Below are 669,454 nucleotides of genomic sequence, written 5' to 3' on the forward strand. Positions count from 1 at the left end.
ATGGCGCTGGCAGGCCTCGACCCCAAGGTCGGCGACGCCATCATCGCCGCCGCACAGGAAGTCATCGACGGCAAGCTGACCGAGCATTTCCCGCTCGTCGTCTGGCAGACCGGCTCCGGCACCCAGTCCAACATGAACGCCAATGAGGTGATCTCCAACCGCGCCATCGAAATGCTCGGCGGCGAAATGGGCACCAAGAAGCCGGTCCATCCGAACGACCACGTCAATATGAGCCAGTCCTCGAACGACACCTACCCGACGGCGATGCACATCGCCTGCGTGGAAGAAATCGTCCACCACCTGCTGCCGAACCTCAAGCACCTGCACAAGGCGCTGGAAGCCAAGGTCAAGCAATTCGAAAAGATCATTAAGATCGGCCGTACCCACACGCAGGATGCGACCCCGCTGACGCTCGGCCAGGAATTCTCCGGTTATGCCGCGCAGGTCGCCTCCGCCATCGCAAATATTGAAACCACCCTGCCCGCGCTCTCCAAGCTCGCTCAGGGCGGCACGGCCGTCGGCACGGGCCTCAACGCCCCCATCGGTTTCGCCGAAAAGGTCGCCGAGGAAATCTCCACGATCACTGGCCTGCCCTTCGTGACCGCGCCGAACAAGTTCGAGGCGCTCGCCTCGCACGATTCCATGGTCTTCTCGCATGGCGCGATCAACGCGGCTGCTGCTGCGCTGTTCAAGATCGCCAACGACATCCGCTTCCTCGGCTCCGGCCCGCGCGCCGGCCTCGGCGAGCTCTCGCTGCCGGAAAATGAACCCGGCTCGTCGATCATGCCGGGCAAGGTCAACCCGACCCAGTCCGAAGCGCTGACCCAGGTCTGCGCCCACATCTTCGGCAACAATGCGGCCCTTTCCTTCGCCGGTTCGCAGGGCCACTTCGAGCTCAACGTCTACAACCCGATGATGGCCTACAACTTCCTGCAGTCGGTCCAGCTTCTGGGTGATGCGGCCGTTTCCTTCACCGACAATTGCGTCGTCGGCATCGAGGCCCGCGAGGACAATATCAAGAAGGGCGTCGAAAACTCGCTGATGCTCGTCACTGCGCTGAACAGCAAGCTCGGCTACGACATCTGCGCCAAGATCGCCAAGACGGCACACAAGAACGGCACGACGCTGCGCGACGAGGCCGTTGGTGGCGGATACCTCACCAACGAGGAATTCGACCAGTATGTGCGCCCGGAAAACATGATCGGCCCGAAGTAAGCCTGTTTGAATCGTGCTGAAATGAAAACAGGCCTTCGGGCCTGTTTTTTTGGGGGGGGGCATGAGGGGTGCGACGATGGCGCTCAGACTCCACAGAACTTCAATCTGAGCGGGGATAACATTGAAATATACGGGCATTATCCTTATTGCCGTAATGGCTCTAGCGTCGTGCAATACACTTGGACCCTACAACACCCCAGAGATACGCCGCGTCGCGTCAACCGGGAGCGCATTAGGCAAATGCTTGCAGCGGACCGCAAAGTCGTTTCTTGTTTCAAACAAAAATCCGCAAAAAGTCGCTTCAATGCTTGATAACGCATGCATGTCGGAACGAAAGGCAGCGTTGGATGCCAAGCGTGCGGCAGGTTTGCCGGTGAGCTATTTCGATTATGGAAAAGGGCGACACGAAGTCTCATTATATTGGGCGCACAATGCACAGTGGATTCAAGAATAAGCGGACCACAACCAAAAACCTCTGTGTAAAGAGGTCAGTATCTGAAACTCATGGCGGCAATCTTTAATGCACAATAAAAAGGGCCGCTTTCGCGACCCTCTTCGTATTCTGCAAACCGTCAAACCAGCCGGCTCTGTTCCACCGCCGCTTCGATAAAGCTCGCAAAAAGCGGATGCGGGTCAAGCGGGCGGCTCTTCAGTTCCGGGTGGTACTGAACGCCGATGAACCACGGGTGGTCAGGATATTCCACGGTTTCCGGCAGGACGCCATCCGGAGACATGCCCGAGAAGACCAGGCCGCATTCTTCCAGCCGGTCCTTGTAGTCCACATTCACCTCGTAGCGGTGACGGTGGCGCTCGGAAATGTCAGTGGTGCCGTAGATATCGGCGATCTTGGTGTCTTTCTTCAGCGCCGCCTTGTAGGCGCCGAGACGCATCGTACCGCCGAGATCGCCCTTGGAGGAACGCTTCTCCAGCTCGTTGCCCTTGACCCATTCGGTCATCAGGCCGACGACCGGCTCAGAGGTCGGACCGAATTCGGTCGAGGAGGCATTTTCGATGCCGGCGAGGTGACGGGCCGCTTCCACGACCGCCATCTGCATGCCGAAGCAGATGCCGAAATAGGGCACGTTGCGCTCACGCGCGAACTGCGCCGCCATGATCTTGCCTTCCGAACCGCGCTCGCCGAAGCCGCCGGGCACCAGAATGCCGTTGACCTTTTCGAGATAGGGCGTCGGATCTTCCTTTTCGAAGACTTCCGACTCGATCCACTCGAGCTTCACCTTGACGCGGTTGGCGAAACCGCCGTGATGCAGCGCCTCGATCAGCGACTTATAGGCATCCTTGAGGCCGGTATATTTGCCGACGATGGCAATGGTAACTTCGCCTTCCGGCGTGCGGATGCGGTTGCAGACCTCTTCCCACTGTTCAAGACGCGGCTTCGGCGCAGGCTCGATGCCGAAAGCGGCCAGCACTTCCGAATCGAGGCCTTCCTTGTGGTAGGCAATCGGAACGTCATAGATATTCGCCACATCCAGCGCCTGAATGACGGCGGAAGGACGCACGTTGCAGAACAGCGAAAGCTTGCGGCGTTCCGCTTCCGGGATTTCCCGGTCGGCGCGCACCAGCAGAATGTCGGGATGAATGCCGAGCGCCTGCAGTTCCTTCACGGAATGCTGGGTCGGCTTGGTCTTCAATTCACCAGCCGCCGGAATATAGGGCATCAGCGTCAGGTGAAGATAGATCGCCGTGCCGCGCGGCAGGTCGTTGCCGAGCTGACGGATCGCCTCCATGAACGGCATCGCCTCGATGTCACCCACCGTGCCACCGATCTCGCAGATGACGAAGTCGTAATCGTCATTGCCTTCGATCACGAAATCCTTGATCTCGTTGGTGACATGCGGAATGACCTGAACGGTTGCGCCGAGATAGTCGCCGCGCCGTTCCTTGTCGATGATGTTCTTGTAGATGCGACCGGTGGTGATGTTGTCGGTCTTGGTGGCCGAACGCCCCGTGAAGCGCTCGTAGTGGCCAAGGTCGAGGTCCGTCTCGGCACCGTCATCCGTCACGAACACTTCGCCGTGCTGTGTCGGGCTCATGGTGCCGGGATCGACGTTCAGATAGGGGTCGAGTTTACGAAGCCGCACCCGATAACCACGGGATTGCAACAAAGCTCCGAGTGCTGCCGCGGCGATGCCCTTACCTAGAGAGGAGACCACGCCGCCTGTGATGAATACATATCGCGCCATGGGATTCACCGGATACCTTTTTACCTCTGATTCCGCCAGCCCAAATTTCATGCTGTTGCAAATTCGCTGTTGACGAATTGGCAATGGGATACGGCGAAATGCACACAAAAGAAAACCGGCAGGCTTTTGGCCTGCCGGAGCGTTAAATCGAAACCGGGCTTATTGACCGGTCGGTACTGCGTTCGGATCGGCAGGCTGCGCCGGTGCCGGGGCGGCAGTGCCGGACGCGGCAGGAGCCGGAGCCGTCTGCGCGGGCGCTGCTGCGCCATTATTGGTCGGAACGCCATTTCCAGCCGGAGCCGGTGTTGCGGGCGTCGTCGCCGGGCCGAGCGTGTCGAGAATGCCGTTGCCCTGGCCCTGCGTTGCCGGAATACGGTTCAGGATGTCGGTCGGGCGCGCTTCGTAGCGGGTCAGAAGACCAAGCCCGAGCGACGTCAGGAAGAACAGCGCGGCGAGGATGCCCGTGGTGCGGGTCAGCGCATTGGCCGTTCCGCGCGCGGACATGAAGCCCGAACCGCCGCCGATACCGAGGCCGCCGCCTTCGGAACGCTGAATCAGGACCACGCCGACAAGCGCCAGCACGATCATGAGGTGAATAACAATCAAAACGGTCTGCATGACAATCCATTCCATGCCCCGCGCGGAGCACTACAAAGAAGGTTTCGCGGCTCTTTACATGAGGCGAAGGTTTATTCCAAGCCCCTTTCCAACCCCTGTGACAGGAAAGCTGGTCTCAGGCCGTCAGTTGCTCATATGCCGCATAGATGGACAGGAAGTCCGAGGCTTTCAAGCTGGCGCCGCCGATCAGCGCGCCATCCACGTTCTCAACGCCCATCAGTTCCAGCGCATTGGCGGGTTTCACCGAACCGCCATAGAGAATGCGCATGGTCTTGCCGGCATCGCCGAAGCGCTTGACAAGCTCGTCGCGCATGAAGGCATGCGCTTCGCGCACATCTTCCGTGGTCGGGGTAAGACCGGTTCCGATCGCCCAGACCGGCTCATAGGCGATGACGGTGTTTTCGGCGGTTGCCTCATCCGGCAGGGAGCCGGCCAGCTGGCGCTTGAGAATGTCGAGCGTCTGGCCCGCCTTGCGCTCATCCGCCGTCTCGCCAATGCAGACGATGGCGATGAGATCGGCCTGATGGGCGGCAACGGCCTTGGCGCGCACCAGATGATCCGTCTCGGCATGGTCGGTGCGGCGCTCGGAATGGCCGACGATGACATGGGTGCCAAAGCAGTCGGCAATCATCTCGGCAGAAATATCGCCGGTATGGGCGCCCAATGTGTTCTGGTGGCAATCCTGTCCGCCGATCATCAGGGGGCTGTCATCGCACAGCGCGGTCGCGACATAAAGCAACGTCGAAGGCGGGCAGATCAGCGCATCCACCTTTTCGGACAGCGCGCCCTTGACGCCCTCTGCCATGGCCTTGATCTGATCAAGCGAGGCACGGGTGCCGTTCATCTTCCAGTTTCCGGCAACAAGCGGTCGAACATTCGGCGTCATGCGTATCCCATTCCCTTTGTCTTGAGGCCGCCTTCGGCGGCGGCGCCTCTGCCGCAAGCGGCCCTTAATCACGACAGAAACCCTGCCGGAAATCCCGGGATATTCCTTTAAACGCAGCCGGCAACAAATGGTACAAAAAAGCGGCCTAAAGGTTCAAAACGGCGTGCAGAATCGCAAAATTTGCCAATCCTGACCCAAATGGCGGCCTCAGCGGCTCAAAATCCAGTTCAAGACCGCCCGCCAGTCGGTCATGCGCACCGGTGTACCGTGGCTGCCGGTCTCATATCGCGTAAATCGAGCGGGCTCACCGGATTTCAGCAAACCGCGAAAAATGGCCGCCTGCTGATCGGCCGAATAAACCTTGTCGGCGCTGCCATGGGTGAACCACACCGGCTTTTTTGCCCTGGCAAAAACGCTCTTGGGGAAATCAGGATCGACCGCACCGCCGAGGATCGCCATGCCCTTGAGGTTTGCAACGGCGGCCTTGTCGCGGCTGATGCCGTAGCAGATGAAACTGCCCATGGAAGCGCAGGTCAGCACGACAGGCTTGCCGCCCGACTTTTTGGCCGCATCGGCAATCAGCGCCGCGATATCGGCAACGCCGTTCTCATCGAAGGAGCGCACGCTCGGCGCATAATAGGTACCGCCATTGGCGACGGCCAGATTTTTCAGCCGATTGAAATTGCCGCCGAACGTATAGTCGTTCATGCCGAGCCGCCGGTCGCCGCCACGCCCGTGAATGAAGATGACGGTGAAGGCCTGCCCGCTTGCCGGCCCGACGCGGCCGACCTCAAGCGCCCTGCCCTCAACGGAAACACTTTCCAGCGCCTGCGCCTTCTTCGGCGTCATATCCACATATTGCCGTTTCACCCGCCGCTCCGGCACCTCGTCGCGGCCGTTAATGTCGCGCATTTCCTGATAGTCGACGACTTCTGAAGCGCCGCCATCGGCCGTGGAAAGCACCGTCTGGGCGGAAAACAGCTCATCCTTGAAGGGGCGCAGCGGCCCGTCGGAGGCGAAGGCTGCAACCGGCATGGCCGCAACAGTCAGGCTAAAAAGAGTACAAAACGTGAAATGAGCTGTGGACATGCCTTGGCTAACCGTTCATTCGTGGCTGCGAGACTTGCCATTGCAACCTCGCCAGCGCAATCCTCCTGTTGCGAAACCCTGACACAATCGTGGCATAGGATGCGCTGCGTTTGCCAGACGGCCCCACTGGAATCGGACGGGAACCGCGTTTGGCGTTATGATTGACGCTACTGGCATAATGATTCGCATGGCGAAATTCTGACACACGACTTTGAACTTTGGACATGATGGACGACAGCAACGATCTCTTCTCCGGTCTTCCGGCAGCACGAAACAGCGAAACGGAAACGAACGAGGATACGGTGAAAGCCGTAAATGCCCCGGCGACCGCAGCCGCCAACGCGAATGTGCAGCCGAAACCCGCAGCCGTTGCGGCCGTCACGCCGCCTGCCCCGCCCGCGCCCGTGTCTCCTTCCGGTGACGATTACGGCGCCTCGTCGATCCGCGTGCTCGAAGGGCTGGAACCGGTGCGCATGCGTCCCGGTATGTATATTGGCGGCACCGATGAAAAGGCGCTGCACCATCTCTTCGCCGAAGTCATCGACAATTCCATGGACGAGGCCGTCGCCGGCCACGCCAATTTCATCGAGGTCCATCTCGATGCCGAAGGTTTCCTGACAGTCACCGACAATGGCCGCGGCATTCCGGTGGAAAACCACCCGCAGGTTCCGGGCAAGTCGACGCTCGAAGTCATCATGACCAAGCTGCACGCCGGCGGCAAGTTCGACGGCAAAGCCTATGAGACATCGGGCGGTCTGCACGGCGTCGGCGTATCCGTGGTCAATGCGCTGTCCGATCTTCTGGAAGTGGAAGTGGCGCGTAATCGCAAGCTTTACCGCCAGCGCTTTTCGCGCGGCGCGCCGATCGGCGGGCTTGAGGAACTGGGGGATGTGCACAATCGTCGCGGAACCCGCGTACGTTTCCATCCCGATCCGCAGATCTTCGGCGATCACGCCAAGTTCGAACCGGCCCGCATCTTTCGCATGGCCCGTTCCAAGGCTTATCTCTTCGGCGGCGTCGAAATCCGCTGGAGCTGCGATCCCGGCTTGGTGCCGGCCGGCGGTGAAATCCCCGAAAAGGCCGTGTTCCATTTCCCCGGCGGCCTGAAGGATTATCTTGCCGCCACGCTCGGCAAGGAATTCACCGTCACCCGTGAGATTTTCTCCGGCCGCACGGAAAAGACCGGCGGCCACGGTGCACTCGAATGGGCGGTGACCTGGTATGGCGGCGACACGCAGATTCATTCCTATTGCAATACCATTCCGACGCCCGAAGGCGGCACGCATGAGGCCGGCTTCCGCATTGCGCTCACCAAGGGCCTGAAGAACTACGCGGATTTGACGCAGAACAAGCGCGCCAAGGACATCACCACCGACGACGTGATGATCTCTGCCGCCGGCATGCTCTCCGTTTTCATCCGCGAGCCGGAATTCGTCGGCCAGACCAAGGACAAGCTCGCCACCGTCGAGGCACAGCGCATCGTCGAAAACGCGCTGCGCGATCCCTTCGACCATTATCTCGCCGGCAATCCGGGCGAAGCGGCAAAGCTGCTCGACTGGGTGATCGAGCGCGCCGAAGAGCGCCTGCGCCGCCGCAAGGAAAAGGAAGTCAACCGCAAGACCGCGGTGCGCAAGCTGCGCCTGCCCGGCAAGCTCGCGGACTGCGCCCAGAACACGGCGGAAAATGCGGAACTTTTCATCGTCGAGGGTGACTCGGCCGGCGGCTCGGCCAAGCAGGCGCGTAACCGCGCCAATCAGGCCATCCTGCCGCTGCGCGGCAAGATCCTCAACGTCGGCAGTGCCAGCCGCGAAAAGCTCTCGGCCAACCAGCAGATCGCCGATCTCATCCAGGCGCTCGGCTGCGGTACCCGCACCAAGTACCGCGAAGAAGATTTGCGGTATGAGCGCATCATCATCATGACCGATGCCGATGTCGACGGCGCCCATATCGCCTCGCTGCTCATCACCTTCTTCTATCAGGAAATGCCGGAACTCATTCGCGGCAATCACCTGTACCTCGCCGTGCCGCCGCTCTACGTCATCCGTCAGGGTGCCAAGAGCGCCTATGCCCGCGACGACGCCCACCGCGCCGAGTTGATGGAAACCATGTTCAAGGGCAAGAAGGTCGAAATCGGCCGCTTCAAAGGCCTCGGCGAAATGATGGCCCAGCAGCTGAAGGAAACCACCATGGATCCCGAAAAGCGCACCCTGCTGCGTGTCGAGATCGATGATGTGGATTTCGAAGGCACCCGCGAAGCCGTCGACAATCTGATGGGCACCAAGGCCGATGCCCGCTTCCGTTTCATTCAGGAACGGGCGGCATTCGCGGATAATCTGGATATCTGATCGTCCGGATGAACTCTTGAAAGGCAGCGCATGGCGCTGCCTTTTGTGTTGATGGGAGGCAACATCATGCGGATTGTGCTGACGGGCAGTTCCGGTCGGGTCGGCCGCGCGATTTTCAGTGCCCTTGCCGGCAGGCACGCTGTCACCGGCATGGATCGCTCCCCCTTTTCCACCACCCATATCGTCGGCGATTTTGCGGACGAGGCGCTCCTGCGCTCCGCTTTCGAACGGGCGGATGCGGTGATCCATACGGCAGCACTCCACGCCCCGCATGTCGGCATTCTTCCGGACACGGAATTCCAGCGCATCAATGTCGAGGGAACCCGTATGGTGGCGCAAGCGGCGATTGCGGCGGGCGTGCCGCGGCTGGTCTTCACCAGCACCACGGCGCTTTACGGACATGCGGTTTCCGCAGGGGCCTGCACCTTCATCGATGAAGAGACGCCGCCCCGGCCGAAAAGCATCTATCACCGCACCAAACTCGAAGCCGAACGGATGCTGGAGGCGATGGCGGGCCCGCATCTCGCCGTGCGCGTGCTTCGCATGTCCAGAAGTTTCCCGGAACCCGCCGACGTGATGGCAGCTTACAGGCTGCATCGCGGCGTCGATATTCGCGATGTCGCCGATGCCCATGTGCTGGCGCTGACCAATGCGGGAGACGATTTCCAGCGCTATATCATATCGGCAACCACCCCGTTTTCCGCCGATGACTGCGACAGCCTCGCCAAGGATGCCGCTTCCGTTCTCCGGCAGCGGACCCCGGCCCTCGCCGACGCTTTCACGCAAAGGGAATGGGCGCTGCCGGCAACGATTGACCGGATCTATTCACCCGCTCGCGCCGCCGAGCGACTGGGATGGACATCCCGCTTCGGCTTCGGGGAGGTACTTGCACAATTGGATCGGCGCAGTCTGGAGGTCCTGCCCGTGGGTGCCAATATCAGCAGGAAATCTGAATAACGTCCGGCCTTATGCCGCGACCTCCTCACGAACGCCCAGAATGCGATCGATCAGGCCCCATTCCAGAGCTTGCTCCGCCGTCATGAAAAAATCCCGGTCCATGGCCGCTTCGAATTTTTCATAGCTGTGTTTGCAATGCTCGGAATAAAGCCGCGTCATGCGGTGCTTGGTCAGCCGCATCTCCTCGGCATGGATCAGCATGTCCGAAGCCTGTCCCTGGAAACCGCCCAGCGGTTGATGAATGTGGATGCTGGCATTGGGAAGGGCGCTCCGCTCGCCCGGTGCACCCGCCATCAGCAGAAACGATCCCATGGAGCGGGCCGTTCCCATGCACAGTGTATGAACCGGTGCGCGGATATAATGCATGGTGTCATACATGGCGAGACCGCTGGTCACCACACCGCCCGGCGAATTGATATAGAGATGGATCGGTTTCTTGGGGTTTTCCGCCTCGAGAAACAGCAATTGCGCGCAGACCAGCGCGGAAACCGTATCGTTCACCTCGCCGTTGAGAAAAATGATCCTTTCCCGCAGCAGCCGGGAATAAATGTCGAAAGACCTTTCTCCCCTTGACGATTGTTCGACTACCATAGGGACGAGTTGCATCGTTTCGCGCATTGGCGAACTCCTGTCGTTAAGAATGTCGGGGAACGGGTCGGATCAGGCCGCGAGCTTGATCGCCGAACCGTTGTGGTTTGCGGCGGCCTTTGTCACCCGGCCGGGCCTGGTGACCGGCAACGCATGAATGACCCGCAGGCTGGTGCCACCACGGTCATTCGATGCGATCCTGAAGGTGACGGTGCTTTCCAGAAATGGCGGAACATTCTCCCGCAACCTGTAGCAGACTTCCTCACCGGGCGTGACATTGACCGCCTCCGGTTCCGCCAGGGCTTCCTGTGGCAACCAGTGCTCGCGAAACGCCGGAATACTGATTGCGCGCCAGACCTTCTGCGGCGGCTCATCGAGATCATATTCAAGCTCTAAATCGTTTTTCGGCGCTTCGGGTATTTGCCTGTTCATTGATCCATATCCTTCAGCAGGAGCTTGAGAGCCTCTATGCGCTCTGGCCAATAGGCGCGGTATTTGCCGAGCCATGCCGCAATGCGCGTCAGCCCGTCCGGATCGACCTCGTAATTGACGAAACGGCCTTGCCGCCTTTCAACCACGAGCCCTGCCCCGCGCAGAACCGACAGGTGCTGCGACATGGCCGGCTGGCTGATCTCGATCCCTTCGCGCAGGGCAGAAGCGTTCATGGCGCCATCCGCCAGCTTTTCGAAAATGGCGCGCCGTGTCGGATCGGCCAGCGCCCGGAAAATATCGTTCTCTGTCATGAAGACACATAAGCACACACTTATGCGATTCACAAGCCCCGGGGTCTCGTATCCGTCTTGCGAGCCGGCTTTTTGGAAACCCATATTCTCTCCGGCCGTGAACGCTTTATGCCCTCGCGCGTTTTCATCCGGCCTGATAATCTTCAGGCGGGGGAGCGATCAAAACAAGTGACTGCATTTACGGTATTCATTGCCATTCTTCTCCTGGTCATCGGATCGGGCCTGTTTGTCGTCATCGGCAAACAGCGGGAAAAAGCCATTCCCAAGCGCCCCTCCACCGCCCTGCCCGTTGCGGAGGATAAAACCCGGCTTGACCGGCACTGGCAGTCGATACGGAACGGCTGGAGCAAAAAAAACGCGCTCTGCCTGCTGCATTCCAACCTTGATGCCTTTGCGGTGCGCGTGGCGGCTGCACGCGCGGCGGGACGCAGCCTCGATCTCATGTATTACATGTGGAATGCCGATCTTACCGGGCGGCTGATGATGCGCGAAGTTATCGCCGCCGCCGACCGGGGCGTGCGTGTAAGGCTGCTTCTGGATGATCTCGGCGTTTCGATCTCCGACCGCATCTTCCACGCCATCGACAGCCACCCCAATATCGAACTGCGGCTGTTTAATCCAACAAGAGCGCGGGAAAACATTCTCTATCGCAGCCTGGAACTCATCCTGCGCTTCCGAAGCGTCAACCGGCGCATGCACAACAAGGCGTGGATTGCCGACGGACGCGCGCTCATCGTCGGCGGGCGCAATATTGGCGATGCCTATTTCGATGCCGCCGAGCGGGCGAATTTCCACGATTTCGATGTGCTCGGTTTCGGCAGGATCGTTGCCGATGCCACCGAAATCTTCGACGACTACTGGAACAGTGCGGTTTCCGTGCCGGTGCGCTCGCTTCTGGCAAGACGACCGAGCAAGCTTGCGAGATTGCGTCGCGAGCTTGACGCCCTGCCGCAAAGCGAGGCCGCCAAACCCTATCTGGAGCGTGTCGAAAGCCAGTATGGCAGCGGCCATTTCCTGATGTCGGATCGCCTTCACTGGGTCGATACCGCCGATGTGCTTGCCGATCCGCCGGAGAAAGCGGCGGGAAAACGCCGCAAGGGCCATAACTTCCTGATGGAAAGCCTGCTGCCGCTGATGCAGGCGGCAAGCGAGAGCCTGCACATCACCTCCCCCTATTTCATTCCCGGCAAACAGGGCGTGGACATTTTCCTGAATCTGGCCGAGCGCGGCGTGTCGGTCGCCATCCTCACCAATTCGCTGGCCGCAACCGATGTGGCCGCCGTTCACGCCGGTTACGCCCGTTATCGAAAACCGCTTCTGCTGGGCGGCGTGAACCTGCATGAATTACGCTCCCAGGCGGACCAGGGCAGCTTCACGCTACGTGGTTCGGGACAGGCAAGCCTTCACACCAAGGCCTTCACCCGCGACGGCAAGACCGGCTATATCGGCTCGCTCAATTTTGACCCGCGCTCCGCCTCGCTCAACACCGAAATGGGCGTCGTCTTCAACTCGGCCCCGCTGGTTGCCCGCATGGACGAGATATTCTCCGATGAGATCCGCCGCATGATGAGTTTCGAGCTGGGTATGGACAATGACGACCGTCTCCTCTGGATGACGGAAGAACAGGGTCAGCCCAAAATATACCGGCGCGAACCCGATGCTGCCATCAGCCGTCGGATCATCGCCGGTATCATGCGCATCCTGCCGCTTGAATCGCAGCTTTGAGAATGAACGCCGGTCAGGCTGCGGGTCTCACCCCGGCCTTGGCCAATTGTATCTGCACCAGCGTATCGAGGTTCTGGTTCACGCGGCAGTAGAATTCCTCGTCGATGAAGGGCCGCAGCATGAAATCATTGCCGCCCGCCTTCAGGAACCGGGCTGATAGCAGCCGGTTGGTGGAAGAGGAAACGCCGATGATGCGCAGCTCATGCGAACCGCGCACGGTGCGAATGCGCCGCGTCAGTTCGAAACCGTCAATATCCGGCATGTTATAGTCCGTCACCACCAGCCCGATATCGGGGTTGGCCTTCAATATTTCGAGCGCCTTGGCACCGCTATCGGCAAGGCTGACGCGGAAATTATAGCGTTTCAGACGGCTGGAAAGCAGCGCCCGCGCCGTCGGGCTGTCATCGACGATCAGCACATGGTGGCGGTGGTTGGTGAGAAACCGGCAGACGGATTCCGTCAGCATGTCAACGGCGAAGATGTTGTCTTTCAGAATATAATCGACCACATCCTTGGCGATCAGCGTCTCGCGGGTCGCCTCGTGGAAGGTGCTGGTGAAAACGATGGTCGGGATCGAAAGGTCGATCAGATATTCCAGCGCCTCGCCCTTTTCCGCCCCCGGCAGGTTGATGTTGGAAATTGCCAGCGTCACCGGTTCGGGCGAATGTTCGTAGCAGGCCTGCAACTCCTCAAAAGAGCGGCACACCTCCACCGTTACGCCCAGCATCTCCTTCAGGCGCATGCTCACCATCTGGGTGAAAACGTTGCTGTCTTCCGCAAGCAAAATGCGGTTATTGGTAAAAGGCACGCCCGAATATTGCATGCCCGTAATGCCGAGAAAATTCATCCTGCCCCAGTCCCCCGTCGTATTTTAGGGAAAATAGCAGGCGCGTTTTGCAGAATAATTAATGACACTTTTGCCGGCAAACGAGTTACGCACATGCTTACCTAAACGGAAATACGGCCCGCAAGGGCCGTATTGTCAGTGCGGATAGAAGCGGTCTCAGGCGCGCAGCAGCGCATTCTCCGTATCGAACGGGCTTTCTTCCACCACTTCGGCATCATAAAGCGTTCCGAGAATGCGGATTTTCAGCTTCGTGCCGATGGCCGCATATTCCGGTTTGAGCATGGCAAGCGCAATCGACTTGCCGATGCGCCAGCCAAAACCGCCGCTGGTGACGCGGCCGGCAAGAGCGCCGTTCTCGTCGGAGATCGCTTCAGACCCACGCGCATCCACATCCGTATTGCCGGTAACGGTCAGCGTCGAGAACACCCATTTCACCCCGGCCTCCTTATAGGCAACCAGCGCATCGCGGCCGATGAAGCTCTTTTCCGGACGCAGGAAGCGGTCAAGGCCGGATTCATAGGCGTTATATTCCACCGAAAGCTCGCGCCCCATATTGCGATAGGACTTTTCGAGCGACATGGACACCATGGCGCGGATGCCGAAGGGCTTGATGCCGAATTCGGCGCCTGCCTCCATCAACCGGTCAAAGATGTAGTTCTGCATCTCGATCGGATGGTGGAGTTCCCAGCCCAGTTCACCGACGAAATTGACGCGCAGCGCATGCGCCGTCGCAACACCGACGGAAATCTGCTTTGCCGTCAGCCACGGGAAATCCTTGTTCTCGAGGCTGGTGCGGGTCAGCTTTTTCAAAAGATCGCGCGACTTCGGACCGGCAAGCACCAGCACGCCGTATTTCTGGGTGATCGGCTGCAGCACCACGGAACCGTCGGTCGGGGCAAGCCGGCGCAGGACGTCGTGGTCATGCGCCTCCAGACCACCGGCCGAAACCAGGTAGAACCGGCCCGGAGCCCATTCATAAACGGTGAATTCCACCTTCACGCCGCCATTCGGCGTCAGAAGATGCGTCAGTGCGATGCGGCCGCGCTTCTTCGGCACGATGTTGGCCAGAATGCTGTCCAGCCAGGCACGCGCACCCGGGCCGGAGACTTCCATCTTTGCGAAGGCGGACATATCAAGCACGCCGACATTCTGGGTGACGTTCTTCACCTCATTGCCGACATGTTCGAAATAATTCGAACGGCGGAACGACCATTTCTCGACGATACGGCCATCATCCAAGGCCGGCGCATGGTTGTGGCTGGTGATGACATCGGCACCCACGCCAAGGTCTTCCTCGCGCAGCGCATAACCTTCCGGCGCATACCAGTTGGCACGCTCCCAGCCATAAACGGAGCCGAACACGCCGCCGAGCTTCTTCAGACGGTCATAAACCGGCGTCGTCTTCAGCGGACGGGCGGCGGAGCGCTCTTCGTCCGGATAATGCATGGTGAAGACATTGGCATAGGCTTCTTCATTCTTGGCGATGAGATAGCCTTCCGTTGCGTAAGGCCCGAAACGGCGCGGATCGACACCCATCAGGTCGAGCGTCGGCTCGCCGTCGACGATCCATTCGGCCAGCTGCCAGCCAGCGCCACCGGCAGCGGTGATGCCGAAGGAATGGCCTTCGTTCAGCCAGAAATTCTTCAGCCCCGGTGCGGGGCCGACAATCGGGTTGCCGTCAGGCGTATAAGCGATCGCGCCATTATAGACCTTCTTGATACCCACTTCGCCGAAGGCCGGAACGCGCACCATCGCCGTTTCGATATGCGGCATCAGGCGGTCGAGTTCTTCCTGGAACAGCTCATATTCGCTGTCATCGGAAGGGCCGTCGACATAACAGACCGGCGCGCCGACTTCGTAAGGACCGAGGATCAGGCCGCCCGCCTCCTCGCGCATGTACCAGGCCGAGTCGGATTCACGCAGCACGCCCATTTCCGGCAGGCCCTGACGGCGGCGTTCCTGGATGGCCGGGTGCGGCTCGGTGACGATATATTGATGCTCGACCGGGATGACGGGAATATTGATGCCGACCATCTCGCCAGTCTTGCGGGCGAAGGAGCCCGTGCAGGAGATGATATGTTCGGCGATGATCTCGCCCTTGTCGGTCGTCACCTTCCAGTGACCGTCTTCCAGCTGCTCGATGGCGGTGACGGTGGTATTGCGATAGATCGTCGCCCCGCGGTCACGCGCGCCCTTGGCCAATGCCTGTGTCAGATCGGCAGGCTGGATATAACCGTCATCCGGGTGCTGGATGGCGCCGAGCAGGCCGTCCGTCTCGCAGAGCGGCCAGATTTCCTTCACCTGTTCCGGCGTCAGCATGTTGACGCGCACGCCGATGGTCTCTGCAATGCCGGCATAATACATATATTCGTCCCAGCGATCCTTGGTGCGGGCGAGACGTATGTTGGAGACCTTGGAAAAACCGACATTCATGCCGGTCTCTTCCTGAAGCTCCTCATAGAACTTCACGGAATATTTGTGTATCTGGCCGACGGAGTAGCTCATGTTGAACAGCGGCAGGAGACCGGCCGCATGCCAGGTGGAGCCCGAGGTCAGTTCCTTGCGCTCGATGAGAACGCTGTCGCTCCAGCCCTTCTTGGCAAGATGATAAAGCGTCGAGACGCCGACGACGCCGCCACCGATTACCACCGCCCGTGCATGTGTCTTCATTTCCAGAACCCCTAAAAAGCGCCGGCATAACCTGCCGTGCCGCCAAATCGATGGGAGGAATATGAAGCGCCCGGCGGCCGTTCAGCCGCCTGATTGCGACATGGCCATAAGGTGCTGCGACAGGCGTGAAAATGCGGAGCATGCCGGACGAAGGTGGCGCAGCTTTACCGCTCGTTTCTTCTCCCCGAGGGGGAGAAGGTGGCCCGAAGGGGCGGATGAGGGAGGCAAGCTCGCAGGTGATCTCTGCCCTCGCCCCTTCATCCCGCTGCCGCGACCTTCTCCCCGGAGGGAAGAAGGTGACAAGCCGCACATCCCAGCCCAATAACGTCCACACCTTGAGGCAAATAGCAGACTAGGCTTTCGCGCCCGGCTTCTCCTTCAGCTCGGTCACCTTGTCGTCTTTCGACGTTTCTTTCTCAGGCGCTGCCGCGCCCGTATGCGCCACCACCGCCTTCTCGCCCTCCTCCGCAAGCAGCGCCGCCAGCATCTGCGGGTTGGCGTCGCCCTCCACGTGGATATTGAGGTTGCGCTGCGGGAAGGGAATATCGATCCCCTCCTCGCGGAAACGCTTGAGGATGGCGATCCTCAGCGCATTCTTCACGCCAAGCCCGTTTGACAGATCGGCAAGGTGGAAACGCAATTCGAAATCCAGCGAGAAATCGCCGAAGCGGAGGAATTCCACATGCGGTTCGGGGTTGCGCAGCACCGGCGGCTGCGCCCGCACCAGCTCCAGCAGGATATCCATCACCTTCTGCGGATCGGAATCATAAGCCACGGAAACCGGTATTTCCGCCCGCATGATGCGGTTGCGGTGCGTCCAGTTGCCGACCGAGGAATTGATGAACTCGGAATTCGGCACGATGATCGACTGGCCGCGAAAGGTTTCGATCTCCGTTGCGCGCACGGAAAGCCGCTTGACGGTGCCTTCCGTCGTGCCTGTCACCACCCAGTCACCCACCTTGAAGGGACGCTCCACCAGCAGGATGAGACCGGAGACGAAGTTCGACACGATGTTCTGGAGGCCAAAACCGATACCGACGGAAAGAGCAGAGGCGACCAGCGCGAGACTGGAGAGGTTGAGACCGGCGGAGGACACACCGAAGATGGCCGCAACCGCAATGCCGAGATAACCGATACCCGTTTTGACCGAGTTGCGCACGCCGGCATCCACCTGCCCGCGCGCCATGACGTTGTTGTCCAGCCATTTCTGGAACCAGCGCGTAATGATGTAACCGATGGCAAAAACGAGGACGCCGCCGAACAGGCCGATCAGCGAGATCGAGGCATTGCCGACGGTGATGCCGGTCAGCAGGCGATAGGCCCAGCTTTCAATGTCGCCAGGCTGAAACCCCCAGGAAAACAGGATGAGCGGCACGCCGAAAGCAAGTGCGACGGCATAGATGCCGAGCCCAGCAACAAGGCCGGCCTGATCGAGCGCAACCGGCCCGAGACCGAAACGACGCCCGAGATAACGGCCGGCAAGGGATTCCGCAAAGGCGCCCTGCCTCGAAATCGCCTTGCCGGAGAGAATGCCGATATACATCGTTGCAAGCACCGCACCGGTGGCGACGATCTGCGTGGCAAGGAAGCGGGAAAGACCGACATAACCCGTGAGGCACGCGCCGATGAGCACCAGGCCGCCAACCCTGAGCAGAATGACGAGCCAGCGCGGCAGGCGCTGGTTTCCGGTCTCGTAATCCTGCCCCTCGCCGATCACCGGCCGCAGGAACGATACGGTGAGCAGGATGATGCCGATGATGATGGAGGCAACGAAACTCTTGGCAACGGTGACGATAAGCGGCGAATAAAGCGTCTCGCTGATCGTGCCGAACAGATAGTCGAGGCCGTTGACCAGCGCCATCAGGAGCACCGCCGACGACAGCGTATGCGCACCCTTGTTGGAAACCTGCAACAGACGCCACTCCGGCTGCGTCGGCGCAAAGATCGCATAGCTCAGACGCGACACGAAATAAACGAAGCCGGTGATCGCCATGGCCCCGAACAGGATCGGCGCTATGTCGGAGCGAAGCACGTTGAAATTATCGAGGAAAAAGGCCGAGGTCACCAGGAACAGGAAGAGCGAAAGCGACTGCACCATGGTTGACCAGAAGGCCACCGAAAGCCGTCGCAGATAGGACGGCTCGCCGGTAAAGGCGCGCCTGTCCATGCGGCTGCCGAAAAAGCGATAACCGCCCACCAGAAACAGCAGCGCCGCCATGATCGACAGCACCACGGCGCCGAACATCGGCAGGCGCTTGTAGTTCCAGACGAAACCGGCCCAGCTGCTGAAGGCATTGTTAAGGTTGGTCAGCTCGGTGACAAAGGCGGAAGAGGCGTCACCCAGCGTCTGGGCGGAAACCTCCGTGCGCTTAAACAGCGTGGCGGCAAAAAGCGCCCGGCGAATCGCGGTGATATTGTTGGAAATCTGCGCGGCATTGGTGGCGGTGCTCTCCACCTCCCCGGCAATCGCGTTTACCTCTGCCCGCTCCGCCGTCAGCCGCGCACGCTCTTCCGTCACCATGCTGGCTTCCGGCGGCTGGTCATCCGCGGGGGCAGCGCCGAGCGCGTCCAGCCGGGTCTTGATCTGGTCGAGGCGAGTACGCAGCTTGGTATTGGTGGCAGACGCATCGGCGGCAATGGTGTCGGCGCGCCCTTTTAGGTCCACCAGCTGCACGTCATCGCTGCCGCCCGCCTCCACCTGTTTGGCGATGGCCGAAACATCCGCCTTCCATTTTTCCAGATCCGCTCTCGCCTGCTCGACGGCGGAAGCCTGGATCACGACCGGTGCGGACGGCGTTGTCCCTTCCTGCGCCGATGCCGGCATTGCGGACAGGAAAAAACCGCCAAGCACGGAGAGCATCATGGTCATCATTGCGGCCATGGCGGTCCTTTGCCACCGGCCGGACACACGCCCACCCGTCATCCGCCTGTCGTCAATCAATCCGCCGAACATCAACCGCACATCCATGCCTTTCGTCTCTAAACACCGCTTCAGGCTATTTACCGCCTGCAGCGAGGAAAACCACCCGCATAAAGCGAGGTTTTCGGGTCGCTGCCTTGCTTTTCACCCGGAGAATCATCACCTTTGATAGTGCAGCAAACATGGGAGGAAATCATGGAATCTGCTGGTATTGGCTGGATCGCAGCTATCATCATCGGTGGTGTCGCCGGGTGGCTCGCCGAACAATTCATGAAAAGCAATATGGGTGTTTTCATGAACATCCTTCTCGGAATCGTCGGCGCGATCGTCGCCAACGCCATATTGTCGGTTTTCGGAATCGTTTTGACCGGCTGGATCGGTTACCTCATCGCCGGCTTCATCGGCGCCTGCATCCTCATCCTTATCGGTCGAGCTTTCAGACGCGGCTGAACAAAATGGAAAATCGGTAAAAGCCCGGATTTCCAGACTTTTCCAGCGCGACTGAAATTTTTTCGTCACAAAAATCGAAGAAATTTCATTTCCGCGCTGGACAAGCCCAAACTTCCCCTTTATAGCCCCCCTCACACCGCCACACGGTGTCGGTCGGGTGATTAGCTCAGTTGGTAGAGCAGCTGACTCTTAATCAGCGGGTCGTAGGTTCGAGCCCTACATCACCCACCAAATTCTCCTAAAATGACAAGACGTTGCGATGCTTACCTGAAGCATCGCATGAGCGCCCGAAACGAAGCAATCAGTCTTCGAAGAAGGCCTGCGCGAGAAACATCGTCCGTCGCTACCGCGGACGGGCATCCCCGAAAAATAGCCGTGCTACCTCTACAACTTCGTTTCCGTTAGGCTTTTTGCCCCGATGAAGCGCGGCTCCAATGGCCGACCCGCAATACGGCCGCCGAATTCCTCGGTGAAAGGCACCGGCGCTGCCTGCTTTACCGCATTGATGGCGGAATCGATGAAGGCTTGCCGTCTCGGGCTCTCCTCTTGTGGGCGTGAGGCGATAACGACGACCTTGCCCCTTATCTGCCCATCCTTGTGCAGAATGAACCGCAACGTCACGACGAGACCCTCGGTATCCTCCGGCGGCATCCAGCAGGCATAGATCGCGTCGAACATTTCATTGAGATTGCTGGCCGGGGTCGGATCCTTGCACTGCCGCGGCTGGCCTGAAGCCGGCGTCGAAGCGCCTCCAGCGAGAATGGCCAGGGCCACCAGCGCCGACATCTGGAGGCCGCGGACCACAAAAAACAAGCGATTGAACAAATCCAATATCCTTTTTCGGAAGACGGCCCGCCTCCGCGTGCCAGCCGGTCATAAATTTTAAAAAGAATCTTCGTGTCAGTAAAAAATTGAAAGCGACGCGCATCGGAAACTTTTAAACGTACAACCTCGCAATCGCCATGAAATAAAGCATGAATTAGAACTTCAAAACGGCAAACAAAAACTAAAATATAAAATATTCATACACCTGAAATACAAACCAATAAATATACCGCAATAACAGCAATACAAACAAATATTTTTAGATTAAATATTTATAATATTTTTTATATTTTCGAGATATATCAAACATTACGATCGCTGCAAAAAACACCCCAATAATCGCAGCTTCGCCCCTTAACCAAAGACCACAGTTTGCATTGCAAGCCACCGGTTAAGCTGTATGCATTGCCTTGCCAGAATAATGGGCACAGGGGGATGTCATGAAATCGAAATGGGTAATGACTGCATTTTTCGCGGCGGCGATGACGGTTGCCGGTACGGCGCAGGCGGAAGACCTCGTCTTCACGCTGAAGAACGGAACTAGCTCCGTTCTCAACGCCTTTTACACGTCGCCGGTAGGCGTGAATGACTGGGAAGACGATGTTTTCGGCAAGAAGGCGCTTGGTCCCGGCGAAGAGATGGAAATCACCATCGCCGATGGCCGCACTGTCTGCAAATACGACATGCGCTTCGAATTCCAGGGCGATGCGCTCGAAGACCTCGAGGATACGCAGAACCTCTGCGAACTCGGCGAATACACCATCACCGAATAACAGCGTTGCAATCGCGGCCCTGTCCAATAGTGGCAGGGCCCGCATCCGCATGCGGGCCTCAACCGGAACTTTGGGCAAATCGCCGGAACGGGAAATATTGGCGTCGCAGCATCGCCGATTTCCCCAAAGCCGTCTCAATCATCCCTATGATTGACGCCATGAGATTGATCATCAACATATTGCTTTTTGTCCTCGGCGCGGTCGGGAGCGGGATATGTGCGTTTTTATTGTCGGCAGCGCTCGCCGATTCCGGACTTCTCGGTTCCTGTTTTGAAGGCGGCTGCGCTTATGCGGCGCTTTTTATGGTGCTTCCCGTCACATGGTTCGTTCTTTTTGCGCTTTACGTCATGGCCCTGCTGGTCTGGAGACGAAAGCCTTTCCGTAATGGAAGGCTCTGAAAAAGGGCATGGCGACGCCACCGCTACCGCGCGTTCGTTGACAGCGATCAAGACTTGCCGTTAACGTCCGCCTGCTGGGGGATTCGCTGCCAGTGATATGCGGGCCTGTAGAGCATACCCGATATCACCGGCCTCTGAATGTGCATGTCCGATTTGCGTTTTGCGTTTGCTGGACATGACGGAAAACAGGGAGACCAAACGATGCGGGCCGCAATCAATTCCCCGTCGCTTTCTATCGACACTATGGACTATCAGGCCGAGTGCCAGTTCGCACTGGAACCCTCCATCCACGGGCTGATTGAAAAAGCGGAACATGCCGGCTGGAACCGCCAGCAGGCCGCACTCGCCATCGTCGCACTCGCCAGCGAACACCTGACCGACCTGCTGTCCACGGGCCTCCCCGCGCCGGATCAGCGCCCCCTGTCCTGATACCCTCCCGCCAGCCGCGGCGGATCAGCGCCCCGGCATAATTTGGCATATCATTCCAAAAATCGATCGAGCAGGCCGGAGCGTCACCACCGTATCCGCAAGGACATTTGACGTTCCGGTGGCGTAGCCCATAAAGCAGCGCCAACAGCCCGCCCATGCCTCCCGCTTCTCTCCCAGACACACGGCCTTCCCTAGCCGGCAGCGATCCTGCCACACTGTTGACATAAGCGGCCTTTAATGAGAACATAAAGTGAACATTATGGAGGTCAGCGATGAAGACAGCAGACGTAACCATAGAAAATGCCCTCTCTGTCGTCGCCCGGTCTCGCGATATGCGTGAGCGCGCGCTTGAGCGCCGCCGCGAATTGCAGCGGCGAACGGAAGTCATCATAACGCGGCCGCTCTACGTGCTGAAAAAGAGCCAGGGGCCGCGACAGCTGTCGCTGAAACTCGACAGCTAGACGGCGCCGGGAAGACTGAAAGACGTAGAACCAAAGCGCCGATCGGCTGCTTGCCTTTTTCAAACAGAAAAATCCCGTGCGGATCATCTCGCGCACGGGATTTTGGGAATGGAGAGGCAAAGTGCACTGTCTTATTGCATGCGCTGCATTGCAGCTTCGGGCTCGCCGGTCGTGGCAACCGTTGCCGCGGGAAGGCGGTCGGTCTTTTTCAGAATGACGACGGGCTTTTCCACCGGGTCAGTTGGTGGAACGATGCTTGCGGTTTTAAATTCACGGTCGACGGCAGGAACGGAAGCATTGATCTTTTCATGACCGGCGCATTCTGCAAGCGCTGCACTGGCGGAAAAACCAAAGACAGCGGCGATAATGAGAACTGATTTCATGTCATTCTCCCTTCGCTTTTGTGGCGACCTCCAGTCTAGGTGGAGACGGCCCGGATTGAAAATCACACTTTAGAGACATCTAAAACATTGGATCATTTCGGCAGTCGTCGTCTTTGATGTGCAATGGAGCGACAGGACATTGTCTTCGCCCCTATTTTTTCCGCACATCCAGCGGATTTCGGCAAAGCGGCCTGCGAAATATCATCGCCACATAACTTCCCTTCAGGGAAATCAGGCTCGGCGTGTAAGTCGAAACCTTTGCCGCGTTGGCGGCCTTTATCGTTCTTCCGTCAGAGGAATTCTGCTGCATGGCACGCCTCCTTCCATGAGCCATAACGAAAATACGCGGCTCTTGTTCCGATCACGGTTTCGTTGGTGCGCGCGAGAGAAACGAAACGTCGCCGCTTGTTTCTTCTCCCCGCCGGGGAGAAGGTGGCCCGAAGGGTCGGATGAGGGGGCAAGCTTTCCGCACACCTCTACCCTCGCCCCCTCATCCCGCTGCCGCGGACTTCTCCCCGGCGGGGAGAAGAAACAAGCGGCAACCTTCCAGCCATATCCGAGGCCCCAAATGCGCAGTGCTTGAAAATTTCGCCCAAAACCTCTATATGCCTCACCGCGAGGACGACCTCGGCCATTATGGCGACAGCATGCGGGACGGCCCGGTCACATACCGGAGAATAAATTGCGCTCCCTGCAAGATCGTATCCGCCACGCTCTCAGCTTCGAAATCATCGGCCTTCTGCTGGTCGTGCCGCTCGGCGCGCTCATTTTCGGCATGCCGATGGAAGATATCGGCATTGTCGGCCTGGTCAGCGCAACACTCGCCACCGCCTGGAACTATATCTACAATCTCGGCTTCGACCATGCCATGCAGCGCCTGAAAGGCACGACGCTGAAGACACCCGCCATCCGGGTCGCACACGCGCTGCTGTTCGAACTGGGCCTGCTGATCGTGCTGATGCCCTTCATCGCCTGGTATCTCGGCATCAGCCTCGCCCACGCGCTGATCATGGATATTTCCTTCGCGCTGTTTTACGTGGTCTATGCCTTCGTCTTCAACTGGAGCTACGACCGGATTTTCCCGCTGCCGGAATGGCAGTCGCAGGATGCCGTCTGATCGGCACCGACGAAGGCAGGCGTTTCAGCGCAGAGACGCCTTGAAGAAGCGGACGACATCGGCATTGAAGCTGCGGTGAAACTCCGCCCGGTCAAAGCCCGGAATGTCGCCGCAGATTTGCGGCGCGGCCTTTTCCATCTCAGCGGGGCAAGGCGTGATGAACGAAAAATGTCCCGCGCCCGTCACCGTCCGATAATCCGGTTTCACCGGCAGATCATCGCGCAGCCTTGCAATATCCTGCGGCGCAACGCCATCGCCGCCCCGCTCCGAGCTCCAGAGCTGGACGGGAATTTTAAGGTTCCGCAGGTCGTCCGAACCCGGAAAGACGTTCAGGGGATCAGCCACGACCACGGCCTTCACCCGCGCATCGTGAACCCGATCCCCGGGAACCGCGCCCCTGTCCCGCATCTGCGCGCATAGCGCCGCTTGTTCATCGGGGCACGGCAGATCCGCATTTGCGAAATCCGGCACGCCGCCGGCAAGCACCAGCGCCGTATAACCGCCCCGCGAAAATCCGAAGACACCGACACGTTCGGTATCGATGAGCCGGGCCTCTTTCCAGTTTGCCAGCATATGATCCAGCAACCGAACGACGTCCGCCGGCCGGTCGGTCAGCGCCGAAAGCTCGCCTGCCCGCTTCATGTCAAGCGCATTGTCGCCGGGATGATTGAGGGCTGCGACAATGAAACCGGCATCCGCCAGCGCCGTCGCCATATCCCGATGGCTGAAATAGGTGCCGGCGAAACCATGGGAAATGACGACAAGCGGATATTGCCCGTCGACAACAGGGCAATCGCGCACGGCAGGCAGCACAAAGGGGCCGATCCGTGTCTCCACCGGCGCTGCCGCACAGGGCGACCAGACGGCAGCCCTGATGGGCGCTTTGCCATCAGCGGATGGAACCTCGATCAACTGCAGTCCGGCCGCAAGGGCGGCACCGATTCCCGAGAGGACGCAAAGAAGCATGAGGCAAAGCAACGCCAGAAATCGCATGATGAACCCACAGATGGAGAGACTGCGCGCAAGGCCGGGCATCAACCGGCCTCTCCCGAAGATAGGCTAATTTCTTATACCGGAAATGACCGTAGCGAAGACTCAGAGCGATTTCAGCGTCCAGGCCACGATATCGCGCGTGGCAGCGGCAAAGGCCTGATCCAGCGCCTTCACGAAATTGGCGTTGCCGGAACCGCTGACGCGGGCGCTGGCGCGGAACACGTCCTGCGCCTTCACCGTGCCGTTGCGGTCGTTCAGCAGCTTCACCGATATTTCGATATTGGCGATATTCTTCGCCGTATCGATTTCGAAGGCGCGAATATCGGTCACGACCTGATAGTCGATTGCCAGCCCCTGCCCCGGCCGGCCGACGCCGCCGAGCTTGCCGGTATCCTCGAAGGCTTCCACCAGCTTGGATTGCACCATGCGCGGCAGGCGGTCGCTCCATTGCGAATTGCCGAGATATTGCACCTCCGAGCCGGAAAGGCGCACCACGATGTTTTCGCTGTCGAGCGCCTTCAGGGCGGTCGGATCGGCGATCAGCAATTGCCGGTTTTTGAGCGAGGGTCCCTGCGCCACCGTTGCCGAAGACACGGAAAGGTCGAACGTGTCGTTCTTCGGCGCGCCGGCGCAGCCCGCCAATAAAACAGCAAGCAGCGGGGCCAGAATAAGGGCGCGGCGTTTGTCGCCGTTCATCAATCGTGTCATTGGCCCATACCCCTCTTAGCGCCTTGTTCTGCCGTCATATTGTTTCACGGTTTCGCCGCCGAAAATCAACCGCTGCGGATCGCGGTCGATATTGGTGATGGCATTGTTGAGATTGTCGACGGTCACCCGCGTGCTGCCGATCAACGCCTGGAAATCCTTCAGGCCCGAGCTGGAGAAACGGGTCAGATTGTCGGCAATCGGCCCGATGCGGGCATTGAGATTGTCAGCCACAGCCTTGAACGATGTGAGCGTTTCACGCGCCTTGGCAAACAGCGAATTGGCGTCATCGGTGCCGAGCATGCCGTCCACCTTGGCGAGAATGCCGTCGACGCGGCTGGAGGCGAGATTCAGCTTGCGGCCCATGTCGGTGAAGTCGGAAACCGCCTGGTCGATATCGGCACGGCGGGCGCCGACATCGTCAGCGATCCGCTTGAAATTCGCCACGGCGTCACGCGCATCGGCGGTCGCCGCGGAAACATCGCCCACCACGGTGCTGACCTTGGCGGGATCGACGGAGGCCAGAAGCTCATCCGCGCGCTTCACCACGGTCTGCACCTCTGTGCTCGCCGCCTCGAAATTGCGCGCCGTGCTCTGCACGGTCTCCATGATGCCCTGAATATCACTGGAAGCGGAAGCAACATCCTTCGTCACCTTGTCGACATTCGACAGGATGGAATCGATCTTGCCGGCATCCACGGCCTTCACCAGATCCTCGATGGCCGTCAGCGTGCCATCGAGACGCACCGAGACCGACTGCACGGTGGTGGAAAGGGAACTGAGGCTGGCGATGAAATTCTTGATGCCGTCGGAATTGGCCGCCAGCGCGTCAGAGAATTTCTCGGCATTGCGCACCGTCTGCGTCAGCGGGCCACGCGCATCCTGCACGAAACCCTGCAATTCGCCGATGGCGCCATCGGCGCGTTTCAGTATTTTATCCGCCGTGGCGAGCAGGTTGGTGACGCTGGAAAGATCGGCCGTCAGCTCGGCCGGAACGCCGCTTTCGACAGCCTTCTGCAGAATGCGCTCGCCATCCTTGTTACCGCCGGAAAGCTCGATATAGGCAGCACCCGTCAGGCCCTGAATTTCAAGCACGGCGCGGGTGGACGGGAAAACCGGGGCATCGGCCTGCACTTCGGTAAAGGCGATGGAATAGGCCGGATCATCGCGGTCAATGGCAAGACCGCGCACGGTGCCGACCGGAATGCCGTTGAAGCGCACGGGAGAACCGACGGAAAGACCGTTCGCGGAGCCGGGAATACGCACGACAAGCTGGGCCGTCGGGCCACCACGACCGAATTCCGCCATCCAGTAAACGAAGCCGAATGCGGCGGCGATCACGATCAGCGTGAAAATTCCGACTATGGTGTAGTTCGCCTTGGTTTCCATGCTTCTTGTTACTCCACCGGATTTTCGTGTCTGCCGTCCGGAAGAACGACAGAGCGCGCCCGTTTGCCGCGGAAATAGGACTGCACCCACGGGTCGTCGCAGGCGAACATGTCCTGCAATGTCCCTTCCACCAGCACCTTCTTCTGGCCCAGCACCGCAATGCGGTCACAGACGGAGAACAGGCTGTCGAGGTCGTGCGTCACCATATAGACGGTCAGGCCGAGCGAATCACGCAAGCGCGCGATCAGCATATCAAATTCCGCCGCCCCGATGGGATCGAGGCCGGACGTCGGCTCATCGAGGAAGACGAGGTCAGGATCGAGCGACAGCGCCCGGGCAAGCGCCGCGCGCTTGATCATGCCGCCGGAAAGCTCGGATGGATACTTGTCACCCGCATCGGGCTTCAGCCCCACCATCTCGATCTTCAGATAGGCAAGCTCGTCCATCAGCTTTTTCGGCAGGTCAAGATATTCCCGCATCGGCAGCTGGATGTTTTCCTTCACCGTCAGGCCGGAAAACAGCGCGCCCTGCTGGAACAGCACGCCAAGCCGCTGGTCAAGCATCATGCGGTCGTCTTCGCTCGCCTTGTCGTAATCGGTGCCGAGAATGCGGATTGCGCCCGCCTGCCGCGGCAGGAGCCGCAAGATCGCCCGCATCAACACGGATTTGCCCGCGCCGGAGGGACCGATAAAGCCGAGGATTTCGCCGCGATAGACATCGAGATCGAGATTTTCGAGCACGTTGCGGCCATTGAAACCGACGGTCACGCCCTCGACGGAAAGCACCACCTCGCGCCCGTCTTTCCCGGTTCTGGTCTCCTGCGGTTTCTGGTCCAGTTTCTCCAACGCGCCCTCCCTAAAAATCGATGGCTGCGTAGAAGATGGCGAAAAGACCATCCACCAGAATGACGACGAAGATCGACTTCACCACCGAGGAGGTGACGTGCTGACCGAGCGATTCCGCCGAACCGCCCACTTTCATGCCCTCCACCGCCGCGACGATGCCGATGATGAGCGCCATGAACGGCGCCTTGATCATACCCGCCGCAATGGTCGATTCCTCGACAGCGCCATGCAGGCGCGACAGGAACACCTCGAAAGTGATGCCGGAATAAAGCAATGCCACGATGGCAGCACCAAAAAGCGCTGCGAAGTTGGCAAGAATGGTCAAGAGCGGTAACGCGATGGTCAACGCCACCAGCCGCGGAAACACCAGCACACCGACAGGGTTGAGACCGATCACCTTCAGCGCGTCGATTTCCTCGCGCATCTTCATCGAGCCGATTTCCGCCGTGATCGCGCTGCCGGAACGGCCGGCGATCATGATCGCGGTCAGGAGAACGCCGATTTCGCGCAATTGCAGAATGCCGACCAGATCGACAACGAAGACTTCCGCGCCGAAATAACGCAGCTGGAACGCGCCCTGCTGGGCGATGATCGCGCCGATCAGGAACGACATCAGCATGATGATCGGCACGGCGCGCACGCCCATATGGTCGATCTGGTTGACGATTGCCGCCGGCGAGACGCCGCGCCCGCGCCCGAGCTTCATCTGCGCGCCGCGAACGGCCGAGCCGAGAATATACATGCCCGCCAGGAAATCCGCGCCGTTCTGGATCACGGCCTGGCCGATCGGCGCGAAGATGCGCTCCACCAGTCCGGGCTTCGCAACCGGCTCGCCCTGCATCTCTGCCTTATCGGGCAATTGACCGATGACGTCCTCGATCCGGTCGTTGCCGGAGAGCGTGACGGTCGCGCCGTTCGCCTCAAGGTCCCTGCGCAGGCGCTGGATGATCCACGCACCTGTCGTGTCGATGGCTTCGACGGCGGAAAGATCGATCTCGACGGCGCCGCCGGATTTGCTTTTTTCGATCCGGTCGAGGCTTTCAAAAATTCCGGAGAGATTGCTGTTGCGCCAGGAACCGCTCATGACAAAACGCAAGCCGCCGCCGGAGACGCTGTCGTCTTCGGTGATTGCGGCCGGGTTCGCCTGTTGCCGTGTGTCCTGTTCTTGCATAATGCTCCGAGCGAGTGCAGCCGTCACGAGATTCTTAAAGGTTTCATAACGTTTTGGCCTCCGGCAGGCCACAGTGACGGCTGACAATTCGTGATAAATTTGGCGTCATGTGTCTTTTGCCGCCCAATCGGAAGTGAAAAAACATGCCCCGTTACCTTCAAGCCACAACAGAACGTTTTCCCGTCGCCGGCAGCTTCACCATTTCACGCGGCACCCGCACGCATGCGGATGTCGTAACGTGCACCATCCGCGATGGTTCCTTTACCGGCATTGGCGAATGTGTGCCCTATCCGCGTTATGGCGAAAGCATCGACGGCGTCATCGCCGATATCGAGGCGATGGCGCAGCAGATCGCCGGCGGCGTGACACGGCAGGAACTGCAGCAGACGATGCAACCCGGCGCTGCCCGCAATGCGGTGGATTGCGCGCTGTGGGACCTCGAAGCCAAGATCAGCGGCAAAACCGTTGCCGAGCGCATCCTCGGACAGGCGGCAAAGCCGCTTGTCACCGCCTACACCATCTCGCTTGCCGATCCCGAGACCATGGCCGCAAAGACGGCGGAAAACGCAGGCCGTCCGCTGCTGAAGATCAAGACCGGCACGGCGGATGACGAAGCGCGTCTAAGGGCCGTGCGCGCCGCCGCACCCGAAGCGCGCATCATCATCGACGCCAATGAGGGCTGGAATGATTATAATATCGAATATTATCTGAGACTTGCGGCAGAGCTGAAGATATCGCTGATCGAGCAGCCGCTACCCGCCGGCAAGGATGACATCCTCGCCCGCATCGACCATCCGGTGCTGATCTGCGCCGATGAAAGCGTGCATTCCACGAAGGACCTCGCCGCCCTGCGCGACCGTTACGATGCGATCAACATCAAGCTCGACAAGACCGGCGGCCTGACCGAAGCGCTCGTCATGAAGGCGGAAGCGGAACGGCTAGGCTTCACCATCATGGTCGGCTGCATGCTCGGCACCTCGCTCGGCATGGCGCCTGCGGTGCTGGCGGCGCAGGGTACAGCCTTTGCCGATCTCGACGGACCGCTGCTGCTGGCCGAGGATCGTGAGCCGGGGCTGGTTTATGAGGGTTCGCTGGTTTATCCGGCGCGGCCGGAACTGTGGGGTTAAGTCGTGGATATTGAAGGCAGAGAAAAACGATAAGGCGCAACCTCGCCGCTTGTTTCTTCTCCCCGCCGGGGAGAAGGTGGCCCGAAGGGTCGGATGAGGGGGCAACGCTAGCGGTATACGGAGATCTCGCCCCCTCATCCCGCTGCCGCGGACTTCTCCCCGGCGGGGAGAAGACACAAGGGGCACGCGCTCGCCTCGCATGAAGGAACTGGGGCATGCCTCTAAAGGGTCGCTGATTTATCCGGCCTGCTGGAAATTGGGGCGCCGCTCTCGCGCGGGCTACGAATGACACGACTGCGCGCCGTAATTCCATCCGCGCTCGCTTTCACGAAAAACAAACGGTAATCTAAACCTCTTCACCGTCATCCTCGGGCTTGACCCGAGGATCCATTGCACGGGTTTGTAGGTCCTCGGGTCAAGCCCGAGGATGACAAAAGCAAGCTATCCCAATGTATGCCGGCACCAATAGCGAAGTCACCCCATCACCTTTATGCCATTAGCCAACCCGCCGGCGCATCCCCCAACGAAACGCATCGTCGCGAAAGCTGGCTTGCTTCAATTATGCCGCGTGCTTCCCAATCAGCCCCGGAATATTCACCGGTTCCATTTCATCCGAAGCATGTTCAGCGGTAACGTCGCTCGTCTGCATCCAGGTGATCAGCTCGAAGCTGCCATCGGCATTTTCCGCGATCGCCGTGCAGCTTTCCACCCAGTCCCCAGTGTTGATGTAGCGGATGCCGTCCATGTCTTCCATGACAGCATGGTGAATGTGTCCACAGATGACGCCATCGACATTGTTGCGCCGTGCCTCGTCAGCCACCACGCGCTGGAATTCGCCGATGAAGTTGACGGCGTGTTTGACCTGCAGCTTGGCCCAGGCCGAAAACGACCAGTAAGGCAGGCCGATGCGGCGGCGCACGGCGGCAATAGCGATGTTGATGGCGATCGCCGCGTCATAGGCCCAGTCGCCGAGATAGGCGAGCAGGCGGGCATTGCGCACCACCACATCGAACTCGTCGCCATGGATGACCAGATATTTCTTGCCGTCGGCGGCCTCATGGATCATGCGCTCGGCCACTTCGATGCCGCCGAAATGCATGCCCGGAAATTCCCGCAGGAATTCGTCATGATTGCCGGGAATATAAACGATGCGCGTTCCCTTGCGGGCCTTGCGCAGCAGCTTCTGCACCACGTCGTTGCAGCCCTGCGGCCAGTACCAGCTGCGGCGCAGGCGCCAGCCGTCGACGATGTCGCCGACGAGAATGATCGTCTCGGCCTCGTGATATTTCAGGAAGTCGAGCAGATAATCCGTCTTGGCCGCCTTGGACCCAAGATGGACATCCGAAATGAAAAGCGTTCTGAACTGTCTGGTTTCGATTTGACCGGCCACGGATTTCATCCCCCTGTTCGGTTGCGTCCCTGCGGCTTTCTTACCTCTCAGAACCAGACTCGTGTTTCAGCAACATGACAGAGACGGGTTTTTGTATGGAATATGACGAATGGCTTCACGAAAACGCGAATAGGCCATGCGCGCATTTGCATGGGCGGGGGGCAAATAACGGCTGTACCGCGGGGAAGTTTGTTGTATTCAGGGCCACCAGACGCAATTAGACATGACGGTGGAAAATGACCTCTCACGATAAGAACAACACGCCCGCCAACACGGCAAAGGCCGACATCGAGGAACAGGCGCTCTTTTTCCACCGCTATCCGCGCCCCGGCAAGCTGGAAATCCAGGCCACCAAGCCGCTCGGCAACCAGCGCGATCTGGCGCTGGCCTATTCGCCTGGCGTCGCCGCACCCTGCCTCGCCATCCATGAGAATCCCGAGATGGCGGCGGACTATACCGCCCGCGCCAACCTCGTCGCCGTCATTTCCAACGGCACGGCGGTTCTCGGCCTTGGCAACATCGGCCCGCTTGCCTCCAAGCCTGTCATGGAGGGCAAGGCCGTCCTCTTCAAGAAATTCGCCGGCATCGATGTTTTCGACATCGAGATCGATGCTCCCGGCATCAACGACATGGTCTCCACCATCGCAGCGCTGGAGCCCACCTTCGGCGGCATCAACCTTGAGGACATCAAGGCGCCGGAATGTTTCGAGGTGGAACGCCAGCTGCGCGAAAAGATGAACATTCCGGTCTTCCACGATGACCAGCACGGCACCGCGATCATCGTCGCCGCCGCCGTCACCAATGCGCTGGAACTCGCCGGAAAATCGCTCTCGGGCGTCAAAATCGTCGCCTCGGGTGCAGGTGCGGCAGCCCTTGCCTGCCTCAACCTGCTCGTCGCCATGGGCGCGAAGAAAGAAAACATCTGGGTCCACGACATTGAAGGCCTCGTTTATGACGGCCGCAACACGCTGATGGACGAGTGGAAGGAAGTTTACGCCCAGAAGACCGACAAGCGCGTCCTGGCCGAAACCATCGACGGCGCCGACGTCTTCCTTGGCCTTTCCGCCGCTGGCGTGCTGAAGCCGGAACTGCTGGAGCGCATGGCGGAAAACCCGCTGATCCTCGCGCTTGCCAACCCCAATCCGGAAATCATGCCGGAAGCGGCGCGTGCGGCCCGACCGGATGCGATGATCTGCACCGGCCGTTCGGATTTCCCGAACCAAGTCAACAACGTTCTCTGCTTCCCCTATATCTTCCGCGGCGCGCTGGATTGCGGCGCAACCACGATCAACGAGGAAATGAAGATGGCCGCCGTTCAGGCCATCGCCGAACTCGCACGTGAGGAAGTCTCCGAAGTCGCGGCAAAAGCCTATAGCGGTGAAACCCCGATCTTCGGCCCGAACTACCTCATCCCTTCGCCCTTCGATCCGCGCCTTATCCTGCGCATCGCCCCGGCGGTTGCCCGCGCCGCTGCCGCAAGCGGCGTCGCCGCCCGGCCGATCACCGATTTCGAAGCCTATCTCGACCAGCTGAACCGTTTCGTCTGGCGCTCCGGCTTCATCATGAAGCCGGTCTTCAATGCCGCCAAGGCTGCCGAAAAGAAGCGCATCATCTTTGCCGAAGGCGAAGACGAGCGTGTGCTGCGCGCCGCCCAGGTGCTCCTGGAAGAAGGCACCGGCATTCCGATCCTCATCGGCCGTCCGCAGATCATCGAAACGCGCCTGAAGCGCTTCGGCCTGCGCATCCGCCCGCATGCGGATTTCGCCGTGGTCAATCCGGAAGACGATCCGCGCTACCGCGATTACGTTGATGACTATTTCGCCCTCGTCGGTCGCGCCGGCATCAACCCGGAGGCGGCCCGCACCATCGTGCGTACCAACTCCACCGTCATCGGTGCGCTTGCGGTGAAGCGTGATGAGGCGGATGCGCTGATCTGCGGCCTCGAAGGCCGTTATGACCGCCACCTGCGCGACGTGAACCAGATCATCGGCAAGCAGGAAGGCGTGCGTTCCTTCGCCGGCCTCAGCCTGCTCATCACCCAGCAGGGTGCGCTGTTCCTCACCGATACTTTCGTGAATTACGACCCGACCTCCGAGGAAGTGGCGGAAATGGCCATTCTCGCGGCCAAGGAAATCCGTCGCTTCGGCATCACGCCGAAGATCGCCCTCGCCAGCCATTCCAATTTCGGCTCGCGCGATTCCGAAAGCGCCCGCAAGATGCGCCGCGCCCTGAAGATCGTGCAGGAAGCCGCACCGGAACTGGAAGTCGATGGCGAAATGCAGGGTGGATCGGCGCTGTCGGAAGCGCTGCGCAAGCGCGCCATGCCAAACAGCGTGCTGACCGGTGAAGCGAACCTGCTGGTCTTCCCGAACCTCGATGCCGCCAACATCACCCTCGGTGTCACCCGCACCTTGACGGAAGGCCTGCATGTCGGCCCCATCCTGCTCGGCACGGCCCTGCCCGCCCATATCCTGTCGCCCAGCGTCACCTCGCGCGGCGTGGTCAACATGGCGGCGTTTGCCGTGGTGCAGGCCTCGCATCCTTCGGTGTGATAGAGGCCGCATTAACGCAATTTTGAACAGGCTGTTGCCGCATTGCGGCAACAGCTTATGTTATCTTCCTGAAACACGGATTTCGTGAAGTATAACGCCCCTGCCACCGGCCGGGGACATCGAACGGATCGAACAATTGACCCGCCGCAGCCGCATCATCGGCATCCTGCTTCCCCTTGTTTTCGTCGCCCCGGCCGCCGCTTTCGCGGATCAGGTCTGTGATACGCTCTACGCGCAATTGCGCGAGCCGCCCCGCGTCATCGGCAATACGGCCGAGGTGCGGCGTTATGCCAATGCGCTCGCCCGCCAGAACATCGTCATCCGCAAGATCAGGAACGACCTGCGCAGCTATGGCTGCTCATCCGGCAGCGTCATCGTCTATGGCAGCCCCAATGCCGGGCTCTGCGCCGAGATCGGCGATGCGCTGGTGGATGCCGAAGCCGAACGCGATGCCATCATCCGCGACCGCGACGATGCCATGGCTGCCGCGCGTGACAATGGCGGCGACGTCAGGCGCCAGCGTATTCTCGCCGCCCTCGATGCCAATGGCTGCAGCACCGTGCCGCAAATGGAAACGCAATTGCCGCCGCCCTCGCCCGATGTGACGCGTTATCCCGACGCCTTCCGCCAGCAGGGCAATCAGCCGGGACAGGCCGGGCTTTCGCCCTACCCCAACGCCTCCGCCGAGGGCGGGCTTAGAACACTCTGCGTGCGCACCTGCGACGGCTCGTTTTTCCCCATTGCGTCCAACGCCTCGCCGCTCGATTTCCGCGCCCAGGCGGAGCAATGCCAGAAAATGTGTCCGGGAACTGAGACGGAGCTTTATTTCCACTCCATGACGGATCAGGAAACCGCCGATATGGTGTCTGCCGAAACCGGCAAACCCTACAAGGATCTGCCGACCGCCTTCGCCTACAGGAATGCCTCGGCAAAGGCGCCGGGCTGCGCCTGCAACATGGCCGCCTATCACGAAGAAATGCAAAAGCAGGAAGAGGCCGCCCGGCCGGAAGCCGAAAAACCCTATTCCGGCATCACCACCATCCCATCACCGCAAGGCGACAAGGCTCCGAAACCCGCGGAGCAGCAGCAGGCCGCAAAGCCGCCGGAACAACCGGTTCCCGAACGCGACTACGACCCGAACGACAGCAGGATCCGCGTCATCGGCCCGAAATTCCTGCCCGACCAGACAGGCCGGATCGACCTCAAAAACCCGGCGTTGAAGGGCATACAGCCGCAGCAATAGAGGCGCCGCGATGTTTTAAGCCGGGTGGCAACCGCAATCGGATAGCGCCGCATCCCTGCGGGATCGTCGCCTTGCAGAGGGGCAACATCGTCTATCAGGGAACCAGCTATGGCGTCGATGCGGCCGTTGCCAGCCCCACAAACGGCCGGCTCGCCACCATCGGCGCGATCTACAACCTTCCCTCACCGGTGGGAGCAGCCGTTGCGGCACTCAACATGAATGTCACGAAATCGGGGGTGACGACGAACATCACCAATGGCGTCGTTTCCGGCTTTTACGATGTGCAGCAGCCGAACATGCGCAACCAGATCGGCATATCACCCCGCCGCGCCGGCGAGGTTTTCAGCCAGCCGGGCGATAGCGGCAGCGCCGTGATCGACACGGCGGGCAACAACGTCGTCGGGCTGTTTTGGGGCGCAAGCGCCCAGGGCACGATCAGCCTCGCCAGCCCCATCCACCCCATCCTCAATCTTTTCAACTGCACCGTCGTCTGACGATGAAAAACGCCTGACAGATGGAAAACCACCCTTTCCGAACGCTCATTCGGGAAGGGTGACCCCAAAGCGAAAGCCGCTCACCCACCCCACCGGTTGCGGAACACCAGCTCCTCCAGTGGCACACGCTGCCGCCAGCCCTTCACCGCCAGTTCCGGCTCGGTGTAAAGCGCATCGACGCGGCCGAGGCACAGCCAGGCCACGATTTCGATATGGTCGGGAATGCCCAGAATGGTGCGAATGTCGCTGTCGTGGAAAATGCTGACCCAGCCGACACCGATGCCTTCGGCACGCGCCGCAAGCCAGAGATTCTGGATCGCGCAGACGGTGGAATAGACATCCGTGCGCGGATTATGGGTGCGGCCCAGCACCACCTTGCCGCCACGCGTCGGATCGCAGGTGACGCAGATGCTCAGCGGCGCCTTGCGGATGCCTTCAAGCTTGAGACTACGGTAGAGCGTCTGCTGCTCGCCCGTAAACATCGCCGCCGCCTCCTCATTGGCGCGGCTGAAGGCCACAAAGGCGGCCTGCCTCACGGCGCCATCGGTAACGAGCGTGAAATTCCACGGCTGCATGAAGCCGACGGAGGGAGCGGAATGCGCAGCCCGCAGCAGGCGCTGCACCACCTCCTCCGGCAAAGGATCGGGCAGGAACTGGTCACGCACGTCACGGCGGCTTTCAATGGCGCGGTAGATCGCCTCGCGTTCCTCGCTGGAAAACGGCCGGGCGGGTGAAAGCGCGTGATCGAACGGATCGGCTTGCAATGAACCGGTGGCGGACGGATCAATCGGCATCGTTTATCCCCAACAATGCGGGCGCGGCTGTGCTGAAACCATACCGGTTTTCGCCTGCACGACACGCCTCTTCAACAACCTGCCGCCGTCCACGCGGTTCAGTCTATCCCGTCAGGCCGGTCTTCTGACTCGGCTTCATCCGCCCTTTTCGCCTTCCCGAACTGCTTCAGTGGCTTGTGAAAAGGGCATCCGCCTCACAGCGCTGGGCACGTTCCGGTCTTTCACCGGATTCCCGATTCTCCCGCCGCAACCGGCGGGCACCTGACGTAGAAAGCTATGAGCAAGAAGGCTTGCGAAGGCAAGTGTCTTGCAGGACCGTGCGGCAATGTGACCATGGCACACCGTCGTACCCGCCTTGAGCAACATCCAGACAACCCAAGTCTCTGGGCTGAAAAGAGGCCTTTCGACGCGCAGACGCGCATCGGCTGGATGCCGGATCAAGTCCGGCATGACGGAAGAAGAATAGATCACGCCACAGGGAAATACCTAACATAGGCGAACTCATCCCCATCCGGTGACCAGTTGGGTGAGTTCATCGTGCCCTGCCCGCCAAAAAGCTCGAACAGTGTTTCGGCATTGCCGCCATCCATATCCATCAGCCGCACCCGCACATCGAGGTCACGCGGATGGTCGAAGACATCGCCGTCATAGGAGACGAACACCACCTTGTCACCTTTCGGAGACGGATGCGGAAACCAGTCGCCATAGGAACTGTCGGTGATCCGCTCGACGGCTGAACCATCCACCCGCACGCGCCAGATCTGCATCAGCCCCGTGCGGCTGGAATTGAAATAGACCCACTCGCCGTCTGGCGAATAATCCGGCCCGTCATTGCGGCCCTCGCCATGGGTCAGCCGCGTCTCGACGCCGCTTGCTATATCCATCGAATAGATATCGAAGACCTGATCGCGAATGCCGCAATAGGCAAAACTTTTCCCGTCCGGAGCCCATCCGTGCCAGTAGGAAGGAAGGTTCTTCGTCATCAGCCGTGGCGCGCCGCCCGCCGAGGGCATGAGGTAGATGGCGCTCTTGCCAAATTCCACCTTGTCGGAAATGGCGTAAAGCGATCCATCCGGCGAAATACCGTGATCATTGTTGCAGAGCGTCGCAAAGCCGGTATCGACCCTCTCCGGCGACGCATCACCGGCAAGGGACAGGCGGTAAAGCAGCCCTTCGCTGTTCAGCAGCAGGTATTTTCCATCCGGCGACCAGTTCGGCGCTTCGAATAGATCAGGCGTCTGCCACACCACCCGCATCTGCCGGGTGCGGATGTTGAAGATTTCGATGGAGCTGCGCATTCTGCCTCCCGGGCGTGTCCGTGTTCTCGCTCAAAGCGCCCGGCAATGCAGACATTCCGTTTGCATCCGCCATCGCCATGATTATGATCCTAGGGCGGCAGGCACCGTCCTGCAAATTCAAACCGGAAAAAACGCCAGCGCTCCGGCACCGTCCGTGACCCTTGCCGTTTCTCCCAGATCCGAGGTTCCGCGATGAATACCATCGCCGATCACCGCATCCGCTTCGGGCGGATCGCCGCAATGCTTCCTGTCAAAAACATCGAAAAGGCCCATGATTTTTATGTCGGTGTTCTAGGCTTCGAAAAAACCTTCGAAAACGGCAATCCTGTCGGTTTCATGATCCTCAAACAGGGCCATGCCGAGCTGCACCTGACATTGCAGCCCAGCCACAAGGCAGCGCCCTTCAATGTGGCGCATATGATGGTGAGCGATGTCGATGCGCTGCATGCGCTCTGCAAGAGCCAGGGCTTGCGCATCATCAAGGGCCTGCAGGACAAGGATTACGGCCTGCGCGCCTTTGTGTTTGAAGACCCCGATGGCAATCGCATCGATGTGGGGCAGGCTATTTGAGATGAGTGGGCGGCGCGGGGTTTTCTCCGCGCCGCTTGTTTAAACACGAAGGTTCGTTGTGGACCGAGCGCATGCCCCTTGTTTCTTCTCCCCGCCGGGGAGAAGTCCGCGGCAGCGGGATGAGGGGGCAAGGGCAGTGAGTTACGGCAACGTTGCCCCTTCATCCGACCCTTCGGGCCACCTTCTCCCCGGCGGGGAGAAGAAACGAGCGGCAACGCCGAGCAAAACATCCGCTACCAGCGCCTTCCGTCAATCACCGATCCCGAAACCGGTTGGTAATCGGGTAACGCCGGTCACGCCCAAAGTTCTTCTTGGTGATCTTCACGCCCGGCGCCGATTGCCGGCGCTTGTATTCGGCAAGATAAAGCAGATGCTCCACCCGGTGCACCGTCGCCACATCATGGCCACGCGCGAGAATCTCCTCGACCGACATTTCCTTCTCGACAAGGCATTCCAGAATATCGTCCAGCACCGGATAGGGCGGCAGCGAATCCTGGTCGGTCTGGTTGGGGCGCAATTCCGCCGATGGGGCCTTGGAAATGATATTGGCGGGGATCACCTCACCGGAAGGGCCGAGCGCGCCCGGCGGCACATTACCGTTGCGCCAGCTGGAAATGGCATAGACCTGCATCTTGTAGAGGTCCTTGATGGGGTTGAAACCGCCATTCATGTCGCCGTAGAGCGTGGCATAACCCACCGACATTTCCGACTTGTTGCCCGTTGTCACCACCATCGAGCCGAACTTGTTCGAGACGGCCATCAGGATGGTGCCGCGCGTGCGGCTCTGCAGGTTTTCCTCGGTAATGCCCTCTTCCGTGCCTTCGAAGAGATCTGACAGTGCCGATAGGAAACCCTCCACCGGCTCGACGATCGGCACGATGTCGTAACGGCAGCCCAGCGCTTTCGCGCAATCGGCCGCGTCCTTCAGCGATTCCTCCGAAGTATAGCGGTAAGGCAGCATGATGCAGCGCACCCGCTCCTCGCCCAGCGCATCGACGGCAAGGGCGGCGCAGATCGCCGAATCGATGCCGCCGGAAAGGCCGAGAACCACGCTCTTGAAACCGTTCTTGTTGACGTAGTCGCGGAAGCCCAGCATGCAGGCGCGGTAATCGGCCTCCTCGCCTTCGGGAATTTTCGAGAAGGGTCCGCTTTCGCAGCGCCATCCCTCTTCCGTACGTTTCCAGTCGGTGACGGCAAGCGTCGCCTCGAACTGGCTCATCTGGAAGGCGAGTGTCTTGTCGGCATTAAAGCCGAAGCTTGCGCCGTCGAACACCAGCTCATCCTGTCCGCCCAGCTGGTTGGCGAAGACGAGAGGCAGGCCGCTTTCGATAACCTGCCGCAGAGCCACCTGGTGGCGCACGTCGAGCTTGCCGCGATAATAGGGCGAACCATTCGGCACCAGCAGGATTTCCGCCCCGCTTTCGGCCAGCGTTTCGCAGACACCCATCTCGTTCCAGATTTCCTCGCAGATCGGAATGCCGATCCTGACCCCACGGAAATTATAGGGACCGGAGATCGACCCTTCGGCGAAAACGCGTTTTTCGTCGAACTCGCCATAATTCGGCAGGTCTATCTTGTCGCGCAGCGCGATGATCTTGCCGCCATCCAGAAGCGCCACGGAATTGTGCCGGCCCGTCTCGCCCTGGCGCGGAAAACCGATGACGATGCCCGGCCCGCCATCGACGGTTTCCGCCGCCAGCTCTTCCACGGCCTTCAGGCATGCTTTCAGGAAAGCCGGTTTCAGCACCAGATCTTCCGGCGGGTAGCCGGATATGAACAGCTCGGTCAAAAGCAGGAGATCGGCGCCCTGCGTCGCCGCATCGGCCCTTGCCTCGCGCGCCCTGGCGAGATTGCCCGCCACGTCGCCAACGGTGGGATTGAACTGCCCGACGGCAATCCGGAGATGGTTCTGGATATCGTGTCTGTCGCTCATGGCTTTTCAATACCCCGCCCGTGCCCGCTCCGCAACGCGGCAATTGCATGGCGACGCCCGTTACGCATGGCAGGCGCCCGTTCACGCTAAGGTTATCGCCGCACCCGCCAGGTTGCGCAAAGTTCATGTCGCGTTCATCGCGCTTATGTGACAGTTACATGACACTTTTGCGACACCCGATTCACCTCCCCGGATCGGTCGTGCCGCCTGCAATACCGGAGTATGAGTTTGAGAGATTCGGCGCCAAAAACAACGGCTTCCGAAAAGGCTTTTGTCGTCTTTTCGCCTGCATGGACAAGGAGCCTTTCGAAGCTTTCGGGCACGGCCTATACGCTTGCCAACCTGACGGTCGCATCCATCGTGCTGGTCGTGGCGCTGGAGTGGATCGCCCGCGGTTCGCTCCATGATGTCGGTGCGTTCCTGACCTCGTCCGCCCGCCCGGGCATGACCACCATTGCCGCCGTTCTGCTTTTGCTGGTGGCGCTGGATTCCATTCTTGGCCGTCGTTATCTGTCGCTCATTGCGGTTACGCCGCTTTGCGTGCTGACGGGACTGATTTCCGCACAGAAACAGACCTATCTCTCCGATCCGCTTTATCCTTCCGACCTGCTGTTTGGCCGGCAGATTCTCGAGCTGCTGCCCACCATGCTGAAGGCCCAGCCGTTGACGGCGGTATTGGTCGGGCTTGGCCTTTTCGCCACGGTTGCGGCGCTGGCCGCCCTCTGGCTTCTGGCGCGGCGTTATTCTCCGGGCCTGAACTGGCGTGAACGCGCCGCAGGTCTTGCATTGGCGCTGCCGCTTTTGGCCAGCCTCGCCTCGCTGATGGACTATTCGCATTACTCCTGGGTACGCGATCGCCTCAACATCATTCCCATGATGTGGGACCAGCAGGAAAATTACCGCCACAACGGCTTCCTGATGGCTTTTGCCTTCAACATTCCGATGGCGAATGTGTCCGCCCCGCAGGGTTACGGTGAAAACAGCATTGCCGACCTGACGGCGCAGCCCGCCGCCTTTGCCGCCAACAAGGGCGATTACCCCGATGTCATCATGCTGATGAGCGAATCGCTCTGGGATCCGACCCGGCTTGAAAACGTGAAGCTCTCGGCCGATCCGATGCCGACCATTCGCGCCAAACAGTCCGGCAATGTCTTTTCCCCCGAGTTCGGTGGCATGACGGCGAATGTGGAATTCGAGGCGCTGACCGGCTTTTCCAACGCTTTCCTGCCCTATGGCAGCATTCCCTACCAGCAATATATCCGCCGCCCGGTGCCCTCGCTTGCCAGCTTCTTTCGTGGCGAGGGTTATTCGGCCATCGCCATGCATCCGTTTCAGGAATGGTTCTGGAACCGCAAGCAGGTCTATCAGAATTTCGGCTTCGAGGAATTCCGTTCCGAAGAGACGCTGCCGGCCATGGAAAAACGCGGCAACTTTGCCTCTGACGACGCGCTGATGGACGAGATCATGGCGACGGCCGAGCAGGCCCGCAACCCGCTCTTCCTCTTCGCCGTCACCCTGCAGGGACACGGCCCCTACGAGGCGGGCCGTTATGCCGCCGATACCGTCGGCGTGGAAGGCGATCTTTCTCCTTCGGCATCGCAGGCGCTCGCGACCTATTCGCAAGGGGTGGTGGAGGCCGACGAGGCCCTTCTGAAACTGATGCGCTGGGCCAAGAAGCGCGACCGTGAAACCATCATCGTCCTCTTCGGCGATCACCTGCCGCCGCTCGGCCAGACCTTCGTGGAAAGCGGCTACATGCCCGGCATGGTGGCCAGCCGCCGCGCGCCGCTGGAGGTGATGAAGAAGGAACATGAGACACCGCTCGTCGTCTGGTCCTCGAAGAAGGGCGTGCGCAAGAATATCGGCACCATCAGCCCGGCGCTTCTGCCCTATCACGTGCTGAAGACTGCGGGCTTCTCCGATCCCTTCTATACCGGCACGCTGGGCGAAGTGCAGCAGGCCTTTTCCGTCATCGACCGGCATATGCTGGTGGCGACCGACGGCAAGGCCCTGCCCGACTGGTCGATCGCGCCCAATTCCATTCCTGACGTGGTGCGCGACTACCGCCTGCTGCAATTCGACATGATGTTCGGCCAGCAATATGGCCGCGAGCGCTTCTTCCCCGGTTTTAACTGGGTGAATGAGGGCACGCCCGCCGTCTGACGGTTTTCGGCACGGGACGCGTGAACCGCATGGTGGTGGAAATCGTTTGAATTTCACCACCATGCGGGTTTATCTCGATGCAGCCCGCACCGCACCATTGCAACGGAGAAACGCCGTGACTGATATCTCCGACTATATCGTTTCGCATTTCAAACGCTCCTCGCGCGAGATCGGCGAGGTGGAGCGCCGCATTCTGGAACTGTCGCACCAGAAAAAGCTGGTTTCGAGCGACATCAATGCGGAATTTTCGGCCGGCGCAAGTATCGGTGACAGGCTGGCCGACAATATCGCCAAGGTCGGCGGCTCCTGGGGGTTCATCCTCAGTTTCTGCTTATTCCTGGTATTCTGGGCGGTCATCAACACCATCGTGCTGGCAACGCGGGCTTTCGACCCCTACCCCTTCATCTTCCTCAACCTGCTGCTCTCCATGCTGGCGGCCATCCAGGCGCCGATCATCATGATGTCGCAGAACCGTCAGGCTGCCCGCGACCGTTTCGAGGCGGCAAAGGATTATGAGGTCAACCTGAAGGCCGAGCTGGAAGTGCTGTCGCTGCATGAAAAGATCGACGTGAAGGTGCTCGCCGAGCTGGCGGCGCTGCGGCAGGATCTCGCGAGCCTCCACCACCACGTCACCCGGAAAGACGGCTGACACCCGGCAAATTCATCCCCGCTTTTCCCCGTCCTGCCGCGCACTGTTATGCTGCATGCAGTCCTGCCGGGTGGATGCCAGACGTGGTGGAAACCGAGGGACGGTTCTGGTGGTGGAACGCTGGCAACGTTCGTGGTGACAGGACCATTTCGCAACAGGCGGTGCACCGCCGCTTGCGAAATACGGCATGGTGAAAGACCCGGCTGCGCAACGCATCCGACCCACACCAACCTCAACCAAAGCGCAGCCGGGCAATCGCCCGACGCACCCAGACCATCCCCGTTCGGCAGCGCCGTGCGGGATGAAGGTGTTGGGGTTTTAGAGCGTGTTCAGAAAAGTTGAACGTAGGGTGCGGGGCTTACCCCCCTCTGCCCTGCCGGGCATCTCCCCCTCAAGGGGGGAGATCGGCAAGAGGCCCTTTCGTCGCTTCATTCTCAAGCGTAGAGATGGGCGAAGCCTTGCCGCAGATCGATCTCCCCCCTTGAGGGGGAGATGCCCGGCAGGGCAGAGGGGGGTAAAGCTCCACGCACCCCCGCTCCACCACAAATCACACAACCTCCCAAAAATTCACCCCCAGTTACGAATCCGTCAGAATCTTGCGCTACAGATTGACGCAGGCGTTTGTTGCATTGCACTCTTGCGGGCAAGGCTGACAGGGGAATCACTTTCCATCGTCAAAATGGCATCACGACCATTTCGCGGCGACGCCACGCCGGATGCAACATCCGGTCATTGCAATGCATTCTATTCCGGGGTTTTTCATGCACCAGTTCGATCTGATTGTTGTCGGCAGCGGTCCGGCGGGAAGACGGGCCGCCATTCAGGCCGCCAAGCTCGAAAAGAAGGTTCTGGTCATCGAGAAGGGCAGCCGTGTCGGCGGTGTTTCCGTGCATACCGGCACCATCCCTTCCAAGACCCTGCGCGAAACCGCGCTCAACCTCACCGGCTGGCGCGAGCGCGGCTTTTACGGCCGCTCCTACCGCGTCAAGCAGGAGATCGACGCGGACGATCTGCGCCGCCGCCTGCTCATCACGCTGGACCACGAGGTCGAGGTGCTGGAACACCAGTTCGCCCGCAACCGCGTGCAGCACATTCGCGGCACGGCAAGTTTCGTTGATGCCAACACCATGAAGGTGGTGAAGAACGACGGTGAAATCATGAATGTCACCGGCACCTCCATCCTGCTGACCATCGGCACCCGCCCCTACCGGCCGCCGCATATTCCCTTCGACGGCCAGGCCGTGCTCGATTCGGATGAGATTCTCGAGATCAAGGAACTGCCGCGCTCCATGGTCGTGGTCGGCGCCGGCGTCATCGGCATCGAATATGCCACCATCTTCAGCGCGCTCGACACCCAGGTGACGGTGGTGGAGCCGCGCGAAACCATGCTCGAATTCATCGATAAGGAAATCGTCGAGGACTTCACCTACCAGCTGCGCGACCGCAACATGAAGCTCATCTTCGGCCAGAAGGCGGAAAAGGTGGAGCGCGACGAGAGCGGCAAATGCCTGGTGTCGCTCAGCAATGGCCGTGTCCTGAAAGCCGAGACGGTGCTGTTTGCCGCCGGCCGTGTCGGTGCCACCGATACGCTCAATCTTTCCGCCTGCGGGCTGGAGGCCGACAGCCGTGGCCGCCTGAAAGTCGATCCCGAAACCTTCCAGACCTCGGTGCCGAACATCTATGCCGCCGGCGACATCATCGGTTTCCCGAGCCTTGCCTCCACGTCAATGGAACAGGGCCGCATCGCCGCCCGCCACGCCGTGGGCGCACCAGCCGGCGAACCGCCGCAATTCTTCCCCTACGGCATCTATGCCGTACCGGAAATCTCCACCTGCGGTCTGACGGAAGAAGAAGTCATCGAACGCGGCATTCCCTATGAATGCGGCATCGCCCATTTCCGCGAAACCTCGCGCGGCCACATCATGGGCCTCGACAGCGGGTTGTTGAAGATGATCTTCTCGCTCAAAACCCGCCGCCTGCTCGGCGTCCACATCGTCGGCGAAGGCGCGACCGAACTGGTGCATATCGGCCAGGCGGTGCTGAACCTGAAAGGCACTGTGGAATATTTCGTGGAGAATACGTTCAACTATCCGACGCTTGCCGAAGCCTACAAGATTGCCGGGCTGGATGCGTGGAACCGCATGGGTGAGATCAAGAAGGATTGAGCGGCGGATTTTCAATGGGTGCCAAGCTGCCCAGAGGTTTGACAAGCTGCCATGCGGGCTTGTGGCAAGGTTGCAGCGTCTCCACTGCGCCACCCCAGACTTGATCCGGGGTCGAGCCAGCCCAAGTCCTTGGGCTTAAAACACCTCCTCACGGCGCCGAAGTGCCGTGGCTGGATGCCGGATCATCCTCGGGCTAGTTCCGGGGACCGGCATGACAAAGGGAGTTTTTCGCCCCGAGACTTAACCTTAGAAACATAGGCTGCCAACGGCATTCTAAAACCTCTCCGTCGTCATCCTCGGGCTTGACCCGAGGATCCACAATCCGGTGCACCACGGATCCTCGGGTCAAGCCCGAGGATGACGCCGAGTTTTCAGACACCCCCCTGCGGGCGGAACCGCACTCACCACCGAATACTATACCGCGCACTCACCCCCGGCCGGAAATGATCCGCATAGCCCTGATCAAGCGTTCCCCGCACCGTCAGATTGTCGCCGATCTTCTGCTCCACCGCCACACCGCTGCTGAACTCGTTGAAGCTGTTGCGGCTCGCCCCCGTCAGCACGAAAGCCGTCCCGGTCTCCGAGCGGGAAAGGCGCAGCGACTGCGACACATCCAGCCCGTTCCATTGCTGCGCCGTGCCGTCATAACGCACGGTGAAATTGCGGTTTGCCTCGATATCCAGTTCCGGCGTGACGATGCGCTTCTGCTGCGACGTCATGGAAAGGCTGCTCGATCCCGTCAGCGCGTTGAAGATGACGCCGACATCACGGGCCAGCGAAACGCCGGGCAACTGTTCGGCCAGCAGCGTGACATTGCCCCATACCCGCACCGGCGTATCCACCACCTGCCCCGTCTTCGAGGCATTCATGCCCATTTCAAGCCCGGCGCGGATCGGCGTATCGACCGGCAGTTTCGCGCCGATGCGCGCCGTATAGGAGCGGTCGGAATTCTTGACCGGCTTCCAGATCAACCCTGCCTCATCCGCATGGGCGGCAGCTCCCACAAGGGCATAAAGGGCGATGAAAAGGGCGGAACCCGTACGGAGTGACATACTTGTCCCCTGGCAAATTAAGGGCGCACCGGGAGAACCCGGCAGGCACGGTAAAAGCTTAAGGCCAATGGTTTGGCAGCGATAAGGCCGCACGAGAGCGGCACACAATGCCCGAACGACCGCATGCAACGGCCGGGGCAAATCATGCTGCGCAGGGTGCCAGATGAACGGGAGATGAACAAGAGCAGATGCAGCAAAAAATCATGCTGCACCGCATTGTGATCGGGAAGCTTCCCATCAGCGGTGCACCGACTGCTTGACGAATCGGCTTTTCCCAACGGATATTTGTTACCGCGTGGCCTGCGCCTAACCTCCACGACCTTCCCCAGCAGGGTCTTCAATGGAGGCAAAGGGACTATTGTCTCAGGCACTTGTCTTGGTCCGATCGTTTCGGGCGGGTTGCTGGGGAACTGCGTCCGAGACGGGAAAGGCCTGACAATGACGCAAAATAGCAATCTAAAACGGCGTGTAAGAGCGCGCGCAGCCAAAACCGGCGAATCTTATACAGCTGCTCTCCAGCATATTCGCAGAATACCGGACGCTCCTTTGAGCAACTCAATACGCGTGGCGGTCGCGCAAACATCCCTGTTCAACGATCCTCGTGACGTCTCCGCCCTAAAAACCTGCGGACAGGAAATCCGCCGTCTCATGGACGATGCCCAAAAGGCTGGCGCTCGCCTCATGCATTTCCCTGAAGGGGCAACGTGCTGGCCACATAAACGGATCATGTCAGAGACTGGTCCGGGGCAAATCGGACCATCCGACTGGACACGCTTTGAATGGGAAACTCTGCGCGAAGAACTGGAAGCGATCAGAAAACTGGCGCGCAAGCTGAAACTATGGACGGTTTTGGGGGCCGTCCATCAACTCACGCCACCGCACCGGCCATATAACAGCCTGTATGTCGTCTCCGATCGTGGAAAGCTCGTCACGCGCTACGACGAACGTTTGTTGTCGAACACCAAAATCTCGTTCATGTATTCGCCGGGAAATATCCCGGTGACGTTTGAAGTCGATGGCTTCCGTTTCGGTTGCGCACTTGGCATGGAAGCGCACTATCCGGAAATATTCATGGAATATGAGAAGCTGAATGTCGATTGCATGCTGTTTTCCACCGCGGGCGACGCCCCTTCCAATGCTGCGGCATTTGCCGCCGAGATATTGGGGCACGCAGTGAGCAACACCTATTGGGTCAGCTATTCCACCCTTGCTCCACAGAGTCCCAGCGCTCCCTCGGGAATCGCCGCACCGGATGGTCAATGGGTGGCGCAATGCCTGATGAATGGTTTACCGGCCATCGCGCTAGCGGATGTCATCATCGATCGGGAAAGTCCCGCGCGACCGTGGCGGCGAAAAGCGCGCGCCGATCTTTACACGCCTCATCAGGTGAATAACGATCCGAGAAGCGATAGCCGGAACCAGTTCTAACACTCAATACCCGCCAGTGGCGCTGGTTTGTGCCACTGGCCACATCACTCAGAGCGGAACGGTTCGTATCCCCAACCAAACAAAAAGGCCGCAGCTTTCGCCACGGCCCTTTGTTCAATCAGCTTGCACTGAAGAAGATTATTCGGCGTCGCCTTCGGCGGCCTTCTTCTTGGCCGGAGCCTTCTTCTTCGGAGCGGCTTCTTCGCCTTCAGCGGCGTCGTCAGCCTTGGCAGCAGCCTTTTTCTTGGCAGGCGCCTTCTTCTTGGTTTCCGTTGCTTCTTCGGCGTCGTCAGCCAGCAGCTCTTCCTTGGAAACGGTCTTGTCCGTTACCGAGATTTCGGAGAGCAGCTTGTCGATGACCTTTTCTTCGAAGATCGGAGCGCGCAGCGAAGCGGAAGCGCCGGGGGTGTTGCGGAAGAAATCGAGGATTTCCTTCTGCTGGCCGGGGAACTGCTGCAGCTGCTGGAACAGCGCGCGCTGCATTTCTTCTTCGGTCACTTCAACGCCGGCCTTTTCGCCGATTTCGGAGAGAACGAGGCCGAGACGGACGCGGCGTTCAGCCAGCTTGCGATATTCTTCGCGGGCTTCTTCTTCGGTCGTGTCTTCGTCAGCGAAGGTCTTGCCCGACTGGGCGAGATCGGTGTTGATCTGGCGCCAGATGTTGTCGAACTCGGCGTCAACCAGGCCAGCCGGCGTGTCGAACTTGTACATTTCGTCCAGCTGGTCGAGGATCTGACGCTTGACCTTCTGGCGGGTGACGTTGCCGTACTGGCTTTCGATCTGGCCCTTGACGATTTCCTTCAGCTTTTCAGCCGATTCGAGACCGAGCTTTTCAGCCAGTTCGTCGTTGATTTCAACGGCAGCAGCAGCGGCAACTTCCTTGACGGTGATGTCGAAGTTGGCTTCCTTGCCGGCAAGGTTTGCAGCCGGGTAGTCAGCCGGGAAGGTCACGGTGATGGTCTTTTCATCGCCAGCCTTGACGCCGACCAGCTGGTCTTCGAAGCCGGGGATGAAGCGGCCCGAACCGAGAACCAGTTCGGCATCTTCAGCAGCGCCGCCGTCGAAGGCAACGCCGTCAACCTTGCCGAGATAGTTCATGGTGACGCGGTCGCCATCGGCGGCCTTGCCCTTCTTGGCTTCAAAGGTGCGGGCGCTTTCAGCGATCTTGAGGATCTGCTCGTTGATTTCGTCTTCGGAGACTTCAACAACTTCGCGGGTAACCTTGATGCCGTCATTGGCCTTCAGTTCGATGGCCGGAATGATTTCGTAGGCAACGGTGAATTCGAAATCGGATTCGGCCGACAGGATCTTTTCGGCTTCCTGCTCGTCTTCGGTCATGGAGATGGCCGGCTGGGTAGCAGACTTCTCGCCGCGGCTGGAAAGGATTTCGGTCGGCTTTTCACGAACCAGCTCGTTGACGAGGTCGGCCATGATGGACTTGCCGTACATCTTCTTCAGGTGGCCAACCGGCACCTTGCCGGGACGGAAGCCGTTGATGCGAACCTTGTCCTTGGCGTCAACCAGGCGCTCGTCCAGACGGGCCTTCATGTCGGCGGCCGGAATAACGACCTTGAGTTCGCGCTTCAGCCCTTCAGCGAGCGTTTCGATAACCTGCATTTTCCTAACCTTCACATCATGGCGGCGGTGCTCAGACAGCCGTTGGTTTACTTTCGAGCACTGCGCCGGAAACGTCGTTCCCCGGCCGTGGCTTCCCTTATTTCTTGACACAAGCGCCTGCCGGACACCATTGCGCCCGCGCCCGAGAGAAAGACCAAGGGGGAAAACGAACCCCGAAGCTCCCGCATCTTATAAAGATGCACTCTGGCGCAAGCGTGGCACAGCCATGCCTTGCTTGTGGTGCGGGTAGAGAGACTCGAACTCCCACGCCGAAGCGTTGGTACCTAAAACCAATGCGTCTACCAATTCCGCCATACCCGCACGTTGGGCGGCGGTATGTCACAATGTTCAGAAAGGGTCAAGCACGCCGTTCCCCCCGCCCCTCGTTTCCTCCGGACTTTTCTTGCCGCCTGCGCCGGCGGGAAGAGGCCGCCGCCCTCTTTGACTATTTGCAGCCTGCGCCAGGGGAGAAGGCACAACAGCGGAACAGAGACTATTCCTTGCGGAAAACGAAAAGCTGCACAGCCCGCGCCCCCGCCTTTCCTGCCCAGCAAACCCGCATGGAGGCCGGCGCGGAAAGCGGAGATATTTATGCGGCTACGTTGACATTATATATAGCACGTCCCGCACCGCACATTGCGCGCGCCCTTTTCTAATCTGCAATTCACGACTGCCGTGTCCTCCCCTTGCCCGGTCAACCCTCGCGGATTCGCAATGCCGCCCATCCTGCCACCACCAAAAGCACATAAATTGGTCACAAATTATGCATGAATCGCCGCAATCGGCCCGTTTTACCGGCCTGCATTGCATTCCACGCATAGGTGGCATCTTGCTTTGTCTGTTTTTCTTTTGATTAAACCGATTATATTCATGGTCATACAGAGATCGAGTTCAGCCCCGGACCAAAGCCTCCCAAGACTGGCCGCAGAGACTGAACAGCACGAAGAGGAAGATGAAAATGAACATTACTCGCTCGCTCACCAACTGGCGCAAGTATCGTCAGACCGTAACCGAACTCGGCCGCATGACCGACCGCGAACTGAGCGACCTCGGCATTGGCCGTCAGGACATCCGCCGCGTCGCCCGTACCGCCGTCGGCATCTAATCCGCCTCGCCGCTTGAATGCAGCGGATGCGAGACTACCCTTCCAAAAGGCCTGAGGCTTCCGCCTCTGGCCTTTTTTGTTTTGGGCGATCCTTGAGCAGCCCCCCCCCGTCTCCGCCTTCACATGCCGCAAGCAAACCGGTTAAAAATGCATCGCTCAGCCGATCGCCTGGAGCAATGCGAAGCGCCCGAAGGCATTGCCGGCGCCCCAAAAATTGAAAATGGCCGCCCAAATGCCCTCAGAGGCCGCCCAATCTTCAAAAACCGCCCGAAAGACGGGCATTTCCGCTCATATTTTGCTCAGGCGATAAGCAAAGCCGCAAAATTAGCCGACATAGTGCACAAATGCATGGCAGTAGCCTAAATTCTGCACTGCACAACATGGCTCAATGTCTATATATAAACCTCAACAGCCGAGAGCACAGACAAACCGCTGAGCCGGCAGACGAATTCACAAAGAAAGATTGAGGAAACGACCATGAACCCTATCCGCATCGCAAAGAACTGGATCTCCTACCGCCGCACGATCAACGAACTTGGCAGCCTCTCCAACCAGGCTCTGAGCGACATCGGTCTGACCCGTTACGACATCCGTAACGTAGCAGCCCGTTCGTTCCGCTAAGGCGTAAACGATCGTCCCGCTGCCCGACCTCCAGGGCGCGACGATTGAGCGACAGGTAAAGAAAGCGGCGCCTCTGGCGCCGTTTTTGATTCCGGGGGTTGGCTGGAACTCGGCATCGCTGCAACATATCAAAGGTTCGTTCCTTCCCTGCGTGCCGCCTGCAAAAGCGCTTCCCGCGACATGCAGTGCAATCTGACGCGCACTGCGCCGCCGCTTGTTTCTTTTCCCCGCCGGGGAGAAGGTGGCCCGAAGGGTCGGATGGGGGGGCTAGCTCTCCGAATATCTCCACCCTCGCCCCCTCATCCCGCTGCCGCGGACTTCTCCCCGGCGGGGAGAAGAAACAAGGGGCACGCGCTCGTTTCACAATGCCCGCGCCTCTTCCTCGCCCGCCTCATCCCAAAAACATTTGGCTGCCCCGGCCATGCATGCTAGTGCATCCCGCAACAATGCCGCGTCCTCTGGGATCCGCGCGAAACAATCACTCAAGAGACAGCCGCCGGACGGGAGCCTCTGCCCCGCATGCGGCCCATGGACGCCAGATGGACGCCAGCATGCAAGACAAGACCACTTCTCCCATTCACGTCGTGGGCGGCGGGCTGGCCGGCTCGGAAGCCGCATGGCAGATCGCGCAGAGCGGCGTGCCCGTCATCCTGCATGAAATGCGCGGCGTGCGCGGCACGGATGCGCATAAGGGCGATACGCTGGCAGAACTGGTCTGTTCCAACTCCTTCCGCTCCGACGATGCGACCGCCAATGCGGTCGGTGTCATCCATGCCGAAATGCGGCTTGCCGGTTCGCTGATCATGGCCTGCGCCGACAGACATCAGGTGCCGGCCGGCGGCGCGCTTGCCGTCGATCGCGACGGGTTCTCCGAGGCTGTGACGAAAGAGCTTGAAAGTCACCATCTGGTGACGATCATCCGCGAGGAAGTGAACGGTCTGCCGCCGAAGGAATGGGGCAGCACCATCATCGCCACCGGCCCGCTCACCTCGCCGGATCTGGCGGCGGCGGTTCAGGCCGAAACGGGTGAAGATGCGCTTGCCTTTTTTGACGCCATCGCCCCCATCGTCCACCGCGACAGCATCAATATGGATATCTGCTGGTACCAGTCGCGTTACGACAAGGTCGGCCCCGGCGGCACGGGCAAGGATTACATCAACTGCCCCCTGAACGAGGAACAATATAACGCCTTCATCGATGCGCTGATTGCGGGCGATACGGTCGGTTTCAAGGAATGGGAAGGTACACCCTATTTCGACGGCTGCCTGCCGATCGAAATCATGGCCGAACGCGGCCGCGAGACCCTGCGCCATGGCCCGATGAAACCCATGGGCTTGACCAATGCCCATACCCCCACCGTGAAGGCCTATGCCGTCGTGCAGCTGCGCCAGGACAATGCGCTCGGCACGCTCTACAACATGGTTGGTTTCCAGACCAAGCTGAAATACGGCGTGCAGGCGGATGTGTTCCGCATGATACCGGGCCTCGAAAATGCGGAATTCGCGCGCCTCGGCGGCCTGCACCGCAACACCTATATCGATTCCCCGATCCTGCTCGATCCGTCGCTGAAGCTGAAATCGCGGCCGGACCTGCGTTTCGCCGGCCAGATCACCGGCTGCGAGGGTTATGTGGAAAGCGCCTCCGTCGGCCTCCTCGCCGGCCGCTTCGCCGCCGCCGAACGGAAGGGTGAAGCTCCGAGCCTGCCGCCGGCCACCACCGCACTCGGCTCGCTCCTCAACCACATCACCGGCGGCCACCTCTCTTCCGATGATGAGCCGGGCAAGCGCTCCTTCCAGCCGATGAACATCAATTTCGGCCTCTTCCCGGAACTGGAGCCGGGTTCTATCGTCAAGCCGGAAGGCGTGAAGCGTTTTCGCGGCAAGGACAAGACGATCATGAAACGCCAGCTGATTGCAGCGCGGGCGTTGAAGGATTGTGCGGCGTGGCTCGGGACGGGCAACACCGCCCCGGCTGCGGGAACTGTTCAGGATCATTGAACGGCAAGATACCGGCCACGAAGCATTCCGTGGCCGGTGCTGTCAGCGAACGTTCCAGAAGGCCCAGTCGGACTTGTCCTTCTGATATTTGTAGTGCCGGGAAAAATATGGATTGACCGTCGCCACATATTCGAAATGGAAGGTGGTCGCGCTGAGGAACGAGAACAAGGGGCTATATTTGTAACGCCCCGAAATCACGATGACGGACTCTTCCTCCTTGAAGTTCCCCGCCCTCAGCATCTTGTCCCAGGTCACGTTTTCGGCCGAGCCGAAAAAATTGTAGGGCGCGAAATCGGTCACGGCGACACCACCTACCAGTTTGGCACTCCGCAAGGTCAGATCGAGCTTGTCCGGGTCGAGCGGCTGGCCGGCATCGATGACGAAGGTCTTCACCCCCGTCCTCACCCGCTCCTCAAATTCCGGGAAACGGGCGGACCACCGGGCAGTATTATCGACGACAGTAACAAAACGGTCGTAACTCAGCCAGCCACGACCGATCTCAATCATCACCGCGAGAAAAATGATCAACATCGGCAATAGCAGAGAGAATTCCACCGCAGCCACACCGCAACGGGACCGCACCAAGGCGGCAAGGACCGATTTCAGCCGAAAGACCATCATTCCGTCACCCGAACGGCGGTGATCGCCAGAGAGACATTCTGCAATTGCGGCCGCTTGCCGCCGCTTGGGATCAGCAGACGCGTGGTAGGCAGGATGAATTGCCAATTGTAACCGAGCGCCAGCAGATATTGCCCGGCTTTCCTGTCAGGCGCCTGAAACTTGTTCTCGACCGGAAAAGTCAACGGCACGGCGGTGAAATCCGCATCCGGGATCGGAACGAGTGTTATCTTCATAGTCTCTTCCGTCGTGCCGAGCAGGAAATTCGAGGCGATGACCCGCCTGAACTCACTTTCGGTAACCACACTCTGACTTGCCGCCGCCTTGCGCAGCAATTCTCCCCCGGCATTGGCCGCCGTCGACAGATTGAGACTGAGCAGCAGTGCCAGGCCGACTTCGAAAATACCGAAGATCAGCAAAAAAAAGACCGGCAGGAGCAGACCGAACTCGACGGCGGTCGCCGCGCGAATGTCAGCCGCATAGGACCTGAACAGACCACGATAACGGTCACAGAACACTTTACTTCGGCGAGTCGACATACGTCACCTCGAAAGCCGTGATGATGCCACCGAGGCTGTCGCTTTTCCCGCCCGCAGCAATCGTCAGCTTGTAGACGGAGTATGTATCGACCGTGATCGCGTAACTACGGCGTTCCCAGAAGACCTTACCCGTCTGTCCCATTTCGATGATTTTCTTTTCCGGGCCCAGTTGCGGACGCAGCGGCTGCAGGAAGACGTCGATGTCGTTGGTACCGCCAAAGGCATCATTACGACCATTATACCAGACCGAAACCTCATATTTCCCCGGATGCAGTTCCACATATTTGAAGATGGAGCTGTTGGCATCTTTCCTGTTCTGCCCATCCCAGTGACTGTCCAGTTCCACGACATATTTGGTCGGGGGTATCCGGGCGTTCTGGGCAGTCTGCAGCGAAGGACTTTGCGGTTCGTCTGATTTAACCGGACACGGCAGCTTGGCTTCCGTCGATTGCAACGCACCCTTATCGCCCTCTTTCAACTTGTCGTTCTTTTTCGGATCTTTCGGCTCTGCCTGCGCGCTATCCTGCGGCGAGACACTGGCGCAGGCGAGGCCGGCATCGTTGCCCTTCTTCGGTTCCTCATAACCCTGCCAGCCGTGTTTTGCACGACACTCGGCATTGCTCCAGTCCTGAAGCTCGATGCCCGGACCTGTGCCGCCGTCCCATCCGAGTTCCTGATAGCTGTAGACCCCCCAGCAACCGTTAGGGGTCTTGGGGCTTTTGCCATATTTAAGGACCCGGTCCTTGCCGTTCAGCCGGTCGAAAGTATTGTTGACGATTACCTCGCCATCATAGGGATAGGGAGGAATGCCACCACAACGGTAGGTCAGCGCGTAATCCAATTTTTCGACATCGAACATGTCCCCCAACACCGTATCGTAGGTGAATTTCGCTTCGATATCGGTGGTCAACCAGTCGATCTTCACTTCGCGGCTCAACACCTTCTGTTTGGTGGAGCGAATGAGCGCATCGAACGTGTCGAGCACATTTTTACGGCGCACCTCATCGAGCGGCACATTCGTCCGGGTCGGTTTCGTCGAACGCTCACAGGCCTGCGCGATCACCCGTTTTGACTGGCTGTAATAGGCCAGAGCCCGGCCACCCTCGAAGAGCAGCCCGAAAGTGAAGAGGAAGATGGGCATCAGCAATGCCGTGAGAATCGCAAAATTCGCCCGCCGGTCCTTGAGAAGCGAGTGAAAATCACTCGTCAGGGCGTGCAGTATTCTTTCAATATAAAACATTGTACCTATCGCTTTTCATGAACCACCAAGGATCGTCCCAGCTCCTTCCCCAGCCGGACAGACAAAGGCCGCAGCCGGACGAAGCGCCCGGGCTGTCGCAAAACAAACTCAACAAAGCCGCGGATGCGGGCCGCTCTCATGGCGGTGCGATATGAATGGCCCGGGCAGTCACACTCGGGAGATCAAAATTTCTCAATCCACCGGTCGATCGTAACAATTACGGGCGAAATTCCATTCGTCATTCAATACGGCGAATTAAACACGAGATTCGTAAATTAAAGATCACACCAGAACTAAAAATAATATGCAAAATCATATATTTAAATCAGATATTCATAATTTATCATAGTCGAAATACTGCATTGAATACGACAGGTGGAAACTCAATTGCGACAATACAATTCTACCGATCCGCGCTTGTCCCTGCGAGCGTTGGGCCGGTCTCGTCTTTTTGAGTGCGACGGATAGGCGAAAGGCGCCTTTGCCCCTTGTCCCTCCAGCCAAGCTCGGGCAAAACAGCCCTGTTCAATCACAAGACAATACCAGGAGATCGAAAATGGACGTTCGCGCCGCAGTTGCCATTCAGGCAGGAAAACCGCTTGAGGTCATGACCGTGCAGCTGGAAGGTCCGCGCGCTGGCGAAGTGCTGATCGAGGTCAAGGCGACCGGCATCTGCCATACCGACGATTTCACCCTGTCGGGCGCTGATCCGGAAGGCCTGTTCCCTGCCATTCTTGGCCATGAGGGCGCTGGTGTTGTCGTTGATGTCGGCCCCGGCGTCACCTCGGTCAAGAAGGGTGACCATGTCATTCCGCTCTACACGCCAGAATGCCGCGAGTGTTATTCCTGCACCTCGCGCAAGACCAATCTCTGCACCTCCATCCGCGCCACCCAGGGCCAGGGCGTGATGCCCGATGGCACGAGCCGATTCTCGATCGGCAAGGACAAGATCCACCATTATATGGGCTGCTCGACCTTCTCGAACTACACCGTCCTGCCCGAGATCGCGCTGGCCAAGATCAACCCGGATGCTCCCTTCGACAAGGTCTGCTACATTGGCTGCGGCGTAACGACCGGTATCGGCGCGGTCATCAACACCGCCAAGGTCGAGATCGGTTCCACCGCCATCGTCTTCGGTCTCGGCGGCATCGGCCTCAACGTGCTGCAGGGCCTGCGCCTTGCCGGTGCGGACATGATCATCGGCGTGGACATCAACCCCGACCGCAAGGCCTGGGGCGAGAAGTTCGGCATGACCCATTTCGTCAACCCGAAGGAAGTGGGCGACGACATCGTGCCCTATCTCGTCAACATGACGAAGCGCAATGGCGATCTGATCGGCGGCGCGGACTATACGTTCGACTGCACGGGCAATACAAAAGTCATGCGCCAGGCGCTGGAAGCCTCGCATCGCGGCTGGGGCAAATCGGTCATCATCGGCGTTGCCGGCGCCGGCCAGGAAATCTCGACGCGTCCGTTCCAGCTGGTCACCGGCCGCAACTGGATGGGCACGGCCTTCGGCGGCGCACGCGGTCGCACCGATGTACCGAAGATCGTCGACTGGTACATGGAAGGCAAGATCCAGATCGATCCGATGATCACCCATACGATGCCGCTCGAAGACATCAACAAGGGCTTCGACCTGATGCACAAGGGCGAAAGCATCCGCGGCGTCGTTGTCTATTGATCGGCTAGCCACCACGGCAGACGTGCCCCGCGCGTCTGCCGTTCATGCAAATGTGATCACCACCCCGCGCCTTGCTGCCGCCGCGATTAACGGGACGGTAAATCTATCGTCGTAAGCCAATATTGCCCGGTGGGGTTGAAAATACCCCCGGAAGCCGGCACGACGCCAGACTGCGGGAGCGACCTCTGAAAATAATACCCATCGACAACGGAAACCGCGTCGCCGCCGTTGCGCTTCTGACGAAGGGTTTCCCCGAAAAAGGCGAGGCCTTCTGGTCTCGCGGCCTGTCGTTTATCAGTGCACATCATGAGCGGCGGGACCTCGGCGCGATCGGGCAATTGCTGATAAAGGGCGATGATGCCGTCGGCGTTCTCCTGACGATCAGGAGCCGCCTGCCCGATACCGACCAGATCGTCGTCAACCTGTCGAGCTGGTATGTCGAGCCGTCCAGCCGGTGGTTTGCACCGCGAATGCTGCAAATGGCCTCGTCCTCCGAAGAGGAAACCTTCACCGACTTCACCCCGTCTCCCGAAGCCTGCAAGCTGAACGAGAGGCTGGGGTTTTCGACTGTAACGGATTACACGCTCTTTTATCCCCTGCTGCCAAAGGCGATCGGTCCGGCAAGGGCGCGGCTGCGCTCGCTTGCCGACGTGCCGCTCGGCGCGCTATCTGCGGCGATGCGCGACACTCTGGAGGATCATGCGCGTTTCGGCTGCATCGTGACGGTGCTGGAGGCGGATCAAATTCATCATCCGCTGGTGTTCCTGAAAACAACGACCAAGAGGCTGCCTTCGGCCCGCCTCATCTATTGCGAGGACAGGCAGCTTGCGCAAAGGCACATATCGGCAATTGCCCGCCACCTTCTTCGCAGGGGCCGGCTCGCCATGACCATGGCAGCCTCCGATGAAGAACGGGACGCCGGCGGCTTCGCCGTGCTCAAATCCGCGCCGATACAAGTAAAAGGCGCATGGAACCCACGGTTTATTAACGAAACATATTCAGAATTGGTGTTATTGCCACCCTGGGTATTGGGACGCTCCTGAAAAGACCGCGTTGAACCCTGCCTGCAAAGAAGAAAAGGCGCTTCGGCCAAATATATCCCGACAGCGCGAACGAGCGGAGAACAAGCATGGTTTCAGCGCAACTCAGGGAAGCGGATGTAGCAGAGACCGTTTATTCCTACCTCTCGCAGCGTTTCCCGGCCCATGCGCCTTTCGCAGACGATACACAATTGCTCGAAGGCGGCGCGATTGATTCGCTCGGCTTCCTCGAACTGATGATCTTTCTCGGCGAAGGCTTCGGCATAATCCTCAATGACGAGCATTTCACGCCGGAAAACCTCGGCACACCGGCCGATCTCATAAGCTTCGTCATGCAGGAACGGCGCAGATGACACCCCACGTCCTGCTGCACCACCTGCTCACTGCGCGGGCGGAAAGCGGCGATGAGGCACTCGTCTACAAGGAAAAATCGCTGAGCTACCGCGAATTTTCCGATGCGGCTGCGCGTTGCGCGACAGCCCTGCGGGAGGCCGGAGCGGAGCGTGGTGACCGCATCCTCATCTTCCTGCCGCGCGGTATCGAGGAGTGCTGGTCGATCTTCGGCGTGAGCATGGCGTCCTGCGTCTTCGTGCCGGTCAACGCACTTTTGAAGGCACAGCAGATCCGCCATATCGTCAGGGATTGCGGCGCGAAAATCATCATCAGCACTGCTGCGATGACGGATGAGCTGGGTGCTGCCCTGGAAGACCTGGCAGATGTCAAAGTGCTGCTGGCGGAAGATATCGACAAACGCCCGGCCGCGCCGGCGAGAGACTCGGCTGCAATCGGCGAGGACCTGGCCGCGATCCTCTACACATCAGGCTCCACCGGATCGCCCAAGGGCGTCATGCTGTCGCATCGCAATCTTCTGGCCGGCGCGCGCATCGTGCGCACCTATCTGGGGATCACGGCCACAGACCGTATTCTTTCCCTCCTGCCCTTCAGCTTCGATTACGGCCTGAACCAGCTGCTGACGGCGGTGGAACAGGGCGCGACAACGATCATCTCCACCTTCAGACTGGGCGACGATATCGTCCGCGATCTGCGCGACCACGCCATTACCGGCCTTGCAGGCGTTCCAACCGTCTGGGCGATCCTGACCAGGGCGGCGCCCCTGCTGGCGAAAACGCCGCTGCCGCAGCTGCGCTACATCACCAATTCCGGCGGCCGCGTTCCGCAGGAAACCGTCAAGGCGCTGCGCGACCGGCTGCCGGATACAAAAATCTATCTGATGTATGGTCTCACGGAAGCCTTCCGCTCCACCTTTCTGCCGCCGGACGAGATCGATAATCGCCCGACCTCCATCGGCAAGGCCATTCCGGAATGTGAAATCTTCATCGTCACCGACAAGGGACAAAGGGCAAAGCCGGGCGAGCCCGGCATTCTCGTCCATCGCGGCCCAACCGTTTCGCTGGGCTACTGGAACCGGCCGGAAGACACGGCCAAGGTGCTGCGCCCCCACCCCTTCATTCCGGCGGCGCTGGGCGGCGAAACCGTCTGTTACTCCGGCGATCTGGCGGTGGAGGACGAGGATGGCTTTTTCAGCTTCGTGGCCCGCAACGATGCGATGATCAAATCGTCAGGCTATCGCATCAGCCCGACCGAGGTGGAGGAGAGCCTGATGTCGACGGGCCTTTTCCAGCAGGTCGCCGTCATCGGCCTGCCGGACCCCTTTGCGGGCGAAAAGGTCCATGCCGTCGCAACCGCTGCAAATGAGAACATCGACATTTCGGCAGCGCTCAGGAAAGCCGCCGAGACACTCGCCCCCTTCATGATTCCCCGCGCCATCGAACTGGTCGACCGGCTTCCGGTCACGGCCAATGGCAAGGTGGACTACCGCGCGCTGGTGCGCGAACGGACGGACAATGGCGCCCACGGATAGACCCCAGAGCCACGGCCCTGCCCTTGCCGCCGCGCAATTTGCTGTCAGTGAAAACGATCTCGTCATCGGCGGCCTTGCAGTGCGCGATATCGTCGCCGAGACCGGAACGCCGTGTTTCCTCTATGACGCGAGCGCCATGCGCCGCGCTTATCGCGATCTCGAAACCGCGCTGAGTGGCTTTGCCGATATTTATTATTCCGTGAAGGCCAATCCCCTGCCCGCCATCGTGTCGCTCTTCCGCGAAGAAGGCGCCGGTGCGGAAATCGCCTCTGTCGGTGAATATCGCGCCGCCATCAAGGCGGGTGTGCCGCCGGAAAAGATCATCTTCGCCGGCCCCGGCAAACGCCACGCCGAATTGCTGGAAGTGATCGAGGGCGGCATCGGCGAAATCCATATCGAGAGCGCCGAGGAAATTTCCCGCATCGAAGCCATCGGCAGGCCGGTCAAGGCCTCGATCCGCATCAATCCGGTGCCGGACGCGCAGGCGGGCGCCATGCGCATGGGCGGCAAGGCCACCGCCTTCGGTTTCGATGAGGAAGAGCTGGAAAACGTCCTGCCCCTGTTCAGCGACAGCAGGCATATCAATCTCGTCGGCATCCATATCTACGGCGGCACGCAGATCCTCGACGCGGACATGCTTGTCTCCCAGTGGAGATACTCCATTTCCCTTGCGGCGCGCATGGCGGACATGCTCGGCAGGCCGCTTCAGACCATCGATCTCGGCGGCGGCCTCGGCATCCCCTATTTCGCCGGGGAGACGCCGCTCGATCTCGCAACGGTAAGCGCCGCCATTCCCGACCTCAAGGCGCTCATGCGGGCGCATCCGCTGATTGCTGACGCCCATGTCATTGTCGAACCCGGCCGCTTCCTCGCGGGTCCCGGCGGTATCTATGTGGCGGAAGTCAATTCGGTAAAGACCTCGCGCGGCACCACCTTCGTGGTCACGGATGGCGGCATGCACCATCATCTGGCCGCATCCGGCAATCTCGGCCAGATCGTCAAGCGCAACTATCCCATCGTGGCACCCGCCATGATGCAGGCGAACCATGAGGAAACGGCAACCATCGTCGGCCCGCTCTGCACACCGCTCGATACGCTGGCCCGCAATGCCGCCCTGCCGAAGCTGAAAGCCGGAGACCTCGTCGCCATCCTGCAATCGGGAGCCTATGGCGCCAGCGCCAGCCCCACGGGTTTTCTCAGCCATGCGCCAGCAAAGGAAGTGCTGGTGGAAGATGGGGCGTTTGAGGTGGTCGGGCGCTGATCAGCCCCGCAGCAACCTGTCGCCAACCGCGAATTTGGATTTCAGCAGGCACTCATCATATTCCGCCTCGGCCACGGAATCGAAAACGATACCGCCGCCGACATTGAAGACGGCGCGGCCATCGTCAAACAGGCTGAGCGTGCGGATCGCCACGGAGAACCGCATCTCACCATATGGAGACATGACGCCGATCGCGCCGCAATAGGCGTCGCGTGGCGTCTCTTCCAGCTCGCGCAGGATTTTCATCGCCCACATTTTCGGCGCGCCGGTAACGGAGCCGCAGGGAAACAGCGCGGCAAAAATATCCTCGACCGTCGCCTCAGGCAGAAGTCTCGCCCGCACATGGCTGACCATCTGGTGCACGGTCGGATAGGTCTCGATATCGAACAGCCGTGGCACATCGAGGCTGCCAACCTCGGTGATGCGGGAAATATCGTTGCGCAGCAGATCGACGATCATGCGGTTTTCAGCCAGCGTCTTTTCATCGGTCAGCATCGTCGCGATGATCGCCCGGTCCTCTTCCGCATCGGCTCCACGCGGCGTCGTGCCCTTCATCGGATGGGTTTCGATAATACCCTCGCGATCCACCGAGAAAAACAGTTCTGGTGAGCGTGACAGGATAACCGGGCCGCCGAGATCGACCAGCGCGCCATATTTCACCGGCTGGCGCTCAACCAACGACCAGAAGGCTGTCAGCGGATCTCCGCTCCAGCGGGCATGAACGGGCATGGTCAGATTGCCCTGGTAACAGTCGCCGCGGCGCAGATGATCATGCAGCCGCTCGAAGCGCTGGCAATATTCTTCAAGCGTCCATGCGGGCCGGAGATCGGAGAGAAATGCGTCCGCATCCGGCACCTCGCCGGGGCGCCAAAATCGCCCGGCATCCGGCTGCGGAGCGGAGAAGACGCCAAAGCGCAGAAATGGCACATTGCGGGGCTCGGCCGCAAAAGGCGCAAGCTTCGGCTCGAACAGGAAACCCGCCTCGTAGGACATATAGCCGGCAAGATATTTCCCGTCGCGGCGCAGCTGCTCCATGCGCTTCAGCGCCGCAAAAAACGCCTCAGGCTCGTCCGCGACGATGAGTTCTTCCGGCTCGGTGAAGGCTGTCACCGTGCCGGTCGTATCATCCCGGAAAAGAACGTAAGGCGCATGTGCCAAGGAGAGCGTCCGAAACAGGAGAAAGGGTCGGGAAGGATCAGACCGGGTCTATATCGCCGCGCGCCCACATCTCTATGGTTTCCGCATAAAAATCGGCGAAACGGCCTTCCTCGATCGACTTGCGGATACCCTGCATCAGCTCCTGATAATAGGCAAGATTGTGCCAGGAGAGCAGCATGCCGCCCAGCGCCTCGTTGGAGCGCGTGAGGTGATGCAGATAGGCGCGGGAATAATCGCGCGAGGCCGGGCAGTTGGACTGCTCGTCGAGCGGGCGCATATCCTCGGCATGGCGGGCATTGCGGATATTGACCCTGCCACGACGGGTAAAGGCAAGCCCGTGGCGGCCGGACCGGGTGGGCATCACGCAGTCGAACATGTCGATGCCGCGCGCCACCGATTTCAGGATGTCGTCAGGCGTTCCGACGCCCATCAGGTAACGCGGCTTTTCGGTGGGCAGCACCGGCAGGGTGATATCGAGCATGCCGAGCATCACATCCTGCGGCTCGCCGACGGCAAGACCGCCGACCGCATAACCCTTCAGATCAAGCTGCTTCAACCCTTCGGCGGAACGGACGCGCAAGTCCGGCTGGTCGCCGCCCTGCACGATGCCGAACATGGCCTTGCCCGGCTGTTCTCCGAACGCGACACGGCAGCGTTCCGCCCAGCGCAGCGACATTTCCATGGCGCGCTCGATTTCCTTGCGCTCGGCCGGTAGCGCAATGCATTCATCGAGCTGCATCTGGATGTCGGAATCGAGCATGCCCTGAATTTCGATCGAGCGCTCTGGCGACATGTGGTGCAGCGAACCGTCCACATGGCTCTTGAAGGTCACGCCCTTCTCGTCGAGCTTGCGCAGGCCGGAAAGCGACATGACCTGAAAACCGCCGCTGTCGGTGAGGATCGGATGCGGCCAGCGGATCAACTCATGCAGACCGCCAAGACGCGCAACACGCTCCGGGCCGGGACGCAGCATCAGGTGATAGGTATTGCCGAGAATGATATCGGCCCCCAGCTCACGCACCTGATCGAGATACATGGCCTTGACGGTGCCAACAGTGCCAACCGGCATGAAGGCGGGCGTGCGGATGACACCGCGCGGCATGGCGACTTCGCCGAGGCGCGCGCCGCCGCTCGTGGCTTTCAGGGTGAAGGTGAATTTGTCGTGCATCAGTTTTTCCGAAACAACAGGCTGGAATCGCCATAGGAATAGAAACGGTATCCGGTTTCGATGGCGTGCTTATAAGCGTCACGCATCGTTTCGAGACCGCAGAAAGCCGAAACGAGCATGAACAGCGTCGATTTCGGCAGGTGGAAATTCGTCATCAGAATATCGACCGCGCGGAAGCGATATCCCGGCGTGATGAAGATGCCGGTGGCATCGGACCATGGATGGATAACGCCATTTTCGTCGGCAGCACTTTCGATCAGGCGCAGCGATGTCGTGCCGACGCAAACGATCCGTCCGCCGCGCGCCTTGACGACATTCAGCCGGTCGGCGGTTTCCTGCGACACATGGCCGATCTCGAAATGCATCTTGTGGTCGTCGGTATCGTCGGACTTCACCGGAAGGAAGGTGCCTGCCCCGACGTGAAGCGTCACGAAATGCCGCTCGATGCCCACCCTGTCCAGCGCGGCAAACAGATCGGGCGTGAAATGCAGCCCGGCGGTGGGGGCGGCAACGGCGCCCTTTTCGCGGGCATAGATGGTCTGGTAGTCGGTCTGATCCTGTGCATCTTCCGGGCGTTTCGCCGCGATATAAGGCGGCAAGGGAATATGGCCGACCGAGGCAATCGCCTCGTCCAGCACAGGACCGGAAACGTCGAACAGCAGCGTGATCTCGCCCTCCTCGCCCTTCTCCTCGACGGTGGCTTCCAGATGGGCAAGGCCGCAGGCATTGTCGCGCTCGTAACCGAAACGGATGCGGTCGCCCTGCTTGATGCGCTTGCCGGGACGCGCGAAAGCCTTCCAGCGGGATTGATCGGCGCGCATGTGCAGCGTGGCCGAAACCGCCGTCTCCGGCGCACCTTCGCGCAGCCTGACACCTTCGAGCTGGGCGGGAATGACGCGGGTGTCGTTGAAGACAAGCGCATCGCCGGGCTTCAGGAAGGACGGCAGGTCGAAGACGCGGTGGTCTTCCATACGGTTTTCATTCGGATCGACCACCAGCAGGCGCGCACTATCGCGCGGGTTCGCCGGGCGCAGGGCGATATTCTCCTCGGGCAGGTCGAAATCGAACAGGTCTACACGCATTGCAGGGGCTCTCGAAAATATCAAAACCCGCCTCGCAGCAAACTGCCGGCGGGTCGTTGTTGGTGAAGGGGCTCCCTCACCTCGACGTCATCCTCGGGCTTGACCCGAGGATCCACGACGTCGCCGGGTGATGGGTCCTCGGGTCAAGCCCGAGGATGACGCCGAGTGCGAGGAGCACTCAATCAGCAAAACATCCCCCGCCCAGCAGCCAAGCAAGGCGGGGAAAACTCTCTATTCTCAGGCCGCAGAAGCAAGCTTGATGGAAACGATCGAATCGGGGTCCTTCACCGGCTCGCCGCGCTTGACCTTGTCGATGGCTTCCATGCCTTCGATGACCTGGCCCCAGACGGTGTACTGCTTGTTCAGCCAGGGCGAATCGGTGAAGCAGATGAAGAACTGCGAGTTGGCGGAGTTCGGGCTCTGCGAACGGGCCATGGAGCAGGTGCCGCGCACATGCGGAATGGCGGAGAATTCAGCCTTCAGGTCCGGCTTGTCGGAGCCGCCCATGCCGGCGCGGGCCGGATTGAAGCTTTCCGCACCCTTCTTGCCGAACTTCACGTCGCCCGTCTGGGCCATGAAGTCTTCGATGACGCGGTGGAACACGACGCCGTCATAAGCGCCTTCCGATACCAGTTCCTTGATGCGGGCAACGTGGCCCGGAGCAACTTCCGGAAGAAGCTGGATCACGACCTTGCCGGTCGTCGTTTCCATGATGATGGTGTTTTCCGGATCCTTGATCTCGGCCATGATTATTCTCCTCTGTTCGGGCTCTATTGCCCTACCTTACTTCTTGCCGACGGTGACCTTGATCATCCGGTCGGGGTTGGAAACTTCGCCATTGCCGCCGGCGCCGCGCTTGATCTTGTCCACGGCTTCCATGCCGGACACGACCTTGCCGACCACGGTATACTGGCCGTTCAGGAACGGACCGTCGGCAAACATGATGAAGAACTGCGAATTGGCGGAATTCGGATCCTGCGAGCGAGCCATGCCGACCACGCCGCGCGTGAAGGGAACCTTGGAGAATTCGGCCGGAATATCCGGCAGATCGGAACCACCGGTGCCCGCGCGCTGGGCGCTGAAGCCCTTCTCCATGTTGCCATACTGCACGTCGCCGGTCTGCGCCATGAAGCCGTCGATGACGCGGTGGAAGGCGACATTGTCATAAGCGCCCTTCTTGGCCAGCGCCTCGATCTGCGCCACGTGCTTGGGCGCAACCTCAGGCATCAGCTCGATGACAACAGGGCCGTCCTTCAGCTGGACGGTCAGGAGTTCGGCGGCAGATGCAAGGGTGCTGGCGGCAAGCGCGCCCGCAAACAGGGCGCCGGCAAAGGCAAATCGAACGAGTTTCATCGGATTGGCTCCAGAATGTGAGGCTGAAGTCAGCGCTTCAGCTTGGCGTTGAGGGCTTCAAGCACGGCTTTTGGCACGAAGGCGTCGACATTGCCGCCCATGGCGGCGATCTGCCGGACCAATGTGGCTGTAATGGGTCGCGACGAGGTGCCGGCGGGCAGGAATACGGTCTGGATGTCCGGCGCCATCTGGCGGTTCATGCCGGCCATCTGCATTTCATAATCAAGATCGGTGCCATCCCGCAGGCCGCGCAGCAGAAGACGTGCGCCGTGCTGACGGGCGGCATCGACAACCAGATTATCGAAGGAAACGACCTCCATGCGCGCCGCTTCGCCCGGCAGGGTCTCGGAAAGGGCTTGGCGTATCAGCGCCGCCCGCTCCTCGAAACTGAACATCGGCGCTTTTCCGGGATGGATGCCAACGGCGACGATGACTTTGGACGCGACGTTCAGCGCCTGAATAAGCACATCCAGATGTCCGTTGGTCATCGGATCGAAGGATCCTGGATAAAAGGCAATCGTCATATCGCTCTCAGGTGGTGGGCGTTATGTGCCGCCTTTTGTCATGGAGACGGTCGCGGCGCAAGACTTTTACCACCCCGGCCCGTGGTCGGCGCGGCGTGAACCACGGATGAATAGGCCGTTCAGTGCGGTTTCAGGGCTATTTTTTATAAATGGAGCCCAACAGGAAACCGAAACGCCTCTCACCCGTTAAGCATCCGGAGAATTGAAAATGCTGGCCTTCATGATCGTTCTTTCGATGGTCGCATCATTCGCTGCCGAGTATCTTTTTTTCGAATGACGCCCGCCGCCAGTTTCCTGAACGCCAGATGAACAAGCCATTCAAGGAAGTTTCACAGGCGCGATGCTAATCGATTTTTACGGTTGACGCGGAACATGATCGCACATGGCGCGTTAAGAAAGAACCAAAGGAACGGACAGATGTTTGTAAGAGAAAAACAGTCTACTTCGGCAAAGATCAGTGTCATCAGCACCGCCTGGACAGTACTGGTCATCGCCATGGTGGCAACGACGTTTAGTATTTATGAACAGAAGCCGGAAAAGCAGGGTCCGGACTATCCGCAGCTGACCGCCCGTTACCAGTACATGAATTATTACTGATAGAGGGCGAGAATTTCTCGCACCAGATGGAGACACTATCATGTTCACATTTTTGACGCTGCTTCTTGCCCTGATCAGCATTATGTTCGTGACATCGATGATCTCCGTCGTCGCCGAGATGCGGCGGGAAGACGAGGAATTCAAAGCCATGATCAGGCGCGACCGCGCTTTTTGAGCGTCCCGTTGCGGCGTGATCGCCGTTAAAAAGATGATTCTTCGCAACCGCCTGGCCGCTCCAGGCGGTTTTGTTTTGCCGTTTTACCGGGCGGCAAGGCGAAGATGATGGCGGAAAAACCGCGTCCCAATCACATAAGCGTTTTCAAAACCCCGTTTTTCCAAGGCAAATTCCCTTCAATTTCCGTTTGGATTGATTTAAGGAACGCCGATACGTTGCGGGCCGGACGGCTGGCGACCGCAATGACGTTCCTGTGAGGTTTGCATAACGATGCTCGATTCCCTGAGAAATGCTTCTCGAACCATGGCAGCCAAGCTGCTGCTTCTCCTGCTTGTTGTTTCGTTTGGCGTCTGGGGCGTCTCGGCATCACTCGTCACCGCCAATTCCCATGCCGTCATGACGGTGGGCGACCAGACGGTCAGCCCGGAGGAATTCCGCCTCGCCTATCAGCGTCAGATTTCCGACCTCAGCCGCCAGTTCGGCACCCGTCTGACGACGGAACAGGCCAAGGCCTTCGGCATTGACCGTCAGGTGTTCAGCCAGCTTGCCGCCGGCGCCGCCCTCGACGAGCTTGCCTCGAAGATGAATCTCGGCCTTTCGGAAGACCGCCTTGCCAACCTCATCGCCGAAGACCCGGCCTTCAAGTCGGTCAATGGCCAGTTCGACCGTAATCTCTTCAGCGAGCGCCTGCGCAATTCAGGCTTCCGCGAAGACGACTATATCAAGGAACGCAGCAAGGTTGCCGTCAGAAGCCAGATCGTTGAAGCCGTCTCGGATGGTTTTGCCGCACCGCAGGTGCTGGTGGATGCGCTGAAGCAATACCGCAACGAGCAGCGTGCGGTCGATTACGTCATCCTCTCCAACGCCGTCATCCCGCCGGTCAAGGCGCCGGGCGATGACGTTCTCACCCCCTGGTTCGAGACCAACAAGACGAAATATCGCGCACCGGAATTCCGCAAGTTCACCTATGTGAAGCTGGAACCGTCGGACATTGCCGATCAGGCCTCGGTAACGGATGCCCAGATCGCCGATTATTATGAGAGCCACAAGGACAGCTTCCGCACCGCCGGCCGCCGCACGGTGGAGCAGCTGACCTTCCCGGGCAAGGAAATGGCCGAAGCAGCTGCCGAGCAGATCCGCCTCGGCAACACCACCTATGATCAGGTGGTGAAGGATCAGGGCAAGACGCCGTCCGACGTGACGCTCGGCGAATTCACCAAGGACACCATTCCCGACCAGTCGATTGCCGATGCGGCTTTCGCCATCCAGAAGGATGGCGGCGTCTCCGCGGTCGTTGAAGGTTCCTTCGGCCCGGTCATCCTGCGCGTCACCGGCATCAAGCCGGAAACCACCCGCACGCTGGAAGAGGCGAAAGAGGACATCCGCAAGGACCTCGCCACCGCCGCCGCCGCGGAAGAAATCACCAATGTGCATGATCGCTACGAAGATCTGCGCGCCGGCGGCTCTTCGCTTGCCGATGCGGCAAAGCAGCTGAACCTGAAGCCCGTCACCATCGCCGCCATCGATGCGGCAGGCCTCGATGAAAAGGGCGATGCGGTTCAGGGCCTGCCCTCCCCGCAGCTGGCACAGGAAGTCTTCAAGACCGAGCCCGGCACGGAAGCCCTGCCGATCAATCTTGGCCGTGAAGGTTACATCTGGTTCGACGTCGACCAGATCATTGCCGCCCGCGACCGCACGCTTGCCGAAGTGCGCGACGATGTCGTGGCCGACTGGACGGCGGAGCAGCAGCGCACCGCGCTTGCCGCCAAGGCCGACGAGCTGAAGGCCCGCGTTGAAAAGGGTGAGACCCTTGAGGCCGTGGCTGGCGAACTGAGCCTTGCCGTCGAGCAGAAATCCGGCCTGCGCCGTACCAGCGAAGACGCTATTTTCGGCCAGCAGACGATCGCGGCGGTCTTCTCCGGTGCTGAAGGCAAGGTTGGCACGGCGGCTGACGCCGACGGCTCCAGCCGCATCCTCTTCAAGGTCACCTCCGTTGACACCAATGCGCCTGCCGATGCGCTGGCCAATGACGACCAGCAATTCGCCGCCATCGCCCGCGCGGCCGGCGACGACATGCTGGACCAGATGGTCAACCGCCTGCAGAACGATTATGGTGTGACCATCAACCAGGCCCTCGCCGATCAGGCGATGGTCGGTTTCTAACCGGGGGGCGAAAAGATGGCCGAACTGAAGCCGCTGATCGCCAAGGTCGCGAACGGAGAAAGCCTGAACCGCGAGGATGCGCGCACGGCTTTCGACATTCTGATGTCGGGCGAAGCCACCCCGTCGCAGATCGGCGGTTTCCTGATGGCGCTGCGCGTGCGCGGAGAAACGGTGGACGAAATCGTCGGCGCCGTCTCCTCCATGCGCGCCCGCATGCTGCCGGTTTCGGCCCCCGCCAATGCCATCGATATCGTCGGAACCGGCGGTGACGGCATCGGCACCTATAATATCTCGACGCTGGCCTCGATCATCGTCGCCGGCACGGGCCTGCCGGTCGCCAAACATGGCAACCGGGCGCTGAGTTCCAAATCCGGCACGGCGGATGCGTTATCCGCGCTCGGCGTGAAGCTCGATATCGGCCCCGACCTCATCGCCCGCTGCATCAGCGAGGCGGGTCTCGGTTTCATGTTCGCGCAGCTGCACCACTCCGCCATGCGCCATGTCGGCCCGAGCCGCGTCGAACTCGGCACAAGGACGATCTTCAACCTGCTTGGCCCCCTTTCCAACCCGGCGGGCGCAAAGCGGCAATTGCTCGGCGTCTTCTCGCCGCGCTGGCTGGTGCCGCTTGCCGAAGTGCTGCGTGATCTTGGCTCGGAGAGCATCTGGGTCGTGCATGGCGACGGCATGGATGAGGTGACCACCACGGGCGTCACCCATGTGGCGGCGCTGGAAAACGGCAAGATCCGCACATTCGACCTGACGCCAAAGGATTTCGGCGTTCAGCCGGCTCAGATGAACGATCTGAAGGGCGGCGACGGCATTGCCAATGCGGCGGCGCTGCGCGAGGTTCTTTCCGGTAAACGCAATGCCTATCGCGACGTGTCGCTGTGCAATGCGGCCGCAGCCCTCGTCATTGCCGGCAAGGCGGAAACGCTGGGTCAGGCGATGACGATCGTCAGCGAGGCGCTCGATAGCGGCGCGGCAGCCGCAGCGCTGGAGCGTCTGGTCGCCGTCTCCAACGAGGCAGACCCCAAGCAGGCCGACCATTAAAAGGAATGAGAGCGAAACCATGAGCGACATTCTGAAAAAGATCGAACTCTACAAGCGCGAGGAAATCGCCGCCGCCAAGGCGAAGGTTTCCCTTGCCGATCTCAAGGCGATGGCCGAGGGCCAGACCGCGCCGCGCGGCTTTTACAGGGCGCTCAGGACAAAACAGGCCGAGGGCAAGTTCGGCCTGATCGCCGAAATCAAGAAGGCCAGCCCGTCCAAGGGCCTGATCCGCCCGGATTTTGATCCGCCGGCGCTGGCGGCCGCCTATGAAGCGGGTGACGCCGCCTGTCTTTCGGTGCTGACGGACAGCCCGAGCTTTCAGGGCGCGCCGGAATTCCTGACCGCCGCCCGCAATGCCTGCGCCCTGCCGGCGCTGCGCAAGGATTTCATGTTCGACACCTATCAGGTGCATGAGGCCCGCGCCTGGGGCGCGGACTGCATTCTCCTCATCATGGCATCACTCTCCGACGACGAGGCAAAACGGCTGGAAGACGAGGCTTTCGCGCTCGGCATGGACGTGCTGGTCGAGGTGCATGATGCGGAAGAAACCGAACGGGCGCTGAAGCTCGCCTCGCCGCTTCTCGGCATCAACAACCGCAACCTGCGCACCTTCGAAGTCAGCCTGGAAACCAGCGAGAAGCTGGCTGGTCTCGTGCCCGCCGACAAGCTGCTGGTCGGCGAAAGCGGCATCTTCACCCATGAGGATTGCAAGCGGCTGGAAAAGAGCGGCATCAGCACCTTCCTCGTCGGCGAAAGCCTGATGCGCAAGGACGATGTGACGGCGGCCACCAAGGCGCTGCTGACCGGCAGCACCGGCGTTCTGGCAGCGGAATGATCGCCCCATGAGCGAGGCGGGCAAGCTGACCCATATAGACGCTGCCGGTGAGGCGCATATGGTCGATGTCGGCGACAAGGCCGAGACTGTCCGCGTCGCTGTCGCCGAGGGTTTCGTGAAGATGAAACCGGAAACGCTCGCCCTTATTCGCGACGGCAACGCCAAGAAGGGCGACGTCATCGGCACCGCCCGCCTGGCTGGCATCATGGCCGCCAAGCAGACCGCCAATCTCATTCCGCTCTGCCATCCGCTGATGCTGACCAAGGTTTCGGTCGACATCACCGAAGACATTGCCCTGCCCGGCCTGCGGGTGGAAGCCATGGTGAAACTATCAGGCAAGACCGGCGTGGAGATGGAAGCGCTGACCGCCGTCTCCATCACCTGCCTGACGATCTATGACATGGCCAAGGCCGCCGACAAGGCGATGGAAATCGTCAATATCCGCCTTCTCGAAAAGCGCGGCGGCAAGTCCGGTGATTTCAAGGCTGGCGATTTGCAGCGACAGGAGAGCTGAATGAAACCGCTGCTGCCCGTGGACGAGGCCACAAGGCGCCTTCTGGAGGCGGCGGTTCCCGTAACGGCAAACGAGACGCTGCCGCTTGCCGAATGCGATGGCCGCGTTCTCTCGGCCGATCTCGCGGCGCGTCTGACCCAGCCGCCCTTCGACGCCTCGGCAATGGACGGCTATGCGCTCCGCAGCGCCGATGCGCCTGAAATCGGCTCGGTTCTCACCGTCATCGGCCAGGCAGCCGCCGGCCATGCCTTTACAGCGACGGTGGGACAGGGCGAAGCCGTCCGCATCTTCACCGGCGCGCCGGTTCCCGCAGGGGCCGACACCATTCTCATTCAGGAAGACGCCGAAGTGCTGGAGGGCGGAAAAATCCGCACCACCTTCGAAGTCACCGCAGGGCGACATATTCGCCCGCGCGGTCAGGATTTCGCCGAGGGTGAAATCGTCCTGAAGGCGGGACACGAACTCGGTTTTACCGACCTCACGGTTGCGGCGGCAATGAACCACGCCACACTTCCCGTCTATCGCAGGCCGCGCGTCGCCATCCTCGCCACCGGCGACGAATTGCTGCCGCCGGGAAGCACGCCGTTGCCCGCCCAGATCATCGCTTCCAACACCTTCGGCGTCGCCGCCCTTGCCCGCAAGGCGGGTGCGGAGGTTCTCGATCTCGGCATCATCGCCGATGACGACGCCCTGATCCGCGCTGCCATCGGCAGGGCCGTGGCGGCAAATGCCGACGTGCTGGTGACGCTCGGCGGCGCATCGGTCGGCGACCATGATCTCGTTCAGGCGGCGTTGAAGGCCGAAGGCATGCAGCTTGATTTCTGGCGCATCGCCATGCGCCCGGGAAAGCCGCTGATGGTGGGCGCCATCGGCGCCATGCAGGTGCTGGGCCTGCCCGGAAACCCGGTCGCAAGTCTCGTTTGCAGCCTGCTGTTTCTTGAGCCCCTGATCCGCAGGATCGCCCGCCGCGCGCCCCTGCAGCGCGCCGCTACTGCCCGCACCGCAACGCCATTAAGGGCAAATGATCACCGTCAGGATTATCTGCGCGCCCGCTTCAGCACGGACGAAAACGGCGCATTGGTGGCGGAAGCCTATCAAAAGCAGGATTCATCCATGATGAAGATATTGGCCCATTCCGACGGCCTGATCGTGCGCCCGCCCCATGCTGTGGAGGCGGAAGCCGGGGCGGAATGCCCGGTGATAAGGCTTGGCGCCTGATACGCGCGCCGCGCGTCGGGATTTGCGGCAAACGGCTGCCAGCCTCTTAGCAACACTTGCCGAATGGTTGCCGCGCCGCTGCAAAACGGCCCTGCCACCTTCCGTCCGGCACCAGATCCTCAAATAAAACTGTAACATTCCTGTATCCTGAGACGTATGACAAAAAAAACCGCCTATAAGCGGAGTCATTACGAATTCAAAAGACACCTTCTGCATCCGCCATGGGAATATTTCCCCATATTGTTGTGCCAAAATAAATCACATGAATCCTGTTATTGGGATTGACAGAATAAATGCGATGCTGTCACCAAGACGAACAGTAGAGGGGAAAAATTCCGGAATTTCCAGAAAATGAGAATTACTTATAATTATCAATTAAATAAGATAAAAAACGGCGAAAATGGAATTTCCGGCAACAAAAATTAGTTTCCTATAAATTAAGCTTTCCAAAACGGGCTTCATAATAATAATCATAGTCGATAAGCAGACTCACTGGAGTTTCTTGATGAACACGGCATCCACGCCCAAAACCACGGGACCCGACATTGCCGGGCAGATTGCCTATGCCATGCGGAGCATGGGTGTTTCGCCGATCCCGCGCAATTACAGCCTGTTTTACGAAGCCTATATCGGCTCGAACCCGGCCCTGACGAAGGATTTGGCGGCACTTGGAAACCGCGTCACCCAGGAAGACCTGGACGAACTGTCCACGCGCTACGGTGAAGGCAATCCCGGACGGGCAATCGACGACGCGCATGAGAAGCTGCGGCGCGAACTGGAGGGCCTTCTTGGCACGCTGAGGCGCGAACAATCCTCCATCGAGAACTACAATCGGATTCTCGGCGAAACCCGCCAGCGCATCGACGACAAGAATGCCTCCAGCACCAATATTCTGAGGAATGCGATTTCATTGCTGGCCGAGGCGACCGGCTCGAAGATCATCGATGGCGAAAAGGCGTTCAACGACGTCAATCGCCATGCCGAGGAAATGCATCAGGTTCGCCTCGAGCTGGATGAATATAAGCGCATCGCCAATACCGACTCGCTGACCCGCCTTTCCAACCGGCGCGCTTTCGATGACAGGCTGGCCTCCGTTTATGACAGTTCCATCGGCCTGCAATATACCACGCTCGTCCTGCTCGATATCGACCATTTCAAGCGCATCAATGACACATTCGGCCACCCGGTCGGCGACAAGATTCTCGCCACCGTCGCGTCGGTCATCCGCGCCAATGTGCGCAAGGACGGTTTCGTCGCAAGAAGCGGCGGCGAGGAATTCGCCATCATTCTCGATGGCAATACGCCCGAGGAAGTCATGGTGATGTGCGAGCGCATTCGCCTGTCGCTGGAAAGCACGCCGTTCCGCAATTCCAGGTCAGGCGCGGACTATGGCACGGTGACGATCTCCATCGGCTTTGCCTCCGCCGCGCAGGCCAATAATCCAAGCGAGCTTTACGGCCACGCCGACACGGCGCTGTACCACGCCAAGGAAACCGGCAGAAACCGCTCCATCTTTTATGAAGACGGCATGCAGAAGAATTATACCGGCAAGAACTGGCTGATTTACCGGACGTAAGCCGGGTGGCATTTACCCCACGATCTCCTCCGTCATGCCGGACTTGATCCGGCATCCAGCTTCAGCGCGTCTGAGCCGTGAAAGACGCCTTCTCGCAATCAAGGACTTGATCGCACTGGACCCCGGATCTAGTCCGGGGTGACGGTGTGCGGATGCGTGGTTTCGCCAAGCGAATAGATGCTGCGGCGCTTTCCCGACGTTTTGATTGGGCCACCTAACCGAGCAGGTTCCCTTCACCACATCGTCTTCGCCGCCCGCGCCGCCCATTCCCTGTCATAGGTTTCCTGATCGAATTCCGCCTTTGCGGCTTTCAGCAGGACGCCGGGTGTGGGCAGCGATGCGGGTTCGACGAAATTGGCGGGGTTCCAGAGTTCGGAGCGCATGAGAGCCCTGGCGCACTGGAAATAAACCTCGTCGATCTCCACCACGATCACCGTGCGCGGATGTTTGCCGTCCATTTCGAAACTCTGCAGCAGATCGGCATCAACCGAAACCACGGCACGGCCGTTGACGCGCATCGTGGTATTCGAGCCGGGGATCAGAAACATCAGCGCCACACGTGGGTCGCGCACGATGTTCAGGAGCGAATCGACGCGGTTGTTGCCACGCCAGTCGGGCAGAAGCAGCGTCTTGTCGTCACCCACCCGCACCACACCGCCCTTATCGCCGCGCGGCGAACAGTCCATGCCTTCGGGCCCCACCGTCGCCAGCGCCAGAAAGGGCGATGCCTCGATCATCAGCCTGTATTCGGCCGTCAGCGAGCCGGTCACTTTGGCGATCGACGCTTCGCTTGTGCCATCATAGATGGCCTTCAATTCCTCAACCGTGCGAATGATCGTCATGTCGGCTCCAATCCCGTAAAACAACCTGCACCCCGCCAGACGGGGCTTAATCTTCCGCCGCCTCTGCCTTTTCCCGCTCCGCCCGCTCGCGCGCGGTACGGGCAGCAACGAGGTCGGCCGGCTGGGCATTGCCGCGGATCAGCGAACGACCCGCATAGATGCCGCCGACGACTTCCATTGCGAAACGCTCCTCGTCGCGGTCGCGGAATTCCTCGACCAGACGGGCCGCATCCTCGCGCTCCTCACCCATGGCGCCCAGCACTTCCTCGCTGAAATTCAGCGCCGATTCCAGCGTCTCGCGGATCTGGTAATCGACACCGGCCTTCAGAAGATCGATGGCGTGGCCGCGGTCATAGGCGCGGGCGAGAACCGGAACCAGCGGGAACTCGTGTTTGACGATCTCCGCGATCCGCACCGCCGCGTCCTTGTCATCAACGCAGATAAGCACGGCACGCGCCGTACTCGCACCGGCAGCATGCAGGATTTCCGCCCGCGAGCCATCGCCATAATAGACCTTGAAGCCGAATTCCGCCGCATCGCGCACGAAGTCGGCATCCTTGTCGATGAGCGACAGCGTGTAGCCCCGGGCCAGAAGCGGCTGGCTGACGATCTGCCCGAACCGCCCGAAGCCGATCAGGAGAATGCTGCCCTCGACATTTTCAGGCACGTCGAGATCGTCGGTATTGGGAACCGCTGCCGGCACCAGCCGGTCATGCAGAATGACCATCAGCGGCGTCAGCACCATGGAGATGATGATGGTCGCAGTCAGGATGGCGTTGGCTTCGCGATCCAGAATACCGGCACTGACGGCGGCCGAATAGAGCACGAAGGCGAATTCGCCGCCCTGCGCCATCAGCACCGCCCGCTCCAGACTTTCGCGCCGCGTGGTGCCGAGTGCACGTGCCACACCGTAGATCAGGAAGGCCTTGAGCAGCATGTAACCCGCGACGCTGACGACCACGAGCTGCCAGTTGGAAGCGATGACGGCAAGATCGATCGCCATGCCGACGCCAAGAAAGAACAGGCCGAGCAGAATGCCGCGAAACGGCTCGATATCCGCCTCAAGCTGATGGCGGAAGGAGGATTCGGACAGCAGCACGCCCGCCAGAAACGCGCCCATGGCCATGGAAAGACCGCTGACCTGCATCAGAAGCGCCGAACCGAGCACCACCAGCAGAGCCGCCGCCGTCATCACTTCGCGCGCACCGGAGGCCGCCAGCAGCCGGAAGAACGGGTTGAGAAGATAACGCCCGGCGAGAATGAGCGCCCCCACGGCCGCAAGCGCGATGCCCACCGAAATCCAGCGCTCCGAGGGTGTCACATGTTCACCGCCGGAACCGAGAAAGGCAACCAGCGCCAGCAGCGGCACGATGGCCAGATCCTCAAACAGCAGGATGGCGATGATGCGCTGACCTTTCAGGCTCGACATGCTGTTGCGTTCCTGCAGCATCTGCATGACGATCGCTGTGGAGGTCAGCACGAAGCCGGTGCCGGCGACGAAGGACATGATGACGGGAAAACCGAGACCGACACCGATCAATGTCAGGCCCGCCATACAGACCAGCACCTGCAACGCGCCGAGCCCGAAAATATCCTGACGCATCGACCAAAGCCGAGACGGCTGCATTTCAAGCCCGATGATGAACAGGAACATCACCACGCCGAGTTCGGCGATGTGGAGGATCGCCTGCGAATCGGAAAAGAAACCGAGACCGTAAGGCCCGATCACCAGGCCGGCGGCCAGATAACCCAGCACTGAGCCGAGGCCGATGCGTTTGAAGATCGGCGCAGCCACAACGCCCGCCGCCAAAAGCACGACCACCTGGGCCAGATCATTTCCGTTCGCTTCGACAGCCACACGCCACCCCGTTTAAATTGATAGGACGAGGGTGTTCCCTCGCCAGATTGCCCGAAAGCGCCAGAACCCTTCTTCGTCATGCCGGACTTGATCCGGCATCCAGCCACGGCGCGTCTGCTCCGTGAAAGACTCTCTCGCGATCAAGGACTTGGTCGCGCTGGACCCCGGATCAAGTCCGGGGTGACGGAGTGGGGATGCAACAACATCGCCAAACGCACCGGTTATTCAAATCCCCTGTCTGCATTCTCACGAGGGCGTCTCCCTCCATGTTTTATCGGGATAGCGGTTCCCTGCTCAAGCCCTTTTCAGCGAGCTCCCGTTCATAATCGGCAAACAGTGCGTCACCGGTCTCGCCAAGTTCCCTGAGGTATCTCCAGGTATAGATCCCGCTATCATGGCCGTCGTCGAAGACGATGCGAACCGCATAATTGCCGGTCGCGACCATCGAGCGGATGCCGACATTGCGCTTGCCGGGAACGGTGACCTTCTGCCCCGGCCCGTGGCCCTGCACTTCCGCCGAGGGCGAAAGCACCCGCAGCATCTCGGCGTCAAGCCGGTAGGCGCTGCCGTCATCGAAGGAAACGGTCAGTTGCCGCCGGTCTTTCGACACAAGCAGCTCAGTCGGCCAGGCATCACTCATTTTTCACTTCCGCAAGCTCGTCATATGCGTCAGAATTACGGACTTGCCTCACGATAGGCAAGCCACTACATCACCGTGTGTGCCAGGGGCATCGCGCAATGAGGATGGAGACGTGAACAGTTTCCCCGGATCGCTTGAAAGAGCGCAATCCCTGACGGAAAACAACGCACCGATGGTCGACCCCTTCGGTCGGGCGATAAGCTATCTGCGCGTTTCGGTGACCGACCGCTGCGATTTCCGCTGCACCTACTGCATGTCCGAACACATGACTTTCCTGCCGAAGAAGGACCTTCTGACACTGGAGGAACTCGACCGGCTCTGTTCCCTCTTCATCACAAGGGGCGTGCGCAAGCTCAGGCTTACCGGCGGCGAACCGCTGGTGCGCAAGAACATCATGTCGCTGGTGAGGAACCTCGGCCGCCATCTGCGCACCGGCGCGCTGGACGAACTGACGCTGACCACCAACGGCTCGCAGCTTGCCAAATTCGCCGCCGAACTTGCCGATTGCGGCGTCAGGCGCATCAACGTCTCGCTCGACACGCTGGATGCTGAAAAATTCCGGCAGATCACCCGCTGGGGCGATCTTGACCGTGTGATGGAAGGGCTGGACGCCGCAGAGGCCGCCGGCATCAAGATCAAGCTCAACGCCGTGGCTTTGAAGGATTTCAACGAGACGGAAATTGCCGAGCTCATGCGTTTCGCCCATGGTCGCGGCATGGATCTGACGGTCATCGAAACGATGCCGATGGGCGAGATCGAGGAAGACCGGACAGACCGTTATCTGCCGCTCTCCAAGCTGCGCGCCGATCTGGAGCAAAGCTTCACGCTCATCGACAGCGACTATCAGACCGGCGGCCCCGCCCGTTACGTCACGGTCAGGGAAACGGGCGGCAGGCTCGGTTTCATCACGCCGATGACGCATAATTTCTGCGAAAGCTGCAACCGCGTCCGCCTCACCTGCACCGGCACGCTTTATATGTGCCTCGGCCAGGATGATGCGGCCGACCTGCGCACCGCGCTGCGCGCTTCCGACAGCGACGCCTATCTTTCCAGCGCCATAGACGAGGCCATTCTGCGCAAGCCGAAGGGTCATGATTTCATCATCGACCGCACGCATAAGCGCCCCGCCGTCGCCCGCCATATGAGCGTGACCGGCGGCTGAGCCTGTTTCTCCTTCCCCCCACCCATATAAGCGGTTGAATTACCGGCCTCACCGTGTCACGTCTCTTGGCATGGAGGAATGCGCAGTTGCGCCCGGCGGGCAGCCCTTGAGAGGCAATCGGGGCAAGATTGCGCATGGTCTGGGATCATATGGAATGGCATTGACGGATAATACGCGCGGCGCCCTCTTGATGGCGCTCGCCATGGCAAGCTTCACGGCCAACGACGCGCTGACGAAATCCGTCACCCCCTACATCAACACCGGCCAGATCATGTTCGTCCGCGGCATCATGACGGTGGTGCTGATCTACATCGCTGCACGGCATTTCGGCGCGCTCCGGCCCCTGAAAACCCTGCTCCGGCCCATCATCATCCTGCGCTGTCTCTGCGAAGTGACAGCGGCCGTTCTCTATCTGACGGCGCTCGGCCTCATCGAATTTTCCAACGCTTCGGCCATATTGCAGTCCCTGCCGCTGATCGTGACGCTGGGTGCTGCACTTTTCCTGCGTGAACCGGTCGGCTGGCGGCGCTGGGCGGCAATCATCACCGGTTTCATCGGCGTGCTCATCATCATCAGGCCCGGACCGGAAGGCTTCACGTCAGGCGCCCTGCTGGTCGTCGCCTCGCTGGCGGTTACCGCCGCACGCGATCTTCTGACCCGGAAAATGTATGCCGATGTGCCCTCGCTCGCCATCACCGTTATTACCGCCTTCGTCAACATGGCGGTGGGTGGCCTGCTGATTGCGCCTTTCGGCGGCTGGCAGCCGATGAACTTCATGATCCTGTCGCATCTTGCCGGGTCCGCCATTCTGGTGCTGGTCGGCTATCAGGCGATCATTCTGGCAATGCGAACCGGCGAAATCTCCTTCGTCGCGCCGTTCCGTTACACCAGCCTGCTCTGGGGTTTCATGATCGGCGTGTTCTTCTTCAATGAAAAGATCGACAGTTTCACCATCGTCGGCGCCATGATCGTCATCGGTTCGGGTCTCTACACCTTCTACCGCGAAAGCCTGCGCAAGCGTTCGCAGATGGCCAAGCGCGCGGCCGCAACGCCCACGGCCGCAACCACGGTGCGGCCGGCTTCCGTAACGAAAACTGCCGTTACGGAAGAGGCGGGAGAGTGACATGAACAGCGGCCGTTTTCTTGACCGGACCACCCCACCCCACATCATCACGCTGGTCGTCACCGCCGGCGTCGCAGCGCTGTGCATGAATGTGTTTCTGCCCTCGCTTGCAGCCATGGCGCTTTATTTCGAGGTCGATTACGCGGTCATGCAATTTGCCGTATCCGGCTATCTCGCCGCCACCGCCTGCCTGCAGCTCATCATCGGCCCGCTATCCGATCTATTCGGACGCCGCCCTGTCATGCTCGCCAGCATCGCGATCATGATCGTCGCCACGCTCGTCTGCATGCTGGCGCCCAATATTACCGTCTTCATGATCGGGCGCGTGGCACAGGCGGCCGTCGTTTCCGGTTTCGTGCTCGCCCGGGCAATCGTGCGCGACATGGTGCCGATGGAACAGGCCGCCTCGATGATCGGTTATGTCACCATGGGCATGTCGGTGGTGCCGATGGTCGGCCCGACGGTTGGCGGCCTGCTCAACGACATTTCCGGCTGGCAGTCGAGCTTCGCGCTGCTCGCCCTCCTCGGCGTCGGCATTCTGGCGCTCGCCTGGCTTGATCTCGGCGAAACCAACCACAATAGATCGGCAAGCTTTTCGCAGCAGTTCCATGCCTGGCCCGAGCTTCTGCGCTCGCCGCTGTTCTGGGGTTATGCGCTGACCTCGACCTTCTCGTCCGGCATGTTCTTTTCCTTCCTCGGCGGCGCGCCCTTCGTCGGCAGCGTGCTTTATGGCCTTGCCCCGGCCATGCTCGGCCTGCAATTCTTCTTCATGGCCAGCGGTTACATGCTCGGCAATTTCGTCTCCGGCCGTTATGCCAGCCAGATCGGCATCACCCGCATGATGTTGTCGGGCAATGTCATCGCCATTGCCGGTATCGTCACGGCCATTGTGCTGATCTCCACAGGTTCGGAAAGCCCCTATGCGTTTTTCGTGCCGCTCGCCCTCATCGGTGTCGGAAACGGTGTTACCCTGCCGAGCGCCAATGCCGGCATGGTCAGCGTCCAGCCGCATCTGGCTGGCTCCGCCTCCGGTCTCGGCGGCGCCATGACCATTGGCGGCGGCGCTGTGCTTTCGGTACTCGCCTCCTCGGTCCTGTCCAGGGAGGACGGAACGTGGCCGCTCCTTATCGTGATGCTGGCGACCGGCCTTGTCGCCCTCCTCACCACCTATATCGTAAGGCTGCAGGAGAAGCGGCAATGACGGCCCCTTCCAGAATACCCGGTCTCGTGCTCGCCGGCGGCCTGTCGCGGCGCATGGGCACCAACAAGGCGATGGTGATGCTGGGCGAAACACCGCTGCTTTCCCACGTCGTGCGCCGCATCACCCCACAGGTCTGCGATATCACCATCAATGCGGCAAATGGCTGGGCCGAAAGCTTCGGCCTGCCCGTGCTGCCAGACACCGTAAGCGGCCATGCCGGACCGCTGGCCGGCGTTCTCGCCGGCATGCGCCATTTCCAAAAGCACGAAGCCGGAGGAAGCCATTTCCTGACGGTGCCCGCCGACAGCCCTTTTTTCCCCGATGATCTCGTGGCCCGCCTTTGCGAACACATATCGGACAATGCGATCGTCATCGCCGCCTCCAGCGGCCAGCTTCATCCGGTTTTCGCGCTCTGGCCCGTGGCGCTTGCCGATGATCTGGAAGATTGGCTGAAAAACGATGCGAACCGGCGGATCCGCGCCTATCTGGCACGACACGTCACCATCGGCATTGCCTTTCCGCCGCTGGAAACCGCAAAGGGCAGCCTCGACCCTTTCTTCAACATCAACACGCCGGATGAACTGGCCCTGGCGCGGAGCCATCTGGAGAGCCTCGCGACATGACGGCACAAAAGGTCTTCGGCATTGCCGGCTGGAAAAACTCGGGCAAGACCGGCCTTGCGGTGCGCATCGTCACCGAGCTGACGGCCCGGGGCTACCGCGTCTCAACCATCAAGCACGCCCATCATGATTTCGATATCGACAAGGTCGGCGCCGATAGCTGGCGTCACCGGCAGGCGGGCGCCCACGAGGTCACCATCGTCTCCGGCACCCGCTTCGCCATCATGCATGAGTTGCGCGGCGAACCGGAACCCTCCTTCGAGGACATCCTCTCCCGCCTCGCCCCCTGCGATCTCGTGCTGATCGAGGGTTACAAATACGAGCCGGTGCCGAAGATCGAAGCGCGCCGGCTGGAGGCGGCGAAAACCGAACCGCTAGCGCCGCTCGATCCGCATATCATCGCCATTGCCGCCGATCATGAGGTGACGGGCACCGCCCTTCCCGTCTTCGATCTCGACGATACGGGCGCGATTGCCGACTTCATCGAGAGGACGGTGGGGCTGGTGAGAGTAAACCAAGGATAGCGTTTTAGGCGCTTCGGATGCATCCCCACATCCGTCATACCGGCCTTGAGCCGGTATCCAGCGAGCCCAAGTCCTTGGGCTGAAAGGACTCCTCTCGCCGCGCAGACGCGCGTCGGCTGGATGCCGGATCAAGTCCGGCATGACGGAGGAGAAGTGGCATGAAGCCGACGTAAGCTCCCACGATCCCTCACCCCAAAAATGAAAAAGCCGGGCTCTAGACCCGGCTTCGTCAATCCTTGAGACGCAATACCTATTCAAGGAAACTGGAGGGGTTCACCGGCGTCGCATCCTTGCGAACTTCGAAGTGAACCTGAGGACGCTTGGCGCTGCCCGTCATGCCCGATGTAGCGATCGTCTGGCCGCGCTGTACTTTCTGGCCACGCTGCACGTCGAGATTGGCGGCGTTGCCGTAAACCGTGACCTTGCCGTCGTCGTGGCGCACCAGAACCGTGTTGCCGAGCTGCTTCAGGCCGTTGCCCGCATAAATGACCACGCCGTTTTCAGCGGCCTTGATCGGCGTGCCCTCGGGAACCGAGATGTTGATGCCATCGTTGCGGCTGCCTTCGACATTGTCGCCGAAATTATTGATGACAGCGCCGCGAACCGGCCAGCGATATTTGCCGATGCCCGTGGATTCCGGTGCAACGGAAGCCATGTCGGACTTCTTCTCGATATCGCTGACGCTCGCCGTGGCGGCGGGCGCCGACGGTGCGGTCGCGGCAGCAGCAGCAGCAGGCGCCTTGTAGGGCTCCGGCTTGGCGGATGCGGTTTCGACCGCCTTGGCCGCTTCCTTGGCGGGAACGGAGGCCGTCTTGATGCCGTCGGTGCCGGCGCCCGGCATGGCAAGCGTCTGGCCGACACGGATGCTCTCGTTGGAAATGCCGTTGGCGGCTTTCAGTGCGGCAACCGATACGCCGTTTTCACGGGCGATTTTCGCCAGGCTGTCACCCGGCTGAACCTTGTAGCCACCGCTTGGCGGCAAGGGCTTGCCACCGGGCGGCGTGAGCTTGCCGGCATCAGAGGAAACCTTGTCACGGGCCGCAGCCTGCGACGGCAGCACGGCCACATTCCCCTCGGGGCTGCGCAGCGGTGTCGGCTGATCTCCATTGCGGTCGAGCGCGATGTTGCCGGCCGCATCCTTGGCGGCGTTGCGAACCTGACCGAATTTCGGAATGAGGATAGACTGGCCGGCCTGCGCCGAAGAGGCTGTCTTCAGACCATTGACCCGCAGCAGTTCCTTTTCAGGAACGCCGTAGCGGTTGGAAAGGGTCGTGATGCTTTCACCGGGACGCAGCGTCACCGAGGAAGCGCCATCCGTATGCCAGCCATTCTTGTCGGAGCGGACGGTTGCGGTGGTGAGATTGTCGGCGACGGGAACGGCGGCCTGCTGCGCTGGCGCTGCGGGAGACGGCGCGGCCTGTCGCTGTGCGGATGGGAAGGGCTGGGCCATGGCTTCGTTGCGCGTCGCCGGATCGCGGCTCGCCACCGCCGTCGGCGCCGACAGTTCGGAGCGCTGAACCGGAGAGGCGGAGGCCGAGCGGGCCGTGGAAGGCTGCACGTTGCCGCCATAACCGCCGGACTGCGGATAGGAGTTGCCAGCCATGTTCTGGTTGGCATAACCGCCCTGCGGCGCGGCAGAGGCGTAACCGCCATTCATGTCGCCCTGCGGAACAGGAGCCTGCCCGTAAGCACCGCCACCCTGCCGGGTTGGAATTGACGCCGTCGTCATCTGATCCGGTCCACTGGAAAAGAGGCCGCTGAACCGCGTTGCATCCGAGCTACAGCCCGTTGCGACGCTTGCCAGCAATGCCGCTGCGAACATTTTTGCGACTGATTTTCCGATTTTAGACGAATGTCTCATACGCATGACTCGATCTACACTGACGCCAACCCGCCGCATCGACATGCGATCCGGCACAAACTTCACTTCTTGCAAGGCCCATTTCCCGAGGTGGGGAAAACCATGCGTCGATGTTTATGATTAAAGCGCGTTAGTGTTACCACGCCGTTAAAACGTTAAGCCGTTTGGCGCTTTTTTGACACTTCGATAACCATGACGAAAACGATGCGCGTCATGACTGGACAATAATAATAATGAAAATCAAACAGTTGTGGTAATTTAGAACTTTCGAAGACAAAAATGGAACGTCTTCAAAATTTTCATTTTGTTACAAATGACGCGCAATATGGGTGCTGAGCGGCAGATAGGGCGCTTCGAACAGCTCTTCCTTTTCGAAGCGGCTGCCGGTCTTGGAAAAGCGCGTCATCACGCAGCGATCATCGTCAAGGATGATCGGCGCGATCATCATGCCGCCGGAGACGATCTGTTCGGCAAAAAAGCGGGGCATGGTGGTAAAGGCCGCCGTGGAGACGATGCGGTCGAAGGTGCCCTCGCCCACAAGCCCATTGCTGCCATCCGCCTGGCGGATCACGACATTGCGGATGGAAAGATCATCCAGACAGTTCTGCGCCTGCTGCACCAGCGTCCTGTAACGCTCCAGCGAAAAGACGCGCTCCACCCGCCGCGCGATGATCGCCGTCATGAAACCGCTGCCGGTGCCGATTTCCAGCACGCGCTGGCCCGGCTTCAATTGCAGGCGGGCAAGGATTTTCACAGCCATGTCGGCGCCTTCCATGAAGGCGCCGCAGTCGATCGGGATCGTCCGGCTGGAATAGGCATCGGCCGCAAATTGCGGCGGCACGAATTTGGAGCGCGGCGTCTGCTCCACCGCCGTCAAAAGGTCGAGGTCGGAAATCCCCTCACCTCTCAGCCGGAGAACGAGAGCGGCAAAACCTTCCTTTTCGACCATGGCAGATTTCAATCGGCGACTCCGAATCCAAGCGCTTGCGCAACCCGATCCTTGACCGTGTAATCCGTCAGGTCAAGCTTTAGCGGCGTGACCGAAATTTTGCCGTGCTTCAGGGCGTGGATATCCGTGCCTTCGCGGAAGGTGCCGAGACGCTCGCCGAAACGCAGCCAGTAATAGGGGAAACCACGGCCGTCCTGGCGTTCTTCCACCGTCAGGCCGAAATCGAGCTTGCCCTGCCCGGTCACGGACACGCCCTGCACATCCTTGGGCGCACAATTGGGGAAATTGAGATTGAGGAAGGTGCCATCAGGCAGATCGACATTCATCAGCTTGCGCAGCAGGTCCGGGGCATAGGTCTCGGCGACCTCCCACGGCACGACACGGCCTTCGGCATGGCTGAAGGCCTGGCTGAGCGCAAAGGACCGCACGCCCTGCAGCGTGCCTTCGATGGCGCCGGCAATCGTGCCGGAATAGGTCACGTCATCGGCCATGTTGGCGCCGGCATTAACACCTGACAGCACGAGGTCGGGCTTCTCAGGCAGAACTTCGCGAATGCCCATGATGACGCAATCGGTCGGTGTGCCGCGCAGCGCATAATGCTTGTCGGAAACTTTTCGCAGGCGTAGCGGTTCGGAAAGCGTGAGCGAATGAGCAAGACCGCTCTGATCGGTCTCGGGCGCGACGATCCAGACATCGTCGGACAGCGTGCGGGCGATACGCTCCAGCACGGCCAGACCCTCGGCGTGAATACCGTCGTCATTCGTCAGCAAAATCCGCATGTTCATCTCTCCACTGCTACGCCCTTTGGAAAGGACTGATATTGTCTCTCATGGACGCATCCCCATGACCGTCATGCTGGACTTGATCCGGCATCCAGCCGACGCGCGTCTGCGCGGCGGGAAAAACCTCTTCAGCCCAAGGACTTGGGCTGGCTGGATTCCGGCTCAAGGCCGGAATGACAGAGGCGTCTTCAGGAGCCTGACAATCAGGCCGCCTTCTCGATGCGCGTCAGACCGCCCATATAGGGCAGCAGCACCTCTGGAATTGTGACGGAACCATCCTCATTGAGATAATTTTCCAGAACCGCGATCAGGCAGCGGCCGACAGCCGTGCCGGAGCCGTTCAGCGTGTGCACGAACTTCGTGGCCTTGTCGTCCTTGCCGCGATAACGGGCATTCATGCGCCGCGCCTGGAAATCGCCGCAGACTGAGCAGGACGAGATTTCGCGATAGGTGTTCTGGCCCGGCAGCCACACTTCCAGATCGTAGGTCTTGCGCGCACCAAAGCCCATATCGCCCGTGCATAGCGTCATGGTGCGGAAATGCAGGCCGAGACGCTTCAGCACCTCTTCGGCGCAGGCCGTCATGCGCTCATGCTCGGCGACAGCACTTTCCGCATCGGTAATGGAGACAAGCTCGCACTTCCAGAACTGGTGCTGGCGCAGCATGCCGCGCGTATCGCGGCCAGCCGAGCCCGCTTCCGAACGGAAGGACGGGGTAAGCGCGGTGAAGCGCAGCGGCAGTTTTTCCTGCTCGAGGATTTCACCCGAAACGAGGTTGGTCAGCGTCACTTCCGCCGTCGGAATCAGCCAGCGGCCATCGGTGGTCTTGAACAGGTCCTCGGAGAATTTCGGCAATTGCCCCGTCCCGAACATCGCCTCGTCACGCACCATCAGCGGCGAGGAGACTTCCGTATAGCCATGTTCCGAGGTGTGCAGATCGATCATGAACTGGCCGAGCGCCCGTTCCAGACGCGCCAGCTGGCTCGTCAAAACGGTGAAGCGCGAGCCGGAAAGCTTGGCCGCCCGCTCGAAATCCATGTAGCCGAGCGCCTCGCCGATCTCGAAATGCTCCTTGGCCTCATGGTTCCAGCCGGGCTTCTGGCCGACCACGCGGGCCACCACATTGTCGTGTTCGTCCTTGCCATCAGGCACATCGTCGAAGGGCATGTTCGGCAGGCGCGACAGGGCGTCGTTCAGCTCGGCGGTGACCTGGCGGTCCTCCTCCTCGGCGCGCGGCATGTTTTCCTTGATGTCAGCGACTTCGGCCTTGAGCTTTTCCGCAAGCTCCATGTTCTTCTGCGCCATGGCGGCGCCGATTTCCTTGGAGGCGGCATTGCGGCGGGACTGCATGTCCTGGAGGGACTGGATGACGGAACGGCGCTTTTCATCGAGAGCGATCAGGCCGCTGGCGGCAGGTTCGGCGCCGCGGCGTGCAAGAGCCGCATCAAAGGCTTCGGGGTTTTCGCGTATCCATTTAATGTCGTGCATCGTCGTTCCAGACTGTTGTTGGCCGCCCGTGCTTTATCAGCAAAACGCCGGGCGAAGGGCCCGGCGCGAGGAAATTAAATGAGCGGGAAGACCGTGGCGAAGCGTCAGGTCTCTTCCAGCTCCGTGCTTTTGGATTCCGCCGCACGTTTCCTCTCCACGAGTCGAGCCATGTAGATGGAAATCTCGTAGAGAATGATCGCAGGCAGCGCAAGACCGATCTGGGACATCGGATCGGGCGGCGTCAGCACGGCCGCGACCACGAAGGCCATGACGATAGCGAACTTGCGCTTCTCGCGCAGCCAGTCGCTGGTCAGAAGCCCGACGCGGGCCAGAAGCGTGGTAACCACCGGCAGCTGGAACACCAGACCGAAGGACAGAACCAGCGTCATGATGAGGCTGAGATATTCCGACACCTTCGGCATCAGCGAAATCGCCACCTCGCCATCCTCGGGCAATTGCTGCATGGCGAGGAAGAACCACATGACCATGGGCGTGAAGAAGAAATAGACGAGCGCCGCACCGATGAGGAAAAGGATCGGCGACGCGATCAGAAACGGCAGGAACGCGGCGCGCTCATTCTTGTAGAGACCGGGGGCCACGAACTTGTAGAGCTGCGAGGCGATTACCGGAAAGGAGATCACCATCGCGCCGAACATCGCAACCTTGATCTGCGTGAAGAAGAATTCCTGCGGCGCTGTATAGATCAGCGACGATTTCGTCACATCCAGCCCGGCCCAGATAACCGCCCACTTATAAGGAATGACGAGCAGGTTGAAGAGATGTTTGGCAACGGCGAAACAGCCGATGAAGGCGATGAAGAATGCGCCGAGCGCCCAGATCAGCCGCGTGCGCAACTCCATGAGATGCTCGATCAGCGGCTGCGGCTTATCCTCGATGTCCCCGCTCATGCTTCATCCTTTTTGGGCTTTGCAGCCTTTGTTCTTGCCGGTTTGGCCGGCTTGGCTTCCGCCACCGCCTTCTCCGCCGCCGTTTTCTTGACGGCAGCCTTCACGGCAGGCTTCGAAACAGCAGATTCTTCAGGCGCTTCGACAGCCTTGCTGCGCACGGTGCGTTTCGGCTTGGCGGCCACCGCCTCGGCTTCAACGGTCGCAACCGATTTCGCACGCGTGCGTTTCGGCTTTTCTTCCGCTGCCGCAACTGCGGCAACCGGCGCGGATGCCGTAGGCGCAGAGGCGACGACAGGCGGCGCATCCGGAAGCTTCATCTCGGGCTCGGGCACGCTGACCAGAGGCGCAACCGGCTCGCTCGTCGCCGGTGCTGCTGTCGAAGACAGAGAATCAGGTGCAGCCGTCGCCTTCTGGAGATCGGACTTGATCTCGTTTCCGAGCTGGCGAAGTGGGTTCATCGCGTCGCGCAGCGAATTGGTCGGATTAAGATTGCGGACATCCGAGATCGTCTGCCGCACATCGTCCATATCCGCCTCTTTCAAGGCCTCATCGAACTGCGTGCGGAATTCCCCCGCCATCTTGCGAAGGCCGGCCATCGTTTTGCCGAAGGCGCGGATCATGGGCGGCAAGTCTTTCGGTCCGACGACCACGATCAGCACGACCGCAATCACCAGAAGCTCGCTCCAGCCGATATCAAACATCAATACGCTCCCGAGACCCTAGCGCCGGTCTCAAAACAAGCGGCACAGGCCGCTTACTTGATCTCGTCAGCCTTGTGGTCGACAGTCTTCGCATTGGCATCGGCCGGCGGCGGCGTCTGGTCTTCGTCGGACATGCCCTTCTTGAAGCTCTTGATGCCCTTCGCAACATCACCCATCAATTCCGGAATCTTGCCACGTCCGAAGAGGACGAGAACGATCACCAGAACGATGAGCCAATGCCACACACTAAAAGAACCCATAACTGAAACTCCTGAATTTCGCTTTCAGACGATGTAAGATGTTTGAAAGGCTTTTTCAAACAACAAATTGTCGCTTCAACGGGGAGTGAACATAAAGTTTTTGCGTCTTGTCGCCAGTGAGACGGTCAATCATTCATCGCCATCGCCGCCGCCGGGCGCAAGCAGGCCCAGTTCTTCCAGATCGAGCTGCGTGATCGGGTCTTCGTCCTCACGCAATTCATCGCTCATCATCGGCAGGGGCACGCCGAAATTGGATGGAATTCGGCCAGAAAGCAGCCCTGCCCCCTTCAGCTCTTCAAGCCCCGGCAGGTCGCGCAATTCCTCAAGGCCGAAATGATCGAGAAACTCCACCGTGGTGCCGATCGTCACCGGCCTGCCGGGCGTGCGCCTGCGGCCCCTGAAACGCACCCAGCCCGCTTCCATCAGCACATCGAGCGTGCCGCGCGAGGTCTGTACGCCGCGAATTTCCTCGATTTCGGCGCGTGTCACCGGTTGATGATAAGCGATAATCGCCAGAACTTCCAGCGCCGCGCGCGACAGCTTCTTCGGCTCCTTCTCCTCCGTGCGGATGACGAAGGAAAGATCGCCCGCCGTGCGAAAAGCCCATTGCCCGCCGACCTGCACGAGATTAACGCCCCGCTCACCATAAGCGGCCTTGAGCCGGTGCAGAATGGCTGCGACATCCATGCCGCGTGGCAGGCGCTCGGCAATGAACCCCACCGAAACCGGCTCGGCCGAGGCAAAGACCAAGGCCTCGGTGATCCGCTCGGCTTCCTTCAGCTGCCGTTCGGAAAACACCGTGGGTTCGAATCCCACCCCATCTGTCACGATCGCCGCTTCGCCGGTCTCGTCGTCATTCGTCATTGTCAGTCCTTTCGGCATTCACGGCGCGATCGTCTCTCTCGCTCCTGCGCATATAGATGGGCTGGAAGGCGCCCTCCTGACGAATTTGCAGCGATCCCTCGCGCACCAGTTCCAGCGAGGCGGCAAACGCGCTGGCGATCGCGGTTACCCGCATGGCGGGGTCGGGCACATATTGCAGCAGATAGTGATCGAGCACGGTCCATTCACCGACATCGCCGAGCAGATTGGTCAAGAGCTCCCGCGCCTCCACCAGCGACCAGACCTGCCGTTTTTCAATCGTGACCTGGGTGATGGCCTGCCTTTGCCGCAGATTGGCATAGGCGCTCAGGAGATCGTAGAGATTTGCCTCGTAAGCGGAGCGGTTGATATGCGGAATATGCTCCGGCGCGCCGCGGGCGAAAACATCACGGCCGAGCTGGGCGCGGTTGACGAGGCGTTCCGCCGCCTCGCGCATCGCTTCCAGACGTTTCAGCCGGAAGGCCAGCGTCGCGGCCATTTCCTCGCCCGAGGGGCCGTCATCTTTCGATTGTTGCGGGATCAGCAGTTTGGACTTCAGGAAGGCAAGCCAAGCCGCCATGACAAGATAATCGGCGGCCAGCTCAATGCGCACACGGCGCGCGCTTTCCACGAATTGCAGATATTGCTCGGCAAGGGCCAGCACCGAAATGCGCGACAGATCGACCTTCTGCGTGCGGGCAAGATGCAGCAGCAGATCGAGCGGGCCTTCGAAACCCGCGACATCGATGACCAGCCCGGCCTCACCCGTCAGCCGCTCCGGCGTCACATCCTGCCAGAGCTTGTCCATCGGTGTTGAATTGCGAGACTTGTCTGCGGCCATTGTTCCATCCGCCGGGCGTCCGGCCTGTCGTCCCGATTAACGGGCCGCCGCCCAACTGTCAGGAAACGGCCCACATGGCGTTGAATTCGGCTCTCAGTTCCGCTTCGTCGGAAGGGTCCGCAATGGGGAAACCCGCTTCCACGGCCCGCACCCGCTCCAGCGAACGGCCGGAAAGAACGGGAACCTCCTTCACGACCTCAAGCATTTCACCCATCACGCCATTGCAATGCAAGATTATATCGCAGCCACCAGCAACAATATTCGCAGCCCGTTCGCCAAGCGTGCCCTTCAGCGCATTCATGGAACTGTCGTCGGACATCAGCAACCCATCAAAGCCGATGCGGCCGCGAATGATCTCTTCGATCACCTTCGGCGAGGTCGTTGCTGGTCTCTCGCGGTCGACGGCGTTGAACACCAGATGCGCGCTCATCGCCATCAATTCATGGTTCAGCGCCCGGAACGGCACGAAATCATGGCCGTCCAGTTCATCAAGCGGCACATCGACGACGGGCAGTTCATGGTGCGAATCCACCATGCCGCGGCCATGGCCCGGCATATGCTTCATGACAGGCAGCATGCCGCCCGCCTTCAGCCCGTCGGCCGCCGCCTGCCCCATCTCGGCCACCATGGCCGGCGAGTAGCCATAGGCGCGGTTGCCGATGACGTTGCTGGCGCCTTCCACCGGCACATCGAGCACCGGCAGGCAATCGACATTGATGCCGAATTTCATGAGGTCGAAGGCATGCAGGCGCGACATCAGCCAGGCCGCGCGCAGGCCCTGTTCACGATCGCGCTCGTAGATCTCACCGAGAATGCGGGCATTCGGATAGGCCTGCAGGATCGGCGGCTTGATGCGCTGTACGCGCCCGCCTTCCTGATCGATCAGAACCGGCGCGTCCGGCCGCCCGACGGCATCACGCATGGCGGCGACGAGATCGGTGATCTGCTGCGGCTCGCCGATATTGCGCCCGAACAGGATGAAGCCCCACGGCTGCTGGTCACGGTAAAGGGCAATCTCATCGGCAGTCAGCGAAAGTCCGCTGCATCCGAGGATCATAGCTTTGCAATCGGTCATGGTGTCACGCCTGTCTGAGAACAAAAGGGGTAAGGGAAGAATGGCCTTTAGCCATCGAGACTGCGGAGAGGTGCGGTTAATTTTTCTCCGCGTCATCCTCGGGTCAAGCTCGAGGATGACGTAGAGTTTGCCGGAAGGTCCGAATATGCCAAGGGCTGCCCATGCGGCAGCCCCAATCTTCTACGCCGGATCAGCTGCTATCAGCGTGCCACCAGGCAGCTGCCGCCGGCCGAGCGGAACTTCTCGCACAGCGCCACGGCTTCGTTCTTGTCACCGGCCGGGATGCGGACGCGGTAGAACGTGCCCTTGCCGGCGATTTCGGCGGCCTTGATGTCGACGCCACGTCCACCGATGACCGAACCGAACTTGGCCGACATGCTCTGGTAGGACTTCTGGGCCTCCGCCTGGCTCGGCAGGGACGCGATCTGGATGTAATAACCACCGGCCGAAGGGGTGTTTGTCGCTGCCGGCGTCGCGGCGGCTGTCTGCTGCTGCGCGGCTGGCGGCTGGGCCGGAGCGGTAGCGGCGGGACGGACATTGCCCTGATTGGTGACGGTTGCCACGACATTGGAAGGCTGCGAGGACGGACGCGCTGCAGGAAGCGGCGCCGCCGTCTGCGAGGCCGGTGCGGCAGGCGTATTGGCCTGCGGCTGCGCAGCCTGCTCCGGCGCGACCGGAACACGCGAAGCGGCGATGACGGCAGGAGCGCCCTCACCCGGCTTGGCGGTCTGGGGCGCGGCAAGTTCCGCGACCTTGTCGGCCTTCGGCGGCTGGGCTGCCGGTGCATCGACTTCCTGGGCGACCAGCGTGCCATCCGGCTTGACGATCATCGTGCGGACCTTGCGCGGCGAAACACCGGTTGCACCAGCTCCTTCGTTGTGCGCGGCCTTTTCTTCCGGCGAAAGCAGGCGCGGGTCTTCAGTTTCGCCAACCGGCGTACCGGTTGCGGTTTCCATATCCCCGTCGTTTTCACCTTCCAGCGGCAATTGTTCGGGGATCAGCGTGCGCTGAACCACATCGACCGGCTGCTCGCTGCTGGAAATCAGGGCGGGCTGCTTCGGATCGGCAGCACTGCCGCCGGCCACGCGGTCATACACGGCCTTGTCCTGGTTGGGCACGACGCGACCGCCCGGATTTTCCGGCACGACCTTCATCGGATCATTATCGGCGGAAATGATGACCGGCGCGCCATTGGAGCCGGTGCTGGACGAACCGCCTGATATCAGCGCGTAGACACCGCCGCCGACAAGCACCAGACCGATTGCGGCTGCAACCGGCATGATCCAGCGGCGACCGCCGCGCTCATCCTCATCGCGATAAGCGGCCTGATGATCGACATAGGTGTTCTCGGCATCCCGTGCGTTGCCGCGGGAAGCTGCAGCCTCCTGCATGGAGCGGCGGAAATCCTCTTCCAGCGCCCGCTCGAATTCATCGGCTTCTTCCGGAGCCTGAACGGCGGCACGCGCCTGCGGGGCGGCTGCGCGGTTTTCCGCATGTTTGTGACGATCAAGACCGCCGGCGACCGCAGGCGCAAACAGCGTCGCAAGCTCGGTGTCGATGTCGAGATCTTCCTCGTGACGGCGGGCAACCGGCTTGGGTTCGAAAACCCCGACCGGCAATTCCGGCACATCCATCTCCACAATGGTTTCCGGATGTTCTTCCGTCTCGCCGATCTGCGAAGGATCGAAAGGCAGGCTCTCCAGTGTCTGCGGCGCAACCGGCTGCGGCGCGGCGGCGGCAGGACGCGGCTGAACGGGCGCGGCTGCGGCAATCGGCGCGGATACGGGCGCGACGCGCGGCTGGGGCGCGGGCTGCTCCCTTACCGGCTGGGGTGCAGCGGCAGCGACCACAGGCGCAACCGGCTGCTGGCGAGCGGGTTGCGGCACGGGCGCAGGTGCGACCTCGGCTTCGGCAATTTCGGAAAGGTCGAGATCAAGATCGAGATCGTCGAGCGCCAACTCGAAATCATCGTCGTTGAAGCCCGCAAAATCACTGAAATCCGGTTCCTGAACGGGAACCGCAGATGTTGCAGGGGCGACCGGGGCTGCCCGTACCGGTATAGCGGCAACTGGCGGTTCCACCTTCGCAGCCTGAGCGACAGGTGCGGCCTGAACGACAGGCGCAGACTGGACGACGGGTTCTTCACCACGGCCGGGAATGGAATATTTTGCAACGTCGTAGATCAGCTCGTCCATCGGCGACAGATCGGCCGCAACGGACTTCTGAACAACAGGAGATGTGACCGGCTGCGCAGCAGGCGTGAAGGTTTCAGCAGGCAGAGGCGTAAAGGCAGGCGCAGTCTCTTCCGCCTGAATGACGACGGGCGCCGGTGCAGGTTCGATCTGCGGTTCAATCCGGACTACCGGCTGCTGTTCGGACCTCGGCTCGACCCGTCGCGGATCGACAGCCGAAACATCGCGACGCGCCCCGAAATTGGCAAGCGGCAGACGCAGGCTGGAAAATTCCAGCGAAGAACGGCCGCCATGCGAAGGCGGACGCACGGAAACGGGTGCAGGCGCTTCCTCGGCAACCGCGATCTCCACCTCATCGGCAAGATCGAAGGCCTGCGGCTCCGGCGCGTAACCATGCGAAGACGGAATGTTGCTGGAAACATCGGCCGGAAGTTCCGGCATGGCGTGCCATTCGGGCTGGGCCGGCTCGACGGCCTGCGGCTCTTCCCATGCCAGTTGTTGGGCGGCCTGCTGGTAAACCACCGGCTCGGCAGCACGCGGCTGGCGCGAATGCACGTCGAAAACTTCGGCGACCGCACCGGCATCGTCGCGGAAATCCGCGCGAATGTCCTGCGTCGACGTTTCCACGTAACTGTGAATATAGGCGTTGTCGACTTCCGGAAGCGGCTCTTCCGTGAACTCGGGCGCCACCTCATAGGCCGGCGTCGGCTCCGGCGCATACCGGGCCTCGACCTGCGGCTCGGCCACGGGAGAAAGTTCCGGCTCGCGGCGGGCGAAAACCTGCTCGACACGCTGCATGAAGTCGTTGGGGTGGATGCCCGCACGGACATCGTTTGCTGGATCAAGAACGACCGGATCGGCGTGCGGTGCGTCGTAAACCTCGAATTCCCTCAGAAGCTCATCTTCGAGATTGAATTCGGGTTCGCGGCGGGTCACCGATGGCGCAGCCTCGGAACCCGCATGCGAAGGACGATCTTCGAAGCCGACGATACGCGCCAGTTCTGCCAGAGGATCGTTGTCAGCGAACCCTTCGGACCGGGCGTCCCGGTTATACGCGACATTTTTTTCGACCATTACGTGTTCCACCATCTACGCATTGCAGCTCTTGCCAGCGTATTGTGAGCAAATAATGGTGATATGTTATCGCATCTCGTCAGGCGCGTCCGCTCCTAAAAGAGCCAGGCCAGACTTCAAAACATTCGCGACAGCATTCACCAGCCCAAGTCTGGCAATGCTCAATTCTCGGTTTTTATCGTTAATAAAACGTAATTCCTGATGGTCTTTACCCTTGTTCCAGTGTCCATGGAAGGAACTGGCGAGATCATAGAGGTAAAAAGCAAGCCGGTGCGGCTCATGCGAAAGGGCCGCCGATTCGATCAGGCGCGGATATTCAGCGAGCTTTGCAACCAGTTGCAACTCGTTGATATCGCTAATCAAAGAGACAGACGCCGCCATCTCTTCAGCCGAAGGAGAAAGCCCCGGAAACGCCTCCTGCGCCTGCCGGAAGATCGACATGGAGCGGGCATGGGCATATTGCACGTAAAAGACCGGATTATCCTTCGATTGTTCGGTCACTTTCGCGAAATCGAAGTCCAGCGGCTCGGAATTCTTCCGATAAAGCATCATGAATCGCACCGGATCGCGACCCACTTCGTCCACAACATCGCGCAGCGTGACGAAGTCGCCGGAGCGCTTTGACATCTTCACCGGCTCACCGTCACGGTAGAGCTTGACGAGCTGGCACAGGAGCACCGTCAGTTTCGACTTGCCTTCGGAGACGGCCCGCGCAACCGCTTCCAGCCGCTTCACGTAGCCGCCATGGTCGGCGCCGAGCACATAGATCATCTCGGAGAAACCACGGTCGAACTTGTTCTTGAAATAGGCGACATCGGCCGCGAAGTAGGTGTAGGAACCGTCCGACTTCATCAGCGCGCGGTCCATGTCGTCGCCCACTTCCGTGGAGCGGAACAGCGTCTGCTCGCGGTCTTCCCAGTCGTCCGGCAATTCGCCCTTCGGCGGCGGCAGGGTGCCCTTGTAGACATGGCCCTTGAAGGTCAGATCATTGATGGCCGAGAGGATCGGCCCGCCATTGCCCTCATGCAGTGTGCGCTCCGAGAAGAACACGTCGTGCTTGACGTTCAGCGTCTCAAGATCCTCGCGTATCATCGCCATCATCGCGTCGATCGCCTTGTCCTTGACGATCGGCATCCACTTTTCCTCAGGCATGGCGCGCAGCTTGATGCCATATTCATCCGCCAGCGCCTGACCGACGGGAACGAGGTAATCGCCGGGGTAGAAGCCCGATGGAATGGCGCCGATGTCTTCGCCAAGCGCTTCGCGGTAACGCAGGAACACCGAACGGGCCAGCACGTCGATCTGCGAACCGGCATCGTTGATGTAATATTCCTTGGTGACGCCATAACCCGCAAAAGCAAGCAGGTTCGCCAGCGTGTCACCCACCACGGCGCCACGGCAATGGCCGACATGCATCGGGCCGGTCGGGTTGGCGGAAACATATTCGACATTGATCTTCTGGCCCGCACCGATGGTGGAGCGGCCGAAATCGATGCCCTGTCCGATCATGTCGGCCAGAAGACGCTGCCAGTAACCGACCGAGACCTTGAGGTTGATGAAGCCCGGACCCGCGACATTGACGCTGTCAACATCGCCATCCGCCTGAAGTGCCGGCACGATGAGTTCGGCCAGCGCCCGCGGATTGGTGCCGAGCGGCTTTGCCAGCACCATGGCGGCATTGGTTGCGACATCGCCATGGCTCAGATCGCGCGGGGATTCGACGGTAATTCGACTGAAATCGACCTTTTCGCGGTTCTCTTTCACGAGATCGAGGGTCTCGAGCGCGTTTTTGATCCTGGTATCGAAATCGGCAAAAATGTTCATCGTTCCAACCTGCGCGAAGGGCTTCTGTTTATGTCCGGCCATCATAACCGGGTAGGCTTCGCGATCGCCCGCTGCCCTATCGCAAATCGGGGGTGCGGTCAAACAGCCGCTGGTGGGCGCGCAGTGCATAACTATCCGTCATACCCGCCAGATAATCGCCCACATGCCGGGCCTTTGCGGCCACGCTCATGCCGGAAATGCTGTCCACCCAGTAGTGGCTCTGCATCTCCGCCGGCGTTTCCATATAACGGTGGAAAAGATCGGTGACGATCTGCGTCGCGCCGGCGCGGATGCGCATGATCTCCGGGTGGCGGTAGATATGGCCGAACAGCAGCTTCTTGATCTGCCGGTCGGTCTCGGCCATCTCAGGCGAGAAGGTCGCAACGGTGAAATCGGCAGCGCGGATATCCGCCGCACTCTTCGGCTTCAGACGGGCCAGATTCTGCTGCGCAACCCCGATCACATCCTCCACCATATGGGTGATCTGCCGGCGCATGATCTCATTGGCGAAACGCTCCTTGTCGAGCACGGGATATTTCGCCCGCACCTGCGCCATCAGGCCGCTGAGGAACGGCACCTCCTCCAGCATCTCGAAGGTCAGATAACCGGCGCGCAGACCGTCATCGATGTCATGGGTATTATAGGCGATGTCATCGGCAATCGCTGCCACCTGCGCCTCGAGGCTGGCATAGCTGCCGATCTCCAGATCCTGCAGCTCGCAATATTCGAGAATGGGCAGCGGAACCGGCCCCTTGATCCCCTCGCCCCTGGCATTCACCAGCGGGCCATTGTGCTTGACCAGCCCTTCGAGCGTCTCCCAGGTGAGGTTGATGCCGTCATATTCGGCGTAGCGGCGCTCCAGCTTGGTGACGATGCGCAGCGACTGCGCATTGTGATCGAAGCCGCCATAGGGCAACAGCACCGCGTCCAGCGCATCCTCGCCGGTATGGCCGAAGGGCGTGTGGCCGAAATCATGCACCAGCGCCACGCCCTCGGCCAGGTCCTCGTCGAGCTTCAGCGCGCGGGCGAGCGCGCGGGCGATCTGCGCCACCTCAATGGTGTGGGTGAGACGCGTGCGATAATGGTCACCGTCAGGGCTGATGAACACCTGCGTCTTGTGCTTCAGGCGGCGAAAGGCTGTCGTGTGGACGATGCGGTCCCGGTCGCGCTGGAATTCCGACCGTGTCAGGCTACCCTCTTCGGCAAAAAGACGCCCGCGCGTGGTCCACGGATCGGAGGCGAAAACCGCTCTCTCGCCACTTCCGAAACCCAATGCGCGCTGGTCTATGATCATATATCCACCTGTTGTCTTCTCTGGCCGCGACGTCCTTTTCGCCTTGGCCATTGACCTTTTCATTTACCCTTCATACCTATCGAAGAGGTCAGCGCAAAGCATCATCGCGGCGCAGGCGCCTTCACACAGGCTATAGACCGTTAATTTGACCGGTTTATAATAGTGACAATGAGATTATTGCTCTCCGGTTCTTGACCCCGGCACGAGGAACGACATGGAAAACAGCGACATTACACTTTCGGAAGCCGCAGCGAAGCGAATCGCCCAGATCGTCGCAGCGGATGCGGGCAAACAGGCACTGCGCGTTTCGGTGGAGGGAGGCGGCTGCTCGGGCTTCTCCTACAAGTTCGATCTGGCGGAAGACCCCGCCGATGACGACATCGTGATTGCGCGCGGCGACGCCAAAGTGCTGATCGACAGCATGTCGGTCATCTACATGGCCGGCTCCGAAATCGACTTCGTCGACAACCTGCTCGGCCAGTCCTTCCAGATCAAGAACCCGAATGCGGTCGCGAGCTGCGGCTGCGGCACCAGCTTCTCGATCTGACGCCATTCTATCCACCACATCCTCACCAGCCGTTTCCAAAAACGGTGGCAATCGCTTTTGCATCGGGTAAAAGTATCCCCACAAAAGGGAAACTCCGATGAAGATTGCCACCTGGAACATCAATGGCGTCAAGGCGCGTATCGAAAACCTCTGCCAGTGGCTGAAGGATTCATCGCCTGACATTGTCTGCCTTCAGGAAATCAAATCCGTCGACGAAGGCTTTCCCCGCCTTGAGATCGAGGCACTCGGCTATCATGTCGAGACACATGGTCAGAAGGGCTTCAACGGCGTCGCCCTGCTCTCGAGGATGAAGCCGGACGAGATCAATCGCGGCCTGCCTGGAGACGATGCCGACGAACAGGCGCGTTTCATCGAGGGCGTCTTTTCCGTCGATGGCGGCGCGATCCGGGTCTGCTCGCTTTACCTGCCGAATGGCAATCCGCCGGATGATCCGGTCAAATATCCCTACAAGCTCGCCTGGATGGAACGGCTGCGCCGCTTTGCCGAAGACCGCCTCGCGCTGGAGGAGCCGCTCATTCTGGCCGGTGACTACAACGTCATCCCCGAACCATTCGATTGCCACGACCCACGCGTGTGGGAAGGTGACGCCCTGTTCCTGCCGCAGACCCGTTCGGCCTTCCGCAAGCTGGAAAATCTCGGCTTTACCGATGCCGCGCGCGCGACGACGGATGAGCCCGGACTTTATTCCTTCTGGGATTATCAGGCCGGCGCATGGCCGAAAAACAACGGCATACGCATCGACCACCTGATGCTGTCGGCGGAAGCTGCCGACCGGCTGCAATCGGTCAACATCGAAAAACATGTGCGGGCATGGGAAAAACCGTCCGACCACGTACCGGTCTGCGGTTACTTCGATTTCAGACCGGTCGGCTGACCGGCTCTTGCCAGGCGGCTGAATTCACCTCAGCCGCGGGCGACATCGGTTCAATCCGGATCGTCGATCCGCATGTTCTGCGCCATTGCGATGGCCGCGCGGCGATCGTTTTCACCAGAGAGCGAAAACGCCTGTTCCTGAAGGCTCTGGATCCAGGTGCAGTCCACCGCCGTGCATTTGTCCAGCGCGGCCGTCATGAAAGCGAGCCCCTGAGTCGTCTGGCCTTCCTGGAAGAGCAGATTGCCGAAAATCGACATGGCGCCGGCATGGCCGTGCTTGCGCGCCTGGTTGAGCCACTTCTTGGCCTGCTGCACATCCGCCCGGCCACCCTCGCCCGCAAGGATCATCTCCGCCAGCCGGAACTGCGCTTCGGCCACACCAAAGGTGGAAGCCACCTGAAAATAAAGCTGACGGGCCTGCGAAAGGTCCATCTTCACCGGGCTTCCGGGAATACCGTGGCGGTAATAATCGGCAAGGGAAAGAAGCGCGTTGACGAAGAAACCGGTATCTTCCGAACCCGGCTCGACGCCCTGATTGGCGATTTCGCTGTAAATCTTGAAAGCTTCAAAGTCGTTCTTGGCGACGCCGTCGCCGAAGGCGTACATATTGGCAAGCGCCCAGCGCGAGCCTGTATGGCCCTTTTCAGCCGCGTAGCGATAGGCCTCGACAGCTTCACCCTTGTTGCCGTTCTTGTAGGCCTTGAAACCGAACTTGAACAGATCGAAGGGGCCGGATTCCTTGGTCACGCCCGCATTGATGTCAAAAGCCGCGGCAGGCATTGCGAGCGACGCAAGCAACATGCCCATAAGGAGCGGCTTTAAAACGTTGGCTTCACATTTCAGCATTTCAGCGAACTTCTCTCACTCTTCCCGGCATATAGCCAATACTTGCGGAATACTGCAAAGCCGAACCCCGCCGGGTCGCGATTTTTCGAACACACTGCGTCTTTCCGGCAGCACTTTCCAGCGCACCGCCGGTGGTTTCATGCGGCAATTGCTCAAAATTTTCAGTGAGACAGATATAGGCATAATTTCCGGCAATATAACGGCGTTTCACCGCCTGCCGGTCAACGTCAAACAAGAAAGCCGGACCAAATTCCCGTATTACTTGCTTAAACCCTGAATCCAAATCCGTTTTCACTTTCTGCAATTCCGCAGGCCCACATCAAACGCCTGCATGTTCTTCCATTCCCGCGCCCATAAACATAAGCCAAGCACCCTGTTTGTGGCGGGAAATGGACAGATATGCCCACATTCCAACGCGGCTCCACGCTTGCAGAAAAGTGTTGCCAAATCGTCACAAAACTTTCGGCCTGGAAGATTTTATCGAGAAGGAATCATAGTCGGGCATGAAAAAGGCCCGGTTGGTAAACCGGACCTTTATTTTAGCATCAATGGAAGTATGGCGTCAGAACTTGACCTTCACACCCGTCGAAATGGCGGCCACAAGATCGTTGCCGAAGTCATAGCCAGCCTCGTTGCCGCACGTGAAGCCTGCCCCGCAGGGTCCGCCGTTGATCGAGGAGCTTCCCGAGGTCAACAGGCCAAGAGCACCGGCAATCTTGAATTCGATATTCTTGTTAGGCGAATAAACGATCTGCGTGCCGAGAGTCCAAGTGTCGGTCTGCGTGCCGATAATCGTGGACGTCCCGCGATCCCAAGTCACGCTGACAGCGCCGCTCCATTGTTCGTTAAACTTATGGCCGACACCGCCAGAGATAGTCCAGCCATCGCGATAATACAGGTCAAGCGTGTTCAACGTGTCTGTCCCGCTCGGAACACACGGCGATGTGCCGACGGCGCAGAAGGGAATAACCTGAATCTGACTCCAATCAGTCCATTTTACCGAGCCAAAGGCAAGCCAGTCAGGTGCAATGCCTGATTGGAATTTGAGCTCGATACTGTCGGGCATAGAAATAGATCCATAGACCGGTACGAGCTTGCCGCCATACTTCGCCAACGTTGGAGATATGGACGGCGGTGTCTGCGGGATCGATCTAACGTCGGCAAAACCAGTCAGGTCGTGATCGACAGCGCTGTTGTAAACAAGGCTTGTGCGGAAAGCGATTTCAGGAATTTCATAGGCCACGCCAGCACGCCAGCCCCAGCCATCACCTTCCATCTCCAGTTTGCCGACACCGCTGAAGCTGGACCATGCGGGGTTCAAGCCAAGAACGGCCGGTCCAAGCACTTGACGGTATTTATAACCGCTGATTTCCTGATAGAACCCACCGCCAATGATCGAGAAATCACCCTTGCCAAGATCGAACTTCACGCGGCAGGTGGTGGCATAATTGTGCGACTTGACCTTGGTTTCGATATTGTAGCTCGACCCCTGCCAGATGCCGGGATTGAGATGCGCGCCCCACGGCTGCGAATAATCGAACATGCAGTCGCCGAAATCGCCGATCGCTGCTTTGGCGCCGATACGGGTAGACCAGAAGTTCTCCGAATCGTCCGCGCTGGTAGACCACGAGGCAGGCAAGGGACCGCTCTTCAGCGGATTGTCACGCGCATTCTCGACCTTGCGCTGCGGTGCTACGAAAGTAGCGGAACTATCCAGAACATAGTCGGACGGGTCGAACAGCAGGTCGATATTATAACCACCGCGCTCAAGGCCACCCGCCAGTGAAGGCGTGACCGCCGCGATGCTGACTGCGAAACATACCGCGCCGCGAAAAATTGCAGTTTTTGCCATCTCTCTCCCCAATCAAGGCAATGTGATCAAGGATAGAGTGAAGTGCTGACGGGCAAATGACAATGTGCCGCAGCGCGGCGCGATCCTGCCCGCACAGCCATTTTTTTACGTAAGTTTTTTATGTATGCCCTCTTATATAATCATTTTAGGCTATTTTTCTAACCCGGCTGGAAAAACTGATACAAAACGAAACAAATTCCCAACTAAAGCGGGAAATGTCGCCAAATAACCACAGTTGGCGGTTTCCCGAACAAACCCGCTTATCAGGCCGTTTTCATTGGTTTTTTTCAGCTTTTTCAGGCGCTTTCGACGTCAATCCGGGTGAAATAATCGCACTGTCAGGCAAGTGCGATTCGCCAGTGCAACGCAGCAATGAAAAGAAATGAATTGTCGCAACGGGCAAAAAACGCCCGGCCTTGCGGGTGCTTCAGACAGTCGATGAAAGGTCGAAAATACTGGCGCTGTCGTCCTCGCCCGTGAGGCGAGGAACCATCTTCAATCGGGGGCCCTTATCCCCGGGCCAAACCCGGGGATAAGCTTGTGTTCAAGGGGAGGACATCCACGATGGGCCTGCCCTCCTCATGGCCCGCTTTCAATATGCGGCAGCACACCGCAAGCCTTATCCCGCCTCGCTGACGCGTTGCAGGGCGGTTCTCAGGCTTGCCAGCTGAACGTCCAGCTCCGCCTTGCGCTCGCGCTCGGCGGCCACGACCTCAGGATCGGCATTGGCCACGAATTTTTCATTCGAGAGCTTCTTGTCGATGCGCTCCATTTCCGCATCCACCTTGCCGATCGCCTTTTCAAGGCGCGCTTTTTCAGCACCAAGATCGACGAGGTTGCCGAGCGGCAGGCAGACAGTGGCTTCGCCGACGATGATCTGCGCGGAACCCTTCGGCGCAACATCGGCACCACGGATTTCATCGGCCCGCGCCAGACGCCGGATGGCGGCGGCATGGCGGTCGAGCCGCGCCTCTGTCGATGTGTTGGCGCCGACAACCACCAGCGATGCGGTGGCGCCCGGCGGCACATTCATCTCGGCGCGTGTCGAGCGGATACCGGAGACCAGATCGATCAGCCAGTTGATTTCCGCAGCCGAGGCATCGTCACGGAACTCCGGCACCGGCCAGTCGGTCAGGCAGAGCAGATCGTTCCGCTCCTCGCCCTCACCCGCCGTGTGCGCCCACAGCTCTTCCGTCATGAAGGGCATGAAGGGATGCAGAAGCTTGTAGATCTCGTCCAGAACATAGGCCGCGCAGGCCTGCGATTCCGACTTTGCCTTTTCGTCTTCGCCGCTGAAGACGGGCTTCAGCAGTTCCAGATACCAGTCGCAGAACTGGTTCCAGACGAAGCGGTAGAGAATGCCGGAGGCATCGTTGAAGCGGAAGTTTTCAAGCGCCGCCGTCACATCACGCGCCGTATTGGCAAGTTCAGTCAGGATCCAGCGGTTGATGGTCAGCGAAGCGGTTTCTGCAATGAAATGCGGATCGCGCTTCACGCCGTTCATCTCGGCAAAACGCGTCGCATTCCAGAGCTTGGTGCCGAAGTTGCGATAACCGGCAATACGCGCCGGATCGAGCTTCACGTCGCGGCCCTGCGCCGCCATGATGGCAAGCGTGAAACGCAGAGCATCCGCACCGTATTCATCGATCAGTTCCAGCGGATCGATGACGTTGCCCTTGGACTTCGACATCTTCTGGCCGTTCTTGTCACGAACCAGCGCGTGGATATAGACCGTGCTGAAGGGCTCGACCGGATTGCCGGCGTCGTCCTTCATGAAATGCAGGCCCATCTGCATCATCCGCACCACCCAGAACGGGATGATATCGAAGCCGGTGACCAGCACGTTGGTCGGATAATAACGCGCCAGTTCCGGCGTCTGCTCGGGCCAGCCGAGCGTCGAGAACGGCCAGAGTGCCGACGAGAACCAGGTGTCGAGAACGTCTTCGTCGCGGGTCAGGATTTCACCCGGCTTGAAGTTCTCAAGCTTCTCCTCGACCCAGGCCTTCCACGGGCCTTCATGGGCAATGTAATGCTGGATGGCCGCCTGAAGCGCTTCTTCCTCGGTCTTCTCAACGAAGACCTGCCCGTCCGGGCCGTACCATGCGGGAATCTGGTGACCCCACCACAATTGCCGCGAAATGCACCAGGGCTGGATATTTTCCATCCACTGGAAGTAAGTGTTTTCCCAGTTCTTCGGCACGAAATTGGTGCGGCCTTCGCGCACGGAGGCAATGGCCGGCTGCGCCAGCGTCTTGTTGTCCACCCACCACTGGTCGGTCAAGCGCGGCTCGATCGGCACGCCGCCACGGTCACCATGCGGCACCACATGCTTGTGCGGCTCGATCCTGTCGAGCAGCCCGGCTTCCTCGAAGATTTCGACGATAACCTTGCGGGCGAAGAAGCGATCCTGTCCTTCCAGGCGATCCCACGCGCCATGCAGCGCGGCGGGATGATTGAGGCCGTCGAGGAAATCCTCGTTCTCCTTGATCGAAATCGTTCCGTCGATATTCATGACGTTGATGGCGCGCAGGCCGCAACGCTTGCCGACTTCGAAATCGTTGAAGTCATGCGCAGGCGTGATCTTGACCGCGCCCGTTCCTGCCGTCGGATCGGCATAATCATCGGCGACGATCGGGATCTTGCGGCCGACGATCGGCAGAATGACGTGCTTGCCGACGATGCCCTTATAGCGCTCGTCCTCCGGGTTCACCGCAACGCCCGTATCACCCAGCATGGTTTCCGGGCGCGTCGTGGCAACGACGATGTAATCGCGCGTCTCGAATTCCGTGGGTTTGCCTTCTTCGTCGAAAGCAACGGGGTATTGATAGGTGACGCCCTTTTCCAGCGGATAGCGCAGGTGCCACAGATTGCCCTTCATCTCGATCTGCTCGACTTCCATGTCGGAAATGGCGGTGAGCAGCTTCGGATCCCAGTTGACGAGGCGTTTGTCCTTATAGATCAGGCCCTGTTTGTAGAGCGTGACGAAAACCTCGAGAACGGCCTCGGAAAGACCCTCGTCCATGGTGAAGCGCTCGCGCGACCAGTCACAGGACGCGCCGAGACGTTTCAGCTGGTTGAAGATCAAACCACCCGATTCAGCCTTCCACTCCCAGACCTTCTCCACGAAAGCCTCGCGGCCCATGTCGCGGCGGCCCGGAAGCTGGGCTTCCATCAGCTTGCGCTCGACGACCATCTGCGTGGCGATGCCCGCATGGTCCATGCCCGGCTGCCACAGCACATCCTTGCCGCGCATGCGCTCGAAGCGGACCAATATATCCTGCAGCGTGTTGTTGAGCGCATGGCCCATATGCAGCGAGCCCGTCACATTTGGCGGCGGGATGACGATGGTGAAGGTTTCCGCACCCGGCTTGGCATTGGCGCCGGCCCGGAAGGCGTTCGCCTCGTCCCAGGCTTTGGCGATCTTCGGTTCGACGGTTGCGGAATCGTAGGTCTTTTCGAGCATTTCCTGACCTGAATTTTAGAGTTCTTGTGTGGATTTTTTAAATAAGGATGGACGGTCGAGAGTCAACAGAAACCAGCCCGCGAGCGACCCATTGAAAGGTTACACCTGCGACTATGACCCGATAACGCCTTCATCTTCAACAAAAAAGCCGCCCCGGTGCCGGAGCGGCCTCTGTTTCGTCATGCCGTCGCGTTGCAACAGGCGACCGGGCGTGATTTAGCGGCGCGAACCGCGCGCCACGCGTTCGATTTCCTCACGCACGAGACGCTCCACCAGGGTCGGCAGATTGTCCTCCAGCCAGTCCTGCAGCATCGGACGCAGCATTTCGGCAGCCATGTCCTCGATCGAACGGCGCTCGACGCCATCGAAAACTTCCGCAAGCTCGCTGAAGGAGCGGGCGATCTGCGCACCGGCGGCGGCGGAAATAAGGTTGAGCGACAGCCCGCCCTCTTCCTGCGGCTCGGCCAGATCGAATGTCGGCATCTCGACGACCGGTTCCTGCACGGAAATCTCGAAGCGCTCCTCGGCGGCAGGCGTCTCGATGGCGCCACGCAGCGTCAGCTGATCGAAGCGGTTCCCGGCAAAAGGCGCATTTTCGACGGCGGCAGCGGCGGCGCGATCCTCTGCGGCAAAAGACGCCGGCTGTTCGCTGATGCTTGCGGCAGCGGCTGCCAGCAACGGGCGCACATCGGTCGGGCGCTGCGGCGCGGCGCGCTCAACCGGCTGTGCGGACGAAGGCTGAGCTACACCTGAAGACTGGGCAGCGGGAGCCGCTTGTGCGGGCTCACGCTGTGCCTGCGCGGCGAATGCCTGCGGCCCCATGGCGGCGTTGCGGTCGGCAGCGGCACGCACGCGCGCTGCGACATCGGCCAGCGACATGGTCTTGTCAGCGCTGTCCTGCTGTTCAGGCGCCGGCTTTTCGGAGAGCGGAGAGAAATCCTGCACCGGCCTTGCGCCATAGGCCTGGTTTGCGGCGGGGGGAACGCGGGCCGGCGGGCTGGCAGGCTCCGCCACGAAGGCCGCTTCGCTCGCAGCGTCGTCTTCATCATCATAGACAGGCGGCAACTGTCCGGAAAACGCACCGGCAGGGCCGGTCTCGTTGCTTTCGATGATCCGGCGTATGGACGCCAGAATTTCTTCCATGGACGGTTCACGCGCTACGCTTGGCTGAGCCATATCAATCCCCGGTTTCCACTCTCGAGCGTCCCAGCCGCATCGCTTCGGATGCCGGACAGGGCGCTTCGCACCTGTTCAATTCCTGCATCGCGTTCACGACAATCGAACCCTATCGCCGCACCGATGCTCTGAAACATTTTCGGTCAAAACCGCCAAGCGTCTTTGCCGTCCCTGTCGCAGGTTCATGCGGGGCAGAAATACGCACACCCCGAATCACCCTTAGTTTAGGGCAGCATACTCAGGAACTAAATCACTGATTCGACAACTTTCGTGGTGATGCACAGCTTTGTGAGAACGGCCTTTTCGGCAACGCCGAGGATGAGCGGGGGCACATGGCGGCCCTGCCCCAAAAAAACAAACGCCGGGGTGAAAACTTCACCCCGGCGTCCGGAACAGAATGATCGCTTCCTGGGATCAGAAAACGAATTCGGCCGCCTTGGCGAAACCCGGCAGGGGCTTGACCGAAGCATTGAAGGAGGTCACGGCCGATGTGCTGTTGCCATCGCGGCGATAGACGGTGGCCTTTGCCGCATTGCCATATCCGACAACGACAACCAGACGTCCGCCGTCACGCAGCTGGTCGGTCAGTGCCGCCGGCACTTCCTCGACCGAACCGTTGACGAAAACGAGATCATAGGGCGCTTCGCCCGCATAACCCTTTTCGAGATCGCCGGTGACAACAGCAACATTGTCATACCCGAGCGAAGCCAGCGTCTCGGTGGCCTGTGCCGCCAAAGCCTCATCGCTTTCGAGCGAAACCACCGAACCGGCGATCTGCGACAGGATCGCGGCGGCATAACCGGCGCCACCGCCGACTTCCAGCACGACGTCTTCCTTGGACACAGCGGCGAGCTGAAGAAGCTTTGCCAGCGGCGAAGCCTTCATCACGTAACGGGCCGGGAGGCCGTCCCGGGCGGGACAGATCTGCAGATCTTCGTCCGCATAGGCAATCTGCCGCACGCCTGCCGGCACGAAAGCCTCGCGCGGCACGCTCAAAAACGCCTTCAGCACCGAATGTGACGTCACGTCGGTCGTGCGCAACTGGCTATCGACCATATTGGCGCGTGCGGTTTCGAAATCCATCATATCGTTATCGCCTCAATTTCGCGGATGCCGGTCGGGAAGCCTCGGCTCCAAAAGCTCAAAACGGCACGGGTCTCCCCTCGCCTTTGGATAACCTCATAATTGCCCAAGCCTGCGCTTTCAAGCGCGGTGAGCGGGATGTGCGGGAAAAAGCGAAGTGGCGGGGATTTTTAGGGCAGCAAGAACGGAAATGACCGCAACTAAGATGCGACACGGTCACGACAACAGGTTCTGCTGGTGAGAGTTTGGGAGGCTGAACCCGAAATTCGAAAAATCGGCTTTTATACCGACCGACGAATTTGAGGTGTCCAGGGTATGTCCGGCAGGCACTCACCGTCCGCTGGTTTCTTTGTCCTTCTTCGCTTGATCGTGATGCCACTTGATGGCGAAGAACATGCCCGTGCCCAGGACGATAACCTTGAGCGGAAAGACGACTATGGGGAACAAGTCTACCCAATCCAAATCCATCATTTCGAATATTTCCAAGCTGTTACGCGACACTATCGATCGTAACGAGCGCTATCTCAAAACTGCTGCTTCAACAACTTCAATTCAGGCGCTCATGCAGTGCTTTTTTGACGCAGCCCAATCGGCTCGTTTCGTCTGGAGCTCGTGTTCATGCTACAGCGAGACGAATTGTTGTCATGGAAACGATACGGCCGATGCCTTCGATTCTGCTGCGGCATGCCTCAGCCCGTGTCGCAATGTTTCATCGTACTCAAAGGGGACGGTCCGAAAATCATGGGGATCGGCACGCAACAAGCTGCCCCGTCAAAGCGCTATCGTAAAAGAGCTTTTTGACTGCAAGTATTCGATTATCGGTGAAATTGTTGGAGGCCTCGCCCGGAATTGAACCGGGGTACAAGGATTTGCAGTCCTCTGCGTCACCACTCCGCCACGAGGCCTCACACGCTCTTTAATCTGAGCGATGGCGGGCATTTAGAACGAATCCATTTTGGGCGCAAGAGGGTTCGCTGCGAATGTGGTGTTTTTTCGGGCCCGATGGAGCAGGCACCGTCCGCTGCGCTCTAAGCCATTCGAATTCCGTGTTTTTTTGTATCTTCCTCAAATTGCGGAAGAAACAACGCCCGCATTCGGCGCATTTGCGCCGGTGCGCGCGTTTGCTGCATCTTCAATGCCGTCAGTCAAATACGCCCAAGCAAAACCAGGATCAGGACGATGACCAGAACCAGCCCGAGGCCACCCGACGGACCATAGCCGTAATTGTGGTAGCCCCAGCTTGGCAGAGCGCCGATCAGGAAAAGAATGAGCAGGATAACGAGGATGGTGCCGATCATGTATAATCCTCCACTATTGGCATGTGTTCTGACTGCTTTAATGGCGCAGGAAGCCAAAAGGTTCCCTTTGCTTTGCCCGCGGCAACATGGATCAAAACGGGCATCACCTTCCGTTTCAACAGCTTAAAGCGTCATTGCGGAACGCCTGGTCCCATCGCGGTGAAATGATTTGCCGGATAACAAGACCGGACACGAGGGCCACGCGCGTCGCGCCATGCGCGGAGCCGGTCCGGCGTTCGACCATGGTAGCTATTTATTCGAGGTAATTTCTCGGTCTATGTATATTAGCAATCACTCGTCATAATTGTTGAAGTCACCCGACCCCTGAAACTGGCGGGAGGACGGAGAGGCCTGGTATCACTGGCAGTGCGCCAGGCCTCCCCCCGCAGACTTTCACTCCCCCGGCATTTGCTCCTCTGCCGGTAGTTATTTCCCCCGTAGGCACACGGACATTTTACCGACGGCGCCGCCGGCAGCTCTTGCCTTGGCTCTTTCTCTCCGGCTAGACCCCGGACCGGGAGGAAGAAACGAGAATCATATGTCCGGTTTTGCGAACCTCATCCCGCTTTTCATCTTCGGCCTCCTCGTCTACTTTTTCTTTCGCTGGGTCGCGCGCGACATTCAGGATCCGAAGAGCAAATAATCGGAGAAAAATAATCTCCGTCCCCTTGCCCGCCGGGAACCGCCGCGCCTCCACATCGTTTTCACAGACGCACTTCGGAGGACAGGATGAAGACGCTCGTATCATCGGCCACTATCGCGCTCGCACTGGCACTTACCGGATGCACCACAGCCGGACCGGGGGGCTATGTCGGCCCCGCGCCCTATGTCGAACCCATCCCCGGCAGCATCATCTACCGAGGCCAGCCACGCACCAAGCTGACCAAGTCGCCGATCGGCAGCACGTTCAGCCATGAATTCCGTATCGACGGCAGCACGAGGGCGGTGGAAACCTACCGCATCGCGCCGGATCGCTCGCTGGAACTCATCGACCGGCGCATCATTCGCGACTGGCTGTTCGGGCGCGACGACTGACCGCACCGCAACGGTGAGAAACCGCCCTGCAACGGGATTGCACATCCTGACCGCTTCGTTTAGAGCCGGGCGCAACAACCAATACGGATAAGCGATGAACACGCGCTGGCAAAAACCCGTCCTGATCGCGTTCGAAACGCCGGGCGATTATACGAGCATCGAAACCACACAGGCGGCTTCCTGGGCGCTGATCGAGGATTGGCCGATAGAGGATGGCGATGCGCTGGACAAGGCACTGCTGGTCTGCGCCGCCGTCGACGCCGGCAAGAAAAAGCCGGAAGATGCGCGCAAGGCCTTCATCGCCGCCGCAATCGAGGCAGGCCTCGATTTCAAGGGGTAACGACGCGAGGATCGTTTAACCGCAAGGTGACAAACGTGTCGCGCCACGCGAGAATTCAAGACAACGGATTTGATGGGTCAAAATAGATGGAAGCGTCCGGAAACATGAAAAAAGCCCTGTTCATCTTTCTTCTGTCCTGCCTGGCAATCGGCCTTCTCGGCCACCTCGTCGTGGCCTTCGTCGTCACCGGCTGAAGCCGCCAATGAGCACCCGCCGCCACGTACAAGGACGGCGTGTTAAAAATTCCTAAATTTCATTCTTCTGTTATGGAACCGCGATAACTCTTTTCCGTTCTCTTTTCGATCAAACAAGGAGGATTGAAATGCGTGACGGATTGAATGGTTTTCTCGAAATCTCGATGCTCGGCTTCGTGGTCGCAACCTGCCTTTTCATGGTCAACCTGCCGATCTGACACGGCTTACCAATCATGTCCCTGAAGGACCGGCGGCTTGAATGCCGGGATAAGAAAATGCGGCCTTTCGGGCCGCATTTCTTTTTTGAGCAAGTCAGGCTCAGGCCGAAAGCTTGGCGGCGAGCTTGGCGACATGTGCGCCCTGGAAGCGCGCGCCTTCGAGTTCGATCTGCGAAGGCTGGCGCGATCCGTCACCATCGGTGATGGTGGAGGCGCCATAGGGCGAACCGCCCTTGATTTCATCGACACCCATCTGGCCCTGGAAAGCATAGGGCAGACCGGCAACGGCCATGCCGTGGTGCAGGAAGGTGGGAAGGAAACCGAGGATAGTGGATTCCTGGCCGCCATGCTGCGTGGCGGACGAGGTAAAGGCGGCGCCCACCTTGCCGACCAGCTTTCCACTGAACCACAGGCCGCCCGTCTGATCCCAGAAATTGCGCATCTGCGAGGCGACCGTGCCGAAACGCGTGCCGGCGCCAACGATGATGGCATCATAATCGGCCAGTTCGTCGACCGTTGCGATCGGGGCTGCCTGATCCAGCTTGAAATGGGAGGACTTGGCGACTTCTTCCGGCACCAGTTCCGGAACGCGCTTGACGACGACGTCAGCGCCTGTCGATTTCGCACCTTCCGCGACAGCATAGGCCATTGTCTCGATATGACCGTAAGAAGAATAATAGAGTACCAGAACCTTCGTCATTCTCTTCGTTTCCCTTGTTGGAACTGCCTCCGGCGTACCGGCTATAAGTTTCTTTAAAAACTCGATGATCATCGGCTTTGACCCGTCAAATGTGTGTGGAGAAAAGGTAGCCGATGGGCCTCTCTCCCACCAGTCGGGGATTGGCATACGCACTGTTCACCATGAGTGAACGCAAACTGGCATCGTCAACCATTTCCCGTTTTGCGTTTATTCAAAACCGCTTTGCATTCACGCTGACGCGGCGTTAACGTCGGGCGAAACAGATGATGAGTGCAACCATGTCCAATCCCTCCTCCTCCCAATCCGTCGTCACCGCCGCCATGCTCGCCATTGGTGACGAATTGCTGTCGGGCCGCACCAAGGACAAGAATATCGGCCATCTCGCGGATGTCCTCACCATGTCGGGAATTGACCTCAAGGAAGTGCGCATCGTCGCTGATGAGGAGGAGGCAATCGTCGAGGCGCTGAACGCGCTGCGCAGCCGTTATGATTACGTCTTCACGTCGGGCGGCATCGGCCCGACCCATGATGACATCACCGCGGATGCCGTCTCAGTCGCATTCGGCCTGCCCTGCGAACACGATGCCGAAGCGCTGCGCCTCCTCGGCGAGATGTACCGCGTCCGCGAGATGGAATTCACCGAAGCGCGCAAGCGCATGGCGCGCATGCCGAGGGGCGCTGCGCACATTGCCAATCCCGTTTCCGTCGCCCCGGGCTTCGTCATCGGCAATGTCCATGTCATGGCCGGCGTTCCGCAGGTATTCCAGGCCATGCTCGACAATGTCATGCCGACGCTGCGCACCGGTGCGAAGGTCATGTCGCAGGCGGTTCGTTCGCCCTATGGCGAAGGCGATATCGGCACACCGCTGACGGCCATCCAGAAGGCGCATCCCGAAACCAGCATCGGCTCCTATCCCAAATATGACGGGCAGCGTTTCTCGACGGAAATCGTCGTGCGCGCCCGCGACGCCACCGTCCTGAAGGCGGCGGCGGAGGCGGTTGCGGCAATGATCGACACCATCGGCGAGGAAAAAAGGCTGGCCGCCAGCAAGGGCGACGCAACCGCATGAGACAGAAAAGGCTTGAGACGAAAAGACTTTGACCAAAATCAAGGTGGCGGCCCGCAAAGGCGGCCACTCTCCCCCTAGAGCATTTCCAGGAAAAGCGGGGCCGCTTTTCCATCCGGACAATGCGTAAAACAAAGATTTAGATCGTTCCGGCGATTCGAATAGAGGCCGGAAATATCTGAAAACGAGATGTCACCGAGGAGAGAGAAATGGGTTACAAAACGATACTGACAGTGGTCGACAATGTTGCGAACACGCAAAAGCTCGGCGAATTCGTGGTGAGCCTTGCCGACCAGTTTTCCTCGCATGTGATCGGCCTGCATATGGAAACGCTGGCCGCCGTTCCGCTGGTCGCACCGATGGAAATTCCCGACCCCGCCACTGTGCAGGCCCTACAGGACGTGGCGCACAAGGAAACCACTGATGTCGGGACACTTTTCGAGCGCACGCTCTCGGCCAATGGCATCTCGCATGAATGGCGCAGCTTCATCACCTCGGTTGGTTACGCCTCCGCATCGGCGATCGACAGCGCCCGCTGCGCCGATCTCATCGTTGCCCGCCAGAGCAGTTCCTCGGCCCTGTCCGACAGCCGCTCGGACATTGACGGTTTTCTCTATGAAAGCGGCCGCCCCGTTCTTCTCGTTCCACACGTGCTGACCGTCGCAAAACCGATCAAACGGGTGCTCATCGCCTGGAACGGCTCGCGCGAGGCGACACGCGCCACCTTCGATGCCCTGCCCTTCCTAATTGCGGCCGAAAGCGTCGAGATCTTCTCCGTCGATCAGGCCGAAAGCGAAACGCAATCGTCCGGCCTTGCCGGCGCGGAACTGGCCGCCACACTTGCGCGCCACGGCGTCAATGTCACGGTCACCTCACAGGAAAAGATCGCCGGCGTCTCGCCGCAGGCGGCCATCGAAAACCGCCTGTCCGACCACAGCATCGACCTTCTGGTCATGGGCGCCTATGGCCATTCCCGCTGGTGGGAACTGCTGTTTGGCGGCGTGACCCGCACCCTGCTGGATTCCATGACGGCGCTGACGCTGCTGTCACGTTAAAAAACAGGCTCCGTAAGCTCTCTCGGCATTACGCACGAAGCGAGCGGTTCCCGCATATTTCTTCTCCCCGCCAGGGAGAAGTCCGCGGCAGCGGGATGAGGGGGCAAGGGTCGAGATATGCGGAGAGCTAGCCCCCTTCATCCGACCCTTCGGGCCACCTTCTCCCCGACGGGGAGAAGAAACGAGCCGCAATCTCTTAGTCGTATACAATTGCCTGTCTTCTACGCGCAAAGCTTGCCTTTTTGCCGGTCTTGCGGCTATTAGCCAAAGCCATCGACAATTTTGACCAGATGGTAGACGACATGTCCCTTCCCGATAAAGCCTTTCCCGTATCCTGGGATCAGTTCCACCGCGACGCCCGCGCGCTTGCCTGGCGTCTTGCCGGTCTCGACAAAGAGTTCCGGGCAATCGTCTGTATCACCCGCGGCGGCCTCGTGCCGGCGGCGATCATTTCCCGCGAACTGAACATCCGCATGATCGATACGGTCTGCATCGCCACCCGCCATGATTACGTCAATCAGGGCGACACGGTTCTTCTGAAGGGCGTAGCCCCGGAACTGATGACGGATAGCGGCGAAGGCGTGCTTGTCGTGGACGATCTCACCGATACCGGCAAGACGGCACTGGAAGTGCGCGAAATGTTGCCGAAGGCGCATTTCGCCTGTGTGTACGCCAAGCCGAAGGGCGTGCCGACCATCGACACTTTTGTGACCGAAGTCAGCCAGGACACCTGGATTTATTTTCCCTGGGACATGGGCTTCACCTATCAGGAGCCGATCGCCAAGGGATCGCGCGGCTGATCACCGGCCGCCGCTCAAAAGCAGCCGTAAAAAGCCGTCCCGCCGGGGCGGCTTTTTTGTGTGAAACGGCCTTTTTGACGACGACAGAAAAACACGGAAAAACCGCAGTGTCGCCTTTATGCCTCACCCCGGAAATGCGCGGTTTTTGCATTCCGCTGCGGAAACCAGCCTCGCACAAGCTTCAAATTCTCTCGCCAAGTCACTGATTTTTTTGAACGCTTTTGCTTTCCCCGTTTTCCACAGGCAGTTCACACAATATCTTGTGGTTAAAAATGCGTTTCAATCTATGGCTTGACGAATCTATGCCGCGAGAGGAAAGTGACAATTATGTTGCGGCGGCAACGGACCGGAAAGTAACGAGGCCGGCTCCTTTCAATCTCAGCTCGCTAATCCAGACGCGGCGTCCCGGCCATCAGGGGGCGGTTTGCCGGTGGGTTTCTGCGCGCCTTCGGGAACCGCCAAAAACATGACGCGGGGACTGGCGGCAGGAAGCTGTTGATACTATATTTAGTAGCCAACACGATGCTTGCAGCCGAATAAGCCACGAGATACAGGGATCACATCCAAGGATGAACATCCCTTTCAGAACGGCAACAACCGGCTGCGCGCAAAGACCGCACGGCTGGACCGGATTTTTGCGCCCTTGACCGGGCGCCCAATGGACGAGGACAGGAAACCATGCGCATTGAACGCCGCTTCACGAAGCCCGGCCAATCGCCTTACGCGGAAATCGACTTCCGCAAGGCCGTCAGTGAGATCAAGAACCCTGATGGTTCCATCGTGTTCCGTCTGGCGGATATCGACGTTCCCGCGCAGTTCAGCCAGGTTGCCACCGACGTTCTGGCGCAGAAATATTTCCGCAAGGCCGGCGTGCCGAAGTTCCTGAAAAAGGTTGAGGAAAACGACGTTCCTTCCTTCCTGTGGCGCTCGGTTGCCGATGAGAAAGCCCTCAAGGACGTACCCGAGGCCGAGCGTTTCGGCTCCGAGACCGATGCGCGCCAGGTTTTCGACCGTCTGGCCGGCACCTGGGCCTATTGGGGCTGGAAGGGCAAATATTTCTCCACCGAAGAAGATGCGCTCGCCTTCCGCGACGAGCTTGCCTATATGCTCGCCACCCAGCGCGTTGCGCCAAACAGCCCGCAATGGTTCAACACCGGCCTGCACTGGGCCTATGGCATTGACGGCCCCGGCCAGGGCCACTTCTATGTCGACCCCTTCACCGGCAAGCTGACCAAGTCCAAATCCGCTTACGAACATCCCCAGCCGCATGCCTGCTTCATCCAGTCCGTCGAAGACGATCTGGTCAATGAAGGCGGCATCATGGACCTGTGGGTGCGTGAAGCGCGCCTGTTCAAATACGGCTCCGGCACCGGCTCCAACTTCTCTTATCTGCGCGGCGAAGGCGAAAAGCTTTCCGGCGGCGGCAAGTCCTCCGGCCTGATGAGCTTCCTCAAGATCGGTGACCGTGCAGCCGGCGCCATCAAGTCCGGCGGCACCACCCGCCGTGCGGCGAAGATGGTCGTCGTTGATGCCGACCATCCTGACATCGAAGCCTATATCGACTGGAAGGTGAACGAGGAGCAGAAGGTTGCCGCGCTCGTGACTGGCTCCAAGATCGTCGCCAAGCACCTGAAGGCGATCATGAAGGCCTGCGTAAACTGCGAGGCTGACAATGGCGATTGCTTCGACCCGGCCAAGAACCCTGCCCTGAAGCGCGAAATCCGCGCTGCCAAGAAGGACATGGTGCCGGAAAACTACATCAAGCGCGTCATCCAGTTCGCCGAACAGGGTTACAAGGACATCCAGTTCAAGACCTACGATACGGATTGGGATTCGGAAGCCTACCTCACGGTTTCGGGCCAGAACTCCAACAACTCCGTCTCGCTGAAGGATGACTTCCTGCGCGCTGTCGAAAATGACGGCGACTGGAACCTCACCGCCCGCAAGGACGGCAAGGTCATGAAGACGCTGAAGGCCCGCGACCTCTGGGAAAAGATTTCCCACGCCGCCTGGGCATCGGCCGATCCGGGCCTGCACTTCAACACCACCATGAACGACTGGCACACCTCGCCGGCCGAAGGCCCGATCCGCGCTTCGAACCCGTGCTCGGAATATATGTTCCTCGATGACACCGCCTGCAACCTCGCCTCGCTGAACCTTCTCCAGTTCAAGGATCAGGCGACGAAGCGCATCGACATCGCCGATTACGAACATGCCGTGCGCCTGTGGACCGTCGTGCTCGAAGTCTCCGTCATGATGGCGCAGTTCCCCTCGCGCCAGATTGCCGAACGCTCCTACGAATACCGCACGCTTGGCCTCGGTTACGCCAATATTGGCGGCCTGCTGATGTCCTCCGGCATTCCCTATGACAGCGACGAAGGCCGCGCCATTGCCGGTGCGCTCACCGCGATCATGACGGGCATTTCCTACGCCACCTCGGCTGAAATGGCAGGCGAGCTTGGCCCCTTCCCGAGCTTTGCGCCGAACCGCGACAACATGCTGCGCGTCATTCGCAACCACCGCCGCGCCGCCCATGGCCTGTCGGATGGTTATGAGGGCCTGTCGGTCAACCCGGTTGCGCTCATCCATGCCGATTGCACGGATCAGGACCTTATCACCCACGCAACAGCCGCCTGGGACAAGGCGCTGGAACTTGGTGAAAAGCACGGCTACCGCAACGCCCAGACCACCGTTATCGCGCCGACCGGCACGATCGGCCTCGTGATGGATTGCGACACGACCGGCATCGAGCCCGACTTTGCGCTGGTGAAGTTCAAGAAGCTCGCCGGCGGCGGCTACTTCAAGATCATCAACCGCGCCGTTCCGGATGCCCTGCGTTCGCTTAGGTATTCCGAAAGCCAGATCGCCGAGATCGAAGCCTATGCCGTCGGCCATGGCAATCTCAACCAGGCGCCGGCCATCAACCCCTCGACGCTGAAGGCCAAGGGCTTCACCGATGAGAAGATCGAAGCCGTCAACGCCGCGCTGAAAAGCGCCTTCGACATCAAGTTCGTCTTCAACCAGTGGACGCTCGGCGCCGACTTCCTCAAGGAAACGCTGAAAGTTTCCGACGAGCAGCTCTCCGACATGAGCTTCAACCTGCTCGAGCACCTCGGCTTCGGCAAGAAGGACATCGAAGCGGCCAATGTTCACGTCTGCGGCGCGATGACGCTGGAAGGCGCGCCGTTCCTGAAAAACGAGCACCTGGCCGTCTTCGATTGCGCCAACCCCTGCGGCAAAATCGGCAAGCGTTACCTCTCGGTCGAATCGCATATCCGCATGATGGCGGCGGCACAGCCCTTCATCTCGGGTGCGATCTCCAAGACGATCAACATGCCGAACGATGCGACGGTTGAGGATTGCGGCGCAGCCTACATGCTCTCCTGGAAGCTGGCGCTGAAGGCCAATGCCCTTTACCGCGATGGCTCCAAGCTTTCCCAGCCGCTCAACGCCTCGCTGGTGGAAGACGAGGATGAAGAAGATTTCGTCGAAGAACTGATCCAGCAGCCGCTTGCCCAGCAGGCCGTGACGATCACCGAAAAGATCGTCGAACGCGTCATCGAGCGTGTCTCGCGCGAGCGTGAAAAGCTGCCGAACCGCCGTCAGGGTTACACCCAGAAGGCGACCGTCGGCGGTCACAAGGTCTATCTGCGCACCGGCGAATTCGGCGATGGCCGCATCGGCGAGATCTTCATCGACATGCACAAGGAAGGCGCTGCCTTCCGTGCGATGATGAACAACTTCGCCATCGCCATTTCGCTCGGCCTGCAATATGGCGTGCCGCTGGAAGAATATGTGGAGGCCTTCACCTTCACCAAGTTCGAACCGGCCGGCATGGTGCAGGGTAACGACGCGATCAAGAACGCCACGTCGATCCTCGACTACGTGTTCCGCGAACTCGCCGTCTCCTATCTCGGCCGCCACGATCTGGCCCATGTCGATACGTCCGACTTCTCCAACACGGCGCTCGGCAAGGGTATTCAGGAAGGCAAGACCAACCTCGTTTCCACTGGCTGGACCCGCGGTTACAAGCCGACGCTGGTTTCCAGCAATGGCGGCGAACGTTCGTCTTCCGAGCCGAAGGGCTCGGCAACGGCCACCCCTGCCCGTGGCTCCGCCAACGTCACCTCCTTTGCCGGCTCCGCCGCCCGCAAGCTGGAACCGACGGTCGCCATCGCAACCTCCGAAATCGTCTCCTTCAAGCGGGACTATGAAGAGCGCGCCAAGGAACTGGCCGAAGAGATCGCCGAAGAAGTGATCGACGAGGTGGTTCAGGAATCCCAGCAGACCGCCACCGCCCTCTTCTCCGACAAGGCCGCCGCAGACGCTGCATCGGCCAAGGCGGAAGCCAAGAAGGTGGAAAACGAGCGCCGCATGCGTTCGATTGCACAGGGTTATACGGGCAACATGTGCTCGGAATGCCAGAACTTCACGATGGTGCGGAATGGCACTTGCGAGAAGTGCGATACTTGTGGCGCTACGAGCGGTTGCAGCTGAGATAGCACAAATTAAAGCAATCCCCGCTCTCCGCTAGTACTTCAGTTAGCGGAGAGCAATATACTCAACTTTGAGATACATTGAGTATTGTTAGCGCGGATTTTGCAATCATAAGATTGTGCAATTGGCGGCATTGATTTTCGTTAACTCACCCTTGAGCATCTTATAGTAAAAAATGCATTCGAAGAGGCTTCGGTGGCGTCAATCAACAGGGAACTTGAGCAGCTTGTCGATGCTCCACGCGAAACACTTAATGTCGAAATTAAAAACTGGCTTGATCTCACCAGTAAGGCAGGAATGGCTATTTTAGCTAAAGCAGCGATAGCGCTGGCTAATCATGGTGGAGGTTATATTCTTCTCGGGTTCAGTGAGCGTCTCGACGGATCTTTCGAAACAACCTTGCCAGCGCCTTCGTCGCTAAATGCTTACAGCCAAGACATAATAGCGAGAATCGTATCAAGTTATGCAGAACCTAGTTTCCAGGTCAAAGTCTCGCATGTGAGACGTACAACTGATGGATATCTTCATCCTGTAATTATGGTTCCAGGCGACCATCGCGTTCCTATTCAGGCTAAAAAAGGAAGCCCTGATCAAAAAAGTCTTTTAGTTGGGAGGGTTTATATCAGAAGGCCAACTCCTGAAAGCGCTGAGCCGGGGACTGCCATCGAATGGCGCGAGTTACTTGATCGTTGTGTCCAAGCTGGAAGAGACGACCTTTTAAATGCCATTAGAGGTATTTTGGGCGGAGGAGCGCTTACTTCTCACGTTTCTAAAGAAAATAGCCTCGAAACTCTATTAGCTTGGCGGAATGAAGGCCTTGTTGCTTGGCGAAATACACAGTTGGAAGCAGGCGTTAACGCACCGGAACCCCTTGGATATTACTGCGTGACATACTGGGTTCTTGGCGACTTCACACCTCTCGAATTCCCAGACCTTTTAAGTAAAGTCGACAAGGCCACTATCCGGCATACGGGATGGTCACCTTGGTGGGTTCCAACACGAAAAGGTATCAAACCTACCATTCGTAACCAAGCGATCGAATGCAACTTGGATGAAACTGGACGGGAGTATGTCGTTGATCCAGCACATCAGGACTTTTGGAGAGTAACCCCCGACGGCAAAGCTATGCTGGTTCGCGGCTACGATGAAGATTCTCATCCGGATCGCTTAACGCCTGGACTGAAATTTGACATCACCCTACCTGTATGGCGAATAGGTGAGTGCCTACTACAAGCAGCTGCCTTCGCAGCGCTATTAGATAAGGAACATTCTCAGCTCATTTTCGTCGTTAAATGGAATGGTCTGCGAGGACGAGAGTTAACTCACGTTGAGGGGAGCAGAAGCGTTCGTCCGGATCAAGTGGCCAACGAAAACTGCTTCGAAAGAACGGTCACGCTCGAGACGTCTACGATACAGGACAATTTACCGGAAATCTTATATGAGTTTCTCCGGCCCTTATACGCACTTTTCAGTTTCAAACAGTTGTCAAAAGCAATGGTAGACGAAGAAGTTGGCCGTTTGCGATCTAGCCGCTTCTGAAGACATAATAACAGCGGCCGCGCTCCGTAAAGGCGCGGCCTGACCTTCCCTCACCCCATAAAATCCACCAGCAGCTTCACATTCAGCACCGCAATCACCACCGCAATCAGCCACGCAAAGGCCGAGAGCCACAGCGGCGCGCGCAGTGAGCCCATTTTGGCACGGTCGGAGGTAAACATGACGAGCGGGAAGACGGCGAAGGAGAGTTGCAGGCTCAGCACCACCTGCGTCAGGATCAGCAGTTCCGCCGTGCCGCTGTCGCCATAGAAAATGGTGACGCCGGCGGCCGGGACGATGGCGATAGCGCGGGTGATGAGGCGGCGCAGCCAGGGGGCGAGTTGCATCTTGAGGAACCCCTCCATCACGATCTGGCCCGCAAGCGTCGCCGTGACGGTGGAGTTGATGCCGCAGCACAGGAGCGCCACGCCGAACAGCGTCGGCGCAATGGCAAGGCCGAGCAGCGGCGCGAGCAGATTATGCGCTTCCCCCAGTTCAGAGACATTCGTCTGCCCGGTTTTATTGAAGGTTGCGGCCGCCAGAATGAGGATCGAGGCGTTGATGAGCAGCGCGAACATCAGGGCGATGGTGGAATCGAGCGTGGCGAATTTGAGCGCCTCACGCTTTTCGGACAGCGTCTCGCCGATGGCACGGGTCTGTATGATGCCCGAATGCAGGTAGAGATTATGCGGCATCACCGTTGCACCCAGAATGCCGAGCGCCAGATAAAGCATGTCCGGATTGGTGACGATATCAGTCGTCGGCGCGAACCCAAGGATCACCTGCCCCCAGTCGGGATCGGCAAGCGCCACCTGAATGGCGAAACACACGGCGATGACGCCAAGCAGCGTGATGACCAGCGCCTCCACCCAGCGGAAGCCTAGCCTTTGCAGATAGAGGATCAGGAACACATCAAGCGCGGTGATGAGGACGCCGAGTTCAAGCGGAATGCCGAAGATCAGGTTGAGGCCGATGGCCGTGCCGATGACCTCGGCGATGTCAGTCGCGATGATGGCGATTTCGGCGAGCAGCCACAGCACCATCGCCACCGGTTTCGGATAGGCATCGCGGCAGGCCTGGGCGAGATCGCGCCCGGAAGCAATCGCCAGACGCGCGCAGAGCGATTGCAGGACAATGGCCATGATGTTCGAGACCAGCGCGACTGTCAGCAGCGTGTAGCCGAATCTGGAACCACCGGCGAGCGAGGTCGCCCAGTTTCCGGGATCCATATAACCAACCGCGACGAGATATCCGGGTCCGAAAAAGGCCATGGCCCGGCGAAACGTGCCGGCATTCGGCTTGACCCTGATCGTGCTGTGAACGTCGGAGAGCGAAAGGTCGTCGCCATTCCGCCGCCATCCAAAGACAGGCTTGTCCATCTTGCGAACTTTCAAATGGAATTTTATTAATGCAATTGCAAATCATTCGCATAAACGGGATTGACTGGCAAGCGGGCTTTTGACCTCTTTTTGATGCGGGAGATTGTCGGTCATTTTGCCGGCGGTTATCCCGGCACGGGAAGCCCCTGCTCCGGCAGCGCCGCGGGACATCAAGGCCGTTAAATGCGCCCGGAGCAGCGGCTTTTTGTCACCGCATGGGGGACTATTTTGTTTGGCGATTGACAGCCGGGATGTCGTTCCGTGTACACAGACGGTCGATACATTTACGGCACTATTTCAGAAGGAACAGCGAAGTGAACCTGATTGCCCACGTCGAAATTCCGGTCCTTGATCTTGAAAGGGCAATGCGTTTCTACACCGCCGTTTTTGATGTGAACTTCGAAGAGATCGTCACGATCCACGATAACCGGATGGCCTATTTCCCCTTTGAGGAGGGAAAGGACGGAGCGAGCGGCGCGCTCGCCGAGGGCGACACCTATGTTCCGACGAAAGACGGGGCGATTATCTATCTTGGCGTCCAGAATATCGATGATGTTCTTGCCAGAGCCGTTCAGCATGGCAGCGAAATCCTGTTTCCGAAAACGCCGGTCAACGAGAATCTCTTCGTCGCCGAAATCGCTGACAGCGAGGGAAATCGCATCGCCATCCAATCCGCCTGAGGCGGATTCCGCGGCAAAACAACGTTGGCGATGGCCGGGCGTCCCTCACGGCCTTGTCATCGCCCCTGCCCCGTCATTGCGGAACAGCCGCTTGCGCGCCTGCGTTGATCTTTCACGAAGCAACGATATTCCGGGGAAGCTCATGCGATACGGCGATAAATTCAGTGTGGTGCATCATCCGAGCCAATGGCCGAAATATATCATGGCGCATCGAAGACCGCGTGACTGGCTGATGACGATCAGCGGCATGGTACTGCTGTTCATCGTCGCCGCCACGGTCGCCATGGGTTATCTCGTAACCAGCCATCCCGGCAAACCGGAGCCGAACCCCGGCATCGTCGAGGAGCAGGCTACGGAAAAAAAACGGGGCCTAAAGCAGCGCTAGCGGCACAAAGCCTCCGGCAGCAGGCGCCGTGGACTCAGGCAGGAAGATGCGCGCTGAACTGCGCCTCATGCAGGCGGCTGTAATGGCCTTTGGCGGCCAGAAGCTCGGCATGGGCGCCGGTTTCGGCAATGCCGGTCTGGTCCACCACCACGATGCGCGAGGCATCGCGGATCGTCGCCAGCCGGTGGGCGATGACAAGCGTGGTGCGGCCTTTGGCAAGCTCCGTCAGCGATTGCTGGATGGCCCGTTCGGTCTCGGTATCGAGCGCCGACGTCGCCTCATCGAGAATGAGGATCGGCGGGTTCTTGAGGAACATGCGGGCAATGGCAAGACGCTGTTTCTGGCCGCCGGACAGCTTGACGCCGCGCTCGCCGATAACGGTGTCGAGCCCGAGCGGCATCGCCTCGATGACGCCATCGAGACGCGCGCGCCGTGCCGCATCCATGATCTCCTCATCCGATGCACCGAGCCGGCCATATTCGATATTCTCGCGAATCGTGCCGCCGAACAGGAAGACATCCTGCTGCACGATGCCGATCTGGTTGCGCAGGGAGGCAAGCTTCATCCTGCGGATATCGACGCCGTCAATGGTGATAGCGCCGCTGGTGACATCGTAAAAGCGCGGCAGAAGCGAACAGAGCGTTGTCTTGCCAGCTCCTGAAGGGCCAACGAAGGCCACCGTCTCGCCGGCGCTGATCTTCAGGTCGATATTGGTAAGAACCGTCTTGCCCTCGGCATAACCGAAACCGACATGGCGATATTCAATATCGCCGCGCAGCAGCGGCGCTTCCACCGCATCCGGCGCATCAACGATATCGGGCGCCGTATCCAGCAGCTCGGTGAAGCGGCGGAAACCGGCAATGCCCTTGGGATAGGTCTCGATGACCGAATTGATCTTTTCCACCGGCCGGAAAAATACGCCCACCAGCAGCAGAAAGCCGACAAAGCCGCCTTCGGTAAGGCTGCCCGTCAGCACGAACCAGGCGCCGCAGATCATCACGATCATCTGCGTCAGGCGCATGCTCATATAGCTGAGCGAGGTGCTGGCGGCCATGATCTTGTAGGCGTCGAGCTTGGTGCGGCGGTATTTCTGGTTGTCCTTCTCGAACAGCGCGCGCTCGTGGTCCTCATTGGCGAAGGCCTGCACCACCCGCATGCCGCCGACATTTTCCTCGATACGGGCGTTGAAGTCGCCGACACGACCGTAGAGTGCGCGAAAATTCTGCGTCATGCGGCCGCCGTAACGGCTGGTTACCCAGGCGGTGACGGGTACGACGGCCGCAGTGATAAACGCCAGCTGGACATTGACCGACAGCATCAAAAGGAAAGCCCCGATGAAGGTCATGATGGCGATGAACAGATCCTCGGGGCCGTGATGGGCCACCTCGCCGATCTCCTCCAGATCCTTCGTCAGCCGCCCGACAAGATGGCCGGTCTTCTGATTGTCGAAATAACGGAAGGAAAGCTTCTGCAGATGATCGAAGGCCAGACGCCGCATGTCGGTCTCGATATTGATGCCGAGCATATGTCCCCAATAGGTGACGGTCGCCATCAGCCCGGTATTCAGCACGTAAATGACGAGAAGACCCACCGACGCCGCAAGGATGATCGCCCATTCACCGCCCGGCAGAAGCACGTCGACAAAGGCCTTCACCGCCATGGGAAAGCCGAGTTCGAGCACGCCCGACAAAACCGCGCAGGAAAAATCGAGAATGAACAGACCGCGATAGGGACGGTAATAGGAAAAGAAACGGCGGAGCATGGCATGACCTGGAGATCGGACGCGGCAACCTTACGCCGCAAGAAAAACGGAGTTCAATTGTCATATTTCAATGCGCGAGCCAAGACCGATGTTCTATTTTTACCAAAATCGTTCAATAGGCTAGGCAATAAACACACAACGGTAATGTGATCCGATTATATTGCACTTATATGTATCGGTGTGACAGAGTGAATGCACCCTTCGGGGAGAATGCGAGAAAGAGCCTGCCGTGAGTAATATTGACAGCCGTAAGCCCAGTGGCGAACCGAGATGGCTTGGTCCCGCCAGCCCGACGCGGATCGCCCTGATCCCGCCCATCTCGGCTGCGCGCTGGCTGCTCGTTCTCGTTGCCCTTGCCGGCATTTATTTCTTCCACGGCTTTCTCGTCCCCGTTCTCGCCGCCCTCGTCATCGGTTTTGCCAGCTGGCCGGTCTATACACGGCTCTTGCGGCAGGTAGGCGGCAACACCACACTCGGCGCCACCATCGCCATCATCCTCATCCTCGCCTTCCTCGTCGTGCCGATTTTCATCGCCGCCTCCTATACGGCCAGCGAAATTCGCGAATGGTTCGGCTGGGCCGTTCATGTCAACAAGACGGGCGCTCCCGTACCGGACTGGATCGCCGCACTTCCCGGCGTCGGCCCCTGGTTCGGCGAGCAATGGGTGAAATATATCGGCACGCCGGGCGCCATCGGCGAAGTCATCCAGCTCGTCAGCGGCGCCAATATCGGCAATATCTACCGGGCGATCCTCGCTGCCGGCAATGGCGCCTTCCACCTCGTGCTGACGCTGCTGTTCATGCTGATCGCGCTGTTCTTCGTCTACCGCAACGGCGCCGGCTTCACCCGCCAGGTCGACCTTGTGGGCGAACGCATCCTGCCGACACGCTGGGAACGCATCTCCCGCGTCGTGCCCGCCACCATAAGCTCCACCGTTACGGGCATGACGCTGATCGCCATCGGTGAAGGCATCATCCTCGGCATCGCCTACTGGATCGCCGGGGTGCCCTCACCCGTCACGCTCGGCGTTCTCACCGGCGTCATGGCCCTCATTCCGGGCGGCGCGCCGCTCTCCTTTACGCTGGTCTCGATCTATCTGGTCGCCAGCGGCTCGCCGGCCTACGGGCTGGCGCTGTTCGTCTGGGGCTCGGTCGAGCTTTTCATCGTCGACAAGACCATCCGCCCCAAGCTGGTCGGCGGCCCGATCAAACTGCCCTTCCTGCCAACCTTTTTCGGCCTCGTCGGCGGCGTCAAGACCATGGGCTTCCTCGGCCTCTTCATCGGCCCTGTGCTGATGGCGCTTCTGGTGGCGATCTGGCGCGAATGGGTACGCGAAGTGGAACTCTCGGGTGCCGTCAGCGTCGAGCTTCCGCCGTCACCGCCCACGCACGACGATCCCGTTGATGAGGTCGCTGCGCTTGAAGACGATAGCGAGGAAACAACGGCATTTCGGAAAGCCGCTTTCTGATTGCTGATGCCTGCAGTGAAGGGCTTGCTCGAACACGGCTCAGCTGGGGAAAAATCCCTGAACCCCGCCTCCGTCATGCTCGGGCCTGTCCCGAGCATCTGCAACCGATTGATTTCACGCTACGTGGTTGGATCATCGGCACAAGGCCGAGGATGACGTCGAGTGTGCAGCACGGCTTGCCGGCAAACGCGCACCGCTTAAAGCGCCTTCTCCATGAACAGGCTGAACGGATCAGGCCTGTAGGGCGCGAAGGCTTCGATCTCCACAAACCCCGCCTTGCGATAAAGACCGATCGCTTCCGGCTGGCTGATACCGGTTTCGAGCCGGATGGCGGAAAGCCCTAGTTCGACGCCACGCGCAACAAGCGTATCCATGATCAGCTTGCCGATCCGCAATCCCCGCGCTTCGGGATCGACGAACATGCGCTTGACCTCCGCCGTGCCGTCGCCGGCTTCCACCAGCGCACCGCAGCCGACCACGCGGCCATCATGCCGCACGACGAAAAAGGAGACATTGTCCTTTTCCAGCTGGCCGATATCGACAAGGTGATTGCTCTCGGCGGGATAAAGCGATGCCATATAGGCGTTCGAAAGATCGATGAGGCGCAGAACCGCTTCCTGCCGGGGCGTTTCAAGCTTGATTTCCGTGGCCAATGCGATGCCTGCTTTCTCTATAAAAATGCGTATTTCGTCGTAATGTCACTGCAATCCCGATAGATGAGTTTCTAGAGCATAATTCCTGACAGAGGCAACACACATCATGAAAACAGCCCTCGTCCTCATGACCTTTCTAGGCTGCGACGATAGCGCCACCGATTGCCACTACATCGCCACATCGCAGCAGCGCTGGACGAGCATCGAACTCTGCGACGCCGTTTCCGAGAAGGAGCTGGAGCGTTACGCCAATGCGTCATATCCAGTCGTCGTGGCGGTGTGCCAGACACCCGGCGAAGAGACGCCCCAGACGGCGGGCAATGCGCCCGGCACCCAGCCTCCTGCCGCCGCTGCACCGGCAGAGACACCACAGGTGACACAGAAGGAAGAAGAAAGCATGACCAGACAGGCGATCAGCCGCGTCAGCCGTATCCTGCCTTCCACCGAAGGTGTGAAACACCTGCTCGGAACGCCGGTGCGAATGGTTGAAAACAGCTATTCCTGGATCGCCAAACGCTTCGAGAAATAAGGAAATGACCTCTCCTCATTCCTGTGACAGGCATAGGAATGAGGAAGGTGGGATGCGCCGGTTCGAAAAACATCGCAGCGTTTAATGGATTTCGATCTCGCCGAAAATCCCCAGACCTCAGGCTCAGGCTGCTTCCACCGTCAAGGCTTCCGCATAGTGCCGGGCCTTTTGCCGCTCTTCGGCCATGGCGAGCTTGCGCACGGCATGCAGCAGCTCGAAAAGCGTTTCCGAGCCATCGGCATTGCGGAAATGGGCAAGCAGTTCGGCCGAAACGGAAGCTGCGGCCTCGGAAAGATGCGAGCGGGCGGCGCGGCGCCACATCAGCGTCGCCTCGGTAAAGACATCGACGACATCACCGAAAAGGCCGATCGACTGGAACAGTGCTTTCAGCGCATGTGGCCGTCCGGTGGCAAGAATGGCGCGTACCTTACGGTCGTCGAGGCCCGAAAGATTGACCATCGCCGCCGTGAAGAATTCCAGCTTGCCCGAACAGACGGCGTGGATGAGAAGCGCCGGTGTCAATTCCAGCCTCTGCCGCAGATGCTCCACCAGCGCGGGCAATTCAGGCGACGAAACGTTGCCGGCAATAAGGATGGTGGCGCAATCCTCCGCTTCGCGGAAAATGCCGTCGGCGCGACTTTGCGCAATCAGGGCATGAACCAGTGCTGAACCCGCCAGAGCCTCGCTGACACGGCCCATCAGAAGGTGACGCGCATCGGCCGGCAGCGCCTCACGGCGAAGCAGAAGATCGCGAATATCGGCATCCGAACCATGGCGCTCGGCAATCCGCCGCAGGGAAAACGGCGTGATGAAGGCATCGTCGTTCTCGAGAAGAATGATCGTTTCCGGCAAATCGCCGACTTCGGCAAGTGCTGCGCAGACCCCGCGCGGCAGGGCCGGCCTCGCGGCGATGAGGGCACGGGTAACACTTTCGCCACGCCCGGCAAGATCGACCAGATCGGCCTCCCCGAGAACGGGCGAACGAGCAATCACCGTGCAGGCGATTTCCGGCTGGTCTTCGGCAAGCGAAACGAGAATGGCGCGGGGAGCATCAAGGTCATCCGCCAACGCCTCGGCAAGCGCCAGCCTGACACGCGGCGAAGGATCGTCGAGAAGATAGGTCATCGCCATATAGGCGGCATCGCGGTTCTCCCGCGCCATGTCGGAATGCAGATAGGCGCGACCGAGAGCATTGGCGGCTTTCGCCCGCTCGGTCGATCCAGCCTTTTCAGACCAGCGAAGAAATGCCTGTACGATCACCTGAGCCTCGAAACACATTCGCAACAATGAGTGACGGCATCATCGCCGCCACCATGTATAAAACTCTAGGCGCAAATGGTTTACGTTTGGTTCACCATAAAATTTAACCGTTGCCGGCGAAGAACTATATAGATGGCGCAGTAGAAGGCCGCTGCAGCTGGAATACATCGCTGCCGCCGTCGCAATAATCCATATAGCCCATGCGCGCCACGGGACGCGCCAGCCCCATATCGATACGGCCGTCGCGAATGATCGTCTCATCGATGTGGATCGCCATGACCTGTCCGATGACCATCCACGAATCCGCCGGATTGCCATCGATGTCCATGAGCTGCTGTATCTGCGTCACCCGGCATTCCAGCACGGCCAGCGCCTCGCCCACGAAAGGCGCATCCACGACCCGACCGTCAACGGCGGTCAGACCCGCAAGGGCGAATTCATCGACATCATAGGCGACGGGCGCTGAAGAGGCATTCATCCGGTCGACCAGGTGGCGGCTGACGAGGTTGGCGGTGAAAACGCCGGTCTCCTCCACATTGCGCAGACTGTCCTTACGCCCGCTGGAGGAAAACATGACGAGCTTCGGCCGGTCGGAAATCGCATTGAAGAAGGAATAGGGCGAGAGGTTGAGAGAACCGTCCCTCCCCTTCGAGCCGATCCAGCCGATCGGCCGCGGCGCAACGATCGCCTTGAAAGGATCGTGCGGCAGACCGTGCTGGTTGGTATCGGTGGTGTAGAACATCAGACGTCCCCAACCCAGGTCACCACGTCGGCAAGCTCCGGCCGTGGCCGTTCCACCGGCGGGAATGTCGTCGAGCCGATATGGATATAACCCGCTACCTTCTCGTCCGCGGCAACGCCCAGCTCAGACAGGAAGGTCTGGTCAAAGGCGAGCCATTCCGTCAGCCAGTTTGCCGCATAACCATTGGCATTGGCCGAGAAGATGAGATTGAGGCAGACGGCGCCGGCGGACATGACCTGCTCCCACTCCGGGATTTTGAAATGTGGCTTGGCGGTGCTGATGACGGCGATGACGACAGGCGCGCGGGTGAAGCGGGTGCGCTCTGCATCCTGCTGCTGGAGGTCCAGTTCCGGGTTCTTCTCGAGCGCGATCCGGAGCGCGGCTTCACCAAGGCGCACACGATCTTCACCGCGATAAACGACGAAACGCCAGGGTGCCAGCTTGCCGTGATCCGGAACGCGCACGGCAAGGCGCAGGATTTCCTCGATGTCGGCTTTCGAAGGCCCCGGCTCGGAAAGTTGCAAAGCGGGTGTGGAACGGCGCACCTTAAGATAGTCGAGGAGCTTGATATCGCTTGTCATGATCAAAAATCTTCCATTCTGCTGTCATCGCGAATTATGGGCCTTGAAATAGCCACGGCATTGGTTTTGAAGTGATCCGGGAAAATCAAGAAGTCAATCGGTATCGAAAATGTCGGCAATCAAATTCGTGGCCAAATTCGCGACACGTCTGGCCATTGCGTTCGCCGCGATCGGCATTTTATCACAGGCAGCTTTTTCGCAGGACGCGTTTAAAGACTTCAAGCAGCTTGGCGGCACGCCGAAAATGCCGAAACTCAATGCTTTCACCGCCCCGACTGCGCCCAATGCCCCAACAAGCACCGCCCGCGATATCGCCATGGAAGCCAAGCTGACGAGCGAAGGCGAAGCGGTGAAGGAAGGCCTGTCCTGGCGCGTTTTCAGCCCTATCCCGGGTGCCGACGGCAAATTGCCGATGCTGGCAAGCTCAGAGGGCGGCTCGGCACATTTTAATCTGGTGCCTGGAGAATATTTCGTCAACGTCGCCTTCGGCCGCGCCGGCGTCACCAAGAAACTCAACATTCCGACATCAGGCAACGTTCAGAAACAGGTGTTGATTCTCGATGCCGGCGGTTTCGTGCTGAACGCGGTCGCAGGTTCCGACAAGCAGATCTCCGGCACCCAGCTGAAATTTTCCGTCTACTCGTCGGACGCCCGGCCGGACGGCGAGCGCGGCCTCGTCATGTCCGATATCAAGCCCAACACCATCGTGCGCCTCAATGCCGGAACGTACCACGTGGTTTCCGAATATGGCAACGTCAATGCGGTGGTGCGCGCCGATATCCAGGTGGAAGCCGGCAAGCTGACGGAAGCGACCCTCCAGCATCAGGCCGCCCAGATCACCCTCAAGCTCGTCTCCGAAGAAGGCGGCGAGGCCATTGCCGATACGGCCTGGTCGGTGCTGAACGGCGGCGGCGACGTGGTCAACGAAAGCGTCAGCGCCTTTTCGACCATGGTGCTGGCGGAAGGCGAATATACCGCCATCGCCCGCAACAAGGACAAGGTCTTCCAGCGCAACTTCAAAGTAACCTCCGGCCGGGATTCGGATGTGGAAGTGCTGATGAAGGATCAGGCGCCGGAAGATATGACCGGGGATTTTGAGTAGGCGTCACCTACATCTCATCCGTCATGCCGGACTTGATCCGGCATCCAGCCACGGCGCGTCTGCGCCGTGAAGAGAGTCTTTCGCGATCAAGGACTTGATCGCGCTGGACCCCGGATCTAGTCCGGGGTGACGGAGTGCGGATGCCCCGCCTTCTGCCAGCACATCCCCACAAACAAAACGGCCCCCGAAGGGGCCGTCGTCATTTCTCAAGCAACCTGCTTCTTCGCCGCGAGCTTGCGCTTCACATCCGGCGGCGTCGCTTCGTCCACAAGGCTCGTAATCGCATCTTCGAGCGACATCGGCGTCTGGTTCTGCGAACCGAGGCGGCGGATGTTGACCGAGCGCTCTTCCGCTTCCTTGCGGCCGCAGACGATGATGACCGGAACCTTGGTCACCGAATGCTCGCGGATCTTGTAGTTGATCTTCTCGTTGCGGAAATCGGTCTCGACCGCCATGCCCGCCTCGCGCAGCGCTTCCGCAACCTCACGGCCGTAATCATCCGCATCCGAGGTGATCGTCGCGACCACGACCTGAAGCGGCGCAAACCACAGCGGCATATGGCCGGCGAAGTTCTCGATGAGGATGCCGAGGAAGCGCTCCATGGAGCCGCAGATGGCGCGATGGATCATCACCGGCTGCGTCTTTTCGGAGTTCTGGTCGATATAGAAGGCGCCGAAACGTTCCGGCAGGTTAAAGTCCACCTGCGTCGTGCCGCATTGCCATTCACGGCCGATGGCATCCTTCAGCGTATATTCGAACTTCGGCCCGTAGAACGCACCCTCGCCCGGCAGGATGCCGGTCTTGATGCGGCCTTCGGACTGTTCCTCGATGGTCTTCAGAACATCCATCATCACGCTTTCGGCGCGATCCCAGAGATCGTCGGAACCGACGCGCTTTTCAGGGCGCGTGGAGAGCTTGACGACGACTTCGCTGAAACCGAAATCCTCATAGACGGAGAGGATGAGGTCGTTGATGCGCAGGCATTCCGCCGCCATCTGCTCTTCCGTGCAGAAGACATGCGCATCGTCCTGCGTGAAGCCGCGAACGCGCATCAGGCCATGCAGAGCCCCGGAAGCCTCATAACGATGCACGGTGCCGAATTCCGCAAGGCGGACGGGCATTTCGCGGTAAGACTTCAAGCCATGCTTGAAGATCTGCACGTGACCCGGGCAGTTCATCGGCTTCAGGGCGAAAACGCGCTGATCGGCTTCCTCGTCATCGGGATGGGTGAAGGCATGGGCGGATTTCACCGCGAACATGTTTTCCTGATACCAGCCCCAGTGACCGGAGGTTTCCCACAGCGACTTGTCCAGCACCTGCGGCGCGTTGACTTCCTGATAGGTATTGGCAAGCCGGCGGCGCATATAGGCCGTCAGCGTCTGGAACATGCGCCAGCCCTTGCCGTGCCAGAACACGACGCCCGGGCCTTCTTCCTGGAAATGGAACAGGTCCATTTCGCGGCCGAGACGGCGGTGGTCGCGCTTTTCGGCTTCCGCCAGCACGTGCAGATAATTGTCCAGCTCTTCCTGCGTCGCCCAGGCGGTGCCGTAGATGCGCGACAGCATCGCATTGTTGCTGTCACCGCGCCAATAGGCGCCGGCCACCTTCATCAACTTGAAGGCCGTTCCGATCTGCCCCGTGGAGGCCATATGCGGGCCACGGCAGAGATCGAACCAGTCGCCCTGGTAATAGATCTTCAGGTCCTGACCTGCCGGAATGGCGTCGACCAGCTCGACCTTGTAGTTCTCGCCCTTGGCGGCGAACACTTCCTTGGCCTTTTCACGTGACCAGACCTCGCGGGTAAACGGCTTGTTGCGCAGAATGATTTCCTTCATGCGCTTTTCGATCTTTGGCAGATCTTCCGGCGTGAAAGGTTCGTTCTTGGCGAAGTCGTAATAAAAGCCGTTCTCGATTACAGGGCCGATCGTCACCTGCGTGCCGGGCCACAGTTCCTGCACGGCTTCAGCCATGACGTGGGCGGCATCGTGGCGGATGAGCTCCAGCGCACGCCCGTCTTCACGCGTGACGATCTCGATTTTGCCATCGGTGATGGTCTCGGACAAATCGCGCACGGTGCCGTCAAGCGCAATGGCGACAGCCTTCTTGGCAAGCGATTTGGAAATGGATTCGGCGACCTCGCGGCCGGTCGTACCGGCGGGGTAGCTGCGCACGGATCCATCGGGAAATGTAAGGGAAACAGCTTCAGACATTGTCTAACTCTCCTGTCCAGTCCCGCCAACGAATGCGGGTGGTGTTGGAATAATAATCGCCCGACTAGTAATGGGCAGGCAGGCTGATAAAGAATTTTGCCGTTCCAGTCAAAGGTGAACGGCGTTTCACCGGAGCATTTCAGCGAGTCCGTTGACGGTATTGGCGTTGCGTGTCGTCCCTACCCCAAGCCTCCTGGTGGTCAATACCGATAGAAGCCGGCTTTCGCTTGGCTTGCCGCCAAAATCGATCCAGAGGTCGCCGCCGACAAGGGTGATCTTTTCATCCCGGCGATATTTCTCCAGAAATCCGAGGACGTCGCTGCCGAGTGGCTCGCGCATCACCCGCACGCAGACGTCCGGTGGATGACCGTCAGTAAACGGATTCTCGGCGGTCAGTCTCAGCCAGTCAGGGCCTGAACGAACGAGAATATCGACATGTTTGCCGAACCGTTTCTCAAAGGCGCGCTCGAGCCTGTCCTCGATGTCGCGAACAGGAGCAGCCTGCGCGTGAAAGACAAGATTTCCCGTCGCGACCAGCGTTCTGCAGTCACCAAAACCGAGCTCCTGCGCCATTTCACGCAGATCGGCCATGAGGAGCCGCCTGCCCGCACCAAGCACGATACTGTGCAGCAGAGCCACATAGGTCATCGGCGCAGCTTCCAGTAACGCCAGGGCGCCCACCAGCGCCTGTTGCCGCCGAGCTTTTCCGGCACCGGATCAAGCCCGCTGGTACCACCCGGCCCGCAGCGCGCGACGCGAAACAGCGTCATCCATCCCCCCGCCCAAAGCCCGTGGCGGGCAATGGCCTCATAACCATATTCGGAACAGGTGGGGATGTGGCGGCAGGAGTTCCCGATAAAACCGGAAAGCGTCAGCTGATAAAGCCGGATGAAACCGACGCCCAGAAGCCGCCCCGGCGTTTTGGCAAAGGCGCCGCCCCAGTTGCGGGATCGCCCGGCCTTTACCGCCGTCTCATTATGCCGGCAGCCCGGTTCGCCGCACATTGCCTAACCCGCAGCGTTCAGAACCGGCCGGCTCTCGATCTGGTCGAGCGCATCGATCACCGCTTCGAAAGTCAGCATGGTCGAGGCGTGGCGGGCCTTGAAGTCCCGGACCGGTGAAAGCACGCGCATATCCGCAAAACGGCCCGTCGGCCCCTCGCCGTCCTGTTTCAGCATGGCAAGCATGTCTTCGCGCGCCTGCCGAAGCTCGGCACTGGAAGCACCGACGATATGATGCGCCATGATGGAGGCGGAGGCCTGCCCCAGTGCGCAGGCGCGAACCTCATGCGAAAATGCCGTGACGATGCCGCCTTCGAGCTTCAGATAGACCTTGAGTTTCGAGCCGCACAGCCGCGAGTGTTTCTCGGCGCTGGCATCGGCATCCTCGAGAACACCGATCAGCGGAATATTCCCGGCAAATTCCAGAATGCGATTATTGTAGATATCGTCCATCGTCAGGTGTCCGGCGCGCTCAAGAATGCCCAAAAACAGGACAGGTCAAATTTTTCAAACACAGCGTTTCTCGCGGTGAAGCTTTCCTGCCCTTCATTCTCATTATATGCTAACGAGCTTTCTGGACATCAAGCTGCGATGAAATTAACGGCTCTGATACCGAAATATCAGCATCGGTCTTGCCAAAATGCTGTAAAACAACCAGATAGCAGCAACAGCGGACAGAAGTCCGCTTTTAAAAAAACGAAGTTCAGGTGCGGCCTTGACCCGCATCGGGAGAGACGGAATGGATGCGATCGTGAAGAATTTCCCCGGCGCTGGCGCAAAACCCGATGTGGCCGAGGCTCGCCCAAGCCAGGCGGAAGCGGAAGAAGCAGTACGCGTTCTTCTGCGCTGGGCAGGAGAAAACCCCGCCCGCGAAGGTCTCTTGGATACGCCCAAGCGCGTCGCCAAGGCCTACCGCGAACTCTTCGCCGGTTATGAGCTGAACGTTCAGGACGTGCTCGGCACGACCTTCGAGGAAGTCGGCGGTTATGATGATGTGGTGCTGGTGCGCGACATCCCCTTCTTCTCCCATTGCGAACACCATATGGTGCCGATCGTCGGCAAGGCGCATGTCGCCTATCTTCCGGCCGGACGCGTGCTCGGCCTGTCGAAGATCGCCCGCGTCGTTGAAATCTTCGGCCGCCGCCTGCAGACGCAGGAAAACATGACCGCGCAGATCGCGAGATCCATCGAGGAAACGCTGAAACCGCGCGGCGTGGCCGTCATGATCGACGCCGAACATATGTGCATGTCCATGCGCGGCGTAAACAAGCAGGGGTCCACGACCCTCACCACCAGCTTCACCGGCACGTTCAAGAACGATCCGGCCGAGCAGGTGCGCTTCATGACCATGGTGCGGAACCGTTAAGGTTCCGCTTTTCCTTCGGGGTAGCAATGTCCATATCGTTTCCGTCCGCGCCTGCGGACAAGGAAGTGCTAGAAAACGCAGGCCTTTTTTCACCGCGATTCGATGCCCACGGCCTCGTCACCGCCGTGGTCACGGATGCGCATGACGGCGAATTGCTGATGGTCGCCCATATGAATGCGGAAGCCCTGGCTCTGACGCTGGAAACCGGCATCGCCCACTATTACAGCCGCTCGCGCGACAAGATCTGGAAGAAGGGCGAAACATCAGGCAATCTGCAGACGGTGAAGGAGTTCCGCACCGATTGCGATCAGGACGCCGTCTGGCTGAAGGTCTGCGTCGCCGGTCATGATGCCACCTGCCATACCGGTCGCCGCTCGTGCTTCTACCGCACGGTTGAGTTGGCCGACGGCAATGCCGTCACCAGAATCACCGACGATACCCGCCATTTCGATCCGGCCAGCGTCTATTCGGACAAGTGAAGCTCGATCTTCCATCGGCCGCACCAATTTGCTACCAATATAGCGGGCTCCGGGGATAAGGGCGGAGTCCGTCGAACTGGCAGGGAGTGCGGTCATGTTGGGATGGGGTAATCGTCACAATTCTCTTGCGGTTGGAAATCCCGAAAACATCGGCAACGAGCCACCCGTCACCGAGATCGTCGACACACGCCGCATCGCGCTGGCGCTCGGCGGCGGCGCAGCACGCGGCTGGGCCCATATCGGCGTCTTGCGGGCACTGGACGAGGCCGGGGTGAAGATCGGCATGATTGCCGGAACCTCGATCGGAGCGCTGGTGGGTGGTTGTTATCTCGCCGGCAAGCTCGATGAGCTGGAGGAATTCGCCCGCTCGCTGACGATGCGCCGCATTGCCGGCCTTCTCGACCTCACAATCGGCGGCGGCGGCCTCTTCGGCGGCATGCGGCTGACCAAGCGCATGCAGGAGCATCTGGAAGGCCTGCGCGTCGAAAACCTCGATCATCCCTTCATCGCCGTCGCGACGGAATTGCGCACGGGCCACGAGGTCTGGATCCATCAGGGCGATCTCGTCACGGCGCTGCGCTCATCCTATGCGCTGCCGGGAATTTTCGAGCCGGTGCAATGCAACGGCCGCACGCTGATCGATGGTGCACTGGTCAATCCCGTGCCGGTTTCGGTCTGCCGGGCCTATGAGCAGGCGCTCGTCGTTGCCGTCAACCTCAATTATGATCTGTTCGGCCGCTCCGCGGTGGTCAAGCACGCGGCTTCATCAGCCGGCGGCGGCGCTGCCCCCGTGGAAAGCGCCCCGCGCCCCGGCCTACCGGGCGTGATGGTACAGGCCTTCAACATCATTCAGGACCGGATTTCGCGCTCGCGTCTGGCCGGCGATCCGCCCGACCTCATGCTGCACCCCCGCATCAACGATATCGGCCTGTCGGAATTCCACCGCGCCAGCGAAGCCATCGACAGGGGATATGAGGAAACGCGCGCCCGCATTCCTGAACTGGAGCGCATGCAACAGGCGTTCCGCCGCTGATGCATGACGCGTAGGGTTAGATTTTAGCGCCGAGCATTTCGAGCTAGAGAAAAAACGCGTGCTCCCGCGCCCTCCTACCTGTGCTCGTCACAGGAAGGAGCGTGTCGGGGCACTCGGTCAAAACCTTACGGAATGCCCCGCTGGAACCACCGCTAGCCAAGGCGCGAAACCTCAGCCGGCGATATAGGCCTTGATATGTTCGGCCTCCAACTCGATCTCGCCGATCCGCGCCTTCACCACGTCACCGATGGAGATGATGCCGGCAAGACGGCCATTTTCCTCGACCGGAATATGGCGAAAACGTCCGCCTGTCATGATTTCCATCAACTCGTCGGTGGTGGAGTTGTGATGACAGCGGATGACGTTCCTGGTCATGGCCGCCGAGACCAGTTGCTGGAGGGAAGCGGCGCCCTGGCCTGCCACGGCTTTCACCAGATCGCGTTCCGTGAAAATGCCGAGAACGACACCGTCGGCATCCGTCACGACGAGAGCGCCGATCTTGTGCGCATGCAGCGTTCCCGCCGCTTCGCCGATGGTCACGCCCGGACCGACAGTCACGACATCCCGGCCCTTGCGGTCGAGAAGATCTTTTACGAATGTTGCCATGCCTTCCTCCTCTTTTCAGCAATCCGCAGCGCGCCGCAGTCTCCCCCGACGGTTGCAAATCATGGAACATGGTGCGCTGAGGCCCGCGTGAATGCAATCCCGGATGGGACGCGCGCAAGCAAATTTGCGCCACGGCCGTCAAGGAGCGTGATCGCTTCAGCGCAGCGGACGATCGAACAGGCCGAAGAAAAGAAAGCCAAGCAGGAAGCCGAAAATATGCGCATCCCAGGCGATTGCACCGCCGACATCACCGAACAGCGGAACCCCGACCGCAATCAGCACATTGCCGAAAAGCCACATCAGCGTGAAGACGAGCACGGTTCTGTTCGAAAGCGCCGCCAGAATGCTCTGCCGGGGCATCAGATGCCCAAAAGAAGCGCTGTAACCGCCGCGAGCGGGGAAAGCGAAACGGCAGGCGGCCCCCATCAGCGCCGAGACCACACCTGACGCCCCAATCAGGACCGTGACATCGCCCCAGTTCAGCGCCGCATGGCCAAAGGCCGAAACGGCGGCGGAAATGCACCACAACAACACGAATCGGAGTGTGCCGATCCGGCGCAGAACCGGCGCGCCGAAGGCCATCAGCCACAATCCGTTAAAGAGAATATGTTCGATGCCGCCATGCAGAAAAGAATAGGTGACCGGCGTCCAAAGCCATTCCATTCCCTGCTGGGAGAAAGGCATGGCATAACGCAGCGGAATGAAGCCGAAGGTGAAAATATACCAGGCGGTGCCATCCTCCGACAGAAAATAGGCCGGAAGCACATAGGCCAGGAGCAATGCAGCCAATAGACCGACCAGAAACGGCGGCAGGTTGAAGACGGGATTGTTCGTGTCGTCTTTCGGCTCCGGAGTTTCCGAAACCGGCGGCTGCTCGCCGTCACCATAGGACATGATCCCATCCCTGTCTTTTTAGAAATTTACGTCTCCGAGCAATATAGGAAGCCCGGACGAAAAAAAAGCCGTCCCGCCTTTGATGCACCTGACGCGAAAACCCTATCGGTCCAAGCGCCGGGATCAAGGACAGTCCGGCTTGAGACAGCGCCCTGAAAGTCTCGGGCGGAGCCATCAATTGTGCTGACGGACGTTACCCCGACATGGCTGCACCGATGCCACGGCTCTTGCTAGCGCGCAATCTCAACCAATTGTTAACCTTAACAAAATCGACTGGCACGAAATTCGCTACACCTCTCCATACAGACGTTCGAAAGGACATGATGTCCCAAAAACGAACATGGAGAACGATGCTATGAAAAGCATGGGCGGACTGGACATATACAACTATTGGGACGAATTGCGCGGCAACAAGCCCGCGCCCCGTCGCGAAGACATAGATCCCGCAAGGCTCAAACATCATCTGGGCGATCTCTTCATCCTGACGGACAAGGGAGAACACTCGCCATTCTTCCGCCTGGCCGGTACACGTCTCTGCGATCTGTTCGGCCGGGAATTGCGGGATCGTCCGTTTTCGGAACTGTGGTCGGCGGAAAAAGCCGTTTTCCCCTGCCGCGTCGCGCGTGGCATCCTGCAGCATAGGTTACCCGTCGTGTTCGACGTGGAGGCAGAGGATAATCATGGCGCGGCACCGCTGGCATTCGAGATGCTGCTGTTGCCGCTGCGCACCGACGAAGGCACGGCCCCGCGTTTGCTCGGGGCGCTGCTTCCGGAACGGCCGCGTCACGAATTCGACGCGCCCGTCAATTGCCTTGTGATGAAGGGCAGCCGCCTGCTGCACCTGGACATCGCCTCAGCAAATTATGCGGCGAATGCGGGAGCCGCCGTCACGCCGCGCACGGGAAACTGTTGAAGACTGATCCACCTGCCCCGGTGCAGGCAGATGGCACGCAGCCCTCCCGGAATTTCGCGTAAAAAACGTCATATGTGTAACGATTATTGCCATTTGGAAAAATTGTAGAGATCAAACAATACAGTCTGTTAACCCGGGCAAGGTAGAGATTTGTGATCATTATCCGTCACAATTGCGCTGTCCATGTTTTCATCTCGCTCGGCCAACACCGCCCAAATTCTGCGTCCCGTTGAAGAGGCGCCCCTCGACGACGCCGTTCGCGTGTCGTTCAGCGGCCGTCTCATGTTGCCCGACCATCAGGAATATGATTGCACAGCGACCGAGATGACCGCCGAGAAAGCACAGTTCAGCTGCTCCGGCATCGCCCGCAACGGCGACCGCGTCATCGCCTATCTTCAGCACATCGGCCGCATCGAAGGAACGGTGACATCGCTCACCGCCTCCGGCTTTGTCATCGCCATCAATGCGCCGGAGCGCAAGCGTGAAAAGCTTGCCGCCCAGCTGGCATGGATCGCCAAGCGCCAATTGCTTGGCCTGCCGGAAGACCGCCGCCACGACCGCCTGACACCGCGCAATGCCAAGGCCCAGCTGGTTCTGGAAGACGGCGTGCTTGTCACCTGCCGGCTCATCGACCTTTCCCTGTCCGGCGCTGCAATCGAAATCGAAAACCGGCCGCCGCTCGGCAGCCGCGTGCAGCTCGGCAAGGCCATGAGCGGCAAGATCGTGCGCCACTTCATGGAAGGCGTGGCGGTCGAGTTCGATCGCGTCCAGTCTCCCGACGCGCTGATCGAGTTTCTCTAGACATTTCCAGTGGCAGTCTTGGAGTAGTTTTACGCACAGAATGCGTAAAACCGGGGGTAAGAAATGCCCCGACAAATTCAATCCATGGAAAGTGAAGCAGGCCTGATGCGGGCGCAGCATTTTGATGCGCGCCAGAACGAATACTGCTTGCCGTTATGAGGGCCTCGAGCCGGATCCAGTAAGCTCAAGTCCCTAGTTCAGAACAAACATACCACCGCGCGGACGCGCATCGACGCGATTCCCGCAAAACCGGAATGGCGGCGGCGGAGATTGAGTTCTAAACAGCACGTCCTGCACCGTCTATTCCGCTTAACCCAGCTGCCATATGGCCGGTCACAGCGCGTAACTTAGCGCCACTGCGGGCAGTGTCCTGCACATGAACCCTCAGAAAAACGCCCGTTCCAAAACTTTTTCCAAGAAAAAAGCAGTTTTTTCAAAGTTTTTTTCGCTGCTTTTCCATGCTGTCCCGACCTGAAACAGCCATCCCAAAACGGGAAATCCATGTCCCTGCGCTGCGCCACCGGATGACTTCACGCGGCCGTGAAAACAGCCCAACTCAAAAAATCGCTGTCAATACAGTGGAATAAATGGCTACCAAAAGACTAAGGGCGGGATGCGTAAAATTCTAATAAAATTTATCTCAAACACGCATAAAAACTCACTCAAATACAGTTCAAAATAGCGGCTAATTTGCTGAAATTTAAGCTCAAATTGCCCCACCTAAATTTCCGGCGGGTCAAAATATACCTGCGAATGTCTCCTCAACACGGGGAGACAAGCAATGAACAACAACCGTATCGTTTTCGTCCTGATCGCATTCATCGTAAGCGCCTTCGCAAGCCAGGCAAGCGCATCGCCGGCCGCCGTCATGCGTGTGATCGGCAAGGCCAACCCGCCGATCGGCCACTATGAATTCTGCCAGACCTATCAGAGCGAATGCCAGCCGACCTCGCTGGATACCGGTCCGATGAAGCTGACCGAAGAGCGCTGGAAGACGATGCTGGACGTCAACTACACCGTCAACACGACGATCACGCCGATGACCGATATGGAAATCTACGGCGTTGAGGAACGCTGGGCCTATCCGACCACGGTCGGCGATTGCGAAGACTTCGTGCTTCTGAAGCGCAAGATGCTGATGAACAAGGGCTTCTCCGCCTCCAACCTGTTGATCACGGTGGTTCTGCAGCCGAATGGCGAAGGCCACGCCGTCCTTACCGTTCGCACCGATCGCGGCGATTTCATCCTCGACAACATGCGTAACAAGGTCATGAACTGGTCTGAGACCGAATATACCTACCTGAAGCGCCAGGACACCGCCAATCCCGGCCGCTGGATGAAAATTCAGGATGGCCGCGCCACCAACGCCGTCGGCGGCATCAACTAAAGTCGTTCAAACGACAGCAATACCGTCTCCCCAAACGAAAAAGCCGGCTCCGCAAGGAAGCCGGCTTTTTCGTTTTCATGCAATTCGCTCAGCGTCAGAGCAGGCCAAGCTCGGCCAGCTCCCGGCGCAGATCGGAAGGCATATCCTCGCCGCCCCCGCCGCCGCCGAGATCGCGTGGCGCCTCGTCGTCCTTGAGATAACGCCAGCCCTGAAACGGCCGCTTCGGCGCTGGCGAGGTTTCGATCACCTCTGGGCCGAGAATGAGATCGCAGCGGGTAATACCGTCGTCGCCCTTGAAGGAGCGGAGGTCGAGAAGCTTCTGCCGCGCCTGCACCTGCCCCTTGATGACCCAATAGAGCGAGCCGCCTTCCAGCAGCTCCTCAACTCGCTTGGGGATCATCCGGGTCGTGTGCACGCTATGCGGCTCAAGGCCGGCGGCAATCGCGGTCAGCGAGCGATGCGCGACCCAGTCTCTCAAATCCTGGAGTGAATCCGCGCCGACGCAAAGTTTTATCAGATGTAGAGGCATGGCCCTATCAATGCCTTTTTGCGGCGGGCGTCAAGCATCTGGACAATGCCCGCCGCCCTGCCCGCTCAGCACTCCACAACGTTGACGGCCAGGCCGCCGGTGGAGGTTTCCTTGTATTTCTCGCTCATGTCGTTGCCGGTCTGACGCATGGTTTCGATACAGGCGTCGAGCGGCACGAAATGCTGGCCGTCACCCTTCAGCGCCAGCGACGCCGCCGTCACCGCTTTCACGGCACCCAGCGCGTTGCGCTCGATACAGGGCACCTGCACCAGCCCGGCAATCGGATCGCAGGTCATGCCGAGATGATGTTCCAGCGCAATTTCAGCGGCATTTTCAATCTGTTCCGGCGAACCGCCCATGACCGCGGCAAGACCCGCTGCCGCCATGGCCGCCGCCGAGCCGACTTCGCCCTGACAGCCCACCTCAGCGCCTGAAATGGAAGCATTGTGCTTGATGATACCGCCGATTGCGGCGGCCGTCAGAAGGAAGTCCCGCACGTCGTCAACAGTCGCATCCTCATGGAAATGCCGGAAATATCTGACCGTGGCCGGAACAACGCCTGCCGCACCATTGGTCGGCGCGGTAACCACCCGGCCGCCGGCGGCGTTTTCTTCATTCACGGCCATGGCATAGACACTGAGCCAGTCATTCGCCAGAACCGGGTTCATCCGGTTGCTGCGCCACTCCTCATTCAGCTTCTCATAGATGGAACGCGCGCGGCGGCGTACCTTCAGGCCGCCCGGCATGATGCCATCGACCTTAAGGCCCCGCTCGATACAGCCGTTCATCGCTTCCCAGATCTGGTCGAGGCGTTCGTTCAACTCCTCGCGGGAAACCACCGTTTCCTCGTTCGCACGTTTCATCTGCGCGATGGTTCGGCCGGAACGACCCGCCATATCCAGCATCTCCCGCGCGGTGGCGAAAGGATAAGGCACGCGTGGACCGTTATCGATGGTCTTGCCGCGCTGCTTGATCGCCTCCAGTTCCGTATCGGTCACGACGAAACCGCCGCCAACGGAATAATAGATGCGCTTGATCAGCAGCCGGCCCTGATTGTCGAAGGCGGAGAAGGTCATGCCGTTGGCATGACCCGGCAGCGGGTTCTTCTTGTCGAAGACCAGATCTTCAGCCGGTCGGAACTCATAGGACGGATGGCCGGGCGGCGACACTGTGCCAGCCTTTTCGACCTTTTCGATAATAGCGTCCATCGCATCGGGATCGACAAGGTCCGGCCGCTCGCCGGTGAGACCGAGAATGACTGCACGCCCGGTGCCATGACCAATGCCGGTAAAGGCAAGAGAGCCGTGCAGGCTGACCTTCAGACGCGAAACGGAGGCACCCGCCGGACGCGGCCACTCATCCGAGAGGATCAGGGCGAGAAAGCGGTTCGCCGCCGTCATTGGCCCCATCGTATGCGAACTGGAAGGACCGATGCCGATCTTGAAAACGTCGAAGACCGAAAGAAACATGAGGTTTGTCCTGAATAAAAATGGATTCCGCCACCATCATATCCAAAGCCGCGACGGATCGCCACAAAAGAGCGTCAGCGGTTTGCACAGCTGCGACATATCGGCCGCCCATACGAAAACAGCACGGTTTCCAGAGGAAAACCGCGCCGTTTCAAAACCCGTCAATTCAGGAGAAGTGCTTATGGGCTGCCAAAAATGTACGTCAATGCGAGAAAAGCGGCAAAGCCTGCAAGTGCGCGCAACGTGACGCCCCAGCAGGATTTCTGAGCGGTTTCTTCCATGATTACTCCAGCTATTCACTCTCCGGGGGATCTTCAAGACCCGGCCCGTGGATGAAGCATTTATTAAAATCCGGCGGGGAACGCAAATGCAAAAAGCGGCTAAATGAAGGCGTTTTTGACAGGCTGCCATTCGCCCATTGCATAGGTATAAGAAAAAACAAAGCCTTAGAGGCAGGCTGTCGACAAAGCCATTTTCACCCATCGCCTCAATTTGAACCAAAGTGTAACCGGTTTATGAAGGTTTCACACAAACGCCTGTTGAAAACTGCTTCCACCGGCACGTTAAGGTCGAATTTCCGCGCTCAGACTGTTGCGTCTTGAAAGCCTGCGACCACTGCTCTATCGACAGACAACGGCAACGGGACACATCATTTCATGCAGCAGGCATCATCCTTTCCCGATCGCGAAACGGCCGCATCGAAACTGGCTTCGCTTGCGAGCGAGGACAAGGCCTGGGTGCTGCTGTTGATGGAAAACGCCTTGCAGGATGAAAACCTGCTGGCCGGTCTCAGTCTCTATCTCGACAGGCAGGCCAATGCGCCCTTCCTTAACAGCCTGAGGCTGGAGGCGGCAGGCGAATGGCTTGGCAGAAACGCCCCGGCCCGCCTGCAGATCCGCCTGATGGAAGCCGCAAAGGCCAGCCAGCACCCGACCTACCTCTCCTTTCGTCAGGGGCTGACGGCGTCGGGCGGTCTGGAAAAAGCCTATCCCAAGGCCCCGATCTGATTTTTCAGCTTAATCGGGCACCTTCTCGACGACCGCGATGATCGGCCCCATGGGAAACAGCGAATCCCGCCTTTTCATCGCGGGAATGTCGACGCTGGAAATCGTACCGTCGAGATAAAGCGCGTTCGGCGCATCCAGCACGTCGCGGAACAGCGTCGCGAAATCGTAGAACCGCACGGTCGTTTCCGAAATCGCGAAATGTACCCTGCCATCGCGGGACACGCCGACGCCGTTGCGGCGTTTCAGGCTGTCACTATCGGGCAGAAATCGCGGATGCAGCTTTCCGTCTATCACCAGCATCGGCCCGGACTGTGTGGCAAAATCCGGCTTAACACCTGCCGCCAGATAGGCCTGCGTTTCGAGAACGCCCGCCGTGGTCCCCTTCAGATAAAAAACACCATTCGGCAGAAGATGAAAGTTGCCCCAGCCGCCACCTGTGCTGATCGGCGAGGTCTCGACAGCATTTTCGATAAAGAGACCGACCGGTGAATAGTCCGAATGATACATGCCGCCATTCATGGCGAAGATGCTGAACATGTGCTGCCGCCAGAGCGCGGAGGAAAGATCGGAAAAAGACCGATATCCCTCACCCGAGACATGGTCGCGGTCATAAATCCGGATCGTGCTTTTTTCCGGATCGAAACTGCAGACGGTATAGCGGCCGCCCGCATGGTCCATGATCCTGCAGAAATCCGCCTGTCCGCCCGCCTGCGCCGAAAACGGCAGCAAGAATGGCAGCAGATACCTCATCAGTCTTTTCATCAATCGTCCGTTCACGCCGTTTCGCGCACTTGCTGGCGCGATTCTTACAGCATGAATTGTGACCGTGAAATCAGGTCAAAGAAAAGGCGCCAGCCGGAGTTCGGATGGCGCCATGCTTCCTAGGGGAGTTTTTTTAGCGGCGAGCGGCGCGGTCGACGCTGCGGCCGGCGTCCTGCGTTGCATCAACGGCATTCGCCGTATCCCGGCCCATGCCGCGAATGGTATTGCCGCATGAACTCAAGGTCACGACGGTCAACAGAGCCACGAAGACGGTCGAAAGAATACGTGTGATCATTTGAAAACTCCCCTATGACTTGCGTCCAAAAGCAAGCGCCAATGTGATATGCGTCACATTAACGTGAGCCGCAAAAATCGGTTCCACCGGCGTTTTAAAAAATCACGTCGATGAAAATTAACATGTTTTTCAAGTTCGTAACGGAAACTCGCGCCCGAGGAAAAATCGTGTGAGTGACATGACTGATATCAACAATCGGCTTCTGGTAATGACGGCAGGCGGCCTGAACCCCAATGTCATGATCAATGCGCTGGCCGCCCGTTTCCCCGACATCCACGTCTTCGTGGAACAGCCGGAAAGCAAATCGGCAATTCTCAAGCGGCGCGCGCGACGGCTCGGCTGGATCGCTGCCGCAGGCCAGATGGCAACCATGGTCGCTTCGAGGCTTGGCAAACGCTTCACACTCAAACGAACGCGGGAGATCATTGCCGAACATGGGCTGCTTCCCGATCTCCATCATGCGGTGCCCGTCACGCAGTTTTCCTCACTGAACGACGAGGAATGCCACAGGGCCGCCAACACGTTACAGCCGGCAGCGATCTTCACCATTTCCTGCCGTCTTTTATCACCCGCCACCCTCCGGTCATTGCAATGCCCGGTCATCAATTTCCACGCCGGCATCAATCCGGCCTATCGCGGCCAGATGGGTGGTTACTGGGCGCTGGTGGAAAAGGACCGGGGTAATTTCGGCGCCACCGTTCATCTGGTCGACAGGGGCGTGGATACCGGCGCAACCCTTTATGAAAAACGGCTGAAGCCCTCGCCTTCCGACACGATCGCCACCTACCCGCTGCTTTTGACCGCCGGTTCGGTCGATATTGCCGTCAGCGCCATTGAGGATGCCCTTTCCGGTAGCCTGTCGCCAAAACCGCCCTCGCCCGGGAAATCCGTGCTGCGGTTTCCGCCGCCGATATGGACCTGGCTGTGGAACGGGTTGACGAAGCGGGTCTGGTAGGCACCCCAGTATCCGGCCATATGAGGCCAAGCTTCGTCGCAGATGCAGGCCTGTCTTGCCGCAACAGGCAAAGACTTGGGTGAAAAACCGGTGCATGATAATAAAAAGGACCATGCACAAATTGCCCGATATCACCACCTCTTCCATAATCCCTGCTTCCATTGAGGCCTCGCCCGCACAGGTGCTTGGCCCGGCAAGTCTTGCCGGCCTGTTCCCGCAAGGGGTGCGCGTCTATCTGACCGACACGGGAGCGGCCTCGCAGGGCAGGCTCGTGGATGCCGCCAGACATCTTCGTGAACTCGGCTACAACCCCGTGCCGCATCTTGCAGCGCGGCGCATCTCCTCCCGCGCGGACTTTGAGGAACAGGTGAAGCGGCTTGCGGGCGAAGCGGGTGTGTCGGACGTGCTGGCGGTCGGCGGCGGCGTCGACAGGCCCGCCGGTCCCTTCGCATCCAGCATGGACATGCTCTCGACCGGCATCTTCGATCGCTGCGGCATAAAGCATATCGCCATCGCCGGTCATCCCGAGGGCAGCCCCGACTTCAGCGAGGAGACGGCAATGGCCGCGCTCAGGCTGAAACGCGATTTTGGCGAAAGAACCGGTGCGACGATGCGTATCGTCACGCAATTCGGCTTCGATCCCGCGCGCTTCATCGCCTGGGCGGAAGGGCTTGCGGCATCAGGCATAGACCTGCCGGTGCATATTGGCGTTTCCGGCCCGGCGAAGATCACGACGCTATTGAAATATGCCGCTCTCTGCGGCGTCGGCAACTCCATCGCCTATCTGAAGAAAAACGCGCTATCCCTGACAACGCTGGCGAAGGGCCACTCGCCGGAAAGCGTCGTCGGACCGATTGAACGGCACTGGCAGGCCAATCCGTCAGGACCGATCCGGCAAATCCACGTTTTCCCCTTTGGCGGACTGCAAAATTCGGCCGACTGGCTGGTCGGCCGTGGAAGCTGGCAATCCACCGAACAGAACAACACGGGCCACTCGGCATCGCCGGGCTCGGTTGCTGTCTAGGACGCCGTCTGCGGCGCGACGGACAGCGCCGCCGCGCAAGCACCCGAGTTATTCGCACCGCGCCTCAGGCCGCCTTGGCAACCTCGACAAACGCATTGCGGATGCTTTCCGCCACCGCGAGGATGGGACGCGAGGGCTTTTCGGCCGTGATCAAACGAATATCGAAACAGCCAAGTTCCGGCAGACCTTCCTTGTCGCCGAGAATGACCATGTCGTTTAACACATAGGATCGCGGCAGGGGTGCGATGGCAAGATCGGCGGCAATCGCCGCGCGCTGCGCCATCGTGTGACCGCTGAGATAGGCCACGCGGAAATTGCGCCCGCGCTTTTCAAGCGAATTGATCGCCTCCGAACGCCAGATGCAGCCCTCTTCCCAAATCGAGATCGGCAGCGGATCGCGCAGATAGGCCGTGCCGCATTTTGCCCCCGCCCAGACGAGGCGCTCGCGCATCAGCACCTCGCCGGTATCTCGCAGCGGATGCGAGGCACAGTTGACCAGCGCCAGATCGAGCCGCCGTTCGTCCATACGCTTGTAGAGATTGGAGCTGGAATCAATGGTGACATCGATCATGATGCCGGGAAACGCCTCGGCAAAACGCTTGAGGATGCCCGGCAGCAGACCGCGCTCACCAATATCCTCGGGCGCGCCAAGACGGACCACGCCTGACAGTTCGGGCATGACAAAACGCGACACGGCCTCGTTGGACAGTGCGATCATCCGGCGCGCATAGGTCAGAAGCGTCTCGCCATGCGCCGTCAATGTCACCGAGCGGGCATCGCGCAGGAACAATGTCGTCTTTAACTGCTCCTCGAGCTTCTTGATCTGCATGGAAACGGCCGAGGGCGTTCTGAACACCACCTCGGCGGCGGTGGAGAAATTTCCCGTTTCCGCAATAGCGACGAAGGTTCTCAATATGTCGTTATCCAGCAACGGCAGGGGTTGGCGGAAAGTCACGGTCATGGCACGCACCTTCAAATATTTTGATTTATAGATGGATATCATTTCGTTTGATTGAATGTCAACAAGGGCGCACCATCCGGGACATCGAGTGACAGGGCCGAACACGGCCTCTTCGGAGCCAGGCACTCATCGTGCAAGGCAGGCATAGAAGCCGGCAGGCTCCGCTGGCCAGTCATTCAAAACATTGATGAGTGATATAAAATTCATTCTCTTGTTTGATGGAATATGCAGGCGCATACCGAATTCGCAAACAGGATCGTGGTTCAGGAAAGGATCAAGACAATGACCATGATACATTATCTCCCAACGGTGACACGCTCTCCGCATCGTCCTCCGTCCAGCTGGCTGCATCGCGTGTCGGGCTATGTTTCCGGACTGTATCAGTCATGGCAGCGTGCAAGAATGCTGCGTGCGCTGGAAGGATTGCCCCCTGAAACATTGAAGGACATTGGATGGCCGACGACGGACAACAACCGCATGCGCATCGTCCGCAGATAAATCGAGACCGGTGGTTCGCAATCGCCTTGAGACTTGCGAACCACCCCGCCAGGCCATAAAAGCAACGGCAACGGCGTAAAATGACCTGCCTGTTTTACACGCGACACAACGCCTTCTAAAAAGGCTCAAGGCAAATTTTGCATATTTCAAAAGCGTTTTTTTGACAGCCCCGATTCCACGGCGTATTTTTCGCTAAAGATGTCGTAAACAGGACATCCAGAAGACCAATTCCAAGAGAGGAATTGCGTATTCGCAACGGAGCACGGGCAAATGAGCAAGAACTCCCAGAAGAAACGCTCAATCGTCTTTTTTCTCATTCCGCAATTTACCATGCTGCCCTTCGCTGCAGCGGTTGAAACGCTTCGCATCGCCAACCGAATGCTGGGCTATCAGGCCTATGAATGGCGCATCGCCTCGCTCGACGGCCAGAAGGTCATGTCATCCAGTGGCATCTGTCTTGAGGCCGATACCTGTCTTGCTGACGAACGGCGATACGTCAGCGGCGAAAACCGCCCGGAAATGGCGATCATCTGTTCGGGCATCGATGTCGACCAGCACATCAACAAATCCGTCAACGCCTGGCTGCGCGAAGCTTATAATCGCGGCATCGCCATCGGCAGCCTCTGTACCGCCGCCCATATTCTGGCGCAGGCGGGCCTTTTGAACGGCAAACGCTGCGCGATCCACTGGGAAAACCTGCCGGGTTTTTCCGAAGCCTTTCCGCAGGTGGAAGTCTATGCCGACCTCTTCGAAGTCGACAGCAACATCTATACCTGCGCCGGCGGCACGGCATCGCTCGACATGATGCTGAGCCTGATCGGCCAGGATTTCGGCGAAAACCTCGTCAACCGCGTCTGCGAACAGCAATTGACCGACCGGGTCCGCAGCCCCAATGACCGCCAGCGCCTGCCGCTGCGCGCCCGCCTCGGCGTCCAGAACAGCAAGGTCCTGTCGATCATCGAATTGATGGAAGGCAATCTGGCCGAACCGCTGTCGCTGCTCGATATAGCCGATGCCGCCGATCTGTCGCGCCGGCAGGTGGAGCGCCTCTTCCGCCAGGAGATGGGCCGCTCCCCGGCCCGCTATTACCTCGAAATCCGCCTCGACCGCGCCCGACATCTGCTCGTTCAATCGGCCATGCCAGTGGTCGAGGTTGCCGTCGCCTGCGGTTTCGTCTCGGCCTCGCATTTTTCCAAATGTTATCGCGAAATCTACAATCGCACGCCGCAGCAGGAACGCGCCGAGCGCAAGCTGCTGATCAGTGCGTCGCGAATGGCGATGGCGAGCCAGGCAGGCAAGGCCGCGCATTGAATGCTGGATTGAATGCCTCAAACGCGACGGAACTTGTTTCCGGGTTAAAAACCTCTCCTCCGTCATGCCGGACTTGATCCGGCATCCAGCCACGGCGCGTCCGCGCCGTGAAAAGACTCTCTCGCGATCAAGGACTTGATCGCACTGAACCCCGGATCATCCTCGGGCTTGTTCCGGGGACCGGGGTGACGGAGTGCGGATGATGGAACTGTGCAAAAACCACCGGATCAGCGAGCGGTCGGCAGCCAGCAAACAGCGAACACAATCAGGCTAACTCACCCAAACGGCCGAACCGCATGGGACAAATCCTCCGCCGTCATGCCGGCCCCTGCCCTCTTGCCCGCCTCCCCATGCAGCCAGACACCGGCCGCAGCCGCTTCGAAGGCGGGGGCTCCCTGCGCCAGCAGCGCGCCGATGATGCCGGCAAGCACATCACCTGATCCGGCCGTCGCAAGGCTCGCAGGCGCATTCGTGTTGACCAGCGCCCGGCCGTCCGGCGCGGCAATCACCGTATCCGCGCCCTTATAGACCAGCACCGCGCCGCTGCGCGCCGAGGCGGCCTGCGCCCTCTCGATCTTGCTCAATCCGGCATCCTCAACAAGATCGGGAAACAGCCGCGCAAATTCTCCCTCATGCGGCGTCAGCACGAATTTTCCCGTGCCGGATGTGACGCGCTCGAACAGGGTCTCCGGGCGATCCCTGAAAGCGGTGATCGCATCTGCATCCAGAACCACGGCCTTGTCGCCAAGTAGGGACACGAACTGCCGCGCCTTTTCAAGATCGCCGAAACCGGGGCCGAGAACGAATGCGCCATGGCGTTTATCGTCCAGCCAGTGCCCTAGATCCTCGGCATCATTCAGACCGGCACTCATCACCGCCGTCAGCGTCACCGAAAGCACGTCGAGCGCTTCTCTGGGGGCGGCGATCGTGACGATGCCAGCCCCCGCCTTCAGCGCCGAAAGCGCCGTCATCCGGCTTGCCCCGGTCGCATGCGGCGGGCCGGAAAAGACGGTCAGGTGCCCGCGCCGGAATTTATGGGTCTCCATATCGGCATGCGGCAAGGCATCCCGCCAGATCAGCGGATCATTTTCCGCCACCGATCCCGCATGGGCAGCAAGGATGCGGGAGGGAATGCCGATATCGAAAACCTCCAGCGCCCCGCATAATTCTCGGCCGGGCAGAAGCAGATGGCCGGGCTTGCGCGCCATGAACGTCACCGTGCGCTCCGCTTTGAATGACCCGCCCAGATGCACGCCCCGGCGGCCGCAAAGGCCGGAAGGCAGATCGATGGCAAGTACAGGAACGCCAGCCTTTTTCACCGCTGCGATCACACCGAACAGTTCCTGGGGAATATCGCGGGACAATCCGGCCCCAAAAACTGCATCGATCACCACGTCACCGTCGAGCGGCACATAGTCGCCAAGCGGCAGTGGTGTGATCCCGCTTCGCTCGAAAGCCGTTCGCGCATCGCCCTTGAGTGCTCCGACATCGCCAAGGTGATGAACGGCAACCGCCGCACCGCTTTGCAAGAGTACACGCGCCGCCACATAACCATCGCCGCCATTGTTGCCACCGCCGCAGAGCACCACGAAACGCAGCGCCTGCGGGTGATGACGAAGGGCCGAGGCGGCGACCGCCTGCCCCGCCCGCTCCATCAAATCGTAAAGGGGAATGCCGGATTGACCGGCCGCCGCATCGATGCGGGCCATGACAACAGGGTCGATCAGGAAGAGGTGCGACGGGGATTTCATGGCGCGATCATTCCCGCAAAACGTCGGAAAGGCAATCGATACAAAAATAAGCAGATCGTCACGACCAAATAATAGTCAAATGCATAAAATATAACCAATGAAACTTGGCGCTGGCATCGCTCTTCAAAATATTCAATATCGCTAAAATAATACAAATCCGTAGAATTGGTGATGGAATTTTCGGGTTTTGGCGAGAAATTGGCCGGAAAACCGCAAAAAGCGAATGCTTTTTGTGCCGGAAGGCCGGGGGAGCGAAGTTTTTTCTTCAAGCCCGCTTCCGATCTGGCACAATACGTGCATTCTTGTGGCAGAGCGGGAATAACCTGCTTTAACGGGAGAAGCGGAGAGATATTTTCTCATGAAAAAGATCGAAGCGATCATTAAGCCTTTCAAGCTCGATGAAGTGAAGGAAGCCCTTCAGGAAGTCGGACTTCAGGGAATCACGGTCACGGAAGCAAAAGGCTTTGGTCGTCAGAAAGGCCACACGGAACTTTACCGCGGAGCGGAGTACGTCGTGGACTTTTTGCCGAAAGTGAAAGTCGAAGTCGTATTGGCGGATGAGAATGCGGAAGCCGTCATCGAGGCGATCCGCAATGCGGCACAGACCGGACGTATCGGCGACGGAAAGATTTTCGTTTCCAATATCGAGGAAGTCATCCGCATCCGTACCGGTGAAACAGGCGTGGACGCCATATAATTAGAACCAGGTCCTAAGCCGGGGAGGCTTGGGTTTTCACCTCGTCACCACCACACTCAAGGAAAACGTTTAAATGACGACCGCAAACGATATCTTGAAGCAGATCAAGGATAACGACATCAAGTTCGTGGACCTGCGCTTTACCGACCCCAAGGGCAAGCTGCAGCACGTCACCATGGATGTGGTGTGCGTCGATGAAGACATGTTCGCCGATGGCGTCATGTTCGACGGCTCCTCGATCGCCGGCTGGAAAGCCATCAACGAGTCCGACATGGTGCTGATGCCCGATCCGGCAACCGCCCATACCGACCCGTTCTTCGCCCAGTCCACCCTGGTCATCCTTTGCGACATTCTCGACCCGGTCTCGGGCGAAGCCTATAACCGCGACCCGCGCGGCACTGCCAAGAAGGCAGAAGCCTATCTCAAGGCATCCGGTATCGGCGACACCGTTTTTGTCGGCCCCGAGCCGGAATTCTTCGTCTTCGACGACGTGAAGTACAAGGCCGACCCTTACAACACCGGCTTCAAGCTCGACAGTTCCGAACTGCCGTCCAACGACGACACGGATTACGAGACCGGCAACCTCGGCCACCGTCCGCGCGTCAAGGGCGGCTATTTCCCGGTTCCGCCGATCGACAGCCTGCAGGACATGCGCTCCGAAATGCTGACGGTTCTGTCGGAAATGGGCGTGGTCGTTGAAAAGCACCACCACGAAGTGGCTGCCGCACAGCACGAGCTGGGCGTGAAATTCGACACGCTGGTTTCCAGCGCCGACAAGATGCAGATCTACAAGTACGTCGTCCACCAGGTCGCCAATGCCTATGGCAAGACGGCAACCTTCATGCCGAAGCCGATCTTCGGCGACAACGGCTCGGGCATGCACGTGCACCAGTCGATCTGGAAGGGTGGCAAGCCGACCTTCGCGGGCGACGAATATGCTGGCCTTTCCGAAAACTGCCTCTACTACATCGGCGGCATCATCAAGCACGCCAAGGCCATCAACGCCTTCACCAACCCCACCACCAACTCCTACAAGCGTCTGGTGCCGGGTTATGAAGCGCCGGTTCTGCTCGCCTATTCGGCGCGCAACCGCTCCGCATCCTGCCGTATCCCCTTCGGCTCCAACCCGAAGGCAAAGCGCGTCGAAGTCCGCTTCCCGGACCCGACCCAGAACCCCTATCTCGGTTTTGCGGCCATGCTGATGGCCGGCCTCGACGGCATCAAGAACAAGATCCACCCCGGCAAGCCGATGGACAAGGACCTTTACGACCTTCCTGCCAAGGAACTGAAGAAGATCCCGACCGTTTGCGGCTCGCTGCGCGAAGCGCTGGAAAGCCTCGACAAGGACCGCAAGTTCCTGACCGCAGGCGGCGTGTTCGACGACGACCAGATCGACTCGTTCATCGAGCTGAAGATGCAGGAAGTCATGCGTTTCGAAATGACCCCGCATCCGGTCGAATTCGACATGTACTACTCGGCCTGATCGGCATTCGGGACGCTCTTCGGAGCGTCCCTTTCATTCCGGCGGCTTCCCAGGAGGCCGCCGTTTTCTTTTGAAGCCCAGCCATATCGCGAAGAATGTCGAACAAGCCAGCCTCTCAGCAAAACCGCCTTACGGACTGGCTCATCTTTCTGGCTGTGCCGTTCTTTTTCTCCAGCAATGTCATTTTCGGTCGTGGCGTCGTTGGTGAGGTCTCACCCTTCATCGCCGCCTTCATTCGCTGGATTGGATCGACCCTTATCATCGCGCCCTTCATGATCGCCGACTGGCGAAACTGCCTCGCCTTTGTGCGCCATAAAACGCTGCTCTGGCTTGTCCTCGGCATCCTCGGCATGGGCATCTGCGGCGGTGTGGTCTATTGGGGCCTCACCATGACGACGGCCGCCAACGGCACCCTGATCTATACGACGTCGTCGCTGTTCATCATCCTGTTCCAGCGCGTCTTCCAGGGCCGCCCCATCAGAAAGCTCGAAGTCGCGGGAATGATCATCGCCTTTGCGGGCGTGGCAGCCATCGTGCTCAAGGGCGATATGTCGGCTCTCTGGCACTTGAATTTCAACATCGGCGATTTCGCCATATTGACGGCGGCGATTGCCTTTGCGGTCTATTCGCTGCTGCTGCGCGACCCGGCGGCACGGCAGATGGCCTCCTTCAGCCTCTTCGGCCTGATCGCGCTCTCCGGCGCGCTGGTCCTTCTGCCGCCGGCCGCGCTGGAACTGGCGCAGGGCGGATTGTTGCCGGCCACACCAATGGCCTGGGCGAAGATCGGCGGCATCATCCTGTTCGCTTCGCTGCTCGCCTTTTATTGCTTTACCCATACGGTGCGCGTTTTTGGCCCCGCCACGGCGGGTATCACGCTCTACATGATGCCTCCCGTCTCGATCCTGATGGCCACGCTTTTCCTTGGCGAGACCTTCGAGACCTATCACGCCATTGGCATCGTGCTGGTCACCGGCGGCGTCGTCATCGCCACGGCACCGATCGGCCGCAGGGCCTGAACGGCAGATGGCGGATAGGGACGGGAGAACCCCTAGCCCTTGATATTCCGCATTCCGCCCCCAACTATTAGTGGGAAAGGAAGTTCATGCCATGAAACAAAGAGACGCAAAATTCACGCTTGGCGAGATCGTCCGCCACAAGGTGTTTCCGTTCCGCGGTGTGGTCATCGACGTGGATCCGGAATATGCCAATACGGAGGAATGGTGGAACGCCATCCCCGCGGAAATCAGGCCGGATCGCGACCAGCCCTTCTATCATCTTCTGGCCGAAAACGAGGAGACGGAATATGTCGCCTATGTTTCCGAACAGAACCTCGTCCACGACGAAAACGAGACGCCGCTGAGAAATCCCAATATCGGCCGCATCTTCGACAAGGCGCCGAACGGCGAATGGCGCCCGAAAATGTCGACTGCGCATTAAACGCAGTTCCGACAGCGAGCCTCCCCAATCCCCGAACATAAAAAAACCGGTCTGTCGCCAGACCGGTTTTCCTGTTTTTGGAGCTTACGCTGCAATCAGGGCTTCGGCGCGCCCTTGGCGGCGTCCTGTGCGGCTTCCAGCTTCTTGCGGGCTTCTTCAGCCTTCTTCTGCATGCCTTCCTGCAGACTGCGCTGGCTTTCGGCAAGCTGCGACTGGCTGATCGGAGCGCCGTCATAAGCGCCCGTGAAGCCGGAAAGTGCAATCTTGATGGGGTTCGGCGCGCGGCGGAAGTTGATGGAGGTGAAGACCACCTCGCTACCCTTCTTCAGCGACGCGATCATGGCGTCCGTCAGCGGCACTTCAGCCGTGCACTTGTCGGGAAGGCAAACGGCGTAATCTAGCTTCTGGCCCTTGCCGCCGTCGATCTGCATCATCACGCCCGGAGGGATGAGGCGCGCGGTCGGAACGGAAACCTGCAGCAGCTTGCGGTTGACCTTGCCTTCAACGGTGATGAGGCCGACAGCGGTGATCATCTGGCCGTTCTGGGCAAGAACCACGTTCTGCACGACGCAGACATCGTTGTCTTCCTGCTTGGAGCAGGTCTTGAACCAGCCAAGCGGAGGAGCGCCTGCGCCCTGAGCGGCGGGAGCAGCATCCTGCGCCTGCGAGATGGCCGGAGCGGACATTGCGCCGAGAGAGAGGACCAGAGCGGACAGAGCCGTCCGGGTGAATGTGTTTGCCTTTTGCATCATAAGAGTTCCGTCTCCTGAATGTCTGCCAGAACAGAACCGCTAAGGTCCTGCTCGCCGATGGCGGTATCCTTCTGCCCGTTCAACTGTCGTTTAAATGAGGCAAATGCGTGACCCGTCTCTTCCGGCCACCCTGTTACATGCCGATCGCGGCGATATCCAGCACTTCTTTAACTTTTTCTTGAGCTGGGCCAAGATTTCCCGCCCGCGCATGGGTCCGGCCATGGGCCTGTGCTACATATTTGCCAGAATCATAACGAAAAAACCAATCATGACGATAAACCGATCATCATGACAAATCGGACGGACAGTTGAGACAGGATAATAAGATGCGCGACCTTGCGGCCCTCATCCCCGCATTGTTTCTTTTGGGTTCATCCCTGCTTTCCGCCGGGAGCGCCCAGGCGCAGCCGCTTCACGGCATTTCCATGCACGGCACACCGGCCCTGCCGGCAGACTTCCGGCACTTCCCTTACGTCAATCCGGACGTGAAGAAAGGCGGCCGTATCTCCTATGGCGTCGTCGGCACCTTCGATAGCCTCAACCCCTTCGTTCTCAAGGGAATGCGCACCACCGCGCGCGGCGTGTGGGACCCGGAATTCGGCAATCTGCTCTACGAACCGCTGATGCAGCGCTCCAGCGACGAACCCTTCAGCCTTTATGGCCTGCTGGCTGAAACGGCGGAGTGGGACGAAGAGCGCAGCTTCATCCAGTTCAACATCAATCCCAAGGCAAAATGGTCGGATGGCGAGCCGGTCACGCCTGACGACGTGATTTTCACCTTCAATCTCCTGAAGGAAAAAGGCCGCCCCCCCTTCAACAGCCGTCTCGACGGCGTAGCGAAGCTGGAAAAAATCGGCGACCACAGCGTCCGCTTCACCTTCAATGAGAAGGCAAACCGCGAAACGCCGCTCATTCTCGCCTCCTCCACCCCGATTTTGCCGAAACATGCGATCGATCCGGAAAAATTCGAGCAGGCGGGCCTCGGCCCGGTCGTGGGCTCGGGTCCATACCGAATCAAGACGCTGCGTCCGGGCGAACGAATCACCTGGGAGCGGAACCCGGATTATTGGGGCAAGGATATTCCGAGCAAGGTCGGCTTCGAGAATTACGACGAGATCAGCGTCACCTATTTCCTGCAGGTCACCACCATGTTCGAGGCCTTCAAGAAGGGCGATATCGACATTTACCCCGAAGGCGACGCCATCAACGGCACCTCAGACACTTCGCATTGGGGGCAGGCTTACAATTTCCCGGCCGTGCATCGTGGCGATATCGTCAAGGATGTTTTCCAGCCGCGCCTGCCATCAGGCATGTTCGGCCTGGTGTTCAACACCCGCCGCGCCGTCTTTGCCGACGAAAAGGTGCGTGAAGGCCTGTCCTACGCGCTCGATTTCGAATGGATGAACAGAAACATCCTCGGCGGCGCCTTCAAGCGCACGCAGAGCTACTGGCAGAATTCGCCACTCGGCGCCTTCGGTAATGCCGCCGATGAGCGCGAGCTTGCGCTGCTGGGCGACGCGGCGAAAATCATGCCGCCGGAACTGCTGGCTGGAACCTATGCCATGCCGACCACGGACGGCACCGGCGCCGACCGCAAGGTACTGAAACTGGCCGTCGAAAAGCTGAAAGAGGCCGGATACAGCATCAAGAACGGCAAAATGTCCGACGCCAATGGCCGCCAGCTTGCCTTCGAGATCATGACACAGAACCCGGCGCAGGAGCGCATCGCGCTCGCCTATCAGCGCTCGCTCAATCTGATCGGCGTCGCCATGGGCATTCGTTCGGTCGATGACGGCCAATATCAGGCCCGCTCGAACAGCTTCGATTACGACATGATCATCCGCTCCCTGCCCTCCTCGCTCTCGCCCGGGGCAGAGCAGCTCAACCGCTGGAGTTCGCTGTCACGAGACGCGCAGGGCAGCTTCAACTATGCGGGGGCTGCCAGTCCCGACATAGACCGGATGATCGAAGCCCTGTTACAGGCCCGCTCGACGGAAGATTTTCAGGCGGCGGTGCGCGGCTACGACCGTCTGCTGGTTGCCGGCCACTACGTCATTCCGCTCTATTACATCGGCGCCCAATGGATCGCGCGCTGGAAATATATCGACCGCCCGGATATGACCCCGATATCAGGCAATCAGAAACAGACCTGGTGGGATGCGCGGGCGCAATAACCGCCCCTGCCCGGTCCAAGCAACGGAAGATAAAACCATGGAACGCATCGTTATCGACGTCGTATCGGATATGGTCTGCCCCTGGTGTTATCTCGGCAAGGCCAGGCTCGATCTTGCCATTGCCGAGGTGCAGGACGAAATCAGCGTCGACGTGAACTGGCGTCCCTATCGCCTCAATCCGGATTATCCGCCTGAGGGCGTCGACCAGAAGGCCGCGCTTGAGGAAAAGCTCGGCAAGGAGCGTCTGGAGCAGGCGCATGTCACGCTGGTGCAGCTCGGCAAGGAAGTCGGCATCCACTATGATTTCGATGCGATCAAGATCGGGCCGAACACGCTCGATGCGCACCGCCTGTCGTTGTGGGCCCATTCCGAAGGCCGCGACGTTCAGGAGAAGGTCGTCACCGCCCTGTTCAAGGCGAATTTCGAGGAAGGCCGCAATATCGGCGATCACGCCGTGCTGACCGATATCGCCGAAAAGGCGGGTATGGACGCCAAGGTGGTGGCACGGCTTCTCGCCTCGGAGGCGGACAGGGATACGGTCGTTGCCGAAATTGATGCGGCGCAGCAAATGGGCGTCGCCGGCGTGCCTTTTTTCATTCTGGACCAGAAATACGCCATCAGCGGTGCGCAAACGCCTGACGTCTTGATTGCTGCACTGCGGGATATTGCAAAAATCAAGGCGGACGAGCATAAGTCGATGAACTGACGGTCAAACACCTTCGGTTTTTCAGCAACTCGATTCTCCGCCGGTGTTTTCCCGTGTCCGACCAGACCCTGAAAGGCATTCTGCTTGCCTTTGCCGCCTTCGCTGCCTACGCATGGAGCGATGCAAGCGTTAAACTCATAGAAGGCCAGATTTCGCCGATCGAATCGGCCTTCTTCGGCGCCCTTTTCGGCTTTGCCGCCCTGCCCTTCATCCGCAAACGCAACGACCGCTGGATGGATATCGTCAGAACGACGAACCGCCCCTTGTGGATCATCCGCTTTTTTGCCGCCGGCACCGGCGCAGTCGGTAGCGTGACCGCTTTCACCCATCTTTCCATGGCGGAAGCCTTCGCGCTGATCTTCCTGCTCCCTTCCTTCGTCACCATCATGTCGGTGGTGTTCCTGAAGGAACAGGTGGGTATCAAGCGCTGGTCGGCCGTCATCATCGGTTTCCTCGGCGTGCTGGTCATCCTGCGGCCGGGCTTCCGCGAACTGGGCATCGGCCATCTCGGCGCCATCATCGGCGGCTTCAGCGGTGCACTCAGCATCGTCATCTTCCGCGCCATGGGACCGTCGGAAAAGAATGTCTCGCTTTATGGTGCCGGTGTGCTCGGCTGTCTCACCATAAGCGGCATCGCCATGGTGCCGACTTTTGTCATGCCAGCCGGCGAGCAATGGCTGTTGCTGGCGGGATATGGCCTGCTCGGCGCGCTTGGCAACGTACTGGTCATGTATGCCGCCCAATATGCGCCCGCCGCCATGATCGGTCCGACGCAATATAGCCAGATGCTCTGGGCTATCCTGTTCGGTTACCTGATTTTCGGCGACCGCATCGACGGATGGATGCTCGTCGGCATCGCCCTCATCGTCGGCTCCGGCCTGTTGACGCTGATCCGCGAGAAGCAGAGAAAGGTGCCGCTGCCCGCTTCGATCGCTGCCACCGACCAGAACGTGGCCGTCGGCATCACGCCGGAAAATCCCTCATAAGGTTGCCCCTCCTAAGGTTGAAAGGCGAGACCTGGCGGCTTGCACCATAAATATGGCGCGTTCCGCCACTGCGATGGCACGATGCGCGACCTATGTTGGCACTCTCCAAGAGCAAGAGGTGCCGACATGAACATACGAACCCAACCGACCGCCCTCGTTACCGGCGCATCATCCGGCATGGGCAAAAGCATCGCCAAACGCCTGATCGCCGATGGCTATCTCGTCTATGTCGCCGCGCGCAGCATCGACAGGATGACGGACCTGGAAAAGCTTGGCGCGATTGCGCTGCGCATGGACATCTCAAGCGACGAAGACATTGTCGCCGCTGTCGCCGCGATTACCGCACGATCCGGTGGCGTCGACGTGCTGGTGAACAACGCCGGCTACGGGCTCTACGGCCCGGTCGAGGAAATTCCGCTCGACGAGGCGCGCTACCAGTTCGAGGTCAACGTCTTCGGCACCGCCCGTCTGACACAGCTCCTTATGCCGGCCATGCGCGCAAGGGGCAAAGGCATGATCGTCAACATCACCTCGATGGGCGGCAAGATCTACACCGTTCTGGGTGCCTGGTATCACGCGACCAAACACGCGCTGGAAGGCTGGTCGGACAGTCTGCGGCTGGAAGCCGAGCCATTCGGCATCCGCGTCGTGGTGATCGAACCGGGCCTGATCGAGACCGGTTTCGGCACGGCCGCAGCGCAGGGTCTCCTCGAACGCTCGGCAAACGGCCCTTATGCGAAGATGGCGCAGAGCGTTGCGGCTTCCATGGACCGAAGCTACGGTAAGGGTATGGGCACCGATCCCGAGGTCATTGCCGACGTGGTGAGCAAGGCGGTCAGGTCCACCCGCCCGAAGACACGTTATGCGGCCGGCAAATACGCCCGGCTGATGATCGGCGTGCGCAAATGGTTCGGCGACCGGGCCTTCGACAGGCTGATCAGAAGCCAGATGTAGAAAGAAGGCCGGAGGTCGGATCATGAGCAGGGATTTGAGCGACAGGTGCAGGCTGCCCCAGGCTTTCTGGCGGGCGGCGGAGCGTATGGGGCTGCCCGCTCCGGCCCTGCTGCGGCAGGCGAAGCTTCCCGCAACGCTGCACATCGCCCCGGATGCATGGTTGACCACGGCGCAATATTTCGACCTGTGGCGGGCGGTCGAGGCCCTGTCGCAGGATTCGGCCATCGGCCTGCGGATGACGGTCGAGACAGACACGGCGATGCATCCACCCGCCACCATGTCAGCCTTCTTCGCCCGCGACTATCGCGACGGGCTGCACCGGCTTGCCCGCTTCAAGCGACTGTGCACCCCAGAAGAGCTTTCGGTAACGGAAAGCGGCGGAGAGGCCCGGATCGCCGTAAGATGGTTGCACACTGACGAGGCCGAGCCGGATGCTGCGGCCGACGTCACTTTCGCCGCCCTTCTCGAACTGGGGCGGCGGGGCACAGGCAGACACGTCACCCCGGTTCGGGTGGAGATGATTCGCGGTGGACCTGTTTCCGACGTCCATCGGAGTTATTTCAACGCACCCATCCGCACCGGCTGTCCGCAGAATGCCATGGTGCTGAAATGCGACGATCTCGATCTTCCCTTCGCCGGGCATAATCCCGAACTGCTGGCTATACTGGAGCCCGCGCTTGCGGCCTCCCTTGGCGAGATCGAGGCGCAATCCTCGCTGCCGGAGCAGGTCAAGATTCTGATCAAACGCCGCATCGCAAGCGGCAAGCCGGAGATTTCCGAGGTGGCGCGCGAACTCGGCATGAGCGAAAGAACCCTGCAGCGTCGTATCACGGAACAGGGATCGAATTATCGAGCGCTGATTGAGCAGGCGCGGCAGGAACTCGGCCGCGACCTGCTTTCAGACAAACGCAATGGAATTGAGGAGATAGCCTTCCTGCTCGGCTTCCAGGACACCGGCTCGTTCTATCGGGCGTTTCGAAGCTGGGAAGGCGTGACGCCAGCCCAGTGGCGAGGGAGACACTGACATTGAACAGAGCGTCGTCGGCTACCGGCCAAAGGTCGGAAGCTGCCTCTCGCTTTCCGCGTCGCGCGGGTCATTGCGCCTGTCGGATTTCACGACCTAGTCGCAAACCCTGGCCCGATACATGTCGCCCCAGCCATTCTGCCGCCAGACGACGTGACAGCGCGGATAGGCCGGCTGATAGATCACCGGAGGGCCGTAAGCCGGCGGACCGTAAAAGGGATCTCCATAATAGGGGCCGCCATAGCAATGCCGCGCCCCGGCGATGATGGCGCCGCCGATAATCGCCCCGGCGATACCTGCGGCAATGCCGCCGCCGCCATGCCCGTGTCCAAAGTGGTTGCGTGCTTCCGCCTGGTTGGTGGTGGCAATTGTGGTGCCCGCAATTGTCAAAGCAACCAGACCTGCGGAGACGAACCTGTTCATCCTGGTCCACATTGTCTTGCTCCTTCGTCTTCCCACTCGCGCATCATATTGGGCGCAATGCAGGAGATGGGAACAAGACTACGCCCGTTGAAGCTACCGGCGCATGTCCGTTTCATTACATACCGGTAATGTTTGCAGAGCCTTGGGGTGTTAGCTTTGGGGAGGTTGCCGATCCATAGCGGACCGATGAGCGTGGGGCTTTACCCCCCTCTGCCCTGCCGGGCATCTCCCCTCAAGGGGGGAGATCGACCTGCGGCGAGGTCCCGCCCATCTCGGAGTTCGAGAATGAAATGGCGGGAGAGCATCTTGCCGATCTCCCCCCTTAAGGGGGAGATGTCCGGCAGGACAAAGGGGGGTAAGCCCCACGCGCCTCGGCCTGCTTTGGGTCGACGACCTCCCGAAGTTTTAGGACCGCGCCAGCTCTGCCAGCTGCGTCATGACCATCGCCGCACCCGCCAGCCGCTTTTCCGGCGTCGGCAGGTCGCGGGTCAGGAACAGGCTGTGATCGGGGCGGATCTTCGCCATCGTGCCCTGCTTGCCGATATAGGCGACAAGCGCTGCCGGATTGGGGAATTCCTTGTTACGGAACTGCACGACCACGCCCTTCGGCCCGGCATCCACCTTCTCGACATTGGCGGTGCGGCAGAGCGACTTGATGTAAACGATCTTGAGGAGATGCTGCACCTCTTTCGGCAGCGGGCCGAAACGGTCGATCATTTCCGCACCGAAACCATCGATCTCGCTGATATCCGCAAGCTCACCGAGACGGCGGTAAAGACCCATGCGCAGATGCAGATCGGGAACATAATCCTCCGGGATCATGACAGAGGTGCCGACCGAGATTTGCGGCGACCAGCCGCTATCCTGCACCTGCTCGTCGCCCTTCACTTCGGCCACCGCCTCTTCCAGCATCTGCTGGTAAAGCTCGAAGCCGACTTCCTTGATATGGCCGGACTGTTCCTCGCCGAGCAGATTGCCCGCACCGCGAATATCGAGGTCGTGGCTGGCCAGCTGGAAGCCGGCGCCCAGCGTATCGAGCGATTGCAGCACCTTCAGCCGCCGCTCCGCCATCGTCGTCAGCACCTTGTTGACCGGCAGGGTGAAGAGCGCGAAGGCGCGCACCTTGGAACGTCCGACACGGCCGCGCAGCTGGTAAAGCTGGGCCAGACCGAACATATCGGCGCGATGCACGATCAGCGTATTGGCGGTCGGCACGTCGAGGCCGGATTCGACAATGGTGGTCGACAGCAGCACATCATATTTGCCGTCGTAGAAGGCGTTCATGATGTCTTCAAGTTCGCCTGCCGGCATCTGCCCATGCGCCACCGCCACCTTCAGTTCCGGCACGTCCGATTGCAGGAAGGCGTGAATATCGGCGAGATCGGCAAGGCGCGGGCAGACGTAAAAACTCTGGCCGCCGCGATAATGCTCGCGCATCAGCGTCTCGCGAATGACGAGCGGATCAAACGGCGAAATGAAGGTACGCACCGCCATGCGGTCCACCGGCGGCGTGGTGATGAGCGACAACTCGCGCACGCCCGTCATGGCAAGCTGCAAGGTGCGCGGAATAGGCGTCGCAGAGAGCGTCAGCACATGCACATCGCTCTTCAGCTCCTTCAGCCGCTCCTTGTGCTTCACACCGAAATGCTGCTCTTCGTCGATGATCAGCAGGCCGAGATTGGCGAAGCTGATGCCCGCGCCGAGCAGCGCATGGGTGCCGACGACGATATCCGTCTTGCCATCAGCCACTTCCTTTTTCGTCAGCGTCAGTTCCTTGGAGCCGACAAGGCGCGAAGCCTGCTGCACCCGGATAGGCAACCCACGGAAACGTTCCGAGAAGGTGCGGAAATGTTGGCGGGAAAGCAGCGTGGTCGGCACCACCACAGCCACCTGCACGCCGTTCATGGCGGCAAGGAACGCGGCGCGCAACGCCACCTCGGTCTTGCCGAAACCGACATCGCCGCAGATCAGGCGATCCATCGGCCGGCCGGCCCCCAGATCCTCGCGGATGGACTCAATCGCGTTCAGCTGGTCTTCCGTCTCGTCATAGGGGAAACGGGCGGCGAATTCGTCGTAAAGCCCGTCAGGGGCCGTCAGCACCGGCGCATGGCGCACCAGGCGCGCAGCCGCAATGCGAATAAGCTCGTCTGCCATGTCCAGCAGGCGTTTCTTGAGCTTGGCCTTGCGCATCTGCCATGCGCCGCCGCCGAGCTTGTCCAGCTGCGCTTCCGCCGCATCCGAACCGTAACGGGACAGAAGATCGATGTTTTCAACGGGCAGGAACAGCTTGGCATCGTCGGCATAATGCAGTTCCAGACACGCGCGCGGCGCACCCGCCGCCTCGATGGTCCGCAGGCCGACGAAGCGGCCGATACCATGTTCGGCATGGACGACAAGCGAGCCCTCATCCAGCCCCGCCACCTCTGAGATGAAATCCGCGCCGCGCTTGCGGCGCTTGGAGCGGCGCACCATGCGGTCGCCGAGAATATCCTGCTCGCCGATAACCGCCAGCGTTCCGGTTTCGAAACCCGCCTCAAGGCTGAGAACCGCCGAGGCCGCCTCGCCCTTGCCGAGCTTCTCCACCTCTTTCAGCGAGGTGACCGGCTTGATCTTCTCAAGCCCGTGCTCGTTCAGCACCTGCAACAGCCGGTCAAGCGAACCTTCCGACCAGCCTGTTATCAGCACCTTCCAGCCCTTGGCGCGGCGCTCGGCAATGTGCTTTACCGCCAGATCGAAAACATTGACCCGCTCTTCGCTCTCGCCTTCGGTTGGCGGACGCGCCCAGCGCGGCCCGACATGGGCGTCGAGCGTCGCGACCGGGCGACCTTCGCTGTCCTGTTCGTTGAAAGGGGTCAGACGCACGGCGTTAACGGCGGCGAGCGCGGCATCGAAGCTCTTGCCGTCGAGATAAAGCTGGCCGGGCGAAACAGGCTTATAGGGCGCGCCCTGCGTCGAGCCCTTGGTTTCGCCGGAGCTGCGGCGCGCATCGTAATAATCGAGCACCAGCTTCGAGCGTTCTTTCGCCGCCTCCCGCGCCGTGTGATCGGTGACGATGCGGAAATCCTTCAGATAATCGAAAGCGGTCTCCAGCTGCTCGTAAAACAGCGGCAGCCAGTGCTCCATGCCGGCATAACGGCGGCCTTCGGAAACGGCCTGATAAAGCGCATCGTCACGCGTTGCAGCACCGAACAGCGACAGGTAATTCTTGCGGAAACGGCTGATCGTATCCGGCGTCAGCGTCACTTCGCTCATCGGGTTCAGATCAAGCGAGCGCGCCTGGCCGATGGTGCGCTGGCTGGCCGGATCGAAGGTGCGGATGCTTTCCAGCGTATCGCCGAAGAAATCAAGCCGCACCGGCTCTTCCGTGCCCGGAACGAACACATCGAGAATGCCGCCGCGCACGGCGAATTCGCCCACTTCGCGCACCGTCGCCACCCGGTCGAAACCGTTGCGCTCCAGCCGCGCGGCAATCTCCTCCATGCGGATCTGGTTGCCGGGGCGCGCCGAAAAGCCGAGGCTTTCGATAATGTCGCGCGGCGCCATCTTCTGCAGCATGGCGTTGACGGTGACCAGCACGATGGCCGGATGTGGCTTCTTGGCGTGACTGATGAGACCGGAAAGCGCCGCCAGCCGGCGCGCCGAAGTGTCGGCGCTCGGTGACACGCGGTCATAGGGAAGGCAGTCCCAGGCGGGCAGCGTCATCACTGGAATGTCAGGCGCGACGAAACCGAGGATCTGTTCGAGATCGGCAACCCGCTGGCCATCCGACATCACATAGGCGACCGACGTGCCGGCCCGCGCCATATCGGCAAGCAAAAGGGCTTCCATGCCGGAAGGCACGTTTCCGATGGTCAGCGGCGTATCGGCCGACGACACCAGCTTTGCATCGAATCCGGCTATCATATTCTCAGGCTTTCAGGGTTTCGGCGGTGACGAGATCGAAATCGGGACGGTAGGAGGCGATCTTCTCGAACAGCGGGGTCTGGAATTTTTCCGGTATGGCAAGGGCGCCGGTCACCATCTTGACGAGGTCGTTATCCTCTTCCGCCATGATGATCTCAAGCTCGTCGAGCTGCTCATCGGAAAGCCCGGCAATATTGTCTTCCGCGAATTGCCCGAGCACCAGATCCATCTCGCGAATGCCCCGGTGCCAGCAGCGGTAAAGAATCCGCCGGCGTCTCGGATCGAGGTCGGCACTCGTGCGCACCAGTCCAGTCATCGCATTCACCTTTCGGTTGGCTATTCAACAGGATGTTGACTGCGACCTCCTATAGAACAGGAGGCGAACGCTTGGGAACCGGTTTTTATCGAAATAATGCCACGGCGGTGAAAATCTGCCGGTGATAACCCGCCTTTGTGGCCAGCGAAGTCTTGCATAAGCCGCCCCCTTCCCCGATTTTGCTGCCCATGCGCCCGGCCATTCTCGATCCGCTGTTTGCCTCCGTCTCCACCCTCGCCGGTGTGGGGCCGAAGCTTGCCGATCTTCTGGCCAAGCTTTTGAGCCGGGAAAGCGCCGACGACACGCGCGTGATCGATCTTCTGTTCCACGCGCCATCCAACGTCATCGACCGCCGCAACCGTCCCGGCATTGCGCTGGCCAGCCCCGGCGCCATTGTCACCATTCAGGGACGTGTCGACCGCCACCAGCCGCCACCGCCGGGAAACCGTAATGCGCCCTATCGAGTCTTCCTGCATGACGAGACCGGCGAACTGGCGCTGACCTTCTTCCGCGCCAAGGGCGACTGGCTGTCCAAGGCCCTGCCTGTGGATGAGGAGGTTCTCGTCAGCGGCAAGGTGGACTGGTTCAACGGCCGCGCTTCCATGGTGCATCCGGATTTCATGGTGAAGCTATCAGAGGCGGAAAACCTGCCTTTGGTGGAAGCCGTTTATCCCATGACCGCCGGGCTGTCTGCCAAGGTGCTGCGCAAGGCAATCGAAGGCGGGCTTTCAAAGCTGCCGGTCTTTCCCGAATGGATCGACGAGACACTGAAGACGAGGCAGGGCTTCGGCGATGTCGCCTCAAGCTTCCGCGAATTGCACGACCCGCGCGACAGCGCCGATATCGAGCCGCAGGCCCCGTCGCGCAGGCGGCTTGCCTATGACGAATTCCTCGCCGGTCAGCTCTCACTGGCGCTGGTGCGCCAGCGGCTGCGCAAGGTGGCAGGCCAGCCGATCCGCGCCAAGGGTGACGTCGCCGCGAAAATCCTGTCGCAACTGCCCTTCTCGCTGACGGCAAGCCAGAGCGCTGCGGTGAAAGATATCCTGACCGACATGGCCGGCGAAGACCGCATGTTGCGGCTGCTGCAGGGCGACGTCGGTGCGGGCAAGACATTGGTGGCGCTGATGGCCATGGCCACAGCGGTGGAGGCCGGCGGTCAGGCGGTGCTGATGGCCCCGACCGAAATCCTTGCCCGCCAGCATTACGCCACCATCTCCAAACTCGCTCAGGCAGCGGGCATCACCGTCGAAGTGCTGACCGGCCGCACCAAGGGCAAGGAGCGCCGGGAGATCGAGGAGCGCGTCGCTTCCGGCGAAGCGCAGATCGTCATCGGCACCCATGCGCTGTTTCAGGACAGCGTGAGTTACAGGAACCTCGTGCTGGCAGTGGTCGACGAACAGCACCGTTTTGGCGTTCACCAGCGCCTGCGCCTCACTGCGAAGGGCATCACGCCGCATATGCTGGTCATGACCGCAACACCCATTCCGCGCACACTGGTTCTGGCCGCTTTCGGGGACATGGATGTCTCCAAGCTCACCGAAAAACCGGCCGGCCGCAAACCCATCCAGACCGTGACGATCCCCACCGAACGGATCGGCGACATCGTCGAGCGACTGCGCGCCGCGTTGAAGGAGGGCAAGAAGGCCTACTGGATTTGCCCGCTTGTGGAGGAGACGGAAGAATCCGACCTGATGTCGGCGGAGGAGCGCCACGCGGTTCTCTCGCAGATGCTCGGCGCCAATATCGGCCTCATCCATGGACGAATGAGCGGCCCGGAGAAGGACGCCGCCATGCTCGCCTTCAAGAACGGCGAAACCCGGCTGCTGGTGGCGACGACCGTGGTGGAAGTGGGCGTCGACGTGCCGGATGCGACGATCATGGTCATTGAACACGCCGAACGTTTCGGCCTCGCCCAGCTTCACCAGCTGCGCGGCCGCGTAGGGCGCGGCGACGAGGCCTCCACCTGCATCCTGCTCTATAAAGGCCCACTCAGCGAAAACGGTCGCGCCCGGCTTTCCATCCTGCGCGACAGCGAGGATGGCTTCCTGATTGCCGAGGAGGATTTGAAGCTGCGCGGTGAAGGCGAGCTGCTCGGCACCCGCCAGTCCGGCACGCCGGGCTTCCGCATCGCCAGCCTCGAGGCCCATGCCGATCTTCTGGAAATCGCCCGCAAAGACGCGGCTTACGTCATCGAACGCGACCCCGAACTGACAGGCCCGCGCGGCAATGCGCTGCGCACCCTGCTCTATTTGCACCGCCGCGACGAAGCGATCCGCTTCCTGCATGCCGGCTGAAAGTGAACGTCCATGAACATGATCGACCCACGCCGCCCGCCACCCGCCTTCCGCAAAGGTTATGCGCTGTGTTCGCCGCAAAATATCCTGCAACCCGAGACATTTGCGAAGAGCGCGAAAAAGGCAATCGGCAAGGCGTTCAAGAAACCCGGCCGCAAGAAGGCGTGGAGCCAGGCGCTGGAAGAAGGCTGGAGCGTGAGGCTGGTCTATATGCGGCTTTTCGTTCCCGTATTCCACGCCACGAGCGCCGGCACAGAAGTGGATGATCTGGACGACGAGGATTGATATAGTCCATTGAATGGACTAATCTAATGCTAACTCTTAACGCCCGAGGTTAGCCGTGCAGATATCCGTGACGGATGCAAAAAGTCAGCTTACCGAACTGGTGCGCCGCGCCGAAGCCGGTGATGAGGTCATTCTCACCCGTCATGGCCACGCCGCCGTGCGGCTGGTTCCGGTCACTGCCGTGGCGGATAAAACATCCCGCAGGGCCGCGCTCGCAAAAGTGCGCGCGACTGTCGCCAACAAAGCCAATGATGGCCCGGATGCCGCGCATAGTCAGGATTTTCTCTATGACGAGCATGGCCTTCCGAAATGATCGTCATCGATACGTCGGCTCTGATGGCGATCCTGCTCGATGAACCCAAAGCGGATGCCTGCGCCGCAGCGCTCGAAACGGATGAGCCTCTACTCATTTCCGCGGGGACGCTTGCGGAGGCCATGATCGTGGCGCAGCGGCGCGACCGCAGCCGGGAACTGGAGATGCTGATCGAAGGTCTGAGCGCCGAAATCAAACCCGTTACCCCCAAATCGGCACATGGCGTTTCCGAAGCTTACCGCATCTGGGGCAAGGGCATCCATCGTGCCGGACTGAATTTCGGCGACTGTTTTGCCTACGAACTGGCGAAAACCGAGGGTTGCCCTTTGCTTTATGTCGGCAACGACTTTTCGCAGACGGACATCCTCGGCGTTCTCTAACCGTCAAACCGGCGCAATCATCTTCGGCGGCGTGAAATCCGGGGCCACCAGACCGCCGGATATCAAGAGCTTTGCCGCATCTTCCGGCGTCATATCCAGCATCACGATCTTGTCTTTCGGCACGAACAGCAGAAAACCGGCTGTCGGCACCGGTGTCGGCGGCAGGAAGACGGCGACCATCTGCTGGCCCATTTCATTGAAACGATGGGCAAGCTCGCCTTTGGCCTCGGAGGCGACGAAGACCATCGCCCAAGTGCCGGATGACGGAAACTCGATCAGGCCGACCTTCTTGAAGGAGTTCGAATGCTCCTTCAGGACGGATTCGAACAGCTGCTTGATGCTCTTGTAGATCGGCCGCACCAGCGGCATGCGGTTGAGGATGGATTCGCCGACGCCGAAAATCCATTTGCCGATGAGGTTATTGCCGAGAAAGCCGATGAGGGTGATGCCGACGACGGCGATCAGCAGGCCGAAACCGGGAATAGCCACATCGAAATATTGTTCGGGATCGTAACGGGCGGGAATATAGGGCTTCACCCAGCTATCCGCCCATTGCAGGAAACTCCACACCAGCCACATGGTGATGGTGACGGGCGCGAGGATCAGAACGCCCGTGAGGAAACTATTGCGCAGGCGGGCTGCGAATGAAATTTTTACTGGAATATCGGTCATTTACCGTTCGGAATTAAGCGTTGACGCTATCGAAACCCGGATGAAAACCGACAATGCCGGATGGAGTTCCACCATGCAAGCGCAGGGCCAACAAATATTTGTCAGGAATGCCTTTGCTGTGCAGGCCGTCGAAACGCTCAAATCCAAATCGGCCGTAATAGGCAGGACTGCCCGCCAGAATGCATCCGGCCGCTTCGAGCCGATCCAGCATTGAAAGTCCCTCATGCACGAGGCGCGACCCAATGCCCTGACCTTGCCTCTCCGGAGAGACCGAAATCGGGCCGAGAGCAAACCAGCGGCCTTCCGAATCCGAGACGGTGACCGGCGAAAAAGCGACATGGCCGACGATCTGCCCGCCATCCTCCGCCACCAGAGAAATGGTGAGCGCATCCGCATTGCGCAGCCTGCCGACGATCAGGTGTTCGGTCTGGTCGCTAAACGGCATATCCCGGAACGCCGCTTCCGTCAGCGCTCCTATCGCCTCTTCATCGCCCTGCCGCTCCGGCCTGATGATCATTCAACGGTCACCGATTTCGCCAGATTGCGCGGCTGGTCCACATCCGTGCCCATGAAGACGGCGGTGTGATAGGCGAGTAGCTGGATCGGCAGCGAAAACACCATCGGCGCAATCAGTTCGTCAACTGTCGGCAGCGTGATCGTCGCCATTGTATCGAGCTTGGAAGCCGCAGCCCCCTTCTCATCGGTGATGAAGATGATGCGGCCGCCGCGCGCGGCGACCTCCTGCATGTTCGAAACGGTCTTTTCGAAGAAGCGGTCATGCGGTGCGATGACGATAACAGGCATGTTCTCGTCGATCAGCGCAATCGGGCCATGCTTCAGCTCGCCGGCGGCATAACCCTCGGCGTGGATATAGGAGATTTCCTTGAGCTTCAGTGCGCCTTCCAGCGCCAGCGGGAAGCTGGTGCCACGGCCGAGATAAAGCACATCCTTGAAACGTGACAGATCGCGCGACAGCGCTTCGATCTGCGGCTGGATGATGTTCAGAACCTTGCTCATGATGCGCGGCATCTCGATCAGATGCTGCACCAGTTCCTTTTCCTGGCCGGGTTTCAGCGTACCGCGCGCCTTGCCGGCGGCGATCGCCAGCGAAGCAAGAACAGCCAGCTGGCAGGTGAACGCCTTGGTGGAAGCGACGCCGATTTCAGGGCCGGCAAGAATTGGGAAGATGGCGTCGGATTCGCGGGCAATGGTCGATTCCCGAACATTGACGATAGCGCCGATCTTGAGACCGTTTTCCTTGCAATAACGCAGCGACGCCAGCGTATCGGCCGTCTCGCCGGATTGCGAAATGAAAAGCGCCGCCTGAGACGGCTGAAGCGGCATTTCGCGGTAACGGAATTCCGAGGCGACATCGATTTCCACCGGCAGACGGGCATAACGCTCGAACCAGTATTTGCCGATCAGGCCCGACAGATAGGCTGTGCCGCAGGCGGAAATGGCAAGACCGGAAAGCTTGGCGAAATCGATTGCGGTATCGGCCTGCTTCACGGTCTTGGAAGCGAAATCCACATAATGGCTGAGCGCATGGGAAATGACTTCCGGCTGCTCGTATATTTCCTTTTCCATGAAGTGGCGGTGGTTGCCCTTGTCGACCACATAGGCCGTCGCCTGCGAAATCTGACGCTCGCGCTTCACCGGTTTGCCGGAGAAATCGATGATTTCCGCACCTTGACGGGTCACGATGGCGCAATCGCCATCCACCAGATAGGTGATCTCATTGGTAAAGGGCGACAGCGCGATGGCATCGGAGCCGAGGAACATTTCCCCCCGACCGTAACCGACGGCAAGCGGCGGGCCGGAGCGCGCCGAAAGCAGCGTGCCGGGATCATCCTTGAACATGACGACCAGCGCATAGGCGCCGGTGACGCGGTTCAGCATCTTCAACATCGCCTCGCGATGGCCGAGGCCCTCGCGGGTATATTTCGCCAGAAGCTGCGCCACCACTTCGGTGTCGGTCTGGGTGGTGAAGGTTGCGCCGCCGGCAGTCAATTCCTCGCGCAGCTCGGAGAAGTTTTCGATGATGCCGTTATGAACGACGGCCACGCCGTCGACAAAATGCGGATGGGCGTTGGTTTCGTTCGGAACGCCATGGGTTGCCCAGCGGGTGTGAGCGATGCCGACCACGCCCGGCAGCGGCTCTTCCGAAAGCCTTTTCTCCAGATTGAACAGCTTTCCTTCCGCCCGGCGGCGGTCCATCGCGCCATTGTCGATGGTGGCGACACCAGCCGAATCGTAACCGCGATATTCGAGACGCTTCAGCGCATCGACAAGCCGTTCAGCAACGGGCTGGGTTCCGACAATTCCGACAATTCCGCACATATATTTCTCCAGACGGCGATCTCTTCGCCGAAACTTCCAGAGTATTTTCGCATTTCACTGAAATGCAAAAATACTCCACCTTTTTGTTCTGACGCATTTCCGGACGTAAACCGCTGCACACTTTTACTGGAAATGCTTTAACCGTTTCCCTGAAATCGGCAATTACGCCGCCGGTCACTTTCGGTATCGCTCGGTAACGTCTTTCAAGAGGACTTTTTCTTCGCTTCCTTCAGCGCTTTTGCCCGCTCGCGCACAACGGTCGCCCGGCCCGGCTTCATCTCCTGCCGCGCGCGCCCGAAGGCTAGCGCATCATCAGGCACGTCATCGGTAATCACGCTGCCGGAGGCGATATAGGCTCCCTCTCCAATGGTGACAGGAGCGACCAGCGACGAGTTCGAACCGATGAAGCTATTGGCACCGATCCGCGTTTCTGCCTTGTTGTAGCCGTCGTAATTGCAGGTGATGGTGCCCGCACCGATATTGCTGCCCGCGCCGATGAAGGCATCGCCGATATAGGTCAGATGGTTGACCTTGGCGCCCGCGCCGATCTCCGCTTTCTTCACTTCGCAGAAATTGCCGACCTTGGCATTGGCGTGCAGATTGGCGCCCGGGCGCAATCGCGCATAGGGACCGACTGTCGCACCCTCGGCGACATAAGCCCCTTCCAGATGTGAAAACGCATGGATGACGGCACCCGGCTCGATGGTGACGCCGGGACCGATGACGACATTCGGTTCGATCAAAACGTCCTGACCGATCTTCGTGTCATAGGAGAGAAACACGGTCTCCGGCGCAATCATCGAAACACCGTCCACCATCAATTCGTGGCGGCGACGTTCCTGCCAGAGCTTCTCGATAAAGGCCAGTTCGGCGCGGTTGTTACAGCCGACCAGCTCGGCTTCCGGCGCGTCGATGGCGACAGCGCGGCGGCCGAGGGAACGGGCGATTTCGACCACATCGGTCAGATAATATTCGCCCTTCACATTACTGTTGCCGATCCGGTCGAGCAGGTCCAGCGCGTTGCGACCGTTGATGGCCATCAGGCCACTATTGCACCAGGTGACTTTACGCTCCGCATCGGTCGCATCCTTCTCCTCACGGATAGCAACAAGCTCACCATCCTTTACGAGAAGCCGGCCGTAACCGGTTGGGCGATCGGTATGGAAACCGATGACGGCGACATCGGCGCCGGCGGCAATCGCCTCACGCGCCCGGTCGAGCGTTGCAGACGTGATGAGCGGCACATCGCCATAGGCAACAATGAGATCGTCGAAACCACGTTCGATGGCCTGGCGGGCGGCAAGAACCGCATGGCCGGTGCCCTTGCGTTCCGTTTGCAGGAAAGCTTCGACCTGAAGGCCCTGCATGCTTGCGGCGGCAGCGACATTGTCGGCATCGCGCCCGACCACCAGCGCCACCGCGCCGACACCCGCTCCAGCCACCGCCTCCACCACATGCCCGATCATCGGGCGTCCCGCGACCGGATGAAGCACCTTGGATTTCGACGACTTCATGCGCGTGCTGTCGCCCGCTGCGAGAATAACGGCTAGAGAGCTGCGCTCCATAAGACCTCCAACACCCTGTCACCGGCCACAGGACGGCCGCAACAGTGGCAATGTTTGACTTGACGCCGACCGGTTTAACGGACGGGCGCATCGGTGATTTCTTTCCGGCACTGCTATAACGGCGCCCCACTTAAGAAACCATGCAAATCTCCACCAAATTTCCACGCCGATTTTCATCAAACGTGATCGGCGACTGCCTGGCATGATCTATTTTCGGGAATTGCGGGCCGTGAATTCGAGTATCTGCTGACGGCCGTTCTCAATCAGCCTTTCCATCTCGCGGCGGGCCGCGGCCTCATCGTGCAGGCGAAACGCTTCCACGAGCCTCAGATGGGAGGCGGACACGTCGGAAATCTCGTTGGGATCAGCTTCCGGATTGCTCATCCGGAAAATACCCGCGAGGGCCGCCTTTATCAGCGAACCGACCGTGCGCATGAACGGGTTGCCGGACATTTCGGTAATCAGGACATGGAAATTCATATCCGCAAGCGCCCGCTTTTCCTTGGAATAGGCCGTGTTGCCCATCTCATTGGCGTAAGCGACGAGCTTTGCAATATCGCCGTCTTTTGCCCTGATAGCGGCAAGCCCCGCACCATAGGGTTCGAAAGCGAGGCGGATATCGTAGAGGTGCAAAAGGAATTCGTCGCTGACACCCGCCTCGAAATGCCAGAGCAGCACTTCGCTGTCGAACATGTTCCAGTTTTCGCGTTCCGTCACCCGGGTGCCAATACGGGCCTTGGGAGAAATCATGCCCTTGGCCGTCAGCGTCTTCATCGCTTCGCGCAGAACCGTGCGGGATACTTTCAGCCGCTCCATAAGCTCGGCGTCGCCGGGCAGAATATCACCCGTCTTGAAGGTGCCGGACACGATATCAAGGCCTAGCTTGTGAACGACCTGTGCATGATTTGTCCGCAACTTTCGAAAACCGATCGCCGCATCGAGCATTCCGCGCTGCAAATGTCATGTCCTTCCGTTCGGTTGGCGATCTCAAAAATCGCGCCAGACGTGTATATCCAAAGTCACAATATAGTGAAAAACATCAAGTTGTCTGAAAAGCAAAGGCAAACTTCATCTGCAACGTAAAACACATGAAAATAACAAAGGCCGCACATGAATTTCATGTGCGGCCTGTTATCGGCGGGAATGGAAAGTCCCGTTACTGCGGCAGCTTGTCGTCCACGCCGGCAACGTAGAAGTTGAGGCCGAGCAGCACGCCGTCCTCGGCCTTTTCACCGGCCTTCAGCCATTCCGAACCGTCCTGCTTCTTCACCGGGCCGGTGAAGGGATGCAGCTCGCCCGACTTGATCTTGGCTTCGGTATCCTCGGCCATCTTCTTCACGTCATCCGGCATGTTGGTGTAGGGCGCCATGGTCAGGATGCCATCCTTCAGGCCGTCCCAGACGGATTCGGACTTCCAGGTACCATCGAGAAGAGCCTGCGTGCGCTTGATGTAATAGGCGCCCCAGGTGTCCTTGATGGCGGTCAGCTGCGTCTGCGGGCCGGCCGCGATCATGTCGGAAGCCTGACCGAAGGCCTTGATGCCGCGTTCGGCCGCAACCTGCATCGGCGCGGTGGTGTCGGTGTGCTGCGTCAGAATGTCGACGCCCTGGTCGATCAGCGCCTTGGCGGCATCGGCTTCCTTGCCGGGGTCGAACCAGGTATTGGCCCAGACGACCTTGACCTTGAACTCCGGATTGACCGACTGCGCACCGAGCACGAAGGCGTCGATGCCCATCACCACTTCCGGGATCGGGAAGGAAGCGATGTAGCCGGCAAGACCCTTCTTGGACATCTTTGCGGCGATCTGGCCCTGAATGTAACGGCCTTCATAGAAGCGCGAATTGTATGTCGCGACGTTTTCGGCGGTCTTGAAACCGGTGGCGTGCTCGAACTTCACCTTGGGGAACTTCTGGGCGACTTTCACGGTCGCATCCATGAAGCCGAAGGATGTGGTATAGACCAGCTCGCAGCCCGAGCGGGCCATGCGCTCGATGGCGCGTTCGGCATCCGGGCCTTCTGGAACGCTTTCAAGGAAAGGCGTCTCGATCTTGTCGCCGAAATGCGCCTGCAGTTCCTGGCGGCCGATATCATGCGCCTGCGTCCAGCCGCCATCGGTCTTTGAACCGACATAGATGAAGCAGACCTTCTTGGCGTCGGCGGCTTCCGCCGAGGAAACGACGCCGCCGAGAGCCGCAACGGAAGCGGCGAGTGCGATGACCAGTTTTTTCATTTTTACCCCTGTTGGTTTGGAGACTTGAGACTTCTTCACCTGTCCGGCACGAAGGATTTGCCCAGCGATGCCGGCGTGTTGATCAAGGTCGTGCGGCGATTATGCGAGATGATGACGAGCACGACAATAGTTGCAAGGTAAGGTAGTGCCGAAAGCAGTTGCGACGGCACGCCGATGCCGAAGGCCTGCGCGTGCAATTGCCCGATCGTGACGGCGCCGAACAGATAGCCGCCCGCCAGCAGGCGCCAGGGACGCCAGGAGGCGAAGACGACGAGCGCCAGCGCAATCCAGCCGCGCCCGGCCGACATGTTCTCCACCCATTGCGGTGTGTAGACAAGCGAGAGCTGCGCGCCGGCGAGACCCGCGCAGGCGCCACCGAACATGACAGCCAGATACCGCGTGCGGATGACATTGATGCCGAGCGCATGGGCGGAACCGTGATTGTCGCCGATCGCCCGAATCTTGAGACCAGTGCGGCTTTTGAACAGAAACCAGCTGATGCCGGCAACGAGCGCGATGGACATGTAGAAGATCAGGTCCTGCCGGAACAGCAAGGGGCCGAAGAAGGGAATCTCGGACAGAACCGGAAAGACGATGGGCTGCAGCTTGACACCCGGCAGGCCGACGAAGCTTTCACCCAGCATGCCGGAAACACCAAGACCGAGAATGGTAAGCGCAAGGCCCGTCGCCACCTGGTTGGTCACCAGTGTCAGTGTCAGGAAGCCGAAAAGCAGCGAAAAAACCGCGCCGGAAGCGATGCCGGCCAGAATGCCGAGATAGGGAGACCCCGTCATATGGGCGGTCGCAAAAGCGCAGACCGCACCCATGATCATCATGCCCTCGACACCGAGATTGAGGACGCCGGAGCGCTCCGCCACGAGCTCGCCGGAGGCGGCAAGCACGAGCGGCGTCGCGGCGGTAATGACGGTGAGAAGAATGGCCTGAAGCATATCCATCATGCCGCTCCTTCTTTGTGATGCGCCTTGCCGGTGAAGACGACCCTGATGCGATAGAAGATCAGCGTGTCGCAGGAGAGCACGAAGAACAGCATCAGCCCCTGAAACACGCGTGTCACCTTGTCCGAGACGCCAATCGAAAGCTGCGCCGCCTCGCCGCCCAGATAGGTCAGCGCCAGCACCAGCCCGGAAAGGATGATGCCGAGAGGGTTAAGACGGCCGAGAAAGGCGACGATGATGGCCGTGAAGCCGTAACCCGGCGAAATGCTGGGCTGGAGATGGCCAATGGAACCGGACGCTTCCGATATGCCCGCAAGCCCTGCCAGCGCACCGGAGAGCAGCAGCGAAAACCACACCATGCGGCTTGAGGAAAAACCGGCAAAACGCCCTGCCCGCGCCGACTGCCCGAGCACGGTAACCTCGAAGCCTTTCAGCATGTAGCGCATCATGAACCACAGCGCGATGGCCGCAACGATGGCGAAAACGAAACCCCAATGCGCCCGGCCAGATGCCAGCATTTCCGGCAGAACGGCGCTGTCGTTGAAGGGCTTGGTCTGCGGGAAATTATAGCCGCCCGGATCACGCCAGATGCCGCGCGTCAACCAGTCGAGAAACAGCTGCGCGACATAGACAAGCATCAGGCTGACGAGGATTTCATTGGTGTTGAACTTCGTCTTCAACAACGCCGGAATACCGGCATAAAGCGCGCCGCCGATGGCGCCCATCACCATCATCAGCGGCAGGATGAGCGGCGAATGCCAGTCGGGATAAAGCACCGGCAGGATGGAGCCGGTGATCGCGCCGATGGTGAATTGCCCTTCCGCGCCGATGTTCCAGTTATTGGAGCGATAACAGATCGACAGGCCGACGCCGATCAGGATCAGTGGCGCGGCCTTGATCGCCAGCTCATGCAGCGACCAGACCTCCAGAAGCGGCTCGACGAAAAACGCATAAAGCGCGTCCAGCGGGTTCTTGCCGAGCATGGCGAACATGACAGCGCCGACAAGCAGCGTCAGCACCAGCGCCAGAAGCGGCGAAAGAAGAGTGAATAGCTTTGAGACCCCTGCCCGTTTTTCAAGCTCAATGCGCATGCTGGGCGGCTCCCGAATGTGTGTGGATGCCGCCCATCAGCAGGCCGATCTTTTCAAGCGTCATGTCTTCCACGGGATGGGTCTCTGACAGCTTCCCGTCGGAAATGACAGCGATATTGGTGGCGACCTCGAAGATTTCATCGAGATCCTGACTGATGACGATGACCGCCGAGCCCGCCTTGGCGAGATCGACAAGCGCCTGGCGAATTCGGCTCGCCGCACCCGCATCCACACCCCAGGTCGGCTGGTTGACCACCAGCACGGCGGGCTGGCGGTCAAGTTCACGCCCGACGATGAATTTCTGCAGATTGCCGCCCGACAGCGACCCCGCCAGCGGATCGGCCCCGCTTTTGCGCACATCCATGGTTTCCGAGATGCGCCGCGCCGCCGCCTTGATAGTCGAGCCACGGATGATGCGCAGGAAACCGCCGGTCAGAAACGCCTTCCGATCAGAACGCGCCCGCGCCAGCAACAGATTGTCGGAAAGGCTCATGCCGGGAACGGCGGCGTGGCCATGGCGCTCTTCCGGCACAAAACCCGCGCCCATCAGCCGGCGGCCATTGATGCCGATGCGGCCGACCGGCTTGCCGCGCAGATGGATCGCATCATTATTATAGACCGGATATTCGCCCGAAAGCGCATCGAACAGCTCGCCCTGGCCGTTTCCGGCCACACCGGCAATCGCCAGCACCTCACCGGCGCGTACATTCATCGAAATCGATTTCAGCGCCACGGCAAAAGGCGTGCGTGGCGCAACCGAAAGCCCCATGACCTCGATCTGCGGTTGCCCGAGCGCGGCTCCCGTCGGCCGCGAAACGCTCGCGACATCGCTGCCGACCATCATACGCGCCAGAGATGCAGGCGTTTCCCTGCGCGGATCGCAGGCGCCCGTCACCTTGCCATGACGCAGAACGGTGGCCCGGTCGCAGATGCGCTGCACCTCTTCCAGACGGTGGCTGATATAAAGCACCGAACGGCCTTCGGCCTTCAGCTTCGCCAGCGTTTCGAACAGCTTGTCGGCCTCCTGCGGCGTCAGCACCGAGGTCGGCTCGTCGAGAATGATAAGGCGCGGGTTCTGCAACAGCGCGCGCACGATCTCGATACGCTGGCGCTCACCGACCGAAAGATCGGCCACATGCGCATAAGGGTCGAGCGGCAGGCCATAGGCGCGCGACAGCGTTTCCGCTTCCCTAGCGATTTCCTTCAGTGAAATTTTCGGGTCCAGAGACAGGGCGATATTTTCAGCGACCGTCAGCGCCTCGAACAGGGAAAAATGCTGGAAAACCATGCCGATACCGAGGCTTCGGGCCTCGCTTGGCGAGCCCACGGAAACCGGCCGGCCCTGCCAGATAATGTCGCCCTCGGTCGGCGAAAGAACGCCGAACAGCATCTTCACGAGCGTGGACTTGCCGGCGCCGTTTTCACCCAGAAGCGCATGGATTTCGCCCGGCGCTATATCGAGGTCGATGCCGTTGCAGGCGGCGAAATTGCCGAACAGCTTTGTCAGCTTGCGAACAGACAGGAGAGGCACGGCCTCCGGCGCCAAATTTCCAGTCACTGGTCCCTCTCTCACCGGCAGCTCATGCTTTCTTTGAAGCACTTCGACAGCTGCGGTTATTGTTCCCAATCACGGGGCAATGCGTATGCAATGCTGCGCGACCATGATGTATTGATAACTGTTTTGCTGCTGCGCACAACTGAAAAAGAAGCTGCTTAAATGCAATTTGCACAAGCAATAAACGGCTTTAGATTTTCCTTACTTTGCGCCCAGCGACGGAAAAAACTGCAATATTCCACCGATGCAATAGAGATAGATGCCGCTCGCCACGAATGCGACCACAGCCCATGTCGGCGTTTCGAAATGCATCAGCAGCGCATAACCGCCAAGCGCGCACCAGACGAAAACGACGGCCAGATTGAGCGGCCGCAGGCGCTTCACCCGCACCGGATGCAGAAAATTGATCGGCAGGAACGTGAGGAACACCGAGACGGTAACCACGGTCATGGCCGTGGTGGCGCTGGCATCCATGACGAAGAGCGTGAACACCACCATGTTCCACACGACCGGAAAGCCGGAGAAGAAATATTCATCCGTCTTCATGCCCATATCGGCGTAATAGATGGCGCTCGATACCACGATCATGCCCGCCGCCACGAAGGATAGCGGCTCGCCGATCATGCCGCTCTGGTAAAGCGCAAAGGCGGGCAAAAGCACATAGGTCACGTAGTCGATGATATTGTCGAGCGTATCGCCCGACCAGTTGGGCAGAACTTCCTTCACCCGCACCTTGCGGGCAATGGGTCCGTCGATACCATCCACCAGAAGCGCAAGCCCCAGCCACCAGAACATGTCGACAAAACGGTGTTCGGCGGCGGCGACGACGCCGAGAAAGGCCAGAAACGAACCGGAAGCCGTAAGCATATGGACGGAAAAGGCGCGGATTTCCGCGTAGGGAACACGCTTGTAGTTGAAAATTTTCATGGTCAGCGTCTGCGCCCCGCTTTTCATCCGCCCTGTTCATTCCGGTATGCGGCCATTCACCACGCTTTGCAACCGGCTCAATCCGCTTATCCTAAGACTAATATAGTGGCACAACCAACGAATCTTCGTGACTGAATGTTCCGGCCCCGAAGTGGATTTGCCCGCGCAAAGACACTATGATGTTCTGGAAATAACAACGGATCAGGACCATGAGACACTTCGATATCGCCATAACAGGTGCGGGACTTGCGGGCCAGATCGCGGCCATCGCGCTGGCGCGGGCCGGCCGTCACGTGGCGCTCATTGCACCTTCCAGCGACAGGAAGGACCAGCGCACCACGGCGCTGATGGACCAGTCCATCCGTTTCATGGACCGCCTCGGCCTCTGGTCTCGCATCGCCCCTGCGGCCGCACGCCTTTCCACCATGCAGATCATTGACGGCACCGATCGCCTGCTGCGCGCGCCGACCGTGCAGTTCCGCTCTTCCGAAATCGGGCTGGATGCCTTCGGCTGGAATATTCCCAATGAGGCGCTGCTCGGCGTTCTCAGCGAAGCGGTCGAGCAGGAACACAATATTACCCGCCTCGACACCACCGCCGAGACGATCGACATCGGCAACGACCGCGTCTCCGTGACGCTTGCAGACGGCGAAACGCTCTCTGCGGATTTCCTCATCGGCGCGGATGGCAGGAAGTCGATGGTGCGGGATGCGGCCGGCATCGGCGTCAAATCGTGGTCCTATCCGCAGACGGCCATTGTTTTGAACTTCGGCCATAGCCGGTCGCATGGCAATGTCTCGACGGAATTCCACACCCCCACCGGTCCTTTCACCCAGGTTCCCCTGCCCGGCAACCGCTCCAGCCTCGTCTGGGTCGTTACCCCGCAACAGGCGGAGGAACTGACGGCATTGCCGCTGGAGGCGCTCAACCTGCGGATCGAGGAGCGTATGCAATCCATGCTGGGCGCTGTTACCGTGGAGGACAGCGTGCAGGCATGGCCGCTTTCTTCCATGACGGCGCACCGCTTCGGCAAGGGCCGTGTCGCCCTGATCGGTGAGGCCGCGCACGGTTTTCCGCCCATCGGCGCGCAGGGTTTGAACCTCAGCCTGCGCGACATCATTTCGCTGACGGAACTGCTCGGTGCCGTCTCCGACCGCCCCATTGCCGCTGACGCCGGCAGCAGCTTTGACCGCAGGCGGCGTGCGGATGTCTACAGCCGCACCCTCAGCGTCGATCTCCTGAATCGCTCACTGCTTTCCGATCTTCTGCCAGTGCAGGTGGCGCGCGCGGCGGGCCTGCATGTCCTCTCCGGCATCGGCACGCTCAGAAGCATGGTCATGCGCGAAGGCATCGAGCCCGGCCGCGGGCTGAAGGCCCTGCCCTCGCTGCTGTTCGGCAGCTTCAAAAAGGCTGGATGAAATAGACCACGCCTGTCAGCGTGAGGACCGACAGCACCGTCGAGATGAGAATCGTCGCCGACGCCCTTTCCTGCCAGACATGATATTGCTGGCCGATGACGAAGACATTCGTCGCGGTCGGCAGCGCTGCCAGCAGCACGGCGGAATAGATCCACACCGGCTCGAAACGCCCGAGCGACGAGAGCACAAAATAAGCCGCGAGCGGATGCAGGATCAGCTTGGCCGGCACGATATAGCTGATTTCCACCGGCACCCGTTTCATCGGGCGAAGCGCCAGCGTCACGCCCATGGCAAACAGCGCGCACGGCGCTGCGGATTGCGCCAGATAATCCACCAGTCGCTGCACCGCCTCCGGCGGCTGCCATGACAGCGAGGCAGCGAGGAAGCCTGCTATCACCGACACGATGAAGGGATGGGTAATGACCTTGCGCGCCACATCCAGTGCAAGCTTCGCCGGGGAGCGCTTGTCACCGCCCGCAACCGCCATCATCGCCGGCGCGACGATGAAATGGGCGGCGTTTTCCAGACAGACGATCAGCGCCACCGGCACCGCCGCCTTTTCGCCGAGCGCCAGCAGCGCAAGGCCCGGCCCCATATAGCCGATATTGCCATAGCTCGCCGCGAAACTCTGGATGGTGGTTTCGGCGAGGCTGTTCTTTCGCACGAACCGGCCGATCAGGAATACAGCCAAGAAAATGCCGTAAGTGCAGGCAAGGCTGGCGGCAACGAAATCCATGCGCGCCAGCTCTTCCACCGGCGTTTTCGACACCAGCTTGAAAAACAGCGCCGGAAGCGCGGCATAGATGATGAATGTATTCAGCCAGCCCATCGCCTCAACGGGCTGTTTCGTGATGCGCGCCGCGCCGTAACCGATGAAGATCAGGCCGAAAAACGGCAAAAGCAATCCGACGATATCGGCCACGGTCTTTCCCCTGCCTCTAAAATACGCGGAGGCTTAGCCGATTTTCATCAGGATCGGAAAGGTCTCCTGGAACCAGATCGCCACATTGGTGATGAAACCGGACATGAAAGCGATACCGGTGAGCACCAGCAACACGCCCATCAGCTTTTCCACGAGACCAAGATGGCGACGGAAGCGCACGAGGAAACGCATGAAGGAACCGGAAAAAGCAGCCGCGATCCAGAAAGGCACCGCAAGGCCAAGAGAATAGACGGCAAGCAGCGCCGCACCGTCGCCAACCGTGTCGCGCGAAGCGGCAACACCGAGGATCGCGCCCAGAACCGGACCGATGCAGGGCGTCCAGCCGAAGGCGAAGGCAAGGCCCATGACATAGGCACCGGACAGCGTGGCCGGCTTGCCCGCCCCCTGAAACCGCGCTTCGCGCGAAAACACGCCGATGCGGAAAACACCGAGAAAGTTAAGGCCCATCAAAATGATGATGAAACCGCCGATCTTGGCGAGAATATCGAGATTCTGGCGCAACAATGTGCCGATGGTCGAAGCGCCGGCACCCAGCGCCACGAAGACCGTGGCGAAACCGAGCGTGAAAAAGAAAGCCGAAACCAGCACCGCCTTGCGCACCTCGGGCCGGGGCGCCGCATCCTCCGTCTTGAACTGCTCGACAGAAATACCCGCCATGTAACAAAGGTAAGGCGGCACCAGCGGCAGGACGCAGGGCGACAGGAAAGACAAGGCACCAGCCAGAAGCGCGCTGAACAGGGAAATATCGGCAATCGACAAGAAAGAACTCCGGATCCCGTAAAGCCCGCCGCGATTCGTAAAAGATTCGCCGGCACTTCACGCTTTTATTTTCGCACATGTCATTGCCGTAAAACGATTTCACCCGTTTGCCGGACATGTCTGAGCCGCTTTTATCCCCAGCCGCCCCCTGTCTCCAATCACCTTTTCGGGGGTGCGACAAAAAAAACCGGATTGATTGTAGAAAGCGCTTTTTTTGGGTTGACCGAACGGATCGCTCTACCTATGTTCCGCGCACTTCCGAAGGGCAACCAAGCCCCGACACGGGAGAGCGTAGCTCAGCCGGTAGAGCAACTGACTTTTAATCAGTAGGTCCAGGGTTCGAATCCCTGCGCTCTCACCACAAAATCAAATAAAATCAATCACTTACCGGCGATTTTGATGCATCGTGCGACCACCTTGCGACATTGTGCGACTAAAAAATGTCGCACAAGTCGCACGCTAGTTTGAAGCACTAAACGGGCTTTCCGCCAGCCCAGCGCGTCAACCTCGATATAATCAGATCGGAAATCCACATGGCGCTGGTACCAGTCAGGAACGCGGCTGCATTCATTGTCGCGATAGGATCCTCCGGCAAAGGCCAGTTGATGCTGTATAGGTAGTGCAGCAACGGCGTCGTGAGGTATGCAGCCGCCAGAGCACCACAGACGGGCGAGGCAATCATTTCCTTCCAGGTAACATTCGGACGGGACAGCGCCCGCAGGACGCCACCGAAAAGGCCAGCAAGCAGCACACCCAGCTTGATACCAATTGCATCGAGAAAATCAAAAAAGGACATGACGCCAGCGCTTTCGGATCAGGAATTATGAGCGCATTCTGGCATCATGCCCATGCAGTCAAATGAGGGACGTCACGCAGCCGGCCGCACCAGGCCGAGACGCGGAACCAAACCTTCAATGATAACGCACCGCTGGAGCCAGTTAACGTCTGCAGTCGGCGCTGCAGTCGCACCGAAAGCGGGAGCGAACCTGTAGGCGGAATTTGCGTCATCATTGACGGGATCACATGCAATGCCGCCATAGACGATCGGCATCCATCCGCCTGCACCTGACAGCGCACCCCACATCAAGGCACCGCCTGAATAGGTGCGCAAACCATTATTCGCCCGCGTGATGAAGCTTGTTGAAGGCGTCCGCTGCAGAGGGTTTGCCTTGACGAGCATAATCCCAGTGATTGTCTTCCCTGCCATCGAGGCGCGCTCAGCGGCATCAAAGGCGTTTGACAAGCTTGAGAAATGGCCGTTCGCATCCGCCGGCTTTACCCGCGCGGAATAGGTCGCTCCGGATCCTGAAAAAATATTCGCCGGGTCCGTATCCTTGGTGACGGTATTGCCAGCCACATTCTGGAAATTCACAGGAACCGAGCCAGTCCAGTTGGAAAGATCGCCATTACCAAACAGTTGCGTGCCGATCGGCAATTCCATCCAGCTGACCGTAGAGAACGCGCCGGCCTTGGAACTAATGAACCGGCCCATAAGGGCATCAGCAACGATCTGCGCACCCTTGGAGTTCGCCTCAGTGTCGGACAGATGCACGCCTGGCACGGGCTCACCCGGGCGGTAAAGCGACGCATCTTTGCCCGCCTCCATTATCCGCGCATGACTATCAATCAGCGTGAGGCTGGGAAACACCGAGGCAACACCACGAATGGCGTTATAGACGTTGTCATATCCAGCGGTATCGCGCCACGGGTTTTGCGTCGTTATAGCCTGGGGAACGCCCTGCCATTGCCAACTGATCAGACCGACGATGGACCAGAACAGGCCCCGGCCGATCGGGAGGGCATTACCCGGCGTTTCAAAGCTCGACATGTTATGGCCGTGATGGGTGATAGCCAGGTCGGGCTTTGGAATGGCATCTACGGCGGTAGGCTTTCGCGACGCTTCAAACATACAACCAGCAACCTGCCCCGGCAGGGCGGCCAGATAAATGACAATGGAACCGCGCGTGCCGGTACGAAGGGTGACTGGCGCGGCATATTCCTTCGGGCCATTCGCGGAGGAACCGCCCCACTCCGCCCAGCGGTAAAGGACAATCGTATAATCGTAGAGATTACCGAGCGCGACGACGAATTTGTAATATGGCCCGAACTCAGAATAACCGGTGCTGTCTGCGTTGATGAAGACGACGGCGTTCTGTCCAGCCTCCAATTTTGCCTTGAGCGGACCGAAGGCGTTGACCTCCCGAACCGGGCCGCCATTCGAGCCGCGCCAAGGCGCGAGAGCGGTCAAACCACGGCCAGGCTTTCCGCGAGCAAGCGAGGTGGACGCCAGACGCCGCAACGATGTTGTCATTGAACCGACACCTTGCAATTCGGAGCCGTCGCACCCGTCAATGACACAAAAACGTTGCCGGCGCTGACAAAGACGACCTGCCGGATTGGATCGCCGTTGCCATCGACATTTGCAGCGGAAAGCTTGCCGTCAGGCACCGGCACCTGGTCAGCGCCGTCGGCGCACTGGGTAAGCAGCTGGAGCGTTCCGCCGCCTAGGGATCCGGAGTAAGAGAGGACGCGATAGCCTGCGTCACTCTTTGCCTCGACGCCCATATTCTCAGTCACGTTCTGCGTAAAAGTTCTTGTCGGCATGTGTTAGCTCCAGCATCCTTGCCGCTGTCCGTTGCGGTCGTTTCCGATCACCCTTTCCGCACCCGGCCGATCGGCGGCGATCAGCGCCACCAGGCCAGACGGGGAAAGATTATTTTTCGCCCACCCCGCGCAGCTGGTCGCAGGCATCGACTGGCAGGCCGTTGCTGCGAAGGCCAAGAACGCAAAGCTGAAAATCTGTTTTGGTCTGCAGGCTCGCATCATCACCCTTTCTCTGCATCTCGACCTTGGCGGACGCTACGGCCATTTCCGCGATCGCGGCGGATTTGCCATCCCGCTTCGCTGCCGGCACCATCACAAGCGAGGCGACGGCATATGTGGCGGCAATACCCGCCACTGCGCCGCCGATCGCCACCAGCGCGATTTTGAGGCGGTCAAGCATCGCCTATACCCAAAGCGCGGCGAACGGCCGGCATGGTGGAGATTGCGTAGATCGCGAAGCCGACGACGACGGCCAGCAGCGCGATCTGCACTCGCCAATCGAGTTGGAAAGCACCCAACTTCTCGGTGATCGTCGTGCCTGAAATACCTCCCGCAAGTAACCAGGTCCAAAAGCGACCCGATTTCCGCACTGGTTTCGCTTCCGGTTTAACGGTTTTTACCGGGCCCGCAGGCGCACCGGTCGGCTTCGCTTTGGAAGGCTTCGGAGAGAGTGTCGCCGGCGTGTCCGCCGCAGTCATGAGCGCAGCGAGGTCGCGAACATGGCGCAAACGTTGTTCAACCTGCTCCGGCTTCACCAGGGATCTGTTCAACCCGTCGCCGGCGTAAAAACTCTGCCCACGCGTCACCTGGCGATGAGCACCTTGCGTTTCGGAGAGAACCGGGAAGCTTGCCCACTCCTGTGCAAGCTTCAGGCCAAACTGGACAAGATTGAGCTTACCGGAAATGAAATCTGCATAGCCGCGACGAAGGAGCAGATAGTATCCCAAGCGATCCTGCAGGCCTGACGAAAAGATTGTTCTGCCGTCGATAGAGCGAACTTCCTTGGCGATGCCCTGCAGCGTTGCGCGCATGAACTGATAACGGCCGGAAGCGCTCGAGGCCGTCTTATGACCCCAATTGCTACGCACCCACGTCTTGTTTCCCCAGTCTGCCTGGGCATCGACGATGTCGCCGTAGGTCATCTGGGTAAGCGGAACCGGCAGGTTTCCCTGCCGATTTCCAAATATCGTGTCATAGCCCTGCGGCGCTTCGATATCACCGATGAAATCCAGCAGGTTTTGCGCGTGCAATGGCACGGCGTCAGGCAGCTTTGCAGACATGAAAATGGCTCCGGTTTTACAACTGGAGCCATGGTAAGCGCGGAACGATACGGTCAAATGCGTCAGCTTTCCGGCTGTAGCAGCGCCTCCGCCTTTTCCGCATTAAGCGTTGCCGCGAGAAAAGCTTTCAACGTGTTGAAAAACTCACTGTCGCTCTCGATGATCTGGGCATCGTCCCATATGCCACGGAACTTTGCCGGCTGAAGTGCCTTGGCCGCCATGACGGTTTCAGCATCTGCGTTTGAAAGCCTTACCCAGAGTGTCGTTTTATAGAGGCGATACGGTTCGGCGATCGGCTCCAAATACGGATCCGGCTCATTTCCGGCCGCGAGCCAGTCGACATAGTCTTGCGCCGTGACGACGCAGCTTTCATGAGCGCCACTATCCAGCACGCGAGAGACAATTTGCAGCTCCGCACCAGGCGGCGTGATAAGTCGCCATTTCGTCATAGTTCGCACCCCGTGAAATACAAGTTGAGAGGACCAGCGGATGCACGAAGCCAACCCGCGTCGCCGGCAGCAAAACCGGTTCCCGATGTCGATATCTGAATTTCACCCGCGTACTCAGAAGAGCCACCTGAAAAATTCCATCCAGTCACACCCTGGGCGGCTCCCCAAGTCGTGAAGATGCCTGAGCCTTGAACAACGGCACCCGTAGGAGCGGCACGCGCCACCACGTTGTAATTCACGACAAAGGTGGCCTGGGAAGAACTGGTAGACGTCCCGAACGCGGGTACGGCACCAGCACCTTTTGTGAGGAAGCCAGGCAGATAACGACGGCAAAGGCGATCTTCATGCACAGGATCGCGCGGCGAAAATGGATCCGTCTCAAGCGTGGCATCGCCCTGGACAAAAGAACACCAGGTGATGTCATAGTTGCCCGCCTGCCTTGGCGTCAAAACCGTCGCAGCCTCAACATAATCATTTGCGGAACCGAGCACCTTGCCCGAAATTCCGGGAACAGAGACACCCCAACACCGCCGATTTGTAGCGGCGGAATAAATCGTCGTGGGGGTGCCGGCGGCAAACGTCATCGGCATGGTGACAGCCGAGGAGCCGCCCGTCCCGAAATTCTGAACGAGCTCGGCCGCGAGAGTTTCGTTTCCAGCTGGGCCGGTCACGTAGGAAGTTAGCGTGTGATCTCCCTTTACGCTTGTCACATCCTCGATACGCTGTGCGATGCGAAGCGTTCCGCTGGTCGGAGCGGACGCGAAGTTATAGCGCATCACATATTTTGCGCCACCGAACGCAGCGCCCAGCGCCAGTTGAAACTGAGAGACGACAACAGGCTGATTGGTGTTGTTCGTAACAAACCAGCGATCGAAGACGTAGGCCGACGCTCCGGCGCTGACCGTCTGGCCACCGCGATTGAGGATCGTACCGGCACCATTGATAAGCCGGTTTCTCAATCCGGCCAGAATGCCGCCGTTGATGGAGCCCACCTTGCGAATGGGATTTCCGAGCATATCGAGCGGACCCGTCATGCTGTCGCCGGTTCTATTGAGCCCCGAAATGAAAAAGCTGCGGAAAAGCGTGCCGTTCCCGCGCAACATGATCGCACCGCCCGACGCAAGCACGAGAGACGACGCTCCGTCGATTGTCTCCGCACCGCTCGGAACGATCGTCAGCGTACCAGCACCGACGTTCTTTATCGCACAGTTGAAATTCGGACCCATCATCGCGGCCGGACCGAGCGTGAATGTGATAGCTGTCGCCTTGTTTGCGATCAGGCAAAGCCCTTTATCGTCGGGTCCGATGGCGTAATCGTCCGTCTTCACCGCTTCGAGGTACGCGAAAGAACCGTCGTTTTTCTGATCCTCCCGGGCCATAGCTATGCCGCCAGCCGTCGCCCCGTCGTGGCCGTGAAAACGTTTCGTCGTTTCGTTCCAGACAAGGACACCGACGCCGTATGTTTTGGCAGCAATCTCTGCGGCCGTGCCTTTAAGCTGCTGAATGATAGTCGCCATGTCTTTTCCTTCAAGCGTCGGTAACCCGGCCGAGATCGCCGGGGAAAAGCTGCATCGGATCGGTCACCCGACCGAGATCGTAAAAGGTGCCCGGTGCGAAACCGGTGTACCCAGCCTGGGCGGCATCGACGAGGTTTTGAGCCTGCCCCGCCGCATCGATGGATTGTGCGGCGAACTCGGCAGACTGCTGTGCAAATCCCTCAGCGGCCAACTCGGAGGCCTCAGCCTGCGCAACCAACTCGGCAACCTGGTCGACATACTCACCGATCGCACCGGCGAGTGGCCCAGCCTTGAGCGTATCGCCGTCGAGATAGATTAGACTGCCATCGGGAATGCCGGCCTCAAGCATGACGCCAGGCGCGCCGAATTCCCGAACAACGGAACGATCGACGTCACGACGCAATTCCTGAAGCGTCACGCCAATTTTGGAGAACTCGCGCTCCAGAGCATCGGGACTGATCTGCGTTCCATTGCGGACGCCAGCGGAGCGCTCGTAAAGCCGGTCACCCACAACGATGTATTCTGTGAGATTTGAAATGGGACCCGGGAATTCGATCGTGAAGAAATCGAATGGCTGTCCTGAAACCTTGGAAACCCCGACAGTGACCGGTGCCCACTCACCACCGGCCACCGGCCGCGTGAAAACGGCGACGTCATCCAGGTCAAAGACACGGAAATTAAAAGGGCCGTAACTTGACCCTCCATCGCCAATGAGGATCTGGCTCAAGCGCAACTGGCGCGGCAATGGATAAGGTGTATCGGCCATAGTCGCCCTGCCTGAAATTTCGATCAGGCAGAGCTTAAGCGAGCGGTTGAGACGTTAAATGCGGTTGGACCGGTAAGCGCTTAGAACAAACACTCCCGCAGCCGCGAGGTTCAGCAATGACCAAATTTCGCGGTTTAGGTGCGTCGGTAAAAATGGATTGAATATTGCCGCGCAAATCAGGAGCGCAGCGGCCAATCCCCTGTCACTATTCCAAACAGAGATTGCGCTGAAAACACCTGCAGAAAAAACAATCACCCTAAGCAGCTGATAATAGCCATACGGCCAAGGAGCCAGTGCAAATATGAGAGCGGCTGCGGCCGAGATGGACACCAACTTTAGAGGCTTCACGGGCCACACTCCTCTCTTTAAGGCCACCCAAACAAATGCGAAAATCAGAAGCAGACCAAAAATAAAAGGCCAATAATCAACGGCGAAGTTGGTGAAATCTTCCAGCAAAGTTGAGGGGCCGAGCGACGGCGAATGAGGAAGGTCCCTAGCTTCAGGAAGATTAATCACGATTATCCTATGGTAGCTGATTCTCCATCGTACAACTTAAACACGCCTCGCAACAAAAGAGAAGCTAAGCAGTTACTTGTCCCCAAACGCTGCATCGGGATCAGGCAGACGATGGAACATCAGCTCCCCGGGCTCCCACCAGTGCGATGCTTTGGCCTTTTGCGCCTTGAAACTTTTGTCCGCATCTGGATCAAGTAACCATTGCAACTGGTCAACGAAGGCGCGGCGATACCAGTTACGTGTCGCAGGGTGCGACGAGAGGATTGGCGTGTAACGGCCGACATACTTCGCCGCGGCGCGCCCCACCTTCTGATCATCAGGATAGATGATAGCCTGAATGCCCTTCAATGTCAGATCTGCAGTGTCGGCAATGAATGCGCCGCCAATGCCGCCCAGAGTGGCAACAAGGCTCTGCCCGTAACGGTTTTCCGATTTATCGACGAAATCTGCAAACAAGCCACCACCGCCACCTTTCACGAACGCCTTCACCCAGAAGGTTCCGGCATTCTCGCCAAACATTTCTTCCGGATCCTTGCCGTTCAGAACATTCAGGATCTGGATGTAAAAGGCCGCGCCGATTGTCAGCGGAACGGCCATAGCGGCGAAATATCCGGAGCCCCGCGCAACACGGCCGGCCGCGCTTTTTGAAAGCATCGAAAAGACATACATCGCCTCCATCTGTCGCGCTGTGAAGCTCATGCCAAAGCTCATGAACTGGGAGCCGAATTCGGCAATTTCACCTAAAATGGTGCCGCGCTCGACCTTACCCGTCAGCACGCTCTTGATGCGCGGATCTCCGGCCGGAACAGACCGCTCCTGCCATTGCTGGATCAACTCGGCATATTTTTCAGCAAGTGTCCGATCTCCGGTTTTCTGGAATACGCCACCGGGATCGAGGAAACCCATGCTGTCTACGCCGGCGCGCATCTTGTGCCAGTCGTCAGGCGTAATGCCAAAACCCTCCATGGCCCGCTGCAGGAGCGGGTTTAGGTCGATCCAGTCGGTATCTTTTTCAGCCAGGCCCCCAAGCGTTTCATGCCAGGCCGTCGCCTCGAGACGCTTGCGGGCATCCGTCAGGGGCGAAAGAGCGTTCCAGGTCAGCGACCGATCGACAAGATAACGGCTCCATTCATGGCCAAACATCTGGTCGACGAAGCGCGCACTTTCGTTCATCGTGTGCAGATAATCGTCCCAGATCATTGCCCGCCGCGCCATCGCCTTGCGATCGCCGTCATTGGCAAAGCGTTTGAGGATGCCGCCGAAGCCGCGCACCACCGGCAGGCCAGCCAATCGGCGTGATGCGGCCGCCACAAACGGATCCGTTGCTGCAGCAAGAATACCGGTTGAGCCCAGCGCGGCCGACGTTGCTAGATTACGAATATCGCCAGCCCATTGCGCCGGCGCATCGAGGACGGTTTCACGGCCACGCAATGCCCGCCACAGGCTATCGATGCGATATTCCGCCATCTTGATCGCCGACATGCCCGGCACCTTGACGCCTTCGATATTAAGCGCGCCAGACTGCCGCTTGCCGATATCGACCTGCACAGCTTGTTTCAGCCATTCCATGGTCGCATCCGGATTAGGCCCGAAGCGCTCCATTGCGGCGATATCACGCGCCACGCCGTTGATGTGGTTGAAAATGGAGCCGATCGCGTCTGAGCTACCGAACTTCTCATTGTAGGCAAGCCAGCTACGCGCATCTCTGAAAATCAGGAAGCGGCTGTCCTGGTATTTGCTGGCCACCTTGCCTTTACCGAACTTGCGCCCCTCCGGACGGCGGTGCGCCCAGCCATCGGATGTGATCGTTTCGAAAACATAATCAAGCGAGCTATCGAGCCCGTTGGCGCCAATCACTTCCCCGGTGTTCGGATTGGTCATCTGTTCCGGATCGAGCAACGGCCGGATAAAATCTTTCCAGCGCTGGCGAGCTTCCTCCGGAGTACGTCCAAGCTTGCGGATTGCCCGGCGGTTATGGCTATGGACAATGCCCCAATCCTGCCGCTTCGGGATGTTGCCGCCGGCATCATTGAAGCGCAGCCGCAGATCCTCGAGGACGCCCGAGAGCGCACCCGCCAGCGCCTTGGCCGTAGGGTTGCTCACATGCTCGCCGTGCATGGCCGTGATGAGATCAGGAATATCAACCTTGTTCAAACGACGGCCGAGCCCCTTGGAGCGCCGAAAATGATACATCACATCCGAAAGCTGCCGATGCGCCAGGGCGATGATCGCATTGGCCTTACCGGCCATGCTCTGGGTGCCCTTGTAGCCGTTGTGGATCATGAGCGACAGTACAGCATCCAGCTTGTCCGGACGGCCTTTCTTGTCGCGGTAGTTTTCGATGAAGCCCGCCAGATCCTTGCGCGCCGCTTCTGTCAGATTGACCTGCCGGCGCATTTCCTTGGCATCAGCCCGCAACGCGCCCGCCACCTCATCGCGCGCGGCGGCCATCGCTTCACGGTCTGACATTCCCGTTCGTTTGCTATTGAAGCGAGCTTCGTAGTATCGGTTCAATTCATCCGCCTGGCGCGAATTGATCGCACCCTGTGCAACGGCAGACGCCAGGCAATCACGCAGGCTCATAGTTTGCATGCCTCCAAAAGATCGGCGAGGAATTCAGGTTCGGCGGCCATTTCGAGCGCTTCCCGGGCGGAAACCACGCTCACCTTGCCGTCACCATCTTCGATCGCCACAAAGTCGAAATAGTTTTCAGGATTGCCGTTGCGATCACGCGCAGGTTCGGCGAGCTCGCCGGCGCGGATCTCGGCGTTGCGGATGCTGGCATCGTCCAGCGGCTCTGCAACGTTGCGCGGGCGGATCGTCTGTTCCTGCAGCGATTGCACTGATGACGACGCCCCCGCAGGATCTTCCACCTCGCGCGATGCAGGCTGGGGCGAAATCGCCCGATCGGAGACAGCATCTGCCGCCGCCTCGACCCGCGACGCGGCAGCATCGATGCGCCGTGATGCATCGGCAACGTCAGATGCGAAGAAGGTGTCGGCGATATCGTCGATCGCGTTTGCATCGCCGCTATAAATCCGCTCGTAGTCATCAGGGCGCATCGTAAGGAGGCGGCCGGCCTCCTGCTCGGCAAGCATGCGCTCGACGATCTCCGGAGGAGGGAAATTGTCCGGATCCGCCGCATATCGCTCTGCCGCCTGCATAACCTCGAGCTGGGCAGGCGTGGCGTCTTGCGCCACCATGTAATCATCGAGAACACGTTCTTCGAAACTGCGATTGATGAGATCGAGCTTTTCCGGCGCGAGCTCAACATTCATGGCTTTCGCCATCGCCTCGATATCGCCAGGTTGCGGTTTGCCATCTAGGACGCGCGCGACGATATCCTCGCCGCCTTTTCCCATGCGATAAACCCGGGCCAGTTCCGCACCGCCTTGGATAGACCCGCCAAACAGCGAACCGAACACCGCCGCAACGCCGGCGTTCTGCAGCATATCGCCCATGCCATGCTCGAGGCCGGCAGCGCGCTTGCGCTCCTGGCTCAGCCCCTGCAAGACCAATTCTTGCCCACCGTTCAACAGCGCTTCCGTCAGCACGGTCTTGCCGATCCGCCCCGCAACCGTCGCCGATTGCGCGCCGCCGGCACCAAATATTGCCATACCCCATTGCGTCGGATCTCTGGCCGCCCCTCGCAGACCGCCGGCGAGCTGCGCCCCCAGTCGGCCTGCAGCGCCAAGCTCGGGCGAATTCAACGCTTCCCGCGATGCCTTTTCGGCGTCACGCATCACCTGATTGTGGGCTTCTTCAACACTGGTAGACAAAACCTGCTCGATTTCCTGCCGATATTTTCCCGACAGGGAAAGCGCTCTTGCGTTGAATTCCTCCTCTCGAGACGCCCTCGCATCGTCGTCAACGGATGAAAACGCCGTACCGCCGCCACCCAGTGACATTGCCATGACGGCGGCGCGATCCGGATCCAGATCAACGGCCGCTGCCTCGCGCATGGGATTAGGCAGCGTCTGGCCAGTTATGTCGGCAATAAGCTTGATGCGTTCTTCATAGGCTTTATCGAGACCATAATAATCCGCATTCGTGTTCTCGATCAGCCGCATTGTTTCATCGGTTGCGCCAGCAGCCTTTGACCAGGCCTCACCCCAGCTTTCAGGGCCGCCCGAGCGGCTGGTGGGCAGATCGGTGACGTTGGGTAACTGGATCATCTGTAAGCCCCCGGAACGCGCGCACCGAGCTTTCCACTCATTCCGGCGAGATCCAGCACCACAGGGTTACCGTCCTTGTCGGCGATGAACTGGGGGGACGAGCTCGACAGATCGCCGAGCGCGAAGGCATAACCGCCATTGACCGCGATCGGCGTCGCTTTCTGGAAATCGCGCGCCGTCCAGGTCCGGCCGTTTTTAGCCACCACCTGCCCCACGTCCGCATCCTCGAGCGCATCGATGAGATCGCCGAACTTGTCGGCGCGGATCGAAGGCGGCACAAGGATCTGGCGAGAACGCGAGAACATGCCACCGCTGTATTTCGTGAAACCACCGAACTGGACGCCATTCGAAAACGTCGCGCCTGCAGCTTCCTGGTATGCCTTTTCGTAGAATGGGCGCGCGTCATCCTTCTTTGGATCGATACCGGCATCATAGAGACGCTTGCGCGCGATCGACGCGGCCCCTTCATCAAGCCGGTTTACCTCTGCAGGTGAAAACTGCAGGGCATCGCCGGCAATCTTTTGCGCAACGGGAATGCGCTTCGTATTCGGAATATCGGTATAAGCCTTACCTTCCGGGTTTTTCCCATAACCGGAAATGAGATCGAGCGCGGCCTGCCTGTTGCCACCTGCAGCGATCAGGCCGCCGGAAAGCGCAACTGCCGGCGCAGTCTCCCCGAGCTCGCGCAAAACACGATCGGTATTGCGGCCGGCCGCATCGACCAGGCCAGCGGCGATCGCGAGCCCTTTTGCCGGATCCGCCTTCACCGCGGCTTCGATCTGCTCAGCCTCACCAGGCCGGAAATACCGCGGCGAAACGCCGAAATGCTGCCCGGCTGCATTGGCGGCGTTGATCCGCTCCGAAAACGCCCCAGCAACCATTGCGGGGTCAACGTCACCATCCAGTGGCAAGCCTTCCGAAACCGGCAGCACGCCGAAACGCTCAGCCACCCCGAGCGGATCTGTTTGCAGATCCTTGCGATGATCGGCGATCGCCTTGCGGGCAAAATCGATATCATCAGCCGTTGCGTTCTCACCCAGAATGGTCTTGACGGTTTTTTCCACATCGCCGATCGGCTGGGTTCGAATGGCGTCCGAAACCTTCATGCGGGTGAGTGTCGAAGAAACGATTTCCTTGCCGCGTGGGGCTGTGCCGGCGTCGAGCTGGAAACGCGCAAGCTCGTCAGCGCCGACCGGCAGACCACGGGCGATGCGTTTCGCCATGTCTTCGCCGCGCTTCTCAAGATCGGCATTCGATTTGGCATCTTGCGTCCGGCGAGCGCTTTCAGCTCCCGTCAAACCCTTGTCGATCGCATCCCAGTCGTCGGCCGTTACACCCTCGAGTTTCCCCGCAGCATAGTCTCGCTTCATGTCCGCGCGCATCGTCTTGATCTGGTCGGCGTTCATGATAGACGCCTGCTTTGTGTAAAAACCGACCGTGAGATCTGAACGGCTTTTGCGCTTGGCCTTGTCCGCCTCAGCTACAGTCAGCACACCGCGCGCCACAGCACTGTCGTAATGCGCGTCGATCGTCGATTGCGTGTCCGCCAGCGCCGCTCCAGCCGCGTCATCATCCACCTTGAGACCGGCAAGCTGTTGGCTTTTGCGATTTTCGAGCTCATCGACGCGCCCGAGGAAGTCAACGCGGTTTGCAGCGTCGGCCCGCTCTTTCTGATCTGCCCTGGCTTTGCTCAACAGCGCCGCAGAACGCTTATTATAGGCGGCGGTATATTCCGGCGCGATTTCCTCAAAAACATTGTCGCGCAGATCTGCAGTGAGGTTTTCGGACAATGCCTTTTCGAGCATCGCCGGATCATCCTTGTAATGCTCATAAACCGCCTGCTGGTTTTGCACCATGGTGGCGTCAGCCATTTCCAGATAGGTCCGAGTGCCCTTCACATCGAACGCGCGACCATAAACCGTATCACGACCAGACGGGCGAAAGGAGCCAGCCCTACCCGCTACGATCGTCACCTCCTCGCGGACGGGCGTAACGGAAACCGGCTCAACAGACGAAGCAGACGGCAATTTGTCGTAGGAACCACCTCCGGGCGCAACCTTCGAAATCCACTTATTGGCAAATTGACCTGCCGTCATATCGGCGGTTCCGCCATTCAGACGCACAGCATCATGTCCTACAACATCGACAGCCAGGGCATTAGGGTTTGCGAGCAGCTTCGACGCACCACCCGCCCCTTGCTGATGGGCTAAGTACAGTTCGCCCGCATTAGGATCGCGGCCCAGTGTCTTTCGCAAATGATCGCGATTGTCACGCATCAGCCGAGCGGCAGCATCTGATGCTTGCGCGGGATCGTATCGGTCTCGCAACCCGTATTGCCCGGCGGTCTTGTCTACGAACTGAAAAAGCCCGCCTGCAGACGAGCTACCGTTCTTGGCGTAAGGATTGAATGAACTCTCGATGCCTGCGATTTCCGTCAAGGCGTGCGGATCGACACCGTTACGGACAGCCGCATCAGCAATCATCGTCCGGAGCTCGGCGGGCGGCACCGTTACGCGCACGCCACTCGATACTTTTTCACCTGCATATCCGCCGCCTGTCATGACGGAGGCAGTGGGGGCACCCTCCAGGGCAGCACGCCGGCCAGCGAGCTCGCCTGCACGCTCTGCCTCGCGATCGGCGCGTTCGCCGAAAGCATCAGCCATGCGAGCAAGGCCCGCCGCCACTTTGCGTTCGAGATCTCCGCCCTCGCGTGCAACGGAAAGCAACCCCTCGCTCAAGAGCGGCTGCGCTTGGAATGGCTTGTAAGATACAGGATCCAGCCGTCTGTTTGCCATGTCAGTACCTGTCCGCGATGGATGTTGCGCCCTTGAAGCCGATCAATGCAGCATCAAACATGCTCGATCGCTTGGCGCGCGCCGCCCGCTTTCGATATTCCGCTTCGCGCTCCTGGAGCCTGCCGACGCGCGTCTGCTCCGTTCCGACGTCAGAAGTCAGACCCAAGTCCGCTTCGCGGAACGCCTCCTTGCGCGCCTGGAGCGGAGTTCCGAAAGATAGATCGACACCCGAAGCGGCGTACGCAACATCCTGCTCGCCCACACTATCCATCATCTGCCGCTTGATGCCGGTTCGGCGATTGATGCCCTGCAGCGTCTCCAGCGGCACCTCGCGGGCAGCATCATCAGCAGCTGCATTCATCGCTTCCGCGTCAGCCTTGCCGGCGTTGATGGACTGAACCATTCCCAGAACTGTTGCCGTCCCCTGCAGCAGCGAGGAAAGCGAAAATCCCGCTGCAGCTGGCGCTGCAACGGCGGTTGTCGCAGCGCCAGCTGCAGCACCAGCCGCCGCTCCACCACCCCCGAACATTGACGTGACAAAACTTGCTGCCAGCTCCATTACAATTTCACCCCCGCGATAAAGTCACGCAACCGCAACCGCCCAGGGCGGATTTGCGTGATGGTCAGTGTCGGATCCATGCAAGCACCAATGAGACCCGCAACAAACTTGTGGCCCGAATAATTCTTCTTCGGCGCAACGAGATCATCCGAAACCAATTGCAACGGCACATCGCGCGCCGGCCGACCGTTCGCACCGATCGCGAGACTTGCTGTATCCTCGACAAATCCGCGCCAGGACACGATTTTTCCCGGCCGCCGAACAACATCATCATTGGGAAGAACGCGCACATAAGGCATGCTCTCGTAGACCGGAGCCGTCCAGATCCCGACCAAGACAGGCCTTGCGTTTACATCGACCTGAAATGCCCCACTGGAAACTGTGAAAGGCCCATGAATGTCGCCGTCGATCTCAGCCCAGACGGCCTTGCCTTCAAAAACGGAAAGCCCGGTGACAGCGCCAGCAAGATCAGATGCTGTTGCAACCGTCATCTGGAACAGACTTTCGTTCTGCTCGACGAGCAGCTCACGGCTGTAGACGCCATCACGCTCGACGGTTATCCAGACACGATCGAGGCCATCGATAGAAATTCCCTTCACAAAGCCGTCTCCGGCGATCGGCCATTCGCAAGCGGCCAGGCGGATATCCTGGCTGACGTTCGCGGTACAACTGACAAGCCTGCCATCTTCACGTAGCAACCACAGACGATCGCCGCTCATCGAACCGTTCTTGCGCTGCACCGCCATTTGTTTGACGTCTGACACAATGTCATTGTTGAGATCGTTGACCGGTTCCGGCTGGAATGCCTCAGACACAGCATCGTAGTTTGCAGAGTAGAGGCGGCCACCGTCACGGGAAACAAAATAGATCGTGCTGCCCATAAGGACTGGCTTACAGCCCTTCTTCGTGCCGATCGCTGACGCACGTACCCAATTCAGCGGCTTGCCCCGCTCAATCGTCCGATTGGAAGCGAAGTATTCCGCCCGATCGGTAAACGCGACGAGATAAGTCGCATCGACGACATAAAGAACGGTTTCCGAAACCTCTGTTCGCAAAGCTTCGAGGCGGGCGGCATTGTCAGACTGGCTTTCGATATTCAAATCGAAGTATTCACCAATTCGTGACATCGCAATTGCAGCAGGCTTCGCCTTTGCAGCGACATAGACGGAACGGTCCTGATACGTCGTCATCGCTGCAAAACCGCCTCGAGCGGGAGAGATGATGGGCTCACCCGCCGTTTTGCCAATGCTCGCATGCGTAACGAGCGCCGACATTTGCGAGGTGTTGACGATGCTTGCACCAAAATCATATTCGCTGCCCTGAAGCGGCCCGGAAAATCGGACTTCGACGCGCCTGAATGTAGGGCCGCCCGCAAGGTAATTTGTCGAAACTCCGGAGCTAAACCCGGGCAATGCTTCGATCGCAAGGCGGATACGATCAGTAAAATCGAACCAGTTCCCCGTCTCCGGAGGAGCCCCCATAGCGACAGCCGCCGTCGTGGAGCCTTCAACGGTCAACGATACGACGAGATTGTCGCCGCCTTCGGCCCAACGGAAGTATATCTCCCAGACATCATCCGTCTTCGGATACACTCCCCCTAGATCGACATCAGGGATAAATTCGAACGGCCAGGCAGAAACAGTCCAAATCGCGTCGTTTGAAGCGTTGCGGAGTAGCCTGATGCCATTCCATATGGACGGATGAAAAATACCCACGGTGTTTGCTTCGCCGTAGAACTCCAGTTCCGGGAGGATTTCAGCAGTAATCTGGGGCACAGCCACCGTCGCAACCTTCACCATGTCTTGGCGCCAGATCTCGACCTGACCAGCCATGCAAAAGAGCGTGTACGAAAGCGCAGAGTTGACGGTAAGCGTCATTTGAGCGACGGGAACAGCCGGGGCAACAGCCACAAATCGCGACCCCGGCAGGAGCGTGAAACCGCTCTGCGGAACCGGCTCAAATCCCAGCATACGCTTGGCCCCGGAATAATACTGCTTGAGGTTAACCTTGCCCCACAGGCTTTGCGCCAGCTGCCCGGCATTGGCGGAGCTTTTCAGTTGTCCAGAAACACGCGCCATCAAAATTCTCCATGCCACGGAAGCGAGGCGCGGCCACCAGTGTGATGCACAGCGGTAAGAGGATCAGCGGCCATCAAGTCGCCGCCGATCGGCGCGGCCGTCTTGTCTTGCGCCATCAGCCGCCCGACCATGCCGCCGGTCCCTTCTCGTGACGGCGTACCGAAGGCCTGGACAAATTTATCGCTCTGGAGATCAGCGTCAGCCCATACAGGAATAGCGAGATAGCCGCCCAAAGCGACAACAAATGCAGAGCGGAACGGCGGATCCCAGTAATCCGGATCCACAAGCACTTTACATTGCGACCAGGTGTCCTGGACGTTCGCGAAAAGCAGCCCTTCCTCGAGCGCAAAATGACGCAATGTGCGGGGGTGCTCGCCGGCGCTTTCAAGGTTCAGAAGCGGTGGCCCCAGGCGGCTGCCGGGCAACTCAAAGGCGTAGCCCCAGCCGTTTTCCGGTCGATTGGCAAGGCGACGATTTTTAAACGTCTTCTTTGAGAAGCTCCAATCATGCATACCGAACACGTGATCTACAGCCGTCTGCCAGGTCGCTTCGATCTGCTCGGCGAGCTCCGAACCATCGCCCACGGAAAACATCGGACCCGCGCCGATCAAAGTTAGCGCCTGGTTGATGATCGTCGCCTTGTCGATTGCCATGACCGCCGCCCGAAAAAAGAAAACCGTGGCCAGAGAATACCGGCCACGGTCCATGGTTGAGTGCGAGGTGACGTCAGGAAGCGGCGAGGCCACCATCCACGGCGACGGTGATGTTACCGGTCGGCGGAACGGCCGTGGTACGAAGAACGACGCGGGCAGTCGTTCCGTTGATATCTGCCACGCAGTCGATGATGCTGCCGACGGTCAGGTTGTCGCGGCTTTCATTGAAGAAGCCGGCGGCCTGCACTTCGGCAAGCGTATGAACAGTGGCATAGTCGAAAAACATGATCTGACGCTGACCGGGAATGCTGATCGTGGTCCGGCGGCGCAGATCGCGGGGGCGATGAGCCATGATTGTTTCCTTTTCAGTTGAGACAGAAGAGCAGACCGCCCGCACGAGGCGGGCGACATGTCAGATCAGGTCGGGCGAACAGTGTCGTTGATTGCGAGATATCGCAGACGCTTGATGCCTTCAGGCAGCAGGCCGATCGCCGCGCCGGAAAGCGCGGTATCGCAGAGAAGCGGCTTGCCGGCCTTGCCGATCCATTCGTTGATGTCCATCTGCTCTTTCGACCAGAAGGTTTCGCAGCCAACGGCGGACTTCGTCCACATGAAGGTATCAAGGTAGCCAGTATTCCACTCGTCCTGACCTTCCACCCATTTGGCTGTGCCAAAGGTGAAATGCTCATCGGGCAGCGCCATGATGTGGACGCCCTTCCAGGTCTTTTTGTCGACGATGCCGGACTGCGCAAACGGCAGATCCTTGTCGCCCTGGTAATCCTTGGAAGAGAATTCCTTGTACCAGCTCAGCTGCTCGAACCACATGAACGGGATCGGCCAGTAAATCTCCTCATCCGAGCCGACGCCACGGACCTGCGCGGCCGCACGGTTGACGAACGGGAGGTCGATGCGCGCACTGCCGTCGCCGATCGTTTTCGGAACAGTCGGGCCGCCGCCAGGGATGTTGGCATTGCCGACGTTGCAGAAGGCGTCAAGCGCATCGAATTTCAGGCCGTCACGCTTCATGCGCACCGACTTGGACATGGCGTCTGCAACTTCCGCCTGGTACGACGGAGCCTGACGCAGAGTGTCCTGGTTGCGGATGGTAGCTTCGGCCGTATAGTCGGACGCCTGCAGAGAGACGACGTCGATGTCGAGACCCTGCGGACGGACTTCCTCGATTGCGCCGGAAAGCTTGTACATTTTGATACGGCCGCCCGCGATCGGGAACTTGACCGTACCGGCGACATTTTCGCCGGTTTTCATGGTGCCGTCGAGAAATCCACCTTTGGACTTCAGACGGGTTGCGACGTCGTCGCGGATCTTTTCTTTGAACCAGGCTTCAACAGGCATAGGTGACCCTCGAATGGAGTGATGGACGAAATCACCGTGAGGGCCGATTAGCCGGGCATTACCGGGTCCGGTGAAGGATAGCCAGCATGTTCCCCAGGTCGCTCCCGTCCGGTAGCAGGCAAATCATGCCAGCGGGCGGGAGCCGTTCAGTGCGTCAGCCGGGATAAACGCGTTTATAGTCGGCCTGCAGCTGGTCGTAGGACGCGCGATCGAAATCCTTGTGGCCGACAGTGTTCTGCGGCAGCGCCCCGCGCTTGGCCAATTCGGCCTTGGGATCAAGCCCACCGGAGCCACCAAACTGCATCGCCGGACCACCGCCCTGCCCGCCGCCGGCCATGCCCCGGATCCACTCGAACATGCGATGGCCCTTGGCGCTGTCACCCAGCATCGCCTTGGCGAACTCGATGTCATCCTTTGCAAGCCCGCCGTTCTCAGCGCCCTTCGCCGCCACGCTGTCGAGAAACGCATAATTTTCGTTCATGCGCTTTTCGACCGCCTGGCGCTGCTCAGCCTCCGGCAAGTGTTTGGCAACATCAGGAACGAGCGCGGCGCGCTCGGCCTTCTCGTCAACAACTGGCTCCATCAGGCCCATCTCAGCCGAGACCGACAGGAACTGCTGGACCATGCCCTGGTAAACAGGCAGCGGAACCTTGTTATCGAAAGCGTACTGCTGCATGCGCGCCGTCAAAGGATCGGCTTTCAGGGTTTCAAGGTGCGGTTTGATCGCTTCCGGAATATCGCCGGAAAACTCCGCATAGGCCTCGGCCGTCGCCCCAACCTTGTTGGCGGCATCGCGATCGCGATAACCGTCAAGCGCCTTTTTCATGTTGTCGATCGTCTCGTTATTGCTTTTGCCAACGAGATGATCCGCGATGCCTTCGGGCTTGTAGATGTCTCCGGCGGGCGGAGACGAAGCGCCCACCGGAGGAGCGGCAGCCGATGGAGGCGGCTGCACGCCAGCGTCGGCGGGAGGAGGAGCCGACGCCGAAGAACCTGCGGGCGGCGCAGCAGCTGCAGCATCACCGCCGCCACCGCCGCCCGCATCCGAGTTGAACAGCATCAGGTCAAAGAAATTGATGCCGCCTAAAAGTCTGCCTTTCATGATCCAGCTCCATTCTGGTTTTGGGATTTCGAAATAAGCTTCTCGCCATGGCCGATCGCGGCGAGGATGGCCTCGCCGACGCCATTAATGCCCTGCCGGGTTGCGGTGTTGAGTGCGGTTTGCTCGATGGTCTGCCCCGTCGATCGCAATGGCATGCGAAGGGTGATATCCATCATCCATTCGAACATCGCCCGGCCTTCAGGCGTGTGGTAGAGCCCATACATGAACTTGGCGACGTTCTGCCCGGGCTGCAGCGGAGCATCCTGCAACTGCGGTCTGAATAGCGCCTCCAGGCCCTCCCATCCGCCGTTGCTTTCGGTAAGATCTTCGAGCAAATCCATAGGCTGGGCCGCGCGCTCCGGAAGAAATGGCCCAGACATCAAGCAGCCCTCCGCATGTCAGCCACGGCAAGATCCTTGATCGCGCCTGGAGCCTGCTTTGCCATTTCGGCCGCCATCATCGCCTGCATCTGCTGGCGACGTGCATCCTCGATCTTGACGAGAACCTTTTTCTTTTCGGCTTCATCAGGGATCAGATCCTTGTCGATTTGCAGACCATCGGCGATCCGCTCCATAACCTTGTCCTGGTTCAGATAAAGCTCTCGCTGTTCGGGACCGGCGAAGGCCATGACCATGTCGTGGTAATTGGCGATCGAGGCGATGCGATCCGCATTGAGCGCTGCCTGCATGGGCGAGCGGACATTGACCGACACCAGAAGGTCATCCACCTGTTGAATACCCGGCAGCATGCCGAACTCCATCAGGATCTCAGCGGCACGCGGCACGACAACCGGCATGATCTCGCGCACCAGGCGGCCGAACGCGCCGATATGAATGTTTGCCCGCTGCTGCAGGCGCGCCGTCATTTCGGAAGCGGAACGCGGCGTGCCCTCATAATCCGGCAGACGTGTATCAAACATGGCCTGTTTGATCTGCCCCTGCAGATCTCCGATGAGCACTTGGGCGATGTTCATGCTTCCAGAAGCGGGATCGAGCCGCTGCACATCCGGACCAAGAACCCCGCCCGTCGATTGCATCGCCCAGAACTGGCCCGGAGCCATCTGGACCGTGTTCGGGTTGAACGTGCCGCCAGCGCGGTAACCCCAGATACCCAGCATGTTGATGGCGGCGCTTTTCAGAGCCAGTTCCTGCGCCTTGTTCAGCGTCTTGATCGTCGGCAGCGCTGTGAGGATGACGCCCCGGCCATAGGCCTCGCCGGGAACTCGGTAATAACGGGGAATTGCGATGGGCTGGGTCCGATAACGTTCATGCGTTACGAGGCCCAGCGTGTTATCGATGCGTGCGCCAAAGTGCCAGCCGCCACCTGGCTGGCGATCCGCCCACCAGTCCTGGTAAACCAAGATTTCTTCAGAAGGACGGGTTTTCGCCAGCTCCTTGAAATTGCCAGGAAACCGGCCATTCGGCCAAGCGTCGACGATCTGGTCGCGCCGAAGCGTCTGCCGCCAGGACACCAAGTTGACCCGGCCGAAAGCATCGGTCGATATTGCCAACTGGTCGAAGGGAATGCAGGCAAACATGATAGGGTTGCTAGGCGTGCCTTTGACTGGCAGCAGCGCACCGGTGCCCACGGCCAGGTCAATGCACATCTCGTGAATGGCCGTGTCCCAATCACCCGCCAGGAAGAACGGATGAATGAGCGTCGAAACCCGCGACAGTTCCCGGTTGAACTGCTTTTTTTCGCTGTCCTGCAACGCCATGGCCGCGAGCGGACCGGCCTCGAGCTCGAATGTGGACTGGCCAGCGGGAAAGAGATCGCGCTGCAGATTGCCCGCGAAATACATGGCTGACATCGGCGCGGTCATATCGAACAGGCGATCAGGACCACGCGCTTTTCCATTCGCACCACCGCTCGGCCGACGCATTGGCACTGCGAAATCGTAGGCTTCCTGGTAAATAGGCGTCCAATGGGAACGCGCTCCCCAGGTGTTGTCGACACGAGTTTTCAGGGCTTGGACGTCAACGTTGAAATCACCATCCATCAGGCAAGCACCGCGCTGGAACCGCTGGCATCAGCACCGCTGTCTTCAAACAGACGGCGGCCGCGAGGCGCGCGCCGTGTCGCCGCCACTGCCTGGTTGCTCCGGTTCGCCTCCGCCAGCTGCCGATCGTTCGCCACCTGCTGCAGCTGGCGGCTCTTGTCCGCTTCCTTCTTTGCGCCGTTGTCCGACCCGCCGAAAAGTCCCTTCACCATCTGGCTCATGCAGCTCCCCATTCAAAATCCAAAGGGTTTCGCCCAGGTGCTGGAAGCCCACCAGACGCGCCATGCGCACGCCGCTAGGGTTATTCTTCGTCACATGGGTGATGACGGTTCGATTTTGGGCCAGAGCCGTCAGCGTCAAATGCGCGATGCGGACGAGGTCGCGCATATACGCGCGGGCGGGCCTGCGAAGCGCCAGACAGAATTCCCATCGCCCTTCCGGATCTGGCACGAGGTAGGCGACCGCCAACAACTCATCACCAGCACGAAGCGACACGCTTTCCCCGTTCGATCGCTGCCAGATTGCCGCCTTACGCGCGAGCGCCCGCGCACCCGCGCACGCGAGGCAGTCTAGCCAGGCGGCAGGACTGGTGGCGGTCACACGTCCCATACGCTGAAATCTCCCGGCCGCTGACTTTGCCGTTCACGCTGCTGCCGGGCATGCTGCAGGCTGGTAACATTCGTCGGCAGTGCCGATTGCGCAATCTGCGACACCAGCATTCCAACGCCGATCTTTCCAAGGCAGCGATATTGCTCGGCATCGTGGGGGTGCGAATATTCGTTTTTCACGACATCCCCCCTATCAGTCTCAGATGCGGAAGTTTTTTTCGTGTATTTGTAGTGCGCCTCGAAGCCGCCGATAACCTTTTTGCAACTCGGGTCGATGATGTAGCCAGGCGTCACGTTGTCGATGGTCCGGCCGAGATAGTGCTTGACGGCCTCCTGGCGGATTGATGGCTCATTCGACGGCGCGGGCTGTATCGGGAAACGTACGATTGCAGCCAGAGCATTGACCCAGTGGAATTCACCGGTTTGGCTATCAGCCCCATACCACGCGGACGGATCCGCCCAGGCGCCGATAATTGGAATGCCCGGAAACCGTGCGGTCAGAAGCTCGATCATCATGGCGCCGAAACGGCTTGGCCCGGTGCCAGGCGGCGCAACGAGCTCGGCCAGCAAGCGGTTTTGTCCGGAGGGCGTAAATTGGCCAAAGGTCGCGGCCGGAGATCCGCCGGCATCGATACCGATCGTCAACCCGAGTTCGCGAACCGGCGTAATCGTCTGATCAGCCTTGTGAACTTCAGGGTTGAAATCGTCCTCATAAACCGGAGTTCCGTCCTTGGCATAGGCCGGCCGCGAATGAACCATGCGCATGACCAGACGCTTATCCTTCGAGGTTGCCGCCTCAAGCTCATATGAGCTTCGCGGCTTGCCTATCCGATTTTCAGCAGTCGCGGTCAATCCGCCCGGCTGCCAGAAACCATTCCACCCCGCGGTGACATTGCGAACGATACTACCCGGCTTGGCAGCCTCACCGAACGGGGTGGTATAGGCAGGGTCATCAACATCCGGCGGGTTCATATCGCCCCAGACGATGCGCGGCAAAACGGTTTCGTCTTCAGATGCTTCCAGCCCCATCATGCGCATGGCCTGGCGGCCGTCACGGGAAACTCGCTCCAGTTCGGAAGGCGCAATCTGTTCGATCGGCGGATATCGGCCGCATCGCTGGAAGAATACCGGCAACGTGTTTTCTGGCATGAGATCGAATTCATTCCCCCAGGCCAGCGAGATTTCGTAACCCTTGGCAAACGCCTCAAGATCGTTGTCGCCGATCGCACCGGTTTCCATCACGTATTCGACGTTGACCAGGTCGCGACCGCGCCACGTCTGCCACCGCAGAACGTGGACCACGGGACGATCCAGACCGCCTTCGTGACTGAAGGTCCACGGGTGCTTTTCGGGAAACGTATTGTACCAACTGGCGAGCGCAGTACGGGCGAAACTGCGATAGGTGTCGCGCACGCAGAGGGTCTTTACCCGCACCCAGCCATCCCTGCAGATGGGCATATATTCGGCCGCATGCATCGGCCCCTTGATCACAGAACAGACGGTCTTTCCCGAACCGCCCGGCCCCATGATCACGTCTATGGGTCCACGAGACTTGATGAACGCCGAGCCAATTGGCCCCGGCGGCACGTACCGCGTGATATCGATATTTCCCATGACCCTGAAACCCTTTCGAAACCCAGAGCCCGCGCGCCCGCGCCCGCTCTCGTTCCGGAAAGATTATTTTCCGCCGACTACCGTTAAGTCAGGCAGAGGCCAAAAGGCCGGTGTGTGTGACAAGTCACCCCCATAGGGGGAGCCCCGAAGGGGCTTTCCAAAGTGAAGTCGCGGGCCTTTGCCCGCGTCCGCATGAACCACCCCCACCACGGGCAAGAGGCCAGCCGGTTTCCCGCGCGCGCGAGGCCAAAAACCAAACCTGCCTACTGATTTACGATCAGTTGCAACACCAATGATTTCAGGTAGATAGCCGTTGATATGTCGCACGCTCCCGAAGTCGCACGAACGTCCATTGATTTCATTGATCTTTTTCGCGGGGTGCATCGACGCGCGTCAGGTTCAGCGCCGCGTCTGCGGCTGGCCGTTCGGTCGGCATTTCACCAATCAACATGACGCCCAAGGCTTGAGTTTTCACCTCGACTTGCTGCGGCTTCTTGGCATGGAAGAACGGCATGAGCTCGGCGTTGGCATCCTCGATCATGTCGTATGCCTTGCTCATCATCTTGAACACCTGGTCGCGGTCCAGCACACCCGTCCTGATCGCCGCCTCCATCAGTTGCTCTGGCGTAGCACCCTCGAAGGTTGGAAGGCAGGCCAGTTCAGCGGCAAGCGCCACTGGGCTGGCGTTTGCAAGGTCAGCCAGGTTCAACGCCGGATCGCGATAACCCATGGATAACAGGTAGTTTGCCAGATCGGAGGAGCGGCGGTTCTGGGAGCCTTTCGGCCTCCCCCTCGCCCGCTTGGCGGCATCCATGATTGACGCGACGTGTTTCACGGGACCGGCGAATAGGCAGTTCTCGCCGTCAGGATCGGCAAGCAAGAGGGATTGCTGCTCGGGTTCTTCGCGCTCGCCCGCGATGGACTGGGCGAGGCCGGCCATGACTGTTTCCGTCATCGCCGCCATCGATCCCACTTTCGCGGCGCGCTCCGGCGAAATTTCCGGCGGCGTGTGTGCCACTTGAAGCCCCTGATTTTGCTCGGTTTCGTCGCTCACCAGCTATTTCCCTATTTGTTTATTCCGGTTGGCGGCGGCGGCTTTCGCCAACCGGCGGCAACCGATTTTCCAACCGCGATTATGCAAGAAAAACAGGAACATATACCTACCGGTTACCGGGTTACCATCAAATCACCATCTACGCGTATGCACGCGCACGCGTAAAAGGGTGCAATTTATAGGTAACTCGCCAACCGACATTACAAGCCTCTGATTTTGTTGATTTATCGCGGTTACTCTGCCGCCAACCGAATGGTAACCGCCGGTAACCACCCGCACCCGGCAGGGCAGACAAGCCCCGCGACGTTCACGCTATGACGCATTCGCCCGTGTTAAGTGCCAGCGCCGGGATTTTCCCCGGCATATCGTGGTGAGCGGCCATAAGGCCGGAGCGAAGCGGAGGCATCGGCCGTGAACAGGCGCAATGGCAGGCGCTGGTGCCGTCCGCGCCTCACTTGCTCCAAGCTATCGTAGCGATTGGCCACGGCGTTTCTTCTCTCGTGTCGCCTCTCTCCAATCGCCGTTCAGTGCGGCGGCGCGGACACCGCTTTTGAAGTCACGGGGCGGGGGTAAGAGAGTTAAATGCGAGGGGCAAAGGGCAAGGGAAAATGACGCAATAAGAACAGGGTGTGGGCGTAGGAAAATGAATTGATGTTCTTATTCTGTTCTGGTAGTTCAGTCGCCCATGGTTGAGACGATCGGAGAAGCATTCAACGCGGATTGGCAGCTGTTCGCACGCTGTGTGGACGGCCTGGTGGATCTTGGCCACGCGGCGCTGAAATGCGAATGGCGCTATGATCTGGACATGATGACACTGGTCGCCACACGCGGCCGGGATTTCCCGCTGGCAAGCATATCAGGCAGGCTGCGTTGTCCTCGATGCGGCAATCGACGGATCAGCGTCACATTCGTTCTGCCAGGCGACAGGAAGGCCGAGCGACCGCAACGCCCTATATCACGATGGTAGATGCAGAAAGCCCGCCGGATCGCTCCAGCGGGCCATATGGTGGGAATGCGGTAGAGCGCTAATGCAGCCCCAGCAACTTCATGTTCCTGTCACGTTGCAGCTTTCCCTCTGCCGCCTCCTCTTTCCATCGGAGCTCGGCCACCAGGCGCGGCATGGCGGCCTCGAGGCGGGCAAGGGCGTGGTCATAGGACCAGGCACGCGAGACTGCACAGCCGCCCTCGTCCAGCCGGCCGTCATCGCACCCATAGCCGCCATCCATGTGGGCGGCGTGATACAGCGGGCAGAAACGGATATCGACGTGAGGGCAGCGCTTCTTCAACCGGCCGCCTCCATACGTTCATCATAGCCCGCCAGATCCACGAGTGTGACCGTCTTTGCCACACGGTTGATCTTAACGGTCTTGTCCGCCTTCGATAGCTCACGCGGTACGATCGTCTGCGGTGCCTGCTTAAGCGCCAGCGTCCAGCCACCGTGGTTGAATTCGCCATCGGCAAACACCCGGTTGAGATTGTCATCGTTGTGCGGGATCGCCAGCGCATAGCCCCTGCAGGGCTTGCCCCTCTCTCGCAGGCCGAGACCTATCAGCGCCAGACGGGCGCGGGCATCATCGATGAGCATATCCGAGCGCTGGTCGTTTTCCAGAGCCTCTATGATGCCGCCGACGGTCTGCCGCTCGCCAGCCTTGTAGGCATCCACCTTCGCGCCCATGATCTTTTCAATGACTTCCTGCCATTTCGGCACCTGCTCGGCCCTGTCGGCCGACGTCGCCGCCTCAATGGTTTCCACAAGCATATCGAGATCCAGGCGCACGCCATCGGCCGTGGGATCCTGATGCATGCCGGCGTCAACAAGCCCCTGCTCTCCCACGAGGAGCTCCGCACAGGCCAGCACGGTGCCATAGGTGTCGATCGCGCGCGGATCCAGCGCCAGACGCTGATCTGACAGGATCTGCCGCCACTTCGGCAGAATGTGCCAATAGAAGTCATGGAAGCCGTCCATGATCTGCCGGAGGATCATGCGACCCCACTCCTCCTTGATCAGCGGCTGTGTTGCATTGGCGTCCTTATCCAGCGCATTAAGGTTCAGAATGATCATGCGGGTGCGGTCCTGGACGCCGAGGTGTGGATGTAGGATCGCCGAAAATATGAAGCTCGATCGCAATTCGAACTCGGTACCGTCACCATTCGCACCGCCGCGATAGCCCTTGGCACCAGAATATGACTGGCGGGCAAGCTCGATGATGGCCTGCTCTTTCTGGCCCTGCGCCTTGCGCTCGAATTCGTCGACCGCAACCGGCCGGCTGTCCTGGCGAATGTTCTGGTAGATGCCGGCGGCCGTCGTGTTGGCCGTAGAGTAAAGCGCAGATCCGAAAAGAGCGCGCAGGATCCCATGCAGGGTCGATTTACCCGTGCCGGCACCACCCATGGTGAACATGATTGGGCGGACGTCGAGCGCTCCGGAGAGGAACGCCGAGCCGATCCAGCCAAGAAAGAAAATCGGATCGATGTAGGGCCGCTCCCATTTCCAGCTTTTGAGATCCTGCAGGATGATGTGCGCCGGGCTGTCGTTGACGCCGATCGGCGTCTGCCACGGGTGGAGGGTGTCGTTGTCCTGGGCGTAAAAGAAGCCGTCGAAATCGCCGGGCTTTGCGGCCTGCAGCTGCCAGTCGGTCGCGCGGTTATGCTTGTCGGTTTTGATGTCGACTGAAAACAGGTGCTTGCCGCTGTGCCAGATAAATTTGTCCTGTGCCTTCCAGCCTCCACGGCCGCGCACATTGTTCTGGGGGTCAAACAGGCCCTTGCGGCCGGCCTCGCCGATGATTGCCGTCCAGGCCTGGTCACGCTGCACGCGCTCGACCTTCGGCGGAACGTAACCTTCACTGCCGGGCTCGCCCTTGGCCTTCGACCAGGCGGGCCACGCCCAGAACACATAATTCACGAATGGCGAGAAGATCCGGAGCAAGGTGGGCAGATCATGGCGGGTGATCTCCTCGAGCTCGCCGATCGCGTTGATCACATAGATCGTCTCGCCCTTTTTGCCGAGAACGGTAATAGGGCAGTTCGGGGGCATGTTGTGGTGCGGCGCGCCATCCCACTGGCCGGCCTTGATGCCGTCGCGCAGCAGATTGGCGTCCGGATCGACCAACTCTTTCTTTTCGTCCAGCACCTGCTGCGCGTCCAGAAACTGCGCGCGAATGCCTTGGATGCCACCCTGAATTTTCGGTTTTCTTGCCATAACTGCCCGCATGAATGAGAGGATGCCGCCGCGCCTGCTCGTTGGCGCGGCGGGTATTGATCAGAACGTGGTTTCGTCGACGCCGGCGAAGGATCTGCTTTGCTCGGCTTGATGCAGCTTTTCGCGCAGCAGATAGCCCTCAAGCGCCCAGATTTTGTTCCGGGCATTGTCGCGGGCAATCTTGCGGCCGATCTCCTTGTCGAAGTTCTCGGGCGATGCAGCGGCGCTCTCACCGGTCACGATATAGCCGTTGCGGAGCGTCAGCGCGCAGACGGTCAACGTGGTGCCGGGAAACACATGGTACTGTTCCGCCTGGATGGCCTCATCGATCAGCGCCGGCGTCAACCGCGGAGCGTTGAGACCTTTGTCCTGCAGCTGGCGCTCGATCGTGGCTTCATCTTTCATGGCATTTCTCCTCGTGGTTTGGCCCGGCACAATTGCCGGGCCAGTTGGTAAGCTGGTCAGAAGGTGTCCAGGGTGCCGGCGACGGTCTCCATGGTGGTGTCCTCGATCGGCAGGGGCTTGGGCTCCGGCTTCTCGGCCGCGAGCTCCTCGAGGCGCTTCTTCTCAGCCGCGGCGAAGTCGTCGAGATCCAACAACGTTGCGATGAAGGTGCGGAGTGCGATGCGCTCCTGCTCGCTCAGATCCGCCGACTGGCGATGTTTCAGGATGACGAGCTGCTGGACGAGAATTTCCGGCGTTGCGCGGCGGCCGATCCTGCGAACATACTCGGCGAGGTCGCGGCCCATGACGGGAGACAGCGGGAATTCCGGCTGACCATCTTCACAGGTTTCCGGGCGGGTGTGCGTGAAGAACGCATCCCATGCGCCGTCCCATGCGAACTCGGCCGAGAGCATCGCCGATCCCGCGAGATTATCCATTACTGGCCGATTGATGGCAGCAGCGTCGACGATGCCGGCAGGCCCTTCCGAATAAAGGAACAAGTCGATGGGACCATCTGAAGGTTCACCGGTTTGCAGATCGACAATTGTGGCCCCCTCCAAGCACTCGGCGTGGCAGGTTCCCATTTCAATATCGGTCGCGCAAACGTCGTCCGGCTTGAAAGGAACATCGCAGATCGGGCAGCTATCGACCTCCGGAGGGGTTTCACTGCTCGCCGGGTTGCCTTCCGGATCCGCCGGCGCTGCAGCTGCCTTTTCCCGGGCATGCTCGAGGGCGTTGTAAAGGTCATGGACAATCTCGGCCGGATCGTCCATCGGAGCCCAGTCCTTGAACGGACCATCGAGCTTGCGCACGTCATCGATCGCCTCCATGACGTTCGAGCCGACCCGCGCCATGTCAACAAGGTTTTCGGCCGTATCGCAACCGGCGAGCTCGAGCGCGGCTTTAAGGTCATCCGAGATGCCGGCGACGCTGTCTGTGTTTAGCGCGCCGCTCTCATCAGCATGACGTAGGTAAAGGCGTCCATTGCGTCGCTGCAGACGCGATTGTGTTCCTGCGTCGCCTTCATCATCTTCTCTTCCATCGTCTCCGGAGGAAGGATTTCCCCCTCCAATATTTCCGGCCTGGTCGTTGCCTTCTCCGGAAACGGAGCCGTCCTGCCGGTGATCTTCGACACCGTCAGCGCTTGCGTCGCTGTCATTTTCGATTGATCCGGAACCGGATCCAGCGCCGATATCGGCCGAAACGGTTTCGCCGCTGGTATCGGCTGTTTTGGTGTCAGCGCCTGGTGTTGCGCCTTCGCCGGCTTCCAGCCCCGGTAGCTCTTGCCGCCCGCCATCGCTCAGCTCCTTGCCGTCTGCAGCGCCGTCGACGCCATCAGATCCAGCCACGAGTGACGTGGTGCCCACGGCCGCGTCGTCAGCTGATGGAGGTGTGCCTGCAGCATCGATCTCAGCCGCATTTCCGCTTGCTGCCGGCGACGTTTGATTTCGTCTGGTGTTTCCATTGGTCTGCCCTTTACGTTTCGACATGCTCTTTCTCCTTGTGTTTACTCCATGCCCAGCGCGGCCATGTAGGTCTGCAAAATGGTCTCTTCCTCGATGCGCTCATTGGGATCCTTGCGCCGAAGACGGACGATGGTTTTGATTGCTTTCGTGTCGTAGCCCAGGCCTTTGGCCTCGCCGTAAACATCGGCCTTATCCGCGTTGATGGCCTTGCCCTCTTCTTCAAGTCGCTCGATGCGCTCGATGATCTGGCGCAGTTGCGCGGCAGCAACGGTGTCGACGTTGTGTCCGATCTCGCTCAAGACTTGGCCTCCGTACGATCGAGGCGCTCGATTTCGGCTATGAGGAGCGCAGCCGCGCGTACGAGATCTGCGCGGCGGCCTTTCGGCTTCCACCAGGCGCGAGCCCACGGCCACAGGCCTGGGACATGATCTCGCTTCTCTTTGAACGCCCGCACATCGTCTGACATCGCCGCCCGTTGCGCATAGGCGACGGCAGCTTTTGTTATCTCGAAATCGGTATGGGCATCGTCATGCCTGTTTCCGTAGCCCTCCAGCTCGATCTGCCGGCGACGTTCCGCCGTGACATCGAGCGCAGCTTTCGAGAACCAGCTGTGCTCTGCAGGTGCAGCCGGCGCGGGATCCGTATCGCCGGAGGTGACAACGGCATCATACGTCGCCTCAAAAATATCCGGCTTGCAGGGATAAAGCTCACCGGCGACGCCTTTGATAATCCAGTCCCCGGGTTCGGCGATGTGCTTCGCTTCACCGTTTGGCCCGTCTTCCAGGGTGTTGACACGCCACAGGGCATAGTCTCGATCTTCGAGATGGATTGAGATTACTGTGGTGTCTAAGGCATTTTTCAGCCAGTCGGGCGTCTCAGAAAACGGGCATCCGTCGAAGGTTTTCCCGTTGAAATCCGCCGCCCTAACTTGAACGGCTTCAATCACTACCGGCTTCTTTCTAAAGAACGGCATCATTCCTCTCCTTTCATCAGGTCGTTGAAATCTTTGCCCAGGTGGCTGGTCATCTCGGTCAGCGGCTTTTCCGCGCGCGAAAGCTCCTCCATCACCCGTTCGAATTGCTTGACGGCGGTTTTCTTTTCCCAGTCGTTGTCCCGGGCAACGATGATGGAGCCGACGCACGGCAACCAAACCGGGGCTGATGCCATGGCGCCGAGCGAACCGGCCGCCCACACGCGGGCTTCGGGAATGGCAAGCGCCAGCGAAAGCCCGTCTTCGACGCCTTCGCAGAGGATCAGCGGAAACGCCCGCGTCGCCGTTTCCGGCGGCTCGCCTTCCGGGCCGTGGCTGATACGGATCATCGCCCCGCGCGCCTCGCCAAACATGATCTTGGCGGTTTCATCGCCGGTCACCGGCAGCTTTTGCGGCCCGAGCGGCGAAAGGAACGTCATGTGCACGGCCGAGATCTGGCCGGTAGGCATGCGCATGGCGGAAAGCACGGCCGGAAACTTCGGGCCGTCCTGCACCTTGATGCGCCGGCCGTTCTCATGGCGGAACTGAGCCCGCTTCCAGTATTCCTGCGCGGCCGAGAAACGGAATGTCTGCATATCGCGGTTCGGAATGTCGTCGATCGGGCAACCGCGTGCGGCGAAGTAAGCCCGGGCATGGGCTTCGGCCGTCGATCGCGCGCCGTCCTGGTAACCGCTGTTCCAGACCTGCTCGGCCTTGCCCATGCGTTTGAGCCGATCGGCTTCCGCCCGGACTTCCGCCTTGCGGCGCTCGTCATCGGCCCGGCGCTTCATGTCCTGGCGCTGCTCGGCCGTCATCGAGCGCAGACCGAGAAAATCGCGAGACCAATCCATGGCGGCGCGGAAATCGCCGCCGGTCAAATATTGCACCAGGCCGAGCACGTCGCCTTTTTCGCCGGTGCGGTAATCTTTCCAAGCGCCCGGATCTCGATCGAGCGCGACCTTGAGTTCCGGCGTCTGGTGGAAATCGTTCTCGATCGGATTGTGAGAAACCCACAGCCGCCCCTGCCTCTTGCCGGTGGGCAGCAGGCGCTGGCAAAGACTTTCGATGTGGTCTTTCAGCGCCTGTTTGATTTCGGAGGTGTCGGAACGGTTCATGCTGCGACCTCATTGAGAATGTCGCCGCCCCATTGATCTGCCATCGCGTCGGCAATGCCGGGAAAAAAGCGCGAACGCTCGTGAGCGCTCTTTCCCTGATGGAAATAATATCGGTATGGCTTGCCGGCGCGGGATCCGGAGCGGCGAATGCAGTATTCAGGTTCCGGAAGCGGAACGATTTTGGTGGGGTGGAGAGCCGGAAGACCTTTCAGCCAAAGGCAAACCTTCTTCTGGAGCGGCTCGCCGAACTGCCAAGGCGTTATGATCTGGGCGGGCGGCGCATAGCCAGCAATCCGCGTCTTCGCGTGGCGATGCATGATCGGGTTCTCAATAGCAATGCGATCGATAGGCGCGTTCCAGAAATCGGAAAACAACGTCGCGGCTTCATCGAGCTCCCGCCAGATCTGTTCGACCGTCTTGCCGTTTGGCGGAGTGGTGAGCCAAGATATACCGGCATTGCAAAGCCTGGTGCACGGTGGATGAGCAACCATGAGGAGATCCCAACCGTCGTAGAGATAATCTCGCGCGTCACCTACGATATGCCGGTTGCTCCGATCGTCTGCAGGAAGCAGATCGCACGACCAGGCGTCATGCCCTCTTAACGCAAAAGCGCGCCGAACCGTCCCCGAAAATTCGCAGGCAACAAGAACACGCATCGGCCTCGCCGGAGAGATCGTCACGCCAGTTCCTCCTCTTTCGGGAGGTCCACCAGCAGATTGCGGAACACATCGAGGCGGCTTTCATCCAGCGGCCGGAAGCGTATTGACGCAAATGCCGGTTCTCGCTGCTCACCATTAATGAAGACCACCGGCGGATTGACGATCTCGACGAGGTGCAACGGCAGCGCGGTCCCGCTTTTATCAGCAAGCATTTCCGGCGGGAGAACATCGCGAATGGTGTAAACAATGCCCTTCTGAGGCGTCGCAACGCCAAACCGGTTGTTTAACTCAATCTCTGCCGGCGTATCGTAAGGGCGAATACAAACCACCCGCATGCCCGGCTTGAATTCCCAATCGTGGCTCATGACTGAAACGCCTCCTCAACATAGGCCAGCGCCGCCTCGATCTCCGGCCGCTCGCGTTCGTCGCCGAGCTCTTTCAGCAAAAGCGAAACGGTGGCCTTGCTCACGCCAAGGGCGCGGGCCATGTCCGCCTGCGGGATATCGAGGTAGGTTACGGTGATGTAGATCGCGAGCCGGCGCAGCCTGGTTGCCCGCATCCATTGTTCGTCGGCCGTCGCCCGCCTGGATGGATCGGCCGCGAGGATGAAACCCGGTTGCACATCGGCCTTGTGCGCCACCAGCGCAACGGCAAGGCGATAGGATCGGATCGCGGACGAGCGGTCCGGAAACCGCAATTCGAGATCCCTGCCCTTTTGCTCGAGATCCCGCTGGCGTTTCAGCTGCGCGATCGCCAGGCGCACGCGGTTGACGGTGCGCGGCGTGAGCGGCCGGATCCCAGCCCGGATATTGTACAGATACCGCGATGCGACGCCGGCGGCGCGCAAAACCTCGCCCTCGACGAGCCCCGCGGATTTGATCGCCAGATCTATTTCGGCGACAGAATTCATTATCAGCCCCTGCAAGCAAAGGCCGGACGCAATACAAACCGGCGTGAACATTTCAGACGAGCGCCACCAGTTCGGGCGGCTTGCTGGTCGCGGTTTTCTGGGCCTCGCGGTGTTCCGCTAGGCCGGCCAAGGTCAATTCGCCGCCCTTCGAAGGCGCGATGTAGATGGAAACGAAGCCGTCACGGCGCATGTAGAAGCAGAATTCCGCCCCCGGCCATTCGCGCCGCTTTGCCTCAGCAGCCAGATCGTCGATCAGTTGCAGGTGAAAGGCGCGGTTTTCGGCAAACTCCGCCGGCGGCTTGCCGCCCAGACACACCATGGTGTCGCCCAGCCCAAGTTCGTCGGCGTTTTCTTCCAGCTGCTGGATCCAGTCTTTGCCTAGGATCATGGCGACACCGGCAAGTTCTTGCGCCAATCAAAAAAGCCGAGCTGGCCGCGCACCGGAATGAACTCAACGGGCCGAGCATTGCGGATCACAAAGCCGAAAACGCCTTGAAACCACTCACTATCGCTAGCAATGACGCAATCAACGACTTCGGCCACACCAACGATGCCACCAAAATGGCCATGCCAGGCTGTCGCACTATATGTATCGAAAAGCCCATCGCTCTCGATCAGTCGCGATCCGGTATCGATCGAGAACGGCACGCCGGTTACCGGGTGGCGCGGGCCATCGTGGCAAGTCAACGCGTAGGTGCACTCATCATCTGGCTTCTTGCCGGCATGGATGGCCACCGGCCCGCGAAACTTCGTCGGCCAGTCGCGGTTCTCGATATCCTTGTGGCCGTTGACGATCAGCCAGGCCCACGGCTGCATGATCGAAAGGGCGAGTTGCGGAAGCTCAGTCATTGCCGCGTCTCCTGCGCTTCATCGACGAACACAACACCGCGCTCGGCCGCGATATCGTCGATGGCAGCAGAAAGACGCCGGCGAATTCTGTTCGTCGGTTCCCGCTCGGCTTTCTTGGCACGCGACAAGGTGCCCTCATTCACATCAGCTACGCGACACAATTGCTTCTGTGAAACCCCCAGCCTCGCGCATCTTTCAAGAATTTGCGTGAAGGAATACACAGTCATTTTTCACATCCATATTGAATTTTCACATGGTGATGTGATTTGGTGTGATTGGTCAAGTGGAGTTTTGCGTTTTGAACATGGCCGTGCATCCTGCGATATCTGCGCGCATGACATCTTTGCGCGACCAGCAAATCGCATGGCTGGACCACATAAAGGAATTGAGCGGACTGACGATCACAGAGATCGCCAGAGCGTCGAAGCTCGACCCGTCCACACTCACCCGATTTTACGGCAAGGACGAAAGCGGTCATTCCCTCAGCGCGCGATCGGTAAAGAAGATCGAAGACGCCACCCGCGTTCCAGCGTATGAAACAAAGGTTAAGCCGGTCATCCAGAGCTTCAGCGAAGACGAGGCCCAGCCCTTCATCGCCATGGACAATCCCGCAGATCCCATAAGCAGCGCCCTCAAATTGACGGCGAAGGAAGCGCAAAGCGTGCATCTATGGACGCTCAAAACAGCCAGCCTGGCTGCTGTCGGCTACTTGCCGGGCATGGTGGTGGCGGTGGACGAGAAAGCGATAGCCAGAAATGGCGACGCCGTATGCGCTCAGAAGTACGATTACCGCCGCGGGACCGCAGAGACCATATTTCGGGTTTACCGCACACCCTATCTTCTAACCGCCTTCATGAATGGCGAGCCGGCCACGCCGGAGATCGTCGATGACCAGAACATTGTCATCATGGGTACGGTCGTGGGCGGCTTTCGGCTCCGCCACTAGATTGTCGCAATCCGGATATTCACATTAAACTTAGGAGCGCTCCAATTCGCTAAACTTTGGAGCGCTCCTTTTGCTGCGTCATCGTTAAACTAAGGAGCGCTCCTCAACGCTAAATTTAGGAGCGCTCCTTTTTCACGTTCAGCTAAGAAGTTTTTCACAACTTCCGACCTAAGAGCGCATATGTAAGAAATGCGAATTTCACATATTCATTTGCTTTTCACATGAAATTCATACAATCTCCCTGTGCGCGCTGATTTGCAGGCGCAAATTCACATGGGAGACGCGAAACATGCTCCAGAATTCAAACGACCGCTTCATGCAGGCGGAAGAAGTGGCCGAAGCGCTCGGCCTGGAAAGGTCCACTTTCCTGCGCAAGCGCAAAGGCCTCATCATCAATGACGGCATGCCGGCACCTTTGCCCGGGCAGAAAAAACTGCGCTGGTATCGTGACAGCATGGAAAAGTGGCTGCGCCAGTACGGCGAGCTCAAGGCCCACGCAATGCGCACGGCCGGATCCCTCGTCCGGATCCACGTAGACCGCGCCCAGCTCACAGCCGCCTATGCGGCGGGAGCGGTGGCATGAGCAAGATGGAATTCCTGAAAGACGGCATGAGCTTCGAGGAAGCGCTATTCAGCGACGACCCTTTTAAGCAGTGCCTGGCGCGCTTCGCAGCCAGCGATTTTGCCGAACGCATGGGCGACTTCATCAATTCCGAACTGCAGCGCGGCACAGAGATCGCCACGCTGATGATCGCGCTGGCGCGGTTCCAGATATCGGTCCACGCATCTGTAGCGGCTCAGACGATGCCGCTCAAGGCGATCGAGACCCTCGCATGCATGTACCAGGAGATGGCGGGCGAAAACTACCTGGTACACGTCAAGCAGATCCAGAAGCAACTCGCGGAGGGGGAACCGGCATGATTATCCGTTTCCACTTCGTAGACTGCGGACAGGACTTCACCTGGTGGGACGTGAAGGACGACGGCCGCGCCATCGGAGAGGTCATTGACGCTGGCCCCTTCCAGGCATGGGCATGGGCTAACGGAAAGCATTTCGTCAACCTCAATGAGCCTCACGGCGTCGGCGATCGGCTCGCCACCACCAACGATCTGCAGCGCTCCCTCGAGACTGGCTACAGCACGATGCTGAATTACCCAGTGGAGCGCATCGAGCACCTGGAGGAAGCAGCATGACTATGACGCCCCTCGCCGAAAACCCGGCCGTGCTGGATCCGCGCAAGAACCTCGAGAAGGCGGAGAAAGACGCCCTCGCCTCGATCGACTTTTTCCGCCAGCAGCGCATCGTCGATGGCCGCCTGCAGGTCGGCAACAAGCGCTTCAATCTGGCCACCATCCGGCGGCTCGAGGAAAAGCAGCTCGTGCGCGGCCGCGTGCCGAACATATCCCTCACCACTGGCGGCGGCCTTGCCCTGCAGAAACTCAGAGGTGACGCATGAGCAAGCCCGCCGCAATTGAAGCCCCACAGAGTGTCACCGCATCGAGACTTGATATCGGCATACTCGAGATGCATCTGAAAAACGTCATCGCCGCGCGGCCGAGACAGGCCCGTCTGGCGGCGACGGACAATCTTTCCCGTATGTGGTTTGTCGCCGAGCTCGCCAGCGTTGCTGACGGCCGCATTCCGCTCACTGATATCGAAGCGCTGGTATCGCAGCATATTCCGGCCGCGAAAGGCGGTGAAGCATGAGCGATCTGAAAACCTTCGCCGATCGCATCACCAAAGCGGCCAACCGGGCAGAGTTCCTAATGAACGCGCTCGAATGGCTGGACCCCGTCAGCCGCGACACGATCCTGACCAATCCGACCGTGGAAGTGAACCAGAGTGTGAGTTGCCGATCGAATGGATACTGGCAGGCGATGGAGCTCATCACAGGCGAGATAAAGACCAACGCGGAGGCAACGGCCCAAGTCGCATATGCCAAAGCGCTAAAAGAGTTGGCGGATATTGAGGACATGTTCGCTCGCTTCGCCAAGCAGGAGAACGCACCATGAGCGCCGGCAACACCATCCACGAGCTCGAACGCCTAGGTAGCGTCCAGGACGCACTGATGAAGCGCCTCGAGGACGAGCTGCGCGAAATGCGCGCCGCCAGCGACGAGATCGACGCCTATCTGCACGGCGCGATCGCCGCCCGGGCCGCACGCACCATCATGCTCGTAGAGGCTCGCCGTGCCCTCGAGGACGTCGATAGCGCTTGCCCGGTGTTCAACCTGGCACGTTATCGCCGCCCAACGCTGAGGACCGTACAATGACGGTCGCGCAATGGTCCCTGTCGATCACGCCGGTGCTCATCGCCCAGGCGCTTACCTTTATCGCAATCTGGCGCGCCACGCGCCGGAAGAAATCACCGCCAGCTTCCCCCGCAGCGGGCGGTGATGCGGGGCCGGTACCAATGGCGGACCACCGGCCCCGCTAACTCTCCAGTGGCTCCAGTCTCCCGGAGCCTGCCTGCCCGGCGGTCTTTGTTTCGCGTGACCGCCGGGCATTTTTGTATCAAGGAGTAAAATTCATGGCGAAAGATGATCTGAAAATTCCGCACGTTTCGTGGCGCAATGGCCGGCCGCGCTTCAATCCCTCGAGGACGCTGCGCGAGGCCGGATATGCGGGCGAGGATCTGCGCCACAAGGACGGCCGCTGGATGAGCGCCGGCGAGGCGCTGGACTGGTCGCGCAAGCTTTCCAAGAAGCTCGAGCTCGACAAGCGAAAGCAGCGCATGCGCGCCGGCGAACCGCGTGAAAAAGTCATTCCGCCTGTACCCATCGCCGCGATCCGCCCAGCCTTTCCTGTCTGCCTGCTGTTCGATGAATTTTTGAACGAGACGAAGAACCCACGCTTCGGAGATCTGTCCAAAAAAACACGGGATGATTATCGCCAGAAAAGCCGCGTCATCCAGAAACACGAACCGGACGTATGGAACTCGGAAGCGGAAGCGCTCACAAAGCCGATCTGCATAGGGATCTATGAAAGCCTCCGGGTAAAGGTGGGCAACACGTCGGCCGTGGGCGCAATGCGCATCCTGGGCGTGGCGCTGCAGTGGGCGATGGATCGCGGCCGCCTGCCCTCGATGCTGATCAATCCCGCCCACAAGCTCAAGATGAAGACGCCTGACGCCCGCCTGCGCATCGCATCGAAACAGGAGCTCAAGGTTTTGATCGAGACGGCCGACGCGCTCAATCAGCCGGAAATGGGGGACATGTTCACGCTGGCCGTCTGGTCCGGGCAGCGCCAGGCCGATCGGCTGCACTACACCCGCAAGGGCCACAAGCGCGGCCGCATCATCCTGCAGCAGTCTAAGACGGGCGCGATCGTTTCCATTATCGAGGCACCAGAGCTCAAGAAACGCATGGAGGCCGCACAGAAGCGCCGTAATGAAGCAGGCATCATATCTCCCTGGGCAGTTCTGAACGAGCGCGAATGGAAGCCGTTCAACGGCGATCATTACCGCCGCAGGTTCGAGGAGATCCGCAGGCACGCGAAAAAGAAGCTTCCGTCGCTAAAGGATCTGACCGACCAGGACTTCCGCGATACAGCCGTCACCTGGCTGGCAATGGCGGGCTGCACCATTCCGGAGATCTGCGCCATCACCGGCCACAGCCTCAAAACGGCGCACGAGATCCTAAGACACTATCTCGCCCTCAATGCGGAGATGGCAGACGCGGCGATCGCCAAGCTGGTGACGTGGTTCGAGGCTCCAGACGGCGACGACGGCGGGCATAACGTGAGCATGAAATAAAGAAGGCGGGCATTGACCCGCCTTTTATTTCTCAAGATTTCTGGAGAATGCGACGAGCACGATTTGACATAAAATCCACATTGTGCAATCAACGACAAGAATAAGAAATGTCGCACAACATGGTTTTACTAAGTCATTCAAAACATTGTATTTCGATATTACTTTTAATCAGTAGGTCCAGGGTTCGAATCCCTGCGCTCTCACCACCTCAACCGTCGATTTATCAATAGCTTAGATGACTTCTTGTCGCGTATGCCTCCGATCCGCAACAGATTGGAAAACAGCATCCTTGCGTTTTGTTGAGGTAAAAATAACAGCACCTTCTCTTTGCCGGGTACGGAATATCAATCTCCCCATTGCGCCGTTATCAGACAGCGAGCCAACATACCGTCATGATCGCGGCTAGCGATAGGCATAAACATACCGCGCAATATTGTCGTAAAAACTGGAGAGATAAGCTGGCACCCGCTTGAGCCGGGCAAATTTGCTGCCGCGATATTCGGCGCGCGTTCCAACCAGCGTGTCCGGATCGCCAAAGGGCAGGAAATCCTTGTCGGTCACGTAGACATGCGTGCCATAACCCCAGCCGCACTCCAGCGCCCGGTCGAAGGGCAGCGTCATCACCCTTGCGGCCTTCAGGAAACGTTCGGCACCGCCGCGTGAGATGATATAGCAGGCTGACGATCCCTGCGGGCCATAGATGCAGCGCCCGAACGTATCCCCGAGAGCGCTGGTCTTCCTGCCCTTGAAGCCGCTGCGGCGGTGGTTGGTCAGTTTAATGATCGAATTTTTCGGCATGATCGCAGCCACGGCTTTGACCCGCTCGGAAAAGTCCGGGGTAAAGGCGACATCGTCCTCGACGATTACCGCCATCGGCGCGTCGCTCGCCAGGAAAATCTCCAGCGCCTTTATATGGCTGGCGTAGCAGCCATACTCGCCGGGCAAGGCGTGGCGGCCGTTACGCAGTTCAAAACCGCGCCGGTTAAAGTCCGTCCATTCGGCGGGGGGAATGGTCTTGCCGTCGACACCCTCGACTGGACGCAAATCCAGCCCGAGGCCCGAAGCGCCGTTCAACATTTTTTCCAGCCGTGCGCGGGCTCTGGCGATGGAGATGATGTAGACGGGAAAGGTGGAAATCGGCAGCATTCGCAGGACACCATAAGCATGGAGATGGGAAACCGTCTCCTACAGCATGGCGTGCCACACGTCCATTCGGAGGCGGAAGGGGGTCTGCATAGAGAGATTCCAAACGGATCTCAGGGGCGCAACGCCCCGGATTCCCCAATCATCAGAATTGGCCGGAAATTATTTGCGCGCGGCGGTGCGGCGGCAGCGCCAGTTCCAGTCTCTAGGTTCACCCGTGTCCATGTGCACCGATTCGGTATGGCAATAGGTGCCGACACCACCGCGCTCCGGCAGGGAACGCAGATAGGTTGCAAGCTCCCATTTGGAGACGCCCTTGATCTGAATGTCGGCAGCATCGCAGGTATAATGCTTGGAGCCCTGCCTTATGCCCTTTGGCGGACGATAGCCCGAGGTGACGATGGCCGGGCTGTTATAATGACGCTCGACATCCTTGATCATCCGCACCAGTTCCGGCTTGAAGCAACCGACTTCGACATGATCCGTCTGCAGGAAAAGCCCGTTCGGGGAAACACGGGTGAGACCGGAAAGCGACGCAAGCTTCATCAGGCCGGTCGGTTGATCTTCCTCGTCTTCGAGATGCGCATCATCGAACTCATCGGACATCATCGAGCGACCCGAAAGCGCAATGCCCATCGTCCGGTCCGCCGCTCCCGGCAGCGCTGCAACCTGCGTGTTCTCCGCGGAACCGCTTTCAATCATTTTCGGCAGACGCTTCTTGGCTGCGCCGGCGAAAAACGCCGCAAGCGTCACGCCCTTGCCCTCGCCTTCCTGCCCGCTTTCACCGGCTGGCTGTGCGGGAGATGCAGCAGCAAGCTGTTCAGATGCTGCCTGCGGCACCGGCACCGCCTGACGGTTTTCGCTGTGCTGTTCCGCTGGGACCTGCCCGGCGGGAACCTGAACCGGCGCTGCAACGGGCTGGGGCTGCGCCGCCTGCACCGGTGCCGAATAAACGCTGCTGACGGCGGGAATGATTTTCTGGGATGGCGCGCCGGTGGCAGCGACACCCGGGGCCCCGGCTCCCGCCGCAACGGCAGGTGCGGTGGAATAGATGCTGGATGTCCCGGCGGAAATTGCGGTCGGCTGCGTCGTCAGCCCACCAATATCGGCGGCTGCGCCGTAACCCCGCGCCGGGCCGCCCGGCGTCTGAGGCTGGGCCGGCACGGAAGCGCCGGCCGCCGATGCCACGGCGGGATCCACATAATGTCCCTGCTGCGCGCCGGCCGCCGGCGTGGCAGCAGCCGTTTGCGGCTTCTGCTGTGCGGCAATCTCCGGCTTCTTGTTACTGGCGGCCAACTCGTCATCGGTCACGGCGGAAACGCACCCGGAAAGCCCGAGCAGCGAAACGGCAATAACAAGACGCTGACAGGAAACGCGTCCTTTCGCGCCGTCTGCAGCTTTCATGAGTGGCCTCCGTATCTTGCATTTCCAACAGCAGCACGGGAACGGGCGCGTGTGCTTTCCCAAAACGGGACGGGCCGTTTCGATTCGCGGACTATGCCTCATCCCATCCGGACAAGGCAAGAGCGCCCGAAACCGCCGCTGTTGGCCGGGAAAATCCCTACCAGGAACCGGTATTCTGCATAGATATCCACGGTTCGGCTGGTGCGAGGCTTTCGCCTTTCTGCAGGATTTCGAATGAAATGCCATCCGGCGAACGGACAAAGGCCATGTGACCGTCCCGTGGCGGCCGGTTGATCACGACGCCATTTTCCTGAAGACGGGCACAGAAATCGTAAATATTGTCGACCTCGTAGGCCAGATGGCCGAAATTGCGTCCGCCTGTGTAGTCTTCCGTGTCCCAATTATAGGTGAGCTCGAGGCTCGGGGCTTTTTTTTCCTTTGCCGCAGCAATGTCATCACGTGCTGCAAGAAAAACCAGAGTGAATCGGCCTTTTTCGTTTTCGATTCGGCGTATTTCCTCGAGACCCATGAGGTCGCAATAGAATTTCATTGATTCGCCAAGGTCTTTGACGCGAACCATTGTGTGCAGATACCGCATTTTCTTACTCTCCAATACACGGGTCGGGGGCCGTTAAACGCATGATGGCAAGCCCCGGACAAGGACGGTGACATAAAAGCAGCTGCGCAAATCAAAAACTAGGGCTTGCGTGGAACCGTTACCAAGATGTTAATCTGGTACACAGGAATCAGTTGACCGGTGTATGGCGCGTAATCGAGGGGTTGGCAGGATATGGCTGATAGGATGTCATCGAAAACGATAGTCGATGTCGAGGACCTTTCGGGCGATGCCGTCGACCTGACCGAAATCACCGGCGTCGTGAAATGGTTCGATGTCGCCAAGGGTTTCGGCTTCATCGTGCCTGATAACGGCATTCAGGATGTGCTGCTGCATGTCTCCTGCCTGCGCCGCGATGGATACCAGACCATTCTGGAAGGCACACGCATCGTCGCGCTCATCCAGCGGCGTGACCGCGGTTTTCAGGCCTTCCGCATCCTGTCGATGGATCAGTCGACCGCCGTTCACCCGTCGCAGCTGCCGCCGGTGCGCACCCATGTGCAGGTCACGCCTTCAAGCGGGCTGGAGCGCGCCATCGTCAAGTGGTTCAACCGCACCAAGGGTTTCGGCTTTTTGACGCGTGGCGAAGGAACGGAAGATATTTTCGTGCATATGGAAACGCTGCGCCGTTTTGGCCTGACGGAACTGCGCCCCGGCCAGGTGGTGCTGGTGCGTTATGGCGATGGCGACAAGGGTTTGATGGCGGCGGAAATCCACCCGGACAACCCTGTCTCGGTCGGGATGTCGCACTGATGGCCGCGATATTGGGAAAGATTGCGAAAAGCGCCGTTATGGCGCTTCTTTTTTTCACACTCGCAGGCGTCGCGCAGGCTCAGCAGCAGACCTTTGCCTCCGAACCTCTGACGATCGAAACCGCCTCCGGCAAAAACCACGACTTCGTTGCGGAACTCGCCCTCAATAATGCCCAGCGCGAGCAGGGCCTGATGTTCCGCAAATCCATGCCGCTTGAAAACGGCATGCTGTTCGACTTTGGCAATGAGCGGGACGTGGCCATGTGGATGAGGAACACCCTCATTCCGCTCGATATGCTGTTCATCGCACGGGACGGGCGCATCACCCATATCCACGAAAACGCCGTCCCCCACTCGGAAGCGATCATCAGCTCCCGCGGGGCGATAAAATTCGTGCTTGAACTGAATGGCGGCACTGCCAGGCGTTATGGCATCAAGCCGGGGGACATGGTCCGCAGTGCCCAGATCGGCAACCGGAAATGATGTCGCCGCGTTAATACATCTGAAAAAGCCGGACGACACCTCGCCCGGCTTGCAGGATATTAATAAACCGGCTCGATATGGCTCAAAATCCGGCAATTGGAGATGGAGGCGGCAAGATTGATGGCGATATCGATCGCCTCGACCGAATCAGCCGTGCCTTCCAGATAGATCACGTCATTTTCGACGATTGCGGAAATCCGCGACTTCTCAAGTCCCGTTTCAAAGGCCAGCGCCGAAGTGATCGCCTGGCATACGCCAGCCATGCGGTCACCGAAGAAGCTTTCCTGAATACCTGACAAATTGAACATCTGCGTTCTCCTTCTTATGGACTTTACAACGCGCCAATAGCGGTTTTGTTCATCTCCGGTTCATCATTTCGTTCATCTTCCATTCATCTTGGAAAATTGGAACCCCCTGACCGATCACATTTTAGGTGATCGGGAACCATTTCGTGAGGCGGGCATTTCGCGCATGGGAGAGAAAACGGCCTTCAAGGCACATGAAACAGGGAGGAGAATGACATGCTGATAAACAGAACGGAGCCGTGTCACCACGCCTCGTGGATGAAGCCGGTGGCGATCCATCTGCCGCTCTGCGTCGCCGTGGAGATCTACAGCCCCTTGGTGGCGCTGGACATGCTGATGTACCGCTGGCCCGAGGAACACGGCCCGGAATATGAGGAAGCGCGCAGGAACTGCCTCGATGCTATCGCCGGCAGATGCGACATCGAAAAGGCGCGGGAATCGTTTCTCGTCGCAAGCAGTCACGCGCATATCCTGAACATCCACTAAAGTTCATTGGCACTGATGATGACTGGGCCCTTCTCGACGGAGGGCTTTTCTTTTGCCGCCGGACCTGTGTTACGGTGCCGTTTCCTGCACCCGCACCCTGCCCGCCTGTCCATGATGACATGTAACTGTCACTCAAACGTTATAATCGGCAGGAACGAATTCCATGGAATCGGTTGGCGGACAGACCGCCGAAAGCTTGGGAGTGGGACTGGCCAGCATGGAAACTGTTTTTGCCCTTTGCGCAATTCTGCTCCTCGCCTTCAATCTTCTCGGCATTGTTCTCGCCGGCTGGCGCCTGACAAGACGGGACGTTGAAAACGAGCTCGTGCGACAGAGACCGCCGGTCTCGCTGGTGGTCCCGCTGCGCGGCGTTGAAAACTTCACACCATTGACACTCGCCCGGGCTTTCGAGCTCGACTGGCCGGACTATGAACTGCTGTTCTGCGTCGCCGACGAATTCGATCCCGTGATCGAGGAAGTGCGAAAGGCAAGCGCCGCCTCCCCCACAGTGTCCGCACAATTGCTGATCGGCGACGACCGCATCAGCGCCAATCCGAAACTGAACAATTGCGTCAAGGGCTGGCGCGCCGCCCGCCACGAATGGGTCATTCTGGCCGATTCGAACGTGCTGATGCCGAAATCCTATATTGCGACCATGATGTCGGCCTGGCGGCGGGACAGTGGGCTCGTCTGCTCGCCGCCGCTCGGCTCCCGGCCGGCAGGTTTCTGGGCGCATGTGGAATGCGCCTTCCTCAACGGCTCACAGGGACGCTGGCAATATGCGGCAGAAGCGATCGGCATGGGTTTTGCGCAGGGCAAATCGATGTTGTGGAACAAACCGTTTCTGGAGGAACATGGCGGCATTCGCGCGCTCGCCGCCGAAATTGCCGAGGACGCCGCCTCGACCAAGCTGGTCAGAAATGCCGGCCGCAAGGTGCACCTGGTCTCGGCCCCCTTCGAGCAGCCACTCGGCCAGCGTCATGCCGGCGAGATCTGGTCGCGCCAGACCCGCTGGGCGCGGCTGCGACGCGTGACCTTCCCGCAATATTTCGCTCCGGAAATCCTCACCGGCGCGCTTCCCCCGCTTCTCTTCGCGCTCGCAGCCGCCATCGCGGCGGATGCCGACCTCACGCTCACCATTCTTGCCGTCCTTACACTCATATACGGCCCGGAACTGGTGCTGACTGCCCTCAATGGATGGCCGATATCTCTCCATACCCTGCCGGCGATGATCGCGCGGGATGTGATCATGCCATTTGTCTGGGTGCGCAGCTGGGTCGGCAGTGCGGTGGCCTGGCGCGGCAATGTCATGACGATCGGCACGGCCGAAAGTACCCTTGCCGGGCCATCAGCAGACTGAACAGAAGCTTGTTTGAAGAAGTTACGCCAGCAAGTTCATGTCTTGCTTTAAAATGGTCGGAGTGGAGAGATTCGAACTCCCGACCCTCTGGTCCCAAACCAGATGCGCTACCAGACTGCGCTACACTCCGCCGAGGCGATGGCTGGGGAATACACGGTTCACCCAAACTCCGCAACAGGGAAATTCATCTTTGTTCAGCCATTATCCCCATCGGCAAAACCTGGTGCCGCCGTGGCAAGCGCGCGAAAGGAAAGCGCGGGATAATCGTCTTGACTCTCACATGAAGTCGGTCCATTTCAAATTCAGCGTTCCTGACACGATTTGGTTATTCTATTCAGGTACGTGAATAGTAATCCGGGGTGCTACGCCCCACCGCCCAACCGGAGCAGTTTCGACATGTCTGCGAAGATTTACCGCCCTGCAAAAACCGCCATGCAATCCGGCAAGGCGAAGACCAATGTCTGGGTTCTGGAATTCGACGCCGAGGTTCCGCGCAAGATCGATCCGATCATGGGCTACACCTCCAGTTCCGACATGAAGCAGCAGGTCAAGCTGACATTCGAAACGCAGGAGCAGGCCGAAGCCTATGCACAGCGCAAGGGCATCGAATACCGCGTCATTCAGCCGAAGGAAGCGACACGCAAGGTGGTTTCCTACACCGACAATTTCCGTTTCAACCGTACCCAGCCCTGGACGCACTGAAACAGCACGATCAAAGTTTTTACCGGAGCATCGATTGCCCGGCATGACGGCCCCTTAGCTCAACTGGATAGAGCAACTGCCTTCTAAGCAGTAGGTCGCAGGTTCGAGTCCTGCAGGGGTCGCCATCTTTTCTGCAACGCCAGATACGTCCGGATTATCTCAAGGACTCAGAAATTCCGCGCCTGGCACGCTCTGACTCATTCGGCTTGAAATCAGCCCGTCATGAGGGGGCCGGCAACTATCGCAAGGGTGAGGATCAGCTACGCTTCGCTAACAGATTTGGCGCGGCTGCCACAGCCAGTCCCAATGCGGCGGAGATGAAGCCAATAAAGTCAGAGATCGTTTTCAGCTCACCTTCGAAACCCATCCCCTGCAGCAATAGACTTGTTCCGTAAAATAGGGGCAAGACGAACCCAAAGACAGTTATCAGAAATAGCGCAACTCTCTGGACAGCCAGCGTCGTTGGACGCGTTGGTTCCCACCGAAGCAGCAGGATGATGACGGCCAGAGCAGAAATGCTCAAGAAAACGTCGATCACCAACTGAGCGTTCACGTTTATCAGGCTGTCATTCGTCCAGAAATTTATTCCAGAGACAGATACGAGAAGAAAAAACACGATCGAAACCACTATCGACTCTGTCTTGCTGGACATGCTGGGGTCAAACACGAGAGCTCCGCAGACGATGCCTACGGTCATGGACAACGGCAAGAGAAGCATTCGCCCCCATTCTCCCGTGTTCGTGTTTTGGGTCACCCCGGATATGGTTGGGGCAATTGCGTCTAAGAACCACCAGCCGACCCCAACGCCTAACAGACTAAGCACCATAAACGCGCCGAGACTTACCAAAACTCCCACTGCGACAGCCCAAACCGCCCGCCCCATTTCGTCCCCCCGACCGTGGCGCTACTGCTATGCCGAACGATACCGTGGAATCGATCAATATTAAATGACCGTGCTGAGGCGGCTTTATTCAATGACGGAAGATAACTGGTGGCATCAATTGTTGCGAAGCGCCCAGATGAGGAGTTGACTGCGCTTCCGGTCGTGCAGATTCGCGGCTCATGCGCTCTCGACAGACGAGCTACCCCTGACCGAACAGCGTGAAATACCCCCATACCGCCACGAAAAACGCGATGACGCCAACGATCGTCAGAGCCTTTTTTGCTTTTGGTCCCAGCGGTTCGCGTGGCTTCTTCGGCGGCACCGGTTTGCGGAACTTCACCACATTGTCGTTCATTCTATCTTCGTCCTGACTATCGCTGCTGAAACCGCTGCCACATCAATGGCATCGGCCTTTACGGATTTCTATCTACCAGACCAGAGCTATCATAAATATTACCAAGTTTTCACTTCCTCCTTTGGGCAAGCTATGTCACTTCCCACAATCAGAGGAACACAAACAGCGACAGACGGACCGAAAAACAGGGTTGGCGACAATCCCCTGTGGTATTTTGAATTTTGCGGGTGACGAGAATGAATGATGCCAACACCAATGGCCGCGACACGGAAAACAGCCAGCCCGATCTGCGGGAGATTCTGGGTACGAACAGGTCCGGCAGGAAGAAGAAGTCGCGCCGGTATCTCTATGCCGCAGCAGCCATCGTGTTGATCTGCGGCGGACTTGGCTATTATTACCAGTCCCGCGCAGCAGGCGTTGCCTATAACTACACCACGGAAGCGGCGCGTCAGGGTGATCTTTCCGTCATCGTCACCTCCACCGGTTCGGTTCAGCCAACGGATCAGGTCGATATATCGAGCGAATTGTCCGGCACCGTGCGCAAGGTCAACGTCACCTATAATAGCCCGGTCAAATCAGGCGATATCCTTGCCGAACTCGACACCAACAAGCTGGAAGCCGACGTGCAGAGCGCCCGCGCCAAGCTTGCCTCCGCCAAGGCCAATGTGCTGAAAGCACGCGCCGATCTCGGCTCGGCAAAGACATCGATGGAGCGTCTGAGATCACTGGTGCAGAACCGGGTCTCCAGCCAGCAGGATCTCGACGCCGCGCAGTTCAGCCACGATGCCGCCGCGGCCACGCTTGAAGTCAACGAGGCCACAGTGCTTTCGGCGGAAGCGGATTTGAGGCTTGCCGAGGTCAATCTCGGCAAGGCCAAGATCGTCTCGCCCATCGATGGCGTCATCCTCACCCGCAGCGTCGATCCCGGCGCCACCGTCGCCTCATCGCTCAATGCCCCTGTTCTCTTCACCATCGCCGGCGATCTGCGCCACATGGAGCTGCAGGTCTCGGTGGATGAGGCCGATGTCGGCAAGGTAGAGACCGGCCAGAAGGCCAATTTTAACGTCGACGCCTATCCCGACCGCAGCTTCCCGGCCGAGATCGAAACCGTGCGCTTCGCCTCGGAAACCGTATCCAACGTGGTGACCTACAAGGGCATATTGACGGTCGACAATGAGGAGCTGCTGCTGCGCCCGGGCATGACGGCGACCGCCAATATCATCGTCGAGGAAATCAAGGATGCCCTGCTGGTGCCGAATTCCGCGCTCCGTTATACGCCGCCGCGCGAATCCGCCTCCCGTGGCGGCGGGCTGATGAGCCTGTTCCGCCCGCCGCGCATGGGCCGCTCGCAGAACCGCGACGCCGGTCAGGCGGCAGCAGCCGGCAAAAGAACGGTCTGGGTGCTGCGCAACAACAATCCGGTCTCCATCGCCATCGAAACCGGTTCCACCGACGGCCAGCATACCGTGGTAAAATCGGGCGAGTTGAAAGCCGATGACCAGGTGATTACCGACGCAACGGCCCGCAACGCCGGCTGACGGAGGACAAGCCCATGCAACAGCCGCCGCTCATCGAATTCCGCAATGTCGTCAAGCAATATGGCCGCGGCGAAGCGACGATCCGCGCGCTTGACGGCGTCAGCCTGTCGATCCGCGAAAAGGAATTCGTCGCCATCATGGGTCCATCGGGCTCGGGCAAATCCACGTCGATGAACATCATCGGCTGCCTGGATGTGCCCACAGCTGGCGAATATCTGTTTCAGGGCGTGCCGACCAGCGGCTTCGACAATGAACATCTGACGCTGCTGCGCCGGCATATGCTCGGCTTCGTGTTTCAGGGCTTCAATCTGCTATCGCGCACCTCGGCGGTGGAAAATGTCGAGCTGCCGCTGGTCTATCGCGGCATGAAGGCCTCGGAACGGCGCGCTCGCGCCATGGAGGCGCTGGCGCAGGTGGGTCTGAAAGGCCGCGAGGATCACACCACGCAGGAGCTTTCCGGCGGCCAGCAGCAGCGTGTGGCCATTGCGCGCGCCATCGTCACCCGCCCTGCCCTGCTTCTCGCCGACGAGCCGACCGGCAATCTCGATACGAAAACCAGCGCCGAGATCATGGATCTTATCACCTCCCTCAACCGCGACAGAGGCATCACCGTCGTCATGGTCACCCATGAAGAGGATATCGCCGCCCATGCCGGGCGTCTCCTGCGTTTCGTCGATGGCCATCTTGCCTCCGACAGCGCAACGGACAAAAAGGAGACCGCCGATGTTCTTTGAAACGTCGCGTCTTGCGCTGCGCGCCATCAGCCGCAACCTGCTGCGCTCCTTCCTCACCGTGCTCGGCGTCGTCATCGGTGTGGCCGCCGTCATCGCCATGGTCACCATCGGCAATGGCACGACGGAACAGGTAAAATCGGAACTGTCGCGGCTCGGCACCAACATGCTGTTCGTGCGCCCCGGCCAGTTCGGGCCCGGAAGGGCGAGCACCGAAGCGAAGCGCTTCGATGATCGCGATGTCGAGGCCATCCGCAACCAGATCAGCGGCGTGCGTGCCGTGGCGCCACAGAACCGCAGCTCCGCCGCCACCGTCATTTTCGGCGGCAAGAACCACCAGACAAGCGTCATCGGCACCACCAACGACTATCTGATCGCGCAGGACTGGACCATCGCGCTCGGGCGCGATTTCCAGCCCGCCGAAGATCGCGGCGGCCAGATCGGCTGCATCATCGGCGAAACGGTGCGGCAGGAACTGTTCGGTGCAGAGAACCCGGTGGGACAGACGATCCGCGTCAGCAACATCTCCTGCCCCGTCATCGGTGTGCTGGGCAGGAAAGGCCAGTCCGGCCTCGGCGACGATCAGGACGACACGGTCATCATGCCGCTTAAGATCCACCAGCGGCGCATCGGCGGCACCACCACCATTTCCTCGATCATGGTTTCGGCGCAGGATGGCGTTTCGACTGCCAAGGTGCAGAGTGACCTGCAGAACCTGCTGCGCGAACGCCGCCGCATCGGCATCGGCCGCGAGGATGATTTCACCGTCAACGACATGACACAGATCGCCTCGGCCATGACCGGCACGACGACGCTGCTGACCGGGCTTTTGGGTGCAGTCGCAGCCGTCAGCCTGCTGGTTGGCGGCATCGGCATCATGAACATCATGCTGGTCTCGGTGACGGAACGCACCCGCGAGATCGGTATTCGCCTCGCCATCGGCGCGCTGGAGAAGCAGGTCCTGACGCAGTTTCTGGTGGAAGCCGTGATGCTCTCCGCCTTCGGCGGCATCGTCGGCATCCTGACCGGCCTCGGCCTGGCTTACGGCGTGGTCAGTTTCCTCAACGTCCCCTTCGTCACCAGCCCGTCGATCATCTTCCTAGCATTCGCCTTCTCGGCAGCTATCGGGGTGATTTTCGGCTATTTCCCGGCGCGACGGGCGGCAAGCCTGAGCCCGATCGAGGCTTTGCGGCACGAGTGAGACAAGCCGTCGAGGCTGCAACAGCCTCGACGGAACAGGTTGATAATTTACGGAGGGATTCGATGTTCAAATCGATATCGGACAGCGCCGCCGCCGCGGACGGCGGTTCGCTCGCGCTCTTCGTGGAACGAATTGACGGACAAACGGAGGTGTTTGTGATCAATCGCTCCCTCGCATCACGCGGAACGCCCGACTACAACAAGGTCAGCTCGAGCCTGCGGTCACTTACCGAGGAGGATTGCGGGACGATCGCCGCGGCTCTCGAGCCTCTATTGACGACGACGCCATCGGTTCATCCGCTGGCGGATTTTATCGATACGCTGAAACAGCAGTCATGATCCTTCGAAAGCTGATTTGCGCGGGGCGCAGTTTGCGGAAAAAGAAGCTAAAACCTCTCATCCGTCATCCTCGGGCTTGACCCGAGGATCTACAAAGGTCTCAAGGGATTTGACGGGGATGGATCCTCGGGTCATGCCCGAGGATGACGTCGCGTTTGTGGGAGCGCTGTGTGCATAAGAATGGTCTGTCTCTCCATCGCAGAGATAGCGTAACCAATCAAACGCTGGCTTCAGCCTCACGCTGCTTCGCCAGCGCCGCCAGATCGGCCGGCTTCAGCTCGACCGATTCACCGCAGCCGCAGGCGGATGTCTGGTTCGGATTGTTGAAGGTGAAACCGGAGCGCATCTTGGTCACTTCGAAATCCATCTGCGTGCCGAGCAGATAAAGCACGGCGGAAGGCTGAACCCAGACCTTTGCCCCTTCGAATTCAACCAGATCGTCCTTCGCATCCGGTTCCGTCACGAGGTCGATGGTATATTCCATGCCCGCGCAGCCGCCCTTCTTGATGCCGACGCGCACGCCCCTGGCATCCGGTCCGGAATTTTCGACGATTGCTTTAACGCGCGAGGCGGCAGCCCCGGTCATGGTCATGATCGCAAAGCCCATGGGCTTAATTCTCCTTCGACAATCGAGTTCAAGGCTCGATGCTTATGGATTTCAATTTAAGTGCGCCTGAGAGTGTCATCAAGGGATGACATCAGTCAAATCACGTCAGTACCAGCCGACAGCGACCTGTGCTTCTTCCGACATGCGGTCCGGCGTCCACGGCGGGTCGAAGGTCATTTCGACCACGACACCGGAGACACCCTCGACGGCGCCGACTGCATTTTCCACCCAGCCCGGCATTTCACCGGCCACCGGGCAACCGGGCGCCGTCAGCGTCATGACGATCTTGACCATGCGGTCGTCCTCGATGTCGATCTTGTAGACAAGACCGAGTTCGAAGATATCAGCCGGAATTTCCGGGTCGTAGACGGTCTTCAGCGCCGCGATCACGTCATCGCTGAGGCGCGCCAGTTCATCAGGCGGGATAGACGACGGCTTTGCCGCGTCTTCGGTCGTATCCTGGGTCTTTGCAGTGGCTTCGGCAGTCATGGTCTTAAACCTCAATCCTGATCTCTTATTCCGATATCAGGCGAAAAATTTGCGCGCATATTCCAGCGCCTCAACAAGAGAGTCTACTTCGGCGCGGGTATTGTAAAGGCCGAACGATGCCCGGCATGTGGAGGTGACGCCAAAGCGTTTCAAGAGCGGCATGGCGCAATGGGTGCCCGCACGTACCGCAACGCCGCGCCTGTCGATCACCATCGAGACATCATGGGCGTGAATGCCCTCAAGCTCGAAGGAGAAGATGCCGCCCTTGTCAGGCGCATTGCCGATGATGCGCAGCGAATTGATCTCGCGCAGACGCTCCGTGGCGTAAGCGGCAAGATCGGCCTCATGTGCGGCAATCGCGGCGCGGCCGAGATTGTCCATGTAATCCAGCGCGTAACCGAGGCCGATCGCCTGCACGATGGGCGGCGTGCCGGCTTCGAAACGGTGCGGCGGCTCGTTATAGGTCACATTGTCTTCGGTAACGTCGAGGATCATCTCGCCGCCGCCCTGGAACGGCCGCATCTCGCGCAGGCGATCCGCCTTGCCATAGAGCACACCGATGCCCGAGGGACCGTAAAGCTTGTGGCCGGTCATCACATACCAGTCGCAATCGATATCGCGCACATCGACCGGCATGTGAACCGCGCCCTGCGAACCATCGACCAACACCGGAATGCCGCGCTCATGCGCGATACGGCAGATTTCCTTGACCGGCACGATGGTGCCGAGCGCATTCGACATATGGGTGATAGCGACAAGCTTGGTGCGCTCCGTCAGGCTCTTTTCGAAAGCCTCGATGTGGAACGCGCCGTCATCATCGACCGGCACCCAGACGAGCTTTGCACCCTGCCGCTCGCGGATGAAATGCCACGGCACGATGTTGGAATGATGCTCCATGATCGAGATGACGATCTCGTCGCCCTCGCCGATCTTCGGCATGCCGTAACCGTAAGCGACCGTGTTTATCGCTTCCGTTGAGGATTTGGTGAAGACAATCTCGTCCACCGAACCGGCATTCAGGAAACGGCGCACCTTTTCGCGCGCCGCCTCATAGGCGTCGGTTGCGGCATTGGAGAGGAAATGCAGGCCGCGATGCACATTCGCATACTCATTTGCATAAGCATGCGAAACGGCGTCGATCACCACCTGCGGTTTTTGAGCGGACGCGCCGTTGTCGAGATAGACCAGCGGCTTGCCATAGACCTCGCGCGACAGGATCGGGAAATCCTTGCGCACGGCTTCAATGTCATAAGGGGCCGCCAATGCGGCGCGTTCGCTCTCAGGCATGATGTTCCAGCCAGCCGGAGATGATCGTCTCCAGCGCCTCTACCAGATTTTCTTCTTCCAGTTCCTCGACGATCTCGGCGACGAAGGCGTTGACGAGCATCGCCCGTGCCTTCGCCCGCGGCACGCCGCGCGCCATCAGGTAATAGAGATGATTGTCGCTGATATCGGCAACCGTCGCACCATGGCCGCACTGAACATCGTCAGCGAAGATTTCCAGTTCCGGCTTTGCCGAGAACTCGCCATCGTCGGACATCAGAAGCGTATTGCACGCCATCTTCGCATCGGTCTTCTGGGCATCGGGCGCCACCCGGATCATGCCCTGGAAAATACCCTTTGCACGGTCGAACACCACGTTGCGGAATACTTCCGTCGAGGTCGTATTCGGTACGTTGTGGCCGAGAACCATCGTCACGTCGGTATGGGTTTCGCCACCCAGCAGGTTGACGCCGCGAACGATGAGGTCAGTGCCCTCACCTTCCACATCAATGCGCAGTTCCTGACGTACCAGCTTGCCGCCGGCATTGACAATGAACAGGCGAATCTTGGCGTCCGCACCGATTTTCATGCGCAGCTGGCCAAGATGGATATCGGCCGCACCCTGTTGCTGCAGGATGATCCAGGTCACTTCCGCGCCATCCTCGACCACGATGTCGCTGACGGAGGAAACGAAGGCTGCATCCGAAGTCACCGAAAGGTGACGCTCGATGACGGTCGCCTTGGAGCCCTTGCCGAAACGGACCGGGAAGCGGCTGTGAACCTGGCCTGCGCCATGGACCGCCTGCAATTCGATCGGCTTCTCGATATCGGCATCGGCCGGGATCTCGAGCACCAGACCATCGCGCACGAAGCTGCCGTTGATGCGGCCGATCGCGTCATCCTTGCTGGCTTCCGCAAGGCCTGCGGCCGCGGAACCGTCAGCCAGGCTTTCGGCAAAGCGCGACACGCGGATGTCTTCGATCTTGCCGATATCGGCCGTCCCGTGCTGCATATAGGCAACCAGAGAGCCGGCAACCGTTGGTGTCTGCTTTTCAATAACAGGCGCGGGCCGGTCTTCCGGAACGGCGCGCAGCAGGCTTTTCAGATCGGTATAGTGCCACGCCTCGATGCGGCGGGTCGGAAGACCACCGGTCTTCAGATCGTCAAACAGCACGTCACGCGCGGCGACAACAGCGCCGTCGCCCGGCAATTCGCTGAACTTGGCGGTGTAAGCGTCGACCAGCGCGGTTTCCGCTGGCGTCAGCCGGTTGGTAGCTTGAATGTTCATGGACATCACCTCCTGGCCCGACTTAGGCCGCTTCACCGATGATGTCGGCGTAACCGTTGTTTTCCAGTTCCAGCGCCAGCGCCTTGTCACCCGAGCGGATGATCTTGCCCTTGTAGAGAACGTGAACGCTGTCAGGCACGATGTAATCCAGCAGGCGCTGATAGTGGGTGATGACGACGGTAGCGCGATCCGGCGACTTCAGCGCATTGACGCCATCAGCAACGATCTTCAGCGCGTCGATGTCGAGGCCGCTATCGGTTTCGTCGAGAACGCAGAGCTTCGGCTCCAAGAGCGCCATCTGCAGGATCTCGGCGCGCTTCTTCTCACCGCCGGAGAAGCCGACGTTCAGCGGACGCTTCAGCATCTCCATGTCGATCTTCAGATCGCCGGCGGCTTCCTTGACGCGGCGGATGAAATCCGGCGTCGTCAGCTCGGACTCGCCGCGCGCCTTGCGCTGCTCGTTCATCGCAACCTTCAGAAACTGCATGGTGGCGACGCCGGGAATTTCGACCGGGTACTGGAAAGCAAGGAAGATGCCCTTGGCGGCGCGCTCGGCGGCATCCAGTTCCAGAATGCTTTCGCCGTTATAGAGAATGTCACCAGAGGTGACTTCATAATCTTCGCGGCCCGACAGGATGTAGGACAGCGTCGACTTGCCGGAACCGTTCGGGCCCATGATGGCGGCGACTTCACCAGCGGCAACCTTCAGGTTGAGGCCCTTGATGATCTCGGTTTCGGTATCGGCGATCTTTGCGTGCAGGTCGATGATTTCAAGCATGTTCAATTCTCTCGATCTTGTTTTCTCTTTCTGGAAGAGAAACGTTCAAATATCTCTGGTCTCAGTGCATCGGTCAGCCAGAATATCGCTGCCAACGCCAGACCGCTGCCTATCAGAAGAGGCTTGGCGAATGTCCACCCCGCCAGCAGCCCGCCAACTCCCACAAAAACTCCGCACATCGATACGAATATGCAAAGTAATATGAGGAGCGCAGGGCCGCCGAGTCGGGATGTCTCCATCAGCCGACCGAACCTTCCAGCGAAATGCCGATCAGCTTCTGCGCTTCCACGGCAAATTCCATTGGCAGTTCCTGAATGACTTCCTTGACAAAGCCGTTGACGATCAGCGCGATCGCCGCTTCCTCGGGAATGCCGCGCTGCAGGCAGTAGAACAGCTGGTCTTCGGAAATCTTCGACGTCGTCGCCTCGTGTTCGAAATGCGCAGAGGAGTTCTTCGCTTCGATATAGGGCACGGTATGCGCGCCGCATTTGTCGCCGATCAGAAGCGAGTCGCACTGCGTAAAGTTACGCGTGTTGGTCGCCTTGCGGTGGGCCGAAACCTGGCCGCGATAGACGTTTTCCGAAAAGCCGGCGGCAATGCCCTTGGCGATGATGCGGCTCGACGTGTTCTTGCCGAGATGGATCATCTTGGTGCCGCTGTCGATCTGCTGATGGCCGTTGGAGACCGCGATCGAATAGAACTCGCCACGGCTGTCATCACCGCGCAGGATGCAGGACGGGTATTTCCAGGTGATGGCCGAGCCGGTTTCCACCTGCGTCCACGAAATCTTCGAACGGTTGCCGCGGCAATCGCCACGCTTGGTCACGAAGTTGTAGATGCCGCCCTTGCCTTCCTTGTCGCCCGGATACCAGTTCTGGACGGTGGAATATTTGATTTCGGCATCATCAAGCGCCACCAGTTCGACAACCGCCGCGTGAAGCTGGTTCTCGTCGCGCTGGGGAGCGGTGCAGCCTTCCAGATAGGAGACGTAAGCACCCTCTTCGGCGATGATCAGCGTGCGCTCGAACTGGCCGGTGTTCTTTTCATTGATGCGGAAATAGGTGGAAAGCTCCATCGGGCAGCGAACACCCTTGGGCACGAAGACGAAGGAACCGTCGGTGAAGACAGCCGAGTTCAGCGTCGCGTAGAAATTGTCCGTCGTCGGAACGACCGAGCCGAGATATTTCTTCACCAGTTCCGGGTGCTCGCGCACGGCTTCCGAAATCGACATGAAGATGACGCCGGCTTTCGCCAGTTCCGCCTTGAAGGTGGTGACGACGGAGACGCTGTCGAACACGGCGTCCACCGCAACCTGGCGCTTTTCGACGCCGGCGAGGATTTCCTGTTCCTTCAGCGGAATGCCGAGCTTTTCATAGACCTTCAGAAGCTCCGGATCGACTTCATCGAGCGACTTCGGGCCGGGCGTGCTTTTCGGCGCCGCGTAATAATAGAGATCGTTGAAGTCGATCTTGGGGTAGCTGACGCGTGCCCATGTCGGCTCTTCCATCGTCAGCCAGCGCTTGTAAGCCTCAAGACGCCATTCCAGCATCCATTCCGGCTCCTGCTTCTTGGCCGAGATGAAACGGATCACCTCTTCCGAAAGGCCCTTCGGGGCCTTGTCGACTTCGATATTGGTTTCGAAGCCATATTTATACTGGTCCACATCGATCTGGCGGACCTGATCGATCGTTTCCTGAACCGCTGCCATGTCGTTCTCCAATCTCGCCGGAGCCAAGGTCCGGTGGCTTGTCAACGTATCAAGGCGGAAAGCCGCCTTATCCATCTTCGGGCAATGTCACCGCGCCGTTAAGCGGGGCGGAGCTTATACCCATGTAAGTGCGGGATGGCGCTTTTCACACATCCCGGCAAGCGGAAAATTGCTATTCCGCAATTCTTTGCCGCATTTTAAGCGGCCTGACCGGAAAGCCTGCGCCGCCCGGCAATTTTCGTGAACGCCGCAAGCGTCCGTTCTATATCGGCCTCATCAGTCGCATGGCCAAGGGAAATCCTGAGTGCGCCGAGCTTGGGATCACGCCCCATCGCGCTCAGCACATGGCTTTCCCCCACCTTGCCGGATGAGCAGGCCGAACCGGCAGAGAGCGCAATGCCTTCAATATCGAAAGCGATCTGCCCCGTTTCCGCCTTCAGGCCCGGCAGGGTGAAAAACGTGGTATTGCCAACGCGGGCAACGTCCTCGCCGTGGATGATCACGTCAGGCGCGCTCACGCGCATGCCGTCTTCCAGCCGCGACCGCAGAGCGGCAAGACGCGCCGCTTCAATCTCGAGATTCCGGGCCGCCACAGCGGCAGCCGCGCCAAACCCGATGACCGACAGGGTATTTTCCGTGCCGGAACGATGCCCCTTCTCCTGCCCGCCGCCATGGATCAGCGGCTTCGGCATCATCACCTCGCCGCGCGAGATGAGAGCACCAGCCCCCTTGGGGCCACCGAGCTTATGGGACGAGACAACCACGAAATCGGCATCGAGCGCATTGATATCGAGCGGAACCCGGCCTGCCGCCTGAACGGCATCAACCACCATCAATCCACCCGCCGCATGCACCAGCCGCGCCGCTTCCGCCACCGGCTGGAGGATGCCGGTCTCATTGTTCACCAGCATGCAGGCAACCATCGGCAGGCCGGTGGAAGCATCATGCGAAGACAGAAGCGCCTCAAGTGCGGCAAGATCGATGACACCCGCTGACGTAACGGGAATTTCCGTAACGTCAGCCTTGCCGAACCGGCCGCCTTCGCGAAAGGCGGGGTGCTCGATAGCGGAGACGTAAAGACGGCCATAGCGCACGGGAGCGCGCCCCATCCTGAATTCAGGCGTCAGCACTAGATTGGCGGCTTCCGTCGCACCGCTGGTGAAGGTGACGTGGGCGGCCTGCGCGCCGGCAAGCGCTGCAACCTCGCGGCGGGCGGCCTCGACGGCAGCGCGCGCCGCACGCCCTTCCCGGTGAACGGAAGACGGGTTGCCGGAAAGATCGAGCGCCGACACAAGGACATCACGCACGGCGGGCAGAAGCGGCGCCGTGGCGTTCCAGTCCATATATGTGCGCGTCAAACCCGTCATGGCGATGAGGCTTTATCCAATCTTCAATGCGCAAAAACGCATTTTTCTTGAAATTACAGTTGCGCTTGTCTTATGACACCACCCGAGTGCTTAAGCACACGCAAAGTTTCGAATTATTCTAAACTGCGTTCTAGAAAAGATGACACAGTTCGTCAAGTCTTCTCATCGGAAGAATGCGGTTGGAGAATGAAAAAACACGACCGGAGTACCAATGCCCGAAGTCATCTTTAACGGCCCTGCGGGTCGCCTCGAAGGCCGTTATCAACCCTCCAAGGAAAAGAGCGCGCCGATAGCGATCATCCTTCATCCGCACCCGCAGTTTGGCGGCACGATGAACAACCAGATCGTCTATCAGCTCTTCTATCTTTTCCAGAAGCGCGGCTTCACGACGCTCCGGTTCAATTTCCGCTCCATCGGCCGCAGCCAGGGCGAATTCGACCATGGCGCCGGCGAGCTTTCCGACGCCGCTTCCGCACTCGACTGGGTGCAGAGCCTGCATCCCGATTCGAAGAGCTGCTGGGTCGCGGGTTATTCCTTCGGCGCCTGGATCGGCATGCAGCTTCTGATGCGCCGCCCGGAAATCGAAGGTTTCATGTCGATTGCGCCGCAGCCCAATACCTACGACTTCTCCTTCCTCGCCCCCTGCCCGTCGTCGGGCCTCATCATCAATGGTGATAGCGACAAGGTCGCGCCTGAAAAGGACGTCAACGGTCTGGTAGAAAAGCTGAAGACCCAGAAGGGCATCCTCATCACCCACCGCACCCTTCCCGGCGCCAACCACTTCTTCAATGGCAAGGTGGATGAGCTGATGGGCGAATGCGAGGACTATCTCGACCGTCGCTTGAACGGCGAGCTGGTGCCGGAACCGGCGGCCAAGCGCATTCGGTGATTGGCTGCGCCTCTTGGCGGGCGGCTCGATTTTTCTACAATGATCGCCGGCGGGTGCGGTTTACCCCCCTCTGCCCTGCCGGGCATCTCCCCCTCAAGGGGGGAGATCAGCAAGAGGCTTGCTCTTCGCCTCGGCTGCGACGTTCAAAATGGTCGAAAGGTCGCCACGATTCGATCTCCCCCCTTGAGGGGGAGATGCCCGGCAGGGCAGAGGGGGGTAAGCCACCCCCACCGTCGCCAAACATGATCGTCATTCCGATCGCACCAAAACCCCACCCGTCACCGGCTCCCTCACCCCCGTCGTACCGGGATAGGTCAGCGGCAACCCCTTCAGCGAACGCACCGCCAGATAGGCCCAGGCCTCCGCCTCCATCGCTCCGCCATCGAAACCCGCCTCTTCCGCCGCGATCACCCGCGCTCCGGACTTTGCAGCAAGGCCCGCAAACTCCGCCATGATCACCGGATTAAGCCGCCCGCCGCCACAGACCACATAGGTCTTCGCCGCTTCGGGCAGATAGCTCGCCGACTTCAGAATCGCGGCCCCCGTCAGATGCGCCAGCGTCCGCGCCCCATCCGCCAGCGAGACTTCCCCTTTTTTCGGCGGCACGAAATCGCTGCGGTCCAGCGACCGGCGGATATTGGCTGAAAAAAACGGGCTTTCCATATAACGCGCCACAAGTGACGCGACGACGCTGCCGCCCGCCGCCGTCTTCCCGCCCTTGTCGAAGGCCTTGCCCGTATGCGCCTCGATCCACTGGTCGATCAACATATTGCCCGGTCCGCTATCGAAAGCGGCAAGCCGTCCGCCATCACCGATATAGGTGAGATTGGAAATGCCGCCGATATTGACGAAAACGGCGGGCGTTTCGAACCCATCAGGCAGATTGGCGGAAAGCGCCATGTGATAGGCGGGAATGAGCGGCGCACCCTGCCCGCCATGCACCATGTCATTGGCGCGCATGTCGTAAACCACGTCGATGCCGGTTTCGGAGGCCAGAAGCGCGCCGTCGCCGATCTGCACGGTCAGCGCCTCATCCGGTCGGTGCAGCACCGTCTGGCCGTGAAAGCCGATCACGTCGATATCGCCGGACTGGAGCCGGTGACGATGGAGGAAGGATTGCACCGCCGCCGCATGGGCGAGCGTCAGCTTGCGCTCGGCCTCCACTAGGTCGCCGGGGCGTTCGCGTCGCTCTTGAATGGCTTTGGCTGTAACCAACGCCTTTTGCCAGATGGCGCGCAGGCCCGGATCATAGGGGAAATATCCGCTCGGCCCATGCCGAACCACGCTTTCGCCATCCGTGCGCAAAAGGGCGATATCGATGCCGTCCATCGATGTGCCGCTCATCAGCCCGATTGCCGTTTTGACCTCGCCCACCTGCCGCTCCCCTGCAATCACGAATCATCATCGAGTGAATCCCGACATTCATGGCCGAAACGGGTGCACATTTCAAAAAACAATGATAAAGGCGCGACGGTCATTGGTTTTCGATGGCCGCAAAGATCAAACCAGAAAGAAAAAGGTTATGTCCAGGTTCAAGTCCGATTTCCTCCGCACGCTCGATGAGCGCGGCTTCATTCACCAGATCTCCGACGAGTCGGGTCTCGACGAACTGTTCGCCAAGGAAACCGTGACCGCCTATATCGGCTATGACCCGACGGCTTCGAGTTTGCATGTCGGCCACCTGACCCAGATCATGATGCTGCACTGGATGCAGAAGACCGGCCACCAGCCGATCTCGCTGATGGGCGGCGGCACCGGCATGGTCGGCGATCCCTCCTTCAAGGAGGAAGCCCGCAAGCTGATGACGATCGACATGATCGAGGACAACATCACCTCGCTCAAGCATGTCTTCGCCAATTACCTCGATTATGACCGCGCCAACAATCCGGCGCTGATGATCAACAATGCCGACTGGCTGCGTGGTCTGAACTACCTCGAATTCCTGCGCGATGTCGGCCGCCATTTCTCGGTCAACCGCATGCTGTCCTTCGACAGCGTGAAGACGCGCCTCGACCGCGAGCAGTCGCTGTCCTTCCTCGAATTCAACTACATGATCCTGCAGGCCTACGACTTCGTGGAGCTGAACCAGCGCACCGGCTGCCGCCTGCAGATGGGTGGCTCGGACCAGTGGGGCAACATCATCAACGGTATCGACCTTGGTCACCGCATGGGGACGCCGCAGCTCTACGCGCTGACCTCGCCGCTTCTAACCACCTCTTCGGGTGCGAAGATGGGCAAGTCCGCTTCGGGCGCGGTGTGGCTGAACAAGGACCTGCTGCCGGTCTATGATTTCTGGCAATACTGGCGCAACACGGAAGATGCGGACGTGGTTCGCTTTGCGAAACTCTTCACCACGCTGCCGATGGATGAGATCGCCCGTATCGCCGCGCTTGGCGGATCGGAGATCAACGAGGCGAAGAAAATCCTCGCGACCGAAGTGACCGCCATCCTGCATGGCCGCGCGGCTGCGGAAGAAGCGGCCGAGACGGCGCGCAAGACTTTCGAGGAAGGTGCGCTCGCCGAAAACCTGCCCTCCATCGAGGTTCCGACATCCGAACTCGATGCCGGCCTCGGCGTTCTCTCGCTCATCGTCCGCGCCGGTCTCGCCGGCTCGAACGGCGAGGCCCGCCGCCACGTTCAGGGCGGTGCGGTGAAGATCAACGACGTCAGCGTTTCGGATGAACGCCAGACGGTTGGTTCCGGTGAAGTGACCGGCGACGGCGTCATCAAGCTGTCGGTCGGCAAGAAGAAGCACGTTCTGGTTCGCCCGGCGTAAGACTTACAAAAACATCGTGTCGAGGACTGCGAAAGCGGTCCTCAATGCGCCGATACCCCCACTTCCGTCATGCCGGACTAGATCCGGCATCCAGCCACGGCGCGTCTGCGCCGTGAAAGGGCTCTCGCGCGATCAAGGACTTGATCGCACTGGACCCCGGATCAGGTCCGGGGTGACGGAGCGCGGGTGCACCCGTTCTCGCCAAACAGCCGCTTGCGCCAAGCTTTGCGACGCTCCATTCACTGAAATTCGAAAATCTGCCGGAACACACCGGGCGCGATCAGCGACAGCGGATTGATCGTCAGCTTCGGCTGGTCCGTCTGGCCTGATAGTTTGAAGGTGATGCCGAGCAGACCCCGGTCGCGGCCATTGCCGAGGAAGATGCCGATGAAGGGCAATTCGCCGAACAGCCGGTTCAGGCCATAGGCGGGCATGAAGGTGCCGGTCATGTCCATACGGCCGCTCTGGTCCTTCAGCAGGCCCTGGAAGGTCGCGCCGATCTGCTCGCCGCGCACGACGCCGTTTTCCACCGCAACCGAACCGTTGACGTAAACGACCCGGGCAAAACCGCGCTGGAACTTCTCCGAGCTGACATCGATATTGCGGCGCACCGCATTGTTGAGGCTCCTGCCATCCTCACCCGTCGGCGTGGCGACGATATCCTGCAGCTTGGCTTCGTTGACGACGGCAAAATTGCGCAGGTCGAGCGATCCGCTCCAGTCGCTGCCATTGGAGGTGGTGAGTGCAAGGTTGAGAAGGCCGCCGCGGATACGGCTATAGATATTGGCGAAACGGGCAAGCGACCCCGCATCGCTGCTGGTCAGCGTCACCGTTCCCGTTGCCCCGCGATTGACGGTCTGCGCCACGACCGCCTGGCCGTTGCCGGTGACGCCACGGAAATCCACCGAGCGCACCTTGCCGTCACGCACGCTGATATCCGAGCTGACATTGGCGAGGATTTCGTCGTTGAATCCGTAAACCTTGTCAAATTGCGTTTTGATGGCAAGGGATGGCTGCGCGCGCGATGTCCCATCACCACCGCCGGAAGAACTGCGCAGCTTCGAAAGGAAAGGCCTGACATCGGCGGATTTTCCCGAAGCATTGATGCTATAGCCGTTTTTCGAGGCGGCGACCGAAACGGCGTAATTGTCGGAAGGCGACAATTGCACGCGGCTGAGATCGGCTGAAATCAGCCCGTTCTTGCTGAAGGCAATATCGCCGGCAGCGCCGAAGCCATCGCCATCGAGGGAAAAATCACTGATCGTCGTGCGGCCATCCACCACCTCCATGGTGAAGGCGGCTTTTGCCGGAATGCCGATACCCTTGCTCCAGCCAAGCCCCGGCAGAATGATCGATGCCTTGTTCAGGTCGAGCCGGACATCCTGACGTTTGGGATCGGCCCCTGAAATTTCCATCACCGTCGTGCCGCCAAGGACTGTCGAAAGCTCCGGCGCAAGCTTGGCAACCTGCGACTCGTTCAAGGTTGCCTTCAGCAACAGTGTCGGAGAGACGTCGCTGTTCTTGCGCACAGGTTCCGTCATTTCGATGTCCATCGGCACATCGTCCACCCGGCCTTTGCCCTCAAGCCTGAGCTGCCGGTCGTTCAAAGCCATGAAACCATCGAGCGCGGTCACCTTGTGGCCGGCGAACGGCTTTGTCAGCGACAGGTTCTTGAGGTCGAGATCGGCCGTCCATACCGGCGGAGGCGGATTTTGGCTGGAGAGCAGCCCTATGGTCAGCTTCGCATTCGCCTTCACATCGCCGGTGAAATCGTCCGGCTTGAACTGCGTATCCTTAAGGGCATTGATGGGTTTCAGCGTCGCAAGCTCCGCCACGGCATCGGCTGGGCCCGCAACATTCAGCTCAAGATTTCCAAGCAGCGGCTTGTCATAGACATCGGAGATCAGGAAACGGCTGTTCTCAAGCGCAAGCGAGCGATTGGACGGGAAATAGGATGTCGCCCGCTTGATATCGACACTCATCTGGCCGCCGACGAGATTGAAATGCGCGTCGACATCGCGCAGCGGCGGAATGTCGCCGGTCGTATTGAGCCGCGTATCGTCAATATCGAAGCGGATCTGCATTTCGCTCTCGCCAAGCACCAGCGGGCAACCGGGACCGCACATCCGCCCCTGCGGAATGAAAACGGCAATCGAGCCATTCGTGATCGTCCCGCCATAAAGGTTGGAAACCACCCATTCGCGCGGCTTGTGCGCCATCCAGAACGGCCAGAGCTGCTTGACCGCCGTCGCCTCCATCTTCGGAATCTGCCCCGCGAAACTGATTTCCGGCGATCCTTCTCCGAACCGGATTTTCAGCGATCCCGCCATGTCTCCAAGTGGACCACTGACATAAAGCGAAGGGACCTCGAGCTGTTTCGTGGCCGCCGTAAATTGCCCATCCGCTTTCAGGCTGAAGGGAACAGGCGCCTCACCCGAGGCTTCGGCGGAAGCGACCGCATTGTCGATCCGCAGCGAAAGACCGAAGCCCTCTTCGGTATCCCTGATTTCACCAACGACCGGAACAACCGTCCGTCCCAACTCCACCCGTGAGTTTTCGATCACGAGCGTGCTCTTTTGAAAATCGTAGCGGGCATTGACCGTGCCGGCGGTAAAGGGCTGGGCCTCGCCACCGATCAGAAGCGTTCCATTGCCCATGCCGACCGAGACATCCAGCCGTGGCTCGTGCCCTTCCATGGCGCGGCGGGCAACGATGCTGACACCGGTCTTGACGTTCAGCCCCTCATGAATATTGCCCTGCGGATCGTATTTTTCCAGAAACGGGCCTATATCGAAACCGTCTATCCGGGCCTGAAAGCCATCGATCACGCCGCCGCCGCCCGAGGTTTTCAGCGACACGCTGGCAATTTCACCGTTAAACAAGGTTTCGCCATCAAGCGCATAGCCGCCCTGCTGGTCGGGCGTCAGCGACAGTTCCCGCACCTCGATGGTGCGCGGTTTACCGAGTTCACCGGGCGGCAGATGAACCGAAACGCTGGAAATATCGATTTCCTCGGTTCCGCTGCTCAAGAAAGCCTGTGCAAGCTTGTCGAGCTGCCCGAAAGCCTCCTGCAATTGCTGCGGCACCGCGTCGAGCTTGACACTGGACAGATCGAAACCGTTGCCCTTGGGCAAGAGCGCCGTATCGAGCTCCATGCCATCGGCCTCGAGGCTCTGTACCGAGACGCGGCCAGCCAGAAGCGCAAGCGGATCGAGCGCCATGCCGATCGCCCGCGCCCGGCTCAGATGCTGGCCGGATTCCTTCTCGACAATATCCACATCCTGCGCCACCAGCGCCAGCCGCAGCCCGGTCGAGAATCGGATGGCCGATGAGCCTATCCGCGCGCTGTAGTGAGGCCCGAGCGCCCTTTCCAGCGCCTGCTGCGCCTGGCTGGAAAGGGTCTTGTCGATCGATCCGGTTTCAACGGAGACGATGATGCCGCCGATCGACAGAAAGGCGAGCACGAAAAGAGCAGCGAAAATCTTGATGAAGGCACGCGCCATGGAACGCGGCGGCGGGCAATGCACGATGATGGGATCTTCCGCCTGCGCCGAAGGGAGATCGTGCAGCGCAATGATATCGCGCTTGCCGAACGTAACCTTTTCACCCCTGACTTCAGCCATACGCCCGTGTTTGCCCCTGAATAGCTTTTGTTTCGCCCCAACACTGGACGACGCGCCGTTTCGCTATATATCGAATGTGGCGACTTTCACTCAACATCCCGGCGAAAGAAAGGTGGATTATGACAGACTTGACGATTGGCAGCCCGGCTCCGGATTTCACTTTGCCCCGTAACGGTGAAGGAACGGTGACATTGTCCGGCCTGCGAGGCAAGGCGGTCGTTCTCTATTTCTACCCAAAGGACGATACATCCGGCTGCACCGCCGAAGCGATCGACTTCAGCGCCCTTGGCGGAGAATTCGAGGCCGCCAACACGGTCGTCATCGGCATTTCCCCTGACAGCGTCAAGAGCCATGACAAGTTCGCCGCAAAACACGCGCTCAGCGTCATGCTCGCCTCCGACGAGGACAGGAAGGCTCTCGAAGCCTATGGCGTCTGGAAGGAAAAAAGCATGTATGGCAAAAAATACATGGGCGTCGAACGCACCACCTTCCTCATCGCACCCGATGGCACAATCGCCGAGATCTGGAACAAGGTGAAGGTTCCGGGCCACGCACAGGCCGTCCTGGAGGCCGCAGGCAAACTCTGAGAGACAGCGCCTGTCGTGACGCCCCCGTTCAAAATCATGTCGCTGCGCGGCGGCGCCACCGAGGCGATCGCCAGCGCCGATCTCGACAGAAAAACCGCATTGGCGCAGGAGACGGCGACGCGATGGTTCGAACGCCGCCTGTCGCTGCGCTCCCCTCTCGATCCGCCCCTGCCCGAACGTCCGGGCAGGCCGGAAAAGCCGCAGCTCGTTCCGCCGACCGCCGTCGAGCGCCGCTCCCTTCACACCGTCAAGGGCCGCATAGCGCTGTTGCATGCCATTGCCCATATCGAGCTGAACGCCGTTGACCTCGCACTCGACATCGTTGCCCGTTATGCCAGCGAGCCGGTGCCGCATTCCTTTTTCGACGGCTGGATGCAGGTCGCCTTCGAGGAGGCGAAACATTTCCGGCTGGTGCGTGACCGGCTGCGGAGCCTGGGCGCCGATTACGGCGATCTGCCGGCCCATGACGGGCTTTGGCAGGCAGCCCACTCGACCCGCAACGACCTGACTGCGCGGCTCGCGGTCGTCCCTCTCATTCTTGAAGCGCGCGGGCTGGATGTGACGCCCTCCCTGCAGGCAAAGATGCGGGAAACCGGAGATATGGAAAGTGCCGCCGTTCTCGATGTCATCTACAATGATGAAAAGGGCCATGTCGCCATCGGCGCCAAATGGTTCCGGTTTCTGTGCGCCCGCGAAAAGAAGGACCCGGCAGCCACTTTCAAACAGCTGGTGCGCACCAATTTCCGCGGCCCGCTGAAGCCGCCCTTCAACGACCTCGCCCGCGCCGAAGCAGGTCTGACGCCATCTTTTTATCGCTCGCTTACCGCCGTCAGCAACAGCTGACGCCGCTTTCGGCCCTGAGAGCCTCTCCGGCAAAACTTCGTTAACCTTAACGAATTATGATTTCCTCCAGTGCCCCGTGCGTCCGGTCGGACGCGCGAATGACGCTCCAAACTGTTGAATCTACGCGTCGTGCTTTGCGAAGCCAGCCCGGAGAGAGATTTTGACTGATACAACGGAAAACCGGGTATTCGGCAAAAAGCGTGAGCCACACGTCCTCATTCTGGCGCGCGGTGACAAGGTTCGGCATCTGACGATCCGGCCCTGGATGTCGGCACTTGCCGGCTGCACCATCGGTCTTCTTTCACTCGGTTATCTCGGAGCTACCGGCTATCTCATCCTGCGCGACGACCTGATCGGCGCAACCATGGCGCGCCAGACGCGCATCCAGAACGATTACGAAGACCGCATCGCAGCGCTGAGAGCGCAGGTGGACCGCGTTACTTCACGGCAATTGCTCGACCAGCAGGTGGTTGAAAAGAAAGTGGAAAAACTGCTGGAACAGCAGGCCGCCCTCACCTCCAGGCACGGACGCATGAGCGAATTGCTGGAACGCGCGGAAAATTCCGGCATCGCCGCTTCGCCGGCCGCACCTTCCTCTCTCTCGAATGCGATGGCACCGGAAAAACGCGCCGATATGTCCGGCGGCCTTTCCGCCATCGAAAAGCTGATGGCGCCCCGGAAATTGCAGCCAGAAAATGCCGGAACCGACAAGCGGGCGTCCTACGTTCCCGAAGCCGGCGAAACACCTTCCGACCGGGCCGACCGGGTGTTCTCCAAGGTGACGCTTTCGCTGAAGGACATCGAGCGCCAGCAGATATCGCGCATAGCCAGGCTGACCAGCGACGCCGAGGACAAGGCGAGCGCGATGCAGGACATCATCCGTCAGGCCGGCCTGAAAATCGACGAAAGCGGCACGGACGATGTTGGCGGTCCCTATGCCGATCCCCAGCGCAGCGAAACCGATCCCTTCAATCTGTCGCTCACCAATCTCGACAATGCGCTCAACCGTCTGGATATCGTCAAGGAAAGCGCAACCGCCCTGCCCTTCGGCAATCCGGCTCCCGGCAGGACGATCACCAGCCGATTCGGCAATCGGATGGATCCGTTCCTCGGACGACCCGCCTTGCATACCGGCATCGATTTCCGTGCAGAAACCGGCGCGGACGTGAAGGCAACCGGTGCCGGCAAGGTGACGGTGGCGGAAAATTCCGGCGGCTACGGCAATATGGTCGAGATCGACCACGGCCAGGGCGTGTCGACGCGATTCGGCCACCTCTCCGCCATTCTGGTCAGGGTGGGTGAGAAAGTGGAGGCCGGCGACGTTATCGGCCGGGCCGGCAGCACCGGCCGCTCGACCGGTCCGCATGTGCATTATGAAGTACGCCGCAACGATACGCCTGTTGATCCGATGCGGTTCCTTATCGCCGGTGCAGAGCTTAAAACCTATCTTAAATAGTCGGCCGAATTTAACGCTTTTTTTGCGCTTTTTACGATAAATCGCGCAAAACCGCGCCGAAGGCTAAAAAGCCCCGCTCGAACCGCGACGTTTCGCGTGCATTTCCCGTTGTTTCCTTGACTTTCCGGCAATTTGGGCATATCCCCGCGCCAAGTCTTTGCAAGTGTCGCAGCGGCACGCAGGTGTTCTTACCGAACCAGAACGGAAAAAGTTCTTCCTTTGACAACATTCTCTGATCTTGGCCTGAGCCAAAAAGTTCTTTCCGCTATTGCAGATGCCGGCTACACGACGCCGACACCCATTCAGGCCGGCGCAATTCCGCCCGCGCTGGAAAAGCGTGATATCTGCGGTATCGCACAGACAGGCACGGGGAAAACCGCTTCCTTTGTTCTGCCCATGCTCACCTTGCTCGAGAAGGGCCGCGCACGCGCCAGAATGCCGCGCACGCTGATCCTCGAGCCGACCCGTGAACTCGCAGCGCAGGTCGCCGAAAACTTCGAGAAATACGGCAAGAATCACAAGCTGAACGTCGCCCTTCTGATCGGTGGCGTTTCCTTCGAAGATCAGGACCGCAAGCTTGAGCGCGGCGCCGATGTTCTCATCTGCACACCCGGCCGTCTTCTCGACCATTGCGAGCGCGGCAAGCTGCTGATGACCGGCGTGGAAATCCTCGTCATCGATGAAGCCGACCGCATGCTGGACATGGGCTTCATTCCGGATATCGAGCGTATCGCCAAGATGATCCCCTTTACCCGGCAAACGCTGTTCTTTTCCGCCACCATGCCGCCGGAAATCCAGAAGCTCGCCGACCGGTTCCTGCAGAACCCCACCCGTGTCGAGGTTGCCAAGCCCTCCTCCACGGCAAAGACGGTCACGCAGCGCATCGTCGCAGCGCACAACAAGGATTATGAGAAGCGCGCCGTCCTGCGCGATCTCGTCCGTGCCGAAGAGACCGAACTCAAGAACGCCATCATCTTCTGCAACCGCAAGAAGGATGTGGCAGACCTGTTCCGCTCGCTGGATCGTCACGGCTTTTCCGTCGGCGCCCTGCATGGCGACATGGACCAGCGTTCGCGCACCACGATGCTGCAGAATTTCCGCGATGGAAATCTGACGCTGCTGGTCGCCTCCGACGTTGCAGCACGCGGACTGGACATTCCCGATGTCAGCCACGTCTTCAACTTCGATGTTCCCATTCACGCTGAAGACTATGTCCACCGCATCGGCCGCACCGGTCGCGCGGGCCGTTCGGGCAAGGCCTTCACCCTCGTCACCAAAAGCGACGCAAAATATCTGGACGCGATCGAGAAGCTGATCGCCGAGAAGATCGAGTGGCTGAATGGTGATCTGTCCTCGCTCCCCGCCCCCATGGAAAGCTTTGAAAGCAATTCCGGCCGCCGGGGCAGCAAGGAACGTGGCGGCAGGGGCCGCGACAGAAACCGTCGCGATGCACCCGCATCGCCGGTCGAAAACATCAATCAGGTTGCACAATCCGCTGTGGACACGGACATCCCGGCTCATGGAGACGACAAGGTGAAAGCAGAACGCAGACCGGAAAAGACCCCGCGCAATTCTGAGCGCAACAACCGCAACCAGCCGCATGCCAATGACGACAACCGCGACCGTCGTCGCCACTATCGCGACCATGATGACGGCCCGACGCCCGTTGGTTTCGGCGACGACATTCCCGCATTCATGCTGATCGTGGCAAACGCCAAGGCCTGAGCCCACCAGACTGCCGCGGGAATGAAAACATGACGCCGACCATCAAGCCAGGACAGGATTTTCCAGGCGTCGGCGTTGGCCTCGCCATATTGCGCGATGGCCAGCTTCTCCTCTGCCGGCGCATGAAAGCGCCGGAGGCAGGATACTGGAATATTCCAGGCGGCAAGGTTGACCACCTGGAATCCGCCCTCGCCGCAGCAAGGCGAGAGGCCGAAGAAGAAACCGGGCTGATAATCGGCAGGGTCGAATTTCTCTGCCACAGCGAATATATCAATCCGGAAGACCGCCATCACTGGGTCTCGCTGATCTTCATGACGCGTGACACACAGGGTGAACCGACCCTGACGGAACCGGACAAGCTTTCCGAAATCGGCTGGTTCGACCTCGATGCCCTTCCAGCACCCCTCTCCGCTTTTGCGAAAGACGCCTTGACCGCGCTGAAATAAAGCCGGGCAACAAACAGCGAACCGCCGCTCTGCCGGCGCAATGACGGCATTTTTCCGTCTCAAGGAGAGATTTGCGGGGTATCGAACATGCTCACGCCCGCGCCAGAAGACCCGCTTTCATGCGATTTATTTTCAGCAAACATAATTATAGAAGAATGTTTTTGCGCGAAGCTTTACAAATACAATTTAAAATTGCTTAAATTAGCACAATGTAAAAAACCGCCCCAGTTGCCTGAAGCGGTTTATACGTGATGAAATAAATAGAATAAGAAATGTAATATAGTCTGGCAGTGCTTATAATCGGAACACTTCCGAGGCCTTTTAAAGCCAATTTCAGTCGTCCCCTGAAACACGGATATCTAAGCTAAACATTTACTTTCCGTCAAGCAAATCTTCTCGCAAATGCGAAAAAAACATGGCAAGAAGCAAATGGCATGCAAAAAAATCAGAATATTATCTTTGCATATCAATGAATTGAAGAGATGAAAATTAAATGTGCAGCCTATCGCGCTGCACTTAAAAAGTGCAGAATGAGATATTAATCTGCATAAAATTTGCTTATAAGCTCGGCATGTTACAGCATTATAAAGTAAAGAGCCTCTCGTAGAGCGCAGGCGATACTTCTTTTTGCACTCTGCGGAAATTCCATTAGCTTTCGAGCAACGATAATCGGCAGATCGCCCATAATTGCGCCAAACACCAACAACCAGGACGTGTCGTCGTCCTCCTGCCTTTCGAATCGGATAAGTTCCACCACAACCATCGCGAAGGGCGGTCGATGTGCGATTCTGCGGGGGTGTCAGTGATTTTTCCTTTGGAAAACCGATTGTTGCCGATAAACATCAAGCCGGGACAACAGGATTTCGATCACGTCATGCTTTCACTTCGCCTGCTAACGATTATCGCCGGTTTTGCCCTTGCGGGCTCAGCAAGTGCGGCATCGATCGGCATCGTTGCTCCACAGAACGGTCCCTACGAGCTTTTGGGACAGCAGCTACGGCAGGGCGCGAAGGCGGCCGCCGCCAAGCTCGGGCTGGACGTCGTCGAAATCCATGAGAGCTGCGAAGACGGCAGCGGCGGTGCGATTGCCGACGGCCTGGTGGCCGCCAAAGTCAGCGCCGCAATCGGGTTCCTTTGCACCGAGACGCTTCAGGGCGTTTTGCCGCCCCTCAAGGCGGCGGCCATTCCGGCGATCACGCTCTCCAGCCGCGCCCCGATCCTGATGGAAGACGCCCTTAAATACGGCTGGCCGCTCTTCCGCCTAACCCCATCGGACAGGGCCGAGTCGGACAGGGCGGCGGAAATCATCCTGCGTGACTGGAAAGGGCATTCGATCGGTCTTGTGGATGACGGCACGATCTTCAGCCGCGACCTGATCGACCGCATCCGCTCGACGCTGGAGGAAAACGGGCTGAAACCCACCTTCGCCGATACGATCCGCCCCGGCCAGGAACAGCAGGTGGCGCTTGTGCGCCGGCTGGCGCGAACCGGGATCACACATGTTTTCATCGGCGGCGAGCGCAATGACATTGCGATCATCGCCAGAGATGCCGCTTCGGAAAACATTCCGCTTACCATCATGGGCAGCGATGCCATGAATGCGGCGAACAATCCGGTTGCGCTTGCCGCCAATGTGCTGGCGATCACCCGCCCCGCCTATGACACGCTGCCCTCGGCACAGGCCGTTGCCGGTGAATTGCGCGCCGCCAATATCGAACCGGAAGGATACACCCTGCCCGCCTATGCGGCGACGGAGCTAACCGCAGCGCTCGCCGAAGCGGCGCAATCGCAGGGAAAACCCGCACCCGAAATATTGGCAGGCGGCACCGTCTTCAAAACCGTCATCGGCGATATCGTTTTTAACCCGTCGCATGAACTTGCGGACAATCCCTATCGCCTGCAGCGGTGGAACGGCCAGCGCTTCGAACCGGCGGACAAGGCCGAGCGACAGTAAGTGAAGCCGGCTTCACCGGAAATTCAACAAGTCGCGGCTGAGGCCGTTTCAAACCCGGATACATGATGCTAAAGGCAGCGTTGAGCAACGCGTCGAGAGGAGTTTGCCCCATGTCCCTTCCCATCCGGATAGCACCGTCCATCCTGGCTGCCAATTTCGCCAAGCTTGGGCAGGAAGTCGCCGATGTGACGGAAGCAGGCGCGGACTGGATCCATCTCGATGTCATGGACGGCCATTTCGTGCCCAACATCTCGTTCGGACCGGATGTGATCAAGGCGCTTCGCCCGCACAGCAATGCCTTTTTTGATTGCCATCTGATGATCGCTCCCGTCGATCCCTATCTGGAGGCCTTCGCCAAGGCCGGCTGCGACGGCATCACCGTGCATGCGGAGGCAGGGCCGCACCTGCATCGCTCGCTTCAAACCATTCGCACGCTCGGCAGGAAGGCCGGTGTGACGCTCAACCCTGCCACACCGCTCTCCGTCATCGAGAACGTTCTTGATGATGTCGATCTCATCCTGATCATGAGCGTCAATCCCGGCTTCGGCGGGCAGAAATTCATTCCCGCCATGCTCGACAAGATCCGCGCGGCAAAAGCGATGATCGGCGACCGGCCGATCGAACTTGAAGTGGATGGCGGTGTGACGGCGCAGACCGCCGGCGCGATCGTTGCCGCAGGCGCCAATGCACTCGTGGCCGGCTCGGCCATCTTCAAGGGAGACGGCGTCGAGGATTATCGTAAAACGGTCTCGCTGCTGCGCACGACGGCGGAAGCCGGGCAGTCCTGATCCGACGCCGAACGCGGAGACGCCGGAAACGAGACTGCAGGCGTTTGGGTGGGGGCTTTGATGGAGAGCGAAACGCAGGATTTCCGTAAGATAATATCGGTCTCTTTGTTTCCGCTCCTTGCCCCGCTCGTCTGGGCCGCCTCTTCGGCAGCCAGCGCCGCCCTCGGCCTCTATCTCAGAAACCGGTTCGAAACCGACCATGCTGCCGACATCGTAATATTGTTCTTCTGCGGTGGCCTTCTGGGCTGGCCCTTGGCGATGGTTGCCCTGCGCTTCGTCCCCGCATCCCTCAACGTCCCGCTGCGCCTTGCGGCAAGCTGCCTTGCCATCGCCTTCTTCACCGTAGCGGTCACGGCAGTTTTTTTCGCTTTTCAGTACCGCATCTTTTATGCGCAGTGGCATGCGCCGGCATTTTCCCGCATCTGGTTTTTCCAGCAGCTCTTCACCTCGCTCGGCGCGATCTACCAGTTCTGCATTCTGGGCCTTCGCCTCTATTTTCCATTTGCCGCCGTTCCGCTGCTGCTTGCAGGCCTTGTCCTTTGCAGACGGGCACATGGAGCGCCGCACATCCGTTCAGACGCACAAAGGACGCTGTGACACTTTGAATATGCGCATCGGGCCGATGCGCAGGCCTGATAGCTGATTGAGATTACCGGAACACTTTGCTAAACGGGCAGCAAAATTCCTCCACAGAGAATTCCACACAAAGAAAGTCATTGCCATGATCCCTCGTTACTCCCGGCCGGAAATGGTCGCCATCTGGTCGCCGGAAACAAAGTTCCGCATCTGGTTCGAGATCGAGGCGCATGCCTGTGACGCGTTGGCCGAACTCGGCGTCATCCCCAAATCGGCTGCCCAGACCATCTGGGAAAAGGGCGGCAGCGCCACTTTCGACGTCGCCCGCATCGACGAGATCGAGGCCGTCACCAAGCACGACGTCATCGCTTTCCTGACGCACCTTGCCGAATTTGTCGGCCCCGATAGCCGTTTCGTCCACCAGGGCATGACATCGTCGGACGTGCTCGACACCACGCTCAACATCCAGCTCGTGCGCGCCGCCGATCTGCTGCTTGCCGATATGGACCGTGTACTCGCCGCACTGAAGACCCGCGCCTTCGAGCATAAGAACACGGTGCGCATCGGCCGCAGCCACGGCATCCATGCCGAGCCGACCACCATGGGCCTGACCTTTGCCCGCTTTTATGCCGAGATGCACCGCAACCGCGAGCGCCTCGTCAATGCCCGTGCGGAAATCGCCACTGGCGCGATCTCCGGCGCCGTCGGCACCTTCGCCAATATCGACCCGCGCGTGGAAGAACATGTCTGTGCCAAGCTCGGCCTCATTCCCGAGCCGGTCTCCACGCAGGTCATCCCGCGTGACCGTCACGCCATGTTCTTCGCCGTCCTCGGCGTCATCGCCTCCTCGATTGAAAACGTCGCCATCGAAATCCGCCACATGCAGCGCACCGAGGTTCTGGAAGCGGAAGAGTTCTTCTCTCCCGGCCAGAAGGGTTCCTCCGCCATGCCGCACAAGCGCAACCCGGTGCTCACCGAAAACCTGACGGGCCTTGCCCGTCTGGTGCGCATGTCGGTCGTCCCGGCGATGGAAAACGTGGCGCTCTGGCATGAGCGGGATATCAGCCACTCCTCTGTGGAGCGCGCCATCGGCCCTGACACCACCGTTACCCTCGACTTCGCACTGAACCGCCTTGCCGGCGTCATCGAAAAGCTGGTGATCTACCCGGACAACATGTTGAAGAACATGAACAAGTTCCGTGGCCTCGTGCATTCGCAGCGCGTTCTCTTGGCGCTGACGCAGGCCGGCGTTTCGCGTGAGGACGCCTATCGCCTGGTGCAGCGCAACGCCATGAAGGTCTGGGAACAGGGTGCGGATTTCCTTGAAGAACTGCTGGGCGATGAGGAAGTGCGCGCCGCCCTTCCCGAAGATGCCATCCGCGAGAAGTTCGATCTCGGCTACCACACCAAGCATGTCGACACGATCTTCAAGCGCGTCTTCGGCAACGCCTGAGCAAACACCCTGAAGTTAATGCCGTCGCGGCCTTGATCGCGGCGGCATCACGACACAGATATGGGCGCATGAAAGTTTCAGAAGCAGATATCCTCATCGTACCGGGTTACACCAATTCCGGCCCAGACCACTGGCAGACCCGCTGGGAGCGCAAGCTTTCCACCGCGCGCCGTGTCGAGCAGGCCGAGTGGACAAAACCGGTGAGGCACGATTGGGTGGCGCGGCTGGTGGAAGAGGTCAACGCCTCGACCAAGCCCGTCGTTCTCGTCGCCCATTCACTGGGTGTGCCGACCGTCATCCACGCCATTCCGGAAATCGGCAGGAAAGTTGCAGGCGCGCTTCTCGTCGCACCGCCGGACGTCGCCAATCCGGATATCCGGCCAAAACATCTGATGACCTTCGGCCCCTATCCGCGTGATCCGCTGCCATTTCCGGCCATCACCATCGCCAGCCGCAACGATCCCTTCGGCTCTTATGAACATGCCGACGATATTGCCGCCGCCTGGGGTTCGCTGCTGATCGATGCCGGCATGTCCGGCCATATCAACGCCGAGTCCGGCCATGGACCATGGCCCGAAGGCGGCATGGTGTTCGCCCAGTTCCTGAGCCGCCTGAAGGCAAACGAGCCCTGAGAGGTACGAAGGGCGAGACCCGTCCCGCCCCTTGCCGCTTGCGCCGGCCGATTTTCAGCCATGGGACATTGTCGGCCCGACATAAGAATTGAAGGGAAGATATGCGCGCTGCATTGTAGAATGCACTCTTTTCCTTTATGGGACCGCTCAAAGACAGAAACGTAACGCCACCAGAATCGGCGTCAACCAAGAGACCTGCCATTATGAACCGTCGCCGCCGTATTTACGAAGGCAAGGCCAAGATCCTCTACGAAGGTCCGGAGCCAGGCACGCTTATCCAGTTCTTCAAGGACGATGCGACCGCCTTCAACAAGAAGAAGCACGAAGTCATCGACGGCAAGGGTGTGCTGAACAACCGTATCTGCGAATATGTCTTCACGCATCTGAACAAGATCGGCATTCCCACCCACTTCATCCGCCGCCTCAACATGCGCGAGCAGCTGATCAAGGAAGTGGAGATGATCCCGCTGGAGATCGTCGTGCGCAATGTCGCCGCCGGCTCTCTCTCCAAGCGTCTCGGCATCGAGGAAGGCGTGGTGCTGCCGCGCTCCATCATCGAATTCTATTACAAGTCAGATGAGCTGGAAGACCCGATGGTCTCCGAGGAGCACATCACGGCCTTCGGCTGGGCCAACCCCGCCGAGCTTGACGACATCATGGCGCTCGCCATCCGCGTCAACGACTTCCTGTCCGGCCTCTTCCTCGGCGTCGGCATCCAGCTCGTCGATTTCAAGATCGAATGCGGCCGCCTTTTCGAAGGCGACATGATGCGCATCATCCTCGCCGACGAGATTTCGCCCGACAGCTGCCGTCTCTGGGACATCGAGACCCAGAAGAAGATGGACAAGGACCTGTTCCGCCGCGACATGGGCGGGCTTCTCGAAGCCTATTCCGAAGTTGCGCGCCGTCTCGGCATCATCAATGAAAACGAACCGATCCGCGGCACCGGCCCTGTCCTCGTGAAGTAATATCGGCCTCGTGAAGTAATATCGACACCGCAAGGGTAAAATCAGGAGAAGATCAGGTGATCAAGGCACGGGTGACTGTTACGCTGAAGAACGGCGTTCTCGATCCGCAGGGCAAGGCAATCGAAGGCGCGCTCGGCAGCCTCGGTTTCGGCGGCGTCGGCCATGTCCGTCAGGGCAAGGTCTTCGACCTGGAGCTGGAAGGCGCCGACAGGGCCAAGGCCGAGACCGACCTGAAGGCGATGTGCGAAAAGCTTCTGGCCAATACGGTTATCGAAAACTACTCTATCGCCATTCTCTAAAAGCCGCAGGAGCTGCCGACCATGAAATCCGCTGTCGTCCAACTTCCCGGCCTGAACCGCGACCGCGACATGATCGCGGCGCTCACGAAAATCTCCGGAACGGCGCCCGTCACCATCTGGCAGACGGAAACGACACTTCCGGATGTTGACCTGATCGTCATTCCGGGCGGCTTCTCCTACGGTGACTATCTGCGTTGCGGCGCCATTGCCGCGCGCATGCCGGTCATGCAGGCCATCCGCGAAAAGGCCGAAAAGGGCGTCAAGGTTCTCGGCGTCTGCAACGGCTTCCAGATATTGGTCGAAGCCGGCATGCTGCCGGGCGCGCTGATGCGCAACGCCTCGCTGAAATTCGTCTGCCGTGAAGTGAAGCTCGAAGTCGTCAACAACGACACCGAATTCACCCGCGCCTATGACAAGGGCCAGGTCCTGCGTTGCCCCGTCGCCCATCACGACGGCAACTATTTCCTCGAAGCGGATGAGTTGAAGGCCGTCGAAGGCAATGGCCAGGTCGTGTTCCGTTATGCTGACGGCACCAATCCCAATGGTTCGCTGAACGACATTGCCGGCGTCATCAACGCCAAGGGCAACGTTCTCGGCATGATGCCGCATCCCGAAAACCTGATCGAAGCCGCCCATGGCGGCAATGACGGCCGCGGCCTCTTCGCCTCGGCGCTCGGCGTCATCGCCGCCTGACAAGCGGGCGGGCATGTGCCTGCCCTCTTCTCGATGCCACTCCCGGCTCCAGTTTGGCCTTTAATTTGGATGACGCGATGAACCGCCTGTTCCGATCCCATGCCCCGAAGGCCGCTGGATTGCTTTTCGCCGCAGCAGCGCTTGCCGCGTGCCAGCCGAAGCCCCAGCCGGTATCATCCGTGTCGCGAGCGGCATTGCCGACCATGGAACGGGTCGCGCTGGGCGCGAATGCCTGCTGGTTCAAATCGGGCGATCCGGCCTTCAAGGCCTATCGCCTGGCGCCGGAACTGAATTCCTTCTCCGGCCGTCCGCGCATCCTGCTCGTGCCGCGCAACAGCCCGGAATCCCGCCCCATGCTGGTGGTTCAGGCCGAGGGCAACCCGGCAAAGCTCGACGCTTTCGGTCCGGTAATGAACGATGCCGTTGCCGGCCGCATTGCGACCGACGTCAAACGCTGGGCGAATGGCGGCAAGGGCTGCTGATTTAGCGACCCTGATGTGTTCTGTTAAAGATTTGACGACAAGGCCGTCCCGCGCGCGCCGTCATCCTCGGGCTTGACCCGAGGATCCACGGCCGAATGAAAACGGGTCCCCGGGTCAAGCCCGAGGACGACGGAGAGTGGAAGATTCAATACAAAAAGACCCGCCGCGCCGGTTGGGACTGGCGTGGCGGGCCTGCCGAATGGCTATCAGGCACCGGGGAAAGATGGCGCCGCTCTCCGGCAGAAAATCAAAGCGGCCGCGTTGGCCACGAGAAAAGCTGCGACTTTGCGGCCTCTTTCAAGGCCTCGTCGCGTGTCACGCCAATATCCTGCAGAAGATCGTCCGACAGTTCCCGCAAAGCGAGCCGTCCCTGTCGTTTATCGTGCCAATTGAACAAGCCCGTAATCAGGCGACCAATAAGCGTGCGAGCGATCTCAGCCGGATACGGCGCCGGTGCGACCATGTCGCCGGCATCGCGGAACACGCGTTCCCGTTCGTAACCGTCAGGATAAATTGTATCCGTTGTCGAAAGGTATTGATCCATCTTGCGCATATTGCACCTATTGTCTCCGTGCGTTCAGCCTCAGTTAATGCATCCAATAAATACAATTGACTTGCACATAGATACAATGCATAAATTGTCACCATGACAAATTGGCTTCCCGACATTACCGAGGGCAATGGGCCCATTTACCTGCGCCTTGCAGACAGTATCGAAGGCGCGATTTCGGACGGCATTCTGAAGGCGGGCTCGAAATTGCCGCCGCAACGCAATCTCGCTTATGATCTCGGCGTGACAATCGGCACAATCAGCCGGGCCTATGCGCTCATCCACGAACGTGGTCTCGTCAGCGGCGAAGTCGGGCGTGGTACCTATGTCAACGAGAGCAAGACCCCTGCCCCGTCGTCACGTATCGAACCGGCAGCGTCTGCATTCGGCGGCACACGCCACCCGATCGAAACCAGCGCGGAGTTTCGGCTGAACACCACTGCTGCACCCGATGTCGGCCAGAGCACGTTGATCACCCGGCATATCGAGGCCGTCACCCGGGACCATCCCTTCGAAGTCGCCAACTATACCCGCGCGCTTCCAGACAGCTGGTGTATGGCGGGCGTTCGCTGGCTTTCCCAGAACGGCTGGTCGCCGAAACCGGAAAACATTGTTTCGACGCTCGGCGCCCATGCGGCGGTGATGAGCGTGGTGACGGCGATGACGGCGCCGGGCGACCGGATCGTTTTCGAGCCCCTCACCTATTCCCACATCAGCCGCAGCGCCGCGCTCGCCGGACGGCGGGTAACGCTGGTGGAATCGGATGAGAAGGGCATTGTCCCTGATGATTTCGAGCGCATCTGCGCCCAGCAGCACCCCAAGATGATCTTCCTGATGTCGGCCGGCCAGAACCCGACCTGCGCCACCCTGCCCGAGGAGCGGCGGCGGGCAATCGCCGATATCGCCCGCAGATATGGCGTATGGATCGTCGAGGACAATCTCTATGGTGCGATGACCCGCGAGGCGATCCCGCTGATCGCCGAATTCGCGCCCGATATAACCTTCGTTGTCGGCGGCCTGTCCAAATCCGTTTCAGCCGGCGTCCGCGGCGGCTGGGTCGCCTGCCCGGCACAATTCTCATCGCGGATACGCATTTCGCATTCGATGATAACCGGCGGCCTGCCCTTCATGCTGGCCGAACTGAATGCACGGCTCGTCAATAGCGGCGACGCCGATGACATCCGCAAGGATTGCATTGCCGAGATCAACCAGCGTGAGGCGATCGCCAGACGCGTTTTTGCCGGGCTGGAATTCAATTCCCTGCCGGATATCGCCTTCTTATGGCTGCGGCTGCCCGAACCCTGGCTTTCCGGCACGTTCCGCAATGCCGCCATGAAGGAGGGCGTGCTGATCGACGACGAGGACGAGTTCAAGGCCGGGCGCACGGAGAAGGTTTTCCACCGTGTCCGCATCAGCTTTTCCGGGCCTCCCAAACGCGAGGATCTGACCCATGCCTTCGGCACCTTGCGGCATCTGCTCGACAATGGTTCGGCCGGTTATGAAAGCGAGGCGTGAGCGGGAACGAGTCTTTACTGCAACACGACCTCTAATTCAGTAACTCATCATTTACCAAACCGGCGAATCTGCCATCCTTTCCCTACTTCGCAGTGGGGAATGATTCGATGGCAGCATTCGGTTCCACTTCCGCCAGGGCATTCTTCGCTCTTGTGATGGTTTTCGCAGCATATGTGTTGACTGATATGACGCCGGCCATCGCCGCAGATGGAACCGTTTTCGATGAATTGCGTTTCGGGGTCACAACCTCGCTCGCCAATCGCGATGACGGCGGTGAAGATGGCGTTTTCCCAGCCTTTACCGCCTATTTCGACCCTTTCGCCAGCGCCTCGGCCGTCACCCTTGGCGAAAAGCTCGCTCGCCCACGACTGCATCTGGGTGCGGAAATCGGCACCGAGGGCGAAGCGCATACCATTTACGGCGGCGTCAACTGGACCTTCGACCTCAATCCGAAGATTTTCGTCGATCTCGGCTTCGGCGGCCTGTGGCATGACGGCAGGCTGAGAAACGGTCCGGGCGAAACCGGCGCGGAATTCGGCTGCCGCGTGCTTTTTCATGAATATGCCGCCATCGGATATCGCTTCAACAGCAACTGGAATATCTCGACCCAGATCGAACACGCCTCACATGCCAATCTGTGCGACGGCCCCAATGACGGGCTGACGCGTGTGGGACTAATGGTCGGCTACAAGTTCTGAATAAGCCAACAAAGCAGCGCTTTGCCGGCAAAACGGCGCATTTTCCTGTCGCACGATCAAGCCTCTTGCGCTAAAGAACCGGAAACTTTCCTCGGCTCGAACCGCGTGAGACCTATGTCTATCTCAAATTCCATCAAGATCACCCCGGAACTCGTTGCATCCCACGGGCTGAAGCCCGACGAATACCAGCGTATCCTCGACCTGATCGGACGGGAGCCCAGCTTTACCGAGCTTGGCATTTTCTCGGCCATGTGGAACGAGCACTGCTCCTACAAGTCTTCCAAGAAGTGGCTGAAGACCCTGCCGACAACAGGACCGCGCGTCATTCAGGGCCCCGGCGAAAACGCCGGCGTGGTCGATATCGACGATGGCGACTGCGTCGTCTTCAAGATGGAGAGCCACAACCACCCGTCCTATATCGAGCCCTATCAGGGTGCGGCAACCGGCGTCGGCGGCATCCTGCGTGACGTCTTCACCATGGGCGCACGCCCAATTGCGGCCATGAACGCCCTGCGCTTCGGCGCGCCTGACCACCCGAAGACCCGCCATCTCGTAGCTGGCGTCGTCGCCGGTGTCGGCGGTTACGGCAATTCCTTCGGCGTGCCGACTGTCGGCGGCGAAGTCGAATTCGATCCGCGTTATAACGGCAACATCCTCGTCAACGCCTTTGCCGCCGGGCTTGCCAAGTCCAACGCGATCTTCCTCTCGGAAGCCAAGGGCGTCGGCCTGCCGGTCGTTTATCTCGGTGCGAAGACCGGCCGCGACGGCGTCGGCGGCGCGACCATGGCATCCGCCGAATTCGACGAATCCATCGAGGAAAAGCGCCCGACCGTTCAGGTCGGCGACCCCTTCACCGAAAAATGCCTGCTGGAAGCCTGCCTTGAGCTGATGAAGACCGGTGCGGTCATCGCCATTCAGGACATGGGCGCCGCCGGCCTCACCTGCTCGGCTGTCGAAATGGGCGCCAAGGGCGATCTCGGCATCGAGCTTGACTTGAACGCCGTACCGGTGCGCGAAGAGCGCATGACGGCTTACGAAATGATGCTGTCGGAAAGCCAGGAGCGCATGCTCATGGTTCTCGAGCCCTCCAAGGAAGAGGTCGCCAAGGCGATCTTCGTCAAGTGGGGCCTGGATTTCGCCATCGTCGGCAAGACCACTGACGACCTGCGCTTCCGCGTGCTGCACAATGGCGAGGAAGTCGCCAACCTGCCGATCAAGGAACTCGGCGACGAGGCTCCCGAATATGACCGCCCATGGACGCCCGCCAAGGCGCCCGCGCCGCTGGCAGAAAACGACGTCCCCGCCGCCGATATCGCCGATGCGCTGGTATCGCTGGTCGGTTCGGCCAACAATTCCTCGCGCCGCTGGGTTTACGAACAATATGACACGCTGATCCAAGGCAATTCGCTGCAGCTTCCCGGCGGCGATGCCGGCGTGGTTCGCGTCGAAGGCCATGACAAGAAGGCGCTCGCCTTCTCCTCCGACGTCACACCGCGTTATGTCGAGGCCGATCCCTTCGAAGGCGGCAAGCAGGCCGTGGCCGAATGCTGGCGCAACATCACCGCCACCGGCGCTCTGCCGCTGGCAGCCACCGACAACCTCAATTTCGGCAACCCGGAAAAGCCCGAGATCATGAGCCAGCTGGTCCATGCCATCAAGGGCATCGGCGAAGCCTGCCGTGTGCTGGAATTCCCGATCGTTTCCGGCAACGTCTCGCTCTATAACGAGACCAATGGCCAGGCGATCCTGCCCACCCCCACCATCGGCGGCGTTGGCCTGCTGAAGGACTGGGGCCGCATGGCGCGCATCCGCTTTGCCGCCGCTGACGAAGTGGTGCTGCTTGTCGGTGCACCCGCCGGCCTCGGCACGCATATCGCCCAGTCGGTTTACATGCGTGACATTCATGGCCGCATCGATGGCCCGGCGCCGCATGTCGATCTCGCCGCCGAAAAGAAGAACGGCGATTTCGTTCGCAGCCTCATCACCGACGGTCTTGCCACCGCCGTTCACGATTGCTCCTCTGGCGGTCTCGCACTTGCAGTTGCCGAAATGGCGATTTCGTCGGGCATCGGCGCAACCATCGACGCGGTCGAAGGTCACAACCCGGTACTCACCTTCTACGGCGAAGATCAGGGCCGTTACGTTCTGACGGTCAAAAAGGCCGATCTCGATGAGGTGCAGACAGCGGCGAAGGCGGCGGGCGTTTCCTGCCCGGTCATCGGCGTTACCGGCGGTTCCACCGTAAAGCTGGGCACGGCGCGGGCTGTCGAGATTAAAGAATTGCACTTGGCCTATGAATCGTGGTTCCCTAAATTCATGGACGGCGAAACTTTGCTCGCCGCAGAATGAATTAAGGAGAAACACCATGCCCATGAAACCCGGCGACATTGAAGACATGATTAAGGCGGGAATTCCCGGGGCAAAGGTCACGATCCGCGATCTGGCCGGTGATGGCGATCATTACGCGGCGGAAGTCGTTGCGGAAGCGTTCAAGGGCAAGACCCGCGTGCAGCAGCACCAGATGGTCTATGACGCGCTGAAGGGCAATATGGGCGGCGTTCTGCATGCCCTTGCCCTGCAGACCTCGGCTCCCGAATGATGGCGTCCGTGAAAACGGTTCCGGCAACGGCACGTCTCTGTCCCGCCTGGGCGACAGCGTGAAACCTGCGGAATAATCAAAGGCCCGCGTGATACTCTCACGCGGGCCTTTTCATGTCCGGCCGAGTGGATCAATGCCGCTTACAGGACTGGCGGCGTCTGCGAATCCAGATCGGCGAAGGAGGCGGCGGGCAAAGGCCCCGCCGTCAGCAGGGTAAAATCGTAACCGGATTTGCGATCCGGCCCCAGAACATATTGCCGGTGCATGCGCAGGAAGTTGCGCTTGTTCTTTTTATAGCGCTCCGACGAAAGCGAATGCTTGAAGCGGATCGGCACGATCTTCGGCTGCGGCGCGTCTTTATGGCCGGTTAAGCCCACGGTATTGCACCGGTAGAGGTGGATAGGATCTGTCAGGCACTGAATATCGAACCATGTCACCTCTGGGTGACAAGCGATCGAGCCGACGCTTTGGCGAAGCCTGTCCGCACTCGTCAGGAACGCACATTGCAGCGCCGCCCCGCCCAAGGTCGCGAAGGACAGTTTCCGGCCATCCAGCGCATCCGGCTTCAGCTCCAGCACACGGCCGATCACGGCGAGCGCAAGGCTGGCGCCCATGCTGTGGGAAACCACCAGAACCTCATCCGCGGGCTGCTCCAGCGCCGTCAGAACAAGTGCTGCCCTCTCCTCGATCCAGTCACGGGCAATCGGCTCATCGCGGCCAACCGCGAGCGCGAAGCGCCAGTCCGCATAAAGATGCAGGGTGTGAAACCGCTCCGCAAATACCAGGAACACCTTTACGAAAAACAGGGCGGCGGCGGGAAGGCTGATCGCGAGAAGCCAGAGCGGCAAACCAAAAAGCCATGGTGAAAGCGCAATGCCGACAGCAAGTGCACCGCCGACAAGCATCAGCAAAAACGGGAAGATGAAGAACAGGCCAAAACGCCAGGCATGGCGGAAATAGCGCGCAGCACCACCCTCACTGACAATGCCCGCCCCGGCCTTGAACCCGAGCCATGTCTGCCGCCAGACGGGCGCATCCCGCAACTGCGAGATAACGTCGTTATGGTCATAGACAAAAATCTCCGAACGCGTCCGCCAGTCGCCCGCCGAGGCCTCCACCGTGAATGTCTCACCCGCCGGCGAAGTCTCCAGCGCTCCCACCTTATAATCTACATCCCATGTCTTGCCGGCCAGTGCCGCTGCCCGCTGGTAACGCAGATGATGGGCCGCCGCATCGAGCGGATCGAAACCGGGGAAATAAAGAACAAGTCGTGACTTGACGGTCGGCATGCATAAACCTTCAGGCTAGAGACACCCGAAAGGATCGCTTGATACAGTGGGCGATGCACGTATAGTAAAAATCGCGACGGAAATGTGATTTATTTATTGGCGAGGGAAATTTGTCTGGCATCGTCGATCAAGTGCTCAACGGCGTCGTCAAGGGCGCGCTGTCTGAAATCCTCACCAAGACCGGCATCCGCAAAACGCGCCGGGCGCGCCGGACGAAAAGTACCGGCTCGCTCGCCGGCGGCATCGTCGGATCCGTCCTCGAAGCCGCACTCAACGCCGCCGTCAAACCCAAGCCAGCCAAGAAGCAGGTGAGCAAAAGACGCACCGCCGCTGCCCGCAGCCGGCAGAGATATTAATGATCCGCCACGAGCGACTTTGCCTGTTTTTCGCCTGCGCCCTCCTGTTCCTTTCCGCACCACGTATAGGCTTCACCGGCGACACAAGTGACAAAGAGATCAAGATCGGCTTCGCCGTGCTGCTTCATGATACTGATCCGATAGCAGGCACCGCGCTTTGCGAAATTGGCCAAACTTGCCGTCTGCTTAGACAGGAAGAGCCTAAATTAATTGTCGATCTCAAAATCGACCACCAAAACGACAGACTGGTGAGTGAGATACAGGTAGATTGCGAACGAGATTGTTCGCTAGCGACCGGCCGCTCAGCCATGACACTCCAGAACCAGAAAGAACTCGATCTTTTCGCTGACGAGACAGGCATATTAGTCCCGCTCGTCTCCAGACCGCGAAAGACAATCGGCAAGATACTTCTGATCTATCCCGGCACCTGAGCCGCTGCGATGTGAACGCGAAATTTCGATCCCTCTCAATGATGCCACACCCGCAGTTTTTTGCGCTTTCCGGGTGGAAATCGCGCCGCGACATGTTATTTAGGAACAAACAGAAAGCAGCGGCCTTGAACCGCATGTGAAAGGAATAGGCCTATGAGCGGCATTCACGACATGATCGACAGCGAAGTGAAGGGCAACGATATCGTTCTTTTCATGAAGGGCACCCCGCAATTTCCGCAGTGCGGTTTTTCCGGCCAGGTGGTACAGATCCTCGATTATCTCGGCGTCGACTACAAGGGCATCAACGTGCTTGCCGATGCAGATATCCGCCAGGGCATCAAGGACTATTCCAACTGGCCGACCATCCCGCAGCTCTACGTCAAGGGCGAATTCGTCGGCGGCTGTGACATCGTAAGAGAGATGTTCCAGTCCGGCGAACTTCAAAACCACTTCCAAGAACAGGGTATCAGCGTCCGCGGCGCGGCCTGATTTCGGCCGGTTCATCCGGCCCACCCTGATTGTCAGAAATTTATGCCAGGCGTTGCTTCATGCAACGCCTTTGCCGTTCTTTTTGGGGCAATCCTGTGACAGAACTTTCACAATCCACCGCTTCGCGCGCAGGCTCGATGGGGCGCACGGAATTCATTGCGCTGGCCGCAATGCTGATGGCGCTGAACGCGCTCGCCATCGACATCATGCTGCCCGGCCTTCAGGAAATCGGTGCATCGCTGGGCGTGGTCAATGAAAACCACCGCCAATATGTGATCTCCACCTATCTCCTGGGCTTTGGCGTCGCCCAGCTTCTATATGGGCCGATCTCGGACCGTTTCGGACGCCGCAAGCCAATGCTTGTCGGGCTTGCGATCTACATCGTTTCAGCCCTCGCCGTTGTCTTTGTACCGTCCTTCTCCGGCCTGCTGCTGCTGCGTTTCATTCAGGGCATCGGCTCGGCGGCGACACGCGTCATCACCATCTCGATCGTGCGCGACATCTATGGCGGCCGCCAGATGGCGGAAGTCATGTCGCTGATCATGATGGTCTTCATGGTCGTTCCGGTCATCGCGCCCGGCACCGGCCAGATCGTGCTGTTTTTCGGTAACTGGCACCTGATCTTCGCCTTCATGGCGGCAATTGCCGCCGTGGTGACGGCCTGGATGTATTTCCGCCTGCCGGAAACGCTGCATCCGGACGATGTCCGCCCTTTCACCGCCCGTTCGGTGCTTGGCGGCTTCAAGATCGTTCTCACCAACCGTATCGCGCTCTGCTACACGCTCTCCAGCACCTTCATCTTCGGGGCACTGTTCGGCTTCATCAACTCGGCTGAACAGGTCTATAAGGGCATCTATGGCCTCGGCGCATGGTTTGCCGCCGCCTTTGCGGGCGTCGCCCTGTTCATGGCCTTCTCGTCCTTCATCAATGCAAGGCTGGTCGGCAGGTTCGGCATGCGCAAGCTGTCGCACGGATCGCTGCTCGGTTTCATCGCCATCACCTTCGTCTGGCTGGTGGTGCAGGTGCTGGGACCGGAACCGATGCCTTTCGCGATCTTCATCGTGTTCTTCGCGCTCGCCATGTTCCAGTTCGGCTGGATCGGGTCGAACTTCAATTCGCTCGCCATGGAGCCGCTCGGCCATGTCGCCGGCACCGCCTCCTCCGTCATCGGCTTCATGGGTACGGTCGGCGGCTCGCTCATCGGTGCCGCCATCGGTCAGGCCTTCGATGGCACGGCGCTGCCAATGGTGGCAGGCTTTTTCGTCGTCTCCATTATCGGCCTGATCTTCGTGCTGATCGGCGAAAAGGGTATGCTGTTTCAGGCGCACAACAAGCCGACACGGTAAGGGCGGTTAGAAAAATAAAAGGGCGCGGAATTTTGTTCCGCGCCCTTTTTTATTTGTCTGCCAATTGCGCTTCGCTTTCAACGTCATCCGTTCTCCGCTCTCGGCGTCATCCTCGGGCTTGACCCGAGGATCCATCGCCTCAACCACCTGTGGATCCTCGGGTCAAGCCCGAGGATGACGGATGTGAGACCGGTAAACTTCATCGAACCGCAACGTGGTCGCGCAACTCAAACCGTGAAAATCTTCTCGCGCAGCAATTCCCAGGTCTCCTGGTCCGGCGCAAGCAGCAGTCCGCCATCCACATGACGCGGCAGATAGGGCGAGCCGTCGAGACGGGCCGCATAAGCGCCCGCTTCCTGCGAAAGCAGCGTGCCGGCCAGATGGTCCCAGGGCATCAGCTTGTTATACATCAGGAAATGCATGTGGCCGCCGCAGAACAGGCGGTATTCATGCGCCGCGCAGCGATAGCTGGTGAAGAGCCGCACATCGGCGAGGTTCGTCAGAATCTTGCGGCGGGTCTCCACATCGAAATAGCCGGTATTGGCGATGCCAACCATCTGCGACAATTCAGGCGCCGGTACCACGGACATCTGCGTCTGCGCGCCATCGGCGCTGCAAAGCCACGCACCGGAGCCCTTTTCGGCAATCGCCCAATCATTGCCCATCGGGTCGAAGATGAGGCCCGCGACAGTCTCACCCTTGGAGATGACACTCATCATCACGCCGAAGAGCGGCAGGCCGGAAGCGAAATTATAGGTGCCGTCGATCGGATCGACCACCACGGCAAGATCGGCGTCGGCAAGCTTGCCAAGCAGCGAGGCATCCGCCGCCACCGCCTCTTCGCCGATGAACAGCGCCTGCGGCATGATTTCCTGCACGCGGGCGCGGATCAGCCGCTCGGCGGCCTCGTCAGCCTCGGTGACGAGATCGATCGCCTCGCTCTTGATCCGCACATCGCCTTCGCCCAGATTGCGGAACCGCGGCAGGATTTCCACTGCCGCCGCCTCCTGAAGCGCGTTGGCAAGAGAGGCGATGTCGAGTTCGATAGCCATGGGCGAGATCCTTCTGTCTAGGCGTAAAACTTATAAAGCCACGATTTCCCGGCGCAGCATCTTCCAGCTCTCCTTGTCGGGGGCCGACAGGATGCCACCCGTCGTCTGTCCCGGCCGGTAGGGCGTGTTGTCGAAACGGGCCGTATAGCCGCCCGCTTCCTGATGGATAAGAACACCGGCGAGATGATCCCACGGCATCAGCTTTTCATGGCCGATGAAATGCAGCTTGCCGGCCGAGGCGAGCCAATATTCATGTGCCGAACAATTCAGCGAGAGCGCCATCTTGATCTTCGCCATATTGGCGGCAATCACCGGACGGCGATCCTCGTGGCTATGGCCCCAGGAAAAGATGCCGACCATTTCGGATAGTGGCGCGGGATCCGCGACCTTGAGCTTCGCCTGCGAACCGTTCTTGCGGTTGAGATAGGCCCCCTCGCCCTTGAGAGCGACGATGGTATCGCCCATGACAGGATCGTGGATAATGCCCGCCACCGTCTCACCGTTAACGGTGACCGCGAGCAGCGTGCCGAAAGCGGGAAAGCCGGCAGCATAATTGAAAGTGCCGTCAATGGGATCGATCACGAAGGCAAGCGGCGCATCGGCAAGCGCGGGAATGACGGACTGATCCGCGTCATAGGCCTCTTCGCCGACGATATGGGCCTTTGGAAATCGCTCAAGCAGCGCGGCGGTGATCGCCTTTTCCGCCAGAACATCGGCCTCGGTAACGAGATCGACGGCAGAGGTCTTTTCGGAGATTGCGCCGGCGCTCAGGTTTCGGAAGCGGGGCAGAATTTCATCCACACCGGCAGCAGCAACGGTGGAAACGAGGAAGTCGATATCTTTGTCGGAAAGGGTCATCGCGCGGGGCACTTCTTCATAAGGGAGGGCGGGCCTCCGTACGCTCTTCAGGTGACGCGCCGGTGACAGCGAGCGCGGAAAAATCAAAAAGCTTCGGATCGAGCAGATGCGACGGATTGACATGGGCAAGCGCCCTCAGCATCACATCCTTGCGGCCGGGCATACGCCTTTCTATGTCGGCCAGCATCTCCTTCATCGCATTGCGCTGAAGCCCGTCCTGCGAGCCGCAGAGATCACAGGGAATGATCGGAAATTCCATCGCCGCCGCGAATTTCGCCATATCTTCCTCGGCGCAATAGGCAAGCGGGCGCATGACCATCAGGTCACCCTCATCATTCAAAAGCTTCGCCGGCATTCCGGCCAGCCGGCCGCCATGGAAGAAATTCATGAAGAAGGTCTCAAGAATATCCTCGCGATGATGGCCAAGCAGCAGCGCGTCGCAGCCCTCTTCCCGCGCGATGCGGTAGAGATTGCCGCGCCTGAGCCGCGAACAGAGCGAACAGTAAGTGCCGCCCGAAGGCACCTTTTCCTTCACCACGGAATAGGTGTCGCGATATTCGATGCGATGGGGGACACCGATCTTCGCCAGATACTCCGGCAACACGTGCTTGGGAAAATTCGGCTGGCCCTGATCGAGATTGCAGGCAACAAGTTCCACCGGCAAAAGGCCACGCCATTTGAGATCGAGCAGCAGCGCCAGCAGCCCATAGCTGTCCTTGCCGCCGGAAAGGCCGACAAGCCAGCGCTTCTGGCCATTCAGCATGCCGAAATCGGTAAAGGCCTGGCGCACATTGCGCAGCAGCCGTTTGCGCAGCTTGTTGAACGACACCGAACGCGGTGCATTGTCGAACAGGGGATGCGAGCTGCCGTTTTCTTCGGACGCTTCCTGATCCGCCCCAATCTGGTCGGCCCCGGCCTGATCTACAAAATCATCGATCTTGGTGAGAATGTTCATCATCAGCTCGCTCCGGCACGACTGCCGTTCTACATGCAGGCAATGCCCCCATCCGCCGGCAATATCAAGCCCCGAATACCGACCAGCCGGTTTTCGTCGCCAGCATTTCCAGCGCATGTGACCCAAGCGCCGAATTGCCGACCTTGTTGAGGCCCGGTGACCAGACGGCGATGGACGCGTTCCCCGGCGCCACCGCCATGATGCCGCCGCCCACACCGCTCTTGCCCGGCAGACCGACATGATAGGCGAAATCACCCGATCCGTCATAATGGCCACAGGTCAGCATCAGCGCATTGATACGCCGCGCCCGACGGTCCGACACGACCGTATGCCCCGTCAGCGGGTTACGTCCGCGATTGGCGAGGAACAGCCCAGCGCGGGAAAGCTGAGCGCAGGTCATGGAAAGCGCGCACTGATGGAAATAAACGCCGAGCGTATATTCCACGGGATGGTGCAGATTGCCGAAGGACCGCATGAAATTGGCGAGCGCGAAATTTCGGAACCCCGTCGCCTGCTCGGATTTCGCCACCGTGTCATCAATGCTGATCGTGTCGTCATCGGCGAGGTAGCGCACGAAACGCAGGAGTTCACCGATTGCCTCACGCGGCTGATGGCCGGAAAGAACGATATCGGTGACCACAATGGCGCCGGCATTGACGAAGGGATTGCGCGGAATACCGTGCTCATGCTCCAGCTGGACGATGGAGTTGAAGGAAGAGCCTGATGGCTCGCGCCCCACCCGGTTCCACACCGTTTCCCCCGCCTTGCCGAGCGCCAGCGTCAGCATGAAGACCTTGGAGATGCTCTGAATCGAAAACGGCGTCAGCGCATTGCCGGCCGTATAGGTGGTTCCATCGACGGTGGTGATGGCGATGCCGAACTGGTTGGGATCGACCTTGGCAAGTTCGGGAATGTAATCCGCAACCTTCCCCTCGCCGAGCCTCGGCGCCATGCTGTCGTAAATGGAATCGACGATCGCCTGAATGTCCTGCATGCAAAGCCTTCCCCGCAAACAAAAAAGCCGCCCCGAAGGGCGGCTTCCTGAATACTGAAACGCGTCGATTAACGCGAGTAGAATTCGACGACCAGATGCGGTTCCATGACGACCGGGTACGGAACGTCGGAGAGAGCCGGAACGCGGGCGTAGGTCGCAACCATCTTGTTGTGGTCAACTTCGATGTAGTCCGGAACGTCACGCTCAGCGAGCTGAACGGCTTCCAGAACGGTTACGAGCTGCTTGGACTTCTGGCGAACTTCGATAACGTCGCCCGGCTTGCAGCGGTAGGAACCGATGTTGACGCGAACGCCGTTAACCGTGACGTGGCCATGGTTGATGAACTGGCGCGAAGCGAAAACGGTCGGAACGAACTTGGCGCGGTAGACGATGGCGTCCAGACGCGACTCGAGCAGGCCGATCAGGTTCTCGGAGGTGTCACCCTTGCGACGGTTTGCTTCGTCGAAGGTGGCGCGGAACTGCTTTTCGCGCAGTTCGCCGTAGTAGCCCTTAAGCTTCTGCTTGGCGCGCAGCTGCGTGCCGAAGTCGCTCATCTTGCCCTTGCGGCGCTGGCCGTGCTGGCCCGGGCCGTATTCGCGGCGGTTAACCGGGGACTTCGGACGGCCCCAGATATTTTCGCCCATGCGGCGGTCAATTTTATACTTAGCCGATTCGCGCTTGCTCATCGTATTTCCTTCTCAAAAGGTTATGCCGGTCTGTTGCCAAACCGGTTCAAGGAAACACGCCCTCCTCTGAAGCCCGTTTCAGGGCCTCTGACAGGCTTCTCACATGCAAATGGAGAAACCACGGGACATGTCGGTGATATTGACCGCCGAACGTCAGCTATTACACTGCAAGGCAGTCAACAAAACACACCGGACATCACTGCCCGGCGTTGGGGCGGCTTCTAAACACGTTTTACAAAATTGTCAAACAACGCCTGCCGTTTTTTTTCTAGAGCCGGCCCTTGAAAAGCCTGAAGCCTCCCCTATCTGTTCACCGTGATCAGAACTCGGGCCCCTCTGACGTGTTACCGGACAACACGTGATGTCGAGTTTCTTTAGGTTGGGGCCCACGTATATTCTTGACACACGTTCCCCATCCGCAAAGCCAACCTCGTCCGGCTAAAGGTTGACTGATGGAGTTCCTCCTCAACGATTTTCTCGGTACCCCCACATGGATGTGGGCGGTCTTCATTTCTCTCGTCCTTGGCCTCCTGGCGCTCGATCTCGGCGTGCTGCACAAGAATTCCAAGGAAATCGGCATTCGTGAAAGCCTGCTGATGTCGGGCTTTTATATCGCCATCGGTTTGGCCTTTGGCGGCTGGATCTGGTACCAGTCCGGCCAGCAGTCGGCGATGGAATATGTCACCGGCTTCGTGGTCGAAAAAAGCCTGGCGATGGACAATATCTTCATCATCGCCATGATCTTCTCCTATTTCGCCATTCCCCGCCAATATCAGCATCGCGTGCTGCTCTGGGGTATCCTCGGCGTCATCATCCTGCGCGGCATCATGATCGCCGGCGGTGCGGCCATCGTCGAAAACTTCCACTGGGTGCTTTATCTCTTCGCGGCCTTCCTCGTCTTCACGGGCCTCAAGATGCTGTTCTCGTCCGACCATGACGAGTCGGACATCGGCAACAACCGCATCCTAAAATTCCTGCGCAGCCGCCTGCCGGTGACGGAGAAGCTGCATGGCGAAAAATTCTTCGTCAAGGAAACGGATGCAGCCACCGGCAAGCTCAAGACCTTCGTGACGCCGCTCTTCCTGGCGCTCATCATGGTCGAAATCGCCGACCTGATCTTCGCGGTCGATTCGATCCCGGCAATCTTCGCGATCACCACCGATCCGTTTATCGTCTACACCTCGAATATCTTCGCGATCCTTGGCCTGCGCGCCCTCTATTTTGCGCTCGCCGCCCTGATCCACCGCTTCGCTTATCTGAAATATGCGCTGGCTGCGGTTCTGGTCTTCGTCGGTTCGAAGATTTTCGTCGCCGATATGCTGGGCATCGCCAAGATCCCGCCCGCCGTCTCGCTCGGCGTCACCGTCGCCATCCTCGCAACCGGCATCATCGGTTCGCTGATCGCAACGCGCAAGGAAGCAAAGGCCATCGAGTAAGGATGAGCAAGATGAGGAGGCGGTAACGCCTCCTCACACGCCGTCACCCCGGATTTGATCCGGGGTCCAGCGCGATCAAGTCCTTGATCGCAACAGACTCGTCTCACGGCGCAGACGCGCCGTGGCTGGATGCCGGATCAAGTCCGGCATGACGGAAGGTATGTCAAACAAGCAGCCTGCCAACCTCACTCCGCCGCCAGTCTCGCATCATCCTCAGCCGCATCCGCATCGCCGGGTGCGGTTTTTGCATCGAGATCGGGAAACGCCACGATGCGCTTGCCGGAGAAATCGGCATGCACCACCACAAGCTCCTTCTCCTCGAAATAACCGAGCAATCGCCGCGCGCGGCGCGCGGAATGGGTGCCGTAGGCCCGGGCAATGCGGGCATCCGATGGGCAGGGTTCTTCACCCAGCGCTGCCTTGACCAGCAGCAGGAAGACACCCTGCAGGTCATCGGAAACCGACGTCGACAGTTCCAGCGCCTTCTCCCAGCCTTCGCTCGCCGCCATCGCCGCATCCACACCGGAGCGGGCAATCGCCACCTGCCGGCGGAATTCCGCCAGTGTCATCGGCGTGCCGGGAATGCGACGCATACGGGCGCGCACCAGAAAATCCTGATAAAGCACCGCATCGGTGCGGTAGGCCGATTGCGGATCGTCGAGAATTTCAACGAGAACCGCACCGATCTTTTCCTCTCGCTCTTCCGGCGTCAGTTCCGGCTGACCTGCACGCGGCGATTGCTCCGGTGAAGGACCGACGGCGGCGGGCGTGGAACGGGAGAGCTCTGCCAGAATATCTGTGGTCGGACGCGGCGCGGGCGGCGTGCGGCGCACGGCGGCGCGCGTAAACTCTTCCGGATCCGGTGTGAAGATCAGGTCTTCCACATCCTGCGGGGCATCCGGCAGTGGCATCAGCTTCGGTGACGACGAGCGCGCGGAGGTTTCCACCGCCCCGATGACAATCGGCAACGGGCGGCGCGACAGCGCCGGGCCGAGCGCCACGAAATTGCCGCGCTGCAGATCGCGGAACATTTCCGCCTGCCGCCGGTCCATGCCGAGCAGATCGGCCGCGCGCGCCATGTCGATATCGAGAAAGGTGCGGCCCATCAGGAAGTTCGAGGCTTCCGCCGCCACGTTCTTGGCAAGCTTGGCCAGACGCTGCGTGGCGATGACGCCGGCAAGCCCGCGTTTACGCCCACGGCACATCAGATTGGTCATGGCACCGAGCGACGCCTTGCGGGCATCCTCTGTCACCTCTCCGCCGACGGAGGGCGCAAACATCTGCGCCTCATCCACCACAACAAGTACCGGATACCAGAATTCACGATCCGCATCGAACATGCCGTTGAGGAAGGCGGCGGCGGCCCGCATCTGCTGCTCGATATCGAGGCCTTCCAGCGTCAGCACGCAGGAAACGCGGTGCTGGCGAATGCGGTTGGCGATACCTGCAAGTTCCGCTTCGGTGCGCTCGCCATCCACCACCACATGACCGAACTTGTCGGAAAGCGTGACGAAATCACCCTCAGGATCGATGATGACCTGCTGCACCCATTGCGCCGATTGCTCCAGCAGCCGGCGCAGAAGATGCGACTTGCCGGAACCGGAATTGCCCTGCACCAGCAAACGTGTAGCAAGCAATTCCTCGATATCGAGCTTGGCCTGCTGCCCGCCCGATAGAGTTCCCATGTCGATGCCGACCTGCAATGTTTCGTTCCTTGTCCTGCATGCCATCCGGCCGATTCCCGTGGCGACGGCCGAACATGCTCTTTACCAAAAAATCGCCGGTTGCGTCTGCCCCATGCCGGTAATGCACAGGCAATTACGCCGCATCTATGCGGCTCCGGATGAGACCCGCAAAAATGAAAGCCGCCTGCCGAACACATTCAGCATCAGCCCGATAATGACCAATGCAGCACCGACCACTTCGAAGACGGTAATATGCTCCGCAAAAGCGAGATAGGCGCTGATGAAACCGACAATCGGCACCAGCAGCGAAAACGGCGCAACCGTTCCGGCCGGATAACGAAGAAGCAGGTAACTCCAGATGCCCGCACCGACAATCGTCGCACCATAGGCCATGTAGATCACCACGAGAGCCATCGTCGGCGTCGCATTAAACAGCCCTTCCGCAATCGCATCAGGTCCCTCCACCACCAGCGAAAGCAGGATCAACGGCAGAACCGGCACAAGGCTCGTCCATGCAACAAAGGACACCGCGTTCACCTGGCCGATGCGGCGGTTGACGATGTTGCCGCAGGCCCAGGCAATGGCCGAGCCGACCCCCATCAGGAGCGGTATCAGCGCTGCCGCCGTCATGCGCTCCACGCCAATGACCGCCAGCCCGCCGAAAGCAATGATCGCGCCGACGATCTGCGAGGGCAACGGCCGCTCGCCAAGAAACACCACGGCAAGCGCCAGCGTGAAAAAAGCCTGCGACTGCATGACGAGCGAAGCAAGCCCCGCCGGCAGGCCGAGTTTGATGGCCGGGTAAAGCAGGCCGAACTGCACGAAACCCATCGCCATGCCGTAAACGATCATATGCCGCCACGGCACGTTGGGTTTCGGCAGGAAGAATACCAGGGGCACGGCCGCAAAGAGATAACGCACCCCCGTCAGAAACAATGGCGGCATATCGGCGACGCCAACCTTGATGACGACGAAGTTGAAGCCCCACAAAAACACGGTGATCAGGGCGAGAATTATATGCGGCAATGCCATTTTGTTGTGTCCGAATTTCAGGTGATCGAGGCGCTTTACGCCGAAACCGCCCTCTTCCAGCCAAAGGCTATGAGACCGGCGCCGATCAGGAGACCGCCGCCCGTGCGGTTGACGATCCGCTGGACCTTCGGCTTGCGGATCGTATTGCGGGCGGCACTTGCCAGAAGTCCATAAAGCGCCGCATTGACAGTGGCAAGCACCAGGAATGTCACCTCGAAAATCAGCACCTGCGGCCAGAAGGGCAATGTCGGCACCAGAAATTGCGGCAGGAAGGCCACGAAGAACACGATGCTCTTCGGGTTCAGCGCGGTGACGATATAGGCATGCAGGAAAATCTTGAGCGGCCTTTCGCGACCGGTCACGCCCGTCCCTTCCGCGCCCTCGCCGCTGACCGGTGAACGCCACAGCTTGATACCGAGATAGACGAGATAAGCCGCACCAATCCATTTCAGCCCGGTGAAAAGCGCCGCCGATGTGGCAAGCAGCGCGCCGAGACCGAGCATCGAAGCCGTCATGGCGGTAAAATCACCAAGCGCCACGCCCGTCACCGTCGCGGTGCTCGCCTTGCGGCCATGGCCGAGCGCGTAGGAAATCACCAGCAGGATCGTCGGTCCCGGAATGGCGAGCATGATGGCGGATGCGGCCACGAAGGCCAGCCAGTTTTCCAATGGCATGATGGGTCTCCTCTATCCCGAGTCTTGAGCAAGCCACGGAAAATGTTTCGCTTCAAGCCGGATTTTACAAACCGTGCAGCGCGCTTGTAACAACCCGAAAAACGTCCCTGTAGTATCTTCTCCGCCGCCGGCGGGCAAAGTTCGATACGGCCCCTCCCGCATGTCTGCGCGGGAGAGGCCGTCACATCAAAACCGGGGCGCCCAATGAGGAACCTCCCAATCGCGCCGTCGCTTTACGCGCGAGGGGTCAAGGCCGATATCGACCAGAAGGCGCTCCGGCAGATCGGCAGGATCAGTCGGCGGCGCACGCGGCACCAGTGCGGCAACGAGAACCGCCTTCAGGGTTTTCCAGACGCCGAATGTGACGAACAAGCGATCGACCGCATCCGGCAGCGCATATGCTACCAATGGTTGATTTTTCTGCATGGGAAATCCATCCCGGCGCGGCAAAGCGGCCAGGTCCTTTATCGATGGAAAACGACATGCCGGAAGCGCGGACGCAGCAGCAGGAGCCACGCGGACGCACGATCACATGTCGAACGAAGTGAAAATGCCAAACGGCAAGGAAATCAGGCTTTAAGCCTTATCGGAGGGAGATGCCTCGGGTCACGTAACCGCAGGACATCATGCCGGAAAGGCCTGACATGCCGTTAAGGCGTATATTCATATGATCAGTCATTCCACGCCTCCATTTATAGCGGTTACAGACGATGAGCATCTTACACAAGAAATACGGCGCGACAAGTGGTCGCAATCTCGAATTGCAAAAGACGGACAAATTAGATGCAAAAATACAACAGGCGCTCAGACCGACGCAACACTGAGACCAAAACCCTGCATCAATCGCCGCGTGGCAAAGTCGGGCTTGCCTGAGGTAAAGACGGCAAAGTCAAAACCATCGGGATGTTCCGCATCCTGTGGCAGCGGCACCAGATGGCGCGCGCGCCGGGCAATCGCCTCGGCGGGGTCGAGCCAGTCCACCGGCCAGGGGGCCAGCCTGCGAAACACATTGGCCATAAACGGATAATGGGTGCAGGCAAGAACGACGATGTCGGTGCGCTTGCCATCGCTGTCGATGAAGCAGGGTTCGATTTCGGCAAGCACGGCTTCGTCGGATACAGGCTCACCCCTGATCCAGCTTTCGGCCATGCGCGCCAGATTTTCCGAGCCAACAAGGCGGACATGGCACTGGGTGGCGAAGGACTGGATCAGATCACGCGTATAGGCACGCTTGACGGTGCCCGGCGTCGCCAGCACGGAAACAAGGCCGGAACGGGTGCGCTCGGCGGCGGGCTTGATGGCGGGCACAGTGCCAACGAAGGTCATCTGCGGAAAGCGGGCGCGAAGGTCGGCCCCGGCCAGCGTGAAGGCGGTGTTGCAGGCGATGACGCAGACTTCGGGACTATAGTCTTCAAGCAGCTTTTCGAAGAGCGAAAGGATGCGCGCCTTCAACGCCTCCTCTTCCCAGCCGCCATAGGGGAAACCCGCATCATCGGCCACATAGATGAAGCCGCGCTCGGGCATCAGCACCCGCGCCTCGCGCAGCACGGTCAGCCCGCCAATGCCGGAATCAAACACCAGCACCGGTTTCAGCACATCGGCTGCGGCCTCACTCGTCTTCAGCATTCTCCCCGATTCCTTTCGGCAATGTTCCCTCTGCCGTTCCCGCCCGGCCTGCCTGCTTTGGCCACTGCCGGGGAAAACGGTCGAGCGAATTGATCACGCCACGGACAACACTGATTTCCTGCTCGGAAAAACCGCGTCTCGACAGCACTGCGCGCAGGTTGTCGACCATTTTCGGCTTTTTTTCGGGCGGATGGAAATAACCACGCGCATCGAGCGCCTCCTCGATATGCTCGAACAGGCCAAAGACCTGTTCCTTGGTCGAAGGCCGCTGCTCGACAGACTGGAAAAGCGTTTCGCCCAGATCGTCCATGCCGGATTTCATCCATTCATAGGACATCAAAAGCACGGCCTGCGCGATGTTGAGCGAGGCGAAGGCGGGATTGACCGGAAATGTCACGATCTCGTCGGCCAGCGCCACTTCCTCATTGGTAAGACCCCAGCGCTCGCGCCCGAACAGGATGCCGGTTCTTTCCCCCGTCTTGAACTTTGCACGCAACGTCTCGGCGGCGGTGACCGGAGCGCGGACCGGCTTGAACCCGTAACGCTCACGCGCGGTCGTCGCATAGACGAAGTTCAGGTCCTTGATCGCCTCTTCCAGCGTCTCGAACACCTTCGTCCCGTCAATGACATGATCTGCCTTTGAAGCAGCCGCCCGCGCCTTCTCGCTCGGCCAGCCATCGCGCGGATTGACCAGGCGCAATTCGGCGAGCCCGAAATTGGCCATCGCCCGCGCCACCATGCCGATATTTTCGCCGAGCTGCGGTTCGACCAGAATGATCGCCGGGCCTTCCGCCACAAGTTCAAGCTCGCTGTTTGTGCCTGCCATTGTCGTTTTCCGTTTTAAAAAGCGTCGCATCGACCTTCACGCCGATACTGTAAAGCGCGCCTCACTGGCACATATCGGCGCTAAAATCAAAGGCGGAGCGGGCGAATGGCGGCCTTTCAAGTGGAACGCAGGCTGCTACCTCACATTCGACGTCATCCTCGGGCCTGTCCCGAGGATCCACGCACGTCTCGCAAAATCAACCTGTTGCAGATGCTCGGGACGAGCCCGAGCATGACGCATGAGGGCTTTTCAGATGCCGCGTCTCCCTATCGCCGCTGTTACTCCCCCTTGATGATCGTCGCCATCTCTTCGCGCAGCGAATCCCTGCCCTCATCGCCAACGCGATGAATATCGCTGATGACCGGCCGGCCATCTTCCTCGACGACGTCGAAATGCACTTCGTCAACCGTCGCCTTCATCTCGGCCTCGTCCATGCAGGCCCAGAGCTTGAACTTTGCAGTCACGTCGGTCACACCGTCCTTGACCGCGCCCGGCGTCACCGACACATCCTCCAGCGGGCAACCATCCTGCGAGTTTGTCACAACATCGTAACCGAAGGGGTCGCCCTTCTCGCCACTCTCGGCCTCATAGGCAGGCTTCTTGGAGGCTTCGCGATATTGCGCGACGAAATCCTTGCTGAACAGGCTCACCAGCATGTCCTCGTCGAAGATGTATTTCCAGTTCTCGGCATCGCCGGACCAGTTCTTCACGGTGATATCCATCACCTTCTGGACGGGATCGGCAGGGCCTGCCGCAAGGGCGCTGTGGGAAAAGAGGACGGCGGCAGTCAGAAGCAGAAAATTCCGCATGATGTGATCCCGGGATTAGCCAAAAGGCGGGCGAAGCGATTCGCCTGACTGTATTCAGGCATTATGGTTTGGCAATGCGCAAAGCGTTATTGCGCTGCGCCAAAAAAGCGCCCCCCATGGCTTTGCCTCAGGCGCGTGCGATGCTATAGCCGCACCGGATATTTTTCCGACTATTGGTGTCAACAGACGCCACAGCTTCGAAGGTGAGGAATTCATGGCAAAGATCAAGGTAGCCAATCCGGTCGTCGATCTCGACGGCGACGAAATGACCCGTATCATCTGGCAGCTCATCAAGGACAAGCTGATCCTGCCATACCTCGATCTCGACATCGAATATTATGACCTCTCGGTTGAAAACCGCGACGCCACTAACGACCAGGTCACCATTGATGCGGCACACGCCATCAAGAAGCACGGCGTCGGCATCAAGTGCGCGACGATTACGCCGGATGAGCAGCGCGTTGAGGAATTCGGCCTGAAGCAGATGTGGAAGAGCCCGAACGGCACGATCCGCAACATTCTGGGCGGCGTCATCTTCCGCGAGCCGATCATCTGCAAGAACGTTCCGCGCCTCGTTCCCGGCTGGACCAAGCCGATCGTCGTCGGCCGCCACGCTTTCGGCGACCAGTACAAGGCAACCGATTTCAAGTTCCCCGGCAAGGGCAAGCTGACCATCAAGTTCGTCGGTGAAGACGGCCAGGTCATCGAAAAGGACGTCTTCGACGCTCCGAGCGCCGGCGTGGCACTTGCCATGTACAATCTTGACGAATCCATCCGCGAATTCGCCCGCGCATCCATGATGTACGGCCTGATGCGCAAGTGGCCGGTTTACCTGTCCACCAAGAACACCATCCTCAAGGCCTATGACGGTCGCTTCAAGGACATCTTCGAAGAAGTCTACCAGACCGAATTCAAGGCGAAGTTCGACGAAGTCGGCATCATCTATGAGCACCGCCTGATCGACGACATGGTCGCCTCCGCGCTGAAGTGGTCCGGCGGTTACGTCTGGGCCTGCAAGAACTACGATGGTGACGTGCAGTCCGACACGGTTGCCCAGGGCTTCGGTTCGCTCGGCCTGATGACCTCCGTTCTCCTGTCGCCGGATGGCCGCACGGTCGAAGCCGAAGCGGCACACGGCACGGTGACGCGCCACTACCGCCAGCACCAGAAGGGTCAGGAAACCTCGACCAACTCGATCGCATCGATCTTCGCCTGGACCCGTGGCCTCGCCCACCGCGCCAAGCTGGACGACAATGCCGAACTCGCAAAGTTCGCGGAAACGCTTGAAACCGTCTGCGTCGACACTGTCGAAAGCGGCTTCATGACCAAGGATCTGGCGCTCCTCATCGGACCGGACCAGCCCTGGCTCTCCACCACCGCCTTCCTCGACAAGATCGACGAGAACCTCAAGACGGCGATGGCAGCTTAAGCCTCTTTGCTCAACAGCTTTAGAACCCGGCCTCAGCGCCGGGTTTTTTCATTCACGCCGTAGAGCCGGAATATTAGTATCGCGGCGCGCGCCGATCGCGCCCTTATGTCATCTTCCGTCGGAAGGCCGATCGCACCCGTGGCGCGCCTGATCTGCAGATCCCCAACCAGAAGCGACAGCCAGATTTCCGAAGGCTCTTCCGAAGCCTTGGCATCTATGGCGCCCTGCTGCGCCAAAGCTGCAAAATAGGCGGCAAGCTTGGGCATGACATGGCTACGGCCTTTGTCCGAGAGGAGTGCCCCGAGCGCGGTTTCGCTGCCCGCCTCCGCCGCCGCCACCCTGTTGAGCAGCACCGCCCGCTCTCCCAAAAGCACCGTCAGGAGATCGGCCCCGAAACGCGAGAGCTCACCAACGCCATCCACCACTTCCACCGATGGCAATACCAGCTTTGCGGCATTTTCGGCGACCATGGCTTCGTAAAGACCGGCCTTGCCCCCGAACCAGCCGTAAAGCGTCTCCTTGGAAGACCTGCTCACCTTTGCCAGCGCCTGCATGGAAAACGCGGCATAGCCGTCCCGCGCAAGCATGGCGAAGGCGTGCTCGACAATCTCACGCCGGCGTAATTCCTTGCTCTCGCTGCGCATCGGCATTCCCTTGACAAAAACCGTACAGATACGTACGGAATATCCGTACGATAGCGTACGGATATTATATGGAGATTTTCATGTCCAGCTCATTTCTGCATGACATAAAAACAAAGCACTTTCCCGCACTGGAAATGGCAAGGAAACCGGTATGCCTTGCCCTGCGCCTGTTCGCGCCGCTCAGTCTTGGCATCATGGCCGGTTTTTTCTTCGCCTTCAGCAATCCCGTCATGATGGCCTTCCATGAACTGGAAGCGGATATTTTCATACAGGCGTTCAACGGCATCAATATCAGCGTCCGCAACAGCGTTTTCTTTGCGGCCTTCTTTGTTCCGCTCGCCGCTCTTCTCGGCGCAGCCCTTGTCGATCGCAACAGCCGGCTGCTGTGGGTGTCGGCCCTGATCATCTACGCGGTTGTCGTGATCCAGACCCGTATGGTCAATGTGCCCATCAACGAGTTTTTCAAGACGGTTTCGACTGACGCACCGAATGACTGGCAGGAACTGCGTGACCGCTGGGCGCTTTCAAACCTCGTCCGCACCGTGCTTACCACCATCGCCTTTTTTCTCGCGCTGCTCGCCGTGACAAGACATGGCGAAAGACGCCCGGCCGCTTGACCCGCCTCACACTCGCTGCACATCCAACACCTCATGAAAGCCCACACAGCCTGATGGGTGGCATGAAATGTCCAGGAAACAAGAACCCGGAAACCCGGACGCAACGCCGGGTTTCTTTTTTTGTTCACAGTATCTTGATTAGACGTTGCACTAGGCGCAAACTTCGATTCCGCACCGTGCCGCGGCCAGCATAACAATAAGACAAAGCTGGAACAGCATTTACTAACATATAACTTGCCCGGCACAGTCAAATTTCATCGCAGCGTCAGCGCAAACTTAAAAGACGCGCGAATGATGCTGCGGACTATAAAAACGCACAGTGACAGCAAGAAATCCGCATCGGTTTCTCATGATGCTTGGGCGATTTTGCTTGGGGAGGCAAAGCCATGAGTGAGTTGATCTTCTACACCAATCCCATGTCGCGCGGTCGCATCGCGCGCTGGATGCTCGAGGAAGTCGGCGTTCCGTATAAAACGGAAATACTGGGCTTCGAAACCTCGATGAAGTCGCCCGCCTATCGGCTGATAAATCCGATGGCCAAGGTTCCCGCCATCAAACACGGCGATACCATCGTCACCGAGGCGGCGGCAATCTGCGCTTATCTTGCCGATGCCTTTCCCGGCGCCAACCTCGCACCGACGCCGAAGGCACGCGGGCTCTATTATCGCTGGATGTTCTTCACCGCTGGCCCGCTGGAAATGGCGGCCAGCATGAAGGCAATGGGTTTCGAAGTGCCAAAGGAAAAGCTGCGCATGGCCGGCTGCGGCAGCTATGCGGACGTAATGAACACGCTGGAACGCGCCGTCAGCGAAAACCGTTTCATCGCCGGCGACCTCTTCACGGCGGCGGATGTCTATGTCGGTGCCCATGTCGGCTGGGGCCTGCACTTCGGCACGATCGAGAAACGCCCGGCCTTTATCGACTACATGTCGCATCTGACCGATCGCCCGGCCTTCAAGCGGGCAGCCCAGCTGGATGAAGAAGCCGCGAAGGATTTACAGGCAACGGGATAAACCACCCGCCCCTGTTGCAACGACTGAACCATAACCGGTCCGGACCTCGCTTGTCGGACCGGTCCTGGCAACGGATCACGCCCCGGATTGGCTAAGCGGCTCTCCGACTTCTATCGCATGCCCATCCGGATCGTAAAAGCGAAACACCCTCTGTCCCCAGGCCTGCCGCTCGAGAGGATGGATAAGCTCCACATGCGGTGCGATATTTCGAAAAGCCGCATCGACATCCGCATGTTCGAAATAAAGCAGCATGTTTCGTCTGCCATAGGGTTCCTCCGTAGCCTGCGATGTCCGCCAGACCGTCTCCTCAAGCGACCGCCCCTCATGGATCGCAAAGCCGCTTTCAAAGAGAACGAAGTTCCCGAAATCCTGCAATACCGCCAGGCCGATCCTGTCACGATAAAACTCTTTGGAGCGGCTAATATCGCGCACGAAAGGAATGGGATTTACAAAACGCATTGCATTCCCTCCGCCATGTCCCCGGCGCTCAACATTCCGCGCCCTCTGCTCCCAGCCCTTGAGGACCGAAACAAAAAGGCGGGGTAAAACCCCGCCTCTTCAATTCTTCCAGATCATGCCGCCAGCGCTGCGGCCACCGCTTCGATGGCCTCCTGCGCCTTGGCGCCATCAGGGCCGCCGGCCTGCGCCATATCGGGACGTCCACCACCGCCCTTGCCGCCAAGGGCTGCGGAAGCGGTGCGGACAATGTCGACGGCGCTGAAACGGGCGGTCAGATCTTCGGTCACGGCAGCGACAGCACTTGCCTTGCCATCATCGGAAACGGCGATCAGCAACACGACGCCGGAACCGAGATTGGCCTTGGCTTCATCGGCAAGACCCTTGAGGTCCTTGGCGTCGATGCCGGACAGGGATTTTGCGAGGAAATTGACGCCCGCAACCTGCTGGACATCATTTGCACCGGCATCCGAAGAACCGCCACCCATGGCAAGTTTCCTGCGGGCATCCGCAAGCTCGCGCTCCAGCTTCTTGCGTTCGTCTAGAAGGCCCTCGACACGCGACAGCACATCGCCCGGCTGCACCTTAAGCGACGAGGCCAGCGCCTTCACCCGCTCATCCTGCTCGGCAAGATAGGCAAGCGCACCCTGCCCCGTGACGGCTTCAAGACGGCGCACGCCCGCACCGACGGCGCTTTCGCCGAGAATGCGAATAAGGCCGATCTGGCCGGTGGCCGCAACATGGGTGCCGCCGCAAAGCTCAACGGAATAGGGACGGTTGGCCTTCGCCCCCTGCACGCCGGTGCCCATGGACACGACGCGAACCTCATCGCCGTATTTTTCACCGAACAGCGCCATCGCGCCCTCGGCAATGGCGTCGTCAACGCTCATCAGGCGTGTGACAACCGGCGAATTCTGCAGCACGATCTCGTTTGCCATTTCCTCAACGACCTTCAGCTCCTCGGCCGACATCGGCTTTGGATGCGAAACGTCGAAGCGCAGGCGCTCGGGCGCAACCAGCGAACCCTTCTGGGCCACATGGGTGCCGAGCACTTCGCGCAATGCCTCATGCAGCAGGTGCGTGGCGGAGTGGTTGGCGCGCAGACGCGAACGACGCTCATGATCCACCGTCAGCTGCACGGCCTCTCCAAGCTTGAAGCCACCCTTGGAAACGGCGCCCGTATGAACAAAGAGACCTTCGCCCTTCTTCTGCGTATCGGAAACGGCAAAGGTGCCATTGTCGGACGAGATCACGCCGGTATCACCCATCTGGCCACCCGACTCGCCATAAAACGGCGTCTGGTTGACGACGATCTGCACCGTCTCGCCATCGGCGGCGCTGTCAACCGACTTGCCATCCTTGACGATCGCCTGGATGACGCCTTCGGCGGTTTCCGTGTCATATCCCAGGAACTCACTCGCGCCGAATTTTTCCTTCAGCTCGAACCAGACGGTTTCGGTCGCCTTGTCGCCGGAGCCGGCCCAGTGCGAGCGAGCTTCCGCCTTCTGGCGCTCCATGGCATCGGTGAAACCGGAAATATCGACACCGATTTCGCGGGCGCGCAGCGCGTCCTGCGTCAGATCGAGCGGGAAGCCATAGGTGTCATAAAGCTTGAAGGCGGTCTCGCCGTCCAGCATGTCGCCCTTGTGCAGGGTCGAGGTCGCGTCGGAAAGCAGCGAAAGGCCCCGTTCCAGCGTCTTGCGGAAGCGGGTTTCCTCAAGTTTCAGCGTCTCGGAGATCAGCGCCTCGGCGCGGACGAGTTCCGGATAGGCGCGGCCCATCTGCTGCACCAGCGCCGGCAAAAGCTTGTAGATCAGCGGCTCGCGCGCGCCGAGAAGCTCGGCATGACGCATGGCGCGGCGCATGATGCGGCGCAGAACGTAACCGCGACCTTCGTTCGACGGCAGAACACCATCGGCGATCAGGAAGGCGGACGAGCGCAGATGATCAGCGATGACCCGGTGGCTGGCGCGCTTTTCGCCTTCGGCCGGAACGCCGGTCGCCTCGACGGAGGCGGAAATCAGCGCGCGGAACAGATCGGTGTCGTAATTGTCGTGTTTGCCCTGCAACAGCGCGGAAATACGCTCAAGACCCATGCCGGTATCGATCGACGGGCGCGGCAGGTCGATACGCTCTTCCTTCGTCAGCTGCTCATATTGCATGAAGACGAGGTTCCAGATTTCGATGAACCGGTCGCCATCCTCTTCCGGCGAGCCGGGCGGGCCGCCCCAGATATGATCGCCATGGTCGTAGAAGATTTCCGAACAGGGACCACAGGGACCGGTATCGCCCATCGCCCAGAAATTGTCGCTGGTCGGAATGCGGATGATGCGGTCGTCGGAGAAACCGGCAATCTTCTTCCAGAGGTTAAAGGCCTCATCGTCGGTGTGATAGACGGTGACCAGCAGACGGTTGCGGTCGATGCCGAATTCCTTGGTGATCAGGTTCCAGGCATGCGTGATCGCCTCTTCCTTGAAATAATCGCCGAAGGAGAAATTGCCGAGCATTTCGAAGAAGGTATGGTGGCGTGCCGTATAACCGACATTGTCCAGATCATTATGCTTGCCGCCGGCGCGCACGCATTTCTGCGCCGAGGCGGCCGTGGAATAGGGACGGCTTTCGAGACCGGTGAAGACGTTCTTGAACTGCACCATGCCCGCATTGGTGAACATCAGTGTCGGATCGTTGCGCGGCACCAGCGGGCTGGAGGGCACGACCTCGTGTCCGTTCTTCTTGAAGTAGTCGAGAAAGGTCGACCGAATTTCATTCACACCGCTCATGCCCACACACCGCTCACAGCTGGAGTCCATCATTGCCATCGGAAACGATGGCTTTATTGCAAAATCACTGGCTTTTATCGTTCGCACCCTGCCCTGTCCAGCCATGGAGGCGAAGCAAGACATATAGGCAAATAAAAAGGGCCACGCGAAGAAAAATCGCACGACCCTTTTTGATCTATACAAGTTCATGGAAGTCTGCGGGCGGCGATGCCCGAGACTTCACGGAAAGGCATCAGCCTTCGTCGCTGCCGTCGTCGCCTTCGCCGGCGTCCGGGCCGCCATTCTGCAGGAAGCGGTCGGCGATCAGACCGGCATTCTGGCGCAGCGCCAGTTCGATCTCATTTGCCGTTTCCGGATTGTCACGCAGGAAGGTCTTGGCGTTTTCACGCCCCTGCCCCAGACGCTGGCTGTTATAGGAGAACCAGGCACCGGATTTTTCGACGATGCCGGCCTTGACGCCGAGATCGACAAGCTCGCCGGTCTTGGAAACACCCTCGCCATACATGATGTCGAATTCCACCTGCTTGAAGGGCGGCGCCATCTTGTTCTTGACGACCTTCACGCGGGTCTGGTTGCCGACAACCTCTTCGCGTTCCTTGACGGCGCCGATGCGGCGGATATCGAGACGAACCGAAGCGTAGAATTTCAGCGCATTGCCGCCCGTCGTCGTTTCCGGCGAACCGAACATGACGCCGATCTTCATGCGGATCTGGTTGATGAAGATCACCATGCACTTGGACTTGGAGATCGAGGCTGTCAGCTTACGCAGCGCCTGGCTCATCAAACGCGCTTGAAGACCCGGCAGGCTGTCGCCCATCTCGCCTTCGATTTCGGCCCGCGGGGTCAGCGCCGCAACCGAGTCCACGACCAGCACGTCAACGGCGCCGGAGCGCACCAGCGTATCGGTGATTTCCAGAGCCTGCTCGCCCGTATCCGGCTGCGAGATCAAAAGGCCCTGCAAATCCACACCGAGCTTGCGGGCATAGACCGGGTCGAGCGCATGCTCGGCATCCACGAAGGCGCAGATACCGCCCTTCTTCTGGGCTTCCGCAATCGTCTGCAATGCCAGCGTGGTTTTACCGGAGCTTTCCGGACCGTAAATCTCAACGATACGCCCCTTCGGCAGGCCGCCGATACCGAGCGCAATATCCAGGCTGAGCGAACCCGTCGAAACGGTCTCCACCTCAACCACGTTTTCATTGGAACCGAGCTTCATGATCGATCCCTTGCCGAACGACCGTTCGATCTGGGAGAGCGCCGCTTCCAGTGCCTTGCTTTTATCCACCGATTTATCCTCTACGAGACGCAAAGAATTTTGTGCCATCCGAACCACCTTTAGGTTATTGAAGCCGCACAGGCAATGAAGCAGTATGGAAATGGTATGTACTCTATTTGTTCTCATTCCGCAAGGCTGAGCCAGCACATTGAAAACAAATAGGGATAAGTCGTTTGTTCTGCTTTCGTTTTTCCGTGCGCGGCCCATCGCCGCAAACCGGATGCGAGGTCAGGAAGACACCATTTTAGGCCGAATCGTCCGGTCTTTCCATCCGCCAGAGAGGGAAACGCAAGCGTGAAGAAAATACTCGTTCTGGGCGGCGCGCATATAGACAGGCGCGGCATGATCGAGGCGGAAACGACGTCCGGCGCCAGCAATCCCGGCTCGTGGATGGAAGAGGCCGGCGGCGGCGGTTTCAATGCGGCCCGCAATCTCTCCCGGCTGGGTTTTCAGGTCCGCATCATTGCCCCGCGCGGTGGCGACGTCACCGGCGAAGCCGTGGCGGAGGCTGCACGGCAGGCGGGCGTGGAAGACACGCCCTTCACCTTCCTAGACCGCCGCACGCCGAGCTACACCGCCATTCTGGAGCGTGACGGCAATCTGGTCATCGCGCTTGCCGATATGGACCTCTACAAGCTCTTCACCCCGCGCCGCCTGAAGGTGCGTGCCGTGCGCGAGGCGATCACCGCGAGCGACTTTCTGCTCTGCGACGCCAATCTGCCGGAGGATACGCTGACGGCGCTCGGCCTCGTTGCCCGCGCCTGCGAAAAGCCGCTTGCGGCCATCGCCATTTCGCCCGCCAAGGCGGTGAAGCTGAAAGGCGCGCTCGCCGATATCGATATGCTTTTCATGAATGAGGCCGAGGCCCGCGCCCTGACGGGGCAAACGGCCGCCAATGTCCGCGACTGGCCGGAAATCCTGCGCAAGGCCGGGCTTGCCGGCGGCATCGTCACCCGTGGCGCCAGTGAGGTCGTCGCCTTCAAAGGGACGGAAACGGCGATCCTCCACCCACCACTGATCCGCGAGGTCAAGGACGTAACCGGCGCCGGCGACGCCATGGCCTCCGGTTATCTCGCGGCGATCGCCGGGGGCAAAACGATCGCAGAAGCATTGCGGCTGGGAGCCGCGGCGGCGGCTATCACCGTGCAATCGCCCTTCGCCACCGCCCAAGACCTATCAAAAGACAGTGTCGAGGCCATGTTGGGGCTTGTCCCCGAAGCCGAAATGCTGGCATGAACCCGTTTTAAGAACCTGGAACAGACAGAATGACCCGCCCCATCTCCCCGCTCCTGCCCATCGTTTATTCGCAAGAAGTCGCCGCCGCCAAGCAGCGCGGTGCGCCGATCGTGGCGCTCGAATCGACCATCATCACCCATGGCATGCCCTATCCCGGCAATATCGAGATGGCCGAAAGCGTCGAGCAGATCATCCGCGATCAGGGGGCTGTTCCGGCAACCATCGCCGTCATTCACGGCACCCTGCATATCGGCCTTGAGAAGAACCAGCTGGAAGCGCTGGCAAAGACCACCGACGCCATGAAGGTCTCGCGCGCCGACATCGCCTTCGCGATTGCCGAGCGCCGCACCGGCGCCACCACGGTGGCCGCCACCATGATCGCCGCCGCCCGCGCCGGTATCCGCGTTTTCGCCACCGGCGGCATTGGCGGCGTGCACAAGGGCGCGGAAGAGACCTTCGACATCTCCGCCGATCTGACCGAGCTTGCGAAAACCGGCGTGATCGTCGTCTGCGCCGGCGCCAAGGCGATCCTCGATATTCCGAAGACGCTCGAGGTTCTCGAAACCAATGGCGTGCCTGTTGTCACCTTCGGCTCGGAAGAATTCCCGGCTTTCTGGTCGCGCTCCTCCGGCCTGCCGAGCCCGCTTTCGCTCAATAGCCCGGCGGCAATCGCCAATTTCCAGGTGACCCGCGAACAACTGGGCATCGATGGCGGCATGCTGGTGGCCAATCCCGTGCCGGAAGAGGACGAAATTCCGCGCGAGGAGATGGAAATCTACATCAACCGCGCCATTTCCCATGCCGAACGTGACGACATCAGCGGCAAGGAAGTCACGCCCTATCTGCTCGGTGATATTTTCCGCCTGACGGATGGCCGCAGCCTTGAGACCAATATTGCGCTGGTGCGCAACAATGCGCAGCTGGCGGCGGAAATCGCGGTGGCGCTGAACTGAAAAGATAGTCTTCTCAGTCATCCTCGGGCTTGACCCGAGGAGCCACGATGCGCTTGCAGGAATGGATCCTCGCCTCAAGGGCGAGGATGACGGAGTGGAAACAGAATGCCTCGCCACCAACAAAAAAAGCCCGGAAAGCTCGCGCTTTCCGGGCTTTTGTTTTTCACCTGAACCAATCAGTTCTGGGCGACCGGCTTCACCAGCGGCGTCACGCGGCGGATGGTGACGCGGCGGTTCTGCTGTTCCGGGCCGAGCGTCTGAACCTTCAGGTAACGCTCGCCATAACCTTGGGTCGCGAGGTTTTCCGGCGGAATGCCGTAAACATCGGTCAGGACATTGGCGACGGAAGCGGCGCGTTCGTCGGAAAGAACGAGGTTGCTTTCATCTGAACCGACGGCGTCGGTATGGCCTTCGATGAGGAAGGTTTCACCGGGGTTCTTGTCCAGCGCCTTGTTGATCGCATCCGCCACCTTGCGCAGCGAACGGGCCTGCGCCATCGGAATTTCGGCGCTGCCGGTTGCGAAGGTGATCGTATCGAGGTCGATACGGCGCACCTTGTCGCGGATACGGGCCGAATAACGCACTTCATCCAGCGAGTAGACACGTTCCACAGGCTCGACCGGGGGCTGCTCCAGGAAGCGATAATAATCGCGGTCGGGATCGCTCGACGTGTCGATGATGTAGTCGCGAACGGGAATGCGCAGGCGCATCGGCGGCAGGTCGAGACCCGGATCGCGATAGACATAATCGCGGTCGGGATCGTCCATCAGATCGGGCGCATAGAACAGCACATATTCCCGGCCACGATCGTCGATTCGCGAGCGCTGGATCACGTCGCCATAACGGTTGCGGATCGTCACAACCTGCGTGCCATCCCGGCGCTCGACCGTTTCGCGGACACGGCCGCCGGGCAGACGCTCGTAATAGGGCTCGCCGCCATCACGGATGAAGCGCTGGTTGTCGTCGCCGCGCACCACAACGCGATCACCGAATTGCAGGATGATCGGTGCATCGCGGTCCCGGTCACGCGGACGGCCTTCACGCGGCTGCCATTCGCGCACGCCTTCCGGCCGTTCATATTGCGGGCGACGATCGACACGTTCGCCCTGCTGGGAGGTGATGGCCTCCATCTTGACGGGCGGCGGCGGGGCCTTGCCTTCGGCCGCACCGGTGCGCTGCGCCTCGGCGTCGGAGGTTGGAACCTTCACATCACCGGCCTGTTCGCGTTCACGACGGCGCTCCTCGCGGGTCTGGCGGTTGCCGGAACGTTCCACTTCCTTGTCGCTGTCGAGAACGGCGGCGCCCTTGTCGACAGGCAGGATAACGGTGTCAGCAGTCTTGGACGGATCCTTGGCGATCGCCTTGGCCTTGTCCAGCTCCTCCTTCGTCATCGCAGGCGCTTCGGTCTGCGGGATGGCGACCTGATTGGGAACGGGTTCGCCAGCAGGCGCCTGCCCGGTCGTCGCACCGCTTGGCGGCGGTGGCGTCGGCGTGCCTGGCAGCGGAGCCGCAGGCTCGGTCTTGCCCTGGCCTTCTACCGGCGGCTTTTCGGAGGGCTGCTGGCCCGGTGCGGGGTTGGGCTGCGCCTCCGGCGCCGGCGGACGTGCGGGCGTAGGCGCTTCGGTCGGAACCGGTGCTTCCTTCGCGGCAGGTTCCGGGGCTGCCGGTTTTTTCTCCGGAACGGGTTTTTCAGCCGGCTCGGCTTTCTGTTCCGGGGCCTTTTCCTCTACCTGCGGCTTTTTGCCGGGCGCCGGTTCGCGGGGCTTGGCCGGCTGCTCGGCATTTTCGGGGCTTGCTGCAGGCTGTTCGGCCGCCGGCTCCTTCGCCCGTTCTTTGCGCGGACGTTCAGGGCGCTGCTCGCCCTCGCCCGCGGGCTGTTCGGCCCGCTCTGGTTTGCGCGGGCGCTCCTTCGGCTGCTGCTCGGCCGGTGCGGCCTCGGGAGCTGCCTCCTTCTGGCGGGCGGGACGCTGTTCGCCCTCACCCTGCGGCTCCTGCGCCCGGCGCGGGCGTTCCTGTGGCTGTTCGGCTGGGGCAGGTTCCGGGCGGGCTTCGCGCTGCTGCGGCTCGCGCTGGGGTTCCGGCTGCGCTTCACGCTGGGGCTCGGCACGCGGTTCGGCTTCGGCCTTCGGCTCCGGCGGGCGCTCACGCGGCGGTTCCGGCGCCTGCTCCTGCTTCTGCGGCTCGGCCTGGGGCTGCGCCTCCTCAGCCTGCTTGCGCTGCTTGCGCAGAAGCTCTTCCGGATTCTGCTCTTCTGCAGGCTGCCCTTCCGGTTGCGCCTGCGCCAGAATCAGCGGGGTCTGCGACTGGAGAGCGTGAGACTGGGGCATCTGCGTCTGCGCCCGCGCGGCGCCGGCAAAACCGGCCGCGGCCGGTTCCACCGCAATCGCCAGCGACATGAGGGGGAAAACCACCCCCGTCAGCAATGTGTTCTTCTTCAGCATCGGTGCTTCCTCATCTGCCAATCGTTATGCGTCGCTTATACCGCGACATCGTAAAATCCGGCCGCGCGTGCAGGCGCTGGTCAACGCCTTGCACACGCTTCGGTTCCCATGATGACCAAACCCTTCTGTACCGGAAATGAACAGATCAAGGCGTTTTCGTGATAGCTTGGCGACGGAATCGCGATCACTAATATTGCGGTTGCATTTTTTGACCAACCGGATGAATAATCTGAGCCGCGCTGAAGGCCGCAGCCGGTATAATCCGTTCTGCCGCGCCCAGCGCTCAAGGCGTCCGCACTGACAACAACAACAGACTGCGGATGAACGACCAAAAGAGAGGATCGAAATGCCTATTTCCACCCGTCTGCTCGCAGCCGTATCGATTGCCGCCATCTCGCTGTTTTCCGGCGCCGCCCTCGCGCAGGACAAGATTGTCATCGGCACCGAAGGCGCCTACCCGCCCTTCAACAATCTTGAAGCCGACGGCACGCTGACCGGCTTCGACATCGACATCGCCAAGGCGCTGTGCGTCGAAATGAAGGCCGAATGCACCTTCGTCACCAATGACTGGGACGGCATCATTCCGGCCCTGCAGGCCAAGAAATTCGATGCCATCATCGCATCCATGTCGATCACGCCCGAGCGTCTCGAGAAGGTCGACTTCTCCAAGAAATATTACAACACGCCGCCGGCCATCGCCGTGCCGAAGGATTCGCCGATCAAGTCCGTCGATGATCTCAAGGGCAAGTCGCTCGGCGCACAGGGCTCCACCACCCACTCCAACTATGCCGAAAAGCATTTCCCGGGTTCCGACGTGAAGATGTACCCGACCGCCGATGAATATAAGCTCGATATCGCCAATGGCCGTATCGATGCCGTTATCGACGATATCGTTGTCCTGTCGGAATGGCTGAAGACGGATGCGGGCAAGTGCTGCAAGATCCTGACGCCGCTTCCGGTCGATGTCGAGATCAACGGCAATGGTGCGGGCGTTGCCGTTCGCAAGGGTGACACGGCGCTTGCCGACAAGTTTACCGCCGCCATCGCCGGTATCCGCGCCAACGGCAAATATCAGGAAATCAACAAAAAATACTTCGATTTCGACGTTTACGGCCAGTAACAGGCACAGTGCTTGTTGAAATCTCGTGGCGGAAGGCTTGCCCTTCCGCCATTTTTGTTTGAAAACGTAACCATAACAATCACGGCGGCTTAAGACCGCGGGGGAAAACTGGCATGAGCGGAGCATTTTCCGCCATAGGTGCGTTCTGGACCTATGTCTCGACACTTCTCGACCCCTTCTGCGGGCCGGTCGGTCTCTTCTCGCTTTTCGGAAACGGCACACTCGTCGCCTGCGGCGATGCGGGTTGGGGCGACGAAATCGCCTTCGGCGTCAAGGTCACCATCTCGCTGGCGCTCGCCACGCTGCCCGTCGGGCTGCTGATCGGTTTCCTCATCGCGCTTGCCGCGCAATCGGAAGAGAAATCGCTGCGGCTGGCCGCCGGCATTTACACCACCATCTTCCGCGGCCTGCCGGAACTGCTGACGCTCTTCATCGTCTATTACGGCATCCAGATGCTGCTGCAATCGCTCGCCGGTTATGTCGGCATCACCGGTCCCGTTGAGATCAATGCCTTCGTGGCAGGCATGGTCGCACTTTCGGTGGTGTTTTCGTCCTACGCCTCCGAAGTGCTGCTCTCCGCCTTCAAGGCCATACCCAAGGGACAATATGAGGCAGGCGCGGCGCTGGGGCTTTCACGCAGCCGCACCATGCTACTCGTCATCATTCCGCAGCTGGTCAGGATCGCCCTGCCCGGCATGACCAACCTCTGGGTCATCCTGCTGAAAGATACGTCCTATGTCTCGATCATCGGCCTTGCGGATATCGTCCGCCAGACCGGCATCGCAGCCCGTGTCAGCAAGGAAGCCTTCTTCTTTTACGGCATCGCCTGCCTGCTCTATCTCATCCTTGCACTTCTTTCCTCCGTCGGCATCGGTTTCATTGATCGCTGGTCGCGCAAGTCGGAGGCAAGCCGATGAGCCACGTCCAGGAACTCATTCCCCCGCGCGCCGCGCCGCCCGCCATCGACAAGCCGCTCAATATTTCGCGCATCGTCGGTATCGGCGTCATCACACTCTGGCTGCTGCTCGCCGCCGGGCTGATCTTCGCGATGATCGAAGGTTGGGACTGGGCGAAATTCGAACGTTACGGGCCGCGTTATATTGACGGTCTCATCACCACCATCACTCTGGTCGGCAGTTCGATCATCCTTGGCGCCATTCTCTCGGTGCCGATCGCCTTTGCCCGCATGTCGGAAAACCGCGTCATCGGCGCACTGGCCTATGCCTATGTCTATGTCTTCCGCAGCACGCCGCTTCTGGCGCAGCTCTTCCTGATCTATTACGGCCTTGGCAGTTTTCGCCCGCAACTGGAGGCGGTCGGTCTCTGGTGGTTCTTCCGTGAGGCCTGGTATTGCGGCCTCCTGTCGCTCACCCTCAACACTGCCGCCTATCAGGCCGAAATCCTGCGCGGCGCGATCCGCAGCGTCCCGCGCGGCCAGCATGAGGGCGCCGCCTCCCTGGGTATTTCGAAATTCATCACCTTCCGTAAGATCATCCTGCCGCAGGCGCTGATCGTGGCGCTGCGCCCCTATGGCAATGAGATCATCCTGATGATCAAGGGCTCTGCGGTGGTCTCCATCGTCACGGTCTTCGACCTGATGGGACAGACCCGCTACGCCTTTTCCCGCACCTTCGATTATCAGGCCTATCTCTGGGCCGCGATCTTCTACCTGACGATCGTCGAGACGCTCCGGCATGTCTGGGCATGGCTGGAAGCCCGCCTGACGCGCCATCTGAAACGCTAGGGGCCAAGTTGGCAGCACTCATCAATAGAGGCTGCCAACATTTTGAAAAATATAACTATTTTGTGACAATCCATGCTTCTGGCAAGCTTGGATTAACCATGTCGTGTTCCCATATTCGATACAGCGGCAATGCTGTTATCGGCAATCATGAAAATCGGAACCGCCGTCATGAACAAGGACATGGAAATGATGCTGAGGGGCTACGGCCTCACCACCGCCCAGATTTTTTACCGCATGCCGGACCATCCGCTGGTTCTCCAGACCTATGTCTGGCAGGACTACGATCTCGCCCCGGACTTCCCCGAAATGCACGGTTTCCTCAAATTCTGGCAGGAAAAGCTCGACGGACCATTACACTCCGTCCGCTACGTGCATCGGCAGGTGATCTCGGCGCAGGAATGGCGGGCGCTGAAAGGAGAGTTCATCCTTCACTGAGCTGTCGCGCCACATAAACATTGCGCCCGTCCCCGTTGCGGCTTACAGCAAACGTCAACCAGAGACGTTATGGATACCGCACGATGACGAAGAACCAGAAAATTGACGAAGAGGCGCTTGCCGAAGCCTATAACCGCGCGCTTGCGCTTGAAAAAGCCGGCGATGTGGACGCGGCGGTAAAGGCCTATGAGGAAGTTCTGGCCATCGACCCCGACGATCACGGCGGCGCGGCCGTTCGCATCGCCGCCATGGGCCGCGGTGAAACGCCGCCGAAAGCGCCCGACGCCTATGTCGAGACCCTGTTCGACCAGCACGCGGAAGCTTTCGAGGATATTCTCGTCGAACAGCTCGGTTATGCCGTACCGATGATGGTGCGCCAGCGGCTGCAGGCGTTGAACCTCGGTCCCTTCAAGCGCCTGCTCGATCTCGGCTGCGGCACCGGCCTCACCGGCGAAGCACTGCGCGACATGGCCGACGATATCACCGGCATCGATATTTCCGAAAACATGGTCGAGATCGCCCATGAAAAGGACCTCTACGAGACGCTTTATGTCGCCGAAGCCGAGGATTTTCTCGAAGACAATGACGACGAGGCCTTCGACATCATCACCGCCACCGATGTGCTGCCTTATCTCGGCGCGCTGGAGCCGCTGTTTTTCGGAGCCGCCGAAAACCTCAATCCCGGCGGCCTGCTGATCTTCTCGTCGGAAACCTTGCCTGAAGCGACCATGGCCGGACGCCCCTATATCGTCGGCCCGCACCAGCGCTTCGCCCATGCGGAAACCTATGTGCGCGAAAGACTGGCCGCGACCGGCTTTGAAATTCTCGAAGTGACCGACATCAATGTGCGCATGCAGGACGGCAATCCGACGCCCGGCCATCTGGTGATCGCGAAGCTCAAGGGCTGATACGGCATAAAGAGGCTTATGCCCCCGACGTCTCGGCAGTTTCCTTCTCCCCGCCGGGGAGAAGGTGGCCCGAAGGGTCGGATGAGGGGGCAACGCCGGCGATAGACCGAACCCTCGCCCCCTCATCCCGCTGCCGCGGCCTTCTCCCCCTCGGGGAGAAGAAATATGCGGCAGACGCTCGCCCTTCATGTAACCCACATGGCTCCTGCCTGAATCAACCTCTCAGCAACACCCGCCAGCGGGTTGAAGAGACTCACCTTTTCCGGCCCGCTCAGCTCGCCTTCGGTCGCCAGACGATATCCGCCACCTTGAGCTTCTTCGGCACGATCTTCAGATCATAGAACTCATCCGCAAGCGCCTGCTGATAGGCAATGGCCTCATCCGGAACCAGCGAAACCCGCCCGAGATTGGCCCCGGGACGCGTCAGCGAGACCTTGGTGACATCAAAGGGAACGCCTGTGATGGCCGCCAGCGATTTTGCCGTCTCGTCGATATTGGCCTGCGCCTTCGTACCCACATTCGCCAGCTCCTTGAGGATCAGCGGCACGAGATCGGGATTGCTTTCGACGAAGTCGCCATTGGCCAAAAAGTAGCTCCACGGGTCGACAATACCGTCGGCGGTCGCAAGAACCCGTGTTGTCGGTTCCTTTTCCGCCACGGCGAAATAAGGGTCCCAGATCGACCAGGCATCGATGCTGCCGCTGCGGAAGGCGGCCGCCGCATCCGGCGGGGCAAGATCGACGGGCGTAATGTCATTCAGCGTCAACCCCGCCTTCCGCAATGCTTTCACAATGACATTATGGGCGCTGGAGCCACGCTTGAAGGCGACCTTCTTCCCCTTGAGGTCCTCCAGCGTCTTCAGCGGCGAATCCTTCTGCACAAGGATTGCCGATCCGCCGGCCGCCGCCTTGTAGGTGCCCACATAGCGAAGATTGCCACCGGCCGCCTGCGCAAAGAGCGGTGGCACATCGCCCGTCGGGCCAATATCCAGCGCACCTGCGCCCAGCGCTTCGAGAAGCGGCGGACCGGAGGAGAATTCCGACCATTTGACCTCGATGCCGCGATCCTTCAGCAGCGCTTCCAGCGCGCCCTGGCTTTTCGCCAGCGCGATCACGCCATTTTTCTGCCAGCCGATCCGCAATGTGGTGGTGGCGGCACTCGCCCGCCGGATATGCGGCAGAAAGGCCGCCCCGGTCGCACCTGCAATCAGTCCCAATGTTCCGCGTCGTGTAAGCATATGGATATCCCTCGCTATTCCATCCTTCGACAGTAAAAGCGTAGATATTCGAGCGATTTTATCAAAATCCCGCTTTGCGCGGAGACGGCGCGGAGAGAATTGAATGTGCGAATTTGCCGGTACAGGCGAAATAAGATTGTCGCACCGCATGGAAGCGCCCTAGGCCATGCCCCCGTTTGGGCGGCGGTCAGATAACGCGCTCAGGCGTCCGGGCAAGCCAAATCGCAGAACGAAAAATGCCCTTCCCGGCCGCCGGAAAGGGCATTGATCAAGCCTGATCAGCCTGGGATCACTCCTCGCCCGACTTCGGATTGTCGAGAAGCATATAGTCGAGCGGCAGCTCGGTCGTATATTTGATCTGCTCCATCGCGAAGGCGGAGGATACGTCGCGAATTTCGATCTTGGCGATCATCCGCTTGTAGAAGGCGTCATAGGCCGCAATATCGGGCACGACGACGCGCAGCAGATAATCGACATCGCCGCTCATGCGGTAGAACTCGACAACTTCGGGAAACTCGGAAACCACCTCCGAAAAACGCTTCAGCCATTCGATGGAATGGGAGGCCGTGCGGATGGAGACAAAAACGGTGACCTTGGTATTGACCTTGACCGGATCGAGCAGCGCCACGCGCCGACGAATGACACCGTCCTCCTCCATCTTCTGGATGCGCCGCCAACAGGGCGTCGTGGAAAGGCCGACCTTTTTCGCCAGATCGGCAACGGCCAGCGTGGAATCCTCTTGCAGAATGCGCAAAATCTTACGGTCTAGGCGATCCAATGCGTCTACCCTCCTGAATTAATTTCCTTTCAATACACTAATTTTTAGAGAAAAACAGAAAATTGTTTCACTAAAGCCGCATTTCCACATGTTGGCGAAGAACCGGCAACAGCTCCTGTGTGAACCACGGGTTCTTTTTCAGCCAGCCGGTATTGCGCCAGCTCGGATGCGGCAGCGCGAAGATGGCCGGGCCTGAATTTGAGTAAAAATAGCTGCGCCAGTCGCGCACCGTCTCGGTCATGGTTTTTCGCCGTCTGTCACCAAGGTGGAAGGCCTGCGCATATTGACCGATGGCAAGGATCAGCTCCACCTGCGGCATTGCCGCCATTACCCGCTCACGCCATTGCGGCGCACATTCTCGCCGTGGCGGCAGATCGCTGCCCCTGTCGTCGTAACCGGGAAAACAGAACCCCATCGGCACGATGGCAAAACGATCCGGGTCGTAGAAAGTCTCCCGGTCCACATCAAGCCATTGGCGAAGCCTGTCGCCGGAAGCATCGTTGAAGGGCAGACCCGTTTCATGCACGCGCAACCCCGGCGCCTGCCCGGCTATCAGGATCCGCGCTTTCCTCGATATCACCACCACCGGCCGGGGTTCGTGCGGCAAGCGATCGGCCGCCCCTTTTAGCGGCGTGTCGCGACAGATGCGGCAGCGGGCGACCCCGTCGCGCAGCCCGTTAAGCCCGTCGTCGCCCATGGGTGCAGACCGACCTGTCTCAGCCATTTTTCCACCCCAGAAGATGACGGATGATGGTCAGAAAGCCGGCAGCGGGCGTCTCGATATCCGCCGCCCGGTGTTCCCGCCGCCATTGCGACGGTTTTTCGAATTCACCCGCCCAGATACCACGCGCCTCGCGGCGTGCGGCCGCCTGCTCGCCGGAGAACTGAAAATAGCCGGAAGCAACCGCGAAGCCCGCCGCCACCATTGCCGCAGACACATCCTTGCCGCCAGCGGAGCAATAAACCAGAAGCCGCCCATAACGATCCTTAGAACTGCCGGAACAGGAAAAATCCGCACCCGCGCTCAGCCCTTGCAGAATACGGCGCGCCTCCTCGCCGCACGGCCAGCTTTCGCCGCCGCGCTCACATGTTTGCGAGAGCTCCGGCGCATCGATGCCAAGCAGCCGGAACCTTTCTCCGCCCTTTGCGAGCGTATCGCCATCGATCACGAAGAAACGGCCGCTATGGGTTTCGCTGTTGATCTGATCGAGCTTGGCGGCAATCAGAATGCCAATAAAAACCGTGGCAAGAAAAAGCCCGCCGTCGCGGAACGCTGAAAAACCCCGGCGCCTGCCTCCGTTTCGTCCCATGTAACAACAAACCCTTGTCAGAAATGGCAAACAAATCCTTTCACGGCAGCATCTTCTTAAGATTTTGCGCGTAGCCTGCAAGGGTTCATGTCACCCCACGTTGTAACAATGAGTAAAAGCGTCAGCACGTCCACGGACAAGATCATCGTCGACCGGTCGAAAAAACACCGCAACAAGGCTGTTTTCGACACGGTGAAGACGACACGCGAACGCCTGCAGCAGGGCGCTGGCGGAAGTGACGCCTATGAACGTGAAATGCTGACCATGCACATCGCCGAAGCCCTTCAGGGCGCGATGATCATGCCGCTTTTCATCGTGCTCGCCTCCATCATCGGTTTGTACATCACCCGTGACATAGGTCTGATCGTCTGGTCGCTCATCGCGCTGAGTGTTCACGCCATATCCCTGCTGGTGGCCAAAAGGGCGGCAAAACAGGGGATCACGGCGGAAAATCTCCAGCATTGGCGTAATCTCTTCCTCGGCATGCAAATCCTTATCGGCTGCGCCTGGGCCATGTTCGCGCTCGCCGAACCGGCACGCAACGATCCAACACTCGTCCTCTTCTTTAAGGGCGCGACGCTGCTGATCGCTCTTTCGCTGACAGCCATGGCCAATTTCATGCTACGGCGGGCGACATTCATGACCTTCTTGCCGGTGTTGGCCGCTCTCTGCGTCACATCGGCCATATCGCGCGATCCCTTCGATGTCGGCCTTGCCCTGATGTTCGGCATGGCGATCCTTTTCTGTCACCGCATCACCAGCCGGCTATATCAGACCAGCGTCAAGCTGCTTTCGTCGCAGACCGAAAAGGACGACCTGATCGCCGAACTCGAAGTCGCCAACTCTGTCTCGGACGAGGCCCGGCGGCGTGCGGAAGAGGCAAATCTGGCAAAATCGCGCTTTCTCGCCTCCATGTCGCACGAGCTCAGGACGCCGCTCAACGCCATTCTCGGCTTCTCCGAAGTCATGGCCTCGGAGGTGCTCGGCCCCCTCAACAATCCACTCTACAAGGAATATTCCGGCGACATTCACCGCTCGGGCCAGCATCTTCTGGATTTGATCAACGAAATCCTCGACCTGTCGCGCATCGAGGCCGGGCGTTACGACCTCAACGAGGAATCCATCTCGATGCTGGAAATCGCCGAGGATTGCATCGGCATGATCCAGCTTCGCGCCCGCGCCAAGAACATCAGAATCTCGCAGCAGTTCGAAAGCAGCCTGCCGCAGGTCTGGGCCGATGAAAAATCGATCCGCCAGGTGATCCTGAACCTTCTGTCCAACGCCGTTAAATTCACACCCCAGGGTGGTGAGATTTTCGTCAAAGCCGGCTGGACGGCGGGTGGCGGGCAATATGTATCGATCAGGGATAACGGCCCCGGCATTCCCGAGGACGAAATCCCCATCGTCCTGTCGGCCTTTGGCCAGGGATCGATTGCGATCAAGAGCGCTGAACAGGGAACCGGGCTCGGCCTGCCCATCGTTCAGGCCATCCTCGCCAAGCATGACGGCCAGTTCATATTGAAGTCAAAATTACGCGAAGGCACCGAAGGCATCGCCATCCTGCCGGCAAAACGCGTGCTGCAAAGCCTGCCGGCAGTGGAAGAGACCCACGCGGTCCAGCCGCGCCGGCGATCCTTCGCCTGAGACGCCTCAAAAGAACAGCGTCGTCACCAGCGAATAAAGCACGAAAAATCCGTTTGCCGTCAAAAGGCAGAAGACGGCGAAGGAGCCGAGATCCTTGGCATGCCGTCCGACCGAGGAGATTTCCGGTGAGATGCGATCCACCAGCTCTTCAATCGCGGTATTCAGCGCCTCGACCGCAAACAGAAGCAGCATCAGCACCGTGAAGACAAGAAGATGCGCAAAGGGCGCGCCGACGACCAGAAGCAGGGCAAGCCCGACGCCGAAGGCGAGAACCTCATGCCGAAAAGCCGCTTCCTGCCACAGCCGCCCCAGCCCCTGCACGGAGTAGCGCGCGGCGGCAAAAAGATGCCGCCAGCCCTTTTCCTTGCGGAAGGCGGGCTCAGATTGCTTTTCCTGCGGCGTCGCGTCCATCTGTGACCTCAATGGCTGATGCGGGTGTCCACACCCGCCGCTTCAAAGGTCGCCATGCCGGAATGGCAGGCGGCGGCAGCCTTGACGATGCCGGCGGCCAGAGCGGCGCCCGTGCCTTCGCCAAGCCGCATGCCAAGCGCCAGAAGCGGCGTCTTGCCAAGCTTTTCAACGGCGGCCAGATGGCCGGGCTCGCCGGACACATGGCCGATCAGGCAATGGTCGAGCGCCGAAGAATTGGCCGCCTTCAGGAGCGCGGCGGCGGCCGTCGCCACATAGCCGTCGATCAGCACGGGAATACGCTGCACGCGGGCGGCAAGGATGGCCCCTGCAATCGCCGCGATCTCGCGTCCGCCAAGGCGGCGCATGATTTCCAGCGGGTCAGACAGATGATCCCTGTGGAACTCCACGGCAGCCTTCACCGCTGCGATCTTGCGTGCCATGACATCGCCTTCCGAGCCGGTGCCAGGACCGGTCCACTCTTCCGCCGTACCACCGTAAAGCGCCAGATTGATCGCCGCCGCGATGGTGGTGTTGCCGATGCCCATTTCGCCGACGCAGAGAAGATCGGTACCGCCGGCAATCGCCTCCATGCCAAACGCCATGGTCGCGGCGCAATCGCGCTCCGAAAGGGCCGGCTCGCAGGTGATATCGCCGGTCGGGTAGTCAAGCGCCAGGTCGAATATCTTGAGACCGAGATCGTTGGAGACGCAGATCTGGTTGATCGCCGCACCGCCTGCCGCGAAATTCTCCACCATCTGCTGCGTTACCGAAGTCGGATAGGGCGTGACCCCGTGACGCGTAACGCCATGATTGCCAGCAAAAATGGCCACCAGCGGGCGGGTGACGGCAGGCGAACGACCGGACCATGCGGCAAGCCACATGGCGATTTCTTCCAGACGGCCGAGCGAGCCCGCAGGCTTGGTCAATTGCGCATTGCGCTCCTTGGCCGCCACAAGCGCATGCGTGTCCGGGCCGGGAAGCTCGCGCAGCAGCGCGCGGAAATCATCGAAGGGCAATCCGCTCATGCTCATGATATCAGTCTCTTTCGTAGCCGGGTTGGCTTTCGCATCGGCTCATGCGTCCGGAAACTTGTGTTTTCCGGCAAATCGGTCTTTGTTGCGCCTCTCATAATCGCGGATGCGCCGCGGAACAACCGGAAATGCAAGGACTGCAGCGGAGAGAGCATGAAGGCCGGAGATTTTATAACAGATGTCATGCATTCCCTTGCCTTTCTCAGCCGCCTGCCGGTCCCCTCGCGCTTCTTTAATAATGCGGACGATATCTCCATGCGCCGCACCGCCCGCGCTTTTCCCGCCGCCGGCCTGTTGATCGCCCTGCCCGCCGCTTTCCTCCTCATCCTTCTCGCCACCTTTGACGCCTCGCCTCAGCTCACGGGCTGGCTCGCCATCGCCCTTATCGCGCTCATCACCGGCGCGCTGCACGAGGACGGGCTGGCCGACATGGCCGACGGCTTCGGCAGCGGCAAGGAAAAGGCGCGAACGCTTGACATCATGAAGGACAGCCGCATCGGCAGCTATGGCACGATCGCCATGATCCTGTCCTTTGCGCTGCGCGCAACGGCACTCGCATCATTGATCGAGACCCTGCCCGCCAAAACCGCCGCCGGTTGCCTGATTGCCGCGCTGGTGATGAGCCGTGCCCTGATGGTGTGGCACTGGCAGGCGCTGCCCGCTGCAAAATCCTCCGGCATCGCCGCTGCCGCCGGGCAGCCCGGGACAAGCGAGCGCAACATCGCGCTGGCGACCGGCCTCCTGCTGTTCGTGCTCTTCACGCTGCACGCCCTGCCCTTTGTGTCGATCGTGATCGTGGTCGCCGCAGCCTGCCTGGCGGCGGCGCTTTTCGGCAGGCTCTGTGTCAGCAAGATCGATGGCCACACCGGTGATACCATCGGCGCCTGCCAGCAGATCACGGAGATCGTGATTCTCATCGCCCTTGCCCTCGCAGCATGACGGCCTGATATAGATCACCATGGAAACACCCTGCATTCACATCTGCTCCCTTGATGCGACCAACAGCCTCTGTATCGGCTGCGGCCGCACGCTGGAGGAGATCGGCGGCTGGGCGAGCTATAGCGACGAGAAACGCCGGAAGATCATGCAGACGCTTCCGGAAAGACTGGCAAAAGCAGGCAAGGACGCCGCCAAGGAGACGCGCACCGCATGAACAGGCTGACCATCGTTCTCCTCCTGCTGGCCGTCGGTCTCGGCCTGCTTCTCGTCAATCACGACAGCGGCCGCACCTTCGGCATCGACAACGACAAATTCGGACAGATGATCTATTTCCTGCCGATTGCCGGGCTCCTGTCCGTCGGCATTCTGGCGGGAAGACGTGGCAGCTTCGGCACCGTCATGCGGCAGCTTGCCGTGTGGCTCGTCATCATCCTCGGCCTCGTCTCGGTCTATCTTTATCGCTACGACCTGCAATCCTTCGGCGACCGGCTGCTGGGCGGCCTGATGCCGGGCCGCGCCGTTGTTGTAACCACATCCGGCGGCGAACAGGAGATCGTCCTGCACAAATCGATGAGCGGCCATTTCGAGGCGAATGTGAGCGTCGACGGCAAGACCATCCACATGCTCGTCGATACCGGCGCAAGCTCCGTGGTGCTTGCAAATGCGGATGCGGCCGAAATCGGCATCGATACGGCGAGCCTGCGTTACACCGTGCCGGTCATGACGGCGAACGGCCGCACGGCGGCGGCTCCCGTCACCCTGTCGGAAATCGGCATCGGCCCCATCATGCGGCGCAACATCCCGGCCCTTGTGGCGCAGGATGGGCAATTGGGCCAAAGCCTGCTCGGCATGAGCTTCCTGTCGACGCTTGGATCACTGCAAATGCAGACCGATGAGCTGAGATTGAGGGATCGGTAAAACGCGGTCGTTCGACGAATATTCGCGTTGCGCCGACATAGCCACACGCCCTGAACGGAAATTCCCTTGATGGAAGAAAATCGGGATATTCTTTTCGCCCGTGTCGCCACATAGCGCAGCCTTACCCCTTGATTCCCTCTCGATTGATAATTTATGTTGGCAATGTTCTCAGGGCGGGGCGCAATTCCCCACCGGCGGTATCGGGATTTTCCCGGAGCCCGCGAGCGCTTTCGGTCTCCAAAGCCGGAAGGTCAGCAGATCCGGTGAGAGGCCGGAGCCGACGGTATAGTCCGGATGGAAGAGGACAAGGCATAGGACACCCGCGCGCTGCGGGCTTCGCATTGCATTGTTCGCCCAAGGGATATTTGGCGCTTCTCGAAGCGCGAAAATGCCGCAACACGGCATAACCCTTGAAAGGCCAGAAAGAAAATGACCATTGCTAAAATTGAAGACGCCATCGAGGCCATATCCCGTGGCGAGATGGTGATTGTGGTTGACGATGAAGACCGCGAAAACGAAGGCGATATCATCGCCGCCTCCGACAGCATCACACCCCAGCAGATCGCTTTCATGATGAACCATGCGCGCGGATTGATCTGCGTCGCCATGCCGGGCGAGCGTCTGGATGCGCTCGACATTCCGCTGATGGTGTCGCGCAACACCGAATCCCTCAAGACCGCCTTCACCGTTTCGGTGGACTATATTCCCGGCACGACCACCGGCATTTCGGCGGCGGACCGGGCAACGACGGTGCGTGCGCTGGTGTCGGAGGGTTCGCGCCCGGAAGACTTCGCCCGTCCCGGCCACATCTTCCCGCTACGCGCCAATCCACAGGGCGTTCTCGGCCGCACCGGCCACACGGAAGCCGCCGTGGACCTCTGCCGCCTCGCCGGGAAATTTCCGTCCGGCACCATCTGCGAAATCGCCAATGACGACGGCACCATGGCCCGCTTGCCCCAGCTCGAAGTCTTCGCCGAACGCCACGGCCTGCTCGTCGTGACGATCAAGGACCTCGTTGCTTACCTCAAGGGCGAGGTTGTCGAGGACGTGGCACAGAAGCAGGTCGCCTGATCTGCGCCTGCTTGTAAATACGAAAACGCCCGGCGCGAGCCGGGCGTGAAATGGGTAACTGAAGCGCTGAAACCTCAGTTCCGCAGCCGGTAACCGGTCTTGAACATCCAGCTGACGACCCCAAGGCAGATTGCGAGGAACAGCGTGATCATCGCAAGGCTGATGACGGGATTGACGTCGGCGATCTCGTAGAAGCTCCAGCGGAAACCGCTGATGAGATACAGCACCGGATTGAAATGACTGACCGTCTGCCAGAAGGGCGGCAGCATGTCGATGGAATAAAAGCTGCCACCGAGGAAGGTCAAAGGCGGCACCACCAGCATGGGGATGAGGTTCAGCTGTTCGAAATTCGTCGCCCAGATGCCGATGATGAAACCGAACAGGCTGAAACTTACCGCTGTCAGCACAAAGAACAGGATCATCATGAACGGATGGGCAATGGTGATATCCACGAAAAAGGATGCCGTTATCAGGATGATCGTGCCGATCATCAGGCCCTTGGTCGCCGCCGCCCCGACATAACCGGCGACAATTTCCGTCATCGACACGGGCGCCGAGAGGATTTCGTAGACCGTGCCGGTGAATTTCGGGAAATAGATGCCGAAGGAGCCGTTGGCGATACATTGCGTCAAAAGCGTCAGCATGATGAGGCCGGGCGTTATGAACGCGCCGTAGGAAACCCCTCCAACCTCCTGAATCCGCGACCCGATCGCGGTTCCAAACACGATGAAATAAAGCGACGTGGAAATGACCGGCGATACCACGCTCTGCAACAGGGTGCGGCGGGTGCGCGCCATTTCGAACAGGTAGATGGCCTTGATGGCTTCGAAATTCATTTCTGGCCTCCCACCAGCGAAACGAAGATATCCTCAAGCGAACTCTGCCGCGTTGAAATATCCTTGAAATGGATGTTGGCGGCGGAAAGAGCGCCGAGAAGATCGGCGATACGTCCCTGCTCGCCATTATCCTCGATTTCATAGGTGACTGTGCAGCGGTCGTCCGAAAGCGTCAGGCCGAAAGGCGCAAGACTATTGGGCAATTTCTCCACCGGTTGGGCAAGTTCGAGGAAAAGCTGCTTGCGTCCGAGCTTCTTCATCAGCGCCGTCTTTTCTTCAACCAGCAGCAATTCGCCGCCATTGATCACGCCCACACGGTCGGCGATCTCTTCCGCCTCCTCGATATAATGCGTGGTCAGGATGATGGTGACGCCCTTGGCGCGCAGATCGGAAACGACATTCCACATGTCGCGGCGTAAAGCCACATCGACGCCGGCTGTCGGTTCGTCGAGGAACAGAACCTTGGGCTCATGCGCCAGCGCCTTGGCGATCAGCACGCGCCGCTTCATGCCACCGGAAAGCTCCCGCAGCATGTTGTCCTTCTTGCTCCAGAGCGACAGGGACTTCAGAACGCTCTCGATCAGCTCAGGGTTCTTCTTCTGCCCATGCAGGCCGCGCGAGAAGCTGACGGTGTTCCAAACGGTCTCAAACTGGTCGGTCGTCAGCTCCTGCGGCACGAGGCCGATCAGGGCGCGGGTCTGGCGAAAATCCTTCACCACGTCATGCCCGCCGACAAACACCGACCCCTCGCCCGGATTGACGAGACCGCAGATGATGGAGATCAGCGTGGTCTTTCCGGCACCATTCGGCCCGAGAAGGGCAAGGATTTCGCCCTCTTTGATATCGAGGCTGACACCCTTCAACGCCTGAAAGCCATTTGCGTAGGATTTGGTCAGATTCCGTATCGAAACAATGGCATTCATCGCGAATCTTTCGAAAAACCGAGTAAGATGCACGCCATATAGGCCGTGAAACGCGCAAATGCCAGCCCGAGAGCCTGAACACTGCGTTCCACGGGGAAGGAAAATCAGCCGTAGACACTATAGAAAAACTGCGCTGCAACGAAGACCAGAAACACCCCGAAGGCCCGTTCCAGCTGCTTCTTGCTGAGCGCATGCGCCAGCCGCGCGCCATAGGGCGCAACGACAAGCGTGATGGGGATCAAGAGCACCACGGCGATCCAGTTGATGAAGCCGGTGGAAAATGGCGGCAGACCCGCATCGCCCCAGCCGGCCCAGATGTAACCCAACAGACCCGGCAGCGAAATCAGCACACCGACACCGGAAGACGTGGCAACCGCCTGATGGATGGTGCGTCCGTAGAGCGTCATGAAGGTATTGTTCATCACCCCGCCGCCAACGCCCATCAGGCCGGAAAAAAGCCCGATGCCCGTGCCCACCAGAAAACGACCCGGATTATTCGGCAGGTCGGAACCAAGATGCCAGCTCGCCCGGTTGAAGATCATCCGGAAAGCGAGCGCGAGCGCGATGAAGGCGAAGATCAGCCGGAGCGCGACGCTGGAGGCATGGGCGGCCACGACAGATGCGAGGATGGTGCCGAGCGGCACCGCGACGATCCAGCCCTTCAGCAGATCAATATCGACGGCGCCCTTCTGGCGATGCGTCAAAAACGAACGGATGGAGGTCGGCACGATGATGGCAAGCGACGTGCCGAGCGACAGATGCATGCGCACCGCCTCCGGCACATCCAGCAGCCCGAAGACCTGGTAGAAGACGGGCACCAGCACCGCGCCGCCGCCGATGCCGAACAGCCCCGCCAGAAGACCGGCGATCACGCCCGCCGCTGCAAGCGCCGCGGCAAAGACCATTATCTCTGAAACAGGGGGCATGAAGGCGGGCTCCAAGGGTCTGTTGTCACAAACATGTGACCCTCATAGCGTATCAGAGACGGGCGGCAAGCCATGTTGGCCGCAGGTCAGTACGGCGCGATGTCTTTTGCCGCCTATCCCGCGCCGGATGGACCGCTTCTTGGGACCTTGTCCCATTGCATGCCCTTGCAAAGACGCCGATATCCCCCCGATAAGGCAGTCTTCTTCACCGGCCTTCGGGCCGGTCTTTTTTTGCGAAGACCGAGAGTAGGCAAGCGGAGCTTCTCATACAGCCGCCTCCCCCACCTCCGTCATTCCGGCCTTGAGCCGGAATCCAGCCAGCCCAAGTCCTTGGGCTGAAAAGACTCTTCCCGCCACGCGAGAGCTGCGTCGACCGGATTCCGGCTCAGCGCCGGAATACTGGGAAATGAAGCTGAACACCCTTTGAAACCCGCTAATCGCAATGCCTGTAACCTGACTTGCGGGTGCGCAGGTCGAAGTGAAAGTGGTTCCAGTGATTGGGATCGCTGCCCGGCCCGAGAACGGTCGAGAAATATTTGCAGCTATCGGACCGCACCGCCTTCAGCAGCGCTTTCTCGCGGAAGGCGAAGAAGCTCTTGCTGCGAACATCGATCTCCTTGCCGTTCTTCAGCGTGATGGTGCCGATGTCGATGGCGTTGCCGCGCGCATGTTCGGACCAGGGATTGCTGGAGCGCGAATTCATCTTGCGGCAGGAATAACCACCCATCGGCGTGATGCGGCCGACGCCCGAGAGATAACGGAAGCGCGAGGATGGCACGAGTTCGAACTTCACCCATTTGGCGAAGGCAAGCGTGACCTGGCAATTGAGCTTCACCGCCGGGCGGATCGCGACGCCGCTTGCCAGACCACTGAGTTCAATCGGATAGTCGATACCGCAGGTCGGACCGTCGGCAATGCGGGCGACGTCGCGGAAAGCGACGCCGAGGCGGCGTAGTTCGGAGCGGCAGGCGACTTCAGAGGACGGCATGACGCCGGGTGGCATGGAGCGGTCGCTTTGCGGCCCACCCCGCGCCATGGGGTCGTTTGGCATCAACATGGCCACCTCCTCCACCGGCTGGCGGCGGGAAGACGCGCCAACGGGCGGCGGCGGTATCAGCCGTGATTGCCCGGCGCTCTGCTGCCGGCGCGGCGGAGCGACGGCGACCGGGTTGTCGGTGCCGATACCATCCACCACCGGCTGCTCCGAAACGCCCTCGGCAATATCGGCATCCTGCTCTTCCGCGAGCCCGCGCACCGGCTCCACGCCCAGCATGGAATCCATGTTCACCCCACCCTCGCCTTCGGCGATCTGGCTGGAGGCGACCTGCTGGTTGGGCATCGCCTGATTTTGCATGGTCTGGGTTGGCACGCTGTGGCCGCTTGCCGCCATGCGCGCCTGATGCTGGGTATCAAGCGTTGAGTAACCCTGCCCGCCCTGCGGCGATTGCAGCAGGGGGTCCTGCGAAGCGTAAGGCTCCGGCATCGGCTGCGACACGGCCGCTGGATAATCGGTGGACTGCCCGACCCGCTCGGCCTGATAGACCGCGCCTGATGGTGCGCTGTAGCCCTGCTGCCGCGATGACCGGATGGCGCTGACACGCGTGGTGCCATCAACCTCGGCCGGCGGCACGAGGCCCTCCGCCGAACACGACACCATAACCGTGGAAATCATCAGCAACGTCACAAGACGACGCGGAAGGGAAACATACGCCATACGAGAACCTGTACCTTCAGCGGCCGCTATTCGCGGCAATACAGGATAAATTTTAAAGAAATGAGGTAAACGAAACCTTATTGGTTGCCGGAAATAACGAATGGTCGACTATGGCATTCAAAAAAGAAAGGGCGCAGTCAGGCTGCGCCCTATCGGCCTCGGCATTCATCTGCACGGCCTAGCTTATTTAAGCGACGCTCTCATCCTCCGTCATGCCGGCCTTGAGCCGGCATCCAGCCAGCCCAAGTCCTTGGGCTGAAAAGAGTCGTTTCGCCACGCAGACGCGTGGGCTGGATTCCGGCTCAAGGCCGGAATGACGGTAGGAAATGCCCCGATCAGCCCCGTATGACGAAAATCACGCCGCCAGCGAGACCGCGCGCCCTGCCGCGTTTCCGAGTTCGAAGCGTGACAACAGTGAGCGCAGCTGGTGGCTCTCCTCGGCAAGCGTCTGGCTGGCTGCCGTCGTTTCTTCCACCATGGCGGCATTCTGCTGCGTCATCTGATCCATGTGATTGACGGAGGTATTGATCTCCTGCAGGCCCGTCGCCTGTTCCCGCGCCGCCGTGGCGATGGAGTTGACGTGGCCCTCGACGCGATTGACCAGTTCCACGATCTCGTCCAGCGCATCGCCTGTGGAGCGCACGAGCGCGACACCGCCGCCCACCTCTTCCGCAGAACGGTTGATAAGGGTCTTGATCTCCTTGGCGGCATTGGCGGAGCGTTGCGCAAGTTCGCGCACCTCCTGCGCCACCACGGCGAAACCGCGCCCCGCTTCGCCAGCGCGCGCGGCCTCCACGCCGGCATTCAGCGCCAGAAGATTGGTCTGGAAAGCGATTTCGTCGATGACGGAAATGATCTGCCCGATACGTTTGGACGAGTCCTCGATACGGCCCATGGCATCGACGGCGTTGCGCACGATCTCGCCGGAGCGCCCGGCGCTGCTTTTCGTGTCCTGCACCATCTGCCGCGCCTCATTGGCCCGCTCGGAAGCGGTGCGTACCGTGGCCGTGATCTCGTCGAGAGCCGCCGCCGTCTCCTCCAGCGCCGCCGCCTGCTGTTCTGTCCGGCGCGAGAGATTGCCAGTCGCCCCGCTGATATCGGCAGCGCTGTCATTCACGACATCGCCAGTTCTGGCGATGGCCTCGATGGCGCCATGCAGCGCGCCGACCGCCCGGTTGAAGTCCGTGCGCAGTTTTTCATATTCGGCGCCGATATCGGCAAGCTCGACGGTCAGATCACCATTGGCGAGCGCTTCCAGCGAGTTGCCGAGCGCATTCATGGCATGGGCCTGACGTTCGGATGCGGAACGCAGGACCATCTCATTGCCGTGCCGAGCCTCTTCCAGCGCCCGCTGCTGATCCGCCTCGCGGGCCTGCAGGGCGCTGCGTTCATTGACGCTGTCTCGCAGCACCAGCAATGTTTTCGCAATCGCACCGATTTCGTTGCGACGGTCTGCGAACTGGATTTCAGCCGCACCGTCCCCGTCAGCGATACGCTTCATGCTCTGGCGGATGAGATCGATCGGCCGCGTCACGCTGCGCACGACGGCGGCGGCCACCCCAATCACAAGCAAGGCCGACAAAACACACAGCCCGATGTTGAAATAGGCATCGTTCCAGAAAACCGCCTCGAGATCATCGACATAAACCCCGGTACCGACGATCCATCCCCAGGGCGCGAAACCGGCGACATGGGAGAACTTCTCGACGGGATCCGGCGCGCCGGGCTTCGGCCAGTAATAATCAACAAAACCCTGACCGCCCGCCTTCACCGTATTCACGAATTCGACGAACAGCGCCTTGCCGTTCGGATCCTTGTTGGCGGTGAGATCGGTACCATTCATCTCGGGCTTGATCGGATGCATCACCATTTTGGGATGCATGTCGTTGATCCAGAAGTAGCCGCTGCCATTGCCATAACGCATCGCCGCGATCGTGGTCTTGGCCTGCTGCTGCGCTGCCTCCCGGGTCAGGGCGCCGCTCTGTTCTAGGCGATAATATTGTTCGAGAATGGCAACGGCCGTTTCGTTCATGGAGGCGAGACCGGCTTTGCGCTCGCGCTCCATTTCACGGAAGGTTTCGAAGAGGCTGAACGTCAGCGCCGCGATCAATATTGCCAGAAACAATGCAACGAGCGCATAAAGGCGCATAGATATCGTAACGTTTTTCATATTCCCCCCAACGCCGCTGACGGCACTTCGACCAGCCGATGTTAAGGTTGAAAAATTTATTATCATTAAATACGCATATTATACGTTAGTATTATTCCATAACCGCTTCCTGAGCACCGCCAATACTCTTAGAAGGCGGTCAAGATCGGCACGGCAACCCGAAATCCGACAACAGCCCTGCGACTTTAAAGGGCTCGTTAACCCTGGCGGCCTATCCTCGTCTGCCAAAATATACGGTATTGGGAGGCGCGCGATGGCACGGCCGAATTTCCGCTTTACGCATTACGACCTGAAGGAATTGCGGGCTGGGACGACCATTGAAATATCCCTGTCGGCCGTCAACAATGTGCGGCTGATGACGAGCGCGAATTTCCAGCGTTTTACCGAATTGCTCGACTTCAAATATCTCGGTGGCGTCGCGAAAAAATCGCCGATCCGCATCAGCATTCCCGAGACAATGCACTGGCACCTGGTAATCGATGCAGAAGGGCATAGCGGCCTGGCGGAATCCTCGGTCAAGATGCTGCCAGCGCCGGCGCAGACCGCGCAACACCGCAAAGCTTCATGATTTCCATTTAAAAACAAATGGATGGCGCAGCTTTGCGACTCACTTTGCCAAGCACCTGATTCTCTTTATGAAGAACGGCGCATCAAGCAGTTCTGCAAAATGCGTGGCGGCCTCCGTACGAAACTGCACAAAAGCACTAACGTGATCCGCGCTCTCGGCGCAGCTTCGCCCACCAGTCGAGACGTTTGCGGATTTCCCGCTCGAAACCCCTGTCCGGCGGGTCGTAAAACGTCGTTCGGCCCATTTTCTCCGGAAAATAGTCCTGACCTGAAAAAGCGTCCGGCTCGTCATGGTCGTAACGGTAGCCGTCGCCGTAGCCCTCACCCTTCATCAGCTTGGTCGGCGCGTTCAATATATGTTTCGGCGGCACCAGCGAACCGTTTTCCTTGGCCGCCCGCATCGCCGATTTGAAGGCGGTGTAAACGGCGTTCGATTTCGGCGCGGTGGCCAGATACACGCAGGCCTGCGCCAGCGCCAGCTCGCCTTCCGGTGAGCCGAGATAGTCATAAGCGTCCTTGGCGGCATTGCAGACGGCAAGCGCCTGCGGATCGGCAAGGCCGATATCCTCAACCGCCATACGCACCAGCCGCCGCCCCAGATAAAGCGGGTCTTCGCCGGCATCGAACATGCGGGCGAGGTAATAAAGTGCCGCATCGGGGTCCGAACCACGCACCGATTTATGCAGCGCTGAAATGAGATTGTAGTGGCCGTCCTGGCTCTTGTCGTAAACCGGGGCACGGCGCTGCACGATGCGCGTCAGCCCTTCGGTATCGAAAGTCTCATCCTTGCGCGCGGCACGCCAGACCTCTTCGGCAAGTGTCAGCACGGCGCGGCCGTCGCCATCGGCCATGCGGATCAGGCTCGCACGCGCCTCCTCCGTCAGCGGCAGGGGCTTGCCCTCCGCCTCCTCGGCGCGCTTCAGAAGTTCGCTGAGGCTGTCCTCGTCGTGCGACCCGAAGGTCAGGACACGCGCGCGCGACAAAAGAGCGGCATTGAGTTCAAAGGACGGGTTCTCGGTGGTGGCGCCCACCAGAATGATGGTGCCATCCTCCATGACCGGCAGAAAGCTGTCCTGTTGGGCGCGGTTGAAGCGATGAATCTCGTCGACGAAAAGCAGCGTCTGCCGCCCATTCATCCGCCGCGTGCGAGCCGCTTCGAAAACCTTCTTGAGATCGGCGACACCGGAGAAGATCGCCGATATCTGCTCGAAAGCCAGACCAGCCTCGCCGGAAAGCAGGCGGGCAACCGTCGTCTTGCCGGTTCCGGGCGGCCCCCAGAAGATCATCGACCCCAGCGAACCGCTGTCGATCATGCGGCGCAGAACGCCCTCCTCGCCCGTCAGATGCGGCTGCCCGCTCACCTCCGCCAGCGTTTTCGGACGCAGACGATCGGCAAGAGGCCGCCGGTTGGCGACCTCGACAGGCACTTGCGGGGCGAAGAGGTCGTCACTCATCGCAGGAACTGCCGGATGCGCTGCCCGTCGCGCAGGATTTCCACCCGCCAGAAGCCGGGATTATCGTCCAGCGCCTTCTCGACCGCAGCCGTGGAGGCGATATCCGCGCCGTTCAGCGACAGGATGACGTCCTTCGGCTGGAAGCCGACGCGATAGGCCGGCGAGCCGCGCTTCACGTCGGTGATGACAACGCCAGTCACCTGCGAAGGCATGCGCAATTCATCGGCAAGCTTCGGCGAAAGATTGGCGACCGTCGCGCCGGCGAAGGGATTGCGGCCCTCGATCAGCCGCTCATCGCGCGGGGCGGTTTCCGGCGCGGTATCGAGCGCGATGGTCACCTTCTTTTCTTTGCCCTTGTCCATCACAGTCAATTCGGCGGATTTGCCGATGCCAGCGGTCGTCAGGCGATAACCCAGCGCATCCGGATGTTCCACCTCAAAGCCGTTGACGGCGGTGACGACCTGACCCGGTTCGATGCCTGCTTTTTCCGCCGGGCCGTCCTTGACGACGCTGACCACGAGCGCCCCACGGGCGCGATGCAGGCCGAGCGCTTCTGCGACATCGGAGGTTACAGGATCGAAGGTTGCACCAATGTAAGGTCGCTGGAAACTCGCATCCCCACGCTCGGCGGCAGCCACGAAAACCCGGACCAGATTGGCGGGAATGGCAAAACCGATGCCGTTCGAACCACCGCCCTTGGAAAAGATGGCGGTATTGATGCCGATCAGCTCACCCGCCATGTTCGTCAGCGCACCGCCGGAATTGCCGGGGTTGATGGAGGCATCCGTCTGGATGAAGAAGCCGAAATCGCCCTGCGTTACCTGATTGCGCGCCAGTCCCGAAACGATGCCGCTCGTCACCGTCTGGCCGACACCGAAGGGGTTGCCGATGGCAAGAACGAGATCACCGACCTCGATGGCGTCAGAGTTGCCGAGCGACAGCACCGGAAACTGCTCCTTGGCATCGATCTGCAGAATGGCGAGATCGACCCGATCATCCTTCAGCAGAACCTTGGAGGAGAATTCGCGCCCATCCGCCAGCGCCACCTTGATGTCATCAGCACCGTCGATGACGTGATTGTTGGTCACCACAAGGCCGCCGGCGGTCACGATCACCCCCGATCCGAGCGATGACTGTTTTTCCGTGCGGTTCGGCATCTGCTGACCGAAGAACTGCTCGAAGAAAGGATCGCCGGCAAAGGGCGACAGACGCCGCTGCACGACACGCTCCGCATAGACGTTCACCACGGCGCCCGCGGTACGCTTGACCAGCGGCGCAAAGGAAAGCTGCATTTCCGTCTGGCTCGACGGTACGGCCTTGTCCTGCGCCCGCACGCCGACTGGCAGGAGAATGAGCGCGGCGAGAAGGCCGGTGGACAGATACTTCAACACGCTTCGCATGTGATTCCTCATCGTCATCAGTATGATGGAGTTATAACGCCAAAGCCTGTAAAGCAAAGAGCGGCAAGATGATGGCCAGTCTTTTCCAGGTATGGATCGGTTGACGCCATTGGAACCAACAACACCTCTTTTCGGTTTCACCGGCACCAGACTGTCCTCAAAAAGAGACGATCCATGCATCTGAAACCGACCCTCCTTGCCTGCGGCATCCTCCTCGCCCCCTCCTTCGTTCCGTCAGCCAACGCCGCAAGCTTCGATTGCACCAAGCCCGATCTCGCGGCAGATGAAAAAGCAATCTGCGACAACCGTGCCCTCAACGACCAGGATGTGAAGATGGCCACCACCTTCGACATCCTAACTCAGTTGATGGCCATGGGCGCCCGTGACACGCTGCGCGACGAGCAGAGCAAATGGCTGAAGAAACGCCAGGAATGCGCAGCCGACATTGCCTGCCTTACCGGCGCCTATGAAGAACGCATGAAACGTCTGGGCGAAGCCTTCCAGAGCATCAACCGGCCGCTGTAACGCAAATCCGATATTGACAACATATTGTCAAAATGGCAACATGTTGTCATGAAAGCGGACAACGCACACATTCTTTCCGCCCTGGCGGTGGCCATCTTTCGAACCAATGGCGCGCTGATCGCCGCGGGCGACGCCCTGTCTGCATCCTTCGGCCTTTCCAGTGCACGCTGGCAGGTTCTGGGAGCGGTGGTGCTTGCCGGCCAGCCTTTGACCGTGGCGCAGATCGCACGGAACATGGGCCAGACCCGGCAGGGTGTGCAACGCCTCATCGATGAGATGGAGCGACAGGACATTGTCTGCTTCGAAAACAATCCGCACCACAAGCGGGCCAAGCTCATTCGCCTTACCGAAAAGGGCGAGAATGCCTATGCCGCCACCATGCAGCAATGGAATGAACTCGCCGGCCGTTTAGCCACGGATATGCAGGCGGAGCAACTGAGTAACGCCATAGACTGCCTGAACCGGCTTTTCGCCGGGCTGGACGCCGATCCGCCGCAAGGCTGAACCGATCTTCTAAAGGACTATATCGATGAGAACCCTTCATCCCGTCGCCGGCACGCTGGCGTTGGCGATCATACTCGCCTTTTGGTTATCCACCGCGGTCACCGAAATCTCCGGTTCCAGCGAAGCGATCCGTACCGTCAAGCTCGCCATTCCCTGGGGGTTCCTGGTGCTTGCACCCGCGCTTGCGGTCACGGGTTTCAGCGGCTTTCGCATGGGCGCCAAATGGAAACATCCGCTGGTCGCAGCCAAGAAGAAACGTATGCCGCTCATCGCACTGAACGGGTTGCTGATCCTCGTCCCTTGCGCGCTTGTGCTTCGGCATTTCGCCCTCTCAAACGATTACGGCGGGGTCTTCTACGCCGTTCAGGCGCTGGAGCTTTGCGCCGGAGCGCTCAATATCACCCTTCTCGCAAAAAGCTTCCGCAATGGCCTTCAGCTAAAACGCCGTCTGGCCGCCTAACTCGGCGCTTTGCGCATGAGGTTATACCGCCCGGATGATGGTCTCCATAAGGCCATGCAACTGGTCACGATAACCGGTTCGGGCGGAAGGCGCGTCCTCGCGAGAGGTCATCACGACCGATAGCCGTCTGGCGGGTATGATATAGAGCATCTGCCCGCCATAACCCCATGCATAATAGACCGTCTCTCCTGCCATCTCCTTGATGAACCAGCAATAGCCATAACCATCGCCGTTAAAGACGGAATTGGTACGCTGCTGCCAGGATTGGTCGATCCAGCCCTGCGAAATCAGCCGCTCGCCACCGGGCGTCACCCCGCCCAGCCGGTAAAGCTCGCCAAAGGCCAGGAGCGACCGCGCCGTCATGGCCATCTGGTTGCCACCGAGATAGATGCCCTGCGGGTCCCGCTCCCAGCCCCCGATGGAGAAACCTTCCAGCGGCCGGAACCAGTCGCGCGCGAGCGACAGCGTCGAACGGCCGGAAGCTTTTGTCAGGATCGCCGAAAGCAGATGGGTGGAGCCGGTCGAATAAAGCATGCCGCCGCCCGGTTCTCCGGCAAAACCGGAACCCAGCGCCATTCTCACCCAGTTGCGGCTGGCGACCCAGCGGCCATAGTTCGGGCCCGACATGCGCTCCAGGCCGGACTGCATGGACAGAAGGTTGCCGATGGTCACCCGTTCCAGCCGTGGATCTGGGTTCTGCGGAAAATCGCTGCGTAGAACAGTTGCTATTGGCTGATCGACGCCAGACAGTATCTTGCGGTCGATCGCCATGCCGACCAACGCCGAAATAACCGATTTCGATGCCGACTTGATGTTGGTTGAACCGTTCAGGCTGGCACCATGATAGGCGCGGCTCGCCGCCTCCCCGCCATCGATGCTGACGATGACGGCCTTGAGGCTGGAAAGCGCATCCGCCTCCCGCAGCAACGGATCAAAACGAATGCCATTGCCATTGCTTTGCGCGCGGGCAAGCGGGGCTATAGGCAGGGACGCGATAAGGGCAAGTGCGGTTCGTCTTTTCATGTCACTGAACTAGGAAGCCATACGGCGATGAAAAGAGGAAACGCCGCCAATCACTCCAATGTGACCTTACTTAAATCACCGAATTTCTACACCCCAATTTGATGGCCTCGCGGAATCTCCATGAAAACAGGGTGTTGGCATGAAATCCGGAATCGAGATGCGAAGCGCTTGAATCAGTTTGTGATCTTGAGGACTATTGCCCTGCCGCAAATGCAAAAGACGGGAAACGATGTCACAACTGAAATCATCACGCCTTGTCCTGCGGCCATTTAAAATGACGGACTCGTCGCCACTCGCCCGGTTGACGAACGATCCGCTCATTTTGCGCAATCTGCTGCGCACGGCCTACCCTTTCGAAACCGATGACGCACGGCGTCTGATCAGGCGCATTGCTGAGCGTCGGTTAGCGGTATGGGCTGTGGATGATGGCAGGCTGGTCGGTCTCATCGGCCTTTCGGGCGAATTCGGCCTTTGGCTTGATCGCCGTGTCTGGGGAAAGGGCTATGGAGAAGAGGCCGGACGCCTCGTCATCGATTATGCCTTTCAGCACATGGGCATCAAAACCCTGCATGCCAATCCCCTGTTTGACAACAGGGCGTCGCACCGGCTGATGGACAAGCTGGGCTTTGTTGCAACCGGCCGTGCAAATGCCTTTTGCAGGCAACGGGGAAAAATCGTGCCGCTTCGACCTTATCGGCTCGAAAAAGAATGAACGGCACAAAAAAGCCGCCGTTCGTCAACGGCGGCTTTATCATCCCGGAAATCCAGGAATTACTCCGGCAAAATCCGCACCGCGCCCTTGTCGGCGCTTGAGGCAAAGGCCGCATAGGCCTTCAGCGCCGTGGTGACGTTGCGCTTGCGTGGCGCTTCCGGCTTCCAGCCAAGCTCTTCCTGCTCCGCGCGGCGCGAAGCCAGCTCCGCATCGGTGACCTTCAGGTTGATCGTACGGTTCGGAATGTCGATCTCGATGAGATCGCCCTGACGCACAAGGCCGATGGCGCCGCCCTGTGCCGCTTCCGGCGAGGCGTGACCGATGGAGAGGCCCGAAGTGCCGCCGGAGAAACGACCGTCGGTGATCAGCGCGCAGGCTTTGCCGAGGCCCTTGGATTTCAGGTAGCTGGTCGGATAGAGCATTTCCTGCATGCCCGGCCCGCCCTTCGGCCCTTCGTAGCGGATGACGACAACGTCGCCCGCCTTGACCTCGTTGCCGAGAATGCCCTTCACGGCCGCGTCCTGGCTTTCGTAAACGACTGCCGGGCCGGTGAATTTCAGGATGGATTCGTCGACGCCCGCTGTCTTCACGATGCAGCCATCAAGCGCGATATTGCCGTAAAGCACGGCCAGACCGCCATCCTTGGAGAAAGGCTTCTCAACCGAACGAATGACGCCATTGTCGCTATCCGTGTCCAGATCGTCCCAACGTGAGGACTGGCTGAAGGCCACCTGCGTCGGCACGCCGCCCGGCGCCGCCTTGAAGAACTGCCGCACCGTCTCGCTGTTGGTACGGGTAATGTCCCACCGGTCGATGGCATCGCCCAGCGTCGCCTCATGAACGGTATAGGTATCACGATTGATGAGCCCACCGCGCTCCAGTTCACCCAGAATACGCATGATGCCGCCGGCGCGGTGAACGTCTTCCATATGCACGTCCTGCTTGGCAGGCGCGACCTTGGAAAGGCAGGGAACCTTGCGGGAAAGACGGTCGATGTCTTCCATGCCGAAATCGACGCCGCCCTCATGCGCCGCCGCCAGAATATGCAGAACCGTGTTGGTGGAACCACCCATGGCGATATCCAGCGACATGGCGTTTTCGAATGCCGCCTTGTTGGCAATGGTGCGCGGCAGGACGGTTTCATCCTCCTGCTCGTAATAACGGCGCGCCAGATCAACAATCAGATGGCCGGCCTCGACGAAAAGCCGCTTACGGTCCGAATGGGTGGCGAGCGTCGAGCCGTTACCGGGCAAGGACAGGCCCAGCGCCTCGGTCAGACAGTTCATGGAATTGGCGGTGAACATGCCGGAACAGGAACCGCAGGTCGGGCAGGCGGAACGCTCGATGATCTTGACGTCCTCATCGGAAATCTTGTCATCGGCGGCAGCCACCATGGCATCAACCAGATCGAGCGCCACGGTCTTGCCGTGCAGGACGACCTTGCCCGCTTCCATCGGACCACCGGAGACGAAGACGGCGGGAATGTTCAGGCGCATCGCCGCATTCAGCATGCCGGGCGTGATCTTGTCGCAGTTGGAAATGCACACCATCGCATCGGCGCAATGGGCATTGACCATATATTCCACCGAATCCGCGATGATCTCGCGCGACGGCAGCGAATAGAGCATGCCATCGTGGCCCATGGCGATACCGTCATCGACCGCAATGGTGTTGAATTCCTTGGCAACACCGCCGGCCGCCTCGATTTCGCGGGCAACGAGCTGGCCGAGATCCTTCAGATGCACATGGCCCGGCACGAATTGCGTGAAGGAATTGACCACCGCGATGATCGGCTTGCCGAAATCGCTGTCCTTCATGCCGGTGGCGCGCCAAAGGCCGCGCGCGCCCGCCATGTTGCGGCCGTGGGTTGTCGTTCTGGAGCGATAGGCTGGCATGGTGTTTTCCTCGATCTCTTGGCGACGAGCGCATTGCCGCAGCGCGGTCAAAACAGCTCCTGCCCTATTTTGCGGTTTTTCTAGCGCAAACCGCAAGCCCTGTCACTGTCACCTTCGGGCAAAACAGTACGGTTCGGTACGGTACGCTCTTTCTCCACATGGCCGTTCGGGCGACATCTCATCACAAATGCGCGATTTTTACCGTGCGGCCGTTGTTTTTCCGCACGGCGCTGAAACATATCTGTGCAGCGGTCGTATTGGCTATCATAGTCGATTTATTGCCGATACACCCGGCTTTTGTGGAGGTTGCAATGCCCGCCTATCGTCCGCCCGTCATCGCGGCAACAGAAATCACGCCAAAGAACATCTATCTCTCCAGACGCGGTTTCCTTGGAACAGCGGCCGGGCTCGCGGCAATCGGACTGGCTGGCCCTGAGGCGATCGCCGCACCGCTTGCGGCGAACCCCGGCGCCTACAAGCTGGATGAGAAGCTCACTCCGCTTGATGCCGTCACCAGCTACAATAATTTCTACGAATTCGGTGTCGGAAAATCCGACCCGAAGGAAAATTCCGGCAAGTTCAAGCCCACCCCCTGGACGGTAAAGGTGGATGGCCTCGTCTCCAAACCACAGGAATTCGGCATTGAAGAGTTGATGAAATATCCTCTCGAAGAGCGCACTTACCGGATGCGCTGCGTCGAGGGCTGGTCAATGGTCATTCCGTGGATCGGCTTCCCGCTCGCCGCCCTTCTCGACAAGGTGGAGCCGCTTGGCAGCGCGAAATATGTCGCTTTCGAAACCGTGGTGCGGCCAGACGAAATGCCGGGTCAAAGCGGTCTGTTCCAGCCTCTCTCCTGGCCCTATGTCGAGGGGCTTCGCCTCGATGAAGCGCGCCATCCGCTCACCATTCTCGCCCTCGGCCTCTACGGCGAGACGCTGCCGAACCAGAACGGCGCGCCGATCCGCCTCGTCGTGCCGTGGAAATACGGCTTCAAGGGCATCAAATCCATCGTCCGCATTTCGCTCGTCGAAAAACAGCCGGAAACGACCTGGAAAAATTCCAATGCCCGCGAATATGGATTCTATTCCAACGTCAACCCGAATGTCGACCATCCGCGCTGGAGCCAGGCAACGGAGCAGCGTATCGGCGAAGGCGGCTTTTTCGGCACCCAGAACCGCCCTACCCTGATGTTCAACGGTTATGACGAGGTCGCGAGCCTTTATACCGGCATGGATCTGAAAGCGAATTACTGACAATGGCCTTCGCCCTGCCCCTTCCGTCGCTGCCGAAGCGTTACCAGCCGGCGGCCATCTGGTCGCTTTATGTCATCGGCCTCTGTCCGGGCCTCTGGTATTTCTATCTCGCCGCAACCGGCGGCCTCGGCTTTAATCCAGTCAAGGATTTCGAGCACCTGCTCGGCATCTGGGCGCTGCGCTTCCTGTGCCTCGGGCTTCTGGTGACGCCGCTGCGCGATCTCTTCAACATCAACCTCATCGCCTATCGCCGGGCGCTGGGGCTGATCGCCTTTTATTACGTGCTGGCGCATTTCACCGTCTATCTGGTGCTGGATCGCGGCCTGATCCTCGGCTCCATCGCCGGCGATATTCTGAAACGCCCCTATATCATGCTCGGCATGGCCGGGCTTCTCATGCTCATTCCGCTGGCGCTCACCTCCAACCGCTGGTCGATCCGCACGCTGGGCAGCCGCTGGAACACGCTGCATAAACTCGCCTATCTCGTCCTCATCGTCGGCGTGCTGCATTTCGTGCTGGCGCGGAAGTCGATCACGCTGGAGCCGGTGTTTTATATCAGCACCATGGTGATCCTGCTCGGTTATCGGCTAGTAAGGCCCTCGATCATGTCGATGAAGAGAGCCAAACGCGCGAGACCCGTCCGGTCATAATGGCGGCGGCCCCGATCCCTGCGATATAACAGCCTATATTCCACAGCGAAAAAACACGGCCGAGCAGCAAAGCGCCCGCCGTCGTAGCACGAAACGCATCCAGCGCCGGGAAATGAACAAGCCGGATAAGTTCCACAAGAACGACGGCAAGAACGGCGATATGAACCTCATAACCATGCCAGCGGGATGGGAAGAAGGCTGCCAGCAGCAGATAGATCATCGCTCCCCAGAGCACGGATCCGCCATATTTCACCGCCACGAACGGCAGTCCCACGTCGTAACCGAAGCTCCGCAGGCAAAGGCCGCAGACGATCACCACCATCGCCGCCGCCAGAAGCCGAATGCGGGTGAAATAAGATGGGGATACGCGCGGCAGGCCCATACGGCTTCCTTCGGGTTTTCGTATGAAAGGTGACGAAGTGAGATCGGGGACGGAAATGAGCACATCAACAAGCCCGGCCGCAAGCCGCCTCTCCGTCCTGGACAATCTGCTCTGCGATACCTATCCCTGGGGCGAACTCAAGGGCATCAGGCGTTTTATCGTCGAGTTTCTGTATTTCGGCATCAAGGAAGCCCGGGCCTGCATGTTTGCGGGCTTGTTCTTCGTCTCCATCTTCGTGGTACCGCATGGCGGCGTGCTCGGCATTCCCCGCTATGACGTGCTGCTGATCATTGCGCTCGCCATCCAGTTCTTCATGATCTGGAGCAGGCTCGAAACGCTTGACGAGGCCAAGGCCATCCTGCTGTTCCATATCGTCGGCTTCGCACTGGAAGTGTTCAAGACATCGAGCGCCATCCAGTCATGGTCCTATCCGGATTTCGCCTATAGCAAAGTCCTCGGCGTGCCGCTGTTTTCCGGTTTCATGTATGCCGCCGTCGGCAGTTACATCATTCAGGCGTGGCGGCTGCTGGATGTGCGCATTCGCCACTATCCCACCTACTGGATGGCGACCCTGATCGGTATCGCCATCTACGCCAACTTCTTCACCCATCACTTCATCGGCGATTACCGCTGGTACATCGCCGCCTGCGCCATCGGCCTCTACTCCCGCGCAACGGTGATCTTCCGCCCCTATGATCGGGATCGAAAGATGCCGCTACTTCTCGCCTTCATCCTGATCGGCTTTTTCGTCTGGCTGGCGGAAAACATCTCCACCTTCTTCGGCATCTGGAAATACCCCGATCAACTCGGCGCCTGGTCCGTCGTCCACATCGGAAAGTGGAGTTCATGGTCGCTGCTGGTCATCATGACTTTCACAATCGTCGCACATCTCAAGCACATCAAGGCCCGCATTCATATTCCGGAGTAAGATGGGCTCTCTCACAAAACGCCCGCGGATTTGCGCATGAGCAATGAGCGAAGCAGCCATTTTTTCCACGTCGCTAAAAACAGATGATCGCGACCGCCCGAACGGCTTTTTATCAATACAGCTTACCCCAGAAACGATGAGCCAATGAGGAAGAACGTCACCCCGCCCACCGTTTTCTTGAAGTTCACAAACTATATGATCCAGGACTTCGAGTTGTTTGAAAGTCTCGACGCGGTACTGCTTTTTGGTCTCATGCATCTGACAAAAACGGAACGCAATGAACTCCTCGCATTTTTGCGATCCATACTGCGCCCAGATATCCCAAACAGTTTGATTGGAAAACTCTGGAACAAATCGAATGCCGAGTTCGGCAGCGATGACGACGGTATTCGTTGGCTGCTTCAACGTACTGCCGACTTGATTGAGAAGGATGACGGGACCGACGTTTACTACAACCGGCCATTTCGAAGTTAAAGTCGAGTGTTGCTCGAACATACGTCGTCCGAAACGCAAAACTTCCTTCAAAATCGAAACGCCATTTAAGGACGCAAAAAGCCGGGCGATCTCTCGCCCGGCTTTTTAAACTCACGACGCCTGAACGGCGTCAAACCTTATGCAGCTTCGGCAGCAGCAGCTTCAGCGGCAACGCGAGCCTTGTCGGCTGCGCCCTTGGCGTCAACGTCGCGCTCGACGAATTCAACGACGGCGAGAGCCGCGTTGTCGCCCTGGCGGTAGCCGGCCTTCATGATACGCAGGTAGCCGCCATTGCGGGTTGCGTAACGCGAAGCGATCGCGTCGAACAGCTTGCGAACAGCGTCCTGATCCTTGATCTGCGAGATCGCCTGACGGCGAGCGTGCAGGTCGCCGCGCTTGCCGAGGGTGACGAGGCGCTCAACGATCGGGCGAATTTCCTTCGCCTTCGGAAGCGTGGTTACGATCTGCTCATGGGTGATGAGCGAAGCAGCCATGTTGGCAAACATTGCCTTGCGGTGGCTGGCGGTTCTATTGAGCTTGCGGCCTGAATTACCGTGGCGCATTGCTATTCTCCTTCTTCGCAGGTTCCTTCTCTAAGGCCTGCCGTTTCCTGGCACATGCAGATGACTTATCTGCTGTTTGACGGGGAAAGGCAGTCTTTAAAGGGTCTGCCTTTTTGATTGTTAGTACTGGTCTTCGTAACGCTTGGCGAGATCTTCGATGTTCTCTGGCGGCCATGCCGGTACTTCCATACCGAGGTGCAGACCCATGGAAGCGAGAACTTCCTTGATTTCGTTCAGCGACTTGCGACCGAAGTTCGGCGTGCGAAGCATTTCGGCTTCGGTCTTCTGGATCAGGTCGCCGATATAAACGATGTTGTCGTTCTTCAGGCAGTTTGCCGAACGAACGGACAGCTCGAGCTCGTCCACCTTCTTGAGAAGCGCCGGGTTGAACGCAAGTTCGGTAACCGATTCTTCTTCTGCTTCCTTCTGCGGCTCGTCGAAGTTGACGAAGACGCCGAGCTGGTCCTGAAGAATGCGAGCGGCGAAGGCAACGGCGTCTTCGCCGGAAACCGAACCGTTGGTCTCGATCGTCATGATCAGCTTGTCATAGTCGAGAACCTGGCCTTCACGGGTGTTTTCCACCTTGTAGGACACTTTCTTGACCGGAGAATAGAGGCTGTCCACCGGAATGAGGCCGATCGGGGCATCTTCCGCGCGGTTGCGCTCAGCCGGTACGTAACCCTTGCCGTTGTTGACGGTGAATTCCATGCGGATTTCAGCGCCATCGTCGAGCGTGCAGATCACGTGGTCGGGGTTCAGGATCTCGATGTCGCCAACCGTCTGGATGTCACCAGCGGTTACGGCACCAGGGCCCTGCTTGCGCACGACCATGCGCTTGGAATCGTCACCATCCATCTTGATGGCGATTTCCTTGATGTTGAGCACGATATCCGTCACATCTTCCCGAACGCCGGGGATGGAGGAGAATTCGTGCAGGACACCGTCGATCTGCACGGCCGTTACAGCGGCGCCACGCAGAGAAGACAACAGAACGCGACGCAGCGCGTTGCCGAGGGTAAGACCGAAACCACGCTCCAGCGGCTCGGCAACGAGCGTTGCCTTGGTGCGGCTGGACGAGGTGAACTCGACCTTGTTCGGCTTGATAAGTTCCTGCCAGTTCTTCTGAATCATCTTTAAACCTTCCGTTCGCCGCCACCATCCAATCGTGACGGACCGAGCATGAAAACACCGAGAGGAACCTAATTCAGTGGTTCATCAGTGGGTTCTTGAGCGCAAGTCCGTCGATTGAAATCGACGCGCACACGCCAGATACGCGAAAATTCCGCCTGACCGAAGGACAAGGCGGAATTTCCGAACCACGGTCGCGTCAGACGCGGCGCTTCTTGCGCGGACGGCAACCATTGTGCGGGATCGGCGTCACGTCGCGAATGGAAGTGATCATGAAACCGGCAGCCTGGAGAGCGCGAAGTGCCGATTCACGGCCGGAACCCGGACCGCAAACTTCAACTTCAAGCGACTTCATGCCGTGTTCCTGAGCCTTCTTCGCGCAATCTTCAGCAGCGATCTGGGCAGCAAACGGGGTCGACTTACGCGAACCCTTGAAGCCCTTGGCACCAGCAGACGACCAGGCAATGGCATTGCCCTGTGCGTCGGTGATGGTGATCATCGTGTTGTTGAAGGTCGAGTTGACGTGCGCAACGCCCGACGTGATGTTTTTACGTTCGCGACGGCGAATACGTGCGGCTTCCTTGGCCATTTTATACCTTTCATTGATCTCTTCACCGCCGTAACACCAGCGGCTACACCGGCGATCAGCTCCACTGGAGCTTCACGCCAAACTCAGAAAGGCTGGCGCGGACTGCACCAGCCTCCCTTTTCCGGAGAACCGGAAAATTACTTCTTCTTACCAGCGATAGCCTTCGCCGGACCCTTGCGGGTGCGGGCGTTGGTGTGCGTGCGCTGACCGCGGACCGGAAGGCCACGACGGTGACGCAGGCCGCGGTAGCAGCCGAGGTCCATCAGACGCTTGATGTTCATCGAGGTCTCGCGGCGAAGATCGCCCTCAACCTGATAATCGCGGTCGATAGCTTCGCGGATCTGAAGAACTTCAGCATCCGTCAGCTGATGAACGCGCTTGTCAGCCGGAAGACCGACCTTCTCCATGATTTCCTGCGCGAATTTCGGACCGATCCCGTGAATGTAGGTCAGCGCAATAACAACGCGCTTCGCGGTCGGGATGTTGACGCCAGCGATACGTGCCACGTCTCTTCTCCTTGGTTCCAGTTGCCATCCGGCAAGTGGTGATTCCATTCGAGCGGCCGACACGACCGCCAGTTCAAAATTGATGTCCGTGACAAGTCAAAACGACCGAACCCGGATCTCCCTTCCCTAAGGGAAATCCGCGCCAGTCGCTTGGGATGTCGCGAGTTGGCGCGGTGTTTAACGGAATCAGCGCAAAAAAGCAACCGGCTCCGCCAAGATTCTTTTGCGATCCAAAGGATCTGCTCAACCAGAAGAGCGGGATATCGGACAAAACCAATAAGGCTTTAACCACCCGCACCGGCCATCAGGCCGAGGCCTTCTCCAGAACGCGTTCGATGGCTTCAGTAACGGCATCGACGTCAGCCATGCCGTCGAGCGTCACAAGCTCGCCCTGTTCGCTGTAATAGTTCGACAGCGGTGCGGTCTTTTCGCGATATTCCGTCAGCCGCTTGCGGAAGGCTTCCGGATTGTCGTCGGAGCGAACCGTGCCGCCGGCGGCGACGGTTTCAGCCACGCGGTTTTCGATTCGGCGAATCAGCGCCTCTTCGTCCACCTTCAGTTCAATAACGGCATCAAGGGCAAGATTCTTCTTGCGCATGTTGTCGGCAAGCGCCTTGGCCTGCGGAACGGTGCGCGGATAGCCGTCGAGAATAAAGCCCTTGGCACAGTCAGGCGCTTCGATGCGTTCGGAAACGATCTGATTGACGATATCGTCGGAAACAAGCCCGCCGGCATCCATGACGGCCTTGGCGCGTTTGCCGATTTCGGTGCCCGCGCTGACCGCAGCGCGAAGCATGTCACCGGTGGAAAGCTGCGGGATCCCGTACTTGTCAGTCAGGCGCTTGGCCTGGGTTCCCTTGCCCGCACCCGGCGGACCCAAAAATATCAGTCTCATCGTCCCCTCTTTCCTCCACGCAACTTCGACTTCTTGATCAGACCTTCATACTGCTGCGCGATCAGGTGGCCCTGGATCTGCGCAACTGTATCAAGAGTTACACTGACAACGATCAAAAGCGAAGTACCACCAAGGGCTAAAGGAATGCCCGTACGTGCGATAAGTGTCTCAGGAAGGATACACACGAAGACCAGATAAATCGCGCCAACCACCGTGATACGGGTCAGGACGTAATCAATGTACTCCGCGGTGCGCTCACCCGGACGAATCCCCGGAATGAAGCCGCCGTGCTTCTTGAGGTTATCGGCCGTGTCCTTCGGATTGAAGACGATAGCCGTGTAGAAAAACGCGAAGAACGCGATCAGCAGGCCATACAGCGCCATGAACAGCGGCTGCCCGTGCTGCAACGACGCGATGATGGACGTCGCCCAGGACGGCAGGTTGGTGTTTCCGGCGAAACCGGCAGCCGTCGCGGGCAGAAGCAGCAGCGAGGATGCGAAGATCGCGGGAATGACGCCAGCCGTGTTGAGCTTCAGCGGCAGATGCGACGTATCGCCCTGGAACATGCGGTTGCCGACCTGTCGCTTCGGATATTGTATCAGCAGGCGACGCTGGGCGCGCTCCACGAAAACAATAAGCGCGATGACGCCGATGGCCACAACGACGACCATGAGGATGAGCGTGGTGGACAGCGCGCCGGTACGGCCGAGTTCCAGCGTGCCGGCAAGCGCCTTGGGCAGGCCTGCGGCAATGCCCGCAAAGATAATGAGCGAAATACCGTTGCCGATACCGCGCGAGGTGATCTGTTCGCCGAGCCACATCAGGAACATCGTGCCGCCAAGCAGCGTGATGACGGTGGAGACGCGGAAGAACCAGCCCGGATCGACCACAAGGCCAGCACCGCTTTCAAGGCCGACCGCGATACCATAGGCCTGCAGCGTGCCGAGCAGCACCGTGCCGTAGCGGGTGTACTGGTTGATGATCTTACGGCCGGCTTCGCCTTCCTTCTTCAACGCTTCGAGCGAGGGCACGACCGAGGTCATGAGCTGCACGATGATCGAAGCGGAGATGTAAGGCATGATGCCGAGGGCGAAGATCGCCATGCGCTCGACGGCGCCACCCGCAAACATGTTGAAAAGACCGAGAATACCGTTGGCCTGGCCACGGAAGGCCTGCGCATAGGCTTCAGGGTTCAGACCCGGAAGCGGAATATGGGTGCCGAGACGGTAGACGAGAAGTGCGGCAAGAGTAAACCAGAGACGCTTTTTCAGATCCTCCGCCTTAGCGAAGGTCGAAAAATTCAGGTTCGAAGCCAGTTGTTCCGCTGCTGAAGCCATAAATTTCTCCGAACGACCCTTGCCGGCCAGGAAACCGGCCAATGCGGAAAGGTCTAAAAGATACCGGTTCAAAAACCGGGCTTCGGACGAACACGGCTTTGCGCCGCCATCATGCCTCACCCTGTTTTTTTATGTCCTATCCCCTCCCCTATGGAAGTTCAAGAACTGTGAGGCTCTCCCTGCAGCACTTTATGCCGCATGCGGACCGCTTGAAAGCCGAACCGCGAAGAGTTTGCCTTGATGCCTGTATAAATCGATTTAGATCGAAAGCACCAGTGGCCAGGGAGCGCAAACGCCCGGAGCGACGATGCTCCGGGCGTCTGAAGTCTATATATTACTCGGAGGCTTCTGCTGCAACTGCGAGAAGCTTGATCGAGCCGCCAGCCTTTTCGATCTTTTCGATTGCGGGCTTGGAAGCACCGGCAACTTCGAAAGCGACCTTGGCCTTCAGTTCGCCGTCCGCGAGAATGCGAACGCCGTCCTTGGCGCGACGGATAACGCCGGCAGCCTTGAGAGCGGCAGCATCGATCGTTGCGGAAGCGTCGAGCTTCTTGGCGTCGATGGCGGTCTGAATGCGGCCGAGCGATACGACAACATATTCGGAAGCGAAGATGTTGTTGAAACCGCGCTTCGGCAGACGACGGTAGATTGGCATCTGACCGCCTTCAAAACCGTTGATGGCGACGCCCGAACGAGCCTTCTGACCCTTCACACCGCGACCACCGGTCTTGCCCTTGCCGGAACCGATACCGCGACCTACGCGGATACGGTCCTTGGAGGCGCCTTCGTTGTCTCTGATTTCATTGAGTTTCATGATAGGTTACTCCGTCTCACTTCTCGTCAACGACGCGAACGAGATGCTGGACCGCACGGATCATGCCGCGAACCGCAGGAGTATCTTCCAGGGTGCGCTGACGATGCATCTTGTTGAGACCCAGACCGACCAGCGTCTGACGCTGGATTGCCGGGCGGCGAATAGGGCTGCCGATCTGTTCGACCGTAACAGTCTTCTTGGCTTCAGTAGTCTTCTTGGCCATGATCCAGCTCCTTATTCTTCAGAAGCGTTGCCGGAGGCGGCGCGGCGAGCCTGAAGCGTTGCATACTTGAGACCGCGCTGTGCAGCGATGTCCTTCGGATGAACCTGATGCTTCAGAGCGTCGAACGTTGCGCGAACCATGTTGTACGGGTTCGAAGAACCGGTCGACTTTGCAACAACGTCGTGAACACCCAGGGTTTCGAAAACGGCGCGCATCGGACCACCGGCGATGATACCGGTACCGGCCTTGGCCGAACGCAGCAGAACCTTGCCTGCGCCGTGACGGCCATTGACGTCGTGATGCAGCGTGCGGCCATCGCGCAGCGGAACGAAGATCAGATCGCGCTTGGCGCTCTCGGTAGCCTTACGGATGGCTTCCGGAACTTCGCGAGCCTTGCCGTGACCGAAGCCAACGCGGCCCTTCTGGTCGCCAACGACGACGAGAGCGGCGAAGCCGAAGCGACGGCCACCCTTAACAACCTTTGCAACGCGGTTGATCGCGACCAGCTTGTCGACGAATTCGCTATCGCGTTCTTCGCGGTTCTGGCGATCTTCGCGAGAACCTCTTTTATCCTGTGCCATTGTCCTTGTCCTTTTTCTTTTACGGGTGGAACGGCAAACGAAAAGACCACCGGCCTCTTTGAGGAGACCCGCATGGCCCGGTGAAATTCCGCCCGGATCGTTGTCCGGGCGGAAAAAAATCAGAAGTTCAGACCGCCTTCGCGGGCAGCTTCAGCCACGGCCTTGATGCGGCCATGATAGATGAACGCGCCACGGTCGAATACGACATCCTTGACGCCAGCCTTGACGGCGCGCTCGGCGACGAGCTTGCCTACGACAGCTGCTGCTGCAACGTCGGCGCCGGTCTTGAGCGAGCCGCGCAGATCGGCTTCGAGCGTGGAGGCAGACGCAAGCGTCTTGCCAGCAACATCATCGATGATCTGGGCGTAGATGTTCTTCGACGAGCGATGAACCGACAGGCGCGGGCGGCCATTGGCAACCGCCTTGATCTGGCGGCGCACACGGCTCGCGCGACGTGCAAGTGCTTCTTTCCTGCTAGCCATTTCGCGTGATCCTTACTTCTTCTTGCCTTCTTTGCGGACGATACGCTCTTCAGCGTACTTCACGCCCTTGCCCTTGTAGGGCTCGGGACCACGGTATTCGCGGATTTCCGCGGCAACCTGGCCAACCTGCTGCTTGTTGATGCCGGAAACGATGATTTCCGTCGGCTTCGGAACGGCAATGGTGATGCCGACCGGAGGCTCATAAACAACATCGTGGGAGAAGCCGAGGGCCAGCTGCAGGTTCTTGCCCTGCATGGCGGCACGGTAACCAACGCCGTTGATTTCGAGCTTGCGCTCATAGCCGTCCTTAACACCCTTGAAGATGTTCTCGATCATCGTGCGGGACATGCCCCACTTCGAGCGAGCTTCCTTGGTGCCGTTAGCGGGCGTTACGGAAACGCCGTTATCTTCGAGCTTCAGCTGGATTTCATCGTTTGCGACGAAAAACAGTTCACCCTTCGGGCCCTTCGCAGTGACCTTTTGGCCGTCGACATTGGCCGTCACACCTGCGGGAACCGGAACGGGCTTTTTACCGATACGAGACATTATTCAATCCTGTCTGTTCGTTATGGAGATCTCTACCCGGCCTTAGAAGACCGAGCAAAGAACCTCGCCACCAACGTTCTGTTCGCGAGCCTGGTGATCGGCCATCACGCCCTTCGGAGTCGAAAGGATGGTGATGCCGAGGCCGTTCGCGACCTGCGGAATGGACTTTACCGAGACATAAACCCGGCGGCCCGGCTTGGAAACGCGGCCGATCTCACGGATCACGGATGCGCCTTCGTAGTACTTCAGCTCGATGGTGAATTCGGACTTGCCGTTTTCGAAATCGACCTTGGAATAACCGCGAATGTAGCCCTCAGACTGCAGCACGTCGAGAACGCGTGCGCGCAGGCTGGAAGCGGGCGTGCTTACCGACGACTTGCGGCGAGCAGCACCATTGCGGATGCGGGTGAGCATATCACCCAAAGGATCAGTCATGGTCATGTGCCCGTCTCCTTACCAGCTCGACTTGACAATGCCCGGCACCTTGCCGGAATTGCCCAGCTCACGAAGCGCGATACGCGACATCTTGAGCTTGCGATAGAACGCGCGCGGACGGCCCGTTACTTCGCAGCGGTTGCGGATACGCGTCTTCGAGCCGTCACGCGGCAGCGAAGCGAGCTTCAGAGTGGCCTTGAACCGGTCTTCGATCGGAAGGGACTGGTTCATCACGATCGCCTTCAGTGCAGCGCGCTTGGTGGCCTGCTGGGCGACCGACTTGCGGCGGCGCTTGTTCTTTTCAACTGCGCTTGTTTTCGCCATATCGGAGTTCCTTTTCTACGCTCGTCGTTACGGTTAGTGACGGAACGGGAAGTTGAACTCTGTAAGCAGAGCCCGAGCTTCGTCGTCCGACGTCGCCGTCGTGCAAACGATGATGTCCATGCCCCACATCTGATCAACCTTATCGTAGTTGATCTCAGGGAACACAATGTGTTCCTTGATGCCCATGGCGAAGTTGCCACGGCCGTCAAAGCTCTTGGGGTTCAGACCCCGGAAGTCGCGAACGCGCGGCAGCGCGATGTTGACCAGACGATCAAGGAATTCGTACATGCGGGCGCCACGAAGGGTAACCTTCGCACCGATCGGCATGCCTTCGCGTACCTTGAAACCTGCGATCGAGTTGCGAGCGCGGGTAACGACCGGCTTCTGGCCAGCAATTGCAGCCAGATCGCCGGCAGCAATGGTGGGCTTCTTGGAATCGGCAGTCGCTTCGCCAACACCCATGTTGATCACGATCTTTTCAAGCTTCGGGATCATCATCACGTTGGCGTAGGAGAACTTCTCCTGCATGGCGCCACGGATACGGGAAACGTATTCCGTCTTGAGACGCGGCTCGTACTTATCAGCCATCGATCACTTCTCCCGAACGCTTGGCCACGCGGACCTTCTTGCCATCCACAACCGAGAAGCCAACGCGGGTCGGCTTGCCATCCTTGTCGACGATGGCGATGTTGGAGATGTGCAAGGATGCTTCCTTGTTGATGATGCCGGCTTCCTGGGCCTGGGTCTGGCGCTGGTGACGCTTCACCATGTTTACGCCACGCACAACGGCACGGTCTTCCTTCGGCATCACCTGGATTACTTCGCCGGTACGGCCCTTGTCCTTACCGGTCAATACGACAACCTTGTCGCCTTTACGAATTTTCTGCATCGCCATTGCTCCTTACAGTACTTCCGGAGCCAGCGAGATGATCTTCATGTGGTTCTTGGCGCGAAGTTCGCGCGGAACCGGTCCGAAGATACGGGTGCCGATGGGCTCTTTCTTGTTGTCGATAAGAACGGCTGCGTTGTTATCGAAACGGATGACGCTGCCGTCAGCGCGGCGGATGTCCTTGGCGGTGCGAACGACAACCGCCTTCATCACGTCGCCCTTCTTGACGCGGCCGCGCGGAATAGCTTCCTTGATGGAAACGACAATGATGTCGCCAACAGAAGCATATTTGCGCTTCGAGCCGCCCAGCACCTTGATGCACATGACACGACGTGCGCCGGAATTATCCGCCACGTCGAGGTTTGTTTGCATCTGAATCATGTCAGGTCGCCTTCTTGTTGTTACCGGAACGGTTGGGCAAACTCTCCCGAGCGAGCCCCCTGCCCCAGCTTATGAATATCTCTTTTTTTGCGCGGAAATGTCGTGACAGGGTGGTTTCCCAAGGGACCTTCCGTGCGCATCAAAGCAAAAGACGCTCGATTCACGAGCGTCCTTGCGGTGCTTCATACAGGATTTCGCGCCAAGTACAAGAGACCTGGCGCGATTCTGATGAAATTAAGCCTGGGCGGATACAACCGTCCAGCGCTTGTCCTTGGAGATCGGTGCGCATTCCTCGATGGAAACGACATCGCCGACCTTATACTGATTGTTTTCGTCGTGCGCCTTGTACTTCTTCGAACGGCGAACGGTCTTCTGAAGCAGCGGGTGAGCGAATCGACGCTCAACGCGGACAACGACAGTCTTCTCGTTCTTGTCGGACACTACGACGCCCTGCAGAATGCGTTTCGGCATATTATTTTTCCTTAGGCCTTGGCTTCTGCCGCCTTCTGGCGGGCAATGGTTTTAACGCGGGCGATGTCCTTGCGGACTTCGTTGATGCGCGAGGACTTCTCCAGCTGACCAGTTGCCTTCTGGAAGCGCAGGTTGAACTGCTCCTTCTTCAGATCGGCGAGCTTGTCCTTGAGCTGGTCGGCGCTGAGGCCGCGAACTTCATCGGCTTTCATGTGCCTTGCTCCTTACTCTGCGATGCGCTGTACGAAGCGCGTCTTGACCGAGAGCTTGGCAGCGCCGAGACGAAGCGCCTCACGGGCGATCTCCTCGGACACACCGTCGATCTCGAACATCATACGACCGGGCTTGACCTTGCATGCCCAGTAATCGACCGAACCCTTGCCCTTACCCATACGAACTTCGGTCGGCTTTGCCGTAACCGGAACGTCAGGGAATACGCGGATCCACACACGACCTGCGCGCTTCATGTAACGCGTGATCGCGCGGCGGGCCGCTTCGATCTCGCGTGCGTTCACGCGGTTCGGTTCCTGCGACTTCAAGCCGAATTCACCGAATGCCAGGTCAAAGCCGCCCTTGGCAACGCCCTTGATGCGTCCCTTGAACTGCTTACGGTACTTAGTACGCTTTGGCTGCAACATTTTCTTACTTCTCCGAGCTTATCTTTCGCCAGCGTCAATCAAGCGTTTTCGCGACGACGATCGGGACGATCGCCACGCTCACGGCTTGCAGGGCCCTGTGCGTCGCCTTCGAGACCGCGACGCTCAGAAGCCATCGGATCGTGCTCAAGGATTTCGCCCTTGAAGATCCAGACCTTGATGCCGCAGATGCCGAATGCGGTTTCAGCTTCTGCCGTGCCGTAATCGATGTCCGCACGCAGCGTGTGCAGCGGAACGCGGCCTTCGCGGTACCATTCGGTACGAGCGATTTCAGCACCGCCGAGACGGCCGCCGCAGGTGATCTTGATGCCTTCGGCGCCAAGACGCATTGCGGACTGAACAGCACGCTTCATCGCACGGCGGAAAGCCACGCGGCGCTCGAGCTGCTGAGCGATCGACTGGGCAACCAGCGTCGCGTCGATTTCCGGCTTGCGCACTTCAACGATGTTGAGGTGCGTTTCGGAGTCGGTCATCTCGGAAAGCTTCTTGCGAAGCTTCTCGATGTCCGCGCCCTTCTTGCCGATGATCAGACCCGGACGAGCCGAGTGGATCGTGACGCGGCACTTCTTGTGCGGACGCTCGATGACCACCTTGGCGATACCGGCCTGCTTGAGTTCCTTGATCAGGTAAGCCCGGATCTTCAGGTCTTCATGCAGAAGCTTGCCGTATTCGGCAGTGTCAGCGTACCAGCGGCTATCCCAGGTACGGTTGATGCCGAGGCGGAAGCCGATCGGATTGATTTTCTGACCCATTATGCGGCCTCCCCTTTTTCCTCAACTTCACGAACAACGATCGTGAGGTGAGAGAACGGCTTTTCAATGCGGGATGCACGACCACGGCCACGGGCGTGGAAACGCTTCATGGTGATGGACTTGCCAACATAGGCCTCGGCGACGACGAGAGCGTCGACGTCGAGGTCATGGTTGTTTTCCGCATTGGCAATCGCAGATTCGAGCGTCTTCTTGACGGTGCCTGCGATGCGCTTGCGGGAGAATTCGAGCTCGGCGAGAGCGCGATCAACCTTCTTGCCACGGATAAGAGCGGCAACCAGGTTCAGTTTCTGGGGGCTGACGCGGAGCGTACGGGCAATGGCCTGAGCCTCATTGTCCTTCAGCCGGCGTTCGGTCTTAGCCTTCGCCATGATTACTTCCTCTTTGCCTTCTTGTCCGCGCCGTGACCGTAATAGGTACGGGTCGGAGAGAATTCACCGAACTTGTGTCCGACCATGTCTTCGTTGACGGAGACGGGCACATGCTTGCTGCCGTTATAAACGCCGAAGGTCAGACCAACGAACTGCGGCAGGATCGTGGAGCGACGGCTCCAGATCTTGATTACTTCGTTACGTCCGCTCTCGCGCACCTTCTCAGCCTTGGTGAGAAGATAGCCGTCAACAAACGGACCTTTCCATACTGAACGAGCCATTAGTGACTACCTCTCTTACTTCTTACGCTGATGGCGCGAGCGCATGATGAACTTGTCGGTCGACTTGTTCGAACGGGTGCGCTTGCCCTTCGTGGGCTTACCCCACGGAGTAACCGGGTGGCGACCACCCGACGTGCGACCTTCACCACCACCGTGCGGGTGGTCGACCGGGTTCATGACGACGCCGCGAACGTGCGGACGCTTGCCACGCCAACGCGAACGACCAGCCTTGCCGTCGTTGATGTTGCCGTGATCCGAGTTCGAAACAGCGCCGATCGATGCGAGGCACGAGCCATGCACCAGACGCTGTTCGCCCGAGTTGAGACGCAGGATGGCCATACCGGCATCGCGGCCGACGAGCTGGACATACGTACCGGCGGAGCGAGCGATCTGACCGCCCTTGCCCGGCTTCATCTCGACGTTGTGGATGATCGAACCGACCGGAATGTACTGAAGCGGCATGGTGTTGCCGGGCTTCACGTCCACTGCCTTGTCGGAGGCGATCACCTTGTCACCGGCAGCGAGACGCTGTGGCGCGAGAATGTAAGCCTGTTCGCCGTCGGTATACGTAACCAGCGCGATGAACGCGGTGCGGTTGGGGTCGTATTCCAGACGCTCAACGGTGCCTTCAACGTCGAACTTGCGACGCTTGAAATCCACCAGACGATAGGTCCGCTTGTGACCGCCACCCTGGAACCGGACGGTGATCCGGCCCTGGTTGTTGCGGCCACCCTTGGAGCTGAGGCCCTGGGTGAGAGCCTTTACCGGCTTGCCCTTGTAGAGCGACGCGCGGTCCACGATAACCAGCTGGCGCTGGCTCGGCGTGGTCGGATTGAAACTTTTCAATGCCATATTCTTGTTCCCTTTTGGGTCTTTGCCCGCTTGGGCCTAACCTTTAGAGTCCGGTGGACACGTCGATGGATTGACCTTCGGCGAGCGTAACGACGGCTTTCTTGACGTCCTTAAGCTTACCGGCGAACCCACGGAAACGACGGGTCTTACCCTTGCGGATAAGCGTGTTCACAGCCGTGACTTTGACACCGAAGAGAGCTTCCACGGCAGCCTTGATTTCAGGCTTGGAAGCGCTCTTGGCGACGTTGAATACGACCTGGTTCTGTTCGGATACCAGCGTCGACTTTTCCGTGATCGAAGGAGATACGATCACATCGTAGTGGCGAAGATCCGTCATTTGAACCGCTCCTCCAGAGCCTCTACAGCAGCCTTGGAAAGCACCAGCTTGCCACGGCGCAGGATGTCGTAAACATTGATGCCCTGTACCGGCAGAACGTCCACATTCGGGATGTTCTGGGCTGCGAGCTTGAAGTTGCCATCAAGTTCAGCGCCACCGATAACGAGAGCGTTGGTCAGGCCAAGCGAAGCGAAGCTGCCCAGCAGAGCCTTGGTCTTTGCTTCGGACGCAACGAGCTGATCAACGATGATCAGTTCTTCAGCCTTCAGCTTTGCAGACAAAGCGTGACGCAGAGCGAGCGCGCGAACCTTCTTGGGAAGGTCGTGGGCGTGGCTGCGAACGACCGGGCCGTGGGCCTTGCCGCCGCCGCGGAACTGCGGTGCGCGAGCCGAATGGTGACGAGCGCGGCCCGTACCCTTCTGCTTGTACATCTTCGCGCCGGTGCGGGAAACTTCCGACCGGTTCTTGGACTTGTGGGTTCCCTGCTGCTTCTTTGCAAGCTGCCAGCGAACCATGCGGGCCAGGATGTCCTGGCGGGGGTCGAGGCCGAAGATCTCATCCGACAGAGAAACCTTGCCGGCGTCTTTTCCCTCGAGGGTCTTGACGTTCAATTCCATGATAAGGCTCCCTTACTTCGCAGCCGACTTGACGGCGTCGCGGACGATGATCCAGGAACCCTTCGAGCCGGGAACTGCACCCTTCACGAGGATGAGGCCACGGTCTTCATCGGTCGAAACGACTTCGAGGTTCTGGGTCGTAACGCGCGTCTGGCCCATATGACCAGCCATGCGCTTGCCCTTCCAGACGCGGCCCGGATCCTGGTTGTTACCGGTCGAACCGTGTGCACGGTGCGATACGGAGTTACCGTGCGAAGCGCGACCACCACCGAAGTTGTGACGCTTCATAGCACCGGCAAAGCCCTTACCGATCGTGGTTCCAGTGACGTCGACCAGCTGGCCGGACTGAAAATGATTTGCGGTCAGTGTTGCACCGATGTCGATCAGGTTCTCGGGGGAAACCCGGAACTCGACGAGCTTGGCTTTCGGTTCGACATTGGCAGCGGCAAAATGACCGCGAAGTGCCTTCGTCGTGTTCTTGACCTTGGACTGGCCGGCACCGAGCTGAACTGCGGTATAGCCATTCTTGTCTTCCGTGCGCTGGGCAACGACTTGTACGTTATCCAGTCGCAATACTGTTACAGGGATATGTTCACCTGCGTCGTTATAGACGCGTGTCATACCCACTTTCTGTGCAATCACACCTGAACGCATTGGTTCATCCTCTTGCGAGCCTTGAAGGGAAAACCCTCTCTGGCCTTTGTTAAGGAGTGCCCTTCGACATCTCACGATGTTTCCGGTCTCCGGTTTGGAAGTCGTTGGATTGCTCCACGTACCTTCCTTGTTATTTCAGCCCTCACCTTGGATGGATCGGGCCGGGTCTTAGAGCTTGATTTCCACGTCAACGCCAGCAGCGAGGTCGAGCTTCATCAGAGCATCGACAGTCTGCGGGGTGGGGTCAACGATATCGAGAAGACGCTTGTGCGTCCGCATTTCGAACTGTTCACGGCTCTTCTTATCAACGTGAGGAGAGCGGTTGACGGTAAACTTTTCGATGCGGGTGGGGAGCGGAACCGGGCCGCGAACGCTGGCGCCGGTGCGCTTTGCGGTCGACACGATTTCACGGGTAGAGGCATCGAGGATCCGGTGATCGAACGCCTTGAGGCGGATACGGATATTCTGGCCGTTCATTCGTCTTGTCCTTGTTCTTTGTTATTCGTTTCCGCACGCGGAAACACATGAACTTCTATTGATCGTGGCGCCGCAGATTTTCAAAAATCGAGAGAAATGCGCTATCGCATCCCAATCATTTCAGTTGTCTGTATTGCTAAAACACCGCGTTTCGCAATCGCTTGCGAATCCAGCGGTGAGTGTGAGTGCGCGTTTACGCGCTTTCACCGAATTTTTCAAGCACTAAAAATGCAACGCCGCCAGGCTTTTTATCAAAAGTCCGGCGGCGGTGTTTGTGACACCGCCGCCGGCCTGAATTTTAAAAGTCGAAATTACTCGACGATCGAAGCCACGATGCCGGCGCCGACGGTACGGCCGCCTTCGCGGATAGCGAAGCGCAGCTTTTCTTCCATCGCGATCGGAACGATCAGCTCGACTTCAACCGTGACGTTGTCGCCAGGCATAACCATTTCCGTGCCTTCCGGCAGCGAAACGATGCCGGTCACGTCCGTCGTGCGGAAGTAGAACTGCGGACGGTAGTTCGTGAAGAACGGCGTATGACGGCCGCCTTCTTCCTTCGTCAGGATGTAGGCTTCTGCCATGAACTTCTTGTGCGGCTTGACCGAACCCGGCTTGCACAGGATCTGACCACGCTCAACGCCGTCACGGGTAACGCCGCGAACCAGCGCACCGATGTTGTCGCCGGCCTGGCCCTGGTCGAGCAGCTTGCGGAACATTTCAACGCCGGTAACCGTCGTCTTCGAGGTCGGACGAATGCCGACGATTTCGACTTCTTCACCAACCTTGACGATACCGCGCTCAACGCGACCCGTCACAACCGTACCACGGCCAGAGATCGAGAACACGTCTTCGATCGGCATCAGGAACGGCTGGTCGATCGGACGCTCAGGTGTCGGGATGTAGGCGTCAACAGCGGCCATCAGCTCGCGGATCGCGTCTTCACCGATCTTCTTGTCGCTGTCTTCAAGAGCGGCAAGTGCCGAACCCTTGATGATCGGAATATCGTCGCCCGGGAAGTCGTAGGACGACAGAAGTTCGCGAACTTCCAGCTCGACGAGCTCGAGAAGCTCGGCGTCGTCAACCTGGTCGACCTTGTTGAGGAACACGACGATTGCCGGAACGCCAACCTGACGGGCAAGCAGGATGTGCTCGCGGGTCTGCGGCATCGGGCCGTCAGCGGCCGAGCAAACCAGAATCGCGCCGTCCATCTGGGCAGCACCGGTGATCATGTTCTTCACGTAGTCGGCGTGGCCGGGGCAGTCAACGTGCGCGTAGTGACGGTTCGGCGTCTCATACTCAACGTGGGCCGTCGAAATCGTGATACCACGTGCCTTTTCTTCAGGCGCGGCGTCGATCTGGTCATACGCCTTGAACTCGCCGAAGAACTTCGTGATCGCGGCGGTCAGCGACGTCTTGCCATGGTCAACGTGACCGATCGTGCCAATGTTGACGTGCGGCTTATTGCGCTCAAACTTGCTCTTTGCCATTAGTGGCTCTCCATTCTTGTCCCTTGACGGGAATAATCTTCAAAATTCGGTGGGGCGTACCCCGATCACTTCTGACCGGAGTACTTAGCCTGGATTTCCTGCGCCACGTTCGACGGAACCGGCGAATAGTGATCGAACGTCATCGAGTACTGAGCGCGGCCCTGCGACATGGAGCGCAGGTTGTCGACGTACTTGAACATGTTCGCGAGCGGAACATGCGCGTTGATGACAACGGCGATACCACGGCTTTCCTGACCCTGGATCTGACCACGGCGGGAATTGAGGTCACCGATAACGTCACCGACGTAATCTTCCGGCGTAACGACTTCGACCTTCATCATCGGCTCGAGAAGCTGTGCACCAGCCTTCTTCGCTGCTTCACGGAAGCAGGCACGCGATGCGATTTCGAAGGCGAGAACCGACGAGTCGACGTCGTGGAATGCACCGTCGATCAGGGTCGCCTTGACGCCGAGCATCGGGAAGCCAGCGAGCGGACCAGAAGACAGGACGCTTTCGATACCCTTCTGAACGCCCGGAATGTATTCCTTCGGAACAGCACCGCCGACGATCTTGGATTCGAACTTGAAGTCTTCGCCTTCGGGGTTCGGTTCGAAGATGATCTTCACGCGAGCGAACTGACCGGTACCACCAGACTGCTTCTTGTGCGTGTAGTCTTCTTCGTGCTGACGCGTGATGGTTTCGCGATAGGCAACCTGCGGAGCGCCGACGGTTGCTTCAACCTTGAACTCGCGACGCATACGGTCAACGAGAATGTCGAGGTGAAGTTCGCCCATGCCCGCGATGATCGTCTGACCGGATTCTTCATCCGTCTTGACGCGGAACGAAGGATCTTCAGCAGCCAGACGGTTGAGCGCGAGGCCCATCTTTTCCTGGTCGCCCTTGGTCTTCGGCTCGATCGCGATCTGGATGACCGGCTCGGGGAATTCCATGCGCTCGAGGATAACCGGCTTCAGCGGATCGCAGAGCGTATCGCCAGTGGTGGTTTCCTTGAGGCCAGCCAGAGCAACGATGTCGCCTGCGAAGGCTTCTTCGATGTCTTCACGGCTGTTGGAGTGCATCTGCAGCATACGGCCGACGCGCTCGCGCTTGTCCTTGACCGTGTTGATGACAGACGTACCCTTTTCGAGCTTGCCCGAGTAGATACGTGCGAAGGTCAGCGAACCGACGAAGGGGTCGTTCATGATCTTGAACGCGAGCATGGAAAGCGGCTCGCTGTCGTCGGCATGACGTTCGATTTCGGCTTCGGTCTTGAAGTCGATGCCCTTGATCGCCGGAATGTCCAGCGGAGAAGGCAGGTAGTCGACGACGGCGTCGAGAAGCGGCTGAACGCCCTTGTTCTTGAACGCGGTACCGCAGAACATCGGGTGGAACTTCACGTCGATGGTGCCGCGGCGAACGAGCGCGCGGATCTTGTCGTTGTCGGGCATGATGCCGTTCAGGTAGTCTTCCATCGCTTCTTCGTCGATCTCGACAACGGTCTCGATCAGCTTTTCGCGATATTCGTCAGCCTTGGCCTTCATGTCATCAGGGATTTCGACGACGTCCCACTGAGCGCCGAGCGATTCGTCGCGCCAGATGAGTGCGTTCATCTCGATCAGGTCGATAACGCCCTTGAACTCGGTCTCAGCGCCGATCGGCAGCTGCATGACAACGGCGATGGCGCCGAGGCGGGTCTTGATCATTTCTACCGAGCGGTAGAAGTCAGCACCGGTCTTGTCCATCTTGTTGCAGAAGATCATGCGCGGAACATGATACTTCTCGGCCTGGCGCCAGACGGTTTCCGTCTGCGGCTCAACACCGGCGTTGGCATCGAGCAGCGCGATGGCGCCGTCGAGAACGCGCAGCGAACGCTCGACTTCAATGGTGAAGTCGACGTGGCCGGGGGTGTCGATGATGTTGAAGCGGCGCATCTTGCCATCGCGACCCTTCCAGAAGGTCGTGGTGGCTGCGGAGGTGATGGTGATACCACGCTCCTGCTCCTGCTCCATCCAGTCCATCGTGGCAGCGCCATCGTGAACTTCGCCGATCTTGTGCGACTTACCGGTGTAATAAAGGATACGCTCGGTGGTCGTCGTCTTGCCGGCGTCGATATGCGCCATGATACCGAAATTGCGGTAGTCTTCGATTTTATATTCGCGAGCCATAATGGACTGCCTTTCGATATGCGACCGGTTAAGATTACCAGCGGTAATGCGAGAATGCGCGGTTGGCGTCAGCCATCTTGTGCGTGTCTTCGCGCTTCTTGACAGCAGAACCGCGGTTGTTCGCAGCGTCCATGAGTTCGCCGGAAAGGCGATCGACCATGGTCGTTTCGTTGCGCTTGCGGGCAGCCGTGATCAGCCAGCGGATAGCGAGGGCCTGACGGCGCTCGGGGCGAACGTCGACGGGAACCTGATACGTGGCACCACCAACGCGGCGCGAACGCACTTCAACGTGCGGAGCAACGTTGTCGAGGGCGGAGTGGAACACGCCGAGCGGCTCCTGCTTCGTCTTGCCCTGAACGACGTCGAATGCGCCGTAAACGATGCTTTCTGCGACCGACTTCTTGCCGTGAAGCATGATGGCGTTCATGAACTTGGTGACGACCAGATCGCCGAACTTCGGGTCCGGATTGATCTCACGCTTTTCTGCACTATGGCGACGGGACATATTCTTTGTCTCTCAATGTTATTGACGCTAAACCACGCGGAGAACCTCGCGCAGCGCCGGAATTTGTTTAAACCCGAATTACTTCGGACGCTTCGCACCGTACTTGGAGCGGCGCTGCTTGCGGTTCTTGACGCCCTGGGTATCGAGAACACCGCGGATGATGTGGTAACGCACGCCCGGCAAGTCCTTTACGCGGCCGCCGCGGATCATGACCACGGAGTGTTCCTGAAGGTTGTGACCTTCGCCTGGAATGTAGCCGATGACTTCGAAGCCGTTGGTGAGGCGGATCTTGGCAACCTTACGCAGAGCCGAGTTCGGCTTCTTCGGGGTCGTCGTGTAAACGCGGGTGCAAACGCCACGCTTCTGCGGGTTTTCCTGAAGAGCAGGAACCTTGTTGCGCTTTACCTGTGCCTGGCGAGGCTTGCGGATCAGCTGGTTTACGGTAGGCATATAACCATCCCTTGCAAAAACTACTTTAGCCACCCTGACGGGTGGCGGCTATGCCGTTGCCGGCGACGATGCACGCATATATCCTCATGCGCAAAACGTGGCCCGATCCGTTTTCACGGATGGACCACCAAGAGCAGAGGACACCGGATGAGGCGTCTTGCGTGCAACATTCGTGTCTTCTACGTGCAATGGAGACCCGTTTGAGATGATGTTCGGGAAAAAGGTTACCGAACGGCCAGCACCCACAGAGGCTCCGATGGCGGGCGTACTACTGTTTTAGCCAGCTTTCGTCAAGGGTGAATCCACATTTTGCGGGGGCACCCGCGGCCACAAAGCCCGCGCACGGGCCATTTCTCCCCGCTTCTAACATAAGTCATCGTCGCCAACAGCGATTTTGACCTCCGGCCTTTGGCTTTTCATAAAATCCGTCTATTGATTCCCTCAGGCGGACCAAAGACTTCACCCGCCGCGCGCAAGACCGATTCCGGCCGACCCGCGTACTCACAACGACACATCAAGGAACCGCGTCATGAGCACCCTCCCCGACAACGACAATGGACGCGACGAGCCGATGGTCTTCATCGTCATCGGCAAGGCTTACGAGAATGACAATTCCGAGGGCATCGACATCCACGTCATCCTGCGCGCGCCGGATGATGACACCGCCGTCCGTGAAACGCTGAACGCGCTTTCCGAGGAAGGTTTCATCGAAGCTGATCTCGACCAGATCGGCATGCTGACCGAAGTGCCGGATGAGGAGCCACACGCTTCCGCCTATCAGGGCGCATTGGAAGGCGAAGTCGCCATCATCCGCTTCGCCTGAGAGCCGGCCAGATGACGGTCAGACGCATCGTCGCCAATATATCGACACCCGACCTGACAAAAGCGGGTGTCTTTTACCGCGATATTCTCGGCATGACCGTCGCCATGGACCACGGCTGGATCGTCACCTATGCAAGTCCGCTGGAAGCCATGGTGCAGATCAGCTTCGCCAGCGAAGGAGGCTCCGGTACAGCCGTTCCGGATCTCTCCATCGAGATCGACAATTTCGACGAGGTTCACGCCAAAATCCTGAAGGCGGAACTGCCGATCGAATACGGCCCCGTCTCCGAGCCCTGGGGCGTCCGCCGCCTGTTTCTGCGCGATCCCTATGGAAGACTTGTAAATATATTAAGTCACTCATAGAACATATACTTTAAATACAATAGTATTAATCACGCCATCTATTGAACAACACGAAAACATCAGCTTAAAGTGGTCCCGGCATAATATTTCGGTGGCGGGTTGAATAATATATCGTCGGCAGACATCCTTGATGACATCTATGAGGCGGCACTCTTCCCCAACCGTTGGGCAAAGGTCATAGCCGCAATCGGCCACCGGCTGGATTTCTGGGGCGGGGCGCTCACCTGGGGCAAGGGCGAGGAAGAGGCCTGGCTCTTCACGCCGAATTTCCAGGAACTGATGCAGGCCTTCATGGAGGGCGGCTGGAATCACCGCAATGACCGCCTCACCCGCGCAATCCGCGAGGGGCAATTTTCCTTCGTGCATGATTTCGATGTTTTCACCCATGACGAATGGGCGGGTTTGCCGATCGTGCGTGACTTTCTCATGCCGCGCGGACTGGGATATGGGGTGTCGACGCAGGTCGCACCACCCGACCACCCGGAGATGACCGTACTTTTCGAGCGCAGGCTCGAAAGCGGCGTCATCGGGCCGGAGACCATGGCCGCCCTCGGCCAGCTAAGGCCGCATATCGCCCGCAGCCTCACGCTCGCAACAGGGCTGCAGCGCCAGAAGGCCGATGCCATCACGCTTGGCCTCAACGCCATAGGCGCGCCGGCGGCCGTGCTTCAGGCAAGCGGGCGTGTTCTTTCCGCCAACACCCTGTTCCAGAAAATCCAGAAATTCATTTCCACCCGGGCACGCGACAGGATTGTGATCTCTGACGAAAGAGTGAACCGGCTACTCTACAAGGCGCTCGCCGGGCACAATGTCGGCTCCTTCCCTCTGCCGGCAGAAGACAGGGCCTGCATCCTTCACGTCATACCATTGCGCAAGGACGCGCTTGACCTGTCGCCGAACGGCTCCGCCATCGTGTTGATATCGCAACCCACGGATACGGTTGCCGACGCCACGCCGCTCCTGAAGGGCCTTTACGATCTCACCAGGGGCGAGGCCCGCGTCGCACTGGAGATCATGAAGGGGCTTTCGCTTCCCTCAGTGGCGAAGCAATTGAATATATCCCATGAGACCGTCCGCAGTAACGCCAAGTCAATCTATGCCAAGACCGGCAGCACCGGCCAGACCGATCTCGTTCGCCGGCTTTCGGTTTTGACACGCTACACCATCGGCGAACAGGATTGAAAACACTCCTGCGCGGATAATTTCAAGATCGGATTGCCCCCTCGCCCCTGCGCGAAACAAAAAACGCCCGGATCACTCCGGGCGTTTTCGTTACTGAACTTCGGCGGGGCTTCGTAAAGCCCCTGCCCCGACCTTATTCCGCAGCCGGAACCTGATCGGTCATGTCCTGCAGCATCTGGTTCGCAGAACCTGCACCCGTACCCTTGCGGCGTTCCTCGAGGATGAGGTCGTCGCGCGAGGTGGCGATGCGGCGGATCTGCGTCATGGTGCCGCCAGTACCGGCCGGGATGAGGCGGCCGACGATGACGTTTTCCTTGAGGCCCTGCAGCGTGTCCGTCTTGCCGGCAATCGCAGCTTCCGTGAGAACCTTGGTGGTTTCTTGGAACGATGCGGCCGAGATGAAGGACGGCGTCTGCAGCGAAGCCTTGGTGATGCCGAGCAGAACCGGCTCGCCATAGGCAGGCTTCTTGCCTTCTTCGATCAGGCGGTCGTTGTTGTCGTCAAGCTCGATGCGATCGACGTTGTCACCAACGATGTACTGGCTGTCGCCGGCATCGGTGATTTCAACCTTCTGCAGCATCTGGCGAACGATCACTTCGATGTGCTTGTCGTTGATCACAACGCCCTGCAGACGGTAGACTTCCTGGATTTCGTTCACGAGGTAGGAAGCCAGAGCCTCCACGCCCTTGATCGCCAGAATGTCATGCGGTGCCGGGTTGCCGTCGAGAATGTATTCGCCCTTCTCGATGTAGTCGCCTTCCTGAAGATGGAAGGGCTTGCCCTTCGGGATCAGGTATTCGACCGGCTCGACGCCGTCTTCCGCAGGCTCGATCATCACGCGACGCTTGTTCTTGTAGTCGCGGCCGAGGCGGATCGTACCATCGATCTCAGCGATGATGGCGTGATCCTTCGGACGACGGGCTTCGAACAATTCGGCAACGCGCGGCAGACCACCGGTGATGTCCTTCGTCTTGGCGCTTTCCAGCGGCGAACGTGCAAGCACGTCACCCTGGGAGACCTTCGAACCCGGCTCGACCGACAGAATGGCGTCGACGGAGAGCTGGAAGCGGGCTTCGCCACCACGAGCAAGCTTCGCCACAGCACCGGAAGCGTCCTTGATGACGATTGCGGGCTTCAAGTCCGAACCGCGCGGCGTCGAACGCCAGTCAATGACCTGACGCTTGGTGATGCCGGTGGATTCGTCGGTCGCTTCCAGAACGGAAAGACCATCGACGAGGTCTTCGAAGTGAACGGTACCTTCCACTTCCGTCATCATCGGACGGGTGTAGGGGTCCCACTCTGCAAGACGCTGGCCACGCTTAACCTTGTCGCCATCATCCACGAAGATCTTCGAACCGTAAGCGACACGCTGCGAGGAACGTTCCGCGCCGCGCTCGTCAAGGATCGTAACGGACATGTTACGGCCCATGGCGATGAGAACGCCTTCGGAGTTCCGCAGGATGTTGCGGTTCTTGATCTGGATCGTGCCTTCATACGACGCTTCGAGGAACGACTGGTCGACCACGTTCGCCGTACCACCAAGGTGGAACGTACGCATGGTGAGCTGCGTGCCCGGTTCACCGATCGACTGTGCGGCGATGACGCCAACGGCTTCGCCCATGTTGACAGGCGTACCGCGTGCAAGGTCACGACCGTAGCAGACGCCGCAGACACCGATCTGCACTTCACAGGTCAGAGCCGAACGGATGCGGACGGACTGGATGCCAGCCTTTTCAATGGCGGCCACATCGGCCTCATCGATAAGCGTGCCGGCCTTGACGATGTTCTCGCCGGAAACCGGATGATCGATATCATCAAGAGCCGTACGGCCGAGGATACGTGCGCCCAGCGAGGCAACGACCTGACCGGCATCGACGATGGCGGTCATGGTGAGGCCCTTGTCAGTGCCGCAATCCACGGAGTTGACGATGCAATCCTGTGCGACGTCGACGAGACGGCGGGTAAGGTAACCCGAGTTCGCCGTCTTCAGGGCGGTGTCTGCAAGACCCTTACGGGCACCGTGGGTCGAGTTGAAGTACTCGTTAACGGTCAGGCCTTCCTTGAAGTTCGAGATGATCGGAGTCTCGATGATTTCACCCGACGGCTTCGCCATTAGGCCGCGCATGCCGCCCAGCTGACGCATCTGGTTCGGAGAACCACGGGCTCCCGAGTGGGACATCATGTAGATGGAGTTCATCGGCTTCTGGCGGCCCGTTTCCGGATCGAACTCGACAGCCTTGATGCGTGCCATCATCTCTTCGGCGACCTTTTCGGTAGCCTTGCCCCAGGCGTCGACAACCTTGTTGTACTTTTCGCCCTGGGTGATGAGACCGTCATTGTACTGCTGTTCGTATTCCTTCACCAAGGCTTCGGTGTCACCGACGATCTTCACCTTGCTGTCCGGAATGACCATGTCGTCCTTGCCGAACGAAATGCCGGCGCGGCAGGCATGGGCAAAGCCGAGCTGCATGATGCGGTCGCAGAAGATGACCGTGTCTTTCTGGCCGCAATGACGGTAGACCGTGTCGATCATCTTGGAGATGTTCTTCTTGGTCATTTCCTGGTTGCAGACGTCGAAAGGCACGTTGACGTTCTTCGGCAGAAGTTCGCCAATCAGCATACGGCCTGGGGTCGTTTCATGGATCTTCGAAACCGGCTTGCCATCGGCATCCACGGTCTTGAAGCGGCCGCGGATCTTGGCATGCAGCGTCACGACCTTGTTTTCAAGCGCGTGATGCAGTTCGCCGATATCCGAGAAAGCCATGCCTTCGCCCGGTTCGTTCTGGTTCATGATCGACAGATAATACAGGCCGAGAACCATGTCCTGCGAAGGAACGATGATCGGGTGGCCGTTTGCCGGATGCAGGATGTTGTTGGTAGACATCATCAGCACGCGGGCTTCAAGCTGGGCTTCGAGCGACAGCGGCACGTGAACGGCCATCTGGTCGCCGTCGAAGTCGGCGTTGAAGGCGGTGCAGACGAGCGGATGCAGCTGGATGGCCTTGCCTTCGACCAGCATGGGTTCGAATGCCTGGATGCCCAGACGGTGCAGCGTCGGCGCACGGTTGAGGAGAACCGGATGTTCGCGGATGACCTCGTCGAGGATATCCCAGACTTCCGGCTTTTCCTTCTCGACCAGCTTCTTGGCCTGCTTGACGGTCGAGGAGTAACCCTTGGCGTCGAGGCGGGCATAGATGAACGGCTTGAACAGCTCAAGCGCCATCTTCTTCGGCAGGCCGCACTGGTGCAGCTTCAGTTCCGGGCCGGTCACGATGACCGAACGGCCGGAATAATCGACGCGCTTGCCGAGCAGGTTCTGGCGGAAGCGGCCCTGCTTGCCCTTGAGCATATCGGAGAGCGACTTCAGCGGACGCTTGTTGGCGCCGGTGATGACGCGGCCGCGACGGCCGTTGTCGAACAGCGCATCGACGGATTCCTGCAACATACGCTTTTCGTTGCGGATGATGATGCCAGGCGCACGAAGCTCGATCAGGCGCTTCAGACGGTTGTTACGGTTGATGACGCGACGATAGAGATCGTTAAGGTCGGACGTCGCGAAACGACCGCCATCCAGCGGAACCAGCGGACGCAGGTCCGGAGGAATGACCGGAACGACCTTCATGATCATCCATTCCGGACGGTTGCCGGATTCCATGAAGTTCTCGACGATCTTCAGGCGCTTCATCAGCTTCTTCTGCTTGAGATCAGACGTGGTCTCAGCAAGTTCGGCACGCAGGTCGCCAGCGATCTTTTCGAGGTTCATCGAAGCCAGCATCTCGTAGATGGCTTCAGCGCCGATCATGGCGGTGAACTGGTCTTCGCCGAACTCGTCGACGGCGATCATGTACTCTTCTTCGGACAGAAGCTGGTTCTGCTTCAGAGAAGTGAGGCCGGGTTCCGTGACGATGTAGTTCTCGAAATAGAGAACGCGCTCGACATCCTTCAGCGTCATGTCGAGCAGGGTCGAGATACGCGAGGGAAGCGACTTCAGGAACCAGATATGGGCAACCGGCGCTGCGAGCTCGATATGGCCCATGCGCTCACGGCGAACGCGCGACAGCGTCACTTCGACGCCGCACTTTTCGCAGATGATGCCCTTGTACTTCATGCGCTTGTACTTGCCGCACAGGCACTCATAGTCCTTGATCGGTCCGAAGATGCGCGCGCAGAAGAGACCGTCGCGTTCCGGCTTGAACGTACGGTAGTTGATGGTTTCCGGCTTCTTGATCTCGCCGTAGGACCACGACAGGATTTTTTCCGGCGAAGCGATCGAAATCCGGATGGAATCGAAATGCTGCGCAGGCACCTGAGGATTGAAAAGATTCATGACCTCTTGGTTCATGCCTTGTCTCCTTGAGAGGCTAGCTGCTGCCCCTGTTTGCATCTGGACCGGCTTCTTCCCGGGTCACCGTCCAGAGCTTTAAATACGGATTTAACCGCACAATGCGGCGAAAGTGTCCCACACCGGCCTGGCCGATGCGGGAGCCGGCAGGCGCCCAAAAGGCGCCCGCCTCTCTCATTTTTATTCCGCCGCGTCGGGCAGCTGGTCTTCGGGCTGGTTCTCGATCTTTGAGTTTTCCAGTTCGACAGAAAGACCGAGCGACCGCATTTCCTTGACGAGAACGTTGAAGCTCTCCGGAATGCCGGCCTCGAACGTGTCGTCGCCACGGACGATCGCCTCGTAGACCTTGGTACGGCCCGCCACGTCATCCGACTTGACGGTGAGCATTTCCTGCAGCGTGTAAGCCGCGCCGTATGCTTCCAGAGCCCAGACTTCCATTTCCCCGAAGCGCTGTCCGCCGAACTGCGCCTTGCCGCCCAGCGGCTGCTGGGTAACGAGCGAGTAAGGACCGATCGAGCGAGCGTGGATCTTGTCGTCGACAAGGTGGTTCAGCTTGATCATGTACATGTAGCCGACGGTGACCTTGCGGTCGAACGGCTCACCGGTACGACCGTCATAAAGAACGGACTGACCGGATTCATGCAGACCTGCCTTCTTCAGCATCGCGGCAACGTCAGGCTCATGTGCACCGTCGAAGACCGGGGTCGCGATGGAAACACCGCGCTTGGCTTCTTCGGCAAGCTTGACCAGCGATTCGTCATCGAAGCGCTGCACCTCATCATGCGATTCACTCGCATAGATTTCGGTGAGCTCGGTGCGAAGCTCGCTGATGTCCATCGTCTTGCGATACTCTTCGAGCATCTCGCCGATCTTCTTGCCCATGCCTGCGCATGCCCATGCGAGGTGGGTCTCGAGGATCTGGCCGACGTTCATGCGCGAAGGCACGCCGAGCGGGTTCAAGCAGATGTCGACATGCGTGCCGTCTTCGAGGAACGGCATGTCCTCGACCGGAACGATACGAGAGACGACGCCCTTGTTACCGTGACGGCCGGCCATCTTGTCGCCCGGCTGGATCTTGCGCTTCACAGCGACGAAGACCTTGACCATCTTCATGACGCCCGGAGGCATTTCATCGCCGCGCTGGACCTTTTCGACCTTGTCCATGAAGCGCTGTTCAAGGCGCGACTTGGATTCGTCGTACTGGCCGCGAAGTGCTTCCAGTTCGGACTGAGCCTTCTCGTCTTCGACTGCAAACATCCACCACTGCGAGCGGGGATATTCGGAGACGACGGCGTTGGAAAGCTCGACGCCCTTCTTGAAGCCCTTCGGACCGGCGATGGAAACGTGACCACGCAGCATGTCGATCAGGCGACCGTAGACGTTACGGTCAAGAATTGCCTGTTCGTCGTCGCGGTCCTTTGCCAGACGCTCGATCTCTTCGCGCTCGATGGCCATCGCGCGCTCGTCCTTCTCCACACCGTGACGGTTGAAGACACGGACTTCAACGACCGTACCAAACGTGCCGGGAGGCATGCGCATGGACGTGTCGCGAACGTCGGAAGCCTTTTCACCGAAGATGGCGCGCAGAAGCTTTTCTTCCGGCGTCATCGGGCTTTCGCCCTTCGGCGTGATCTTGCCGACGAGGATGTCGCCCGGCTGAACTTCCGCACCGATGTAAACGATACCGGCTTCGTCGAGGTTCTTCAGCGCTTCTTCCGAAACGTTCGGAATGTCGCGCGTGATTTCTTCCGGACCAAGCTTCGTGTCACGCGCCATCACTTCGAATTCTTCGATGTGGATGGAGGTGAACACGTCGTCGGAAACGATACGCTCCGACATCAGGATCGAATCTTCGTAGTTGTAGCCGTTCCAGGGCATGAACGCGACGAGCGCGTTGCGGCCAAGTGCCAGATCGCCGAGGTCGGTCGACGGACCGTCCGCGATGATGTCACCCTTGGAGATCAGATCGCCGACGGCGACCAGCGGACGCTGGTTGACGCAGGTGTTCTGGTTCGAACGCTGGAACTTCTGCAGACGGTAGATATCGACGCCCGACTTGCCGGCATCGAGGTCTTCCGTGGCGCGGATAACGATACGGGTCGCATCCACCTGGTCGACAACACCGCCGCGGCGAGCCGCGATGGCAGCGCCGGAGTCGCGAGCGACGATCGGCTCCATACCGGTGCCGACGAACGGCGCCTCCGCCCGCAGAAGCGGAACGGCCTGACGCTGCATGTTCGAGCCCATGAGAGCGCGGTTGGCGTCGTCGTTTTCCAGGAACGGAATGAGAGCCGCCGCGACCGAAACGAGCTGCTTCGGCGAAACGTCCATCAGGTTGATGTTGTCGCGCGGTGCGAGCATAACTTCGCCCGAGTGACGGCAAACAACGAACTCTTCAACGAAGGCGCCTTCGCCATCGAGTTCGGCATTGGCCTGTGCGACGTAGTACTTGGCCTCTTCCATGGCGGAGAGGTAGATCACGTCCGTCGTTACCTTGCCGTCGATGATCTTGCGGTAGGGGCTTTCGATGAAGCCGTACTTGTTAACACGGGCAAAGGTGGCAAGCGAGTTGATCAGACCGATGTTCGGGCCTTCCGGCGTTTCGATCGGGCAAATACGGCCATAATGGGTCGGGTGAACGTCGCGGACTTCGAAGCCGGCGCGCTCACGGGTCAGACCACCCGGTCCAAGAGCCGAAAGACGGCGCTTGTGGGTGATTTCCGAAAGCGGGTTCACCTGGTCCATGAACTGCGACAGCTGCGAGGAACCGAAGAATTCGCGAACGGCGGCAGCTGCCGGCTTCGCGTTGATCAGGTCCTGCGGCATCACGGTGTCGATTTCGATCGAGGACATACGTTCCTTGATCGCACGTTCCATGCGCAGAAGGCCGAGGCGGTACTGGTTTTCCATCAGCTCGCCGACAGAACGAACACGGCGGTTGCCGAGGTTGTCGATGTCGTCGATTTCGCCCTTGCCGTCACGCAGCTCGACCAGCATCTTGACGACAGCGAGGATATCTTCCTTGCGCAGCGTGCGCACGGTGTCTTCCGCGTCGAGGTCGAGACGCATGTTCATCTTCACGCGGCCAACAGCCGAGAGATCGTAACGTTCAGCATCGAAGAACAGCGAATTAAACATCGCTTCCGCCGAATCCATGGTCGGCGGTTCACCCGGACGCATGACGCGGTAGATGTCGAACAGCGCTTCCTGGCGGTTCTGGTTCTTGTCGGCCGAGAGCGTGTTGCGGATATAGGCGCCAACATTGACGTGGTCGATGTTGAGAACCGGAATCTCGTCAAAGCCGGACTGAAGAATGAGACCGAGCGTCTTCTCGTCGATTTCGTCGCCGGCTTCGAGATAAATCTCACCCGTCGAGTAGTTGACGATGTCTTCGGCAAGGAAGTTGCCGTAGAGGTCTTCGTCAGTCGCCTTAAGTGCCTTGAGGCCCTTGTCGACGAGCTGGCGGATAAGGCGCGGGGTCAGCTTCTTGCCACCTTCGACAACGACTTCGCCGGTATCGGCGTCGATCATGTCGGTGATGACCTTGGCATTCTTCAGCGCTTCAGGCTGGAACGGAATGCGCCAGCCGTCGCCGGAGCGCTCGTAGGTAGCCTTGGTATAGAAGGTCGACAGGATTTCTTCGCCATCCATGCCAAGCGCCATCAGGAGCGAGGTCACGGGCAGCTTGCGGCGGCGGTCGATACGCGCATAGACGATGTCCTTGGCGTCGAACTCGATGTCGAGCCAGGAACCGCGATACGGGATCACGCGTGCGGCGAAAAGCAGCTTGCCGGAAGAATGGCTCTTGCCCTTGTCGTGATCGAAGAACACGCCCGGCGAACGGTGCATCTGCGAAACGATGACGCGCTCGGTGCCGTTGACGATGAACGTGCCGTTATTGGTCATGAGCGGCATGTCGCCCATGTAGACGGACTGTTCCTTGATGTCCTTGATGGACTTCGCGCCTGTATCCTCGTCGATATCGAACACGATGAGGCGCAGCGTCACTTTCAGCGGCGCTGCATAGGTCAGATCGCGCTGACGGCATTCCTCGACGTCGAACTTCGGCGCTTCGAATTCGTAGGATACGAATTCGAGCATGGATGCGCCCGAGAAATCGGTGATCGGGAATACGGATTTGAATACGGCATTCAATCCCTCGTCGGGACGGCCACCCTTGGGCTCGTCAACCATGAGAAACTGGTCATACGAAGCCTTCTGAACCTCGATGAGGTTCGGCATTTCCGCTACTTCTGGAATTTTGCCGAAAAACTTGCGTACGCGCCTACGACCGTTAAACGAAAGGGTCTGAGCCATCGTCGCTCCTTTAAAATTGCATCCGGGCCTGCAACGGACGGGAACCGATGGCCAGTCGACCCCGTCAAGCAATGGGTATCATCAATCTCGTTCCACATCCCGGATCGATCAGGCCGGATTGCCTAGATGAGCCGGTTCGGAACCATTCTCTTGAAGAACCCATTACCCAAAAGCCGTTTTCAAGCGGCTTTTGGGTAATAAGTTTTAAAAACGATAACGACGGAAAGGGGCTTGAAGCCCCTTCCCGCCAGCAATCGCAAGATTACTTAACGTCAACCTTGGCGCCTGCGTCCTCAAGCTTCTTCTTGAGATCGGCAGCTTCAGCCTTGGAAACGGCTTCCTTGACCGGCTTCGGAGCGCCTTCAACGAGGTCCTTAGCTTCCTTCAGGCCGAGGCCCGTGATAGCGCGAACTTCCTTGATGACGTTGATCTTGTTGGCGCCAGCGTCAACCAGGATCACGTCGAATTCAGTCTTTTCTTCTTCAACAGCAGCAGCAACGCCAGCACCGCCAGCAGCAGCAACAGCTACCGGAGCAGCAGCGGAAACGCCCCACTTTTCTTCAAGAAGCTTCGACAGTTCTGCAGCTTCCAGAACGGTCAGGGTGGAGAGGTCTTCAACGATCTTTGCGAGATCAGCCATTTTGATAGTTCCTTTTGTTCAGTTCGAACCAGTTTGAATATTTACAGCGAAAAACCGCCTTAAGCGGCTTCGTCCTTCTTGGCGTAAGCCGAGAACACCCGAGCCAGCTGGCTTGCAGGTGCGGCGACAACCGTAGCAACGCGAGTTGCCGGGGCATTGAGAAGGCCCAGCAGCTTTGCGCGCAGCTCGTCCAGCGAAGGCAGGGTCGCAAGCGACTTGACTGCTTCGGCGTTGAGCGTGGTTGCACCCATGGCGCCACCGAGAACAACGACCTTGTCGTTGGTCTTGGCGAAATCCATGACGACTTTCGGAGCGATCATCGGGTCGACGCTGTATGCAATCAGCGTCTGGCCCTTGAAGAGATCTGTCATCCCTTCCGACTCCGTGCCCTGAAGAGCGATCTTGGCCAGGCGGTTCTTCGCGACCTTGACGGTGCCTCCGGCAGCGCGCATCTTCGAACGGAAGTCGTTCATCTGCGCAACGGTGACACCAGCATAGTGGGCCACGACAACCGAACCGGAAGCCTTGAAGACTTCGTTCAGCTCCGTGACGAATTCGCGTTTTTCCGCTCTTTCCACTGTCTGTCTCCAGTAGACGGGAACACAACATGTGAACCCGTCGGGTTTGCCTTTGCCCCAAGGGACCTTTTTACAAAGATCCCGAGCGACGCTCGAGGATCCTGTCCCCCGCTCTGTCGCCGCAAACGGCTTCAGGCACAGGCACACCAGGTTCGAACCGGACAGTCAGGCATCCAGGATGCCTCAAATCCAGCCTCACCCGTCTCATGCAGGTTGAATGATTAAGGCCAGGTCCCGAAAGACATGGCCACCCGCAATCTCGGACAGGAGTTCCGGGTTTCCCCGGAAATCTCCGGCTCCTGGGAGCCGGAAATTCTTGTATTCACACTTCCCTTGGGAAGCGCGAGAATTGATTAAGCCGTAACCGACGAAGGGTCGATCTTGACGCCCGGACCCATGGTCGAGGAAATCGCGACGCGCTTGACGTAGTTGCCCTTGGCACCGGTCGGCTTTGCCTTGATGACGGCATCGGCGAAAGCCTTGATGTTTTCTTCAAGAGCCTTGGCGTCAAACGAAGCCTTACCAACGCCAGCGTGTACGATACCGGCCTTTTCGACGCGGAATTCGACAGCGCCGCCCTTGGATGCCTTGACAGCACCGGCAACGTCCATGGTCACGGTTCCGACCTTCGGGTTCGGCATCATGCCACGCGGGCCGAGTACCTTGCCGAGACGACCGACGAGCGGCATCATGTCCGGGGTCGCGATGCAACGATCGAAGTCGATCTTGCCGCCCTGAACGATTTCAACCAGTTCTTCTGCACCAACAACGTCAGCGCCAGCAGCCGTGGCTTCATCAGCCTTGGCGCCACGGGCGAAAACGGCGACGCGAACGTCACGGCCGGTGCCGTTCGGCAGGTTGACAACGCCACGAACCATCTGGTCCGCATGGCGCGGGTCAACGCCGAGGTTCATCGAAACTTCAACGGTTTCATCGAACTTGGCGACAGCACGTTCCTTGACCATAGAAATGGCGTCGGTGAGAACGTAAAGCTTGTTGGGATCCACGCCTTCGCGGATCTTCTGAATGCGCTTTGCTACCTTGGCCATGATCAACCTACCACTTCCAGGCCCATGGCGCGGGCAGAGCCCTCAACCATTGCCATTGCGCCTTCGATGTCGGCTGCGTTCAGATCCTTCATCTTGGCTTCAGCGATCGTCTTGACCTGAGCCTTGGTGATGGAACCGACCTTGGCGCCCTTGCCAGGCGTCTTGGAACCGGAGGTGATCTTTGCTTCCTTCTTCAGCCAATAGGTCATCGGCGGCTGCTTCATGACGAAGGTGAAGGACTTGTCCTGGTAATAGGTGATGACGACCGGGATCGGCATACCCTTTTCCATTTCCTGCGTGGCGGCATTGAACGCCTTGCAGAATTCCATGATGTTAATGCCACGCTGACCAAGTGCCGGACCGATCGGCGGGGACGGATTGGCCGCCCCGGCCTTTACCTGCAACTTGAGCTGGCCTGCAACTTTCTTAGCCATATCTCTCTGCCTTTCAATTCAAACCGGTCGCCCGGCTTCTCTTAAGCCGGATTGCTCCGGCGGCTGCGGTTGCGTGGTGCGGCGCCCTGCCCCGGCTTAAAGAGCCAGTTAGCCTTCCACGCGCTTGGGGCTTTACCCCGCCAATCAGACCTTTTCGACCTGATTGTATTCCAGCTCGACCGGCGTAGCGCGGCCGAAAATCGACACTTCCACCTTCAGGCGCGAACGCTCTTCGTCGACATCCTGAACCACGCCGTTGAACGACGCGAACGGACCGTCGGAGACGCGAACCTGCTCGCCGATCTCGAACGAAACCGAAGACTTCGGACGCTCGACACCTTCCTGAACCTGACCGAGGATACGCTCGGCTTCATAGTCGGGAATCGGAACAGGCTTGCTGTCCGAACCGAGGAAACCAGTCACCTTCGGCGTGTTCTTGATGAGGTGATAGGCCTCATCCGTCAGGTTGGCGCGCACCAGCACGTAACCTGGAAAGAACTTGCGCTCGCTGTCGACCTTGCGGCCGCGACGCACCTCGACAACCTTTTCGGTCGGCACGAGGATTTTCTCAAAAAGATGATCAAGACCCTTCTGACGGGCCTTCTCTTCGATCGACTCGGCGACCTTCTTTTCGAAATTCGAATAGGCGTGAACGATATACCAGCGCGCTGCCATTTTTATTCTCCGTTCAATTCGTTACCGACCGACGTTCAGCACGAGGCTGAGCAGCCAGCCGATGAGCTGGTCAGCAGCAAAAAAGAACAGAGCCGCAAAAATGACCATCACCAGCACCATTGCCGTCGAAATCATGGTCTCGCGGCGCGACGGCCAAGTGATCTTTGACGCTTCGGCGCGAACCTGCTGCAGAAACGTAAACGGATTGGTTTTGGATGCCATTGACTGCCCACGCAATTACGGCGCGTAAAGCCGATACTGATCAGCCCCACGCACCGCGTGTCTGTTTTGACCTTACATAAACGCCGATTCCCTTTTTAACAAGAGGAAATCGACATTCGGCGAAATTCGCCGGAAATCCGGCACCCATCTGCCATGCAGCGAGGATCCGCGCTTGCGAATGGAAAGTGGCAGGGGCAGAGGGGCTCGAACCCCCGACCTGCGGTTTTGGAGACCGCCGCTCTACCAGCTGAGCTATACCCCTTCAAACCAGAACCGACCGCGAAAATCGCTTGGCCAATTCGGTATGCGCTCCTTTAAGGTGCAGGGAAAAGAATGGCAAGTGTGTTTTTTGTTTTTTCACATTGTCTGGCAAAATACACCGACACGCCCCCTACCCCACAAGGCACAATGCCTATTCCCTTGATCTCTTTGACGCTCTCGACAGGAAATCTCATGAGTATTTATCTGGTCCGTCATGGCCAAACCGAATTTAACGCCGTCCAGCGCTGGCAGGGCCAGGTCGATTCGCCTTTAACGGAACTGGGACGCCAGCAGGCGGCCCGCGTGGGGCACCGGCTCGCCGCCATGACAAGAACCGATGAAGTGCATATTTTTTCCAGCCCGCTCGGACGGGCAAGGCAGACCTGCGAGATCATAGCCGGCGAGATGAAAATCATCGACGGCATCACTCTCGATCCCGGCTTGATGGAGGTTGGCATGGGCGCATGGGACGGCATGACGGATTACGAGATAGATTATGAATATCCCGGCATGCGTAACGGGCTGGATCGACATGAATGGTTCTTCCACGCGCCGGGCGGTGAGACATTCGAAAAAATGACAAGCCGGGTGGCCCGCAGCCTGGAGACCATACAGCAGAGACAGGCTCGCGATGCGATCATCATCTGCCATGGCATCACCAGCCGCCTGTTACGCGGCGTCTATGCGAAACTTCCAAAGGAGGAAGCATTGCGCCTTGATGTGCCGCAGGACGCATTCTTCCATCTCAAGGATGGCGAGATCGCCCGCATCGATTGCTGAGCCCTTTCAGGCAACAAAAAACCCCGCCGTTTCCAGCGGGGTTTTCCTCAATCCCTTGCGGGTTTGAAATTACTCGACGATCGAAGCCACGATGCCGGCGCCGACGGTACGGCCGCCTTCGCGGATAGCGAAGCGCAGCTTTTCTTCCATCGCGATCGGAACGATCAGCTCGACTTCAACCGTGACGTTGTCGCCAGGCATAACCATTTCCGTGCCTTCCGGCAGCGAAACGATGCCGGTCACGTCCGTCGTGCGGAAGTAGAACTGCGGACGGTAGTTCGTGAAGAACGGCGTATGACGGCCGCCTTCTTCCTTCGTCAGGATGTAGGCTTCTGCCATGAACTTCTTGTGCGGCTTGACCGAACCCGGCTTGCACAGGATCTGACCACGCTCAACGCCGTCACGGGTAACGCCGCGAACCAGCGCACCGATGTTGTCGCCGGCCTGGCCCTGGTCGAGCAGCTTGCGGAACATTTCAACGCCGGTAACCGTCGTCTTCGAGGTCGGACGAATGCCGACGATTTCGACTTCTTCACCAACCTTGACGATACCGCGCTCAACGCGACCCGTCACAACCGTACCACGGCCAGAGACCGAGAACACGTCTTCGATCGGCATGAGGAACGGCTGGTCGATCGGACGCTCAGGTGTCGGGATGTAGGCGTCAACAGCGGCCATCAGCTCGCGGATCGCGTCTTCACCGATCTTCTTGTCGCTGTCTTCAAGAGCGGCAAGTGCCGAACCCTTGATGATCGGAATATCGTCGCCCGGGAAGTCGTAGGACGACAGAAGTTCGCGAACTTCCAGCTCGACGAGCTCGAGAAGCTCGGCGTCGTCAACCTGGTCGACCTTGTTGAGGAACACGACGATTGCCGGAACGCCAACCTGACGGGCAAGCAGGATGTGCTCGCGGGTCTGCGGCATCGGGCCGTCAGCGGCCGAGCAAACCAGAATCGCGCCGTCCATCTGGGCAGCACCGGTGATCATGTTCTTCACGTAGTCGGCGTGGCCGGGGCAGTCAACGTGCGCGTAGTGACGGTTCGGCGTCTCATACTCAACGTGGGCCGTCGAAATCGTGATACCACGTGCCTTTTCTTCAGGCGCGGCGTCGATCTGGTCATACGCCTTGAACTCGCCGAAGAACTTCGTGATCGCGGCGGTCAGCGACGTCTTGCCATGGTCAACGTGACCGATCGTGCCAATGTTGACGTGCGGCTTATTGCGCTCAAACTTGCTCTTTGCCATGTGAATTGCTTCCTGTGAACGTGAAGTAGTTTCCCCGGCGTACCGGTTTGGTGTCGCCGTTTAAGGCTTTGTAAGCGAATGCGCAAGACTTAATTGTGAAAGCGCCTGCGCGCGCGCTTCAAGCGTGCCCCGAGGCCCGTATATGGTGTGTTGTTTGCGACATTCAAACCCTTGGGAGGATGACGTGGATGCAAGCCGAGGGGAGCGCATTCCCACCATTGCCGATCACTAATTAAGATATTTCCATCACAACTTCTTTACCTGCACCGCCATGATGGCTTAAGGACAGTCCATCGCCGGGGGAGACGGGTGATCGCAATGCGGCGCCGGGCGCGCCATCCCATGCCATATCTCGATCCGTCGCTTTCCCGCGCGACCTTCATATCCGTTTCAGGACCATCCCATGGAAATCTTCACAGCCGCCGGTTTTACGGCATTCTTACAGGTCATCGCGATCGATCTGGTTCTGGCGGGCGACAATGCCATTGTCATCGGCCTTGCCGCGGCCGGCCTGCCCGCACATCTTCGCCGCAAGGCAATCCTCGTCGGCATCATCGCCGCCACGGTGCTGCGGATCGGCTTCGCCGCCGTCACCGTACAGCTTCTGTCCATTGTCGGCCTGCAACTCTTCGGGGGCCTGCTGCTCGCCTGGGTTTGCTGGAAGATGTGGTCCGAACTGCGCGAAGCCGCCGGCTCCATCGAAGACGAGGTGACGGATGACGAGGCCGACCTGACCAAGGGTCACAAGACCTTTTTCCAGGCGGCAACGCAGATCGTCATCGCCGACGTTTCCATGTCGCTGGACAATGTTCTCGCCGTCGCCGGCGCCGCGCAGGAACATGTCACCGTGCTGATCATCGGCCTTGTTGTGTCGATCGCCCTTATGGGTCTGGCCGCCAACTTCGTTGCCAAGCTGCTGCACCGCTACCGCTGGATTTCCTATCTCGGCCTGATGGTCATCATCTATGTGGCGCTCAACATGCTTTACCACGGCGTGATTGAGGTCCTGCCCTACATCAAGCCTTATTTCGGCTGAAGCCGACCAAAGCGACGCACAACCGAAAGGCCCGGAAACACGGTTTTCCGGGCCTTTTTTGTGCCATCGGCACCTTTTTTCCAGCGGCGGGGAATCAGCGACCGCAAGCGCTGCAACATTCGGAGAAGACAGGGAAATCGCGATTTTTTGCCCATGTATTCTGGCAATTGAGGTCAGCCACGGGCAAGCCTAGGGAGCTAGTAATAAGTCATAATAATAACAAGAAAGGTAAAGCTGCCAATGGCTTATGACTGGACCGGCGGTCGTACTCGCCGTCTTCGAAGGGTGAAGCTTGGCGTTGTCGCAAGCTCTCTCATCCTGCTGGCGCTTCTTGCGTCGCTCGTTCTTGGCTGAACGCGCCGCACGCCCAATTCAACGCTGACCGGCGGCATGGCAAGGTTTTCAAAACCGCCCTGCCGCCGCTCCTTTCAGCGCAGGCGTCAGCGATCAGGTTTTCTTCACTTCCACGCAATGAACCGGCTGTTTCATGTCCGGATCCGCCATCAAATCGTAGAGATCGGCCTCGTTACCCTTCGACCACCAGACATGGGTGCCACCCTGATATTTGGCGCCCGAACCTGAAATGACGTTTGCGGCAACGATGACGCCATCCTTCAGCCCCAGCCTTACGAGGCTGATATCACCGGCATTGAAATAGGTCGCGTCCACCGTGTCGGTGGCGCATTGATAAACGGTTTCGACCTTTTCGACCGTCGTATCGTTCGGCAGCGGAATCACCATGTCTTCGGCCAAAGCGCTGGAAGCAGCTGCCAAAGACAAGGCAGCGAAACACATGGAGGCGAGAGGTTTTTTCATGATGGCCCTTTCCTGATTCGACCTGACCATAGGGACATGTCAGAAAAGCCAAAATGGGGCCGCCCAACGCCGCACGCGTAAAATTTACGGGCATGTCAGCCGCTGAAACAGCTAATTGTTGATTTCGGTCGAGACGCTACGGCAATTCCTATCGAAAGAGCCAATAAACGACGCCAAGGATAAGCGTCCACATCAACAATGATATGGCAAGCACGGCGAGATAGTTTCGAAATCGTCTGGTCATCCGCCCACATTACCGGCCGGCTATCGCGCGACAGCCTCAACCGTTGAATTGCTGGATGCGGGTCACACCGCAGGATCAACTCTTTCTATCAAGATGCTGAATCGCAGACCATTCGCAGATTTTACCCGCCCGAAAACGGGGTTGCCTGCGGCAAACCCCGCCTTTGCCGGCAGGGTTTGCAAAAATCGTCGCGCCCTGGCGAGTTGACGACGATCAGCCGTCGCCAGACCGGATCAGCTCTTCAGTGCGGTATTGCACAGGCTCCAGTAACCGCCGCCCTTCTGGATCCACTTCAGATCACCGAGCGTGCCGTCATTCTTGTTCTTATGATAGGAATCGACGCAGGTTTTCAGGCGGGCCTTTCCGGGGGTCTCGCTTGAATATTTCTTATCGACAGCACTCGGAAAAGCGACGCCCTTCGGGGCCTTGATCGTCGCTTTTTCGGGTTCTTTGTCAGTGGTGGCCGCGACCTGCTTATCGTCGGCGGCATCTTCGGCGGCCGCTTCGCTGCCGCAGAACTTGGCGCGATAGTCGTTCCACTTGACGTCCTTGGCGGATCCGTCCGCTTTCGCCGCCTGATATTTCACGCTGCACTCCTTCATGGTGAGTGCGGCTGCGGGGGAGACAAACGCCGCCGATGCCAGCAGCGCAAAGGATGAGAGAATGACAACCCTGTTAATCATTGAAGACTCCCGTTTGCATGATTGCCGGGCGACTATCCGACCGGATTTTCCTGTTGTCAACGAGCAGTGCGGTAGGGACCAGACATCGAATTAACGCGAGGCGAAATCGCTCGCAGAGCATTCGATCTTCTCGGGCATGGAGGCGTGGTGCCGACATAGCTTCAACCTCAGGTCAGCCCCTCAAAGAATCACGTGTTCGTGTGGCGTCAATAGCCAGCGGGAACGAATTCCCTAAATTTTCGTTAGCATCTCGAACGACTAACGAGGATTTATCGATGTTGAGGATGCCGAAGACTATGTCCGCGCTCGCTCTTGGCGTCGCATTATCTGCCGCTTCTGTCATTCCCGCTGAGGCACTGAGCATCATACAGCCGGCCGGAGACCTTCAGGAAAAGACGCAGCCCGCCTACCCCGCATCGGCCTTTGCCGCGGGTAAGGGGGAGGAAGGCGCGCCGAATGGCTATGCCCTGTCGGAAGGAGAAGTCAGCCACATCAAATGGTGTGCCGCGCGTTACACCTCCTACCATCCAACTGACAACACCTATATGGCGTCAGCAGGCACGCGGGTGCAGTGCCGTTCACCCTACTGATATAATCTCGGATTTTTCGGTTGGAGCTGGCCACGGACTCGATTGCACCAAACGCGACTGGCAAGCTAGGCAAGCGTCATGAGATAGTGGCCCACGCCCCAGACCTCACCATCGTCATGTCCAAAGAGACCTGCCGTCGCGAGAAAGAACAGTCGCCAGCGGCGTTCCCATAATCTTGCATCTGCTCCATAGACGCTCTGAAGAATCGGCCGGACGCGATCTATCTCCCGATCGAAATTCGCGAGCCAGTCGAGAGCTGTCCGGCGATAGTGAGACCCTGACCAGCGCCAATCCTGCTCCACGCTGAAAAGCCCGCCAAAACGATGCGGAAGATCGAAAGCGGGCATGATCCCACCGGTGAAAAAATGCTGCGCGATCCAGTCTGCCGGATTGGCATGGTCGAACCGATAGGATCGGTCGCGGTGATTGAAAACGTGAAGGAAGAACTTGCCTTCCGGCTTCAGCCAGGAGCGGACGCGCTCGAACAAGGTCCGCCAGTTCGACATATGCTCGAACATTTCAACCGATACGACGCGGTCGAAATGGCCGTCAGTCGAAAAATCATTCATATCCGCCGTTATGACTGACAGGTTGGAAAGTCCGCGCTCTTTCGCGCGCTCGATTATATATTGGCGCTGCGACGCGGAGTTCGAAACGGACGTAATCCGCGCCTTGGGAAAACGGCCAGCCATATAAAGCGAGAGCGAGCCCCAGCCGCATCCGAGTTCGAGAATATCCATGCCGTCCTGCAATCCGGCATGTGACACCGTCTGCGCCAAAGCAAAGGTTTCGGCCTCGTCGAGTGTTGTCTGAGCATCAGGATAAAAGCAGCAGGAATATTTTCTCTGCGCGCCAAGAACCATCGCGAAGAATTCCGCCGGCACTTCGTAATGCTGCCTGTTCGCATCCGCCGTGTGGGTGGCAACGGGAAATTTCATCATGTCTGCCGCGAATGCAGGCTCGGCATCCACCGGCAGGCTGGCAAGCCTACGCTTGGTGCGTGCGCAGAGCAGGTCGATACCGGCAAGGGTGATGCTGTCGCTCAGCGGCGCGCGCTCGGCGGCATTGATGGCGAATGCGAGCATGTTCATGGCATATCCTCGTTTTTGCGGGGTCCCGGGAAAAAGGCATTGACGCGGTTTTGCAGGGTGCGGAATTTATCCCCGCGCGATTTCAGCATGTGCTCCTCAAGCGGCGGAATGCCGGAGACATGAACGAGCAGCCAGTACATCATGGCCGGCGCAGCCAGCGACACCCACGACCAGGGCTGCGCGTCGATGGCCAGCAATGGAAAGCCGCACCAGACAAGCCATTCGAAGAAATAGTTGGGATGACGGGAGTAACGCCACAGACCCGTCTCACAGACGCCGCTTTTGGCCTCCGGCGATTTTCTGAACCGTGAAAGCTGCCTGTCGGCGACGGCTTCGCCGGCAAGGGCACCGGCCGCGACGAGCAGGGCAATCACATCGGTGAAGCGTGGAAAGGCCTGAGGATTGTTGGCTGCAAGATAGACGGCAAGAACCAGTACGAAGGCGGCAACGGCCTGGATCTGGAGAAAGCGGAAAAGCCGGATCGAGGCCTTGTCGCCCCACTGCTCGATGAGCTTGGCATAACGCGGGTCCTCTCCGGCACCCCTTGTGCGCAGACCGATATGGCCGGCAAGCCGCAGCGACCAGATAATGACAAGAAGAACCACGGCGCCGCGGCGCCAATCGTCTCCATCGGCAAATACGACAGCGACGACACCACCAAGCCCGACGCTCGCCGACCAGACAGTATCGATCCAGCCGCTCGATCCCGTCAAACGCTGCAATCCCCAGGCCGCCGCCATAAGCAGCGACATCAGAACCGCAAGGGCCACCACGACAGACATCATCACCATTCCGCTCGCCATATTCGAACAACTTGAGACCGCGTTTCGTGATGGCAACTACGGTCGAGATGGCAAAAGAGTTTCAGGCCACGGAAAAAATTCCGAAAAATCTTCGCGCGTGTGAAACTTATCGATCCGCTCCCTCGTATCTGTCGCAGTCCGCAAGGCTGAATTGTGAATGCGATAGCGAGGAAACATGTTCGACACCGAAGCGAAGCGAAAAGACAGCCGGCGAAACATCGCCGTGATCGGAACAGGCATTTCCGGTCTATCGGCCGCCTGGCTCTTGTCGCAACGGCATGACGTTACGGTTTTCGAGGCCGCAGACCGCGTCGGCGGCCACAGCAACACGGTGACCTTCACGACCGAAAAGGGACCGGTTTCCGTCGACACCGGTTTCATCGTTTATAATGAAGTGACCTACCCCAATCTCACAACGCTTTTCAAAACACTGGATGTGCCGACTGCGGCATCCAACATGTCCTTTGCCGTTTCGCTGGATGAGGGCGGTTTCGAATATTCCGGCGGCACCGGCTTTGGCCTGCTCGCGCAAAAGAGAAACGCCATCAGGCCACGCTTCTGGGCGATGCTGTCAGATCTATTGCGCTTTTATCGCAACGCCCCGCGCGATCTGCCCGTCATGGGCGATATCTCGCTCGATGATTACCTGTCGCGCAATCACTATGGGCCGGCGTTTCGAGATGATCATCTCTACCCCATGGCGGCGGCCATCTGGTCCACGCCGGCAATGGAGGTGGGCCGTTATCCGGCCGCACATTTCATAAAATTCTGCAGCAACCATGGTCTGCTCCTGCTGCGCAACCGTCCCGTCTGGCGCACCGTCGTCGGCGGTGCCCAGGAATATGTGAAACGCATCACGGCACCCTTCGCCGACCGCATTCGTCTGTCGACACCGGTGAAAACGATCAGCCGTATCCCGGATTACATCGAGATCGCCGGGGAGAGCGGCAAATTCGAGCGTTTTGATGATGTGGTGATCGCCACGCATGCCGATCAGGCACTGGCGATGTTGAGCGACGCGACACGCGCCGAAAAGCGGATTCTCGGCGCATTCGCCTATACGAAAAACAGGGCTGTGCTTCACAGCGACAGCAGTTTCATGCCGCGCAGGCGTGCTGCATGGTCGAGCTGGAATTATGTGGCAGATACCCGAACTGGCACCGGCCAGCCGAGCATCACCTACTGGATGAACAGGCTTCAGCCTCTGGGTGACACCCCCGACACCTTCGTCACGCTCAATCCGGTGCGGGAGCCGGAGCAGGAAAAGATCATCGCCGAGGAAACCTACCATCACCCGGTTTTCGACGCCGGCACCGAGCAGATGCGGCAGGAACTCTGGGCCTTGCAGGGACTGCGAAACACATGGTTCTGCGGCGCCTATTTCGGCTCGGGTTTTCATGAGGACGGCCTTCAGGCAGGCCTTGCGGTCGCGGAAGACCTTGGTGGCCTGAAGCGGCCATGGCAGGTCGCCGAAGACAGCGGCCGGATTATTCGTCTGGATATGACGGCGATTGCGACCGACACCGAACTCATAGAGGCGATAGCATGACTCCTCCCCTCGCCTCCGCCCTCTTTCCCGGACATGTGACCCATGCGCGCTTCAAGCCGAAAGCGCACAGGCTGGCCTACCGGATTTATTCCCTGCTTCTCGACCTCGACGAGCTGGATGCGCTCGACGGCAAGCTGCGGCTTTTTTCCGTCGACCGGTTCAACCTGTTTTCTTTCCATCGCAGAGACCGCGGCGACAAAAGCGGAGCCGGACTGCGACAGCAGATCGAAAAGGCGATGCTGGCGGCAGACGTGCCGGTGGATGGCGGGCCGATACGCCTGCTCACCATGCCGCGTCTGCTGGGCTGGGCCTTCAACCCGCTGAGCGTGTTCTTCTGTTACGGTAAGGATGCCTCGCTCAGGGCCATTTTCTGGGAAGTCGACAACACTTTCGGGGAAAGACACTCCTATCTGATCCCGGTCGAGACGGACGGGGCAGCGGAAATCGTCCAGCGCTGCGACAAGGCCTTTTATGTCTCGCCCTTCATGGACATGGACCTCCGTTACGTTTTCCGGGTCATACCGCCCGGCGACAGGCTGAAGATCGTCATCGATACCTTCGACGGCGAAGGACAGGTTCTGACCGCCCGGCATCTGGCGCGGCGCGTCGAGTTGACGGACGCCGCCCTTCTGAAAGCATTCTTCGCCATCCCCTTCCTCACGCTCAAGGTGATCGGCGGCATTCACTGGGAAGCGCTCAAAATCTGGCTGAAGGGCGTGCGGTTCCGGAAGCGGCCGCTGCCGCCCTCTTCACCCGTCTCTTTCGTCCATCCTTCATCGTCACACATCGAGGCCAAGATAAATGACCCCGTTTGACAATCTCACGGAAATATCGACGGAAAACACGCTTTCCAACCGCAGCACCGGACCCGGCGGCTGGCTCATGAGCAGGCTGCTGAACAAGGTCTCAAGGGGAAGATTGCGCGTCATTCTTCCCGGCGGCGGCATCGTTGAAAAATGCGGCGAGAAAGACGGCAGCGAGGCGACCCTCATCCTCCATCGCTGGCGGGCGCTGCGGCGGCTGATCCTCAACGGCGATATCGGTTTCGCCGAGGGTTTCATCGAGGGCGACTGGACAACGCCGGATCTAACCACGCTGATCCGTTTCGCGGCCCAGAACCGCGAGGCCTTCACGGCTTCGATGCGCGGCAGCCCGCCGATGCGCCTTCTCAACCGGCTTGGCCACAGGCTCAACGCCAATACCCGGCGCGGCAGCCGCCGCAACATCGAGGCGCATTACGATCTCGGCAACGAGTTCTACCGGCAATGGCTCGATCCTTCGATGCTCTACTCGTCGGCGATTTTCGACGACACGACACCGACGCTTGAAGCGGCCCAGCTAAAAAAACTCGACCGCATCGCGGACAAACTGCAATTGAACGGCGGTGAAAGCATATTGGAGATCGGCTGCGGCTGGGGCGCACTCGCCATCCACCTCGCTACCAAGGCCAATGCCGACGTGACCGGCATCACCCTTTCGCCGTCGCAATTGAACTGGGCAAAAGCGGCAGCCGAAAAAGCGGACAAGGAGGCAAGCATCGATCTGAAACTGGAAGACTATCGTGATGTCGACGGCAAGTTCGATCGCATCGTCTCCGTTGAAATGTTCGAGGCGGTCGGAGAGGCCTATTGGCCGAGCTATTTCGAGACGCTGAAACGCTGCCTCAAACCCGGCGGTCGCGCCGTGCTGCAAATCATCTCCATCGAACCTGCCCGCTTCCACGATTATCGGCGCAAGGCGGACTTCATCCAGAAATACGTCTTTCCGGGCGGCTTTCTACCCTCTGACGAAGCACTTGAAAAAGCGATCGGCAAAGCCGGCCTGAGCCTCACCGACACCGAGCTTTTCGGCCAGTCCTATGCCCGCACGCTGGCGGAATGGCGGCAGCGCTTCCATGCGCGATGGCAGACGATTTCGCTCCTCGGTTTCGACGACCGCTTCAGAAGGCTCTGGGACTATTACCTCTGCTACTGCGAAGCCGGCTTTACCGAGGGAACCATCAATGTCGGCTTCTATACGATTGAACACCAATGAAGGCGGGGCGATAACTGCGGAGAAAGACGATGAAAATCAAGACATTGATAATCGCATTCGCCCTGTGTCCGACGCTGGCGGTCTTCGCTGCCGAAGCCGCCGATATCGACGGCAACTGGGCGCGCGGCGACGGCAACGCCAAAGTGCTGATCGCGCCCTGCGGCGACAATATCTGCGCCACCAACACCTGGATCAAGCCGGGCACCCCTAAGGAAAAGACCGGCGATCGGCTGGTCATGGATATAAAGCCCGATGAAAACGGCGTCTATTCGGGCACGGCCTTCGATCCGCAACGCGACAAATCCTACAGGATAACGGTGACGGTTGACGGCAACAGTATGACCACCAAGGGCTGCATCGTCGCAGGCCTCCTGTGCAAGGGCATCAGCTGGACCCGGATCGAATAGAAAGGAAAGACGATGAAGACCTATCTCGCAGCCTATTTCTTCACGCTTATCGCCTTTCTGGTGATCGATTTCATCTGGCTGAGCACCATGGCCTCGCGCCTCTATCGCCCGGCCATCGGCGATCTTCTGGCTGAAAACTTCCGGCTTGCGCCGGCTGTCATCTTTTATCTCATATACGCGGCTGGATTGACCTTTCTCGCGGTTCGGCCTGCCCTGATTTCGGGCCAATGGACGACGGCGCTGCTGTATGGTGCAGCCGTCGGTTTCATGGCCTATGCCACATATGATCTCACCAATCAGGCGACATTGAAAAACTGGTCCACGACATTGACTATCGCAGACCTCCTGTGGGGAACCTTCGTTTCCGCAGCGGCCGCCATCATCGGTTACCTCGTCACCGTGAGGCTGGTCGGTCCGCTGGAAAATCCGGCAGGTGTATTATGACAGCGGCGACCCTTGCCGATTTTTTCCGCCCGGCCATCATATGGGATGGACGACGCGAACTTCATTTTGCGCTTGTCTTGCCTTCCCGCAAAAGACAACCCTATAAAGGAAGCGCAGCAAGGGACGTTCGAATGCAAGGCACAGAGATCGCAAGCCTTATCAACCGCGTCGGCATGGGCGATCGTTCGGCATTCGTCTCGCTTTATCAGGCCACGAGCCCGAAGCTTTTTGCAATCTGCCTGAAGATCCTGCGTGACAGGACCGAAGCCGAAGAGGCATTGCAGGAAATCTATATCAAGGTCTGGCAGCGCGCCCGCACATTTGCCGCAAGCGCCGGCAAACCGGCCACATGGCTTGCCGCCATCGCCCGCAACCATGCGATCGATACGATCAGGGCGCGCAAACCGTCAACCGACGACATTGACGAGGCTTATGACATTGCCGACGACAGCATCCGTAACCCGGAACAGCAGATCGTGCTGGCGGATGAGGGCCGCAGGATCGATGAATGCATGCGTGAACTCGAAACGGTTCATGCACAGGCGATACGCCGCGCCTATGTCGAGGGCTTGAGCTATCTCGAACTCGCCGAGGAATTGCGGGTACCGCTCAACACGGTCAGAACCTGGCTGAGACGCAGCCTTCTCAAACTCAGAGAGTGCATGCAGCGATGACGACGGGCGAACAGAGCGATGGCATGTATTCGCGCGACGAGGTTCTCGCCGGCGAATATGTGCTTGGCGTGCTGCCGATCGAGAAGCGGCGCGAGGTTGAACGCCGCCTGCAGGACGACAATGCCTTCGCGCAACTCGTCCAGCGCTGGGAGATGGAGTTTTCCGACTTCAACGCCGATTATGAAGAACAGATGCCGGGCGCAACTGTTCTTGCCCGCATAGAGGAACGGCTGTTCGGCCGCAGGGATATCCATGCCAATGGCAGCCTGTGGAGTTCGGCATCCTTCTGGCGGTGGATATCGGTCGCCACAAGCGCAACCGCCGTCGCCGCGGTTGTTTACGCCGCCTTTCCGGACAGATGGCAGGGGACCACCCCTCTCGTCGCCGAACTCGCGACAACGGACAGCCAGGTCAATCTCCTCGCCTCCTACGATGCGGAATCCGGCCGCATGCGCATCGTTCCCGTCGCAACCGGCAAGATCGATGAAAAGTCGCTGGAACTGTGGCTCGTGATGGATGGCGGCAAGACGCGCTCGCTCGGCGTATTCCAGCCCGGCGCAAACGGCGATCTCATCATTCCCGCAGATATGCGTGGCAATATCGGCGAAGGCACGACCTTCGCCATCAGCGTCGAGCCTTTCGGCGGCTCGCCAACCGGTCAGGCGACCGGTCCCGTCATCGCCGTGGGCACCGCACGCCACCTGTGAGACGATTGAAAGCCCATTCATGAGTTTGCCACTTCATGCGCAAACAAGAAAAGATGCACAGGCTCCAATCGCCGCAAAAAGGAAGTTCAGCGGCGGCTCGCATCATTCCCCATGTCGGCTGCCGCGATGCAGCCATGGCATCTCCACTGGCGAGACAAAGTATGTGATGCCGTGGACATCATCTTTCCAAACCAGATAAGCGGACATGCAACGCGTCTCCGGGAGGAATCCGATATGAGGTTCGACGAGAAAACGTCCCTCTGACCCGGCGCGGCGTCCAGCATCGAGCGCTTCCCAATAAAAATCCTCAAATTCCTGGAGATCGGCAAGGCGGGAACGCCGAAGGGAGCGTTCCTTCTCTTTGCAGAAGACAGTCGCCAATTTGGCCCTGTAATCGTTACACGGCGTCAACGTCTCCCAATCAACCTCAAGCGTCTCTATGCTGTAGGCAAATAGATCAGTGCTCATGCTCAGCCTTCACTTAACGCACAACAGCGTAAATTGCGGGCGCAACGACGAGAAAAATCGATCCAGACACGACTACGCCCAAGACAATAAACTCCCACAGAAAGCGTGCTATCGATCGTTGCTGCATCGAGATCGGTATTTTTGGTGACATATCGTAACCTCAGATTCTAACCGCCATCCGACTTGATACGGTCTCGATTAGTGCGTTGTTTTTTCGCGGCTGAAGACGTCTCCAACCTCGAGGCGCGCCTCTCCGGTCAAAGACTGAATCTCGTCAGCACTGGCATTGCCCTCCATCTTCGCAAAACGCAGCGCGGCTTCTTTGTCGATAAAAAGCCCCCCTATGAGACCGAGCTTGTCGGAGACGAGCCAGCAGCCTGTCCTGTTTTGACCCACGGTGAATCGAAAGATGGTGCGCCGTTTCGGTTGAGAGACTTTCATTTTTCGTTGCATGATCGAGTCCTGTCGGGAAAAGGTTTTTTCAATGCCGGTTTGCAGAAGGTTGCAGCTTCTTACTGAACCGACTGCATGATCAGCGACACGGCCAGCAGCAGCCCGCCGACAACCGCCAGCAGGCGGAAAAACATGGAGACATCGGTGGACGCTCTGCGTCTGATTGGCGGCACCCGCGGATTGGTTTTGTCTGACATCACTCTCCTGCGAAGTTCCGCCTGTAATCGATAATAAAGACCCAAGGGCTGGTTCATTTCCAAAACTCCAAAAGCGATTGAGGGTTGTGACTAGAAAGCAGTTATTGACGGGAGAAGGCGGAGCGCTGGTCGTTGGAGTTGTCAGCCACCCATCCATCGGCCCGGGCGACCTTTGCTTCGTAGATCAGGTTGCTTTGATTGGCGCTGGTCGTGATTCTCCGCATCGACTTAAGCGCCAGCAGAATGTTTTCTGCCGTCTCCCCATCAACGCCGGTCAGCGGTAGCCGCACCCCATCGTTGATGCCTCGCAAGCACGACAATGCGGACTTGAGGACAGCGGCCTGGCTCTCATGCGCAAATGCTTTTAATAGCAATTGCAACTGCCGATGCACCTGACGTGCCGGCTCCAGATCGCCGCGTCTTATCGCGCGGTGCATGAAGACCACGGCTGACGGGCATATGTTTGCCACCGCCGAAATGGAACCATCGCAACGTGCAATGCTTTCGAAGGGCCCGCTCTCATCTTCTATGAAGTGGGCAATGTTTTCGACGCTTCGATCCTTGCCGATGGTCGCAGATGACGAATCCCAGGCGTCGTCTACAACACCAATGACGGCGGGTATTCGCAGCAGAAGACGAAGTGTCTCCGACTTGATTTCGACACCCGCATGATATGGGTCGTTGTGGATGACAATCGGTATCGTCGTTGCCGTCGTGACCCTTTCAAAATGCTGTATGATCCCCTTCTGGCCGGGACGGTTGTAATATGGCTGCACAATCAGAGCGGCATCCGCGCCGAGTTGTTCCGCTTCCGACGTTCTCTGGCATGTCGTCTCCGTACTGCAGGTGCCCGTTGCCGCGATGATCGGAATGCGTCCTCTGGAAATGTGCACGGCACGGCTTATCAGGCTCCGGCGCTCCACGGCTGACAACGTTGTTCCTTCCCCGATCAGGGAATTGACCACCAGCCCTTCAACACCTTCTTCTATCTGCCATTCCACGATGTGATCGAAGGCTGCGTAGTCTACCTGTCCTTTAAGGAATGGGGTAACGAGAGGCGTCATCACGCCGCCGGGCAAAAGCCTTTTCGCTGTCATGTCAATGATCCTTCCTTTTTTGCGATGTGCTTGGGTTTCGCAGCCTCTTCGAGAGCGTGAGCAGCGCCAGGAACAGAGCGCTTTCCAGATCCTCATGGAGGGCGGTCGACTTTCTCCGCGATCCTCCCAGCATGACGGAGGTGGAACAAAACCAGCCTCGATCGGTACGCCGCAATGTCTCAAGACTTACGGGCGGGCTTTGAGCAGATATCGCGAGCAGCAGCGCATCGAAAATTGCGTTGGCCTGTAGCAAAACCCGAAACCGCCTCCCGGTGGAATTGTCAGGAGAACAGAGTTCAGGCAGCGCACCCTTCATGAAAGACCAGACGTGCTCTTCACGGACTTTCGAACCATTCAGGATACGATTTTGAAGGCTTGCTGTATCTGGACAATCTTGGTGCATCGGAGCTGCTTCATCTGAACATGCTCCACCCTAGTGCCAATCATCATAGGATTTCGATTGGCCTGCGCCGTCTAAGAAATAAAGAAACCATAAGAACACCGCCGGACATTCCGTCCGGGTGTCTCCAATGCCGCGCACTGGCGCGGTTTCCATCAACGCTGGAGAATACAGTGATTTTTACGGCCAACACTGCTTGATGTCACCGCATGCGATTACACGGAGCGCGCGCGAAAAAACGCGGCAAAATAAGCGTATGCTGGACGTGAATGATCGTTCGGGAAAAAGTGGAGCGGGTAGCGGGAATCGAACCCGCGTATTCAGCTCGGAAGGCTTCCATATTGTTCAATGATGTCAATGGTGCCGTGTCACTATGTATTTTTTACGTTCCTCTCCGAACATGAATAGAGGACACGTTTTGTTCACGGTGTTGACTCCCTCCCCACCTATCCCATAATCAGGTTCAGCGCAGGGCGGCGCGCATCACAACATCAAGGGAAAACGAAACTCTGTCACAGGAGGGAAAGCCCGTGCGCGAAGATGAGAAATACCAGCCTAAGCTTGAATCGAAATTGATGTGGCCCGATCTGGTTTGCCCAACTACCGGCGGCATCGTGCAAATGTATACCGCCAAGATAGAGGGTATACAGGCCGCCGCGATCAGAAGAGAAATGGCCGGCCAGAGTAAGGGCATGTGGGTGTGGTCTGGATGCGATGCCGTTCCATTTAATCGTCTGAGCGACGGGCGCCTTGACCAGGGAATGGAGAAGACCGCCCGGCTTGCCGTTCAACGAGCGGAAGAATACTTCTTCGCGCTGATGCCTTCCCCGATACGGGCGAAATGCCGTGTGAAGATCAACAATAAATGGGATCCGGACAATGAGCGATCAGACCAATAAGGCCGGTGACGGCATCCACGAGAACCATTGGTGCGAGCATCCGGGGTGTAAGGAATGGGGCGGCTTCGGGTATTCTTGATCGAAGGCCGACAAGTCATCCTGGCATTGCTGGGTGCATTGTCCGTACAAGGAGCCGCCCAGATGATAACTCGCGTCGCTCGACAGAAGCGCGAGGCCGAAGCATTGGCCGTTAGGGCGAATCCCCGTTACCAAATATTGCCACCATCGCTACCGAGGCAACTCGTCCTATAATCGTCGTGCGCACTGGAAATGTCCTCGACCGTCGCAAGCCACAATTGAGCATTCACCCCTGGTTAAGATCGCAAACGTCATTGTCCATGGAACTGCGACGCTTTGTCGACGTTAAGTCACTCATCGGGAGTCGAAATCATGAGACTATTAAGCTTAGCAATTGGTATGTTGTCCGTCGGTATCCTCTCTGGATGCGTGGATGACAGCGGATATCAATCGGGCGGTTACTACGCGTCGAGCGTTCAGTATCGTTCCAATGAGCGTGAACGATACTACCGCGACTACGACCGGCGCAATTACAATCGTCGCGACTATGTGCGTCGTGACCGTGACCGCCATGATTATGTTCGACCGGAGAGGGGGCCGCAAAGAGATCCTTCCGGAAACAGCAGAGAATGGATCGATCAAGGCGGTGGCAGAGGGTACGAGCGAGCCGTCGTCAACGGGCAGGTCATTTACAGGACGGGGAAACACGTCCAGCCGGGCAACTAAAAGCACGCCGCCAGGTACTGCAGATCGAAGGGCGAACCATCGACTTGGCGCTTTCTGGGCGCACTACCCGCACAAGGATACTGTCAAGGTTGGGGGCGTTCCAAACGGTCAAGCCGATGCGAAATGATCTCCCACATGCGCTCCTGCTCAGATCGGGGCACTATGTCATTCCGGATGGCGGCGATGGAGCTTTCCATTCTTTGCCGATCTTCCGCGCCTCGTGCTTACCGCCAATCCATCTCTTGGCGCGAAACAGTCTTATCGGAAAACAGGCTAAAGGTGCCTTCAATGCGGTCTTGGCGGTTACTGAGCGTGCAATAGACGAATGTACCGGCGGCGATAAGCATCGCAGAGCACACGCCGGCCGCCTCGTGATAGATGAAGACTACGGAAAGCCCTACTGGAATAATCGATACACCGAGAAATTTAAGAAGGTGAGAAATGCTGCCGGCGTTCCATCAAACGTGTGGTCGATGGACTCTCGCGCTGGTGCTGTTTCAGAAACAGTCGAAGCGACGGGATCGCTGGAAGCTGCAAGAGATTTGGCAACGCACACGACGACAAAGACGACTAGGCGCTACAGCCGTGGCGATGGTTTGGAAACGAGCAGGAAGATAGCCGAAGCCAGAGAGAAAAACAGAACCTGACACGTTCTGACACGGCATTGATGTAAGTTGTTGAAAAATATGGAGCGGGTAGCGGGAATCGAACCCGCGTATTCAGCTTGGAAGGCTGCTGCTCTACCATTGAGCTATACCCGCGGTGGTGATTTCGATCCGTGCAGAATGGTGGAGGGAGTTGGATTTGAACCAACGTAGGCGTAGCCAACGGATTTACAGTCCGTCCCCTTTAACCACTCGGGCATCCCTCCAGCTTTCTGCTAGGATCGAGCGACCAAGCTCTTTCAGATTTCGCTGCGGCGAAGCGCCGTTGCGTCGTCTGTGGCGCGTATATGACGGCCTCGTTCGTTTCTGTCAACACGCCCTTTCACGAATTTTCGGGAAAAAATTCAAACATCTTTACCGCCCTGTGGATTATCGCGGGGGCTGGTATACGCCTCTTCCCGGAGATATAAGGCGCCATGAGCAAAGACGATCCCAACAACAAATCCACCCGCGACACGCATTACGCCACCTTGCGCCGTGCCGTGCGCGATGCCAAACGCGAGCGGGGCGAAATTCCAACCCCGCAGCAGCCGAAGCGCAGGAACCGCGGTGCGGATGACTGGAAGCCACCGCAGCTGGCACCCGATCAGGTCCATCTTTACGGCCTGCATACCGTGCGTGCGGCGCTTGCCAATCCCGAGCGGCAGCTGATCAAGCTGTCCGTCACCCAGAACGCCCTTGCGCGTCTGGATATCGGCGAAGCGGATGCCCAGCCCTTCCCGGTCGAGATGGTTTCGCCGCAGGATATCGACAAGGTACTCGGCCCCGAGGCGATTCATCAGGGCGTGATGCTGGAAACCAAGCCGCTGCCGGTCAAGAAGCTCAACGCCTTGCAGGACAGCCCGCTCATCCTCGTGCTTGATCAGGTGACCGATCCGCATAATGTCGGCGCCATCATGCGCTCGGCAGTCGCCTTTAATGCCGGCGCCGTCATCACCACCATGCGCCACAGCCCGACCGAGTCAGGTGTGCTGGCGAAATCCGCCTCCGGCGCGCTGGAACTCATCCCCTATATCCAGGTCACCAATCTGGCCGATGCGCTGGGCGAATTGCACAAGCTCGGCTTCTTCTCCGTGGGACTGGATTCGGAGGGCCCCGCCCCCATCGAACAGACCTTCAGCGGCAAAAAGATCGCGCTGGTCCTGGGCGCCGAAGGCAAGGGACTGCGCCAGAAGACACGCGAAACCGTCTCTGCGCTCGCCCGTCTCGATATGCCTGGCGAGATCAAATCGCTCAACGTATCGAACGCGGCGGCCATCGCCCTTTACGCAACGCAGCAATTTCTGGGCAAAGCCTCGTCCTGAGGCTTTCCCTTCCTTGCGAAATCGCAAAGCGCAACGCATGCTGCGCCTCTGACATTCGCAAGGAGCAAATTGAGACATGACCGACCTGCCCATCAAACCGACCGGCGAGCTGACGCTCAGAACGCTCGCCATGCCGGCAGACGCCAATCCGGCCGGTGATATTTTCGGTGGCTGGGTCATGTCCCAGATGGACTTGGCGAGCGGCATCCGCGCGGCGGAGCGTTCGCGCTGTCGCGTCGTTACGGCGGCGGTCAAGGAAATGGCCTTCGAACTGCCGGTGAAGATTGGCGACACGCTCTCCATCTATACCGATATCGCCCGTGTCGGCCGCACCTCCATCACGTTGACCGTGGAAGCCTGGGCCCAGCGGTCGCGTTACGACAAGCTTGAAAAGGTCACCGCCGGCACCTTCATCATGGTGGCGATGGACGAACACGGGCAACCGACGCCCATTCCTGCGGCGGAGTAAGGCACCATGGAGGCCGCCGTCAACGCTGCGGAAGCCTATTCGCACATCCGTGCCGTCATGGGCATGGTGGTCGGCCTCAGCCTCGCCCGCCTGCTGACCGGTCTCGCCGGTTTCGTCCAGCATCCCAAGAAGGAGCGCATCTATCCCCTGCATATCGGCTGGGTGGCGTTTCTATTCCTGATGCTGGTGCATTTCTGGTGGTGGGAACATCGGCTTTCCGCCACCGGCCACGTGCTGGGCTTCGGCGCTTTCCTCTTCCTCATCCTGTTCTGCTCGCTGTTCTATTTCCTCTGCGTGCTGCTGTTTCCGACGGAGATGAAGGAATATAAGGGATATGAGGATTATTTCTTTTCGCGCAAAAGCTGGTTCTTCGCTTTTCTGGCAGCGCTTTTTATTACGGATGTCGGCGACACGCTGCTGAAGGGACAGGACTACCTCTCCTCCCTCGGCGCGGAATATCTCATCCGTACAGCCATTTACGTCATTCTGTTCACGCTGGCGGTCTTCATCGATAATCGCCGCTTTCACCGGTTTCTTGTGGTTTTCGCGCTGATCTATCAGATCGCCTGGATTTTCCGCACCTACGACCTGCTGGCCTGAAGAAAGACTTCGCCACTCTCGTCATTGTGTCGCGGTGACAATTCGCCGCAAATATGACATTTCGATTCCATGGGATTCATTCGCAGGATCATGCAGGACAGGAGTTCGGCTGGCGCCATCGCCACGCTGGCGGTTCTGCTTTTCCTTTTGCAGGGTCTCGCCAATGGCCTGACCAGCGGCAATATGGCGATGGCCGCGCTTGCCGCGGATGAGATCATCTGTTCCAGCCATATGCCTGAGGGCGGCGGCAAGCAGGACCCCGCCGGCAAGATTGCCGCGGACTGCTGCGGCACGCTCTGCCGTCTGGCATCGGCCACGATCGCCACGCTTCCGGTCACGCCTGTCGAACGGGCGGACAGAATCACGCCGACGGACGAAGTCGCTTTTGTGAACTTCGACGCGGCCTTGCCGCCATCACCACCCAATCTGGAATCGCGCCCGCGCGCGCCGCCTTCCGCTCCGCAAAACTGAGACCTTCCCGGCTCGCCGGAAAATCAATCTTCTTGCGGAGACATTCATGTCCGTTACGACCTCTTTCGAGGGCGAGCGCGCGCCTGCGCATTCCTCGTCCGTCAATCTTTACCGCGCCGTATGGCGCTGGCACTTCTATGCCGGCCTCTTCGTCCTGCCTTTCATGATATCGCTCGCCGTAACCGGCGCGCTCTATCTGTTTCGCGACGAAATCGACAATCTCATTCATTCGGATCTGAAGCGCATAGAGGTGGTGCAGGACGCCCCCAAAGCACTGCCTTCCGAGATCGTGGCGGCAGCCCTCGCAGCCGTTCCAGGCACGGCAGTCAAATATACGACACCTGCCGATCCGGGCGCCTCAACGGAAATCACCGTCAATACGGCGGATGGTAAACGCGCCGTCTACGTCAACCCCTATACGGCGCAGGTAACTGGCTCACTGCCGGATCGCGGCACCGTCATGTGGACGATCCGTTACCTGCACAGCCTGAAATATTTCGGCACCTACACCCGTTATCTGATCGAGATCGCCGCCGGCTGGTCCATCCTCCTCGTCGCTACCGGCATCTATCTCTGGTGGCCACGCAAGCAGACGGGTGGCGTCGTCACGGTGCGCGGCACACCGAAAAAACGGGTGTTCTGGCGCGATACCCATGCCGTCACCGGCATTTTTGTCGGCTTTCTCATCGTCTTCCTTGCCGTTACCGGCATGCCCTGGTCGGGCGTGTGGGGTGCGAAGGTGAATGAATGGGCAAATGGCAGCAATTTTGGATATCCGGCGGGGGTGCGCACCGATGTTCCCATGTCGGGCGACCATCTCGATCACGTGGCAAAAACGAGCTGGTCGCTGGAACAGGCAAAAATTCCGGAATCGACGGCCGCTGCCGAAAGCCGGCCGATCGGAATAGATGAGGCAATCGCCCGTTTCGACGGACTTGGCCTTGCCCCCGGTTATGCGGTGGCGCTTCCGGGAAAACCGACAGGGGTCTATAGCGGCTCGATTTATCCGGACGATCTGGCGCAACAGCGCGTCGTCCATCTCGATCAATATAGCGGCGAACCCCTGATCGACATGAGTTATGCCGATTACGGCCCGCTCGGCAAGGCGCTGGAATGGGGCATCAATGTGCATCTGGGCCAGCAATATGGCCTCGCCAATCAGATCGTACTCGTGATGGCCTGTATCGGCATCATCCTGCTTGCCGTATCCGCCGGCATCATGTGGTGGAAGCGTCGCCCGAAAGGTTCACTCGGCGTGCCGCCTTTGCCCCAGGAAAAACGCGTCCTGCGTGGCCTAATCGCTCTGCTCGCCATCGGCGGCATCGTGTTCCCGCTGGTGGGCGCGAGCCTGCTGGCAATGCTGGCGCTGGATATGGCCGTTCAGGCCCGCCAGAGGCGACGCGCGCTCTGAAAAGACAAACCGGCCGGGAGCAATCCCGGCCGGTTCCATGCTTTTGGCCAGAGAGCGGAAGCCGCCTCAGAACATCGTATTGTTGTTCGCCGCCTTTTCCGGAACCTCCTGGATCACGTCCCAGTGCTCGGTGATCTTGCCATCGGTGACCCGGAAAATATCGACGATGGCCCTGCCGCGATCACTTTCATTTTCCGTCGAATGAATGTGCAGATAGACCAGATCGCCATCCGTGGCGCTACGCACGATCCGCGCTTTCGACTGCGGATTCTCCTTGAAGAAGCCAGTAAAATAATTGACGAACGGCGCCTTGCCGTCCGGCACCATCGGGTTGTGCTGCTTGTAGCTGTCGACGAGGACGGCGGCGCCCTTGTCTACCTCATGCTTGTTGAAGACCGTATCGTAGAACTCGATCACCAGTTTGCGATTGGCTTCTTCCTGCGCGAAATCCCGCGTTGCGGTTTGCGCCAGAACGGGCGCAGCCATCAAGGCGGGCACGAGAGCGAAAGCGGCGATGGCAAGACGGCGTGTTACGAAATTCATGGGTGATACCTCTCAATAACCGATGGTGAAACGCTGGCGGGAATGCTGCGGCTTCTCGATTTCATCGACGAGCGCGATGGCATAGTCTTCGAAGGAAATACGGCTGCCTTCGTCATTGCTGAGGAGGCTATCCTTGCCGAGACGGAATTTGCCGGTTCTCTCACCCGGCACGAATTCGGCTGACGGCGACAGGAAGGTCCAGTCGAGCTGTTTTTCCTGCTTCAGAATATCCAGAAACTCCGCGCCCTTGGTGGCCTCGGCCTTGTAGGCGGCCGGGAAATCCGGCAGGTCGACCACGCGCTGGCCCGGTGCGATTTCGAGACTGCCAGCCCCGCCGACCACGAGATAGCGCTGAACGCCGGAAGCGCGCACGGCCTCGATCAGCGTTGCTGGATCGCTGGCGGTGAAATGCACCGAGCTGATCACGGCATCGTGACCCTTCAGCAGTTCCGAAAGCCCTGCCTGATCGAAAACATCGCCCTTCTTTGCCACCACATTCGGCAGGCTGGCGATCTTTTCGGGATTGCGGGCGATTGCCGTCACCTGATGTCCCCGGTCGGAAAGTTCCTTCAGAATACGGGACCCGGCATTGCCGGAAGCGCCGATGAGCGCGATTTTAGCCATGGCTTCTTTCCTCTTGTCACTATCGTTACCGGTCTAGATTATAGACCGCGAACAAGAGCTATGGTATCGCAGCCGTAGTCGCAAGAAGTCAGCGGCGGCTGATCTGGTCACATGGCGATGACCTGCAAGGGTAAAAAGGGCAAGGGGTAAGAACATGGCGGATACGCAGACGAAAGAAGTTTTTCCTTTCGATCAGCCCTGCCCCATCCGCGACGTGCTGGACCGTATCGGCGATCAATGGAGCCTTTTGGTTCTGGAAGCCCTGCAGGGCGGCGTGCTGCGCTTCAACGAGCTGAACCGCAGGATCGACGATATTTCCAAGCAGATGTTGTCGCGCACCCTGAAGCGGCTGGAAGAAGACGGCTTCATCCGCCGCACGCTTTATGCCGAAGTGCCGCCGCGCGTGGAATATGAACTCACCAATCTCGGCCGTTCATTCCTGGTGCCGATGCAGTTGCTGGTGCAATGGGCCGATGAAAACCACGTCCGCATCTGCAGGGCGCGTCAGCAATATTCCGAAAACGACAATCGCAGCTGAGCGCCGAGCGGTGGGACGCCGGCTCGCAAACGATGACTAGGCGAGCCGGTAAACCTTGCAGACCAGCCCTTCCGGCTGGCGATAGGTGGTGAAACCCATCGCGTCATAATAATTCTGCCCGAGCAGATTGTCCGCACCGATGCTGGCGTCGATATTTTTCAGGCCGCGAACCTCCGCCGCCTTTCGCGTCGCCGCGAAGAGAGCGGATCCAACGCCTCTTCGCGCCGCATGCGGGCTGACATGAGTGCCGATGATGCCCCAGCCTTCCGCAACGTCATAAGGGTTGTCGGCCTGCGCGTAACGCAGCGACTGAAACCCGAGAATGCGACCGTTTTCATCCTCGGCGATCGAACATTCGATGCGGTCCGTGTGCTGAATGTAATTTGCCAGCACCGTATCAATATCCGTTGGCGCTTTTCGGAGACCGGCGGCGAATATCTCGTTCTGAACCGCCGCCATTCCAGCCGCGTCATCAAGTTTTGCAGATCGTATTTTCATCGACACATAACCTCGGTTGTTGCGGCTGGCAGACGGGTGGCAGTTGCCCATTCAAGACCGGAAGATGAAAGAAGCGCCGAAGGCGATCAGTGCGAAACCGATCACATGGTTGATCGTGATGCTTTCTTTCAGCCAGAAGATCGAGAACAGCGCGAAGACCGCAAGCGTGATGACCTCCTGAATGGTCTTGAGCTGTGCGGTCGAATAGACCTCCGAGCCGATGCGGTTGGCGGGAACGGCGAGCATATATTCGAAGAAGGCGATACCCCAGCTGGCGACAATCGCCAGGAAGAGCGCGCTGCCCTTGTGCTTGAGATGCCCATACCAGGCGAAAGTCATGAAAACATTGGAGGCGATGAGCATCAGGACAGGCCAGATGTGGGCGGGGCTGATCGAGAACGGCATGATGGTTCCTGAAAATAGGGAGGGAGGTCATGAAAGGCAGTTTGAAAACGCAACCATCATTCTGCCCGTATGGATTTGCTCTAGCGCATCGGCGCGAAAACCGGAATCGATTTTCGACAGGTTTCGGTAAAGCTGCATTCAGCCGCTACGCAACGCATCCGCCCTGATTTTGTTCCGCAGGCTTCGTTTCCTTTTTGTACTCATTTTTTCACGGCATCCTCTTCCCTTTGCGCGTGACTCCCTCCATATTTCGCCCATGGCCAGATCACCGAAAAATCCCTCGCCCTCGAACTCCGGCTTCGAGGAAGCCCCGCAATCGTCGTTTGAAGGCGCGCCGCTCAGCGGCAGCGTCGCCGACTGGGTGAAGCAGCTTGAGGCGGAGGCAGAGGCGGGCTCGGTGGAAACCCAGCGCGAAATCGCCTCGAAAGCGGGTAAGCACCGCAAGAAGATCGAGATCGAGGCCCGCAAGGAAGCGGAAAAGGCAGCCACCAAAACCGCAAAGAACACCACGACCTCCAAGACCGCGCGCGGTGTTTCCATCGGCGCATCGAGCGATCCGAAAACCCGCGCCGCTGCCGGTCTCAATCCGGTTGCGGGCATGGACGTGTCGCTGGAGGAAGCCGCCAATCTCGCGCCTGGCGCCGTCACCGCCACGGTGGATGCGCTGTCGAAACTGATCGAGAGCGGCAATCCGCTGTTCAAGGACGGCAAGCTCTGGACACCGCACCGCCCGGCCCGGCCGCCGAAATCGGAAGGTGGGGTCGCCATCCGCATGGCCTCGGACTACAAGCCGGCCGGCGACCAGCCGACGGCCATCAGTGACCTCTTGGAAGGCATCAATTCCGGCGAGCGCAGCCAGGTCCTGCTCGGTGTCACCGGCTCGGGCAAGACCTTCACCATGGCCAAGGTGATCGAGGCCACACAGCGCCCGGCCGTCATCCTCGCCCCCAACAAGACGCTGGCCGCGCAGCTCTATTCGGAGTTCAAGAACTTCTTCCCCGACAATGCGGTGGAATATTTCGTCTCCTACTACGATTATTACCAGCCGGAAGCCTATGTGCCGCGCTCCGACACCTTCATCGAGAAGGAATCCTCGATCAACGAACAGATCGACCGGATGCGCCACTCCGCCACCCGCTCGCTGCTGGAGCGCGACGACTGCATCATCGTCGCCTCGGTGTCGTGCATCTACGGTATCGGCTCGGTGGAAACCTATACGGCCATGACCTTCCAGATGCAGGTGGGCGACCGGCTGGACCAGCGCCAGCTTCTCGCCGACCTCGTGGCCCAGCAATACAAACGCCGCGACATGGATTTCCAGCGCGGTTCGTTCCGGGTGCGCGGTGATACCATCGAAATCTTCCCCGCCCACCTTGAAGATGCCGCCTGGCGCATCTCGATGTTCGGCGACGAGATCGATTCCATCACCGAATTCGACCCGCTGACGGGCCAGAAGACCGGCGACCTGCAATCGGTCAAGATTTACGCCAATTCGCACTATGTCACCCCGCGCCCGACGCTGAACGGCGCGATCAAGTCGATCAAGGAAGAGTTGAAGGTCCGCCTCGCCGAACTTGAGAAAGCAGGACGACTGCTGGAAGCCCAGCGACTGGAACAGCGCACCCGCTACGATATCGAGATGCTGGAAGCGACCGGCTCCTGCGCCGGCATCGAGAACTATTCGCGTTACCTCACCGGCCGTAACCCCGGCGAGCCGCCGCCGACCCTGTTCGAATATATCCCCGACAACGCCCTGCTCTTCATCGACGAAAGCCACGTCTCCGTCAGCCAGATCGGCGGCATGTATCGCGGCGACTTCAGGCGCAAGGCAACGCTGGCCGAATATGGCTTCCGCCTGCCCTCCTGCATGGACAACCGGCCGCTGCGCTTCGAGGAATGGGATGCGATGCGCCCGCTCACCGTCGCGGTTTCGGCCACACCCGGCTCATGGGAAATGGAGCAATCGGGCGGCGTCTTCGCCGAACAGGTCATCCGCCCCACCGGCCTCATCGATCCGCCGGTGGAAGTACGTTCCGCCCGCAGCCAGGTGGACGACGTTCTCGGTGAAATCCGCGAGACCGCCGCCAAGGGTTACCGCACGCTCTGCACCGTGCTGACCAAACGCATGGCCGAGGATCTGACCGAATATCTGCATGAACAGGGCGTCCGCGTCCGTTACATGCACTCGGATATCGACACGCTGGAACGCATCGAGATCATCCGCGACCTGCGCCTCGGCGCTTTCGACGTTCTCGTCGGCATCAACCTGCTGCGCGAAGGCCTCGATATCCCCGAATGCGGTTTCGTCGCCATCCTCGATGCCGACAAGGAAGGCTTCCTGCGCTCGGAAACCTCGCTGATCCAGACCATCGGCCGCGCCGCCCGTAACGTCGACGGCAAGGTCATCCTTTATGCCGACAATATCACCGGCTCGATGAAACGGGCGATGGAGGAAACCTCCCGCCGCCGCGAAAAGCAGATGGCCTATAATGCCGAACACGGCATCACGCCGGAATCGGTCAAGGCAAAAATCTCGGATATTCTTGATTCTGTTTATGAGCGAGATCACGTAAGGGCCGATATTTCTGGCACTTCCGGCAAGGGCTTCGCCGATGGTGGCCATCTGGTCGGCAACAATCTCCAGTCCCACCTCAACGCGCTGGAAAAATCCATGCGCGACGCCGCCGCCGATCTCGACTTCGAAAAGGCCGCGCGCCTGCGCGACGAAATCAAGCGCCTCAAGGCCGCCGAACTGGCGACCATGGACGATCCCATGGCCAAGGAGGAGGCCCGCGCCGTTGAAGGCGGCGGAAAAAACAACAGACGCAGCCACTTGTCGATCTCCCCTTCTGAGGGTGAGACGTCCGGCAGGACAGAGGCGGTTGCCGCAACGAACGAAAGCGGCAAGTCCCTCTTCGCCAAACCCTCGCTGGATGAAATGGGCCCCGGCTCTGACGGGGGAAAACCGCTGTTCCGCAGGAACACACTGGACGAGATGACGGTGGGCAGGACCGAAAAACCCGTGCGCGGCGCTGTGCCCGACAAGCCCGAAACCGAACCCGGCAAACGGTTCTCACCGCTTCTCGAAGGCCAGCCCGAACGGACCACGGATGATCCGCGGCCGCTGGTGCGTGGCAAGATCGGCGCGGGTTCCTATGAGGATGCCGGCGAACAGAAGCGCAAGAGCCGGACCAAGGGCAAGACGGGCCGGCCGGGGCGGTGAAGGCTGGGCTGCCGTCGCAGCTCACCATCGCTGCGACCGTCCATGGCCTTTATAAAATGACCAGCAGGGAGACATGGCATGGATCGAAAAAATCTGGCGACCCTATGCATCTTCCTTTCCTGCAGCACCGCCTTTGCCGGAGAGATCGAGGACGCCACGTTCCACAGTGCCGCCCTCAACGCGCCCTTGCCCGTCAACATTTATCGACCGGATGGCACGCCGCCCGAAAACGGCTGGCCGGTGCTTTATCTCCTGCACGGCCATGATGGTGACCAGAACAGCTGGCGGGATCTCGGCAATATCGAAAAGACGCTGGACACGCTGATCGCCGCCGGCACCATTCGCCCGCTGGTGGTCGTCATGCCGGGCGTCAAGAACAGCTGGTACGTGGATTCCGCCGCTGTCGGCGGCCCCGGCGACTACGAGACGACCCTGACCGGCGATCTGCGCCACCAGATCGAGAAAACGCTGCCTGTGCGGAAAGATCGCGAAGGCCGCGCCATCGCCGGCCTCTCCATGGGCGGTTCCGGCGCCCTGCATCTCGCCTATGGCCATGAAGACCTCTATGGCGCCGTGGCCAGCCTGTCGGGCGCCATCTGGCAGAATGTTCCCGCCTCCGATCTCGACAAGACGCCTGCCGAATTAAAGCTCATTCAGGACAGCGCTTTTTTCCACCGGGTCGACCGCGCGACCGTCACCAGCGGCATCGTGCTGCCATCCACCGGCGATCATTTCTCCGGCGCCTTCGGCACCCCTTTCGACGCAAGACTGTTTAATGAAAAGAACGTCTTCACGCTCGTCGCGCAACACGTCGCCGAAAGCCAGGATTTGCCTGCCACCTATCTGACGGTCGGCGACGATGACGGCTTCTTCCTATGGCGCGGCGCCATCGCCCTGCACGAAACGCTTCAGGCCGACAAGCGTAAATCCGAATTGCGGATCACCGATGGCGATCATGTCTGGTCCGTCTGGAAGGTCTCGATCATTGATGCACTGAAGTTCATCGATGGCGAGTGGGACAAGACAACCGACGTCGCGAAGGATTGACCCGCCCGCTGGCGCTATCCAGCACGGCTTCCGGCCCGTTTCTTCCCGGCTTTCCCCGCCAGGTTCAATGCCACCGCTGCCCGGATCAGCGCAATCAGCGCCTCCTCGTCAATCTCATCACCCTCGTGAAAGTCGATCGCCCGCCGTGTATTGCCCTCAAGGCTCGAATTGAACAGGCCGGCAGGATCCGCCAGCGAGGCGCCCTTCGCGAATGTCATCTTCACGGCGTTCTTGTAGATCTCGCCGGTGGAGATGATGCCCGCATGCTCCCAGACCGGCACGCCGCGCCACTTCACCTCTTCCGTCACATCCGGATCGGCCTTCAAAATCAGTGCGCGGATATGTGCAAGCGTCTCGCCCCGCCAGTCCCCGAGCTCCGCTATCTTCCGGTCGATGAGAACCGACGGCGCGGTCTCCTCCGCATCTTTTTCCACCGTGTTTTTGACCATGACTTCCTCCAGATTTCGCCGCACCTGCGCTCCCGGCGCCAGCATAGACCAAATTTTCATTTCATCCCATGCGGAACCAAATTCGCGCTTCGCCGTTTCTTCACCGAACGCAAGGTTCAGCATACAAAGGGAAGAAACATCATGAAAATCAAGGTCATCGCTCTCGCTGCCGCAGCAGCGCTCTCCTCTTCCGTGGCTTTTGCCCAGACGGCCACCACGGCTCCTGCTGTCGGCGCTGACGCAACCTTGTCCGGTCCCGGCATCACTATGGGCACCAAGGCCACCGGCCCGCTGAAGTTCGTCAATGTCCAGAAAACCGACCTCACCGCCTCCCAGCTCGACGGTCTGGATATCTATAACGCCCAGAACGAAAATATCGGTGAAATCGAAGACGTCGTCATCGGCGACGGCAAGTCTGTGATCGGTCTGGTCGCCAGCGTCGGCGGTTTCCTCGGCATCGACAAGAGCTATGTGGTGCTCGACCCGGCTTCCGTCGCGGTTCATAACGACAACGGCACCTGGAAAGCCTATGTCGACACCACCAAGGAAGCGCTGCAAAACGCGCCCAAGCTCGACTACGACAAGCTTGACGACTGATTCCCCTGCAGTCGCAAGCTTGACCCCCGCGATCCGTCATCGCGGGGGTTTTTCTTGAGTGGGTTCAGCGGCGCAACCGTCAATCCTGCGCGCACGGCGCTTGCCTTGCCGCCCGCCTCTCGCCTATCTTCGGCGCGAAAGACACCAAGGATCGATGCGTGCCCGCCAAAAATCTCTCTTCCTTCGCCATCCTCACGGCCACAATATTGCTGAGCGCCGTTCCGTTGTCAGCACAGGCGGCCGACTGGAAACCCGCCGAGCAAATAAAAACCTATGCGATCAGCGGCGATACCGGCGGAGCACTTTACCAGTCCATCGGCGAGCGCGGCCCGACCGCAGGCGTGCAGGCCATTGCCCACACCACCTTCAAGCTGACATGGCGTCGGGATTATCGCCCGCAGCCGGATGGCGCCTGTGTGCTGGCGACGGCCCGGCCCAATCTCACCATCATCTATACCTGGCCGAAAGCGCCGGCCAAGTTACCGCAAGCTGTCGCCGCCAGCTGGAAAACCTTCATTTCCGGCGTGGAAACCCATGAACGTGTGCATGGCGAACACATTCTCGACATGGTGAGGAAGATCGAGGCCTTCAGCACTGGCCTCAGGGCGGAAAACGATCCGAACTGCCAGAAGGTTCGCGTTGTCCTGCAGCAGCGGCTGGGCGAGCTTTCCAACGAACAGCGCCTGCGTGGACGCGATTTCGACCGGGACGAGCTTTCCCCGGGTGGCCGGGTGCACCAGCTCATTCTCGCGCTGGTCAACGGTCCCTGACAGAGCAGCGAAGCGATTGAAGCGCGAAAGCTACTCCGCCGCCTCGCCTTTCAGCAATGGTTCGGCGAGCGTTATGCTCTCCAGCTCGTAGGAATAGCCTTCCAGCATCGTGTAGGCCTGCTCGATCGCCTCGATCTGTGCTTCCGCATTGCGGATGGCTTCGGCGATGGACTGGCTGCGGGCGCGCAGCATGGAACTGAGCACATCGGTCTCCGGCTTCCTGCCCAGCCGGTCCATATGTTTGCGGACCCGGGTGCGGTGGCGTTCCAGCTCGAGAATATGGAAGCGGCTTTTCAGAATATCGTCGGTCAGCTTGCGACGCATGGCGGCCACGGGGTCGAAGCTGCCGGGCTCGCGCTCGTCCAGAATGAATTCATTGACCAGCGTTTCGAGCATCAGCAGGCCCTTGAGATCCTTGGCATCGGCCAGCTGCGGATCGTAACCGGTATCGTCGAACACCTTTCGCCGCACCGGATCCTTCAAAAGCTCGTAGGCCGTCTGCAGGCGGGCGAACTGCTCACCATCGCCGCCGCTGTCGGGATGGGCGGCCTTGGCAACCTTCCGATAGGCCGACTTGATCGCCGCCTCGTCGGCATCGCGTTCCACGCCAAGCAAAACATAAGGATCGATCACAAAAACACCTTCAAACGCAAACTGTTACCCGCGCGCCTTACACCATCCCCGTACGGCGCACGGGCGGATCATAAGCCAAATCCACCCTCACGGCACCCCGACCCGGCGCTTAAACCCGCAACAGCCACACAAAAGCCTTGCGGCATGCGCCGTCACGACCGGCGGAAAAGCCCTTGATACCGAAATTTGTCGGACCCAAGGCGACTATAATCACGGGCGGGACAAAATTGTGGAAAGCGACGACGAAACATGATCCGCATCGCGTGCCATGCATATCGCAACCCATCGCGACATGCATGGCACGGGGCGTAACCGGCGTGTTTTCAGGGGGTTATGGTGGAACGTCGCCAACGGGTGTAAGCTTAACTTTTGGATCTGAAGGGAGGAATGATCCGATGCCGCAAACCATTACCCAGACCGTCACGGACTATGTGCATGCCATGGCCTATGCGGATGAAGGCCTGATGCGTGATGTTTTCGATCCGCGCGCCAATATCGTCGGGACTTTCGAGGGCGAGACCGAATGGCTGTCGCTCGAGGATTTCGTCGACCAGATGCGAAAAAGCGACCGCGGCCTGCCAGACCACGACCCCACCTTCGAAATCCTCGGCATCGACAAGGAAGGCGACAGCGCCTCGGTGAAACTGGAGACGCGTTTCGACGGCATGGATTTCTACGAATATCTGTCTTTGCTGGAACGCGACGGCAACTGGTCGATCGTGCACAAACTTTACCACATCAAGCCCTAGCCATTGAGGCAGGCGGCGACAGAATACTGATGGGGGAAGGCCAAGCCGTTGAAAATACTGGTGCCCCCGGCAGGGTTCGAACCCGCGACCCCCTGATTACAAATCAGGTGCTCTACCAACTGAGCTACAAGGGCAATCCAGTGCCTTGCCAACTATCAGATTCTGACTTCGTGTAAAGCGAAAATTGTCCGCATGCCATCGGTGGACATGTTTTCCACACCAAGCCCGCGGGACGGCTGGCATGGCCGCAATCGCAGCGAAAGGCCTGAAAAATAAGCGAAGTATTTACGTGCTGCGCCTAAAATAGCGATAACCCATAACCATCCCAGCGGGAATAACGCATCCGATGCGCGCAAGCATACAGAAAATACAGCTGACAGGCACGATCATCATCGCCGTGAGTTCCATCCTGCTGGCCACACTTGCCGCGCTGCCGAGCGTTTCCAACTATCTGCGTTATCGCAACAATGCCGAGCAGCTGAGCCGCTTCGAAACCGCTCTCCATTCCGCCTGGCTGGTATCGGCCGAACGCGGCCCTGCCAACAATCTGATGGGAGCATCTTCTGCGGATGCAAAGCTGGTGCAAGGGCTTGCTGCTGCACGCAAAGCGACGGACGACAGGCTGTCTCAGCTCGAAGCTGCCTTCGCCGTGGAGATGAGGGCTCAGCCCGAACTGGCGAAAGCGCTCGCCGAAACCCGCCGAAAATTGGCGCAATCGCGAGAGGCGGTGGATCAGGTGGCCGCACTTGCGCCCGATGCACGCAGCTACAGCGCCATGTCCAATGCCATTCAATTGATGTTCAAGGCGGCGGATAGCGTCAACCTGCTTCGCGGCAGGGCAGCGCGCGCCATCATCATGAAGACGCCTGATGTAGCGATCGACATCGCAATGACCGGCACGGCCGGCGTCATGCGGGACAGGATCGGCCGCCTTGGCTCTTACGTGGTCATGAGCCTGCAGGCAAACTCACAGGACAAATTAAGCTATCGCGCAAAATTCGACACCGAGATGCAGAGCCTCATGCTGCTGAAATCATCGCTGTGGAACTATACCGCCGCTTATCTGTCGACACCGCGCCTCGACAAGGCATTTCGCGATTTTGAAACATACTACTTCGGCCAGGCCCTTCGCTACGCGCAGAACACGATCGCGATCGTCATGCCATCCGCCCGTCCAAGCGTTCGTGGTTTCTCGGAAAATTACATTCTCGGCATGCGGTCATCGGATACGCTGCGTGACCTTATTCTCGCTGAAACCCGGGCAAGGATCGAAAAGAAGAAGCAGGAGGCGCTGATCTATGGCGGGGTTTCGCTGTTCATCGCCTGCATCGCGGTTTTGGTCCTGCTACGGCTCGCATCGGTCTACAGGACAGCGCTGTTCCAGCCCATGCAATCTGTCCGGGCGCAGATTGCCGCGATTGCCGATGGCGATCTCTCCGAAGCGAGCTATCAGGATAAAGTTGCACCCGAAGTGAAGAAGATGTTCCAGGAACTCGATTTCCTGCGCGAGCAGCTACGCCAGAAGGGGGAAATGGAGAACCAGCAGCGGGCGCTGGCCGAACAGTTGCGCACGCTTTCCGAAACCGACGCCCTGACCGGCGTATTCAACCGCCGCGCATTGGAAAAAGCCGTTCGCGCGATGCTGACCGGCGAAGACCAGTTTCAGGCTCTTGGCGTCATGATTGTTGACATCGATCATTTCAAATCCATCAACGACAGATATGGCCATGCCATGGGCGACCTCGCGCTGCAAAAGACTGCGGGGTTACTAAGGGGTGCTTTGCGCAAGCACGATATTCTGGCAAGGTATGGTGGCGAGGAATTCGTTGTCGTCCTGCAGGATGTCAGCCATGCCACGGCGACAGCCACCGCCGACCGGCTTCGCCGGCTGATCGAAGCCCAGATTGTCGATGAACAAAGCGGATTGTCGCTCACGGCAAGTTTCGGCGTTGTCTGGCAGGAAGCGCGCACGATCAACAGCTGGGACGAGCTGATCGCCATTGCCGACGACCGGCTTTACGAAGCCAAGCGCGCCGGCCGAAACAGGGTCTGGGCAACATACTTTCCGAAGGTCGCCAACGGCTAGCCGGCCGAGCCTCAGGCTAGATCAAATCCAGTGTCATCACCACCGGGCAATGGTCCGAGGCCTTGGGGCGGTCCCAGCCGGTGCGCGGATAACGCTCCACCTCCTGCCCCGGCGGAAACACGGTGCGATAAGGCTGGCCGGCGCGGATGATTTCGGGAACCCTTGTGGCGTTGATCTGCGCAAGATGCGGGGAAAGCCAGATATAATCGAGCTGGCACAGGTGTTGTTCCTGCGGCCCGCGGGAATGATAAAGCGTCCAGCGATCCATCACGTCGCGGCGCGACATCGGATTGGTCACAAACCCGTCAGCCGTGAAGATATCGAGCGCGCTCCTCGCCTCTTCGACGGGGTTGAAGCTGTAGCCATTGCGCCTGTCGCCGGAAATCACGACGCGCTCCTGATAATCGTTCATGTCGCCGCAGATAGCGAAATTCTTGTTGCGGGTATTGCCGGCGCCCCAGCGGTTTTCAATGATGCGACGAACCGCCATGGCCTCCGCCTCACGGATCGGCATGGTGGCGAGCCGGGCATCGACCGGATCGCGGGCATTGGTCATGGATTTGAAATGCGTGACGTAAAGCGTCAGCGGCTTGCCGCCGATCCTCAGATCGATTTCCAGACAATCCCGTTTGAAGATCTTGTCGTCGATCTGGTTTGTGGCGGCAAGTGCAGGATTGAAGAGATCGAGATTGCGATAGGTCAGCGCCGCATGGCTCTTGATATCGACCACCTCGATCCTGTCGCCGTCCCGCGTCTCCTCGCGCATGACAACTGCGACATCGATGCCGCGGCTGTCATTGCCCTCGACCAGATATTTCTGCAGGTAGCCATTGCCGACCATGCGATAGAGATAGCCATATTCGAAGGCCTGCAGCGCGGCCATGTTGTCCACTTCCTGAAGGCAGAGGATATCGGCATCCGCATCGGCGATGGCCAGCGCCGAAAGCTGGCGCGTATCGTCGGTGGAAGACACCATCCGCGCGCTTTCCAGCGCCTGATAGGTAGCCTCGTCCCTGATATCGAAAAGCTGGATCGCCCTGTCGCGCCGCGTCTGGTTGCGAAAGCCGGTGAAATCGAAACGGGTGAGGAGATTTTCGATATTGAAGGTGGCAAGCCGAAGCGACATGAATGATCCCTGTTTTGAATACCAAGATTAGCGATTCCAGACCCGTTTCGCCAGTGGAGTGTTCTCGCACGAGTGCGGCGCTGCCTACCTCTTTCCCATTGCTGAATTTCTCTCCGTCATACCGGCCCTGAGCCGGTATCCAGCCAGCCCAAGTCCTTGGGCTGAAAGGACTCTCTCGCCGCGCAGACGCGCGTCGGCTGGATTCCGGCTCAGGGCCGGAATGACGGGGAACCCAATAAAATAGGAGAAGCGAGATCTGCCGTATTATTGCATCGACAGGTCGCCCGTGACACCACCTCTAAAGCCGCCACGCCGCGCGAATGGCCACTGGCAGACGGTCCCCGACTGCAACCGCTTCGCGCGAATAGGCCCTCAGCACCTGCCCATCCGGCAGGTCGAGACGCAGGGCATAACGCTCGCCCTCATAAAGAACCGAGGTGACGGTGCAGGCGATGCCCTCCGCATCCCGCACCACATCCTGCGGCCGAACGAGAATATCCGCCTGCGGCGATCCGGTTCCGCTCTCCATCGCCGCCCGAAGTTCTGCCCAACCAAAGTCGCGCGAAGTCCCTTCCGGCACCGGCAATGTCACGATCGCCCCCTGCCCCACCAGCGAGCCGACCAGCCTGCCCTCGGGCCGCGCATAAAGCTCCGCTGGTTGCGCGACCTGCAACAGCTTGCCCTGCGACATCACGGCGACATCGGTTGCCAGCGCCATGGCTTCCGCCTGATCGTGGGTGACATAAATCATCGTCGCGCCGGAGCGGATGTGGAACTCGCGAAACGTCTCCTCCATCTCCTGCCGCAGATGCCGATCGAGATTGGCGAGCGGCTCATCGAGTAGCACCACGTCAGGCTCGGTAACAAGGCAGCGGGCGAGCGCCACGCGCTGCCGCTGGCCACCGGACAATTCGGCGGGACGGCGATCGGCGAAGCTCTCGAGGCGGACGGCGGCAAGCGCCTGGCGCACCTTCTCGCGATATTTCTCGCCCGAAATACCGCGCACCTTCAAGGGATAACCGGCATTGTCGGCAACCGACATATGAGGCCACAGCGCATAGGACTGGAACACCATCGCCATGTTGCGCCGCTCCGGCGGCACCATGCTGCCGGCATCGGCCAGCACCCGCTCACCGAGCAGGATGGAACCGTCGGTCGGCTGTTCAAAACCGGCGATCATGCGCAGCACCGTCGTCTTGCCGCAGCCGGAAGGCCCGAGCAAAGCGAGAAAACCGCCGTCACGTACCGTCAGCGACACATCGTCCACGGCTGGTTTCGAACCGGCACCGAAACTCTTCGACAGGCGGTTGAGGATCAGTTTCGCCAAGGGACCACTCCTTTCGGCAGATAGCGCCCCAGAATTTCCAGCAGAGCCATGAGGAAAATCACCATGATGACGACAAGCACCGAAAGTGCCGAGGCAAGATCGAAGCTGCCGCTGTCATCGAGATTGTAGATGAGCACGCCGAGCGTCTGGGTGCCGGCCGACCACAGCAGCGCCGAGACCGTCAGCTCATTGCAGGCGATCAGGAAAACGAGGATGACCGATGCCCCCGCCGCAGGCCCGACCAGCGGCAGGATGATATCCTTCAACCGTCGCCAGAAACCGGCGCCGGAGAGCCTTGCTGCCTCTTCCAGTGACGGATCGAATTGCAGGAAGGCGCTGACCATGGGTTTGAGGCTGACAGCGAAGAAGGAGGAGAAATAGGCGAGCAGAATGATCCAGATCGTGCCGTAAAGCGTGATGCCGACAAGCGGGATGGGAGCGGCGAAAAGCAGCACGAAGGAGACGGAAATCACCACCCCCGGCAGCGCATAGGGAATATCGACCAACGCCGAGAGCAGGAACATGAAACGGCTCTTGCCGCGCACTAGAAAATAGGCCGTGAGCACCGTCACCGCCAGCAGGGAAAGCGAGGTGGCCGTCGCCAAAAATAGCGAATTGCGGAAGGCGGTACGCGTCACGCTCTGGCGGTAAAGCAATTCTTCATAGGCATGCAGCGTCGCGGTCTTGAGGTTGAGCGGCACGCCATAGGCGGGCGCGAGCGAGCTTGCCACCAGCGCCGTCAGCGGCGCCACAAGCATGAAGAACAGCACGAGCCACAGGGCAAGCTCCGCCGGTACCCGCCACAGCCCAAGCCGGAAGGTCGCCGCCTTGCCGGAAAGACCGATGATGCGATAGTCCCTGCCCTTCATCGCCCGTTCCTGAAGCGCAAGCCCGGCCACGGAGATGATGGCGATCATGGTGGAGAGAATGGCGATATCGCCGAATGTGCTGGTGCCGAAACTGGCAAAACGACTGTAGATGAGCGTCGGCAGGGTGAAGATCGAGGCGGGAATGCCGAGGATCGCCGGAATGCCGAAATTGCCGACACTGGAGACGAAGGAGATCGCCGCCCCGGCGATCAATCCCGGCGTCGACAGCGGCAGGATGATATCGAACAGCACGCGGCGCGGTGAAGCGCCGGAGAGCTTGGCGGCCTCGATGCCATCCTGCGGCAAGGCCAGCAGACCGGCGCGCAGCGACAGATAGACGAGCGGTGCATGTTGCACGCCGAGCAGAAGCGCGATGCCCGCAATCGAATAAAGCGGCTGCGGCGATCCCATCGGCGGCGCAAGGCCGAAGGCCTTCAACAGCGTGCTCGAAGGACCGGTCATGCCGATCCACGACAGCGCCGTCACCTGCGGCGGGATCATCATCGGCAGCATGAACAGGAAACTCAGGATCGACTTGCCGCGGATGTCGCAGAGCGTCAGCGCAAGTGCGAAAGCGCCGCCGATCAAAAGCGAAATCAGCATGCCGAAAAACGAGGTGGAGAGCGTGTTCAACGCCGCATCCCAAAGGGCGGGATCGGCGAGAAGTCGCCATATGTCACCATTAAGTGACGATATGATACCGGTATAGGCGAGCCGCCCTAGCGGCAGGGCGCTGAGCGCAAAAACAACGCTGACCACAAAAGGAAACAGCCAGCGCGGCTGGCTGCTTCCATAGGCATTGGAACGGGTCATTCCGCTTTATCAGCCCTTGGAGCCGAAAATATCGGAGAAGGTCTTCAGGTCCTGTTCGGAGTTCTTCAGCGCATCAGCAGCGCTGAGCGGCAGAACCTTGATCTTGTCGCGGGCCGGGAAGCCTTCCGGCATGCCGGCATCGGCACGAACAGGGATGTAGCCGAGCTTGACGAAGCCCTGCTGGCCTTTTTCCGAAAGCACGTAGTCAACGAACTTCTTGGCGGCTTCCTCGTGCTTGGTGCCCTTGATGATCGCGACCGGCTCGGTGACGGCCGAAACACCCTCTTCCGGGAAAACGAACTCGACCGGCGCGCCCTTGGCCTTTTCGCGGATCGGCATGTAATCGACGACCACGCCATAGGCCTTTTCGCCCGATGCAACGGACTTCAGAACCGCGCCGTTGCCGCCGCCGGCAATGGCGTCATTGGCCTTCAGCTGCTTGTAATAGTCCCAGCCGAGACCATCGGCAGCAGCAAGCGTCTGCGCATGGATCAGCGCCGCACCCGAGGTCAGCGGGCTCGGCATGGTCACGAGACCCTTGGCTTCAGCCTTGGCCAGATCCTTCCAGCTCGTCGGCTTCATCGCGGCAGCGGTGTTGTACATGATGCCCGTCGTGATGAGCTTGGTGGAGTAATAGAAGCCGTCCGCATCATAAAGCGAAGCATCGATGTTCTTGGCTTCGGCAGACTTGTGGGCCAGCAACTGGCCAGCCTGCTTCATGCGCTCGAGCATCACGGTGTCGGCAATCAACAGCACGTCGGCAACCGGATTGCCGGCGCTGATCTCGGCCATCAGCTTGGCCATGATCTTCGGCGTTCCGTCACGCACCCATTCGACTTCAAGACCGGGATTGGCGGCCTTGAAACCATCAACGGTCGCCTGCGCGTCCTCGTTCGGCTGGCTGGTATAGAGCACCAGATCGGCGGCATTGGCAGCGGTGGCGATGAAGCCGAGCGATACGATGGCGGTGAAAGCGGAGAGCAGCGTTTTCATGGGTCCAGTCCCTGTTGTTTGGTGGGACCGCTAAAACATGATTGCATAACATGTATGTGACAGGCAGGATTTTTGGGAGTGGGATCTGTTGGCGCCATCGTGGTGAGGAGTAACAATGCCCCTTATCAATCGCGGCTTACCCCCCTCTGCCCTGCCGGGCATCTCCCCCTCAAGGGGGGAGATCGGCAAAAGGCGCTGACACCCCTTCATTTTCAACTGTTGAGATAGGCGATACCTTAACCGCGAGTCGATCTCCCCCCTTGAGGGGGAGATGTCCGGCAGGACAGAGGGGGGTAAGCCGCACCCTCCACCGCTGCCGAGAACCGCCGCCCTCAAATCGCCGGCAGCGCCTCGCCCGTTTCCGCCTGCGCCGTTGCGATCAACCGGCCAAGCCGCTTCATGCCCTCCTCGATCATCGCCTCGTTGGCGCAGGAGAAGCTGATGCGCAGCGTATTCGTGCCGGAGCCATCCGCAAAGAAGGCACGGCCGGGAACGAAGGCGACCTTTTCCGTGGCGATGGATTTCGCCAGCAGAGCTGCGCCGTCCATCCCCTCAGGCAGCGTCACCCAGATGAACATGCCACCTTCCGGCTTCGTCCAGCGCGTACTCTTCGGCATGTATCTGTCGAGCGCGGCCAGCATCGCGTCGCGGCGGGCGCTGTAAGCGGCCTTGATCTTGGCGACTTGCTTGTCGAAACCGCGCGAGGCGACACGTTCGATGGCGATCTGGTTGATGGTGGAGGAATGCAGGTCAGCGGCCTGCTTCATCAGCACCAGCTTGCGGATGACAGGGGCAGAAGCGACGATGTAACCGACGCGAAGGCCAGGTGCGAGCGTCTTCGAAAAGCTGCCGCAATAGATGGTACGGGTGTTCTCGATGCCGCCCGAGCGGGCGATGTCGAGCGCCATGATCGGCGGAACAGCCTCGCCATCGTAACGCAGCGACTGATAGGCGGCGTCTTCGATGACGGCGATATCGAGTTCATCGGCCAGCGCCAGAACCTTTTCACGGCCGGCGAGATCGACAGTTTCGCCGGTCGGATTGGAGAAATCGGCCGAGAGATAAGCGAACTTCACCGCACCGCCGAGCTTGGCGGCATTCTCACGGTAGGTCTCGGGCGTGCGGTTGCCGCCGGGGTTCAGCTGGTCGTAATTCGGCTCATAGGCGTTGAAGGCAGAAAGCGCGCCGAGATAGGTCGGCCAGGTGACCAGCGCCGTATCCTTCGGCGACAGGAACAGCTTGCCGAGATAATCGAGACCCTGCTGCGAACCGGAAACGATGAAGACGTTATCGGCGGTGCAGTCGATGCCGATTTCGGCCATTTCGCCTGCCAGCCATTCGCGCAGCGGCTTGTAACCTTCGCTCACCGAATATTGCAGCGCCGAGTTTACCTGCGAACCCGAAAAAATTTCCGCATAAGCCTGCTGGAATTCCTCTGCGGGGAAAAGAGCCGGGTCCGGAATACCACCGGCAAAGGAGATGATATCGGGCTGCTCGAGCAGCTTCAGCAACTCACGGATTTCGGACGCTTTCATGCGCGAAGAGCGCGTGGCGAAAATTTGTTCCCAATTGAGCATGGGTACGTTTCCTCTTGTGTCGTTTTTATGCGTGCATCTTTACAGAAATGTCGATACGTCAGCAATACTGACTTATCAGTTTTTCGAATTATTTCTGCCTCCCTGCACCTTGCCCGCAACCGACCTGCCTTAAGGCCCGATTTTGCGGACAAAGCCAAATACACCCTTGCGCAAAGCTTCACAATCACACCTTTGCGATTGACGCGGCATGGTTTTCCAGCTGGATTGCGCGCGCGCCGCAACGCGGCCAAAGCATCATGGGAGTTTGACGACATGCTGAAAAATATCGACCCGGCGCTGAATGCCGATGTCCTGCACGCGCTGCGCGCCATGGGTCACGGCGATACGCTGGTAATCTCCGACACCAACTTCCCCTCCGATTCGGTTGCCCGCCACACCACCGTCGGCAAGGTGCTGCATATCGACAACGTCTCCGCAGCCCGCGCCATGAAGGCGATCCTCTCCGTCCTGCCGCTCGACACGCCGCTGCAGCCTTCCGTCGGCCGCATGGAAGTGATGGGCGCGCCGGATCAGCTGGAGCCAGTACAGGTGGAAGTGCAAAAGGAAATCGACGCCGCGGAGGGAAAATCCGCGCCCATGTACGGCATTGAGCGCTTCGCCTTCTACGAGCAGGCAAAAAAAGCCTATTGCGTCATCAGCACGGGCGAAACCCGATTTTATGGCTGCTTCCTTCTGACGAAGGGTGTCATTCCACCGGCGAAGTAAGGCCAAAAACGGGAAAATTGCGCCGGCCGCCCACCTTCATGACAATTTCAAGTTGTTATGGCAAAAACTTCCACTAGGCTTGAAAAACCAACCGGAGGTGTGCGGATCATGACCCAATATGTCCTGGCGTTCTGGAATGTCGAAAACCTGTTTGCGCCGGAGGGTTATCCGGCGCGAGAGCCGTGGATTGCCGAGCGGCTGAAGAACGATCTGAAAGGCTGGACCGAGGACCTGTTCAAAACCAAGGTCAAACAGCTCGGTCTGATCATAAGCCAGATCGGCGGCGCGGGACCGGATCTGCTCGGTGTCTGCGAAGTCGAGAACCGTTTCGTTCTGGAGACGCTGGCGGAACATCTGAACGACCTCATGCCCGCGCGCTCCTACCGGGTCGTGCATGCCGATTCCAGCAAGGATCAGCGCGGCATCGATACCGCCTTCATCTATGACAGCAAAAAGCTGCTGATCAACGAGAACGAGATTTTCAGCCATTTCGTGATGCGCCGCACCGGCACGCGCGACATTACCCAATGCACCTTCATCACCAAGGGCGGCCGCCAGCTTATCGCGCTCTCCAATCACTGGCCGTCGCGCTCGGGCGGCGCGGTGGAAAGCGCCGGTTTTCGCATGACGGCCGGCGAAACGCTGGGCTACTGGCACCAGCGTATCAGGGAAGAGAAAGGCAACGACATTGCCGTCGTCGCCTTCGGCGACTTCAACGACGATCCTTCCGATGCCTCGCTGCGCTACCACGCCAATTCCACCCGCGAGCGCGACGATGTCGAGAACTCGCAATCGGCCATGTTCTACAATCTCACCTGGAATTACCTGCGCCAGCCGGTGGTCGATTCCGTCGGCACGGCAAGAACGATCTACGGCACGCTCTATTTCAACGGCGATGCCAATATCTTCGATCAGATCCTCGTTTCCCGATCGCTTCTGACCGGTAGCAGCGGCTTCAAGGCGCGTGAGGAAACGGCAAAAATCGAAGCCATTGCCGCCATGGTCAGCCATAGCAAGAACGAGGGGCCGATCCGCTTCGGCCTGTCGAAAGGCGATGCGGTCAAAAACGTCAATCTCGGTGGCTTTTCCGATCACTTCCCGGTTTCGGTGGTTATCGAAGAAGAAGAAGAAGAAGAAGAAGAAGACGCCATCGTGTGATCGAGCACCAGGCACAATGCAAAAAAGGCCGGAGCTTTCGCCCCGGCCTTGCAATCTTCTACAAGCAATGAAGCTTAGTTGACGGCCTTGTCGACCAGCTTGTTCTTGCCGATCCAGGGCATCATGCCGCGCAGCTTGGCGCCGACTTCTTCGATCTGGTGGGAGTCGTTATTGCGACGGATACCCTTGAAGCGAGCGCCGCCGGCCTTCCATTCCTGCATCCACTCGGAGGTGAACTTGCCGGTCTGGATGTCGTGCAGAACGCGCTTCATTTCAGCCTTGGTGTCGGCGGTGATGATGCGCGGACCGGTGACGTATTCGCCCCACTCGGCCGTGTTGGAGATCGAGTAGTTCATGTTGGCGATGCCGCCTTCATAGATCAGGTCGACGATCAGCTTCACTTCGTGCAGGCACTCGAAATAGGCCATTTCCGGTGCGTAACCGGCTTCGACCAGCGTTTCGAAACCGGCGCGGATGAGTTCGACGAGACCGCCGCACAGAACGACCTGTTCGCCGAAGAGGTCGGTTTCGCACTCTTCCTTGAAGTTGGTTTCGATGATGCCCGAACGGCCGCCGCCAACCCCGCAGGCGTAGGAGAGAGCGAGTTCAAGCGCGTTGCCGGAAGCGTTCTGGTGAACGGCAACGAGGCAGGGAACGCCGCCACCCTTCTGGTATTCGCCGCGAACCGTGTGGCCGGGGCCCTTCGGTGCGATCATGACGACGTCGAGCGATGCCTTCGGCTCGATGAGGCCGAAGTGAACGTTGAGGCCGTGTGCGAAAGCGATAGCAGCGCCATCACGGATGTTGCCGGCAATGTCGGCCTTGTAGATGTCGGCCTGGAGTTCGTCCGGCGTCGCCATCATCAGAAGGTCGCCCCACTTGGCGGCTTCGGCAACGGTCATGACCTTGAAGCCGTCGGCTTCGGCCTTCTTGACGGTCGGCGAACCGGCCTTCAGGGCGATGACGACGTTCTTGGCGCCGGAATCCTTGAGGTTCAGCGCATGGGCGCGGCCCTGGGAACCGTAGCCGACAACGACGACATTCTTGGACTTGATGAGATTGAGATCGGCATCACGATCATAATAAACGCGCATTTTATGGTCCTTCCCTAATGCTTGTCTCTCAGTTGTCTGAACCGGAATGTCAGGCGGGTTTGCCGCTGAGTTCCGAATGTACCTTTTCCGTGCCGTAGAGGGTCAGAAAGGCGACGACCGCCTTCTTCGCCCGGGTGGAAAAATCCTTGTCCGGCGCCTCGCCCAAAAGCATGCGCACATGCAGATCCGAAACGATGAGGCCGTAAAAACTGCGATATGCCTCCTCGGCATCATCGAAACGCAGATAGCCGGAGCGGCGACCCGCCTCGATCAGCCCACGCGCCCGCCGGTCGATCTGGCGACGGCCGCGTTCCAGCAGCAGATCGCCGAGCTTCGAACCATCGCGGCTCGCCTGCCCTATCGCCAGACGGTTAAGCGCCAGTGACACGTCACCCGCCAGCACATCCAGCAGATCATGCGCAAAAACCTCGAGGTGGTCAGCAAGCTGCGGTGCTGAAACGCGGTCGCCCGCCTTCTCGAAGGTGCGGACTTTGCTCTGCTGAAAGGTGATCATCGCCGCCAGCAGGCCGTCCCGGTCGCCGAACCACTTATAGAGGCTTTCCTTGGAACAGTTGGCGGCGCGCGCCAGCCCCGATGTGGTGAGCGCTTTCTCGCCGCCCTCAACCAATAGACGCAACGCCTGATCCAGAACGGCGTTCTGGCGCGGCGAAAATTCCTGCGCTGTGATCGGGTCGGAAGCCAAGTCTTTCCACTCCAGGGCTCGATTAATGTACCGTACGGTACGGTTCGAGCGCCATTTAAGCGGAGGCAGCGTTGGGGTCAAGCGGATTCTTCGGGGGAGGACGAGAATTGACGCGGTGCGGTGCAGCGTGAATGCCGGCTTGGGGAGCTTTATCAGGAGGTTTTGTGTTGGTGGCGGATTGATGGTGGGTGGGGCTTTACCCCTCTCTGCCCTGCCGGGCATCTCCCCCTCAAGGGGGGAGATCGGCAGGAGGCCCTAACATCGCTCCATTCGCAAACGCTGAGATGGGCGAGACTCCACCGCGAGTCGATCTCCCCCCTTGAGGGGGAGATGCCCGGCAGGGCAGAGGGGGGTAAGCCACACCCGCCATCGATCCACTAACCGACGCACAACCTTCCCAACTACCCAGCCGCACTGATCTCCCGCGATGCATCGATATCCCGCGACGGCGATAACCCGTAGAAACGGCTATATTCACGACTGAACTGCGACGGGCTCTGGTAACCGACGCGGTGGCCGGCGGTGCCTGCATCCAGCCGCTCCAGCAGCATCAGCCGCCGCGCTTCGTGCAGCCGCAGCTGCTTCTGGTACTGAACCGGCGTCATGGCCGTGATCGTCTTGAAGTGATGATGGAAGGACGAGACGCTCATGCCGATATGATCGGCCAGATCCTCGATACGCAGCTGGCGTGCGAAATTCTCGCGCAGCCAGGCAATGGCGCGGGCGATGCGGTTGCCATGGCTGCCGGCCGCGATGATGTTCATAAGCTGCCCGCCGGCCGGTCCGGTCAGAATACGGTAGAGGATTTCCTGCTCGATCAGCGGCGCCATGGCCGCAATGTCCGCAGGACGGTCGAGCAGGCGCAACAGGCGAATGGCCGCGTCGAGAAGTTCCGGCGTGGCAGTATTGACGACGATGCCGCGCTGCGCATTCGCCGGCTCCGCAGGCGGATCGATGGGCACGCGCCGCATGAGATCGAGCAGTTTTTCGCTGTCGATAGCAAGTGCAATGCAGAAATGCGGAACCTCCCTGCTCGCCTCCACCACCCGCCACGCTACCGGCAGATCAAGCGAGGTCAGGAGATAATCGCCGGCGCCGTAATTGATGGTATCGGTTCCCAGCTGAACGCTTTTCGAGCCCTGGATCACCATGGCGAGACAGGGGCGATAGCTGCCGTGGCATGGGGCGCTGGGCGTCGTGCGGCGGCTGATGCCGAGAGAGTCGATTGCCGTCTGCACCTCGCCGTCCTCGGCGGTATGCCGCGCGGCAATGGAGGCGATCTCCTGATAGACATTGAACGGCAAGGACATGGGGGAAATCCCTTAACTGAAAGCAGAGATGCGGCTGATGCCTTTTATCTAGAAAGCCGCGCGGCCCGCGCAAAGAGTGCCCCACCATATTTTTGCAGGATCGTGCAAAAAGCTCGGAGGATCGCTCTAACGCCGCGTCCCGCTTCCATCGCATATTCCGTCGTCCCCAACTCCCGAAAGGATATTCAGATGGCTATTGCTAGAGGTTACGCTGCGACCGATGCGTCGAAGCCGCTTACCCCGTTCACCTTCGAACGCCGCGAGCCGAATGATGACGACGTCGTCATCGACATCAAATATGCCGGCATCTGCCACTCGGACATCCACACCGTCCGCAACGAATGGAAGAACGCCGTCTACCCGATCGTTCCCGGCCATGAAATCGCCGGTGTCGTGAAAGCCGTCGGTTCCAAGGTCACGAAGTTCAAGGTCGGCGACCATGTCGGCGTCGGCTGCTTCGTCGATTCCTGCATCGGCTGCGCCACCCGCGATCTCGACAACGAGCACTACATGCCCGGCCTCGTCCAGACCTATAATGACGTCGACCCCTTCACGAAGACCGCGACCCATGGCGGTTACTCCGACTCGATCGTCGTCAAGGAAGGTTACGTCCTGTCGATCCCGGACAACCTGCCGCTCGATGCTTCCGCACCGCTGCTGTGCGCCGGCATCACGCTCTATTCGCCGCTGCGCCGCTGGAATGCCGGTCCCGGCCAGAAGGTCGCGATTGTCGGCATGGGTGGCCTCGGCCATATGGGCGTCAAGCTCGGCGCGGCCATGGGCGCGGATATCACCGTTCTTTCCCAGACCCTGTCGAAAAAGGAAGACGGCCTGAAGCTCGGCGCGAAGGACTATTACGCCACCAGCGACGCCTCGACCTTCGAGAAGCTGGCCGGCACCTTCGACCTCATCATCTGCACGGCCGGCGTCGCCATCGACTGGAACGCCTATCTCGGCCTCCTGAAGCCCAAGGGCAGCATGGTTGTCGTCGGTGCGCCGGAACATGCAATCCCGGTGCACGCCTTCTCGCTCATCATCGGCGCGAAGAACCTGTCCGGCTCGATGATCGGCTCGATCAAGGAAACCCAGGACATGCTGGATTTCTGCGGCGAGCACAACATCGTCTCGGAAATCGAGACGATCAACATCCAGGACGTCAACGAAGCCTATGAGCGGGTACTGAAGAGCGACGTACGTTACCGCTTCGTCATCGACATGGCGTCGCTCGACACTTGATCCCTGGATTGGGTACACACGCCACATCCGCACGCCGTCACCCCGGACTAGATCCGGGGTCCAGCTAGCCCAAGTCCTTGGGCTGAAAAAACTCTTCTCGCCGCGCGAGAGCCGCGTCGGCTGGATACCGGATCAAGTCCGGCATGACGGAGGAGTAGTTTGGTGCAGCTGTCATAACATAAAGGCGGGAAGCAGATGCTTCCCGCCCTTTGCCTTACCTCAGGCCTCGTCCTTCAACGTCTCTTTCTGGGTGATCAGTCGCGCGCTGTGCTGGCCGCTCAGGTAAATCCACAGCCAGCTCCACGCCACGGCAAGCCGCGATCGCGTTCCAATCAAAAAGTAGATATGGGCAAGCCCCCATATCCACCACGCCAGCACGCCCTTGAGCTTGAACCTGCCGAAATCGATCACCGCCGCGCGTTTGCCGATGGTCGCCAGATTGCCCTGATGGCTGTAACGGAAGGGCGATGGTGACGGCTGGCCAGCCAGCCGCGCCTTGATGACCTTCGCGACATAGGCGCCCTGCTGCTTTGCCGCGGGTGCGATGCCCGGCACCGGCTTGCCGTTCTCCTGATTGACGGCGGCCGTATCGCCGATGACGAAGATATTCGGATCGTCTTCCAGATTGAGATGAGGTCCGACGATGGCCCGCCCTGCCCGGTCGGCGGCGGCGTTAAGCCATTTCGCGGCTGGCGACGCCTGCACGCCGGCGGCCCAGACCACGGTGCGGCAGGGATAATAGGTCTCGCCCACCGTCACGCCCTCATCGCTGCACGCCGTCACCGGCGTACCGAGCAGAACCTCGACACCAAGTTTTTCGAGCGCTTCCTTCGCATAGGCAGAAAGGTCTTCCGTGAAGACCGGCAGAACGCGAGGCCCGGCCTCGACGAGCAGCACCCGGGTTTTTCTGGTATCCACATTGCGGAATTCCGCCGGCAGCGCCTTATGCGCCAGTTCCGCGATCATGCCCGCCATTTCCACGCCCGTCGGGCCTGCGCCGATAATGACGAAGGTCAGCAGCGCCTGCCGTTCCTCTTCGCTGGTGGCAAGTTCAGCCCGTTCGAAAGCCAGAAGCAGGCGGCGGCGGATTGTCGTCGCATCTTCGAGTGTCTTGAGACCGGGGGCGGAACGCTCCCACTCGTCGCGGCCGAAATAGGCGTGGCGGGCGCCGGTGGCCAGCACCAGCGTATCGAAGCCGATGACCTGACCCGAATTCAGATGCACGGTCCGCGCCGCCCGGTCTATGCCGTTCACCTCCGCAAGCAGGGTCGTCACCTCCTTGCGGTCGCGATAGAGATGGCGGATCGGCCAGGCGATTTCGGATGTCGCGAGAGCCGTCGTCGCAACCTGATAAAGCAATGGCTGGAACAGGTGGTGATTGCGACGATCTATCAATGTAATGCGGACAGGGGCCCCCTCCAGCCCATGTACCAGTTGCAAACCGCCGAAGCCTCCACCCACGACGACAACATGATGTTCTTGCATATGTCTCTGCCTTAATAAGCTCGCGCACGGAGCATGCGCCGGCAAACTATAGGCAAAAAAATTGACTTTGGTTATGAAATAGCCTGACCGCAGGCCTGACAAAAACGCCGGACTGTTTCAGCCATGCCATATTCCAGCGCATCCGCCGTCAGCCCGTGACCGATGGAAACCTCGGCCAGATAAGGGATACGTTTCATCAGCTTGGGCAGGTTTGCGACGGTGAGGTCATGGCCGGCATTGACGGCAAGCCCGAGCGCTCTGGCATGATCCGCCGTCTGCCCGAGCTTTTCGAGAAGCGCCTCGCCCTTTTGCGGATCGTCAAAACAGCCGCCATAGGGGCCGGTGTAAAGTTCGATACGCGCCGCACCCGTTTCCGCCGCCAGTTCCACCGGCTCGCGCTCCCCATCGCCATCGGCAAAAAGCGAGACGCGCATGCCGCCAGCCTTCAGGCGTCCCACAACGTCTTTCAGGAAAACGCCGTGCTTGCGGAAATCCCAACCGTGGTCGGAGGTCGCCTGCGACGGATCGTCCGGCACCAATGTCACCTGTTCCGGCTGAGTCTTTTCGCAAAGAACGAGAAAGTCCTCGGTCGGATACCCCTCAATGTTGAATTCCGCGCTGGGGAAGCTGTCATCGATCAGCGCGCGCAGGACGGGCAGGTCCGAAAAGCGGATATGGCGCTGGTCGGGACGAGGGTGTACAGTGAGCCCGCTTGCACCCGCAGCGAGTGCCAAATGCCCGAAATGCGCGACATCCGGCCATGGAAGATCGCGACGGTTGCGCAGCATGGCAATTGCGTTCAGATTGACGGAAAGTTTCGCGGGCATGACATCGGGCTCCGGTTCGGAATTGACATCCTGTTTCACGCAGGTTGACGCCAACCGCAAGGAGGCCGATAAAATTTTTTGGAATACGGGAACGAAAACACACAATACACGTTACGGTTCTTATGTAGCGTTTGGCATGATGTCTTGATCAGAGGGGTCGTCGCAGGGGAACACGCGATCGGCGCCACTTAAAAAACGGGCACACTGTCAAAGAGCGCAAAGGGGGAGACGATGCAGGATGGCCGTATGCCGTTTGAACACGGCGACGAGGACAAACCCAATTCAAGAAACAGCGGTTTCCTTCCGGATATAAGTCTGCCCTCCTCCCTGCCCGCGGAACCAGTCCCCATCGCCGATATGGCCAATATCTTCGGAGTCACGCACCGGACCCTGCATTTTTATGAGGAGAAAGCGCTCCTGACGTCGAAACGCATCGGCCAGATGCGGGTCTATACCCACCGCAACGTCAAGCGCATGGCGGTCATCAATGTCTGTCGCGAAGTGGGCATTTCCGTCGCCGCCATTACCGAGATCATGGAAAAACTGGTCCGCTCGCTCTCGCAGGAAGAGGCTGATGACGTCTTCCATGCCGCGCTGAGGCAGCGAAAGAGGGAATTGACGGCCGAGCTTTCCACCCTTCAACGTCAGGCGCAGCAGATCGAGGAACTGCTCGTCACCGACAGCGATGCGGACGGACTGGATGCCGGGGAACGGGCGCCAACCAGGGACATCGCGCTGACCGACGCCGAGCGGAAATGCCTGGAGCTGATGGCGGAGGGTTATGCGCCGGTGCGGCTCGCCCGTGCCCTTGGTCTTTCCGGCAGCGACCTCAATGTGCTGGAAGCGAAAATCATCGGCAAGTTCAATGCCAGCAACCGCTTTCAGGCGGTCGCCAAGGCGGTCCTGCTCGGCGTCATCCGCGCTTAGTCACGATCAGCGAACGATTGTCAGTGTCTCTGCTGCACGGGTAATGGCGGTGTAAAGCCACCTTTCGCGCGAGTCCCGGAAGGCATAGCTCTCATCGAAGAGAACCACATTGTTCCATTGCGAACCCTGCGCCTTGTGCACTGTCAGCGCATAACCGAAATCGAACTCGTCATAACGCTTGCGCGTGGACCACGGAATTTCCGTCTCCACATCCTCGAACGCGGCCTTCAGCAATTTGATCTTGGCAGCACCACGATCCATATCGTCGTCTTCGGGCCGGATCATCAGGTTGATGCCGGGCTTCACCGTTTCGCGCGAAGAACTCATGACCTGCCAGAGCGAACCGTTCAGCAGGCCCTTGGCCGGATCGTTCCTCAGGCAAACCAGCTTGTCACCGGATTGCGGATAATCGGCCGTAAAGCCCTTAAGCTCGCGAAGCCGCTGGTTATAACGGCGGCGGGTGCGATTGGTGCCGACAAGAACCTGATCGGCATCGAGCACCAGCGACTGCGTCACCTCGGATTTGGAGATCACCTGTGCTGCACCGTAATCGCCACGCATGATCTCGCGGCCCTCCCGCACATCCATCGCAAGATGGATGATGGGATTGTCCTTGGCCTGACGATGGATTTCCGACAGCAGATAATCGGGCTCCTGCTCGGTGAAGAAGCCACCACCCGAAACCGGTGGTAACTGGCCGGGATCGCCAAGCACGAGGATCGGCGTGCCGAAACTCATCAGATCCTTGCCGAGCTGCTCGTCCACCATGGAACATTCGTCGATGATGATGAGTGCCGCCTTGGCAAGCGGGCTCTGGCGGTTGATGGAGAACATCGGCGCGATGGATGTCTTGCCGGTTTCCTCATCTTCCACCGTTTCTTCACCACGCGGGCGATAGATCAGCGAATGGATGGTGCGGGCGTTGGTGGCGCCGCGCGAGCGCAGCACCTGCGCCGCCTTGCCGGTGAAGGCCGCAAACAGCACCTCGCCATCGACATTTTCCGCGAAATGTTTGGCAAGCGTCGTCTTGCCGGTTCCAGCATAACCGAACAGCCGGAAAACCGGCGTCCGGCCTTCCTTCAGCCAGCGGGAAACAGCCTTCAGCGCTTCGTCCTGTTGCGGTGAAAATAACATGCGCCCTCATCGCAGGATTCGAGCACCATGCGCAACAGAAAAAGAACGAAAGATGAATCATGCCGCAATAAAGGCCTCAATTCACCGACTGCCTTTCGACAAGCTGCGCCAGTTGCTCCGCAACCGTGTTCCAGCCGTCGAAGAAACCCATCTCGGCATGCCTGTCGCGATCTTCAGGATTTCGGTGCATGGCATAGGCCACATATTCCATGCCGTCAGGGTGGTCGCGAAATGTCATGACGGCGGTAAGAAACGGACGGTCGGATGGACGAAAGCCTTCGATCAGCGCATCGGTGAAGACCAGACGCTCCTCCTGATCCACCGCGAGAAAACATCCGCTTATATGATCGCCGAATGCCTTGCCGTCCTCACTGTAGCGCGTCTCGAACGCACCGCCGGGGTAAAGCTCCATTTTCTCGACGCGGCATTGGCCGGGATGCGGCACCCACCATTGTTCAAGGCTGGTCTTGTCGACCCAAGCGTTCCAGACGAGCTGGCGCGGCGCCCTGATAATGCGTGAAATCTTCAGGTCGAGATCGGGATTGAAACTCTCGGTCATTGGTCATTCTCCCCTTTGCTGGACAGCCTGTCCTGTTGCGCCATGACGAATTGTTCGAGCCTGTCGGTGCGGCCTTCCCAGATGGCGCGCTGTTGCGACAGCCAGTCCTCGAGCATCGAAAACCGCTGTTTTTCCAGTGAGCAGAACCGCACCCGCCCCTGCTTGCGCGTCACGATCAGCCCGGCCTCTTCCAGCTGGCGGATGTGTTTCATGAACGACGGCAAGGCCATGGCGAAGGGTTCCGCAAGCGTGCCGATGCTCGCATCGCCACCCCCCAGCCGCAAAAGAACGGCCCTCCGGGTCGGATCGGCGAGAGACTGGAAGATATCGTTGAGCGCTTCTGAATAGTTTTCCATAAGGCTAACTATCACGACAAAACACTTAGCTCAATGGATAAATTTAAAAATCGCAAAAATCGCGATGCAATGGGGAATAAACCGGCATCCTGCGGTGTCTCTTGATGTGCTGGCGGCAGAGGCCGCCCGAACCAAGGAGGATATGTCCATGAAGATCCGCTTTATCGTTCCCGCCCTCGTTCTGGCTTTTGCCGGAGCGGCCTATGCGGCCCCTGCGGTCGAAACGGTCAAGACCGAAAAAGGCAATGTTCTTGCCGGCGACAAAGGCATGACGCTCTACACTTTCAAGAACGACAAGAAGGGCGTATCCAATTGCTATGACAAATGCGCGGTGAACTGGCCGCCGTTTTTCGCAGCGACGGGCGACAAGGCCGAGGGGGCCTATTCGATCGTGACGCGCAAGGACGGCAAGATGCAATGGGCAAAGGACGGTATGCCGCTCTATTACTGGGTCAAGGACACGAAAAAAGGCGACGCCACCGGCGACGGTATGAACGGTGTATGGGATGCCGCAAAACCCTGATGGCATGAATGACGAAAAGCGGGGGAGCCTCTCCCCCGCAGCCGGCAGCTTCGAAACGGAGATGCTGGCGCTTATACCCATGCTGCGGCGTTATTCCCGCAGCCTTTCCCGTTCCGACGCAGATGGCGAAGACCTTCTGCAGGATTGCGTGGAAAAGGCGCTGACGAACAGGCGGCAATGGCGCGGAACGGCCCTGAAATCATGGGCTTACACGATAATGACGAATCTTTATCGCAACCGCCACCGCGCCGAGAAACGTCACCCGTCCGAGAGCCTCGACGGCCATGAGAGCATCGCCATTGCCGACACCCTCGGCGATACGCTGGAGAATGACCGACTGCACGGCGCTCTGGCGCTTCTTTCACCCGAAATGCGCGCCGTGCTGATGCTGGTGACGGTGGAAGGTTACAGCTATCAGGAGGCGGCCGAGACATTGTCGATCCCGGTCGGAACCGTCATGTCCAGACTGTCCCGCGCCCGCGAAACCCTTCGCCAGCATCTGGCGGCGGATAATATCATTCCCCTGCGGAGACCACGATGAAAAGGCTAGAGGCCATAACCGAAGACGATCTGCACGCCTATGTCGACGGACTTTTGTCCGACGATGACCGCGCGGCTGTCGAGGCCTGGCTGACCGAGAGGCCGGAAGAGCAGAGCCGCGTGGAGGACTGGAAAAAACAGGCCGAAACCCTGCGACAGACATTTGCCGCCTATGCCGCTTCGCATCCGCACGACATGTCGATGCTTGCTGCCAAGAAAACCAGGCCCGCATGGCGGCTGAAACCACTTCTCGTGCGAACGGCAGCCGCCTTGCTGATCTTCACCGCAGGTGCCGTGGCCGGCAGGCTTTTGCCGCAGTCCTTCTCCACACCGCAGGACGTGGTGCTGGCAGCGCTGCCGACGGATATTCCCGCGCAGGCAAAATCCGCCTATCTCATCTATGCGAGCGAGGTGCGCCATCCCGTCGAGGTCGGAGCCGGAGAGCAGCAGCATCTTGCGACATGGCTCGGCAAGCGGCTCGGTTATCCCTTCGCCATCCCCGATCTTTCCAAACTCGGATACGACCTGGTTGGCGGGCGTCTCATTCCCGTCAGCGGCAAGCCCGGCGCGATGCTGATGTATCAGGACAAGACCGGCCGCCGGGTGACGGTTCTGATCGGCCACAATGAGGAAAACCGCACCACCAGCTTCCGCATGGCCAGCGCCGATGGCATCGAGACCTTCTACTGGATCGACAACGAACTCGGTTACGCCGTGTCAGCCGAACTGACACGCGACGAGGTACAGGCGATCGCAGAGGAATGTTACCGTCAGTTTCCCGCTTAAACCTATTTCAGCATCGGCCAGAGGCTGATGACGAGAAGCACGGCCATGGTGATGTTGAACCATTTGAGCCGCACGGGAACGGACAGCCAGTCGCGCAGCGCCGAGCCGAAGCCCGCCCAGCTTGAAACACTGGGCAGATTGACGGCGGCGAAAACCACACCGACGATCAGAACGGTGACAAAATATTGTCCCTCATCCGTATAGGTCGCCATGGCGGTCACGGCCATTACCCACGCCTTGGGATTGACCCACTGAAAGGCGGCAGCGGCAATAAAGCTCATCGGCACCGAGGCCGCCGTCCCCTCGTTCAGGCTGCGGGATGTGCCGATCTTCCAGGCGATCCAGACAAGATAAAGCCCGCCCGCAAATTTCAGCCCGGTATAAAGCATAGGCACGGAATGCAGCAGCGCACCGAGCCCAAATCCGACGCCGATCAGCAGCGACAGGAAGCCGGCTCCGATGCCCAGCATATGGGGAATGGTGCGGCGGAAACCGAAATTCACGCCGGAGGCAAAAAGCATCATATTGTTCGGGCCGGGCGTGATGGAGGTGGTGAAGGCAAACAGCACCAGCGCGATGAAGGTTTCGGGATTCATGATTTCTCCTGTGAAAAGACCCTATCCACTGGCCCACCATCAAACCAGCCCGATCACCCGATCGGCGCAGTCAAATTTTTTGATGGATCGATCATTCCCATGCCGGGTTTGAGAAGTCGGAACAAAGGACTATTGTCCCATCAACAAGCGCTGGAGCAAACCGATGTATGACGACATTCCTTCCGTCACCCTGCCATCCGGAAAAGAAGTTCCAGCCCTTGGCCTTGGCACCTGGAACATGGGCGATAGCCGATCATCCGCGGCCAGGGAGGTTGAGAGCATTCGCAAGGCGATCGATCTCGGCATGACGCTGGTCGATACGGCCGAAATGTATGCCGATGGCCGATCCGAAGAGGTTGTCGGCACGGCAATTGCCGGCCGCCGTGACAACGTGTTTCTGGTCAGCAAGGTCTATCCGTGGAACGCCAGCGCCAAAGGCACGGTGGAGGCCTGCGAGCGCAGCCTTGCAAGGCTCGGCACCGATCATATCGACCTCTATCTGCTGCACTGGCGCGGCGAGCACCCGCTGAACGAAACCGTGGCGGCTTTCGAAAGGCTGAAGAGCGACGGCAAGATCGGCGACTGGGGCGTCTCCAATTTCGATACCGACGACATGGAAGAACTTTTCGCCGTGCCGGATGGCAAAAACTGCGCCGCCAATCAGGTACTTTACAACCTGTCGCGGCGCGGCCCAGAGTTTTCGCTGCTGCCCTGGTGCCAGGAGCGCGGTGTCCCGCTGATGGCCTATTCGCCCATCGAGCAGGGCCGCATCCTGAAGAACCACGAACTCATCCGCATCGCCAAGGCCTATCAGGCGACCCCGGCACAGCTGGCACTGGCCTTTCTGCTGGAAAGAGACGGCGTCATCGCCATCCCGAAATCCGCCAGCGTCTCCCGAGTCGAGGAAAACCGTGGCGCCACGGACCTTGAAATAACCGACGAGGACTGGGCCGCGCTCGACGCCGACTTCCCGCCGCCGACGCGCAGGATACCGCTGGAAATGCTGTGATCTAACAGGGCATTGAGAGGTTTTTCGGAATCAGGCAATCAAGCCTTTGAATCGAAATGTGAGCTTCTTGGGGGGTACTTTGGCCACCGGGGCAATCGCGCCCATTGGATACTCGCTGTAACCGCAAGAGACGGCGCGGCCAACCGCGCCGCCATGCCTTGGGACAAACCGTAATTTATTACGGTATGCGCTGCTCATATTCCTCTTTCAGCCCCAGCCAGCTATCCCAGAAGGGTTTGGGCTCCTTTTCCTGAAGACGGGCGGCGAGAATATCGAGATGCGCGTGCCAGCCAGCGCTGACATTGAGCTTGGTCGTCCGGTCCACCAGCCTGCGATGGACCAGTGTCAGAAGCACATCCTTGCCCAGAGCCTGAAGCTCGATCGACACCTCTCCGCCCTCGCCCCAGCTGAAGACGAGGCGATGCGGCGGAATGACGGTGATGATGCGCGAGGCCATCCTGTTCTCTTCGGAAAACCCTTCCGGACGGTGGCCAGGCGGATCGGAAAGCTCGTCGTTGCGCCAGACCAGTTCGAAAGGCGCATCAGGCGCAAGCCGCATTTCCCCCGATGCGAGCCAGCGGCGGCGAAGCTCGCTTTGTGTCAGATAGGCCCATACCCGGTCGATCGGCCCCGGCAGGAGCCGTTCTATCTTCAGGGTAGCCGGCTCGACGAGACGGCCATAGGTATCAGGCATTGCAATATCAGCCATTGTCATTTCCTCCATCTGCAGGGGATTTTCCCTGATCGTCCTCCCTGAGCATCTGCTCAAGAATATCGAGGCGGCTGTTCCAGAACTGCCGGTAGAAATCCAGCCATTCATGCGCGTCTGCCAACGGCTCCGGCGCAAGGCGGCAGACATGTGTACGCCCCCTCACCTCACGGCGGATTAGCCCGGCATTTTCCAGCGCCTTGATGTGTTTCGAGGCCGCCGCAAGCGATATGTCGAACGGCTCGGCCAATTGGCTTACCGTTCGCTCCCCACGGGAAAGATCGCGCAGCATCGTGCGCCGCGTCGCATCGCCAAGCGCATGAAAGACAGTATCGAGATGTGGAACAGATAATTCAACCATGTTGTTGAATATAGGCCATCAGCACGGAAAGTCAACCATATGGTTGAATATAAATCCACCGAATGGAAACGCGCTGGAATGACTGCGACAGAGCGCGGGCCGCGCGACAACGCATCATGCTTTCGGACCGGAATCGGATTTGGAGCACCTTCATGCCAACCGGACGCTCTTTGAAATGCAAACGTTGAGGCGCAAAGAGAGAAATATGGGCGCTGGCGTATATAAACATAAAAATATGCTAATAATCATAATAGTAGGCAAATAAAATTTGACATTTATTAAATAACTTTGGTTCTATTTACGATAGATCAACCCGGATTTGTGAATATACTGGCATATTCATCGGGATCACTAATATTATGATCGGGAAATATACAAACCAGATGCAGGCAGCCATCCTTTTGGAAGGCAACACCACCTCCTCACCATTGCCGGACCTGGTCAAACAGTTCCGGACCGTGTTCAACCGGCTCGGCATCGGCCTGACGTGCCCGGCAATATCTCCGGCTTATGTTCAGATGTTCGGGCCGAATGATCTTCAGATCGCTATCGAATTCATGACGGGGCCGGCGGATCACGGCGTTTTCGCCCCCACTCTTGGCTCCCCGATCTCGATAATGCTTGTGCCCGATGCCGCAGAGCGAATCCAGCGTCACAAATCCCATGTACTGGTCTATGTCCAGCACGGTGTGTTTGGCGGAGTGATGCAGGAAAAAGGTATTGCGGACCTGTTCAACCAGATCGGCATGCACCAGCCTGGCCATTCGCTTGGCGAATTTATCGAGCGGATCAGGGTCCTGTCGATCGCCTGCGAAACGATCTGCGCAAACACGCCGGCAGGCCTGGTCCACTGGACGCAGAGCAACATGGTGTTTCCCGCGGAGAATTTCACGACATTTGCGGAAGAGCCGATCGGCCCGCTAACGGTTCATCCCCGCATTTACAGTGAAACGCCGCCGCGGGGCACGACGGAACAATGCATAGGCATCCACACGCTGGGGGCCGCAGATTATATCGGGCGGGAAATCCACGTAGAAGCCGCGCCGGTTCCCTGGACGGAGCTATATGCGGGCGCCCTGAGTTTCATCAAAATTGCTACCCATGAAAACGGATATATTATCCCCGATAATGACACCTTCGGGGTAGAGGACGATTCCGTTTCTTTCCGGGTTCGCCATGTTGAAGCGAATGCCGAACAGGGCTTGCCGGATCACTACCAACTAACCCTTCGCTACTCCCGTGAACATGACTATACGACACAGGATGCCAAACGCTGGCTGACGGTTCCCGGTGGCGTCAACGGCGTTGAACAGCTGATCGGCACGGCAACGCCGGACGCTCGGGCCCGGCTTCGCAAAATGCGCGAAAGCGAGGCGCTGGCCGAAGGTATTGGCGGCCGTCTCGTCGTGACACGACCTGCGGATGAACCACCGCAGAACCCCGGCCGGACTGGAAACGCGCGCGTCGTTCCCTTCGGAAAACGCACCGGACTGTAGATGGAAAAAGACAAGCCCGCGACGTTGCGCGGGCTTGATATTCAACGGCACTTACTTTGCTAGCGGAGATTACATCCCCTGCGAGCCACGGTTCATCGCGGCAATACCCGTGCGGCAGATTTCGATCAGGCCGAGCGGCTTGATGATGGCGACGAACTGGTCGATCTTCGACGACTTGCCGGTGATCTCGAAGATGAAATGCTCAACCGTTGCATCCACCACCTTGGCCTGAAACGCATCGGCAAGGCGCAGCGCTTCGGCGCGAACTTCACCTGTGCCAGCCACCTTGATGAGCGCCACTTCGCGCTCGATCGGCCGTTCCTGCCCGAGTTCGCGGGCGCGAACGGTGAGATCGAGAACGCGGTGCACCGGAACGATGCGCTCCAGCTGCGCCTTGATCTGCTCGAGCACGATCGGCGTGCCGCGCGTGACGATGGTGATGCGCGACAGATGCGCCTCATGCTCGGTTTCCGAAACCGTCAGGCTTTCGATGTTGTAGCCACGGCCGGAAAACAGGCCGATGACCCGGGCAAGCACGCCCGGCTCATTGCTGACGAGAACCGACAGCGTGTGATTTTCGACGGCAGCCGTTTCTTTCTGGATGAAATAGGCGGAGCCGGTGGGTTGTAGGTGTGCGTTCATGTCCTTTTCCTCTCCCGGCTCAGACTAGCTGACGGCCCTTGGCGTCGATAGCGTTGGCAACAGCTTCATCCGTCGCCTCATCCGGCAACAGCATCTCGTTGTGAGCCTTACCAGACGGGATCATCGGGAAGCAATTGGCAAGATTGGCAACACGGCAATCGAAGATGACCGGCCGGTTGACCGCGATCATTTCTGCAATCTTGTCGTCCAGCTCCTTCGGATCGTCGCAATACATGCCGACTGCGCCATAGGCTTCCGCCAGCTTGACGAAGTCAGGCATGGCTTCGGTGTAGGAGTTGGACAGGCGGTTGCCGTGCAGCAATTGCTGCCACTGCCGCACCATGCCCATATACTGGTTGTTGAGGATGAAAATCTTCACCGGCAAACCATACTGGATGGCGCAGGACATTTCCTGAATGCACATCTGGATCGAGGCGTCACCGGCAATGTCGATGACCAGTGCTTCCGGATGCGCAACCTGAACGCCGATGGCCGCCGGCAGGCCATAACCCATGGTGCCGAGACCGCCCGACGTCATCCAGTGGTTCGGCTCTTCGAAGCCGAAGAACTGCGCCGCCCACATCTGGTGCTGGCCGACTTCGGTGGTGATGTAGGTGTCGCGTCCCTTCGACGCCTCATAGAGCCGCTGCAAGGCATATTGCGGCATGATGACGTCGTTGGAGTTCTTGTAGGCGAAGGAATTGCGGGCGCGCCAGCGCTCGATCTGGGCCCACCAGTCGGCTGTCTGCGATTTTTCCGGCTTCTTCGGCAAGGCGCGCCACAGGCGGACCATATCTTCCAGAACATGGCCGACATCGCCAATGACAGGCACGTCAACGCGAACCGTCTTGTTGATAGAGGACGGATCGATATCGATGTGGATTTTCTTTGAATTCGGCGAAAACGCGTTGATGCGACCGGTAATTCGGTCATCGAAACGCGCACCAATGCAGACCATGACGTCGCAATCATGCATCGTCATATTGGCCTCGTAGGAGCCATGCATGCCCAGCATGCCGAGCCAGTTCTTGCCGGAAGCCGGATAGGCACCGAGACCCATCAGTGTCGAGGTGATCGGGAAACCCGTCAGCTCAACCAGCTCACGCAGCAGCCGGGTCGCTTCCGGGCCGGAATTGATGACGCCGCCGCCGGTATAGAAGATCGGCTTCTTTGCCTTCGACATCAGTTCGATGGCCGCATGAATGGCATTGAGATCGCCCTGGACCTTCGGCTTGTAGCTCTTCTGCTGAATGGCGGCGGAAGGCGGCGTGTAGGTGCCGGTGGCGAACTGGATGTCCTTCGGAATATCGACAACGACGGGACCGGGACGGCCTGTCTGCGCGATGCGGAAGGCCTCATGGATGATGCCTGCCAGCTCGTTGACGTCCTTTACCAGCCAGTTGTGCTTGGTGCAGGGGCGCGTGATGCCGACAGTATCGCATTCCTGAAATGCATCCGAGCCGATCAGCGATGTCGGAACCTGGCCGGACAGGCAGACGAGCGGAATGGAATCCATCAGCGCATCCTGCAGCGGCGTCACCGCATTGGTGGCGCCGGGACCGGACGTGACGAGCATGACGCCGACCTTGCCGGTGGAGCGGGCATAACCTTCGGCCGCATGGCCGGCGCCCTGCTCATGGCGCACGAGAATGTGCTGAATGTCTTCCTGCTGGAAAATCTCGTCGTAGATCGGAAGTACGGCGCCGCCGGGATAACCGAAGATGTGCTCGACGCCGTTGTCCTTCAGCGCCTGCAGAACGATCTCCGCACCTGTCATGCGATTGCTGTTTTCCGTATTGTCCTTATCCGTCATTGCCTGTTTCCATCCCGCTTTGGCTTTGGATATCGAGGAGCCCGAGGGCCTGTTTGAAGACATAAAAAAAGGCCCCTTAAGGAGCCTCGTTCAGCGCATGGGTGCTTTCGCCGGATGGTTACACCATCCTGCCCATGCGCCGTCCCACCACGATAAGTACGTTAAGATTTTTCATGGGCCGGAGTGTTAGCCAGAAATGCGCCAGCCGTCAACGCATATTGCAGGAAAAAATCGGAGCCGCCTTCTTTTATTGCCGGAAAGGCCGCTTCCACGAAATTTTCGAACGCAGCTGATACACCGGTTGTTAAGTATAATCGTTTAATATTGAAAACGCAGATGCTGCCCGAACCACCGCGATCATCCGCATGTACCGGGATAAGACGTGAGTAACGACGAGTTTCATAAGGCGTCCCGTATGGACGACAACGAACGGCGGTCCGGCCAGCAGCCGGCTAACCGCATGCTGGGCCGTGTCATCGCCTGTGATGGCGCCCATGCGACCATTGCCGCCGAAACCGAGATCGGCTCAACCGATGTCGCCCAGCTCTGGTCCGTCGGCCGCCTGATTTCCATCGAAATGGGAACGAGCCGGGTCGCAGCGCTGGTATATGCCATGCGCACCGGCGAAGATTCTTGGTCATCGGACAGGCCGAACAGGCTGTTGATCGACGTGGAACTTGTGGGCGAAGTCTATCGCACCGAGGACGGCAGCGAACGCTTTTCCTCCGGCATTTCCCGTTACCCCTATCTGGGCGCGGTGGCGCATCGCATCCGCACGGGCGACCTTGCCAAGATCTATGACGGCGGCAAGCGTGACAGCTGCGTCATCGGCAAGCTGACACAGGACGACACGATCGGCGCGGCCATCAACATCCCGCAAATGCTGGCCAAACATTTCGCCGTCGTCGGATCAACGGGTGTGGGAAAGACCACGGCGGTTACCCTGCTGTTGAACAAGGCGATCGAGACGGACCCCAAGCTGCGCATCCTCATTCTCGATCCGCACAATGAATTTGCAGCCGCGTTTCCCGACCATTCGGTTGTTATCGACACCGATACGCTCGACCTTCCCTTCTGGCTGATGCGGCTCGAGGAATTCGCAGAAGTGATTTTCCGCGGCCGCAAGCCAGTGCCGGAAGAGATGGATGTTCTGCGCGAGATCATTCCGGAAGCGAAAAAGGCATTTCGCGGCACAGATGGCTCCGCCGTGCGCCGGACAACGGACAAGAGCGCGATCACGCCGGATACGCCGGTTCCTTACCGCATGGCCGACCTCCTGGCCCTTGTCGACGAGCGTATCGGACGGCTGGAAGGGCGCGGGGAAAAACCGGTGTTGCGTTCCCTGAAGGGCCGCATCCTCTCGGCCATCAACGACACGCGCTATAATTTCATGTTCTCCAGCAATACGATCAGCGATAATATTCTGGAAACGGTGGCGCATATCTTCCGTATTCCCGGAGAAGGCAGGCCGATTTCGGTTTTCCAGCTGTCCGGCATCCCCTCCGAGGTGGTGAACTCGGTGGTTTCCGTCCTCTGCCGCATGTCCTTCGAGCTCGCAGTATTGGCGCGCGGTTCACTGCATATGCTGGTGGTTTGCGAAGAAGCGCACCGTTATGTTCCGGCGGACCCCGAGCGGGGCTTTTTCCCCACCCGTCAATCAATCGCCCAGATCGCCAAGGAAGGCCGTAAATACGGCATCTCCCTCGGCGTCATCAGCCAGCGGCCGAGCGAACTCGACCAGACCATCCTGTCTCAGTGCTCGACCGTTTTCGCCATGCGGCTGTCGAACGAGATCGACCAGAAGATCATTTTGTCCGCCGTACCGAATGCATCGACCTCAACCACCAGCTTTTTGTCGTCCATCGGCAATGGCGAGGCCATCGCCTTTGGCGAAGCGGTGGGTGTGCCAATGCGCATGCGCTTCGACCGCGTCCCCACGGCCAAATTGCCGAAGGCAAGCGGCGCGGTCAGCCACACGCCCCATGAAACGCCCGATACGGTCGACCTGAACAGCATCGTTACCCGCATGCGCGCCACGGCCAAACCGGTCATCACCGGCTTTCAGCAAAGTGTCGAGGCAGCCTTTTCCGATCTGCCGGAGCCCATCGCCGGCCTCAAAGAAACGGACGACATGGATCGCTGGAAACGCGAATTGGGGACGGCTGCAACGGAAGGCTACGAGCCTTATCGTCCGGACATGCTGCCTGGACGTGCGCCGTCAGCACCGCAAGATCCGCCGACAGGGGCCGACACCGTCAACGACCTGCGCAGGGCCGGTTTCCAGATGCAGACGCAGAATGGCCCGCCTCCCGGCGATACTCGCCCGTCGCTGAGGGAAAGTCTGCTGAAGAAGCCGCTCGGCAGCCTCTACCGCAAGGACTGACACCGGCGTTCATGGCTTAAGCCGCGCCCAGTCTTCCCCCATCTGATTGCGGAACCAGGTCATCTGCCGCTTGGCATATTGGCGGGTGGCAGCCGCAGATTTTTCGATCACCTCCGCCTCGCTCATGCGGCCGGCCAGCATATCGGCAATCTGAGAAACGCCGATCGCCTTCATCGCGGTCGCATCGGGCGCAAGATTGAGAGCGAGAAGAGCTTTCACCTCCTCCACCGCGCCGCTCTCCATCATGGTTTCAAACCGCCGGTTGATGCGCGCATGCAGCACCGGCCTGTCCGGTAAAACCACGATTTTTTGCGCCCGGTCGGGATCGATGATCACCGGACCACTCGCCTTCTGGAAATCCCGGATCGACTTTCCGGTCGCCTCGATGACCTCCAGCGCCCGGACGATCCGCTGGCCGTCCCCCGGCTGAAGCCCTTCAGCCATAGCTGGATCAAGCCGCGACAATTCCGCGTGGAGAACCGCAGGCCCCTCTTCGATCAGACGGGACCGCAGCCTCTCGCGTATATCGTCCGGAATGGCGGGCATGTCGGACAGGCCGCCCGTCAGCGCCTTAAAATAAAGCCCCGTGCCACCGACGATGACCGGAAAGCGTCCTTGCTTGCGCAAATCGGGAAGCAGGGCCGAAATCTCACGCAGCCATTCGCCTGTCGAATAGAGGCTGCTTGCCAATACATGGCCGTAAAGCAGATGCGGTACGCCCTCCATCTCGTCTTCGGATGGCCGGGCGGTCAGCACCCGCAGCGTGTCGTAAACCTGCATGCTGTCGGCATTGATGACGACACCGTTCCGCTCCCGCGCCAAACGAAGCGCAAGCGCGGACTTGCCGCTTGCCGTCGGGCCGGTTATCAGGATCGCATCAAAATTCTCATCAAGGTTTTTCATCATGGCTTTCGTTGCCACGCTTATCGCCAATCCGTCAAATCCTGTTCTGACACCGGCCCTCGGCGAAGCCGCCGCAAAGGCCGTCAACGCATCGGGCCTCTATTGGCTGGCCGATGGCATTGCCTGCGATATTGCACTGCCCGAAGGAACGGACATGGAGGCGGCGGATCGTCTTCTGCGAATGGCAATCGTCGATCGGAAAATCGACATCGTCATCCAGGAACAGGATAAGCGCCGCAAGAAGCTCCTGATCGCCGATATGGATTCGACCATGATCGGCCAGGAGTGCATTGATGAGCTGGCGGCCGAAGTCGGCCTCAAGGAAAAGGTATCCGCAATCACCGCCCGTGCCATGAATGGCGAGATCGCCTTCGAACCGGCGCTTCGGGAACGTGTCGCGCTGCTGAAGGGCCTGCCGGTTTCGGTGGTCGATGATGTCATCGAAAAGCGCATCACCCTCACCCCGGGCGGCAAGGAACTGATCGCCACCATGAAGGCGAAGGGATATTATACCGCCCTCGTTTCCGGCGGCTTCACCGTCTTCACCGGCCCTGTGGCCGCCATGCTCGGTTTCGACGAAAACCGCGCCAATCTGCTCGGCGAAGCCAATGGCGAGCTTGACGGCACCGTTGCCGAACCCATCCTCGGCAAACAGGCCAAGGTGGATGCGCTGAACGATATCGCCACAAAGCTCGGCATCTCGCCCGAAGAGGCGATGGCGGTCGGCGATGGCGCCAATGATCTCGGCATGCTGCACCTGGCTGGCGCCGGCGTCGCACTTCACGCCAAGCCGGCTGTCGCCGCCGAGGCGCAGATGCGCATCGACCATGGCGATCTCACCGCGCTGCTTTACATTCAGGGCTACCGCAAGACGGATTTTGTCATTCCATGATCATCCGTGAGACACAAAGGCTCATTCTGCGCGAGTGGAAGGAGAGCGACCGTAATCTGTTCCGTGAAATCAATGCCGACGAAAAGGTGATGGAATTTTTCCCCTTCCGTCGCAGCCATGCGGAAGCGGACGCGGTTCTGGAAACCATTAATGGCATGATCCGTGGCAGCGGTTACGGCTTTTATGCCATGGAACTGCGCGAGACCGGCGAAGTCATGGGCTTTTGTGGTATCTCCCCCGTGATGAACCTCGATCCGCCCTTCCCGATCGGAACAATGGAGATCGGCTGGCGGCTCGCCACCCGATACTGGGGCCATGGCTATGTCACCGAAGCCGCGCAATCGCTGCTCGTCATGGCCTTCGATGAAAAGGAGACGCCGGAAATCGTCTCCTTTGCCGTCCATGATAACCAGCGTTCGACGCGCGTGATGGAGCGCATTGGCCTGAAGCGTGACCCTTCACGAGACTTCGACCATCCGCGCGTGCCGGAAGAGACCCATCCGCATCTGCGCCCTCACGTCACCTATGCGCTGACGCTGGAGGAATGGCGGGCACGACAGGCGCAGTAACGCCCCTCGCCCGCTAGTTCGGCAATTATTTTACTGCCGCATTGCCGCCATCGGCAAACAGGGCCGATCCGGCAACGAAGCTCGACATCGGACTGGAAAGGAAAAGGGCGGCCTGCGCCAGCTCCTCCGGTTCCGCGATGCGTTTCATCGCATGCAGCCCCGCGGCCCACTCCTTCTGGGCTGCATCTCCCGCCATCGGCGTATCAACGCCGCCCGGAAGCAGCGCATTGGCGCGAATGCCCTTGACGGCGTAATCGGCAGTAATGCCTTTCACCAGCCCCATCAACGCCGCCTTTGATGTGCCATAGGCTGCCATGCCGGGTATGCCGGCGCTGGTGCCGACGAAGCTGGAGATGAAGACGACCGAGCCGCCTCCCCGCTTCAACATCGCAGGGATCTGGCTGCGCACACCGAGAAATGCGGAAGTAAGATTGGCGGCGATCACATGATCCCATTCCTCGACCGAAATCTCCGCAAGCGGCTTCATCGCCCCAACCGCACCGGCATTGTTGACGGCGATATCGAGACCGCCAAAGATGGTCATGGCCGCCTCCGTCAGGCGGGCATGGGTTTCCGCAACTGCGACGTCGCCTAAGACGGTGTGAACGCGACCGCCGGCCTGGCGAATGGTGGAAGCCACATCCTCAAGTGCCGCTGCGCCACGCGCGTTGATGATGACGGCCGCGCCCTGTTCGGCAAACAGCCTTGCCGTCGCCCGGCCGATGCCGGATGACGCGCCGGTGATGATCGCAACCTTGTTTTCGAGTAATTTCATATCCTTGGCCTCCGTTCGATGGAGACCAAGAATTAAAGAGCAGCCGGCATCACAACCACCCGATTCCTGACGAACCGGGCGAAAGGCGCTTTATTCCAGCGGCAGAGCCACAACGCGCAGATTACCCTGAGCATCCGCAACCATCATATGCGCATTCTTGCGGCCTTCCGATTTCAGACCGTTGATGCGCACCAAGACGTCACCGGGAACCTCCATGAAATCCTGCCCGACCTCAACGATGATATCGCCCGGTTTCATGCCCTTCTGTTCGGCGGGAGAACCCTGATCGACGCTGGCGACAAGCACGCCTTCGACGCTTTCGGCAATGCCCTTCTCCGTCCGCAGCTCGTTGCTCAGAACAACGAGGTTCATGCCGAGAACACTCTGTGGTGCTTCGCGCACCTCAGGCGTCTGGTCCTGCGCCTGATCGTCGCTGCCGCCATCATCCGGTGTCACCACACCGCCGTCGCCGTCTTCGGCCTGCGGATCATCCGTCGAGGCCTTTTCGTCCGGCGTGTCGAGCAATTGGCCGAGCTTCACCTTGAGGGTCTCTTCCTTGCCGTCGCGCAGGACAACCACGTCGACTTCCTTGCCAACAGGGCTTTCCGCCACGATCCGCAGGAGGTCGCGCATCTCGTGAATATCCTTGCCGTCAAACTTCAGGACGACATCGCCGGCCACGATCGGGCCGTTTTCCACCGGACCGCCCTTGGCGACACCGGAAATCAGCGCACCCTTTGCGCTTTCCATGCCAAGGCTTGCGGCCACGTCATCCGTGACAGGTTGGACGCGAACACCGAGCCAGCCACGACGCGTCTCGCCGAATTCAATGAGCTGCTGCACGATATTCTGCGCAAGCTCCGTCGGAACCGCGAAACCGATACCGATCGATCCACCGCTCGGCGAAATGATCGCCGTATTGATGCCGATTACCTCACCCTTCATGTTGAAGAGCGGACCGCCGGAATTGCCCTTGTTGATCGCTGCATCCGTCTGGATGAAATTGTCGTAGGGACCGGCATTGATATTACGGCCGCGCGCGGAGATGACACCGACGGTCAGCGATCCGCCAAGGCCGAAGGGATTGCCGATGGCCATCACCCAGTCGCCGATGCGCATGCTGCGCGAATCACCGAACTTGACGGCTTTCAGCGGTGCTTTCGGCTCCACCTTCAAGACGGACAGGTCGGTCTTCGTATCGGTGCCGACCAGCATCGCCTTGAGCTTCGAGCCATTCGGGAAAATCACCTCGATGGCATCCGCGCCCTCGATGACGTGATTGTTGGTGACGACATAACCGGCCGGATCGATGACAAAGCCGGATCCCAACGAACTGACCTTGTCGCCGCCTTCCGGTTTCTGGTTGTCGAAATAATCCTTGAAGAACTCCTGGAAGGGAGACCCTTCGGGCAGTTTCGGCGGAACGGGGCCCTTGCCTTCGGTCTTGACGTTCTGCGACGTCGAAATATTCACCACCGCATCCAGAAGCGGCTCGGCAAGATCGGCCACCGATTCCGGCCCATGGCTCTGCGCCCACGCCGCAACCGGTGCCGAAAGGCTACCCGCCACAAGCGCGATGCTCGCGACTGCGGCGATGCTGCTGCGAAAAGGCGAAAGAAGGGTCACGGCCATAAGCGTCCTCGCGTTTCAAATAGTCTCGCCTTGCATATATCGACAAAGCATAAGGCGGAATGATGAAGTGTAAAAATACCTTTTCGTGAACAGGCTGGTGACGCCTTGCCCTGCCCACAGCATTGGCACGAAAACCGAGTCAAAGGAAAGGGCTGGCCAAAACCAGTCTCGCCAAAAAGAAAGGGCCGGTCAAAACCGGCCCTTTCAACATCGGTTGATCCGCTATCAGTTCGCCGGTGCCGGCGCAGCAGGCGCCGTAGACGGCGTGCCGTTGATGTCGTTGAAATAACGGAAGAAGGTCGAATCCGGGGACAGAACCAGCGTCGTGCTGTTTCCGCTCAGCGAATTGGCATAGGCAGCCATCGAACGATAGAACTCGAAGAAGCTCGGATCGCGCTGGAAAGCCTCACCGAAGACCCGGTTCCGTTCCGCATCGCCCTCACCACGCAGCACTTCAGACTGGCGACGTGCATCGGATTCGAACTCCACCACCTGACGGTCGGCAATAGCGCGGCGGCGCTGCGCCTCTTCATTACCGCGGGCGCGGATCAGTTCGGCTTCGGCCAGACGTTCCGACTTCATGCGCTCGAAGGTCTGCTGGGACACTTCCTGCGTCAGATCGGTACGGCGGATGCGGACATCCACAATGCTGATGCCAAGCGATTCCGCATCGGGACGCAGATCGTCGCGCACTTCCTGCATCATCGATGCACGCGCATCCGAGAGTGCGGATTCAAAGCCGCGCAGACCGTAGACCCGGCGCAGCGACGCGTCGAGACGGGTGCGAAGCCGTGATTCCGCCGACATCTGGTCACCCGAGACCGTCTGCCGGAAACGGCGCGCATCCGTGATGCGATAGACGACGAAGGCATCAACCTCGTAGAACTTGCCGCCGGAAACCTGAACACGGATATTGTCGTGATCGAAGCGCAGGGCCCGGTTCTCGACATATTGCACCCGGTCGGCATCCATGAAGGCGAAGGGCAGCTTGAAATAGAGGCCCGGCGCGGTTTTCACATCCTGGATCTGACCGAAGCGCACGACGATGGCCTGCTGGCGCTCGTTGACGACGAAGATCGAGGAATAGCCGAAGAAAAGCAGAACGGCGAGACCGACGAGAACGGCCGTAAGACGGTTGCTCATATCAGTTGCCTCCCTGCTGTGCTGCGCCGGCATTGCCGCGCATGATCTCATTCAGAGGCAGATAAGGCACCACGCCCTGCTTTTCGTCGATGATCACCTTGTTGGAGCCCTTCAGGACCTGTTCCATGGTTTCCAGGAACATGCGCTGACGGGTCACATCCGGTGCCGTGCGATATTGGTCATAGATGGAAACGAAGCGCTGCGCTTCACCCTGAGCCTCGTTAACGACACGCGATTTGTAAGCATTCGCCTCTTCGACGATCTGCGCTGCCTGACCGCGCGCGGCACCCAGCTTCTGGTTGGCGTACTGATTGGCTTCCTGAACGAAGCGATCCTCGTCCTGTTCGGCGCGCTGCACTTCATCGAAGGCGTCGGCCACTTCGCGCGGCGGCGCCGCATCTTCGATGGCCACGGCATTGATGGAGATACCGGCGCCATAACCGTCCATGGTGGACTGGATGATGGTGCGCACATCCGCCGCGATCGCCTGACGGTTATCGCGGAAAATGTCCTGTGCCGGACGGCGGCCGACGACTTCGCGCATCGCGCTTTCGGAAACCTGTTGCAGGGTCTCGGCCGGGCTGTCGACGTTGAAGAGGTAGGATTTCGGATCTGAAACGGTATAGAGCACCGAGAACTGCACGTTGACGATGTTCTGGTCACCCGTCAGCATCACGCCGCTCGACGAGGAAGACGAGGCGCGCGAGCCGATATTCTGCTGCTGTTCGGTGACCTTGACGATTTCAACCGTCTCGATCGGCCACAGATGGAAATGCAGGCCGGGCATCGAGATTTCGTCCTTCGGACGTCCGAAACGCAGCTCCACGCCGCGCTCGTCCGGCTGGACGGTATAGATGGACTGGATTCCGAGGAACACCAGAACGACGAGAACAACAATCGCAACGGCGCCGCCATTAAAGCCGCCGGGCAGGACATTCTTGAAACGGTCCTGGCTGCGCCGGATGATCTCTTCCAGATCGGGCGGGCCGCCATTGTTGCCGCCGCCACCGCCGCGAGGCCGGTTAGGCCCCTGCCCCCATGGGCCGCCACCGCCGCCCTGGTTGTTTCCTCCACCGCCGCCGCCCCAAGGGCCGCCGCCGCCATTCTGATTGCTCCAGGGCATCAATACCTCTTTATAAAAGCCTCTCCCGGTTCCGTTCGTAAGCGAATGCTCGCGTGCGGCGGGAATATCGACCCGTTATAGGAAGGAGAAGCGTCCGTTTCAACGCAGAGGTGGTAACTAAATACCCAATCAAGGTAAATAGTTCACTTTGACGCAGAGATAGCAATGACAAGGATGTGAACGAGTGCAGTCAGGATTCAAAAAAATCCAACTGATTGGCTTCCTCGTCCTCTAGAGCTTTGACTTTCATTTCATATTGCGCCCAAAATTTTTCGATATCGGGCTTCCGTCCCATAAGCTCTTCTTTCACCCTGTAACGGTGCTCAGGCTTTCTTCGGCGATATTCGGTCACCCTAAAGGGAAAATCGTCGAAATCGGTCTGCGGGTATTCATCTTCACCCTTAATGATCCATTCAGAACGCTTATCCCCGCGCGCCGCATTAAAATTGACTTCGAACTTAGCGTCACCATTTATATTTCCGCAGAACACATCGGTGACAAAAATCCTATTTAAGTACTTATGAAAGGTGCGGTAAATTTGCTCCCCACCGATCACAAAGAATTCCATTTTCCCAGAAATGATCGAATCCATATCTGCGATCAGAAAAGCTGTTTCCGGATCTGGAGCCCACTTCAGAGATTTGAAATCGCTTAGGTAGGGAGGCTCGTTTCTCGAGAGAATTATATTTGTCCTATTGGGCAAAGGACGACCGATAGATTCAAATGTTTTACGTCCCATGATGACAACATGTCCTTGCGTCCTCTTTTTAAAAAGCTGCAAGTCGGTCCGAAGGTGCCACGGCAAAGTGTTATCTATTCCGATAATCTGATCAGGATAACTTCTTGCCACAATGGATGCCACAGATGGCATCCGGACTCTCGGGGGATTTTTCTTCATAAGGCGCTACACCAGGAACTCATCTTTACGAAGGTTCACTGCATATTATCCCAGCGCGCCACCGGCAAGGCGTATTTCTCGTTATACCGCGATCGGTGCCTTGATGCTTGAATCGGCCTCGTAATTCTCAAGCGTAAAGTCTTCGAACTTAAAGGCGAAAAGGTCCTTGACGTCAGGATTGAGACGCATCGTCGGCAGGGCCTTCGGCGTGCGCGTCATCTGCAGCTTCGCTTGCTCGAAATGGTTGGCATAGATATGCGCATCGCCGAGCGTGTGGACGAAATCGCCCGGCTTCAGGCCGGTGACCTGCGCCACCATCAGCGTCAGAAGCGCATAAGATGCGATATTGAAGGGAACGCCGAGGAAAATATCGGCCGAGCGCTGGTAAAGCTGGCAGGACAGCCTGCCGTCCGAGACATAGAACTGGAACAGGCAATGGCAGGGCGGCAACGCCATCTCGTCTACCAGCGCCGGGTTCCAGGCCGAAACGATGTGACGGCGGGAATTGGGATTGGTTTTGAGTGCCTCGATCAGAAGCGCGATCTGATCGATATGGCGGCCATCGGGTGCCGGCCATGAGCGCCACTGCGCGCCATAGACCGGGCCGAGATCGCCATTCTCGTCGGCCCACTCGTCCCAGATGGAAACGCCGTTTTCCTTGAGATAGGCAATATTGGTGTCGCCCTTCAGGAACCATAGCAGTTCATGGATGATGGAGCGCAGATGCAGCTTCTTGGTGGTGAGAACCGGAAAACCTTCGGAAAGGTCGAAACGCATCTGGTAACCGAAGACAGAGCGCGTGCCCGTGCCGGTGCGGTCTCCACGGTCGGAGCCGGTTTCCATCACATGCCGGAGAAGATCGAGATATTGTTTCATGCGTTCTGCCGCCGATTCCCTGATATCCAGCGAATATAATAGCACAGGGCGGCAGAACCAATCATCTAATGCGGGCTTATCCCCGTTAAATCAAAGCGACTGGAGTTTGCCCAGTTCCTTGGCGACAAGGTAATAGAAGGTCACGCGCGACTTGGAGCGGTCTGCGGCCATGGCCTTGGCGACAGCATCGATCGCCTGATCGGCGCTGCCATCGGTCACACCGAGCTTCTTGCCGCACCAGCTCGCCTTCACACGCGCAAGCTCTTCCGGATCGGAAGCGGACACCAGCGAGGAATCCCGGTTGCGCAAGGCAATGCCGAGATGCTTGACGATCTTGCCGACAATGGCTTCATCGGCTGCTGCATCGTATTTCTTCACATCTGCGAGATAGTCGGTCATGTCCACTCCTTCGTGTGTCCCCGGCCCGGTGTTGCTTCTGGTGACCGGTTGCATGGAGAATGTGTCAGCAATCTCCCGTCGTCAAGAATAGTCTAAATTGCCGGGGCCAAACACGAAACCTTTTCATGGAATTGTCATCGCCCCCCTTTTCTCGGGGACGGGAAACGCCTATATGAGCCTTGCCGGGGCAACCCGGCTATGGCGATAAACGGTCGGTGTAATAAACCTATTGGACCCGGGGGCGGTACCCGGCGCCTCCACCAAAAACCGGCGGGCTTTGCAAGATCGAGGCCGGCTTTTGATGGGGGCGAAATAGGATCGACAAGGGCGTAAAGATCGAACTTTTGCTCGGCATGATACCGCCGTTATCGGGTCACAAGTGTAGTTGCAAACGACAACAACGCTAAGGAATACGCTCTCGCTGCCTAATGGCGGTGCGGGAATTCCGCTCTAAGTCCTCACGGTTAGCCCCGTGAGGCGGGGTTCGGAGGTACCTGGCAACAGAAACCTCCACCTTCTCCATTTTGCCTGAATTGGTTATATGATAGCTGACTTGTGATCGGCATCGGCTTTTCCGTTGCTGCCGTTCAGGACATTGCGTATACTTGGGCAACGCGTAGCCGTCAGGATCGAAATTGATCCTGGCTCAAGGATTACGCAAAAATTCAAAGTGTTACAGCGTCCCTGGCGCGCATGACGCGCCGTGCATTAAAAGACGTTCGAATAAGGGAAAGACAGGACCGCATGGGGCAGGATCATATCCGTTACGACATTCTCGCACAGGATGCCCTTCGCGGCGTTATTCGTAAAGTTTTGGGTGAAGTGGCCGCAACCGGCCGCCTGCCCGGCGACCATCATTTCTTCATCACCTTCCTGACCGGCGCGCCCGGGGTGCGGATTTCCCAGCACCTGAAGGCAAAATATGCCGAGCAGATGACCATCGTCATCCAGCATCAGTTCTGGGACCTGAAGGTTACCGAAACCGGCTTCGAAATCGGCCTGTCCTTCTCGGATACGCCGGAAAAGCTGGTCATTCCCTATAATGCCATTCGCGGTTTCTACGATCCTTCCGTCAATTTCGAACTTGAATTCGATGTGCCGCTGGCCGACGAGGAAGAGATGGAAGACGCCGAAATCACCGCCTACCCCGTTTCCAATGAAGCAAAGCCCGCTTCCACCGCCGAGGCACCCAAGGCCGGTGAGGAAAAGAAGGAAGGCTCCGTCGTCTCGCTGGATGCTTTCCGCAAGAAGCAATAACAGCCTCCTGCCCCACCGCACGAAACTCAAGGAGACATATCCGCATGGCCGCCGATATCGTCAATCTGCGTCAGTTTCGAAAGCAGAAGGCCCGTAGCGAAAAAGAAAAACAGGCGGAACAGAACCGCCTGTCTTTCGGCCGCACCAAGGCGGAAAAAAACCTCACATCCGCCCTCAATGAGAAGGCCGAGAAGGCGCTGGATCAGGGACGGCTCGAAAAGGACGATGACAGGACCGACAGGGACTGATCATCCCGCTGACCGGAGCTCCTCTCCGGGAAAATCAGAAGAGAATCACAAAACAGGGACTTACCGGCGAGACATGATTCAGATTTCCAGCCGGAGAGCGATGTGATGATCCGCAAACATTCCACGACATTGCATGGCCACCGGACCAGTATTTCGCTTGAGGATGCCTTCTGGGACGAGCTGAAAATCATCGCCGAAAAGCGCAAGATCAGTTTCGCCGCCCTGCTTGCCGAAATCGACGACAACCGGCCCGCCGACAGCAATCTGTCCTCATCCTTGCGAGTCTATGTATTGAGCTGGCTCAAAACACGCTGAGCACTTCTGGCAGCATGTGAGATCAAAGCCCGGGCCCGGATTCTGCTTTACGGCGACTATTAATATTCCTGCTGAAAACTCGTAACGCCGCGAAAGCATTCATTAAACATTAGCTGATTAATCTGCGCTCCAAGGCATCCCCGTATTGCGTAGCCTTGCTTTCAATTTGTGTTTCAGACCTTTCCCTTTCACACCTCCGCCACGAGGCGACCCATGGTTTCTGCCGTTTCGGGAACGAACATCGCTGCTTCCGTTCTCTCGTCCTCCACCTCGTCTTCAACCGTCTCCGAACTGAAATCGCAGATTGCCGCAAAGCAGTCGGAGCTCGCCCAGACGACCGAAGCGAAAGCCCAGGAAGACCTGAAGAGCACAATCGCATCGCTCCAGGCTGATCTCGAAACCCTTGAAAACAGCTCCGGCAAATCGTCCTCCTCGGGCGAAAGCGCGGATAAGCCGAGCCTGTCTGGCGAAAGCAGCAGGATCGGTACCAAAAATTTCGACGCCGACACGCCCTTCGGCGAGCGCGAAAGCTGGATTTGACGGGCTGTCTGAGCTCGTCCGGTAAAGTAGCTGAAAGGGCAGGCTCCAGAGCGCGTCGAAATGCGCCCTGAGACAGGGTTGTGTGCCTCAACTTCTCTCCTAAACGCACCGTCATCCTCGGGCTTGACCCGAGGATCCATGCTCGCGTCCGCTTGTGGATCCTCGGGTCAAGCCCGAGGATGACGGCGCGTTTCAACTGCGCGTTTGGGAGAGAAGTTCAATACTTCTGCAAGCTGCAGAACGATTGCTGCCCGTCCCGAGAAACTTACGGATTAGCCGGCGCGCTTTCCGGCGCCAGTTCCCTGATGGCGTTCTCCGTTGGCGGCACAATTAACACCGGTGCGGACTGCGGCTCGGGAACGGGTTGTTGCTGTTGCTGTTGCAACCGATCCTGCTGTTCCTTTTCCTGCCGAAGACGCTCCTCGGCCGCAGCCTTCAGCCGCGCCTCCTCTTCCGCCTTTGCCTTGGCCTCCGCTTCCACGCGTTCCTTTTCCGCCTGACGCTCTGCCGCCTCAAAACGGTAGAGCGCCACTTCACGGCGCAGGCGCTGCTTTTCAAGAACGCTCGCCTGCATGGCCTCCACCCGGCGGCGCTCCTTCTCGAAAGCCCTGAGCGACAGATAATTGCTGAGCGCCGAAACATCGGTCGTCAAAGCCGGTGCGGCAAGCGGTCCAGTGTAATTCAGGCGCACTGACGGTTCGGCCCCGGCAACCGTCTCCGTGCCGGGATTGAAGAGAAGATCAAGGTCGCCATTCACGGTCGAAGCAGCAATATCCACCGTCGCATCAGCCGTCAGCTGCACCGGATCGATGCCGGCGCGCAGGTTCTGGAAGTGAAGCGCGCCGCCATTCAACGAAAATGGCAAGGCCACATCGCCGAGCGCTATCTCGCCCTGCCACAGATTCTGGTCCACCAACGGCCGCACCTTGGGTGCGTCGATAGGCTGGTGCAGGCCATCCGCCGATTGCAGTATCGGCGGAAAGGCGCCGGGATTGAGCCCCTTCAGCGCGAGCCCGCTGGCACGGATTTCCCCCGAACCGCCCGCCGACTTCAGGATTTCGGCAAGACTTTTGCCAGTCGATTCGGCCGTAAGATCAAGTGCGACCCGCCCCGTTGCGACCGGCCCATTGGCGTTCGCCCACAATATCGGCTCCGGATTGGCATCAGTAACCGCGATCTTGGTGCGGAAAATGCCTGCACCCCCGCCCGTCGACATGGCGAGCCGCCCCGTCAATTTGCCCCCCATGAAGGTGCCGGCAACATCGTCGAGCGCGAGACTGCCCTCATCATGCGTGACCTTTGCCGAAAGACCCGTGACCGTACCGAAGGGGCCGGCCTCGAAACTCTCCGCTTTCAGCGACAGCGACGCCTTTAGCTGCGGGAAAGCCGGCATGGCCAGAGGCTTGGCATTGAGCGCGCCGGTTTCCGGATCGATCACCGGTCCATAGATCGCATCTCCCAGCCAGGCGAGATCGGCGGTTCTGACCGAAAGGGCGCCGGTGACGGGATAGGGAGCCACACGGTCAACCGTCAGATTGCCCGAGAAGGGATTGCCGCCCGCCTGCCCGCCTATGCCGGAAAGGGCGATCTTTTGCCCATCCACAGCCACTTTGCCGTTGGCCTTCAACGCCATGCCGCCGCCAAGCTGCGGCAGGCCGACCGCATTCATGATGAGATATGGCTCGATATCAGCGCTTTCGAGCGCCACATCCGCACTGCCTTCACCGAAATTGGCGGCCGAAACGGCAAAGGAGCCGTTCATCGAAAAATGCGTACGCTCGGTGGAAAAGCGGATATCGGTCTGCGCGGGCGAACCAAGCGTGCCGTTGAGCTTGACGGAAAGAAGCCCTTCCCCATCCGCATCGAACGGCAGCGGATCAAGCCCCGCCTGCCCGAACAGGATCGCCGTCGACTGGTTTTTCAACACCGCTTCCAGCGACATCGCCGTGTCGTCGGTGATCGACAGGAAATCCGGCATCTTGGCGACAGCTGAAAGCCGGCTGCCATTGACGGTGCCGGAAACCGCGACATTGGCGCCGCCATTGTCGCTATTGACCGAAACATCCATGGCAAGGTCGGAATTGGCGTACCAGGGCGCACTAGCCGCCAGACGCCTGAGGAACGGATGATCAGGCAATTTCTGCTGCAGCATGGTGAAGAAAGGCTGCATGTCCGTCGCATGCAAATTCACCGTGCCCTTGCCGGCATATTTCAGCAGCGAGCCCTGCAACTGTCCCTTGGCGCGCACTTCCGCGCCGGCAATATCACCGGCCGTCATGTTTTCAAGCGAAAGAACGCCACCCGCCATCGTAAAGGCGGTTTCCACATGATTTGCGGTTACACCCGCCATATTGAACCGGTCGGCCTTGAACTTGGCGTTGATGCGATGGTCGAGAACCGAGCTTCCCACCTGATCGCCGAGCGCGAGGCTGCCGAGCGCTCTCAAGGCATCGAGGTCGATCTCGTTGCCGGCAAGATCGATGGAAAGATTGGAAGTCTTGCCATCGGAGCGCCGCTCCAGCTCACCCTTCAGCGAGGCGTCGCCGATGGCGAGCTCCAGATTGTCGAAACGCTGGTTAAGCGTCGTCAGCGAGACATCGGCGGAAAAACCGGCGGCATTGAGCTGGCGGATCGCGGGGTCGACGGAACCGGAAAGCCAGTTCGCCAGCCCTGAAGGCTGGTTGGAGGCAAGCAGCAGATTGCCGTTGAAGGCAGGGCCGCCGAGAAGCGTCAAAGACCCCTTGGCTTCCAGCTGCGTCCTGCCGGGCAGCGTCGCAACCGCATTCACAACCTGCCAGCCGCTGCCCTCCGGGCGCACATCCAGGCGGATATCGCGAATGGTCGTATCATCTGAAACGAGCGCCGGAAGGCTGATGCTCGCCTTGCCCGGCACCGGCGGCACCGGAATACGAGCAACCATGGCCGCAAAGGCCTCGATGCGCTGGCGCACCGAGGCGGTGGGCTGGCGCGAGGTCTTGCCCGTCTGCACGACAGGTGGCGCGAAGCGGGCGACATCGATCTGCTGACCATCGGCCGTCAGCAGGAATTCCGGCTTGGCGCCGGTATCGAGCGTCGCTTCGCCGGTCACGACATAGGGATTTTCGCTGCCGCCAAGCTCCATGCGGTAGCTCGGGATACGCACGCTCTCATTGGTGAGTTCAAAACTGCCGCGGGTGCGCGGCGAGGAAAACAGCGATTGTCCGGCCTGCTGCTTCTGCTTTTCGTCCTCACGGAAACTGAAGGAGAAAGAACCGCTATAGGCCGGCTTTCCCGCTGTTGCGGCAATCACGCCATCGAGATCAACCTCGACCGGATGTTCGTCCGGCACCAGCCGCACCCGGAGCCCCATGCGGCCGGCGGCATAATCCGGCTCGCTGCTGGAGAGCGAGAAAGAGCCCGGATGTCCATCAACGGCAGCGCGTCCCTCGGCCTTCCACGGCCCGGCCAGCGAATTGGCGGACATGTCGGCATTAAGACCGGTCACGACACGGTTGCGGCCGGATTGCTCATCGATGAATTCGATCTGCCCGCCTTCGATCTGTACGCTTTCCAGAACCACGGTGCGCGCGGGAATTTCGGCCCGGCTGCCGCGCATCCAGTCCAGCGTCCCATCCTTCAGCAGCCTTATCTTGGCTTTCGGCTCCTCGATGCGCATGTCGAAGATGCGCGCTTCGCCGGAGAGGAAAGGTGCAAGCTCGGCATCCATGGAAAAACGGGCGACCTGAATGAGCGGTGATCCATCCGCATCCGTTCCGGCGCGCACATCATGCAATGTCACCGAAGGGAAAGGCAGGATACGGGCTTCAACCCGGCCATGCACCACCACCTTCTTGCCGAGGATACGGCTTGCCTGATCCTCGAAATCGCGGCGGAAGTCCGTCCAGTCGACGAAATAGGGAATAAGCAGCGCCGAAAACAGCACCACGGCCAGCAGTCCGCCCAGAAAAACCAGAATACGCCCGAGCACTGACCTGCATCTCCCTTCGCGAACGCTGCAAACCTATTCTTTTCTGCCTTAACGGCAAGCAGCCTTTTGTACCAATCAAATATGAGAATGATCAGACAAGACGGAACAACTTGCCCGGATTGAAGATGTTATCGGGATCGAGCGACGTTTTGATGGCACGCATCAGATCCAGCGCATTTCCCGCCTCTTCGGCCAGAAAGCTCATCTTGCCCTGGCCAATGCCATGTTCACCGGTGCAGGTGCCGTCCATGGCGATGGCGCGGCGGTTGAGGCGGGCGACGAAGGCTTCGGTTTTTGCAACGCTTTCCGCATCCTTGCCGTCGAAGAGGATGAGGACGTGGAAGTTTCCATCGCCCGCATGGCCGACGATCGGCGCGAGAAAGCCGTTTTCCTTGATATCCTGCTGCGTTTCCACCACGCAATCCGCGAGCCGCGAAATCGGGACGCAGACATCGGTGGAAAGCCCGTCGAGATGGGGCGCAAGCGCGCGGGAAGCCCAGTAGGCGTCATGCCGCGCCTTCCAGAGCTTGTTGCGCTCGGCCGCGTCGCTCGTCCAGCGAAAGTCGACGCCGCCGCATTCGGCGGCAATCTCGGCGAACTGCTGCGATTGCAGTGCCGCCGTTTCCTCGGTGCCGTGGAACTCCACGAAGAGTGTCGGTTTCTCCGCGTAATTCAGGCCGGAATAGGCGTTGCAGGCCCGCACCTGCACTTCGTCCAGCAATTCGATACGGGCAACCGGAACCCCCATCTGGATCGTCATGATGACGGCATCGCAGGCCGCCTTGACGCTGTCGAAAGTGCAGACCCCGCCGGCGATCTTTTCGGGAATGCCCTGCAAGCGCAGCGTCACGGAAGTGATGACACCCAGCGTCCCCTCTGCACCGACGAAAAGCCGCGTCAGATCGTAACCGGCGGACGACTTGCGGGCACGGCGGGCGGTGCGGATTTCCTCGCCATTGGCAACGACGACGGTAACGGCCAGCACATTGTCCTTCATCGTGCCGTAACGCACGGCATTGGTACCGGAGGCCCGCGTCGAGGCCATGCCGCCGATGGAGGCATTGGCACCGGGATCGATGGGGAAGAACAGGCCGGTATCGCGCAGATAGACATTGAGGTCCTCGCGCGTCACGCCCGGCTCCACCGTCACGTCAAGATCTTCGGCATTCACCTCAATGATGCGATTCATCCGGCTGAAATCGATGCAGATTCCGCCGTTCGGCGCATTCACCTGCCCTTCCAGCGAAGAGCCCGTTCCGAAAGGAATGACTGGCACCTTATGTTGCGCGCAGACCTTTACCACGGCCTTCACATCGTCCGCACTTTCGGCAAAAACGACGCCGTCAGGCGCCTGCAGGGTCAGATAGGTGGTGGTGTGGCCGTGCTGCTCGCGAAACGCCTGTCCGGTCTGGAGCCTGTCGCCGAGCTGCTGCTTCAACACCGCGAGTGCCGACGCGATGCCCTCTTCGTTCCGCTTTCCCGCCACCACATCTTTCAGCGCCATCGTCCGTCTCCACCGCAACATCTGCCCGTAACGGATTCGATCCGTTACGAAATTCCGTCAGGTGGTATGGGATAAGGTTAACGCTTTGTCCAGCATCGCGATTGCGCCAAACACTGTTTGGCGGCAACCGTTTTTATTCCGCTGCCAGCAGCGGCTTGTCCTCTTCCAGCGCCTTGCGGCGGGCGGCAAGTTCAAGCTCGCGGTGAAGGCGGATTTCCTCGTCCGCCTGCGGTTTGGCGAAGCGGGCGATCAGCAGGTAGGAGACCGGCGTGATGTAAAGCGTCACCAGCGTCGCAAAACCGAGACCACCGACGATGACCCAACCGAGCGCGATGCGCGCTTCCGCACCGGCACCTTGCGCCAGCACCAGAGGCACGCCGCCGAGAATGGTCGCAATCATCGTCATCATGACAGGGCGCAGGCGAATGCTCGTTGCCTTTTCAATGGCTTCCCGCACGCTGGCTCCCTGATCGCGCAGATGATTGGCGAATTCGACGATGAGGATGCCGTTCTTCGCCATCACCCCGACGAGGAGGACGAGCCCGATCTGGCTATAAACGTTGAGGCTCGAGCCGGTGACCAGCAGTGCGATGACGGCGCAGGCAAGGCCGAGCGGCACCGTCGTCATGATGATGACCGAACTCAGCACGCTTTCGAACTGCGCAGCCAGCACGAGGAAGATGATGGCGATGGCAAAACCGAAGGTCAGCAACATGCCGCTCGAATTTTCCTCCAGCGTCGCAGCCTCGCCGAGCGGCAGCAGGCGCGCGCCGGGCGGCATGACGGATTGCGAGAGCTCATTCACCTTTTGCAGCGCCTCACCCAGCGAAACACCGTCCTTGAGGTTGGCGGTAAAGCCGACGGAGGGAAGCTGCTGCTCGCGGTTGAGCTGCGGCGCAACCGCATTTTCCTTCAGCGTGGCGATGACCGACATCGGCACGATCTTGCCGTCGCCGGTTTTCAGGAAGACGTTTTCCAGATCGGTCGGATCGTTGATCGGCCGGGTGGAGGACAGGAGCCGCACCGGGATCGCATCGCCATCCACGAAGACGTCGACAATCGAGCGCCCTTCCAGCAGCGACTGCATGGCGCGCGACAGGCCGGTGATATCGATACCGAGATCCGACGCACGCTCGCGGTCGATGGAGACAGAAATCTGCGCCTGATTGGGCTCATTGTCGAAACGCGGCGTGTCGAACAGGCCGCTTTCCTCCATGGAAAGCAGCAATTTCTGGGTTGCCTCGGTCAGCGCCGCATAATTGCTGCCGACCATCGCCATCTGCAGGCCGTTGCCGGCACCGCGAATTCTGAGGCTGTTCGGCTGCATTGCATTGCCGCGCAGCGCCGGCACCCTGTTGGCGGCGGAGGTGACATCTGCGGCGATCTGGTTCTGCGTGCGCTCACGATCGGCCCAGGGCGCGAGCGTCAGCACCATGAAACCGGTATTAGAAGACCCGTTCATGCCGGTGATGGAGTAGATATTGCGGATCTCACCACTGTCGCGCAGCGGCTGCAGGTTTTCCTCGATCCGCTGCAGCTGGTCGCGGGTATATTCGAGGCTGACGCCCTGCGGTGCGGTAACCCGCATCATGACCGAGGCGCGGTCCTCGCGCGGCGTCAGCTCGTTCTGGATCATGCCGAAGGCGATCCATGAGAGGCCGGAAAAGATCAGCGCCACGACGATGACAATCAGCGGATTGTTGAGGCAGGCGGAAAGCGTCGTTTTGTAGGTGGAGGCAAAGACATTGCCGAACCATGCGAGCGGCCCCGTAGGTTCCTTCAGCCCCTCCTTCAGCATGCGCGAAGCGAGCATCGGGCAGAGTGTCAGCGCCACGATGGAGGACAAACCCACCGCGAAGGCCAGAACGAAACCGAATTCGCGGAACAGACCGCCAAGCTGGCCTGGCAGGAAAGAGAGTGGAATGAACACGGCGGCAAGCGTCGCCGTCGTCGCGATGACCGCGAAAAACACTTCCTGCGTGCCGAGAACGGCGGCGGCGCGCGGCCCCATGCCTTCCGCCCGGCGGCGCACGATATTTTCCAGCACCACGATGGCGTCATCGACAACGAGACCGGTCGCCAGAACAATGGCGAGCAGCGTCAGAATATTGACCGAGAAGCCGACCATATAGATGGCGACAATGGTGCCGATCAGCGCAACCGGCATGGTAATCGCCGGAATAAGGGTGGCGCGCCAGTCGCGGAGGAAGAGATAAAGCACAACGACCACGATTAGCGCGGAAAGACCAAGCGCCAGTTCAACCTCGTGCAACGCGCCTTCGATGAAGACGGCGTCATCGCTGGTTATGACGATGCGAGTGCCTTCCGGCAAGTTGGCCGACATGGCATCGACTGCGGCCTTCACGCCGGTGGAAATGTTGAGCGTGTTCGATTGCGCCTGCCGGATGACGCCGAGACCGACGCCCTGCACGCCATTGGAACGCAGCGAGGTGGATTCGTCGTCCGCCCCCAGCATCACGGTCGCAACGTCCCGCAGGCGGATATTGTCCTTGATGAGAAGGTTGGAAAAATCCTCAGGCTTCGTCAGGCTGGCCGTGGCGCGTACGACAATATCCTGCGTCGTGCTTTTCAGCGATCCTGCCGGCACATCGAGGGCAGCGCTGGCAAGCGCATTGGAAACATCGGTCACCGTCAAACCACGGCTCGCCAATGCGGCCTGATTGAGATCGACCCGGAAAACCTTTTCCTGATCGCCGTAAAGCTCCACATCGGCCACGCCGTCGACGGCGGCCAGACGGTCGATGATTTCGTCATCCACCAGCTTGGTCAGATCTTCCATGCTGAGCGTGGAGGAGGTGACGGCAAGGCGCATGATGGGCTGGCTGTCGGAATCCGCCTTGATGATCTGCGGTTCGTCGGCATCATCGGGCAACTGGTTGGTGACGCGGCCGATGGCGTCGCGCACGTCGTTGGCGGCAACCGCCAGATCGACATTGTCGCCGAATTCCAGCGTCACGCGGCTGGTGCCGAACTGCGAGTTGGACGAGATGGACTTGACGCCGCTGACACGCGCCACCGCACCTTCGATGGTCTGCGTCACTTCCTGATCGATGGTTTCAGGCGCCGCCCCCTCATAGGTGGTCCTGACGCTGATCGTCGGCCGGTCGACGTCAGGCAGTTCGCGCACTTCAACGCCCACCAGCGCGGCAAGGCCGGCAACGACCAGCAGCGTATTGATAACCGCCGCCAGAATGGGCCGGCGCACGAACAGTGCCGTAAAGGCGAGCTTGGAATCCGTAACCGAGGGCGGCTGCGTCGTCATTGGCTGGCGACCTCCTCGGGCTTCGGCTGGTTGCCGACGCGGACAGCGCCGCCTTCCCTGACACGCTGAAGGCCCTCGATCACGACAGGCTCACCATCCACCAGTTCCGCCTTGACGAGAACCGCATCGGGATTGCGCTGCACGATCTGCACCCGCACCTTGTTCGATTTATTGTCGGTCACACGCCAGACATAGGAGCCTTCCGCATCCCACTGCACGGCCAGCGGATCGACCGAGGCATAGGTTTCCCCGGCAAAACGCATGGTGACACCAAAGGACATGCCGGCCCTCAGCTCATCTTCCTCATTGCCGAATTTCGCCCGGATACGGATCGTGCGGCTTGCCTCATCGACGCGGTTGTCGACGGCCTCGATCTCGCCCTTGAAAGTCTCACCCGGCCGGGAAATGGAGGTCGCCTCCACCGGCATACCGACCTTGATTGCGGTTGCAAACCGCTCGGGAGCCCAGAAATTGACGAGAATTTCCGAACGGTCGTCGATGCTGACAATGGTGGACTGCGTGGTGACATTATCGCCGATATTGGCGGCGACAATACCCGCCACACCCTCTATCGGCGCAACGATGTCGCGGCGCTTGAGATTGAGTTCGGCGGTGCTCAGCGCAAGCTTGGCGGCTTCTTCGGCAATCTGCGCATCCATCACGTCAAGGCGGGAAACGGATTTCAGGTTCTTATAGGAATTGGATTTTTCAACGGCGCTGCGCAGCACCACCTGTGCCTTGTCGCGCTCGATCACCTGCTCTTCATCATCGAGCCGCGCAAGCACCTGCCCTTTCACGACACGTGCGCCAGAAGAGGTGCGGATTTCGGAAAGCGTGCCGGAAGCCTGCGGCATGACAACAACAGACTGGATCGCTTCGCCATTGCCAATGGCATTCAGCCGGTCGTTCACCGTGCCCTTTTTGACGGGAGCAGTCACGATCAGGGTCGCATTGTCATTGCGGCGTCCACCGCCGGCATTTTGACCCGAACCGGGCGTAGCGGCGGCAACCTCAATGGCGCCGGCAGGCGTTTTGCCTATCCCGATGCTGGCCAGCACATTGCGGGCTTCGGGCGAATAAAAGCCCCAGAGACAGAGCCCCGCTCCCACCACGGCAACACTGACACCCACCTGTTTCCAGACCCGCATATATTTCTCCGGTTGATCCGCGCAGCACGATATATTCCCGAAAACGACACGTTCCGGGACAGGTGCAGTATTCCCGCTTGGCCAAGGCAAGGCAACGCACAAATCCGTTCCTTACGTAATTGTAATTTGGGCGCAATTGCCGCCAGAAGCAGCCAATCCGCAATCCATCCGTGCATTCCTGTCGTAAATATCCGCCATTGGGCTAATCTGCGCCACCGCGAACCACAATGAGAGGAAGCCATGAGCACCGTGACGAAAACCGAAAACCCGGAAACCGACCCGCGCGTGAAAGCGGTGTTCGATGATATCCGCGCCACCCGCAAATCGGATTTCATCAACAATATGTGGCTCTACCTCGCCTTCGATGCCGATCTGCTTGAAAAGGCATGGGGTGAGGTCAAGGCGGTGATGGCGACACCTTCAGCGCTCGATCCCGTGGTGAAGGAAATGCTTTATATCGCCGTTTCCGTCACCAATGGCTGCTCCTATTGCGCCCATTCGCACACGGCCGCCGCCAAAGCGAAAGGCATGACGACAGAGCAGCATGCCGATTTGCTGCGCGTCATCGCGCTTGCCGCCAAGACCAACCAGCTTGCGGTGGCGCTGCAAGTGCCCGTTGACGCCGCTTTCGACGCCGACAGGCAGGCATAAAGCGAAAAAATGCCTTGGAATGGACGTTTTGACTGACGATACCGGAATAAAAGCAGAACACGGTTCTGGCCTTTATATCCCGAATCACTACATTGGGCCGCATGAGCAACAGTTTTGACGATATGCCGTTCTTCGATGAGGAACCCGTGGCGCCACGCAAGGCGACGAACAATGCCGGTGCGGAAAGCGGCGGCGGGCTTGGCATTGCCGCCCGCGCCATGGCGGCCCGCGATCAGACGCGTGCTGCGCCCGACTATCTTTCCGGTCTCAACCCGGAACAGCGCGAGGCAGTAGAGACGCTGGATGGTCCCGTTCTCGTGCTCGCCGGCGCCGGCACTGGCAAGACCCGCGTTTTGACCACACGCATCGCCCATATTCTGGCCACCGGCCGCGCCTATCCAAGCCAGATTCTTGCCGTGACCTTCACCAACAAGGCCGCCCGCGAGATGAAGGAACGTATCGGCGTTCTGGTCGGCGGCGCTGTCGAGGGCATGCCCTGGCTCGGCACCTTCCACTCCATCGGCGTCAAGCTCCTGCGCCGCCATGCCGAACTCGTCGGCCTGAAATCGGACTTCACCATTCTCGATACCGATGACGTGGTGCGGCTGATCAAACAGCTCATTCAGGCCGAAGGTCTGGATGACAAGCGCTGGCCGGCAAAACAGTTCGCCGGCATGATCGACGGATGGAAGAACAAGGGCCTGACGCCGCCGGATATTTCGGAGGGTGACAGCCGCGCCTTCGCCAATGGCAAGGGCCGCGAGCTTTACACCGCCTATCAGAACCGCCTGAAAACGCTGAACGCCTGTGACTTCGGCGATCTTCTGATGCATCCGATCAGCATCTTCCGTCGCCACACCGATATTCTGAAGGAGTATCACCAGAAATTCCGTTACATTCTGGTGGATGAATATCAGGACACCAACACGGCGCAATATATGTGGCTGCGGCTTCTCGCACAGCGCGCCAAGGGCGAGCCGCAGAATGTCTGCTGCGTCGGTGACGACGACCAGTCGATCTATGGCTGGCGCGGCGCGGAAGTGGACAATATCCTCCGCTTCGACAAGGACTTCCCCGGCGCCAAGGTCATCAAGCTCGAGCGCAACTACCGCTCCACCGAGCATATTCTCGGCGCGGCCGGCCATCTGATCGCCCATAATGAGGGCCGTCTCGGCAAGACGCTCTTCACCGAACGCAGCAGCCCGGATGATGAAAAGGTCGTGGTGCATGCCGCCTGGGATTCCGAGGAGGAAGCCCGCGCTGTCGGTGAGGAGATCGAACAGCTCCAGCGCAAGAACCACAAGCTGAACGACATGGCCATCCTCGTTCGCGCCTCCTTCCAGATGCGCGAGTTCGAAGACCGCTTCGTCACGCTTGGCCTCAATTACCGCGTCATCGGCGGCCCGCGCTTTTATGAGCGCCTCGAAATCCGCGACGCCATGGCCTATTTCCGGCTCGTATGCCAGCCGGCCGACGATCTCGCCTTCGAGCGCATCGTCAATACGCCGAAGCGTGGTCTTGGCGATACGACGATCCGTAACCTGCACGACTACGCCCGCGCACGCGATATTCCAATGCTCGCGGCAGCCGCCGACATCATCGAGACCGACGAGCTAAAACCACAGGCGCGCAAGGCGCTGTTCGATGTAGTTCAGAATTTCCGCCGCTGGCAGGGCCTCTTGGAAAACACCGAGCACACCACGCTTGCCGAACAGATTCTCGACGAAAGCGGCTATACCGCCATGTGGCAGGCCGACAAGACGGCCGAAGCGCCCGGACGGCTGGAAAACCTCAAGGAACTCATCCGTTCCATGGAGGCCTTCGAGAGCATGCGCGGCTTCCTTGAGCATGTGGCGCTTGTCATGGATGCCGAACAGAATGAAAATCTCGATGCCGTCTCCATCATGACGCTGCATTCCGCCAAGGGGCTGGAATTCGACACCGTCTTCCTGCCCGGCTGGGAAGAAGGCCTGTTCCCGCACCAGCGGGCGCTGGACGAAGGCGGGCGCTCCGGTCTGGAGGAAGAACGTCGTCTCGCTTACGTTGGCATCACCCGCGCCAAGAAGCTCTGCCATATCTGGTTCGTATCGAACCGGCGTATCCATGGCCTATGGCAATCCACCCTGCCCTCGCGTTTCCTCGATGAACTGCCGCCCGCCCATGTGGACGTTGCGGCATCCGACAGCAATTACGGTGGTTATGGCGGACGCGGCGGCTACGGCCAGTCCCGTTTCGACAAGGCAGAGCCCTTCGCCAATAATTATTCCACCCCCGGCTGGAAACGCGCGCAGCAGAACCGCTCCGACGCCACCCGCGACAATTGGGGCACGCGCTCCGGCCATGCGGTCGAGCGGATCGGTTATGGCGAAAGCGGCCCACGCACCCGCACGATCGATGGCGAACTGGTGGCGAAATCCGTCGCCGACACACCATCGAAATTCTTTGTCGGCGACCGCGTTTTTCACATCAAGTTCGGCAATGGCAATATCTCCGCCATCGAGGGAAACAAGCTGACCATCGATTTTGACCGCGCCGGACAAAAGCGCGTGCTGGATGGATTTGTGGAAAAGGTTTGATTCGACAACTATGAGTGCCCGAACCAAGCTTTTTCCGTAGCCCGCGTCGCGCCATTGCAATAAAGGAGTTGCAACAGGGTGTGAAAACCGGGCGAGGACTGCTTTGCATATTTTACCGAAAAGCCAGCGCAAGCTCGCCGTTTTTCTGATCAACATGGACAGCGCCACCAAGCGCCTCGAGGACATGAACACCCGCCTCGACGCCATCGGGCTGAAAGCGGAACGCGTTCCCGGCGTCAATGGCAGGGAGCTGAATTACCCGATCCCGGAGTTCAGCGAGATTTCCTATATGCTCATGCATGGCCGCCGCACCTCGCCGCCGGAAATCGGCTGTTATCTCAGCCATGTCGCCTGCGCCAACCGGTTCATGGACGGCGATGCCGACATCGCCCTCATCCTCGAAGACGATGTTATCTTCGACAATGATTTTATCAACGCGATCGACGAGGCTGTGCTGAATGGCGGCGACTGGGATCTGCTGCGGCTGACGACCGTCAGCAACGGCCGTAAATTCGCCTTCCGCCCGCTTTCCAACGGCCGCTCGCTCGCGATCGCATTGACACGGGAAAAAGGTTCGGGAGCCTATCTCGTCAACCGCCGCGCCGGCAAATGGATATCGAAACTCATTCCCATGCGGCTGGCTTACGATATAGCGTTCGATCTGGAATATCTCGCGGGCCTGAAGGGCGCCTTCATCTACCCTCTCTGCGCCACGCAGGATGCGGACGGGGAAAGCCAGATCCAGAATAACCTGCGCATTTACCGCCTGCCGCGCTGGCGATATTTCACCGTGCTGCCCTATCGCGCCTATCTGGAAACCAGCCGTTTCCTGCTGCGCGGCATCCGCCTGGCCATCGCCAAGTTGAGCGTCGCGCTGCACGGCGGCAAGGGCAAGACTGTTCCGGCCGGCAACTGAACTCGCTGGATCACACCTCTCCGGGTGTAAAGCCGACCAGATAGACCGCCGCAATCACGGCTGCGAGAATGAAAATCGAAATGACGAAAATCGTCATCCGGTTCAATGGTTTGCGCGTCGTTTTCTTCATGATGGAATAATGCGGCGTGCATGAACTGGTTCCCTAGCAAACCTTGGCTTGCTTCAGCGGTATCCTGTGGGACAGGTAATCCCGCATCTGTTCCATTGCTTCCGCACGCGTCAAACCGCCGGACTGCAGACCCGAACGCAACCACAGCCCGTCGATAAGCGTGGTAATCGCGAGTGCAACGATCCCGCACTCTTCCTTCGGCAAGAGATGCACCAGAGCCGAGAGAAGGTTCGATCGCATTCGTGCATGGATCACCTTCTGGATGCGAGCCAGCTGTGGCTCTCGCGGCACTTCGGCGCAAAGCGATAGCCAAGCGTGACATATGGATGGCTGAAAGAATCTTTCATCGAAATTTCCCTCGATAATGGCATCGAGACGCTCGCGCGGGTTGCTCGCTTTATTGAGGCGCGCCACCACCTCCTCCTTCAGTTTCACATTGGCCTCACGCATGGCGTGCTCGAACAATTCCTGCTTGTTGGCAAAATAGTGAAGCACGATGCCTTTCGAGGCCCCGGCCTGCGCCGCCACCCTTTCAAGCGTCGCGCCCGCCATGCCTTCCCGCTGGAGGACCTCGAACGCTGCCCGTCTGAGTTCCGCCCGGCGAATATCGCTTATTCTGGTTAGTCGCATCATTGTCTCCTTGGAGGAGTACATTGACAAATTTTCCGCAAAGATCAATTATTGTCCAACTGGTCAATCTAATGACCCAACAGACAAAGAAAGTGGAACAATGAAAAAATGGGCAGGCGTTTTTTCAGCCGCAGCACTCCTGATGACGGTGGAGACTTCCGCGTTTGCGGCTGATTCCGCTGATTGCAGGGTGGTGCGACTGGCAGAACCGGGCTGGAATGATCTCGCTTTCACCACCGGCATTGCCATGTCGCTTTTAAAAGCGCTGCAATACGAACCGCAAAGCCAGCTTCTTGGCATTGACGTCATCTACACGAGCCTCAAGACCAGGGATCTCGACGTCTTCGTGGGCTATTGGGATCCGGCAATGGTGAACTATTACAAGCCCTACAAGGAAGATGGATCGGTCGAAAAAGTTCGCACGAACCTTGCGGGCGCCAAATACACTTTCGCGGTTCCGACCTACGTGTGGGAAGCGGGCGTCAAGGACTTTTCCGATCTTCAGAAATTCGCAGAGAAATTTGACAGCAAGCTTTACGGCATCGAGCCCGGATCCAACCAGTTGATGCTGGACGCCATCAAGGACCCGGCACTCGGCCTTCAAAACTGGGAAGTAGTCGAATCCAGCGAACAGGGCATGCTGTCGCAGGTCGCGCGTTTTATCCGCAACAAGTCTTTCATCGTATTCCAGGGTTGGGCTCCGCACCCGATGAACAGCAAATTCGACATCAAATATCTGACCGGCGGCGACAAATTTTATGGGCCGGATTTCGGCGCAGCCACGGTCGATACGCAGGTGCGCAAAGGTTATCTGCAGGAATGCCCGAATGTCGCGAAGCTGCTCGAAAACCTCGCATTCGACGTGGACTACGAGAACAGGGGCATGGGCTACATCATGAACGACGCAATGACGCCGGAGGACGCGGCGATGCGGGCGATCAAAGACGAGCCACAACGGCTGGACGTCTGGTTGAAGGGCGTATCGACATTTGACGGAAAGGATGGCCTTGCCACCGTCAAATCGGGACTCGGCCTATGACCTCAAACTTCCTTGATGACTGGGAGAAGCGCAAACAATATGTCGAACTGCCCCGTGGCCGCCGGATGGCGTTCATAGATAGCGGCGGCCCCGGCCCGGTGTTGCTGATGTTGCATGGCTTTTCGGATACCAGCCGCAGCTTTTCCATGCTGGAGCCCTATTTTCGCGAATATAGGCTGATTGTTCCCGACCTGCCCGGACACGGAGTTTCCTCCGTCGGGCAAGGCTTTCATGTGAAGGATTTCGCCGAAACAATCGAACAGTTTCTAACGCTTGTGGGTGTTTCGCGGTTGTTCCTGCTCGGCCATTCGATGGGCGCGATGACCGCCATCGAACTCGCCGCCGGGCGGGGTGACACCATCCGGGGCCTTGCCCTCATATCGGCAACGGTTGAACCGGATTTCGGCGACGAAAGCCAGTTGACCAAAGACATTCTCGCACTACGAGATCCTATCAGGCCAACGGCAGGCTTTCTGCACCAATGGTATTCCTGCAGCCGACCAGTCGACCATGGTTTTCTGTCGAAAATGAAACAGGCCGCGGCCAACATGCCCGCCGCGACCTGGCATGGCGTCCTCAGAGGCTTTGCCGAAACAAATCTGCAGCAAAGCGCCGCCAGAATAAAAAAACCGGTATTTTGCCTTGCCGGCTCTGAAGACCCTCTATTCGACAAATCGCATCGCCAGCGGTTGGTCGAGGCCTTTCCCCAGGCTCGAACCGTCACACTCACGGGATATGGCCATAATCCGCATTGGGAAGATCCGCAGGGTGTATCGACGCTGTTAGCCGATTTCTTTGCAGATGTGATGTCGGGCATCATGAATTAAGTGCGCGGAACAACTGATTTTAAGAACCTCTTATAAATCGATTTCGATTCAGGTGCCGATGCTGTAACGCTTTGCTGCGTAACCATATATCGGCCCGACATGACAGACACGACGAATCCACGCCTCAACCCGCTGCATCTTGCCGCCGCTTTCGCCAGCGGTTGCCTTCTGACCCTGATGGTGCATTTCAACGGTCAGCTTGCCCATTACGGCAACGCGCTCTTTTCGTCATGGACGGCGCATGGCACCGGCACGGTGGCGGCGCTGCTCTATCTGGCGATCATGCGCCCGAAGAAAGATGCGAGCGTGGCAGAAAAGCCGAGGGCACCGCTCTGGGCCTATTGCGGGGGTGTCGTCGGCGCCGCCATCGTTGTCCTCACCTCCACCGCCGTCAATTCGCCGCTGGCGCTTTCCGGCACCATTGCGCTGGGTCTCGGCGGACAGGTGATCTTCAGCCTGCTGGCCGATCTCTTCGGCCTTTTCGGCCTGCCCAAACGGCGGCCGGATTTGCGTGACATGGCGGCGGTAGCGCTGATCCTCTGCGGTAGCGCCCTCATCATTCTGGTCGGGAGAACGGCATGATCGTCTGGATCGCCATGGCTTTCACCGGCGGCGTCTTCGTTGCGCTCAGCCGGCAGATCAACGGCCGCCTCAGCCTGTCGAACTCGCCGCTCATCGCTTCCTTCTGGAACCATATCGTCGGCTTCGCGGTGCTGACCGTCATCGGCCTCATCGTAGGCGGCCTCATCCCGCCGGGCGCGGCAGATGCGCCCTGGCTCGCCTTTATCGGCGGCCCTATCGGCGTCGTCTTCATCGCCTCGGGCAGCTGGCTCATCCCCCGCATCGGCGCGGTCAATACAGCCCTTCTGGTCATCAGCGGCCAGATGGTGTCAGGCGTCGTACTCGATCTTTTCAGCAATCATCCGCCGAAAATCTGGGCGAGCGCGCTCGGCATTCTGCTCATCCTCGGCGGCATGGTGCTGACGCAGCGGCGTGGCCGCTAGAGCACATCCGGGAAGACAGTGTAAAATCAGGAATCGCTGCCGCGCGAGAACATGCCGAGCAGGGTCTTGCCACCGCTTTTCCCACCGCTGCTGGCAAGTGTCGGACGATTGCCGTTGAGCTTCGGCACCACCACCATACGCTTGACTTCGCCGCGCTTGAAGGCTGCGAGGAAGCGGGGATAATCCCGGAACACGACGCAGCCATTCGATTCACCGCGTTTCGCCAGCATGTAGGTGTGGGCCAGAAGGCCATCGCGGCCATGGGGGTTGACGCCGTTTTCCGGTGTCAGCCGAATGGCCTCGACGCCATGGAAACGGGCTTCGCGCATTGTCAGCCTGTAGCTGGAAGGCGGTGTCGAGCCGCGCATTCTGACGTGAACATAATCCGGGTTGTCGCGCATCTTGCCGATACCGGAATGGGCCTCGAGCTTCTCCCCATTCGGCATGTGCACCAGGCCGGAAGAAATATCGTAGATCGCCGTGCCATTGCCGCGATCCGGCCACGGAACCGCGTCCATCTTGCTCGGCTCGCGTATCGGATTATCAGGCTTTGCAAAGGCGAGCATGGCGCCGGTGCCCTGTTTCGGCGGCTGCGGCGCGCGCAGCGGAACAGGTGCGTCGAATGCGGGCGCTGAAGCAACGTCGGCCTTGGAGAGGGCGGGACGCGGCGACGGCTCCACTGTCTCGGCAGCCGCCACCTCAGGCCTGAAGCTCGGAAGCGGCACGTCGTCCGGAAGCAGGCTGCTCGCCTCTTCCTCGATCTGCGGACGCGCCAGCGCCACTTCAAATGCCGGATGCGAAGCAGCACTCTGATAGGCAACCTCGGTGGTGCGCCCAAGCGCGGAATCGACAATTGCCGAAGGCCGGAGCGCAGCAAGCTCCTTGACCGTCGCCTGCCCTTTCGCATTCGCAGCCGCACCGAAACGCTCGCCAAATTCCTTCGCGCCGATCTCGGGCATCATGCCGGCAAGGCGGACTGCCTTCTGCTGGCCATGGCTGTGGTCGCTCAGGCGGGAAAACTTGCGGACATGAATATCCCGCGCGACCGTCTGGCCAATCGCCGTCTCCGCGGAATCGAGCCTGGCCACCAGCGTCTTTTCAAACTGGCCGACGCCATGCGAAGCAGCCGCCATGCCGTGAAGCGAGGCGAAGGCAGCAAAGGCGAAAAGACCCGCAAAGGCACCGCCGCCAAGCAGCGCCGACATTCGGCCAAGCGAAAAGGATTTGCTCTTCTTGAGGCAGGACGACCGGGCAGGACCGGCGCCATTATAGGCCGCAGCAGAAAACGCCATGATACTCGTTACTCGAACCGTTCACGCACAACCGGGCAACGCCGGAGGGATTTTGGGGCATCCGAACAGCGGGCAGACACCACGCCTGTTTCGGAACTGACTGGTTCGAAGCATGACGAATTATGGTAACCAAAGTGTTTACGAGTCCCTGCAAAAATAATTCGTTAAGGTCTGCGCATTATCGGGTGAAGGCAAAACAATGACTTGCACGGGTAAGGCGCGCATCTGTATCGACCCGTCCCGGAAAAAAGTCCCTGAGGGGCGTCATTGGCCTTTAAAGTTTTCATCGCCGCATCGTCAGGTAAATTCCGACTTGGCCGGAAATTTGCTGCAAATGCGGCAGGAAAACGACGGATACCGCTTTGCCGTAACGCCGTCATGCCGGCACAAAGGTTGAATGGGCACTTGATCCGCCAGTGCCGGCTTGGCATCCTGCTCGCAAATATGGGAGGCAAATCATGAAGGCGCTGCTGCTCATCGATATCCAGAACGGCTTTTGCCCGGGCGGCAATCTGGCCGTTGCCGAGGGTGACAGGGTCGTACCCGTTGCCAACGCCCTGATCGACAATGGCGGTTATGACCTGATCGTCGCCTCGCAGGACTGGCACCCGGAAAATCACGGCAGTTTCGCCTCGCAGCATCCCGGCAAGAAACCGTTCGACATGGGCGAACTCTCCGGCAAACCGCAGATGATGTGGCCGGACCATTGCGTGCAGGGCACACCAGATGCGGAATTCCACCCCGATCTGAAGACAGACGCCTTCGACTACATCCAGCAGAAGGGCGAAAATCCCGCTGTCGACAGCTATTCCGCCTTTCGCGACAACGACCAGGGGGCGACAACCGGCCTTGCCGATTATCTGACCCGCCAGGGCGTGACGCAGCTCGATGTCTGCGGCCTCGCCACCGATTATTGCGTCAGTTTCTCGGTGCTCGATGCGCTCGACATGCTGCCGGGCGTCAAAATTCGTTTTATCGAGGACGCAAGCCGCGGCATCGATCCGCAGGGCATAAAGGCGTCGATCACGGCCATGCGGGAAAAGGGCGTGGCCATTCTCAGGAGCCGCGACATATTGCGCGACTGAGTAACCTTCAGCGCAGCCTCGGCTTCTCCAGCACGTCGATATCGCCTGCCGCGTCTTCCAGACGCCTCAGGATCGCGGCATGCGCATCCTTGAGCCCCTGATTGTAAAAGACATATCCGACTTCCTCAGCCAGAAACTCCACGAAAATCTCTGCCTGCAGCAGCCCCATCTCGGTTTCGGTCTCCCGGGCGAGATAATCCTTGATACGCGCGGCCAAGACCGCCTTTTCCTGCTTCTCAAGCATTCATTATCCGCCATGTCGTGATTTGGGCGCCGATGCGCCGGGATGCAGCTAACGTAACGGATGCTTCAAGGGAATCAATCGATCCATTCATGCAATTTGTTTGCCAGCCAGACGGGACGGCGATAGAGCGGCGGCAAGGAGTTCCCAAAAATGTCCAAAACAGATTTTCGCGAGGGATTGAAGGCCGGCTTTCCGATCGCCCTTTCCGCCGCCCCCTTCGGCGCGCTGTTCGGCGCGGTCGCAGTCGATAACGGGCTGAGCATCGTCGAGGCCACGATCATGAGCGGCACCGTTTATGCTGGCGCCAGTCAGCTGGTCGGCATCGAATTGTTCGGCCAGAAGGTCGCTCCCTGGCTGATCGTCCTTTCGGTTTTCGCCGTCAATTTCCGCCATATCCTCTATTCGGCTGCCATCGCCAGAATGATCTCCAACTGGTCTTTCCTGCAAAAGGCAGCGGGCTTCTTCGTGCTGGTGGATCCGCAATTCGCCGAATCGGTCAGGAAATATGAAAATACCGGCACGGTCGGTTTTGCCTGGTATATGGGCTTTGCCACACCGGTCTATGTCCTGTGGCTGGCCATGACGATTGTCGGCGCGTCGCTCGGCAACATGGTCGGCGATCCGAAAGCCATCGGTCTCGATGTGCTGCTGCCGATCTATTTCATGGGTATGGTCCTGAGTTTTCGCCAGCGGGAAAATTTCTACCCGGTGATGCTGGCAAGCGCGATTGGCGCAACGGTCGCCTATCACATCGTCGGTTCGCCCTGGCATGTCAGCCTCGGCGCGGTTGCCGGCATTCTCGTTGCAGTCCTCTATCCGCCTAAACCGGCCGGCGAGGCCAATCCTGAAAGCAAGGTGGAAAAGCCATGAGCGATTTTCTGCACGCCGATACACTGATCCTGATCGCGCTCGCCGCCGTCGCCACCTATCTCACCCGCATCGGTGGTTATGTTCTGATGACGCGGATGAAATCCATCCCGCCGCGCATGGAAGCGGGACTGAACGCCGTTCCCGTCGCGGTCTTGACCACACTCGTCGCACCCGCCTTTTTCGAAGGCGGATACGAGGTGAAGATCGGCATGGTGGCAGCGCTTCTGGTCTGCCTGCGCTTTCCGGGCCTGACGATGCTGGCCATCGGCTGGGCGATCGTCATCGCGATAAGGCACTGGCCGCTGTTTTAAGCCACCCGCGTCAAGGGAAGCGTGGCCGCGACAAGCCACGCCTTCACATCCTCATCCGCGATCAAGGGCGAAAGCTTTTCCAGAACGCCGGCGTGATAGGCGTTGAGCCAGTCAAGCTCGTCATCGGTCAAAAGTGCGGCCACGATCAGCCTGCGGTCGATGGGGCACCAGGTCAGGGTCTCGAAGGACAACATCGGCTGATCGCCGCCCGTAACCGCTTCCGCCTCGCGCACGTAGATCAGGTTTTCGATGCGAATGCCAAAGGCACCGGGTCGGTAATATCCCGGCTCATTCGACAGGATCATGCCGGGCAGCAGCTCCTGCGTCGAAAGCCTTGCGATACGCTGCGGTCCCTCATGCACCGAAAGATAGGAACCGACACCATGGCCGGTGCCATGGGCATAATCCGCCCCGGCCTTCCACAGTGCGATGCGCGCCAGCGGATCGAGATCGCAGCCACGCGTACCCTTCGGAAACCGTGCAGCACTGATGGCGATCACGCCCTTCAGCACCAGCGTGAAGAAACGTCGCTGCTCTTCCGGAACATTCCCACTCGCCACGGTACGGGTGATATCCGTGGTGCCGTTGACATATTGCGCGCCGGAATCGACGAGGAACATCTCGCCATCGGCAAGTGTCCGGTCCGTATCCGTGGTGACGCGGTAGTGGATGATGGCGGCATGTGCGCCAGACCCTGAAATCGTGTCGAAAGACACATCCTTTAACGGGTTTTGCAGCCCCTGCCCCACCTTGGCGCGCGCCGCCTCCAGCGCCTTGACCGCCGCGATTTCGGTAACGCTGCCCGGCTGCTGCCTGTCCAGCCAGCAAAGATATTCAACCATCGCCGCGCCATCCTGCACATGTGCTGCGGCCGAGCCGGCAAGCTCCGCCTCGTTCTTGCAGGCACGCGGCAGGCGGACGGGATCGGCCTCCTCGATCAGGGTGCCACCCGCCGCCGTGATCGCCCCTGTCAGCGCCACGGGTGTCAGGTCGGCATCGACCATGATCCGGCCCTTGGCGCTGGCAATGGCGTGCAGGCGATCGGCAATCTTCGACGGCGGCAATTGCGTCGCCAGCTGCGCCAGATAGGCCTCGGCCTCGATCCCCGTCTTGCGTTTATCGAGAAAAATATCCGCCCTGCCATCCGCATAGATGATGGCGCGGGCAAGCGGATGCGGCGTATGCGGCACGTCGTTGCCGCGAATATTGAAAATCCAGGCGATGGAGGACGGATCGGTGACCAGGAGGGCGTCCGCCCCCTTGGCCGACACCGTCTCGGCCAGCGAAGCGATCTTTTCTTTCGCCAGCTTGCCCGTAAAGGCCTCCGGCTGGATGACGACCGGTTCCAGCGGTTCGGAAGGACGATCCTGCCACAAGGCGTCGAGCGGGTTGCTTTCAAGCAGGACAACGGAGCCGCCCTTGGCCGCAACGGCCTTTTCCAGCCGCTTCAGCTCAGCGCCGGTATGCAGCCATGGATCAATGCCCAGCCGGAAGCCCTCGATCGCATGTTCGGACAACCAGACGGAGGGCGGCGCGCCAACCAGATCGCCGCCGCTGAACACCGATTGATCGACCTGCGACTTGAGCTGCGTCGTATAACGGCCATCGACAAAAACCACGGCCTCCGTGCGCGTTACCAGCGCAATGCCCGCAGAGCCGGTAAAGCCGGTCAGCCAGGACAGGCGCTCGGCGCACTCAGGCACATATTCCCCCTGATATTCATCGGCGCGCGGCACCAGGAAACCGTCGATACCGAGGGCCTCGAAACTGGCGCGCAGCGCCTCGACGCGAGCCTTGCCGAATTGCGGCGCGGATTTGTTTTCGAAGGTCTGGAACATGGGTGTCTTTCTGGAACTATCATGAGGAAAGCTGTTCGGTCACGCCGTCAAATCATTGGCGCGCAACGACAATGCCATGCGGACAAAGCCGGTTTCAAGCTAGATATGACAGATCCTATTTCGGCGATAAATTGTGCACATTTTGCGAAATAAGTAATACTCAAGGCAAAGTGACATGCGATAAATGCATATCTACCCTGAGATATCCCCTCTAACTAAACAAAAACACATCGCTTATCTTCAGATCAACACAGCGAGAGAGACACTCTCCTGGCAAACAAGGATTTGAAGCAATGGCAAAATCTTTCCTCCGCACCGCCTTCGATCGCGTCGTTGAAGCACGCGAGCGTCAGGTCAGCCGCCATGTCAACGCAGCCCTTCTGAACCTCGACGACAAGTCGCTCGAAGCGCTCGGCATGAACCGCGCCGATCTGCGTCGCAAGGCGAAGTCCAGCTACGTATTCTGATCACGTCGGGCGCGGCGATCCTCCCTCCACCGCACCCAACAGGAATACGTCGACCCGCTTGAGCAAGCTCCTCCCATGCTCGCGGGTTTCCAGGCGGCGCGAAAGCGCCGCCTTTTCTTTTGCCTGAAAGGAATATTGCCGCTGGTTCAGTCTTTGCGCAGATGCAGCGTGACCCAGCCGTTGCGCCAGATGGTGCGGACATGGGAAAGCCGGGCGCCATTATAGGCGGAAAGCACCTTCCAGCGCTGCGACGCCAGAATGCCCGACAGGATGACCGTGCCGCCGGGCGCCAGATGCGTGACGAGCTGCGGCGCCATCTTGATGAGCGGCCGCGCCAGAATATTGGCGATGATGAGATCGAATGGGCCGTGCTTGCGGAAGGCGTCCGAGTGGAAGCCCGGCGCGGTCTCCAGCGCCATCCCGGAGACGATGCCGTTCAGCCTAACATTCTCCTTCGCCACCTTCACGGCGATGGGGTCGATATCCGTCGCAAGCACGGGAATGGGACGCATCTTGCGCACCGCAATAGCCAGAACGCCGCTACCGGTGCCGAGATCAAGCGCATTGCGCACGGTCCGCGCCCGCAGAACCTCCTCGATCATCTCAAGGCAGCCGGCCGTCGTGCCGTGATGGCCGGTGCCGAAAGCCTGTCCCGCCTCGATCTCGATTGCCAGATCGTTCGCCCGCACCTTGTCCCGATCATGCGCCCCATGCACGATGAAACGCCCTGCCCTGACCGGCTTCAGCCCTTCAAGCGACTTGGCGATCCAGTCGACATCAGGAACGATCTCCTTCTCGATGACCAGACCGGGAAAGGCGGGAGCGAGCAGGGCTTCGACACGCTCGCGAAACTCCTCTTCCTGCTCGGCCATCAGATAGACGGAGGCTTCCCAGATGTCGCGCTTCTCATCCACCTCGGTGGTAGCAATCGCGACATCCTCCTCGCCGAAATAGTCCGACATGAGATCGAGGATTTCACCGGCCTTGATTTCGGTCGTGGTGACGTAAAGTCGGATTTCGCTCACGGCGGGCTGCTTTCTCTGGATGAGGTTATTGTTCTTGCCTTTGCCACAAAACCTCGGCCAGTCCAATAAGCCCGACGCAATTATGCCGCCTCTATCAGCCCTTCAGAAGATTCTGGAGCTTCTGCTCGGCGACTTCGGGGTTTTCGCCATAAGCGATAGTGCCGGAAAAACGGCCATTGGCGTCGAGCAGGATGACGGACGCCGTGTGATCCATGGTGTAGTCGCCATTCGGATCCTTCTCGTCCACCGGCACCTTCTTGGCATAGATGCGGTAGCCCTTCAGCGTTTCGGCGATCTTGTCGGCCGGGCCGGTGATGCCGGTAATGCGCGTCGAGACGTTGGAGACATATTGCTGCATGATTTCAGGCGTATCGCGCTCGGGATCGACGGAGACAAAATAGGCCTGCAGCTTGTCGCCGGCCGGGTCCACCTTCTCCATCCAGCCGTTCAGCTCGAAGAGGGTTGTCGGGCAGACTTCCGGGCAATGGGTGAAACCGAAGAAAAGCGCTGTCGGCTTGCCCTGAAAGGCCTTTTCGGTGATCGGCTGGCCGTTTTGCGCCGTGAGTTGGAAGGGCACGCCATAGGCCGTCTCCACCATCTCCTCACGCGTCTTCGTCATTTCGATCGTCAGCCAGCTGACGACGCCAGCGAGAACGACCACCACGGCCCACAATACGATACGAATATTTCTCATTGTCCAATCCTACCCCGAAGGCCGGCCTGATAGCGCGGGCTTTGGCCGACAGATAGCGAACGGCGACGGGGACGGCAAATCAACTGGGCGGTATTTGCGGGAACCGCGCTGATTTGTCACAAATCCGCAGCCGGAAAACACGTCACAGGCACCAAGCGATGCCGCTCTGTACCGTGGACAGGAAAATATCCGTGCCGTGCCGCACCCAGCCATCGAAGGCAAGAAGCACGATGGCAAGCGAAGCCATGGCTGCAAGACTTGCCAGAATAAACTTCAGCGGATTGGAGACGAGCCCGTTCATATCGCCATCATAACCTGTTTGCGCGAGCGCGAAAACCGCCAAAACACTGGGTTTTGCGGTTGGAACAGCGCAATTGTTAGGGAAAGTTTAAAATCTTGCTGTGCATTATGACCATAGCGGTTTTTAAAGCCTCGACATGATGTCTCCCGGTCCATCCTCCGGCCACCGCATAAAGCTCAATCCTGCGCGGGCCTGTTAGAGAGCCATCAGAGGAAACCTGCCGTCATGTCCAACGCCATCAAGCAATCCGGCGCATATCTCGAAATCGTTTCCTTCCATCTCGGCGATCAGGAATTCTGCATCGACATCATGGCGATCCGCGAAATCCGCGGTTGGGCGCCGGTTACCCCGATGCCGCACACCCCGCCTTATGTTCTCGGCCTCATCAACCTGCGCGGCGCCGTCATTCCCGTCATCGACATGGCCGGCCGCCTCGGCATGAAAATGACCGAACCGTCCGAACGCTCCGCCATCATCGTCACCGATATCGGCGGCAAGCTGGTCGGCCTCCTGGTGGAACAGGTCTCCGACATGATGACCATCCGCTCCGAAGACCTGCAGCCCGCACCCGATATCATTCCGGAAGAACAGCGCAGCTTCTGCCGCGGCATCGTGGCGCTGGAAAAGAGCATGGTCTGCTTCCTCAACCTCGACACCGTCATTGCGGACGAGCTGGCACGCGAAGCCGCCTGATTAAGCCGGCTCTTGCCTCTTGATAGGATTTGTAGCGCCCAGCGCCAGCGCCGTTGAAGCGGCGCGGGTTGCATAGTCTGGCAGTCCCGTTTCAGAAGTACTCCGTCACCCCGGACCTGATCCGGGGTCCAGCGCGATTAAGTCCTTGATCGCGAAAGACTCTTTCACGGCGCAGACGCGCCGTGGCTGGATGCCGGATCAAGTCCGGCATGACGGACAGGGTCGGACAAAATCTTACGGCTTGCCCTTTTGCCATGTGACCTGCTGATTATAAAGCGGCACCGTGGAAATCGCCATCTTGGCCGAGCCGTCGGTCAGCTCCCGCGCATGCACCAGATAGATCAGCGTGTCATTGGCCTTGTCATAGACGCGGCTGACGACGAGCTTCTTCCAGACCAGTGACATGCCCTGCCGGAACACTTCCTCTCCGCCCTTCGACAGATCAATGTCGCCGATCTCCACCGGTCCCGTCTGGCTGCAGGAAATGGCGTTGTTGGAAGGGTCTTCAAACCAGTTGCCGTTCTTCAGGCGGTCGATGACGCCGCGCTCGAAATAGGTCACATGGCAGGTCACGCCCTTGATCTTCGGATCGGCGATCGCCTCGATGACGATGTCATTGCCGATCCAGTCGACGCCGACCTCACCGACTACCTGCGAATGCGCCGCTGTCACCGGAAGCAACGCCAGAAAGCCCGCAAACAAACCCGACAGAGTTTTCATCGTCATCGCATCTTCTCCGTTACGCTGCTTCAAACATAAGTGCGCGGAACGGTTACGCAACCCGGGAGACGGCGCGTTTTTTCATGCTGCATGGCTGGTAACCGGTGGAGGTGAGACGCCCCGCGACCATGCCGATCTTTTCCGGCAGTTCGCGAATATGGGCGACGCGCAAAGCCTTGGCCGCCGCAATCGAAGCGGCCGCGCAGACGACGGCGTCTTCGGCGGCATTGTGATGCACGAAACGCAGCTGCAGGTGATGGGCGATGACATTCAGCTTGTGCGATGCCAGATTGGGCCAGACATGCCGGGCGATCTTGACGCTGCACAGATAGGAAAGATCGGGATAGGACTGCCGGTATTTATCGAAAGACGCCCGCATGACGCTGAAATCGAAGGCGGCATTGTGGGCGATCATGGTGGCGCCGTGGAAGTCGTCGATGAACTCCTCCATCACCTCGGGAAATTCCGGCGCATCTTCGACATCGGCCGGGCGGATGCCATGCACCGCGATGTTGAAGGGCGAAAACCGCATGTCCTTCGGCCGGATCAGCCGTTCCTCGACGCGAACGATCTCGCCGCCCTCTATCCATGCAAGCCCGACGGAGCAGGCGCTGCCCCGTTCCTCATTGGCGGTCTCGAAATCGATGGCGATGGTTTTCAAGAGTGATTCCCGTTGTTTCATTCCGGCATAGACCGGATTGACGTCAAAGAGAACCGGCCTCGGCAGAGCCCGCTTCCGAAAGCATCCAGTCGATAAGCATCACCAGATCGGGATTATCAAGCATGCGCCGCGGATAAACGAGGAAATAGGCGAGCGTGCTGGCCATGTCCTTGCCAAAGGGCGCAATCAATGCGCCTTCCGCAAGCTCGCGGGAAACCAGCGAACGCCGGGTCAGCGCAATGCCGTGCCCGGCCTTGGCCGCATCCAGCGCACCATTGCTGTCGATGAAGACGGTGCCGCCGGAGGCATCCACGTCCGATGCTCCCGCCGCCTCCAGCCAGCGCCGCCATTCATTGCGGTTTTCATCGTGCAGAAGCGGAATGGATTTCAGGTCCCCCGCCTCCTGAAGCGGCCCATATTTTTCCAGAAGCTGCGGCGAGCAGACCGGCAGGGTGCTGTCATCGATGAAGCGGATGCTCTCCAGCCCTTCATAACGACCAGAACCATGCCGCACCGCCAGATCGACATCATCCCTCGAAAAATCCACCAGCCGGTTCGTCACGCTGATGCGGACATCCACATGCGGGTGTTGCTGCTGGAAGGCAGGCAATCGCGGCATCAGCCATTGAACGGCGAAAGTCGGCGTGCAGCTCAGCGTCAGAACCGTGATCTCGGAGCGCGCCGTCAGTTCCGCCGTCGCCTCGCGCATCATCCGGAAGGCGGTGCGAAGCGCACCGTAATAACGCTCCCCCTCACGCGTCAACTGGATGCTGCGCGGCTTGCGGAAAAACAATTGCACACCAAGCCGCGCCTCCAGTTCCCGGATTTGCAGGCTGACGGCACCGGGCGTGACATTCAACTCATTGGAAGCAAGCGTGACGCTGCGATACCGCGCTGCGGCCTCGAAGGCCTGCAGCCCTTTCAGAGAAGGAAGTTCGGCTGCCATGGTTTAGCTCATCTCAATTATCGCGCGAGAAACTATCGTTTGAAAACACCATAAAACAGGGAGTAAATAGACACAACACGATATGAAATGCAGTCAAAGCCACAGATTATCAGATTGAGTTAAGCTCAACCGATATCGGGTGGATGGCGGCGACCCCATCTGCGATCATGTCGATACTTATGCTTTTGGGAGATGACGATGGCGATACAGAAACAGATGGATGCCGGCGAATGGGCGATGCTCGTCGCGCTCTCGCTCCTGTGGGGCGGATCGTTCTTTTTCATCGGCATCGCCGTCAAGGAACTGCCGCCCGTCACCATTGTCACGCTGCGTGTCAGCCTGGCGGCAATCGCGCTTCTCATCGTCTGCCGCATCATGGGCCTGCGCCTGCCGCGTGAATGGACGGTGTGGCGCGCCTTTTTCGGCATGGGCCTGCTCAACAACATCATCCCCTTCTGCCTGATCGTCTGGGGCCAGACCCATATTGCCAGCGGGTTGGCCTCGATCCTCAACGCCACCACGCCCCTCTTCACAGTCATCGTCGCCCATTTTCTGACCGCCGACGAGAAGATGACCGGCAACAAGCTGGCCGGCGTTCTCATCGGTTTTGGCGGCGTGGCAACCATGATCGGCCCGGCGGCCTTTTCCGGCTCGTCCGGTCTCTGGGGCCAGATTGCCGTTCTCGGTGCCGCCATCTCCTATTCCTTCGCAGGCATATTTGGCCGGCGTTTCAAGGCCATGGGCGTACCGCCGCTGATGACGGCGACTGGCCAGATATCGTCTTCGACGCTGATGCTGATCCCGGCCGCGCTCCTCATAGACAAGCCATGGACGCTGGCCATGCCCAGCCTCGGCACCTGGGGCGCACTCATCGGCATCGCCCTGCTATCGACGGCGCTTGCCTATCTCATCTTCTTCCGCATCCTCGCCACCGCCGGCGCCACCAACCTCGCACTCGTCACCTTCCTCATTCCCGTCAGCGCCATCCTGCTCGGCTCGCTCCTTCTTGGAGAGCAACTGGAGGTCAAGCATTTCGCGGGCATGGCGATGATCGCGGCCGGCCTTGCGGCGATCGATGGCAGGTTGTTCAGACGCTTTCGAACGGCATAAGGCCGGGAAGATTACATTGACAAGCTTCGCGACCCCGGCCAATCTGCCAGCCATGATCGCACAGTCGCACAACATCATGCTCATCAATACCACCTCCGGCAAAGCCGGCGGGCGGTGGAGCATTGTCGCGATAGACTAGCGATCCTTGTCCACCATGCCCTGCCGCAAGAGCAGGGCGAATGGTCCCCTGCTCTCCGGCCCCAAAGGAGAACAGCCAGTGCCCCAGCCGCAAAGCGAATTACCGCCCTTTCAGGATTTCAAGATCGATGACCTGCTCATCCGTGGCATCACACCCGATGACGCCGAAGGCCTGACACGGGTGCTCAACATGCCCGGTGTGCGTTGGGGAACATTGCGACAGCCATTTCAGAGCGTCGCACTCACCCGGAAATATCTCGAAGGCCTCTCCCCTTCCGATATCGTGGTGGCGGCGGAATGGCGCGGCGGGATTCTGGGCAATGCCGGGCTGCACGCCAGAACCGGACGTCAGAAACACATCGCCAGCCTCGGCATCGGCATCCATGACGATTTTGCCGGCAAAGGCATCGGATCGAGGCTTCTGGCCGCCCTCATCGATGCAGCGGACAATTGGCACGACATTCGCCGCATCGAGCTAAACGTCTTCACCGACAATCTCGCGGCCATCCGGCTTTATGAAAAATTCGGCTTCGAGCATGAGGGCACCATGCGCAACTATGCCTATCGCGATGGCAAATATACCGATTCATACGTGATGGCGCGCCTGCGCTGACGGTTCAGGCGGACAGGCAATGATCCGCAAACACTTCCCGAATGGTCCGGCGCGACCATTCGGCCATTTTCCCGTTACGACCCCGCGCCGCGGCAAGCACGATCAGCGCCTTCCAGAGCGCCCAGCCGCGCCCGCGCTGCCAGGTGGCATCATCCAGATTCAGCGCATGACGAAAAACGGCGCGGCTTTCCGTATCCAGCACATTCCATGCGAGAATGAGATCCGAACACGGATCGCCGACGCCGGAACTGCCGAAATCGATGACCGCTGAAAGACGACCGTCTTTGACCAGCAGATTGCCTTCGGCAATATCGCCATGCACCCAGACACCCGATCTCGGCCAGCGGCTGGAAAGGGCAAGCTGCCATATCTCCATGGCGAGCGCCTGATCCACCTCATCAGCGACATGCACCGCCGCCGCCCTCGCCTCGTCATCATAGACGGCGAGCGACCCACCGCGATGGAAATTGTGTTCGCCCGCAAGCGGGCCATCCGAAGCATCGATGTCGTGCAGGGCCTTCAAAAAAGCTGCCGCATCCATGGCTATTTGCGACAGATCGATACGATCGAGATGCCGGGCAAGAGGTTCGCCCTCAAGCCAGCCATAAATGGACCAGCAGAACGGATAATCCCCTCCCGGTTCACCGAGCGCCAATGGCACCGGGATCGGAAGCGGCAGAAGAGGCGCCAGTTTAGGCAGCCACCGGTGCTCCTTCTCCACCTGCGCCACATAACGGCCGGCGCTCGGCAGGCGAACGAGCATATCGTCGCCAAGGCGGAAGCTGCGATTATCCCAACCGCTCAGTTCCACCGGGCTGACATCGAGCCCCGCCCATTGCGGAAACTGGCTCGCGATCAGCCCGCATACCTGCTGCGTTGAGATGACGATGCGATCATCCATGGCCCGTTCCCCATTTCAGGATGAGACCCCTAGCCGTGCAAAACAAAACGGCGATGACGGCGACTCAACCGCCGATCAGCGCCAGCCACTCATCCTCGTCCATGGTCTGCACGCCAAGCTCCGCCGCCTTGGCAAGCTTGGAACCCGCCCCGGGCCCTGCCACCAGAATATCCGTCTTTTTCGAGACGGAACCGGCCACTTTTGCGCCGAGGCTTTCGGCCCGGGCTTTCGCCTCGTCCCGCGTGAATTTTTCCAGCGAGCCGGTAAACACTACCGTCTTGCCCGCCACCGGGCTGCCTTCGGTGGAAGGCTTCTCCGCCTCCTTCGGCTGCAGCTCCCGTATCAGCCGATCGATGACATCGAGATTGCGCGGCTCCTTGTAAAACTCGATGATGGCGCGGGCCACCACCTCGCCGATGCCGTCAATGCTGTTGAGTTCCGCCCAGGCGTCGCTTGCCGGATCCGCAGCCGCCTTCATGGCCTCTTCGAAATGGTCGTAGGTGCCATAGGACCGCGCCAGAAGCTTCGCCGTCGTCTCGCCGACGTGACGGATGCCGAGCGCGAAGATCAGCCGGTGCAGATCGATCTCGCGGCGGGCGTCGATGGCGTCGAACAGCTTTTTGACGCTGACCTTGCCGAAACCGTCGATATTTTCGAGCTTGGTAAGATGCGATGCCTCCTGCCGTGCCTTCAGGGTGAAAATGTCCGGCGCAGTCTTGATCGACAAAGCGGGATCGTCGCTTTCGAAGAAGAAATCGATCTGCTTGGTGCCGAGCCCTTCGATGTCGAAGGCATTGCGCGAGACGAAATGTTTGAGATGCTCGACCGCCTGTGCCCGGCAGACGAAACCGCCGGTGCAGCGTGTGACCGAATCGAGCTTGCCCGTCTTTTCATTGCGCTCCCGCACCGCATGGCTACCGCAGACCGGACATTTTTCCGGGAAGGAATATTTCACCGCATCAGTCGGGCGCTTTTCCAGCAGCACGTCCAACACCTGCGGAATGACGTCACCGGCGCGCTGCACGATGACGGTGTCGCCGATACGAATATCGTGATCTTCCGGGCGGATGCGCTCGCCGCTATTGCCGATGCCTTCGATATAATCGGCATTATGCAGCGTCGCATTGGTGACGACGACACCACCAACGGTGATCGGCGTCAGACGCGCCACCGGCGTCAAAGCGCCTGTGCGTCCCACCTGGATTTCGATATTCTCAACCGTGGTGAAGGCCTGCTCAGCCGGAAACTTGTGCGCAGTGGCCCAGCGCGGGCTGCGCGAGCGGAAACCAAGCCGCTCCTGAAGATCGAGCCGGTCGACCTTATAAACCACGCCGTCTATGTCATAATCGAGATCGGGTCGGGCGACGCCGATTTCATTATAATGTTCAAGCAATTGCTCGGCAGAGGTGAATCGCTTCATCAGCGGGTTGACCGGAAAGCCCCAGTCCCGGAATTTCTCCACGATACCATATTGCGTATCCGCAATCCGTGCCGGCTGGCCGCCATTCGAGACCTCACCCAAAGCATAGGCAAAAAACCTCAGCTTGCGTTTCGCCGTCACATTGGCGTCGAGCTGGCGCAGTGAACCGGATGCCGTGTTGCGCGGGTTCACATAGGTCTGCTTGCCGTCCGCCTCCATCTGGGCGTTGAGCGCCAGAAAATCGCTCTTCGCCATATAGACCTCGCCCCGCACCTCCACCACATCGGGCGCATCGGCGGGCAGCTCGTTCGGAATTTCCTTGATGGTCTTTATATTGGCGGTGACATTCTCGCCCGTCGTGCCGTCGCCGCGCGTCGCCGCCGTCTTCAGCTTGCCGTTCTCGTAGCGGATGGACATGGAAAGACCATCGATCTTCGGCTCGGCGGTAAAGGCAATGGAATCGTCAGGCAGATGCCCGAGAAAACGATAGACGGAACTGACGAAGTCGCGCAGGTCCTCTTCCGAAAATGTATTGTCGAGCGACAGCATCGGCCGGGCATGCACGATGGGCGCAAAGGTCGGAAGTGGTGTGAAGCCAACTTTTTTCGACGGGCTGTCGGCCCGCACCAACGCCGGGAAAGCGGCTTCGATGGCGTCGTTGCGCCGCTTCAGGGCGTCATATTCCGCATCCGAAATCTCCGGTGCATCCTTGCCATGGTAAAGCGCATCGTGGCGCGCAAGCTCGGCCGCCAGAAATGCAAGCTCGGAAGAGGCTTCAAGCTCGGTCAGGTTTTCGACGGGAATCTGGTCTTTCGACATGGAAGAAGCCTCACGGATGAATCTGCAATGCTTTTAGCGAATTATTGCCAAACGCAAAACCATCCTCGCTTTTCAACAGGCAGGAATCCGTTATTCTGAACATCCGGATGAAACAGATGCCGGAGCCTTCCAATGGACGTCATGACCTTCATTGCCTTTGCGGCAGCCTTTTTTGTGTTCGCAGCCAGCCCCGGACCGGACAATATGACGATCGTTGCCCGCACGATCACCCATGGCGCCGCCTCCGGCCTCGCCTATGGTGCGGGAACCGTGGCCGGAATTTTGATCTTCCTCACGCTTGCAGCCTTTGGCCTGTCCATCCTCGCCACCGAAATGGGAACCCTGATGACGATACTGCGCTATGGCGGCGCGGCCTATCTGGTGTGGATGGGCATCAGGCTCTGGACGGCGGAACCTATCGTTCCCGATCTGCAGCCGGTGAGTGCCGGGCGTAGCCTCATCTCGCTATTCGCGACTGGAACCGCGCTCAACCTCGGCAATCCGAAAATGCCGCTCTTTTACGTCGCGCTGCTGCCGAACATTGTCGGCGCTTCGCTGACGATCGATCACCTTGCTGCCCTGGCAACGGTCATCATCGCGGTGGAGGCGATTGTTATTGGCGGTCACGTTCTTCTCGCCGTACGGGCGAGAAAACTGCTGCGGGAGCCGAAAATCATCCGTAGGGTGAACCGGGCGGCAGGCGGGATCATGATCGGCTCCGGCGTCGCGGTGGCCGTCAGCCGTTAATCCTTGGCGGCAAGCAGGCGAGCCGCCGCAGCCCTCGCCTCATCGGTCACCGACGCGCCGGCAAGCATGCGGGCGATTTCTTCGGTGCGGTGTTTCGGTTCCATCGTCGCCACACGCGTGGCGATGCGTTCGCTGCCGTCGCCCGAGGGGCCCTTGGAAATGAGAAGATGCGTCGCCGCCCGCGCCGCCACCTGCGGCGCATGGGTGACGGACAGCACCTGAACGGTCTTGGACAGGCGGCGCAGCCGCTGGCCAATGGCATCCGCCACAGCCCCGCCGACGCCCGTATCGATTTCGTCGAACACCAGCGTCGGTGCAGAACCGCGATCCGCCAGCGCCACTTTCAGCGCCAGCAGGAAACGGGACAATTCGCCACCCGAGGCCACTTTCATGATCGGTCCCGGCCGTGTGCCCGGATTGGTCTGAACGTGGAATTCCACCGTATCGATGCCCTCGGCCGTCGCCTGCTCGGGATCGGAGGTCACCTCGACGGTAAACCGCGCCCGCTCCAGCTTGAGCGCCGGCAATTCTGCCATCACCGCATTGGAAAGTGCATCCGCCGCGTGGCGGCGTTTGTCGGAAAGCGATTGCGCAGCACGGTCGAAATCGGCCTTCACCACACCGAGATTGGCCTCGAGCTTGCCGAGCTTTTCCTCGCCGGCATCGAGATCGGCAAGATCGGCCACCATTTTTTCGGCGAGGGCCGGCAGATCAGGCACGGCAACATTATATTTGCGTCCGGCGGCACGCAGCGCAAACAGCCGCTCCTCCACCCGCTCCAGCTCACGCGGATCGAACTCGGTGCGGCGCAGCGCCGCCTCCACTTCCATCTGCGCATTGGAAAGGCTGTCCAGCGCGGCATCCAGCAATTGCACGGTGTCTTCCAGCAAACCGGGAGCCTCGTGGCTCTTGCGCTCCAGACGCCGCATCATCGAGGCGATGACAGGCACAGGCGACGCATTGCCGTTCAGGAATTCGCTGGCCTCGGCAATATCACCGGCAATGCGTTCGGATTTCTGCATCACCGCCCGTCGCTCGGCAAGCTCATCCTCTTCGCCGTCACGTGGCGAGAGCGTCTCCAGTTCCTCGACGGAAGAGCGCAGATAATCAGCCTCGCGCGCCGCAGCCTCAACCTTGGCGCGGTGGGTCTTCAGGGCGCGCTCGGCATCCTTCCAGGTACGGTAGAGGCCCTGGACACTGCGGGCTTCATCGCTCAGCCCGGCAAAGGCATCCAGCAGCGTGCGGTGGGCATCGGTATCGACAAGCGCGCGGTCATCATGCTGGCCGTGAATTTCGACCAGCAATTGGCCGAGCTGGCGCATCATCTGCACACTGATGGCCTGATCGTTGATATAGGCCTTGGTGCGCCCGTCAGAGGATTGCACCCGGCGAAAAATCAGGTCGCCATCGTCATCAAGGCCGTTCTCGCGCAGGAGAAGCCGTGTGGGGTGACTGTTCGGGACTTCGAAAGTGGCGGTCACCTGCCCCTTTTCTTCCCCATGGCGCACCAGACCACCATCGCCGCGACCACCGAGGGCGAGCGACAGACTATCGAGAAGGATGGATTTGCCCGCGCCCGTCTCACCCGTCAACACGGAAAGGCCCGCCTCAAAACCGAGGTCGAGCCTTTCAATCAGGACGATATCGCGAATCGAGAGCTGGACCAGCATGGCCTATGCCCCGTCTCAGGCGCCGATAAGCTTCTTGCCGGCGCGCGAAATCCAGGACCCCTTGTTTTCCCGCGGTTCCAGCCCCTGACCCTTCAGCAGCTTGTAGGAATCCGCATACCACTGACTGTCGGGATAGTTGTTGCCGAGAACGGCCGCCGCAGTCTGCGCCTCATCCGCCAGTCCCATCGCATAATAGGCTTCCGTCAGACGCGCCAGCGCTTCCTCGATCTGGTTGGTGTTCTGGTACTGCTCGACGACGATGCGGAAACGCGAAACGGCGGCGAGATATTCCTTGCGCTCAAGGTAATAACGACCGACCTGCATTTCACGGCCGGCGAGCTGGTCGCGGGCGAAACGGATCTTGGCCTGCGCATCGGCGACATATTCCGAATCGGGATAGTCGTTGACGACCTTGTTCATCGCCTCGACGGTGCGCTGCGCGGCGCGCTGGTCCTGCGTCACGTCGGAAATCTGCTTGGAATAGGCAAGACCGATCATGTACTGAACGTAAGCGGCATCCTTGGAGCGCGGATATTGGCGCAGGAACCGGCTGCCGTTGGTAATGGCCACATCGTTCTTGTTGGTGCGCGTGGCAATGAAGGTCTGCATGACCAGAGCCTTCTGGCCCCATTCGGTGAAGGGATACTGCTTGTCGATCGCCTCGAACTTGCGCGAGGCTTCCGTCATGTTGCCGGCGTTCATGTTGGCAAGCCCCTGCTTGTACAGAACGTCAGGCGGATCCGACTCGAAGCCGAGCTTGGTGATGTCGATATCCGGATCGGACTGGCAGGCAGTCAATGCCGCACTGGCACCGACCAACAACAACGAAACGGCGATCCCCCGTATCGTACCCTTCATCGCACCAGACCCTACATGCTTCATTCGACAGTTCCCACTTCCCGCGCAAATACATAAGCATCGGCTTTGCACTGGCGTTTCTAGCCATAAAAGCATCCGCAGGGCAACGCAATGATGACGCATTAACGCATTTTTATGGCATCCGCCCGCGCAATCGCATGAATATCAGGCGATATGAAGAAACATATCGCCCCTCACGACGAAAAAGCCGCCCCGAAAGGAGCGGCTTTTCCTGTCAATCAATAGCCTGCGAACAAACTCAAGCCGACCAGGGTGCAAATTCAGGCATGTTGACCGCAACGAATTCGCGGGCGCGCACCATCTGGTTGCGGGCCGCCGGAGCTTCGACGATCTCGTAAGCCGTGCGGTCGCTCAGCAGCGCCTTCAGCGCATTCGCATTGACCTTGTGGCCGCCACGATAGGAGCGATAGCAACCGATAAACTGCGCGCCGGCAAGCGCCAGGTCGCCCACGGCATCCAGCGTCTTGTGGCGGACGAACTCGTCCTTGGCGTAGCGCAGGCCTTCCATGTTGATGACGCTGTTGTCGTCGGAGATGACGACCGAATTCTCAAGCGAGGAGCCAAGCGCATAACCGGCAGCCCACAGGCGCTCCACGTCGCGCATGAAACCGAAGGTACGGGCACGGGAAAGTTCGTTCTTGAAGCTGTCAGCCGTCAGATCGCCCTTCCAGGACTGCTTGCCGATCAGCGGCGTGTCGAAATCGATATCGACCTCGAAGCGCGTGCCGTCATAAGGGCGGAACTCCGCCCAGGAGGCACCCGAATCGATGCGCACCGGCTTGGTAACGCGAATATAGCGGCGCTTCGCACCGAGGTTCTTGATGCCAACGGATTCGATCGCTTCAATGAAAGGCGCGGAGCTGCCATCCATGATCGGCGCTTCCGGACCGTCAACCTCGACGATGAGGTTGTCGAGACCCATGGCGTAGATGGCGGCCATGACGTGCTCGATCGTCGCCACTGACTGGGATAGCGAACGGCCGAGCACGGTGCACAGATCGGTATTACCGACATTGGCCGAAACCGCCTTCAACTCGGTTACACTGCCATTCTCATGAAGGCGGTGGAACACGATGCCCGTTCCGGCTTCTGCAGGCTGGAACGTCATCGAAACCGGATTGCCGGAATGCACGCCAATGCCCTTAAGCTGAACAGCATTTGCGATAGTTGTCTGAAATCCGAGCAGTCCGATAGTCATGCGTTTATGCCTTGTTTTGCAAACCGCGCCGCCTGGGCCAGCGCCGTTCAAGTTTTCAAGCCGGTTTTGGCAACCGGCATAGTCGTATTTCCCTTTACCCAGCCTCATACATACGCACATGTAGGTGCCACGACAAATCACTGTTCGTTTCGGATTGTTACACGCGTAAACTATTGAAAACACAATTTAATTTAGTGTTAATCACGCAAAATAAACAAAACGCCCGGGTCGTGAAACCCGGGCGTTTGAAGAGGCGGATGGAATCGCCTTTAGTTGGACTGGCGGCGCAGGAAGGCCGGGATTTCCAGCTGGTCGTCGTCGTGGTGGCTGGCCGAAGACGGCGTTGCACGGCCGTGGTCGTCAAGCTGGCCACGACGCGGTGCGTAGAGGCTGGCTTCCGGCGAAAGCGGCGCGCGGCGCTGCGGAGCCATGCTCGGCGCATCCATCATGTCGGACGGAACTTCTTCTTCTTCGCGACGGCCAAGCGAGTTGGTGATGCGCTTCAGAAGACCCATCGGACCACGCTCTTCCTGCGCAGCAGGAGCGGCGTGGGTGCGATGTTCCATCTCGGCCTTCACGACCGGCGGGAAGTCCTCGACCTTCGGCATGCGTACCGGCTCGGGCTGGCGGGCAACCGGTGCGGGTTCCTGGTAGACAGGAGCCTGCGGCTGCTGCTGGATGCGCGGTGCCGGAGCAGCAACCTGTTCCGGAGCATGGTAGACGGGCGCCGGAGCGACCGGTGCCGGAGCGGCGTGCTGAACCGGCTGGGCCGGACGGAGAGCCGGTGCTTCAGCCGGGGACGATGCAAACAGCTTGCTCTGCGGACGGAAATCCTGGGCAGGCTGCTGGTGCGCGACGAAACCGAGTTCGCGTTCCATTTCGGCTTCCGCCGAACGGATGGTCTGGGCGATCTGGTCTACGGTCTTGGGTGCCTGCGATACTGACTGGGCAGGCTGAACTGCGGCCGGAGCGGGAGCAACGGCCGCGGAAGGACGGATAAGCGGCTTGGCGGCAGCTGCGGCGCGCATATCGGCAACATTCTGTTCGCCGATACCGGCAACGCGGTCGATGCCGGTGGCCACGACGGACACGCGGATGAGACCTTCCAGAGCTTCGTCGAAGGTTGCGCCAAGGATGATGTTGGCATCCGGATCGACTTCTTCGCGGATACGGGTTGCGGCCTCGTCGACTTCGAACAGGGTAAGGTCGCGACCACCGGTGATGGAGATCAGCAGGCCCTGTGCGCCCTTCATCGAGGTTTCGTCGAGCAGCGGGTTGGCGATTGCCGCTTCCGCAGCCTGCATCGCACGGCCCGGACCGGAAGCTTCGCCGGTGCCCATCATTGCACGGCCCATTTCACGCATGACCGAGCGAACGTCGGCGAAGTCGAGGTTGATGAGACCTTCCTTCACCATCAGATCGGTAATGCAGGCAACGCCGGAATAGAGAACCTGGTCGGCCATGGCGAAGGCGTCGGCAAAGGTCGTCTTGTCATTGGCAATGCGGAAGAGGTTCTGGTTCGGAATGACGATCAGCGTATCGACGGACTTCTGCAGTTCCTCGATGCCCTGTTCGGCAAGACGCATGCGGCGGCCGCCTTCGAAGTGGAAAGGCTTGGTAACGACGCCGACCGTGAGGATACCCTTGTTGCGGGCAGCCTGTGCAACGACCGGGGCAGCGCCCGTGCCGGTGCCGCCGCCCATACCGGCGGTGACGAAGCACATATGGGTGCCGTTCAGGTGATCGATAATCTCATCGATGCACTCTTCAGCGGCGGCGCGGCCGACTTCCGGCTGGGAACCGGCGCCGAGACCCTCGGTGACGTTGACGCCGAGCTGGATGACCCGATCTGCCTTCGTCATGGTCAGCGCCTGCGCATCCGTGTTGGCGACAACAAAGTCGACGCCCTGGAGGCCGGCCGTGATCATGTTGTTAACAGCGTTGCCGCCGCCACCGCCAACGCCGAAAACGGTGATGCGTGGCTTCAGCTCGGTGATATCAGGCTTTTGCAGCTGTATCGTCATTTTAGCATTCCTTCTTTCTCTGGCCGCATCGCCCCGCTGGCCGATTCTTGAAAACTCAACTCTGAAACCTCCGGCTTACGCCACGAGGCCACTCAAAAACTCTCTTTCAGCCATTGCCCCACCCGGGCTATCCGGCCGCTACCCGTACCAAACGGCGAGAACATTCCGCCTTGCGCCGCATGAATTTCGATGTCCGCCACCTGCGGATAGATCATCAGTCCGCAGGCGGTTGAAAATGCCGGTCCCTTCGCCGCCACCGGAAGACCAGCCACACCCATGGGGCGGCCGATGCGAACGTTGCGGGCGAGAATGCGCCGTGCCGTTTCCGGCAGCCCCGTCAGCTGGCTTGCGCCGCCGGTCAGGACAACGCGCTTGCCGACGATGGGGCTGAAGCCGGACTTCTGGATACGATCACGGATCAATTCCAGCGTCTCTTCGATACGCGCCCGCACGATGCGGGTTACAAGTGCTCTTGAAACTTGCGATGGTTGATCGCGATCATCTTCGCCAATCGGCGGGATCGAAATCATGTCGCGCTCATCCGCGCCATTCAGCAAAGCCGAACCATGCACCACCTTCAGTCTCTCCGCATCTTCGATTCGTGTCGAGAGGCCACGTGCAAGATCTGTCGTAACGTGATGGCCGCCAAGGCCGATCGCGTCGGTGTGAATGAGCCGGCCTTCGGCGAAAACCGAGATCGTCGTGGTGCCGCCGCCCATGTCGATGGCCGCGCAACCAAGTTCGACTTCATCGTCGACCAGCGCCGCAAGACCGCTGGCATAGGGCGTCGCCACCATGCCTTCGACCGAAAGATGCGCGCGGTTGACGCAAAGCTCGAGGTTCTTAAGCGCCGTGCGCTCGACCGTCACCACATGCATGTCGACGCCAAGGAGGTCGCCATACATGGAGAGCGGATCACGAATGCCGCGCTCACCATCCAGCGAATAACCCGTCGGCAGCGAGTGCAGGATCGCCCGGTCCTGACGCATGGACTGCTGGCTTGCCGCCACCAGAACCTTGCGCAGGTCGCTTGCTTCCACTTCCTGGCCGCCGAGATCGATGCTCGCGGTATAGATATCGCTCGCCAGCCGTCCGGCCGAAACATTGACGATCAGGCTGTCGACGGTAAGCCCCGCCATGCGCTCGGCCGCATCGACCGAAAGACGGATCACGCCTTCCAGCGCGTCGAGATCGGCGATCACGCCGGATTTCACGCCACGCGAGCGCTGGTGGCCAATGCCGATGATTTCAACCTTGTGGGTGCGGCCCGGCAGAATTTCGCTTTCCTGGCGTGGCGTCAGACGGCCGATCATGCAGACGACCTTGGTCGAGCCGATGTCCAGCACCGAGACGATATGGCTGCGCTTGGAGGAAAGCGGCTTCAGACGCGGCAGGCCGAAATGGGAAGAACCAAAAAAGCTCATGTGTTCTTCTCCGCTTTCTTGAGTGCCTTCGTGCGTGCGTCCACGGCGGTCTGGCGACGTGCCGTCGCGCCTTCGGTCAACTGGATCGTGGTGCGGTCCGCAAGCCGCAGATCGACGGCGGCGACATCACGAGACAGAACCTTTTCCTCGAGGTCGAGCCGCGCCAGCAATTGCAGCGCCTGCGGCAGGTTTTCTTCCGGCAGCTTGACGACGATGCCATTGTCGAGATGGAGATCCCAGCGACGACCGGCAATGCGCACATAGGCGCGGACACGGTTGCGGATTTCCGGCCAGTCGGCCAGCTGCTCAACGAAACCGGCAGCCCCGGTTTCAGCGTCACGTCCGACGAAGAGCGGCAGGGCCGCAAATTTATTGTCGCGCAGCGGCGCAATCACGCTGCCGCTTTTTTCAATCAGCGACAGTTCCGAGCCATGCTGCCAGATACCGAAGGCCTCACGCTCCTTCAGCCGGACTTCCACGGTCTTGGGGTACACCTTGCGGATATCGACATCTTCCACCCAGGGAAGCTGCACCAGCTTGCGGCGCGCCGCATCGATATCGAGCGCGATCAGCGAGGTGCTGCCATCGAGGCCGAGAAGCTGGAAGACTTCGATTTCCGAGGTCTGCAAATTGCCGGAAACCTTGACGTCCTCGACGGCGAAGCCGGCTGCCGATGTCGTGGTCTGGGTGACGATAGTCGTGTGGCCGCCGAGCGACATGCCGTAAAGCCCGGTCACCGCGTAAAAGGCGACGGCCGAAATCGTGCCGGTATGGGCAGGAATGTGGATGCGCCCGGTCGCAAGGCTGACGCAGAAGCGCACGACGCGACGCATCGGACGCGGCAGCACCCTGCGATCGTCGGCATTGGCCGCCGCCGCATATTGCTCGCGCTTTTTTGCCGTCGACTTTTTGCCGATCACCGCAAACACGAAGCGTCCTCCACCATCCAGCTGACAAGGTTACCAAAGGAGCGGCCAGCATGGGCCGCCATTTCCGGCACCAGGGAGGTCGGCGTCATGCCCGGCTGCGTATTCACTTCAAGCCAGATAACTTCGCCATCTTCTGAGAAGCGGTCGTCGTAACGAAAGTCTGAACGGCTTACGCCACGGCACCCGATCGCCTGATGTGCCATAACCGCCAGTGTTTGAATTTTTTGGTAAATTTTCGGTGAAATTTCCGCCGGAATGACATGCTTTGAGCCACCGGCAGCGTATTTTGCGTCATAATCATAGAAATTGTGACCGAGCGGCACCACCTCCGTGACACCCAGCGCCTCACCATCAAGCACACCGCAGGTCAGCTCACGGCCGTGAATATAGCGCTCGACCATCACCTGATCGCCATAACGCCATTCGGACGAGGTGAGGATTTGCGGCGGATGCGACTGGTCTTCCTTGACGATGACAACACCGAAGCTGGAACCTTCGCGCACCGGCTTCACCACATAGGGAGGCGACAGCGGATGCTCGCTGGTGAAATCGAAGCGGTTCATGACGCGCTCGACGGCAACCGGAACACCGGCAGCCGCGGCCACTTTCTTGGCCTGCGCCTTGTCCATGGCGAGCGCCGAAGCGAGCACGCCGGAATGGGTATAGGGAATGGCAAGATATTCGAGAATGCCCTGAATGGTGCCATCTTCGCCGAAAGGGCCATGCAGCGCATTGAAGGCAACGTCGGGGCGCAATTCGTCGAGTACGGCGGCGACATCGCGGCCCACATCGACGCGGGTAACCCTGTACCCCTCACCCTCCAGGGCGAGCGCGCAAGCGTTCCCCGACGACAGGCTGACCGGCCGCTCCGACGAAAACCCACCCATAAGAACAGCTACGTGCTTGCCGCTCATCGATACCTCTGACACCAACTCTCCGTTACGAACCACGCCCGAACCGCCGAATTTGACGAACGGTGATTCTGGCACATGATCCTTGAGATCAGTTAAACGCCATTAAGGTTAATGAATCGTTTACTTTCGTTAACCGCCGCGCCCAACATGCCGAGTTCCGTTAAAGAATCAGCATCGATCCGGATTCCCTCCTTGGAATCAGAGAGTTGCACGGATTGCAACATGCAGCTTTTCAATGATCGGAAATAAAATCGCCGCGCGGCCTCCCCTTTGCTCCGCAGAAGACAAGTGCGAAACGTTAACGAGAGGCGCTTTTCCCCAGCGAAAATTATCTGGCGTTTCAGCGTTTTAAATCCGCGACCTGAATCAGTCTCTCAATCAGCCGAACGCATGCCGAATGCCCGACACCAGGTCCGTCGCATTCAAAGATCACATTATTTGCATTATTTCTTTTTTAGCATTCCATAGGAACAAAAATTGCGTTAACGCAGTCCTTGCCTCCCAAGGCATGACATTCCAATCATCTGAAATGGAACCCAAACCATGACTGACGCGGTATCTCAGGTATCGTCGACAGCTGGCAATTCGAACGTTGTAAAGACAAATTCGCCTGCACGAGTTCTCACTGCCAGCCTGGTCGGCACGACCATCGAGTTTTTCGATTTTTACGTTTACGCCACGGCCGCAGTGCTCGTGTTCCCGGCATTGTTCTTCCCGAACAATGATCCGATGACGGCGCTTCTGGCATCCTTCGCCACTTTCTCCATCGCCTTTTTCGCCCGCCCTCTCGGCGCCGTCGTTTTCGGTCACTATGGTGACCGTGTCGGCCGCAAGACCACGCTTGTCGCGGCCCTTCTGACGATGGGCGTATCGACTGTCGTGATCGGCCTTCTGCCGACCTATGAGACGGCAGGCGTTCTGGCGCCGCTGTTCCTCGCACTTTGCCGTTTCGGTCAGGGCTTCGGCCTTGGCGGCGAATGGGGTGGTGCCGTTCTGCTCGCCACGGAAAATGCCCCTCCCGGCAAGCGCAGCTGGTACGGCATGTTCCCGCAGCTCGGCGCGCCCGTCGGCCTGTTCCTTTCCTCCGGCGTCTTCTGGATCCTGCTGCACTTCATGTCGCAGGAATCACTTTTGAGCTGGGGCTGGCGCATTCCCTTCGTCGCTTCGATCATCCTGATCGCTGTCGGCATGTGGGTGCGCCTGTCGATCACCGAAACACCCGATTTCCAGAAAGCGATCGAAAAGGAAGAGCGTGTGGCCGTGCCGGTCGCGGAACTTTTCCGCAATCACAAGCGCAGCCTCGTGCTCGGCACCTTCGTGGCGCTGGCCACCTTCGTGCTTTTCTATATCGGCACCGCTTATCTGCTCTCCTACAACGTCAAGGTCCTGAAAATCCCGTTCCTCGACGCGCTGGAAGTGCAGATCCTCGGCTCCATCGTCTTCGGTATCTTCATTCCGATCGCCGGCAAGCTTGCCGAGAAATTCGGCCGTCGTGAAATCCTGATCCTGACGACGGTGCTGATCGGCCTGTTCTCCTTCCTGCTGCCAAGCCTGATGACCGGCGGCGAAGGTTCGATCTTCGTTTTCGCGGCTCTGGCCATGATGCTGATGGGCATGACCTACGGCCTGATCGGAACGGCGCTCGCCGCGCCCTTCCCGACCCGCGTGCGTTACACCGGCTCGTCCATCACCTTCAACATGGCCGGCATTTTTGGCGCATCACTCGCGCCCTACATCGCCACATGGCTGCAGGTGAATTACGGCATGGGATATGTCGGTTATTATCTCTGCGTATCCGCCCTCATCACGCTGGCCTGCATTCTTCTGTCCCGCAAGGACGAAGTCTGATCCGAACGGATTGCAAGACGTAAAAAGCCCGCGAAACCTTCGTTTCGCGGGCTTTTGTTTGCCTGCTTCGACGCTTACGCCACGGCCTGGCGCCGCTCCACATGACCCGTCACACAGACGCGATTGCGCCCTCCCCCTTTTGCCCGATAGAGCGCCAGATCGGCATTGTGCATGACCTTGTCGAAAATGTCGGCGTCGCAGCGAAAGGCTACACCAATCGAAATCGTCACCGTGATCCGCTGATCCTGATGCTCCACCGGCGTGGTCTCGATAACCGCGCGAACCTCCTCGCACATCTGCAGAAAGGCAAGTGGGCTAGTTTCCTGCACGACGACAAATTCCTCACCACCCAGACGGGCGACATGGGCAGAAGGATCGAAATGCTCCATTATCCTGCGGGCGACGCTCGAGATGACGAGATCGCCGACGAGATGGCTGTATCTGTCATTCACCAACTTGAAATGATCGATATCGAGAAAGGCGACGCAATAGTCACTGCCGAGTTCGGCGCATGCAGCATAAAGGCCGAGCCGGTTGCTCAGGCCAGTCAGGGCATCCGTATGGCTCAGATGCAGGAAGCGCTCGTGGGATTGCACGAGAATTTGCACCTCCCTGGCATTTAGCCAGCAGACCAGCAACGTCACCGTAAACGCAACGGCCCCGCCGAGCGTCGTGCTCAGCATGATCCCGTTGAAGAGATCGGTCACCAGCCCGAACTGCGCCAGAAGCACCAGACCACCCGTGCACATCAGGATAACGACGAGCGTCACGAGGCACGCGATACGAATGGAGAATTCCAGCGGCTCAAGCCGGCGACGGCCCTCCGGCGTGGCGACCGAAAAACTTATCATTTCGATCGCTTTTTTCCAAAGACCCAACATCATGTTCAAAAGTGCCCAGTCGCGTAATGTCGTTGGTATTTCCAAATAAAAAAAAACATTTATTGCTGAAAGAGCGAGACGTTATATCGTCCGCTCACGTATTTCCCGGAAACAATATAGGAAAAACCGTTGATCGACCGTTACGATACACGAAACGGCCGATTCAACGGCAGAATTTTCTTGCGGTAAAGGCGTTCGTCGGGTTTATGCCCCTAGAAACGGTTCCACCTCACGGCCCGGCATGAAAAGCCCCAGCCGCTTGATTTCCCATTCCAGCCGGATGCCCGACTTCTCGAACACCCGCTTGCGGATGGTCTCACCCAGATATTCCAGGTCATAACCGGTCGCATGGCCGGTATTGATCATGAAGTTGCAATGCAGTGACGACATCTGCGCCCCGCCAATGACCAGACCGCGACCACCCGCCTCATCGATCAACTCCCAGGCGGAATGACCTTCGGGGTTCTTGAAGGTGGAACCGCCCGTCTGCTCGCGGATAGGCTGCACGGTTTCCCGGTGATGACGCACGGCATCCATATCGGCCCGGATTTTCGCCTTGTCTTCCGGATAGCCCTCAAACAGCGCACCCGTGAAGATCAGGCCCGCATCCGCGCCGGAGTGGCGATAGCTGTAACCCATATCGGCATTGGAAAGCACATGCTGGTTGCCCTGACGGTCGACTGCATAGACTTCCACGACACGATCACGCGTCTCGCCGCCGTTGGCGCCGGCATTCATGCGCAGCGCACCGCCGATGGAGCCGGGAATACCGTAAAAGAAATGGAAACCACCGATACCATTATCCATGGCCATGGCCGCAATATGCTTGTCCGGGCAGATCGCGCCCGCCTTGATGCGGTTTTCACCGGCAAGCTCCACCTGGCCGAAGCCCTTGGCCGAAAGACGGACGACAACGCCAGGAATGCCGCCATCGCGCACGAGAAGGTTCGAACCGACGCCGACCACGGTCAACGGCACGTCTTCCGGCAGAATTTTCAGGAAGGTAATCAGATCGTCGGCATCGTGCGGCTGGAACATCACCTCCGCAAGACCGCCGGCTCTGAACCACGTCACGCGGTCCATGGGCGCATCCGGTGTCAGACGTCCCCGCAATTCATTTACCCCGTCGCCGAGCCTCCCCAGCAATTTAACCCCATCGACCTGTCTCATTCAGACTTTCCTGATATGCTCTTCAATTCCGAAGGCAGCGCTGCTGCCCATTGCGTGATATTCCCAGCCCCCAAGAGAACCACGAAATCACCCGGATTCGCAATGCCTGCAACCACTGAGGCAAGATCTTCCCGTTTTTCGAGAAAACGGGCGTCGCGGTGGCCGGCGGCCTTGATGGCCGAAACCAGCGCTTCCGAGCTTGCGCCTTCGATCGGATCTTCGCCCGCAGCATAGACCGGAGCAAGGATAATCGTGTCGGCATCGTTAAAACAATGCGCGAAATCGTCAAACAGGCTGGAAAGCCGGCTGTAGCGGTGCGGCTGGTGCACGGCGATGATGCGGCCCTTGCAGGCTTCGCGCGCCGCCGCCAGCACGGCCTTGATCTCGACCGGATGGTGACCGTAATCATCGAAGACCTGTACGCCGTTGGCTTCGCCCGTCAGCGTGAAGCGGCGCTTGACGCCGGCAAAGGAGGCAAGCCCCCTCTTGATGTCGGCTTCCGAAATGCCGAGACGATTGGCGACCGCAATCGCGGCCGTCGCATTCGACACATTGTGGCGGCCGGGCATCGGCAGGACGAGGTCCTTGAAGGAGAATATCTTGCCGGTGCGGCGGCGACGGATTTCCACGTCGAAGATCGACCGCGTGCCGTCAATGCGCACATTCGAAAAACGCACGTCGGCCTGCGGGTTCTCGCCATAGGTGATGACCTTGCGGTCCTCGATCCGGCCGACCAGTGCCTGCACTTCCGGATGGTCGAGGCACATGACGCCAAAACCGTAGAAAGGAACATTCTCGACAAACTGGCGGAACGCGGCGCGCACGGCATCGAAATTGCCGTAGTGATCCAGATGCTCGGGATCGATATTGGTGATGACAGCCACATCGGCCGGCAGCTTCAGGAACGTGCCGTCGGATTCGTCGGCCTCCACCACCATCCACTCGCCCTCGCCCATGCGGGCGTTGGTGCCGTAGGCATTGATGATGCCGCCATTGATGACGGTCGGGTCGAGATTGCCGGCTTCCAGCAGCGTCGCGACCATGGAGGTGGTCGTGGTCTTGCCGTGGGTGCCGCCGATGGCGATGGCATTGCGGAAACGCATCAGCTCGGCCAGCATTTCGGCACGGCGAACGATCGGCAGGTGTTTTTCCCGCGCGGCGATGAGTTCCGGATTGCTTTTCTTGATGGCGGTGGAAACCACCACGACCTCGGCATCACCGATATTATCCGCCGTATGGCCGACAAAAACCTCGATACCCTTGTCGCGCAGGCGCTGCACATTGGCGCTATCGGCCTGATCCGACCCCTGAACGCGATGGCCGAGATTGTGAAGCACTTCGGCAATGCCGCTCATGCCGATCCCGCCTATGCCGATGAAATGGACAAGGCCTATGGCTTTCGGCATCTTCATGCCCCAACTCCTTCATTCTTCTTCTTGAATTCCTGTACGGACTGGCCGGAAGCAATCGCCTCGACCAGATCGGCCAGCACATCCGCCGCATGCGGTTTGCCGGTCGCCTTTGCCGCCGCCGCCGTCGCACTCAAACGGTCAGGCTCGGAAAGCGCCGACGACAAAAGGCTGGAAAGCTTCTGCGGCGATAGTTCCGCCTGCTTGATGACGCTTGCGCCGCCCGCTGCTGAAAGCGCTGCCGCATTGGCGGCCTGATCGTGATCCAGCGCATGCGGATAGGGCACGAGGATCGACGGACGGCCGATGACCGACAGTTCCGATACTGTCGAAGCGCCGGAACGGCTGATGACCAGATCGGCCTCGCCAATACGTGAGGCCATGTCGCCGAAGAAGGGCGAAACATCCGCTTTCACGCCGAGCTTCTGATAGGAGGCGATCACGCTGTCCTTGTCTTCGGGGCGAGCCTGCTGGGTGACGACGATGCGCTTGCGCTGCTCGTTCTTCAACAGGCAGATCGCTGCCGGCACGGCGCTGGAAAAGAATTGCGCGCCCTGGCTGCCGCCGAAAACGACGAGCTGAAACGGTTCATCCGTCTGCGAGGGCGTATAGGGTATCTCCGACGCAGCCAGCACCGCCGGGCGAACGGGGTTGCCGGTGGCCACCGTCTTGTCGGAATATTGGCCGTTGGCGGGCGGCAGGAAACCGCCGGCGATTGCTTTCACCCGGCCGGCCAGCGCCTTGTTGGCGCGGCCCATAACCGCATTCTGCTCGTGAATGATCGACGGCACGCCAAGCCCGGTCGATGCCAGAAGCGGCGGCACGGTGGGATAACCACCGAAGCCGACGACCGCGACCGGCTTCAGCTTCGTGACCAGCCGGCGCGCTGAACGCAGCCCCGTCCACAGTTTCCACAGCGAACGCGCCACGGAAATCGGGTTCTTCGAACCGATGGTGGCAGACGGCACCACATGAATTTCATCCGCCGGAAACTTGCCGGCATAACGCTCGGCGCGGCTGTCGGTGACGAGATGCACCTGATAACCGCGTTCTTTCAGCGTATGCGCCAGGGCCTCGGCTGGAAAGACATGGCCGCCGGTTCCCCCGGCGGCAAGAAGAACAATACCCTTGCTCATGATACTTTACTCCGCGGGAACGCCGGAACCGACGCGGAAGAAACTCCGCTCCTGCGCCCGCTTTTCGGGTCTGTGGCGTGTCAGCGCCAGAAGGAAGCCGGCGGTCACGCAGATCGCCATCATCGATGAACCGCCATAGGAAATCAGCGGCAGCGTCATGCCCTTGGCGGGCATCAGTTCCAGATTGACGCCGATATTGATCATCGACTGCATGCCGATCTGCAAAACGAGGCCGGCCACTGCGAAGCGGCAGAAATCGTCCTTTTCCTTGAAGGCATGCGAAAGGCCGCGCAGCACGATGAAGGCGAAGATCGCCACCAGGAACATGCAGAAAACGATGCCGAATTCTTCCGCCGCCACCGAGAAGATGAAGTCGGTATGGCTGTCGGGAATGATACGCTTGACGATACCCTCGCCCGGTCCGCGTCCGAACCAGTCGCCGCGAATGATCGCCTCACGCGCCGTATCCACCTGGAACGTATCGCCTTCGCCCGTCCAGAAACGGTCGATACGGCCGGCAACGTGCGGCAGCAGCAGATAGGCGGAGATGATGCCGCCGACGCCGAGACCGCCAAGCATGATGATCCAGAACCACGGCACGCCCGCCATGAAGAACATGCCGCCCCAGACAACTGAGGTCAGAATCGTCTGGCCGAAGTCGGGCTGGGCGATCAGCAATGCAGCCACAATGCCGAAGGTGATGATGGCAAAGAGGTTGCCCGGAATTTCCGGATGACGCGCCCGCTCGGCGAAAAGCCAGGCGCAGACGATCACGAAGGCCGGCTTCATGAATTCCGATGGCTGGATGGAAAAGGTGCCGATGGAAATCCAGCGTCTCGCACCCTTGACCTCGATGCCGAAGAATAGCGCGAAGATCATCATCAGCAGCGAAGCGATGAGCATGATGACCGCCACGCGCCGCACCTGACGCGGCGACAGGAAGGACAGGCCGACCATGATCGCCAGCGACGGCACCATGAACATCGCCTGACGTTCCACGAAGAAGAAGCTGTTGAGACCGATACGCTCGGCAACCGCCGGTGACGCCGCAAAGGACAGCATCAGCCCGATGCCCATCAATGCGATGAACGCCGCCAGAAAGAAACGGTCGATGGTCCAGAACCATTCCGCGACCGGACCGCGATCAACTCGGCTTACCATGGCCTTCAGCCCCCTTTTCCAGAGTCAACCAGCATCGTCATGCCATCGAGCGCCGCAACCTGCGCGACGAACGAATCACCTCTGATCTCAAAGTTCTTATATTGATCGAAGCTTGCGCAAGCCGGGGATAACATCACGATATTGCCGGCCGTCGCATCTTTTTCCGCATCCGCCGCCGCATGCTGGATGGCTTTGTCCAGCGTGCCGGATATTTCATAAGGTACTGCCTCGCCCAGCGTCGCGGCAAATTCGGCTGCCGCCTCGCCGATCAGATAGGCCTTGGCGATGCGCGAAAAGAGCGGCGAGAGGCTGGTGATGCCACCCGCTTTTGGCAGGCCGCCGGCGATCCAGTAGATGCGGTCGAAGCTTGAAAGCGCCGGTGCAGCGGCATCGGCATTGGTAGCCTTGCTGTCGTTGACGAAGGTGACGTTGCCACGGCGTCCGACAGGCTGCATGCGATGCTTGAGGCCCGGGAAGGATTTGAGACCGGCCCGAATCTCGTCTTCGGAAACGCCGACCGCAAGGCAGGCGGCGATTGCCGCCGCCGCATTCTGCGCATTGTGGCTGCCGCGAAGGGTCTGGATACCGTCGAGATCGACCAGCAGACCGGAAGTGCCACCATGCGCCCGCAGGATGCGGCTGCCCTCAGCATAAAGACCTTCGGAAACGATATTGCGTTTGGAAATGCGCTCGACCTTTACCCCGGCGCGTTCGATACGGTCGGCGATCAGTGTCGAATGGCTGTCATCCACACCAACGATGGCCGTTTGACTTCCAGCGACCAGCCGCTCCTTGACGTCGGCATAGTGCTGCATCGTGCCATGCCGGTCGAGATGATCGGGCGTTAAGTTAAGAAGAATTCCGGCGGTCGGATTGATCGTGGGCGCGAGATCGATCTGGTAGGACGAGCACTCGACAACATAGAAACGCTGCGCCTTCGGGGGATCGAGGCTCAGCACCGCCGTACCGATATTGCCGCCGAGTTGCGTATCGCGGCCGGATGCCTTGAGAATATGCGCGATCAGCGCCGTCGTTGTGGACTTGCCGTTGGTGCCGGTAATCGCGATGAAAGGGCAATCCGGCGCATGAGCGCGGCGCTCACGGATGAAAAGCTCGATATCGCCGATGATCTCGACACCCGCTGCCTTCGCAAGATCCACCGACCAGTGCGGTTTCGGATGCGTCAAGGGCACGCCGGGCGCCAGCACGAAGGAGGAAAAGGAGGGCCAGTCTATCGTCCGCAGGTCCGCCGTCGTAATGCCTTCGGCTTCAGCCTTGGCGACGCTGTCGGGATTGTCGTCGAAGGCGACAACCTCCGCCCCACCCGCGACCAGTGCGCGGGCGGTGACGAGACCCGAACCACCAAGCCCGAAAAGCGCGACCTTCTTACCTCTGAACGACGTGACCGGGATCATCGCTCACCTCAGCTTCAGGGTGGCGAGGCCAAGCAGCGCGAGACCAACGGAGATGATCCAGAAACGAATGACCACCTGGCTTTCCGTCCAGCCCTTTTTCTCGAAATGGTGGTGGATCGGCGCCATAAGGAACACACGCCTGCCGGTGCGCTTGAACCAGAAGACCTGGATGATGACCGACAGCGTTTCCATGACGAAGAGACCGCCGACGATGACCATGACGATCTCGTGCTTGGTCGCGACAGCGATGGAGCCGATGAGGCCGCCAAGCGCCAGCGAACCCGTATCGCCCATGAAGATGGCGGCAGGCGGCGCGTTGAACCACAGGAAGCCGAGGCCCGCGCCGATGACCGCGCCGACAATGACAGCAAGCTCACCCGTGCCGGGCACGAAGTTGATCTGCAGGTAATTAGCGAAAACCGCGTTACCGGCAAGATAAGCGATCACGCCGAAGGTAGCAGCCGCGATCATCACAGGCACGATGGCGAGACCATCGAGACCATCCGTCAGGTTCACGGCATTGCCCGCGCCGACGATGACGAAAGCACCGAAGAGCACGAAGAAATAGCCGAGATTGATCACGAATTCCTTGAAAAACGGGAAGGCGATGGAGCTGCCGAGCGTGCCGCCATGCGGGGCGGAAGCGAGCGCCATCTTCATCATGAAGAACACGGCAATCGCCGCGATCAGGAATTCGATGCCAAGACGCGCCTTGCCGGAAAAGCCCTTGTCGCTCTGCTTCGTCACCTTCAGGTAATCGTCGTAGAAACCGATGGCTCCGAAACCGAGTGTCACCATCAGCACGGCAACAACGTAGACGTTTGACAGGTCACCCCACAGCAGCGAGCCGCCGAGAATGCCCGCAAGGATCATGAGGCCGCCCATGGTCGGCGTGCCGGCCTTCTTGAAATGGGTCTGCGGCCCGTCGGCGCGGATCGGCTGGCCCTTGCCCTGGCGCACGCGCAACGAGTTGATGATCGCCGGTCCAAACAGGAAGACGATCAACGCAGAGGTGAACATCGCCGCACCCGCCCGGAAGGTGATGTAGCGGAAGAGGTTGAAGACTTGAACTTTATCCGACAGTTCGACGAGCCAGATCAGCATAATTGCCCTTTCAAAAGGCTATTTCAGACTTGGCGTTCCGTCTCGGGGAATGCCGGATACTTGTCAAGCAGGGCGGCGACAATCTTGCCGAAACCGAGGCCAAGTGACGATTTTACCATCAGCGCGTCTCCCGGTTGCACCCATTGCAGGGCGAAATCGGTGAGTTCCGCCGTCGTCGGGAACCAGATGACGGTGACACTGTCCGGCAGCGCATCGCGCAGCGCCGCCATCGCCTCCCCCGCCAGCCAGACATGCTCGATGCCGGCAGCAAGCAGCGGCCCGGCCAGCTCTTCATGCAGCTGCGCGGAAAATTCGCCCATCTCAAGCATGTCGCCAAGAACGGCAACGCGCCGGCCGTGGCCCTGCGTTTCCGTTTCCGCCAGCACGGCAATCGCCGCGCGCATGGAAGCGGGGTTGGCGTTATAGCTTTCATCGATCAGCAGGAACGAACCACTTTCAATCGTCAGGCGGTGGCGCTGACCGCGCCCTTTCACCGCCTCGAGCGTTCCGAGCGCTTCAAAAGCCCGGTCGAGATTGGCGCCGGTCACGGCGACGGCACCAAGCACGGCCATGGCGTTGTCGGCGATATGACGTCCGGGAACATTGAGATGCAATTCGCTGGTCTCGCCGTTCAGGATCGCCCAGATGGTCGAACCCGCAGGCGTGCTTTCAAAGTCGGCGAGCCGGAAATCGGCCTTGGCGTGCTGCCCGAAGGTCAGGATGTGCTCTATACCCTGTTCCTGTGCGGCCTCTTCAAGCTGCTCGAACTGGGCATTGTCGCGATTGAGGATGACGGAGCCGCCCTCTTCAAGCCCTTCGAATATTTCCGCCTTGGCCGCGGCGATCTCTTCAATATTCTTGAAATTGCCGAGATGGGCGGGGGCGATGGTCGTGATGATCGCCACATGCGGACGCACCATCTTGACCAGCGGGCGAATTTCGCCGGAGTGGTTCATGCCGATTTCGAAAACGCCGAACTCGGTATCCGCCGGCATACGCGCCAGCGTCAGCGGCACACCCCAGTGATTGTTAAAGGATGCGACCGCCGCATGAACCCGGCCGGACGGCTCCAGAGCCTGCCGCAGCATTTCCTTGGTGGTCGTCTTGCCGACGGAGCCAGTCACCGCGATGATGCGTGCCGAAGTTCTCTCGCGCGCCGCAATGGCAAGTTTGCCGAGTGCGGCAAGCACGTCCTCGACCACGATCATGGGCACGGTGAGCCGGCCGAGAGCCGGCAGCTTGGCTTCGGCAACGACCAAGAGACCGGCCCCATTCGCAACGGCGAAACTGGTGTAATCATGGCCGTCGACCCGATCACCCTTGATGGCGAAAAAGGCTTCGCCCGCCTTGACGGTCCGGCTGTCGATGGAAATGCCGGTGATTCCGGTCGGCAGGTTGCCAACGGGGCGTCCTGCCGTGATGGCGATCATGTCGGCGACTGTCCATAACCAGCTCAAATCTTCAATCCTTCCAGCCCTGCCAGCGCAGCGCGCACCTGTTCATGATCGGAAAACGGCAGCGTTACGGAACCGACGATCTGCCCCTCTTCATGCCCCTTGCCCGCGACGATCAGCGTATCGCCGTTGGAAAGCAGCGACACCGCATGGTGGATCGCCTGCGACCTGTCGCCGATTTCCACTGCACCCGGCGCCGCCGCCATGACCTCGGAACGGATCGTTGCGGCATCTTCCGAGCGCGGATTGTCATCGGTAACGATGACGATGTCGGAAAGCCGCGTCGCAACCTCGCCCATGATCGGGCGCTTGCCCTTGTCGCGGTCACCGCCGCAGCCGAAGACGGTGATGATGCGGCCCGAGGTGAAGGGCCGGACCGAGGTGAGCACGTTTTCCAGCGCATCCGGCTTGTGGGCATAATCCACATAGGCAAGTGCGCCGTTTTTCGTCTGTCCCACGAGTTCCAGACGACCGGCAGCGCCGATCAGCTTCTCGAGCGCCTTCAGCGCGGTTGCCGCGGGAACGCCGGTGGACATGGCAAGACCAGCGGCGACGAGAGCGTTCGCAACCTGGAAATCACCCGCCAAGGGTATGTCAACTTCATAAATCTCGCCGTCATGGTGCACTTCGATCATCTGCTTGTGACGGAAGTGCTCAACACGCTTCAGGGCCAGATAATCGCCCTTGCGGCCGACCGTACGAACATCGAGACCCGCTTCGCGCGCCGCGCGGATTGCTTTTTCCGACCACGGATCGTCCGCAAAGATAATGGCGGGCGCGCCCTTTTCCATCAGCGTGTCGAAGAGCCGCATTTTCGCGGCCATGTAGTCCTCGACGGTCGGATGATAATCCATGTGGTCGCGGCCGAGATTGGTGAAACCGGCCGCAGCAAGCTTCACGCCGTCAAGGCGGCGCTGATCAAGGCCGTGGCTCGAAGCCTCCATGGCTGCATGGGTCACGCCTTCGGCCGCAAGCTCGGCCAGAAGCGCATGCAGCGTCACCGGATCGGGCGTGGTGAGCGCGCCGTAATCTTCGCGGCCGGGTGCAATCACACCTGTCGTGCCGATCTGCGCTGCGGCATGGCCCGCGAAAGCCCAGATTTGCCGTACGAAGGAGGCAACGGAGGTCTTTCCCGCCGTACCGGTGACGGCAACCATGGTCTCGGGCTGTTTTCCGTAAAAACGGGAAGCGGCAAGGGAGAGATAAAGGCGCGGGTCCGTCACCGAAAGCACCGGCACGTCGGCATCCACGGGATGCCCGGAAACGACGGCGACCGCACCCTTGGCAACCGCATCCTTCACATAGGCCGCGCCATCCGCCTTGGTGCCAGCAACCGCCACGAACAGGCTGCCGGGCTGCGCCCTGCGGCTGTCTGCGGTTATCCCCCCGATTTCGATCGCCCCGATCTCAGACAGGAGCAATTCATTCAATTCCGGAAACGCGTTTCCGGATATATCTCGCAAATTCATCGACTGTGTCCGTCTTGTCCCCCCGGCGCGAATCGCCGGAACATCATAAGCTCTAACAATCAATAAGACACGAGCAAGGCCGAGCCATCCTTGCCGAACTTCGGCTTCACGCCCAGCACCGCCGCCGTGCGGGTGATGATATCGTGCACCATCGGCGCGGCGGAGGTGCCGGCGAGTGCCGCGCCATTGCCCTTGTCCGTCTTCGGTTCATCGATGAAGGTCAACACCACATATTGCGGATCGTCGATCGGGAATGCCGACAGGAAGGCGTTGAAGTTCTTGTCCCGCACATAACGGCCGTTGACGACCTTGTCCGCCGTGCCGGTCTTGCCGCCGACGTTGAAACCATCGACACGCGCATTACGGCCCGATCCATTGACCCCGTTCCATTCGAACAGGAAGCGCATATCCTTGCTGGTGGTGGGCTTCAAAACCTGCTTGGCCACCAGATCCGCCTGCTCGCGGGTGCGTGGCAGGAAGGTCGGCTCGATCAGCTTGCCGCCATTGACAAGCGCCGCACCGGCAACCGCCGTCTGCAGCGGCGTCGTCGAAACACCGTGACCGAAGGAAATGGTAATCGAGTTGATCTTTTTCCATTCGCGCGGCTGCGAGGGCATTGCCACTTCCGGCAGTTCCGTCTGCATGCGGGTCAGAAGCCCGAGCTTCGTCAGAAATTCCTTGTGACCTTCGGTGCCTACCGTATCCGCGATCTTGGCCGTACCGATGTTGGACGAATACTGGAAAATTTCCGGCACCGACAGAACACGGTTCTTGCCGTGGAAATCCTTGATGGTGAAACCGCCGATCCGGATCGGATAACGGGCATCGAAACTGTCGCCCAGACGCACGCGGCCCGAATCCAATCCCATGGCAATGGTGAAGGACTTGAAGGTGGAGCCCATTTCGAACGTGCCGTTCGACATGCGGTTGAGCCAGCCCTCTTTCGCACCCTCGGCCGGATTGTTCGGATCGTAATCCGGAACCGAGGCCATGGCGAGAATTTCGCCGGTATGCACGTCCATCACCACGGCGCCGGCGCCGATCGCCTGGAACTTGGCGATCGCCGAAGTCACGACTTCGCGCACGATGGACTGTACACGCAGATCAATCGACAGCTTTATCGGCTCCAGCGGCTGGTCGCTGGTCATGCCCAGCGCCGTCAGGTCGGCAAGCCCCTGATTGTCGACGTAACGCTCCATGCCGGCAACGCCGCGATTGTCGATGTTGACGTGACCGACAATATGGGCGGCCGTCGGCCCGCCGGGATAAAAGCGACGCTTTTCCGGGCGGAAACCGACACCGGGAATGCCGAGCGCCAGAATCTGGCTCTGCTGCTTCGGCGTCAGCTGACGACGCAGCCACTGGAAACGCGAATTGGACGTAAGCTTCTGATAGGTCCCGCGCTGGTCGAGGTCCGGCAGAACGGTGCGCAGCTTCTCGATGGCCTCATCGATATCGACGATGCGATGCGGTTCGGCAAACAGCGAGACGGTGCGGATATCGGTGGCCAGAACCTCACCGTTACGGTCGAGAAGGTCGGGGCGCGACGCCATCAGCCGGTCTGCGGGCGCGATGCTCGAGACCGTTTCCTGTTCCGCCATGCCATATTGTACGAGACGCCCGCCGACGACACCATAAAAGGCGACGAAACCGAAGATGATGAGGCCGACCCGGCTCTTCGCCTGGGCCGCCCTTTTCTTGCGGGCGCCCTCAAATGCGGCATGGTCCGTATAGACGCCGGTGGTGCTGGCGGAAAAGTGAGCCTTGCTCTTCAAAACCATGACACGGGAGAGAAAAGACATTAGCGGTTCACCGATCCTGTTATCGTGTCATCCATATCGTCGGCTTCATCGCCCGCGACGGCGGAGACGGCTGGAGCCGCCGGGGGACGGGAAACACGCGCCCTGGGTGTCGGTATAGGCGCACCATTGGCGGCGATCTGGCCCGCCGGCGGTGATTTCGGCTTGGATGTTCCACCAAGCGTGGCGCCCGGCTTCGAACCGTTGACGGCCGCAGCGATGACGTCCTCCACGCTCATGCCTTCAGGCTCGGGCGGCTGCGGCAATTGCGACCGCAGCATCGGAAGCTCGCGCGGCTGCGCCAGTTGCGTGGGCATCGTCGGCGAAAGGCCGAGCTCATTCTGATAGGCATTGACGAGACGATGGAGGCGGTTGGGCTGCGTCAGCAGCGCCCAGTCGGCCCTGAGAAGATCGATTGTATCCTTCTCGAGCTTGATTTCGGCCTCGAGCTTGCGGACCTCTTCCAGCTTCAGATCGGCCTTGTGCTTGATCGAATAGGTCACGACAGCCGCAGCGACCATGACCCCCACCAAGACGATATCGAATGTACGCAGCATATCAGCCTCCCATCTTTTCAAGGCTGGCGAGATCAGGAAGCTCGAAAATCGAAAAATCCGCAGCACGCGCCGGCGCTGAGGTCCGCAGACCGGCGCGCAGCTTGGCTGAACGGGCACGCGGATTGAGCTCCGCCTCCTCGTCACTGGCAGCGATCATCGGCTTGCCGATAGTGTCGAAAATGGCGGGCCTGTCTTCCACCATCGGCAGGTGCCGGGAACCGGCGGCTTTACCCGACCGATCCGCGAAAAATTTCTTGACGATACGGTCTTCGAGCGAATGGAACGTGACGACGACAAGCCGGCCGCCGGGCTTCAAGGCCTGCTCGGCGGCGAACAGCGCCTGCGCCAACTCACCCAGTTCGTCATTGACGAAAACGCGAAGGGCCTGAAACACGCGGGTTGCGGGATGGATCTTGTCCTTCGCCTTGCGCGGCGTGACGATCTCGATCAGACCGGCCAGATCGCGCGTGGTGCGGAAAGGCTCTTCCGCCCTTTTCTTCTCGATGGCGCGGGCGATGCGGCCCGGCTGTTTTTCCTCACCGAGAAAGCCGAAGATGCGGATGAGATCGCCGACCTTGGCGCGATTGACGACATCCGCCGCCGAAACGCCCGAACTCGACATACGCATGTCGAGAGGGCCGTTCTTCTGGAAGGAAAAACCGCGTTCGGCCTCGTCGATCTGCATGGAGGAGACGCCAATATCGAGAACAACACCGTCAAGGCCACCTTGCGGCGCGTGTTTGGCCAGATCGGAAAATTGCGATTGAATAAGCGAAAGCCTGCCGCCATTGGCGGCCACCATGGCCTGACCGCCGGCAATCGCTGTCGGATCGCGGTCAAGCGCGATCACGCTCGCGCCCTGGTCAAGAATGGCCTGGGTATAGCCGCCGGCCCCGAAGGTGCCGTCAAGAATGATCTTTCCGGATGCGGGCTCAAGCGCGGCGATCACTTCGCGAAGAAGAACCGGGATGTGGCGTTGAGGTCCGCCACCGGCATCAGAAGATCGTCCGCCAGAATTCGCCGCCATCCCGTGTCCCCGTCCTATGCGGGGCGAGCAGCCGAAAAACCGCGCCCCGCTCTTGCTTCCGCCTGCGCCGCCAAAAACGCATTCGGTTGCCAAAGCTGAAAATGATCCGCCCGTCCAACGAAGGTGACGTCGGTGGATATGCCGGTAAATTCCCGCACGAAATCCGTCACCATCAACCGACCTTCCTGGTCGAGCTTCATGAAAACGCCGCCGCCATGAACCAGCAGCGACATTGCGTTCGCCTCCGGCGAGAAGGCATCCATGGACGCTATCTGCCGCTCGTAGCGCTCCAGCAAATCCGGACCGCCGACGCTGATTGCCGGAAAGGCGAAATCCTGAAGGCAATAAAGCTCCTGAATGCCGCGCCTGGCCAGCACCGAACGAAACGGAGACGGAACCGAAACGCGCCCCTTGGCGTCGATCCTGTTCGTCACGTTCGATAAAAAGCGGTCCATTACTCAACTCGCCAAAACCGCATTCCGCAAAGCAAACCATCCACTTCGCAGACGACACCGGTACGCACGACACATCGCCAAGCGCCAGGGCGACATGCCCTGTAGCAGCCCCTCGCAGGCTCCTCACTCGTTTCAGCGATTGCGGGTCAAAAACACGACCCAATGTGGTGTGCATTTGGGATACCATGGGACACTATGGGCGTCAATGGGAGAAGCCGGCACGATGCCGACTTCGCATCGGAAATTATAAGCCGTTAAGTTTAACGAATGGTTTACTTTGCGAGCTCATATGCCCGCAAAGACAATTAAAGCTTGGGCCGATATGCCTATTTTCCGCTTGAGAAACAGATGCTTGCCGATCTCGGTCAGATACACTCCATTTAAATCGCATAAGGCGCCCTGACGCCGCCGCGGCAACGGCAGCCTGGTTGGCTCACGGCCATCTCTATGATTGCGCGACAGACCAGTTGCAGCGGATTCGATTTGAGGCCGAAGCAATGCACATCTTGCATCTCAGCCAGAACCGCTATTGTCAGCAAACAACAATGCTTCGGCGGCTTGACTTTTTAAACTTTCGATTGATTTTGATTTTTGAAGTTGTGTTTTTCATTGCGAGATAATGATGCCGAATTATGTGGCGGGCTTGCCTGCCTTCTTGAGTTATTTTTTGATTGGCCTGGTCTGCCTGGCAGCTTTTTCCACTATCTACACCCGCCTTACTCCCCACCGCGAAAGGGAGTTGATCAAGGCCGGCAACATCGCCGCCGTAGTCGCTTTTTTAGGGGCTTTGAGCGGCTTCAGCCTGCCGCTGGCCTCGGCGGCGGCCAACTCCGTCAGCATCCCCGACTACGTGATCTGGGCGGTGATCGGCCTGCTGGTTCAGGTCTTCGCATTCTATATCGCCAAGCTCACCATGACCGACCTGCACCTTAAAATCACCGAGGGCAATGTCGCGGCCGGCCTCTGGAGCGGCGGCATCGCCGTGGTCATCGGGACTTTGAACGCCGCCTGCATGGCGTATTGAGGAACAGACATGTACTTGGACGTGACAGAACATCCGCGTCTTGCCCTCGGTACGATTGCCGCAATAGGCCTTTTTTTCGCATTTTCATCGGAAGAAGAGGTCCTTTACACCTCCGTTGACAAGTGCCTTGCCTCAGGGGTCTACCCCAAGGTTTGCCAGGCGGCATCCGAAGACGCCAGCCAGCATCACCTTGCTACCGCGCCGCGATTTCGCAACATGGTCGCATGTGAAATGGAATACGGCGCGGGAAACTGTTCTGAGCTGAGACAAAATCTCAATTCCAATAACGCGACCGGCACGAGCGCCTTCGCACCCTCACCGGTCGGATTTGTGATGCCTCGGAACATCGAACACTTTGCAGACTATAGCGACTATCGCCGCCGTCAGCAAAACAGCAAGGCGGGTTCCGCGGGCGCGATGTCGGCCTATCGAAAACGCAACGGTGACCTCGTCACGCCGGATGTGAGCGCCGGCGAACAGAGCGGCGGCTCATTCGTGGGCGGTCCAGGCGGCGCGCTGACGAGTGACGTAAAGCAGCTCAACGCCAAAACGAACGTCAAGGGCCGTGGCGGGTTCGGCGGCCACTCCTTTTCCGGAGGGTGACATGCGCCGTATCACAGTCCCACCACGCCCGGATTGGCGCGAAAAAGCCAATGCCGTGGGTTTCTCCTTCCATGAAATGCATGGCGAGCCTTACTGGGTGGACGACGCAGCCTATTGCTTCGGGCTCGATGAAATCGAGCGCGACATCGAAGAACCGAGCCAAGTCCTGCATGATATGTGCATGGATCTCGTCGCCGATATCGTAAACAGTGAGGCGGCGCTAACCCGTCTTGCCATCCCGCGCGATTATCACGACATGATCCGAAATTCCTGGCAGCGGGGCGACCGGCACCTGTATGGCCGCTTCGATCTTGCCTATGATGGACATGGCCCGGCGAAGCTGCTCGAATACAACGCCGACACGCCTACTTCCGTCTTCGAAACGGGATATTTCCAATATAACTGGCTGACGGATCAGGTCGCCCTTGGAACGTTGCCGGCGCAAACCGACCAGTTCAACTCGGTTCAGGAGGCCCTGATCGAGGCCTTTGGGCAATTCTCGCGGGACAGGATTTTCCATTTCGCGGCGATTAGCGACGACCCCGAGGATTGCGGCACGACCATATATCTCATGGACTGCGCCATTCAGGCTGGCCACCGCGCCCAGTTTCTCGATATCAGGGACATCGGCATCGATGCGAGCGGGCGTTTTGCTGACCTCCAAAGTCGCGTCATCGAGCGCTGCTTCAAGCTTTACCCCTGGGAATTCATGTTACGGGAATCCTTTGCCGCGCATCTGCCTGCGCAGAATGGCATTTTCATCGAGCCAGCCTGGAAAGCCGTTCTATCGAACAAGGGCCTGCTGCCCATGCTTTGGCAGCGGCATCCCAATCACCCGAATCTGCTCCCGAGTTTCTTTCCCGACGACCCTGAAATATATGAGTTGCGGGATTACGTGGTGAAACCGCTTCTCTCGCGTGAAGGCGAAAATGTCAGCCTTTACCGAAACCGGCGCGAGATTTTATCGGCCCCGGGCAGTTACGGCGAAGAGGGATATGTTTTTCAGGCATATGCGCCCTTGTTCAAGAGCGAGTTCGGATACGCCGTGTTAGGAAGCTGGATCGTCGCCGATCGACCCTGCGGACTTGGCATTCGCGAGGACGCGTCGCCCATCACCGCAAATCTCTCCCGCTACGTTCCCCATATCATCGAGGGCTGATGCCCGCCGAAAAAATCGGTAGGGAAATTCGCCAGTTGGCCTGTAAGCCGGGTTCTGTATGGCCCCGGTTTGACCCGGAACGTGGCAGCCATTCATCTGGGACGGCATTTGCATGCCGCCTCTCGCAACCCACCCGGATGACGGGCCCGGAAACCGGCTGTAAACGGGCTTTCGCCCGTCCCATGTCATCCCTATTCGGTCTTGCTCCCGGTGGGGTTTACCTTGCCACCACTGTCACCAGCGGCGCGGTGGGCTCTTACCCCACCCTTTCACCCTTACCATGCCAGGCATGGCGGTTTGCTCTCTGTGGCACTTTCCCTGGGGTCGCCCCCGCCGGACGTTATCCGGCACCGTATTTCCGTGGAGCCCGGACTTTCCTCACCTTACCGTCTTTCGACATTGGTAAAGCGCGGCTGCCCGGCCAACTGGCATGGGCTCAATAACCATGTTCCGAGGTGAAAGCCACCGAAAAGCGAAGACAAAGATCAAAGAAATGCCGGTTTGAAATCCGTGGCATAGGCTTTGTCGCCAATTTGTCCATCAAGCAGCAGCGCGGCACCCAGCCGCCCGATCTCGTCGGAGCTCTTTGCCGCCGTGCCATTGCCACCGGTCAGAACCGCAATGCGTGGTGATGATGTGAAGCCGATGGCGGGGTAGCCGCCCGGCGTCTTGGACACGACGCAGGCAGCCATCGAAAGACGCGCGCGGTCGATGGACGGCAGCAATGTCCCGATGATGTCGGAGAGATGGTCGCGCACGCTTTCGCGTCCGCCGGAACGGAACCAGGCGCGAATTTCCGGGTCGCTGCCGACAGGTTTGTCGTCGGGATCGCCGCCGATTTTCAGGTAGAACCTGCCATCGGGATAGCGCACGGGTGGAAGCAGATAGATATGTTTCGTCGTGTCGCTCGGCTCATAGATCAGCGACGGCATACCCGCATATTGCCCCAGATCCGCTTCATCGACCTCGAAAAAGGCGACCGTGCGTGCATAGACATTGAGAGCAACCGGCTGCGGCAGCAGATCCTTCGTAATCGAAAAACCGCCCGCCGCCACCAGCACGCGATCTGCAGTGTAAACCGCACCCGAGGCCGTCTCTACCCGTGCGCGACCATCCTCTTCCCGGGTCGAAACAACGATATCGTCGATAAGCGTCACACCGGCCTTGTCTGCCAGAACGCTCTGCGCCTTCACCAGGGCGCGTGGATTGACGTAACCCGCATTGTCTCTTTCGAACACGCCCTCACAGCCCGGTTCGAAGGAAAAATAGGGAAAGTCACTTTTCAGGCTCTCATCATCCATCAGTGTCGTGGAGACGCCGAGCCGTTCCGCTGCCTTGAGGACATTGTCGATAAAGGGATTGTCGCCTCCCCGTTCCGGCCCGACGATCAGGCAGCCGACAGGCGCGTAAAACTCCACCCCGCTCCTTGCCGTTATATCGGCGTAACGCGCAATCGAGCGATTGGCGAGCAAAGCCCAGTCCGCATCGCCGTCAATGGTGCGGGTAATACGCGCTTCATCGTAATGGCTGGCAAAAACACCCTGATGCGACGTGATATCGGCAGGCTCGCCGGGGCCGATCAGCGCGACGCCATCCACCTTTTCCGCCAGATGGCGGGCGGCGGCGGCACCCATCATGCCGCGACCGACGACGATATATTTGAAATGCCCCGACATGCCGCCCTCTTCATCCGCTCTGTTCAGTCGCAACCTTGTAGCCGCTCCACAGAAGGATGTCAGATAAAAACCGGCGACATTTCGGCGGCAAAATCATTCTCGGTCAGCTGGCCGTCCAGAAGCAGCACCGCACCCAGCCGACCGATCTCGTCCGACGACTTGGCGGAAACGAAATTGCCGCCGGTCAGCACCGCAATATTGGAGGATTGTGTATAGCCGATATAGGGATAACCGCTGCGGGTTATGGAGGCGACACAGGAACCGGATGTCACCGGGCAACCTGCAAGTTCCGGCATCAACGACAGCGCCCGTTTTTTCAGAAACTCGACCTCGTCTGGCGTGCCATCCGAATGGAACCAGTCGACCGCCTCGGCCAGCGTTTCGAGCCTGCCCTTTTCGCTTTCACCGCCGATCTTCAGATAGACCTTGCCGTCGGGGTAGCGCACGGGCGGAAGAATATAGACGATATCGTCCTCAGTCTCCGCCAGCACGATGGTCGAGGGCATGGCGCCGAAAAGGGCCTGCCTTGCGTCATCAAGCTCGAAAAAGGCAATGGTGCGGCCCGTCGCCGCCATATCGACTGGCGACGGCAGAAGATCGGCCATGTTGGTGAAACCGCCCGCTGCCACGATGACCTTTTCAGCGGTGTGCACGGCCCCTTCCCGGGTCGAAACCTCCACCCCCTTGGACGTATCGCGAATATGCGCCGCCGTCTCGCGCACCAGCCGCGCGCCCTGTGCCCCGGCAATGGTGCATTGGGCCTTCACCAGGGCGCGTGGATTGACGTGACCGGCATTGCGCGCCTCGAAATAACCGTTGTGATCGGCAGGCAGGGAAAACATCGGGAAGCGACCGGCAAGCCCGCCGCTGCCGATCGTTTCCACACCGAGATCAAGACGGCCCGCTGCGGAAAGCGCGCGCGACACATAGTCTCCGGCAAGCCCCTTGCCATTTCCGGTAAACAAGCAGCCCGCTTCGGTGAAAAAACCAATGCCGCTTTTTGCCTCGATCTCCGCATAGCGCCGGATGGAGCGTTGCGCGAGCTCTGCCCAGACCGGATCGCCATCGAAACCACGCGTAATCCGCGCTTCATCGTAGTGGCTTGAAAATACACCGGTATGGGTCCTGCGATCGGTAGGCTCGGCGGGTCCGATCAGCGCCACGCCATCCGTTTGCGCCGAAAGGTGCCGCGCCGCCGCCGCACCCATCATTCCAGCCCCGACCACGATATATTTGAAATCCGGCATGCCATGCTCCGTATCAGATTTATTCCTGACTACAGCATGCGGGCATGAACCGGAATCGATTTCCGCAAGTCCGAAGCACGTGGCGCGCGAATCTGAAAGATTGCGGCGGGCTTAGGCAAAGACCTCAGCTGGCCAGAAGCGCCTGCACCTTGCCGCAATAACGCTTGGACACCGGGTTCATGCGCGTGGCGCCATGGCCGGCATTGTAACGCAGGATCGTGCTGCAAACCTCGCCGCCGCCAAGCTGATGGGCGGTCGCCAGATATTGCATGCCCCAGCGAATATTGGTCTCGGGATCATAAAGAGCCTTGGTCGTACCGCGAAAGCCCATCATGCGCGCCGTTGCCGGCTTGATCTGCATCAGCCCGACCTCGCCTGCGCTGCCGCGGGCCTTGGGATTGAACTTGCTTTCCACAGAAACCACCGCATGCGCCAGATTGGTGGGAACGCCGTAACGCTTGGCATATTTGACGATCAGATCGGAATAATCATTCTTGAGCGACGAAGGCAGGTTCTTTTCCGGAATGGGATAACCGGGTTTGCGGAAGAAGGTCTCCAGCGTCACGGTCTTGGTCTTGACGTCCTCGTCTTTGGCAAAAGCAATCCCCGCCTGCGAAACGAGCATAGCAACGCCCGCTGCGACAGCAACAAAAACTCTGTTCATATGCTGAAAAAGTCTCCAGATCGGATAACCGGAACAATGAAACGATACAAATGTCCAGCGTGCGGAAAGTCGATCACGACCTTCCGGAGTCCAGTCTCCTTGATTGATATTGACGGTAAGTTCCCCTGAAGAACAGCACCGCGTCCAGTGCTGCTCTTAGACTTCCTCAATGCGGATTAACTGTGGCACGACAAAAAAAGCGACTTGAAGGACCCGAAAGCAGGGAACTATTTTCCAGGATTCGCGTTTAAGCGGCGGAAAATTTCGGCAGGCTGGCAATCAACCGGTGAAGCGTGTCGATGGTGGAAAAATCCGCGATGCCATCCACCAGCGCCGGGCGGAAATGCCGCTGGAAGGCGGCCACGGCACCCTCCGTCTTCTCGCAATAAGCGCCTGTTATTTCAACGCCGTATCCGTATATGGACAGCATCGATTGCAACGCTTCCACCGGCTGGCCATGATCGCCGCGCTGGAAAAAGCGTCCGCCGCGGATCGGCGCGGGTTCCACCCAATGGCCGACACCGTGCTGCGACAGGATGTCCCACGGAAACTTTTCACCCGGATCGACCTTGCGGATCGGCGCTACATCCGAATGCGCAAGCACCCTTTCAGGGGCGATATTCCAGCGCTGGCCGCAATCGCGACACAATTCGATGACGGCGGCCACCTGTTTTTCCGGAAATTCCGGCAGTCCGCCGGGATGGCCCTGATTGGCGATTTCGATGCCGATGGAGCGGGAATTGATGTCTTCATCGCCCGCCCAGGTACTTTTGCCCGCATGCCAGGCACGGCGGGCTTCAGGAACCATCTGAATGACGCGCCCGTCCTCGAAGACGAAATAATGGCTGGAGACCTGGCTTTCGGGATTGCAGAGCCACGAAAGAGCGCCATCGGCGGTCGTCATGCCGGTATAATGCAGGAGAATGATATCCGGGCCTGCCACGCCCTGTCTTTCGCCATGGTTGGGCGAAGGCGCAACGGCTGCGCCCTTGAAGTCCGGCAGAAATTCACTCATGCGACGCGGCGTTCTTTCTCGATGGCCGCATAGGCGGCATTGAGAGCCGCCATACGCTCATTCGCGGCGGCATGCAATTCCATCGGCACGCCGCGTGCGATGAGCTTGTCCGGATGATGCTCGGCGACCAGCGAACGGTAACGCTTGCGAATATCCAGAAAGTCGTCCGAGGGCGAAACGCCGAGCACGCGGTAGGGATCGCGCCCATCCATGTGAACGTGCCGCGCCATGATCGTTTCGAAGTGATCTTCGGTGATATGGAAGATTTCCGCGATACGGCCTAGGAAAGCCAGCTCCCGCTCGTGGATCAGCCCGTCAGCCTTGGCGATGTGGAACAGACCGTCGATGACGCTTTCCAGCATCTCGCAATTGTCATGGCCGGAACCGCACAGACCGGCAAGACGCTCGGCATAGGCTTCATAACCGGCAACGTCCTGTCGCGCGAGATTATAAAGACGCGCGACGTTTCTCGCCTCTTCTTCGGGAAAGTCGAAAATCTGCCGGAAAGCGCGCACCTCGGCATCGTTGACGACACCATCGGCCTTCGCCATCTTTGCGGAGAGTGCAATGATTGCAACCGAGAATGAAACCTTGCGGCGGGTCTCCGGATCTCCCTCGAAGAGGGTGCGGATAGCTTCCACCACGCGTCCGAGCGCGCCACCTGCCGCGTCGCCGATTGCGCCGAGCAGTCGCTCCCACAGGGATGAAATTTGCAGACAGGCGAAATCGAACATCATGACGCCAAGCATGACGGCATATCGCCGTGAATGCAATATGTCCGGCAACGCCGCGGCATTAACTTTTATTCATCTTTGCGACAGTTCTGCTTCAGGAACAAGAGCGCGGCAAACGACGCGACCTCGGTTTTCCACAGGCTGCCAGGACACGGCGCCTGCGATGCGGATTGAAACGATTATATTCGGCCTCTTTCCTCAAGCCGCTGAAAAACCGCGAGAAATCGGCGTTTTTCTTGATAAATTCACTTTACACCTACACGCTGCTGTCGCATCCATTTGCCAGACATGTCTTTGGATTTATGCAAAAGGAGAGCCATGATGGCCAAACAGAAAGTCGCAATGCTGACCGCGGGTGGCCTTGCTCCCTGTCTCTCTTCCGCCGTTGGCGGCCTGATCGAGCGCTACAGCGACATTGCGCCTGAGATCGACATCGTGGCCTATCGCTCCGGTTATCAGGGCGTGCTTCTGGGCGATCGCATCGAGATCACCAGAGACATGCGCGAAAAGGCGCATCTGCTGCACCGTTATGGCGGTTCGCCGATCGGCAACAGCCGTGTCAAGCTGACCAATGCCGCCGATTGCGCCAAGCGCGGTTTGGTCAAGGAAGGCGAAAATCCACTGCGCGTGGCCGCTGAACGGCTGGCCGCTGACGGCATCACCATTCTTCACACCATCGGCGGCGACGACACCAATACGACGGCCGCTGACCTTGCCGCCTACCTCGGCGCGAATGGTTACAACCTCACCGTCGTCGGCCTGCCAAAGACGGTGGACAATGATGTCGTGCCGATCAGGCAGTCCCTCGGCGCCTGGACTGCTGCGGAAGTCGGCGCTTCGTTCTTTGACAATGTCAGCAACGAACAGAGCGCTGCCCCGAAAACCTTTGTCATCCACGAAGTCATGGGCCGCCATTGCGGCTGGCTGACGGCGGCAACCGCCCGCGCCTATATCCAGAAGACCAGCGGCAATGACTATGTCGAAGGCCTGATGATGAACACGCAGATGAAGAACATCGACGGCATCTACCTGCCGGAAATGGCCTTCGACATCGAGGCGGAGGCCGAGCGCCTCAAGGAGATCATGGACAGGCACGGCTATGTCACGCTGTTCGTTTCCGAAGGTGCGGGCCTTGATTCGATTGTTGCCGAGCGCGAAGCCTCCGGCGAAGCGGTCAAGCGCGATGCCTTCGGTCACGTGAAGATCGACACCATCAATGTCGGCGGCTGGTTCCAGAAGCAATTCGCCAGCCTTATCGGCGCGGAACGCTCCATGGTGCAGAAGTCAGGCTATTTCGCCCGCTCCGCCCCCGCCAATGGCGATGATCTGCGCCTCATCCAGGGCATGGTCGATCTCGCCGTCGAAAGCGCGCTCAACAAGGTCTCCGGCGTCACCGGTCATGATGAAGACCAGAACGGCAAATTGCGGACCATCGAGTTTCCGCGTATCAAGGGCGGAAAGCATTTCGACCTTTCTGCAAAATGGTTTACCGAAGTGATGGAACACGTCGGTCAACCGTTCACAGCAGCCTAATTTTACGATAGGCTAATTAATGCGGTGACAGGGAGGGCAAGGAGGAAGAGAATGTCTGGACAGGCCTGGCTGATTTTTTGTGCAGCATGTGCCGTTGTGTTCGCACTTCCCTCTCCCCTTGTATTCTCTGTCGCTTCCTATGCCTGCGTCCGCGGCAGGAAAACGATCCTCGCCTCCGTCAGCGGCGGAGCGCTCGGTATCGTCACGGCCATGACGATTTCGGCCATTCCCGTGGCCGGGCTGGCTTATTTACCGCAATCCTTTCTCGACATCGTTCAATGGGCCGGTATCGGCTGGCTGATGCTGTTCCTGTTATGGACCTTTGCCACGCCGGCCGCACAGGCCGCCAATGCCGATAACGACAACCTGCCTGGCAAATCATGGAGCGGTATTTTCCGTGACTCTTACGCCATTGCTGCGTTGCGCCCGCGCTATTTCGCCCTGTTTCTGGCGCTCTTGCCCCAGTTTGTTTCGACGTCCGGCAATGCCATCGAAACATTCGCCACCGCGCAGGCCGTAATCCTGGTGATGGCCATTGTCGTTCTGGCGGTGCAGGCGCTGTTTTTCGGCTCCACGCTGGCACTGGTGCGCCGCATGTCCGGCAATAAAAAAATCCGGCCGAAATACCGCACCCACTTCATTTCCGGCCGCGCCGTCAGCGCCGGATACAGGCGAATCGCGGCCTGAAAAACCGCCTGAAAACCGGGGTGCCACGTCCCGGCTTGCCGCTATCCTTACAATAGGTTAATGAAGGCTCGACGGGACACTGCCTGCTTCGCTTGACGCGGGGGTATCGAGAGACAGGCATAACGAAGGCGGCAACATGCGAAATTCGGGCAAATTCCGCGGAAGAAGCGCAGTTCTTCTGTCTTCCACCGTGGGCCTCGCACTGGCATTGGCTGGATGCACAAGTGTCGAATATACCGCCAAGGAAGGGCCGGATGGCCCGAAAATCGCGGCAGTAAACCCCACTGCCACTCCTGCACAGGCATCGACTCAGCCGATAACGGCCGACACGGCAGCAGGCGTGACGCCCGCCGTACCGGCAACACAGACGGCAGACACCGCAACCGCTCCACAAGCCGCTACGCTTCCCACCGCCGTCGCCGTCAAGGGCGGCCGCGTGGCCCTGCCGCCGGCTTCTGAAATCGCCGCAGCGGCGGCAATCGCCGCCCAGATGCAGCCGCAACAGCAACCGGCAGAGATGGCGCAGGCGACCGTGACGACATCCGCGCCGACCACGGCCGCAGCTCTCGCACCGCATGCCACGACACCGGCAGCCGCCGCCATCGAGACAGCCGGAGCCGCAGCGCAAACGCCGGCCCACAACGCCGCCGCCGATCTGCCCCAGGTCGTCGCCGTCAAGGGCAGCTTCCCACCCGCGCCGCCACCACCCGGCACACCGTCAATCGGCACCGAGCTGACGGCTGAACGCAAGGTCATTCCGCTGCCGAAACCTGACAGCACGGTTCTCGCTTATGCCGCCGGCCCCACCAACGCCGCCCTTGCCGCCATCCGGCAGAATGAAACGGTAACGGCGCCCCTCAAATCGGCACCTGCCGGACGCGAAAAGCTGAGCGGGCTGATTTCGAAATATGCGGTGATGTATAATGTGCCGGAAGATCTGGTGCACCGCGTGGTCCAGCGTGAAAGCATGTACAATCCCGGCGCCTATAATGGCGGACACTTCGGCCTGATGCAGATCAAGCATGCCACAGCCCGCTCCATGGGTTTTGATGGCCCCGCTTCCGGCCTGTTCGATGCCGAAACGAACCTCAAATATGCCGTCAAATATCTGCGTGGCGCATGGCTGGTGGCCGACAGCAACCGCGACAATGCGGTTCGGCTTTATGCACGCGGTTATTATTACGACGCCAAGCGCAAGGGCATGCTGCACGTTCTGCGCAAGTGATTGCCTCCGACTATGCTCGGAACCCTGAGGCGAAGCGGCTTTTCTGAAAACACGCCGGGCACTTTTCTTTCGTCATCCTCGGGCTTGTCCCGAGGATCCAAGCACGTCGAAAAATCAATCCGCTGCAGATCATCGGGACAAGCCCGAGGATGATGTCCGCGTGATTGGTGTCACTCGCCTTCCATCTGACGAAGCCACTCTTCTTTGCTGTCCGGCTCGGGGCGGCACGGATTGGCTCCCATCGTCTTTTCGATTCCTTGCCCCAGCCCACAGCCCCTGTCATCAAACTGTAGCGTCACGGCTGTAGACGCCTCTCAATCGACTGAGAGGTGGAACATATGACGAGTGCGGCACCCAAGACCGGCTTCAGCAAAAACACGAAACTGAAGTCCGCACTGCTCCAGCACAAGGCACTCTCGAAAAGCGGTCTCTCCGAACGATTCTTCGGCGTTCTCTTTTCCGGCCTCGTTTATCCGCAGATCTGGGAAGACCCGGAAATCGACATGGAAGCGATGGAGCTTGGCGAAGGCCACCGCATCGTCACCATCGGTTCGGGTGGCTGCAACATGCTGGCCTATCTCTCCCGCAACCCGGCAAGCATCGATGTGGTGGATCTGAACCCGCATCACATCGCTCTCAACAAGCTGAAGCTGGCCGCCTTCCGCCACCTGCCCGCGCATCAGGACGTCGTGCGCCAGTTCGGACGCGCCAATACGCGCAGCAACAGCCGTGGCTATGACCGCTTCATCGCCGAGCATCTCGACGACACCACCAAGGCCTACTGGTCGAAGCGCACGCTGTCCGGCCGTCGCCGCATCGCGGTCTTCGACAGGAACATCTACCGTACCGGCCTGCTGGGCCGTTTTATCGGCGCCGGCCACCTGATGGCGCGCCTGCACGGCGTCAAGCTCACGGAAATGGCCCAAAGCCGCTCGATTGCCGAACAGCGCCAGTTTTTCGACAGCAAGGTTGCGCCCCTGTTCGACAAGCCGGTGGTACGCTGGCTGACAAAGCGCAAAAGCTCGCTTTTCGGTCTCGGCATTCCGCCCCGGCAATATGACGAACTGGCAAGCCTTTCGAACGATGGCACAGTTGCCTCCGTGCTCAAGGAGCGGCTGGAAAAGCTCGCCTGCAACTTCCCGCTCAGCGACAATTATTTCGCCTGGCAGGCCTTCGCACGCCGATATCCGGAGCCGCATGAAGGCGCCCTGCCCGCCTATCTCAAGCCGGAATATTACGAGACGATCCGCAACAACACCGCCCGCGTCGCTGTCCATCACGCCACCTATACCGAGCTTCTTTCCAGGAAGCCGGCAAGCGCCGTTGATCGCTATATCCTCCTCGACGCGCAGGACTGGATGACGGATGTGCAGCTCAACGAATTGTGGTCGCAGATCAGCCGCACCGCCGCTCCCGGTGCGCGCGTCATCTTCCGCACAGCCGCCGAAAAGAGTGTCATCGAAGGCCGGCTTTCTGCCGATATCCGCAACCAGTGGGTCTATCTCGAAAAGCGCTCCCAGGAGCTGAACGTCATGGACCGCTCGGCCATCTATGGCGGTTTCCATATCTATCAGAGGGCCATGGCATGAAAACCGTCGGCGAGAATGTGAGCCTTGCAGATGAAGCCCATGCGGGCCTGATGGACCGCATGTACCGCCACCAGCGGCATATCTACGACATTACCCGCAAATATTATCTTCTGGGCCGTGACCGAACCATTTCGAGCCTGGACGTGCCGAAAGGCGGCACATTGCTCGAAGTTGGCTGCGGCACCGGCCGTAACCTGCTTCTGGCCAGCCGCAAGTTTCCGCAGGCGAGACTGTTCGGCCTCGATATTTCCTCGGAAATGCTGCTGACCGCATCCGAGAATTTTGCCGGCAAGGCGGCACGCCCCGTTCTGCGCGTGGCCGACGCCACCGCCTTCCGCGCCGCCGAATTCGGCGAGCCCGATGGTTTCGACCGCGTCATGATCCCCTATGCGCTGTCGATGATACCGGATTGGGAAAAGGCGATTGAACAGGCGCTTACCGCGCTCAAGCCCGGCGGTTCCCTGCACATCGTCGATTTCGGCCAGCAGGAACAATTGCCGAAGTGGTTCCGCTCGCTGTTGCAGGCATGGCTCACCCGTTTTCACGTCACGCCCCGCGCCAATCTTCGCTACGTCCTCGCCAATATGGCCGGCCGCTTTGACGGCAATCTCGAATTCGAAGAGATCGCCCGGGGTTATGCCTGGCGGGCCGTCATCACGCTCCCGGTCGCAGAAACACAGCCGAAAATCAGCCGCATCCTCGCCGACGCCTGATTCTCCTAGGAAATTTCCGCACCTCCGTTAGAGCAGGCGTGGCGCTGCCAAGGCGGCTCCGAATGTCGAGCGCCTTGCTGTCTTTGCAGCCAGAGAAGCCCAAATCGCTTCAAAACCAGCGGCTTGCGGAGCCGAAAAGGGCCATTGCCCCTTGCCATATCAGTTTGTTTACCATGTTATGAGTAAATCGGGAGATGCGCCGCGCCATTTTGCGGTTGCGGGATGGGCAACAACACTTTCATCAGGGTTCCAATGCGGCTGCGTTTATCGGCACTACTGTCGGCTTTGCTGTTGATCGGCGGCTGCACGTCCACGAGCTACGACCTGCTTGAAACCGCGTCCGTTTCCAAGCCGAAATTCGCCGATACAGACCCGCAGGATTTCGGCATGAACAACCCGCACCGCCATGAGGTGCACGGCATCGACGTCTCCAAATGGAATGGCGATGTCGATTGGCGCACCGTGCGCAAATCCGGGGTCTCCTTCGTCTTCATCAAGGCGACGGAAGGGTCCGACCGTATCGATCCCAAATTCGGTGACCATTGGCGCAACGCCGCAGCGGCAGACATCCTGCACGCGCCCTATCATTTCTATTATTTCTGCTCGACGGCGGACGCGCAGGCCGACTGGTTCATCAGCAACGTGCCGAAGGAAGCCGTCACGCTGCCTCCGGTTCTCGACGTGGAGTGGAACCCCTCCTCTCCAACCTGCAAGACACGCCCGGCACCGAATGTCGTTCGCGCCGAGATGCAGCGTTTCCTCGACCGCCTTGAGGCCCATTACGGCAAGCGCCCGATCATCTATACCTCGGTTGACTTCCACCGCGACAATCTCGTCGGCCAGTTCAAAAATTACCATTTCTGGGTGCGCTCCGTCGCGGCCCATCCGGCAAAAATCTACGAAGACCGGCAATGGGCCTTCTGGCAATATACGGCCACCGGTGTCGTGCCGGGCGTCAACGGCCCCACAGACATCAATGTTTTTGCCGGCACGGAGAAAAATTGGCGCAAATGGATCGCTTCCGCTAAATAAACACGGCCAAGAAGCAACACATTCGAAAAATCGGCGTTGTTCTGCAACGTCAGATCGCTCGGTCCGTTTTTTTGTCGCAAACATATGGGTAAAGCGGGCCAGCAACCTATTGAGGAAATTCCCATGCCCACGTTCCGGTCGCGCAGCATCCTTTTTGCCGCCGCTCTCTCCCTTCTGTCTTCCAGCTCGGCTTTCGCCACGCCACCCGTTGCCTCGCCTGAGGATCCCAAGCAGGTGGCCTGCGGCGGTGATCTCGGCGCATTTCTCGAGGGCGTGAAAGCAGATGCCGCGGCCAAGGGCATTCCAGCCGACGCCATTCAGAAGGCACTTGCCGGCGCGCAGATCGATCCCAAGGTGCTTTCGCGTGACCGCGCCCAGGGCGTCTTCCGCCAGACCTTCCTGGAATTCTCCCAGCGCACCGTCAGCCAGGCCCGTCTCGATATCGGCCGCAAGAAGCTTCAGGAACTGTCATCGACCTTTGCCCGTGCCGAAAACGAATTCGGCGTACCGGCCGGCGTCATCGCCGCCTTCTGGGCCATGGAAACCGATTTCGGCGCCGTTCAGGGTGATTTCAACACCCGCAACGCGCTGGTGACCCTGTCGCATGATTGCCGCCGCCCGGAACTCTTCCGCCCGCAGCTGCTGGCGCTGATCGAAATGGTCCAGCACGGCGATCTCGATCCCGCCGCCAATACCGGCGCATGGGCCGGTGAAATCGGTCAGGTACAGATGCTGCCCAAGGACATCATCGCTTTCGGCGTCGATGGCGATGGCGACGGCCACATCAACGTCAAGAGCAGCGGGCCGGATGCGATCCTGACCGCCGCAAAGTTCATCCAGCATCTCGGCTTCAAGAAGGGTGAGCCCTGGATCCAGGAAGTCTCCGTACCGGAAAACCTGCCCTGGGAAAAATCCGGCCTCGGCGGTCCGCTCACCGCCGGCGACTGGTTCGCACTGGGCGTCACCCCGCGCGACGGCAACAGGAATTTTGCCGCCCTGCCCGCAGCCCTCATCATGCCGCAGGGACGCAAGGGACCGACCTTCATCACCTATCCGAATTTCAACATCTATCTGGAATGGAACCAGTCGTTCATCTACACGACCTCCGCCGCCTATTTTGCCACCCGCCTGATGGGCTCCCCCGTCTACAACAAGGGTAATCCAGAGCCCGGCTTCGATGACGCGACCATGAAGGAGCTTCAGACCAAGCTCGAAGCGCGCGGCCACAATGTCGGCAAGGTGGATGGCATCCTCGGCTCCGGCACCCGTGTCGCCATCCAGAAGGAACAGCAGCGCCTCGGCATCCCCGCGGATGGCTGGCCGTCGACTGCCCTTCTGCAGGCGCTTTAACCTGTCTTAACGTCCCATACCGGCCCTTAATCTATCGGCCGGAATCAGGGCGAAATCGTTAATCTCGACCGGATGACTGGGGATAACACCCCGGTCATTTACTTTTTTTAAAGATATGAAGCACTGCGTGATGGGAAAATAAATATTTATTTTCAATAGCTTGCAGAGATTACTTTTTTACCCCGCCGCAAACCGTGCTGCACCGCATCACAGAAACCGCTTTTCAACTGCCACAAAACGGTCATATTATCGAACCTGTCAACAACAGGAGGCACCCATGGGACTTACAAAATCTCTCAATGCCTTGGCAGTCGGTTTGGCGTTTTTGTTCGTAGCGATGATGCTTTTCATCTAACGAGACGTGAAGACCAAACGCAATTAAGAACCGTAGATGACACGAATTTAAAAAGCGCAGGCCCCACGGGACCTGCGCTTTTTTCATGTCTGTAATCTGCTGGGTGAAATCAGGCTGCGCTGCGGCGCAGACGCTCCAGACCGAGATTTTCAAGCACCGCATCGACCAACGGCGCGCGGTTCATGGTGTAGAGATGGAATTCGTTGACACCGCGCCGCTGCAGATCGGCGATCTGCTCGGCAGCGACCTCAGCGGCCACACGGGCGCGCCCTTCAATGTCATCGTCATAGCCTTCGAAACGCTCATCCAGGAAGCCGGGAACACTCGTACCGCAGCGGCCGGCGAAACGCTTGAGCTGGGTGAGGTTCTGGATCGGCATGATGCCCGGAACAACCGGAATGGTGATGCCCGCAGCCGTCACCCGCTCCATATAGCGTTCGAACACGTCGTTATCGAAGAAGAACTGTGTCAGCGCCCGGGTCGCGCCATTGTCCGCCTTGCGCTTCAGCATGTCGATATCAACAGCCTCGCTTGCACTTTCCGGATGCTTCTCCGGATAGGCCGATACGGAAATCTCGAAATCGCCGATCTCGCGCAGGCCCTTCACCAGAGCCGCAGCGTTCTCGTAACCTTCCGGATGCGGCTTGTAGGCCGTGCCGATGCCGGTGGAGGGGTCGCCACGCAGCGCCACGAAATGGCGAACGCCGGCATTGCGAAACTCTTCAATGACCTGATGCACGTCGTCACGGCTGGCATCCACGCAGGTCAGATGCGCAGCGGTCGACAGATGGCTGTCACCGATCATCCGCCGCACCGCATCCAGCGTCGGCGCCTTGGTGGAACCACCGGCGCCATAGGTGACGGACACGAAATCCGGATTCCATTTTTTAAGCTCTGCGACCGTTTCCCAGAGGTGGGTTTCCATCTCGGGATTCTTGGGCGGAAAAAATTCGAAAGATAACCGGATATCGCCATTTTGGCGCGCGGTTTCCGACCTCAACATATCATGCCCTCCCGGCAGCAAGTAAAACGGCCTCTTGCACCACATCGTCTGCCATCAGCAGCCGCTGGTCACGGGCAACCCAAATCGTAACATCCAGTGCTTCATCGGACGCTTTTTCAGAATGAAGATCGACAGCGCGCTCCAGAGAAAGCCCGGCCTTCTTCAGCCACTCTTCCATCAGCGGATGCGAAAAGCCCAGCCGCACATGCGCATGCTCGTCACGCAGATATTCAAAGGAATGCGGTGCCAGATCGATAACAATCAGCCGCCCGCCCGGACGCAGCATGCGCGCGGCTTCGGAAAGCGCAATCTCCGGCTGATCGAGGAAATGCAGAACCTGATGGATGACGATCAGATCGAAATCCTGGCCTTCCAGCGGCAGATTGAGAATATCGCCATGGCGCACGGATGCATTGACCACGCCCGCCTTGTCGAGATTGGCACGCGCCACCGAAAGCATGTCGCGGCTGGCATCAACACCGATCGCCCGGCGATAGATGCCGCTCAGAAGCTGCAGAATGCGCCCGGTGCCGGTGCCGAGATCGAGAAGCGAATCGATGGGCGTCGTGCCCACCAGCTTCAGGAGCGCACCTTCCACGGCCTCGTCGCTGACATGCAGGCGGCGCAACTCGTCCCAGGCGGAGGCGTTGCGGCTGAAATAATCCTGCGCCCGCTCCGCCCGTACCCGCTTGACGGTGGCAAGCCGCTCGCTGTCGCGCTGGAGAACGGCATCGGAGGGCGATGCGGCGCCAAGCAGCTGCCGGACAACAATGGCGGGCTCACCATCCTGCCGCAAACGGAAATAGGCCCAGGCACCTTCCTGATAACGCTCGATCAGCCCCTCTTCCGTCAAAAGCTTGAGGTGACGGGAAATGCGCGGCTGCGACTGGCCGAGAATTTCGGTAAGATCGGTGACAGTCAGATCGCCGGCCGCCAAAAGCGCCAGCAAGCGAAAGCGCGTGGGCTCACCCGCCGCCTTCAGAAGATCCACCAATTTGTCCAGACCGAACGCCACTCTGCCGCGCCTCGCAAGCTAATCAAGATATAAAGATATCTTTATGTCGATGTGGCGTTCGATGCAAGCGTAAAGTGTCGTTGGACACGATCATGTCTACTTATTACACGGAAAAAGGCCCGCTTTGCGGCGGGCCTTTCTGAGAGATCTGGAAAGGGATCAGCGCGTCAGGCGCTTGTAGCTCACCCGGCCGGGCTTGATGCTTTCCGGGCCGAGGCGGCGGACCTTGTCCTTTTCGTAGTCTTCGAAGTTGCCTTCGAACCATTCCACATGGCTGTCACCCTCGAAAGCGAGGATGTGGGTGGCCAGGCGGTCGAGGAACATGCGGTCGTGGCTGATGATAACGGCGCAACCGGCGAAGGCTTCCAGCGCTTCTTCGAGCGCTGCCAGCGTTTCCGTATCAAGGTCGTTGGTCGGTTCGTCGAGCAGCAGAACGTTGCCGCCGGCCTTCAGCATCTTGGCGAGGTGCACGCGGTTACGCTGACCACCCGAGAGATTGCCGACCTTCTGCTGCTGATCGCCACCCTTGAAGTTGAAGGCGCCGCAATAGGCGCGTGAGTTCACTTCGAACTTGCCAAGCTTGATGATGTCGTTACCGCCGGAGATTTCCTCCCAGACGGTCTTGTCACCCGCCAGCGTATCGCGGCTCTGGTCGACATAACCGAGCTGAACCGTCTCGCCAACCGTGACCGAACCGCTATCGGGCTTTTCCTGACCGGTGATCATCTTGAACAGCGTGGACTTACCCGCACCGTTCGGACCGATGACGCCGACAATGCCGCCGGGCGGCAGCTTGAACGAAAGGTTTTCGATAAGCACGCGGTCGCCATAGGACTTGGTGAGGTTCTCGGCCTCGATGACCACGCGGCCGAGACGCTCGGCAACCGGAATGACGATCTGCGCATCGCCGGGACGGCGGTTTTCCGCTGCTTCCACCAGCTCGTCATAGGCCTTGATACGTGCCTTGGATTTCGTCTGGCGTGCCTTCGGGCTGGAGGCGATCCATTCGCTTTCGCGGCTGATGGCCTTCTGGCGCGATGCGTCTTCACGGGCTTCCTGCTGCATGCGCTTGGCTTTCGCCTGCAGGTAAGCGGAGTAATTACCTTCGTAAGGAATGCCGCGGCCACGGTCGAGCTCGAGAATCCAGCCCGTGACGTTGTCGAGGAAGTAGCGGTCGTGGGTGATCATCATCACGGCGCCGGGATAATCGCGCAGGTGCTTTTCAAGCCAGGCGATGGTTTCCGCGTCAAGGTGGTTGGTCGGTTCGTCGAGCAGCAGTAGGTCCGGCTGCGACAGCAGCAGACGGCAGAGCGCCACACGGCGGCGTTCACCACCCGAGAGACCGGTTACGGCCGAGTCGCCGGGGGGGCAACGCAGCGCGTCCATGGCCATCTCGACCTGGTTTTCGAGGTCCCAGAGATTCTGGCTGTCAATGATGTCCTGAAGCTTCGCGCCCTCATCCGCCGTTTCGTCGGAATAGTTCATCATCAATTCGTTGTAGCGGTCGACGATGGCCGTTTTGCTCGCCACGCCTTCCATGACGTTTTCCATCACGGTCTTGTTTTCGTCGAGCTTCGGCTCCTGCTCGAGATAACCGAGCGTCGCGCCTTCGGCCAGCCAGGCCTCACCGGTATATTCCTTGTCGAGACCGGCCATGATTTTCAGAACAGTCGACTTACCGGCACCGTTCGGGCCGAGGATACCGATCTTGGCGTCGGGGTAGAAGGAGAGATGAACGTTCTCCAGAACCTTCTTCGCGCCATAGGCCTTGTTCAGCCCGGCCATGTGATAGATGAATTGACGTGCCATTGTAGCGAATGCTCCACATCGGATTTTTAAGAGTACGTATCGGGAAATTTGCCGCTATGTAGGGTAAATAGGACCTTGGGGCAACCTCTGGCACGATTATGACCCCATGATTATGACAAGGGACATTATGGCAGGCGCGATAACGAACGACACGACGGACGACTTCGCCTTCGGCCGGATTGAAAGGCTGGAGGCCCCCTCCGGCGCTTCCATCGCCTTTCGCCACCAGCCCTCCGCTCTTACCCCGGCGCGCGGCGTGCTGATGATCTGCCATGGGCTTGTGGACCATGCCGGGCGTTATCGCCGTCTTGCCGACGTCATGTCGAAGCAGGGCTTTGAAGTCTATGCGCACGATCACCGTGGCCATGGCCGCACGAAGGCTGCCGACGCGCCTCTCGGTCGTTTCGCCTGGAAAGACGGAGCAGGCAAGGTCGTCGCCGATGTCATGGCGATGCGGCGGATGGTCGGCGAAAGACATCCCGGCCTGCCGGTAATCCTGTTCGGCCATTCCATGGGCGGCCTCGTGGCGCTTAACACCGCCGTCAGTCACCCGGATGCCTTCGATGGCCTCTCCATCTGGAATTCCAATCTCAATCCCGGCTTCATGGGCCGTGTCGCGCAGGTTCTGCTGCGGCTGGAAAAAATGCTGAAAGGCTCGGATGTGCCGAGCGCCATTCTGCCGAAGGCAACCTTCCGCGTATGGAATGCGAAAATGCCGGAAAAACGCACCCATGCGGACTGGCTGAGCCACGACAGGGCGGCGGTGGACGCCTATGTGGAAGACCCGCTCTGCCAGTTCGAGGCGAGCGTTTCCCTGTGGCAGGATGTCTTCGAACTCTCCTATCGCGCACCAAAACTCATCGAGCGCCTGCCAAAAGCCTTGCCGCTTCTGCTCGTCAGCGGCGACCAGGACGCGGCGACCAATGACGGCAAAGAGATCGTCTGGCTGGCGGAGCGTTTCCGCGAGGCGGGTTTCAGCCATGTCGAGCACACGATCTACAAGGGCATGCGGCACGAGACGCTCAACGAAATCGGCTGGCAACCCGTCGCGGCGGATTTTGCCGCCTGGTGCGGCCGCATCGTCGGCGATTGAGGGGCCTTTGCCGAAACGGAATAAGTCCATGAGATAAAATCACATGCGGCGGGGCAAGCAGCGGTCTATAAACCGGCAGACACAAAATACCGGGGGACCGATGACCGACATGCCGAACAGGAAACCGCCGCTATCAGGCATTCGCGTCATCGAGCTGGCGCGTGTTCTGGCCGGTCCCTGGGCTGGGCAGATGCTGGCCGATATGGGTGCTGACGTTATCAAGGTCGAAAACCCCGAGGGCGGCGACGATACCCGCGCATGGGGACCGCCCTTCGTCGAAAGCGATGATGGAGAAAACCTCTCCGCCGCCTATTACCACGCCACCAATCGCGGCAAACGCTCCATCGTCGCCGATCTGAAAACGCCCGAGGGCTGCGAGCTGGTGCGCCGGCTGGTGCGCACCGCCGATGTCGTCATCGAGAACTTCAAGCACGGCGGGCTTGCCAAATATGGCCTCGACTACGAGAGCCTGAGAGTGCTCAATCCGAAACTGATCTATTGCTCCATCACCGGCTTCGGCCAGACCGGGCCTTATGCCGATCTCGCCGGATATGATTATATCGTGCAGGGCATGTCCGGCTTCATGTCTATCACGGGCGAAGCGGATGGCCAGCCGATGAAGGCGGGCGTGGCGGTTGCCGATATTTTCACCGGCATCTATTCCGTGTCAGCCATTCAGGCGGCGCTGATCCACGCCATCCGCACCGGCGAAGGCCAGCATATCGACATGGCGCTTCTCGATGTGCAATCGGCCGTGCTCGCCAACCAGAACATGAATTACCTGATTTCCGGCAAGCCGCCCGTTCGGCTCGGCAACGCCCACCCGAATATTTCCCCCTATGAGGTGGTGCCGACGGCCGATGGTTTCCTGATCCTTGCGGTCGGCAATGACGGCCAGTTCCGCCGCCTCTGCACCATTCTCGGCATCGGCGCGATTGCCGATGACGAACGTTACGCGACGAACAAGGCTCGCGTGGCCCACAAAACGGAAGTCCGGCAGATCGTTTCCACCGAAACGCTGAAATGGCAGAAGCGCGATCTTCTGACCGCCTGCGAAAAGAACGCCGTCCCCGCCGGGCCGATCAATTCCATCGAGGAAATGTTCGCCGACCCGCAGGTGAAAGCCCGTGGTCTTCGCGTCGATCTGGAGGCGGAAGACGGCACCGTCATCCCCGGTGTCCGCACACCCATTATCATGTCGCAAACGCCGCTGCGCTATGAACGCCCGAGCCCCAAGCTCGGCGAACATCAGGCGCAGGTGCTGGCCGAACTGGAAAACATCGAAAGGACCACGACGCCATGACTGCAGCCGGAATGAAAAGAACAGGCGGGCAATTGATCGTCGAAGCGCTGAAGGCCAATGGCGTCTCCCGCGTTTCCTGCGTTCCGGGCGAAAGCTATCTCGCCGTGCTGGATGCGCTTTATGAAAGCGGCATCGAAACCGTGGTTTGCCGCCAGGAAGGCGGCGCCGCCATGATGGCCGACACCTGGGGTCGGCTGACCGGCGAACCCGGCATCTGCATGGTGACCCGCGGACCGGGCGCAACCAACGCCTCGGCCGGGTTGCACATCGCAAGGCAGGATTCCATTCCGATGATCCTCTTCATCGGCCAGGTGCAGCGCGAAGCGCGTGAGCGCGAGGCGTTTCAGGAAGTGGAATATCGCCGCGCCTTCACCGAATTCGCCAAATGGGTGGGCGAGATCGACGATGCGCGCCGCATCCCCGAATTCGTCACCCGCGCCTTCGCCGTCGCCACCTCCGGCCGCCCCGGCCCGGTGGTGCTGACCCTGCCCGAAGACATGCTGGTGGAAGAGGTCGAAGCGCCCAAGGCAAAGCCCTATACTCCTGTCGAGGCGCATCCCGGTCCGTCACAGATGGCCGCCTTCGCAAAAATGCTTGATGAGGCGAAGCGCCCGGTCTTCATCATCGGCGGCACGCGCTGGTCCGAGGAAAGCGTGGCGAGCTTCAGGGCATTTGCCGAAAACAACAAGCTGCCCGTCGGCTGTTCCTTCCGCCGCCAGATGCTGTTCGATCATCTGAGCCCCTCTTATGCGGGCGATGTCGGCATTGGCATCAACCCGGCGCTGGCCAAGGAGATCAAGGAGGCCGATCTCGTGGTGCTTCTCGGTGGCCGCCTCTCCGAAATGCCGTCTTCCGGTTATACGCTGCTCGACATCCCCTACCCGTCGCAGAAACTCGTCCATATCTATCCGGAAGCCGAAGAGCTTGGCCGCGTCTATCGACCGGATCTGGCGATATGCGCCGCACCGGATGACTTTGTTGCCGCCCTCTCCTCGCTTACGCTTTCCGCAAATGCATGGGCGGATCGCACCGCCGCGATGCATGCGGCCTATGTCAGCTGGTCTACGCCGCCGAAGACCGGCCCCGGCGCTGTGCAGATGGGTCCGATCATGGACTGGATCGAGGCCAATGTGCCCGAGGATGCGATCTTCACCAATGGCGCCGGCAACTATGCCACCTGGGTCCATCGCTTCCACCGTTTCCGTCGCTTCAACACGCAATCGGCCCCGACATCAGGCTCGATGGGTTACGGCCTGCCGGCGGCGGTCGCGGCCAAGCACCTTTTCCCGGAGCGTGAGGTGATCTGCTTTGCCGGCGACGGCTGTTTCATGATGCATGGGCAGGAATTCATCACCGCCGTGCGGTACGGCCTGCCGATCATCACGGTACTGGTCAATAACGGCACTTACGGCACGATCCGCATGCATCAGGAGCGCGAATATCCCGGCCGTGTCAGCGGCACCGATCTCGTCAATCCGGATTTCAACGCCTTTGCCAAAGCTTATGGCGGCCACGGCGAAACGGTGGAAAGAACGCAAGACTTCGCCGCCGCCTTCGAACGGGCCCGTGCAAGCGGCAAGCCGGCCATCATCGAGGTGAAGCTGGATGCCGAAGCGATCACGCCGACGCGCACCCTGACGCAGATCAGGACCGGAAGCTGATATTACGCATGGACACGGCTCCGGCATGGTGTAAATCCTGACTGAAACTCACAGCTTAGGAAACGACATGCCGGATGCAGTTTCTCCCGTCATCACCGCGCGCGGCGCGAAAATCGAACCTTCAGCGGGTGCGCCTTTCGAGGCCGTGCGCGTGGCCCGCGATGTGCTGCACACATCCCGAACGGCGGCGCTTGCGACGCTCGATCCCGTCAGTGGTTATCCCTATACGACCGCAACCAATATCGGCATCGAGCCGGATGGCACGCCGTTCTTCTTCGCGGCGGGGCTGACACTGCATGCCCGCAACATGGAGGCGGACGCGCGCATCTCGCTGACGCTCGCCCCCTTCGGCAAGGGCGATGCGCTGACGCTGCCGCGGCTGACACTGGTGGGCAAGGCGGAACAAATCGGCCCGGATGACGTGCCGCTCGCCATCGCACGCTACATTGCCCGCTACCCCAAAGCGAAACTTTATCTCTCCCTTCCCGACACGCGGCTTTACCGGCTGCGGACGGAAGGCGTGCAGATCAATGGCGGCCCGGCCCGCAATGCCAGCAACATCACCCCGGCCGATCTGCGCACCGATCTGTCAGGCGCAGACGAACTGATGGCGGCGGCGGAAGGCCAAGCCATCCGCCTTAACGCCATCAAGGGCGAAGCGGCCCGGCTTGCTGTTCTCGCCGGCGCGAAGACTGGCCGCTGGACGATCACCTCCATCGACCCTGAGGGCATCGATCTCGCCTCGGCGAGCGATCTGGCCAGGCTGTGGTTTGCGGAGCGGGTGACGACGTTGAAGCAGTTTGAGAAGGCGCTTGCTTAGCCGGTGAGGTGACGGACGCAAGCGATTCAAAAAAAATGAAAATTGCTTCTACTTGGCATTTTGTGGCCATGTCGCCACGCCGCGCCGTCACCCCGGACTAGATCCGGGGTCCAGCGCGATCAAGTCCTTGATCGCGAAAGACTCTCTTCACGGCGCAGACGCGCCGTGGCTGGATGCCGGGTCAAGCCCGGCATGACGAGGAGGGTTTTGGCCCCATCCCATCAAAAAAGGCCGGGCCGCTTTCCGCGACCCGGCCCTTTCTTAAAAACTCAGACGGATGCTCAGAGAGCAGCGGTCACGATGAACTCGACCTTGTAATCCGGCGTTGCCAATGGTGCACCGCTGGTGGCGCGTGCCGGCGGGTTTGCCGGGTCGATCCAGCCTTCCCAGACGGCATTCATTTCGCCGAAGGTGGACATGTCGGAGAGGTAGATGATCGTCTGCAGGATCTTCGACTTGTCCGAACCGGCAGCAGCCAGCAGGCGGTCGACTTCAGCGAGAGCAGACTTGCTCTGTTCCGTAACGCTCTTGCCTTCGCCAACCTGGCCGGCCAGATAAACGGTGTTGCCGTGAACGACGGCGCCGCTCATGCGCTTGCCCGGCTCGATACGCTTGATGGTCATGGAAAACTCCTGTTGATTGGCATTTAAAATAGAATGACGCGCGGAAAATCAGCCGCGCAGGTGATGGGTCTTTTCGTAGATCGCCGTCGAGCGCGCGCCGGAACGGCAATAGCCGAGCATCGGGCGCTGCAATTCGTCCAGTGCATCCACCATACCGGTAACGGCATCAGCATCGACGCCATAGCGGCCAACCGGCACATGCATAATGGTAAGGCCAAGCTGTTCGGCACGCTCGGCAATATCGGCGAAAAGCGGCTGGCCGTCTTCTTCGCCGTCAGGGCGGTGGCAGACGATCGACTTGAAGCCGAGCGCCTTGATCTCGTCGAGATCGGCGACGCTGATCTGTCCCGTTACCGAATATTCGTCGTCTATGCGCCTGATATCCATGTCATGCCTCCGCTGAAACCGGCGTCCGCGCCGCTGGCTGTCACCCTTGAAATCCGCATCCGATGTAAGCGGTCAAACCCCGTGCGTCAATGATGGCGCGCCGTCATTCGCTACAGTTCAGAGGATGGAAAAGCGCAGGCCGAAGGAACGGCTTTCGCCCGGCTGGAGAATATTGAACTCGCCGGAAGCCTCAAGCTCCCCGCGCCCCACCCAGCGATGCGAAACCGGCTCGATGCCGAGCACATTGGCCGGTGCCTGCTGGTTGCGCCACATCTGCAGATAGGGCAGCGTTTCCGTACGAAAACGCACGGTCAGCGTCTTCCCGCCAATGGCCGCAATCGGTCCGAGCGCGAGCGACGCCCACTCGTCATCATCGGCTGAAACGCAGAAAACATTGCCCGGCTCCTCGCCGAAACGCCAGCCGTGGCCGCCACCGTCCAACATCGCGCCTTCAAGCCGCACGGCATCGTCGAAGAGGCGTGCGCCGATATTCATATGATACATAAGAAACACCGGGATCGGCCGCGCCGAGGTGTTGACGATCTTATCATCGAGGCTGACTTCGCCGCTTTCCCCGTCGATGCGCCATGTCCGTTCCAGAAGGGCCGTGCCGCCATCGGCAAGCTTCACGGGAACCTCGACGCGCGCCAATGCATTGGACTCATGAACATCGAACGCGATGATCGTCGCGGGATGCGAGGAAAAGGATCCATGCAGCGGATATCGACGCCCCTCACCGTCGCCATTGATCGGTTCGGGATGGCGGATATGATCGGGACCGCAGGTGAACAGAAAGCCTTCCAGCGAGTGGTCGATGCGTGCATCGCCATCGTCGGGAATGGCGCGGCCGGGCGCGATGTCGATACCATCGACGACGCAGGAGCCGATATCGAAAACGGAGGTTTCGTCGAGGAAAATGCGCGGCGATCTGCCAGCCTGAAACGAACGCAAGAAAACCTCCCTGTGGCAGTAAAAACGCATGAATCACGGAAACGCTACTAGTCGTGACGGAAATTAAGATTGCATTAACCGCGAATTCACCTTTTTCACAATAGGGTCAAGATTGCGGTGTGTTTATCGGTGAACGAAGCAAGGGATAGCAGAATCGTGAAACAGTTTCTTAACGCAGCTCTGGGTCTGACAGTCGCGGTAGTGGCGGTTTTCGCCCCGCTACAGGCTGGCGCGCAGCAGCGTTATGGCGATCAGCAGACAATGCTGGTGACCCCTGATGGTCGCGTGCTCGACTTCATGCCCGAACGCGGGGATATCGTCATCAGCCGCGATGCGATGGGACGCACGGTGTTTTACGACCAGTACGGCAATCTCCTGGCCACCGAAATGCCTTCCGGCTATCAGCAACGGCAGCAGCAGGTGCGCCAGCGCGACACCACCTATTATCCGCCTGCTCCCGGCGGCCAATATCGTGAGCCGCAACGCGACTACGGTTATCAGGACAATGGCAGCGTGCGCGATTACCGCGAATATCGCGGCGATGGTTCCGACGACAATTTCTACACCGGCTCCGTTCCCGCACCCGGTGCAGTGGAAAGCGGCCCGCTCGGCCAGCCGATGCCGGGCGAAAGCACAACGGCCGCCGTTCCTCAGCCCGAACATCTGATCGAGCGCCACACCCCTGTTACCACGCCGGTCAACCGCTCCCGCCAGGAGATCGTCGCGCTTCAGACCTTCCTTGACCGTGAAGGCATTTCGCCGGGCGTTATCGACGGCAAGATGGGCGACAACGTCAACAAGGCCATTGCCGCCTGGCAGGACATGACCGGCGAAAAGCTCGACCCGAACAATTCCGATGACATTCTGGAACGCCTGCGCTCTTCCGGCGGCATGCCGATCGTCGACTACACAATCACCGCCGCCGATGCCGCCGGCCCCTATGTCGCCTCCATCCCGGACGACTACGCCGAAAAATCGCAGCTGCCTGCCCTCTCCTTCACCTCGACGTCGGAAGCGCTCGCCGAACGCTTCCACATGGATGAAAACTATCTGAAGGAACTGAACCCCGGGATCGATTTCTCCGTGCCCGGCACCATCATCAAGGTCGTCAATCCGGGCGAGACAAAAAAGGGACAGGTGGCCCGCATCGTCGCCCATAAGGGCATCAAGCAGGTCTTCGCTTACGGTCAGGACGGCAACCTCATCGCCGCCTATCCGGCCACCATTGGTTCCACGGATACGCCCTCGCCGAGCGGCACGCACACGGTGGAGCGCATCGCGCTCAATCCCGGCTACACCTATAATCCGAAGATCAACTTCAAGCAGGGCCAGAACGACAAGATCCTGCAAATCCCGCCGGGTCCGAACGGCCCGGTCGGCACGGTCTGGATCGCGCTGTCGAAGCCGACTTACGGCATTCACGGCACGCCGGAACCCTCGAAGATCGGCAAGACCAACAGCCACGGCTGTATCCGCCTGACCAACTGGGATGCGACCGAACTGGCAAAAATGGTCCGCCCCGGCGTCGTGGTCGAATTCGCGGAATAGGATCGACCGAAAGAAAAAGAAAAAGCCCGGCGGTTTGTCCGCCGGGCTTTTTCTTTGTTGGAATTTCAGCCGCGCTTTTCCGTGAGGAAATATAGAAGGGCGGCCACCGGCAAGGCGAAACCGATCCACGAGGCAGCTTGCCACTCACCCACCGCATAGGCCCAGCCGCCGACGGCAGAGCCGATCGCGCCGCCCATGAAAAACGTCGCCATGTAAACGCCGTTCAGGCGGCTGCGGAATTCCGCTCCCAATGTGAAGATGGCGCGCTGGCCAAGCACCAGATTGGTGGTAACGCCGAAATCCAGAACGATCGCCGCGATCACCAGAATTGCAAGGGCAAGATGCGATCCTTCAGGCGCAAGATGCGTGACGGCGAATGACAGCGCCACCGCCACCAATGCCAGGAAAGTCGCCGCATAGGTCCAGCCCCGATCCGCCATTCGCCCCGCAATCGGTGCAGCGACCGTGCCTGCCGCCCCGGCTAACGCAAACAGTGCGATTTCACCCTGGCTGAGATTGAAATGCGGCCCGCTCAGATAAAGCGGCGTCGTGGTCCAGAACAGGCTGAAGGCGGCGAACAGGAAGGCGTGATAGATTGCCCGCCGCCGCAGGATCGGCGTGTGGAGGGCAAGCCTGCCCATGGAGGCCATCAGGGAACCATAACCCAGCCTTGCCTCCGGCATCCGCGGTGGAAGAAGCCGGAAGAGCACAATGGCAAGGATCGCCATGACACCGGCCGATGTGAGGAAAACACCCCGCCAGGAAACGACTTCCGAGAGCAGGCTGGAAACCGGCCTCGCCAGCATGATGCCGGCCATCAGCCCGCTCATGACATTGCCGACCACCCGCCCGCGAATGGCGTGCGGCGCCATGTGGGCTGCATAGGGAACAATGACCTGCACCGCCACGGAACTGACGCCGACCAGAAATGCGGCAATCAGAAACGGCGCGGCATGCGGGGCGAATGCCGCCGCCACAAGCGAGAGCACAGCCATGGAGACAGCACTGACAACCAGCTTACGATTTTCCACGAGATCGCCAAGCGGCACCACGAACAGCAGGCCGACACCGTAACCGATCTGCGTCAGGGTCACGATCAGACCAGTCGCGCCGGCAGAAAGGCCGAGCTCCCCGCTGATGATGCCGGCAAGCGGCTGGCCATAATAAAGATTGGCCGCAATCAATCCGCAGGCGGTTGCCAGCAAAAAAGTAAGGGCCGGGGAAATGGATGTTTCGTAAACATCCTCCCCATCAACGACACGCGACGTCATCATTTTCTCCAATATGGAAACGAATGTTTCCTAAATAATCACAAAATTATTCGGCGAGCTTCATGGCGATATTCACCACAGCCGTCATTTCTTCCAGGCTCCGCCCGGTCTTTCCCACAACGCGCATGCCGTACATCATGCACAACATCGCTCTGGCAAGATCTTCGGAATCGGTTTTTGACTGCACAGAACCGTCCTTTTGCCCCTCAGCCACAAGCCGGGCGACGATCCGCTCCCTCGCCCTCACCGCCCGATCAACCACGACCGCGATGTCATCGTCCAGAGCAGCCAGATCGGCGGCGGCGCCGACCACAAGACAACCCTCGGAACCCGAGCCGCCATGTGACCGCTCCGCATAGAACATCAGTCCCGCCTTCAGGCGCTCATAACCGGTGTCGTAACCGGCGACGGCAGTTTCGAAGCGTTCGGTCTGTTTCACCCGATAACGCTCCATCGTGGCGATGAAAACCGCTTTCTTGTCCTTGAATGCCTTGTAAAGACTGCCCTGCGCCAGCTCCATCGCATCGGTGAGATCACCGACGGAGGTTGCATGGTAACCGCGTCTGGAAAAAACCCGGATCGCACCATCAAGCGCGCGGTCAATATCGAACTCGCGCGGCCTGCCGCGATGGCGCTGTTCCTGAGATTTGGGTCGGGCAATAGTGGTCATGGCGGCAATATAGGAAACGATCATTTCCAAATCAAGCGAAAATAATGCCCGCACCGCAGATGGCCCAGGCATTGGGAGTGCCGTTCAGGCGGCCTTGCGCGTAAGAAGGCGTGCAGGCTGCGCACCGAGCCTCAACGGGCGCTTCGGCAAAAGGCCGAGCACCTCGCCTGCGAAGGCCTTCGCGTTCTCCACCGCCTTGTCGATATTGCTGACCTTGTCCTTATCAAGACAGAGAAGCGTGCCGCCATAGTCGAAAATATCGCGATAGGCCGCTCTCTCGACAATCGGCGTATTGAGCACCGAGACATTCTTTTCCGCCAGCAGCATTTTAACCAGCAGCAGCGAGCGCGTCGCCACCATGGCGTTGACCCGTGTCAGCACGATCGAATGGGCGATAGCCTTGCCCATCTTGCGGTTCAGGAATTCGATGTGGTCCAGAACCTCGGCAGCGCCGCGCGCATCCATGGCAGAGCCCTGCACCGGGATCAGCACCTGATCGGAAATACCGAGCGCCATGGTCAGCAGCGGGCTTTTCGACCCGGGCAGATCGATGATGAAACAGTCGGTATTGGTTTTATTCTCGCGAATATGGCCTTCAAGCGAAGCCATCGTCACGTGCGAAATCACCGAGAGATTTTCGATCTCGCCGGACAGATCGTGCCAGCGGGAAATCCACAATTGTGGATCGGCATCCAGAACCGTCACACGGTGGCCGCTGCGGGCCAGTTCGGTTGCCAGAAGCAGCACGGCCGTGGTTTTTCCCGCGCCGCCCTTGGTGTTGGCGAAAGTGATGACTGACATGATACCCCCTGTTGGTCAGAGCCGTTTCATGCTCATTCACGCACCGAAGCAATTCATGGTGCTTTCCATAATCTTAACGAACAGGGTTAATAAAAGGCTAAGAACGGTTATGCCGCGCAACGAAAAGCCCGCGACCGGGTCGTCGCGGGCTTCTCCAGTTCAGTGGATTACATCAGCTTGCGGCAGGAACCCACATCGTCCGCCCGCAACCGGCCGGCTTTAAGATCTTCATATTTGGGCAGATTCAGCGAACCGCCTAGCCTTTTCTCAACGGTACTGCGATCAAGCGAAATCATGCGCCCGGCACTGGTGAAGGATACCATGCCATTCTTTCCGGAATAGGCCATGGTTGCGCGCATCTCGCAAAAATAGCGGTCAGAACCTTTAGACAGGTTCCAGCCTCGAATTCCCGCCTTGTTGTTCGAGAGGGCTCCAACTTTGTAGCCCTGCCCTGAAAGTTCCTTAAAAGAAGCAGCCTGCGCAACGACGGGCGACCCCAACAACGCCACCGCGATCAGTGACGAAAAAAGTGAGAATCTCGCGGTCACTTTGCCCACCCTTTAAAAGCAATCCTCGAACAACTTCCTGGTATTTTCCAGCGTCATCGGCACCGGATTGCCGCCGCAGCTAGGATCCTTGATCGCTTCCGCCGTAAGCTCGTCGATACGGTCAGGCTTGATGCCCATGGCGGTCAGGTTTTCCGGCACGCCGAGTTCCTTGCGAAGCTCCAGCACGTAATCATAAAAACCGTCGAAACCGCCGGAGATACCGAGATAGGCGGCCGCGCGGGCAATCTTGTCTTCGATGGCAGGGCGATTGAAACGCAGCACCGCCGGCATGACGACGGCATTGGTCATGCCATGATGGGTGTTGTAGACCGCCCCGATCGGGTGCGACAGCGAGTGAATGGCGCCGAGACCCTTCTGGAAGGCAACCGCCCCCATCGCTGCCGCTGCCATCATATTGGTACGCGCTTCGATATCCGTGCCATCCTTATAGGCGCGCGGCAGGAATTCCTTGACGAGCCGCAGGCCCTCCAGCGCCACGCCGGCACTCATCGGATGGAAGAACGGCGACGAATAGGCCTCGAGGCAATGGGCAAAGGCATCCATGCCCGTGCCCGCCGTGATGACCTTAGGCATGCCGACCGTCAGTTCCGGATCGCAGATGACGACGCCGGGCAAGAGCTTCGGATGGAAGATGATCTTCTTCACATGGGTCTGCGAATTGGTGATGACGCTGGCGCGACCGACTTCGGAGCCGGTACCGGCCGTCGTCGGCACGGCGACGATCGGCGCGATCTTCGAGGCATCCGCCCGTGTCCACCAGTCGCCGATATCCTCGAAATCCCAGACCGGACGCGTCTGCCCGGCCATGAAGGCGATGGTCTTGCCGAGATCGAGGCCCGAACCGCCGCCGAAAGCGACAACGCCGTCATGGCCGCCATCGCGATAGGCTTTCACGCCGGCTTCCATGTTGATTTCGTTGGGATTGGGATCGACATCGGCGAAGATCGCCCGGCCGAGGCCTGCCTCTTCCAGCACATCGAGCGCATGCGCGGTGATCGCCATATTGGCAAGGCCGCGATCCGTCACGAGCAGCGGCTTCCTGATGCCGAGCGTCTTGCAGGCTTCCGCCAGTTCCTTGATCCGGCCACGGCCAAGCTTGACGGCGGTGGGATAGCTCCAGTTGGCGACGATATTCATTTCGTGACTTTCTTCAGATGGTAGGATTTCGGGCGGGTCAGGTTCTGGAAACCGAGGACGGAAAGCGAACCGCCACGGCCGGTTTCCTTCACACCGGTCCAGCAAAGCGCCGGATCGAGATAATCCGCACGGTTCATGAACACGGTTCCGGTTTCGATTTCGCGGCCGATGCGCCCGGCCCGGGCGGCATCCTGCGTCCACAGCGAGGCGGTGAGGCCGTATTTGCTGTCATTCATCAGCGCAATGGCTTCATCGTCGTTCTTGACCTTCATGATGCCGATGGCGGGACCGAAAGTCTCTTCGGTCATGAATTCCATGGAATGATCGACATTGACGAGGATCTGCGGTGCGACATAAGCACTCTCGCCATCATCGGCCGGGAAAAGCTTCTGATCGACCAGCGCCTTGGCGCCCTTGGCAACGGCGTCGGCAATCTGCGCCCGCACCACCTTGGCAAACCGCTTGTTGGCCATCGGCCCGAGCGTGGTTTCCTGCTCGAGCGGATTGCCGAGCTTGTAGTTCGAAACCCACGCCACGGACTTCTCGACGAATTCGTCATAGAGGTTTTCATTGACATAGATGCGCTCGATACCACAGCAGCATTGCCCGGAATTATAGGTGCCGCCATCCATCAGCGTATCGACGGCGGCGTCGAGATCGGCATCCTCCATCACGTAACCTGGGTCCTTGCCGCCGAGTTCAAGCCCGAGGCCGGTGAAGGTGCCGGCCGCGGCGCGCTCTATGGCACGACCGCCTTCGACAGAGCCAGTGAAGTTGACGAAGTTGAACAGGCCCTCGGAAAGGAGCGCAGAAGTCGTGCCATGATCGAGGAAGACATTGATGAAAACATCGTCAGGCACGCCAGCCTCGACAAAAGCCCGCACCATGCGCTCGCCCACCAGCAGCGTCTGCGCCGCATGTTTGATGACGACTGTATTGCCCGCCATCAAGGCGGGCGCGACGGTGTTGATCGCCGTCATGTAAGGATAGTTCCACGGCGCAATGACGAAGACCACACCATGCGCCTCGCGCTCGATGCGGCGTTCGAAATTGCCGCTTTCCTCAATGACGAGCGGCGCCAGCGCATCGGCGGCGATGGAGGCGACATAATTGGAGCGCTCGTTGAAGCCTTTGAATTCGCCGCCATAACGCACCGGACGGCCCATCATATGCGCCAGTTCCGGCACCACCTCCGCCACCATTTCGTTGAGGCGAGCGACACCCTTCAGAACCAGCTGAACGCGGTCCTCCAGCGGACGCCGCGCCCAGTCCTTTTGCGCCTTGCGTGCCTTCGAAACGGCGGCCCGCGCCGCCTCCAGCGACATCGCCTCCCGCTCGGCATAAACCGAGCCGTCGATGGGCGAGATATTCTGGATCATGGTCATGATGTTTTCCCGTAATGATTAGGCTCGTTCGAAACCGCGCGCCACTTCCCAGTCGGTCACGCGGCGGTCGTATTCTTCCTGTTCCCACCGTCCGGCATGGACGTAATGATCGATCACATCGTCGCCAAAGGCGTTGCGCAGCATTTTCGATCCGTCCAGAAAGGCAGTGGCGTCACGCAGGGTCTTGGGTATCTCGCGCACGTCCTTGCCGCCATAGGCATCGCCAACAAAAGCGGGCTCAAGTTCGAGTTTATTTTCGATGCCGTCAATGCCTGCGGCAAGCAAAGCCGCCATGGCGAGATAGGGATTGAGATCGGAGCCGCCGACGCGGCATTCGATGCGGATGCCCTTGGTGCCTTCGCCACAGAGGCGGTATCCGGCCGTGCGGTTGTCTAGGCTCCAGATCGCCTTGGTGGGCGCAAAGGTACCAGCCATGAACCGCTTGTAGGAATTGATATAGGGCGCGAGGAAATAGGTGATCTCGCTGGCATGGGCGAGAAGCCCGGCAACATAATGCCGCATCAGCTCCGACATGCCGTGTTTGGCGTCCTTGTCGAGAAAAGCAGGCGTCTTGCCATCGGCGCTCCAGAGAGACTGGTGAATATGCGAGGAACTGCCGGCGGCGTTGTAGTTCCACTTGGCGAGGAACGTCACCGCTTTGCCCTTGGACCAGGCGATCTCCTTGGTGGCGTTCTTGATGATGGCGTGCCGGTCGGCCATGGTCAGCGCATCGGCATAACGCACGTTGATTTCCGCCTGACCTGCGGATGCTTCGCCCTTGGAATTCTCGACTGGAATGCCGGCGCCCTGCAGGCCCTTGCGCAGCGCCCGCATGACATCCTCTTCCTTGGTCGTCTGGAAGATATGGTAATCCTCATTATAACCGCTGGCGAGGTTCAACCCCTTGTAACCGTTGGCGCGTGCCGCATCGAAAGTCTGGTCGAACAGGAAGAATTCCAGTTCGGTCGCCATATAGGCCTTCAGCCCCATGGCCTCCAGCCGCGCCACCTGTTTTTTCAACAGTGCGCGCGGCGAATGCGGCACTTCTTCATGGGTGTGATGATCGAGCACATCGCACAACACCAGCGCGGTGCCTTCCAGCCACGGCACGCGCCGCAGCGTCGAAAGATCGGGCTTCAGCACATAGTCACCATAGCCCTTTTCCCAACTGGAGGATTTATAGCCGGGAACGGTCTCCATCTCCATGTCGGTGGCAAGCACGTAATTGCAGCTATGGGTTTCCTCAAAGGCGCTTTCAACGAAGAATTCCGCCTGGAACCGTTTGCCCATCAGACGCCCCTGCATGTCGACAAGGCAGGCCAGAACCGTGTCGATGCGCCCCTCGGCGACATCCATTTTAAGCGCGTCGAATGTGTAGCTCGTCATTTTGTCCGTTCCCTCTTATTGTGGCGACCGGGCGGCCGGGATGCGGCCGCCCGTTTCGTTTGAGCATCAGGCCTTTGCAGCCGCTGCGGCAATCGCAGCCTGCTTGTGCTCCAGCGCGAATTCCTCTTCCGGCGACAGGATGAGGCGATGGCGTCCGACAAAGGCGAAATAGGCGATCGCCACGGCAAACCAGACGGCAACCCAGAGCACGCCCTTGGTGAAGTTCGGATCCTGGATCTGGTAAAGCAGCGTGACGATGGCGATGATGACCGTCAGCACCGCGCCCGGAATGCCGAAGGGCGAGCGGAACGGCCGCTCGATGTGCGGCAGGTTCTTCCGCAGCAGAATGAAGGAAATCGCCTGCATGATGTACGAGAACATGGCGCCGAACACGGCCATGTTCAAAAGCACGCTGCCGATGATGCTGCCGCCCTCTTCCGCACCCAGCGAGAACCAGATGACCAGCATGACCGCGAGACCGACAATCGCGCCGGTGATATTGGCAACGTATGGCGTGCGGTATTTGGAATGGGTGATCGACAGCACGGTCGGGAAATAACCCGCACGCGACAGCGAATAGATCTGCCGGCCCTGTGCATAAAGGATCGTGTGGAAGCTGGCGATCAGGCCGGTCAAGGCAACGAGACCGAGCACCACCACGCCGCCATCGCCATAGATCGCCTTGAAGCCATCAAGCAGCGGCTCGAGCGAGGAGCTGAGATGGAAGGCGCCGACGCCCGGCAGGGACGGGTTGAGCAATACGATCATGAAGGCCGAAACCATCAGCGTCACCATGCCGAGGATGATGCCCTTCGGCATGTCACGTTTCGGATCGACCGATTCTTCCGCCGCGAGCGGCAGCTGCTCGATGGCAAGGAACAGCCAGACCGCAAAGGGCAGCGTGGCGAGAACGCCCGAGAACCCGAAGGGGAAGAAGGAACCGCCGCCTTCCGGCAGCTCCACCGCCTTGCCGTCAGGGCCGACACCGATATTGAGCGCAAAACGCGAAAAATCGATGTTTGGAATGGCGCTGATCCAGAAGAACACCAGAACGGTGAGCGAGATCAGCGTGATGACCAGCGTGACCTTGAAGGAAAGCTCAAGCCCGAAGACGTTGAGCGCAAGGAAAATTGCATAAAAGACTATCCACACGAAAGGTGAATAGGCCGGATCGAGCCCGAGAATGGAGTTCACATAGGCCGTGATGAAGGTGACGACGACCGCCGGCGTCAGCACATATTCGACATTCTCGCAAAGCCCGGTAATGAAGCCGCCCCAGGGGCCCATGGCGGTGCGGGCGAAGGAATAGGCCGCACCGGTATGCGGCAATGCCGGGCTCATTTCCGCGATCGAAAATGTCAGCCCGAGATACATGATGGCGATGATGATGCCCGCCACCAGCATGCCGCCCCAGCCGCCAGTGGAAAAGCCGAAATTCCATCCGGAAAAATGCCCGGAAATAACCGCGCCGACGCCGAGCGACCAGAGCGACCACACGCCCGCATAACGGGAAAGTCCGCGTTTTTCGAAATAGGATGCGTCAGCCTTCTTGTAGCTGACGCCTGATGATGAACTGTCCATGCCCTTCTCTCCTGATAAGAAAAAAACAAGCCAGTCAGCCATTATTGGCCGATTGTGCCCCAGTTTTCAGCACCTTCGCGAGGTTTCCCGCACTGTGCCGCACGCACTTGCTGTTCCCTTGCCGCTGCATGTCTTTTCGGCTTCATGGCCGGCTTTTATTCGATGGCAGCAGTCTCGTTTTGACGGCCGGCCGCGGTGTTTTCACCGTCGGCCGACCCTTGCTCCCTCACTCATCGATTGATGAGAGCGCCTTCCCCATAAGTTCGTGTAGAAAGCCGGCAATTGCCGACTGGTCCTGTTCGTTGGCGACCAGATCGTTGCGGATTTCGATCATGACATTCAAAAGTCCGTCCGGCAGCGCGTGCAACCGCAGCGTATGCGTCACCCCGTCTTCCGGACCATAGGGATCGTTGCGTCTGACCGTGAGCGCGGAGCCTTCAGCATCCGAAAGCATCGCATCGGCCAGCCGGCTGTCGGTATCGTGCAGGACACCGATTTGAACCTCGCGGAATTTACCGTGATAGACCGGCGTAAAACTATGAATGGTCACCACCACCACTCGGCGACCGGCCGCCTGCCGTTCGGCGATGATCTCGCTGACACGGTCGTGAAACGGCACGTAAAGCGCGGAGGTACGGGCGAAACGCTCCGCTTCGCTCAGATCGAAATTACCGGGAATATCATAGATTTCGCTTTTCACCGGCATGGCGGAAGGTGATTCGGGCGGACGGTTGCAATCATAGACGAGCCGCGAAAACCTTTGATGCACGAGTGTTGCATCAAGGCTTTGCGACAGCAGCGTCGCAACGGCCAGAGCCCCCGGATCCCAAGCCGCATGGCTGGAAAGAACCTCCTGCGAAAGACCGAGCGTGCCGAATTTTTCCGGAATGGTGGCGGATGCGTGCTCGCAGACAAGAAGGACGTCGCCCTTCGCTGCGGCGTTCTCGACGCCAACCGCCTGCCCTTCCGCTTCTGTGAAAAACCGTGAACGCACCGTCATGCACGAACCCCACCCGGAACCCCGTCGTCCCGCCAATGACGAAAAGAATTCTTCACATTATTGCGAGTGTCAAATGGAATTTTGAAATTTTCTCTTCATTTTGCCATTGACTCTATAGCTGGCGCAGATGTTTATTTTAGCCGATACACCGGCAGAAAGACCGGAAGGGGAAAGACTTGCGCAACGCGACGGCGACCGTGTCGGATGTCATCCATGCCCATTACGACGCGCTGACCCGTTCGGAAAAACGGCTGGCGGAGAGCCTGCTTGGCAACTACCCCGTCTCGGGTCTCGGTAGCATTACCACCATCGCGGAAAATGCCGGCGTCTCGACGCCGACGGTGGCGCGCATGGTGCAGAAGCTCGGTTACAAGGGCTATCCGGAATTTCAGGCGCATCTGCACCAGGAACTGGAAGCGACGATATCGGGCCCGATTGCCAAACACGACCGCTGGGCCACCAATGCACCCGGCTTGCATATTCTCAACCGCTTCGCCGACGCCATCACCGGCAATCTGCGCGATACGCTTGGTGATCTCGACACCGCCGTCTTCGACAATGCCGCGGCACTGCTTTCTGACCGCAAGCGCAGCATTTATTTCGTCGGCGGGCGCATCACCGGCGCGCTCGCCGAATATTTCTTCACCCATATGCAGGTGATCCGCCCGAAAACGACGCTCATGTCGTCGAATTCCAGCGCCTGGCCGCAATATATGCTGAATATGAGCGCCGGCGACGTGCTGGTCATCTTCGACATCCGCCGTTACGAACACGACATGACGACGCTTGCCGAAGTGGCGAAAGCAAACGGCGTGCAGATCATCCTCTTCACCGATCAATGGACATCGCCGGTGGCGCGTCACGCGCTTCACACCTTCCGTGTGAAGATCGAGGCGCCGTCGGCATGGGATTCCTCTGTTGTCACCTTGTTTGTCGTCGAAGCGCTGATCGAAGCGGTGCAGAGCGGCACATGGGATGAAACGAAGGAGCGCATGAATGCGCTGGAGGGTCTGTTTGAGCAGACACGCCTCTTCCGCAGGCCGGACCGAAGTTGAAAACTATATAGCCGGCATCTTGCTTGACGCGGATGCCACTCGCTGATTGGATACCTGTAATCGCTACCAGCACGATAAAACAGGATAATAAACCAAGCTGGGGAACATATCTGACCAATAGGATGATGAGGGGATTCTCCCGCAATTGCAGGCATAAAGCCTGACGATGGCGGAAAATGGGCGTAAAGTGACGGAATCCGGATAAATAAATTGCAATCCAACCGTCACATTAGCTTCATCTACAATCCGTATCAGCGTCCGCAATATGAGAACACGAAGAGGAGAAAAAAGTGATCTCTCACTGCCGCCGACTGCTTGCTACCACCACCGCACTGGTCATCGCCTCCACCGCGATCGCTGCTGCTGAGCCGAGCGCCGAACTGATCGCTGCCGCCAAGAAGGAAGGCATGCTGACGACCATCGCGCTGCCGCACGACTGGTGCGGTTACGGTGACGTGATCGCCTCCTTCAAGGCGAAGTATCCGGAAATCACCGTCAACGAACTGAACCCCGACGCCGGCTCCGCCGACGAAGTGGAAGCAGTGAAGGCAAACAAGGACAACAAGGGTCCGCAGGCTCCTGACGTCGTCGACGTCGGTCTCGCCTTCGGTCCGCAGATGAAGGCCGAAGGCCTGCTGCAGCCTTACAAGGTCTCCACCTGGTCGGAAATTCCTGACAACGTCAAGGATGCCGACGGTTACTGGTACGGCGACTATTACGGCGTCATGTCGATGTTCGTGAACAAGGACCTCGTCAAGAACACGCCGAAGGACTGGGCCGACCTGCTGAAGCCGGAATATTCCGGTCAGGTAGCGCTCGCCGGTGACCCGCGCGCTTCCAACCAGGCTATCCTCGGCGTTCTCGCCGCCGGTCTTGCCACTGGCGCGAAGTCCGGCAAGGAAGCCGGTGAAGCTGGCCTGAAATATTTTGCCGATCTCAACAAGGCTGGCAACTTCCTGCCGGTCATCGGCAAGGCTGGCACGCTGGCGCAGGGCGCGACCCCGATCATCGTTGCCTGGGACTATAACGCGCTGTCCTGGAAGAAGACGCTGAACGACAACCCGCCGACAGAAGTTGTCGTTCCTGAGAAGGGCGTTCTGGCCGGCGTTTATGTTCAGGGCATCTCCGCTTACGCCCCGCATCCGAACGCTGCCAAGCTCTGGATGGAACACCTCTACTCCGACGACGGTCAGCTTGGCTGGCTGAAGGGCTATTGCCACCCGATCCGCTTCAACGCCATGGTCAAGGCCGGCAAGGTTCCGCAGGAACTGATCGACAGCCTGCCGCCGGCAGCAGCCTATGAAAAGGCAATCTTCCCGACGCTCGAGGAAGTCGATGCCAACAAGGCTGCCGTTACCGGTGGCTGGGACAGCGTCGTCGGCGCAAACGTCAAGTAAACTGTTGAAAACGCACCCCGGCCGGTCAAAAGCCGGGGTGCTTCTTTTATGATGTAGACCTTTATATACAGACCGTTTGAAAACGGCGTTTGGGGACAAGGATGCCATCAACCAACACCGGCGGACCATCCGACGCGGGCAGGAAACTGCCGCTGCACTGGATTGGCGTCGTACCTTTTGCCGTTTTTGTTCTGCTGTTTCTGATTATGCCGACGATGAAGATCGTCATCGGCGCATTTCAGCGTACCGATGGCAGCTTCACGCTGGAAAACATTGCCGGACTTTTCACCTCTTCCATTCTCGCGGCCTACTGGATTTCGATCAAGATCAGCCTCGCCTCGGCGGCCCTCGGCTGCCTGATCGGCTTTGCCGTCGCCGCCGCCGTGGTGCTGGGCGGATTGCCGCAGCGCATTCGCGGACCGCTTTTGACCTTTTCGGGCGTCGCCTCGCAATTCGCCGGCGTGCCGCTCGCCTTCGCCTTTATCGCGACGCTCGGCCCGGTCGGCCTGCTCACCGTATTTCTGAAGACGCAGATCGGCATCGATCTCCGACTGCTCGGCTTCAACATCCTGTCCTTCTGGGGCCTGACCGTCACCTATCTGTTCTTCCAGATACCGCTGATGATCCTCATCATCACGCCTGCGCTGGACGGGCTGAAGCGCGAATGGCGCGAGGCGGCGGAAATTCTCGGCGCAACCGGCCTGCAATATTGGCGCATGGTGGCCTTCCCCATCCTGCTGCCGTCGCTGCTCGGCACCATGTCGCTGCTGTTTGCCAATGCCTTCGGCGCGGTGGCCACCGCAATCGCGCTTACCGGCTCCTCGCTCAACATCGTGCCGATCCTGCTCTTCGCGCAGATCCGTGGTGACGTTCTCGGCAATCCGCATCTCGGTTACGCGCTTGCCTTCGGCATGATCGTCGTCACCGGCATTGCCAATGCGCTCTATATCTGGCTGCGCGCCCGCAGCGAAAGGTGGCTGAAATGAAGCGTTTCTTCGCCTGGGGCGCGCTGGTCTTCGGCCTTCTTTATTTCGCCCTGCCGCTGATCGGCATGACCAACTTCTCGCTGAAAATGCGGCGCGGAGAATATTCCTTCGACGCCTATGGCAAGGTGCTCACCGACCCGCGTTTTCAGGAAACATTCAGCTATTCGGTGGTGATGGCGCTATTCACCATCGTCTTCGGGGTTTTGCTGGTGGTGCCCACCGCCTATTGGGTGCGCCTGAAACTGCCGCATCTTCGCCCCTATATCGAGTTCATCACGCTTTTGCCGCTGGTCATCCCGGCCATCGTCATCGTTTTCGGTTACATCAGGCTTTACAACACCTCCAGCTGGCTGCCGCTGACCGGCACGACCTTCGGCACCAACCTGCTTCTGATGTTCGGTTACGCCACGCTCGCCTTGCCGTATATGTACCGCGCGGTCGATACCGGCCTCCGAACCATCGACGTCGCAACACTGACGGAAGCGGCGCAGAGCCTCGGCGCGGGCTGGACCACCATCCTGTCGCGCATCATCCTGCCCAATGTTCTGGTCGCCGTGCTGTCTGGCGCGTTTTTGACCTTCGCCATCGTCATCGGTGAATTCACCATGGCAGCCCTTTTGAACCGCCCGGCCTTCGGCCCCTACATGCAGCTGCTCGGTGCAAACCGCGCCTATGAACCGGCCGCACTTGCCGTGATTTCCTTCGGCATCACCTGGGGTTGCCTGGGTCTGATCCAACTCGTTTCACGCTACCAGAAGGGCGCGCCTCCCAAGGCCTGAGGACAATATTTTCATGAGCTTTTTGACACTTAGCAACATCAAGAAATCCTTCGGCTCCGTGCAGGTCGTGCATGATTTCAACATGGCCATCGAAAAGGGCGAGTTCGTCTCCTTCCTTGGGCCGTCGGGCTGCGGCAAGACCACCGTGCTGCGCATGATCGCCGGCTTCGAGACCCCGAGCGGCGGATCGATCGTCATCAATGGCAAGGACCAGACGGCGCTCAGACCGAACCAGCGCAATATCGGCATGGTGTTCCAGGCCTATGCGCTGTTCCCCAACATGAATGTCTATGAAAACGTCGCCTTCGGCCTCAAAGTCGCCGGCAAGCCCAAAGCCGAGATCGACGCCCGCGTGAAGGAAATGCTCCAGCTCATCCATCTGGAGCATCTGGCGGACCGTTACCCCTACCAGATGTCGGGCGGCCAGCAGCAGCGCGTGGCGCTTGCCCGCGCGCTCGCACCGAAGCCGGAAGTGCTTCTGCTGGACGAGCCGCTCTCCGCGCTCGACGCCAAGATCCGCGTGTCGCTGCGCGAGGAAATCCGCCAGATTCAGCAGAAACTCGGCATCACCACCATTTTTGTCACCCACGATCAGGAAGAGGCCCTGTCGATTTCCGACCGCATCGTCGTCATGAATGGCGGTCGCGCCGACCAGATCGGCTCCCCCTTCGATATCTACAACAAGCCCGCGACCCGCTTCGTCGCCTCCTTCGTCGGCACGCTGAACCTGATCGACGCCACCGTGGTCGATTCCTCATCCAACACCATCCGTGTCGGAGAGCAGCAGATTACCCTGCACAAGCCGGTCAATGCGGCGAACGGCGAAAAAATCACCCTTGCCCTGCGTCCGGAAGCGGGCGCGCTCGGGGCCGATGCGAAAGGCGACGTCGCCATTTCCGGCCTCGTCACCTCCAGCCAGTTTCTCGGCTCCGTTATCCGCACCCGTCTCGATCTCGGCGGCTCGACCCTGTCTTTCGACATGTTCAATGATCCCGGCACAGCACCGCCCGCCGTCGGTGAGCAGGTGACGCTGAAATTCGCAGCCGGCGACCTGATGGTCATCAAGGACTGAAGCGCTTTTCCAGACGCAAAACCGCTTCGCCCATTTGCGGGACATGGTAGAGCAGGTATGACTTCGAACCTGCATACCAACCATGTGAGGCCATGATGCGCGCGCTTTTTTACGAACTGTTCGGCGAAACCCCGGTTGTTGCGTCCCTGCCAGATCCGGAACCGACCAATGGCGGCGTGGTCATCGAGGTAAAGGCGACCGGCCTCTGCCGCAGCGACTGGCACGGCTGGATGGGGCACGACCCGGATATCCGCCTGCCGCATGTTCCCGGCCACGAATTCGCAGGCGTGATCGCCGCTGTCGGCAAAAACGTCACACGCTTCAAGACCGGCGACCGCGTTACCGTGCCCTTCGTTTCCGGCTGCGGCCATTGCCATGAGTGCCGCTCCGGCAACCAGCAGGTCTGTAAAACGCAGTTCCAGCCCGGCTTCACCCATTGGGGCTCCTTCGCCGAATATGTCGCCATCGACTATGCCGATCAGAACCTCGTGCATCTGCCTGATACGATGAGTTACGCCACCGCTGCCGGCCTCGGCTGCCGTTTCGCCACCTCCTTCCGGGCCGTGACCGATCAGGGACGCCTGAAGGGCGGCGAATGGCTGGCGGTCCATGGCTGCGGCGGCGTCGGCCTCTCCGCCATCATGATCGGCGCTGGCCTCGGCGCGCAGGTCGTCGCCATCGATATTGCCGAAGACAAGCTCGAACTTGCGCGGCAGCTTGGAGCAACCGCCACCATCAACAGCCGCTCGGTTGCCGATGTTGCCGAGGCAGTACGCGAAGTGACGGGCGGCGGCGCGCACGTCTCGATCGATGCGCTCGGTCACCCGCAGACCTGCTGCAACTCCATCAGCAACCTGCGCCGGCGCGGCCGCCATGTGCAGGTTGGGCTGATGCTGGCCGATCACGCCATGCCCGCCATTCCAATGGCCCGTGTGATCGCACATGAACTGGAGATTTACGGCAGCCACGGCATGCAGGCATGGCGTTACGAGGACATGCTGGCGATGATCGAAAGCGGCAGGCTCGCGCCTGAAAAACTGATCGGCCGCCACATCAGCCTCTCCGATGCCGCCACCGCCCTGCCCGCGATGGACAGCTTCAGGGAAAGCGGCATCAGCATCATCGACCGGTTCGAATAGTGCAGGCTCCGGAGACCTTTTGAGGTTTAGGGATTGCGCACCGCTCAGGCGCTCCTGCGTCCGAATGTCCGGACCGGAGTGGTTCCTCGGGCAGACGCATGGGCCGGCGATGCTGCCGGGATACGCGCCGCGTGATCCGTCTGGCTATCGCTCCATTGACGGTTTATCAGCTGTTTCTTGCGGACCTCCAGCGGGTCGGGGGTGTCCTCCTCCTCCTGCCGCTTATTTCCCGCAACTGCGGAGGTCGTCGCCAATCGCGAAATCCATCGCACTAGCTGCATGCCCTTGTGAACAATTACAAAGATACCAGCAATTGCGACCGCTATGATAATCACGAGGTTCCAGGGCGCGTCGCTGCCCCTCGCCGCCCGCTCCATGCGGTCTTTTGTCGTCGGATCAAAACCAAGCGTCGCCTTCAGCCTGGCGATATCCGCATCGCTGAGCCTGCTGTACCGCTCGCCACGATACAGCACATAACCGCTCCTATCCCCGCTGTTGAGATAGCCAATGTCGAATGCTTCCCCGTCGCGAAGAAAAGGCGTGTTATCCGGCAGATCATAAACGAGATCGATTGTCTCGCCGCCGCCGAATCCGGGGATGGCAAAAAACCGGGACTTCCGCGCCTCAGCTTCGCTCACGAATATCGCGGAAAATAAAAACCCAACCGAAAAAAGCGCAATATGCTTCATTCATTCTCTCCAACAACAACGAGAATGATAACAACTGGCATTACTGAATTAATTTGAAGTTTATACTTACTATAACATCTTAAATTTAAGAGATATATTGCGTATATCTAATATTGATCGATTTATTACAATAATTAACTGTGCTAATTTATAATAAAGTGAACTTCGAACGATGCGGCATGACGTATCTCCGCCGACGCTGCAAACCATTGGCGCGAACAGCGCCCCACGTTAAGCCGCAATCACACGCAATTGCTTTGAGCATAGCGCCGCGATGATGCGACAGAGCGCAACGTCGGCGAACATGACGGATTAGATACAAGGACCGCGACATGCTGTTTCTCGACAGCGTAACCATGAAGGAAACACCGGATGGAGGGGATGGATATCCCTTCTCCGTTCCGGCGCTGCGCCATCTGGAACGCCTCGAATTCAAGACGCCGATCACCTTTTTTGCCGGCAATAACGGCTCTGGCAAATCGACGCTGCTGGAGGGGCTAGCAGCGGGAATGACGGCCTATGCCATCGGCAATCACGGCCAGGTTGCCGGCGACCTCTATCTTCAGCATGCCGAGACCGTGGCGAAGTCCTTCTATTTCGCCCGCAAGAAATATCCGAAAATCCGCATGTTCATGCGCGCGGAAGACGTGCTTGGTTATATTCGCCGACAGAACGAGAACGCGCTGGACGATTTTCGCTGGGAGCGGGAAAAGGCGCTCAAGAAGGGCGAAGACTTTCCGGAAGAAACCCCGGATACGTTTCGCAGGATCGTCAGGAACAATATCATCGACCGACGTTCGCATGGCGAAGGATTTCTCGATATCATGCAACAGCGGCTGCATGGCGCCGGCCTCTATTTTCTCGACGAACCGGAGAGCCCGCTCTCACCGCAAAAGCAGCTCGAACTGGCAGCCCTTATCCGCAACGCCGCCGATAGCGGCGGGCAATTGATCATCGCCACCCATTCGCCGGTGCTTTTGGCCATTCCCGAGGCGACCATCTATCATTTCGACGCGGACGGCATCACCGAGCGCCTCTATGACGAGCTGGAAAACATCAGTTTCCTGCGCCGCTTTCTTGATCGTCCCTCGAAATACCTGAGCGATTGAGCGTCGGTAAGGCTTGAAATCGCGCCGCGCTTGCCGCATGCCCATAAGTAATACGTAATTTAGAAAAGAAGCAGCCTCATGTCTCCCACCACCACACCGGCGGCAGCCCGGCCCCTCAACGGTCAGGATTACAGAACTCTTGGCCTTTCGGCCCTCGGCGGCGCGCTGGAATTTTACGATTTCATCATCTTCGTATTTTTCGCCACCGTCATCGGCCATCTGTTCTTCCCGCCGGAAATGCCGGACTGGCTGGTGATGATCCAGACTTTCGGCATCTTCGCCGCCGGTTATCTGGTGCGGCCGCTGGGCGGCATCGTGCTGGCACATTATGGCGACCGTTATGGCCGCAAGCGGGTTTTTGCCTTCTCCATCCTGCTGATGGCGCTCTCCACGCTGGGCATGGCGCTGATGCCGACCTATGCCACCATCGGCGTGGCCGCCCCCATCCTGCTCATCATCCTGCGCATGCTGCAGGGGGCTGCCATTGGCGGTGAAGTGCCGGGCGCCTGGACCTTCGTTGCCGAACATGTCCCCTTCCGCCGCGTTGGCCTTGCCTGCGGCTTCCTCACATCGGGCCTTTCCTTCGGCATCATGCTGGGATCGCTGATCGCCTTCGCCATCAACTCGCTCTTCACACCGGAGGACGTGGCCGGTTACGCCTGGCGCATTCCCTTCCTGCTCGGCGGCATTTTCGGCCTCATCGCCGTTTATCTGCGCCGCTGGCTGGAAGAAACGCCGATCTTCATGGAGATGAAGAAGTCGAAATCGCTGACGGACAAGCTGCCGCTCGGGCTGGTGCTGAAACACCATATGCGCGGCGTGGTCATTTCCGCCCTGCTGACCTGGGTTCTCTCGGCCGCCATCGTCGTCACGACGCTGATGACGGCCACCTTCCTGCAGAAGCTTTACGGTTATACCCCGACACAGGCGCTGGCCGGCACCAGCTTCGGCACGCTGTTCCTGATCTTTGGCGTCATCATCGCCGGCGCGCTGATCGACCGCATCGGTTCCGGCATCTTCTTCATGGGGGCGAGCATCTTCTTCGGCATCGCCACCTTCACCTTCTACAGCTATGCCGGCACATCGCTTCAAACCATGTTCGTGCTCTACGGCGTCATGGGCCTGTCGGTCGGCATGGCGGGTGCGGTGCCCTATGTCATGGTCCGCGCCTTCCCGGCCTCTGTGCGCTTCTCCGGCCTCTCCTTCGCCTATAACGTCTCCTATGCCGTCTTCGGCGGGCTGACGCCGATTGGCGTGACGACCGCACTTGCCATCAACCCCATGGCCCATGCCTGGTATCTGGTCTTCATCGCCGTCCTCGCCTTCTGCATCGGCCTTTACCTCTATCTGCGCGGCAGCGAGGTGGAGAGCCATGTCGGCATCGAGGAACTGGCGGCGTTACGGTCTTAAACACCGACTAAATGCAAAAAGCGCGGGCAAGACCCGCGCTTTTTTTATTGAATGGCAGCACACCGAACATCAGGCAGCGCTGTCGATTTCCTCAGCGCCGTTCGTCGGCACGTAGTTGAGGACAGGACCGAGCCAACGCTCCACCTCTTCCACCGGCATGTCCTTACGGCGCGCATAATCGAGAACCTGATCGCGCTCCACCTTGGCGACACCGAAATAATAGCTCTCGGGATGGCCGATATAGATGCCGGAGACAGAGGAGCCCGGCCACATGGCATAGCTTTCCGTCAGTTCAACGCCCGCCGCATTGGTGGCATCGAGCAGGGCGAACAGCGTCTTCTTTTCGGTATGATCGGGCTGGGCCGGATAGCCGGGCGCAGGGCGAATACCGGCATAGGCCTCACCAATCAGCTCCTCGCCGGCAAAAGCCTCGTCCGGTGCATAACCCCAGAACTCCTTGCGCACCCGCTCATGCATGCGCTCGGCAAAGGCTTCCGCGAAACGGTCGGCCAGCGCCTTGACGAGAATGGACGAATAATCGTCATTCGCCCGCTCGAAGCGCTCGGCAATCGCCACTTCCTCGATGCCCGCCGTTACCACAAAACCGCCGACATAATCGGCAACGCCGCTATCGACAGGTGCGACGAAATCCGACAGCGCCACATTGGGGCGACCGTCGCGCTTGGAAAGCTGCTGGCGCAGCGTGAAGAAGGTCGCAAGCTCTTCCTTACGGCTTTCATCCGTGAACAGCCGGATATCGTCACCCACGGCGTTGGCCGGCCAGAAGCCGATCACCGCCCGCGGACGGAACCAGTTTTCCTCGATGATCTTCTTCAGCATCGCCTGCGCATCGCTGTAGAGCTGCCGCGCCGCCTCGCCCTGCTTTTCGTCGTCGAGAATGGCCGGGAAACGACCCTTCAATTCCCAGGTCTGGAAGAAGGGCGTCCAGTCGATGTAACGGGAAAGCTCTTCCAGATCATAGGTTTCGAACACCCTGGTGCCGAAGAACTGCGGCTTGACGGCGCTATAGGCCGACCAGTCGATCTTGTGCGCATTCTCACGGGCGCGGGACAGCGGCAGACGCTGCTTTTCGCGTTCGTTACGGGCGTGCGCCTCCGCCACCTTGGCATATTCGCTGCGAATACCATCGATATAAGCGGGCTTCTGTTCAGCCGAGAGAAGCGCCGACACGACGCCCACCGCGCGCGAGGCGTCGGTGACATAGATTGCCTGCCCCGCCTCGTAACGCGGATGGATTTTCACCGCCGTATGCACACGGCTGGTTGTCGCGCCGCCGATCAGCAGCGGGATGTCGAAACCCTGCCGCTCCATTTCGGCAGCCACATGCACCATCTCATCCAGCGAGGGAGTGATGAGGCCGGAAAGGCCGATCACATCCACCTTTTCGGCAATCGCCGTTTCAAGGATTTTCGTCGTCGGCACCATGACGCCGAGATCGATGATCTCATAATTGTTGCAGGCGAGAACGACGCCGACGATGTTCTTGCCGATATCGTGCACATCGCCCTTCACGGTGGCCATCAGCACCTTGCCGGCGGCACTGCGCTCGGAGCCGCCATTCAGGCGCTTTTCCTCTTCCATGTAAGGAAGCAGCACGGCAACCGCCTGTTTCATCACACGGGCGGATTTCACCACCTGCGGCAGGAACATCTTGCCGGAACCGAAGAGGTCGCCGACCACATTCATGCCGGCCATCAGCGGCCCTTCGATGACGTGCAGCGGACGGGCAGCCTTCTGGCGCGCCTCTTCCGTATCGGCCTCGATATAGTCGGTGATGCCATTGACCAGCGCATGTTCCAGCCGCTTCTCGACGGGCAGTTCGCGCCAGGAAAGATCCTGTACCTTGGTGTCCTTGGCGCCCGTGCCACGGAAACGCTCCGCCACTTCAAGCAGACGCTCGGTCGCATCGTCGCGGCGGTTCAGCACCACGTCCTCGCAGGCCTCACGCAGTTCCGGATCGATATTGTCGTAAACCGCAAGCTGACCGGCATTGACGATGCCCATATCCATGCCGACCTGAATGGCGTGGTAGAGGAACACGGCATGCATCGCCTCACGCACCGGCTCATTGCCGCGGAAGGAGAAGGACAGGTTGGAAACGCCGCCGGAAATATGCGTCAGCGGCATGGTTTCGCGGATGGTTCTGGTGGCCTGAATGAAATCCACGCCGTAATTATTGTGCTCCTCGATGCCGGTCGCAACGGCAAAGACGTTGGGATCGAAGATGATGTCTTCCGGCGACAGGCCCGCCTTTTCGGTCAAGAGCTTGTAGGCGCGCGAGCAGATCTCGACCTTGCGCTCATAGGTATCGGCCTGCCCGACCTCGTCGAAGGCCATGACCACGACCGCCGCACCGTAATTATGGACGAGCCGCGCCTGCTGGAGAAACTTCTCCTCGCCTTCCTTCAGTGAAATCGAATTGACGATCGATTTGCCCTGAACGCATTTCAGGCCGGCCTCGATGATCTCGAACTTGGATGAGTCGATCATCACAGGCACGCGGGCGATATCCGGCTCGGCGGCGATGAGGTTCAGAAACTCCACCATCGCCTTTTCGGAATCGATCAGGCCCTCATCCATATTGATGTCGATGATCTGCGCACCGTTTTCCACCTGATCGCGGGCGACAGCCAGCGCCGCCGTATAATCACCGGCGGTGATGAGCTTACGGAAACGGGCCGAGCCGGTGACGTTGGTGCGTTCGCCGACATTGACGAAGGGAATATCCTTGGTCAGCACGAAAGGCTCGAGGCCCGAAAGCGACATGAACGGCTTGTGCTCGGGAATTTCGCGCGGCTTGTAGCCTTTGACAGCCTCAGCAATCGCCCGGATATGCTCCGGCGTGGAGCCGCAGCAGCCGCCGACGATATTGACGAGACCGTCGCGGACAAAGCCCTGAACCTGACGCGCCATCATCTCCGGCGTTTCGTCGTATTGGCCGAATTCATTCGGCAGGCCGGCATTCGGATAGGCGCAGACGAATGTATCGGCCACGTCAGACAGTTCCTGAAGATGCGGACGCATGGCGTCGGCACCCAGCGCGCAGTTCAGGCCGATGGTGAAGGGGTTGGCGTGGCGCACCGAGTTCCAGAAGGCCGAAGGCGTCTGGCCGGAAAGCGTGCGGCCGGAAAGGTCGGTAATCGTGCCCGAGATCATCACCGGCAGGCGGATGCCCTTGGCCTCGAAACGCTCCTCGCAGGCGAAGATCGCCGCCTTGGCGTTCAGCGTATCGAAGATCGTCTCGATCAGAATGATATCGGCACCACCGTCGATCAGGCCGTCGATCTGCTCGCCATAGGCGATGCGCAAATCGTCGAAGCTGACGGCGCGATAACCGGGGTTGTTGACGTCAGGCGAAATGGAGGCCGTGCGGTTGGTCGGGCCGATGGCGCCGGCCACGAAACGGCGGCGACCATCTTCGCGCTCGGCACGCTGGGCGGCGCGGCGGACAATCGCGGCACCCTCGCGGTTGAGGTCGTAGACAGCATTTTCCATCTCGTAATCGGCCTGCGCGATGCGGGTGGACGAAAACGTGTTGGTTTCGAGAATATCCGCACCCGCCATGGCGTAGCGGTAATGGATATCCTCGATAGCGTCAGGCTGGGTCAGGATCAGAAGGTCGTTATTGCCCTTCTGGTGACAGGCACAGCCGATAAAACGATCGCCACGAAAATGGTCTTCGTCAAAACCCAGCCCCTGGATCTGCGTGCCCATGGCGCCATCGAGAATGAGGATGCGTTCGCTGGCGGCATCGCGCAACGCCTTGAAAATTTCCGCGCCGTCGCGCTTTGCCCCTTCAGGGCCAAACAGGTCGTCAAACACGGGCATACTCCTCATTTCGATTTGCAAGATCGCAAGCCGTCAAGTCACATAAAGATATGTTTATGTCAATATATCTTCAAGGGACAGACATGGCTTTGCGTCGTTGCGGCAGACTACGAAATTTCACTGACAGATGACAGGTTTATACAGCAAGGATATAAGCCGAAGCAGCAAACCGCATGGAGGACGAGAATGCCCGAGGACGATCACAACAGCCGCAACTGGAACACCCTGCCCTGGCATCGCCAATGGCTGGTAAAACAGGCCGAGGGACTTTTCGATTTCTTCCAGTATCGTGCCCTCAATCCTGCCGGCGGCTTCTTCGATCTCGATGCCAAAGGCGCGCCGTTGCAGCCAAACGACCCCGTGCGCGGCATTCACGCTTCCGCCCGCATGGTACATTGCTTCTCCATCGGCCACCTGCTTGGCCGCCCGGGCTGCGGCGATATCGTCGACCACGGCATGACCTACCTCTGGAACAGGCACCGCGATGGCGAGCATGGCGGTTATTTCTGGCAGGTGAACGATGCCGGCCCAGTGGACGCCACCAAGCAGGGTTATGGCCATGCCTTCGTGCTTCTCGCCGCCTCTTCCGCCAAGACCGTCGGCCACCCGCTGGCCGACCGGATGCTGGCCGATATTACCGAGGTTCTGGAAACCCGCTTCTGGGAAGAAAAACACGGCGCCATCGCCGAGGAATTCCATCGCGATTGGTCGCCCATCGAGAATTATCGCGGCCAGAACTCCAACATGCACCTGACCGAAGCGCTGATGGCGGCCTATGAGGTTACAGGCGACAATAGCTACCTCAGCAAGGCGGAGCGCATCGCTGACCTCGTCATTCGCCGCCGCGCCGGCGAGCTGGACTTCCGCGTGCCGGAGCATTTCGACGAGAACTGGACGCTCGATAAAGAGTATCGCGGCAACGAAATGTTCCGCCCTTCCGGCTCCACCCCCGGCCACTGGCTGGAATGGGCGCGCCTCATCCTGCAATTATGGGTGCTGGGGGAGCGCCGCCATGACTGGATGCCGGTGGCCGCAAAATCGCTCTTCGTGCAATCCATGGCGCTCGGCTGGGACCGGGAAAAGGGCGGCTTCTTTTATACGCTCGACTGGAACGACAATCCCGACAAGCGGTCAAAGCTGTGGTGGCCCATGTCCGAGGCGGCGGGCGCTGCCCACTTCCTCAACGAGAACCTGCCGGCGGACAACTTCTATGAAGACAGCTATCGCCGCATCTGGAGCACGATCGCCAACAACTTCATCGACCATGAGAATGGCGGCTGGCATGAGGAGTTGACGGAAGATCTGGTTCCCGCCCACACGCTGTTCCCCGGCAAGGGCGATATCTACCACGCGCTACAGGCCTGCCTCATCCCGCTTTTCCCGGCGACGGGAAGCTTGACGAAGGTGATCAGGGAAAGCGGCGGGGATTATTGAGGCGCGTTGCGGCCAATAGCCCCTCTGCCGTCATGCTCGGGCTTGTCCCGAGCATCTGCTACCTATCCGCTGGACACAACGTGGTTAGATCCTCGGCACAGGGCCGAGGATGACGCTGCGTATAAAGCAATCCTCAAAAGCCGATGGTTTCCTCATAATCATCCCAGGACTGGTACATTTCATACCGCCCGATACCGGGGATCGGCACATGCCCGTAATAGGGTGAAAGCTGAAACTCCGCCGCCGCCTCGCTCTTGCCAGCCACGGCCGCCACATAGATCGCGGAGGCAAGCCCCGTGCGGTTGGCGCCATGTTCACAATGGATCAGGATCGGTTTTTCCGCATTGCGCAGCACCGCCGCCAGCGTTTCCGAATCTTCCACCGAGACCTTTTCGCTTGAGCTCAGCGGATAATCGACAAGCCGGATGCCGTTGTTTTTTGCCGCCTGGCTTTCGGCGTCATACCAGCCTTCGCGCTTTTCATCGCGCAGGTTGATGATCGTCTTGATGCCGTAAGCCTTGGCGTAGGCCGTGATGTCCTTACCGCTCGGCTGGGCTGAACGATAAAGTTCACCTGGTATAACCTCATGAAAATTTCCGGTCAGCTGACCGATGCCCATATGGGCGCCCGCCAGAACCGGCAGCGCGACAAGGCCGATGGCCGTGATTTTCAAAAACTTCAGAACAATACGCAAAACGTCAACCCGCGATAGTCTTCGGACGGGTTGGCAGATGGCATCGCAAACGGGCGAAAACAAGTCGGGCATCCGCCACTGCCATATGGGCGCGGCCCGCAGGAAACACCTCAATGGCGGCTACCCCTTGCGTAGCAGGGCTTTTCAGACGGTCGCGCAACGGCGCGGAAATTCTCAAAATACCGTGATAGCCGCAAGCGGCGTGGACCTGCTCAGTCGAACTCGGCGGAAATGACGGTGACACGCCATTCCAGCCGTTGCGGCTCTACCCTCTCATTGTTGCGCAGCCGGAATGCACGGCATGCGGCGAATGTTTCGCCAGCCTCGATCCGCCTTTCGCTCACCTGATAGGGATCGAAAGCGACGGAGGCGCGGAAGGCAGGCTCGAAGCCCTCAAGCGTATAGGTCAGGCGCTGCACGGCGACATTATTGTCATTGCGGAAGCTGACGCGAATGGGCAACGCCGTATCCGGGCAGGCCGCGTCTAAGCTCGCTGTCGCAACAATATGGTCGAGCCTCTGGCTACCGCGCCACCAGTCATAGATGACAAGGGCGGCTGTGGTCGCCCAGATCAGCAGCAGGCAGATGACGACGGGTTTGAGATGCCGCGGAAAGGCGATGAGGGTCAGAAGAAGAATGGCACTGAGAACGGCTCCGACGATCACATCGTCTCTCCCCGGTAAAAACAAACCCTCATGCGCTCCTGCCCTCCCTTGCGCGTCTGCCCGCAAATGCCGTTTTGAGTGTGGTGCCAGCGCAAAGCCGAAGCACCCGCATCGCGGCAGACATGCACAACTCTATGGTCGTGCCCCCCTCTGTCAAGACAACCAAGCGTGACACCTGAAGACCCCGGCACCGGGCACTCAACCGTGCGGCAAAGGGAACCAAAAGCCATCAAGGACGTTCGCCGCATCAGAACAGCATGACGGGGCGGTAAAAGACACCGCAACCGGCGGCCCGGAAGCCGGCAATGCAGGAGTGCGCAGCACCTCTTGGAACCGGCGGGCAGCGACCCATATTAAATGAACCTAATATATGCTAAGAAGGTCAGTCAGCTCAGGGAGAAAACAATGAAAACGCTGATCGTAACGTCACTCCTGGCCCTTTCGGCCAGCACCGCAATGGCCGCGGATGCCGTCTACGAAACGCCGGCGCCTCCGGTCGCGCAGGAAACCCTGCCGGTCTTCACCTGGTCTGGTCCCTATCTTGGTATTCAAGGCGGCGCGGGCTGGGCGAATGGCGATTTTTCGGCGGGCGGTCCGGTCGCATCGGATAGTTTCGACGGCGGCATTCTTGGCGCCTTTGCCGGTTACAATTACCAGTTCGACAATAATGTCGTCCTCGGCATCGAGGGCGATGTCGATTATAACTGGAACGACAATGACTATGCGGGCGTGCAGATCGGCACTGACTGGCAGGGCTCCGTGCGCGGCCGCGTCGGTTACGCCTTCGACCGCGCCCTGCTTTATGGAACCGCCGGCTGGACCGCCACACGCGGTTTCATCGAAACGCCCGGCGCCGGCAAGGACAGCACCACATTTAACGGCTATACCATAGGTGCGGGTATCGACTACGCCTTTACCGACAATGTGTTCGGCAGGCTGGAGTATCGCTTTAACGACTATGGCGACAAGGACATTTTCGGCATCAATACCGATCTTGACCAGCACACCGTCAAGGTTGGCCTCGGTGTAAAATTCTGATCCTGCGCGACCAGCCTCCCCTTCAAAAGCCCGGCCATTCGCCGGGCTTTTTTATTGCCAAAAGGCTGCACCGGTTTTGCCTGTCGATTTTTAGCGAGGCGAAAAACATGAACCCCTCAACAACAGGACATTCACAAACCGTTCAGCAGACCCGTGCCATCATGCGGGCATAATGAGCCTCTATCTCCCAAGGCAGGCTTATGGAGTAGCCCTCGATGAAAAAGATAATTCTTTCCACCATTGCCGCCCTGGTCGCCACCGGCAGCGTCTTCGCTTCCTACGGCACCGCCGCCGCGCAGGACTATCCCTATCGTCCTCGCTATGACCGTGGTTACGACCGTGGCGGCCCACCCCCGCCGCCCTACCGCGAACACCGCCGCCACAATGATGGCGCAGCGATTGCCGGCGGCCTCGCCGCAGGCGTCATCGGCGGCCTGATCGGCGGCGCCATCGCCAACAGCAATAACGGCCCCCGCTACTACGAACCGCCACCGCCGCCCCGCCCGCGCTGCTGGTTCGAAGACCGCCGCGTTCCCAATTCCTATGACGGCGGCTGGCACACCGAAAGCATGCGGGTCTGTAACTGATCGCATCGCTGAAAATTCGCACATGATGATCCGATCAGTCGAAAGGCTGGTCGGATTTTTTGTTGGATGAGCAAATGTCTCGAAGAAGGCGATGATCGACGAGGTATCGATTCGTTGTACGGAATATCGCTGATCGATTCGAAACATCAGGAAAAATGGTGGGCCCGGAGAGACTCGAACTCCCAACCAAGCGGTTATGAGCCGCCGGCTCTAACCATTGAGCTACAGGCCCTTATCGGAACAAGGTGGTCCGAAACACCGGCTTCGCAATGGTTCGAATCCGGTGGGTCACGCTCTAACGTAATTTTTTGAGCCCGACAAGCCATTGATGCTATCGCGGGTGGGTGCTGCCGTATTAGCTACACAATCTAAGGCAATACCCTCTAAAGGGACACAATCAACGAGGAAACACCATGAAGACAAAACAGGCCCGCCTTTTCGCACTCACAGCTTTGGCCGCAGCGGCGATGATACCGCTCTCCGGTCAGGTGCTTGCGCAGGACGCCACCCCGCGCGAAGCCACCATCAGCGTTACCGGTGAAGGCCAGGCGGCCATCGCTCCGGATATGGCGATCCTGTCCTTCAGCGTCGTCAAGCAGGCGGAAACGGCGGCTGCGGCTCTGACTGAAAATTCCAAGGCGCTTGCCGATGTTCTGAAGGCGCTGAAAGAAGCGGCCATCGAAGATCGGGACCTGCAGACCAGCAATTTCTCCGTGCAGCCGCTTTACAAGCATTATGAGCCCAAGGACGGTGTCTATGTCGCGCCCGAGATCACCGGCTATCAGGTTTCCAACGGCCTGACCGTGCGCGTGCGCGACCTGAAGAAGCTCGGCGCGATCCTCGATACATCCGTCAAGCTCGGCATCAACCAGGGCGGCGATATCAGCTTCACCAATGACAAGCCGGAAGCGACCGTCACCGAGGCCCGCAAGCAGGCCGTGGCCGACGCGCTGGCCAAGGCGAAAACGCTGACAGAAGCAGCAGGCGTGAAGCTTGGCCGCGTCATCCAGATCAGCGAGAACATGCAGCGCCCGATGCCCGTGCCGCAGGGCATGATGCGCGCCGCGATGGCGAAGGAAGCCGACAGCGTGCCGATCGCTTCGGGCGAAAACAGCTACAGCGTGGTCGTCAGCGTCACCTTCGCGCTCGGCGAATAAGTCGCAGCGGGCGGCGGCATTGCCCGTCGCCCGCCATCTGCCGCCAAGGTGGCGTAAAGTTGCCCGGGGGCAATGCACAAAAAGAAACGCCCCTCGCCTGTCTTTCCGGACGAGCGAGGGGCATTTTTTTGATCCGCCAGAAGGGCGGGGGATTTCGGCGGATCAATATCGGCCGTTTTAGCGGCGGATTACCGGGCAGCCGCGCTCATTGGCGAAAACGATGCGGTCGCGGCCGTGACGGTCGAAACCTGCAACCACAACACGGCGCGGCGATACATCAACGACGCGCGCGCGGCGCAGGCCCATGCGGCTGGCTTTTTCTTCCGCAAACCGCGGCGAGCAACCGAAACGCGGGCGATCCGGGCGACCCCAGCCGGGACCGCGACCTCTGTCATGGCCATATCCATCCTGAACCTGAACTCTGAACTGAACATCCGAGCCGGCGGAAGCGGCGGGAGCAGTGACGGAAACGCCACCAAGCGCGATGAGGGCAGCCAGGCCGGCTTTTGCAAAGGTGCTGAACATGAACTCACTCCGTTTGTTCTGCGCCGGCAGGGAACGTCCCCCGGCGATTGACGAGACCCTAGACCCGCCCGCCTGAACGCGGACCGAACCGCATATTCAGCATAGGTTCATGGATGTTAACGGGAAATCAGGCGGAGATATGCAGCACGATTTCACGACGATGCGGCTGGTCACGGTGCTCGAAAAGATAAATGCCCTGCCAGGTGCCGAGTGTGAGCCTGCCCTCGCTGATCGGCACGCCGATGGAAACCGTCGTCAGCGCCGATTTGATATGGGCGGGCATATCGTCGGGACCTTCGAGCGTATGGATCACCCAGCGCATGGAGGGATCATCCGATGGCGGCACGAGGCGGGAAAAGAACATCGTGAGATCGCGCCTCACATCCGGATCGGCATTTTCCTGAATAAGCAGGGAGCACGACGTGTGGCGCACGAAGACGGTAAGCAGGCCTTCATCCACACCGGCGTCTCTCACGAAACGACTGGCTTCGGCTGTGAATTCGTAGAGGCCCTGCCCTTGCGTGGCGATGGTCATTTTCTTCTGCGGCACATTTTTTCCTTCAGATAAGCTGGAACAAAATCGTCCCTGCGACCGTTACAACATGTCAAATTGCGTGCGATGACGATTAGGAATACGACAAACAGATGATTGCGACCTATAGAGCAGAACGGAATACCGGCGTCACGGTTGCAAGAAACGGGGAAGGGTTGACACTATCATAATGAACTATTCAGGCTCGCCCATCCCCCCACAGAGAAAAGACTTGCATCGCAAGACAGGCACAGGGTGCGAAAGACTGTTTCATGGCGCCCAGTGACTATCATGTCGACCTGACGAATTGCGACCGCGAACCCATCCATATTCCAGGCTATATCCAGCCGCATGGCTGTCTGATCGCTTGTGATAACGCCTTGCGCATGATCGTGCGGCATTCGGAAAACTGTCTCGATCTTTTGGGCTTCGAAGGCAATATAAACGGCAGGACCGCCGAAGAGGTTCTCGGCAAGGACCTCGTTCACGATCTTCGCAACGCGCTCACCGTAACCGGCAGAACCACGCGTCCCGCCATGTTGCCCAACATGGAAATGCGTGACGGCCGCAGCTTCGATATTTCTCTCCACCGCTACAAATCCACCACGATCATCGAATTCGAACCATCCCGCAGCGAGACGCAGCCGCTCGGCACGGCACGCAAGATGGTGGACCGCATTCGCGAGGCCGACAGTGTCGAGAGCCTGATTTCACGGACGACCCGGCTGATAAAGGCGACTTTGGGTTACGACCGGGTGATGATCTACCGCTTCGAGGAGGATGGTTCCGGCAAGGTCGTCTCAGAGGCAAAGCAGCCGGAACTGGAAAGCTTTCTCGGACAATATTTTCCCGCCAGCGACATTCCGCAGCAGGCACGCGCGCTCTATCTCAAGAATACGCTGCGCATCATCTCGGACGCCAGCGGGGCACGGGTGCCGGTGCTGCCGGCCCTCGATGCCTCCGGTGAACCGCTCGATCTGTCCTTTGCACATCTGCGCAGCGTCTCGCCCATCCATTGCGAATATCTGCGCAACATGGGCGTTGGCGCCTCTATGTCGATTTCGGTGATTGTCGATGGCGCGCTCTGGGGCCTCATCGCCTGCCACCATTATTCACCGCGCGTTCTGACGATGCCGGTCAGGATCGCCGCCGAAATGTTCGGAGAGTTTTTCTCCATGCATTTGCAGGTGCTGAAACAGAAACGACGGCTCGATACGGTTAACCAGGCCCATGCCGCTCTCGACCGTTTCCTGCGACTTGCCGCCCATCACGCCAACATAGAGGAACTGCTGATAGACAGTTTCCAGGATTTTTCCGATCTCATGCCCTGTGATGGCGTCGGGCTTTGGGTCGGCAATAATTGGCATGGTCACGGCGCGACCCCGCCGCACGACGCCATTCCCCGACTGGCGCGCTTTGTCGCCACGGCGTCCGAAGGCAAGGTCTGGGCGACCCATGCCCTGTCGCAAGCCATACCGGAAGCGGAAATCTATGCCGACACGGCAGCCGGAATGCTCGCCATTCCGCTTTCGCAGGTCACGAACGATTATCTCCTGTTTTTCCGCAAGGAGATCGTGCAAAGCCTGAACTGGGCCGGCAATCCGGAAAAATCCTATGAGACAGGCCCTATGGGCGACCGCCTCACCCCGCGGAAAAGTTTTGCGATCTGGAAGGAAACCGTTCGCCTGCAGGCGCAGCCGTGGTCGGAAGCCGATCGGGAAATAGCCGAAGCCGCGAGAATCGCGCTCGTCGAAGTGGCGTTCCATCACAGCGAGCTGATGGCCGGCGAAAGGGAGCGCGCGGAAGTGCGCCAGCGCATGCTGAATGAGGAGCTCAACCACCGCGTCAAGAATGTTCTGGCCATCATCAAGTCGCTGGTCGGCAATCCATCGCAGGAGGGCAAGACCCTGCAGGAATATGTGACCGCGCTGAAGGGCCGCATTCAGGCATTGTCCTTTGCCCATGACCAGATCATTCGTGGCGAAGGCGGCGGCGCGCTGCGGGATCTTCTGGATGCCGAACTCTCACCGCATCGCTCGCCCGAAACCATGGTGAAGCTCACCGGACCGCAGGTAACACTCGATTCGCGCGCATTCTCCGTCATGGCTCTGGTCCTGCATGAGCTGGCGACGAATGCGGCCAAATACGGGGCGCTGGCGCAGACCGGAGGAGAACTGCATGTCCGCTGGGAAATCAACGAGAACGGCGACTGCGAAATGCAGTGGCGCGAAATTCTCCCCGCCAAACTCCTGACACCGTCGCGCGCGGGGTTCGGCACCGCGCTCATCAGCCGCAGCATTCCTTATGATTTGGGTGGACGCAGCACGATGCGATACCTGCCGGACGGGCTGGAGACGGAAATTCTCCTGCCCGCGCGCCACGTTTCAGCAATGATGACGGCCTCCGACGCGAAAACCGAAGACGAAACCGCGCCGCAGACCAGACGTTACGACCGGGAGGAACCCTTGAAAATATTGCTTGTCGAAGACCAGATGCTGATCGCCATGGATGTCGAGAACATGCTGGAGGACAACGGCATCAAAATGATCGAAACGGCAACCTCATCGGCCATGGCCATTGAAAAGCTGAAAAGCTACCTGCCGGATGTGGCCATCCTCGACATCAATCTCGGTTCCGACACCTCCATCCCCGTCGCCCGGGAGCTTCACCGTCGCGGCGTCCCCTTCCTCTTCGCCACCGGTTATGCCGATGGCAGCATGGTGCCGGATGAATTCGGCAATGTGCCGGTTATCAGGAAGCCTTATGATGAGGATGCGCTGATGGCGGGGATTGGGTTGCTGGTGGGCGATACGGAGCGGGTGTGACAAGCCCTTGGGTTTGCAGGCAGGGTGCGCTACCTCTCCCCGTCATGCCAGACTTGATCCGGCATCCAGCTACGGCGCGTCTGCGCCGTGAGAAACGAGTCTTTTGCGATCAAAGACTTGATCGCGTTGGACCCCGGATCTAGTCCGGGGTGACGGTGTGCGGATGATGAGGCTCAGCCAAACCCACCCTCACTGAAATCTCGTGAAACCCCGCTTTTTCGCGTCTTCGGGCGATATTGCGTTGCCGATTTTAAACCGGAACGCCGTCACCGCATAGTTTTCCAGATCGACCTCACACTGGAACGAGACATCATGCCAGCCATTGCCCGTGTTGAACGCGCCACCGGAAGCATCGATCGAATTTCCCGAAATCCTGCCTCCCGTATCCGAATAGGGAATCATGCCTCTGGCGGCAAAACCCGCCCCCTGAATTTGGGCCAGAGCTTCAGTACTGCAAAGCTGAACAATGCGACGACGCGGTGGCAGATCACCGAACATCTGGCGTCGCTGGGCAGGCGAAAGAACCGTTGAAGACAACAGATTTTTAGCGGCTGGAAGTTTCGCGGGTTTCTCGTCCACCACTTCGGCAGGTTTGTCTTCAGCTGGCTTCACCTGCGGCACAGGCGCCTGATCCGGCTCTTTCTCTTCCTTTACGGGCGAGACCGCAATCTCCCCCTGCTCCGCGGAAGCCTGAAGGTCGCTATTTGCGGCAGAAGGCGCGGGTTTGTCTTCCGCGGTTTTTTCGGGTTGGCTTTCGGGTTGCTCAGAAGGCTCTGTTTTCTCCGCCTCCTCCACCTTGCCCGGCTTGTCTTCAGGGTCCGCCTGTGTCTCCTCAGGCCGCATGGCGATAGCGGGTAGCGTCGCCTGCAAAGGTGGTGAAGGCTTTGTTTCCTCTGCCGGAGGCGGCGGCGGTGGAGGTTGCGGCTTTTCCTCTTTCGCCTCTTCCGCTGCAGGGGGCTTGCCCTCCTCCGTCTTCTTCTCCTCCGGCGGCGGCACCAGATCGACGCTGATGCTTTCCGGCTCCTGCGGTTCGGCTATCCGTTCGGGCAGTTCAAAGAGGAAGATCGCAACAACGGCAAGATGCAGCAGCACGGAGACGGGCACAGCCCATCCTTTCCCACGCCATCTGCCTGCCGAAACCTGTTGCATCTCATCGAACCAAATCGAACCGGAGGATTTCCAATAAAAGCGGAATACCTGTTTTCACACATAAGGCTTGTCGCAGAGTTCGCCAGTGTGGGAAACAAAAAACCCGGCCAGCGCAAACTGACCGGGTTCAATTTTAAAGGAAACAAACAGCTTAGCTGTCGAGGAAGCTGCGCAGCTTTCTGGAGCGGCTCGGATGCTTCAGCTTGCGCAGCGCCTTCGCCTCGATCTGACGGATACGTTCACGGGTAACCGAGAACTGCTGGCCGACTTCTTCCAGCGTATGGTCAGTGTTCATGCCGATGCCGAAGCGCATGCGCAGAACACGTTCTTCACGCGGCGTCAGCGAGGCCAATACGCGCGTCGTCGTTTCGCGCAGGTTCGCCTGAATGGCGGCGTCGATCGGCAGAAGCGCATTCTTGTCTTCGATGAAGTCGCCGAGATGCGAATCCTCTTCGTCACCCACGGGGGTTTCGAGCGAGATCGGCTCCTTGGCGATCTTCAGAACCTTGCGCACCTTTTCAAGCGGCATGGCCAGCTTTTCGGCCAGCTCTTCCGGGGTCGGCTCACGGCCGATCTCGTGCAGCATCTGGCGCGAGGTGCGAACGATCTTGTTGATCGTTTCGATCATATGCACCGGAATACGGATCGTGCGGGCCTGGTCGGCGATCGAACGGGTGATCGCCTGCCTGATCCACCAGGTCGCATAGGTCGAGAACTTGTAACCACGGCGGTATTCGAACTTGTCGACCGCCTTCATCAGGCCAATATTGCCTTCCTGAATGAGATCGAGGAATTGAAGACCACGGTTGGTGTATTTCTTCGCAATCGAGATCACCAGACGCAGGTTGGCCTCGACCATCTCCTTCTTGGCGATACGCGCTTCGCGCTCGCCCTTCTGCACCATCGAAACGATGCGGCGGAATTCGGCGATGGAAATGCCGGTTTCCGTGGAGAGATTCTGGATTTCCTGACGGATTTCGCGGATCGTGTTGCTTTCCTCGCGGGCGAATTCCTTCCAGCCGCGCGCGGCCAGATTGGCAATCGACTTCATCCAGTTCGGATCGAGTTCCGCACCGTGATACTGCTCAAGGAAGCTGTCACGCTTGACGCCATAGGATTCGGCAAGGCGCAGCAAACGGCCTTCGTTCTGCATCAGACGCTTGGAAATGTCGTAGAGCTGCTCGACGAGGCTGTCGATACGGTTCTGGTTCAGCGACAGCGACTTGACGGCCGTGATCAGCTGATCCTTCAGTTCCTTGTAACGACGCTCCTGACCGGAAGACAGGGTACCGGTGCAGGCAAGACGTGCCTCAACCTGCTGGTCCTGAAGCTTGCGCAGCTTCTTGTAGGTGTCAGCGATGGTGTCGAGCGTTTCCATGACCTGCGGACGCAGTTCGGCTTCCATCGCGGCAAGCGAAAGATTGGACTCGTCGTCGTCCTCTTCTTCCTCTTCCGGCGGCAGGCCATCGCCGCCCACGTCAGTCACGTCCTCGTCGCCGGTCGGAGCGCGCAGCTTGCGGGTCTTTTCCTTCTCTTCGGCAGCCTTGCGGTCCGCCTCGATCTTTTCCGGGCTCTGGAACTGCGGGGCAGCCTTGGCTTCCGGGCCGGAATAGGTGGTTTCGAGATCGATGATCTCGCGCAGCAGCGTCGTGCCTTCGTTGAGTTCGTCGCGCCAGATGATCAGCGCCTGGAATGTCAGCGGGCTTTCGCACAGGCCCGAAATCATCGTTTCGCGGCCGGCCTCGATGCGCTTGGCGATGGCGATTTCGCCCTCGCGCGACAGAAGCTCGACGGAACCCATTTCGCGCAGATACATGCGCACCGGGTCATCGGTACGGTCTGTCGGCTCTTTCTTCTTTGCGGTCGCAAGTGCGGTGCCGCCGGAAGGGGCCAGTTCACCGCCTTCGGAATCGTCGCTGTCGGAATCGCTGTCGTCGTCGCTCGCGGTCGCCTCTTCGGCATCCTCGTCCTCGATCACGTTGATGCCCATATCGGACAGCATCGCCATCGTGTCTTCGATCTGCTCGGAAGTCACCTCTTCGGACGGCAGGACAGAATTCAGTTCGTCCATCGTCACATAGCCGCGCTTCTTGGCGGCCTTGATCATTTTCTTGACCGCGTCATCCGAAAGATCGAGAAGCGGACCGTCCGTCGCACCGTCGCGTTCGTTTTCTGCTTCTTCGTTTTCTTTGACTTTGGTTGCCATCTATCTCGTCGCTTTCCCTGACGCTAACACCTGTTCCGCCGCATCGCCGTCCGCCCCTTGAGCATCCGGCGCATTGCCGCGAATCACTGTCAGACACCTAACGGAGTGATCTTTAATTGCCGATTAACCACGGCAGCCTCAGGCAGAATGCAAAGACAGTGCACCCGGAAATGCTTGCTCATGCAATTTCTATCCGCCAAGGCTCATTCCACCTTACTTTTCCTGAAATGGTGATTCCCGCTATTTCCCGTCGCGTCAAGCCTTTAGGGGCGAGACAGCCACGGAAATTCGTAAAAAAGGCCGCATTTTGCGGGTTATCACCAGACTACCCCCTATTTAGGACGCCTGCCGCAAAAGGCAACCCCACACGCCTTTCAATTATTCCCGGCCGCCCCTACCCATGGCCGAAGGCAGGCCCCTTCACCCGCCCGGACATGACCCCGAAACCGTCGATAATCGCCTCCTGATTTTCCATGCGGCCGATTTCAAGCTGAACTTCGGCCAGCGCCCGCACCAGAAGTGTGCCGTCCCCTTTTCCTTCTATAATCTCTCTTTCAAGTTCACGCTCGAGTTCACGCTTCTGCTGGAGCAATGATTTTGTTCTTTTATGAAGCGAAAGGGCCTGTACATATCCTTCGCGAGCGTCCTCCATGGCAGCCTGCTCCGTGGCAGTCCAGAGCCGAGCATTGCGCACCTGCTGATCCATTGCCTTCAAGAGAGCCTCGAAACCGTGCTGAGACAGACGCTCTAAAAGGCCTTTCCGCGATATATCTGCCGCACATTCTGCAGCATAAGTCAGCACTGAGGACCAAAGCCGCTGTAAATCGCGGTTTTGGTAGTCAATGGCAGCGATCTCATCATATTCTTCGAGCAACAATTCGGGATGATTGACGATGGTAATAGCAAGCACACTCTCCCTGAGCGAAGGGGTGGTCAAATAGCCTTTAACAAGACCGGAACGCGCCAGTCGCTCATAATTGTTGCCTGGAGGCGCCGACATCGCCCCACCCCGCTCCGACGCATTGCGCTGGAAGCCCCGCCCGGCTCCCTGTCCGCCATCGCGACGGAAGTTACCGCCCTGCTGAAAACGCGGCTGGAAGAAGCCGTTCAACCTGTCGCGCATATCCTGCTGGTAAAAACGCCGCACCGCCTCGTCACCGATGACGGCAACGATCTGTCGCAGGCGGCTTTCAAGCTGGGCGCGCTTTTCCGGCGTATCAAAGGTGACGCCGGCGGTCTCCCGGCTCCAGATCATCGCGGCGAGCGGCTTTGCTTCCGAAAGCACCCGGTCAAACGGCGCGCGCCCCTCCAGCCGCACGAGATCGTCCGGGTCCTTGCCGTCAGGCAGAAGCGCGAAGCTCACCGAACGGTCCGGCTTGATATGCGGCAGAGCCAGATCCGCCGCGCGGTTGGCGGCGCGAATGCCGGCGCCATCGCCATCAAAGCAGAGGATCGGCTGTGGCGACATCTTCCAGAGGAGGTCGAGCTGGCTTTCCGTCAGCGCCGTGCCGAGCGGCGCAACGGCATTTTCAACGCCCGCCTGATAGAGCGCGATGACATCCATATAGCCTTCAACGGCAATGACAGCGCCGCCGGCCGCCTGCGAGGCACGCCGGGCACGGGCGAAATTGTAGAGAACATTGCCCTTGTGAAAAAGCTCGGTCTCGTTGGAATTCAGATATTTCGCCACCGCATCCGCCGCCATGGCGCGGCCGCCAAAGGCGATCACCTTTTCGCGTGACGACAGGATCGGGAACATGATGCGGTCGCGAAAGCGGTCGTAGGAGACGGGCACATTTTCATGCACCACCAGCCCGCAGGCTTCCATCTGTTCCCGCGACACGCCCTTGCCTGCCAGGTGCTCCTTGAGCGCATTGCGGCTATCAGGCGCAAAACCGAGCCGGAAGGTCTCGATGGTGCGCCCGGTCAACCCACGATCACGCAGATAGGCCCGCGCCCGCGCGCCAAGCGCCGTCTGCAGCTGGTCCTGAAAGAACAGCGTCGCCATTTCCATGACGTCCTGAAGCGAGGTGCGCTCACGCTCACGCTTTTCCGCCTGCGGATCGGGCTGCGGCATCGCGATGCCGGCCATGTCGGCGACCTGCTGCACAGCCTCTGGAAAACTCAGTCCTTCGAGTTCGGTCAGAAACCGGAAATGATCGCCGGAAACACCGCAGCCAAAGCAATGATAGCGCCCCTTGCGGTCCTCACAATGGAAACTGGGACTTTTCTCGCCGTGGAACGGGCAGCAGGCCCAATAATCACCGCGTGACGTATTCGTCTTCTTCTTGTCCCAGGACACACGTCGGCCAATCACATCGGAGATGTGCACGCGGTCGCGTATCTCATCGAGAAAAGAATTGGAAAAGCGCATGGGTTACCCGTTTGAGGCCAGTCTTTCATATAAGCGCAGAACGGCCGCAATACAAAATGGATAGGTAAAGAATACCCACTATTCACAGGCGGCGTTGACATTAATGTATATACAGACGAATATACGCGAGCCGTACATGAGTGCCTTTGAACTGGAATCGGTTTCAGGCGGCTCATGGACATTGTGACGAGAGATTTCATTTCCTTTGAATGGGATGAAAACAAGCGGCTGAGTAACATTCAGAAGCACGGTATCGACTTTCCGAGGGCGGCAAGAGCGCTTTCGCAACCGCATCTGGAAAGTCGCTCCGATCAAAACGGAGAGAGTCGCATTCTGGCGATATGCCCGGAAACAGACGATCTGATCGCAATCATCTATACGATGCGGGGAGATATCTGCCGGATCATATCAGCGCGGGCGACGAGGAAAAATGAGCGAAGAACGTATCGTCAGATATTCTCTGGATGAGATCCGGGAAAAGATCGCCAAGGGCGAAGATCGAACCGACTGGGCGCGTGTCGATGCCATGACCGACGAGGATATCGAACGCGCCACACGCGACGATCCGGACTGGGCAGGCTTCGACGATATCGACTGGTCGAAGGCTGAAGTCGTTTTTCCCACAGCCAAACAATCCATTTCCATCCGCGTTGATCAGGATGTGGTGGACTTCTTCAAGTCCACCGGCAAAGGCTATCAGACACGCATGAATGCGGTCCTGCGCCATTATGTGCATGAACAGAAAAAGCGGCAGGGCTGAAGGCAGCAAATCGCCATTGCGCCTGCTTCCGGCAAATTTGTGGCAGTGCACCATCACCAAAAATTATGTTTTTGTAATTTGAGCCGCCCGCTGCGGCAATGTAAAAACATACCTGAAGGCAGCACTTGATCTCCGCATAAATCTGCCGACGCCCACAGGCACGTCCCCCGAAAAAAGCCTGTGAAGGACCGCATTTTGATCCGCCGGAATGCGCATTCGTCGGCAGAAAAAAGGCAGGGTAGCCATGGCTACCCTGCCTTTACTTTTTCCAACCCGGAAGAAACCTACTTCAGCAAATCCTTGACGACGCCTGAAGCCTTCGCAAAGTCGATCTGGCCGGGATAGCGCTCCTTCAGCGCATTCATGCACTTGCCCATATCGCGCAGGCCGGAGGCGCCGGTCTCGGCGATGACGGCCTGGCACAATTCGCGCACCTTCTCGGCCGGGATTTCCTCCGGCATGAATTCCTTGATGATGACGATTTCCTCACGCTCCTGCGCGGCAAGCTCAGGGCGGCTGGCACCGTCATAGATGGCGGCGGATTCTTCCCGCTGCTTTACCATCTTCGTCAGAATCTGCATGATATCTTCATCGCTGACAGGGTCCTTGCCCACGCCGCGATTGGCGATATCACGATCCTTGATGGCCGTCTGGATGAGGCGCACGGTCGATGTACGCCGGGCGTCACGAGCCTTCAGCGCCTCTTTCAAAGTATTTGCGAATACATCGCGCAGCATTTCTTTTTCTCCTTGGGAAAGCGCATTCCGCAGCTTCTTCATACGGAAACTTTCCACCTTATTTTTCGCAACGACATAAACGAGCAAACCCGCTCAAGCAAATCAAATGCATAAGCCCTTGAATGTACGAAGGTTTAATTCCGCGTAAATCTTGAGCCTGCGGTTGACCGCTTGGGCAGCTTTCGTTATTTTCCGGCACCTGCACGAGATTTTAACGAAGGGTCGGAACGCGAGTTTATCGCGCGCCCCTTTATGTCACGAAGCCTGCGACAAAAATGGCCCCTTACCCCCTGCCTTTCAAGAGGCGGGGTGCGAAGCGGCAGAAACGGAACGAGATGACCGAGACAGCGCCCTGGACTACCCGCAAACCGACCGCAATGCTTGTTCTTGCCGATGGCACAGTGATCGAGGGCACAGGCATTGGCGCAACCGGCAAGGTACAGGCCGAAGTCTGTTTCAACACGGCGCTGACAGGTTACGAGGAAATCCTCACCGATCCCTCCTATCTCGGCCAGATCGTCACCTTCACCTTCCCGCATATCGGCAATGTCGGCACAAACGAGGAAGACATTGAAGACCTGACCCCCGCCGCCCGCCGCGGCGCCGTCGGCGTCATCTTCAAGGCCGACATCACCGACCCGTCGAACTTCCGCGCCGTCAAGCATCTGGACGCCTGGCTGAAGGCCCGCGGCGTCATCGGCCTTTGCGGCATCGACACGCGCGCGCTGACGGCATGGATCCGCGAAAACGGCGCGCCGAACGCAGTGATCGCCCATGACCCGAACGGCGTCTTCGACATCGAGGCGCTGAAGGCGGAAGCGAGAGCATGGAGCGGCCTCGTCGGCCTCGATCTCGCCATCGAAGCAACCTCCGGTCAGTCCTCCACCTGGACGGAAACGCCGTGGGTCTGGAACAAGGGCTACGGCACGCTCGGCGAAGCCGATGCGAAGTACCACGTCGTCTGCGTGGATTTCGGCGTCAAGCGCAACATCCTGCGCCTCTTCGCCGGTCTCGATTGCAAGGTAACTGTGGTTCCGGCCCAGACTTCGGCCGAAGACATTCTGGCGCTGAAGCCGGATGGCGTGTTCCTCTCCAACGGCCCGGGAGACCCGGCCGCGACAGGCGAATATGCCGTGCCGGTTATCCAGAACCTCATCAAGAGTGAGCTGCCGATCTTCGGTATCTGCCTTGGTCACCAGATGCTCGGCCTCGCCGTCGGCGCAAAGACCGAAAAGATGCACCAGGGCCATCACGGCGCCAACCACCCGGTCAAGGACTTCACCACCGGCAAGGTGGAAATCGTCTCGATGAACCACGGTTTCGCTGTTGATACCAAGTCGCTGCCGGAAGGCGTCGAAGAAACCCACATCTCGCTGTTCGATGGCACCAATTGCGGCCTGCGCATCATCGGCAAGCCGGTCTTCTCCGTCCAGCACCACCCGGAAGCATCGCCCGGCCCGCAGGACAGCCACTACCTCTTCCGCCGCTTCGTCAACCTGCTGCGCGAGAGACAAGGCGAGGCAGCGCTCGCCGAGCGCTGATATGCCGTTCCCATACTCCACGTCATCCTCGGGCTTGACCCGAGGATCCATCGAGACCGGGATGACCATAATTACATGTAAGAACCATCACGGCCCGCTATCAGCGGGCCGTTCGCATTTCACGCTTCACCAGAATGACGAAACGCACGGTCAAGAGAACCGCCGCCGTTGAAAGGCCGATCACGAAACCGAACCAGACGCCGCGCCCGCCAAAGCCGAGCGGAAAGGCCATGGTCCAGGCAAGCGCCAGCCCGATCGGCCAATAGGAAATCAGCGCCAGCATCGCCGGAATGCGCGCATCCTTCAATCCCCGCAGCAAGCCTGCCGTCACCGCCTGAATGCCATCGACCAACTGGAAGATGCCGGCGATCACCACCAGGCTGCTGGCATAAGCAAGCACTTCCGCCGCTTCCGGCAATTTCGCATCAAGGAACCATTTCGCCAGGAATTCCGGAACCGCCGCAAACAGGATGCCGCCGCAAACCGCAATGCCGCACGCAATCGCGTAGACCATGATGGAAGCACGAACGAGGTTTTTGAAATCGCCCTGGCCGCGCGCTATTCCCACCCGAACGGTTGCGGCCTGCGCCAGACCAAGCGGGATCATGAAGGCGATGGACGCAAGCTGCAGGGCGATGCCGTGCGCCGCCAGCTGCACCGTGCCGATCTGCCCCATCAGAATGGAAGCGGCGGCAAACAGCGTCACTTCGGCAAGGATGGTGATGCCGATCGGCAGGCCGAGGCGCAGCACTTCGAACAGCGCATGCCAGTCCGGCCGCCAGAAGCGCACGAACAGCTCGTATTTCTTCGTTTCCTCACGCGTCTGCACGTAAGCGACAATGAAGATAAAGCTGAAGGCATTGACGATGACGGCAACGACGGCAGCACCATTCATGCCCATTGCCGGCAATCCGAAATGGCCGAATACCAGCGCATAGGCGAGCACGCCATTCATCAACAACATGATGATGGTGACATAAAGAATGATGCCCGCACGGCCGATGGCACTGACAAGTCCGCGCAGCACATAGAAAAGCAGCGCCGGCAGAAGGCCGAATTTGGCGATGGCGAGATAGTGGCCGGTCAGCGCCGCGACATCAGGGTTCTGCCCGAGATAGATCAGGATGCGCTCGGCATTGAAGAATATCGGCAAAGCGAGCACCCAATAGGCGATCGCCACCCACATGCCCATGCGCAGCGAGCGGCGGGCCGCCGTCGCATCCCCCTGCCCGTAGGCCTGCGCCACCATCGGCACCACGGCCACGGAAAATCCCGAGCCGAAAATGAAAACGACGAAGAAGAACTGCCCGGCCAGCACCATGGCCGCGAGCTTTTCGGCACCCAGCTGGCCGACGATGACCATGTCAGTGGTATGGATACCAAGCTGCGCGAGCTGCGCACCGATAAGCGGAATTCCCAGCGCAAGCGTAGCCCTGAAATGCGAAAGCCACGACCCCGATCCGGTGGGAACGGTTTCTGCAACAACCGACGAAGACATTGTAATTCACCTGAATTTTGGCCGTTGCCCGCGAATTGCGCAACGGCAGCAGGTCGATGAATAAAATATTCCCCTCCTGCACGCAACCTTTGCGGATCAATGATCAAAATTTACGCAAATGACCGTCCTGGGTGCGACTTCCGTTCAAGATCGGCCGAAACAGCATGACATAAAACAAATTTAGCCGAATTTTACCATTTCACTTTACCCATTAGAACATCGCGAAGTTCTTTAAAATCATAAGCTGCATGATGCAGAATATTCCCGCCATTGAGGCATGTCTTTCCCATCATTTTCCAAGATGAACCGAACGGGCATCTGGTTCCAAGGACGTGTAGCTTGCCAAAAAAAACCAATCTCATGACGCGCATTCTGTTTGCGGCGTCGTCGCTTGTCGTCGCCGCCTTTGCAGGCTTTTCTTTCTACATCGATAGCCTCCAGCATCGGGTGACGACGGAAGCCGTGGCGGAAAACATTGATTCCTCCGGCAAACAGGCCGCCCAGAGCATCGCCAACTGGCTGAACGGCCGCATCATGCTGACCGACACGGTGGCAAAAACGCTTGCCAAGCTTTCCGATGACGACGCCAAGGTACAGTTCCTGCAGAACGATGTTCTGACGGCACAATTCATGTCCACCTATTTCGGCAATGCCGAAACCGGCAGCTTCACGACCTTCCCGAAATTGCCGCTGCCGGAAGGTTATGACCCGCGCAAGCGCCCCTGGTATCTGGATGCCGTCAAGGCCGGCAAGCCTGTGCTGACCGAACCCTATAGCGATGCCTCGACCGGCGGCCTCATCATCACCGCCGCCATTCCCGTTTCCATCGACGGCAAACTGGCCGGCGTTACCGGCAGCGACTTCTCGCTGGAATCGCTGGTCAACATGATCAAATCGGTCGATGCCGGCACGGATGGATATGCATTCCTCGTCAGCAAGGAGGGCAAGATCCTTATTCACCCCGATCCGAAATTTGTCGACAAGCCGATTACCGATCTCTTCAAGGTCGACACACCGGCGATTTCCTCGGCAATTTCGCAGACGGAGATCGACGGCAAGGGCAAGATCACCAGCTTCATCCCGGTCGCCGGCCTGCCTTCGGTCGACTGGTATCTCGGTTTCGTGGTCGATTCCGATGTCGCCTACAGCGCAATCGGCCAGTTCCGTCTGGCGGCAACCATAGCCACCATTCTCGCTGCCGCCATCATGATCGGCCTGCTAGCCACCGTGCTCAGCCGTTTCATCGTTCGCCCGGTCACGCAGATGACCGCCGCAATGGAAGGCCTTGCGGCCGGCAATCTCAACGTCACCATTCCCGGCCAGGAACGCACCGACCAGATCGGCTCAATGGCCGCGGCGGTCGCCGTATTCAGATCGAACGCCACGGAGCGTCTGCGCCTCGAAGGTGACGCCGAACAGAACCGCACGCTTTCCGAACAGGAACGCAACGACCGCGAAAGGCTGGCGGCGAAAGACGCGGCAGACATCCAGTTCGCGGTCGATTCGCTCGCCAAGGGGCTGGCGCATCTTTCGAACGGCGATCTCAACTACCGCATCGACACGCCTTTCGTGACCCGCATCGACCGGCTGCGCGATGATTTCAACAATTCCGTCGCCAAGCTCAATGTTGCCTTGAGCACCGTTGGCCAGAATGCGCGGGCGATTGATGCCGGTGCGGGAGAAATCCGCCAGTCCGCCGACGATCTGGCGCGGCGCACCGAGCAGCAGGCAGCCTCCGTGGAGGAGACGGCAGCGGCCCTTGAGGAAATCACCACGACAGTCAAGGATTCCGCCCGCCGTGCCGAAGAAGTCGGTCGTCTGGTTGATCGTGCACGCAACAATGCCGAACAGTCCGGCATCATCGTCGAAGACGCCGTTCGCGCCATGGAAGGCATCGAAAAATCATCCTCCGAGATCAGCAACATCATCGGCGTGATCGACGAGATCGCCTTCCAGACCAACCTTCTGGCGCTGAATGCCGGTGTGGAAGCCGCCCGCGCCGGTGAGGCCGGCAAGGGTTTTGCCGTCGTCGCCCAGGAAGTGCGCGAGCTTGCCCAGCGCTCCGCCAATGCGGCCAAGGAGATCAAGACGCTGATCAACGCCTCGACGTCGCAGGTGCAGTCCGGTGTCGATCTCGTCGGCAATGCCGGCAAGGCGCTGGAAACCATCGTCCGCGAAGTGCAGGAGATCAACCGCCACATCGACGCCATCGTGACGTCGTCGCGCGAACAGTCAACCGGCCTTCAGGAAATCAACACCGCTATCAACACCATCGATCAGGGCACGCAGCAGAATGCCGCCATGGTCGAGGAACAGACGGCGGCAAGCCATGGGCTGGCCTCGGAAGCGGCGGCGCTGAACGATCTGCTCGCGCAGTTCCAGCTCGCCACGGCAACGCGGCGGCAGGCTGAATATGGGCGCGCTGCTTGAGGTGAGAATAGCTCACAGGCGAGACCTACAGACTCCGTCACCCCGGACTTGATCCGGGGTCCACGATCAAGTCCTTGATCGCAAAAGACTCTCCTCACGGCGCAGACGCGCCGTGGCTGGATGCCGGATCAAGTCCGGCATGACGAAGAGAGGTTTCCGCACTTTTCCGCAATATGATGGCCGGAGCGATCCGGCCATTTTTCTTGCCCATCCCGCCAATAGCCTGTTCCCGCCACCGGCACGATCCGATAGAGCTTGATCGATCATGATTTGCGGAGGGATCCATGCTGGAACTGATTTGGCGCGGCATTGCCATGGGCATTGGCGGCACCGTGTTTATGGATATATGGGCGATCGTGCTGCACCGGTTTTTCGGTCAGTCCGCCCCGAACTGGGCGCCGGTCGGCCGCTGGTTCTGGCATGTGCCAAAGGGCACGATATTTCACGACAGCATCGCCGCGGCCGCACCCTACGAACACGAACTGGCACTTGGCTGGATTTCACACTATGCCGTCGGCATTCTCTACGGCGTGGTTCTCGCCCTGATCGTGCCGGCCTCTTGGTTTTCCGAGCCATCCTTCATCCAGCCATGGATCGTCGGCATCGTCACGGTCGGTGCAGGCTGGTTCCTGCTGCAGCCGGGCCTTGGCATCGGCTGGGCAGCATCGAAGACGCCCAATCCCACCAAGGTTCGTGTCCTCAACCTCGCTGCCCACACGGTCTTTGCGATCGGCATGTATGCCGTGGCGCTTTTGCTGCGTTGAATAAAAAAGGGGGCTGAAAGCCCCCTCTTCCGTCTGCTCACATATTTGCCGAGAAGGTGTCGCAATCCTCGACACGGCCGCTCTGGAAACCGCGCTTGAACCATTCCATGCGCTGCGCCGAGGTGCCATGGTTGAAACTATCCGGCACCACATAGCCTTGAGTCTGCTTTTGCAGGGTGTCGTCGCCGATCTGGTGGGCGGCATTGAGCGCTTCCTCGAGGTCACCGGTTTCCAGAATACCCTTCTGTTCGGTGAACTTGCCCCAGATGCCGGCATAACAATCCGCCTGAAGCTCCACACGCACGGACATCTTGTTCGCATCCACCTGGCTCATCGACTGGCGGCGGCGGTTGAACTCCGGCAGGACGCCGGTCAGGTTCTGGATGTGATGGCCCACCTCATGCGCAATCACATAGGCCTGCGCGAAATCGCCGGCTGCACCGAAACGCTGGTCCAATTCCTTGAAGAAGCTGGTGTCGAGATAAACCTTGCGGTCTCCCGGGCAATAGAACGGGCCGCTGGCGGCCGAAGCATAACCGCAGGCCGACGATACCTGGCCCGAAAACAGCACCAGCGTCGGTTTCTGATAGGTTTCGCCAGCGGACTGGAAAATGCCGCTCCAGGTATCTTCGGTCTCGGCCAGAACAGTGCGCACGAAAGCCGTCGTTTCATCGGACGACTGACCCTGCGGACGGGTGCCGGACTGCTGGGTGCCAGATTGCTGCGAGGTGCCGCCATCCAATGAAATATCGCCGCCGGAAAGCAGCGTCAGCGGGTTGATGCCGAGCACCCAGCTGATCAGGAGAATGACCAGAATACCGCCGATGCCAATACCGCCACCGCGACGCCCGATCGGCACGCGCATTCCACCCCGGGAAAAAGGATCGTTACCCGAAGGCCCCGATCCCGCTGACATGCCGCGCCGGTCCTCGATATTGTCCGACTGGCGACGCCCTCTCCATTCCATGCTCTTCTCCCGGCGTATATCGCCTCAACAAGCTGCCTTATAACGGCACTATAATACATCTTGTTCCGGAAGAAAGCAGAGGCGGCAAATGGAGTCTTTCATACGGTTCTGCGTCTTTGCCTCAACACTGTCAGAAACAGGAAGGCGAAGACGAGTGCGACGGCGGAAAGAGCCGCAAGACCGGCTTTCCCGTCGCCGAACGCAACCTCATGCATGATGCGTCCGGGAACGAAGGTGAAGCCGCCGGCAATCACGATACCACCGAGATAAACGCTCTGCATGATGCGCATATGGCGTGCGATATCACCACGGCGCGCGAAATAGACCGATTGCAGGCAGCCATATATGGTGAAAATGGAAAGCAGGTGGATCGGGCTAAAACCGTAAAACATCCGCAATTCATGAACGAAGAAGGTCGAAACGGACGTTACGATCATCAACGCCACCCAGATCTTGCCCAGCAGCCGGTGAACGGCGGTGCCCTTGGGGCGAAGAAAAACAAAGGCCCCGAGAAACGCTGCGGGCACAACGGTCAGGACATGGAATTGCACGGCGAGCGGTGCATCTAACAAAGGCTGGAGTGACATGGGTTTACTGTTCTGGCCTGGTTGAAATCACCGGCAATTTCGGCAAAACATGCGCGAAAGAAAAACCGATTGGCGTCAATCGCAGGAAAACTTCGTGGATCACCCTTATCTGCAATCCACGCTTCGTGAAATGCACGCCGTCCTGCAATCCCGCAGGCTGTGGCTGACATTTCTTGCCATATTGGCGATCTTCATTCTGACCGGACCTTTCGGGACCAGCGAAACCATGAGCTTCGCTGACCGGCTGCTTTACTGGACGATCGTTCAAACCGGCGCCTGGGCAATCGCCATAGCCTTTTCCATCATCGCCAATGCCGTCCTCGCGGGGAGTATCGAGAGTATGCTGACGCGAATGATGATCGGCTCGCTGCTCTCATCCCTACCGATCGGATTGTTGCTCGCCCTTACGAACCATGCCTTTTACGACAGGAACATCGGCTTCCTCGCCATACTGAGGGGCAGCCTCACCGCCTTGCCGCTCTGCGCGATCTTTTGTCTGCTGAGCTACCTCACTGCGCGTCAGGCTGTCGAAGCGGCAAAGGACATGGAGGAGGATGAAGACCGCGGCATAAAAAACACCGCACCGCTGCTGGAGCGGCTGTCGCCGCAAAAGCGTGGTGAATTGTTACGCCTTTCCGTGCAGGATCATTATACCGAAATCGTCACCACGCGCGGACGCCAGCTCGTTCTGTTACGCTTTGCCGATGCACTGCGGGAAATCGGCGATACGCAGGGCTTGCAGGTGCACCGTTCCCACTGGGTGGCCGATGCTGGTGTGGTCTCGCTGCTGAGAAAGACGGGACGTCTTTATGTAGTGATGCATGACGGTGCGGAAATTCCCGTCAGCCGCTCTTACAGCGCAGCGGTACAGGCCCGTTTTGCCGCCCTTGCCCCTGCCCGTTAAGAGTTTCTGTCGATTCCGGAATTTATGGGGTTCCGTTCTCAAAAACATTTGCCTATAAGCCGCTTCTAGCCTGAAAACATTTGAATTGCGCTCCCCGGCCGGTGATCTTCCACCCTGGCCGGTGTTTTGCGCAACCAAAAAGCGGAACGAGAGAGCCATGCCGAAGCGCCAAGATATCAAGTCCATCCTCATCATCGGCGCGGGACCGATCGTCATCGGTCAGGCATGTGAATTCGACTATTCCGGCACACAGGCCTGCAAGGCGCTGAAGGAAGAAGGGTACCGGGTCATCCTGGTCAACTCCAACCCGGCGACCATCATGACCGATCCGGGCCTTGCCGACGCAACCTATGTCGAGCCGATCACGCCTGAAGTCGTCGCCAAGATCATCGCCAAGGAACGTCCGGACGCACTGCTGCCGACCATGGGCGGCCAGACCGCGCTCAACACCGCGCTGTCTCTCAAGCGCATGGGCGTTCTCGACCGCTACAACGTCGAAATGATCGGCGCAAAGCCGGAAGCCATCGACATGGCCGAAGACCGCGCCCTCTTCCGCGAAGCCATGGCGCGCATCGGCCTCGAAACGCCGAAATCCATGCTGGCCAACGCCACCGAGATCAAGGACGCTGACCGCAAGAAACACGAAGCCGCCCGCACCGAGCTGAAGGGCAAGCTTTCCGGCCCCGATCTCGACAAGGCGCTGGACGATCTCGAAAACCAGTGGAACCTCGGCGAAACCGACCGCAAGCAGCGTTATATGGCCCATGCCATGGCAATCGCCGCCCAGGCCATCGATCACGTGGGGCTGCCGGCGATCATCCGCCCGTCGTTTACGCTTGGCGGCACCGGCGGCGGCATTGCCTATAACCGCTCTGAATTCTTCGACATCGTGTCGGGCGGCCTCGACGCCTCGCCGACCACGGAAGTGCTGGTCGAAGAATCGGTTCTCGGCTGGAAGGAATATGAGATGGAAGTCGTCCGCGACAAGGCGGACAATTGCATCATCATCTGCTCCATCGAAAACATCGACCCGATGGGTGTCCACACGGGCGACTCGATCACGGTTGCACCGGCGCTGACCTTGACCGACAAGGAATACCAGATCATGCGCAACGCCTCCATCGCGGTGCTGCGCGAGATCGGCGTTGAGACCGGCGGCTCGAACGTTCAGTTCGCCGTCAACCCGAAGGACGGCCGCCTCGTCGTCATCGAAATGAACCCGCGCGTCTCGCGCTCGTCCGCTCTCGCCTCCAAGGCAACAGGCTTCCCCATCGCTAAGATAGCCGCCAAGCTCGCCATCGGTTATACGCTGGATGAGCTGGAAAACGATATCACCGGCGGTGCGACACCTGCTTCATTCGAGCCTTCGATCGACTACGTCGTCACCAAGATCCCGCGTTTTGCCTTTGAGAAGTTCCCGGGCGCTTCGCCGATCCTCACCACCGCCATGAAGTCGGTCGGTGAAGTCATGGCCATCGGCCGCACCTTCGCCGAATCGCTGCAGAAGGCGCTGCGCGGCATGGAAACCGGCCTCACGGGTCTCGATGAAATCGAAATCCCCGGCTTTGAAGAAGGCGAAGGCTCCAAGAACGCCATCCGCGCCGCCATCGGCACGCCGACGCCGGACCGTCTGCGCATGGTCGCACAGGCGCTGCGCATGGGCATGACGGAAGAGGAAGTTCACGAGAACTCGAAGATCGATCCCTGGTTCATCGCCCAGTTCAAGGCCATCGTTGATACGGAAGCCCGCATTCGCGAACACGGCCTGCCGCAGGATGCGGAAAACCTGCGCATGCTGAAAGCCATGGGCTTCTCCGATGCCCGCCTCGCCAGCCTGACATCCAAGCGCCCGAAGGAAGTGGCCGAGCTGCGCAACAGCCTGAACGTTCGCCCGGTCTTCAAGCGCATCGACACCTGCGCGGCCGAATTCGCCTCGCCGACCGCTTACATGTATTCGACCTATGAAATTCCCTTCGTCGGCGCTGCCCGCTCGGAAGCGCAGGTTTCGGATCGCAAAAAGGTCGTCATCCTCGGCGGTGGCCCGAACCGTATCGGCCAGGGCATCGAGTTCGATTATTGCTGCTGCCACGCCGCCTTCGCGCTGAAGGATGCCGGCTTCGAAGCGATCATGATCAACTGCAACCCGGAAACCGTCTCCACCGACTACGACACCTCCGACCGCCTCTACTTCGAGCCGCTCACCGCCGAAGACGTAATCGAGATCATGCGCGCCGAGCAGGAAAAGGGCGAGCTTGTTGGCGTCATCGTGCAGTTTGGCGGCCAGACCCCGCTGAAGCTTGCCGAAGCACTGGAAAAGAACGGTATCCCGATCCTCGGCACTGCGCCTGACATGATCGACCTTGCCGAAGACCGCGACCGCTTCCAGAAGCTGCTGATGAAGCTTGATCTTGCCCAGCCGAACAACGGCATTGCCTATTCGGTCGAGCAGGCTCGCCTCGTCGCCTCCGAAATCGGCTTCCCGCTGGTCGTTCGCCCGTCTTACGTTCTGGGTGGCCGCGCCATGCAGATCATCCATTCGGAAGGCCAGCTCCAGACCTATCTGCTCGACACGGTTCCGGGCCTGGTGCCCGAGGACATCAAGCAGCGTTACCCGAACGACAAGACCGGCCAGATCAACACCCTGCTCGGCAAGAACCCGCTGCTGTTCGACAGCTACCTGACCAACGCCGTCGAGGTGGACGTCGATGCGCTGTGCGATGGCGAAAACGTCTTCGTTTCCGGCATCATGGAACACATCGAAGAAGCCGGTATCCATTCGGGCGACTCGGCCTGCTCGCTACCGTCCCGTTCGCTCAGCAAGGAAACCCTCGACGAACTGGAACGCCAGACGACTGCGCTTGCAAAGGCGCTCAATGTCGGCGGCCTGATGAACGTGCAATACGCCATCAAGGACGGCACGATCTACGTTCTCGAAGTCAACCCGCGTGCCTCGCGCACCGTGCCTTTCGTTGCGAAGACCATCGGCGCGCCGATTGCCAAGATCGCCGCCCGCGTCATGGCCGGCGAGAAGCTTGAGCCGGCGATTGCCGCCTATGGCCAGAAGCCTGATCCGCGCAACCTGAAGCACATCGCCGTCAAGGAAGCGGTCTTCCCCTTCGCCCGCTTCCCCGGCGTCGACATCCTGCTCGGACCGGAAATGCGCTCGACCGGCGAAGTCATCGGCCTCGACACGGATTTTGCGCTCGCCTTCGCCAAGAGCCAGCTCGGCGCCGGCGTCGACCTGCCGCGCTCCGGCACGGTCTTCGTCTCAGTGCGTGACGACGACAAGGAAGGTGTTCTGCCGGCCATCCGCATTCTGGTGGAGAGCGGTTTCAAGGTGCTGGCAACCGGCGGCACCCAGCGTTTCCTTGCCGAGCAGGGCGTGAATGCCGAAAAGATCAACAAGGTGCAGGAAGGCCGCCCGCATATTGAGGACGCTATCCGCAACCGTCAGGTCCAGCTCGTCATCAACACCACAGACAGCAACAAGGCGATTTCGGACAGCAAGTCGCTGCGTCGCGCAACGCTGATGCAGAAGGTGCCCTACTACACGACGATGGCCGGTGCGGAAGCCGCAGCCCTCGCCATCCAGGCGCTGAAGGCCGGCAATCTGGAAGTGAAGCCGCTGCAGAACTATTTCCAGTAAGGACAAGCGCGGAAGCCCCAAGGGGTTTCCGGCGCGGACATAACAAAACGCCGCGGGTCACCATGCCCGCGGCGTTTTGCTTTGATCATCGAAGACTGGCAGGCCTCACGCGGCCAGCGCCTCGCGAACGCAATTGCGTCCTTCTGTCTTGGCCCGATAGAGCGCGCGGTCCGCCATTTCCGCCAAAGTCTGGAGATCGCAGCCCATTTCGCCGGTGGTCGCAACGCCGATACTGATCGTCACGCCGACACGCAAACCGCCGCAATCGACCTCCGTTACGGAAACCGCATCGCGAATGCGTTCGCCGATCGTGCAGGCCTTGTGGACGCCGGCGCCCGGCAGGAAGATGATGAATTCCTCGCCGCCATAACGCGCCAGGACATCGCCGCCACGGATGCTGCCGCCGATGCGCTTCGCCACTTCCTGAAGAACGCTGTCACCAACGGCATGTCCGAAGCGGTCGTTGATCGACTTGAAGTGATCGATATCGAGCAGCATGGCCGCATCGGCAGGATCGGGCACCGCCGGCATGGTCTGGAAAAAGAAGCGCCGGTTCTTCACCCCTGTCAGTGGATCGGTATGCGCGAGAACCAGCAATTTCCGCTCGGACCGTTCGGCCACCAGCACCATTACGAACAGGGCAATGGCAAAGTTCAGCGTGATGATGAAGAAAAACGCATTGACCAGGTCGATGGTGGCATATTGGGGGAAAAGCACGCTCTTCACCACCGAAAGCGAAATCAGGCCGGAAATGCCGGAAATCGCGCCGAGCGCCAAACGGGACAGAAGCGGTTCCCTGCGCCACCGGGCAAAAAGCCCGCCTGACCCTGCAAGATAGGCCAGAGCTGCGCAGCCGTTGAACAACGCCGCGCGATAAACATTATTGTCCGCCACCTGCTGCGCGAGAACAATCGCCAGCAGGGCGATGAGACAGACCGCCACTATGGTCCGCTTGCTGGCAGAGCGTCCGTCGCTCAGGATTTTCAGGCCGAGCCAGATCAGCGCATAACCCACAATACCGAAGACGATACTGCCCAACTGCCACAGGACCGGCGACATGATGCCCCATTCGCCGTAACCGGCGAGCGTGGAGCCGATCGTCATGGAAGCAAAGCCGGCCGCCAGGGCAGCCGGTCCACGCAAACCGCGATTTGTGAGCTTCAGATAGATAAAACTCAGCAACCCAACGATGTAGGAACACTTCTGCATCAGTATGACGGTCGCAAGATCAAGTTCGCCTAGCATAATAGGTCCACGCATTGAATAAATAGAATAATTTCAATTATAATATTAAGTATAAAATTTCAATAAGAATAACAAATAATAAAAGGTAAGCTATAAATCGATTATCAATTGAACATAAATAATAATATGCGAATATAAGAAGAATTCTATTCGAATAGGCTTATGAACTCGATCTCCTTTTTGAACATCAGCATTTCCCGCTCTTTCTCCTGCGCATCGGGGAGCCGCAGGAGATAGGAGGGATGCACCGTGATAAAAAGCGTCCGCCCTTCCTGCATCGGTATCGGGCGACCCCGTATTTCCCATATCTTTTCCTTGCCGCCGGTCAGCGCATAAAGCGCCGTCGCACCCATGGCAACGACCAGCTTCGGTCGCACCAGCGCAATTTCGCGGTTGAGCCACCAGCGGCATTGCTCCACTTCACCAGCGTTCGGTCGCTGGTGAATGCGCCGTTTGCCGCGGGTTTCGTATTTGAAGTGTTTGACGGCGTTGGTGACATACAGCTTTTTGCGGTCAATGCCGGCTTCGGCCAGAACCCGGTCTAACAGCTGACCCGCGGGACCCACGAAAGGTTTTCCGGCAAGATCCTCATGATCACCAGGCTGTTCACCGACAATCATGACTGTCGCATCCTCCGGCCCCATGCCGAAAACCGTCTGGGTCGCCTTGCAATGCAGGGCACAGCGCGTGCATTGGCTGGCCTCCCGCGCCAGCGACGCCAGCGTACCGTCCGGCACCGGCTGCGGCATTTCCCGCGCCGAGGCGGCGGCCTGCAGGCGGTGGTGAAATGGCTGCGGCTGACTTGCCGCCTTCGCCGCCATCTCCAGCACCCGCGCCTCGGCACCCAGAACGAGACCGGGAATAAGGTCCGCTTCCGGTAAATTTTTCCAGTATTTCTTCGGCATCTCCGCCGTCATCGCCTTTATCTTCAGCCGCGCCGGATTGAATATATTGGCATAATAGGTTCGCCACAGCTCGTCCGTCTCATCCGTCAATTCCGGCTTCGGAAGCGCCTGCCGCGATGTATTGAGCACGTCTCCATCCCATTGTGCAGAGCCGTTCGGCGTCGCGATCAGCCAATCCATGTCGGTAAACCGCCGCTGGAAAAACGGGGCCGTTCGCTCGACGATGAAATGATCCGGCTCGAACCATGCCACGAAACGCCGCCGCCCGCCCTGCCCCTGTGGCAGGAGCAATTCCTTGAAACGGACGAAGGCCGTCATCTTGTGACAATCCCGGCGCACCGATTTCTCAAGCAGCCGAACCTCTGAAACATCCGGATCGGACTTGAACTGCAACAGGGCCCGATCGCGCTTCAGCCGCCACAGCAACCGGTAAAGCAGCGCGAAACGGCCCGGATCGCTGTGACAGATAATGGCTTGCGCCAAAGCCACGAAGGAGGCCGGAACGGACACTTGCGCGCCACGCGCACCCGGAACCGGCAACGCCTCTCCGGCAAAATCGAAAAGCCCGGCGCCGTCATTCCGCAGCTGCCAGTCAATCATGTCAGGCGGAATATCCGCGGCAAGCGCCGCACGGGCGGCATCCCGCCACTCGCCGAAGTCGCCCCGCCCTTCCAGAACCGTGCTGTACATCACAACAGCGACAATTGTTCGGGCTGGGGTGCAAACATCGCCCGCAAATCCGGCCGCTCGGTCAGCTTGCCAGGCGTCCAGCCTTCCGCCACGATAAAGGCCTTCACCTTTTTGAGGGAAACGCCAAAGCGGGCGATATCCTCCAGCCGCAACCGCCGGAAGCGGCGTGACGACAGGACTGAGGCCACGGTCTTGGTGCCGAAGCCGGGCACGCGCAGCAGCATTTCCCGATCCGCCACATTGACATCCACCGGAAAGCGCTCGCGATTTTTGAGCGCCCAGGCCAGCTTCGGGTCGATATCGAGATCGAGCATGCCATCGCCGCCGATCGCGGTTATCTCGCCAATATCGAAACCGTAAAAACGATAAAGCCAGTCCGCCTGGTAAAGACGGTGCTCCCGCATCAACGGCGGCTTGATGAGCGGCAGGCTCTTCGACGAATCGGGAATGGGGCTGAAGGCCGAATAATAGACGCGCCGCAAACCGTAACTGCCATAAAGCCGGGCGCTGGTGGAAAGAATGGTGCTGTCATCGGCTCCGTCAGCCCCCACGATCATTTGCGTGCTCTGCCCGGCGGGAGCAAAACGTATGGTCTTGCGTGTCCGGACGGTCGGCTCCCCCGCCTCCTCGATCTTCAACCGGATATCGGCCATCGAGCGGCGAATATTGGCGGGCTGCTTTTCCGGTGCGAAACGATTGACGCCGCTATCCGTCGGTAGTTCGATATTGATAGACAGCCTGTCAGCGTAAAGCCCCGCCTCCTCAATAAGCTTTGGCGATGCTTCGGGAATGGATTTCAGATGGATATAACCGCGAAACCCATGCGTAACGCGCAGTTCCCGCGCCACCCGCACCATCTCTTCCATCGTGTGATCGGAAGAGCGGATGATGCCGGAGGACAAAAACAGCCCCTCGATATAATTGCGTCGATAGAACTCCAGCGTCAGCCACACCACCTCCTCGGCGGTAAAGCGCGCCCGCTCGACATTGCTGGAAGAACGGTTGATGCAATAGGCGCAATCATAAATGCAGAAATTGGTGAGCAGGATTTTCAGCAACGAAATGCAGCGCCCGTCCGGCGCATAGGCATGGCAAATGCCAGACCCCTCTGTGGAACCAAGCCCACCGGACGCGGCAGAGTTGCGTTTCGTCGTGCCGCTGGAGGCGCAGGACGCATCGTATTTGGCCGCATCGGAAAGAATGGCCAGCCGTTGCCTGATTGACTTCTTCATGATTATGTTCACTATATGTTCTATTGAAAAATGTCAATCTTGTCGGTTAAGGCGCTGAATAAATGAAGAAATATTCCTGCCTCAAATTTGCTGGCATTTCGCTGTCGTCTTCTGATATAGTCGGCTCAGTTATGATTTTGGCATGGTTCCGGAGTTCCTCTCCGGAACCTGTTTCTTTTTGTGTCTGCAAGTAAAGCGACAGGACTGCGAAGGATAAAAAAATGGTAGAAAAAGTACCGATGACTCAGGGTGGGTTCGTCAAGCTGCAGGAGGAGCTGCGTTGGCGCCAGCAGGAGGAACGTCCCCGTATCATCGAGGCGATTGCGGAAGCGCGCGCCCATGGCGACCTTTCGGAAAACGCCGAGTACCATGCTGCCAAGGAAGCGCAGAGCCACAATGAAGGCCGCATCACCGAACTCGAAGACCTGACCGCACGCGCGGAGGTCATCGACCTTTCCAAGATGTCCGGCTCCAAGATCAAGTTCGGCGCCACCGTCAAGCTGGTGGACGAGGACAGCGACGAGGAAAAGACCTATCAGATCGTCGGCGACCAGGAAGCCGATGTGAAGGCCGGCCGCATCTCCATTTCCTCGCCCATCGCCCGCGCTCTCATCGGTAAGGAAGTCGGCGACAGCATCGAAGTCAACGCCCCCGGCGGCGCCAAGGGCTACGAGATTCTCGCGGTACAGTGGGGCTGATGCCCTCACGTGCAATGCGCCCCAGGCGGGCGCATTGCTTTTTTTGACGTCTTCAATCCCCCCGCATTAGCCGCAAAGACGGAAGCCCATCTTGTCCCACGTCAGTCTGAAAGATGTGCAGGTGCTTGCGCCGAACTTCAAACGCAGGCTCTCCGGCGTCACCTCCACTATCGTTCAGCTCATTCCCGTGCAGAACCGGCTGGGGCAGAAGGTGGCCGTCATCGGGCCGGGCCTGCCGCCGCATCTGCCGCATGTGCGCTTCCGCGATCTGTGGCGGCTCTGGCAAAACGGCCCGCAGGGCGGCCCGCGTATCTGGCATGCCCGCCGCAATCTTGAAATGTTGCCGGGTATTTTCATGCGCGATGTGCTGCGTATGAAGGTGAAGCTGCTGTTCACCTCGGCAGCGCAGAGGCGGCATTCCGCCTATACCCGCTTTCTGATTTCAAAGATGGATGCGGTGGTCGCGACAAGCGGCCGCTCCGGCTCGTTTCTGGAAGTGCCCCACCACGTCGTCATGCATGGCGTCGATACCGAGCTATTTCATCCGGGAGAAGGCCCCGAGGACACGATCGCGGCAACCGGCCTGCCGGGCCAATATCTGATCGGCTGCTTCGGACGGGTGCGCCACCAGAAGGGCACTGACCTCTTCGTGCGCGCCATGATCGAACTCCTGCACGACTACCCGCAATGGACAGCCGTGGTTTCCGGCCGTGTGACGGCGGAACACAAGGCTTTTGCCGAAACACTTGAGGCCGGCGTCAAGGCCGCCGGCCTTTCGGACCGCATCGTGTTTCAGGGTGAGGTGGACGACATCAAGCCGTGGTACCGGCGGCTGACGCTCTATGTCGCGCCGTCGCGCAACGAAGGTTTCGGCTTGACACCACTAGAGGCCATGGCGTCGGAAACGGCCGTCGTCGCCAGCACTGCCGGCGCCTATGAGGAGATGATCGTCAAGTGCGAGACCGGCGCAGTCGTTGAAGCGGGTGACTATGCATCGCTCAGGGATGCGATAAGGACCTATCTTGCCGATCCGGCTCTGGCCGAGAGCCATGCCCGTGCCGGTCTCGCGCATGTGCGCAGCACATTTCCGCTTGAAAAAGAAGCCACGAGTCTCGGCGAAGTCTATGAGGCTTTGCGGCGCGGGTAATGCGTCTCAAGGCAAGAATAAAGCCTGCCGATCAGATTTCCACCAGACCGACGCGCTTGACCTGCCGAATGGTGAGCATGGTACGCACCGTATCGACATTTTCGTCCGCCGTCAGAACCTCGATGACGAAATCCTGAAACTCCGTCAGGTTTCTGGCAACGCAATGCAGCAGAAAATCGCTTTCGCCTGACACCATCCAGGCCTGTCGCACCAGCGACCAGCCGGCGGTTGCCCCGGCAAAGGCCTTCAGATTGCTGTCCGACTGACGCTTGAGACCGACCATGCAGAAGGCGACGAGATCAAAACCGAGCTTCGGCGCGTTCAACATGGCGTGATAACCCTCGATCACGCCCGCCTCTTCCAGCTTGCGGACGCGCCTGAGGCAGGGCGGAGCGGAAATACCGACCCTTTCGGCCAGTTCCACATTGGTCATGCGCCCGTCGCGCTGCAATTCGCGCAGGATTTTCAGATCGATGGCATCGAGTTCGACGCTGGTCACGGAGACGTTCCTCGTTAAGCTGGAGAAGTTCCTTGTACTATTCGGCGCGGGATTCGCAAGAATATGCCGCCGGCCGGTCACAAAATTGCGCGCACATCCACAACTGCCTTGTTGGTAACGCAAGGCTGCCCTTGAATAAAGGCACTAGACAACCTTAAATACCGGGCAATGAAGGGGTGTTGCCCGTCCGCCGTCATGCGGCTGGAAGGCTCGGTGCAAAAAGGCACCGTTGCGAAAGACCCCGCTATTGAAAGGAATGTTTCCCATGTCTGCCCGCCACACGAAGGTATTGATCATAGGCTCTGGTCCCGCCGGTTATACCGCGGCGATCTACGCGGCCCGCGCAATGCTCAAACCCGTGCTGATTGCCGGCATGGAACAGGGCGGTCAGCTGATGATCACCACCGATGTCGAAAACTATCCGGGCTTCGCCGATCCGATCCAGGGCCCCTGGCTGATGGATCAGATGCTGAAGCAGGCAACGCATGTGGGCGCGGAAATCGTCAGCGACCTCGTCACCGAAGTTGACACCACGACTCGGCCTTTCGTGGCCAAGACCGATTCCGGTCAGGTCTGGACCGCCGACACGCTGATCATCGCCACAGGCGCCAAGGCCAAGTGGCTCGGCATCGAGAGCGAGCAGCATTTTCAGGGCTTCGGTGTTTCCGCCTGCGCCACCTGCGACGGTTTCTTCTATCGCAACAAGGATGTGATCGTGGTCGGCGGCGGCAACTCCGCCGTGGAAGAAGCGCTGTACCTCGCCCATATCGCCAAATCGGTCACCGTCGTGCACCGCCGCGACAGTTTCCGCTCGGAGAAAATCCTGCAGGAACGGCTGTTCGCCAAGGAAAACGTCAAGATTCTCTGGAACACGGAGATCGCTGAAATTACCGGCGCGCCCGCAAAGCCGCCAATGCCGCCCTCCGTTTCCGGCGTGAAGCTGCGCGACACCAAGACCGGCACGATCAGCGAATTCCCCATCGACGGCGTCTTCGTCGCCATCGGCCATGCGCCGGCGGTTGAACTCTTCAAGGGCAAGGTGAAGCTGAAGGACAACGGCTACATGTGGACCGCCCCCGATTCCACGGCAACCGACGTGGAAGGAATCTTCGCAGCCGGCGACGTCACCGACGACATTTACCGTCAGGCGATCACCGCCGCCGGCATGGGCTGCATGGCCGCGCTGGAAGCGGAACGTTATCTCACCGCGCAACAACCGCTCGCGGTCGCAGCGGAATAACCGAAAGGCAGGATAGGCATGGCAATGCCCTTGGACTGGGATAAACTGCGCATTTTTCATGCGGCTGCCGAAGCGGGGTCTTTCACCCACGCTGCCGACAAGCTGCATTTGTCCCAGTCGGCCATCAGCCGTCAGGTCAGCGCGCTGGAGCAGGACGTCGGCGTCAAGCTGTTCCATCGCCACGCTCGCGGTCTCATCCTCACGGAACAGGGCGAGTTGCTGTACCGCACCGCCCATGACGTGCTGCTGAAGCTCGAAACCGTCAAGATGCAGCTCACCGAAACGACGGAGAAGCCGAGCGGCAAGCTGCGCGTGACGACGACCGTTGGTCTCGGCCAGGGCTGGCTGACGGACAAGGTGCAGGAATTCCTGCAGCTCTATCCGGAAATGTCGATCCAGCTCATCCTCGACAATGAGGAGCTGGACGTGAACATGCGTCACGCCGATTGCGCCATCCGCCTGCGCCAGCCGCAGCAGTCGGACCTCATTCAGCGCAAGCTGTTCACGGTGCACATGCACGTTTACGCCGCGCCGTCCTACATCAATCGCCACGGCGAGCCGCAATCGATCGAGGATCTGGACAATCACCGCATCATCTCCTTCGGTGAACCGGCGCCCAACTATCTGCTGGACGTTAACTGGCTGGAAAATGCCGGACGCTCTTCCGACAATACGCGCACGCCGCATCTGCAGATCAACAGCCAGACCTCGATCAAGCGCGCCTGCCTGCTGGGAATCGGCATCGCCTGCTTGCCGGATTATATCGTCGGTCGCGATCCCGGATTGATTCAGCTGTCGCTCGCCGCAGATATTCCCTCGTTCGATACCTATTTCTGCTATCCGGACGAGATGAAAAACGCCGCAAAGCTGAAAGCCTTCAGAGACTTCATCGTGGCAAAAGCCCGAAACTGGAATTTCTGACGTTTAAATAGGCCAACGCCACAAAACATCATACTATTTCATGGAGTTGGCCTGTCTGGCGCAGCCATGCGCCGGGCAGGCTTCATGCCAGCTTTGCACAGAAAATATACCGGAAATATGCAGACCTGCGTGATACGCATGCCTGACCTGCACAAAAAAGAGTTGTTTCGTGCACAAAAAAGCACCATATCGCTCTCAGCTGATGCACACGGTGGCTTTTCCTCCCAGTTCCACCGCATCAGCTGTTCCCCTCTGGAGGTTTTTGACCTTCACACTTAAAGGGCCCTGGATCTATCCGGCGGCCCTCTTTTTTTACCCGCAAGAATTTTCCCCAATTTCGCGAAATATCGCATGATGCAACCTTGTTTTGCATTATTGCCGCTCCCATATTTCAATCAGCTGTCACGCTTGCCTATGCACGCGACAGCTGTTCCCCTCTGGAGGTTTTGACCTTCAAACTTGTCAGGCCGCGGAGAAATCCAGCGGCCTTCTTTTTTGGAAGCCATATGGCGACGGTCGATAGCATTCACGGATACGTGAATTGTATATCGGAAATTATCGATATAAATATCGAACGTACCAGATATTAGAGAAGCACAGATGAACCCGGAGGAAATCCTCAAAGCCCTTTCCCACCCTGCAAGGCTGAAGTTCCTTGAATGGCTGAAGTGCCCGGAAAACCACTTCTGTCAGGATCATCCGCTCAGCATGGGTGTATGCGCCAACCAGTTCCAGATCAGCGGCCTGTCGCAATCGACCGTGTCGTCCCATCTGGCGGTTCTACAGGCAGCTGGCCTGATAAGGTCGAAGAAAGTCGGGCAATGGGTGTTTTTCGAACGTAACGAGGAAACCATCGACGCTTTCCGCAATTATCTGCAAGCCAATCTTTGAGCCTCCCAAGCTTCAAGACCAGGGCATCGAACCGAAGACGGTAATCCGGTTTTCACAGGGTTCGATGCCCGAAACAAACAGAGAGCGCGTCCCCCGCGCAATTTCGCCAACCGACCAGAAAGTGAAGTCGCATGACCAGTCTTTTCGAACCGGCACAGGCCGGCGATATCGCACTCGCCAACCGTATCGTCATGGCCCCCCTCACCCGCAACCGTTCGCCGGGGGCAATTCCCAATAACCTCAACGCCACCTATTACGAACAGCGCGCGACAGCCGGGCTGATCGTCACGGAAGGCACACCGATTTCCCAGCAGGGTCAGGGTTATGCGGATGTTCCCGGCCTCTACAAGCAGGAAGCGGTCGAAGGCTGGAAAAAGATCACCGACGGCGTGCATTCGGCAGGCGGCAAGATTGTTGCGCAGATCTGGCACGTAGGGCGCATTTCCCACACGTCGCTCCAGCCGCATGGCGGCCAGCCTGTCGCCCCTTCGGCCATCCCCGCCAAGTCGAAGACCTATATCATCAATGATGACGGCACCGGCGCCTTTGCGGAAACCTCCGAGCCGCGTGCACTGACCATCGACGATATCGGCCTTATCCTTGAAGACTACCGCACCGGTGCGCGCGCAGCGCTTGAGGCCGGTTTTGACGGCGTCGAAATCCACGCCGCCAATGGTTATCTGATCGAACAGTTCCTGAAATCCAGCACCAACCAGCGCACCGATGAGTATGGTGGCTCCATCGAAAACCGCGCCCGCTTCCTGCTGGAAGTCGTGGACGCGGTTGCGGAAGAGATTGGCGCCGGTCGCACCGGCATTCGCCTTTCTCCCGTCACCCCCGCCAACGACATTTTCGAGGCCGATCCGCAGCCGCTTTATAACTATGTGGCGGAAGAGCTTGGCAAGCGGGGTCTCGCCTTCATCCATGTTGTTGAAGGTGCAACGGGTGGTCCGCGCGACTTCAAGCAGGGCGACAAGCCTTTCGATTACGTCGCCTTCAAGGCCGCCTATCGCAATGCCGGCGGCAAGGGCCTCTGGATCGCCAACAATGGCTACGACCGCCAGAGCGCCATCGAGGCCGTGGAAAGCGGCAAAGTCGATGCCGTGGCCTTCGGCAAAGCCTTCATCGCCAATCCGGATCTGGTGCGCCGCCTGAAGGATGACGCACCGCTGAACGAGCCGAACCAGCCAACCTTCTATGGTGGCGGAGCTGAAGGTTATACCGACTATCCTGCTCTTGGCTGATAATCATCGACAAATACAAAACGCCGCACTGCTTCAAAGCAGTGCGGCGTTTGCCGTTTCAGGACAGGCTGCGCGCCTGCCGCGCGGCAAAGTCGGAAAACGCCCCCATGACGAAGGCATTGGCCACATGCAGCGCCTGCAGCAGGCCATTTCCGGTTTCCCGCCCGATGCTCATCAGGGCCACCTGGAGGCAGTAGAGAGCCAGCAGCGCGACGGCACGGGCAAGGTTGGGTCGGACCTCGTCGTAGCGCAGGGCAAGGACCACCAGCGACACGATGGGAATGGCGATCAACATGCCAAGCCCCTTGTGCAGGGAAATCAGCGATCCATCATAATAGATCGACAGTCCGGCTAGCAGCACCTGCGCAAAAATCAGCACCGGCACAATGGCCGAAATCACCGCGAATAGTCGACGCCGAGCGGACATCCCGTTCACCGCGGTCGCCATCACACCCTGCCCCCGGCATCGGCCGGATGGTGAAGGCCCGCCGCTTTCGGTACCTCTTCAAGGCAGCCGAGGCTCGCCAATGTCGTGGATACCGCTATATCGATGGGTGTTTTCGGTTCCGTTCCGAGAAAATCCGTGAGCTTGCGGTTGCTCATCCGGATCGGCATCTGCCAGAGATATTGCATTTCCAGCACCTCCCGGAACAGGGGAACGAAGGGCGCCGCCAGCTTTATGCCCAACCAGGATAGCCGCCGCCGCTTGACCGGATGGCCAACGGCCCGTTCGATCGCACCGGTCAATTGCATCCCGTCGAAATCCCAGAAACCCTCCATGTGATAGACCGCAAAGGTCGAAAGCTCCTCGGCGCGGTCAAGCAGCCGCCCGATCGTCTCGGCTACGTCAGGCAGATAGGCCCATTGATGCCCGGCATGGGGCGCTGCGGGATTCTGGACGCTGCGAACCGGCTTGCCCGGCCGCACCAGCATCTGCGAAAACCAGTTGTTTTTCGCGTCCGGGCCGAAAAAATCACCCGCGCGGACGATCAGAACGGGAATGCCGCGCATTGACGCCATTTTCAGCCGTCGTTCCATCTCCACACGCAGCGTACCCTTGCGGGTAAAGGGCTTTTGCGGGCTGTCTTCCGTCAAAAGCGGAAAGGCGTCCGGGCCGAAATTATAGACGCTGCCGGGAAACACGATCCTCGCTCCACAGGCTTCAGCAGCGGCAATGCTGTTGTCCAGCATTGGCAGCACCTGCCTGTCCCAGTTGCGATATCCGGGAGGATTGACCGCATGGACGACAAGCTGCGCGCCTTTTGCAGCCTCCACCACATCCTGCCGGTTCATGGCATCGCCGGTCACGCGCTCGACACCATCTGTCGCTGAGGCGGACACCGGCTGACGTGTCATCGCCCTCACCCGCCAGCCGCGCAGCAGCAGCATCTTCGAAATCTGGCTGCCGACACCGCCATTTGCCCCGACGATCAGGGCCAAAGGCCTGGCATTCTCAGCCGCATTTACCTGGTTTTCATATATCATCGCCGTACTCCTTGTTATGGGCTGGAGTATCGTCCCGTTCCGCGGTATACGAAATTATCGAAATCAGTGGAGCGGCTATACAAAATATTATGACCAGAAGCCGCGACATCAGCTGGGATTTTTACCGCACCTTCCTCAGCGTGCTAAGCGACGGTTCGCTTTCCGCCGCCGCCCGCGAACTCGGCATCACCCAGCCGACGGCGGGACGCCATATCGGCGCGCTGGAAGAGGCTGTCGGCTTTCCGCTCTTCATCCGCTCGCCGCACGGCCTGATGCCGACGGAAGCAGCGCTAGCACTTCGGCCCTATGCGGAAAATCTGGCCGCGACGACCGCAGCCCTCATGCGTGCGGCCTCGGGTGAGGTCGGCAAGATCGAAGGCACCGTGCGTATCAGCGCATCGGATATTATCGGTGTGGAAATGCTGCCACCGATCATCGCAGCCATGCAGGAAGTTCATCCGCGGCTTGAAATCGAGCTTTCGCTCTCCGATACGCTGGAAGACCTTTTACGGCGTGAGGCGGATATAGCCATTCGCATGACCGAACCGCAGCAGGATGCGATCGTCATGCGCTACATCGGCAATTTTCGCCTGGGATTTCATGCGACGCGCGACTATCTGGCAAAAGCCGGCGCTCCGGAAAGCATGGAAGACCTCAACCACCACCGCATGGTCGGTTTCGACCGCAAGACGCCCTTTATCCGGGCGGCTATTCAGCGGATGCGTTCGCTCGATCCGGAAATACCCGATATTGAAGAGATTTCCTTCGAAATCCGCGCCGACAGCAACCTCGCCCAGCTTGCCATGATCCGCGCCAGCGCGGGCATCGGCGTCTGCCAGATCGGTCTGGCGCGCAAGGATCCGCGTCTCGTCCAGGTCCTTCCGAAAATCGACATTCCGCTGCACACCTGGGTCGCGATGCACGAGAACCTCAAGACCTCACCGCGATGCCGTGCCGTGTTCAGCGCCCTTGTCGAAGGCCTCAAGCTCCATCTCAAGGAAACCGATCCGAACGCTCCGCCGCAACGGCGCTAGGACTGTTCACGTCTGTTTTTCAAAAAGGTCTGGCCGGAGATGAAGTCTTGTCGACCACCTCGGCTTCCGGCCGATCGCCGCCCTGGCTATATTCCTCGTGCCATTGGCCGCGCTCGTCCTGATAGCTGATTTCCTCGTCATCACCCTCCACCTGCTGCTCGGCAGCAACGATGCGTGCAGCCTCGACCGCATCGGCATAGGAAGGGAAGGTTTCTGAATAAGCGCCATTCATGCGGTAGGCAAAGCCTCCGTCATGCTCGACGATTTCATAGACCACTTTGGTCATGCATGTTCCTCCTGTTTCAGTAGGCGACATGGCAACCACAACCGCGTTTCAAGCATTGCATCCGACGGGAACACCACGGCATGAGCAGCATGTCCTGCAACACCACTATCCTACCAAAAGCACTCAAGCGCAAATCCTGCTTGATCTGAAGGACGATACGTCACAGCCTGGGACTGGCACGGGGAAGGGAAATCGATGGCGGGTTCTATTCTGAAGCAGGAGCGCATGCTGCTCCTGGCAATACCGGCGGCAATCGTCGCCTATATGGCCGAACATACAATATTCGAGGCTGGCAAAACGGCGTCTCTCATAGCCGCCATCGCACTCATCGGCATGATCATTCTGGTGTCGATGCGGGTTGCCCATCACGCCGAAATTCTCGCCGCCAAGGTCGGCGATCCCTATGGCACCATGATCCTGACACTGTCGGCGGTGGCGGTAGAGGTGCTGATCCTTGCCATCATCATGAGCGAATCCAGCTCACCAACCCTGGTGCGCGACACGATCTATTCCGCCGTGATGATCGACATCAACGGCATTCTGGGCCTTGCCGCCCTGCTCGGCGGCCTGCGCCACGGCGAACAGCCCTATAATGACGATTCAGGCAAGACCTATGGCGTCATGATCCTGACCGCCATGGGGATCTCGATGATCGTGCCCGAATTCATTCCCGATGAAAGCTGGCATGTCTATTCCGCCTTCACCATCGTCGCCATGATCGCGCTTTATGCATTGTTCCTGAAAATGCAGGTCGGCCCGCACAGCTATTTCTTCAGCTACGCCTATCCCCGCAAGGCCCATCCGGCCGGTCACCCTTCCGACAGCCACGCAGAAGAGGAGGAGGAAGGCAGCGTCTCCCTCTCCATCGGCCTCATCATCGCCGGTGTGGTGCTGATCGGCGTACTGGCGGAATTCATGGCCGCCTTCCTGAGTGAGAGCCTCGAAGGCACGAGTGCCCCACCGGCACTGATGGCGGTCGTGGTAGCGACGATCTCCGCCTCACCTGAAATCCTGACCGCCCTCCGATCCGCATTGCGCAACCGCATGCAGGCCGTCGTCAATATCGCCATGGGCGCGTCACTGTCGACGGTCATCCTCACCGTCCCGGTCATGGAAGGCATCGCGCTTTACACCGGCCAGCCCTTCATCATGGCGATGACGCCGGTTCAGACCGTCATGGTCTTCATCACCCTCATCGCCGCCGCCATCAATCTCAATGACGGTGAAACCAACGCGATCGAGGGAATGACCCATTTCATTCTCTTCGCCACCTTCATCATGCTGCTGTTTCTTGGGCTTTAAAAACGAACGTCGCGCCTGGATTTCGAGGATCTGACAAGGCATCACCGAAACCTCTCCTCCGTCATCGTCGGGCTTGACCCGAGGATCCGTCGCCCCGGGTTGTGGATCCTCGGGTCAAGCCCGAGGAAGACGTCGAATGTGCGGGCATCTATCAAAAACAAAAAAAGCCCGGCATCGCTGCCGGGCTTCCTTCAAAATCGCAACAACCGATCAGCGGCAATCGGCGCAGAAGCGCTGGATGCGCTTGCAGGCCTCTTCCAGCAGCGCTTCCGACGTGGCGTAGGAAATGCGGAAGTTCGGGCCAAGGCCGAAGGCCGATCCCTGCACGACGGCAACGCCTTCGGCTTCCAGAAGCTCGGAGACGAAATCCACATCCGACTCGATGACCTTGCCCGACGGCGCAGTCTTGCCGATCATGCCGGCGCAGGACGGATAGACGTAGAACGCGCCTTCCGGTGCCGGGCAATTGATGCCCTTGGCCTGGTTGAGCATGGAGACGACGAGGTCACGGCGACCTTCGAAGATCTTCTTGTTGGTCGGAATGAAATCCTGCGTGCCGTTCAGCGCTTCGACAGCCGCCCATTGCGCGATGGAGCTGGCGCCCGAGGTCTGCTGGCCCTGGATCATGTCCATGGCCTTGATCAGCGGCAGCGGGCCAGCGGCATAGCCGATACGCCAGCCGGTCATGGCATAGGCCTTGGAAACGCCGTTCATCGTCAGCGTGCGGTCATAGAGCGAAGGCTCCACTTCGACCGGCGTGACGAATTTGAAATCGCCATAGGTCAGGTGCTCATACATGTCGTCGGTCAGCACCCAGACATGCGGATGCTTGACCAGCACGTCCGTCAGCGCCTTCAGCTCGTCATGCGAATAGGCAGCACCCGAGGGGTTGGACGGCGAGTTGAACACGAACCACTTGGTCTTCGGCGTGATCGCCTTTTCCAGCGCTTCCGGCTTCAGTTTGAAATTGTCTTCCAGAGTGGTGTCGACGAATACGGGCGTACCGCCGCAGATCGCCACCATTTCCGGATAGCTGACCCAGTAAGGCGCGGGAATGACGACTTCGTCACCCGGGTTGAGGGTGGCCATGAAGGCGTTGAAAAGGATCTGCTTGCCGCCCGTGCCGACAATCGTCTGCTCCGGCTTGTAGTCCAGGCCGTTTTCGCGCTTGAACTTGTCGGCAATCGCCTTGCGCAGTTCCGGAATACCGGAAACGGGCGTGTATTTCGTCTCGCCGCGCTTGATGGCCTCAATGGCCGCTTCCTTGATGTTTTCGGGCGTATCGAAATCCGGCTCGCCCGCGCCAAGGCTGATCACATCACGGCCCTTCGCTTTAAGCTCGCGGGCTTTCTGGGTAACAGCGATGGTGGCGGATGGCTTTACGCGGGAGAGAATGTCGGCAAGGAAGGCCATTTTTAATCGGTCCTGTTGTGGTTGACATCGGCAGAGGCAGAAAATCCCATCTTCTGCGGCATTTTCTATGTCGAAAGACAGACGCTCTTTCAAGGCCAAAAGCGGCATATGTGACATAGCGAAGAATTTAAAGCTTGCTTAACCCGGAAGTAACGCTTGATCCGCTACATTAGCGAGCCTAGGGATCGTGTCTCTATAGCTGGTTGAAAAATGGCGCCCAAAAGCATCTTTTCCAGTCTTGTCCGCGAGGTCGATGGCACATGGTCCACGGCCTATAGCCCCTTCAACCTGAAATCGGCCCTGCAGCCCATTTTCCGCCGAACGATGAGCGGTGCGCTCGACATCGATTCCTTCGAAGGTCTGGTGCGACCCCACCGCAACGGCGAACCGGTGACGCCGGGTGAATTCTTCTCGCTGGTGGCGCCTGAAGATATCGAAAATATCGACAGCATCCTGCGCACCATCCATATCCTCAATACCGGCAGGCTCAATCGTTCCCGCGCCCGCATCTTCGTCAATTTCCATCCCGGCCTGTTCCAGACACCTGCCAAGATGCGGCAGGAGGTGGAACGCATGCGGCTGGCCGCCCACGAGGCCGGCATGACCGCAGACCGCATCGTCTGCGAAATCTCCGAGAAAAAGGCGTCTGACACGCAGATAGTCGCCGATTTCGCCTACCACATGCATGATATCGGCTTTCGCGTGGCGCTGGATGACTATGGCGCCGGCGATTCCGACATCGACCGGGTGAAACTCATCAAGCCCGACTATGTGAAATTCGAGGCGGGCTGGGTGCGTGATTTTATGCAGAATTCGGCGGGCGCCGCCCTTCTGCGCGTCATCGTCAGCCAGTTCCGCAACGATGGAATAGAGCCAGTCTTTGAAGGGCTGGAAACCAGCTGGCAGGTCGAACTGTGCGAGGAACTGGGCGTTCTGCTGATGCAGGGTTACGTTCTGGCGAAACCCGAGCTCGCGCCGACAACATTCGACGCACGCTTTCCCGAACTTGGCAGCGAGTATTTTTCCCCTTCGCCGAGAGCGGACAGGAACGCGGCCGCACCGGCATTTTCCCGGGACGAACGAACGCCTGAAGCGCATCCGCTGCGCCAGACCCGGACCTTCGGAAAACGCGGCCTCTGACGCCGCCATTGGCGGCGGCAATGGCCCCATAATCGGCCTCGCCCAAATATCGCCACAATAAATACTCTGGAACGCCAGAATTCGGTCTCCAAGCCGTCCATTTCGAAGCCTCTTTTATCCTTCAGGAACAGGGACAAGAGGCAATCGCCATGTTTACCAACGATCGGACTTCCGTTGAAAGGTTGAGGGCGCAGAGAACGCTGTTCTCGCTCTGGATGGCGGTCGCGGCGTTTCTTGTCATTGTCACCATGGCAGCCGGCATTGCAACCTCGGCAAATGCAGCGGCTCAGGCGGTCGATACCCTGCACACATCCGCTATCCCGCAGGTGGCGACAACATCGCAGGCCGGTCCTCACATCCTGCTTATCATTCTGTCGGCCGCAGCCTTCATCGGCCTCGGAATAAGCGGCCTGACACTCACCCGGCGAAGCCTGAAGGACGAAGCCCGCCGCTTCAAATAGGCCGCCACCATAAAGGGCGGCATCGGCTTCCGCACTCGCTATGGCCATCTCCCCTGACTTGCGGCATCGGCAGCTTGCTGCTAAAGCACCAGCGAAACCGTCGGATCGACATTTCAAAAAATCCCCGAATTTCCAAGGCCGTGACTGAATGATCTTCCGGCCCCTGCTGTGCTGGTGCCAATCATGACGCGTATTCAGGCCAATATGCTGCTTCTGCTCGCCGCAGCGATCTGGGGAGGCGGCTTTGTCGCGCAATCCTCCGCCATGGCCTCGATCGGCCCGTTCTGGTTCGTCGGCCTGCGTTTCGCCATTGCCGCAATCGCCGTACTGCCCTTTGCGATGATGGAAACCCGTTCGAAAAAGTCGCCGCCGCGCCGCAAGGAGATCGGCAGCTTCATTCTCGTGGGACTGGCCCTGTTCGGCGGCGCCACCACCCAGCAGGTCGGGCTTTTGACCACGACCGTCACCAATTCCAGCTTCCTCACCGGGCTTTACGTCATCTTCGTTCCGGTCATCGCCGTCATCCTTTACCGGCGTCATCCCCACTGGATCGTCTGGCCCTGCGCCCTGATGATGCTGGGCGGCATATTCCTGCTCTCCGGCGGCGCGTTCGAGACGCTGACGCGGGGCGATATTCTCAGCATCATCTGCGCCTTCTTCTGGGCGATCCAGATCACGCTCGCCGGCCGTTTCGTTTCCGAAAGCGAGCGTCCACTTGCGCTCTCCTGCACCCAGTTTGCGGTTTGCTCTCTTTTGAGTTGCATGATCGGGGTGTTCTTCGAACCCATCAGCCTGGCTTCGATAGAGGCGTCGATGGCGGAAATTCTCTATGTCGGCCTTGTTTCCTCCGGCCTCGCCTTCGTGCTGCAGGTCATCGGCCAGCGTTACACGACGGCGCCGCAGGCTGCGATATTCCTGTCCTCAGAGGCGCTTTTCGGCGCTTTGCTGGCCTCGGTTTTCCTGAAGGAGACCATTTCAAATGCCGGCTATATCGGCTGCCTGATCATTTTCGTCGCCATATTGATCGTCGAACTGGTGCCGGAACTGACGCGAAAGCGGCAAAAATCCATGGCTGGAGCGGCCTGACGCCAAAAGAACGTATTTTTCTCATTCGCTGAAAAATCAGGGTTCGATATTCAAATTTTGCCCGGAAAACCAAAGGCGAACGGCAATTATTTCATCAATAATCGATTATGCGGAAAAAATATGCGATTCCACGCAGTAATTCTACCGCAGGTTTTTTATCTGACAAAAAGCCCGTGAAAACTTTTGCTTGCCAATTTTCGATAAACGCATCACTCTACCGCGGTTCGGGCAATTTGCGAGCATGGGAAGGCCTATAAATTTGCGCACTGGGGACGCTATAAACCTCGGGCGGTGGGACGAAAAACGTTGGATGAGAACGCCATTACTTCCCGCTGTGAAGGTCCTTTTTCTCAATAGTCAAGAACTGCCTGCCAACGCCCTCGCGGGGCAAAACTGTAATGCTGCCTGTAGCTGAACGCGGGCAGAGCGAAAAGGACCTGATGCATGGCCGAAACTGGCACCGTAAAATTCTTCAATACAGACAAAGGCTTCGGCTTCATCAAGCCAGACAATGGTGGCGCTGATATCTTTGTTCACATCTCTGCTGTACAGGCTTCTGGCCTGTCCGGACTTTCAGAAAATCAGAAAGTGAGCTTCGACACGGAACCGGATCGTCGCGGCAAGGGCCCGAAGGCAGTCAATCTGCAGATTGCTGGCTGACCCTAAAACGGCTTTCTTTTCTAGTTGAAGCCCGGCAGGAATGCCGGGTTTTTTTGTGCCTGCCCGACGCGGGCAGGCGTCACAACACGGGAAACTCAGATACCCTTGAGATAAGGATTGGTCCGCCGCTCCTCTCCAAGCCGGCCGCCGGGACCGTGACCGCAGATGAAACCGACATCATCTCCGAGCGGCAGAAGCTTGTCTCGAATGGACGCCATCAATTGTTCATGGTTTCCACCGGGCAGATCCGTACGGCCGACCGACCCCGCAAACAGCACATCGCCGACATGGACGAACTGCTGGTCGCGATTATAATAGATGACATGGCCAGGGGCGTGGCCCGGGCAATGATAGACCTCGAAGACATGATCCCCGAAAGAGACCTTGTCACCCTCCTTCAACCATTGGTCCGGCAGGACGTTGCGAAGACCGGTGATCCCGTATTTTTCGGCCTGCGTCTCGATCCTTTCGAGCAACGGCCGGTCGTCCTCGTGCGGGCCAATGACCGGTAAAGAGAGCTTTTCGCGCAATTCTTCAGCGCCACCGGCATGATCAAGATGCCCATGCGTCAGCCAGATTTCCTTGAGCGTGATGTCGTTTTCGGAAACCACCTGGAGAATGACGTCCACATCCCCGCCGGGATCAACGACGACACCTTCCTTTGTGTCCTGATCGAAGAGAATGGTGCAGTTCTGCTCGAACGGCGTGACCGGGATAATGCCCGCCTGTAACTTTCCCATTTCCCGTATCTCCCTGTCTGACAAATCCTGCCTCCTATAGCCCGCGACCGGTTTCGACACAATGGCGACGGAAACCAATCGCCTCCCAACGGTTTTAATGGCTCTAAAAATCAGATTTAATTTCAACAGGATAAAGGATAAACGCGGGCGAGTTTCAGGAGCCCGCCGCGAAAAATGTGGAACGCCCGGAAGGCTGCGACGTTGTAGCTCCAGTCTTGAAAGGAGTGAGACACATGGACAAGACGCTTAAAATGCTCATGGCTGGCGGCGCTTTCGCCCTGATGGCCGGTTATGCAAACGCCGCCATGGTCGCCACCACCGCATCGGACATTTCCGTTCGTTCAGGCCCGGGTGAGGACTATCCCGAACTCGGCCTCGCCACCCGTGGCAGCAACGCGGTTCTGGACGGCTGCATGGAAGGCAGCAGCTGGTGCCGTATCGAAGTCAACGGCTTGCGTGGTTGGGCACATGCCGATTATCTGAACGTCATGTATGAAGGTTCTCCGGTCATTCTCGAGCAGCGACGCACGGATATCGAAGTGCCGGTCGTGACATATGAGAAAACCGCGAGCGTGCAGGCCGAACCCAATCCCGGCGATCCGAATCTCGGCCGTGTTGGTGATGTGGACATTACCCCGCCCGAAGCGGTCATCACCTACATGGACGAGCACCCTGCGGACACCGTCACCTTTGATGGTGACGTTGTGGTTGGCACCACCCTGCCCTCCGACACCCGGCTGGTCGAAGTACCCGACTACCAGTACCGTTATGTCCGGGTGAACGACGTGCCGGTTCTGGTCGAACCGTCGACACACCGGATTGTCTACGTCTACCAGTAGGCCAGCCGGCATTCATCAGGCCGGATAGATGGCATCAAACCATTGAAGAGCGCGGGCATTCCGCGCTCTTTTCTATTTGCGGTAAAGGTCGGTCAGGATTCCAGTTGCACCCGCACCCGCAGCATATTATCCACCGCAACAGAAAATGATCGGCGGCATTCTCCCGAGCGGACGCATTTTCGGCTATGTTTACAGAATATTGGCGCATCGACGCATGTCAGCCGCAGAATATGAAGGAACCGCAGTGCCACCGCAATCGCTCAAAACCGCAGCCGCCAGGCAGACACCGGCACTCCCGAAGGTTGACGACGGCAAGATCGACTTCGATACGATCGAGGCGCTGTTCTTCGCCTATCGCGATTTCGTCTCCGATCCCGACGTCATTCTGTCAAAACTGGAATATGGCCGGGCGCACCACCGCGTCGTCTATTTCGTCAGCAGACAGCCCGGCATGACGGTCGCGGATTTGCTCGACACCTTGCAGATCACCAAACAAAGCCTCGCCCGCGTGCTCAAGCAATTGATCGACGACGGCTATATCCGCCAGATGGCAGGCCCGGAAGACCGCCGCCAGCGCAGGCTCTATCCGACGCTGACAGGCCGAGAACTGGCGCTGGCGCTGAGCGAGCCGCAATCGCGCCGCATTGACCGCGCGCTGGAAGGCTTGGGGCCCGAGGCCCGGGCCTGCGTGCGCCAGTTCCTGGCGCAGATGCGCAGCCCGACAACCCCGGAAGGCGATTGATCATGGCGACAGCGACGACAAAACGCCCGCCGGCTGATGACGACGCCGCCCATCTCCTGATTGTTGATGACGACGCCCGCATCCGCGATCTCCTGCAGCGCTTTCTCGGCGACAAGGGATACCGCATCTCCGTGGCCGCAGATGCAGCCGAAGCCCGGCGCAAGATGCTGGGCATCCGTTTCGACCTCCTCATCCTCGATGTGATGATGCCGGGGGAAAACGGATTGTCGCTCACCCGCTCTCTGAACGAAAACAAATCCGTGCCGGTCATCCTCCTGACCGCCCGCTCGGAAGCGGATTCCCGTATCGCGGGACTGGAAGCGGGCGCGGACGATTATCTGGCCAAACCCTTCGATCCGCGTGAGCTTGTGCTGCGTATCAACAATATCCTGCGGCGCAACACGTCGCCCGATACGCCCAAGATCGAACAGATCATGTTCGGCCCCTACAGCTTCTCCATTCCCAAAAAGGAATTGCGGCGCGGCCCAGAAACGATCCGCCTCACGGACCGGGAGCAGGAAATCATGCTGCTTTTCGCGCTGCGCGCCGGCGACACCATTCCGCGGCACGAACTGGTCGAGGCAGAATCCGAGGTGGGCGAGAGAACCATCGACGTGCAGATCAACCGTCTTCGCCGCAAGATCGAGGACGACCCTGCCAATCCGGTCTATCTGCAGACAGTCCGCGGCATCGGCTACCGGCTGAGTGTGGACTGACAAGCAATAGAGCGCCCGTGCACCTTTCAGACACACAAAGGGCGCTCTGACACGTTAAATCCTTGCATCGTCCCGTCGACAATCGGTTTCGTTTTTCGACAGGGCGCGGCACCAGCGAAAGGCGGGCTGACGGCATGGCGAGCCTCGATTTTCTCGGCACGGTCAGAAAAAGCGGCATAGCGAAAGCCTGGCGCACATCCGGCAGGTGGCTGCGCCACTGGTTGCCCACCGGGCTTTATACCCGTTCGCTGCTCATCATCATCCTGCCGATGATCCTGCTTCAGGCCGTGGTCGCGGCCGTCTTCATGGAGCGGCACTGGCAGCTGGTGACGGAACGCCTTTCCGCCGCCGTGACGCGCGACATTGCCGCAATCATCGAGCTTCTGCAAACCGACCCGGAAGAGGACGATTATCAGCGCGTCATCCGCATCGCCCGCGAAAGACTGGATCTCAGCGTCTATATCGAACCGAAGGCGGACCTGCCCGCTCCAAAACCCGAGCCGCTGTTTTCCATTCTCGACAGGATCCTCGCAGATCAATTGACCCAGCAGATCGGCAGGCCGTTCTGGATCGATACTTATGGCAATGGCTCGCTGGTTGAAATCCGCGTCCAGCTGGAAGACAAAACCCTGCGGGTCTTTACCAGCCGCAGCGCGGCCTACGCATCCAACACCCATATTTTCCTTGTCTGGATGGTCGGCGCGTCGCTGGTCCTGATCGCCATTTCCATTCTGTTCCTGCGCGGGCAGATAAAACCCATCGAATCGCTCGCCAAGGCGGCAGAGAATTTCGGCAGGGGACAAAAGGTCAGCGCTTACTCTCCGCGTGGTGCAGACGAGGTCCGGCGGGCGGGCCTTGCCTTCATATTGATGCGTGAACGCATCGAACGGCAGATGGAACAGCGCACCGCCATGCTGAACGGCGTCAGCCATGACCTGCGCACCATCCTCACCCGCTTCAAGCTGCAACTTGCCTTAGCGGGCGACAATCCGGACCTCGAAGGGTTGGACAAGGATGTCGAGGACATGCAGTCGATGCTGGAGGCCTATCTCACCTTCGCCCGCACGGACGTCGAGGAAGATGTCGGCACACTCGAGCTTCCGGCGCTTCTCGAAAAGATCGGCCATGATTTCGAGCTTCACGGCAAGACATTCAGCTACGAGCTCTATAATATCGAACGGATCATCGCGCGTCCGAATGCTCTTTCCCGCCTCGTCGCCAATCTGGCCGAAAATGCGCGCCGTTACGCCACCAATCTCCATATCGACATACGCAAGGCGCCACGCTCGATCATCATGACCTTCGATGATGACGGGCCGGGCATTCCGGAAGCCTCGCGCGAGGATGTCTTCAAGCCATTTTTCCGGCTGGATGAGGCGCGCAATCTCAACGCCTCGGGCACGGGACTTGGCCTCTCCATCGTGCGAGATATCGCCCGCAGCCATGGTGGAGACGTATCGCTGGATCAAAGCCCGATGGGCGGATTGCGGGTAATCGTCAAAATCCCGGCCTAGGCCATCCGAGCGAAGAGGGTAACGCGGTTCGCCTACCCCGTCATTCCACCTTGAGCTGGAATGACGGAAGCAACGTCAGCCTTCATAATCTTTGTGCTGCGCGCCGTGCCCTATCAGCACATTTTCTCGCCATTCGGCACCGGCCGCTCCACGGCGGCAAGCACGATGTCGCCATTGCCATCGGCAAAACCCAGGGTCAGAACCTCAGAGCGGAACGGGCCAATCTGGCGCGGCGGGAAATTCACCACGCCCAGAACCTGTCGGCCAACAAGGCTTTCCAGCGTATAATGCACGGTGATTTGCGCGGAAGATTTCTTGATGCCGATCTCAGGCCCGAAATCGATCTTCACCTTGAACGCCGGCTTGCGCGCTTCGGGAAAAGGCTCTGCCTCAATGATCGTGCCGACACGAATATCGACCCTCTCGAAATCGGCATAGGAAATTTCGCCGCTCATGCCCCGCCCCTTTAACCCGCCAGTTCTTCGGCGCGTGTTTTCGCCGCAGCGACCGCCTTGTCGAACAAGGGCTGCATACCGTCTTCGGCCATCAGCACCGAAAGCGCCGCCGCCGTCGTGCCGCCCGGGGATGTCACGTTCTGGCGCAGACGCGCGGCCTCATCGGAGGACTGGTGCAACAATTCGCCTGCACCGGCCACGGTTTCGCGTGCGAGACGCATGGCCACATCGGCCGGCAGACCGGCCTTGCGGCCCGCTTCCGCCATGCATTCCACCAGATAAAAGACATAGGCAGGACCACTTCCCGAAACGGCGGTCACCGCGTCTATATCACCTTCGGTCTCCACCCATTCTACCGGGCCGCTGACCTTCAGCAATCCGTCCACCACAGCCTTCAGCTCCGGCGTCACCAACTCATTGGCATAGGCCCCTGTTACGCCACGTCCCACCATGGCCGGCGTGTTGGGCATGGCCCGCACGGCGGCAACGGCACCGAAATGCGCAACGAAAGTGCCGATTGTGGTGCCGGCGGCGATCGAAACGACGACCGTATCCGGCCCCAGCAGGGGCTTGAGAGACGGCAAAACGACGTCCATCATCTGCGGCTTCACCGCGACGAACAGAATGCCCGCCTTGATGCCATCAGGGACACTTTCGCTGTGGGCGGCACCGGCTTCCGCAATCGTCGTCCGCATGGCATCGGAAGGGCGTGGATCGACGACAATCACCTGAGATCCCGGCACGCCCTTTTTCAGCCAGCCCGAAAGCAAAGCGCCGCCCATATTGCCCGCGCCGACGAGGACGAGCGGACCGGAAGCCTTGTACACCATCTTCACGCTTCTCCGACGGTCTCGAACATGACCGCTTCGATTGCACTTTTCGCATCCAGCCCCGACCAGACGACGAACTGGAATGCCTGGTAATATTGTTCGCAGGCCTCCAGCGCGCTGGAAAGCAGCACTTCAACCTGCTGATTGTTCGGTTCGGCGCCGCCAGCCAGCAGCAGCGACTGGCGGAAGATCACCACGTCTTCCTGCCGCCACAGATCGAAATGACCCATCAGCACCTGACCGTTGACCTGCGACAGCAGGCGAATGACTTCGTTGACGCGTTGATCGGGAACCTTGATGTCGAAGGCGCAGGCCAGATGCAGCGCCTCGAATTCCTCCATCCACGAAAAGGAAACGTGATAGTCGGCCCAGTGACCCGCCACCGTCATGGCGATCTCGTCTTCGCCCGAACGCTCGAACGACCAGTCGTTCGAGGCAGCGACAATCTCGATCATGTCCACGGGATTGGACTGACGCTCAATTTCAAATTCCATCAGGCTCATGCGGCACCTTCTCAGCCGGTATTGAATGTTCTGTTTTGAACGCCGGGCACAAAACGCACACACAAACCGGATTCAACACTTGAGACGATTGCCCGACACCAAAAGAGTTACACATTCACCCTGTCTGGAGCTTACCAGGTTCGTTTCGAATCATCATTTAAAATCAGTGTATAATGGCCGAGTCCTGCTGCCACCCCTTGGGGCCTATTTTTGCTTTTTGAGCAGTGGATATCTTCTCCCCCATCACCTCAGGCGAGATACATAAGCGACTCTGGCGATTGCGTTTTTTGGAAGTGTCCACAGGCCTCAAAAAATTCGCGGGCGGAGGCCGGTTTCGAACAACCGGGGACTATTTCGAGTTGCATGGCCCGCAAACAAAAAGTCCCGGAATCGCAGGCGATCCGGGACCCATCAGGAAAAAGCGCTAAAATCAGTCCTTTGCGGCCGAAAGCTTTGCTTCGAGGGCCTCGATTCGGGCGCGCAGCGCATCGTTTTCGTCACGCGCCTTGATGGCCATTTCGCGCACCGCGTCGAACTCCTCGCGCCGCACCACATCCAGGCTGTTCAGCCAGCGGTCCGCCTGCGCATGGAAAGCGGCCTCCGCTTCCTTGCGCACACCCTGCGCCGCGCCCGCCGCATCGGTCATCAGCTTGGCGAATTCATCCAGAAAACGATTGGTGCCTGTCGTGCTCATGGCGCTGTTCCTTCGTCGGTTCGGGGAGCATTCATTATCCCCGCTATTGATGCCTTTCAGGTAGGCACTCGACAGCCGCCTTGCAAGCGAAATCGAAAAATGACGGCCTTTCCCCGGGGCGCCCGGCATCGCAATCCGCTCACGAAGATTAGCCTTGACCGCCGCCTCGGCAATCGCCATTTTCCTTGGCGTCAGGGAGACCGGTGAGCATCATCGCCCGGCCCCTTGAGGCAATGGATCATTCTGTTGTCCGCCCAGCAACGATGACGGAATATACGGATTGATAGCCGCTCCCACCCAACTTGCCATCATGCCATTTCCCAATATCGATCCGATCGCGCTCTCCATCGGGCCTCTGGCGATCCATTGGTATGGCATTGCCTATGTCGCCGGCATCATGCTCGGCTGGTTTTATGCCCGCCGCCTCGCCCGTACGGATCGCCTCTGGCCGAATGACACCTCGCCGATCTCGGCGCAGCATCTTGACGACTTCATCCTGTGGGCGGCCGGCGGCATCGTCCTTGGCGGACGCATCGGCTACATCCTGTTTTACGATCTCGGAGCGGTCGCCGCCAATCCCATAAGGGCGCTGGAGATATGGAACGGCGGCATGTCGTTCCATGGCGGCCTCATCGGCACCACCATCGCCATGATCCTCTTTGCCCGCAAGAACGGCATCCCCGTCTGGAGCATGTTCGACGTCGTCGCCGCCGTCGCCCCCATCGGCCTGCTGTTCGGGCGCATCGCCAATTTCATCAATGGCGAATTGTGGGGCCGTATCGCCGACGTTCCATGGGCGGTCGTGTTTCCCACCGGCGGCCCGTTCGCGCGGCACCCGAGCCAGCTTTATGAAGCCGGCCTCGAAGGCCTCGTGCTTGTCGTCATTCTGGCAATCGCCATCTACGCCTTCAGGGCGCTGAAGACACCCGGCATCGTCACCGGCATCTTCGTCTGCGGTTACGCGCTGTCGCGCATCTTCGTGGAATTCTTCCGCGAGCCGGATGCCCAGATCGGTTATCTCGCCGGTAACTGGCTGACCATGGGCATGGTGCTTTCCACGCCGATGTTCCTTCTGGGCCTCTGGGCAGTCCTGCGCGCACGCAGCGCGAAAATAAGCGCCTAAGCGGTATGGCCTGCCATGACGACACCGCTTGCGCAACGCATCAAATCCCTTATCCGGCTCAACGGTCCGCTCAGCGTCACCGATTACTTCTCGCTTTGCCTCGCTGATCCCGAACACGGTTATTACAAGAGCCGCGAGCCCTTCGGCCGCTCGGGCGATTTCATCACCGCGCCGGAGGTCAGCCAGCTTTTCGGCGAAATGCTCGGCGTTTTCGTGGTCCATGCCTGGCAGCGCCATGGCGCGCCCGCGCAGACCCGGCTGGTGGAAATAGGCCCCGGCCGCGGTACGATGATGTCGGACATGCTGCGCGTCATCCGCCGCATCGCGCCGCCGCTCTACGAGACGATGCGGGTCCACCTGGTGGAGACCAGCCCTCGCCTTTCCGCCATCCAGAAGGAAACGCTTACCGCCCACGCCGACCGGCTGACATGGTATGAAAGCTTCGACGATGTGCCGGAAGGCTTCCTGCTCGTCGTCGCAAACGAGCTTTTCGATGCCATCCCGATCCGGCAATTCGTCAGGACGCCGCAGGGCTTTCGCGAACGCGTCGTCAGCCTCGATGTTAATGACGAACTCGTCTTCTCGACAGGCCTTGCCGGCATCGATCCGACGCTGCTGCCGCCCCTGCCCGAACGGCAGCCGGTCGGCACCATATTCGAAATCTCTCCCGCCCGTGAAGCCGTCATGACGGCGATCTGCCAGCGTCTGTCGATCCATGGCGGCACGGCGCTCGCCATCGATTACGGCCACCTGGTCGCCGGATTTGGTGACACATTGCAGGCGATGCGCGACCATGCCTTTGATCCGCCACTTGCCCATCCGGGGCAAGCGGATCTCACCAGCCATGTCGATTTCGAAAGCCTCGTCAGAACTGCCGAGGCAACCGGTGTGCATGTCAATGGCACCTTGAGACAGGGCGACTTTCTTTATGGTCTCGGCCTCAAGGAGCGGGCAGCTGCGCTTGCCGCAAAGGCGACACCCGACCAGACGCTTGAAATCGCCGAAGCCGTAAACCGTCTCGCCGGCGAAGGCGCCGGCAAGATGGGGGAACTTTTCAAGGTCATCGCCGTTTCAAGTCCCGCGCTCCATCTCCTGCCGTTTCGCGCGGTGGATTGACAGCGCAATCACCTCTGGGCCAACATCGCCGCGACACACGAAGCAGGCACACTGCATCACACGCGCCGCGCAACGAAGCGGCAACAGGAAACATCTCGCTTGACCCATCCCACTGGCCAAAGGCGATATTCTCCAAGGAACTCCCGCACCATGCAGAACGACACCTTGCCGCTCCCGATCCAGAGCCCCCTGCTCGCCGCCTTCAGTGAAAACCGCGTCCGTCACGGTTTTTTCACCCGGCAGGGCGGCGTCTCCGAGGGTCTTTATCAGGGTCTGAATGCCGGCCTTGGCTCGAATGACGAGCCGGAGCTGGTGCAGGAAAACCGCCGGCGTGTCACGCAATGGTTCGGCCTGTCCCCGGAACGCCTCGCCACCGTACATCAGGTCCATTCCCCTGATGTCCTCGTGGTTGATGAAAGCTATGACGGCAGCCGCCCGCAGGCCGATGCGATGGTGACGTCGACGCCGGGCTTCGTACTTGGCGTGCTGAGCGCCGATTGCGGCCCGATCCTCTTTGCCGATGCGGAAGCCGGTGTCGTGGGCGCCGCCCATGCCGGCTGGAAGGGCGCCCTCTTCGGCGTGCTCGAAAACACCATCGAGACCATGGTAAAACTGGGCGCCAACCGCGACCGCATCGCCGCCTCGCTTGGCCCTTCCATCAGCCAGGCGAATTACGAGGTCGGACCGGAATATAAGGCCCGCTTCACCGATTTCGATCCCGCCTATGCGGACTACTTCACCGCCTCCGAAAAAGACGGCCACGCCCTGTTCGACCTCAAGCAGTTTACGGTGGACCGTCTGGTCAAAACGGGTGTGCGGGCGGAAAATCTCGGCCTCTGCACCTATCCCGACGAAGAACGTTTCTATTCCTACCGCCGCACGACCCACAGAGCCGAGCCCGATTACGGGCGGCAGATTTCCGCAATCGCAATTCTGGAGGACTAAATGGCCCTGCACTTCGAGCTCTCGGAATTCGATGCCCGCCGCGAACGGCTGATTGCGAAGATGGCGGAAGAGAAGCTGGACGCCATGCTGCTTTTCGCGCAGGAAAGCATGTACTGGCTGACCGGTTACGACACTTTCGGCTATTGTTTCTTCCAGACACTGGTGGTCAAGTCGGACGGCTCGATGACGCTTCTGACCCGTTCGGCGGATCTGCGTCAGGCCCGCAATACCTCGACCATCGAAAATATTCTCATCTGGGTCGACCGGCCCAATGCCGACCCCACGCTCGATCTTAAAAACCTCCTGAGCGATCTCGACCTGCTCGGCGCCAAGATCGGCGTTGAATACGACACCCACGGCATGACCGGGCGCGTCGCCCGCCTGCTGGACAACCAGCTTGCCAGCTTCTGCCAGATGATCGACGCCTCCTATCTGGTCAGCACCCTGCGGCTCGTCAAAAGTCCCGCCGAGATCGCCTATGCCAGAAGGGCCGGCCAATTAGCGGATGCGGCTCTGGACGCAGCCCTGGAACTCATCAAGCCGGGTGCCGACGAAGCCTCCATCCTTGCAGCGATGCAGGGTGCGGTTCTGGGCGGCGGCGGCGACTATCCTGCCAATGAATTCATCATCGGCTCCGGCGCGGATGCGCTTTTGTGCCGTTACAAGGCCGGCCGCCGCAGGCTCGACGACAAGGATCAGCTGACACTGGAATGGGCTGGCGTTAGCGCCCATTACCATGCCGCCATGATGCGCACTGTGGTGATCGGCGAACAGGATTTCCGCCAGAAGGAGCTTTACAGCGCCTGCCTGCAAAACCTCACCGCCATCGAGGAAGTATTGCAGCCGGGCAAGACCTTTGGCGATGTCTTCGACGTGCATGCCCGCGTCATGGACGAACGCGGCTTGACCCGCCACCGGCTGAATTCCTGCGGTTATTCGCTGGGCGCACGTTTCTCCCCTTCCTGGATGGAGCACCAGATGTTCCACACCGGTAATCCGCAGGAGATAACCAGCGACATGACGCTGTTCGTGCACATGATCGTGATGGACTCCGATTCCGGCACGGCGATGACGCTCGGCCAGACCTATCTGACCACGGACGGCGCTCCCGAGCCGCTCTCACGCCATAGTCTCGATCTTCTCACAGCTTAAATCGCCACCGGGTTTGACAGAGCGGGAAAACCGGCCCTACATTGCCGCCACCTTGGGCAAGAAGGAGCGGAACATGAGAGGGAACATCGCATGAGCCGGAAGGGGTTAGGCCCCCTTTTCCCAGCCCTCGTCGTCCCGGCGCTGGTGCTGGGCCTGTCGGCCTGCAACACGACAGAGGCGCTGACGCCGCAGGTGGATGTCGGCCACAACGGCTCACAATCGGGCCCGGTGACACAGGGCGATCTCGACCAGATGGCCGCCGCCGCCGACCGCGCGCCCGCCGGCGCTCCGGCAACGGCGTCTTCCGTGCCCGCTTATGCACCGCAGAATTCCCTGCAGGCGCAGGCACAGGCGCTTTCCAACGGCAGCCAATATGGCGAGCCTCTCAGCCAAAGCCAGCCACCCGCCCAATCCTTGCCTGCCAGCCAATCGCAGCCGGCGCAGCAGACGGCAGCGCTGACCCCCGCCGCTTCCTCCGGCAACACCATCCGTTTCCTGCCGATCATCGGCGCCCCCGTTCAGGCCGTCACGCCGCTTTCGCGTCAGCTGGGGGCCGAGGCACGGGCAAAGGGACTGACAATCCGCGCGTCCAACGACAATTCGGCTGAGAACATCCTGAAGGGATATTTCTCCGCCTTCGCCGATGGCGGCAAGGTCAATGTCATCTATGTCTGGGATGTGCTGGACGCCAATGGCGTTAGGCTTCACCGCCTGCAGGGGCAGGAAACGGTAGCCGCCAGGGGTAGCGATCCATGGGCCGCCGTGACCGACAGGGTCATGCAGGATATCGCCGCAAAAACGCTGAACGACTATTCGTCATGGAAGCAGTCTCAACGCGGATGAGGTGAAACGACGGGAGAAGTCACAGAGATTTCACGAAAATCATTGCGAAAGCGCGGAGTCCTCTTGCAATCGGAAGCAACAGCGCTATTAAGGCGCGCATGGCAACAAGGCGTATCCGGCAAAGGCTTTTCGGCCGGATGTTCCTCCCCTTGAACGACGCTTGGTTACGGCAAACACTTTTCCGTGGCGCAAGGCGATGGCATGGAAACAGGCGGCCGCAATGAAGGTTTTCGCAGGCAATTCGAACCGGCACCTTGCCGAAGCGATCTGCAAGTATCTCAACGTTCCCTTGGGAAATGCCACCGTAAAGCGGTTTGCTGACCAGGAAATTTTCGTAGAAATCAGTGAAAATGTGCGCGGCGAGGACGTTTTCCTCGTCCAGTCCACATCGTTTCCGGCAAACGATCATCTGATGGAACTGCTCATCATGATCGATGCCATGCGCCGCTCCTCGGCAAAGCGCATCACAGCGGTGCTTCCCTATTTCGGTTACGCCCGCCAGGACCGCAAGGCCGGCCCCCGCACTCCGATTTCCGCCAAACTCGTTGCCAATCTGATTACCGAAGCCGGCGCCGACCGCGTTCTCACCCTTGATCTCCATGCCGGCCAGATCCAGGGTTTCTTCGATATCCCCACCGACAATCTCTTCGCAGCGCCCATCCTGGCCCGCGATGTTAAGGACCACTACGACACCAACAACGTCATGGTTGTTTCGCCCGACGTCGGCGGCGTTGTCCGCGCCCGTGCGCTGGCCAAGCGCCTCGACTGTCTGCTGGCCATCGTTGACAAGCGCCGTGACCGTCCGGGCGAATCCGAAGTCATGAACGTCATCGGCGATGTTTCCGGCAAGGACTGCATCCTCATCGACGATATCGTCGATTCCGGCGGCACGCTCTGCAATGCGGCGGAAGCACTTCTCAAGAAGGGCGCCACCAGCGTCACCGCCTATATCACCCACGGCGTGCTTTCCGGCGGCGCGGTTGCCCGCGTTGCCTCCTCGAAGCTGCGCGAACTCGTCATCACCGACAGCATCCAGCCGACCACCGCCGTCCAGTCAGCGCATAATATCCGCGTGGTCAGCACAGCCGGTCTGCTCGGCGAAGCGATCAACCGCACAGCGCAGGAACAGTCGGTTTCCGGCCTGTTCGACTGATACGCTCTCGGTCCCTGTATGCTCGGGCCTGTCCCGAGCATCTCCAACCTATTGATTTTGCGCGACGCTGGCGGATCCTCGGCACAAAGACCGAGGATGACGTCGAGTATGGAGACAGGGTCGTCAACACCCTGAACGTCCGCTAAATACAAACGCCTTTCAAGCAAACGCATGAAATGTTTGATCAAGGCGACGCTGGATATAGCGGTGTTCCACCTAACAACGCGTGTCCCTGAAGGACAAGGCTTACCCTCCTCCCCGAAAACCCGCGCAAGCGTCCAGGGCACCAGCAGCAACTACGCTTGATTGCCGCTCAGGACGATGCCGTCCCCGCACCTGGAGGCCCTTGCAGGCGTGTGGCGGCAGCCTTGATTTTCGGCCACCAGCGCCGGAAGCGGGCACGGACGGCATGGCTGCCATTGCGCCACAGGCTGATTGCGTCGGCTGTCACGGCATCGCCGGTAAACACTTGGCGGTGGCGGGAGATCGCCAGCACCCGGTAGAGAAACAGCGTTGTCAGGGCCGAAAACAGAACCGACATCACCACATCGCTGAGGAAATGCCCGCCGGCTGCAATGCGCAGACCTGACATGAGGATTGTCGCGCCGGCGGCGGCGCTGCCCGTGACAAACCGCCCGCGCCAATGCAGGCGATGCCAGACCAGCACACAGAGCGGCAGGAAAAAACTCGCGATGAGTGCGGTTTCCCCAGAGGAAAACGAACAGTTCGAATAACACTGCGTACTGAACTGGAACGGCGGCGTGAAAAGTTGCTGCCCGCCAAAATCGCTGACGCTGAATGGCCGGGCACGGCCAATATTGGCTTTCAGCACCCCGTTCACCAGCAGCCCGGCGCAGAGAACCACAGGCCCCCACAGAAAGGCCCAGACCCGCCAGCCCGTACGCTGCAAAGCGCCCAGCCGGATATTGCCGATAAAGACGATGAAGGCCAGAAGAGCGGCGAGTTCCGTCAGCTCGCGCAATGTGTCGCGAAGCCATTCGGGAAGTGGCTCGCGACCTGCCCACAGACGCCCTTCGGGAGAAAAGAACAGCGACGAGACCGCAAGATCGATCGACGGGAAGGTCGCGAACAGGATAACGAGCGCCAATGTGGCGAACATCACCCAGATCGTGATCCGCATATGCGAGAGATCATCGTCCATTGGCGCTCCCCGGGATGCATTGCGGGAGCAGGCGCCAGATTCCGATTTCCCTGCCTTCCAGAAAACCCGGCCCGGCAACCCATCGGGAAAGCGGCGCCTCACCGGCAAGGCAAGCCGGCAGGGCATCCGAAATCGCCAGAAATACCGGAGTTTTCGCCTCGCCGGATTTCAGCGGATAAAGAAGGGCATAGTGGCTGGAAGGAACACCGGTTTCCGGCAGCGCCCGCAGCATGATCCCCTTCTCGTCCCGCAGCTGATAAAAAAGCTCGGCCAGAATGGAACGATCAGAGGCAACGATGGCGTCCGCCCCCGCCTCACGCGCCCGCGCAAAACCTGTAGACACCAGCTCGGAGCGGCCAAGATACCGCTTCATCGCCAGCTCACCGCTCGGCAGGCGCAATTCGGTTCCGGCAATCGTCATCACCGGCAAAGCGATGGCAACGATGCCGCCGAGCACAAGGGTGGAAATGGTAAGCCAGCGCCGGGATGCCAGGACGGGCACCGCCAGAAGCACGCCCGCCGCATAGGCCCCCACCGCCCAATTGGCAAGCGCCCGCGACATCAGCCCCTGTGCCGTTATCAACAGCACGATCGGCACCGAAAGGGCAACCAGCGCCCGGGTTTCAGCACTCTTCGCGCGGAAGGTCGCGATGATCATGGCGACGAAGACGAAAGGCCCGACAACGCCCGCCTGCGAGAAGAAAAATTCAAGCGCCGGGCCGATTTTCAGCTGAACGCCGTGCCAGTTCGCATTATCTGCCGTGTGGCGCGCCGTCATGAAATCATGGGCCGCATTCCACCACAGATTGGGAGCGATGACGGCGACGCAAACAAGGGCGGCGATGCCCGCGTCACGCAGCCGGATGCGCCAAGCCTCGCAAAGCCAGCCGGCGGCGATGAAACAGGGCAGGAAATAGATCATTGCATATTTCGACATCAGGCCGAGGCCGAAACAGAGACCGAGAGCAAGACCCCAGCCCACCGCCGGTTTGCCCGCGCTTCGGGCCAACGCCAGCTTGCTCACGCAGATCATCGACAGCACGATGAACAGCATCATCGGCGTATCGGTCGAGATCAGCAGGCTGCCGAGCGTCACGGCGGGCAATGTCAGATAGATGACCGCAGCCAGCGACGCGAGCCTGACATCATAGATCATGCGCCCGAGTACAAGAATGGCCGCTGCCACCACACCATGGACCACGGGTGCGGCAAGCCGCACCTGGAATGTGCCCTCGCCGCCGCCCAGAATGCTGAATGCGCGAATGAGCCAGCCGATCAGGGGTGGCTTGGAATAGGCGCCAAGCGCCATCTCGCGGCCCCATAACCAATATTGCGCCTCGTCGACGAAGAGGTCAGTCCGGTTGAGGGCAAGACCGAGGATGCGCAGCACCGTCACAAGCACGATTGCCGCAAGCGCAAGCGTCATCCATCGGCGCTGCTCGCTTGCCTGTAGATGGGGCAACGCCGCCACATCATGCATGCTGGCGGCGTTCTGCATGGATCAACCAGAGATTACGGGCATAGATGAAGAGGCCGGACGCCTGCCCCATGACGAAAACCGGGTCGCGGCGCCAGACGGCATAGGACAGGAGCACCAGACCGCCGAGAACGGAGAAATACCAGAAGGCCACCGGTATGACCGAACGGTTCGCCCGTTCCGACGAAATCCATTGAACCAGAAAACGCATGGTGAACAGCATCTGACCCATGAAGCCGATGCAGACCCAGAGAAATTCCTTCCAGCTGTCCACATGCAGCATGGACCATAAGGCCGGTGTATTCACGGCGATGTCTCCGTTTTGAAAGTTTCAGCCCAGCTTGCCCGCTTGCGCCGCCGCAACAGCCAGGCAACGCCGATCAGATCGTGGATGCCCACAAGCGCGCGACCGATATTGGTGTAGTGGGAATTGCCATGCAGGCGCGCTCGATGCGTGACGTCGACATGGGCGACCTGCCAGCCGTCACGGTTGAACAGCGCCGGGAAATAGCGGTGGTGATGGTCGAAATAGGGCAAGGCGAGATAGGCGTCGCGGCGGAAGGCCTTGAGGCCGCAGCCGGTGTCCCGCGTGCCGTCCTTCAATATCCGCGCCCTCAAGCCATTGGCGAAGCGGGAGGAAAGGCGCTTTCCAAGTGTGTCGCGCCGGCCGACGCGCTGGCCGGCCACGAGCCCGAGCCGGCTCGGGGCACTGGCGGTAAGAAGGGGTGCGAGAAGTGCCGGCAGATTGTCCGGCGGGTTCTGCCCGTCTCCGTCAAGCATGCAGATGATCGGTGCACGCGCCGCCTGCACACCGCTATGGATTGCCGCCGATTGCCCGCCCTGACGGTCGTGCCTGACCAGCCGCAACATGGGATAACGCCCGCCAAGCGAAAGTGCGACATCCGCCGTGCGGTCGAAGGACGCGTCATCCACCACGACGATCTCGAACCGGCCGACCGGCTGACAGGCGGCCACAATCTCCGCCACGAGTGTTTCGACACTGGCTTCTTCATTGTGCATGGGCACGACAACGGCGAAATCCGGGGTCGGTCTCAAGGTGGCTCCGTCATATCCGTCTGCGCGAGTTCCGCAAACATCGTCGATAGTGGCGGGAGAAGGAGCGCGAAAAGCTTGCATGAATATGAACAGCCGTTGAACTTCGCACGGTATGCGCCCGTTCTGTTTCAGTTTTATTACGGGTTACCACGCCTCCGGGGTCGACAATTTTCTCGCGGTATGCGGGAAATAATCATACAATTCTCCGGCTCCTTAACGCGACCGTAAACAATTGTTGCGACGCTGCGGCAACGTTTTTTTGGGGGGAGGAAACAGGATGCCGGGTGCAAATCCGACTGCTGTCAAAGCTAAATCATTGTCTATAAAAGCCAAATTCGCAGCGCTCGTCACGGGCGCGACGCTGGTTTCATGCCTTTCGGTAGGGCTGCTGTCATATGAGATGGGCAAGTCCGGCCTGATCGACGCCAGCGAAATCAGGCTCGAAACGGTTGCAGGAAATCAGTCCAAGCAGCTTGATGCCTATACGCTGCGCGTCGAACAAAGCATTTCCGAGCTGTCGCAGAATGCCGCGATCGCACAGGCGCTGGAAACCATGACCACCGTTGTGCCGACGGAAAAGGAAGCGATCATCCAGGCCTTCCGCCGCGAAAACGTATCCGAGGAAGAGCGCGCCTCCTTCAGCGGCGAAGGATTGCGGCTGCTTTACGCCATCCGTCACGCGACAATCAACGCGGCCATTGCCAGCGTCTGGCGCAACACCCGGGTCAGCGACATCTATGTGATCGACAAGGCCGGTCTCATTATCTATTCCGTGACCAAGGGCAAAAACTTCCTGACCAATGTGTCGGAACCGCAAAACAGCACGATCAAGGAATTGTTCGACCGTATCGAAGCGGGCAAGGATGGCGTCGTCAGCACCACCGGGTTCGGCGTTGGCGGCGCTAATGATTCTGCCTTGGTCGGCATGCCGCTCGCGGTCTCGAACTGGGGCCAGCTGCAGCGCAAGGGTGCTGTCATCATGCGCATTTCACCCGATCGGATCGGCGCGGTGGTCACCCCCGAGGAAACAGGCAAGTCGATCGATGACGCCGTTCTTCTGAGCGCGGAAGGCAAGCTGCGGGCAGGCGTTCTTTCAGCCGGCGCCGATGCCGCCGTTTCCGAAAGCCTTGTGGCCCTTTCGAACACCAGCGAAGCCGGAACGGTGATGGCGCAGACGCCTGCGGGCAACATCTTCTACGCCTATCGCCCGGTCTCCGTCTTCGGACAGAAGCATCTTCTGGCGATCGGTCAGCAGGAAAGCAAGGTTCTCGCCGCCGCCAACGATCTGGCCTTCTGGGCGACGCTGGCAACGCTGGCGGTCCTTGCCGTCATGACGCTCGTGGGCATCTTCGTTTCCGCCAGCCTGACCAAGCCGCTGACCGGCCTCGCCGGGCTGATGGAGCGCCTGAACGGCGGTGAAAACGATATCGAAATCAAGGCGGTCTCCCGTGGCGACGAGATTGGCACCATGGCGCGCGCTTTGGAATCCTTCCGCCAGGGTATTCTCGACAAGCAGCACATGGAAGCCGAGTCCCATCGCAAGAGCGAGGAGCTGGACGAGGAACGCGCCCAGCGCGAAATGGAAAAGGCAAGAAGCGCCAGGGAACTGGAAGAGGCCGTCGATGCCCTTGCAACCGGTCTCGCCAATCTTGCGGCTGGCAGGCTCGATCTTCGCATCGAAAAATCCTTCGTGCCGTCGCTCGACCATCTGCGCATCGACTTCAACAACTCCATCGCCGGGCTGGACGCGACGATCTCCAGCATCGGCGAAAGCGCCAATGCCATCCGCTCCGGCTCCGGCGAACTGAAAAGCGCCTCGGAAGACCTGTCGCGCCGCACGGAACGCCAGGCTGCGGCACTTGAAGAAGCCGCAGCGGCACTCGGAGACATGACGCAGGCCGTCAATGTCTCCCTGTCACGCTGCAACGTCGCCGTCGAGGCAACGGCGGGCACGATGCAGGACGCCCATAAATCCACGGCTGTCGTGAAGGAAGCAATCGTCGCCATGGAACGCATCGAGACCTCATCGGCCAAGATCCGCCAGATCATCGACGTCATCGACCAGATCGCCTTCCAGACCAATCTGCTGGCGCTGAATGCCGGTGTGGAAGCCGCCCGCGCCGGCGAGGCCGGCAAGGGCTTTGCGGTCGTGGCGCAGGAGGTTCGGGAACTCGCCCAGAAATCGGCGGCCGCCGCGCGTGACATCACGACGCTGATCGCCACGTCCGCAGGTGACGTGGAAAGCGGCGTGGCCCTGGTGCTGAAGACCGGCGAAAGCCTCGAGCAGATCCAGAAACGCATCCAGTCGGTCAACGACCAGATCGGCGAAATCGCCACGGCGTCGCGCGAACAGTCCGGCCGCCTCAGCGAAATCAATGCCTCCGTCAACGAACTCGACCATGTCACCCAGCAGAATGCGGCGATGGTGGAGGAAACGACGGCTGCGGCCTTCTCGCTGGCGAACGAGGCGGATGGTCTGACCGAGCAGGTGGGACAGTTCTCGGTGGGCGAAGCCCGCCAAAGGGACCAGCGCTACGCGGCCTGATCGGCACAAAAGAGCAAGGATGACGGAGGAAAGGTTTTCCGCTCCCCATCATCAAAAAAGGCCGGAGGCAGAACCTCCGGCCTTTTATTTTGCCTGAACACCCGATCCGGGCTCCCAGGGGCCGAGACCCCTGGGAACACGCCGGCTTGATCATGATGATCCGTCGCCGGCTTCCGGGGAGGAACTCAGAAGAAGCCGACCTTGTTCGGGCTGTAGGATACGAGCAGGTTCTTGGTCTGCTGGTAGTGATCGAGCATCATCTTGTGGGTCTCACGACCGATGCCCGACTGCTTGTAACCGCCGAAAGCCGCACCCGCCGGATAGACGTGGTAGCAGTTCGTCCACACACGGCCCGCTTCGATGCCCCTGCCCGCCCGATAGGCGACATTGGTATCGCGGCTCCAGACCCCAGCACCCAGACCGTAAACCGTGTCATTGGCGATTTCGAGCGCTTCCTCCACCGTCTTGAAGGTGGTGACGGAAACAACCGGGCCAAAGATTTCCTCCTGGAAAATCCGCATCTTGTTGTTGCCTTCGAAGACCGTCGGCTGGATGTAATATCCGTCCTTCAGGTCGCCGGTCAGCGTCTTGCGGTCGCCGCCGGTCAGAACCCTTGCGCCTTCCTTCTTGCCGATATCAAGATAGCTCATGATCTTGTCGAACTGTTCCTGCGAGGCCTGTGCGCCAAGCATGGTCGACGGATTGAGCGGATCGTCCTGGCTGATGGCCTGAACCCGCTTGATCGCCTTCTCCATGAAGCGGTCATAGATCGATTCATGCACCAGCGCACGCGAGGGGCATGTGCAGACCTCACCCTGGTTGAGCGCGAAGAAGGCAAAACCTTCAAGCGCCTTGTCGAGGAAGGCGTCGTCTTCGTTCATCACATCGGCAAAGAAGATGTTCGGCGACTTGCCGCCCAGTTCCAGCGTGATGTTGGTGACGTTGTCAGCCGCATAACGCATGATTTCCTTGCCGACCGAGGTGGAGCCGGTAAAGGCGATCTTGGCGATGCGATTGCTCTGCGCCAGCGGCTTGCCGGCTTCAAGACCGGTACCATTGACGATGTTGAGAACGCCGGGCGGCAGCAGGTCTTCGATAAGCTCCATGACGACGAGAATGGAGGCAGGCGTCTGTTCCGCCGGCTTCAGCACGACGCAATTGCCGGCGGCAAGAGCGGGCGCGAGTTTCCAGGCGGCCATCAGGATCGGGAAGTTCCACGGTATGATCTGACCGACGACGCCGAGCGGTTCATGGAAATGATAGGCGACCGTGTCGTTGTCGATTTCGCCGATCGTGCCTTCCTGTGCGCGGATGCAGCCCGCGAAATAACGGAAATGGTCGATCGTCAGCGGAATATCCGCATTGGTCGTTTCACGCAACGGCTTGCCGTTATCCCAGGTTTCGGCCCGCGCGATGAGGTCGAGATTGTCCTCGATACGCTGGGCGATCTTGAGCAGGATGTTGGAGCGTTCCGTAACGCTCGTCTTGCCCCATTTTTCCCGTGCCTTGTGGGCCGCATCCAGTGCGAACTCGATGTCGGCCGCATCCGAGCGCGGAACCTCGCAGATCTTGTGACCCGTCACCGGTGACAGATTGTCCATGTAACGGCCGGATTTCGGCTCCACCCATTTACCACCGATGTAATTGCCGTATTTCAGCTTGAAGGGCGCTTCGCCGGCTTTCTGCTGAACCTGAATATTCATGATTTCATCCTCCCTGATGAAAACGATCCGCGACGGACCGCATGGGAGAAAGGTGGGCCTAGATGGCGGCGGCCGGTAGTGGGGCGTCGTGGTTCCGCATCGCACATTGTCTCACATCTGCGACAAACCCGCACGACAGATCGGTTTAGCGGCAAATGAGGCCGGTTTCTGCGTGAAATGAGGCCTGAACTCGGTCTGAAACCTCTATTTCAAGGGTTCTGCCCTCAGTGCACGGCAAGCTTCTTCATCTTGCGGTGAAGCGTCGCCCGGCTGATGCCGAGCAGGGATGCGGCCTGCGTGACATTGCCATTCGTGCGGGAAAGAACGCGGCGCAACGCCGAACGCTCCGCTTCCGCAAGATCGGAACCGCCATCGTGACGCTGTTCCTGCAAAACATCCGAAGCCGGCACCCCCTGCGCGATGGCATGGTCATCGAGCTTCAGCGCCAGACGCGCCGCACGTGTCGCCCCCAGAACAAGATCGTCCTGATCCACGGCAAGCAGCGAAAGAGCCGCGCCAAAGCTCGTCGGCACCACAACGATGCGTGCGCCGGGAAAGGCGCGGCGGAAAAGATTGCCCTCGATGCGCTGCGCCGCATCCCTCACCGCCTGGGTGACGAAGGAGAAGGTCATCTCATTGATGTCGTCGCGGCAGGTGGAGATATCGAGCGCACCCGTCACCCTGCCCGTGTGGTCGCGGATGGGTGCCGTGGTGCAGCAGAGTTCCGTATTGGATGTGAAAAAATGCTGATCGCGATAAACCACCACCGAACGCTCGTCGACAAGCGCCGTACCGATACCGTTGGTGCCAACGCTTGCCTCGCTCCAGACCGCACCGGACCAAAGGCCGAGCGCACGGAAATCGCGATCGTCACCGGCGGCACCGCGCCGTTCCAGCGCAACACCCTGCGCATCGGTCAAAAGCAGGCAGCAGCCGGACTTGCCGACGCTGTGGAAAATACGGTCGAGCTCGTCGCTGCTTTCGGCGATCAGCCCGGCAGAGCTTTCGCGGGCGCGGCGAAATTCGAACTCGCTGAGGAAGATCGGCTTGCGGTTTTCCTCTGGCGCAAGACGATGCTTGACCATGCAGCGGCGCCATGAGGCGATGATCGGGGAACTTGCGGCTGCGGAACGCTGGCGTGCTGTTTCATACACGCGTTCTGCATGGGCGATGTCTGTCGGCATTCGCTCCTCCCAAAGCTTTTCGGCGATGGTGCGCTGGAAGCGTTCCCGTTTCAACTAAAAACTTCGCGACCGGCATTCCTCGGCGCAACCGCGGGCTGCGCCGGACAATCAGACAGCCTTGAAGTAACGCCGCCCTGTGGTGATTTTCGGCTCGTCTTCCACCGTCAGGAAAGTATCGTCCACAAGATTGGCGATGGAGGTCAGCGGCCCGGGTCTGCCGAAGAAGAAGCCCTGCACCTGCAGGCAGCCTTCCCGTCGCAGGAATTCGATATGGGCCTTGGTCTCCACCCCTTCCGCAAGCACGGGAATATTGAGGCTGTGCGCCAGAATGAGCGTCGAGCGGACAATCGCCTCCGACTGTACGTTGGTCGACAGGCCATCGATGAAGGCACGGTCGATCTTGATCTTGTCGAAAGGGAAGCTTTGCAGGGTCGACAGGGAGGAATAGCCGGTGCCGTAGTCATCCATGGCGATTTTGACGCCAAGCGCCTTGAGCTTGCGGATGGTGACGAGCGCATGGCGATGGTCGGCGATAATGCTGCCTTCCGTGATTTCCAGTTCCAGCCTTTCCGGCGCAAGCCCGGTATCGGCGAGAATTCTCTCGACCTTCTCGGGAAAATCATTATCCGCAAGCTGCTGCGGCGCGACATTGACAGCGATGGAAAGCGATTTCTTCCAGAGAGCCGCCTGCGCACAGGCTTCACGCAGAACCCATTCGCCCAGATCGACGATGAAGCCGGTCTGTTCGGCGATCGGAATAAATTCGGCAGGCGAGACCATGCCGCGCTCCGGATGGTTCCAGCGCAAAAGCGCCTCAAAACCGACGATACTGCCGCTCCTCGTATCGTTCTGCTGCTGGTAATAAAGCTCAAACTCATTACTGGCGAGGCCGCTGCGCATGGCAATCGCCAAGACGTTACGCGCGCGGGCCGCCTCGTCCATGGACTTATCGTAGAAGCAGATCGTATCCGAAGTCCCGCTTTTCGCGCGGTACATGGCGACATCGGCCTGCGCCATCAGCGTATCGGCATCGATGGCACTGGTATTGCGCACCGATATGCCCACGCTCGCGCCCACGCAGAATGTCTGCCCGTTCCATTCGACCGGCTTGCTGATCTGTTCGATCAGTCGCTGGGCAAATTCCGCGCCATCGGCACGGGTGTAATAGGAATGGGTCATAGCCACGAACTCGTCACCGCCCATACGGGCCAGAAACTCGCCGGCCTTCAGGACAGAACTCGCCCGGTCGGCAATGGCGCGCAGCACGGCATCGCCCGCGGCATGGCCATGCACGTCATTGATTTCCTTGAAACGGTCGAGATCGATGGAGAGGAGCGCCGTATGCGCCCCCATGGAGAGATAGCGCGTGCGGCGATTGAGATGCTCAATGAACGCCGCCCGGTTGGGAATGCCCGTCAGCGGATCATGCAGCGAAAGATGGCGATAGCGGGCAACCGCCTGCTGGGTGGACTGGGCATCGATGACATAGGTGGAAAGCCCGAGCGCCAGAAGCAGAAGCGTCACCGCGATGGCGCCGCCACCCATGACGGCCGGCGGCAGGAGATTTTCCGGAATGACGATGCGCGGATCAAACGCAAAGGACATCGAGGCCATGCCGGTATAGTGCATCGAGGCGATGGCAAGGATGAGAAAGGTTACCGCGCTGTACTGGCAGAACCAGTTGACCGGGCGCGCGACGCGATTGATTGCAATGGCGCCCAGCACCGCTCCCAGCACCAGCGAGGCGATGACATAGCCCTGGTTCCAGAAAATCATGCCCTGAACATTGTAGGCAGCCATGCCGGTATAGTGCATGGCGGCAATGCCGAGGCCGAGTATCAACCCGCCCGCTTCCACCAGCACGCTGCGCCCGCCATAGGCTGAAATGCCGAAACCCGCCGTTGTGGTTACAATGGCGATAAGCAGCGACAGTCCCGTCAGATAGGGATCATAACCGACATCGCCGGCAGCGACATAACCCAGCATTGCCACGAAATGGGTTGTCCATATCGCCGCACCGCCGTTCACGCCCGCCAGAAACAGCCAGTTGATCTTCTGCACGCCCGTTGCCAGACGCGCCCTTGAAAAAAGACGTATGGTAACGAAGCTTCCCAGCATGCAGACGAAGACCGCTGCGGCGGTATATCGATAGTCGTGATCGACGGCGAGGCATTGCAGAACTTTGAGCATTGTCATCTACACAATTGGAATTCCGGGATGCTTTATCATTTGCCAAGTTTGCAGCGGGTTTATATGCATGGATAAGCATAGATTAAACTTTTCACCACATGCTTGAATTAGAATAATCTAATTAAATCAAGGCATGATATTCCGGCGAGAGACGCGGCCCTTGTCTTTATGTGCCGTTTGTATTATAGCGCCCGCACCCGTGTAGACACCCTTGGAGGCAACGCGGGCGGGATGGCTTCAAAGCCTCTCCAGTTCAGGCCGCTTCGTTCGGCGTGAACTCTCCATATAACCTCGAAAGGAATTGCCATGAGCAAAGAATCGTATGAGCTCAAGGCCGAGGCGCGCGAACGAGTTGGTAAGGGGTCCTCTCGTGAACTTCGCCGCAACGGTTTGATTCCCGCTGTCATCTATGGTGACAAGCAGGCCCCCATTTCGATCGCCCTGTCGACCAACGAAGTCACCAAGCGTATCCACGCTGGCGGTTTCATGACGACGGTTGCGATCATCGACGTCGACGGCAAGAAGATCAAGGTTCTCCCGAAGGATTACCAGCTTGATCCGGTCCGCGACTTCACCATGCATGTCGACTTCCTGCGCGTTTCGGGCAACACGCTCGTCAACGTTGAAGTTCCGGTTCACTTCGTCAACGAAGAAAAGTCGGACATCAAGATCGGCGGCGTTCTGAACATCGTTCGTCACACGGTGGAATTCCACTGCCCGGCCAACGACATTCCGGAATTCATCACGGTTGATCTCTCTGGTCTGAAGATCGGTGACAACGTTCACATTTCGAATGTGAAGCTGCCGAAGAACATCACCCCTGTGATCGCCGACCGTGACTTCACGATCGCAACGATCGTCGCTCCGGCTGGCGGCGTTGCAGAAGAAACGGCTGAAGAAGCTTCCGAATAATAATCGGCGGCCGCAAGGCCGGACAGCTCCAGACATTTAAGCCCGTTCCGTTTTCGGAACGGGCTTTTTAGTTTTTATGAACTTTAAAGACAGAAACCCTTCTGCCCCGTGCATGATGCCGGACCTGTTTCAGCGTCGATTAACAATTCCATGAAACGATACCCCTGCGCTGTCATGAAAACACCGGACGGGTAGAAAATGGCGCGCAGCAATTCAGGGGCAAGGGTAACTGCAATAGAACATGGCTCATTCCGTCGAAAGCCGCTTCATCGCGATTGTTTCCGGCGCACTTCTTACAGTGGTCGCTCCGCTATTCACGCTTTTGCTGACGCTCTCCTATCACGAGGCTATTCGCAGCCAGCGCAATCACCTTGAAATTCTGCTGTCGACAAATGCCCAGGCGCTTGCCCGCCCCCTGTGGGATCTCGACGACGACACGATAAACCAGATTACCGGGACCCTCGTTTCCGACCCCATGATCAAGATGGTCGAGGTCAAGGACACCTCCGGCCAGCTCGACATCGTTCAGACAGCCGGCAGCGACATCATTCAGGACGCCTCGTCGACGACGCGCGACGTCGCCTACAAAACCACCAAGGGCTCCGTCAAGGTCGGGCAGCTGACGATCTATTATGACGATGTCAGCCTTTTGACCTCTCTCAGCCGCACCGAATTGTCGTTCATCACGATTTTCATCCTTGCCATTCTCACCATTGTGCTGGCGGCCATTGCCGGTAACCGCTTCATGGTCATCCGCCCGCTGATGCGGCTTGCAGCCGCCATTGAGGCGACCCGGCGCCTCGGCTCGCGTCACCACGTCGACTGGCGGTCGAAGGACGAGATCGGCAGGCTGGCGAAGAGCTTCAACGAGATGCAGACCCAGCTCGAAAAGGAAGAGCTGGAGATCAAGAACGCCCATGAGCGGAAGACGGAAATCTACAACCGGACGCCCGCCATGCTGTTCTCGCTCGACAGGCACGACCGCATCGCCGCCGTCAGCGACTATTGGGTGCAGGCGACGGGTTACGACCGCGCGAAGATACTCGGCCTGAATTTCGCCGATCTCATCCACCCGGATGATCGCTCCCTGTTCCAGAAACGCAAGGCTGCCCAGCAGTCACCAGACGCCGCGCATACCGGCATCACCGTCCGCTTCCATTGCATGGATGGCGACGTCATGGACGCGCTCATCCTCGAAAAAGCCCTCGATTCCGGCGATGCCACACAGCAGAGCACATGTCTCTGCGTCATGACTGATGTGACCGAGCTGCGCCAGTCGGAAAAGCGCAACCGCCAGCAGGCCATTTCCGACCATCTGACCGGCCTTTTCAATCGCCAGGGTTTTGAGGCGATCCTCGACCTGCAGATTCGCGATGCGGACCGGAACGGCAGCGAACTGGCTTGCCTGTTCATCGACCTCGATCGGTTCAAGGCCATCAACGACAATCTCGGCCATGCGGCGGGCGACGCGGTTCTGCGGGAATTCACAATGAAGCTCGAGCCGCTGCTGACGCCGCTCGACAGCGCCTCCCGCCTGGGCGGCGACGAATTTGCCATTCTGCTTGCCGGCGACAAGGTGGAAGAGCGCGCCCTGCAGTTCTGCGAACGCGTCTGCACCATGCTGGACACACCCTTCGAGATCGAGAACAACAGCATCCGTCTCAGCGCCAGTATCGGCATGGCGGTCTATCCTCTGCACGCTTCCAGCGCCTCGGAGCTTTTGCAGAATGCCGACATGGCCATGTATACCCGCAAAAGAACCGGCAAGAACGGTTCGCAGGTCTTCGACAGCTCGATCATGGACCGGGCGCGCGAGCATGCGGAACTGGAACGGGATATAGCGCAGGCGCTCTCCGACGACTGGTTCGAGGCTTATTTCCAGCCGATTCAGGACCTTGCAAGCGGCCGAACGGCGGGTTTCGAGGCGCTTTTGCGCCTCAACCACCCGGAAAAGGGTCTGCTCTCCCCTGCCGCCATCATCAGCCTTGCGGAGGAAAACGGCACGATCCACCGCATCGGCAACGTCATCCTCGATCAGTCGATCGCCAATCTCGCACGGCTGTCGCGCCTGCCGGGTATGGAGCAGACATATGTGGCGGTGAATTTTTCACCGTTGCAGTTCGAGCCGGGATTGCCGACGCGTATCGCCGGCGTGCTGCATCGGCACGGCATTCTCCCCAAACGGCTGGTCATCGAGATCACCGAAGCTGTGATCATGAAGGACGACCCGCAAATCCGGGCGATCCTCAACGCCATTCATCAGCTGGGCTGCCGCATCGCACTGGACGATTTCGGAACAGGTTACTCGTCGCTCAGCTATCTCAGCCGTTTTCCGGTCGATATCGTCAAGATTGACCAGTCTTTCACCCGCTCGATCTGCGACGACACGATGGAGATAAGACAGCGCAACCGCATGCTTGTGGAGGGCATCGCCGCCATCTCCCACAAGATGAACTGCGCCGTCATCGCCGAAGGCGTTGAGACGGAAGAGCAGAAGGAGCTTCTGACGGCGATAGGCGCGGATTACGGACAGGGCTACCTGTTTGCACGTCCGCAACCCATCGGAAGACTGATGGATGCATTGGACGCGGCTTCCGGCGCAAGCCACCCCGCGGCGCGACAAGCCTGAGCCGGTGGGAGCAACGATGAGATTGATCCGCTTCTGTCTGATCTTTCTTGCTCTCGCCAATCCGGCCTGTGCGGCCAAGCTTTTCCTGACGACCGAGGTCTATCCGCCTTACAATATGCAGGCCGGCGACGGCAGCGTGCGGGGCGTCTATATCGACCAGCTCAAGATCGTGCTTGAGGAAACCGGCACGGATTACGAAGTCGCCGTCATGCCCTGGGCACGGGCAATCGCCATGGCAACAACGCAGCCCATGCATTGTGTCTTCGCTGCGGCAAGAACCGCCGAACGTGAAAAGCTCTTCAAATGGGTCTCGCCGATCCACAGCGACCGCAATATTCTTGTGGCGCGTCGCGAGGCGGATATCGATGTTTCAAGCCTTGAGGACGCCAAGAAATACCGGGTCGGCACCCAGCGCGGCGACTATACCGAAAGCCTTCTAGAAAGGCTCGGTTTCCCGCAGGTCGACGTCGGCGCGGACTTCCAGATCACGCTTCATAAGTTGAGAGTTGGAAGAATCGACCTGATGCCCATGTCGGAAAGCACCTTCAAAAGCCTGCCGGCAGATACATTCAAGGAAGTGATAACCTTCACGCGGCAACAGCTGGGTCTTGCATGCAATAAAAGCGTTCCCGACGCAGTGATCGCGAAATTGCAGGCCCGGCTGGACAGGCTGATCGCCGATGGAACACAGCAGCGCATATTCGACCGCTACAATCTCGTCAGCCCCTGAACATCGCCCAACAACGCGAAAATCCATAAAAAGATTGACAGGCAGCGGATTTCGGGGTGGTGACAACAGCATCGTCAGGCAAAACGCGGACATGCCCCATGAAGATCATCGCAGGACTCGGTAATCCCGGCTCGCAATATGCGGGAAACCGCCACAATATCGGTTTCATGGCCGTCGATGCGCTACAGCGCCTGCCCTCCTTCTCGCCCTGGGCGAGAAAGTTCAAGGCGGAGATTTCCGAAGGCGAGATCGGCGGCGAGAAAGTTCTGCTGATGAAGCCGCTTACCTATATGAACCTTTCCGGCGAATCCGTCGGCGAGGCGATGCGCTTCTTCAAGCTCACGCCGGCGGACATCATCGCCATCCATGACGAACTCGATCTCCCCGCCGGCCGCGCACGCATCAAGACCGGCGGTGGCCACGGCGGCCATAACGGCCTGAAATCGCTCGATGCCCATTGCGGCAAGGAATATCGCCGCCTGCGTCTCGGCATCGGCCATCCCGGCGACAAGGAGCGCGTGCATGGCCATGTGCTCGGCGATTTCGCCAAGGCCGACCGTGTCTGGCTGGAGCCACTCTTGGACGCCATTGCCGACAATGCCGCCATGCTGGTGAAGGCGGAGGATTCGCAGCTGATGAACAAGCTGGCGCTGGCCACCGGCAGCAAGCCGGAAACGGAAAAACCTGCAAAGGCGGCCAAACCCGCCGCACAGTCCCACATCCATCAGGCCCGCAACAGCGCCCAGCCGAAAAAGCTGCCTGAAACCGGACCCATGGCCGAAATGCTGAAGCGGATGTTCGGCAAGAAGGACTAGGTTTCGCATGTCTTCAGCAACCGTCGTCCTGCAAGAAGCAAGCTCCACAGATCTGCCCGGCCTGCTTGAACTTTATCGGGCGCTCAATCCGTCTGACCCGCAATTGACGGCACAAGAGGCAAGAGCCGCTTTCACCGCAATGCTCGGCCAGCCCGGCCTCACCGTGTTTCTGGCAACCGAGGCCGGAGAACCGGTCGCGACCGCCACGCTTCTGGTCGTTCCGAACCTGACACGCGCCGCCCGCCCCTATGCCCTCATCGAAAACGTGGTGACGCTGGAAAGCCATCGCGGCCGCGGATATGGCCGCGCGGTGGTGCGCCATGCCATCGAAGCCGCTTTTGCCGCAAATTGCTACAAGGTGATGCTGCTGACCGGCCGACAGCATCCCGAGGTTCACGCCTTTTACGAAAGCTGCGGCTTTGTCCAGAACAAGACCGGTTTCCAGATCCGGCAGGATTGACGCTCACTCCTCCGGTTCGGTGGTGAACATCAGCGGAAAACCCGCCTCCTTGCCAAGATCGGTCGCCTCCTTGGCCTTTGTCTCGGCAATGTCGCGCTCGCAGACGACGACGACTGCGCTGCCGAAGCGATGCGCCGTCATCATGACGCGGCGGCCGGTGTCCTCGCTCATGCGGAACACGGCTTTCAGCACCACGGTTACGAATTCGCGCGGCGTATAATCGTCATTCAGCAGGATGACCTTGTAAAGTTTCGGCCGTTCCAGCTTGACTTTCGGTTTCGGTTTGAGATCGACAGGACTGTCACTCATCATTGTCGCCCGTAATTGTCACTCAGATATTGCGCATGGGGAAATCCCCATTGATGACGAAAGATCGGTCGCTCGACCGGCGCATATTGCGCCGCAACCGCAGCATCGACAAGCCCGGCATGTCGCCCGCGCGAAATTCCGCACCATTCGCAGCGCTTTGCCCGCCCAAATCGGCCCACGGGCTTGACCTTGCCCTGCCCTTTCCTCAAAAGGCTCCTCAACGAATTCTTTCAAACGGACAGGTTTCAAGCCATGGGCTTCAAATGCGGTATCGTTGGATTGCCAAATGTCGGCAAGTCCACCCTCTTCAACGCGCTGACGAAAACGGCCGCCGCGCAGGCCGCCAACTATCCCTTCTGCACCATCGAGCCCAACACCGGCGAAGTGGCCGTGCCGGACCCGCGCATGCAGCAGCTTGCAGCCATCGCCGGCTCGAAGGAAATCATTCCAACCCGCATTTCCTTCGTGGACATTGCAGGCCTGGTGCGCGGCGCGTCGAAGGGTGAAGGTCTCGGCAACAAGTTCCTGGCCAATATCCGCGAAGTCGATGCCGTCGTGCATGTCCTGCGCTGCTTCGAAGACGACGATATCACCCATGTGGAAGGCCGCATCAATCCGGTCGGCGATGCCGACACGATCGAGACGGAGCTGATGCTCGCCGACCTCGAAAGCCTGGAACGCCGCGTCGAGCAGACCCGCAAGCGCGCCAGCAGCAAGGACAAGGAATCCCTCGCCCAGCTGCCTGTCATGGAAGCCGTCATCGCGCTGCTCAACGACGGAAAGCCGGCACGCCTGCTTTTGAAGACGCTGGCGGCCGAGGAGATCGAAATCCTCAAGGGCCTCAACCTTCTGACGTCGCACCCGGTGCTTTATGTCTGCAACGTCTCGGAAGCCGATGCATCGTCCGGTAACGAGCACACTGAGGCCGTTGCGGCGATGGCAAAGCAACAGGGCGCCGAATGCGTGATCATCTCGGCGGCAATCGAAGCCGAAGTCGCGCAGCTTCCCGCCGATGAAGCCGAAGAATTCCTCTCGGCGCTGGGGCTTACCGAAGCGGGTCTCGACCGGCTGATCCGCGCCGGCTATCACCTGCTCGACCTCATCACCTATTTCACCGTCGGCCCGAAGGAAACCCGCGCCTGGACGATCGTGCGCGGCACCAAGGCCCCCGCCGCAGCCGGCGTCATCCATACCGATTTCGAACGCGGCTTCATCCGCGCCTTCACCATCAGCTTTGACGACTACATCGCCTACAAGGGCGAAGTCGGCGCCAAGGAAGCCGGCAAGGGGCGCGACGAAGGCAAGGAATATGTCGTTCAGGACGGCGACGTCATCCATTTCCGCTTCAATACCTGATCTGGAGCGGAGCCTGCTTGCGGTCAGGTCACTTCCTTTGAAGGCGATAAGTGGGCGCAGATCTGGCCGCTTGTTTCTTCTCCCCGCCGGGGAGAAGGTGGCCCGAAGGGTCGGATGAGGGGGCACCCTCCCCCGAATATCTCGACGCTCGCCCCCTCATCCCGCTGCCGCGACCTTCTCCCCGGCGGGGAGAAGGCGAAAGACGCGCCCACTCGCGCCACAACATATCCCTGCTCCGCGTCGCATCCTAGATTTGACCTTTACGTAAAGGGAAAAATCATTTTAGATGCCAGCGATATTGACTGTGCGAAGGGAGGAAACCATGGCGCCGGTCGCGACATATGCCTACGAAGATTTTTCCGCAGGGCGGGAATTTCCGCTTGGACCGCAATCGATTTCCGCGGAACAAATCATCGCTTTTGCCAGTGAGTTTGACCCCCAGCCCATGCATCTTTCAGAAGAGGCGGGCCGGCAGAGCATTCTCGGCGGACTGGCAGCTTCCGGCTGGCACACCTGCAGCCTGCTGATGCGGATGATGGCGGACAGCTACATCTCCGATTCCACCTCGCAGGGCAGCCCCGGCATTGATTATGTCGACTGGAAGAAACCGGTCCTGGCGGGAGATACGCTCTCGGGAAAATCCATCGTGCTGGAACAGCGCACCTCTGGCTCCCGCCCCGGTATCGGCCTCGTGAGATTCCGTCACGAACTCTATAATCAACGTGGCGTTCTGGTATCGCACGGAGAAAACACCGTGATGTTCCGCATGCGCGCGGATGGAGGCGTTGCAGCATGAGACTGGCAGAACTCTCTCCCATCGGCGAACGCGTCACCCTCGACACGCTGCATTTTTCCGCCGAAGACATCGTCCGTTTCGCCCGCGATTTTGATCCGCAGCCCTTTCATCTCGATGCCGAAGCAGCAAAGGAAAGCGTTTTCGGCGCGCTATGCGCCTCCGGCTGGCACACCGGCGCGGGCTGGATGAAATGTTTTCTTTCCCATTGGGCGAAAGAGGTCAAAAGACTGAAACAACAGGGTCTTGAACCGCCGAAACTTGGCCCCTCCCCCGGCTTTCGTGAACTGAAATGGAAGAAACCGGTATTTGCCGGCGACGATGTAACCTATTTCGTCACCCTGCTTGAGACCCGCCCGCTGGAAACCCGCGCCGGCATCTGGCTCAACACCACTTTCAATGAGGGTGTGAACCAGTCGGGAGAGACCGTGCTGACCTTCCGCAGCGGAGTTCTGGAATTCGAATAGGTGCTGGCCGACATCACTCCGCCGCGATACCTTCGAAACAGGAATCGCGGTTGGCAGGTCAATATGGATGATATTCTCGAAGGTTATGCTGCGGCAGCGACACCGGAGCTGATTTCCAGATTCGACAATCTGGACTGCGGGGAGATTTACGCACCCGTCATCGATCTCCTGCCAGCGACACCGTGCCGGATCGCGGATATCGGCACCGGCACCGGGCGCGACGCCGCCTGGTTTGCCGCGCAGGGCCATGATGTTCTGGCCGTGGAGCCGGTTGAAGAGCTTCGTGAACCCGGCATTCGATTACATCCATCGGACAGAATAACGTGGCTGGATGACGCTTTGCCCGCACTGGCGAAAGCTCGCCGCTACGGCGTCTTCGATCTGGTTGCCCTGTGCGGCGTCTGGCACCACATCGATTACGGGGCGAGGCAGACGGCAATGCAAAGCCTCTCGGAAATGACGGCGATGGGCGGATTGCTGATCATGTCGCTGCGTCACGGCCCCGCACCCGCAGGCCGCCGCGCCTTCAGCATTTCACCGGCGGAAACCATAGACCACGCCGCCCGCCTCGGCTTCACCCTGATCAGACAGGTGGATGTTGGCTCTATTCAGGCGGGAAACCGCGCCCTGGGTGTTCGCTGGACATGGATTGCCCTGCGAAAGACCAGTTAAAAGAGCGGGCTGCCGCAGCAGCCCTGACCCGTTCTTTCGGCCTCAATGGCCTGAGAACTCCACCAGTGTCCGCACCTCGACACCGAGGTCTTCCAGCTTCTTGCGCCCACCGAGATCAGGCAGATCGATGACGAAGCAGGCGGAGACGATTTCCGCCCCCATCTGCCGCAACAGCTTCACCGCGCCTTCGGCGGTGCCGCCGGTCGCAATCAGGTCATCGACAAGAATGACCTTCTCGCCGGGCTGCACGGCATCCACATGCATTTCCATTTCATCGACGCCGTATTCGAGGCTATAAGCGACGCGCACAGTGGTGTGCGGCAGCTTGCCCTTCTTGCGGATCGGCACGAAACCGGCCGAAAGCTGATGCGCCACCGCTCCGCCCAGAATGAAGCCGCGTGCTTCCATGCCGGCGATCTTGTCGATCTTCGTGCCCGCATAGGGCTGCACAAGCTCGTCCACCGCCCGGCGGAAAGCGCGCGGATTGCCGAGCAGCGTCGTGATGTCCCGGAAGATGATGCCCGGCTTCGGATAGTCGGGAATGGAGCGGATGGCAGCGGAAAGCTCCGAAGCGATAACGGTCATGGTATTTCCAGTTACAATGGGAAATGGATCAGAAGGTTCGGGGCACCCTATCAACTTGGCGGCTGCGGACCAACTAAAAAGGGACCGACGACCGTCAGCGCGCGATGCCACTGGCAGATATCGGGATGCGGATCACCGTCATGACATCCCTCAACACATGAAAAGGCCCCCAGGGTAAGACCATGGGGGCCAGTGATTGCAGCCATTTAAAACCGGCTCAATGTTCCTTGCGGGCGTAGACCGATTTCTTGGTGAGATAGATCAGCGCCGTGAAGATGAACAGGAACACCATGACCATGAAGCCGGTGCGCTTGCGCTGTTCCAGATGCGGCTCTGCGGCCCACATCAGGAATGCCGACACGTCCTTGGAATATTGATCCACGGTCTGCGGCGCACCGTCATCATAGGTGACCTGATCGGCACTGATCGGCGGCGCCATCTTCAGCGCCACGGCGCTGACGAAATACGGGTTGAAATGCGTGCCTTCCGACACTTCAACGCCGGCAGGTGCATCCTGATATCCGGTCAGCAGCGCATGGATGTAATCCGGGCCGCCTTCCTGATAACCGCCGATAATGGGGATCATGTCGATGATGAATTGCGGGAACCCGCGTTCAACACCGCGTGCCTTGGCAAGCAGCGACATGTCGGGCGGGGCGGCTCCGCCATTGGCGGCGGCTGCCGCCTCATGGTTCGGGAACGGCGAGGGGAAATGATCGGAAGGCACGGCCTTGCGATTATACATTTCGCCTTCGGCATTCGGCCCGTCCTGCACTTCATATTCAGCGGCGAAAGCCTTCACCTGCTCTTCCGAATAACCGAGATCCCCGAGCGTGCGGAAAGAAACAAGGCTCATCGAATGGCAGGCGGAGCAGACTTCCTTGTAGACCTTGAGGCCACGCTGCAGCTGGCCCTTGTCGTATTTGCCGAAAGGTCCGGCAAAGGACCAGCTCTGCTCCTCGGGCTTGATGACCGGGAAGTGACCGCCGGCAATCGCGTGTTCCGTCTTGGTGGCGAGATCATGGCTCTCCTCCGCCGCAAAAGCGGCGGCGGAACAGCCAATGGCGGCGATAAGCGCGATGCTCGTGAGAAGCGTCTTCATTGTCGTCATCCTTCCTTCGCGCTCAGATCTGGGCAGCCGCTGGCGCGGCACCCTTCTTGGCGGCGTTCTTTTCAAGAACGGCCTCGGTAATCGAATTCGGAATACGCCGCGGCGTTTCGACCAGACCGAGGATCGGCATGATGACGAGGAAGAACCCGAAATAATAGAACGTACCGAGCTGGGAAAAGCCGACGTAGTTACCTTTGATATCGCCTCCGAATATCAGGCCGATCAGGCCGCTACCTTCCGCAGGGCGCGAACCCAGCCAGCCGAGCACGATGGCGTTGACCACGAACAGCCAGAAGAACATCTTGTACCAGGGACGATAGACGGCGGAGCGAACCTTCGACGTATCGAGCCAGGGCAGGAAGAACAGCACGATGATCGCGCCGAACATCACGAGAACGCCACCGAGCTTGGAATCGATCGGCCCGATGTTGACGGTAACGGCGCGCAGCATCGCGTAGAACGGCAGGTAATACCATTCCGGCACGATATGCGCCGGCGTCTTCAGCGGGTCCGCCATGATGTAGTTATCAGGGTGGCCGAGGAAGTTCGGCATGTAGAAGATGAACCACGCATAAGCGATCAGGAACACCGAAACGCCGAGCGCATCCTTCAGCGTCGCATAGGGCGTGAAGGGAACCGTGTCGGTCTTGCTCTTCACTTCCACACCGGTCGGGTTGGTCTGGCCGGTCACATGCAGCGCCCAGATGTGCAGGATGACGACACCCGCGATCATGAAGGGCAGCAGGTAATGCAGCGCAAAGAAGCGGTTGAGCGTCGGATTGTCCACCGCAAAGCCGCCGAGCAGGAACTGCTGGATCCATTCACCCACGAGCGGGAAAGCCGTGAAGAAGCCGGTGATGACGGTGGCGCCCCAGAAGGACATCTGGCCCCAGGGCAGAACGTAGCCCATGAAACCCGTCGCCATCATCAAAAGATAGATCACGCAGCCGAGAATCCAGAGGATTTCGCGCGGCGCCTTGTAGGAGCCGTAATAGAGGCCACGGGCGATGTGCAGGTAAACCGCGATGAAGAAGAAGGACGCACCGTTGGCATGCATGTAGCGCAGCAGCCAGCCATGATTGACGTCACGCATGATCTTTTCGACGGAATTGAAGGCAACCGTCGTTTCCGCAGCATAATGCATGGCAAGCACGACGCCGGTGAGGATCTGCACGATCAGCATCACCGAAAGCATCGCACCGAAGGTATAGGCGTAGTTCAGGTTACGCGGGACAGGATAGGCAACGAAGCTGTCATAGATCAAGCGCGGCAAGGGAAGCCGCGAATCGATCCACCTCTCGATGCCGGTGGACGGCTGATAACTGGAATGGCCACTCATGAATATCTGTCCCCTTATCCGATCTTGATCACGGTATCGGATGTGAATGCAAATGTCGGGATGGCGAGGTTCTGCGGCGCCGGACCCTTACGTATGCGGCCCGCCGTATCGTAGTGCGAGCCATGGCAGGGACAGAACCACCCGCCGAAATCGCCGGCCTGGCCGAGCGGAACACAACCGAGATGGGTACAGGAACCGACCATGACGATCCAGTTCTCCTTGCCCTGCCCGGCGGAACGGTCGATATCCGTCGCCTGCGCGTCTGCGGCAATATTGGCATTGCGTGCCACCGGATCCTTGAGATCACCAAGAGCGACGGCCTTGGCTTCCTCGATTTCCTTTTCCGTGCGGTTACGGATGAAGATCGGCTTGCCGCGCCACTTCACGGTGAGTGACATGCCCGGCTCGACCGCCGCCACATCCACCTCGATGGAGGCGAGCGCCAGCGTCGATGCGTCTGGGCGCATCTGGTCGATAAAGGGCCATGCGACGGCGGCGGCACCGACGGCGCCCGCCATTCCGGTTACTAGATATAGAAAATCGCGACGGGTCGGTTCACCCGAGGCGTCGTGATTGGTTACGTGCTCGCTCACCGCTACACCATCCTCTGCGCTGTTTTTGCCGTAAATCGCATGAGTCCTCCCGCTATGATTTGATCCAAGACAAACTCCGTCCCATCGTCTCGGTCATTCTCGCGGCGTTTGAGAAACCGCGTCATTCTGTTTGATCGCAAAATATTGACTGACTTGGCAAGAGCAAAGCACACAAAGCTGCCGTAATTCTGCCTGAGGGGCCCGATTTGTTTCTCATTTTTTCACAAGGCTTGGCAGGCGGGCAACATTGTGCGCACCCCGGCGCCGTGTTAGGAGACGCGAAGGGAGAGCTTGGAAAGCAGGGATTCGGATGACGGCGAAGCTCGCTTGCATGGTCTCCACCGTGGTGGCTGCCGTTCTTTTTATCGCCAGCCTGCGTTATGTGACCGATTTCTGGCTTTTAGCCTTCGTCACAAGCTTTCAGCTTCACATCGCCATTGCCTGTATCCTGCTGTCATGCCTGATATTCTGGCTCACGCGTGACGCGATTTCCGCTGTTCTGGTCGTCTGGTCGCTTGCGCTCGCCATCCATGCCGTGGCCATGCTCATGGAATTTTCCACCTCCGCCACCGCTGCACCCGGGGCCAAGCCCTTTCGACTATTGTCCTTCAACGTGCTGATGGACAATGCCGCCAATGCGGATGCGATTGCCGATACAATCCTCGAATCGGGCGCCGATGCGGTCTATCTGTTCGAGGCGACGGCGCTGCAATCGGTTCTGCCGCGCCTGCAGCAAACCTACCCATACAGGCTCGGCTGCTTTTCCGGCACGCCGACCTGCGACCTGTTGATCCTGTCAAAGCGGCCTTTGCTGGAAGGCCGTTTCCACAGCCTCAGCGATCTGCGCCGCGACCGCTTCGCCATTGCCAGCATCGACCTTGACGGCACGGAACTGACGCTTGCCGCCGGCCACATCACCAAACCCTATTTCGACGATTATCACCGCGACGAGCTGGACGAAGTCAGCGAGATTCTGTTTCGCGTCACTGGGCCGCTCATTCTGGCCGGAGACTTCAATTCGGCAAGCATCGCCCCCGACATGCGTGATTTTCTTGCCGCCAACGATCTGAAGAAAGCGGTCTGGGAACCTGCCACATGGCCAACCAGGGCGGGCCTCTTCGGCATCGCCATTGACCACATCTTCGCCCGCGAACCGGCGACGCTGATGAAAACCACACGCCTGCCCAACCGCCTTGGCTCCAATCACTATGGGCTGGTGGCCGATTTCATGATCGGAAAATAATCGCCGGGCTTATTGGGCGGCCTCATCGGCGGCAAGAAAACCGCCCGACTGCCGTGCCCAAAGCTCCGAATATAGACCGCCCTTCGAGACCAGATCGGAGTGGTTGCCCTGTTCGACGATCCGGCCCTGATCCATCACGATCAGCCGGTCGAGAGCGGCAATCGTCGATAGCCGGTGGGCGATGGCCAGCACCGTCTTGCCATGCATCAACTCGTCCAGATTGCTCTGGATCGCGGCTTCCACCTCCGAATCGAGTGCCGAGGTTGCCTCGTCGAGCACGAGAATCGGCGCGTCCTTCAGCATCACGCGGGCGATGGCGATGCGCTGCCGCTGGCCGCCGGACAATTTCACCCCGCGCTCGCCGACATGCGCGTCGAAGCCCACGCGGCCACGCTGGTCCACCAGCCTGGCGATGAAATCATCCGCCTTTGCCCGGCGCGTCGCCTCCAGCAATTGCGCTTCGGTGGCGTCGGTGCGGCCGAACATGATGTTGTCGCGGATGGAACGGTGCAGCAGCGACGTATCCTGCGTGACCATGCCAATATGGGCGCGCAGCGATTCCTGCGTCACCCTGGCGATATCCTGCCCGTCAATCAGGATGCGGCCTTTCTCGACATCGTAAAACCGCAGGATCAGGTTGACGAGGGTAGATTTTCCAGCGCCGGAGCGCCCGACGATGCCGACCTTTTCTCCAGCCTTGATATCGAGATTGAGATGATCGATGACGCCATTCGCCCGCCCGTAATGGAAGCTGACATTCTCAAAGCGAATGCTCGGCTTCTTCACTTCCAGCACCGTCGCATCGGGCGCGTCGACGAGACCGATCGGTTGCGAAATCAGTTCCGCGGCATTCTGCACCGTGCCGAAATTGCGCATGATGCCGTTGAACTGCGTCATCAACCGCCCGAGCAGGAAGTTGAGGCGCAGCACCAGAGCCAGCGTAAAGGCAACCGCACCGGAACTGATCCTGCCGGACAGCCACAGGTCGATGCAGAGCGCGGCCATTGACGTGATCATCACGCCCGACAGCAGCGCCATGGAGGCGCGCACGCCGGTGATGAACCGCGTAAACGTCATGGTGGCGTTCTGGAAAATATCGAATCCCTGCCGCATATAGCGGTCATTGGCGTCGTCGCGCCCGAACAGCCTGAGCGTCTGGATATTGCTGTAGGCGTCCACCATGCGGCCGGAGAGCATGGAGGCGGCTTCCGCCGTCTCTTTCGAATGGTAGCGAATGCGCGGCACGAAATAACGCGCCAGCGCCGAAAAGATCAGCACCCAGACAAGCACGACAACCGCAAGCCGCCAGTCCAGCCCACCGATCAGAAACAGCATCGAGACGGAATAAATTCCGACGAACCAGACGCTTTCCATCAGCGAGGTGACGAGATCACCCGCCGCCTGCCCGCCCGACCAGACCTTGGTGACGATGCGACCGGAAAAATCGTTCTGAAAGAAGGTCAGCGATTGCCGCGCAACATGCATGTAGGATTGCCAGCGCACCAGATTGTAAAAACCGGGTGTAATGATCTGCTGGTCCACCAGCGCGGTGATCATCGTGACAATGAAACGCACAACGCCGATCAAAACCAGCATGCCGACCAGTTCGCCGCCATGGGCGGCAAGCAGGCCGGCCCAGCCTTCATCCGGCTTCACGGTCGAAAGAATATCCACCAGCCGCCCGACGAACCAGAACAGCGCCGCCTCAATGGCCGCCGTCAGCCCACCCAGCACCAGCATCGCGAAAAACGGTGCCTTGGCCTGAGAAATATAGAACCAGATGAAGGCGAATGTGTTTTCAGGCGGCCGCAGATCGTCCTTTCGGGCGAAGGGCTTGATCCAGTTCTCGAAGAACTCGAAGATGCGCGTAATGACCATAATCCGGATATAGGCGGATTCCCGTTGGGGGAACAGCCGCCGAGCCTTGGGGAAGAGATTATATTTCGGTAACGTTGGGGGAATGAGAAAGGGCGGGAAATGTTCCCCGTCCTTAAATCAACCTATCGATATTTTACGCATCGGCAGCATCCTCACACCGTCACCCCGGACTGGATCCGGGGTCCAGCGTGATCAAGTCTTTGATCGCAAAAGATTCTTCTCACGGCGCAGACGCGCCATGGCTGGATGCCGGCTCAAGGCCGGCATGACGGAAAGAGGCTTTAACCCCTTAACGAAAAGGGCGGGGAATACCCCCGCCCTCACACTATCCTTATTCCGCAGCCACATCGGCCTCATGGTCGGCAATGAAGCCGCCGGACTGGCGCCGCCACAAATCGGCATAAATGCCGCCCATCGCCACCAGTTCCGCATGGCTGCCGGCCTCGACGATCTGGCCCTTGTCGAGGATGATGAGCCGGTCCATCTCTGTCAGCGTCGAAAGGCGGTGGGCGATCGCGATCACGGTCTTGCCTTCCATCAGCGAGAACAGGTTTTCCTGGATCGCCGCCTCGACTTCACTGTCGAGCGCCGAGGTCGCTTCGTCCAGCACCAGAATCGGCGCATTCTTGAGGAACACACGGGCAATCGCGATGCGCTGGCGCTGGCCGCCGGAAAGCTTCACGCCGCGTTCGCCGACCTGCGCATCGAGGCCCTGACGGCCATGCATGTCGACAAGCGTTTCGATGAAGTCCCAGGCATTCGCCCGCTTCGCCGCCGCGATCACCTGCTCGTCCGTGGCCTCGGGATGACCATAGGCGATGTTGTCGCGGATCGAACGGTGCAGCAGCGACGTATCCTGCGTCACGACGCCGATCAGCTCGCGCAGGCTGTCCTGCGACACCTTGGAAATGTCCTGCCCGTCGATGGTGATCCTGCCCGCTTCCAGATCGTAGAAGCGCAGCAGCAGGTTCATCAGCGTCGTCTTGCCCGCGCCCGAACGCCCGACCAGACCGACCTTCTCGCCCGGCTTGATATCAAGCGTCAGCCCGTCAATCACGCCCTTGTTCTTGCCATAGTGGAAACGGACGTTGTCATAACGGATGGCGCCCTGCGGTGCCGCAAGCTGCGGTGCCTTGGCGACATCGACGATATCGTGCGGCTTCGTCATCATCGACATGCCGTCATAGACCGTGCCGATATTTTCGAACAGCGAGGTGACTTCCCACATGATCCACTGCGACATGCCGTTGACGCGCATGGCAAGGCTGATGGCGATGGCCACCGAACCGGCGGTGACCGAACCCTGCATCCAGAAATAAAGACCGAGCGCGGCCGTGGAAAACAGCACCACGGCATTGTTGAGGTCGATCAAGATGTTGAAGCCGGAAATCTTGCGCATCTGGCGATGAACGGTTCCGAGAAACACATTCATGCCCTCACGCGCATATCTCTCCTCGCGGCCCGCATGGGAAAACAGCTTGATCGTCGAGATATTGGTGTAGCTGTCGACGATGCGGCCCGTCATCATCGAACGCGCATCCGCCTGCTCCTGCGCCAGCCGGCCGAGCTTCGGAACGAAATAGGCAAGGATGCCCATATAGATACCGAGCCAGACCAGCAGCGGAATAACCAGCCGCCAGTCCGCAGCCGCGACCATGAACAGCATCGAGACAACGAAGCTGATCGCATAGACGAAGACGTCGATGACCTTCAGCGCCACTTCGCGGATCGCCAGCGCCGTCTGCATCACCTTGGTCGAAACCCGGCCCGCAAATTCGTTGGCGAAAAAGTTCATGGAATGACGCAGCAGGAAACGGTGCATCTTCCAGCGCGCAATCATGCCGAAATTGCCGGCAAGCGTCTGGTGCATCGTCATGGTGTGGATCGCGCCCATCAGCGGCAGCACGAAGAGCACCAGTCCGGCCATGACAATCAGATGCCAGCCCTCATCGGCAAAAAACGTCTCGCGATTGGCCGTGGACAGCCAGTCGACGATATTGCCGAGGAATTTGTAGAGCATGGCTTCCGCAACGGCGATGCCCATGGACATCAGGCCAAGCAGCAGCAGCCAGGGCCATGCCGGCTTCACATAGTGCCACAGGAACGGCAAAAGCGTCTTCGGCGGCACGGACGGCGTCGAAGAGGGAAAAGGATCGAGGCGTTTTTCAAACCAGCCAAACATAGGCCAAGCTCCGGCAATCAATCGCTCCATCGTGACATGGTGAGCGGACACAAATATGGCTCACGACGGAACGGAAAAGTCTTTGGATATGGCCGTGACAGCCACATGACGAATCGAGAAATGGGAAACGCGGGCGAACCGCGGAGTAACACCTAGGCCAGCAGCGGCACTACTGGGGCCGGGAGGCGAAAGCGAACGTAAATATCCATGATAACCTCCCTGAGCTGGTGTTGAAGATGTGGCCTTGTAGCGCAAAAATTAATCGTTGACCAGTCGGAAAGACCAGGATGCGCCAGAAAACTCCCGATTGTGGCGAACATCGCAAAATGGGTGGATTTACCCGCAGAGGTTTCCACCCATCACCGGCCTTGAATGTATCGCCTTACTCGGCATCATCCTGTGACTGCTCACCTTCATATTCCGCAACCAGCTCGGCCATATCCGCCTGCGTATGACGTTTGAGTTCCCGGCGGTCGCTGGGCTGAGGCGCGAAAGTGACGGTCAGGCCCGTATCCCGCACCGTGCCGATGGCGAAGGATGCACCCGACAACATGCGCACGCCCGCATGCAGCCACAGGGGATCGGTGGCGAAATGTTGGCCGATGCCGACGACGACGGGAATACCCTGCCAGTGCGACATGCGGTCGTAGTGGATATGGCCCGCAAGAATACCGATGACATCATGCTCGAACAGCACCTCGTCGAGGGCCTCGGTATCGTCGAAAGACAGGGATTCCCACTCCGCATCGGGACGGTCGAAATCGAGCGCCGGCGCATGGTGCATCACCAGAAGCTTCGGCAGGTCGGGATGGTTTTCGAGCTCCTCTTCCAGCCATTCGATCTGGCCCGGCTCGAAAGCGCCGCCGACCTTGCCCGGAACGCTGGTATCCATCACGATGACATGGAGGCCGGCAATCACCGCGGCATGGTCGTAGGGTGCGTCCAGCTCCTCGTTACGGTCGAGCATGACAGGATAAAAACCATCACGGCGGTCATGATTGCCAAGCGCGAAGAGCACAGGCACATCAAGTTCCGCCGCGTCCAGCAGACGCTTGAGCTCCTCGTAGCTGCCGGCATCGCCCCTGTTGGTCAGATCGCCGCTGACCACGATGAATTCGGGCGCCGGCTCCAGCGCCTTGATCTGCGCCAGCGTGTCGGCGAGCCTCGTCGACGTATCGGAATAAAGATCATCATCCTGCACCTGCGGATTGCCCACATGCAGATCGGTCAAATGGACGAAATTCACCCGTTCGGACATGATATCTTCCTGTTTTGCGGCACAGAATATCCGGCCTGAAAGCGCGCCGTCGCAACCCATGCCGGCGTTCGGACGGCCTGACGACCCATTGGTTAATGGGTAGCCTGCCTGTGTGTCATGCGAATGAATACGGAGCTCTTCGAGACCGACTTTTCATGCTGCATCTGTCACAGGCCATCCGCCCGTGCTAATCGCTCCAGCACTCCAACCGCGACGGGAAGACCATGTCCGACATCAAGCCTGAAATCGGGCCCAATATCAGGATCGCCCTTTACCAGCCCGATATTCCCGGCAATACCGGCACGATCCTGCGGCTGGCCGCCTGTCTTGGCCTTGGCGTCGACATCATCGAGCCGGCCGGCTTCGATATTTCCGACCGTAACCTGAAACGGGCGGGCATGGATTATATCGCGGCGGCGGCGCTGACACGCCATGTCAGCTGGGACCGTTTTGAGGAATGGCGCGCAACCACGGGCCGCCGCCTCGTTCTCGCCTCGACCAAGGCCGCCCTGCCCTATACGCAAATTGCCTATCGCGAGGACGATATCCTGCTTTTCGGCCGTGAAAGTGCGGGTGTACCCGACCACGTGCATGAGAAGGCGCAGGAGCGAATCATCATACCGATGGTGGCGGGACAGCGTTCAATCAACGTCGCCATGTCGGCGGCGATGATCACCGGCGAGGCTTTGCGTCAGACCGCATGGGCCTGAGCGCCCTTTTTAACGCCATTTTTTCGGGCAAATACAAATATTGACCGTTTTTGCTTCAAAACTGTCGCAACCCGGCCTGTACCGAAGGCGTTCAGGCTCCTATACTCATTAGCCGGACAACAAAAATCACCCTCGCCGGAACCGTCCGCCGGCGGGTGTGAGGAGACGTAGCATGCAATCCACCATTGTCATCGTCAACCTTCTCGGCGCAGTCGCGCTGCTGCTCTTCGGCCTTGCCCAGGTGAAGGACGGGGTCACCCGCGCCTTCGGCATGAAACTCCGAAGCGTGCTGGCGACCGGCACCCAGAACGGCCCGCGTTCGTTCTTTTCCGGCTTCTTTGCCACCGTCGCGCTGCAAAGCTCGACGGCGACGGCACTGACCGTCACTTCCTTCGCCGAGCGTGACCTCATCAAACCGCGTATGGCGCAGGTGGTGCTGCTTGGCGCCAATGTCGGCACCGCCGTCACCGCCTGGATCGTGGCCGCCGGCGTGGAATGGCTGTCGCCTCTTCTGATCCTTGCGGGCATTATTTTTAAAAAGGGCAGTTCCAATGCCAGACAGGGCGGCGGAACCGCCTTGATCGGCATCGGCCTGATGCTTCTGTCCCTGCATCTGCTGAGCGGTGCGACCGAACCGATGCGCGCTTCGCCCGCTCTCGGCGTCTTCATCGGCCTGCTGGATGGCGCATGGCCTGTGGCGCTGATCTTCTCCGCCGTGCTGGCCTTCGTCTCCTCCTCCAGCCTCGCCGTTGTCGTGCTGATCCTGTCGCTGGCGGCCACCGGCACGCTGTCGGCCGGCCTCATCATCGTTCTCATTCTCGGCGCCAATCTCGGCGGGGCCATTCCGCCCGTCATCGCCACCCTGTCCGGCCCCGCCTCGGCGCGGCGCATCACCATCGGCAACCTCCTCGTGCGCACCATCGGCTGCCTCATCGCCCTGCCGCTCGCCTCCTATGGCGCGACGCTTCTGCAGCAATTGCCGATTTCGCCGGCCAAACTGCCGGTAGACGCCCACCTGATCTTCAATGTCATCCTCGCGGCGCTGGCCTGGCCCTTCTCCGGCCTGATATCCGATCTGATGACAAAGTTGGTGCCGGGCGATCCGAAAGCCGAAGACGGCCCGAATTTCCTCGACCAGCAGGCGCTGGACATGCCGGTCGTGGCGCTCGCCAACGCCACCCGCGAGGTCTTGAGCGTCGGCGACAGCATCGAGCGCATGCTGATCCGCGCCGAAAACGCCTTCAAGCACAATGATCTGGCACCGCTTCAGGAAGTTTCCCTGCTTGAAAACAAGGTCGATCGCCGTCAGCAGGAGGTGAAGGTCTATCTGTCGCAGCTGGGGCGCAAGGGGCTAACCGACGAGGAAGCGCGCCGTTCAATCGCCATCATCGATTATGCCATCAACCTCGAACATATCGGCGACATCATCGAAAAGGGCATTTGCGAGCAGATTCGCAAGAAGGTGCTGAACAGCTTCAAATTTTCCGACGACGGTTATGAGGAGCTGAAGACCCTGTTCGACATGACCATCGAGAACCTGCGTGCCGCCCAGAGCATTCTGGTGACCGGCGATTTCGATCTTGCCCGCCGGCTGATGGAAAGCAAGGTGGATATACGCCGCCTCGAAAAACAGTCTTCCAACCGCCATCTCGAGCGCCTGCGCGACGGGCTTGCGGAAAGCATGCAGACCAGCTCGCTGCATCTCGACATGCTGCGGGATCTGAAGCGCATCAACGCCCATATCGTCACGGTGGCGCATCCCATTCTGGATGAAAGCGGCGTGCTGATCGAAAGCCGCCTGCGTTATGCCGAGCCCCGCGCCTGAAAGCATTTTCAAGGAAAAGCGGTCCCGGTTCCGTTCGGAAAGGCAAAACGCCCTAAACTTCAATCGGCCGAAGGAAGCCGCCGCATGGTGAATTCGATGCGGTCGCCTTCCAGCTGTCGCCAGCTTTCCACTTCCGTCCAGTAGGCCGCTTTCGGAAAGCTGTCGAACCATTCGCGCGCCTTGGCGCGGGCTTCCTCGCGCCCGAGACAGAAGGTTTGCCGCACGAACATGCCATTGCGCGTCTTGTCCTCGCCCGAGCCTTCACGCGCCTTGCGGTGATTGGCGATCCTGCGCTTCAGCCCGTCCAGGGGCGGCGGTCCGGTAAATTTCGTCATGATATTCACCTCTGGCACCTACATCGATAAAGATAGTGCCCGCATGTGAACTTGGCGAGTCGAATTTGTGCGCGGGGCCTGCACCTGCTAGACGCGACAGGGAATCGACTTCACCTAAGGAGAATACGCATGGAACGGCCAATCTTGCCGAAGGGCTTGCCCGACGACATCGAGGACAAGAAGGCCCTTGCCCAAGCCTGGTTCCAGCATCTTCGCGATACCATCGTCGCCTCCTTCGAGACCCTCGAAAACGACCTGACCGGCCCTCTTTCCGACCAGGAGCCGGGCCGTTTCGTCCAGAAAGACTGGCTGCGCGACAATGGCGAAGGCGGCGGCGGCAGGATGTCAATGATGGGAGGCCGCGTCTTCGAAAAGGTCGGCGTCCACACCTCCACCGTCTATGGCGAATTCTCGCCGGAATTCCGCAAGCAGATACCGGGTGCGGAAGAAGACCCGCGTTTCTGGGCCTCCGGCCTCTCGCTGATCGCCCATCCCGTCAATCCCAATGTGCCGGCCGTGCACATGAACACCCGCATGGTCGTCACCACCAGCCACTGGTTCGGCGGCGGCGCGGATCTGACGCCGGTGCTGGGGCGCAGACGTGATGAACAGGACCCGGACACCCAGCTTTTCCACCGCGCCTTCCAGATCACCTGCAACCGCCATCCGGTCGCCGATTATCCGCGCTACAAGACATGGTGCGACGACTATTTCTTCCTGAAACACCGCAACGAGCCGCGCGGCACCGGCGGCATCTTCTTTGACTGGTTGCATCCCGAAGAAGAGAAAGGCGGCTGGGACGCCAATTTCGCCTTCGTGCAGGATGTCGGCCGCGCCTTCAATCTGGTCTATCCGAAAATCGTCCGCGCCAATTTCAACCAGAACTGGACGGAAGAGGACCGTGACGAGCAGCTCATCCGCCGCGGCCGCTATGTGGAATTCAACCTGCTTTATGATCGCGGCACGATCTTCGGCCTCAAGACCGGCGGCAATGTCGAATCGATTCTCTCCTCTCTACCGCCGGTGGTGCGCTGGCCTTAAAAAACCTCACGTAAATTTGACGCTCATCAGCCATTTGGTCGCAAATAGCGCAAATTAGGACTTATGGAAAAATCAAGGCAATGATAGTCTCCTCCTCGCAGACGTACTGGAGGAGCTATCGTCATGATTACTTCGAACAGCATGCCTATCTCTGCTTCCCCCGAGGAAGCCCAGCATTCCATTGATACCCCTGATTTGATCGATCGCCTGGCAGCGGAAATGCGTGCCACGGGTGATCGCGAACTGCCGCATTCCTTTTATGTCGAACAGGTAAAACGCACGCTGGCCGGAAAAACGGTGAAGCGGGCGGACAACGACGAAATGCCTCGTACAAAAATTCCGGCAGCCGGCACATCCTCTGTTTTCCAGTGCTGGGCGATGCCCGAATAGGGGCCTGAATAAGGTCGAAGGACGCCGCTCTGGAACATAAGCGGTGAACATTCGTTTCTTGTCGGAGGGACAGCAGGCAATTGAATTGCTGTCCCTCACTCTCGCACATTCTCCCTGTCGAAAATAGATTCCGGTTTTCGACAGGGAGAATGTGCAGACTCAAAATGTTAGAGCGTCCTTTATGCGTCCGAACGGATGCATGGCGCTCTAAAACAGGGAGGCAAGACCATGAGACTGTTTGAATGTGGAACACTCGTGCCCGGCTGTGCCTGGCACACGCGCGCAGATGACGACGCGGAAGTTGTGCGTCGCACCGTGGAACATATGCGATCGGCGCACGGCGAAACCGTCATCCGCGAGAACATGATCGAAAACATCAAATCCCGCATTCGCGACGAGGCAAATGCGGCCTGAGCCGCAACGCCGCCGTCGCTGACCTCAATTTTCCAGCATATCCTTCAACCGGGCGGTCAATGCTGCCCGGTCGAGCGAGAAATTGACGTCGATCCACTTTTCCTCAAGGATTTTCAGCACTTCGCCCACCTTCGGGCCGGCCTCGACGCCCGCTGCCATCACATCCGCACCGCTGAGCGGAAAGCCCGGTTTGTGGAATTTTTCCGCCCGCGCCAGCAAAGTCGAAAGCCGCGCCACTTTCTGCATGGCCGTGTCGCCGGCAGAAAGATCGGCACGGGCCGAAGCAAGCGCCAGTTTCAGCCGCGTCTTCACGCCCTCGACGCCCTGACGATAAAGCAGCCGGTCGAGCGCCGTCTCCTTCAACTCCGGATCAGCCGCCGGAGCCGAAGCCCAATGGGCAAGATAAGCCGCTTCGGCTTTCGACAGCCGGAGGCGCGCGGCAAGGGCAGCCAACCTGTCCCTGTCCGGCGGCACGATGGCGGCAAGCCGCAGCATCGGGTCCACCGCCCAGCCGAGAGCCTGCTCCGTCGCCACCAGCCCGTGAATGGCGTCGATGCCCCATTTTTCCGTCTCGGGAAGAATTTCCGCCAGAACGCCCGATTGCCGCATCCAGAGCAGGGCGCGGGAAGGATCGCGGGCGGCAAGCAGCTTTTTCAGTTCGCTCCAGACCCGCTCGGCCGAAAGTGTGCCCAGCTTGTCCTTGGCCCGCGCGCTTGCCCGCAAGCCGTCCGCATCCGGGCGGCCGGAGCCGTAATGGGCGAAAAAGCGGAAAAACCGGAGAATCCGCAGGTAATCTTCCGAAATCCGCATCGCCGCATCGCCGATGAAGCGCACCGTGCCGGTCTCGATATCGGGAAGACCATCGATAAGGTCGATGATCTCGCCCTTTTCATCGGCATAAAGAGCATTGATGGTGAGGTCTCGCCGCTCGGCATCGGCCTGCCAGTCGGTGCCGAAGGCCACCTGTGCGTGGCGGCCATTGGTTTCGACATCGCGGCGCAACGTCGTCACCTCGAAACCTTCGCCATCGATCACCAGCGTTACCGTGCCGTGTTCGATGCCGGTCGGCACCGCCTTGATGCCCGCAGCCTTGGCCCGCGCAACAACCAAATCAGGGGTTAGCGTCGTCGCCATGTCGACATCGACGACCGGCAGGTCCATCAGCGCATTGCGCACCGCGCCGCCAACGATCCGCACCTCGCCGCCATCGGCATTCAGAAGCGTAAAGATGCGCTTGAGCGCCGGTTTTTGAAACCAGTCCCGCCCGGCAAGGCTGCTCATGAATAAAACCTCTCGTAAATCGTCCTGACGATGCCCGCCGTAATGCCCCAAATGTAACGTTCGCCATAGGGCATTTCATAGAAAAACCGCTCCTTCCCCTGAAAGATGCGGCTGCCGCGCCCGTGATTGGCCGGGTCCATCAGAAAGGACAGCGGCACTTCGAAAACCTCATCCACTTCGGTTGGATTGAGCGTCAGGTCGAAGCCGGGCCGAACGATGGACAGCACCGGCTTGATGCGAAAACCCGTCCCGGAAATATAGTCCGGCAGGCGCCCGACCGTTTCCACGAAGGACCTGGAAAGGCCGATTTCCTCTTCCGTCTCGCGCAGCGCCGCCTCTTCCGGCGTGCGGTCCTCGGCATCGATGCCGCCGCCCGGAAATGAAATCTGGCCGGAATGTTTGCGCAGGGTGGCCGTACGCTGGGTGAAGATCACCCGCGCATCGTTGCCGTCGTCGATGACCGGCACCAGCACGGCGGCGTCCTTCAGCCTGATGCCGTTTCCAGACAGCACCACGCCCGGATTGAGCACATGGTCGCCATGCTCCCGTTCCGCCACGCCCTCGCCTTCCTGCAGCACCCGGCAGCGGAAATCGGCGGCGGTAAAAGTCTTGAATGCCGTTGTCGTCATTGCGAAAGCCGTTCCAGTTCCTTGGCGGGCATCACCGGAAAAGTCACCCCGCCCGAGCGCACGGCGAACATGTCGACGCCCTCCACGTCGATCACCTCGCCAAGTGCGACGAGATCATACATCACCGCCCGCGACACGAGCGCTTCCAGCCTGCCGCGCACCAGAAGATAGGGCTTCAATTCCCGGTTCTCACCGAAAACCTCGAACCGCAGCGGATGCTCCGGCCCCGCCTCCACCACATCGCCGACATTGGTGCGGAAGGTCAGCAGCGGCTCGCTATCATCCTCACCCGCCGTCAGCTTCATTTCCACGGCGACGAAAGGCGCGTCCACGACGCGGATGCCGACTTTTTCCACAGGAGTTACGAGATAGGTCTTGCCGTCCTCATCCTTTCGCAGAACCGTGGAAAACAGCCGCACCAGCGGCGCCCTGCCGATGGGGGTGCCGAGGTAGAACCAGGTGCCATCGGCGCGGATTTCCATGTCGAGATCGCCGCAAAAGGGCGGATTCCAGCGTTCCACCGGGGCCGGCCCACGTTTGGCGTCGCCGGTCTGTTCGGCGGCGCGGGAAATCATCGCCGCAAGCCCGGCCGCATCATCAGCCGAATTTATCGTCTCCGCTGCCATATTCGAGTCTCGCTTTGCCGATAAGGAAATACTAAGTCACGACATAGTCATTCGAATGGCGCTTGTCAGCGGCCAAGAGAGCAATAAGCTATATGCAGCGCAAAATCCGTCCCGGTCGACTGCCAGCAAAACCGGGATGCGACTGTGACAGCGGCGAAGGTATGAGGAGAGCGACATGGGCGTGATGAATACCGGCGAAACCCTCGATGAAAAGGCCATCGTCGCCGCGGCTGAAAAGGCGCTTTCCGATATCGCGGCCATCCGCACGGAAGTCTCCAAGGTCATTTTTGGCCAGGAAAAAGTGGTGCAGAACACGCTTCTCGCCATCCTTTCGGGCGGCCACGCGCTTCTCGTCGGCGTTCCCGGCCTCGCCAAGACCAAGCTCGTCACCACGCTCGGCACCGTGCTCGGTCTCGACGCCAACCGCATCCAGTTCACGCCGGACCTGATGCCCTCGGACATCCTCGGCTCCGAAGTGATGGATCAGGACGAAAACGGCCGCCGTTCCTTCCGCTTCATCAAGGGTCCGATTTTCGGCCAGCTGCTGATGGCCGACGAAATCAACCGCGCCAGCCCGCGCACGCAGTCCGCCCTTTTGCAGGCCATGCAGGAATACCACATCACCATGGCCGGCCAGACCTATGAGCTGCCGAAGCCGTTCCACGTTCTCGCCACCCAGAACCCGCTGGAGCAGGAAGGCACCTATCCGCTGCCCGAAGCCCAGCTCGACCGCTTCCTGCTTCAGGTCGATGTCGGTTATCCCGAGCTTGCCGCCGAACGCCAGATCCTGCTCGACACGACAGGCACCGCCTCGGGCGAAGCGCGCGGCGTGATCGATGCCGGGCGCCTGATGGAAATCCAGGTCCTCATCCGCCAGATGCCGGTCAGCGACAAGGTGGTGGATGCAATCCTCTCGCTCGTCCGTTCCGCCCGCCCCGGCCATGGCAACAAATTGACCGACAAACACGTTGTCTGGGGTCCGGGTCCGCGCGCCGGCCAGTCGCTGATGCTGACGGCCCGCGCCCGTGCGCTTTACGAAGGCCGGCTCGCCCCATCGCTGGACGATGTCCATGCGCTGGCCGAACCGGTGCTGGAACACCGCATGGCGCTGACCTTTGCGGCCCGCGCCGAAGGAATGTCGGTGCGCGATGTCATCGCAGCCCTCGTGGAGCAGGCGAAGAACTGAAGCGACGTTCGCGAAAGGACTGCATGTGGCATCCATCGGCCAGATCGTAGACAAGACGCCGGGTAGCGAAGTTCTGGCGCGTGCACGCCAGCGCGCAGCCCTGGTGCCGGACTGCATGGTCGAGGCAAAGCGCATCGCCAACACCGTCACCGCCGGCTGGCACGGCCGCCGCAAACGCGGCATCGGCGAAAATTTCTGGCAGTTCCGTCCCTATGCCGAAGGCGAAAGCCTGTCGCGCATCGACTGGCGGCGCTCGGCCCGCGACGACCATACCTATGTGCGCGACCGGGAATGGGAAGCCGCCCACACCATCTGGCTCTGGGCCGACATGTCGCCGTCGATGATGTTCAAATCCACCCTCGGCTCGGTCTCCAAGGAAAGCCGGGCGCTGGTGCTGATGCTGGCGCTGGCGGAAATCCTGGCGCGCTCGGGCGAGCGCATCGGCTGCCCCGGCATCATGGAGCCGGTTTCGGCCAGAAACGCCGCCGAACGGCTGGCCGCCGCCATCATGCATGCACCGCTGACCACAGGCATGCCGGAAACGGGCATGATCCGCGGCGCGAGCGACATCGTCCTCATCGGCGATTTTCTCGATGATGCCAAAGCCGTGATGGAGCGGATTTCGCCTCTGGCGCGGCGCGGCCTGCGCGGCCATGTGGTGGAAATTGCCGATCCGGCCGAAGAGACCTTCCCCTATTCCGGCCGCACCGAGTTCACCGACCCGGAAACGGGAGAAAAACTGGTGTCCGGCCGTGCCGAAACCATTCGCGAGGATTACACCCGCGCCTATCTCGCAAGGCGTGAGGCGCTGTCCTCGTCGCTGCGCCGTCTCGGCTGGAACTTCGTGTTCCACCGCACAGACCATCTCGCTTCCGAGGCGCTCGTCGCCATGCACATGTATCTTTCCGGCGCGCCAGCACAGGGCGGTGGGCAAGGCGGTGGGCACAGATGAGCGCATTGCCTTTCGTCTTCACCAGCCCCTATATCCTCTTCGGCCTCTTGGCGCTGCCCGCCATCTGGTGGCTGCTGCGGCTCACCCCGCCGCGCCCCAAGGCGGAAGTGTTTCCGCCGCTGAAGATATTGGCGACGGTGCTGAAACGCGAGGAAACGCCCTCGAAAAGTCCGTGGTGGCTGACCCTGCTGCGCATGGCGCTTGCCGCCGCGGTGATTTTCGCGCTGGCCGATCCGGTGGTGAACCCGCGCAACAACAGCATTGCCGGCAGCGGCCCGCTGGTGCTGGTGGTCGACAATAGCTGGGCCTCCGCACCTGACTGGGAAAGACGCGTGGCGACCGCTCAGGCCCTGATCGGCGACGCGGAACGGGCAGACCGCCCCGTCTCCATCAGCTTCACCGCCGATGCGGAGCATGACGCCGTACCGGGAACGACAGCCGTTGCACTGGAAAAGCTCGCCGCAGCAAAGCCGAAGCCGCTCGTTCCAGATCGTATCCGCACGGCGGAAGCCATCACCGAGGCGCTGAACGGCGCGCCCCCCGGCACGATTGCCTATATTGCCGATGGCGTTCAAACCGCGCAGGATGAAAGCGCGATGAGAACGCTTGCCAGCCTCTCCCCCGCCGAATTCCGCATCGTGAAGGGCGACGGCAAGGCGATCGCCGCCATTACCGGCGCCACCAACAATGCCGATGCCATGAGCATCACACTGTCGCGCCTCGATACCGCCGAAGCCACCCGGCTGACCGTCAATGCACAGGACAGCCAGGGCCGCATCCTCGCCAACGGTATCGCGAACTTCGCGCCCGGCGCGGCCGAAACCACGGCAACGGTGGAAGCACCCTTCGAACTGCGCAACGATTTCGCCCGCCTCTCCCTCGAAGGCGTGTCGACGGCGGGTGCGGTGCATCTTCTGGATGACGGTTTCCGCCGCCGCCGCGTGGCGCTGCTCGCCGGCGAAACCGGCAATGATTTCCAGCCGCTGCTGCAGCCGCTTTATTACATCAGCCGCGCGCTCCAGCCATTTGCCGATCTCATTCCGCAGCGGCAGGCCGATCTGGCGCAGGCGATCCCGGAAATCCTGCAATCCAATCCTTCGGTCATCGTCATGGCCGATATCGGCCGTCTGCCGCAGGAAACCTATGAGCCGATGCAGCGGTGGCTTGCCGGTGGCGGCACGCTGATCCGTTTTGCCGGACCGCGCCTTGCCGCAGCCCCGGCCGATGACCCGCTGGTGCCTGTAACACTCAGACAGGGCGAACGCGCGCTTGGCGGCGCGCTCTCCTGGGCCGAACCGCAGCCGCTTGCCGATTTCCCGAATTTCGGCGCCTTTGCCGGCATGCCGAAGGCCGACGGCGTGCTCGTCAAGCGTCAGGTTCTGGCCGAACCGACACCGGATCTGGCCGAACGCACCTGGGCAAGCCTTGCCGATGGTACGCCGCTCGTCACCACCCGCACTGTCGAGGCGGGCCGCATCGTGCTCTTCCATGTCAGCGCCGAGGCAAGCTGGTCCGACCTGCCGATCTCTGGCCATTTCGTCGATATGCTGCGCCGTATCGTGCAATTGTCGAAGGCGGGTGGCGCTTCCGCCAACGCCAATGCGCCAGCTGCCGCCCTGCCGCCCTTCCGGCTGTTGACGGCCGAAGGCGCGCTTTCAGCCGAAATCGGCACGGCCCGGCCGCTGGAAATGCGCGCCGGCCAGCCGCCCCGCACCGGTTTCGACAATCCCCCCGGCCTCTATGGCACAGAGGATGGTTTCGTGGCTCTCAACCTCCTGCCGGCAGGCGCGACGCTGCGCCCGCTCGACACCTCCGCCGCCGGTGTCAGCACCACCAGCGAAGCCCTGATCGGCGAAACGGCGAAATCGCTGCGCCCTGCTCTGTTCATCGCCGCCTTCCTGATGTTGATTGCCGACAGCCTGATCGTGCTCTTCATGAACGGCGCCTTCGCACGCCTGCCGAAAGCCCGCAGCGCAACCGCCGCCACAGTGCTTCTGGCGCTTGGCGCCTTTGCCGCCATGTCGTCAACCGACGCCCGCGCCGACGACCCCAAACCCGGCGACGAGCAGATTTTCGAGCGACTGGACACGACGCATCTCGCGTATGTCCGCACCGGCGAAGACGATGTCGACCGTATTTCCGAGCAGGGTTTGCAGGGGTTGAGCGAATTCCTGACCTGGCGCACGACACTGGAGCCCGGTCAGCCGGTCGGCCTCGATATTTCCAAGGATGAGCTATCCTTCTATCCCATCATCTACTGGCCGGTTTCCGCGACGGCACCCATGCCCTCAAGCGCCGCCATCTCACGCATCGACGCCTATATGCGCGCCGGCGGCACCGTGCTGTTCGATACACGCGACCAGTTCTCTTCGCTCGATACCGGTGCGACCAGCCCTAACGGCGAACGCCTGCAGGCGATCCTCGCCAATATCGATATCCCACCGCTGGAGCCTGTGCCGGAAGACCACGTTCTGACGCGCTCCTTCTACCTGCTCACCAATTTCCCCGGCCGTTACAACGGCTCCCCGCTCTGGGTGGAATCACGGCAGGGGGCGGCAAAGACCACCTCGGGCCTCTCCTCCTCCGGCGATGGCGTGACGCCGATCATGATAACGGGCAATGATTTCGCCGGCGCCTGGGCCGTCGATCCGCAGGGCGCGCCGGTTCTGCCAACGGTGCCGCCGGATGAGATGCAGCGCGAACATGCCTTCCGCTCCGGCGTCAACATCATGATGTATATGCTGACCGGCAACTACAAGGCCGATCAGGTCCACGTTCCCGCACTTCTCGAACGGTTGGGGCAGTGACATGACATTGACCTTCGCCCCCTTCCTGCCGTGGATCGTGATCGCCGTTCTGGCCGTCGCCGCTCTTGCGCTTTCCTTCATCGGCCTGTGGCGTGGCGTGCGCGGCGCATGGCTGCGCGGGCTGGCGCTTGCCGCCTTGCTGGCTGCCATCGCCAATCCGCTTCTGACGCAGGAGGAGCGCGAGCCACTTTCCACCATCGTGCCCGTCATCGTTGACCGCTCGCAGAGCCAGGACGTGCAGGACCGGCCGCAAATGACCGATACGGCGCTGGAGACGCTGAAAGACCGGCTGTCCCGCTTCCCGCGCATCGAGCCGCGCATCGTGGAAGTGCGCGATGATGGGGAGAGCGATTCCCCCTCGACCCAGCTTTTCTCGGCGCTCTCCTCGGCCGTTTCCGATGTCTCGCCATCACGCGTCGGCGGCGCGATTTTCCTCAGCGACGGCCAGATCCACGATATCCCCAATGCCCTGCCCAATGCCGAACAGGCGCTCGGCTTCCGCGCGCCCATGCATGGGCTGATCACCGGCAAGGCCGATGAATTCGACCGCCGCATCGAGATCGTCCGCGCCCCGCGCTTCGGCATCGTCAACGAAGAACAGCAGCTGACGCTGCGTGTGTTTGATGACGGCCGCCCCGCCGGCGGCGGTTCGGCGGAAGTGACGGTGAAGATGAACGGGCAGGAGATCGCCACGCTTCAAGCCACGCCCGGCCAGCCGACCCCCTTCAACTTCAAGGTTCCGCGCGGCGGCAACAATGTCATGGAATTTTCCGTCGCCGAACTTCCGGGCGAAGTGACCGCTGCCAATAACCGCGCCGTTCACCTGATCGAAGGCATCCGCCAGAACCTGCGCGTGCTGCTCGTCTCCGGCGAGCCGCATGCCGGTGAACGCGCCTGGCGAAACCTCCTGAAATCCGACGCCTCGGTCGATCTGGTGCATTTCACCATTCTGCGCCCGCCGGAAAAACAGGATGGCACGCCGATCAACGAACTCTCGCTGATCGCCTTCCCGACCCGCGAATTGTTTGTCGAAAAGATCGAGGATTTCGACCTCATCATCTTCGACCGTTACCAGCATCGCGGCGTGCTGCCAATCCTCTATTACGATTACATCGCCCAATATGTCGAAAAGGGCGGCGCGCTCTTGATCGCCGCGGGGCCGGAACATGCCGGTCAGGATTCGATCGCCATGACGCCGCTCGCCTCCGTTCTGCCGGCGCAGCCGACCGGTCAGGTGCATCAGGCCGCCTTTTATCCGCGCCTTTCGGAAGCGGGCAAGAAACACCCCGTAACTCGTGGGCTGGATGGATCTGGCGTTGAGCCGCCGCAATGGGGCCGCTGGTTCCGCACCATCAGCGTCGACCCGCCGCAGGGCCAGACGGTGATGCTGGGCGATGGGCAGGACCCGCTTCTGGTGCTGAACCGTCAGGGCGAAGGCCGGGTCGCCATGCTGCTGTCCGATCAGGGCTGGCTGTGGGCGCGCGGTTTCGAAGGTGGCGGCCCGCATGTGGCGCTTTACCGCCGCATCGCCCACTGGCTGATGAAGGAACCCGAGCTTGAGGAAGAGGCGCTGACGGCGCGCGCCAATGGCCGCACCTTGCAGATCACCCGCCAGACCATCGGCGACGATCCCGGTCAGGCCAGCGTGCGTTTCCCTTCCGGCAAGACCGAAAACATGGCCTTCACCAGCACGGAGCCCGGTCTTTACAGGATCGAGCGCCGCATGGACGAAACCGGCCTGTTCGAGATCAAAAACGGCGATTTCACCACCCTCGTCCATGTCGGCGCGGTGGATGCGCCGGAATTCAAGGCGATGATTTCGACGACCGAGACGCTGAAACCGCTGGCCGATGCCACCAGAGGCAGCGTGCACCGTGTTGCCGATAATTCCGGCCGTATCGCGCTGCCCGATATATTGCCCGTGCGCGGAGATATCAGGGTTGCCGATGAGGATCGCATGCTGATACGCATGACCGACGAGACGGTGCTGAAAGGCGTCAACACCCTGCCGCTCTTTGCCGGTTTTGCCGGGCTTGCCGCCCTTCTGCTCGCCTTCTCCGCGCTGTGGTGGCGTGAGGGCCGGTAAGGGCGTTTCCAGCGAAGAGCTTAAGGCGCTTCACGTCTCGGAACGGAAAACGGGAAACGGCTGCCGCCCGGCGGTCTAGGAAGATGGACATGAGTTTCGTTTTGAGCGACGTCGCGGATGCAGAGGCCGAAAAGGCCATTCGCGATCCGCTGGTGGCCTATAATCTCGCCCGTTTCGGCGAAAGCGACAAACGCGAACTCAACATCACCATTCGCGACGACGACAATACCGTCACCGGCGGTCTGGTGGGCTATACCGCTCGCGGCTGGCTTTACGTGCAGCTTCTTTTCGTGCCGGAGGCCATGCGCGGTCAGGGCACAGGCCCGAAGCTGCTTGCCATGGCGGAGGAGGAAGCCAGAAAGCGCGGCTGCATGGGCGCCTATATCGACACGATGAACCCCGATGCCCTGAGAACCTACGAACGCTACGGTTTCACGAAGATAGGCTCGCTTGGCCCCCTTTCCACGGGCCAGACGATCACATGGCTGGAGAAACGTTTCTAGCAGGCTGTTGAAAATCGTCGACTATCGCGCACGCCGTTACCCCCTCTGTCCTGCCGGACATCTCCCCCTCAAGGGGGGGAGATCGGCAAGAGGCTTTCTCGCCGCTTCATTCTCGACCGTCGAGAAGTGCTCGACATCGCCACGGAACAATCTCCCCCCTTGAGGGGGAGATGTCCGGCAGGACAGAGGGGGGTATAACAACACCCAGCGCCGTCGATGATTTCAACTGTCGTGTACTGTGGAAGCAGATTAAATGCGACGCGCTTTATCTCTTTGTTTTTATGCATGTCTCCCAAAACCACTGCACAGTTTGGGAGACATGCTCTAGGCGGCGATCCCCGATACCCCACCGTCGACCGTTCGGCCCATAGCCTCGCGGATTTGCTGGCGAAGCCACACGGCTCCGGCATCCGCGTCAGTCTGCAATGTCCAGACCATGGCGACCGGCGGGAAACTCAGCGTCACCGGTACCGGGCTTATTTCCAGCCCCAGCATTGGCGCATAACGCAGCGCGATGCGTGAGGACACGGTCGCCAGCACCGCCGAGGATCGCGCCGTCGCCAGCACCGAGAGGAAATCCGGCGCGGCCGCAACGACGTCGATTTCCAAGCCGCTCAGTTCCAGCGCATCCTTGATGCAGCCATGCAGGCTGTCCGTCTGCGATATGACCGCATGTTTAGCCTCCATATAGGCGTCCAGCCCTACGGGATTGGGCAGATCGAGCAAGGCCGGGTTGAAACAGCAGAGCACGCTGGAAGAATAAAGCGGCTCGCAATGATGGCGTTGCTCTTTCGAATAGGCGCATCCGACAGCCATATCGATCACACCCGTATCAAGCATCGCGGTAATTTCCTGCTCCTGCCCGCTGCGGGCGAGAATGCGGATGCCGGGCGCGATCTCCCGCAGCCGCGCCGTCAGATCCGGCAAAAGCAACAGCTCCACCTCGCTTGACATGCCCAGCCGGAATGTGCGGCGCTCGGTGGCAGGATCGAACACATCCGCCGTCAAAACCGCCGCCTGCGCCTGCCTCAGCGCCTGCCGCACCGGGCCGGCCAGATTAAGCGCCCGCGCCGTCGGCTTCATCTCCTGCCCCACGCGGATGAAAAGCTCATCCTGAAACAGGGTGCGCAGGGTGGAGAGATTATGGCTCATGGCCGGCTGCTGGATTTTCAGCCGCCGCGCGGCGCGCGTGACGTTCATCTCCTCCATCATCGCATCGAAAGCGATGAGAAGATTGAGGTCGAAGGAACGGAGATTGAAATGATCGATAGTTTGCATAAGTCACATCGATTTGATTGCTGGCCTGCCTACACTTAGCTGGAGTGCGGAAAGTTTCAAGACATTCCCTCAACCCAGGAGCTCCCAATGCCGTCCCGTCGCTCACTTCTCAAAGGCGCCGCCAGCGCCATCTTCGCCGCCCCTTTTGTTGCTCCCACCGTCGCATTTGCCAAGGCGCCTCTCGCCGCCACACAGGCACCCGGCTTTTATCGACTGATGGTCGGCAAGGTGGAAGTCACCGCCCTTTCGGACGGCGTCATCGCGCTGCCGCTCGCCAAGATTTACACCAACACCACGCCGGAACACGCCTCAAAGGTCTTGCAGGGCGCCTTCCTGCCGGAAGAGACGCCTACCTCGGTCAACGCCTTTCTCGTCAACACCGGCGACAGGCTGGTGCTGATCGACGCCGGCACCGGCGCTTATCTCGGCCCGTCCCTCGGCAGGCTCGTCGCCAATATCGAGGCCTCCGGTTATAAGACCGACGAGATAGACGACATTGTCCTCACCCATATCCACACGGACCATTCCGGCGGACTGTCAGCCAATGGCAAACGCGTCTTTGCCAATGCGACCCTGCACGTCAACGCGCGCGAAGCCGCTTTCTGGCTCGATGCGGCAAAGGCCAAGGCAGCGCCTGAAGCGCTGAAGAAGGGTTATGCCGAAGCGAAGGAAAGCATCCAGCCCTATATTGATGCCGGCAAGTTCGAGACATTCGGCGACAATGCTGCGCCGGTTCCCGGTCTCGGCTCTATCCTTTACGCCGGCCACACGCCCGGCCACAGCGCTGTCGTTGTCGAAAGCGACGGCCAGAAAATCGTCTTCTGGGGCGATATCACCCATGGCGATATCCTCCAGTTCGATGAGCCTGACGTGGCCATCGAATTCGACGTCGACCAGAAGGCCGCCGTCGTGGCGCGCGATCTGGCATTCAAACAGGCAGTAGAGGGCAAATATCTGGTGGCCGGCGCGCATATCGCCTTTCCCGGCATTGGCCATGTGCGCACCGACAGCACCAATTACGATTGGCTGCCGGTCAACTACACGGCGCTGTAAGGTGCGAAACAGCCTGGCCTGATCCTCAACGGGTCAGGCCATTGCGCGGGAAGGGCGCGTCAGGTCAGCGCCACCTGCCGCGTTTCCGCATTGATCATCGTCGCGGCAATGGCAGCAAGCACCAGCAAACCGGCGAAAATGCCGATTGCGACGCCAAAACCCTGCGCTATGGCATAACCGAGCAGAGACGGCGCAAGCAGGCCGCCGAGCCTTGCCATGGCGCCTGCGGCGCCCATGCCGGTCGCCCGCGATTCCGTCGGGTAAAGCTCCGGCGTGTAAGCATAAAGCGCCCCCCAGGTGCCGAGCAGCGCAAAGCTCATGATGAGAAGCGAGGCGGCGATCATTGCGCCCGCCGAAGCCAGCGTGAAGAGCAGGCAACCGAGCGCTGAGAGCAGGCAGAAACCGATCAGCGTCGGCTTGCGGCCCCATTTTTCGACGCCATAGGCGGCAAGCGCATAACCGGGGATTTGCGCCAGCGCCACCAGCACCAGAAAACCATAACCGCGCACGAAGCCGAACCCGTCTCCGGCCAGTTTCGCCGGCATCCACGTAAAGACGCCGTAATAGGAAACGGAAACGAGGAACCAGATGGCGAGGATCATGATGCTGCGCTGCCGGAGCGCCGGTGAAAATATCCCCTGCCCCTTGCCCACGTCAGGCTGGAAAAGCCCGGTCCCGGCATCGAGCGGCGCACGCCCATTCGTCACCAGCATGCGGTTGACGACGGCCTTGGCTTCCTCCAACCGCCCGCTGCGCAACAGGTAGAGCGGCGATTCCGGCACCAGAAAGCGCAGGCCAAGGCCGAGAACTGCCGGAAATGCCGTCACGGCGAAAATATAGCGCCAGGCATCGGCGACACCGGCAAGGCTGGCGCCCCAGGCAGCCAGTGCCACGATCAGCGTTCCGACAGCCCAGAAACCCTCCAGAAAGACCAGCCAGCGGCCGCGATTTTTGGCGGGCAGGAACTCGGCCATCATCGCATAATCCACCGGCAGCGTGCCGCCCACGGCGGCCCCGGTAAGAAAGCGCAGAACAAGCAGGATGGTGAAATCGGGCGCGAATACCGAAAGCACGCCGAACAGCGCATCGCAGGCCACGGTGACGATCAGCACACGGCGACGCCCGTAGCGATCCGCCAGCCGCCCGAAACCGGCAGCACCCAGCAGCATGCCGAAAAAGAACGCCGTGCCGGTCTGCAACGCCTGCGGCACCGTCAGCCCGAAGGTTGCGGCAATCGAGGCGGCGGTGAAGCCAACCGCCAGAACCTGCATGGCATCCGCCGCCCAGACGAGGCCGAATATGCCCATCAGCCGCCGCTGATAGGCGCCTGCGCCCGCGCGCTCCAGCGCATCATTCATGGTAATCGCCGTCATGCCCCGCCCCTTTGCAGAAATCGACTTTGACTTGCTATCGTATAGGGGGAGGAAACGGAATTGAATTCTATGGAGGGAGACGCGTTGTTTCGAGACAGACTACCGGAAGAAGATTTTGCCACACGAGGATTGGCACGGCAGTCTCGATGGTTCCCGTAATTCGCAACATCCCTTCCGTCACCCCGGACTAGATCCGGGTCCAGCCAGCCCAAGTCCTTGGGCTGAAAAGAGATTCTTTCGCCGCGCCGACGCGCGTCGGCTGGATTCCGGCTCAAGGCCGGAATGACGGAAGGGATAGTATCATGGTGAGAAGAAAAACCTTCAGCCGTAAACCCTGAGCGGCTCCTCAAAACCCTCATCTTCCGCCGTGGCGGCCGGCATCGCGGCCTCGCATTTGCGCCAGCCGATCTTGCCCTTCAGCCGCTGGTGCACGTCGTCGCCAATCGGCACCACCAGCACCCGGTTCGGGTCGACCGGGCCGGGAAAATCGAGCGCCGCATAAGCGACCTTCTCGAAACCGAGCGGCATGTAATAGGGCGGATCGCCGATCAGGATCACCGCTTCGGAGCCCTTCCGCCGGGCGGCGGCAATGGCGATCCGGACGAGTTCCCGGCCGATGCCCTTGTTCTTGTGCGAGGGCCGCACCGCAAGGGGCCCGAGCATATGGCCCTTCACCCCGCCCGCCAGAACCGGCGTCATGCGCACAGACGCAATGGTTTCGCCATCATCGGCGCAGACGAAGGACAGCGACCGGTCATGCGGCCCCTGCTCACGGATGCGCGCTGCGGCACGGGTATGCCGGCCGGGACCGAATGCTTCTTCGTTGATGACGTCGATGATGGCGTCGTGCGACGCGTCCTCGGTGAGGTAGACAAGATCGTGCTTGGACATGAAGAGACCGAAACTTCCAGAATGCGGATGCGACAATAGATGACGGCTGCGCCGGTAAGGGCGTTCAGGAGCGTCAGCGTCGTCGGAGCATCCGTGGTTCGATCATAGTCAGCAATTTCCTCAGAATTGTGAAAATTGCAGTTATCAGGAAAATTCCCACCCGTCCAGAACAAATCTCTGCGCTATCCCATTCAGTTCCCACATGACCGGAAACGCATTGTTCAACGCATTGCGGGTTCGCGGGACAGTGCAGAACGGTTAGGATCGCTCAAAAGGAAACAATCAAGGAGATCGTCATGGGCATGCTGGTGGAAGGCGTATGGAAAGACGTCTGGTATGACACCAAGGAAACCAAGGGGCACTTCAAGCGCAGCGCCTCACAATTCCGCAACTGGGTTACAGCAGATGGCGCACCCGGCCCTTCCGGAGAAGGCGGGTTCGAGGCCGAGAAGCACCGCTACCACCTCTATGTCTCCTTCGCCTGCCCCTGGGCGCACCGCACCCTGATTTTCCGCAAGCTGAAAAAGCTGGAGGACCTGATTTCCGTCTCCGTCGTCGATCCGCTGATGCTGGAAAACGGCTGGGAATTTAAACCTGAGGGCGAGCGCACGCCGGGCGCGACCGAGGATCACCTCTTCGGCTGCTCGACGCTCTGGCAGGTCTATACCAAAGCAGACCCCAAATATTCGGGGCGTGTCACCGTGCCAGTCCTGTGGGATAAAAAACGCGGCACCATCGTCTCCAATGAATCAGCGGAAATCATCCGCATGTTCAATTCCGCCTTCAACGATCTCACCGGCTCGCAGGCCGATTATTATCCCGAAGCGCTACGCGCCGAGATCGATGCGCTGAACGACGTCATCTACGACACCGTCAATAACGGCGTCTACAAGGCCGGTTTCGCCACCACGCAGGACGCCTATCAACAGAATGCCGTGAAGGTGTTCGAAACGCTGGATATGCTTGAGAACCGCCTGAAGGACCGGCGTTTCCTGTTCGGTTCAGAACAGACGGAAGCGGACTGGCGCCTGTTCACCACGCTGGTGCGGTTCGACCCCGTCTATGTCGGCCATTTCAAGTGCAACATTCGCCGCATCCACGACTATCCGCACCTGACGGGTTACCTGCGCGATCTCTACCAGACGCCCGGCGTGCCTGATACGGTGGATATGCGCCACATCAAGGAACATTATTACCGCAGCCACCGCACCATCAACCCGACCGGCATCGTGCCCGTCGGCCCGGAACTGGACCTGACCATGGCCCATGGCCGCGAGGCGTTCTCCTGACGGAAAGCCGTTACTACCAGTGGTCGGCGATCGCCGCTTCGCCGGCAAGCTCGGCAAGGCGGCGGCGGGTTGCGGCCGTCACCCCTTCGGGCAGCTCCGACAGGTCGAAAAAGCCGCTTTCGGCAATTTCATGATCCGGCTTTTTCGGTTTGGTCTGGGAGACGTCAAGCCGGTAGAGCGCCACATGATCGCGATTGCTGCCTTCCAGATTGAGATAGACATGGATCAGCTCCGGTTTGGAGGCAGCTTGTAGATTGCCCTCCTCGCGGATTTCCTTGTGCAGTGCCATCAGCAGGGTTTCACCGCGCTCCACACCGCCGCCCGGCAGATACCAGCCCGGCAGATAAGTGTGCCGCACCAGAAAAATCCTGCCCGTTTCATCGAAACAGGCCGCACGCACGCCAAGGGTTGCGCCGCGCGTGAACAGAAAAACGAAATGCAGCAGGCGAATGAGGACGCGCATATGGAACGGACGGGCCTGCCGCCCGGTTGTTTCGTCATTCACCCTGGTTTCTCCCCGCCTGCCGGCTTTTATTGGACGCGCGGCATATCATAGGTTATCTCTGCCGCCATGTTCAAACTTGCGCATATTTCAGACGTCCATTTGGGGCCACTGCCAAAACTCACTTTCCGGGAACTTGCATCCAAGCGTATCACCGGTTTTGTCAACTGGCACCGCAACCGCCGCAAGCATCTCTTTACCGATACGCTGGAAAAACTGCTCGACGATCTGGAGACAAAGTCACCGGACCATCTGGCTATTACCGGCGATCTCGTCAATCTTGCGACGGGCATTGAAATCCGCGCCGCCGCCGACTGGCTGGAGGAAGTGGGCGATCCCGAAAAAACCTCCGTCGTTCCCGGCAATCACGACGCCTATGTTTCCGGCGCGCACGACAAGGCCATGCAGGCCTGGTATCCTTACGTGCGCGGCGATGGCGACCCGCTGGAATGGGACGACGACCGCAAGATTTTTCCCTATATGCGCGTCCGCGGTCCCGTCGCACTCATCGGCTGCTCCACCTCGATTGCGACGCCGCCCTTTTCGGCAACCGGCTACTTCGGCAACCGGCAGGCCCGCGCCACGGCGGAGCTTTTGAAAAAAGCCGGTGAACAGGGCCTTTTCCGCGTTGTGATGATCCATCATCCGCCGATCCGGGGCGCCACTGCCGCCCATAAACGCATGTTCGGCGTTCGTCGCTTTGCCGCCGCTCTCGGTGTCGGTGGCGCGGAACTCGTGCTGCACGGTCATACCCATTTGAATACGGTCTACTGGCTGAACACCCACCATGGGGAAGACCACATCCCGGTCGTCGGCATTTCCTCCGCCAGCCAGGGACCGGGCGGTGAAAAACCGCGCGCGGCCTATAATATCTTCCATATTTCCGGTGGCCCCGGCACATGGAATGTCGCCTGTGAGCGCCATAGTCTGAATGAGACGGGGACGGGTGTGGCGCTGGAGGATGTGCGGGTGTTTTATGAAAACGGGCGGCCGCTGGGATTTTCGCTGCCGAAGGAATAGCGTCCGGAGCGGTTGTGTCGGTGGGTGGGGCTTACCCCCCTCTGCCCTGCCGGGCATCTCCCCCTCAAGGGGGGAGATCGACTCGTGGTTGGGTCTCGCCC

652 protein-coding genes, 11 tRNA genes, 2 other RNA genes and 2 riboswitches (1 of these 667 only partly in view) are annotated in these 669,454 nt (G+C 59.5%); of the genes, 292 read left to right on the forward strand and 373 right to left on the reverse strand.

Annotated features, from left to right (window positions below; genetic code table 11):
- Together fumC and AC1ROR_RS05435 are read left to right on the forward strand one after the other, a co-directional pair.
- Positions 1 to 1,215 carry the 3' portion of a class II fumarate hydratase gene (gene fumC, locus AC1ROR_RS05430; protein ID WP_498588818.1) on the forward strand. It extends 177 nt beyond the left edge of the window, so 1,215 of the gene's 1,392 nt are visible here — the last part of the coding sequence; its start codon lies off the left edge, out of view; it ends in the stop codon at positions 1,213 to 1,215.
- A gap of 121 nt (positions 1,216 to 1,336) precedes the next feature.
- Entirely contained in the window at positions 1,337 to 1,669 is a 333-nt protein-coding gene (locus AC1ROR_RS05435) for a hypothetical protein (protein WP_155246281.1), read from the forward strand.
- Between the two features lie 118 nt (positions 1,670 to 1,787).
- On the opposite strand, the gene pyrG is transcribed toward AC1ROR_RS05435, so the two are convergent.
- The 4 genes from pyrG to AC1ROR_RS05455 form a co-directional block, all read right to left on the reverse strand.
- Positions 1,788 to 3,416, reverse strand: coding sequence for a CTP synthase (gene pyrG / locus AC1ROR_RS05440; protein ID WP_035223457.1), 1,629 nt, complete (start codon positions 3,414 to 3,416; stop codon positions 1,788 to 1,790).
- Positions 3,417 to 3,575: 159 nt separating this feature from the next.
- Positions 3,576 to 4,034 carry a preprotein translocase subunit SecG gene (gene secG / locus AC1ROR_RS05445; RefSeq protein ID WP_035223455.1) on the reverse strand — a complete coding sequence of 153 codons (459 nt, stop codon included), beginning with the start codon at positions 4,032 to 4,034 and terminating at the stop codon, positions 3,576 to 3,578.
- A 115-nt stretch (positions 4,035 to 4,149) separates the two neighbouring features.
- Positions 4,150 to 4,920 (reverse strand): triose-phosphate isomerase, encoded by a 771-nt coding sequence (tpiA, locus tag AC1ROR_RS05450; RefSeq protein ID WP_498588819.1) that lies wholly within the window; start codon positions 4,918 to 4,920, stop codon positions 4,150 to 4,152.
- Between the two features lie 207 nt (positions 4,921 to 5,127).
- Positions 5,128 to 6,009: an alpha/beta fold hydrolase gene (locus AC1ROR_RS05455; RefSeq protein ID WP_498588820.1), complete on the reverse strand. Its 882-nt coding sequence runs from the start codon at positions 6,007 to 6,009 to the stop codon at positions 5,128 to 5,130.
- 224 nt (positions 6,010 to 6,233) lie between these two features.
- On the opposite strand from AC1ROR_RS05455, the gene parE reads away from it, so the two are divergent.
- Together parE and AC1ROR_RS05465 are read left to right on the forward strand one after the other, a co-directional pair.
- Positions 6,234 to 8,354, forward strand: a complete 2,121-nt coding sequence (gene parE, locus AC1ROR_RS05460; RefSeq protein ID WP_498588821.1) for a DNA topoisomerase IV subunit B — start codon at positions 6,234 to 6,236, stop codon at positions 8,352 to 8,354.
- Positions 8,355 to 8,420: 66 nt separating this feature from the next.
- Complete coding sequence (locus AC1ROR_RS05465) at positions 8,421 to 9,311, forward strand: NAD-dependent epimerase/dehydratase family protein (protein WP_498588822.1); 891 nt, start codon at positions 8,421 to 8,423, stop codon at positions 9,309 to 9,311.
- 9 nt (positions 9,312 to 9,320) lie between these two features.
- Here AC1ROR_RS05465 and AC1ROR_RS05470 read toward each other — a convergent pair whose 3' ends face one another.
- Genes AC1ROR_RS05470 through AC1ROR_RS05480 form a run of 3 tightly spaced genes read right to left on the reverse strand, consistent with a single transcriptional unit; the run spans position 9,321 to position 10,642 of the window.
- Complete coding sequence (locus tag AC1ROR_RS05470) at positions 9,321 to 9,929, reverse strand: ATP-dependent Clp protease proteolytic subunit (RefSeq protein WP_498588823.1); 609 nt, start codon at positions 9,927 to 9,929, stop codon at positions 9,321 to 9,323.
- 42 nt (positions 9,930 to 9,971) lie between these two features.
- Entirely contained in the window at positions 9,972 to 10,331 is a 360-nt protein-coding gene (locus tag AC1ROR_RS05475) for an SRPBCC family protein (protein ID WP_498588824.1), read from the reverse strand.
- Positions 10,328 to 10,642, reverse strand: coding sequence for an ArsR/SmtB family transcription factor (locus AC1ROR_RS05480; RefSeq protein ID WP_035223222.1), 315 nt, complete (start codon positions 10,640 to 10,642; stop codon positions 10,328 to 10,330). Before AC1ROR_RS05480 ends, AC1ROR_RS05475 begins: the two co-directional genes overlap by 4 nt.
- A gap of 168 nt (positions 10,643 to 10,810) precedes the next feature.
- On the opposite strand from AC1ROR_RS05480, the gene AC1ROR_RS05485 reads away from it, so the two are divergent.
- Positions 10,811 to 12,367, forward strand: coding sequence for a phospholipase D family protein (locus AC1ROR_RS05485; protein ID WP_498588825.1), 1,557 nt, complete (start codon positions 10,811 to 10,813; stop codon positions 12,365 to 12,367).
- Positions 12,368 to 12,380: 13 nt separating this feature from the next.
- Here AC1ROR_RS05485 and AC1ROR_RS05490 read toward each other — a convergent pair whose 3' ends face one another.
- From AC1ROR_RS05490 to AC1ROR_RS05500, 3 genes are all read right to left on the reverse strand, one after another.
- Complete coding sequence (locus tag AC1ROR_RS05490) at positions 12,381 to 13,214, reverse strand: response regulator (RefSeq protein ID WP_003495796.1); 834 nt, start codon at positions 13,212 to 13,214, stop codon at positions 12,381 to 12,383.
- Between the two features lie 156 nt (positions 13,215 to 13,370).
- Positions 13,371 to 15,884 (reverse strand): GcvT family protein, encoded by a 2,514-nt coding sequence (locus tag AC1ROR_RS05495; protein WP_003495794.1) that lies wholly within the window; start codon positions 15,882 to 15,884, stop codon positions 13,371 to 13,373.
- 352 nt (positions 15,885 to 16,236) lie between these two features.
- A complete protein-coding gene (locus AC1ROR_RS05500) occupies positions 16,237 to 18,852 on the reverse strand; it encodes a mechanosensitive ion channel family protein (RefSeq protein ID WP_498588826.1) in 2,616 nt (871 codons plus the stop codon).
- Between the two features lie 147 nt (positions 18,853 to 18,999).
- Here AC1ROR_RS05500 and AC1ROR_RS05505 point away from each other — a divergent pair, with 147 nt between their 5' ends.
- Positions 19,000 to 19,254: a GlsB/YeaQ/YmgE family stress response membrane protein gene (locus AC1ROR_RS05505; protein WP_035223217.1), complete on the forward strand. Its 255-nt coding sequence runs from the start codon at positions 19,000 to 19,002 to the stop codon at positions 19,252 to 19,254.
- Between the two features lie 155 nt (positions 19,255 to 19,409).
- Positions 19,410 to 19,485: transfer RNA gene (locus tag AC1ROR_RS05510), tRNA-Lys, on the forward strand.
- Positions 19,486 to 19,638: 153 nt separating this feature from the next.
- On the opposite strand, the gene AC1ROR_RS05515 is transcribed toward AC1ROR_RS05510, so the two are convergent.
- Positions 19,639 to 20,058, reverse strand: coding sequence for an energy transducer TonB (locus AC1ROR_RS05515; protein WP_498589176.1), 420 nt, complete (start codon positions 20,056 to 20,058; stop codon positions 19,639 to 19,641).
- Between the two features lie 461 nt (positions 20,059 to 20,519).
- Between AC1ROR_RS05515 and AC1ROR_RS05520 the strand changes: the two genes are divergently transcribed.
- From AC1ROR_RS05520 to AC1ROR_RS05535, 4 genes are all read left to right on the forward strand, one after another.
- Positions 20,520 to 20,852, forward strand: a complete 333-nt coding sequence (locus AC1ROR_RS05520) for a hypothetical protein (protein ID WP_035223211.1) — start codon at positions 20,520 to 20,522, stop codon at positions 20,850 to 20,852.
- A 146-nt stretch (positions 20,853 to 20,998) separates the two neighbouring features.
- Entirely contained in the window at positions 20,999 to 21,250 is a 252-nt protein-coding gene (locus AC1ROR_RS05525; protein WP_035223207.1) for a hypothetical protein, read from the forward strand.
- Positions 21,251 to 21,451: 201 nt separating this feature from the next.
- Positions 21,452 to 21,679, forward strand: coding sequence for a hypothetical protein (locus AC1ROR_RS05530; protein WP_035223204.1), 228 nt, complete (start codon positions 21,452 to 21,454; stop codon positions 21,677 to 21,679).
- 272 nt (positions 21,680 to 21,951) lie between these two features.
- Entirely contained in the window at positions 21,952 to 22,140 is a 189-nt protein-coding gene (locus AC1ROR_RS05535) for a hypothetical protein (RefSeq protein WP_080723135.1), read from the forward strand.
- Between the two features lie 131 nt (positions 22,141 to 22,271).
- Here the strand turns inward: AC1ROR_RS05535 and AC1ROR_RS05540 are convergent, their stop codons facing one another.
- Entirely contained in the window at positions 22,272 to 22,523 is a 252-nt protein-coding gene (locus tag AC1ROR_RS05540; RefSeq protein ID WP_003495777.1) for a hypothetical protein, read from the reverse strand.
- Between the two features lie 682 nt (positions 22,524 to 23,205).
- Here AC1ROR_RS05540 and AC1ROR_RS05545 point away from each other — a divergent pair.
- The gene (locus tag AC1ROR_RS05545; RefSeq protein ID WP_498588827.1) at positions 23,206 to 23,640 is read left to right on the forward strand and encodes a PACE efflux transporter; all 435 of its coding nucleotides are present in this window, start codon (positions 23,206 to 23,208) and stop codon (positions 23,638 to 23,640) included.
- Between the two features lie 24 nt (positions 23,641 to 23,664).
- Here AC1ROR_RS05545 and AC1ROR_RS05550 read toward each other — a convergent pair whose 3' ends face one another.
- The 5 genes from AC1ROR_RS05550 to AC1ROR_RS05570 form a co-directional block, all read right to left on the reverse strand.
- Positions 23,665 to 24,633 (reverse strand): alpha/beta hydrolase family protein, encoded by a 969-nt coding sequence (locus tag AC1ROR_RS05550; protein ID WP_498589177.1) that lies wholly within the window; start codon positions 24,631 to 24,633, stop codon positions 23,665 to 23,667.
- 102 nt (positions 24,634 to 24,735) lie between these two features.
- Positions 24,736 to 25,341, reverse strand: coding sequence for an ABC-type transport auxiliary lipoprotein family protein (locus AC1ROR_RS05555; protein ID WP_498588828.1), 606 nt, complete (start codon positions 25,339 to 25,341; stop codon positions 24,736 to 24,738).
- 15 nt (positions 25,342 to 25,356) lie between these two features.
- Positions 25,357 to 26,727 carry an MlaD family protein gene (locus AC1ROR_RS05560; protein ID WP_003495770.1) on the reverse strand — a complete coding sequence of 457 codons (1,371 nt, stop codon included), beginning with the start codon at positions 26,725 to 26,727 and terminating at the stop codon, positions 25,357 to 25,359.
- An 8-nt stretch (positions 26,728 to 26,735) separates the two neighbouring features.
- A complete protein-coding gene (locus AC1ROR_RS05565; RefSeq protein WP_035223193.1) occupies positions 26,736 to 27,572 on the reverse strand; it encodes an ABC transporter ATP-binding protein in 837 nt (278 codons plus the stop codon).
- 10 nt (positions 27,573 to 27,582) lie between these two features.
- The gene (locus AC1ROR_RS05570) at positions 27,583 to 28,743 is read right to left on the reverse strand and encodes an ABC transporter permease (RefSeq protein ID WP_080834593.1); all 1,161 of its coding nucleotides are present in this window, start codon (positions 28,741 to 28,743) and stop codon (positions 27,583 to 27,585) included.
- A gap of 143 nt (positions 28,744 to 28,886) precedes the next feature.
- On the opposite strand from AC1ROR_RS05570, the gene dgcA reads away from it, so the two are divergent.
- Entirely contained in the window at positions 28,887 to 29,870 is a 984-nt protein-coding gene (dgcA, locus tag AC1ROR_RS05575) for an N-acetyl-D-Glu racemase DgcA (RefSeq protein ID WP_498588829.1), read from the forward strand.
- A gap of 559 nt (positions 29,871 to 30,429) precedes the next feature.
- Here dgcA and AC1ROR_RS05580 read toward each other — a convergent pair.
- Complete coding sequence (locus AC1ROR_RS05580; RefSeq protein WP_167377436.1) at positions 30,430 to 31,269, reverse strand: UDP-2,3-diacylglucosamine diphosphatase; 840 nt, start codon at positions 31,267 to 31,269, stop codon at positions 30,430 to 30,432.
- Positions 31,270 to 31,496: 227 nt separating this feature from the next.
- On the opposite strand from AC1ROR_RS05580, the gene AC1ROR_RS05585 reads away from it, so the two are divergent.
- The 3 genes from AC1ROR_RS05585 to AC1ROR_RS05595 all read left to right on the forward strand — a co-directional run bounded on the left by AC1ROR_RS05585 (position 31,497) and on the right by AC1ROR_RS05595 (position 35,549).
- Entirely contained in the window at positions 31,497 to 33,812 is a 2,316-nt protein-coding gene (locus AC1ROR_RS05585; RefSeq protein ID WP_142173644.1) for an NADP-dependent malic enzyme, read from the forward strand.
- A gap of 136 nt (positions 33,813 to 33,948) precedes the next feature.
- The gene (locus AC1ROR_RS05590) at positions 33,949 to 35,055 is read left to right on the forward strand and encodes a DUF2865 domain-containing protein (RefSeq protein WP_498588830.1); all 1,107 of its coding nucleotides are present in this window, start codon (positions 33,949 to 33,951) and stop codon (positions 35,053 to 35,055) included.
- Positions 35,056 to 35,126: 71 nt separating this feature from the next.
- Positions 35,127 to 35,549, forward strand: a complete 423-nt coding sequence (locus tag AC1ROR_RS05595) for a chymotrypsin family serine protease (protein WP_498588831.1) — start codon at positions 35,127 to 35,129, stop codon at positions 35,547 to 35,549.
- 80 nt (positions 35,550 to 35,629) lie between these two features.
- On the opposite strand, the gene bluB is transcribed toward AC1ROR_RS05595, so the two are convergent.
- Together bluB and AC1ROR_RS05605 are read right to left on the reverse strand one after the other, a co-directional pair.
- The gene (bluB, locus tag AC1ROR_RS05600; protein ID WP_498588832.1) at positions 35,630 to 36,343 is read right to left on the reverse strand and encodes a 5,6-dimethylbenzimidazole synthase; all 714 of its coding nucleotides are present in this window, start codon (positions 36,341 to 36,343) and stop codon (positions 35,630 to 35,632) included.
- Positions 36,344 to 36,440: 97 nt separating this feature from the next.
- Positions 36,441 to 36,623: riboswitch (cobalamin riboswitch) on the reverse strand.
- 187 nt (positions 36,624 to 36,810) lie between these two features.
- On the reverse strand, positions 36,811 to 37,641 hold the full coding sequence (locus AC1ROR_RS05605) for a TolB family protein (RefSeq protein WP_498588833.1): 831 nt from the start codon (positions 37,639 to 37,641) through the stop codon (positions 36,811 to 36,813).
- A gap of 192 nt (positions 37,642 to 37,833) precedes the next feature.
- Here AC1ROR_RS05605 and AC1ROR_RS05610 point away from each other — a divergent pair, with 192 nt between their 5' ends.
- Positions 37,834 to 38,211: a glyoxalase superfamily protein gene (locus AC1ROR_RS05610; RefSeq protein WP_498588834.1), complete on the forward strand. Its 378-nt coding sequence runs from the start codon at positions 37,834 to 37,836 to the stop codon at positions 38,209 to 38,211.
- Between the two features lie 253 nt (positions 38,212 to 38,464).
- Here the strand turns inward: AC1ROR_RS05610 and AC1ROR_RS05615 are convergent, their stop codons facing one another.
- Positions 38,465 to 40,144 carry an NAD+ synthase gene (locus tag AC1ROR_RS05615; RefSeq protein ID WP_498588835.1) on the reverse strand — a complete coding sequence of 560 codons (1,680 nt, stop codon included), beginning with the start codon at positions 40,142 to 40,144 and terminating at the stop codon, positions 38,465 to 38,467.
- 222 nt (positions 40,145 to 40,366) lie between these two features.
- On the opposite strand from AC1ROR_RS05615, the gene AC1ROR_RS05620 reads away from it, so the two are divergent.
- The 3 genes from AC1ROR_RS05620 to sthA all read left to right on the forward strand — a co-directional run bounded on the left by AC1ROR_RS05620 (position 40,367) and on the right by sthA (position 45,121).
- Positions 40,367 to 42,307, forward strand: coding sequence for an LTA synthase family protein (locus tag AC1ROR_RS05620; RefSeq protein ID WP_498588836.1), 1,941 nt, complete (start codon positions 40,367 to 40,369; stop codon positions 42,305 to 42,307).
- Positions 42,308 to 42,422: 115 nt separating this feature from the next.
- On the forward strand, positions 42,423 to 42,956 hold the full coding sequence (locus AC1ROR_RS05625; RefSeq protein WP_498588837.1) for a DUF1003 domain-containing protein: 534 nt from the start codon (positions 42,423 to 42,425) through the stop codon (positions 42,954 to 42,956).
- Positions 42,957 to 43,717: 761 nt separating this feature from the next.
- Complete coding sequence (gene sthA, locus AC1ROR_RS05630; protein ID WP_035223441.1) at positions 43,718 to 45,121, forward strand: Si-specific NAD(P)(+) transhydrogenase; 1,404 nt, start codon at positions 43,718 to 43,720, stop codon at positions 45,119 to 45,121.
- 401 nt (positions 45,122 to 45,522) lie between these two features.
- On the opposite strand, the gene AC1ROR_RS05635 is transcribed toward sthA, so the two are convergent.
- The gene (locus tag AC1ROR_RS05635; protein ID WP_035223162.1) at positions 45,523 to 46,173 is read right to left on the reverse strand and encodes a hypothetical protein; all 651 of its coding nucleotides are present in this window, start codon (positions 46,171 to 46,173) and stop codon (positions 45,523 to 45,525) included.
- 438 nt (positions 46,174 to 46,611) lie between these two features.
- On the opposite strand from AC1ROR_RS05635, the gene AC1ROR_RS05640 reads away from it, so the two are divergent.
- Entirely contained in the window at positions 46,612 to 47,601 is a 990-nt protein-coding gene (locus tag AC1ROR_RS05640; protein ID WP_498588838.1) for a carbon-nitrogen hydrolase family protein, read from the forward strand.
- A 138-nt stretch (positions 47,602 to 47,739) separates the two neighbouring features.
- On the opposite strand, the gene tig is transcribed toward AC1ROR_RS05640, so the two are convergent.
- Positions 47,740 to 49,218 carry a trigger factor gene (gene tig / locus AC1ROR_RS05645; protein WP_035223158.1) on the reverse strand — a complete coding sequence of 493 codons (1,479 nt, stop codon included), beginning with the start codon at positions 49,216 to 49,218 and terminating at the stop codon, positions 47,740 to 47,742.
- A 238-nt stretch (positions 49,219 to 49,456) separates the two neighbouring features.
- Positions 49,457 to 49,539: transfer RNA gene (locus AC1ROR_RS05650), tRNA-Leu, on the reverse strand.
- Positions 49,540 to 50,176: 637 nt separating this feature from the next.
- Between AC1ROR_RS05650 and AC1ROR_RS05655 the strand changes: the two genes are divergently transcribed.
- From AC1ROR_RS05655 to trmFO, 3 genes are all read left to right on the forward strand, one after another.
- A complete protein-coding gene (locus tag AC1ROR_RS05655; RefSeq protein ID WP_013636249.1) occupies positions 50,177 to 50,323 on the forward strand; it encodes a DUF1127 domain-containing protein in 147 nt (48 codons plus the stop codon).
- 477 nt (positions 50,324 to 50,800) lie between these two features.
- The gene (locus AC1ROR_RS05660) at positions 50,801 to 50,944 is read left to right on the forward strand and encodes a DUF1127 domain-containing protein (protein ID WP_003495735.1); all 144 of its coding nucleotides are present in this window, start codon (positions 50,801 to 50,803) and stop codon (positions 50,942 to 50,944) included.
- A gap of 539 nt (positions 50,945 to 51,483) precedes the next feature.
- Complete coding sequence (trmFO, locus tag AC1ROR_RS05665; RefSeq protein WP_498588839.1) at positions 51,484 to 52,941, forward strand: methylenetetrahydrofolate--tRNA-(uracil(54)-C(5))-methyltransferase (FADH(2)-oxidizing) TrmFO; 1,458 nt, start codon at positions 51,484 to 51,486, stop codon at positions 52,939 to 52,941.
- 42 nt (positions 52,942 to 52,983) lie between these two features.
- Here the strand turns inward: trmFO and AC1ROR_RS05670 are convergent, their stop codons facing one another.
- From AC1ROR_RS05670 to AC1ROR_RS05680, 3 genes are read right to left on the reverse strand one after another with little or no spacing between them, the layout of a single operon-like run.
- Positions 52,984 to 53,562 (reverse strand): TadE/TadG family type IV pilus assembly protein, encoded by a 579-nt coding sequence (locus AC1ROR_RS05670; RefSeq protein WP_498588840.1) that lies wholly within the window; start codon positions 53,560 to 53,562, stop codon positions 52,984 to 52,986.
- Positions 53,559 to 54,098, reverse strand: coding sequence for a TadE/TadG family type IV pilus assembly protein (locus tag AC1ROR_RS05675; protein ID WP_498588841.1), 540 nt, complete (start codon positions 54,096 to 54,098; stop codon positions 53,559 to 53,561). The genes AC1ROR_RS05670 and AC1ROR_RS05675 overlap by 4 nt, the downstream gene beginning before the upstream one ends.
- Positions 54,079 to 55,338, reverse strand: a complete 1,260-nt coding sequence (locus AC1ROR_RS05680; protein ID WP_498588842.1) for a TadE/TadG family type IV pilus assembly protein — start codon at positions 55,336 to 55,338, stop codon at positions 54,079 to 54,081. Before AC1ROR_RS05680 ends, AC1ROR_RS05675 begins: the two co-directional genes overlap by 20 nt.
- A 556-nt stretch (positions 55,339 to 55,894) precedes the next feature.
- On the opposite strand from AC1ROR_RS05680, the gene AC1ROR_RS05685 reads away from it, so the two are divergent.
- From AC1ROR_RS05685 to AC1ROR_RS05705, 5 genes are all read left to right on the forward strand, one after another.
- Positions 55,895 to 57,022: an S-(hydroxymethyl)glutathione dehydrogenase/class III alcohol dehydrogenase gene (locus AC1ROR_RS05685; RefSeq protein WP_035223144.1), complete on the forward strand. Its 1,128-nt coding sequence runs from the start codon at positions 55,895 to 55,897 to the stop codon at positions 57,020 to 57,022.
- 284 nt (positions 57,023 to 57,306) lie between these two features.
- Entirely contained in the window at positions 57,307 to 58,065 is a 759-nt protein-coding gene (locus AC1ROR_RS05690; RefSeq protein ID WP_498589178.1) for a hypothetical protein, read from the forward strand.
- Positions 58,066 to 58,151: 86 nt separating this feature from the next.
- Positions 58,152 to 58,415, forward strand: a complete 264-nt coding sequence (locus AC1ROR_RS05695; RefSeq protein ID WP_035223143.1) for an acyl carrier protein — start codon at positions 58,152 to 58,154, stop codon at positions 58,413 to 58,415.
- The gene (locus AC1ROR_RS05700) at positions 58,412 to 59,944 is read left to right on the forward strand and encodes an AMP-binding protein (RefSeq protein WP_498588843.1); all 1,533 of its coding nucleotides are present in this window, start codon (positions 58,412 to 58,414) and stop codon (positions 59,942 to 59,944) included. Before AC1ROR_RS05695 ends, AC1ROR_RS05700 begins: the two co-directional genes overlap by 4 nt.
- Positions 59,928 to 61,205 (forward strand): type III PLP-dependent enzyme, encoded by a 1,278-nt coding sequence (locus AC1ROR_RS05705; protein WP_498588844.1) that lies wholly within the window; start codon positions 59,928 to 59,930, stop codon positions 61,203 to 61,205. Before AC1ROR_RS05700 ends, AC1ROR_RS05705 begins: the two co-directional genes overlap by 17 nt.
- On the opposite strand, the gene AC1ROR_RS05710 is transcribed toward AC1ROR_RS05705, so the two are convergent.
- The 6 genes from AC1ROR_RS05710 to coaD form a co-directional block, all read right to left on the reverse strand.
- Positions 61,206 to 62,363 (reverse strand): aminodeoxychorismate synthase component I, encoded by a 1,158-nt coding sequence (locus AC1ROR_RS05710; protein ID WP_498588845.1) that lies wholly within the window; start codon positions 62,361 to 62,363, stop codon positions 61,206 to 61,208.
- A gap of 37 nt (positions 62,364 to 62,400) precedes the next feature.
- The gene (tgt, locus tag AC1ROR_RS05715) at positions 62,401 to 63,531 is read right to left on the reverse strand and encodes a tRNA guanosine(34) transglycosylase Tgt (protein WP_035223134.1); all 1,131 of its coding nucleotides are present in this window, start codon (positions 63,529 to 63,531) and stop codon (positions 62,401 to 62,403) included.
- Complete coding sequence (gene queA / locus AC1ROR_RS05720) at positions 63,531 to 64,613, reverse strand: tRNA preQ1(34) S-adenosylmethionine ribosyltransferase-isomerase QueA (protein WP_498588846.1); 1,083 nt, start codon at positions 64,611 to 64,613, stop codon at positions 63,531 to 63,533. The genes tgt and queA overlap by 1 nt, the downstream gene beginning before the upstream one ends.
- A 237-nt stretch (positions 64,614 to 64,850) precedes the next feature.
- Positions 64,851 to 65,360 (reverse strand): peptidylprolyl isomerase, encoded by a 510-nt coding sequence (locus AC1ROR_RS05725; RefSeq protein ID WP_003495709.1) that lies wholly within the window; start codon positions 65,358 to 65,360, stop codon positions 64,851 to 64,853.
- A gap of 36 nt (positions 65,361 to 65,396) precedes the next feature.
- Positions 65,397 to 65,966 (reverse strand): peptidylprolyl isomerase, encoded by a 570-nt coding sequence (locus AC1ROR_RS05730; RefSeq protein WP_035223126.1) that lies wholly within the window; start codon positions 65,964 to 65,966, stop codon positions 65,397 to 65,399.
- Positions 65,967 to 65,995: 29 nt separating this feature from the next.
- The gene (gene coaD / locus AC1ROR_RS05735) at positions 65,996 to 66,490 is read right to left on the reverse strand and encodes a pantetheine-phosphate adenylyltransferase (protein WP_003495706.1); all 495 of its coding nucleotides are present in this window, start codon (positions 66,488 to 66,490) and stop codon (positions 65,996 to 65,998) included.
- Between the two features lie 417 nt (positions 66,491 to 66,907).
- Between coaD and AC1ROR_RS05740 the strand changes: the two genes are divergently transcribed.
- From AC1ROR_RS05740 to AC1ROR_RS05775, 8 genes are all read left to right on the forward strand, one after another.
- On the forward strand, positions 66,908 to 67,087 hold the full coding sequence (locus AC1ROR_RS05740) for a hypothetical protein (protein WP_003495704.1): 180 nt from the start codon (positions 66,908 to 66,910) through the stop codon (positions 67,085 to 67,087).
- A gap of 40 nt (positions 67,088 to 67,127) precedes the next feature.
- Positions 67,128 to 67,262 carry a hypothetical protein gene (locus tag AC1ROR_RS05745; RefSeq protein WP_003495703.1) on the forward strand — a complete coding sequence of 45 codons (135 nt, stop codon included), beginning with the start codon at positions 67,128 to 67,130 and terminating at the stop codon, positions 67,260 to 67,262.
- 270 nt (positions 67,263 to 67,532) lie between these two features.
- Positions 67,533 to 69,425, forward strand: coding sequence for a peptidyl-prolyl cis-trans isomerase (locus tag AC1ROR_RS05750; RefSeq protein WP_142173671.1), 1,893 nt, complete (start codon positions 67,533 to 67,535; stop codon positions 69,423 to 69,425).
- A gap of 15 nt (positions 69,426 to 69,440) precedes the next feature.
- Positions 69,441 to 70,475, forward strand: coding sequence for an anthranilate phosphoribosyltransferase (gene trpD, locus AC1ROR_RS05755; RefSeq protein WP_498588847.1), 1,035 nt, complete (start codon positions 69,441 to 69,443; stop codon positions 70,473 to 70,475).
- 19 nt (positions 70,476 to 70,494) lie between these two features.
- Positions 70,495 to 71,310 carry an indole-3-glycerol phosphate synthase TrpC gene (trpC, locus tag AC1ROR_RS05760; RefSeq protein WP_498588848.1) on the forward strand — a complete coding sequence of 272 codons (816 nt, stop codon included), beginning with the start codon at positions 70,495 to 70,497 and terminating at the stop codon, positions 71,308 to 71,310.
- A 7-nt stretch (positions 71,311 to 71,317) separates the two neighbouring features.
- Positions 71,318 to 71,824, forward strand: a complete 507-nt coding sequence (gene moaC / locus AC1ROR_RS05765; protein ID WP_498588849.1) for a cyclic pyranopterin monophosphate synthase MoaC — start codon at positions 71,318 to 71,320, stop codon at positions 71,822 to 71,824.
- Positions 71,825 to 73,042, forward strand: a complete 1,218-nt coding sequence (locus tag AC1ROR_RS05770) for a molybdopterin molybdotransferase MoeA (RefSeq protein ID WP_498588850.1) — start codon at positions 71,825 to 71,827, stop codon at positions 73,040 to 73,042.
- Between the two features lie 505 nt (positions 73,043 to 73,547).
- Positions 73,548 to 74,618, forward strand: coding sequence for a GGDEF domain-containing protein (locus tag AC1ROR_RS05775; protein WP_035223117.1), 1,071 nt, complete (start codon positions 73,548 to 73,550; stop codon positions 74,616 to 74,618).
- Between the two features lie 233 nt (positions 74,619 to 74,851).
- On the opposite strand, the gene AC1ROR_RS05780 is transcribed toward AC1ROR_RS05775, so the two are convergent.
- The 3 genes from AC1ROR_RS05780 to AC1ROR_RS05790 form a co-directional block, all read right to left on the reverse strand.
- The gene (locus tag AC1ROR_RS05780) at positions 74,852 to 75,460 is read right to left on the reverse strand and encodes a pyridoxamine 5'-phosphate oxidase family protein (protein ID WP_035223116.1); all 609 of its coding nucleotides are present in this window, start codon (positions 75,458 to 75,460) and stop codon (positions 74,852 to 74,854) included.
- Between the two features lie 46 nt (positions 75,461 to 75,506).
- Positions 75,507 to 77,318 (reverse strand): monovalent cation:proton antiporter-2 (CPA2) family protein, encoded by a 1,812-nt coding sequence (locus AC1ROR_RS05785; protein WP_035223115.1) that lies wholly within the window; start codon positions 77,316 to 77,318, stop codon positions 75,507 to 75,509.
- A 271-nt stretch (positions 77,319 to 77,589) separates the two neighbouring features.
- The gene (locus AC1ROR_RS05790) at positions 77,590 to 77,958 is read right to left on the reverse strand and encodes a gamma-butyrobetaine hydroxylase family protein (RefSeq protein WP_035223114.1); all 369 of its coding nucleotides are present in this window, start codon (positions 77,956 to 77,958) and stop codon (positions 77,590 to 77,592) included.
- 112 nt (positions 77,959 to 78,070) lie between these two features.
- On the opposite strand from AC1ROR_RS05790, the gene moaA reads away from it, so the two are divergent.
- The 5 genes from moaA to mobB all read left to right on the forward strand — a co-directional run bounded on the left by moaA (position 78,071) and on the right by mobB (position 82,588).
- Positions 78,071 to 79,120 carry a GTP 3',8-cyclase MoaA gene (gene moaA, locus AC1ROR_RS05795; RefSeq protein ID WP_498588851.1) on the forward strand — a complete coding sequence of 350 codons (1,050 nt, stop codon included), beginning with the start codon at positions 78,071 to 78,073 and terminating at the stop codon, positions 79,118 to 79,120.
- A gap of 154 nt (positions 79,121 to 79,274) precedes the next feature.
- Positions 79,275 to 80,243, forward strand: a complete 969-nt coding sequence (locus AC1ROR_RS05800; protein WP_035223112.1) for a DMT family transporter — start codon at positions 79,275 to 79,277, stop codon at positions 80,241 to 80,243.
- A 1-nt stretch (position 80,244) separates the two neighbouring features.
- Positions 80,245 to 81,444 (forward strand): multidrug effflux MFS transporter, encoded by a 1,200-nt coding sequence (locus AC1ROR_RS05805; RefSeq protein WP_498588852.1) that lies wholly within the window; start codon positions 80,245 to 80,247, stop codon positions 81,442 to 81,444.
- Positions 81,441 to 82,067: a molybdenum cofactor guanylyltransferase MobA gene (mobA, locus tag AC1ROR_RS05810; protein ID WP_498588853.1), complete on the forward strand. Its 627-nt coding sequence runs from the start codon at positions 81,441 to 81,443 to the stop codon at positions 82,065 to 82,067. Before AC1ROR_RS05805 ends, mobA begins: the two co-directional genes overlap by 4 nt.
- On the forward strand, positions 82,064 to 82,588 hold the full coding sequence (gene mobB / locus AC1ROR_RS05815) for a molybdopterin-guanine dinucleotide biosynthesis protein B (protein WP_498588854.1): 525 nt from the start codon (positions 82,064 to 82,066) through the stop codon (positions 82,586 to 82,588). Before mobA ends, mobB begins: the two co-directional genes overlap by 4 nt.
- 250 nt (positions 82,589 to 82,838) lie before the next feature.
- On the opposite strand, the gene AC1ROR_RS05820 is transcribed toward mobB, so the two are convergent.
- From AC1ROR_RS05820 to AC1ROR_RS05880, 13 genes are all read right to left on the reverse strand, one after another.
- Positions 82,839 to 84,410: a peptidoglycan DD-metalloendopeptidase family protein gene (locus AC1ROR_RS05820; RefSeq protein ID WP_498588855.1), complete on the reverse strand. Its 1,572-nt coding sequence runs from the start codon at positions 84,408 to 84,410 to the stop codon at positions 82,839 to 82,841.
- Positions 84,411 to 84,756: 346 nt separating this feature from the next.
- A complete protein-coding gene (locus AC1ROR_RS05825; protein WP_191856382.1) occupies positions 84,757 to 85,410 on the reverse strand; it encodes a protein-L-isoaspartate(D-aspartate) O-methyltransferase in 654 nt (217 codons plus the stop codon).
- Positions 85,407 to 86,177 carry a 5'/3'-nucleotidase SurE gene (gene surE / locus AC1ROR_RS05830; protein WP_080834647.1) on the reverse strand — a complete coding sequence of 257 codons (771 nt, stop codon included), beginning with the start codon at positions 86,175 to 86,177 and terminating at the stop codon, positions 85,407 to 85,409. The genes AC1ROR_RS05825 and surE overlap by 4 nt, the downstream gene beginning before the upstream one ends.
- 206 nt (positions 86,178 to 86,383) lie before the next feature.
- Entirely contained in the window at positions 86,384 to 87,667 is a 1,284-nt protein-coding gene (gene serS, locus AC1ROR_RS05835; protein WP_498588856.1) for a serine--tRNA ligase, read from the reverse strand.
- 104 nt (positions 87,668 to 87,771) lie between these two features.
- A complete protein-coding gene (tatC, locus tag AC1ROR_RS05840; RefSeq protein ID WP_080834649.1) occupies positions 87,772 to 88,575 on the reverse strand; it encodes a twin-arginine translocase subunit TatC in 804 nt (267 codons plus the stop codon).
- The gene (gene tatB, locus AC1ROR_RS05845) at positions 88,572 to 89,276 is read right to left on the reverse strand and encodes a Sec-independent protein translocase protein TatB (protein WP_498588857.1); all 705 of its coding nucleotides are present in this window, start codon (positions 89,274 to 89,276) and stop codon (positions 88,572 to 88,574) included. Before tatB ends, tatC begins: the two co-directional genes overlap by 4 nt.
- Before the next feature lie 53 nt (positions 89,277 to 89,329).
- Entirely contained in the window at positions 89,330 to 89,536 is a 207-nt protein-coding gene (locus AC1ROR_RS05850; RefSeq protein ID WP_080834653.1) for a twin-arginine translocase TatA/TatE family subunit, read from the reverse strand.
- Positions 89,537 to 89,665: 129 nt separating this feature from the next.
- Positions 89,666 to 90,400, reverse strand: coding sequence for an SMC-Scp complex subunit ScpB (gene scpB, locus AC1ROR_RS05855; protein ID WP_139786034.1), 735 nt, complete (start codon positions 90,398 to 90,400; stop codon positions 89,666 to 89,668).
- Complete coding sequence (locus AC1ROR_RS05860) at positions 90,390 to 91,238, reverse strand: segregation and condensation protein A (RefSeq protein ID WP_080834655.1); 849 nt, start codon at positions 91,236 to 91,238, stop codon at positions 90,390 to 90,392. Before AC1ROR_RS05860 ends, scpB begins: the two co-directional genes overlap by 11 nt.
- Before the next feature lie 58 nt (positions 91,239 to 91,296).
- Positions 91,297 to 92,313 (reverse strand): beta-N-acetylhexosaminidase, encoded by a 1,017-nt coding sequence (gene nagZ / locus AC1ROR_RS05865; protein ID WP_498588858.1) that lies wholly within the window; start codon positions 92,311 to 92,313, stop codon positions 91,297 to 91,299.
- Positions 92,314 to 92,513: 200 nt separating this feature from the next.
- A complete protein-coding gene (locus AC1ROR_RS05870; RefSeq protein WP_498588859.1) occupies positions 92,514 to 95,579 on the reverse strand; it encodes an SPOR domain-containing protein in 3,066 nt (1,021 codons plus the stop codon).
- A 66-nt stretch (positions 95,580 to 95,645) separates the two neighbouring features.
- Positions 95,646 to 97,403, reverse strand: coding sequence for an arginine--tRNA ligase (gene argS / locus AC1ROR_RS05875; protein ID WP_498588860.1), 1,758 nt, complete (start codon positions 97,401 to 97,403; stop codon positions 95,646 to 95,648).
- 76 nt (positions 97,404 to 97,479) lie between these two features.
- Entirely contained in the window at positions 97,480 to 98,697 is a 1,218-nt protein-coding gene (locus AC1ROR_RS05880; RefSeq protein ID WP_498588861.1) for a deoxyguanosinetriphosphate triphosphohydrolase, read from the reverse strand.
- 214 nt (positions 98,698 to 98,911) lie between these two features.
- Here AC1ROR_RS05880 and erpA point away from each other — a divergent pair, with 214 nt between their 5' ends.
- Both erpA and xth read left to right on the forward strand, forming a co-directional pair.
- Positions 98,912 to 99,244 carry an iron-sulfur cluster insertion protein ErpA gene (gene erpA, locus AC1ROR_RS05885; RefSeq protein WP_035223088.1) on the forward strand — a complete coding sequence of 111 codons (333 nt, stop codon included), beginning with the start codon at positions 98,912 to 98,914 and terminating at the stop codon, positions 99,242 to 99,244.
- A 97-nt stretch (positions 99,245 to 99,341) separates the two neighbouring features.
- On the forward strand, positions 99,342 to 100,139 hold the full coding sequence (gene xth, locus AC1ROR_RS05890; RefSeq protein ID WP_498588862.1) for an exodeoxyribonuclease III: 798 nt from the start codon (positions 99,342 to 99,344) through the stop codon (positions 100,137 to 100,139).
- 50 nt (positions 100,140 to 100,189) lie between these two features.
- Here the strand turns inward: xth and exoR are convergent, their stop codons facing one another.
- The 9 genes from exoR to AC1ROR_RS05935 form a co-directional block, all read right to left on the reverse strand.
- Complete coding sequence (exoR, locus tag AC1ROR_RS05895; RefSeq protein ID WP_035223082.1) at positions 100,190 to 100,984, reverse strand: exopolysaccharide production regulator ExoR; 795 nt, start codon at positions 100,982 to 100,984, stop codon at positions 100,190 to 100,192.
- A 1-nt stretch (position 100,985) separates the two neighbouring features.
- Positions 100,986 to 101,279, reverse strand: coding sequence for a hypothetical protein (locus AC1ROR_RS05900; RefSeq protein ID WP_237681216.1), 294 nt, complete (start codon positions 101,277 to 101,279; stop codon positions 100,986 to 100,988).
- 267 nt (positions 101,280 to 101,546) lie between these two features.
- Positions 101,547 to 102,836 carry an outer membrane protein transport protein gene (locus tag AC1ROR_RS05905; protein WP_035223077.1) on the reverse strand — a complete coding sequence of 430 codons (1,290 nt, stop codon included), beginning with the start codon at positions 102,834 to 102,836 and terminating at the stop codon, positions 101,547 to 101,549.
- A gap of 619 nt (positions 102,837 to 103,455) precedes the next feature.
- Entirely contained in the window at positions 103,456 to 106,299 is a 2,844-nt protein-coding gene (locus AC1ROR_RS05910) for a valine--tRNA ligase (protein WP_498588863.1), read from the reverse strand.
- A 216-nt stretch (positions 106,300 to 106,515) separates the two neighbouring features.
- Positions 106,516 to 107,475, reverse strand: coding sequence for a cell division protein PopZ (gene popZ, locus AC1ROR_RS05915; protein ID WP_498588864.1), 960 nt, complete (start codon positions 107,473 to 107,475; stop codon positions 106,516 to 106,518).
- Between the two features lie 414 nt (positions 107,476 to 107,889).
- The gene (locus AC1ROR_RS05920) at positions 107,890 to 108,561 is read right to left on the reverse strand and encodes a protein-L-isoaspartate O-methyltransferase family protein (protein WP_080834663.1); all 672 of its coding nucleotides are present in this window, start codon (positions 108,559 to 108,561) and stop codon (positions 107,890 to 107,892) included.
- 327 nt (positions 108,562 to 108,888) lie between these two features.
- On the reverse strand, positions 108,889 to 109,029 hold the full coding sequence (locus AC1ROR_RS05925; protein WP_498588865.1) for a hypothetical protein: 141 nt from the start codon (positions 109,027 to 109,029) through the stop codon (positions 108,889 to 108,891).
- Positions 109,030 to 109,389: 360 nt separating this feature from the next.
- Positions 109,390 to 109,463, reverse strand: a tRNA-Cys gene (locus tag AC1ROR_RS05930).
- Between the two features lie 240 nt (positions 109,464 to 109,703).
- Positions 109,704 to 109,856, reverse strand: coding sequence for a DUF3309 family protein (locus AC1ROR_RS05935; RefSeq protein ID WP_080723131.1), 153 nt, complete (start codon positions 109,854 to 109,856; stop codon positions 109,704 to 109,706).
- 729 nt (positions 109,857 to 110,585) lie between these two features.
- On the opposite strand from AC1ROR_RS05935, the gene AC1ROR_RS05940 reads away from it, so the two are divergent.
- Positions 110,586 to 110,891, forward strand: coding sequence for a hypothetical protein (locus AC1ROR_RS05940; RefSeq protein ID WP_035223063.1), 306 nt, complete (start codon positions 110,586 to 110,588; stop codon positions 110,889 to 110,891).
- Positions 110,892 to 110,985: 94 nt separating this feature from the next.
- On the forward strand, positions 110,986 to 111,231 hold the full coding sequence (locus AC1ROR_RS05945) for a DUF982 domain-containing protein (protein ID WP_035223060.1): 246 nt from the start codon (positions 110,986 to 110,988) through the stop codon (positions 111,229 to 111,231).
- A gap of 512 nt (positions 111,232 to 111,743) precedes the next feature.
- Here AC1ROR_RS05945 and wrbA read toward each other — a convergent pair.
- Positions 111,744 to 112,343 carry an NAD(P)H:quinone oxidoreductase type IV gene (gene wrbA, locus AC1ROR_RS05950; protein ID WP_035223058.1) on the reverse strand — a complete coding sequence of 200 codons (600 nt, stop codon included), beginning with the start codon at positions 112,341 to 112,343 and terminating at the stop codon, positions 111,744 to 111,746.
- 278 nt (positions 112,344 to 112,621) lie between these two features.
- Between wrbA and AC1ROR_RS05955 the strand changes: the two genes are divergently transcribed.
- From AC1ROR_RS05955 to AC1ROR_RS05975, 5 genes are all read left to right on the forward strand, one after another.
- Entirely contained in the window at positions 112,622 to 113,413 is a 792-nt protein-coding gene (locus AC1ROR_RS05955; RefSeq protein ID WP_498589179.1) for a competence/damage-inducible protein A, read from the forward strand.
- 206 nt (positions 113,414 to 113,619) lie between these two features.
- Positions 113,620 to 114,465, forward strand: a complete 846-nt coding sequence (locus AC1ROR_RS05960; protein WP_035223055.1) for a universal stress protein — start codon at positions 113,620 to 113,622, stop codon at positions 114,463 to 114,465.
- A gap of 302 nt (positions 114,466 to 114,767) precedes the next feature.
- A complete protein-coding gene (gpt, locus tag AC1ROR_RS05965; protein WP_035223425.1) occupies positions 114,768 to 115,265 on the forward strand; it encodes a xanthine phosphoribosyltransferase in 498 nt (165 codons plus the stop codon).
- Between the two features lie 678 nt (positions 115,266 to 115,943).
- Positions 115,944 to 119,762 carry a vitamin B12-dependent ribonucleotide reductase gene (locus tag AC1ROR_RS05970; RefSeq protein ID WP_498588866.1) on the forward strand — a complete coding sequence of 1,273 codons (3,819 nt, stop codon included), beginning with the start codon at positions 115,944 to 115,946 and terminating at the stop codon, positions 119,760 to 119,762.
- Positions 119,763 to 119,957: 195 nt separating this feature from the next.
- On the forward strand, positions 119,958 to 121,301 hold the full coding sequence (locus AC1ROR_RS05975; protein ID WP_498588867.1) for an RNA-binding domain-containing protein: 1,344 nt from the start codon (positions 119,958 to 119,960) through the stop codon (positions 121,299 to 121,301).
- Positions 121,302 to 121,351: 50 nt separating this feature from the next.
- Here the strand turns inward: AC1ROR_RS05975 and AC1ROR_RS05980 are convergent, their stop codons facing one another.
- Entirely contained in the window at positions 121,352 to 122,677 is a 1,326-nt protein-coding gene (locus AC1ROR_RS05980; protein WP_498588868.1) for an Nramp family divalent metal transporter, read from the reverse strand.
- 314 nt (positions 122,678 to 122,991) lie between these two features.
- Here AC1ROR_RS05980 and AC1ROR_RS05985 point away from each other — a divergent pair, with 314 nt between their 5' ends.
- Both AC1ROR_RS05985 and AC1ROR_RS05990 read left to right on the forward strand, forming a co-directional pair.
- Positions 122,992 to 123,357 (forward strand): VOC family protein, encoded by a 366-nt coding sequence (locus AC1ROR_RS05985; RefSeq protein ID WP_080834680.1) that lies wholly within the window; start codon positions 122,992 to 122,994, stop codon positions 123,355 to 123,357.
- A 142-nt stretch (positions 123,358 to 123,499) separates the two neighbouring features.
- Positions 123,500 to 123,742, forward strand: a complete 243-nt coding sequence (locus AC1ROR_RS05990; RefSeq protein WP_498588869.1) for a hypothetical protein — start codon at positions 123,500 to 123,502, stop codon at positions 123,740 to 123,742.
- Between the two features lie 34 nt (positions 123,743 to 123,776).
- Here the strand turns inward: AC1ROR_RS05990 and AC1ROR_RS05995 are convergent, their stop codons facing one another.
- Positions 123,777 to 125,504: an ABC transporter ATP-binding protein gene (locus AC1ROR_RS05995; RefSeq protein ID WP_498588870.1), complete on the reverse strand. Its 1,728-nt coding sequence runs from the start codon at positions 125,502 to 125,504 to the stop codon at positions 123,777 to 123,779.
- 229 nt (positions 125,505 to 125,733) lie between these two features.
- On the opposite strand from AC1ROR_RS05995, the gene AC1ROR_RS06000 reads away from it, so the two are divergent.
- Entirely contained in the window at positions 125,734 to 126,972 is a 1,239-nt protein-coding gene (locus tag AC1ROR_RS06000) for an AI-2E family transporter (RefSeq protein ID WP_498588871.1), read from the forward strand.
- Positions 126,973 to 127,169: 197 nt separating this feature from the next.
- On the opposite strand, the gene AC1ROR_RS06005 is transcribed toward AC1ROR_RS06000, so the two are convergent.
- A complete protein-coding gene (locus AC1ROR_RS06005; RefSeq protein WP_498588872.1) occupies positions 127,170 to 127,625 on the reverse strand; it encodes a GNAT family N-acetyltransferase in 456 nt (151 codons plus the stop codon).
- A 106-nt stretch (positions 127,626 to 127,731) separates the two neighbouring features.
- Here AC1ROR_RS06005 and AC1ROR_RS06010 point away from each other — a divergent pair, with 106 nt between their 5' ends.
- Complete coding sequence (locus AC1ROR_RS06010) at positions 127,732 to 128,154, forward strand: hypothetical protein (RefSeq protein WP_498588873.1); 423 nt, start codon at positions 127,732 to 127,734, stop codon at positions 128,152 to 128,154.
- Positions 128,155 to 128,277: 123 nt separating this feature from the next.
- On the opposite strand, the gene AC1ROR_RS06015 is transcribed toward AC1ROR_RS06010, so the two are convergent.
- The 3 genes from AC1ROR_RS06015 to AC1ROR_RS06025 form a co-directional block, all read right to left on the reverse strand.
- A complete protein-coding gene (locus AC1ROR_RS06015) occupies positions 128,278 to 129,432 on the reverse strand; it encodes a DUF2336 domain-containing protein (RefSeq protein ID WP_498588874.1) in 1,155 nt (384 codons plus the stop codon).
- A 106-nt stretch (positions 129,433 to 129,538) separates the two neighbouring features.
- Positions 129,539 to 130,156, reverse strand: a complete 618-nt coding sequence (locus AC1ROR_RS06020; RefSeq protein ID WP_137037748.1) for a flavin reductase family protein — start codon at positions 130,154 to 130,156, stop codon at positions 129,539 to 129,541.
- Positions 130,156 to 130,737 carry a nitroreductase family protein gene (locus AC1ROR_RS06025; protein WP_035223028.1) on the reverse strand — a complete coding sequence of 194 codons (582 nt, stop codon included), beginning with the start codon at positions 130,735 to 130,737 and terminating at the stop codon, positions 130,156 to 130,158. Before AC1ROR_RS06025 ends, AC1ROR_RS06020 begins: the two co-directional genes overlap by 1 nt.
- A 109-nt stretch (positions 130,738 to 130,846) precedes the next feature.
- On the opposite strand from AC1ROR_RS06025, the gene AC1ROR_RS06030 reads away from it, so the two are divergent.
- Positions 130,847 to 131,839: an RgsD C-terminal domain-containing protein gene (locus tag AC1ROR_RS06030; RefSeq protein ID WP_035223025.1), complete on the forward strand. Its 993-nt coding sequence runs from the start codon at positions 130,847 to 130,849 to the stop codon at positions 131,837 to 131,839.
- Between the two features lie 206 nt (positions 131,840 to 132,045).
- Here the strand turns inward: AC1ROR_RS06030 and thrS are convergent, their stop codons facing one another.
- The 4 genes from thrS to AC1ROR_RS06050 form a co-directional block, all read right to left on the reverse strand.
- Positions 132,046 to 134,049, reverse strand: coding sequence for a threonine--tRNA ligase (gene thrS / locus AC1ROR_RS06035; RefSeq protein ID WP_498588875.1), 2,004 nt, complete (start codon positions 134,047 to 134,049; stop codon positions 132,046 to 132,048).
- A gap of 126 nt (positions 134,050 to 134,175) precedes the next feature.
- On the reverse strand, positions 134,176 to 134,697 hold the full coding sequence (locus tag AC1ROR_RS06040) for a DUF1697 domain-containing protein (protein WP_035223020.1): 522 nt from the start codon (positions 134,695 to 134,697) through the stop codon (positions 134,176 to 134,178).
- Complete coding sequence (gene yidD, locus AC1ROR_RS06045) at positions 134,694 to 135,053, reverse strand: membrane protein insertion efficiency factor YidD (RefSeq protein ID WP_035223018.1); 360 nt, start codon at positions 135,051 to 135,053, stop codon at positions 134,694 to 134,696. Before yidD ends, AC1ROR_RS06040 begins: the two co-directional genes overlap by 4 nt.
- Before the next feature lie 3 nt (positions 135,054 to 135,056).
- Complete coding sequence (locus AC1ROR_RS06050; protein WP_035223418.1) at positions 135,057 to 135,503, reverse strand: iron-sulfur cluster assembly scaffold protein; 447 nt, start codon at positions 135,501 to 135,503, stop codon at positions 135,057 to 135,059.
- Between the two features lie 286 nt (positions 135,504 to 135,789).
- Here AC1ROR_RS06050 and folE point away from each other — a divergent pair, with 286 nt between their 5' ends.
- From folE to AC1ROR_RS06065, 3 genes are all read left to right on the forward strand, one after another.
- Entirely contained in the window at positions 135,790 to 136,416 is a 627-nt protein-coding gene (gene folE / locus AC1ROR_RS06055; RefSeq protein WP_003495569.1) for a GTP cyclohydrolase I FolE, read from the forward strand.
- 26 nt (positions 136,417 to 136,442) lie between these two features.
- Positions 136,443 to 136,895 carry a phosphoribosyl-AMP cyclohydrolase gene (hisI, locus tag AC1ROR_RS06060; protein ID WP_035223016.1) on the forward strand — a complete coding sequence of 151 codons (453 nt, stop codon included), beginning with the start codon at positions 136,443 to 136,445 and terminating at the stop codon, positions 136,893 to 136,895.
- Between the two features lie 94 nt (positions 136,896 to 136,989).
- Complete coding sequence (locus tag AC1ROR_RS06065) at positions 136,990 to 137,928, forward strand: patatin-like phospholipase family protein (RefSeq protein ID WP_498588876.1); 939 nt, start codon at positions 136,990 to 136,992, stop codon at positions 137,926 to 137,928.
- 171 nt (positions 137,929 to 138,099) lie between these two features.
- Here the strand turns inward: AC1ROR_RS06065 and AC1ROR_RS06070 are convergent, their stop codons facing one another.
- Both AC1ROR_RS06070 and AC1ROR_RS06075 read right to left on the reverse strand, forming a co-directional pair.
- Positions 138,100 to 138,534 carry a CBS domain-containing protein gene (locus AC1ROR_RS06070; protein ID WP_035223011.1) on the reverse strand — a complete coding sequence of 145 codons (435 nt, stop codon included), beginning with the start codon at positions 138,532 to 138,534 and terminating at the stop codon, positions 138,100 to 138,102.
- Between the two features lie 156 nt (positions 138,535 to 138,690).
- Entirely contained in the window at positions 138,691 to 139,428 is a 738-nt protein-coding gene (locus AC1ROR_RS06075; RefSeq protein ID WP_498588877.1) for a rhomboid family intramembrane serine protease, read from the reverse strand.
- Positions 139,429 to 139,783: 355 nt separating this feature from the next.
- Between AC1ROR_RS06075 and AC1ROR_RS06080 the strand changes: the two genes are divergently transcribed.
- From AC1ROR_RS06080 to AC1ROR_RS06090, 3 genes are all read left to right on the forward strand, one after another.
- Positions 139,784 to 140,341 carry a PAS domain-containing protein gene (locus AC1ROR_RS06080; RefSeq protein ID WP_035223006.1) on the forward strand — a complete coding sequence of 186 codons (558 nt, stop codon included), beginning with the start codon at positions 139,784 to 139,786 and terminating at the stop codon, positions 140,339 to 140,341.
- 183 nt (positions 140,342 to 140,524) lie between these two features.
- Positions 140,525 to 141,142, forward strand: coding sequence for a PilZ domain-containing protein (locus tag AC1ROR_RS06085; protein WP_035223003.1), 618 nt, complete (start codon positions 140,525 to 140,527; stop codon positions 141,140 to 141,142).
- A gap of 781 nt (positions 141,143 to 141,923) precedes the next feature.
- Positions 141,924 to 142,529, forward strand: a complete 606-nt coding sequence (locus AC1ROR_RS06090; protein ID WP_003495559.1) for a transglutaminase-like cysteine peptidase — start codon at positions 141,924 to 141,926, stop codon at positions 142,527 to 142,529.
- A gap of 94 nt (positions 142,530 to 142,623) precedes the next feature.
- Here AC1ROR_RS06090 and AC1ROR_RS06095 read toward each other — a convergent pair whose 3' ends face one another.
- Both AC1ROR_RS06095 and AC1ROR_RS06100 read right to left on the reverse strand, forming a co-directional pair.
- Positions 142,624 to 143,058, reverse strand: a complete 435-nt coding sequence (locus AC1ROR_RS06095) for a DUF1489 family protein (protein ID WP_035222999.1) — start codon at positions 143,056 to 143,058, stop codon at positions 142,624 to 142,626.
- 65 nt (positions 143,059 to 143,123) lie between these two features.
- Complete coding sequence (locus AC1ROR_RS06100; protein WP_080834709.1) at positions 143,124 to 144,527, reverse strand: L-serine ammonia-lyase; 1,404 nt, start codon at positions 144,525 to 144,527, stop codon at positions 143,124 to 143,126.
- A 656-nt stretch (positions 144,528 to 145,183) separates the two neighbouring features.
- On the opposite strand from AC1ROR_RS06100, the gene AC1ROR_RS06105 reads away from it, so the two are divergent.
- The gene (locus tag AC1ROR_RS06105; protein WP_498588878.1) at positions 145,184 to 145,534 is read left to right on the forward strand and encodes a hypothetical protein; all 351 of its coding nucleotides are present in this window, start codon (positions 145,184 to 145,186) and stop codon (positions 145,532 to 145,534) included.
- A 9-nt stretch (positions 145,535 to 145,543) separates the two neighbouring features.
- Here the strand turns inward: AC1ROR_RS06105 and AC1ROR_RS06110 are convergent, their stop codons facing one another.
- The gene (locus tag AC1ROR_RS06110) at positions 145,544 to 146,296 is read right to left on the reverse strand and encodes a phosphodiester glycosidase family protein (protein ID WP_498588879.1); all 753 of its coding nucleotides are present in this window, start codon (positions 146,294 to 146,296) and stop codon (positions 145,544 to 145,546) included.
- A 133-nt stretch (positions 146,297 to 146,429) separates the two neighbouring features.
- On the reverse strand, positions 146,430 to 146,591 hold the full coding sequence (locus AC1ROR_RS06115) for an entericidin domain-containing protein (protein ID WP_004442283.1): 162 nt from the start codon (positions 146,589 to 146,591) through the stop codon (positions 146,430 to 146,432).
- Between the two features lie 178 nt (positions 146,592 to 146,769).
- On the opposite strand from AC1ROR_RS06115, the gene AC1ROR_RS06120 reads away from it, so the two are divergent.
- Both AC1ROR_RS06120 and AC1ROR_RS06125 read left to right on the forward strand, forming a co-directional pair.
- Complete coding sequence (locus AC1ROR_RS06120; RefSeq protein ID WP_498589180.1) at positions 146,770 to 147,546, forward strand: formyl transferase; 777 nt, start codon at positions 146,770 to 146,772, stop codon at positions 147,544 to 147,546.
- Between the two features lie 94 nt (positions 147,547 to 147,640).
- Positions 147,641 to 148,570, forward strand: coding sequence for a methylenetetrahydrofolate reductase (locus AC1ROR_RS06125; RefSeq protein ID WP_498588880.1), 930 nt, complete (start codon positions 147,641 to 147,643; stop codon positions 148,568 to 148,570).
- Positions 148,571 to 148,634: 64 nt separating this feature from the next.
- Here the strand turns inward: AC1ROR_RS06125 and AC1ROR_RS06130 are convergent, their stop codons facing one another.
- Positions 148,635 to 149,573 (reverse strand): LysR family transcriptional regulator, encoded by a 939-nt coding sequence (locus tag AC1ROR_RS06130; protein WP_191856260.1) that lies wholly within the window; start codon positions 149,571 to 149,573, stop codon positions 148,635 to 148,637.
- Between the two features lie 726 nt (positions 149,574 to 150,299).
- Between AC1ROR_RS06130 and AC1ROR_RS06135 the strand changes: the two genes are divergently transcribed.
- Positions 150,300 to 151,340 (forward strand): GlxA family transcriptional regulator, encoded by a 1,041-nt coding sequence (locus AC1ROR_RS06135; RefSeq protein ID WP_035222987.1) that lies wholly within the window; start codon positions 150,300 to 150,302, stop codon positions 151,338 to 151,340.
- A gap of 275 nt (positions 151,341 to 151,615) precedes the next feature.
- Here the strand turns inward: AC1ROR_RS06135 and AC1ROR_RS06140 are convergent, their stop codons facing one another.
- Together AC1ROR_RS06140 and AC1ROR_RS06145 are read right to left on the reverse strand one after the other, a co-directional pair.
- Positions 151,616 to 153,091: an NAD(P)H-hydrate dehydratase gene (locus tag AC1ROR_RS06140; protein ID WP_498588881.1), complete on the reverse strand. Its 1,476-nt coding sequence runs from the start codon at positions 153,089 to 153,091 to the stop codon at positions 151,616 to 151,618.
- Complete coding sequence (locus AC1ROR_RS06145) at positions 153,088 to 153,360, reverse strand: hypothetical protein (protein WP_498588882.1); 273 nt, start codon at positions 153,358 to 153,360, stop codon at positions 153,088 to 153,090. The genes AC1ROR_RS06140 and AC1ROR_RS06145 overlap by 4 nt, the downstream gene beginning before the upstream one ends.
- Positions 153,361 to 153,449: 89 nt before the next feature.
- Between AC1ROR_RS06145 and AC1ROR_RS06150 the strand changes: the two genes are divergently transcribed.
- From AC1ROR_RS06150 to hspQ, 4 genes are all read left to right on the forward strand, one after another.
- Positions 153,450 to 153,788 carry a P-II family nitrogen regulator gene (locus AC1ROR_RS06150; protein ID WP_003508042.1) on the forward strand — a complete coding sequence of 113 codons (339 nt, stop codon included), beginning with the start codon at positions 153,450 to 153,452 and terminating at the stop codon, positions 153,786 to 153,788.
- A gap of 73 nt (positions 153,789 to 153,861) precedes the next feature.
- Positions 153,862 to 155,271, forward strand: coding sequence for a type I glutamate--ammonia ligase (glnA, locus tag AC1ROR_RS06155; protein WP_003495537.1), 1,410 nt, complete (start codon positions 153,862 to 153,864; stop codon positions 155,269 to 155,271).
- A 95-nt stretch (positions 155,272 to 155,366) separates the two neighbouring features.
- Positions 155,367 to 156,287 (forward strand): DMT family transporter, encoded by a 921-nt coding sequence (locus AC1ROR_RS06160; RefSeq protein ID WP_035222982.1) that lies wholly within the window; start codon positions 155,367 to 155,369, stop codon positions 156,285 to 156,287.
- Between the two features lie 91 nt (positions 156,288 to 156,378).
- Complete coding sequence (gene hspQ, locus AC1ROR_RS06165; RefSeq protein ID WP_003508038.1) at positions 156,379 to 156,708, forward strand: heat shock protein HspQ; 330 nt, start codon at positions 156,379 to 156,381, stop codon at positions 156,706 to 156,708.
- Between the two features lie 95 nt (positions 156,709 to 156,803).
- Here hspQ and AC1ROR_RS06170 read toward each other — a convergent pair whose 3' ends face one another.
- Entirely contained in the window at positions 156,804 to 157,460 is a 657-nt protein-coding gene (locus AC1ROR_RS06170; RefSeq protein WP_035222980.1) for an invasion associated locus B family protein, read from the reverse strand.
- 326 nt (positions 157,461 to 157,786) lie between these two features.
- Between AC1ROR_RS06170 and AC1ROR_RS06175 the strand changes: the two genes are divergently transcribed.
- The 5 genes from AC1ROR_RS06175 to AC1ROR_RS06195 all read left to right on the forward strand — a co-directional run bounded on the left by AC1ROR_RS06175 (position 157,787) and on the right by AC1ROR_RS06195 (position 163,304).
- Positions 157,787 to 159,634: an extracellular solute-binding protein gene (locus AC1ROR_RS06175; RefSeq protein WP_498588883.1), complete on the forward strand. Its 1,848-nt coding sequence runs from the start codon at positions 157,787 to 157,789 to the stop codon at positions 159,632 to 159,634.
- 37 nt (positions 159,635 to 159,671) lie between these two features.
- On the forward strand, positions 159,672 to 160,340 hold the full coding sequence (locus AC1ROR_RS06180; protein ID WP_498588884.1) for a DsbA family oxidoreductase: 669 nt from the start codon (positions 159,672 to 159,674) through the stop codon (positions 160,338 to 160,340).
- 53 nt (positions 160,341 to 160,393) lie between these two features.
- Positions 160,394 to 161,326, forward strand: coding sequence for a DMT family transporter (locus tag AC1ROR_RS06185; protein WP_498588885.1), 933 nt, complete (start codon positions 160,394 to 160,396; stop codon positions 161,324 to 161,326).
- A 126-nt stretch (positions 161,327 to 161,452) separates the two neighbouring features.
- Complete coding sequence (locus tag AC1ROR_RS06190) at positions 161,453 to 162,280, forward strand: oxidoreductase (RefSeq protein ID WP_498588886.1); 828 nt, start codon at positions 161,453 to 161,455, stop codon at positions 162,278 to 162,280.
- An 85-nt stretch (positions 162,281 to 162,365) separates the two neighbouring features.
- Positions 162,366 to 163,304: an AraC family transcriptional regulator gene (locus AC1ROR_RS06195; protein ID WP_498589181.1), complete on the forward strand. Its 939-nt coding sequence runs from the start codon at positions 162,366 to 162,368 to the stop codon at positions 163,302 to 163,304.
- Positions 163,305 to 163,400: 96 nt separating this feature from the next.
- Here AC1ROR_RS06195 and AC1ROR_RS06200 read toward each other — a convergent pair whose 3' ends face one another.
- The 3 genes from AC1ROR_RS06200 to AC1ROR_RS06210 form a co-directional block, all read right to left on the reverse strand.
- Positions 163,401 to 163,739, reverse strand: a complete 339-nt coding sequence (locus AC1ROR_RS06200) for a hypothetical protein (protein ID WP_498588887.1) — start codon at positions 163,737 to 163,739, stop codon at positions 163,401 to 163,403.
- Positions 163,740 to 164,132: 393 nt separating this feature from the next.
- On the reverse strand, positions 164,133 to 167,630 hold the full coding sequence (gene mfd, locus AC1ROR_RS06205) for a transcription-repair coupling factor (RefSeq protein WP_498588888.1): 3,498 nt from the start codon (positions 167,628 to 167,630) through the stop codon (positions 164,133 to 164,135).
- A 4-nt stretch (positions 167,631 to 167,634) separates the two neighbouring features.
- Positions 167,635 to 167,946 carry an FAD assembly factor SdhE gene (locus AC1ROR_RS06210; protein ID WP_498588889.1) on the reverse strand — a complete coding sequence of 104 codons (312 nt, stop codon included), beginning with the start codon at positions 167,944 to 167,946 and terminating at the stop codon, positions 167,635 to 167,637.
- Positions 167,947 to 168,134: 188 nt separating this feature from the next.
- On the opposite strand from AC1ROR_RS06210, the gene recG reads away from it, so the two are divergent.
- From recG to AC1ROR_RS06230, 4 genes are read left to right on the forward strand one after another with little or no spacing between them, the layout of a single operon-like run.
- Positions 168,135 to 170,240 carry an ATP-dependent DNA helicase RecG gene (gene recG / locus AC1ROR_RS06215; RefSeq protein ID WP_498588890.1) on the forward strand — a complete coding sequence of 702 codons (2,106 nt, stop codon included), beginning with the start codon at positions 168,135 to 168,137 and terminating at the stop codon, positions 170,238 to 170,240.
- A gap of 12 nt (positions 170,241 to 170,252) precedes the next feature.
- Positions 170,253 to 170,525: a hypothetical protein gene (locus AC1ROR_RS06220; protein ID WP_035222955.1), complete on the forward strand. Its 273-nt coding sequence runs from the start codon at positions 170,253 to 170,255 to the stop codon at positions 170,523 to 170,525.
- A 55-nt stretch (positions 170,526 to 170,580) separates the two neighbouring features.
- Positions 170,581 to 170,838, forward strand: coding sequence for a type II toxin-antitoxin system Phd/YefM family antitoxin (locus AC1ROR_RS06225; protein WP_035222953.1), 258 nt, complete (start codon positions 170,581 to 170,583; stop codon positions 170,836 to 170,838).
- A complete protein-coding gene (locus AC1ROR_RS06230) occupies positions 170,835 to 171,218 on the forward strand; it encodes a type II toxin-antitoxin system VapC family toxin (RefSeq protein ID WP_035222950.1) in 384 nt (127 codons plus the stop codon). The genes AC1ROR_RS06225 and AC1ROR_RS06230 overlap by 4 nt, the downstream gene beginning before the upstream one ends.
- Positions 171,219 to 171,221: 3 nt before the next feature.
- Here the strand turns inward: AC1ROR_RS06230 and AC1ROR_RS06235 are convergent, their stop codons facing one another.
- From AC1ROR_RS06235 to pcsA, 10 genes are all read right to left on the reverse strand, one after another.
- Positions 171,222 to 171,890 (reverse strand): DUF502 domain-containing protein, encoded by a 669-nt coding sequence (locus AC1ROR_RS06235; protein WP_035222947.1) that lies wholly within the window; start codon positions 171,888 to 171,890, stop codon positions 171,222 to 171,224.
- Positions 171,891 to 171,903: 13 nt separating this feature from the next.
- Positions 171,904 to 172,407: a GNAT family N-acetyltransferase gene (locus AC1ROR_RS06240; RefSeq protein ID WP_498588891.1), complete on the reverse strand. Its 504-nt coding sequence runs from the start codon at positions 172,405 to 172,407 to the stop codon at positions 171,904 to 171,906.
- Entirely contained in the window at positions 172,404 to 174,230 is a 1,827-nt protein-coding gene (gene glmS, locus AC1ROR_RS06245; protein WP_498588892.1) for a glutamine--fructose-6-phosphate transaminase (isomerizing), read from the reverse strand. The genes AC1ROR_RS06240 and glmS overlap by 4 nt, the downstream gene beginning before the upstream one ends.
- Before the next feature lie 203 nt (positions 174,231 to 174,433).
- Positions 174,434 to 175,795 carry a bifunctional UDP-N-acetylglucosamine diphosphorylase/glucosamine-1-phosphate N-acetyltransferase GlmU gene (glmU, locus tag AC1ROR_RS06250; protein WP_498588893.1) on the reverse strand — a complete coding sequence of 454 codons (1,362 nt, stop codon included), beginning with the start codon at positions 175,793 to 175,795 and terminating at the stop codon, positions 174,434 to 174,436.
- Between the two features lie 207 nt (positions 175,796 to 176,002).
- On the reverse strand, positions 176,003 to 176,740 hold the full coding sequence (locus tag AC1ROR_RS06255; RefSeq protein ID WP_498589182.1) for a FadR/GntR family transcriptional regulator: 738 nt from the start codon (positions 176,738 to 176,740) through the stop codon (positions 176,003 to 176,005).
- Positions 176,741 to 176,951: 211 nt separating this feature from the next.
- Positions 176,952 to 178,025 (reverse strand): BMP family ABC transporter substrate-binding protein, encoded by a 1,074-nt coding sequence (locus tag AC1ROR_RS06260; protein WP_142172666.1) that lies wholly within the window; start codon positions 178,023 to 178,025, stop codon positions 176,952 to 176,954.
- 35 nt (positions 178,026 to 178,060) lie between these two features.
- Positions 178,061 to 178,981 carry an ABC transporter permease gene (locus tag AC1ROR_RS06265; protein WP_035222932.1) on the reverse strand — a complete coding sequence of 307 codons (921 nt, stop codon included), beginning with the start codon at positions 178,979 to 178,981 and terminating at the stop codon, positions 178,061 to 178,063.
- Entirely contained in the window at positions 178,981 to 180,072 is a 1,092-nt protein-coding gene (locus AC1ROR_RS06270) for an ABC transporter permease (RefSeq protein ID WP_035222929.1), read from the reverse strand. The genes AC1ROR_RS06265 and AC1ROR_RS06270 overlap by 1 nt, the downstream gene beginning before the upstream one ends.
- On the reverse strand, positions 180,062 to 181,618 hold the full coding sequence (locus tag AC1ROR_RS06275) for an ABC transporter ATP-binding protein (RefSeq protein WP_164056569.1): 1,557 nt from the start codon (positions 181,616 to 181,618) through the stop codon (positions 180,062 to 180,064). The genes AC1ROR_RS06270 and AC1ROR_RS06275 overlap by 11 nt, the downstream gene beginning before the upstream one ends.
- 210 nt (positions 181,619 to 181,828) lie before the next feature.
- Positions 181,829 to 182,554, reverse strand: a complete 726-nt coding sequence (gene pcsA, locus AC1ROR_RS06280; protein ID WP_035222923.1) for a phosphatidylcholine synthase — start codon at positions 182,552 to 182,554, stop codon at positions 181,829 to 181,831.
- A 209-nt stretch (positions 182,555 to 182,763) separates the two neighbouring features.
- Between pcsA and AC1ROR_RS06285 the strand changes: the two genes are divergently transcribed.
- Entirely contained in the window at positions 182,764 to 183,972 is a 1,209-nt protein-coding gene (locus AC1ROR_RS06285; RefSeq protein ID WP_498588894.1) for a UbiH/UbiF family hydroxylase, read from the forward strand.
- Here AC1ROR_RS06285 and AC1ROR_RS06290 read toward each other — a convergent pair.
- Together AC1ROR_RS06290 and AC1ROR_RS06295 are read right to left on the reverse strand one after the other, a co-directional pair.
- Positions 183,956 to 184,894, reverse strand: coding sequence for an AEC family transporter (locus tag AC1ROR_RS06290; RefSeq protein WP_498588895.1), 939 nt, complete (start codon positions 184,892 to 184,894; stop codon positions 183,956 to 183,958). The two genes, AC1ROR_RS06285 and AC1ROR_RS06290, sit on opposite strands and share 17 nt — an antisense overlap.
- A 33-nt stretch (positions 184,895 to 184,927) precedes the next feature.
- Complete coding sequence (locus AC1ROR_RS06295) at positions 184,928 to 185,674, reverse strand: cytochrome c biogenesis CcdA family protein (protein ID WP_142172670.1); 747 nt, start codon at positions 185,672 to 185,674, stop codon at positions 184,928 to 184,930.
- Between the two features lie 285 nt (positions 185,675 to 185,959).
- Here AC1ROR_RS06295 and AC1ROR_RS06300 point away from each other — a divergent pair.
- A tRNA-Lys gene (locus AC1ROR_RS06300) sits at positions 185,960 to 186,035 on the forward strand.
- A 111-nt stretch (positions 186,036 to 186,146) separates the two neighbouring features.
- Here AC1ROR_RS06300 and AC1ROR_RS06305 read toward each other — a convergent pair.
- The 36 genes from AC1ROR_RS06305 to AC1ROR_RS06480 form a co-directional block, all read right to left on the reverse strand.
- On the reverse strand, positions 186,147 to 186,470 hold the full coding sequence (locus AC1ROR_RS06305) for a hypothetical protein (RefSeq protein ID WP_498588896.1): 324 nt from the start codon (positions 186,468 to 186,470) through the stop codon (positions 186,147 to 186,149).
- 72 nt (positions 186,471 to 186,542) lie between these two features.
- Positions 186,543 to 187,922 (reverse strand): SGNH/GDSL hydrolase family protein, encoded by a 1,380-nt coding sequence (locus AC1ROR_RS06310; protein WP_498588897.1) that lies wholly within the window; start codon positions 187,920 to 187,922, stop codon positions 186,543 to 186,545.
- A gap of 59 nt (positions 187,923 to 187,981) precedes the next feature.
- Complete coding sequence (locus AC1ROR_RS06315) at positions 187,982 to 188,278, reverse strand: hypothetical protein (RefSeq protein ID WP_498588898.1); 297 nt, start codon at positions 188,276 to 188,278, stop codon at positions 187,982 to 187,984.
- Between the two features lie 109 nt (positions 188,279 to 188,387).
- The gene (locus tag AC1ROR_RS06320; protein ID WP_498588899.1) at positions 188,388 to 188,678 is read right to left on the reverse strand and encodes a hypothetical protein; all 291 of its coding nucleotides are present in this window, start codon (positions 188,676 to 188,678) and stop codon (positions 188,388 to 188,390) included.
- Entirely contained in the window at positions 188,671 to 189,558 is an 888-nt protein-coding gene (locus tag AC1ROR_RS06325; RefSeq protein WP_498588900.1) for a hypothetical protein, read from the reverse strand. Before AC1ROR_RS06325 ends, AC1ROR_RS06320 begins: the two co-directional genes overlap by 8 nt.
- Before the next feature lie 62 nt (positions 189,559 to 189,620).
- Positions 189,621 to 190,007, reverse strand: coding sequence for a hypothetical protein (locus AC1ROR_RS06330; protein ID WP_498588901.1), 387 nt, complete (start codon positions 190,005 to 190,007; stop codon positions 189,621 to 189,623).
- Entirely contained in the window at positions 190,004 to 191,524 is a 1,521-nt protein-coding gene (locus AC1ROR_RS06335) for a hypothetical protein (protein ID WP_498588902.1), read from the reverse strand. The genes AC1ROR_RS06330 and AC1ROR_RS06335 overlap by 4 nt, the downstream gene beginning before the upstream one ends.
- Before the next feature lie 10 nt (positions 191,525 to 191,534).
- Positions 191,535 to 192,290, reverse strand: coding sequence for a hypothetical protein (locus tag AC1ROR_RS06340; RefSeq protein ID WP_498588903.1), 756 nt, complete (start codon positions 192,288 to 192,290; stop codon positions 191,535 to 191,537).
- A gap of 54 nt (positions 192,291 to 192,344) precedes the next feature.
- On the reverse strand, positions 192,345 to 192,806 hold the full coding sequence (locus AC1ROR_RS06345) for a DUF6804 family protein (RefSeq protein ID WP_498588904.1): 462 nt from the start codon (positions 192,804 to 192,806) through the stop codon (positions 192,345 to 192,347).
- A 72-nt stretch (positions 192,807 to 192,878) separates the two neighbouring features.
- Positions 192,879 to 195,275 (reverse strand): hypothetical protein, encoded by a 2,397-nt coding sequence (locus AC1ROR_RS06350; protein WP_498588905.1) that lies wholly within the window; start codon positions 195,273 to 195,275, stop codon positions 192,879 to 192,881.
- Positions 195,276 to 195,385: 110 nt separating this feature from the next.
- Complete coding sequence (locus AC1ROR_RS06355; protein ID WP_498588906.1) at positions 195,386 to 196,981, reverse strand: hypothetical protein; 1,596 nt, start codon at positions 196,979 to 196,981, stop codon at positions 195,386 to 195,388.
- A complete protein-coding gene (locus tag AC1ROR_RS06360; RefSeq protein WP_498588907.1) occupies positions 196,978 to 199,719 on the reverse strand; it encodes a transglycosylase SLT domain-containing protein in 2,742 nt (913 codons plus the stop codon). The genes AC1ROR_RS06355 and AC1ROR_RS06360 overlap by 4 nt, the downstream gene beginning before the upstream one ends.
- A 58-nt stretch (positions 199,720 to 199,777) precedes the next feature.
- Positions 199,778 to 200,335 (reverse strand): hypothetical protein, encoded by a 558-nt coding sequence (locus AC1ROR_RS06365; protein ID WP_498588908.1) that lies wholly within the window; start codon positions 200,333 to 200,335, stop codon positions 199,778 to 199,780.
- Positions 200,335 to 202,413: a phage tail protein gene (locus AC1ROR_RS06370; protein WP_498588909.1), complete on the reverse strand. Its 2,079-nt coding sequence runs from the start codon at positions 202,411 to 202,413 to the stop codon at positions 200,335 to 200,337. Before AC1ROR_RS06370 ends, AC1ROR_RS06365 begins: the two co-directional genes overlap by 1 nt.
- The gene (locus AC1ROR_RS06375) at positions 202,413 to 203,066 is read right to left on the reverse strand and encodes a phage connector family protein (protein WP_498588910.1); all 654 of its coding nucleotides are present in this window, start codon (positions 203,064 to 203,066) and stop codon (positions 202,413 to 202,415) included. The genes AC1ROR_RS06370 and AC1ROR_RS06375 overlap by 1 nt, the downstream gene beginning before the upstream one ends.
- 73 nt (positions 203,067 to 203,139) lie before the next feature.
- Positions 203,140 to 203,418: a hypothetical protein gene (locus AC1ROR_RS06380; RefSeq protein WP_498588911.1), complete on the reverse strand. Its 279-nt coding sequence runs from the start codon at positions 203,416 to 203,418 to the stop codon at positions 203,140 to 203,142.
- 65 nt (positions 203,419 to 203,483) lie between these two features.
- Positions 203,484 to 204,419 (reverse strand): phage capsid protein, encoded by a 936-nt coding sequence (locus AC1ROR_RS06385; protein WP_498588912.1) that lies wholly within the window; start codon positions 204,417 to 204,419, stop codon positions 203,484 to 203,486.
- Between the two features lie 154 nt (positions 204,420 to 204,573).
- Complete coding sequence (locus AC1ROR_RS06390; protein WP_498588913.1) at positions 204,574 to 205,521, reverse strand: hypothetical protein; 948 nt, start codon at positions 205,519 to 205,521, stop codon at positions 204,574 to 204,576.
- Positions 205,518 to 205,901: a hypothetical protein gene (locus tag AC1ROR_RS06395; protein WP_498588914.1), complete on the reverse strand. Its 384-nt coding sequence runs from the start codon at positions 205,899 to 205,901 to the stop codon at positions 205,518 to 205,520. Before AC1ROR_RS06395 ends, AC1ROR_RS06390 begins: the two co-directional genes overlap by 4 nt.
- Positions 205,901 to 207,520: a portal protein gene (locus AC1ROR_RS06400; protein WP_498588915.1), complete on the reverse strand. Its 1,620-nt coding sequence runs from the start codon at positions 207,518 to 207,520 to the stop codon at positions 205,901 to 205,903. The genes AC1ROR_RS06395 and AC1ROR_RS06400 overlap by 1 nt, the downstream gene beginning before the upstream one ends.
- Positions 207,520 to 207,741, reverse strand: a complete 222-nt coding sequence (locus AC1ROR_RS06405) for a hypothetical protein (RefSeq protein WP_498588916.1) — start codon at positions 207,739 to 207,741, stop codon at positions 207,520 to 207,522. Before AC1ROR_RS06405 ends, AC1ROR_RS06400 begins: the two co-directional genes overlap by 1 nt.
- Before the next feature lie 375 nt (positions 207,742 to 208,116).
- Positions 208,117 to 209,742 carry a hypothetical protein gene (locus tag AC1ROR_RS06410; RefSeq protein ID WP_498588917.1) on the reverse strand — a complete coding sequence of 542 codons (1,626 nt, stop codon included), beginning with the start codon at positions 209,740 to 209,742 and terminating at the stop codon, positions 208,117 to 208,119.
- 358 nt (positions 209,743 to 210,100) lie between these two features.
- Positions 210,101 to 210,796 (reverse strand): hypothetical protein, encoded by a 696-nt coding sequence (locus tag AC1ROR_RS06415; protein ID WP_498588918.1) that lies wholly within the window; start codon positions 210,794 to 210,796, stop codon positions 210,101 to 210,103.
- 1,025 nt (positions 210,797 to 211,821) lie between these two features.
- A complete protein-coding gene (locus AC1ROR_RS06420) occupies positions 211,822 to 212,082 on the reverse strand; it encodes a hypothetical protein (RefSeq protein WP_498588919.1) in 261 nt (86 codons plus the stop codon).
- Positions 212,079 to 213,998, reverse strand: a complete 1,920-nt coding sequence (locus tag AC1ROR_RS06425) for a hypothetical protein (protein ID WP_498588920.1) — start codon at positions 213,996 to 213,998, stop codon at positions 212,079 to 212,081. Before AC1ROR_RS06425 ends, AC1ROR_RS06420 begins: the two co-directional genes overlap by 4 nt.
- Before the next feature lie 60 nt (positions 213,999 to 214,058).
- Positions 214,059 to 214,403, reverse strand: coding sequence for a Gp49 family protein (locus AC1ROR_RS06430; protein WP_498588921.1), 345 nt, complete (start codon positions 214,401 to 214,403; stop codon positions 214,059 to 214,061).
- A 56-nt stretch (positions 214,404 to 214,459) separates the two neighbouring features.
- Positions 214,460 to 215,932 (reverse strand): hypothetical protein, encoded by a 1,473-nt coding sequence (locus AC1ROR_RS06435; RefSeq protein ID WP_498588922.1) that lies wholly within the window; start codon positions 215,930 to 215,932, stop codon positions 214,460 to 214,462.
- Between the two features lie 17 nt (positions 215,933 to 215,949).
- Positions 215,950 to 216,207 carry a DUF2312 domain-containing protein gene (locus AC1ROR_RS06440; protein ID WP_498588923.1) on the reverse strand — a complete coding sequence of 86 codons (258 nt, stop codon included), beginning with the start codon at positions 216,205 to 216,207 and terminating at the stop codon, positions 215,950 to 215,952.
- Positions 216,204 to 216,881 (reverse strand): hypothetical protein, encoded by a 678-nt coding sequence (locus AC1ROR_RS06445; protein ID WP_498588924.1) that lies wholly within the window; start codon positions 216,879 to 216,881, stop codon positions 216,204 to 216,206. Before AC1ROR_RS06445 ends, AC1ROR_RS06440 begins: the two co-directional genes overlap by 4 nt.
- Entirely contained in the window at positions 216,881 to 217,993 is a 1,113-nt protein-coding gene (locus AC1ROR_RS06450; RefSeq protein WP_498588925.1) for a toprim domain-containing protein, read from the reverse strand. The genes AC1ROR_RS06445 and AC1ROR_RS06450 overlap by 1 nt, the downstream gene beginning before the upstream one ends.
- Entirely contained in the window at positions 217,990 to 218,649 is a 660-nt protein-coding gene (locus AC1ROR_RS06455) for a hypothetical protein (protein ID WP_498589183.1), read from the reverse strand. The genes AC1ROR_RS06450 and AC1ROR_RS06455 overlap by 4 nt, the downstream gene beginning before the upstream one ends.
- A 20-nt stretch (positions 218,650 to 218,669) precedes the next feature.
- The gene (locus AC1ROR_RS06460) at positions 218,670 to 219,017 is read right to left on the reverse strand and encodes a hypothetical protein (RefSeq protein WP_498588926.1); all 348 of its coding nucleotides are present in this window, start codon (positions 219,015 to 219,017) and stop codon (positions 218,670 to 218,672) included.
- Entirely contained in the window at positions 219,014 to 219,562 is a 549-nt protein-coding gene (locus tag AC1ROR_RS06465) for a hypothetical protein (RefSeq protein ID WP_498588927.1), read from the reverse strand. Before AC1ROR_RS06465 ends, AC1ROR_RS06460 begins: the two co-directional genes overlap by 4 nt.
- A gap of 52 nt (positions 219,563 to 219,614) precedes the next feature.
- A complete protein-coding gene (locus AC1ROR_RS06470; RefSeq protein WP_498588928.1) occupies positions 219,615 to 219,950 on the reverse strand; it encodes a hypothetical protein in 336 nt (111 codons plus the stop codon).
- Positions 219,947 to 220,411, reverse strand: a complete 465-nt coding sequence (locus AC1ROR_RS06475) for an ASCH domain-containing protein (protein WP_498588929.1) — start codon at positions 220,409 to 220,411, stop codon at positions 219,947 to 219,949. The genes AC1ROR_RS06470 and AC1ROR_RS06475 overlap by 4 nt, the downstream gene beginning before the upstream one ends.
- Complete coding sequence (locus AC1ROR_RS06480; RefSeq protein ID WP_498588930.1) at positions 220,408 to 220,638, reverse strand: hypothetical protein; 231 nt, start codon at positions 220,636 to 220,638, stop codon at positions 220,408 to 220,410. The genes AC1ROR_RS06475 and AC1ROR_RS06480 overlap by 4 nt, the downstream gene beginning before the upstream one ends.
- A gap of 71 nt (positions 220,639 to 220,709) precedes the next feature.
- Here AC1ROR_RS06480 and AC1ROR_RS06485 point away from each other — a divergent pair, with 71 nt between their 5' ends.
- The 9 genes from AC1ROR_RS06485 (at position 220,710) to AC1ROR_RS06525 (ending at position 225,110) form a co-directional block, all read left to right on the forward strand.
- On the forward strand, positions 220,710 to 221,357 hold the full coding sequence (locus AC1ROR_RS06485) for a LexA family transcriptional regulator (RefSeq protein ID WP_498588931.1): 648 nt from the start codon (positions 220,710 to 220,712) through the stop codon (positions 221,355 to 221,357).
- Between the two features lie 289 nt (positions 221,358 to 221,646).
- On the forward strand, positions 221,647 to 221,940 hold the full coding sequence (locus AC1ROR_RS06490; RefSeq protein WP_498588932.1) for a helix-turn-helix transcriptional regulator: 294 nt from the start codon (positions 221,647 to 221,649) through the stop codon (positions 221,938 to 221,940).
- Positions 221,937 to 222,278, forward strand: a complete 342-nt coding sequence (locus AC1ROR_RS06495) for a hypothetical protein (RefSeq protein ID WP_498588933.1) — start codon at positions 221,937 to 221,939, stop codon at positions 222,276 to 222,278. Before AC1ROR_RS06490 ends, AC1ROR_RS06495 begins: the two co-directional genes overlap by 4 nt.
- Complete coding sequence (locus AC1ROR_RS06500) at positions 222,275 to 222,550, forward strand: hypothetical protein (RefSeq protein ID WP_498588934.1); 276 nt, start codon at positions 222,275 to 222,277, stop codon at positions 222,548 to 222,550. The genes AC1ROR_RS06495 and AC1ROR_RS06500 overlap by 4 nt, the downstream gene beginning before the upstream one ends.
- Positions 222,547 to 222,813 (forward strand): hypothetical protein, encoded by a 267-nt coding sequence (locus AC1ROR_RS06505; protein WP_174039339.1) that lies wholly within the window; start codon positions 222,547 to 222,549, stop codon positions 222,811 to 222,813. The genes AC1ROR_RS06500 and AC1ROR_RS06505 overlap by 4 nt, the downstream gene beginning before the upstream one ends.
- Positions 222,810 to 223,064, forward strand: a complete 255-nt coding sequence (locus AC1ROR_RS06510) for a hypothetical protein (RefSeq protein ID WP_498588935.1) — start codon at positions 222,810 to 222,812, stop codon at positions 223,062 to 223,064. The genes AC1ROR_RS06505 and AC1ROR_RS06510 overlap by 4 nt, the downstream gene beginning before the upstream one ends.
- Positions 223,061 to 223,369, forward strand: a complete 309-nt coding sequence (locus AC1ROR_RS06515; protein ID WP_498588936.1) for a hypothetical protein — start codon at positions 223,061 to 223,063, stop codon at positions 223,367 to 223,369. The genes AC1ROR_RS06510 and AC1ROR_RS06515 overlap by 4 nt, the downstream gene beginning before the upstream one ends.
- Positions 223,366 to 223,629, forward strand: a complete 264-nt coding sequence (locus AC1ROR_RS06520) for a hypothetical protein (protein ID WP_498588937.1) — start codon at positions 223,366 to 223,368, stop codon at positions 223,627 to 223,629. Before AC1ROR_RS06515 ends, AC1ROR_RS06520 begins: the two co-directional genes overlap by 4 nt.
- 257 nt (positions 223,630 to 223,886) lie before the next feature.
- Positions 223,887 to 225,110, forward strand: a complete 1,224-nt coding sequence (locus AC1ROR_RS06525) for a tyrosine-type recombinase/integrase (protein WP_498588938.1) — start codon at positions 223,887 to 223,889, stop codon at positions 225,108 to 225,110.
- A 402-nt stretch (positions 225,111 to 225,512) separates the two neighbouring features.
- Here the strand turns inward: AC1ROR_RS06525 and AC1ROR_RS06530 are convergent, their stop codons facing one another.
- The 3 genes from AC1ROR_RS06530 to AC1ROR_RS06540 form a co-directional block, all read right to left on the reverse strand.
- Positions 225,513 to 226,256 (reverse strand): glycosyltransferase family 25 protein, encoded by a 744-nt coding sequence (locus AC1ROR_RS06530; RefSeq protein ID WP_498588939.1) that lies wholly within the window; start codon positions 226,254 to 226,256, stop codon positions 225,513 to 225,515.
- Between the two features lie 159 nt (positions 226,257 to 226,415).
- On the reverse strand, positions 226,416 to 227,657 hold the full coding sequence (locus AC1ROR_RS06535; protein ID WP_498588940.1) for a YcbK family protein: 1,242 nt from the start codon (positions 227,655 to 227,657) through the stop codon (positions 226,416 to 226,418).
- Between the two features lie 157 nt (positions 227,658 to 227,814).
- Positions 227,815 to 228,255, reverse strand: a complete 441-nt coding sequence (locus AC1ROR_RS06540) for a VOC family protein (RefSeq protein ID WP_080834767.1) — start codon at positions 228,253 to 228,255, stop codon at positions 227,815 to 227,817.
- A gap of 192 nt (positions 228,256 to 228,447) precedes the next feature.
- On the opposite strand from AC1ROR_RS06540, the gene AC1ROR_RS06545 reads away from it, so the two are divergent.
- Both AC1ROR_RS06545 and AC1ROR_RS06550 read left to right on the forward strand, forming a co-directional pair.
- On the forward strand, positions 228,448 to 229,026 hold the full coding sequence (locus tag AC1ROR_RS06545; protein ID WP_035224290.1) for a cold-shock protein: 579 nt from the start codon (positions 228,448 to 228,450) through the stop codon (positions 229,024 to 229,026).
- Positions 229,026 to 229,508 (forward strand): DUF192 domain-containing protein, encoded by a 483-nt coding sequence (locus AC1ROR_RS06550; protein WP_498588941.1) that lies wholly within the window; start codon positions 229,026 to 229,028, stop codon positions 229,506 to 229,508. The genes AC1ROR_RS06545 and AC1ROR_RS06550 overlap by 1 nt, the downstream gene beginning before the upstream one ends.
- Before the next feature lie 59 nt (positions 229,509 to 229,567).
- Here AC1ROR_RS06550 and AC1ROR_RS06555 read toward each other — a convergent pair whose 3' ends face one another.
- Entirely contained in the window at positions 229,568 to 229,816 is a 249-nt protein-coding gene (locus AC1ROR_RS06555) for a BON domain-containing protein (RefSeq protein WP_003495474.1), read from the reverse strand.
- Between the two features lie 213 nt (positions 229,817 to 230,029).
- Here AC1ROR_RS06555 and AC1ROR_RS06560 point away from each other — a divergent pair, with 213 nt between their 5' ends.
- Together AC1ROR_RS06560 and AC1ROR_RS06565 are read left to right on the forward strand one after the other, a co-directional pair.
- Positions 230,030 to 230,299: a DUF982 domain-containing protein gene (locus tag AC1ROR_RS06560; protein ID WP_035224285.1), complete on the forward strand. Its 270-nt coding sequence runs from the start codon at positions 230,030 to 230,032 to the stop codon at positions 230,297 to 230,299.
- Between the two features lie 217 nt (positions 230,300 to 230,516).
- Positions 230,517 to 231,659, forward strand: coding sequence for a ceramide glucosyltransferase (locus AC1ROR_RS06565; protein WP_498588942.1), 1,143 nt, complete (start codon positions 230,517 to 230,519; stop codon positions 231,657 to 231,659).
- Positions 231,660 to 231,712: 53 nt separating this feature from the next.
- Here the strand turns inward: AC1ROR_RS06565 and AC1ROR_RS06570 are convergent.
- A tRNA-Pro gene (locus AC1ROR_RS06570) sits at positions 231,713 to 231,789 on the reverse strand.
- A 266-nt stretch (positions 231,790 to 232,055) separates the two neighbouring features.
- Between AC1ROR_RS06570 and AC1ROR_RS06575 the strand changes: the two genes are divergently transcribed.
- Both AC1ROR_RS06575 and AC1ROR_RS06580 read left to right on the forward strand, forming a co-directional pair.
- Complete coding sequence (locus tag AC1ROR_RS06575) at positions 232,056 to 232,361, forward strand: ETC complex I subunit (RefSeq protein WP_004442361.1); 306 nt, start codon at positions 232,056 to 232,058, stop codon at positions 232,359 to 232,361.
- A 48-nt stretch (positions 232,362 to 232,409) separates the two neighbouring features.
- A tRNA-Arg gene (locus tag AC1ROR_RS06580) sits at positions 232,410 to 232,486 on the forward strand.
- Between the two features lie 131 nt (positions 232,487 to 232,617).
- On the opposite strand, the gene AC1ROR_RS06585 is transcribed toward AC1ROR_RS06580, so the two are convergent.
- A complete protein-coding gene (locus AC1ROR_RS06585; RefSeq protein ID WP_498588943.1) occupies positions 232,618 to 233,079 on the reverse strand; it encodes a hypothetical protein in 462 nt (153 codons plus the stop codon).
- Between the two features lie 364 nt (positions 233,080 to 233,443).
- Positions 233,444 to 233,599 (reverse strand): hypothetical protein, encoded by a 156-nt coding sequence (locus AC1ROR_RS06590; protein ID WP_498588944.1) that lies wholly within the window; start codon positions 233,597 to 233,599, stop codon positions 233,444 to 233,446.
- A gap of 236 nt (positions 233,600 to 233,835) precedes the next feature.
- Between AC1ROR_RS06590 and AC1ROR_RS06595 the strand changes: the two genes are divergently transcribed.
- The 4 genes from AC1ROR_RS06595 to AC1ROR_RS06610 all read left to right on the forward strand — a co-directional run bounded on the left by AC1ROR_RS06595 (position 233,836) and on the right by AC1ROR_RS06610 (position 237,407).
- Positions 233,836 to 235,137 carry an efflux RND transporter periplasmic adaptor subunit gene (locus tag AC1ROR_RS06595; protein WP_498588945.1) on the forward strand — a complete coding sequence of 434 codons (1,302 nt, stop codon included), beginning with the start codon at positions 233,836 to 233,838 and terminating at the stop codon, positions 235,135 to 235,137.
- Between the two features lie 14 nt (positions 235,138 to 235,151).
- Complete coding sequence (locus AC1ROR_RS06600) at positions 235,152 to 235,871, forward strand: ABC transporter ATP-binding protein (protein WP_003495418.1); 720 nt, start codon at positions 235,152 to 235,154, stop codon at positions 235,869 to 235,871.
- On the forward strand, positions 235,861 to 237,069 hold the full coding sequence (locus AC1ROR_RS06605; protein ID WP_082182509.1) for an ABC transporter permease: 1,209 nt from the start codon (positions 235,861 to 235,863) through the stop codon (positions 237,067 to 237,069). Before AC1ROR_RS06600 ends, AC1ROR_RS06605 begins: the two co-directional genes overlap by 11 nt.
- Positions 237,070 to 237,131: 62 nt before the next feature.
- Positions 237,132 to 237,407, forward strand: a complete 276-nt coding sequence (locus AC1ROR_RS06610; RefSeq protein ID WP_498588946.1) for a hypothetical protein — start codon at positions 237,132 to 237,134, stop codon at positions 237,405 to 237,407.
- Positions 237,408 to 237,624: 217 nt separating this feature from the next.
- Here AC1ROR_RS06610 and sufA read toward each other — a convergent pair whose 3' ends face one another.
- The 7 genes from sufA to AC1ROR_RS06645 form a co-directional block, all read right to left on the reverse strand.
- Positions 237,625 to 238,014: a Fe-S cluster assembly scaffold SufA gene (sufA, locus tag AC1ROR_RS06615; protein ID WP_059760334.1), complete on the reverse strand. Its 390-nt coding sequence runs from the start codon at positions 238,012 to 238,014 to the stop codon at positions 237,625 to 237,627.
- 105 nt (positions 238,015 to 238,119) lie between these two features.
- Positions 238,120 to 238,503, reverse strand: a complete 384-nt coding sequence (locus AC1ROR_RS06620; RefSeq protein WP_003495414.1) for an SUF system Fe-S cluster assembly protein — start codon at positions 238,501 to 238,503, stop codon at positions 238,120 to 238,122.
- A gap of 36 nt (positions 238,504 to 238,539) precedes the next feature.
- The gene (locus AC1ROR_RS06625; protein ID WP_498588947.1) at positions 238,540 to 239,790 is read right to left on the reverse strand and encodes a cysteine desulfurase; all 1,251 of its coding nucleotides are present in this window, start codon (positions 239,788 to 239,790) and stop codon (positions 238,540 to 238,542) included.
- On the reverse strand, positions 239,783 to 241,054 hold the full coding sequence (gene sufD / locus AC1ROR_RS06630) for a Fe-S cluster assembly protein SufD (RefSeq protein WP_498588948.1): 1,272 nt from the start codon (positions 241,052 to 241,054) through the stop codon (positions 239,783 to 239,785). Before sufD ends, AC1ROR_RS06625 begins: the two co-directional genes overlap by 8 nt.
- Positions 241,055 to 241,076: 22 nt before the next feature.
- The gene (gene sufC, locus AC1ROR_RS06635) at positions 241,077 to 241,832 is read right to left on the reverse strand and encodes a Fe-S cluster assembly ATPase SufC (RefSeq protein WP_003522658.1); all 756 of its coding nucleotides are present in this window, start codon (positions 241,830 to 241,832) and stop codon (positions 241,077 to 241,079) included.
- Positions 241,833 to 242,070: 238 nt separating this feature from the next.
- On the reverse strand, positions 242,071 to 243,540 hold the full coding sequence (sufB, locus tag AC1ROR_RS06640; RefSeq protein ID WP_006698793.1) for a Fe-S cluster assembly protein SufB: 1,470 nt from the start codon (positions 243,538 to 243,540) through the stop codon (positions 242,071 to 242,073).
- 197 nt (positions 243,541 to 243,737) lie between these two features.
- Positions 243,738 to 244,907 (reverse strand): cysteine desulfurase family protein, encoded by a 1,170-nt coding sequence (locus AC1ROR_RS06645; protein WP_498588949.1) that lies wholly within the window; start codon positions 244,905 to 244,907, stop codon positions 243,738 to 243,740.
- Between the two features lie 211 nt (positions 244,908 to 245,118).
- Between AC1ROR_RS06645 and AC1ROR_RS06650 the strand changes: the two genes are divergently transcribed.
- Positions 245,119 to 245,796 carry an alpha/beta hydrolase gene (locus AC1ROR_RS06650; protein WP_020012833.1) on the forward strand — a complete coding sequence of 226 codons (678 nt, stop codon included), beginning with the start codon at positions 245,119 to 245,121 and terminating at the stop codon, positions 245,794 to 245,796.
- A gap of 249 nt (positions 245,797 to 246,045) precedes the next feature.
- On the opposite strand, the gene AC1ROR_RS06655 is transcribed toward AC1ROR_RS06650, so the two are convergent.
- Positions 246,046 to 247,170: an anhydro-N-acetylmuramic acid kinase gene (locus AC1ROR_RS06655; protein WP_498588950.1), complete on the reverse strand. Its 1,125-nt coding sequence runs from the start codon at positions 247,168 to 247,170 to the stop codon at positions 246,046 to 246,048.
- 148 nt (positions 247,171 to 247,318) lie between these two features.
- On the opposite strand from AC1ROR_RS06655, the gene tyrS reads away from it, so the two are divergent.
- On the forward strand, positions 247,319 to 248,572 hold the full coding sequence (gene tyrS, locus AC1ROR_RS06660) for a tyrosine--tRNA ligase (RefSeq protein ID WP_035224250.1): 1,254 nt from the start codon (positions 247,319 to 247,321) through the stop codon (positions 248,570 to 248,572).
- Between the two features lie 239 nt (positions 248,573 to 248,811).
- Here the strand turns inward: tyrS and AC1ROR_RS06665 are convergent, their stop codons facing one another.
- A complete protein-coding gene (locus AC1ROR_RS06665; protein ID WP_498588951.1) occupies positions 248,812 to 252,195 on the reverse strand; it encodes a YhdP family protein in 3,384 nt (1,127 codons plus the stop codon).
- 119 nt (positions 252,196 to 252,314) lie between these two features.
- Between AC1ROR_RS06665 and AC1ROR_RS06670 the strand changes: the two genes are divergently transcribed.
- The 14 genes from AC1ROR_RS06670 (at position 252,315) to AC1ROR_RS06735 (ending at position 265,097) form a co-directional block, all read left to right on the forward strand.
- Positions 252,315 to 252,782 carry a peroxiredoxin gene (locus AC1ROR_RS06670; RefSeq protein WP_498588952.1) on the forward strand — a complete coding sequence of 156 codons (468 nt, stop codon included), beginning with the start codon at positions 252,315 to 252,317 and terminating at the stop codon, positions 252,780 to 252,782.
- 15 nt (positions 252,783 to 252,797) lie between these two features.
- The gene (locus AC1ROR_RS06675) at positions 252,798 to 253,625 is read left to right on the forward strand and encodes a ferritin-like domain-containing protein (protein ID WP_498588953.1); all 828 of its coding nucleotides are present in this window, start codon (positions 252,798 to 252,800) and stop codon (positions 253,623 to 253,625) included.
- 160 nt (positions 253,626 to 253,785) lie between these two features.
- A complete protein-coding gene (locus tag AC1ROR_RS06680; protein WP_498588954.1) occupies positions 253,786 to 255,081 on the forward strand; it encodes a M23 family metallopeptidase in 1,296 nt (431 codons plus the stop codon).
- Between the two features lie 219 nt (positions 255,082 to 255,300).
- Positions 255,301 to 256,806, forward strand: a complete 1,506-nt coding sequence (locus AC1ROR_RS06685) for a DEAD/DEAH box helicase (RefSeq protein ID WP_498588955.1) — start codon at positions 255,301 to 255,303, stop codon at positions 256,804 to 256,806.
- Between the two features lie 29 nt (positions 256,807 to 256,835).
- Positions 256,836 to 257,252, forward strand: a complete 417-nt coding sequence (locus tag AC1ROR_RS06690; RefSeq protein WP_498588956.1) for an NUDIX domain-containing protein — start codon at positions 256,836 to 256,838, stop codon at positions 257,250 to 257,252.
- An 826-nt stretch (positions 257,253 to 258,078) separates the two neighbouring features.
- Entirely contained in the window at positions 258,079 to 259,206 is a 1,128-nt protein-coding gene (locus tag AC1ROR_RS06695) for a branched-chain amino acid ABC transporter substrate-binding protein (RefSeq protein WP_498588957.1), read from the forward strand.
- Positions 259,207 to 259,316: 110 nt separating this feature from the next.
- The gene (gene rpe, locus AC1ROR_RS06700) at positions 259,317 to 259,994 is read left to right on the forward strand and encodes a ribulose-phosphate 3-epimerase (RefSeq protein WP_035224231.1); all 678 of its coding nucleotides are present in this window, start codon (positions 259,317 to 259,319) and stop codon (positions 259,992 to 259,994) included.
- 60 nt (positions 259,995 to 260,054) lie between these two features.
- Positions 260,055 to 260,591, forward strand: coding sequence for a hypothetical protein (locus AC1ROR_RS06705; RefSeq protein ID WP_498588958.1), 537 nt, complete (start codon positions 260,055 to 260,057; stop codon positions 260,589 to 260,591).
- A 124-nt stretch (positions 260,592 to 260,715) separates the two neighbouring features.
- Positions 260,716 to 262,023 carry an adenylosuccinate lyase gene (gene purB, locus AC1ROR_RS06710; RefSeq protein ID WP_035224226.1) on the forward strand — a complete coding sequence of 436 codons (1,308 nt, stop codon included), beginning with the start codon at positions 260,716 to 260,718 and terminating at the stop codon, positions 262,021 to 262,023.
- 68 nt (positions 262,024 to 262,091) lie between these two features.
- A complete protein-coding gene (locus AC1ROR_RS06715; RefSeq protein WP_003495376.1) occupies positions 262,092 to 262,655 on the forward strand; it encodes an alpha/beta hydrolase in 564 nt (187 codons plus the stop codon).
- Positions 262,656 to 262,858: 203 nt separating this feature from the next.
- Positions 262,859 to 263,623, forward strand: coding sequence for a phosphoribosylaminoimidazolesuccinocarboxamide synthase (purC, locus tag AC1ROR_RS06720; RefSeq protein WP_003495374.1), 765 nt, complete (start codon positions 262,859 to 262,861; stop codon positions 263,621 to 263,623).
- Between the two features lie 56 nt (positions 263,624 to 263,679).
- A complete protein-coding gene (gene purS, locus AC1ROR_RS06725; protein ID WP_498588959.1) occupies positions 263,680 to 263,922 on the forward strand; it encodes a phosphoribosylformylglycinamidine synthase subunit PurS in 243 nt (80 codons plus the stop codon).
- Positions 263,923 to 263,943: 21 nt separating this feature from the next.
- Positions 263,944 to 264,615 (forward strand): phosphoribosylformylglycinamidine synthase subunit PurQ, encoded by a 672-nt coding sequence (purQ, locus tag AC1ROR_RS06730; RefSeq protein ID WP_142172701.1) that lies wholly within the window; start codon positions 263,944 to 263,946, stop codon positions 264,613 to 264,615.
- Between the two features lie 77 nt (positions 264,616 to 264,692).
- Positions 264,693 to 265,097 (forward strand): hypothetical protein, encoded by a 405-nt coding sequence (locus AC1ROR_RS06735; RefSeq protein ID WP_035224220.1) that lies wholly within the window; start codon positions 264,693 to 264,695, stop codon positions 265,095 to 265,097.
- A gap of 247 nt (positions 265,098 to 265,344) precedes the next feature.
- Here the strand turns inward: AC1ROR_RS06735 and AC1ROR_RS06740 are convergent, their stop codons facing one another.
- Complete coding sequence (locus tag AC1ROR_RS06740; protein WP_035224218.1) at positions 265,345 to 265,650, reverse strand: DUF1127 domain-containing protein; 306 nt, start codon at positions 265,648 to 265,650, stop codon at positions 265,345 to 265,347.
- A 93-nt stretch (positions 265,651 to 265,743) separates the two neighbouring features.
- Here AC1ROR_RS06740 and AC1ROR_RS06745 point away from each other — a divergent pair, with 93 nt between their 5' ends.
- From AC1ROR_RS06745 to AC1ROR_RS06760, 4 genes are all read left to right on the forward strand, one after another.
- Entirely contained in the window at positions 265,744 to 267,162 is a 1,419-nt protein-coding gene (locus tag AC1ROR_RS06745; RefSeq protein ID WP_498588960.1) for an aminotransferase-like domain-containing protein, read from the forward strand.
- Between the two features lie 107 nt (positions 267,163 to 267,269).
- Entirely contained in the window at positions 267,270 to 267,860 is a 591-nt protein-coding gene (locus AC1ROR_RS06750; RefSeq protein ID WP_498588961.1) for an acyloxyacyl hydrolase, read from the forward strand.
- Positions 267,861 to 267,974: 114 nt separating this feature from the next.
- Positions 267,975 to 270,209, forward strand: a complete 2,235-nt coding sequence (gene purL / locus AC1ROR_RS06755; protein WP_498588962.1) for a phosphoribosylformylglycinamidine synthase subunit PurL — start codon at positions 267,975 to 267,977, stop codon at positions 270,207 to 270,209.
- Positions 270,210 to 270,225: 16 nt separating this feature from the next.
- A complete protein-coding gene (locus tag AC1ROR_RS06760) occupies positions 270,226 to 270,459 on the forward strand; it encodes a BolA/IbaG family iron-sulfur metabolism protein (RefSeq protein WP_003507909.1) in 234 nt (77 codons plus the stop codon).
- A gap of 140 nt (positions 270,460 to 270,599) precedes the next feature.
- Here the strand turns inward: AC1ROR_RS06760 and AC1ROR_RS06765 are convergent, their stop codons facing one another.
- A complete protein-coding gene (locus AC1ROR_RS06765) occupies positions 270,600 to 271,748 on the reverse strand; it encodes a hypothetical protein (protein WP_498588963.1) in 1,149 nt (382 codons plus the stop codon).
- A 110-nt stretch (positions 271,749 to 271,858) separates the two neighbouring features.
- On the opposite strand from AC1ROR_RS06765, the gene AC1ROR_RS06770 reads away from it, so the two are divergent.
- The 4 genes from AC1ROR_RS06770 to AC1ROR_RS06785 all read left to right on the forward strand — a co-directional run bounded on the left by AC1ROR_RS06770 (position 271,859) and on the right by AC1ROR_RS06785 (position 274,370).
- Positions 271,859 to 272,104 carry a hypothetical protein gene (locus AC1ROR_RS06770; protein ID WP_035224207.1) on the forward strand — a complete coding sequence of 82 codons (246 nt, stop codon included), beginning with the start codon at positions 271,859 to 271,861 and terminating at the stop codon, positions 272,102 to 272,104.
- Positions 272,104 to 272,535, forward strand: coding sequence for a hypothetical protein (locus AC1ROR_RS06775; RefSeq protein ID WP_498588964.1), 432 nt, complete (start codon positions 272,104 to 272,106; stop codon positions 272,533 to 272,535). The genes AC1ROR_RS06770 and AC1ROR_RS06775 overlap by 1 nt, the downstream gene beginning before the upstream one ends.
- Positions 272,536 to 272,688: 153 nt before the next feature.
- A complete protein-coding gene (gene grxD / locus AC1ROR_RS06780; protein WP_498588965.1) occupies positions 272,689 to 273,024 on the forward strand; it encodes a Grx4 family monothiol glutaredoxin in 336 nt (111 codons plus the stop codon).
- A gap of 137 nt (positions 273,025 to 273,161) precedes the next feature.
- Positions 273,162 to 274,370: a multidrug effflux MFS transporter gene (locus tag AC1ROR_RS06785; protein WP_035224204.1), complete on the forward strand. Its 1,209-nt coding sequence runs from the start codon at positions 273,162 to 273,164 to the stop codon at positions 274,368 to 274,370.
- Between the two features lie 227 nt (positions 274,371 to 274,597).
- Here AC1ROR_RS06785 and AC1ROR_RS06790 read toward each other — a convergent pair whose 3' ends face one another.
- The 5 genes from AC1ROR_RS06790 to rpsD form a co-directional block, all read right to left on the reverse strand.
- Positions 274,598 to 275,422 (reverse strand): inositol monophosphatase family protein, encoded by an 825-nt coding sequence (locus AC1ROR_RS06790; RefSeq protein ID WP_080834859.1) that lies wholly within the window; start codon positions 275,420 to 275,422, stop codon positions 274,598 to 274,600.
- 30 nt (positions 275,423 to 275,452) lie between these two features.
- Entirely contained in the window at positions 275,453 to 276,280 is an 828-nt protein-coding gene (locus AC1ROR_RS06795; RefSeq protein WP_080834861.1) for an inositol monophosphatase family protein, read from the reverse strand.
- A 16-nt stretch (positions 276,281 to 276,296) separates the two neighbouring features.
- Entirely contained in the window at positions 276,297 to 277,238 is a 942-nt protein-coding gene (gene ttcA, locus AC1ROR_RS06800; protein ID WP_167377450.1) for a tRNA 2-thiocytidine(32) synthetase TtcA, read from the reverse strand.
- A 61-nt stretch (positions 277,239 to 277,299) separates the two neighbouring features.
- Complete coding sequence (locus tag AC1ROR_RS06805) at positions 277,300 to 278,229, reverse strand: glutaminase (protein WP_035224194.1); 930 nt, start codon at positions 278,227 to 278,229, stop codon at positions 277,300 to 277,302.
- Between the two features lie 68 nt (positions 278,230 to 278,297).
- Positions 278,298 to 278,915 carry a 30S ribosomal protein S4 gene (gene rpsD / locus AC1ROR_RS06810; protein WP_003520423.1) on the reverse strand — a complete coding sequence of 206 codons (618 nt, stop codon included), beginning with the start codon at positions 278,913 to 278,915 and terminating at the stop codon, positions 278,298 to 278,300.
- A gap of 452 nt (positions 278,916 to 279,367) precedes the next feature.
- On the opposite strand from rpsD, the gene AC1ROR_RS06815 reads away from it, so the two are divergent.
- On the forward strand, positions 279,368 to 280,351 hold the full coding sequence (locus AC1ROR_RS06815) for a TerC family protein (RefSeq protein ID WP_498588966.1): 984 nt from the start codon (positions 279,368 to 279,370) through the stop codon (positions 280,349 to 280,351).
- Between the two features lie 185 nt (positions 280,352 to 280,536).
- Here the strand turns inward: AC1ROR_RS06815 and AC1ROR_RS06820 are convergent, their stop codons facing one another.
- The 7 genes from AC1ROR_RS06820 to AC1ROR_RS06850 form a co-directional block, all read right to left on the reverse strand.
- Entirely contained in the window at positions 280,537 to 282,054 is a 1,518-nt protein-coding gene (locus AC1ROR_RS06820; protein WP_498589184.1) for a helicase HerA domain-containing protein, read from the reverse strand.
- A gap of 126 nt (positions 282,055 to 282,180) precedes the next feature.
- Positions 282,181 to 283,068, reverse strand: a complete 888-nt coding sequence (locus AC1ROR_RS06825; protein WP_498588967.1) for an EamA family transporter — start codon at positions 283,066 to 283,068, stop codon at positions 282,181 to 282,183.
- A gap of 35 nt (positions 283,069 to 283,103) precedes the next feature.
- Entirely contained in the window at positions 283,104 to 283,742 is a 639-nt protein-coding gene (locus tag AC1ROR_RS06830) for a LysE family translocator (RefSeq protein WP_498588968.1), read from the reverse strand.
- Between the two features lie 186 nt (positions 283,743 to 283,928).
- Positions 283,929 to 284,168, reverse strand: a complete 240-nt coding sequence (locus tag AC1ROR_RS06835; RefSeq protein ID WP_080834873.1) for a hypothetical protein — start codon at positions 284,166 to 284,168, stop codon at positions 283,929 to 283,931.
- Between the two features lie 378 nt (positions 284,169 to 284,546).
- Positions 284,547 to 285,368, reverse strand: a complete 822-nt coding sequence (murI, locus tag AC1ROR_RS06840; RefSeq protein WP_498588969.1) for a glutamate racemase — start codon at positions 285,366 to 285,368, stop codon at positions 284,547 to 284,549.
- On the reverse strand, positions 285,352 to 286,194 hold the full coding sequence (locus AC1ROR_RS06845; RefSeq protein WP_498588970.1) for an RNA methyltransferase: 843 nt from the start codon (positions 286,192 to 286,194) through the stop codon (positions 285,352 to 285,354). Before AC1ROR_RS06845 ends, murI begins: the two co-directional genes overlap by 17 nt.
- Before the next feature lie 278 nt (positions 286,195 to 286,472).
- Positions 286,473 to 287,003, reverse strand: a complete 531-nt coding sequence (locus tag AC1ROR_RS06850; RefSeq protein ID WP_498588971.1) for a hypothetical protein — start codon at positions 287,001 to 287,003, stop codon at positions 286,473 to 286,475.
- Between the two features lie 214 nt (positions 287,004 to 287,217).
- Here AC1ROR_RS06850 and AC1ROR_RS06855 point away from each other — a divergent pair, with 214 nt between their 5' ends.
- Positions 287,218 to 288,432: an NADP-dependent isocitrate dehydrogenase gene (locus tag AC1ROR_RS06855; protein ID WP_498588972.1), complete on the forward strand. Its 1,215-nt coding sequence runs from the start codon at positions 287,218 to 287,220 to the stop codon at positions 288,430 to 288,432.
- Positions 288,433 to 288,464: 32 nt separating this feature from the next.
- Here the strand turns inward: AC1ROR_RS06855 and AC1ROR_RS06860 are convergent, their stop codons facing one another.
- Complete coding sequence (locus AC1ROR_RS06860) at positions 288,465 to 289,076, reverse strand: TetR/AcrR family transcriptional regulator (RefSeq protein ID WP_498588973.1); 612 nt, start codon at positions 289,074 to 289,076, stop codon at positions 288,465 to 288,467.
- An 80-nt stretch (positions 289,077 to 289,156) separates the two neighbouring features.
- Here AC1ROR_RS06860 and AC1ROR_RS06865 point away from each other — a divergent pair, with 80 nt between their 5' ends.
- Together AC1ROR_RS06865 and AC1ROR_RS06870 are read left to right on the forward strand one after the other, a co-directional pair.
- Complete coding sequence (locus AC1ROR_RS06865; protein ID WP_498588974.1) at positions 289,157 to 289,693, forward strand: anthrone oxygenase family protein; 537 nt, start codon at positions 289,157 to 289,159, stop codon at positions 289,691 to 289,693.
- Between the two features lie 386 nt (positions 289,694 to 290,079).
- On the forward strand, positions 290,080 to 290,706 hold the full coding sequence (locus tag AC1ROR_RS06870; RefSeq protein WP_498588975.1) for a glutathione S-transferase family protein: 627 nt from the start codon (positions 290,080 to 290,082) through the stop codon (positions 290,704 to 290,706).
- A gap of 75 nt (positions 290,707 to 290,781) precedes the next feature.
- Here the strand turns inward: AC1ROR_RS06870 and AC1ROR_RS06875 are convergent, their stop codons facing one another.
- From AC1ROR_RS06875 to recA, 3 genes are all read right to left on the reverse strand, one after another.
- Positions 290,782 to 291,165 (reverse strand): VOC family protein, encoded by a 384-nt coding sequence (locus AC1ROR_RS06875; protein ID WP_498588976.1) that lies wholly within the window; start codon positions 291,163 to 291,165, stop codon positions 290,782 to 290,784.
- Between the two features lie 113 nt (positions 291,166 to 291,278).
- Positions 291,279 to 293,942, reverse strand: a complete 2,664-nt coding sequence (alaS, locus tag AC1ROR_RS06880; protein WP_080834885.1) for an alanine--tRNA ligase — start codon at positions 293,940 to 293,942, stop codon at positions 291,279 to 291,281.
- 232 nt (positions 293,943 to 294,174) lie between these two features.
- A complete protein-coding gene (gene recA, locus AC1ROR_RS06885) occupies positions 294,175 to 295,266 on the reverse strand; it encodes a recombinase RecA (protein WP_020012874.1) in 1,092 nt (363 codons plus the stop codon).
- Positions 295,267 to 295,512: 246 nt separating this feature from the next.
- Between recA and AC1ROR_RS06890 the strand changes: the two genes are divergently transcribed.
- Entirely contained in the window at positions 295,513 to 296,454 is a 942-nt protein-coding gene (locus AC1ROR_RS06890; protein ID WP_498588977.1) for a carbohydrate kinase family protein, read from the forward strand.
- A gap of 29 nt (positions 296,455 to 296,483) precedes the next feature.
- Complete coding sequence (locus AC1ROR_RS06895) at positions 296,484 to 297,407, forward strand: pseudouridine-5'-phosphate glycosidase (RefSeq protein WP_142173102.1); 924 nt, start codon at positions 296,484 to 296,486, stop codon at positions 297,405 to 297,407.
- 176 nt (positions 297,408 to 297,583) lie between these two features.
- On the opposite strand, the gene AC1ROR_RS06900 is transcribed toward AC1ROR_RS06895, so the two are convergent.
- Positions 297,584 to 299,848, reverse strand: coding sequence for an OmpA family protein (locus AC1ROR_RS06900; protein WP_498588978.1), 2,265 nt, complete (start codon positions 299,846 to 299,848; stop codon positions 297,584 to 297,586).
- A 346-nt stretch (positions 299,849 to 300,194) separates the two neighbouring features.
- Between AC1ROR_RS06900 and AC1ROR_RS06905 the strand changes: the two genes are divergently transcribed.
- From AC1ROR_RS06905 to AC1ROR_RS06925, 5 genes are all read left to right on the forward strand, one after another.
- Positions 300,195 to 300,968 carry an ABC transporter substrate-binding protein gene (locus tag AC1ROR_RS06905; protein ID WP_035224151.1) on the forward strand — a complete coding sequence of 258 codons (774 nt, stop codon included), beginning with the start codon at positions 300,195 to 300,197 and terminating at the stop codon, positions 300,966 to 300,968.
- 113 nt (positions 300,969 to 301,081) lie between these two features.
- A complete protein-coding gene (locus AC1ROR_RS06910) occupies positions 301,082 to 301,885 on the forward strand; it encodes an ABC transporter permease (protein ID WP_035224148.1) in 804 nt (267 codons plus the stop codon).
- Positions 301,882 to 302,712 (forward strand): ABC transporter permease, encoded by an 831-nt coding sequence (locus tag AC1ROR_RS06915; RefSeq protein ID WP_498588979.1) that lies wholly within the window; start codon positions 301,882 to 301,884, stop codon positions 302,710 to 302,712. Before AC1ROR_RS06910 ends, AC1ROR_RS06915 begins: the two co-directional genes overlap by 4 nt.
- A gap of 168 nt (positions 302,713 to 302,880) precedes the next feature.
- Positions 302,881 to 303,147 carry an usg protein gene (locus tag AC1ROR_RS06920; protein WP_035224318.1) on the forward strand — a complete coding sequence of 89 codons (267 nt, stop codon included), beginning with the start codon at positions 302,881 to 302,883 and terminating at the stop codon, positions 303,145 to 303,147.
- Positions 303,148 to 303,230: 83 nt separating this feature from the next.
- On the forward strand, positions 303,231 to 304,055 hold the full coding sequence (locus tag AC1ROR_RS06925; RefSeq protein ID WP_035224143.1) for a class I SAM-dependent methyltransferase: 825 nt from the start codon (positions 303,231 to 303,233) through the stop codon (positions 304,053 to 304,055).
- A 271-nt stretch (positions 304,056 to 304,326) separates the two neighbouring features.
- Here the strand turns inward: AC1ROR_RS06925 and AC1ROR_RS06930 are convergent, their stop codons facing one another.
- From AC1ROR_RS06930 to AC1ROR_RS06945, 4 genes are all read right to left on the reverse strand, one after another.
- On the reverse strand, positions 304,327 to 305,292 hold the full coding sequence (locus AC1ROR_RS06930) for an aliphatic sulfonate ABC transporter substrate-binding protein (RefSeq protein ID WP_080834896.1): 966 nt from the start codon (positions 305,290 to 305,292) through the stop codon (positions 304,327 to 304,329).
- A gap of 289 nt (positions 305,293 to 305,581) precedes the next feature.
- Positions 305,582 to 306,070, reverse strand: a complete 489-nt coding sequence (locus tag AC1ROR_RS06935; protein ID WP_003507846.1) for an Lrp/AsnC family transcriptional regulator — start codon at positions 306,068 to 306,070, stop codon at positions 305,582 to 305,584.
- A gap of 70 nt (positions 306,071 to 306,140) precedes the next feature.
- Entirely contained in the window at positions 306,141 to 306,794 is a 654-nt protein-coding gene (locus tag AC1ROR_RS06940) for a uracil-DNA glycosylase family protein (RefSeq protein WP_308400192.1), read from the reverse strand.
- A complete protein-coding gene (locus AC1ROR_RS06945; RefSeq protein ID WP_498588980.1) occupies positions 306,787 to 307,380 on the reverse strand; it encodes a thermonuclease family protein in 594 nt (197 codons plus the stop codon). The genes AC1ROR_RS06940 and AC1ROR_RS06945 overlap by 8 nt, the downstream gene beginning before the upstream one ends.
- Before the next feature lie 108 nt (positions 307,381 to 307,488).
- Between AC1ROR_RS06945 and pdhS2 the strand changes: the two genes are divergently transcribed.
- Complete coding sequence (pdhS2, locus tag AC1ROR_RS06950; RefSeq protein ID WP_498588981.1) at positions 307,489 to 309,024, forward strand: two-component system sensor histidine kinase PdhS2; 1,536 nt, start codon at positions 307,489 to 307,491, stop codon at positions 309,022 to 309,024.
- A 6-nt stretch (positions 309,025 to 309,030) separates the two neighbouring features.
- On the opposite strand, the gene AC1ROR_RS06955 is transcribed toward pdhS2, so the two are convergent.
- Together AC1ROR_RS06955 and cobT are read right to left on the reverse strand one after the other, a co-directional pair.
- Complete coding sequence (locus tag AC1ROR_RS06955) at positions 309,031 to 309,435, reverse strand: diacylglycerol kinase (protein WP_035224133.1); 405 nt, start codon at positions 309,433 to 309,435, stop codon at positions 309,031 to 309,033.
- An 8-nt stretch (positions 309,436 to 309,443) separates the two neighbouring features.
- Positions 309,444 to 310,466, reverse strand: coding sequence for a nicotinate-nucleotide--dimethylbenzimidazole phosphoribosyltransferase (gene cobT, locus AC1ROR_RS06960; RefSeq protein ID WP_035224130.1), 1,023 nt, complete (start codon positions 310,464 to 310,466; stop codon positions 309,444 to 309,446).
- A 153-nt stretch (positions 310,467 to 310,619) separates the two neighbouring features.
- Between cobT and AC1ROR_RS06965 the strand changes: the two genes are divergently transcribed.
- The 4 genes from AC1ROR_RS06965 to ribB all read left to right on the forward strand — a co-directional run bounded on the left by AC1ROR_RS06965 (position 310,620) and on the right by ribB (position 313,394).
- Entirely contained in the window at positions 310,620 to 311,405 is a 786-nt protein-coding gene (locus tag AC1ROR_RS06965) for an adenosylcobinamide-GDP ribazoletransferase (protein WP_035224315.1), read from the forward strand.
- Positions 311,406 to 311,424: 19 nt separating this feature from the next.
- Positions 311,425 to 311,619, forward strand: coding sequence for a DUF1289 domain-containing protein (locus tag AC1ROR_RS06970; RefSeq protein WP_080834906.1), 195 nt, complete (start codon positions 311,425 to 311,427; stop codon positions 311,617 to 311,619).
- Positions 311,616 to 312,323, forward strand: coding sequence for a TIGR02281 family clan AA aspartic protease (locus AC1ROR_RS06975; RefSeq protein ID WP_080834909.1), 708 nt, complete (start codon positions 311,616 to 311,618; stop codon positions 312,321 to 312,323). The genes AC1ROR_RS06970 and AC1ROR_RS06975 overlap by 4 nt, the downstream gene beginning before the upstream one ends.
- Positions 312,324 to 312,483: 160 nt before the next feature.
- Positions 312,484 to 312,633: riboswitch (FMN riboswitch) on the forward strand.
- 119 nt (positions 312,634 to 312,752) lie between these two features.
- Complete coding sequence (gene ribB, locus AC1ROR_RS06980; protein ID WP_498588982.1) at positions 312,753 to 313,394, forward strand: 3,4-dihydroxy-2-butanone-4-phosphate synthase; 642 nt, start codon at positions 312,753 to 312,755, stop codon at positions 313,392 to 313,394.
- Between the two features lie 74 nt (positions 313,395 to 313,468).
- Here ribB and AC1ROR_RS06985 read toward each other — a convergent pair whose 3' ends face one another.
- The 4 genes from AC1ROR_RS06985 to AC1ROR_RS07000 all read right to left on the reverse strand — a co-directional run bounded on the left by AC1ROR_RS06985 (position 313,469) and on the right by AC1ROR_RS07000 (position 317,793).
- A complete protein-coding gene (locus tag AC1ROR_RS06985; protein WP_035224119.1) occupies positions 313,469 to 314,230 on the reverse strand; it encodes an ABC transporter permease in 762 nt (253 codons plus the stop codon).
- Positions 314,227 to 315,153 (reverse strand): ABC transporter ATP-binding protein, encoded by a 927-nt coding sequence (locus AC1ROR_RS06990; protein ID WP_498588983.1) that lies wholly within the window; start codon positions 315,151 to 315,153, stop codon positions 314,227 to 314,229. Before AC1ROR_RS06990 ends, AC1ROR_RS06985 begins: the two co-directional genes overlap by 4 nt.
- Positions 315,154 to 315,257: 104 nt before the next feature.
- Positions 315,258 to 316,079: a sulfite exporter TauE/SafE family protein gene (locus AC1ROR_RS06995; RefSeq protein WP_035242351.1), complete on the reverse strand. Its 822-nt coding sequence runs from the start codon at positions 316,077 to 316,079 to the stop codon at positions 315,258 to 315,260.
- 433 nt (positions 316,080 to 316,512) lie between these two features.
- Complete coding sequence (locus AC1ROR_RS07000; RefSeq protein WP_498588984.1) at positions 316,513 to 317,793, reverse strand: extensin-like domain-containing protein; 1,281 nt, start codon at positions 317,791 to 317,793, stop codon at positions 316,513 to 316,515.
- A gap of 100 nt (positions 317,794 to 317,893) precedes the next feature.
- On the opposite strand from AC1ROR_RS07000, the gene AC1ROR_RS07005 reads away from it, so the two are divergent.
- Positions 317,894 to 318,052 carry a hypothetical protein gene (locus AC1ROR_RS07005; RefSeq protein WP_158001523.1) on the forward strand — a complete coding sequence of 53 codons (159 nt, stop codon included), beginning with the start codon at positions 317,894 to 317,896 and terminating at the stop codon, positions 318,050 to 318,052.
- Between the two features lie 96 nt (positions 318,053 to 318,148).
- Here AC1ROR_RS07005 and AC1ROR_RS07010 read toward each other — a convergent pair whose 3' ends face one another.
- The gene (locus AC1ROR_RS07010; protein ID WP_498588985.1) at positions 318,149 to 319,963 is read right to left on the reverse strand and encodes a methyl-accepting chemotaxis protein; all 1,815 of its coding nucleotides are present in this window, start codon (positions 319,961 to 319,963) and stop codon (positions 318,149 to 318,151) included.
- Positions 319,964 to 320,216: 253 nt separating this feature from the next.
- Here AC1ROR_RS07010 and AC1ROR_RS07015 point away from each other — a divergent pair, with 253 nt between their 5' ends.
- Complete coding sequence (locus tag AC1ROR_RS07015; protein ID WP_498588986.1) at positions 320,217 to 320,531, forward strand: DUF1883 domain-containing protein; 315 nt, start codon at positions 320,217 to 320,219, stop codon at positions 320,529 to 320,531.
- Between the two features lie 136 nt (positions 320,532 to 320,667).
- Here the strand turns inward: AC1ROR_RS07015 and AC1ROR_RS07020 are convergent, their stop codons facing one another.
- On the reverse strand, positions 320,668 to 321,984 hold the full coding sequence (locus AC1ROR_RS07020) for a replication-associated recombination protein A (RefSeq protein WP_498588987.1): 1,317 nt from the start codon (positions 321,982 to 321,984) through the stop codon (positions 320,668 to 320,670).
- Positions 321,981 to 323,384 carry a DegQ family serine endoprotease gene (locus AC1ROR_RS07025; RefSeq protein ID WP_142173080.1) on the reverse strand — a complete coding sequence of 468 codons (1,404 nt, stop codon included), beginning with the start codon at positions 323,382 to 323,384 and terminating at the stop codon, positions 321,981 to 321,983. Before AC1ROR_RS07025 ends, AC1ROR_RS07020 begins: the two co-directional genes overlap by 4 nt.
- Positions 323,385 to 323,558: 174 nt before the next feature.
- Here AC1ROR_RS07025 and AC1ROR_RS07030 point away from each other — a divergent pair, with 174 nt between their 5' ends.
- Genes AC1ROR_RS07030 through AC1ROR_RS07040 form a run of 3 tightly spaced genes read left to right on the forward strand, consistent with a single transcriptional unit; the run spans position 323,559 to position 324,873 of the window.
- Positions 323,559 to 323,909 carry a lysozyme inhibitor LprI family protein gene (locus tag AC1ROR_RS07030; protein WP_498588988.1) on the forward strand — a complete coding sequence of 117 codons (351 nt, stop codon included), beginning with the start codon at positions 323,559 to 323,561 and terminating at the stop codon, positions 323,907 to 323,909.
- A gap of 48 nt (positions 323,910 to 323,957) precedes the next feature.
- Positions 323,958 to 324,413 (forward strand): MarR family winged helix-turn-helix transcriptional regulator, encoded by a 456-nt coding sequence (locus tag AC1ROR_RS07035; RefSeq protein ID WP_498588989.1) that lies wholly within the window; start codon positions 323,958 to 323,960, stop codon positions 324,411 to 324,413.
- Between the two features lie 25 nt (positions 324,414 to 324,438).
- Positions 324,439 to 324,873, forward strand: coding sequence for a hypothetical protein (locus AC1ROR_RS07040; protein ID WP_498588990.1), 435 nt, complete (start codon positions 324,439 to 324,441; stop codon positions 324,871 to 324,873).
- Positions 324,874 to 324,894: 21 nt separating this feature from the next.
- Here the strand turns inward: AC1ROR_RS07040 and AC1ROR_RS07045 are convergent, their stop codons facing one another.
- On the reverse strand, positions 324,895 to 325,896 hold the full coding sequence (locus AC1ROR_RS07045; RefSeq protein ID WP_498588991.1) for a serine hydrolase domain-containing protein: 1,002 nt from the start codon (positions 325,894 to 325,896) through the stop codon (positions 324,895 to 324,897).
- A gap of 229 nt (positions 325,897 to 326,125) precedes the next feature.
- Here AC1ROR_RS07045 and AC1ROR_RS07050 point away from each other — a divergent pair, with 229 nt between their 5' ends.
- Positions 326,126 to 326,608 carry a GNAT family N-acetyltransferase gene (locus AC1ROR_RS07050; protein ID WP_498588992.1) on the forward strand — a complete coding sequence of 161 codons (483 nt, stop codon included), beginning with the start codon at positions 326,126 to 326,128 and terminating at the stop codon, positions 326,606 to 326,608.
- A gap of 59 nt (positions 326,609 to 326,667) precedes the next feature.
- Here the strand turns inward: AC1ROR_RS07050 and ilvD are convergent, their stop codons facing one another.
- Positions 326,668 to 328,503: a dihydroxy-acid dehydratase gene (gene ilvD, locus AC1ROR_RS07055; RefSeq protein WP_035224095.1), complete on the reverse strand. Its 1,836-nt coding sequence runs from the start codon at positions 328,501 to 328,503 to the stop codon at positions 326,668 to 326,670.
- A gap of 311 nt (positions 328,504 to 328,814) precedes the next feature.
- Between ilvD and msrP the strand changes: the two genes are divergently transcribed.
- Positions 328,815 to 329,756 (forward strand): protein-methionine-sulfoxide reductase catalytic subunit MsrP, encoded by a 942-nt coding sequence (gene msrP / locus AC1ROR_RS07060; protein WP_498588993.1) that lies wholly within the window; start codon positions 328,815 to 328,817, stop codon positions 329,754 to 329,756.
- 2 nt (positions 329,757 to 329,758) lie between these two features.
- Positions 329,759 to 330,406, forward strand: coding sequence for a protein-methionine-sulfoxide reductase heme-binding subunit MsrQ (gene msrQ / locus AC1ROR_RS07065; protein ID WP_498588994.1), 648 nt, complete (start codon positions 329,759 to 329,761; stop codon positions 330,404 to 330,406).
- On the opposite strand, the gene AC1ROR_RS07070 is transcribed toward msrQ, so the two are convergent.
- Positions 330,360 to 330,788 (reverse strand): ribosomal maturation YjgA family protein, encoded by a 429-nt coding sequence (locus tag AC1ROR_RS07070; RefSeq protein ID WP_498588995.1) that lies wholly within the window; start codon positions 330,786 to 330,788, stop codon positions 330,360 to 330,362. The genes msrQ and AC1ROR_RS07070 overlap by 47 nt on opposite strands.
- A gap of 55 nt (positions 330,789 to 330,843) precedes the next feature.
- Between AC1ROR_RS07070 and AC1ROR_RS07075 the strand changes: the two genes are divergently transcribed.
- Positions 330,844 to 331,716, forward strand: a complete 873-nt coding sequence (locus tag AC1ROR_RS07075) for a DUF817 domain-containing protein (RefSeq protein ID WP_498588996.1) — start codon at positions 330,844 to 330,846, stop codon at positions 331,714 to 331,716.
- Here the strand turns inward: AC1ROR_RS07075 and AC1ROR_RS07080 are convergent.
- From AC1ROR_RS07080 to rpsL, 32 genes are all read right to left on the reverse strand, one after another.
- A complete protein-coding gene (locus tag AC1ROR_RS07080; protein ID WP_498588997.1) occupies positions 331,633 to 332,211 on the reverse strand; it encodes a hypothetical protein in 579 nt (192 codons plus the stop codon). The genes AC1ROR_RS07075 and AC1ROR_RS07080 overlap by 84 nt on opposite strands.
- 116 nt (positions 332,212 to 332,327) lie before the next feature.
- Positions 332,328 to 332,753, reverse strand: coding sequence for a 50S ribosomal protein L17 (rplQ, locus tag AC1ROR_RS07085; protein ID WP_006313985.1), 426 nt, complete (start codon positions 332,751 to 332,753; stop codon positions 332,328 to 332,330).
- Between the two features lie 120 nt (positions 332,754 to 332,873).
- Positions 332,874 to 333,884: a DNA-directed RNA polymerase subunit alpha gene (locus AC1ROR_RS07090; RefSeq protein ID WP_003495228.1), complete on the reverse strand. Its 1,011-nt coding sequence runs from the start codon at positions 333,882 to 333,884 to the stop codon at positions 332,874 to 332,876.
- 196 nt (positions 333,885 to 334,080) lie between these two features.
- The gene (gene rpsK / locus AC1ROR_RS07095; protein WP_003521013.1) at positions 334,081 to 334,470 is read right to left on the reverse strand and encodes a 30S ribosomal protein S11; all 390 of its coding nucleotides are present in this window, start codon (positions 334,468 to 334,470) and stop codon (positions 334,081 to 334,083) included.
- A 137-nt stretch (positions 334,471 to 334,607) separates the two neighbouring features.
- A complete protein-coding gene (gene rpsM, locus AC1ROR_RS07100; RefSeq protein ID WP_035224081.1) occupies positions 334,608 to 334,976 on the reverse strand; it encodes a 30S ribosomal protein S13 in 369 nt (122 codons plus the stop codon).
- A 304-nt stretch (positions 334,977 to 335,280) separates the two neighbouring features.
- Complete coding sequence (locus AC1ROR_RS07105; RefSeq protein WP_035224078.1) at positions 335,281 to 335,871, reverse strand: adenylate kinase; 591 nt, start codon at positions 335,869 to 335,871, stop codon at positions 335,281 to 335,283.
- Positions 335,868 to 337,208 (reverse strand): preprotein translocase subunit SecY, encoded by a 1,341-nt coding sequence (gene secY / locus AC1ROR_RS07110; protein ID WP_035224075.1) that lies wholly within the window; start codon positions 337,206 to 337,208, stop codon positions 335,868 to 335,870. The genes AC1ROR_RS07105 and secY overlap by 4 nt, the downstream gene beginning before the upstream one ends.
- A gap of 334 nt (positions 337,209 to 337,542) precedes the next feature.
- Positions 337,543 to 338,022, reverse strand: a complete 480-nt coding sequence (gene rplO, locus AC1ROR_RS07115) for a 50S ribosomal protein L15 (protein ID WP_035224073.1) — start codon at positions 338,020 to 338,022, stop codon at positions 337,543 to 337,545.
- A 16-nt stretch (positions 338,023 to 338,038) separates the two neighbouring features.
- Positions 338,039 to 338,245 carry a 50S ribosomal protein L30 gene (gene rpmD / locus AC1ROR_RS07120; RefSeq protein ID WP_003495212.1) on the reverse strand — a complete coding sequence of 69 codons (207 nt, stop codon included), beginning with the start codon at positions 338,243 to 338,245 and terminating at the stop codon, positions 338,039 to 338,041.
- 11 nt (positions 338,246 to 338,256) lie between these two features.
- The gene (rpsE, locus tag AC1ROR_RS07125) at positions 338,257 to 338,826 is read right to left on the reverse strand and encodes a 30S ribosomal protein S5 (protein ID WP_035224070.1); all 570 of its coding nucleotides are present in this window, start codon (positions 338,824 to 338,826) and stop codon (positions 338,257 to 338,259) included.
- A gap of 119 nt (positions 338,827 to 338,945) precedes the next feature.
- The gene (gene rplR, locus AC1ROR_RS07130; RefSeq protein ID WP_035224069.1) at positions 338,946 to 339,308 is read right to left on the reverse strand and encodes a 50S ribosomal protein L18; all 363 of its coding nucleotides are present in this window, start codon (positions 339,306 to 339,308) and stop codon (positions 338,946 to 338,948) included.
- 12 nt (positions 339,309 to 339,320) lie between these two features.
- Positions 339,321 to 339,854 (reverse strand): 50S ribosomal protein L6, encoded by a 534-nt coding sequence (gene rplF / locus AC1ROR_RS07135; RefSeq protein WP_035224066.1) that lies wholly within the window; start codon positions 339,852 to 339,854, stop codon positions 339,321 to 339,323.
- 42 nt (positions 339,855 to 339,896) lie between these two features.
- Positions 339,897 to 340,295, reverse strand: a complete 399-nt coding sequence (gene rpsH / locus AC1ROR_RS07140; RefSeq protein WP_004442588.1) for a 30S ribosomal protein S8 — start codon at positions 340,293 to 340,295, stop codon at positions 339,897 to 339,899.
- 12 nt (positions 340,296 to 340,307) lie between these two features.
- The gene (gene rpsN / locus AC1ROR_RS07145) at positions 340,308 to 340,613 is read right to left on the reverse strand and encodes a 30S ribosomal protein S14 (RefSeq protein WP_003495202.1); all 306 of its coding nucleotides are present in this window, start codon (positions 340,611 to 340,613) and stop codon (positions 340,308 to 340,310) included.
- A gap of 33 nt (positions 340,614 to 340,646) precedes the next feature.
- Entirely contained in the window at positions 340,647 to 341,201 is a 555-nt protein-coding gene (gene rplE / locus AC1ROR_RS07150) for a 50S ribosomal protein L5 (protein WP_003495201.1), read from the reverse strand.
- Positions 341,194 to 341,502, reverse strand: coding sequence for a 50S ribosomal protein L24 (rplX, locus tag AC1ROR_RS07155; protein ID WP_003495200.1), 309 nt, complete (start codon positions 341,500 to 341,502; stop codon positions 341,194 to 341,196). The genes rplE and rplX overlap by 8 nt, the downstream gene beginning before the upstream one ends.
- A 12-nt stretch (positions 341,503 to 341,514) precedes the next feature.
- Positions 341,515 to 341,883 (reverse strand): 50S ribosomal protein L14, encoded by a 369-nt coding sequence (gene rplN, locus AC1ROR_RS07160; RefSeq protein ID WP_003495199.1) that lies wholly within the window; start codon positions 341,881 to 341,883, stop codon positions 341,515 to 341,517.
- Positions 341,884 to 342,117: 234 nt separating this feature from the next.
- Positions 342,118 to 342,354 carry a 30S ribosomal protein S17 gene (gene rpsQ, locus AC1ROR_RS07165; protein ID WP_003495195.1) on the reverse strand — a complete coding sequence of 79 codons (237 nt, stop codon included), beginning with the start codon at positions 342,352 to 342,354 and terminating at the stop codon, positions 342,118 to 342,120.
- A gap of 11 nt (positions 342,355 to 342,365) precedes the next feature.
- The gene (gene rpmC / locus AC1ROR_RS07170) at positions 342,366 to 342,566 is read right to left on the reverse strand and encodes a 50S ribosomal protein L29 (protein WP_003495193.1); all 201 of its coding nucleotides are present in this window, start codon (positions 342,564 to 342,566) and stop codon (positions 342,366 to 342,368) included.
- A gap of 12 nt (positions 342,567 to 342,578) precedes the next feature.
- Positions 342,579 to 342,992: a 50S ribosomal protein L16 gene (rplP, locus tag AC1ROR_RS07175; protein ID WP_003495190.1), complete on the reverse strand. Its 414-nt coding sequence runs from the start codon at positions 342,990 to 342,992 to the stop codon at positions 342,579 to 342,581.
- Between the two features lie 38 nt (positions 342,993 to 343,030).
- Complete coding sequence (gene rpsC / locus AC1ROR_RS07180; protein WP_035224065.1) at positions 343,031 to 343,762, reverse strand: 30S ribosomal protein S3; 732 nt, start codon at positions 343,760 to 343,762, stop codon at positions 343,031 to 343,033.
- Positions 343,762 to 344,151 (reverse strand): 50S ribosomal protein L22, encoded by a 390-nt coding sequence (rplV, locus tag AC1ROR_RS07185; protein WP_003495184.1) that lies wholly within the window; start codon positions 344,149 to 344,151, stop codon positions 343,762 to 343,764. Before rplV ends, rpsC begins: the two co-directional genes overlap by 1 nt.
- Before the next feature lie 2 nt (positions 344,152 to 344,153).
- Positions 344,154 to 344,432 (reverse strand): 30S ribosomal protein S19, encoded by a 279-nt coding sequence (rpsS, locus tag AC1ROR_RS07190; protein ID WP_003507772.1) that lies wholly within the window; start codon positions 344,430 to 344,432, stop codon positions 344,154 to 344,156.
- A 15-nt stretch (positions 344,433 to 344,447) separates the two neighbouring features.
- Positions 344,448 to 345,284 (reverse strand): 50S ribosomal protein L2, encoded by an 837-nt coding sequence (rplB, locus tag AC1ROR_RS07195; RefSeq protein ID WP_003507771.1) that lies wholly within the window; start codon positions 345,282 to 345,284, stop codon positions 344,448 to 344,450.
- 43 nt (positions 345,285 to 345,327) lie between these two features.
- On the reverse strand, positions 345,328 to 345,621 hold the full coding sequence (locus tag AC1ROR_RS07200; RefSeq protein WP_003495178.1) for a 50S ribosomal protein L23: 294 nt from the start codon (positions 345,619 to 345,621) through the stop codon (positions 345,328 to 345,330).
- The gene (gene rplD / locus AC1ROR_RS07205; RefSeq protein WP_003495173.1) at positions 345,618 to 346,238 is read right to left on the reverse strand and encodes a 50S ribosomal protein L4; all 621 of its coding nucleotides are present in this window, start codon (positions 346,236 to 346,238) and stop codon (positions 345,618 to 345,620) included. Before rplD ends, AC1ROR_RS07200 begins: the two co-directional genes overlap by 4 nt.
- Positions 346,239 to 346,250: 12 nt before the next feature.
- The gene (gene rplC, locus AC1ROR_RS07210) at positions 346,251 to 346,892 is read right to left on the reverse strand and encodes a 50S ribosomal protein L3 (protein WP_003507769.1); all 642 of its coding nucleotides are present in this window, start codon (positions 346,890 to 346,892) and stop codon (positions 346,251 to 346,253) included.
- A 168-nt stretch (positions 346,893 to 347,060) separates the two neighbouring features.
- Positions 347,061 to 347,369, reverse strand: a complete 309-nt coding sequence (gene rpsJ / locus AC1ROR_RS07215; protein ID WP_003507767.1) for a 30S ribosomal protein S10 — start codon at positions 347,367 to 347,369, stop codon at positions 347,061 to 347,063.
- 311 nt (positions 347,370 to 347,680) lie between these two features.
- Positions 347,681 to 348,856, reverse strand: a complete 1,176-nt coding sequence (gene tuf, locus AC1ROR_RS07220) for an elongation factor Tu (RefSeq protein WP_003495154.1) — start codon at positions 348,854 to 348,856, stop codon at positions 347,681 to 347,683.
- A 65-nt stretch (positions 348,857 to 348,921) separates the two neighbouring features.
- A complete protein-coding gene (gene fusA / locus AC1ROR_RS07225) occupies positions 348,922 to 351,021 on the reverse strand; it encodes an elongation factor G (protein ID WP_080834948.1) in 2,100 nt (699 codons plus the stop codon).
- A gap of 34 nt (positions 351,022 to 351,055) precedes the next feature.
- Positions 351,056 to 351,526 (reverse strand): 30S ribosomal protein S7, encoded by a 471-nt coding sequence (gene rpsG / locus AC1ROR_RS07230; protein WP_003507761.1) that lies wholly within the window; start codon positions 351,524 to 351,526, stop codon positions 351,056 to 351,058.
- Between the two features lie 78 nt (positions 351,527 to 351,604).
- The gene (gene rpsL / locus AC1ROR_RS07235) at positions 351,605 to 351,976 is read right to left on the reverse strand and encodes a 30S ribosomal protein S12 (protein WP_003507760.1); all 372 of its coding nucleotides are present in this window, start codon (positions 351,974 to 351,976) and stop codon (positions 351,605 to 351,607) included.
- A gap of 529 nt (positions 351,977 to 352,505) precedes the next feature.
- Here rpsL and AC1ROR_RS07240 point away from each other — a divergent pair.
- The 3 genes from AC1ROR_RS07240 (at position 352,506) to AC1ROR_RS07250 (ending at position 354,343) form a co-directional block, all read left to right on the forward strand.
- Positions 352,506 to 352,799 (forward strand): hypothetical protein, encoded by a 294-nt coding sequence (locus AC1ROR_RS07240; RefSeq protein ID WP_035224059.1) that lies wholly within the window; start codon positions 352,506 to 352,508, stop codon positions 352,797 to 352,799.
- An 11-nt stretch (positions 352,800 to 352,810) separates the two neighbouring features.
- Positions 352,811 to 353,161, forward strand: coding sequence for a VOC family protein (locus tag AC1ROR_RS07245; protein WP_035224056.1), 351 nt, complete (start codon positions 352,811 to 352,813; stop codon positions 353,159 to 353,161).
- Between the two features lie 99 nt (positions 353,162 to 353,260).
- Positions 353,261 to 354,343, forward strand: a complete 1,083-nt coding sequence (locus AC1ROR_RS07250) for a helix-turn-helix transcriptional regulator (protein WP_498588998.1) — start codon at positions 353,261 to 353,263, stop codon at positions 354,341 to 354,343.
- A 133-nt stretch (positions 354,344 to 354,476) separates the two neighbouring features.
- On the opposite strand, the gene rpoC is transcribed toward AC1ROR_RS07250, so the two are convergent.
- The 9 genes from rpoC to AC1ROR_RS07295 all read right to left on the reverse strand — a co-directional run bounded on the left by rpoC (position 354,477) and on the right by AC1ROR_RS07295 (position 366,862).
- The gene (gene rpoC / locus AC1ROR_RS07255; protein ID WP_035224054.1) at positions 354,477 to 358,685 is read right to left on the reverse strand and encodes a DNA-directed RNA polymerase subunit beta'; all 4,209 of its coding nucleotides are present in this window, start codon (positions 358,683 to 358,685) and stop codon (positions 354,477 to 354,479) included.
- A gap of 180 nt (positions 358,686 to 358,865) precedes the next feature.
- Positions 358,866 to 363,002, reverse strand: a complete 4,137-nt coding sequence (gene rpoB, locus AC1ROR_RS07260; protein ID WP_498588999.1) for a DNA-directed RNA polymerase subunit beta — start codon at positions 363,000 to 363,002, stop codon at positions 358,866 to 358,868.
- Positions 363,003 to 363,264: 262 nt separating this feature from the next.
- Positions 363,265 to 363,642, reverse strand: coding sequence for a 50S ribosomal protein L7/L12 (gene rplL / locus AC1ROR_RS07265; protein ID WP_035224052.1), 378 nt, complete (start codon positions 363,640 to 363,642; stop codon positions 363,265 to 363,267).
- Between the two features lie 59 nt (positions 363,643 to 363,701).
- Entirely contained in the window at positions 363,702 to 364,220 is a 519-nt protein-coding gene (gene rplJ / locus AC1ROR_RS07270) for a 50S ribosomal protein L10 (RefSeq protein WP_003523725.1), read from the reverse strand.
- A gap of 353 nt (positions 364,221 to 364,573) precedes the next feature.
- Positions 364,574 to 365,269 carry a 50S ribosomal protein L1 gene (gene rplA, locus AC1ROR_RS07275; RefSeq protein ID WP_003523724.1) on the reverse strand — a complete coding sequence of 232 codons (696 nt, stop codon included), beginning with the start codon at positions 365,267 to 365,269 and terminating at the stop codon, positions 364,574 to 364,576.
- 2 nt (positions 365,270 to 365,271) lie between these two features.
- Positions 365,272 to 365,703 (reverse strand): 50S ribosomal protein L11, encoded by a 432-nt coding sequence (rplK, locus tag AC1ROR_RS07280; protein ID WP_003523723.1) that lies wholly within the window; start codon positions 365,701 to 365,703, stop codon positions 365,272 to 365,274.
- Between the two features lie 144 nt (positions 365,704 to 365,847).
- Positions 365,848 to 366,378 (reverse strand): transcription termination/antitermination protein NusG, encoded by a 531-nt coding sequence (nusG, locus tag AC1ROR_RS07285; protein ID WP_003523721.1) that lies wholly within the window; start codon positions 366,376 to 366,378, stop codon positions 365,848 to 365,850.
- 21 nt (positions 366,379 to 366,399) lie between these two features.
- Complete coding sequence (gene secE / locus AC1ROR_RS07290; protein ID WP_003523719.1) at positions 366,400 to 366,600, reverse strand: preprotein translocase subunit SecE; 201 nt, start codon at positions 366,598 to 366,600, stop codon at positions 366,400 to 366,402.
- Positions 366,601 to 366,786: 186 nt separating this feature from the next.
- Positions 366,787 to 366,862 (reverse strand) — tRNA-Trp (locus AC1ROR_RS07295).
- A gap of 71 nt (positions 366,863 to 366,933) precedes the next feature.
- On the opposite strand from AC1ROR_RS07295, the gene AC1ROR_RS07300 reads away from it, so the two are divergent.
- Positions 366,934 to 367,641, forward strand: coding sequence for a histidine phosphatase family protein (locus AC1ROR_RS07300; protein ID WP_498589000.1), 708 nt, complete (start codon positions 366,934 to 366,936; stop codon positions 367,639 to 367,641).
- A gap of 69 nt (positions 367,642 to 367,710) precedes the next feature.
- On the opposite strand, the gene tuf (AC1ROR_RS07305) is transcribed toward AC1ROR_RS07300, so the two are convergent.
- Positions 367,711 to 368,886, reverse strand: a complete 1,176-nt coding sequence (gene tuf / locus AC1ROR_RS07305; protein WP_498589001.1) for an elongation factor Tu — start codon at positions 368,884 to 368,886, stop codon at positions 367,711 to 367,713.
- 403 nt (positions 368,887 to 369,289) lie between these two features.
- Here tuf (AC1ROR_RS07305) and AC1ROR_RS07310 point away from each other — a divergent pair, with 403 nt between their 5' ends.
- Entirely contained in the window at positions 369,290 to 369,922 is a 633-nt protein-coding gene (locus AC1ROR_RS07310) for a TerC family protein (RefSeq protein WP_035224045.1), read from the forward strand.
- A 447-nt stretch (positions 369,923 to 370,369) separates the two neighbouring features.
- Here AC1ROR_RS07310 and AC1ROR_RS07315 read toward each other — a convergent pair whose 3' ends face one another.
- Positions 370,370 to 370,738: an MliC family protein gene (locus AC1ROR_RS07315; protein WP_498589002.1), complete on the reverse strand. Its 369-nt coding sequence runs from the start codon at positions 370,736 to 370,738 to the stop codon at positions 370,370 to 370,372.
- A 477-nt stretch (positions 370,739 to 371,215) separates the two neighbouring features.
- On the reverse strand, positions 371,216 to 371,665 hold the full coding sequence (locus AC1ROR_RS07320; RefSeq protein WP_035224042.1) for a hypothetical protein: 450 nt from the start codon (positions 371,663 to 371,665) through the stop codon (positions 371,216 to 371,218).
- Positions 371,666 to 371,940: 275 nt separating this feature from the next.
- On the opposite strand from AC1ROR_RS07320, the gene AC1ROR_RS07325 reads away from it, so the two are divergent.
- On the forward strand, positions 371,941 to 372,255 hold the full coding sequence (locus AC1ROR_RS07325) for a BA14K family protein (RefSeq protein ID WP_498589003.1): 315 nt from the start codon (positions 371,941 to 371,943) through the stop codon (positions 372,253 to 372,255).
- Positions 372,256 to 372,320: 65 nt separating this feature from the next.
- On the opposite strand, the gene AC1ROR_RS07330 is transcribed toward AC1ROR_RS07325, so the two are convergent.
- Together AC1ROR_RS07330 and AC1ROR_RS07335 are read right to left on the reverse strand one after the other, a co-directional pair.
- Positions 372,321 to 373,346 (reverse strand): SAM-dependent methyltransferase, encoded by a 1,026-nt coding sequence (locus AC1ROR_RS07330; RefSeq protein WP_498589004.1) that lies wholly within the window; start codon positions 373,344 to 373,346, stop codon positions 372,321 to 372,323.
- Positions 373,343 to 374,131, reverse strand: coding sequence for a DUF1295 domain-containing protein (locus tag AC1ROR_RS07335; protein WP_498589185.1), 789 nt, complete (start codon positions 374,129 to 374,131; stop codon positions 373,343 to 373,345). The genes AC1ROR_RS07330 and AC1ROR_RS07335 overlap by 4 nt, the downstream gene beginning before the upstream one ends.
- A 193-nt stretch (positions 374,132 to 374,324) precedes the next feature.
- On the opposite strand from AC1ROR_RS07335, the gene AC1ROR_RS07340 reads away from it, so the two are divergent.
- The 7 genes from AC1ROR_RS07340 to AC1ROR_RS07370 all read left to right on the forward strand — a co-directional run bounded on the left by AC1ROR_RS07340 (position 374,325) and on the right by AC1ROR_RS07370 (position 379,964).
- Positions 374,325 to 375,698: an NAD(P)/FAD-dependent oxidoreductase gene (locus tag AC1ROR_RS07340; RefSeq protein WP_498589005.1), complete on the forward strand. Its 1,374-nt coding sequence runs from the start codon at positions 374,325 to 374,327 to the stop codon at positions 375,696 to 375,698.
- Positions 375,695 to 376,513, forward strand: coding sequence for a DUF1365 domain-containing protein (locus AC1ROR_RS07345; protein WP_498589006.1), 819 nt, complete (start codon positions 375,695 to 375,697; stop codon positions 376,511 to 376,513). Before AC1ROR_RS07340 ends, AC1ROR_RS07345 begins: the two co-directional genes overlap by 4 nt.
- Positions 376,500 to 377,732, forward strand: a complete 1,233-nt coding sequence (locus AC1ROR_RS07350) for a class I SAM-dependent methyltransferase (protein ID WP_498589007.1) — start codon at positions 376,500 to 376,502, stop codon at positions 377,730 to 377,732. The genes AC1ROR_RS07345 and AC1ROR_RS07350 overlap by 14 nt, the downstream gene beginning before the upstream one ends.
- Before the next feature lie 29 nt (positions 377,733 to 377,761).
- Positions 377,762 to 378,139 carry a DUF2147 domain-containing protein gene (locus AC1ROR_RS07355; protein WP_498589008.1) on the forward strand — a complete coding sequence of 126 codons (378 nt, stop codon included), beginning with the start codon at positions 377,762 to 377,764 and terminating at the stop codon, positions 378,137 to 378,139.
- 12 nt (positions 378,140 to 378,151) lie between these two features.
- A complete protein-coding gene (locus AC1ROR_RS07360; protein ID WP_035224027.1) occupies positions 378,152 to 378,583 on the forward strand; it encodes a DUF2177 family protein in 432 nt (143 codons plus the stop codon).
- A 131-nt stretch (positions 378,584 to 378,714) separates the two neighbouring features.
- On the forward strand, positions 378,715 to 379,257 hold the full coding sequence (locus AC1ROR_RS07365) for a sigma-70 family RNA polymerase sigma factor (protein ID WP_035224306.1): 543 nt from the start codon (positions 378,715 to 378,717) through the stop codon (positions 379,255 to 379,257).
- Positions 379,254 to 379,964 (forward strand): anti-sigma factor, encoded by a 711-nt coding sequence (locus AC1ROR_RS07370; RefSeq protein WP_498589009.1) that lies wholly within the window; start codon positions 379,254 to 379,256, stop codon positions 379,962 to 379,964. The genes AC1ROR_RS07365 and AC1ROR_RS07370 overlap by 4 nt, the downstream gene beginning before the upstream one ends.
- 102 nt (positions 379,965 to 380,066) lie before the next feature.
- Here the strand turns inward: AC1ROR_RS07370 and AC1ROR_RS07375 are convergent, their stop codons facing one another.
- From AC1ROR_RS07375 to AC1ROR_RS07390, 4 genes are all read right to left on the reverse strand, one after another.
- Positions 380,067 to 380,432 carry a hypothetical protein gene (locus tag AC1ROR_RS07375; RefSeq protein WP_498589010.1) on the reverse strand — a complete coding sequence of 122 codons (366 nt, stop codon included), beginning with the start codon at positions 380,430 to 380,432 and terminating at the stop codon, positions 380,067 to 380,069.
- A gap of 198 nt (positions 380,433 to 380,630) precedes the next feature.
- Positions 380,631 to 380,885: a hypothetical protein gene (locus AC1ROR_RS07380; RefSeq protein WP_498589011.1), complete on the reverse strand. Its 255-nt coding sequence runs from the start codon at positions 380,883 to 380,885 to the stop codon at positions 380,631 to 380,633.
- A 59-nt stretch (positions 380,886 to 380,944) separates the two neighbouring features.
- Positions 380,945 to 381,139, reverse strand: coding sequence for a hypothetical protein (locus AC1ROR_RS07385; protein ID WP_139786041.1), 195 nt, complete (start codon positions 381,137 to 381,139; stop codon positions 380,945 to 380,947).
- 44 nt (positions 381,140 to 381,183) lie between these two features.
- On the reverse strand, positions 381,184 to 382,179 hold the full coding sequence (locus AC1ROR_RS07390) for a dihydrodipicolinate synthase family protein (protein WP_051796268.1): 996 nt from the start codon (positions 382,177 to 382,179) through the stop codon (positions 381,184 to 381,186).
- 930 nt (positions 382,180 to 383,109) lie between these two features.
- Between AC1ROR_RS07390 and AC1ROR_RS07395 the strand changes: the two genes are divergently transcribed.
- From AC1ROR_RS07395 to AC1ROR_RS07405, 3 genes are all read left to right on the forward strand, one after another.
- Positions 383,110 to 383,478, forward strand: a complete 369-nt coding sequence (locus AC1ROR_RS07395) for a hypothetical protein (RefSeq protein WP_035224019.1) — start codon at positions 383,110 to 383,112, stop codon at positions 383,476 to 383,478.
- Positions 383,479 to 383,868: 390 nt separating this feature from the next.
- A complete protein-coding gene (locus AC1ROR_RS07400; protein WP_308400449.1) occupies positions 383,869 to 384,222 on the forward strand; it encodes a hypothetical protein in 354 nt (117 codons plus the stop codon).
- A gap of 116 nt (positions 384,223 to 384,338) precedes the next feature.
- Entirely contained in the window at positions 384,339 to 384,869 is a 531-nt protein-coding gene (locus AC1ROR_RS07405; RefSeq protein ID WP_498589012.1) for a hypothetical protein, read from the forward strand.
- Positions 384,870 to 384,909: 40 nt separating this feature from the next.
- Here AC1ROR_RS07405 and AC1ROR_RS07410 read toward each other — a convergent pair.
- A tRNA-Gly gene (locus tag AC1ROR_RS07410) sits at positions 384,910 to 384,983 on the reverse strand.
- A 25-nt stretch (positions 384,984 to 385,008) separates the two neighbouring features.
- Positions 385,009 to 385,093: transfer RNA gene (locus AC1ROR_RS07415), tRNA-Tyr, on the reverse strand.
- A gap of 210 nt (positions 385,094 to 385,303) precedes the next feature.
- Here AC1ROR_RS07415 and rlmB point away from each other — a divergent pair.
- The 5 genes from rlmB (at position 385,304) to AC1ROR_RS07440 (ending at position 389,142) form a co-directional block, all read left to right on the forward strand.
- The gene (gene rlmB / locus AC1ROR_RS07420; protein ID WP_035224014.1) at positions 385,304 to 386,191 is read left to right on the forward strand and encodes a 23S rRNA (guanosine(2251)-2'-O)-methyltransferase RlmB; all 888 of its coding nucleotides are present in this window, start codon (positions 385,304 to 385,306) and stop codon (positions 386,189 to 386,191) included.
- Between the two features lie 76 nt (positions 386,192 to 386,267).
- Positions 386,268 to 386,660 carry an acyl-CoA thioesterase gene (locus AC1ROR_RS07425; protein WP_003495115.1) on the forward strand — a complete coding sequence of 131 codons (393 nt, stop codon included), beginning with the start codon at positions 386,268 to 386,270 and terminating at the stop codon, positions 386,658 to 386,660.
- Positions 386,661 to 386,666: 6 nt separating this feature from the next.
- A complete protein-coding gene (locus AC1ROR_RS07430; RefSeq protein WP_035224010.1) occupies positions 386,667 to 387,260 on the forward strand; it encodes a hypothetical protein in 594 nt (197 codons plus the stop codon).
- 69 nt (positions 387,261 to 387,329) lie between these two features.
- Positions 387,330 to 387,731: a DUF2946 family protein gene (locus tag AC1ROR_RS07435; RefSeq protein WP_498589013.1), complete on the forward strand. Its 402-nt coding sequence runs from the start codon at positions 387,330 to 387,332 to the stop codon at positions 387,729 to 387,731.
- A gap of 46 nt (positions 387,732 to 387,777) precedes the next feature.
- The gene (locus AC1ROR_RS07440) at positions 387,778 to 389,142 is read left to right on the forward strand and encodes a PepSY-associated TM helix domain-containing protein (protein ID WP_498589014.1); all 1,365 of its coding nucleotides are present in this window, start codon (positions 387,778 to 387,780) and stop codon (positions 389,140 to 389,142) included.
- 66 nt (positions 389,143 to 389,208) lie between these two features.
- On the opposite strand, the gene AC1ROR_RS07445 is transcribed toward AC1ROR_RS07440, so the two are convergent.
- Positions 389,209 to 389,685: a nuclear transport factor 2 family protein gene (locus AC1ROR_RS07445; RefSeq protein WP_003495107.1), complete on the reverse strand. Its 477-nt coding sequence runs from the start codon at positions 389,683 to 389,685 to the stop codon at positions 389,209 to 389,211.
- 12 nt (positions 389,686 to 389,697) lie between these two features.
- Complete coding sequence (locus tag AC1ROR_RS07450) at positions 389,698 to 390,309, reverse strand: NAD(P)-dependent oxidoreductase (RefSeq protein ID WP_313616568.1); 612 nt, start codon at positions 390,307 to 390,309, stop codon at positions 389,698 to 389,700.
- A gap of 154 nt (positions 390,310 to 390,463) precedes the next feature.
- Between AC1ROR_RS07450 and AC1ROR_RS07455 the strand changes: the two genes are divergently transcribed.
- Entirely contained in the window at positions 390,464 to 390,847 is a 384-nt protein-coding gene (locus tag AC1ROR_RS07455) for a winged helix-turn-helix transcriptional regulator (protein ID WP_498589015.1), read from the forward strand.
- Between the two features lie 36 nt (positions 390,848 to 390,883).
- Here AC1ROR_RS07455 and AC1ROR_RS07460 read toward each other — a convergent pair whose 3' ends face one another.
- Entirely contained in the window at positions 390,884 to 391,306 is a 423-nt protein-coding gene (locus AC1ROR_RS07460) for a GNAT family N-acetyltransferase (protein ID WP_498589186.1), read from the reverse strand.
- Positions 391,307 to 391,396: 90 nt separating this feature from the next.
- Positions 391,397 to 391,750, reverse strand: coding sequence for a DMT family protein (locus tag AC1ROR_RS07465; RefSeq protein WP_035223996.1), 354 nt, complete (start codon positions 391,748 to 391,750; stop codon positions 391,397 to 391,399).
- A 256-nt stretch (positions 391,751 to 392,006) separates the two neighbouring features.
- On the opposite strand from AC1ROR_RS07465, the gene uvrB reads away from it, so the two are divergent.
- The gene (gene uvrB, locus AC1ROR_RS07470; RefSeq protein WP_498589016.1) at positions 392,007 to 394,973 is read left to right on the forward strand and encodes an excinuclease ABC subunit UvrB; all 2,967 of its coding nucleotides are present in this window, start codon (positions 392,007 to 392,009) and stop codon (positions 394,971 to 394,973) included.
- 78 nt (positions 394,974 to 395,051) lie between these two features.
- Positions 395,052 to 396,020 (forward strand): alpha/beta hydrolase, encoded by a 969-nt coding sequence (locus tag AC1ROR_RS07475; protein WP_498589017.1) that lies wholly within the window; start codon positions 395,052 to 395,054, stop codon positions 396,018 to 396,020.
- 14 nt (positions 396,021 to 396,034) lie between these two features.
- Here AC1ROR_RS07475 and AC1ROR_RS07480 read toward each other — a convergent pair whose 3' ends face one another.
- Entirely contained in the window at positions 396,035 to 396,469 is a 435-nt protein-coding gene (locus AC1ROR_RS07480; RefSeq protein WP_498589187.1) for a DUF1801 domain-containing protein, read from the reverse strand.
- A 141-nt stretch (positions 396,470 to 396,610) separates the two neighbouring features.
- On the opposite strand from AC1ROR_RS07480, the gene AC1ROR_RS07485 reads away from it, so the two are divergent.
- Together AC1ROR_RS07485 and AC1ROR_RS07490 are read left to right on the forward strand one after the other, a co-directional pair.
- Positions 396,611 to 397,066: a PRC-barrel domain-containing protein gene (locus AC1ROR_RS07485; protein WP_035223988.1), complete on the forward strand. Its 456-nt coding sequence runs from the start codon at positions 396,611 to 396,613 to the stop codon at positions 397,064 to 397,066.
- A 158-nt stretch (positions 397,067 to 397,224) separates the two neighbouring features.
- Positions 397,225 to 397,836: a DUF922 domain-containing Zn-dependent protease gene (locus tag AC1ROR_RS07490; RefSeq protein WP_498589018.1), complete on the forward strand. Its 612-nt coding sequence runs from the start codon at positions 397,225 to 397,227 to the stop codon at positions 397,834 to 397,836.
- A 30-nt stretch (positions 397,837 to 397,866) separates the two neighbouring features.
- Here AC1ROR_RS07490 and AC1ROR_RS07495 read toward each other — a convergent pair whose 3' ends face one another.
- Positions 397,867 to 398,469 carry a J domain-containing protein gene (locus AC1ROR_RS07495; protein WP_035223985.1) on the reverse strand — a complete coding sequence of 201 codons (603 nt, stop codon included), beginning with the start codon at positions 398,467 to 398,469 and terminating at the stop codon, positions 397,867 to 397,869.
- A gap of 395 nt (positions 398,470 to 398,864) precedes the next feature.
- On the opposite strand from AC1ROR_RS07495, the gene AC1ROR_RS07500 reads away from it, so the two are divergent.
- Positions 398,865 to 399,218, forward strand: a complete 354-nt coding sequence (locus AC1ROR_RS07500) for a nuclear transport factor 2 family protein (RefSeq protein ID WP_035223983.1) — start codon at positions 398,865 to 398,867, stop codon at positions 399,216 to 399,218.
- A gap of 58 nt (positions 399,219 to 399,276) precedes the next feature.
- On the opposite strand, the gene AC1ROR_RS07505 is transcribed toward AC1ROR_RS07500, so the two are convergent.
- Positions 399,277 to 399,352 (reverse strand) — tRNA-Thr (locus AC1ROR_RS07505).
- Between the two features lie 212 nt (positions 399,353 to 399,564).
- Between AC1ROR_RS07505 and AC1ROR_RS07510 the strand changes: the two genes are divergently transcribed.
- Positions 399,565 to 401,304, forward strand: a complete 1,740-nt coding sequence (locus tag AC1ROR_RS07510) for a GGDEF domain-containing protein (protein ID WP_498589019.1) — start codon at positions 399,565 to 399,567, stop codon at positions 401,302 to 401,304.
- Between the two features lie 16 nt (positions 401,305 to 401,320).
- Here the strand turns inward: AC1ROR_RS07510 and AC1ROR_RS07515 are convergent, their stop codons facing one another.
- From AC1ROR_RS07515 to AC1ROR_RS07535, 5 genes are all read right to left on the reverse strand, one after another.
- The gene (locus tag AC1ROR_RS07515) at positions 401,321 to 402,430 is read right to left on the reverse strand and encodes an endonuclease/exonuclease/phosphatase family protein (RefSeq protein WP_498589020.1); all 1,110 of its coding nucleotides are present in this window, start codon (positions 402,428 to 402,430) and stop codon (positions 401,321 to 401,323) included.
- Between the two features lie 298 nt (positions 402,431 to 402,728).
- Positions 402,729 to 403,757, reverse strand: a complete 1,029-nt coding sequence (locus AC1ROR_RS07520; protein WP_498589021.1) for an ABC transporter ATP-binding protein — start codon at positions 403,755 to 403,757, stop codon at positions 402,729 to 402,731.
- Complete coding sequence (locus AC1ROR_RS07525) at positions 403,745 to 405,439, reverse strand: ABC transporter permease (RefSeq protein ID WP_498589022.1); 1,695 nt, start codon at positions 405,437 to 405,439, stop codon at positions 403,745 to 403,747. Before AC1ROR_RS07525 ends, AC1ROR_RS07520 begins: the two co-directional genes overlap by 13 nt.
- Before the next feature lie 9 nt (positions 405,440 to 405,448).
- A complete protein-coding gene (locus tag AC1ROR_RS07530) occupies positions 405,449 to 406,432 on the reverse strand; it encodes an ABC transporter substrate-binding protein (RefSeq protein ID WP_498589023.1) in 984 nt (327 codons plus the stop codon).
- Between the two features lie 332 nt (positions 406,433 to 406,764).
- Entirely contained in the window at positions 406,765 to 408,009 is a 1,245-nt protein-coding gene (locus AC1ROR_RS07535; RefSeq protein ID WP_498589024.1) for an aminotransferase-like domain-containing protein, read from the reverse strand.
- Between the two features lie 273 nt (positions 408,010 to 408,282).
- Here AC1ROR_RS07535 and AC1ROR_RS07540 point away from each other — a divergent pair, with 273 nt between their 5' ends.
- Together AC1ROR_RS07540 and AC1ROR_RS07545 are read left to right on the forward strand one after the other, a co-directional pair.
- Complete coding sequence (locus AC1ROR_RS07540; RefSeq protein WP_080836733.1) at positions 408,283 to 408,735, forward strand: RbsD/FucU family protein; 453 nt, start codon at positions 408,283 to 408,285, stop codon at positions 408,733 to 408,735.
- Between the two features lie 108 nt (positions 408,736 to 408,843).
- Entirely contained in the window at positions 408,844 to 409,893 is a 1,050-nt protein-coding gene (locus AC1ROR_RS07545; RefSeq protein WP_498589025.1) for an endonuclease/exonuclease/phosphatase family protein, read from the forward strand.
- 74 nt (positions 409,894 to 409,967) lie between these two features.
- On the opposite strand, the gene ilvC is transcribed toward AC1ROR_RS07545, so the two are convergent.
- From ilvC to AC1ROR_RS07560, 3 genes are all read right to left on the reverse strand, one after another.
- Entirely contained in the window at positions 409,968 to 410,987 is a 1,020-nt protein-coding gene (gene ilvC / locus AC1ROR_RS07550) for a ketol-acid reductoisomerase (protein ID WP_003495030.1), read from the reverse strand.
- 49 nt (positions 410,988 to 411,036) lie between these two features.
- On the reverse strand, positions 411,037 to 411,690 hold the full coding sequence (locus tag AC1ROR_RS07555; protein WP_498589026.1) for a TetR/AcrR family transcriptional regulator: 654 nt from the start codon (positions 411,688 to 411,690) through the stop codon (positions 411,037 to 411,039).
- Positions 411,691 to 412,091: 401 nt separating this feature from the next.
- Positions 412,092 to 413,000, reverse strand: a complete 909-nt coding sequence (locus tag AC1ROR_RS07560) for an AraC family transcriptional regulator (RefSeq protein WP_080835069.1) — start codon at positions 412,998 to 413,000, stop codon at positions 412,092 to 412,094.
- A gap of 189 nt (positions 413,001 to 413,189) precedes the next feature.
- Here AC1ROR_RS07560 and AC1ROR_RS07565 point away from each other — a divergent pair, with 189 nt between their 5' ends.
- Positions 413,190 to 414,236 carry an NAD(P)-dependent alcohol dehydrogenase gene (locus tag AC1ROR_RS07565; RefSeq protein WP_498589027.1) on the forward strand — a complete coding sequence of 349 codons (1,047 nt, stop codon included), beginning with the start codon at positions 413,190 to 413,192 and terminating at the stop codon, positions 414,234 to 414,236.
- 219 nt (positions 414,237 to 414,455) lie between these two features.
- Here the strand turns inward: AC1ROR_RS07565 and AC1ROR_RS07570 are convergent, their stop codons facing one another.
- Positions 414,456 to 415,721 carry an NAD(P)/FAD-dependent oxidoreductase gene (locus AC1ROR_RS07570; RefSeq protein ID WP_498589028.1) on the reverse strand — a complete coding sequence of 422 codons (1,266 nt, stop codon included), beginning with the start codon at positions 415,719 to 415,721 and terminating at the stop codon, positions 414,456 to 414,458.
- A 71-nt stretch (positions 415,722 to 415,792) separates the two neighbouring features.
- Positions 415,793 to 416,548, reverse strand: coding sequence for a pyridoxine 5'-phosphate synthase (locus AC1ROR_RS07575; protein ID WP_142169283.1), 756 nt, complete (start codon positions 416,546 to 416,548; stop codon positions 415,793 to 415,795).
- 231 nt (positions 416,549 to 416,779) lie between these two features.
- On the opposite strand from AC1ROR_RS07575, the gene AC1ROR_RS07580 reads away from it, so the two are divergent.
- The gene (locus AC1ROR_RS07580) at positions 416,780 to 417,475 is read left to right on the forward strand and encodes a MerR family transcriptional regulator (protein ID WP_498589029.1); all 696 of its coding nucleotides are present in this window, start codon (positions 416,780 to 416,782) and stop codon (positions 417,473 to 417,475) included.
- 6 nt (positions 417,476 to 417,481) lie between these two features.
- Here the strand turns inward: AC1ROR_RS07580 and AC1ROR_RS07585 are convergent, their stop codons facing one another.
- The 3 genes from AC1ROR_RS07585 to AC1ROR_RS07595 form a co-directional block, all read right to left on the reverse strand.
- A complete protein-coding gene (locus tag AC1ROR_RS07585; RefSeq protein ID WP_035223958.1) occupies positions 417,482 to 418,609 on the reverse strand; it encodes an ATP-dependent DNA helicase in 1,128 nt (375 codons plus the stop codon).
- Positions 418,610 to 418,685: 76 nt separating this feature from the next.
- Complete coding sequence (locus tag AC1ROR_RS07590; RefSeq protein ID WP_498589030.1) at positions 418,686 to 419,168, reverse strand: SRPBCC family protein; 483 nt, start codon at positions 419,166 to 419,168, stop codon at positions 418,686 to 418,688.
- Positions 419,165 to 419,524, reverse strand: coding sequence for an ArsR/SmtB family transcription factor (locus AC1ROR_RS07595; protein WP_191855910.1), 360 nt, complete (start codon positions 419,522 to 419,524; stop codon positions 419,165 to 419,167). Before AC1ROR_RS07595 ends, AC1ROR_RS07590 begins: the two co-directional genes overlap by 4 nt.
- A gap of 142 nt (positions 419,525 to 419,666) precedes the next feature.
- On the opposite strand from AC1ROR_RS07595, the gene AC1ROR_RS07600 reads away from it, so the two are divergent.
- The 3 genes from AC1ROR_RS07600 to AC1ROR_RS07610 are packed head-to-tail and all read left to right on the forward strand — an operon-like array spanning position 419,667 to position 421,373.
- Positions 419,667 to 420,047, forward strand: a complete 381-nt coding sequence (locus tag AC1ROR_RS07600) for a COG4315 family predicted lipoprotein (protein ID WP_498589031.1) — start codon at positions 419,667 to 419,669, stop codon at positions 420,045 to 420,047.
- A complete protein-coding gene (locus AC1ROR_RS07605; protein WP_498589032.1) occupies positions 420,031 to 420,588 on the forward strand; it encodes an RNA polymerase sigma factor in 558 nt (185 codons plus the stop codon). Before AC1ROR_RS07600 ends, AC1ROR_RS07605 begins: the two co-directional genes overlap by 17 nt.
- The gene (locus AC1ROR_RS07610) at positions 420,585 to 421,373 is read left to right on the forward strand and encodes an anti-sigma factor family protein (protein WP_498589033.1); all 789 of its coding nucleotides are present in this window, start codon (positions 420,585 to 420,587) and stop codon (positions 421,371 to 421,373) included. The genes AC1ROR_RS07605 and AC1ROR_RS07610 overlap by 4 nt, the downstream gene beginning before the upstream one ends.
- Positions 421,374 to 421,375: 2 nt before the next feature.
- Here AC1ROR_RS07610 and AC1ROR_RS07615 read toward each other — a convergent pair whose 3' ends face one another.
- Complete coding sequence (locus tag AC1ROR_RS07615; RefSeq protein ID WP_142169273.1) at positions 421,376 to 421,969, reverse strand: LysE family translocator; 594 nt, start codon at positions 421,967 to 421,969, stop codon at positions 421,376 to 421,378.
- Between the two features lie 163 nt (positions 421,970 to 422,132).
- On the opposite strand from AC1ROR_RS07615, the gene AC1ROR_RS07620 reads away from it, so the two are divergent.
- Positions 422,133 to 422,978 (forward strand): aldo/keto reductase, encoded by an 846-nt coding sequence (locus AC1ROR_RS07620; protein WP_498589034.1) that lies wholly within the window; start codon positions 422,133 to 422,135, stop codon positions 422,976 to 422,978.
- A 178-nt stretch (positions 422,979 to 423,156) separates the two neighbouring features.
- Here the strand turns inward: AC1ROR_RS07620 and AC1ROR_RS07625 are convergent, their stop codons facing one another.
- Positions 423,157 to 423,687 (reverse strand): SRPBCC family protein, encoded by a 531-nt coding sequence (locus tag AC1ROR_RS07625; RefSeq protein WP_035220634.1) that lies wholly within the window; start codon positions 423,685 to 423,687, stop codon positions 423,157 to 423,159.
- The gene (locus AC1ROR_RS07630) at positions 423,680 to 424,048 is read right to left on the reverse strand and encodes an ArsR/SmtB family transcription factor (protein ID WP_498589035.1); all 369 of its coding nucleotides are present in this window, start codon (positions 424,046 to 424,048) and stop codon (positions 423,680 to 423,682) included. The genes AC1ROR_RS07625 and AC1ROR_RS07630 overlap by 8 nt, the downstream gene beginning before the upstream one ends.
- 359 nt (positions 424,049 to 424,407) lie before the next feature.
- Here AC1ROR_RS07630 and AC1ROR_RS07635 point away from each other — a divergent pair, with 359 nt between their 5' ends.
- Positions 424,408 to 425,544 (forward strand): hypothetical protein, encoded by a 1,137-nt coding sequence (locus tag AC1ROR_RS07635; RefSeq protein ID WP_498589036.1) that lies wholly within the window; start codon positions 424,408 to 424,410, stop codon positions 425,542 to 425,544.
- A 69-nt stretch (positions 425,545 to 425,613) separates the two neighbouring features.
- On the opposite strand, the gene ilvN is transcribed toward AC1ROR_RS07635, so the two are convergent.
- A complete protein-coding gene (gene ilvN / locus AC1ROR_RS07640; RefSeq protein WP_003507555.1) occupies positions 425,614 to 426,186 on the reverse strand; it encodes an acetolactate synthase small subunit in 573 nt (190 codons plus the stop codon).
- 19 nt (positions 426,187 to 426,205) lie between these two features.
- On the reverse strand, positions 426,206 to 427,999 hold the full coding sequence (locus AC1ROR_RS07645; RefSeq protein ID WP_080835101.1) for an acetolactate synthase 3 large subunit: 1,794 nt from the start codon (positions 427,997 to 427,999) through the stop codon (positions 426,206 to 426,208).
- Between the two features lie 382 nt (positions 428,000 to 428,381).
- Between AC1ROR_RS07645 and AC1ROR_RS07650 the strand changes: the two genes are divergently transcribed.
- The gene (locus AC1ROR_RS07650) at positions 428,382 to 430,382 is read left to right on the forward strand and encodes an ATP-binding protein (protein ID WP_498589037.1); all 2,001 of its coding nucleotides are present in this window, start codon (positions 428,382 to 428,384) and stop codon (positions 430,380 to 430,382) included.
- A 9-nt stretch (positions 430,383 to 430,391) separates the two neighbouring features.
- Here AC1ROR_RS07650 and miaA read toward each other — a convergent pair whose 3' ends face one another.
- Positions 430,392 to 431,288 carry a tRNA (adenosine(37)-N6)-dimethylallyltransferase MiaA gene (gene miaA / locus AC1ROR_RS07655; protein ID WP_498589038.1) on the reverse strand — a complete coding sequence of 299 codons (897 nt, stop codon included), beginning with the start codon at positions 431,286 to 431,288 and terminating at the stop codon, positions 430,392 to 430,394.
- On the opposite strand from miaA, the gene serB reads away from it, so the two are divergent.
- Entirely contained in the window at positions 431,287 to 432,177 is an 891-nt protein-coding gene (serB, locus tag AC1ROR_RS07660; RefSeq protein WP_498589039.1) for a phosphoserine phosphatase SerB, read from the forward strand. The genes miaA and serB overlap by 2 nt on opposite strands.
- Positions 432,174 to 432,746, forward strand: coding sequence for a GNAT family N-acetyltransferase (locus AC1ROR_RS07665; RefSeq protein WP_498589040.1), 573 nt, complete (start codon positions 432,174 to 432,176; stop codon positions 432,744 to 432,746). The genes serB and AC1ROR_RS07665 overlap by 4 nt, the downstream gene beginning before the upstream one ends.
- 25 nt (positions 432,747 to 432,771) lie before the next feature.
- Here AC1ROR_RS07665 and AC1ROR_RS07670 read toward each other — a convergent pair whose 3' ends face one another.
- The 7 genes from AC1ROR_RS07670 to AC1ROR_RS07700 form a co-directional block, all read right to left on the reverse strand.
- Positions 432,772 to 433,521 (reverse strand): SDR family oxidoreductase, encoded by a 750-nt coding sequence (locus AC1ROR_RS07670; protein ID WP_498589041.1) that lies wholly within the window; start codon positions 433,519 to 433,521, stop codon positions 432,772 to 432,774.
- A 90-nt stretch (positions 433,522 to 433,611) separates the two neighbouring features.
- On the reverse strand, positions 433,612 to 435,153 hold the full coding sequence (locus tag AC1ROR_RS07675; RefSeq protein WP_498589042.1) for a Do family serine endopeptidase: 1,542 nt from the start codon (positions 435,151 to 435,153) through the stop codon (positions 433,612 to 433,614).
- Between the two features lie 225 nt (positions 435,154 to 435,378).
- Positions 435,379 to 436,296: a protease modulator HflC gene (gene hflC, locus AC1ROR_RS07680; protein WP_498589043.1), complete on the reverse strand. Its 918-nt coding sequence runs from the start codon at positions 436,294 to 436,296 to the stop codon at positions 435,379 to 435,381.
- Between the two features lies 1 nt (position 436,297).
- Entirely contained in the window at positions 436,298 to 437,419 is a 1,122-nt protein-coding gene (hflK, locus tag AC1ROR_RS07685) for an FtsH protease activity modulator HflK (RefSeq protein ID WP_142169256.1), read from the reverse strand.
- A 190-nt stretch (positions 437,420 to 437,609) separates the two neighbouring features.
- The gene (locus tag AC1ROR_RS07690) at positions 437,610 to 438,281 is read right to left on the reverse strand and encodes a dihydrofolate reductase (RefSeq protein WP_498589044.1); all 672 of its coding nucleotides are present in this window, start codon (positions 438,279 to 438,281) and stop codon (positions 437,610 to 437,612) included.
- 117 nt (positions 438,282 to 438,398) lie between these two features.
- Positions 438,399 to 439,193, reverse strand: coding sequence for a thymidylate synthase (locus tag AC1ROR_RS07695; protein ID WP_035220600.1), 795 nt, complete (start codon positions 439,191 to 439,193; stop codon positions 438,399 to 438,401).
- Positions 439,194 to 439,283: 90 nt separating this feature from the next.
- Complete coding sequence (locus AC1ROR_RS07700) at positions 439,284 to 439,592, reverse strand: DUF2853 family protein (RefSeq protein WP_035220597.1); 309 nt, start codon at positions 439,590 to 439,592, stop codon at positions 439,284 to 439,286.
- Between the two features lie 142 nt (positions 439,593 to 439,734).
- Between AC1ROR_RS07700 and ssrA the strand changes: the two genes are divergently transcribed.
- From ssrA to AC1ROR_RS07725, 5 genes are all read left to right on the forward strand, one after another.
- Positions 439,735 to 440,107, forward strand: a transfer-messenger RNA (tmRNA) gene (gene ssrA, locus AC1ROR_RS07705).
- A 229-nt stretch (positions 440,108 to 440,336) separates the two neighbouring features.
- Complete coding sequence (locus tag AC1ROR_RS07710; RefSeq protein WP_035220594.1) at positions 440,337 to 440,849, forward strand: SspB family protein; 513 nt, start codon at positions 440,337 to 440,339, stop codon at positions 440,847 to 440,849.
- A 44-nt stretch (positions 440,850 to 440,893) separates the two neighbouring features.
- Positions 440,894 to 441,097, forward strand: a complete 204-nt coding sequence (locus tag AC1ROR_RS07715; protein WP_003494961.1) for a DUF4169 family protein — start codon at positions 440,894 to 440,896, stop codon at positions 441,095 to 441,097.
- A gap of 105 nt (positions 441,098 to 441,202) precedes the next feature.
- Positions 441,203 to 441,412 carry a ribbon-helix-helix domain-containing protein gene (locus tag AC1ROR_RS07720; protein WP_035220590.1) on the forward strand — a complete coding sequence of 70 codons (210 nt, stop codon included), beginning with the start codon at positions 441,203 to 441,205 and terminating at the stop codon, positions 441,410 to 441,412.
- Positions 441,413 to 441,625: 213 nt separating this feature from the next.
- Positions 441,626 to 441,952: a hypothetical protein gene (locus AC1ROR_RS07725; RefSeq protein WP_498589045.1), complete on the forward strand. Its 327-nt coding sequence runs from the start codon at positions 441,626 to 441,628 to the stop codon at positions 441,950 to 441,952.
- A gap of 265 nt (positions 441,953 to 442,217) precedes the next feature.
- Here AC1ROR_RS07725 and AC1ROR_RS07730 read toward each other — a convergent pair whose 3' ends face one another.
- The 4 genes from AC1ROR_RS07730 to AC1ROR_RS07745 form a co-directional block, all read right to left on the reverse strand.
- A complete protein-coding gene (locus AC1ROR_RS07730) occupies positions 442,218 to 445,919 on the reverse strand; it encodes an AsmA family protein (RefSeq protein ID WP_498589046.1) in 3,702 nt (1,233 codons plus the stop codon).
- 91 nt (positions 445,920 to 446,010) lie between these two features.
- The gene (locus AC1ROR_RS07735; RefSeq protein ID WP_498589047.1) at positions 446,011 to 447,423 is read right to left on the reverse strand and encodes an FAD-binding oxidoreductase; all 1,413 of its coding nucleotides are present in this window, start codon (positions 447,421 to 447,423) and stop codon (positions 446,011 to 446,013) included.
- A gap of 133 nt (positions 447,424 to 447,556) precedes the next feature.
- On the reverse strand, positions 447,557 to 450,706 hold the full coding sequence (locus tag AC1ROR_RS07740; RefSeq protein ID WP_498589048.1) for an efflux RND transporter permease subunit: 3,150 nt from the start codon (positions 450,704 to 450,706) through the stop codon (positions 447,557 to 447,559).
- A complete protein-coding gene (locus AC1ROR_RS07745; RefSeq protein ID WP_498589049.1) occupies positions 450,703 to 451,854 on the reverse strand; it encodes an efflux RND transporter periplasmic adaptor subunit in 1,152 nt (383 codons plus the stop codon). The genes AC1ROR_RS07740 and AC1ROR_RS07745 overlap by 4 nt, the downstream gene beginning before the upstream one ends.
- A 240-nt stretch (positions 451,855 to 452,094) precedes the next feature.
- On the opposite strand from AC1ROR_RS07745, the gene AC1ROR_RS07750 reads away from it, so the two are divergent.
- The 3 genes from AC1ROR_RS07750 to AC1ROR_RS07760 all read left to right on the forward strand — a co-directional run bounded on the left by AC1ROR_RS07750 (position 452,095) and on the right by AC1ROR_RS07760 (position 455,997).
- The gene (locus AC1ROR_RS07750; protein ID WP_498589050.1) at positions 452,095 to 452,505 is read left to right on the forward strand and encodes a carboxymuconolactone decarboxylase family protein; all 411 of its coding nucleotides are present in this window, start codon (positions 452,095 to 452,097) and stop codon (positions 452,503 to 452,505) included.
- 101 nt (positions 452,506 to 452,606) lie between these two features.
- Positions 452,607 to 455,081: an ATP-dependent helicase gene (locus AC1ROR_RS07755; protein ID WP_498589051.1), complete on the forward strand. Its 2,475-nt coding sequence runs from the start codon at positions 452,607 to 452,609 to the stop codon at positions 455,079 to 455,081.
- Between the two features lie 103 nt (positions 455,082 to 455,184).
- Positions 455,185 to 455,997: a glycosyltransferase family 25 protein gene (locus tag AC1ROR_RS07760; RefSeq protein WP_498589052.1), complete on the forward strand. Its 813-nt coding sequence runs from the start codon at positions 455,185 to 455,187 to the stop codon at positions 455,995 to 455,997.
- 163 nt (positions 455,998 to 456,160) lie between these two features.
- On the opposite strand, the gene betI is transcribed toward AC1ROR_RS07760, so the two are convergent.
- Positions 456,161 to 456,757, reverse strand: a complete 597-nt coding sequence (gene betI / locus AC1ROR_RS07765) for a choline-binding transcriptional repressor BetI (protein ID WP_498589053.1) — start codon at positions 456,755 to 456,757, stop codon at positions 456,161 to 456,163.
- A 100-nt stretch (positions 456,758 to 456,857) separates the two neighbouring features.
- Between betI and choX the strand changes: the two genes are divergently transcribed.
- From choX to AC1ROR_RS07785, 4 genes are all read left to right on the forward strand, one after another.
- The gene (gene choX, locus AC1ROR_RS07770; protein ID WP_498589054.1) at positions 456,858 to 457,796 is read left to right on the forward strand and encodes a choline ABC transporter substrate-binding protein; all 939 of its coding nucleotides are present in this window, start codon (positions 456,858 to 456,860) and stop codon (positions 457,794 to 457,796) included.
- A complete protein-coding gene (locus tag AC1ROR_RS07775; RefSeq protein ID WP_498589055.1) occupies positions 457,793 to 458,623 on the forward strand; it encodes an alpha/beta fold hydrolase in 831 nt (276 codons plus the stop codon). The genes choX and AC1ROR_RS07775 overlap by 4 nt, the downstream gene beginning before the upstream one ends.
- Positions 458,624 to 458,722: 99 nt before the next feature.
- Positions 458,723 to 459,205, forward strand: coding sequence for a DMT family transporter (locus AC1ROR_RS07780; RefSeq protein WP_498589056.1), 483 nt, complete (start codon positions 458,723 to 458,725; stop codon positions 459,203 to 459,205).
- Positions 459,202 to 459,627 (forward strand): DMT family transporter, encoded by a 426-nt coding sequence (locus AC1ROR_RS07785; protein WP_498589057.1) that lies wholly within the window; start codon positions 459,202 to 459,204, stop codon positions 459,625 to 459,627. Before AC1ROR_RS07780 ends, AC1ROR_RS07785 begins: the two co-directional genes overlap by 4 nt.
- A gap of 26 nt (positions 459,628 to 459,653) precedes the next feature.
- On the opposite strand, the gene AC1ROR_RS07790 is transcribed toward AC1ROR_RS07785, so the two are convergent.
- The gene (locus tag AC1ROR_RS07790) at positions 459,654 to 460,919 is read right to left on the reverse strand and encodes a DUF2778 domain-containing protein (protein WP_035220550.1); all 1,266 of its coding nucleotides are present in this window, start codon (positions 460,917 to 460,919) and stop codon (positions 459,654 to 459,656) included.
- Between the two features lie 458 nt (positions 460,920 to 461,377).
- On the opposite strand from AC1ROR_RS07790, the gene pncA reads away from it, so the two are divergent.
- Positions 461,378 to 462,004 (forward strand): bifunctional nicotinamidase/pyrazinamidase, encoded by a 627-nt coding sequence (pncA, locus tag AC1ROR_RS07795; RefSeq protein WP_035220547.1) that lies wholly within the window; start codon positions 461,378 to 461,380, stop codon positions 462,002 to 462,004.
- A gap of 7 nt (positions 462,005 to 462,011) precedes the next feature.
- Here pncA and AC1ROR_RS07800 read toward each other — a convergent pair whose 3' ends face one another.
- Positions 462,012 to 462,248, reverse strand: coding sequence for a DUF2164 domain-containing protein (locus AC1ROR_RS07800; RefSeq protein WP_035220545.1), 237 nt, complete (start codon positions 462,246 to 462,248; stop codon positions 462,012 to 462,014).
- 150 nt (positions 462,249 to 462,398) lie between these two features.
- On the opposite strand from AC1ROR_RS07800, the gene AC1ROR_RS07805 reads away from it, so the two are divergent.
- The gene (locus tag AC1ROR_RS07805; RefSeq protein ID WP_035220544.1) at positions 462,399 to 463,118 is read left to right on the forward strand and encodes an AzlC family ABC transporter permease; all 720 of its coding nucleotides are present in this window, start codon (positions 462,399 to 462,401) and stop codon (positions 463,116 to 463,118) included.
- Positions 463,115 to 463,429, forward strand: a complete 315-nt coding sequence (locus AC1ROR_RS07810; protein WP_035220541.1) for an AzlD family protein — start codon at positions 463,115 to 463,117, stop codon at positions 463,427 to 463,429. Before AC1ROR_RS07805 ends, AC1ROR_RS07810 begins: the two co-directional genes overlap by 4 nt.
- Here the strand turns inward: AC1ROR_RS07810 and AC1ROR_RS07815 are convergent.
- A complete protein-coding gene (locus AC1ROR_RS07815; protein ID WP_498589058.1) occupies positions 463,426 to 465,267 on the reverse strand; it encodes an aminopeptidase P family protein in 1,842 nt (613 codons plus the stop codon). The genes AC1ROR_RS07810 and AC1ROR_RS07815 overlap by 4 nt on opposite strands.
- Positions 465,268 to 465,560: 293 nt before the next feature.
- Between AC1ROR_RS07815 and AC1ROR_RS07820 the strand changes: the two genes are divergently transcribed.
- The gene (locus AC1ROR_RS07820; RefSeq protein WP_003522343.1) at positions 465,561 to 465,734 is read left to right on the forward strand and encodes a hypothetical protein; all 174 of its coding nucleotides are present in this window, start codon (positions 465,561 to 465,563) and stop codon (positions 465,732 to 465,734) included.
- A gap of 146 nt (positions 465,735 to 465,880) precedes the next feature.
- On the opposite strand, the gene AC1ROR_RS07825 is transcribed toward AC1ROR_RS07820, so the two are convergent.
- The 3 genes from AC1ROR_RS07825 to AC1ROR_RS07835 form a co-directional block, all read right to left on the reverse strand.
- Positions 465,881 to 466,759, reverse strand: coding sequence for a 50S ribosomal protein L11 methyltransferase (locus AC1ROR_RS07825; protein ID WP_035220737.1), 879 nt, complete (start codon positions 466,757 to 466,759; stop codon positions 465,881 to 465,883).
- 94 nt (positions 466,760 to 466,853) lie between these two features.
- Complete coding sequence (gene sco / locus AC1ROR_RS07830) at positions 466,854 to 467,453, reverse strand: cytochrome oxidase assembly protein Sco (RefSeq protein ID WP_498589059.1); 600 nt, start codon at positions 467,451 to 467,453, stop codon at positions 466,854 to 466,856.
- Between the two features lie 142 nt (positions 467,454 to 467,595).
- The gene (locus AC1ROR_RS07835) at positions 467,596 to 467,754 is read right to left on the reverse strand and encodes a hypothetical protein (RefSeq protein WP_237681008.1); all 159 of its coding nucleotides are present in this window, start codon (positions 467,752 to 467,754) and stop codon (positions 467,596 to 467,598) included.
- 225 nt (positions 467,755 to 467,979) lie between these two features.
- Between AC1ROR_RS07835 and AC1ROR_RS07840 the strand changes: the two genes are divergently transcribed.
- Positions 467,980 to 468,447 (forward strand): chemotaxis protein CheW, encoded by a 468-nt coding sequence (locus tag AC1ROR_RS07840; RefSeq protein WP_003522339.1) that lies wholly within the window; start codon positions 467,980 to 467,982, stop codon positions 468,445 to 468,447.
- A gap of 234 nt (positions 468,448 to 468,681) precedes the next feature.
- Here the strand turns inward: AC1ROR_RS07840 and AC1ROR_RS07845 are convergent, their stop codons facing one another.
- Genes AC1ROR_RS07845 through gcvA form a run of 3 tightly spaced genes read right to left on the reverse strand, consistent with a single transcriptional unit; the run spans position 468,682 to position 470,774 of the window.
- On the reverse strand, positions 468,682 to 469,173 hold the full coding sequence (locus AC1ROR_RS07845; protein ID WP_035220532.1) for a CreA family protein: 492 nt from the start codon (positions 469,171 to 469,173) through the stop codon (positions 468,682 to 468,684).
- A gap of 46 nt (positions 469,174 to 469,219) precedes the next feature.
- Positions 469,220 to 469,828, reverse strand: a complete 609-nt coding sequence (locus AC1ROR_RS07850; protein WP_035220530.1) for a 3'-5' exonuclease — start codon at positions 469,826 to 469,828, stop codon at positions 469,220 to 469,222.
- Positions 469,829 to 469,871: 43 nt separating this feature from the next.
- Positions 469,872 to 470,774, reverse strand: a complete 903-nt coding sequence (gene gcvA / locus AC1ROR_RS07855) for a transcriptional regulator GcvA (protein ID WP_498589060.1) — start codon at positions 470,772 to 470,774, stop codon at positions 469,872 to 469,874.
- A gap of 198 nt (positions 470,775 to 470,972) precedes the next feature.
- Between gcvA and AC1ROR_RS07860 the strand changes: the two genes are divergently transcribed.
- From AC1ROR_RS07860 to AC1ROR_RS07870, 3 genes are all read left to right on the forward strand, one after another.
- Entirely contained in the window at positions 470,973 to 471,884 is a 912-nt protein-coding gene (locus tag AC1ROR_RS07860; protein ID WP_498589061.1) for a DMT family transporter, read from the forward strand.
- Between the two features lie 16 nt (positions 471,885 to 471,900).
- Positions 471,901 to 472,023 carry a hypothetical protein gene (locus AC1ROR_RS07865; protein WP_308384979.1) on the forward strand — a complete coding sequence of 41 codons (123 nt, stop codon included), beginning with the start codon at positions 471,901 to 471,903 and terminating at the stop codon, positions 472,021 to 472,023.
- 78 nt (positions 472,024 to 472,101) lie between these two features.
- Positions 472,102 to 472,635 (forward strand): GNAT family N-acetyltransferase, encoded by a 534-nt coding sequence (locus AC1ROR_RS07870; RefSeq protein WP_498589062.1) that lies wholly within the window; start codon positions 472,102 to 472,104, stop codon positions 472,633 to 472,635.
- Between the two features lie 4 nt (positions 472,636 to 472,639).
- Here AC1ROR_RS07870 and AC1ROR_RS07875 read toward each other — a convergent pair whose 3' ends face one another.
- Complete coding sequence (locus tag AC1ROR_RS07875) at positions 472,640 to 473,536, reverse strand: aminoglycoside phosphotransferase family protein (RefSeq protein WP_498589063.1); 897 nt, start codon at positions 473,534 to 473,536, stop codon at positions 472,640 to 472,642.
- Positions 473,537 to 473,600: 64 nt separating this feature from the next.
- Positions 473,601 to 475,775 carry an NAD-dependent DNA ligase LigA gene (gene ligA / locus AC1ROR_RS07880; RefSeq protein WP_498589064.1) on the reverse strand — a complete coding sequence of 725 codons (2,175 nt, stop codon included), beginning with the start codon at positions 475,773 to 475,775 and terminating at the stop codon, positions 473,601 to 473,603.
- Between the two features lie 132 nt (positions 475,776 to 475,907).
- Between ligA and AC1ROR_RS07885 the strand changes: the two genes are divergently transcribed.
- Positions 475,908 to 476,522, forward strand: coding sequence for a LysE family translocator (locus AC1ROR_RS07885; RefSeq protein ID WP_498589065.1), 615 nt, complete (start codon positions 475,908 to 475,910; stop codon positions 476,520 to 476,522).
- Here AC1ROR_RS07885 and recN read toward each other — a convergent pair.
- From recN to AC1ROR_RS07920, 7 genes are all read right to left on the reverse strand, one after another.
- Entirely contained in the window at positions 476,519 to 478,192 is a 1,674-nt protein-coding gene (gene recN, locus AC1ROR_RS07890) for a DNA repair protein RecN (RefSeq protein WP_498589066.1), read from the reverse strand. The two genes, AC1ROR_RS07885 and recN, sit on opposite strands and share 4 nt — an antisense overlap.
- A gap of 15 nt (positions 478,193 to 478,207) precedes the next feature.
- A complete protein-coding gene (locus AC1ROR_RS07895; protein WP_035220494.1) occupies positions 478,208 to 479,074 on the reverse strand; it encodes an outer membrane protein assembly factor BamD in 867 nt (288 codons plus the stop codon).
- Between the two features lie 235 nt (positions 479,075 to 479,309).
- The gene (gene lpxC / locus AC1ROR_RS07900) at positions 479,310 to 480,269 is read right to left on the reverse strand and encodes a UDP-3-O-acyl-N-acetylglucosamine deacetylase (protein ID WP_035220491.1); all 960 of its coding nucleotides are present in this window, start codon (positions 480,267 to 480,269) and stop codon (positions 479,310 to 479,312) included.
- 269 nt (positions 480,270 to 480,538) lie between these two features.
- Positions 480,539 to 482,293, reverse strand: a complete 1,755-nt coding sequence (ftsZ, locus tag AC1ROR_RS07905) for a cell division protein FtsZ (RefSeq protein WP_498589067.1) — start codon at positions 482,291 to 482,293, stop codon at positions 480,539 to 480,541.
- A 92-nt stretch (positions 482,294 to 482,385) separates the two neighbouring features.
- Positions 482,386 to 483,717, reverse strand: a complete 1,332-nt coding sequence (ftsA, locus tag AC1ROR_RS07910; RefSeq protein WP_003513208.1) for a cell division protein FtsA — start codon at positions 483,715 to 483,717, stop codon at positions 482,386 to 482,388.
- Positions 483,714 to 484,646: a cell division protein FtsQ/DivIB gene (locus AC1ROR_RS07915; RefSeq protein ID WP_035220485.1), complete on the reverse strand. Its 933-nt coding sequence runs from the start codon at positions 484,644 to 484,646 to the stop codon at positions 483,714 to 483,716. Before AC1ROR_RS07915 ends, ftsA begins: the two co-directional genes overlap by 4 nt.
- A complete protein-coding gene (locus tag AC1ROR_RS07920) occupies positions 484,634 to 485,560 on the reverse strand; it encodes a D-alanine--D-alanine ligase (RefSeq protein WP_142169227.1) in 927 nt (308 codons plus the stop codon). Before AC1ROR_RS07920 ends, AC1ROR_RS07915 begins: the two co-directional genes overlap by 13 nt.
- Positions 485,561 to 486,103: 543 nt before the next feature.
- Here AC1ROR_RS07920 and AC1ROR_RS07925 point away from each other — a divergent pair.
- Positions 486,104 to 487,408, forward strand: coding sequence for an MFS transporter (locus AC1ROR_RS07925; RefSeq protein ID WP_035220478.1), 1,305 nt, complete (start codon positions 486,104 to 486,106; stop codon positions 487,406 to 487,408).
- A 74-nt stretch (positions 487,409 to 487,482) separates the two neighbouring features.
- Here the strand turns inward: AC1ROR_RS07925 and AC1ROR_RS07930 are convergent, their stop codons facing one another.
- The 13 genes from AC1ROR_RS07930 to mraZ all read right to left on the reverse strand — a co-directional run bounded on the left by AC1ROR_RS07930 (position 487,483) and on the right by mraZ (position 502,445).
- Positions 487,483 to 488,292, reverse strand: a complete 810-nt coding sequence (locus tag AC1ROR_RS07930; RefSeq protein ID WP_498589068.1) for a GGDEF domain-containing protein — start codon at positions 488,290 to 488,292, stop codon at positions 487,483 to 487,485.
- Positions 488,293 to 488,493: 201 nt separating this feature from the next.
- Positions 488,494 to 489,459, reverse strand: coding sequence for a UDP-N-acetylmuramate dehydrogenase (murB, locus tag AC1ROR_RS07935; RefSeq protein ID WP_498589069.1), 966 nt, complete (start codon positions 489,457 to 489,459; stop codon positions 488,494 to 488,496).
- Positions 489,456 to 490,871 (reverse strand): UDP-N-acetylmuramate--L-alanine ligase, encoded by a 1,416-nt coding sequence (gene murC, locus AC1ROR_RS07940; RefSeq protein ID WP_498589070.1) that lies wholly within the window; start codon positions 490,869 to 490,871, stop codon positions 489,456 to 489,458. The genes murB and murC overlap by 4 nt, the downstream gene beginning before the upstream one ends.
- Positions 490,868 to 492,004, reverse strand: a complete 1,137-nt coding sequence (gene murG, locus AC1ROR_RS07945; RefSeq protein WP_035220466.1) for an undecaprenyldiphospho-muramoylpentapeptide beta-N-acetylglucosaminyltransferase — start codon at positions 492,002 to 492,004, stop codon at positions 490,868 to 490,870. The genes murC and murG overlap by 4 nt, the downstream gene beginning before the upstream one ends.
- Before the next feature lie 6 nt (positions 492,005 to 492,010).
- Positions 492,011 to 493,165 carry a putative lipid II flippase FtsW gene (gene ftsW, locus AC1ROR_RS07950; RefSeq protein ID WP_003494886.1) on the reverse strand — a complete coding sequence of 385 codons (1,155 nt, stop codon included), beginning with the start codon at positions 493,163 to 493,165 and terminating at the stop codon, positions 492,011 to 492,013.
- Positions 493,166 to 493,170: 5 nt separating this feature from the next.
- Positions 493,171 to 494,580 carry a UDP-N-acetylmuramoyl-L-alanine--D-glutamate ligase gene (gene murD, locus AC1ROR_RS07955; protein WP_498589071.1) on the reverse strand — a complete coding sequence of 470 codons (1,410 nt, stop codon included), beginning with the start codon at positions 494,578 to 494,580 and terminating at the stop codon, positions 493,171 to 493,173.
- 3 nt (positions 494,581 to 494,583) lie between these two features.
- Positions 494,584 to 495,684 (reverse strand): phospho-N-acetylmuramoyl-pentapeptide-transferase, encoded by a 1,101-nt coding sequence (gene mraY / locus AC1ROR_RS07960; RefSeq protein ID WP_003494882.1) that lies wholly within the window; start codon positions 495,682 to 495,684, stop codon positions 494,584 to 494,586.
- 23 nt (positions 495,685 to 495,707) lie between these two features.
- A complete protein-coding gene (locus AC1ROR_RS07965; RefSeq protein WP_080835182.1) occupies positions 495,708 to 497,141 on the reverse strand; it encodes a UDP-N-acetylmuramoylalanyl-D-glutamyl-2,6-diaminopimelate--D-alanyl-D-alanine ligase in 1,434 nt (477 codons plus the stop codon).
- The gene (locus tag AC1ROR_RS07970) at positions 497,138 to 498,607 is read right to left on the reverse strand and encodes a UDP-N-acetylmuramoyl-L-alanyl-D-glutamate--2,6-diaminopimelate ligase (protein WP_216330004.1); all 1,470 of its coding nucleotides are present in this window, start codon (positions 498,605 to 498,607) and stop codon (positions 497,138 to 497,140) included. The genes AC1ROR_RS07965 and AC1ROR_RS07970 overlap by 4 nt, the downstream gene beginning before the upstream one ends.
- A 59-nt stretch (positions 498,608 to 498,666) precedes the next feature.
- Positions 498,667 to 500,409: a peptidoglycan D,D-transpeptidase FtsI family protein gene (locus AC1ROR_RS07975; RefSeq protein ID WP_035220454.1), complete on the reverse strand. Its 1,743-nt coding sequence runs from the start codon at positions 500,407 to 500,409 to the stop codon at positions 498,667 to 498,669.
- Positions 500,409 to 500,963, reverse strand: a complete 555-nt coding sequence (gene ftsL, locus AC1ROR_RS07980) for a cell division protein FtsL (RefSeq protein WP_498589072.1) — start codon at positions 500,961 to 500,963, stop codon at positions 500,409 to 500,411. The genes AC1ROR_RS07975 and ftsL overlap by 1 nt, the downstream gene beginning before the upstream one ends.
- Before the next feature lies 1 nt (position 500,964).
- Positions 500,965 to 501,990, reverse strand: a complete 1,026-nt coding sequence (gene rsmH, locus AC1ROR_RS07985) for a 16S rRNA (cytosine(1402)-N(4))-methyltransferase RsmH (RefSeq protein ID WP_082182651.1) — start codon at positions 501,988 to 501,990, stop codon at positions 500,965 to 500,967.
- A gap of 14 nt (positions 501,991 to 502,004) precedes the next feature.
- Positions 502,005 to 502,445 carry a division/cell wall cluster transcriptional repressor MraZ gene (mraZ, locus tag AC1ROR_RS07990; protein WP_080835188.1) on the reverse strand — a complete coding sequence of 147 codons (441 nt, stop codon included), beginning with the start codon at positions 502,443 to 502,445 and terminating at the stop codon, positions 502,005 to 502,007.
- 622 nt (positions 502,446 to 503,067) lie between these two features.
- Between mraZ and AC1ROR_RS07995 the strand changes: the two genes are divergently transcribed.
- Genes AC1ROR_RS07995 through AC1ROR_RS08005 form a run of 3 tightly spaced genes read left to right on the forward strand, consistent with a single transcriptional unit; the run spans position 503,068 to position 505,231 of the window.
- Positions 503,068 to 503,469, forward strand: a complete 402-nt coding sequence (locus tag AC1ROR_RS07995) for a DUF350 domain-containing protein (protein ID WP_035220442.1) — start codon at positions 503,068 to 503,070, stop codon at positions 503,467 to 503,469.
- 9 nt (positions 503,470 to 503,478) lie between these two features.
- Positions 503,479 to 504,072, forward strand: a complete 594-nt coding sequence (locus tag AC1ROR_RS08000) for a DUF1190 domain-containing protein (RefSeq protein ID WP_080835195.1) — start codon at positions 503,479 to 503,481, stop codon at positions 504,070 to 504,072.
- 1 nt (position 504,073) lies between these two features.
- Positions 504,074 to 505,231 carry a glutathionylspermidine synthase family protein gene (locus tag AC1ROR_RS08005; protein WP_498589073.1) on the forward strand — a complete coding sequence of 386 codons (1,158 nt, stop codon included), beginning with the start codon at positions 504,074 to 504,076 and terminating at the stop codon, positions 505,229 to 505,231.
- A gap of 27 nt (positions 505,232 to 505,258) precedes the next feature.
- On the opposite strand, the gene rnpB is transcribed toward AC1ROR_RS08005, so the two are convergent.
- The 6 genes from rnpB to AC1ROR_RS08035 form a co-directional block, all read right to left on the reverse strand.
- Positions 505,259 to 505,660: RNase P RNA component class A (gene rnpB / locus AC1ROR_RS08010), an RNA gene on the reverse strand.
- A gap of 56 nt (positions 505,661 to 505,716) precedes the next feature.
- On the reverse strand, positions 505,717 to 506,907 hold the full coding sequence (locus AC1ROR_RS08015) for an NAD(P)/FAD-dependent oxidoreductase (RefSeq protein WP_498589074.1): 1,191 nt from the start codon (positions 506,905 to 506,907) through the stop codon (positions 505,717 to 505,719).
- A 59-nt stretch (positions 506,908 to 506,966) separates the two neighbouring features.
- A complete protein-coding gene (locus AC1ROR_RS08020; protein ID WP_498589075.1) occupies positions 506,967 to 508,154 on the reverse strand; it encodes an FAD-dependent oxidoreductase in 1,188 nt (395 codons plus the stop codon).
- Between the two features lie 124 nt (positions 508,155 to 508,278).
- Positions 508,279 to 508,818 carry a lytic transglycosylase domain-containing protein gene (locus tag AC1ROR_RS08025; protein WP_137037967.1) on the reverse strand — a complete coding sequence of 180 codons (540 nt, stop codon included), beginning with the start codon at positions 508,816 to 508,818 and terminating at the stop codon, positions 508,279 to 508,281.
- A gap of 247 nt (positions 508,819 to 509,065) precedes the next feature.
- Complete coding sequence (locus AC1ROR_RS08030; RefSeq protein ID WP_498589076.1) at positions 509,066 to 509,833, reverse strand: N-acetylmuramoyl-L-alanine amidase; 768 nt, start codon at positions 509,831 to 509,833, stop codon at positions 509,066 to 509,068.
- A complete protein-coding gene (locus AC1ROR_RS08035; protein ID WP_035220735.1) occupies positions 509,830 to 510,570 on the reverse strand; it encodes a J domain-containing protein in 741 nt (246 codons plus the stop codon). The genes AC1ROR_RS08030 and AC1ROR_RS08035 overlap by 4 nt, the downstream gene beginning before the upstream one ends.
- Positions 510,571 to 510,888: 318 nt before the next feature.
- Here AC1ROR_RS08035 and AC1ROR_RS08040 point away from each other — a divergent pair, with 318 nt between their 5' ends.
- The 7 genes from AC1ROR_RS08040 (at position 510,889) to AC1ROR_RS08070 (ending at position 518,696) form a co-directional block, all read left to right on the forward strand.
- Positions 510,889 to 512,100: a pyrophosphate--fructose-6-phosphate 1-phosphotransferase gene (locus AC1ROR_RS08040; protein ID WP_035220422.1), complete on the forward strand. Its 1,212-nt coding sequence runs from the start codon at positions 510,889 to 510,891 to the stop codon at positions 512,098 to 512,100.
- A gap of 51 nt (positions 512,101 to 512,151) precedes the next feature.
- On the forward strand, positions 512,152 to 512,787 hold the full coding sequence (locus AC1ROR_RS08045; protein WP_498589077.1) for a LysE family translocator: 636 nt from the start codon (positions 512,152 to 512,154) through the stop codon (positions 512,785 to 512,787).
- 136 nt (positions 512,788 to 512,923) lie between these two features.
- Positions 512,924 to 514,012 (forward strand): transglycosylase SLT domain-containing protein, encoded by a 1,089-nt coding sequence (locus AC1ROR_RS08050; protein ID WP_498589078.1) that lies wholly within the window; start codon positions 512,924 to 512,926, stop codon positions 514,010 to 514,012.
- 338 nt (positions 514,013 to 514,350) lie between these two features.
- Positions 514,351 to 515,601, forward strand: a complete 1,251-nt coding sequence (locus tag AC1ROR_RS08055; RefSeq protein WP_498589079.1) for a BtaA family protein — start codon at positions 514,351 to 514,353, stop codon at positions 515,599 to 515,601.
- Positions 515,598 to 516,314 (forward strand): class I SAM-dependent methyltransferase, encoded by a 717-nt coding sequence (locus AC1ROR_RS08060; protein ID WP_498589080.1) that lies wholly within the window; start codon positions 515,598 to 515,600, stop codon positions 516,312 to 516,314. The genes AC1ROR_RS08055 and AC1ROR_RS08060 overlap by 4 nt, the downstream gene beginning before the upstream one ends.
- A 252-nt stretch (positions 516,315 to 516,566) precedes the next feature.
- Positions 516,567 to 517,346 (forward strand): glycoside hydrolase family 25 protein, encoded by a 780-nt coding sequence (locus tag AC1ROR_RS08065; protein WP_498589081.1) that lies wholly within the window; start codon positions 516,567 to 516,569, stop codon positions 517,344 to 517,346.
- Between the two features lie 123 nt (positions 517,347 to 517,469).
- On the forward strand, positions 517,470 to 518,696 hold the full coding sequence (locus AC1ROR_RS08070) for a lytic murein transglycosylase (RefSeq protein WP_080835225.1): 1,227 nt from the start codon (positions 517,470 to 517,472) through the stop codon (positions 518,694 to 518,696).
- Between the two features lie 464 nt (positions 518,697 to 519,160).
- Here AC1ROR_RS08070 and metF read toward each other — a convergent pair whose 3' ends face one another.
- The 3 genes from metF to ettA all read right to left on the reverse strand — a co-directional run bounded on the left by metF (position 519,161) and on the right by ettA (position 522,878).
- On the reverse strand, positions 519,161 to 520,054 hold the full coding sequence (metF, locus tag AC1ROR_RS08075) for a methylenetetrahydrofolate reductase [NAD(P)H] (RefSeq protein WP_498589082.1): 894 nt from the start codon (positions 520,052 to 520,054) through the stop codon (positions 519,161 to 519,163).
- A gap of 1 nt (position 520,055) precedes the next feature.
- Positions 520,056 to 521,069 carry an ArsR/SmtB family transcription factor gene (locus AC1ROR_RS08080; protein WP_035220401.1) on the reverse strand — a complete coding sequence of 338 codons (1,014 nt, stop codon included), beginning with the start codon at positions 521,067 to 521,069 and terminating at the stop codon, positions 520,056 to 520,058.
- A 159-nt stretch (positions 521,070 to 521,228) separates the two neighbouring features.
- Positions 521,229 to 522,878 (reverse strand): energy-dependent translational throttle protein EttA, encoded by a 1,650-nt coding sequence (gene ettA, locus AC1ROR_RS08085; RefSeq protein WP_035220398.1) that lies wholly within the window; start codon positions 522,876 to 522,878, stop codon positions 521,229 to 521,231.
- Between the two features lie 127 nt (positions 522,879 to 523,005).
- Between ettA and AC1ROR_RS08090 the strand changes: the two genes are divergently transcribed.
- The 4 genes from AC1ROR_RS08090 to AC1ROR_RS08105 all read left to right on the forward strand — a co-directional run bounded on the left by AC1ROR_RS08090 (position 523,006) and on the right by AC1ROR_RS08105 (position 527,755).
- The gene (locus AC1ROR_RS08090; RefSeq protein WP_498589083.1) at positions 523,006 to 523,971 is read left to right on the forward strand and encodes an alpha/beta fold hydrolase; all 966 of its coding nucleotides are present in this window, start codon (positions 523,006 to 523,008) and stop codon (positions 523,969 to 523,971) included.
- Positions 523,972 to 524,071: 100 nt separating this feature from the next.
- The gene (gene caiB / locus AC1ROR_RS08095) at positions 524,072 to 525,274 is read left to right on the forward strand and encodes a succinate--glutarate CoA-transferase (RefSeq protein ID WP_498589084.1); all 1,203 of its coding nucleotides are present in this window, start codon (positions 524,072 to 524,074) and stop codon (positions 525,272 to 525,274) included.
- Positions 525,271 to 526,935, forward strand: coding sequence for a thiamine pyrophosphate-binding protein (locus tag AC1ROR_RS08100; protein ID WP_498589085.1), 1,665 nt, complete (start codon positions 525,271 to 525,273; stop codon positions 526,933 to 526,935). Before caiB ends, AC1ROR_RS08100 begins: the two co-directional genes overlap by 4 nt.
- 67 nt (positions 526,936 to 527,002) lie before the next feature.
- Complete coding sequence (locus AC1ROR_RS08105) at positions 527,003 to 527,755, forward strand: HugZ family pyridoxamine 5'-phosphate oxidase (RefSeq protein ID WP_498589086.1); 753 nt, start codon at positions 527,003 to 527,005, stop codon at positions 527,753 to 527,755.
- Between the two features lie 281 nt (positions 527,756 to 528,036).
- Here AC1ROR_RS08105 and AC1ROR_RS08110 read toward each other — a convergent pair whose 3' ends face one another.
- The 3 genes from AC1ROR_RS08110 to AC1ROR_RS08120 form a co-directional block, all read right to left on the reverse strand.
- The gene (locus tag AC1ROR_RS08110) at positions 528,037 to 528,378 is read right to left on the reverse strand and encodes a RidA family protein (RefSeq protein WP_142169187.1); all 342 of its coding nucleotides are present in this window, start codon (positions 528,376 to 528,378) and stop codon (positions 528,037 to 528,039) included.
- A 48-nt stretch (positions 528,379 to 528,426) separates the two neighbouring features.
- Positions 528,427 to 528,765: a protein tyrosine phosphatase family protein gene (locus AC1ROR_RS08115; RefSeq protein ID WP_003494827.1), complete on the reverse strand. Its 339-nt coding sequence runs from the start codon at positions 528,763 to 528,765 to the stop codon at positions 528,427 to 528,429.
- Positions 528,766 to 528,882: 117 nt separating this feature from the next.
- Complete coding sequence (locus AC1ROR_RS08120; protein ID WP_498589087.1) at positions 528,883 to 529,716, reverse strand: aldose 1-epimerase family protein; 834 nt, start codon at positions 529,714 to 529,716, stop codon at positions 528,883 to 528,885.
- 156 nt (positions 529,717 to 529,872) lie between these two features.
- Here AC1ROR_RS08120 and AC1ROR_RS08125 point away from each other — a divergent pair, with 156 nt between their 5' ends.
- Positions 529,873 to 531,264, forward strand: coding sequence for a L,D-transpeptidase family protein (locus AC1ROR_RS08125; protein WP_035220382.1), 1,392 nt, complete (start codon positions 529,873 to 529,875; stop codon positions 531,262 to 531,264).
- A 65-nt stretch (positions 531,265 to 531,329) separates the two neighbouring features.
- On the opposite strand, the gene AC1ROR_RS08130 is transcribed toward AC1ROR_RS08125, so the two are convergent.
- From AC1ROR_RS08130 to AC1ROR_RS08170, 9 genes are all read right to left on the reverse strand, one after another.
- Positions 531,330 to 532,535, reverse strand: coding sequence for an MFS transporter (locus tag AC1ROR_RS08130; RefSeq protein WP_498589088.1), 1,206 nt, complete (start codon positions 532,533 to 532,535; stop codon positions 531,330 to 531,332).
- Between the two features lie 46 nt (positions 532,536 to 532,581).
- Positions 532,582 to 533,229 (reverse strand): TetR/AcrR family transcriptional regulator, encoded by a 648-nt coding sequence (locus AC1ROR_RS08135; RefSeq protein ID WP_035242761.1) that lies wholly within the window; start codon positions 533,227 to 533,229, stop codon positions 532,582 to 532,584.
- A gap of 60 nt (positions 533,230 to 533,289) precedes the next feature.
- Positions 533,290 to 534,006, reverse strand: coding sequence for a ParA family protein (locus AC1ROR_RS08140; RefSeq protein ID WP_498589089.1), 717 nt, complete (start codon positions 534,004 to 534,006; stop codon positions 533,290 to 533,292).
- 167 nt (positions 534,007 to 534,173) lie between these two features.
- Positions 534,174 to 534,554 (reverse strand): hypothetical protein, encoded by a 381-nt coding sequence (locus tag AC1ROR_RS08145; RefSeq protein ID WP_498589090.1) that lies wholly within the window; start codon positions 534,552 to 534,554, stop codon positions 534,174 to 534,176.
- A gap of 12 nt (positions 534,555 to 534,566) precedes the next feature.
- Entirely contained in the window at positions 534,567 to 535,712 is a 1,146-nt protein-coding gene (locus tag AC1ROR_RS08150; RefSeq protein WP_498589091.1) for an iron-containing alcohol dehydrogenase, read from the reverse strand.
- Entirely contained in the window at positions 535,709 to 537,097 is a 1,389-nt protein-coding gene (locus AC1ROR_RS08155) for an aldehyde dehydrogenase family protein (protein ID WP_498589092.1), read from the reverse strand. Before AC1ROR_RS08155 ends, AC1ROR_RS08150 begins: the two co-directional genes overlap by 4 nt.
- An 18-nt stretch (positions 537,098 to 537,115) precedes the next feature.
- The gene (locus tag AC1ROR_RS08160; protein ID WP_003494807.1) at positions 537,116 to 538,483 is read right to left on the reverse strand and encodes a glutamine synthetase family protein; all 1,368 of its coding nucleotides are present in this window, start codon (positions 538,481 to 538,483) and stop codon (positions 537,116 to 537,118) included.
- Between the two features lie 66 nt (positions 538,484 to 538,549).
- The gene (locus tag AC1ROR_RS08165) at positions 538,550 to 540,064 is read right to left on the reverse strand and encodes an amino acid permease (RefSeq protein WP_080835256.1); all 1,515 of its coding nucleotides are present in this window, start codon (positions 540,062 to 540,064) and stop codon (positions 538,550 to 538,552) included.
- A gap of 226 nt (positions 540,065 to 540,290) precedes the next feature.
- Positions 540,291 to 541,064 carry an N-formylglutamate amidohydrolase gene (locus AC1ROR_RS08170; protein ID WP_080835259.1) on the reverse strand — a complete coding sequence of 258 codons (774 nt, stop codon included), beginning with the start codon at positions 541,062 to 541,064 and terminating at the stop codon, positions 540,291 to 540,293.
- A gap of 176 nt (positions 541,065 to 541,240) precedes the next feature.
- Between AC1ROR_RS08170 and AC1ROR_RS08175 the strand changes: the two genes are divergently transcribed.
- The 6 genes from AC1ROR_RS08175 (at position 541,241) to AC1ROR_RS08200 (ending at position 547,492) form a co-directional block, all read left to right on the forward strand.
- Entirely contained in the window at positions 541,241 to 542,119 is an 879-nt protein-coding gene (locus AC1ROR_RS08175; RefSeq protein ID WP_003494800.1) for a MurR/RpiR family transcriptional regulator, read from the forward strand.
- A 290-nt stretch (positions 542,120 to 542,409) separates the two neighbouring features.
- Positions 542,410 to 543,516, forward strand: a complete 1,107-nt coding sequence (locus AC1ROR_RS08180; RefSeq protein WP_003494798.1) for an ABC transporter substrate-binding protein — start codon at positions 542,410 to 542,412, stop codon at positions 543,514 to 543,516.
- 101 nt (positions 543,517 to 543,617) lie between these two features.
- On the forward strand, positions 543,618 to 544,502 hold the full coding sequence (locus AC1ROR_RS08185; protein WP_003494796.1) for an ABC transporter permease: 885 nt from the start codon (positions 543,618 to 543,620) through the stop codon (positions 544,500 to 544,502).
- On the forward strand, positions 544,499 to 545,281 hold the full coding sequence (locus AC1ROR_RS08190; protein WP_003494794.1) for an ABC transporter permease: 783 nt from the start codon (positions 544,499 to 544,501) through the stop codon (positions 545,279 to 545,281). The genes AC1ROR_RS08185 and AC1ROR_RS08190 overlap by 4 nt, the downstream gene beginning before the upstream one ends.
- Before the next feature lie 13 nt (positions 545,282 to 545,294).
- Positions 545,295 to 546,353, forward strand: coding sequence for an ABC transporter ATP-binding protein (locus tag AC1ROR_RS08195; protein WP_003494792.1), 1,059 nt, complete (start codon positions 545,295 to 545,297; stop codon positions 546,351 to 546,353).
- A gap of 95 nt (positions 546,354 to 546,448) precedes the next feature.
- On the forward strand, positions 546,449 to 547,492 hold the full coding sequence (locus AC1ROR_RS08200; protein ID WP_498589093.1) for a zinc-dependent alcohol dehydrogenase family protein: 1,044 nt from the start codon (positions 546,449 to 546,451) through the stop codon (positions 547,490 to 547,492).
- A 44-nt stretch (positions 547,493 to 547,536) separates the two neighbouring features.
- Here the strand turns inward: AC1ROR_RS08200 and AC1ROR_RS08205 are convergent, their stop codons facing one another.
- A complete protein-coding gene (locus AC1ROR_RS08205; protein WP_498589094.1) occupies positions 547,537 to 548,181 on the reverse strand; it encodes a hypothetical protein in 645 nt (214 codons plus the stop codon).
- Between the two features lie 332 nt (positions 548,182 to 548,513).
- On the opposite strand from AC1ROR_RS08205, the gene AC1ROR_RS08210 reads away from it, so the two are divergent.
- Both AC1ROR_RS08210 and AC1ROR_RS08215 read left to right on the forward strand, forming a co-directional pair.
- Entirely contained in the window at positions 548,514 to 549,290 is a 777-nt protein-coding gene (locus AC1ROR_RS08210; RefSeq protein WP_498589095.1) for an AAA family ATPase, read from the forward strand.
- Between the two features lie 78 nt (positions 549,291 to 549,368).
- The gene (locus AC1ROR_RS08215) at positions 549,369 to 550,700 is read left to right on the forward strand and encodes an MFS transporter (RefSeq protein WP_035220357.1); all 1,332 of its coding nucleotides are present in this window, start codon (positions 549,369 to 549,371) and stop codon (positions 550,698 to 550,700) included.
- Positions 550,701 to 550,769: 69 nt separating this feature from the next.
- Here AC1ROR_RS08215 and metH read toward each other — a convergent pair whose 3' ends face one another.
- Entirely contained in the window at positions 550,770 to 554,543 is a 3,774-nt protein-coding gene (gene metH, locus AC1ROR_RS08220; RefSeq protein ID WP_035220727.1) for a methionine synthase, read from the reverse strand.
- Between the two features lie 192 nt (positions 554,544 to 554,735).
- On the opposite strand from metH, the gene AC1ROR_RS08225 reads away from it, so the two are divergent.
- On the forward strand, positions 554,736 to 555,983 hold the full coding sequence (locus tag AC1ROR_RS08225; protein WP_498589096.1) for an AGE family epimerase/isomerase: 1,248 nt from the start codon (positions 554,736 to 554,738) through the stop codon (positions 555,981 to 555,983).
- A gap of 133 nt (positions 555,984 to 556,116) precedes the next feature.
- Here AC1ROR_RS08225 and AC1ROR_RS08230 read toward each other — a convergent pair whose 3' ends face one another.
- Both AC1ROR_RS08230 and AC1ROR_RS08235 read right to left on the reverse strand, forming a co-directional pair.
- Entirely contained in the window at positions 556,117 to 556,677 is a 561-nt protein-coding gene (locus AC1ROR_RS08230; protein ID WP_035220354.1) for a dual specificity protein phosphatase family protein, read from the reverse strand.
- A 212-nt stretch (positions 556,678 to 556,889) separates the two neighbouring features.
- Positions 556,890 to 557,342: a hypothetical protein gene (locus AC1ROR_RS08235; RefSeq protein WP_498589097.1), complete on the reverse strand. Its 453-nt coding sequence runs from the start codon at positions 557,340 to 557,342 to the stop codon at positions 556,890 to 556,892.
- A gap of 405 nt (positions 557,343 to 557,747) precedes the next feature.
- On the opposite strand from AC1ROR_RS08235, the gene AC1ROR_RS08240 reads away from it, so the two are divergent.
- Both AC1ROR_RS08240 and AC1ROR_RS08245 read left to right on the forward strand, forming a co-directional pair.
- Complete coding sequence (locus AC1ROR_RS08240; RefSeq protein WP_498589098.1) at positions 557,748 to 558,380, forward strand: outer membrane protein; 633 nt, start codon at positions 557,748 to 557,750, stop codon at positions 558,378 to 558,380.
- A 215-nt stretch (positions 558,381 to 558,595) separates the two neighbouring features.
- Positions 558,596 to 558,967, forward strand: coding sequence for a hypothetical protein (locus AC1ROR_RS08245; RefSeq protein WP_080835283.1), 372 nt, complete (start codon positions 558,596 to 558,598; stop codon positions 558,965 to 558,967).
- 156 nt (positions 558,968 to 559,123) lie between these two features.
- On the opposite strand, the gene AC1ROR_RS08250 is transcribed toward AC1ROR_RS08245, so the two are convergent.
- Positions 559,124 to 559,199, reverse strand: a tRNA-Ile gene (locus AC1ROR_RS08250).
- Between the two features lie 181 nt (positions 559,200 to 559,380).
- Between AC1ROR_RS08250 and AC1ROR_RS08255 the strand changes: the two genes are divergently transcribed.
- Complete coding sequence (locus AC1ROR_RS08255) at positions 559,381 to 560,124, forward strand: SIMPL domain-containing protein (RefSeq protein ID WP_498589099.1); 744 nt, start codon at positions 559,381 to 559,383, stop codon at positions 560,122 to 560,124.
- A 177-nt stretch (positions 560,125 to 560,301) separates the two neighbouring features.
- Here the strand turns inward: AC1ROR_RS08255 and AC1ROR_RS08260 are convergent, their stop codons facing one another.
- Positions 560,302 to 560,649 carry a hypothetical protein gene (locus AC1ROR_RS08260; protein ID WP_080835289.1) on the reverse strand — a complete coding sequence of 116 codons (348 nt, stop codon included), beginning with the start codon at positions 560,647 to 560,649 and terminating at the stop codon, positions 560,302 to 560,304.
- Positions 560,650 to 560,776: 127 nt separating this feature from the next.
- Positions 560,777 to 561,199, reverse strand: coding sequence for a secondary thiamine-phosphate synthase enzyme YjbQ (locus AC1ROR_RS08265; protein ID WP_498589100.1), 423 nt, complete (start codon positions 561,197 to 561,199; stop codon positions 560,777 to 560,779).
- 254 nt (positions 561,200 to 561,453) lie between these two features.
- On the opposite strand from AC1ROR_RS08265, the gene AC1ROR_RS08270 reads away from it, so the two are divergent.
- Positions 561,454 to 564,006: an HWE histidine kinase domain-containing protein gene (locus AC1ROR_RS08270; protein WP_498589101.1), complete on the forward strand. Its 2,553-nt coding sequence runs from the start codon at positions 561,454 to 561,456 to the stop codon at positions 564,004 to 564,006.
- Between the two features lie 189 nt (positions 564,007 to 564,195).
- On the opposite strand, the gene AC1ROR_RS08275 is transcribed toward AC1ROR_RS08270, so the two are convergent.
- The 3 genes from AC1ROR_RS08275 to dnaG all read right to left on the reverse strand — a co-directional run bounded on the left by AC1ROR_RS08275 (position 564,196) and on the right by dnaG (position 569,735).
- Positions 564,196 to 565,110, reverse strand: a complete 915-nt coding sequence (locus AC1ROR_RS08275; RefSeq protein WP_498589102.1) for a DUF930 domain-containing protein — start codon at positions 565,108 to 565,110, stop codon at positions 564,196 to 564,198.
- Between the two features lie 196 nt (positions 565,111 to 565,306).
- Entirely contained in the window at positions 565,307 to 567,361 is a 2,055-nt protein-coding gene (gene rpoD / locus AC1ROR_RS08280; protein WP_035220298.1) for an RNA polymerase sigma factor RpoD, read from the reverse strand.
- Between the two features lie 394 nt (positions 567,362 to 567,755).
- Positions 567,756 to 569,735: a DNA primase gene (dnaG, locus tag AC1ROR_RS08285; RefSeq protein WP_080835303.1), complete on the reverse strand. Its 1,980-nt coding sequence runs from the start codon at positions 569,733 to 569,735 to the stop codon at positions 567,756 to 567,758.
- A gap of 174 nt (positions 569,736 to 569,909) precedes the next feature.
- Here dnaG and AC1ROR_RS08290 point away from each other — a divergent pair, with 174 nt between their 5' ends.
- Both AC1ROR_RS08290 and AC1ROR_RS08295 read left to right on the forward strand, forming a co-directional pair.
- Positions 569,910 to 570,203 (forward strand): BrnT family toxin, encoded by a 294-nt coding sequence (locus tag AC1ROR_RS08290; RefSeq protein ID WP_080835306.1) that lies wholly within the window; start codon positions 569,910 to 569,912, stop codon positions 570,201 to 570,203.
- Positions 570,166 to 570,495, forward strand: coding sequence for a BrnA antitoxin family protein (locus AC1ROR_RS08295; protein WP_080835309.1), 330 nt, complete (start codon positions 570,166 to 570,168; stop codon positions 570,493 to 570,495). Before AC1ROR_RS08290 ends, AC1ROR_RS08295 begins: the two co-directional genes overlap by 38 nt.
- Positions 570,496 to 570,779: 284 nt before the next feature.
- Here the strand turns inward: AC1ROR_RS08295 and AC1ROR_RS08300 are convergent, their stop codons facing one another.
- Complete coding sequence (locus AC1ROR_RS08300; protein ID WP_035220719.1) at positions 570,780 to 571,232, reverse strand: GatB/YqeY domain-containing protein; 453 nt, start codon at positions 571,230 to 571,232, stop codon at positions 570,780 to 570,782.
- A 335-nt stretch (positions 571,233 to 571,567) separates the two neighbouring features.
- Here AC1ROR_RS08300 and carA point away from each other — a divergent pair, with 335 nt between their 5' ends.
- Complete coding sequence (carA, locus tag AC1ROR_RS08305) at positions 571,568 to 572,773, forward strand: glutamine-hydrolyzing carbamoyl-phosphate synthase small subunit (protein WP_498589103.1); 1,206 nt, start codon at positions 571,568 to 571,570, stop codon at positions 572,771 to 572,773.
- A 100-nt stretch (positions 572,774 to 572,873) separates the two neighbouring features.
- Here the strand turns inward: carA and AC1ROR_RS08310 are convergent, their stop codons facing one another.
- Positions 572,874 to 574,271 carry an MATE family efflux transporter gene (locus AC1ROR_RS08310; protein WP_080835315.1) on the reverse strand — a complete coding sequence of 466 codons (1,398 nt, stop codon included), beginning with the start codon at positions 574,269 to 574,271 and terminating at the stop codon, positions 572,874 to 572,876.
- A 339-nt stretch (positions 574,272 to 574,610) separates the two neighbouring features.
- Here AC1ROR_RS08310 and mcpU point away from each other — a divergent pair, with 339 nt between their 5' ends.
- Positions 574,611 to 576,701 carry a methyl-accepting chemotaxis protein McpU gene (gene mcpU, locus AC1ROR_RS08315; RefSeq protein ID WP_498589104.1) on the forward strand — a complete coding sequence of 697 codons (2,091 nt, stop codon included), beginning with the start codon at positions 574,611 to 574,613 and terminating at the stop codon, positions 576,699 to 576,701.
- 284 nt (positions 576,702 to 576,985) lie between these two features.
- Positions 576,986 to 577,465 carry a DUF2938 domain-containing protein gene (locus AC1ROR_RS08320; RefSeq protein WP_498589105.1) on the forward strand — a complete coding sequence of 160 codons (480 nt, stop codon included), beginning with the start codon at positions 576,986 to 576,988 and terminating at the stop codon, positions 577,463 to 577,465.
- 37 nt (positions 577,466 to 577,502) lie between these two features.
- On the opposite strand, the gene ypfJ is transcribed toward AC1ROR_RS08320, so the two are convergent.
- Both ypfJ and AC1ROR_RS08330 read right to left on the reverse strand, forming a co-directional pair.
- The gene (ypfJ, locus tag AC1ROR_RS08325) at positions 577,503 to 578,432 is read right to left on the reverse strand and encodes a KPN_02809 family neutral zinc metallopeptidase (protein ID WP_498589106.1); all 930 of its coding nucleotides are present in this window, start codon (positions 578,430 to 578,432) and stop codon (positions 577,503 to 577,505) included.
- Positions 578,433 to 578,530: 98 nt separating this feature from the next.
- On the reverse strand, positions 578,531 to 579,019 hold the full coding sequence (locus tag AC1ROR_RS08330) for a DUF2306 domain-containing protein (protein ID WP_498589107.1): 489 nt from the start codon (positions 579,017 to 579,019) through the stop codon (positions 578,531 to 578,533).
- A 49-nt stretch (positions 579,020 to 579,068) separates the two neighbouring features.
- Between AC1ROR_RS08330 and AC1ROR_RS08335 the strand changes: the two genes are divergently transcribed.
- Positions 579,069 to 579,923 (forward strand): LytTR family DNA-binding domain-containing protein, encoded by an 855-nt coding sequence (locus AC1ROR_RS08335; RefSeq protein WP_498589108.1) that lies wholly within the window; start codon positions 579,069 to 579,071, stop codon positions 579,921 to 579,923.
- A 157-nt stretch (positions 579,924 to 580,080) separates the two neighbouring features.
- On the forward strand, positions 580,081 to 583,569 hold the full coding sequence (gene carB, locus AC1ROR_RS08340) for a carbamoyl-phosphate synthase large subunit (RefSeq protein ID WP_080836763.1): 3,489 nt from the start codon (positions 580,081 to 580,083) through the stop codon (positions 583,567 to 583,569).
- A 105-nt stretch (positions 583,570 to 583,674) separates the two neighbouring features.
- Here carB and AC1ROR_RS08345 read toward each other — a convergent pair whose 3' ends face one another.
- From AC1ROR_RS08345 to AC1ROR_RS08355, 3 genes are all read right to left on the reverse strand, one after another.
- Positions 583,675 to 584,814, reverse strand: a complete 1,140-nt coding sequence (locus AC1ROR_RS08345) for a GGDEF domain-containing protein (protein ID WP_035220278.1) — start codon at positions 584,812 to 584,814, stop codon at positions 583,675 to 583,677.
- 146 nt (positions 584,815 to 584,960) lie between these two features.
- Positions 584,961 to 586,409, reverse strand: a complete 1,449-nt coding sequence (locus tag AC1ROR_RS08350) for a UdgX family uracil-DNA binding protein (protein WP_498589109.1) — start codon at positions 586,407 to 586,409, stop codon at positions 584,961 to 584,963.
- On the reverse strand, positions 586,409 to 587,641 hold the full coding sequence (locus tag AC1ROR_RS08355) for a putative DNA modification/repair radical SAM protein (RefSeq protein ID WP_498589110.1): 1,233 nt from the start codon (positions 587,639 to 587,641) through the stop codon (positions 586,409 to 586,411). Before AC1ROR_RS08355 ends, AC1ROR_RS08350 begins: the two co-directional genes overlap by 1 nt.
- Before the next feature lie 221 nt (positions 587,642 to 587,862).
- On the opposite strand from AC1ROR_RS08355, the gene greA reads away from it, so the two are divergent.
- Together greA and AC1ROR_RS08365 are read left to right on the forward strand one after the other, a co-directional pair.
- Complete coding sequence (gene greA, locus AC1ROR_RS08360) at positions 587,863 to 588,339, forward strand: transcription elongation factor GreA (protein ID WP_003522847.1); 477 nt, start codon at positions 587,863 to 587,865, stop codon at positions 588,337 to 588,339.
- Positions 588,340 to 588,430: 91 nt separating this feature from the next.
- Positions 588,431 to 589,486, forward strand: a complete 1,056-nt coding sequence (locus AC1ROR_RS08365) for a glycosyltransferase family 4 protein (RefSeq protein ID WP_498589111.1) — start codon at positions 588,431 to 588,433, stop codon at positions 589,484 to 589,486.
- A gap of 31 nt (positions 589,487 to 589,517) precedes the next feature.
- Here the strand turns inward: AC1ROR_RS08365 and AC1ROR_RS08370 are convergent, their stop codons facing one another.
- A complete protein-coding gene (locus tag AC1ROR_RS08370; RefSeq protein ID WP_498589112.1) occupies positions 589,518 to 589,985 on the reverse strand; it encodes an Lrp/AsnC family transcriptional regulator in 468 nt (155 codons plus the stop codon).
- A gap of 265 nt (positions 589,986 to 590,250) precedes the next feature.
- On the opposite strand from AC1ROR_RS08370, the gene trxB reads away from it, so the two are divergent.
- From trxB to AC1ROR_RS08390, 4 genes are all read left to right on the forward strand, one after another.
- Positions 590,251 to 591,225 (forward strand): thioredoxin-disulfide reductase, encoded by a 975-nt coding sequence (gene trxB, locus AC1ROR_RS08375; protein ID WP_035220716.1) that lies wholly within the window; start codon positions 590,251 to 590,253, stop codon positions 591,223 to 591,225.
- A gap of 24 nt (positions 591,226 to 591,249) precedes the next feature.
- On the forward strand, positions 591,250 to 592,146 hold the full coding sequence (locus AC1ROR_RS08380; RefSeq protein ID WP_020011327.1) for a LysR family transcriptional regulator VtlR: 897 nt from the start codon (positions 591,250 to 591,252) through the stop codon (positions 592,144 to 592,146).
- 600 nt (positions 592,147 to 592,746) lie between these two features.
- Positions 592,747 to 593,037 carry an ArsR/SmtB family transcription factor gene (locus tag AC1ROR_RS08385; protein WP_003494718.1) on the forward strand — a complete coding sequence of 97 codons (291 nt, stop codon included), beginning with the start codon at positions 592,747 to 592,749 and terminating at the stop codon, positions 593,035 to 593,037.
- Positions 593,038 to 593,168: 131 nt separating this feature from the next.
- Positions 593,169 to 594,281, forward strand: coding sequence for an alkene reductase (locus tag AC1ROR_RS08390; protein WP_498589113.1), 1,113 nt, complete (start codon positions 593,169 to 593,171; stop codon positions 594,279 to 594,281).
- 58 nt (positions 594,282 to 594,339) lie between these two features.
- Here the strand turns inward: AC1ROR_RS08390 and AC1ROR_RS08395 are convergent, their stop codons facing one another.
- Together AC1ROR_RS08395 and AC1ROR_RS08400 are read right to left on the reverse strand one after the other, a co-directional pair.
- On the reverse strand, positions 594,340 to 594,729 hold the full coding sequence (locus AC1ROR_RS08395; protein ID WP_498589114.1) for a DUF6220 domain-containing protein: 390 nt from the start codon (positions 594,727 to 594,729) through the stop codon (positions 594,340 to 594,342).
- Entirely contained in the window at positions 594,729 to 595,766 is a 1,038-nt protein-coding gene (locus AC1ROR_RS08400) for an NAD(P)H-binding protein (protein ID WP_498589115.1), read from the reverse strand. Before AC1ROR_RS08400 ends, AC1ROR_RS08395 begins: the two co-directional genes overlap by 1 nt.
- An 89-nt stretch (positions 595,767 to 595,855) precedes the next feature.
- Here AC1ROR_RS08400 and AC1ROR_RS08405 point away from each other — a divergent pair, with 89 nt between their 5' ends.
- Positions 595,856 to 596,800 carry a LysR family transcriptional regulator gene (locus tag AC1ROR_RS08405; RefSeq protein ID WP_080835355.1) on the forward strand — a complete coding sequence of 315 codons (945 nt, stop codon included), beginning with the start codon at positions 595,856 to 595,858 and terminating at the stop codon, positions 596,798 to 596,800.
- A 19-nt stretch (positions 596,801 to 596,819) separates the two neighbouring features.
- Here AC1ROR_RS08405 and AC1ROR_RS08410 read toward each other — a convergent pair whose 3' ends face one another.
- On the reverse strand, positions 596,820 to 597,086 hold the full coding sequence (locus tag AC1ROR_RS08410) for a DUF2188 domain-containing protein (protein WP_035220261.1): 267 nt from the start codon (positions 597,084 to 597,086) through the stop codon (positions 596,820 to 596,822).
- 195 nt (positions 597,087 to 597,281) lie between these two features.
- On the opposite strand from AC1ROR_RS08410, the gene AC1ROR_RS08415 reads away from it, so the two are divergent.
- The gene (locus AC1ROR_RS08415; RefSeq protein WP_142169129.1) at positions 597,282 to 598,388 is read left to right on the forward strand and encodes a calcium:cation antiporter; all 1,107 of its coding nucleotides are present in this window, start codon (positions 597,282 to 597,284) and stop codon (positions 598,386 to 598,388) included.
- A gap of 210 nt (positions 598,389 to 598,598) precedes the next feature.
- On the opposite strand, the gene AC1ROR_RS08420 is transcribed toward AC1ROR_RS08415, so the two are convergent.
- Positions 598,599 to 599,801, reverse strand: coding sequence for a pyridoxal phosphate-dependent aminotransferase (locus AC1ROR_RS08420; RefSeq protein WP_035220259.1), 1,203 nt, complete (start codon positions 599,799 to 599,801; stop codon positions 598,599 to 598,601).
- A 210-nt stretch (positions 599,802 to 600,011) separates the two neighbouring features.
- On the opposite strand from AC1ROR_RS08420, the gene AC1ROR_RS08425 reads away from it, so the two are divergent.
- The 4 genes from AC1ROR_RS08425 (at position 600,012) to AC1ROR_RS08440 (ending at position 603,148) form a co-directional block, all read left to right on the forward strand.
- Complete coding sequence (locus AC1ROR_RS08425; RefSeq protein WP_080835369.1) at positions 600,012 to 600,941, forward strand: EAL domain-containing protein; 930 nt, start codon at positions 600,012 to 600,014, stop codon at positions 600,939 to 600,941.
- Positions 600,942 to 601,090: 149 nt separating this feature from the next.
- Complete coding sequence (locus AC1ROR_RS08430; RefSeq protein ID WP_080835371.1) at positions 601,091 to 601,402, forward strand: hypothetical protein; 312 nt, start codon at positions 601,091 to 601,093, stop codon at positions 601,400 to 601,402.
- A gap of 183 nt (positions 601,403 to 601,585) precedes the next feature.
- Positions 601,586 to 602,488 (forward strand): DMT family transporter, encoded by a 903-nt coding sequence (locus AC1ROR_RS08435; protein ID WP_035220253.1) that lies wholly within the window; start codon positions 601,586 to 601,588, stop codon positions 602,486 to 602,488.
- 444 nt (positions 602,489 to 602,932) lie between these two features.
- Complete coding sequence (locus AC1ROR_RS08440; RefSeq protein WP_003494703.1) at positions 602,933 to 603,148, forward strand: cold-shock protein; 216 nt, start codon at positions 602,933 to 602,935, stop codon at positions 603,146 to 603,148.
- A 95-nt stretch (positions 603,149 to 603,243) separates the two neighbouring features.
- Here the strand turns inward: AC1ROR_RS08440 and AC1ROR_RS08445 are convergent, their stop codons facing one another.
- Complete coding sequence (locus tag AC1ROR_RS08445; protein ID WP_498589116.1) at positions 603,244 to 603,888, reverse strand: MBL fold metallo-hydrolase; 645 nt, start codon at positions 603,886 to 603,888, stop codon at positions 603,244 to 603,246.
- Positions 603,889 to 604,121: 233 nt separating this feature from the next.
- On the opposite strand from AC1ROR_RS08445, the gene AC1ROR_RS08450 reads away from it, so the two are divergent.
- From AC1ROR_RS08450 to AC1ROR_RS08465, 4 genes are all read left to right on the forward strand, one after another.
- On the forward strand, positions 604,122 to 604,727 hold the full coding sequence (locus AC1ROR_RS08450) for a DUF1236 domain-containing protein (protein WP_080835374.1): 606 nt from the start codon (positions 604,122 to 604,124) through the stop codon (positions 604,725 to 604,727).
- Between the two features lie 214 nt (positions 604,728 to 604,941).
- Positions 604,942 to 605,469 (forward strand): MarR family winged helix-turn-helix transcriptional regulator, encoded by a 528-nt coding sequence (locus tag AC1ROR_RS08455; RefSeq protein ID WP_035220715.1) that lies wholly within the window; start codon positions 604,942 to 604,944, stop codon positions 605,467 to 605,469.
- 2 nt (positions 605,470 to 605,471) lie between these two features.
- A complete protein-coding gene (locus AC1ROR_RS08460) occupies positions 605,472 to 606,185 on the forward strand; it encodes a response regulator (RefSeq protein WP_498589117.1) in 714 nt (237 codons plus the stop codon).
- 134 nt (positions 606,186 to 606,319) lie between these two features.
- Positions 606,320 to 607,699 carry an ATP-binding protein gene (locus AC1ROR_RS08465; RefSeq protein WP_142169115.1) on the forward strand — a complete coding sequence of 460 codons (1,380 nt, stop codon included), beginning with the start codon at positions 606,320 to 606,322 and terminating at the stop codon, positions 607,697 to 607,699.
- 113 nt (positions 607,700 to 607,812) lie between these two features.
- Here the strand turns inward: AC1ROR_RS08465 and AC1ROR_RS08470 are convergent, their stop codons facing one another.
- From AC1ROR_RS08470 to AC1ROR_RS08485, 4 genes are all read right to left on the reverse strand, one after another.
- On the reverse strand, positions 607,813 to 608,154 hold the full coding sequence (locus AC1ROR_RS08470) for a tRNA-binding protein (RefSeq protein WP_035220244.1): 342 nt from the start codon (positions 608,152 to 608,154) through the stop codon (positions 607,813 to 607,815).
- 11 nt (positions 608,155 to 608,165) lie between these two features.
- A complete protein-coding gene (proC, locus tag AC1ROR_RS08475; protein ID WP_498589118.1) occupies positions 608,166 to 608,984 on the reverse strand; it encodes a pyrroline-5-carboxylate reductase in 819 nt (272 codons plus the stop codon).
- 2 nt (positions 608,985 to 608,986) lie between these two features.
- On the reverse strand, positions 608,987 to 609,487 hold the full coding sequence (locus tag AC1ROR_RS08480; RefSeq protein ID WP_003494682.1) for a type III secretion system chaperone family protein: 501 nt from the start codon (positions 609,485 to 609,487) through the stop codon (positions 608,987 to 608,989).
- 430 nt (positions 609,488 to 609,917) lie between these two features.
- On the reverse strand, positions 609,918 to 610,181 hold the full coding sequence (locus AC1ROR_RS08485) for an accessory factor UbiK family protein (protein WP_035220242.1): 264 nt from the start codon (positions 610,179 to 610,181) through the stop codon (positions 609,918 to 609,920).
- Positions 610,182 to 610,491: 310 nt separating this feature from the next.
- Here AC1ROR_RS08485 and lgt point away from each other — a divergent pair, with 310 nt between their 5' ends.
- From lgt to AC1ROR_RS08515, 6 genes are all read left to right on the forward strand, one after another.
- Entirely contained in the window at positions 610,492 to 611,304 is an 813-nt protein-coding gene (gene lgt / locus AC1ROR_RS08490; protein ID WP_498589188.1) for a prolipoprotein diacylglyceryl transferase, read from the forward strand.
- A gap of 15 nt (positions 611,305 to 611,319) precedes the next feature.
- Positions 611,320 to 612,420, forward strand: a complete 1,101-nt coding sequence (locus tag AC1ROR_RS08495) for a class I SAM-dependent methyltransferase (RefSeq protein WP_080835383.1) — start codon at positions 611,320 to 611,322, stop codon at positions 612,418 to 612,420.
- A 150-nt stretch (positions 612,421 to 612,570) separates the two neighbouring features.
- On the forward strand, positions 612,571 to 613,365 hold the full coding sequence (gene pgeF / locus AC1ROR_RS08500) for a peptidoglycan editing factor PgeF (protein WP_498589119.1): 795 nt from the start codon (positions 612,571 to 612,573) through the stop codon (positions 613,363 to 613,365).
- Complete coding sequence (locus AC1ROR_RS08505; protein WP_498589120.1) at positions 613,366 to 614,517, forward strand: M24 family metallopeptidase; 1,152 nt, start codon at positions 613,366 to 613,368, stop codon at positions 614,515 to 614,517. It begins immediately after the preceding gene.
- Positions 614,518 to 614,607: 90 nt separating this feature from the next.
- On the forward strand, positions 614,608 to 615,360 hold the full coding sequence (locus AC1ROR_RS08510) for a hypothetical protein (protein ID WP_498589121.1): 753 nt from the start codon (positions 614,608 to 614,610) through the stop codon (positions 615,358 to 615,360).
- Between the two features lie 220 nt (positions 615,361 to 615,580).
- Entirely contained in the window at positions 615,581 to 616,513 is a 933-nt protein-coding gene (locus tag AC1ROR_RS08515; RefSeq protein WP_035220711.1) for a ribose-phosphate pyrophosphokinase, read from the forward strand.
- A gap of 313 nt (positions 616,514 to 616,826) precedes the next feature.
- On the opposite strand, the gene AC1ROR_RS08520 is transcribed toward AC1ROR_RS08515, so the two are convergent.
- From AC1ROR_RS08520 to AC1ROR_RS08535, 4 genes are read right to left on the reverse strand one after another with little or no spacing between them, the layout of a single operon-like run.
- The gene (locus AC1ROR_RS08520) at positions 616,827 to 617,675 is read right to left on the reverse strand and encodes a phosphatase PAP2 family protein (RefSeq protein WP_498589122.1); all 849 of its coding nucleotides are present in this window, start codon (positions 617,673 to 617,675) and stop codon (positions 616,827 to 616,829) included.
- Positions 617,665 to 619,173 carry an ArnT family glycosyltransferase gene (locus AC1ROR_RS08525; RefSeq protein ID WP_498589123.1) on the reverse strand — a complete coding sequence of 503 codons (1,509 nt, stop codon included), beginning with the start codon at positions 619,171 to 619,173 and terminating at the stop codon, positions 617,665 to 617,667. Before AC1ROR_RS08525 ends, AC1ROR_RS08520 begins: the two co-directional genes overlap by 11 nt.
- Positions 619,148 to 619,435, reverse strand: a complete 288-nt coding sequence (locus AC1ROR_RS08530; RefSeq protein ID WP_080835401.1) for a lipid-A-disaccharide synthase N-terminal domain-containing protein — start codon at positions 619,433 to 619,435, stop codon at positions 619,148 to 619,150. Before AC1ROR_RS08530 ends, AC1ROR_RS08525 begins: the two co-directional genes overlap by 26 nt.
- Before the next feature lie 20 nt (positions 619,436 to 619,455).
- Positions 619,456 to 620,295, reverse strand: coding sequence for a glycosyltransferase family 2 protein (locus AC1ROR_RS08535; protein ID WP_498589189.1), 840 nt, complete (start codon positions 620,293 to 620,295; stop codon positions 619,456 to 619,458).
- Between the two features lie 190 nt (positions 620,296 to 620,485).
- Here AC1ROR_RS08535 and AC1ROR_RS08540 point away from each other — a divergent pair, with 190 nt between their 5' ends.
- On the forward strand, positions 620,486 to 622,753 hold the full coding sequence (locus AC1ROR_RS08540; RefSeq protein WP_498589124.1) for a methyl-accepting chemotaxis protein: 2,268 nt from the start codon (positions 620,486 to 620,488) through the stop codon (positions 622,751 to 622,753).
- Between the two features lie 185 nt (positions 622,754 to 622,938).
- Here the strand turns inward: AC1ROR_RS08540 and adh are convergent, their stop codons facing one another.
- The 3 genes from adh to AC1ROR_RS08555 form a co-directional block, all read right to left on the reverse strand.
- On the reverse strand, positions 622,939 to 624,456 hold the full coding sequence (gene adh / locus AC1ROR_RS08545; protein WP_080835410.1) for an aldehyde dehydrogenase: 1,518 nt from the start codon (positions 624,454 to 624,456) through the stop codon (positions 622,939 to 622,941).
- 224 nt (positions 624,457 to 624,680) lie between these two features.
- Positions 624,681 to 625,640 carry a helix-turn-helix domain-containing protein gene (locus AC1ROR_RS08550; RefSeq protein ID WP_035220224.1) on the reverse strand — a complete coding sequence of 320 codons (960 nt, stop codon included), beginning with the start codon at positions 625,638 to 625,640 and terminating at the stop codon, positions 624,681 to 624,683.
- Positions 625,641 to 625,748: 108 nt separating this feature from the next.
- Positions 625,749 to 627,830 (reverse strand): putative bifunctional diguanylate cyclase/phosphodiesterase, encoded by a 2,082-nt coding sequence (locus tag AC1ROR_RS08555; RefSeq protein WP_498589190.1) that lies wholly within the window; start codon positions 627,828 to 627,830, stop codon positions 625,749 to 625,751.
- Positions 627,831 to 628,136: 306 nt separating this feature from the next.
- Between AC1ROR_RS08555 and AC1ROR_RS08560 the strand changes: the two genes are divergently transcribed.
- From AC1ROR_RS08560 to AC1ROR_RS08580, 5 genes are all read left to right on the forward strand, one after another.
- A complete protein-coding gene (locus tag AC1ROR_RS08560) occupies positions 628,137 to 628,742 on the forward strand; it encodes a 50S ribosomal protein L25/general stress protein Ctc (protein ID WP_035220222.1) in 606 nt (201 codons plus the stop codon).
- Positions 628,743 to 628,983: 241 nt separating this feature from the next.
- The gene (locus AC1ROR_RS08565; protein WP_498589125.1) at positions 628,984 to 631,371 is read left to right on the forward strand and encodes an EAL domain-containing protein; all 2,388 of its coding nucleotides are present in this window, start codon (positions 628,984 to 628,986) and stop codon (positions 631,369 to 631,371) included.
- Between the two features lie 16 nt (positions 631,372 to 631,387).
- Positions 631,388 to 632,101, forward strand: a complete 714-nt coding sequence (locus tag AC1ROR_RS08570) for a substrate-binding periplasmic protein (RefSeq protein ID WP_498589126.1) — start codon at positions 631,388 to 631,390, stop codon at positions 632,099 to 632,101.
- Between the two features lie 98 nt (positions 632,102 to 632,199).
- The gene (pth, locus tag AC1ROR_RS08575; RefSeq protein WP_080835416.1) at positions 632,200 to 632,916 is read left to right on the forward strand and encodes an aminoacyl-tRNA hydrolase; all 717 of its coding nucleotides are present in this window, start codon (positions 632,200 to 632,202) and stop codon (positions 632,914 to 632,916) included.
- A 7-nt stretch (positions 632,917 to 632,923) separates the two neighbouring features.
- Positions 632,924 to 633,376, forward strand: coding sequence for a GNAT family N-acetyltransferase (locus AC1ROR_RS08580; RefSeq protein WP_498589127.1), 453 nt, complete (start codon positions 632,924 to 632,926; stop codon positions 633,374 to 633,376).
- A gap of 3 nt (positions 633,377 to 633,379) precedes the next feature.
- Here the strand turns inward: AC1ROR_RS08580 and clpS are convergent, their stop codons facing one another.
- Positions 633,380 to 633,685, reverse strand: coding sequence for an ATP-dependent Clp protease adapter ClpS (gene clpS / locus AC1ROR_RS08585; RefSeq protein WP_498589128.1), 306 nt, complete (start codon positions 633,683 to 633,685; stop codon positions 633,380 to 633,382).
- Positions 633,686 to 633,937: 252 nt separating this feature from the next.
- On the opposite strand from clpS, the gene ychF reads away from it, so the two are divergent.
- The 4 genes from ychF (at position 633,938) to AC1ROR_RS08605 (ending at position 636,973) form a co-directional block, all read left to right on the forward strand.
- Positions 633,938 to 635,041, forward strand: a complete 1,104-nt coding sequence (gene ychF / locus AC1ROR_RS08590) for a redox-regulated ATPase YchF (RefSeq protein WP_080835421.1) — start codon at positions 633,938 to 633,940, stop codon at positions 635,039 to 635,041.
- Between the two features lie 322 nt (positions 635,042 to 635,363).
- Complete coding sequence (locus AC1ROR_RS08595) at positions 635,364 to 635,837, forward strand: MaoC family dehydratase (RefSeq protein WP_498589129.1); 474 nt, start codon at positions 635,364 to 635,366, stop codon at positions 635,835 to 635,837.
- A complete protein-coding gene (locus AC1ROR_RS08600) occupies positions 635,834 to 636,301 on the forward strand; it encodes a MaoC family dehydratase (RefSeq protein ID WP_035220202.1) in 468 nt (155 codons plus the stop codon). The genes AC1ROR_RS08595 and AC1ROR_RS08600 overlap by 4 nt, the downstream gene beginning before the upstream one ends.
- A gap of 63 nt (positions 636,302 to 636,364) precedes the next feature.
- Positions 636,365 to 636,973 (forward strand): class I SAM-dependent methyltransferase, encoded by a 609-nt coding sequence (locus AC1ROR_RS08605; RefSeq protein ID WP_498589130.1) that lies wholly within the window; start codon positions 636,365 to 636,367, stop codon positions 636,971 to 636,973.
- Positions 636,974 to 637,015: 42 nt separating this feature from the next.
- On the opposite strand, the gene AC1ROR_RS08610 is transcribed toward AC1ROR_RS08605, so the two are convergent.
- From AC1ROR_RS08610 to petA, 4 genes are all read right to left on the reverse strand, one after another.
- Complete coding sequence (locus AC1ROR_RS08610; RefSeq protein ID WP_003494623.1) at positions 637,016 to 637,558, reverse strand: adenine phosphoribosyltransferase; 543 nt, start codon at positions 637,556 to 637,558, stop codon at positions 637,016 to 637,018.
- A 217-nt stretch (positions 637,559 to 637,775) separates the two neighbouring features.
- On the reverse strand, positions 637,776 to 638,660 hold the full coding sequence (locus AC1ROR_RS08615) for a cytochrome c1 (RefSeq protein ID WP_035220199.1): 885 nt from the start codon (positions 638,658 to 638,660) through the stop codon (positions 637,776 to 637,778).
- Positions 638,661 to 638,682: 22 nt separating this feature from the next.
- Positions 638,683 to 640,008 (reverse strand): cytochrome b, encoded by a 1,326-nt coding sequence (locus tag AC1ROR_RS08620; protein WP_498589131.1) that lies wholly within the window; start codon positions 640,006 to 640,008, stop codon positions 638,683 to 638,685.
- A 14-nt stretch (positions 640,009 to 640,022) separates the two neighbouring features.
- Positions 640,023 to 640,601 (reverse strand): ubiquinol-cytochrome c reductase iron-sulfur subunit, encoded by a 579-nt coding sequence (petA, locus tag AC1ROR_RS08625; protein ID WP_035220195.1) that lies wholly within the window; start codon positions 640,599 to 640,601, stop codon positions 640,023 to 640,025.
- A 310-nt stretch (positions 640,602 to 640,911) separates the two neighbouring features.
- On the opposite strand from petA, the gene AC1ROR_RS08630 reads away from it, so the two are divergent.
- Positions 640,912 to 641,844, forward strand: coding sequence for an endonuclease/exonuclease/phosphatase family protein (locus tag AC1ROR_RS08630; RefSeq protein WP_142169096.1), 933 nt, complete (start codon positions 640,912 to 640,914; stop codon positions 641,842 to 641,844).
- Positions 641,845 to 641,853: 9 nt separating this feature from the next.
- On the opposite strand, the gene AC1ROR_RS08635 is transcribed toward AC1ROR_RS08630, so the two are convergent.
- The 3 genes from AC1ROR_RS08635 to AC1ROR_RS08645 all read right to left on the reverse strand — a co-directional run bounded on the left by AC1ROR_RS08635 (position 641,854) and on the right by AC1ROR_RS08645 (position 647,162).
- Positions 641,854 to 643,722: an ABC transporter ATP-binding protein gene (locus tag AC1ROR_RS08635; RefSeq protein WP_498589132.1), complete on the reverse strand. Its 1,869-nt coding sequence runs from the start codon at positions 643,720 to 643,722 to the stop codon at positions 641,854 to 641,856.
- 331 nt (positions 643,723 to 644,053) lie between these two features.
- On the reverse strand, positions 644,054 to 645,904 hold the full coding sequence (locus AC1ROR_RS08640) for an ABC transporter ATP-binding protein (protein WP_498589133.1): 1,851 nt from the start codon (positions 645,902 to 645,904) through the stop codon (positions 644,054 to 644,056).
- A 382-nt stretch (positions 645,905 to 646,286) separates the two neighbouring features.
- The gene (locus AC1ROR_RS08645) at positions 646,287 to 647,162 is read right to left on the reverse strand and encodes a phosphodiesterase (protein ID WP_498589134.1); all 876 of its coding nucleotides are present in this window, start codon (positions 647,160 to 647,162) and stop codon (positions 646,287 to 646,289) included.
- A gap of 224 nt (positions 647,163 to 647,386) precedes the next feature.
- Between AC1ROR_RS08645 and AC1ROR_RS08650 the strand changes: the two genes are divergently transcribed.
- Together AC1ROR_RS08650 and AC1ROR_RS08655 are read left to right on the forward strand one after the other, a co-directional pair.
- On the forward strand, positions 647,387 to 647,872 hold the full coding sequence (locus tag AC1ROR_RS08650; RefSeq protein WP_498589135.1) for a tRNA (cytidine(34)-2'-O)-methyltransferase: 486 nt from the start codon (positions 647,387 to 647,389) through the stop codon (positions 647,870 to 647,872).
- 172 nt (positions 647,873 to 648,044) lie between these two features.
- The gene (locus AC1ROR_RS08655) at positions 648,045 to 649,697 is read left to right on the forward strand and encodes a Na/Pi cotransporter family protein (protein WP_035220186.1); all 1,653 of its coding nucleotides are present in this window, start codon (positions 648,045 to 648,047) and stop codon (positions 649,695 to 649,697) included.
- A 59-nt stretch (positions 649,698 to 649,756) separates the two neighbouring features.
- On the opposite strand, the gene AC1ROR_RS08660 is transcribed toward AC1ROR_RS08655, so the two are convergent.
- Entirely contained in the window at positions 649,757 to 650,032 is a 276-nt protein-coding gene (locus AC1ROR_RS08660) for a hypothetical protein (RefSeq protein WP_035220181.1), read from the reverse strand.
- 129 nt (positions 650,033 to 650,161) lie between these two features.
- Here AC1ROR_RS08660 and hemF point away from each other — a divergent pair, with 129 nt between their 5' ends.
- The 3 genes from hemF (at position 650,162) to AC1ROR_RS08675 (ending at position 651,877) form a co-directional block, all read left to right on the forward strand.
- Complete coding sequence (gene hemF / locus AC1ROR_RS08665) at positions 650,162 to 651,073, forward strand: oxygen-dependent coproporphyrinogen oxidase (protein WP_498589136.1); 912 nt, start codon at positions 650,162 to 650,164, stop codon at positions 651,071 to 651,073.
- 123 nt (positions 651,074 to 651,196) lie between these two features.
- Positions 651,197 to 651,463, forward strand: coding sequence for a hypothetical protein (locus AC1ROR_RS08670; RefSeq protein WP_003523092.1), 267 nt, complete (start codon positions 651,197 to 651,199; stop codon positions 651,461 to 651,463).
- 228 nt (positions 651,464 to 651,691) lie between these two features.
- Positions 651,692 to 651,877 (forward strand): DUF1059 domain-containing protein, encoded by a 186-nt coding sequence (locus tag AC1ROR_RS08675; RefSeq protein ID WP_003523091.1) that lies wholly within the window; start codon positions 651,692 to 651,694, stop codon positions 651,875 to 651,877.
- Positions 651,878 to 651,901: 24 nt separating this feature from the next.
- On the opposite strand, the gene AC1ROR_RS08680 is transcribed toward AC1ROR_RS08675, so the two are convergent.
- Genes AC1ROR_RS08680 through AC1ROR_RS08690 form a run of 3 tightly spaced genes read right to left on the reverse strand, consistent with a single transcriptional unit; the run spans position 651,902 to position 654,413 of the window.
- Positions 651,902 to 653,158: a CCA tRNA nucleotidyltransferase gene (locus AC1ROR_RS08680; RefSeq protein ID WP_498589137.1), complete on the reverse strand. Its 1,257-nt coding sequence runs from the start codon at positions 653,156 to 653,158 to the stop codon at positions 651,902 to 651,904.
- Complete coding sequence (locus AC1ROR_RS08685) at positions 653,155 to 653,787, reverse strand: NUDIX hydrolase (RefSeq protein WP_003523089.1); 633 nt, start codon at positions 653,785 to 653,787, stop codon at positions 653,155 to 653,157. The genes AC1ROR_RS08680 and AC1ROR_RS08685 overlap by 4 nt, the downstream gene beginning before the upstream one ends.
- Complete coding sequence (locus AC1ROR_RS08690; RefSeq protein WP_498589138.1) at positions 653,784 to 654,413, reverse strand: DUF1285 domain-containing protein; 630 nt, start codon at positions 654,411 to 654,413, stop codon at positions 653,784 to 653,786. The genes AC1ROR_RS08685 and AC1ROR_RS08690 overlap by 4 nt, the downstream gene beginning before the upstream one ends.
- A gap of 175 nt (positions 654,414 to 654,588) precedes the next feature.
- Between AC1ROR_RS08690 and AC1ROR_RS08695 the strand changes: the two genes are divergently transcribed.
- From AC1ROR_RS08695 to AC1ROR_RS08715, 5 genes are all read left to right on the forward strand, one after another.
- A complete protein-coding gene (locus tag AC1ROR_RS08695; RefSeq protein WP_498589139.1) occupies positions 654,589 to 655,599 on the forward strand; it encodes an AAA family ATPase in 1,011 nt (336 codons plus the stop codon).
- A gap of 25 nt (positions 655,600 to 655,624) precedes the next feature.
- Entirely contained in the window at positions 655,625 to 656,551 is a 927-nt protein-coding gene (locus AC1ROR_RS08700) for a DUF58 domain-containing protein (RefSeq protein WP_003523086.1), read from the forward strand.
- Positions 656,548 to 659,358 (forward strand): DUF4159 domain-containing protein, encoded by a 2,811-nt coding sequence (locus AC1ROR_RS08705; protein ID WP_498589140.1) that lies wholly within the window; start codon positions 656,548 to 656,550, stop codon positions 659,356 to 659,358. The genes AC1ROR_RS08700 and AC1ROR_RS08705 overlap by 4 nt, the downstream gene beginning before the upstream one ends.
- Before the next feature lies 1 nt (position 659,359).
- Positions 659,360 to 661,444, forward strand: a complete 2,085-nt coding sequence (locus tag AC1ROR_RS08710) for a hypothetical protein (protein ID WP_498589141.1) — start codon at positions 659,360 to 659,362, stop codon at positions 661,442 to 661,444.
- Between the two features lie 89 nt (positions 661,445 to 661,533).
- Complete coding sequence (locus AC1ROR_RS08715) at positions 661,534 to 661,947, forward strand: GNAT family N-acetyltransferase (protein ID WP_498589142.1); 414 nt, start codon at positions 661,534 to 661,536, stop codon at positions 661,945 to 661,947.
- A gap of 324 nt (positions 661,948 to 662,271) precedes the next feature.
- On the opposite strand, the gene AC1ROR_RS08720 is transcribed toward AC1ROR_RS08715, so the two are convergent.
- Entirely contained in the window at positions 662,272 to 663,225 is a 954-nt protein-coding gene (locus AC1ROR_RS08720; protein ID WP_498589143.1) for a LysR family transcriptional regulator, read from the reverse strand.
- An 87-nt stretch (positions 663,226 to 663,312) separates the two neighbouring features.
- Between AC1ROR_RS08720 and AC1ROR_RS08725 the strand changes: the two genes are divergently transcribed.
- The gene (locus tag AC1ROR_RS08725) at positions 663,313 to 664,278 is read left to right on the forward strand and encodes an MBL fold metallo-hydrolase (RefSeq protein WP_498589144.1); all 966 of its coding nucleotides are present in this window, start codon (positions 663,313 to 663,315) and stop codon (positions 664,276 to 664,278) included.
- 59 nt (positions 664,279 to 664,337) lie between these two features.
- Here AC1ROR_RS08725 and AC1ROR_RS08730 read toward each other — a convergent pair whose 3' ends face one another.
- Entirely contained in the window at positions 664,338 to 665,651 is a 1,314-nt protein-coding gene (locus AC1ROR_RS08730) for an MFS transporter (protein WP_059757366.1), read from the reverse strand.
- Between the two features lie 321 nt (positions 665,652 to 665,972).
- Entirely contained in the window at positions 665,973 to 666,542 is a 570-nt protein-coding gene (locus AC1ROR_RS08735; protein ID WP_498589145.1) for a GNAT family N-acetyltransferase, read from the reverse strand.
- 296 nt (positions 666,543 to 666,838) lie between these two features.
- Here AC1ROR_RS08735 and AC1ROR_RS08740 point away from each other — a divergent pair, with 296 nt between their 5' ends.
- Entirely contained in the window at positions 666,839 to 667,831 is a 993-nt protein-coding gene (locus AC1ROR_RS08740) for a glutathione S-transferase family protein (protein ID WP_498589146.1), read from the forward strand.
- Positions 667,832 to 667,844: 13 nt separating this feature from the next.
- Here the strand turns inward: AC1ROR_RS08740 and AC1ROR_RS08745 are convergent, their stop codons facing one another.
- Entirely contained in the window at positions 667,845 to 668,336 is a 492-nt protein-coding gene (locus tag AC1ROR_RS08745) for an NUDIX domain-containing protein (protein ID WP_498589147.1), read from the reverse strand.
- Between the two features lie 66 nt (positions 668,337 to 668,402).
- On the opposite strand from AC1ROR_RS08745, the gene AC1ROR_RS08750 reads away from it, so the two are divergent.
- Positions 668,403 to 669,353, forward strand: coding sequence for a metallophosphoesterase family protein (locus tag AC1ROR_RS08750; RefSeq protein WP_498589148.1), 951 nt, complete (start codon positions 668,403 to 668,405; stop codon positions 669,351 to 669,353).
- The last annotated feature ends 101 nt before the right edge of the window (positions 669,354 to 669,454 follow it).

This window comes from Agrobacterium sp. GW821-FHT14E08, assembly GCF_058803865.1.

Excerpts from the sequence above, each read along its gene's own strand:
- pyrG (WP_035223457.1), bottom strand. The coding sequence starts at position 3,416 with ATGGCGCGATATGTATTCATCACAGGCGGCGTGGTCTCCTCTCTAGGT.
- secG (WP_035223455.1), bottom strand. The coding sequence starts at position 4,034 with ATGCAGACCGTTTTGATTGTTATTCACCTCATGATCGTGCTGGCGCTT.
- tpiA (WP_498588819.1), bottom strand. The coding sequence starts at position 4,920 with ATGACGCCGAATGTTCGACCGCTTGTTGCCGGAAACTGGAAGATGAAC.
- AC1ROR_RS05455 (WP_498588820.1), bottom strand. The coding sequence starts at position 6,009 with ATGTCCACAGCTCATTTCACGTTTTGTACTCTTTTTAGCCTGACTGTT.
- parE (WP_498588821.1), top strand. The coding sequence starts at position 6,234 with ATGATGGACGACAGCAACGATCTCTTCTCCGGTCTTCCGGCAGCACGA.
- AC1ROR_RS05465 (WP_498588822.1), top strand. The coding sequence starts at position 8,421 with ATGCGGATTGTGCTGACGGGCAGTTCCGGTCGGGTCGGCCGCGCGATT.
- AC1ROR_RS05470 (WP_498588823.1), bottom strand. The coding sequence starts at position 9,929 with ATGCGCGAAACGATGCAACTCGTCCCTATGGTAGTCGAACAATCGTCA.
- AC1ROR_RS05475 (WP_498588824.1), bottom strand. The coding sequence starts at position 10,331 with ATGAACAGGCAAATACCCGAAGCGCCGAAAAACGATTTAGAGCTTGAA.
- AC1ROR_RS05480 (WP_035223222.1), bottom strand. The coding sequence starts at position 10,642 with ATGACAGAGAACGATATTTTCCGGGCGCTGGCCGATCCGACACGGCGC.
- AC1ROR_RS05490 (WP_003495796.1), bottom strand. The coding sequence starts at position 13,214 with ATGAATTTTCTCGGCATTACGGGCATGCAATATTCGGGCGTGCCTTTT.
- AC1ROR_RS05495 (WP_003495794.1), bottom strand. The coding sequence starts at position 15,884 with ATGAAGACACATGCACGGGCGGTGGTAATCGGTGGCGGCGTCGTCGGC.
- AC1ROR_RS05500 (WP_498588826.1), bottom strand. The coding sequence starts at position 18,852 with ATGGATGTGCGGTTGATGTTCGGCGGATTGATTGACGACAGGCGGATG.
- AC1ROR_RS05505 (WP_035223217.1), top strand. The coding sequence starts at position 19,000 with ATGGAATCTGCTGGTATTGGCTGGATCGCAGCTATCATCATCGGTGGT.
- AC1ROR_RS05520 (WP_035223211.1), top strand. The coding sequence starts at position 20,520 with ATGAAATCGAAATGGGTAATGACTGCATTTTTCGCGGCGGCGATGACG.
- AC1ROR_RS05525 (WP_035223207.1), top strand. The coding sequence starts at position 20,999 with ATGATTGACGCCATGAGATTGATCATCAACATATTGCTTTTTGTCCTC.
- AC1ROR_RS05530 (WP_035223204.1), top strand. The coding sequence starts at position 21,452 with ATGCGGGCCGCAATCAATTCCCCGTCGCTTTCTATCGACACTATGGAC.
- AC1ROR_RS05535 (WP_080723135.1), top strand. The coding sequence starts at position 21,952 with ATGAAGACAGCAGACGTAACCATAGAAAATGCCCTCTCTGTCGTCGCC.
- AC1ROR_RS05540 (WP_003495777.1), bottom strand. The coding sequence starts at position 22,523 with ATGAAATCAGTTCTCATTATCGCCGCTGTCTTTGGTTTTTCCGCCAGT.
- AC1ROR_RS05550 (WP_498589177.1), bottom strand. The coding sequence starts at position 24,633 with ATGCGATTTCTGGCGTTGCTTTGCCTCATGCTTCTTTGCGTCCTCTCG.
- AC1ROR_RS05555 (WP_498588828.1), bottom strand. The coding sequence starts at position 25,341 with ATGACACGATTGATGAACGGCGACAAACGCCGCGCCCTTATTCTGGCC.
- AC1ROR_RS05560 (WP_003495770.1), bottom strand. The coding sequence starts at position 26,727 with ATGGAAACCAAGGCGAACTACACCATAGTCGGAATTTTCACGCTGATC.
- AC1ROR_RS05570 (WP_080834593.1), bottom strand. The coding sequence starts at position 28,743 with ATGCAAGAACAGGACACACGGCAACAGGCGAACCCGGCCGCAATCACC.
- dgcA (WP_498588829.1), top strand. The coding sequence starts at position 28,887 with ATGCCCCGTTACCTTCAAGCCACAACAGAACGTTTTCCCGTCGCCGGC.
- AC1ROR_RS05580 (WP_167377436.1), bottom strand. The coding sequence starts at position 31,269 with ATGAAATCCGTGGCCGGTCAAATCGAAACCAGACAGTTCAGAACGCTT.
- AC1ROR_RS05585 (WP_142173644.1), top strand. The coding sequence starts at position 31,497 with ATGACCTCTCACGATAAGAACAACACGCCCGCCAACACGGCAAAGGCC.
- bluB (WP_498588832.1), bottom strand. The coding sequence starts at position 36,343 with ATGCCGATTGATCCGTCCGCCACCGGTTCATTGCAAGCCGATCCGTTC.
- AC1ROR_RS05605 (WP_498588833.1), bottom strand. The coding sequence starts at position 37,641 with ATGCGCAGCTCCATCGAAATCTTCAACATCCGCACCCGGCAGATGCGG.
- AC1ROR_RS05610 (WP_498588834.1), top strand. The coding sequence starts at position 37,834 with ATGAATACCATCGCCGATCACCGCATCCGCTTCGGGCGGATCGCCGCA.
- AC1ROR_RS05615 (WP_498588835.1), bottom strand. The coding sequence starts at position 40,144 with ATGAGCGACAGACACGATATCCAGAACCATCTCCGGATTGCCGTCGGG.
- AC1ROR_RS05620 (WP_498588836.1), top strand. The coding sequence starts at position 40,367 with ATGAGTTTGAGAGATTCGGCGCCAAAAACAACGGCTTCCGAAAAGGCT.
- sthA (WP_035223441.1), top strand. The coding sequence starts at position 43,718 with ATGCACCAGTTCGATCTGATTGTTGTCGGCAGCGGTCCGGCGGGAAGA.
- AC1ROR_RS05635 (WP_035223162.1), bottom strand. The coding sequence starts at position 46,173 with ATGTCACTCCGTACGGGTTCCGCCCTTTTCATCGCCCTTTATGCCCTT.
- AC1ROR_RS05640 (WP_498588838.1), top strand. The coding sequence starts at position 46,612 with ATGACGCAAAATAGCAATCTAAAACGGCGTGTAAGAGCGCGCGCAGCC.
- tig (WP_035223158.1), bottom strand. The coding sequence starts at position 49,218 with ATGCAGGTTATCGAAACGCTCGCTGAAGGGCTGAAGCGCGAACTCAAG.
- AC1ROR_RS05655 (WP_013636249.1), top strand. The coding sequence starts at position 50,177 with ATGAACATTACTCGCTCGCTCACCAACTGGCGCAAGTATCGTCAGACC.
- AC1ROR_RS05660 (WP_003495735.1), top strand. The coding sequence starts at position 50,801 with ATGAACCCTATCCGCATCGCAAAGAACTGGATCTCCTACCGCCGCACG.
- trmFO (WP_498588839.1), top strand. The coding sequence starts at position 51,484 with ATGGACGCCAGCATGCAAGACAAGACCACTTCTCCCATTCACGTCGTG.
- AC1ROR_RS05670 (WP_498588840.1), bottom strand. The coding sequence starts at position 53,562 with ATGATGGTCTTTCGGCTGAAATCGGTCCTTGCCGCCTTGGTGCGGTCC.
- AC1ROR_RS05675 (WP_498588841.1), bottom strand. The coding sequence starts at position 54,098 with ATGTCGACTCGCCGAAGTAAAGTGTTCTGTGACCGTTATCGTGGTCTG.
- AC1ROR_RS05680 (WP_498588842.1), bottom strand. The coding sequence starts at position 55,338 with ATGTTTTATATTGAAAGAATACTGCACGCCCTGACGAGTGATTTTCAC.
- AC1ROR_RS05685 (WP_035223144.1), top strand. The coding sequence starts at position 55,895 with ATGGACGTTCGCGCCGCAGTTGCCATTCAGGCAGGAAAACCGCTTGAG.
- AC1ROR_RS05695 (WP_035223143.1), top strand. The coding sequence starts at position 58,152 with ATGGTTTCAGCGCAACTCAGGGAAGCGGATGTAGCAGAGACCGTTTAT.
- AC1ROR_RS05700 (WP_498588843.1), top strand. The coding sequence starts at position 58,412 with ATGACACCCCACGTCCTGCTGCACCACCTGCTCACTGCGCGGGCGGAA.
- AC1ROR_RS05705 (WP_498588844.1), top strand. The coding sequence starts at position 59,928 with ATGGCGCCCACGGATAGACCCCAGAGCCACGGCCCTGCCCTTGCCGCC.
- tgt (WP_035223134.1), bottom strand. The coding sequence starts at position 63,531 with ATGCACGACAAATTCACCTTCACCCTGAAAGCCACGAGCGGCGGCGCG.
- queA (WP_498588846.1), bottom strand. The coding sequence starts at position 64,613 with ATGCGTGTAGACCTGTTCGATTTCGACCTGCCCGAGGAGAATATCGCC.
- AC1ROR_RS05725 (WP_003495709.1), bottom strand. The coding sequence starts at position 65,360 with ATGGCCGAGATCAAGGATCCGGAAAACACCATCATCATGGAAACGACG.
- AC1ROR_RS05730 (WP_035223126.1), bottom strand. The coding sequence starts at position 65,966 with ATGAAACTCGTTCGATTTGCCTTTGCCGGCGCCCTGTTTGCGGGCGCG.
- coaD (WP_003495706.1), bottom strand. The coding sequence starts at position 66,490 with ATGACGATTGCCTTTTATCCAGGATCCTTCGATCCGATGACCAACGGA.
- AC1ROR_RS05740 (WP_003495704.1), top strand. The coding sequence starts at position 66,908 with ATGTTTGTAAGAGAAAAACAGTCTACTTCGGCAAAGATCAGTGTCATC.
- AC1ROR_RS05745 (WP_003495703.1), top strand. The coding sequence starts at position 67,128 with ATGTTCACATTTTTGACGCTGCTTCTTGCCCTGATCAGCATTATGTTC.
- AC1ROR_RS05750 (WP_142173671.1), top strand. The coding sequence starts at position 67,533 with ATGCTCGATTCCCTGAGAAATGCTTCTCGAACCATGGCAGCCAAGCTG.
- trpD (WP_498588847.1), top strand. The coding sequence starts at position 69,441 with ATGGCCGAACTGAAGCCGCTGATCGCCAAGGTCGCGAACGGAGAAAGC.
- trpC (WP_498588848.1), top strand. The coding sequence starts at position 70,495 with ATGAGCGACATTCTGAAAAAGATCGAACTCTACAAGCGCGAGGAAATC.
- moaC (WP_498588849.1), top strand. The coding sequence starts at position 71,318 with ATGAGCGAGGCGGGCAAGCTGACCCATATAGACGCTGCCGGTGAGGCG.
- AC1ROR_RS05770 (WP_498588850.1), top strand. The coding sequence starts at position 71,825 with ATGAAACCGCTGCTGCCCGTGGACGAGGCCACAAGGCGCCTTCTGGAG.
- AC1ROR_RS05775 (WP_035223117.1), top strand. The coding sequence starts at position 73,548 with ATGAACACGGCATCCACGCCCAAAACCACGGGACCCGACATTGCCGGG.
- AC1ROR_RS05780 (WP_035223116.1), bottom strand. The coding sequence starts at position 75,460 with ATGACGATCATTCGCACGGTTGAGGAATTGAAGGCCATCTATGATGGC.
- AC1ROR_RS05790 (WP_035223114.1), bottom strand. The coding sequence starts at position 77,958 with ATGAGTGATGCCTGGCCGACTGAGCTGCTTGTGTCGAAAGACCGGCGG.
- AC1ROR_RS05800 (WP_035223112.1), top strand. The coding sequence starts at position 79,275 with ATGGCATTGACGGATAATACGCGCGGCGCCCTCTTGATGGCGCTCGCC.
- AC1ROR_RS05805 (WP_498588852.1), top strand. The coding sequence starts at position 80,245 with ATGAACAGCGGCCGTTTTCTTGACCGGACCACCCCACCCCACATCATC.
- mobA (WP_498588853.1), top strand. The coding sequence starts at position 81,441 with ATGACGGCCCCTTCCAGAATACCCGGTCTCGTGCTCGCCGGCGGCCTG.
- mobB (WP_498588854.1), top strand. The coding sequence starts at position 82,064 with ATGACGGCACAAAAGGTCTTCGGCATTGCCGGCTGGAAAAACTCGGGC.
- AC1ROR_RS05820 (WP_498588855.1), bottom strand. The coding sequence starts at position 84,410 with ATGTTCGCAGCGGCATTGCTGGCAAGCGTCGCAACGGGCTGTAGCTCG.
- surE (WP_080834647.1), bottom strand. The coding sequence starts at position 86,177 with ATGCGGATTTTGCTGACGAATGACGACGGTATTCACGCCGAGGGTCTG.
- serS (WP_498588856.1), bottom strand. The coding sequence starts at position 87,667 with ATGCACGACATTAAATGGATACGCGAAAACCCCGAAGCCTTTGATGCG.
- tatC (WP_080834649.1), bottom strand. The coding sequence starts at position 88,575 with ATGAGCGGGGACATCGAGGATAAGCCGCAGCCGCTGATCGAGCATCTC.
- tatB (WP_498588857.1), bottom strand. The coding sequence starts at position 89,276 with ATGTTTGATATCGGCTGGAGCGAGCTTCTGGTGATTGCGGTCGTGCTG.
- AC1ROR_RS05850 (WP_080834653.1), bottom strand. The coding sequence starts at position 89,536 with ATGGGTTCTTTTAGTGTGTGGCATTGGCTCATCGTTCTGGTGATCGTT.
- scpB (WP_139786034.1), bottom strand. The coding sequence starts at position 90,400 with ATGACGAATGACGACGAGACCGGCGAAGCGGCGATCGTGACAGATGGG.
- AC1ROR_RS05860 (WP_080834655.1), bottom strand. The coding sequence starts at position 91,238 with ATGGCCGCAGACAAGTCTCGCAATTCAACACCGATGGACAAGCTCTGG.
- nagZ (WP_498588858.1), bottom strand. The coding sequence starts at position 92,313 with ATGACCGATTGCAAAGCTATGATCCTCGGATGCAGCGGACTTTCGCTG.
- AC1ROR_RS05870 (WP_498588859.1), bottom strand. The coding sequence starts at position 95,579 with ATGGTCGAAAAAAATGTCGCGTATAACCGGGACGCCCGGTCCGAAGGG.
- argS (WP_498588860.1), bottom strand. The coding sequence starts at position 97,403 with ATGAACATTTTTGCCGATTTCGATACCAGGATCAAAAACGCGCTCGAG.
- AC1ROR_RS05880 (WP_498588861.1), bottom strand. The coding sequence starts at position 98,697 with ATGATCATAGACCAGCGCGCATTGGGTTTCGGAAGTGGCGAGAGAGCG.
- erpA (WP_035223088.1), top strand. The coding sequence starts at position 98,912 with ATGGAAAACAGCGACATTACACTTTCGGAAGCCGCAGCGAAGCGAATC.
- xth (WP_498588862.1), top strand. The coding sequence starts at position 99,342 with ATGAAGATTGCCACCTGGAACATCAATGGCGTCAAGGCGCGTATCGAA.
- exoR (WP_035223082.1), bottom strand. The coding sequence starts at position 100,984 with ATGCTGAAATGTGAAGCCAACGTTTTAAAGCCGCTCCTTATGGGCATG.
- AC1ROR_RS05905 (WP_035223077.1), bottom strand. The coding sequence starts at position 102,836 with ATGGCAAAAACTGCAATTTTTCGCGGCGCGGTATGTTTCGCAGTCAGC.
- AC1ROR_RS05910 (WP_498588863.1), bottom strand. The coding sequence starts at position 106,299 with ATGCTCGAAAAGACCTACGATTCCGCAACCGTCGAACCGAAGATCGCC.
- popZ (WP_498588864.1), bottom strand. The coding sequence starts at position 107,475 with ATGGCTCAGCCAAGCGTAGCGCGTGAACCGTCCATGGAAGAAATTCTG.
- AC1ROR_RS05920 (WP_080834663.1), bottom strand. The coding sequence starts at position 108,561 with ATGATGGATTTCGAAACCGCACGCGCCAATATGGTCGATAGCCAGTTG.
- AC1ROR_RS05925 (WP_498588865.1), bottom strand. The coding sequence starts at position 109,029 with ATGATGGATTTGGATTGGGTAGACTTGTTCCCCATAGTCGTCTTTCCG.
- AC1ROR_RS05935 (WP_080723131.1), bottom strand. The coding sequence starts at position 109,856 with ATGATCGGCACCATCCTCGTTATCCTGCTCATTCTTTTCCTGATCGGC.
- AC1ROR_RS05940 (WP_035223063.1), top strand. The coding sequence starts at position 110,586 with ATGAAGACGCTCGTATCATCGGCCACTATCGCGCTCGCACTGGCACTT.
- AC1ROR_RS05945 (WP_035223060.1), top strand. The coding sequence starts at position 110,986 with ATGAACACGCGCTGGCAAAAACCCGTCCTGATCGCGTTCGAAACGCCG.
- wrbA (WP_035223058.1), bottom strand. The coding sequence starts at position 112,343 with ATGACGAAGGTTCTGGTACTCTATTATTCTTCTTACGGTCATATCGAG.
- AC1ROR_RS05955 (WP_498589179.1), top strand. The coding sequence starts at position 112,622 with ATGTCCAATCCCTCCTCCTCCCAATCCGTCGTCACCGCCGCCATGCTC.
- AC1ROR_RS05960 (WP_035223055.1), top strand. The coding sequence starts at position 113,620 with ATGGGTTACAAAACGATACTGACAGTGGTCGACAATGTTGCGAACACG.
- gpt (WP_035223425.1), top strand. The coding sequence starts at position 114,768 with ATGTCCCTTCCCGATAAAGCCTTTCCCGTATCCTGGGATCAGTTCCAC.
- AC1ROR_RS05970 (WP_498588866.1), top strand. The coding sequence starts at position 115,944 with ATGCGCATTGAACGCCGCTTCACGAAGCCCGGCCAATCGCCTTACGCG.
- AC1ROR_RS05980 (WP_498588868.1), bottom strand. The coding sequence starts at position 122,677 with ATGGACAAGCCTGTCTTTGGATGGCGGCGGAATGGCGACGACCTTTCG.
- AC1ROR_RS05990 (WP_498588869.1), top strand. The coding sequence starts at position 123,500 with ATGCGATACGGCGATAAATTCAGTGTGGTGCATCATCCGAGCCAATGG.
- AC1ROR_RS05995 (WP_498588870.1), bottom strand. The coding sequence starts at position 125,504 with ATGCTCCGCCGTTTCTTTTCCTATTACCGTCCCTATCGCGGTCTGTTC.
- AC1ROR_RS06010 (WP_498588873.1), top strand. The coding sequence starts at position 127,732 with ATGAAAACAGCCCTCGTCCTCATGACCTTTCTAGGCTGCGACGATAGC.
- AC1ROR_RS06015 (WP_498588874.1), bottom strand. The coding sequence starts at position 129,432 with ATGTGTTTCGAGGCTCAGGTGATCGTACAGGCATTTCTTCGCTGGTCT.
- AC1ROR_RS06020 (WP_137037748.1), bottom strand. The coding sequence starts at position 130,156 with ATGTTCTACACCACCGATACCAACCAGCACGGTCTGCCGCACGATCCT.
- AC1ROR_RS06025 (WP_035223028.1), bottom strand. The coding sequence starts at position 130,737 with ATGACAAGCGATATCAAGCTCCTCGACTATCTTAAGGTGCGCCGTTCC.
- AC1ROR_RS06030 (WP_035223025.1), top strand. The coding sequence starts at position 130,847 with ATGTCGGCAATCAAATTCGTGGCCAAATTCGCGACACGTCTGGCCATT.
- thrS (WP_498588875.1), bottom strand. The coding sequence starts at position 134,049 with ATGTCTGAAGCTGTTTCCCTTACATTTCCCGATGGATCCGTGCGCAGC.
- AC1ROR_RS06040 (WP_035223020.1), bottom strand. The coding sequence starts at position 134,697 with ATGACCTATGTGGCTCTGCTGCACAGTATCGTGCTTGGTGCGGGCAGG.
- yidD (WP_035223018.1), bottom strand. The coding sequence starts at position 135,053 with ATGTGCGGCGAACCGGGCTGCCGGCATAATGAGACGGCGGTAAAGGCC.
- AC1ROR_RS06050 (WP_035223418.1), bottom strand. The coding sequence starts at position 135,503 with ATGGACGATATCTACAATAATCGCATTCTGGAATTTGCCGGGAATATT.
- folE (WP_003495569.1), top strand. The coding sequence starts at position 135,790 with ATGGATGCGATCGTGAAGAATTTCCCCGGCGCTGGCGCAAAACCCGAT.
- hisI (WP_035223016.1), top strand. The coding sequence starts at position 136,443 with ATGTCCATATCGTTTCCGTCCGCGCCTGCGGACAAGGAAGTGCTAGAA.
- AC1ROR_RS06065 (WP_498588876.1), top strand. The coding sequence starts at position 136,990 with ATGTTGGGATGGGGTAATCGTCACAATTCTCTTGCGGTTGGAAATCCC.
- AC1ROR_RS06070 (WP_035223011.1), bottom strand. The coding sequence starts at position 138,534 with ATGGCAACATTCGTAAAAGATCTTCTCGACCGCAAGGGCCGGGATGTC.
- AC1ROR_RS06075 (WP_498588877.1), bottom strand. The coding sequence starts at position 139,428 with ATGTCCTATGGTGACGGCGAGCAGCCGCCGGTTTCGGAAACTCCGGAG.
- AC1ROR_RS06080 (WP_035223006.1), top strand. The coding sequence starts at position 139,784 with ATGAAAAGCATGGGCGGACTGGACATATACAACTATTGGGACGAATTG.
- AC1ROR_RS06085 (WP_035223003.1), top strand. The coding sequence starts at position 140,525 with ATGTTTTCATCTCGCTCGGCCAACACCGCCCAAATTCTGCGTCCCGTT.
- AC1ROR_RS06090 (WP_003495559.1), top strand. The coding sequence starts at position 141,924 with ATGAACAACAACCGTATCGTTTTCGTCCTGATCGCATTCATCGTAAGC.
- AC1ROR_RS06095 (WP_035222999.1), bottom strand. The coding sequence starts at position 143,058 with ATGCCTCTACATCTGATAAAACTTTGCGTCGGCGCGGATTCACTCCAG.
- AC1ROR_RS06100 (WP_080834709.1), bottom strand. The coding sequence starts at position 144,527 with ATGTTTCTTTCGGTCTTCGACGTTTTCAAGATCGGCATCGGTCCTTCC.
- AC1ROR_RS06105 (WP_498588878.1), top strand. The coding sequence starts at position 145,184 with ATGCAGCAGGCATCATCCTTTCCCGATCGCGAAACGGCCGCATCGAAA.
- AC1ROR_RS06110 (WP_498588879.1), bottom strand. The coding sequence starts at position 146,296 with ATGAAAAGACTGATGAGGTATCTGCTGCCATTCTTGCTGCCGTTTTCG.
- AC1ROR_RS06115 (WP_004442283.1), bottom strand. The coding sequence starts at position 146,591 with ATGATCACACGTATTCTTTCGACCGTCTTCGTGGCTCTGTTGACCGTC.
- AC1ROR_RS06120 (WP_498589180.1), top strand. The coding sequence starts at position 146,770 with ATGACTGATATCAACAATCGGCTTCTGGTAATGACGGCAGGCGGCCTG.
- AC1ROR_RS06125 (WP_498588880.1), top strand. The coding sequence starts at position 147,641 with ATGATAATAAAAAGGACCATGCACAAATTGCCCGATATCACCACCTCT.
- AC1ROR_RS06130 (WP_191856260.1), bottom strand. The coding sequence starts at position 149,573 with ATGATATCCATCTATAAATCAAAATATTTGAAGGTGCGTGCCATGACC.
- AC1ROR_RS06135 (WP_035222987.1), top strand. The coding sequence starts at position 150,300 with ATGAGCAAGAACTCCCAGAAGAAACGCTCAATCGTCTTTTTTCTCATT.
- AC1ROR_RS06140 (WP_498588881.1), bottom strand. The coding sequence starts at position 153,091 with ATGAAATCCCCGTCGCACCTCTTCCTGATCGACCCTGTTGTCATGGCC.
- AC1ROR_RS06150 (WP_003508042.1), top strand. The coding sequence starts at position 153,450 with ATGAAAAAGATCGAAGCGATCATTAAGCCTTTCAAGCTCGATGAAGTG.
- glnA (WP_003495537.1), top strand. The coding sequence starts at position 153,862 with ATGACGACCGCAAACGATATCTTGAAGCAGATCAAGGATAACGACATC.
- AC1ROR_RS06160 (WP_035222982.1), top strand. The coding sequence starts at position 155,367 with ATGTCGAACAAGCCAGCCTCTCAGCAAAACCGCCTTACGGACTGGCTC.
- hspQ (WP_003508038.1), top strand. The coding sequence starts at position 156,379 with ATGAAACAAAGAGACGCAAAATTCACGCTTGGCGAGATCGTCCGCCAC.
- AC1ROR_RS06170 (WP_035222980.1), bottom strand. The coding sequence starts at position 157,460 with ATGATGCAAAAGGCAAACACATTCACCCGGACGGCTCTGTCCGCTCTG.
- AC1ROR_RS06175 (WP_498588883.1), top strand. The coding sequence starts at position 157,787 with ATGCGCGACCTTGCGGCCCTCATCCCCGCATTGTTTCTTTTGGGTTCA.
- AC1ROR_RS06180 (WP_498588884.1), top strand. The coding sequence starts at position 159,672 with ATGGAACGCATCGTTATCGACGTCGTATCGGATATGGTCTGCCCCTGG.
- AC1ROR_RS06190 (WP_498588886.1), top strand. The coding sequence starts at position 161,453 with ATGAACATACGAACCCAACCGACCGCCCTCGTTACCGGCGCATCATCC.
- AC1ROR_RS06195 (WP_498589181.1), top strand. The coding sequence starts at position 162,366 with ATGGGGCTGCCCGCTCCGGCCCTGCTGCGGCAGGCGAAGCTTCCCGCA.
- AC1ROR_RS06200 (WP_498588887.1), bottom strand. The coding sequence starts at position 163,739 with ATGTGGACCAGGATGAACAGGTTCGTCTCCGCAGGTCTGGTTGCTTTG.
- mfd (WP_498588888.1), bottom strand. The coding sequence starts at position 167,630 with ATGATAGCCGGATTCGATGCAAAGCTGGTGTCGTCGGCCGATACGCCG.
- AC1ROR_RS06210 (WP_498588889.1), bottom strand. The coding sequence starts at position 167,946 with ATGACTGGACTGGTGCGCACGAGTGCCGACCTCGATCCGAGACGCCGG.
- recG (WP_498588890.1), top strand. The coding sequence starts at position 168,135 with ATGCGCCCGGCCATTCTCGATCCGCTGTTTGCCTCCGTCTCCACCCTC.
- AC1ROR_RS06220 (WP_035222955.1), top strand. The coding sequence starts at position 170,253 with ATGAACATGATCGACCCACGCCGCCCGCCACCCGCCTTCCGCAAAGGT.
- AC1ROR_RS06230 (WP_035222950.1), top strand. The coding sequence starts at position 170,835 with ATGATCGTCATCGATACGTCGGCTCTGATGGCGATCCTGCTCGATGAA.
- AC1ROR_RS06235 (WP_035222947.1), bottom strand. The coding sequence starts at position 171,890 with ATGACCGATATTCCAGTAAAAATTTCATTCGCAGCCCGCCTGCGCAAT.
- AC1ROR_RS06240 (WP_498588891.1), bottom strand. The coding sequence starts at position 172,407 with ATGATCATCAGGCCGGAGCGGCAGGGCGATGAAGAGGCGATAGGAGCG.
- glmS (WP_498588892.1), bottom strand. The coding sequence starts at position 174,230 with ATGTGCGGAATTGTCGGAATTGTCGGAACCCAGCCCGTTGCTGAACGG.
- glmU (WP_498588893.1), bottom strand. The coding sequence starts at position 175,795 with ATGGAGCGCAGCTCTCTAGCCGTTATTCTCGCAGCGGGCGACAGCACG.
- AC1ROR_RS06255 (WP_498589182.1), bottom strand. The coding sequence starts at position 176,740 with ATGCTCGATGCGGCGATCGGTTTTCGAAAGTTGCGGACAAATCATGCA.
- AC1ROR_RS06260 (WP_142172666.1), bottom strand. The coding sequence starts at position 178,025 with ATGAAAAAACTGGTCATCGCACTCGCCGCTTCCGTTGCGGCTCTCGGC.
- AC1ROR_RS06265 (WP_035222932.1), bottom strand. The coding sequence starts at position 178,981 with ATGGATATGCTTCAGGCCATTCTTCTCACCGTCATTACCGCCGCGACG.
- AC1ROR_RS06270 (WP_035222929.1), bottom strand. The coding sequence starts at position 180,072 with ATGCGCATTGAGCTTGAAAAACGGGCAGGGGTCTCAAAGCTATTCACT.
- pcsA (WP_035222923.1), bottom strand. The coding sequence starts at position 182,554 with ATGAAAATTTTCAACTACAAGCGTGTTCCCTACGCGGAAATCCGCGCC.
- AC1ROR_RS06285 (WP_498588894.1), top strand. The coding sequence starts at position 182,764 with ATGAGACACTTCGATATCGCCATAACAGGTGCGGGACTTGCGGGCCAG.
- AC1ROR_RS06305 (WP_498588896.1), bottom strand. The coding sequence starts at position 186,470 with ATGTCCTTTTTTGATTTTCTCGATGCAATTGGTATCAAGCTGGGTGTG.
- AC1ROR_RS06315 (WP_498588898.1), bottom strand. The coding sequence starts at position 188,278 with ATGCCGACAAGAACTTTTACGCAGAACGTGACTGAGAATATGGGCGTC.
- AC1ROR_RS06320 (WP_498588899.1), bottom strand. The coding sequence starts at position 188,678 with ATGCTTGACCGCCTCAAAATCGCGCTGGTGGCGATCGGCGGCGCAGTG.
- AC1ROR_RS06325 (WP_498588900.1), bottom strand. The coding sequence starts at position 189,558 with ATGTCTGCAAAGCTGCCTGACGCCGTGCCATTGCACGCGCAAAACCTG.
- AC1ROR_RS06330 (WP_498588901.1), bottom strand. The coding sequence starts at position 190,007 with ATGACGAAATGGCGACTTATCACGCCGCCTGGTGCGGAGCTGCAAATT.
- AC1ROR_RS06335 (WP_498588902.1), bottom strand. The coding sequence starts at position 191,524 with ATGGCGACTATCATTCAGCAGCTTAAAGGCACGGCCGCAGAGATTGCT.
- AC1ROR_RS06340 (WP_498588903.1), bottom strand. The coding sequence starts at position 192,290 with ATGGCCGATACACCTTATCCATTGCCGCGCCAGTTGCGCTTGAGCCAG.
- AC1ROR_RS06350 (WP_498588905.1), bottom strand. The coding sequence starts at position 195,275 with ATGTCAGACCGTGAAGCGATGGCCGCCGCGCGCGATGAGGTGGCGGGC.
- AC1ROR_RS06355 (WP_498588906.1), bottom strand. The coding sequence starts at position 196,981 with ATGATCCAGTTACCCAACGTCACCGATCTGCCCACCAGCCGCTCGGGC.
- AC1ROR_RS06365 (WP_498588908.1), bottom strand. The coding sequence starts at position 200,335 with ATGGAGCTGGCAGCAAGTTTTGTCACGTCAATGTTCGGGGGTGGTGGA.
- AC1ROR_RS06370 (WP_498588909.1), bottom strand. The coding sequence starts at position 202,413 with ATGGCGCGTGTTTCTGGACAACTGAAAAGCTCCGCCAATGCCGGGCAG.
- AC1ROR_RS06375 (WP_498588910.1), bottom strand. The coding sequence starts at position 203,066 with ATGGCAATCGACAAGGCGACGATCATCAACCAGGCGCTAACTTTGATC.
- AC1ROR_RS06380 (WP_498588911.1), bottom strand. The coding sequence starts at position 203,418 with ATGGCTCATCGCCCCCGCGATCTGCGCCGCCGGACCACGATCAGCATT.
- AC1ROR_RS06385 (WP_498588912.1), bottom strand. The coding sequence starts at position 204,419 with ATGCCTGTTGAAGCCTGGTTCAAAGAAAAGATCCGCGACGACGTCGCA.
- AC1ROR_RS06390 (WP_498588913.1), bottom strand. The coding sequence starts at position 205,521 with ATGAAAGGCAGACTTTTAGGCGGCATCAATTTCTTTGACCTGATGCTG.
- AC1ROR_RS06395 (WP_498588914.1), bottom strand. The coding sequence starts at position 205,901 with ATGTCTGGGCCATTTCTTCCGGAGCGCGCGGCCCAGCCTATGGATTTG.
- AC1ROR_RS06400 (WP_498588915.1), bottom strand. The coding sequence starts at position 207,520 with ATGGATGGTGATTTCAACGTTGACGTCCAAGCCCTGAAAACTCGTGTC.
- AC1ROR_RS06405 (WP_498588916.1), bottom strand. The coding sequence starts at position 207,741 with ATGAGCCAGATGGTGAAGGGACTTTTCGGCGGGTCGGACAACGGCGCA.
- AC1ROR_RS06410 (WP_498588917.1), bottom strand. The coding sequence starts at position 209,742 with ATGGGAAATATCGATATCACGCGGTACGTGCCGCCGGGGCCAATTGGC.
- AC1ROR_RS06425 (WP_498588920.1), bottom strand. The coding sequence starts at position 213,998 with ATGGCAAGAAAACCGAAAATTCAGGGTGGCATCCAAGGCATTCGCGCG.
- AC1ROR_RS06430 (WP_498588921.1), bottom strand. The coding sequence starts at position 214,403 with ATGAAAGATGAAGCCACGATCGAGCGCCAGCTGCAGGACAAAGGTCTC.
- AC1ROR_RS06435 (WP_498588922.1), bottom strand. The coding sequence starts at position 215,932 with ATGTCGAAACGTAAAGGGCAGACCAATGGAAACACCAGACGAAATCAA.
- AC1ROR_RS06445 (WP_498588924.1), bottom strand. The coding sequence starts at position 216,881 with ATGCCGTTCTTTAGAAAGAAGCCGGTAGTGATTGAAGCCGTTCAAGTT.
- AC1ROR_RS06450 (WP_498588925.1), bottom strand. The coding sequence starts at position 217,993 with ATGAACCGTTCCGACACCTCCGAAATCAAACAGGCGCTGAAAGACCAC.
- AC1ROR_RS06455 (WP_498589183.1), bottom strand. The coding sequence starts at position 218,649 with ATGCGTGTTCTTGTTGCCTGCGAATTTTCGGGGACGGTTCGGCGCGCT.
- AC1ROR_RS06460 (WP_498588926.1), bottom strand. The coding sequence starts at position 219,017 with ATGAGCCACGATTGGGAATTCAAGCCGGGCATGCGGGTGGTTTGTATT.
- AC1ROR_RS06465 (WP_498588927.1), bottom strand. The coding sequence starts at position 219,562 with ATGAATTCTGTCGCCGAAATAGATCTGGCGATCAAATCCGCGGGGCTC.
- AC1ROR_RS06470 (WP_498588928.1), bottom strand. The coding sequence starts at position 219,950 with ATGATCCTAGGCAAAGACTGGATCCAGCAGCTGGAAGAAAACGCCGAC.
- AC1ROR_RS06475 (WP_498588929.1), bottom strand. The coding sequence starts at position 220,411 with ATGACTGAGCTTCCGCAACTCGCCCTTTCGATCATGCAGCCGTGGGCC.
- AC1ROR_RS06480 (WP_498588930.1), bottom strand. The coding sequence starts at position 220,638 with ATGACTGTGTATTCCTTCACGCAAATTCTTGAAAGATGCGCGAGGCTG.
- AC1ROR_RS06490 (WP_498588932.1), top strand. The coding sequence starts at position 221,647 with ATGCTCCAGAATTCAAACGACCGCTTCATGCAGGCGGAAGAAGTGGCC.
- AC1ROR_RS06495 (WP_498588933.1), top strand. The coding sequence starts at position 221,937 with ATGAGCAAGATGGAATTCCTGAAAGACGGCATGAGCTTCGAGGAAGCG.
- AC1ROR_RS06500 (WP_498588934.1), top strand. The coding sequence starts at position 222,275 with ATGATTATCCGTTTCCACTTCGTAGACTGCGGACAGGACTTCACCTGG.
- AC1ROR_RS06505 (WP_174039339.1), top strand. The coding sequence starts at position 222,547 with ATGACTATGACGCCCCTCGCCGAAAACCCGGCCGTGCTGGATCCGCGC.
- AC1ROR_RS06510 (WP_498588935.1), top strand. The coding sequence starts at position 222,810 with ATGAGCAAGCCCGCCGCAATTGAAGCCCCACAGAGTGTCACCGCATCG.
- AC1ROR_RS06515 (WP_498588936.1), top strand. The coding sequence starts at position 223,061 with ATGAGCGATCTGAAAACCTTCGCCGATCGCATCACCAAAGCGGCCAAC.
- AC1ROR_RS06520 (WP_498588937.1), top strand. The coding sequence starts at position 223,366 with ATGAGCGCCGGCAACACCATCCACGAGCTCGAACGCCTAGGTAGCGTC.
- AC1ROR_RS06525 (WP_498588938.1), top strand. The coding sequence starts at position 223,887 with ATGGCGAAAGATGATCTGAAAATTCCGCACGTTTCGTGGCGCAATGGC.
- AC1ROR_RS06530 (WP_498588939.1), bottom strand. The coding sequence starts at position 226,256 with ATGCTGCCGATTTCCACCTTTCCCGTCTACATCATCTCCATCGCCAGA.
- AC1ROR_RS06535 (WP_498588940.1), bottom strand. The coding sequence starts at position 227,657 with ATGAAAGCTGCAGACGGCGCGAAAGGACGCGTTTCCTGTCAGCGTCTT.
- AC1ROR_RS06540 (WP_080834767.1), bottom strand. The coding sequence starts at position 228,255 with ATGCGGTATCTGCACACAATGGTTCGCGTCAAAGACCTTGGCGAATCA.
- AC1ROR_RS06545 (WP_035224290.1), top strand. The coding sequence starts at position 228,448 with ATGGCTGATAGGATGTCATCGAAAACGATAGTCGATGTCGAGGACCTT.
- AC1ROR_RS06550 (WP_498588941.1), top strand. The coding sequence starts at position 229,026 with ATGGCCGCGATATTGGGAAAGATTGCGAAAAGCGCCGTTATGGCGCTT.
- AC1ROR_RS06555 (WP_003495474.1), bottom strand. The coding sequence starts at position 229,816 with ATGTTCAATTTGTCAGGTATTCAGGAAAGCTTCTTCGGTGACCGCATG.
- AC1ROR_RS06560 (WP_035224285.1), top strand. The coding sequence starts at position 230,030 with ATGCTGATAAACAGAACGGAGCCGTGTCACCACGCCTCGTGGATGAAG.
- AC1ROR_RS06565 (WP_498588942.1), top strand. The coding sequence starts at position 230,517 with ATGGAAACTGTTTTTGCCCTTTGCGCAATTCTGCTCCTCGCCTTCAAT.
- AC1ROR_RS06575 (WP_004442361.1), top strand. The coding sequence starts at position 232,056 with ATGTCTGCGAAGATTTACCGCCCTGCAAAAACCGCCATGCAATCCGGC.
- AC1ROR_RS06585 (WP_498588943.1), bottom strand. The coding sequence starts at position 233,079 with ATGCTTCTCTTGCCGTTGTCCATGACCGTAGGCATCGTCTGCGGAGCT.
- AC1ROR_RS06590 (WP_498588944.1), bottom strand. The coding sequence starts at position 233,599 with ATGAACGACAATGTGGTGAAGTTCCGCAAACCGGTGCCGCCGAAGAAG.
- AC1ROR_RS06595 (WP_498588945.1), top strand. The coding sequence starts at position 233,836 with ATGAATGATGCCAACACCAATGGCCGCGACACGGAAAACAGCCAGCCC.
- AC1ROR_RS06600 (WP_003495418.1), top strand. The coding sequence starts at position 235,152 with ATGCAACAGCCGCCGCTCATCGAATTCCGCAATGTCGTCAAGCAATAT.
- AC1ROR_RS06605 (WP_082182509.1), top strand. The coding sequence starts at position 235,861 with ATGTTCTTTGAAACGTCGCGTCTTGCGCTGCGCGCCATCAGCCGCAAC.
- AC1ROR_RS06610 (WP_498588946.1), top strand. The coding sequence starts at position 237,132 with ATGTTCAAATCGATATCGGACAGCGCCGCCGCCGCGGACGGCGGTTCG.
- sufA (WP_059760334.1), bottom strand. The coding sequence starts at position 238,014 with ATGGGCTTTGCGATCATGACCATGACCGGGGCTGCCGCCTCGCGCGTT.
- AC1ROR_RS06620 (WP_003495414.1), bottom strand. The coding sequence starts at position 238,503 with ATGACTGCCGAAGCCACTGCAAAGACCCAGGATACGACCGAAGACGCG.
- AC1ROR_RS06625 (WP_498588947.1), bottom strand. The coding sequence starts at position 239,790 with ATGCCTGAGAGCGAACGCGCCGCATTGGCGGCCCCTTATGACATTGAA.
- sufD (WP_498588948.1), bottom strand. The coding sequence starts at position 241,054 with ATGAACATTCAAGCTACCAACCGGCTGACGCCAGCGGAAACCGCGCTG.
- sufC (WP_003522658.1), bottom strand. The coding sequence starts at position 241,832 with ATGCTTGAAATCATCGACCTGCACGCAAAGATCGCCGATACCGAAACC.
- sufB (WP_006698793.1), bottom strand. The coding sequence starts at position 243,540 with ATGGCAGCGGTTCAGGAAACGATCGATCAGGTCCGCCAGATCGATGTG.
- AC1ROR_RS06645 (WP_498588949.1), bottom strand. The coding sequence starts at position 244,907 with ATGACGGGTTTGACGCGCACATATATGGACTGGAACGCCACGGCGCCG.
- AC1ROR_RS06650 (WP_020012833.1), top strand. The coding sequence starts at position 245,119 with ATGCCCGAAGTCATCTTTAACGGCCCTGCGGGTCGCCTCGAAGGCCGT.
- tyrS (WP_035224250.1), top strand. The coding sequence starts at position 247,319 with ATGTCCAGGTTCAAGTCCGATTTCCTCCGCACGCTCGATGAGCGCGGC.
- AC1ROR_RS06665 (WP_498588951.1), bottom strand. The coding sequence starts at position 252,195 with ATGGCTGAAGTCAGGGGTGAAAAGGTTACGTTCGGCAAGCGCGATATC.
- AC1ROR_RS06670 (WP_498588952.1), top strand. The coding sequence starts at position 252,315 with ATGACAGACTTGACGATTGGCAGCCCGGCTCCGGATTTCACTTTGCCC.
- AC1ROR_RS06690 (WP_498588956.1), top strand. The coding sequence starts at position 256,836 with ATGACGCCGACCATCAAGCCAGGACAGGATTTTCCAGGCGTCGGCGTT.
- rpe (WP_035224231.1), top strand. The coding sequence starts at position 259,317 with ATGTCCCTTCCCATCCGGATAGCACCGTCCATCCTGGCTGCCAATTTC.
- AC1ROR_RS06705 (WP_498588958.1), top strand. The coding sequence starts at position 260,055 with ATGGAGAGCGAAACGCAGGATTTCCGTAAGATAATATCGGTCTCTTTG.
- purB (WP_035224226.1), top strand. The coding sequence starts at position 260,716 with ATGATCCCTCGTTACTCCCGGCCGGAAATGGTCGCCATCTGGTCGCCG.
- AC1ROR_RS06715 (WP_003495376.1), top strand. The coding sequence starts at position 262,092 with ATGAAAGTTTCAGAAGCAGATATCCTCATCGTACCGGGTTACACCAAT.
- purC (WP_003495374.1), top strand. The coding sequence starts at position 262,859 with ATGAACCGTCGCCGCCGTATTTACGAAGGCAAGGCCAAGATCCTCTAC.
- purQ (WP_142172701.1), top strand. The coding sequence starts at position 263,944 with ATGAAATCCGCTGTCGTCCAACTTCCCGGCCTGAACCGCGACCGCGAC.
- AC1ROR_RS06735 (WP_035224220.1), top strand. The coding sequence starts at position 264,693 with ATGAACCGCCTGTTCCGATCCCATGCCCCGAAGGCCGCTGGATTGCTT.
- AC1ROR_RS06740 (WP_035224218.1), bottom strand. The coding sequence starts at position 265,650 with ATGCGCAAGATGGATCAATACCTTTCGACAACGGATACAATTTATCCT.
- AC1ROR_RS06745 (WP_498588960.1), top strand. The coding sequence starts at position 265,744 with ATGACAAATTGGCTTCCCGACATTACCGAGGGCAATGGGCCCATTTAC.
- AC1ROR_RS06750 (WP_498588961.1), top strand. The coding sequence starts at position 267,270 with ATGGCAGCATTCGGTTCCACTTCCGCCAGGGCATTCTTCGCTCTTGTG.
- purL (WP_498588962.1), top strand. The coding sequence starts at position 267,975 with ATGTCTATCTCAAATTCCATCAAGATCACCCCGGAACTCGTTGCATCC.
- AC1ROR_RS06760 (WP_003507909.1), top strand. The coding sequence starts at position 270,226 with ATGCCCATGAAACCCGGCGACATTGAAGACATGATTAAGGCGGGAATT.
- AC1ROR_RS06765 (WP_498588963.1), bottom strand. The coding sequence starts at position 271,748 with ATGCCGACCGTCAAGTCACGACTTGTTCTTTATTTCCCCGGTTTCGAT.
- AC1ROR_RS06775 (WP_498588964.1), top strand. The coding sequence starts at position 272,104 with ATGATCCGCCACGAGCGACTTTGCCTGTTTTTCGCCTGCGCCCTCCTG.
- grxD (WP_498588965.1), top strand. The coding sequence starts at position 272,689 with ATGAGCGGCATTCACGACATGATCGACAGCGAAGTGAAGGGCAACGAT.
- AC1ROR_RS06785 (WP_035224204.1), top strand. The coding sequence starts at position 273,162 with ATGGGGCGCACGGAATTCATTGCGCTGGCCGCAATGCTGATGGCGCTG.
- AC1ROR_RS06790 (WP_080834859.1), bottom strand. The coding sequence starts at position 275,422 with ATGGCTATCGAACTCGACATCGCCTCTCTTGCCAACGCGCTTCAGGAG.
- AC1ROR_RS06795 (WP_080834861.1), bottom strand. The coding sequence starts at position 276,280 with ATGACCCTTTCCGACAAAGATATCGACTTCCTCGTTTCCACCGTTGCT.
- ttcA (WP_167377450.1), bottom strand. The coding sequence starts at position 277,238 with ATGATGAACATTCTCACCAAGATCGATGATTTTGTAGATCAGGCCGGG.
- AC1ROR_RS06805 (WP_035224194.1), bottom strand. The coding sequence starts at position 278,229 with ATGCAGGACATTCAGGCGATCGTCGATTCCATTTACGACAGCATGGCG.
- rpsD (WP_003520423.1), bottom strand. The coding sequence starts at position 278,915 with ATGAGCAAGCGCGAATCGGCTAAGTATAAAATTGACCGCCGCATGGGC.
- AC1ROR_RS06815 (WP_498588966.1), top strand. The coding sequence starts at position 279,368 with ATGGAGTTCCTCCTCAACGATTTTCTCGGTACCCCCACATGGATGTGG.
- AC1ROR_RS06825 (WP_498588967.1), bottom strand. The coding sequence starts at position 283,068 with ATGGCATTGCCGCATATAATTCTCGCCCTGATCACCGTGTTTTTGTGG.
- AC1ROR_RS06830 (WP_498588968.1), bottom strand. The coding sequence starts at position 283,742 with ATGCCATTGGAAAACTGGCTGGCCTTCGTGGCCGCATCCGCCATCATG.
- AC1ROR_RS06835 (WP_080834873.1), bottom strand. The coding sequence starts at position 284,168 with ATGCAGAAAAATCAACCATTGGTAGCATATGCGCTGCCGGATGCGGTC.
- murI (WP_498588969.1), bottom strand. The coding sequence starts at position 285,368 with ATGCTGAAGACGAGTGAGGCCGCAGCCGATGTGCTGAAACCGGTGCTG.
- AC1ROR_RS06845 (WP_498588970.1), bottom strand. The coding sequence starts at position 286,194 with ATGGCAGGCACAAACAGCGAGCTTGAACTTGTGGCGGAAGGCCCGGCG.
- AC1ROR_RS06850 (WP_498588971.1), bottom strand. The coding sequence starts at position 287,003 with ATGCGGAATTTTCTGCTTCTGACTGCCGCCGTCCTCTTTTCCCACAGC.
- AC1ROR_RS06855 (WP_498588972.1), top strand. The coding sequence starts at position 287,218 with ATGGCAAAGATCAAGGTAGCCAATCCGGTCGTCGATCTCGACGGCGAC.
- AC1ROR_RS06860 (WP_498588973.1), bottom strand. The coding sequence starts at position 289,076 with ATGCGCAGCGAGAGCAAGGAATTACGCCGGCGTGAGATTGTCGAGCAC.
- AC1ROR_RS06865 (WP_498588974.1), top strand. The coding sequence starts at position 289,157 with ATGTCCAGCTCATTTCTGCATGACATAAAAACAAAGCACTTTCCCGCA.
- AC1ROR_RS06870 (WP_498588975.1), top strand. The coding sequence starts at position 290,080 with ATGAGTGAGTTGATCTTCTACACCAATCCCATGTCGCGCGGTCGCATC.
- AC1ROR_RS06875 (WP_498588976.1), bottom strand. The coding sequence starts at position 291,165 with ATGCGTTTTGTAAATCCCATTCCTTTCGTGCGCGATATTAGCCGCTCC.
- alaS (WP_080834885.1), bottom strand. The coding sequence starts at position 293,942 with ATGAGCGGTGTGAATGAAATTCGGTCGACCTTTCTCGACTACTTCAAG.
- recA (WP_020012874.1), bottom strand. The coding sequence starts at position 295,266 with ATGGCACAAAATTCTTTGCGTCTCGTAGAGGATAAATCGGTGGATAAA.
- AC1ROR_RS06895 (WP_142173102.1), top strand. The coding sequence starts at position 296,484 with ATGACCCGCCCCATCTCCCCGCTCCTGCCCATCGTTTATTCGCAAGAA.
- AC1ROR_RS06900 (WP_498588978.1), bottom strand. The coding sequence starts at position 299,848 with ATGCTGAAGAAGAACACATTGCTGACGGGGGTGGTTTTCCCCCTCATG.
- AC1ROR_RS06905 (WP_035224151.1), top strand. The coding sequence starts at position 300,195 with ATGCCTATTTCCACCCGTCTGCTCGCAGCCGTATCGATTGCCGCCATC.
- AC1ROR_RS06910 (WP_035224148.1), top strand. The coding sequence starts at position 301,082 with ATGAGCGGAGCATTTTCCGCCATAGGTGCGTTCTGGACCTATGTCTCG.
- AC1ROR_RS06915 (WP_498588979.1), top strand. The coding sequence starts at position 301,882 with ATGAGCCACGTCCAGGAACTCATTCCCCCGCGCGCCGCGCCGCCCGCC.
- AC1ROR_RS06920 (WP_035224318.1), top strand. The coding sequence starts at position 302,881 with ATGAACAAGGACATGGAAATGATGCTGAGGGGCTACGGCCTCACCACC.
- AC1ROR_RS06925 (WP_035224143.1), top strand. The coding sequence starts at position 303,231 with ATGACGAAGAACCAGAAAATTGACGAAGAGGCGCTTGCCGAAGCCTAT.
- AC1ROR_RS06930 (WP_080834896.1), bottom strand. The coding sequence starts at position 305,292 with ATGCTTACACGACGCGGAACATTGGGACTGATTGCAGGTGCGACCGGG.
- AC1ROR_RS06940 (WP_308400192.1), bottom strand. The coding sequence starts at position 306,794 with ATGGCTGAGACAGGTCGGTCTGCACCCATGGGCGACGACGGGCTTAAC.
- AC1ROR_RS06945 (WP_498588980.1), bottom strand. The coding sequence starts at position 307,380 with ATGGGACGAAACGGAGGCAGGCGCCGGGGTTTTTCAGCGTTCCGCGAC.
- pdhS2 (WP_498588981.1), top strand. The coding sequence starts at position 307,489 with ATGAGTAAAAGCGTCAGCACGTCCACGGACAAGATCATCGTCGACCGG.
- AC1ROR_RS06955 (WP_035224133.1), bottom strand. The coding sequence starts at position 309,435 with ATGGACGCGACGCCGCAGGAAAAGCAATCTGAGCCCGCCTTCCGCAAG.
- cobT (WP_035224130.1), bottom strand. The coding sequence starts at position 310,466 with ATGAGCATGAGCGGATTGCCCTTCGATGATTTCCGCGCGCTGCTGCGC.
- AC1ROR_RS06965 (WP_035224315.1), top strand. The coding sequence starts at position 310,620 with ATGAAGGCCGGAGATTTTATAACAGATGTCATGCATTCCCTTGCCTTT.
- AC1ROR_RS06970 (WP_080834906.1), top strand. The coding sequence starts at position 311,425 with ATGGAAACACCCTGCATTCACATCTGCTCCCTTGATGCGACCAACAGC.
- AC1ROR_RS06975 (WP_080834909.1), top strand. The coding sequence starts at position 311,616 with ATGAACAGGCTGACCATCGTTCTCCTCCTGCTGGCCGTCGGTCTCGGC.
- ribB (WP_498588982.1), top strand. The coding sequence starts at position 312,753 with ATGACCATTGCTAAAATTGAAGACGCCATCGAGGCCATATCCCGTGGC.
- AC1ROR_RS06985 (WP_035224119.1), bottom strand. The coding sequence starts at position 314,230 with ATGAATTTCGAAGCCATCAAGGCCATCTACCTGTTCGAAATGGCGCGC.
- AC1ROR_RS06990 (WP_498588983.1), bottom strand. The coding sequence starts at position 315,153 with ATGAATGCCATTGTTTCGATACGGAATCTGACCAAATCCTACGCAAAT.
- AC1ROR_RS06995 (WP_035242351.1), bottom strand. The coding sequence starts at position 316,079 with ATGCCCCCTGTTTCAGAGATAATGGTCTTTGCCGCGGCGCTTGCAGCG.
- AC1ROR_RS07000 (WP_498588984.1), bottom strand. The coding sequence starts at position 317,793 with ATGGCGTATGTTTCCCTTCCGCGTCGTCTTGTGACGTTGCTGATGATT.
- AC1ROR_RS07005 (WP_158001523.1), top strand. The coding sequence starts at position 317,894 with ATGGTCGACTATGGCATTCAAAAAAGAAAGGGCGCAGTCAGGCTGCGC.
- AC1ROR_RS07010 (WP_498588985.1), bottom strand. The coding sequence starts at position 319,963 with ATGAAAAACGTTACGATATCTATGCGCCTTTATGCGCTCGTTGCATTG.
- AC1ROR_RS07015 (WP_498588986.1), top strand. The coding sequence starts at position 320,217 with ATGGCACGGCCGAATTTCCGCTTTACGCATTACGACCTGAAGGAATTG.
- AC1ROR_RS07020 (WP_498588987.1), bottom strand. The coding sequence starts at position 321,984 with ATGAGTGACGACCTCTTCGCCCCGCAAGTGCCTGTCGAGGTCGCCAAC.
- AC1ROR_RS07025 (WP_142173080.1), bottom strand. The coding sequence starts at position 323,384 with ATGCGAAGCGTGTTGAAGTATCTGTCCACCGGCCTTCTCGCCGCGCTC.
- AC1ROR_RS07030 (WP_498588988.1), top strand. The coding sequence starts at position 323,559 with ATGCATCTGAAACCGACCCTCCTTGCCTGCGGCATCCTCCTCGCCCCC.
- AC1ROR_RS07035 (WP_498588989.1), top strand. The coding sequence starts at position 323,958 with ATGAAAGCGGACAACGCACACATTCTTTCCGCCCTGGCGGTGGCCATC.
- AC1ROR_RS07040 (WP_498588990.1), top strand. The coding sequence starts at position 324,439 with ATGAGAACCCTTCATCCCGTCGCCGGCACGCTGGCGTTGGCGATCATA.
- AC1ROR_RS07045 (WP_498588991.1), bottom strand. The coding sequence starts at position 325,896 with ATGAAAAGACGAACCGCACTTGCCCTTATCGCGTCCCTGCCTATAGCC.
- AC1ROR_RS07050 (WP_498588992.1), top strand. The coding sequence starts at position 326,126 with ATGTCACAACTGAAATCATCACGCCTTGTCCTGCGGCCATTTAAAATG.
- ilvD (WP_035224095.1), bottom strand. The coding sequence starts at position 328,503 with ATGCCAGCCTATCGCTCCAGAACGACAACCCACGGCCGCAACATGGCG.
- msrP (WP_498588993.1), top strand. The coding sequence starts at position 328,815 with ATGCCCGCCTATCGTCCGCCCGTCATCGCGGCAACAGAAATCACGCCA.
- msrQ (WP_498588994.1), top strand. The coding sequence starts at position 329,759 with ATGGCCTTCGCCCTGCCCCTTCCGTCGCTGCCGAAGCGTTACCAGCCG.
- AC1ROR_RS07070 (WP_498588995.1), bottom strand. The coding sequence starts at position 330,788 with ATGGGCCTGCCGCGCGTATCCCCATCTTATTTCACCCGCATTCGGCTT.
- AC1ROR_RS07075 (WP_498588996.1), top strand. The coding sequence starts at position 330,844 with ATGAGCACATCAACAAGCCCGGCCGCAAGCCGCCTCTCCGTCCTGGAC.
- AC1ROR_RS07080 (WP_498588997.1), bottom strand. The coding sequence starts at position 332,211 with ATGTTCGAGCAACACTCGACTTTAACTTCGAAATGGCCGGTTGTAGTA.
- rplQ (WP_006313985.1), bottom strand. The coding sequence starts at position 332,753 with ATGCGCCACGGTAATTCAGGCCGCAAGCTCAATAGAACCGCCAGCCAC.
- AC1ROR_RS07090 (WP_003495228.1), bottom strand. The coding sequence starts at position 333,884 with ATGATTCAGAAGAACTGGCAGGAACTTATCAAGCCGAACAAGGTCGAG.
- rpsK (WP_003521013.1), bottom strand. The coding sequence starts at position 334,470 with ATGGCCAAGGAAGCCGCACGTATTCGCCGTCGCGAACGTAAAAACATC.
- AC1ROR_RS07105 (WP_035224078.1), bottom strand. The coding sequence starts at position 335,871 with ATGAGACTGATATTTTTGGGTCCGCCGGGTGCGGGCAAGGGAACCCAG.
- secY (WP_035224075.1), bottom strand. The coding sequence starts at position 337,208 with ATGGCTTCAGCAGCGGAACAACTGGCTTCGAACCTGAATTTTTCGACC.
- rplO (WP_035224073.1), bottom strand. The coding sequence starts at position 338,022 with ATGAAACTCAATGAAATCAGAGACAACGAAGGCGCCTCCAAGGACCGT.
- rpmD (WP_003495212.1), bottom strand. The coding sequence starts at position 338,245 with ATGGCCAAGAAGACTACTGAAGCCAAGAAGACTGTTACGGTCGAACAG.
- rpsE (WP_035224070.1), bottom strand. The coding sequence starts at position 338,826 with ATGGCACAGGATAAAAGAGGTTCTCGCGAAGATCGCCAGAACCGCGAA.
- rplR (WP_035224069.1), bottom strand. The coding sequence starts at position 339,308 with ATGGCTAGCAGGAAAGAAGCACTTGCACGTCGCGCGAGCCGTGTGCGC.
- rplF (WP_035224066.1), bottom strand. The coding sequence starts at position 339,854 with ATGTCTCGTATCGGTAAAAAGCCCGTTCCGGTTCCCGCAGGTGTGACG.
- rpsH (WP_004442588.1), bottom strand. The coding sequence starts at position 340,295 with ATGACCATGACTGATCCTTTGGGTGATATGCTCACCCGCATCCGCAAT.
- rpsN (WP_003495202.1), bottom strand. The coding sequence starts at position 340,613 with ATGGCGAAAACAAGCGCAGTTGAAAAGAACAAGCGCCGCCGCAAGTCG.
- rplE (WP_003495201.1), bottom strand. The coding sequence starts at position 341,201 with ATGGCTGATAAGTACGAGCCGCGTCTCAAGACGGAATACGTTTCCCGT.
- rplX (WP_003495200.1), bottom strand. The coding sequence starts at position 341,502 with ATGCAGAAAATTCGTAAAGGCGACAAGGTTGTCGTATTGACCGGTAAG.
- rplN (WP_003495199.1), bottom strand. The coding sequence starts at position 341,883 with ATGATTCAGATGCAAACAAACCTCGACGTGGCGGATAATTCCGGCGCA.
- rpsQ (WP_003495195.1), bottom strand. The coding sequence starts at position 342,354 with ATGCCGAAACGCATTCTGCAGGGCGTCGTAGTGTCCGACAAGAACGAG.
- rpmC (WP_003495193.1), bottom strand. The coding sequence starts at position 342,566 with ATGAAAGCCGATGAAGTTCGCGGCCTCAGCGCCGACCAGCTCAAGGAC.
- rplP (WP_003495190.1), bottom strand. The coding sequence starts at position 342,992 with ATGTTGCAGCCAAAGCGTACTAAGTACCGTAAGCAGTTCAAGGGACGC.
- rpsC (WP_035224065.1), bottom strand. The coding sequence starts at position 343,762 with ATGGGTCAGAAAATCAATCCGATCGGCTTCCGCCTCGGCATCAACCGT.
- rplV (WP_003495184.1), bottom strand. The coding sequence starts at position 344,151 with ATGGCGAAGGCTAAGACCGAACGCCGGCTGAAGGACAATGAGGCTCAG.
- rpsS (WP_003507772.1), bottom strand. The coding sequence starts at position 344,432 with ATGGCTCGTTCAGTATGGAAAGGTCCGTTTGTTGACGGCTATCTTCTC.
- rplB (WP_003507771.1), bottom strand. The coding sequence starts at position 345,284 with ATGGCATTGAAAAGTTTCAATCCGACCACGCCGAGCCAGCGCCAGCTG.
- AC1ROR_RS07200 (WP_003495178.1), bottom strand. The coding sequence starts at position 345,621 with ATGACGGATCTTCGCCACTACGATGTGATCGTATCTCCTTCGATCACG.
- rplD (WP_003495173.1), bottom strand. The coding sequence starts at position 346,238 with ATGGAATTGAACGTCAAGACCCTCGAGGGAAAAGACGCCGGCAAGGTT.
- rplC (WP_003507769.1), bottom strand. The coding sequence starts at position 346,892 with ATGCGTTCAGGTGTGATTGCACAGAAAGTGGGTATGACACGCGTCTAT.
- rpsJ (WP_003507767.1), bottom strand. The coding sequence starts at position 347,369 with ATGAACGGCCAGAATATCCGTATCCGCCTCAAGGCGTTCGATCACCGG.
- tuf (WP_003495154.1), bottom strand. The coding sequence starts at position 348,856 with ATGGCAAAGAGCAAGTTTGAGCGCAATAAGCCGCACGTCAACATTGGC.
- fusA (WP_080834948.1), bottom strand. The coding sequence starts at position 351,021 with ATGGCTCGCGAATATAAAATCGAAGACTACCGCAATTTCGGTATCATG.
- rpsG (WP_003507761.1), bottom strand. The coding sequence starts at position 351,526 with ATGTCCCGTCGCCATAGTGCAGAAAAGCGTGAGATCAATCCGGACCCG.
- rpsL (WP_003507760.1), bottom strand. The coding sequence starts at position 351,976 with ATGCCTACCGTAAACCAGCTGATCCGCAAGCCTCGCCAGGCACAGGTA.
- AC1ROR_RS07240 (WP_035224059.1), top strand. The coding sequence starts at position 352,506 with ATGAGCACCCTCCCCGACAACGACAATGGACGCGACGAGCCGATGGTC.
- AC1ROR_RS07245 (WP_035224056.1), top strand. The coding sequence starts at position 352,811 with ATGACGGTCAGACGCATCGTCGCCAATATATCGACACCCGACCTGACA.
- rpoC (WP_035224054.1), bottom strand. The coding sequence starts at position 358,685 with ATGAACCAAGAGGTCATGAATCTTTTCAATCCTCAGGTGCCTGCGCAG.
- rpoB (WP_498588999.1), bottom strand. The coding sequence starts at position 363,002 with ATGGCTCAGACCCTTTCGTTTAACGGTCGTAGGCGCGTACGCAAGTTT.
- rplL (WP_035224052.1), bottom strand. The coding sequence starts at position 363,642 with ATGGCTGATCTCGCAAAGATCGTTGAAGACCTCTCCACCCTGACCGTT.
- rplA (WP_003523724.1), bottom strand. The coding sequence starts at position 365,269 with ATGGCCAAGGTAGCAAAGCGCATTCAGAAGATCCGCGAAGGCGTGGAT.
- rplK (WP_003523723.1), bottom strand. The coding sequence starts at position 365,703 with ATGGCTAAGAAAGTTGCAGGCCAGCTCAAGTTGCAGGTAAAGGCCGGG.
- nusG (WP_003523721.1), bottom strand. The coding sequence starts at position 366,378 with ATGGCAGCGCGCTGGTATATCGTTCACGCCTATTCGAATTTCGAAAAG.
- secE (WP_003523719.1), bottom strand. The coding sequence starts at position 366,600 with ATGGCATCCAAAACCAATCCGTTTACGTTTCTGCAGCAGGTTCGCGCC.
- AC1ROR_RS07300 (WP_498589000.1), top strand. The coding sequence starts at position 366,934 with ATGGCAAGTGTGTTTTTTGTTTTTTCACATTGTCTGGCAAAATACACC.
- tuf (WP_498589001.1), bottom strand. The coding sequence starts at position 368,886 with ATGGCAAAGAGCAAGTTTGAGCGCAATAAGCCGCACGTCAACATTGGC.
- AC1ROR_RS07310 (WP_035224045.1), top strand. The coding sequence starts at position 369,290 with ATGGAAATCTTCACAGCCGCCGGTTTTACGGCATTCTTACAGGTCATC.
- AC1ROR_RS07315 (WP_498589002.1), bottom strand. The coding sequence starts at position 370,738 with ATGAAAAAACCTCTCGCCTCCATGTGTTTCGCTGCCTTGTCTTTGGCA.
- AC1ROR_RS07320 (WP_035224042.1), bottom strand. The coding sequence starts at position 371,665 with ATGATTAACAGGGTTGTCATTCTCTCATCCTTTGCGCTGCTGGCATCG.
- AC1ROR_RS07325 (WP_498589003.1), top strand. The coding sequence starts at position 371,941 with ATGTTGAGGATGCCGAAGACTATGTCCGCGCTCGCTCTTGGCGTCGCA.
- AC1ROR_RS07330 (WP_498589004.1), bottom strand. The coding sequence starts at position 373,346 with ATGAACATGCTCGCATTCGCCATCAATGCCGCCGAGCGCGCGCCGCTG.
- AC1ROR_RS07335 (WP_498589185.1), bottom strand. The coding sequence starts at position 374,131 with ATGATGTCTGTCGTGGTGGCCCTTGCGGTTCTGATGTCGCTGCTTATG.
- AC1ROR_RS07340 (WP_498589005.1), top strand. The coding sequence starts at position 374,325 with ATGTTCGACACCGAAGCGAAGCGAAAAGACAGCCGGCGAAACATCGCC.
- AC1ROR_RS07345 (WP_498589006.1), top strand. The coding sequence starts at position 375,695 with ATGACTCCTCCCCTCGCCTCCGCCCTCTTTCCCGGACATGTGACCCAT.
- AC1ROR_RS07350 (WP_498589007.1), top strand. The coding sequence starts at position 376,500 with ATGACCCCGTTTGACAATCTCACGGAAATATCGACGGAAAACACGCTT.
- AC1ROR_RS07355 (WP_498589008.1), top strand. The coding sequence starts at position 377,762 with ATGAAAATCAAGACATTGATAATCGCATTCGCCCTGTGTCCGACGCTG.
- AC1ROR_RS07360 (WP_035224027.1), top strand. The coding sequence starts at position 378,152 with ATGAAGACCTATCTCGCAGCCTATTTCTTCACGCTTATCGCCTTTCTG.
- AC1ROR_RS07365 (WP_035224306.1), top strand. The coding sequence starts at position 378,715 with ATGCAAGGCACAGAGATCGCAAGCCTTATCAACCGCGTCGGCATGGGC.
- AC1ROR_RS07370 (WP_498589009.1), top strand. The coding sequence starts at position 379,254 with ATGACGACGGGCGAACAGAGCGATGGCATGTATTCGCGCGACGAGGTT.
- AC1ROR_RS07375 (WP_498589010.1), bottom strand. The coding sequence starts at position 380,432 with ATGAGCACTGATCTATTTGCCTACAGCATAGAGACGCTTGAGGTTGAT.
- AC1ROR_RS07380 (WP_498589011.1), bottom strand. The coding sequence starts at position 380,885 with ATGCAACGAAAAATGAAAGTCTCTCAACCGAAACGGCGCACCATCTTT.
- AC1ROR_RS07385 (WP_139786041.1), bottom strand. The coding sequence starts at position 381,139 with ATGAACCAGCCCTTGGGTCTTTATTATCGATTACAGGCGGAACTTCGC.
- AC1ROR_RS07390 (WP_051796268.1), bottom strand. The coding sequence starts at position 382,179 with ATGACAGCGAAAAGGCTTTTGCCCGGCGGCGTGATGACGCCTCTCGTT.
- AC1ROR_RS07400 (WP_308400449.1), top strand. The coding sequence starts at position 383,869 with ATGAGACTATTAAGCTTAGCAATTGGTATGTTGTCCGTCGGTATCCTC.
- AC1ROR_RS07405 (WP_498589012.1), top strand. The coding sequence starts at position 384,339 with ATGCGAAATGATCTCCCACATGCGCTCCTGCTCAGATCGGGGCACTAT.
- rlmB (WP_035224014.1), top strand. The coding sequence starts at position 385,304 with ATGAGCAAAGACGATCCCAACAACAAATCCACCCGCGACACGCATTAC.
- AC1ROR_RS07425 (WP_003495115.1), top strand. The coding sequence starts at position 386,268 with ATGACCGACCTGCCCATCAAACCGACCGGCGAGCTGACGCTCAGAACG.
- AC1ROR_RS07430 (WP_035224010.1), top strand. The coding sequence starts at position 386,667 with ATGGAGGCCGCCGTCAACGCTGCGGAAGCCTATTCGCACATCCGTGCC.
- AC1ROR_RS07435 (WP_498589013.1), top strand. The coding sequence starts at position 387,330 with ATGGGATTCATTCGCAGGATCATGCAGGACAGGAGTTCGGCTGGCGCC.
- AC1ROR_RS07440 (WP_498589014.1), top strand. The coding sequence starts at position 387,778 with ATGTCCGTTACGACCTCTTTCGAGGGCGAGCGCGCGCCTGCGCATTCC.
- AC1ROR_RS07445 (WP_003495107.1), bottom strand. The coding sequence starts at position 389,685 with ATGAATTTCGTAACACGCCGTCTTGCCATCGCCGCTTTCGCTCTCGTG.
- AC1ROR_RS07450 (WP_313616568.1), bottom strand. The coding sequence starts at position 390,309 with ATGGCTAAAATCGCGCTCATCGGCGCTTCCGGCAATGCCGGGTCCCGT.
- AC1ROR_RS07455 (WP_498589015.1), top strand. The coding sequence starts at position 390,464 with ATGGCGGATACGCAGACGAAAGAAGTTTTTCCTTTCGATCAGCCCTGC.
- AC1ROR_RS07460 (WP_498589186.1), bottom strand. The coding sequence starts at position 391,306 with ATGGCGGCGGTTCAGAACGAGATATTCGCCGCCGGTCTCCGAAAAGCG.
- AC1ROR_RS07465 (WP_035223996.1), bottom strand. The coding sequence starts at position 391,750 with ATGCCGTTCTCGATCAGCCCCGCCCACATCTGGCCTGTCCTGATGCTC.
- uvrB (WP_498589016.1), top strand. The coding sequence starts at position 392,007 with ATGGCCAGATCACCGAAAAATCCCTCGCCCTCGAACTCCGGCTTCGAG.
- AC1ROR_RS07475 (WP_498589017.1), top strand. The coding sequence starts at position 395,052 with ATGGATCGAAAAAATCTGGCGACCCTATGCATCTTCCTTTCCTGCAGC.
- AC1ROR_RS07480 (WP_498589187.1), bottom strand. The coding sequence starts at position 396,469 with ATGGTCAAAAACACGGTGGAAAAAGATGCGGAGGAGACCGCGCCGTCG.
- AC1ROR_RS07485 (WP_035223988.1), top strand. The coding sequence starts at position 396,611 with ATGAAAATCAAGGTCATCGCTCTCGCTGCCGCAGCAGCGCTCTCCTCT.
- AC1ROR_RS07500 (WP_035223983.1), top strand. The coding sequence starts at position 398,865 with ATGCCGCAAACCATTACCCAGACCGTCACGGACTATGTGCATGCCATG.
- AC1ROR_RS07510 (WP_498589019.1), top strand. The coding sequence starts at position 399,565 with ATGCGCGCAAGCATACAGAAAATACAGCTGACAGGCACGATCATCATC.
- AC1ROR_RS07515 (WP_498589020.1), bottom strand. The coding sequence starts at position 402,430 with ATGTCGCTTCGGCTTGCCACCTTCAATATCGAAAATCTCCTCACCCGT.
- AC1ROR_RS07525 (WP_498589022.1), bottom strand. The coding sequence starts at position 405,439 with ATGACCCGTTCCAATGCCTATGGAAGCAGCCAGCCGCGCTGGCTGTTT.
- AC1ROR_RS07530 (WP_498589023.1), bottom strand. The coding sequence starts at position 406,432 with ATGAAAACGCTGCTCTCCGCTTTCACCGCCATCGTATCGCTCGGCTTC.
- AC1ROR_RS07535 (WP_498589024.1), bottom strand. The coding sequence starts at position 408,009 with ATGCTCAATTGGGAACAAATTTTCGCCACGCGCTCTTCGCGCATGAAA.
- AC1ROR_RS07540 (WP_080836733.1), top strand. The coding sequence starts at position 408,283 with ATGCTGAAAAATATCGACCCGGCGCTGAATGCCGATGTCCTGCACGCG.
- AC1ROR_RS07545 (WP_498589025.1), top strand. The coding sequence starts at position 408,844 with ATGACCCAATATGTCCTGGCGTTCTGGAATGTCGAAAACCTGTTTGCG.
- ilvC (WP_003495030.1), bottom strand. The coding sequence starts at position 410,987 with ATGCGCGTTTATTATGATCGTGATGCCGATCTCAATCTCATCAAGTCC.
- AC1ROR_RS07560 (WP_080835069.1), bottom strand. The coding sequence starts at position 413,000 with ATGTCCTTGCCGTTCAATGTCTATCAGGAGATCGCCTCCATTGCCGCG.
- AC1ROR_RS07565 (WP_498589027.1), top strand. The coding sequence starts at position 413,190 with ATGGCTATTGCTAGAGGTTACGCTGCGACCGATGCGTCGAAGCCGCTT.
- AC1ROR_RS07570 (WP_498589028.1), bottom strand. The coding sequence starts at position 415,721 with ATGCAAGAACATCATGTTGTCGTCGTGGGTGGAGGCTTCGGCGGTTTG.
- AC1ROR_RS07575 (WP_142169283.1), bottom strand. The coding sequence starts at position 416,548 with ATGCCCGCGAAACTTTCCGTCAATCTGAACGCAATTGCCATGCTGCGC.
- AC1ROR_RS07580 (WP_498589029.1), top strand. The coding sequence starts at position 416,780 with ATGCAGGATGGCCGTATGCCGTTTGAACACGGCGACGAGGACAAACCC.
- AC1ROR_RS07585 (WP_035223958.1), bottom strand. The coding sequence starts at position 418,609 with ATGTTATTTTCACCGCAACAGGACGAAGCGCTGAAGGCTGTTTCCCGC.
- AC1ROR_RS07590 (WP_498589030.1), bottom strand. The coding sequence starts at position 419,168 with ATGACCGAGAGTTTCAATCCCGATCTCGACCTGAAGATTTCACGCATT.
- AC1ROR_RS07595 (WP_191855910.1), bottom strand. The coding sequence starts at position 419,524 with ATGGAAAACTATTCAGAAGCGCTCAACGATATCTTCCAGTCTCTCGCC.
- AC1ROR_RS07600 (WP_498589031.1), top strand. The coding sequence starts at position 419,667 with ATGTCCATGAAGATCCGCTTTATCGTTCCCGCCCTCGTTCTGGCTTTT.
- AC1ROR_RS07605 (WP_498589032.1), top strand. The coding sequence starts at position 420,031 with ATGCCGCAAAACCCTGATGGCATGAATGACGAAAAGCGGGGGAGCCTC.
- AC1ROR_RS07610 (WP_498589033.1), top strand. The coding sequence starts at position 420,585 with ATGAAAAGGCTAGAGGCCATAACCGAAGACGATCTGCACGCCTATGTC.
- AC1ROR_RS07615 (WP_142169273.1), bottom strand. The coding sequence starts at position 421,969 with ATGAATCCCGAAACCTTCATCGCGCTGGTGCTGTTTGCCTTCACCACC.
- AC1ROR_RS07620 (WP_498589034.1), top strand. The coding sequence starts at position 422,133 with ATGTATGACGACATTCCTTCCGTCACCCTGCCATCCGGAAAAGAAGTT.
- AC1ROR_RS07625 (WP_035220634.1), bottom strand. The coding sequence starts at position 423,687 with ATGGCTGATATTGCAATGCCTGATACCTATGGCCGTCTCGTCGAGCCG.
- AC1ROR_RS07630 (WP_498589035.1), bottom strand. The coding sequence starts at position 424,048 with ATGGTTGAATTATCTGTTCCACATCTCGATACTGTCTTTCATGCGCTT.
- AC1ROR_RS07635 (WP_498589036.1), top strand. The coding sequence starts at position 424,408 with ATGATCGGGAAATATACAAACCAGATGCAGGCAGCCATCCTTTTGGAA.
- ilvN (WP_003507555.1), bottom strand. The coding sequence starts at position 426,186 with ATGAACGCACACCTACAACCCACCGGCTCCGCCTATTTCATCCAGAAA.
- AC1ROR_RS07645 (WP_080835101.1), bottom strand. The coding sequence starts at position 427,999 with ATGACGGATAAGGACAATACGGAAAACAGCAATCGCATGACAGGTGCG.
- serB (WP_498589039.1), top strand. The coding sequence starts at position 431,287 with ATGGCTTTCGTTGCCACGCTTATCGCCAATCCGTCAAATCCTGTTCTG.
- miaA (WP_498589038.1), bottom strand. The coding sequence starts at position 431,288 with ATGATGAAAAACCTTGATGAGAATTTTGATGCGATCCTGATAACCGGC.
- AC1ROR_RS07665 (WP_498589040.1), top strand. The coding sequence starts at position 432,174 with ATGATCATCCGTGAGACACAAAGGCTCATTCTGCGCGAGTGGAAGGAG.
- AC1ROR_RS07670 (WP_498589041.1), bottom strand. The coding sequence starts at position 433,521 with ATGAAATTACTCGAAAACAAGGTTGCGATCATCACCGGCGCGTCATCC.
- AC1ROR_RS07675 (WP_498589042.1), bottom strand. The coding sequence starts at position 435,153 with ATGGCCGTGACCCTTCTTTCGCCTTTTCGCAGCAGCATCGCCGCAGTC.
- hflC (WP_498589043.1), bottom strand. The coding sequence starts at position 436,296 with ATGAGCAACCGTCTTACGGCCGTTCTCGTCGGTCTCGCCGTTCTGCTT.
- hflK (WP_142169256.1), bottom strand. The coding sequence starts at position 437,419 with ATGCCCTGGAGCAATCAGAATGGCGGCGGCGGCCCTTGGGGCGGCGGC.
- AC1ROR_RS07695 (WP_035220600.1), bottom strand. The coding sequence starts at position 439,193 with ATGAAACAATATCTCGATCTTCTCCGGCATGTGATGGAAACCGGCTCC.
- AC1ROR_RS07700 (WP_035220597.1), bottom strand. The coding sequence starts at position 439,592 with ATGACCGACTATCTCGCAGATGTGAAGAAATACGATGCAGCAGCCGAT.
- AC1ROR_RS07710 (WP_035220594.1), top strand. The coding sequence starts at position 440,337 with ATGGGGCAGGATCATATCCGTTACGACATTCTCGCACAGGATGCCCTT.
- AC1ROR_RS07715 (WP_003494961.1), top strand. The coding sequence starts at position 440,894 with ATGGCCGCCGATATCGTCAATCTGCGTCAGTTTCGAAAGCAGAAGGCC.
- AC1ROR_RS07720 (WP_035220590.1), top strand. The coding sequence starts at position 441,203 with ATGATCCGCAAACATTCCACGACATTGCATGGCCACCGGACCAGTATT.
- AC1ROR_RS07725 (WP_498589045.1), top strand. The coding sequence starts at position 441,626 with ATGGTTTCTGCCGTTTCGGGAACGAACATCGCTGCTTCCGTTCTCTCG.
- AC1ROR_RS07735 (WP_498589047.1), bottom strand. The coding sequence starts at position 447,423 with ATGGCGCTGAAAGATGTGGTGGCGGGAAAGCGGAACGAAGAGGGCATC.
- AC1ROR_RS07740 (WP_498589048.1), bottom strand. The coding sequence starts at position 450,706 with ATGACGACGCAGCCGCCCTCGGTTACGGATTCCAAGCTCGCCTTTACG.
- AC1ROR_RS07745 (WP_498589049.1), bottom strand. The coding sequence starts at position 451,854 with ATGCGGGTCTGGAAACAGGTGGGTGTCAGTGTTGCCGTGGTGGGAGCG.
- AC1ROR_RS07750 (WP_498589050.1), top strand. The coding sequence starts at position 452,095 with ATGAGCACCGTGACGAAAACCGAAAACCCGGAAACCGACCCGCGCGTG.
- AC1ROR_RS07755 (WP_498589051.1), top strand. The coding sequence starts at position 452,607 with ATGAGCAACAGTTTTGACGATATGCCGTTCTTCGATGAGGAACCCGTG.
- betI (WP_498589053.1), bottom strand. The coding sequence starts at position 456,757 with ATGCGACTAACCAGAATAAGCGATATTCGCCGGGCGGAACTCAGACGG.
- choX (WP_498589054.1), top strand. The coding sequence starts at position 456,858 with ATGAAAAAATGGGCAGGCGTTTTTTCAGCCGCAGCACTCCTGATGACG.
- AC1ROR_RS07775 (WP_498589055.1), top strand. The coding sequence starts at position 457,793 with ATGACCTCAAACTTCCTTGATGACTGGGAGAAGCGCAAACAATATGTC.
- AC1ROR_RS07780 (WP_498589056.1), top strand. The coding sequence starts at position 458,723 with ATGACAGACACGACGAATCCACGCCTCAACCCGCTGCATCTTGCCGCC.
- AC1ROR_RS07785 (WP_498589057.1), top strand. The coding sequence starts at position 459,202 with ATGATCGTCTGGATCGCCATGGCTTTCACCGGCGGCGTCTTCGTTGCG.
- AC1ROR_RS07790 (WP_035220550.1), bottom strand. The coding sequence starts at position 460,919 with ATGGCGTTTTCTGCTGCGGCCTATAATGGCGCCGGTCCTGCCCGGTCG.
- pncA (WP_035220547.1), top strand. The coding sequence starts at position 461,378 with ATGAAGGCGCTGCTGCTCATCGATATCCAGAACGGCTTTTGCCCGGGC.
- AC1ROR_RS07800 (WP_035220545.1), bottom strand. The coding sequence starts at position 462,248 with ATGCTTGAGAAGCAGGAAAAGGCGGTCTTGGCCGCGCGTATCAAGGAT.
- AC1ROR_RS07805 (WP_035220544.1), top strand. The coding sequence starts at position 462,399 with ATGTCCAAAACAGATTTTCGCGAGGGATTGAAGGCCGGCTTTCCGATC.
- AC1ROR_RS07810 (WP_035220541.1), top strand. The coding sequence starts at position 463,115 with ATGAGCGATTTTCTGCACGCCGATACACTGATCCTGATCGCGCTCGCC.
- AC1ROR_RS07815 (WP_498589058.1), bottom strand. The coding sequence starts at position 465,267 with ATGTTCCAGACCTTCGAAAACAAATCCGCGCCGCAATTCGGCAAGGCT.
- AC1ROR_RS07820 (WP_003522343.1), top strand. The coding sequence starts at position 465,561 with ATGGCAAAATCTTTCCTCCGCACCGCCTTCGATCGCGTCGTTGAAGCA.
- sco (WP_498589059.1), bottom strand. The coding sequence starts at position 467,453 with ATGAGAAATATTCGTATCGTATTGTGGGCCGTGGTGGTCGTTCTCGCT.
- AC1ROR_RS07835 (WP_237681008.1), bottom strand. The coding sequence starts at position 467,754 with ATGAACGGGCTCGTCTCCAATCCGCTGAAGTTTATTCTGGCAAGTCTT.
- AC1ROR_RS07840 (WP_003522339.1), top strand. The coding sequence starts at position 467,980 with ATGTCCAACGCCATCAAGCAATCCGGCGCATATCTCGAAATCGTTTCC.
- AC1ROR_RS07845 (WP_035220532.1), bottom strand. The coding sequence starts at position 469,173 with ATGACGATGAAAACTCTGTCGGGTTTGTTTGCGGGCTTTCTGGCGTTG.
- gcvA (WP_498589060.1), bottom strand. The coding sequence starts at position 470,774 with ATGGCAGCCGAACTTCCTTCTCTGAAAGGGCTGCAGGCCTTCGAGGCC.
- AC1ROR_RS07860 (WP_498589061.1), top strand. The coding sequence starts at position 470,973 with ATGGCGATACAGAAACAGATGGATGCCGGCGAATGGGCGATGCTCGTC.
- AC1ROR_RS07875 (WP_498589063.1), bottom strand. The coding sequence starts at position 473,536 with ATGGATGATCGCATCGTCATCTCAACGCAGCAGGTATGCGGGCTGATC.
- ligA (WP_498589064.1), bottom strand. The coding sequence starts at position 475,775 with ATGTCGAAAGACCAGATTCCCGTCGAAAACCTGACCGAGCTTGAAGCC.
- AC1ROR_RS07885 (WP_498589065.1), top strand. The coding sequence starts at position 475,908 with ATGGACGTCATGACCTTCATTGCCTTTGCGGCAGCCTTTTTTGTGTTC.
- recN (WP_498589066.1), bottom strand. The coding sequence starts at position 478,192 with ATGCTGGTCCAGCTCTCGATTCGCGATATCGTCCTGATTGAAAGGCTC.
- AC1ROR_RS07895 (WP_035220494.1), bottom strand. The coding sequence starts at position 479,074 with ATGAAGCATGTAGGGTCTGGTGCGATGAAGGGTACGATACGGGGGATC.
- lpxC (WP_035220491.1), bottom strand. The coding sequence starts at position 480,269 with ATGACTATCGGACTGCTCGGATTTCAGACAACTATCGCAAATGCTGTT.
- ftsZ (WP_498589067.1), bottom strand. The coding sequence starts at position 482,293 with ATGACGATACAGCTGCAAAAGCCTGATATCACCGAGCTGAAGCCACGC.
- ftsA (WP_003513208.1), bottom strand. The coding sequence starts at position 483,717 with ATGAGCTTTTTTGGTTCTTCCCATTTCGGCCTGCCGCGTCTGAAGCCG.
- AC1ROR_RS07920 (WP_142169227.1), bottom strand. The coding sequence starts at position 485,560 with ATGAGCGGCAAGCACGTAGCTGTTCTTATGGGTGGGTTTTCGTCGGAG.
- AC1ROR_RS07925 (WP_035220478.1), top strand. The coding sequence starts at position 486,104 with ATGACTGACGCGGTATCTCAGGTATCGTCGACAGCTGGCAATTCGAAC.
- AC1ROR_RS07930 (WP_498589068.1), bottom strand. The coding sequence starts at position 488,292 with ATGATGTTGGGTCTTTGGAAAAAAGCGATCGAAATGATAAGTTTTTCG.
- murB (WP_498589069.1), bottom strand. The coding sequence starts at position 489,459 with ATGAGACAGGTCGATGGGGTTAAATTGCTGGGGAGGCTCGGCGACGGG.
- murC (WP_498589070.1), bottom strand. The coding sequence starts at position 490,871 with ATGAAGATGCCGAAAGCCATAGGCCTTGTCCATTTCATCGGCATAGGC.
- murG (WP_035220466.1), bottom strand. The coding sequence starts at position 492,004 with ATGAGCAAGGGTATTGTTCTTCTTGCCGCCGGGGGAACCGGCGGCCAT.
- ftsW (WP_003494886.1), bottom strand. The coding sequence starts at position 493,165 with ATGGTAAGCCGAGTTGATCGCGGTCCGGTCGCGGAATGGTTCTGGACC.
- murD (WP_498589071.1), bottom strand. The coding sequence starts at position 494,580 with ATGATCCCGGTCACGTCGTTCAGAGGTAAGAAGGTCGCGCTTTTCGGG.
- mraY (WP_003494882.1), bottom strand. The coding sequence starts at position 495,684 with ATGCTGATCTGGCTCGTCGAACTGTCGGATAAAGTTCAAGTCTTCAAC.
- AC1ROR_RS07970 (WP_216330004.1), bottom strand. The coding sequence starts at position 498,607 with ATGAATTTGCGAGATATATCCGGAAACGCGTTTCCGGAATTGAATGAA.
- AC1ROR_RS07975 (WP_035220454.1), bottom strand. The coding sequence starts at position 500,409 with ATGTCTTTTCTCTCCCGTGTCATGGTTTTGAAGAGCAAGGCTCACTTT.
- ftsL (WP_498589072.1), bottom strand. The coding sequence starts at position 500,963 with ATGCTGCGTACATTCGATATCGTCTTGGTGGGGGTCATGGTCGCTGCG.
- rsmH (WP_082182651.1), bottom strand. The coding sequence starts at position 501,990 with ATGGCGGCGAATTCTGGCGGACGATCTTCTGATGCCGGTGGCGGACCT.
- mraZ (WP_080835188.1), bottom strand. The coding sequence starts at position 502,445 with ATGGACCGCTTTTTATCGAACGTGACGAACAGGATCGACGCCAAGGGG.
- AC1ROR_RS07995 (WP_035220442.1), top strand. The coding sequence starts at position 503,068 with ATGCCGAATTATGTGGCGGGCTTGCCTGCCTTCTTGAGTTATTTTTTG.
- AC1ROR_RS08000 (WP_080835195.1), top strand. The coding sequence starts at position 503,479 with ATGTACTTGGACGTGACAGAACATCCGCGTCTTGCCCTCGGTACGATT.
- AC1ROR_RS08005 (WP_498589073.1), top strand. The coding sequence starts at position 504,074 with ATGCGCCGTATCACAGTCCCACCACGCCCGGATTGGCGCGAAAAAGCC.
- AC1ROR_RS08015 (WP_498589074.1), bottom strand. The coding sequence starts at position 506,907 with ATGTCGGGGCATTTCAAATATATCGTCGTCGGTCGCGGCATGATGGGT.
- AC1ROR_RS08020 (WP_498589075.1), bottom strand. The coding sequence starts at position 508,154 with ATGCCGGATTTCAAATATATCGTGGTCGGGGCTGGAATGATGGGTGCG.
- AC1ROR_RS08025 (WP_137037967.1), bottom strand. The coding sequence starts at position 508,818 with ATGAACAGAGTTTTTGTTGCTGTCGCAGCGGGCGTTGCTATGCTCGTT.
- AC1ROR_RS08030 (WP_498589076.1), bottom strand. The coding sequence starts at position 509,833 with ATGAGTGAATTTCTGCCGGACTTCAAGGGCGCAGCCGTTGCGCCTTCG.
- AC1ROR_RS08035 (WP_035220735.1), bottom strand. The coding sequence starts at position 510,570 with ATGATGTTCGATTTCGCCTGTCTGCAAATTTCATCCCTGTGGGAGCGA.
- AC1ROR_RS08040 (WP_035220422.1), top strand. The coding sequence starts at position 510,889 with ATGGCCAAACAGAAAGTCGCAATGCTGACCGCGGGTGGCCTTGCTCCC.
- AC1ROR_RS08045 (WP_498589077.1), top strand. The coding sequence starts at position 512,152 with ATGTCTGGACAGGCCTGGCTGATTTTTTGTGCAGCATGTGCCGTTGTG.
- AC1ROR_RS08050 (WP_498589078.1), top strand. The coding sequence starts at position 512,924 with ATGCGAAATTCGGGCAAATTCCGCGGAAGAAGCGCAGTTCTTCTGTCT.
- AC1ROR_RS08055 (WP_498589079.1), top strand. The coding sequence starts at position 514,351 with ATGACGAGTGCGGCACCCAAGACCGGCTTCAGCAAAAACACGAAACTG.
- AC1ROR_RS08060 (WP_498589080.1), top strand. The coding sequence starts at position 515,598 with ATGAAAACCGTCGGCGAGAATGTGAGCCTTGCAGATGAAGCCCATGCG.
- AC1ROR_RS08065 (WP_498589081.1), top strand. The coding sequence starts at position 516,567 with ATGCGGCTGCGTTTATCGGCACTACTGTCGGCTTTGCTGTTGATCGGC.
- AC1ROR_RS08070 (WP_080835225.1), top strand. The coding sequence starts at position 517,470 with ATGCCCACGTTCCGGTCGCGCAGCATCCTTTTTGCCGCCGCTCTCTCC.
- metF (WP_498589082.1), bottom strand. The coding sequence starts at position 520,054 with ATGTTGAGGTCGGAAACCGCGCGCCAAAATGGCGATATCCGGTTATCT.
- ettA (WP_035220398.1), bottom strand. The coding sequence starts at position 522,878 with ATGGCACGTCAATTCATCTATCACATGGCCGGGCTGAACAAGGCCTAT.
- AC1ROR_RS08090 (WP_498589083.1), top strand. The coding sequence starts at position 523,006 with ATGGCAGGCGCGATAACGAACGACACGACGGACGACTTCGCCTTCGGC.
- caiB (WP_498589084.1), top strand. The coding sequence starts at position 524,072 with ATGACCGACATGCCGAACAGGAAACCGCCGCTATCAGGCATTCGCGTC.
- AC1ROR_RS08100 (WP_498589085.1), top strand. The coding sequence starts at position 525,271 with ATGACTGCAGCCGGAATGAAAAGAACAGGCGGGCAATTGATCGTCGAA.
- AC1ROR_RS08105 (WP_498589086.1), top strand. The coding sequence starts at position 527,003 with ATGCCGGATGCAGTTTCTCCCGTCATCACCGCGCGCGGCGCGAAAATC.
- AC1ROR_RS08110 (WP_142169187.1), bottom strand. The coding sequence starts at position 528,378 with ATGACCATCAAGCGTATCGAGCCGGGCAAGCGCATGAGCGGCGCCGTC.
- AC1ROR_RS08115 (WP_003494827.1), bottom strand. The coding sequence starts at position 528,765 with ATGGATATCAGGCGCATAGACGACGAATATTCGGTAACGGGACAGATC.
- AC1ROR_RS08130 (WP_498589088.1), bottom strand. The coding sequence starts at position 532,535 with ATGACGTCGCGTGTCGTTGATGGGGAGGATGTTTACGAAACATCCATT.
- AC1ROR_RS08135 (WP_035242761.1), bottom strand. The coding sequence starts at position 533,229 with ATGATCGTTTCCTATATTGCCGCCATGACCACTATTGCCCGACCCAAA.
- AC1ROR_RS08140 (WP_498589089.1), bottom strand. The coding sequence starts at position 534,006 with ATGTCAGTCATCACTTTCGCCAACACCAAGGGCGGCGCGGGAAAAACC.
- AC1ROR_RS08150 (WP_498589091.1), bottom strand. The coding sequence starts at position 535,712 with ATGAATATCGTCGCCAACTGGAGCTATCCCACCGCCGTCAAGCTTGGC.
- AC1ROR_RS08155 (WP_498589092.1), bottom strand. The coding sequence starts at position 537,097 with ATGACCATGATCCAGAATATCTCGCCCATCGACGGCTCGGTTTATGCC.
- AC1ROR_RS08160 (WP_003494807.1), bottom strand. The coding sequence starts at position 538,483 with ATGACGAGCTACACATTCGACGCGCTTAAAATGGATGTCGCCGAGGGG.
- AC1ROR_RS08165 (WP_080835256.1), bottom strand. The coding sequence starts at position 540,064 with ATGGACAGTTCATCATCAGGCGTCAGCTACAAGAAGGCTGACGCATCC.
- AC1ROR_RS08170 (WP_080835259.1), bottom strand. The coding sequence starts at position 541,064 with ATGACGGTGCGTTCACGGTTTTTCACAGAAGCGGAAGGGCAGGCGGTT.
- AC1ROR_RS08185 (WP_003494796.1), top strand. The coding sequence starts at position 543,618 with ATGCCATCAACCAACACCGGCGGACCATCCGACGCGGGCAGGAAACTG.
- AC1ROR_RS08190 (WP_003494794.1), top strand. The coding sequence starts at position 544,499 with ATGAAGCGTTTCTTCGCCTGGGGCGCGCTGGTCTTCGGCCTTCTTTAT.
- AC1ROR_RS08195 (WP_003494792.1), top strand. The coding sequence starts at position 545,295 with ATGAGCTTTTTGACACTTAGCAACATCAAGAAATCCTTCGGCTCCGTG.
- AC1ROR_RS08200 (WP_498589093.1), top strand. The coding sequence starts at position 546,449 with ATGCGCGCGCTTTTTTACGAACTGTTCGGCGAAACCCCGGTTGTTGCG.
- AC1ROR_RS08205 (WP_498589094.1), bottom strand. The coding sequence starts at position 548,181 with ATGAAGCATATTGCGCTTTTTTCGGTTGGGTTTTTATTTTCCGCGATA.
- AC1ROR_RS08210 (WP_498589095.1), top strand. The coding sequence starts at position 548,514 with ATGCTGTTTCTCGACAGCGTAACCATGAAGGAAACACCGGATGGAGGG.
- AC1ROR_RS08215 (WP_035220357.1), top strand. The coding sequence starts at position 549,369 with ATGTCTCCCACCACCACACCGGCGGCAGCCCGGCCCCTCAACGGTCAG.
- AC1ROR_RS08225 (WP_498589096.1), top strand. The coding sequence starts at position 554,736 with ATGCCCGAGGACGATCACAACAGCCGCAACTGGAACACCCTGCCCTGG.
- AC1ROR_RS08240 (WP_498589098.1), top strand. The coding sequence starts at position 557,748 with ATGAAAACGCTGATCGTAACGTCACTCCTGGCCCTTTCGGCCAGCACC.
- AC1ROR_RS08245 (WP_080835283.1), top strand. The coding sequence starts at position 558,596 with ATGAAAAAGATAATTCTTTCCACCATTGCCGCCCTGGTCGCCACCGGC.
- AC1ROR_RS08255 (WP_498589099.1), top strand. The coding sequence starts at position 559,381 with ATGAAGACAAAACAGGCCCGCCTTTTCGCACTCACAGCTTTGGCCGCA.
- AC1ROR_RS08260 (WP_080835289.1), bottom strand. The coding sequence starts at position 560,649 with ATGTTCAGCACCTTTGCAAAAGCCGGCCTGGCTGCCCTCATCGCGCTT.
- AC1ROR_RS08270 (WP_498589101.1), top strand. The coding sequence starts at position 561,454 with ATGGCGCCCAGTGACTATCATGTCGACCTGACGAATTGCGACCGCGAA.
- rpoD (WP_035220298.1), bottom strand. The coding sequence starts at position 567,361 with ATGGCAACCAAAGTCAAAGAAAACGAAGAAGCAGAAAACGAACGCGAC.
- dnaG (WP_080835303.1), bottom strand. The coding sequence starts at position 569,735 with ATGCGCTTTTCCAATTCTTTTCTCGATGAGATACGCGACCGCGTGCAC.
- AC1ROR_RS08290 (WP_080835306.1), top strand. The coding sequence starts at position 569,910 with ATGGACATTGTGACGAGAGATTTCATTTCCTTTGAATGGGATGAAAAC.
- AC1ROR_RS08295 (WP_080835309.1), top strand. The coding sequence starts at position 570,166 with ATGAGCGAAGAACGTATCGTCAGATATTCTCTGGATGAGATCCGGGAA.
- AC1ROR_RS08300 (WP_035220719.1), bottom strand. The coding sequence starts at position 571,232 with ATGCTGCGCGATGTATTCGCAAATACTTTGAAAGAGGCGCTGAAGGCT.
- carA (WP_498589103.1), top strand. The coding sequence starts at position 571,568 with ATGACCGAGACAGCGCCCTGGACTACCCGCAAACCGACCGCAATGCTT.
- AC1ROR_RS08310 (WP_080835315.1), bottom strand. The coding sequence starts at position 574,271 with ATGTCTTCGTCGGTTGTTGCAGAAACCGTTCCCACCGGATCGGGGTCG.
- AC1ROR_RS08320 (WP_498589105.1), top strand. The coding sequence starts at position 576,986 with ATGCTGGAACTGATTTGGCGCGGCATTGCCATGGGCATTGGCGGCACC.
- ypfJ (WP_498589106.1), bottom strand. The coding sequence starts at position 578,432 with ATGGAATGGAGAGGGCGTCGCCAGTCGGACAATATCGAGGACCGGCGC.
- AC1ROR_RS08330 (WP_498589107.1), bottom strand. The coding sequence starts at position 579,019 with ATGTCACTCCAGCCTTTGTTAGATGCACCGCTCGCCGTGCAATTCCAT.
- AC1ROR_RS08335 (WP_498589108.1), top strand. The coding sequence starts at position 579,069 with ATGCGCGAAAGAAAAACCGATTGGCGTCAATCGCAGGAAAACTTCGTG.
- carB (WP_080836763.1), top strand. The coding sequence starts at position 580,081 with ATGCCGAAGCGCCAAGATATCAAGTCCATCCTCATCATCGGCGCGGGA.
- AC1ROR_RS08345 (WP_035220278.1), bottom strand. The coding sequence starts at position 584,814 with ATGCTAGGCGAACTTGATCTTGCGACCGTCATACTGATGCAGAAGTGT.
- AC1ROR_RS08350 (WP_498589109.1), bottom strand. The coding sequence starts at position 586,409 with ATGTACAGCACGGTTCTGGAAGGGCGGGGCGACTTCGGCGAGTGGCGG.
- AC1ROR_RS08355 (WP_498589110.1), bottom strand. The coding sequence starts at position 587,641 with ATGAAGAAGTCAATCAGGCAACGGCTGGCCATTCTTTCCGATGCGGCC.
- greA (WP_003522847.1), top strand. The coding sequence starts at position 587,863 with ATGGTAGAAAAAGTACCGATGACTCAGGGTGGGTTCGTCAAGCTGCAG.
- trxB (WP_035220716.1), top strand. The coding sequence starts at position 590,251 with ATGTCTGCCCGCCACACGAAGGTATTGATCATAGGCTCTGGTCCCGCC.
- AC1ROR_RS08380 (WP_020011327.1), top strand. The coding sequence starts at position 591,250 with ATGCCCTTGGACTGGGATAAACTGCGCATTTTTCATGCGGCTGCCGAA.
- AC1ROR_RS08385 (WP_003494718.1), top strand. The coding sequence starts at position 592,747 with ATGAACCCGGAGGAAATCCTCAAAGCCCTTTCCCACCCTGCAAGGCTG.
- AC1ROR_RS08390 (WP_498589113.1), top strand. The coding sequence starts at position 593,169 with ATGACCAGTCTTTTCGAACCGGCACAGGCCGGCGATATCGCACTCGCC.
- AC1ROR_RS08395 (WP_498589114.1), bottom strand. The coding sequence starts at position 594,729 with ATGGCGACCGCGGTGAACGGGATGTCCGCTCGGCGTCGACTATTCGCG.
- AC1ROR_RS08400 (WP_498589115.1), bottom strand. The coding sequence starts at position 595,766 with ATGATATATGAAAACCAGGTAAATGCGGCTGAGAATGCCAGGCCTTTG.
- AC1ROR_RS08405 (WP_080835355.1), top strand. The coding sequence starts at position 595,856 with ATGACCAGAAGCCGCGACATCAGCTGGGATTTTTACCGCACCTTCCTC.
- AC1ROR_RS08410 (WP_035220261.1), bottom strand. The coding sequence starts at position 597,086 with ATGACCAAAGTGGTCTATGAAATCGTCGAGCATGACGGAGGCTTTGCC.
- AC1ROR_RS08415 (WP_142169129.1), top strand. The coding sequence starts at position 597,282 with ATGGCGGGTTCTATTCTGAAGCAGGAGCGCATGCTGCTCCTGGCAATA.
- AC1ROR_RS08420 (WP_035220259.1), bottom strand. The coding sequence starts at position 599,801 with ATGGCCTTCCTTGCCGACATTCTCTCCCGCGTAAAGCCATCCGCCACC.
- AC1ROR_RS08425 (WP_080835369.1), top strand. The coding sequence starts at position 600,012 with ATGGCGCCCAAAAGCATCTTTTCCAGTCTTGTCCGCGAGGTCGATGGC.
- AC1ROR_RS08430 (WP_080835371.1), top strand. The coding sequence starts at position 601,091 with ATGTTTACCAACGATCGGACTTCCGTTGAAAGGTTGAGGGCGCAGAGA.
- AC1ROR_RS08435 (WP_035220253.1), top strand. The coding sequence starts at position 601,586 with ATGACGCGTATTCAGGCCAATATGCTGCTTCTGCTCGCCGCAGCGATC.
- AC1ROR_RS08440 (WP_003494703.1), top strand. The coding sequence starts at position 602,933 with ATGGCCGAAACTGGCACCGTAAAATTCTTCAATACAGACAAAGGCTTC.
- AC1ROR_RS08445 (WP_498589116.1), bottom strand. The coding sequence starts at position 603,888 with ATGGGAAAGTTACAGGCGGGCATTATCCCGGTCACGCCGTTCGAGCAG.
- AC1ROR_RS08450 (WP_080835374.1), top strand. The coding sequence starts at position 604,122 with ATGGACAAGACGCTTAAAATGCTCATGGCTGGCGGCGCTTTCGCCCTG.
- AC1ROR_RS08455 (WP_035220715.1), top strand. The coding sequence starts at position 604,942 with ATGTCAGCCGCAGAATATGAAGGAACCGCAGTGCCACCGCAATCGCTC.
- AC1ROR_RS08460 (WP_498589117.1), top strand. The coding sequence starts at position 605,472 with ATGGCGACAGCGACGACAAAACGCCCGCCGGCTGATGACGACGCCGCC.
- AC1ROR_RS08465 (WP_142169115.1), top strand. The coding sequence starts at position 606,320 with ATGGCGAGCCTCGATTTTCTCGGCACGGTCAGAAAAAGCGGCATAGCG.
- AC1ROR_RS08470 (WP_035220244.1), bottom strand. The coding sequence starts at position 608,154 with ATGAGCGGCGAAATTTCCTATGCCGATTTCGAGAGGGTCGATATTCGT.
- proC (WP_498589118.1), bottom strand. The coding sequence starts at position 608,984 with ATGGTGTACAAGGCTTCCGGTCCGCTCGTCCTCGTCGGCGCGGGCAAT.
- AC1ROR_RS08480 (WP_003494682.1), bottom strand. The coding sequence starts at position 609,487 with ATGAGCCTGATGGAATTTGAAATTGAGCGTCAGTCCAATCCCGTGGAC.
- AC1ROR_RS08485 (WP_035220242.1), bottom strand. The coding sequence starts at position 610,181 with ATGAGCACGACAGGCACCAATCGTTTTCTGGATGAATTCGCCAAGCTG.
- lgt (WP_498589188.1), top strand. The coding sequence starts at position 610,492 with ATGCCATTTCCCAATATCGATCCGATCGCGCTCTCCATCGGGCCTCTG.
- AC1ROR_RS08495 (WP_080835383.1), top strand. The coding sequence starts at position 611,320 with ATGACGACACCGCTTGCGCAACGCATCAAATCCCTTATCCGGCTCAAC.
- pgeF (WP_498589119.1), top strand. The coding sequence starts at position 612,571 with ATGCAGAACGACACCTTGCCGCTCCCGATCCAGAGCCCCCTGCTCGCC.
- AC1ROR_RS08505 (WP_498589120.1), top strand. The coding sequence starts at position 613,366 with ATGGCCCTGCACTTCGAGCTCTCGGAATTCGATGCCCGCCGCGAACGG.
- AC1ROR_RS08510 (WP_498589121.1), top strand. The coding sequence starts at position 614,608 with ATGAGCCGGAAGGGGTTAGGCCCCCTTTTCCCAGCCCTCGTCGTCCCG.
- AC1ROR_RS08515 (WP_035220711.1), top strand. The coding sequence starts at position 615,581 with ATGAAGGTTTTCGCAGGCAATTCGAACCGGCACCTTGCCGAAGCGATC.
- AC1ROR_RS08520 (WP_498589122.1), bottom strand. The coding sequence starts at position 617,675 with ATGGACGATGATCTCTCGCATATGCGGATCACGATCTGGGTGATGTTC.
- AC1ROR_RS08525 (WP_498589123.1), bottom strand. The coding sequence starts at position 619,173 with ATGCAGAACGCCGCCAGCATGCATGATGTGGCGGCGTTGCCCCATCTA.
- AC1ROR_RS08530 (WP_080835401.1), bottom strand. The coding sequence starts at position 619,435 with ATGCTGCATGTGGACAGCTGGAAGGAATTTCTCTGGGTCTGCATCGGC.
- AC1ROR_RS08540 (WP_498589124.1), top strand. The coding sequence starts at position 620,486 with ATGCCGGGTGCAAATCCGACTGCTGTCAAAGCTAAATCATTGTCTATA.
- adh (WP_080835410.1), bottom strand. The coding sequence starts at position 624,456 with ATGAATATTCAGGTTCAGCAGAAAGCCGGCGAAGCGCCCTTCAAGCTG.
- AC1ROR_RS08550 (WP_035220224.1), bottom strand. The coding sequence starts at position 625,640 with ATGCCGACAGACATCGCCCATGCAGAACGCGTGTATGAAACAGCACGC.
- AC1ROR_RS08555 (WP_498589190.1), bottom strand. The coding sequence starts at position 627,830 with ATGCTCAAAGTTCTGCAATGCCTCGCCGTCGATCACGACTATCGATAT.
- AC1ROR_RS08560 (WP_035220222.1), top strand. The coding sequence starts at position 628,137 with ATGAGCAAAGAATCGTATGAGCTCAAGGCCGAGGCGCGCGAACGAGTT.
- AC1ROR_RS08565 (WP_498589125.1), top strand. The coding sequence starts at position 628,984 with ATGGCTCATTCCGTCGAAAGCCGCTTCATCGCGATTGTTTCCGGCGCA.
- AC1ROR_RS08570 (WP_498589126.1), top strand. The coding sequence starts at position 631,388 with ATGAGATTGATCCGCTTCTGTCTGATCTTTCTTGCTCTCGCCAATCCG.
- pth (WP_080835416.1), top strand. The coding sequence starts at position 632,200 with ATGAAGATCATCGCAGGACTCGGTAATCCCGGCTCGCAATATGCGGGA.
- AC1ROR_RS08580 (WP_498589127.1), top strand. The coding sequence starts at position 632,924 with ATGTCTTCAGCAACCGTCGTCCTGCAAGAAGCAAGCTCCACAGATCTG.
- clpS (WP_498589128.1), bottom strand. The coding sequence starts at position 633,685 with ATGAGTGACAGTCCTGTCGATCTCAAACCGAAACCGAAAGTCAAGCTG.
- ychF (WP_080835421.1), top strand. The coding sequence starts at position 633,938 with ATGGGCTTCAAATGCGGTATCGTTGGATTGCCAAATGTCGGCAAGTCC.
- AC1ROR_RS08595 (WP_498589129.1), top strand. The coding sequence starts at position 635,364 with ATGGCGCCGGTCGCGACATATGCCTACGAAGATTTTTCCGCAGGGCGG.
- AC1ROR_RS08600 (WP_035220202.1), top strand. The coding sequence starts at position 635,834 with ATGAGACTGGCAGAACTCTCTCCCATCGGCGAACGCGTCACCCTCGAC.
- AC1ROR_RS08605 (WP_498589130.1), top strand. The coding sequence starts at position 636,365 with ATGGATGATATTCTCGAAGGTTATGCTGCGGCAGCGACACCGGAGCTG.
- AC1ROR_RS08610 (WP_003494623.1), bottom strand. The coding sequence starts at position 637,558 with ATGACCGTTATCGCTTCGGAGCTTTCCGCTGCCATCCGCTCCATTCCC.
- AC1ROR_RS08615 (WP_035220199.1), bottom strand. The coding sequence starts at position 638,660 with ATGAAGACGCTTCTCACGAGCATCGCGCTTATCGCCGCCATTGGCTGT.
- AC1ROR_RS08620 (WP_498589131.1), bottom strand. The coding sequence starts at position 640,008 with ATGAGTGGCCATTCCAGTTATCAGCCGTCCACCGGCATCGAGAGGTGG.
- AC1ROR_RS08630 (WP_142169096.1), top strand. The coding sequence starts at position 640,912 with ATGACGGCGAAGCTCGCTTGCATGGTCTCCACCGTGGTGGCTGCCGTT.
- AC1ROR_RS08635 (WP_498589132.1), bottom strand. The coding sequence starts at position 643,722 with ATGGTCATTACGCGCATCTTCGAGTTCTTCGAGAACTGGATCAAGCCC.
- AC1ROR_RS08640 (WP_498589133.1), bottom strand. The coding sequence starts at position 645,904 with ATGTTTGGCTGGTTTGAAAAACGCCTCGATCCTTTTCCCTCTTCGACG.
- AC1ROR_RS08645 (WP_498589134.1), bottom strand. The coding sequence starts at position 647,162 with ATGTCCGAACGGGTGAATTTCGTCCATTTGACCGATCTGCATGTGGGC.
- AC1ROR_RS08650 (WP_498589135.1), top strand. The coding sequence starts at position 647,387 with ATGTCCGACATCAAGCCTGAAATCGGGCCCAATATCAGGATCGCCCTT.
- AC1ROR_RS08655 (WP_035220186.1), top strand. The coding sequence starts at position 648,045 with ATGCAATCCACCATTGTCATCGTCAACCTTCTCGGCGCAGTCGCGCTG.
- AC1ROR_RS08660 (WP_035220181.1), bottom strand. The coding sequence starts at position 650,032 with ATGACGAAATTTACCGGACCGCCGCCCCTGGACGGGCTGAAGCGCAGG.
- hemF (WP_498589136.1), top strand. The coding sequence starts at position 650,162 with ATGGAACGGCCAATCTTGCCGAAGGGCTTGCCCGACGACATCGAGGAC.
- AC1ROR_RS08670 (WP_003523092.1), top strand. The coding sequence starts at position 651,197 with ATGATTACTTCGAACAGCATGCCTATCTCTGCTTCCCCCGAGGAAGCC.
- AC1ROR_RS08675 (WP_003523091.1), top strand. The coding sequence starts at position 651,692 with ATGAGACTGTTTGAATGTGGAACACTCGTGCCCGGCTGTGCCTGGCAC.
- AC1ROR_RS08680 (WP_498589137.1), bottom strand. The coding sequence starts at position 653,158 with ATGAGCAGCCTTGCCGGGCGGGACTGGTTTCAAAAACCGGCGCTCAAG.
- AC1ROR_RS08685 (WP_003523089.1), bottom strand. The coding sequence starts at position 653,787 with ATGACGACAACGGCATTCAAGACTTTTACCGCCGCCGATTTCCGCTGC.
- AC1ROR_RS08690 (WP_498589138.1), bottom strand. The coding sequence starts at position 654,413 with ATGGCAGCGGAGACGATAAATTCGGCTGATGATGCGGCCGGGCTTGCG.
- AC1ROR_RS08695 (WP_498589139.1), top strand. The coding sequence starts at position 654,589 with ATGGGCGTGATGAATACCGGCGAAACCCTCGATGAAAAGGCCATCGTC.
- AC1ROR_RS08705 (WP_498589140.1), top strand. The coding sequence starts at position 656,548 with ATGAGCGCATTGCCTTTCGTCTTCACCAGCCCCTATATCCTCTTCGGC.
- AC1ROR_RS08710 (WP_498589141.1), top strand. The coding sequence starts at position 659,360 with ATGACATTGACCTTCGCCCCCTTCCTGCCGTGGATCGTGATCGCCGTT.
- AC1ROR_RS08715 (WP_498589142.1), top strand. The coding sequence starts at position 661,534 with ATGAGTTTCGTTTTGAGCGACGTCGCGGATGCAGAGGCCGAAAAGGCC.
- AC1ROR_RS08720 (WP_498589143.1), bottom strand. The coding sequence starts at position 663,225 with ATGCAAACTATCGATCATTTCAATCTCCGTTCCTTCGACCTCAATCTT.
- AC1ROR_RS08725 (WP_498589144.1), top strand. The coding sequence starts at position 663,313 with ATGCCGTCCCGTCGCTCACTTCTCAAAGGCGCCGCCAGCGCCATCTTC.
- AC1ROR_RS08730 (WP_059757366.1), bottom strand. The coding sequence starts at position 665,651 with ATGACGGCGATTACCATGAATGATGCGCTGGAGCGCGCGGGCGCAGGC.
- AC1ROR_RS08735 (WP_498589145.1), bottom strand. The coding sequence starts at position 666,542 with ATGTCCAAGCACGATCTTGTCTACCTCACCGAGGACGCGTCGCACGAC.
- AC1ROR_RS08740 (WP_498589146.1), top strand. The coding sequence starts at position 666,839 with ATGGGCATGCTGGTGGAAGGCGTATGGAAAGACGTCTGGTATGACACC.
- AC1ROR_RS08750 (WP_498589148.1), top strand. The coding sequence starts at position 668,403 with ATGTTCAAACTTGCGCATATTTCAGACGTCCATTTGGGGCCACTGCCA.